We start from the raw sequence: 922746 nt of genomic DNA on the forward strand, positions 1-922746 counted from the left end.
GGTTATGTGTTGTATCATCGATTAAAATTTTTAAATAAATTGGAATCTTGGGCAAATACGATTCATCATAAGATTTCTTATGGCAAAGAAGTTTTAACAGTTCAGTACAAGACAGCTCTTGAGATGTCTCAGGGAGCTGAATCACCAAAACAACTTGAGGCGCTTTTATTAGCGGCTTTAAAAAATAATGAAGAACGAGATTTAAATCAATTAACGACAAGCGTTGGCCCACATCGTGATGACCTGCTTTTTTTTATTAACGATAAAAATGTACAAACTTATGGCTCACAGGGACAACAGCGTACAACCGCTTTAAGTGTCAAATTAGCGGAAATTGAGCTGATTAACGAAGAAATTGGGGAGTACCCTATTTTATTATTAGACGATGTGTTAAGTGAATTAGATGATGACCGTCAAATTCATTTGATGGAATTTATTGAGAATAAACTACAAACATTTTTAACGACGACGAGTTTAAATCATTTAGAAAATAAATTAACAATTGAACCTGAGATTTTTCATATCTCACAAGGGGCTATTGAGAAGGATGGGGAATAGGATTGACAGAAGAGAAAAATTATCAAGAATATGATGCAAGTCAGATTCAAGTATTAGAAGGTCTAGAAGCTGTACGTAAACGTCCAGGAATGTATATTGGCTCAACAGGTCCACAAGGTTTGCACCATTTAGTTTGGGAAATTGTCGATAATTCAATTGATGAAGCTCTAGCTGGTTTTTGTACCGAAATTAGTGTTGTGATTGAAGAAGATAATAGTATCACTGTAACGGATAATGGACGGGGGATTCCAGTGGGGATTCAAGAGAAAACGGGTCGTCCAGCCGTTGAAACGGTCTTTACTATTTTACATGCGGGTGGAAAATTTGGCGGTGGTGGTTATAAAGTATCTGGTGGGTTACATGGTGTAGGCTCATCGGTTGTTAATGCCTTATCAACAGTTTTACAAGTCAAAGTCCATAAAAAAGGGCAAGTCTATTTCCAAGAGTTTCATCGTGGAAAAGTCATTGATGACCTAAAAATTATTGGTGAAACCGACAAAACAGGAACGGTTGTTAATTTTAAACCTGATAATGAGATTTTTACTGAAACGACTGAGTTCGACTATGCAATATTAGCGACTCGTATTCGTGAGTTAGCCTTTTTAAATCGTGGCTTAAAAATTAGTATTGAAGATCGTCGTGTAGAACCAAGTTTATATGCTGAATTCCATTATGATGGTGGTATTAAGAGTTACGTAGAGTACTTGAATGAGGATAAAACAGTTTTATTTCCAGAGCCAATCTTTACTGAAGGAGAGCAACAAGGAATTACTGTTGAAGTGGCTATTCAGTACACGGATGATTATCATACCAATTTACTAAGTTTTGCGAACAATATTCACACGTATGAAGGTGGTACGCATGAGTTTGGTTTCCGGACGGCTTTGACACGAGTGATTAATGATTATGCGAAAAAGCAAAAAATATTGAAAGAATCAGATGATAATTTAAGTGGTGAAGATGTCCGTGAAGGTATGACAGCAGTGGTGTCAATTAAACATCCGGACCCACAATTTGAAGGACAAACAAAAACAAAATTAGGTAATTCTGAAGTTAGAACAGTAACTGATCGTGTTTTTTCAGATACCTTCAATAAGTTTTTACTGGAAAATCCAACAGTTGCGAAAAAAATTGTCGAAAAAGGAATCTTAGCGTCTAAAGCTCGTCTTGCAGCAAAAAGGGCACGCGAAGTAACACGTCGTAAAGGTGCCTTGGAAATTAGTAATTTACCTGGTAAATTAGCAGATTGTTCAAGTCGTGATCCAGAAAAATGTGAATTATTTATCGTCGAAGGGGATTCAGCCGGTGGATCAGCGAAACAAGGTCGTGACCGTGAATTCCAGGCAATTTTACCGATTCGTGGGAAAATCTTAAACGTTGAAAAAGCGACAATGGATAAAATTTTAGCTAATGAAGAAATCCGCTCATTATTTACTGCAATGGGGACAGGTTTTGGTGAAGAATTTGACGTATCAAAAGCTCGTTATCATAAATTAGTTATTATGACGGATGCCGATGTCGATGGCGCTCATATCCGCACATTATTGCTGACATTATTTTATCGTTATATGCGTCCAATCGTTGAAGCTGGTTATGTGTATATTGCGCAACCACCTCTTTATGGTGTGAAGCAAGGTAAGAATATTACTTATGTCCAACCAGGCAAAGATGCCGATGAACGTTTAGCTGAAACCGTGGCATCCCTACCAGCAACACCTAAGCCAAGTGTGCAACGTTACAAAGGGCTTGGTGAGATGGATGACCATCAACTATGGGACACAACAATGGATCCAGAACACCGGACAATGTTACGTGTCAGTGTAGATGACGCGAGTAAAGCCGATGCTGTTTTTGAGATGTTAATGGGAGATAAAGTGGAACCTCGTCGTGATTTTATTGAGGCAAATGCTCATTACGTTAAGAACTTAGATATTTAACCAATTAATTATTATAAGGAGAGTCGTTCATGTCTGAGGAACTAAGAAGTAATATACAAGATGTCAATTTGACTGAAGAAATGCAGACATCGTTTATTGACTATGCAATGAGTGTTATCGTGTCTCGTGCATTGCCCGATGTTAGAGATGGCTTGAAGCCTGTTCACCGCCGTATTTTATATGGGATGAACGAGATGGGTGTAACACCTGATAAAGCCCATAAAAAATCAGCCCGGATTGTTGGGGATGTCATGGGTAAGTATCATCCCCATGGTGATAGTGCAATCTATGAATCAATGGTCCGAATGGCGCAACCATTTAGTTACCGTCAAATGCTTGTCGATGGCCACGGAAACTTTGGCTCAGTCGATGGTGATGGTGCAGCTGCGATGCGTTATACCGAAGCTCGTATGAGTAAAATTGCCGTTGAAATGTTACGTGATATTAATAAAAATACGGTTGATTTTCAAAATAACTATGATGAAACAGAACGTGAACCCGCTGTTTTACCTGCTCGTTTTCCAAACTTACTAGTTAATGGAACAACAGGTATTGCAGTTGGGATGGCGACTAATATTCCACCTCATAATTTGGGTGAAGTGGTAGATGCAATTCAGTTATTAATGGCAAATCGTGAGGTGACGACTGCTGAATTAATGGAAGTTTTACCTGGACCAGATTTTCCAACTGGTGCATTAGTGATGGGAAAATCGGGGATTCGTAAAGCTTATGAAACCGGTAAAGGTAAAATTATTGTTCGGGCAAAAGTTGAAATTGAAGAAAAAGCTAATGGTAAAGAACGTATTATTGTCACAGAAATTCCTTACATGGTCAATAAAGCCAAATTGGTAGAGCGAATTGCTGAATTACACCGTGAAAAACGTGTGGAAGGCATTACGCAATTACGTGATGAATCGTCACGTAAAGGGATGCGGATTGTAATTGATATTCGTCGAGATGTTAGTGCAACTGTCGTTTTAAATAATCTGTATAAATTAACGTCACTACAAACAAGTTTTGGTTTTAATATGTTGGCGATTGTGAATGGTATTCCTCAAGTGTTGAGCTTAAAATCAATTTTAGAACACTATTTAGCTCACCAAGAAGAAGTGATTGTTCGGCGAACAGAATTTGATAAAGCAAAAGCAGAGGCCCGTGCTCATATTCTAGAAGGCTTGCGGATTGCATTAGATCATATTGATGAGATTATTCGAATTATTCGTTCTTCAAAAGCAGATGATATTGCGAAACAAGCATTGATTGAGACATTTAAATTATCTGACCGTCAAGCACAAGCTATTTTAGATATGCGTTTACGCCGTTTAACTGGTTTGGAGCGTGAGAAAATTGAAAATGAATACCAAGAACTATTGGCATTCATTGAAGACATGGCCGATATTTTAGCGAACCATCAGCGTGTATTAGAAATTATCAGCACGGAGTTAGACGAAATTAAGCGTAAATATAGTGATGCTCGTCGTACTGAATTATTAGTAGGTGAGTTATTAAGTCTTGAAGACGAAGATTTAATCGAAGAAGAAGATGTCGTCATTACTTTGACAAATAATGGTTATATCAAGCGAATGGCTAGTTCAGAATTTAGAACACAGCACCGTGGCGGTCGTGGTGTCCAAGGTATGGGCGTTCATGATGATGATTTTGTTGAAAATCTGGTATCATGTTCAACTCACGATAGTCTATTATTCTTTACTGATACTGGAAAAGTTTATCGAGCAAAAGGGTACGAAATTCCAGAATATGGTCGGACAGCGAAAGGCATTCCAATTATTAATTTATTGGGAATTGATTCGTCAGAAAATATTGAAGCGATTATTAACATTGCTGGTAAAGCTGAAGCAGATGAATACTTGTTCTTTACGACAAAACTTGGAACAGTTAAACGGACATCGGTGAAGGAATTTGCTAATATTCGTACTAATGGACTAAAAGCAATTGGCCTAAAAGAAGGCGACTCACTAATTAATGTCGCGTTAACTAATGGTGAACAGACAATGATTATTGGAACGCATAAAGGCTACTCTGTCACGTTCAATGAACAAGCAGTTCGTGCAATGGGCCGGACGGCAGCCGGTGTGCGAGGTATTCGTTTAAGAGAAGATGATTATGTGATTGGTATGGATTTACTATCACCTGATAGTGAAGTCCTAATTATCACTGAAAATGGTTATGGTAAACGAACGGCTGCGAAAGAATACCCAATCAAAGGTCGTGGTGGTAAAGGAATTAAAACAGCGAACGTTACTGCTAAAAATGGTCCTTTAGCTGGTTTAACCACTGTAACTGGTGAGGAAGATATTTTATTAGTGACGAACCGTGGCGTCATTATTCGTTTTGGTGTTGAATCAGTCTCACAAACTGGTCGCTCGACACAAGGTGTCCGTCTTATTCGTTTAGAAGAAGATGCGATTGTTTCCACAATGGCTAAAGTAGATCCAGAAGAAATTGAAGAAGTCATTGAAGAAATAGATACGCTGATTGTAACCGATGAACAAATAAGTGATACAGAAAATGAGCTAACGACAACTGACTCAACTGAGGAATAAGTCGTTTGATTCTTAAATAAAGGAACCGGATTGCTGCATCATTCGATGAGGCAACCCGGTTTCTTTTTAGTTGTTAAAAAAATTTTAATTTCATTGCGTCAAGTTCTGATTTTCTTTGGATTAAGTTATATCGTAAGAAGCTTTTTAAGATGGTTTAAGAAGCTTTTTATAGTAAGTTGATATCTTGGGTTAGATAATAATAATACAGTCTTGTATAGTGTAAAAATCACTGTTAAACTACTAATATCAATTAAACACCTAGCTATAAATAGTTGAGCGAGTGATACGACACTTTGACCTCACAGCAACGTGCTTTTTAAGTAACGTATTTCCGTCGTAATGCCATAGTAAGTCCAGTTAGCTCACGTCACAGTGGGTTATTTTTTATAAAAAAATAAAGGACGTGGTGTCACAATGTATGTAAAAATGAATGTTAAGATAAGTGTTATAGCGGAAGTTAGCGATCAAGAGTTTGATTCATTATTTTGAAGAGAGTCAAATTTACCGAGAGTCACCGTTAAACCAGTCAGCTATTAGTAAAAAGCCTATAAATTGGATGGAATCGATGTCAAAAAAAAGGTTATATCTGATGTAAATAGACTGATTAAACTGTTGTTCCTTTGACTTTTATAATCAATTCTTCTAACATTAAAAGGAGTGAAAAAATGTTAAAAAAGATATTTTATACCAAACCAAGTAGTGGCGCGCAGGACTATCCGTTTAGCTTACATTCACCAATTTTAACGGCTTGTCCTAATGGCTCTATTTATAACATTGATTTAAGTAGTATTAAACAAATGCCCTTTTACGAAATCGAAAATGTTGTATTTATGAAAAAATTTATGCTAGATCCTAAACGTTTTATGTATTATACCTTTAAAGATGAGTAAATTTCATTGATTGATACACACGAAAGTACCTCTCAGATTTTTAGAGAGATGCTTTCGTGATTATTTTTTCTTTCGTGTATTTCGTGTATACTGATGACTAAAAGGAATGATTGTATGGGACTAATCGTAATTATTGGTGCTCAAGCATCTGGAAAAATGACTGTCGGAAAAGAATTAGCAAATCAAATTCCTGGAAAATTATTATTTAATCATCAAACCCTCGATTTGTTTGCAAATTATTTAGGGTATACACCTGTTGCTTTTAAATTGTCTGATCAGACACGAAAAGAGTTATTTAAAGCCTTTGTGGCTAATCCTGAACAGAATGTAACGGAACAGATTATTTTTACGGTAGTGATTGATTTCAATGAACGAACGGATGTGGCTTTTTTGTCAGATATAACGCAAATTTTTAGACAAGCACAACAAGACGTGTATTTTGTTGAACTAATTACTGAATTAGAGGAGCGTATGAAACGCAATGTACATCCTGATAGATTACAAGCCAAACCATCCAAAAGAGACATTGACTTTTCAATGAATGAATTACTTATGACGGCTAAAAATAATCGCTTAGAAAGTAACCCTGGTGAAGTCGAACAATTATTTCCTGATATTCCTTATTGTCGGATACTTAATACTAATTTATCACCGAATGACGTTTGCCAAGTAATAATCAATCAGTTTCAGTTAGGCAACTGAAAGAATCATCTTGTTAGTATCACTGATTCCAGTTTAGATAGTTATTTTATTTAATGGTCAGATTTAAATTATCTGACCGTAGTCATTCTTAATTTATCTTTTAATCACAAAGAAGAAAAAAGACTAATAGTTATCATTTGTATTAATTTAACATCACTGATACAATTAATTTGCAGGTTATGTATAGTAACCAAATAAATTAGAGGTGGTTAGAATGATGACAGAACCAAAATTGATTGATCCTAGAACATTGTATTATACAGAGGACTATCCTCTTCAAGATCAAGGCAAGCCTGCTCTGCAAGACAAGATGACCCCTAAACCTGATTGTGGCGAAACTACTTATAAAGGTGCGAATGAACTTGAAAATCGTCGTGTATTAATTACTGGTGGTGATTCTGGTATCGGTCGTGCGGTGGCAATTGCCTATGCTCGTGAGGGTGCGGATGTTGCCATCCAATTTATTCCTGGCGAAGAGAAAGATGCGGAAGAAGTTGCTCATTATATCCGAGAGGCTGGTCGCAAAGCGCTATTACTTCCTTATGATTTGCGAGATGATGACTCACCAAAAGAAATGGTTGAAAAAACCGTAAATGAATTTGGTGGTTTGGACACACTTGTACTTAATGCCGCACAACAAATTTCGCAAACAGATGATGACGCATTTTCTGTCCAACAAGTGAAAGATACGTTTATGATTAATATTATCTCTATGTTTACTTTAGTTGATGCTGCGACAGCTTATTTACCTGCTGGTGGTGCGATTGTGACTACAACATCTATTCAAGCAACTAATCCTAGTCCACATGTGTTAGATTATGCGGCCACAAAAGCTGCCATTTCAAACTTTACTGTTGGTTTGGCGAAACGCCTTATACCTAAAGGCATCCGAGTGAACGGTGTTGCACCTGGTCCATTTTGGACTCCGTTACAACTTGATCATGGACAACCAGAATCCGCTATACCAGTTTTTGGTCAAGATAGCTTAATGGGTCGTTCTGGTCAACCAGTTGAGTTGGCTCCTGTTTATGTTTTCTTGGCTTCTAACAAAGCAAGCTATGTCACAGCTCAAATTTATGGTGTGACTGGCGGCGAAGCAATTAACCCTTAGAATGAATAAAAATAAAATAGCACTGACATAGCTTAAGTAAAGCGACGTCAGTGCTATTTTTTAGTTTATTAGTTTACGGTTGAATTATCTGGTTTAGTAGCAAAAAATGTGATAAGTGAATCCTGTGTATTTTTACCATAACCAGCTTCATAAGTAACCGAGGTAAAGCCAGCCTTTTCTAACAAGGAGATAAATTCCTGAATACCATACCAGTATAATGTAAAATGCGACAATTCTGTTTGTGTTACCTGTCCGTTAGAGACCAATTCATAACGATGAACATAAGAAACTTTTTGTTGATGCCAGTCCATATTTTGAGCAGTACTCGTAAATAAAAGACCTTCAGTATCTGTCAAAGGATAGTTACTAATACTTACTTCTTGTTCATTAAACCAGGTTGGTAGTTCTAAATCTACAATGAGAGTACCACTTGCTTCTAAGTGTTCGTAAAAAGACGTCAGAATATCAAGAATCAAATGATTAGGAATGAGACACAGACTTCCTGTTGGCATGATAATTGCTTCATACCGTTTTTTTAGGGCTAATTTCGTCAAATCCCCTTGGTAAAGCGTTCCTTTAACGTGATGAAGAGCCATATTTTTTTCGCACTGAGCGAGCATTGCAGAGGATAAATCAACCCCTTCAATATCTAATCCCTTTTCTAAATATGGAATCATCAGACGCCCTGTTCCCACACCTGCTTCTAAAATAGTACCTGTCAGTTGCTCTAAATATTGGTAATAATACTCTAAATCACCATTAATTGAAAAACCAACGGGCTTAGTTAAATCATATAGTCTAGTACTCAGTTCACCATATTCGATAAACATATATCAATCAACTCCTATGTGGTTAATAAAATAACTATTAAAAAAAACTCTTTGTGTAAATTATACTATATTGGCATTTTTTTTCGATTTTTTATCTATGGTTGATAACATAGAGATGTAATTATGCAAAGGAAAATAGTAGGACTCTATTCTTGTTCATTTAGGGTGTTTGTGGCTTTTATTTCTAAATTAGTTGGATTGGTGCCTGGTGAGATAGCCATCGCGCTAGAATTTAATCCGTTATTCACTAGAGTTTTCTCCCACTTTTTTTCTAAATTGACTCCCTGAGCTCGCAACTGATCATTTTTAATACGAATCTTCTCTGATTTCAATAATTTTTTGCCTCTCATAAAAATTCCTCCAGTGCTTTTCTTTCATTGTAACACGATTAGTCTAGAAGATAGATTGATGAAATAGTCTAAGATATAGCCGTATTTTTAAATGACTAATAAAAAAAACTCTCATTATCTGAGAGTTTTTGAGTCAATACTAGGTCGTATGTCTTAAATATAGTCGCTTTCAGTCACCGACTATTGACTTAACACCAAAATATTTTGCCATCCATACATTAAACCAGGCATTTTTAGAAGGATGTAGATTTGCTGTTCCATTGTATGGATTATATAGTGATTTAGAGGGTGTCAATCTTTTTAAGACAACCGAATCGTTCGGACTAGATTTTTTTAAAATGTTTAGTTGTTGATTGACTTCTCTAGTATTGATTGCAATATCTGAGAAAGCCTTAAAGTAAATAAAGCCTGATACTAAGAGTATTAAAAAAGTACCAAAAAGCTGTAATTTAATTATTTGATAGCACATATTTAGTAAGTAAGCTAAAATGATGATTAGTAACATTGACGATATAAATAAAGTCCTTAGAGGAACTTCAGGAGACAATATTAAGCTATAAATTGAAGAAAAATAACCAATTAGCAATATCGTTAGATAATAGATATTAGTTTTCTTCATTTTTTTAGTAAGGACCAAGTAGATAATTAAACTAATAATCATGATATATAGATAGATAAATTGCGACAATGTGAGTTGAGTGATCATCTTAAAATGTTGTATTAAAATTTCTGGTGTAATGTCCATGGCCCCACGTTTCAGTGAACCTGGGGACTTCATCATTAACATAAAACCCAAACTTGATGACAGTATGCCTGTTATTCTCCACACACTAATTTTTTTATTATTTAATAAACTCCAAAATAGTAATAAGATGGCTATTATTATAATTGTTGGTCCACTATTTTCGTTAGTTGCTCCCGATAAAAAACCTAAAATAATGGACACAGTTAAAGTTAGTAGATTCGTTTGATAGCTTTGTAGATTAAATAAAAGGAATCCAAGGTATATTAACGATGTCCACAAATAATTTGCTGAACCTGACATCCAAAGTACTGTTTTACCAAATTCAGGAATAAACAACCATAATAATAAAAGTATTTGTAAAGTTAATAAATTTTTATTCTTTAATCTATTTGTTGATTTGGTGATACCTAAAATAAGAATTGCTACTGCTAAAAATGCTAGACTATTAAAAATATTAAATATAGCTTTATTAAATTGCATAAAAAATTGGAGTATAGAATGAGCGACAAATCGACCATTCCACACGGTATAATGTCTTATTTTTGACCGAATAATTGACTGCCAGCCACTGATTTTTTCAAGATGTTCTGTGGGAAATGGTTCTTTATAAACATAATGATAGATGTAGTCATCAGACGTAAAAAATGTTAGATTGTTCAATAATAATAGTAAAAAAAAGAATAGTATGAGTATTCCCCAAAAAAATATTTTATCTTTTTTATTATTCATATTCACGAGACTCCTTTAATAAATAATTAAAGTAACAATAACATAATATTTTGTCTAATTAAATAAAATTTCTGTTCTTTTTATACATAAAAGTAGACATTTTTAAAAAAACGCTTCCATTTTTATAATAATCATGCTATAATACGAAGTGTAAGGGATAGAAGTCCCCCATGAGGTGATCCACTGAAGACTGAGTAATTTAGAAGGTTGCAAGAGGAGAAAACTTATGGATAGTATGTACGAAGAAGGCTACATACATCTTGCAAAGAAACAAGAAGATGAGTACGTACAAGAGAAGGAGCGTGGGGATGTGTCATATTCCTTACAGGTAAAGGATTTGCCTAGCAATTAGTTAACGCAGTCATGAACAGTTAAGCAGTAAGGTATCATTGTTCAAAGTTAACGTGATAATTGCTAGGTTATTTTTTTTGTCCCAAAAAATTTAAACCCAAAAGCGAATCTTAAATATGATAACCATAACGTAATCATAGTAAATGAAAAAAGATCAAATAATTTATTGCTAAAGCTATTGCGTTCATTGAATTAAAACTGTATAATGTTCTAATGTGAGTAGACAGGTAAGTTTACTTTCCTTGTTCCTATATTTTTTAGGAACCTTAAGTCCATAAGGAGGTGAAAATCAATGAATCAGGCAGTTAATTACGAAATTATGTACATTATTCGTCCTAACATTGAAGAAGAAGCAAAAGGTGCTCTTGTAGATCGTTTTAATACTATCTTGAAAGACAATGGAGCTGAAGTTTTAGAATCTAAACAATGGGAAAAACGTCGTTTAGCTTATGAAATTAAAGACTTCCATGAAGGCATTTACCATATTGTAAAAGTTTCTTCAACAAATGCTGACGCGATTAATGAATTTGATCGTCTTGCTAAAATCAATGCTGACATTTTACGTCACATGGTTGTTAGAGAAGAAAACTAAAAATGTTTCACGTGAAACATTAAAACGATAGGAGATGTGCAAATGATTAATAATGTGGTGTTAGTCGGAAGACTTACTAAAGATCCAGATTTACGTTTTACGTCAAATGGATCAGCTGTTGCCTCGTTTACTTTGGCAGTTAACCGTAATTTCACTAATCATAGTGGAGAACGCGAAGCTGACTTTATTAATTGTGTTATCTGGAGAAAACCTGCTGAAACACTTGCTAATTATGCTCGTAAGGGTACTTTATTAGGTGTGGTTGGTCGGATTCAAACCAGAAATTATGAAAATCAACAAGGTCAACGTGTTTATGTGACAGAAGTAGTATGCGAAAACTTCCAATTATTAGAGTCTAAAAATGCGTCTGAAAAAAGACAGCAACATAGTGGCGATTTTAATAGTAATTTTTCTCAAGACCAAAATAATCAATCATTTGAACAACCTTCATTTTCAAGTAAAAATGACATGCCGAATTTTGATCGAAATAGTGATCCTTTTGAAGGTTCTTCACAAAAGATTGATATCTCGGATGACGATTTACCATTCTAAGATAGAATAGGAGGAGCACAAATGGCAGCTCAACAAAGAAGAGGCGGAAAAAAACGTCGTAAAGTATGTTACTTCACATCAAATCATATCGAACATATCGATTACAAAGATGTTGATTTATTACAAAGATTTGTTTCTGAACGTGGCAAAATTTTACCACGTCGTGTAACAGGTACAAGCGCTAAATATCAACGACCATTAACTATCGCTATTAAACGCGCTAGAATTATGGGATTATTACCATTCGTTGGTGAAGAAGCATAAAAGTTCAACTAACAAGCATTCACTAGTTTATAGTGGATGCTTTTTTGCATCTTGCTATGTTTATGAAAACTTCAATAATTATGGTAAAATAGTGATTAGCTAATAGGCTTAATAATGATAATACAAGGAGTGGATGATAGATGAAAGTTATTTTCTTACAAGATGTTAAAGGCAAAGGTAAAAAAGGTGAAGTGAAGGATGTTGCAGTTGGGTATGCCCAAAACTTTTTATTAAAAAAAGGCTTAGCTAAAGAAGCAACACCGCAAGCATTAAGTGAATTAAAAGGGAAAAATAAAGCTAAAGAAAAAGAAGAAGCTGAATTACTTGCTGAATCAGAGCAACTTAAAGAAATTATTGAAAAAGAAGGTTTTGAAGTTGTTTTAAAATCAAAAGCTGGCGAAGATGGTCGTTTGTTTGGTTCAATTCCGTCAAAACAAATTGCTGATGCATTAGAAAAACAACACAAAATTAAAGTAGATAAACGTAAAATGGAATTAAATCAACCAATTAAAGCATTAGGTTATACGAATGTACCAATCAAATTACATAAACAAGTAACAGCGAAGTTACGTGTACATGTCGTAACAGAATAAGAGATAGATAGGAGTATGTTGAATGGAAATGATTCAACAAGATCGAATACCACCTCAAAGTGTCGAGGCTGAACAAGCCGTATTAGGCTCAGTTTTTCTAAATTCAGATGCCATTATTGAAGCGATGGAGTATATTGATGCGCAAGATTTTTATCGACGTGCACACCAACTGATTTTTCAAACGATGGTTGAATTAAATAATAAGAATGAGCCAATTGATGTTATAACAATTAAGGATGAACTTGAGCAAAAAGGCTTGATGGAAGATATTGGTGGACTCAGTTACTTATCAGAATTAACAGTAAATGTCCCGACAGCTGCTAATGTTGGCTATTACGCTAAAATTGTTGAACAAAAAGCACTACTACGCAAGTTGATCCAAACGGCTACAGAGATTGTCACAAGTGGTTTCGAGCAAGGGGACGATGTTGAGTCTATTTTAGATGATGCTGAACGTCGCATTTTAGAAGTCTCGGAAAAACGTAATCGAAGTGGATTTTTAGCTATTTCGGATGTATTAGGTGAATCGATTAGTCAAATCGAGAAGTTGGCCCAACAAGGTGATACAATTACCGGTTTACCAACTGGTTATCATGCCTTAGATAAGATGACTGCTGGTTTACAGCCAGAAGAGTTAATTATCTTAGCTGCACGTCCAGCTGTTGGTAAGACGGCATTTGCTTTAAATATTGCTCAAAATGTTGGAACTAAGACAGATAAATCTGTTGCGATTTTTAGTTTAGAAATGAGTGCTGAATCATTAGTTAATCGGATGCTTTGTTCGGAAGGTTTAGTGGATGCGAGCCATTTAAAAACGGGGCAACTAACTGATGAAGAGTGGGATAACTTAATTATAGCAATGGGAAGTTTATCTCGAGCGAGTATCTTTATCGATGATACACCTGGGATTAAAATTTCTGAAATTCGAGCTAAATGTCGTAAATTAGCCCAAGAACAAGGTAATTTAGGCCTAATTTTAATCGATTATTTACAATTAATTGAAGGAACTGGTCGTGAAAATCGTCAGCAGGAAGTTTCCGAAATTTCTCGACAGTTGAAGAAATTATCTAAAGAGTTACATGTACCAGTTATTGCCTTGTCACAGTTATCTCGTGGTGTTGAGCAACGTCAGGATAAACGTCCGGTTTTAAGTGATATTCGTGAGTCAGGTTCGATTGAGCAAGATGCGGATATTGTGGCCTTTCTTTATCGTGATGATTACTACCAACGCGAAGGTGATGATGAAGATGGCGATAACCAAGCACCAAATAATGTGATTGAAGTAATTATTGAAAAGAACCGTAGTGGAGCACGTGGAACAGTCGAATTATTGTTTGTTAAAGAGTATAATAAATTTTCATCACTTTCGACACGTGAAGAGTATTAATGTTCGTTTTTATTAAAAAATTACAGTTTTTTAATGTTAAATGTTCGAAAATAATTGATTGAACTAGGGTTTACTGGTAAAATAGTTAAGTAATAGATATCATAGAATGGAGTGTTCATATGTCATCAGTAGTAGTTGTTGGAACACAGTGGGGCGATGAAGGTAAAGGTAAAATTACCGATTTTTTAAGTGAGAATGCAGAAGTTATCGCTCGTTATCAAGGTGGAGATAATGCCGGTCATACGATTCAATTTGATGGAGTTACTTATAAATTACATTTAATTCCTTCTGGTATTTTTTATTCAGATAAAATTAGTGTGATTGGTAATGGTGTTGTTGTTAATCCTAAGTCATTGACCAAAGAATTAGCGTATTTAGCTGATCATGGTGTTGCGACGAATAATTTGCGAATTTCTGATCGTGCGCATGTTATTTTACCTTATCATATTAAACTAGACCAATTACAAGAAGAGTCTAAAGGCGAAAATAAAATTGGAACAACGATTAAAGGAATTGGACCAGCTTATATGGATAAAGCAGCACGTGTTGGTATTCGAATTGCTGACTTGTTAGATAAAGAAATTTTTGCTGAACGTCTAAAGAGTAACTTAGAAGATAAAAATCGTCAATTTGTTAAAATGTATGATAGCGAACCATTGGCTTTCGATGATATTTTTGAAGAGTACTATGAATATGGTCAACAAATTAAACAATACGTCACTGACACATCAGTCATTTTAAATGATGCATTAGATGATGGTAAACGTGTTTTATTTGAAGGAGCTCAAGGTGTGATGCTCGATATTGACCAAGGAACATATCCATTCGTGACGTCATCAAATCCAGTTGCTGGGGGTGTCACAATTGGTAGTGGTGTTGGCCCATCTAAAATTAATCGCGTGGTAGGTGTTTGTAAAGCTTACACATCTCGTGTTGGTGATGGCCCTTTCCCAACAGAATTATTTGATGAAACAGGAAATCAAATTCGTGAAGTTGGTCGGGAATATGGGACAACAACTGGTCGTCCTCGTCGTGTTGGTTGGTTCGATACGGTTGTCATGCGTCATTCTAAACGTGTTTCTGGTATTACAAACTTATCATTAAATTCAATTGATGTTTTAACTGGTTTGCCAACAGTTAAAATTTGTACAGCGTATGAATTAGATGGTGAGAAAATCTATCATTACCCAGCAAGCTTAAAAGAGTTATCACGTTGTAAACCAGTTTATGAAGAATTACCTGGTTGGACAGAAGATATTACTGCTTGTAAAACTTTAGCTGATTTACCTGAAAATGCACGAAATTACGTTCACCGTGTATCAGAATTAGTAGGTGTGCGCATTTCAACGTTTTCTGTTGGTCCAGACCGGACCCAGACAAATGTGTTGGAGAGTGTTTGGGCACAAATTTAATTAACGATTTAGGAGGGGAGAGTTGTCAAACTCTTCCTTTTTTGATATAAACAAGGAGAGGAGTGTGGAAAATGACAGACAAATTTGATTTATTAGTTGATTCATGTTGTGATTTACCTTATGAAGTAATTGAAAAAAATCGTGTACAACTCATTAGTATGGTTGTAAATCTTAACGGAAAAGAATATATTGATGATCTAGGTAAAACTTTTGATTATGGATGGTTTATGGATGCACTTAAAGAGGGCGCTATGCCTAGTACGTCGCAGATTAATTTAGGTACATATTTAGAATGTTTTAAACCATATATAGATAGTAAGCAACCGTTACTTTATCTTTCTTTTTCATCAGGTCTAAGCGGGTCTTATCAAAACGCGGTAAGCGCGTTACAAATGTTAAAAGAGGAAAATGAAGTCGTCAACGTTACCATTATCGATTCAAAAGCTGCTTGTTTGGGTGAGGGCTTACTAATAACTCATTTAATGCGTTTGAAAGAGGAAGGCAAGACATTAGAAGATGTCCTTGTTTGGTTAGATGAGCATATGGATTATTTACACTCATGGGTAACGGTCAATGATTTGAATCACTTAGAACGTGGTGGCCGCATTTCTAAAACATCTGCAGCTATTGGTAGTTTAATAAAGATTAAACCAATTATTGTGATGAATGCAGATGGAAAATTGATTAATATTGGTAAAGTGCGTGGTCGGAAGCATTCATTAAAAGAATTAGTGCAAAAAACAGGTGAAACAATTCGTGATAGTGAAGAACAAGAATTATTTGTGGCATATGCAGGTGATTTAGAGGCTGCAGAAATGGTAAAAGAATTGTTATTGGAATCATTAGACATAAAAGGTGTACGGTTATTTCCAATGGGACCAACGATAGCTAGTCATACAGGTTATGGCGCAATTGCTATCTTCTCTTTTGGAGAAAAAAGAGCTTAATCATATGCGTTTTAGTGCCTAATTTAGTCGTCCTATTATCGGTCTTATTTGCAATTATTTATTATTTAATAGAAAAAAATGTGTCTATTACGCGTATCAAACCACGTAATAGGCACATTTTTATTTTTAGTTAAATAATCCTTGTAATTGCTCTTTGACAGTTGCATTTTCTAAGAATTCATCATAAGTTGTTTCAGCACGATCGACAACGCCTTTATCAGATACAGCAATAATTCGGTTTGCTGTTGTTTGAATAAATTGGTGGTCATGTGATGAGAAGAGAATTGAGCCATTGAAGGCAATTAAGCCATCATTTAAAGCAGTAATTGATTCTAAGTCTAAGTGATTCGTTGGATCGTCTAAAACTAGAACGTTTGCTTTTGATAACATTAACTTAGATAACATACAACGGACTTTTTCGCCCCCTGACAAGACATTAACTGGTTTCAAGACTTCTTCACCAGAGAAAAGCATTCTTCCTAAGAAACTACGTAAGAAGGTATTATCATCTTCTTCTTTTGACGCATATTGTCGTAACCAGTCCAAGATTGGTTGCTCTTTTGAAAATTCCTCGCTTGTATCTTTTGGTAAGTAAGCTTGACTAGTTGTGACTCCCCAATGTACAGTACCAGAATCAGGTTCTAAGTCGCCCATAATAATTTTGAATAATGTTGTCGTTGTGATATCGTCTTTTGCTACAAAGGCAACTTTATCATCTTTATTTAAGATAAATGTCACATTATCAAGAATTTTCTTACCATCAATTGTTTTAGAAACATTTTCGACACGTAGTAGGTCATTTCCAATTTCACGCTCTGCTTTAAAGCCTACAAATGGGTAACGACGAGAAGATGGTTGAATATCATCTAATTCAATTTTTTCAAGCATTTTTTTACGTGATGTGGCTTGTTTTGATTTTGATGCATTGGCGCTAAAGCGTGCGATAAATTCTTTTAGTTCTTTGACTTTTTCTTCTTTTTTCGAGTTTTGGTCAGCTTGTAATTTTGCTGCTAACTGACTTGACTCTAACCAAAAATCATAATTTCCAACATATAATTGGATTTTACCAAAGTCTAAGTCAGCCATATGCGTACAGACTTTATTTAGGAAATGACGGTCATGGGAAACGATAATAACAGTATTATCAAAGTTAATTAGAAATTCTTCTAACCAAGCAATTGATTCAATATCTAAACCGTTTGTCGGCTCATCAAGTAAAAGAACATCAGGTTTACCAAACAAAGCTTGCGCAAGTAAGACTTTAACTTTTTGACCTGCAGGTAATTCACCCATTTTTAAGTCATGTAAAGCTTCTGGGATGTTTAGACCTTGAAGTAAGCTAGCTGCTTCTGACTCGGCTTCCCACCCATTTAATTCGGCGAATTCACCTTCTAATTCGGCTGCTTTAATGCCATCTTCATCGGTAAAATCCTCTTTCATGTAAATGGCATTTTTTTCTTGCATAATTTCATATAAGCGTTTATGTCCCATAATAACGGTTTCTAAAACAGTTGAATCTTCATAATCAAAATGATTTTGTTTTAATGTCGCTAGACGCTCATCTGGGCCTAAAGCAACATTTCCAGTTGTCGGGTCAATTTCACCAGATAAAATCTTTAGGAATGTCGATTTTCCAGCACCATTGGCACCAATTAAGCCGTAGCAATTTCCTGGGGTAAATTTAATATTCACATCATCAAATAATTTACGATCTGGAAATTGTAAACTAACGTTTGTTACTGTAATCATATGGATGTAATCCTCACTTTATTTTTTATTCATGATAGTCATGGCATCTTCCCGATTATATCGAGGTTATTGAGTGAATGCAAGTATGTTGGAAGGAATAACGTAAAAAGAAAAAGTTTAAGCATCTCTTAGCCTGACGTGGCAACTAACCTGGAACGATAAGTTACTCGAACCATTTTAATGTACGACGATCAGACTATTGGAAATGGGTAACTAACTTAAAAATTAACACAACGGACAGTCGCTTGATATGTCCGCTGTGTTAATTAATGTTGCCTTTTTAAAATCATTGCTGTTAATTGATAGATTGTTTCTTTTGTTTGTAGCTTATTATCTGGTAGTGATTGAATAAGAGTTAGCGCCTTTTTAGTATAGTCCTCAGCCAACTGATAAGCTTGTTCAACCCCCTCAAATTTTGTGACTAACTCATAAACTTTCTTGGTATCGTCGTCAGTCATTTGGTCTTTTTTGCTTAGTAAATTAGTAAATGCATCAGGATTTCTTTGTAACGCACAAATCAGTGGCAAACTGTATACTCCCTGTTTGACATCTTCTAGGACTGGTTTACCAATAGTCTCTTGATTTTGAGAATAGTCTAAAATATCATCGATAATTTGAAAGGTAATCCCAATAGCTTTACCAATTTCACGGCAAGTCGTAGCTAATTTGCGAGAGCCGCCATTTTCGTAACAACCTAGGAAGCAGCTTAAAGCGAATAACTCAGCAGTTTTTCCTGAAATATTTTTTAAATAGTCATCAATAGTCACATCTAATTGATAGCGTGAATTCATTTGACCTAATTCTCCTAATAAGACAGTTTCCATACTAGTTGAGTTTAGTTGAATGCTTTTTAAGGAATCAGAATAGTTAGCTAAAAGTTTAAAACAAACAATAAATAAGTAATCTCCAGCATAAACGGCCACATCTTTACTGAATTTTGTTTGTAGGGTGTTAACTCCACGTCGCATATCCGCTTCATCCACGATATCATCATGTATTAGTGTTGCTGTATGCAACGTTTCAATTGCGGCAGCTAAGGCCACGCTTTTTTTGACATTCTTTTTTCTACCTAATTCTGCGAATAGGAGTAAGTAAGCGGGACGTAATAGCTTACCACCAGCATGAATGATAGCTAGAATGGATTGCTCCACTTCTTTATTTGGTAGATTGATTGAGGAAGTCATTAGGTCAAGCGTCGCAGCTAATTCTTTTTTTAGGGTAGGATACTGGTTCCACATTGGATGAATTTGCATCTTATTGACTCCTTTAAGATATGTTAATCATAATTAATTTTAAATTCTTGCATTGTTTTAACGTGTGTCATCAAATAGTTAGCGGCAATACCAATTGCAATACCTGCTAGAATGCCAATCCAAGATAAGACAGGTAAGTAGAGCATGACTGTCCAAGAACGTGCAATCCAACTAGCTACGAGAAGCTGGCCAACATTATGTAAAAAACCACCTAAGGCACTAATTCCAATCGTACTAATACGTTTTGGCCCCAGTGATTTGACAAGTAGCATACCAAAGTAACTCAAGAGAGCCCCTGCAGCACTATACATTAGCGTTGAAATTGTTCCACCTAATAGTGTGGTTAGAAAAAGACGCATAATAACAAGTGTAAAACTATCTTTTGGTGGCATTGTGAAGAGTGCAATTACAGTAATTAAATTGGCTAAGCCGAGTTTTGCTCCTGGTGCAATGGCAAATGGAAAAGGAATCATGTTTTCTAATAGGCCAATGATTACACCTTGAGCAACGAGTAAAGCAATATAAATTAAGCGTTTATTTTTAGTCATGGTGATTCTCCTAACATAGTGAGAATACTATTATTTTGCAGTTAGAGCAATTAAATTATATAAAATAAAGTTCTAGAAGTTATTCTTCTAGAACTTTATTATGAGTCATTAACTTTGATTATGACTTAGTGCCCATAGCGTGATTTAATGTCGCCATACCACCAGTTACCTAGTGTGCGTTGTAACCATGGGATTACCCATTTGTCTAAACCAAAGGCACGTCCAGAACCGTTCATCAAGGCAAAGGCAACAAACAAGAACCAAATATTTACCCAGTAGAACATTCCTGATAGACAGAACATAATAACCAGAACAATAGTTGCAGCATTGGCTAACCAAGTGAATAGACCAACGATGATTGCTAAGGCAATACAAATTTCAACAATTGTCATGAATTTTTGCATAAACAAAGCAACCTCTTGATTAGGCATCATGAATTTCATGATTGAACCAAACCAATCTGGCATCGACTTGAACACTGTCATTGGTGTTTCGCCATATGCATAACTTAAACCAAAGATAGGATCTGGGGCAGCGGCAGCGGCAGCGGCAGCCGCATCGACTGCACCAGTTGCGGCTGTTGTAGCTTCGGCAGCTGAGGCACCAGAAGTAGCATCAGCTGTTTGTTGTAGCCATGGGAATGGGAAGACAACAGTGTCTGTAAACCAAGAACCTTCACCAAACCAAGTGCTAGGTTTCAAGACTTGACCGTTACCAACAACTTTTTTCATGGATTCAACTAACCAAACAGCACCATAAAATACGCGTAGAGGTACTGACCATAAAACATTACTATTACGTGAGGTGTGTCCACGGAAAATATTCCGTTCGTCTTTAATACGGAAGAATTCGTGCATGATGTATTGGAACATATAGTAGCCTGAACGAACGTCAAAGAAGTAACGCAAATTAATGATATGTTTCATTAACATAGCGAAAAAGCCACTCATATGAATCTTATCAAAGACACAGGCTACAGCATATTTTGAACCAATTGATACCATGAAGCCATCATATTTGCCTTTATAGGCTTCTTTTTCACCACCAGCAATGGCAGCAATAATATTTTTTGCTGCACAGTGTCCTGTTTGCTCAGCTGCTTGAACGATTTGAGGTGTTGGACGGTTTTCTTTATCCGTTTCTTCGAAGTAAACCAAATCACCAACAACATAAATATTTTTATCTTCATAGCCTTTTGCTTGCATAAATTCATTGGCAACTAAGCGATTAGCACGGGCTTTTTCCATACCAAATTCTTCGGCATCGCTATTAGCCTTCACACCAGCTGTCCAAATCAATGTATTCGTTGCAATTTTGTCACCAGATTTTAAGACAATATGATCTTCGGCAACTTCAACAATCGGTGTGTCTTTTAAAATTTGAACTTTTTTCTTAACTAAATATTTTTCAGCTTTTGCAGCATCGTTACGGTCAAGCATATTTAAAATAGTTGGAGCTGCTTCAACGACCAGTAAGCTAATATCATCAGGTGAAATTTTGTTGTCAAAAGCCAGACGATCTTTCCAGTCGATTAATTCACCGACCATTTCAATACCTGTAAAGCCTGAGCCACATACAACAAAGGTTAGCATCGCTTTGCGTTTTTCAGCATCCGGTTCTAGAGCTGCTAAAGCGACCGTACGCTCAATATGATGACGTAGCTTAATTGCATCTTCCATTGACCATAAAGTGAATCCGTTTTCTTTAACTCCAGGTGTACCAAAGTCATTTGGCTCGCCACCCATTCCTAGAACAAGGTAATCAAATGCAAAAGACCCGTCTTGTGTTGTGACAACTTTTTTCTCTTTATCAATAGTGACAACTTCGTCTGTGATAACACTCACATTCTTACGTTTGCAAAATAGACGGTGCAAATCATATTGAATAGCAGTTGGTTCAACACGCCCACCAGCAACTTCATGAAGTTCAGTCATCATGGTTTGATAAGAATGACGATCAATTAATGTAATATGAACATCATTTTTTTTCAATTTTTTCGACAGCATTTTAGTTGCTGCAACTCCGGAATATCCGGCACCAACAACAACGATTTCTGTTTTAGCCATATTAACTCTCCTTTTCAATTTAAAATTAGAATAATAATGAAATAATAATAGCGATTACGTGAAAAAAAATACACAATCGATACCATTATATATTCTGTGATAAAAAAAGTCTATCGAAATCTGAATAGTTCACTAATAATATAGCTCAATTATATAAGAAAGGGGATGTTTCATTAGAAAATTGTGAAAAAATTATCAATAGGTTTGCATTTTTAGGATGTTTGTTATACAATTTATTTTGTAAAAAGGTTTTCAAACAATTAAAAAATAAAAAAGGCAGGTATTTATTATGAAAATGAAAAAACTGATTTCTAGTGTGACGCTATTAGCATTATCAACATTAGTATTAGCTGCTTGTGGCGATAAAAAAGACGATAAAAAAGACGAAGGAACAAAAGCTTCATCATCAGAAGTTGTAAAAACTGAATCTTCTGAATCAAAAACATCTGATTCTAAATCAACTGCAAAAGCTGAATTAAAAGACGGTGAATACACATTAGAAGAAAAAAATGAAAATAATGGTTACCGTACAGTCTTTACAATTGTTGTGAAAGACGGCAAAATTGCTGAGTCTAAATATGACAATATCAACAAAGACGGCAAGTCAAAAACTGGTGACGCAGAATATAACAAAATGATGAAAGAAAAATCTGGTACTTCACCAGACATCTTTATCCCAGAATTAAATAAAGCTTTAGAAGAAGCTCAAGATCCAGATGTAGTTGATGTGGTTTCTGGTGCAACACATTCATCAAATTCTTTCAAAGATTACGCAAAACAATTAGTTGCAGCAGCTGAAAAAGGCGACACAGCTAAAATTGAAATTGACAACAAAGTAGAAAAATAAGTCACTGACTTCGTTCTTTTACAGGTTAAGAGTCACGATTAGCGACAAGTCCTATACCTAGGATTTGTCGCTATTTCTATTAAAAAACGACTATGGTATAGTGTGTGTAATCATAAAATAAATTGGGGATGAAGAACATGCAAAAAAGAATAAACTGGTTGCTTTTGTTGCTACTTCCAGTACTCGTTGTTATAGGCATAACAGGTTGTGGTAAAAAAACAGAGCCGACCACAAAACTAAGGCAGGAACCTTATTCTGATCAGCAGTTTTTAATGGGGACGTATGTGAAAGTACAAATTTTCGATGAGGATAAAAAAGATATCTTACCTAAAGTTTATGACCGTATCAAGGAATTGGATAAAAAAATTACGGTTAATGAGCCGGGTTCTGAAGTTGATGAGATTAATCAAAATGCGGGTGTTAAGCCAGTTAAAGTATCAGAAGATGTGTTTAGATTGATTCAAGAATCGGTTAAATATAGTGAAGAATCGTCTGGTGGGTTTGATTTAACGGTTGGACCAATTATACAACTTTGGCATATTGGGTTTGATGATGCACGTAAACCTAGTCAAGAAGAAATTGATACCGCTCTAAAATTAGTTGATTACCATAAAGTTAAATTGGATGAAAAACAGCAGACAGTTTATTTAGAGGAAAAGGGAATGTCACTTGATTTAGGTGCGATTGCTAAGGGATTTATTACAGATGAAGCAATTAAAGTTTTAAAAACGAATGACGTGACGAGTGCTATTGTTGACTTAGGTGGTAACGTGTATGTACTTGGTAATAGTCCCCGGGGAAAAGATGGCACATGGCGTGTTGGAATTCAAGATCCGAATGAAGCACGAAATACCGTTGTCGGTTCAGTTGCAGAGAAAAATAAATCGTTGGTGACATCAGGCATCTATGAACGTAATTTAACAGTTGACGGTAAGACGTATCATCATTTGTTTAACCCAAAAACTGGCTATCCATTTGAAAACGATATTGCAGGAGTGACGATTATCTCAGATACTTCTATAGCAGGAGATGGTCTATCAACGGCTATTTTTTCAATGGGAGTTAAAAATGGCTTGGCTTTTGTTGAAAAACGTCCAGATGTCGAGGCAATTTTTGTTACTAAAGAGGATCATATTTATTTAAGTAAAGGTATACGTGATAATTTTAAGTTGAATGAGGAATCACATTATGTGATTAAGCAGTGAAAGAAGGTTTTGAGTAAAAATAAGGAGTTAGGGTTATGACAGTTAAAGTATTTTTAGAATTAGTTGAAATTCGAACTAAACTTGCAAGCTTGTTTCCATTCGTGATTGGCTGGTTATTTTCACTTTACTATTTTGAGCAGGTTAATATTGAAAATATGATTTTATTTTTTGCTGCCATGCTGTCATTTGATATGGCAACGACAGCAATTAATAATTTGATGGATTATAAAAAAGCTCATGATAATGAATACCAAAAAACGATGAATATTGTTGGTGTCGCTAGTTTGGATGTTAAGCATGTTTCGTGGCTTATTTACGGTATGATTGCCTTTTCTAGTGTGATTGGCTTAATCTTAACTTATCGGACAAGTTTATTACTGCTTATGATGGGCGGTTTATGTTTTTTAATTGGAATTTTTTATACATTTGGACCTGTTCCATTATCTCGAATGCCTTTGGGCGAAATGTTTAGTGGCGTGACGATGGGGTTTGGTATTTTTTTCATCACTATCTATCTTAATATTGCGCACCTAGATATTATAACCTTTGTCTGGCAAGGGAATTTAATTGGTCTTTATGGTAATGTCTCCCAATTAGTCGCTATCGTTTGGGCTTCCTTGCCTTTGATTTTTACCATTGCTAACATCATGTTGGCTAATAACCTATGTGATTTAGACCAAGATGTTAAAAATCATCGTTATACTTTACCGTTTTATCTTGGACGCGAGAATGGTATTCGTCTGTTTAATGTATTGATGTATGGATGTTACGCCACTATTATCATTGGTATTATTTTTGGCGTATACCACTGGGTAATGTTTGTGGTTTTATTGACTTTACCGAAAATTAAAGCCAATACGCAATTATTTACTCAAAAACAAATTAAGTCTGAGACATTTAGTGTATCTATTAAAAATTTAGTTTTATTTAACGGTGCTCAAATTATTGGTTTACTACTTAGTATCGTATTACGCTAATAGCCTGATAACTTATAAAAAAACAATTAATTATCAGTGACGTACAATCAATGTGCCTGATAATTAGTTGTTTTTTTAATTAAAGATACCTAAGTAATTGTCAGATAGTCAAAATTTTTGGTATGATACGACTATTAGAGAGAGTTGTTGGAGGTGTATTGGATGAAAGTGACAATTAAAGATATCGCAAGTATGGCTGGGGTTTCAACGACAACAGTATCGCAGATTTTAAATAATAAGGGGCAACGTTTTAGTGAAGAAACTAGACGTCGAGTCTTAAAGGCAGTTGCAGACACAGATTATAGCCCAGATTATTTTGCTAAAAATATGGTACAAAAAGAATCCAAAACGGTGGGAATGATTGTACCAGATGTGACAGATTTATTTTTCTCGAAAGTAATTGAAGGTGTGGAATCATATTTGAATGAAAAAGATTACATGATTTTATTATGTAATTCAAAACACTCTGAAACAATGGAGCGGAAGTATATTAAACAATTACAAAATCGTTCAGTTGCGGGGATTATTTTGGCTAGTCCCAATGCCATTGAACTCGAAAAATATATGCGTAGTTGTCCAAACATGCTAATTGACCGTGGATTAAATACACGTGAGCAAGGAAATATTTTAGTGGATGAATATGGCGGTTACTATGATGCAGTGCAATATTTAATCGATAATGGACATAAAAAAATTGGGATGCTAACTAATGAGTCTGGTTATTATGAAATGACTGACCGCTACCAAGCCTACTATGAGTGCTTACTAAACAATGGGTTAGATTATGATTCGTCCTTTATTGAAGACGGCCCTGTCTCGATTCAAGGTGGTTATGAAGCAGCAACACGCTTACTTGCTCGTGAAAATTTGACAGCGCTTTGTTGTGGAAATGATCAGATGGCAATTGGAGCATACCGAGCAGCTTTTGATAAAGGATTATCTATTCCTGATGACATTTCAATCGTTGGATTTGATAATCTTGAGATTACAGCATTTTTAAATCCACCTTTAACGACAGTGGATCAGCCAGCTTTTGAAATTGGCTATACAGCGGCAAAATTACTTTTCCGTGCGATTAATTTTCCTGAAGATCAAATTCCTAATATTAATTATGAGGCTAATTTAATTGTCCGAGCTAGTACAAAAAATATTGACAGATAGACTAAGCTAATGTTATAGTCTAAATGTAAGCGCTATATATACAAAAAAGAACTTGTAAACCGCTTTACAAGTTTTATTAGTCAAAGTAAACCGCTTTACAAAGCGGACTAATGTATGGAGGTTTGTGCAACATGAGAGTAGTAGATATTATACAAAAGAAACGTGACCAAAGTGTTTTGTCACAAGAAGAAATTAACTTCTTAATTGATGGTTACACGGATGGTTCAATTCCAGATTATCAGATGAGTGCCTTTTTAATGTCAGTTTTTTTCAACGACATGACAGATGAAGAAATTACTTACTTAACTATGGCTATGAGTCAATCAGGTGATATGATTGATTTATCTGAAATTGAAGGCATTAAAGTAGATAAGCATTCAACTGGTGGTGTAGGTGATACTACAACATTAGTTTTAGCACCATTAGTTGCCTCGGTTGGAGCAGCCGTTGCTAAGATGAGTGGACGTGGCTTAGGTCATACAGGTGGAACGATTGATAAGCTAGAAGCAATTCCTGGTTTCCAAGTGGAAATTCCGAATGATGAATTTATTAAGTTAGTAAATGAAAGTCATGTGGCAGTGACTGGTCAATCAGGCGACTTAGCGCCAGCTGATAAGAAAATTTATGCATTGCGTGATGTGACTGCAACAGTTGATTCAATTCCGTTAATTGCAAGTTCTATTATGAGTAAAAAAATTGCTTCTGGAGCGGACGCTATTGTCTTAGATGTGACAACTGGTGATGGCGCTTTCATGAAGAATTTAGCCGATGCAGAACGATTAGCACATACAATGGTGCGTATTGGTAAATTAGCCAATCGTCAAACAATGGCAATTATTTCTGATATGTCACAGCCTTTAGGTAACGCGATTGGAAATGCTAATGAGATCAAAGAAGCGATTGATGCTTTGAAAGGTGATGGCCCAGCTGACTTGATGGAAATGGTTTATGTTTTAGGAAGTCAAATGGTTGTCTTAGCTAAAAAAGCTGATTCATTAGAAGAAGCACGTAAGATGCTTGAAGAAAGTATTGCTTCAGGTCAAGCACTCGATAAATTTAAAGAAATGATCCGTAACCAAGGTGGCGATGACTCTGTTGTTGACGATCCATCGAAATTACCACAACCTGCCTATTTGATTGAGGTACCTGCTAAACGTAGTGGGGTTATCTCTAAAATAGTCGCTGATCAAGTTGGTGTGGCAGCAATGTTATTAGGAGCTGGACGACGCACTAAAGAAGACCCTATTGATTATGCTGTTGGTTTGTATTTAAATAAAAAAGTCGGTGATGCGGTTACTGAGGGTGAATCATTAGTAACTATTCAATCTAATCGTGAAGACGTTGCAGATGTAATAGAAGTTTTATATAATAATATTACGATTTCTGAACAAGGTGAGGAACCAACACTAATTCATGAAATTATTACCGAATAATTACAGTTCTATTAAAAATATAGTTTGTATTTAATTTAGATAGTTGCGAAACATGACTAAACATAGTATCTTTATCATTGTAAGGGTTTCAAATGAATAAAAGTTAAATTTACTTTATTTTTACAAAAAAAGTTAAACTTAACAATAGGTTAATGTTAGCTTTTGAAAGGCTTTCATGAGTTTGATTCACTGGAAAAAATTATTTTTATTCCACACTAGAGGAAAAAAATAGTAGAATGAGTGGTAGGGTACTTGCTGGATGATTGTAATAAAAAAACAATTGTATCTCATAATATGTTAGACTAATCTTATAGTCTGAAGACAGATAGGAGTTTACTAATGGAACAAAAAAAACAACAGTTAATTGAAGTTGCTAAAGAAGCGCTCCAAACAGCATATGTTCCTTATTCTGAATTTCCAGTCGGAGCAGCGTTATTAACAAAAGAGGGCCAGATTTTTTCTGGTTGTAATATCGAAAATGCCTCATTTGGCTTAACGAACTGTGCCGAACGAACAGCAATCTTTAAAGCTGTTTCCGAAGGTCAAAAAGAGTTCCAACATTTAGTGGTAATTGGTCAAACAGAACAGCCAATCTCACCATGTGGAGCCTGTCGACAAGTTCTTGTTGAATTTTGTCAGCCAGACATGCCAGTGACTCTTTGCAATTTGAATGGTGATTTAAAGGAGACGACCATTCAAGAATTATTGCCATACTCCTTTACTGAAATTGAGCATTAAAAAATAAAAATAAATTGGAGGATTTTGATGATGAAAAAATCAACAAAATTTGGTATTACACTATTAACTACAGGTTTACTAGTTGGATTAGCTGCTTGTGGTAGTGGAAGCAAAGATGCTAAAAAAGATGACAGCAGTGCGAAGAAAGATGATAAAAATCATAGCGTTGCTATCATTACTGACGTTGGTGGGGTAGATGATAAATCATTTAACCAATCAGCATGGGAAGGGTTAGAAGCTTGGGGTAAAAAACATGACATGTCTAAAGGTGTCGATGGCTATGACTACATCCAATCTAACGATGCATCTGAATATACAACAAATATTGACCAAGCTGTATCAAGTGGCTTCAAAACAATTTTTGGTATTGGTTATTTATTAACAGATGCTGTAACAGCTGCAGCTGATCAAAATCCTGATACAAACTTTGGTATCATCGATGCTGTTATCGAAGGTAAAGACAACGTTGTTTCTGCAACATTTAAAGACAATGAAGCGGCTTATTTAGCTGGTATTGCTGCTGCATACACAACTAAAACAGATAAAGTTGGCTTTATCGGTGGAGAAGAAGGACCTGTAATTGACCGTTTCGAAGCTGGATTTGTTATGGGTGTTCAAGATGGCGCGAAAGAATTGAAAAAAGATATCAAAGTTGATGTGAAATATGCAGCATCATTTGGTGACCCTGCAAAAGGTAAGGCTTTAGCAGCTAAAATTTACCAAGATGGCGCAGATATTATTTATCACGCTTCTGGTGGTACTGGACCTGGAATCTTCCAAGAAGCGAAAAGTATCAATGAAAAACGCGATCCAGACGATAAAGTTTGGGTAATCGGTGTGGATAGAAACCAACAAGAAGATGGTAACTATAAAGCAAAAGATGGTAAAGAATCTAACTTTACATTAACTTCAACAATTAAAGGTGTTGGCGCTGCTGTAGAAGATATTTCGACTCGTGCATTAGAAGACAAATTCCCTGGTGGCGAACACTTAAGCTATGGATTAAAAGATGGCGGTGTTGAATTGGTTGATGGTAACTTAGACGCTAAAGCATTAGATGCTGTAAAAGCTGCTCGCGAACGTGTTATTAAAGGTGAAGTTGAAATTCCTGAAACTCCTAAAAAATAATAATTTACTTTTGTACTTTTAAAATTTCATGGGAGGCATGATTCCCGAATTGGGTTTAATGCCCTCCCTTGAAGTTTTTTTATTTTAGACTTTAAAGGAAGTACAAAACACTTTAATGTGTGTTTCTGTTTCCTTCAACGTCTAATTGAAATTGAGTTGTGTTACTGAAGCATTTAAAAAAAGGATGTGAAACCATGAGTCAAGAAAATTATGTCATTGAAATGCGTAATATAACAAAGCAGTTCGGTGAATTTAAGGCAAATGACAATATTAATCTCCAAATTAAAAAGGGTGAGATCCATGCTTTGTTAGGTGAGAATGGAGCGGGTAAATCAACACTGATGAATGTGTTGTCAGGACTCCTACAACCTACAAGCGGTCAAATTTATATGGATGGTAAACCGGTTAACTTTTCTGGACCAACAGATGCTAGTAAGCGTGGAATTGGGATGGTTCACCAACATTTTATGTTAGTTGACGCTTTTACTGTAACCGAAAACATTATTTTAGGTGATGAGCCCGTAGATAAAGGGATGCTTGATAAAGCAGTTGCAGCTAAAGAGATTGAACGTATTTCAAAACAATACGGAATGGAAGTTGTGCCGTCAGCATTAATTAGCGATATTTCAGTTGGGATGCAACAACGTGTTGAAATTTTAAAAACGTTATATCGTGGAGCAAATATTTTAATCTTCGATGAGCCAACAGCAGTATTAACACCTCAAGAAATTGATGAGTTAATTCTAACAATGAAAGAGTTAGTCAAAGAAGGTAAATCAATTATTATTATCACACATAAATTAGATGAAATTAAAAAAGTAGCTGATCGTTGTACAGTTATTCGTCGTGGTAAAAGTATTGATACAGTTACGGTAAAAGATGTGTCATCACAAGAATTAGCGGATTTAATGGTTGGTCGTTCTGTTTCATTTAAAACGGAGAAACGCCCACCAAAACCAAATGAAGCTATTTTATCAATTAATGATTTATATGTGAAAGAAAGCCGTGGACTTGATGCTGTAAAAGGCCTTAGCCTTGACGTTCGTGGTGGCGAAGTTGTCGGAATAGCGGGAATTGATGGCAATGGTCAAACGGAATTAATTCAAGCAATTACTGGTTTACGCAAAGTGGAAAAAGGAACTGTAACAATTAAAGGAAAAGATGTGACAAATCAACGTCCACGTCAAATTACTGAAGTTGGAATAGGGCATGTACCAGAAGACCGTCATAAGTATGGTTTAGTTTTAGAAATGTCACTAGCAGATAATATCGCATTACAAAGTTATTATCATGCGCCATTTAGTAAGAGTGGCGTGTTAAATCAAAAGTATATTAATGATTATGCGCGTAAGCTAATCGAAGAATACGACGTACGAACAACAGGTGAGTTGGTTCCAGCAGCTGCATTATCCGGTGGTAATCAGCAAAAGGCGATTATCGCGCGTGAAATGGATCGTGATCCAGAGTTACTGATTGTCTCACAACCAACACGTGGGTTAGATGTTGGAGCAATTGAATATATTCATAAACGCTTGATTGAGCATCGTGATAAAGGTAAAGCGGTTTTAGTCGTTAGTTTTGAATTAGATGAAATTTTAAATGTATCAGATAGAATAGCGGTTATTCATGCCGGAGAAATTGTCGGAATTGTTGATCCAAAAGAAACATCTGAAAAAGAATTAGGCTTATTGATGGCTGGTTACTCACTAGATGAAGCGAGAAAAGAATTAGGTGTGAAAGTAGGTGAAACACATGAGTAATTTAAATTCAAATCGATTAAATAGCGTCTTAGTTCCCGTGCTTTCGATTTTAATGGGCTTTATCTTAGGTGCAATTATTATGGTTATTTTTGGTTACGACCCAATTCAGGGGTATCAGGCAATGTTCCAAACAGCCTTCCGTTCACCAAAAAGTATCGGTGAGATTTTTGTAATGGCTGCTCCATTAATTTTCACAGCATTGGGCTTTGCGGTCGCGAACTCGGCTGGTTTCTTCAATATCGGTTTATCTGGTCAAGCTTTAGCTGGTTGGGTTGCAAGTATCTGGGTTGGTTTAGTTATGCATGATTCACCCCGCTTATTGACGTTAATTTGTGCAATTTCTGCTGGTGTGATTGCTGGTGCAATTGCAGCTGCTATTCCAGGTTTTTTACGAGCTTACTTTGGAACAAGTGAAGTTATTGTTACCATTATGATGAATTATATTATTTTACATGTTAGTACGCATATTATTAATAATGTGATTGCTAAGCAATATATTTCTACTAAAGGAACAACAAAAATGGTCGGTGCCAATGCCTCGCTAAGAACAGAATTTTTAAGTCAAATTAGTGAAGGTTCACGTTTGAACTTAGGGATTATTTTTGCTTTTGTAGCATTGATTTTAGTTTGGTTCTTGATGAAAAAGACGACGTTAGGTTTTGAAATTACGTCGGTAGGCTTGAACCCATTTGCTTCTGAATATGCAGGAATGAGTAGTAAACGAATTATTGTTTTATCCATGGTTATCTCAGGTGCTCTAGCTGGCTTCGGGGGCGTGGTTTATGGTTTAGGAACATTTGAAAACTTAGTTGTTCAAGGTGGCTCATTAAGTATTGGGTTTGATGGTATGGCGGTTTCTCTATTAGGTGGTGGATCCTCAATTGGTATCCTACTATCTGCTTTACTATTCAGTATTTTAAAACTAGGTGGACAAGGTATGCCATTAGTTGCTGGTGTACCAACTGAGTTAGTTGACGTTGTAATTGCATCAATTATCTTCTTCATTGGAATTAATTACTTAATTCGTTTTATCTTGAAAAAAATTGAAACAAAAAAAGCATCCAAAGCTGCTAAAGGAGGTCAAACATCATGAGTTTAGACACAATTGCATCTTTAATCACTCAAACATTAGTCTATTCGACGCCTTTAGTGTTTACAGCTTTAGGTGGAACGTTCTCAGAACGTAGTGGGGTTGTTAACGTTGGTTTAGAAGGTATTATGGTTATGGGCGCCTTTAGTTCGGTTGTCTTTAACTTGAGTTTCGCTTCAACATTTGGTGCTTGGACACCGTGGCTAGCCTGTCTAGTTGGTGGTTTAGTTGGGATGGTTTTCTCCTTGCTACATGCTGTGGCAACGATTAACTTACGTGCTAATCACATCATTAGTGGTACGGTAATTAACTTAATGGCACCGGCACTGAGTATCTTTTTAGTCAAAATTATTTATGGCAAAGGTCAAACAGATCAAGTGGTTGAAACATTTGGTTATTCTAGTTTTCCAATCTTAAATAAAATCCCTGTCATTGGACCGTTGTTATTTTCAAATACGACGGCACCGGCATTTGTATCCATTTTATTTGCAGTCATTGCGTGGTTTATTTTATACAAAACGCGTTTTGGTCTAAGATTACGTGCAGTTGGGGAAAATCCTCAAGCTGCAGACACATTGGGAATTAATGTTTATGGCATGAAATATGCTGGTGTATTAATTTCTGGTTTCCTTGGCGGTATTGGTGGTGCGGTATTCGCTCAATCAATTTCTGGTCGTTTTGCAGTAACAACGATTTCTGGTCAAGGGTTCATCTCAATGGCTGCGATGATCTTTGGTAAGTGGAATCCGATTGGAGCTATGGGAGCAGCAATGTTCTTTGGTTTCGCTCAAAACTTAAGTATCGCTGGTGATGGTCTGCCAATCATTTCAAGTATTCCAAAAGTCTACATGGAAATCGCACCATATGCGTTAACTATTTTAGTCCTTGTATTATTTATTGGTAAATCAACAGGACCAAAAGCAAATGGTAAAACATACATTAAATCTAAATAATTTTGGTCATAACACCCTCAATTTTTGAGGGTGTTTATCAAATAAAAATGAAGAGAGAAGGCAATAAATATGTTTAAAAGAGTTCATTTAATCGTCTTAGATTCAGTTGGAATTGGAGAAGCACCAGATGCCGAAAAATTTGGAGATTTAGGAAGTCATACTTTAGGACATATTGCAGAAACAGCTGGGTTAACATTACCTAATATGGAAAATCTAGGATTAGGTATGATTGAACCTTTAAAAGGTGTTAAAGCGATGCCAGATCATAAAGGTTATGTGACGAAATTAGAAGAAGTTTCAGTTGGTAAAGATACAATGACAGGTCACTGGGAAATCATGGGATTAGATATTCAAACACCATTCCGTGTCTTTCCAGAAGGTTTTCCTCAAGATTTGTTAGATAAAATTTCTGAGTTCTCTGGTCGTGGTATTATCATGGGGGCGAATAAACCGTATAGTGGAACACAAGTTATCGACGATTTTGGTGCAGAACAAATGGAAACTGGCGATTTAATTATTTATACGTCAGCTGACCCTGTTTTACAAATTGCGGCACACGAAGACGTAATTCCATTAGAAGAATTATATCGTATTTGTGAATACACTCGCGAAATTACTAAAGATGATCCATACATGATTGGTCGTATTATTGCTCGTCCTTATGTTGGTGAACCTGGTAACTTTACAAGAACTCCAAACCGTCATGATTACGCTCTAAGTCCATTTGGTGAGACAGTATTAGATTCATTGAAAGCGCATGGTAAAGACGTGATTGCGATTGGTAAGATTAATGATATCTTTAATAGTCAAGGAATTACCGAAATGGTACGAACAAAATCTAATATGGATGGCGTAGATCAGTTATTAAATGTGATGAAAAAAGACTTTACTGGTTTAAGTTTTACTAATTTAGTTGATTTTGATGCGTTATTTGGACACCGTCGTGACACAGAAGGCTATGCTCGTGCTTTAGAAGACTTTGATGCACGTTTACCTCAAATCAATGAAGCCATGGCAGAAGATGATTTACTATTAATTACAGCTGACCATGGAAACGATCCGACTTTCCCAGGAACTGACCATACACGTGAATATGTACCATTATTAGCTTATAGTAAAAAAATGACAGGTCATGGGTCATTACCACAAGGTTATTATGCAGATATTTCAGCAACAATTGCGGAGAACTTTGGTGTTCCTGCAACTGAAAATGGTCAAAGCTTTTTAAATGAATTAAAATAAAGAAGTTGATAAGGAGTTAAGAAGATGTCATTAAAAGAAAGATTAGTAGAAACAACACAATTTATTCAAGCACAAGGTGTACAGGAGGTTGATTTTGGTTTAATTTTAGGTTCAGGTCTAGGTGAATTAGCCGATGAAATTACGGATCGCGTTGTGATTCCTTACGAAACAATTCCGCATTTCCCAGCTTCAACTGTGGTTGGTCATGCAGGGCAACTTGTTTATGGAACTTTATCGGGTAAAAAAGTTTTAGCAATGCAAGGTCGTTTCCATTACTATGAAGGTCATTCTATGCAAACAGTCACATTCCCAGTTCGTGTGATGAAAGCATTAGGTGCTAATTCAATGGTAGTAACGAATGCTGCTGGTGGTGTGAATACATCATTCTCACCTGGCGACTTGATGTTGATTACCGACCAAATCAACTATACTGGTGATAATCCATTAATGGGCTTGAATGAGGATGAGTTAGGTCCACGTTTCCCTGATATGTCAGAACCGTATGACCGTGCGTACGGTGAAGTAGCTAAGTCTGTTGCGAAAGAATTAAAAATCACTCTACAAAAAGGTGTTTATATGGGATTCTCAGGACCCACGTATGAAACACCAGCTGAAATTAGAATGTCTCGCCTAATGGGTGCTGACGCAGTGGGTATGTCAACTGTTCCCGAAGTGATTGTAGCAAATCACATGTCAATGCGTGTTTTAGGTGTGACCTGTGTGACAAACTTAGCTGCAGGAATGCAAGCTAATCTTAATCACGAAGAAGTCGTTGAAACGACTGAGCGCGTAAAAGCTGATTTTAAAGAGTTAATCAAGTTAACACTAGAAAGAATTTAATTAATCATAGAGGAGCGGATTATTTAATGAGTACACATATTGGTGCAAAACAAGGCGATATTGCCGATAAAATCTTATTACCAGGTGATCCATTACGTGCGAAATATATTGCGGAAACATTTTTAGAGAATCCAGTTTGTTACAATGAAGTACGTGGCATGTTGGGATACACAGGGACTTATAAAGGTCATCGTGTATCAGTTCAAGGAACAGGTATGGGAATGCCATCAGCAGCGATTTATGTGAATGAATTAATTCGTGAATACGGTGTCAAAAAATTAATGCGAATTGGAACATGTGGTGCGCTAAATACGGATGTTCATGTTCGTGATTTGATTTTAGCACAGGCAGCAGCAACAAATTCTGCGATAATTCGGAATGATTTTCCTAAATTTGATTTTCCACAAATTGCTGATTTTAATATGCTTGTGACTGCACATGATATTGCAAAAGAGCATGGTTTTACGACACATGTTGGAAATGTCTTATCTAATGATACTTTCTACGCAGATGATCCTAAGGATGCAATGCGTTTAGGTGAGTATGGTGTCTTAGGTGTCGAAATGGAAGCAGCCATTATCTATTACTTAGCGGCTAAATTTGGTGTACAAGCATTGGCACTAATGACAGTTAGTGATCACATGATTACTGGTGAAGAGACGACTGCTGAAGAACGCCAAACAACGTTTGATGAGATGATGATTGTTGGATTAGAAACGATTATTAAAGAAGATAATTAAGTCGGACGCTAAAACGAATACAAAATTATTTTTTATTGATTATTAGCGTAAAAGCAACGAAAGTATCCCTACTTTCGTTGCTTTTTTTATGCGACTAACCAAACGCCATTTTTAGCTTAAAAGATGTCCATGTTATACTAAGAGTAGCAAGACCAACTAGGAGTGAGGAGTGATTATTGGATGTACAATTTAGTCTTACTATTTTTAGCTATCGTAGTTTTAACTGTAGGTATGTGGTGGTTAGGGTATTATCAACAAAGAGTATTAGGTATCATTTATAGTCTTGGAAATTTGGGAGTGATGGTGTATTTATTGCAAAACCGTTACCAAAGTTTTGATAGAGGAGAGCGTATCTTTATTTGGCTGTTTGTCATTGGTTGGTTAATTTTTCTAATGGATTTATGGCGTAAAGGTCGTCGTGAACGACGTAATCGACAGTCAGTGGACTAAATAAAAAAAGAAACCGTCTATGAACTCCTGGACGGTTTCTTTTTATGACGATAGTGCACCGAGTACTAATTAATCTCGATTAATGGCAGATAGAATTAAACAAGTGTAAGTAATAATTTTATAGCTAAAACAACCCGCTAGGCTGATACAGAGGAGGTTTAAAACACCCAATAACCAAGTACGATTAGACCATAAATATATTAACATTAAGATGGATAATGTCAAAAAAGTCATCTGCAAAAATGACTAGATTGCCTAATAAATTAATGAGATTATCCATGTCTAATTATCCTTTCTCAAGAAAACCAACTAATCAATCGCTATCTGGAATATACTCTAAAATATCTCCTGGTTGACAATTGAGAGCTTCACAAATCTTTTCTAAAGTTGAAAATTTAATTGCCTTAGCTTTACCATTTTTTAAAATAGAGATATTAGCCATGGTGATACCAACATGATTCGTTAAGTCAGTAACACTCATTTTACGTTTCGCAAGCATTACATCAATATTAATTTGAATCGCCACATTTTCCCCTCCTACTAAATAGTTAGATCACTATCTTGTTTTAATTGTTCAGCGACAGTAAATAGGTGAAAGAGTAAAGTAGCAATGATGGCAATAATAATGCCAATTAAGAAAAATAAACCGGATAATAAATAAAATGGCATATTTGCTTTAAGAAAAATCAGTCCACAAATGAGTAGCAGAGCATAAAAAACACTTTCACCAATACCAGCGTAAGCAATCGTTTTTAAGCGTTTTTGAGTGTGTGGAGTAAACAGCTTCTCGTGTTTTAAATCAGTACTGATGCGCCATAAACTAAAAAGAATATAGTATACAGGTAACGCTGTTATCCAGAAAAATAACTGTAAAAATAAATTATACTTTTGAATAGAAAAATAATGGGCCATTTTTGGTGCTAGTAACAGTAGAAATCCTAGTCCAAGTAGAGCTACTAAAGATAAGGCTACACGGAATAAGGTATTTATTTTTTTAAAGTTCATCATCTTTCTCCTTATTAGAGTCTATCTATTTATTATAGTTGATTTAACCATGAGAAAAAACCTATAATTGGTAAATTATAGGTTTTTCTTGCGCTATTTTTTAGTCGTAATGGTTTTTATGAAACTTATTGCGCCAATAATGACAGCTAAACAGATTAAGGCAAAACCTAAAGGAAGCGTGAAGAAGAATGGTTCATGCAGAACGCCATTACTGTCTAATGTACTAGTTGAAAGCCTTATCGGTGCTGCACCAATGAGACAAATCAATCCTAAGACGAAAATGATTATAGAGCTTAGAGTTAGTTTGTTTGAACGTTTATTTTTTGACATATGTAATTCCAACTTTCTTTGTTTTTATTTGATAAATAGAATATAGCATAAAAAATATTGTTAATCAATCTTTTTTTATTGTTTTACAATAAAAAAAGATTCTTTTATAATAAATCAAGTGATGGATTTTATCTAATATTTGTCTCTTCTCAGATAGGTTACGTCTTATGGGAATTATCAGCTTAAGTTTACTAGTAAATTAAAATGGAGAATCTATCAATATGTTATAAAGTCTGGCGTGATTGTTTAATAAATGACTATTTTTTGTTATAATTATATTATAAGTAGATTTTAGCTAGCTTAATTAGTGACGAAAAAGTTTGTCTAATACTCCAGTCAAAATAATATTGTAGGAGGAAATGAAAATGAAAAAATGGTTCATTCTTAGTAGTCTTTTATGTTTAGTTGCTGTTACAACATCTTGTAGTAATCAAAAAGGGACAACTGACTCATCATCCTCACAATCTGTTAACACTCTAGAAACGTCTGTAGTTAACACGAGTGAGCAAGAAGCATCAAAAGAGAATGTTGTTTTAGAAGGTACGCTAGCCCATGATGCAAAGATGGATGAAAAAAATATCACCTCAGTATTAGTAAAAAAAATTCAAGGGATTAAAGACCCAGATGATATCCAAAAAAGTATGGAAAAAGATGGTCTTATTTTGAATATTCCAGAAGACCGCTTGATTGCAGCTGATCTAACAGCAGATGATTTAAAGAATGGGACTCGAATTGAGTTTACCATTACGTCAAATGCTGCAATGACTTTTTCATTACCACCACAATTAATGGGCGACTCTTTAGTCAGCTTAAAAGTATTAAAATAAAGCGTAAAAAAACTTGTTACTAGTCTTGTTTTTACAAGATAGTAACAAGTTTTTTATTTTTTAAAACATGTCAGTAAATGATCATTAACTAAGCCAATTGCTTGCATATAAGCATAGACTGTCGTGCTACCTAAAAATTTAAAGCCACGTTTTTTAAGGTCTTTACTAATCTTATCAGATAGTTCTGTTTTTGCAGGAACCTCACTAATATCTGACCAGTTATTGTTGATTGGTTTATCGTCAACAAAGTCCCATAGATAGTGGCTAAAGGATCCAAATTCATTTTGAATGGCTATAAACGCTTGGGCATTACTAATCGTTGATTTAATTTTTAATTTATGACGAATCACTCCAGGATTAACTAAAAGTCGTTCGACATTTTCATCAGTATAGGCTGCTATTTCTTGATAGTTCCAATTGCTATAAGCTTCCGTAAGAGTCTCTCTTTTGGCTAAAATAGTTGACCAACTTAAACCAGCTTGCATACTTTCTAAAATAAGTAATTCAAACAATTTTTGATCGTCAAACAAAGGTATACCCCACTCGTTATCATGATACTCTTGTTCTAAGGGATTATGGACTGCCCAGTCGCAACGTGTTGTCATAGAAAAATCGCTCCTCTTTAAAAAAATCGTCCTGTTTAATTAAACAGGACGATTCCTACTTTGTATTGCTAGTCTACCATAATTTTAATATGAAAGTCATTTTTAATGGATAAAGCTAGGACATTAATAATTATCATATTGAGCTCGTCTTTTTTTGCGCGAAGTGGCATTGATTTTATTTTGACGAAGACGTGTCGCAATTACTGCAAAAATGATACTAACTAGAACTAAACCACCACCAACCATGATAAATGTCCAAAGTGATTGTTCAAATAGTAAAACTACTAGTTGATACAAAGATTTTTGGGCAATTGACAGTCGCTTAATTAGCCCACTAAATAAAATAATCGTAGGAAAGACTAGTAAAATGAGCCCAGTACTGCTAAATAGAATAGCTGAATATCGAATGATTCGATGTGGAATACGGTGTTGTAAGAAAAATAATATGGCCATTAAAATGATAACACCAGAGATTGAAACAAGACTAAACAACGTGACATTTTGTTTGAAGATTCGCATTTTTTGACCTAGTGCTGGTAAAAATGGAATAGTCAGTTCAGCCTGATATTGTTCATAGGCAGTATTAACAAACCGTTCAATATTCTTCTTTTCTTCTGTTGATAGGTCATTTTTCTTTGCTAAAGCATAATCAGTAATTGTTTGAGATAAAGGCGTTGTAAAGGCCGCTTTATCTGGATTGAATGGCCTATTGTCTAATGCATGATGAATGTAAGCAGTCATTTCTTTGGTTACTTGCTCTTGACTAATTGGTGTCTTGATTACTTCGGGAGGAATACCGCTACCACGACCTAAATCTTGAATAGATAGAACAATTTCTTGATGTACATGCTCAAAAAAATTTGATTTATCTGCCATTTTTAGTACAAAAGAGCTTGAAAACAAGGTAGAGTTAACAATCATTAAAACCGCAAAGCAAGATAGTAAAACGGTTGCCACAAATGTAATGAATCCTAAAGTAAATTGACGAAATAACTTTTGTTTGGTTTCCATATAATTGTCTCCTTTAATTATTATTGAATGAGTGGGCCAGATTCTAAATCAGCATAAATAAATAACCGATCATCGGTTAGCCCCACCATATCAATTGGGTAACATGTGTAAAGGATTAATTTATGGCCTTCTTTTTTGAACAATGAAGCGATGGCGCTTTTATCATCAAATTTAGCAATTTGATGCTTGGTAACTTTGTAAGTATAAGTCCCATAATTTGTTTGAATAGTTATTTTATCACCGACATCGACTAAATTCATCGTACTAAAGTCAGTTGTATTATGACCACCCATTAACGAGGTGCCAACTTCTCCAGGTAAGACACTGCCAGTATACTGTCCGACACCCTTGCGTAATTCTTCAGGACTATCACCAAAAAATAATTTAGCTTTAATTGAAGCTTTCTCAATCGTTACTTGCCCGTACTCGTCGCCAGGACTAGGGTAAGTGATATCATTAGCTGAAATCGTCTTAGGTTGTTCTTTTTTTTGTTGTATTATTGTCTTTTTGATTATTATTTTCTTCTGTAAAAAGTGTAGTGTGTTGTGCATCAAATGTCGGCTGTGTGTCTAAAAGAACCAGTTGAACAGTGGATTTTACCAAGTCAAAAACTGGACTTAAGACAATTGCTAGCACACTATACCCAAAACAAAGAAAAAGAATAGGCATATAAATATATGCCCATAACTTGTATTTTTTCATTGATTAAGCCATCCAGTATTTTTTGCCAATCACTGCCATACCTAGTGCGCCGACAAATAATGAACCAACGATTAAGAAACTTGGTGTGTAATTAGCGCCTGTTGCTTTAACAATCGGTGCTTTTGTACTAGCAATTCCTTTACCGTTAGAATCTAATAATGAAAATGTCTTAGGATCAACCTTTAATCCAAGAATATTAGCGGCTTTAGTAAAGTTATCACGTAATTGATCTTTTACATCTTTCGGTAATTGACGACCGAAATCCTCTAAGTCTGTTCCAACGATTCCTTTAGAATTTTGAGTAATTAATTCTTTAGATGATGTAATCAAATCTAGTACTTCTTTTGTTTGTGCATCTGTATAGGTATTAGTTTTAAATGTATTTTCAGCTTGTGTGACACGATCAGTTGGAGTAAAATACTCTTTTCCATCGGCTCCTTTGATTGATTTTAGTTCTTGAATGATTTGTTTCTCATTCTCTGTTAACGGGTTATTAGCGCTAACTGTTGTTGAAAATAAGACACAAAGTAATAACGCACTCACAATTGTAATGATTTTCTTCATAAAATGACCTCCAGTTTTTTTTATATATTGTTATTATAGCATAAGTTACTCGAAAATTTACATAAATTATAGGTTAATTAAACGAAGACATCAGATTTTTAAATTAATTATACTATTTACTGAAAAATATGCTGATTTTTAAGTGTTATTTTGAATGAAAAGTAATTTTTCATGACTAAAAATATAGTGAACAGTTATGTGCATAAAGTCTCATTTTTATTTTATTATTTTAATACTTATTTATTCTTATGGTTGTGTCAAGAATTATGTGTTTAACGATTCCAAATGACAACAACTTCTCTGATAGCAAATTAGAAACAGATATACAAGTCTTTTTAATAAAAATGTTTAAAATTTTATGTAATAAATGTGAGGGAAGTTGGTAGTTTAATCATGTACTAACTATTTAGAAAAAGTTAAGATGAGTACTATTACATTTTATAAAATTTAGTTATTGTTGATTTTGAATAGACATAAAAAAAATAAGGGAGACAACAAATTTTTAATTTTGTTGTCTCTCTTATTTTTCTAATTAGCAAAATTTCCCTGCTCCACTGAGCGCTCCGCCAATTGCGCCACATGTTCCACCAAGAACAACTCCTCCAGGTCCTAAAGATAACCCAGTTAATCCTAGTGTACCCATTCCTGTAAACATTCCTCCAAACGTTCCAGCTACACATTTACCTATTTTATTTAACCCACCACCATTAATTTGAGGTATTTCTTTTTCTGATAATACGTTGATATTATTCATATATATACCTCCAAAATTTATTTTTTAAATCTTTTTATACAATAAAAAAGTGGAAAATTTCCAAGTAAAAAAACAAGCATAAATATTGTAAAAGGGGACATCAAAATTTCTTTAAATGAATACCCTGAATAAACCATTATTAAAATAGCTCCTAATAGAACAAAACTGTCAAGCACTACATAATATAGTAAGAGGTGCTCGTTAATTTTTTTTAACAAGAGAGAGCAGCTCCTTTTAAACCTCCGCCTAAAATTATTCCACCTGCAACACCTGCAATACACTGACCTACTCCCCCAGCGTTAATATCTTTTACTTGAATATCTTTTAATTCTTGATACTTCTTCATTTGTTATTCCTCCTTATATCTTTAAGACACCTAAGAGTTCTTATTTAGTAAGCTTTTTTTGAATTAATTTCCTAGTTGCCTTTTATTTTGAAGCAATTAAAGTATAACATTTTATAAATTATTACTGATTATTCCTTCTGAAAGTACACGAAAATCCTTCCTGAGATATAAAAAAAACAAGCTTAGGAATAGATTGAGTATCGTTCAGGAATACTTAATAGTTTTAAAACAGTAATGTGTCATAATGCATGTATATAATCTATGAATACATAAAGGAGAATTTATATGTGTAAGAAGAATTTGTTAAATAATAAGTGTTCAAATGAGAAGTTGAAAAAAACAATTGGAGGAGATAGAGCAATTAAACAAGGAACTAGTGCAACCAGTGTAGCTCAGTGCTTACTTTCTTTGTTTAGAAAGTGTTAGAACTCTAGATTATTTGTTATTATTTAATCAGGAGGGGTTACCTTGATTACAATAGATACAAAAGCATATATGTTTCGTATGATAGTTAATATTTCTTTTCTATATTTTATGATTTTTTATATTAATAAAAGTCATGTTCAAAAAATTAAGGTAAAGCTACTTTTTTTATTGATTGTAACATTTTTGGCAGATGTCTTCATTCATTTTTCAGATATGATACCAATTTTTGGGGGATATTTTTTATTAAAAAAAAAGAATGAGAATGAAATAGTTTTATTTAACAACTTAATCATATGTGTATTGATTAATTACTGTATATCTATGTTGAGTTCAACTACAATGATTATTCTTTTTTCTAATAAAGGACCGAAGGGTTATAGTTATGTTCTAGTTCAAATTGGATTAGAAATAGTTTTGCTAGTGAGTTGTATTTTGATTTACAAAAAATATAACATCAAGGAGTCTATAGAAAAGTATAGTTCTAAAAAAACAGCGGTATGTTTATTATATTTAGTCACAATAACAATATTTTTGTCATATGTTGCACGATTTTATCAAATATTTGATCTTTTTATTATAGGAATTTTAACTTTTTTAATTATTCAAACAATATTTGTTCTTATTTTATTTTTTAGAATAAATATTAAGCAAAAAGAAAAGTATGAAGAAAAACTAAAAAATCAAGAACTTATTTATTTAAAAAAATATACGGATCAATTAGAAAAAAAACAAGATGAATTAATAAAATTTAGACATGATTATAAAAATTTATTATTAAGTTTTAAAGAAACTGCTTTTGAAAATGATAACGATGAATTATCAAAACAATTTCAACAATTGGAAAATTATTCAAATGCATATTTGTCAGACTTAGATTTTGATTATCGTAATTTTCATTATATTAAGAATAATTATTTAAAAAGTTTACTTATATCGAAATTTTATAGAGCTAATAAATATCAATTAGATTGTCATTTTGAGTGTTTAGAAATTATAGATGACGTTCCAATACCTGTTTTTGATTGTGTAAGAGTATTGGGTATTATTTTGGATAATGCTATAGAAGCGGGTAAGGAAAGTAATGATAAGAAGATGAGGCTTATGATTTATAAAGATGTAAATCAAATAGAGTTTTTAATAGAAAATAGTTGTTTAGAAAATGTATTACCTATCAAAAACATGTTAGATAATGGTTTTACAACTAAAAAAAATCATCAAGGAGTAGGAATGAGCACAGTTCAAGATATTAATAGGAAAAACCAAAACATGTTTGTTCAATATGAAAATAAAAAAAATTTTTTTATTACTCAAATTATTTTAATGTGGTAAGGAGGATAACTTATGGGATACCCCATTGTTATTTGTGAGGACCAAGTTGTCCAATTAAATCAATTAGAAACAATTATACAAAACTTTATTTTATTTCATAATAGTTTATTTCAAATTAATTTGAAAACACAAAGTCCAATTGAAGTTGAAAATTATTTAGAGACATTCAATCCTATGCAGGGGATATATTTTTTAGATATTGATTTGAATCATGAAATAAATGGAATAGATTTAGCAGAAAAAATACGCTCAAAAGATGTTCAAGCTAAAATAATTTTTGTTACAACCCACGATGAAATGGTACCTTTAACGATTCAACGTCGAGTTGAGACGCTAGGATTTGTTACAAAAGATCAACCATTTGAAGATTATCGAGCAGAGATTATTGAATTATTAGCTCTAGCTCAAAAAAGAATTGATGCGACAAGAACAAGTACTAATCAGGCCTTTATTTTCTCTGTGGGCTCTCAGACGTTTACTTTGGATTTGCAAGAAGTACTATTTATTGAATCATCAATACTTCCCCATCGAGTAATACTTTATGCTAAAAATGGGCAATATGAGTTTTATGGAAATTTAACAGAATTAGAGAGAAAATACCCTATGTTTTTTAGAATTAATCGTTCTTGTTTATCTAATTTATCAAATACACAACAAATAAATTATAAAACAAGAAATATTCATTTTGATTCGGATTTAGTTAGAACTTTTTCATTAGGAAAGGCCACAAAAATTAAAGAACATTTAGAAAAATAAATATTTTTATGTTTAGTAGAAAGGGTTAGTAATATGTGGTATCCATATATTAAACAACTGGACCAAAAAGATTGTGGTGTCACGTGTCTTGCGATGATTTTTAAAAGTAATGGTATGGAAATTCCCATTCGGTTGTGTCAAGAATTATGTGTAAATGGAAAAATCCACTCTGTTGGTTAAGTTAAAACATTGATTCTAATGTATCCTGTATTTCTTTAAATCCTTTATGAACTCGACATAAAAATTTTTGATTGTAGCTGTTAAATTGAGTGACTAGGAATCTCTCTAGAGATTCTTCATTAGGGAATTGCTCTTTTCTTTTTGTATATTTCTTTAATTGTTTGTTAAACCCTTCAATCAAATTAGTTGAGTAAATAGTTCTTCTGATTGATGGAGGAAAATTATAAAAGGTTAATATAGCAGGATTCATGAGTAATTTAACTACTCGTGGATACTGCTTTTTCCATTTATCTATCATAAAACTGATTTGATTCATGGCTTCTTCTTTTGAATCTGCTTGATAAACTAATTTGAAATCATTACAGATTTCTTGTAGATCACTAACGCGAACCTTATGAGCGATATTTCTAGAGACGTGAACACAGCATTGTTGAAATTGTGCATTTGGATAAATACTATGGATACTATCGTTAATACCACTTAAACCATCAGTTACGACTAATAAAACCTCTTCTAAACCACGGTCTTTTAGGTCTTGAAGTATCTCTTTCCAAACGTAAGCAGATTCAGTTGGAGCAATGGTAAATCCAAGAATTTCTTTGGTTCCATCTAATCGAATACCAATCACAATATAAATGGCTTCTTTTGAAACGGTTTGTCTTGTTAATGGAATATGAGTAGCATCCATAAAAACAACTGAACATTTAGGTTCTAAAGTTCTTTCTTTAAAAGCTAAAACATCTTCAGATACAATTTTACTTATGTTTGAAATAGTTTGTGGTGTGTAATAATGACCATATATTTTTTCAATTAAATCAGAGATTTCAGACATGGTTATTCCTTTTTTAAATAGCTGAATAATAGTAGTTTCTAAGGAATCATTCGTTCTTTTATAGGCAGGTAATGTTTGTTGAGAAAACTCACCATTTCTATCTCTAGGAATGGTCAAGTTTAATTCTCCATACTCTGTTTTGAATGACTGTGAATAATTCCCATTTCGGGAATTTCCTGAATTAAATCCAGCACGATCGTATTTTTCATAATCAAGAAAAGCTGTTAATTCAGCTTGTAGAAGTGTATTGATAGCTAGTTCTAAATGATGGCGAAATAAATCATCTAAATCGCCGTTATTGATTAGTGTTTCCATAATTTCTGTAGTAAAATTAGTCATGAGAAAGTCCTCCTATAAAATTTTTGTGTCGTAACTTTAATTTTACAGAATGGACTTTCTCTTTTTCTACCCTAAATTTCTATTTACACAAAATATTTTACGCTATCATTCTTATAGAGTAAGATAATATTTATTAGTATTATATATTGGGAAAATAATAACAAAAAAATGTTTTTTAACTATATAAATTATTTATCTAGCCTATTCAAGGTAAGATAAATATGGTAACATTTCAATATACCACCTTTTATGAACAAGAAAAAACATTAACTAATTAGATATGAAAGTAGGTGATGCATAATGAGAAAAAAGAGTTTATTGATTACATTAGGTCTAACTAGTATCTTATTTTTTTCAATGGTACATCATCCAGTGATTGGATATGCGATTGATACAGATGAAGATACTCTCGTACAAAAAGCTCAGGTAAGAGATAATTCTTTAGGAAAACAACAATTTATACAAATAGATGACTCTCTTCCTACAACCGATTTTTCTGATGAAAACCTGTTCATTAAAGGTTATAAAAATAAAAACAACTTATTTAATAATTTGGAAGAGTATCAATTAAATACTGATGGAACGGGTATTATTGCTAAAAATATCGGAAAAGAAATTTCAGAGATACAAGCATTAAATGGTGATAAAGACGCATTGAAGAAATTAATTTTAACAGATAATGAAGCAAAAGCTTATGGGTTATTGGGCGGAAAGAGAATCGATGTAACCGATCAGATAATAATTGATGATTTGAAAGGACTAGAACAAGCTACAGCCAATGGTCTTGAAGAGTACAAGATTCAGTTAAGAGTTCCAGCAGAAGTAACTGGTACAGGAATAGCGTTAATGAGTGAAGTAATTGTGTATGTAGGGAAAGTTACAAAAGTTCATACATGGGATGAACTTGATAAAGCTTTTATGAGTAATGATATACAGATTATTGACGTTCAAAATTCAATGACGAATATCCATACTAATCGCTCTGATCGTGTGTTAGCAGATAATCGTTCCGACTATGTTTTATTGGGTAATGGTCATTCATTGGACTTTTTGGGCTATTCTTATAAATGGGGAAACAATACGAATATTACGCATAAACCGATCATTGACAATGTTGACATGTATGGTGGACATTATTTTGGTCCTGTCACAATGTGGGACCGAAATGGGTATGGCTCAAGTATTACCTATCGTAATGTGAATTATACTGGTTCGCAAGTGACAGCTTCTTTTCAAGCAGTGATTCGTTTTGAAGGTAAAAATAATATTCGGTCATCGGGTTCACAATATACATCATATGACGGAATTGTTCGTAATATGGCTGGTGGGGGAGATAACGATCAATCGGGTTTAGAATCGCATACCTTAGTCTTTGGTGAAAACACGGATACTTTAATCGAGGTGACGAATGGTGATGGGGTAATCTTGGGTAGTTGGTATTCTGATTGGGATGAGGTATCACGTATCCAACCTTCTATGACAGTTGAAGAAAATGCGAATGCAACAATTCGAACGTTAGGTAATGCTGGCGAGAGTAATTCATGGCAGACAACGGGTGGGACAATTCCTTCTGTTATCAGTATGCAACGTAATGGAAAAATAACCGTTGGAAAAAAGGCGAATTTAACGATTGAAACAGCGGATGGTACGACACGTGTACCTATAAGAATGGGTTACAATACTTCTGTGCCAAAAGAGTGGCAAACAAGTATTGAAATTGGTGAAGACAGTCAATTAAATATTAACGCCAATGGTCCAATTGAAACAGCTAGTTCTCGAGCGGCTATCATGATGCAAGATAGTTCGTTGATTGACATCGGTCGTAACTCTAAGTTAACGCTCAATGCTAATAATATGACAACTGGTGCACCGGTTATTTCAATGGGACGTAATGCTAACATTAAAGTAGATGAAGCAGGTCAGTTCTTGGTCGATAAAACTAACGGACGTGGACGTATATTAGACTTGTCTGCGGGATCGAATTTCTTAGTTAGTGATGAAGGTATTGCAAGATTTCGTTCAACAGGAGAAGTAAGTTCAACAGATGCGATGATTCACGGTGGACGGGATTCTAGTTTTATAGTAGGCGATCGAGGTATATTTGAATCAACGATTGTTGACGGAGCAACTACTCGTAATATGCTAGATTTTGATAGTAATGCAACGTTCACTTTTGCTAATGCTCGTAAAGTTGATTTGGATGGTCGGGGTAATCCGAATGCTGAATTAATTAGTATGACTCAACCAGGAAAGTTTACTGCAGATATCCAAGAAGTTATGGCTTGGAAAAATGAGGACTCTAATCGAGAGGAACCAACATTTACTTGGACACCTATGTACGGTATCAAAGTAGATTATAATGGTTCGAAAGTGACAAAAGCGTCAGGTAATAGTGTGACAAAACCAATTCAAGATAGTTTCATTGATAATTATCGTACAGAAAATTTTTCACGGGTATTGTATAACTATATTCCTGATGTCGTGCTACGTTTTGATGAACCAAGCGATAATCGTGAATTAACTAATGGACGTGAGTTGACAGGTGTTGTTAATAATAACGCAGCACTACAATTTTATCTTGTGAAAGATGAAAATGATGCTAGTCAAGATGTCTTACTAACACGCCCTACTGTACCGTCACCTGTTGAAGGTGATTCCCGTTTATTTCATACAATTGCTGATGGGGATGGAAAGTTTACGTATGTCTTACCTGAAAATTTACCCCTCCGAGCAGGTGAAAAAATTAAAGCTTATGCTTGGCTAAATGGTAAGGATGCTACTGAAGTACAAACAGTTGTCGATAAAACTCCTCCGACGGGTGAAGGAAAAGACTATGTGAGTTTTGTAGGTGAAGAACTACCCGATCCAAGTATCTTTGTTCAAAATCCTCAAGATACTAATCCTAAAAAGCAAAATTTTACCTATGAATATGTTGATCGTAATGCAGTATTAGAGTTATTAAAAAAACCTAATATTTCAGGAGAAGATGTTTCAATTTATTTATATGATGATGCCAAAAATAGAGCAGTTGTGACGGGTTCACTAAAAGTTTACAAACAGGCAAGTGGTATAAATGCTAATACTCCAGTGACATTGTCGTACAGTGATATTAAAGAAATGGATGACCAAACTCTGAGTAATTATATTATAATGCAAAGTCAACCAAGTGGTTATAGTATTTCTGATGGTCAACTATCCGTTTGGAAAGATACAATTAAATTTAAAGTTACTGATTTAGGTGAGTTGAAAGGCTTACAAAATCTAGTATCAGATAAGGATTATCCAGTAACACTAGCCTTACCAAAAGAAGTAACAGGTTTATCTGCTGATATCACAGAAACAATAGTTGTTAACATCATTAATCTGGATGCTATTTTAACGATTGAATTTCAAGATGAAAGTGGCCAAGTTCTGACTGACTATACAATGACTATTGGTCATGGTCAATCAATAGATCAAGAATTATATGTGGGTGACACTCTCGATTTGACACAGCCTGAATATAGCGCAATTGATAAACAACTAAATACCTTAGAAACAACAGGTTATGCTATTAGTATGCGACCAGATAATGAGACAAAAGTTAAAATTGACGCGACTGAGCAGACACTTATCTATCAAGTTAATGGTCAGCTATTTTTTCAATCAACACCAAGTACAATTGATTTTGGTAAATTGACGTATAATGCAAGAAAAAATAGAGTAGACAATCCTAAAATTGCAGGTGATTTAGTCATTGCAGATACACGTGCAAATAAATCAAAAGGTTGGCGTTTGACAGCTACTTTAGAAAATGACATGCATAATCCTAAGACTGGTTCAGTTATGAGTGAGTCGTTACAATATGTCACACATAATGGGGAATTGATTGTATTAAATAAAGAGGAAAATATTATTTATCAAAATGATAATGGAGGGACTTATGATATTACGAATGATTGGGGAAATACGGGGACAACACCTGGCTTGAAATTAATTGCAGATCCTAGAAAAACGACGGGTTCTAATATCGGAAATTATCAGACTACTATTATATGGACAGTCACTGCAGATCAACCTTAATGCTTAACAAGATTGTGATTTTCTTGACTCAATGTTCATTATAGCGTGGTTTAGATATGAAAAGAATTTACTAATTGCCTATTTGCCTATTGTCTATAAATAATTGAATAAATAATCACATGATAGCACGATACGAGTGGTCCATTAGGTTATATGTTTGAAAAAGTAGATCATACTTAGCTAATTAATCTAAGCAAAAGATTAATACCACGGTTTAAAAATTAGGAGGAATTAATGATGAAGTTTAGACCTTTAGGGACATTAGTAGTACTGACAGTTTTAGCAAACATAATTTTTGATCCAATGATTGCAAAAGCTGATATTGCCACAGAGTTGCCAAGCAATGGTATCTTGACTGTTGAGAGTGGGACGATTAATCCTAGTAATCCAGATCCAGAGAACCCAATAACAAGCCAGTATATACCTGATCCAGAAAATCCAGAGAAATCACTTAGCCCAACTGATTGGGGATTTGTTACAAATGGAACAGATATGTCTAAGGGAATATTCGCATTGACTAATTTGAACTTTGGTACAATCAAAGTCGGTAGTCAACAAGCCTATGCTGCGCCACTAAAGCTGATGGGAAAAGATGAAGAAAATAAAGATGTGGTTAAAGAAACACGTGGAAATATGATTGTATTTGGTGATATATCAGGTGAAGCGACTGGCTATACCATTAGTGCACAATTAACTAAACAATTTGCATTAAAAAATGCACCTAACCAGACACTAAAAGGCAGTACAATCACGTATACTAATCCTCTACTAGTAACGTCCGTATTCGATGGAGCACCAGTTAGCCAGATTACTGGCCAACTTAATCCTAAAGTTGTTTTAGATGAGAGTGGTGCTGCTCAAGACGTTGTTAGAGCGAATAAAGGCGAAGGAGCAGGTTTCTGGTCATTAGAGTTCGGACAAAGTAAGGACTATAATGGATTAGGAAATCTAGCAACGGATGCACAATCTGTTGTTTTAACTATTCCACCAATAACTGCAAACGTAATTTCAAAAGGTGATTATGTTGCTGAAGTGACTTGGACGTTAGGTGCCGTGAAATAATGTTAGGTAGAAAGTAGCATGTCGAAGTGGTGAGCAGATAGAGATACTATTATCTTATCAGTTTGCCACTTTTTCTAATTTAAACAGGTGTTTTCACGGATGCAAAAAACAAATAGACTGGCAATAAATTAGACACAAGAAGGAGAATTATATGGCACATTATTTTAAAAGGAAACGATTGGTCATAAATTATTTTTTACTGTTAACCCTAATTTTTTTAAGTACCCTACTTCCTCAATCAGTTTTAGCAGTTGACGAAAAAGAAAGTCAGGTCAATGCAGTAGGTTTTACTTATCATCTTCAATTTCCTGACAATCAAACAGACAACCAATTAGGCTATTATGATTTGTTGATGAAAACGGGCCAAAAACAAAAATTAGCTGTTATTTTAACAAATCCTGGAGAATCTGAAGTAATAGTTCAATTAAGACTGAATGGTGCTAAAACAAATTCAAATGGTGTGATTGAGTATGCTAATAGTCATATTAAAAATGATGCTTCACTCAAATTTCCTTTTGAGGAGCTTGTAACGGCTCCAGAGACAGTGGTACTAGCCCCAAAAGAAACAAAGCAAGTTGATTTGGAGATTAATATGCCAGAGGAGAGTTTTGACGGGGTTATTGCAGGTGGCTTACAAATGATGCGAGCAAATAGCGATACTCAACAGACCAATAATACAGCATCACAAGTTATCAATAAATATGCGTATGCTGTATCGATTGTCCTACAGGAAAATGATAAAAAAATGACACCAGATTTAGTGTTCAATCGTGCTTATGCAAGCCAACAAAGCTATCATAATACTATTTTTATCAATTTTTCTAATAGTATTCCAACTTATATTAATGATATGACAGTGGAAGCTCAGATTATGAAAAAAGGTAGCCCAAAAGTTTTATATGACGCAAAAAAAACGTCTATGAGGATGGCACCGAATTCTTTTATTGATTTTCCAATTAGTATGAATAATGAGCGTATGATACCTGGAGAATATACGGCACATGTTTTAGTAACTGCAGGTGAGCAGAAATGGCAATGGACAGAAGAATTTATGATTGATGAACAAGATGCAAAAAAATTTAATGAGCGAGATGTTAGTTTAGGTAAAAGTAATAGTTTAAATTGGCGATTTATTATCCTGATTACTGGTGTTGTTATCAGCTTAATCGTACTAGCTATTTTAATAGTAGTACGTTTATATAATCATCAAAAAAAGACTCGCACGGAGTTTAAACAACATAAACGAGGGCGTCAAGGAACAACTAATGTGTCGCATAAATTAAGAACTAAAAAATCAAAAAAAAGAAAGTAAAGAGAAATCTTTTCATTAAAGCCACAGAAAGCTAGTTGATAACTATGATTGATGCTTAAGATGATTCTTTTTAAAATAAAAAAACTTAGTTTAATCACTTGATATTCAAGGGACTAACTAAGTTTTTATTTTTGCTTATCTTTTTTTAGAGCTTCCTCTGTTTCACGGATAATAAATATCGGTCGCTTTTTCGTTTCTAAGAAAATTTTTCCGATATACTTTCCGATGATACCAAGACATAGTAGCTGTAAGCCACCTAAAAAGAGAATGATGACAATCATTGAAGGCCACCCTGCTGTGGGATCACCGTAAGCTAACGCACGGATAATAATAAAAATCATACCGACGACCGCAGCTAAACAAGAAAAAACGCCTGTATAGGATGCTATGTTTAGTGGTGTATCGGAAAAATTAATGATGCCATCAATGGAGTAGCTAAATAATTTCCAAAACGACCAAGACGTTTCACCAGCGACGCGTTCTCGGTTCTCAAAGGAAATGTATTCAGTATTAAATCCAACCCAACTAAAAATTCCTTTTGAAAAGCGATTGTACTCAGATAATTCTAAGACAGAATCAACCATTTGACGTGTCATTAGACGGTAGTCACGTGCACCGTCGACCATTTCAGTATCACTAATTTTATTCATTAATTGATAAAATTTCTTGGCAAAGAAACTTCGAATTGGTGGTTCACCTTCTCTGGTAGAACGGCGTGTTCCAACGCAATCAATATCCGAAGTGGTAATCCGTTCAATCATTTGTGGTAATAAGTCAGGTGGATCCTGTAAGTCAACATCCATGACAGTGACTAAGTCTCCAGTCGCATATTTTAGACCAGCATATAGTGCCGACTCTTTTCCAAAATTACGTGAAAAAGATAAATATCGGACAGTTGGATATTGGCTTGCTAAGAGACGCATTTCTGCGAGCGTCTGGTCATGGGACCCATCATTAACAAAAATGTATTCATAAGTATACTGGTGTGCTTCACGAATTTTTTCCATTTCTTTAAAGAAAATAGGAATCATTTTCTCTTCGTTAAAGCAAGGAATAACAATGGATACTTTCATGTAGTAACTTCCTTTATTTTAATTGTAGTATTCGACTACTAATTGTAGCATTTTTAAGATAAAAAAGAAACTTTCGCCATTTTTTAGGCATTTCAAATTATTTTGTTTTATAAAATTAAAATGACTGTGTCTAACTATGTTAAGAGAATCGTAAAATTGCTATAATAAGACTTGTAATCTTTAAATTCTTTCAGATTTAACGTATACTTAAGAGATGTGAGACGAAACTAATCTTATTTAGAAAAACAAACTAGATTGACTATAAATGGAGGATTAATATATGTGTGGTTTTGTAGGATACATTAATCAAGAAATGATTGCTTCTGAGACAATCAAAAAAATGGCTGACCGAATTATTCACCGTGGTCCAGATGATGAAGGCTATTTCCAAGATGATTTTATTTCAATGGGATTTAGACGATTATCCATTATCGATATTAACCATGGTAATCAACCAATGGCTAATAATAATGAAACAAAAATGTTAACGTTCAATGGCGAAATTTATAATTATTTAGAATTACGTGAAGAATTAAAAGCTTTAGGTTATGTCTTTAAGACAGACGTGGATTCTGAGGTATTAATTCATGGTTATGATGCATGGGGTGAAAAATTACTCGACCGTATTCGTGGGATGTATGCCTTTGTCATTTATGACTCTGAGAAAAAAGAAGTCTTTGGGGCGCGTGACCATTTTGGAATTAAGCCACTTTACTATTATAAAGACCAAGAAACATTCTTATGGGGTTCTGAAATCAAAGCCTTTTTAGACCATCCAAAATTTATCAAAGAACTAAATGAAGAACTACTACCGGTTCATTTGAGTTTTGAATTTATTCCGAATGACGAAACAATGTTTAAAAATGTCTTCAAATTAAATCCTGGTCATTATTTCTTATATAAAAATGGCAAATTATCTGTAAATGAATACTATCGTTTTGAATTCAAACCAGATAATAGTTTAACAATGGACGACGTGAAAAAAGAAATTATCGATACGGTAGATGCATCGGTTAAAAAACATATGATTGCGGATGTTGAAGTGGGTAGTTTCTTATCAAGTGGGATTGACTCAAGCTATATTTTAAATGAAGCGTCTCAAGACGGAAATGTTCAATCATTCTCTTTAGGTTTTGCGGATAAAAATATTAGTGAATTAGAGTGGGCGCAACAATTTGCGGCTGAAATTGACCAAAAAAATACTGCGATTTTAATTGATGATCATGATTTCTTTGATATTATTCCAACAGCGATGTATCACATGGATGAACCATTATCTAATCCATCAGCGATTCAACTATATTTCTTGTCACAAGAAACAAGTAAACACGTGAAAGTTGCTTTATCTGGAGAAGGTGCAGATGAATTCTTTGGCGGTTATAATACGTATTTAGAGGCTGATGCTTTTGAGACATACAATAAATTTACGACACGAACAATGCGTAAATTATTCGCTCAAACAGCAAAACGGTTACCACATTTTCATGGTCGTCGTTTCTTAATGCGTGGAGCTGAAGATATTAGCGAACGTTATTACCGCGTGAACTATGTATTTAATGAAGCGGAACGTAATGAACTATTAAAAAATCCAAAATACAATAAACCATCATCGACATTTGTTAAGGGTCTATTTAATGAAGTGAAAGACCAAGATCCTGTAACACAAATGCAACACTTTGATATTCATGAATGGTTAGCTTATGATATTTTACATAAAGCGGACCGTATGAGTATGGCAAATTCACTTGAAGTGAGAACACCACTAGTTGATAAAGAAGTGGCTGCAGTGGCGATGAAAATGCCTGTTAATACACGCGTAAAAGATGGTGTGACAAAAGTTGCATGGCGTGAAGCCTCAGAAAGTAAATTACCAGATCGTATTGTAAATCGTGAAAAATTAGGCTTCCCATCACCATTAGCAACTTGGTTGAAGCAAGATAAATACCAAAAATTAATTAAAGACGCCTTTAATTCAGCAAGTGCAGAAAAATTCTTTAATACAACTTATTTAAATAAATTGTTAGAAGAACAAAAACAAGGTATTGCTAATATGCAAAAAATCTTTACTATTTATACTTTTATTAAATGGTATGAAGTGTACTTTATCGAGAATTAATAAGTTAATCAGAGAAGGGACTAGATGAGAGTGACAATGAAAAAAGACTTTATTCCGGTACTATTAGGTGGCGATTTAAACCTATACGGAATGGCTCGGTCATTTTATGAACTAACCAATAAACCAGTACGAGTCATTGCAAGTGATATTCTTGCGCCAACGCAACATGCTAAAATTTTGGATATGGAAGTTGTCCCAAATTTTGACACAGATCCTGTATTCATTAATAAGATGCGTGAGGTTGCTAAAGAATACAAAGATTCGAGCATACCTGTTATTTTAATGGGAATGGGTGATTGGTATACTGATTTAATTTCTCGTCATTTAGCAGAACTATCTGAGACATTTATTTGTCCTTATATTGATAAGTCACTAGAAAAAAAATTAGAAAACAAAGAAAGTTTTTACAACATTTGTGAAACCTACGATTTACCTTATCCTAAAACACATATTATTACGAAAGATATGATGGCAAATGGAGATAGTGCTAATCCTTTCACCTATCCCGTTGCTTTAAAACCAGCTAATAGTGTGACATGGAATGAGTTTACTCATCCGATTAAAGAGAAAGTCTATATTATCCATGATGTCGCGGACTATGACCGTATCATCACTACTATTTATCAAGCAGGTTATCAAGATAATATGGTGTTACAAGAGTTTGTTCAAGGTAATGAAAGCCCAATGCGTGTGTTAAACGTGTATGTTGATAAGCATCATCAGGTGAAAATGATGTGTTTGGGTCACCCTTTGTTAGCTGACCCAACACCATCAGGAATTGGTAATTATTTAGCCATCATGCCAGACTACAATGCAGAAATTTGCGAAAAAGTGGCACATTTCTTAGAAGACATTAAATACACTGGTTTTGCTAATTTCGATTTAAAATATGATATTAAAGACCAAACGTATAAATTCTTTGAAATTAACTTGCGTCAAGGTCGTAGTAGCTTTTTTGTTACGTTGAATGGTTTGAATTTAGCAGAGTGGGTTGTTCGTGATTATGTCTATGACGACTTAAAAGATAGTCCAAATGTCATTAGTCACATACCAGATGATGAGGGGAAACTTTGGCTAAATGTCCCGATTGATATCTTTAATCGGTATGTTCCAGCAACGCCTTATAAAAAAGTTGCCCAGCAGATGATTGCTGAAAAACGCTACGGCTATACGTTCTACTATAGTGGTGACAAGAGCATTCGCCGGTTTATTAACTTGCAACGTATGTTCCACTACTACCGAAAAGCATTTAAAAAATATGGAAAAAGAGTGGTGTAATTAACGATGCAACAATTTTTTACTGTTATTGGTGGCATGGGCACAATGGCGACGGAGCTTTATATCAAGATGCTCAATCGTAAAACGCCAGCAACCAAGGACCAAGATTATTTTGATTATATTCTCGTTAATTATTCAACTATTCCGGACCGTAGTAGCTACATTATGAATCCGGAAAAGCATGAAAATCCATTGCCATATTTAGTGGAAGTTTTAGAACAACAAAGTCGATTAAACCCTAGCTTTTTTGTACTAACATGTAATACAGCCCATTATTTTTTCAATGAGTTAGAAGCGGCAACAGATGTTCCAATTCTTCATATGCCACGTTTAGCAGTGTCGCGAATTGCTGAACATTGTGAACCTGGTGTTAGAGTGGGGATTATTGGAACGGAAGGAACCATTAAAAATAAAATTTATGATCCTTATATTGAAGAAAAAGGGTATGAAGTGGTCCATCCAACCAAAGCAATTCAAGAGCAAGTGAGTACGTTGATTTTTGATAAAATTAAAGCGAAAAATGAGCTAGATACGACGCTTTATTTTGCTATTTTAGATCAAATGTTCCAAGAGCTTGCTTGTGATGTTGTTTTATTAGGGTGTACGGAATTGTCTTTAGTGGAAGATTTGCAAGAGTATCCTCGTGGAGTGGTGATTGACCCACAAGATGTTTTAGCAGATTGTACAGTTGAATTAGCCACGCAAGTGAGACAAGAAGGTTAATTAAGGTGATGAAATGAAAAGAGTTAGTCCAACGTTGCGGTAGCGCAATCGCGGACTAACTCTTTTTTTATAAATAATAAATGAAGAGCCCAATGAGGGTCATTAAATTTAGGACGAATTCTTTTTTGCGTGTGTTTCTTGATTTAATGAAGAAATATAGAGCTGACAAGTTAATAATCACAAACCCAATTAGTTTGACTAAATTTAATTCACCGGTTTTAAACTGTGTAATGAGTAAATAATAAATGGCAATCAGACAGATAATGGCTAGAATGAAAAACCAAACTTGGCGTTTTAAAAAAGAGTACAATCCTTGACTTAGGATGGTTGTCAGTAAAATTAAGGCAAAGGAAAAAATAAAGGGCTTCATTAAATCAAAGTGATAAGTAAAGGGGTAACTAATTGTGAGTAGCTGATTAAACACAATTCCTTTGAAAAAAGCGTTGACTAATGAATAGGTAATTGAATCAATATAAAAGAAGCGTTTGGAAAAAATTAATAACTGGAAGCCTTCATATGCTAGCAAAATAATTGCAAATTGTAAGGCGGTCTCTTTGGTAATCATAAAGATTAAACCAATACTTAGAATGATTTTTAGACTGTAGGCTGGTAATGCTAATGAGCGTCCTTGTTTGTAGGTCATTCGGCCAAAAATTTGAAAAAAATCACAAATTAATAGATAAGCAATCATGTAAGGTAAAATATGCGGTCCTTGACTGCTATCGCGGAAAAATAAAATACCAGGTAAAATTGAGATAGCTGTTTGCATGGCAGTAATCATTAAGATATAAGGCAAAGATAGGGTCATTTTTTCTCTCACCAGTTTCCCTCCTTTTGGGTAAGACACAATACGCGTAAACGGTCCTTAAGCTGACCGACTGTTACCTTTTACTCTAACGATATCGCGGATATTTGTCAATTGGTTGATGAATTCATCGGCTATTTATTTTTTCTTAATTAGATTTTTTAAGCATCTAGAGGGATTGTTTTTTGATGAATTGACGTATTGTATTTCCTTGTCACCTTTTTTAGAATATCAGTTTAAACTTGATGTTTTATATATGTAAACGCCAAAATTTCTGTTATACTGAGAATGTTGCAAGATTCCCGATAGGATTTACATCTATTTTTTTTGTAAAGATGCCTTGTAACCGAATAAATATCAGGGGGAATAACCGAATGAAAGAAAGACGTTTATTTACATCAGAATCCGTATCAGAAGGCCATCCAGATAAAGTTGCTGACCAAATCAGTGATGCGATTTTAGATGCGATTCTAGAGAAAGACCCATATGCGCGTGTTGCCTGTGAAACTTCAGTAACTACTGGCTTAGTCCTAGTGTTTGGTGAAATCACAACGACAGCGTACGTGGATATTCAAAAAGTGGTTCGTGATACAATTAAAGGAATTGGGTATACACGAGCAAAATATGGCTTTGATGGTGACACGTGTGCGGTTATGGTGGCGATTGATGAGCAATCACCAGATATTGCACAAGGTGTGAACGAATCATTAGAGAAAAAAGAAGGCTTGCATGATGCCGATGAAGCTTTAGGAGCTGGTGATCAAGGCTTGATGTTTGGGTTCGCAATTAATGAAACGCCAGAATTAATGCCGTTACCAATTGCTTTAAGTCATCGTCTAACAAAGCGCCTAGCAGATTTACGTAAATCTGAGACATTGTCATATTTACGTCCCGATGCTAAATCACAAGTAACAGTCGAATATGATGAAAATGGTCATCCATTGCGTGTCGATACAGTTGTTATCAGTACCCAGCATGATGAGGATGTCTCATTAGAAACCATCAAAAAAGATTTGATTGAACACGTGGTGAAGTTTGAAATTCCTAATGAATTATTAGATGAGCAAACGAAATACTATATTAATCCAACTGGTCGCTTTGTAATTGGTGGACCACAAGGAGACTCTGGTCTAACAGGTCGTAAGATTATTGTGGATACATACGGTGGCTATGCCCGTCACGGCGGTGGTGCATTCTCTGGTAAGGACGCAACTAAAGTGGACCGTTCGGCTAGCTATGCGGCACGTTATATCGCTAAGAATATTGTGGCAGCTGGTTTAGCTGAAAAATGTGAAGTTCAATTAGCTTATGCGATTGGTGTTGCAGAGCCGGTATCAATTTCCGTTGAAACATTTGGTACGAGCGTTGTCCCTGAGTCTAAGTTAATCGAAGCAATCCGGGCCTTATTTGATTTATCACCGGTTGGCATCATTAACATGCTCGATTTACGTCGCCCGATTTATCAAAAAACAGCTGCTTACGGTCATTTTGGACGTGATGAAGTTGAATTTACATGGGAAAGAACAGATAAGGTTGACCAACTTAAAGCCTTTGTTGGTAAATAGCTTGTACTTAGTCCTATTGAGAGCTTGGCTCTCTTTAGGCTTTTTTTATGACACGTGTAACAGAATTAATATTGGAGGATGACATGACAAAAAAAAGAGAAACAAATGTTAAAATTATCACTGCCTGTATGTTTATAGCTACTTTTATGACAGCAGTTGAAGGAACGATTGTCTCAACGGCTATGCCGACAATCGTTGGAACACTAAAAGGTATCGAGATTATGAACTGGGTGTTTTCAATTTACTTATTAACGAATGCTATGATGACCCCAATTTATGGCAAGCTAGCGGATAAAATTGGACGTAAGCCCATTTATTTAATTGGTATTTTAATTTTTATTATTGGATCAGCTTTATCAGGTATAAGTCAAAATATGATTCAATTAATTATTTTTCGAGCAATTCAAGGGATTGGGGCCGGGTCGATTATTCCAGTGTCATTGACGATTATTGCGGATATGTACCCGATTGAAAAAAGAGCGGGCATTTTAGGTTTAAATAGTGCAGCTTGGGGAATTGCTAGTATTTTAGGGCCCTTAGCAGGTGGGTTTATTGTTGATGTGATTAGTTGGCATTGGATTTTCTTAATCAACGTGCCAATCGGAATTGTCTTAATGGTGTTAATCTGGATTTTCCTAATTGAAGATGAATTTGAAGTTGTTAAAGGACCAATTGATTATATTGGTAGTTTCTTAATGATGATTATGCTTCTAGCGTTACTATATGGTTTCCAAACATTGAGCCATGGTTTTAGCACGATGACGGCAGTATCATTTGTCTTGTTTATCGTAGGTTTTCTTTTATTTATTCGTGTTGAAAAGCGGGCAGTGGATCCGATTATTTCACTTGATTTATTTACTAATAAAACTTATGTGATTGTCAATTTGATTGCTGCTTTAATTAGTGGTTTCTTAATGGGCGTAGAAGTCTATATTCCAATGTGGATGCAAGGTGTTTTAGGTAAGTCTGCAGCACTTGGTGGAATTGTTTTAGCACCAATGTCAGTTATTTGGATGATTGGTTCGTTTATGGGTGGTCGTGCTATGCAGAAATGGGATAGCCGTAAAGTGATGTTTATCAGTATGTTACCAATTTTTATTGGCGGCTTGTTCTTAGTGTTAGTCAATGACTCAACACCGTATGCCATTTTCCTTATTTTTTCAGGGGTTTTTGGGGTTGGTTTTGGTATGACAATGACGATTTTAACGGTTTTGGCACAATCAACTGTAGATAAGCATCATATTGGTGTTGCAACCTCATTTTTTACTCTCTCACGAACAGTTGGTCAGACGTTAATGATTTCAATCTTTGGTTTAGTCCTTAATAGTACGATGAATCAATCATTGGCTCAGAAAAAAGAGTTAGGTGTGACCAAAGATATGATGAATGAATTAATTAATCCACACACAGCGGGGGCATTACCAAAAGAATTATTAGGTGATCTCCATGGTATTTTAGCTAATAGTATTCATTATGTGTTTCTTTTAGGTTTAGGCTTAGTTGTGATTTCTTTTGTATTAAATCAGTTTCAAAAGAAAGCCATTGACTAGTATCACAACAGTCAGTGGGCTACGTAAAACCCCTCGTCAATTATCAAATGACGAGGGGTTTTGATTTATTTTTTAGGTGATTTTTTCCGTTCAATACAGACTAAGCTAGGTGGTGAATGCTTTTGATTGATAAACTCATAATACAAGACGGAAAAGTCTTCTTGTGGTAATTCAGTTGCAAAGTTTAAAACAGCCTGTTTTTCTGCTTCGCCACCTTCGTGTCCAGAATAAATGACGAGAATTATTCGACCTCTAGTAACAAGACGGCTAATTAAAGCGGTTAATGCCGGAATCGTAGTGGCTTCAGTTGTGATGATTGATTTATCACTGTGTGGCAAATAACCAAGATTAAATAGTGCTGATTTAATGGGTTGTATTTCAGGGATTACCTGACTCAGTGTCTCATGACCTTGTAGTAATAGCTGTGTTCGCTCTAGTAATTTTTCTGCTTTTAAACGTTCTGTTGTTGTTGTGAGTGCTTGTTCTTGAACATCAAAGGCATAAACTAACCCCGTTTTTCCAACTAATTCCGCTAAAAACACTGTATCAAAGCCATTTCCCATAGTACCGTCAACCACGACATCGCCCGGTTGAACAATTTCTTTTAATAATTCATGACTATAATGCAAAGCGGTTTGTAACATACTATGACACTCCTTTTAACCTTATGTAGTGTAAATTCCTTGATAGGTTTGTCGCCGTACTAATTCTGCATCAATCGCATTTAAGACTTCCCATTTTTTTAAACTCCACATTGGGCCAATAATCGTTTCTCTGGGAGCATCCCCTGTTAGACGATGAATCACAATGCGCGGAGGGATAATTTCTAGTTGATCACAGATGATATTAACGTAGTCGTTCTGAGATAAAAGTGAGAGGCGACCTTCCAGATAATCTTTCATCATTTTTGTATGCGTCATTAAATGTAAGAGGTGCAGCTTAATCCCTTGAATATCAGAATCATTGACCGTTCGGCGGACATTTTCTACCATCATCTCAGCAGTTTCGCCAGGTAGTCCGTTGATTAAATGTGTACAAACATTAATATTATGTCGACGCAATTTTTCGACACCGTCAAGATACGTTTGATAGTCATGCGCTCGATTAATCAACTGACTTGTTTTTTCATAAGTCGTCTGTACGCCTAATTCAACCCAAACATAAAAACGCTGGTTGAGTTCAGCTAGATAGTCGACAACGTCATCAGGTAAGCAGTCTGGTCTTGTACCAATGGAAATACCAATCACGCCTTCTTCATTTAAAACTTGCTCAAAACGGTGTTTAATCACTGACAGTGGAGCATGAGTATTGGTAAAGTTTTGAAAGTATACAATGTAATGTTTGGCTGTTGGCCATTTTTGATGCATGTGCTGGACTTCTTTTTGAAATTGAATGGGTAAAGGTTCAGATGGCGCAATAATCATATCTCCTGAACCTGAGACACTACAAAAGGTACAGCCACCAACAGCGACTGTTCCGTCGCGATTAGGGCAGTCAAAGCCAGCATCAATTGGAACTTTGAAGATTTTTTCGGCAAAGGTTTCTCTTAAAGCGTGATTCCAAGTATAATAGCGTTTTTGTTGCCCGTCTTTGTATTGAAACATGATGATTAGTTGCCTCCTAATTGTGATTTAGTCTGCAGTGACAGCATTATTGGATATGAGAAGCATAACCAAGCAAAGCCAATAAAGAAACCACCCAAAACATCTGTTGGATAATGGACCCCTAAGTAAATCCGACTAGTACCAACGAGTAGAATGATACAAGCTAAGATACATTGGCTAATGATTCGCAGCGTTCTTTGGTGAATAATAGTCGGTAACAAGAAAATAAGCGTACCATAAAAGAGCATGCTCCCCATTGAATGCCCACTAGGAAAACTGGTATTGCTAGCATAAACGAGATGGTCAACACTAGGCCTCGGACGATTAAATAAAGCTTTTAATAGTAGGTTTCCAGCACCTTGCACGAGTGCAGCATTGATAAATAACCAAGCGGCAGTCATTCGCCCTTGCCATTTATACAGAGCAATAATACCAATTAACGTTAATGCGACAATAGTGGTCGTGTTCCCAAAAACAGTCATAGTTGAAAAAAAAGTTGTTTTACTTGGTGTAAGTGTACCACGAATAAATTGACTAATTGGTTGATCTATAGTTTTTAATGCGGCTTCATTAAAAGCCACAAAAAAAGCAATGACCAGAAAGCCAAATAGACTTAAGCCACTTGCTATGAACCAAGAGGTTTTATGTGCTTTCATAGAGTATCTTCCTCCTAAAAATAAAAACCACGCTGATTGTTCAGCGTGGTTTTTATTATACCATGAAAGAATAGGGAGGTTTAGTTAAAATCGTCACCGTAATGGTCATCATCTTCGCCAATGGCTTGGACTGAAATGTCTCCGCTTGTTGAATGTGCAGAAATAACAGGCTTTCCTTTTCCTTTTTCGTAGCGTGTTCGAGAGGTTAAATTTTTATTAAATAGTTCAGTGATTTCGCCAATATCACTGGTTATTAGGACGGAGTCTTCTAGGAATTGTTTTTCTGAAAATTCAAAATCAAGATCTCCATGGTCACTAATAGCAGTAATAGGATTGTGTTTTTTATCTAAATTAGTATGGAGGAAAATATCTCCTGTTTTAGTAGCTAGGTCAATCGTACCGCTATTGTGATTGACAGAGATTTGGCCATTATTTGTTTTAGCTACCAGATCGCCCGAAGTATTGGCAGTGAAAATATCATTATTCTCATTATTAAGTATAAATGATTTTGCTTTTGAGTCGGTTAAACTAATTTCTCCATTTTTAGCAGAGATGTTTAGATTGTTTTTAACAATCACTTTTCCAAGTGCTGCACCTTGGTTATTTTCAATAGTCAAATCATCCAAACGACTGTCATGCATGGAGACATTATACTGCTGACTTTTAATGACTAATTCTTTAAAATCGAGACTAGCTAGTTCAAGATACTGACTGCGACCGTTAATAATAATTTTTTCATAGTTTGGTGCAATCTCTAAATTGATACTTCCAGAATTGTTATGAGCACTGTCAAATGGGAAAAAATTAAATTTATTGATTTGTTTTGTTTCTTTTGTTGTGATATTCAGAGTGGTTTGTTCATTTTTTTTCTCAGTTTGCCAATTAAGAGTGTCAATCTGACTCGTATCTAATGAATTTCCATGATAGTTCAACTGGGTTGAGTCTGTGGACGACATACGTAACTGAACGAATGCATTTGTCTGTAATGTTATTATTAGTGTTTTACTATTGTCGTAAGGATAGTTTTCTTTCACCACGTGGTTTTCATAATCTTGATTTAGACGGAAACCTAAAAATAGCGAACTAATACCTCCGACAATAATTAAAAGGATGGCCACAATTAGTGTGAACAAAGTATTTTTTTTCATCGAACAAGTCGTCTCCCTCTAATAATTTGTAAGTTCCACTTAATATATGCTTTTAACAGCTTGTAGCCACCTGCAGTTAAGGGGCGTAGCAATAAAAATCCGATTAACCCAACTCCACATAGTGCAAGTGAAACGGAAAATTGGAACAAGTTAAATGTACTAATAAAGTGTGTTAAATTGTAAACCGTTAGTCCTGGTGAAGCAATCAATACGATAGCAGTCAACCATCCAGCAACTAATAGGCAGACAAAAACTAAAATGAGCCATATCATAAAAAATGTATTTAAGGCAATAATACCTAGTATTTGAAACAGTCGGACAAATGGTGACTCTGGTTCTGTGTAAAGATACTCTGGAACTTCCTCAGATGGTTTTGATTCAACAAAGAATTCTACCCAATCATTTTGAGCAGGCTCGGTTGTATTGACAGGAATATCGTAGTCCTCCAAGATACCATAAGCAATTTCTTTCGGATGTGGTAAAGTTCGGCTAATTTCATATTCAGATAAACCATTTGCTTGTTCTTTCGCAAAATAATCAAGGTAATAGTTAATAATCTTGTCACGGTCACTTTGTGATAAGGGTCTGAGATGTAATTTTAATTCAATGATAAAATGCTCTTTATTCATAATGATAAGCTCCTATATTGTATTCACTACTGTTAATATACCGATTACAAATGTCATAAACAATAGGCTGGCCTTAAAATCAGTCCAAAGTATGAGTAAAAAAACCTGTTTTTCTAATAATATAGTCAGTTGATTTATGTTGAAAAAAGACAATGGTTATGCTTGCTAATGGAGTCTTTAGATGATTTAATTAGTATAATGAGGAACTTTTTAAGGTAAAGATTAGTAATAAAGATAAGGTAGGGTGAGTAGTGAATGGGAAAAAAAGGAATAGAAAACCTATTTTTGGTGGAAATGTTACGCTGTTAGGGACAACTGTGATGTTATCATCACTAATGGCTATGCCACTAACAGAAAATATCGTCTATGCAACTGGTAATTCAGAAAAGAAATCAACTGATGAGAACCAAACAATTAATCGAGCGACACTTCGTCTAACATCACTCAATGGTCCAAAAGAATTATCTGCTACTACAGCCAATCAAGTGGATCTAGTGACTGAATTAATGGTAACAGGTGAAGATAAAACAGAATTTATGTTAACCATTTCACCAAATATTGCAATCAATGAATCATTTGAGGATGGCGAACTAAAAGATAAAACTGGGGCAGTGATTGGTGAAATTCATGTGAATCGTTCATTAAATCAGATTAAGATGACGTTAAATCAAAATGGAACATATGCTGTGTCATTAAATTTACCATTAAATTTAAAAAATCAGTCAATGGCGCAACAGACAATTACAGTATCAGCTGAAGAACAACGGTTGTCACATGTTGTTAGTGTGTTGAACCAACAAGTTGGACAGCCAGCTGTTTCGGAGGATCAAACAGAAACGAATCAGAAGTCATCAGAAAGCAGCGTACAAGCGTCTACGTTATCAACGTCGACGGAAATTTCATCTGAACATTCGTCATCGTCTACTAAGACTAGTGAAACGACTAGTAAAGCAACGACAACAAGTTCAACTAAAAATGAGGCAAGTCCGTCAGAAACACAATCGTCTCAAACAATGGCAACAACGAGTTCAACTAACCAAACAAAACAACCGACATCTTCAACAACGACTAGTAGTGCAACTAAAGAGACTAAAGAGACTAAAGAGACTAGAGAATCAAACAAAGAAACGACTCAGTCTAAACCGGCAACAAAGCCAAAAGTAACGGTGAAAAACAAACAAGCCGTCTCATCTAATCAAATTAAAAAATCAGTTAGCCAGCCACAGCCACAAACAGCTAGTTTAAATCGTCAAGCTATCCCACAAAATGATTTTGTTGGAACAGTTGCCCCTTATGCGCAACAAGTTGCGGCTCAAAATGATTTGTATGCTTCAGTTATGATAGCACAATCTATTTTGGAGAGTGGTTACGGTCAAAGTACCCTGTCACAAGCACCTAATTTTAATTTATTTGGGATTAAAGGTCAATATCAAGGACAATCGGTTCGGATGTTAACTTGGGAACATTATAATGGAAAAAATGTCCAAATTTACGATAATTTCCGAAAATATCCATCTTATGCGGAGTCATTCCAAGATAATGCTCGTGTTTTAAGAACAACATCTTTCTATCCTGGTGTTTACTTTTATGCTGGTGCGTGGAAATCAAATACAACATCATATCGTGATGCAACAGCAGCATTGACAGGCAAATATGCGACGGATCCAAATTATAATAATAAATTAAATAATTTAATTCAAATGTATAATCTAACTCAATATGACTCACCTAGTAGTGGAAGTGGTGAGGTGATTGATACCTCTACTAAGCCAACAACACCGAGCAATGATAATTCATCGACTGGTTCAGGTTCAACAAACACTAATGTGTCGCAACAAACTTATACAGTTCAACGTGGCGATACACTTTATGCGATTAGTCGTCGTTATAATGTGAGTGTTGGCAACTTAATGAGTTGGAACGGATTAACTAATCACATGATTTATCCGGGACAGAAGTTAGTGATTAAGGGATCTACTATTTCTATTCCAAATCAACCAGAGACCAAACCTGAAGTTAAGCCTCAGGAAAAACCAAGTAAGCCAAATCAACCGTCAGGTACTAACGAATCACAGAAAGTTTACACTGTTAAAAGTGGCGATACACTATCTGGAATTGGCCGTCAATTTGGTGTTAGTGTCGCTAATTTAAAATCATGGAATGGTTTAACGAGCGACATGATTTACGTGAATCAACAGTTAGTGATTAAAGGGCAAAATGGCACACAAAAACCACAAGCTAAACCACAACCAAAGCCGACAAAACCAAGTCAACCAGCTGTCTCATCAACGACGTATCAAGTAAAATCAGGTGATACACTTTATGGCATTAGTCGTCGGTATGGCGTAAGTGTGTCTGAATTGAAGTCGTGGAATGGTTTAACAAATGATTTAATTTATGTTGGTCAAGGTTTGACAATTAAGGGAGTCAAAGTACAATCTAAACCACAATCACAGGCAACGGTACGTCCTACAGTTAATCAAGGGACAACAACGTATCAAGTGAAATCAGGTGATACACTCTATCACATTGGTCTGGCTCACGGCTTAACTGTATCAGAAATTAAAGCTAAAAATGGTTTAACCAGTGACTTGATTTATGTTGGTCAAAAGCTAGTGTTAAAAACGACTGAAAAAGCACGCCCACAAACAACTGTCCAAGTTGGAAAAGGCCAAATGCACAAAGTTCAACGTGGGGAAACATTATGGGCTTTAGCTCAAAAATATCAGACATCTGTGTCTCAAATTAAAACAGCTAATCGCTTATCAAGTGATATCATTTATCCTGGTCAGTTACTAAAAGTTAAATAAACGTGATTGAATTACGACAAGTTATTTGGTATGATGGCTGTAATACTATAAATGTCGAAGAGAAGTAGTACGAAGGAAATTTTTTCAGCGAGTGCATGGGTGGTGTGAATGCATATAAGGAACTTCCGAACTTAGCTCTGAATTAGTTTGAATCGACCGGAATCATTCCGATATCATGACCTGAGGTGTTGATGATGTTAATCAACATAAACATAGGTGGTACCACGTAATTAATAATTATACGTCCTATGGAAATGATTTTTATTATTTCCATAGGGCTTTTTTTTATGATAACACACTAAATTGGGAGGCTATTAACATGGCATATAATCATCAAGCAGTTGAGCAAAAATGGCAAAAATATTGGAAACAACATGACACCTTTAAAACTGAGGAACAATCAACTAAACCAAAATTTTACGCACTTGATATGTTTCCTTACCCATCTGGTCAAGGATTACACGTAGGACATCCTAAAGGTTATACATCAACAGATGTCTTGTCACGAATGAAACGTGCTCAAGGTTTTAACGTCTTACATCCCATGGGATGGGATGCATTTGGCTTACCAGCAGAGCAGTATGCTCTTGATACTGGAAATGATCCAGCTGAATTTACAGCCAAAAATATCTTAACATTTAAACGTCAATTTGACGCTTTAGGTTTTAGTTTTGACTGGAGTCGTGAGATTAATACGACTGATCCAAGTTACTATAAATGGACACAATGGATCTTTACTAAATTATTTGAAAAAGGTTTAGCCTATGAGGCAGAAGTACCAGTTAACTGGTGTCCGGCTTTAGGAACTGTTTTAGCCAATGAGGAAGTAATTGATGGAAAATCTGAACGTGGCGATCATCCAGTGTACCGTGTACCAATGAAGCAATGGATGTTAAAAATTACTGCTTATGCTGATCGTTTAATTGATGATTTAGACTTGATTGATTGGCCTGAAAGTATCAAAGAAATGCAACGCCATTGGATTGGACGTTCTGAAGGTGCGAATGTGACGTTTAAAATCAAAGACACAGAGAAAGAATTTACCGTCTTTACGACACGCCCTGACACTCTATTTGGTGCAACCTATGCAGTATTAGCACCAGAATTAGCTTTAGTTAAAGAGATTGCGACGCCAGAACAAAAAGAAGCCATTGAAGCGTATATTAAAGAAGCTGAGAAAAAAACAGATTTAGATCGTACCGAATTATCTAAAGAAAAAACAGGTGTCTTTACTGGTGCCTATGCAATTAATCCAGTGAATGGTAAAGAGATGCCAATTTGGATTGCTGATTATGTCTTGTCAACCTATGGAACGGGAGCGATTATGGCTGTTCCAGCTCATGATGACCGTGATTATGACTTTGCCAAAGCTTTTAATTTAGACATTGTTCCAGTTTTAGAAGGTGGGGATGTCACTGAATCAGCCTTTACAGGTGATGGACCACATATTAATTCTGACTTTTTGAATGGTTTAGATAAAGAAACGGCTATCACTAAAATGTTGGAATGGTTAGAAGACCATCATGTTGGTAAAAAAGAAGTGAGTTACCGTTTACGTGATTGGTTATTCTCACGCCAACGCTATTGGGGTGAGCCAATTCCAATTATTCACTGGGAAGATGGTACAATGACAGCTGTTCCAGAAGATGAATTACCATTGATTCTACCAAAATCGACTGATATTAAACCGAGTGGTACCGGTGAATCACCATTAGCTAACATGACGGATTGGATTGAAGTTGTCGATGAAAAAACTGGTATGAAAGGTCGCCGGGAAACAAATACTATGCCACAATGGGCTGGTAGCTCTTGGTATCATATTCGTTATATCGATCCACATAATGATGACGTCTTAGTTGATCCAGAAAAAGCCAAAGAATGGTTGCCAGTAGATGTTTACTTGGGTGGAGCAGAACATGCGGTCTTACACTTGCTTTATGCACGTTTCTGGCATAAATTCTTATACGATTTAGGTGTAGTACACACCAAGGAACCATATCAACGTCTTTATAATCAAGGAATGATTCTTGGTGAGAACAACGAGAAAATGTCTAAATCAAAAGGTAATGTCGTGAACCCAGATGATATTGTTGAACAATACGGTGCTGACACATTACGTTTATATGAAATGTTCATGGGACCACTCGATGCATCAATTGCTTGGAGTGAAAATGATCTTGAAGGTAGTCGTAAATTCTTAGACCGTGTATGGCGTTTATTTATTGATGAGAACGCTGTGTTACGTGATCGGATTACGACACACAATGATGGTAAATTGACAAAAGTTTATCACCAAACAGTTAAAAAAGTGACGGAAGATTACGAGCAGTTACATTTTAATACTGCAATTTCACAGTTAATGGTCTTTGTGAATGAAGCTTACAAAGCAGATGTCTTGCCAGTCGATTATATGAAAGGCTTCTTACAATTATTAGCACCTGTTGCGCCATTTATTGCAGAAGAATTATGGGAGCGCATGGGCGGAACTGATAGTTTATCTTATGTGTCATGGCCAACTTATGATGAAAATGAGCTAGTAGAAGATGAACTAGAAGTAATTTTCCAAGTTAATGGAAAACTACGCGCAAAAGTCACCGTATCACGTGATTTAGCTAAAGATGAGTTAGAAGCATTAGCGATGGCAAATGAACATGTGCAAGCGCATATCGATGGAAAAGTGATTCGGAAAGTGATTGTTGTTCCAAATAAATTGGTTAATATTGTGGTTGGCTAAAACAATCTTTAAATATATTTAAAAGAGTTTGCATATTTGATTGTGAACAACTACAATAAGAGCAGTATAAAAAGAAAGTTGGATATGAATCATGTCGAGTCGAGTCACCTCTTTTGAGGACAAAGGACTAGAGGCGAAAGAAAAGATGGTTCGAGGCTCAATGTGGATGACCGCAGGGAGCGTTTTGTCTCGATTATTAGGTGCCGTTTACATTATCCCATGGTATGCATGGATGGGAAAAAATGGTGATATCGCCAACAGTTTGTTTAACAAAGGATACAACGTGTATGCACTCTTCTTAATGATTGCAACCGCTGGTATTCCAGGGGCAGTTGCTAAGCAATTGTCGCATTATAATTCTCTAAATGAATATGGAGTTAGTCAAAAATTATTTCGACGAACTCTAATGATTATGGCTGGCTTCGGAGTATTATTTTTCGGGGTGATGTATGTGGCATCCCCAATTTTGGCTGAAGGCAATAAGGAATTGATTCCTGTCATGCGTTCATTGAGTTGGGCTATCTTGATTTTTCCTTGTATGAGTGTTATTCGTGGGTATTTCCAAGGAAATCAAAATATGATGCCATCTGCTGTATCACAAGTAATTGAGCAGATTGCTCGCGTATTTTATATGCTCTTAGCTACTTTTATTATTATGAAAGTACGCGATGGTAATTATGTTGATGCTGTTATCCAGTCAACTTTTGCTGCATTTATAGGTATGCTTGGTGCATTTGGGACATTAATTTACTTTTATCTCAAGCAAAAGCCAGAAATTAATCGCTTAGTGGCGAATAGCGATAATGTAGTCATTTTGTCAGAAAATCGCTTAGTGTTTGATATGATTAAGCAAGCCATTCCTTTTACGATTGTTGGGTCTGGTATTACATTGTTTAAACTAGTCGACCAATTTACATTTGAGCGAATGATGTCCAGTTTCACAGGTTATACGGATAAACAATTAGCAGCATTGTTTAGTATTTTTAGTGCCAATCCAGATAAACTAGTCATGATTATTATTTCGTTAGCAACTGGACTAGCTGTTACAAGTTTGCCGCTAGTCACTGCCGCTTATTCACAAAAGGACCGTGCAGGTTTAGCCAAGTTGATTAGTGATAATATTCAATTATTATTTTTCATTATGATTCCGGCAACTCTAGGGATGATGGTTTTAGCTGAACCAATGTATGTGCTATTTTATAAACCAGATGCTCTAGGTGTCCATATTTTAGTTGAAGCGTGCTTAGTTGGATTAGTGACTGGTTACTTTATTTTAACGTCTACAACGCTCCAAGGCTTGTATCATAATAATGAAACAATAATGATTTTAGGAATTGGTCTATTAGTTAAGTTCCTATTACAGTATCCAATGATTCGCTTATTTGAAACGTATGGACCATTGATTTCAACTGCGATTGGGTTTACAGTATCAGGTATCTTATTAACACATGCGATTCACAAAATTACACAGTTTAATTATATTTTGACAATTCGTCGAACGTTACTCATCACTGTTTTTAGTGTAATCATGATGTTAGTTACATGGGCTACAAAAGGTATTCTGAGTCTCTTTTTAAATCAAGATCGTAAACTTCCAGCATTTATTATTGTGGCAGTTTCAGTTTTTATTGGAATTGTGGCTTATGCTTATATGGTCTTAAAAGTTCGGTTAGCCGATAAATTATTGGGCCCTAAAGTTGTGAAAGTTCGTCGTAAGTTACATATCAAGTAAGTAGAAATAGGATAAGAAGGACTTGAAACTAAACGTTCGCGTTTTTGTTTCAAGTCTTTCCTTTTAGAAGGGAGTTTGTATTATATGCGATTGGATAAATTTTTAAGCCATACCGGGTTTGGTAGTCGGAAAGAGGTTAAAGAATTATTAAAGAAAAAGCGAGTTCAAGTGAATCAGGTATTGGTTAAAGATGGTAAATGGGCGATTAATGAATTAGAAGATAAGGTAACCGTTGATGGCAATCAAGTAATTTATCAAAAATATGTGTACTATTTATTAAATAAACCAAAAGGAGTGGTTTCTGCAACGGAAGATGCGGAGCACCGAACAGTGATTGACTTAATCGCTAAAGATGATTATGTTCCAGGCTTATTTCCGATTGGTCGTTTAGATAAAGATACGACTGGTCTTTTATTGCTAACAAATGATGGCGACTTAGCTCATCAACTCTTGTCACCAAAGAAAAAAATTATGAAGTCATATCTTGCAGAGATTGTCGGTCAGATGACTTCAGAAGACGTTAAAGCATTTCAGGCAGGGATGATATTAAAAAATGGTGATGTATGTCTACCAGCGGAACTCCTCATCTTAGAGAGTCAATCGATGCCAGAACGGACACTAGCTAAAATCAGTATCGTCGAAGGAAAATATCATCAAGTTAAGCGAATGGTGGCGGCTGTTGGTAAAAAAGTAGTAGAACTTGATCGTGTAAGTATGGCAGGTCTAAAACTCGATGACTCTTTAGCAAGAGGACAGTACCGTCCATTAACTGAATTTGAATTAAGACAGATTGGTGCGATTTAACTGAATTCTACAAAAACTCTTTGGTTAAATAAAGAAAAGTGATATGATAGACCTTATAGAAGTAAACTAGGAGGATTCGTAGAATGACTATTAATTGGAAACAAGAAGTTGAGGCACGTCGCGCTGATTTAATGAAAGACCTGTTTGACTTATTAAGTATTCCTAGTGTTAGGGAAGACGATAAAGCGACAGCAGATGCCCCATTTGGACCTGGCCCTAAAGAAGCGTTACTACGCTTTTTAGAAATTGGTGCTCGTGATGGTTTTGTGACAAAAAATGTTGATAACTATGCAGGACATATCGAGTACGGTAGTGGTGCTGAAACGTTAGGTGTTATTGGACATGTTGACGTGGTACCTGTTGGACCTGGCTGGGATTCTGATCCATTTACGCCAGAGATTAGAGATGAACGAATTTATGCTCGTGGTTCGAGTGATGATAAAGGCCCAATGATAGCTGCTTATTATGCATTAAAAATGATTAAAGAATTAGAATTACCAATTTCAAAACGCGTTCGTTTTATTATTGGAACGGATGAAGAAAGTTCATGGCAATGTTTAGATCATTATTTAGCAACGGAAGATACGCCCGATTTTGGCTTTTCACCAGATGCAGAATTTCCAATTATTAATGGTGAAAAAGGGAATGCTACTGTTGAGTTAGTCTTTACTGGTCAAAATAATGGAATGTTGAAATTAATTAAATTTGATGCTGGTATGCGTGCAAATATGGTACCGGAAGAAGCAAAAGCAATTGTCGAAGTATCTGGTGATATTGCTGCATTTGCTAAAGAATTTAATGAATACTTAGAAACAGTTCCTGTTACAGGTACTATTAACGTCACAGATTCAATGGCTGCTTTAACGATTCATGGTAAAGCGGCACACGGGGCAATGCCAAGTAAAGGAATTAATGCCGGAACATATTTAGCTAACTTTTTAAGTTTCTATGATTTTTCGGGGTCTGCAAAAGACTTTTTAACTGTGATTGCTGATTATGTACATGATGATACTGAAGCAGCACACTTTGATTTAGCATACGTTGATGACATTATGGGTGATTTAACAATGAATGCAGGTGTCTTTAAGTTTGATGCAAGCAAAGATAATAATACAATCACTCTAAACTTCCGTTATCCAAAAGGTTTGACTGAAGATGTAATTATTGAAAAAATTACGAATAAAGTGGCAAATACAAGTGCAGTTGTTGTTGGTTTGGCTGGCGGCAAAGGTCCACACTATGTGTCACCTGAAGATCCGTTGGTAAAAACATTATTATCAGTATATGAAGAACATACTGGATTAAAAGGTCACGAACAAGTGATTGGTGGTGGAACGTTTGGCCGATTACTCGAACGTGGAGTTGCCTATGGTGCGATGTTCCCAGATAGTATTGATACAATGCATCAAAAAAATGAATTTATGGCAATTTCTGATTTAATGAATGCGACAGCAATTTATGCTGATGCGATTTATCGCTTAATTAAATAATGACAAAAAAAGAATTTAGCAGAAATGTTAAATTCTTTTTTTTGTAAATGTCTTAAAAGTAGAGTAAAATAAATAATAACTATTAATATTTTATTAAATTGAAGGGTTTGAATAAATAATGACAGAACAAAAAATAACAGTGTTAGGTTGGATAGCTACAGTAACATCTTGTTTGATGTATGTAGCCTATATTCCCCAGATTATGTCGAATTTAAATGGTGAACCAGGAAATTTTTTACAACCACTAGTTGCTTCAATTAACTGTACATTATGGGTATGTTATGGGTTAACGAAAAAGAAAAAAGATTGGCCACTTGCGATAGCAAATGCACCTGGTATTGTCTTAGGTCTAGTGACATTTTTAACATCAATGATGGCTAATTAATTTTTTATCCCCGTGGATAACTTTAATAAAACAAATAAAAAACTAAAAAGGAACTCCTTTTTAGTTTTTTTATGCGCAAAAGCGGTTATCCCCACCTTGAATTGTGGATAAGTCTGTGGATAGTGGGTATAACTCTGTTTAAAACTGTTAAACCAACTTTTCTAATGTGCATAACTCTGTTGGAAAAAAGATGTCTTGTCCACATGGAAACAAGCGTTCTTCTTAATGAACATTGCAATCAAAGCCATTAAGAATTTAGTCATGAATGGATAAAAATAAGATACTGTTTAATTGACTGATCATTGAGGCTTTATCTCAGAGAAACAGAAAAGATATAAAGACAGTATCAACATAAAAAATAATCAATATCAATAAAAATATCGCGATTTTCTAGATAATAAAATAACAAATAATTTATGAGATAATAAAAACCCAATCGAGAAATCGATTGGGTTTTTATTCCTGTAAGTGTTAATGATGTGTTTAGTTATCTAAAACACGTTGTAAAAATTCTTTTGTCCGAGCTTCTTTAGGCTGATTAAAGATTAGCTCAGGTTTGCCTTCTTCAGCAACAACCCCTTGATCCATAAAAATAACTCGATCTGAAACCTCTTGTGCAAATTTCATCTCATGTGTCACGATAATCATCGTTAAACCTGTTGTCGTTAATTCACGCATAATTTTTAAGACTTCCCCAACCATCTCTGGATCTAATGCCGATGTTGGTTCGTCAAAAAGCATCACGTCAGGATTCATTGAAATTGCTCGGGCAATGGCTACTCGTTGTTTTTGTCCACCAGATAGTTGAGACGGTTTAGCATGGATAAAATCGGCCATTCCAACTTTTTGTAAGTTTTCTAAAGCAATTTTTTCGGCCTCTTCTTTAGGACGATTGAGTACTTTAACTTGACCAACGACACAATTATTTAAAATATTATGATTTTCAAATAAATTAAATTGTTGGAAGACCATTCCAACACGAGCACGGTAGTGAGGTAAGTTATAACCTGGTTCTAAGATATTATCGCCTTGATATAAAATTTTACCAGCCGTTGGTTCTTCTAGTAAGTTAATACATCGCAATAGCGTTGATTTTCCTGAACCAGATGATCCGATAATAGTGACGACTTCACCTTTTTCAATGGATATATCAATCCCTTTTAGGACTTGATGCTGTCCATAGTCTTTTTGTAACCCTTGAATGTCAATAATACCCATGATTAAGCACCTCTCTTTTCGGTTTCTTGAACTTGCATTTGATTTGCATAAGACATATGTGAGCCACTGTCATTACCATCAATTCGACGTTCAATGTAACGTAAAATTCGTGTCACTGTAAATGTCATAACAAAGTAAATCACACAGACAACAAAGAATGTATCAAAGAATCGGAAGTTACTACCCGCCACTGTTTTAGCTTGGAAGTATAACTCTGACACAGCAATAACGTTTAAGACTGATGTATCTTTTATATTAATAACGAACTCATTCCCAATAGCTGGTAGTGTATTTCTAAAAACTTGCGGAATGACCACATTCCACATTGTTTGCGCGTGTGTCATCCCAATCGCTTCAGCAGCTTCAAATTGTCCTTTATCAACAGCATAGATGCCCCCTCGGATAATCTCCGTCATATATGCTCCTGTGTTGATTGACACGATGAATAGGGCTGCAACGAGTGGATTAATATCAATATTAAAAGCTTGAGCAGATCCGTAGTAGATAACCATCGCTTGCACAATCATTGGTGTACCACGGAAAATCTCAATATAAACTGAGAATAAAATATTTAATAATTTATTGAAAAAGCGAGCAACAGTATTTGTTGGTTTTTTCAAGGTTCTAAAAATACCAATGGCTAAACCAATAATTGTTCCAACAATTGTCCCAACTAATGAAATAAGTAAGGTTGTTCCGGCACCACGCAAGAAGGCTTTTCCATTTTCGCGAGCAATCCGAATAACCCAGGGTTCATTTGATTTTTTCTCAGTTTGTCCGACAATTGCTTGATCAGCTTCGTTAACTTCATCTTGTTCACTACCATTATCATCCATGTTAGGTTGTTGACTAATTGCTTGGTCCATTAATTTGGTGCGATCATCAGCGGAAATCGATGCTAATAGTTGATTGATTTTGGCTTTATCTGGGTCATTGTAGCGTAAACCAATCGCAATCGCAGTGTCATCGGGTGAAGTGTTAAAGCCTTTTCCTGCTTCAAATTCAATCATTTTAAACTTAGGATTTAGAGTTTGAGCGGTTACCCCTTCAGGCCGTTCTGTGACATAGCCATCAATTTTTCCAGATTCTAGTGCAACACGCATCGCAGGAAAGTTATCCATGGCTGTTTGTTTTTTGACACCAGGAATTTGATCAATGACTGAATAGTGAAACGTGTTTAACTGACCGGTAATTTTAGCATCTTTAAAATCGGCTAGGCTTTTCGCATCCGTAAAATTACCTTCACTATTGACTAGCATCACTAAGTTAGAATTATAGTACACATCGGTAAAATCAACTGTTTTTTTTCCGTTCAGCTGTTGGCGACATTCCTGCGATAATGGCATCGATTTTTCCGGAAGTTAGAGCAGGGGCTAATCCGTCCCATTCAGTTTTAAAGATAACCAACTCTTTATCTAAATCATCAGCAATTTTTTGAGCGATTTTAACATCATACCCACCTGCATAATCTTTTGAACCCTGAATTGGCACAGCACCATTACTGTCATCCTTCTGAGTCCAGTTAAAAGGCGGGTAGCCAGCTTCCATACCAACTGTAAATTTTTCTTTGTCTGCTGCATAACCTAAATTAGTTAGTAAAAAAAAGCTGCTCAAAAATAATACCAGTGACCAAAATATTGTAATTGTCCGTTTGTTCGTCATATGTTTTCTCCTCTTTCTTTTTTATAAACAAAAAAAGAAGCAATGGTGTCGTTGCACACCATTGCTTCTTAAGATTTAACCTTGTTTTTATTATTAATTACAATAAAAAGTCATCGATTAAAACTCTAGCGCAACTCAGTGTTCAACTGAGACAGTGTTATAGTTATTCACTATAACCCCAACAACATTAGATAAGGATGCTAATATTGTTTCGGCGATATCCCCTCATTTTTACGTCATCGTTTCCTCAAACTCAGTAAAAAGTCTTGACTATCGCAACCTCTAGATTTTTCTGTTCTTTTCTTCTGTCTAGTATTATAGCATGCGATTTTTGAAAAGTCATGCTATTTTCAAAAAAATTTCTAGAAAAGATTGAGTGAGAGTAGTCCCAATGGTTATTATGGAGTAAGATAATAAGTAGAGGACATCATGAGGAGGAAATAAAAATGGAAAAAACGGCAGTAGAATTGATTCAACAAAGTAAGAAATTAGTGTTTATGACTGGTGCAGGTGTGTCAGTTCCTTCTGGAATTCCAGATTATCGTTCAATGACTGGTGTTTATCATGGGGTAGAGAATCCAGAGTACCTACTAAGTCATAGTTGTTTAGTTAAAGAACCAGAAAAGTTTTATGACTTTGTTAAACAACTCTATCATCCAAAAGCGAAACCGAATATTATTCATCTGAAAATGGCTGAATTAGCTCAAGAAAAAGATGTCACAGTTATTTCACAAAATATTGACGGACTACATCAACAAGCTGGTAGTCCAAAGGTAATTAATTTTCATGGTAATTTGTATGATTGCTACTGTCAAAAATGTGGAGAGTCAGTCACTGCAGAAGAATTCATGGAATCGTCGCTACATAAAAATTGTGGTGGTCAAATTCGACCAAATGTTGTATTGTATGAAGAAAGTTTACCGCAAGATGTGATTGAAGCATCAATTTTAGCGATTGAACAGGCGGATACGATTGTCGTAGTTGGGACGTCATTGAAAGTTTATCCTTTTAGCGGACTGATTCAGTACCGACAACCGAATAGTCAATTAATTATCATTAATAAAGACACTATTACCTATGGTGGAGACTATTTGATGGTTCAAACACCGGCAGAAAACTTTTTTAGTCAGATTTAAGAGGGTAAAGGAGGAGTTAAGATGTTATCAGAACCACGAAAAAAAATTGATGCGATTGATCGAGAATTAGTTAGATTACTTGCTGCTCGCTATGAATGTGTGACTGAAATTAGTCGGATTAAGCAGGCAGAGGGGATACCAGTTACGGATATGCAACGTGAACAAGAGGTAGTGTCAGAGATTAAGTTATCACTTACAGAGAACACGTTTGAAACTGAAATTGTTCAATCGATGATTGCTATTATGGCTATTTCGCGGGATTATCAGAAAAAGCTTATGGAAGATGCAGACTAGAAATTAATTGCTAAAAGTGGTTAAGTTAGTCATCGTAAGAATTGATTGGACGCAATCATTTCACATTCTATTTGGACGAAATTTGCTTAAATAAGGTATCTTGCGACTATATAAAAATTAATAACCCCCCTCAGATTAATTACTCATCTGAGGGGGGTTATAGTGTTAACTCTATCTAAAAGACAACTACTGGAATACCAGTATCAATTAAACTAAATAATTTAGCACAAACAGCTGGTGGTGTATTGATACAACCGTGTGAGCCAACCGTTTTATACGACGTACCACCGTAAGCATTGGCATTTTGCCAAGGTGAGTCATGAATTCCCACACCAGTCCAATCAATCGGCATCCAGAAATCAACAGGACTTGCATAATCTTCACCACGTAAAATGGCATCGCGTTCTTTATTCCAAACATAGAACACGCCAGGTGGTGTTGGTGTGCTAGGTTTACCAGTAATGACTGGAGTATCTAAGGTCACCTTACCATCTTGGTACAACCACATGTGTTGTGCTTGTAAATCAACTTCAATGTAGGTATTTCCAATCAGTGATGATGCGGGTGAAGCACTACCTTGGAATAACGGAACCCGATTAGCGACTTCTTTTCCACTAAGAATTTGTTTGGTTAACTCAGCAGCTTCTGCATCGGTATTAATCGTCCAACTATAAGCACCAGCAGGCACAGATACTTCGCCACGTTTTGTACTTTTAAAATTAGTTGGGTTCGTACTAGTATTATATTTTTGACCTAATTCAGAGACATAAGCAGTGACGACATCTGTTTTCAAGTCAACTTTACCATCTTTGTAGGTCACCCATTCTGCAACCGTCTCTTTTGGTACAATGATTTTTTCACCATTAATTGAGTAAGAGATTTCTTTTTCAGTTAATTGTTCAATTGCTGAGAGGCTCTCAGTTAGTTGTTTATCGGAAGCAGTGATGGTCGGTTTTTTGACAAATTGGTTTAAGTCAATATCAGACTTACCAGCTTGAATATCTTTTTTGATAGCTTTGATAGCATCATCGATATTAATGTCAGTCCCTTGTACTTCATCTTCAATGCTAAAGTCACCATCTTTTGCCACGATTTGAGCATCTGTTGTATGTGTACGTGACTCATTTATCTTGGTGAGTTTTTCTTTGATAGTCGCCATCTTTTGATCAAGGACTTTTTCATCTGTACTTGTTGATTCAATCGCATGAACTGTCTTTGCAGATGGCAAATAGGTCATAAACCAGAGCCAAGGATTTTGTTGAGCCATTTGATGATCAACTGTTTTATCAATTTCATAAGTAATACCTAATTCATTCTTAGGAATACTTTCGATGATGTCTTGATTATCTTTAATATCAAATTTTTTGCTTTTTAATTGTGTTGCGAGTTTTTCTTTTGCTTCAGCTTTAGTTAATTGTCCGACATCTACACTGCCAATCGTGGTTTTATTAAAAAAATGATCTTGAAAAACCGATACTTGATAGGCATAAAAAGCAAAGACTCCGACGACAATAGCAACAGGTAGCCACAACCATAATTTGGATTTCATGCAAGCGCTCCTTTTACAAACGTTTTGTAACGATATTGTAACATATACATAGATAAAAACAAGTATTCTCGCTTGTTAATCAGTGATTGTCATCAAACAGTCCGACGCTAATAACAGATGAAAACACGTGATAGCCATTGATTAGCTAACACGTGTTTTTAAAATATTTGGTTTAGAGAATGACTATTTTTCTAATTGTTCAAAAGCAGCATCCATTACTTCTCTTAATTTAGCAGCAGAGTAAGCGAATTTTTCATTTTCAGCATCAGTTAGAGGGATTTCAACAACACTTTTCACACCATTTGCATTAATAATGGCAGGTGCACCGATATACATATCATCTAATCCATATTGACCAGTTAAATAAACAGATAATGGTAATACAGCATCCTCATCATTTAAAATAGCTTTTGTGATACGTGCTAAGGCAACGGCAATACCGTAGAAAGTAGCCCCTTTTTTGCTTATAATGGTATAAGCAGCATCACGTACTTTAAAGAACATATTAACAAGTTCTTCTTCATCGACTTCTGGATGGTCAGCTACCCAGTCAGCAATCTTCAAGCCAGCAATATTAGCATGTGACCAAGCAGGGAATTCTGTATCACCATGTTCACCTAAAATATAAGCATGGACATTACGTGCATCCACTTCAACTAACTCAGCGATTGTTTGACGGAAACGAGCAGAGTCTAAAGATGTTCCGCTACCAAGTACTTTATGTTGAGGGAAGCCAGAGAATTTCCAAGTAGCATAAGTTAAGATATCTACAGGGTTACTTGCAACTAAGAAGATACCGTTAAAGCCAGAATCAACAATGCTACCAACGATTCCTTTAAAGATACTTAAGTTTTTGTGTACTAGGTCTAAACGTGTTTCACCGGGTTTTTGAGCTGCACCAGCTGTAATTACAACGATATCAGCATCAGAACAGTCAGAGTATTCAGCAGCATAAATTTTCTTAGGAGAGGTAAAGGCTAGGGCATGAGATAAATCTAGTGCATCACCTTCAGCTTTTTCTACAGCAATATCAATAATACCAATTTCTTGGGCAATATCTTGAGTGACTAGCGCAAAAGCATAACTTGAACCAACCGCACCATTACCTATTATTACAACTTTTTGGTGTTTAGAATCTTTAAATGACATATGTATACTCGCTCCTTTAAATTGATTTGTTACAATAATTATAACATTCACAAATGTAACTGTCATCGGTAAAGTTACAGAAAATTAACTTTTGTTTTGAAAAGTCTATAAATAAAGGATTTAAACAGTTAAAAAGATTTATTTGGAGTTATTTCAGCTAAAAAAAACGGATTTTTGACAAATTAAACATGATAATTATGTGAAAAAAATCGTGCATTAGTTTTTTTGACTCAGGGAAACTGAGTTGATTTTGCTTAATTGCTAGAAATATTCACTAAAAGATGTCATAATTATAAAGAAATCTAGACGTTCACTACGACGTGTAGATATTTTGTCGTTTAGATATGAAAAAATGACTATAAGAATTGGAGATTAGTGACGTGAAATTAATAGTAGGTTTAGGCAATCCAGGGGCTAAATACCGTGGAACAAAGCACAATGTGGGATTTATTACCTTAGACGAATTAGCTTACCGAGAAAAAATCGAGTTTAATAAAACACAATTTGAAGCGGATACAGCTGAATTTTTTTATAAAGGTGAAAAAATAATATTAGCTAAACCATTAACTTATATGAATGAATCTGGACGTTCGATTCGTCCATTAATGACTTATTATAATATCCCAGTGGAAGACGTTGTCGTCGTTTATGATGATCTTGACTTATCCATTGGGCGCATTCGTTTGCGCCAAAAAGGTAGTGCTGGCGGTCACAATGGTATTAAAAGTTTAATTTCCCATTTTGGAACACAAGAATTTAATCGAATCAAGGTTGGGATTGATCGGCCAAGTCGCTCTGAGGAAGTGGTATCTTATGTATTAAGTACTTTTCCTAAAGAGACGCATGAAGAGATGCTAGCAGCTGTTAATTTAGCGGTTGATGCTATTCAGTTCTGGCTAGATGGTCAGACATTTGTTGATACGATGAATCAATTTAATCGGAAAAAGTCATAAGTTATAAAGAAAGGAGCCATTAAAGTGTATCAAAATCCAGGATTAATGAATCACTTAATTAAAAGTCCACTTGTTGCCGATTGGCTAGGACAAACGCGCCTTGCAACGACACAACTGGTCACAGGTCTATCCGGCTCAGCAAAGAGTCTATTGATGGCCGCACTAGTCCAACAACAGCGAAAAGTGCTGATTGTGGCGCCTAATTTATATTATGCCACACGGTTAGTTGATGATTTGCAACACGTGATTGATGAGGATTATTTGCATTTTTTTCCTATTGATGAAGTAGCAGCTGTTGAAATGTCATTTGCTTCACCAGAGGCACGTGCGGAACGTTTAAATACTTTAGCTTTTTTAACAACTGATCAGCCAGGTATTATCGTAACCTCATTAGCAGGTTTTCGTCGTTTTCTACCTAAGCCTGAGCTATTCATGGACAGTGTGTTGACCATTCAAGAAAGAGATACCCTTGATTTGGTTGCTTTACCGGAAAAATTAGTTTTGCTAGGTTATGAACGTCAGCAAATGATTGGCAAACCAGGTGAGTTTAGTATTCGCGGAAGTATTGTTGATATTTATCCATTAACGAGTGATTATCCAATCCGGATTGATTTATTTGATGATGAAGTTGAATCCTTACGGTACTTTGATGTGAATACACAACGCTCACTAGAAACAATTTCTCAGGTACAAATTACACCGGCACAACTAGATATTTTTACTTCTGAGCAACTAGCGAATGGTGCCGCTAAACTGCAAGCTCTTGTGGCTAAGCGATTACCGACTTTAGATAACGATCAGAAAGCCGTGGTCTCGGCTGCTAGTGACTATCAGATAAGTGAATGGACGCAAGGACACCCAACGAATGAAGTGACCATGTACAGTGACATATTATATGAAGAAACTTACTTTTTAGCTGACTATCTGGGCGCGAATGATACAGTCTTAATTGATGATTATAGTCGCTTATTAGAGGCTGAACGGGAATTAATTCGTGAAGAAGGCGAATGGATTACCGAAAAATTAGCTGCTAATGTCTTGTTTGAGACCGAGACCCTTGGTGGTGACTTCAGAAGTATTGTCCGGGACTTAAAACAAAGTAAAACCTACTTTTCACTCTTTCAAAAAGGTATGGGTAACTTGAAGTTTCAAGCAATTCATGCTTTCCAGTATCGACCGATGCAACAATTTTTTGGTCAAATGGCACTTTTGAAGACAGAACTAGACAGGTGGCATAAACAGAATCAGACTGTTATTGTGTTAGCAGAGTCAGTTGAGCGGGCAAAAGTTTTAGAGAAACTCCTAATTGATTTAGAAGTGTCCGTAGTTGTTGCGAATAATCATGAGTTATTAATTGGGCAAACTCAAATTCAAGTTGGTCAACTCGACTCCGGATTTGAACTACCTGAGGAAAAACTAGTTGTTGTGATTGAAAAAGAAATTTTGCATGTCAAATCCAAGAAACGTGCGCGTAAACAGACAATGTCGAATGCTGAACGCCTAAAAGATTATAATGAACTAAAACCTGGAGATTTTGTGGTCCACATGAATCATGGTATTGGGCAGTATGTTGGAATGGAAACTCTCTATAGTGGTGGTGTCCATCAAGACTACATGACTATTGTTTATCGTAACAATGATAAGTTATTCATTCCTGTCACTCAGCTAGATATGATTCAGAAGTATGTTTCGTCCGAATCCAAAACACCTAAAGTCAATAAACTAGGTGGCGCTGAATGGATTAAGACAAAAAATAAAGTATCCGCCAAAGTGGAAGACATTGCGGATGATTTAATTAAACTGTATGCAGAACGTGAAGCGGAAAACGGATATGCCTTTTCGCCAGATGATGATTATCAGCGAGAATTTGATGATGCTTTCCCTTATTCAGAAACAGATGATCAATTAAGAAGTATCCAAGAAATTAAGCGTGATATGGAACGTGAACGACCAATGGACCGCTTATTAGTTGGTGATGTTGGTTATGGTAAAACAGAAGTTGCGTTACGAGCAGCTTTTAAAGCGGTTCGTGATGGTAAACAAGTAGCGATTCTTGTTCCTACTACAATTTTGGCACAACAACATTACGATACAATGCAAGAACGTTTTGCTGATTTTCCCGTTAACATTGGTATGTTAAGCCGTTTTAGAACAAAGAAACAACAAAAAGAAACCTTAGATGGATTGAAACAAGGAAAAATCGATATTGTTGTCGGGACACATCGAGTCTTATCAAAAGATATTGAATTCCTTGATTTAGGCCTTTTGGTTATTGATGAGGAACAACGATTTGGTGTGAAGCATAAAGAGCGCTTAAAACAGCTGAAATCACAAGTTGATGTCTTAACACTAACAGCAACTCCGATTCCACGCACTCTACATATGTCGATGTTGGGTGTTCGTGACTTATCAGTCATTGAAACACCACCGGCTAATCGTTACCCGGTTCAAACATATGTGATGGAGAAAAATCTGGGAGCGGTACGTGAAGCTTGCGAGCGTGAATTAGCTCGAGGTGGTCAGGTATTCTATTTATACAATCGTGTGGAAACGATTGAACAAAAAGTCGAAGAAATCCAAGCCGTTGTACCAGATGCACGAATTGCCTACGCTCATGGTCAGTTAACTGAAGTTCAATTAGAAAATGTCTTGATGGAATTTATCAATCGTGAATACGACATTTTAGTCACAACAACGATTATTGAAACAGGGGTTGATATTCCCAATGTCAATACATTATTTGTTGAAAATGCTGATCACATGGGATTATCACAACTTTACCAGTTACGTGGTCGCGTGGGGCGAAGTAACCGTGTGGCTTATGCTTATTTCATGTATGAAGCACAAAAGATTCTAAATGAAGTGAGTGAGAAGCGACTCCAAGCAATTAAAGATTTTACAGAATTAGGCTCAGGATTTAAAATTGCTATGCGTGATTTATCCATCCGTGGTGCAGGAAATTTATTAGGATCACAACAACATGGCTTCATTGATTCGGTTGGATTTGATATGTACACACAAATGCTAACTGAAGCGGTTAATCGTAAGCAAGGTAAAACCCAACAAGACACAAAAACAGTGGCTGAAATTGATTTGGGTATTGATGCGTATATTCCAGGTGATTATATTGAAGATGAACGTCAAAAGATTGAGATTTATAAACGAATTCGTCAGTTAGATCATCAAGAGATGTTTGATGAATTAGAGAGTGACTTACTGGACCGGTTTGGTGAATACCCAGATGAAGTCGCTAATTTATTGACAATTGGTTTAATCAAGATGAATGCCGATTTTGCGTTAGTGGAAAAGGTTCAAAAACAGCAACACAAATTAACAGTGACGCTAAGCAAGGAAGGTAGTAAGACATATCATGTTGAGCAACTCTTTAAGGCATTGGCTAAAACCAACGTAAAAGCTGATTTAAATCCAAATGATGGACAAATGCAAATTCACTTATTAATTGACAAAAAAATGACGGAGGCTGTCTGGCTTCAAGAACTATCACAGTTCATTGCTGAATTGCGTGAACAAAAATACTTAACGCTAAGTGAACGGCATGACGAATAAGCAGTCAACTTTAGAAAAAAGTATGTTACGGGGAACGTTGGTCTTAACCGTCACGTCATTTATTGTTAAAATTTTAAGTGCAGTCTATCGAGTACCTTTTCAAAATTTAGTTGGTGACGAAGGTTTTTATGTGTATCAGCAAGTTTACCCGCTCTACGGCATTGCGATGACTTTAGCTTTAACGGGATTGCCTGTTTATCTATCGAAGTTGATTGCTAGTAGTCGAACAGAAGCTGACCGTCAAAAGGTCATGACCCAGTTTTTATTGTTTATGGGAATTGGCTCATTAGGGCTATTTCTAATAGTACAATTTGGGGCTTCTTTAATTGCTATCAAGATGGGTGATACCGAATTAACACCAGTTATTAAAACTGTTTCCTATGTTTTTCTACTTGTACCGATATTATCTGCTTATCGTGGATTTTATCAAGGACAAATGGAAATGAAACCGACTGCTGTTTCGCAATTAATTGAACAAGGCGTGCGTGTTGTGATTATCCTCAGTGCAGGTTTCCTATATCTACGTTTATCATTGACCGTTTACCAAGTGGGAAATTTAGCGACATTTGGATCAGTCATTGGTGGTCTAGTGGCGTTAGTCATTTTAGTTGCCTATGGGCGGCAAGAGAAATTTACGATGAATTGGTCCAAAGCACCATTTCATTTCGATTGGCCATTTGGTCGGAAATTGTTTGTTCAAGGTGGAGCGCTTTGTTTGTTTAGTGCCTATCTGATTTTATTTCAATTAATTGATTCTTTCACAGTGTTAAAAGCACTAGAGGAAAGCGGTTTTGATAGTATGGCAGCGAAAATTGCCAAGGGTGTCTATGATCGTGGGCAACCTTTAGTTCAAGTCGGTCTCGTTGTTGCGGTTTCAATGACTGCTACTTTTTTACCAGTTTTAACCAAGCATTATCTCGAAAAAGGGCAAGATGTTTATCGCGAAACAGTTGCGTCGTATCTAAAAATTTCACGTGTCATTTCGAGTGCAGCAGCTGTTGGTCTAGCAATGGTATTACCTTTTATTAATCAAGCTTTATTTAGCGATAATGCTGGTCAAGTCACATTGGAATGGTTTGTGTTGGCTATTTTCTTTGTCTCAATGATACAGTCATATCAAACCATTTATCAAAGTCAAAACAAAATTCGCTGTCAATTTATTTCTGCCATGATTGGCTTAGGCGTTAAAATTATCGCCACACCAATTTTGACTTTTCACTTTGGAACAATCGGATCTAGTATAAGTACGTTACTCGGTTTAGGCGTTTGTCTAGGCTTATTTCAATTAAATTTTAGAAGAGACTCAAAGAAGGATTCGTTCAGAGGGCATTCTTTAGGTAAATTGTTAGTGAGTCTACTAGTGATGTTTTGTGTTTTAATTGGGTATCGTTTGTTAATTAATCAAGTAATCGGTACTAGTCGTAGTTTAGCGCTACTTGCAACATTTGGTGGTGTTCTAATTGGCTTTATTAGCTACCTTATGTGTTTGCTAAGATTTAAAGTTTTCACACAAGAAGAGTGGCTACTCTTACCATTTGGTGATAAAGTAGTCAAAAGACTAAAAAAACGTTAGGAAGGTACAAAAGATGAGATTAGATAAATTTTTAAAAGTATCACGTATTATCAAACGTCGAACAGTTGCGAAAGAATTTGCTGACAAGGGACGTATTCAAGTGAATAATCAACTAGCGAAGTCGTCAACTGCGGTTAAAGTAGGTGATACTATTAAATTATTATTTGGTAATAAGACTTTAGAAGTTAAAGTTTTAGATTTAAAAGAAACGACGAAAAAAGATGAAGCGAAAGATTTGTACGAAATTATTAGTGAAACCTTCGAAGCTGGTTATGAAAAGTTAGAATAAAATAGACAATACTGAACGGAATTGGTATAATTAGTTATCTTTGAAAAGCGAATGGAGTTTTAAAATCAATGAAAAAAAAGCAAAGATTCTTAACCTACACTAAAGAACAAGCCCCTAGTTTAGAAGTTGCTAAAACCGAAACGGCTAAAGTAACTGACAATGTTTTGTTTAAACGACGTCGCTTGGGTATCATGTTTGTCGTAGCCTTTATCGTCTTTTTGTTAATTGGTTTTAATCTATTTAAAAATAGTCAACGCTTATTAGCTTTACAGGAGACAAAAGTGCAAGTGACACAAGAAAATAAACAAGTAATGAGTAAACGTGATGAGTTAGCGAATGAAGTCGACTTGCTTCATGATGACGATTATGTGGCGAAAATTGCTCGTGCGAAATACTTTTATTCTAAAGAAGGGGAGCAAGTCTATAGTATCCCTGAATTAAATAGTTCCACCCAAACTAGCGGTAACAAATAAAAATATATATTTTAAGAAGGCTCAAGGAGGAAAATATTTTTTATGTCAATTGAAGTAGGGGTAAAATTACCTGGGAAAGTTTCAGGAATTACCAATTTTGGTGCATTTGTTGAGTTAGGTGAAGGCAAAACAGGATTAGTTCACATCAGTGAAGTATCGAATAGCTTTGTTAAAGACATTCATGATGTATTAAGTGTCGGCGATGAAGTAGAGGTAAAAGTTATGTCTGTTGGTGATGACGGAAAGATTGGTTTGTCAATTAAGCGTGCCAATGAAGAAGCGCAGCCAGAAAGACCAGAACGCAAAAGAGAATTCAAAAAAGACTTCAAAAAAGATTTTAAGAAAAATAATTATCAAAAATCTGACCGTGGCTCAACGAATCGTAAACCAGTAGCTCCACCGAAAAAAGAAAGTTTCGATACATTGATGAGCTCATTCTTAAAAGATAGTGATGATCGTTTAAGTACATTAAAACGTAGTACTGAAGGCAAACGCGGTGGTCGAGGCGGACGTCGTAGTTAATAAACCAAAAAGGATAAGGAAACTTATCCTTTTTTCTTATTTTAAGAGATAAGGAGAGAAACGTGATGTTAGTGAAGCACCTCATGCAACAAAATAACAAATATCATTGGTGGCAGTCTGATACCCTTGTATTAGTTGCTGTATCTGGCGGCGTAGATTCAATGGTTTTGTTAGAGTTACTACTCCAGTTACCAGAAGGAGAACGGCCAATAATTGGTGTGGCACATATTAATCATAAGTTGCGTACCGAATCTGATGATGAAGCCCATGCGGTCCAACTATTTTGTGAACAGCATGGGCTTCCATTTTATTTAAAAGAATGGCATGCTGGAACTATTATTACAGAAAATGTTGAGCAAGCGGCACGACAAGTCCGTTATGAATTTATGCAACAAATAATGGAGATGGCAGGCTACTCAGTTGTTTTAACCGCTCATCATGAAGGTGACCAGGCTGAAACTATTCTAATGCGCTTAATTTCGGGTTACCGTTTACCTTATTTGATGGGAATTCAGCAAACACGCTCCTTTTATTCAGGAAAGTTAGTTCGTCCTTTATTGACCGTATCCAAAAGTGACTTATATGCGTATGCACAGCTACACGATATTCCTTATTTTGAAGATGAAAGTAATCGGACAACAACTTATTTTCGTAATCGCGTTCGGCATAATTATTTGCCAGCATTAGCTAACGAGAATCCTCAAGCTGTGCAACATTTTATTCATTTAGGAGAAGAAGTACAAGCTTATTATGATGTGGTTGAAGAGCTAATACAGCCTATCTATGCTAGTATTGTACAGACTGATTCTATGAGTTGGATAATCAACGTTTCAGAATTTCAAGCATTATCGGCTAGTTTTCAATATGTCATTAGCCAAAAACTAGTCATTGAATTGATTCAAGCGGGTATCGTTGTCAGTCAACAAGTTGAGGTGTCATTGCGTCAATTATTACTTTCGGATAAACCAAATCACACAATTCTCCTTAAAAATGAGTGGGTGTGCCAACGTGCTTATACTGAAGCTAAAATTTATCAAAAAAAGTCACAACTATTTATCAAATCTTCATCATTTAATGTTAAACTGAATAGTGGAAGACGATTAACTTCAAGTGAGTGGCTCGGTTTTTTTGCGGAGGATTCAGTCGTTATCCCAGCAGAGTATGCTAAATGGCAGAAATTAGAATTGACCATTCCTCAAGAAATAGCTGATGAAGTGATTGTTCGGAAACGACAAGCCGGTGATCGGCTGATTTTCAACGCGTTAGGCCAATCAAAAAAAGTTGCTCGTTATTTTATTGATGAAAAAATCCCTAGTGATTTACGGGAAAAAAGCTGGGTCATTACAACTTTATCCGGACGCCTAATTTGGCTTGTTCCGTTCAAGGAATCTTATTTGAGTATTCAGTCTGAAACTGCTAAAATACAATATAAGCTTGTCTACTGTTGTCAGTTAGATAAGTAAGTTTGGAAGGAGAACCTAATGTTAGAAAAAGACATAGAAAAAGTATTTTATTCAAAAGAACAACTAAATGAACGTGTTACTGCTCTTGGTGCTCAAATTAGTGCCGATTATGCTGGTAAAAACCCACTTGTTGTTGGTGTATTAAAAGGAGCTGTCCCTTTTTTAGCCGATTTAACACGTGCCATCAATATCCATCTTGAAATGGATTTTATGGATGTATCAAGTTATGGTAGTGCCACTGTGTCGTCAGGTGAGGTGCGTATTCTTAAAGATTTGGATACGAACGTTGAAGGACGTCATATCATTTTAGTGGAGGACATCATTGATAGTGGTCGTACATTAAAATATTTAGTTGATATGTTAAAACATCGTAAAGCAGCATCCGTTAAAATTGTGACAATGTTAGACAAACCAGAAGGTCGTGTGGTTGAAATGGAAGCTGATTATGTGGGCTTTGATGTACCAAATGAATTTGTGGTTGGCTATGGTCTAGACTATGCTGAAAGCTATCGTAATTTACCATATATTGGCGTCTTAAAACCTGAAATTTACGAGAATGCTTAATCCAATGAATCTGCTTATAAATTATGTATCTACTATAAAACAATAGACAAAGGAGGACATGTATGAATAAGAAGAATTCAGGCATGAAGAATTCCCTATATTATATCATCGTATTTTTATCAATGATTATGATTGTGTATTTCTTTTTTGGCCAAGGTGGCGATCAATCGCCTAACATTAATTATTCAACATTTTATCAACAGTTAAAAGACGATAAGGTCAAAGAGTTTTCTGTACAACCAGCAAATGGTGTTTATAAGATTACTGGTGAGTACTATGATGATCAAAAAGTCGCTGATTCAGGTGGCTTACCTGTATTTGGCAGCACTAAGGTGAAGTCAAAACGATTTACAACAATGGTCTTGCCAAACGATTCGACTATTGGCAATATTACAGAAACTGCTAAAGATGCTAACGCAAAATTTGTGGTGAAAGAACAATCGAATAGTGGTATGTGGATGTCATTACTCTTTAGCTTCTTACCAATGATTTTCCTAGTATTCCTCTTCTATATGATGATGGGTCAAGGCGGTCAAGGTGGTGGCAATGGGCGTGTTATGAACTTTGGTAAAACCAAAACAAAAGAAACTGACAAAAAAACCATTAAAGTTCGTTTTTCTGATGTCGCTGGTGCGGAAGAAGAGAAACAAGAATTGGTTGAAGTTGTTGAATTCTTGAAAGATCCACGTCGATTCGTCGCTTTAGGTGCAAGAATTCCAGCTGGAGTGTTACTAGAAGGCCCTCCAGGAACTGGTAAAACATTATTAGCGAAAGCTGTAGCTGGAGAAGCGGGTGTACCATTCTTCTCAATCTCTGGATCAGATTTTGTTGAGATGTTTGTCGGTGTTGGTGCAAGTCGTGTACGTGACTTGTTTGAAAATGCTAAAAAAGCAGCACCTGCGATTATCTTTATTGATGAAATTGATGCGGTTGGTCGTCAACGTGGCGCTGGTATGGGTGGAGGACATGATGAACGTGAACAAACCCTTAACCAGTTGCTTGTAGAAATGGATGGCTTTAGTGGGAATGAAGGTGTTATTGTCATTGCCGCAACTAACCGTTCAGATGTACTTGACCCTGCGTTATTACGTCCTGGACGTTTTGACCGTCAAATTTTAGTTGGGACACCAGATGTTAAAGGTCGTGAACAAATTCTTAAAGTGCATTCACGTAATAAACCATTAGCTGACGATGTTGATTTAAAAGTTGTTGCACAACAAACACCTGGTTTTGCGGGTGCTGATTTAGAAAACGTCTTAAATGAGGCAGCTTTAGTTGCTGCACGTCGAAATAAAAACAAAATTGACGCATCTGATATTGATGAAGCGCAAGACCGAGTCATTGCTGGTCCTGCTAAGAAAGATCGCGTGATTAGTAAACAAGAGCGTGACATGGTTGCTTACCATGAAGCGGGACATACTATCTGTGGACTAGTCTTGAGTGATGCACGTGTGGTACATAAAGTAACAATTATCCCACGTGGCCGTGCTGGAGGATACATGATTGCTTTACCTAAAGAAGACCGCTTCTTGATGACCAAAACAGAAATGTTTGAACAAATTGTGGGACTTTTAGGTGGACGTGTTGCTGAGGAAATTATTTTTGACTCACAATCAACGGGAGCAAGTAATGACTTCGAGCAAGCAACACGTTTAGCACGATCTATGGTAACAGAATATGGTATGAGTGATTTATTAGGACCAGTTCAATATGAAGGTAATCACCAAGTCTTTGTTGGTCGTGATTATGGCCAAACAAAAACTTACTCAGACCAAGTGGCTTTCCAAATTGATGAAGAAGTACGTAAGATTTTAATGAGTGCTCATCAAAAAGCACATGAAATCATCGAAGCACACCGTGCACAACATAAGTTAATTGCGGAAGCACTGTTAGAGTATGAAACATTAGATGCTCGTGCCATTAAGTCACTCTTTGAAGAAGGCGTTATGCCAGCTAATAATCGCAAGGAAGAATTTCCAAGTGAAAAAGCTGCTTCTTTCGAAGAATCAAAAGAAGCTTTAGAAAAAAGAGATGCTGAAAAGCAAGAAACAGAAAAACAAGATGAAGATGAAGCGAAAAAAGAATTAACTCAAGAAGATCAAGAGTTAGCACGTGATTTCGATAAAACATCTGATGAGGTTAAAAAAGACGAATCTGAGTAAAAAGATTTGTGGTAGTTAACCAAAATAAGTTATGATAAGTGGGATATACGAAAGTATAGCCCACTTTTTTTCGGGTTAATTCGATTATATAAGTAAAGGAATGAGTAAATAAATGACAGATTATTTAGTAAAAGCATTATGTTACAATGGTGAAATTCGAGCGATGGCTGTTCGTTCAACACAAGTAGTGGCTGAAGCGCAACAACGTCATGATACATGGCGTGCAGCAACTGCAGCTTTAGGGAGAACATTAAGTGCTTCTCTAATGTTAGGTGCGATGCACAAGAATAATGAAAAACTAACCATTAAAGTTCAAGGTAATGGCCCTTTAGGAGCGATTGTTGTTGACGCAGATGCTAAAGGAAATGTAAAAGGCTACGTCCAAAATGCTCAAGTAAATTTACCTGCTAATGCCGTTGGGAAAATTGATGTCCGTGGAGCAGTTGGAACTGAAGGTAGTTTAACAGTCATTAAAGATTTAGGATTAAAAGAGCCATTTACAGGTCAGGTTCCTTTAGTATCTGGTGAATTAGCAGAAGACTTTACTTATTATTTAGCAAACTCTGAACAAGTCCCTTCTGCTGTCGGGTTGAGTGTACTCGTTGACAATGAGAATGACGACAAAGTGAAAGCAGCAGGAGGTTTTATGATTCAAGTTATGCCTGGTGCATCAGAAGAGACTATTTCTGAAATTGAGCGTCGAATCGCTGATATTCCGATGGTATCTAAATTACTTGATTCAGGTGAAACACCGGAAAATATTCTTTATCGCTTATTAGGTGAAGAAAATGTTGAAATCCTTGAAACGATGCCTGTACAGTTCTTTTGTAATTGTTCGAAAGATAAATTTGCTTCAGCGATGATCACATTAGGTGAAAGTGAATTGCAATCAATGATTGATGAAGATGAAGGTGCGGAAGCAGTTTGTCATTTCTGTGGCGAGAAGTATTTTTATACTATTGATGAATTGACTGAGCTTATTGATCAAGCGAAGAATTAGTAGGGGGACGTCATTTTGTGGAAAATAGGTAATGTTGAGATACCCAATCGTGTCGTTGTTGCTCCAATGGCGGGTATCAGTAATTCAGCGTTCCGTGTCACAGTGAAAGAATTTGGTGCAGGCTTAGTTGTCTGCGAAATGATTAGTGATAAAGGGATTAAGCAACGAAACAAAAAGACTTTAGATATGCTATATATTGATGAGACAGAGCATCCGTTGAGTTTACAGATTTTTGGTGGAAACAAAGAAAATTTAGTCGAAGCCGCACAATTCGTTGAGGCGCATACGACTGCTGATATTATCGATATTAATATGGGGTGTCCAGTCAATAAAGTCATCAAAGCTGAAGCTGGTGCACGGTGGTTACTAGATCCGAATAAGGTGTATGAAATGGTAGAAGCTGTCGCTGGTGCGGTTAAGATCCCAGTGACCGTAAAAATGCGTATTGGCTGGGATGACGAACACGTCTTTGCGGTTGAAAATGCAAAGGCTGCTGAGAGCGCTGGAGCTGCAGCAGTTGCAATGCATGGTCGTACGCGTGTGCAAATGTACGAGGGTAAAGCTAATTGGGATGTATTAAAAGATGTTAAGCAGCAACTGACAATTCCTTTTATGGGAAACGGTGATGTGCGAACACCAGAAGACGCTAAACGTATGCTCGACTACGTTGGCTGCGACGGTGTGATGATTGGACGAGCTGCTTTAGGGAATCCTTGGATGATTTATCGGACAAAACACTATTTAGAAACGGGTGAATTACTTGAAGAACCTCACCCAGTGGAAAAAATCACAACAGCTAAACTACATTTAGCACGTTTAATAGCGTTGAAAGGTGAAAAAATTGGTACTTTGGAATTCCGTCAACATGCGGCTTACTATTTAAAGGGAGCTCCTCGTGCAGCAAAAGTCAAAGTAGCGATTAACCAAGCGCAAACCCATGCAGAAATGCTTGAAGCATTGGATACCTATGTTGCTAACTTGATTGCAAAAGGTGTTATCGATAAATAAACCAACAATTCAAAAGAAAAGGCAAATCTAACTTGCCTTTTTTTGTTTTAATGTGGCATTATAGAGTGGAACAGTAGTCATAATAATTATTAGGAGGAAGTCACGTGTCAAAAGAAATTCAAGGTCATGAAGAAATGAACGACCAATTAATCGTTAGAAGAGAAAAATTAGCGGAGTTACGTGAAAAGGGCTTAGATCCGTTTGGCGCTCGTTTTGAACGCACACATAATTCAAAAGAGTTACATGAAACATATGATGATAAAACTAAAGAAGAATTGCAAGAGCTTGGACTAACAGCGACTGTAGCTGGCCGTATTATGACGAAACGTGGTAAAGGTAAAGTAGGGTTTGCACATTTACAAGATAGAGAAGGACAAATTCAAATTTACGTTCGAAAAGATGCTGTTGGTGAAGAAGAATATGACTTATTCAAACATGCGGATTTAGGAGATTTCGTCGGTGTAACTGGTGAGATTATGAAAACCGACATGGGTGAAGTAACGATTAAACCAACGTCATTAACGTTCTTAACTAAAGCTTTACGTCCATTGCCGGATAAATACCACGGTTTAACGAATGTTGAACAAAAGTATCGTCAACGCTATCTGGATTTGATTAGTAACAAAGAAAGTTTTGACCGATTTGTCAAACGTAGTGAGATTATTCGTGAAGTTCGAAATTACTTAAATGAAAATGGCTACTTAGAAGTGGAGACACCAACCCTACATAATATTGCTGGTGGAGCAGCAGCCCGTCCATTCATTACACACCATAATGCGTTAGATATCGATTTATATCTAAGAATTGCGTTAGAGTTGCATTTAAAACGATTAATCGTTGGTGGTATGGAAAAAGTATATGAGATTGGTCGTGTTTTCCGAAATGAAGGAATTGATACAACTCATAATCCTGAATTCACAATGCTTGAAGTTTATACTGCTTATACTGATTATCAAGACATCATGGATTTAACTGAAGGTATTATTACAACTGTCGCTGATCGTGTTTTAGGCACACGTCAATTAGTTTATGGTGAGCATGAGTTAGATTTAAATAGTCCTTGGCGACGTGTCCATATGGTTGACGCCATCAAAGAAGAAACTGGTGTTGATTTCTGGAAAGAAATGACAGATGAAGAAGCTAGAGCCATTGCAAAAGAACATGATATTGAATTAGAAAATCACATGAGCTATGGCCATGTCGTTAATGAATTCTTTGAAAAATATGTTGAGCATACATTAATTCAACCGACATTTGTTTATGGGCACCCTGTTGCTATTTCACCTTTAGCTAAGAAAAATGCCGAAGATCCAAGATTTACAGATCGTTTTGAGGTCTTTATAGTAGGAAATGAGTATGGCAATGCATTTACTGAGTTAAATGATCCAATCGATCAGCGTGAACGCTTTGAAGCACAAATGAAAGAAAAAGATTTAGGAAATGATGAAGCTCAAGGGATTGATGAGGATTTTGTTGAAGCTTTAGAATATGGTATGCCTCCAACAGGTGGACTAGGAATTGGAATTGATCGTTTGGTTATGTTATTAACAAATGCGCAGTCAATTCGTGATGTATTATTATTCCCAACAATGAGATAAATAAAAAAGTGTAAATTTTTTTAAATTTACACTTTTCTTTTTAGATTTTATATGGTATATTTATCTACGTTGCTTTAAGACAAACGTTTTTGAAATTTCAAGTTGTTTAAGAAAACTTAATAAATTTTTAAAAAGTTGTTGACAAAGCAAAAGATAATTGATATGATATAAAAGTTGTTACGACAACAAATATTAAAAAAGTTTAGACCTTTGAAAACTGAACAAAGTAAGACAAACCAAATGTGTAGGGCGTTTTTACAATAGTAAAAACAAACCATATTTAAAGTGAATAGAAACATTCGCTAGCAAAATTTTTAAATGAGCTAAACATCGCAAGATGTTATCATACTTTTATTGAGAGTTTGATCCTGGCTCAGGACGAACGCTGGCGGCGTGCCTAATACATGCAAGTCGAACGCACTTTTCTCACCGGAGCTTGCTCCACCGAGAAAAGTGAGTGGCGGACGGGTGAGTAACACGTGGGCAACCTGCCCATCAGAGGGGGATAACACTTGGAAACAGGTGCTAATACCGCATAATTCCTATTGCCGCATGGCGACAGGATAAAAGACGCTTCGGTGTCACTGGTGGATGGGCCCGCGGTGCATTAGTTAGTTGGTGGGGTAACGGCCTACCAAGACCATGATGCATAGCCGACCTGAGAGGGTGATCGGCCACACTGGGACTGAGACACGGCCCAGACTCCTACGGGAGGCAGCAGTAGGGAATCTTCGGCAATGGACGAAAGTCTGACCGAGCAACGCCGCGTGAGTGAAGAAGGTTTTCGGATCGTAAAACTCTGTTGTTAGAGAAGAACAAGTGAGAGAGTAACTGTTCTCACCTTGACGGTATCTAACCAGAAAGCCACGGCTAACTACGTGCCAGCAGCCGCGGTAATACGTAGGTGGCAAGCGTTGTCCGGATTTATTGGGCGTAAAGCGAGCGCAGGTGGTCTTTTAAGTCTGATGTGAAAGCCCTCGGCTCAACCGAGGAAGGTCATTGGAAACTGGAGGACTTGAGTGCAGAAGAGGAGAGTGGAATTCCATGTGTAGCGGTGAAATGCGTAGATATATGGAGGAACACCAGTGGCGAAGGCGACTCTCTGGTCTGTAACTGACACTGAGGCTCGAAAGCGTGGGGAGCAAACAGGATTAGATACCCTGGTAGTCCACGCCGTAAACGATGAGTGCTAGGTGTTGGAGGGTTTCCGCCCTTCAGTGCCGCAGCTAACGCATTAAGCACTCCGCCTGGGGAGTACGGCCGCAAGGCTGAAACTCAAAGGAATTGACGGGGGCCCGCACAAGCGGTGGAGCATGTGGTTTAATTCGAAGCAACGCGAAGAACCTTACCAGGTCTTGACATCCTTTGACCACTCTAGAGATAGAGCTTTCCCTTCGGGGACAAAGTGACAGGTGGTGCATGGTTGTCGTCAGCTCGTGTCGTGAGATGTTGGGTTAAGTCCCGCAACGAGCGCAACCCTTATTGTTAGTTGCCATCATTTAGTTGGGCACTCTAGCAAGACTGCCGGTGACAAACCGGAGGAAGGTGGGGATGACGTCAAATCATCATGCCCCTTATGACCTGGGCTACACACGTGCTACAATGGACAGTACAATGAGTTGCGAGACCGCGAGGTTTAGCTAATCTCTTAAAGCTGTTCTCAGTTCGGATTGTAGGCTGCAACTCGCCTACATGAAGCCGGAATCGCTAGTAATCGTGGATCAGCATGCCACGGTGAATACGTTCCCGGGCCTTGTACACACCGCCCGTCACACCACGAGAGTTTGTAACACCCAAAGTCGGTGAGGTAACCTTCGGGAGCCAGCCGCCTAAGGTGGGATAGATGATTGGGGTGAAGTCGTAACAAGGTAGCCGTATCGGAAGGTGCGGCTGGATCACCTCCTTTCTAAGGATAATTACGGAAACACATTGGTTGAATTTACTTTGTTCAGTTTTGAGAGGTTTACTCTCAAACATTATTGATTTGTTCATTGAAAACTGGATAGTTGAAGTTAGACATCAACATAAATTAAGTACACTGCGTGACACAATGCAAGTTGTGAAGCGTTGTTTGTATCAGATATCGCTGTTTGATACAAACAAAAAAGATCTAACCATTAGGTTAGAAAAGGTTAAGTGAATAAGGGCGCACGGTGGATGCCTTGGCACTAGAAGCCGATGAAGGACGGGACTAACGCCGATATGCTTCGGGGAGCTGTAAGTAAGCTTTGATCCGGAGATTTCCGAATGGGGGAACCCAATACCTTTTATAGGGTATTATCTATTAGTGAATACATAGCTAATAGAAGGTAGACGCAGAGAACTGAAACATCTAAGTACCTGCAGGAAGAGAAAGAAAAATCGATTTCCTTAGTAGCGGCGAGCGAAACGGAAACAGCCCAAACCAATGAGCTTGCTCATTGGGGTTGTAGGACTCAGCTGTGGTAGCTGTTGTGAATAGTCAAATCGACCTGGAAAGGTCAGCCGGAGCGGGTAAAAGCCCCGTAGACGAAATTGACAACACACCTATGAGTATCCTGAGTACGGCGGAACACGAGAAATTCCGTCGGAATCCGGGAGGACCATCTCCCAAGGCTAAATACTCTCTAGTGACCGATAGTGAACCAGTACCGTGAGGGAAAGGTGAAAAGCACCCCGGAAGGGGAGTGAAATAGAACCTGAAACCGTGTGCCTACAAAAAGTCAAAGCCCGTTAATGGGTGATGGCGTGCCTTTTGCAGAATGAACCGGCGAGTTACGATTGCATGCGAGGTTAAGCTGAAGAAGCGGAGCCGTAGCGAAAGCGAGTCTGAATAGGGCGACGTAGTATGTAGTTGTAGACCCGAAACCATGTGACCTACCCATGTCCAGGTTGAAGGTGCGGTAAAACGCACTGGAGGACCGAACCCACGTACGTTGAAAAGTGCGGGGATGAGGTGTGGGTAGCGGAGAAATTCCAATCGAACTTGGAGATAGCTGGTTCTCTCCGAAATAGCTTTAGGGCTAGCCTCGGAATTAAGAATGATGGAGGTAGAGCACTGTTTGGACTAGGGGCCCGTCTTGGGTTACCGAATTCAGATAAACTCCGAATGCCATTCATTTATATCCGGGAGTCAGACAGTGAGTGATAAGATCCATTGTCGAAAGGGAAACAGCCCAGACCACCAGTTAAGGTCCCAAAATATATGTTAAGTGGAAAAGGATGTGAGGGTGCACAAACAACTAGGATGTTGGCTTAGAAGCAGCCACCATTTAAAGAGTGCGTAATAGCTCACTAGTCGAGTGCCCTTGCGCCGAAAATGTACCGGGGCTAAACATATTACCGAAACTGTGGATAGAACCTTTGGTTCTATGGTAGGAGAGCGTTCTAAGGGCGTTGAAGCTAGATCGTGAGGACTAGTGGAGCGCTTAGAAGTGAGAATGCCGGTATGAGTAGCGAAAGACAGGTGAGAATCCTGTCCACCGAATGACTAAGGTTTCCTGGGGAAGGCTCGTCCTCCCAGGGTTAGTCGGGACCTAAGCCGAGGCCGATAGGCGTAGGCGATGGACAACAGGTTGAGATTCCTGTACTCGTTTGTTTTGTTTGAACAATGGAGGGACACAGGAGGTTACGGAAGCGCACTGTTGGATATGTGCGTATAAGCAACAAGTCTTGGTGTGAGTCAAATGCTTACACCTCTAAGGACGAGTTGTGATGTGGAGGGAAATTTAGTACCGAAGTTCCAATATCACACTGTCAAGAAAATCTTCTAGTTAGAAGCAAACGACCCGTACCGCAAACCGACACAGGTAGTCGAGGAGAGAATCCTAAGGTGAGCGAGAGAACTCTTGTTAAGGAACTCGGCAAAATGACCCCGTAACTTCGGGAGAAGGGGTGCTAAACGCAAGTTTAGCCGCAGTGAATAGGCCCAAGCGACTGTTTATCAAAAACACAGGTCTCTGCAAAATCGAAAGATGACGTATAGGGGCTGACGCCTGCCCGGTGCTGGAAGGTTAAGAGGATGGGTTAGCAATAGCGAAGCTCAGAATTGAAGCCCCAGTAAACGGCGGCCGTAACTATAACGGTCCTAAGGTAGCGAAATTCCTTGTCGGGTAAGTTCCGACCCGCACGAAAGGCGTAACGATTTGGGCACTGTCTCAACAAGAGACTCGGTGAAATTTTAGTACCTGTGAAGATGCAGGTTACCCGCGACAGGACGGAAAGACCCCATGGAGCTTTACTGTAGTTTGATATTGACTGTTTGTGACACATGTACAGGATAGGTAGGAGCCGTTGAACTCGGAACGCTAGTTTCGAGGGAGGCATTGGTGGGATACTACCCTTGTGTTATGACCAGTCTAACCCGCGCCACTTATCGTGGCGGGAGACAGTGTCAGATGGACAGTTTGACTGGGGCGGTCGCCTCCTAAAATGTAACGGAGGCGCCCAAAGGTTCCCTCAGAATGGTTGGAAATCATTCGAAGAGTGTAAAGGCAAAAGGGAGCTTGACTGCGAGAGTTACAACTCGAGCAGGGACGAAAGTCGGGCTTAGTGATCCGGTGGTTCCGCATGGAAGGGCCATCGCTCAACGGATAAAAGCTACCCTGGGGATAACAGGCTTATCTCCCCCAAGAGTTCACATCGACGGGGAGGTTTGGCACCTCGATGTCGGCTCGTCGCATCCTGGGGCTGTAGTCGGTCCCAAGGGTTGGGCTGTTCGCCCATTAAAGCGGCACGCGAGCTGGGTTCAGAACGTCGTGAGACAGTTCGGTCCCTATCCGTCGCGGGCGTTGGAAATTTGAGAGGAGCTGTCCTTAGTACGAGAGGACCGGGATGGACATACCTCTGGTGTACCAGTTGTTCTGCCAAGGGCATTGCTGGGTAGCTATGTATGGACGGGATAAACGCTGAAAGCATCTAAGCGTGAAGCCCCCCTCAAGATGAGATTTCCCATTTCTTTAAGAAAGTAAGATCCCTGAGAGATGATCAGGTAGATAGGCTAGGAGTGGAAGTACAGTGATGTATGGAGCGGACTAGTACTAATCGATCGAGGACTTAACCAAATAAACGGTGTCACTTATGTTAATGATAACTTCAAATCCAGTTTTGAGTGAGCAATCACTTAATTAAATAAACGCACGTAGTGCGGTGACGATGGCAAGAAGGATACACCTGTAACCATGCCGAACACAGCAGTTAAGCTTCTTAGCGCCGAGGGTAGTGAAGGGTTTCCCTTTGTGAGAGTAGGACGTTGCCGCGCTTTTTGCGTTTTTTAATCTATTGGAGGTTTAGCTCAGCTGGGAGAGCACCTGCCTTACAAGCAGGGGGTCGGCGGTTCGATCCCGTCAACCTCCATTTTAAATTAGACTCGTTAGCTCAGTTGGTAGAGCATCTGACTTTTAATCAGAGGGTCACTGGTTCGAGCCCAGTACGGGTCATTTTTTTGTTTCAACAGATTTTTAATAAGATTTAGCCGGCTTAGCTCAGTTGGTAGAGCATCTGATTTGTAATCAGAGGGTCGAGGGTTCAAGTCCTTTAGCCGGCATTCTATTTCTAAGCGGAAGTAGTTCAGTGGTAGAACATCACCTTGCCAAGGTGGGGGTCGCGGGTTCGAACCCCGTCTTCCGCTTTTTATGTTCCAGCCGGGGTGGCGGAACTGGCAGACGCACAGGACTTAAAATCCTGCGGTGAGTGATCACCGTACCGGTTCGATTCCGGTCCTCGGCATTAATAAAAACGTAGTCTATATAAAAGCTAATCTGTAGATAGATTAGCTTTTTATTTTTTATAAAATTTGTGTTGTTTAATAATAATTACTAGACAAGTAATTTAAAGTGTGTTATTATCTAGTAGTAGTAGGAATTAAGCACCCATAGCTCAATTGGATAGAGTGTCTGACTACGGATCAGAAGGTTAGGGGTTCGACTCCTCTTGGGTGCGTAAATATGTGTTAAGCATTTATGTTAAGTTAACTTAACATAAATGCTTTTTTATTTTACTTATGAAGGGAATGATAGTCTGTGACTGATTTACTAGAACATTTTATTTTGCAAGAATATGACGTTGCTGAGTATATTAGCAACCATTTTCCAGATTATAGCTGTGTAGAAAATTTAGATGTTAGTGAAATTGGTGATGGTAACATTAATTATGTCTTTCGTGTCTTGGATAAAGAAACAGGGAAAAGTCTAATTGTTAAGCAAGCAGACAAATTATTGCGATCATCTGGTCGAGAATTGGATATTAATCGTAATATAATTGAATATGAAGCACTAAGAATTTATCAAGAACTAGTTCCATGTTTTGTACCTAAAGTTTATCTATATGATGAAGAACTTGCTCTAATAGTAATGGAAGATATTTCTAATTTTAAAAATTTGCGTTATGAACTAGCTGACAGAAAAATTTTCCCGAATTTAAGTGAAGAAATCAGTTTATATTTAACTAAAACTCTATTATTAACTTCTGATGTAATAGGTGAATCTAAAATTAAAAAAATGCGTTTAAAAAAATTTATAAATCCTGATATGTGTGATATTAGTGAAGATCTTGTCTTTACTGAACCTTATAATAATTATAAACAACGTAATATTATTACACCTGAAAATGAGGAATTTGTAAAGAAAATAATTTATCAAAACCAAATTTTAATATCTGAAGTTGCTAAATTACGCTACCGTTTTATGAACTGTTCCGAAGCACTGATTCATGGTGATCTGCATTCAGGCTCTATTTTTATTAATGATTTTGGCTTAAAAGTTATTGATCCAGAGTTTGCTTTTTATGGTCCTATGGGATACGATATTGGCAATGTTTTGGCACATTTGACAATATCTTTAGTTCAAAGTTATTACGTAAACTATCAAAAAGAATTTTCAAATTGGTTACTTAAAACCATTGCTGATATTTTTGATTTAATTATGATTAAGATGGATAAACTTTATGTAAAAAATGTCAGATTATCTTTGTATCAGTTAGGCTCATTTAAAAATAGTTTCTTTAATCAGATTAAGTCGGATAGCTTAGGCTACGCTGGTACTGAAATTATTCGTCGTATTATTGGGGATTCAAAAGTTCTTGAAGTGACCGATGTGCCAAACTGCCAAATGGAACAGAATTTATTGCTAATTGGATCGGATTTAATTATTCATAGAAATGAATTAAATACAGGTTCTGAATTAGCAAAAATAATCATTAATAGATTAGAAAAGAGAGAAAAATTATGTTAAAACGTGCTGATGAGGGGATGCCATTTTTATTGAAGTATGAACATGTTGCTTGGTATGAGAATGGCACTGTTAAAATCTTAGATCGACGTATCTATCCAACTGAAGTTTTGTTTGTAACATGCTCTAGTCACAAAGAAGTAGCTCAGGCTATAAAGGATATGGTAACACAAAGTGCAGGTCCATATACTGCTGCTGGAATGGGAATGGCACTAGCAGCTTATGAATGCCGTGAGAAAGCCACTGTAGAACAGTTAAATTATTTACAGCAAGCCGCAAAAACAATCGGAATGGCGAGACCAACCACTGCTAATCGCATGTTACAAATTACTAATACTTGTGTTGCATTAGCTAATAATGCTCTTCTTAATGGAAAAAGCCCTATTTCGGCGATAGTAAACGGTACAATTGATTCGTTAAATCGTCGTTATACAATTATGGATAAGGTCGGACACTATCTATTAAAACAAGTTCCAAGAGGAGGAACTATTTTAACACAATGTTTCGGTGAAACAATTATTGGAACTTTACTAAGAGCAGCAAAAAGTAAAAATCATGATATGAAAGTTTATTGTGCAGAAACGAGACCCTATTTACAAGGAGCACGCTTAACTGCAAGTTGTGCTCAGGATTTAGGATTTGACACAACCGTTATAACGGATAATATGGTAGCTTACGCTATGGAAAATAAAGAAATTAGTTTGTTTACTTCTGCAGCTGATACCATTGCTCGGGATGGTCATATTGCTAACAAAATTGGTACAAACCAAATAGCCATTTTGGCGCAGTTTTATCAGATTCCTTATTTTGTTACAGGCATTCCAGATCAAGATAAATTCGGTCGTCAGGATATAATTATTGAGGAAAGAGATCCACAACAAGTATTGGAATGTCGCGGTATAAAGAACACATTGCCTGGGGTGAAAGGAATTTACCCTTCATTTGATATTACACCACCTAATCGAATTAGTGGTATTGTGACAGATAAAGGTATTTATGCGCCTTATGATTTATCAAGCTATTTTGATACCAAAGCAGTGCAATTTTATTAGATTATGGATGGAGTTGTTTCTTAATGAAGTATTTAGAGTTACGTAAAAATTTAGTTGATTATGGTAAGAAAATGATAACAGATAGTCTAACTACAGGTACTGGGGGTAATTTAAGTTTATTTATTCGCGAGGATGAGGTGATGTTAATCACTCCAAGTGGAATTCCTTATCATGAAACGACACCGTCTGACATTGTTTTAATGACTTTAGATGGAACCATTATCGATAGCCATCGTACACCATCAAGTGAATATGATATGCACCGTATATTTTATCAAAAGTCACCTAAAATTAATGCTGTCGTTCATACACATTCTGAGTATGCAACGGTTTTTGCTTGTTTGCAAGAAGAAATAATGCCACTACATTATATAATTGGTTCAATTGGTAAAAAAGTTCGTTGTTGCCCTTATGAAACATTTGGAACTCCTGAACTAGCAGAAGTTGCTTACGAAACAATAGGAACAGATAAAGGGCTCCTTTTGGGTAATCATGGAACAATAGCCGTAGGGGAGAATTTAAAAGATGCCTTTTCAGTTGCTAAAGATATAGAGTTTATGGCTAAATTATATTATCGCGCGCGTTCAATTGGTGAACCTGTTTTATTAACAGATAGTCAATTAGAGGATGTCATCGATAAGTTTGATACTTATGGGCAATTACGAACTTACGGACAAAAATAATTTACACACTGTAGTATAGTAGGGGTTAATTATAACTAATTTTAAAAGGTTAGTTATGATTAACCTTTTAATTTGAATTGAAAAAGAATTTTTGAAATTAGTTCCCATAATTTTTAGGTGTTTGAGTTAATGGATTTCAGTCACATTAAAATAAAAATACGATTAACTGAGATATGATCATAGCTTAATTTTTAAAGTGTCTTTTAATTTTAAAGTGTCTATTATATACTAAGATAGTGAATAGTTTTACTTGATGCTGATTTGACATACAATTATTAGAGGAGAATACAAATATGAGTAAAAAAAAGAGGCAAGCAATTATTAAACGTTTAATTAGTGAAAATGATATTTCTAAACAAAGTGAACTGATGGAACTACTGGAAAAAGAAGATATACAAACAACGCAAGCAACAATTTCTAGAGACATACGTGAGTTAAATATTATTAAAAATCATAACGATAAAAATAAATCATATTATCGGTTGCTAAATAATTCTGTTTTAGGTAAAAATAAGTTGACTGATGAGGAACGTTTAATTAATGCAATTGTCGAAACAGGTGTATCATTACGGCAAATCGAATTTACCAATTTGTTAACAGTTTTACCTGGAAATGGTCAAGTTGTCGGTGTTTTAATTGATAGTATTAGAACAAATTTTACAGAAATTGTGGGTTGTGTAGCTGGTGATGATACCATTTTAATTTTATCTGAGAATAAAGATGATGCTAAAATAGTTAATAAATATTTTCAACAATATTTGTATATTCATTAAAAAAATAATGAATATAACAAAAAAAATTGGAATATATATTAGATAAATAATTCACAATATAATAATAGCGCTTACAACATGGTGCAATATATTCGCTTAAGTGTATAATGATGTATATATAGCATTTATAATGTCTGAATAACAGTTATTTTTTTTATTATTATTGTTATCCTAAGTGTGTCGAAGAGATAATTAAAATTACTTAGGAGGTTTTTAAAAATGAGTCGCCCTATTAATGTTTATTCAGAGATTGGTAAGTTAAAATCCGTTTTACTGCATCGTCCAGGTAAAGAATTGGAAAATTTAATGCCCGATTATTTGGAAAGGCTATTATTTGATGATATTCCATTTTTAGAACAAGCTCAAAAAGAACATGATAATTTTGCAAAATTATTACAGTCAAAAGGTATTGAAACGCTTTATTTAGAAGACTTAGCTGCGGAATCATTGGTTAATGACGAAATTCGTACACAATTTATTGATCAATATTTAGAGGAAGCTAATATTAAAAGTGATACTGCTCGCGAAAAAGCTCGTGAATTATTATTATCATTTGATAATAATCGTGATTTAATCGATAAAACAATGGCAGGAATGCAAAAAGTTGAGTTACCAAAATTTGAAGTGAAAAATTTAACTGATATGGTTGAATCAGATTATCCATTTGTCATCGATCCAATGCCAAACTTATATTTTACGCGCGATAATTTTGCGACAATTGGTCATGCTGTATCGCTTAACAGAATGTATGCAATTACACGAAATCGTGAATCAATTTTTGCTGAATACATATTTAAATATCACCCACGTTTTGCTGGTAAAGATGTTCCATTGGTATACGATCGTGAACAACCGACACGTATTGAAGGTGGAGATGAATTAGTTCTTTCTAAAGATGTATTAGCTGTTGGGATTTCTCAAAGAACAGATGCAGCATCTATTCAAAAATTAGCAGAAAATATTTTTAAAGAAAACATTGGGTTTAAGCACATTTTAGCTTTTGATATTGGTGAACGTCGTAAATTTATGCATTTAGATACAGTATTTACAATGGTAGATTATGATAAATTCTCAATTCATCCAGAAATTGAAGGAGACTTAGTTGTTTATTCAATCTCGGAAGGTCAAAATGGTGGATTAGATATTATTCGTGAAGAAGATACGTTAGAGAATATTTTATGTAAATATTTACATATAGATAAAGTTAAATTAATTCGTTGTGGTGGTAATAATATTACCGCAGCTGCGAGAGAGCAATGGAATGATGGTTCAAATACATTGACAATCGCACCTGGTGAAGTAATTGTGTATGATCGTAATACTATAACAAATAAATTATTGGAAGAAGCAGGCGTTAAATTAAATTATATACCAGGTAGTGAACTAGTTCGTGGTCGTGGTGGCCCAAGATGTATGAGTATGCCATTAGTGAGAGAAGATATTTAATAAAACTAAAATTAGGGGTGTAAGATATGAATTCAGTATTTCAAGGTCGTAGCTTATTAGCAGAAAAAGATTTTACTCGTGCAGAAATTGAATATTTAATTGATTTTGGGATTCATCTAAAAGATTTAAAAAAACGAGGTATTCCACATCGCTATTTAGAAGGAAAAAATATTGCGCTTTTATTTGAAAAGACATCAACACGAACACGTGCGGCTTTTACGGTTGCAGCAGTTGACTTAGGAGCTCAACCAGAATATTTAGGTAAAAATGATATTCAATTAGGAAAAAAAGAATCAGTTGAAGATACTGCGATTGTTTTAGGAAGTATGTTTGATGGTATTGAGTTCCGTGGTTTCAGCCAAGAAGTTGTTGAAGGATTAGCAAAATACTCTGGAGTACCAGTTTGGAATGGTTTAACTGACGAATGGCATCCAACTCAAATGATTGCTGATTTTATGACAATTAAAGAAAATTTTGGTCACTTAGAAGGAATCAATCTAGTATACGCTGGTGATGGACGTAATAATATGGCTAATAGTTTACTCGTAACAGGTGCAATTTTAGGTGTTAATGTTAGAATTTGTGCACCAAAAGAATTATTCCCAACACAAGAAGTAATTGATTATGCAAATAAATTTGCGGCAGAATCTGGTAGTAAATTAGTTATTACTGATGATGTTTCTGAAGCAGCTAAAGATGCTAACGTTCTTTATACAGATGTCTGGGTATCTATGGGTGAGGAAGATAAATTTGAAGAACGTGTTAATTTATTAAAACCATATCAAGTTAATATGGATATGTTAAAAGCAACAGGTAATATGGATGGGGATTTAATTGTTTTACACTGTTTACCTGCTTTCCATGATACTGAAACAGAGTATGGAAAAATGGTTGAAGAAAAATTTGGTGTATCTGAGATGGAAATTACAGATGAAGTCTTTAGAAGTAAATATGCTCGTCAATTTGAAGAAGCAGAAAATAGAATGCATTCAATTAAGGCGATTATGGCAGCTACACTAGGTAACTTATTTATACCAAAAGTATAACAATTAGCTAGTAGAAAACAGCATGATAGATAATTCTCATGCTGTTTTCTTTAAAATATAAGTGGAAAGAGGAGTAGTCATGGAAAAAAAAGTTGTCGTAGCTTTAGGTGGAAATGCGATTCTTTCAGACGATGCAAGTGCTCAAGCACAACAAGAAGCATTAATTAAGACATCCAAACATTTAGTGAATTTAGTCAAAAGCGATTATAAATTAATTATTTCTCACGGAAATGGTCCGCAAGTAGGTAATTTGTTATTGCAACAACAAGCAGCCAATTCAGAAAAAAATCCTGCTATGCCGTTAGATACTTGTGTGGCCATGACTCAAGGTAGTATTGGATATTGGTTATCGAATGCAATGGCTAATGAATTAAAGGCAGTTGGAATTGAAAAAGAAGTTGCCACTATTGTGACACAAGTTGTTGTCGATCCAAAAGATCCAGCATTTGAAAATCCAACAAAACCTATTGGTCCTTTTTTAACCGAAGAGCTTGCCAAAGAAGAAGCCGAAAAGACAGGTGCTATTTTTAAAGAAGATGCGGGACGTGGTTGGCGTAAAGTAGTAGCAAGTCCAAAACCAATTGGTATTCATGAAGCTCACGTTATTAATACACTTGTTGATAATGGCGTTATTACCATTTCTTGTGGTGGTGGTGGCATTCCAGTTGTTGGGGAAAATTTACAAGGTGTTGAAGCAGTTATTGATAAAGACTTTGCTTCAGAAAAGTTAGCACATTTAGTTCAGGCAGATAAGTTCATTATCTTAACTGGAGTAGATTATGTTTATATTAATTATGGTAAAGAAAATGAACAAAAATTGACCAATGTTAGCGTAGTAGAGTTGGAAAATTTTGCTGCAGAGGGTCACTTTGCTCCAGGTAGCATGTTACCTAAAATTGAAGCTGCTATTCAATTCGCTAAAAACAACCCTGGAAAAGAAGCGATTATAACATCATTAGATTGTTTAGAAGCTATCTCAGATGATGAATCAGTTGGAACAGTTATTACGCTATAAAACATACGTTTTAATAGTGTCGATAGCTGAGTTAACGAGGAGAAGATAAAACAATGACAATAGAAGAAATTGGTAGACATCAGAAAGATTTTTGTTATATTTCAGATCAAGATATTAAAAAAATGCAGTCTGTTAGCATCGTCCGAAGTTATAAAAAAGGTCAAGTACTATTTGATCCAGGCGATACAATTAATGCAGTCTATTTTTTGAAATCAGGTGTAATACGACTAGAAAAAACTGACCCTACATGCACTTTTTTTTATTTGCATTATATAAAATCAAAGCAACTATTTCCTAGAGTGGGATTATTTACGGATAAGCACCATTTTTACTCAGCTATTGCACATACTGATATTGAAGTAATATCAATACCTATAGACATTTTCTCGGATATTTTAAGTAATAACAGTTATCAACTGAAATACTGGATTACCAAGCAGTCTGAAATGTTAAAATTACAAATTATAAAAATTCAAAAAGGGACATTAAATAATGCTGATACCCGTGTAACAGCTACGCTAGCATTGCTATGTAAAGAGTTAGGTGAAAAACAGTACCCACGTGGTAATGTAACAATTCCTTGTCCTGTCACTATTAATCAAATTTCACAGGCTAGCGGTACAACTCGTGAAACGACAAGCACAATTATTAAAAAATTGATTAAAGAGAAAAGAATAACCTATAGTCACAAATATTTAAACTTTTTAGACGCTAAATATTTTACCGATTTTTTGGTTGATTAAGTTTCCTAAAAAATTTTAAATGAAAGGAGTAGTATAATAATTTTAAATTATTATACACTAACGTTATGGCTAAAGAAAAGAAAAAAAGGAGAGAACTGTCCTCCTTTAGTATATTATTCATTATTATTATTGTATTAGGTATTATTACCAAATTATTGAATGGTCAGAGTTTTACACCACAAGATATTGATGGAACCATGGTTGATCATGTGGTAGGAGCTCATTTATATGACATCGTTATGGCGCCATTTAATGGCTTTAAAGATGCTATTGATATTAGTATATTTATCTTAGTGTTAGGTGGTTTTTTAAATCTAGTGACACAAACGGGTGCATTAGAAGCAGGTATTCAGCACGTTGTAAAAAAATTAAAAGGCAATGAATTAATGATTATCGCTATTTTAATGTTTTTATTCTCAATTGGTGGCTCAACTTATGGAATGTCAGAAGAAACCATTCCGTTCTATAGTTTATTAGCAGTAACGATGGTTGCTGCTGGCTTTGATACGATTGTTACTATTGGAACAGTTCTATTAGGTTCTGGTGCTGGGGTAATTGGTTCAACGGTTAACCCATTTTCAACAGGGGTAGCTATGGATGCTTTAAATGGAATTGGTATTAAACCAAATGCAGTTATCATTATTGCAGTTGGTGGTGTTATTTGGTTTACGACAACAATGTATTGTATCTACGTCGTAATGAGTTATGCTAAGAAAGTTAAAGCGGATCGTGGCTCAACGATTTTATCCTTACAAGAACAAAAAGATATGGATGAAGAATTTTTAAAAGATGATTCAAAAGAAATACCGTTTACAAAAAAACATAAAATTATTTTATCATTGTTTGCTTTCTGTTTCTTAGTTATGATTGTTTCTTTGATTCCTTGGGGAGAATTTGGTGTAACAATTTTTAATAACTGGACAGCATTTTTAACAGGTAATAGTTTTGGTGATTGGTATTTTGGTGACTTAGCAATGTGGTTCTTTATCATGGGATTAGCTATCGCTATTGTGAACCGTTTCTCAGAAAAAGAAATTGTTAGTACATTTATTCAAGGTTCTTCTGATATGCTATCAGTTGTATTAATTATTGTTGTGGCACGTGGGGCATCCTCTTTAATGTCGACAACACATCTAGATTTGTATATTTTAGATAAAGCAGCATCACTGTTAGGTACACTATCACCAATTCTCTTTGTAATTGGCGCGTATATACTGTATTTATTATTATCATTCCTAATACCATCAACATCCGGATTAGCTTATGTGTCTATACCAGTAATGGGAGCGCTTGCACAAAAAGTAGGTATGAGTCCAGATGTAATGGTTATGATTTTTGCTTCTGGTTGTGGTTTAGTTAACTTAGTAACACCAACATCTGGAGTAGTCATGGGAGGGTTACAAATTACAAAAGTTAATTACTCAACATGGACAAAATTTATGATGAAACCGTTAATTGTAATTGGTGTGATGAACGTAATTATTTTAATTGTATCAATGTTGCTAGTTTAAACTAGCAACTAAGTGAGTCTTTTGGTATAATGCTAGTAATAGATTAAGTACTTATTTGATACTAATTATTGATAAAGCGATTTTGGGATAGTGAAAGCCAAGACAATACAAATAGGGAAGCGCAACTATCGATTATTCATATAAACATTTAAATGACAAGTGGCTGTTTTACAGCAAAAAGAGTGGCACCGCGGATATATAATTCGTCTCTTATTATTTTTATTAGGAAAATAATAAGAGGCGGATTTTTTAGTATCATTAAATTAATTAAAAACATAAAGGAGAATACAGTATGGATTATAAAAAACAAATAGCAGAAGATTTACATCACATTCTAGGGGAGTCACTAAGTTATGAAGAAATTTATAGTTTACTAGAAGTGCCTAAACTAAGCGCTAATGGTGATTTTTCTTTCCCAACTTTTTCATTAGCAAAACTATATCGTAAAGCCCCAAATATGATTGCTGAAGAGTTGTCTGAAAAAATAGCAACTAAACATTATGAAAAAGTTGCACCAGCTGGTGGTTACTTGAATTTCTTTTTAGAAAAAGGTCCTGTTGTTAATGAAGTTTTAAATGTTATCATGACTGAAAAAGAGCATTATGGTGATAGTAATGAAGGGAACAATAAAAATGTACCAATTGATTTATCTTCCCCAAATATCGCTAAACCAATCTCAATGGGACACTTACGTTCGACTGTTATTGGAAATTCTATTTCGGAAATTTATAGTAAAATTGGTTATTCACCCATTAAAATCAATTATATTGGTGACTGGGGAACTCAATTTGGTAAACTAATTGTTGGCTATAAAAAATGGGGTAGTGAAGAAGCCGTTAAAGCTAATCCAATTCAAGAGTTACTAAAATTATACGTACAATTCCATGAAGAAGCAGAAGAAGATCCCGAATTAGAAGTACAAGGTCGTGAATGGTTTAAAAAATTAGAAGACGGCGATGAAGAAGCAGTTGCATTATGGGAATGGTTTAGATCAGAATCATTAAGCGAATTCCAACGTATCTACGATATGCTGGGTATTACGTTTGATTCATATAATGGTGAATCATTCTACAACGATAAAATGGATCGCGTAATTGATTTATTAGAAGAGAAAAATTTATTGAAACCAGACAAAGGTGCAGACATTGTTGATTTAGAAAAATATGACTTAAACCCGGCTTTAATTCGTAAGTCAGATGGAGCAACACTTTACTTAACTCGTGATTTAGCATCAGCTTTGTATCGAATTGAAAACTATGATTTTGTTCAAGCTTTATACGTGGTTGGTAATGAACAATCGATTCATTTCAAACAATTAAAAGCTGTTTTAACAGAAATGGGCTATGATTGGGCAAAAAATATTCACCATATTCCTTTTGGCTTAATTACGCAAGGTGGGAAAAAATTATCAACGCGTAAGGGGAAAGTTGTTTTACTTGAAGAAGTTCTGAATGAAGCCGTGGATTCAATTAGACAACAAATTGAAGAGAAAAATCCTGATTTAGAAAATAAAGATGAAGTCGCACACCAAGTCGGAATTGGTTCTGTTATTTTCCATGATTTAAAAAATGATCGTATGAATTCATTTGATTTTAATTTGGAAGATGTAATTCAATTTGAAGGTGAAACTGGCCCTTACGTTCAGTATACTCGTTCACGTTGTGAGAGTATTTTAAGAAAATCTGATTGGCACAATGATGGTAAGAAAGAAGTGTTAACTTTAAATGATCCTGATTCATGGGAAGTTGTAAAAAGTTTAAATAATTTCCCAAGTAAGGTTGAAGAAGCTGCAGTAAAATATGAGCCATCAGTCATCGCAAAATATGTTATTGATTTATCGCAAAAATTCAATAAATATTATTCAAAACATAAAATCCTAGTTGATGATGATCAAAAAGAGGCACGTTTAGCATTAGTCTATTCAGTATCTGTAGTTATTAAAGAAAGTTTAAGACTATTAGGTATCCAATCACCAGATATGATGTAATAGAATTTTATTGTATTTTGAACTGATAGTTTTTACTAATTGAATAGTTTGATTTATGACGGGAGCTTTAGTTAGCTCTCGTCATATTTTTTCGTAAATTTTAGCTTAATTGCGTATATTATTAAAAGTGATTAAATTATTAAGACTAGGGAAAGTTCTAATCTTTTTATTTGAATAAAGCTTTTAAACGTTTTACACTAGTACCTAATCGCTAGTTATAAGACCTTGCGCATAATTCATTTAATTGATCGAAATACTATCAACTTGTTGACTAATTCTGATATAATTAAGGTCAGATATAGTCAATAAGGTGGTGCAATAATGAATAATCGAAATATGTCTGATATGATTGAGTCGTATTTAAAAAAGATATTAGAAGCATCGGATCAGATTGAGATTCGACGCTCTGAAATTGCCGAGCGCTTTGAGTGTGTACCTTCGCAAATTAATTATGTCATTAATACTCGTTTCACTATTCCTAAAGGATATAAAGTAGAAAGTAAGCGTGGTGGTGGTGGCTATATTCGGATTTTTAAAATCGAATTGTTAGCGAACAGTGATGATTTAACAGATTTTACAACTTTAGTTGGTTCAGAGCTAACTGAAAGTGATGCAAGGGCGCTATTAGATCAGTTGGCGATTCATGAATGGATTAGTCCACGAGAAAAACAAATTTTTTTCTGTATTATTAAATTCTAAAGGATTATTAGCATTAGATAATAGTAGCTTTTTAAGGGCTCAAATGATGCTTGAATTATTGGAACATTTAAGATATGAAGATAGGAGTGAACCGGATGAGAGATGAATTATTTACGCAACGTGTGAGAGACGTTTTATCATATGCACAGGAATGTGCCCGTTTGACTAAACAAGATATGGTTGGAACCGAACATATCTTATATGGTTTAGCGAAAGAAAAAAAAGGTATTGCTAGTAAAGTTTTAAGTTTATTTGATTTAGATGATGAACGAATTTTGGATATGATTTTTGAAGACATTCCATATAGCTCTGATGAGCAACCTGAAATTCCGGAAAATCAGTTAGTTCCTTATTCGCCACGTGCTAGACAAATTTTAAAATTTGCTGAAGATGAATCCAAAAAATTAGATGCTACAGGCATAGGAACGGAACATATTTTATTAGCTATGTTGAATAATGAAATTATTTCGGCAACACAATTATTAGTTACAGAAGGCTTATTTATTCCAAGTGTTAAAAGTGAGTTGCTAAGACGGATCGGCATGACTAATGATGGCTCGTCTATGGCTAAAAAACGCCCTAAAAAAGAGGCTAATAGTGATGAGCAAACACCAATGCTTAATTCTCTAGCACGTGATATGACAGAGATGGCTCGGAGACAAAAATTGGATCCCGTAGTCGGTCGTGAAATTGAAGTCGAACGGTTATTACAAGTCTTATCACGTCGAACTAAAAACAATCCTGTCTTAGTTGGTGAACCTGGTGTCGGTAAAACGGCAATTGTTGAAGGTCTCGCTCAAAAAATTGTCTCAGGTGAAGTACCACAAGACATGTTAAACAAACGTTTAATGATGTTAGATATGGGCACAGTTATCGCTGGTACTAAATACCGTGGTGAATTTGAAGGTCGTATGAAAAAAATGATTGATGAAATTCGTACTGAAGGTAATATTATTTTATTCATTGATGAATTACATACGATGATTGGTGCTGGTGGTGCTGAAGGAGCAATTGATGCATCTAATATTATGAAACCTGCCTTGGCGCGTGGTGAATTACAAACAATTGGAGCAACAACGCTCAATGAATACCAAAAATATATTGAAAAAGATGCTGCTTTAGAACGACGGTTTGCTAAAATATTAGTTGAAGAACCCACAACTGAAGAAACAGCAACCATGTTACAGGGGTTACGTCAGCGCTATGAACGATTCCATAATGTTGAAATTACAGATGAGGCAATTGGAGCAGCTGTTCAACTATCTCATCGTTATATCACTGAACGACAATTACCTGACAAGGCAATTGACTTGATCGATGAGGCGGCAGCCCGTGCAAAATTACGTATGGCTAATCAAGGGACACCATTTTCTGAGCAAGAAAAAGTTGTTCAACAATTACTGATAGAAAAAGAAGAAGCAATTAAACAACTAGATTTTGAAAAGGCACAAAAGATACGTCGTCAAGAAAAAACAGCAATCGATAAGCTAGATAAATTAGTCGCAAAACAAGAAGCCCAAAATAATGGTTATTTGACGCAAGTGACTGATGCTGATATTGCACATGTTGTGTCACAATGGACTGGTGTGCCGTTACGAGAAGTTGAGAAAACCGAAAGCACACGGTTGTTGGACTTAGAATCTGTTCTACATCAGCGTGTCGTTGGTCAAGATGAGGCAGTTACTGCGGTATCTAAAGCTATTCGTCGATCACGTAGTGGATTGAAAGATCCAAAACGTCCAATTGGTTCGTTTATGTTCTTAGGCCCAACCGGTGTTGGTAAAACAGAATTGGCCAAAACTTTGGCAGCTGAAATGTTTGGTTCTGAAGATGCTTTGATTCGAGTTGATATGTCTGAATTTATGGAAAAACATAGTACCAGTCGTTTAGTTGGTTCGCCTCCTGGTTACGTTGGACATGACGAGGGTGGTCAATTGACTGAAAAAATTCGTCAAAGACCATATTCTGTTATCTTATTTGATGAGATTGAAAAAGCTCATCCAGATGTGTTCAACGTGTTATTGCAAGTTCTGGATGATGGTCATTTGACTGATTCTAAGGGTCGTAAAGTTGATTTTAAAAATACTGTATTAGTTATGACATCTAACATTGGAGCGACAGCTTTACGTGACGAAAAAACAGTTGGTTTTGGTTCAACTGATGCGAAACACAATTATGACACAATGAAACGTCGTATCCTAGAGGAATTAAAGAAAGCTTTCCGCCCAGAGTTTTTAAATCGTGTGGATGAATCAGTAGTCTTCCATCCATTAACAAAAGAAAATATTCATGATATCGTAAAAATTATGAGTCGTTCAATTGTAGATCGCTTAGCGGAACAACAAATTACGTTGAAATTAACAGCCAGTGCAATTGACGTGATTAGCAAAGAAGGTTTTGATCCTGAATATGGTGCTCGTCCAATCCGTCGTGCGCTTCAAAAAGAAATTGAAGATCGTTTAAGTGAAGCGTTGTTGACAGGTGAAATTCAACAGGGCGATACGGTAACTTTAGGTGCTAAAAAAGGTGAAATTTATTATAAAACGAAAAAAGAAGTTGTTATGAATTAGTTTTATCAACTAGTATAATTGTAAAAAATAAAACCCTAGAAGTATATATATTTCTAGGGTTTTTTTGTATTTAAAAATAGAAAAAAATCTGTTAATTTTATTTAAATACATAATATGGGTATTTAATTGTTTTTAAATTAATTTAAAAAACAATTAATTTAAATTTGACCTTTATTTTATTTATGTTATATTATGTTTATTAGAGTACTTGATAGATTCAAATATTATTAGATTTGTGTCAATAATCTCAACTCAATTTTATTCAGTAGAGAGATATTGTGATGGAATTATCGCTTATTCACAACTATCATTACCTTGTTTTATGCATTTTTTAAAATATAAAAAGATGAAAGAAGAGATGATTATGAAAACATTAACAAAGAAAATGATTCAAGACATGCAATTAAAGTTTGAAGAGTCTAAAAAGAATCGTGTGGCACAACATGCCGTTACAACTAATGGAGTGTCTAAGTCTGCACAGGATATTCAGTCAATTGATGAGAATCATTTTAATTTTTCATTAGATATTGATTCACATAGTGTAACTAATCAAAATCATAGTGGTCGTTGTTGGATGTTTGCATGCTTAAATGTTATTCGTTATCAAATAGAAAAACAATATAATATTGATAATTTCGAGCTATCGCAAAATTATATGTTTTTTTGGGATAAACTCGAAAAAGCTAACTATTTCTATCAAAATATTGTAGAAACAGCTAATTCACCATTATCAGATCGGACTGTTCAATACTTGTTGACTAGCCCTGAACAAGATGGTGGTGATTGGAACCTGATCATCTCTTTAGTTGAAAAATATGGATTAGTTCCACATTATGCAATGAATGAAACAAGTAACAGTATTGATTCGACTGACCTTAATACTTTATTAAATCGTAAATTACGCAAAGATGCACATAAATTAAGAGAAATGGTAGCCAACAATGCAACAGCAAAAGAAATAGACGACTATATAAACTCACAATTAGAAGCAGTGTATCGATTCTTGTGCATTAATCTAGGTACACCTCCAACTGATTTTAATTTTACTTTTTATACTAAGGATAAAGAATTTAAAATTTTTGAAAATCTTGATCCATTAACTTTTTATAAAGAGTATGTCGATATGGATTTAAATGATTACGTTGGAGTTATAAATGTTCCGACAGAAGAGATGCCATTTAATAAACTGTATGAAGTATCGCTATCAGACAATATGACAGATGGTTTAGTTAACAAATATTTAAATATTGAAATGAGTCAATTAAAGGAGTTAACTATTAAGCAAATTAAATCTGGAGAACCGGTTTGGTTTGGTTGTGATGTACTGAAATATTTTGATCGTCAAAAAGGTATTATGTCATATGACCTATACGACTTCACTAATTTATTTGATATTGAGTTTGAAATGGCTAAAGGGGATAGATTTAATTATCGAGAAAGTTTACCAACTCATGCGATGGTAATTGGTGGTGTCCATATTGTTGATAATAAACCAATTCGTTGGAAAGTGGAAAATAGTTGGGGACGCAAGATTGGTGACAAAGGGTTCTTTGTTATGGACGATGCATGGATGGATGAATTTGTTTATGAAGTTGTCATTAAGAAAGAGTTCTTACCAGCTGATTTACAACAAGTACTTATTGAAGAACCAATCGTTTTACCATTTTGGAATCCAATGAATCCGATTGTATAAATTTAATAAAAAAAGATAGCTTCCTCATCATGAAGGAAGCTATCTTTTTTAATAATGTTTCTTGTGATGTGTCATCAAGTAAGTTGTAATTGGAATAGTTAAAACGATACTCACACCACTAATAATAATACTTACCCATTCAGTTACGATTAATTTGGAATTCAATAAGTCTGATAATGAATAGTTTAAATCGGTAATCCAAATAAAGAGCGCTAACTGACTTCCAATGATGGCAAAAATCAGAGTATTTAAAGTAGAACCCAGAACGTCAATACCTACATGTAAGCCCGATTGATACCAATCTTTTTGTGAGATATCCGGCGTGGCCTTTTTTAATTCGGCTAGAGCAGACGTAATAGAAATCGCGACATCATTAATTGCTCCCACAAGGCTCATAATTAGTACAGATACACTAACTGAAACAAACGAGACACCAATGTCTAAAGAGTACATATCCATCTCCATTAATTCTTCACTAGGTAAGCCTTGAAGCGTCATTTGAGTCACACAAAAATAAATACCACTCATCATGACTAAGAGGACAATTAGACTACTAAAAAACGCATATTTGGTTGTGGGATAATAGCCATTAATAGCAAATAAATTCATTGCACTAATTAATAAACTAGTCCCGAGAGTTAACCAAAAAATGGGAATACCCCATCGTATTAAAATGACGGCCACAAACATTAGAACTAAATTAATTAAGAGAACAATAAACGTACTTAGCCCTGTTTTCCCACCAATACGCCACATTAATAAACCTAAAATTAGTAGTAATACAGTATTAACGGACATCGATTTTTCCCTCCTTCAATCCGAGCCAATAGCTTGCTAAATAAATTGTTAAAGGCACAGCAAGGACAATACCAATACTACCAACTAACGCGCGTGCTAATTCTAATGAAAGAACGATCGAAAAAGTATAATTGAAAGACATTTTATTTTTTAAGAAAATAATGATTAGCGGAATCGCACCGCTGAGGTAAGAAAAAATCATAATATTGGTCATAGGTCCGGTTATTTCTTGACCGATTGACTTTCCTGCTTGGATTAATTGCGCTTTTGAGATTTTCGGCTGATGTTTTTTGACTTCAGTTAAGGCAGCTGTAATGGTGACAGCAATATCCATAACGCCACCTAAACAGCCAATTAATAAGCTCGATAAAAAAATAATCTGTGGTGGTCTTGTAATTAATTCCATTTGTTCATAATGTAATCCTTGATGTCCAAGTAATGTAATTACTAAATAGCCAATTATGAAGGTACAAAGAGTTCCAATTAAGGTAGCAGTTGCAGCAATCTGAGTTTTTTTGACCAGCCATTAAGCAAAAAGAGTGTGCTTAAGATGAGTAAAGGGCTGATGAGACCAATCAACGGTAACAGCCAATTATTAGGTTGTTGTCGGTAAAAGATTAATAGTAAGCCAATTATTATGCTATTTAGGCATAAGCTAATAAAAATAAACAGACCACGTTTTTTCGCTATCATAAATAAGAATATGAGGAAAATGGTCGTTAAAATTAGTAAAGCTGTGTCACGTTTTCTATCGATTATGGTAACGGCATTAGGCGTAGTGGCATTAATTTTAACAAAGACTTTGTTCCCTTTATGATATGGATGATTACTAATTTGGGACTGTGAGTAGTGATTAATCGTTGTCATGGTTTCGCCACGATGTGAACCATTCAATATTTTAAGCGTTAAAGTTTGCTCATAGTGAGTGTCAGTATTTTGCTTTTCATCCTGCCGATTCTCTTGATTTGTTATGGTTACTTTAGTAATATTAGCAATTGTTTCTTGGTATGATGAATAGTTAAAGGTTTGATAAATGGCTAAGCTCATTAATAGCAAGATACAGCCACTGAAGAACCATGTTAATAGTTTCTTTTTAGGCATGTCGTCCTCCTTTTAGTTCTTTTTGATAAATTATAACATGCAACTATAAAAAAAAACCTTGAGTACATTTGTACTCAAGGAAAGGAGTTGTTTTATTTACTTTGGAGGAGTAAATAAAATGAAAAAGTTTGTTAGGGTTATTTGTTGGTATATACAAATCATAGTCAATAAGTGTGAATTTTTTGTTACCAAATTGCTAGAATCATGCAAAGAAAACGTTAAGTTTTTCTTAAGCGCTAAGTTTAAGTGATTTTCATAGTTTGTATGACTTTACTAATTGAGATGATTAATAGGATAAAGCCAATAATTGTAATCATTAAATAAACAGGTAAAAAAGCAACCATTGTAATTGAGAACTGAATAAGACTCCAACTGATTGCTTGTAGGAAACCAATAATCAAGCCAAGAATCATTAATTTTTTTTGTTGATGGCGTATGGCGATAAAGGTTTGAATGGAAACAAAATTGGCAATTAGTACAATAAGTAGAGCAATTAAATAGTCAATAGAAAGAAGTGGAGTGCTTTCTGACGTTACGAATAATGAAAAGCTTGCTAAGGTAAATGCACCATAATTAATTCCAACTAGCATCATTATCCAAAGAAGCCAAATAAATTTTTTGGCCATTAGTTGCCTCCCCCTTTATGTATTCATTAGGTTTGTTCGATTTTATAGTAATCACTAAATAGATAGAGAACTGTTAGTGGTAGGCCAGCAAATGAGACAATCCAAAATAAGGTAATTGACACTGTTGATAAACAAATTAAACCAAAAATTAATGAAAAGCCAGCCAGCAGTGTTAGGACAATACGTTTCAGACTCATGATTTTCGCCTCCGTTGTGTTGATGTTAACTAAAGTATATAAAAAAAACTCAAGGAAATCGTCCAACTTAAGTCCGATTTCTTTGAGTTAATTTGATTAAGACACTTGCTACAGCACTCGTGGCTAGTCCAGCAATAATTGCTTCTGGAATACCATTGGTAATAATCACTGTTAAAACCAATTTATAAAGATTACCGCCAACTAAACCTTCATTTAGTTGTGAGTAGGCAGGGTTAAAGAGAAAATAAATGAAGTTCATAACAAGTAACGTATTTGTTAAAGAACCACAAATTCCGGCAATTAAAAGCGACAAGCTAGTTTTCATTTTTGGTAAACGTGTTTTTAGTAATTTGTAAACATAGTAAGGAATAATTCCAACTAAAATTCTTGGAACAAAAGCAATCACAATCGCCCATAAACTGCCGTGATCTGTCCCAATAATTGGAATAAAGGGAGAGAAGACAAAGGATAAAGGTCCAGGATTGATTGCCGAATTTAACATACTGATGAGGCCAAAAGCTAATCCTAGAAAGGCTCCGACCCTCGGACCTAATACAATGGCACCGATAATGACAGGAACATGAATTAGCGTGGCTTTAATGACACCAAAATTAATAAATCCTAGAGGTGTAAAGGCAAATAATAAAATAATTGATAAGAAGATGGCAGTTAACGTTAATTCTCTAGTTTTCACGATGAGACTCCTTTAAATCTAAATGTTTTTGAATCGCTTGAATCAGGACAGGAATATCGGCTAGGGCACCAGGACCGTAGTCACCACAAGCTAACAAGCTTTCTTTGGGTTCGATAATTGTGTATTCATAGCGACGTAATGTTGTTAAATTATCTTGCATTGCAGGATTAGTATACATATAGGTATTCATGGCTGGTGCAATTAGTTTGGGTACATCATGGACAGCTAAAGCAGTGGTTGATAACATATCGTCAGCAATACCGTTAGCTAATTTCCCAACAATATTGGCGGTTGCTGGTGCAATAATAAATAGATCCGCACGTTTGACCAAATCAATATGATTAATTTCATCCGGTTTTTGTTCGTACATGACGTCAGTATGAACCAAATTTTTAGATAGCACTTGCAAGGTCAAGGCTGGAATAATTTTGGTACTATTGTCAGTCATAATCACTTCAACAGTGTGACCTAATTTTCTTAATTGGCTAATTAGGTCAGCAGCTTTGTATGCAGAAATACTTGCAGAGACTCCTAATAAGATTCTAGACATGATAAATTAATTCTCCTTTTTATTAAGCATTACTTGTCGTAGTCCTTGTGCAATCTCGACTTTCGTTGTGAAACGTTCGGCAATTCCTTGACTATCAACTAATAAAGCTAAGTGTGAGATATCTGTAATGTGCTCTAAGTCGTTAGCTAAAATATAGTCAGCATGATTTTTGGTTAAACTATTTTGAGCGACTTCAACAAGGTGTTCTTCAGTAACACCAACTAAAAGTTTAAACCCAATTAATGTCGTGTTTGGTTGCCATTTTTTAATTGACTGAATAACCTTAGGTGCTTTTTCTAAAAATAAAATTAATTCATCCGCTGATGAGTCAATTTTTTTACTTGTTGGTTGTGGGAACCGATGAGCCTGGACTAAGCTTTGCTGGATTAAATCTATTAAATCTGCTTCAGATTGTGGTTGTTTTTGACTAATCTCCGCTGCTAAAGTTGTCGCAAGTGACTGTTCATTTGCAATATGGGATAATTTATAGTCGCTGACAGCCATACTATGGACAACAAAATCAAAGTTTTTTTCGGTCAATAGATGCTCCATTGTATCATATAAATCCATAACGGAACGGATTGGGTGAAAGATAATCGATGTTGGTTCTGCCATCGTTGGTAAAATGGCTTGTGGTCCATAGATATAGTCAATTGTCACTTGGTCATGTTTCAAGGCTTCGGCCAATTCTTTTCCCAAGCGCCCTGTAGCTTGATTAGTTAAATGACGGACGTTATCGATCTTTTCTGTTGTCCCACCAGCTGTAATTAAAATGTTCATGTGTCTCTCCTTAATACTTACTTGATGTCGGCAACAATTGTACTTGTTCCGCGTTGTAGATAATTAATACTATCAGCGGCTAACCGCTGTAATGGTACGGGATAGGCGTCATCTGCCAAATGATTGACTAATGGTAGATGGCTGGCACATTTAATACCAACACCTTGCAGCCATTTTAGTGGTTTTTGCTTGGTGACAACTAAGCCCGGTCGTATAATAATAATCGGATTAGTTAACTGAAACAAGTCATGTTCCGCTTGTTTTTTTGCGGCTAAGTAACCACAAGGTCCAGTTTTTGCCGATATAAATAAATACGGGATTTGTGCACGTTCACAAGCGTTAGCTATGACGTGATTAGCATCAACAATTAACCGTTGGTAAGTTAGACCTCTACGTTTATTCTCAAAAAGAATACCGATTAAATTAATGCAACCTAAACTATTGTCAAGGTAACCAGACCACGTGTCTTCGTTAAAAATGTCGGCTTGTACCCAAGTAATCAGTGGGTGCGACATCCAGGGTTGCTCTTTTCGAGGCTTACCATGCCTAGAAATACTGATAACTGGTAATCGACGTTTAATTGCCTCTTGACAGATGCCTTGACCAACAAAACCACTACCACCAAAGACCACAATTGCTTGCTTCATAATAGGTAACTTCCTTTCATGAATAATTGGTTATATTTTAACATATTATGACATAAAAGGTATTGTAAACTGTTTCAAACAGTTGATAGCTTTTATTTGTTAGTAAATATTGATAAACTGTAACAAGTAGTAACTAGAAAAGAGGAAAAAATTAGATGAGATTATTATTTGTTGGTGACGTTGTAGGGTCATTAGGAAGAGAGACAATTACCACATATTTACCTAAGTTGAAGAAAAAATATCGTCCACAAGTGACAATTGTGAATGGGGAAAATGCCGCTAGCGGTCGTGGAATTACAGAAAAAATTTATAAAGGTTTTTTACAAGATGGTGCCGATGTTGTGACATTGGGAAATCATGCGTGGGATAATCATCAGATTTTTGAATTTATTCATGATGCTAAGAAATTAGTTCGCCCGGCTAATTATCCACGAGAAACGACGCCAGGTGTGGGTATGGTTTTTGTAAAAGTAAATCAAGTTGAATTAGCGGTAATTAATCTCCAAGCTCGGACATTTATGACACCTATTGAAGATCCGTTTGTTGTGATGGATGAATTAATTACGGAAGCACGTCAACGTACACCTTTAATCTTTGTCGATTTCCACGGAGAAGTGACGAGTGAGAAACAAGCAATGGGATGGTATACAGACGGTCGTATCTCAGCTTTAGTAGGGACGCATACCCACGTGCAAACCAATGATGGCCGTATTTTACCTAATGGGACTGCTTATTTAACAGACGTTGGGATGACCGGTCCTTATGACGGGATTTTAGGTATGCAACGCCCAGCTGTCATTGATAAATTTAAAACGGCTTTACCACATAGATTTGAAGTTGTTACAGATGGTCGTGCGATGTTATCTTATTGTGTGATTGACATTGACGATCAGACAGGCAAGGCGAAAAAAATTGAGGCACAAATGATTAGTCCAGACCGACCGTTTCGTGACTAAATGTGAGGAGAGATGCTAATGACAACAATCAGTTATGATTACGAAGATAATGTAAAAAAAGCGTTAGCCCGTTTAATTGAGTCATTAAATAATCATGATACAATCAAGGCTTACCAAGCAGTTGAACAGCGAATTGATCAGCATGAGGGGCTTAAGAAGTTAGTAGACGAAATTAAACAGCACCAAAAAGAGGCTGTTGCATTTGCACACTATGACAAACCCGTTGCTGAACAAGAAGCTTTACGTCAAGCAAATGCCAAACAAAAAGAATTTGATAATCATCCGCTTGTGATTGATTATCGTGACAAATTAGTCGAAGCCAATGATTTATTACAACACTTAACACATCTATTAGAAACTGAAGTTAATAGCGGAATTGAAGAACGTTTAATTAAAAAGTAAGAAAGGGTATGAAAGATGCCACAAAAGACGAAAAACACACCAATGATGGAACAATATCTAGGAATTAAAGCCCAGTATCCTGATGCCTTTTTATTTTACCGGTTAGGCGATTTTTATGAATTGTTTTACGAAGATGCTGAAAAGGCAGCACAGATTTTAGAGTTAACTTTGACGAGTCGCAATCGTAATGCAGATGATCCGATTCCAATGTGTGGTGTTCCTCATCATGCGGCACAGGGTTATATTGATGTCTTAATTGAAAAAGGCTTTAAAGTCGCTATTTGTGAGCAAGTAGAGGACCCAAAAACGACAAAAGGCATGGTCAAACGCGAAGTCGTTCAATTAGTTACCCCAGGGACGGTTCTTCAAGGAAAAGAACTTGATGCCAAAGAGAATAATTATTTAACGGCCTTGTATCATGAAGGCGAACAAGCTGGATATGGATTTGCTTATGCTGATTTAAGTACAGGTGAATTAAAAGCGAGTCATCTATTTGATAGCGATAGTGTCATTAACGAATGCACGAGCCTTCAAACAAAAGAAATCGTCGTCAATTTTGATCTTCCTGCGGAGTTGATTCAGAAATTAGAGCAACTATCTATTCTAATTTCAAGACAAGATCTGATGACACCAAATGCAGAACTTAGTTATTTAACAGCTAATTTAAGCGATACATTGGCGAGTCAAGCTGCTGGGAACTTAATTGCTTATTTAAGTGAAACTCAAAAACGACACTTAGGCCATTTACAGCAGGCTATTGCTTATGAGCCAAGCCATTTCCTGAAAATGGATTATTATTCTAAGTATAATCTTGAATTAGCGAAGTCTATTCGGACGGGTGAAAAAAAGGGTACGCTACTTTGGTTACTAGATGAAACACAGACGGCGATGGGTGGTCGACTTCTAAAGCAATGGTTGGATCGTCCATTGATTCAAGGTAACTTAATTCATGAACGACAAAATATGGTTGAAAGTCTTTTAAATGCATATTTTGAACGGTTGGAGATTAAAGAAAATCTAAAAAAAGTGTACGATTTAGAACGCTTGGTGGGGCGTATTTCATTTGGGAATGTCAATGGTCGAGACTTATTACAATTAAAACAATCATTAAGTCAAATTCCACAGTTACGCCAAACACTAGAAGGCTTGAACACTGAAGGTATCTGGGAAGAGTTGCTAATGGATTTGGCACTATTACCTGAGGTGTCAGATTTGATTAGTTGTGCGATTAATGAAGAGGCACCATTGTCAATAACGGAGGGTAATTTGATTTGTGATGGATACCATGAACAATTAGACACATACCGTGATGCAATGCGTAATGGCAAGCAGTGGCTAGCCGAACTCGAAGCGAAAGAGCGTGAAGCAACAGGGATTAAAACTTTAAAAATTAAATTTAATCGTGTTTTCGGTTACTTTATTGAAATTACGAAAAGTAATCTAGGAGAGATTCCTGAAGGACGTTACGAAAGAAAACAAACCTTAGCTAATGCGGAGCGTTATGTTACACCAGAATTAAAAGAGATGGAAACATTAATCTTGGAAGCTGAAGAAAAGTCACAAGAGTTAGAGTACCATTTATTTTTAGCTGTTCGTGAAGAAATTAAACAACATATCAGCCACTTGCAGCAATTGGCCGGAGCAGTAGCAACTTTGGATGTACTACAAAGTTTTGCGATGGTCAGTGAAACTTATAATTACGTTCGACCAACTATGACACCCAATCAACATCATTTAGAAATCGTTGATGGGCGTCATCCAGTGGTGGAAAAAGTTGTAGGACATCAAGAATATGTTCCTAATACGGTCATGATGCCTGATGCAGTTGATATTTTACTAATTACTGGGCCAAATATGTCTGGTAAAAGTACCTATATGCGACAATTAGCATTAATCGTTGTGATGGCGCAAATGGGCTGTTTTGTCCCTGCGGAAAAAGCTATCTTACCAATTTTCGACCAAATTTTTACGCGTATTGGAGCCTCGGATGATTTGATTTCTGGTCAGAGTACGTTTATGGTTGAAATGATGGAAGCTAATCAGGCACTACGCCATGCAACAGTTAATAGTTTGATTTTATTTGATGAATTAGGCCGTGGGACGGCCACTTATGATGGCATGGCGTTAGCTCAAGCCATCATTGAATACATTCATCAACATGTCAGAGCAAAAACCCTCTTTTCAACACATTATCATGAAATTACCGTGTTAGAGCAAACCCTTGACGGATTAAAAAACTGTCACGTTGGTGCAGTGGAACAAGATGGAGAAGTTGTCTTTTTGCATAAAATGATGGATGGGCCGGCAGATAAAAGTTACGGTGTTCATGTTGCAAGATTAGCTGGGTTACCGGATGAATTATTAACACGAGCAAGTAAGTGTCATTTTGGCTCACTTAGAACAGCAACAAGTCGCGGCTGATTTAGCAAAAGAGGTCGTTGCTGAAGAAGTGAAATCTGTAGATGTCTTTAAACAATCTAATTCAGAAGATCATCAATCCAATGACGAGCAAATCGAAATCAGTCAATTAAACTTATTTGGTGACATCACAGAAGTTGAGCAATCAGTTATTGATAGCTTAAAACAGCTAAACTTGCTGACAATGAATCCAATGGAAGCTATGACCAAATTATACGATTTACAGCAAAAATTAACTGACTAGGAGGGAGCAATATGGGGAAGATTGAAGAATTATCGCAAATACTCGCCAATCAAATTGCAGCAGGCGAAGTGGTTGAACGCCCGGCCTCAGTAGTGAAGGAATTGGTCGAAAATGCGATAGACGCTGGTAGTACACAAATTGATATTTATTTGGAGGAAGCAGGTCTGCGCAAAATTCAAGTAGTTGATAATGGTGAGGGTATTGAGGCTAGTGATGTCTTAAATGCTTTTAAACGGCATGCAACGAGTAAAATTCATACACGCGATGATCTGTTCCGTATTCGATCACTGGGTTTTCGAGGTGAGGCACTTCCAAGTATCGCATCGGTATCAGAAATTACACTCGAAACCTCGACAGGTGAAGCAAACGGGACGTATATTCGACTAAGTGGTGGCGAAATTTTGGAGCATAAACCTCATTCGCTACGCAAAGGAACCGCGATAACGGTCGAAAATTTATTTTTCAATACCCCGGCTAGATTGAAGTATGTTAAAACGTTGCAGACAGAGTTGGCTAATGCAGGTGACATTGTCAATCGACTCGCTCTAAGTCATCCCCATATTGCTTTTCGGCTAGTTCATGATGGTAATAAAATGCTGACGACTACTGGAAACGGTGACCTAAAACAGACAATTGCAGGGATTTATGGAGTAGCAACTGCTAAAAAAATGTTACCAGTTGCTAGTCAGGATTTAGATTTTAAGTTAACTGGTTACATCTCACTGCCAGAATTAACACGGGCCAGTCGCAATTATGTGTCAATTATTATCAATGGCCGTTATATTAAAAACTATGTGTTAAACAAGGCCATTATCGAAGGATACGGGTCCAAGTTGATGGTAGGACGTTATCCGCTGACTGTTTTACAAATTGAGATGGACCCTTTGTTAGTTGATGTCAATGTTCATCCAACTAAACAAGAAGTTAGGTTGAGTAAAGAAAAAGAGCTAATGATTCTAATTACTCAAGCAATTAAGGCAACCTTAGCTAAAGAAAATTTAATTCCTGCTGCTAGCGATACGGGACCATTTAAAAAACGGACAATGGAGCAAAGACCAACACAATTAACATTGAGTCCAACTCCAAAGTCTCACCGTGACCAAACTGAGATAGTCGAAAAAACGGGTGATTTTTATGTCACTGAAACAGATACTGTTGAATCACCTCCTCAACAGTCAATTAGTGCTAATTTTAATAAAAATACTGTGCTAAAAAACGACTTACGTAATGACACGTTCGAACAAACTATGAATCCTGAACTAACAGTAGAACGGACTAATGATGATTCCCAAACTGAAGATGAATTAACTTGTAAGGCTTCATTAGATAGCACAGAACCAGAGGCAGTACCTGGTCATGGTACCATTGATTTTCCTGAATTAGACTACTTTGGTCAAATGCATGGGACATATTTATTCGCCCAAAATACTGAGGGGTTATATATTATCGATCAGCATGCAGCACAAGAACGGATTAAATATGAATATTATCGGGAAAAAATAGGCGATGTGGGGATGGATAAACAACCACTCTTAATTCCGATTGTGCTCGATTATAGTCGTGATGAGATACTTCGCATCAAAGAGAAACGAGCAATGTTTAATGATATTGGTTTAGAGTTGGAAGAATTTGGACCTAACAGTCTCATTATTCGTGAACACCCAACGTGGTATCCAGCGGGTGAAGAAGAATCTATTATTCGTGCGATGGTAGATGATATTCTATCTGGTAAGCAAGTCACAGTCGCTTCTTTTCGCGAGAAGACAGCGATTATGATGAGCTGCAAACGATCAATTAAGGCTAATCACTATTTAAATGAGCAACAAGCACGAGCCTTGTTACAGGACTTAGCATTATGTGAAAATCCTTATAACTGCCCACACGGTCGTCCAGTGTTGATTCATTTTACAAATCAGGATATGGAGCGGTTATTTAAACGCATCCAAGATCCGCATTAAACAAAACAAGCTATCAACTTAACTAGTTGATAGCTTGTTTTATTTACATATAGCGAATACTTAAGGTATCTGATATTGCTTGTGCTAATTTTGCCTGGCGGTCATCTAGTACGAGATGATTGTTTATTAGGCAGTTGGAAATGATTAATTGGTACCGACTTGCTAAATTCGGAAATGAGATAAGTTGTTGTTGAATTTCGACTTGATAATTAAGCAAACAGTCTTTGAGTGGTTGTTCTTCAGCCTTTTTTAGCAAACTAATTCATTCATCAAGAATTGCGACAGCGGTTTGTGTTCGTTCTTTGCCGCCCGTGAACCATTTTAACATAGACCTATCCCCCTTATTGACAAAGAATAACATCATCATTTATGGTAATAATTATACGCTCTTTGAAATAGTTAACAAGAGCTAGTGAGGGAGAAAGAAAATGACATATATTTTAGCTTCAGCGTCACCAAGGCGCCAAGAATTATTACAACGAGTTGTTCCTCAATTTGAGGTGCACCCAGCTGATATTGATGAGACACCGATTGATAATGAACAAGCACATGATTATGTGGAACGACTGGCACGAGCCAAAGCTCAAGCAATCGTAGGTATTAACCAGGAGGCTTGGGTGATTGGTTGTGATACGGTAGTAGTCGTTGATGGACAAATTTTAGGAAAACCAGTGTCGACTAGCGATGCAGTGGCGATGCTCACAGCGTTAAGTGGTCGTACTCATCAAGTTATGACTAGTGTAGTCTTGCAACAAGGTACCGATTGTAAGCAGTATACGGAAGTGGTTGAGGTGACTTTTTATCCATTAACCAATAGTCAAATAATGACATATATTGACTCTGGTGAACCATGTGATAAAGCAGGTGCGTACGGTATTCAAGGGATGGGCTCTCTTTTCGTTAAAGGTATCCAAGGTGACTTCTATTCAGTGGTGGGTTTACCAATTGGACAATTAAATCAGTGGATTAATGGGTAAGTTGTTTTACTTGTATCATTTATCAAATTGCGTTTAAATGGACTTGTGGGATAATTTATAAGGAGGAATGACAATGACCAAAGATGCTAATTTACGTGAAAAATTAACGCCGATTCAATACCAAGTGACACAAGAAAACGGAACAGAACATCCATTTTCAAGTGAATACGATAATTTTTATGAAGATGGAATTTATGTGGATATTGTCAGTGGTGAGCCACTATTTTCTTCTAAAGATAAGTACGATGCTGGATGCGGTTGGCCATCATTTACGCGTCTAATTGCAACATTACAAGAATTAGAGGACCGGTCGCTATTTCGCACACGAACTGAAGTCCGTAGTCAAGAAGCCGATTCACATCTCGGTCATGTTTTTCCTGATGGACCAGCTGAACAGGGAGGCCTACGCTATTGTATCAACGGTGCGGCTTTACGTTTTGTTCCAGTACCAGAGATGGAAAAGGAAGGCTATAGTCAGTATCTACCTTTATTTGAATAAAACATACATTACAATAATTTTTAAACGATTGTTGGCATAGTTGCTGACAGTCGTTTTTATTTTTATCTAAATGAGCACTTTTTCATTTGACCTGAAACGCGTTTTAGCCTGTACAGTAGGGTTATAGAACAGTAACGTTTTTTAGGAGGCAATGGAAATGATTAAAAAAATATTTACGGATATGGATGGGACACTGTTAACGTCAAATGGGAGCGTATCAGTCAGTACTCAGCAATTTATGCACAATCTAGAGATACCCGTGACACTGGTATCTGCAAGGGCACCCATGGAAATGTTACCAACAATTGAGTCGTTAGGACTGACTAGTCCACAAATTGCGTTTAATGGCTGTTTGATTTTTAGACCAACTAATACGGGAATTAGCTCATTGTTTGAAGCCACTTTAGATACGGAAGAAGTCAAACGCTTGTCTGTGTTATTGACCCACTATTTTCCGCAGGTTAGTGCTAGCTTATATGACCATCAGACATGGTATACTGTAAAAAACTGCGAAGAAGTTGAATTTCAAAAACGAATAACTGGTGTGTTACCAGTTATTACCGAGTTAGATAAGATATGTAACCGACCAGGTAATCCTTTTTTTAAGCTGATGTTGATTACGTTTGATGAGAAAACTATGGTAAACTTAACTTACTTTTTAACAGAGCTAGGCCTAAAACATTTAGCTATTCATCGTGCCGGTCGTTATCATTTAGAGGTGACTAGTGGTGTTGCGACAAAATCAACAGCGATTACTCATTTATTAGAAAAAGAAAACCTAAGCTCGGAAGAAGTTGCGGCGTTTGGTGATGGATACAATGACATACCAATGCTTGAGCTGGTCGGCCTACCAATCGTCATGGAAAATGCACCTACCGATGTGAAACGCTTGACGAAGCTGATTACGACATCAAATGACGACGACGGTGTTAAAGAAGGCATCGAACGATTTATTTTAAGCTGAAAGGGTATTAAAGGAGAGACACAAAGTGACAACAATTCGTGATATTGCCCGTGAGAGTGGGTATTCGGTATCGACTGTTTCGCGAGTTTTAAATAATAAACATCATGTATCAGCCGAAGCACGTCTGGCTATTCAACAAGTCATTGAGCAACTAGATTATGTACCAAATAATATTGCTCGTGATTTAAGCAAAGGACGGACAGAAAGTATTGGTGTGGTTTTGCCACATACCAATCACCCATATTTCACTCAAATTTTAGACGGAATTCTAGCTGCAGCATTTGTGACCGATTATCGGATTGTTTTGCTACCCTCGGATTATGACATATTACGAGAGCAGAGTTATTTGGAGCAATTACGGTGTAAAGTGTTTGACGGTCTTATCTTTACATCACGTAGAATTGAGTTAGAAATAATTAAAAACTATCAGAAATATGGCCCAATTGTTTGCTGTGAAAAGTTAGAAGATGCAAATGTTCTATCAGTCTATTCTGTTCGTGAACCAGCCTATTTAGAAGCCTTTCAGTGGCTAAAAAAACGTGGGAAAAATCAAGGAGCAATTTTACTTAGTCGTGGTGAGGAGATTAGTGCAACTGCAAAAGCGACGATGAAAGCATACCGGGCTTTTTATCAAAGCGAACCAGATGAAAAACTAGTGATTACGGGTGTCACTACTTATCAAGATGGCTATGAAGCTGGCGAAAAGTTGGTCAGGGATTATGAGTCATTTGATTATATCTTTGCTAATAGTGACGATGACGCAGCCGGTATTAGACAATATTATCTTGACCACGATTTATCACTCCCTTTGATTGTAGGTCAAGAAAATCAATTAAGTGGGAAGTTATTGAAGTTACCGACAATTGATCATCAATTGTCAAAAGTTGGTCAGCATGCCTTCTTCTTAGCCACAAAACAGTCAACAACAACTCATATAGCGGTAATGTCCCATTTTATTCCACGGTAACAGTGATTAATTACTGAGAATTTTTTGCCTTTTTCCTTAAAAATCGCTATGATAAAGCCATAATGACTTTAAAGGAGACGATTATGGAAAAAGAAAAAACAAATGATTGGCTATTACGATTTATCAAAGGGATGTTTATTGGTTCGGGGTTTATTTTACCAGGTGTTAGTGGGGGTGCATTAGCTGCAATCTTTGGTATTTACGAACGGATTATTTCATTTCTTGCTCATATTACAAAAAACTTTAAACAAAATGTTTTATATTTTTTACCTGTTGGTCTAGGGGGCTTAACGGGCGTCTTTCTATTATCTTTTGGCGTGAGCTATCTATTAGGTAACTTTGAAACGATTATTCTTTGGTTTTTTATTGGGTGCATTGTGGGGACTGTTCCGTCACTTTGGCGTGAAGCAGGGAAAAAAGGTCGGACGTCTACGGATACGAGTGTGATGATTGTAACCTTTATTTTGGGATTTGCTTTTTTACTATTTGGTAGTCAAATATTCCAGGGTAATGTTGCACAAAACTTTTTTACTTGGTTGATTGCAGGAGGACTAATTGGTCTAGGAATGATTGTCCCAGGCCTAAGTCCATCAAATTTTTTAGTTTATATGGGTATGTATAAAGCGATGTCAGATGGTATTAAAAACTTAGATTTGAGTGTCTTAATTCCATTAGCTATAGGTGCGATTATTTGTGTTTTGGCCTTATCAAAAGTCATGGACTATATTTTTAGTATCGCTTATGCAAAATTATTTCATTTTATTTTGGGAATTGTCTTTGCTTCAACTGTGATGATTATTCCACTTAATTATACTGGTTTTACCGTTGTTAGTTACTTAGCATGTATTGTCATGCTAGTCCTTGGAATTTTGCTTGGTAAATGGATGAGTTCATTAGAAGAAAAATATAAGTAATTTATTTTGACTTAAACATTGGCGAAGCATTGTTTTGGTTTTTGGACGTCAATAGATAAGATTTTTGGCAGAGTTGAAAATTAAAAAAAGGTTTCGACTTCTAATCTAAATATTAGGTAGGACCTCCTAATAATTTTGATTGATTTAACGACTCACTGAAAAGTCAAAGAGATTGTTGTCGCTTTGACTTATTTTGAATAGCGCATGTATGCTTTCATTCCAGAGTTATCGGAAATCGACAGAATGAATTGAATAAAAGAAATTCAAATGAGTTTTCTAATTTAATTAGAAATTATGATAAAGATAGAGAACATTATTTTCAAAAGACCTCATAACGATTATGGGGTCTTTAAATTGTATTCAGGAAATTAATTAATTAATCATCTAATTTTTTAAAAGTGGATAGGCTACACTTGACTAGACAGAAAAAATAAGGTGTGATGAGAATAAGAAAACACACTGGAGGAAATGTCATGTTAGAACGTAAACCAAGAAGAACTTTTACCAAAGAATTTAAACAACAAATGGTAGATCTTTACCAATCAGGAAAACCTAGAATAGATATTATTCGTGACTATGAGTTAACTCCTTCAACTTTTGATAGGTGGGTAAAACAAGGAACAACCACAGGTTCATTCAAAGAAAAAGATAATTTAACACCTGAACAAAAGGAATTAATCAAACTCAGAAAAGAACTTAAAATGCTTGAAATGGAAAATGATATTTTAAAGCAAGCGGCGCTGATATTCGGACGAAAAGGCAAGTAATTAAAGCCAACAAACATAAATATTCTATATCAGCGATGTGCCGAGTCCTTAAAATATCAAGACAAACTTACTATTATCAGGAAAAGAAGCCATTACTAGAAAGTGAACTAGAAGAAATTGTGGAAATGATTTTTCGCCAAAATAAAAAAGCTTATGGCGCTCGTAAAATAAAAAAGCACTTAGTTTAGAAGGCATCATTCTCAGTAGAAGAAAAATTAGAAGGATTATGCGACACAGAAACCTCGTTTCTGTGTATACGAAAGCTTATTTTAAGGTGGTATCTTCTAATGTGAATGAGTCTAAAATAACCAATCAATTAAAACGTCATTTTAACTCCGTTATGCCATTAGAAAAAGTTGTCACCGATTTAACTTATGTCAAGGTTGGCAATCGTTGGCACTATGTCTGTTTAATTCTTGATTTATTTAATCGAGAAATCATTGGATTTAGTTGTGGGGCATCAAAAGATGCCGAATTAGTTAAACAGGCATTTTATACGATTCCGTACGCCTTAACAAACATTCAGTTGTTTCATACTGATAGAGGAAAAGAATTTGATAACCAAGTGATTGATACCATACTAAATACATTTAATATCAAGCGATCGTTGAGTAGAAAAGGAAATCCCTGGGATAATGCCGTCGCCGAGTCAACTTATAAATCCTTTAAAGCAGAGTTCGTTTATCCCAATCAGTTTGAGACACTAAAAGAATTATCTGTGGCTCTTTATGACTATGTTCATTGGTGGAATCATTTCAGAATACACGGAGCATTGAATTATGTCACTCCGCTTAGTATCAGAGCTCAGAGATTAGCGATAGCTTCCCTTGAGGATGAGTCAAACTGTGATACGTGTGAGATAGCGGGTTGATTTTTATAAGTCAACACACCGCGAAAGAGTCACAGTTTGAGAGGCTCATGGTCAAGGGTAATCGGATAACAGTACCAATGTTTTGACACCTTATAATATTTGTCAAAAAAAGTGTTGCCATTCCAAAGTCACAGGAGTTAATATAAATCACGTATACTTAGTTACTTTTTAAGTATCTATTTTTAGAAAAAAGGAGATTTTGTAAAATGACAATTATCTACGTTGGAGGAAGTTTTCTAAGTTTTTTAGGAATAATAGTACTTCTTATAAGTTTTAAAACTGAATTTAAAAATTTAAATGTATCTCAAAAGTTAGGAATTATTTTAACTGCTATCGGAGTTGTTATTCCCTTTTTGATTGGAACAATAAACGGTTTTATAAATAACAAATGATTTTTAGGGGACAGAGAGTTTACATAGGTGGCAATACTGAGTTAGAAATTGTATGATATTATTTTTAAAATTAGACTTAACAAGGTATCATTAATTATCATGTAAGGAGAAAAAGATATGTATACAATTGGAACATTTTCAAAGTTAGCTGATATTTCAATCAAAACATTACGTTATTATCATGAAATAGACTTAATTTCCCCCAGTTACATAGACCCAAAAACAAATTACCGATATTATGGTTTTAATAAATTTTCTGAAATAGAAAAAATTAAATTATTTAAATCTTTTGGTGTATCTTTAGATGAAATCAAAGAATTAATAGTAACAGATTCTAATAGTATGACTAATATACTTGTAGAACAACAAAAAAAATTAACTGAATGGAATGGCAACACTTTTTTTGACAAATATTATAAGGTGTCAAAACATTGGTACTGTTATCCGATTACCCTTGACCATGAGCCTCTCAAACTGTGACTCTTTCGCGGTGTGTTGACTTATAAAAATCAACCCGCTATCTCACACGTATCACAGTTTGACTCATCCTCAAGGGAAGCTATCGCTAATCTCTGAGCTCTGATACTAAGCGGAGTGACATAATTCAATGCTCCGTGTATTCTGAAATGATTCCACCAATGAACATAGTCATAAAGAGCCACAGATAATTCTTTTAGTGTCTCAAACTGATTGGGATAAACGAACTCTGCTTTAAAGGATTTATAAGTTGACTCGGCGACGGCATTATCCCAGGGATTTCCTTTTCTACTCAACGATCGCTTGATATTAAATGTATTTAGTATGGTATCAATCACTTGGTTATCAAATTCTTTTCCTCTATCAGTATGAAACAACTGAATGTTTGTTAAGGCGTACGGAATCGTATAAAATGCCTGTTTAACTAATTCGGCATCTTTTGATGCCCCACAACTAAATCCAATGATTTCTCGATTAAATAAATCAAGAATTAAACAGACATAGTGCCAACGATTGCCAACCTTGACATAAGTTAAATCGGCGACAACTTTTTCTAATGGCATAACGGAGTTAAAATGACGTTTTAATTGATTGGTTATTTTAGACTCATTCACATTAGAAGATACCACCTTAAAATAAGCTTTCGTATACACAGAAACGAGGTTTCTGTGTCGCATAATCCTTCTAATTTTTCTTCTACTGAGAATGATGCCTTCTAAACTAAGTGCTTTTTTTATTTTACGAGCGCCATAAGCTTTTTTATTTTGGCGAAAAATCATTTCCACAATTTCTTCTAGTTCACTTTCTAGTAATGGCTTCTTTTCCTGATAATAGTAAGTTTGTCTTGATATTTTAAGGACTCGGCACATCGCTGATATAGAATATTTATGTTTGTTGGCTTTAATTACTTGCCTTTTCGTCCGAATATCAGCGCCGCTTGCTTTAAAATATCATTTTCCATTTCAAGCATTTTAAGTTCTTTTCTGAGTTTGATTAATTCCTTTTGTTCAGGTGTTAAATTATCTTTTTCTTTGAATGAACCTGTGGTTGTTCCTTGTTTTACCCACCTATCAAAAGTTGAAGGAGTTAACTCATAGTCACGAATAATATCTATTCTAGGTTTTCCTGATTGGTAAAGATCTACCATTTGTTGTTTAAATTCTTTGGTAAAAGTTCTTCTTGGTTTACGTTCTAACATGACATTTCCTCCAGTGTGTTTTCTTATTCTCATCACACCTTATTTTTTCTGTCTAGTCAAGTGTAGCCTATCCATTTACTTTTACTCATGTGATCTACCTCATTTCTTTAAAAGAAGTAATCTATCATACGTACGAGTAATTAACTTTCGCCTATAACTATTCGAAGTCAGATAGAGACGTTTTATTAACGTTTCGTCGTGTATTGTTAAATTATTCTTTCTAATAGACATATTATCGCACTTTTAAGTTTTTATTTCTAATGATAACTGATTTAGAGTGGCTAATAATAAAAATGTCATTTTAAAAATGTGATGAGTAGGTTTTTATGAGTATTAAAAATTGTTCTGAGAAGATTCCTTTTTTTTATCTGTTTTAGAATAAAGATATGCTCTAGAAACAACTGAGATAAAAAGTGCCATCAGACCAATTCCAACAAGTGCATAAATAATCGTAAATAATTTACCTAAATCTGTTTGTGGATAGATATCACCATAACCAATAGTTGTTAGGGTTGTGAATGACAAATAAAAGGCATTTAAAATAGTTAAGTTTTCAACAGTTGAATAAAAAATAGTCCCACTAATTAATGTGATTAATACTAAGACTAATAGTGATTTAGTGTCGTCACGCTGTAAAATATAGCGGATAGATGTCAGTAGTTTTTTGATAGAAATAAATAAAGATAGCATAGTATACCCTCCATAGCTTTTAAACAGATTATCCGTTTTTGAATGCTATTTGTCTAATGAAATGAGTCATTTGACGTATTCTTGATGGACTAGCGATTTTAGAGGCAAGAGGAAAGTTAGCTGGTAAACTCTGTACATTCCTTAGTTTAGTATTTTAGTAATTTATGGTACAATTTTAGGGAACGTATGTACGGAAGGGATGAAGTGAATGTTTGAATATATAAAAGGGCTAGTGACTTTTGTGAGCCCTTATTACATAGTGGTGGAAACTAATCTAGTGGGGTATCAAATTTTAGTTGCAAACCCTTTTCGTTTTTCTGCCTACTATAATCAAGAAGTAAAAATCTATGTCCATCAAGTGATTCGTGATGATGCGCATACTTTATATGGTTTTTCAACATTAGAAGAAAAGCAATTATTTTTAAAATTAATTAGTGTTTCTGGCATTGGACCAAAGAGTGCTCTAGCTATTATGGCGCTAGATGATCATGGTGGATTGGTTTATGCCATTGAAACAGAAGATGCGGCTTATTTAACGAAATTTCCAGGAGTTGGCAAGAAAACAGCACAACAAATGGTCCTTGATTTACAAGGTAAGTTAGATGATTTAGCAGTTGATACACCAGCTGTAACAGCGATGGCCAAACAAGATAGTCTATTCGCTGTTGTGAGCGATCATGAGTTAAAAGAAGCTTTGGAAGCTTTGCGAGCGTTAGGTTATACGGAACGTGAAGTGAAGCGGATTACAAAAGAGCTTGAAGCACTGCCACAAGCAACCACAGATGAGTATTTACGTCATGGGTTGAAATTATTGATGAAAAAGTAAGAGGTGATTAAGTCATGACCACTGAGGAAGAACGTGCGTTATCAAGCGATTTGGTACCACAAGAGGAGTTATTAGAATTATCATTACGTCCCCAATATCTCTCCCAATACATTGGGCAAAATAAAGTCAAACAAGAATTGACTATTTATATTGCGGCCGCCAAATCACGTGAAGAATCGCTTGACCATGTCCTTTTATATGGACCACCTGGTTTAGGAAAAACGACGATGGCAATGGTGATTGCTAATGAGATGGGTGTTAATATTCGTACGTCTAGTGGCCCAGCTATTGAAAAGCCTGGCGATTTGGTCGCATTACTAAATGAATTAGAACCTGGTGATGTCTTATTTATTGATGAGATTCATCGTCTTCCCCGTGTAGCAGAGGAATTATTATACTCTGCTATGGAGGACTTTTATGTTGATATTATTGTGGGTCAAGGCCCAACAGCTCATCCCGTACACTTTCCGTTACCACCTTTTACATTAATTGGCGCAACAACTCGTGCCGGTATGTTATCGGCACCATTACGCGATCGTTTTGGTATTATTTCACATATGGAGTATTACCATGAGGATGATTTAAAAGAAATTGTGTTACGCTCAGCATCTATTTTTCAAACAGATATTTTAGATGAAGGTGCCTATGAAATTGCTCGTCGCTCTCGTGGAACCCCACGAATTGCCAATCGTTTACTTAAAAGGGTGCGTGATGTCGCTCAAGTTGAAGGCACTGGACAAGTCGATATGGCTATTGCAGACCGAGCGCTGGGTTTATTACAGGTGGATCATCAAGGATTGGATTATGTCGATCAAAAGTTATTGCGTACGATGATTGAGATGTATCAAGGAGGACCGGTTGGTTTATCAACAATTGCTGTCAATATTAGTGAGGAAACAGAAACCGTTGAAGATATGTACGAACCATATTTGATTCAAAAAGGGTTTATTAAGCGGACTTCTCGTGGCCGTGTCGCAACTGAAATGGCTTATCATCATTTAGGGTATGATTATCACGAATAAAACAATTAATGAACCACAGATAGTAGTCAAAAAAGAATTTTTGCTAGTGTCTGTGGTTCATTTAATTTAAACTTTTTTAGTAAATGTGAGTTTATTGTCTGATATCAATTAGTTTAAGATCAGGTGAGTCTAATTCATTAGCACTATAATTAAAGACAGGTAAATATAGTTGGGATAATTGGTAGTCATCAATAAAAAAGCCGAAATGAATGAGACGTTTTTCTTTTGCTTTTAAGGTTGGTAGTTGATAAAAATGGCGTTCTGTTCCATGGTTATCAAGATAATCGACTTCTCCAGATAAAGCTGTTGTTTCTAAATTTAGTGAAGCATCAACGAGTGACTGACCATTTTGTTGTAATAAAATAGGCGCATCTTGCAAGTGTAATTCTTTAAGCGGATGATTTTCCATATTTTTGATAGACGCTGTAAGATAGATGAAAATTGGTTTAACAGTTTTTTCTTGAATGACCTGATCGAGTGAGTTTTTTCCATCACCAGCTTTAATTATTTTTTGCTTAAATGGCAGCAAGCGTTGTTGCTCATCTAAAAGTTTGTTTTCCTGTAATTGTTCTAAAGAAGATAAATTGAAATTGTTTAGATTCAATGTCTGAATTGAGTCAAATACTTGGACTTTTTCTACCGTGAATTGAACTTTACCATCTAAAGGTGTAATTATGACTGGTTCACCAATGTGTTGAATAGTTGCACGAGATAAGGGTAGTTTTTTAGATTTTGGTGTATGTCTGTCAGATTTTTTTATTTGTTTTTGATAATCGTCAAAATCATTATATATAGTCGCGTTGTCTTTGGTTGTTCTTTTCAGAGTGATATTGCTTAAAATAGCTGTTAAATCTTCGTTAGGCATATCTTGACCAACATAGGCTTCTAAAATGTAACCTTCTTTTTCAAATAGTAGAAATACTCTACGATTAAATGGAACTTCTCTATTTGTAACAGATGGTGTTTTTTTGACTAGTAAAGCTTTATGACCACCATAAATTGTCTCTTTGTAACTTTCAGAGAATAAGACATTGAAATCGGCCTTCTGATTGATTTTCCATAAAACAAAAGTCAAGCCACCCTTATTTAGGTTGTCCTGATGACTGTATTTAAGAGCATCGGGATCACTGACCATATTTTTAGGTAAATAATTTAGGTGTAGTTTGTAAAGAGTTTCGTGAGTATAAGTTTGGTTGCTATCAAATGCTAGAGATACTTGATACTGATTTTTTTCGACATACCAATTATATAGTTTAGAGATAGCGTAGGTTGTGCTTGGAATAATAAACAAGACAATTATTAAAGTAATGACGATACGCTTGGTTGTCCAGATAAACGCTATATTTTTTTTGTTGTCCATAGTATTGAGAAATGCTTTTTTTCGTTGGTAATAGTTATCTGAAAATTCATGTGTTTCAGATGCTTGATCAAAATCATTTAATGCCATTTTTTCTGCTGCTTGCTTCAATTTTTTATTTTTTTGTATTGTCATGTTGATTTTGCCCTCCAATAAGTGATTTAATTTTATTTTTGGCTCGTTCGTATTGTTTTCTGATTGTTGGTTCGGAAACGTTCATTATCATAGCTGTTTCTTTGGTATTTAAACCATAGAATACACGATACATAAAAACTTGGCGGTAGGGGACATCTAAAACCTGTGTGATTTCGTCAAAATTATCTTCAGAAAGTAAGTCATCTAGATAATCTGTGACATTATTGTTGGATTCGCTATCTGTATGGTAATCTTTTAAATAATTGGTTTGTGTTTGGTTTTTTCGGTACCGATCAATTGCTTTGTTTTTGACAATGACTAAAATATATTTTTTTAAATGAAGTTCATTTAATTTCCTAATTCTCTTTCTGTCTACGTAGAGCTGTTCAAACACATCTTGCGTGATGTCCTCAGCTTGTCCTTTATTATTTAGAATTGTATAGGCGCGATAAAAAATTTTTTGCTCATAGTCCTGATATAGATGCTCAAAAAAAGTTTTATCGGATTGTTTATCTCGCATCTTAGTAGCTCCTTTATTCGTTGTTATAATAATTAACGGTTAGGAAATGAAAAAAGTGACAAAATAATGATTTTATTTTTAACTCGTCATTTATATTATTTTAGACATAATCTTAAAAAGCAATGGTAAACTATAGCTAGAATATCATGACAATTGGATGAGGAAGTTAGTCTTTCTTATAATAAATAATGAATTTAATGATTTGGAGGTAGATATATGTGATTAGAAGAATGTGATTTGTACCTTGGCAAAACTGATGATTAACTAAAAGTATTAAGACCAAGGAATGGACAAACAAGACCTTCAAATAGTTCTTCATGAATCTGCTAGTAAAAAGTGTACAATCGGTTAGTAACGAATTACGTAATTGGTAATGATTCGATGAAATAGCTACTAGAAAAGCGTGTATTTGTTGGACAGATTGTTGAATATGCTGGTAATGAATGCCATGCGGTTTATTTGTCCAATTAATACAACAATATTAGTGAGACTGGTATTTCTGAGGTGGTGTAAAAGAAGGAGTTGTCAACTAGATGGTATTACGATTAAAGTCTATAAAAGAAAAAGATTTACGCGAATGGTGGGAGATTAGTTATGGTCCAAAAGGTGACCAAAAATGGATGGTCTATAATTGTCCATATTTTAATAATCCCCGATTAAGTTGGAATGAATTTTTAAAAACAAGTCAAAAATATCTCATTCAACCAACTTTAGCTAAGCTAATTGTTCAAAATGACCGGATTATTGGAATGGTGAGTGCTCATTGGGAAGATGGTATACTTAAGCAGTGGCTTGAAGTCGGGTTGGTATTATATGATTCAACTAACTGGAATCAAGGGGTTGGGACTTATATTATGAAACACTGGATTACGGAAATGTTTGGACAATTTCCTCACATACAACGAGTCGGTTTTACGACGTGGTCTGGGAATCCTAGTATGCAAGTACTTGGTGATAAATTAGGTATGTCAAAAGAAGGGGTCATTCGTAAAGTACGATATTGGCAAGGTAATTACTATGATTCCATTAAATATGGTATTTTGAGAGAAGAATGGATTAATTAAGCTTAAGAATTTCTTAGCAAATAAGTCATAAAAAAGCGCGAAGAAGGTCATAAATTTCTCATAATTACTGGGTAATATATAAGCATACCAACAAAACAAACCCTAACAAAACAACTTTTTCATTTTATTTACTCCTCCAAAGTAAATAGATAAACTCCTTTTTCCACTGACACTAGGTCAGTGGTTTTTTTATAGTTAACACTAGCAGTTAAGCTTAAGAATTTCTTAGCAAATAAGTCATAAAAAAGCGCGAAGAAGGTCATAAATTTCTCATAATTACTGGGTAATATATAAACATACCAACAAAACAAACCCTAACAAAACAAACTTTTTCATTTTATTTACTCCTCCAAAGTAAATAGATAAACTCCTTTTTCCACTGACACAAGGTCGGTGGTTTTTTTATAGTTAACACTAGCAGTTAAGCTTAAGAATTTCTTAGCAAATAAGTCATAAAAAAGCGCGAAGAAGGTCATAAATTCCTCATAATTACTGGGTAATATATAAGCATACCAACAAAACAAACCCTAACAAAACAACTTTTTCATTTTATTTACTCCTCCAAAGTAAATAGATAAACTCCTTTTTCCACTGACACTAGGTCAGTGGTTTTTTTATAGTTAACACTAGCAGTTAAGCTTAAGAATTTCTTAGCAAATAAGTCATAAAAAAGCGCGAAGAAGGTCATAAATTCCTCATAATTACTGGGTAATATATAAGCATACCAACAAAACAAACCCTAACAAAACAAACTTTTTCATTTTATTTACTCCTCCAAAGTAAATAGATAAACTCCTTTTTCCACTGACACTAGGTCGGTGGTTTTTTTATATAAAAAAATCAGCTAATCCCCAAAGCTAGTAGCTAGGAAAGGATTGGCTGATAGATAGTCTACTAACTAAACTTGTTAGTTTAGTTGTAGATGTTTAATTGTGTCATGAGCATCCGACATGATAGATTGGATAAGCTCATCCACCGAACGGATAGAATTAACTAAACCTGAAATTTCACCAGCCATCATCGTACCTGTTTTAGTATCACCTTCAACCACTGCTCTGTATAATGATCCAACAGTCAACTGTTCTAATTCATCCTCTGGTGCATTAGCCATTTCCAATGTCAGATAATTCGCTAACATCTCATTTTGTAATGAACGAACTGGATGACCGCCTTTACGTCCAGTAACAATCGTTGATGTATCCGTTGCTTCAACAATAGATTGCTTAAATGCATCTGGTATTGGGCACTCTTTGGTTGCTAAAAAGACCGTTCCCATTTGGACACCTTCCGCGCCTAAAGCTAGAGCAGCGACTAGTGCTTTTCCATCAGCAATTCCACCTGCTGCAATGACTGGTAAATCAACTGCTTCTGTGATTTGACGGATTAAAGGCAGTGTCGAGGTTTTTCCAATATGACCACCGGCTTCTTGACCTTCAGCAATAATCGCATCTACACCTAAATCTTGCATTTTATGGGCGTGTTTGACAGCAGCGACAACAGGGATTACTTTAATTCCGGCTTCTTTAAAGCGTGGAAAATATTTTTTAGGTGAGCCAGCACCTGTAGTGACAACAGCAATTTTTTCCTCAATTACAATATCAACTAGCTCATCAATATTAGGTTGTAATAGATTGAGGTTCACACCAAATGGTTTGGTTGTAGCGGCACGTACTGTCTGAATTTCTTTTCGTAAGCCTTCTGCGTCTAGTGCCCCAGTCGTTAAAAGTCCAAGCCCACCAGCATTTGATACAGCAATAACTAAGGGACTTCTTGAAATATGTTGCATTCCACCTTGAATAATTGGGTATTTAATGCCTAATAATTCTGTGATTTTTGTCATGTGATTCTCTCCTTTTCGTGTCCTAATTGTAGTATAGCGAAAAAATAAAGCGTTTCCAAATCGTTACCTATATCGTTTTTCACAGATTGTTTGAATTAAATTCCATGTTTTTAATGAATCGTAGCGGTTTTTATTAGTTTTTTGTGAAATAAATAAGATTGATTGCAATTAAAAGGTCGTATGAATCTTATCAATTGGGCATTAGCTGATGCAATCCCCAATTTGTGAAAAGTACTAAAAATTTATAGAAATATCTTCCGTACGTTACAAACTAATATCTGCTATCATGTTGTTGTAAGCGCTTAAAGGCTAAAAATTTATTGGAGGAACTAACATGAATAAATTAGAAAAGTTACAGGAATTATATCCTGAAGATTTATTAGGACTATCAAAAAAATTAACAGATGGTGAAGTTGAAGTCTTATACAATTTAAGAAAAGAACTTGAAAAAGACATTCAGCCAGTTATTGCAGAGTATTGGGATAAAGCAGAATTTCCAACACAGGTGTATGATTTATATAGTCGTGTTGGCGTGATGAATAATCCATTATTATTTGAAGGTCGTGAAGGAAAAGAAACTTACAGTGAAATGTATAACGCCTTTTTATTCACAGAGTTGGCACGTACAGACACATCGATTGCCACAGCGTATACAATTCATCGTATGGCTCATACGGTAATTTCACAAGGTGGTACTGAGGAGCAAAAAGCGCACTATTTACCTAAATTAGAAAAATTTGAATTAACAGGTTGTTTTGCTTTAACGGAACCATTGAATGGATCTGATATTGCTAAAGGATTGAAAACAAGTGCTCGTCAAGAGAATGGTAAGTGGATTTTAAATGGTGAAAAATATTGGGTAGGCGCAGCAAATACGGCAGATGTGATTCCTGTCTTTGCTCGTGATGAAGCTGATGGCGAAATTAAATGTTTCATCTTACACCATGACACACCAGGTGTTAGTTTTGAAGTGATTAATCACAAGATGGCATTACGTCCAGTTCAAAACTGTAAGATTATTATGGAAGATGCAACAATTGATGAGTCACAATTTTTACCTAAAATCAAAGGATTTGGTGATGTAACACGCGTATTTCAAGGCTCACGAGTTGATGTGGGACATATTGCAACAGGGACAGCAGCTGGTTCATTAGCAGCGACGCTAAAATATGCAACTGACCGTCAACAATTTGGTCGCCCGATTGCCAAATTCCAATTAGTTCAAGAAAAAATCGCTCGTATGGAAATTAAGGTTGCAGCAAACATCGCATTATCAGTTATTTTGGCTGAAAACCAAGAAAATGGCGATTTCGATACAGTTAATGCTTCATTACATAAAATGCATAATGCGTTAAATTTACGTGAATTAGTCGCTTTAGGCCGTGAAATCTGTGGTGGAAATGGCATTAACATTGACTACGGTGTTGGTCGTTACTTTGCAGATGCAGAAGCTGTTTACACTTATGAAGGTTCTCATGATATTAATGCTCTAATTTTATCACGTGCATTAACTGGTATGGGTGCATTTGTTTAAAAAAATTTGTGAGAAGCTTTATGCTTCTCACAAATTTTAAATTTTAAACTTTTGATTGTCTGCGATAATGAAGTTTTTGAAATCATTAATACTATTGGTTAAATATTCAGAACGTTGCCAAACCATATAGATATTGTAAATGATGGACAAGTCTGTTACATCAATAATTTTAATCTCTTCGTAATCGAGGGAATTCCGAGTGGAAACAAAGGCAATTCCATGATTCGACCGTACCATCCCAATAACGCCAGATTCTTCATTCATGGCATAGAGGGTCTTTAAATGAAATTCGGGACCAGCTACTCGATCAAGTGCTGTACGAATGGAGTAATTCATTCCAGCAGATTTATTGTAGCCAATAAATACCTCGTCTTTAATATCAGAGAATGACACATGTTTTTTACTCGCTAAGGGATGACTTTTAGGGACGATTAAAACGATTTCATCATCATAGAGAAATTCCCGATTGATGTCATCTTTATAATCTTCAAACTCAAATTCACCACAAAAACCAACATCAATTGTCCCCTCAATAATATTGGCCAAAATATTGTGGGTTGAAGTTTGGGTTAAATAGACATCCATGTTAGGGTATTCATTTTTAAAACGAGCAAGTCGTTGCGGTAAATAGAAGGAAGAAGCTGTAAAAACACTCGATAGATTGAGTTCCCCCTGCTCTTGATGTGTGAGTCGTTCGATTTCATCCATTCCATTTTTTAAATGGGTCATTGCCAAGGTGACATGTCCAGATAAAATTTTTCCGTGTTTCGTTAATTTAATGTTTCGACCGTTTTTTTCAAATAATTTCACATTTAATTGGGTTTCTAAACGTGTCATTGCCTTACTAAGTGTGGAGTAACTAATATATAACTCATCAGCAGCCTCCGAAAAATTTAAGTGGCGGGCAGCGATTAAAAAATAATTTAAGTGTTGAAAATTAATATGTTTCCAATACATGAAAACCATCCTTTCAAAGTTAAGTCAGCAAATCAAATTATTGACACTGCTATCATAACAATTTTGTAAGGAAATACCAATTTTAGACTATCAGGAAAGTAGGAATTTTAAAATGACTCGAAGTGTAATTTTAAGTGCGGTACGTACACCGTTTGGAAAATTAGGTGGTGTATTTAGAGATGTGCCAGCTGTAGATTTAGGCGCAACAGCTATGAAAGCAGCTGTTCAAAAAAGTGGTGTTGCTATTGATGCAATCGATTATGTTGTGATGGGGCAAGTATTACAAGCTGGCGTGGGCCAAATACCTTCGCGTCAAGCATCAATTAAAGCTGGATTAGACTGGTCAATTGGGTCAGAAACAATTAACAAAGTATGCGCATCAAGTTTGCGTGCGGTAACATTAGCGGATCAAATGATTCGTTCAGGTGATTTAGATGTGGTATTAGCTGGCGGAATGGAAAGTATGTCGGATGCACCTTTTGCTTCAAAAGACTTACGTTGGGGACAACGGATGTTTAACTCACAAATGGTGGACTTAATGGTTCATGATGGTTTGTGGGATGCTTATTACAATCAACATATGGCGGTTAATGGCGGTTACGGTGCAGAGAAATATGGCATCAGTCGTGAAGCGCAAGATGAGTGGGCATTACGTAGCCAACAATTAGCAAGTCAAGCAATGGAATCAGGTGTGTTAGAAGAGGAAATTATTCCTGTAGAAGTGCCACAACGTAGAGGTGAGCCAATCGCTATAACCAAGGATGAAGCACCACGCCCGACAACAACATTAGCTGATTTACAACGTCTACAAGGACTATTTAAAGAAGGAAATACAATTACAGCTGGTAACGCACCAGGAACAAATGATGGTGCATCAGCTTTAATGATTGCTTCAGAAGAAAAAGCTAAAGAATTGGGTATACAACCTTTAGCTACAATTTTGGGACACGCAGAAAGTGGTGTTGAAACGCGTTTAATTGCCAGTGCACCGGGACATGCGATTGAAAAATTGTTGAAAGAACATGATTTAACAATTGCTGACATCGATTTATTTGAAATCAATGAAGCTTTTGCAGCCGTGACTTTAGTGACACAAAAAATGTTAGATATTCCATCAGAAAAAATTAATGTTAACGGTGGAGCGATTGCCTTTGGACATCCAATTGGTGCTTCAGGCGGTCGTATTATTGGAACGCTCGTTCATGAAATGCGTCGACGTAAAGCTGTTTATGGTATTGCAGCAATTTGTAGCGGTGCGGCACAAGGTGATGCCGTATTAATCAAATGTGAATATAACTAAACATCATTAAATGAAACGACAACGATTAAATTAAATTTAAAGGGAGTAAGACAAATGAACTTAGAAAAAATTATGGTTATTGGATCAGGACAAATGGGTAACGGGATTGCGCAAGTATCAGCGCAAGCAGGATACCAAGTAATCTTAAATGATGTGAAACAAGAATTCGCTGAAAAAGGGTTAGCAAACATCACGAAAAACTTAACACGTGATGTTGAAAAAGGGCGTAAAACAGAAGAAGAAAAGCAAGCTGTTTTAGACCGAATTACATTATCAACGGATAAAAAAGATGCTGCTAGCTGTCAATTAGTTATTGAAGCTGCCGTTGAGAATTTTGAGATTAAAAAAGCCATCTTTAAAGAATTAGATGAAATTGTTTCTGAAGATGTGATTTTATCAACGAATACGTCATCATTACCAATCACGGACTTAGCTGCCGTAGTTAGTCATCCGGAGCGTTTTATTGGAATGCACTTTATGAATCCAGTACCAGTCATGAAATTAGTTGAGATTATCCGTGGTATTCAAACACGTGATGATGTTTACGATGTGATTCACGAATTAAGTCTAAAAATGAATAAAGTTCCAGTTGAAGTTAACGACTCATATGGTTTTGTTTCTAACCGTGTCTTAATGCCAATGATTAATGAAGCAGCATTTGCTTTGTATCAATCAGTTGCGACACCAGAAGCGATTGACCAAGTAATGGAATTAGGAATGAATCACCCAATGGGCCCATTGAAATTAGCTGATTTAATTGGTTTAGACACGTGTCTATCAATTATGCAAGTATTGTATGATGGCTTTAACGATCCAAAATATCGTCCATGTCCATTATTGAAAAAATATGTGGCTGCTGGTTATTTAGGTAAGAAAACTGGTCGTGGATTCTACACGTACGATAACTAAACGGAGGTAGCAAAGATGACACACTACAATACAGTTTTATTAGAAATAGATAAACAAATTGCCACATTAACAATTAACCGTCCGCAAAGTTTAAATGCTTTGAATCAACAGACGTTAGAAGAAATTGAACAAGCTGTTCAGTCATTAAACATGCGTGAAGTCCGTGTATTAATCATTACTGGTTCTGGCGAGAAGGCTTTTGTTGCAGGAGCCGATATTAAAGAAATGGCAGCTAAGACAGCACTTGAGGCACGTGAATTCTCCTTATTAGGTAATCGTGTTTTCCGTGCCATTGATGAGCTACCAATTCCAGTTATTGCGGCAATTAATGGCTATGCTCTAGGTGGTGGTTTAGAGTTGGCTATGGCTTGTGATGTGAGATTTGCTTCAACCAAAGCAGTTGCCGGTTTACCAGAAGTTAATTTAGGTGTGATTCCTGGTTTTGGTGGCACGCAAAGGTTGTCACGTATTATCGGACTACCGAAAGCTTTAGAACTAATGTTTGAAGCAGCTAATGTCCGCTCTGAAGAAGGGTTATCAATCGGATTATTTAATCGCGTATTTGAACCAGAAGCACTTCTGGCTGAAACAATAGCTTATGCAGAAAAAATCATTAAAAAAGGCCCGATTGCCGTTAAATTCGTTAAAGAAGCGGCCAAAACTGGTTATGAAATGCCAATTGACCAAGCACTTGGCTTAGAAGCAGAGTTATTTGGCTTAACATTTGCGACTGAAGACCAGACAGAAGGTATGACAGCTTTTATTGAAAAACGTGCTGCAACATTTAAAAATCAATAAGGAATAATCAATCATTGGAGGATGGATGCATAATGAAAGACTTACAAACGAAGTATAATGAAAAAAAGATGAGCCCAGAAGATGCAATAAAATTCTTATCCCCAGGAGATGCAGTTGTTTACCCAATTGCCCCCGGTGAACCAAAATTACTTCATGATGCATTGTGTCAATATGAAGGACTTGATGACAATAAACTTTACAGAACGCTAACGAATGTACCAACTTATGATTTACCAAAAGACAAATTAAAACAAATTTCAATCTTTTTAGGCGGTGACCGTCAGTTAATGAATGATGGTGTAGTCGAGTTGTTACCAAACCATTTTGGTGACACGGTTGATTTAATTAAAATGCGTGAAGAAGAAATTGTTTTGATGTTTAATGCATCACCTATGGATGAGAAAGGCTACTTCTCATTAGGTTTAGCAAACGCATACGTTGGAGGATTATTAGATTCAGCTTCAAAAATCATTATCGAAGTAAATGAAAATTGTCCGTATACATATGGCGAAAATCATCATGTTCATATTGATGATGTCACAGCATTAATCGAAAGTAGTGAACCATTACCAACTATCCCTGAACCAGTGATTGATGAAAAATCAGAAGCGATTGGTAAAATTATTGCTGATTTAGCTCCAGATGGCGCAACATTACAAATCGGCTACGGATCTGTACCGTCAGCGGTTATGAATAATTTGACTACGAAAAAACGTTTAGGTTTTCATACAGAGATGTTACCAGATAAAGTAATTGATTTATATAATTCTGGTTCATTAGACAATACTCAAAAAGAAACGTATGTTGGAAAAACAGTGACTACCTTTGCGATGGGGACACCTAAATTATATGAATGGTTACACAAAAATGAAGATATTTATTTTGTACCAGTAAACCAATCAAATTCAATTAGAGAAATTGCTAAAGAAGGTAACTTATATACCATCAACGCAACCATCCAAGTTGATTTACTAGGTCAATGTAACTCAGAAAAATTACCAAATAAATATTATTCGTCAACAGGTGGTCAGTCTGACTTTGGTAAAGGTGTTCGAATGGCAGAAAATGGGGTTGGTATCATTGCTTTGAATTCAACAGCGGCTAATGATACAGTCTCAACAATTGTGCCATCATTGTACGCTGGTGCGGCTGTAACGACGTCAAAAAATGATGTTGATTATATTGTCACTGAATATGGTGCAGCTCGTTTGAAAGGTAAGACAATCAATGAGCGCGTTGAAGCATTGATTAATATTGCCCATCCACGTTTTAGAGATGAGTTACGACAAGAAGCAATCAAATTAAAATATTTGGCTGCTGAAACAGATGAATTAGAAGAAACTGAAGAATTAGTTTTAGCTTAATAATTAAATAGTTAGGCCCTCTCACAATGATGAGAGGGCTTTTATTTATACTATAAATCAAGATATCAGACTTTGGTACAATGTTTTACGGTTCTTTATAGGTTACAATAGACTTAGTTGACGTAACGAGAGTCATACGTCATCATTCAAATAAAACAAATGAGCTTATTAAATGAAAGTGTAAGGTGTTTCATGAGCTTTTTTGTTAAAAGTGCGTTATAATAATCTACATATAATAAACAGGAAGGTGACGATATATGAAGAAAAAAGCGGGATTAGTTATTGGTGCAGCAGGTGCAGTTTTTGCTTATGCTGTTTGGAAAAAGATGCAAGAGCCACATTATAATAAGGATACAATCAAAGGTAAAGTGAAAGAATTTGCTGGAGATAAGTTAGACAATGATGATTTACGTGCTGAAGGTATCGTTGACCAATTAGTGGGTGGCTCAAAAGAAGTTGTCAATGACATTGCAAATAATACTACGCAATTTGTTGATAAAATGATGGGTGCTGGCTCGAGTGATCAATTAAAAGGTCACGCGGAAGAAATGGCGGGTAAAATGGCTCATGACCCTATGAAACAAGCTGAAGGTAAGGTAGATCAAGCAATGGGTAAAACGAAAGCATTCTCAGAAGATATAAAAGAAAAAGCTACTGAGAAGTTAAATCACCCACATGATACTCATCATCCGAAACATTAATTTTATTCAAACTAATAACCAGGAAAAGCCATTATTGCGTATTTTCGCATAATGGCTTTTTCTATTCGAGATAAGTTGGATGATTGATATGAATTCAGTGAATTACTTACTTGATATGTTTTTATTTTTGCGTAAAGATGATAGAATACAACAGGAGACTGTAAAAAAGAAAAGGTGACGATAATGACATTAAGTACTTCAGATTTTGATTTTTATTTACCAGAGGAATTAATTGCACAAACACCCTTGAAAAATCGAGTATCTTCTCGATTATTGGTATTAGACAGCAAAACTGGTCAGATGCAAGACAAGCATTTTTCAGATATTATTGATGAACTTCATCCTGGAGATGCTCTAGTGATGAATAATACTCGCGTCTTACCCGCGCGTTTACATGGTGAAAAGCCCGATACTGGTGGACACTTGGAAGTGTTGTTATTAACTAATACTGAAGGTGACACGTGGGAAACACTGATTAAGCCAGCAAAGCGTGCGAAAAAAGGGACTGTCATTTCGTTTGGTGACGGACGATTAATGGCAACGGTTACGGAAGAGTTAGAACATGGTGGTCGTATGATTGACTTCACCTATGATGGTGTTTTTTTAGAAACATTAGAATCACTTGGTGAGATGCCATTACCACCATATATTAAAGAAAAACTCGAAGATAACGACCGCTATCAAACTGTTTATGCAAAAGAAAATGGCTCAGCAGCAGCACCAACAGCTGGATTACATTTCACGAAAGATTTGTTAGAAAAGATTGCTGCTAAAGGGGTTAAATTGGTTTACCTAACACTGCATGTTGGTTTAGGAACCTTTAGACCTGTTAGTGTTGATGATGTTGAAAATCATACAATGCACAGTGAATTTTATCGTTTAACAGAAGAAGCAGCTACCGAATTACGTGCGATTAAAGCCGCTGGTGGTCGAATTGTTGCAGTCGGTACCACTTCGATTCGGACATTAGAAACAATTGGCATCAAGTTCAATGGTGAGATTCACGCAGATAGTGGTTGGACAGATATTTTTATCAAACCAGGTTATACATTTAAATTGGTTGACGCTTTTTCAACTAATTTTCATTTACCAAAGTCAACATTAATTATGTTGGTTAGTGCATTTGCAGGCAGAGAAACAACACTGGCGGCCTATGCACATGCTGTGACTGAAAGATATCGTTTCTTTAGTTTTGGCGATGCCATGTTTGTTAAATAATAAGAAAGTAGGGATATAGATGACAGAACCAGCGATTAAATATCGACTGATAAAAAAAGAAAAACACACAGGAGCGCGTTTAGGTGAAATTATTACACCACATGGCACGTTTCCGACACCAATGTTTATGCCAGTTGGCACGTTAGCAACGGTTAAAACAATGGCACCAGAGGAATTAAAAGATATGGGTGCGGGGATTATCCTTAGCAATACGTATCATTTATGGTTAAGACCTGGTGAAGATATTGTAGAAGAAGCAGGTGGATTACACCGTTTTATGAATTGGGATCAAGGTATTTTAACGGATTCAGGAGGTTTTCAAGTTTGGTCTTTAAGTGACATGCGTCGTATCGAAGAAGAAGGTGTGCACTTTAGAAACCACTTAAATGGTTCTAAAATGTTTTTATCACCGGAAAAAGCGATTCAAATTCAAAATAAATTAGGACCAGATATTATGATGAGTTTCGATGAGTGTCCACCATTTTATGAAAGCCATGATTACGTGAAAAAATCAATTGATCGGACAAGTCGTTGGGCTGAACGTGGCTTAAAAGCACATGCGAATGCTGACCGTCAAGGGCTATTCGGTATTATTCAAGGAGCTGGTTACAAAGATTTGCGTCAACAAAGCGCCCGTGATCTTGTGGCAATGGACTTTCCTGGTTACTCTATTGGTGGATTATCAGTGGGTGAAACGAAACATGAGATGAATACAATATTAGAATATACAACACCGCTTATCCCAGAACACAAGCCACGTTACTTAATGGGTGTTGGGACAGCTGACTCTTTAATTGATGGAGTTATTCGTGGAGTTGACATGTTCGATTGTGTGTTACCAACGCGAATTGCCCGTAACGGTACATGTATGACAAGTAAAGGACGTTTAGTCGTTAAAAACGCGCAATACGCCCGTGATTTTCGTCCATTAGATGAAAAATGTGATTGCTATACATGTCGTAACTATACCCGTGCCTATATCCGTCATTTGATTAAATGTGATGAAACATTTGGCATGCGCTTAACGTCATATCACAATCTATATTTCTTACTAAATGTGATGAAGCAAGTCCGTCAAGCGATTATGGATGATAATTTATTGGAATTCCGTGAAGCATTCTTTGAAGAATATGGATTCAATGAAGAAAATGCAAAGAAATTTTAACTTTAATGCTTTATATATAGAGTAATTGTCTAAAATTTGTTAGAATTAATCATGACTTTAAAAGAATAGGGAGTGTATTGAATGCCAGGAGCAGGTATCGGTGGTATGTTAATTCCATTAATTTTAATTGGTGGGATGATGTTTATGATGACACGTTCACAAAAAAAACAACAACAAAAACGTCAAGATTTATTAAATAATATGGCGGTTGGGAGTGAAGTTGTCACAATTGGTGGACTTTACGGTGTTGTTAGTGAAATTGATGAAACAAAAGGTACTGTGACATTAGATTGTGAAGGTATTTTATTAGAGTTTGAAAAAAATGCCATCAAAACAGTTAAACCAGCGTCAACAACAATGACTCATGAAGTAAAAGAAACTGAAGTTATTGGTGAAGATGGTTCAGTTGAAAAAACTGAAGAAGTTATCACTGATGAGAAGAAAGAAGATTAATCCAATCTTATGATTAAATAGAGACGATAATTGGGCTACGGCTTGATTATCGTTTTTTTATTATCCTTAATATAGAAACAAGAAAATAGCTTTCGATAAATGTAACACGTAAACTGAATACAATAAGTTAAAGGAGTGAAGAGGATGCTACTTAAAACAATCAAGCGGCATATTAGCCATGTGCCAATTTTAGAAGTTTTCCCAGAAGGAGCAGATTACAACGCTTTGCCATTAGTTATTTACTATCATGGGTGGCAGACATCAAAAGAGTTAGGTCTAACTAATGCGCGTAAAATCGCTAAATACAATATTCGAGTTGTCTTACCAGATGCTATGTTTCATGGCGACCGTCAACTGGCAACTATTTCCACTATTCCGTCATTTACATTTTGGTCGAGTATACAACATAATCTTAGTGAATTTGATTTAATCGTTCGATTTTATCAAGAGAGAAGGTTGATTAAGGACAATCAAATTGGTGTAGCAGGTTTTTCAATGGGTGGAATGACCACAGCGGGACTATTGACTAAACATCCTGAGATTAAAGCGGCAGCGATTTTGATGGGAACGCCGAATTATCAAGCATTTATCCAAAAGATGCAGCGTGTATTAGAAGAACGGAAAATTAGTGTTCCAAAAGATTTATCTGATTTATTGTCGTGGACAGATAACTATGATTTAAGCCGGCAACCTGAGAAGCTTCAAGGCCGACCGCTTTATTTTTGGCATGGTACTGAGGATGAAAAAATTGATTATCAACAAGCTTATGAATTTTTTAGTCGGTACCAAACCCAACTGTATGGAGAGAAAATGGTTTTTGATACAGGTATCGGAGACCGTCACTTATTGAAACCACCAACGATGCAAAAGACAGCTGACTTCTTTAACAACTGGCTAAATAGTTAAAGTTAAAATAAAATTAATCAATAAAAAAATTAACTTTTTAGATAGAAAACGTATTCATTGATAATTAAGTGAAAAATATCACAAAAAGAGTTTACAATGATTAAAAAATACGGTATATTCTAATTGTGAAAGAAAATACAAACATCTCAGGAGGCTTAAAATGGCTAATAATAAAGAAATTAACGTTGAGAGTAAAGTAAATACAGTTGAAAAAACAATTAATGAATTAGTGAGCAAAGCGCAAGGTGCTTTAAAAGAAATGAAAACGTTCGATCAAGAAAAAGTTGATTACATTGTACACGAAATGGCAATGGCAGCGTTAGATAAACACATGCCCTTAGCAAAAATGGCAGTTGAGGAAACTGGTCGTGGAATTTATGAAGATAAGGCGATTAAAAATATGTTTGCCTCTGAAAGTATTTGGAATAACATTAAAAATGATAAAACTGTCGGCGTGATTAGTTCAGACGAACAAAAAGAAATCATTGAAATCGCTGACCCAGTTGGTGTGGTGTGTGGTGTGACACCAACAACTAATCCAACATCAACTACAATCTTTAAAGCAATGATTTCGATTAAAACTCGTAATCCAATTATCTTTGCGTTCCATCCAAGCGCTCAAAAATGTTCAGCAGAAGCGGCACGTATCGTTCGTGACGCAGCGGTTGCAGCAGGAGCACCTAAAGATTGTGTGCAATGGATTGAACACCCATCTATCGAAGCGACAAACTTATTAATGAATAACGAAGGTGTAGCAATTGTGTTAGCGACTGGTGGAGCTGGAATGGTTAAAGCAGCTTACTCTACTGGTAAACCAGCGTTAGGTGTTGGACCTGGTAATACGCCTGCTTACATTGAAAAAACAGCTCGCATTAAGCGCGCTGTGAATGATTTGATTGCATCAAAATCTTTTGATAATGGTATGATTTGTGCATCAGAACAAGCAGTGATTGTTGATAAAGAAGTCTATGATGCAGTGAAAAAAGAATTTGAAGCACATCAAGTTTACATTGTAAAACCTCATGAATTAGAAAAAGTCGAAGCGGCTGTAATGAACGAAGCGAAAACTGCTGTTAATCCAAGAATTGTTGGTCACTCAGCAGTATCAATTGCTAAAGATGCTGGTATTGACGTTCCAGAAGGTACTAAAATTTTAATTGTTGAATTAGAGGGTGCAGGAGCTGAATATCCACTATCACGTGAAAAATTATCACCAGTTTTGGCAATGATGAAAGCTAATAATACTGAACATGGATTAGAACTATGTGAAAATATGCTGAAGTTAGGTGGCGAAGGTCATACCGCAGTACTACATTCAGAAGATGAAGAATTACATTTAGCTTTTGGTTTACGTATGAATGCTTGTCGTATTTTAATTAACTCACCAGCAGCCCAAGGTGGTATTGGCGATATTTACAATGAAATGATTCCTTCATTAACTTTAGGTTGTGGCTCTTATGGAAAGAACTCAGTATCTAAAAATGTCACAGCGATTAATTTGATTAATACGAAAACAGTGACGAAACGGAGAAATAATATGCAATGGTTTAAACTACCTGAAAAAATTTATTTTGAGAAAAACTCTGTACAGTATTTACAACAAATGGAAGGAATGGAACGTGTCTTTATCGTCTGTGACCCTGGTATGGTACAGTTTGGTTATGCAGATAAAATTATTGAACAATTACTCCAACGCGATAATAAAGTAACATTTGCGATGTTCTCAGATGTTGAACCTAACCCTTCAACAAATACTGTTTACGCTGGAACTAAAATGATGCGTGATTTTGAACCAGATACAATTATTGCTATTGGTGGTGGGTCAGCAATCGATGCTGCTAAAGGAATGTGGTTATTCTATGAACACCCAGAAACATCATTCTTTGGCGCAAAACAAAAATTCTTAGATATCCGTAAACGTGCATATAAATTACCAAAAGCGAAAAAAGCTCAAATGGTTTGTATTCCAACAACATCTGGTACAGGTGCTGAAGTAACGCCATTTGCTGTTATTACGGATAGTGAAACACACGTTAAATATCCATTAGCTGACTATGCATTAACACCAAATGTTGCGATTATTGATCCACAATTTGTTATGAGTGTCCCAGCATCAGTCACTGCTGATACTGGTATGGATGTTTTAACACACGCTTTAGAGTCATATGTTTCAGTTATGGCTTCAGATTATACGCGTGGTTTAAGTTTACAAGCCATTAAACTTGTTTTCGATAATTTAGAAGATTCGGTTAAAAATCCAACATTGGATAATCGTCAAAGCATGCACAATGCTTCAACAATGGCTGGAATGGCGTTTGCTAATGCGTTCTTAGGAATTTGTCATTCAATTGCGCATAAAATTGGTGGAGAGTATGGTATTCCACATGGTCGTACGAATGCAATCTTATTGCCACATATTATTAGCTATAATGCTAAAGATCCATCAAAACACGCATTATTCCCTAAATATGAGTACTTTAGAGCAGATCAAGATTACGCAGATGTGGCTCGTTTCTTAGGCTTACCAGGGACAACCAATGCGGAATTAGTCGCATCATTAGTGAAAGAAGTGACTGAATTAGGTAAACGTTGTGGCATTAATATGAGTTTGAAAGCTCAAGGTGTTACAAAAGAAACCCTAGATAGTACAGTTGATCGTATGGCTGAATTAGCATATGAAGACCAATGTACAACAGCTAATCCGAAAGAACCATTAATTAGTGAACTAAAACAAATTATTATTGATGCCTACGAAGGCTGCTAAAAAGAGCTTTAATATTTGATTAAATACCACTTTTTGAAGTGGTATTTTTTTAGCTACTAATAAAAATACAGCTAATCAATGGAAATAAATAAATAAAATCGACAATGTAGCATCTACTATCAAATAATGATAAAATAGAGCTTGTGTATTTAGCAATTAAATGAACCAGTAGAGGTGACAAGGTGAAAAAATTTGATTCAAGTAAAAATATTATTATTGCTGTCATTATTGCGATAATTGTAATCTTTCTAGTTAGTGTCAGTGTCATTCAGCGTGATAAGAAACAAACGAGTTTACCTGGACAGTCACAAGCTAATAGCGTTATTACAGTTGTAGATGATATCGTTATGGCACCAATCAGAGGGATTGAGAATAGCGTGAAGTCAATTTCGAATCTCTTTAATACGTATTCGGAAAATGATCATTTAAAGAAACGTATTGATCAAAATTTAATGTTGCAAGCTGAGTTAGATAATTATAAAAAAGAAAATGATGATTTGAAAAAGCAATTAGACCTAAGCTCGACTTTGTCTAATTTTGATGTCGTTCATGCGAGTGTAGTGAATCGCTCGCCAGATACTTGGCAAGACGTTTTAGTTATTAATAAAGGGACAGCTGATGGAATTGAAGTTAACATGGCAGTAATGGGTGATAAGGGCTTGGTTGGCCGTGTTATTATTGCAGAAAAAAATAGTGCTAAAGTCGAGCTTTTAACGACTGTTAATCAAAATACCAATCATTTCCCAGTTATGATGTCTGCTGGAGGAGATAAAGCGGCCTATGGTTTAATGGATGCATATAATAGTAAAACGCATACGTTGACAGTATCACAGCTAACCACTGTAGAAGGAATCAAAAAAGGTGATAAAGTCACAACGTCAGGATTGGGTAATACATCACCTAAGGGGCTACTCATTGGTGAAGTAAAAGAAATTAAAAAAAGTAAGACCGGTTTACATGATGAAGTGTTAGTAACACCTGTATCTGATATGTACGATATTACAACCGTCACCGTCATTAAACGGTTGGAAGGGGCAGAGTAATGACAAAAGAAAGAAAAAAAAGATTGTTTTATGCCTTGCCGTTTATTTTTTTCTTCCTCATGCTATTCGATGGACACTTAAGCAGTATTATTTTAACCATTTTTGCTGTCCCTATGTCGTTTACGAGTAATTTATTACTGATGATGATGATGTTTGCGACGTTTCAGATGTCGAAAAGCTATATGATTAGTTGGGCATTAGTGATGGGGTTGCTATATGATTCCTACTATTATAATGTGATTGGGATTAATTTTGTTTTATTTCCACTACTAGTTTGGTTTATGTATCTTTTGTTTGAACGTGTTGTTCCAAATACATTTACAATTATTTTAGCGTTTATTTTATTTGTCACGGCATTATCTGTTGGTCGAGTAATTTTGTTAAGCTTATTTAAATTAACAGATACAACGATTTTGGATTACTTAACGAGAACATTAGCGCCAACACTAGTGGTTAACTTAATTTTAATCATAATTCTAGTGGGTCCGCTAAAAAAATTAGTCAATATAAAACGCTAGTTTCTCTGAATGAAATCTCTTTGTAACATTCTCATCATATGCTTGACATCTGTTTGTGCTACAATTTGTTTGTCGTTGGGAAAACCAACTTGGTTAATGGAACATTATAAAAAAATTGAACTTATAAAATGTATTATTTGGAGGAAGAACATAGTGAAAAAGAAAATATTATCTGCCTTATTAGTAAGCGGGATTACATTGTCGGCAACAGCTCTTCCCGTAGCAGTGAATGCTGATGCAATTGATGATCAAATTGCATCACAAGATAAAAAAATTAAAGAGTTATCTAGTAAAGAAAGTTCAGCAACAGCTGAATTAGCAAGTATTCAAGCAAATATTTCAGAAATTCGTAATGAGGCAGAAAGTTTACAAAGTGAACAAGTTAGCCTAAGTAAAGAAATTGATTCTTTAAATAAAGAAATTGCTGAATTGGAAAAACGTATTGAAAAACGTGACGCTTCAATTCGCGAACAAGCACGTTCAATGCAAGTCGATTCAGCTAGTACTGGAATGCTGGACTTAGTTTTAAGTTCTGAATCAGTTTCTGATGCGGTAACTAAAGTGTTTGCTGCAAGTAAATTAGTTGGCGCTAATAATGATTTGCTACAACAACAACAAGATGATAAAGATGCTGTAGAAGCTAATCGCTCCGCAGTTGAAACAAAAATGGCTGAAGTACAAGAGAATGCAGTGGCTTTAGAAGCTAAAAAAGGTGAATTAGAAGATCAACAATTAGCACAAACTGCAATTGTTAGTCAAATTTCTGCTGATAAAGAAAAAGAATCTGGTAAAAAGAATCAATTCTTAGCTCAAAAAGCAGAAGCTGAAAAACAACGTGAAGCACAACAAAAAGCAGTTGAAGCAGCACAAAAAGTAGCTGCAGAACGTAAAGCCGAAACAGCTAAACAAGAAGTAGTTAAAAAAGCTGAAGAAAAACAATCATCAGATAAAGGTACAAATAATGTAGCTACAGTTGATAATTCTTCATCAAATAATTCAACATCAAGTAGCTCAACAGCTAGTCAAACTGAATCAAATGCGTCTCAAGAAACTAATACAAGTACAACTACTGAGTCTTCAAGCAATAATAGTTCAACTCAAGAAAGTACAAATAATAATAATAGTAATTCAAGTAACACATCGACTACGCCAGCACCAACACCTACGCCCGCACCATCTTCAAATGGTAGTGCAGTTGTAGCTGAAGCTTACAAACATATTGGTAAACCTTATGTTTGGGGAGCTAAAGGTCCAAGTAGTTTTGACTGTTCAGGTTTTACATCATATGTTTACCGCCAAGCAGCTGGCCGTGAAATCGGTGGTTGGACTGTACCACAAGAAAGTGCAGGTCAAACTATTTCTTTAAGTCAATTACAACCAGGAGACTTAGTATTCTGGGGTTCTCAAGGATCAACTCATCACGTGGGAATTTATGTTGGTGGGGGACAATATATTCATGCACCACAACCAGGACAATCTGTAACGGTTCAAAGTATTTCTGCATGGTCACCTGATTTTGGGGTACGCATGTAATCTAACTAGTCAACGTTCAAGACTTTGCTTACGTAGCAAAGTCTTTTTTTTTACTTCACTAGTATGTTTTACAAAGTAGTGAAGTAATGTTATACTTATTAAAAATAGGTACTATGTAATACAAACTAGTGTGGGAGGTTAAATTGTGAAAGAATCACAACTGCTAAAAGGGGTGCTTGAAGGATGTGTTTTACAAATTATTTCGCAAAAAGAAATTTATGGTTATGAATTAGTTCAACAACTAAAAATCCATGGTTTTACTCATATTGTTGGAGGAACGGTTTATCCGTTACTACAAAAGTTAGAGAAGCAAGGGTTAATTAAAGGGCAAATGAAAAAATCATTTGAAGGCCCAAATCGCAAGTATTTTTGTTTGACAGAACTTGGACGAGAGTATTTAAAAAAATTCAAAGAACAGTGGACTGACCTAGTTCAAACTGTAACGCTAATTATTGGGGAGGAAAATAAAGATGACACCAAATAAAAAATCTCAAACATATCGTGATTTGACAAATGACTTAGAGAAAAAGTTGATACCAATTAATCAAACCTATTTTAGCGATTTGCGTTTGTACTTAATGACAGGTGGTTTATTTAACGATGAGGAGCAGGTAGATGCTCAAATCTATAACATTGGCTGTGACATATTTGAAGCACAAGAACATGGGGAGTCAGCAGAAGATTTTTTTGGGAAAAATCCACAAAAAATGGCTAATGAGATATTAAAAGAGTTTCCAAAGATTAGTTGGCATAAAAAATTTACTTATTCATTGTATTTAGTGAGTATCTTTTGGTTCTTTCAGCTAATTAGTGACTTGAATAGCTCATCCGGTCTAACGATTAATGTGTTGGCTTATAGTTTAACTGCGGGTTTATCATTAGGTAGTAGTGTTTTATTTTTTTATGGGATACAACGCTCAGTTTATTTATCTACTGATAATTGGTTAAAAAAGAGTAAAGTTGTCCGTTTTCTTATTCTGTGGCTGGTTGCTTGTGTATTTATCGGATTATTTGTAGTTATTACCTTATTCACACCCAAGTTGTTAACAGTTAATATTCCAACTCCTTTTGATAGTGTGATTATTGTAGGACTTGTTTTAGGTGCTGTTGGGTTAATTTTAGCCAAAAAAGTAAAAGAGTTTTATCCAAGTATTGTTGTTATTTTGGCTTTAGGCTTGACCGGTTTACTTAAACGTCTACCAGTAATCAAAAATAGTCTGACGCAAAAGGAATTCATATATGTGACAATAGGCATTATTTTAGTGAGTTACATTATTTATCTTTTCTTGACAAGAAAGATGATAAAAAAACAAACGCAAGATTCAGAATAGGAGTCTAGTATGATGAAGACAATTTTATTAGCACCAGATTCATTTAAAGATAGTATGACTGCTTTTGATGCTTGTTTAGCGATGGAAACTGGATTAAAGCGTGTATTTGGTAAGCATGTTATTTATCAGCAAATGCCGATGTCAGATGGTGGTGAGGGGATAGTAGATACATTGGTTACAGCTACGAATGGACAGAAGGTGACAGTAACGGTTGAGGGGCCGTTACCTTCAATGCAAGTAACCAGCTATTATGGTCTATTAGGTGATGGTGAGACAGCAGTGATCGAAATGGCAAAGGCGAGTGGTTTGGAACTATTAACTATTTCGCAGCGTAATCCACTTCTTACATCCACTTTTGGTACTGGTCAATTAATTCAAGCAGCATTAGCTCATGGCATTAGACGATTTATTATTGGAATTGGGGGCAGTGCAACGAATGATGGTGGTACAGGAATGGCTGAGGCGTTAGGTGCAAAATTTTATGATAAGTACGGCTCACAGTTAAAAATGAGAGGGGATACGTTGACTAGAATCGCATCAATTGACTTGTCAGGATTGGATAAACGCTTAATGGAATCGACTATTGACGTAGCTTGTGATGTTGATAGTCCGTTATTAGGTCCTACTGGGGCAACAGCGATATTTAGTAAGCAAAAGGGAGCAGACCAATTAATGCAAGTTCAATTGGAACAGGGGCTATCAAATTTAGCGGAGTTAGCAACAGAAATCAGTCAGAAAGAATTTCATCTAGTTCCTGGAAGCGGTGCGGCTGGTGGGCTTGGTTTTGGCCTTCAACTATTTTGTGGTGGTCTATTAGTCTCAGGTGTCGAGCGAGTGATAGAGGAGCTTGATTTAGTTAAAGCTATTGCTAAGGCAGATCTTATATTTACGGGAGAAGGCTCTTTAGATAGTCAAACATCATATGGAAAAGTTATTGCGGGACTAGCTAAAGTGGCTAAAGCCCAAAAGAAGCCGTTAATTGCTTGTGTTGGTCGAATAGATGGTGATGTTAGACCATTGTATCTTCAAGGAGTGACGGCTGCTTTTAGTATTTTGCCTAAACTTGATTCATTGAATCACTGTTTGGAGCAAGGCCCAGACAATTTAGCAGCAACATGTGAAGCAATCGGACGTTTATTAAGTATAAAAAAAGACTTATCTACCTTAGGTAAATAAGTCTTTTTTAATTTAGCTAATTAAAAAGGACGTTCTAAATTAGAAAGAACTTTATCATAAGCTTTTTGTGCCTCGCTCATTGAGAGGTTTTTTTGTTGGCTAATCCATTGGACAATTGAAATTTCAGCATTTTCTCGCATCATTGCTTTAACATGTTCGACTTCTTCTGGAGATAACTCAGAATTTTCAAAGGTGTCGTGATCTTCGTCTTTAGACTTTTTGCCAGGCTTTAACACGGCTAAAAGAATTAAGCCAGCTGCAACTAAGAATAAAATACCAGCTAGGAAATTTAAAAAATTAATGTAGTCAAAGAAAGTCATTAATTGAAAAATACCTAGAATTAGAAAAATTAAGAATAGCCAAAAATAAACATTTTTAAAAAGTTTCATCGAAATACTCCTTTAAATTGTATCAAATATCAAATGAATTATAACATGTTTTATAATAAATTCATAATTTAGTATAAAATCAGTCTCTAGTTTGATGAATTGTAACTTAATTTTTGATAGGATAGAAGTATAAATAGATAACGGGGGATTTTTTTATGAAAAAATTATATCTGATGATTGGGTTAAGTTTTATTACAGTTGGCGCATTAACAGCCTGTTCAAAACCAGCTGAAAAGAATACGACACCAGCGACAAGTAGTCAAACAACGACTAGCAGTAGTACAAGTGCTGAAACAACTAAAAGTTCAATCAAGACAAAGGATGAGCAATCTGATTTAAGTAAAGTGAAAGTAACCGTCAAAGAAGTAGTTGAGTTATACCAACAAGCACATCCCGATAGTGATATTACGTCATTAGAATTAGAGTCACCTTTAGGGGCCTTAGTTTATAAAGTCGAGGGTATGGACGATGAGCAAGAGTACGAGATGGTGATAGATGCGATGAATAAAAAAGTCGAAAAAAATCATTCAGAAAAGTTAGATCGTAATGAAAAAGGTGGAACAGAAAGAAAAGAAGAAGCCTTAGATGTCAAAAATTTAATTAGTGTGGATAAAGCTATTTCAATTGCTGAATCAGCTGCTGGTTTTGGTAAAGCAACAGAATTAAGTTTAGATAAAGAGTTATCGATTACTTTTTGGGACGTGACGGTGAAGGAAGGCATGAAAGAGATGGAAATTAAATTGAATGCTCAAACTGGTGATGTTGTCGAAAGTAAAAAAGATTAGTATTTGAAACACCGAATTATCACATAGATAATTTGGTGTTTTTTTAGTTCCAGCAAATAGTGTATAATAAAGATTGTGATTTAATGATTAAAAAGGAGTGGAAAAGATGTTTAAAGGAAAATTGGTAGCGTTAACCGTGGCAACGGTATTAACTAGTCTGACATTGGTTGGGTGTGGTACCAAAGAAAAAGCAACAGAAGAAACTAGTCAAAAAGATCAGGCTAAGTCGTTAACGCTAAGTTTTGGCGCAATGCCAGCGGTTGATAGTTTACCGGTATACATTGCGGAAAAAGAAGGTTACTTTAAAGAAGAAGGTTTAGACTTAGACTTACAAAGTTTTAAATCACCTAAAGATCGTGATGCTGCTTTATCAAGTGGTCATTTAGACGGTGCTAATACCGATTTGATTGCTTTAAGTGCTTATCGTCAAGGTGATTTGGATATGAAGATTGTCAGCCAGTCGATAGGGACATTCTCAGTGATTACTGGTGAAGAATCTGTTGAAAAACTGGCAGATTTAGAGGGTAAAAAAGTTGGGTATATTCAAAAGCAAGCACCAGAATACTTTTTGGCGAAAGCATTAGAAAAGGAAAAATTATCGTTATCTAGTATTCAACCTGAAATGGTTCCTCAAATTCCGGTTCGTGTTGAGTTAACAAAAAACAAAAAAATTGCGGCAACGATTGTACCTGAACCATTTACAACTATTGGTGAAGTAGAAGGATTAAAAGAATTGGCAAATAGCCAAGAGTTAGATATTCAGACAACAATTTTTGGTTTTAAAGCAGATGTTTTAAGTGATAAGCCAGAGGCAGTTAAAGCCTTCTATAACGCGTACAATAAAGGTGTAGACTATATTAACAATCATCCATTAAATGATTACTACCCAGTGTTAGTCGAAAAAATTGGTTTTACTGACGCTATTAAAGATAAAGTTAAATTGCCTAACTACACTCAAGCAAAACAAATTGACCCAAATCAAGTGAAAGAAGCCTTTGATTGGTCTAAAGAACAAAGAATTTATACAAAAGACTGGACAGATAAAGACGTCATGAGCGATTTATTAGCTAAATAATTAGTCGGAAAGGACCAATCATGTTAGATATTAAGCATCTTAGTGCGAGTCATGACACTAAAATCATTTTACAAGAAATTAATTTAACGGTTGCACGTGATGATATTGTCGCCTTAATTGGTCCAAGTGGCACTGGAAAGACCACACTTATCGAGTGTATTAATGGGCTACAAAAGATTACTTCAGGTAATATTACACTCAATGGGACGCCAGTGACACCAAGACAACAGACAATTAGTTGGATTCCACAGCAATATGGTTTATTACCATGGGCGACGGTTTATGATAACGTATTAATGGGTGTAACGATAAAAAAAATTCCGGTGACGGACTTATTAAAGCAACAAGTAAGTGACTTGCTACAATCATTGGGCTTATCAGAACTAGTCAATCAATTTCCAAATCAATTAAGTGGTGGGCAACAGCAACGAGTTGCGATTGCTCGTGCAATGTTGGTTAATCCAGATATTTTCTTATTGGATGAACCTTTTTCAGCTTTGGACGCTTTAACGAGAGAACAGATGCAAGCCCAATTTTTTAGCCAGTGGCAAATCCACAAAGCACCAACTATTTTAATTACACATGATGTTGAAGAAGCGGTATTTTTAGGTAGTCGAATTGTCTTGCTATCCGGATCACCGGGACAAATTGTGGCTGATATCCCTAATGATAAATTATTTCACTTAGCGCTGAGTGAACGTCGTGTTTCCTCATTATTTTATGAGCAAGTACGACTAGTAAGGGAGGCGCTCGGACGATGAAAACAATGAAAAAAAAGTGGGTACCATTACTCGTAGGCGTACTAGTTATTAATTTTCTTTGGTGGATAGCAAGTCTAGCAGTCAATCAAAGTATGTTACCATCACCATTTGTTGTATATGCACACTTTGGTCAACTAAATCCCAGCATGATGTGGCTACACGTTTATAATAGTCTGATACGTTTATTTTGGGGATTACTTTTAGCCGTTAGTTTGGGATTTGGTATTGGATTATTGATGGGCAGATCCAATCATTGGAATCGCTGGTTAGATCCGTTAGTATATTTAACCTATCCGATACCTAAAGTCGCGCTATTGCCTATTATTATGTTACTATTTGGCTTAGGAAATGTGTCCAAAATTATGTTGATTACTTTAATTGTAGTCTTCCAAGTCATTTTATCTGTTAGAGATGGTATTCGTTCAATTCCGCCAAGTTATTATCAGCAATTAATTGTTTTAGGTGCTAGTCGTTGGCAAATCTTTGAGAAAATAACTTTGCCAGCTGCTATGGCGGCAATTTTAAATGCTGTCAGAATTGCTTTAGGAACAGCGATTGCAATTCTTTTCTTTACTGAAGTGTACGGAACGCAATATGGACTTGGTTATTTTGTAATGGATGCATGGGGTAGGTTAAATTATTTAGACATGTATTGTGGTATTTTAATTTTAAGTTTGGTTGCTTTCTTATTATTCTTATTAATTGATGTATTAGAGAGTTCCTTGTTAAAATGGCGCCAATATACATAAATGTAAAAAAATAATGGTATAATATATGAAAATATATTAGCCATTATTTTTTTGTTAAGGAGTTGAGGAAACGGTGTTAGCAATCTATGAGGTACCGATTATTTCAGCATTTTTGGTTTTCTTTGTTTTAGCTGGGATAATGACGGCGCCATGGACAATTTATCAGTACCGAAAACATGGTTATTTTAACTTTTGGCGAAGTTTAGTTATTTTTAGTTTTATTTTTTATTGTCTGTCAGCTTTTTTTTTTAGTCAGTCTACCAATGCCCAAAAGTCGCCATAACCAACCAATGTTACCAAATCCGTGGAAAATGCAACTACATCCATTGATTATGTTTAAAGAATTTGGTGAGGTACAAGGCTTTTATCCGAAGCAACTGAGTACCTATCCAATTTTATTTAAGTCATTTACGTTTTTACAAGTAGCCTTTAATGTCTTACTGTTATTTCCATTAGGGGTTTACTTACGTTACTTTTTTAAAACATCTAAAAAATGGTATTTGGCAATTATGATTGGCTTTTTTGTGTCATTATTTTTTGAAGTATCACAAATCACAGCCCTATTTGGTTATTTTGATTATCCTTATCGCCACTTTGATGTGGATGACATTATTACTAATACTTTGGGTACGTGGCTTGGTTTTGTGTTGGCACCACTTATTTTATTTTTTATTCCCAGTCGTGAAGCAATTAAGGAAAAAGATTTACATTATGAACAAAGTCGGTTGGCTTCTTACGGCGCACAGGTTATCGAATGCTTGTTGACCTATTTTATTGGTAAAGATCTTATTGGTAGTTTGCTACAAGCTTTATTAAAAACGACAGATGTGACATCAGAATTATTGGGTATATTTATTTGTCTAGTTGTTTTACCGTATATTTTTTACGGTCGAACACTTGGTGGCTTGATAGTCAACGTTAAATTGGTCTCAAATGGTCAACGACCAAGTTTATTGATGCTTATGAAACGCTTAGTTTTAGTCGCTATGCCGCTTTTTCTTATTCGGATTTTGCAGTGGGTGCAACAATTTAATAATGAAAGTCCAATTGTCATTATGTCCACGGTCTTTTTATTTGTATTGTTTGCGATAACTTGGTTAATGATTGTTATAACGGTATTACAACAATGGATCCGTCGATTTAATGAACCGTATTTTAATCGTTATGTCGGTATTCATGGGGAATTTAGTCGTAAACAAAAAGCCAAAAAATAGAATCTACTCTGTATCTATCAATCGTGGTGTAGGCATTACCTAGTTAATCTAAGTAATGCCTATTTTTTATTTTAAACGAGTGAGCAAGATACTTTACTTACAAAAAGTAAGATGTTAAAGTATGTTTATAGTCATTAAACAAACAAAAAACAATAAATGAAAAGGTGGAAATATATTATGTCAGAATTCGTTAATTTATTAAAAAATCGTCGATCAATCTATGCACTAGGAAAAAATAGCCCATTATCAAATGAGGAATTAGAAACATTAGTTACTGAAGTTGTTCGTGAATCACCAACAGCATTTAACTCACAAACACAACGCGTGGTCTTCTTATCTGGTGATGCGCACCAAAAATTATGGGATATGACGGCAGCAGCATTAAAACCAATGATGCCAGAAGCTGCTTTTTCTGGAACACAAGAGAAGTTACAAGGATTTGCTAATGGAACTGGAACAATTTTATTTTTTGAAGACATGGATATTGTTAAAAACTTACAAGAACAATTTGCTTTATATGCAGAAAACTTCCCAATCTGGTCAGAGCAAGCAAGTGGTTTAACACAGGCCAACGTTTGGACAGCTTTAGCTGAAAAAGGTATCGGGGCCAACTTACAACATTATAATCCAGTAATTGATGAAGCCGTACAAAATGAATGGAATATTCCAACTTCATGGAAGCTAAGAGCACAATTAGTGTATGGCTCAATTGAAGCAGCTGCTGGAGAAAAAGAATATATGGAAAACAGTGAACGTTTCAAATCGTTTAACTAATTTTTAGTGAAAAGACTAGTCATTTTTGACGTAGTCTTTTTTTATAAACTGAAAGCTATGAAATTTAGTGTCAATTAATGACAATTTAATTCATAAATAGGTAATTGGTACAGTTGTTATGTAAACGATTGCTTTGTTCGTTTTTAGTGTCATAATGAAGATATAAAATTGAAAGGGGCTAACTAATTATGATGGAAAAAGTGCAACGGTTTGGGGGTGCAATGTTTACACCAGTACTTCTTTTCTCTTTTTCGGGTATTATGGTCGCGTTATGTATTATCTTTAAAAATCCTATGCTGGTGGGAAGTATTGCGAATGAAGGGACTACTTGGTTTAGTGTTTGGTCCATTATTGAAGATGGAGCATGGACAGTTTTTAATCAAATGGAATTATTATTTGTTATTGGGTTAGCGATTGGATTAGCAAAAAAAGCAAATGCTCGAGCAGCAATGGAAGCATTTGTTATCTATACGACATTCAATTATTTTGTCAGTGGTATGGTTAAATATTTTGGTTCATTCTTTGGTGTTGATTTCACGTTAGAGGCTGGTGGCGAAAGTGGCTTAAAACTAATCGGTGGTATTAAGACCTTGGATACTGGCATTATTGGCGCCATTGTTATTTCTGCTATTGTTGTTTATATTCATGATCGTTTCTTTGACACTAAATTACCAGATTTCTTAGGAGTATTTCAAGGTTCCTCATTAGTCGTGATTATTGGCTTCTTTGCAATGTTACCTGTTGCTTTTTTAACAGCTCTTGTTTGGCCTAAACTACAAATTGGTATTAGCTCAATGCAAGGATTTTTAGCTACCTCGGGAATATTTGGTGTTTGGCTATATACCTTCTTGGAACGGATTTTAATTCCAACAGGGCTTCATCATTTTATTTACACACCATTTATTTTTGGTCCAGCCGTTGTTGAAGGTGGAATCACTAAATACTGGATGGCCCACTTAAATGAATACTCTCAAACAACGGAACCACTGAAAAAGTTATTCCCAGAAGGTGGGTTTGCTCTACATGGTAATTCTAAGATTTTTGCGTCACCAGGTATTGCGGCAGCATTTTACTTTACCGCTAAACCAGAAAATCGTAAAAAAGTGTTAGCAATTCTTATTCCAACTACTTTAACAGCTGTTTTAGCTGGTATTACTGAACCATTAGAATTTACATTCTTATTTGTTGCACCCGTTTTATTCGTTGTTCATGCTGTATTAGCGGCAACAATGGCAGCAACAATGTATGGTTTTGGTGTTGTTGGTGATATGGGTGGTGGTTTTATTGATTTACTAGCAAAAAACTGGATTCCTTTATTTGCAAATCATAAGGGAATGATTTTTACGCAGTTAGTCATTGGTTTAGCATTCACTGTGATTTATTTCCTCATTTTTAGATTCTTAATTTTAAAATTTAATTTTGCTACACCGGGACGGGAAGATAATGCAGAGGAAGTGAAGTTGTATAGTAAAAAAGATTTCAAAGAAAAACAAGCAAAAGTTGGTGTGACAGAAACAGGAGAACCGAATTCACAGTATTTAGATCGTGCGATTATTTTCTTGGATGCTTTTGGTGGATCAGAAAATATTGAAAAAGTGAACAATTGTGCGACACGGTTAAGAATTACTGTCAAAGATGAAACTAAGGTTCAGCCAGATGCAGCATTTAAAGCTGGTGGAGCACATGGTGTTGTTAGAAATGGTAAGGCATTCCAAGTGATTGTTGGTTTAGATGTTCCTCAAGTAAGAGAACAGTTTGAAAAAATATTATAAGTAATAATTATTATAGAAATGGAGATAGATTAAAATGAAGAAATTTTCAATTGTGATTGCAGGCGGCGGAAGTACATTTACACCGGGTATTGTTCTTATGTTATTGGATAATTTGGAACGGTTCCCTATTCGTCAAATTAAATTTTATGATAATTTAGATGAACGTCAAAAACATATTGCAGATGCTTGTCGTATTATTATTAAAGAAAGTGCACCGGACATCCACTTTTTATCAACCACTGATCCAAAAGAAGCTTTTACTGATGTTGATTTTGTGATGGCACATATTCGTGTTGGATTATATGCTATGCGTGAAAAAGATGAAAAAATCCCATTGAATTACGGGGTCTTAGGACAAGAAACTTGTGGTCCTGGTGGTATTTCGTATGGTATGCGTTCAATTGGTGGGGTACTTGAGTTAATTGACTACATGGAGCAATATTCTCCTAATGCTTGGATGCTAAATTATTCTAATCCAGCAGCAATCGTAGCCGAAGCAACACGTAAATTAAGACCGAATTCAAAAATTATTAATATTTGTGACATGCCTGTTGGAATTGAAGAACGAATGGCTAAAGCTATTGGCTTATCTTCACGTAAAGAGATGGTTGTCCGTTACTATGGATTGAATCATTTTGGTTGGTGGACAGATATTAGAGATTTAGAGGGTAATGACTTAATGCCTCAGATTAAAGCACATGTTGGTAAACATGGTTATTCATTGAAAGAAGAGATGGAAGAATCTCAACATACCGATGCTAGTTGGATGGATACATTCTCAAAGGCTAAAGATTTATATGCTGTAGATCCAGATACGCTACCAAATACCTATTTAAAATATTATTTGTATCCTCAAGAAGCTGTAGAGCATGCTAATCCTGAGTATACACGTGCCAATGAAGTCATGGATGGTCGTGAAAAACATGTTTTTGGTGAATGTGATAAAATTGTTGCCAATGGTACAGCAAAAGGTTCTAGCTTAGAGATTGATGAGCACGCTAGTTATATTGTAGACTTAGCTAGAGCGATTGCTTATAACACACATGAACGGATGCTGTTAATTGTTGAAAATAAAGGTGCTATTGTGAATTTTGATGAAACGGCAATGGTAGAAGTGCCATGTATTGTTGGTGTGAATGGTCCAGAACCACTTGTTCAAGGAACAATCCCACGTTTCCAAAAAGGAATGATGGAGCAACAAGTTGCTGTAGAAAAACTAGTAGTAGAAGCTTGGGCAGAAGGATCTTATCAAAAACTATGGCAAGCTTTAACGTTATCTAAAACGGTACCGAATGCTGGTGTTGCGAAAGAGTTGCTAGATGCTTTAATTGAAGCGAATAAAGGTTTCTGGCCAGAATTGAGTTAATTTAAAGATAATTATTGAACGAATAGTCTCGAAATATTTTATTGCACTCCTTATTATCATGTATAATGATAGTAGGTTAACAATAAGAAGGGGGCTATTCGTTTGATTTTAGACCAATTGTTGAATAATGATCAAAGTAAATTGAGTGATTTAGATAAGGAACTATTAAAATATATCATTGAAAATAAAAGCTCAGTTACTCAATTCAGTATTTCGGAATTAAGTGAAAAATCTTATGTTTCCAAATCGACTATTATTCGTTTAATGAAAAAATTAGGCTTTTCGGGGTATTCAGAATTTAAATTCTTACTCAATCAAGAAACAAAGCAAAAAAAAGCAATGAAAAAAGCAGGATTTGATTTGTTCAAAAGTCAGACAGCTGATATTCAGAATACATTAAAGAATATCGATAATGATGGAATTCAGCAAGCTACAGATTTACTTGCTATTAGCCAAATTATTTATTGTTATGGAACAGGTTACTCTCAAAGAAAAGCAGCCGAAGAATTTTCCAAGCAATTAATTGCTTGTGGAAAAAAAGTCATTCTAATTCCTGATCAGACTGAATTAGAGATGATGATGAGTATTATGACCAGTCAAGATTGTTTGGTAATTGTCTCTTTAAGCGGTGAGACACCAGGTATAAAAAATACGCTGTTGGAATTAAATATCAGAAGTATTAAAATTATTTCAGTCACCCGTTCGGGAGCTAATTTTATTTCCCAACATGCGACACATCATTTTTTTTATTATCTAACGGAATTTCCTGTTAGAGAAAATATTGAAACATTATCTTTTGTCACTTTGCACTTATTATTGGATTATATCGTTCGATTTTATGTCACACATTACAATGAATTGGAGTGAATACTATGTTTGGAATCAAGCGAACTAATTTATGGAGAAATATATTAGTAGGATATTGGATACTTATACCTGTTGTCTTCCTCTGTTACACAGGTATGACTAGTTTGAAATTATCAGTCACTTTTAAAGAATTATTAACTAATACTGGTACATTTGCAGTAGGCTTATTATTAAGCTGTCTAATGATTGTACTAGCTTTAATGCTTTTGATGATTGATAAAACTCAAGTAAGTCAACATAGTATTCTTGGTAGATATCTAGTATTCGCTATGATTCAACAAGTTTTAACACTTAATTTTGTTGGTGTAATTATAGCATTCTTTTACTACCGGACTTTACCTGTAAAAAGCCAACAAGATAAGATTTTAACGTTTATGCCAATTTTAATCATGGCTATTCTATTATTATTGTCTGTCCTAATGAGCCTAATTAGTTTTAATTTATTCAATACTTCTGTTTAGAAAAAAGCTGTTTAGAACGTTTCTTCTAACGTTTAAAACAGCTTTTTTTAGTTAAAATGATGAGTTAGGTGTACCTAAAAAGGCTAATTCTTCCACTGTTGATAAACGTCCTAAGATGACATTGCGATGTGGGTAGCGACCAAAACGGTCAATTATAGTTTTATGTTGAATTTCAAAATCAAGATAAGACTCAAGTCCTGGACTCGCAAAAAGTTTAACGGCTTCTTGGTGAATGATAGGTGATTCTGAATGCATGTATGGCATTAGTAGAAAGGCTAGTTCATCAGTAGTCAATTGCTCAGTTTGCTGGGTAGCAACCGCTTCTTGTGCCAAAATTAAGGCCAGTGAATCATAGGCAAAAGCTTGTGGAGTCTGACGAAACATATTACGTGAGAATTGATCAAGAACAATGATTTCAGCTAAGCGCCCATGAATTGTTTGGCGCCAGTTAGCTCCTTCACATTTAGCTAGAGCTTGATGTGTCTCAAAAAATTGTTGACGAATTTGTTGATCAAAAGCAATATCTTTTTTAAAGCGTTGTTCTGGTGTGGCATCCTTAAACCAAAATGTTAAAACATCTGCTGGTTGTTGCATCCTAAAACCTTCTTTCATTCAAAGTATTATTTTCATTATTGTACCATTATTTGTGAAGGGCGTAAAAATAAGCGCCCATGAAATTAGTCATTTATATACTAAGCAAGAGGTAAGAGGCAATAAGCTTAGCTAGTTTTTTTAGGGTGTCTTTTGGTATAATAGATTATGTCAGTAATGTAAACGGTCTTATTAGGAGGAGCAAACATGACGTTAGAAAAATTAAAAAACGGGTCAGATATTCGTGGAATTGCGATTACTACGGAGGAATTTCCAGCAACCTTGACAGCCACTGAAGCGAAGCAAATTGGTTTTGGGATTCTAAACTGGTTAACCCAACAGAAAAAGTTACCGTTATCGGGACTTAAATTAGCCATTGGACATGATAGTCGTTTATCTGCAGATGTGTTGAAAGAAGCCTTGGTTGAGACATGGTTGAAAGCAGGCGTTACTGTCATTGATACCGGATTAGCAACCACACCGGCTATGTTTATGGCAACCAAGTTTGCTGATTTTGATGTAGATGCAAGTGTGATGATTACAGCGAGTCATTTGCCTTACTACTATAACGGTATTAAAATTTTTACCCGTGATGGTGGCGCCGAGCATGAAGATATTGATTTTATTATGTCTCATACAGATACTATAAATTTGGAAAATCAATCAGGACAAGTGATTACTCAATCAATTATCCCAACTTATGCACAAGATTTAGTGACTAAGATTCAACAGGGAACATCTTTAGAAAAACCTTTAGCAGGATTTCATATTGTTTTAGATGCTGGAAATGGTGCGGGTGGTTTCTTTGCACCTTTAGTTTTGGAAGCCTTAGGTGCGGATATTACCGGTAGCCAATTTTTAGAACCAGATGGTCATTTTCCAAACCATATGCCTAATCCGGATAATAAAGAAGCAATGGCTAGCATCCGCCAAGCGGTTTTAGCAAATCAAGCTGATTTAGGTGTTATTTTTGACACAGATGTTGATCGAGCAGCGGTTGTTGATGCTACTGGAGCTGTCATCAATCGAAATAATCTAATCGCTGTTTTAGCACAAATTATTTTAGTCGATGGTGCCAATCAAACGATTGTGACTAACTCCCCAACGTCAAGTCATTTGAAAACGTTTATTGAATCTTTAGGAGGCAAACAAGTTCGTTACTTATGTGGCTACCGCAATGTGATTAACAAAGCGATAGAATTGAATAAACAAGGCATTTCTACACCATTAGCCATTGAAACAAGCGGACATGCAGCTTTCAAGGAAAATTACTTTTTAGACGATGGGGCATATGTGATTGCTAAGATTTTAATGCTACTTCCTAAATTGCGTCAAGAGGGTAAGACATTAAGTGACCTTATTTCAGGGTTAAAACAGCCAGTGGAAACAGATGAATACCGTTTTAAAATTAAAACAACGGATGATCGCGCGACAGGACGAGCAATTATTAGTCGATTGGAAGATTTTGTGAATGAAACGCCAGGTTTTACTGTTGATTTTGATAATGAAGAAGGTATCCGAGTTAATGTCAATGAAACATATGGTTCGGGTTGGTTTTTATTACGCTTAAGTTTACATGAACCGTTATTAGTCCTACAAGTTGAAAATGATATGTTTGGTAAAAATCATGAAGTGGTTAGTAAATTAGCAACATTCTTTGAAAAGTATGAAACGGAAATCGATAGTCACGCATTACAAGCTTTCCGTTAATTCCGTTAGCTACAAGTGTTGACTATTGAGTCGTAATTGACATTAAATTTGAAGAATGATAGAATCGAACGTGTGTCATAACGGCAAATTAGTCATTAAGTTGATTGATTAGAATAGTTAGTGAATACGGACAATAAATGATTAACCTGAGTAGATTAATAAATGAATAAATTAAATAGCACACTTTTGGAATAGTAAAGGGTCACTTACCATTGACAGAGAGAAATCATTTGCTGAAAGATTTTAATGTAAGTCCTTGAACCTACCAGATTACTAGGTTAGATACCTTTATCATCTAAACATAAGTTGTAAAGTAAACTCTACTTTGAAGCAAGGTGGTACCGCCGATTCAGGTCCTTGCATCAAGTAGAGTTTTTTATTTTTTTTATAGAAAAGTATTGAATTTCAAAAAATAGGAGGCACTAAAATGGCTAAGAAAAATGGTTTTGTGAAGCAAATTACAAGTCGAGATGATGATTTTGCAAAATGGTATACGGATGTGTGTTTAAAAGCAGAATTATGTGACTATTCAAGTGTGAAAGGGTGTATGGTTGTTCGCCCAACCGGGACAGCATTATGGGAAAAAATTAAGGAAATTATTGATACTGAGCTAAAATCAACAGGTCATGAAAATGTCTTAATGCCAATGTTTATCCCTGAGAGTTTATTATTAAAAGAAGCTGAGCACGTTGAAGGCTTTGCACCAGAAGTTGCTTGGGTAACCCAAGGTGGGAACAACGAATTACAAGAACGTTTAGCTGTTCGTCCAACATCTGAAGTGTTATTCTGTGAACATTTTAAAAAGATTATTCATTCTCACCGTGATTTGCCTGTTTTATATAATCAATGGGTAAGTGTGGTACGTTGGGAGAAAAATACACGTCCATTTTTACGTACGACTGAATTTTTCTGGCAAGAGGGTCATACGAGCCATGCTAGTTATGAAGAAGCGGATACTGAAGCGCGTAATATTTTAGATTTATATGTACGTGTGTGTCAAGATGTTTTAGCGATTCCAATTGTAACTGGAATTAAATCTGAAAGTGAAAAATTTGCCGGAGCGGATAAAACATATACAAATGAAACATTAATGTATGATGGTAAAGCCTTACAAATTGCTACATCGCACAACTTGGGAGACCATTTTGGAAAAGCCTTTGAGATTATGTATACTGACAAAGAAGGTAAGGAACAATTCGTTAACACAACTTCTTGGGGAATTACGACTCGCTCAATTGGTGGGATGATTATGGTTCATAGTGATGACCGTGGATTAGTCTTACCTCCAAGAGTAGCACCAACTCAAGTTATGATTGTCCCAATCGCTCAACACAAAGAAGGCGTTCTTGATAAAGCCTTTGACTTGAAAGCTCAATTAGCAAGCGATATGACGGTTAAAGTGGACGATAGTGACAAACAACCAGGCTGGAAATTTAGTGAAGCGGAGATGAAGGGTTACCCAATTCGTTTAGAAATTGGACCTAAAGATATTGAAGCAGGTCACGTTGTAGCTGTTCGTCGTGACACGTTAGAAAAAGTGACATTACCACTAGACGATAACTTAAATGCGACATTACTTGAGTTGCTTGACACTATTCATGTGGATATGTTTAACCGTGCCAAAGAAAGACAACAAGAAAAAACACGCGTAGCTCATACTAAAGAAGAATTCAATGAGTTAATTGCTGAAGGTGGTTTTGTTTTAGCACCTTGGGCTGGTGATGAAGCAGTTGAAGATATGGTGAAAGAAGAAACTGGTGCAACGACACGTTGTTGGAGTTTTGAGCACCAAAACGATGATTTAACTGGTGTGAAAGATTTGTGGACTGGTGAAGATGCTAAGTACATGATGCATTGGGCAAGAGCGTATTAAACTAAATAATCTAAAAGACGTTCGCTAAATCATTTTAGCGAACGTCTTTTAGTTATTAATAAAGATTTTTATTGGTATGATTTTTTGTTTGATATAAAATTTCCAGTTAGCTTTTTTTGTTAAACAGTTGTCTGATTTTATCCTTATTTTGTTTGTATCGTGAATAAGTATAAAATAGACCGGCCAAAATTAGAGCGATGCCATAACCAAAAAAGCCATGCCAAAATAAAAAGGTATTAAAAATAGCAACGCCAGTTAGAGCGACAAAATAGGCTATATACATACGTAATAACAAGCCATATGTATCCATTGAATCAAAATAATGTCCCCATTCCTGGTCAGATAACCCTTGAATTCGTTGTTTTAATTTGAAAAAGGTTGCTAATAAAATGGCACCAATTAACGATGCTATTTTAATCGATACGATAAAAATAAGTAAAGTTGATAGAATAAAAAACATACAGTCTCCTTTTAAGTACAGTGATTAGTCAGTTTATTTGTTGAAAGGGCTCAACCAAATCCACCAAGCAAAGAGCGCAATTAAACATAAATTGACCAAGGGATTTGGCTTAATGAAGAAAAATAAGAGCAATGCGACAATGATAAATGAGACATGAATCATTTTACGTTTCATAATCAGAAGCCCCTTTCGTATTGCTTATTATTTTACCATAAGATAGTTTTTAAAGTGGAGCATACTCCTAAAAGTCAAACAAATTAGTGATAGAGTGTCGTAATATTGAAAGTCTCTGATTTCTAATGTCTACTAGGCGATTAGTTAGGTGCTAATCGTGAATCGGTCGATACGTCAATTAATTTTTTCGTAAAGGGATGTTGTAATGATAATTGTTTAGCATGTAGTTGCAGACGTTTCCGTGCGTTTGGACGTGGATGATACAAAGGATCACCCATAATCGGATGCCCAATTGCTGCTAAATGAACTCTAATTTGATGGGTCCGACCAGTCTCTAATTGGCATGTCACCCATGAGGTACGAGACATAGTTTGGTTCACAGTGACGTGTGTGATAGCATGCTGCCCATTTCGTGAATCGACAATACGTTTGCGACGATCATGTCGGTCGCGGCCAATTTTTTTATTAATTGTGAGCGACGGTGTCGTCAGTTGGCCATCAATTTCAGCTTCATAAAGGCGTGTAATTTCTTTTTTTTCGAGCATTCGTCCAAGTATGGGTAAAACAATCGGATTTTTTGCAAATACAATGGCTCCGCTAGTTTCTTTATCCAATCGATGTACGACATAAGGAACTTGATTTTGAGTAACTAAGTAAGCAGCCACATGATTGAATAAGGTATCGGTTTCATTTGGTTGGTTAGGATGTGTTTTTACGCCCGCGGGTTTATCGACAATGATAATGTGTTCATCTTCAAATAAAATAGAGACTTTATCTGCTTGGCCTAATGAAATAATCGGTTTAGGATAGTCATCATCTTCGAAGTATAGGGTTATTACATCTTTAGCATGTGCGATTTCATGAAACATCACAGGTTGTTGATTTAAACGGACATTTTTTCGTGTGCGTAAAAAGTGACGGACTTTTCTTGGGATTAGCCACTCGTCTTCAAGTAAAGTTCGTATGGTAGTATCGGGTTGGTTTTCTGGCAATGAAATAGTTAATTCCATTAATTTGACCTCCTTTTAATTTATTCAACGATTCTTTATGCTTTTTTTAAAATTGTAACATAGAAAATTAATAACTTCATGATAAACTAAAGGACGGTTCGGACTTTGGACTCATTTTTATTTGTCAGACCTGTGTTAGAATGAAGTCATTATTTTAACAAGGATAATTATAAATACTATTAGAGGAGAGACTATGGACGTTAAAAAAATACTAACTGTTTGTAGAGAGAAGCTAGCGCAAGGTTGGACGTGGTTTAAGCCTCATTGGATACGATTTAGAAAGTGGCGTAAACGTATTTGGAAGAAGTTTTATATTAATAAAATTTTACTTTTGTTAGCTCTATCTATTACATTAATTAGCAGTATTTATCTGTTTTATTTAGCTAAAACAGCAAATATTGACACGTTAAAAACTGGTTTAGAACAAGTCACAACGATTTATGATCGTGATAATGAAAAAGCTGGGACGCTTGCTGTTTACGGAGCGAAGGGTAGTTTTGTTCAGATTGACCAAATATCGCCTTATATTAAAGATGCAGTTGTATCAACCGAAGATCGGCGATTTTATGAGCACCACGGGTACGATGTTAAAGGGATTGCTCGGGCGGCTGTCCGTGGCGTCATTAATCGTAATGCCAGTGGTGGTGGAGGTAGTACAATTACCCAACAGCTAGCGAAAAACGCGAAGCTGAGCGCTGACCAAACGTTAACAAGGAAGGCCCGTGAGTTATTTCTAGCGATTGAGATTGAAAAAAAATATTCCAAAGATGAAATTTTAGAAATGTATTTGAATAAAGCCTATTTTGGTAATGGTGTCTGGGGTGTCCAAGATGCGTCACGTAAATACTTTGGTAAAGACGCTAAAGATGTCACGATTGATGAAGCGGCAGTTTTAGCGGGTATGTTAAAAGGCCCAAGTATCTATAACCCAATTGATCACATGGATAATGCTATTGCTAGACGCGATACAGTGCTATCAGTAATGGTTGATAATGGAAAATTAGATGAGGCCACAGCGAAACAACTGATGTCTGAACCATTATATGTTAATGATAATTATCAACCAGACCACGGTTCTTATCGTTACCCGTCTTATTTTGATGCGGTAATTGATGAAGCCGTTAGAGTGACAAAACTAACGGATGATGAGATTTCTAATGGAGGATATAAAATATTCACTTCATTAGATCAACAATATCAACAAGGAATGGATCAAACATTTGCGAATGATAGTTTATTCCCTCAAAATGCAAAAGATGGTGCAATTGTTGAAGGGACATCGATAGCCGTCGACCCTAAAACGGGTGGGGTCATGGGTGTGATTGCTGGTCGTGAGTATCAGTATCGAGGGTTTAATCGGGCATTGAACTCCAATTTGTCACCGGGCTCAACAATGAAACCATTGTCTGTTTATACATCAGCATTAGAAGCCGGTTATCAGCCAGAAGATATTTTAAAAGATGAAGCCCTAGATTACTATGATGTACAAAACTATTCACGAACTTACAGTGGTGAAGTTCCAATGTATGATGCCTTAGCTCAGAGTTTAAATGCTCCAGCTGTCTGGTTACTACATGAAATGGGCATTGACCGTGGTTATAAAAAAGCCGAACAGTTTGGAATTAAATTGGATGAGAAAGACCGTTACTATGGCTTAGCTTTAGGTGGATTAACTAAAGGAACGACGCCACTTGCTATGGCTAGTGCCTATAGTGTTTTTGCCAATGAAGGAGTGCGGCAAGATCCCCATTTTATAACCCGAATTGAAGATCCTACTGGCGCGATTATTTATGAGAATGCGAAATCTAAGTCAACACGTGTAACGACACCAGAAGTTGCTGAGTCAATGACGAGTATGTTGCAGGGTGTCTTTAGTTCCGGTACGGGGATTGAAGCCAATCCAAGTGGCTTTACGATTGCTGGTAAAACAGGAACGACGGAAAATATTAATGCGGATGGTATGTCAAAAGACCAATGGATTATTGGTTATACACCAGATGTTGTTGTTGCGACTTGGATTGGATTTGATAAGAGTGGAAAAGATCATTATCTGACGGGGTCAAGCAGTAGTTTACTTTCTGGAATTTTCAAAGATGAGATGGAACGGATTTTAGCAGCTTCACCAAACACCCCATTTTCAGTTGCTGATGTGAGTCAACAAAATAGTGAATCATCTAGTGATGAAAGCACGGATTGGGATGGCTTAGGTAATAAGGTAAAAGATAGTGCCAATAATTTTGGTAATGGCGTCAAAGAAGGTGTCAATAAAGTGACTGATGGTATTAAACAAGGTGTTGACCGTGTTGGGGATGTCCTAGATAATTTCTGGGGTCGTTTTTCTCAGTAATTAATAGGAATTTAAAACGAAGCATGTTACAATGAAAACGTAGTATATTTTATGAACAGAAGGAGACTTATCATGACAGTAAATATCTATGATACAGCGAACCAATTAGAAAAAGAAATTCGTGAAACAAACGAATATAAGGCATTACAATTAGCCTTTACAGACATGAAAGCTAATAATGCAGTCTTTGATTTATTTAAAGAATTTCAAACACTTCAAATGACTTTACAACAAAAGCAAATGCAAGGATTAGAAATTACAGAAGAAGACATTACAGCATCACAAGCTATCGCTGAACGCGTCAAAGAATCTGAGTTAATCCAAGCTTTAATGGAAAAAGAGCAAGCGTTTAGTATGGTTATTAACGATTTAAATCGTATTATCATGACACCAGTTCAAGAATTATACCAAATGGATTAATTAACCAACTTATAAGGGTGATTAAGTGATAAGCTTACCACCCTTATTTTTTTCTAGAAAAATAACCTAAAACTAGGTATGATAAACAGAAAGGAGTGGTGACATGAAATTTATTCATACATCCGATTTACATATTGATCAGCCATTTTCAGGAATTAATACGGATAACGAAACAGTAAAACAACTGGTTAATCAGGCGAATGAGACTGTCTTAACACGTTTAGTCGATCAGTGTATCAACGAAGCTGTGGACTTTTTATTGATTGTTGGTGATACATTTCATCAAGCTGTGTCATCTATTCGAATTCAAGCAATACTGATTGAACAATTTAATCGTTTGAACGATCAAGGCATAACGGTTGTCTTATCATTTGGTAATCACGATTACTATTCACCGACTCGCTATTGGTTTGAGTGGCCTGAAAATGTCCTACTGTTTACAGAAGAAGCGGTCGAAACTAAAATCTTACCGTTAAAAAATGGGGAAACAGTTGCGATTAGTGGTTTTTCTTATCAACACCAGTGGATTACAGATTACAAAGCACTTGAGTTCCCAGAACGGAATACACAAGCGACTTATCATATTGGTTTTTATCATGGACAAGTTGGTAAAGATGGAAACTATGCGCCATTTACCATTTCTGATTTGACGCCAAGTTATGATTACTGGGCGCTTGGTCATATTCATAAGAGTGACGTGATACGGGAGCATCCTGCAACGATTTATCCCGGTACACCGCAAGGACATCAGCGTAAAGAAACACAAGGTAAAGGTGTCGTGAGTGTGACACTAAAAAATGGTCAAGTAGATTATGAGTGGCACCAACTAGCTCCAATTGTTTGGGACAACATTATGATTGATGTTGAGACAATCAAAGATCGCCAAGAATTATTAAAAGTCGTTTTAGACTATCTAACAACGGTTCCTGTTGATTCGGATTTACTGGTGATCAACTTAGCCTTACAGTGTGGAAAATCTGATTATTTATTAGATTTACAACAAGACCAACGGGAAATTACGGATTACCTTCAACAAGAGTTGTTAACCCTAACTGACCAGAAAAAATATCTGACTCAAGTTAGTTTGACTGAATCCTTTAGCGATGATTTAGTGATGGGATTTGAGGCTGACTTAATTGATGATTTGAGTCGTAAGTTTTATGATATGAGTGAGTTTAAGCGCATCGGGAGTGATATTTTACAGAATTCGGTAATTGCTAGCCGGTTAGAATGGGATGAACATGATGTGACGGAGTGTATTGCACGTAGCACACAGTTAATCAAAGATAAAATCCGATTTAAAAGTGAGGTTGTCCAATGAAACTAACGAGTTTACATATTCAAGGCTTTGGTCAATTTGACAATCAAACCTTCTATTTAACTGAGGGTTCACAATTAATTTTTGGTGGAAATGAATCAGGTAAATCCACGATTTATCAATTCATTCGAGCGATGTTATTTGGTTTTCCAAATAAGCGAGAGATGACACGTGATTTTGAACCATTATCAGGATCTTCTTATGGTGGACGCTTAGAATTAGATCATCCGACATATGGTCATGTAACAATTGAACGGTTTAAGAATAAGGCTAAGGGTCAAGCCAATGTTACATTAGAAGATGGTCAAACGGGTCAAGAGTCACTATTGAAGAAAATTATTAGTCCGTTAACTAGCCAACTATTTGATCAAGTTTTTAGTTTTCAACACGAACAATTAACTGATTTAACTCAAATGGATGAGGTACGATTGCAGCATTTACTGCTGTCAGTTGGTCTAACTGGTAGTGGACAATTAAATAATTTAACTGATGTATTTCTTAAAGAACGTCAACAAATTTTTAAACCAACAGGGCGCTTACCTGAACTCAATCGTCAATTAAAAGAGTTTAAATTACTTGAACAAAAAATTACAGCAATTGAAAATCAAGAACAAAGTTATCGCACGAAGTTAGCAGAACAAGACGCGTTAACAGAGAATTTGGTTAACTTACGGCAACGTTTGGTAGAAGAAGTTACTCAAGAACAACGTTTTATTGAGCAACAAAAGCGGTTTGCTTTATATGTTGAGTACACTAGTCTAGAACAAGAAGTTGGTGCGACAAGACCATCTGAACCACAAACGGTAATGGCAGTTCAGGATAACTTGCAAGAGTATCGTTTTTTAGAGGCGAAAGAAAAAGAATTGCTTGAACAACAAGCGACGCAACAAGAAAATGTGTCTCCAGCTTTTATGTTCTATTTAGATAATCAAACCTTATTCAATCAATTACTTGCCAATCAAATGACAGTCGAATCATTAAGTGAGCGTCAAGAGATGTTGACACAGCAAGTGGTAGATGAGAGTCACCAATTGGAACAATTATGTGCGACTCATGACATGGATCAAGGAGTGACGACTGAAAAGCTAGACCAAGGTGTGATAAAAGAGATTGAAGGCGTGGCTGAACGCGAGGAAATTTTAATTCGTGAGAAGATTATTCTAACGAATGAAAAAAGTCGGTTAATGATACGTAAGAAAGAGCTCGACCAACAACTAACGAGTATGGAAGAGGCAATGGAGCAATCACAACCGCAGAATCAAGTGGCTAGTCGACGTGGTTTTAGTACCAATCAAATGATTAGTGTTGTTTTAGGAGCGATCGGAGTTATATTCTTATTACTAATGATTTTGCTACCCAATCTTTTATTGATTGTTCCAGCAGTATTATTAGTTGGTGGTGGTGTTTTCCTTTGGATTAAGTCAGCTACAGAACCAGCACAACAAGCAGTATCAAGCTTTAATCCAATGGTAACTAAAGATTATTATCAAAAACAATTAGCTGAGGCAGACGAGCTAGCTTATGAGTTAAATAAAATGGATGATAAATTGGAAACAACGGCTAATCAACTATCAGTTATAGAGGATCAAAAATTGATTTGGCATAAGTTATATGGCTTTCGCTTAAAAGAGACATTAACATCTTGGTTAACTAAAATTCCTGTTGTTGTACAGCTTCAAGAATTGCAACGCAAAATTGCTCAAAGCAAAGAACAATTAGCTGAGTGCGAGTCTAAGTTGCAGACATTCCAAGAGGATTTAGCATTTACAAAACAATGGATTGGACTAGAAACAGATAAAGTTCGTGAACAATACCAAGCTGTACAACAGTTTGTTTCTGATCAACAAGCTCTAGCACAAACTGAACGTGTAGCTTATGCTAAAACCGAATCTTTCCAACAAACCATAGACACGCTTCGTCAGGACCAATCAACTTTACTAAATAAATTAATCGAGTTAACAGCTGATCAAAAAATGACAAAATTAGATGATGTAATCAGTTGGTTATCACAACAAACAAATCTTCAAAGTAATCAGCGCGAATTAGCTGATTTACGTTTACGCTTAGAAGATTATTTTGATTTGACACAAACCTATGATTTAGCCTCAATTAATGATGGTTTAATTCAAGTATCATTGGCGAAAGACGCAACTGAACAAGAGATTACTAAGACACAAGATGCGTTACAAGCTGTCCGATTTGATATCAAAGAAATGGAAAAAAATGGTACATTGGATGAATTGTATCAACAACAGGCTAATCAATTAAGTGTGATACGACAACTTTCAGATGATTGGTTAGTCTATCGTATGGCTGAGGAAATTATCCAAGAGTTGTTTCAATTTCTATCTGACCAGCAGTTACCGAGCTTACTGACGGCAGTATCGAATTACTTTAATTTACTAACTGAAGAACGATACACACAAGTGCTAATCAAAGATAGTCAACTAGTTGTGAAAGATGCTCAGCGGCAAACATTAGCAACAACACAATTATCAACTGGTACTAGAGATCAGCTATATATTTCGTTCCGTTTAGCCTTTATTCAAATGCATCAAAGTGATTATCATAGTCCAATTATTATTGATGATGGTTGGTTGCATTTTGATTGGAAACGCAAAGAAACATTGTTTAAATTAATTCAATTTTTAGGTAAAGAGTCCCAAGTGATTTGTCTATCTTCTGACAAAGACATGAAGGAATATTTTGATCAAACGAAACAAGCAGTTATTGCATTGTAAGGAGCGTTTTGAATGAAAAAATTAAGAGAACTAGTCGTTGATGAAACATTTGAACTATTTGTTTTGTTAAAAAACGCTGATGTCCGTGTGGCACGCAATGGTAAAAAGTTTATTGCGTTCACATTCCAAGATACATCAGGGACGATTGATGGGAAGTATTGGGGAGCATCTGATGATGAAATTGAAAAATTTCAAGCCGGAAGAGTGGTTTGTCTGGGTGGTAAGCGTGAGACATATCAAAACATGCCCCAAGTTAAAATTATTAGTTTGCGATTAACACATGAGGGTGAGCCAAATGATCCGACACTCTATATGGAAAAAGCGCCCGTTAATAGTGAGGACATGCGTGAGGAAATCAATACATTCCTATTTGCGATTGACCATGGAAAATGGCATCGGATTGTCCGCCATATTTTAACAAAATATCAAAAAGAATTTTTTGATTTTCCAGCAGCTAAACGTAATCATCATGCATTTGCAGGTGGGCTAGCCTTTCATACAGTGACCATGTTGCGATTAGCAAAAACTGTGTGTCAGCAATACGTTGAAGTAAATCCAGCATTGTTATATGCAGGTATTATTCTTCATGATCTAGGTAAAGTCAAAGAATTAAGTGGCGCGTTGTCGACGGAATACACGTTATCTGGCAACTTACTAGGACATATCGTGATGGCAGATGAAGAAATTACAAAAGCTTGCGTAGAACTAAATATGGATGACCAAGAAGAAGATATTTTAGTGTTAAAACACGTTGTCCTTGCCCATCATGGATTGCTAGAATATGGGTCACCTGTGCGCCCTAAAATCATGGAGGCGGAAATTTTACATCACATTGATAATTTAGATGCTTCGATTCAGATGATGTTAGGCTCATTAAAACAAGTAAGTCCGGGTGAATACACAGAGCGTATTTTTGGCTTAGATAATCGCAATTTCTATTTACCAAAATTATAAGGATGAGTAGCGTATAGTTAAAATAATTAAAAAACTGTTGAATCTATCTTTGGATTCAACAGTTTTTTTCTATTCTGAGTGATTGTTATTTTTACATTGATTTTAATGGTAAAATTGACGTATCTACAACTTGTAGAGTGTTTAGAATAGTAATTCTACAAGGATAAGGTAGAAATAGAGTATAAATTAAGCATAATGAAACTAGGAGGTTATTTCAATGGAGATAAGCAAAAGAATAAAAGAATTCCGACAGTCTAATCAATTAACACAAAAAGAATTAGGCGAACAATTGAATGTATCTGACAAAACGATTTCAAGTTGGGAAACAGGAAGAACCTATCCGGATGTTTCTATGATAATAAAATTATCAGATATATTTGATATATCTTTAGACGAGTTTTTGAGAGGAGATGTGAAGATAGTGGAAAAAATTGACAAAGATCTTCGACAGAAAAAAATATATAAATATGGCTTAGTTATAGGTAGCTTACTGGTCTTAACAGGAATTATATTTTTGAATACATATCAATACAAAAATCAATTAGTCGATAGATTTAATCCATTCATGAAAATGGAGATAGGTTATGCCACATTACCCAAAAAAGTAACGTATAACGGAGGGGAAAAATATAGCTTAAAGAAAAGGGAAGAAAACATCGCCCAATTTCCTGATCCATATAAGAATATTAGGGTAGTCAACGATCCTTTTGGTGATACTAGTCTACTAACTTTTGAAGGAGGACAGTCTCCTGAAGGAAAAAATTATGCTATGGTCCAACATAAAGGGTTATATGTACGCCGAATTTCTTTCGTTTCTTGGGAGTCAATTCCAGGAGTTATTAGAGATAACATGTCGAAAGATTATGTGGCTATTCCTATGGATGATGAATAAGGAAAGCTCAAAAAGTTTATGTGAACGCACTACATAAAAAAGTCGAAGAGACGGAAATCTCTTTGGCTTTTTGGTATACGATGAACTTAAAACAACTGACAGTAGTTCCTACTTAAAAAGTGGACATCATGCGAAACTGATTTTTTATTTTAAACTTTTCAACAGATCTGTATAACTTACTTTATTCTTAATTTTTCTGATTTTATCGTAAGCCGTAGACTGACTAAGACTTACAGACATCAACATTGTGAATCTGAATTGCTCTACCACAAACAACTCAAAGGGACCCTTCTAACTAAAGACTCCTTTTTTATGAGATTGTGAAATGTCAAAAGTGCGATTGTAAGAAGTACGTTATTTACTAGAATTAATTCAGCATACTCTCGCCAGTATTTTTAATAGTAGAAGAAAACGCGCTAGGAAAAAAATGACCTATCTCCTGTTTTGGAGTAGGTCATTTTTGATAAATTTAATTAATGAATCTTGTTTACTTAATTACTTTGGGGTAACTTAAATGCCTCTGTCATATCTTTTGTTGCGGCATTACCAGCAGTGACTTTTACTAACTCACCTTGAACAATAAGACGATTTTCACCACTGACGTCACACGTTACTAAAGTTACTAGTCGCTTACCAGGGACGTCATCAATAATTTCAATACGTGTTGGCTCGACATATTCCTTCATCGTGACTTTATACTCATAAATATAGTCTAAATCGGTCAGATAAATAGAGCTACCCATCTCTACACGTACTAATGGCGCAAATAACAGTTTAGGATCGTACATATAATGACTAGCTAAGCCGTAATTACCTTTCCCCATGACTTGGTCTTCTTTCATAGTTCCCGCACCAATTGCGATTGAATAATTTGAGACACCTTTAAAAATTGGTAAATTCAAATCGACACTGGGAATGGCAATGCCACCTAATACATGCATATTAGCGGTATTATTTCGAGCTTCAGCGACTAAATTAAAGTCCAATGACTGGACATCTTCAAAATCAAAGGTGGCTTTTTTGTCTTGATTTTTTTTAATATCTGTTGCTGTATAGTTATTAACAGTAAATTTTTGTGTTGTATCTTTAACTAAATAGTTTTTAATTTGATTGTTAAAAACTAAGGCTAAACCAACGACTAACAGACAGAGAATCAGTAGGTTGATTAAGGTATTTTTAATTCGTGTTCCCCATGTTTTAGGCTGTTTTTTTTGACGTCGATTTCGTTGCGACCGAGTCGGTGGTTGGTTAGGGTTTTGTTTTTTTGAAATGAGCGTTCCCTCCCTTTTTTTAGTAACTCTATCATACCACAGCCGTCGAAAAAAGTGGATAAATCCGTTTACTTTTTGACTGTTACATTAATGTTGCTAAATAACACTTTTTAAGGACTACTGTAATAAAAATTTAATCTATTAAAGTTAGCTATTCTAGTATGATAAGTGGTATAGTTACTATATACATTAGTAGTTTAAGGAGAAAGGGGTGAGTAATGTTGCGAGATTATTTGTATGTTCATTTAGACAGAGTGAGCAACTCAATTTTATCTAGAGGACTAACACATAATGATTTTTATCGTTATACATTGCATCGACCTCAAAATTTATTATTGTTAAATCCAATAGACCAAAATGGTGAATATGAGACCCACACAGGTTTTCGTGTGATTCGAGGTGCTCGTTTTGTTGATAGTTATCTCGCAATTATGAGTCAGAAAAAAGGTCAGGAAACCAAATGGATCGATTTTGAAGATTACGATGTCTTGCAGCGTCTGACAGCTAATGAAGTTGCTGAGTTGTTATATTTTGGTCATATGAAATCACAATTAAATTCTCCTTTTTTCTATAAGTTACAAAATAATTATGCTTTTTTTGAAATTAATGAAGATACAACAAAAGTTTATTATCGAAATATTGATGATTTTTATCGGATATTATCTAAAAAATTATCTTTGTTAGTAGATGATAAAATAAATACGTCAGTTTCTTTCTTTAGAAAAAAATAATTATTACGGAAATGCCAGTGGACATTGTGGAGCGTCTAAAATTAGTTATGCAAGAAGGCGTTATCTTCGATACGTCACAAGCTGGATTGAAAAATGGATTCTTCCGAGTGCCTATTTATATTGTTGAAGACAATTTGCGTAAAGTTGACCAACCATATTTTAAATCGGATGAACAGATTGGGTCCATTAGTTATGATGTTGCTCAGAAAAAGTGGTCTGTACAAAAAGAACATTTCGATAGTTTTTATGCGTCAAAATAATAGTATTAATTTTAGAAGAGGTTTAAAATTAATTTGAAAACGAGTAAAGTTATCAAGTAGGAATTTAGTAAAATTTTGTTTCCTTGATGACTATGACTCGTTTTTTATCTTTATTAAGGCATTGACTAGGTTTTTTGAGTGAAATAAAGTATAATTAGTCATGAAAAAAATTAGGGGGATTACTATGAAAATTGCTTTAATTTATGGTGGGAAGAGTGCGGAACATGATGTGTCGATTCTTTCAGCATTTTCTGTTATGAAAGCCATATATTATAATTATTATGAAGTACAGACAATTTATATTGATAAAATGGGTAGTTGGCTACGCGGGCCGATTTTTAAACAGGCACCAACGAGTCAAGACGAATTACATTTAACATTAGCTAATGCTCAACCGATTACGCCTGCTGACATTAAAGAAAAAAATACAATCATTTTTCCAGTTTTACATGGTCCAAATGGTGAAGATGGAACAGTTCAAGGCTTATTTGAAGTCTTAGATATGCCTTATGTTGGTGCTGGTGTTCTAGCTAGTGCGTGTGCGATGGATAAAATTACTGCTAAGCAACTATTCCAACAAGCTGGTATTCCTCAGTTACCTTATGTCGCTGTAGCTAAACAAGATTATGAAAATGATAAAGAAATTATTTATTCGCGTTGTGAAGGGTCATTAATTTATCCAATGTTTGTTAAACCAGCTAATTTAGGATCAAGTGTTGGGATTAATCAAGCTAATAATCGAGAAGAATTAGAAAGTGCTTTAGAGGAAGCATTCAGTTATGATCGTCGTGTCGTGGTTGAGCAAGGAATCGAAGCACGTGAATTAGAGGTAGCTGTATTAGGTAATGATGAAGTACGGACTACACTAGCAGGTGAGATTGTAAAAGATGTTGACTTCTATACTTATGAATCAAAATACATCGATAACCAAGTGGAATTGCAAATCCCTGCAGATGTTTCTGATGAATTACACGAGAAGATGCGTCACTTTGCTGAGAAAGCTTATAAAATTTTAGATTGTAGTGGATTAAGCCGTTGTGACTTTTTTGTGACAGCAAATAATGATGTGTTCTTAAATGAAATCAATACATTACCAGGATTTACACCATTTAGTATGTACCCATTATTATGGGAAAATATGGGGCTTGGCTATAGTGATTTGTTAGAAGAATTGATTCAGTTAGCGAAACTACGCTATGAAAAGAAACAAAGTATCAAAGTTTATTAATAATAAAAGCTGGACAAATTAGTTCGGCTTTTTTCATTTGATTGGAGAGAGTGGTATGGAATTAACGCTAAAACAACTCACTGAGGCAATTCAACCAATGTCAGTTTCAAAGGCTTGTCATAAGCACATTGTCAATTCGGTTGAGTTTGATACACGTCATATTGTTAAAAATAGTTTATTCGTTCCTTTAAAAGGGGAGCGCGATGGCCATGACTTTATCGACCAAGCATTAACTCAAGGAGCAAGTTTAGTCTTAACGGATCGTCCATTAGCTGAAGACATTCCTTTTTTACAAGTTAGGGATACATTAGAGGCTTTACAACAATTAGCAAAATGGTATTTAAAGCAAGTTCAGCCAAAAGTCGTGGCTATTACGGGAAGTAACGGTAAGACGACTACTAAAGACATGACAGCAGCAGTTATGGCGACAACCTATCAAACATATAAAACGCAAGGAAATTACAATAACCATATTGGGCTACCGTATACTATTTTACACATGCCAAGCGACACTGAAGTCCTAGTTTTAGAAATGGGGATGGACCATAAAGGTGAAATTGAGGTCTTATCTTTAATTGGTGAACCAGATTTAGCAGCGATTACATTAATTGGTGAATCTCATATCGAATATTTAGGCTCAAGAATGGGAATTGCTGAAGCTAAGATGGAAATTATTAGTGGCATGAGTTCAGAAGGAATTCTAGTGATTCCAAATGATGAACCATTGTTAAAAGAATTAATTATGGACATTGAACAGACAGTTGAAACGTTTGGTGTTGATAGCGAAGCAACTATTTCTGGATCTATTGAAACAATGAGTAAAACACAAACAACGTTTACGACAAGTTTATTTCCAGATGTGGCTTTTACTATCCCTGTACTTGGGTCATATAATGTTAGAAATGCTCTGATTGCTGTGTTGTTGGGCCATCACTTGCAAGTTGAGCCTAAAAAGATCCAATCTGGTTTGGCAACATTTGCTTTAACTAAAAATCGAACAGAATGGCTGGAAAGTAAAAATGGACTAGCAATTCTAAGTGATGTGTATAACGCTAATCCAACAGCAACAAGATTAGTCTTAGACGCATTTAGCCAACTGGATGTATCGGGTCGGAAAATTGTTATTTTAGGTGATATGTTAGAGTTAGGCAAAGAGTCATCTGTTATGCATGAAGGTTTGAGCGAACATATTTCTCCAGAACAGATTGATCAAGTGTTTTTATATGGTCCGGAAATGCTTGTGTTATATCAATCGCTGAAACCAATGTTTGGTAACAATATCTCATGGTATGATATAGAACAAAAGGAGACGTTAATAGATAATGTCTGTCAATATGTGACAATAGAAGATACAGTCTTTTTAAAAGGCAGTAATGGAATGAAACTCATTGATGTTGTCAGTAAATTATTGGAAGTTTAGCAAGTAATGATTGTAACAATTATGAAAATGTGATAAGATGATATGAATGCTCATTTTTGGCATAAGTTGACGTGAGTGAAAGATTTATAGGAGGATACCTTTTGAAATTTAGTGAATTAAAGTTAGATGAAGTACTGTTAAAATCGGTTGAAGCAATCGGGTTTGAGGAAGCGACACCAATTCAAAGTGAAACAATTCCATTGGCATTAGAAGGAAGAGACGTAATTGGGCAAGCTCAAACAGGAACTGGTAAAACAGCAGCGTTTGGTTTACCAATGTTACAAAAAATTGACACTGAGAACCATGCGTTACAAGGACTAGTTATTGCTCCAACAAGAGAATTAGCTATTCAGACACAAGAAGAAATCTACCGTTTAGGTAAAGATAAAAAAATTAAAGTTCAAGCCGTTTATGGTGGAGCCGATATTGGTCGACAAATTCGTGCATTAAAAAATAAACCACACATTATTGTTGGAACACCAGGTCGATTACTTGATCATATTAATCGCCGCACATTAAAATTAGAAACCATTGAAACACTAGTCTTAGATGAAGCAGACGAAATGTTAAATATGGGATTCTTAGAAGATATTGAATCAATTATTTCTAAAATACCAGCAAGCCGTCAAACATTATTATTCTCAGCAACTATGCCAGATAGTATTAAACGTATCGGTGTTAAATTTATGAACAATCCTGAGCACGTTAAGATTAAAGCAAAAGAAATGACTGCTAACTTAATTGATCAGTATTATGTTCGTTGTAAAGAGTTTGAAAAATTTGATACAATGACACGTTTATTCGATATTCAAAATCCAGAATTAACTATTGTTTTTGGTCGTACAAAACGTCGCGTTGACGAATTAGCTCGTGGATTAGAGATGCGTGGATATAAAGCAGAGGGCATTCATGGTGATTTACCACAGCATAAACGTATGAGCATTTTACGCGCGTTTAAAAATGGCGAATTAGATATTTTAGTTGCAACAGATGTAGCTGCTCGTGGATTAGATATTTCCGGAGTAAGCCATGTTTATAACTATGATATCCCACAAGATCCAGAAAGTTATGTTCACCGTATTGGTCGAACAGGACGTGCTGGTAAAGAAGGTATGTCAATTACATTTGTGACACCAAATGAAATGAGCTACTTACACGTAATTGAAGAATTGACGAAAAAACGTATGACAACATTACGTCCGCCGTCAAAAACAGAAGCATTCAAAGGCCAACTTGGAACAGCTCTAAAAGAAATCGAAGAATTATTAGCAGCGAATGGTTTAGAAAAATACCAAGAAGCAGCTAGTGATTTACTAGAAAATTATTCAGCAGAAAATATTGCGGCTTTATTAATCAAACAAATTTCTAAAGATGATGCAGCTGAAGTACCAGTTAAAATTACTCCAGAACGTCCATTACCGTCTCAAAAACGTGGTGGCAATCGTGGTGGTAGCCGTGGTGGCAACAGCAATAACCGTGGTGGCAATCGTGGTGGTAGTCGTGGTGGCAACCGTGATAATCGTGGTGCTAAAAGTGATAACTGGCGCAATAAAGAACAAGGAAATAAAAAACGTAATTATAAAGGGAAAGACACAAAACCAGCAGGTAAAGATAAAAGCCGTGGCTTTGTCATCCGTAATAATAACGAAAGTAACTAGTTGAGTCTCCCATTTTGGGAGGCTTTTTATGTTATTTATATTAAATTACTTGTATAATGAACATAATGGATGGAGGAAGTATATGATTGTTGGAATTGGACTAGATATTGTTGAGTTAAGCCGGATTCGTGATATTGTTACCAATAAGCGTTCATTTGTTGAACGGGTATTAACAGACAAAGAATTGGAAATATTTGATAATTTAAAATATAAACGTCAAGTAGAATATTTAGCTGGACGTTTTGCATGTAAAGAAGCGTTCTCTAAAGCTTATGGAACTGGGATTGGTAAATTGGGGTTACAAGATATTGAAATATTAACTGCAGATAGTGGTCAGCCAATTATTACAAAATCTCCATTTCATGGAACTTGTCACGTATCTATTTCGCATACTGATACAGTGGCAGTTGCACAAATTATTTTAGAGGACAAATAAAAAAAGAACGAGCTAGTAAACTCGTTCTATTTATTCATAAATGATGATCGATTATAATCAGGACTAATAATCGATATTTTTTTATATAGTCAGCCGAAATCATACGAACTTGATTATTTTTTTGTAGTTTAATCACCAAAGAATCGGGATTGTTAGGGTGCTGATAAATGCGTCCAACTAGGGTTTCATAACGTGTGAATGACTGTTCAACTGGACTCACTTGATATTGGATAACGACAATACTCTTCTGAGCAATTGCTTGATTAATCTTATTGAAAATTTTGGTTTTGTGGTCTTTCTTTTTGACATCGTCATCAATGAAATTTGAAAATAGTTTTTGCGATGATTCTGAAATAAAGCGTGCAAATTTACTCGTGTTAGAATGAGTCTGATTTGTTTTAAGATGCTCATTATCAACCATTGCCAACCCCTCCTTATCCATTCATTTAATATTATACGAATCATCAGGGGTCTAGTCAAATTAATTAAAATAAAAAACAAAGAAGAGAGTGGGCTAAACAATGTGGAAAGAATTATTTATTGCGGATGTTGTTCAATTATCTAGTTATTTACCAGAGTTGACCCAATGGTTACCATTTGATGTCTCAAAAAAAATTGCCTATGATTCTTTAAAAAAGCGGGTACAACAATTTGATGATCAACATTATATTACAGCTATTATGCGTAAAAATCGCCCGAAAATAGTGGTTGATTTTACTCTAACTCAACACATCATGACGATTAATCTTGTGTTAATTGCCGATGATTATCGGTCGTGGTCAATGATTGTTGATGAATTAGTTATTTTGGCAAAACAGCACCGTATGAAAATTTTACGACTGGGTTTTTCTCGTCAAGTAATGACAGATTATCTTGTGACGAAACTAACCGATCAAGGATTTGATGTAGAAACTGATGACCTCGTTGTCCAATTTGATTACCCTCTAATCTACTATACTGGCTTGGTGTTAGGTGGCGGTGGTGCAAAAGGCTCTTATCAAATAGGAGTATGGAAAGCGTTAAAAGAATTAAATGTCACTTATGAGTTAGTGAGTGGGACATCAGTAGGAGCGCTAAACGGTGGGTTAATTATCCAGGATGATTTGCCTAGTGCGATAAAAATGTGGGAAACAATCGCCACTCAAGATATTCTCAGTGTGCCAATCTCAGTTGTGGATACCACGGACGATTTTACGTTGCAACAATTGATGAGTCATGTTCAAAGTTTTACTTTATCAGCGATGAAAACAGTTGGAGCTGATACCACGCCTTTACTCAATCTGATTCATGAATTAATTCATGAAGAAAAAATATTTCAGACTGATAAAAAATTCTTCATTGTGACAACTCAAGCACCAATGCTGACAGAAACAGTTGTGTCTTTATCAGATATGACAATAGAAACTTTACCTAAATGGTTACTTGCGTCAGCCTCGTTTTTCCCGGCAATGTCAGCCTGTGTAATTGACGGTAAGTATTATGTTGATGGTGGTTATCGAAACAATTTACCAAGTGATGTTTTATTAAATGAAGGTGCAACCGAAATTATAACAGTCAATGTTAAAGGCCCTGGTTTTATTAAATCATCTAAGATGGAAGTACCTGTTGCGGTAGTCAATATTGAGAGTGATTGGGGATTAGGTAATGTTTTATTATTTGATAGTCATCGTGCTAGTTGGAATTTACAATTAGGTTATTTAGAGGGATTAAAAGCGTTTGGACAATTGCGCGGAACGAAGTATAGTTTTCCAAAAATTGATTTTAAGCGTACAGCATTTAATGCTAGTCGTCGTTTTATTCATTACTTGCAACAACGCCTAGCAACAGTTAGTTCTCAAGAACAAATAACATCCTCAGTTGTTGAACGTTTGTTGCAACAGGGATATAATCCTAGTGTTTTAGTGGTTGATTTATTAGAAGAATTAGCCTTCTTGATGGTTATTGATCCAACGAAGGTATATTCTTTAGCTGAACTTGGTCAGGCAATCGTCCAACGAGCGCACCACTTAGAGGCGACAAAAACGGCACCAATGATGTTATCATTTAAAGAATGGCTAATCCGTTACTTAGACCAAATTGATTACTTGTCACCGCAGCAAAAGCTAATTGATATGTATCAACTATTACAAAATGAGGAAGAAAAACAATTAACTCTAACAAAAAAAGAAGTTACTAAGCATTTCCATTTACTAGTAACGGCAATTTTTTTGGAGTATCTAGGTACAGCTGATACAGCAGGAGATAAATGGAAATAAATCGTTGCTGTTAGGTAAAGTATGATAGTATAGTAGATAGATGTAAGATAGAGGTGACAACCATGCAAAGTATGACAGGTTTCGGTAAAGCAGATTTACAGACTGAAGCGTATGAAGTGACTGTAGAAATCAAGGCAGTGAATCATCGGTTTTTAGATATTCAAATGCGATTGCCTCGTGAATTAAATAGCATTGAGCAAACATTGAAAAAACAAGTTAAAGAGCATCTGTTACGTGGGCGTATTGAATGTTTCGTGACACTACGGATGATAAATCAATCACAACAACAAGTTAAGATTAACCAAACGTTGTTACAACAATTGGTCACAGATTTGAGCGCGATGGAAACTAGTTTTACTTCCGAATCAGGCGTGACGGCTAATTCTTTGCTTCAAGGGGCTATCATGCATCCAGCTTTATTTGAAGTAGTGGATAGTGGTAATCTTCCTGAGGCCTTATTTGTTGACTTGCAAGAACTATTCACAATAGCTTTGACACAGTTACAACAAAATCGTACTCTTGAAGGCGCAGGAATCTTAGCTGTTTTAGAGGCTAAGTTAGATTTGCTGGATAATCGACTAGTCATGATTCACGAATTACAAGCTGATTATGAAGCGGATTATCGCGAAAAATTACAAAAAAAAGTGTTTGATTTACTTGGTGGTCAGGTAGATGAGACACGTTTGTTAACTGAGGTAGCGTTGCAATTAGAAAAAGCAGATATTGGCGAAGAACTTGACCGCTTAAGAATTCATAGTCAAAACTACCGTCAATTGCTAAAAAAAGCTGGAGCGATTGGTAAAGAAGCGGATTTTCTAACCCAAGAACTAAATCGTGAAATTAATACAATTGGTTCTAAGACGTCTGTTATGATAATTAAAGAACACGTTATCTTTTTGAAAACCACAATTGAACAAATCCGTGAACAAATTCAAAATGTCGAATAATCGGTAATTGAAGGTATTTTCTTTCCAATTTTTTAGCAAATTATAACTTGCATTCCGTGGGAAAACGGTGCATTATAGTAGATAAAATAATAAAATTAGCAAGGGAAGGAAGACACTATGTCACAAAGAGGGTTATTAATTGTACTATCCGGTCCATCTGGTGTTGGTAAAGGGACAGTTCGCAAAGCATTGTTTGAAAGTGAAGAGACGTCTTATGAATATTCAATTTCTATGACAACGCGTCAAATGCGTAAAGGAGAGATTGAAGGGATTGATTATTTCTTTCGTTCAAAAGAGGAATTCCAAGCACTAATCGAACAAGATAAAATGCTAGAATATGCTGAGTATGTTGGTAATTACTATGGCACGCCTTTAGACTATGTAAACCAAACGCTAGATGAAGGAAAAGATGTTTTCCTAGAAATTGAAGTACAAGGTGCCATGAAAGTCAAAGAAAAAATGCCAGACGGTGTTTTTATCTTCCTAACCCCTCCTGATTTTTCTGCATTAAAGTCTCGTATTATTGGTCGTGGGACAGATGATATGGATGTTATAAAAGAACGGTTGGCTATGGCGCGTACTGAAATTGATATGATGCGCCACTATGACTATGCTGTGGTCAATGATGAAGTACCGTTAGCTGTTGAACGAATTAAGAAAATTATTGAAAGCGAACATTATCGCGTACAAAACGTGATTGATTGTTACGAAGAAATGTTAAAGGAGATGTAAAGATGTTATATCCATCAATTGATTTATTATTGGAGCAAGTTGATTCAAAATATTCATTGGTTATTTTGTCAAGTAAACGTGCACACGAATTAGATTTGGGGGCACAACCAATGATTGAAAAAGATAAATTTGTCTCAGTTAAAAATGTTGGTCGTGCTTTAGAAGAAATTGCGGCTGGCGATGTGGTCATTGACCCAAATCCTGATTTGAAACGTGAGCTTTTAAAACGTCAAGAAGATGAGAAGAAAGCCTTAAAACGTCGGGAACAACAAGAATTAGAAGCCCGTATTCAATTAGATAATAAATTATAAAAACTAAAAAAGTAAAGTAGAACAGGCAACTGCTCTACTTTATTTTTTTCAACATCTGAGTGGTTTTTTTGATACAATGATAGAAATAGAAAGGAAGTGGAACATACGGTGATCGCTCAAGTAATTGTCGATGTTCCGACAATGCAAACGAATCAACCATTTAGTTACCAAATACCATCAGCTTTAGAGTTGTTTGTGGCTGTCGGTATGAGGGTTGAAGTGCCTTTCGGTAATGGTAACCGCCACATTCAGGGGTTTATCGTGGCTATTAGTGATGAGATGCCTGTAGCACACAAAACTGAGTTAAAAGAAATTGTTCGTTTACTGGATGTCTATCCGGTACTTAATCATGAATTATTACAATTAGCAGACGACATGGCGAAAACGACATTTGCGTTTAAAGTGACGTGTCTTCAGACTATGTTGCCCAGTGTGATGCGATCAACTTATCAAAAATGGGTTGTTTTATTGGCAGATAATTTAGAGTCTAAAGAAGTGACTGAGACTATTTTTAAAGGATTAGGTGAAGTTCCTTGGGAGGAAGTCGTTGATACCCCTCACTTATCGACTATTCTGCAACTTAGACGTGAAGGCAAGGTTGATATTCGTTATGAAGTAACAACTAAAAATCGTGTGAAAACAGTACGCGTGATTAAGCGTAAAGCTTCTTTAGTTGAATTAGAACAAGCACTACAAAAGCAACGTGCCAATGCGTACCAAAAACGGCGCTTGCTAGAATTATTGTTGACCCTAGTTGATGAGAGTGACATTAGTTTTCCTGAATTATTACATGACCATGATTTAACACGTGCAGTTATTAATAATGGTGCAAAAGAAAATTGGTTGACAATTGAAGAACGTGAAATTTACCGAGATCCTTATGCTTATCAATCTTTTCAGTCTGACCAGGCTCTTTTATTAAATCCTGAACAAAAAACGGCAGTCGAAGCGATTACGCAAAGTGTGTCTGACCAAGATGCCAAGGTATTTTTAATTGAGGGTGTAACTGGTAGTGGAAAGACTGAAGTTTATTTACAAAGTATTGCTGAGGTACTAGGTAAGGGGCAAACTGCTATCATGCTTGTTCCTGAAATTTCATTAACACCTCAAACTGTGACACGATTTAAACGCCGATTTGGTGATGACGTAGCAGTTTTACATAGTGGTTTATCACAGGGTGAAAAGTATGATGAATGGCGTAAAATTGAACGTGGTGAAGCACGTGTTGTGGTTGGTGCTCGCTCGGCTATTTTTGCACCACTTGAAAACATAGGATTGATTGTGATTGATGAAGAACATGAAGGAAGTTATAAACAAGAAGAATCACCACGCTACCATGCACGAGATTTAGCTATTTGGCGTAGTCAATATCATCATTGTCCAGTCGTCCTAGGTAGTGCGACACCGTCACTAGAATCACGTGCACGCGCACAAAAAAATGTTTATCACTTACTGCCTTTAACAGAGCGAGCCGTTAGCAATGCTCAATTACCGACAGTAGAGGTGATTGACATGCGGGAAGAAGCTAAAAAAGGTGCACAAACTTTTTCTAGCGTATTAGTAGATAAGTTAACAGATAGACTAAGCAAAAAAGAGCAATCAGTCTTAATGTTAAATCGGCGAGGTTTTTCGTCCTTTGTTATGTGCCGTGACTGTGGGTATGTGTTGCCTTGCCCAAATTGCGATATTTCCTTAACACTACATATGGATACTAAGACTATGAAGTGTCACTATTGTGGCCATGAAGAGCCAATTCCTTATCGTTGTCCCATTTGTGATGGGACTAAAATTCGTTATTACGGGACAGGTACACAGAAAGTCGAAGCGGAATTAAAAGAACTATTACCAGAAGCAAGAATTATTCGTATGGATGTGGATACAACACGTAAAAAAGGTAGCCACCAGAAGTTATTGGATCAGATGGAGTCTGGTTCAGCTGATATTTTATTAGGTACACAAATGATTGCTAAAGGGCTTGATTTTCCTAATGTAACGTTAGTTGGTGTACTGAATGCTGATACTGCGTTAAATTTGCCTGATTTCCGGTCGAGTGAACGAACGTTTCAATTGTTAACGCAAGTTAGTGGACGTGCGGGTCGAGGGGCTAAGGCAGGTGAAGTTGTGATTCAAACTTTTAACCCTGAGCACTATGCAATTCGTTTGGCACAAAGCCAAGATTATGAAGCTTTTTATCGTCATGAAATGCAAATGCGTCATCGCGGAGCTTATCCGCCTTACTATTTTACTAGTCAGATTGTTGTTAGTCATGAAGAAGAGCAAGTGGCAGCTAAGCGTATTTATCAAGTGGTTACTTTTTTAAAGAACTTTTTGACAGATCAGGCAATAGTTTTAGGTCCAACACCCAAATCAATTGCACGTGTCAATAAAAGATATTATTATCAAGTAGTGATTAAGTATCGTCAGGAACCAAGGTTAGATGAGGCTTTAGAACTTATCTTACAAGAATCACAGAAAGATATTCGTCAGGGGTTGCGACTATCGATTGATATGGAACCCCAACATTTTATTTAAAAGGGGGCGTTGCAGTTGAAAAAAGTTATTACTTATCCGAATGACGTGTTAATAACACCGTGTCGGACAGTAAAAAAAATCACACCTAAATTATTGCGTTTATTAGATGAAATGTACGATACGATGGTAGCACGTGATGCGATTGGACTTGCTGCTAACCAACTGGGTGTATCTGAACGTGTTGTTGTGATTGAATTAGACGATGAAACAGGTTTATTTGAAATGATTAATCCTGAAATTATTGCTAAAAGTAAAGAAATGTCAGTTGATGTTGAGGGTTGCTTAAGTTTTCCTGGAACATTTGGGACCGTCGAAAGACATGAAGAAGTCACGATACGTTATATCGATCGTGAAGGGTATGAAATGGAAGTCGATGCAACTGGTTATTTGGCACGAGCTTTCCAACATGAGTTAGAGCACCTAGACGGGCAGTTATTCACTGATAAAATTATTGAAATCATCGCACCTGATGAGCTAGATGACTATATGGAGGCACACGGCTATGACTAAAATTGTATTTATGGGAACACCGGCATTTTCAGTTCCGATTCTTGAAAGTTTGATTGAGCATGATGAGTATGATGTGATTGCAGTTGTCACACAACCAGACCGACCAGTGGGGCGCAAAAAAGTTTTGACGCCACCGCCAGTGAAAGAAGCAGCTGTACGTCACGGGCTAGAAGTTCTACAACCAGAAAAAATTTCTGGTTCGCCGGAATTAGATCGAGTGATTGACTTAGCGCCAGATTTAATTGTGACTGCTGCTTTTGGTCAATTTTTGCCTGAGCGGCTATTAAAAGCACCGAAACTTGGGGCAATTAATGTGCACGCATCATTGTTACCAAAGTATCGTGGCGGTGCACCAGTTCATTATTCTATTATGAAAGGTGAAAAGGAAACAGGCGTCACTATTATGGAAATGGTGAAAAAAATGGATGCTGGTGATATGTTAGCGCAACGTGCTATTCCGATTGATAAAACGGATGATGTCGGAAGTATGTTTGATAAATTAAGTATCGTTGGCCGGGAGCTGTTACTAGAGACGCTACCTAAACTAATTTCTGACGATTTGACACCAACACCACAAGATGAGACACACGTGACATATTCACCCAATATTTCACGTGACGAGGAGCAGATTGATTGGTCAATGACTGCTGAACAAATCGATTGCCAAGTCCGTGGTATGCGTCCTTGGCCTGTTGCATACGCGATGCATCAAGGGACGCGTTGGAAGATTTGGGACGTCACGCCTTTAGAAGAGGAAACAACACACGCACAACCAGGAGAAATTATTGGTTTGACGAAAAAAGCCATTAAAGTCGCTTGTGGTAGTGGAACTGTTTTACAAATTAATCGATTACAACCAGCTGGGAAAGGTCAATTGACCGCAAGTGAATTTTTAAACGGGGTTGGTCGTCAGTTAGAAATGGGAGAAAAAGTTGAGTAAAAGTAAAAAGAAAAAAATACCAAAGCATGTCTATAAAAATCCACGTTATGTGGCATTAGAGTTATTAATCAAAGTAGCCGCAAATCAAGGCTATTCAAATGTTCTGATTAATGAAAGTATTAAATATTATCAATTATCAAATCAAGATGCTCGTTTGATGACAGAAATTGTTTATGGCACCATCAGTCATCGCCTAACACTAGAGTATTATTTAGCTCCCTTCATTGAACGTGCGAAGAAAGTTGAACCTTGGGTAAAAGAGTTGTTACTATTATCAATTTATCAAATGGAATATCTAGATAAGGTACCGATGTATGGTATTATCAATGATGCTGTAGAAATTGCTAAGGGAAAAGGCAATGATGGTGTCGGTAAATTTGTTAACGGCGTTTTACGTACTTTTCAGCGCCAAGGTATTCCTGAATTGGATGCTATTACAGATCCGATTGAACGTTTATCTGTTGAAATCAGCTTACCAATATGGTTAACAGAACGATTTGTTGCTGATATTGGTTTAGATGCGACACGCGAACTTGGCGAATCTCTTTTAGAACCAAGTCAAGTGAGTGGACGTGTGGATACACGAGAACTGTCACGAGAAGATGCAATGGCTCAACTAATAGAAGAGGGTCTTGCGGTTAAAGAAAGTCAGGTATCACCTTATGGGGTAGTTGCTGAGAAAGGCTTTTTAGCTGGTAGTCAGTTATTTAAACAAGGTCAATTAACTGTTCAAGATGAAACGTCGATGTTGGTTGCTCCAAGTATCCAACTAGAACCAGATCACCAAGTTCTAGACACTTGTGCAGCACCAGGTGGTAAAACAACTCATATAGCCACATTTTTAGATGCGGCTTTAGGTGGGAAAGTGTTGGCATTGGACATTCATCCACGTAAGCTGACCTTAATTGAAGAGAATGCTAAGCGACTAAATGTCATGAATGTTGTAGAAACGAAAGCAATGGATGCTAGACAGGCACGTGAGGAATTTGCTGATGACTCATTTGACCGAATTTTAGTCGATGCACCTTGTTCTGGTTTAGGCTTGCTCAGACGAAAGCCAGATATTAAATATAGTAAATCAGCAGATGATTTTCTAAACTTACAACGCATTCAGTTAGAAATTCTTGCAAGTATTGCGAACAAAGTGAAGAAATACGGTATAATAACTTATAGCACATGTACAATAACAAAAGAAGAAAATGAAGATGTCGTAGCGATGTTTCTTGCTGCTCATCCTAATTTTGAGTTGATTGATGTTGCTGGTGCGGCTCATTTAACAAAAAGTTATCATGATAAACTTTTAAAAGTCTATCCACATCATTACCAAACAGACGGTTTCTTTATCAGTTGCTTCAAAAGAATAAGCTAAGAATGTTTCTAAGTAAGGGAGTGTTAAGCTAGTATGCAAATTGAATGTCAAACAAATGTCGGTCGTAAACGTAAGAATAATCAAGACACTGTTGGAACGTATGTGAATCAAGCTGGTATCGTTTTAGCAATAGTTGCTGATGGAATGGGAGGTCATTTAGCTGGAGACCAAGCTAGTTTTTTAGCTGTCACTGGACTAGGGGCTGTTTGGGAAGCGACAACAATTGCTGACCATGATGCCATTGGTAAATGGTTAGTTGACCGAATTCAAGAAGAAAATGATATTATTTATGCGGAAGGTACTAATAATCCTGAAAAATATGGTATGGGAACGACAATTGTGGCGGCGATTCCGCTAAATGGTCAACTACTTTTAGCGCATGTCGGTGATAGCCGCGCATATCTTGTGCGTAATCACGAAATTAAACAGTTGACTGAAGACCATTCTTTAGTGAATGAACTAGTTAAAACGGGAGAAATTACTAAAGAAATGGCGCTAAATCATCCTAAGAAAAATATTTTAGTTCGATCTGTAGGTGTCCCTGGTCGAGTGGATGTTGATTTGTCGTTGCTGACTATTCAAGAAAATGATCAAATTCTATTATGCTCTGATGGGTTAACCAATATGTTGTCCGACATTTTTATTAAAAGCATTGTGACACAGGAAATTTCTTTAAATCAGAAAGTGGAACAATTAATTACGGAGGCCAATGAAGCAGGTGGAACAGATAATATAACTGTTTTGCTAATGTCGTTTAAGTCTGATGGAAAGGAGGCATATGATTAATGATTAGTATCGGTCAAAAAATTGGGGAACGTTATGAAATTATTGGCAATATCGGCAGTGGTGGTATGGCTAATGTTTACTTAGCGAGAGATTTAATTCTTAATCGTGAAGTTGCGATTAAAGTTTTGCGATTTGATTTTCAAAATGATCAAGATGCCATTCGCCGTTTTCAACGTGAAGCACTTGCAGCAACGGAAATGGTGCACCAAAATATTGTCGGTGTGTATGATGTTGGTGAAGAAAATGGCATGCAATATATTGTCATGGAATACGTTGAAGGAACGGATTTAAAACAATACATTAAGCATAATTCTCCTATATCATTACCAGTAGTCGTTAATATTATGGAACAAATTTTGGCTGCTATCTCGGTTGCACACCAGCATCAAATTATTCATCGTGATTTAAAGCCACAAAATATTCTGATTGCAAAAGATGGTACCGTGAAGATTACTGATTTTGGGATAGCCATTGCTTTATCAGAAACGTCAATTACTCAAACAAATACATTGTTAGGATCCGTACACTACTTGTCACCAGAACAAGCTCGTGGTGGCATGGCAACACGTCAGTCGGATATTTATGCACTAGGAATTATTTTGTATGAACTCTTGACAGGAGTTGTACCTTTCGAAGGTGAGTCAGCAGTTTCAATTGCATTGAAACATTTTCAAAACGATATTCCGTCCGTTATACGTTTTAATCCTAACATTCCGCAACCACTAGAGAATGTTGTATTACATGCAACGGCTAAAGAAATTGCGGATCGTTACCAAACAGTCAATGAAATGTACGAGGATATTCGAACAAGCTTAGATCCATCACGTGCGGATGAACCAGTTTTTAAACCAAGTGTCATGACAGATGATACAATTATGTTAACACCAATAACTGAGCCAGTTCCGACAGAAGTCCCACCAGTTCCTAACAAAAATAGCGATGATTCGAATACATCTCTGAATGCCGATGATACAACAAGTGATCCTAAAAAGCAGTCAAAAAAAAGAAAAGTGAAACCAATGTTTCTTGTTTTAGCGGCCATTTTTATTCTTGTGTCAGGAGGTTTATATGTTTTTGGTCGAAGTGGTCAAGAAATTGCTGTTCCTGATGTGACTGGTAAAACGGAAGCTGAAGCGGTTGCTATACTGGAAAAAGAAAAGTTGCGTGTGAATCCTACTGTTCAGAAAATCTCTGATGATTCCGTGAAAAAAGGAACAGTTGTCCGGACGAATCCAGTTTCGGGGTCGAAGGTAAAGGCGAAAGCTGAGGTGACTCTCTATATTAGTTCCGGTGATAAAGAGATTACAATGAGTGATTTTTCAAGTATGGACGTCGATGACGTGAAGAATCAATTACTAAATGAAGGCTTTTTAGAAGGTAACATTCAAACGAAGGAAGAATTCTCTGATAGTATTTCGACTAATCGTGTTATTAAGCAAACGCCAAAATCTGGGAAAAAAGTAGTTCCTAGTGAAACTAAAGTAGTGTTAACGGTTAGCAAAGGACCTAAAACATTTAAATTAGAAAACATGTATAATTATTCTAGCAATCGAGCTCGAAGCTACATTGACAGTGTAGGCTTAGAATTGATTGAAGAACTAACGGAATACAGTGACACCGTTCCAGCTGGACAAGTCATTTATACGGTACCAAGTAGTGGGACTGAAATGCAAAAAGGTGATCAAATTACTATTGTGTATTCAGCTGGTAAAAAACCAACTACTGCGCCATCGACAACACCTTCTAGTACGCAATCATCGTCTGATACGTCTGGTGAATCTAAGCCTACAACAGAAACAACCAACGATCACGGTGGTGAGAAACCAGATAATTCAAAAGATGATGACAGAGATAATGATCAAAATAGTGGTAATCAAAACGATAAAAATCAATAATTGATTTTTATCGTTTTTTATTTATGAATTTTTGAGGTTACTAACGATAAGCTAGTAAAATATGCTACAATAATTTTATAGATAAGAAAGCGATTTGATTGATTATAAGGAGGAATAAAATGTCGAAAGGCCAGATTATTAAGGCTTTAAGTGGGTTTTATTATGTAGCAAGTGAAGGGGTTACTTATCAAACTAGAGGCCGTGGGAATTTCAGAAATCGACAGATCACACCACTTGTGGGTGATTACGTTGAATTTGAAAGCACTAATTTAACTGACGGTTATGTTCTTGATATTTTACCAAGGAAAAATGAATTGGTTCGACCGCAAGTAGCCAATATTGATCAAGCAGTTGTTGTAACTAGTTGTGTAGAGCCTAATTTTTCATTTAATTTACTTGATCGATTTTTAGTTACTTTAGAGGAAAAATATATCACACCTGTTATTTATGTTACGAAATTAGACTTAGCTAATGATGCTATAAAACAGGCAATGGTAGATATGCGCGAAGCCTATACAGATATGGGGTATCAAGTATTATTTTCGCAAACAACTGATTTAGCGGAGTTAAAATCGTTGTTTATGAATCGTCTGACAGTATTTATGGGACAATCTGGCGCTGGAAAATCGACTTTGTTAAATGAATTAGTTCCGGATTTGAATTTAGCTGTTGGCGATATTTCTGTTGCGTTAGGCCGAGGTAAACACACCACGCGTCATGTGGAATTAATTCCAATTTCAGGTGGCTTAGTTGCGGATACTCCAGGGTTTAGCTCGATTGATTTTTTAGAGATGGATACGACTGAATTACCAAAATGTTTTCCTGATTTTCTCGCCGTAGCTGATAATTGTAAGTTCCGTGAATGCCAGCATCGTAAAGAACCAAAATGTGCTGTTAAAGCTGGAGTAGCAGATGAAATGATTTTAGATAGTCGTTATAATAATTATTTACAGTTTTATGATGAAATTGCTAATCGCAAACCAATTTATAGAAAAAAGTGAGTGAATAAAAATGATAAAAATAGCTCCATCGATTTTAAGTGCAGATTTTGCTAATTTAGAAAAAGATATTAAGGAAGTTGAGCAACATGGTGTTGAGTATCTACATATTGATGTAATGGACGGTCAATTTGTACCAAATATTACATTTGGCCCAAGTATGGTATCGGCTATTAGACCAATTACTGATTTAGTACTTGACGTTCATTTGATGATTGTTAATCCTGAACGTTATATTGATGATTTTGTTAAAGCAGGTGCCGATATTGTGACTGTTCACGCTGAAAGTACCGTCCATTTACACCGTGCGTTACAGATGATTAAAGCTGCGGGAGCCAAGGCTGGGGTCGTAATTAATCCTGGCACGTCTATTGATAGTATTAAACATGTTTTAAGTCTAGCTGACCTAGTCTTGATTATGACGGTTAATCCTGGTTTTGGTGGTCAAGCATTTATTTCAGAGTGCCTAGATAAAGTCCGGGAATTAGCAACATTAAGGACAAAATGTGACTATCACTATGAAATTGAAATTGATGGTGGCGTTGATAACGTGACAGCAAAAGATTGTGTTGCTGCTGGAGCAGATGTTCTAGTTGCAGGGTCATATATTTATGGTGCTGACAATCGTGGAGAACGAATCGCTCAGCTAAGAGGAGCGACGTTTGGTGATTAAATACGTTATTATCATCGCAGGAGGTGATCCGGCTAATTGGCCGGATCTAACTCCTTATCGGTCTAACGAAACGGCCTTTATCGGTGTTGATCGGGGTACTCTATATGGCCTGAAGTATGGGTTACCGATCAAACGAGCAGTAGGAGATTTTGATTCATTAACAACAGAGGAATTTGGGTTCGTGCAACAACAGGTGCGACGTATTGATTGTTGTGCTGCTGAAAAAGATGATACTGATACACAATTGGGTATGTTAGCTGCGATTGAAGATTATCCTGACGCATCTTATGTCCTAATTGGAGCGACGGGTGGGCGGCTAGATCACTTTTTATCTAATTTATGGTTGCCACTACAAAATCGATTTCAACCATTTCTTGAAAGAATCATGATTAGGGATAATTTAAATAGTATTCGTTATTTTAAACCGGGTGAGTATATCATTAATAAAGAGCAAGATAAGCCTTATTTGGCTTATGTTTGTTTAACGAGCGTGGATGAACTGACAATTTATGATGCTAAATACCGTTTGGAAAATACGTCGTTTCCGTTACCATTTTCGTTATCAAGTAATGAATTTGTTGGGGAAACTAGTCGTTTTTCATTTAAAACTGGTTTTATGTGCGTGATTCAATCGAAAGATAAGTGCCGAATAATCGGTAAATAAGGAGGAGAAAAGGGTGTCCTATCGAACGTATTTATTAAAAGGTGTGACTATTTTAGCCATAAGTTTAGGGATTAGTACCTCTGTCTTTGCAGATGATTCATCATCTGTAAAGACAAGTAATGTCGAACAATCAAGTGAAGAAATAGCAACGAGTGAGAGGCAAGAAACTACAGCAACTAGTTCTACAGAAATGACAATAAATACCGAAGAGTCATCTACGCAAGTTGAAGAAACTAAAAAATTACAAACTAAACGTTATGAGTCTGAAGAGCGTTACGAGGTAGTGACTAAAAAAGTTGATTTTTATGTGACAAATACGACTAAGAATTTACGTGTATGGACGGACTTGTTGACAGCTGATTCAAGAGAAAATACTGAGTTGTATGAACAAACATTCCATGTGAAGACTGAGTTGCAACTGAAAGAAAAAGCTATTGAAACTAAGGTACAAGATGAATTAACTACAGAAGGCAGTACTCAACTATTAGAGACTGAAACAACTGAGAAACAGCTGGATAATCAAACAGTAGCAGATTCGATTAAACCAAGTATTGATACTGTTTATTATGGATTATATGATAATAAGGATCAGTTTTATGGTTATGTTGCTAAAGAAGATGTAAAAAAAGCTGCAGGCCCACAAGGAATTTGGCTTCAAGATGATAGCTATGTTGTTATTAATAAAAAAGATTTTTCTTTGTTTAATGATTTCAAGCAATCAATTAGGCAATCAACAAATAATTTATTAAATAATGTGTATCATGTATCAGGTAAATACCATCATGTTGATGGGATAGTTTACTATTCTTTATACAATCACGCTAATCAATGGCAAGGATATATTGATAGGAATCTAGTGGAAAAAGTTGCTGGTCCAGAAGGTAACCCTATCGAAACGAATCAATATGTTCGAATTACGAATAAAAATTATACGATATGGGAAGACTTTTCATGGAAAAAAGGACGTTCTGCAGCTGACTATTACGATAAAGTGTTACTGGTTAAAAATTATTATAATCACTATAATGGAGCAGTTTATTACGCTTTAACAACTAATGACAATCAATTGATTGGTTATATTAATCGTCAGGCGACAGAGAAAGTTGCTGGCGCTCAAGGACCTTGGAAACGAACCAGTAAATATGTAACTTTAATGACAGATAATCAGCCGATTTACAATAATTTTAATTGGGATATCCGAGGTAATACTAATCAAAAATTGAAAAAAACGTATAAAGTAACAGGTTATTATAATCATTTAAATGGTAAAACCTATTATTCTTTATATGATTATCAAAATCGTTGGCACGGTTACATTGATTCTGCAGTCACTACAGAAGCTTCAGGAGCACATGGGGTTTGGATTGCTGATTCAAATCATTTTGTCACAATGACGCAAAGTGGGTACTCAGTTTATCGTAATTTCGATTGGCATAAGATGGCGAATGCTAGCCAATTGATTAATTCAACACTGCAAGTAAAAGGTTATTACCAACATATGAACGGATCAACTTATTATTCCCTTTATGATAATAAAGGAATATGGCATGGTTACATTAATAAAAACGGTATCTCAGAGGCACCTGGTACTCAAGGAGTCTGGTTATCAACTAATTTGACTGTGAAAATTTCTAGTAAAAATTATGATGTCTATAATAATTTTAATTGGAGTCGACGAAATCAAACAAAAAATCTATATGGTCAAACATTTAGAGTTACAGGTTATTATCATCATTATAATGGTGCTAATTATTACTCGCTTTACGATAAAGAAGGTCGTTGGCATGGATATGTTAACGCAGGAGCAACGAGTTTAGGGCGCACTGCTGGCGCTTATCTAGAAACTTCGAGAGAACGGGTAGTTTCTTTACTAAATAGTCATCGTAATGATCGTTTCTACTTAACAACACCATATCGAGGCTTATCTAATTCTTTTGGTAAACCTGAGCCAGCGAAGTATTTAAGCCCTAAAGGTGCACCAACTTATTATGGACCAGGTATGAACTGTACAGGCTTTATCGCAGATGTTATTCAACGTTCTGGAGGTAATATTAACCGTATCACGCAAGTATCCAATGCGTGGGGTGGTGTTGCTAATGGCTATAATTGGCGTGATACGTTGAGAGCGAAGACAGAGTACCATATTTTTAATAATGCATCTGAAATGATCGCTAGTGGTAAGGCTCGTAAGGGTGATATTTTATATTTTGAGCCTAATTATAATATCGCATTGCCAGATTGTCACTTAGGTATTTTCTGGGGCAATAACCCGAAAGATAATCTAATCTGGCATTCGGTTGGTGAAGGAAACCGAATTGATCGATTGTACAATTCGAATAATTTTTCAAAAGTCTACGTTTTTACAATGGACTAAATAAAGAAGACGACACGTAAACATAATTGTTTACGTGTCGTCTTCTTTTCATAAAAAAACAACCGATGATCAAGTGCTCATCAGTTGAACATTAATGAGTATTAAAATTAAACGCGTTCTACTTTACCAGATTTCAAAGCACGAGTAGAAACCCAAACTTTTTTTGGTTTGCCGTCTACTAAAATACGAACCTTTTGTAAGTTAGCTTTCCAAGTACGTTTTGTTGCGTTCATTGCGTGTGAGCGGTTGTTACCAGATCTAGCTTTACGCCCAGTTATATAACATTCTTTTGCCATGATATTCCCTCCTTTGCTTTGAATATAATCTGATTTTTCTAATCATACTAGAATAATTTATCACAGTTTAGACATTAATGCAATAAAAAAATTAGGTATAACTAAGTAAAAAAGTTTGTTAGTCAGAATTATCGCTATTTTTTTCTTTTATAAAAGGCGTTGGTATGATAAACTGAAGGATGATAATGGGTAAATACTGACTTTAAGGAGGTAATAACATGGCTGTAACAATTAAAACACAAGCTGGTACCATTGAAATTTCCAATGAGGTCATTGCTACTGTTGTGGGTGGTGCCGCTACGGATATTTATGGAATCATCGGAATGGCAAGTAAAAATCAAATTAAAGATAATTTAAATGAAATATTAGGTAAAGAAAATTACTCACGTGGTGTTGTAGTACGTCAAGAAGAAAATGGCGTAGCAGTAGATGTTTACATTGTGGTAAGTTATGGAACGAAGATTTCTGAAGTAAGCCGCAATGTTCAAGAAAAAGTAAAATATAATCTTGAAACAATGCTTGGTGTTGTTGCGAATTCTGTTAATATTTTTATTCAAGGTGTACGCGTTCAACCGGACTAAAAATAATAAATGGATAACTAAGATAGTTTTTAATCGAACAAGGAGGAACGATTTGTGGAAGTAAAAGCAATTAACGGAGGGCAATTCCAAGCAATGGTTCAAGCTGGAGCAACACGTTTAAATCAAAATGCTGAATTTGTTAATTCCTTAAACGTGTTCCCAGTACCAGATGGTGATACTGGAACAAACATGGATTTGTCAATGACAAGTGGAGCAAAAGCTGTTAGAGAATCAGCAAGTCAGCATGTTGGTGAGTTAACAGGTATTTTATCAAAAGGATTATTAATGGGAGCTCGTGGTAATTCTGGCGTTATTTTGTCACAATTATTTCGTGGATTTTCAAAAAGTGTCTTAGAGTGTGAGACTTTAACGGCTCAGAACTTAGCTGACGCATTTAAAAATGGTGTGGAAACAGCATACAAAGCGGTAATGAAACCAGTAGAAGGAACTATCCTTACTGTATCACGCGGTGCGGCAATCGCTGGTGATAAAAAAGCGAAAGAAACGGATGATTGTGTGGCAGTTATGCAAGCAGTATTAACTGGTGCTAAAAAAGCGCTTGAAAAGACACCTGATTTATTGCCTGTATTAAAAGAAGTTGGGGTAGTTGATAGTGGTGGTCAAGGGCTAGTTTTTGTTTATGAAGGATTCCTAGAAGCATTATCTGGTAAAATCGTTGAGAGCGACGCACATCAACCAAGCATTACACAAATGGATGAGATGGTTAATGTAGAACATCATAAGAGTGTTCATGGTCATTTGGCAACTGAAGATATTAAATTTGGATACTGTACGGAAATTATGGTACGTATTGGTGAAGGTCCAACTGTTGACAGTGAATTTGACTATGATGAATTTAGAAACTATCTAGACAAAATTGGCGATTCATTATTGGTTGTTGCGGATGATGAAATTATTAAAGTTCATGTCCATACTGAACATCCAGGTGAAGTGATGAATTACGGTCAAAAATTTGGTTCATTAATTAAAATTAAAGTCGACAACATGCGCTTACAGCATGAAACGTTATTAGAACAAGAAACCGAAGTTCCTGCTAAAGCACGTGTTCCTTATGGTATTATTGCCATTGCAGCAGGTGAAGGGGTTCAAGAGTTATTTAAGAGTATGGGTGCAAACTATATTATTAGTGGTGGTCAAACAATGAATCCAAGTACTGAGGATATTGTGAAAGCTATCGAAGCAGTACATGCAGAACAGGTCATTATTTTACCTAATAATAAAAATATTTTTATGGCAGCTGATCAAGCGGCGGAAGTGAGTGAAGTTCCAACAATTGTGGTGCCATCAAAAACTATTTCCCAAGGGATGACAGCTTTATTAGGCTTTAATGAGCAAGCGGATCTTGAAAGTAACCAACAAGCAATGGGTGATATGTTAGCCGAAGTGGTCAGTGGTCAAGTAACAACAGCCGTTCGTGATACAGCCATTGATGGAATTGACATTACGAAAAATGATTATATTGGTATGATTGAAGGCAAGATTGTCGTATCTAATTCTGATTGTATGACTGCATCAATCGATACATTGAAAGATATGTTAAATGATGATGCAGAGATTGTTACAATCATTGTTGGTCAAGATGGTAATTTAGATGATGCTCACCAATTAGAGGTAGCTTTGCTAAGTATTAATGCCGATTTAGAAATTGAAATTCATGATGGTGGACAACCTGTTTATCCATACATCTTTGCTGTTGAATAAGCAATACATTAAAAAGCCAAACATTTTGTTTGGCTTTTTTAACATCATTAAATAAATAGAAAGGAGTGGTTAAGTAGTGTCTGAATTATTGCAACCGGTGGGATCGATGAAAGGGATTGGGCCAAAACGAGCGACTATTTTAAATAGTTTAGGTATTCAAACTATTTATGACTTGTTAACCTACTATCCGTTTCGCTACGATGATATTCAAGAAAAAAAAATAGAAGATATTCAAGATCAAGAGAAAGTGGTACTAAAAGGAACTGTTTTAAGTGAAGGAGTCGTTAACTATTATGGCTTTAAAAAAAGTCGCTTAACCTTTCGTATGATGATTGATCATGCGGTGATTAATGTGACATTTTTTAATCAACCCTTTTTAAAAGCCAAAATTGTGACAGCTGAAGAAATTGCAATTTATGGCAAGTGGGATGCGAAACGTAAAGCGTTATCGGGTATGAAAATTTTGGCGACACAAGATCAAGAACTTGATTACTCCCCTATTTATCACGTGACGAAACAGATTAGACAGACAACCTTAGTTAATTTGATTAAGGATGCATGGCAATTATATGGACATTATATAGAAGAAAACTTACCTGATTGGTTACTAGATAAGTATCGTTTAATGCCTAAAATCGAAGCTGCGTATGCAATGCACTTTCCTAAAGATACTAAACAAAATCAATTAGCGCGTAGACGTCTAGCTTTTGAGGAGTTTTTTTTATTTCAAGTTAAAATGATTCAACTAAAACGTCAAGAAAATGAAAAAAATTACGGAACGCAAATTGATTATGATATTAAACGTTTAAAAGGATTTATTCAAACATTACCATTTGAATTGACCGTAGCTCAGAAACGAGTTGTCAATGAAATCTGTGCTGATTTAAAAAGTCCGAATCATATGCACCGATTATTGCAAGGAGATGTTGGTAGTGGAAAAACAATTGTGGCCGCAATTGCTTTGTATGCTGCAGCTACGGCAGGATATCAAGGAGCTTTAATGGTACCGACCGAAATTTTAGCGGAACAACACATGGAAAGTTTGTCAGACTTATTTTCTCAAACGGGTGTGACTGTAGAACTATTAACGAGTTCAACGAAAGCGGCAGAAAAGCGACGGATTTTAGCAGGGCTTGCCAGTGGAGAAGTGACGGTAGTTGTGGGGACGCACTCATTAATTCAAGCCGATGTCCTGTTTGCTAATTTAGGTTTTGTTATTACAGATGAGCAACATCGTTTTGGTGTGAACCAGCGTAAGATATTACGTGAAAAAGGCAATAATCCTGATGTCTTATTTATGACCGCGACACCAATCCCTCGAACTTTGGCTATCACTGCATATGGAGAAATGGACGTATCAATCATCGATGAATTGCCAGCTGGACGGATACCAATTGAGACAAAATGGATTCTCCCTAAGCAAGTTGATACGGTTTTAACTTGGATGGTTAGTCAGTTGAAAAATGGACAGCAAGCTTATGTGATTTGTCCGTTAATTGAAGAGTCTGAGATGTTAGATGTCAAAAATGCACAAGAAATTTATGAACATCTGCAATCTTTCTTTGCGCCAAATTTTAATGTAGGTTTACTGCATGGCAAGATGAAAAGCCAAGAGAAAGAAACGATTATGACAGCATTCAAAAATAATGATTTACAAATTTTAGTGTCAACAACTGTCATTGAAGTTGGTGTTAATGTCCCTAACGCTACGATGATGATGATTATGGATGCCGATCGCTTTGGACTTGCGCAGCTCCATCAGTTACGTGGACGTGTTGGACGTGGGCAACTAGCCTCTTACTGTATTTTAGTTGCCAATCCTAAAAGCGAGCAAGGCAAAGAGCGTATGAAAATCATGACAGAAACGACAGATGGCTTTGTTTTAAGTGAAAGAGATTTGGAAATGCGTGGGCCTGGTGATTTCTTTGGTTCTAAGCAGTCGGGTTTACCAGAGTTTAGAGTTGGTGATATGGTAGCCGATGCACAAATTTTAGAGGTTGCTCGAGTGGAAGCAATTCTATTATGGCAACAAAAAGAATGGTATAAAAGACCTGAAAATCAATGCTTATATCAAGTTTTAGAGACATCCTAAGCGCAATCAGATTATTTTGATTAGTCTTTAAAAGTGATGTAAACTAAGGACAGCGATAAATACTTAGATGAAAGAGGGAGAAATATGGTAAAGATTGCAGTCGATGCAATGGGTGGAGATAATGCCCCTCAAGCAATTGTTGAAGGTGTTGCATTAGCTCGGAAAGATTTTCCGGAAATTGAATTTATTCTTTATGGAAAAGAACCTGAGATTAAAAAATATCTATCAGACTTAACAAATATAACAATTGTTCATACTGATGAAAAAATTGAGAGTGACGATGAACCGGTTAAATCAATTCGTCGAAAAAAACAAGCGTCGATGGTCTTAGCAGCACAAGCTGTGAAAAATGGTGAAGCGGATGCGGTGTTATCTGCTGGAAATACTGGTGCTTTATTGGCTTCTGGATTATTTATCGTTGGACGGATTAAGAATATCGAGCGTCCCGGCCTAATGTCGACGCTACCTGTTTTTAAAGGTGATTCAGATGGATTTGATTTTATTGATATGGGTGCAAATGCAGACAATAAGCCAGAACATTTGTTAACCTACGCTGTACTAGGAACATTTTATGCAAAAAATGTTCGTCAAGTGACTAATCCACGTGTGGGGCTACTAAATAATGGAACAGAAGCAACAAAAGGGAGTGAGTTAACTAAGGCGGCCTATGATTTGTTGGCTGCATCGTCAGACATTAACTTTGTTGGTAATATTGAAGCCCGTGACTTATTTAATGGTGTAGCGGACGTTGTTGTAACAGATGGATTTACTGGTAATGCTGTCTTAAAAACAATGGAAGGCACAGCGATGTCCATGATGTCTGTTTTAAAAGAGTCTGTAAAAGAAAGTGGCTTTAAGGGTAAGATGGGGGCATTAATGATGAAAGATAGCCTAATGAATTTAAAAAATCAAATGGACTACTCTAATCATGGGGGTGCTGTTTTGTTTGGTTTGAAAGGTGCAGTGATTAAGTGTCATGGATCATCAGATCCTGAATCAATTAAATCTGCTGTACGTCAGATTAATCAAATGCAGCAAACGAATGTCATTCACGACTTAAGAATTTATTTTGAAGATAAAACCACTAACTAATAACTAATAAAAATGCCTGAAAGAATAGACAAATGTTCTTTTTATGAGTAGAATTAAGTAGGAATTTATCTTGCTTTATCAATTTTTTAACAACTACTAGGAGGTACCATTAGCATGACGAGAGAAGAAGTTTTCAGTAAAATTAAAGATATTATTGTCGAACATTTTGATGTCGATGACGAACAGGTAACTGAAAATACTCGAATTAAAGAAGATTTACAAGCGGATTCGATAGCGATTATGGAGTTTGTTTTAGAGTTAGAAGATGCATTCAATGAAGAAGTTTCCGACGACGACGCTGAAAAGATTGAAACAGTCGGTGGTGCGGTTGATTATATCATGGCTCATCAGTGAGCGTGAATAGTGTACTCAAAGAGTCAATGTGATAGAAATCGTATTGATTCTTTTTTGATATTATGAGATAATATTTAACTAAATGAGAAATTTATCATTTTTATTTTTTTATAATAGGATTTCAACGTTTATTAGTCGTTTTTCTATTGATATAGCCTTTTTCTATCTTTAATAAAGTATTGTCTTTTATTAAATACGTTATTAAATCAAGGTTTAATAGAATAAAAAGAAAAAAATTACGCTTTTTATGGTGAAAATGGGTGACAATAGTTGCGGAAACCAGTAAATTCTAATATAATTATAAGATATCTTATGCTATTTTTAATTTTAAGGTGTTAATGGTAAAAAATGAATCGTTGACTATACAAAAACTAGTTAGGGAATAACACAAGAAAGGAGAAATTCTATTGTTTGAAGACAACAAATTATTAGACGTAAGAGATCTTCACACGGGGTTTCGGATCAAAGATAATTATTATGACGCTGTGGATGGAGTATCTCTTACCCTAGATAAAAATGAAATTTTAGCAATTGTTGGTGAGTCTGGGTGTGGGAAAAGTACTTTGGCAATGACAATCATGGGGTTACAAGATCCTAAACAAACTAAAATTACGGGTGATATCATTTATAATGATTTAAATTTAGTTGGTTTGTCAGAAACATTGTATAACAAAATCAGGGGGAACGACATTGGAATGATCTTCCAGGATCCTTTGTCAGCGTTGAATCCTTTAATGCGAATCGGTGATCAAATTGCTGAAGCGTTATACTACCATACAGATATGAATGAAACGGACCGTAAAAAGCGTGCCATCGATTTACTAAATCAAGTAGGAATTGTCAATCCTGAACGAGTGGCGAAACAATACCCACATGAGTTATCAGGAGGTATGAGACAGCGTGTGATTATCGCAATTGCTATTTCATGTAAGCCACCAATTATTATCGCTGATGAGCCGACAACTGCTCTTGATGTGACGATTCAAGCACAAATTTTAGATTTATTAAATGATTTACAAAAAGAAACAGAAGCTGGAATTATTTTAATTACTCATGACTTGGGTGTTGTAGCAGAGACAGCTGACCGTGTCGCTGTAATGTATGCTGGCCAAGTTGTTGAGGAAGCGAATGTTGATGTGTTGTTTAGTAATCCATTACATCCTTATACACAATCTTTATTAAATTCGATACCACAAGAAGACGCACACGATTCTGAGTTACACGTAATCGAAGGTGTTGTGCCGTCGTTGAAAAACATGAAACGGACTGGTTGTCGTTTTGCTGAACGGATTCCTTGGATTCCTGAAAGTGCACATGAAGAAACGCCAACATTACATGAAGTTGAACCAGGACATTTTGTGCGATGTACATGTTACAAGCACTTCCACTTTAAAGAAGAAGGAGAATCGTAAATGGGATTAATAGAAATTAAAGACTTAAAAGTTCACTATCCTATTCGTGGCGGTTTCTTCAATAAAGTTGTTGATTATGTCTACGCCGTGGATGGTGTGAATTTTGAAATTGAAGCAGGTAAAACATATGGTTTAGTTGGTGAGTCTGGTTCTGGTAAATCAACCATTGGTAAAACGATTGTTGGTCTAGAAAAAGCAACTGCTGGCGAAATTAGTTTTGAGGGTAACAGTGTTCTAACTAAAAAAGAACGTAAAAAAATTGATTACAATAAAGATGTTCAGATGATTTTCCAAGATTCAATGTCTAGTTTGAATCCAAAAAAACGTGTAATTGATATTATTGGTGAGCCAATTCGTAACTTTGAAAACTTGACTGATCAAGAAGAAAAGAAAAAGATTCAAGGTTTATTAGATATTGTTGGGATGCCAACTGATGCTCTTTACAAATACCCACATGAGTTTTCTGGTGGTCAGCGTCAACGGCTAGGTGTTGCTCGAGCAGTAGCGACTAACCCTAAATTAATTATTGCGGATGAGCCAGTATCTGCTTTGGACTTATCAGTACAAGCGCAAGTATTAAACTTTATGAAGCTAATCCAACAAGAGTACAACCTAAGTTACTTATTTATTTCACATGATTTAGGTGTGGTTAAACACATGTGTGACAATATTGCTATTATGAATAAGGGTCGTTTTGTTGAGATTGGGACACGTGAGGATATTTATAATAACCCTCAACATATTTATACACAACGTTTATTATCTGCCATTCCTAAAATAGATGTGGCTAATCGTGAAAAACATAAAGAAGAACGTCGTCGCGTCGATAGAGAATTCCAAGAGTTGTATAATCAATACTACGATGAAAATGGTCGAGTGTATGATTTACAACGTATTAGTCCAACTCATCAAGCAGCAGTTAAGCATATTGAAAGTGAGGGGAACTAATTATGTGGAAAACAATACTTCGTCGTGTGTTAATGATGATTCCTCAAATCATCGTCTTGAGCTTGTTTATTTTTATTTTAGCAAAAGCAATGCCTGGAGATCCGTTTACCGGATTAATTAATCCAAATACTGACCCAGCAACGATTGAGCGTATGCGTGCAGCTGCCGGGTTAAATGATCCATGGTATGAGCAATATGCTCGTTGGGTATTGAATGCACTTAAGGGTGATTTTGGTCAAAGTTTCTTGTATAAATTACCAGTAACTGAAATCATTGGCCAACGTGTAACGAATACTATTTGGTTATCGTTATTAACAGTTATCCTAACGTATGCGATTGCTTTACCCTTAGGTTTATTCTCTGGTCGATACCAAAACTCTTTGTTTGATAAATCAGTGGTTATCTACAACTTCGTTAGTTTTGCGGTACCAACCTTTATCTTTGCTTTAATCATGCTATTTTTCTTTGGTTACCGTTTAGATTGGTTCCCAACAACAGGTTCTGTTGATAGTGGTGCGATTAAAGGAACAATTGGTTATTTTGGTAGTCGATTCTATCACATGGTTTTACCAGCGATTACCCAAGCAATTTTAGCAACAGCTGTAACGATTCAGTATTTACGTAATGAGGTTATTGATGCGAAGCAACTAGATTTTGTTCGAACAGCTCGTGCAAAAGGTGTACCGACAAATAAAGTCTTCACACGTCATATCTTTAGAAATGCGTCATTACCAATTGCGGCACAGTTAAGTTACGAAATTACTGCATTAATCAGTGGATCTGTCGTTATTGAAGCGACATTTGCTTATCCAGGAATTGGTAAATTGTTTATTGATGCTATTAATGGGCGTGATTATTCCGTTATTACTGCTCTTGTATTAATTTTAGGGATTGTTACAATCGTCGGGAACTTGATCTCAGATATTGTCATGAGTATTGTAGATCCTCGTATTCGTATTCAGTAACACCTAAAAAATTAAGAAAGGAGATAGTATAATGAGTAAAACAGAAAATAATCAACCTGAAGTGGTAAGTATACCGCCAACAGGTCTTAAAATGATTGCTCGTGAATTTAAAAAAGATAAATTAGCGATGGCATCATTAATTTTATTAGTTGTCCTATTAGTTGGGATTTTTGTTTCAGCACTATTTATGGATCAAGCATCGATTATGAAAGTTAGTATCTTAGATAAATACAATGCTCCAGGAGATGGTTGGATTTTAGGGGCAGATGAAGGTGGCCGTGATGTCTTTGGTCAATTAATTATTGGGGCAAGAAACTCAATCACGATTGGTTTCTTAATCACTATTTTAACCTCAATTATTGGTGTTGGTTTAGGGATTATCGCCGGTTATTATGGTGGCTTTATTGATGGAGTTATCATGCGTATTGTCGATTTTATCATGATTTTACCAATTATGATGATTATTATTGTATTTGTTACGATTATTCCAAACTACAATGTTTTATCATTTGTTATGATTATGAGTTTATTCTACTGGGTAGCTAAAGCACGTCTATTTAGAGGGAAAACACTTTCTGAAGTTCGTCGTGACTACATCAGTGCATCAAAAACACTTGGCACAAGCGACTTTAAAATCATGTTTGGTGAATTAATGCCAAACTTGAGCTCATTAATTATTACGAACTTAACAATGAACTTTGCCGGAAATATTGGGATTGAGACAACTCTATCCTATCTAGGATTTGGATTGCCGCAATCGACACCAAGTTTAGGAACTTTGATTGGCTATGCTGCAAGTGGTGATGTCTTAGCTAATAAAACATGGATTTGGGTACCAGCATCAATTTTGATTTTAGTATTGATGTTAAGCATAAATTATGTCGGCCAAGCATTTAAACGTTCAGCAGATGCTCGTCAACGTTTAGGTTAAAAAAACTAGGAGGATTGAAATGAAGTACAAAAAATTAGTAAGTGCGATAGCACTTGGCGCAGCTGTTACAATTGGTTTAGCTGCATGTGGTAGTAAAGATAGTGGAAAAAACAGTGGTGGAAAAAAAGGCGAAGAAGCGCAGGATATCGCTAAATTCCCTAAAGAAACTAAAAATGACAAGAAAGCCATTGACAAAGGGACATTAGATGTTGCTGTTGCTATGGATACATCTTTCCAAGGATTATTTGATCCAGCATTTAACTCGGATCAATTTGATGTGTACTTTATGGAACCAGCTTTCGAAACTCTATTTGGATTTGATGATAAATTCCAAATTGATGATAGTGGTGTTGCATCTCTTGATTTAGATAAAGAGGCTAAGAAAGTTACAATTAAATTAATTAAAGATGCTAAATGGTCAGATGGCAAACCAGTTATTGCTGATGATATTATCCAACCATATTTAATTATTGGTAACAAAGAGTATAACGGTGTGCGTTATGGTGCTCAAATGCAAAAAATTCTAGGGATGAAAGAATATCACGAAGGCAAAGCAGACTCAATTTCTGGTATTAAGAAAATCGATGATAAAACGGTTGAGATTGCCTATGAAAGTGTCGATCCTGGTATTTTAACAGCTGATGGTGACGGTGGAGTTTGGCAGAATGCCATGCCATCTCATATCTTTAAAGATCTTCCTATTAAAGGTATGGAATCAAGTGATGCAGTACGTAAGAATCCTGTTTCTTTTGGACCATACAAAATGTCTAAAATCACACGTGGTGAAAGTGTTGAATACACACCAAATGAGCACTACTATGGTGAAAAACCAAAATTAGATAAACTAATTTTCCGTCAAACACCAACAAACTCTGTCGTTGAAGGCTTAAAAGCAAAAAAATATGATATGGTCATTGCAATGCCAACTGATACTTATCCAACGTATAAAGATGTCGAAGGCTATGAAATTTTAGGTCGCGAACAATTTAGTTATACTTATGTTGGTTTCAAAATGGGTAAATGGGATAAAGAAAAAGGCGAAGTTGCCTACAACTCTAAATCTAAGATGGCTAACAAATCTTTACGTCAGGCAATGGCATATGCTGTTGACAATCAAGCTGTTGGAGATAAATTCTACTACGGCTTACGTACGGGTGCTAACTCATTAATTCCACCTGCATTAGGTGAATTTAATGATAAAGAATTAAAAGGTTACACACAAGATATTGATAAAGCCAATAAATTATTAGATGATGCTGGTTACAAGAAAAAAGATGGTGAAGAATTCCGTCGCGATCCAGATGGCAACAAGTTAGAAATTAAGTTTGCTTCAATGGCTGGTGGCGAAACCGCTCAACCATTAGCTGAGTACTACATGGATCAATGGAAAGCTGTTGGTCTAGATGTGAAATTGGCGACAGGTCGTCTAATTGACTTTAACCAATTCTATGATAAATTAGAAAATGATGATCCAGAAATTGATGTGTATCAAGGTGCATGGTCAGTAAGTTATAACCCTTCTCAAACAGCGTTATATGGACCAAAAGCAGCCTTTAACTACACTCGTTTTGCTGATGAAGAAAACACTAAATTATTAAATGAAATGGATTCTGACAAAGCTTTTGATTCTGAATATCGTCTAAAAGTCTTTAAAGAATGGCAAGAATATGCTCATGACCAAGCATTTGTCTTCCCTACATTATTCCGTAATGAAGTTCGTCCTGTAAGTAATCGCGTGACTGATTATAGCTGGGATAATGTTAAAGGACAAAAATCTTGGTCAACAATCGGTGTAACTGCTGAATCAAGAGAATAATTATCTTAAAACAGACAAAAGCGGCTCTTTGTCAAATCGGACTGATGAGTCGGATATATGAGATGATAAATTTGAGATTATTCTCAGATTTATCATCTTTTTTAGTTATTTAATTTTAATAAGGCCGTTTATCAAGAAAATTCTTATGCGCATATTCGTAAAGGAGTTGAACCCGTAGGAAACTCTTTTAAGAGTTTTTATATGAGTGTTCTTAGCTTCGATTTTTCCATTGGAAAAATTATATTTTAGGGCATTTCGAATACCTTCCTCGTAGGAAATCAGATTGTCTATTTTATTTCTAAATTGTCTATCCAAGCTATCGGGTAAATCTTTCAATAGTTCGAAAAATGACTGGTCATCTTTGTTTCTAAAGTGATACATTAGTAAATGAAAGATATCATAAGCTTCTTTTAGATTAGAAGAGAATGAAAGTAGTCGATCAATCATCATAGATTCCGTTAAAAGAGGATGCTTTGGAGAAGGAAAGCTTCTCCAGGTTTTGAATTCTGAAATGGAAATAGTTGTTTGATTTTTCAGAAGACATTTCCAGTTTGATTTTAATTTATTGGCTTCTGAATTTTTCTTGTTGGCAACTAATGTCTTCATTTCTCGTACTCTCAAATCATTAAAAGCAGTGTTCAAATGCTTTACAATATGAAATCGATCAATGACTAGCTTAGCAGTAGGAAAGACTGTTTTAGTCAATTGAAAGTAAGCTGCATTCATATCTGTTACTAAAAATTTAACTTTTCTCCGTTCCTCCAATGAAGAGCGATTAAAGTAAGGAATGATTTTCTCTAATTTCCTACTAGGTAAAACGTCCACTAATTCACCTGTTTTCCCATCAGCACATATGAAGTTCATTTTATCTTCATAACTAGCGTGAGATCTAAACTCATCTACCATTAAAACTTCTGGAAAAGATCGAGGTTTAAGTTGTTGTGGGAGCTGTGATTCAACGGACTTAAGAACTCTTAAAACTGTAGTTAAAGAAACTTGGCATTGTTTAGATATAACTGTCATAGAGATTTTCTCAGTTAATAATTCTAAAATCTTCAAAGTAATAAATTTACTGATATGACAATTTTTTTCAACAATAGAACACTGTGCGGTCCAATTGTGAGAACAGTTTTTACAATGGAATCGTTGTTTCTTTAGTTTTAAAACAGTAGGCATATTTTGATAAGAATCTAATCGAATAGTTACTTCTTTTTTTCCATTCCTAACAACCACACTTTTTCCTTCATTATCAACAACAGTTGACCCACAGGATTTACAAGCCGAAGGCATGGGAGAATAGATGCCAAAGATAATTAAAGAGTTCTTTCCTTTAACTTTAGCTTCCTCCGTATTTGTTAAATATAAATGTTCATCTGTAATTCGTAGCATTTTTTTGATATGATTATTCACGACATGTCGTCCTTTCTATCTTAGATTTTTGGTGGTACTTAAATTTTACTAGATAGACGACATGTTTTATATTTAAATAAACTAAAAAAGGACTGATGAATCAAATTTTGATTCATCAGTCCTTTAAATTATAGAGCCACAAAAGCCTACAAGCTTTGTCTGTTTTTTTTTATTATTATGAGATAATTATGATTAAAATAAGTGTAAAATATTTTTTATCATTTTTTTATAATGTTGCAAACATTGTTTAATCAATATTTGAGACATTATTTTTTGCTTATTTTTAAATTATAAAAATAATTTATGGCAAAAAGCTTGAAAAATTCTAATAACTCTAATATAATCATAATATATCTTATTAGTTTCTAATTATTTTATCATGAAATAACAATCAACTGTCGTAAGACGAGATTCTAATATGTAAGTAGAGAAATAGAATGAAAAAACAAGGGGGATTTGACAATGAAGTATAAAAAACTTGCTAGTGTAGTAGCACTTGGTGCAGCAGTTACTGTTGGTCTAGCTGCGTGTGGTAGTAAAGATAGTGGAAAAGAAAGTAGCGGTGGAAAGAAAAAAAGTGAAGAGGTTCAAGATATCTCTAAGTTTCCAATTGAAACAAAAAATAAAGACAAAGCAACAGGTAAAGGTACATTAGATGTTGCCGTTGCCATGGATACTTCCTTCCAAGGATTATTCGATCCAGCATTTAATAAAGATGCATACGATTCAGAATTTATGGGACCAGCATTCGAATCATTATTCGGTTATGATGATAAGTTTCAAATTGATGATAGTGGAGTTGCAACTCTTGATTTAGATAAAGATGCGAAGAAAGTGACGATTAAGTTAGTTAAGGATGCTAAGTGGACAGATGGTAAGCCAGTTGTTGCTGACGACATTATCCAACCATATCTAGTTATTGGAAATAAAGATTATCCTGGTACACGTTACGGAGCACAAATGCAAAAAATTATCGGTATGAAAGAATACCATGAAGGCAAAGCGGATAACATTTCAGGTATTAAGAAAATTGACGATAAAACAGTTGAAATTACTTATGAAAGTGTCGATCCTGGGATTTTAACAGCTAGTGGTGATGGTGGTGCATGGCAAAATGCTATGCCAGCGCATATCTTTAAAGATATTCCTGTAAAAGACATGGAATCAAGTGATGCTGTCCGTAAAAATCCTGTCTCTTTTGGACCATACAAAATGGCTAAAATCACACGTGGTGAAAGTGTTGAATACACACCAAACGAGTATTACTATGGTGATAAGCCTCAACTAGACAAAATTATTTTCCGTCAAACACCAACAAACTCTGTCGTTGAAGGTTTGAAAGCGAAAAAATATGACATGGTAATCTCAATGCCAACGGACACTTATCCATCTTACAAAGATGTTGAAGGATACGAAATGTTAGGTCGTCCAGAATTTAGTTACACGTATATTGGATTCAAAATGGGTAAATGGGATAAAGAAAAAGGTGGCGTATCTTATAACCCAGAAGCTAAGATGTCAAACAAATCATTACGTCAAGCAATGGCTTATGCTGTTGATAATCAAGCGGTTGGAGATAAATTCTATTACGGCTTGCGTTCGGGAGCTAACTCATTAATTCCGCCAGCATTAGGTGATTTTAACGATAAGGAATTAAAAGGTTACACACAAGACATCGACAAAGCTAACAAATTACTAGATGATGCTGGCTATAAGAAAAAAGATGGTGACGAGTTCCGTAGTGACCCAGATGGCAACAAATTAGAAATTAAGTTTGCTTCAATGGCCGGTGGTGAAACAGCGCAACCATTAGCAGAGTACTACATGGATCAATGGAAAGCGATTGGCTTAGATGTAAAATTAGCAACTGGTCGTTTAATTGACTTTAACCAATTCTATGATAAAGTTCAAAATGATGATCCAGAGATTGATGTATACCAAGCAGCCTGGTCTGTTGGTCTTAATCCATCTCAAACGTCATTATATGGACCAACTGCAGCATTTAACTTCACGCGATTTGAATCTGAAGAAAACTCTAAACTATTGAGTGATATGGACTCAGATAAAGCATTTGATTCTGAGTATCGTTTGAAAGTCTTTAAAGATTGGCAAAACTATGCACATGATGAAGCATTTGCCTTTCCTACATTATTCCGTAGTGAAATACTTCCAGTTAGTAAACGTGTAACAGACTTTAACTGGGATGTTGTTAAGGGCCGTGATGCATGGGCTAAGATTGGTGTAACATCTGATACAAGAGAATAATAAATAAGCACATTTAAAACTATCAATTTAGGAAATCTTCCTAAATTGATAGTTTTTATTTTAAATCACAAAAAAACCAAGTATAATAAGAGATGTTCAGTATAAAAGAAGGGATGTCAGATTATGCACGAAGAATTATTAGCTTTACTGAAAAAGACTTATGATGTGAGCTTTAAAGATATTGATTTATTAGCTCAAGCTTTTACGCATTCATCCTATGTGAATGAGCATCGACATTTGGAATTAACCGATAATGAACGTCTAGAATTTTTAGGAGATGCTGTATTAGAATTAATTGTTTCAGATTATCTATACAAGCATTTTACCGACTTACCTGAAGGGAAATTGACAAAATTGCGTGCAACAATTGTCAAAGAAGATTCATTAGCACAATTTGCTAAAGATTGTGGTTTTGATAAGTATGTTCGTTTGGGTAAGGGGGAAGAAAATTCTCGTGGTCGTGAGCGGTCATCATTATTATGCGATTTGTTTGAATCTTTCTTAGGTGCTTTATATTTAGACCAAGGTATGACGAAAGCAAGAGCATTTATTTATCAAGTGGTTATTCCAAAAATCGAATCAGGTGCTTTTTCACATGAGATGGATCATAAGACTGTCTTACAAGAAGTATTACAAAAAAACGGTGACATTTTAATTGAGTACTGTTTAGTTAATGAAGAAGGTCCCGCACATAATCGAATTTTTTACGTTGAAGTTAGTGCAGATAAAAAAGTATTAGGGACTGGTTTTGGTAAATCTAAGAAAACTGCGGAACAAAAAGCGGCAGAAGTTGCGCTGGCAGCGCTAGCTGAAAAAACAGATAAGTAATTAAGATAAGTGGGAAGGGGTCTTAAATTAAGTGCATTTAAAACGATTAGAGATAGCAGGCTTCAAGTCTTTCGCTGATCGCACAGTTATTGAATTTAATCATGGGTTAACCGCTGTTGTGGGGCCAAATGGGAGTGGAAAAAGTAATATTACAGAAGCCATTCGTTGGGTACTAGGGGAACAGTCAGCAAAAAATTTACGTGGTGGTAAAATGCCTGACGTAATTTTTGCTGGCTCTTCTTCGCGTTCGCCCTTAAATGTGGCTGAAGTAACGGTTGTCTTAGACAATACAGAACAAACTTTACCGATTGATTACAATGAAGTGAGTGTGACGAGACGATTAACACGTTCTGGCGAGAGTGATTTTTTTATTAATAAACAAGCTTGCCGTTTAAAAGATATTGTTAATTTATTTATGGATTCTGGCTTAGGTCGAGAATCATTTTCGATTATTTCTCAAGGGAAAGTTGAGGCAATATTTAATAGCAAACCGGAAGAACGTCGAGGTGTGTTTGAAGAAGCTGCGGGTGTCCTAAAATATAAAACACGTAAAAAAGAAGCTGAACGTAAATTAGTTGAAACCGATGATAACTTAAGTCGTGTGACCGATATTATATTTGAGTTAGAAAGTCAAAAGGATACACTAGCTGAACAAAGTGAACGTGCGAAAAAATTTCTACTTTTAAAAGAAGAACTCAAAGAAATTGATAGTCAAGTAACTGTAGAGCAAATGGCTAGAATGAAAGAGGCATATGATGACAAAACGTCAGAATTGGAAATGATTCAGACTGTTGTTGTGACAGAACAACAGCAGATAAGTCAAATTGAAGAGCAGTTGTCACACGCACGTGACAAAAGGGATCAATTGGATGTATTGTTACAAACGCTCCAGTCTGAACTATTGACCGTTACGCAAACATATGAGCAAATTGAGGGTCAAAAAAATGTATTGGAAGAACGCCAAAAATATTCGGAACAATCAGCAGGTCAATACCAACAAGCTTTACTCACTTTACAACAGGTGATTCGTGAGACTCAAGAAGATATTTTGGCAATCCAAGCTGAGAAACAACAATTACAAGTCGAGAAAAAAAGTCTCACGACGACTATCGCTGAATTAACACAGATGGAAAAGGTATTAAGTCAATCATCCAAAGAACAACTAGCAGATTTGCGTGGTGATTACGTTGATGTGATGCAACAACAAACCAACATTAACAATGATTTAAAACATTTAGAAAAGCAATATGAGCAGGAAACACGTCGGAATAAAAAAGATTTAGATCGCTACGAAGAACTTTTGACGTTAGAGAATGATGCGAAAGCGCGTCAGGAAGTATTGAAGACTAGTCAAATAAACCATCAAACGTATCTTGAAAAGTTATTGGTAACTTTTCAACAGGAACAAGCAAATTATCAAGCATTAAAAGAAGCGGTTCAAACAAATGAGCGTCAAATGTATGATGCGTTAAAAATTCTACAACAGGCACAAGCTAAAGAGAAAAGTTTAAAAGATTTACAAGAAAATTATGCAGGTTATTATCAAGGTGTGCGTTCAGTCTTAAAGGAAAAACAGCAACTACCGGGGATTATTGGTGCTGTCGCTGAATTAATCACGGTACCTAACGAATTTAGTCTAGCTATTGAAACAGCCTTAGGTGCTGCAGCGCAACATATTGTCGTGTCAGATGAAGCTAGCGCTCGTCAGGGCATTACATTTTTAAAGCAGAAAAGAGCAGGACGTGCAACATTTTTACCATTGACGACAATTAAATCCCGTATTATGCCTGAAACGTCACGACAACAAGCACAAAAAATTAGTGGATTCATTGGAGTGGCTAGTGAGTTGGTAACTTATGAGTCAACAGTGCAGTCAATTATCCAAAATGTTTTAGGAGTCACGATTATTGCGAAAGACTTAGCCTCAGCGAATGCATTGGCACAAGCTTTGAGCTATAAATATCGAGTGGTCTCACTTGAGGGCGATGTGATGAATCCAGGTGGGTCAATGACTGGTGGTGCGACTAAAAAAGGCCAAAGTAGTAATTTGTTTAATCAAACGAACGATTTACAAACGTTAGCACAACAAATTAGCCAAATGCGAGATATGTACCAACGGAAAGAACAAGACGTTTTAACTAAAAAAGCAGCACTTCAAGCGCTAGAACAGACATTAGATAAATTACGTCAGGATGGCGAAGAGGCGAGATTACAAGAGCAGTCTTTCGTTAATGAGGTACAAAAAGTCGAACAAATGATTCTTCAATATAGTAAAGAACGCCGAGCTTTTGAGTATGAAAAACAAGAATTACAGCGATTTTTAGTGTTGTATCAAGAAGAAAAAGAGCAACTGGAAGAGGCACGAATAGAGTTGCAAAAAAAACGTGAACTATTGGATCAACTAATGAATCAGACGGATCAACAAGCGGAAGACAACAGTCGCAAACGTGATGATGTCAAGTCACAATTAGCAACGAAACAATCAGAGCTAGCTGTCATGACAGAACGTATGACGCATCTGTCAACACGTTACAAGGAAAAAACAGCACAATTAACTGAATTAGAGTCAGAATTAGCTCGATCTCAGGAACAACTTAAGTCAGAATCTGGTGAGCAACTGACACATTCAGAACGTAATCAACTATTAGAAGAGAAAATGATTCAATTAAGACAACAGCGTGAAGAAATTATGGTACGATTGGAAGAGACACGGGCATCACGTGAAGCGATTCATCAGACGATTACAATACACGATCAGGAGTTAGGACGAAAAAACAAAGTCTTACAACAAGAAACAGATCGTAAAATTGCGATTGAAGTAGCACGCAAACAAGCGGATATTACACTTGACCGTTTGACGACTTATTTAACTGAAGAATATCAAACCAATTATGATTCAGTGAAAGATACCTTAGGGCCTGTCGTTGACTTTGAACAAGGAAAAAAACGGATTAATGAATTGAAGCAGATGTTGAAAATGCTAGGGACAGTTAATCTTCAAGCGATTGATGATTATAATGAGTTACTTGAACGTTATCAATTTTTAGTGAGTCAACGTGATGACTTGCTTAATGCAAAAGAGGCTTTATATACAACGATGTCTGAGATGGATCAATTAGTTATTGAGAAGTTCCACGATGTCTTCAGTGATATTCGCCATGAATTTCAACAAGTATTTCCTAATATGTTTGGTGGGGGGCATGCGGATTTAACGTTAACGGACCCGACGGATTTATTAAATACGGGCATTGATATTGTCGCACAACCGCCGGGTAAAAAATTACAACAGCTAAGTCTTCTATCTGGTGGTGAACGAGCGTTAACAGCTATTGCATTGTTATTCGCCATTATTCAAGCGCGACCTGTGCCATTTTGTATTTTAGATGAGGTCGAGGCAGCCTTAGATGATGCCAATGTGACTCGCTATGGTAACTATTTACGTAACTTTGGTGATAACCGGCAATTTATTGTCATTACTCATCGTAAAGGAACAATGGAAGCAGCTGATATTTTATATGGCGTCGCAATGCAAGAGTCTGGGGTATCTAAAATTGTTTCAGTTCACATGGAAGATTTTACAATCGATAGTCACGAAAATTAGGTGCGAAGGAGATGGAACGAGTGATTAAATTAATTGCAATTGATTTAGATGGTACGTTATTAAAAGATGATAAAACAATTTCTGATCGTAACAAGCAAGCCTTAGTTCAAGCTAAGCGTGAGGGTGTTAAAGTAGTAATTTGCACAGGACGTCCGTTGATAGCTATTGAACCAATTCTTGACCGATTAGAATTACGTGATGCAGGTGATTATAGTATCACATTTAATGGTGGAGCCATTCAAAAAAATGACACCGGTGAAGAAATTTTTTCTGATTCATTAAGTTTAGCTGATGTTAAAGAAACTGCGGAATTAATGACGACATTAGATTTACCTTTAGATGTTTTGTCTAAAGACCAATGTATTCACATACCAACTGCAACTGCAACACACCAGTCAATTTATGAAACCTTAAATCCACTATTGACTTTTGTTCATCAGACGACAGCTAGTTTAACGGAAACACAGATTTTTAATAAAATGGTAGTTGGTGTGGCTCAGTCTTATCTAGATCAACAAATTAGTAACATTCCTAATGAATTTCATGCTAAGTTTAATATCATGAAATCACGGCCTAACTTATTAGAAATCTTACCCAAAACTGTTAGTAAGGCAAATGGTATTCAAAAATTAACAGATATTTTAGGTATTAAACAGAGTGAAGTTATGGCGCTAGGTGATGAAGAAAATGATGAATCGATGATTGAATATGCAGGGTTAGGCGTCGTCATGGAAAATGGCAATGTTGAATTAAAAAAAATCGCACAGTACATTGCGCCATCAAATGAAGAAGATGGTGTTGCGGTAGCTGTTGAGAAATTTGTGTTAAAAGGAGAGAAATAAATGGGCATTTTTGATAAAATCAAAAAAGCAGTCTTTGGTGAGAAACAAGAAGAAACGCTTGAAAAACATATTGAAGAAAATGAGAAAGAAGCCATTGATTTAACTGAGACGGACCATCAAAAATCAGAAAATGACAGTATGTCGGATTCTGGTATTACCAATGAGGATATTGAAGAAGCTGTTCGTGGAGAGGAAAATGAGCCAGTTCATCCCGAAACTCCTGAAAAGCAGGCGGAAATTGATGAAGATATCGATGAAGCAGTTGAAGCTGAAGTTGATGCGACAGAAATGCAGATTGTTGAAAAAACACCTGAGCCTGAAATAGAGGAACCAAGTATTCAAAAGGTTGAAGAAACTGTTGAAGTAGAACCACAAAATACAACGGATAAATACGATAAAGGTCTGGAAAAATCACGTAAAACTTTTGGTAGTTTTATGAATAAATTATTTGCTAACTTCCGAATGGTTGATGACGAATTTTTTGAAGATTTAGAAGAAGCTTTAATCGGTGCTGATGTTGGCTTTGATGTTGCTATGCGAATCTCTGATGAATTACAAGAAGAGGTTAAGTTAAAAAACGTCAAGAAACAAGCAGATATTGAAAAAGTTATTGTTGAAAAATTGGTTGAACTGTATGATGCAGACGGTGAAGAGGAAAATAATGCTGTTAACCTACAAACAGATGGTCCGACAATTATCTTATTTGTTGGTGTCAATGGAGTCGGTAAGACAACTAGTATTGGTAAATTAGCTTATCGATATAAACAAGAAGGTAAAAAAGTGTTGTTAGCAGCAGCAGACACCTTCCGTGCAGGTGCGATTGATCAGTTAGTTGTTTGGGGTGAACGTGCTGGAGTGGAAGTTGTGAGACATGCAGCGGGTAGTGATCCAGCTGCCGTCGTTTTTGATGCAGTTGATAAAACTAAAAAAGAAGGCTATGACGTGTTGCTAGTTGACACGGCTGGCCGTTTGCAAAATAAAGTGAATTTAATGAAAGAATTAGAAAAAATGAAGCGTATCATTGAACGTGAATACCCATCGGCACCACATGAAGTGTTGCTTGTTGTGGACGCGACAACTGGACAAAATGCTTTAATTCAAGCAAAACAATTTAAAGATACGACAGATGTCACGGGAATTGTTCTATCAAAATTAGATGGAACAGCCAAAGGTGGTATTGTGTTAGCTATTCGTAATGAACTACATCTACCTGTGAAATTAGTTGGTTTAGGCGAAGGGATTAATGATTTGGAAAACTTTGAGCCAAATCAATTTGTCTACGGTCTCTTTAAGGATGTTATTGAGCAGTATGCTTAAAAAAATCAAACAGTCATTTACATAATGTATAATGACTGTTTTTTTTCGTTTCAATCAAAAATATGATTGCTTTTGAATGAATGTGACGGTATAATAAGATTATGGAGTTGGTTAATATGTTGACAGAAGAAAGAAAAAATGAAATTCTGCGATTATTAGAGTTGAAAGATATTGTGAAAAATCGTGATTTAATGGATAGGTTGGATGTTTCTGAGTCCACTATTCGTCGTGATTTACAAGAAATGGAAGAAGAAAATCTCCTGTCACGAATTCATGGTGGTGCTAAACGAATTATTAAATTAGAACCAGAATTAACGATGATTGAAAAATCAGTCAAAAACACGCAAGAAAAGAAAAAAATTGCAGCTTATGCGGCATCATTAGTAAATGATGGAGACTATATCTATTTGGATGCTGGGACAACGACTTATGACATGCTCCCTTACTTGCAAACAAAAGATTGTCATGTCATTACCAATTCAGTGTATCACGCGACATTGAGTGTTGATATTGGGTTGCCAACAATTATTGTTGGAGGCGAAATTCGGCAAAAAACGAAATCAATTGTGAGTCACACGAGCATTGAACAATTACAAGCTTATTATTTTGACAAAGCATTCATGGGAGTCAACGGTATTCATATTGATTATGGTTATACTACAGCTGACCCATATGAAGCACAAGCTAAAAAAATTGCGATTGGTCAAGCCCAAAGATCTTATATTTTAGCTGATTCAACGAAGTTTAATAAAGTCAATTTTTCAAAAGTGACTGATATTGAAGCAGCAAGTATCATTACAACAACTGTTCCAGATGAAATTAAGCATAAATTAACGGAGTTAACGACAATCAAGGAGGTAGATTAAATGATTTACACTGTTACACTAAATCCAGCTATTGACTATGTCATTCGAGTACCTGAATTTAAGACTGACCAATTAAATAAAACAACTGAGGAATTTAAATTTCCTGGTGGTAAAGGAATTAATGTATCGCGCATTTTAAAAAATTTAGGAACGGAATCAATTAATCTAGGTTTTATTGGTGGATTTACAGGTTCTTTTGTGAAAGATGCTTTAGCTCAAGAAGACTTACGCACAGATTTTGTCGAAGTATCAGAAGATACGCGTATTAATATTAAACTAAAAAGTGATGTTGAAACAGAAATTAATGGGCAAGGACCAACTATATCGGCAGATTCCTTAGCTGAGTTGAAAGCACAGCTTGCTCGAACAACTGAAAAAGATTTAGTTGTCTTTTCGGGAAGTATTCCTAAAGGATTACCTCATGATGTTTACAATGAGTTAATTCAGGTAGTAAAAGAAAATAATGCACATTTTGTTGTCGATATTAGCAGTGATTCACTGTTTGACATTCTACCGTTTGGACCAGAATTTATTAAACCTAACCATCATGAATTGGCTGATTTATTTGATGTTACGTTTAATTCGATTGAGGACATGATTCCATACGGTAAAAAATTGATTGAGATGGGTTCTAAAAATGTCTTGATTTCCATGGGTGGAGACGGAGCACTTCTTTTCACTCAGTCAGGTGTCTATCGTGCACCAGGCTTAAAAGGGAAACTTAAAAATTCAGTAGGTGCAGGTGATTCAATGGTTGCGGGCTTTGTTAATGAGTTTGTTAAGTCAAATGATAGCATTGAAGCCTTTAAATATGGTGTAGCTGCTGGTAGTGCAACAGCATTTAGTGATGACTTAGCAACTGGCGAAGCTATTCTATCGCTCGTATCAGATGTAGCTATTGAGCAAGTAAAATAAAAAAAGAAGGACGGGTCAAAGATGAAAATTATTGATTTATTATCAACTAATTGTATGATTCTTGATTTACAAGCAACAGACAAAAAAGTTGCCATTGACGAGATGGTCACTAAGTTGTACGAATCAGGTCGGATTACAAGTAAAGAAGAATTTGAAGCAGGAATTTTAGCACGTGAAGCCCAAACTTCAACTGGACTAGGTGATGGTATTGCGATGCCGCACTCTAAAAATAAAGCAGTTAAACAAGCAACAGTTTTATTTGCTAAAAGTCCAAAAGGGGTGGACTATGAATCATTAGATGGTCAACCAACATTTCTCTTTTTCATGATCGCTGCTCCAGAAGGTGCGAACGATACACATTTACAAGCGTTGGCGAGTCTCTCTCGTTTATTACTAAATCCGATATTGATTCAAGCGTTAAAAGAGGTTGAAACAGCTGATCAAGTGATTGAATTATTTGATGCAGCGGAAAAGGAATATGAAGCAAAAGAAGCTGCTGAAGCGGTTAAAGAAGAACAAGAAGCAAAAGAAAAAGCTGGTGAACCATCAGATAAACCTTATGTTGTGGCAGTTACCGCTTGTCCAACGGGGATTGCACATACTTACATGGCTGAAGATGCGTTGAAAAATAAAGCGGCTGAAATGGGTATCGACATTAAAGTTGAAACTAATGGTTCTGATGGGGTAAAACATCGTCTGACAGCTGAAGATATTTCTCGTGCAGCAGGTGTTATTGTGGCAGCTGATAAAAATGTTGAAATGGCACGTTTTGATGGGAAACATTTAGTGAACCGTCCAGTGAGTGATGGAATTAAGAAAACAGAGGAATTACTTAATTTAGCTACTGGTGGTAAAGCGCCAATTTATCATAGTAACGGTGCTGATGACTCAGAGGAATCTGGTGAGTCAAGTAAGGGTAGTGTAGGATCACAAATTTATAAACATTTAATGAATGGTGTTAGTCATATGTTACCGTTTGTTATTGGTGGTGGGATTGCGATTGCTTTAGCATTCTTAATTGACCAAACAATGGGAGTACCGAAAGATCAGTTAGCTAATTTAGGGTCTTATCATCAAGCAGCTGCTTATTTCAAAGCTATTGGTGGTACTGCGTTTAATTTCATGTTACCGGTTTTAGCTGGTTATATTGCATCCAGTATTGCCGATAGACCAGGATTGATTGTTGGTTTTGCTGCGGGTGCCATGGCATCAACAGGGATTGCTTTGAATAACTTGGATCAACCAACTTCTTCTGGTTTCTTAGGGGCATTAGTTGGTGGTTTCTTAGCAGGATATGTTATTGTCTTCTTGAAAAAAGTTTTAGCAAAATTGCCTAAATCTTTAGATGGGATTAAAACAATTTTATTCTACCCAGTATTTGGTTTATTAATTACCGGATTTTTAATGTTATTAGTTAATATTCCAATGAGTGCGATTAATACAGGTTTAAATAATTTCTTAATGTCATTATCAGGTGCGAATGCTGCACTATTAGGAGCATTATTGGCTGGTATGATGGCAATCGACTTAGGTGGTCCAATTAATAAAGCGGCTTATGTATTTGGAACTGGTACCTTAGCAGCTTCAGTTGCGACTGGTGGTAGTGTAGTCATGGCTGCTGTTATGGCTGGTGGGATGGTTCCACCGTTAGCAATTGCAATTGCTAGTTTCTTATTTAAAAATAAGTTTACACAAAAAGAACAAGAAGCTGGTGTCACAAACTTAATTATGGGATTCTCATTTATTACTGAAGGGGCAATTCCATTTGCTGCATCTGACCCATTAAGAATGATTCCAAGTTTCGTAGCTGGATCTGTTGTAACAGGTGCCTTAGTCGGTGGCATGGGTATTAAATTAATGGCGCCACATGGTGGGATTTTTGTTATTATGTTAGTTAGTCACCCAATTATGTATTTACTATTTGTTATCATTGGTGCATTTGTTAGTGCATTTATGTTAGGATTATTGAGAAAGAAAGTCGCGTAAAATAATAAAGTAGGCAGCATAACCTAATAGAGGATATGTTGCCTACTTTATTTTAAGACAAAAGGGTGAGTCATTCGATTAAAAGTACTGTATACTAAATTTAAAGATAGTTGATTATTAGGAGGGAATATCATGGAACAAGAGCAATTAAAAGCAATAATGGGTTTAATCATTCATTCAGGTAAAGCAAAAAGTGAAGCCCATGAGGCTTTAGCAGAAGCAAAAAAAGGTCAGTTTGAGGAAGCAAATCGAAAGTTTAAATTAGCCAAAGATGCCATTAAAACAGCTCATAATCATCAAACAGAGATGCTAACAAAAGAAGCGAGTGGTGAGCAAACGGAAGTTACTTTGCTTCTTGTACATAGTCAAGACCACCTAATGACAGCCATGTCATATGTTGATTTAGTTGGTGAATTTATTGATGTCTATCACCGTTTAATGTCAGATAGTTAAGTAGTAATATAAAGTAAAAACAGATAAATAGAGAATGGTAAACGTCAATGTTATAATAGTCACGTGAAAAAGACTTTATAGTAAAGGAACTCAAATATATGAAAGACTTACAAAAAAAATTAACGCAGACTAAACTAAAAGCGCTCTTTAAAAAAATGCGAATTGGTTTGGAAAAAGAAAGTCAACGAGTAACGCCAAGTGGTGATTTGGCTCAAACGAATCATCCAAGTATATTAGGTAGCCGTGATTATCATCCTTACATTCAAACCGATTTTAGTGAAACGCAAATGGAACTTATCACACCTGTTTTTGATACAACAACAGAAATTATGAATTTTTTAGGTGCATTGCACGATGTATCAATTCGCTCAATGGAACAAGAGGAACGCTTGTGGCCTTTAAGTATGCCACCTGTTTTACCAGAGTGTGATTGTGGTATTAAGATTGCTAAATTAACTAATCAAGGAGACGTTAATTATCGTCGTTACTTAGCCAAAGTTTATGGTAAACGTAAGCAAATGGTTAGTGGGATTCACTATAACTTTGAATTCCCTAAAGAAATGTTAGAGGAATTGTTCGAGCAACAGACTGAATTTAAATCTATGGCAGAGTTGTCAACGGCTATCTATTTAAAAGTCTCTCGTCAATACTTACGTTATCGCTGGTTATTAACCTACTTGATTGGAGCATCACCGTTCGCAGAATCTGGTTACTTCACGGATGAAGAGCCAAAACAACCCGTTCGGAGTATTCGTAATAGTCAGTATGGCTACACTAATCGTCCTGAAATTCATGTGTCCTATAATTCTTTAGATACTTATGTGAATGACATCGAACGCTTAGTTGATACGGGTGCATTGATCGAAGCAAAAGAATTTTATTCGTCTGTTCGGTTACGTGGTGGCAATGATTTGGATGATTTATTAGAGTCAGGTATTCGCTACATTGAATTACGTAATATTGATCTTGATCCTTGGGCTAAATATGGTATTACAAATTGGAGTCTTGATTTTATCCATTTATTCGTTATGTTGATGTTATGGTTACCAGAAGAAAATATCTCAGATGAGATTATTAGCCAAGGAACACAATATAATGATCATGTATCATTAGAACATCCTTTAGAAAAGACAGAATTATTAGATGAAGGTGAATGGTTGCTATCTGAGATGGCTAAGATGGCGTCAGCATTAGAAATGTCTGATTATTATGTCGATATGGTTCAAACAGCTGCTGAACAACTTGCTCATCCTGAGTTGACTTTAGCAGGTCGAATTGTATCTTACTTAACCGAGCGTGGTATCACAAACGGTGAGTTTGGAACAATGCTAGCGAATGATTTCTATCAAGAAGCAACAACCCATCCTTATCAGCTAGCAGGCTACCGTCATATGGAGCTATCAACACAATTGTTTATGTTTGATGTCTTGCAAAAAGGTATTGGTCTAGAAGTTCTTGATGAGCAAGACCAATTTTTAAAATTATCGCATAAAGGACATGTTGAATACGTTAAAAATGGTAATATGACGAGTAAAGATAACTATGTTGTACCATTAATGATGGAAAATAAAATCGTGACTAAAAAAGTGTTAGCGAAAGCAGGTTTCCGCGTTCCTTTAGGGTCGGACTATAAAACGATTGAGTCAGCTATGGAGGATTATGCACAGTTTATCGATAAAGGAATTGTCATTAAGCCAAAATCAACAAATTTTGGACTGGGTATTTCAATTTTTAAAGAAGGCGCGACAAGAGAGGCTTATCGTCAAGGTTTAGAGATTGCTTTTGCTGAAGATACTGATGTATTGGTTGAAGAATTTTTATCAGGAACTGAATATCGCTTCTTTGTTGTGGATGGTAAAACTCTAGCGGTATTGTTACGCGTCCCTGCTAATGTAACAGGGGACGGGCAACATACGATACGTGAGTTAGTGGCACTAAAAAATCAAGACAGCTTAAGAGGAACCAATCATCGTTCGCCACTTGAACAAATTGAGCTTGGAACAATTGAAGCTCTCATGTTGGAAGAGCAACAATTGACGTTTGATAGTATCCCTGAGCCTAAACAAGTCGTTTATTTAAGAGAGAACTCTAATGTTAGTACGGGTGGCGACTCAATTGATGTGACAGATAGTATGCACGTTAGTTACAAAAAAATTGCTGAAGAAGCGACAAAAGCAATGGGGGCAGTTATTTGCGGAATGGATTTAATTATTCCAGATTATCAAAAAGCAGCCACCAATCACGCTGACTATGGCATTATTGAAGCTAATTTTAATCCAATGATGCATATGCACGTGTATCCTTATGAAGGAACTAGCCGACGTTTAACAATGTCTATTTTAGAGCTATTGTATCCAGAGTTACATTAGTCAGAAGAAAACAAAAAACCAAGTTGATTTATTGATAAGATAAATCGACTTGGTTTTTTAGTTTCGTTATTTAGAAGAATCAGTTGAAGCTTCTTTAGATGATTCAGTTGCTTGACTATCTTTAGATGCGTCAGATTGTTTTGTATCTTCTTTTTTCGGTAAGTAAGGAGTTAAGATATCTTTAAACTGATTATCTTTAATTTTAACATTGGCTTTGTTTAATTCATCGCCTAAAACTTTTTGTTGGAAAGCAGGATCAGCTAATTTATTTTGTTTCACAACTTCTTTTAATTGTTTTTCAAATGGTTTGTAGTCATTGCCTTTTTTCTGGTTTTTATCCATTTTGACAATGTAATAGCTTTCTGCACCAGTCATTTGGTTTTGAGCTTTGATGACATCAGATACTTGGCCATCTTCTAATTTATAAGCAGCTTCTTTAACGTTTTGAGGAATCATGACATTTTCAGGTTTAGTTGTTGCAGTTGAGTTAAACGTTACTTTACCACCATCTTCTTTAGTAGTAGTATCCTGAGATTTTTCTTTCGCAATTTTAGCAAAGTCGCCATTATCTTTAACATCTTTTAAAATTGAATCAGCAGTATCTTGCTTATCAACCATGATAATTTGAGCTTCAACATCTGGATGATATGTTTTCCAAGCTTCTTCTAAGTCTGCATCAGTAATTTTAACATGTGCTTCCATCATCGCTTTTTGAGCAAGATTAGACTTGATATTTTCTTTAAATTGTTTTGTGTCTAAGTTATATTGTTTTAACGTTTCTTCAAAGACTTTTTGCCCGCCATATTGTTTTTCAGCAGCTGAATATTCTTTGTCAATCGCTTCTTTACTAACATCTTTACCATAGTTTTCTAGGGCAATTTTGTTAAAAATCATTCCTGTTAAAACTTGTTTAGACTGCTCATCTTTTGTTAATTGAGTGTAAAATTCATCTTGAGTAATTTTACCACCCTTCATTGTTACGATGTCTTTGCCGCCACCAGAGCACCCAGCTAAAGTGATTAAGCCTAATGCAGTTGCTGCAACTAATTTAATTGATGTTTTTTTCATTTAATTCATACGCTCCTAATTCTATTGATTTTTAATTATATTCATTGTAATCAATCACGATAATAACTATAACATACTATTTATACAAAAAAAATGTTAAGATAACTAATTTCAATAAAACTTCATATAATCGTCTTTTATGTACGATTAAAAGCAAACTGTCTGATTATTTCAAGGTTTTTTGAAAGTCATCTAGTTCTGTAGTGATTTTAGTTATTTGTTGTTTGATGTCATCCAAACGTGGATTGGCTTTAAATTGAAAACGAGCCACATCTTTTTCTGTTTCTTCAATGGCTTTAGGGATCATAGTGTTCACTAAAGTTAAGACGCGTTGTACTTGATGTGACACGTTTTTTGCATCTTGTTTGATTTGGAATAAATCCTGAGTTAAATTCCGTGACGTTGTATCAACTTCTTGACGGAGTTTTTTTCCCGAACGAGGAGCTAAAAGCAAGCCTGTGCTACCACCTAATACTCCTCCAATTAATAAGCCTTTTAAAAATTTCTGAGTTGAAAATTTTTTTGATGTCATAGAGTCACGTTCCTTTTAATTAAATCAGCAATTTCTTGCATATCGTTAGGTGAGTAGTCATCAGCATGATTTGTAAAGGTTAATTTAAATCCATCAGACTCATCATATCTAGGGATTAAATGGAAATGTGAGTGGAAGACTGTCTGATAAGCTAGTTCTTTATTATTGTTAATTACGTTGAGTCCCTTCATATCAGGAAAGGCGAGTTCTAGTGCACGCGCAATTTTTGGGATTCTTGAGAAGACTTTTTGTGATAACTCTTCATCATAAGCAAAAATATCCGCAACATGTTTTTTAGGAATCACAAGCGTGTGACCTTTAGTTGTTTGGGTAATATCTAAAAATGCATAAACGTCCTCATCTTCGTACACAGTATAACTAGGTATTTCCCGGTTAACGATGTTGCAAAAAATACAGTCAGACATATAAAATACCTCCTAATAATTTAAGTAAACTTCTTTCCTTTACCTTACCATAAAAATTAATTAAAATGAAAAGAAATATCCATTTTGTTATCTAAAGGAATTGACCGAAATTATGTTATAATTAGACTACTATTATATAGATGGATTAGCGGAGGGAAAGATATGAGTTTGAAAATTGAGCATGTGACAGGTGGCTATGGACATGTCCCTGTGCTGAAAGATATTTCATTTGATGTGTCTTCGGGTGAGATGGTTGGTTTAATTGGTCTAAATGGGGCTGGGAAAAGTACTACGATTAAACACATTATTGGATTGTTGACAGCACAAAAGGGTCAAATTTCAATTGATGGTGATACGTTGTCAGCGAATCCTGAGGTCTATCGCAAGAAAATTGGCTACATTCCGGAAACACCAGTTTTATATGAAGAATTAACTTTGCGCGAGCATATTGAAGTGACGGCAATGGCCTATGATATTCCAGTTGATGAGGCATTTAAACGTGCCGAAAAATTACTGCGAATATTTCGATTGGAGAAAAAGCTTGAGTGGTTTCCTGTGCATTTCTCAAAGGGGATGAAACAAAAAGTAATGGTCTTGTGTGCCTTTTTAACACAACCGAGTCTTTATATTATTGATGAACCTTTCTTAGGTTTAGATCCATTAGCTATTAATGCGTTGTTAGAATTAATGGAAGAAATGAAAAAAAATGGTGCAGCAATTTTAATGTCAACGCATATTCTAGCGACTGCCGAAAAATACTGTGATCGTTTTGTCGTTCTTCATGATGGTGAAGTTCGAGCAGATGGTTCCATGACCGACTTGAGAACTGAGTTTCAATTACCTGACTCGTCTTTGGATGATATTTATCTTTCTCTAACTAAAGAAGAGGAGGGATAATGAATGTCAGATTTTTACCGTTTGCGTGTCAGTCGGCACCAAACTAAAATGTTAAAATACATGAAATACATCTTTAACGATCATTTTATTTTAATTTTAATGTTTGGTATAGGTGGCTTTGGTTTGTATTATTCTGAATTAGTCAAAAGTTTGACTATCAACCAATTAATGTGGGTTAAACCTCTTGTTGGCTTTATGTGGTTTGCTAGTCTATTTATCGGTAAATTAGCGACGTTATTACATGAAGCAGATCAAGTTTTCTTATTACCAAAAGAGCGTCAAATGAGTCATTACTTAAATAAAGCTCTTACGCATTCATTGGTGATTCCTTTTGTCTTACTTATACTAATGAGTGGTGTGACAATGCCAGTGCTTTTAGCAACGGGTATCCAGATGACACCCATTATCTATGGTATGTACTTACTTACGTTATGGTTATTGAAATTTAGTGATTTACAGCTAAGGCTACAATTTTTATATCAAGATACGGCTAATTCTTGGACAAAAGAACGACTGCTTTGGTGTGTAGTTGCAATAATGGCAATTGGTAGTGGCTTATACATTCAGCCTTTTATAGGGTTAGTCATTGCTGCAATCTTTAGTTTATTAAATTATGTTCTTACAAAAAATAGACTAACAACTGGAACGTTAGAATGGTCAAAAGGTTGTTCATTAGAAAAACAACGAATGAAGCAAGTTTATACGTTTATTAATTTGTTTACCGATGTTCCTGGATTAACAAGTGACGTGAAACGACGCCCTTATTTAGATAAGTTATTAGCTACTATTCCCAAAAATCAGGCGAATACCTATCGCTATTTATATGCACGAGTATTCATTAGAGGAACGGAATATAGTGGTTTAGTGTTACGTCTAATGATTATTGGTTGTGTGATTATTGGATTTAGCTCCACATCATGGATTAGTTTACTAATAGCAGCTTTATTTTTATATTTAATTGGTTTTCAGCTAGTCCCACTTTTAGGAGAGTTTGACTACATGTTGATGGCAAAACTTTACCCATTGCCATCTGAACAAAAAGTCAAAGCTGTTCGTGCTTTAATTACTAGAGTTTTAAGTGTCGTTCTTATCGTTTTTGCTTTGATTATATTCTTTGTGTTACCCGATAAGTTAACTGCACTGATGATTATTGGGGGCTTGCTGATAGAATGTCTTGTATTAAGTTGGTTATATATTCCTTATAGATTAAAAAAAATGCAGAAAGTTTCATTTTAAAAGAAACAATCAACAATATATGATATACTAATTGTCTGATTTTAAATTCTTTTAGGAATCACTTTGATGCGGAAGTTGGACTAAGTTAAATTGGGGAGAAAATATTGTGATATTTAAATTTGATAATAACTGGAATCTCCAACCGCTAAAAGGAGACACCGGTAAAGCTTATAAAGGAATAAGAGATGGTGAAGAGGTTTTTCTAAAACGGAATTCAACACCGTTTTTAGCAGCATTATCGCGAGAAGGTTTGACACCTAAATTATTATGGACGAAGCGAACGGGTAATGGCGACATCGTGACGGCACAAGAGTGGTTAAATGGTCAACAGTTATCAATGATTGATATGGTGGAAAATGATGAAGTGATTCGGATTTTAAATCATCTGCATCATTCTGAATCATTGCGTTCGATGTTGCAACGTATGGGTGGTCACGAGAAATCCGCTTTTGACTTCTTAAGAGATTATGTCGAAGATTTGCCTGAGGCGTTAAAGACGGATGAGTTTTTAGTACGAGTATTTCGTTATTTAGAAGATCATCTGCCGACCTATCATTCAAAGTATTATGTGGCTTGTCATGGAGATGTCATGCATAAAAATTGGGTCCAATCAGAAGATGGTACAGTGTTTTTAGTTGATTGGGATTATTCAATTCTTTCTGATCCAGCACTTGATTTTGGTGCTATTTTAGGTTGTTATTTACCGATTTCTGAGTGGGCTAGTTGGCTCGAACGTTATGGTGAAACACCGAATGAGAATTTAATAGAACGTGTAAAATGGTATGCAGCAATCAATTTATTATTGCAGATTAAGCGAAGTTATCTAACGAAAGATCAAGAATCTTTTAAAAATTATGTCGCATTATTAGAAAAAATAGAATTAATTTAAAGTCCTTTGACTAATCAATCAAAGGTCTTTTTTTAGGAGGATATATCGTGAGATTAAGAAATAAACCAGGGGCAAAAGAAACAATTGCTAACAATCCACAGTACATTTTGACAGATGCAAGTGACTGGAAAGGTCGCTGGGATGAACGTTTTGAGAAGAAACAACCTATTCATATTGAAGTTGGAAGTGGTAAAGGGCAGTTTATTGTTGGAATGGCCAAAGCAAATCCAACAATAAACTATATTGGAATTGAATTACAGACTAATGCAATCATTTCAATTTTAGAAAAGCAGTTAGTCGAAAAATTACCAAATCTGCAGTTACTATTAGTTGATGGGGCTGATTTAACTGAGTATTTTGCAGACGGTGAAGTCGATCAAGTATATTTAAACTTTTCAGATCCATGGCCTAAAACACGTCATATTAAACGTCGATTAACGTATAAGACGTTCTTAGCAACTTATGAAAAAATTGCTAAACCTGGTGCGGAATTACATTTTAAAACAGATAATCGTGGATTATTCGAGTATTCTTTAGCAAGCTTGTCGCAATATGGTATGGTTTTAAATCAAGTTTGGCTTGATTTACATGAGACTGGTTTAGAAGGTAATGTCATGACAGAATACGAAGAAAAATTTTCTGGAAAAGGACATCCTATTTATCGTTTAGAAGCTCGATTTACTGATAAAGTGTGATATTAGTTTTATATTTTAGATAGAAAAAAGCACAACAACTATGTTGTGCTCAGATTGAAGACAAACCAGTTGCTCATAAAGGGTAATTGGTTTGTTTTTTTGTATCTTATCATTATTTTTGATAAAATTCCCAAAATAGATAAAAAAATAGAGCCCTTCAGGTCTCTTAATTTAAGCATTTTTGCTAATTTTTTAATGTTAAGGCATGCGAAAGTGAGCCCAATTTTCATGTGCATTTTTTCTTTCCCAATTAAATTAGTGTAACGTAAGCCATGAAATTCTTTTGCCGTTCCAAATAATCGCTCAATTGTTTGTTTTCGATTATTATATATAGCTTTCATTCCAAGGGAATGACGTATGTCTTCACAACGTTCCATATCATTTTCCCATAAATGTCGTTGAATTAATTTCCTCTTTTCTTTTGACTCAGTACAATAGGCAATCAAAGGGCATTGACTACAATCAGACGTATTACTTTTGTATTCACGATATCCGTCTCTGTTAGTTGTTGTATAGCTTAAAATTTTCACATTAGGGCAGATATATTGATCGTAGTATTCATCGTAAACATAATCATGTTTTTTATAAAATCCTTTTTTGGTCATAGGTCTTTTATATGGAAAAATAGGTGTTAAATTATTTTGAAATAATAAATGGGCTATACCAGGTGTTTTGTATCCAGCGTCCATTACTAATTTATCTAAGGTAAAGTGACTTTGTAATTTATTATAGATATCGATGAATGTCCGACTATCATGTTGATTACCAGGATGAGTTGTATATCCTAAAACCCAACCATTCTTGTCACATGCTACTTGTGCAGCATAAGCAAAAACCTGTTTATGCTCTCCTTTATGGAACCAACCACTCTCATCATCTGTTTTACTAATTTTTTTATGTTTTACCTGATTTTCACTTTCCTCTCTTCTTTTTAAGGGCTTTTTTAATCTTTTTTCTCTATCTATTTCAACTTCTTTTTGTAGTGATTCCACATAAAAAAGAGTTTCTTCAGTAACTTCGTTACTTTCATATTTTTTATTATTTGCATGTGCTTTTATATGAGTACCATCAATAAATACTTCAGAAGTATCCACTAATTCAGCTTCAATACACTGTTCTAATATGCCGTAAAATATTTGTTCAAAGATATCTGTACCACGAAATCTTCTAGAATAATTTTTGCCAAAGGTTGAGAAGTGAGGAACAGCATCTTCGATATCCAAACCTAAAAACCAGCGATAAGCCATGTTAACCTCAACATCTTTAATAGTTTGTCTCATACTTTTTATACCATAAAGATACTGAATCAACGGAAGTTTAATTAATAGAACCGGATCTATACTAGGGCGGCCATTTGATTCATCGTATTTATCTTCAACTAACTTATAAATAAAATTAAAATCTACATATTTATCAATATCTCTTAATAGATGTTCCTTGGGAACTAAATCTTCTAGAGAATAAAAACCAATTTGATTACGTTTGCTCATATCTTGTTTTTTTAGCATGGAAGCAACTCCTTTTCTCTATTTTACCAAGAAAAAAAGACAAAGTATCAAATTTTTGATACTTTGTCTACAGTCTGAGCACAACAACTATGTTGTGCTTTTTTGTGACTTACGCAACTATTTTAATTTTAGACTAGCTGACGTTTTATTAATTTAAAGGGTGGCTTTCTTAGAGAAACAAAATAATAAAACACGTAAACTATCGTTAAAGAAATGTAAATAGTATAAATGAGGTATTGTGTTGGCTTTATTGATTCATTAGATAATGTTGACTTTTGTATCAAATTTTGGACTAATAGACATCGTATCATGGACAGGGCATGTAGCATTAATAAACTCAACAAATGCGATAATTTCATCTTCGGTATTATCTGCATCGATAAAGAAGTGTGAGGTGATTTTGGAGAAGCCGATTTTAGCTTCAGAATTCTTTCCCATGAATCCATCAGTATCCAATTCGCCTTCTAATTCAACCCGAATATCTTTTAAGTGGATTTTATGACTTTTTGAAAAGGCACGAGCAACAATGACTTTACAGGCACCAAGTGAACATAATAAGGCTTCAACAGGTGTCATACCTGCATCTGTTCCTCCAATATTTTTCGGTTCATCGAGTACCATTTCAAATTGTCTTGCTCGACAAACAACTTGTAACCCTTCTGTTGAATACGTTTCAGCTTTGTAGACTTCAATTGCCATGATAAAACCTCCTTTTATTATAAGTTCATTTTATCACAAAAGAAAACGTTTGCAATAAGAGATAAGCCGATTTGAGTTTAAACGGAGGTTATAAAAAAACACATAACTATATCATACTAGTCATGTGTTTAAAAAATTGTTGGCTATTATAGTCGGTAAATGTCAATAATTGAGCCGGTATAAGCATCAGCAACAAATTCATATTGTACTAATTCACCATCTTCAATTCGTGAAATACCACCAGTATAAACTTTTGTTTTAATAGCAAATTTTTGAGATGGTTCTTTTTTAAAGTGAATCCAAGAGCCTTCGATTGGTCCCTCTTGTAAAAAGGCTGTTTTGACAATTTCTAAGATGTCATCCGCTGACAACGTTTTATTTTTTTTGTAAAAATAAGTTGCGATTGCTCCACTAATCATACCAATTGTTAATCCAATTCCTACACCAGTTGAAAGACCTTTTGAATAAAAATCTTTAGCATTTTTTTGATTATGACCCATGTAGTTTACCTCCTTAGGTAATAGATTTACGTTTATTGTAGCATAAATGCTTGAAATAGACAGTAAAAAGTAATGGTAGTTTTTGGTATGTAAGGATAAATTACTTAAGGAGAAGTATTCTAACTCAATAAAAAACTATGTTATAATAAATGAGTAGAAAGTGAGGTGTACCTACTAATTGTTAGTGGGATAAAACATGGATGATAAATTATTTCAACGAATCAAGCAATTAACCGAGTGTCAAAGTGTGAGTGGTAATGAGGATAATATGCGTCAACTAATGGCGAAAGAAATGGCACCATTAGTTGATAAAATTGAATACGATGGACTTGGTGGTGTGTTTGGGATCAAAAAAAGTAAGGTAGAGGACGCCCCCCGGATTATGTTAGCATCACACATGGATGAAGTAGGTTTCATGGTCTCTCAAATTATGGATAATGGTCTTTTTCGTGTCGTTCCTTTAGGTGGTTGGAATCCATATGTTGTTTCTGCGCAACGTTTTACTGTTCAAACAAAAAAAGGTGATTTTCCAGCAGTCTCTTCATCTGTACCGCCGCATTTATTACGTGGAACAACTGGTCAAAAATCGTTAGATGTTTCTGATATTTTATTTGATGCTGGTTTTGAATCAAAAGAAGAAGCTAAAAGTTTTGGCTTATGTCCAGGGGATACTGTTGTTCCTGATGTTGAAACTATTCAAACCGCCAATGGTAAACGAATTATTAGTAAAGCTTGGGACAATCGCTATGGTTGTACATTAGTACTAGATGTATTAGAAACACTAAAAAACCAAGACTTACCTAATACTTTAATTGCAGGTGCAAATGTTCAAGAAGAAGTTGGTTTACGTGGAGCGAAAGTGTCCACTACTAAGTTTAAGCCAGATTTGTTTTTTGCAGTAGATTGTTCACCAGCTGATGATATCGATGGTAAGAAGGATGCTAATGGTCGATTAGACGGTGGTTTCTTGTTGCGTATTTTTGATCCAGGAATGATTATGTTGAAACGGATGCGCGAGTATATTTTAGAAACAGCTGAAGCTAATGAGATTCCTTACCAATATTTTGTATCTAAAGGTGGAACAGATGCTGGAGCTGCTCATTTAGCCAATAATGGTGTGCCGAGTGCAGTGATTGGGGTTCCTGGTCGTTATATTCATACACATCAAACAATGTTTAGTGTGAAAGACTATGAAGCAGCAAAAGCTATGGTAATTAAATTGATTACAACTTTAGATAAAGCGGCTGTTGACGAGATTATTTACGGAAAGTAGGCGTATTTGGTGATTATACCTAAAAGTTATGAAGAACTAGCAACGTATGTTGAGACTGGAAAAAATATTTTGTTTTTTACGGCAGATTGGTGTGGAGATTGTGTCTACATCAAACCGAGTATGCCAGAAATTGAGACAGCTTTTCCTGACTATCAATTTGTTCAAGTTGATCGTGATGAATTTATTGAAGTATGCCAAGAATGGAATATCTTTGGTATTCCAAGTTTTGTCGTATTAGACAATGGTAAGGAATTAGGTCGTTTTGTTAGTAAAGACCGTAAAACAAAAAATGAAATTATGACATTTATTGAATCACTATAAACCATTTTGAGAGGGGTAGTAACATGGAATCACAAGAATATCAATCAATATTAGTAGGTACGGATGGTAGCGAGCAAGCTAAATTGGCATTTGAAAAAGCAATTGCAGTCGCACAACGTAACAACGCGAAAGTGGTTGTTGCTCACGTCTTAGAAAACAGAATGTATAGCGGAAATATGTCATTTTCAACTTTTACACCTGAAATAGTACAGGATGAAACAAATCAAGCCAAAGAATTATTAAATGACTATCAAGAATTGGCAAAGAATTTAGGTTATGATAATGTTGAAACTGTGTTAGAATTTGGCTCACCTAAAACCTTAATGTCCAAAGAGTTACCGGAAAAATATCACACAGATTTGATTATGGTAGGTCAGTCAGGTCTAAATGCTGTCGAACGATTAGTGATGGGTAGTGTTAGTGATCATATTATTCGGACAGCGCCATGTGATGTACTAGTTGTACGTCCAGAAGAATAAATCAAGTTATTTATAGAAATAAATAATGATTAGAAGTCGGGACAAGAGTCCAACTCTTGCCCCAACTTCTTTATGCAAAAATGAAAGGAAATATAGAAATGATTATTAGTTATAATTTAGATGCTGTCGGTGATGTTTTGCTCATCGTTATGGCAAATGGTGAAGGAAAAGACATTAAAACAGAACGCAAAGAGCAAGTGGTTAAAATTACTGATGCAGCTACTGGTGAGATATTGGGATGGAATATTTTTGAAGCATCAAAAATGTTACCAGATTTAACTGGTAATGGGCAAATTCATTTAACAGACGGTCAAGTACTTAATTTGCAAACGCTTATTAAAAAAGTCGGATTTACTGATGAGTTAGTGATTGACCAGTCACCAAAATTTGTTGTTGGTTTTGTTAAAAGTTGTGTACCCCACCCAGATTCTGATCATTTAAGCATCACGGAAACAGAAGTAGATAATGGAGACGTGTTACAAATTGTTTGTGGTGCACCTAACATTGAACAAGGTCAAAAAGTAGTTGTAGCCAAAGTTGGAGCGATGATGCCTGATGGTTTAATCATTTGGCCAGGAGAATTACGTGGTGAAGCAAGCTTTGGGATGATTTGTTCTGCGAAAGAATTACATCTACCCGATGCTCCGACTAAGAAGGGAATTTTAGAGTTACCAGCTGATGAAATCACAGGACGTGAATTTGTGATTGGTCGGTAGTTTAATGACAAAAAACAATTAGGATATTGATTGTTGTTTGGACGACTTTCTTGTAAAATAGTGGTAAGCTTAAGAGAGAAATAGGAGGCGAGTGTCATGAGTTTTACAGATGAAACAGTACGTTTTGATTTTAGTGAAAACAAAAAAGAGGTTAGTGAAACCCTAGCGATTGTTTACCATGCGTTAAAGGAAAAAGGGTATAACCCAATTAATCAAATCGTTGGATATTTGTTATCAGGTGACCCTGCTTATATCCCACGCTATCAAGATGCAAGAAATTTAATTCGCCGTCATGAACGCGATGAAATTATGGAAGAATTGGTTAAAAATTATCTTAACCAAAATGGTATCGATTCACTATGAGAAAAATGGGATTAGATGTTGGTTCGCGAACTGTCGGAGTTGCAGTGAGTGATCCTATGGGTTGGACTGCTCAAGGGATTGAAATCATTAGAATTAATGAAGACAATGGTGAATTTGGTTTAGATCGTGTAGCAGAATTAGTTAAAGAATATCAGGTAGTTGAATTTGTTGTAGGACTACCTAAAAATATGAATAACTCAATTGGTCCACGTGCTGAGGCTTCAATGGCGTACGGTGAGATGTTAATTGAACGATTTAATTTACCTGTTGTGTATCAAGATGAACGTTTAACAACGGTTCAAGCCGAACGTATGTTGGTTGAGCAAGCTAACACCTCACGTGCTAAACGTAAAAAAGTTATTGATAAAGTCGCAGCAGTTATGATTTTACAAAACTACTTAGACCAAAAGCAGTAGTGTATTTTCCAAGCGAGTATTGTATAATGACATTAGATTAAGAATCTATAAAAAGAAAAGAGGATGCACTATGACACATGAACATAACCACGATCATGATCACGAACATGACCAAGATGATTTAATTACTTTAGTAGATGATGAAGGGAATGAAGTCTTATTCCGTATTCACTTAACAATTGACGGACAAGAACAATTTGGTAAAGATTACGTCTTGTTATATGATGCTAGCACACCTGAAGGCGAAGAAGTTGAATTATTAGCTTATGCTTATGAACAAGTTGAAGGTGATGACGAAGGTCATTTAATGGAAGTTGAAACTGAAGAAGAATGGAACATGATTGAAGAAGTCTTTAACGCATTTGAAGAAGAAGGCGAAGAGTAAAATAAACGGGTTAAGTCTTTATTAGACTTAACCCGTTTATTTTTTTATATAAGGTTTAAAAATTAAAAATAGATTAATTTAAATTTTTATTTTATAATTTTATTATCATTTAAAAAAGGAGAGACAATAATGAGAGCTATATATATTGAATACCAGAAGTCTAAAAGTCCTGGCGATGATTTCTTTTATTGGTTTCTGATTAGAAAACTTCGGTTAGTTCATCAATTGATATTAATCGGACTATTATTGACTTGGCTTATTGTCGCTCCAAGCTTAGTTTTTTGGATGGCTTTTTTTAAAGGAGCAGTTGTCTTAGCTATTTTTACATTTATCTGTGAACGATTTATTCTATAGGTAAATGTAAGAAAAGAAAGATAGGTCTTTACCTACTTCAACATAAGTCTGATGACAATGTTGAGGTTTTTTATCTTTCATGGAAGCCATAAAATGATGTTTTTATTAAATAATAACGATTTTTTGTTGGAATTCTGATATAATTAGCTTTATAATGGACAATATTATGTCAAAAGTTTATCTTGTGGCATAATGACTTAATTTATAATGAAGAGGTGAGATATATGACAGTAGGTATCGTATTGATGTTTACAGGCGTTTTCTTTTTAGCATTATCAGGATTAGTTTTCCGTTTTAGAGCCATTTCCAATAAACAAGCATGGGGTGGTATCACTGTACCATCTGCTATTATTGGAGGTATTATCTTTGTTATTTCTCTGGTAATTATTTATATTTATTATCCAAGATAGACCAACTATCGGTAGTTAATTTATCTTAGTAACGAATAAAGGAGAAATTAGAATGAATAGTAGTTATAAGCGTTTGACAACATTTGATTTGAAAATTATTGGTATTATTCTGATGTTTATCGATCATATCCATCAAATGTTTTCATGGGCTGGTGTACCTAACTGGGTTGATTGGTTTGGGCGCCCAGTTGCGACATTATTCTTCTTCATTAGTGTAGAAGGATTTAGCCATACACGAAATAAAAAGAAATATCTGTCACGATTATTATATGGTTTTTGGGCAATGATTATTGGGACAAGCATTGTAGAACACTTTTTTAGTTTTCCAGAAGTAGCACTCCAAAATAATATTTTTGCCGATTTGTTAATTGGAGCGTTAGCGATGTATGCGATTGATGAATTCCGTACGTTTAAACAAACGAAACAACAGAAACATTTATGGATTGGACTGGCTAGTTTAATTGGGCCGCTAATTTCATCATTATTATTTTTATGGAGTTTATCAACTGGTAATTTTTTATTGATTAACTTTTTACGTTTTGTCCCATCATTAGTAATGACTGAAAATACCATTTTGATTTATATCATTCCACTGATGTATTTAGCTAAAGATTACCGGGTGCGACAATATCTAATTATTGTTGCGGCCAGCCTTTTTTACTTACTACGGGCACCAGGATTAGCATTTACAATGAATATTCAATGGATGTTAATTTTTGCGTTAATTCCAATTATGTTATACAACGGACAAAAAGGTCGTGGTATGCGGTCATTCTTTTATATCTTTTATCCCGCACATATTTGGATTCTTTATATCATTGCCTCACTCATGTACACACGTTAGCTGGCAAACTAAGGTATGTTTAGTTTTTATAAAAAAATTTAATAAAAATAGGCTAGCACGTAATTGTGCTAGCCTATTTTTATGTGAAAGTGCAAAAGGTACCTAATTAATTATTAGCGATACGCAATTTTTTTGGCTTTTTCAGTATTGGCAAAATGAAGTTTAGCATGACGGGTGAGTAAGGATAGTCCGCCTTTTTTTAGAATTCGGGCTGCAGCTTGGTCGGATTTAGGACCCGCTCCAGAAGGTACGACTAGACCTAGTTCTTGGCTTGCACGGTCTAATTCATTTAAAAAAGTTGCGCGACAAATAATTGAGGCAGCAGCGACAGCTAAATGGTACTGTTCTCCTTTTGTTTGAAAATATAATGGTGACGTGACAGCATTTTTTTCTAAAGCTAAATACTTGCGATAATTTTTTTCAGTAGTAAACTGGTCAATTAGAATCCCTTGTGGTGTTGTGGGATGAATTTTTTTCAATAGTAGAGAGATCGCTTGATTGTGTAAAGCAACTTTCATTCGATTGACATTATAGTCAGGTTGAATGTGATTATATTTTTCTGGCGTTACAATCAATTCTTGATAAGGAACGACAAGCTTAATCTCTTCAGCAATTTGGCGAATCAATTTATCTGTCAGCATCTTTGAATCTTTTACACCTAGCTCTTTTAGTAAGGGCATTTGTTCTGGGGTCACGTAAGTTGCACACACGACAACTGGCCCTAAATAGCTACCGTTACCAACTTCATCACTACCAATAACTGGCCAGTTAGAAAAATTAGCGGGTAGTGTTGTTTGATTAGTTGTTTTCTCTTGTGCTTTTTGCGGTCCTTTTTTTTCGGTAACATCGCCCCATTGACTGGCTTCTTGTTCGGCATGATTACCTTGAAAGAGTACTTTTCCAGACTGGTAAGCTGTGATTGTTACACCCGGTAATTTAGCAGAAAAAATAGAGTAAGGTGGCGCTTTAACTAATGCTTTTTGGTAATGATTAGTCATTTTTTTAATGGTTGGTTCTGTTAGTTTGAGCGTAATAGCTTGTGTCATATAATGTCTTCCTTTATCTTAATTTAATTATAGTATAGCAAATATGACGGATAATCTCAGAGATAAATTGTCAATTATCCAAAAGTCCGATATAATTAGGGTGGATTTGTCCGCATTTTAGTAAGTAAGGAGGACATGGATGATTATGACGGAGGAAAACATTCGATATAAAGCAACTATTGCTGGTAAAAGTTATACAATTATTGGTAATCAATCACATGCTTATATGGACATGGTGAGTGAATTAGCTAACGAGCAGTTAACAACAATTAAACAACAAGCACCAGCAATTACTGATGAGCAAGCAGCAATACTCTTAGCCATGAATACATTATCAGTACAAGTTAAATTACAGGAACAAATTTTAGATTTAAAAAAGACGATTGGTCAGTTGGAAACAGAAGTAGCTAAAACGGCTGATTTGGAACAACGTTTAGATGAATTGAAAAAAAATGAAAAAAATATGCGAAAAAAGATTTTAGAAGAACAGCGCGAATTTAGTAAAGAAGAGATGCTCCATCAAATAGAGGTCCAAAAATTACTAAATCAACAAGTAAAAGAAAAAATACAAAAGAATAATCATAAAAAATTACATAATCAGTATAAAAAATAACCAAAAGTAAGGTTGAGGCTATGTTAACAGTATTAATTTTAATTTTTATTGGAACTGGATTTTATGCAGGTTACCAACGTGGATTGTATCTACAAGTTGTCTATTCTGTGGGCTATTTAATATCGTTTATTGTCGCTAAGCAGAACTATTTAGCATTAGGACAAAAAATAGATTTATTAATTCCTTATCCTGCACCAACAAATGACACCAAACTTGTTTTTTTTGATAAGAACTTAGTTTTTGACATGGATAAAGCATTTTATCCCGCGGTTGCTTTTGTGTTAATTCTAATTATTGGCTGGGGAATTACAAAGTTTATTGCGATGTTTTTCTATCGCTTAACATTTATTCCTATAATCAAACAAGGCAATGATCTAGCTGGTGGCATTGTTAATGCTGGAGTAGTTGTTATAGGTTTAGCGATTTTTTTGACGATGATATCAATGGTACCAGTACCTTTTATTCAATCAATGTTTCAAAAAAGTCAATTAGCACGAGTTATTGTTGAACATACACCAATTATTTCCAAACAGTTGACTAATTGGTGGATTAACAAAACTATTATGTAAAAGAACCAAGTATGGTTCTTTTTGTTTATACAAGATGAGAAGGATGTGACGATATGAATCGTAAAATCAGTCAAACACTTGAGTTTGATAAAATAAAGGCCGACTTACTACGACATGTGGTAACTAAAGCGGGTGAAGAGCAGGTTCAACAGCTAGCGCCATTCAGCCAGTTTGATAAAGTTGAAGCTAGCCTTTTAGAAACAGAAGATGCGTATAAAATTTTGCGGTTACGTGGTGGGATTCCAGTTGCTAAATTAGAAAATGTGAAACCACACATGAAAAGAATTGAAATTGGGGCAATGCTGAATGGATTAGAATTGGCTCAAATCGGCCGAATGTTACGTACTGTGCTAGATGTTCAACGATTTTTTGAACAATTAAGAGATGATGATATCACATTGCATCACTTATATGAATGGTATGAAAAGCTTGTGGCTCTACCAGATGTGACGAAACAAATTCAGCGTGCTATTGATGAAGATGGTTATGTGACAGACGATGCTTCTGTTGAGTTAAAAGGTATTCGCCAAGCTATTCGTCGAGCAGAACAAGGTGTTCGTGAGCAACTGGATAGTATTTTACGTAGCAACAAGTCGAAATATTTGAGTGATACAATCGTAACGATGAGAAATGATCGTTACGTGATTCCGGTTAAAAGTGAGTATCGTAGTCAATTTGGTGGTGTTGTGCATGATCAAAGTGCTTCTGGCCAAACGGTGTTTGTAGAGCCTAAGCAAGTTGTCGAACTAAATAATAAACTACGTCAACATCAAATTTCTGAACGTAAAGAAATTGAACGTATTTTAAGCGAACTGTCCAACGAATTGATGCCATATCGTCAAGATATTTTACAAAATTCATTTGTATTAGGAAAACTTGATTTTGCAAACGCAAAAGCTATTTACGGGAAACAACTAAAGGCAACTGTTCCACATGTGAATGAAGAAAATTTTGTTGAATTAAAACAAGCACGTCATCCACTGATTGCTGAGGACAAAGTTGTACCGAATGACATTATTATTGGTGAAGAGTATCAGGCGATTGTGATTACGGGACCTAATACAGGTGGGAAAACCATTACCTTAAAAACGTTAGGTTTGCTCCAATTAATGGGTCAAGCTGGTTTACCTTTACCTGTTGATGAAGAAAGTACAATTGGTGTATTTTCACAAATTTATGCTGATATTGGTGATGAGCAATCGATTGAACAAAATTTAAGTACCTTCTCCTCTCATATGACAAATATTGTGGATATTTTACGTCATTTAGATAGTAAAAGTTTGGTTTTATTTGATGAGTTAGGTGCTGGGACGGATCCACAGGAGGGTGCAGCTTTAGCAATTTCTATTTTAGATGAAGTTGGTGCAAGCGGGGCTTTTGTTATGGCCACAACACATTATCCGGAGTTAAAAGTCTACGGATATAATCGACCAGCAACAATTAATGCTAGTATGGAATTTGATGTCGATACCTTGAGTCCAACGTATCGTCTATTAATTGGCGTGCCTGGACGGAGTAACGCGTTTGATATTTCAAAACGCTTAGGACTAAATCATAGTGTCATTGAGCGCGCGAAGCAAATTATTGATGGTGAAAGTCAAGACTTGAATGATATGATTTCTGATTTAGAAAATCAACGTAAAATGACGGAAACAGAATATTTAGAAGTGCGCCATTTTGTTGATGAAGCCGAAGCATTACATCATGATTTAAAAGAGGCTTATGAATTATTCTTTACTGAGCGTGAAAAAGAGTTAAGTAAGGCAAAACAAAAAGCGAATCAATTAGTTGAAGATGCAGAAAAAGAAGCTGAGAAAATTATTCAAGACATTCGTCAACTACAATTACGTAGTCAAAGTGAAAGCAAAGTCAAAGAACATGAGTTAATTGATGCGAAAACACAACTAGCTAATCTTAAACATGAAGACAATCATTTAGTGAAAAATAAAGTCTTGAAAAAAGCCAAGGCTAAAAAACAATTTAAAGTTGGTGACGATGTACTCGTTGAAACTTATGGACAAAGAGGGAACCTAGTCAAAAAAGTGGGTAATCATGACTGGCAAGTACAACTGGGTATTTTAAAAATGACGGTTTCTGAAGACGATATGACAGTGATTGCGCCAGAAAAAGAAACGCGCGTCCGAATAACTGGTGTACGGAGTGATAGCGGTGGTAGTCGTAGTTCAGTCAAGACACAATTAGACTTACGTGGGAAACGGTATGAAGAAGCTGTTGCGGAATTAGATCAATATATCGATGCGGCTCTTTTAGCAGGTTATCCTCAAGTTACTATTGTGCATGGACGTGGAACAGGTGCCATTAAGCAAGGTGTACAGGAATACCTTCGCAGTCACTCACAAGTCAAATCGTTCGCCTTTGCACCACCTAACCAAGGGGGAGACGGTGCGACAATTGCAACGTTCCGCTAAGCAGATTGTTAGCGAGTAAAATGTTACTTTGGTATACTCTATCTATAAGATACAGGAAGGCAGATGACAAGATATGGTACAAGAAATTTTAGATAATAATTTTGTTGAAGAAACAAGTGAAGGATTAGTGTTAATTGATTTTTGGGCACCTTGGTGTGGACCTTGTCGTATGCAAACACCAATTTTAGAAGGACTGTCTAAAGACTTTGAAGATCGTGTGAAAATTGTAAAAATGAATGTGGATGACAATCCAGCTACTGCGCAACAATTCGGTATCATGAGTATTCCAACTCTATTATTGAAAAAAGATGGCGAAGTCGTTGAAACGTTAATCGGTGTTCATCAAAAAGCCCAATTAGAGCAAGTCTTTAAGAAATATTTATAATTAATAAAAAATCATTTGGTGGTTAGCTACTAGATGATTTTTTTTGTGCGAATCGTCTATAATAGAAACTACAAAGAGGTGAGAGTGAATGAATGAACGGATAAAAAATAAATTAGCACTGTTGCCAGATCAACCTGGCTGTTATTTGATGAAAGATAAACAAGGTACAATTATTTATATTGGCAAAGCAAAAGTATTAAAGAATCGAGTTCGTTCCTATTTTACAGGCAGTCACGACACTAAGACAGAACGCTTAGTAAGTGAAATTGTTGATTTCGAATACATTGTGACGGAGTCCAACACGGAAGCCTTGTTATTAGAGATTAATTTAATTCAAAAGAATCTGCCAAAATACAATATTTTACTGAAAGACGATAAATCTTATCCTTTTATTAAAATTACGAATGAAAAAGCCCCACGTTTATTGATTACTCGAAAAGTGAAGAAAGATCGTGCGTTATATTTTGGACCATACCCAAATGTCAATGCTGCGAATGAAACCAAGCGTTTATTGGATCGGATTTATCCGCTAAGAAAATGTAAAAATTTACCTAATGAAGTCTGCTTGTACTACCATATGGGTCAGTGCCTAGGTCCGTGTATCAATAAAGAGGTAGAGTCACAATACAAGCAAATTGTTGAGGAAGTTAAAAGCTTTTTGAATGGTGGCTATACTGGTGTTCAAGAGGAATTAGAGAAAAAGATGATAGCTGCTGCAGAAAAACTAAACTTTGAACAGGCAGCAGAGTATCGTGATCAGATTGATGCGATTCATACAGTAATGACTAAACAAAAAATGACCAATGCGGATTTTATTGACCGAGATGTTTTTGGTTATGCTGTTGATAAGGGCTGGATGTGTGTGCAAGTTTTTTTCGTCCGTCAAGGCAAATTAATTGAACGGAATGTCTTTGATTTTCCTTTCTATAATGAAGCTGAAGATGATTTTTTAACCTTTATTGGACAGTTTTATCAAGAAAATCAACATTTTATACCTAAAGAAGTCCTGATTCCGCAAACAATTGATGCGGAATTAGTTCAGGCAATTGTTCAAACAAAGGTACTACAGCCAAAACGTGGTGAAAAAAAGAAATTAGTTGAATTAGCCAATAAGAATGCGCACATTTATTTGACAGAACAATTTGATTTAATCGAACGTAAACAAGAGCGAACGATTGGAGCAGTTGATAAATTAGGTCAACAAATGGGAATTCCTGCACCGAATCGAATTGAGGCTTTTGACAACTCAAATATTATGGGGACAAATCCTGTATCAGCGATGGTCGTTTATATTGATGGTAAGCCAAGTAAAAAGGATTATCGGAAATTCAAAATCAAATCGGTTGATGGACCAGATGACTACGCCTCTATGCGTGAAGTTATTTATCGCAGGTATTCAAGGGTATTAAAAGATAATTTGCCTATGCCTGACCTTATTTTAATTGACGGCGGTAAAGGACAGGTTAATGTGGCGCAAGATGTTTTATTAAACCAATTAGGCATTGATGTACCAATTGCAGGACTAGCAAAAAATGATAAGCATAAAACAAGTGAACTGTTATTTGGCCCGGAATTAGAAGTTATTCCATTAAAACGGCAATCACCTGAATTTTTCTTGCTACAACGAATTCAGGATGAAGTTCATCGATTTGCTATTACCTTTCATAGGGAAACACGGAGTAAGACCAGTTTTGCTTCTAAATTAGATAACATTGAAGGCTTAGGACCGAAACGTAAGCAGCAACTACTTAAACACTTCCGGTCAATTAAGGCTATTGAAGAAGCGAGTTTAGATGATTTAATAGACATCGGGTTACCAAAAAAAGGTTTCTAATAATGTATACCAATATTTCCATAAACTTGATTAATTTCTCACATATTAAAATGAATAGTTTGTCTATGAGAACAAATATAACCAAAAATATTAATAAAATGGATTAATGAGGGTGTAATGTGACGTTTTTTTAGTTTTTTTAACCGTTATTTAATTTTCGGGTTTTTTGTTACTAAAAATAAGAATTTCAGCAACTTTTATTAGCAAAAAACTTGTTAATTAAATGGTCATTTGATAGTATGATGTGAGGGTTGTCTAGTCGGGCTAAAAGTGATGAATTAAAAGAAATACTCCATTAAAAAAACAGTTGCGATTTATTGACTTTTCAGTTGTGATTAGTTGACAATTATGTGAAAAAAAACTATAGTAAACATTGATATTAGACCTGGAGGAATTTGAAAATGAGCAAACAAAGAGTTGTTATTTTAGGTGCGGGTTATGCTGGACTTAGAACGGTTAAAGAATTACAGAAAAAAAATCTAGATATTGAGATAATCATTGTGAATAAAAATGATTATCATTATGAATCAACTCAACTACATGAAGTAGCAGCAGGAACTGAACCAGCGGATAAGATTTGTTTTAATGTATCAGATGTCATTAATAAAGAAAAAGTTAAATTTATTAAAGATACTGTAACAAAAATCGATAAAGATAGCCGAGTTGTCTTATTAGAAAATACTGGTGAATTGACATATGACTATTTAGTTGTTGCTTTAGGATTTGTCTCTGAAACATTTGGTATCCCTGGTGTGGATGCATATTCACTACCATTAGTTGATATTAATACAGCAGAAGCAGCTAAACGTCATTTAGATGCAACGTTAGCAAACTATCAAAAATCTAAAGATCCACAAGATCTATCAATTGTTGTCTGTGGTGCTGGTTTTACAAGTGTTGAGTACTTGGGTGAGATTACTAACCGTATTCCTAAATTAGCGGATAAAATGAATTTCCCTAAAGAGCAAGTAAGTATCACGTGTATTGAAGCAATGCCTAAGTTATTGCCAATGTTCTCAGAAAAATTAGGTGGTTATGGTATTGACGTGTTGAAAAAACGTGGCGTAGACTTTAAAGTTGGGACACCAATTAAAGAAATTAAAGATAAAACAGTCGTTTATGAAGAAAATGGCGAATTAAAAGAAATTAAAGCGAACACAATTATTTGGACGACAGGTGTTAAAGGTAGTCCAGTTATTGGTGAATCCGGATTTGATGAGCGTCGTGGCCGTGTGATGGTAGAGCCAGATTTAACAGTAACTGGTTATCCAGAAATTTTTATGATTGGTGACGTTAGTGCTGTGATGGATAAAGATTCTGGTCGTCCGTACCCAACGACAGCTCAAATTGCCTTGAAACAAGGGGATTCTGTGGCTGAAAACTTACGTTTGACATTAAATAACCAAACAACCATTCCTTTTGAATACAAATCATTAGGGACAGTTGCTTCAATTGGTAATAATGTAGGTATTGGTAATGTTATGGGTAGAGAAGTACGTGGTTACATGGGGTCAATTATGAAGAAAAACATTATTAATAAATCATTATTAGAAGTAGGAAATACAAAGACACTCTTGAAAAAAGGTCGTTTTGATTATTATCATTAAGCCGATAAGGCGAGAACTTATTAAAATAAAAAAATCGGATCAATTGTTGAATAGACAATTGATTCGATTTTTTTCATTTTTTATTAAGATAATTTTATATTCCAAAAAAACCTTTAATGGTATCGAAAATACCAGTTATACCTTCATTACTTGAGAAAAGTTCTTTGGCTTGGTCAAAGTACCCACCTAAGTCTTCTTTGTGCGAATCAATAAATTCTTGGGCAGCGTCAATCTGACCTTCACCAATTAATTCTTGCGCTTTTGCTAAAATTTCATCTTTTGTCATATTTTTTCCTCATTTCTTAGGGATAAGTTCATTGTAAAAGATTCATAGGCAACTGGCTATAAAAAAGACTTGTAGAACTTGTATTACTTGATTAGACGTAGTAAAAGTGCTACACTCATATTACTACGACAGATGTAGTATGAGTGACGTAGTAATTAAAGGTGGTGACAATGGTGATTAGCAGTGATGTAATTAGGGGTTATAATGATCCGATTATTTTATCAATATTAACTGAAGGTGATTCTTATGGGTACGAAATTTCTAAAAAAATTCGTGAAAGATCTAATGAGAAATATATTATTAAAGAGACAACATTATACTCAGCATTTACACGATTACAAAAAAATGGGTTGATTTCATCATATCCTGGAAATGAAACGTTTGGTAAAAAGCGAACGTACTATAAAATAACAGAGTTGGGTTACCAGTTTTTAGAAAAAAAGCAGATTGAATGGGAAATTACTAAAGAAGTTGTTAATTTATTTTTAGGAGGAAAGTAAGATGAATACAATTAAAAATTATGTTGATGCAATGTTTGTTAATTTACCACAAACCACAGAATTAAGACAGTTAAAAAATGATATTTTAGCGAACATGGAAGATAAATATTTAGATTTGCGCGAAAATAATGTCTCTGATAATGAGGCAGTTGGACAGGTTATCTCTGAATTTGGGAATATTGATGAAATTTTAGAGGAATTAGGTATTTTATCTGAAGAGCATACTACGGTAAAAGAAGAATCAATGAATGTACCGACGTTTGATGAAGCAGATGTACTAGCTATTACAGAAGCAAAGCGAGCCGTTGCATTTAAAGTTGGTCTTGGAGTTATTTTCTGTGCGATGGGTGTGGCTCTCTTATTAATTAGTTTTAGCTTGTCAATGGTAGTTATTGGTTTTTTTGGACTTGCGATAGGTGTATCAATTGGTGTTGTCTTATTTATCCTGGCAGGATTTCAAAATACTAAATATGAAACTTTACCAAAACCATTTGTTTTAACAGAGTCAGCACATTCAATGTTAGAGGGAAAGCAACAGGCATTTGAAAAATCCTTTATTGTTAGTATTACTTCTGGTGTTGTCATTTGCGTCTTGTCGATTTTACCGGTTATTATTATTGGATTTCAAGCACCCAATGAGGATACGTTATTATTATGGGCAGCGGCATTCCTTGTAGTTTTAGCCTCATTAGGGATTTTTCTTTTTACCTATTCGGGTGTGATTCATGGGACGTATCAAGAGTTATTAACAAAAGGTTTGGTTAGTCAGCCAACTGAGGCAGAGTTAAAACAGGTAAAACTTAGTCAAACGATTGATTCAATCTTTTGGCCACTAGTGACAATTTTATTCTTTGTTTGGGGATTCTTTTTACCAGGTGGGTTTGCTGTATCTTGGATTGTCTTTATGATTGGTGGTATTATGAGTCAGCTTTGGGAGCGTTATTAGAAATAGAGTGATGTTGAGTAGATAATAATGATAAAAAAATTACTTGTTATTTTTTTATTGACTCTTTTAATTAAAAAAGGTAATATATCATCAAGTGATATATCACTATACGATATAGTTTGGAAGGAGAGTGTGCAATGGAGGATGTTTTAACAGATTCGAGCTATTTGATTTTGTTGGCATTACTAAAACCAAAGCATGGTTACGCTATCATGAAAGATATTGATGAAATGACTCAGGGTAACGTAACAATCGGTCCTGCCAGTATGTATACGATTTTGAAGAAGCTTGTCAAATCTGGAGATATAGAACTTGAAGAAGACGACCATCGGAAAAAAATTTATTTGATTACTGAGCAAGGACGTCAAAAATTACAAGTTGAAGTTGAGCGACGAAAACGACTTGTTTATTTGGGTGAGAAAATGTTGCGCATAAGTCAGGAGGTTCATTAGGTGATAATTAGGAATAAAAAAATTTTGTATTCTAAAGGGATTGCTTATTATCCAGAACTAGAAGCGTTACGCTTAAAGTCAGAGTTGGCTAGTGGATGGCAAATCGAAAAACTAAATTGCTTAGGTTTTTATATTTTTAAAAAAGTATTACCTCAAGAGCAAGAGTTTGTGATTGATTTCTATTCTGGAGCTAAAAAAGAAGCGTCGGAATATGAGGAATTATATGCAATCTGTGGCTGGCAACCAGTGATTACTTATCGACATCGCTATTATATTTTTTCTGCTCCCGCTGGAACGTCGCCAGTATACACCGATGAAGACACGTTTACGACACGTTTGTCGGCTGAAAATAATTGGTTGTTAAAAAACTATACCATTTATGGTTTGCTTAGTTTATTACTGACAGTTCTGATTCAATTGTCGCCGGTAAAATCGATGTTAATGACGTTGCCTTGGTTTTACTATATTTTGTCGACAGTCTTAATGGTAGGAGTACTATTTCCAATTATTGGTATGAGTCTCATCGCATATTATCGCGTCATCTACCCAAATCGTAAAAGTAGTTACTGCCACCCAGATCGATTTGCGAAACGTCAACGATTTATTAGAGACATGTTATTAACGGCACTTATTGGTGGTGTTATTGGCGGGTTAGCAGGTTTTATTTCAAGTTGGTTCAATTTAATTTAAGAAATGAGGAGGAATTATATGTTAGAAGTGCAACACTTAACTAAACGTTTTGGTGATATGACGGCTGTTAATGATGTATCATTTACTATTCCCGAAGGAACGATACTAGGTTTAATCGGACAGAATGGAGCAGGTAAGTCGACGACCTTTCGCTTGATTTTGAACTTTTTAGATCAAAATTCAGGTCAAATATTATGGAATGGTCAACCAATCACTGAAAAAGATTATAATATCATTGGCTATTTGCCAGAAGAACGTGGTCTCTATCCGAAAGATACAATTGAAGATCAACTTATATTCTTTGCCAAGTTACGTGGTAAAAAGAAAAAGGATATTCTACCATTAATTGATTATTGGATGGATAAATTTGAAGTGAAAGGTAAGAAGACTGATAAAGTTAAATCACTGTCTAAAGGGAACCAACAAAAAGTTCAATTAATTGCAACCTTGATTCACGAGCCAAAACTTGTTATTTTAGATGAACCGTTTAGTGGGCTAGACCCGGTTAATGCGGAATTATTAAAAGAAGGTATTATCGAACTTAAAAGTAAAGGTTCATGTGTGATTTTCTCTAGTCATAATATGGAAAATGTCGAACAAATTTGTGACCAATTGATTATGCTGAGAAATGGTGATGTTGTCTTAGATGGAACGGTTCATACAATTCGTGAATCATTTGGACGGACCCATTTAGAAATTGAAACGTGGCAAACTAAAGAAGATTTATTGACGATTACTGGTGTGCTTAATGTAGAAGAAGTTCGTCCACATTATTATCGTATTCGTTTAGAAGATAGTCAGGTTGGCGAGGTTATCTTTAAAGAAGCGATGCAACGTGCGGATTATTTACCAGTCTTTAACCAACAGCCACCATCTCTTGAAGATATCTTCAAAATGAAAGTAGGTGAAGGGCATGAATAAGTTTTGGGTTATTGCGCTAGAGACGTATAAAAAGCATGTTAAGACAGTTAGTTTTGTGATTATGGTTTTAGCTCCTTTTTTAATGATTGGTCTATCATTAGGCGCTGGTTACGTTGGCAGTAAAGTTGGTCAAGTTGACAAGATGGCGATTGTCAGCGATAATTCCGTAGTTAGAGAACAATTACTGACTCAAGCTAATGAAAAATTTAAGTTTAATAAAAAAATTGAGACAGAGAAAGAGGCAAAGAAAGCCTTAGAAGCTGAAGAAATTGATGGTTATCTAGTGGTTAAAGATGAAAAAAATCAATTAGTCTCTGAATATATCAGTACAAATAGTTTAGGTGCAGAGGATGCTCAGCTATTACAAAGCTACTTGAATAATATTCAATTAGGCTTAACGAGTCAGCAGTTATCGTTAAGCCCAGAAGAAGTGACAGCATTAATGTCACAAGCCAAATTTACCAGTCGACAAGTCGATTTTAAAAATAATCAAATGAATGATAAGACAGATAGTCGTATGTTAATGACGTTCGTTGGGTTCTTTATTGTATTAGCCATGTATATGATTGTTATTCTTTATTCATCAATCACTGCTCAGGAAGTTGCTTCGGAAAAAGGTACTCGTATTATGGAAGTCATCCTATCAAGTACTAGTGCCGCTAATCATTTTTATGGTAAAATTGCAGGGATTTCGCTGGTTATTTTAACCCAAGTAGGTGTTTACCTAGTTGCCGGTCTAGGTTCTTATTATGTCATGCAAGATAAAGTTGAATCAATGTTAGGCACTATCTCGATTGGTGACTTAGTCAAAGGGTTACTGGGTTACAATTTACTTTTCTTATTATTCGGTGTGTTAATTTATACAATTTTATCAGCATTTATGGGATCGCTTGTGAGTCGTTCGGAAGATGCGCCTAAGGCTGTGACCCCAGTGACTTATTTGATTATGGTTGCCTCGTTGCCAGTTTTACTATTAGGACTTTCAGATCCGCAAAATATTATTATTAAGATTTTTTCATACATTCCGTTCTTTTCATCATTCTCAATGCCAATTCGAATTGCCAATGATAATGTGACGCAACCAGAATTATTGTTATCACTAGGTTTATTAATTTTAGCAGTTATAATACTACTTAAAATTTCAGCTAAAGTATATAAATCAACTGTTTTGATTTATAGCGATAAGAGTATGATGAATGTGTTTAAAGATGCGTTACGGTTTAGTAAATAATTAAGAAGAACAGGCTGATAACAAGAGGATTCGACGTGTACGAACTGCTCAGAAAGTTTTGTTAGTACGCTATAGAAAAGGGGAGATATTTATGTCGTTAGGTAAGATTATTAAAAATGTTTTCATCTTAATTGGTTTTTTTATTGTTTCACAAATTCCAATGACTATTAGTTCGTCATTGTCATTTTTTACTCATAAAGACATGTCGCTGTGGGTAACAAGTTTAATTTGGTTCGTTTGGCTTGTTATATTTGTTGGATGCGCGTATTGGATATTATCCTACTATCGTAAATTATCCGGTGATAAAAGTTATCGAATGACGCTCAAGACAATTGGTACCATTATTGGTTTTTATATTTTAGGTCGTATTTTACTAGTTGTGAGTACATTATTGATGAACAAAGTTTATGGGACAGCTACAACTGAGAATGATGCAATGTTGCAATCACTGTTCGGGCCAGATAGTTCGAGCATGATGGTCTTGATGTTGACGATTTCGATTGCCATAGGGGCCCCTATTTTTGAAGAACTAGTATTTAGAGGTCTACCGACAGCTATGTTTGGTAAGGTTTTACCACAATGGGCCCTATTAATCGTGACATCATTAGCTTTCTCAACTGCTCACATTAGTGGTAATATTATTTCATTTTTCATGTATTTTGCGCTAGGGGCAATTATGTATCACGTGTATCGTAGACGTGGCATGATTATTGATTCGATGTTATTTCACTTTTTAAATAATATTTTCCCAGCGATTATCTTACTTATGTCCTATTTTTTTGATTTAAGTATGCCATGATAAGTTTGTGTAAAATAAAAATCTTAATCAATCTTATGAGGATTCAGATTGAGGACAAGCCCACTACTCATTAGAAGTAGAGGGCTTGTTTTTTTATATTAGAGTCAACTTCTTTAGTCATTTTATCAAGAAAAAAGACAAAGTATTGATTAATATCGATACTTTGTCTGCAGCTTGTTTACTTTTCTGGACGTGGATGGTAGGAGTCGAACCTACACCTATATAACAGGATAAACCTAATAGTCTATATAGTGAAAACACCAAGTTCATCCGCCTATATTTAAAGTATAACGCTTAAATTTAAAAAATCTGTTACGAAATTATGACTATTTTTCACGTCTTAATAAGTTAAGTATTATTAAAATGAAATAAAATCAAAAAAACCACGACTTTTGAGAAAGTGGTGGTAAAAATATAAATATAAAATTATAGTTTTTGGTTGTAGTATTCTACGACGAATGATTCGTCAACTTCTTGTGGTAATTCATCACGTTCTGGTAAACGAGTTAAGCTACCTTCAAGTTTTTCAGCATCAAAGCTAACAAATGCAGGACGACCTACAGTTGATTCAGCTGCTTCTTTAAGGAAAGTTAAGTTTTGTGATTTTTCACGAACAGAGATAACTTGTCCAACTTCCACTTCATAAGAAGGGATATCAACACGTTTACCGTCAACTAAAATGTGACCGTGGTTAACGAATTGACGAGCTTGACGACGAGTTGATGCTAAACCTAAACGATAAACAACGTTGTCTAAACGACGTTCTAGTAATACCATGAAGTTAACACCGTGTTTACCTTCTTTAATTTTACCAGCTCTTACGAATAAGTTACGGAATTGACGTTCATTTAAACCGTACATATGACGTAATTTTTGTTTTTCAGTTAATTGAGTGCCGTACTCAGATTTGTTTCTTCTTTGGTTAGGTCCGTGTTGACCTGGTGCATAAGGGCGACGAGCTAATTCTTTACCAGTTCCTGATAATGAAATACCTAAACGTCTTGAGATTTTCCAACTTGGTCCAGTATAACGTGACATTAATAAAGTCCTCCAATATATAAATTATTTTTTGGAGTAAAATAAGGTCTTGAAAATATTAACATTCGGATAGAGCATCTTTCAATCTTCACTGTTGCAGCCGTAGTTACACAATTGAACCTCAATTAGAGGCAGATACACTAAGAACGAGCTGTTTATTTCCTAGCTGCATTATTTTACACATCTTCGATTATAACGTGTTTTGACCGATAACGCAACCCTTGTTTTGTTGAAATAAACCTATATAATTTAGAACGTTTCCATCAACTATCTTGCGCCCATCGAGTAATTTACGTTATAGTAAATCAGAAATTAAATTACTATCAAGCAATAAGGAGAGGTTTAAGTGAGTTACAAATCGGAATTAATGGATAAATTAGATTATTCTATTTTGAAAAAGCAACAATTGATTGAGACCAGTTTTAGTCGGTATGTCTGGCGCTCAGTTTTAGCAACATTATATTTAAGTTTAGGCTCAGCGATTGCTATTGGGTTTGGGTTGAAATTTGATGGTTCAGTCGGAAAAACATTGTATGCGTTTGCTTTTGCATTAGGACTAATGCTAATTGTTTTCTTGAATGCTGAGTTAGGTACATCAAATATGATGTATATGACCGTTGCAAGATATCGCCAAAAATTAACGACAGGTCAAGCAGCAAAAATTTTAGCAGTTTGTGTCCTATTTAATCTGATTGGTGCTGTGGTATGTGCTTATCTATTAGCGCAAACTGGTGCTTTTAAAGGCTTAGCAAGCGATAACTTTTTAACACATATTGTAGTAGGGAAAATGGAAAAAACAATTCCGCAAACCTTAATTGAAGCGATTTTCGCTAATGTGATTGTTAACTTAGCGGTTATGATGTCTTTAGTTGTTAAAGGGGATGCTGGTCGAATTATGGCAATTATTTTAGTCATTTCAATTTTTACTTTTTTAGGTTTTGAGCACGTTATTGCTAATTTTATTTATTTTCCTTTAGCAATTTTCACATCAAATGACCCTATTCAAGGTTTGACAGTCATCAATGTAGCAACCAATGTAATTGTAACATTCGTTGGAAATTTTATTGGTGGTGGTCTAATTATTGGTTTAGGTTATGCATGGCTCAACAAAGATTTATCTGTTAAATATTTAGATTAAAAAACTAGCCTGTGTGGTTACTATCAACCACACAGGCTAGTTTTTTTAATTAACCTAAGACAAGGACATCGTCAGAGGCATAAAATGGTTTTTCTTCATTAATGTGATCATAAAACATGACGCCATTTAAGTGATCAATTTCATGTTGAACTACAATGGCTGTATAGTTTTTCAAACGAATTTTTTGTGTTTCGCCATTTATATCTGTGTAAGAAACAGTAATACGTGCTTGACGAATGACGTAACCTGGTATGGGTCTGTCAACCGATAAGCAGCCTTCACCTTCTTCAAGACAAGCTTGTTGAACGGAATGACTTAAAACTTTTGGATTATACATAATCGTACTTAGAATTGGTTCTGCGTCGTCACTTTCTGTATTGGGAATTTCTAAGGCAATAATTCGTTTAGAAATATCTAATTGAGGTGCGGCTAGACCAACGCCACCTCGCAATTTATATTTTTCAGCCAATTCAGGATCTTGGCTATTTTTTAAAAATTGTAACATGTTTTTACCTAAAGTAATATCCTCATCGCTTAAAGGGACAGCGACTTCTTTGGCAACTTTACGTAAGGTTGGGTGACCATCGCGAATCACATCATCCATTGTAATCATCATGGTTGTGAGACTTCCTTTCTATCTTGTTATCTTTAGTTTAGCACAAATCATCTTAACCATTGTAATATTAAGAACATAAAAAGAAAAGTTTTATTGAAAATTAAAACATAATTATGTCGGTTTTTAGTGAATAATATCTTGCTTTTACCAATGAAATCAAGTAAAGTATTAGCGTGTGGTAAATTATCATACAGCCTATTACTAGGTTTGTCGAATCACCAACGACATTCTCAGTTATAGGGAAAAATAAATTATAGAGGTGAAACAAATGGCAATTACAAAAGAGCACAAAAACGAAATTATTAAAGAATACGCACGTCATGAAGGAGATACAGGTTCTCCAGAAGTACAAATCGCTGTGTTAACTGCTGATATTAACGCACTTAACGATCATGCACATGTACATAAAAAAGACCACCATTCATATCGTGGATTAATGAAAAAAGTTGGTCACCGTCGTAACTTATTAGCTTACTTACGTAAAACTGATGTTCAACGTTACCGTGAATTAATTCAACGTTTAGGCTTACGTCGTTAATCATTTAATTATTAGGAAGTGAGGTCGTTTTGATCTCGCTTTTCTTTTAGTTTAAGATATGAGAAAATGAGATTATTGAGAAAATACAGAGCGTGGAAGCGATACTACTATCCAAATGTGAGTTATTTGAATTGTGAAATGATTGACATTTGTTTAGTAGACCGTTCGCGTTTTTGTAAAGATAAAAGGAGAATGCAAATATGATATCAGAAAAAAAAGTCTTTGAAACAATTTGGGGTGGCCGCCCACTATCTGTTGAGATAGGTCAATTAGCCAAACAAGCAAATGGCGCGGTACTAGTGCGCTATGGAGATACTGTTGTTTTGACAGCGGCTGTAGCTTCCAAACAAGCCAAAGACGTTGATTTCTTCCCGCTAACAGTTAACTATGAAGAGAAAATGTATGCTGTTGGAAAAGTTCCTGGAGGCTTTATTAAACGTGAAGGTCGTCCAAGTGAAAGTGCGACGTTAACAGCGCGATTAATCGACCGCCCAATACGTCCAATGTTTGCAGAAGGCTTCCGTAATGAAGTTCAAATTACTAATACAGTAATGAGTGTGGAACAAGATTGTCAGCCTGAAATGGCAGCGATGTTAGGATCTTCTCTAGCTTTGTGCGTTTCTGATATTCCATTTAATGGTCCAATTGCTGGTGTTGAAGTTGGTCGTGTTAATGGTGAATACGTGATTAATCCAACGATTGAGCAAAAAGAAGTTTCTGATATTGATTTGAGTGTCGCTGGAACCAAAGATGCTATTAATATGGTAGAGAGTGGCGCTAAAGAAGTATCTGAAGAAGATATGTTAGGAGCTTTACTATTTGGTCATGCAGAAATCAAACGATTAGTTGCTTTCCAAGAAAAAATTGCACAAGAAATTGGCAAAGAGAAAATGACGATTGAATTGCTACAAATTGATGCTGATTTAAATGCGGAAATTAATGACATCTATAAAAATCGTATGACACAAGCAATTCAAACTGAAGAAAAATTAGCTCGTGAAGATAATATTGACGCTTTAAAAGCTGAGATTAGCGAAGCTTACGCTGAAAAATTTGCAGAAGAACCAGAAGCTGCTAAATTAATGAAAGAAGTTTATCAAATTTTAGAAGACATGGAAAAAAGTGAAGTTCGTCGCTTAATTACTGTGGAAAAAGTTCGTCCTGATGGTCGTAAAGTTGATGAAATTCGTCCTCTAGCTTCTGAAGTTGGCTTATTACCACGAGTGCACGGTTCAGGATTGTTTACACGTGGACAAACACAAGCACTATCTGCTTGTACACTAGCGCCTTTAGGTGAGCATCAAATTATTGATGGTTTAGGTGTCGAAGACAGCAAACGATTTATTCACCACTATAATTTTCCACAATATAGTGTAGGCTCAACAGGATTTATGCGTGCTCCTGGCCGTCGTGAAATTGGACATGGAGCTCTAGGTGAACGTGCTTTGGCGCAAGTTATTCCTAGTGAATCAGACTTTCCATATACTATCCGATTAGTGGCTGAAGTTTTAGAATCAAATGGTTCATCATCACAAGCAAGTATCTGTGCTGGAACCTTGGCTCTAATGGATGCTGGTGTGCCAATAAAAGCACCTGTAGCTGGTATTGCTATGGGATTAGTGATGGACGGAGATAATTACACAATCCTAACTGATATTCAAGGTATGGAAGACCATTTAGGCGATATGGACTTTAAAGTAGCTGGAACAAAAGATGGTATTACAGCCTTACAGATGGATATCAAAATTGAAGGAATCACTGAAGCTATCTTAACGGAAGCTTTATCACAAGCGAAAAAAGCACGGATGGAATTATTAGCTGAGTTAACAGCTACTATTGCGGCGCCTCGTGAAGAGCTAAGCCCTTATGCACCTAAGATTGAAATGATTAAGATTAAACCTGAAAAAATCAAAAACGTTATTGGTAAAGGTGGCGAAACCATCAACAAAATTATCGAAGAAACTGACGTTAAGATTGATATCGATCAAGAAGGTAATGTTAGTATCGCTCATTCAGATAGTGCAAAAATTAAGCGTGCCATTGAAATTATTGAAGAGCTTGTCCGCGATGTTGAAGTCGGACAAACATATAATGCCAAAGTTGTTCGCATCGAAAAATTTGGAGCATTTGTTAATCTTTTCAAAGGCAAAGATGCATTAGTACATATTTCTCAATTAGCGCATGAACGTGTGAATAAAGTTGAAGATGTACTTAAGATGGATGATGAAATTTTGGTTAAGGTAACTGAGATTGATAAACAAGGTCGTGTGAATGCATCGCGTAAAGTATTATTAGAAAAACCAGAAGAGAAAAAAGAAGAGCCAGAAACAACTGATAAATAATTATTGAAAACTAGGTCAGACTTACTTGATTTAGTTTTTTTACTAGCCTAAAAGAGTAATTTATTCAAGTATTAGATAGATTAGGCATCTAAGACAGTAGCAGTTTTCAGATTATAGTTACTTTACGTAATTATCATTTTTGTTTGTAAGTGCCTTGATAAATACGTTATTTATTTTTTGGGTAAAATAATATTCGTTTTTCGAATACTAATTTTTTTAATAGATAAATTAGTTCGGATTTTGGTGTGATAAATTCAAATAAAGGTATTAAAAACTAAAATATTGATTAAATGAGAAAAAAACGAATGTTAATTCGCTTAAAAAAGTATGAATAAGCTTACAAAATTAACTATCTTAGTTAGAAATTATTTGTTTAGTTTACTTTCTAAAATTAAAAATCTCATTAAAATTTAATCTTATATCGTTATTTTTTACAGTCGTTTAACTTGATTTTTACAAGACGTTGTTATACTGTTAATGTAGTGCAAAAACAAAAAAATAAGTACAAAATTAATCATAACGAATAGGAGTTTATGTATGTCTATTAAGATGAAAAAAACATTAATGAGTTTAGGTTTAACTGTTGGTGCGGTAGCATTGCTTGCAGGATGTTCTTCAGGAGATACTAAGAGTGATACAGCTTCTTCTAAAGCAGGAAAAGAATCTGGCGATAAAAAAGTTGAAGAATTAAACGTGATGTTTGTTCCTTCAAAAAATCCTGCTGATATTGTGACTGCAACTGAGCCTTTAAGTGATTTAGTTAAAGAAGAAATGAAAAAAGAAGGCTATGATGTTGAAAAGGTAAACATTACAGTTGGTACTAACTATGAAGCTGTTGGAGAAGCTTTATCATCCGGTACTGCTGATGTTGGATTTGGAGTACCTGGTGGAACATATGCCTTATACCAAGACGGAACTGACGTTATCTTGACAGCAACACGTGCTGGATTAAATAAAGATAGTGACAAAGCGAAAGATTGGAACGACGGAAAACCGACTGAGCCAACTGACAAACAAGCAACATCTTATCGTTCATTAATTTTAGCTGGTCCTTCTGAAAAAGGGCAAGAATTAATCAAAAAAGTTAATGCTGGTGAAGAATTAACTTGGGATGACTTAAACAGTGCGAAGTGGGGATTAGCGTCAACAACTTCTTCTGCAGGTTACATCTATCCTTCACTTTGGTTAAATGATAACGTAGATAAAAATATTTCTGATATTAAGGCAAGCGTTCAAAATGATTCTTATGGTTCTGGATTTGCTCGTTTAGCGTCTGGCCAAATTGATGTTTTACCTGTTTATGCTGATGCACGTCGTGACTTTGCTGATGCATGGACTAAAGAGTATGGTAAAGATGATATCTGGCAAGAAGTTAGTGTAATTGGTGTAACACCACCAATCTACAATGATGCTGTTTTAGTTACTAAAAATGGCGATAAAATGAATGATGCAATGAAAGAAGCGTTACAAAATGCTTTAATCAACATGTCTAAAACAGATGAAGGTAAAAAAGTTATCGAAGTTTATACACACGAAGGCTACCAAAAAGCAACAAATGCTGATTACGATTCTGAAATTAAAGCACAAGAATTAATTAAAAAATCGTCAAAATAAGCGATAATCTATTAAATAAATAATGATGGTAGATGGGCTGAGGAGGGATTCTCAGTCCATTTATTCATTTTTTAGTATTTACAAATAAATGATTAAACGGAAAGGTTTTTTGCAATGATAAAATTTGAAAATGTCTCAAAAATTTATCCAAATGGTACAAAAGGGCTGGATAATATTAATTTAACAATCGAACAAGGTGAATTTGTTGCTATTATTGGAACGAGTGGAGCAGGGAAATCAACGTTGATTCGTGCGATTAATCGTCTAATTGATATTACAGAAGGGTCACTAACTGTGAATGATGTTGATGTCTCAAAGTTACGTGGTAAAGAATTAAGAAAATTTAGACGATCTGTTGGAATGATTTTTCAATCTTATAATTTAGTACCGCGAATTTCAGTTATTCGCAATGTGATGAGTGCATTAGTACCAGAAATGTCTTTTTTACGTGTATTAGGTGGTGTCTTCACAAAAGAAGAAAAAATGCGTGCTCTAGAAGCTCTTGATCGAGTAGATATTGCTGAAAAGGCATTTATTCGGACCGATCAATTATCAGGCGGGCAACAACAACGTGTTTCTTTAGCTCGGACGTTAGCTCAAGATCCAGATGTCTTACTAGCTGATGAACCTGTAGCTGCATTAGACCCTGTTACAGCTGAGCGCGTAATGGAAGATTTTAAACGAATTAATCAGGATTTAAATAAAACAGTTTTAATTAATATTCACCATGTCGAATTAGCTCTTGAATATGCTGATCGTATTGTAGCTGTTAAAAAAAGGCCGGATTGTGTTTGATGGACCGGTTAGTGAGGTGACACCTGACGTTCTAAATGAGATTTACGGAAAAGAAGAGGTGAAAATGGATGAAGCTGTATGATCAAATTTTAAAACCAACTAGTTGGAAGTTACCAAATGGTAAGACAATTGAAGAGAGTCGTAGCCGCTCGCCAATTTATATTATTGTGACAGTTCTAATTATTGCGACATCTTTATATTTGACACAATTTGATTTTGTAAAAGTTGTCAAAAATGGGCAACAATTTTGGACGATGTTGTTCGCCATGTTTCCACCTAATTATTCTTATACTGATAGCATTATGACACCGTTATTAGACACAATTAAAATGAGTTTTATTGGCTCATTACTTGGTAGTTTGTTGGCTGTACCATTTGCAATATTAGCAGCAGAAAACATGACAAGTAATAAAGTCGTTGTATATATCGTAAGATTACTTTTTACTGTTATGCGGACATTGCCAACTTTAGTGACAGCTTTAATTGCAACTTATATATGGGGACTAGGTACGTTTGCTGGGACAGTTGCGATTTTTATTTTTTCTTTTAGTTACATTGGTAAGCAATTATTTGAACAAATTGAAACAGCAGATATGGGAGCTTTTGAAGCTTTAGAAGCATTAGGAAGTAGTCGTAGTAAAGCGTTTATCGTAACGATTATCCCACAGTTATTGCCCATTTACATTTCAACTTGTCTATTTAATTTTGAAGGAAATGTACGATATGCAGCTATTTTAGGGTATGTTGGTGCAGGTGGTATTGGGATGATTTTAAACGAAAATATTGGTTGGCGTGAATACCCTAATGTCGGGATGATTTTAGTTATCCTGTTAATCACGGTCATGTTGATTGAAAGTGTTAGTAAATTAGTACGTAAACATTTAACTTAGGCGTAAAATAAGAGGAAGTGAATAGAATGAATCAACGATCATTACAAGAAGAATTAGCGAACGAACCAAGTCGTAAACTATACTATACAATGATTTTTATTCTGTTAGTTGGTTTAACCTGGTGGTCATCAACAGCTATTAATATGCAACCTGTCTCCAAAGAAGGAATGACAATTGCTAAAAATATTTTTGGTGGTATCTTCCACCCAGATACAGAGTTTTTATTAGGTTTAACTAAAAAAGGTGTGCCCTTTTTATTATTAGAAACAATAGCCATTGCCGTTTTAGGAACAATTATTGGTGCAATTTTAGCTATTCCATTATCGTTCCTATCAGCAACAAATATTGTGCCACGAGGCGTTACAGTTGTTTTTCGTTTTATCATTATGGCTATTCGAACAGTCCCACCGTTTGTTTATGGCTTAATGTTTATTCGGGTAACAGGTCCCGGTGCCTCAGCGGGTGTGTTAACATTAGCTCTGATTTCCATTGGTATGGTATCTAAAATGTTTACTGAAACAATCGAAGACTTAGACCAAGGAATTTTAGAGTCAATGGAAGCTGCTGGAAGTACGTTATTCCAAAAAATCCGTTTTGGGATTATCCCCCAATTAAATGCTGATTTCTTCTCAATTTTATTGTATCGCTTTGATATGAATTTACGTGATGCAACAATTTTAGGGCTTGTTGGTGCGGGTGGTATTGGTGCACCATTGATTTTTGCAATGAATGCGTATCGATGGAGTCAAGCAGGTGCTATTTTAATTGGTTTGTTTGTTCTAATCGTTATTGTAGAGCAAATTTCATCACGGATTCGACGGAAATTACTGAAAGGAAGTTAAAATCATGACAACAGCTAAAATATATTATACGTCTGATGTACATGGGTATTTATTTCCGACAGATTATAGTGACCATGAGACGAAACCAATGGGATTATTATCCATTGCTAATGCCGTTCAAAAAGATGAAAATACATTGATAATTGACGGTGGAGACATGTTTCAAGGTTCCCCATTCGTTAATTATTATCAGAAAAAAACCGATTAGCTTCAGGAATTATTGATGTCATGAATCAAATGGGCTATGATTTTGTAACCTTAGGTAATCATGATTTTAATTATGGTATTGAGCAATTGAAGCGTCAATTAACTGAGTTACAGGCAACTGTCTCGTGCGTCAATGTGCTTGATGAACAACAAAACTGCCTATTTCCTGAGCAAATTAAAGAATTACCTAATGGTATGAAAATTGGCATTGTGGGTATTACAACGGAATATATTCAAATTTGGGAAAAAGCTGAAAACTTAGAAGGGGTCAACATTGTTGATCCGTTTGTAGCGGCTAAAGCGGCTTATGAGCGGATAGCGCCTAAAGTAGATGTGACAATTTGTTTGTATCATGGCGGTTTTGAAGTTGATTTGGCAACAAAAAAAACCATCTCAGAAACTACCGAAAATATTGGCTATCGATTAGCTACGGAACTATCATTTGATTTATTATTAACTGGTCATCAACATCAGCAAATACCTGGTCAATATATTGAAGGAACTTACGTTGTTCAACCAAGGAATATGGGGCAAGATTATTTTGAAATTGCTATTACAGTCAATGAAGCGGGTTGTCAAATTGAGTCAACGTTAAATCATCCAACTGGTAGTATTGAGCAATCGGTGACTTTACAGTTAACTAATTTAAATCAAGAGGTTCAAGACTATTTAGATACACCTGTTGGTCAACTAAACCAAGCTATTCCTAAAATGAACCATTTGGATGTAGCACGATATGGAAATGAATGGTTTAGTCTGATCGCCACAGTCGAGCAAGTCGCGACACAGGCAGATATCGCGATTGTTAGTTCGTTTAATACTATCTATCCAATGGCACGCGAGTTGACTATGCGTGATATTCTAGTTAATTATCCATATGAGAATCAGCTCTACTTGGTTAAGCTAACTGGTAAACAATTACGTCAAGCAATGGAAAAAACGGCAACATATTTTGCTTTAAAACAAGATGAGTTAGTGATTAATCCTCGCTGGTTAAGCCCAAAAGTTGAGCACTATAATTATGACTTTTATTTTGGGTTAGATTATGCATTCGATTGTACTAAACCAGAGGGTGAACGTGTAATAAAATTACGACTCAATAATCTTGAAATTCTAGATGAATCTGTTTATTCAGTTGCAGTAAATGATTACCGTGCTAATGGCGGCGGTGAGTACCGGATGTATTTGGACGCAGTAGCTTCTGAAAATCAAGGAGTAGACATTCAACAATTATTGGTTGACCATATTTTAGAGGGCAAAGAAACTCCGTTACTCCCATTAAATTTAACAATTTCGATTTAATTTATGAAAACATACTAGTCATTTATATAAATGATTGGTATGTTTTTTTATAATCTGTAAAAATATGAAATATAACGATTGCTTTTTAATGAAATAAGTAGAAAAAATTTTTTACTGATAGTTACACTTTTTTCTTGATTTATAGACATTCAAAGTCTATAATAGCTTTTTGAAGTAGATAATAAGGAGTGAACAGCTGTGAAATTGACCAATGCCACGGAACAAGCATTAGCAATTATGGCGATGTTAGCCACACAAACAAAAGAAACCCCGGCTTCGTCACGTGCCATTTATGAAAAGCTAACGGTATCACCGTCTTATGTCAAGAAATTATTACGTAAGTTAGTAGTTGCTAAAATTATTTCTGGTGTCTCTGGTACAAATGGTGGATTCTACATTGAACGTGATTTAAGTGAAGTAACGCTATTAGACATTGTTACCTCTATTGAAGGACCACTGTGTTCTTTTCCACATGTAGGTGTACTTGAACAAGCTTTTACCGATTTTACTGATATTGCAGAAAATGGTGAGCAAGTCATTGCTAATCAGTTTGCCAAAGCTGATGCTGCTTGGAGTGACGTATTAAGTAGGATATCTGTGCAAGATATTATGAAACAAGTCTTCACTGACTATACTGATTTACCGATGCGCGATTGGAATAATGAGTTAGCTGACGCTATAGAAAGTGGGGATAAACATGAAAAAACGTATTAGTCAGGTGTTTGAATTATACGCATTAGATTGGCGACGGATTTATCAAAATAAATTAACGCTCATTTTAATGTTAGCTTTAATGGTTATTCCGTCATTATATGCCTGGTTTAATATCGGGGCACTTTGGGATCCGTATTCGAATACGGGGGATATTAAAATTGCTGTTTATTCAGATGATCAACCAGTTGAAGTCATGGATAAGCAGGTTGATATTGGTACAGAAATGATTAAAAATTTAGAGAAAAATGATTTATTAGGTTGGCAATTTGTTGATAGCAAAGAAGCATTAGATGATGGTGTGAAAAGTGGAAAATATTATGCGGGGATTTACATCCCTAAGAATTTTTCAGAAAATCTGACGAGCTTTGTCAATGGTGATATTAAAAAACCTGAAATTGTTTATAGTGTGAATGAAAAAATTAATGCGATTGCACCTAAGATTTCTGATAAAGGTGCGAATACATTACAAGAAACGATTTCATCTGAGTTTATCGGTACACTGAGTCAAACGCTATTTTCAATCTTTAATCGGATTGGCTTTGATTTAGATGCTAATTTACCGTCGATTAAAAAGTTAACGAGTCAAATTTTGACTATTGATGACAATTTGGATGTGATTGATGGTTATACAAAAGAGTTAGTTAATTTTAATAATAAAATGCCAGAGCTAAACAAGAAATTAGCGTTGGCGAATGATTTTGTTGATTATTTACCTGAAGTTAATCAGATGACACAAAAAATCGTTGGATTGAATAATCGTATTCCGCAAATTGAACAAGCAAGCGGGCTTGTTTACCAAGTGCAAGATAACATTCCAAAATTAGAAAATGCTGGACGGCAGATTCAGATGATTGATAATGATTTTGATAATATTGCTAATGTTATGAATCAGGCAATCGATGAGGCTAACAAAGGACTAGGTATTCTCCAAGATGCGCAAAAAGTGTTACCAGACGTCAGTCAATTAGCAACAACGGCTAATGAGATGATTCCGCAAATATCAGATGATTTGGGACGTGTCCAAGAGAGTTTACCAGATATAGCATCAGGAATTGGTTCAGGACTAAATATTATTGTCATAATTTCTGGTGAAACAGCACAAATTACATCTGATATTGCCACTATGATTGATAATAATCAATTATCAGCAGAAGAATTAGCAGCTGTACAGGCACATCTAGTCCGTTTATCAGATAGACTAACTGCTCAAAGTCAAATGATTAGTCATGAGATTGATGTATTAAATGATTTACAAGCGTTAGTTGGCTCACATGCACTAGATGGGGTTATTAGTCGCTTAGAACATTTGCAATCAGTTGTTGATTCAACTAATCAACGGGTTACTAACGTCCTAAATAATTGGGATACACTTGTTGAATCACCTGACCGCTTAAAATCTGAGTTACAAGCAATTAGTAATGAAGCAGCAACTATCAATCAAGCTGCATCAGCAATTGATATTAGTGGCGTTCAAAGTTCAGTTGATCAATTAATTAGCCAAGCACAAGAAGTGTTAGCATCAGCAGGTAATATTACGGAATCTATTGTTGATGATCAACTCATTGAACGTTTGGATAATTTAATGTCAAGTACACAAGGAACATTAAAAGAAGCAATTAACTTTTTAGAAAAATATCAAGCTGAACTGCCTGCGGTGAAAGAGGAAATTCATTCAGCTAATACATTATTAAATGGGAATATGGATTTAATTGTTGGAGGTATTAACACAGGAGCTAATTTCTTTAGTAGTGACTTCCCATTACTCAAACAAAAATTAGCGACAGCAACATATTTTATTAATGAAGAATTGCCTGGGATAGAACAGAATATCCAAACTGGTATGTCTAAAGTAAATGATAAAGCACCTAAGTTAGAAGAGGCTTTAGGTTTAGCGACAACCATGGTCAATAACGAGTGGCCTGCACTGCGTAAAGCGGTTGAAAAAGCCAGTGATAAAATTCGTAAAGGTGAAAAAGATATTGACTTAACAGAAGTCATTAGTTATTTAAAAGCAGATGCTACAAAAGAAGGTAAGTTTTTATCTGAACCAGTTAATTTAAAAACGAATCGTGTTTATCCCGTACCTAATTACGGCTCTGCAAGTACTCCGTTTTATACAGCATTGTGTATTTGGGTTGGTGCTATTCTATTTTCTAGTATTGCTACAACTAAGTTTTATCTCAACGATAAGCAAAAAGTTAAGTATAGCAAGCGACAACAATTTTTAGCACGTTGGATGACGTTTTTAACGGTTGGTTTCTTCCAAACGTTAATTGTTATCTTGGGAAATCAATTTTTACTAGGCACGTACACTAAAAATCCTGTGTGGAATTTAGTTTTTGCTTTCGTTATTGGTTTGTGCTTTATGACAATGGTTTATGTGTTGGTGGCACTTTTTGATAATTTAGGTAAAGGAATAGCTATCATCATCTTAGTACTATCCATTTCGGCGGGAGCGGGTAATTTCCCAATTGAGATGTCTGGTCCATTCTTTAGAGCAATCAATCCGTATATTCCATTTACACATGCGGTGAAATTACTCAGAGAATCTGTTGGGGGAATTTATTGGCCAACGGCAAGTGGTGCCATTGTAATCTTAATTTGTGTAACAATTGCTTTCTTTATTTTTGGGTATCTCATTTATCCAAAAGCTGAGCGGATTTTTAATAAATTTAACGAAAGTCTCAAAAAAGGTCATATTTTACATTAATTAGCGAAATAACCATATCTGATTACTAGATATGGTTATTTTTTTCGCTTGGTAGGATTAAATTGATTAAGGAAGCCTTTTCGATGTATAATAAAGATGTTATTAACAAATAATTGGAGGTTTCCAAATGAAAAAAATCATTAATCAACCAGAAAATGTTCTAGATGAGATGTTAAACGGTTTAACGTATGCCTATAGTGATTTAGTGGAACGAGTGCCAGGTACTAATGTGATTGCCAAACGCGCAATTAGTGAGTATAAAGTTGGATTAGTCAGTGGTGGCGGTAGTGGTCATGAGCCTGCACATGCCGGTTTTGTTGGTAAAGGAATGCTTAGTGCTGCTGTGTGTGGTGAAGTATTTACATCACCAACACCCGATCAAGTTTTAGAAGGTATTAAAGCAGCTGATTCAGGATCCGGTGTCTTCTTAATTATTAAAAATTATTCAGGAGATGTGATGAATTTTGAAATGGCGAAAGATTTAGCTGAGATGGAAGATATTGCAGTAGATTATGTCATTGTTGATGATGATATTGCAGTTGAAGATAGTACCTATACAGCAGGTCGTAGAGGAGTGGCAGGAACAGTATTGGTTCATAAAATTTTGGGTGCAGCAAGCGACATGGGGCAGTCACTTAGTGAGATTAAAGCATTAGCTGATAAATTAGTTTCTAATATTAAAACGCTAGGTGTGGCATTATCAGGTGCTACGGTACCAGCTGTTGGTCGTCCAGGATTTGTCTTAGCTGATGATGAAATTGAATTTGGTGTTGGTATTCATGGGGAACCAGGTTATCGTAAGGAAAAACTTCAACCATCCAAAGAATTAACTATGGAAATTGTGATGAAACTAAAAGATGAGTTTAAATGGCAAACTGGTGATAAGTTTGGTGTTTTAGTGAACGGTTTAGGTAGTACACCGTTAATGGAGCAATTTATTTTTATGAATGATGTCAAAGAGTTGTTAGCAGAAGAAGGCTTAACAATCGAATTCAAAAAAGTAGGGGACTACATGACATCAATTGATATGGTTGGCTTATCCTTAACAATGATTAAACTAGAAGACAAATGGTTAGAAGCATTAAATTATCCAGTTGAAACAATCGCGTGGTAAGGAGGAAATAGTAAAATGTTAAATGTTGAAAAAACGATGCAATGGTTAGCACTCTTCACAGAAAAAGTTGCGGATAATCAAACGTATTTAAGTGATTTAGATAGTGCAATTGGTGACGGGGATCATGGTGCTAATATGGCTCGTGGTACCAAAGAAATGCTAGCAGCATTAAATGAAAAGCAACCAGAGACTGTCAGTGATGTGTTTAAGTTGGCAGCAATGACGATGATTAGTAAAGTCGGTGGCGCGTCTGGTCCATTATATGGATCAGCTTTTATGGGAATGGCTAAAGCTTCCGCAACAACTGATGAATTAACAACTATCTTATCAGCAGGTGTGACAGAGATTGAAAAACGTGGTAAAGCGACACGTGGCGAAAAAACAATGCTGGATGTATGGATTCCAGTGGTTGAAAAGTTAGAAACAGGTGAATTAGTTACTAGCGATATTGCTGAATTAACTGAAGCAACGAAACCAATGAAAGCAACAAAAGGTCGGGCATCATATTTAGGTGAGCGTTCAGTAGGCCATTTAGATCCAGGAGCAGTATCTAGTGGCTACTTTTTTGAAGCAATGCTAGAAGCTGGGGTGAGAAAATAATGACATTAGGTGTTGTATTAGTATCACATGTACCAGAAGTAGTCGCAGGTATCGAGCGTTTAATTCGCGAAGTAGCCAAGGATGTATCAATTACAACTGCTGGTGGGACTGAAGACGGTGCTGTGGGAACTAGTTTTGATAAAATTATGACTGCGTTTAATGACAATGAAGCCACTCAGCTACTCGCATTTTATGATTTAGGTAGTGCTAAAATGAATTTAGAGATGGCAATGGAAATGACGGATAAAGAAATAACGTTATTTGATACAGCTTTTATTGAAAGTAGTTATACGGCTGCTGCTTTAATTCAAGCCGGTGCAGATTTTGCAGCTATTGATGAGCAATTGGCTAGCTTGAAAATAAAATAGTGAGTAGGAAGTAAGGTGATTATATTAAATCATCTTGCTTTTTTATTTTAGATAACCGATGTTTACGACTTTATTAAGTGGTTATTTAATTATGGTATAATAAACATATAAAGGAGTGATCGATTTGGAAGAAAAACAAGCATTTCATTTTAATGGCTATATGGCGTTATTGATTTTGATTTTAACTTTTTTAGGTGGTGTCGGTTTGATTGCTTATGCTACGAGTCAAATGAAGATTTTATTAAGCCTATTAGGTTTTATTATTGTCCTTGCTTCACTACTATTTTTGAGTTCAATTACAATCGTAGCACCCAATCAAGCAAAAGTAATTCTATTTTTTGGTAAATATATCGGAACGATTAAAGATAATGGTTTATTCATAACGGTTCCCTTAGTTCGTAAAATAGACATCTCACTAAAAGTACGTAATTTTAATAGTGCAGTTTTGAAAGTGAACGATTTTGATGGAAATCCTGTAGAAATTTCGGCAGTCATTGTTTTTCGTGTTGTTGATACAGCTAAGGCAATGTTTGGTGTTGATAATTACCGCGACTTTGTGGAAATTCAAAGTGAAACCGCAATTCGTCACATTGCGTCACAATATCCGTATGATACCTTTGAAGACGATGATATTTCGCTGCGCGGTAATACAACCGAAGTTTCTGAAGAGTTAGCTAAAGAATTAGAAGAGCGGTTAGCAGTGGCTGGTGTTGAAGTGATTGATACTCGGCTGAATCATTTAGCATATGCAACAGAAATTGCTAGTGCGATGTTACAACGTCAACAAGCACGCGCTATTTTATCAGCTCGACAAACCATTGTTCAAGGTGCTGTTTCGATGACACAAATGGCTCTCGAACAAATTGAAGAAGGACAAGATATTCGCTTTACCGATGACCGTAAATTACAGATTATTAATAATTTATTGGTATCAATTATTACTGAAAAAGGGACTCAACCGGTCATTAATACTGGTGACGTTCGTGATTAAAAAAACGCTAAACCGATTTGTTCGGTCTAGCGTTTTTTTATAATTCTTTTTTTAATACCCATTCTGGTCCATAGGCAGATTCAATTAATTTGACATCAGTAAATTGTTGCTTTTTCCAAAAATTTAACGCATGTGTATTGTCTTCTAGACAGCCTAAAACTAAAAGTTTACTGCCTGTTTCTTTGGCCATTTGTTCTAAAGCTTCGTATAATGGTTGCGCTAAACCAATTCCTCGATAATCAGCGCGTAAGGCAAATAGACCGATAATCGATTGTGTTTCTTCTGGATAATCAATCACCCAGTCAATCAACCCAATCATTGTCTCTTGATCAAAAATTCCATAGACATTTTTTTGGTATAAAGCTGTCTTAGGGGGTAATTGGTTAAAGAAAGTTGAAATTTGTTCATCAGTTGGCTCACTGTCTTGATAATCAGTAAAGTAGTCTTTGGTTTCAAGTAAGAATTTTTTTAGCGTGGTAAAATCATTTTTTTCAGTTAATAAACGAATTTTAATCGTTGGAAACGTTGGATGAGAGAATTCTTTCATCAATTAATCACTCCTATAAAAAGATAAGTTAGTTTCATTGTACAATAGAATGACTTAAAAGTAACTAACAGGAGTGAAAACTCGTGGGTTACTCTAAAAAAAGTTGGTTTAAAGTTAGGTGAAATTAGTTTTTAAACTGAAAAGACCACTAACCATCTCGTTTACTAGTGGTTAGTGGTCTTTTTAGTCTTACGCTGTAGTCTAGTCGTGACTATCAACAGTATTCGCTACACTGTCTGCTACGACACGCGCAACGCCTTCTTCAAAGGCATCAGGAATAATATTCGTTGGTGATAAGTCAGCATCAGAAATCAGACTAGCAATGCCACGAGCAGCAGCAATTTGCATCTCAATTGTAATTTTTTTAGCGCCTGAATCTAAAGCACCACGGAAAATACCAGGGAAGGCTAAGACATTATTGATTTGGTTAGGGAAGTCACTTCGTCCAGTTCCGACGATATAAGCGCCACCTTCAATTGCTTCATCCGGGAAAATTTCTGGTGTTGGATTTGCCATTGCAAAGATAATTGGTTTTTCAGCCATCGTTTTAATCCATTCTTTTTGTAAAACGTTTGGTGCAGATACACCAACAAAAACATCTGCTCCAACTAGAGCATCTTCTAATGTTCCTGATTGATGCTCACGGTTTGTTACTTTAGCAATATCGGCATGATGTGGTGCTAAGTCAGGTGTTTCTTCATTGATAATACCTTTTAAGTCCACAACTTTGATATGTTGCACACCAGCAGCTAAGAATTTACGCGCAACCGATAAACCAGCTGAGCCTCCACCATTGATGACAACGTGGATGTCTTCAATTTTTTTACCAGTTAATTTTAAGCTATTGAATAATGCTGCTAAAACAACGATAGCGGTACCGTGTTGATCATCATGAAACACTGGGATATCTAGTTCGTCAATTAAACGACGTTCGATTTCAAAACAACGTGGGGCACTAATATCTTCTAAGTTAATTCCGCCATAAGTTGGTGCAATGGCTTTACAGACAGCGATAATTTCTTCTGTATCTTGTGTAGCTAAAACTACTGGTACAGAATCAATATTCGCAAATTTTTTGAATAAAGCCGCTTTTCCTTCCATAACTGGCATAGCAGCCTCTGGTCCAATATTACCTAAACCTAAAACAGCAGAACCATCACTGATAACGGCTACGGTATTTTTCTTTGTTGTTAAGACTTTTGCTAGTTCTTTATTTTCGTGGATGGCACTCGAAACAGCAGCCACTCCAGGTGTATAAGCAATACTCAAATCCACTTTATTGTTAATTTCTACTGTAGGTGTAACAGCTAATTTTCCACCGTGTTCACGTGCTTGTTTTAAGGCTAATTCTTTTACGTCCATGATTTTTTCCTTCTTCCTATATAGTGATTAATTAAATAAAGATAAATTTTAAAAGTGCAGTCATTGATAAAACTGTAATTGCTCCACCTAAACGTGTTGCAACTTGGGCAAAAGGCATTAGGTTCATTCGATTTGTTGTACTTAAAATCGCTACGTCACCAGTACCACCCATACCACTTTGACAAGATGAAATAATTGCCGCTTCAATTGGGTACATATTCATAAAACGAGAAACAACGAAACCAGTCATTGTAACTGTGAAAACCACACTAATAACAACGATAAAGTAAGGGGCATTTAACATGCCAACGACATCTTTTAATGGAATATAAAGCATACCAAGACCCGCCATTAATGGGAAGGTAAAGTTTCCAGAAATAAATTTATAAAGTTGTTTTGATCCACGTTGTGTTTCTTCAGGAACAATATTAATATATTTAAGTAACGCGGCAACTAAAATCATTAGAACTGGTCCAGGAAATCCAGTAAAGTATTGTAACAAGCCACCTGTAATGAATAATGTACAGGCTGTTAAAACGCCAGCACCCATCAATTTAACATCAATTGGTGAGTTATCTTCTTTTAACGCATCTTTCATATCATCAGTTTCAGATAATTTTACTAATTGTCCTTTACCAGATAAATGTGGTTTCTTTTCACCGATTCGAGATAAGACAGCCGAAAAGCCGATTGCGAAAAAGTTACCAATAATTGTTGCAGGAATTAATTGACCAACTAATTCTTCACTTGGTACACCCATAATCGCACCATAACCTAATGAAAGTGGTAAAATTCCTTCACCAATCCCACCAGCCAAAACTGGCGTAACAATAAAGAACAAAGTATGTTGCCAATCTAATCCAAGTAATACACCAATTCCTGTTCCAACACCCATTGCTAAAATCATACCTAAAAGCATTGGAATAATCATCCGCATTAGTCCTTGAACCAATATTTTACGGTTCATACCAAGAATACTACCACAAACTAGACAGGCAATATAGAAATATAAAAAGTTTGCTTGTTTCATTAACATGTCTGTAGAAGCAAGGACGTTATCGTTAATAACATTAAAAAAGACCAAAATAGATGGAACTAATAAAGATAAAATTGCAGGGCCTCCAAAATGTTTTAAACCTGGGATATTGGCACCTATTGTACCAAGTAACCAACCTAATGTTAAAATGACAGCAAAACCACCTAACATGTTAATAGGCAATTGTTGTGTGATTGCCGTAATTAAAATAATTGCTGATAATGACAGATAGACAGGTAATGTGACCGAACCTATCCGAATATTTTTGAATTTACTCATTGCATTCAACTCCTTCTAAGTTATATTATTAATATAATGGTAGCGCTTTAAATTGTGAATATTTTTTAATTAATTTAACTTAATGCAAGTATGATACATAGGTTATAATAAATTGTGATAAAAAATAGAATGAGTAAGGGAACAAACAATGAAAAAGAAAGTTAGATTATGGGTCATTTTATCAAGTGTATTAATGTTAACGATGTTATTTGTTATTACGATTAGTTACATCCTTTTAACGAAGCATACCGTAAGTGAAGTGAAGAAACGTCAGGAACAGCAACTTGTTGCATTAGGGCACAATCTATCCTTAGAGCCGTTAGTTATCGATAGTTTGGAGCAAAATACTTATTCAGAGGAACTACAAAAATATACCCTTAAGGTATCGACTATTCACAAGCTAGATTTTATTGTAGTCTTTGATATGGATGGCATTCGGTTAACGCATCCAAATAGTGATAAAATTGGTAAGCATTTTGAAGGTAACGATGAAGGAAATGCTCTAAAGGGAGAGGAAACGATTTCGATTAGTTCTGGGACATTAGGCGAAACCCTTAGAGTTTTTGTTCCCGTATTTTATAAAGAAAAACAAATTGGTGTTGTATCACTGGGACGTAAGACAACAAGTTTAACCGAGCAAATTGATGAAACAAAAAGAGCGTATACGTTCTTTGTTAGTCTATCATTAGTGATTTGTATTTTTGTGGGTAGTTTAACGGCTTATTTTTTAAAAAAGCAACTACTCGATTTAGAACCTAGTGAGCTAGCACGTTTATTTGAAGAACGAGAAGCAATGTTAACAGAGACTAATGATGCGATTATCGTGATTAACTTAAATAATCAGGTTTTATTAATGAATAAGCAAGCCGGCTATTTTGTTAATGGAGATATTTTAAATAAATCAACAGTGGTTGGACAAGATATCAGTCAGTTTATCACAGAGTGGCAACGAGTCAATTTAATCGATAAAAAAGAGCAACTCTATCAACAAGATGGCATCGATTATTTACTCTCAGTTGCACCGATCAAAGTGAAGAAACAACATATCGGCTATATCTTATTTTTTAAAAATATTTCGGAGTTAACGTTGATTTCTGAAAAGCTCGATCGGACACGTGAATACGCTTTAGCACTACAAAATCAATCACATGAATTTATGAATATTCTACATGTTATCTATGGACTAGTTGACTTAGAAGCTTACGAAGAACTAACGAAATACCTTGCTGATATTTTGACACCGGATGAAGAATTTGAAAAACGTGTCTCAATCTTAGTGGGAAATCCAAACATTGCAGCATTATTAATTACCGAACGCAATAAATTTGTCGCTAAAAAAATTGACTTAGTCGTCGATATTTTACCAGAATCTGTGACGGGATTTAATCAAAAACAAGAAGATGATTTTATTAGTATTTACAGTTATATCAATAATAGCTTATTGACATTATCACTCCCAAAAACGATTGAACAACGAATTAGTTATCGTGAACGGCAAATTAGTTTATACTATGAGTGTTCGTTAGATATGGAAGCCTACCAGCTATTACAACAAAAAACCGCGACAACTTATTTTAAGCATTTAGTAAGAAAGACAACAAGTCAGTACCAGATGACACAATCTAATGATGGTTGGGTGCAAATAGAGTGTGTGATAGGGGACGATGGAGGGACACATGACTAAACTATTAATTATTGAAGACGATCCAATGGTACGTTTTATTCATAAAAATTATCTAGCTAAAATTGATGACACATTAGATGTATACATGGCGTCTAGCTATACCGAAGGCTTAGAATTAATTGACACACTAGCTCCAAATTTGATTTTGCTGGACTTAACATTAACAGACGGATACGGACTAGATTTATTGACAGCTATCCGACAAAAAGAACTAGATACAGAAATTATTTTAATTACAGCTGAGAAAAGTGCGGCTACGGTCAAAAAAAGTCGTCATTTAGGTGTGCTGGATTATCTAGTAAAGCCATTTTCATTTGAACGGTTTAATGAGAGCATCCAACTATATTTGACTCGGTTATCAAACGATCAGCTTGTACCAACTGAATTGACACAAGATCATATTGACCATTTGGTACGTGATAAGCAAGAAATAAATCAGCAAATAGAAGTTGTAGATTGGGTGCAAACTATTCCTTTAGACAAAGGGATGAGTCGCCAAACATTGATTAGTATTGTCGAGTTATTGGCTAAACAAGTTGACTGGGTCACGATTCAACAATTATCTGAAGCCAGTCAGTTATCGCATGTTTCAGTACGAAAGTATATTCAATTTCTAGAAACCAACAATCATCTTGAACGTGAAATTGTCTATTTAAAAGTTGGACGCCCGTACTATTTATATCGCTTAATATAAAAAAATCCTAAGTCTAATCTTAGACTTAGGATTTTTTTAGTGATTATCGTTAGTGTCATTTTTATTATTTGCAATTGTTGTATCACTAGTGGTTGGCTCTGATTCTGTGGCATTGATTTTATCTGCCTCTTTTACACGTAATTGAATAGCATAAGGTTCTTTGTAAATTATACCATCTTTTTTATAAGGACCACCTAGAACAAAAACTCCAAGTGGTACAAGATCATCAGCATTTTCTTTTAAGTGAATTGTTGCAATTTTTTGCATATCTTTGTAACTTGACCCGATAAATAGCTCACCATAGCGAATTTTATAGTATGGTATAAGTGTGTATTTGTCTAGAAAGTAAGTATCAACTGATAATTCATTATGGGCAATTTGTTTTGAATCAATTAGTTTTTGAATAATGTCTTCAAGTATCATATCCGCCTCATCAACTAAATCAAGAGCTAATTTTTCACCATGAATGACAGGTGTACTCGCAGGATTAGTTGGAGCATCACCATTAAATGTGACATCTTCAGGTACGATATCTTCAATAAAATTAGTCACATCCCATTTAACTTTTTTATCACGGAAATAATAAATAAAGTTAATAATGATAAAATACATCAAGATAATAAAAATAATAAGATAAACAGCACTTTGCCAGTAATTTTTATTAGCATAATATCCCTTAACAATTCGTAAAATATAAAGTGTTGGAAAAACACCAGCTACTGTGAAAATTTTATTTTGTAAGCGCGGATTGATATTTAAATAATTTAAAAATTTGCTAATATTCGTAAAAACCAAGGCTAATAAAGCTTCCATTAGTTACCACCTGCTTCTTTTTGTTGTTTGTCAGGAGTCTCTTTTTGTGTCGTTTTATTGGCATTGTTTTGATTGGTTTCTTCTTCCAAGAAGGCATCCCCATTATTTTCAGCATTTCCATTATTATTATTTTGTGTTCCATTAGTATTGCTAGTGGTCGTATCATCTTTTTTAGGTATTTCTTGTGTTCCAGTTGTTTCTGGTGTGTTACTTCCAGACGTATTAGTTGTTGTTTCTGTATTATTTCGGTTATTATTTGATTGCTGAGTTGTATCATTTGATTGATTTCCAGTGTCTCCAGTGACTTGATCTTCTTCTTTTTTTAAGTTATCTGAAGGTTGCGTTGTTGATACCGTTTGTTCGGTTTTATTTGATTTAGGTGCTTTATAGCTTTGGCTATCAAAGACAGCTGTTGTAGTGGAAATCCCAACAGATATGGTCAAAATGGCGATTGGCTTTAGAAAAGGAGCCACGACCCGATTTTTTGCCATGCGATCATCTCCTTCATTTATCGACAATAAATCCATCTTCATTTTAGCATGATTATCATGAAAATAAGTGAATTTTTCATGAGTTAATTGTAAAGAAGTCTTTAATTTCGTTGAATTCACTAAAGCAATAGGATTCCTCATGTGAATCAATTATAATTAAGCTAGTCATTGAATAGTTAACTACTAGATATAGAGGATAAGGAGGTTTTTAGATGATTAAAGGAGATGATGATTTAATTAGTGAGTTAGCTCAGACCCTGAGGCGATTACGAAAAGAGAGACAGCTAACAATTGAGCAACTAGCAAAGTTAGCAGATGTAAGTGGTATTACTATTAGTAACATTGAAAATAATCGTTCTAATCCAACAATCAATGTTCTTTGGAAATTATCTGTGGCGCTACAAGTTAATTTGTCACAGTTATTAAACTATGCCAATCATCAAGTAACTGTGTCAAAATTGGATGAACATTATTTTTTAAGTGACTTAGTTCAGGGATGGTTAGTTCAACCAGTGTATCAAGAATCAGATTTTGACGTATTTCGAGTGTGCCTAAAAGCTAATTCAAGTTATGAAATGCCGAAACAATTTGAACAATCTATTGAAATTATCACCGTCATGCAAGGACAGCTAAAATTGACAGTCGGCAAGACAAGCTATGATTTACAAACATTTGATAGTATCAATTTTGATGCGAGCGTTGCGCATAAGTATCAAAATATCACACAGCAGGATGTTTGGTTGACAATTATTGTAAAATATCGGAATACATAATATAATATATGTTATCATATATTATATTATGTATTTTTGTTTAGGGTGGGTAAAAAATGGAAAGAAAAATAACTATTAGTTTATTAGTTGGTATTATATTTGTTTCAAGTATGTTGCGGGCTCCAATCACTTCTGTTGGACCGTTAATTGGAATTATTAGCCAGGATTTAGAATTGTCAGGTGGGCAATCGGGCTTAATCACAACAATTCCTTTAGTAGCTTTTGCAGTTGTATCACCAATTGCACCAAAGTTAGCTAAAAAAATCACTAGTGAACGAACAATTTTAAGTGCATTAATCATTTTAATATTAGGATTGGGAATTCGCTCAATCCCAAGTATTGTGACATTATTCATTGGTACAACAATCATTGGTTGTGGGATTGCGATTTGTAATGTCCTAATTCCAAGTATTATTAAAAAGGAGTTCAGTCAAAAGAGCGGTTTAGTGACAGGTATTTTTTCCGTTAGTATGAATTTAAGTGGGGCCATTGCATCAGGAATTAGCGTACCATTAGTTGAAAGTTTTGGTTTTCGTTGGAATGTCGCATTATCGTTGTGGGCTATTTTAGCATTGGTAGCCCTTATTAGTTGGTTACCACAATTATCACGTACTGATCGTCCAACGGTAACAGAGTTACGTCAAGTGAAGCCGACGATTTGGCATTCGAAGTTAGCGTGGAGCGTGACTTTATTTATGGGAATACAATCATTTATTTTTTATATCTTAGTTGCTTGGTTACCAGAAATGCTAGTTAGTCAAGGAATTTCTGCGGCGAAAGCAGGAGGTATGCTGTCACTTTTACAATTCACTTTGCTACCAATCACTTTTATTGTCCCCATTTTAGCTGAAAAAAAAGCGAATCAACGTGGCTATGTATTAGTGACTTTTAGTTTATTTATGCTTGGAATTATTGGATTGATGAATTCTCAGTCCTTAATTATTACGTTATCAATTATGAGTATTGGATTGGCTGGAGGTATGGCTTTCAGTTTAGCAATGTTATTTTTCAACTTGAGAACACGAGATGCAAATCAAGCGGCGGAACTTTCTGGTATGGCACAATCAGTTGGTTATTTATTAGCAGCCGTTGGTCCATTCTTATTTGGTTTATTACATGACCAAACGAATAGTTGGCAATTGTCCTTGTATTTATTAATTTTTATGACAGTGATTTTATTGCTTGTTGGTTTAAAAGCCAGTTCGCAAGAAATGATTGATTGATAGATTTGTTGAAGCTAGTTAGCGTGAGTCACGTTAACTAGCTTTTTTATATAAAGAATAATTAAAATGTGTAAAAGATAAGAAAATTATGACATAATAATTAAATAATATTTTCACATACTAATCAAGAAGATTATGCATTTATTTTAGCTAATAATTAAAATGATTTAATGTCAGCTAGTCATATCAGCAGATTTATGATGATAATAAACGTTGTATAACAAGTATTTATATGTTCAAAAAAGGAGTTATTCAAAGTGCACAATAAAGTACAATTAATTGTCATATGTCACGATGAAAGCGTTTCAAAATTTGTGTAATATTAGTCCATAAGCAGCAGCTGCCTAAGAAGATTGTTTAGAGGAGGATAACATGGACGTACGGCAAGAAGATTTTTCGCTTAACAATAATAATCGTATTGATGTAACCCAACAAGAAGTTGATCAAATGAAGTTAAGGGGTTACAACGAGGATTTATTGCCAAAAACACAAGATAAACGGAACATGAGTTGGAAAAATTATTTTACCCTATGGATGGGTTCAGTACATAATATTCCAAATTACACAGCAGTAGGCGGATTCCTATTTTTAGGTCTGTCACCTATCAATATTATTTTTGCTATCATTTTAAGTAGTTTAGCCGTTGCTGCATTAATGGTCTTTAATGGTAAAGCAGGAGCTAAGTATGGTATTCCGTTTTCGATGCACCTTAGAGCAACATATGGTAATAAAGGAGCTAAATTACCTGGGTTCTTACGTGGCGTTATTGCCGCAATTGCGTGGTTTGGTTTACAAAACTTTACTGCATCGTTAGCATTATTGATTTTAATTGGAAAAATTTGGCCGGGCTTTTTAACATTAGGTGGCGATTTTAATTTCTTTGGAATTGGCTTACCTGGTTTGATAGCATTTACTATTTTCTGGGCCATTAATGTAGCCATTGGATTAGGTGGAGGAGCAATCTTAAATAAATTTACAGCCATTCTTAATCCATTAATCTATGTCGTCTTTATCGGTATGGCTATTTGGGCAGTCATTGTTGGTGGTGGTATCGGTAATATCCTAGCATATCGACCACCAGTTGAGAGTGTTCAAAATAATTCGGCAATTCTTGTCTATTTTATGATTATTAACTCTGTTTTAGCCGTTTGGGCAGGACCTGGTGCAAGCGTAGCCGACTTTACACAAAATGCTAAGTCTGAAAGAGATCAAAAATTTGGTCAAACAGCTAGTTTACTTGTTGCCTATGTTATCTTTGCATTCTCAAGTGTATTTATTTTAATCGGTGGTTCGATTCATTACGGAATTGAAGAGTGGAATGTCTTAAATATTGTGAATAAGTGGGATAGTTTACCAGTTGTGATGTTATGTATTGTAGTGTTATTAATGACAACGATTTCAACGAATGCCACTGGAAATATTGTGCCAGCAGCGTATCAATTAGCTGCACTATTCCCTAAAAAAATCAACTATCGTAAAGGTGTTGTGATTGCAGGGATTATCAGTTACATTATTATGCCATGGAAATTAATGGAGAATTCAGAAAGTATCTTTACTTTCTTAAATATGATTGGTGCTGTTTTAGGTCCAGTTATTGGGGTTATGTTAGCACAGTACTATTTCGTAGCGAAACAAAAAATTGATTTAAATCAACTTTATATGGATGATACAAAAGATAATAAGAATAACCAGTATTATGGTGTGAACAAGCCAGCGTACATCGCAACAATTATCGCTCTTGTTGTGTCAATGTTAGGTCAATTTATTCCAAGTTTACACATTATTTCAAGTTTATCATTCCTTGTAGGATGTGGCTTATCATTTGTCATCTATTTAGTATTAAAGCGCCAAAGTATTCAAAATTAATTAAAATAAACAATAAATAGTTGGAGGGAATAATATGTTATATGATTTACTCATTAAAAATGGTTTAGTGATTTTAGCAACAGGAGAAGTGACAACGGATATCGCTGTTAAAGACGGTAAAATTGCCGCTATCGGTAATAACTTAGGTGAAGCAAAAGAAACACTCGATGCCAATGGCTTAATTGTTAGTCCTGGTATGGTGGATGCACATGTTCATATTACTGATCCTGGTGGTGGATATCGCGATTTATGGGAAGGTTATATTACGGGTACTAAAGCCTGTGCTAAAGGTGGCGTTACATCTTTTATGGAAATGCCATTGAACCAAGTTCCAGCAACAGTTGATAAAGAATCATTAGACATCAAGTATGCAGCAGGAGAAGGAAAATTATACGCAGATGTAGCATCATTTGGTGGATTAGTACCATTTAACCTTAAAGGTGGAATTGAGGAGCTAGCTGAAGGCGGTGTTGCAGCTTATAAATGTTTCATGGGAACATGTGGTGATCGCACAATTGATGGCGACTTTATGAATGTTGATGACTATGCATTGTACGAAGGAATGAAACAAATTGCTAAAACGGGTAAGGTGTTAGCAATCCATGCTGAAAACCCAGATATCACTGATAAATTAGGCGAAATTGCTTATCAAAATGGTGAAACAACATTGAAAGCATATGTAGCAACACGTCCAGTCTTTACGGAAGTAGAACCAATTCGTCGTGCTATTTTCTTAGCCAAAGAAACTGGTTGTCGTATCCATATCTGTCACATTGCCTGTGCAGAAGGAGTGGCTGAAGTAGTAAAAGCACAACAAGAAGGAATTGACGTAACATGTGAAACATGTACACACTATCTATACTTCGTAACCGATGAGTTAGATAAGATTGGACCAGTGGTTAAATGTTCACCACCAATTCGTGATCAAAAAGAACAAGATGGTTTATGGGAATATGTTATTAATGGTGGTTTAGATTTTGTGACATCTGACCATTCTCCGTGTACACCAGACTTAAAAGACAAAGAAAACGCATTTGAAGCATGGGGAGGTATCTCAGGCGTTCAAAATAACGTAGATGTCCTGTTTGATGAAGGTGTCCAAAAACGTGGCATGAGCTTGACTCGTTTTGCGGAAATTATCGCTAAGAGTCCAGCAGAACGCTATGACTTAAATGATAAAGGTGAAATTACGATTGGAAAAGATGCGGACTTTGTCTTTATTAAACCTAATGCACCTTACATCTTAAAAGCAGAAGATTTAGAGTACAAGAATAAAATTAGTCCATATATTGGACGTGAAATTGGTGCCCAAGTCGTTCAAACGATTTTACGCGGTGAGACAATTTACTCACAAGAAACGGGTGTCACTGAAGAAGCTGTGGGAATGTTCATCAAAAAATAGCTTTTTTGAAAACAGAACTTGACTGTCAGTTCTGTTTTCTTCGATTTATAGTAGGTTCTAAAAGAAAGGAGATATCAGTACAGTGACAAATGATACAAAAAATAAACGATTGCTTATCTCTCCTTATTGGAAACAAATTGTTCTTGTTTCAACACTAGGTTGGATTGTTGTCTGGTTTAACCGGACAGCACTCACACCGATTTATCCACAATTAAGTGCATATTTTGGTGGTGCAAGTGATTCAGCAATTGGTGCTATTTCTAGTTTTTACTTTCTAGGTTACGTACTAATGCAGATTCCTTCAGGTATATTAGTTGACCGTTACGGAAAGAAAACAATTCTAATTCCTGGATTTGCACTTTTTGCTTTAGGAACACTTATTTTAGCAACATCTAATTCATTGCAGTTTATGTATTTAGGTAACGTTCTAGCCGGAATTGGTAGTGGGGCATTTTATGGTGTTGCGTTTTCATTTACTAATGATTATGTGCCTAAGAAGCATCGTAGTTTAGCGACAGCGATTGTGAATTGTGGTACAGCAATCGGTAGTGGAATTGGGATGATTGCCTCTAGTTATTTTATCTCTCAGCGTGAGATGCCATGGCAAGTGATTGAATACGCATCACTAATAACAATTATAATCATGATTATTGTTTTTTTCTTATTTATTCATAAGGATGAGAAAAAGACAAAAATCGATGTTGCTAATTTTCCTACTGAGGAAAAAATGACATTACAGAAATTATTTATGCCTAAAATGCTTGGAGCGTATGCCGTTTATTTTGCTACTTGTTACGCTTATTATCTAGTGAACACTTGGTTACCTAACTTTTTAGAAACAGAACGTGGTTTTACAGGAGCAACAATTGGTTTGGCTACCTCATTGATTTTTATTTCTTCTGTACCAGGCGCTTTGATTTTTAGTCGATTTGCGGATAAATATAGTGACCGTAAAATTGGTTTAGTCGTTTTCTTAGAGATTATGGCTGCGATTACTCTAACATTTACTGTAATGAGTGAAAATAAAACAGGTTTATTGATTGGGTTAGTTTTATATGGCTTTTTTGGTAAGGTAGCTGTTGAACCAATCATTATTTCTTGGTTAGGCGAGAATGTTTCGAAAAAAGGTTTAGCGACAACGCTAGGAGTTTTTAACTTTTTAGGAATGAGTTCATCAGTTATTGCGCCATCATTAACAGGAGCGATTTCTGACCAAACAGGGTCTAAAATTACGGCTTTTTATTTATCAGTAGGTATTTTAATTATTGGAACACTAATCTTCTTTTTAGTGAATCGCAAAAAAATCAAATATTAGTAAGGGAAGGTTGAAACACATGACAGACTTACAACAAAAAGTTGAACAAGAAGTAACTTGGTTATCAAGTATCGGGTTAGACTCAAAAGGTGGGACAACTCGCCTACTTTATGATGATAATTGGGTGAAAGCTCAACATGACTTAAAACAAAAATTTACCACGTTAGGCTTAAGCAGTCATTTTGATCAGGTCGGAAATCTTTATGGTCGTTTGGAAGGTAGCAAGTATCCAAATGAGACGATTTTAACAGGCTCACACGTTGATACAGTAGTCAACGGTGGTGCATTAGATGGTCAATTTGGAATTGTTGCAGGGTATTTAGCCATTAACTATCTAAAAGAAACTTATGGGACACCGTTAAGAACTTTAGAGGTTGTTTCGATGGCAGAAGAAGAGGGTAGTCGTTTCCCTTTTGCTTTTTGGGGAAGTAAAAATATCTTTGGTTTAGTGAATCCTAATGATTTGAAGTATGCGAAAGATGCAGATGGCATCCAATTCTCAGAAGCAATGGAGCAAGCTGGCTTTTCGTTTCCAACTGAGTCACAACAAGCAAGAGAAGATATTAAAGCTTTTGTTGAAATTCATATTGAACAAGGAAATGTTTTAGAAAAGAAAGAAAAACAAGTCGCAGTTGTGAATAATATCGTAGGACAGAAACGTTACGATATCACTTTGATTGGGCAATCAAATCACGCAGGAACGACACCTATGGGTTATCGTCAAGATACCGTTTATGCGATGAGTAAAATGATCAGCGATAGTATGGACCGCGCCAAAGAATTAGGCGATCCACTTGTTTTAACAGTTGGTCATATTGCTGTGACACCTAATACGGTAAACGTTGTACCGGGTAAAACATTTTTCACAGTTGACTGTCGTCATACAGACGGTCAGGTGTTAGAGGATTTTACCAATGATATGATGTCACGTTTTAAAGCAATTGCCACAGAGTGTGACGTACAAATTGAAATAGATAATTGGATGAATGAAGCACCAGTACCGATGTCTGAAGAAATTGTGTCAGTACTAGAACAAGCTTGCCAAGAGTCTAATTTAAATTACTTAACGATGCATAGTGGTGCTGGGCATGATTCTCAAATTTTTGCTCAACATGTTCCTACAGCGATGCTTTTTGTTCCAAGTATTAATGGGGTTAGCCATAACCCAGCTGAAGCAACAAAAATAGAAGATTTAACCGAGGGTGTTAAAGCATTAATTGCTTCGTTATATAAATTAGCATATGAAGACTAAAAAAATTAAATTATTGAAAGAAGGCTATAAATATGGGTTATCGAACAAATGAATTAGGGTATCCGACAGATGTATTACAATCAAGAGCAATCGTGGAGCGTGGTAATTTTGCAATTATTCCACCACAAGGACTAGTTAAAAATACGTTACCAAATTTTGAAAACTGTGAATTGACGATTATGAGTACACCAAAATTAGGGGCAAGTTTTGTTGATTATTTATGTCGTGTCTTACCAGGCGGAGGTAATACAGCAGGTTTTGGTGGGAATGGCATTGAAACTTTTCTATATGTATTAGACGGTGAACTAGAAGTCAGTGATGGTGTTGAAACATTTAGTTTAACAACAGGTGGTTATATTTATGTCCCAGCGACTAAAAAATTAACCTTTGAAAATAAAAGCACACAAGCAACAGAAACGTTCTTATATAAAAAACGTTATCAAGAAGTTGAGGGTCTAAGTACGGATACCTATGTCAATAATTCTGCGAACATTGTAGGAGAAAATTATGAAGATATGACAGACGTTGATTTTCAAACGTTATTACCAACTGACTTAGCCTTTGACATGAACTTTCATATTTTAAGTTTTGCAACAGGTGGCTCACATGGATACATTGAAACACATTATCAAGAACATGGGGCTCTGTTATTAAGTGGAGAAGGTATGTATAACTTAGATAATCATTGGATTCCAGTGAAGAAAGGTGATTACATTTTTATGGGTGCTTATAATTTACAAGCGTGCTATTCAGTTGGACGTAATGCACCACTAAGCTATTTGTATTCAAAAGATTGTAATCGCGACGTTGATTTATAAAAAGTAGGAGGTGTGCAACAAATGACTGAAGAAATGATTCATCTATCAAGAAGTGATTTACAGGCATTGATGCAAGCTAAGCTCGAAAAAGCTGGATTGCCAGTTGCCCACGCAGCAGAAGTAGCAAAGCACTTATCATTTGCTGACTTACGTGGTGTACATTCACATGGAGCTGTGCGTGTGGAATACTATGCTGAACGAATTGCAAAAGGTGGAACAACACTTGAACCTGAATTTTCATTTGAGAAAACAGGTGCAAGTACTGGTGTTTTCCATGCGGATAATGCGATTGGACATGTGGCAGCAAAAGAAGCACTAACTCATGCAGTTAATATGGCAAAAGAAACTGGTGTCGCAGTTGTTGGTGTGTCACAGATGGGACATAGTGGTATGTTATCTTACTATGTTGACTTAGCAGCAAGAGAGGATTTAGTTGCATTAACGGTTTGTCAGTCAGATCCAATGGCCGTTCCGTATGGGGGAACTGAACCTTATTTTGGGACTAATCCCATTGCATTTAGCGCCCCTACAATGAGTGAGAGACCAATTATTTTTGATATGGCAACAACAGTTCAAGCATGGGGGAAAATTTTAGATGCTCGTAGTAAAAATTTAGATATTCCGAATACATGGGCGGTTAATGCGAAAGGTGAGCCGACAACGGATCCGCATAAAGTTCATGGATTATTACCTATATCTGGACCTAAAGGATATGGTTTGATGATGATGGTTGATATCTTATCAGGTTCATTATTAGGCTTGCCTTTTGGTAAACACGTGTCATCTATGTATGCTGATTTATCATCTGGGCGAAACTTAGGTCAATTATTTATTTTAATTAATCCAAGTTACTTTACTGATTTAACAACGTTTAAACAAAATTTATCGCAAATGATTGACGAGTTACACGATAATCCTCCAGCAACTGGTTTTGATCAAGTTTATTATCCAGGAGAATTATCTGAAATTAAGCAACAATCTTACGAACAAAACGGCATTCCGATTCCACAAGATATCTATGACTATTTAGTTAGTGACGTCGTTCATTCGAATCGTTACGATCAGTCAGACGCATTTGCCGAAAAATAAATTACTGGAGGGAATACAATGCTTCAAACGATTATTAAAAAAATAGTTACCAAGATTCAGTGGTTTTGATGCTTTTAACAAGCAAATTAAATCAATTAGATGATGTAGAACGTGTATCCATTATGATGGGAACGCCATCAAATATCGACATATTCAAAGCGAGTGGATTTGACACGCCAGAACTATCAGAAGCATCATCGAATGATATGGTAATTATGCTCGAGGTAAGTTCAAACGATGCCAAAGAAGCTGTCCTAGCACTTATTGAAGATGAGCTGACTAGTACGCAAGATGGTGGAGGTACCGTTGAAGAAACAATTGATTCTTGGGAAAAAGCTTTAAAGAAAGACCCAGATGCTAATGTTGCATTAATTTCTGTACCAGGTGAATATGCAGCATTGGAAATTGAAAAAGCTCTGAACAATAACTTACACGCCTTTGTCTTTAGTGATAATGTAGCGATTGAAGATGAAAAACGATTAAAAGAAAAAGCACATGAAAAAGGATTAATTGTCATGGGTCCAGATTGTGGAACTGGTGTGGTTCACGGTATTCCATTAGCTTTCACTAACAATATCCGTAAAGGTTCAATTGGCGTGATTGGTGCATCTGGAACTGGTATTCAAGAAGTAACAACACTAATTCACCGTCAAGGTTTAGGGGTAACAAATGCTATCGGAACAGGTGGGCGTGATTTATCAACTGAAGTGGGTGCCATCTCGATGATTGATAGTATTGTGGCGCTAAATGCTAACCCAGAAACAGAGGTCATTATTGTTATTTCAAAACCACCAGCTAAAGAAGTAGAAGAAAAAGTCTTAAATGTGTTACGGAAAATTGATAAACCAGTTGTGACGCTTTTCTTAGGTACAAAACCAACAACTCATGAAGAAGGGCTATATCATGCTTATACATTAGAGGAAGCGGCTCAGTTAGGTGTAAAATTAATCAATGGAGAAGCGATTACTTATACTCCAGCTCCAGTGAAAGAATTAACTAATCGACCAACAGGAAGTGGTATTCGTGGGTATTATTCAGGAGGAACACTTGCTTATGAAGCAGCCTTCTTGTTGAAAGATGCTCTTGAATTAGAAGCATTAAAAGCACCTGAAGGTTTTACACTAAAAACAGATGAACATGAAGTAATTGATTTGGGTGATGACATGTACACTAAAGGCAAACCACATCCAATGATTGACCCAGAAATACGCATTAACAAATTGAAATCAGTGATTAACCAACCAGAAACTGGTGTTGTTATCTTTGATGTTGTTTTAGGATATGGTGCCCATCCAGATATGGCGAGTGCGCTAAAACCAGCAATTCTTGACGTTAAAGAAGGGCTTACCAAAGAAAAACGTCATGTTGACTTTGTCGCTGTCTTAGTTGGAACAGATGCTGACCTGCAAGGAATGGCTGACCAACGTCAAATCTTAGAAGATATTGGTGTTATCGTTTGTGACAATAATGTTCAAGCAATTCAAACAGCTTTACATCAAGTAGGACATAAATTGACGTTCTTAGATAAAGCTATTCAATCTAAATTAGAAAGTAGCTTAACCGTATTACCGGATGTCTCAGAGGCGATGATGACACTTGTTACGAAAAATCCGCGTATTATAAATGTTGGGTTACAAAGTTTTACCCAATCAATTAAAGATAATCATGCCGATGTGGTTCAATTTGATTGGCGACCATCAGCTGGTGGAAATGTTGCTTTACAGAAGGTTTTGTATTTCTTAGATAACTATCAGTTTGATAACTAACGAGGAGGAGAGAACATGGTATTTAAAACAATTGACGATGCAAATCAAGCCGTCATTGATAAAATTATTCAATCTGCACCATTTTTATTAGATGTAGTACCAGCAAAATCAGTTATTCCAGCATTAGAAGGTCAGATGTTATTACATGCAGGTCCTCCAATTACTTGGGAGAATATGACCGACCCAATGCAAGGATCATGCGTAGGTGCTGTGTTATTTGAAGGTTGGGCAGAAACTGAAGCAGAAGCTCGCGAATTATTGTCTTCTGGTAAAATTGCTTTTGATCCCTGTCATCATCATGATGCAGTAGGGCCTATGGGTGGGATTACATCAGGTAATATGCCCGTTGTTGTCGTTGAAAATAAAGCAGATGGTAACCGTGCGTACTGTACGATGAATGAAGGTATCGGTGCAGTGTTACGTTTTGGTGCTTATTCTGAAGAAGTTATCACTCGCTTAACTTGGATGAAAGATGTTTTAGGTCCAGTGCTAAGTCAAGCGCTACAGACATTAGAAGAAGGTTTAAATATTAATGTATTAGTTGCTAAAGCGATTGCTATGGGTGATGAGTTTCACCAACGAAATATTGCAGCGTCATTAGCTTTCTATAAAGAGGTTGGTCCAATTATTACAACTTTACCAATCAGTGAAAGAGAAAAAGCTGAAGTGTCACGCTTCTTAGCCGATACTGACCAATTTTTCTTAAATATTATGATGGCGGCATCTAAAGCTGTAATGGATGGCGCACGTCAAATTCAAGAAGGTACTGTTGTTACTGCTATGTGTCGTAATGGAAAAGACTTTGGTATCCGTATTAGTGGTATGGGAGACCAATGGTTCACAGGTCCAGTTAACACACCACAAGGGCTTTATTTTGCAGGCTATACAAGTGATGATGCCAATACAGATATTGGGGATTCAGCAATTACAGAAACCTTTGGTGTCGGTGGTATGGCGATGATAGCAGCACCTGCGGTTACTCGGTTTGTTGGGACAGGCGGTTTTTATGATGCCTTAAATACGTCAAATGAAATGTCTGATATTTGTATTAGCCAAAATCCTAACTTCCCAGTACCAACATGGGATTTCAGAGGGATTTGTTTAGGGATCGATGCACGTTTAGTTGTTGATAAAGGTATTACACCAGTGATTAATACAGGAATTGCCCATAAAAAAGCTGGTATTGGACAAATTGGTGCAGGGACAGTTCGTCCGCCAATTACTTGTTTTGAAAAAGCTATTACTGCTTATGCTGAAAAGTTAGGTATGGCAGAGTAAGATGATAAAACAGGTGATTTATGCTCGTGCTGTTGGTGAACTCGTGACTACTCGCTTAGAAGGTTGTCATGAGTTAACGTATCATAGTCTTTTTGATAAAAGTTTTAACCTCGCTATTGATGGACAATTAATCCATATTGGTTATGTAGCTGAGCAACTCAGCCCATTTAGCATTCAATTACGCGAGTTAGACTTTAAGTTAGCAAAATTAGCATTTAATCAAGGCAAGATTACGTATAATCAGGGGAAATTAATTTTGGATTCAGTCACAATTGATGTAACGTATGCGAAAACAAAGCAGACGTCACTGAAACAGTTAATTAATCAGTCACTTAGTCAACACGAGATCTCACCTGTTTTTCATTCGTTTTTAGAAGGGACTGGCATTGATTTTTCATCTATTATACAAAAGCAATTGCCAGATACAGAATTTATTCATTATTTAATTGGTCGAGGCACTGGATTAACGCCATCAGGTGATGATTTTATAATTGGTTTGTTAGCGGTGGATACGATAGAAACATATTTATTACAGGATAGTCATGTGGTTTTAAAAAAAATGTTAGTAGATAAGCAAACAACAGATATTTCGTTAGCCTATTTAGAAGCAGCGACACAAGGTTATTTTACGTCTACTATTTGCCAAGTTTTATGTCATCTTTCTGATAAGGAACGTTTAACTTATTATTTGAATGAATTATCAGAATTAGGTCACACATCAGGTCGAGATACAATCGCTGGTATTTTTTATGGATTATGTCAGTTAAAACAATTTAAGGAGGCTATTTATGGGGAAGAAAGTCGTACTAGCACTAGGAGGTAATGCTATTTTACAGCCAGGTCAAGCAGGTGAGTTTGATATCCAACAGGCTAATGTGGTAGCAAGTTCTAAAAGTATTGCCCATGTCGTCAATGCTGGACATGATGTGGTTATTGTTCATGGAAATGGACCACAAGTAGGTCAAATTTTACGTCAGAATGAATTAGCACAGTCTGAGGTTCCAGTTCAACCGTTGCCAGCATGTAGTGCGGAGTCACAAGGCTACATTGGGTATATGATGCAAGAAGCCTTAAAAAATGTTTTACCGAATAAGCAAGTGGCTACCGTATTAACAATGACGGAAGTGGATCCAAATGACGAGGCGTTTAGCCACCCAACAAAACCAATTGGGTCATTTTTTACCGAAGAAGAAAGTAACTTATTAGTGAAAGAAAAAGGTTGGGTAATGGGAGAAGATGCTGGACGTGGTTACCGTCGTTTAGTTGCTTCCCCTGAGCCAAAAGCAATTGTTGAAGTAGATGTAATTAAAATGATGATGTCTCATGGATTCTTAGTTATATCTACTGGTGGAGGAGGAATTCCAGTGGTTCGGGATGCATTTGGCCAATTATCAGGTGTAGCCGCTGTAATTGATAAAGATTCCTCAGCTTTACGGTTATCGAAAGATGTGGATGCAGACGTGTTAATGATTTTAACGGATGTATCGAATGTATATATTAATTATGGTCAACCAAATCAAGAGAGTTTAACCGAGTTATCTGTTGAAAAAGCTCAAAGTTATTACGATGCTGGACATTTTTCAGATGGCAGTATGGGGCCTAAAATGGCTGCTTGTATTGATTTTGCTAAGCAAGGGAAAACAGCGATTATTTGCTCATTAAATGATGCGCTTGAAGCACTAGAAGGTCGAGCAGGTACACGTGTAGTTGGTTAAAAATAGTTTGTTAGATTAATTTAATTATAGGTGACAGGTTTCAACTCAAAAAAGACGTTCATCATGCTGATGATTACTAGCATGATGAACGTCTTTTTTTATGATACATGTGTATTTATCCAATTAATCATTGCTTGATAGGCATCTTTTCCAACAGGGTTAGTCGTATCTCGATCAAAATCATGTGGTAATTGATTCACTTGATAAAATTGACTGTTTGGCAATTTATCGTGAAGTTCTTTTGAATAATGGAATGGGACGTCTTGATCACCAGTACTGGCAGCAATAAATACTGGTGGAAGTGTTACCAATTGGTCATCAGTTAAACTAAAATCAGTAGCATTTAAATTGGGACCTAAAATATTAGTCACCCATTTTCCAGTTTGTCGATAAGCTAAATAAAGTGGAAATCGTTGCTCTATTGGAGCTGAAGTGATGGGCTCTTTTTTAATTAATGGTAAAATCATTTGATCAGGTAAGGTAGGATATTGCTGGTAATAGTAACTTGGTGACAGTAAGCCACGATCTAATAATGAATAGTAACCGTAAAAAGAAATAACACCACATGGTTTTCTATCAAGTCGTTCTTGATAGAGTGAACTACTTAGTAGGAGGGCTAAATAAGCACCGGCTGAACGACCGAATAATAGATAGTTGTTTTTTTTCTTATATGTCAGAGTTTGCAGTTCATCTAATCCCCAATTAATTCCAGAAATAAGACAGTTTAAAATGGTATCTAAGTGACATTCTGGGATCAGAGGATAATCAAGTGCAATTAAGTCAAATCCAGCAGCTTGTAATTGATTTAAGTAAGTTTGTGGTAAATCAAGACGACTACCATAAATTAGACCACCACCATGGAAATAAAACAGTGTTGGCTGTGTATCAGCAAGCGCTCGATTAGGTGCTAAAAAGATTGTTGCACCAACATCGACACCGTGAATTTTTGTATAATATTTATCTAATTTCATAGTATTAAACTCCTTGTATATAACTTAATCTAATTCTGATAATTCAATAGCTAGACGTAATTTAAAACTATTTTCTGGCGTATCAATCTTTTCACCAATAATTTCTTCAATATTATCAATTCGATATTTGACGGTATTTCGATGAATAAATAATTTATTTGCCGTTTTTGTGAATTCACATTGGTTTTCTAAAAAGCATTTTAATGTTCTACGTAATTCCATGGTCATTTCAGATTGTGGATGTGTTAGTGTTTTTAAGGTATCTAGACAAAAATAATTGGCTTCGTCTTTATCGATACTATCTAATAATAAATGAAGACCTTTTGGTTGATAAATAGTAATGTTATTATTGGTCCCTTTAGTAATAGCATCTTTCATCACGATTTCAGCTTCCGTTAATGATTTTGATAGGTCATCAAGATGTGAATAGGCTCGACCACAGCTGAAAAGCAATGAAATTCCCGTTTTTAATTTTAGCTCTTGATTAAGTGTTGTCAGAATACTGATTAATTTACTTTCTTCGACAGGTTGTTGTATCAAAATAAGCGTCCCATTTTTAGCTCTATCCAAAAATACAATTGATTTTGGAAGATAAGGCTCGACTTTAGCGTCCAACCATTCATACGCTAATTTTCTTTTTTCCTCTAATTTTTTAGAGGTCGGTAATTCAAGATTTTTCTGTTCTACTTTTACATAGATAACCTGATAAAATTTAGAAAACTCCAAATTGAAATTAGTTTCATAGGTTAACCATAGCTTTTCGTCAAAGTCATTCTTTTTTTGACGTTCAATTAGAGTCGCAAAATAATCACTTTTTCTTAATTTTTCGGCATGATATAATTTATCGTTTTTTAAGAGTGTGAAGCTAAGAACCATTAATCCTTGTTCAATTGCAAATTCAGATGCTGGATAAGGAATTTTTTCAGGTGACAAAACAATTAAATAGTATGGATAATAGGTATGACTCTTTATAACATAAACATCTGTTTCAATTCGATCTGAATTATTTCCAGATAAAATAGCTTCAGTATTTTTTTCATAGTTAAATGAGTGGTGGCGAATTAACTGAGTAATAATTTCATTTGGTTTTAAATCAGGTTGTTTCCAATTATCAGATAACGCGACTGGTTCCATAAATGGATTGACAAGTAAAATAGGTGTCTGCAATGCTTTGCCAAGCTCTTTAATGACATTCCGTAAAGGTGCATCATTTAATAAAAGTGTTGAGAACTGTTTTTGGACATCCAGAGCGTAACTAATTTCGGCTTCTTTAGAATTGTTTAAGTAACTACTTAAGTCTTTTAAAATACCACCCAACGGTTTAGTTGAGGGGATTTCAATTATTGGCAATCCTTTTTCAGCAGCATAATCAATAATATCTTGGGGTATTTTATTAATAAAACGACCAGTTTTAATACAGATACCAGAACAATTTACATTGATTAATGAGTCGATTAAAAAAGTGAGTTCATTAATTTTCGATTTGTAATACATTGCGGTTGTTAGTATAAGTGTATGGCTAGAAACAAATTTAGCAATATCAGGGGTTTCAGTGATTTCTACATTTGTCACAATAGTATCGTTAAGAGTATTAGTTGTTAATAAGCGCAAATCTGAAAATCTTGGAATTGATAAGATGGTTTTTAATGTTTTCATGTAAGATCCTCCCTTACTCAATACCATTATATCGGTTTTAATAACCAAAAAGTAGTAAACTAACACGCTTTGTGCAAAATGCACAACGAAAAAATTTTTTTATCAGATTTATCAGGTTAACTTTTTACTATATTTGATGGATAATAGATGTATATTAAAGGAGAGATAATCATGAGACAACCATTTAATCATCCAATAAGAACGATAATGACACCTGGACCAGTTGAAGCTTATCCTTCGGTCCTAAGAGCAATGGGAACACCGATTTTAGGTCAATTTGATCCAGCCTTTTTAACAATTATGGACGAGATTCAAGAAATGCTACGGACGACTTTTCAGACGAAAAATGAGCAAACTTTTGTGATTGATGGTACAAGCCGTGCTGGTTTAGAAGCTGCATTAATTGCTATGATTGAACCAGGAGACAAGGTGCTGATTCCAGCGTATGGTCGATTTGCGTATTTATTAGTAGAAATTTGTGAACGAGCACAAGCAGATATTATTTTATTAGAAAAAGAATGGAATAGTGTTTTTGATGAAACAACCATTATTGAAGCGATTCAAATTCATCAGCCGAAAGTTGTGGCTATGATTCATGGCGAAACAGCAAATGGTCAAATGCAACCTTTAGCAAATGTTGGCGCTTATTGTCAACAACATGGACATTATTTAGTTGTTGATATGGTGGCAACTTATTCTGGTGTGGAAGTGAAAGTTGATGAATGGGGAGTAGATATGGCAATTGCAGGTACGCAAAAGTGCTTGAGTGTGCCATCAGGGATGTCATTGATAACTTATAGTCCTCGGGTTGCAGACTTGATTAATCAGCGTTATCAAAAAGAACTGGGACTTGGTGCTAATCAGAGAAATGCCAATCATATTTCGAGTAATTATCTTGATTTAACCCAATTGCAACGCTATTGGAGTCCAGAACGGATTAATCATCATACCGAGGCAACAAGTATGGTATATGCATTACATGAAGGATTGCGTCTCTATTGTAACGAAGGATTAGCTGAACGAGCAGCGCGTCATGCCTTAAATGATGCAGCAATTTTAGCTGGACTTAAGGCAATGGGATTAGCAATCTATGGTGAATTAGCGACGAAAACACCAACCGTAACACCAATTATCATTCCTAAAAATGTAGATGGTGAAGATGTTAGAAATATGTTGCTAAATGATTTTGGTGTTGAGATTGCGTCATCATTTGGACCGTTAGCAGGAAAAGTTTGGCGAATTGGTAACATGGGCTTTAGTAGCCGTCAAGAAAATGTATTACATGTTTTATCAGCACTGGAAGCGACACTTATTTATTTCAATGTTCCGATTAATATTGGACAGGGTGTACAAGCGGCGTTAGCTGTATATCACAACAATAATAATCACTAAAGATAAAAAGGTTAGTGGATTGGTTATATTCGGTCTACCGGCTTTCTTTTTTATCGTTGAGTAAATTTCTAACAAATCATAGAAAAACCCCGTTTAAGAAGAATTCTTAAACGGGGTTAAAATTATCATAAGTGAGTCTTGTTACTTGACTACATCATACCGCCCATCATTGATGGGTCCATACCGCCAGGCATTCCTGGGGCATCTTTTTCAGGTCGATCTGCAATAACACCTTCAGTTGTTAATAATAAAGCAGCGACACTTGCAGCATTTTGTAGAGCTGAGCGAGTTACTTTTGTAGGATCAACTATTCCAGCAGTAATCATATCTACCCATTCATTTGTACGTGCATTATAACCAATACCAGCTTTTTCACGTTTTAATTTATCAACAATGACTGATCCTTCTAAGCCGGCATTTTCAGCAATTTGGCGAACAGGTTCTTCTAATGCACGTAAGACGATGCTTACACCAGTTGCTTCATCACCCTCAGCTTCAATATCATCTAGATGTGATAAGACATTAACAAACGCAGTACCACCACCAGGGACAATACCTTCTTCAACAGCAGCACGAGTTGCATTTAAAGCATCTTCAATGCGTAGTTTCAATTCTTTTAATTCTGTTTCAGTTGCGGCACCAACTTTAACAACTGCCACCCCTCCAGATAACTTAGCTAGACGTTCTTGTAATTTTTCACGATCAAAGTCTGAAGTTGTTTCAGCAATGTGTGAACGAATGAGTGATACACGTTCAGCGATAGCTTGAGAGTTACCGCCACCTTCAACAATAGTTGTGCTATCTTTATCAATAACAACTTTGCTAGCAGTACCTAAAGATTCAATGGTTGTATCTTTTAAATCTAAACCTAATTCTTCAGTGATTACTGTACCACCAGTTAGAACAGCAATATCTTGTAACATTTCTTTACGACGGTCACCGAAACCAGGTGCTTTAACAGCAGCTACGTTAAATGTACCACGAATTTTATTTAATACTAAAGTTGGTAAAGCTTCCCCATCAACGTCATCAGCGATAATTAATAATGGTTTACCTTGTTGTAGAATTTGTTCTAGTAAAGGTAAAATATCTTGAATGTTTGAGATTTTTTTATCAGTAATTAGGATATAAGGATTTTCTAATACAGCTTCCATTTTATCGTTGTCAGTAACCATATATTGTGATAAATAACCACGATCAAATTGCATACCTTCTACAACGTCTAATTCTGTTTCAATTCCTTTTGATTCTTCAATTGTAATTACGCCATCATTACCAACTTTTTCCATTGCTTCAGAAATTAATTGGCCAATTGTTTCACTACCAGAAGATACAGCAGCTACTTGAGCGATAGCTTCTTTTGAATCAACTTTTTTAGATAAGTTGTGTAGTTCCTCAACAGCTTTTTTAGTTGCTAATTCGATACCACGACGAATACCAATTGGATTTGCGCCAGCAGTCACGTTTTTTAAGCCTTCACGTACAATAGCTTGAGTTAAAACAGTTGCTGTTGTTGTTCCGTCACCAGCAATATCATTTGTTTTTGATGCTACTTCAGCAACTAACTGAGCACCCATATTTTCAAAACGATCTTCTAATTCAACTTCTTTAGCGATTGTTACGCCGTCATTTGTAATTAAAGGAGAACCAAATGATTTATCTAAAACAACGTTACGTCCTTTAGGTCCTAAAGTTACTTTTACAATATTTGCTAGTGTATCCACACCACGCATCATTGCGCTACGTGCATCTTCTGAAAATTTAATATCTTTAGCCATTTTTTGTCACCTCATAAATTATTTTTTTATTTGATTTAATTAGTTGATCTTTGTTTATTCAACGATTGCGATAATATCTTTTTCGTGAACAATTAAAAATTCTTGTCCGTCATATTTTACTTCTTGACCTGCATATTTTTCAAACATGACTGTTTGTCCTACAGACACAGAAACTGGTAATTTAGTCCCATTGTCAAGGGTACGACCTTCACCAACAGCGATAATTTCGCCAGATTGAGATTTTTCTTTAGAAGCAGGAGTCAAAACAAAGCCACTAGCTGTTTTTTCTTCTTCTTCTTTAACTGAAATGATAACACGATCTCCTAATGGTTTTAACACGATATATCCCTCCACAAATTTTATAAATTTATTTTTTAGCAGTCTAAAAGTTTAACTGCTAAATCCTCTTTTATAATACCTAGTTTAGCTTTACTTTGCAAGTAATTTGATGATAAAAATTTCTAAGTTACCGAAATTATGGTATTCTTAACGCAATTAAACAATGAGGGTGATGACGTGACACTTAATCGGAATACTATTTGGACAATTTTTATTTTTTTGGCTGTTTTAAATAGCCCATTATTGTTTCAAGTACTTGGACAAACAAGAAATATCGTGTTAAATGGGACAGCACTAACTTATCTAGTAGGAGCGACTGTTTTGATTTGGTTATACAAAAAGTCCTCAAAACAGGGAACACTTTCAGAATCAAAAAAACAAGTTAGCCGTATGAAAATTATTGTAGTCGGTGTTAGTGGTATTTTTTTGAGCTTAATTTTGCAAGGCGTTTTGACACAGCTTGATAGTCAGTTATTTAATCAACCAATTGAGTCACAAAATACTCAAACAATAATGGCGTTAGTCAAGCAAGCACCACTTTATATTATTGCTGTCAGTATTGCAGGGCCAATTATGGAAGAATTAGTCTTTCGATTCAGCTTGACTAATTGGCTTGGGCAAAGAATGCCAATTTGGTTAGCGGCAGGCATTAGTTCATTTTTATTTGCAATTATGCATAATGATGGTCATTGGTTAGTATATGGCGGGTTAGGTTTATTATTTTTTATTATCTATCAGCGGACAAACTCAATTTGGAGTGCTATTATTACGCATGCCGGTATGAATACATTGGTCGTCTGCTTACAATTATTTTCTTAAAAAAAAACGCTACTGTCACGAGGACAGTAGCGTTTTTTTATTCTTGTGCATCACTATTATCATTGTAGTGTGATAAGAAATAAATCAATGTTTGCATTTCATTAGTCAAGTCGACATTCTGTACCATTACATCATCAGGTGTATTAATACGAACAGGTGTAAAGTTCATTATCCCTTTAACGCCGGCTTCGACTAGCTTATCAACATTTTGTTGTGCCACTTCTAATGGTACCGTCAAAATAGCGACATCAATATGTTGAGCTTTAATTTGTTCAACCATCTCGTCAGCTGAATACACAGGAACACCATCTAAGATACGACCAACAATATCAGGATTGACATCGAAAGCAGCGCTAATTCGGATGCTATCACTTTGGTGGAAACGGTAATTTAATAAAGCATGGCCTAAGTTACCAACACCGATTAATGCAACATTCGTTAAGATATCTTCATTTAATGTTTTTCCAAAGAAATTCATTAAACTTTCCACATCGTAACCATACCCGCGTTTTCCTAATTCTCCAAAATATGAGAAGTCACGACGGATTGTCGCACTATCTACTTTTACAGCGTCACTTAATTCGGTAGATGACACTTTTTGCTTGCCTGAATCAAATAAAAATTTTAAATAGCGATAGTACAAAGGAAGTCGTCTAGCGGTAGCCTTTGGGATCGACATTTCTTTCATTCGATTTTCCTCCTTTTAAATTTAATTTATGAGTACAGATTAATTAATCTAACATATTCATACATTCACTTTATAAGAATACCCTTAGTATAAGAGAAAAGCAACCTAGATGCTCACGCTTGCATACTAACTAACAAGAAAGGTTTTCCTAAAATTAGGTAAAATATGATAAACTAAGCTGAGAATATTAAAGGTGGAGAAAATAATGATTTTATTACAAGCAAGCCAAGTAGCGAGGCTCTTTGGAGATGACGTGTTATTTGAGAATGTTCAATTAGAAGTTCAAGATCGTAGTCGGATTGCCTTAGTTGGACGTAATGGTACAGGTAAGTCAACTTTATTAAAAATTTTAGCAGGGATTGAAGAACCTGATTTAGGAACAGTCTCTAAAACAAAACAATTAACAATAGGCTATTTGGATCAACATACAGGATTAGAATCTGGCAAAACGGTTTGGGAAGAAATGTTGACTGTCTTTGATGATGTCCGTCAAATGGAAAAACAATTGCGGCAAAAAGAGCAAGAGATTGCTGATTATTCCAGCCAAGAGGCAATCGATGAAGTGAAATATGAGCAGTTGTTAAATCAATATTCAACTTTGCAACATGCTTTTGATCAGGTTAATGGCTATGGTTATGAATCAGAAATAAAGTCAGTATTACACGGATTTAACTTTAAAACAGACTTTTATGACCGGGTTGTTAGTACACTATCAGGTGGGCAAAAAACACGTTTAGCACTTGCTCGATTGTTATTAGAGCGTCCAGAGTTATTGATTTTGGATGAGCCAACGAACCATTTAGATATTGAAACATTAAGTTGGCTAGAAAATTATCTGCAAAATTATCGTGGTGCATTATTAATTGTGTCACATGATCGCTATTTCTTGGATAAAATAGTTACGGAAGTATATGAAATTAGTCGTCGAAAAATGTGGCATTACAAAGGTAATTATAGTCGCTATTTAGATCAAAAAGCCGAACGTCTAGAGCAAGAATGGCGAGAATTTGATAAGCAACAAGCTGAAATTGCTAAATTAGAAGATTTTGTGGCGCGTAATCTAGTTCGGGCATCAACGACAAAACGTGCACAAAGCCGACGTAAACAATTAGAAAAAATGGAGCGAATCGATAAGCCAATTGGTGATGATAAGTCAGCAACGTTTCATTTTAGTTCAAATCGTCCTTCTGGAAAAGAAGTACTCTTTGTTGAACACGCGGCAATAGGATATGAGGCTGATCAGATTTTATCTGAGCCAGTTGATTTTCAGATTCGTAAGCAAGAGGCAGTGGCATTAGTTGGACCTAATGGTGTTGGTAAGTCAACCTTATTAAAATCAATTATGGCACAAATACCTTTCTTGCAAGGTGGGATGAAGTTAGGTCATCATGTAGATATTGGCTATTATGACCAAGAACAAGCCAATCTGCATTCTAATCAAACCGTTCTTGAAGAATTATGGAGCGAACATCGTACAACGCCAGAAAAGGATATTCGGACGATTCTAGGTAGTTTTTTATTTTCAGGTGAAGATGTTAAAAAGACAATTCCACTTTTAAGTGGGGGAGAAAAAGCACGTGTTGCATTGGCGAAGTTGTCCATGCATCGCGATAACTTCTTGATATTAGATGAGCCGACGAACCATTTAGATATTGATAGCAAGGAAGTTTTAGAAGACGCTCTGATTGACTATGATGGTACATTGCTTTTTGTGTCGCATGACCGCTACTTTATTAATCGTATTGCAACGAGTGTTTTAGAGTTGTCACCAGAGGGTAGTACTTTATATCATGGTGATTATGACTATTATGTGGAAAAAAAATTGGAAGAAGAACATGTGGCAGCTTTATTGGCTAATGATGTACAAGAGTCTATGGAGCAAGCTACTGATACAAAGAAAAATTTTGAACTAGATAAGAAGAAACAAAGGGAACGTCGTCAATTAGAACGTCAAGTTGCGACGATTGAAGAAGCGATGCAAGCTCTTGAAACTCAGATTGAGATACTGCAAGTAGAGATGGAGAAACCTGAGTATATTGAAGACCATGTTGGTTTACAAAAATTAAATCAAGAGTTGGAGACACACTATAGTGAACAAGATAAGTTGCTTGAACAATGGGAAGAAGCATCATTAGCATTAGAAGCATTTGATGATTAAAAAAGCTAGTGAGGGAGATGAGATAGTCTGCCTCGCTAGCTTTTGTTTTGTTTGGTGAGTATTATTTGTTCGTTCATATGCGCAATAGCATCCAAAAATTCAATTTGTGCGTCATCATCGGTTTCTTTAGCTAAATAGTCTTCTAAAAAATTTTTCACTTCTTGATTCGTTGGTGCAATTTGGCTTAATGCCCAGGCAGCTGTCCCACGAATAACTGGACGTGGGTCTTGCTCAATACATTGAAGCAAATTTGGTAAACAAGTTTTATCTCTCGCATTGGCTAAAGCGATAATAGCATTACGCTGAATCGGTTTTTTACCCCGCCATGAACCAGCGAGTGTCCCAAAGCGTTGTTTAAACTCCTTATTTGAAATAGTTAAGAGTGGTTTCAGTAAAGGCTGAGTGATATCAGGATCAGGTTCCATTTCGGGGTGGAAATGAAAGTCTTTACCCTTATTAAACGGACAAACTTCCTGGCAAATATCGCATCCATAGATAATCGTTCTAATTTTAGGTCGGTATTCTTTAGGCATAAAGCCTTTTGTCTGAGTTTGATAAGATAAACATTTAGTTGCATTCATTCGTCCATCACCTAGTAGAGCAGAGGTTGGACAAAAATCAATACATTTCGTACAGTCTCCACATTGGTTAGCAATTGGAGTATCCGGTTCAAACGGAATATTGGTAATAATCTCACCTAGATAGACATACGAACCAAATTCTTCTGTGATTAGTAGCCCATTCTTGCCGATAAATCCGAGTCCTGCTCTTTGGGCAACGGCCACATCGATTAATTCCCCCGTATCGACCATTGGTTTAAAGGTAATTGACTCATCGTTATCACAGGCTTCTCTAATAAAGGCCATTAACTTGTCTAGACGGTCACGTAAAATATGATGATAGTCTGTGCCCCATGATGCTCGGGCAAAACGTCCTCTTTTTTCACCACGAATGGCTTGCGGCCGATTTTTGGCACGTGTCGGATATGCGAGAGCAATTGAAATAATTGACTGTGGTTGATCAAAAATCAATTCAGGGTAAAGTCGTTCGTCAATAATAGGGTGTTCGAATCCCGTCGTATGACCATTGGCTTTTTGTTCTTCCAAGCTATCTTTCAAATGGTCAAAAGGATCAGCTGTTGTAAAGCCGATTTTATCGATGCCAATGTCTTGACTAGCAGCAATGATTTTTTCTTTTAATACATGGTACATAGCGACTCCTCACTTTACGTCTTTCTTTTATGATATTAAGTATCCGGTAGAAGGTTTGGGATTTCAAGTATTTTTAGCCAAATTTAGCGAAACTTTTAATTGAAAGGGTGAGATTGATGTTACTAGGTAAAGGTCAAGATGGTGAATTAGTTGATTTGACGCAAATGAAAAAAAAGGATATTGAATTATTACGAGATAAGAAATGGTACTGTTGTTGCTGCGGGTCTTTGCTATGTTTAAAAAATGGTTCGCAGTTAATGTCGCATTTTGCCCATAAGTCTAAACAACACTGTGATAGTTTTGCCGAAAGTGAAAGTCAGGAGCATCTAACTGGTAAAGCCATCATTGCTCAAAATTGTCGTCATTATCAACATGAGTATCAATTAGAAGCATATTTACCAACGTTAAATCAACGGCCTGATGTACTGATTGTTCCCAAAATTGCCATTGAATTTCAATGCAGTCAATTAGCGTTGTCACGTTTTATTGAACGTTCGCAAACCTATCAGCGACATGGTTATTATGTTTGTTGGTTGTTAGGGCGAGAGTTATTTGTCAGACGCCCATTAAAAAAACTATCGACATTACAAATTCACTGTCTAAGATTATCTAACACGTTAGGTTTTTATTTATGGGGTGTCGACGTTTTAACGCTAGAATTAAAACTGGTTTATTATATTCGATACTGTCATGGTCATTTGACTTATCAAGAAGCTAGTTGGTCTTTAAAAGAAGAGAGTTTGGTATCTTTATTAAAAGCACCGCACTTAAATTATCTGCTCTTAAAAACCACACATGGCCCATTAGGGGATGCCTGTTATCGCAGGACTAACTGGAACCAACGTTTAACTAAAAAGGAGTCCTCGATAATGGTGCTTCAAGCATATTTTTATGAACGGGGATTAAATCTTCGAACACTACCTAATTATTTAATGGTCCCCGATTTAACGCATGTTATTTTTGGTGAAACGGAGTTAATTATCCGTTATGAAAGTTTAGTTTATATGAGGAGAGTGGGTAAAGGGACAGTCGCTCAATTAGTGACTAGTCTGATGTCTTTACCATTAATCCGACAAGTAGCTAATCAAGCAACGTTGATTCAGCCTTATCGATTGCTGGAACAAGTTGTTATGAGTTATTGCTTAATTTTAGGGCAACAAGACATGATTCAATACCAAGAATCACAAGCAACTTGGGAATATCTTGGAGAATAGCTATCCAGTAGCCACCTATAACTTTTTTGACAATTAACAACGTCTTTTAGTTGCGATATATTTATCATAGTTTTATTACTTTTCTAATAATTAAAATAATAAAATGTGATTAATAGCGAAAAATAGTGTTTTAATTATTTCATAATAATGAGAATATGATATGATATAGTCAGATTAAATTAGAATGATGAGAGGGGTACTACTTTATGACAGAAGCAAAATCATTACCAAATCGTCAAGACCTACCTGAAGAAAAAACATGGGATTTAACGTATATTTTTAAACAAGAATCAGATGTTGAGGCAGCATTCAAAGAAACAACTGACTTGATTAATCAAGCAAAAAATTATCAACATACATTAAAAGACGGAGCAGATGCCTTTTTAAAAGCCATTGAGTACGTTTTAGACGTCTATCGTCAGGTTGAAAAAATCTATGTGTATTCACATCTTAAAAATGACCAAGATACAGCAAATACAGAGTATCAAACACTTTACGCTAAAGCGAGTACGTTAGCTGCTCAAGCTGGTGAAGCAGTTGCTTGGTTTCAACCAGAAGTCTTAACTTTATCAGATGATATGATTGATGGTTATTTTGCTGATAATGATGCATTAAGTGTCTATCGTTACTTTGTTAAGCAAATGACAGATAATCGCGCACATGTCTTATCATCGTCAGAAGAAGAATTATTGGCTGGTGCGAGTGAAATTTTTGACGCATCAAGTAATACTTTCTCTATTTTAAATAATGCGGATTTAGTCTTTCCAGTTGTAACAGATGACAACGGCGATAAAGTCGAATTATCAAGTGGTGTCTACGGTCAATTAATGGAAAGTACGAATCGTCAAGTCCGTAAAGATGCGTTTGAAGGCTTATATAGTGTGTATCATCAATTCCGCAATACATTTGCTAGCACATTAGGTTCACATGTTAAAAAACATAATTTTAGTGCCAAAGTGAGAAAGTATTCTTCGGCACGTGAAGCAGCTCTTAGCAATAATCATATTCCGGAAGCAGTATATGACACGTTATTAGATGTTGTTCACAAAAATCTACCATTACTACATCGCTATGTGGCGTTACGTAAAAAATTACTAGCCGTTGATGAATTACATATGTATGATTTATACACTCCAGTTTTAGGTGATGCACCAATCAAATACACATACGACGAAGCGAAAGAAAAAACTTTAGAAGCATTAGCACCTTTAGGAGAAGAATACGGGTCAATCTTAAAAGAGTCATTTAAAGACCGTTGGATTGATGTGATTGAAAACAAAGGAAAACGCAGTGGGGCGTATTCATCAGGAAGCTATGATACCAAACCATACATTTTATTAAACTGGCATGACAGTATTAATCACCTTTATACGTTGGTACATGAGTTAGGTCATAGTGTTCATAGTTACTATACACGCTCATCGCAACCGTATGTTTACGGCGATTATTCAATTTTCTTAGCTGAAATCGCGTCAACAACAAATGAAAATATTTTAACAGAGCATTTATTGGAAACAGAAAAGGATCCGAAAGTTCGTGCCTTCATTTTAAATCATTATTTAGATGGCGTGAAAGGAACGATTTTCCGTCAAACTCAATTTGCTGAATTTGAGCATTTTATTCATACTGAAGATGCAAAAGGTATTCCATTAACAAGTGAATACTTATCTGATTACTATGGTCAATTGAATGCAACGTATTATGGAGATAGTGTCGCACGTGACCCTGAGATTGCGGATGAGTGGGCAAGAATTCCTCATTTCTACTATAACTATTATGTGTATCAATATGCGACTGGTTTCTCAGCTGCTTCTGCTTTAGCTGATAAAATTGTGAAAAAAGAACCAGAAGCTTTAGAGAAATACATTAATTTCTTAAAAGCTGGTAGCAGTGATTACCCAATTGAAGTGATGAAAAAAGCAGGTGTTGATATGACACAGGCTGCTTATATTGAAGAAGCAATGCAAGTCTTTGAGGCACGTCTAAATGAATTAGAAGCATTAGTTGCTACGTTTTAAATTAAAAAATCAGCCATTTAACAGTTCAAGTTAAATGGCTGATTTTTATTTTTGTAATAAACTGTAGTAAGGCCCAAGGTTTGGTTTAATTTGTTGTACATCAGGCTCTAATAAAGATTGGATAATATCATCAGGTGTATCATCGGTCAATAAAATGCCAAAGTTATCATCAGTTGCATAATTAAAAATGACGGCACTTGAAAAACGCTCAACTTTCATTTCATGTGCGATTTGTTGATCCATTTGGAAAAAGTCAATAATTAATTGTGACTGACGATCCACGATAAAGGCATCTAAATCAACACCTAAATCATTTAGAATCTGTTCAATCAAATTATCAGTATAATCATTTTTTTCTAATAAAATCTTTTTTTGTAGTTGCATTAAAAATTGTTTGGCTAGGGCTTGGCCTTGTAGTTGTACTGCTTTGAAGTCTAGGCATGTTGTATAAAGTAGTTCAAAAAGTTGATTACGAAAGATTAAATTTTTTTTGTTTAAATGGTTGTCTAATAAATAACGCTGAAGCACTTGTGGATTTAGGATTGGAATCCAACGTAGTTGAATCCAATCACTGTCTGCTTTTATAAAGTTTAAAAATTTTTTTTCTAAGTTAAAACTACGTTCGTCGAGTGGGTTAATAAATAAGTAGATTTCAATCATGTCTTTCTCCCCTAACTTTCGTGACGCTAAATAATACCAAATATTATTAACTAAAATATAACAAAAGATAAAGGAATCTCAAAATAATACACTTGTGAATAAATATCAGACTATTTGTCTAATACTTCTGACTGGTTTGCAACATTCTGGCAATTTTTTTTGGTGCTTCACGTCTAGGTAATTGATGACGATCTAAAAAATTCAAGAAAAATTGTTCGCCAGTGATTTCATCAGTCACTTCCATCTCTAACTCATAATCTTCGATATCAGAATAAAAACTATGATCAAGTACTAGTAAATGATGATTATCAAGTTTTATCTCTAAGCGATCTGTCATTAAATTGCCAATGGATAGTAGATCAGTTGGAGCAATACCCATATTGGCTAAATAAGTTAAAACTGTCGATACATCTTTAGTCAGTTTGTGTGATAAAAATTGTTCGACTTCCTCATCTGATAAGTTATCTGTTAGTTCAGTTAATGTATGTTCTGTCTGTGTAGGGATTTTGAGCGTTAATTCATTCTTTGTTGGCGTTTGACGAATTCTAAGTCCCATTTTTGAGTGCTGTAATCGAGCATCTTTTGTATCAAAATAATAATTTGTTTGTTTAATCGATAAAGCTTGTGGGACGTTATATTGCTCTATTAATCGCTCATAATCAGATTTACTTAACAGATTTTTAAATTCAATTTCATTTTCTTTTCCCATATTATCACCTCATGTTTAGAGTAACTTTTTTTTAAGAAAAAAACAATGAATAGTCTGTTGAGGGTGACTAACTTTTTGCAAAAACTTATGTTAAAATAAAGGCTGAAAGTTGACGGAAAAAGGTGGAGATAATTAATGAATCGAGATTGGGACTTGTTTTTAGAACCCTATGAACAGGCAGTAGCTGAATTAAAAGTAAAATTAAAAAGTATTCGCACACAGTTTCGAGATAAGAACTTACACACACCAATTGAATTTGTGACAGGTCGCGTCAAACCTGTTGATAGTATTGTCACTAAATCCAAATTACGTGGCATTCCCATAGAACGTTTGCAAGATGACATGCAGGATATCGCTGGTTTACGTGTGATGTGTCAGTTTGTTGAAGATATTTACGAAGTGGTTGGTTTATTACGTCAACGTAATGATTTTCAGATTGTGCAAGAACGTGACTATATTACAAATAAAAAAGCAAGTGGGTATCGGTCTTACCATTTAATACTAAAATATCCAGTACAAATGATTACTGGTGAAAAAAATATTTATGTGGAAATTCAAATTCGAACGTTAGCAATGAATTTTTGGGCAACGATTGAACATTCTTTAAACTATAAATACCAGGGTGAATTTCCTGAAGAAATCAATCAACGATTAAAAAGAACTGCTGAAGCAGCTTATTTGCTTGATGAAGAAATGTCACAAATTCGTAATGAAATTCAGGATGCTCAACAATTATTCTCTTATCGTAAAGTGTTAAGGAAATTTGGATTGGATTATGAGCAAGAGAAGGGAGATTTAGACCAGTGAAAGTAGCAATAGTGTCAAACCATGCGAAAAAATCAAAAGAAGTTGCAGCGGAGTTAATGCGCTTATTAGCTAATGCTCAAATTCCAATCAATCAAGAACAACCGACAGTTGTGATTACGGTTGGTGGCGACGGAACACTGCTTAGCGCCTTTCATAAATATCATCATTTGATTGATGATGTCAGATTTATTGGTGTCCATACTGGTCATTTAGGTTTTTATACTGACTGGCGTGACTACGAATTAGGACTTTTAGTTTCTAGTTTACAAGAAGATCAAGGTCAGAGTGTGTCGTATCCTCTACTTGATGTACAACTGACATTTAACGATGGTACAGCAAGTGAAGTCCAAACTGTTTTAAATGAAGCCACAATTAGAAATACTGTACGAACAATGGTGGCAAAAGTCGCTATTAAAGATGATTGCTTTGAAATGTATCGAGGTGACGGATTATCTGTCTCAACCCCAACGGGATCAACTGCTTATAGCAAGAGTCTTGGAGGTGCAGTTGTCCATCCACGAGTGAATGCTCTACAATTAAATGAGATTGCGTCAATCAATAATCGAGTGTACCGTTCACTAGGCTCACCGATGATAATTGCGCCTGATGAGTGGATTACGATTGAATTAAAACAAGACGACCACTATCAGTTACATCTTGACCATTATGTTCGTCAATATCGAAATCTTTGTTCTTTAAAGCTTGCTTTATCACAAAAGCGTATTCATTTTGTGTCATATCGACACACACATTTTTGGAGTCGAGTGAATGATGCCTTTATTGGGACAGTGAAGGATGACGATTGATGAAGTTTGAGTGGATAGTAACAGAACAAGAAATTTTATTAAAAACGTTTTTGCGACAACAGGGTGTCTCAAAAAAACTATTAGCTAAAATTAAATTTCAAGGTGGCACACTATTAGTCAATGGTGTTGAGCGGACAGTCCGACATTTTGTTCAAGTTCATGATGTCGTCACCGTGATTATTCCCGATGAAGGAGAGCATGAGACAATGTTGCCTTATGCGTCGATTCTTGATATTGTGTATGAGGACGACCACATCCTTGTGGTTAATAAGCCTTCAGGTGTTGCATCGATTCCGGCGCAATATCATCCTAATGGTACTATGGCCAATCGTGTGAAATATTATTATAATCAGCAGAATTATGTGAATCGAATTATTCATGTTGTAACTCGGCTCGACCGTGATACAACTGGATTAATGTTGTTTGCTAAACATGGTTTCGCGCATGCTATGTTAGATAAACAGTTACAAGATGGTCGTTTGAAAAAACATTACATGGCATTAGTTAGCGGTCGGATAGAAACGCTAGAAAAGATGGCGATGATTGATTTACCAATAGGTCGTGATATGACATCCTTAATTAAACGTCAGGTGATTGCGACGGGGCAACGTGCGCTAACAGAATATCAACTTGTCCAACGCACAGAACAAGTCGCTTTAGTCGATGTTCAACTACATACAGGCCGAACACACCAAATCCGTGTCCATTTTTCGGCCCTTGGTTGTCCTTTACTAGGTGACAACATGTATGACGGGAATTGTGATCTTGGTATTACTCGCCAAGCCTTGCATTGTCGACGTTTAGTATTTGACCATCCATTTACTAAAGAAAAAATTGAGATTCAACAACCTTTGCCAACTGATATGGCCAGACTGATTAATTAAAAAAAGGGAGGCTCTAATATGACTGAAGCAATCGAAATAGAGGAGCAATTTAATGCCCTTCGATCACTGATTCATCAAGGAGATATCTCACAGTTTAGGGACATTTTTTTGGATTGGCATGTTTATGAACAAGGCCAGTTTTATTTGTCACTGTCTGATGAAGAACGTCAGACAGTTTATAGTTTTTTATCACCAACCGAACTAGCGGATATGTTTGATATGATTGAAGAAGAGGAAGAAGATGTCCAAGAATATCTGGCTGAAATGAGACCAAGCTATGCAGCAGCGATGCTTGCGAGCATGTATCCAGATAATGCGGCGGATATTTTAAAACAATTAGATAAGCCAACACTAGCGCAATATTTGAGTATCATGGCTTCAGAAAAAGCGTTAGACTTAAAAGAATTACTACATTATGAAGATGAAACTGCTGGTTCCATCATGACTACAGAATATGTGGCGATTGTTGCGAATCAAACAATTAAATCAGCCTTGAATCTATTGAAAAAGAAAGCCAAAAATGCCGAAATTATCTATTATATTTATGTTGTCGATGAATTAGAACGTTTAGTTGGCGTTATTTCACTACGGGATTTGTTAGTGGGTGAAGATGATGAGATGATTGAAACCTTAATGAATGAGCGGGTGATATCGGTAAAAGTTGCGGATGATCAAGAAGATGTTGCTCAAGTTATTCGTGATTATGATTTGTTAGCAGTTCCAGTTATTGACTACGAAGACAACCTTTTAGGGATTATTACGGTTGATGATATTATTGATGTTATTGATGACGAAGCAACGAGTGATTATTCAGGGTTAGCCGGGGTTAATGTTGATGAAACAACAGAAAACCCATTAAAAGCCTCCTCAAAACGTTTACCATGGCTAATTACCTTACTTTTTTTAGGGATGTCAACTGCTACGTTAATAAACCATTACGAAGTGTTAATTAGTGAAGCCTCGATTTTAGCGGTTTTCATTTCTTTGATTACGGGGACAGCTGGAAATGCTGGTACGCAGTCGCTAGCGGTTGCTGTTAGGCGTTTGGCTGTATCAGATGATAAAGATGAAAGTTTTTTCAAATTAGTCATCTCAGAATTACTGACAGGATTACTGACAGGTTTAATTACTGGATTAGTTATTTTTATTGTTGTTGGTTTTTGGAAGCATAACTTTATTTTGGGGTTTGTCATTGGCATTGCGATGCTCTGTGCGATTATTGTTGCAAACTTAGCTGGTAGTCTCATTCCGATGTTGATGGAGCGTTTGGGGTTTGATCCGGCGGTGGCGAGTGGCCCGTTTATTACGACGTTAAGCGATTTAACAAGTGTGTTAATTTATTTTAATATTGCAGGCTTATTTATGAATTTTTTTGTTGGTTAAAACTAACAAAAAGTCAATAAAAATGAGACCCCTCAAGCAATCGGAACGATAGTTACCGTTGTTTGAGGGGTTTCGTTTAAAGAAAATCTAAATTTACAATACGCGTGCCATGAATTTCTTTGGTATTTAAGAATGAGACTATACTATCAGCGTTTTCGAAAGAGATACCACCACCAGGTAAAATTGTGATACGGTTATTAGCATAAGACATCAAATCTTTAATGTATTCGAGGTGTTGCTCAATCGGAAAGGAACTTGGACCACCATGTGTTAAAATTCGATCGACTTGATGATTAGCTAACCAATCGATTGCTTTGAATTGCTCATCTTTTGATAGGACATCAAAAGCCATATGGAAAGTGACTTGCATCCCTTCAGCAGCTTCTAAAAGCATGAACATAGCTTCTTCGTCAATGGTTTGTCGCTCATTTAAGCAACCAAAAACGACGCCGTCAACACCTAATTGCTTTGCGTCATAAATATCGGTTTCCATTATTTTTAATTCGGAATCTGTATAAACAAAATTTCCACCTCTTGGGCGAATTAATGCCATGAGTGGTATTTTTTTTCGGCACAATAATCAGCAGCAGCGGTCATAACACCTTTACTGACAGTTGTACCACCAACAATCAAGTTATCACATAACTCAATACGATTGGCACCAGCAGCGATAGCACGCGGAATATGTGTAAAATTTTCAGCACAAAATTCTTTAATAATCACAGTTGTAAGCCTCCAAATGATTTAATCACTTTATTTATTTCAGTATATCATAAAGAGACGAAAACTGAGTTAAAATTATGTTATGATAAAATGGATTAAAAGAGAATGAGGTATCCTATGCTAAAGAAAAAAATGACATATGCCCAAGAATTTTTGGCAGCTCAACCTGACTTATTCGAGTGTCCTAAATGCCATGAGGAATTACAGCTAGTTGATGTACAGTCGCTAGGTTGTGTGAATAATCATCGGTATAATTTATCAAAAAAAGGGACAATTCACTTTCCAGATCATCATGTTAGTAGTGATTACGATAAGGAAATGCTTGAACATCGACGTTTCATGATTCAATCAGGTCTTTATCAACCAATCATTAAGACACTTCAAGCAATATTAAAAGAATATCAACACCAAGTCATCGTCGATATGGGGTGTGGTGAAGGAAGCTTCTTAATTGAATTAATTAAAGGTTTAGACAACGTTGATGCTGCTATTGGCTTTGATTTATCGAAAGATGGTGTTTTATTGGCTAGTGATTATGCGTCTGATGGCTTTTGGTTTGTTGGTGATATTACAGCAATGCCATTTCAAAATCAATCGGTCGATTGTTTGCTAAATATCTTCTCACCTAGCCATTATGATGAAATGTCACGCGTCCTAACCAATGATGGGTTAGTAATCAAAGTTATTCCCGAACAAAATTATTTAAAAGAAATGAGAATGTTATTTTATCGTGATAAAGAAGACAAGCAAAATTATAGTAATGAAAAAATTTACAATAAATTTCAAGATAGTATGAAAATAATTGATGAAAAAAGATGTACCTATACAGTCCCAGTGACATCTGAAAATTATGAGCATATGCTCGGAATGTCGCCGTTAATGTGGGGTGCAAGTCAAGCGGCTAAAGAATATGCATTAAATCACCCTTTTAAAGAATTAACCGTTGATGTGAAAATTCTAATTGCTAAAAAAGCTTAGTTTTCAAAAATATGGTTGCTCTTTTCACATATCAGTGTTACAATGAGTAAAAGTCATTTTCAACGATTTTTATCAGATTCCTGTTCTGATAAAAGTTGGTGAGGTGGCGACCCATCAACGTAGCGACTCGCAGTGAATTGACACCGAGGCGATACGTTTTTTTTTATGTTAAAATAGACGAACTACTAATAAAATTATTGATAGAAAGAAGTTAATATAGATGAATCATATTGTTTTATTTGAACCTCAAATCCCTGCAAATACGGGAAATATTGCTCGTACTTGTGCCGCAACAAACACGGCACTACATTTAATTGAACCACTAGGGTTTTCCACAGACGATAAGCATTTAAAGCGTGCAGGACTCGATTATTGGCATGATGTTAATATTCACTATTACCCTAATTTAGATGCCTTTTTAGAGTCAATTAAGGGTGAACCATTACATCTAATTACTAAATTTGCTCGTCAAACATATAGCGAGGTCGATTATAATGATAATCGGAATCACTATTTTATTTTTGGTAAAGAAACAACGGGGTTGCCAGAAGAATTTATGAGGGCTCATGAGTCGGATTGCTTACGTTTACCAATGAACGATGAGCATGTTCGGTCGTTAAATCTATCGAATACGGCAGCTATCGTGATTTATGAAGCGTTGAGACAACAAAATTTTATTGGTCTCGAAAAAACACATATCTACGAAAACGATAAATTAAGCTAAAAAGAAAGGTTGATTCGGTGAAATTATATTTTACACGCCATGGTAAAACGGAGTGGAACCAGACAAAACAATTACAAGGGCGTATGGGGGATTCGCCATTATTGCCTCAGAGTTTTGAGGATAGTCGAAAATTAGGCCGCTATCTAGCTGATGTCCCGTTTACAGCTATTTACTCAAGTCCAGCATTACGTACGGAAGCAACAACTTTGGAAATCTGTCGTGAATTGACAGAACAACCTAAAGTTGTCTACGTTGAGCCATTACGTGAAATGGGATTTGGTGAGTTGGAAGGTGAAGCCATTGCCATTGCTAACGCTACTTATCCAATTGAAATGAAGGCGATGATGCACGCACCGGCTGATTATGATCCGACAGCTTTTAACGGTGAATCGTTTCCTGAGTTAATTGCTCGTAGTACTGAGTTTGTAAAATCAATTGTTCGTCAGTCTGATGAGACCGATCATATTTTATTTGTTGGTCATGGCATGGCTCTTACCGCTTGTATCCAGACATTAATCGGCACACCATTAGTAGATAGTCGAAAGCAAGGGACGCTAGACAATAATAGTTTGACCATTTTAGAGTATCAACAACAAAAATTTACGCTTGAACGTTGGAATGATGTATCATTTTTAAATTAGTTAAAGGAGTGTGTCGCGTGTGCTAGAAGAATTGGAAGAAAAAAAGTACCTTATTGGTCAAATCCAAGCGATTTTTTATGAAAATGCTACTAATTTTTATAAAGTCATGCTAGTCAATGTTAAAGACACGAATACCAATTACACTGCACAAGAGATAGTCGTTACGGGAACATTTGGTCAAATTCAAGAAGAAGAACTGTACCGTTTTTATGGAGATATTGTGACACATCCAAAATACGGTGAGCAGCTAAAAGTTGATAGCTATGAACAAGAAAAACCCAGTTCTTCGGCAGGGATTATTGCTTATTTGTCGAGTGCTAAATTTACAGGGATTGGCAAAAAAACAGCGGAAACGATTGTTGATACGTTAGGTTTGGAAGCCCTGAATCGGATTATTGAAGAGCCGGATGTTTTACTAGAAGTTCCTGGCTTAAATCAAAAAAAACGGACAGTTATTCTAGAAACACTACGTCAAAATTATGGTATGGAGCAAGCTGTTATTAGTTTAAATCAATATGGTTTTGGTAACCAATTAGCGTTTGCTATCTACCAGTACTATAAATCAGAAACACTTAAAACTATTCAAGAAAATCCTTACCAATTAGTTGAAGATATCGAGGGTGTAGGATTTAAAAAAGCGGATAATTTAGCGGAACAAATGGGGATTTCGGCAAAGGCACCCCAGAGAATTCAAGCAGCAGTGATTCATGAATTATTTCAAAGCTGCTTATCAACTGGTAATACTTATTTCGAAGCCCGTCAATTACTTCAAGTGGCACAAACAACGTTAGAAGCAAGTCGCTCGGTAGAAATACCCGCCGATCTAATCGCAGAAGAAATTATCCAGATGGCACGTGAGGGTCGAATTGTTCAAGAAGGGACGAAGATTTATGAAAAATCATTATACTTTTCAGAAGTCGGAATCGCTACATCACTCCGTCGTTTACTGACTAAGAATAAAAAATTACCGTATAAAGAAAAAGATGTCGATAAAAATATTAATCGAATTGAGCAGTTGTATAATATCACATACGGTGAATCACAACGAGAAGCTCTGAAACAAGCAATTATGTCACATTTTTTTATTTTAACTGGTGGACCTGGTACTGGTAAAACAACGGTTATCAACGGTCTGGTCACTCTCTACGCTGAATTAAATGGCTTATCACTAGACCCATCGGACTATACGCAAGATATTTTTCCAATCCTACTTGCAGCACCAACTGGACGAGCGGCGAAGCGAATGAATGAGATGACTGGCTTGCCGGCAAGTACAATTCATCGTTTGTTAGGTTTGACTGGTCGTGAGAATGAACCGTTAGAGGAAGCTCGTGAATTAGAAGGTGGCTTATTGATTGTGGATGAGTTGTCGATGGTCGATACTTGGTTGGCCAATACGTTGTTAAAATCGTTACCAGCATCGATGCAAGTTATTTTTGTAGGAGATAAAGATCAATTACCTTCAGTGGGACCGGGTCAAGTTTTAACGGATTTATTGTCAATTCAGGATATTCCTAAGCATGAGTTGACAGATATTTATCGTCAAGAAGATGGGTCAACAATTATTTCTCTAGCCCATGGCATTAAAAACGGTCAGACACCCCCCGATTTGTTAGAAAATAAAAAAGATCGGTCATTCATCACTTGTCATGCCAATCAAATTGAATCAGTGATTGAACAAGTCGTTGTTCGCGCCAAAACAAAGGGGTTTTCTAAGCAAGATGTCCAAGTATTGGCCCCGATGTATCGAGGTCAAGCAGGAATTGATAATTTAAACCAAATGATGCAAGCCATTTTAAATGGAAATGATACTCAAGGACGTAAAGAAGTCCAATGGCTAGATAAAGTCTATCGTATTGGCGATAAAATCTTGCATCTTGTGAATAGCCCGGAATTTAATGTATTTAATGGTGATATTGGTGAGATTGTTGGGATTAATCTAGCAAAAGAAACTGAAGATAAAGTGGATGAGTTAGTTTTATTATTTGATGAAACAGAAGTTGTTTATAAACGGAATGAATGGAATAAAATTACCTTAGCCTATGCTTGTTCCATTCACAAAGCCCAAGGTAGCGAATTTAAAATGGTTATCTTACCCATGGTAAAACAATACGGGCGGATGTTACAACGGAAATTATTGTATACAGCGGTCACAAGAAGTCGAGATATACTAATTTTACTTGGTGAGTACGACGCGTTTAAACAAGCAATTGAGAAAGAAATGGTTCCTCGTCAAACAACGTTAGCTCAACGTTTAGTAGAAACTGATGAACTGACACTAATCAAGGAAGAAGAGACTTTGGCCGCTTATGATAAAGAAAAAAGTCATCAAGTTCAAGCAGAGCTAGTGAAAGATATCTCTACTAAAGCGTCACCAATCCCTGTTGCTCAACAGGTTGTTCAGGAAAGTTTAGCTTTGGATGAGACCGATACCGTGGTGGTTGATGAAGAAGTAGCATCGACCATTTTAACCCTTGAGCTCGTTAGAAAGGAAATGATTGACCCAATGATTGGAATGAATGGTCAAACACCTTATCACTATATGTAAAAAGAACCAGTAATCAGCCTATAAATAGGAAATTACTGGTTCTTTTATTGCCAAAATAAACGTTGTGCGATTGAGAAGGTTAAATGAAAGTCTTCTTTGTCGAGCTCCTCTCCATCAATTTGGCCATAGACGGACTCGTTTGTAGAAATCTCAAAAGTTGAAGCCTTAAAATGATTGACATGTCGTGAGGATAGATGAGTCTTCAATAATAGACGGCAAATTAAACCAAGTATTTTAATAAATGAAATGCGCTCAACAACTACTAAACTAAGTTTTGGTTCAAGGACGTTCGCAGTTGGATCAATTGCCACACCACCACCAAAATAGGGATGATTAGTGACTGTGCATAAATAGGCACGTTTGAATGATTGCTTTTTTTGGTCAAATGTTACATCGACTGGAAATGGTTGTTGCTCACGTAAGACTTTTATGGAAGCAAAAAGATAGGCTAAAGCACCAAGATGCATGCGATTTAAGTTGCCTTTTGCCTGTGATGAATTAGCCTGTTTAACGATAGCAGCATCTAATCCAATACCAAGATTATTGACTCCGTAGTAATTTTGTTTTGTTTGCTGATTGTAGGCCTTCACGAGATGTAGTGATTTAGGTTGTGTTGTTGCCTCAATATGTTTTAACGCTTTAAGTGTTCTTCGAGAGATGTTTGCTCCTCTAGCAAAATCATTTCCCGAGCCACCTGGTAAATAAGCAATCGGTATATTGGGATAATCTGCCAAGGTATTAATAACCTCGTGTAGCGTTCCATCGCCACCAATAATGACTAAAAGCGGAAACAGCTCTAAATTTGCAGACCATTCAATTAAGGTTGTTGAAATTAGTTGTTGAGTAATCTCTTTTTCATGACCGGCATGCGTAGTTGAATAAACTTTAAAAGGAATATGTTGATTAATTAAATAATGGCGTGTTTTATTCAAAACGCGTTTGCCTTTGCCAGAGCCAGCAGATTCATTGACAATAATATGCCACTCAGTGCGTTGCATAGGTCCACTCCTTTTTTATTAACTAAGGTTTATCATATCCTAAATTGACTAGAAAAACGAGTAATCTCTCTAAAAAACTAAAAAAATTTTGACAAATTAGACATAACATAGTAGGATAGTTACGTTATTCATCTAATAACCGCAGTTCATTCGTACCATCCTGCGTTAAAAAAACTAGGAGGAGGAGAAAAAATGGAAAAGAGTTACACGCAATCTAAAACAAGATTGCTCGTTATTAATGGACTGATTGCTGCACTTTATATCATATTGACAGTAGCAGTAGCACCTGTTTCGCAAGGACCTGTGCAGTTTCGAGTGTCCGAAAGTTTAAACCACCTTGTTGTCTTTAATAAAAAACTTCTGTGGGGTGTTGTTGCTGGGGTAGTTCTCTTTAATTTATTATTTTCTGAAGGAGGTATCTTAGATGTTATCTTTGGTGGTGGACAAACGCTGATTGCGTTATTAATCACTGCCTATTCAGCAAAATGGATTAAAGATGAAAAAAAACGCATGGTCGTAAATATTATTGTGTTTACCCTTAGTATGGTGTTAATTGCGATTATGATATGCTTGATTTCTAACGAAGCGATTGGCTCACCGGTTTTTTGGACGATTTACGGGTCATTAATGCTTAGTGAAGCAATCGTGATGACAATCTCAGCGCCAATTATGTTTCTAATCAATAAAATTATTCATTTTGAACGCTATTAATTAAAAAATTTACGAAATAGGAGTGCTAAACCTCATTTCGTAAATTTTTTTTTGTGAATTTTTTGTCGTTTCCTTCATATTAAATATCATTTTTAGTCATTTGACCAGCGAGTGATTATCTTTACAAGGATACAAAATTCTTGTAGATTAGTAGATGGAATCATAAATATTTGGGAGGCGAATCATGGAGATTTTATTAACCATCATTATTATTTTGGTGAGTACAAAGGTATTTGGTCATTTGGCTGTGATGATTGGACAACCAGCCGTTTTAGGGAAATTAGTCATTGGGATTGTATTAGGCCCTGCCTTATTATCCTGGGTCAATCATTCAGAAGTATTTCAAGTTTTTGCTGATATTGGGGTATTGTTATTAATGTTTTTAGCGGGTCTTGAAACCGATACAAAACAATTAAAAGAAAATTGGAAACCTTCAGTAGCTGTGGCAGTTATTGGTATCATTATTCCGTTCTTAAGTGCATTTGGTGTAGGTTCAATGTTTGGTTTTGATTTAAACCATTCCGTCTTTTTAGGCGTTTTATTCTCAGCTACATCAGTTAGTATCACCGTTCAAGTATTGAAGGAAATGAATGTCATGCAGACACGTGAATCAACAACGATTTTAGGTGCGGCCGTTGTCGATGATATTTTAGTCGTCATCTTGTTAGCGTTTGTCATGTCATTTATGGGTGGTGATGGCGCTGCGGATGTCTCAATTCCAATGGTTATCTTGAAGAAAGTTATTTTCTTTGCGGTCGCAATTGGAGCGGGTATTTATTTAGTGCCAATGCTCTTGAAATTAGCTAGTCGCTTCAAAGTAACAGTGCCTGTGACAAGTGCGGCTTTAGTTATCTGTTTTGCTTTTGCTTATTTTGGTGAGATGCTTGGAATGGCAGGTATTATCGGAACATTTATCGCGGGACTATTCATCTCGCAAACAAACTTTAAAGATGAAATCGAACATAGCGTTGAACCAATTGCGAATGCGCTATTCGTACCGTTTTTCTATGTTAGCGTTGGACTAAGCATTTCATTTGCTGGCGTTTTTGGACAATTATGGTTCTTAGTTGTCTGTACCGTAGTAGCTGTACTATCGAAACTAATCGGTGGTTTTGCCGGTGCTCGTTTAACTGGTTTCGACAAGTTATCATCGTTAAGTATTGGTTCAGGAATGGTTTCACGTGGAGAAGTTGCTTTAATTATCGGAACAACTGGATTAAGTTCTGGATTATTGCACCAAGATTACTATACAACCGTGATTATTTCGGTTATCTTGACAACGTTGATTGCCCCACCAATGTTGAAAAAATTCTTTTTACAAATTAAAGAAAATCATTAGATAAAATACCCAATTTCATTATGAAATTGGGTCAGATTGAAGACAAACCAGTTGCTCATAAAGGGTAATTGGTTTGTTTTTTTGTATCTTATCATTATTTTTGATAAAATTCCCAAAATAGATAAAAAAATAGAGCCCTTCAGGTCTCTTAATTTAAGCATTTTTGCTAATTTTTTAATGTTAAGGCATGCGAAAGTGAGCCCAATTTTCATGTGCATTTTTTCTTTCCCAATTAAATTAGTGTAACGTAAGCCATGAAATTCTTTTGCCGTTCCAAATAATCGCTCAATTGTTTGTTTTCGATTATTATATATAGCTTTCATTCCAAGGGAATGACGTATGTCTTCACAACGTTCCATATCATTTTCCCATAAATGTCGTTGAATTAATTTCCTCTTTTCTTTTGACTCAGTACAATAGGCAATCAAAGGGCATTGACTACAATCAGACGTATTACTTTTGTATTCACGATATCCGTCTCTGTTAGTTGTTGTATAGCTTAAAATTTTCACATTAGGGCAGATATATTGATCGTAGTATTCATCGTAAACATAATCATGTTTTTTATAAAATCCTTTTTTGGTCATAGGTCTTTTATATGGAAAAATAGGTGTTAAATTATTTTGAAATAATAAATGGGCTATACCAGGTGTTTTGTATCCAGCGTCCATTACTAATTTATCTAAGGTAAAGTGACTTTGTAATTTATTATAGATATCGATGAATGTCCGACTATCATGTTGATTACCAGGATGAGTTGTATATCCTAAAACCCAACCATTCTTGTCACATGCTACTTGTGCAGCATAAGCAAAAACCTGTTTATGCTCTCCTTTATGGAACCAACCACTCTCATCATCTGTTTTACTAATTTTTTTATGTTTTACCTGATTTTCACTTTCCTCTCTTCTTTTTAAGGGCTTTTTTAATCTTTTTTCTCTATCTATTTCAACTTCTTTTTGTAGTGATTCCACATAAAAAAGAGTTTCTTCAGTAACTTCGTTACTTTCATATTTTTTATTATTTGCATGTGCTTTTATATGAGTACCATCAATAAATACTTCAGAAGTATCCACTAATTCAGCTTCAATACACTGTTCTAATATGCCGTAAAATATTTGTTCAAAGATATCTGTACCACGAAATCTTCTAGAATAATTTTTGCCAAAGGTTGAGAAGTGAGGAACAGCATCTTCGATATCCAAACCTAAAAACCAGCGATAAGCCATGTTAACCTCAACATCTTTAATAGTTTGTCTCATACTTTTTATACCATAAAGATACTGAATCAACGGAAGTTTAATTAATAGAACCGGATCTATACTAGGGCGGCCATTTGATTCATCGTATTTATCTTCAACTAACTTATAAATAAAATTAAAATCTACATATTTATCAATATCTCTTAATAGATGTTCCTTGGGAACTAAATCTTCTAGAGAATAAAAACCAATTTGATTACGTTTGCTCATATCTTGTTTTTTTAGCATGGAAGCAACTCCTTTTCTCTATTTTACCAAGAAAAAAAGACAAAGTATCAAATTTTTGATACTTTGTCTACAGTCTGACCCAATTTCATTATGAAATTGGGTATTTTTGATTATTTCTTACTATATTATACAAGATAAAATAGATATTTAAAAATATAAACCATATAAACCATTATTGGATACGCCATTAATTTTTTGTCGCTGAGTATAACGATATTTTTTTGTTATATTTGTCACTATTTTGTTAGAAAAATATATATTTGTAATAATTAACTAAAAACATTGATATTAGTATTTTTATATAGGCGATAAACTTATTTTTTTAGTAATTATTTAATTAGTAATTAACTTAAAATGAAAATAAATAGTATTTTTTGATAAATTTGTCTTTTAAAAAAATCGTTGATATATCAATGGTTACAAACGTTATCGTTATTAAAATTTTTTCTGTTTTAAAAACTATCTATTAGAAAAAAGACGGTAAAACTTAAATAACTGATTAAATAGACAGATATAAGATAAATAGTTGACAAAAAATTTAGTTTTTTGTATTATTGGTATATAGGTTCTTTAAGCATATGGATGAAAATGATTGTTACTATGTTTTTTTGTTAGACCTTTTTTTGATATGCTAAGCGGAGAAATTAATTATATGTAAAAAATGTCTAACATTCATGACAGATATTTGTATAAAGGGCTTATGAAAACATTTTTTTAATTAAAGGGAGAGATAATTCTAATGAAGAAAGTTAAATTAACAACTGCAACTTTAGCTATTTTAGCTGGTTCTGTTGTAGCGCCGTTAGTATCTAATGCTACTGAAACAAATGGAAACGCAGCTGTTCAAACATCTGAAGTTGCAAAAGATGAAAAAGTAAAAGAAGAAGCAACAGAAGCACCTGTAACAGAAGCACCTGTAGCAGAAGCTTCAACTACAGAAACAAAAACAGATTCAAGTACTGCTAATACTGGAACTCAAACACCAGCTCCAGCTAAGCCAGTTGCAAAAGTTGATGCAAGTGTTTATACAACACAAATCAACAACTTAACAAACTTATCAAGCGAAGAAAAAGTTGCTTACAACCAACGAATTCAAGCAGAAGCTGTTAAAGGAAACGAAGCTGGATGTCAAGCAATCGTTGCTGAAGCAAAAGCTGTTTCTCAAGGACGTATTGATTTAGCTGCTAAAAAAGCAGAAGCTAAAAAAGAAGTTCAAGCTCTATATACTTCTGGTAACGTAAAAATTACTGGGGAACAATACGAAGCATTCAACAAACAAATCGATTCAGCAACAACTATTGCTGAAGTAGAAGCTGTTGTTGCAGCAGCTAAAACTGCTGGTTCTGTAACTGATGCTAAAACAAGTGCTATCCGTGAAATTGATGCTAATCGTGAAGCTGGTAAAATTTCTCGTGATGAACGTAATGCTCTTGTAACTAAAGCACAAGCTGCTACAACTAATGAAGAAGTTGCTGCTGTTCTTGTTGAATTAAATGGTATGGTTGCTGTAACTGATGCTAAAGAAGCTGCTAAAAAAGAGTTAAGAGAGTTATTCTTAGCAAGTGATAATAATTTAAATTGGGAAGATTACGGAAATGCTTTATTAGCAATTGATGCTGCTAAAACAGTAGACGAAGTTAACTCAATTGTCACTGGAGTTAAAAATGATATCGTGTTAGCAGATGCTAAATCAAAAGCTAAAGACCAAATCAACGCTATTACTCACAAATACGGTATGGATTCAAAAACTTACTGGGTATATGCTAATCAAGTAGACGCTGCAACAACTGTTGACGAAGTAAACGCTGCTGTAGCTGCTGCTCAAACTGCTGGTGAATTAAAAGAAGGTAAAGCTAAAGCTCAAGTAGAATTACACGCCATTGGTTACTTATTAGGCCAAGACTACTATACTTACAAAGACAAGATTGATGCTGCTCAAAATCTTGACGAAGTAGCATCTGTTTTAAATGAAGCAAAAGACGCTGCTAAATTAGCAGAAGCTAAAAAAGAAGCTAAAACTGATATTTCTACTCACTACTACAATGGTGCTATCTCATTAGATGAGTACTATAACTATGATAAACTAATTTCAGCTGCAACATCAATTGAAGAAGTTGAAGCATTAGTTGTAGATGCAAGTAAATTATACCAAACTCGTTACGATGCGTTACAAGAAATTGCGGGTTACGCTAAAGATGGTAAATTATCAAAAACTGAAAAGAAATATTATGATAATGCAGTAAATGCTGCTAAAACAACTAAAGAAGTTAATGATGTTATTAAAGAATTACGTGCTGAATTAGGTATTGAAATTCCATGGACTCCATTAGAACCATCTAAACCTACAGAATCAACAGAAGGATCAACAGAAGGATCAACAGAAGATTCTAAAACAGAAGGATCAACAGAAGATTCTAAAACAGAAGGATCAACAGAAGATTCTAAAACAGAAGGATCAACAGAAGATTCTAAAACAGAAGGATCAACAGAAGATTCTAAAACAGAAGGATCAACAGAAGATTCTAAAACAGAAGGATCAACAGAAGATTCTAAAACAGAAGGATCAACAGAAGATTCTAAAACAGAAGGATCAACAGAAGATTCTAAAACAGAAGGATCAACAGAAGATTCTAAAAAACCTGTAACAAAACCAACAACTGATAAGGGTAACAAAACTGACGCTAAAAAAGTAGATGCTAAAAAAGTTGTTGCTAAAAAAGCAGACGCTAAAAAATTACCACAAACAAATGATACAGTAAACGCTGGATTAGTTGCTGGTGGATTAATGTCAGTATTAACTGCTGCATTCTTATTCTTCCGTAAAGGTAAATAAGACTAATTTAAATTTAGGTGTGATTAACGTTGGAACAAAATCAACAAAATCAACAAAAACCAAAATCTTCTAAAGTAGGTATGATTGTGATAATCCTTGTGATTATTGCAGTCATTGGTGGTGGGTATTTGGCATTTAGTAAAATGTCATCTTCACCGTCTGCTAAACAAGAAGAAAAAAATAAAACCACAGATGGGAAAACAGATAGTTCTGAAAGCCCTGAAATGAAAGCTAGACGGGAAGCGCTAGATGGTGTCATGACTTTATTTGACAACGGCGATCCCACACGTGCCCGGACGGATATAAAACCTGAAGAATTTAAAAAAGTTCAAGCTAAAATTGATAAAGTAAAAGATGATAGAATTAAAAAAGAATTAACAGCCAAAATGGATGATATTTCTAAAGCATCAAAAGGTGATGGCGATATGTCAAAAACTGCAGATGCTTCAAATGATTCTACAGTATCTTCTGGTGAGAATGATAATTAACAACAGTAATTTATTATTTTAGTTGGATAATTAAATAATTAAGGTCATTATATAAAAAAAGAAGCGAGCCTTTAGGTTCGCTTCTTTTTATTATGTCTATTTTTATCAACAAAAAAGAGCATTCGTTAAACAGTAACGAATACTCCAATATATTGATTAATAAAATTTAAACCTCGCGAGGATTTTGTAAGTCTTCGATTTCAGCAATAAAGAAATCTTTCTTTTCTAATGATTTAACAATAATATCTAAGGTTTCTTCTGTTGTATGCGCAGGTAGAGTGATAATTGTCCGTCTGATGTATTTATCACGACCGATATCTAGTGTAATACAACTTGCAATTTCTGAATGTTTGGCAATAATTTTAGACATATTTGCTAAATCACCTTTTTTACCAGTTGATGCAATGGTTAAAGCATAACGTCCTTCTTCAACATTCCAAGATTGAGATAAAATTGAAAGTAGGCTGCTATGTGTTAAAATACCATAGAATTGATCATTACTATCTAAAACTGCAATATAAGGTAGTTCTTTAATTGTAAAGAAGATATTAAAAAATGATGAATTTAAATGAATGAATTTAGTAGCATTTTTTAATAGATGTGTTACAGGTAGTGTCATATCGCCACCATTCGCCTTATGACGATAGATATGCATTTTATAGATATTTCCTCTAAAGATTTTTTCTGTCTCATCTAAGACCGGTACACAGCGAAATCCCGATTCTTCTAAGATACCTAAAGCATCCTCTAGTGTACATGACTCATTAACAATTGTTAAACGTCGTTTAGGAATACAAATTGACTCGATTAACATGGATGGGTCCCCCTTCATTTTTTATGTCATATACTCTATAATAACACACTCTATTGCTAGAATAAATTCTAAACTAACAGGATAAGTTTATTTGACTCCTTTATTTTTAAATGATAGAATAAATTAGATAATGTTATAATTTAGGAGGAGTCTAACATGGCTCAAAATAAAGCAGCCTTAGCTTGTTCACAATGTGGATCAAGAAACTATTCAAAAGCTGTTAATCCAGCAAAACGCACAGAGCGTCTAGAATTAAAAAAGTTTTGTAAATACTGTAAAACACAAACGCTACATAGAGAAACGAAGTAATGAAAAGGAGTTGTCAACTGTGAAATTTTTAAAAAGTGTTATTGCTGAAATGAAAATTGTTACTTGGCCATCAAAGAAAAAATTAACAAAAGATGTCATCACTGTTATTCAATCAACCATCTTATTTGCAGTCTTTTTTGCTTTTGTAGACTTTGGTCTAGGAAAACTATTGAATTTATTTCTTAACTAAGAATCTTGGCTAATGCTAGCCAGACTACTAGATGAATGCTATAATAAAAGAGCAATGGAAAACTTCGGCAAGACGAGGTTTTTTTATTTTATCAAGAAAAGGTAGGTTCTAAGAACATGGAATCATTGGAAAAAAATTGGTATGTATTACATACTTACTCTGGTTACGAGAACAAGGTGAAAGCCAATATTGAGTCACGGGCGCAAAGTATGGGGATGGAAGACAATATTTTTCGTGTCGTTGTTCCAGAAGAAGAAGAACGTGAAATAAAAAATGGTAAGGAAAAGATTACCGCTAAAAAAACTTTTCCTGGTTACGTGTTAGTTGAAATGATTATGAGTGATGATTCTTGGTATATTGTCCGTAATACACCAGGAGTGACTGGCTTTGTTGGGTCACATGGTGCCGGTAGTAAACCCGCTCCTTTATTAGAAGAAGAAGTCGCACAAATTTTACAAAAGCTTGGCATCAGCCGTCGTACGTCTGACTTAGACGTTGAGCTAGGTGAAGTTGTTACAATCAAAGCCGGAGCCTTTACAGGATTAACTGGTGAAATTACTGAACTAGATAATGAAAAGCAAAAATTAAAAGTTAATATCGATATGTTTGGTCGTGAAACTAGTACTGAGCTTGATTTTGACCAAGTTGATAAGTTATAAAAATCATATAAAAAGTTAACTTGGCGATTTGTTGAGTTAACTTTTTTTATTTATTGCTTGACTTTTAAGTAATAATTGCCTATTATGAATCACAAGATATCCTTCTTAGCAAAGTAGGAAATAAAGGTTGGTATCAGAAAGTCAATGGTTGCTGTGAATTGGCCCACTTTATTTGTGAATTACACTAAGATTGTAGACATGTGAATAATGAATGAGATAGAGATAGCAAGAGCTGTTTCTAAATAAGGTGGTACCGCGGATATATTCGCCCTTAACAAGTTAGTTTGTTAAGGGCGTTTTTATTTTAAGTTTTTTAGCACTTCTCGAACGACAACCTTTCTAACGAAGTAGGAAATAAAGCTCGGTATCAGAAAGTCAATGGTTGCTGTGAATTGACCCACTTTATTTGTGAATTACATTAGAATTGTAGACATATGAATAATGAATGAGGAAACGCTAGTCTGTCGAAGCGTTTTGAAATAAGGTGGTACCGTGGATAAAATTCGCCCTTAACAAGTTAGTTTGTTAAGGGCGAATTTTTTATTTGAAGGAGGATTTTTATCTATGGGGTGTGGAGGAATTAGTCGATATTGTCTGATCGTGAAATCTAGAAGCAATTAATAAAAAATAAGAGGAGTGACAATTAATGTCCGAGAAAAAAATTAGTTTATTAGAAGCGAGTATTGTCTTAATTGTGATTATTTTGAGTATTTCAGTTAGTGTGATTGGCTTGAAGCTATCCCCTAATATCTCTATACTATTAGCAATTTCACTAATTATGATTTATGTGATTGCTCGACGATTGCCGTTAAATGTAATTAATAAAGGAATTGAAAAAGGATTACAGCCAGGAATTATTCCGATTTTTATTTTTTTACTTGTGGGAGCTTTGATTTCTGTGTGGATTCAAGCAGGTATTATTCCAACACTGATGGTAGTTGGTTTTAAGTTACTTAGTGTTAAATGGTTTGTGCCTTCTGTCTTTTTAGTTTGTGCTATTGTCGGAAGTGCAGTTGGTAGTGCGTTTACCGTCATGTCGACAATTGGGATTGCTTTTTTTGGGATTGGTGCAACGTTAGGTTTGAATGAAGCGCTAGTTGTAGGTGCGATTGTATCAGGCTCAGTTTTTGGTGATAAGATGTCGCCGTTATCTGAATCAACCAACCTTGCTTCAGCAATTGTAGGGGCTGATTTATTTAAGCATATCAAACACATGATGTGGTCAACTTTACCAGCGTTTGTCGTGTCACTAATTGCTTTTGCGATTTTAGGGTTTAATGACAGTCAAGCGGACCTAGGAAATATTAAAGAAGTATCTGCAGTTTTAGAGAGTCATTTTAATATTAGTTTAATGTCACTACTCCCCATTTTATTCATGTTATTTTGTGCTTGGAAAAAAATTCCAGCTGTGATTACAATCCTTTTGAATGTTTTATTAGGTATTGTGATGACACTGATTCATAATCCAGCAGTTGGTTTTAAAACAATTGCTAAAGTGGTTGAAACTGGTTTTGTATCACAAACTGGTGACCAACAAATTGATGCCTTATTAACTCGTGGTGGCATTAATAGCATGATGCCGACTGTTTTATTAATTATTTTAACCTTATCATTAGGTGGGATTTTGATGGAGTTAGGATTGGTTTCAACAGTGATTGGAGCGATTGCTAATAAATTAAACTCAGCGAAGTCATTAATTATTGTGACATTATTATCTGGAATTGGCGTGAATCTATTTATTGGAGAACAATTTTTATCTGTTATCTTACCAGGAAATGCATTTAAAGGAGAATTTCAAAAGTTGCGCTTAGATCCGGTTGTTTTAAGTCGAACTTTAGAAGATGGTGGAACAGTAATTAATTACCTTATTCCTTGGGGGATTGCCGGTAGTTTTGTTGCCAATACGTTTGGTGTCCCAACGCTTGTTTACCTACCTTTTGCCTTATTTAGTTTATTGTCACCTGTATTTTCTGTTATCAGTGCATTAACAGGTTTAGGTGTTGACTACCTACCAGAAGAAAAGGCAAGCGAACCATCGACTATTTAAAAACTCTAGTTAGACACTATTGATTCGGTGTCTGACTAGAGTTTTTGGTTAGTTTTAAACTATCGTAATACCCAAAAATTTCATAGCAAAATATAGTGTTTGTTCTTGATTGAGGGTGCAACCTTGTAAGCCATCTAGTTGGATATCTAACTGATTAAACTGGCAGGTACTAAGATCTATTTTTTTCAAAGAGGTATCGAAAAAATTAGTGTTTTCTAGCTGACAAGTCTTAAACAGTGTTTTTTTAAGTTCACACTCAATAAAATCAGCATTCTCCATGAAGTTATCGTTAAAAATCGACTGTTTTATTTTTGATTCACTAAAATTAGTAAAAGTCATTTTCGATTGGTAAAATTCGGTATCATGAAAATAACTTTTATAAAATGATGTTCCGACTAGTTTACAATTTAAAAATTGCGTACGATAGATAATACTTTCAGATAAATCACAGTTTGAAAGGTCACAATTTTCAAAAATACAATCTGTCATTTCAATATTTTGAAACAATGACTTTGAGAAATTGACTTGTTTAAAATAGCATTTGTCTAATAATGGACGCTGAATTTGTTGCTCTAGAATTTCTTCTTGTTCAATACAATGATTGTATAGTGAAAAATCTGAGTCATCAAAAATAGTAAAAAAAGAAGTTGGTGTTAGAGAGTCGATAGCAAGTTGTGGTTTTTTCATAACGTTCCTCCATGGATTTCGGCTTAATTGAAAAATGCGAGTCACCATCAAAAAGATGGGTGAGACTCGCAGATAAGGTATTGAAATTAGTCATTTGAATATAGACGATGTATGATAGCTTTACCTGTTTTAGTCGCTGCTAACCCACCTTCAGCTGTTTCTTTGAAGATACTAGGCATTTGCATTCCCACTTGGTGCATGGCTTCAATCACTTCATCAACAGGAATTACACTTTCGATGCCAGCTAACGCCATATCAGCAGAAATGAATGCTTGTGAAGCACCTAATGCATTTCGCTTAACGCAAGGGACTTCAACCAAACCGGCTACAGGGTCACAAATTAGTCCTAGCATGTTTTTTAGTGTAATTGCAACAGCTTGGGCAGATTGTTGTGGTGTGCCACCTCGTAAAGCGACTAAAGCTCCACTAGCCATTGCACTAGCAGAACCGATTTCTGCTTGACAGCCACCAGCTGCGCCACTAATGGACGCTTTGTTGGCAATAACGAGACCAATCGCACCTGCTGTGAAGAGAAATTCTAGTTGTTCTTCATGAGAAATACCATAATCTTCCACCATGGCAGCTAAGACACCTGCAGCGACACCTGCACTTCCGGCAGTTGGAGTGGCACAAATTAAGCCCATCTCGGCATTTACTTCATTAACGGCAATTGCATTACGAACGGCTTTTAAGATGGTTTGGCCACTTAGATAATTCTCAGCTGCGAGGTAATCATTCATACGTGTTGCATCCCCACCAGTCAGACCAGTCACAGAAGTTACCCCACCAATACCTTTTTCAATTGATGCCATCATCACAGTTAGGTTTTTAGACATATGTTCAATTATAACCTCGCGTGAATATTGTGAGGTTTCGATTTCTGTTTGAATCATAGTTTCGGCGATAGTGCCGTAAGTTTCAGTTAAACTAAGTAGTTCTTCAATTGATTGAAATAACATGTGTCTCTCCTATCCGAAAAAGCTCACTGAGTGAACGTGTTCAATATTTTTTAAAACATCTGTTAGACCTTCAACGCGCTCGTCCACTTCAATAATCATAATGGCTTTTTCACCTTTTGATTCTCTTGTAACGGTCATTGTGCTAATATTAATGTGTTTTTCAGACAAAATATGTGTTACGTGTGCTACTACACCTGGACGATCTTGATGTACAGTCAGGTATGTTGGTGTCGTCATATCTAAATTGACTTTAAAGCCGTCAAGTTCAGAAATTTGAATGGATCCGCCACCAATTGAAATGCCCGTACAAGATAATATTCGATTACCCGAACGTACAACAATTTTCACTTGATTGGGATGATCAGATTTTTCAGGACGGGGCACAAATGTCACTTGCATCCCTAATTCGTGTGCAAGTTTCATCGAGTCAGCTAGGCGCTGATCGTCAGGTTCCATGCCAAGTAAGCCACCAACTAATGCAATGTCTGTACCATGACCCCGGTAAGTTTTTGCAAAAGATTCGTATAAATATAAATCAACTTGTTCAGGTTGTTCACCAAAAATACTTCGCACAACTTTACCTATGCGAGCAGCTCCAGCTGTGTGGGAACTGCTTGGACCAATCATTACTGGACCGATAATATCAAAGACACTCTTGTATTGCGCCATTTTTTTCACCTCTTCTAGTAGTCTGTTTCATTTTATCACAAAAATGTTTCTGACTCGTCATTTTTAGCGAAACGATTTGGTAAATTTTTTAAGACATAACGCATTATGAAAGTATTTATGTGTGTTAAAATAAATTGGAAGCGAAATTCGTATGTTAAAGATAGGAGCGTCGAAAGATGAAAGCAGAAATCATTGCTGTAGGGACTGAAATATTATTAGGACAAATTACTAATACTAATGCAACTTATATTTCACAATTTTTAGCTAGCTTAGGGATTGAAGTATATTATCACTCGGTTGTAGGCGATAATACCAAAAGATTAACAGAAACCCTAGACATTGCGCAACATCGGAGTGATTTAGTCGTTATTTGTGGTGGGTTAGGTCCAACTGACGACGACTTGACCAAAGAAACGGTAGCTGATTTTCTAAAAGTACGTCTAGTTTATGATGATGAGGCGATGAATCGTTTGAATAACTTTTTTAAAGATGCCCAACGTCCCATGACTGAAAATAACAAAAAACAAGCGCAAACTTTAGAGATGAGCACCACTATTCAAAATCCAGCTGGACTAGCTTGTGGCTCTTACTATGAAGATGTGACTACCAGTACGGCTTATTTATTATTACCGGGACCACCTAGTGAAATGAAAGCGATGGTTCGCGAAGAGGTCTATCCTCTGTTAAAAGAAAAAGCACCTCAGACACATCAACTTGTTTCGAGATATTTACGTTTTATGGGTATTGGAGAATCAAGGATTGTCACAGAGTTAAAAGAATTAATGGACCAACAAACTAACCCGACAATTGCACCATATGCGAAATCAAATGAAGTGATGTTGCGGATTACTGCAAAATGTTCAACAGTTGATGATGGTGAGGCGATGCTTGATACATTGGAAGCATTAATTATGACTCAAGTTGGTGACTTCTTCTATGGCTATGGTGAAAATACGACAATTGAAGAAGTTGTGGTTAATGAATTGAAAAATCGAGCACAGACAGTCACTTTTGTTGAAGGGATGACAGGAGGGGAGTGTCAACATCGCATTACTAACATTGAAGGTAGCTCAGCTATTTTTTCTGGAGGTATTACCGCTTATACGCGTCAAAGTAAGGAGCAGTTGGTTGGTATTTCTCCAGATTTATTATTGAAATATGGTGAGATTAGCGCAGAATGCGCCCTAGCGATGGCTAAAGCGGGGCGTCAGACTTTTGGAGCAACTTATGGTGTCTCAATTGTCGGAGTTGCTGGACCTAAAGAAATTGATGGACAACCAGTAGGAACGATTATCATTGGGTTAGTCACGCCACATGGTGAGTTCGTTGAACGTCTAACGATTAAGCGTAATCGAAGCTACATCCGTGATGGTGCAGTGAAACATGGATTAAATTTCTTAAGAAAACATTTAGTCTAATAAAAATGCGAATATTTGTTCGTATTCTTCTTGATTTTTTTGATTAAAAAGATTATGATTAGGACACTACATTGATTAAATAATAAGGAGGCTCTTTAATGTCGGATAATAGAAAATTGGCGTTAGATGCAGCATTAAAAAAGATAGAAAAAGATTTTGGTAAAGGGTCAATTATGAAATTAGGTGAAAAGGTTGACCAACGTATTTCAACTATTTCATCAGGATCCTTGGCTCTTGATTCTGCTTTAGGCGTTGGTGGTTACCCACGTGGACGGATTATTGAAATTTATGGGCCTGAGAGTTCTGGTAAAACAACAGTAGCTTTACATGCTATTGCATCTGTCCAAAAAGAAGGTGGAACGGCTGCATTTATTGATGCTGAGCATGCGTTAGATCCTAAGTATGCTCAAGCATTAGGTGTCAATATTGATGAGTTATTATTATCACAACCTGATACTGGTGAACAAGGCTTAAATATTGCTGAAGCTCTAGTATCAAGTGGGGCGATTGATATCGTCGTGATTGACTCTGTTGCCGCATTAGTTCCTCGTGCTGAAATTGACGGTGAGATGGGTGACGCACATGTTGGGTTACAAGCCCGCTTGATGTCACAAGCACTACGTAAGTTGTCTGGAACAATTAACAAAACGAAAACAATTGCTGTTTTCATTAATCAAATTCGTGAAAAAGTGGGAGTTATGTTTGGTAACCCTGAAATAACACCTGGTGGACGTGCGCTAAAATTTTATGCAACGATTCGTTTAGAAGTCCGTCGTGCTGAACAACTAAAATCTGGTACGGATATTGTTGGTAACCGGACTAAAATTAAAGTGGTAAAAAATAAAGTGGCACCGCCATTTAAAATTGCTGAAGTTGATATTATGTACGGAGAGGGTATTTCACAAGAAGGTGAACTACTTGATATGGCTTCAGATAAAGACATCGTAAATAAAAGCGGTGCGTGGTACTCTTATCAAGAAGAACGCATTGGTCAAGGTCGCGAAAACGTGAAGAAATTCCTTGCTGAGCATCCTGAGATGATGGAAGATATCTACCAAAAAGTTCGTGTTGCCTATGAAATTGATGGCGTGATACCTACGCCAGAAGCAAAAGAAGAAGCAGATAGTGAATTACCACTTGATCTTCCTGAAAAACCTGAAAAATAAAAGCCTGAACGTAAGTGAACTTAGTTTAACTTGCGTTCTTTTTTTATGCAAGTTGTCTGACAAATCTCATTAATAAGTTGACACTACCAGCGACAACTATTAGAATAATAGTAGTATAGATTTATTTATACTCATGCTTGTAGGGCATGATTTTTATTTGTTTTTTATATGATCTAACTACAACTAAATATAAAGATAGTACGGAGGTATGTTTATGAGTTTTACATTTTTAATGATACTCCTTCCCATAACTATCATCGGATTGATTGTAGGTCTAGCAATTGGCTATTTTGTCGCAAAATCTCGTCATGAGAAATCAATAGCAGGTGCACACCATACTGCAGCAACTATTATTGAGCAAGCTAAAAAAGAAGCTGAAACTCTCAAAAAAGAGTATTTGTTGGAAGCAAAAGAAGAGAATCAAACGTATCGTCTAGCAATTGAAAGTGAGCTGAAAGAAGAGAGAGTCGAATTAAAAAATCAAGAAAATCGATTATTGCAACGTGAATCTAACCTTGATCGAAAAGATGATTCTCTAGTTCAACGCGAACGCTCACTAGAGGAGAAAGAAGATAAACTTGATTCAAGAAAGCAATTAATTGATGAACGAGAAACAGAAGTATCTAGGTTGATTGAAGAACAACAACTAGAGTTAGAACGAATCGCTTCGTTAACGAAAGATGACGCAGCGGGTATTATCATGGATGAAATGGCGGAGGAATTGACGCATGAACGCGCAATGCTAGTCAAAGATAGCAATCGTCGGGCGAAAGATGAAATCGATCGCAAAGCGAAAAATATGTTATCATTAGCCATTCAACGCTGTGCTGCTGACCAAGTGTCAGAATTGACAGTTACGGTTGTGACGTTGCCAAATGATGATATGAAAGGACGTATTATCGGACGTGAAGGACGGAATATCCGGACGTTAGAAACCTTAACAGGTATCGATTTAATTATTGATGATACGCCCGAAGCTGTAGTGCTTTCAGGCTTTGACCCGATTCGTCGTGAAGTAGCACGAATGACGCTTGAAAAATTAATTCAAGATGGACGGATTCATCCTGCAAGAATTGAAGAAATGGTTGAAAAATCTAAAAAAGAAATGGATGAACGTATTCGTGAGTACGGTGAAAATGCAGCATTTGATGTTGGTGTTCACTCGTTGCATCCTGATTTAATTAAGATTTTAGGTCGTCTACGTTTTAGAACAAGTTACGGTCAAAATGTGTTAAATCATTCAATTGAAGTCGCAAAACTAGCAGGTGTCTTAGCTGAAGAGTTAGGAGAAGATCCTGTTTTAGCTAGACGGGCAGGCTTACTACATGATATTGGTAAAGCTTTAGATCACGAAGTGGATGGTTCACATGTCGAGATTGGAACAGAGCTAGTTAGCAAGTACAAAGAAAATGACGTAGTCATTAATGCTGTGGCTTCACATCATGGTGACGTAGAAGCAACATCAATCATTTCTGTCTTAGTCGCTGCTGCTGATGCGTTATCTGCTGCTCGACCAGGAGCTCGTAGTGAATCACTTGAAAATTATATTAAACGTTTGGAACGTTTAGAGCATATTGCTAATGATTTCCCAGGTGTTGATAGTAGTTTTGCTATCCAAGCCGGACGTGAAATTCGTGTGATGGTTAAACCGCAAGAAGTATCCGATGATGAAGCGGTTCTCCTTGTACGTGAAGTTCGTAAGCGAATTGAAGAAGAACTAGAATACCCTGGCCATATCAAAGTGACGGTCGTACGTGAAGTACGTGCCGTTGATTATGCCAAATAAATCATTAAAGCTCTTGAAAGATTTTCTTTCAGGAGTTTTTTTGTTAATCTAGAACAAAAGAAGGGACGGTTACACCATGAGTTTGTACCTAGAATTATTAGAATGGCCATTTTCTTTTCCGTTTCGAACGTTAGAAAATGAAGGGGAAGTCATTGTACCACCTCATTGGCATAAAGAAATTGAAGTCATTTTAGTCACTGAAGGATCAGTAAATATTGGTTACAATCAACAGTTATTTCAAGTTCATCGCGGGGAAGTCTTTGTTTTTGGGAGTGGCGAGTCGCATTATTTTTTAGCATCACCTGGTAGTCACCGTTATGTGTTTCAATTTGATTTAGAACTATTTCGTGAAACTTATTTAAAAGGTAATCAAGAAAATGAGTTGATTCATTTGTTTGAAACTAGGGAAAATCATAGTCGTCAATGGCCATCACATGTGGCTGAACGAGTTGTTACGTATTTAAGACAATTATATGACGAGATGGCTACGCAACAGGTAGGGTATGAATTTGCCGTTGTTGGCTATTTAAATCAGTTGATTGCGACTTATTACCGAGATATTCCAGAAAAAGCACATGTTTTAACCACAGGAAATTTCGTTGAGGCAGTTAATCACCATGAGACGTTAGAACGTTTGAATAAGATTTTTAATTATATCGAAAGTCATTATATGGAAGGCATTAGTCTTGACGATGTGGCCCAAGCAGTTGGTTTTAGCCCTTATTATTTTGCACGTTTTTTTAAAAAAAATACAGGACAAACCTTTATGCAGTTTTTAAATGATTATCGGATTAGTCAGGCTAAATATATTTTGTCACATAAAAAAATTCCGATGATTGAAGTAGCTGAGTTATCAGGATTTAACAGTGTTAAAACATTTCATCATGTGTTTAAAGAGCACGTTGGTTTATCACCATTAAAATATCAAAAGACAATATTCGGGAATAATTAGCCCTTTTTTAAGGAAGAAAACCTTATCAATGTTTTGTAGAATGAGTATAACAAAACAAGTGATGGAGGTTTTTTTTATGGTCTTAAAGGTAGGAATTATTGGGTGTGGTGGTATTGCGACAAACAAACATATGCCAGCATTAAGTAAAATTGCTGATGTAGAGATGGTCGCTTTTTGTGATATTGATTTAGAGCGTGCTAAAATCGCTAAAGAAAAATTCGGAACATCAGAAGCGAAAACTTACGAAGATTATCAAGAGTTGCTAAGTGACAATACAATTGACTTAATTCATGTTTGTACACCAAATAGCTCACATGCAGCCATCTCAATTGCCGGACTTGAATCTGGTAAACACGTGATGTGTGAAAAACCAATGGCTAAAACTAGTATTGAAGCTAAAGCAATGGTTGATGCGGCCAAACGTACGGGAAAAAAGTTGACCATTGGCTATCAAAATCGCTTTAGAACAGATTCTGAGTATTTACATGCAGTATGTGCTGATGGTGAGCTAGGTGATATCTATGTTGGAAAAGCTCATGCTATTCGTCGTCGTGCTGTGCCGACTTGGGGTGTATTCTTAGATGAGGAAGCCCAAGGTGGTGGCCCACTAATTGATATTGGGACGCATGCATTAGATTTAACACTATGGATGATGAATAATTATCGACCTAAGTACGTTGTTGGGAATACGTATCATAAATTAGCGGCAACTAAAAATGCTGCGAATGCTTGGGGACCTTGGGATCCAGAAAAATTTACGGTAGAAGATTCAGCATTTGGTTTTATCACGATGGAAAATGGTGCCACAATTTTCCTAGAAGCTAGTTGGGCATTAAATGGTTTAGATGTCCGTGAAGCACAAACAGAACTTCATGGGACAAAAGGTGGCGCTGATATGAAGAATGGTTTAACACTAAATGGTGAAGACCGTGGTTTATTGTATGAACGTCATGTTGAATTAGAAACTGGCGGCGTGGATTTCTATGATGGTGAAGGCGACGATCCCGCATTAAAAGAAGCAGAATCTTGGATTCAGGCTATTTTAACGGATACTGATCCGGTTGTTAAACCTGAAGAAGCATTAGTTGTCACAGAAATTTTAGAAGCAATGTACGAATCAGCTAAAACGGGTGAGCCTGTATTTTTAAATCAGTCAGGAGTGGACGCTAAATGATTCAAGTAACCGTTTGGAATGAATACCGTCATGAAAAGACAGATGAAAAAGTTAATGAAGTCTATCCAGAGGGTATCCATGGTCAATTAAAAGCATTTCTAAAAAACGATTTCCAAGTGAAAACAGCTACACTCGACGAACCCGAGCATGGCTTAACTGAAGAAGTCTTAAATGATACCGACGTGTTAATTTGGTGGGGACATATTGCTCATCAGGAAGTCTCAGATGAAGTTGTTGACCGTGTTCATCAAAGAGTGCTTCAAGGAATGGGGCTAGTCGTTTTACATTCAGGTCACATGTCAAAAATTTTTATGAAGTTAATGGGGACATCGTGCGATTTGAAATGGCGTGAAGCCAATGAACGTTGCCGTATTTGGAATGTCAATCCAAGCCATCCAATTGTTGAAGGTATTGGCGAGTACATTGATTTAGAGCAAGAAGAAATGTATGGTGAGCATTTTGATATTCCTACTCCAGATGAACTAGTTTTTATTAATTGGTATCAAGGTGGCGAAGTTTTCCGGGGTGGTTGTACTTATCGACGAGGTAATGGTAAGATTTTTTACTTCCAACCGGGGCATGAAACATATCCATCATACTATCATCCACAAGTCCAACGGGTGATTAAAAATGCCGTCAACTGGTGTGCACCAACTGAAAATCACTACCCAACATATGGCAATCACGAACCACTAGAAAAATTATAAAAGGAGTGCAAAACAATGAAATTAGGTGTATTTACCCCATTATTTAATGATTTAAGTTTTGACGATATGATTAACCGTGTCGCTGAAAAAGGATTACAAATGGTTGAAATTGGAACTGGTGGCTCACCAGGCAAGGCTCATTGTGATGTGGATGCCTTACTTGCTAGTAGTGATGCACGTCAGGATTATTTAGCGAAGTTAGCAGATAAAGGGTTAGAAATTAGTGCCTTTAGTGCCCATCATAATCCGATTTCACCAAAGCCCGCAGAAGCGAAAGAAGCGGATGAATTGCTGAGAAAAACAATTAAGTTAGCATCATTGATGAATGTTCCTGTAGTTAATGGTTTTTCTGGTGTTGCTGGTGGGAATGAGACGGATACTAGCGTTAACTGGCCGGTACTGCCATGGCCAACAGATTATACGGATATTTATCACTATCAGTGGGAAAAGAAATTAATTCCTTATTGGAAAGACATTAATCAAGTGTGCGATACAGCTGGTGTTAAAATCGGGATTGAATTACATGGTGGTTTCCTAGCTCATACACCTTATACGATGTTGAAATTACGAGATGCTGCTGGGAAAAATATTGGGTGTAATTTAGATCCGTCACATATGTGGTGGCAAGGGATTGATCCAGTAGGCGCGATTAAGATTTTAGGTCGCGAAAAAGCTATTCATCATTTTCATGCGAAAGATACTTATTTGGATCAAGAAAATATTAATATGTACGGTTTAACAGATATGCAGCCATATAGTGACGTGCAAACACGGTCATGGACGTTCCGTTCGGTTGGATGTGGTCATAGTATGGATGAGTGGTCTGCGATTATTAGTGCATTGAGATTATACAATTACGATTATGTTTTAAGCATTGAGCACGAAGACCCATTGATGTCGATTGACGAGGGCTTCTCACGTGCTGTGACTAATTTACAATCAATTATGATTAAAGACCAACCAGGCGATTTATGGTGGGCATAATTTGTTGCAAGGAGGAATTTGAACATGTCTGTTATTAAATTTGTCATTATTGGCTTAGGTGGTATGGGAAGTTATCATGCACGCGAGTTGATTAAGGAAACAGATGGTGTTATAGCATATGGAGCTTATGACATCAACCCAGAACAGTTAGTAAAAGCAACAGATTTAGGCTTAAAAGTCTATGACACGTTAGATGCTGTCTTGAACGATTCTGATGTTGAGGCAGTTTTAATTGCGACACCAAATGATTCTCACAAAGAATTAGCAATTAAAGCTCTAGAAGCTGGAAAGCACGTTGTCTGTGAAAAGCCTGTGATGATGACGAGTGAAGAGCTAGCAGAAGTATTAGCAGTCGCCAAAGAAACGAATAAAGTCTTTATGGTGCATCAAAATCGTCGCTGGGACAAAGATTTTTTAATTATTCGTGACTTGTATCAATCGCGTGAGATCGGTGAGTTGTTTCAAATTGAATCACGTGTCCACGGAGCGAATGGTATCCCTGGTGATTGGCGTCATTTAAAAGCTCAGGGTGGAGGTATGCTACTAGACTGGGGTGTCCACTTACTAGACCAATTATTATTCTTAGTTGATAGTCCCATTAAATCGGTCGCAGCTGACTTGAGTTTTGTCTTAGGGGACGAAGTCGATGATGGGTTTATTGCGTACATAACTTTTGAGAATGGCGTGAAGAGTATTATTGAAGTAGGAACGACTAACTTTATTAAGTTGCCACGTTGGTATGCTAAAGGTTTAGAGGGAACCGCAGTTGTTGAGGATTGGGACCTATCTGGACAGGTAGTGAAACAAACCGGTTTTATTGATCATCATCGCTTAGTTCCAATTCAAGCGGGTCAAGGACTGACTAAAACGATGGCACCACCATCTGAAGAAGCGACAACTATTTTTCCATTGCCTGATGGACAAGCAGAATTTACTGACTTTTATCGTAATTTTTATGAAGTGGTACGCGAAAATGCTGAACCCGTGGTTAAAAATACTGAAGTCGCAAGAGTATTGGCTTTAATTGAAACTATTTTTGAAGCAGCTGAAACGAAGCAAGTGATTCATTATTAAGAGATAAAAAACAAAAACTACTTTTTGACAATGGTCAGAAAGTAGTTTTTTTCAGTCTTTAATGTGCTACAATAATGGCATTATAGAAAGTGAGGGAATTTTGAATGAAAGCCATTTTAACTGTGATTGGTCGCGATAGAGTTGGGATTGTTGCTCGTGTGAGCGCTAAATTGATGTCGCTAGAGATTAATATTTTAGATATTTCGCAAACGATTATGGAAAGTAACTTTACGATGATGATGATGGTTGATTTAACACAGGCCACATCAGATGTTGCTCATATTCAAACGATTTTTGACGAACTAGCAGAAGAGTTAGAGGTCACTATTCGGATTCAACGTGAAGACTTGTTTCACGCTATGCACCAATTATAGGAGGGAAGTCAGTTGGAAATAAATCAAGTGGTTGAAACGATTCGCATGATTGATGAAGAAAAGTTAGATATTCGGACTATTACAATGGGAATTTCTTTATTGGATTGTATTGATAGTAACATTGAACAAGCGTGTCTAAAAATCGAACAAAAAATTAAAATGAAAGCGGGCCGTTTAGTTGCGGTCGCACAGCAAATTGAAGCAGAGTACGGTATTCCAATTATTAACAAACGGATTTCTGTCACACCAATTGCGATGATTGGTGGGGCAACTAACGCGACAAGTTATGTTCCAATTGCGAAAACGCTTGATAAAGTGGCAAAAGAGATTGGCGTTGATTTTGTGGGTGGTTTTTCAGCGTTAGTGCAAAAAGGTTATACTAAAGGCGATCATATTTTGATTCAATCAATTCCTGAAGCTTTAGCTGTGACTGATCGAGTATGTAGTTCTGTTAATATTGGTTGCACTAAGTCTGGTATTAACATGGATGCTGTTAAACAAATGGGTCAGATTATTAAAGAAACGTCAGAACTTTCTGAGATGGGATGTGCCAAATTAGTTGTTTTTGCTAATGCGGTAGATGATAATCCATTTATGGCAGGTGCTTTTCATGGTGTTGGAGAGGCTGATTGTGTCATTAATGTTGGTGTTAGTGGTCCCGGAGTTGTTAAACGTGCTTTAGAAAAAGTAGCTGGTGAGCCATTTGATATTGTTGCGGAAACAGTTAAAAAAACTGCCTTTAAAATCACTCGTATGGGCCAACTAGTTGGTCAACTAGCATCCAAAGAACTAGATGTTCCCTTTGGAATTGTCGATTTGTCATTAGCTCCAACACCTGCTGTAGGTGATTCAGTGGCACATATTCTAGAAGAAATGGGCTTAGAGCAAGTTGGGACACATGGGACAACTGCGGCATTAGCACTATTAAATGACGCTGTGAAAAAAGGTGGCGTAATGGCATGTGGTCATGTAGGTGGCTTATCTGGAGCCTTTATTCCTGTTTCAGAAGATATCGGAATGATTGAAGCCGTTCAAGCGGGCAATTTGTCATTAGATAAGTTAGAAGCTATGACCGCGATCTGTTCTGTTGGTCTTGATATGATTGCGATTCCTGGCGACACGAGTGCCACGACATTGTCAGCAATGATTGCTGATGAAGCAGCTATTGGCGTCATTAATAATAAAACAACTGCTGTTCGTCTGATTCCAGCTCATGGCAAACAAATTGGCGAGATGGTTGAATTTGGTGGCTTACTAGGCCGAGCACCAGTTATGCCAATCAACCAAGCAAATTCTGATTTGTTTATTCAACGTGGTGGTAGAATTCCTGCACCAATCCATTCATTTAAAAATTAAAAAGAACGATTTTCCTTTAATAGTGGCTGTACACTAAATCGTGTTGATAGACTAAATTCTATCAACACGATTTTTTATTTTACATAGAAAAAGAGACATTCTTATTTATAAAATTAAGTTACCACAACATAATTTATGGATAATAATACAAGAAAACTACTCAATTTAACCGATGAAGCTTTAATTTTTGATAATAATTGGTTGTCTCGCGAAGCGAGACATGCACGTGCTGTAAATATGATAAGTGGCAGGTTAACTACTGATAGTAGAACATGTCCACAATGGGGCTTTTCTAAATATATCAAGAATGGAACCTATCAAACAATTAGTCAATTACCAGAAATTAAGAGGCGCCCAACCTTTCTAAAGTTAAATAAAGAACGCTATATTTGTAAAAACTGTCAGTCAACTTTCAGTGCATCTACTGTATTAGTAGACGATTACTGTCAGATTTCTAAACAATACAGGAGGTTGAAACGATAGTGAAAATTACTTTTAAAAGATAGTTCTGAACTAAATTACTAGCGTTTCTATTATAGGTCATTATTAAAAAAGAATATGTCCTCCACCGAAGTTATAGATGAATTACTTTCTTACAGTTTTTTGTTAAAAACTGCTTATAATTACGTACAAGAACTAAAATACGCTTATAAAATAAAAGATTATTCCTTCTTTTTGGAGTTGTGTTCGCATGTTCCATCAGAGTTACCTAAAGAGTTCAAAGTAAAATTTAAGCTATTTAATAAATTTTCTCAAGGAGTTATAAATGCTTTTAAATATTCGTTCGTATTCAAATGGCTTTTTAGAAGGTATAAACAATAAAATCAAGGTTATTAAACGAGTAGCCTATGGTTATCGTAATTTTCTGATTTTTAATCGACGTATCTTTTTAATTCCAAATCAAGTTTTTGAAACCAAATAAAAAGTGAGAGAATCCCTTCCCTCACTTCATTTAAATATATTCAATTTTGTGACTTCTTATTATCAATAATCTTGTCCATCAACACGATTTGACATAGAGCCTTTATAGGAAAATCGTTCTTTTTTTATGCTTTTTTCATTGCTTCTTGCGCTAATAAGTTGAGGTAATTCCAAGGGCGATCAAAATGTGGTTGGAAGAAGAAATCTGAAATAGCTAGGTCTTCCACGGTCATTTTATTTTGAATCGCAAGTGATAGAGTATTAGCTGACTGAGTGATATCGTATTTAGAGATTAATTGCCCACCTAAAATTCGACGAGAGTCTTTATCAAAAACTAAAGACATGGTCACTTTTTCAGTTGTTGGCATAAATTCTGGACGATAATTGTCTTCAAAGACAACTGAATCAGCATTTATATCCATTGCTTTAGCGCTATCAATTGTCAAACCAGTTGAACCTATTTTCCAACCAAATAAATACAAACCAGATGTTCCTTGTGTACCACGATAAGCTAAAGTATTTTCTTTAATATTCATTCCAACCAGCATGCCTTGGCGGACAGCATTAGTTGCTAATGGGATGTAGTTGTAAGAATTCGTTGGATTGTAGTGAACTACTGCACTATCACCAGCAGCAAAAATATTAGGATCGCTTGTACGCATATATTCATCAACTTTGATAGCACCATTTGGTAGCATATCAACTTGTTCTTTAAGTAAATCAGTAGTCGGTCTGAAACCAACACACATAATAACTAAATCGGCTTCAAAAGAGTGTGATGGTGTATGAACAGTTGTCACGTTACTAGCGCTTGTTTCAAATGATTGAACATTTTCTCCAAGAGCCAAAGTTGCGCCACGTGCGATTAATTCTTTTTCTAAAATATCGGTAAATGGCTTGTCTAGATATTTATTTAAAATTCGATCAACACCGTCAATTAAAGTGACTTCTTTGCCTGAATCGATGAAAGCTTCCACTAACTCAATCCCAATATAACCACCACCAACTACGACAACACGTTTGGCTGTTTCTGCTTTGCGAATAATTTCATTCGCTTGATTATAGTTTTTACACAATAAAATATTGTCAGAATCAATTCCAGGAATAGGTGGAGTGATTGGCCAAGAACCAGTCGTCATAACTAATTTATCATAAGATTCTGTTTCAACAGCACCTGTGAGTAAATTTTTAGCAGTCACTGTTTTATTGTCACTGTCAATATTCGTCACATCATGTTCCATTTTAATGGTTGCCCCTAGAGCAGCCAATTCTTCAGGAGTTGAATAGAATAAGTCTTGCGCATTTTTAACAACGCCACCGACATACAGTGCGATTCCGCATGATAAAAAGGATACGTTATCATTTCTTTCATAAACTAAAACCTCTGCTTCTGGTTGGTTTGCTAATATATGTTTAACTGCTGATGTGCCAGCATGTGTGCATCCTACAACAATAATTTTCATAAAATCTTCCTCTCAAATGAATTATCTCACAACAGCTAAAGCTTTGCGGTAAAGCCAATATAGCAAATGAGAATCATTCTAACGATGTATATGCTTGTGAACTTCACAAATGAATTGATAAGTAAATAACAAAGATTATCAAGTTTTTTTAGCTATATTAGTAAAATAAGTTCTAATAATAATAATGAACAACTAAAATGTGTTCTTGTGAAAACAATATTTTTTAATTAGATTGTGAAAAAATAATCTAATTAAAGAGTATTAAATAAACTAATTAGCGAAGTTCTTACTGGAATTATTATAAAAAAGTTAGTAATAAGTGATGTGACATATTAAGCAAAAGATAGTTTATAAGGAGATTTTACAAAAATAATTGAAAATTACAAGAAAAATACAGCATTAAAATTAAAAATTTACAAAGCTTTGTTATTGTTGTGCTATCAAATAAAAAGGAGCGACGGAATCATGAAGAAATTACTCTCAATGATTATTTTGTCACTATTAGCTTTAGCTGTTACAGCCTGTTCAGGCGGAGCAACTGCAACGAAACCGAACAGTCTGCAAAAAAATGGGAAGAACGATGCTTTTAAATTAGTTTTTTATCCGAATGAATCAGCGCAAGAATTTGAAAAATCGCGTGAGGCATTAAAAGAGATTGTTGCTAAAGCAACGGGTAAAAAAGTTGAAGTTGTGACAACGACAGATTATAACGTTGTAATTGAGACAATAGCGAATGGGCAAGCTAACATGGCAGTTATGGGTGCAGAAGGTTATATTCAAGCTCATAAAAAAAATCCTAAAGTTCAGCCAATCGTTACGAATTCTGGTCCAAGTGGGACACTTGAGGATGCCCTTTATTATAGTTTTATCGCAGTACCAGAAGATAAGAAAATTGAGTATCAGCAAGCAGATAAATATACATTAGAGCCAATTAAGGGAAAAAACTTTTCATTTGTTTCCAATAGTTCAACTTCCGGTTTTAAAGTACCAAGCTCGGTCATTATTGATGAATTCGGATTAGATAATTCAGATGAATTAATCATGGAAAATAAATTTTTTAATAAAGTTTTATTTGGTGGGTCACATCAAGGGTCAGCGGTCAACTTATTGAAAGGTGACGTTGATGCAGCAGCATTTATGAATATGCCAGAATATTTTGAAGTTGCTTCAGGTGAAGAAAATCAAACAGGTATGGTCTATAAAGTACGTGAGACGGCGGGTGCTCCATTTGAATCTGTTAGAGGTAAAAAAGTTCGTGTCATTAAATCAATTCCTGTATTAAATGCCCCAATTGTAGTCAATGAAGATGTCGTCAGCCAAGATGAAAAAGCTAAAATCTTAGCAGCATTCACCTCAGATGAGACCAGTCAGAATAAGGCGATTTTTAATAAAAAAGATGGGGATAATCCGGCATTGTTTGGAAAAGAAAAGGATGAACAATTTGTTGAAGTGGAGGATGCTTTTTATGAGCCAATCAGACAAATGTCAGAGTAAGTTATCTACCAAAACGGTTCATTTAACAATCACAGGGATTGAAAAAATTTATCCAAATGGTAAAAAAGCTTTAAAAGGATTGTCTTTTCAAGTATTTCAGGGTGAATTTATCTCAATTATTGGGCCATCAGGTTCGGGTAAATCATCCATGTTGCGTTGTTTAAATCGTTTAGTCGAGCCAAGTAAGGGAGCAATTTATTTAGATGATACCAATATCTTATTAACATCAAAAAAAGAGTTGCGATTAGTTCGTCGTAAAATAGGTATGGTATTTCAACATTACAATCTCATTCCGCGTTTAACGGTTATTGAGAACGTCTTACATGGTCGGCTAGGATATAAAAATACGCGGAATGGCTCAGTTGGTCGCTATACTGAAGTCGAAAAAAAGAGGCCTTTAAATTATTAAAAAAACTTGGATTAGAAGAAATGGCCTATCAGCGTTGTGATTCACTTAGTGGTGGTCAAAAACAACGTGTAGGGATTGCTAGAGCGTTAATGCAGAAACCTGATATTTTACTGTGTGACGAACCGATTGCCTCATTAGATCCGAAATCATCTAAAATTATTATGGATTATCTCAAACAAATTTCACTCGAAATGGGAATTACTTGTTTGGTCAATCTTCATCAAGTCGATGTTGCCTTAGCCTATTCCGACCGGATTATTGGTATTCGTGCAGGAGAAAAATACTTTGATGGGGTGCCAGATGAATTAACCGAGGATAAAATCCGTCAATTATACGATTTAAAGGATATGGTGATATGAAGCAAATTGAGTATTTTAAGAAAAAAAGACAACAAACGTGGCTTTTATTTAGTGGGCTAATCATTGTTTTTATTGTTGCAACGCTCATTAGTGGTTTTAACTTAACAGGCTCACTTCTGATTTTACCCCAAGGATTAGTGTGGTTAGGTCAAAATTTTCTGCCGAATGCGAATACACTAACTTACTTACCACTCATTTTATCCAAGTTAGTTGAAACAGTATTAATGTCCATTGCTGCAACGTCAACGGCAGCCATTTTAGCATTAATCTTTTCGATTATTGGCTCAAGAGAATTAGGATTAACATTTTTTTTAAAAGTGTTCGTCCGTTTAGTAGCGTCGTTTTTTAGAAATATGCCATTGGTTGTATGGGCGATGATTCTATTACTAAGCTTTAAGCAAAGTGAATTTACTGGGTACTTAGCGTTGAGCTTTACGACATTTGGTTACTTGACGCGAGCCTTTGTAGAAACAATTGATGAACAGTCGGGTGCGATAGTTGAATCTTTAAAGGCCAGTGGAGCGAATTATTTACAGATTGTCTGTCAAGGTGTGATTCCAATGGCGTCAAGCCAGTTGATTAGTTGGGTACTTTTTTTAATCGAGAATAATATTCGAGATGCTACCTTGATTGGTATTTTAACTGGAACGGGTATTGGTTTTTTATTTGATTTATATTATAAGCGTTTTGCCTATGATGTTGTGGGTTTGATTATTTTGATTTTGATAAGTGTCGTCATGGCGCTGGAATTATTAACAACGACAATAAGGAGGAACATTATTTAATGGAGCAACAAGAAATAACGTTAAAACTAAGACAAGATGTGACGTTCCCGTTTGACCATGTTCAGTTAGGACGCAATCAAACGATTAAGATAAAAAAGTGGACGAAGCAACGTGTCTTAATGGTGAGCTTGCTAAGTCTGTTAGCTAGTGTCACGCTTTATACGTTGGTGACAATGGATTATGGGAATCTCATTGTCATCACAGCATTTAAACAGTTTTTAACGGATAGTCGAACTATTTTTTTAGAGCCTACTTTATCGGGGCGTTTTCCGATTCAAGGCTTGCTACTTTCTTTGATGATGACGTTATCTTTAGCTGTCATTACAACAATCTTAGCTATGTTCCTAGCTTTTGGTCTAGCTTTATTAGCGGCTCGTAATTTATCGTCAAAGCGATTATCTTATACGATTCGTTTGGTGATGTCAGTCATTCGCGCAGTACCTACAATTTTATGGGTTTTAATTTTTTCGATTATTATGGGTTTAGGCACAAATGCTGCAGTCATTGGTATGTTGTTTCATAGTGTAGCATACTTAACCAAAACGTATTCTGAAAGTATTGAAGAAATTGACGAAGGTGTTATCGAGGCTTTAAAAGCTAGTGGCGCTAACTGGTTTCAAATTGTCGGGCAAGCTATTTTACCGAGTACTGTGACAATGTTATTATCTTGGACGTTTTTACGTTTTGAAATTAATTTTACGAATGCAATCGCAGTTGGTGCTGCCGCAGGTGCTGGAGGATTAGGATTTGAGTTAGCAATGACAAGTGGGTTTTATTTTGATTTACATGAAATTGGGGTATTAGTTTATCTTATTTTCATGGTGGCAGCAATATTAGAAATTTTATCAAATCGCTTAAAACATAAATATATTTCAAGAGGGTAGAGATAAACGATGAATAAAAAAGAGCGTACATGGGTTTTAGTAGAAGATCAGACATTGGCTAGTGAGCTTGTAGAGCAGTATGGAAATCAATATGAACGTCATTTAGTCGAAATACCACGCACAGCTTTGGTGATGATGACAACACGTGAAACAGCTAAAAATTCATTATTTTATAGTGGCGAGGTACTGGTTTCTTATGCCAAAGTTCGGATTGGATCATCTTATGGAACAGGAATGATTTTGGGTGAACAATTAAAAAAAGCGGAGTATTTAGCTATCATTGATGCCTTATATCCACTGTTGAGTGATATAGAAAAAGTGCAATGGATCAAAGTATTCGAGCAACGTCGTGCCGCCTTACTACATACAATCAATCAAGAACAAGAAGCAATTAATCAAACAAAAGTATCGTTTGATGTGATGGAAGTGGAGGAAGATTAGATGAATCAGCAAGTATTACTAGCACAGGAAGCTTTTCGGTTATTTATTTCAGCTTTATCATATGTGGGTGAGGTCAAACAACTACCAGATAGTCCGCAAGCAGTTTTACCGATTGGGAAATATCTATATGCGTTAACTTTCTTAGATCAAGAAGTTAGCTATGCTAGTTTAGGTCTATCAGAGGAGCAAGAAGCAGTGCTAACACATGAATTTCGAACGAAAAAGGTTGCTATCTCTGTAGCTCAAACGGTCTTTGTTGATTTGATTAATCAACCATCACTTGATGTTAGCCCTATTAAACAAGTCTCAATTGGTAATTTAATAGATCCTCAATTATCGGCAACTATTGTCGTCAGCGTTTCACAACTTTATGGTGATAATACTTATATTTTGACTGGACCTGGAATTAAATCTCAGCTGACTTTAGGTTTAACTAAAGCATTATCTGAGCTACTAGTGATTAGACAAGAGTTGAATCAAGAGTACCCATTAGGTATTGATATGTTAGTAATCGACCAATCAGGTAAAATGCTTGGCTTACCAAGAACGACAGTTATTCAGGAGGTAAATTAAGGATGGCATATGTTGCAGTAAAAGGTGGCCAGAAAGCCATTGAAGCAAGTTTGAAACTCTTGGCCTATCAAAAAATCTCAGAAGGCGATCTAGTGACTATTGAGAGTATTAAAGCCAATATGAAGTTATTGGTTGATCAAGTCATGAGTGAAGCATCATTATACTCGCCTGATTTAGCAGCTAGAAGTTTATGGCAAGCGGAGGGGTCAGTAGAAGAAGCAGTTTTTTTACTTCGAGCGTATCGTTCGACTTTAGAACGTATCGGGTACACGGAACGTGTTGAAACTAATCAAGATATGCTAGTTAAGCGACGTATTTCTGCTGCATTTAAAGATATTCCTGGCGGGCAAATTCTGGGGGCATCATATGATTATATGCATCGATTGATTGATTTTTCAACTCCGGAGAATTATGCAGAACAAGTGGCAACATTACTTAAAGAATTTCAAGCATTTGTCCCAGAAACGACGCTGACTGACTTACCTAAATACCCTAAAGTAGCGGATTATCTACGTGAGGTTGGCTTACTGCAGCCAGTTTTACAAAATAATACACCTCCAGTTGATGTGACGAAAAAATTAATTGAGTTTCCAACACAGCGGAGTGAAAGGTTGCAAACTTTAACCAGAGGTATGTCGCAAGCACTCATGATGTTAGCTTATGCTGTGATTCGTGGTTTTGGACCAACACACCCAACAGTTGGTGAGTTACGTGTAGGTGATGTATCCCTCTATGTTGACGATCAATACATTGGTACGATTGAAGCAACAGAGGTTGAGATGTTTATGCCAGTAACAGTAAAGAATGATGGTGTCGAGGAAATGGAAATCGAAATAGGGTATGGTTTTGTCTTTGGTCGTAATGAAACAAAAGCTATTTCAATGGGCATTCTGGATCACAGTTTAGAAACTAAAGATGCTACCCATCCAGCTGGTGATGAGGAATTTGTTTTATATCATGTGGATAGTATCGAATCTACTGGGTTTTTATCACATTTGAAATTACCACATTATGTAACGTTCCAATCTAAATTAGATAGTATTCGAAAAACTGGAGGACACGTAAGTCATGAACTATAATTTTGCTTTTTTTGATGAAGGGTCAAAACGAGAAATTCGTCGAACAATTACGAAAGCTATTTGTATTCCAGGGTATCAAGTTCCTTTTGGTTCGCGTGAGATGCCAATTGGTCGGGGATGGGGAACTGGTGGACTTCAAGTAAGCTTAGCATTAGTTGGACCAACGGATAAGTTGAAAGTTATTGATCAAGGGAGCGATGAAAGTGTCAATGCGATTAATATTAAGAAATTAATTCAGAAAACCACAGGTGTCGATGTTACATCAGATACCGCTGTTGCGACATTGATTCAGTCGCGACATAGAATTCCCGAGAAACCATTAAAAAAGGATCAAATATTAGTCTTACAAGTGCCGGTTTGTGAGCCACTACGTGCGTATGAACCGCGTGAATTTGTCACAAAACGTCTTCATGGAGATAAAGAATATACAGGTGCTTGGTTAATGTTATTTGACCAAATTGTACGTTTTGGTACAACGACAACTGGAGCAGAACACCCTGTAATGGTACACGGTCGTTATTTGATGACACCCTCACCAATTCCTAGATTTGATAATCCAAAAATGAATCAAAATGACGGTTTGATTTTACTTGGTGCTGGTCGTGAGAAAAAGATTTTCGCCGTCCCACCGTATACACATGTCAAATCAATTGATTTTGAAGACCGTCCATTTGAACCCGAATCGTTTGCTGGAGTGAGCTGTGCTTTATGTGGTGCGAGTGGCGTCTTTATGGATGAATTATTTGATGCACAACATAACGTTGTATATCAATGCAATGATAGTAGCTATTGTTTGGAAAGGAGAGCAGCCGCTCATGACTAAAGAAACCCCGATTTTATCGATTAATCAGTTAAATAAGCAGTATGGCGAAGGGTGCTCGGCTTGTTGTCAGTCAAAAACGCGTCAACTAGAAAAAAATTACTGCCCTAAATGTGGAACTGTCTATGCCTGTCAAAATATTTCGATGGATTTATACCCAGGTGAAATTGTGGGAATTGTTGGTGAATCAGGTTCCGGTAAATCGACTCTAATGCGTTGTTTATTCTTTGATGAAGAGCCGACTAGTGGGAGTGTGTCGATTGCCCTCGATGAAAATATTGAGGATATCTATCAGTTATCGTCACAAAAACGCCGATTACTCCGCAATGAAAAACTTGGGATGGTTTACCAAAATCCATATTTAGGTTTAACGATGTCGATTTCAGCGATTGCGAATGTCGCTGAGAAAATGATTGCGAGTGGCAATCGACATGTCTTAGATATGCAGACGATTGGTGGCGATTTATTGGAGCAAGTCAATATCCCAAGTTTTCGAATGAAGGAAGCGCCAGCGAATTTTTCAGGTGGCATGCAACAGCGCGTTCAAATTGCCAAAGCGCTATCGACTAATCCCCCGATTTTATTTTTAGATGAAGTAACAACAGGACTTGATTTATCCGTTCAAGCAACAGTGCTGGATATTATCAAGCGAATTCAGCAAGAATACGGTGTCAGTATGTTAGTCGTTTCCCATGATTTAGGGGTTATTCGAATGTTATCAGAACGGACCTATGTTTTATTGAATGGTCAAGTCATTGAACATGGACTAACGGATCAAATTTTGGAAGACCCACAACATGAGTACACGCAACAACTAGTTTATTCATTATTATAAGGAGCGTTCAAATTATGCAAGCTATTACTAATGCCCATATTGTTTTACCGAATCATGTGATTGTTAATCATTCATTAATTATTGATGGTGAATTAATCATTGCAATGGTTCCAGATTCAGAATTAATGACATTTCCTTTAGAGCAAATTATTGATGCAAAAAGAGGCTATGTATTACCTGGATTTATTGATGTTCATTCTGATTATATTGAAACGATTGCTGCTCCACGACCGACTTCTTTAATTGATTTTGAAATAGCTTTATATGAAGCGGAGCGTGAATTATTAACGCATGGTATTACAACGATGTACCACTCATTAAGTTTAATGGGGCGTTCTGTTTTTGATGAAAAGCCTATCCGCAATAGTGAAAATGTCTCAAAGCTACTTGAATTGATTGATGCGTCAAACAATAAAAGTCATTTAATTCATCATCGGATGCACTTACGTTATGAGATTGATAATTTTAAACAACTTGATTTAGTCAAACAAATGATTGAAGAAGGAAAGGTTCAGTTGTTATCATTTATGGATCATACTCCTGGACAAGGTCAGTATCGAGATTTAGAAATTTATCGTCATATTTTGCACGGTTATCATGATGGCGATGATGAAAAGGTACAAAAGATTTTAGATAGTCAACAAGATGTTACTAAGTTAACGTTAGCTCAATTAAAAGAGCTAGCTGATTTAGCGAAAGCACATCAGGTACCATTAGCATCACATGATGATGACACGATGACTAAATTAGACTTAATGGAAGGATTAAATACCACAATTTCAGAGTTTCCGATTACGATTGATGTTGCAGTTGAAGCACGTAAAAGAGGCTTGATGACAGTTGGAGGTGCTCCTAATGTGCTGCTTGGTAAGTCTCATGCTGGTAACTTGTCAGTTAAAGAGGCCATTCAAGTAGGTGGTATTGATGTTTTGTGTAGTGATTATTATCCAGCCAGTTTATTACATGCGGTGTTTAAATTGGCTCGTGAAGAGGTTTTAACTTTGCCTGAGGCAGTTCAATTAGTGACACTTGCACCAGCTAAAGCTGTAGGTATCGCAGATGAGGTTGGTAGTTTAGAGCCAAATAAATTAGCCGATATTTTAATTATCCAAAATGTCGTACCTAACGTACCCGTTGTGACACATACATTTGTGAGAGGAGTGCTAGTCAATGAAACAACGTATCGAATCTAATTTAGCGGATAATCACCTGATTCAAGTGACGGATTTAGCAAAACAATTTACATTACATCATGTTGATAAACAGGTTATCGGATGTCAGGAGATTAATTTAGCTTTACCCAAAGGAGGTTTTATTGGAATCACTGGAAAAAGTGGGAGTGGTAAATCAACTATTTTACGCTGTATTTATCGCACGAATTTACCTCAGAAAGGGAGCATTTTGTATGATTCGACATTGTATGGCGTAGTGGATTTAGCAGATTTATCTGAACGTCAAGTGGCGCAGATTAGGCGTAGTGAGATTGGATATGTGTCACAATTTTTGCAGAGTTTACCCCGAACAACGGCTTACGATATTGTGTATCGCTCAGCTCTTGAAAGTTATGATAAAGAGGAAGCACAAGTGAAAACAGAAGAGATGTTACGACATTTTGAGATTAAAGAAGATTTATGGACCTTATTTCCCAATACCTTTTCTGGTGGTGAGAAATTACGATTAAATATTGCCAAAGCAATGGTGAAAAAACCTAAGTTATTATTGCTTGATGAACCAACTGCCTCACTTGATCAACACTCAAAAGAAAAAGTTCGTGATGTGATTATTCAATTAAAAGCCGCTGGAACGTCGATGATTGGAATTTTTCATGATTTAGAGTTTATGGACGGCTTGTGCGATCAAGAGTTTAATATTCAAAAAGGGCGTTTTATCTCATGAAAAAACATAAAGTTGATTGGCACGTTCATACTTATTATTCAGACGGTACAGAATCTCCAGAAACGATTTTAGCGTTAGCGCTACAACGTGATATAGCAGAAATTGGAATTGTTGATCACGATACATTTTTAGGACATGAGCACTGTGCTAAAATTTTTAAGGAATCACCTGTGAGATTACATTTAGGCGTTGAAATAAGTGCTTATGATTTTAAACGGCAACGTAAAGTTCATTTGCTAGCTTATGATATTGATGATCGAACACCAATTAAAGCATTATGCGATGGCTTACTCGCTGCACGGACAGATAATACACTACGTCAATTAAAGGTAATTCAATCACTCGGTTATGCGATTACTTTGGATGATGTTAAGCAAAAAGCACGCCATTCGAGTGGATTATATAAACAGCATGTGATGATGGCTTTAATTGATCAGGGGTATACATCAGAGTTATATGGCGATTTATACCAACAATTATTTAAGCAAGGTGAAGGCGCTAAAGATATACTTTATAGCGATGTTTTTACTTCATTAAAGGCTATCAAACAGTCAGGTGGGACGGCAGTCTTAGCTCATCCAGGTCAACTTAATAGTTATGAGTTAGTCCCAGAGCTAGTAGCATTAGGATTAGATGGTATCGAGTTATATCATCCCGATCATACGGTTGCCGATCACCAACGGGTTAGAGAATTAGCGGATTGTTATGGACTATCTCTTTATGGTGGATCCGATTTTCATGGTGCACATGGCCCGGATTGGTTTGGAAAAGTTTATTTAACTAACCCAATTGAGTGAATGTCTTAATAAGGTTAAGTGCATATCGCTAATTAGACAAAACTGTCTTCAATAAAAAGGAATAATAAAAGGTTTTACAGGTGATAAGTCTTTTTTAAAGGCTTATTTTTTTAGTTCATTAGAGATTTATAAAACTGACCTATGACTATCGACTTGTTTTATTGGATTAAATTATAATGAAACGAAAATTAATCAGAATAATTATGAAGAAGATAGACATAGTGGGAGTTTGTTTATCTTTGTCATGATTAAAAGATAGTGACAAAGAATACTAATGACTAAGTTGTGATTGCTTTATAAAAGGGTGCTGAATCAATGAAAAATTTGAATTCCAAATTGGAGAGGTAGTACTAATCCAGTTATCTAAAGTTTTGTAATAGAATATGATGAAAATATACAGATTTAAAAAGGATTTGCGTCTGATTGTTAGAGATATACTGATGGTAAATCAGGGACGCTTTCTCTTTCGAGGATACTGATTTTACCAATTTTAAACGAATAAAAGCATCGAATAGTATTTTTACCATTAATCGAGCAATTAAAAAGTTAGTCGGTAGTTGATTTAACGCTAATTATTATTACGGGAGATTACGTTTATAGCAGTTTGATTTCTTTGAAGCTGTTAATCTAACGAAATATTTTATAATTGCAACCAAAAAGAGCCTGACGATGTTGGTCAGGCTCTTTTTTTACTATTTAAAGAACAGTATAAGTTGTTACAAAAACTTTCTCATGTTGTCGTGTTAGCTCGATTTCACCCCATTCAGGGTGGTGAACAATATCTGGTAATTCTTGTGTTTCTAGAGCCAGACCTAATTGTGATGACATAGGTTGGTTATTAACCGTAAAGTTAGCATTAAACCCTGTTGTTGAAAAAACAACAACACTTTGTCTGGAAGTTGTTATTTGTAATTTCCGACCGCTTAAGGGTTCTTCTAAAATGATTTGTGGACGACGAGTATTAGTTGATAATAAGTAGGCATCATCTAGTCCGTTTGTTAATTTCGGTAGGGCATCACCTAGACGTGTCATCGTTTGAAAATCATATGCTGTCTGAGTGACTGGTAGTAGGTGACCGGTTGGAATAGCTTCATTGTCAGTTTCCGCTCGTTGTTCTGCTTGAATCATTAAATTATGACGAGTAATATCGCGTTTAGTATTGCCAGAAAGATTAAAATAGACATGATTGGTTGGATTGACAATCGTTGGTTCTTCTGTTTGACATCGTGTCGTCATGGTAATTCCAGTTTTCGTTAGTTCATAGGTATTTTCGACAGTGATTGGACCAGGATAGCCAGACAGTGTATCAGTCAATGAAAAGATGACACTGATACTATCTTTTGTTTCAGCAAAATCAAAGTGCCAAAAGCGGTGCCACCAACCCTGTGAACCACCGTGAATATGATGTTGACCATGGTTTCGTTCTAATTGATAATTTTTCCACTGTGCGTCTTTAATACGACCAGCAACTGGTCCGACAAGAGCACCGAATTGAGCCGTATCTTCTAAGATTGCTTCAGATGTATCTAAGCTCAATAAAATATTTTCTTGTTGGCCGCTTTTATCAGGAACCAACCATTTATGTAAACGTGCACCAAAGTCAACAAATACGGCAGTCAAAGGGCCATTCGTTAATGTGATGTAATGAATACCAGTTTGGCTATCTTTTGTGATGTTATAATGTGTTCCCATTATTGTTTACTTGCCCAAACAGTTGTAAGATAATCGAACGTTAACTTATCTGTTGCATCAACTAGAGCAATATCAGAGCCTAAATCAGCGGCTTGACCAACACCAATTGGTAGAACACCACTGGCTTTAATTGCGGCAATACCAGCTTTAGAATCTTCAATTCCAATACAGTCAGTCACTGGTACATTGATGGATTCAGCAGCAGCAATAAAAATATCTGGAGCTGGTTTCCCATTAGGTACAGATGCCGGGTTGACAATGGCATCAAAGTAATCGCTAATGTGCATTTTTTCTAATAAAATGGGCCCATTTTTACTCGCTGAAGCAAGAGCGATTTTAATCTTGTGTTGTTTGAGTGCTTTTAACAAAGGCAAAATACCAGGGAACACGTCAGCTTCACTGAATTCTTCAATCATGACTACATAGTTATCATTTTTTTCTGTTGCTAATGCCTGGAATTGAGCATCAGTAATTTGGTCTGTCATTTCACCATACTCTAAAATCAAGCGTAGTGAATCTTCTCGGCTAACGCCTTTTAATGATTCGTTGAATTTACGGTCAATTGTAATACCTAAATCATCGGCTAGTTTTTTCCAAGCTTTATAGTGGTACTCAGCTGTATCAGTAATAACACCGTCTAAATCAAATAAAACACCTTTAAACATTAAAATCATCCCTTCTTTGATAAAATCCAGAGTTAATAATAGATTAACTCTGGATAGTGTAATTATTTTTCTAGTGGAGCAGTTAGTGAATCGATAATGGTATATGTTTTATCGTACAACGTCACATCTAATGTTTCACCGCTTAGTAAGCTGATAGTCACTGTATCAGAAACAATGACATGTAATAGACGTCCACGATAGTTAATATGGAAAGCATATTTTGTCCATTGTGATGGTAGGAATGGCGCAAAACTTAGTGACTCATCAAAAGTTTTCATTTGGGCAAAACCTTGGACGATTGCTAACCAGCTACCAGTCATTGAAGTAATATGTAAACCATCTTCAGTATCATTATTATAATTATCTAAATCGAGACGAGCTGTTCGTTGATACATTTCAATCGCTTTTTCTTCCATCCCTAGTTCAGCTGCTAAAATTGAGTGAATACATGGTGATAAAGAAGATTCGTGAACGGTCATTGGTTCATAAAAATCAAAGTTACGGCGTTTTTCTTCCATTGTAAATTGATTATTAAAGAAATAAATTCCTTGGAGCACATCAGCTTGCTTAATAAAACAAGAGCGTAAAATATGATCCCAAGACCAATTTTGATTTAATGGTACATCAGTTGCTGCTAAATCAGAGACTGGCATTAAATCTTTGTCTAAGAAAGTATCATGTTGAACGAAGATTCCTAATTCTTCATCTGTTGGATAATACATGTGTTGACGAATATCTTCCCATTTTTTTACTTCTTCATCAGAAATGGTAATTGTCGCATTTTCTTTGAATTTTTTGTAAGACTCTAGAGTATAATTTAAAACCCAAGTTGCAATCACATTTGTATACCAGTTATTGTTGACGTTATTTTCATACTCATTTGGTCCAGTTACGCCATGAATCATGTATTTTTGGTGACGTTTTGAGTAATGCACTCGGTCAGCCCAAAAACGTGCGATTTCAACTAAAACTTCGAGACCTTCATTGGCTAAGTAAGATGTGTCTCCTGTGTAATTTGTGTAGTTATAAATGGCATAAGCAATCGCACCATTACGATGAATTTCTTCAAAAGTAATCTCCCATTCATTATGACATTCCACACCTGTAAAAGTTACCATTGGGTAAAGTGCCCCTTTTAACCCTTGTTGGCGAGCATTGTGTTGTGCTTGTGGCAATTGATTGTGACGGTATTTTAATAAATTTTCAGTTACTTTTGGTTCAGCTAAAGCCAAGTATAGTGGGACAGCATAGGCTTCAGTATCCCAATAAGTTGCTCCGCCATATTTTTCACCTGTGAATCCTTTAGGTCCAATGTTCAATCGCTCATCTTCACCATAGTAAGTTGAGAATAGTTGGAATAAATTAAAGCGAATACCTTGTTGTGCTTCCGCATCACCTTCAATAACTACGTCAGCTAGTTCCCAACGTTTTTCCCAAGCAGCTTGGTGATCGGTTTTTAATGTCGCCACACCCATTTGATTGATATCGGTCATTAATTTGCCAGCAATGTCAAGTTGTTCAGTTTCAAGAATATCACGACTAGTGACAATGATCACTTTTTTAGTTAAGTTAAAGGTCTCGTTGAGTTGTAAGTCAGAGATAAATGTTTCAGTAGCAGTTAAAAAGCTTGTTTCTTTTTCAGCTAAGACTGGTTTGTTTGATTCGTGAGCCATCATAGCAGTAATTGTAAATTGCTCAATAGCAAAATTATTTGGAATGGTACGAGCTGTCACGAAAGAGTATCCCTTATCGTGTGTCCCAACATTGAGTTCTTCCCAGAACATGTCATCATAGTTGCTGTCTTCGTTATGGACGTTATTATCAAGTTTTGAGACAACTTTAATTGTTGCGTTGCCTGCCAGTAGAGTTGCTGAAAAGTTAATAATTCCTAATTCTTTTGTAGTTAAGCTTAAAAAGCGCTCAAAATGACATTTGACTTTTGCGTCACCGACAGTTACAACAAATTCACGTGTTAATATCCCGTGTTGCATGTTTAACTCTTGGTAAAAATGTTCAACCGGCATTGTAGCTAAATCGATTTTTGTGTCATTAATATAAATATCCATAGCAATAAAGTTGATAGCATTAATTACTTTACCAAAATAGTCTGGATACCCGTTTTTCCACCAACCGACACGAGTTTTGTCTGGATACCAAACACCAGCAATATACGTGCCTTGGTGATGGTCGCCACTGAAGCCTTCTTCAAAGTTACCACGCATTCCCATATAGCCGTTGCCTGTACTAGTTAGTGATTCTTGTAAACGTAAATCATTAGTATGTAAGTGAGAGGTTGTTAGTTTCCATGGATCGATATCAAATAATCTTTTTAAGTGTTGCATGAAGGTTCCTCCTTAAAGTAAATATCTTTAATGCTATAATAAACGCAAACGGTTGCGAAATCAATAGTAAAATTGAAAAACATAAAAAAATTAAAAAATCCTTGTTTTAAAATGAATATATAGTAGGTAAATAATAGTTATCCATGGATTAAAAGAAATTAATAAAAATAAACTTTACAGAATTACTAGGAAAAGCTATAATCAGTTTTAACGAAAACGATTGCGTTAAAAAGGTGAAGAAGGGTGAAGAAGATGAAAAAAGTATTTAATTTTGAGTTTTGGCAAAAGTTTGGGAAAGCTTTAATGGTTGTCGTGGCAGTTATGCCGGCTGCTGGTTTAATGATTAGTATTGGTAAAACGTTACCATTAATTAACCAAAATCTAGCACCATTAGTTACAACTGGTAGTGTTATTGAGAATATAGGTTGGGGTATTATTGGTAACTTACACATTTTATTCGCATTAGCGATTGGTGGTAGTTGGGCAAAAGAACGCGCAGGAGGTGCTTTTGCAGCCGGAATATCGTTCATTTTAATCAACCGTATTACTGGGGCAATTTTTGGTGTAACAAATGATATGTTAGGCAATGAAGAGGCCTTCACTCATACAATATTCGGTACAAAAATCATGGTCAAGGGTTTCTTTACTAGCGTTTTAGAGACACCTGCTTTAAATATGGGTGTGTTTGTTGGGATTATTGCTGGTTTTGTTGGAGCAATGGCTTATAATAAATACTATAACTATCGTCGTTTACCAGATGCGCTATCATTTTTTAATGGAAAACGCTTTGTGCCATTTGTCGTTATTTTATGGTCAGTTATTGTGTCGTTAGTTTTAGCCGTTGTTTGGCCAAGTATCCAAGCAAGTATCAATAATTTTGGCTTATGGATTGCGTCATCGCAAGACACAGCACCTATTCTAGCGCCATTCCTATACGGTACATTGGAACGGTTATTGTTACCATTTGGCTTACATCATATGTTAACGATTCCGATTAACTATACGCAACTAGGTGGTACATACGAAATTTTATCTGGTGTTCATGCTGGAACGGTTGTGTACGGTCAAGACCCATTGTGGTTAGCTTGGGCCACAGATTTAGTCAATTTACAAAATGCCGGAGACATGACACAGTATAATCAGGTATTAAATAATTGGACACCTGCCCGTTTTAAAGTTGGCCAAATGATTGGAGCAACAGGTATTTTAATGGGCTTGACTTTAGCAATGTATCGTAATGTTGATGCTGACAAACGAGTACAATACAAATCAATGTATGTATCAGCAGCTTTAGCTGTATTCTTGACAGGCGTAACAGAACCTCTAGAGTTTATGTTTATGTTTGCAGCAGTTCCGTTGTATATTGTTTATGCTATTTTACAAGGGACAGCTTTTGCTTTAGCCGATATCATCAGTTTACGTGTGCATTCATTTGGTAATATTGAGTTACTCACACGGGTCCCAATTGCTGTTAAAGCGGGTCTGGGCGGTGACTTAATCAATTTTGTTTTAGCAAGTATTTTTTATGCAGTCTTTACTTACTTTTTAGCTAATTTTTTAATTAAAAAATTTAACTATGCTACACCTGGTCGTAATGGTAATTATGAAAGTGACCGACCAGTTGACACAGCATCTACAAGTTCTTCGTTGACAGGTGTTAGTCAACAAGTCATTGATATTGTTAATTTATTAGGTGGTCGAGAAAATATTGTGGATGTTGATGCTTGTATGACTCGCCTACGAGTGACTGTGAAAGAGATGGGACAAGTAGGTAGCGAAGAAGCTTGGAAGCGTGCTGGAGCGATGGGCTTAATTTTGAAGGATAATGGCGTACAAGCTGTTTACGGACCGAAAGCGGATGTTATTAAATCAGATGTTCAAGATTTATTAGAATCTGGCGTCGATATTCCTAAAAAAGATGTAGTTGAAAGCGAGTCAGTCGTTGAACCTAAAACGACACAATATCAAGGTAAGACACTGTCATTACTTACTGTGGCAGAAGGTGAAGTGATTGATTTAGAAGATGTTTCAGATCAAGTATTCTCACAAAAAATGATGGGTGAAGGCTTCGCTGTGACACCAGTAGGGACAGCGGTCTATACACCAGTCACAGGTAAGATAGTATCAATTTTCCCAACAAAACATGCGATTGGGATTCAGGCAGAGGATGGTTTAGAAATACTTGTACATATGGGGTTAGACACTGTCGATATGAAACAATCAGCGTTTAATGTTAGTGTGACGGAAGGTGATACAGTTCAAGCAGGTCAACTCATTGCCGAAGCTGACTGGTCATTAGTCGAGGCAGAAGGAAAGGCGACCACAATTGTCGTCGTTGTGACTAATAGTCAACTGTTAGAATCTGCAAAACTGACCGTTAGAGGGCCCGTTCAGCCACAAGCAAGTGTTGCCCAAGTAAGGTATTAACAAAGGAGTGTTAGCGATGAAGTGTTTAACGTTAAATACGCATAGTTGGTTAGAGAGTGATCCTCTGACTAAGCTGGCTAATTTAGCCACGTTTATTCATACTGAAAGAGTTGATGTTATTGCCTTACAAGAAGTCAATCAATTGATTGCTACAGCTAATGTGGTTAACTTAGACGACTTTTTTATTCCGATTGCGAGTGAGACAGTACCGATTAAGCAAGATAATTATGCAATACAATTAATCGCTAAATTAAAAGAATTAGGTGATAATTATTATTGGAGTTGGTGTTATAGTCATGTTGGGTATGATAAATATCATGAAGGAGTGGCAATTTTAGCCAAACGACCATTTGTGGCGAACGCTATCCTAGTGTCACCAATGGATGATCCGTTGAATTATCGAACACGTAGGCAACTCATCGCATCTTTTTCTGATTATCATGTATTAAGTGGGCATTATTCTTGGTGGACTGGTAACCAATTAGAAGGGTTCCAAGCTGAATGGCAAGCAACACTTAATGAATTAAAAAATTATTCAGGCAAGAAATTATTAGCAGGTGATTTTAATGCTCCAAGCAATCGACTAAATGAAAGTTATGCGTTGATTTGTCAAAGTTTTACCGATACGTATCATGAAGCGCAAGAACAAATTGGATCTGCCACAGTTGGTCAAACAATTGATGGTTGGCAAGATGTGACGGAGGCAATGCGAATTGATTATGTATTTATGTCATCTAGTTGCCAAGTTCAATCATATCGAGTAGTATTTGATGGCAAGCAACAACCAATAATTAGTGATCATTTTGGTGTGTTAGTTGATATCATGATTTAGTTTGATAAGGGAGCGTAGAAGGTATGAGTGTAACGATTAAAGATGTTGCAAAAGCAGTAGGAGTGGCACCGTCAACTGTGTCACGAACTTTGCAAGATCATCCTAGTATTTCACTGGAAACAAAAGAACGTGTAAGAAAAGCTATGGATAGGTTAGGGTATGTGCCGAATGCTTCAGCCCAAAACTTAGCAAATAAATATTCGAATACTATTGGGGTAATTTTGCCGGAAATTACGACTAAAGATCGACGGAGTAATCCATTTTATTTAGAAGTCATTACGGCAATGAATGAAGAAGCACGTAAACAAAAAGTTACGATAGCGATTGCCTCAGGTGAAACCCAAACAGAGTTACTTGAAAATGTTCAGTTGATGTATCGTCAAAAACGAGTAGATGGTTTTGTCATGCTTTACGTTCAAGAGAATGATTTGGTGCTAGATTATTTAGTGGCTAATAATGTACCATGTACCATTATAGGTAATCCTTATCGATACAATAATGAATCAAATTGTGTCGATAATGACAATCAATTACTAGGTCGAACAGCCACACAACACCTCATTGATAAAGGTCATGAACGAATTGTATTTGTGACAAATAATGATCAAGAAAACTTTTTTAAAGAACGTTATGGTGGCTATGTTAAAGCGATGAGTCAAAATCAGCTAGCGCCAATTGATTATTTTTGTTTAAAACAACCAACTGATTATTTAGTTTTTGAAGAATATTTAAAAGCTGAACGACCAACTGGTTGCATTGCGATTGATGATATGTTTGCGATGCGTCTTATTCAAATGGTTAATTTGTTTGGTTTTTCTGTACCAGATGATATCTCCGTGATTAGTTTTAATAATTCTATTTTTACGACATTAATTCATCCATATATTACGTCATTAGATATTCATGCAGAATTACTAGGTAAGACGGCTTTGGAAGAATTTTTAATTCAATTAAAAGATGAGCAAGCAATGAAAAAACGAGTGATTATTCCTCACACTTTGATTGAAAATGAAACGGTGAGAGATTTAACTTAATGAAAAAGACTACGACTGAGATGTTCAACATTTTAGTCGTAGTTTTTTTTATTTAGTAAATAAACTTGATAAAATTTAGTAAATAAATTATAATTAATTTACTAAATAAAATAGCGAGGTGCCAAAAATGATTGAGACATTAAACGAGACATTTATCAAAATTTTTAACGAAAAACCTGAAAGCGCTTATTTTGCGCCGGGTAGAATTAATTTAATTGGTGAACACACAGATTATAATGGTGGTAATGTTTTTCCGTGTGCAATTTCGTATGGAACGTATGGGGTTGTTAAAGCTCGTGAGGATCGACTAGTAAGACTTTACTCAATGAATTTTCCGGATTTAGGGATTAAAGAATTTAGTTTAGATGATTTAACCTATAAAGAAGCCGATAACTGGGCTAATTATCCAAAGGGTATGATAGGTTACTTATACGATTTAGTTGACAATAAAGAAGCTGTAACTGGTTTTGATGTGGTCATTTTTGGTGATATTCCAAATGGAGCAGGCTTATCGTCATCAGCATCAATAGAACTCTTAACTGGTGTTATTGTAGAAGATTTATGGCAACTCACGTTAGATCGTGTTGAGTTAGTCAAGTTGGGACAAAAAGTGGAAAATCATTTTATTGGTGTAAATTCAGGGATTATGGATCAATTCGCCATTGGAATGGGACAAAAAGATCAAGCCATTTTATTAGATTGTCATACTTTGAATTATGAAATGGTACCAGTACATCTTGAAAATGAAAAAATTCTAATTATGAATACTAATAAGCGTCGTGAATTGGCTGATTCAAAATATAATGAACGCCGTGCAGAATGTGATGAAGCACTACGTCGTTTACAGACAGTTACAGATATTCAAGCTTTAGGCGAGTTAAGTTTAGCTCAATTTGATGAATTAAAAGCGGTCATTAAGGATGATACGTTAGAAAAACGTGCACGCCACGCAGTTGCTGAAAATCAACGAACTCTTGAAGCTAAACAAGCTCTTGAAGCCAATGATTTACAGACTTTTGGTGAGCTATTAAATGCGTCACATCAATCATTAAGAGATGACTATGAAGTAACGGGTCAAGAATTAGATACAATCGTGGCTCTAACACAAGCGCAAAATGGTGTGATTGGTGCTAGAATGACAGGTGCTGGTTTTGGAGGCTGTGCGATTGCTTTAGTAAAAGAGGATAAATTACCAGAGATTATTCAAGCTGTTGGTAAAGCTTATCAAGAAAAAATTGGTTACGAGGCTGATTTTTATGTAGCAAGTATAGCAGATGGTGCAAAAAAAATAGATTAGGAGACGATTTTGATGACAATAGCAGTTTTAGGTGGAGCAGGTTACATTGGATCTCATTTTGTAAAAACGTTAGTTGAATCAGGTCAAGATACAATCGTGATTGATAATTTATTGACGGGACATCGTGAAGCGATACATCCAGATGCACGTTTTTATGAAGGGGATATCCGCGATAAGGTTTTTTTAAGTGAGGTATTTGATAAAGAGTCAATTGACGGTGTCGTACATTTTGCTGCAAGTAGTTTAGTAGGGGAATCAGTTGATAATCCGTTGAAATACTTTAATAATAATGTTTACGGGACGCAAATTGTCTTAGAAGTAATGAAAGAGCATGATGTGAAAGCTATCGTCTTTTCATCAACAGCTGCAACGTATGGAGAGCCAGCTGAATTACCGATTACTGAAACAACACCGACTAATCCTAAAAATCCATACGGTGAAAGTAAATTAATGATGGAAAAAATGATGCATTGGTGCGATGAAGCCTATGGAATCAAATATGTTGCGCTACGTTACTTTAATGTAGCAGGAGCTAGCTTAGATACAACAATTGGTGAAGATCATCATCCTGAAACACATTTAGTCCCGATTATTCTACAGGCGGCTTTAGGTCAACGTGAACAAGTTACCATTTTTGGTGATGATTATGCTACTGCAGATGGTACTTGTGTGAGAGATTATGTACATGTTGTTGACTTAGCCCAAGCCCATTTATTAGCTCTTGACTACCTAAAAGCTGGTCATGACAGTACCGAGTTTAATTTAGGAAGTAGTGAAGGTTTTTCTGTAAAAGAAATGGTAGAAGAAGCAAAACGTGTAACACAACGTCCGATTAAGGCGGTTTTAGGCCCACGTCGAGCAGGTGATCCGGCTCAGTTAGTAGCATCTTCTGAAAAAGCTCAAACAGTTCTTGGATGGAAACCACAGTATACAAATGTTGAGACTATCATTAAAACAGCTTGGAAATGGCACGAAACTCATCCTAATGGGTATCAAAAATAAAGGTGGTATAGGACAAATGTCAAAAGATGAATTAATTTATCATGTCACTTCGGCATTGATTGCATCAGGACCATGGACGGAGCTAGACCGAATTTATTTACAAAATCGGTTGCTAGGCTTAGTTGGTGAAACAAGTTTTCAAACACCCAGTAATTTAGTACAGACAGCCTTTAATCAAGCGGAGTTACTTAGTCAGCTCGATGAATTGATTAATATAGCTATTGCCAACGAGGTTATTGAAAATAATCAAAGTGCGCGTGATATTTTAGAAAGTCAGATAATGGATTTGATGACACCAGCACCATCAGTTGTTAATGAAACTTTTACAGGTTATTATAATGAAGACCCTAAGAAGGCGACAGATTATTTTTATGACCTTAGTCAAAGAAATAATTACATTAAAACGCGTCAAATTGAAAAAAATATTCGTTATACATATCCATCGGTTTATGGTAATTTAGAAATTACTATTAACTTGTCCAAGCCTGAGAAAGATCCAAAACAGATTGCCCTAGAAAAAAATACACCAAAGAGTCATTATCCTAAGTGTTTACTTTGTATGGAAAATGAAGGCTATGAAGGTCATATTACACACCCTGCTCGGACGAATCATCGAATCATTCGTCTCGATTTAGCGGGAGATCTATGGGGCATGCAGTATTCACCTTATGCTTATTATGATGAACATGCGATTTTTTTATCTAGCCAACATCGCCCAATGGCAATCAATCGACGTTGTTTTGAGCATTTGTTGCAAATCGTTGATATCTTGCCACATTATTTTGTGGGCTCGAATGCTGATTTGCCAATTGTTGGTGGGTCAATTCTAAGTCATGATCACTTTCAAGGTGGTGGTCATACATTTGCAATGGCAGAAGCACCTATTGAAACCGAGTTTACGCTAAAGGAGTATCCTGAAATTCAAGCGGGAATTGTTAAGTGGCCAATGTCAGTTATTCGATTAACAAGTGAATCAAAAGAACAACTAGTCGATGCATCTGTTTATGTGTTGAAGCAATGGCAAGAATATAGTCAACCAGAGTTAGATATTGTAGCAGAAACAGCAGATGGTGTTAAACATCATACGATTACACCGATTGCTAGAAAACGTGGTACTAGCTATGAACTAGACTTAGTGTTGCGAGATAATAATGTTTCAGAAACTTATCCTGATGGTATTTTCCATCCACATCCAGAGGTTCAACACATCAAAAAAGAGAATATTGGATTAATCGAAGTGATGGGCTTAGCGATTTTACCACCTCGTTTGAAGGATGAGTTGCAGGAAGTTAGTGCTTATTTACTTGGAAAAGATAATGAGATAGCAGATTATCATATCGCTTGGGCACAACAAATTAAAGATAAACATTCAGAAATAAATGAAGAGTCAGTTGATAAGTTAGTTCTTCAAGAAGTCGGTGTGGTGTTCGAACAAGTACTACATGACGCGGGTGTATTTAAACGGGATACGGAAGGCCAACAAGCATTTCAAGCGTTTGTCGCAACATTATAAATTTATAGTATTAAGTATGAGGAAGGGGAGATCACCATGGCAACTATTAAAGATATTGCAGAACGTGCAAGTGTCTCGCCTGCCACAGTCTCACGAGTTTTAAATTATGATCAAGAATTATCAGTTTCGGATGCCACCAAAAAACGTATTTTTGAAGCGGCTGAAGAACTTAGTTATACCAAGCATCTTAAAAAAATACCGCAACCCATTGGCCGAATTGGTTTATTACAATGGTATGATGAAACAGAGGAATTGGATGATTTGTATTATCTGTCGATTCGTTTAGGTATTGAAAAAAAGGCTGAAGAATTAAATTATGCTATTGAAAAACTTACCTGGTCGGATACAAAAATTAACGAAACAGATTTAGATGGCATGTTAGTTTTGGGAAAAGTCAGTTTAGCAGAGATTGAGCGCTTGCGTCAAGAACACCAAAATATCGTCTTTATTGATTATGATGCTCTACAGTTTGGTTTTACTAGTATTGTTGTTGATTATGAGCAAAGTGTACGATTGGCAGTGAATCACTTGTTAGGAAGTGGCATTGATGAGATAGGTATTATCTCAGGGCTGGAGTCCACAAAATGGGAAAAAGAATCTTTGGAAGATCAACGTCGATTATTTTTTGAAAGAATATTAACTAATCTGGATTTGCTGCAGTCAGAGCATCTGTATGCAACGGACTTTTCGGTTGCCGGAGGATATGAGTTAATGAATCAATTATTAACTACGAAGCGACCGTTACCTAAGAGCTTTTTCTGTTCAAGTGATGCGATTGCTATTGGAGTACTACGTGCTTTGACAGAGCATGGGGTGAAAGTCCCTGAAGATATCAGTCTCATTGGTTTTAACGATATTAGTGTGGCTAAATATGTGACACCAGCATTAACAACAGTGAAAGTTTATACAGAATGGATGGGAGAGTTAGCAGTGAAAACATTGATTGAAGCAGCCGCTTGCCCACCACCAACACCTAATAAGGTAACAGTGGCTTCTCAGTTAATTGTGCGAGATAGTACACGAAGTTCATTCTTAAATAATTAGGTAGAAGGAGCGAGTGACTTATGTTAACAGAAAGTTTTGGTCAAACATCACAAGGTGAGTCAGTATCATTATACTGGTTAGAAAACGACATACTTAGAGTTGCGCTCACAGATTTAGGAGCATCTCTCGTTAAAGTATTAGTTAAAACACCACAAAATCAAGAAATTGATGTTGTCTTAGGGTATGATACGGCGACTGAATACGAACTGGAAAATGATATATTTATAGGAAGTGTGGTCGGTCGTCATGCGAATCGTATCGCGCAAGCACGTTTTGAGTTAGATGGACAAATCTATCAGTTAAAGGCTAATCAAGAAACGAACAATTTGCATAGTGGTCCAGATTTTTATCGAACTAGACGTTGGCATGTTGTTGACGGAAATGAGACAGAAGTGACTTTTGAATTGGTTAGTCCGGATCAAGATCAAGGGTTTCCAGGAGAGTTGACAATGCGAGTGACCTATCGCTTGATTGAAGGAGTACTGAGCGTATCGTTTACTGGGTTGTCGACAGCAAACACTATTTTTAATCCAACGCACCATAGCTATTTTAACTTAAATGGACATGATTCTGGTACGGTTTTAGGGCATTATGTTAAGTTAAATGCCCAAGCTTATACACCAGTACACGATAACTTAGCGATACCAACAGGCGAAATAAAATCAGTGATAGGAACTCCATTTGATTTTACGCATGGCAAAACACTTGGAAAAGATATTGATTCTGATGATGTCCAATTAGAGTATGCTAAAGGTTATGATCATAATTTTGTTTTAGGCAATCGAGTTGGCGAGCTAACTACTGTGGGCACAGTGACGGGTGAGCAGACGAGGATTCAGTTAACGGTCAAAACAACTTTACCTGGTTGTCATTTATATACAGGGAATTTTATTAGTGAGCGTACTGGCAAAGGGGGGGCAATTTACCGAGAACGGACAGGTGTTTGTTTAGAAACGCAATTTTTCCCAAATGCGATTAACACACCAGGTTTTACGGCACCGATTTTATTAGCTAAGCAACCTGTAATTTATGAAACTGAATTTTGTTTCACAACTCATTAAATAAGTTGATAAAAAACGCGTGTGAGTCAATTCTATCTGACTCGCACGCGTTTTTAGTTAGTTAATAATATTAAAAAGTTAGTAAGTTAATTCGCTTAAAAGCTTCAGCTAAAACATCTAAACTTTGGGTTGCAGCTAAACGAACATAGTTATCACCACTATCACCGAAAGCTTTGCCTGGAATAACTAAGACTTTTTGTTGTTTAAGTAAAGTCATGGCAAATTCCACGGAAGAAAGCCCTGTTTTTGAGATGTTAATAAACGCATACATACTACCTTTGACCGGATGAATACTTAGAAATGGGCAAGCTACGACTTGTTGCTCTACAAAATCTAAACGCTCCTTAAAGACATCGGTAATTTCTGGTGTTAATGTATCGTAATGTGTTAGTGCATAAATTCCTGCTCGTTGTGAAGGCGTAGGTGCTGAAAATGTCACGTCTTCATTTAATAAACGGCAAGCTGCATTAATATAGTCTGGGGCAATCATGTACCCAATTCGCCAGCCTGTCATCGCAAAGGCTTTTGAAAAACTACTAAACGTAATCGTATGCTCAGGAGCAAAAGTGGCTATCGGAACAAAGTCTTCATAAAAACTAAACGCTTCGTAAACTTCGTCAGATAAAATATAAAAATCGTGCTCAATTGCTAATTGAGCAATTGCTTGGAGAGTTTCTTTTGAAAAGACAGCACCTGTAGGATTATTAGGTGAATTAATAATTAAGGCTTTTGTTTTTGGTGTGATGGCTTGTTTTAAAATATCAATATTAATTTGGAAACCGTCTTCTTCAAATGTTGGAATAATGACAGGCGTTCCACCAGCTTCAATCACTTGATTTTTGTAAGGTGAAAAGAATGGTTCGTGAATAATTACCTCATCGCCAGCATCTAATAGCACCTGCATGGTTAAATACATTCCTTGCAATGCTCCAACAGTTGCTCGAACTTGATTTGGTTGAAAAGTGAGTTGGTAGTGGCGTTGATAAAAGTCTAAAACGCCTTGAATAAAATCAGCACTACCATCTGATGCAGTGTAGTGAGTATGACCAGCTTTAACATCTTTAAATGCGGCATCAATAATAGCATCCGGTGTTTTTAAGTCAGGATCGCCAATTGATAGATTTAATAATTGGTCCATCTGGCTGGCTATTCCAACAAATTCCATTAATAAATTATCATCCGGTTGTTGATAAAAGGTTGCTAAGTAAGATTTATCCATAAACGTGTACCCTCCATTTTTTAATAAAAAGAACAAAGAAATTCATCTTTGTTCTAAAGTTTATAATACTTTTTTCAAAAAGTCTTGTGTTCGAGCATTTTTAGGGTGATTAAATATTATTTCGGGTGTTCCTTCTTCTTGAATAATACCATCGGCCATAAATATGACACGATCTGCTACTTCACGGGCGAAGCCCATTTCATGTGTTACCACGACCATTGTCATGCCTTCCGTGGCCAAATCATTCATAACGGTTAAAACTTCACCAACCATCTCAGGATCAAGAGCCGACGTTGGTTCATCAAACAGCATAACATCTGGTTGCATAGCTAAGGCACGAGCAATTGCTACACGCTGTTGTTGACCACCAGATAATTTTGCTGGATAGCTATCCGCTTTATCTTCTAAGTCAACTTTTTTTAATAAAGCCATAGCTAGTTCATTAGCATCGGATTCTGTCATTTTTTTGACTTTGATGGGACTAATAGTTAAATTTTCTAGGACAGTTTTGTGGGGAAAAAGATTGAAACTCTGAAAAACCATGCCCATTTTTTCGCGCAATTGATTAATATCAACACTAGGATCTAAAATATTTGTTCCTTCAAAGTCGATTTGACCAGAAGTAGGCGTTTCTAACAAATTAAGGCAACGTAAGAAAGTACTTTTTCCACTTCCTGAAGGTCCGATAACGACGACAACTTCGCCTTTTTTTACATTGGCATCAATACCTTTTAAAACCTCGTTTTTTCCAAATTTTTTCTTCAAATTAGTAATTTTAATCATGAGCACCCATTCTCCTTTCAGCAACACCTAATAGACGCGATAGCGTGAAGGTTAAAATAAAGTAAATAATTGAAGCTAAGACAATTGGTAGGAACGGCTTAAAACTAGCTCCTTGAACAACACCGGCTTGGAACATCAATTCGGATACCCCGATAACAGAAACAACCGATGATTCTTTTATAACGGTAACAAACTCATTACCAAGAGCAGGTAAAATATTTTTCACGGCTTGTGGCATAATAATATAGCGCATTGTTTCAATATGATTCATTCCTAATGAACGAGCAGCTTCTGTTTGCCCTTTGTCTACAGCGTTTAGACCCGCACGAATAATTTCAGCAACATAAGCACCACTATTTAAAGCCAGTGATAAACAACCAGCGGCCAAGGCACTCATATTAAAACCGATTGCTCCAAAACCGAAGAATACTAAGAAAATTTGGACAAGTAAAGGCGTGCCTTTAACATACTCAATATAGACAACAGCGATACCTTTAAATAATTTATTTTTTGATAGCTTCATTAAAGCCAATAGAGTGCCTAAGATTGCACCGAATAAAACGCCGATGAATGCTAGAAATAAGGTATATCCAGCTCCTTTTAAATAGAAAGTGCCATATTTTTGAAAGAACGATTGGTCGCCTACCATCAATTTGGCAGCCTCTTTTTTGTAGACATCGACCAATTGCTTGTCGTTTATGGTGGCAATAGATTGGTTAACAGCAGCTAATAAACCAGGAGCGTTTTTAGGTAAAGCAATGGCATTTTGTTTAGGACGTTCATCAAGTGAGACACCATCAGCAAAAGCTAAGCGTTCATTTTGTAATATATAGGCTTCAGCAACAGGACCTTCAACGACTGCGCCATCAATTTTTTTATTTTGCAATTGTAACATGATATCTGGTAATTTTTGCAGCGAGACAGTTTTGGCATGCAAGACATCATTTGATAATTCTTCTTGAATGGACTGTTTCTGTGCACCAACTTTGACACCATTAAAGTCATCTGCAGATTGAAATTTTTTTAAGTCATCTTTTCGAATTACAACTTTTTGTTCAGATGTCATATAGGAGTCAGAAAAGTCCACTTCTTGTAGTCTTTCTGGGGTTGGAGTCATACCAGAAATAACTAAGTCAACTTTACCGGTTTTTAAGGCACCTAGCAGGGCATCAAAACCATATTCTTCAATTTTGAGTTTAACGCCCATATCATCAGCAATTTTTTGAGCGATATCGACATCGATTCCGACAATTTTATCTTTGCCATCAATTGTTGTGTGAAATTCGTAAGGAGCATAATCGGCGGATAAACCAACTGTTAATGTTCCTTTTTCTTTAATTTTATCAAGCACTGGATCTTTTTCATCAGCTAGTGCAGGACCACTGAAAAAAACATTGAAAATGAGTACAAAGAAAAGCAAAATAATAGAAAATTTTTTGGTTTGTTTTTTCATAATAAGTGACTCCTATTTATTTATTTCTTAGTAGTATAACTTAGTACGTATTAATATGCAAATATATTTTAAAAATATACAAAAATATTGAATAAAATGAATTTTATTCATACTTTATGTATAAAATAAAATACTACTTAAGTATGATAACAATTAGTTCAAGACTATGTAATAATAATCTTATCAAGTTATTATGAAAGGTAGGGTAATATTATGTCGGTAGTTGAAGTAAATAATTTGAAAAAAACATACGGTTCTGGTGAAACAAAATTTGATGCCTTAAAAGGCATTGATTTAGTTGTTAATAAAGGTGAATCGGTTGCAATTATTGGGAAAAGTGGCTCCGGGAAATCTACATTAATGCATATTTTAGCATTATTGGATAAACCAACCAGTGGCACTATACGTATTTTGGATAAGGACGTTGAAAATGTTTCAAAAAAAGAATTGAATCATATTCGTAATGATACATTTGGTTTTGTGTTTCAACAATTTTTCATGAATCCGCAAGATACAGTCTTAGAAAATGTGGTACTGCCGCTTAAAATTGCTGGTATGTCACGTAAAGAACGGACAGAAAAAGGTTTAGCTGCTTTGGCGGCTGTTGAATTAGAGAGTAAAGCCAAAAATAAAGCGAATGACTTGTCAGGTGGACAAAAACAGCGGGTCTGTATTGCCCGAGCATTAGTTAATAATCCAAGTATCATTTTTGCAGATGAGCCAACTGGTAACTTAGATACTACGACAGGTGAGAAAATCGAGCAATTATTATTTTCATTAAAAGAAGAACAAGGTATTACATTGATTATTGTGACGCATGATCCGGATTTAGCCGCACGTTGTGATCGACAAGTTCAAATTAGTGATGGTTTAGTTGTAGGGGAGGGATTATAATGAAAATTTGGGATATTTTTCGGTCAGCAAGTGCAAATTTATTACGAAATAAGAGTCGGACAATCTTAACGATTATTGCTATTTTTATTGGAGCATTTACTATTTCCCTCACTGTTGGAATTAACATTGGTGTCAATGATTATGTTGACAAACAGTTAAATAGCTTAGGTGATGCGAATCAAATGTTTATTACACCCAAACGAGAAATGACAGGTTTTCCTGGTGCTGAAAGTGAAGGTCCACAAGTCTATCAAGAGGGTGCCAAATCAAATGATGAACAAAATTATTTGAGTAAGGATGATTTGAAAAAACTGAAAGACACTAAAGGATTAACGAAAGTAAAAGCTTTTGAAACTTATACGACAGAATTTATTCAAAGTCAGGATTCTAAAAAATATGTCATTCAAGCTCAACCAGATACTGGTGTGAAACTGGAACTTTCTGCAGGGAAACAAGTTGACAATGATACAGACAGCTACGAGATGGATTTAGCACCTGAGTTTGTTAAAGCATTAGGTTTTAAAAATGCAAAAGCCGCTGTTGGAAAAGAAATCACGTTAGGTGTTGCTCAAATGGCATCTGGTAAACAAGAGCTAGTGAAAGTAAAAGTTGTCGGTGTTAGAGAAGATAGCATCATTCAAGGTGGAACTAGTTTAACGAACCAATCCTTATCAAAAAAATTAACTGCGATTAATCAAGAAGGTCTACCAGATAGTATGAAGAATAAAGTCCCAATGGCGACAGCTTTAGTCGATTCTTCTTATACAGCAAAAGAAGTTACAGATTTAAAAAATCGTTTATCTGATGCTGGTTTTGAGGCGCAAACGATTGAAGATAGTATCGGAACAGTCAAGAGTGTTATTAACGGTATTACAGGTGTTCTAACAATGTTTGGTGGGATTGCGTTATTAGCCGCTAGCTTTGGTATCATTAACACGTTGTATATGTCCGTTCAAGAGCGAACTCGTGAAATTGGTTTAATGAAAGCGATGGGGATGAGTGGTGGTAAAATTTTCACTCTCTTTAGTGTTGAAGCTTTATTAATCGGTTTTTGGGGTTCAGTGATTGGTGTTCTAGGAGCAATGGGTGCGGGACAATTAATTAATAATTTTGCAGCTGATAGTTTCTTGAAGAATTTAGATGGATTAACTTTAATTGAATTTAGTGTGCAACCTGTGATTATGATTATTCTACTAATTATGTTAATTGCATTCTTAGCAGGAACTTTCCCAGCAAAACGTGCAGCTAAATTAGATCCAATTACCGCTTTACGTTATGAATAGTTAAGTGAATTATATGGAAAGTGGTCATCAAACGTTAAGTGTTTGGTGACCGCTTTTTATTTTTACTATATAATAAGATAAAAATGAAAGAAGGTTGTCCTATGCCAAAAACTAAATTACTCGACCGTTTTCTAACCTATATCAAAGTGAATACACGTTCAGATGCTAGTCGTTCCAGCATTCCCACAACACCTGGTCAAACTGAGCTATTGTTAATGTTAAAGGATGAGCTAGAAAGTATTGGGTTAGATCAAGTTTGTTATAATCCCAAAAATGCATTTTTAACCGGTATTTTACCCAAAAATTGTGAGCAAGATGTGTCAGCAATAGGATTTATAGCGCACGTAGACACTGCTGATTTTCCAGCTGAGACGATTGACCCACAAGTTATTGAGAACTATCAGGGGACTGATGTGCTCCTCAATGAAGAACAAGGAATTGTGATGAGTACAGCAGAATTTCCTAATTTGCTCGATTATATTGGTCAAACCTTAATTACAACGGATGGAACGACACTATTAGGTGCAGATGATAAAGCAGGTATTGTTGAAATTTTAGGTATGCTCGATTATTTTATTGCTCACCCAGAGTGCCCTCATGGCGATATTTTAGTTGCATTTGGTCCAGATGAAGAAATAGGTCAAGGTGCTGATCATTTTGATGTGGCGAATTTTCCGGCTGACTTTGCTTATACAGTTGACAGTGGGCGAATTGGTCACTTGGAATACGAAACCTTTAATGCCGCTCAGGCTGTGATTAAAATTGATGGAACAAGTGTTCATCCTGGAACGGCTTACGGTATGATGGTGAATGCGCTCAAAGTAAGTTATGAGATTGATCGACATTTACCACAACTTGATGTACCTGAAAAAACCCGTGGCTATGAAGGGTTTTATTTATTACATAATTTAACTGGAACGATTGATTATGCAGAAATGACGTATATTATTCGCGATCATAACACCATACTATTTAACCACCGTAAGAACGAGTTGTCACGAATTGTGTCACAATTAAACGCCCAATTTGATCGTCCGCGAATCACTCTTGAGATGAAGGACCAATACTACAACATGCGTGAAGTTATTGAGCAAAATATGCGGTGTGTCGATCTGGCGTTAGATACGATGAAAAAAAATGGCATTGAGCCAATTGTCACTCCATTTAGGGGTGGTACGGATGGGTCGAAAATTTCATTGATGGGTTTACCAACACCTAATATTTTTACAGGCGGTGAAAATTTCCATGGTCAATACGAATTTATTACGTTGGAAGCTATGGAAACAGCAATGAATATATTGATCGAAATTGTCAAAGAGAATGTTGTTTGTTAATTTTTATTGAACGAATACTATTCAAAAGGTATACTTATCTCATAGAGTTTATGAAGGAGAGTGTGTCAAATGATGGATATTCGAAATAAACGTGTTGTCATTACTGGAGCAGGTTCTGGTATTGGTCGAGCAACAGCTTTGAAGTTTGCTGAATTGGGTGCTGTCGTCGGCTTGATTGATATTAATGAACAGGGCCTTGACGATATTGTGAAAGAAATCTACCGCCATAATGGTGAAGCATATTATGAAGTTGTTGATGTGATGGACGAGGAACGCCTCATGGAAGGTATTGCTCAACTAGCTAATCAACTTGGTGGCTTAGATGGCTTAGTCTGTAATGCTGGTATTAATGGGACTTGGGCACCAATAGAAACTTTAAAAATCGAAGACTGGCACCGAACAATCGATACAAATTTAACGAGTACATTTGTATCATTAAAAGCCGCCATCCCCTTAATGAAAGATGATGGGGGAAGTATTGTCATTACTAGTTCAATTAATGGTAATCGAATTTATAATAATTTTGGTGCTAGTGCTTATAGTACGTCTAAAGCCGGACAAGTATCGTTGATGAAAATGGCCGCTTTAGAATTGGCACGATGTAATATTAGAGTTAATGCTGTGTGTCCAGGTGCGATTGAGACACCGATTAATAGTAAAACAATTATTGAGAAAGAAACTGAAGAAGTTCAAATTAAAGTGGAGTTTCCAGAAGGTGACCGCCCGTTAAAAGCGGACACAGGACAACCAGAACAGGTAGCAAATGTCATTGCTTTTTTAATTTCTTCACAATCAGGTAATGTTTCAGGTACTGAAGTCTATGTTGATGGTGCAGAATCGTTATTATAACAATTTTTTAATTAATTTAACTACTAGATGCTATTATTCTAGTAGTTTTTTTTGTTTTAAAAAACGCATGAGAATTTGTGAAAAAATTATAAAAATGATTGAGTTTTTTTATAATATAAGCTACAATTTAACTATATTGTTACGTAATTAACAAAGGTAAAGGAGCAGACTTATGAAAAAGAAAGTGTTACAGTCATTGACAGTTGGGTCAGCAATTATTTTTATGTTAGCAGGTTGTGGAGGAAACAAAACGGAAACAAAAGAGTCTACGAAAAAAGAAACTAAAACAGAAGCTTCTAGTACAGATGTAGCAACAGGAGCGTCGGCACAAGCCTATACAGATCCAAAAGATTTACAAGATAAGTACGATATTGTGATTATTGGTGCTGGTGGTGCTGGAATGTCTGCAGCGATTCAAGCCAAAGATGCTGGAAAAAATCCAGTTATTTTAGAAAAAATGCCGGTTGCTGGTGGAAATACTCTGAAATCTTCTAGTGGAATGAACGCATCTGAAACAAAATTCCAAAAAGAATCTGGTATCAGTGATAGCAATGATAAATTTTACGAAGAAACACTAAAAGGTGGACATGATAAAAATGATAAGGAATTATTACGTTACTACGTTGATAACTCAGCTTCAGCAATTGATTGGCTAGACTCAATGGGAATTCGTTTAAATAATTTAACGATCACTGGTGGAATGAGTGAAAAAAGAACACATCGTCCAGAAGACGGATCAGCTGTTGGTGAATACTTAGTTCACGGCTTATTGAAAAATGTAACGGAACTTAATATTCCCATTTTTGTGAATGCAGATGTAACTGAAATTAAAGAAAAAGATGGTAAAATTTCAGGTGTTAAAGTTGATATGAAAGAAACTAAAGAGAAAAAGGAAATTAGCAGTCAAGCAGTTGTTGTAGCAACTGGTGGTTACGGGGCTAACCCTGAGATGATTAAAGCTGAGAAACCTGAACTTGATGGTTATGTAACAACAAATCAAGAGGGTAGTACAGGTGACGGTATTAAGATGATTGAAAAACTTGGTGGACAAGTTGTTGACATGAATCAAATTCAAATTCATCCAACTGTTCAACAAGATACTGGTATTTTAATTGGTGAAGCAGTCCGTGGAGAAGGTGGTATTTTGGTCTCTGAAGATGGTACACGATTTATTAATGAATTAGACACTCGTGATAAAGTATCTGCTGCTATTAATCAATTAAAAGGCAAAGCTGCTTACTTAGTTTTTGATAGTGGTGTGCGTGAACGCGTAAAAGCAATTGATTTTTACGATAAACAAGGGTTTGTGAAAAAAGGTGAAACTGTGGCTGATTTAGCTAAAGAAATCGGTGTGAAGGAAGACGCTCTTGATAAAACGGTTACTGATTGGAATCAAGCTGTCGCAGATAAAAAAGATGCTCAGTTTGAACGTAAAACAGGCATGGATAAACCGTTAGACAAAGGTCCATACTATGCAATTAAAATTGCACCTGGTATTCACTATACAATGGGTGGGGTTAAGATTAATGCAAAAACTGAGGTCTTAACTAAAGACAACAAAGCTATTCCAGGTTTATACGCTGCTGGTGAAGTAACTGGTGGACTTCATGGTACTAACCGTATTGGTGGTAACTCAGTTGGTGATATCATTGTCTTCGGTCGTCAAGCAGGTGACCAATCAGCACAATACATTAAATAATTGATTAGTTAAACTTGTTTATTAGTCTAAGCTAATAAACAAGTTTTTTAATTTGTAATTGCAAAAATTCGTTGCTTGTAGTATAAGTTAGGTAAGAATTAAAAGGAGGTGGGAAAATGGCAGATATGAATGATGTAGCAAGACTTGCTGGTGTCTCAAGAGGTACTGTATCCAATTATATTAATGGGGTAAAAGTCAAGGAAAGTACCCGTGTGAAAGTGGAAGCGGCAATTAAAGAGTTAGATTATGTTCCAAATATGGCTGGACGCTTTTTGAAAACACAAAAAAGTGATATTGTGGTATTTATTTTACCAACAATTTGGAATCCATTTTTTTCAGAATTAGCCTTCTATTTGGAAAAAAATTACGTAATCATCAGTTAAAAATGATTTTATGCAATTCTGAAGATGACTATAAGCAAGAATTGGACTATATTACAATGGCAAAAGAGCAAAAAGTTAAGGGGATTATAACTATTTCATATAGTGATATTTCACCTTACGTGACTTCAGATATTCCAATTGTATCAATTGAACGTTATTTTAATGATAAAGTACCTTTTGTGACTAGTGATAATTTTGCAGGTGGTGAACTTGCTGCCGAGGAATTAACTCGCTTAGGTGCTAAACGATTATTAATGGTGGGACGCGATATTGAAAATAATTTAGGTGTTATGGAACGCCTAAATGGTTTCAAAAGTTACTGCTTGCGACATCATCTAAACTTTGAGATGTTTGTAAAACGCAGTACCTCTGCCGAGTTTAAAGAACAATTAATGTCTGAAATTCAGCAGCTATATAAAAATGGGGTTACATTTGATGGTATTTTTGCCGCAACAGACCGCTATGCTCAGTATTGCTTAAATGTGTTAAATGATCTTCAGCTTACTATTCCTCGTGATGTCCAGTTAGTTGGATTTGATGGTGCTAAAAATTTTAAAAACGAAGAAACTATCATTTCATCGATTCGTCAACCAGTTGAAGAAATTGCCAATCTAGCTGTTGAAGAATTATTACAATTAGAAAAAACACGTCATCAGGTGCAACGTAAGCATATTTTACCTGTAACGTTCATTGTGGGTAAAACAACAAAAAAATAGTATAAAGTACTTGAAAAAATAAAACGTTCCATTTATAATAAAAGATGTAAAGTGAACGTTTTATTTTTTTAAACTATTATTGGAACGTTCCAAAAACGAAAAAATCATAAAGAAAAGGTGAGCATAATGGATTATAATCGTATTGCAAAAGAAGTCATTGCTGCCATTGGTGGCAATGATAATATAGAGAATGCTGCGCACTGTGTGACCCGTTTACGTTTAGTTTTAAAAGATGAGAAAGCATATGATAAAGAAACGTTAGAAGGTATTGAAGGAGCTAAAGGCGTCTTTTTCAATAGTGGACAGCTCCAAATTATTTTTGGACCAGGAACTGTTGAAAAAGTTTTTGCGGCCTTCCAAGAAGAAGCTGGGATCAAAGAGGCTTCTTTACAAGATGTCAAAAAAGCTGGTACAGGCAAACAAAATAAAATGCAACAAGCATTTAAAATCTTCTCTGATATTTTTGTCCCTATTATTCCGGCTTTTGTTGGCGCAGCAATGATTTTAGGTTTACGGTCTTTACTAACAATACAATTTGGATTTTTAGGTGGCTCGATGGCTGAAAATTGGCTTTGGGCACAGGATTTGTCACGTTTCTTTGAAGTTATTGCAACGACATTTGCCTACTTACCAGTACTCGTTATGTATTCAGCTGTTAAACGTTTTGGTGGAAATCCTGTTTTAGGTTTAGTAGTTGGTTTTGTCATGGTTACACCACAACTGATGGATCGAACGGTTTATTTAACCGGTAACTATCAGCAACTGGATATGTGGCACTTTTTCGGTTTTAATATCCCGCAAGTGGCTTATCAAGGGGGTGTTTTTCCAGCTATTCTGACAGTATGGTTTTTAGCTAAAGTAGAACAATTTACAAAGAAAAAATCACCACAAACGCTGAGTTTTATCTTAGTGCCAACTATTACTATTTTGTTATCGGCAATAGCACTCTTTCTAGTGTTTGGACCAATTGGTAATGCGATTGGCGACGATCTTGGTTGGGTAATTGATGTCCTTTATAATCGTGCGGGTGTATTTGGAGCTTTTGTTTTTGCAGCTCTATTGCAACCTTTAACTGTTACAGGAACGCAGCATGCGATTCAAGGAATCGAGGCACAATTAGTCGCAACTACAGGATTTAATTATATTCAACCCTTTTGGTTACTACACTAGAAGAATTAGATGCTGGTTTTGATTAGTATGTGCCACAAGCTTTTTACGGAAAAGATGATGAACCGATTGTTATGGGGTGGTTTGGCTGTGGGGAACCAGTCTATCCTAATGATAATGAATGTTGGAAACATGGTTTAACTGTACCAAATATAATGACTATCCAAAATAATAAATTACGTCGTTATCCTACAAATGACATGTTATCAGCCTTTGAGTTCATTGAAAGAACGATAAGTAATGATTATTTATTGTCATCAAAACACAGTCATCTACGGTTTGAGTTAACACAAACGGAAGAATTTAGTCTTAAAGTTGGTACAGAAGATAACTATTGGGAATTAACGACTGATTGTAGCAACCAGACAATCAGTATAGATCGTAGTCATTTAATTCAGTTAATTGATGAAGAGTATGGTATGACGCGTTCGGTAGCTTATGATCAATTTGGAACAGATCCCATTACAGTAGATATTTTTCTAGACAACAGTTTTGTTGAAGTTTACTTGAATCAAGGTGAAGTTGTCTTTAGTTTTAGAGTGTTTATCGCTAGCGACGAACAACGTGCAATTTTCTCTCAAGCAAAACAGATTGAATATAGCCTCTATCAAGAAAAAATACAGTAGTATTTTTTCTTCAGATTGAAGACAAACCAGTTGCTCATAAAGGGTAATTGGTTTGTTTTTTTGTATCTTATCATTATTTTTGATAAAATTCCCAAAATAGATAAAAAAATAGAGCCCTTCAGGTCTCTTAATTTAAGCATTTTTGCTAATTTTTTAATGTTAAGGCATGCGAAAGTGAGCCCAATTTTCATGTGCATTTTTTCTTTCCCAATTAAATTAGTGTAACGTAAGCCATGAAATTCTTTTGCCGTTCCAAATAATCGCTCAATTGTTTGTTTTCGATTATTATATATAGCTTTCATTCCAAGGGAATGACGTATGTCTTCACAACGTTCCATATCATTTTCCCATAAATGTCGTTGAATTAATTTCCTCTTTTCTTTTGACTCAGTACAATAGGCAATCAAAGGGCATTGACTACAATCAGACGTATTACTTTTGTATTCACGATATCCGTCTCTGTTAGTTGTTGTATAGCTTAAAATTTTCACATTAGGGCAGATATATTGATCGTAGTATTCATCGTAAACATAATCATGTTTTTTATAAAATCCTTTTTTGGTCATAGGTCTTTTATATGGAAAAATAGGTGTTAAATTATTTTGAAATAATAAATGGGCTATACCAGGTGTTTTGTATCCAGCGTCCATTACTAATTTATCTAAGGTAAAGTGACTTTGTAATTTATTATAGATATCGATGAATGTCCGACTATCATGTTGATTACCAGGATGAGTTGTATATCCTAAAACCCAACCATTCTTGTCACATGCTACTTGTGCAGCATAAGCAAAAACCTGTTTATGCTCTCCTTTATGGAACCAACCACTCTCATCATCTGTTTTACTAATTTTTTTATGTTTTACCTGATTTTCACTTTCCTCTCTTCTTTTTAAGGGCTTTTTTAATCTTTTTTCTCTATCTATTTCAACTTCTTTTTGTAGTGATTCCACATAAAAAAGAGTTTCTTCAGTAACTTCGTTACTTTCATATTTTTTATTATTTGCATGTGCTTTTATATGAGTACCATCAATAAATACTTCAGAAGTATCCACTAATTCAGCTTCAATACACTGTTCTAATATGCCGTAAAATATTTGTTCAAAGATATCTGTACCACGAAATCTTCTAGAATAATTTTTGCCAAAGGTTGAGAAGTGAGGAACAGCATCTTCGATATCCAAACCTAAAAACCAGCGATAAGCCATGTTAACCTCAACATCTTTAATAGTTTGTCTCATACTTTTTATACCATAAAGATACTGAATCAACGGAAGTTTAATTAATAGAACCGGATCTATACTAGGGCGGCCATTTGATTCATCGTATTTATCTTCAACTAACTTATAAATAAAATTAAAATCTACATATTTATCAATATCTCTTAATAGATGTTCCTTGGGAACTAAATCTTCTAGAGAATAAAAACCAATTTGATTACGTTTGCTCATATCTTGTTTTTTTAGCATGGAAGCAACTCCTTTTCTCTATTTTACCAAGAAAAAAAGACAAAGTATCAAATTTTTGATACTTTGTCTACAGTCTGAAGAAAAAATACAGTAGTATTTTTTCTTTTTTTGTGTACTAGTGTATTACTTTTTGATACACTGAAGGTACTCTGTTAGATAAAGGGACCTATTAAGGAGGAGTCACGTGAAAAAGCGAATTGATCGAGTCTATGAATTAGTGAAATCACACACGGATTTTTTAGATGCAGATACGTTAACGGCGGCGTCTGGTCTAACAACACAAGATGTAGCAACTGCACTAAATATTCAGCGTAGTAATGCTAGTAAAGATTTAAATGCTTTAGTTAAAGAAGGCGTACTTGATAAATTTGATGGAAGGCCAGTCCGTTATGTTTGTAAGTCAGTTTTTCGACACAAACCGTTGACCAAACATGTCGAGAGTTATTTAGAAAAGCCTAGAGAAGCAAAAAAACGTGCGATAGCACAAGTAGATTATCCAACGGAAGCAAGTGATATTTTTCAGCGAATTGTTGGTGCCAATGGTAGTATGCGGAATCCAGTTGAGCAAGCAAAAGCATCGATTTTATATCCACCAAAAGGATTAAATTGTTTAATCGTTGGGCCGACTGGCTCTGGAAAAACATATTTTGCGCACACGATGTTTCAATTTGCCAAACAATGTCAGGTCGTGGCAGAAAATAAAGAGATGGTTGTATTTAATTGTGCAGATTATGCGAGTAACCCAGAGTTGTTAATGAGTCATTTATTTGGACATGCTAAAGGTGCATTTACAGGAGCATCAGAAGAAAAAGACGGTTTGTTAACTTTGGCGAATAATAGTTTTCTTTTTTTGGACGAAGTTCATCGTTTACCCCCTGAGGGTCAGGAAATGATTTTTTATTTTATGGATACTGGGCAATATGCTCGTTTAGGAGAAACAACCAAACAACATCAAGCCAATGTTCGAATTATTTGTGCGACCACTGAAGACCCATCGTCGGCCTTATTAAATACGTTTGTCCGTCGTATCCCAATTACCATTCAATTACCTAACTTTGTCAATCGACCGGAAAAAGAAAAAGTTGATCTAGTTCGAGTGATGATGTCGATGGAAGCCAAAAGAATTCAACGCAAAATTGTTTTGACTGATGATGTTATCAAGGCACTCGTTGGTAGTGTTGGTTATGGCAATGTTGGGCAATTAAAATCAAATGTCCAATTAGTAACGGCTCGAGCCTTTTTGAATCATATGGACCAGGATGAATTATTGGTTACTGTCAATGAATTAAATGAATCCATTAAGGAAGGTCTGGCAAAACTTGCTCATAATCGACAAAATATGGCTGAACTTGCCTATTATGTGCCTCAAAAAATGATTATTTCACCTAATGAGTCATACGAAACATTCGAAACTGATGCGTATGAATTACCTTATAATTTATATGATATTATTGGTGACAAAGCAGCTGTTTTAAAAGATGAAGGCTTCAATCAAGAAGCAATTAACCATTTTATTTCGACGGATATTAATGTCCATTTAAAATCATTTTATCGCAATCATGGTTTTAGTTTTGATGCTGATAGTCAGTTGTTAGAAATTATGGATGAAACCGTCATTCGCACGACAAAGCAAATTTTTGAATTTTCTAAGCAGTCACTAAACTATGAGTTTCAAACGAATTTTTTGTATGCGATGGGTTTGCATATTAGTTCATTTATTAATCGGATGCAGTCTGGTAAATATCAAATTACGCAAGACAATGAAAGTATTGAAAAAATGGTCTTACACTATCCTGATGAGCGTGAGGTAGCAGAAGAAATCAAACTAATTATTGAACGCGAACATAGTGTGTCAGTTCCACGAAATGAAGTCAATTATTTGACCGTTCTGTTAGTGTCATTAAAGGAAAATAAATCTGATGGACGGATTGGAATTGTTGTCGCGGCGCATGGTGTTAGTACAGCGTCAAGTATGGTGCAAGTAGTAAAACAGTTATTAAATGTCACGAATTTACGTAGTGTAGATATGCCGCTAGATATGCAACCAAAAGAAGCAAAAGAAAAAATTATTAAGGAAGTTATTGCAGTCAATGAAGGAAGTGGCGTATTATTGCTAGTTGATATGGGATCTTTAGGGACTTTCTCTGAAGATATTGAGAATCAAACGCATATTATGGTTAAAACAGTTGATATGGTAACAACAGCAACGGTTTTAGAAGCTGCTCGTAAAGCCAGCTTAATTGAGACAGATATCAATCAATTACATCAGAGTTTAATTAATTTTCATGGTTATGCAAAACCGAAAGTATCCGTTATCGCTGAAACTAAATTAAGAGATAAAAAAGCAATTATTGCAATTTGTGCTTCGGGTCAAGGAACTGCGCAGCGAATGAAAGATTTATTAGATGACTACCTACAAGCCAGTGTCGCAACAGATATCACGGTATTTCCTATTTCGGTTTTAGATATTAATCAGCAACTAAGTGCTATTCGTCAAGAGTATGAAGTGATTGCAATTACTGGTATTACACAACCAAATATTGATATTCCATTTATTCCAATGGACGTGTTATTTTCACCTGAAGGTAAAAATGCGATTAAACATGTAGTCTCTCAACAATGTACTGAAACATACCCTGAGTTAAATTTATCTGAGGCAAAAGCTGTGTGTTTGGAATTTATGCTAAAAAGTTTTACTTTTATTAATCCTGAGAAATTAATTGACCCCTTATGGCATGTAGCTGATTTAGTCACTTCTGGCTTAAAATTAGTTGAGAAACCAGCTTTTTATACTAATCTGTGTTTGCATCTTGCTGGATCGATTGAGCGAGAATTAAGGAAAGATACACTAACAGCAACTAAGGAAGATATAAGTGTCATGAAACGAGATAATATCTATGACACGGTTGTTTTAGCGCTTAGTTATTTGAGGGATACACTAAAAGTTGAATTTTGTGATAGCGAGGTTTTTTATACTTACCAAATTGTTAAAAATTTCTAAAAAACGATACACACAAAACAATACACTGTACAGTGTATTGTTTTGTGTATTTTTTTTGTTTAAAATAACCGATACAATAGCTTTCTTAAAAGTTGGCACGTAATTTGCATATGTAATGGTGAGGAGTTAAAAAGTCTCAACTTATTTTATGAAAAGGAGGAATTTCAATGGATATTCGCTTAGTTCGGATTGATGACAGATTAATTCATGGTCAAGTTGCTACTGTCTGGACCAAGCATACTAATGTGAATCGGATTTTAGTTGTTAGTGATGAGGTTGCAAAGGATGAACTGCGGAAGTTACTTTTAGTTCAAGCAGCGCCATTAGGTGTAAAAGTTAATGTTATCCCTGTTTATAAATTAATTGAACTGGCTCGAGATGTTCGGATGTTAGCTGATAATTCTAAATTAATGCTATTATTTACTAATCCTGGTGACGTTCGACGTGTGGTTGATGCTGGTATTTTTATTGAAACAATTAATGTAGGTGGTATGAGCTTTCAAACTGGTAAACGTATGATTACTAATGCAATTGCTGTGGATGACAATGACATTAACGATTTTGAGTACTTAGGCCAAAAAAATATCAAGATTGAAATTCGGAAAGTTGTTGCAGATAATTCGATTGATTTATTGAATTTATTGCGCAAAGACAAATTAATAAAATAAGTGACTAATAACACTTAATGCTAATTAGGAGGTAAAAATTATGGTAGGAATCATTTTAGCAAGTCATGGCGAATTCGCTAATGGTATTTTGCAATCAGGCTCAATGATTTTTGGCGAACAAGAAAATGTTCAAGCTGTGACATTGATGCCTAGTGAGGGTCCAGATGATTTAAGAGCGAAGTTAGAAGCGGCAGTACAATCATTTGACGACCAAAATGAGGTATTATTTTTAGTCGATTTATGGGGTGGAACACCATTTAACCAAGCAAATACATTGTTTGAAGAAAATAAAGAAACTTGGGCAATTGTCAGCGGTTTAAATTTACCAATGTTGATTGAAGCTTATGCTTCACGTTTTTCAATGGAATCGGCTCATGAAATTGCTGCACACATTATTGAAACAGCTAAAGACGGTGTTAAAGTTCGTCCGGAAGCATTAGATGTAGTAGCTGAAAAAACAACCAAGCCAGAGATTGATAGTTCATCATTACCAACGGAAGGACAAATGAAAGTTGTTCTAGCCCGCATTGATTCTCGTTTATTACATGGTCAAGTCGCAACAGCCTGGACTAAAACAACTAGTCCAACACGGATTATCGTCGTATCTGATAATGTGGCAAAAGATGATTTACGTAAAACATTAATCACTCAAGCCGCTCCGCCAGGTGTGAAAGCGAATGTTATTCCGATTGCTAAATTAGCAGAAATTTGGAAAGATCCACGTTTTGGTAAAACCAAAGCATTATTACTATTTGAAAATCCAGAAGATGTTGTACGCGCAGTTGATATGGGTGTCGATTTGACAGACATTAATGTTGGTTCAATGGCGCATTCTGAAGGGAAAATCATGGTCAATAACGTTTTATCAGTGAACAAAGAGGACGTTGAAGCCTTTGAATATCTAAAAGAAAAAGGAATCAAGTTTGATGTTAGAAAAGTACCAAGTGATTCATCGAAAAACTTATGGGACTTACTAGCAAAAACTGGGATGACTAAATAAGGAGGAACTATTATGTCAATTATTGCTGTTACATTTGTCGTTTTAATAGCATTTTTAGCCGGTGTTGGAGGAATTTTAGACCAATTTCAATTTCATCAACCAATCGTTGCGTGTACGTTAATTGGTATGGCAACAGGTAATTTAGCAGAAGGTATTATGTTAGGTGGTCAATTACAATTAATCGCTTTAGGGTGGATGAATATTGGGGCTGCTGTAGCACCGGATGCAGCGCTAGCTTCGGTTGCAGCTGCTATTCTTGTTACAATGAAAGGTGCTAGCGTTGACGAAGGGATTGCTTTAGCGATTCCATTAGCTGTTGCTGGTCAAGTATTAACGATTTTCGTTCGTTCAATCACAGTTGGTTTAGCACATGGTGCCGATAAAAAAGCTGAAGAAGGCTCAATTCGTGGCGTAGAAACATTCCATATGATTGCTTTGTTCTTACAAGGAATTCGGATTGCGATTCCAGCAGCTATTATAGTTGCAGTACCAGCTGAAGCTGTAACAAGTGCATTACATGCTATTCCAGATTGGATTACTGGTGGTTTAGCAGTAGCTGGTGGCTTTATCGTAGCAGTAGGTTATGCAATGGTTATTAACATGATGGCAACACCAAAATTATGGCCATTCTTCTTCTTAGGTTTTGCATTAGCAGCCGTATCAGAGTTGAACTTAATCGCTATGGGTATTATTGGTCTTGTCTTAGCTCTTGTGTATATCCAATTAGCACCAGAATTTAACGGCGGTGGTGGTAATGGTTCAGGCCCAAGTAAGGGTGACCCATTAGACGACATCTTGAATGACTATTAAAAAGGAGGACACAGACAATGACAGAATTAAACGTGGTAAAATTAACGAAAAAAGAACGTATCTCTGTATGGTGGAGAAGTCAGTTCTTACAAGCATCTTGGAACTATGAACGTATGCAAAACGTAGGTTGGGCATTTGCAATGATGCCTGCCATCAAAAAACTATATCACACAAAAGAAGATCGTGCGTTAGCGTTAAAACGTCACTTAGAGTTCTTTAATACCCATCCATATGTCGCTGCACCAATCATTGGAGTGACTTTAACACTTGAAGAAGAAAAAGCTGCGGGAGCACCGATTGATAATGCAGCCATTCAAGGGGTTAAAATTGGGATGATGGGTCCTTTAGCTGGTGTTGGTGACCCGATTTTCTGGGGAACTTTACGACCAGTAATCGGTGCCTTTGCTGCTTCTCTAGCATTACAAGGTAGTATTATTGGACCATTAGTTTTCTTCTTTGCATGGAACATTATTCGTATGTCATTCTTATGGTACACACAAGAGTTAGGTTACCGTCAAGGATCAAATATCACCCAAGATTTAAGTGGTGGTGTGATGCAAAAAATTACTCAAGGGGCATCAATTCTAGGGATGTTTATCATGGGGGTCTTGGTACCTCGTTGGACGACTATGAATTTCCCAATGGTGTTATCAAAAGTTGATGTGGATAAAAAATCATTGGTGGACTTCTCTGGCATGATTACTTCAGCGAATGAAGGCAAATTAAATGTCAATTCAATCCGTGAAGTTATCAACCAAATTAATAGTGGAGCAAATGTTAACCCACAAAAAGTTACGACACTAGGTGATATGTTTAACCAATTAATTCCTGGTTTAATGCCATTATTATTAACACTTGGTTGTATGTGGTTATTAAGAAAAAAAGTCAGCCCAATTACTATTATCTTCGGTTTATTTGTTATTGGTATTTTGGGATATGTTGTTGGTATCTTTGGTTAATAATGTCTCGAAAGAGATGGGCAGAACCTTCTGTTCATCTCTTTTTTTGTTATAATAGAAAAGAAATAGAAATGGAGGCAAGATGAATGGTTGAAAGTTTAAATCGGCAAGTCGAGATTGCTGTGAAGGCCAATGCATTTTTAAACCCTGTAAATCCAAAAGCAGGAATTATAGCCATTGGAGACAATGGGGTTGAATTTCGAGAAACTGATGGCGCTGGTTACGTCCAAATTCCTTGGAGCAACATCGTTCAAGTCCGTGCGCAAGTTTATTTTAAAGGAAAGTATATTCGAAGCTTTGATATTATAACGGATACTAATCAAAGTTTAAATTTTGTGACAACTGATGCGATAGATGCTCTAAAAGCCATGCGTCAACACCTATCAAAAGAACAAATGATTCAAGCGCCAGGTAATTTCAGACGGCTATTCAGTCGGCGAAAGAAATCGTAATGACTAAGTATACATGTTATCGTTTAGAAAGCTTTTCTCCTATTTTAAGAGAAGGGCTTTTTTTAGTAAATTATGCTATATTAATTGGGCAATAATCATTCGAATGATGGAGGGGAATTATTATGTTATTTACTAATTTGCAAAAAAATCAACATCGGCTAAATGCTCAGGAACATGATATTCTTAAGTATATTCGTGAAAATATTGATGGTATTAAAGATGATACGCTGAAAACTGTTGCGGCAGCTTTATATGTTTCGCCAAATACAATTGTTCGCTTATCAAAAAAATTAGAATTTAAGGGTTATTCAGAATTAAAAATGGCAGTAGTACTTGATAGAATGCAAAAACCTCTGTCTAGAAAACAGGATGGTTTAACGCTAAAAGAACAAATTGAACAAACAGACGCTTTGTTAAGTGATGAGATTGTAGAAAAAATTGTGACAATATTACATCATAGCCAACACGTATACTTTTTTGCATGTGGCCCATCTAAATATCCTTGTGAAGAAATGAAAGAAAAATTAAGGATTTGTGGTATTGAAGCATCGCTATACTATGAACCACATGTTATGAAACAACGGGCAAAACAATTGAAAAATGGAGATACTTTGGTTGTGGTAAGTTTAAGTGGAGAAACTAAGACACCTTTAGAAGCAATGAAAATTGCCAAGATTACAGAAGCAACAATTGTTTCATTGACTGGATTTTCACAAAATAGTATTTCAAAGTTAGCTGATTATTCTTTGTATACTTTTTATGAAGAGTTACGTCTGAATGAGATGGATGTTTCGTCACGGTTAGGTATTTATTATGTCTTAAATTACTTGTTTGATTCGCTAATTTAATTGTGTTCTCAAACACACGCGTGTGTTGAATAGCAGGTTGTGTGTTAAGAGTCTACTTAATCCCTAAGTGATTGTTTTAACCTTCTAAGTTGATAGAATAAAAGCATCAACTACTTAGGAGGAAATAGTATGAAGAAGAATAATATTGTCATTGTCGGTGGGGGATCAACTTGGTCACCAGGCATTTTAAAAGCGTTAACCAAACATCAAGATATTTTTCCATTTAACAAAATCACATTATATGATACAGATGAAAAACGTCAAGAAGTAATTGGTCAATTCGGTGAAATTTTATTTAAAGAAGAAACCCCTGATATTGAATTTGCTTATACAACAGATAAGACAGAAGCCTTTACAGATGTTGATTTTGTTTTTTGCCAAATGCGTACTGGCGGTTATCCAATGCGTGAAAAAGATGAAAAAATTCCTTTGTCAATGGGAATGATTGGCCAAGAAACGTGTGGACCTGGTGGATTTGCCTATGGGATGCGCTCAATCCGTGACATGATTGAATTAGTGGAAGATGTTCGTCGATTGAGTCCAGATGCTTGGATTTTAAATTATACTAATCCAGCAGCTATTGTGGCACATGCTTTAAATATGGTATTCCCAGAAGATAAACGTATTTTGAATATCTGTGACCAACCTGTTAATCTATTGCGTTCATTTGGTCGTTTGATTAATCGCGATTTTAATGAGTTTGAACCAACTTACTTCGGTTTAAATCATTTTGGGTGGTTTACTCATGTTTATGATAAAGATGGGAATGATTTGTTACCGGAGATTAAAGATTATACACTGAAAAATGGTTTTTTACCTGTCGATGCTGAACAAAGAGATCAATCGTGGTTGGATACCTATGCTATGGTTGAAAATATGATTCGAGATTTTCCAGATTATTTACCAAATACTTATTTACAATATTACCTTTATCCAAATTACAAATTATCTAGTTTAGATCCTAATTATACGCGTGCCAATGAAGTGATGGACGGCCGTGAAAAACGAGTATTTGAAGAATGTCGAAGAATTGTTGCTGTTGGTACGGCAAAAGATTCTCATATTGTTCATAACGATGCCCATGGTGATATGATTGTTGAAGTTGCAGCGTCAATCTATGGAAACTTACGTCGAACATTTATCGTTATTGTGCCAAACAAGGGAATTGTTTCGAATTTATCGGATGACTTAATGATTGAAGTCGCAGCATCTTTAGGTGCAAATGGCCCTGCACCATATGCAGTCGGTAAAATTGGTACTTTTTATAAAGGGTTAATTGAAGGGCAATATGCGTATGAGAAACTAACTTGTGAAGCATATTTAGAAAAATCATATACTAAAGCTTTACAGGCATTAACGTTAAATAGAACAATAGGTGATGCAACAAAGGCTCGTCAAATATTAGATGCTTTAATTGAAGCCAATTGTGATTACTGGCCAGAATTAAATTAATAAAGGCACTGTCCTAAAAGTGTGTGGTGAGAGAGCAAGTGATAGTTCTCTCACTTTTTATAGATAAAATGAAAACGATTTTTTGGAGGGTAATATGAATAAAGCAAAATTGTTAGAAGGCTTTCAAAAATTAGGGAAAGTACTAATGGCTCCGGTTTTAATTTTACCAATTTCTGGTATTTTAGTTGGTATTGGTAGTGCTTTTAGTAATCCTAACTTAATTAAGCTAGTTCCATTTTTAGGTAGCACATTTTTTGTGTATCTCTTTCAAATTATAAAAGCAGCGGGTAATGTTGTAAATGATCATATTCCTGTTATTTTTGCAATGGCCATTGCCTACGGATTTGCAAAATCAGAAAAAGGAACAGCTGCTTTATCCGGTTTTTTAGGGTACATGACTATGAATACAGTTATGGGCACATTTTTGACACTTGGGGGAACGATAACGCCAGAAGAATTATTGACCGGACAAAAAAGTATTTTAGGGATTTTAACGTTAGATACAGGTGTTTTTGGGGGGATTTTAATTGGTCTATTGGTCAGTTATCTTCATAATAAATATTACAAAATTGAGTTGCCACCAGTATTATCTTTGTTTAATGGAACAAGATCAATACCAGCGATTACAATAATTGCATCTTGCTTTGCAGGTTTAGCTATGTCCTTTATTTTTCCACCGATTCAATCAGGACTAAATTTATCATCTGAATTTATTGTGGCAACTGGTTCGTTTGGTGCATTTTTATATGGATTATTGGAGCGTTTATTATTACCTTTTGGACTACATCATTTTATTTATCTACCATTCTTTTTTACAAGCTTAGGTGGTGTTGCTGATATTGGTGGTGAAGTAGTAGAAGGTGCAGTTAATATCTATAACGCTATTCTCAATACACCGGGTGCTAAATTTGATATAAGTGTCAGTCGTTTTTTAATGAATGGTAAAGTCATTTTTGCTATGTGTGGCTTACCGGGTGCAGCATTTGCAATATATAAAACAGCGTTACCACAAAACAGGAAAAAAATTGCATCACTAATGATTGCTGTTGTCATTCCCTGTGCACTTATGGGGATTAGTGAACCACTTGAGTACAGCTTTTTATTTGTGGCACCAGCATTGTTTGGCATTCATGCTATTTTTTCTGGGTTAGCCTATTTTATTACTTATATTGTACAATTCAATGTTGTTGGATCAGCCGCTTTTGGAGGTCCTTTTATGTCTTTGATTTTTAATGGTATCTTAGGTGCTGACAAAGGATCAAATTGGTTATGGGTATTTCCATTAGGAGTTACTTACTTCCTTGTTTATTATTTTGTTTTTAAGTTTGCTATTGAGAAATGGAATTTAAAAACACCTGGTCGTGAAATAGAATTAATGGTTGAAGATGAGACTGTATCTTCTTCTGAAAATGATTTTTTAAGTCAATTAGTTGAGGCTGTTGGAGGAAAAGATAATATTATTAAGGTTGATGCTTGCTTTACTCGGCTACGTTTAACTCTTGAAAATCCAGACAAAGTCTCAGAAAAATCAGTTTTTACAACGACATTAAGTGCAAATGGTGTTGTGAACGTTACATCAGGTATTCAAATTATTTATGGAAATAAGGCGGCAGTCTATAAAACAGAATTAAGAGAATACTTGGGTATGGAATAGATAGTAATGCTCAACCTATAAGATGTATTAGTGGATTGATAGATCCATTAATACGTCTTATTCATTTTTAAGTTAAAAAAAATCTTATTAATACCTATTGATTTTATATAATACGTCATATATAATTCAATCATACGTAATATATAGGAGGAGAACAGAACATGAAGCAGGTTTATCAATTTCACGAAGGTCAAGGGAGTATGCGTCAATTATTAGGTGGTAAAGGAGCAAACTTGGCAGAAATGACACGTTTAGGCTTACCAGTACCGCCAGGTTTTACGATTACAACTGAAGCATGCATCCACTACTTAGCAAACGGTAAGCGCTTAACGACTGAATTGAAAAACGAAATTGAAGGACATTTATCAGAGTTAGAGAAACAAACAGGAAAATCTATCAATGATACGTCTGATTTATTATTATTGTCTGTTCGAAGTGGTTCTAAGTTTTCAATGCCTGGGATGATGGATACGATTTTGAATCTTGGGTTGAATGATAAAAATGTTGAAGTTTTCGCCGAATTAACAGGTAATCCACAATTTGCTTATGATTGCTACCGTCGTTTGTTACAAATGTATGGTAATGTTGTTTGTGGTATTGAAGGATACTTTTTTGAAGGCGTTTTAGAAACAGTTAAAAATAAATATGGTGTAAAACAAGATTATGATTTGACGGTAGAGCAATTAAAAGAAATTATTGCCGCATTTAAACAAGTCTATCTTGATCATGATAAACAAGAATTTCCACAAGATGTAAGAGAACAAATGTATCAATCAATTGAAGCCGTTTTTTCATCATGGAATAATAATCGTGCTCGTGTCTATCGTGAGCTACATGGGATTGATCACAATTTAGGGACCGCTGTGAATATTCAAGCGATGGTCTTTGGAAATAGTGGCGACCAAAGTGGAACTGGCGTCTTATTCACACGCAATCCAGCTACTGGTGAACACAAGTTGTTTGGAGAATATTTAATTAATGCTCAAGGTGAAGATGTTGTTGCGGGTGTACGAACACCACTAGACATCAGTCATTTAGAAAAAGAGATGCCAGAAGTTTATGCAGATTTATTCAAAATGGCAACCAACTTAGAAAAACACTATAAAGATATGCAAGATATTGAGTTTACGATTGATAATAAAAAACTCTACTTGTTACAAACACGTAATGGTAAACGGACAGCACAAGCTGCAGTGAAAATAGCTGTCGATATGGTAGAAGAAGGTCTAGTGACTAAGGATGAAGCATTAATGATGATTGAACCTGAGTCAATTAATAGTTTATTGCATCCTGTTTTTGATAGTACACAGATTAAAGAGGACCAAATTCTATCAACTAATGGTTTGCCTGCCAGTCCAGGCTCAGCAACTGGTAAAATTTGTTTTGATACAGAAGCGGCTAAAGTAATGACTAGTCAAGGTCATGCAGTAGTCTTGGTTCGTCAAGAAACGTCACCGGAAGATATTGAAGGTATGGTAATCAGTAAAGCTATTGTGACCAGTCGTGGGGGTATGACATCTCATGCAGCAGTCGTTGCTCGGGGCATGGGAACTTGTTGTGTTGCTGGCTGTTCTGATTTAGAAGTAAATGAAGAACTAAAACAAGTGAGATGTGGCGATACAGTGCTAACTGAGGGAGATATTCTTTCAGTTGATGGCTCTAAAGGTCATTTATACGTTGGTGAAATTCCGTTAATCATAAGTGAAAATAATGACTATCTAGATACTATTTTAGATTGGGCACAAGAGCGTGCGCGTTTAGCTATTCGTATGAATGCTGAAACGGTGACTGACATTCAAGCAGGTTTAGACTTTAATGCTGCTGGTATCGGTTTGGTTCGTACGGAACATATGTTTTTCGCTCCAGCTCGTTTGAAAGAAATGCGTCGTTTTATCTTGTCACGTAATACAGAAGAACGTCAAAAAGCATTAGATATTATTTTAAATTACCAATTAGATGATTTTAAAGAAATCTTTGATACAATTGCTGAAAAACCAGCAGTTATTCGTTTATTAGACCCACCATTGCATGAGTTTGTTCCAACAAAACTAAGCGAGATTGAGAAATTAGCGGTAGAATTAGAACTAGATAGTAATGTATTAACTAGTCGCATTAATGAATTACATGAAGTCAATCCAATGTTGGGACACCGTGGCTGTCGTTTAGCCGTAACTTATCCTGAGTTATATTTAATGCAGGCTGAGGCTATCATTCGTAGTGCAATCGAGCGTCAAAAAACAACTGGTTTACGCGTATCGCCAGAGATTATGATTCCTTTAGTTGGGATGACACCAGAAGTAACAATTCTAAAAGAAAAAATTGTGGCACATATTAATCAAATTATTGATGCCGAAGCAGTTGAAATTGATTATACTGTAGGTACTATGATTGAAATTCCAAGAGCTTGTTTAATTGCAGATGAAATTGCGGAAGAAGCTGATTTCTTTAGTTTTGGAACGAACGACTTAACACAAATGACATTTGGATTTTCACGTGATGATGCTGGGAAATTTATTCAACAGTATGAAGAACAAGGCATCTTACCGAAAGATCCGTTCCAAACGCTAGATGTTGAAGGCGTTGGTGAGTTAATTAAAGTTGCGGTAGAACGAGCACGCTCTGTACGTCCGGATTTAAAAATTGGTGTTTGTGGCGAATTGGGTGGCGACCCTGCATCAATTAAATATTTTGACAAGTGGGGCTTAGACTATGTGTCATGTTCACCATTTAGAATTCCAATTGCTTACCTAGCAGCAGCGCAAAGTCAAATCGAACAATCATAGGATTATGTTAAAATGAGGGGTTAAGATGGAATTATCAGATCGTCAAAAAAAAATTATTGATATTGTGAAGCATCATGAACCAATCAGCGGAGATAAAATTGCAGAAGAACTTGGTTTAACTAAACCGACATTGCGTAGCGATTTAGCTGTTTTGACGATGACGGGCATTCTAGATGCTCGACCAAAAGTTGGTTATGTGTATTCGGGTATCGCTTTTGAACCGCTCCTTCATGACCGTTTGTTTAATACAACTGTCAGTGAATTGATGTCAACACCAGTGATTGTGTATCCAGAAACAACAATTAGAGATGCGACAACATCATTGTTTATGTATGATTGCGGGTCGTTATATGTGATTGATCAAGAAACCAAACAATTGGTTGGTATTGTTTCTCGAAAAGACTTACTACGCAGTTTGTTAAATAATCAAGATAACGATTTAGCCATTGCGATTATTATGACACGCATGCCTAATTTAGTTTTAGCGACACCAGATATGACTGTTTTACAAGCTGGTGAATTATTAGTCAATCATGAAATAGATTCCTTGCCGGTCATTGGAGATAGGGCGGCCAAGGAAGTAGTTGGTAAGTTGTCAAAAACGCGAATTATGCAGCATTTTATTCAGATGGGAAGTGACCAGTAACAATGAATACGTTACAGGAAAGACGAGAGAAAAAATTAACGCTATTTGTTATATCTGATTCAATTGGTGAAACTGCGCAACGGGTGATTCACGCTGTGTTGGCTCAGTTTCCAAGTTTAGAGGATTACGATATTCAAACGTTTCCGTTTATTGATTCTGCTGAAAGTTTAGGCGGTATTTTACGAGATGCGTTAAAAGAAAAGGCGGTTGTGATTACAACGTTAGTCAGTCAAGAGCTAACGGAAGTTTGTCAGGAGTTTTGTGAACGGACTGGATTAGAATGGCTAGATTATATGACGCCGTTGTTATCGGTTGTAGCGAAAAGAACTCATTTAACACCAAGCTATGAAAGTGGCTCGCAATACCGTTTGAACCAAGATTATTTTAAACGAGTTGAAGCAATGGAGTTTGCTGTGCGCTATGATGATGGCAAAGAAGCTAAAGGTTTTTTAAAAGCAGATATCGTAATTCTAGGTGTATCACGTACATCAAAAACACCATTAAGTATGTACTTAGCTAATAAGTCCTATAAAGTAGCTAACTTGCCCCTTATTCCTGAAGTTTCTTTACCAAAAGAAATTGATGAACTTGAAGGGAAAGTCGTGATTGGTCTAACAGCTAATGCTAATTACTTAATGAGTGTCCGCCAATCGCGTTTAGCATCATTGGGTTTACAAGGAACATCGTCTTATGTTGAACTAGAACGAATTAAAGCAGAGTTGGCTTATGCACGTGATGTTTTCGAAAAAACAGGCGCTTATGTTATTGATGTAACTAACCAGTCAATAGAAGAAACAGCACAACAAATTATGACGTATGCTACTAGTCAACAATTAAAATTAAAAGCTTAATTGTAGAATCAAGTTAGCCATCCTATAATAATAGAAAAACACCATGGTAAAAAATTCGTGTATCATTGAAGTGTCTACCCAACAACGAAAGGAATTTTTATCATGGTGCAAACTAAGAATAACACAAAAAAATCAAGCTACAAATATCTTTCCTTTGAGGAAAGACAACTTATCGAATTTTGGCACAAAGATGGGATTTCAAATAGAGAAATAGGCTTACGATTAGGACGCCATCATCAAACCATTGCTAATGAGCTAAGTCGTGGTACGGTGACTCAAATTAAAGAAAATAAAAAGACCAAATCAATCTACTTTGCTGATACAGGACAGGCTAAATACATAGAAAACAGAAAACGTTGTGGTTCCAAATCTATGCTTGTTCATGCTGTTGATTTTATTAATTATGCCTGTAAACAAATTATAGACTTTAATTGGTCACCAGATGTAATTGTTGGTTTCATCAAGTCCTTAGGAACTTGGGATAAACCTCTTGTTTCTACTAAGACTCATTATAACCATATTGATAAAGGTTTTTTACTAGTCAGAAATCATTACCTCAAGATGAAAGTTAGACTATCACCTAAAAAGAAAAGAAGTGGTAAGCATAAAAAGTCTCTCGGGAAATCAATTGATGAAAGACCTAATCATGTTGATTATAGAGAAGAATTTGGTCATTGGGAAATAGATAGTGTCATTGGTTCAAAATCTAAAGATGATAATGCTCTATTGACACTTGTTGAAAGAAAAACTCGCTACATGATTACTATATGTTTTAGATGATCATACAGAAGAATCAGTTAGTTACGCTATTAAAAAGTTAAAATCTGAGTTCGGACGTACTAGATTTAGTGACATATTTCAATCAATTACTGCTGATAATGGCAGTGAATTTAGCTCACTTCATGATACTCTACAGCAAATAACCGATATCTACTTTGCACACCCTTATTCATCTTGGGAACGAGGAATAAACGAAAGACATAATGGTTTATTAAGGCAATTTGTTCCGAAAGGAACGCCTATCTATAACTACTCAAAGGAATTCATTCAACTAGCTACTGAAAAGGTTAATCTTTTACCACGTAAACTTTTAAACTATAGACAACCAGCAACATTATTTTTAGAAGAAATTCAAAATCTTAAGGTTAACACATGTTGGTAAGGATGGATTTTAATAGAATAATACTAAAATTTAGATATTTTTACCAAGGTAGCTAACTTAATGTTGCAATTTAGATTTATAATTTTTTTAATTAATATAAATAAAATATTGCTTTCAATATAACTTAAAAATATTTTCAATGATGCTTTTTAGTTTAATAATTTTTTAGGTATATTATTCCTTTTTGACGCAATATCTTGAATGAACATTTCATCAATTTCATTGAAATCTATTCTTTTATAGGTCTGTTGTAAAGGTTCCATTAAAGTCATTTTAGGGTAAATTTATCTTAATACAAACTAGGTGGAACAAAGATGATTCATTTTAAAGACAAAAAGTTTCAGGAAGATATCATTATTGTCACTGTAGGTTACTATTTTCGGTCATACAATCATTTATAGTTGGATGCAAGAGTATGGAAAGATAATAACGTTTGGAATAAGAAGAAAAATAAACAGATTCTTTACTCATGAGAAATGGACAAAACTTACATTAAAATTAAATGTAAAAAAATAGTTAAATAATTATTTAACTGTCAGGTTACCATAATCCCTATTTAACCAAACAGCACGATTCAGAACACAACATTGTGAATCTCAACTGGTATAGCTAAAATCAATCTAAAGAAGCCCTAGAAATAAGGTTTCTTTTTTTGGAAGATAGTGAAATGGATAGGCTACACTTGACTAGACAGAAAAAATAAGGTGTGATGAGAATAAGAAAACACACTGGAGGAAATGTCATGTTAGAACGTAAACCAAGAAGAACTTTTACCAAAGAATTTAAACAACAAATGGTAGATCTTTACCAATCAGGAAAACCTAGAATAGATATTATTCGTGACTATGAGTTAACTCCTTCAACTTTTGATAGGTGGGTAAAACAAGGAACAACCACAGGTTCATTCAAAGAAAAAGATAATTTAACACCTGAACAAAAGGAATTAATCAAACTTAGAAAAGAACTTAAAATGCTTGAAATGGAAAATGATATTTTAAAGCAAGCGGCGCTGATATTCGGACGAAAAGGCAAGTAATTAAAGCCAACAAACATAAATATTCTATATCAGCGATGTGCCGAGTCCTTAAAATATCAAGACAAACTTACTATTATCAGGAAAAGAAGCCATTACTAGAAAGTGAACTAGAAGAAATTGTGGAAATGATTTTTCGCCAAAATAAAAAAGCTTATGGCGCTCGTAAAATAAAAAAAGCACTTAGTTTAGAAGGCATCATTCTCAGTAGAAGAAAAATTAGAAGGATTATGCGACACAGAAACCTCGTTTCTGTGTATACGAAAGCTTATTTTAAGGTGGTATCTTCTAATGTGAATGAGTCTAAAATAACCAATCAATTAAAACGTCATTTTAACTCCGTTATGCCATTAGAAAAAGTTGTCACCGATTTAACTTATGTCAAGGTTGGCAATCGTTGGCACTATGTCTGTTTAATTCTTGATTTATTTAATCGAGAAATCATTGGATTTAGTTGTGGGGCATCAAAAGATGCCGAATTAGTTAAACAGGCATTTTATACGATTCCGTACGCCTTAACAAACATTCAGTTGTTTCATACTGATAGAGGAAAAGAATTTGATAATCAAGTGATTGATACCATACTAAATACATTTAATATCAAGCGATCGTTGAGTAGAAAAGGAAATCCCTGGGATAATGCCGTCGCCGAGTCAACTTATAAATCCTTTAAAGCAGAGTTCGTTTATCCCAATCAGTTTGAGACACTAAAAGAATTATCTATGGCTCTTTATGACTATGTTCATTGGTGGAATCATTTCAGAATACACGGAGCATTGAATTATGTCACTCCGCTTAGTATCAGAGCTCAGAGATTAGCGATAGCTTCCCTTGAGGATGAGTCAAACTGTGATACGTGTGAGATAGCGGGTTGATTTTTATAAGTCAACACACCGCGAAAGAGTCACAGTTTGAGAGGCTCATGGTCAAGGGTAATCGGATAACAGTACCAATGTTTTGACACCTTATAATATTTGTCAAAAAAAGTGTTGCCATTCCAAAATGTTGAAAAGTGTTTGGGTGGGAAATGTTATTAATTTGGATAAGGCAAGCATCGGTTGTGGACGTCCACGACCCAAAAGGGAGCTTGTTAGGTGTTGCCTAAGACCAAGTAAAAAGACCAGGAGAAATGATCTTCCTTCAGAAGGTTTTCTCTTGGCCTCTTTTGTCATTTTGTCTCGATCGGAAGCCCCTAATTGATTTTGATTCCGTTAACTTTTTCATGTGAGGTAGAAAAAAGTTAACGAAGTACAGTGTGTCACTAAGAACTAAAAAGAAAGGGTCTGACGCTTAATTGGTTTATCCATTTTTGAAAAAATGAGTCATTCATAAACATATCTTTTATAAGACCGTGACCTTTTGCAAGCAAAGTCACATGGTCCCATGTGACGATAATTGTCAATCTCTTCTACCATGTTTTAGGTAGAGACCTTGGCAATAGTTGGGGTGGTCCCCAATCCCCTTTTTTATTTTTTAGTGCGTGCTGCTGACTTCAATTTCAAAATTATTTTGGTCAAAGAGGGATTGGGAAACTTCCCAAAATTTGAAAGAGAAATAGCAATGACCTATTTATTCTTCTGATTGAGAGATTCAATTCTTTTTCTAAGCTTATTTTCTTCTTCCGCAGACAAAGGTGTTTCGGTCACATTTTCATTTACCCAATCCGGTAAAGTTTCTTTTCTTTGATATTTTTTTTATATTTCTCATCAATCCACTCGCCAGTTTTTTCTTTTCGCCGATAGTAAAATTAAGCTAGACAACTAAAAAAATCATTTGTGATACACTCAAATTGTATTTCCGTCAAAAGAAAACAAGGAGAGCGACCACAAATGACTTATACACATCTTACTACAGACGAACTCGTTTTATTACCATCAATCTAAGAAAGTTGAATTTGTCGCTACCTCTTTAAGACGTTCAAGACAGACTATCTATAATGTTTATAACGCTTTAAAAGATGGCTTATCTATTTTTGATTACTACCAAAGGTACAAAACAAACAAGAAAAAATGTGGTAGACGTCCAATTACTTTATCTGATAATCAGAGAAAATATATTCAAAAGAAGGTAGTTCAAGGATGGACTCCTGACGTGATTATTGGTCGTGCTGAGGTTCCTATTTCTTGCTCTGTTCGTACTCTATACAGGTTATTTAAGCGTGGGCAATTTGATTCCACCATTTTACCAATGAAAGGTAAAAGAAAATCTAACGGTCATAAAGAGAAGCGAGGGAAACAAGCATTTAAAAAACTATCCATCAACGTAACAAAGAGTATGATAATTTTAAAGATGAATAGTGTCACCTTGAAGGTGACACTATTGTTGGAAAACATCATAAAAGTGCTGTTATTACACTTGTTGAACGATTATCAAAAGTGATTATTACATTAAAACCTAAAGGTAGACACGCGATTGATATTGAAACGCGCTTAAATAGCTGGTTGAAATCGATTCCTAACCATCTGTTGAAATCGATTACATTTGATTGTGGTAAAGAGTTCTCTAATTGGAAATCCATCAGCAACTCAAATGATATTGATATCTATTTTGCTGATCCTGGAACACCTTCACAACGAGCATTAAATGAAAATTCAAACGGTTTATTGCGTAAAGATGGTTTACATAAAAGAATGGATTTCAACGAAGTTGATGAAACTTTTATTCAAGCTATTACGTCAAAAAGAAACAATATACCTAGAAAATCATTAAACTATAAAACGCCACTGGAAGTATTTTTGAGTTATGTTGAAAATGATATTTTGTCTAGCTTAATTTGACAAATGAAAAACTTATAAAATAATCGATTTTTGCACAAAATTATAGAAGCTGCTTATATGGAAATTAATACTAAAAAATATGAAATTTTTTTCTTTTTTAAAATTATTTAAAAAAAATATTGAAATAAATTTCTTTTTTGATATAATGAAAGCGAATACTAAAGGAGGGATACAATGTTTGGGTTTTCAGTATTTCTAGGTACACCTATGACTGACGAAAAAGTAGCATATATAGAAAAAATGACTGAGCAAGGTTTCAATGGTATCTTTACTTCATTACACATTCCAGAGGATGATCCTCAACATTTACTTGAAAGGCTTCAAACATTAGGAGCTTTGGCACAAAAATCAAAGCTAAATTTAATGGTGGATATTTCCAATGATATTTCTGAACAGTTACAGTTGACTGAGTGGAACGATTATTTGATATTAAAGAATATGGGCGTGACAGGGTTAAGAATGGATTATGGTCTATCAGAGGATTTGATGGCAACATTAAGTCAGCATTTTTTAATTGGATTAAATGCGAGTACATTAAATCATGACGTATTGACTAAATTGACACAAGCAAAGATGAATTTTGATAATGTGGAGTATTGGCATAATTATTATCCGAGACCTGAAACGGGTTTGTCAAAACAAGCATTTATAGCAAAAAATCGTTGGTTAAAAGAATTTGGGGGGAAGGTCATAGCATTTACTCCAGGTGATGGAGTGCTAAGAGGTCCATTATATAGGGGATTACCAACACTAGAAAAACATCGCGGCACACACCCTTTAGCTAATAGCCTTGAGTTAATCAAAGAATGTTATGTTGATCAAGTCTATGTAGGGGATGAAGAGTTATCAACTGACACAGCTAAACAATTTTTCTTATACACTCATGACAATAAGATTGGTTTAAGGGTCAACTTGGTTAGTCAAGAATATAAAGAATTAGTCATTGGGACTCATAGTAATCGTTTAGATGAAGCAAGGGATGTTATTAGAAGTCAAGAGGCCCGATTCAAGACATTACCTAGAATTAAACAAATTAATACTATTGCTCGAAATAAAGGTGCAGTCACATTAGATAATTATTTGTATGGACGTTACAGTGGAGAATTACAGGTAGTCAAAACACCATTAACGGCATCTTCAAAAGTTAATGTCATGGGACATGTATTTAATAATGATGTCGCACTAATTGATTGGATTACTTCGGGTGTGACTTATGAACTTATAGAAGGAGAGATTTAGATGGAATTATCACATTTAGCAACAGAAACAAGAAATCAAAAAACCATTGATTTAGATAGCTTATCAACAAGCCAGATATTAGAAATAATGAATGAGGAAGATTCGACTGTTCCTTTAGCAATTAAACAAGAACTAAGTGACGTAGAGGCAGCTGTGACAACTGTAATAAATAGTTTTAACAATGGTGGACGATTAATTTACATTGGAGCTGGAACTAGTGGTAGATTAGGAATTCTTGATGCTGTAGAGTGTGTGCCAACTTTTGGTACATCACCAGAATTAGTCCAAGGCTTAATTGCTGGTGGTGAAAAAGCACTAATTGAAGCGGTTGAGGGAGCGGAGGACTCTGAAGAACTAGCAGTAACTGATTTAAAAGTTTGCGAGTTGACAAAAGAGGATGTTGTTATTGGTATTGCTGCAAGTGGTAGAACACCATATGTTATTGGAGGGTTAAAATATGCCAACCAAGTTGGAGCGGCAACCGTAGCTATTTCTTGTAATAAAGAATCTGAAATTGGGAAGAATGCGCAGATTAAGATAGAAGTGGAAGTTGGACCAGAAATTTTAACAGGCTCAACACGTCTGAAGTCTGGAACAGCACAAAAACTAGTTTTGAACATGATTTCAACTGCGTCAATGATTGGTATCGGTAAAGTATACAAAAATTTGATGGTCGATGTTCAGTCAACTAATTTAAAATTAATTGAACGGTCTAAAAAAATTGTTATGGATGCAACGGATTGTGACTATGAAACGGCTGAAGAGTTCCTTGGGAAATCTGGAGGTGATGTCAAATTAGCAATCGTCATGTTATTAACAGGATTAGAAAATGAACAGGCACAACAAAAATTGGTAAAAAACAAAGGATTTGTTAGAAAAACAATTCAATAGGAGGAAAAAAAATGTCAGATAAAATTACAGCAATCGCAAATGGAATATATGATAATGTTGGTGGTATACAGAATGTCAAAAAGATTGTCCATTGTATGACTCGAGTACGAATGGAGATTAAAGACTATTCTAAAGTAAATATTACAGAACTGAAAGCAGTCCAAGGCGTGATGGGTGTTGTTGAAGACGATACACTTCAAGTGGTTGTTGGTCCAGGAACTGTGAATAAAGTGGCACAAAAAATGGTCGACATGGCTGGTGTTAAGTTAGGTGAACCGATGAACGTGACATCTGGTAAAGAAAAAGTCGAAGAGTTAGCAGCCAAAACTAAAGCAGATGTTAAAAAGAAAAATCAAAAACCATGGTCTAAAATATTGAAGTCGATTTCTAATATATTTGTTCCTTTAATCCCAGCTTTTGTTGGAGCCGGAATTATTGGTGGGATTGCTTCTGTTCTTGGTAATATGATGACAGCAGGTCAAATCAGTGGAGACCACTGGGCGACTATAATTATGGTGATGAAAATTGTTCAAAGTGGTGTATTTGCTTACTTGAATATCTATGTTGGTATCAATAGTGCAAATGAATTTGGTGCATCACCAAGTTTAGGTGGAGTGATTGGTGGGATTATTATGCTAACCGGTGTAACCCCTGAATCCCCTCTACCAAATATTATTACAGGTGGTAATTTAAGTCCGAATCAAGGTGGAATTATTGGTGTTATCTTTGCGGTTTTCTTAATGTCTATTATTGAAAAAAAATTAAGACAAGTTATGCCAGAGTCAATTGATATTATTGTGACTCCTACAATTGTTTTACTAATCATGAGTTTGGTCACTATTTTCCTTATTATGCCAGTTGCAGGTGCAATTTCTAATAGTTTAGTTGGATTTATTAATTGGATTTTAGATGTGGGTGGTATCTTTGCAGGATTCCTGTTAGGTGCACTATTTTTACCGATGGTTATGTTTGGATTACATCAAATATTGACACCAATCCATTTAGATATGATAACAAATACTGGTGTCACTGAACTTCTTCCAATCCTAGCAATGGCAGGAGCAGGTCAAGTTGGAGCAGCGATTGCTTTATGGACAAGATGTCGTAAAAATACAACATTAGTTGAATTAATTAAAGGTGCTTTGCCAGTTGGTGTGTTAGGAATTGGTGAACCATTAATTTATGGTGTAACGCTTCCTTTAGGTAGACCGTTTATCACAGCTTGTATAGGTGGTGGTATCGGTGGTGCCGTGATTGGGATGTTTGGAAATGTTGGAGCGACATCGATTGGGCCTAGTGGTGTGGCATTAATCCCGCTTATTAATAATGGACATATTTTACAATACGTCATTGGATTACTTGCAGGTTATGCGGGTGGATTTGTAGCTACTTATTTCTTTGGTACAACTGAAGCAATGAGAAAAGGCCAAATCTAATGACTGTAAAAGCTTTTATAGTTGATTTGGACGATGTTATTGTTGCTTCCAAAATCTAATATAAAAACAGACGAAGCAAATTTTTTAAACATCATAGTTTAATAGTTTCTGAGAATTTCCAAAAGAACACGGTTGGATTAAATCCTACGAAGATGTTCCAGTTACTTTTCCCATATGACCAACAAAAGGTGGCAGACTTATTGTCAGAATATAAAAAATTTATTCAAGAGTATGAGATTGATTATCAAAAAATAATAAATCTAGAAATTGTCCAATTATTATAGACATTAGCATAATAGCATTGACGAGTAGCGTTGGCGTCTTCAGGTGGCTTGAGTCAAATAAACTAGGTATTAGATGGCTTAGATTTAACTCAATATTTTGATGTGATTGGTAGTGGTGAGAAAATAACGTATTCAAATCTAGTCTCAATATTTATTTAGAAGTACTGAAAAGACTGAATTTAGATGCGTATCACTGCTTGGCGATTGAAGATTCACTGGGTATTCAAGCAGCGATTTCAGCCAAGTTGAAATGTATAGCGCCAAAGAAAACAACGTTTTGGCGTTAATCAATCATTGACTACTCAGCAAATTATGTCACTTAATGATAATTTAAAGTGGTTGTATAAATAATTAGCTAGAAAATGGAAGTCATCTCACCTATAATAAAAGAATCATTATGGGAAGGGGTAATTAAAATGTCCCAACAAAGTGTTATCTATCTATTAAAAGAGAAGCTTAGCCAATTATCAAAAACTGAAAAAAAATTAGCAACATGGATTCTTGAAAATCCTAAGAAAGTGACTACTATGACGGTCACACAACTGTCTGAAGTTAGCGATGCCAGTCCAGCTACAATTGTTAGATTGTGCTATTCTCTTGGTCTTGCTGGTTTTACAGATTTAAAATTCAGATTATCAAGAGAAGAAAAAATAATTGATCAAGCTTTACACACTGATATTGTAAAAAATGAAAATGTATCGACAATCAAAAAAAAATTGAAATTCACACTAAATAATGCATTTGAAGAAACGATTTCTTTGCTTAGTGATCAGGATATTTTAAAAGCTGTTAGTATGATTGAAGATGCGGAAATTATTTATACGTTTGGAATTGGCGCATCAGGATTAGCTGCATCGGATTTATTTCAAAAATTTACACGTGTCGGTAAGAGTATTATGTATTCTCTAGACAATCACTTACTAAGTACAGCAATAGCGAGTACTGAAAAAAAAAATTAGTAATTGTGATATCTAATTCTGGAGAAAAAAAAGAAGTTAATGATTTAATACACGTAGCTAAGGCGTATGATGTACCAATTATTGCTATTACAAGTAATGCAAATTCAAACACGGGACAATTAGCTGATGTAACATTATTAACAGCAAGTGGTATCGAGGCACCAATACGAAGTTCAGCAACTAATTCTTTGATGGTTCAGTTTTATGTAGTAGATACGATTTTTTCAACGTACGCATCAAAACATTATGATTCAGTCATTGAAAAGTTAAATACGTCGAAAAATGCAATTGATATCTTAAATTAGATACGGAAAAAATTGGGGCTGTGACATAAGTCCTCAAAATAACTAAAGAAAAGGCGATGAAATGTTGATTTCAAAACATTTCATCGCCTTTTTAGGGTAAAATAAAAGAGTACAGGCAGTAACCTATACTCTAAACTATTTCGATCCATGAAATGACCAAAACAAATGCATACAAATTATAACATAAACCAAACAACATTATGTATCAATACAGAGTATATTCCTCAAAAAAATAATACGGCTCATTATATCAATGGTTTAGTTGAATCACTCCAATTAGCTGAACCCTATCTTTTCGGTAGACAAAGAAAATATGATTTGAGTATCTTATTAAAGTTGGTCCTATTTGCGTACACACGTGAAGTCGTAAAATCGAACAGTTTGCTGAAGAGAACTTACCATCACGTTGGCTCACCCAAGAACAAGTTCCAGATGGAACTAATCTTACGTTGGATATGTTGGATGAAGTATTAACTAGATTGGAAATTAAATTAGACGAGTCAAATGAAGAAGTTGAAAAAACAAAGAAAATCTCTCCTAATCCTGCGAAAAAAGTTCGGAGAACATTAAAAAGTAAAAGAAGAAACCTTCTTTTGAAACGTGATAAAATGACAAATAATCAACAAAGAATCAACAAAGAATAACTATATGTGGTCAAAGAAATAGCTAGTCAAAAACTGATAATGATGCAATTTTCATGCGTGTTAAAAAGAAGATCCCATGATGAATGGTGAGTTAAAACCAGCGTATAACTGACAACTAGCTACTAGCAACCAATTCATCGTTAAATATGATATTTTCCAAAATCTTACAGATACAAAAACACTTATACCATTCTTAAATAGATTACAAAAAGGATCATTTTTACCTAAGCACATTGTGGCAGATGCTGGCTATGGTTTAGAATCTAACTACCGATATTTAGAGGATAATTTCTCTAAACACATGACGTTAATTCCTTATGGCACGATGCTTCGAGAACGAAGTAAGAAATGGAAAACGGATGAACGTAAAGTAATGAACTGGGAGTACCATGAGAAAGAAGATTATTGTATTGATCCTAAAGGTGTACGATTCTCTTTCAATGCTTATCGAAAAAGAGTTGATAAAGAAGAATTTGTAAGAGATTTTAAAGAATATGTAGCAGAAAAATATGATACTAATAATCAAATTGTAAAATCTGCCCTAACACCAAAAGGATATGTTAGAAAAATAAACGTCAATCCTTCTTGAGAATATTTTAAAGAAAAACAAAAAGAGCAACTTGCATTCCCTGAAACCGGTAAGGTTTATAATCAAAGAAAAATTGATATTGAATCAGCTTTTGGTTGGATGAAGGTTTCTTTAGTTTTCACTCGTTATCATGTCCCTGTAATGGAGAAGGTTTGTAAAGAAACAGGATTACTAATAATAGCTTTAAACTTAAGAAAATTAGAAATTACTATGAGGAAAAAAGAAGATGAATTATATCAAAAAGGTATCGAAAGTAAAATCTCAAAGAGATGAATACTTTTGATACCTTTTATTTAATATTTTAGAGACTTATGTCACAGTCCCAACTTTTTTAAATAAATAAATTTAAATTAGCTTTTTCGGCTTCACCAAGATACATGGCGACACCGCCTATTTGAACAAAATCATATAGTTCGCTAGCTTCAATACCCATAATATCCATACTCATTGAGCAAGCGATAAATTCTACGCCTAAATCATGTGCTTGGTGAATCATATCGGATAACGACGTCACATTCTTTTTTTTCATAACGGTTTGGATCATTTTAGAGCCAAGACCACCCATATTCATTTTCGAAATTGGTAGTCTATTGGTGTGGTTTGGTAGCATAATATCAAACATTTTAGCTAGGCCATTTTTTTTGATTTTTTGTTTTTTTAAGACACTGAGACCCCAAAAGGTAAAAAGTACTGTAACTTTTTTACCCATTGTGGCTGCACCACTAGCAATAATCATTGATGCTAGCGCTCGGTCAAAGTCTCCGCTAAAGACAACCATCGTAGCGCCGTCTGGAGTGACTTTCAGTTGAGTATTTGCGGGCAAATCGTTTAACGGGCATGATTCCGTGGTCGTTCTTTTGCATAGTGTTATCTCAACATGTTTTTCAAGAATGCTGCTATTAATCATGACATTTCCTGTATGTTGACACCAAGCAGTTACGTCATTAATAAAACCAGGATCGCTAGCTATGAAAGTAACTTGTTCTTTATCTTTCATACTATCAAGGGTATTTTTAACTTGTAAAATAGGTGCTGGACATTGTAATCCTTGCACATCAACTGTTGGTATATTAAGTGGTTGTTGACTATAAGCACTATAGCCACCAATAAGATTTTTGGCTATTATTTGATGTTTTGTTAGTAATTCAAGTGCCCGTTCACCTCTAGGCCCTGATTGACAATATAGATAGATGGTTTGATTTTTTGGTAATTCAGATAAACGTTCTTCTAGCTCATCTAACGGAATGTTAAAACTTGGATTGATATAGCCTATATCACGTTCGCATTGATTTCGGATATCTAAAAGATAAGCGTTCTTTTGGATTAATTCTGGAATTTCTTCATATGTAAATGTTGTGTTTTCGTTCGTCATAAATAATCTCCTCCTTTTGATTAATATACCCTATAAGGGTATATTAATCAATGATCTCTTTTTTAATTTGGATATAAATATTAGAGACTCATGATTTTGATACTTAAAAAGTATGTTATCATAGAACCAAAGTAGTAAGTCAAGGAGGCATTTGTGTGGGACAAACAATTTTTATTGTCGAAGACGATCCTGTCATTAGTCGAGGGTTAAAGACCCATTTAAGCCAATGGGGGTTTCGATGTTTGGAAGTAACAAACTTTGAAACAGTAGGTACTGATATTTTAGTCAGCCAGGCGGACTTAGTATTAATGGATATCTCCCTGCCATTTTATAATGGTTTTTATTGGTGTGAATTGATTCGTAAACAATCTGAGGTTCCGATTATTTTTCTGTCATCAGCTAATGAAAATATGAATATCGTGATGGCTATGAATATGGGAGCCGATGATTTTATTGCTAAACCATTTGATTTTTCTGTCCTTGTGGCAAAGATTCAAGCACTTTTACGCCGTAGTTACCAGTTTGGTTCCACCAATCAGCAACGTTATGGAGATTATGTTTTACTCGCTCAAGATAACCGAATTGAGTATCATCAACAGATTGTGGATATCTCACCAACTGAATGCAAAATTTTAGTGTTATTATTTCAACAGAGCGGTCAAGTTGTGACACGAGAAGCCATTATGCAAAAGTTATGGGAAGGTGATAATTTCATTGATAGCAATACTTTGGCTGTCAATATGACGCGACTTCGTAAAAAATTAGCAGTGATTCAATTAGATGAGCATATTCAGACGATTAAGGGCAAGGGATATTTATTAGAAGGGATTTCTCGATGAATCGATTTATTAAAAAGTATTTAAGGGATCATTGTGTGACGTATTTTGTTTATTTAGGCTTGGTTGCTTTATTTTTATTTACGTTCTTTTTATATGAATTGCCATTACTACCTTTTTTAGATAGTTTATTATTTACCAGTTTTGGGTTATTAATTTGGACAATATATGATATTCAAAAAAATTATCGTGTCCATAGACAATTGCTTCATTTAATTCAACAAGAGTCAGTTAATCATCAAGATTATAGTGGACTAACGATTGGTTCGACCCAATTGGTTCAAGATTATCAGCAACTACTTGAAAAACTTAGCCAAGAAAATGAACGTTTAACACATGATTTAGTAACAGAACAGCAACGTTTATTAGATTACTATGGTATGTGGAGCCATCAAATAAAAACACCTTTAGCAGCTTTACAAGTTTTAATTGAGACGCGTCCGGACGCGACCAATCAAATGAAAAATGAGTTAATCACAATTGACGGGTATCTTTCAATGATGTTGCATTATTTGAAAATGACGAATTTGGAGCAAGATTTGATTTTAAAAAAAGTGGCTATTTATCCATTAGTTAAGCAAGTCATTCGTAAATATGCGCTTTTCTTTATTCAAAAAGATTTACGAATTAATTTAGAAGCGTTTGACAAGGAAGTCGTGACAGATGAGAAGTGGCTAGTTTTTATTTTAGAACAGCTTATCTTTAACAGTTTGAAATATACGAATGAAGGAATAATTAGTATCTCTTTTAAAGATAACTCTTTAGTTATTGAAGATACTGGTATTGGCATTTTAGCGCAAGATTTACCACGTGTTTTTGAGCCAGGCTATACTGGTTTTAATGGACGAAGTTATCAAAAAGCGACAGGACTAGGGTTGCATATGAGCCGTGAAATTGCAGATAAGCTTGGTATTTCCTTATCAATAACCTCAACAGTTGGTGTGGGTACTAAGGTAACCCTAGTCTTTAATCAACAACATATTTACATCGAATAAAGCCAAACTTACTGAGTTGTAAGTTTGGTTTTTTGTTTGTAAGTATTAAAAGTTGGTTGATTTTTGTATGATAAATGTAATCAAAGAGGGTTACAAGGAGGAAAATATGAAAGTATTAGAAGTCAATCATGTCAAGAAAACGTATCATACACGATTAGGTGGTGCCAAAATTGAAGCACTAAAAAATATTAATTTTTCTGTCGAACCAGGTGAGTATGTGGCAATTATGGGTGAATCGGGTTCAGGAAAAAGTACCTTACTTAATTTATTAGCGACATTAGATTCCCCAACATCTGGTACCATTTTATTAAATGGAAAAGACATTAATCAAATTAAAGAAAAAGATTCTGCGATGTTTCGTCGCGAACACTTGGGTTTTGTTTTTCAACAATTTAACTTACTCGATACTTTTTCTGTTAAAGATAATATTTTGTTACCGTTAGTTTTAGCAAAAACACCATTGGTCGAAATGGAAGCGCGATTAGCTATTTTAGCCCCACAGTTAGGTTTAACTGACTTATTAAAGAAGTACCCTTATGAGTTATCTGGTGGACAACAACAACGTGTGGCCGCAGCACGCGCACTAATTACCAACCCCGATATTATTTTAGCAGATGAACCAACAGGTGCTTTAGACTCGAAAACTTCAGCACAGTTATTGTCATTGTTTCAAAAAGTAAATCAAGAAGGTCAAACTATTTTAATGGTAACGCATAGTGCTGTGGCAGCTAGTCATGCGAATCGCGTATTATTTATTAAAGATGGCCAAGTCTTTAATCAAATCTATCGTGGTGGTCAAAGCAATGATACTTTTTTAAATCAGATTTCAGAAACGATGACGGTTTTATTAACAGGGGAGGTGTAAGCGTGTGTTTTATGTAAAACTAGCTATTACCAATTTGAAAAAAATAAACGTGCCTACATTCCATTTCTATTATCAATGATTTTTTTAGTCGTGGTTAATGTGGTGATGCAAGTCATGTTGACTAATAAAGGTATGTCAACTTTACCTAGTGCAGGTGCTGCTAAGTCGTTATTTGGATTTGGTAGTGTGGTTATTATGATTTTTACGGTGATTTTTTCGTTGTATACCAATAGTTTCTTATTAAAACAACGAAAAAAAGAATTAGGGCTTTATAATATATTAGGAATGGGTAAAAAAGAATTAGCAAAAATTTTATTTATTGAAAGTATCTTTTCAAGTACGCTAACAATTATTATTGGCCTGATAACGGGGGTTGTTTTTTCAAAGTTATCTTTTTTAGTTTTGAAGAAAATGACTGGTTTTGGTGCACAATTTACGTATTCTCTTGATACTGTAAGCATTGCGAAAATTGTGGCGTTTTTCATGATTATATTTCTGATTTTATACCTTATCACAGTCATCCAACTGAAAATGGTCAACCCATTGTCTTTGTTGCAAGGAGAGCAACATGGTGAAAAAGAACCGAAAGCCAAGTGGCTCACGGCGTTGGTTGGCGTGTCTTGTATTGGAATTGGCTATGGGATTTCCTTATCGATTAAGACACCTCTGTCTGCTATTAGCCTATTTTTTGTTGCTGTAGTGCTAGTCATTATTGGAACTTATGCCCTTTTTACAGCAAGTAGTATTGTGATTTTAAAATTATTAAAGCGAAACAAACGTTATTATTACCAACCTAATCATTTTATTTCTGTCTCAAGCATGATGTATCGCATGAAACAAAATGCAGTTGGCCTAGCGAGTATTTGTATTTTGAGTACGATGGTGTTAGTCACCGTTGCCACAACAGCCAGCTTATATTTTGGTATGGATAATATGGTAAAAAATCGGAATCCCTATGATGTAAGCGTGACGGTAACGGCGGGGAAAAATGAGCAAAAGATTGCAGATAAAATGCAATCATTAGCTAAAGAACATGAGGTGATGATTGATGAAGAAAATACCATTCAAACTACAACAAGGATGATGTTAATCAATCAAGGAACAGCGTTTAAAGCATTATCAATGGATGAATTTCGTATGAATGATGCAGAGGTCGCAAGTATGGCGAGCTTTATGACTCAAGCTGAATTTGGACGATTGACAGGTGACAAAACAAGATTAGATGAAAATGAATTAATGCTTTATAGCATGAACAAGCCTTATAAAGAAAAGAAAGCAATCTTTGGTGACCAGACCTATGATGTCGTTAAAACGATTGATGAGATGACGTTTATCCCTAGAGTTGAAGGTTTATCCAATGCTTATATTTTTGTTTTTGAAAATCAACAACAGATAAATAAAGCTGTTCAGTCGTTGTATCCAATAGATTTTGCAGAGTATCAACAAATGGATTCTACAATTTATGTTAATACATCGGGAACCCAAGCCAATCAACTTGCTTATGCAAAAGCTGTTAAGAACATGATGAGTCAACAAAAATTAGATGAATACACATTTAGCTCACAAGCGATTGATCGTGAAGAATCACAAGGGTTTATGGGTGGTTTCTTATTCCTAGGATTAGTATTTGGTTTAACCTTTACATTAGCTACAGGGATTATTATTTACTACAAACAAATTTCAGAAGGAACACAAGACAAATACCGTTATGATATTATGCAACGTGTTGGCATGAGTCGTGATGAAGTAAAACGGACGATTCGTAGTCAAGTATTGATGGTCTTTTTCTTTCCAATTGCCTTAGCGACATTGCATTTAGTTTTTGCTTTTCCGTTAATTAGTAAGATGTTATTACTATTTGGTTTAAGTGATCAATCAATCTTTTTAATAGCAAGCGTAATTGTTGTCACCAGTTTTTTAGTCATTTACTTAATGATTTTTGGGCAAACGTCAAAAGCCTATTATCGAATTGTTGAACGAAAAAATTAATTGAGTAAAAAACAATGACGTTGTGAATTAGCGTTGTTGTTTTTTTATTTATTATTAAAATGTATTTTTTTGTTTTATTTATTGAATATATAGAACATTTGAAAGATTTTTCGTAATCTAAATAATTGCACTTTAAAGCGGTAGTCGTTACAATTAAGGTGTAGCTAGTAGTTAGCTAAATTGCGCATGATAATGATAGGAGGAATGTTTGATGAAAAAATTATATGAAACAAGTATTATCAATACAGGTGGTCGTTCTGGAGAGGTGCACTCACCAGATAAAAGTTTTCATTACCAAGTGACTTCACCCGGAATTAAAAGAGAAAATACAACAAATCCTGAACAATTATTTGCGGCAGCCTATAGTGCCTGTTTTAATAGTGCATTAGAACTAGTTATGCAACAAGCTAAAATTGAGGCTAAAAGTACTGTAACAGCACGTATCTCACTTTATGAAGACCCAGAAGGTGGGTATAAAGTTGGTGCTCAATTAGAAGTGTCTATCCCTGGTGTCGACAAAGCACAAGCTGAAGAACTCGTTACCAAAGCACATGGAGTATGTCCTTACTCTAAAGCAACACGTAATAACATTGAAGTTGAATTAACAGTTGTTGATTAATTGACTTAATATATAGAATGACTAGTTGAAATCAGTCGTAACTTAGGTAATCCTTTTGAGGTTAGTCTAAGCTACGACTTTTTTTAGATGTGACATAAAAAAAGCCTGATTACTCTGAGTGAGTAACCAGGCTATAAAAAAAAACACTAGTGGAGAAGCTAGTGTTAAAAGGAGTGATAGGTTAGAGATAACCTTAATGAAAAAAGTTAATTTCTTAATAATTTAATTATAGTTTACTTGTATGAAAATTATGTGAAAAAAGATAAAAAATTAAGTGATGATAATAAAAGGAATAAATATGTTTATCATCAGATGAATATAATAATTGCTAAATCTAACTAACTACATATTAGCAAATGAATGTGAAGAATGTATGAAAAAAAGACATAATTTTTTTGTTATGTATTTTTTTAATTAATTGATTAGTGAAAAAAATCATTTTATTTATCTGAATGAAGCTTATTATATAAATGAAAAATCGAAAAAAACAAAACTAAACCTTAAACTATATATAGTTGTCAAGTGCTTTTTTCTGTTTTTTAAACACAATATGTAGTTGAAAAAGAAACGTTTATGAGCTATGATAGATAGCGAATGAATGAAAAGGGGTCGATAACTATGCTAGAAATTAACGTGGCGACAGATAAGGATGGCTTATTAAGTTCGGAATTACACAAAATTAAAGTTATTAAACGTGATGGACGAGTAGTTGAATTTGATGACGACAAAATTAAGAATGCTTTGATTAAAGCTGAGACCAAAATAAGAGGCTCGCTAGATCCAATGACATACACTAAAATTGATCATTTAATTAGTCTAATTAATCATGAAATTGCTGAACGGTTTACTAAAAATATTAAAATTTATGAAATTCAAAATATTGTTGAACATACTTTATTAGACAAATGTGAGTATAAGTTAGCAGAAGAATATATCAATTATCGGACGCAACGTGATTTTGAGCGCCGTCGGGCAACGGATATTAATTTTACGATTAGTAAACTATTAAACAAGGATAGTCAATTAGTCAATGAAAATGCTAATAAGGATAGTAATGTGTTTAATACACAACGGGATTTGACAGCAGGCATCGTGGGGAAATCAATAGGATTGAAGTTATTACCTCCTCATGTAGCTAATGCTCATCAAAAAGGCGATATTCACTACCACGACTTAGATTATCATCCCTATTCACCAATGACTAATTGTTGTTTGATTGATTTTAAAGGGATGCTAAATAATGGTTTTAAAATCGGCAATGCTGAAGTTGAAGCACCAAAATCAATTCAAACAGCGACTGCACAAATCTCACAAATAATAGCAAACGTCGCATCTAGCCAATATGGTGGCTGTTCAGCAGATCGTATTGATGAATTTTTGGCCCCTTTTGCTGAAAAAAACTATTATAAACATCTCGAAGACGCAAAAAAATGGATTGCTGATGCGAGTCAACATGATTTGTATGCAAAAGAAAAAACGCGTAAAGATATCTATGATGCCATGCAAAGCCTAGAATATGAAATTAATACACTGTTCACATCAAACGGTCAAACGCCATTTACTTCATTAGGTTTTGGTTTAGGAACTAATTGGTTTGAACGTGAAATCCAACGGGCCATCTTTGAAAATCGAATCAAGGGTCTAGGTGAGGAACATCGGACAGCAATTTTCCCTAAATTAATTTTTACAATTAAAGAAGGTGTGAACCGTCTACCAAGTGACCCTAATTATGATATCAAAGAATTAGCTTTAAAATGTGCAACTAAGAGAATGTATCCAGATATTTTAAATTACGATAAGATTGTTGAATTAACTGGTAGTTTTAAAACACCAATGGGTTGTCGATCATTTTTACAAGGTTGGAAAAATGATGCTGGTGAAGAAGTAAATTCTGGACGGATGAATCTAGGTGTTGTGACACTAAACCTACCGAGAATCGCGTTAGAAGCAGACGGCGATCAAGAAAAATTTTGGAACTTACTTGAAGAAAGATTAGCTATCGTTAAAGATGCCTTGGTATTTAGAATTAATCGATGCAAAGAAGCAACACCAGAAAATGCACCAATCCTTTATATGTACGGTGCATTTGGTGAAAAATTGAAAAAAACGGATTCTGTGGATAAGCTATTTAGAAATAAACGTGCGACGATTTCTTTAGGTTATATTGGTTTATATGAAGTTGCTGCGGCTTTCTTTGGCGGTTCTTGGGAACAAAATGCCACAGCGAAAGAATTTACTCTTGATATTATTCGGTCATTGAAAGAGCATGCTGATCTTTGGGGAAATGAGTACGGTTATCACTTTAGTGTGTATTCTACACCAAGTGAAAGTTTAACTGATCGTTTCTGTCGTCTAGACCAAGAAAAATTTGGTGAGGTTGCTGATATTACTGATAAAGACTATTATACAAATAGCTTTCATTATGATGTTCGTAAGAATCCAACGCCATTTGAAAAATTAGATTTTGAAAAAGACTATCCTCAATATTGTTCAGGTGGTTTTATTCATTATTGCGAGTATCCAGTCTTACAAACAAATCCAAAAGCACTTGAAGCTGTGTGGGATTATTCGTACGATAAAATAGGTTACTTAGGGACAAATACTCCAATCGATCATTGTTATGAATGTGATTTTGAGGGAGATTTTAATCCAACGGAACGTGGATTTGAATGTCCACAATGTGGAAATCGTGACCCTAAAACGTGTGATGTAGTAAAACGAACATGTGGCTATTTAGGTAATCCACAAGCACGTCCAATGGTACATGGTCGTCATAAAGAGATTGCATCACGTGTTAAACATATGAAATAAATATATTGTATAAGGTGGTTAAGTGTTGTTAGTGAGACACTTAACCCTTTTTAATTCGAACAAAGGATGTGTGAAAATGAGAAATCCAAAACCAAAAGAGTGGACAGCAGACGAGTGGAGTAAAAATCGTATTGCCGATTATAAACCTTTTATGTTTGTTGATGGTGAAGGCGTTCGTTGTAGTTTATATGTTAGCGGTTGTTTATTTGCATGCAAGGGCTGTTTTAATAAAGCAATTCAAAATTTTAATTACGGCGAGCCGTATTCTATAGAATTGGAAAATCAGATTCTTAATGATTTAAGTCATGATCACGTTCAAGGTCTAACATTACTTGGTGGTGAACCATTTTTGAATACGCAAGTGTGTTTACGATTAGTTAATCGTGTACGTGAAGTTTACGGTCAGCAAAAGGATATTTGGTCGTGGAGTGGATACACGTTTGAGGAATTATTGGAAGAAACGGATGATAAATTAGATTTATTAGCTAAAATTGATGTCTTAGTTGACGGACGTTTTGAATTAGCACGTCGTGACTTAACATTACAATTTCGAGGAAGTAGTAACCAACGCTTAATTGATGTGCAAAAATCGTTAGTAGCTCATCAAGCCGTTATTTGGGATAAGTGTATTGATGCGAGTCGTTACACTAACTAAATAAAATTATCTGACATAAAAAACTATTTGTTGTACAATTAGTGCAAGGAGTGGATTTTATGTCTCGTCTTATAGAAGTTATAGAAACTATTACTGATTATACGGCTATTTTAATTTTAGTTATTGGTGGTGTTAAAAGTTTTATTAATCTTATTCGAATTGAAATCAATAGTGTCGAAGGACGTAAAAAAGCTCTTCATAAAGATATTGAAAAAGTAAATTTAAGTTCTTATATCTTATTGAGTATTCAATTTATGATTATTAGTGATTTGATTCGCACAGTAACGTCAGATTCTTTCAAAACAATTATGTATGTTTCTATTTTAATTATTATTCGTGGCATTACAGCCAAATTAGTTGTCCAAGAAACAACAGTGACAAAACAACATATTGCAGATGATGAGGATAACTAAAAGACGATTAATTGATTTAGTCAATTAATCGTCTTTTTTGTTAGTTAAATGAGCGCAAGTGTATCAATAATTAGTTGGATATTGAGTCCAGTTAAAACAATCACACAAATCCAAGCGGTCCAAACAACCCAGCGTGAATTTTTAAATCGTTTCCCCATGATTTTTTCTGAACTCGTAAAGTAAACGAGTGGAATCATTGAGATAGGTAAAGCGATACTTAAAAAGACTTGAGAATAGATTAATAAATTATCAAGTGCCGTTTCATTGCCACCAAAATAAATTGTACAAATCAATACTGGAATAACGGATAGTAACCGCGTGATGACACGTCTAGCCCATTGTGGTAATTTCATATGAATGAAACCTTCCATAACAACTTGTCCCGTTAATGTACCTGTAATCGTTGAGTTTTGACCAGAAGCCAATAAAGCAACGGCAAATAGCGTACTAAGTAATGGACTGGCAACACCACCAGCAATATTAGGATTTTGTAAAGCATCATATAATGATGAGAACGTACCTAGACTTTCACTGTGACCAAAAAATAGGGCGCTCCCTAAGATTAAAAGTAGACAGTTAATAATAAAAGCAAAGCCTAATTGGATATTTGAATCCCATGTCGCAAATTTGACAGCTCGAGCAATGTGTTCTTCGTCGTTCCGCTTAAATTTACGCGTTTGGGAGATGGCAGAGTGGAGATATAAATTATGAGGCATAACAGTTGCCCCAACAATCCCTAAAGCCATCGTTAATTGACCATGATTTAAGATTTGTTTTTGGGGAATAAATCCTTTTAGCAAGTCGGGAATATTTGGTTGTGAAATAATTACTTCATAGAGAAAGACAAATAAGATTATCGCGACTAAGGTCATGACAATGGCCTCGATTTTTCTAAAGCCTAATTTCATTAAGAGTAGGAGTAATAGCACATCAAAAATTGTCAAAATAACACCGACAATTAAAGGAATGCCAAAGAGTAGATTTAAGGCGATGGCTCCACCAATTACTTCAGCAATATCAGTAGCCATAATGGCTAATTCCGTTACAATCCAAAGGGTGATACCTAACTTTTTACCAGTTTGTTTACGGGTCATTTGGGCTAAATCGAGATGTGTGACAATGCCCAGTTTTGCTGCCATGTACTGTAAAAGCATTGCAATCAAACTAGAAATTAAAATGACAGATATTAGTAAATAACCGTATTTTGCTCCTCCCCCAATAGAGGTAATCCAATTTCCAGGGTCCATATACCCAACAGCAATCAAAGCGCCTGGACCAGAAAAGGCTAATAAATTTTTCCAAAAGTCTTTTGATTCAGGGATTTCAACTGTATCATTAATTTCTTCTAAACTCGGTCCATTCGCATAATGGATGAGTTTTTTACTTTCGTCTTGTCCATTAGTAGACATAAAGATACCAACTCCCATTAGTAATATTGTGTGTTCGTTATTAAGTATAGCGTATTTAGGCAAATAATTAAAATATCTAACGTTATGTTTAAAAAAATTCTTAGGTTAGCTTAAAATTTGACACATCTATGTGAAATAGGTTACGCTTATCATTCAATCAATGAGAATATTGGAGGTTTATCAAACATGCAAAAATTAGTCCGTGTCAGTTTTACTTATATGATTATTGGATTATTATCGGGTATTTATTACCGTGAGTTTACCAAAATTCACGATTTTACCGATAAAACACAATTAAGCGTCTTGCACACGCATATTTTAATTTTAGGAATGTTTTTCTTTTTAATTGTTTTACTATTGGAGAAAAACTTTAAACTAACGGAACAAAAACAGTACAAGCTTTTTTACGCTATTTACAATAGCGGTCTAGGATTAACGATTTTGATGATGTTGATTAATGGGACAACAACTGTTTTAGGTAAAGCCACACATCCAGCGATGGCGGGTATATCTGGCCTAGGTCATATTATTATGACGATTGGGCTAATTTATTTCTTTATTGTCTTGAAAAATGCAGTTAAAATTGTAAAATAAAAAAAGGTAAGCCGCAATTAAGAAGTTGCGGCTTACTTTTTTTTGTTAAATTAATCGTTTAAATGGACTAAAGTATATTTTTTCTTACCCTTACGTACGATGATAAATCGTTCGTCAAATGAGTTAGTAACTGTTACTTCAAAATCTGTGTCTTGAATACGGTCACCATTAATATAGATAGCACCATTGGTAATATCTTCACGTGCTTGACGTTTTGATGGCTCAATTTTAGTTTCAATCAACCAATCAACTAGATTCATTGGTTCTTTACCTATTGTTGATGACGGCATATTTTTGAAACCTTCTTCAATTTGTTTAGCAGATAGTTGTTTTACATCACCAGAGAATAAAGCCGCAGTAATCGTTAAGGCATCATTCAAGGCTTCTTCTCCGTGAACAAAACGTGTCATTTCGCTAGCTAATGTCTTTTGAGCTTCGCGTTTATGAGGTTCTGTTTCAACTTTTTGTGCTAAAACGTTAATATCTTCTTGTGATAAAAAGGTAAAGAATTTTAAGTATTTAACAACATCACGATCATCTTGATTTAACCAGAATTGGTAAAATTCATAAGGTGAGGTTTTTTCAGGATCTAACCAAACAGCACCGCCAGCTGTCTTACCGAATTTTGTGCCGTCAGCTTTCAGCATTAAAGGAATAGTTAATCCAAAGGCCTTTGCTTCAGCACCTTCTTTTTTACGAATTAAATCTAAACCAGCTGTAATGTTACCCCATTGATCAGCGCCACCAATTTGTAAACGTACATCATGGTGTCTGAATAAATGTAAAAAGTCCATCGATTGTAGAATTTGATAAGTAAATTCTGTAAATGAAATTCCCGTTTCTAATCGACTTGAGACAATATCTTTGGCTAACATAGTATTAATATTAAAGTTTTTGCCGTAATCTCTTAAAAAATCTAATAAAGATAATTCTTTTGTCCAATCATAGTTATTTACTAATGATAATTCTTGTTCATTGGCTTCATCAAAAAAGAGTTTCTTCATTTGTTTCGTTAATTTATCTACATTATGTTGAACTTGTTCCATGGATTGTAATTGACGTTCTGATGTTCGGCCACTTGGGTCACCAATCGTTCCAGTTGCGCCACCAATTAAAATAAACGGATGATGCCCGAATTGTTGGAATCGTTTTAGCATCATAAAAGGAATTAAGTGACCAATATGCATACTATCACCAGTTGGGTCAACTCCGCAATAAAGTGAAATTTTGTTGTTTGCTACATAGTCGCGTAAACCTGCTTCATCTGTTTGTTGATTAATTGCATCACGCCATAATAGTTCGTCAATAATATTTGTTGTCATATGTAATACGCTCCTTTATAAAAATATAATAAAAAAGTCCCAGTAGATAAAAATCTACTGGGACGAATGTCAGTTATCCGTGGTACCACCCAAATTGTGTTATTGTGACATAACACCACTTATCAACCTGTTAACGAGCGGTCCCGTTTCTTAATTTAATAAAGTGTAATTCGTTCGCCGTGTTTGTGTTAGCTTTCAGCAAATACTAACTCTCTAAATAACAGTGACAGGAAACTACTAGGCTTCTTAAGAAATACTTATCTTAACTATTAACATAGACGATAACTAATAGAAAGTCAACTATCTTTATCGGATTACGGAGAGGATTAATTACTTCTTCAAGTGGATGACTATGGCATAAAAAGCGTTCCTAGTTGACAACTAGTCGTAAAAGCGTGAAAATCAAGGAGAAGACATTTTAATAGTGTAATAGGAGGAATGCAGCAATGGAAAATTTTGATTTTCAAGCGTCAACCAATATTCTGTTTGGTAAAGGTCAAGTATCTCGTCTACCTGAAGTTTTAGCAACTTATGGTAAAAAGGTATTAATTACTTACGGTGGCGGTAGTATTAAGAAAAATGGTGTATATGATGATGTGATGAACGTTTTGGGCAAAGATTTTGAACTGTATGAGTTAAGTGGCGTTGAACCTAATCCTCGTTTGACAACAGTTGAAAAAGGTGTTGCACTTTGTCGTGAACATAACATTGATGTGATTCTATCACTTGGTGGCGGTTCGACAATTGACTGCTCTAAAACAATCGCGGCAGGCACTTTTTATGAAGGCAATCCTTGGGATTTAATGGGGAATGGTCAATTAGTGGAAAAGGCTTTACCGATTGTGACTATCTTAACTTTAGCTGCTACTGGATCTGAGATGAATGGCGGAGCTGTAATTACCAATATGGCAACAAAAGAAAAATTGAGTTTTGGTAGCCGTTTAGTTGTGCCGAAAGTATCAATTTTAGATCCGACCTATACATTCTCTGTTCCATCTTATCAAACACTTGCTGGGTCATCCGATATTCTTAGCCATTTATTTGAAAATTATTTTAATCAAACACCAAATACAATGGTTCAAGATGGAATCGCAGAAGGATTGATGCGTGCGGTATATCACTATACGCCAATTGCTTTAGAAAATCCACACGATTATGACGCACGTGCAAACTTAATGTGGGCAAGTTCTTTAGCTCTAAATGGCCTAACTGGTAGTGGTAAAAAAGGCGCATGGTCTTGTCACGCGATTGAACATGAATTGAGTGCTTACTATGATATTACTCATGGTATTGGTTTAGCAATTGTGACGCCAAGATGGATGATGCACGTATTAAATGAGGAAACAGCGCCACGTTTTGCTGCATTTGGTCACCGCCTATTTGATTTACCACTTAACAGTGAATCACCGATGGAAACCGCAAAACAAGCTATTCAAAAAGTCTATGAGACATCTAAAGCTTGGGGTGTTCCAATGACTCTAGGGGAAGTTGGTATTGATGACTCATTATTAGAAGAAATGGCAACTCAAGCAGTTAAGCATAGTGCCATTAGTACTGATGGTTATGTGCCATTATCAGTGGAAGATGTTGTATCAATCTATAAACAATCATTAACTGAAATGACTTTTTAATAAGACATTACCTAAATTAATTCCATCAGAAACAGCCTTGACCTATTGATATGGTGAAGGCTGTTTGTTTATTTATATTCAAAATTTCACAAACAACTTATGGTCCAATAGTAATGTTTTCAAGTTTATTAAAAGATAATCTATATTTGAGTAACTTACTCAATATTATCATTAATATTTGCATAAATAGATTTAATTTGATGTGCTTGAAAATAATTCTGATAATCTATATTGAATAGTTTATCTGAAATGATAACATCTAAAATATCTAAATCAGCGTAAGTAAGTAACGTTGAACGATCAAATTTACTTTTATCTGCTAGTAAGTAAATGCTATTAGCCTTATTTAAAATCGTTTTTTTTATATCGTATTCAATGACATCTGAATTCATAATACCATTTTGAATTGATACAGCAGTAGCTGCCATAAACGCTTTATCTACATTATAACGAGTCGATAAGTCATTAACATCTGCCCCAACAAAAGACCGAGTATCTTTACGATAAATATGACCTATAAGGAAGACAGATACGTTTTTTTTCGTTTCGGAAGTAAGAATAACATCTAAACTATTTGTGATAACAGAGACTTGAACATCGTCTGGTAGATAATCAAGAATGTATTTTGTGGTTGTACCAGAATCAATATAAATTAAATCATGTGGTTTAATTAAACTAGCTGCTTCTTTAGCAATAGCTTGTTTCGCTCGTTTGTTTTCAATGTTTCGATTTTGAAAGGATACAAGTGGATTTTTTTTCACGCTAATTCCACCGTATACTTTTTGAAAACGTGCATCCTCGATTATTTGATTAATGTCACGGCGTACGGTATTCATCGAGACATTAAAATGACGTTCAAGTTCTTTTAGTGAGACGAAATGTCTGTCAAGGATGTAGTGCTTCATTAGTTGTGATCTTTTTTCTTTCATAATAATAGCCTCTTTTTACAATTTTTAGTAGTTTTCTTTTTAATGTCATCATGAGTTTATCAAAAAATGATTAACTTGTCATTAGTATTAAAAATTTTTTTGTTTTTTTTGCTTATTTTGATAAAGTTTTGTTGACAGTTGCTCGTAGCTGATGTATATTTATTGTGAAGTTAACCAAAAAAAGAAAACTTAAGCAAGGATATAATCATATCTTGGTTAAGTAGAGGAGGCAATTATGTCAAGTAATGTAAGACAGTTAAGAAATTATATCAACGGCGAGTGGGTTGAAAGTACAACAACCAATTATGAAGTGGTTGTTAATCCAGCAACAAAGGAACCAATTTGTGAAGTTCCATTGTCAACACGAGCAGATTTAGATTTAGCTGCCGAGACAGCGCATGAAGCCTTTTTATCTTGGAAAGAAGTGGCAGTTCCACGACGTTCAAGAATTTTATATAAATTCCATCAATTATTATTAGAAAACAAAGATGAGTTAGCAAAATTAGTTACTATTGAAAATGGAAAGGCTTTATCTGAGTCATATGGTGAAGTACAACGTGGGATTGAGAACGTTGAATTTGCAGCAGGAGCACCAACACTAATGATGGGTGATAATTTATCTTCGATTGCGACAGATGTAGAAGCAGCCGTTTATAAATATCCAGTTGGTGTTGTTGGCGGAATCACACCATTTAACTTCCCAATGATGGTTCCTTTCTGGATGTTCCCAATGGCTATTGCAACAGGGAATACAGTTGTGATGAAGCCATCAGAAAAAACACCAATGTTAATGGAAAAAATTGTTGAGTTATTAACAGAAGCTGGCTTACCTAAAGGTGTTTTCAACATCGTTTATGGAGCACATGATGTTGTGAACGGAATTTTAGAGCATCCACATATTAAAGCTATTTCATTCGTTGGTTCAAAACCAGTTGGTGAATATGTTTATAAAGAAGGTTCAAAAAATTTAAAACGTGTTCAAGCATTAACAGGTGCTAAAAACCATACGATTGTTTTAAATGATGCAAACTTAGATGATAGTTTACCTGCCATTATTGGTGCAGCATTTGGTTCAGCTGGTGAGCGTTGTATGGCTGCCGCAGTTGTGACTGTTGAAGAAGGTATTTATGATGAATTCATGACACGTTTAATCGCTGAAACAAAAAATATCAAGATAGGTAATGGCTTAGAAGATGGCGTCTTCTTAGGACCAGTTATTCGTGAAGAAAACTTAACTAGAACATTATCATATATCGAAAAAGGGATTGAAGCCGGAGCAGATTTAATTTGTGATGGACGCGATGTTGTAACAGAAGATGGTTATTTTGTTGGACCAACTATTTTTGGTAATGTGACAACTGACATGGATATTTGGAAAGATGAGTTATTTGCTCCAGTATTGTCTGTTATGAAAATCAGTGGCTTAAAAGAAGGAATTGAGATTGCTAATAAATCAGAATTTGCTAATGGCGCATGTCTATTCACTAACAATGCTTCAGCTATTCGTTATTTCAGAGAAAACATTGATGCTGGTATGTTAGGAATTAACTTAGGTGTTCCAGCTCCAATGGCAATGTTCCCATTCTCTGGTTGGAAATCATCATTCTTTGGAACATTACCTGCTAATGGTAAAGCTGGTGTAGAATTCTACACACACAATAAAGTTGTTACAGCAAGATATTCAAGAGATGATATCTAATTCAGTAGTCCTTAGATAGTAAAGGAAGGAGGTTTTCTTTTTGGCTGAGTTAAAAAGAAAACAATACAACAAAGAGTTATCAAAAAATGTCTTCGAGAATCAATTAGTCACACGTGAAAATAGTGGATTATCTTATATCGAATTACGCTTGTTGACCATTGAGTCTGGTGGAGTTTATGAAGAGAGTCTAACCGATTTAGAAGTTTGTGCGGTTGTTTTAACAGGTAAAGCTACTATTACTGAAGGTCAACATTGCTTTAATAATATTGGGACACGCGATGACGTATTTGAAAAAATTCCAACGGATAGTGTGTATGTCTCAGCGGGTAAAACTTATCAAGTAACGACTGAAACAGAAGCTCGTATATTATTATGTTATGCCCCAAGTACACTTGATTTACCGACACAATTAATCGCAGCAGCTGATAATACTGTTGAAAAACGTGGCATCTATCAAAACAAACGAATGGTTCATAACATTATGGATGATCAATCGACTGTTTCAGACAAATTAATTGTTGTTGAAGTCTTTACTGATAGTGGTAACTGGTCAAGTTATCCACCGCATAAGCATGATCAAGATAATTTGCCAGTAGAGTCATTTTTAGAAGAAACTTACTATCATGAAATGAACCCACGTCAAGGCTTTGTTTTCCAACGTGTGTATACGGATGACCGTTCACTAGATGAGACAATGGCAGTAGAAAATGGCGATGTCGTTATTGTGCCAAAAGGTTATCATCCGGTATCTGTACCAGATGGTTATGATGGTTATTACTTAAATATTATGGCAGGGCCGACTAAAAAATGGAAATTCCATAATGACCCTGACCATGAATGGATTTTATCACGAACATAATCGATAAATTTAGGAGAGAAGAGACATGACAGAGAAGAGATTCGATTTAATCGCTGTTGGTCGTGCTTGCATTGATTTAAATGCAGTCGAATATAATCGTCCAATGGAAGAAACATTAACTTTTAGTAAATATGTTGGAGGTTCACCAGCCAATATTGCCATTGGAGCAGCAAAATTAGGTTTAAATTGTGGATTTATTGGCAAGGTTCCAGACGACCAACACGGACGTTTTATTACAACATACATGGCTGATGCTGGTATTGATACAAGCGAAATGATTATCGACCAAGATGGTCATAAAGCAGGTTTAGCTTTTACAGAAATTTTAAGTCCAGATGAGTGTTCGATTTTAATGTACCGCGATGACGTAGCAGATTTGTATTTAGAGCCAACTGAAATCAATGAAGATTATATCAAATCATCTAACATGTTAGTGGTTTCTGGTACAGGACTAGCAAAAAGTCCATCACGTGAAGCAGTGTTAAAAGCTGTATCAATCGCACGTAAACATAATGTACAAATTGTTTTTGAATTAGATTATCGTCCATACACTTGGCAAAATCCAGAAGAGACAGCTATTTATTATTCATTAGTAGCTGAGCAATCAGATATTGTTATTGGTACACGAGATGAATATAACATGATGGAAAATACGACAGAGGGCAAAAATGATGCTACAGTTGCTTATTTATTTGACCATCAACCATCACTAGTTGTGATTAAACATGGTGTTCAAGGATCGTATGCTTATACAAAAGATGGTCAAGAGTACCGTGCACACGCATATAAAACAAATGTCCTAAAAACATTTGGTGCTGGTGATTCTTACGCGGCTGCGTTCTTATACGCATTAAGCCAAAATAAAGGAATCGAAACGGCTCTAAAATATGGTAGTGCGTCAGCTGCAATCGTTGTTAGTAAGCACAGCTCATCAGAAGCAATGCCTACAGTAGAAGCCATTGAAGAGTTAATGACTGCTCAAGCAAAATAATCGTCAGATTTAAGCTAGTTAGACTAATTTCTATTAATCTTCACCAAAGGAATTAGTCTAACTAATAAAAAAATCAAAATGTAACCGCTATTAATAGGAGGAATAACAATGACAATCAATTTAGCAATTGCACCAATCGTATGGACCAACGATGATATGCCTGAACTTGGAGGAGAAAATACCTTTGAGCAATGTATTAGTGAAATGGCTTTAGCTGGCTTTACTGGAACCGAAATTGGCAATAAATATCCTCGTGATCCTGAAGTTTTAGCTTCTTATTTAGACCCAAGAGGATTATCAGTTGCGAGCGCTTGGTTTAGTGCATTCTTAACAACAAAACCATTTGCAGAAACAGAAGTTGAGTTTATCAAACATCGTGATTTTCTACATGCAATGGGAGCGAAAGTAATCGTCGTGTCAGAACAGGGTCATAGCGTTCAAGGACAAATGAATACACCGGTCTTTGATGAAAAACCAGTCTTTACAGATGCTGAATGGGATTTATTAACAAGTGGCTTAGAAAAACTTGGTGAGTTAGCTGCTGAAAAAGATATGAAGATTGTTTACCACCACCATATGGGAACAGGCGTACAAACAACGGATGAAATTAATCGTTTAATGGATAATACTGACCCAGAAAAAGTATCATTATTATTTGATACAGGACATTTAGTTTTCTCTGGAGAAAATCCATTAGATATCTATGAAACTCATAAAGATCGTATTTTCCATATTCATTTTAAAGATATTCGTCCTGAAAAAATGGCACAAGTTAAAGAAGAAAAAATGAGTTTCTTAACTGGGGTTAAAGAAGGTGTCTTTACTGTACCTGGCGATGGTATGATTGATTTCACACCAATTTGGGAAGCTATCAAAGCAAGCGGTTATAGTGGCTGGATTGTCGTTGAAGCAGAGCAAGATCCAGCTAAAGCAAATCCATTTCTTTATGCGAAAAAGGCACGTGAATACATTAAGAGCGTCACGGCTATTTAAAGGGGAGATAGACAAACGATGAATGCATTTACTCTAATTAGTTTTTTAGCAATAGTAATAGTAATTTGGCTCTTCGCTTTTAAAAAATCGCGTAGCGTATCGGTAAACGATGCTGAAGGTTTCTTTATGGGTGGTCGTAGTTTAACTGCGTTACCGATTGCTGGTTCGATTATCATGACTAACTTATCAACTGAGCAATTAGTTGGTCAAAATGGTCAGAGTTATATGGCTGGTATGCAAGTAATGGCTTGGGAAGTAACATCAGCTATCGCGATTGTTATGCTAGCGCTAGTTTTCTTACCAAAGTACTTTAAATACGGTATCAACACCGTATCGGATTTTATTGAAATTCGCTATGATGCGACGTTAAAAAGACTTATTTCAGCATTATTTATTATTACTTATATGACATCATTTTTACCAGTTGTTCTTTATTCTGGCGCTTTAGTATTTAATAAGATTTTCAAATTAGATCAATTATTAGGTGTTCGTGATATCACAGCTATTGTTATTATTTCTCTTTGTATAGGTGTTATTGGTATTTTATATCTATTAATTGGTGGTATGCGTTTAGGTGCTTATAGTGATACTGTCTATGGTTTTGGCTTACTTATTTGTGGACTATTAATTCCAACATTGGGTGTTTTAAAATTAGGTGACGGTAGCTTTGTTGGTGGAATTGACCATATTATTGACAACACACCATGGTTATTAAATTCAGTTGGTGCGGTTGATTCAGCAGTTGTTCCTTGGCCAACACTATTTACGGGTATGATGTTTAATAACTTATACTTCTGGTGTACAAACCAGATGATCGTTCAAAAAGCTTTATCAGGTAAAAACTTAAAAGAAGCTCAAAAAGGTGTTTTCATTGTTGGATTCTTTAAAATTTTCGGTGCGCTATTCTTAGTCTTCCCAGGTATTGTGTCACGTAATTTATTTGGTGATCAATTATTAGGTAACTCAGATAATGCGTATCCAATGTTAGTAACTGAAGTCTTTCCACAAGTCTTATATGGTGTCTTTGCCGCAGTAATTTTTGGAGCAATTTTATCATCATTTGCGGGAGCTTTAAACTCGACATCAACTCTGTTTTCATTAGATTTCTATAAAGCAAAAATTAATAAAAATGCAACAGATGCACAAATCACTCGTTTTGGTAAATTAACAACAATTTCAGTTGGAATTTTCGCAGTTATTGTTGCACCATTTATTTCTTTAGCACCAGCTGGTTTATATCAGTTTGTACAAGAGTTTAATGGGTTGTATAATATGCCATTATTAGTAATTATTTTACTAGCATTCTACTCTAAAAAAGCGACAGCATTTGCAGCGAAAACAACTATTGCAATGCACGTTGTGTTGTATGCTTTATCAAAAGTATTCTTAAAAGATGTTCACTTCTTGTATGTTCTAAGTGTCTTGTTCTTCTTAGATTTAATCGTGATGTTCCTTGTGTCTAAAATGAAGCCTGACGGTGTCTTTGAATTAACTGTTTTCAATACAAAAGTGGATATTACTCAATGGAAATATGGTAAATTAGTTGGTATTGTAACAGTAGTTGTTGTTATTGTGACATATACTTTATTCTCACCAATTGGTTTAGCAAGATAATAAAAGCAAAATAGGAGATGACTTAACATGACAAAAGAATTAGTAGTAGGCGTAATCGGTGGCGGTCGAATTGGAAAATTACATACAAAAAATTTAGTACAAATGAAAGACGTACGTGTTAAAAAAGTAGCAGATTTATTTGCCGACAAGATGACAGATTTTGAAGCAGAAGTAGGCGTACCAATCGTTGCAGATTTTAACGAAATCTTTGAAGATCCAGAAATTGATGCAGTATTTATTTGTACACCAACAGATACACACGTTGAGATGATTAAACGTGCAGCTGCTGTAAAAAAACATATTTTCTGTGAGAAACCAATTAGTTTTTCAGATGAAGAAACAATTGAAACATATGAAATTGTTAAAGAAGCTGGCGTGAAATTCCAAATTGGTGTAAACCGTCGTTTTGACCGTAATTTCTCACAAGTAAGAGAGCACGTTGCGAGTGGAGCAATTGGTGATATCCAATTATTAAGAATTGACTCACGTGACCCAGAAGCACCACCGTTGTCATACGTTCAATCATCAGGCGGATTATTCTTTGACATGATGATCCATGACTTTGATATGGCACGTTTCATTGCTGGTAGCGAAGTAGAAGAAGTATACGCAATGGGAGATGCATTAGTTAACCCTGACCTTGAAGGCGTCGACGTTGATACAGCTGTTGTAACATTGAAATTTGAAAATGGCTGTCTAGGTGTGATTAGTAATAGTCGTCAAGCAGTTTATGGTTATGACCAACGCTTAGAAGCATTTGGTTCAAAAGGTGCTTCAGCAGCAGAAAATGAGTTACAAAGTAATGTAACGTTATCTGACGCTTCTGGTGTTCATAGCCAAAAACCATTATACTTCTTCTTAGAGCGTTATAATGATGCTTATGTATCTGAAGTTGATCAATTTTTAAATGCGATTCGCTTTGATACAGAAACACCTGTTAACTTTGTTGACGGTATTATGGCACAAAGATTAGCTTTTGCAGCAAATGAATCATTAAAATTAGGTCAACCTGTCAAAGTTAAAAAACTTTAGAAAGTAGGTTCAGTTGCATGAAAAAAAGTATTTTATTTATCTGTGAGACTGGAATTAGTGCGGCTTTGTTTGTCTCAAAAATGTTAGAGACTTTACATCAACATGAATTAGATTTTGATGTTGATTATGCACCCGTTTCTCGAGTGGAAGAAAAATTGGCGGCTAAGGATTATACAGTGATTTTATTATCGCCACAAGTTCATCGCTACGATGATACATTAAAAGAAATCATCTTAAAAGATGGTAAAGAGGTTAATTTGGTTGATATTACGGAAGAAGAATTTGCTTCGATGAATGTTAATCGTATTTTAGCCCGAATTTAGTTAGTAATCATTTTTAATTGAATAAAAAAGTGCTACGGGTATCTGGATAAAAAAGCCATCAAACGAATGATTTTTAAACATTTGTTTGATGGCTTTTTAAATTTAATAATTACAATCTGTTATTGTTAAAAAAGATTTACCAAGAGATTGAGTTATAGGAATGACGACATTTTTAATAATTTCTTATTAGATTATAAAAAATCATTTTTTTCAGTAGAATAATAATCAAGAGTTGGAAATAAAAGACTAACCTTTGTTCCTTTGTTTAAAGTAGATGTTATAGTTATTTTATGTCCAAGTTTTTTACTTAGCTGATTAGCTAAATAAAGGCCTAATCCAGTCGAACTAATTTGTTGATTTCGACCGTTATTACCTGTGAATCCCTTCTCAAAAACACGGTCTAAATCGCACTTAGGAATACCGATACCGTTATCGGAAATTGAAAGTATAACATGTGTTTTGTTTTTGCAAATTTTCACAGTGATTGTTCCACCAACATCTGTGTACTTAATCGCATTACTAATGATTTGATTAATAATGTAAAGCAACCATTTCTCATCAGTTAGTACAATTTCATCATGGGTAGTCAAATCTAGAGTAATATGTTTTTGAATAAAGTAATTGGCAGATCTTTTAATCGCTGTTTGAATAATTTTTAGTAACGATTGATCGGCAACAAGATAGTCTTTTGAAAAATCATCGAGTCGAGAATAGTACATCACTTGTTCGACATAGTTGTCCATTCGTTGTAAATTGTCTTGTAATTGAATAAATTTATCATCGGGGATATCAAATTCAATAGCATCTATTAACAAGTTAAAGGATGCCAGAGGGATTTTTATTTCATGGACCCAACTGTCTATAAAGTCTTTGTACTCTTTATTTTTTTTGTTTAAGCGATTAGCTTCAAGAATAAAATCATCTTGGAGATTATTAATGCAATGCTGGTAAAATTTTTCTTCAAAAGTAGAACCAATTGTTATTTTTTTCATGTCAAGATGTTTATTTACTTTAGATTCCAGTTGATTCCAATATTTTTTCTTTCGATGATAATTGAATAAAAAGAAGATGATCAATAAAATGATTCCTAAAAAAGTAATATAAAACATAATCGATAAAGTAAGAGCTTTTTTAGGAACCAACCAAAGGATAAAAGTTGTAACGATCATTAATAACAACCATACAACTATCAACGTAAGTTGGTCATATAAATATTTTAAAAGAGTCATACGGTAACCTCGTTATTGTATAATATAGCCTTGACCCACACGTGTTTCAATATAATCAGGATGGCCAATACTATCTATTTTTTTTCTTAATCGATTAATATTTACTGTGAGAGTATTATCGTCAACAAAACGTTCATCATCCCATAGTGATCGTAATAATTTTTCACGACTTGCTACCTTACCTTTATTTTTTAATAGAATTGCAAGTAATTGTGATTCATTCTTGCTCAGTTCGCAAATATTATTTTTCAAAGTAATAGTGTTATTTTCTAAGTTTAGTGTAAGTCCTCTGTGTTCAATAGTAATAGATTTATCTTGGTCGTAATCATAGGTGCGTCGTAAAAGAGCATTAATTTTAGCTATTAGTACATCCATTGAAAATGGTTTATTTACATAGTCATCGCCACCCAATTGCATGGACATGATAGTATCCATATTGGTATTTCTACTGGATATAAAAATAATTGGTGTGTTATTTATTTCACGTATTTTTTGACACCAATAGTATCCATCAAATACGGGTAAAGTGATATCTAATAAAATTAAATTAGGTTTCTCTATCATAAATAATTCCAATACCCGACTAAAATCAGTTACTTTTACAACCTCAAAGTTCCATTTTACTAAAGATTCAGCGAGTAGATCACGAATAATACTGTCATCTTCAACGATCATAATTTTCATTGTATATACCCCTCCTCTAAGCTAATAATGGTAAGATAGCTATATTATAACTGAAATTCAAGATTAATGCAGAAAAAGTGTAAGAGCAATCAATTATTGAATTATTGGTGACAAATTTGTAAGAGACGCAAAACAAGAAAAAATCAGAAAATTTGTTATGATAGAATCAATAATTGTACGTTAGAAAGGAGATTGACGTATATGGTAGTGAAAGTTGATCAATTAATTAAAGTATATGGAAAAAAAAATAATAGTCATTATGTCTTAAAAAATATTTCATTTAAAATAAATAAAGGGGAATTTGTGGGGATAATGGGGCCAAGCGGTGCTGGAAAAACAACGCTATTAAATATTTTGGCTACTATCGATCATGCGACATTAGGTTCTGTTATTATTAACGATAAAGATGTTACAAAGATGACGGAAAAAGAAACGAGTGAATTTCGTAGAAATGAGTTAGGGTTCATTTTCCAAAATTTTAATTTACTTAACACAATATCAATTAAAGATAATATTTTGCTACCTTTAGCAATTGAACGTATTCCAATTCGAGAGATGGAGACACGACTGACAAGCGTGTCTAAAATACTAAATTTAGAGGAGTTTTTAGAAAAATATCCATCCGATATTTCTGTTGGTCAAAAACAGCGCGCGACTGCTGCCAGAGCAGTTATTACACAACCGTCCTTAGTTTTAGCAGACGAACCAACAGGTGCATTGGATTCAAAATCAGCTGCCGAGTTATTAAAATATTTATCTTATCTAAATGAAGAAAAATTAACAACAATTATGATGGTGACACATGATGCTTTTGCTGCTAGTTATTGCTCACGTATTTTATTCATTAAAGATGGTATTTTATTTTCTGAAATTAATCGTAGTGGATCTAGAAGAGAATTCTTCAAGAAAATTATGGATATGCAAACAGTGATAGGTGGTGGTGTAGGTAATGACGTTGTTTAAATTAGCATACCAAAATGTGAAGTCTCAAAAATATTCTTACTTTATGTATTGCTTTAGTATGGCATTTTCAGTCCTTGTTTATTATATTTTTGTAGGTATTAGTAATGATTATAGCTTGGTAAAATCAATTGCTGCGGATTTTCGGATTGATATAGGTTTACAAACTGCAACTACTTTAATTACTATTTTTGTTTTGATTTTTATTTTTAATGCTAATTCATTTTTTATAGAGAAAAGGAAGAATGAAATTGGATTGTATAGTCTGTTAGGTATGAGAAAGCGCCAAATTGCTCATGTTTTTTTATTGAAAATATGATCATTGGTGGTATTTCATTAGGTGTGGGGTTAGTTAGTGGTATTTTCTTTTCTAAATTATTTTCGATGATTTTACTGAAATTTATGGTTGTTGATGGAGCTGGACATATTATTTATTCAAGTTACTCAATAATAAAGACATCCTTAGTTTTTATAGGTATATTCCTTATTGTGTCACTAAGATATGCATCGACAATCTACCGTTATCCATTAATGCAACTATTCTATTCAGATAAAGGTAATAGTTCTAGTTGTAAAGTTGGAATAAAAGAATATTTATTTGGTTTATTAAGCATCGTGATGTTTTTATTGCTGATGGTTGGAGTCATGTATTTTAATGTGTTAATGATGATTGGTCGCGTTTATCTGAATGCTCGTGTGGGATTTTATTTTGGTATCAGTATGATTGTGCTATTAGGTATAGGAGGAATGTGCTTATTTTATTATAATGTGATTCCTATCTTAATATATTTGTTTAAAAAAAATAAAAGATGGTATTATAAAGATTTAAATTTAGTGACAGTTGGTCAGTTTACTCATCAATTTTCTAGTCATGCTAAAAATTTGATTGTTATTACCTTTTTTTACTTGTATCGTTAGCAACAGTGACATTAGCAAGTTTATATTTCACCTATTCAGTCGATTTGACAGATCATGCACATGACGTTGATTTTGCTGTGTCATCAGATGAGTATGGAAAATTTTCAGAAATTCTCGTCAAAAATGGTGTTACTCCTAAACAAACAGCACGCATGATGCTGAAGCCAGTAACAGCAAATTTTGATGTTATTTTAGAAGATATAAAAATGCCAAAGCACATGAATTTTGATATAATTAGTCAATCAGAATATAATGAAGCAAGGAAAATGAAGCCATCATTAAGAAAGTTAAAGACACACAAAAAGAATGATGTTTATATGTTTATTCAAATGAACCAAACGAATATCGATTTAACAATCAGCTATTCAAAAAAGGCAACAATTGATGAATTTGGTTCCGTTAATTTACTTGGAGTATATCAAGATAGATTAGGAAATGAGGATGATATCCGTCAAAGTAAAAAATTACTATTAGTTAGTGACCAGTTATATAATAGCATTAGTAAAGAACAAGAATATTCTTATTATTGGATAAATATTTCAGAAAGTAAAACGGCTAAAAAAATAGTAGAAGCAGTTAATGAGGTTTTTGATATTGAATCGCCAGAGATAAAGCTGCTGTCCAATGGGTTTCACCATATTGGTAAAAGTATCTCTGAATATGATAAAATTTTAGATTTTGATCAACCAGTAAAATCAAGTGAAAAAACTCGTATGAAGGTGGGAATGAAGCAACCTTATACTACTGTATTGGAACAAAAGAGACAGTTTATCATATATGCTACTATATTTTTGGCTCTTTTATTTTGGCTATCAACAATTAGTATGATGATGTTTAAACAGTTTTCAATGATTGAAAAGCAACAGGAACGTTATAGTACACTTATAAAATTAGGTGTATCACTTTCTTTGATACGAAAAAATATTTATAAAGAAAATGCTGTCATCTTTTTTATTCCCATGGGGATTGCTTTTTTCCTAATGTTGTTTATGTTAAATTGGGTTTATATAATCATACCAGTAGTAGACATGACATTGACACGTAGTTTATGGGGAATATTAATTGTATTGTATTTTTTATTTTATGTTATGACATCTCACAGTGCATATCGTATGGTACAAGACAAGGTGAAAATAGATCATTATCAATGAAGGTGGTAGACATATGTTAGCAGTTAAAATTAGAAATAAGTTGAAAGGGTATGGTTTAAGTTTGCTGTTACCATTTATTGTTCTAATGGTGGTATTTTTTATTTTAGATATTACTCCGTTTGGTAACCGTAATTTACTTGTTAGTGATTTGGGAACTCAGTATTACCCCTTTTTAGCAGAATTCAAACGTTTTTTTTTAACAGGTGATTTTGGTAAAAGTTTATATTCTTTCTCGAATGGTATTGGTGGAACAATGGAGGCGTTAAGTGCCTATTATTTAATGTCTCCTCTAAACTTTATTATTCTATTATTTTCAAACGATCAAATCCCTGTGGCTATTTCATGCCTAATTATTTTAAAAATATCACTTATGAGTTTGACAATGTATACTTATTTAGATAAGCATTATAATCAAAGTGATTTATTGACTCAGATATTTGCATTATCTTATAGTTTATGTGGATTTGTTGTAATATACTTATATAATTTTATGTGGTTAGATGTCTTGATTATTTTTCCGATTTTAGTGTTGGGAATTGAACGATTGTGGCATAGCCAACAGTACGGTGTATATGCTATAACTTTATTTTTGTCTATTGTAACTAATTATTATTTAGGATATATGATTTGTATTTTTTCAGTGGGCTATAGTGTCTATTTATATTACTATAATCATAATACGTTTAAAAAAACGCATCGTATTCGGCAACTATTATCTGATTGGAAGCAATTCTTTTTAGTATCGTTATTAACTGGATTAGCGACAAGTTTTATGCTTATACCCGCATTATATGGAATGCTACAAACTGGGAAATCCAACTTTCATGTAGATGATTTTCTTCTTGTACCTCGATTCGGTTTAGAGGCTCTATCACAGATGGCCGTAGGTACACTTAATTTTAATATTCGTTTGGATCATTTACCAATGATTTATTCAGGAATATTAGTATGGTTATTGGCATTTGTATACTTCTTCTTACCTAATATCCCTAGGAAGAAGAAAGCAGCTATGATTATTTTATTACTATTTATTTATTGTAGTTTCTTTTTTGAAATGTTTAATACAATATGGCACATGTTTCAGAGCCCGGCAGGGTTTCCTTATAGAAATTCATTTATCTTTAGCTTTGTCTTGATTAAATTGGCGTATGAAACAAGTCTTTATGCAAGATATGAGCAAAATAAAAATTTGATTAAACAAAAAATAATACTATCTGGATTAGTTTATTCATTTCTATTAAGTTTAGGGCAATTATTTTTAAATCTAGATTCTAATAAAGAATATCTAGTATCAAATCGTTATTATATTATATCATTAATTATTGTTTGGTTATTTGTCTTTTTAATTATTGTTGGTTCAATGCGAATGAAGCGACAATTTCAATTTATTTTGTTGTTATGTGTTGCCCTTGAATTAGGGGGGAATTTATGGGTGTCATTAAAAGGTACCCCTTTTGGTAATCAACAAGAATACGCGGACATGTATAAGCAACAAAATGAGGTGATTCAATATATACTAGGGCAAACGAAAACAATTACCCGATTGAATCATCGTCTACCTGAACAGAATAATGGTTACCAAGAAGTGATGAATGGTTATAATAATCCTATGCTATTTGGGTATCCTGGAGTATCCAGCTACACATCCACTTTAAACGCAACAACGCAAGATGCACTCGTTGATTTGGGACTTTATGCTAAAAATGATCGACGTTTTTCATATGTTGATGAATCTCAGTTAGCCAATTTATTACTCAATGTAGCGTACACAATAGTGCCCAATGATATGGAACAAAAGAAATTGTTAGAGAAAAAGTATGATATGCGTGTGTATGAAAATATAGAAGCAGTCGGAATGGGCTTTGTTACTGACGATTCTTTGGAGGACTTAGCATTTGAAAAAAATAAGGTACTAACTAATCAAGAGAATATTATGCAGTTAATTTATCCTAAAAATACACCTTTCTTTCATGAATTAACAGAAATCAAAGAATCTATCAAACAAGATTCTGTCGTAATTAAAGGTCGAACAACGCATGAAGGGATTGTCTATCTTTATTTTCCACATGCTGCTTGGAAAAATATTAATGACTTTTCAATCAATGGTGAGCGGTTTAAATCATTTCAATATATTTCAACCAATCAATTGTTTAATTTAGGGCATTATAGAGCCAATGAAGATATCGAGTTAACCTTTAAAACAACTGAGCCAAGTCAGATTGCTAATATGCAGTTAAGTACTTTAGATGAGAGTGATTTTAACCAGCTAGTATCGAAGGTGAAGCAACAGAAATTAGAATTAACGCAAGCAGAAAATGGCAGACTGTCTGGTGAAATTGATGTAGCAAAAGGTCAACAACTTTTATATCTAGCGATTCCTTATGATGATAACTGGCAAATTACAGTTGATCAAGAACAGGTCGCTCCAATCAGAGTACTAGGCGATTTTATGGGAGTTCCCTTAGGTAAAGGTAGTCATCAAATTGAGATGATGTATGTATCAAAACCACTAATTGTGGGGAGTATAATTTCTGGGATAATTATTATCGGTAGCTTGGGAAGTATCCTTTATCAAAAGCGAAAAAAACGCGCAAAATAATAAGAAATAATGGTATGATAGATTCAATCAATAATAAAATTAACGAGGTGGAAAAACCATGTTACAAGAAAAAGATGAGTTATTTTTAAAAGAATTAACCGACGCAAACGGTGTACCTGGAAATGAAGACCAAGTACGAGCGATTTTTAAAAAATATGCTGAACCATATGCAGATAAAATTGTATATGATGGTTTAGGCGGAATTAATGCTCGGCACATTGGAGATAAAGAAGGACCCAAAGTTTTAATCGCAGGTCATATGGATGAAGTTGGTTTTATGGTCACTAAAATTACAGAAAAAGGATTTATTGAATTTCAAACCTTAGGTGGTTGGTGGGGTCAAGTCATGCTTGCCCAACAAGTGACAATCACAACGGGTTCGGGAAAAGAAATCCATGGAGTTATTGGTTCAAAACCACCTCATGTTTTATCGCAAGAGGCACGAAAACAACCCTATGATATTAAGGATATGTTCATTGATATTGGTGCAACAAGTGCTGAGGAAGCATCAGCTTGGGGAATTAAACCTGGAGATATGGTAACACCATTTATCAATTACCAACGCTTAAATGGTTCAAAATATCTTTTAGCGAAAGCGTGGGATAATCGAATTGGGACAGCTGTTTCACTAAAAGTACTTGAAAACTTAGCTAAAGATGGACATCCCAATATTTTATTTGCTGGTAGTAATGTCCAAGAAGAAGTTGGCTTAAGAGGCGCTCGTACAAGTACACATTTAGTGAATCCAGATATTGCTTTAGCTCTTGATACAGGTACAGCTGGTGATACACCGGGAATGACACCGAAAGAAGCAGATTCTGTTTTAGGAAAAGGCCCACAAATCATTGTTTTCGATGCGTCAATGATTCCGCATAAAAAATTACGTGATTTTGTGATTAGCGTTGCTGAAGAGTTAGAGATTCCTTTCCAATATACTGTTATTACTGGTGGGGGAACAGACGCAGGTATGCAACACATTACACGTGATGGAGTACCAGCATTAGCAATTACAGTTGCGACACGTTATTTACATTCACATACATCGATTATCCATGAAGATGATTATCTGAATACAGTCAAATTAGTAACTGAAGTTGTAAAACGCTTAGATGCTGATAAAGTGGCTGAATTAAAAAATTATTAATAGTTAATTAATCATGGCTCGATTGTCTAATTTTTTGTAGAAACATCGAGCCTATTGCTTAGTTGACAGTACATCTTAAAAAGACAAAAATGTGTGTCAGCTAGCTTTAAAAAATAAAAATGCTTGTTTTTTGCTCGTTTTAAGTGGATTTAATTGTGAATTTTACGCAATCAAAGTAAAGTAGAGGTAGAGATAGTTTCAGAAAGGAGTAGACATCAAATGAATGTGACAGTATTAGGTTATTGGGGAGGCTTTCCCTATAAAAATGATGGTACCACATCTTACTTAATTGAATCAGACGGTTTTTCTTTGTTACTTGATGCTGGTAGTAGTACATTAATTCAATTAGAAAAAGTTTTAGATCCGTCCACACTAGATGCTGTGATAATTAGTCATTATCATCACGACCATATTGCTGACTTGGGGGTATTACAATATTACCGACAGTTAATGCCAAAAACAGCACTCCCAGAATTACCGATTTACGGACATACGCTAGATGATTGGCACTTCTCACAACTAACGATGCCTGGTATTTCAAAAGGTATTGGTTATCATGAAGATGACACGTTAGAAGTTGGTCCTTTCAGTATTACATTTATTAAGACGGTTCATCCAGTTGTCTGCTACGCGATGCGTATTGTTGAAAAAGCAACAGGTAAAATCTTTGTCTTTACTGGTGATACTGGCTACTTTGACGAACTATCAGCTTTTTGCCAAGATGCCGATTTATTGATTACTGATACCTACTTTTTAGAAGGTCATGAGCATCATCCAGCGCATTTAACTTCGAAAGAAACTGGACTGATTGCAAAAGAAGCGAACGTGAAACACTTGGTTTTAAGCCATTTACGACAAGACATAGATTTAGAATTATTAAAGCAACAAACATGCGATTATTTGGCTAATGAGCAAGTGGACGTCCAATTAGCTAAGACGCATTTAAAAATTTCATTATAGGAGTGACCCAAATGATTTTTGTATCCAACGAAGGAATAACTGATCCACGAATTAATTTAGCTATTGAAACTTATTTAGTTCAAGAGATGCCAGTTGATGAACCGATTTTATTATTTTATATTAACGAACCATCGATTATTATCGGGCGTAATCAAAATACGATTGAAGAAATTAATACGGAATATGTCGAAAAACAAGGTATTCATGTAGTCCGCCGTTTAAGTGGTGGAGGAGCTGTGTATCATGATGAAGGTAATTTGAATTTTAGTTTTATTATGCCAGATGATGGTGAATCTTTCCGTAATTTTGGTAAAGTCACTCAACCAATTATTGATGCATTGCATGATATGGGTGTTGATGGTGCAGAATTAAAAGGTCGTAATGATTTAGTAATTGACGACAAAAAATTCTCTGGAAATGCGATGTATGCAACAAACGGTCGCATGTTTGCACATGGTACGTTGATGTTTGATAGTGACATTAATGAAGTTGTGAATGCTTTAAAGGTTCGTAAAGATAAGATTGAATCAAAAGGGATTAAGTCAATTCGCTCACGTGTAACAAATATTCGTCCTTATTTGGCTGATGCGCATCAAAATATGTCAACAGAAGACTTTAGGGAAGAAATTCTTTTAAAAATTTTTAATACAACGGATATGAATGACGTTAATGTTTATAAATTAACAGAGCATGATTGGGAACGAATCAATGCCATTAGTGATAAATTATATCGTAATTGGGACTGGAATTATGGGAAATCACCTGAGTTTGATTTAGTCCGTCGCAAACGATTCCCAATTGGTTCGATTGAAGCCAAAATGAACGTATCACAAGGTCTGATTCAAGAAATTCGTATTTTTGGGGATTTCTTTGGAATGGGCGAAATTGCCGATATCGAGATGATCTTAACTGGTATTAGGTATGATAAGCAAGCTATTACTGAAGCTGTCGATACGATTGATGTTAAAACATATTTTGGAAATATTGAAAAAGAAGATTTAGTTGATTTACTTTATTAAGCCAATTTAAAAAAATACGCCATAAACGTTTCTTTTTTAGAAACATCTATGGCGTATTTTTTTATTGTGTATCAGTAGTAGTTAGCTATCTGTACTATTTTACTAACGACGTGGTTTACGTCCAAGACCAACCGCGTTTTTCATGCGTTGTAGTGTTTTATTAGCAACTTTACTTGCTTCTACAGCGCCTTCATCTAAGATTTGTTGTAATTCATCAGAGACTAGGAGTTCTTTGTAGCGCGTTTGGATGGGTTCTAATTCATTAACCACCACTTCCGCTAAATCAGCTTTAAATGTTGCATAGTTACTATCAGTATATTTTGCAACAATTTCGTCAATTGTTAAGTCAGACATCGCTGAATAGATAACAAGTAAATTTGAGATGCCAGGTTTATTTTCTGGATCGTATTCAATCACGCCACTTGAATCAGTGACAGCTGATTTGATTTTCTTACGGATATTTGAGGGCTCATCAAGCATCGAAATGAAACCTTTGCTGTTTGTATCAGATTTACTCATTTTTTTCGTAGGTTCTTGTAGGCTCATAATGCGACCGCCAGCATCTTTTTTAGGAATTTTTACTTCTGGCATGACTAAAATAGGTTGTTTTGGCGTAGCATAACGTGTATTAAAACGTTCAACGAAGTCACGTGTTAATTCAAGATGTTGTTTTTGGTCTTCGCCGACTGGGACTAAGTTAGTGTTATAAAGAATAATATCCGCAACCATTAGTGGTGGGTAAGTTAACAGGCCAGCACTAACGCTTGTGCGACCAGTTTTTTGTGATTTATCTTTAAATTGAGTCATACGTTCTAATTCACCTAAAGGTGTATTACATTGAACAATCCAAGAAGCCTCAGCGTGAGCAGGTATCTCTGATTGAATGAAAATTGTAGCTTTCGTAGGATCTAGTCCAACAGCTAAATATAATGACGCTAACTGTAAAATTTGTTCGCGCAATTTTAATCGATCTTGTGGAACTGTGATTGCGTGTTCATCTACAATACAAAAATAACACTGATAGTCCTCCTGTAGATGAACGAATTGTTTCATTGCCCCAATGTAATTTCCAATTGTTGGAATACCACTGGGTTGAATACCTGAGAAAATAGTTTCCATCATTTATTACCATCCTTTTTAGTTACTAGTATCTATTATACTAGAAATAATACGGGAAAACACTAATCTGATGCAGATTTTAAATTTATATAGTAATACACAAATTTAAACTGTTATAGTGCGATAGACCTTTTTTAATTAATGTAAAATTTTAGTTAAGAATAGTCGTAACTGTTTTCAAACCTTGTAAAATCAACGTTCATTTATGTTCGTTTATTTAAAAATACTCTTAAAAAAGTGTAGTAATTATGAAGTTGTTATAGTATAATTAGTAACAGATAAGGGACAGCAAAAAATTCCTGTTTATCTAGTATATCTGAAAGGGAGTGATTGTATGTTGAAATTATATACGTCACCAAGCTGTACGTCGTGTCGGAAAGCAAGAGCCTGGTTGCAAGAGCATCAGATTCCTTTTGTTGAACGGAATATCTTTTCTGAGCCTCTAACTCAGGACGAGCTTAAAGAAATATTAAGAATGACTGAAAATGGTACGGAAGAAATTATTTCGACACGCTCAAAAGTCTTCCAAAAATTGGACGTCGATCTAGATGAATTATCACTTCCAGACCTACTAGACTTAGTCCAAAAGAACCCAGGATTATTACGTCGACCAATTATGGTTGATGATAAACGACTACAAGTCGGTTTTAATGAAGATGAAATTCGTCGATTCTTGCCACGTGAAGTTCGTGCAATTGAATTAAAACATGCTCAAATGCTAGCAGGCCTCTAATAAGTTATTAGGATTGCAAAAAGAATACAATTGATTCAGCATGCTCTTTGTAAACACATGCTGTTTTTTTGTTTGTCGAACGTATTCACTTTACTTTTTAGCAATTTACTATACAATAAAGCTAAGGATAAATTTAGAAGAGAGGTGTAGCGATATGGAGATGGAACGTATAAATGAAAATACGATTCGAGTATCAATTGGTAGTGAAGACTTAGAAGCTCGAGGTATTACATTCTTAGACTTGTTAGGCAATCAAAAACAAATCGAAGGATTTTTCTATAGTATTTTAGAGGAAGTTGATGTTGATGAACAATTCCATGAGACTGATGCCGTCACTTTCCAAGTACTACCAAATCGTGATGGACTCGAGTTGTTTATTAGTAAAGCAACCAATAACCTATCGGATTCTCAAAACGATGTTGATTTTAATAATGAAAGCATCAAGCGCGCACTACAAGACAAATTACCAAGAAATGTTATGAATGGTAACTTTGATTTAGAGGAACGCGACCCACAAGATCAATCAGCCGCTTTCCAACCATTTTTAACGGAGTACGATGATGAAGATAGTGAAGATATTTTCAGCATTAAGTTTGTGTTACCAGATTTTGAGGCGTTAATTGAGTTAGCCAAACATTCACGTGTCACAAATGCGATAACTAACGTTTATGCATACAATGATTGCTACTATCTACAAGTCATTTATGACACATATAATTTCCGTGAAGATTTGCTACTTAACCAAGCGGCTCATATGTACGAGTTTGCTACTAGTACAGTTGTAACGGATGATATTTTAGAAGAGTACGGCACGTTGGTTTTTTCTGAGAATGCCTTAGAACAAATCAATCACTATTTTAACTAAATAGATTCTAAAGGAGGGCTTAAGCGTAAGATTAAGCCCCCTTTTTATTGAGGTGAATTAGATGATTAGACGAAATGAGTTTTTATTATATGTAGTATTTGGTGTATTAGGTACACTAATTTATTTCTTTACGCGTTTTACGACACGTGAAGTGACAACTAATGTATTATTACCAGTCATTGTCGGCCAAGTAGTTGCCTTGTTATTTGCTTTTTTTGCCAATAAGTATATCGTATTTAAGAATAGCCATGTTGGGTGGCGTCACAGTATCACACAATTTTTTGAGTTCTTACTGACTCGAGTCGGGGTCTTCTTACTAGATTTAGGAATTGCTTATATTTTTGTAGAAAAATATCAACGATTCTGGATTAAAGCGTTACATTTAAAACAATTAAATTACCATCATGTTTTTTTTGCCAATCCTTTAGTCAGTCGATACATTGGTAATGCACAGTTACTTAATGAATTTTTGTTTACTATTTTATCGCAAAGTTTAGCAGCGATTATCAATTATGTGATTTCTAAACGGGTCGTTTTTAATATTAAACAAACACACGAACCCATTCATCAACGGTATGAAATAACTAGGTAATAAATAACCTTTGAACAAGCTAAGATAGTTTACTTAGCTTGTTTTTTTTATTTTTTATAAAAAGTAGTGTCGATAAGTTATAAATTTGCTACAATTAAATAAAAAGACAGTTGGAGGTTCATAAGTATGATAAAAGATATAAGTGTTAATTTAGGCTTCGATATAGGCATCGCTTCTGTTGGATGGGCAGTATTAAATAATGCTAATGGCAAAATTTTAGAATCAGGTGTTAGTATTTTTCCCAGTGCATCTGCAGAAAGAAATGCTGAACGTCGTAGTTTTCGACAATCACGACGTTTAGTTCGCCGTAGAAATGTGCGTTTGCATGATATGAAAGACTTATTAGAAAAAGCAGGTTTCCCTTATCCGACTAAACAGCACATTTATCCAAATCCTTATGAGCTACGTGTTAAAGGTTTAACGGAACAACTAACAAAAGAAGAATTAGCATTGGCGCTCTATCATCTAGTAAAACGTCGTGGAATCAGCTATGACTTGAAAGATGTCGAAGATGAAACAGGAAAAAATAGTAGTGCTTATCAGGAAAGTTTACAAAAAAATCAAACACTCTTAAAACGCTTGACACCAGGAGAAATTCAATTAAACCGTTTGAAAAATGAAGGGAAAGTCCGAGGTCAGATTGTGACTGAAGATGAAGGAACATTACTGAATGTATTTCCAACTGCTGATTATCGAGATGAAGCGATGACCATCTTATCGCAACAACAAGCATTTTATCCAAACATAACAGATGAATTTATCAAGCAAGTCAGTGAGATAATCACACGTAAACGTGAATATTTTAAAGGTCCGGGTTCACTTAAGTCACCAACTGATTATGGTATTTATAAAAAAGATGGTACTGTTCTTGATAATTTATTTGAAATTCTAATCGGTAAGGATAAGATTTTTCCAGACGAATATCGTGCGGCAAGTAATTCCTATACAGCACAGCTATTCAATTTGTTAAATGATTTAAATAATTTACGAATTGATACGACAGAGGATGGCAAGCTGACAACGGAGCATAAAGAGGAAATTATTCATTATTTGAAAACAACAGACAAGAAAAAGATTAATATGTTAGCTTTAATTAGTCAGGTAACAGGTGCAGAACAAACACACATCAAAGGGTTTCGGATTGACCGTGACGATAAACCAGAGTGGCATTCGCTTGCGATTTATCGGAAAATTTGTCGCAATTTTGCTGAATTAGGAATCGATGTTGCTACTTGGCCAACGACATTACTCGATGATTTAGGACGTATTTTGACTTTAAACACAGAAAATGGGGAAATTCGTCGGGCTTTGACAACAGAAAAATTTAAAGAAAAGTATCCATTTTTAACAGAATCATTGGTTGATACCATGATTCAAAATAAACAATGGTTTCATACAAGTAGTAATCAAAAATGGCACAGTTTTTCATTGAAAACTATGTCACTGTTAATTCCTGAGATGTTAGTCACTTCAAAGGAACAAATGACGCTACTCTATGATTTAGGCCTAATTAAGGAAAAAGATAATATTTATGAAACAGAAACACAAATTAATTTGCCACATATCCTAGCTGATTTGTATAACCCAGTGGTAAGAAAATCAGTCAAACAAACTATGAAGATTTTTAATGCGTTATATCAGAAATACCCTAATATTCAATATATTGCGATTGAAATGCCTCGTGATACTAATGAAGAAGATGAGAAAAAACAAATTAAAGAATTTCAAAAGAAAAATGAACAAGAAAAAGATAAGGCCTATCTAGAATTTTTATCATTATCAGGTGTGAGTGAGACTGAGTTAAATAACAAAATATATAAAAATAAAAAACTTCGAACAATCATGCGTTTATGGTACCAACAACAAGGAATTTGCCCATACTCTGGTAAGCCAATGCCAGCTGAAGACATCTTGAGTACACCTAATAATTATGAAATAGATCATATTATTCCTATTTCTGTCTCTTTTGATGATAGCATGAATAATAAAGTATTATGTTTTGCTAACATGAATCAAGAAAAAGGAAAAAGTACACCTTATGAAATGATGCAAAATGGTCATGGGCAATCATTCGCTAGTCTAAAAGCAATGGTGGCTAAAAATAAGCGGATGGATAATACTAAAAAGAAAAACTTACTCTTTACTGAGAAGTTAAGTGATATTGATGTTCGCAAGCGGTTTATTGCTCGTAATTTAGTTGACACACGATATGCGTCACGTGTGGTACTAAATGAACTACAACAATTTGTTAAAGGGAATCAGTTGGATACTAAGGTGACGGTTGTTCGTGGAAAGTTTACTAGTGTTTTGCGTAAACGCTGGAGTATTAATAAGACACGTGATACGCATCATCATCATGCAATTGATGCGGCAGTTATAGCAGTCACACCAACGCTACGCATTTGGAAGAAAGAAAATGCAGTAATTATTCCTAAACAAGTTGGCGAGCACCTCATTGATGAACCAACGGGTGAGATTTTGGATAAAGAAACGTTTGAAAGAGAAGCCTACACGCCACCATTCACTCATTTTTTAGAAGATGTTCGTCAACTAGCACCAACTATCAAGTTTACGCATCAAGTTGATAAAAAAATGAACCGTAAAATTAGTGACGCGACTATTTATTCCACACGTCAGGTACAACTGGGTAAGGACAAACAACCAGCTGACTATGTATTGGATAAAATTAAAGATATCTATAGCGTTGATGGCTATAAAAAATTTGTTGAGACTTATAAAAAAGACAAAGCAAAATTTATGATGTATCGAATTGATCCTAAGACGTTTGAATTATTAGAACAAATTGTTGCGACATATCCGGATTATGAGGAAGTCAGTTTACCTAATGGCAAAGTTAAGCGTCAGGAGGTCAGTCCGTTTGAACTGTATCGCCGACAAAATGGATGGGTGAAAAAATATTCTAAGAAGCAAAATGGTCCCGCAGTCAAACAACTAAAATACTACAATAAGAAGTTGGGTTCTAAGATTGATATTACGCCGAAAAATGTGACGAAAGGTAAGAAAGTCGTGTTGCAATCACTCTCACCATGGCGGACAGATATTTACTATAATGACGTAACATCAGAATATGAAATCATGGGAATTAAATATTCAGATTTAACATTTGGAAAATGCGGTCAGTATGGCATTAAGCGTGAACGATACGAAGAGATTAAGACAGATGAAAAAGTATCTGCTGAATCATGTTTCATGTTTTCACTTTATCGCAATGACCGTATCAAAGTAATTGATACAGTAAATGATGAAACAGTCGAATTACTATTTGGGTCACGAACGCTACCAAATCAAAAAGGTTATGTGGAGTTAAAACCAATAGATAAAGCCAAGTTTGATTCAAAAGAAGTTGTGTCTTTTTATGGTTCGGTTACTCCTAACGGACAATTTATCAAGCGATTTCTTAAAAAAAATTACTTGCTTTACAAAATCAACACTGATGTACTAGGCAATCCTTTTTATGTTAAAAAAGAAGGAGAAAATCCACGAGATATTATTGACAATAATTAAGTATATGTAGTAATATATAGGTACGAAGGACGCTTCGTACCGTTACTAGATCTTTAAGAATCTACAAAAATAAGGCTTTATGCCGAATTTCCCATTCCTTTTGGAGTGGGTTTTTATTTTATCTAGGGAGGTGTAAGCGTTGACATGGCGTGTGGTACATGTAAAAGATAGCCAAAGTATGAAGTTGAAGCTTGATAATTTAGAAATTATGAAAGGAGGACATTGTTATTTATTACCTTTAGCAGATATTAGTATGCTAGTTTTAGAAGGCAATATGACGGTGACGACTAATATTTTATCAGCACTATCCAAATATAATATTGTAACTGTTATCTGTGATCAAAAATACCTGCCAACAGGGTTACTACTGAATTATGGAGGCTATCATCGTTCAGCAAAAAGAGCCTTAAGCCAAACTTTGTGGACTAGGGAATTGAAAGCAGTTATTTGGAAAGAAATTGTTGGTCAAAAAATGTTAAATCAAATCGTGTTTGCACAAACTAAAGACGTCACACAAGAGCGTTTGGATTTAATGACTGATTTGTATAGTGAGCTCCAGATTGGTGATATAACGAATCGTGAAGGTCATGTGGCAAAGGTTTATTTTAAATCATTGTATGGGTCAGAATTTACACGGGAAACGGACTGTTTTGAAAATGCGGCAATGAATTATGGCTATGCCATTTTACGTGCAGCAATGGCACGTTTAGTAGTGGGACAAGGATTACTAACGATGTTGGGGGTTTTTCATTGTAATGAGTACAATGCTTATAATTTAGTTGATGATTTAATGGAGCCGTTTCGGCCAGTGATGGACTATTGGATTGATTATAAATTACTGAGTCAATGTGAGTTTCTCACGTATGATGCTCGGCTGACGTTAATTGATTTCTTGAATCAGCCCATGTTTTACAAAACAACCAAAAGTACTGTAGACCAAGTGATGCAAAAATATGTATCTAGCTTTGTTAAGGCGATGACTGAGGAGAATCCGGCATTATTACATCAAATTAATCTGCAGGATTTTGTGGAGGCGAGGAAATGAGGTATCAACAAATGCGAATTTTATGTATGTTTGATTTACCAAGTGACACAAAAGTAGATCAACGAAATTATCGATTATTTCGCAAGGAATTATTAGCGAATGGCTTTATTATGTTACAATATTCGATTTATTACCGTATTGTTCCCAATCGTTCAGCAGGTAAAAAATATGAAAGTATCCTAAAACGGATGGTTCCGCCAGCTGGAGAAGTTCGTTTACTGTACGTTAGTGAGAAACAATTTAATGACATGCTTTTTCTAGTTGGTCAAAAAAGTCATCAAGAAGAAATTATTGGTGCACAAAAGTTGGTGATTATCTAATGACGATTACTTTTGAATATGAGAATAGTCACTACCTTGAGTTGACCGAACACCCGATTAACTATCTTTATGGCTCCAATCATGATGTTAAGTGGAAGTTGTATCGAGGTCTAAAACGCTTTTACCAAGGGAAAAATCTTTCTTTACTTGAAGAAACGGTCTATGGTGATGATGGGATTGATATTCGGTTAGATGGTCAGACGTTAAAAAGTAAAGATATCTTGTTTCATTTTTTAGATTGTCGTGAAAGTTTTATTACTGAGTTTAAACTACTTAAAACAAGTTTGATTTATAATTATTTACAGAATTGTGCTTTGGATTTTGATGTGACGCGTCTTTTGGATCAAGTGAACAATCAATTACTCGCATTAGAAATTAAGCTACAACGACTTACTCGTGATATCCTGACTAATGTTTCCCCAACTATTAAGCCATTAACTTATCCGGAATTGATGAAGTCTTATATGGGTTTGGAAACAATGGAAGATGGGGTGAATTATCCTGTTGAAATGATTGATTTGAGTGCTTTGATTGACGACTACTGTCACTTACTTGAGCAAAATATTGAGCGTACAACTAAACAAACATGGCTTTTTATCAGTCAACCAACAGCTTTTTTACGCCAGGATTTACTGGCAAAATTATTACTAAACCTGACTAAAGTCAACCAAAAAACAGAATTACTGACAGTCTTTATTTTGAGTGATTCGTATTGTCCCTTAAATTATAGGCGTAATGATATTGAAGCGACAACATTGATTTATAAAGAGTATCAGCAATTACCAGATTTTACAACATTAAGGGCGTCTATAGAACGTCACTATCCAGATACCTTGACGTTAACAGATGATGAACTAATTACTAGTTTGTATCGCTTAATGCCGTATATTGGTGTGATGAACTCAGAACAAGTTTATTTGAAAGACCAAGAATTACTTCTATTAAATGTCTTACATAAACTATTAGGTATTGACATAATAGTTAAGAGCCCAAAAAAAGTATTGACTAAACTAGAAGAAGCGTATTTAATGTAGGTAGGTATAAAAATTTTATTTGGAGACGTTCATTTGAGGTTTTTGTACTCTTAAAGATTTAGTAACGGTAAAACTATATCACAAGATTTTAAAAAAATAGTTGTGTTTTTGTACTCTTAAAGATTTAGTAACGGTAAAACTAGATAGTCGCATAGTTTTAGATGATGATTAGTTTTTGTACTCTTAAAGATTTAGTAACGGTAAAACCAAAATAGTTATCCATTATTTTTTATCAAGAGTTTTTGTACTCTTAAAGATTTAGTAACGGTAAAACGTTTGCATTATCGACGAAGCACCACTCAATGTTTTTGTACTCTTAAAGATTTAGTAACGGTAAAACATCACTTCTACCCAACTTTTGCCGTCCCATGTTTTTGTACTCTTAAAGATTTAGTAACGGTAAAACACTGATTTACCACTACCACAACCTGACACGGTTTTTGTACTCTTAAAGATTTAGTAACGGTAAAACCAAAAATCAGTTAGACGACAGAAAAGGTTGTGTTTTTGTACTCTTAAAGATTTAGTAACGGTAAAACCAAAATAGTTATCCATTATTTTTTATCAAGAGTTTTTGTACTCTTAAAGATTTAGTAACGGTAAAACGTTTGCATTATCGACGAAGCACCACTCAATGTTTTTGTACTCTTAAAGATTTAGTAACGGTAAAACATCACTTCTACCCAACTTTTGCCGTCCCATGTTTTTGTACTCTTAAAGATTTAGTAACGGTAAAACCTACGGCGGTGCAATCGGCACGTACGGGCGGTTTTTGTACTCTTAAAGATTTAGTAACGGTAAAACAAAATTATCTCAATTAAAAAATGTTTTGGCGTTTTTGTACTCTTAAAGATTTAGTAACGGTAAAACAACATGTTTATCGTTTATGATGACACCATTGTTTTTGTACTCTTAAAGATTTAGTAACGGTAAAACTAAAGTTGTTATCCTTCTGCTCTTCGCTACGTTTTTGTACTCTTAAAGATTTAGTAACGGTAAAACGTTTTTTAAGACAATCCTATCCAGAGCTGTGTTTTTGTACTCTTAAAGATTTAGTAACGGTAAAACAAAATTATCTCAATTAAAAAATGTTTTGGCGTTTTTGTACTCTTAAAGATTTAGTAACGGTAAAACAGTGAAGCTGATACTTGTTTTCGTTCATCAGTTTTTGTACTCTTAAAGATTTAGTAACGGTAAAACATCTCAACGAGGAACGTATTGGGCTGTTCGGTTTTTGTACTCTTAAAGATTTAGTAACGGTAAAACATTCCGATTGAAATTGTTGACGGAATTACAGTTTTTGTACTCTTAAAGATTTAGTAACGGTAAAACCAGAAGGTGAGCGTGTTCTTTTCATCACTGGTTTTTGTACTCTTAAAGATTTAGTAACGGTAAAACCAATACCTTTTATTCCGCTTGTAAATCCATGTTTTTGTACTCTTAAAGATTTAGTAACGGTAAAACTAAAATTTTTTCTTTGATTAAGACTTTTTCGTTTTTGTACTCTTAAAGATTTAGTAACGGTAAAACTTGGTTTTTTTGACAAACGTCACATCGTCTGTTTTTGTACTCTTAAAGATTTAGTAACGGTAAAACTTCTACACTTTTAAAAAAAGAGCAAACATGGTTTTTGTACTCTTAAAGATTTAGTAACGGTAAAACTTTTCTTTTGGCTCTGGAATAAGGAGTTTGGTTTTTGTACTCTTAAAGATTTAGTAACGGTAAAACTTCTACACTTTTAAAAAAAGAGCAAACATGGTTTTTGTACTCTTAAAGATTTAGTAACGGTAAAACTATGCCTCCTGTTTTTTAGAAATTCGGTAAGTTTTTGTACTCTTAAAGATTTAGTAACGGTAAAACAAACGTCAAAGCGCGGGTAATAAATTAGGTACAGGTTTTTGTACTCTTAAAGATTTAGTAACGGTAAAACTAAAAGTATTGAAACCATTTATTGATAAAGGTTTTTGTACTCTTAAAGATTTAGTAACGGTAAAACTGATTAATTTTTCTCAAAATGACAATAGCAGTTTTTGTACTCTTAAAGATTTAGTAACGGTAAAACCAACTCATTTACTGCCCAGCCACGTCCACGGTTTTTGTACTCTTAAAGATTTAGTAACGGTAAAACATTAAAGAATTGTTAGTTGTGCAACTTAACATTAACGCATTTTTGCATTGAAATCACACTTAAAAAGCTCTAGTCACTACCAAATACAACATAAGGTAGTAGCTAGAGCTTTTTTATAGAGTCATTAAATCTAAACCAGTTTAATCATCTAAACCAATCAAGTAATCATCGTTTTTCATGGCTTCAACTGTACCAAGTAGGTAGCCGTTACCAACTTGCGAGAAGAAGTCATGGTTACTTGTACCTGTCGATAAACCGTTCATAACAATCGGATTAACATCCTCGGATGTATCTGGGAATAATGGATCCATACCTAAATTCATTAGGGCTTTATTGGCATTATAACGTAAGAAGGTTTTTACTTCTTCAGTCCAACCTAATTTATCATAAAGTAATTCAGTATATAATTCTTCATTTTCATAGAGTTGGAAAAGTAAGTCATACATCCAATCTTTTAATTCTTGTTGCTCATTTTCAGGTAATTCATTAAAGCCTAATTGAAATTTATAGCCAATATACGTTCCGTGAACGGATTCGTCACGAATGATTAGTTTAATAATTTCAGCAACGTTAGCTAATTTATTATTTCCTAAATAATATAGAGGTGCAAAGAAACCAGAATAGAACAAGAAGGTTTCAGAATACACGTTAGCCACTTTACGTTGTAAAGGTGTACCTGTTTTATAAATCTCATTAATAATTTTAGCTTTTTTTTGTAAATGTGGATTAGTATTGGTCCACTCAAAAATTTCATCGATTTCCGATTTAGTATGCAAGGTACTAAAGATAGAAGAGTAGCTTTTCGCATGGACTGATTCCATAAATTGAATATTATTCAAGACGGCTTCTTCATGTTGTGTCCGCACGTCACTTCGTAAAGCTTCAATTGCACTTTCTGACTGAATCGTATCAAGTAAGGTTAGTCCACCAAAGACTAAACCAATATTTTCTTTTTGGTCCGCTGATAGTGTCCGCCAGTCGTCTAAGTCATTCGACAAGGGGATACGTGTATCCAACCAAAATTGTTCTGTTAATTTTTCCCACGTTGATTTATCAATAATATCTTCAACTGCATTCCAGTTGATAGCTTCATAATAGCGATTTGTCACAGTTTATTCCTCCTTAAATAACACAGCTTTCACATTGGTTACTGCCAATTTCACCAGAATCGTCGGTAAATGTCCGAATGTAGTAAATTGACTTGATTCCTTTATGGAAAGCATAGTGACGCAAGATGTTTAGGTCACGTGTTGTTTGTTTGGTTGTATCAGTTTTCCATTCGTACAAGCCTTCAGGAATATCTGAGCGCATAAAGAGTGTTAAACTCATGCCTTGGTCAACGTGTTTTTGTGCCGTAGCATAGACATCGATGACTTTACGCATATCCATATCATAAGCAGACGTGTAGTAAGGCATACTCTCATTTGATAAGTGTGCCGCAGGGTAGTAAATTTTCCCGATTTTCTTTTCTTGACGTTCTTCAATCAAGCGAGTAATTGGGTGGATACTTGCGCTTGTATCATTAATATAAGAAATCGAGCCATTAGGTGCCACAGCTAAACGGTTTTGATGGTAAAGGCCATATTCTTGGATAGACTCTTTAAGAGCTTTCCAGTCGTCTGCGGTTGGAATCTCAATACCTTTAAATAAGTCAGCTACTTTATCAAATGTCGGTGCAATAGGTTCGTTAATATAGCTGTCAAAGTAAGAGCCATTTGCATAATCTGATTTATCAAAGTTATGGAAGGTCACACCACGTTCTTTGGCGATTTGATTACTTTCAAATAATGTCCAATAGTTTAGCAGCATAAAGTAGACATTCGTAAAATCAAGTGATTCTTCTGAACCATAAGCCATTTGATTTTTCGCAAAATAAGTATGTAAGCCCATTGCGCCTAATCCAATGGTATGACCCAGTTGGTTGCCGTTTTTAATCGATGGTACCACATCAATGCTTGACGCATCAGTGACAGAAGTTAAAGCACGAGTCATCACGCGGACAGATTGACCAAAATGCGGGCTGTCCATTAAATTAACAATATTTGTTGACCCTAGGTTACACGAAATATCTGTTCCTAATTCTTCGTATTCTTGACGGTCATTGATTGCAGATGGTTGTTGGACTTGTAAAATTTCTGAACACAGGTTACTCATGATAATTTTACCGTAAACAGGGTTGGCACGGTTTGCTGTATCAATGTTGATGATATATGGGTAGCCAGACTCTTGTTGAAGTTTACTGATTTCATTTTCTAAGTAACGCGCACTAATTTTTTGTTTACGAATATTTGGATTAGCCACTAATTCATCGTATTTTTCTGTGATATCCAAATAAGAGAAAGGCACACCGTATTCACGTTCTACACTGTAAGGACTGAATAAATACATGTCTTCATTTTTACGTGCTAATTCGTAAAATTTATCTGGTACGACTAGACCAAGCGACAATGTTTTGACGCGGACTTTTTCGTCGGCATTTTCTTTTTTTGTTGATAAGAAGTGTTCAATATCAGGATGGAAGACATTTAAGTAAACGACACCCGCACCTTGACGTTGGCCTAATTGATTACTGTAACTAAAGCTATCTTCAAATAATTTCATGACAGGGACAACGCCACTTGCAGCTCCTTCAAAACCTTTAATTGGTGCACCAGCTTCACGCAGATTTGATAGGGTAATCCCCACACCACCACCTATACGTGATAATTGCAAGGCACTATTAATTGAGCGACCGATACTATTCATGTCATCAGTGACTTGGACTAAGAAACAGGATACTAGTTCTCCACGACGTTTACGTCCAGCGTTTAAGAATGATGGTGTCGCCGGTTGATAACGTTGGTAAATCATTTCTTCAGCTAATTGGCGAGCTAATGTTTCATCGCCATTGGCAAAGTATAGAGCATTAAATGCTACACGGTCTTCATAACGTTCAAGATATTCTGTTCCATCATTACTTTTTAGAGCATATTGTGAATAAAATTTGTATGCTGCCATAAATGATTTGAAAGTAAAATTTTGGGCATCTAGGTACTCATAAAGAGACGTAATAAATTCTATTGAATAGCGTTTGATAAATTCTTCTTCAATATAATCTTGTTCAATCAAATAATTGATTTTGTCTTCAATCGACGCAAACTGGCGTGTATTTGGCTCCACATTTTCCTTAAAAAAGGCCGCTAATGCTTCTTTATCCTTGTACAAAGGAATTTGATCATTAATTGGCCGATTAATCTCATTATTCAATTCAAAATAAGTTACATCTGTCAGTTTTTTAAGACTCAAGGTCACTCACTACTTTCTTAAATTTATTTACGTCTTGCTCGGTTCCGCTAAATTCAAACTCAAAGAGTAATGGAATGTGATAATCGCGAGCGATATCTTTCGCGGTAAAAATAAAAAGCTCCGCAAAGTTTCGGTTGCCTCCACCAGCAACACCTTTTAGGTAGCTTTGATTGTTTTTAAACTCAATAAAATCGTTCACTACTTCAGTGACTTCAGCATCATAAGTAGGAACGACTAAAATAAAAGGTTCATTGATTTGATGAAAAGGATTCGTCGTATCAATTTCGTAGGCCGGTAAGTCTAGTTTCTGAATAAAGCGTCTCGTTTGTCCAGTTAAAGAAAAAAAGACTAGTTTCATGATTAGACCGCCAACGTTCTTAATTGGTCAGGACGGAAACCTACGATAGTTACACGTGCATCTTCTGTTGTGATAACAGGTACGCTACGGAAACCTTTTGCTTTCAAATCATCGATATATTCTGGTTTGCTATCGATATTAATTTCATTAAATGCAACCTCTTTATCGGCTAAGAATTTTTTTGTCATGGTACATTGTGGGCAATTGTTTTTTGTATATAAAGTAATTGTTGACATGTTAATCACTCCTAAATTTCTTTTTTCATGTAGGTTATCTATAAATAATAGTATAACTTGAATATAAAAAAAGTCAATGCCTAAACACTATATATAGTGTTTTTAAGTTATCCACATACAATAGTTAGTATGAAAAAGCGCTTTAGGCTTGATATATCAATCGTTCTAAAAAGTTATCCCAAGAGTTACACACAGTATCTTAAAACTTAACGTGCTGAAATTCACAATTAATGATTGACGAGTAAACTTTGACGTCGTACAATTAACTTAATAATTGAGAATGATTATCATTTCAATACGCTAGTTATGTGAATTAGATAATTTTGATAGGGGTAAGCAGATGGAAAAATTAAGTGATGGGGTTGCTAGAAAAACCTATGAGTTTCTTGGTTACCAAGGAAATACACGCTATGACACGCATTTAAAAAATTTGGGTCTGGTTAAAGGCACAACACTATATATAGTAACAAAAGAAAAAAATCAACCACTAATCATTATGTTTAAGGGAGTACGGCTTGGTTTAGATGTCGATGTAGCACGAGATATGGTTGTTCGCGAGAAAGAGCTCGATAATCAAGTCTCAATGGTATCGCTTAGTCAGTTAGCGGTTGGACAAGTCTCACGTGTGGTTAAGCTACTAGGGACTAGAGAAGTGAAACGTCGCTTATTAGACATGGGATTGACAAAGGGAACTCCGATTGTGATTAAACAAGTTGCACCACTGGGAGACCCAATTGAAATTCGGGTACGTAATTATGATTTAACACTGCGGAAACAGGAAGCGGAGCATATTATGGTTGAAGGAGTCGACTAGCAATGACGCACGAGGTATCGCTAGCTTTAGTTGGTAATCCCAATTGTGGCAAGACCAGTTTATTCAATGAATTGACTGGCTCAAATCACTCTGTTGGTAACTGGCCAGGTGTGACAGTTGAACGTAAAACGGGAATAATTAAGGGGACGGATAATATTGTCTTACAAGATTTACCAGGTATCTATTCAATGTCACCATATTCACCAGAGGAAGTCGTGGCTAGGGATTATCTCATCCAGGATATACCTGATGCTGTTTTAAATATTGTTGACGCGAGCAATTTAGAGCGTAACTTGTATTTAACGTTACAGTTACTTGAAACGGGGCATCCTGTTATTGTTGTCTTAAATATGATGGATGTTGTGAAAAAACAAGGGACTCTACTAAATGACAATCAACTAGGCTATTTATTGGGCGTCCAAACAATTCCAATTAGTGTCACGAAAAATCAAGGATTACAGGAATTGACGCATATAATTAGTAAACGTCGTAGTGGATTTAGTCCCATCGTTAATTATCCGACTTATGACGACCGTCTGGAAGTCGCTTTAGATGAGATTAGTCAGTTAATCGAACCTTATGTGTCAGCTTATCAACTACGTTGGTACAGTATTAAATTATTTGAAAAAGACACACAAGTGATGGAGGTGCTTGAATTACCCCCAGACATTCAGCAAGAAATTGCAGAAATTATTACAATTTCAGAAAAGGTATTTGATGATGATAGTGAGAGTATTATTGTCAATGCACGTTACGAATTCATTGATGATGTGACAGCAATGTGTTTACAACATTCGCCAACTGCGACACAGACGATGAGCGATAAGATTGATCGCGTGGTAACCAATAAATGGCTAGCATTACCCATTTTTGCTATCGTTATGTGGTTTGTCTATTATCTTGCAATTCAGACAGTAGGAGCTTTGGGGACTGATTGGGTTAATGAACGACTATTCGGAGAATATATACCTCACATAACCAGTTATTGGTTAGCCACATGGCAAGTAGCCCCATGGTTACAATCCTTGATTTTAGATGGTATTTTGGCTGGTGTCGGTGCTGTGTTAGGTTTTGTCCCACAGTTAATGGTATTGTTTTTATGTTTATCTTTTTTAGAAGACTGTGGTTACATGAGTCGTATCGCATTTGTGATGGACCGTTTGTTTCGCCGATTTGGTTTATCGGGTAAATCATTTATTCCAATGCTTGTAGCAACTGGATGTGGGGTACCAGGTATTATGGCTAGTCGAACGATTGAAAATGAAAAAGACCGGCGAATGACGATTATGACAACGACATTCATGCCATGCTCTGCTAAGTTACCGATTATTGGTTTGATTTCAGGGGCTTTTTTCCACGCAGCTCGTGGGTTGCTCCGTCTGCCTATTTTTTTGGTATTGGTGCAATTGTATTATCAGGAATTCTTTTGAAAAAAACGGCTTTATTTAGTGGTGAACCAGCGCCATTTATTATGGAGCTTCCAAATTACCATTGGCCGAGATTAAAAAATAGTTTTCGTCAAACTATCGAACGTTCAAAATCATTTGTCAAAAAGGCTGGTACGATTATTTTTGCCTGTTCAGTTTTTATTTGGTTCTTATCATCATTTAATTGGCAATTTAAAATGGTAACAACAGATCAAAGTTTACTGGCCCTTTTAGGGAAAGGATTAGCACCATTATTTGTTCCACTGGGTTGGGGAAATTGGCAAGCGACAGTAGCAACATTAACTGGATTGATTGCTAAAGAAAATGTTGTGGGTACGTTTGGTATTTTGTATGCACATTTACCTGAAATATCTGAGACAGGTAAAGAGTTCTGGCCACTATTTAGCACCAGTTTAACACCAGTCGCTGGCTACTCATTTTTACTGTTTAATTTACTCTGTGCACCGTGTTTTGCTGCTGTTGGTGCGATTAGACGTGAGATGTCAGATTGGCGTTGGACAACTTTGGCGATTAGTTATCAATGTGGATTAGCTTATTTAGTTAGTTTTTTAGTGTATCAATTAGCGAGTGTTTTACTGGGCTATCATAGTTTTAGTTTAGGGACTGGTATCGCTATAACTTTATTAATTGGATTGATAGGCTGGTTAATTTTGCCACAAAAAAAGCCATCAAAGATTTACCAGGGATTAAACTTTACTAGAAAAGAGGAAGAAAGTATGAGTACTATTATTATATCGGTTGTTATTTTTTCGTTAGTAATTTTAGTTGTTTATCGATACGGTATTAAAAAGAAATCAAGTTGCGACTGCTCAGTTACAGATTGTCCAATTAATAAAAAACACTTATAAATATTGAACTTTTATCGTTCCAAAAATTGAATAGACAACAAAAATCACATTATAATTTAATGGATTATCTGACTAGACCATTGCTAATAGCTATCGGATGATATTGACAAATTTTTGTTGTTTTTGTTGTTTTTGTTGTTTTTTGTCGTTTTCACGGACATAATTGATTAATTCAACGGCGAAAAAATGAGTATGCTTAAAGTAGGGGAAGGGGATGACACCTCGACAATAGTAGTATTTGCTAAGTTGTTGCTTTAACCACTTCATTCAGGTTAGAGCAACAACTTAGACATTTTAGCGATACAGGGAGAGATTATTATGACAACTAATTATTTCAATGATAGTCAAAATCAATACCAATCAATGGAAAAGACAACACTAAAATTAATTGGTAACTTTCAAAAAAGTGTAGCATTTAAACAATTAGGTTATTGCGAACAACAATTTTCTGAGGATATTATTGCTAAATTTGCTGAGTATATGTTTGATTATCATTTTCAAAATGTAGTTGAATGGGAAACAATTGCTTTACAAGATGTTTTAGTGACACGTTTTCCGGAAAATATATCTGCACCAAATTATTTTTTAATTGCGTTGAGTCGGTCTTAACGTCATTTTTCTTATATGTTTACGAGTCAGGCCAGTTACCACAAGGCGTTGTTTTAGCCGATTCACTACCAACTTTATGTAAATTAATGCTTGATGTTGTAGCAACTAAGCTAGAATTAACTAAAGAAAATCAATTATTTGCCTTAGCAGATGAATTGGCTATTGATACTGATAATCTATCTGATATTGAGAAACTTTATATGTTTGTAGAACACTTTCGACAACAAGAAATAGCAACCGATAGCCTTTTAAAAACTAGTTAAAAAATTATTGAAAAATAAAATAGCGAGTGTTATAATAGTGCTATCGGGGTTGTTAGCTCAGTTGGTAGAGCAACGGACTCTTAATCCGTGGGTCGCGGGTTCGAACCCCACACAACCCATGAAAAAAGAAATGTTGATATATAGACGTTTATACGGTGTCTATCTATCAGCATTTTTTTGTTATTTTAAGATTAAATGAAAAAAAGTGCTGATGTAAATTTTAGAAGTGAATTGCCAACACTTTTCTATATAAAAATTATAAAGTCTTTATTTTTTTTGGATGGTTATACTATATCCTACTAAATAGCCTGCTTCAATTCCCAGTCCAAACGATAATTAATCGGAGATTGGTAGCCTAATTTCCATGTTTTCTAAATTTATTCCACCAGTTGGTATAATTGATTAACTCATACTGTAATTCAAACAAGGAATCAAAAGGGTGAAATTGAAAAGGACATTAAATATTAAGAAGAATAATTAGAAGCTCACTTTGATTAGTGGCTTTTTTAGCGAGATCAATTTTACTTTTTCCTATTATATGGTTGTTTAGAACGACACCAAAAATATCGATTTTCTTATAGACTAAGAAATACTCGCTACAGGTATTTACTCCCTCATATTATTTTAAATAGCTTAGAAGTCGTTTGTCTGCAGTTATTACCACTCAAAGTGATAGGTGAAAGGTAGAGGTGCTTATTATTCATGTTAGCTCAAAGGCAGTGAACAATCTTCCTATCCTTTTAGTGAATAGCTGATGCAACTGCTATTCGTATTAGGTATGTTGCCGTTTGTGGTAATGGTGAGTAATAAAGCGTATACTTGCAATAGATGCTACGTCACTAATTGGAATATCGCACAGAGAGGAAAATATTATGAAACTAGGTTTTATTAAATCCAGTTTTCCAAATGAGCAAAGAGTATCATTGCTTCCAAAACACATTAAAGATTTTAAGAATGATATTTTTATTGAAACAGGTTTTGGTGACAGCTTAAATATATCGGATGAGGAATATAGAAAAAAAGGAGTTACGATATTAGAAAGAAGCGAGATATTTTTTACGTGTAAAGCTATATTTTCTTTAAAGTTAATACAACCAAGTGATTATGAATACATTCGAAACAATCAAATTATTATAGGTTGGACACATCCTAAGGGGTCAGGAAAGTCTTTTATGATAAATCAGGCTATTCCGAAAAAATTAGTTGTTGTTGATTTAGATAATAAAAGACCTAAAGTATTTTATGATGGAAAAGAATATCTACCAAAATGGATCCCAACAGATTTTATTTATCAAAACAGTTTTTATGCTGGTTATGCTGGTACAATTCATGCTTTAATAAGTTACGGATTGTTTCCGACTCATGAAGAAAAAATAGCGGTGCTAGGTTCTGGAAATGTTTCTCAGGGATCATTTCATGCGATATCCAAATTTTCTGATAACGTAAGAATGTTTTATAGAAAAACAATACCTGAATTTAAAGAGCAAATAGAAAAATTCGATATTATAATTAATGGAATAGATGTTGGCAGTGAAGGGGTGGCTATTGTTACTAAAAAGGAACGAAAAAAAATTAAAGAAGGTTGCTTGATTATTGATGTAGCTGCAGACGTTGGTAATACTATAGAAGATACAGATTTCACTACAATTGATAATCCAATAAGATATGATTCTATAAATAAACATTATTTTTACGCTGTTTCTAATACTCCTACATTAGTTTATAGAAACGTTAGCGAGGTTATTAGTGAAAAATTCAGTAAGTATATATATGCCCCAAAAATTGAAATGTTTTTAGATTTAATTGAGACATAATTTTCAAAATTACAAGTAGTAAATTGAATATATTTTTGCTTGTGGCAAAAAAAATTTTTGAATACGTGATTAACTACATCCTATTTTTAGGGTGTAGTTTTTTATACTTACAGAGTATTGTGATATAAGTTATTAACTGTATAAATATCTAAACTAGGATTCCAAGACGAATGAATTGTAATGGATAGGTTACACTTAGTTGAACAATAAATATATGCCTTCAATAATAATATGATATCCGGTACTTAAAACAGAATTAAAAATAATACCGTTGAGATTAATTCATTTGGATTTTCTAAGAATAATCCTAAAAAAAATGTTATTAATCCAACAAAAAACATTGTTATAGCAAATTTATAGTCGTGATTATGATTGTTTAACATGTATACATCTCCTTTTATTTTATATATGAATAACTGGTCAGGTATATTACGTTGATAATATATAAAAGTTTACTCATGTGTTAGCTTTTATTTTTGTTATTATAATTCAGCTAAAATAGGCAACTAGTAGTTTAAAATACTTTGTTAATGATTAAAGGCACAAAAAAATTCATTTGGTATAAGTAGGCTATCGCACTGAAATTTTCTGAGAAGATTTGTAATGACATATTTGACTAACGAATTGTTTTGGAATTTAAAGAATATACGACATATTTAAATATAGAGACATTAATATCTGAGTATTTTTACTAATATTTAAACAACATAAAATTTAAATTATTTAATTTTAAATGTGCTGAAAAAAAACAGTGGAAATTAACGATTATGAGTCCTTATCGAACCGTTTCTATTATATTTATTTGTTTTTTTACAAATATGCTTATTGTAAACGTTTTTTTAGTGTGATATCATTTGTTTGTCGAAACGTTTCACCGGTAAAATGAAAGGAGGGCTTTACTTTGATTAAGTCAAAGATAGATCGTTTTTTATCACAATGGCAACTGCAATGGATGATTATTCCTGGAATTGCATTCATGATTGTTTTTAATTATATTCCGATATACGGTATTATCATTGCTTTTAAAAATTATACAGTTGTCGATAGTATTTCTTCAGCTGATTGGGTTGGTCTAGAAAACTTTAGAATTATTTTTGAAGACACATTTTTTTGGGAAGCTGTAAGAAATACTTTAGCAATTAGTTTATTAAAATTAGCGCTTGGGTTCTTTTTACCGATTATTTTAGCAGTTATGATTTTTGAGATGAAAGATGGTCGTTTAAAAAAGACAATTCAAACCATTTCTTACATTCCTCACTTTTTCTCTTGGATTGTTTTAGGAGGAATGTTAATTAGTTGGCTATCAACATCAGGCTTTATTAATCAAATTTTAATGTCTGTTGGTCTGATGGATAATGGAGTCAATTATCTATTGGAAGCGGATAAATATTGGTGGATAGCAGTCTTCTCAGATTTGTGGAAAGAGGTCGGTTGGGGAACCATTTTGTATCTAGCCGGAATGTCTAAGATTGATGCTAGTTATTATGAAGCAGCACGTATGGATGGTGCAACTAAATTAACACAAATTAGAAAAATTACCATACCATTACTAACACCAATTATTTCATTAAATTTAATTTTAGCTGTTAGTGGTATTTTAGGGTCGAATTTAGATCAAACGTTAGTCTTAATGAATGCGCAAAACCAAAATCGTTCCGAAGTAATCAACTCATTTGTGTATAAGATGGGGATTACACAAGGAGATTTCTCTTACGCAACAGCCGTTGGTCTAGGTGTATCAGTTATTTCAATCATTTTAGTTTTAGTGACAAATAAAATTACGAAGAAAATGAATAATGGACAATCTGTAATCTTTTAAATAATGGAGGTGAATGTCTATGCATAAAAGAAAAAATGAAAATCGCGTATTCAGTATTATCAACACAGTTTTACTCGTCACATTTGCGTTAATTATTGTTGTCCCAATTTGGAATATTCTTGTTTCCTCTGTCAGTGGCGATTCTGGATTAGGTAGTTCTGGATTAGTATTAATACCGAAAAACTTTACGTTAGAGAATTATCGGAAGGTTTTAGCAGATGATAGTATCCCAAGAGCATTAATGATTTCCGTTTTGAAAACAGTTATCGGAGCATTTACTCATGTCGCATTTTGTGCGATGGTAGCCTATGCTTTGAGTAAGCGTCACCTTGCTGGTCGGAGTATCTATGCAACTATGGGTGTCATTACAATGTATTTTAGTGGTGGGATGATTCCAACTTACTTACTGATTCGATCACTGGGCTTATTAGATTCTTTCTGGGTATATATTATTCCGGCCCTGTTTAGTTATTATGATGTTATTATCTTAATGAATTTCTTCCGTGATGTGCCAGTATCACTTGAAGAATCTGCAAAAATTGATGGTGCTTCAGAATTTATGATTTTTAGAAAGATATATTTACCTTTATCCAAACCAGCATTGGCAACAATTTTATTATTTAATGGCGTGAGTCAGTGGAATGACTTTATGACTACGAAATTATATATTACGAATGAAAAATTGTATCCGCTTCAAATGAAAATATATGAAATTGTCGTTCAATCAAATATGAGCGCCATGAATAGCGGAAGTACCGATGTTGTGTTTGAAGCCACAACGCGTGGTGTACAGTTGGCAACAATTGTGATTACTACATTGCCAATTTTGATTATTTATCCATTGTTACAGAAACATTTTATTGGTGGCATGATGGCGGGAGCCGTAAAAGAATAATATAAAAAGAAAGGTGATTAATAATATGAAAAAGATCGTTTTAGGTTTGTTAACTGCATCACTCGCAGTTACTTTAGCTGCATGTGGAGGAAAAGAAAAAAAGAGGAAGCAAAAGATTTTAGTATTAAAGATCGTTATGAATTAGACGCTAAAACACCTGCTTGGAAATTAGATAAGAAAAAAGAAATGACCGAAATTACATGGTATATCAATGCAGATTGGACAACAATTCCATTTGGAACAGATGCAACCACAAAGAAAATCAAAGAGGATTTGAATATTGATGTTAAGTTTGTATCAGGAGACGATGCTAAATTGAATGCTTTGATTTCTAGTGGTGATTTACCGGACATCGTAACTTTAATGGATAAAGCAAGTCCAGCAGCTTTAAAAGCTGATACTTGGGCACTTCCATTGAATGATTTAGGAAAAAATTATGATCCATATTTACTTGAAACAGTGAATCAAGATACATTTAATTGGTTCTCATTAGATAATGGTAAAACGTATGGTTACCCTAACTACTCAAATACTGCTGAAGATTATGAAAATAACGTTGTCCCAATCAATGATGCATTTGTTATTCGTGAAGATGTGTATGAAAAATTAGGTAAACCTTCAGTTGCGACACCAAAAGAGTTTGTTAAAGTAATGAGTGATATCAAAAAAGAATTTCCAGATATGGTACCTTTTGGATTTACACCAATAGGTGAAGATGGTGGACCTTTCGCTTCTGTTTTACAAGATTTCTTAGGAGTTCCTTTAGAAACAGAATCTGGATCATACAATGATCGTAACTTAGATCCAGAATACAAAGAATGGTTACAAGCAATTAATACTGTTTATCAAGATGGCAATATTACAGATGATAGTTTTACCGATGATGGCCCAACATTTGATGAAAAAATTAAAAAAGGTAATTATGCAGTTGTCTTTTCACGTGGTATCAGTGGTTTAGTTGGTCAATTCCAAGAATTTGAAAATAAAGGTCAATCGAAATATATCGCAATTGACGGCCCAGCTAGTACGTCTGGACGTAGTATTGGTTTGAATCAAACTGGTTTATCTGGTTGGTTAATTAACTATGTAACAAAAAATGCTAAAGATCCTGCTAAAGTGACACAATTATTTACTTATTTAATTAGTGAAGAAGGTCAAATTTTAACTAAATTTGGTATTGAAGGGGAAACATTTAAGTATAATGACGATAAACTAATCGAAATTTTACCAGAAGTAAAAGAATTAGAAAAAAATGATCCTGAAAAATATCGTACAACATATGGTTTAAGTGCATTTAATTACTTTAACCATGATCGTATGAACAAATTAAAAGTCCCTGAAACTATCTCAATTAGTCAAATGCAAGAGTGGGGTAAAGGTAAATTGAAGCCACACTTTATCGTTGAAAAAGTTTCTCCAGATGCAGGAACTAAAGAAGCACGTTCTGAAAAAGCGATGGAAACAAAATTCAATACAACAGTTATTTCACTCGTTCGTGCAAAATCATCTGATGATTTTGAAAAAGTATACCAAGAATTCGTTGATTTCAATAAGAAAAATGATAGTGAGAATGTGTATAAAGCAAAAACTGAAAAAATGAATGAGAATAAAAAGAAATTAAAACTTGACTAGATTAAATACTGATAGAAAGGAGAATGGAAAATAATTTTCCAAACACAAACCTATGAGAAAAGTTTTTGCCATTGATGGCTGGTACTTTAGAATTTTTTCTAAATTAGCTAATTTGATGATATTGAATCTACTTTTTATCCTTTCGGTTATCCCAATAGTGACAGCAGGTATTGGACTAATGAGTTTAATTAAGACGGTTCAAGAGTTACGTCAAGATGAAATGTTGTCGGTTGTAACGGTATATGCACGTAACTTTAAGCAAAATATTATGCGGGGATTGATTTTACTGGGTGTTGAAGTGATTGGATTAGCGATACCTATGAGCATTATTTATCTAAGTTTAATGTACTTACCGTTTTTAGCAACTTTACTTATGATTGTGTTCTCCTTTGTTTTACTGATTTTGAGTAGTTTTCCATTGATTTATTCATTGGAAAACCAAGCCTTAATACCAGCGTTATACCAAACAATTGGTTTTGTGACAACAAAGATAGCTCTCGCAATTGCTATCTTTATTGTTCCATTAGTAGTTGGTTATCTGAGTTTTAAAGTGTCATTGATTTTTCTATTTTTTATGGGAATCTCACTAATCGTTTATGCGCAGTTAAGCTTAATGAGGAGGTAGCGACTGAATGACACAGTTGTATGACTATTGGCAACAACAGTTACAGATTTCAAAACGTTTGCCTTTAGAAATCACATTAGTTGAGCAAACAAGTTTATCTGATGAGAGACTAACTACGTATCAAGTGACCTATACTAGTCTTGGACAAGTAAAAATTACTGGTTGGCTGATAATACCAGCCAATCAAGAAACGTATCCACTAGTAATTGACTATTTGGGTTATATGACACAGTTACAAAATCCAATGGAGTATCAGTCGTGGATAGACCTAGGCATTGGCGTATTAGCAATTGATATGCGAGGGCAAGGTGGTATGACACCTGATATCATGGCTTATGTTACAACACAAGAAAGACAATTACTCGCTAGAGGATGCACGACACCAGATGATTTTTATCTTCGGCGTCTGTATTGGGATGCTTTACGTTTAGTTGATGTGGCGTTTAGTTTGCCACAAGTCGATCAACAAGCTGTTTTTATTCATGGAACGAGTCAGGGTGGTGGGTTAGCTGTTTTCGTAGCGAGTCTAACCCCACATCCAATTCGTTATACTTTTGCGAATGTACCAAGTCATTCTAATATAGAAAATCGAGTGGTAACAGGAACGGGTTCGTATCGAGAAATTAAGCAATTTATTGAAAAGAATCCAATGCTTTTGAACAACGTCTTGGAAACACTCAACTACTTTGATACACAGTTTGTGGCTCAATATTTAACAACACCAATTCTAGTTTCTGTTGGAGTGGCTGACCCAATTTGTCCAAAAGAAGATTTTTATCCGACCTATGGTGCAATCACAGCTCCGAAAGAACTAATTTGTTATCCAGAAACTGGTCATGGTGGTGGAGGTCAAATTCATTTAACAAAAATTTTAATGATGTGTGAAAGGATACTAGGAGGTGACTTACATGACGGAACTGAGAATAGCAACGTATAATGTTCGGGTTGATACTGAAGAAGATGGTAGATGGTCATGGAATTATCGCCAACCATATGTTAGTGATGTCCTTAACTATTACCAATGGGATATCCTAGGATTACAAGAACTATTACCAAATCAATACCAAGATAGCCAACTTGCTAATTATCATGCGATTTATGCTGAACGAGATGGTGATGGTTTAGGTGAAGGTTTGGCTATTTATTATCAGCAAGCTATTTTTGAACAGATTGAAACTGGTCATTTTTGGTTATCTGATACACCGGACAGACCATCGATTCACCCAGAGGCGGGCTGTCGACGCCTAGCAGTTTGGGGGCTATTATATCACCGTGAGAGTCAGAAAACTTTTCTGGTCATTAACACACACTTAGACCATGTGTCATCAACTGCTCGAAAAGCTGGAGTTTCTGTCTTGTTAACACAATTAGCAAAAAAAATTGACAAGTATCCGACCATTTTATTAGGTGACTTTAATGGAGAACTTGATGAGGCATTACATGATGAGTTAAAAAAACGTTTCACTTATCCTCCAGAAGTAGGAGACCAAAGACGTTACGGACCAAAAGGAACATTCCAGGGATTTAATTATGAGATAGCCTGGCAGGAGTTAGAACAAATTGATTTTATTTTATTAAAAAACATTGATTGTCTAACATATGCAACATTGACTGATTCGTGTGATCGACGTTTTCCGTCGGATCATTTTCCAGTAGTAGCAAAAATTAAATTATAAAGTTTAGGGGAGACGACTATAATGAAACAAGAAAATTTACAGGCAATTTTAGCTAAAATGACACCAAAAGAAAAAGTAGATCAATTATTACAATTGTCTGCTGATTTCTATACAGATGATGCCGAGGATCGTACTGGTCCAATGGAGAACTTAGACATTACAGAACAAACAATTAAAAATGCTGGGACTATTTTAGGGGTGTCCGGTGCCCAAAAAACGATTGATATTCAAAAGGAATATATTGAAAATAATCCACACCATATTCCAACTTTGTTTATGGCTGATATTATTCATGGTTTCCGGACAATTTTTCCAATTCCTTTAGCACTTGGTTGTACATGGGATATAGCGGCAGTGAATGAAATGGCTTCTATATCAGCAGTTGAATCAGCTGTCTCTGGATTACATTTAACCTTTTCACCAATGCTTGATTTAGTACGTGATCCACGCTGGGGACGTGTCTTAGAATCAACTGGTGAAGACCCTTATTTAAATAGTGAGTATGCAAAAGCAATGGTTCAAGGTTATCAAGGTGATGATTTAATTGCTGATACACAAAAAGTAGCTGCTTGTGTGAAGCACTTTGCGGCTTATGGTGGTGCTATTGGTGGACGTGATTATAATACAGTTGACGTTTCAGAAACAACTTTACGAGAAAAATACTTGCCAAGTTATCAAGCAGCGATTGATGCTGGAGCAAAAATAGTTATGACGGCATTTAATACTGTTGAGGGTGTTCCTGCAACTGGTAATAAAAAATTATTCCGTCAAATTTTACGTGATGAGTTTAAATTTACAGGGCCAGTAATTTCTGACTGGGGTGCTATCTATGAGCTGGTTAATCACGGAGTAGCTCCAGATGAAAAAGAGGCGGCTCGTTTGGCAATCGAAGCTGGAGTAGATATCGAAATGATGACTACTTGTTATGACAAACATTTGTTGACATTAATTGAAGAAGATTCACACTATATGGAGTTATTAGATGAAGCCGTTCTTAGAATTTTAGAGTTAAAAAATGATTTAGGTCTTTTTGAAAATCCACACCGTGGGGCAAATGTTGAAGACGAAAAACGATTAATTTTATCAGATGAGCACCGTGAATCAGCCCAGAAAATTGCTGAAAAATCAATTGTATTGTTAGAGAATAAAAACGCTTTACCTGTTGATAAATCAACAAAAGTAGCTTTGATTGGTCCTAAGGCGAAAACAGGTGATTTGATGGGTGCATGGTCTTGGCAAGGTAAACAAGATGAGGTCGTAACAATTGCGCAGGGTTTGTTAGCTAAAAGTAATCAAGTTACTGTTTCAACAGGTGATTATGATTTGTTTGATAATAGTCCTGAAAGTATAGAAGATGCATTAATGCTTGCTAAAGCAAATGATGTAGTCGTTTTAGCACTTGGTGAAGCTGATTGGATGAGCGGAGAGGCAGCTAGTCGTAGTGATATTAAATTACCAGCAAGTCAAATTGCTTTATATAAAGCTGTTAAAGATGTGGCGAAGCAAGTTGTCGTAGTGATTATCAGTGGTCGACCATTAGACTTAACGGATATTGCTGATGCTGATGCTATTTTACAAGCTTGGTTCCCTGGAACAGAAGGTGGATCAGCAATTGCAAATGTCTTATATGGTGACGTTAACCCAAGTGGGCGCCTAAGTATGTCCTTCCCGCATTCTGTCGGTCAAGTTCCTGTTTATTACAATACGGAAAATACGGGACGTCCTTATGAATTAAATCCAACTGAAAAATATGTATCGAAATATTTAGATGTGTCAAACTATGCAAAATATCCATTTGGTTTTGGCTTGAGTTATAGCAACGTTACTTATGACGCACTAGAGTTATCTCACCAAACACTTAAAGCAGACGATACATTAGAAGTAACTGTGACTGTGACTAACCATTCTGAACGCCCAGTTATTGAGACTGTTCAATTATATGTTCGCGACTTAGTTGGTATCACATCACGACCATTAAAAGAATTAAAAGGTTTCGCACAAGTTGAGTTAGTTGGTGGTGAAACAAAATCAGTGACAATAGCATTACCAATCAGTCAATTATCTTATGTACATCCTGATTTAACATGGGGCATTGAAGCTGGTGAATGCCATGTGATGGTTGGGCCGAATAGTCGTGATTTAATCTTAACGGAAGCATTCTTTATTGAGTAACGGAGGGTGAGCATGAAGACAATTAATTATACAGGTAAAAATGTAACCATCTCTTTTTTACCATATGGAGATATTAAAGAAATTTTAGCCGAACCGATTTTAATCAATCAATATATTGGAACGGAAATAGATGGTAGTATAAATAATCTTTATTTACGTGTCTATCAAGATGATTCATTTAAAACATATCCATTACTTGGTAAAAATTCAACTAGTACGTGTGAGTTTTATGAATCAAAAGTCTGTTGGTCAGGACAAATTGACGATATTTTTTATCAAGTGACTTTTCGTTTATCAGAACACGATAATTGGTTCTTTACGATTGATTTAATGGGAACTGATAAACAAGTGGATGTAATCTATGGACAAGATTTAGGCTTAGCAGCTAAATCAATTGTTTTAACCAATGAAGCCTATAATTCACAATACATTGACCACTCTGTTTATCAGACAGAAACTGGCTACACTGTTTGTTCAAGACAAAATATGGAACAAGAAGCTGGCTGTTTTCCAATGGTACAGCAAGGTAGTCTAACGAAAACAATTGGTTTTGTAACGGATGGTTATCAATTTTTTGGACGTGAATATCGTGAGGACGGACGTCTTCAAATAGAAAAAGAAAGTAATCTACCTAATGTAGTTTATCAATACGAGATGGCTTATATTGGCCTACAATCAACCAAACTAAGCTTGTCCGAAGATAGCCAGTCAGTTATATTCTATGGAAGTTATATCACTAATCATCCAGAAGCAGTAACGGATCCTATCAAGACTGAAAGAGAACTGATGCAAGATTTTGAACATGTCATGTTATCATCAGCCGGTACAACTCAAACTTTAAGTCGACCCGGTTCAACACATATTGAATTATTATCAGGTCGAGAATTAACGGATAGTGAGATAGAAACCTTATTTCCAAAGCGTAAATTAGAAGAAATTAAAGCAGGTAAGCTATTATCTTTCTTTGATGCTCAAGATTATCACATCGTTTTAAAGGCGAAAGAAATCTTGATGGAACGTTCTCATGGTCACATTATTTTGAGTGGAGAAGAAGAAACGATTGACCGTCCTGTTCTTGCATCGACAGTTTACATGAATGGTCTATTTAATGCACAAATTGTCTATGGCAATACGACAATGAATAAATTTATTAGTAATAGTCGCAATCCATTAAATTGTTTGAAAAAATCGGGTCAACGGTTGTATATTAAGCGTCATAATGAGTGGCAACTATTAGGTATGCCTTCTGCTTTTAAAATGGGATTCAATTTTGCGACTTGGTATTACCAATTATCAGATGATTTAATCAGTGTAACTAGTTATACGACACCTAATTCGCGAATGCTCAAATTTACTGTGACAAGTCATAATAAAGTGCACTATGATTGGGTAACAACCTTTGATGTTGTAATGAATGATATCGAGCACACTGATAGTGTCAAAATGATGAAAAATGGTCCATTGATTAGTTTTGAGCCGACTGAACAGGCTGCTAGTTACAATAAATATCCTGGATTAAGATATGACATTAAATTAAAAACACCGTTTTATTTAGTTTCAATGGAAGATTTTTTTGGTGTGACAGATACGGATAATTTGATTGGCCTCGGTTTTACTGAGACAGATACAGTCGAGTTAACGATTAATGGGACGCTTTCTGCTGAACCGTTTGAAGAAGATCATGTGTCATTAAGTGAGGCAAGTCAGTCATATGATACTTATATTGCCAATTTATCGAATCATTTTCATTTAGAGCATATCAATCAAGCTAAAGTGGATAAAGTGAATAGTTTGGTTAAGTGGTACACCCATAATATGTTAGTTCATTATTTATCACCTCATGGCTTAGAGCAATATGGTGGTGCTGCTTGGGGGACTAGAGATGTGTGTCAAGGGCCGGTTGAGTATTTCTTTGCAATGGAAAAACCGGAAGTCGTACGCTCAATTTTATTAACGCTATATGCGCATCAATTTGAAGATGATGGTAATTGGCCACAGTGGTTTATGTTTGATCGTTATGAAGAAATCAAAGCAGCTGAGAGTCATGGAGATATTATTGTCTGGCCATTAAAAGTTATTAGTGACTATTTACATATGACGAAAGACTACAGTGTTTTAGAGGAATTACTACCCTATGCAAATCGACAAACGGGGAAACAAAGCGCTGAAAAAGAAAGTTTACTAGAACATATTGAAAAACAAATTAGTTATCTAACAAGCCATTTCTTACCGGGAACTTATTTATCTAGTTATGGTGATGGCGATTGGGACGACACGTTACAACCTGCTGACCAAACGTTGAAGAAAAATATGGCAAGTAGCTGGACAGTTGCTTTAACCTATCAAACATTACGGAATTTTTCACAGATTATGGTTGACTATGCTCAAGATATTTCTCAGCGTATGAATGAAATAGCTCAAGGAATCAAACATGATTTTCATCAATACATGATTCAGGATGGCGTTATTTCAGGATTTATTTTAGATAATGGTAATCAAACATACGAAGCAATTGTTCATCCTAACGATCAGCGAACAGGTATCAACTATCGTTTATTACCGATGACACGAAGTATGATTGCAGAATTGATTAGCCCAGAAGAAGTTGTTAAACATTATGATTTAATTCAGACACATTTAACGTTTCCAGATGCAACACGTTTAATGGATCAACCAGCACATTATGCAGGTGGTGTTAGTCGTAATTTTAAACGAGCTGAACAAGCAGCGAATCTTGGTCGTGAAGTAGGTCTAGCTTATATTCATGCGCATATTCGTTACGTTGAGGCTATGGCTAAAATTGGTAAGACAGAAGAAACTTGGTCAAACTTAGAGAAGATTAATCCAATCGGCTTGACTGAATTAATTGAACATGCAAGTTTAAGACAAGCGAATGCGTATTTTAGTAGTTCAGATGGTGCGTTTAATACACGTTATGATGCTCAAAATCAATTTAATCAATTAAAAACAGGTGAAATCGAAGTCAAAGGTGGTTGGCGTATTTACTCTAGTGGCCCAGGTATTTATTTACACCAACTAATAAGTCAAGTTTTAGGAATCCGTGAGGACTATGAGTCAATGATTTTTGATCCAGTGCTACCTTCAGAACTGGATGGATTATTATTAACGTATCAATTGGGTAAGCGGAAATTAAATATTCGTTATCATTTAACTAATACTGTCCATAAACTATTAATTAATGGTAAACTGGTAGAAACAAAACATAACAGTAATCAGTATCGTCAGGCCGGTTTAGTTGTATCAAAAGAACAGTTTAATCAATGGACAAAAGAAGGAGAAAACGAAATCGAAATATTTATTGGAGAGATGTAAATGGTTGGTATCAGAGATATTGCAAAAGAGGCAGGGGTATCAATTTCAACGGTGTCTTATGCATTAAATGGAAGTGATAAGGTAACGGAAGAAACACGACAGCGAATTGAAAAAATTGCAAAAGAGATGAACTATGTACCAAATATGGCTGCCAAAGCTTTAAAACGCCGTGAAACGAAAATTATTGGTGTTTATCTAGCTGATTACTCTGGTAGTTTTTATGGTGAATTATTAGATGGTATTAAGTACGGTTTAGAATCGTATGACTATGAGATGATTGTTTGTAGTGGTAAACGGTCACATTTATTTATTCCTGAACGAATGGTAGATGGTGTGATTATTCTAGATTGGACATTTGATACAGCTGAGATTGAGAAATACGGTAAAGCAGGTTACAAGTTAGTGACGCTTGACCGTGAAGTATCAGGTGATAATTTAGGTCATGTGCTACTGGATAATATGGGGGGAGCGACTTTAGCTATTGAAAAACTTGTCGAAAAACCAGCTAAAGCAACCTACTTAGTAACGGGACCTGAGAATTCTTATGATAGTCGTAAGCGCTTAGAAGCTGCTGAAAAAGAACTAGTTCGCTATGGTATTGACTATCAGATTTATATTGGTGATTTTAATGCTCAATCGGGCAATCGGATTGCTGAAAAAATTTATCGAACGACGGAAGTATATCCTATTTCAATTTTTTCCTTCAATGATGAGATGGTTATTGGAATGTATGACTTTTTTAAAGGGACAGATTTAGTTATTGGTCGTGACGTCAATATCATTGGATTTGATAATGCTGATTACAGTACTATTGTATCACCAACAATTGCGACCATTGGATTTTCAAAAAAACGTTGGGGTATGTTAAGCGTTGAAAAACTAATGCAACTAATTAATGGTGAAAGTATCACAAATAGTCTCATCTATACGAGTTATATCAGCGGAGAATCTTTTCCAGAATAAAAAACATTCTAAAGTTTAGCAAAATTGCTCAAACTTTAGAATGTTTTTTAGGCAATATATTACCATAAAACGTTAGTTTATTGTAATATTGTTGGATAAAAAAGTAGAGACGAGTCCCTACTTATTTGTAGATACAAGATAAAGTTATGTAAGGGAAGGGGAAACTAAACAGGTATCTACAGAATAGCCGAATAAATTAAATTAATAACTTATACTATTATAATAAATTAAATTACTTAAAATAACAATAAAAAGATATAGAAAAATAAAATATTTTTTTGTTTATTAATAAAAATGTGGATAAAATAAGCTTGTGTAGCGTTTTCATTTTTTGCTTATCGATACGCAAAAAAAAGAGTAAATGACAGTAAACTAAGTAATAGTAAGTAGGGATTTGGTAAATAGTGTTTTAAGATAGAAAAATAATGTATAATAGAAGGGATACTTATCAAATGATAAGAGTGAACAATAGGAGGACAGCCAACATGAAAAAAATATTAGTTGTTGACGACGAAAAACCAATCTCAGATATTGTTAAGTTTAATTTAACAAAAGAAGGATATGAGGTTTATACAGCATTTGACGGTGAAGAAGCTGTTGAAATGGTAACAGAAGTGGAACCAGACTTGATTTTACTTGATTTAATGTTACCTAAAAAAGATGGCCTAGAAGTTTGTCGTGAAGTTCGAAAAAATTATGATATGCCAATCATTATGGTGACAGCAAAAGATTCTGAAATAGATAAAGTATTAGGATTAGAATTAGGTGCCGATGATTATGTGACAAAGCCGTTTTCAAACCGTGAACTCGTTGCACGGGTTAAGGCTAACTTACGCCGACAAGGACAACCAAAGCAAAAACCAGAAGAAGAAGAAACCAATGAATTAAGTGTTGGTGCGTTAACAATTCACCCAGATGCTTATATTGTCTCAAAACGGGGTGAAACCATTGAATTAACACATCGTGAGTTCGAGTTATTGCATTATTTGGCTAAACACATTGGACAAGTAATGACGCGTGAGCACTTATTACAAACTGTTTGGGGGTATGATTATTTTGGTGACGTTCGGACGGTTGATGTAACGGTACGTCGATTACGTGAAAAAATTGAAGATAATCCTAGTCATCCAACATGGTTAGTGACACGTCGTGGTGTCGGTTATTATTTAAGAAATCCTGAACAAGATTAGGAGTAAGTCATCTATGAACAAAAGAATTCGCTTTTTTGCTTCTGTTCATTTTAAAATTGCACTAGTTTTTGTTTTGCTGTTGATGATTTCAGTTGAAATTATTGGTGCAATTTTTATTCGTGAGTTAGAGGCGACAACGACAAAGACTTTTGAAGAAAATATTACCTCTCAAGTTGAGACATTAGCGACGAACATTAGCGGTGAATTAATGAAATATCAAGAAGATAATAAGGACTCAACATTGAAACGAACGTTAGCTGAATTTTCTAAAAGCGATATTTTAGAAGCGCGTCTGGTTGATGATAAAGGCGTCGTGATTGTGACGAGTGACCCTAATTTACAAGATGATGTTGGAAAGAAAAATGATTTTGAATTGTTTAATACTTTTTCGCAACGTAAAGAGGAACAAACAGATCCAGACACTGGTCGCCGAGTATTGGTTAATATCCAACAGATTTATTCGCCAACTGGTGATGCAGTGATTGGTTTTATTTATGTCAAAAGTGATATTGAAAGTAAGTATCAGCAAGTCAATGATATCGCATTAATCTTTTTCTATGCGTCGATGATTGCACTCGTCTTTTCCTTAATCATTGCTTTGTTAGTTGCTAGGACTATCACCAAACCAATTGGAGAGATGAAGCAACAAGCGGAACGAATTGCAAATGGAGACTATTCACATAAAGTTGAAGTTTATGGAAAAGATGAACTTGGTCAGTTGGGTGAAACCTTTAATGAATTGTCCGCTAGAATTGAAGAAGCACAAGAAATTACTGAAGCCGAACGGCGACGTTTGGATAGCGTGTTGTCACATATGACAGATGGCGTTATCGGAACTGATCGCAGGGGGCATCTAATCTTAATTAATGAAACAGCACTTGAGTTATTGGATTTAACTAACGAAGAAGCGCTTGGAATGTCAATTTTAGACATTTTAAAATTAGATGAAAGTTATACTTTTCGAACATTACTTGAGCAACAAGAAAGTATTTTGATTGATTTGACTACATCTACTGATCAAACGCTTTTAGTCCAAGCAGAATTTTCAATGATTCGTCGTGAATCTGGTTTTATCAGTGGATTAGTGTGTGTGCTGCATGATGTAACTGAAAAACAACGTGATGAGGAAGAACGACGTCAATTTGTATCGAATGTTTCACACGAATTGCGGACACCTCTAACAAGTATGCGTAGCTATTTAGAAGCTCTTTCAGATGGTGCTTGGCAAGATCCCGAAATCGCACCACAGTTTTTAAAAGTGACACAGGAAGAAACCAGTCGAATGATTCGTATGATTAATGATTTGCTGCAACTTTCGCGGATGGATAATAACAAAGTCGAATTGAAAAAAGAATTAGTCAATTTGAATGAATTATTTAATTATGTACTAGACCGTTTTGATATGGTAGTTAAAGATAATGATAATAATTATAGTATTAAACGTGAATTTACTAAACGAACAATATGGGTAGAAATTGATACAGATCGGATGATTCAAGTCTTGGATAATATCTTGAATAATGCAATCAAGTATTCTCCAGATGGTGGCATGATTACATGTCGTCTCTTGGAAACTCATAAAAATGTCATCGTGAGTATTTCGGATGAAGGACTAGGAATCCCCAAACAGAATTTAGGTCGAGTTTTTGACCGTTTTTATCGTGTAGATAAAGCACGATCACGTGCGATGGGTGGTTCTGGTTTAGGCTTGGCAATTTCACGTGAATCAGTACAGGCGCATGGTGGTAGTATCTGGGCTGAAAGTGAAGAGGGCAAAGGCTCAACCTTTTTCATCTCATTACCCTATGAACCTTATGAGGAGGACCTTTGGGAATGAAATCAGTTGGAGATAAATTGATTAAAGTTAGTCTAATTTTCATGATTTTACTAAGTTTGGTGTTATCATGGAAAATTTGGACAAAACCTTCCAATCATAGATTAGAGGACGCCAATCATAAGGCAAATGATATTATTCAAAAGAAAAAAGTGACAGATGTTTACGTGCCAACTAAGCTTTTTTATCGAAAAGATAAGACAGTCACTATGTATACTAATCGTGAGTCGCTAATTAGCAATATTCAGCAAGAGTTAACTCAGTTAGGGTTTAAAGATGGTCATTCACTAAATCGGACAGAGATTAATCAATTAATAGCGACACCTTTTCGAAATATTGACTTAAGTTTCCCGACAGAGCTACCAATTGGATTTTATTTAGAAAATTATCAGCTAGATGTACGAGAATCAACAAATGTTGATCACTTAAAATTTAGTCGTATTGTTATTGATTTAGATAATCATAAGTTATATTTTGCTAATCGTAATAAAGAAATGCTTGCTGCATTTACTATTGATGGTGATTTAAGTAAATTTGATAAATTACTGGATGATAAACAAACCAATTATTATGACGTGGAAATGACAAAAAATAATTTAGCTGATGTTTATTATTTAACCAAAGAGTCAAAACTAAAAACTTATAGTTACATAGTAGCTACCCAATCATTTACGACTTTTTCGAAAGCTTTTTTCTATCAATCAGAAGATTTGTTTTCAAGTGAAGGCGGAGACGATGTCAATTTATCAAATGGTGAAGGTGAATCGTTGACTATTCAATCAAGAAATGGTGAAGTTAATTATTTTGGCAAGCTACAAAATACGTCAAATGATTTATATTCTAATACATTTCGCTATGTTGAAAATTTGGGTAGTACACTAGGCACAATCCGTTATTTTGATAATACAGGAAGCGATATAACTTATCGTAATTATGTTGAAGGATTTCCGGTTTTTGGAGAAGATTTTAAAGGAACTCTAGATATTACGGTTCAAAATCAAAAAAATGTACATATTGCAACCAATCAAGAGACCATTCAAATACCTATTCCTTCAGAGGAGACGGTTAGTTTGCCACCAACTCAACAAATGATTGATGAGTTGGAATCTTTAGGTATAGACAAGGGGAAAATTAAGGACATTCAAATTGGCTACGAATGGCAATCAAATTCAGATACTAGACAAGTGGTCGATTTAGTGCCTAAGTGGTATTTGAAATATGATGGAGAGTGGCAATCAAGTGAGCAAGTGAAAAGATTGTTACAAGCTAAAGAACCGTTTAGAGAAGGGAGAGATGACTAATGGATTTTAAGCGTGTTGAAGGAATCTTTTTAGTTGTTTTTTTCTTGATGAATATTTTTTTGTTTTATACTTATCAAGAAACCCGAATACCTAATCAACCACTAACGGCTGGGACAATCTCTGAGCATATCGAAGAACGATTGAAACAAGATGAAATTACGGCGCCAACTAATCTATCTGAAGAAATTAAGGAAGGTTATTATCTAGCTGCTAGCGACGTTAATTTAGCAGAACAAGCAAGAAAACAACTAAAGAATCAAGAGTGGGCAATTACTAATTCTGTTTTACACAGCACATTTATGAGTAATAGTGAAGTCAATATATTAGAAAAAGTGGATGTAAATAGTTTAGAACACTTTATTCTCAATCCTGAAAATGTCATTAATGGTAAGGCATATGTATTTGATCAGTCACGGAGTAAAGACAAAAATAAATTTGTCTTTACGCAAGAATGGGAAGGAATTCCCTTCTTAGATGATACATCGATTCTTAGCGTGACAGTCGATCAAAGTCAAGCAGGAATAACTTTTGTTGAAAGTTATGACCAAAATATGTTATCATCCGATATTGAACCACTACGGGAAAAACAATCGTTAATTTCTGAGCGAGATGCGGTTATTAGTTTGTATACAAATAATCGTTTGCCAGTTAATTCTAAAATTAGCCGCATTCAATTGGGTTATTCTAAAATTTTTACGGTTCGAGAAAAGGGTATCTATATCCCAACATGGTTTATAGAAGTTAATAATAATAAAAATAATTCGCAAATTGAACGTGTAAATGCTTTTACAAGTGCCATTATTACGTCAAATGTGTCTGAAGTTAAAAATTAAGTGGTTAGTTATGAGAAGGAAGGAAGATTCTTTTGGAAGAAAGTAGTCAATTTAATGTTAGCATTTTAGCTAGTGGTAGTTCTGGAAACACTCTCTATATCGAAACCAACAAACAAAAGTTGTTGGTAGATGCTGGTTTGAGTGGAAAAAAAATTACTGGTCTTCTAGCCCAAATTGACCGTTGTCCAGAAGATTTAGACGGTATTCTAGTGACACATGAACATCGTGATCATATCCATGGTGTCGGTGTAATGGCTAGAAAGTATCGTTTAGATATCTATGCAAATGAAAAAACATGGGAAGCGATGACGCCTTTAATTGGTGAAGTTGCAGTTGATCAAAAACATATTTTTAATATGGGTAAAACGATGACTTTAGGTGATGTTGATATTGAAAGTTTTGGTGTCTCTCATGATGCGGCAGAACCACAGTTTTATCAATTTCATAAGGACAATAAGTCTTTTGTCGTTTTGACGGATACGGGATATTGTAGTGATCGAATTAAAGGGATTATTAAGAATGCTGATGCTTATTTAATGGAAAGTAATCATGATTTGAACATGTTAAGAATGGGTAAGTATCCATGGGGTACGAAGCAGCGTATTTTGAGTGATCGAGGCCACTTATCCAATGAAGATGGTGCATTAGCAGCTATTGATGTTATTGGTGACAAAACTAAGCGCATCTATTTAGGTCATTTAAGTCGTGAAAATAATTTAAAAGAATTGGCACATATGACAATGACAGATACTTTACGTCAACATGAATTTAATGTTGGTAAAGAGATATTGATTTGTGATACTGATCCAGAAGTAGCTTGTGAGCTATATTCTATTTAAAAAAAAACAGCCGACAACGATAGGTTTCTCGTTGTCGGCTGTTTTATTTAATTAATTAAACCCTATTGCAACAGCAATAATGATAAAGATGGTACCTAAAATGAATAAGAATCCTTGCATCTTTATCTGGAATTTCGCCCATTTTGCCCAATCAATTCCAGCTACACCAAGGACACCAATCAAGCTAGCAGATACTGGTGTGAATGCATCGACAAAACCAGCACCTAGTTGATAGGCTAAGACTGCAATTTGCCTTGATACACCGATTAAATCAGCTAAGGGTGCCATGATTGGCATAGTTAAAGCTGCTTGACCTGAGTTTGATGTAATCACTAAATTAAAGAGACTTTGGAAAACATACATTGCCCATGCACCCAGCATGGTTGGAACGTCAGCTAAAACAGTTCCCATTCCGTGTAGAACAGTGTTTAAAGCAGACGGCACATTGGCATCTGACCCACCAAGTACTAATAAAATACCTTTTGCCATACCAACGACAATTGCCGTTCCAGCCAATTCTGAAGCACCAGATTGAAATGAGGAAGCAATATCATTTACGGTCATATTATTAAGTTTAAAAATGACAGCGATGATTCCCGCAAAGAGTCCCATCACAAAGAATTGTGAGGCGATTTCAGGAATATAATAGCCTTTTTGAGTGACACCCCAAATAATCCAAACTAAAACAATAGCCATTTCAATTAAGATTAACTTATGGCCAAGTTTAAATTCTGGATGCTCATCAAAGGTTTGTGATAACCGATCACGAAATTTTGCATCTGTTTTATAACTAAGTGAGCTAGTCGGATTTTTACGGATTCTTTCCGCATAAATTAACGTATAGCCGGCAGCAGCGAGGGTAATGACAATCCACATGATTAAGCGGAAGGTTGCTCCGGATAGGACTGGAACCCCCGCAATTCCCTGAGCGACAGCTACACTAAAAGGATTCATCCAGGAAGCGGCATTCCCAATCTGTGAAGCAACATAGGTTACCGTCACTGCTACAATGGAATCATAGCCTAATGCAATGACAAATGGCACCATCACCATTGAAAAAGGAATAACTTCTTCAGCCATTCCAAATGTTGCCCCGCCAAATGAGAAGGTAATAAAGACAAGCGGGATAGCTAAGCGCTCTAGCCCTTTGACTTTACTAATGAAGGCAAAAATTCCAGCTTCAATGGCACCAGTACTCATGATGATTCCAAAGGCACCTCCGACGACTAAAATTAATGCGGCAATTCCTACAGCTGAACCGTACTTGTCTCCAGAAACTAAGCCTTCAAAAACAAAGTTCATGAAACCAAAGCCATTGAAATCTTCAGTTCCCCAAAATTTAGCAGTTTTATGCAGTTTTTTAGATGTATCATAAATTTTATCACCGTATTCTTGATACAATACATCATCAGTTAACGAAATTTTGTCTAGAGCTTCTTGTGTCAGATCTTTTTCTCCTGATTGAATTAGTTCGGTTAGTTGCTCTTTTGGTACATTTAATTTTTTTAATTCCTCAGGTTTTTTTTCCAATTCTTCTAGTTGATCAAAAACAAAAGATTTATTCATTTTATATGAATATCTAAAGGAATCTTGTTTTAAAACAGTTCGTGTGCTAACTTCTCCAGCTTCGTTTTTGTAAGTAACATCTTCTGTACTAAATTTCCCAGCTGGTACTAAAAAAGTTAAAAGCCAAGCTAAAATAACCACACAAAAAAATAATAACATAAGTATGTGGTGTTCTCATTTTAGTGAAATCTTTTTTCTTTTTTATTTGGGCCGGATCTTCCATATTAAACCTTCCTTTCATATTTTTAATATATTATAGAAACGTTTTCTCGTTATTAATTGTAACATAAAAACAGTTGAACAAAAATAGATAGTGAAATAACTCTCAAATGAAATGAATTAAACAATCATGTCTTATAATATCTGATATTTTTCCAAACTATAAAATGTAAGATTCTCTAAATACCAACTAAAGGAGTAGTTTGCTATAATAAACATAGGAAAAATGATTGAAGTGGGGAGGATGTAATTAATATGAGTTATGTTGAAGTAAAAGACGTTTATAAACGGTATCATATGGGAGACAGTACGATTGTTGCGAATAATGGTGTTTCTTTTAGTATTAATCAAGGTGAATTTGTGGTGATTTTAGGCCCAAGTGGTGCTGGAAAATCAACAGTTCTAAATATGTTAGGTGGAATGGATAGTTGTGATGAAGGAATGATTATGGTTGATGGTGTGGATATCGCAAAATTTTCTGCCAAAGAACTTACTGCGTATCGTCGCGTTGATGTCGGATTTGTGTTTCAATTTTATAATTTAGTCCCTAATTTGACTGCACGGGAAAATGTCGAATTAGCTTCTCAAGTCGCTCCTGATGCACTCGATGTCGATGATGTGTTGGCCCGAGTTAATTTAGAAAAGCGTAAAGCGAATTTTCCGGCACAGTTATCTGGTGGGGAACAACAACGAGTAGCAATTGCGCGGGCACTAGCTAAAAACCCTAAACTATTACTATGTGATGAACCCACAGGTGCGCTTGATTATGAAACAGGTAAACAAATTCTGAGTATTTTAAGTGAGACATGCCGACAGTATCAGACAACTGTCATCGTCATTACGCATAACTCTGAAATTGCAAAAATGGCGGATAGAGTCATTCGAATTAATGATGCTGTTGTGCGAAGTATCGAGATTAATGAACAACCGTTACCTGCGGAAGCGATAGAATGGTAGGTGCCGAGTAATGAAAAAACGAGCATTAAGACAGTCAATTATTCGTGAGATATTTCAATCAAAAGCGCGTTTTCTTTCTATTTTATTAATTATTTTACTAGGTGTTGCTTTTTATGCGGGGATTAAAGCGACAGGTCCGGACATGATCCGTACAGCAGACACTTATTATCAAAAACAAAAATTGATGAATACGACTGTTACAGCACCTTTTGGTTTGGAAGAAGCAGACTTAGAACTAATTAAAGCAAGTGACAAAGTACAACAAGCTGAGGGAGCTTATCGCCTTGATACGGTCAACGAAAAAGAAAACCAAGTGATTCGTTTGCTATCGTATGATTTAAATCAAGTCAATCAATTGAATAAACCACGAGTTGTTAGTGGACGACTTCCTAAAAAAGCCAATGAAGTTGTACTTGATAATCGAGCAGCTGAATTTCGACAAGTAAAAATAGGAGATACATTTAAGATTGATGATGATGAGACTAAAAAGGAATTAACCATTACTGACTATCAAGTAGTCGGTTTTGTAAATTCACCACTCTATATTGATCAAGTCTCACGTGGAAATACGACGGTTGGTAAAGGATCAATTGATTATTTCGCTCTAGTTCCTAAAGAAAATTTTAAAGCAACAACTTATAGTGATATTTATGTTACTTATAAAAATTTAGTAACAGTCGAAAGTTATAGTGAGTTATATAATAAACGTTATCAAAAAAATGAGAAAGCTTTAAAAGAGTTATTATCTACACGTTCAGATGAACGTAAAGCAGCTAAAATTAAAGCAGTTGAATCAGATTTAGCGACAGGGACACAACAAATTACAGATGGCAAACAACAAATTAAAATAGGTCGTCAGCAATTAGCACAACAATCTGATTCTCTAGAAAATCAGCGTAAACAAATCGAGCAAGCTAAAGTTTTAGGGCAAGATAATCGCTTAGCCGAACAACAATTAGAACAAGCTAAAAAGATACTTAGTGATAAAGAGAAGGAACTGGACGAAGCGGCTACTAATTTAACAAAACAAGAAATAGAACTTCAATCACAAAAACAAGCGGCTGCCCAATTAAAACAGGCGGATTATCGTTATACTGGACGCGATGATAACGCAGCGTATTCAGAATACGAGGATAATGCTGATCGTATTTCATCGATTGCTACGGTTTTTCCAGTCTTCTTTTTACTAATCGCTGCACTAATTTGTTTAACAACTATGACGCGAATGGTCGATGAAAAACGTGGAGAAATAGGAACATTAAAAGCACTAGGGTATACAAATTGGGAAATCGCTCAAAAGTATATTGTTTATGCAACCCTAGCTAGTTTGATTGGCAGTTTAGCTGGTCTAGCTATTGGATATTACGTTTTTCCAATGGTTATTTTTAACGCATATGGTAGTTTATATAATTTGCCTGCTGTCATTATTACGTTTTATACTAGTTATGCGATTCAATCACTGATTGTTGCATTATTATGCACGTTGATTTCAGCACTTATTGTATTAAGAGTCGACTTAATCAGTACGCCAGCTGTTTTAATGCGACCTAAAGCACCAAAACCTGGACAACGTATTTTACTGGAAAGAATTCCATGGGTATGGCAACGTTTAAACTTTAATCAAAAAGTGACTGCTCGAAATTTATTCCGTTACAAACAGAGGATGTTAATGACGATTTTGGGGATTGCTGGCTGTATGACGATGATTATTACAGGGTTTGGGATTAAAGACTCTGTTGGTGATATTGTCGGCATTCAATTTTCTAAAATTTGGCACTATGATGCGACTGTAATCTATAATAATGATACATCTGAGAATGACAACAAAGATTATGAACAGGTTCGAGATGATTTACCTGAATATAGTCAGCATTTGTTGTTGGCACAGAAAACAGTTGAGGTAAAGAAAAAAGGCTATAAAACGCATGAAGTTACCTTAGATGTTCCAAAAAATACAGATAAATTAGCTCAATTTATTACCTTTCAACAACGGCAAACACAAGAAAAGTATCAGCTAACAGATGATGGCGTGATTATTAATGAAAAATTGGCTAATCTTTTTGACATTAAAACAGGTGATGATATTACAATTGATCTTGGTGACAATGCAACCTATGAGGTGAAAGTCGCTCACATTGTTGAAAATTACACGCTTCATTTTATTTATATGACACCAAATTATTATGATACTCTATTTGGGCACCAACCGACATATAATGTCGAATTGCTTAAATTCAAACACGCATTAAGTGAGAAGCGTGAGGAACAATTGGCAAAAGAATTGATGGATAGTCCAAAAGTGATTAACGTTAGCTTCACGAGTCAAATTGGAAAAGCCATGGAAGACACCATGAGCAGTTTGACGATTGTGGTTTGGGTGTTGATTGTATCGGCTGCGTTGTTGGCGTTTATCGTATTATATAATCTAACCAATATTAACATTTCAGAACGAATTCGTGAGTTATCGACGATTAAAGTGTTGGGTTTCTATGACCGAGAAGTGACACTGTACGTATATCGTGAGAACAACATTTTAACGGCTATCGGTATTTTAGCAGGCTGTCTACTCGGTAAGTTACTGCATGGTTTTGTTTTAAAAACGGCTGAAGTAGATATTATGATGTTTCCACCAACCATTCATTGGGTTAGTTATGTTTATTCAGCATTATTAACTATCTTCTTTTCATTGGTTGTCATGCTAATCATGCATCGTAAATTAAAAAAAGTCGATATGATTGAGGCCTTAAAGTCAACGGATTAAAAAGAATAAAAGCGCTAAGGATATATTTTTCAATCCTAGCGCTTTTATTTTTTTAATTCTTTAATTTCTTGTTTGAGTTGTTCGATTTCCTTTTCTTTGTTACTAATTTTAACAAGTTTTTCATGAATGGTTTCTGTTTTATCCTCTAAAGGTGATTTGATCACATAATTCATAGAAATTGCAAAGAATGTTCCAATAAACGTATCAATGACACGGTGAAACGCATATAAAAAAGACTCGTCCTTTGGAATAGAAAAGGTAATAAACAGTAAAGTTGCCACTCCACCAATGATTCCTGCTTGGTTATTTAAGCTAATAGAAATAATAATAGTTAACGCGACAAACAAAGGAATCAGTAATGTCTCGGCTAAAGCTTTATTAGCTATTTCTTGATGCAATAAATAATAAAAAAAGGCGTTAAGACCGCCTACAGTATTACCAAGAATTCGTGACTTGCCAAAATCAATAGTTGTTGGTAAGTCTTCACGTAAAGCAAAAACAGCACTTAGGGTCGCTACCATGGGCGAGCCACGATCGGTTAGATGGAAAAAAATGATACAGGCCATAACAGCTAAAGCTGTTTTAAGCGTTCGAAGCCCTAGATGAAATCGTCCATAATGCATAGTGTTCCCTCCGATTGGTTATTCTTTTGTAACGGATGCTTCTTTTTGGAAGGTATTAATTAGATTTAAACTGTAATCAATATTGCCAAGTGTCTCTTCACCAGTTAAAATTATAGAACCATTCATACGCTCAATGGTTGATCGCTCGGTATCTAAATTATCTACGGGCAATTGTTGGTATAAAGTGTCTTCCAAAGTAGTCACTGATTCTAAATTAAGAATGCTTGCTTCGTAATTATTTGTTATAATATCTAAGCTGTTGGCAATGGATAGTAGTTGTTGGTTATTCACATCAACAGCTTCTTTGTGGGCAATTGATGTAAGTGCCTTTTTAGTTTGTTTAATTTTTTTTTGTTGCCCGGTTAACGTCTCAATAAATTGCTGCCGTTTTTGGACATTTCGATACAATTTTCCTTCTTTTGTCGCATATAAACCCGCTTCAGGCTTTTCTGCTAAATCAGCATCAAAGGCTTTTTTTGAATGACGGGTCAATTCGATTAACGTATCAATTTGTTGCTTTTGGGTAGTTAATTCTTTTTTTAGCTCAGAAGTTGTTCTCATAGCAGAATCGAGTTCTTGCGTCATGCCGCAACTGGTCAGGAGCAAAGTAATAAAAAGTGTCGTCAAAAGTACCATTGGTTTTTTCAAAAAAAGTTCCCCCTTATTTACATACTATCATAAACGATAGTAGCTGATTCGGCTAGTAGATAAGATAAGACTTTTAGACTTTTTAATTAATTATTAGGATGGAGGAAAAAAATTGCGAATTGGATTACGGACGATTAAAACTGTGATAGCTGCTGTTTTGGCGATTTTGTTAGCAAATTTTTTTGGTTTGACAGCTCCTACAACAGCTGGAATCATCGCTATTTTGAGTGTAACAAATACGAAAAAGTCATCATTTAAAGTTGGCTTTGGACGAATTGTAGCTTTATTAGGTGCACTTTTAATTGCTTATGGATGCTATTCTTTGTTAGGATATAATGCTTTTGCTTTTGGTTTGTTTTTATTGATTTACATTCCTTTGGCTGCTAGATTTAAGGTCGCTGAGGCTATTCCAGTCAATTCAGTTTTAATCACACATTTTCTGATGGCTCAAAGTATGTCACTTGACCTAGTACTAAATGCCATTTATTTACTTTTAATTGGTGTTGGGCTGGCTTTAGTTGCTAATTTGTATATGCCAAATGTTGAAAAAGAGATTAAAACTAATCAACAAGTCGTTGATGAGACTATTCAATTTATTTTAATGAAATTGTCACGTTCACTTAGTCAGTCAGCCACATTTGAAGAATGTGATGTATTACTTGAGGGGTTATCTAAAAGTATCAAGCAAGGAACAGTTTATGCTAGGAATCATCAGGAAAATCGCTTACTAACAAGTAGCGGCTATCATTTTGAGTACTTTCAAATGCGCCGGATGCAATTGTCAGTTTTAGAATCAATGACACGGTTAATTCGCGAAATTGATGTTGACAGTGATGTCGCAAAAGAGGTATCTACTTTATTAGCGACAATTTCAAAGGAATATGGAGAGAAGAATGACGCGCAAGCATTAAAAGAACAAGTTGAACAAGTCTACAACGTGTATGTAGGTAAACCACTACCAGCCACACGTTCAGAATTTGAAAATCGCGCACGATTGTATCAGCTGTTGAATGATATTCAATTGTTTATTGATATTAAGGTTAATTTTAGTAATAATGACTCTCGTTAAATCTTAAAAATTTCTAGTATCTTATCATGAAAGATGATTTTTTTGTTTAAAAAGAGTAAAATGATATATAGTCTTAAAATATATGAAGGGATGGATAGGCATGCATCAAGCAATTGTTAATATTATGTTGGATCGAGTGAAGGATCAATTTTTTAATGAGCAATTATTTTGTGAACAATTTTTAAATGTTCCAGTCTCTGAGTGGGATGATTGGAAACTAGGAAAAGCTGCATTACCAACGGAATACATGCAAAAATTAAAAAGTCTTTTTTCTGATTATGAATGGATGTTAATTCAAAAAATTGCCCGTCAGACTATTCTGTTCCCAGAAAAAAGAAATTATGTTGTAACAGAGTATAAACGCCTCAAAGCAGTAATTGCTAAAAATTGGCTTAAAGCCGGGCTTGCAAAGGTCGAATTAATTACCAATCAAGGATCGATTGATATCATCGGACCAAATCAACGTGATCATATTACCTTACGGGTTATTTCGAGTTATCAAGAGTGGGGATACGATGATATTTTAGAGTTTTTCTTACCTGGTATTGTTCAAGAGCAAATTGCTGAAGCGAAGATTGATTTACTTGAGTGGGTTGACGAAAACTTAAGCGATACCTATATCATAGAAGTAGATGAAGACTAGGAGTTTGATAATTACATGGCAAAAAAAATATTTGCGACACTTGTTGTTTTAATTTTCTGTGTGACGCTGATTTTTTATCATCCTGGAAATCAAAAAGCCCAAGCCTTGAAAGAATCCAAAGAACAATCTGAGGAAACAGTCGAGTCGCATGAAAAAATTGCCACTAATGAATCTAAAAAGGTAGAATTACCGGGAAAACGTGACGATTGGAATTTAGTGTTGGTAAATAATACACACGAAATAAAAAAAGAACCTACGGATTTAGTGACAGTTGATGGCGGGAAACAAATTGATCGCCGCATTGAAGAGCCATTCAAGGCTTTAATGACAGGTGCAAAAGATGCCAATATCCAATTAACCGTGATATCTGGTTATCGGTCAGTTGCTGAACAAACAGCTGTTGTCAACGAAAGTATTAATAGTTACATAAATCAGGGGATTAGCGAAGAGGAAGCAAAGAAAAAAACGTATGAATATATGACGATACCAGGACATAGTGAGCATCATACAGGATTAGCTGTAGATGTATTAGAATCAGGATGGAATGCTTCAGGAAAAGGACTTGAAGAAAACTTTTCTGATACTGACGCAGGAAAATGGTTAGATGAACATGTGGCTGATTATGGTTTTGTGATTCGTTATACAAAAGGTAAGGAAAAAATTACAGAAATAAACTATGAACCATGGCATCTTAGATATGTTGGAAAAGAAAACGCTAAGTATATGACAGAGAATCACTTAGTATTAGAAGAGTACGTTAATCAGCTGAAAGAGTAGGTATGTGAATGGTTAAAAAGAAGTACAAATCAAGGCAAAAAAATAAAATGCCCATGATATTAATAGCTATCATTTCGTTTGTTGGTTTCTTTGTTTTTTTTGTTGCGATTAGAGGACTTTCTGATAATACCCCTATCACTGATAATCCAGAACAACAGAATCAACGACAAAATAAAGAGTTTGTTCAGGAGTTATTACCTGTCGCTAAACAAATTCAAGAACAATATGGCTTATTACCAAGCATTAGTATTGGGCAAGCAATTTTGGAATCTGATTGGGGCACAAGTGAGTTAAGTGCTAAATATAATAATTTATTTGGAATTAAGTCATTTAGTCCAGAAGATGATTTTGTGAAGCTAAAAACTAAAGAGTTTAAAGATGGTAAGTGGATTGAAGTGTCAGCAAATTTTAAAGTTTATAAAAATTGGGAAGAATGTATGTTAGATCATGCGGCACTGTTTGCACATGGTGTTGATTGGGACCCATATCTTTACAATGGAGTCTTATTAGCTGATAATTATCAAACAGCTGCTTCTGCTTTACAAGTAGCCGGATATGCTACCGACCCAACTTATGCTAAAAAAATTGTCGATGTGATTGAAAGTCACAAGCTTTATCAGTATGATTAGTTTTGTTGAAAAAGGATAGACGTTTAGGGTGCGTCTCTCTTTAAATTTAGGAGGTTAAAAATGAAAAATGGAAAAGTCGTACCAGAGATTGTCACTGATTTGAAAAAAGATTTTTTGAAAGTACCATCAATTATTAGAGAATGTTCTGGTATTCGAATTTTTGGTAAACGGATTAAATCAATCTGTTATTCTACTGATATTGCAATTATTAAAAATATCGATGCAGATGCGATTATTGCGGTTTACCCGTTCACACCACATCCGGCAATTACAAAAAGTATTGTTGAAGTTGCTGATGTTCCTGTTTTTTCTGGAGTAGGTGGAGGACTGACTCAGGGTCATCGTTGTGTTAGTATGAGTATGTTTGCTGAGGCGAACGGGTCACTAGGTGTGGTTGTTAATGCCCCGACAACGAAAGAGACAATTTTTGATATTTCACAAGTTGTTGATATTCCTATTATTGGAACGGTAACTTCTGAATTTACCGATATTGAAGAAAAGATTCAAGCTGGAGTTAAGATTTTAAATGTGAGTGGTGGCCGTGACACTGCTCGAATTGTACGTTTGATTCGAGAACAGTATCCGACATTTCCAATAATGGCCACTGGTGGGCCAACAGATGAATCAATTATTGAGACGATTCACGCTGGAGCTAATGCAATTACTTACACACCACCAACAAATGGAGAGCTATTCAGTAAAAAAATGGTGGCTTACCGAGTCAAAGAGGAAAAAGAATCAGAAGAAGAATAAAATCAATATGATTAAGAAGTGAAGGGACTCTGCTCATGTGGCTTAGTCCTTTTTTACTAATTTAAAGATGAGGGATAGTTTAAAATGAAAAAAGGCTTGATTATTGCTGGTTCTGATACGTTGAGCGGGGGTGGACTACAAACTGATATTCGGACCTTTAGTGCACATAATTTATCTGTCAGTAATGTTTTGACGTGTATTGTCACACTAGACTCAGAGACTAACGCTATTGATATTTGTGATTTACCTGTAGGGCTTGTGGAACAACAATTGCAAATGATTGCTTTCTCATCTATAAGTGTGATTAAAATTGGCATGTTGGCAAATTTAGCAGTTGCGAAACAAATTGAATTATTTTTGAAACGCATGACAACAACACCGATTATTTTGGATCCAGTTCTGGCCCTTAAAGAATCTGGATTTGGATTGTCTGAAAAAATCGTCTCATTTTTTAGTGAACGATTGTTGCCACTAGCTGATATCACCACTCCAAATCTAAGGGAAGCTGAATTATTAGCCAATATGACTATTACGACATTAGCTGATATGGAGCAAGCAGCCAAAGTAATCCATCAGTTTGGAGTGAAAAATGTTGTCATTAAAGGTGGCACACGTTTAGTTGGTATTGAGGCAATTGATTTATTGTATGATGGTCACAACTATACCTATTTTAAAGCTCCTAAATTGCAAACAACAAATAATAATGGAGCGGGCTGTACATTTGCTTCTGCTATTGCAGCAAACGTCGCTAATGGACTATCAGTCACTGAATCAGTTACTGATGCAAAAAAATTTGTGTATCAAGCAATTAAGCACGGCTTTCCTTTTTTAGATGACTTAGGCAATGTTTGGGCACCGAATAAAATGTGATAAATATAAATCATTCATTTATTTTATTGAGATTATCATGTAAACTAGAAAGTAAGAAGAAAAAGAGTAACTTTTGACTAGAAAGAGGAGAAAAAATGGAATTAATAAGACAACAAGAATTTGTTCAAGCATTTGGCTATGAGGCGTTACCGAAAGAACACAGTGAGGAAACAGCAATTAATGTTAGTTTAAACCCGTTTGAAATTACTGAGGAGATGGATATTGATCCAGAAAGTAATTCAATTTTAGGTCTACGTGTAGAATTTAAAATTGTACTAGAGAAAGCAATTGTTTCTGGAGATGTTGCGCAATTTGTCCAATTAGTTGGTCGTAAAGTAGATAAGATTGAAGATTTTTCAGCAGAAGAAGTAGATGAACTAGTTCATCCATTATTTAATTTAATTGAACGCATGACTTATGAAATTACTGAAATAGCATTGGACCAACCAGGTATCCAGTTAAACTTTTCTCAAGGCTAATAGAATATAGGTGTAGTAAGTGTTGTGTTCAAACACAGCACTTTTTATTTGGTAGACAGTAGATTGGAAAAGGTAGATAGGAGGTATGAGATGATAAAAAGTGATAGTCAGGTTTCTAGTTATTTATACGTTAAAAATCGAAAAAAAAGTGATTCGCAAAGTGACATCATTTTATCGATTACTCCATCAAATGATTTAAAGTACCAAATTGAGGTCAGTTGGCTAAACACTACTGAGTTGACCCGACCTTTTGTTTTAATTATTTGTCGAGTCTTGTCAAAAGAATGGCGTCGAGTCTTTAAACGCTATCCAATATATTATTGCTTTGTTAATTATCACGAGACGGGAAGTAATACATTGTATTTTAACTTTACAAGCAAAGAACGTTTAACTGAGAAGGATAGTTTGTTTTTATGTGATAACGTTTGTCGTTTATTTGAAGAGTGTTTGAATCGTGTGATTGCAAGGCAAACAGCTGAGGTTGCTGACCATGAGCAGCAAGAGGTAGTTCCACCACAATTAGAATTATTAAGTGCTGAATTGACTAAAGTTGATCAAACATACCAACAACTGGTTACTGAGATTAGAGAGCAGGAAGTTGTGTTAAAACAATTAGCCAGTCAACCAATTGCAGAACTGAATCCTGAAGAAATGCGGCAGCAAAGATACTTGTTGCAACAAATGTATCAACAAGTGGAGCAACAACGACAACAACTTGATTCTTTGGCAGACTTAAGGAGTGAACTAAGCAAGGAGGAGTCAAAAAATAATAGTGAATCTTCCACCTTCTTTAGTGCTGATAAAGATTACCCAAAACAATTTAACACATCGGAATCAGTTAATCAGGATATTGAACAAAGTGAAAAAGTTAAATCATTTGATGCTTTTCAATTGTTTGATGAAGTTGATCGTGTCTTGCAACCTTTTGGACAACTGACAGGTCAAAAAACGAAGCAAGCTGATTCGTTAAGTCAAGTGGCAGAAATTAGTGAATTGCGTCGTGAACTCCAGGCTATGCAAGAAGAAGTAACTTATTATCAAAAACAAGCTGTCAAATTTGAACAGAAAACGAATCAACTTGTCACAATGGTAGAATCATTGGAAAATAATCGGGATGAACTGAGAAAGCAAGCACAATTTGATATTGAACAAGCGGAATTAGATTTAGCTAATACTGAGAGTCAATTAATCACCGAATTAAATGAGAAAAAACGCCTGTTGGTTGAAATGAAAGGTTTACAAAAAACTATCCAGTCTTTAGAAGAAAATTTGAAATTAATAGATAGTGAATTATTACAAGAACAAGACTATGCTGATACGATGGAACATGAAAATAATCAGCTAGAAAGTCTTTTGGATCAGTTTAAGGAGCAAAATACGTTGTTGACTCAAAAAATGCAGCAACAAAATGAGCTTATTGCTACACAGAGAGAGTCAATTGAAATGCTTAAACAACGTTTGTTGACATTACCAATTGATAACAGTCATAATGAGTTAGCAACTGATAACCAGTTGTTTAGTCGTTTGCAACAGCTCTGTGAACAAATTGAAGAACAACCTAATGTTACCCAATCAACGCTTGACTGGATACTGGGTAATATTCATCAATTAGAGCATGAATTAGAAAATGTTCTCAGTGATGAGCAAGAGTTAGGACAACAAGATGCTATTGACTCAGATAATTCTGAAGCAACTAAGGAATTACTTGAAAAAAGCGATGAAAAAAGCGAGTTGCCGACAAGTAATGGTTCTAAAGATTGGACGGCTAATGTTGTCAGTCACATAGATGAGGTAGAGCAAGAACAGTTTGAGGATTTATATGACCTTGATCCTTATATTGATTATGTTGCGAGTGAGGAATTGGTTAAGTCATTAAGTCAGGATCAAAAACGTATTGAGCAAGACATTAAATTATTGTTTACTTCACTTGATACCCAACCAGAAAAAATGGAAAAGATTAGTAAAACTCAGTATCATTTCCATCGTAAAAATTGTAATCAATTAATTAGTCGTTGGAATAGGGTCAAAAAAATTCGGAATATTGATAAAAATACGAAGTTTTTAGAATTTTGTCTTTATTATTTGGATTATTTCAATGAATTCAATTTACTTTTAGAATCATCTATCAAAGAACCATTTTTTGATAAGCGGCATATCTTAATAGATGCAGCAACATTCGCTGAATTAAAAGCGTATAGTTTATTATCAACTTATTTGGATAAGTATTACTTACAAGTTTCTGAATATGTTGAACAGTATTTTTTAGAAGATGAGGAGATCGATTAATTATTATGCAACAGCCAGAAGTATTAAACTTATTAAATCAAGAATTACCAAATGTTAATATGAAACAATTAAAGACCGTATTAAATTTACTAGAAGAAGGTAATACTGTTCCTTTTATCGCACGTTATCGAAAAGAAATGACGGGCAGCCTAGATGAAGTAGCTATTCGTGAAATTGAAGAACGTCATCAGTATATTCAGACATTATTTAAACGTAAACATGAGGTTTTACGCTTAATTGAAGAACAGGGAAAATTAACAGATTCTTTAGCTAAAAAAATCACTTCTGCAACTAAGATGCAGCAAGTAGAAGATTTGTATCGCCCGTACAAGCAGAAACGTCGGACTAAAGCAACGATTGCTAAAGAAAGTGGCTTAGAGCCTTTTGCTCAATGGTTATTGACTTTCCCAACGGCTATTAGTATTGAGAATGAAGCTGAAAAGTTCATCAATCTTGAATATAAAGTTAATACTGTATCAGATGTCTTGCAAGGAGCGCATGAAATTTTAGCTGAGATTATTGGTGATGAGCCAGAATACCGAAAATGGATTCGTCAACAAACGTGGGAAAAAGGTTTGTTTGCCACGACAGAAAAAGATAAGTCTTTAGATGAAACTAGTGTTTATGAAATGTATTATGACTTTTCAGAGCCAATTAAAAAATTAGTTCCTCATCGAGTATTAGCTGCTAATCGTGGTGAAAAAGAGGGTATTTTAAAGGTTGAAATTTTGGTACCAAGTGAAGCTATCCATGGTTACTTGGAAAAACAATTAATTAAAGTGGCCAACAGTCCGGCAGCAACGTTCATTCGTGCAGCTTACGAAGATAGTTACAAACGGTTTATTGGCCCATCAATTGAACGTGAAATTCGCAAAGAATTGACAGAAACTGCGGATGAACAAGCTATTTCTATTTTTGGTGAAAATCTAAAAAATCTTTTGTTACAATCACCATTAAAAGGGAAAGTTGTATTAGGTTTTGACCCGGCGTATCGAACAGGTTGTAAGCTATCAATTGTGGATGAAACTGGAAAAGTATTAGCAATTAAAGTAATTTATCCACATAAACCAGCTTCCCAAGCGAAACGTTTAGAAGCGAAGCAAGAATTTATTGATTTTGTAGAAAAATATCAAGTGGATGTTGTTGCTATTGGTAATGGAACTGCTAGTCGTGAGTCAGAGCAATTTGTTTCAGAGCAATTAAAAGAAACTAAACGTGATGTTTTTTATGTGATTGTTAATGAGGCAGGAGCATCAGTTTATTCTGCAAGTGATGTCGCACGTCAGGAGTTTCCAGATTTACAAGTGGAGGAACGTAGTGCAGTTAGTATCGCTAGACGTTTACAAGATCCATTAGCTGAATTAGTGAAAATTGATCCAAAGGCAGTAGGTGTTGGACAGTATCAACACGATGTTTCACAAAAGCGTTTAGCCGATCAGTTAAATTTTGTCGTTGAAACAGTTGTGAACCAAGTTGGAGTTGATGTGAATACAGCTAGTCGTGAGCTACTACAACATATTGCTGGGCTGAATAAAACGACGGCCACTAATATTGTGTTATATCGTGAAGCAAATGGCTCATTTAAGAATCGTAAAGAGTTGAAGAAAGTACCACGCTTAGGGCCGAAAGCTTATGAACAAGCAGTTGGTTTCTTACGTATCCCTAATGGCGATTTAATTCTTGATAATACTGGAATTCATCCGGAAAGTTATCAGTTAGTCAATCAGTTGTTAGAAAGTTTATCGATTGCTCTTGAGACGATTAATTCAACTGAAGCACATCAAGCATTGGCTGAAAGTTCAATTGAGACACTAAGCCAACAGTTAGAAATTGGTAAAGAAACTTTAACTGATATTATAGCTAGTTTACTGCAACCTGGTCGTGACATGCGTGAAGATACTGCCAAGCCGTTATTACGTCAAGATATTTTAAGTATGGAAGATTTAAAAGTTGGGATGGAACTAAGAGGAACAGTTCGGAATGTCGTTGATTTTGGTGCTTTCGTTGATATTGGTGTGAAACAGGATGGACTAGTCCATATCTCTAAGTTGAGTACTAAATTTATTAAACACCCAACGGATGCAGTGGCAGTTGGCGACATTGTCACAGTTTGGGTTGAAGATGTGAATTTAACTAAACAACGTATTTCATTAACAATGATTGAACCTGCTCAAAAGAAATAAAAAGAGGTGATTAGATGGCACTGTTGACAACAGAAGAATTACAAAAGCTAGTTGAAGAAACGTCACTAGAATATTTTCACCAGCCATTTAAGCACCAAGCAGTATTTAATTCACGATTAAAAACAACTGGTGGTCGGTATCATTTAACCGATCACCACTTGGATTTTAATCCAAAAGTCTATGAAAAATATGGCTTATCTGAATTGATTGGTGTGATTAAGCATGAATTATGTCATTATCACTTGCATTTAGCAGGTAAGGGGTATCAACATCGTGATACTGACTTTAGAAAACTATTAAAACAAACGGGTAGTCCGCGATTTGTCAAATCACTAGTTAATGAATCGGAACAAAAAATTTATGTGTATTCTTGCCAAAAATGTGCTAAAATAATTAAACGTAGACGTCGCGTTAATGTAAAAAAATACGGCTGTTTATGTGGTGGTAGATTGAAACTAATATAATATAGCGGTCATGGCGGAATGGTAGACGCGCTAGCTTGAGGGGCTAGTGGGAGCAATCCCGTGGAAGTTCGAGTCTTCTTGGCCGTATTCTCGATTATCAAATAGGTTGAAATCAATACGTTTGGGGGGAACGATTTGAAGAGACTAATAAAATGTTCATTTAACCAAGTTAATTTAACTAGAAAAAAGGTAGTTATTGGGCTACTAGTTCTTTTTAGTGTGATATTGGGCTCTCATTTAATTACCAAAAATCAGTCGCGTGTTGATGCTGTAGATGATGGTTTTAATTCAGAACAGATTAATCAGTTAATCGATGCTGCCCATTTGAAAGGGAGTTTGTTATTAATTAAAGATAAAAAAGTCATTTATACAAATAGCTATGGTTATGCTGATGAAGATAAAAAGCAAAAAAATACACCAGATACACTTTATCCAATGGCATCGATTCAAAAAAGAATGACTGCATTAATGATTGGTCAACTGATTGGTGAAGGGAAACTGAATTATGATGATGTTTTAGCTGATTTTTACCCAATGATTCCTCATGCTGATCAAGTGACGGTCCGTGAGTTGTTAGATCATCGGTCAGGTTATATGATGCCAGAAGTCCCAGCTACGGAAGTGTTAATGACTGAAGAAGCCCAATTAAATAATGTAATTGCTAATACAACATATAGCGATCGGCACAATTATGCTTATTCTAACGGTAATTATGCATATTTAGCAGCAATTGTTAGTAAACTAGATAATCAAACCTACGAGGAAAGTCTGAAGAAGAGAGTGTTAGAACCTTTAAAAATGGAAAATACTTATTTTTGGAATGACTTACCAAAAAATCAATTAGTCGCGAAAGAATATAAATATCAAGAAGCCGATTACGGGACGGAAAACTTAGTTTACTCAAAAGAATTGATGAGCACACTACTTGGAGCTGGTAATCTTTACACGACAGTGAATGATTTGGCCCGTTATGAATTGGCTTTAGAAGAAGGCGTTATTCTTAGTCAAAAAGCGCAAGATGAACTGTTTCAACGAAATGGTTTGTGGGCATCGCGAATGAAAGGTATTTCTGGAAATATTTCGTCTGATATTTTAGGATTAGGTGGATACAATAGTCTGATTTATGGCGATGAAGGGAATGAAGCAGTCATTATTTGGTTGTCTAATCAAATGCCAATGACTAGTCGTGATGGTTTAATCCAAGATATTTACGGTGAGTTAAAAAAATAAACAGGGAAGCGTTCGTGACGTTTTCCTGTTTATTTTTTTTACTAATTCCGTTAGATTAAAGTCGATGCCATTTCTCTAAATGATAGAAACGAACGACTAAGACTGTTTCGATTAGGGCTAGTAGTAGGCACGCAGCTGCAGCTAATAATATGGCCTTGGACTCTAACTCAAGACTTTTATAAAGCCAAGCAGATGAAAATGCACCTAAAATAAAGGCGATTACCACTGATAAAAAATGAAAACAGCGTTCTAAATCCTTGCTTTCTCTTGTTTTCATATAATCATACAGTGCGGTGGTTAATCCTTTTAAATTACCAGTAGTAAATAAATTAGTGTAGGCGCGGCCTTGGATTTTGTCAAAAGTAATCCACTGGATAGCTGCCGTAAATGAGATGATAACTGTGACAAGTCCTGGCTGCTTATTTAAAAAGGGAAGACTAACGAGATAAAAAATTAGAGCTTCAAAATAGAGAATATAGAGCCTCCAGACAACGACTCCTTTTTTTCTAAAGAAATCAATCATAAATTTGGCAAGTATGATACCTAGACAAAAAAACAAAGTCGAAAGGATTTTTTTCCTACATTATGCCAATCACCATCGATAGCTTGACTTAAGGCAAGTACAATATTACCAGTTTGTGCTGAGGCAAAGGCATTGTAATGGATATAAGTATAACCATCTAAGGCACCACCAATAAATGTCAAAAATAAGCCAACTAGGCGGTCTTCGTGAAAACTTTTTTGCATATCTTATTTGCACCTCGATTAAAATGATTGTTACTATTTTAACATAAGCGATGAAAAAAGTATTGGCTTTCCAACGAATTAGCTAAAAGATATAGTAAATTATTGCTTAGAGTGAGATAAGACTAAAAACTAGGGAATAAATCCAACTCAGGTCCTATGACAGAAGCAATAATATTAGGCATAATATGTATATAGCAACGAGTTAATTAGTAGATGTTACTCATAGATAGAAAACTACAGGAGGAATTAAGTATGCAAGAACGTGAACGAATTTTAGAACTAGTCAAAAAAGGAATTATTACAACTGAAGAAGCTTTAGTTTTATTGGAAAATAGTGCTGTTGAAAAAGATGAAAAAATTGTTGTCGACGAAGCAGCATCAGTCAAAAAAGCACAGTTACATAATGAACCAACTGCTGAAGAGTCAGAAAAACTAGAACAAAAATATGAAGCGTTAGTTGAAGAAGTTAATTTATTGTCAGTTAAATTAGATCATAATGCGGAAGGTATCCAACGTATCCAACGTCAACTTCGTGAAAAAGAAGATGGTATTATGGTTATTAATACTATGGAAGAATTGGATGAATTAACAGCGGAACATGCCGCTAATCGCTTAACTCTAGAAGCAGATATTAATGAATTAAAACGTGAACTAGCCGATTTAGAGGAAGAAAAATCGATTTTATTGACTGAACTTAATCGAGTGAAGCAAGAACAAAAAACATTGAAAAAAGATGATTTCTTATCTCAATTTGATATTCCTGAAGATTGGAAGCAACAAACTAGCGAGGCATTTAATCAAGTGACTGATAAAGTGGGTACAGCTGGTAGTCAAATTGGGCAACTATTGAAGAAAACTCTCAAATCTGTTAATGATAATATTGATTGGAAAGATGTTAATGTTAAAGTTCCCGGACTGGTATCACAAAGCTTTAGCCACGAATTTGTTTACCCTAACAACACAGCAACAATTATTTCAGTTAAAGTAGCAAATGGGGATGTTATCTTTAAGACATGGGATCAACCTGATGTGAAAATTGAGTCTGATATTAAATTATATGGTAAAATGACTGGTGAATCAGCGTTAGAGTCTTTCTTAGAACGTAGCCATATTGATGTGACAGATGAAAAAATTGATTTTCAAGTGCCTAATAAACGCGTTAAAATTGATATGGTCGTTTATTTACCAGAAAGAACTTATGATTATATGTCAGTTAAAATGCTAAATGGCGACATTCATTTAGAAAAATTAGAACTAACAGACGTTTATTTGAAAACGACTAATGGTGATATGACTGTACAAAATGTATCTGCTACAATGGTAGAAGTTGAAGGTGTGAATGGGGATGTTAATGCTAAAAATAGTTTGATTGATTCATTAGTGGGTAATTTGATGAATGGTGATATTTCGATTAAGGGTGCTGTTTCAAATGTTGATGTGTCATTAATTAATGGTGATATCAAATTAACGGCTATGACAGATTCGATTCATCATGTTGATATTAGTCTTGTTAATGGGACAATCAAAGTTGCCGTACCAGCTAGCGTAGGTTTAGACGCTTTGGTTAAAACAAACCTGGGTAGCATCAAAAACCGTTTAGAAAATATTGACATTATTAGAGAAAGTCGTGAAAAAACCAATCAAAAAGTTGAGTTTAGACGTGAAGAATCTGAGAAAATAGCAACACTACGTCTAGCAACAACGACTGGTACAATTTATTTGAAAGATACTGAAAATTAATTAAGTTAAAACAAAACAGGAGGAAACTACAATGAAAAAACGTTTAACAAAATCAAAAGATAATGTCGTCATATCAGGTGTTTTAGGAGGAATTGCTGAGTATTTTGGGATTGATGCAACGATTGTCCGTATTATCTTTGTTGTATTGACATTCGGTTCAGCTTTTGCTGGATTACCAGTATATATCATTATGGCTTTGATTATGCCATCAGCTTCGACAAACACCTATAAAGGACCTTACAACCGTCACTATAGTGAGTCACAGCGCCCACGAAAAGAAGCAAAAAAGTCTGATGATGACGATTGGAGTGATTTTTAATGACTTACTTGCAACGCCTGGTGGTAAATACACTGGCGTTCATCTCTTTATCGGTTCTTTTTCCAACTAAGATTTATGTGAGCAGTTTTTTTATTGCCGTTGTTGCTAGTTTTGTTTTAACATTATTAAATACCATTATCAGGCCGATTTTGCATATTTTATCACTGCCAATCACATTTATTACATTTGGATTATTTAGTTTTGTAATTAATGCGGCAATGTTACAAATGACGTCAGCAATTGTTGGTGAAACCAATTTTGCTTTTTCAAGTTTTGGTTCAGCCATTTTAATCTCAATTATTATGTCGATTATCAATGCGATTGTTGCTAATCATTTCGCTAGCAAGTATGTCAAATAGGTTTTAGTTATAAGCTATAAATTTGTGAACGAATATTAGTTCACTGATTTATAGCTTTTTTCATTAGCGTAAGTAACAGAAAACTAGTATCACAGTATATAAAATGATAAAATGAACTAGGTTGTAACGAAAATGATAATTATAGGATAAGGGCGTGATAAGCCATGACAGTGGTAAGTATTAAAGATATTGTTAATCAACTGCAATTAAACGTCTATTCAGGAGAAAACTTTTTAGATAATACAGTTGACTCAAGCGAAATTTCAAGACCTGGATTAGAGTTAACTGGTTACTTTAACTATTATCCACATGACCGTATTCAATTACTTGGTCGTAAAGAAGTAACGTTTATTGAAAAAATGACAGATGAAGAAAAACAAATTATATTTAAGAGTTTATGCAAGGGAAATGTTCCGTGTTTTGTTATAGCAAGAGGCTATAAACCACCCAAAGAGTTAGTCGATATAGCAACAAGCCAAAAAATTCCAATTTTAGATTCGACTATTTCAACGTCACGTTTATCTGGAATGATGTCTAACTTCTTAGAAGACCAACTTGCAGAGCGGACATCAATCCACGGTGTGTTGGTTGAGGTATACGGATTGGGTGTTTTAATTCAAGGGTCTAGTGGTATTGGTAAAAGCGAAACCGGTTTGGAACTAATTAAAAAAGGGCATCGTTTGATTGCGGATGACCGTGTTGATATTTACCAACAAGATGATCAAACAGTTGTTGGTGAAGCACCTAAGATTTTAGAACATTTGATGGAAATCCGTGGTGTTGGGATTATTGACGTCATGAATTTATTTGGTGTAAGTTCGGTTCGTCATCATACGCAAATTTCTCTGGTAGTCAACTTGATGGAATGGACGCAGGATAATAATTTTGATCGTCTTGGTAGTGCACCAGAATCAATTTTACTTGCTAATGTCCCAGTCCCTAAAATTAATATTCCGGTCTCAACTGGGCGTAATGTTGCTATTATTATTGAAGTGGCAGCAATGAATTTTAGAGCACGGACGCTAGGCTATGACGCAACGAAGAAATTTGAAGATAATTTGGCACAATTAATTGAATTTAATTCGGATAAATCTGCCCAAGACAAGGGAGGTCATTCGTAAATATGATCGCAGAAATTAACCCAACGGCTTTTGAAGTGTTTGGGATTGGTATTCAATGGTACGCGATTATCATTGTTACAGGAATTATTATTGCTGGATGGCTAGCAAGTCGAGAAGCAGTCCGTGTCGGTATGAAATCAGATGATGTGATTGATTTATTGTTATGGGCATTACCAATTTCAATTATTGGCGCGAGAGCTTATTATGTTATCTTCGAATGGGAATATTATGCACAACACCCAAGTCAAATTTTAGCGATTCGTAATGGTGGTCTTGCCATCTATGGTGGTTTAATTGCCGGTGGTCTGGTCGTTTATTTCTTTACTCAGCATCGTTTTATTTCAACTTGGAAGTTTTTAGATGTTGCGACACCAAGTGTTATCTTAGCGCAAGCGATTGGGCGTTGGGGAAATTTTATGAATCATGAGGCTTATGGTGGAGTAACAACAGAGGGTTTTTTACATAGTTTGCATTTACCGAAGTTTATTATTGATAACATGTATATTGATGGAGCTTATCGCCAACCGACTTTTTTATATGAGAGTTCATGGAATTTGCTCGGTTTTATCGTCATCATTTTATTAAGACGCAAACCAAACTTCTTTAGAGAAGGTGAGATTGCTTTAACTTATGTCATTTGGTATTCATTTGGTCGTTTCTTTATTGAACAAATGCGAACAGATAGCTTATTTGCTTTTGGACTATTTCGTGTATCTGCAGTGCTATCGGGTATTTTATTTATTGGTGCGATTGCTTTATTGGTTTATCGTCGTCTTAAAGTTCACCCACCAGTTTATCAACGAACTCAAAAGGTTAAAAAAGACTAACTGTTATGTTATACTAAATAGGATAAGTTTGAAGAATAATAAGGAGATAATAACTATATGAGACAAAAAGTCGCTGTATTAGGTGCTGGTTCTTGGGGAACAGCTCTAGCAATGGTTTTAGTTCAAAATGGACATGATGTAAGTATTTGGGGGCATCATTTAGACCAAATTACAGAAATAAATACGGAGCATACTAATAAACGCTATTTACCAGAAATTAAATTGCCCGTTGAGTTAAAAGCTGTACCAACGATTGCTGAGTGTGTAGCAGAAGCTGATGCTGTTTTGTTTGTTGTACCGACAAAAGCAATGCGTGAAGTAGCTAAACAATTTGTTGAGGTATGCGACAATCAGCCAGTTATTATTCATGCAAGTAAAGGACTGGAACAAAAAACACACAAACGAATTTCTGATGTTTTAGCTGAAGAAATTCCAGAGGCTATGCGAAAAGATATTGTGGTTTTATCTGGGCCAAGTCATGCTGAAGAAGTCGCAGTTGGTGATGTGACAACTATTACAGCAGCGTGTGAGAATTTAGAAAGTGCAAAATACGTTCAAATGCTGTTTTCTAACAGTTATTTTAGAGTTTACACTAACCAAGATGTTATCGGTGTTGAAATGGGCGCTGCGCTAAAAAATATTATCGCTTTAGGTTCAGGAGCGCTTCATGGACTTGGTTATGGAGATAATGCACGTGCAGCCATTATGACACGAGGATTAGCTGAAATTAGTCGATTAGGGGTTGCTATGGGTGCAGACCCGTTAACTTTTATTGGTTTAAGTGGTGTCGGTGATTTAGCCGTTACTTGCTCAAGTATTCATTCACGTAACTTTAGAGCGGGTTCATTATTGGGGCAAGGTCATAATTTAGAACAAGTTTTAGCGGAAATGGGCATGATTGTTGAAGGAGTTTACACAACAAAAGCTGCGTACGAATTAGCTAAGGAACGTCAGGTCGACATGCCAATTACAGAAACTATTTATAAAGTCTTATATGAGAATGAAACTGTTGACAATGTCATTAAAGATATTATGTTACGGGACTATAAATCTGAGCAAGAATTTGAGAAGGGACTTGAGTGAATGTCGAAGAAAGTACGTAAAGCAGTAATACCTGCTGCAGGGTTAGGTACAAGATTTTTACCAGCAACAAAAGCGATGGCCAAAGAAATGTTACCAATTGTTGACAAGCCAACGATTCAATTTATTGTTGAAGAGGCTAGAGCATCAGGAATTGAAGATATTCTAATTGTCACTGGAAAAGCGAAACGTCCAATTGAAGATCATTTTGATTCTAATTTAGAATTAGAGATGAATTTAAAGGAAAAGGGCAAAACTGATTTACTTCAATTAGTTGAGGAAACAACTGGTTTAAACTTACATTTTATTCGTCAATCTCACCCTTTAGGTTTGGGACATGCTGTTTTACAAGCTAAATCATTCGTTGGCAATGAACCATTTGTTGTCATGCTTGGAGATGATTTAATGACAGATGATGTTCCGTTGACTAAACAGTTAATTGATGATTACGATAAAACACACGCTTCAACCATTGCAGTGATGGAGGTACCAAAGGAAGATGTGAATAAATATGGTATCATCAATCCTGGAAAAGAGGTTGAACCAGAATTATACAATGTGATTAATTTTGTGGAAAAACCACCTGTTGATAAAGCACCAAGTAATATGGCAATTATTGGTCGTTATCTACTAACACCAGAGATTTTCGAGATTTTAGAAAATCAAACACCAGGAGCTGGTGGTGAAATCCAATTAACTGATGCTATTGATACATTAAATAAAACCCAACGCGTCTTTGCGAAGAACTATAAGGGCACTCGTTATGATGTTGGGGATAAATTTGGCTTTATGAAGACAAGTATCGAGTATGGTCTAAAGCATCCACAAATTAAAGATGAGATGCGCGAATTAATTTTGGAATTAAGTGATAAAATCCGTGCGGAAGCACCACAAAAAGACGTATCCAAAAAAGAAAGTAACAAAAAAACTGAAAAATAAAAAAGAAGGAAATTTTTTTCCTTCTTTTTTTCATGAGAAAGGTTAGATTATGGAAATTACAAAAGCAATTTTACATATTTTAGATCGCGATGCGGGAACGTTAATTTGTTCGCAATCATTATTAGATTTAAAAGAATATGCCGTTAAACAATATTTAGAGAGTGTTGAAAAACGATTAAGTAAAGCCGATTTTAAAAAGGGGAATTTGGCTTCTGGGTCAGATTTAGTTAGTGCATTGTCAAATTTAGACGATGATTTTATTGAAACAACCACTACGATTGCACAATCTTTATTTGATAGTTTGGCCATTAGTGAAGATGCTCCTAGTGGAGATTTACTATTTTTTGAAGCGAAGAACTTGCAAGATGATCGTTTTTTTGGTTTAGTAAAATTTAATTACAAACCAAGTTTTACGCATCATGTAACTTATTTAGATGACGTGATGCAAAATAATATTATTTTAAATAAGACTATTTTTCCTTCAATGACTCAGACGCTAGAAGAATGCGTGATCGTAGATTTAGCGCAGTTAACTACACAAGTAGTCGAGAAAAAATATAGTTTTGAAGGACAAAAACGCTTTGTTTTTACAGAACGCTGGTTACAAATTGATCCAACACCAACTGTATCAGAAAATTTAAAGATTGTTAAAAAAGCCATCAAACAAGTTTCAGATAAATATAATACTGAAGAATACGTAGCTTTTAGTCAGACTCAACAAGCTATTTTTGAAAGTATTGAAGAAGATGGTAAAATTGACAATCAAAAAATTGCTGACGCAGTATTTGATACTAATCATGAAGCCAAAAAAGATTACTTAGAAACAATTAGTCAAACAAAATTTTCTGAAAATATTCCTAATAATCTTCCAAAATATGAAAAAAAATATAGTAAACAAAAATTTAAATTGACGAATGGAATTGAGCTAGTTGTCCCTGTAGATGTCTTTAAAGACAAGGATTTGATTGAATTCATTAATAATCCTGACGGTACTATTTCAGTTATGATTAAAAATGTTGAAGAAATTATTAATAAATTCTAGTTTAAAATTATGCTTGTTACGAGTAAATTTATTGATAAGTTTCATAAAATTCGATATACTGTTTTATATCGAAGGTTCCTTTTAATTAGGGGAGTAACCGGCAGCGACAAGTTGTTATGATATCAACAGTAAGTTAATTGGTGACAATTTTCTGGTATCATATGAAATGGTGAGACCTAGGACAAGCACATCTCTTGTCTTCGGTCTTCTTTTTTTGACCGATTGTTGGAATTGATAAAAATATAGGAGGTACATGGATTGGAAAAGAAAGTCTATCAATATTCTTTAGATGATGTAATGGAACAAACTGGCACATCTCCTTCAGGACTGACTGAGCAACAGGCAACACAAAAATTAGAGAAAGACGGGTACAATCAGCTAAAAGAAGCACCGAAAAAATCGAGTTTTCGCTTATTTTTAGAAACATTTAAAGATGCAATGGTTATCGTCTTATTAGTTGTTGCAATTGTTCAAATGATTATGGGTGCATTTGTTGAGTCAATTGTCATTTTTGCCGTATTAATGTTGAACTCAGTAGTTAGTGTGATTCAAACTAAAAAAGCTGAGGGTTCGTTAGATGCTTTAAAAAGCCTATCAGCACCAGATGCTAATATTATCCGTGATGGGAAGGAACAAAGTATTCCAGCTAAAGAATTGGTAGTTGGTGATATTGTTATTTTAGAAGCTGGTGATTATGTACCAGCTGATGGACGCTTAATGGATGCCGGATCACTTAAAGTAGATGAAGGTATGTTAACTGGTGAGTCCGTTCCCGTTGAAAAAACGGTTTGTGATATAACTGATACTGTCCCAATTGGTGACCGTAAAAATATGGTGTTTAGTGGTACAATTGTGACTTATGGTCGTGGACAATATGTCGTGACTTCAACTGGTAATCATACCGAAATTGGTCAAGTAGCTGGCTTATTAGCAGGTACAGATGAACAAAAAACACCACTTCAAAAGAGTTTGGATTCATTTAGTAAAAAATTAAGTATTGCGATATTAGTCTTATCGTTAATTATATTAGGCGTTCAGTTAGCTCGTTTGTTTATGGGTGATAACTCAGGTAATTTAACGCAAGATATTGTTAATGCATTTATGTTTGCTGTAGCCGTAGCGGTAGCAGCAATCCCAGAAGCTCTACAATCAATTGTGACAATTGTTTTATCTATTGGAACTAAAAAAATGGCATCACAAAATGCTATTATCCGTAAGTTACCTGCTGTTGAAACATTAGGATCAACAAGTATTATTTGTACAGATAAAACGGGAACATTGACACAAAATAAAATGACTGTTAAAGATTATTACTTACCTAATAAACAAACAGGAGAGTTTAATAATAATCCGGAAAATTGGTCATTTGATGAGCGTCGTTTAGTTGAAGTAGCGGTTTTAGCCAATGATGCGAAAACAACTGAAGAAGGCGCCAAGTTAGGTGATCCAACTGAAATTGCCTTAATTGATTTTAGTGATATTAATAATCAGCCTTTCCGTGAAATTCAAAGTCGTTCACCACGAATTAACGAATTACCTTTTGATTCTGATCGTAAGTTAATGTCAACGTTAAATAAATTTGGTGAAGAATTAGTTATGATGACTAAAGGTGGACCAGATATCGTCTTTAATCGTTGTACATCAGTATTGATGAACGGCGAGGTCATCCCGATGACTGATGACATTCTCCAAGATTTACAACGTCAAAATGAAGCTTTTTCTAATCGTGCATTACGTGTGCTAGCATTTGCTTATAAACCAATGGGCAGCACGGATTTAGATTTAGAAGATGAAAATGATTTAATTTTCGTAGGATTATTAGCGATGATTGATCCACCACGCGAACAAGTCTTTAAGGCAGTTGCGGATGCTAAATCAGCTGGTATAAAAACAGTCATGATTACTGGTGACCATAAAACGACTGCTGTTGCCATTGCGCGTGAAATTGGTATTTTTTCTGATGGCGACATGGCCTTGACTGGGACTGAATTAGATAATTTAACAGAAGAGGAATTAATGACTTCTTTACAAAAGATTTCGGTCTATGCGCGTGTTTCTCCTGAAAATAAAATCCGAATTGTTCGTGCTTGGCAAAATAAAGGTCATATCTCAGCTATGACTGGTGATGGTGTTAATGATGCACCAGCCTTGAAACAAGCAGATATCGGGATTGCAATGGGAACAGGGACTGACGTTGCAAAAGATGCAGCTGCAATGGTACTAACAGATGACAACTTTGCTTCAATTGTTAATGCAATCAGTGTTGGGCGAAGCGTATATGCTAATATTAAAAAGGCAATTGCCTACTTATTTGCTGGTAATCTAGGGGCAATTATAGCCATTATTTTTGCCTTAGTGATGGGTTGGAGTAATCCGTTTACGGCGTTACAATTACTCTTCATCAATTTAGTAAATGACTCTATTCCTGCAATTGCACTAGGAATGGAAAAACCTGAACCATCAATCATGAAGTATCCACCACGTGATCCAAATGAAGGGATTTTCACTGGTAGTACATTAAATTCTGTTATTTATCGTGGTATTTTAATTGCTGTGATGGTAATTATTGCACAATGGATAGGTATGCAAGAATCAACACAAATGGGTGTTGCAATGGCTTTCTCTACTTTAATTTGGAGTCGGACGTTACAAACATTGCCTGCACGTTCAAACACACAAACAGCGATTAAAGCCGGTCTGTTTTCAAATAAAGCTGCTGTTTTAGCGATTATTGTTTGCTCTGCATTATACTGTATTACAATTGTTCCACAATTGAAATCAGTCTTCTCAATTCCACAAGATTTTGGCGTGAGTCATATCTTCACAACAATTGGTTTAGCTTTAATTGCCGTTGTATTGATGGAAATTACAAAAGTAATTCTTAATAAAACGGGTCATAAAAAATTTAAAGCTTTTGAAAATAAACCATTATAATTTAAGACGTTAAACTAAATAAAAAGCTCATTGACAATATTGTCAATGAGCTTTTTTGATTAAAAGAATTAAAAACTACCACTACCACCGCCATGGCTAGTCCCACTACTACCCATGTGGGTTCCACCGCCACCAGAATTATTATTTTTGGGGATGTGACGCGTAGTGACAATATCAGATGTTTTGATATCTTGACTTTCAGTGAGGGTGACTGTACCAAAATCGTAATATGGATAGGCATAGACACTACCTTTTAATTGATAACGTCGCCAAATGATAATGAAAACACTGCTTGCGGTTGCTAGGGCTATAATGATTGCCACGATAATTTTAATAGGAGATAGCGATTTGATATGTTCCAATTTACCCGTTTCAGCATTATAGACTGTCCCATCTGGAGCTCCTTTGGCAACAAATTGTTCCACATCACTTAAGACCAGAGAGATAGCGCCGTAATAATTACCACTTTTCATGTCACTTGCTGCATCATCAATAATCTGATCAATACGGCTACCAGATAGGATTGCTATCATTTCACCTGTTGTTGAAATATGGTATTTACGATGTTCCATATCAATTAAGAAGAGGAAACCATCATTTGTATCATTTTTTCCATAACCACCATAATCATAAAAATCATCCGCGTAAGCTTCCCAAGATTTACCATCTGTAGTGTTTGTTGTGACAACGACAGCATCCATACCGGTCTGTTGCTGGAATTTTTTGATGTCGTCTTCAATTGTTTGTTTTTCAGATGTCGAAAGCAAATTAGCTTGGTCATAAAGTCGCTGATTAGTTGTTTCCTGAGCATAGCCAGTTATTGACACAGTAGTCAAACTAATAAAAAATAAAATTAAGAGTGAGATACGGGTACCTAAAATTCGTTTTAAAATAGCAAATACCCCCCTAATAAAGTGAGTAAGCCTGTGACAATACCGCATAGGACTGAAACACTTGTTAATTTGATTTTATTAATAGGCAAAATACCGCCGACTTTTCCTGTGACACCATTCATAGCATAGTAATAAGGCTCATCACGTTGAGTATCTTGATAAGTAATTATCCATAAAGGTAAGAGTAAGTATTTATTTGATTGATTTTTAATGATAGCTTGACGTGTTTTAGGGGCCAAAGTCGTGTAACCGATAACGTCATTTAGTAAAAGTGATTCCGTATGGTTGGTTAACTCTAAGGCAACATCTTGTTGAATATCTTGAAACTCAATATCACGCTTTTCAGCTTGAAAACCAGAGAGGTACTGTGTATGAAATTCTCGAACGTCATCAACTGGAAAGGGTTGAACTGATTCAAGCATCTTTTGTTTCATATTTTTAGCCAGGGCATTTTTTAAAAGTGATTTAAATGTTAGATGTCCTTGACGTAAAATATCATAACGCCTTGTTCGGGTGTATTCAGTATCACCAACACGCCAAATGTCAATTTTTGTCCCTTTCGCTGTGACTGAACCGTCGATATCAGCATCAACATTCCAATAAGGGAAATAGACGCCTGTGATTTTGTCAATTTGTTCAGCTGTAAAAAAGTCTTTAGGAATAAATTTTTTCTGTTTTGTCCAGTTGATAAAACTTTCTCTAGCAGTGTCTTCAGAAACTGTAAATGGTAAGATGGCATTCGGTAAAAAATCACCGGATACACGGTCAGTTAAAACAACAGGGTTATGGCAGTAATAGCAAAAAGTAGCAACAGTGGTGTCATCTGTTACGACGTCACCACCACAACTTGGACAATGATATAGATTGAATAACTGTTCTTTCGTTTCTTCAAGTTGCTGTTGCTGCTGTTGTAAGCTATCACTTAAGATATCTGTTTCAGTGAAAATACTTAAGCAATACTCACAATGAAAATTTTGTTGCTCCGGATCAAAAAGAAGAGGCCCGTCACAATTCGGACATTTATGCGATAGAACTTCACTCATAATTAACCTTCTTTCTGATATTATAATGGAATTGCTTGGAACGGCTGTCCACATTCAGGACAGAATTTAGGTAGTTGATCAGTCACTGTCACAATTGCATGGCAGGCACTACAACGTACTTTTAAGCCTTGTTGTGATGCAGCCACCGGTCTAGGTAAACCACATTCCGAACAGAATTTTCCATGGTTAATCGTACCATCATTGGGACAAGTCCAAGTGTCATCAGTGGGAGATGCTTGATTTTTTTGAGCTTGTTGTTGCATTTGCTCATGGTTGGACTGTGAGGCTTGATTAAAGAAATTACCAGTTGCTCCCATGCCCGCATTCATACCCATAAAGCCAGCCATACTGCCATTTGGGTTAGAGCCAGCGTCACGCATACCTTCAGCGACAGAACCTTGTACGAACCCTTCGCGAATGGATGGGTCCCCTAACATGGCACCTTTATTACGCATATTAATTAAAGCTTGAGAATCATCTGTATATGAAATACTCGAAATAGCTACAGACACAATTTCCATGCCTCGTAGGCGACGCCATTCATCGTCTAGCATAGTCGCCATTTGTTGACTTAAAGCCATACTTTTTGCTGGAATATAAGAAATACGTTCTCCCATCATTGATAATTGGTTAATAGATGCTTGAAGAGCTGTTAAAAATTCAGATAAAAATTGTTCATTGATATCTTTGATTTCGACTTGTTCTTTACTTTTAGCAATCACATTTGTGTAAAATAAGATTGGATCAACAATTTGAATAGAATAATTACCGTGTGCTCGTAAAAAAAGTTCAGCGTTATAAAAATTATCAAAATAATTTAAAGGTGTGCTTGTCCCAAATTTAATGCCACGAATTTCTTGTAAATTGACATAATAAACTTTTTGTTTTTGTGGTGACACGCCTCCAAATTTAAAACGGTCAAAGGACTCTTGGATAGCACCCTTTAAATTCCCGGTAAACATTGAAGGAGCTGAGTGATTTTCCACCGTATAATAACCTTCTTCGGCTGTAAAATCAATAATCTTTCCACCATCGACCAAGAGCATCATGGTATTAGGGTAAACATGAATGACTGAACCATCTGTGATTAAATCTGGTGTTCCTTTTTTATTTGATCCGCGACGCTCATTTTTTCTGACTTTTACACCAGTTGTTAAGACGGTTTGTTCGTCTAATTTAGCTGGTTCAATAATTTCTAGCCATTGATCCGCTAGTCCGCCACCGATAGCACTTGTTGCTGCTTTAATTAAGCCCATGAAATCACTCCTTAGTATAATATAAGTCCATTTTAGCATAGGTATGAATTGAAGGACAATCAAACGAAAGTCTGAGATAATAAGTTATTGGTTCCTTTATAGGTGTGGATACTGTATAATATAATGGAGTAAATTTAAGGAGAGATGACTGTGACCTACCAAGCATTGTACCGAGAGTGGCGCTCTCAAACCTTTAACGATATGGTCGGTCAGCAAATGATTACCCAAACGTTAAAAAATGCCATTGTTCAAGATAAAGTGTCGCATGCGTACCTTTTTACTGGACCTCGTGGAACTGGGAAAACGAGTGCAGCTAAGATTTTTGCTAAAGCAATCAACTGTCCTAACAATACTGATGGCGAGCCATGTAATCACTGTCCAAATTGTATTGGCATTACTGAAGGAACGATTAATGATGTTCTTGAAATTGATGCGGCGAGCAACAATGGGGTAGAAGAAATTCGTGATATTCGTGATAAAGTAAAATATGCCCCTACACAAGTCCCTTACAAAATCTATATTATTGATGAAGTACACATGCTGTCAACGGGTGCATTTAATGCCTTATTAAAAACTCTTGAAGAGCCACCAGAACACGTGATTTTTATATTAGCAACGACTGAGCCACATAAGATTCCTGCAACTATTATTTCACGGACTCAATGTTTTGACTTCAAACGAATTAGTGCGGATAATATTGAGGAGCATATGGCTGAAATTTTGACAACTAAAAAAATTGATTTTGAAGATACTGCGCTAAAAGTAATTGCACGTTCAGCTGAAGGTGGGATGCGTGATGCGCTTAGTATTTTAGACCAAGCAATTTCTTTTAGCGATGGTCAGCTAACACTTCAGGATGCTCTTGAGGTAACTGGAAGCTTAACAAACGATATGATGGATGATTATTTGTTGGCATGTTATCATCATGAAACTGAAACAGCTTTAGAGTTGTTAAATAAATTGTTAGATGAAGGCAAGGAAAGTCAACGTATTGTTGAAAACTTATTAATGTATTGTCGGGATTTATTAATGTATCAAAAGGCCCCTAATTTAGTTGAAGCACAAGTTGGCTACTGTACGGATAAATTTAAATTACTCAGTCAAGAGATTGTGACTGAAATGTTTTATCATTGGATTAATCAGTTAAATGACAGTTTAAAAGAGATGAAGTATAGTCACCAACCAACAATTTATTTAGAAGTCTTGACGGTTAAATTAACAACAACTAAACAAGGTACAGATATATCCGCCAGTCAAACGAAAGCAATCGATTCTGGAGAAATACATCAGTTAGAAGAAAAAATCAAACGGTTAGAAACTCAGTTAAATGAATTAAAAGAACATGGTCTAACGACAAATCGAGCATCTGAGCGTGAGTCAGCTGCAACACCTAAAAAAGCTAAGCAAAGTACTTATCGTGTACCAAAAGAGCAGGTTTATCAAATTCTAGAAGTTGCAACTAAGGACCATTTGGTAAAGGTACGTAGTGTTTGGGAAGATTTATTACAAATGTTAACGGTGACTCAACGCGCATTGATTAAAGCGAGTGAGCCTGTCGCGGCGAGTGAACAAGGCCTGGTATTAGCTTTTGATTATGATATTCTTTGTCAAAAAACGAGCCAAGATACTGACTTACAGGAAGTTATTAGACAAGGGTTGGCTCGTTTGGTACAATATAATCCGCAAATTGTTAGTATTCCTAAACAACATTGGGGTGAATTAAGACAAGGATTTATTGCACAAATGAACCGTAATAACACAGATAAAAATGGCCAATCTGAACCTGAAAAAGTTGAACCAATTGTTGCTGAAGCGAAAGATTTATTCGGTGATTTAGTTGATGTTGTGGATGATTAACGAAGAAACAAAGACAAAAAAATAATAGAATGGAGATAGATTAATTATGATGCGTGGAATGGGAAATATGCAAGGTATGATGAAACAAATGCAAAAAATGCAAAAAGAAATGGAAGCAACGAAAGCGAATTTAGATCAACAAGAATTTAAAGGACAAGCTGGAAATGGTTTGGTGGAAATTACAATGACTGGTGATAAACGTGTTAAAGATGTCATGATTAAACCTGAAGTTGCTGATCCAGATGATATCGAGATGATTCAAGATCTAGTTTTAGCGGCAACAAACAATGTGCTAGAAATGATTGATGCTGAAACTGAGCGCGTTATGGGGAAATATGCTAAAAGTATTCCAGGAATGTAAATAGTAAGATAGCAAAAACAGGAAGACATCTTCCTGTTTTTTTAAGAGAAAGAAGGGGAAATAATGCATTATCCAACACCAATTGCTAAATTAATTGAGAGCTATATGAAGTTACCAGGGATTGGAGCTAAAACAGCTACTCGTCTGGCTTTTTATACTATTAACATGCGTGAAGAGGACGTAACTGACTTTGCTAAGGCATTGATAAGTGTGAAACGTGATTTACATTTTTGTGATATTTGTGGCAATATTACGGATGAAGCAACGTGTGACATTTGTCGAGATTTAAATCGCGATCGTTCAACCATTTTAGTTGTCGAAGAGTCGAAAGACGTAATGTCGATGGAGAAAATGCGTGAGTATCGGGGGTTATATCATGTTTTACATGGTGTTTTATCACCCATGGATGGTACAGGACCAGATGATCTTAATATTTCTTCATTAATTAAGCGACTCCACGATGATGAAGTCAAAGAAGTCATTATTGCGACTAATGCTACGACAGATGGTGAAGCAACAGCAATGTACCTATCACGGCTAATTAAACCAGCGGGAATTAAAGTTACCAGGTTAGCCCATGGATTATCAGTTGGAAGTGACATTGAATATGCGGATGAAGTGACTTTATTAAAAGCAGTTGAAGGAAGGACAGAATTATAATGCAAGGAATTTTTATTACCATTGAAGGGCCAGATGGTTCAGGGAAGTCGACACTGATTAAAGAGTTAATTCCATTAATAGAAAAGACTTGTCGTGTACCATTGTGTGTGACACGAGAGCCGGGTGGCATTGATATTTCTGAACAAATTCGTCAAATTATTTTAAGTCCAGAAAATAGTGCCATGGACGACAGGACAGAAGCCTTGCTATATGCCGCTGCTAGACGTCAACACCTTGTTCAAAAGGTTCTTCCTGCACTGGAAGCAGGCAAACTTGTACTATGTGATCGCTTTGTCGATAGCTCATTAGCTTATCAAGGTGCTGGTCGCCAGTTAGGTATGGAAGAAGTATGGCAAATCAACCAATTCGCGATTCAAGGGACAATGCCTAATTTAACGCTTTATTTAGATGTTGATGCCGCAGTGGGGCTCGAAAGAATTAACAAAGGACGAAAAACCAGTGAGTTAGATCGTTTGGACCAAGAGGCATTAGCTTTTCATGAAACAGTTCGCGAGGCATATTTAGTTTTATTAGACAATCATCCTGAACGCATTAAAAAAATTGATGCCTCACAAGATATAGCAACTGTTACTAGCGCGTGTTACAATTTAGTTAGGGAACATTTTCCTGATTATTTTAATTAAAAAGGATGTGGAACAGATGAAATTAGTATTAGCTATTGTTCAAAATAAAGATAGTAACCGTTTATCAAGTGAATTTAATGCCGCCAATGTACGTGCGACAAAATTGTCAACAACTGGTGGCTTTTTAAGAGCGGGAAATACTACCTTCCTTGTAGGGATTGAAGATGATCGCTTAGATGAGTTATTAGAAATCATTAAAGCTAATTGTCAATCACGTGCTCAATATATTACATCACCACTAAGTTTAGATATTCCAATGGATACTCATGCGACACAACCTGTCGAAATTCAAGTCGGTGGAGCCACAGTTTTTGTCCTACCAGTTGAAGGGTTTTATCATTACTAATGGTCATGACGCTAACCAAACAGCTTGTAGCTGCACAACCGCAACTGGTGAATTTCTTTTTAAAAGTGGCATCAAAAAAGCAAATTAGCCATTCGTATATTATCGAGGGACAGGACAGTATACTACTATATGATGTTGGCTTATGGCTTGCGCAGTTATTATTGTGTGAGCAGCCCAATCCAGATGGTAGTCCATGTGGTGAGTGTTTAACGTGTCGACGTGTTGTTCAATTTGATTATCCAGATGTCTTAACAATTACACCAGAAGGACAAACAATTAAAGTTGATCAAGTACGTGAAATGAAACAACTATTAACAAAAAGCGGAATGGAAGGTAAACAAAAAATCCTAATCATTCAAAGTGCTGAAAAGATGACTGTCAGTTCGGCTAATACACTACTTAAATTTATTGAAGAACCTGAGGGCGACATGTTTATTTTATTTTTAACTAATAACAGTCAGCGACTATTACCAACGATTCAGTCACGTTGTCAATTAGTCAGTTTAGCTCCAGTAGTTAAACAGGTGATGATTAGCCAATTGGTCGCTCAACAGATTCCCGAAGGAAGTGCTAAACTACTTGCAGAATTATGTCCATCTCTTGAAACAGCAGTTGAATTATTCAATGATGAATGGTTTAATAATGCTAAGGATGTCGTTCAAAAGTGGTTTGATCAATTACAGTCAAATAACCCACTCGCGTTTATTACTGTTCAACAGTATTTGGTTAAATTAGCTAAAGAAAAACCACAACAATTACTGGTTTTTGATTTGCTAGTCGCTTATTATCGACTAGACATGGAAAAAGCTAAGATGTACCAAATAACTAAAACCCAAACGATTGAGTTAATATTAACGTCACGGCGCAAGCTAGATGCTAATGTTAGTTTTCAAAATGTAGCCGAACAACTTGTATGGCGAATAATGGCATAATCGAGGAGGATCTATTATGGTTGAAGTAGTCGGTGTTCGTTTTAAGCCAGCTGGAAGAATTTATTATTATGCTCCTGCAAAGAATCAGGAGTATTCATATAAAGAGAAAGTAATTGTTGAATCGCAAAAAGTTAAAGAGCTTGCAGAAGTCGCAATTCCTTCTAAAGAAATGGCTCTCAACGATTTACCTGAAGAGTTAAAAGTTGTTTTGCAGATTGCTTCTGCTAAACAATTGGCTAAAGTTAAACAGAACCAAGAAGATGCAGAACAGGCTTTTGTTTTGACTAAACAAAAAATTGAGGCTCATCACTTGAAAATGAAATTAGTTCATGTTGAATATTCTTATGACCGAAGTAAAATGATTTTTAGTTTTACAGCAGATGGACGAATTGATTTTCGAGAATTAGTCAAAGATTTGGCAGCCACTTATAAAACACGAATTGAATTAAAACAAATTGGTGTCCGAGATGAGGCTAAATTATTAGGTGGTATTGGCCCATGTGGACGCCCGCTTTGTTGTAGTACATTTTTGGGTGATTTTGTACCGGTTTCTATTAAAATGGCGAAGGAACAGAATTTATCATTGAATCCAACTAAAATTTCAGGAGTTTGTGGTCGCTTGATGTGTTGTTTGAATTACGAGAACGATGAATATGAGCGATTGCGTCAAGAGTTACCCGATTTTGGAGAGATAGTTGATACACCAGAAGGTAAAGGGAAAGTTATTGGATTAAATATTCTCAGTGAAATTGTTAAAGTGAAACTATTCAACCGAGAAACGCCATTTGATTTTGATAGTCAAGAAATTAATAAAGTTAGTACACAAGATACATCATTTGACAAGAAGGATGAATGACATGGAAAAGACAAAATTATATGAAGAATTAGTTGAATTTGAAAACAAATTACAAACCATGTTAATCCAGACAAGCGAAATGAAAAAAGTTGTTGATGCGTTATTGGAGCAAAATTTAAATTTAGAGTTAGAAAATCAACATTTACGTGATAAATTAGAAAAGACGGAAGCGCCAGAAGATGGTCGACAAGAGTTGTCTAAGTCACGTTTGAATTTAGAAAAATTATATGAGGAAGGTTTTCATGTTTGTAAAGATTTTTATGGTTCGCGTCGTGAAAATCATGAAGAATGTGTCTTTTGTTCAAGTATGATTTATGGAAAATAAAACTGGTTGGCATTGTCCTAACCAGTTTTTTTAAAGGAGTTAATTATGCACGTACAACAAAGTTTTAAAAATAATACGCAAGGAATGGGTCAGTTATTTCTTGTACCGACGCCAATCGGTAATTTAGAAGATATGACCTTTCGTGCTGTCAGAATTTTAAGTGAAGTTGATGTCATTGCGAGTGAAGATACTCGTAACACTCAAAAGTTATTAAATCATTTTGAGTTAACAACAAAACAAGTAAGTTTGCATGAACATAATGTCCGTGAACGAATACCTGAATTAATAGCTCGTTTACAAGAAGGGGAGTCAATTGCTCAAGTGAGTGATGCAGGAATGCCTTCGATTAGTGATCCGGGTCATGAGTTAGTATTAGCAGCAATTGAAGCAAAAATTAAAGTGATTGCATTACCTGGTGCAAGTGCAGGTATTACTGCATTGATTGCGTCTGGTATTGCACCACAACCATTTGTTTTCTATGGTTTTCTGAACCGAAAAGCTAATGAACAGAAAAAAGAGTTAACAGAATTAAATCAACAGACAGCTACGTTGATTTTTTATGAGTCACCACATCGTGTTTTGAAAACACTCAAAGTGATGGAGCCTATTTTGGGTTCTGACCGAGCAGTTACTCTATGTCGAGAATTGACGAAGGTTTATGAAGAATATATTCGTGGGACAATATCAGAATTGATTACCTATTTAAGTGAGCATTCAGTAAAAGGCGAGTGTTGTTTGATTGTTGCGGGGAATACGCATCCTAATACGTCCGAAACTAGTGAGTTCGATTTATCGTCATTAGATATTGTGACTCATGTGAATTTATTAATTGATAGTCAGCAATTAACGACTAAAGAAGCGATTAAGCAGGTAGCAAAACAACGTGATTTAAAGAAGCAAGATGTGTATAAACAGTATCATAGTTGAGTGTTAAGCGATTTAAAAAAAGTTGCATATTATGTTCATTATGCTATAATTTCATTGTGTATCTATCTGTCTAAAAAGTATTTTGAATAGATTTAGTTTAAAAGGAATTGAGAGGTGACGTGATTGTTTAGTAATTGGTTAAAACGTGGAAAACCAGATAATAAGGATGACGAATCATTAGAAAATAAAAATAACGTCAAATCATCTTCGACCGCTGATGATTTAGATGATGATTACTATTACTATTATTATGAGGAAATAATCGAACCAGATGATTCGACTATCCCTACTTTACAGAATGGCGTTGATTTTGAGTCGGTCACTAACGACCCTCTCAATTCAAAAAAGAGTTCACAAAAAAATCAATTCAGCCAACAAAATAGTGCGGATGAACTGAGTTATGATGAACTAGATGATACCCAACTATTTGTTAGTCAAACAGATTTATTGCGAACTGAAAATGAGCGGTTAAAGATTCAAATTAATGAAATGGAACTTGAACAAGGACGGTTATCAGAGCAAGTTCAGGTTATTGAGCAATTAAAGACTGAGAATCAAGAATTAGTAGCTAATAAATCTGAGTTAGAGAAATTAGTACAAGAATCTGCTCTGGATAAAAAGCAACATGAGAAATTATTAAGTCAGTTATCTGAAAAAAATAGCGAACTAATGAAATTAACAGATAATTTAAACACTCATGAGGAATTAATTGATTCTAAGCAACAAGAAATTGTCAAGTTGACTGAAGCAATTACTCAAATAACCAATGAGAGTGCTTCTAAAGATAATCAGTTACAGGAATTATTGGCAACGAATAAGCACGAAAATTACGAAATGATTAAACAAGAAAATCAAGAATTGAGAATGGCAAGCGAGTCTCAAAATGCATTACTGGTTGAAAAATCAGAAAAATTGATTGAATTAGAAAAAAGCCATTTGGAAAAAGACCAGACAATTAGCCAACTACAATCACGTTTAGTTGAGTTATCGGCTGATAAGGAGTCTTTATCTCAAGAAGTGACTAATTTAACTAATCAACAATCAACTGCTGAAGCTAAAAATCAAGAGTTGACAACAAAAGTGGAGGAGTTATCCCTTGTGAATCAAGATTATTTACAAGAGATTGACCGTTTGACTAACCAGCTTCAAGAATATCAAGTAACAAATGAAAAACAACAAGTTGTTCAAGAGGAAATGTTACGAGAATTGACTGAACTAAAACAAAAAATTGAAGAGATGAAAGTTCTTGAAAACAAATTGACCAACGAGTATGAGTTGGAGTTAGAAAAAATCAGCAAAAAAAATGAAGCATTAGCCAATATGGAACAGGAGTTATTAACGATGGATGAAAAATATGAAGAGCAATTAAGCCAAACTGAAAGATTAGAAAAAGAGTTAGCCGAATTAAGAAAAAATCAATCAATGATTAATGAATTAGAAAAAGAAATTTCATTGATGAAAACACAACAACAACAAGTGACATCAAGTCTAACTGAATTAAGTAAAGAAAAAGAGCGTGCTCAACAACTTGAATCTGAAGTACAATTACTAAGAAGTGAAGTTGATCCTGACACACAAACGTTACAAGCTGAATTAGAACGTACTAAAACTGAATTACGTATGGCTCAACAACAATTACGTGACAGCGATTCTAATTCAATGAATCAGTCTGATATTGCACAAGTTATGTTAGAAGCGCAAGCTAGAGCACGTCAAATTGTTGAAGTGGCAAACTATGAGGCAAAACGTAAAGTTGCTGAAGCGGAAACTGAATTAAGTGCTGTTAGTCAAGAAGCACGTAATTATTACCGCAAACTATCACGTGTGAAGGCTGAGTCAGAAGTTATCTTTTCAGAATTACTTAGAAAACTTGAAAGCATTGGTGACGTTGATCGATTAAAATAAAGTCGAGGTGAAGAAAAATTGTCAAAATTAAATCAAACAATGAGATGGGTGACTACACTCTTTTTAAGTAGTGTAGTTACTACCAATCTCTTTTCAGTAACGAATCCGTTAGTATTAGCAGTAACGAATCCGTTAGTATTAGCAGCAGATAAGTCGGAGTTAGATAGTGATATAAGTCTTTCTCAATCACCTTCTGTAAGTAGTGAGGCAGTATCTTCCTCAGATAGCCAGGAATCTAGTAGTCAAAGCAGTACGATTAAAGAAACTAGTCAAAGTACAATCTCAACACAAGATTCAACAACAAGTCAGTCTAAACCGGAGCAATCAGGCTCAAGCAGTCAATCATCAACCAATCAAACGACTTCTTCGACAAAACCTTCAGGTGGAGATTATATTGAACAAATTTTAGAAGGAAATACCATTAGTCCAACAATAAAAAAACAAACGCAGTCTAAGCAACCAAAACCTAATAATTCAATCATTCAGGCACCAATTAGTTTTTATAAAAGCCAATCGACAATTGAATTTATTGAAGAAATTGGTGAGCAAGCGCGCGATATTGGGCAAAAAAATGACTTGTATGCCTCCGTCATGATTGCACAAGCTATTTTGGAAAGTGCTTCGGGGAATAGTTCGTTAGCTAGACAGCCAAATTATAATTTGTTTGGTATCAAGGGAAATTACCAAAATGAGGCAGTAGAAATGGCTACACTTGAAGATGATGGTTCTGGCGGAATGTTCACAATCACTTCGAAATTTAGAAAATATCCTAGCTATAAAGAATCATTAGAGGATTATGCCAAGCTTATGACAGGTGGGACATCTGCGGTATCTTCCTATTATCAGCCGGCTTGGAAATCTACGACGAAAAACTATCGTGAAGCAACACGTTACTTAACAGGGCGTTATGCTACAGATACGCGTTACGATGAGAAATTAAACGGATTGATTGAAACTTATGAATTAACACAATTTGATACTAAAAAAGCGACCCAAGAGACCGTTAAAAAATCGAAAGTAACGGAAGACTTTATTGAAGACATTGCGAAAGATGTTGAAAAAGTTGCTGAGAAAGAAGACATGTATGCCTCTGTTTTGATTGCTGAAGCAGTTATTCAAAGTCAGTCTGGTCAAAGTAAGTTAAGTGACCACCATAATCTTTATCAAGTGGAAGGTAAACATAATGGCAAGAGTGTCAAAATTGATACTCTTAAAGTCAATCGCAAGAATAAACAACGAAAACCAGAATTAAAACAAGTTAGCTATAAAGAATATCCATCTTATGTTACTAGTATTGAAGACTATATCAAATTAATTAAGCAAGACAAACAGGATTATAAAGAACGTACTAAAACAACCAAGGATTCATATCGAAAAGTAACAGCATATATGACTGCTAAAAATGAAGAAGATCGGAAATATCATAAAAAACTCAATGGAATCATTAATACGTATGATTTAACCAAGTATGATAAATCTGAGTCTAAAGATGAGCCGAATTAAAAATAATCAATTATTAGCTAGTTATAAATGAAAAGGAGGAAACTCCTTTTCATTCTGCCTTTTTTCAATTAAATATTAATAATATTTAATTTTTTATTTAAAAATGTTCGTAATAGTGTATAATGGGATTAAATTAATAAAGCTTATATATGGCTATAATATGGTTAGCCGTCTCTACCTGATACCAAAAATTATCAGACTATAAGTAAAAACAAGGGTATTTTAAGCCGTTTTTTTACTTATATGTAAAAAAACGGTTTTTTATATTTTGAGGGGGATAATAATGAAAGAGTTACGTGAAAAAATTCAAAAAGAAGGTACAGTTTTAGGTGAAAATGTATTGAAAGTTGATGGCTTTTTAACCCATCAGATTGATGCTAAATTAATGAGTCAAATTGGACAACGCTTTGCTGAACTGTACAAAGATAGAGGTATTACAAAGATTGTTACAATTGAAGCATCTGGTATTGCGCCAGCTGTTTTTGCCGGTTTAGCGATGGATGTACCTGTAATTTTTGCTAGAAAACAAAAAAGTTTAACGATGAATCAAGAGTTATTAACAGCTTCGGTGTACTCATTTACTAAACAAGTAACAAATGATATTTCGATTTCAACGAAATTTTTAACGAAAAATGATCATGTATTAGTTATTGATGATTTTTTAGCGAATGGTCAAGCAGCTTTAGGTTTGATTGAGCTATGTCAACAAGCAGGGGCGACAGTTGAAGGCATTGGTATTGTAATCGAAAAGTCATTTCAAAATGGCCGTCAATTGATTGTTGATAAAGGGTACCGTGTGGATTCGCTAGCACGTATTGCTTCTTTAGAAAATAATGAGGTACATTTTATTATTGAGGAGGAAGACTAATGCCAGAAAGTCATGGGAAATCGGCTATTTTAGGATTGCAACACTTATTAGCTATGTATGCTGGAGCAGTTGCTGTACCGCTTTTAATTGGTCAAGGTTTAGGTTTCTCTCCTAAAGAAATGACCTATCTTATTTCAATTGATATTTTTATGTGTGGTGTTGCGACACTTCTTCAATTAACCGTGACAAAACATACTGGTATTGGGCTGCCTGTTGTTCTTGGCTGTGCCATTCAAGCAGTAGCGCCTTTAATCTTAATAGGATCTAAAAATGGTATTGGTGCGATGTATGGCTCAATTATTGCTGCAGGAGTCATTATTGTACTGATTTCAGGTTTCTTTTCGAAAATTAAACGCTTTTTACCTACTGTGGTAACAGGTTCTGTTATTACAGTTATTGGGCTGACACTGATTCCAATTTCTGTGGTTAAATTAGGTGGCGGTGATACACAAGCAGCAACATTTGGTAATCCACAAAGTATTTTATTAGGATTGTTAACTGTTGGGTTGATTGTCATGATTCAAATTTTAGGCAAAGGGTTTTTAAAATCAATTTCTGTTTTATTAGGATTAGTTATTGCAACAATTGTTGCCTACTTTTTAGGAGATGTGTCATTTCAAGCTGTATCAGAGGCTTCTTGGTTTCACTTTCCACAGTTTTTCTATTTTGGTAAACCAACTTTTGATTTATCATCAATTATTTTAATGACGATTATTTCATTAATTAGTTTAGTGGAATCAACTGGCGTTTATTTTGCTTTAGGTGACATAACTGGGAAAAAAATTACCGAAACGGATTTAAAAAAAGGGTATAGAGCAGAAGGCTTAGCTGTTATTTTAGGTGGTTTGTTTAATACATTTCCTTACACTGGTTTTTCACAAAATGTGGGACTAGTTCAGCTATCAGGTATTCGCTCAAAACGTCCAGTATATTATTCAGCTTTCTTTTTAATGACGCTAGGTCTACTACCTAAAATTGGCGCATTTGCTCAAATTATTCCTGAATCAGTCCTTGGTGGAGGGATGCTCGTGATGTTTGGTATGGTAGCTGTTCAAGGATTAAAAATGTTAGCAACTGTTGATTTAACAAATGAGAAAAATCTATTATTAATAGTGTTAGCAATTGGTGTTGGTTTAGGCTTTAACAGTGTTCCAAACTTATTTGCTCAATTTCCGGAAACTGTTCAAATGTTTACCAATAATGGCATTGTGATGACAAGCTTAGTTGCAATTATACTGAATATTTTATTTAATGAGTTGTCTCCTAAAGTTAAAACAGAGAAAACTGTTACATCACGCTAGGAAATCAGCAGCTGGTCATTGGGCTAGTTGCTGATTTTTTATTATAAAAAAATTGGCCATCCTTATTTATCCTTGATTAACGCTTTACACGACACTTAGAGGTTGTTAAGATAAACATATATAAAATATGTTGTTTAAGAAAGTGGTTGAGGTTATTTTGTCGAAGATTATATTACCAGGTTCGACAATTGGTATAATTGGTGGAAAGCACCTTAGTCGAATGATGGCAATTGCTGCCAAACAAATGGGTTTAAAAGTTGTGATTATTGACCCAGATGACAATTGTCCGGCATCGTCGATTGTGGATAAACAGATTCTATCAGATATTAATGATGAATTAGGATTAATTCAATTAGCTGATAGTTGTGATGTCATTACCTATGAATATGAATCTGTTAATTCTGTTGCATTAGATTATTTAGAAAAAGTTGCATATGTACCTCAGGGAACGATGGGCTTATCAGTGACTCAAGACAGAATTTTAGAACGAGAGTTTTTAAATAATCATTTAATTAATATCGCCCCCTATGAAACAGTGATTGTGGTATCGGATGTGCGTGAGGCGATTCAAAAATTAGGTTATCCATGTATGGTAAAGCGGGCAAGACGTAATCCGTATGAAGAAGAGGTTGTCCTTATTCAGTCTAGTCAAGATGTTGACAAAGTAGTACCACTAATTCAAAAGGGAGCCTGTATTGTAGAACCAGTTTTATCGATTAAAAAAGAATTGTTTATTTCGATTGGGATAAATCGCAATGGGGAATATACACTGTTTCCTATTGTTGAGACTGTTCCTGATGTTAATCATGATTTAAGCGATGTTGTGGCATTTTTTGAAGCAGAAGAATTAACGGAGGACTTAAAAAATCAAATCTATTTAATTGCAAAAGTGGTAGCATCAGAATTGAATGTCAGTGGCGTGGTAGGAATTGAATTGTTTTTAACGGAGGAAAACAATTTATATGTGAATGAAATTTCTGCTCGTCCTCATGATTATAGCTTATATACAATCAATGGCTGTAACTTTTCAGAGTATGACGTCCATATTCGTGGTCTTTGCAATTGGAAATTACCAACAATTTGGCATTATTTGCCGTCAGTAACTTTTATGATTACTAATCAAAATGTTGATTTGGTAAGCGGATTAATCAATCAAAAGCCAAACTGGCATTTTCACTTCTATGAACGACTAAGACGAGAAGGCGAAAAACGGTATGGTCACGTCACCGTGGTCACAGATGATTTAGAAGCAACACAAGAAGAATTAAGGAATTTAAAGATATTAAATTAGGTGAAAAAGAGGGTTGTTAAATTGGGGAAAAGCAAACGAATTCAGAAAATTGCATATGACTACATTAAGTTAAATATTGAGTCAGGAGTTTGGCGTGATGATGTTAAACTGGTTGAACAAGATATTTCGGATCAATTAGAAATTAGTCGAACACCAATTCGGGAAGCGATTAATGAGTTGGTAGCTGAGGGATACTTATATAAAGAACCTAATAAAGGTGTGATTGTTCGTAAAACAAAAATTTCTGAAAAAGAGTTTTTAGAACGAACGCAATTATTGGAATTGTTATTTTCAAGTTATACGTTTCAATTGCAAGCAAAAAAATTAAGTTATCGTGACTCTTTTAGTTTAGAACAGCTGGAGCGTGTGTTAGAAGCAACTGATTTAATGGAAAAAAAATTAGCAACACAGTTATTTTTAGAAGATTTTTTGTGTGAGTTAAATAATCGAGTGATGCGTCAGGTCATCATGAATAATTTTAGGCAATTATTTTTGACAAAATTTCCAGCTGTACCAGAAACTTTTCTCTATGATGAACTGTATCGGTCGTTTTCTCGAGTGATTGAGCATTTGAAAGAAGCTCGTTATGATTTGTGTCGTAAAGATATTCGGATTTTTTTCAATCGCTTGAATTTAGAATTAATCGATCAACAAATATAAAACAAGGAGGTTATTGATAATGCAACAATTAACATTAGGTAGCAGTGCATTAGATGTCTCACAAATTGGTTTAGGTTGTATGCGTATGAGTGATTTAACGGTTAGGCAAGCTGTAAAGGTGATTGAAACCAGTTTAGAACAGGGGATTAATTTCTTTGATCATGCGGATATTTATGGACAAGGTCAAGCTGAAAAAACATTTTCCAGTGCACTAAAAGAATTAGGCATTAACCGAGAAAAAGTCGTTATTCAGTCAAAATGTGGGATTCGTGACGGATACTATGATTTTTCAAAGGAGCATATTCTAACGTCTGTTGATGAAATTCTTAACCGATTAGATACTGAGTATATCGATACGTTAGGCTTACACCGACCAGATGCCTTGGTAGAGCCGGAAGAAGTAGCTGAAGCTTTTGACTCTTTATATCGTTCAGGTAAAGTCCGCCATTTTGGTGTGAGTAATCATAATCCTTATCAAATTGAACTATTAAAGCGTTATTGTGAGCAACCAATTGAATTTAATCAATTACAATTTGGCTTGATGCATGCAGATATGGTACGAGTTGGTTTGAACGTTAATAATCACCTTGATGCTGCCATTGACCGAGATGGTTATACTTTAGATTATGCACGTTTAAATCAAATGACGATTCAAGCATGGTCGCCATTGCAACATGGTTTTTTTGCGGGAACATTTATTGGTGACCCAGAATTTTTTGAGTTAAATCAAGTCTTAGAGGAATTAGCTGAAACTTACGGAGTCACACCAGCAGGTATTGCTACTGCATGGATTAGTCAACATCCAGCCAAAATCCAAACATTAATTGGTACAATGACACCAAGTCGAATCACTGAAATGGCGCAGGCAAATCGAGTAGCCATGACAAAACAAGAATGGTATCGCTTGTACCGAGCTGCTGGTAATAAGTTACTATAAGGAGTGATTAAGTGGATATTGAAATAACGCAACTAAAAATGTCATATGGGCGTCGACCAGTCTTAGATATTCCTGAATTAAATATTAAAAGTGGTTACGCGTATGGATTAGTTGGTAAAAATGGTGCGGGCAAAACTACTTTTTTTAAATGCTTAACCAATATTATTATTAAATATCAAGGGATTATTACTATCGATAATAAAAATGTTCGAGAAAATCCAGATGTTTTACAGTCAGTTGGGATTGTTTTAGATGGTATGTCAGTCTATCAAGATCGAACGGGTTGGTTTAATATTGATTATTTTTCTAAATTACGTGGGACTGAAAATCGTCAACTTGCTGAGCAACTCGCTTTAGAATTAGAAATGTCAGAATATCTACATCATAAAGTTAAAACCTATTCATATGGTATGACCAAAAAATTAATTTTGCTAATAGCTTTATTACATGAACCTAAGCTGCTTATCTTGGATGAGCCTTTCAGAGGCTTAGACAGTGAAACAGTTGCTTGGTTTAAATATTATTTGAGTAAGTTGACTAGTAAGGGTATGACTTTACTGATATCAAGTCATGTAAAAGCAGATATTGTGACTTTATGCGATCAAGTTATGGTGTTACAAGATGGTCGAGTGGCAAAAATACTTGATTTGACCTCAGTAGATGAAGCACAATTGCGCGATATCCAGACAACAAATCAAGCAGGGTTCATTGCTATTTTGGAAACAATCGGTTATCCATATGAAAAAAATGGGCAACAGCTTCGTTTAACTATCAAGGATGATCGTTGGATTTTAGTGAAGCAAGAGTTATTGGAACAACAGATTGAAATAACTGAGTTAATACCAGTCCATGTACTGGATCAATCACTTAATTAAAAGGGGGCGCTTATACAAAAATGACAGGGCGAATGATTTTTAAAGCAGAATTTTTTAAGTATTTACAAGATAAAAAGTATATTGGTGTCACAATATCTTTAGCGGTTTTGAATGTATTAGCCACTATTTATTTTACTTATTTGATTGATCACATGACTCAATCAGGCAATCAGATGGAAACCATTTTTAATGGAGTATTGGTTACCTTTTTTATTATGTGTTTGTTTGCAAACATTATTTTTATGTTTTTTTATCCATTTCATTTACTCGCAATGGATTATAAAAATGATGTTATGCCCTTACTTTTAGCATCCGGTGTCAATCGACGTAAATTATTCTTTTCTAAATTAGGTGCGACATTTATTTGGGTAATAGGGATTACTACCATTTTAATTTTGATTCCTGGACTCATTATTTTATTTCGTTTATCCCAAGAAGCTAGTTTGTCGGTTCTTTATGCCAATATTATTGACACCATTCGTGCTGAAAATTTATCCTTAATAGGTCTTGTGTTTTCTTTTTTACTAAATTATCTTAATACCCTGGTTTTGATTTCTTTAACAACGATTATGTTAAAAGGCCGTAATTTAGCTATTTTAGTTTATTTTGGACTTTATATGTGTCAGTCACTCATTTTAGGTTTTCTTCAATTAATTCCAATTCAGTTACAGTTCACTCAGACCGGTCAATTTTTATTATCTAGTTTAGCTTTATTTTTTATGACGATTATTGGTGTCATAGTGGCTTTAATGAGTATGAAACGTCAAAATTTATAGAAAACACGAACATTTATAAAACAAAAAGCAAGATTGATATAATATCTCTTGCTTTTTTTTTGTTATAGTGTAGATTAACATAGGAATCAAGACGAATAGGAATAATAGCAATTATTTTGTTCGGATTTTTTGTTTCCTTATTATGCACTATGTCTAGGAGGAAAAGACAAATGAAAATTTTTGATTATGAAGACGTACAACTTGTTCCAAATAAGTGTATTGTTGAGAGCCGTTCTGAATGTGATACAAGTGTGAAACTTGGTGGCAGAACATTTAAAATGCCTGTTGTTCCAGCTAATATGCAAACGATTATTGATGAAACAATCGCTGAGAAATTAGCAAGTGATGGCTACTTTTATATTATGCACCGCTTTGATGAAGAAGGCCGTATTCCTTTTATTAAGCATATGCATAATAAAGGTTTATTTGCTTCGATAAGTGTAGGCGTTAAACCAAATGAATATGAATTTGTTAAACAATTGGCTGATACTAACGTGATTCCTGAGTATGTCACAATTGATATTGCTCACGGTCATTCAGACAGTGTTATTAATATGATTAAGCATTTAAAAGAATATATCCCAGAAACGTTTGTTATAGCTGGAAATGTTGGAACTCCTGAAGCTGTTCGTGAACTAGAAAATGCTGGAGCAGATGCAACGAAAGTCGGCATTGGACCAGGTAAAGTATGCATTACTAAGCTTAAAACAGGTTTTGGAACTGGTGGCTGGCAATTATCGGCATTAAGAAGATGTAGTAAAGCAGCCCGTAAACCACTAATCGCAGATGGTGGGATTCGTACACATGGTGATATTGCTAAATCGGTTCGTTTTGGTGCAACAATGGTTATGGTCGGTTCATTATTTGCTGGTCATGAAGAATCACCAGGGCAAACAAAAGAAGAAAATGGTGTGTTATACAAAGAGTATTTTGGTAGTGCCTCTCAATTCCAAAAAGGTGAACACAAAAACGTTGAAGGTAAAAAAATCTGGATTGAACATAAAGGTGCATTAGCTGATACGTTAAATGAAATGCAACAAGACTTGCAATCATCAATTTCGTATGCTGGTGGAAAAGATTTAAAAGCTATTACGAAAGTTGATTATGTCGTTGTAAAGAATTCAATTTTTAATGGCGATATTTTTTAATTAAATAGTCTAACAAGATAAAAAGAGGCTGTGACATAAGTCTCTGAATAAAACAAAAAAGCGATCAAATTTATGAGTAAAATTCATTTATTTGATCGCTTTTTTTAGTTAAAATAAAAACGTACAGGTGACACCCTGTACGTTAAGTCATTCTCCCGAAAGGAAAACTAAAAATGTATACAAATTATAACATGAATCAACTTACTTTAGATATAACAACTTCTTATGTTCCTAAAAAAGATAACACCGCATGGTTTATTAATGAACTAGTTGAGTCACTGGAGCTTAGCGAACCATATCTATTTGGAAGACCTAGAAAATATGATTTAAAAGTAGTTCTTAAATTAACTTTATTTGCCTATACTAGAAGTGTTTTTACTAGTCGTAAAATTGAACAACTAGCAGAAGAAAGCCTACCGGCTCGTTGGTTAACTCAAGAACAAGTTCCGAGTTATCGGACAATTGCCCGTTTCAGAACATCTAACGATATTGATAAATTATTACAAAGAAGTTTAGACTCCTTAGTTACTTATTTACGTGAACAACAACTTATTAATGATGCTATTTTTATTGATGGAACTAAACTATTAGCTGATGCCAATAAATATAGCTTTGTTTGGAAGAAAAGTACTATTAAGTTTGATCAAATGAATCGACAACAAATCATCAACCTATCAGCTGAATTAAAAGAAGCATATGAGACAAGTTCTATACCAGAGGGATCACATTTAACTTTGGATATGGTAGATGAAATATTAACCCAATTAGAACTTAGATTAGATGATTTAGAAGAAAAAGTTATCAAAACAGCTAAACTTTCACCTAACCCGTTTAAGGTAAAACGACGTACCTTAAAAAGTAAAAAAAGAAAGTTGAAAATTCGACGTGATAAAATGAATGAGCATCAGGATAAATTAGCTATTTGTGGTAATAGAAATAGTTATTCAAAAACCGATCATGACGCCACTTTTATGAAAGTTAAAGAAGATCCGATGCAAAACGGTCAGTTAAAACCAGCATATAACTTACAAATAGCCACTAGTAATCAATACATTATTGGATATGATATCTTTCAAAATCCTACAGATACTAAGACACTTCAACCATTCTTAGAAAAGTTAAAAATAGAAAATAGAGTCCCTAAATACATTGTTGCAGATGCTGGATACGGATCAGAATCAAACTATCGCTACCTAGAAGACAACTTTTCAGAACACATTGCAGTTATCCCTTATGGGACAATGCTTAAAGAAAAAAGTAAGAAATGGAAAACGGATGAAAGAAAAGTCATGAATTGGAGCTATAAAGATAAGGAAGATTATTACGTAGACCCGAAGGGAGTCCATTTTAACTTTATTGGGTATCGAAAAAGAACAGATAAAGATGGGTTTACTCGTGATTTTAAAGAATATCAAGCAGAAAGATATGATGAAAATAAAGATGTCATTCCTGAATCACTTACTCCAAAAGGCCACACTCGAAAAATAATGGTCAATCCTTCTTGGGAGTATCATAAAACTAAACAAAATGACCAACTTTCAAATGAAATAATCGCTAAGGTCTACAGCCAAAGAAAAATTGACGTTGAGCCAGTTTTTGGATGGATGAAGGCTTGTTTAGGCTTCAATCGATTTCATATTCGTGGGATCAACAACGTCAAAAAAGAATCAGGAATACTCGTATTAGCCTTAAATATAATGAAATTGGCTGTAAATCAGAAAAATAAGCCAATAGATAACATAAAAAAATCGGAATCCAAAAATCTTTTTAAGATTTTCGAATTTCGATTCTTTTATTTAAGAACTGTAACTACTTATGTCACAGCCTCTTTTTTATGCGGTAGAATTATGAGACAATAAAAATGCCTTATAAAACCCATTCTTTTAATGCATGGGCAACACCATGTTCATCATTTGTTTTGGTGATTTTATCTGCAGCTTTTTTGACAGATGCTACCGCGTTACCCATTGCAACGCCAACACCAGCTGCTTCAATCATTGATAAGTCATTTTCATTATCACCAATTGCCATCACTTCATCACGCTGAATACCAAGACGATCAGCTAATTCAAAGACCGCACCACCTTTAGAGGCTTGTTTATTTAAAATTTCAAAATAAATGGTATCGCTTTTGACCATTGTGAAACGGTCACGATAGCTTTGAGGGATTTTAGTGATTGCTTCATCTAAAACTTTAGGATCATCAATCATCATCATCTTGATAAATTCAATTTGTTCTGTCATCTCATCGACTGCACGATACACAAGAGGGATACCAGTTAGCATAGCTTCATTAATTGTGTAAGGACTGATATTTCGATTAGCTGTGTACATTGTCGTAGCATCTTGAACATGAAAGTGGACATTTAATTTACGTGACAGATACTCTAAATCTAAATAGTCATCAAAAGTCATCGGGTGTTTCAAAACGATTTCTTTAGTGCCAGTATTTTGGACTAAAGCACCATTGTAAGTGATGGAATAACTATGGTCACTTGTCAAATCAAGTTCGTTAATGATGTGTTCAATCCCAATAGTTGGTCGTCCAGTTGCAATCACAATATTGACGCCAGCTTCGATGGCTGTTTTAATGGTTGCTTTGACCTCAGGCGTAATTTTTCTTTCTGAATTTAATAGTGTGCCATCAATATCGATAGCAACAAGTTTAATCGACAAATTAATCTCTCCTTAGGGTTGTAGTTTAATTGCACCATTCTGAATGTATCGATTGAACAAGGCAATTTCTTGCTCAAATAAAGTATAGGCGGGGTGACTAGTAGATGCAAGCATTTCTTTTGGAAAGAAGAAACGTTGGTCGCCTTTTGTTTCACCAGCTATAGCAGCTACTAATTCGCTCACTTTTGATAATTCACGCAAACTGCCATCAGCTTCCATTAGTTCGATTTGGGTACGATGATAGTTTTGTTCAGGCCGGTAAAAATCGTATGGCAAATCATAGCTTGAATTAATGGCAGTATAATTGGTAGAATCAAAGCCGACTGTTTCGATGATCGCTGTTAAATTAGGTAAGTACTGTTTTGTTTCTTCAGTAAATGACACTGATTTAAAAGGATAACGATTGAGAAACCGTTTGGCCAAGTCACTTAAAATACTATCAGAGTAGTCTGCCCACAAAATAAAGCTGGTTGTTAGCACACCATCATCCAATTTAACATAGTCCTCAAGAGTAAAATTACCATGTAGAAAAGGCACTAACAATGGTGAATATGTATCAAAATAGTCAGGGTCATTTGTATAAAGTTTTTTAGCACGTTTTAGTAAGTGATCTAAAACAACTTCCATTCCCCGTGCAACTGGATGGAAATAAATTTGCATATACATCTGGTAGCGACTGACAATATAATCTTCAACAGCATGCATGCCACTCATTCGAAACGTAATACCATCTTTATAGGGTCGAATGACACGTAAAATACGAGTAATATCAAAGGTACCGTATTCAGTTCCTGTAAAATAAGCATCGCGTAATAAATAATCCATCCGGTCAGCGTCAATCTGACTAGAAATTAGTTGGACGACTTGTGGATTAGGATACGTCTTTTGAATCACACTAGCGACTTTTTCTGGAAAATCTAAGCTAATTTGTTTCAGTATTTGATTAATCTCAGTCGTTTCTGAGGTAATTAAATCAATTGTTATCTGCTCATGATTAGTCTGAAAAATCCCTTCAAACGTGTGTGAGAAAGGACCGTGTCCTAAATCATGTAGAAGTGCCGCGCATAGTGTGACTAAGCGCTCTCGATTGTCCCAACCATTAATTGGATCTTTTTCAATAGAGTAATTTTGTTGGAAAGATTGGCAAATTCGGCGAGCAATTTCATATACACCTAATGAATGACCGAAACGTGTGTGCTCAGCTGTGTGAAAGATTAAAGAACTTGTGCCTAATTGTTTGATACGACGTAATCGCTGAAACTCTCGTGCATTGATTAAGTCCAAAATGAGTTGATCTTCCACTTGAATATAGTTATGAATTGGATCACGGAAAATTTTTTCCATTGTTTGTTGGTTTGTAGTATTCATGTCATTCCTCCTGACTTTGAATGATGTGATTACGCTGAGCCATGCGCTTATATTGTTGTTCATAGTTAATTTTCCAGTTTGGGTTAGTTAAATAATCTTGTAGGTCATCTGAGACCAATTCAAGTGTTTTAAAAACTAACGGTAGTGCGCCTTTAATACGATTTTTTATATCAGCTATTGTTAAATCAATTCCAAGTAAATCAGATAAATTAGCCATTGATTCAGGTGAAACAGGAGGATAACCATCTGTTCCAAAGTTGTTTTCAAGGCTTACTAAATAAAAATCACGTACCAATTGTCCTCGTTGTTGCTGGTTACCGTAAACACTTAAATAAATCATGATAGCGATACCTTTTTTCACACGACGTTGGGCAATACCTGCAAATTTTTTACCATCGATACTTAAATCAAAGTCTCCTGGACAATAAGAATCAGATACTTCATGCGCGTCGACTGAGATGTCAAAATCATTTAATGCGGTAGTTATTAGCTGTTTCATTAGTAGATAGCCATCATCAATCGATTGTTTAGATTGTTGAAAATTTTCCGGGATAATAATTGAAAAATTTAAAACACCCTCATCTGCTACTACGGCTAATCCTCCAGAGTTACGGACAACTGGGAAATAACCGTGTGTTGCGATTTTTTGAATGCCACGTGTTAAATTAGGCACTCGAGTATCTTTCATTCCAAGAATAACTTGGTTTGTCATTTGCCAAAAATGAAAAATCAGCTGGTTTGTCTCTCCTACATAGGTGGTCAGTAAGTCTGTATAAATAAACGGGTCAAAACGTTCCAGGTTCGTTAATTGTCCTTGATCAAATAATGTTCCAATTTGTGTCATAAAATCGCGACTCCTTTAGTCATAATAGCTTTATTATACATGATGTTCCCTATTATTTAAGGAAGAATGTTTGTGACTTGTTGAAATGTTTGACAAATATTTCAAAGTTAAGCAAAATAAGGTGAGGTGAGAGAATGAAAGAAAGAAAATCAATGCCAATTATGCTTCATATTCAAACAAAAGTTTATCAAAATAATGAGTTTACAGAACATGATATCGAATTATCCGGTCAGATGATCCAAATTAAAGACGTTATCTATTTACGGTACAATGAGTCGATGGAGGGGGTAGATACGGAAATTCCAGTGACAATCAAGTTGATGCCTGATGGTCAAGTCCAACTTATCCGTTCTGGCGATGTCCGTATGAAATTACGTTTTGTCTACCAACAAAGGCAAGAAACACTTTATCATACACCATTTGGTATGCTAGATATTGCCACATTTACCACGAATATGCGTGTAAGCTTAAAGGATAATCCTTATTCTGGTGCGATTCAAATTGACTATGAATTGTTTGGTGGCGAGGAAAAAATAGGTGTTTATCATTTGAACCTATCATTTACTGCCTAAATTTAGATAAATTTGCGTGATACAATTGATTTTATGAGTCGCTTTATTGTATTATAGAGAGTAGACTGTGAAAGGACGTGTGCCAGTTGGAAATGAAAGCTTTTGAAGGTATCGATAAAAACGAATTATCAATGATTGAAGTTGCTCACGCTATTTTAGAACAACGTGATCGCGGCGATATTATTGAATTTTCTGATTTAGTTAATGCAATTCAAAATTATTTAGGCAAAGCTGATAGTGAAATTCGTGACGTGTTACCACAATTTTATACAGATTTAAATATAGATGGTAGCTTTATTTCTTTAGGAGATAACCGTTGGGGATTACGTGGATGGTATCCAATTGATTCGATTGATGAAGAAGTATCTGGTGTTGACGAAGATGAGGAAAGTAAACCACGACGTAAAAAACGTAAAAAAGTAAATGCCTTCTTAGGTTCTGATGATGATGCGATTGATTATAATGATGATGATCCAGAAGATTCAGAATTAATCGAACATGATGACGATTTGTATGATGATGAAGAAGAAGACGAAGAAGATGAAGCAAAAGAAATTAAAGAGTATACAAGCGATTTATCTGAAATTGGTGCAGATCATGATGTTGACGACGAGGATGAAGTTCCAGAAGGCGTTGAAGATGATTTAACAATTATTGAAGATGATGATTTGTTTGCTGATGATGAAGACGAAGACGAAGAATAATTAATCACTTAAAGAGTATCTTTCGAGATACTCTTTTCTGCTAAGGAGTTGTTTAAAAATGGAGTACTTTCATGAAATTATCAAGTACATTGTATTATTATTGAATAGCTTTTCGATTATTATCTTACTTTTTGGTGTGGTTAAAGCTTTTTTTGATTTTTTTGGTAATGAATTTAAAAACGGTGATCGCTTTGTGATTGCTAAAAAAAATAATCGTATCAAACTATATTTAGGGTCATATATTTTGTTAAGTTTAGAAGTATTAATTGCATCGGATATTATTGAAACAATTATGAATCCTTCAGTCGATGACATCTTTACACTGGCAGGAATTGTGGTTATTCGAACGGCTATTTCTTATTTTTTAGGCAAGGAAATGGAACATACGGAAACTGATTAAATTAGGTTAAGTGAGTGCTGCAACTGCGTTTGGTTGCGGTACTCACTTTTTTATTTACTAGTGTGTATGAAAGTCAATTTAATTTCCTAAGCACTTCGGTTGACTTTGTGTTATTAAAACGAATACAATACAACTATACCAAAATTAAAATTATCATCAGGAGGTTTAATATGATTGGATTATTAGAGTTAGACAAACATTATAAATTATTTATTGATGGCAAGTGGACAGAAGGCAGCGAAGGTAATAAATTAGATAGTCATTCGCCAATTGACAATCGTCATTTAGCAACGTTTATTGATGCGACTGATGCCGATGTTGATGCTGCTGTAGCTGCTGCTAAAAAAGCTTTTCCAGCTTGGAAAGATTGGTCATTAGTTGATCGTAGTAATCTATTAATTAAAATTGCGGATGTCATTGATAAACACGCTGAGCATTTAGCAAAAGTGGAATCACTAGATAATGGAAAACCTATCCGTGAGACTCGTGCAATTGATGTCCCATTAAGTGCAGATCATTTCCGCTATTTTGCTGGAGTGATTCGTAGTGAAGAGGGTTCTGCTCAAGCATTTGATAAAAATACTTTAAGTATTGTCTTACGTGAACCAATTGGTGTCGTTGGTCAAATAGTCCCATGGAATTTCCCTATTTTAATGGCTGCTTGGAAATTAGCACCAGCTTTAGCGGCTGGTAATACGATTGTGATTCATCCGTCGTCATCAACGTCATTAAGTTTATTAGAATTAGCCAAATTGATTGGTCCAATGCTGCCGGATGGCGTATTGAACGTTGTGACTGGTAAAGGTTCTAAATCCGGCGAATACATGTTGCACCATGAAGGTATTAATAAATTAGCCTTTACTGGTTCGACAGAGGTTGGTTATAATGTTGCTAAAGCAGCAGCTAGTCGTCTGATTCCATCAACTCTTGAGTTGGGTGGTAAATCAGCAAATATTTTCTTTGATGATATGCCATTTGACAAAGCGGTTGAAGGGGCTGAATTAGGTATCCTTTTTAATCAAGGTCAAGTATGTTGTGCAGGTTCAAGAATTTTTGTTCAAGAAGGTATTTACGATCGATTTGTGACGGTGTTAAAAGAAAAATTTGAAGCAGTTGTTGTTGGAGACTCGTTAGATGAAAAAACACAGATGGGTGCTCAAATTAATCAACGTCAAGTCGATAATATTTTGAAGGCAGTTGAAGCTGGACGCCAAGAGGGTGCTACTATTTTTACTGGGGGCTACCAATTAGACGGCAAATTGGCCAATGGTTGTTACGTAGCGCCAACACTGTTAACTGATGTGACAAATGAGATGACTGTGGCTCAAGAAGAGATTTTTGGTCCAGTTGCAGTTGTCATTAAATTTAAAACAGTTGATGATGTTATCAAGTTGGCGAATGAGTCTGATTATGGTTTAGGTGGAGGTGTCTGGACATCTAATATTAATACGGCCTTAAAAGTTGGTCGTGAGATTGAAACGGGACGGATTTGGGTCAATACATATAATCAAATTCCAGCGGGTTCACCATTTGGTGGATACAAGAAATCTGGTATCGGCCGGGAAACACACAAAACAATTTTAGAAGCTTATACACAGATGAAGAATATCTATATTGATACTAGCGAACATGGCTTTGGTCTATATTAAAAGGTAGCTAAGATTAAAATTTTCAGAAATCTATATGAAAATTGTGATTTTACTAGCAAATGTGGCAATAGTTTGGTAAAATAATAACTGTTAGCTAAGCAATAACTTAGCAAATCGATATCCAATTTAGGAGGAAGTTAATTATGGCATTAGTATCAGCAACAGAAATGTTAAAAAAAGCTAGAGAAGGTAAATATGCAGTAGGAGCTTTCAATACAAACAACTTAGAATGGACTAAAGCAATCTTACAAGGTGCTCAAGAATCAAATGCTCCAGTTATGATTCAAACATCAATGGGAGCTGCTAAATACATGGGCGGTTACCAAGTATGTTATGACTTAGTAAAAGATTTAATTGATTCAATGGGTATCACTGTTCCCGTAGCTTTACACTTAGACCACGGTGAATACAAAGATGCAATTGAATGTATTAAAGTTGGCTATACTTCAGTTATGTTTGATGGCTCTCATTTACCATTTGACGAAAACTTAGCTAAAGCGAAAGAAGTTGTTTCTTTTGCGCACATCAATGGCGTGTCTGTTGAATGTGAAGTTGGTAGCATTGGTGGAGAAGAAGATGGCATTATTGGTGCTGGTGAATTAGCTGATCCTAACGAATGTAAATTAATGTCAGATACTGGTATTGATTTCTTAGCAGCTGGTATTGGTAACATTCATGGTGCTTACCCAACTAACTGGGCTGGATTAAGTTTTGAAACATTAGAAGCTATTGCAAACGTTACTGATGGTAAACCATTAGTATTACATGGTGGTTCTGGTATTCCTTTAGACCAAATCCAAACTGCAATTGCACACGGTGTATCTAAAATTAACGTAAACACTGAATGTCAAGAAGTCTTTGCAGCAGCAACTCGTAAATATATTGAAGAAAATAAAGATTTACAAGGTAAAGGTTTTGACCCTCGTAAATTATTAGCTCCTGGTACACAAGCAGTAGTTGATTTAGTTAAAGAACGTATCGAATGGTTCGGTTCTAAAGACAAAGCATAAAAAGTTAGTTTAAACTTTTAAAAAAGCAATTAGACCTTTTGGCCTAGTTGCTTTTTTAATTCCATGATTTCAATTACTATAACTTTTTTTATATGTTAGAATATGCTAGAATGATTAAGAATATAGAATAATTGATGATTGGTAGCTGCTTTAAGTATAAAAGCAGCTTTTTTCAAGTGTAAAGTGAGGATATAAATTAAAATGAAACGAATGATTATAAATGGTGGTAAGAAATTAAGTGGTGAAGTAACTATTAGTGGGGCTAAAAATAGTGCTGTGGCATTAATACCTGCTGCTATTCTAGCGGATTCTCCAGTAATCTTAGAAGGTGTTCCGGATATCCAAGATGTTCACTCATTAATGGAAATATTAGAAATGATGGGTGTTAAAGTAAGTTTTAATAATCATCGAATGGTGATTGATCCTACTAAAATGGTGTCTATTCCGATGCCAAGTGGTAAAATTAATAGTTTACGTGCTTCTTATTATTTTATGGGAGCCCTGTTGGCTAAATTTGGCGAGGGTGTTGTTGGTTTGCCTGGTGGCTGCTATTTAGGTCCTCGTCCAATCGATTTACATATCAAGGGTTTTGAGTCTTTGGGAGCTCAGGTAACGACGGAACATGGAGCGACTTATCTAAGAACAAATGAAAATGGCCTTGTGGGCACACGAATTTTTATGGATATGGTGTCAATTGGTGCAACGATTAACGTTATGCTAGCAGCGGTTAAAGCTAAAGGTCGTACGGTGATTGAAAATGCTGCACGGGAGCCCGAAATTATTGATGTGGCGACACTTTTAAATAATATGGGTGCCAAAATTCGTGGTGCTGGCACGAATGAAATTAGAATTGATGGTGTGGAAGAATTGCATGGTTGTCGTCATTCGATTATTCCTGATCGAATTGAAGCGGGTACATATCTTTCATTAGCAGCAGCTTACGGTGAAGGTATCCGGGTACAAAATGTTATCTATGAGCACTTAGAAAGTTTTATTTCTAAACTAGAAGAAATGGGCGTTCATATGGTAATTGAGGAAGATGCGATTACTGTTAATCCAGTACGTCCATTGAAAGCGACAAATATTACCACAGTTCCTTATCCTGGATTTGCAACAGATTTACAGCAACCTATTACACCATTACTGATGACAGCTAATGGGACAAGTATTATTATGGATACCATTTATGAAAAACGTGTCAATCATATTCCAGAACTGGTACGCATGGGCGCTAATGCGAGTATTGAGGGCAATATGATTGTCATCAATGGCCAAGAAGGTTTGAGGTTACAAGGTGCAGAAGTCTATGCGAGTGATTTACGTGCTGGGGCTTGTTTAGTAATTGCTGGTCTGATGGCTGAAGGAACCACTAAAATTTCTAATGTTGGCAATATTTTACGTGGATATGATAATATTATTGAGAAATTAACTGCTTTAGGAGCAGATGTTTACATGGAAGAAACTGATAGTGAAGAGGATGAATAATGCGCGATTATTTAACAATGGGAGAATTAGAGCATAAAACTTTAAAAGAAATTTATGCTTATGCAAAAGACTTTAAAATTCCATATTATAGTCAAATGAATAAAAAGGAACTATCTCTAGCCGTCATCCGAGCACAAGCAGAAAAACAAGGCTTTTTCTTAATGGAAGGTGTGCTAGATATTGTATCTCAAGACGGTTATGGTTTTTTACGACCAATTAACTACACGTCAAGTAAGGAAGATATTTATATTTCGACCTCACAAATTAGACGTTTTGGTTTACGGAATGGGGATCTAGTTGCCGGTAAGGCACGTCCACCAAAGGAATCAGAGCGTTATTATGGTTTAATGCATGTTGAGAGTGTTAATGGTAAAAATCCAGAAGAAGCAAAAGAGCGTCCGTATTTCCCAGCCTTAACGGCGCTTTATCCAGACAAAAAATTACGCTTGGAAACGACAGATGGTCGTCTAGCAACACGAATGATTGACATCTTTGCTCCTGTCGGTTTTGGTCAACGCGGGTTAATTGTGGCACCACCAAAAGCTGGTAAAACAAGTGTCATTAAAGAAATTGCTAATGGTATTACGGCCAATCATCCCGATGTTGAGTTAATTGTTCTACTGATTGACGAACGTCCAGAAGAGGTAACAGATATTGAACGCAGTGTGAAAGGTGAAGTTGTATCGTCAACGTTCGATCAACTGCCAGAAAATCATACTCGGGTTGCTGAACTCGTATTGGATCGTGCATTACGTCTAGTTGAAGATAAGCGTGATGTGGTTATTCTGATGGATAGTATCACGCGTTTGGCACGAGCGTATAACTTAGTGATTCCGCCAAGTGGTCGTACGTTAAGTGGTGGAATTGATCCCGCAGCATTTTATAAGCCAAAACGTTTCTTTGGAGCAGCACGTAACATTGAAGAAGGTGGAAGTCTAACAATTCTGGCAACAGCTTTAGTAGATACTGGCAGTCGAATGGACGATATTATTTATGAGGAATTTAAAGGTACTGGTAATATGGAACTTCATTTATCTCGTGAATTAGCCGAACGACGTGTATTTCCTGCAATTGATATTAAACGCTCAGGAACACGACGTGAAGAGATGTTAATGGCGCCTAAGCACTTAGAGGAAATTTGGAAATTACGTAATAATATGCAAGGTGGCTCAATTGAATTAACTCATCAACTATTGACATTCTTAAAGAAAACAAAGACCAATGATGATTTTTTTGAGGCGTTCAAAGACGTATCATTTTCTAAAAAATGAATTGCTTATCTAGATAATTCATGTTAAGATGTTAATTGATTAAAAATCAACTCTGTCTCAGCAAATGATTCAGGGCAAAGGAGAGAAAAGAAGAATGAAGCAAGGAATTCATCCAGAGTACCATCCAGTAGTTTTTATGGACTCAACAACAGGTTTTAAATTTTTATCAGGTTCAACTAAAACAACTGAAGAAACAATCGAGTGGGAAGATGGTAACACATACCCAGTAATCCGTGTCGAAGTAACTTCTGATTCACATCCATTCTACACTGGACGTCAGAAATTTACTCAAGCAGACGGACGTGTGGATCGTTTCAACAAAAAATATGGTCTTAAAGACGAAAACGCTGAAGCATAATTTTTATTATGTGAGCAGTTTGAAAGGATCTTACCCTTGTGGTAAGGTCTTTTTTGTTTGGATCGATTAAATATTTTTTTACGGTAAAATAATCGATATGGTCATGGTTATGTTATAATGGTGGCATCATTTTAAGGAGTGGATAAGTATGCGTGAGAAACAAAGAGACATTCAAAAAGCACTACATGTATCTGATAAAATTGATTCTAAAATGGAAATAGCTAAGCGGGTTACTTTTTTAAAAGATTACCTTAAAGCCCATCCTTTTTTAAAAAGTTTCGTGTTGGGAATTAGTGGGGGACAAGATTCAACCTTGGCTGGAAAATTAGCACAATTAGCTATTCAAGAGATGCGTGATGAAACAAACGATATGAATTATCAATTTATTGCGGTACGTTTACCATATGGGGCACAAAATGATGAGGAAGATGCCGAACAAGCTATAACTTTTATTCACCCCGACCAACAATATGTGGTTGATATTAAGCCAGCTGTTGATGCATTAGTCAGTGAATTAGCTACTCAGTCAGCTATTCAAGTTAGCGACTTCAATAAAGGGAATATTAAAGCTAGACAGAGAATGATGGTGCAATACGCAGTTGCAGGAGAAAATTATGGTGCGGTGTTAGGAACGGATCATGCAGCTGAAAACGTTACGGGATTTTTCACAAAATTTGGCGATGGAGCTGCTGATTTGTTGCCCTTATTCGGTTTGACTAAACGTCAAGGTAGAGCTTTATTAATGGAGCTAGGTGCTAATGAAGCCTTATATATGAAAATTCCGACAGCTGATTTAGAAGAAAATCGGCCAATGCTAGCAGATGAAGATGCTTTGGGTGTTACATACCAGGCAATTGATGATTACTTAGAAGGAAAAGATGTATCTGAGAAAGATGCGAAAACAATTGAAAATTGGTATGCTAAGACCGAACATAAACGTCATTTACCTATCACGATGTTTGATACGTTCTGGCAAAAAAATAATTAGAAAGAGGCTCTTTAAACTGTGAGACACTATTTCAAGTTACCTAGTGTGAAATGGATACTGGCTAGTATAGCAACGCTAATTGTCGTGTTTTTAAGTCATGCACTATTACAAGCAGGTCAAAATGCGTGGTCATGGCAACTGGTTGGGAAATTTATTTTTTTGTGGCATACTGAAAAATTTTTCTTGGGCAGCATTGTTTTATTAGCACTAGATTTATTAATTATTGCGATTGTAGGTTCCGTTATTTACGGTAATCTAATTTATTTTATTAGTATCACGGGATTAAGTATAGTCACTTATCTAAAAATGTTTTATCGAGAAGAACCAATTTATCCAGATGATTTAAAAATGATTTTACAGGTTGGTATGTTTCACGATATTTTGGGAAATACAATGTTTATAGTAGTTTTAGTGGTCAGTTTGGTCTTCAGTGGTTTTTTAGTTTGGTGGATAATAAAATCACGTTTGCTACCCAAAAACATCCAGTGGCTACGCTTAATAGTCGGTTGTGTTAGTTTTGCTTTGCTTTTCTATGCGACTAATTTTAATCAGCCTAATAATATCTTAAAGAAAGGCTATGATCGGTCGGCATTATGGATTCCGTATAGTCAAAAAATGAATTATTATAATGTTGGCTTTGTCGGTGGCTTTTTATATAATACGACAGTTGAAGGAATGGCCGAGCCTGAAGGATACAGTAAAGAAGCAATTAACAAAATTGTGACTAAGTATAATCAAGTCGCTCAACAGGCAAATGATGTAAAGGAAACGTCAGAAAAGCCTAATGTTGTTTATATTATGGCAGAAAGCTTTTCAAATCCCAATTTACTAAAAGATGTTACAGTCACACCAAATCCACTTGTTGATTATCAAAAAGTTGCGACTAAATCAACTATCTCGGGTCAAATGTTGTCCCAAGGTTATGGAGGTGGCACGGCGAATATCGAATTTGAGGCACTGACGGGTTTTTCAATGGCTCTGATGTCTCCCCAAATGACAACGCCGTACACTATGCTTTTACCAAAACAAAAAAGCTTTCCATCGGTTGTTTCTAATTTAAGTCAGCAAGGATACCAAACAACAGCAATTCATCCCTATAACACATCGATGTATAAACGGAAAGATAACTATCAATTACTTGGTTTTGAAACGTTTAAATCTGAAAAGACGATGAAGCATACTGATAAATTAACACCTGAAAGTTATATTTCTGATGAATCAGCTTTTAATGAAGTGTTAGATCAATTAAAGCAACAAGAAGAGAAACCGCAGTTTGTTCATTTGGTGACGATGCAAACACATATGCCGTATAATACAAAGTATCAACAGTCCGACTACCAGACTAATGTAGAAAAAAATCAGACAAGTATTGTCAATTTTGCTCAAGATATCGCGTATACATCACAGGCATTAGCGTCATTTATGAAAGAATTGGATGAGTTATCTCGTCCCACTTTGGTCGTTTTTTGGGGCGATCATTTGCCGTCAATTTATCCAGAAGAAGTCGTACAGGTTAATACGCAAGAAGCACTACATTTAACCGAATTTTTTGTCTCGAATCCTTTTGATCAAAAAAAAGAAACGAATCAAGTGATTAGCCCAATTTATTTCCAACAGTTCTTATCGGAAAAAACGGGGATTGAAGAAACCGGATTTGTGGCTTTACTAAAAAAATTACACCATCACTTACCAGCTTTTGAAAATCAATCTTATATGTATCAAAATCGCTGGGAAAAAAATGTGTCGTTATCACCTCGAGCTCAAGAAATCTTTGATGAGTATCAATTAATCCAATATGATAGTGTTTCCGGTCAGCGATATGGTAAGGCATTATTTACTAGTCAATCTAATTAAGGAGTTTTAAGGATGAGCTTTAAGAGTAAAGAGAATCAAATATATTATAATCCTGTACGTAGGGCGATTTTAAATTACGAGATGATACAGCCAAATGAAAAAGTTGCAGTCGGTCTTAGTGGTGGAAAAGATAGTACGACATTATTGACTTTACTTGATACAATTTCTAAACAAAAGCGTCTTGGCTATTCATTTGAGATTATTCCGATTGCGTTAGATTTAGGATTTGATATGGAATTAGCCCCCTTAAGTCGATATGTGGAATCGTTAGGCTATCACCTAGAGATAGTGCCAACAAAAATTGCTACCGTCGTTTTTGATATTCGCGAAGAAAGTAATCCCTGCTCGCTGTGCGCAAAGATGCGTCGAGGTATTTTATATACTAAAGCAAGTGAGTTGGGGTGCACAAAAGTCGCGCTTGGCCATCACTTAGACGATGCTGTTGAAACTTTTTTTATGAATTTTTTCTTTCATGGTCTATTGGAGAGTTTTCAGCCAATAACTTATTTAACACAAACTCAGATTAGTATTATTCGACCATTACTTTACATTGAAGAACAGGATATTCGACGGTTTGTCCAGGAAAAAGAGTTACCGGTTATCTTTAATCCTTGTCCAGTTGATAAAAAGACAAAGCGTGAAGAGATGAAGCAACTAGTGTCAAGATTATCACAAGAATATCCATTGTTGAAAAAAAGATTTATTCAGAGTATGGAAACCAATACAATAGATACAAAATGGCATCGCTAAAAAACCGTTCTAGATAGAGTTAACTCTGCCTAGAACGGTTTTTTAATGTGATAAATCAATAATTTTTGTTGCAATCCGGTCGATAAAAGCTTGATTATGGTCGACAAAAAGGAGAGTGGGCTTGTCACGTAAGATGACGTCTTCAAGTTGTTGATGATTAAATAAATCAAGATAATTTAGAGGCTCATCCCATAAATAAAATTGAGCAGGGGTAATTAGAGATTTAGCGACTTCAACTTTTTTTTGTTGTCCCATACTCATTCGTTCAATCGGATTAACAAATAAATTCCGCTCGATGCCTAATTTTCGTAAATTGGCTAATAACTGTTCGTATGATAGATGGTGCTTCTCACAAAATTCTTGTAAGTCACCCAAGTTGTCTGAATATAATTGGCGAATCGTACTCCAATCTTGATTGGTAGCATGATGGATTATTCCAGTCATTTGTCCAGAGAATTGCCCCAAGATTGCTTCAATTAACGATGATTTACCAGAACCATTTGGTCCAATAATTGCGACCCGATCCCCTTGATTAATATCTATTGTAATAGGATCAAATAAAGGCTGTTGATCAAAACTCAGTTGAAGATTTTCTAATCTAAGTATGTTGGCATGATGATCGGGCTGATAGTTCATTGTCAGTGAATCAGCAGTCTCGATATTTTTTAATAAGGCAGATTTTTCAGTGATTTGTTGGTCCATACGATTCAATAAATTTTTTGATTTTTTCATCATTTTTGCGGCACGTGCACCGATATATCCAGTGTCACCAACAGATCCACTATTTTTAATATGTGAGCTACCATATTTATCTTTTTCACGTGATTGTGACCATTCGGCTTTTTTAGTTGCCGTTTCCTTCAATCGTGCAATGTCTTTTTTTAAAATGTCATTTTGATGACGTTCAGTTTGGTCCTCGAGCTTTTTTTGTTCTAGATAAGTTGTATAATTTCCTTGATATAAAACAATTTTACTTTTATCCAGTGATAAAATATGGTCGACTACCGAATCAATGAATTGTTGATCATGGCTAGTGACAATGAATCCTTGTTGCTTATTTTTTAAGTAACGGGCAACTTGCTGACGGCCTAATAAATCCAAGTGATTGGTTGGTTCATCGATTAATGGGAAAGCAGATTTATCAGCAAATAATAATGCTAAGAGGACTTTTGTCTGTTCACCGCCAGATAGGGTATCAAATGGTCGCCATAAACAATCACCAGTTGTCCCTAGTAAAGTCAGTTCTCGTTCGATTTCCCATAATTCAACAGTTGAAAGGTCAGTCAATAAGTCATAGGTCATTTTTGTCGGATCATCAATAGTCATAGGAAAATAGGTAAATGGTAATTGGTGTTGGACTTGTCCGTTGTATTCCAGCTTATTCATTAATAAATTGAGAAAGGTTGACTTACCACGTCCATTACGACCAATTAAGCCAAGTTTCCATGAAGCATCAATAGTCAGTGTAACGTCGTCGAATAATAAGTCAGGTGCACCATCATATTGAAAACTGAGTTTGTTAATATCGATTTTACTCATGTTATCCACGTCCTTTTGTTAGTTTGACACAAAAGAAAAGACCAATTCTTTTTAGAATTGGTCATAAATAGACAAATAGATAAATTTCCCCACTAGCTACGCAGTTGGTTTGGTTCATCCATCATTTATTATCGTCCACCAATTCTAAAAATCCACAGACTAATCCTATGTGCTAAAAATAGGAATGCTACTATGTGATTTTTACTAAGAAATTGGTTTAGATTTTCAATGGATGATCCCTCGCTTTCGTTAAAAATATCCTAACATGGTTGATTCATAAAATCAACTGTTATTAAAAAAGTTGATTTAGTTTAATTATGCAGTGAAAATAACGATAAGATGCGACTATTTTTGCTATCATCACAAAATTATGGTATAATTTTAACGTGATAGATATTAGAAAGAGTGAGCGATTTCGCTCACTCTTTTTGATGAATTCCTTGATGAGCCTGAAGGAGGCAAAGATAAATGGCAAACGTTGTAGAAACCGTCACTGATTTGGTGACACCAATTTTGGCTGAAAATACTTTTGAGTTAGTAGATATCGAATATGTAAAAGAAGGAAAAAACTGGTTTTTGAGAGTATTTATTGATAAAGAGGGCGGTATTGATATTAATGAATGTGTCTTAGTCAGTGAACAGCTGGGCGAAGCACTTGATACAATTGACCCAGATCCGATTCCACAAGCCTATTTTTTAGAAGTATCCTCACCAGGTGCGGAGCGACCATTAAAAAAAGAGGCCGATTACTTAAATGCAATAGGTGACTATATTAATGTGTCATTATATCAACAAATTGATGGTGAAAAACAGTATCAAGGGTTTCTGAAGGAACTAACAGATGATACGTTGACATTAGACATTAAAATAAAAACACAAGAAAAAAGAATGACATTTGATCGTAAAAATATCGCTAAAGCAAGATTAGCAATTCAATTTTAAATGGGGGTTTTGAAAAGATTATGAACAAAGAAATGTTAGGAGCTTTAGATGCTTTAGAACGCGAAAAAGGCATTTCAAAAGCAATCGTCATTGAAGCTTTAGAAGCTGCAATGGTTTCAGCTTATAAACGCCATTATGGACAGGCACAGAACGTCGAAGTTGAGTTTGACGAAAAAAAAGGTGATGTACATATCTATTCTGTTAAAGAAGTGACAGAAGAAGTTATGGATTCTCAATTAGAAGTTAGTTTGAAAGAAGCCTTGAAATTGAATCAAGCTTACGAGATCGGTGACATGATTCGTTTTGAAGTAACGCCTAAAGATTTTGGTCGTATTGCTGCACAAACAGCTAAACAAGTTATTTTACAACGCGTACGTGAAGCAGAGCGTTCAATTATTTATAATGAATTCAGTGCATATGAAAATGAAATCATGCAAGGAATTGTCGAGCGTCAAGACCGTCGCTATATTTACGTTAATTTAGGAAAAATTGAAGCTGTCTTATCGAAGCAAGATCAAATTCCTAATGAATTATACCAGCCACATGACCGAATTAAAGTATATATTTCAAAAGTTGAAAATACATCAAAAGGACCACAAGTTTACGTTAGTCGTAGCCACCCAGACTTACTAAAACGTTTGTTCGAACAAGAAATTCCTGAAGTATATGATGGTGAAGTCGAAATCGTAAGTATCGCTCGTGAAGCTGGCGATCGTGCGAAAGTTGCGGTTAAAAGTGATAACCCAGATATCGATCCAGTGGGTACTTGTGTTGGGCCTAAGGGTCAGAGAGTTCAAGCAATTGTGAATGAACTTAAAGGTGAAAATATGGATATTGTTGAATGGAATGCTGACCCAGCAGTTTTTATTGCAAATGCATTAAATCCAGCACAAGTTGTAGACGTAATTTTTGATGCGTCACAACGTGCATGTACAGTAATTGTGCCTGATTTCCAATTATCATTAGCGATTGGTAAACGTGGGCAAAATGCTCGTTTGGCTGCTAAGTTGACAAACTTTAAAATTGATATTAAGCCTGAATCTGAATTAGAATCAATTAAAGAAGAATTGGAAGCAAAAAAAGTTGAATTAGAAACAACTTCAATTGTTGAAGAAGCTGTTGAAGAAGTTGCTGCACAAGTGGAAGAAGAAATAATTTTCCCTGAAACAACAATCGATATTCCAGTGACAACAATCGAGATTCCAATTTCTGATAATGACGACACTGAAAAATAAACAGCTAAATAAAAGACTAAGGGAGGCGAAGTAGATGAAGCAAAGAAAAATTCCGATGAGAAAATGTGTTGTTTCTAATGAAATGAAACCTAAAAAAGAAATGATACGCATTGTTCGTTCTAAAGAAGGCGTAGTATCCATTGACCCAAGTGGTAAAATGCCAGGTAGGGGTGCTTATCTTTCTATGGAGCCTAATGTTGTACAGTTGAGTTGGGATAAGCATGTGTTGGACCGTGTGATTGAAGCGGATTTAACAGATGAATTTTACCAAGAACTTCTGGATTACGTGAGTCATCAAAAAGCTAGAAGAGAGTTATTTGGTAATGGAAAATAATCAAAAAGTTTTAAATATGTTAGGCTTAGCGATGCGTGCTGGAAAATTAGTTTCTGGCGAAGAAACAACATTGAAGGCTGTTAAAAGTGGTGACGTATCATTAGTTATTATTGCTGCAGATGTTAGTGATAATACTAAGAAGAAAATGCATGATAAATGCTTAACTTATGATACGCCGATTGTGATGTTTATGACAAAAGCACATATCAGTCATGCAATTGGCCGTAGTCGGTCGATTATTGGTATTAAAGATCGGGGTTTTGCTCGAAAAATGCGTGAGCTGATGGCAAACTAATAGAATTAGGATGGTGATAGCATGAGCAAAAAGCGTGTACACGAATTGGCAAAAGAATTAGACGTGACAAGTAAAGTGATTGTGGAAAAAGCTCAGACGTTAGGCTTAGAAGTGAAAAATCACATGAGCACTTTGTCTACTAATGACGAGGCAAGTATTCGTCAGCAATTTCATAAAAAAACCGCATCACCGGTAGATAAAAATCAAACGAATAAAGAACAGGTTAAGGCAACTAAGCCGACTCATTCCCCTAAAATGAATGAGAAAAAAACAAATAGTAAGGATGATCACGTGAGTAATCAAAATCAAACAAATAAAAGTACTAATCAACAAGGTAATCGAGGCGGAAATGCCAAAGGGAATAACCGTCCAAATAATTTTAACAAACGTAATAACCGTCGTAAAAAAGGTAAATATCAAACATCTAATAAACCAGCTGTACCACCACGTAAATTTAAAGAATTACCTGAAGTGTTAGTTTATACTGAGGGCATGAATGTTGCAGATATTGCGAAAAAAATCTATCGTGAACCAGCTGAAATTATTAAAAAATTATTTATGTTGGGTGTTATGGTTAATCAAAACCAAGCATTGGACAAGGATACAATTGAATTATTAGCAACTGATTATGGTATTGAAGCAGAAGAAAAAATTCAAGAAGATGTTGCTGATATTGATAAATTCTTTGAAGCAGATGTCATTAATCCAGATCATTTAGTGACACGACCACCCGTTGTAACAATCATGGGACACGTTGACCATGGTAAAACAACATTATTAGACACGTTACGTCATGCGAAAGTAACTCTTGGCGAAGCGGGTGGGATTACGCAACATATTGGTGCGTATCAAATCGAAATACAAGATAAAAAAATTACTTTCTTAGATACACCTGGACATGCGGCATTTACAAGTATGCGTGCACGTGGAGCAAGTATTACAGATATCACAATTTTAGTTGTCGCTGCTGATGATGGTGTAATGCCACAAACAGTTGAAGCGATTAATCACGCCAAAGCGGCTAATGTGCCAATTATTGTTGCTGTTAACAAAATTGACAAACCAACTGCTAACCCTGACCGTGTCATGCAAGAACTAAGTGAGTATGGTTTAATTCCTGAATCTTGGGGTGGAGATACAATCTTTGTGCCGATTTCAGCAAAATTTGGTGATAACATCGAAGAATTACTTGAAATGATTTTATTAGTTTCTGAAGTGGAAGACTTAAAAGCTGACCCAACACAACGTGCAATCGGAACGGTTATTGAAGCGCGTCTTGATAAAAGTAAAGGACCTGTTGTAACGTTATTAGTACAACAAGGAACCCTGCATGTTGGTGATCCAATTGTTGTGGGTAATACACATGGTCGTGTGCGTGTTATGACTAATGATGTTGGTCGTCGTGATAAAGAGGCTGGACCAGCAACACCAGTTGAAATTACGGGTCTAAATGATGTCCCACAAGCGGGAGACCGTTTTGTTACCTTTGAAGATGAAAAGACTGCTCGTTCAGCTGGTGAAGAACGTGCGAAACGTGCGTTATTAGAGCAACGTTCAGTCAATAGTCGTGTGACATTAGACACACTATTTGAAAGTCTGAAAGATGGTGAAATGAAAGAAGTTAATGTCATTATTAAAGCTGACGTTCAAGGATCTGCGGAAGCCTTAGCTGCTAGTTTAAATAAAATTGACGTTGAAGGCGTACGAGTGAAGATTGTTCATAGTGCGGTTGGTGCGATTAATGAAAGTGATATTACATTAGCTTCAGCAAGTAATGCCATCATCATTGGTTTTAACGTTCGACCAACACCACAAGCCAAGAGCCAAGCGGATCAAGAACAAGTGGACATTCGTTTACACCGTATTATTTACAAAGTGATTGAAGAGATTGAAACAGCAATGAACGGAATGTTAGATCCTGAATTTGTTGAAAAAATTACAGGACAAATGCAAGTTCGTGAAACTTATAAAGTATCTAAAGTTGGAACAATTGCTGGTTGTTATGTGACAGACGGATTCATTCGTCGTGACAGCGGTATCCGTTTGATTCGTGATGGCATTGTTATTTTTGAAGGTGAGTTAGCTAGTCTGAAACGCTTTAAAGATGATGCCAAAGAAGTTAAAATGGGATTTGAGTGTGGTGTAACTGTTGAAGGATACAATGACGTTAAAGTTGATGACGTTATTGAAGGATTCATCATGGAAGAAGTAAAAAGAAAGTAAAATAGCCTAACTTAAAGTAGGAGGTCTGGAAAATGGCAAATTATCGTCATAGACGTGTGTCTCAAGAAATTTTGCGTGAAGTAAATGATATTTTACAAAAAAAAGTAAGAGATCCTCGAGTTCAAGGTGTAACAATCACTGAGGTTGACTTGACAGGTGATTTACAAGAAGCCACGATTTATTATACGTCGTTGGCAGAATTAGCATCTGAAAGAGAAAAAATTCAAAGTGGTTTAGATAAAGCAACTGGTTTAATTCGTCGTGAATTAGGCCAAAGACTACAAATATATAAAACACCAGAAATAAAATTTGAAGTCGATCAATCGGTTGCTTACGGGAATCATATTGATGAGTTAATAAATAAATTAAATCAATCAAATGAAAAGTAACTAAATAGATGAGGGGATTCTTAGGGCGAGATATATTTTGTTATGCCCTAAGAATTCTTATCTATTTTTTTATCTTTTTTTTGCTAGCAAAATTAAAAATTATTAAGGACTTTGTGCTTTTAATGATTATTAATAGTGTAATGTAATAAATAGTGGTACAATGTGTGATGAATAAATCTAGGCAATCACTTAAAAAATAGGGGGAATAAGCTATAATGGAAAGCTTCTCATTAGATCCAGCATTACAATTAGCGTCCGTTGCGATTAAAGTCAAAGATCTTGATAAAATGGAAAATTTTTATCGTCATGTTGTAGGACTTGACTTAATTAACGAAGAGAATGATATGGCTATTATGGGCTTAGGTCAAGACAAGAAAAAGTTGTTAGGTTTGGTATATACACCACATGCCAATTTAGATGCTAATCAAGGAACTGGTTTGAATCACATGGCATTTGTATTCCCGAAAAGGGAACAGTTAGGCGCTTTTATTCATCATTTATTTAAACTAAATTATCCAATCGATGGTGAAAGTGACCACGGTTATTGTGAAGCTATTTATATCACAGATCCTGAGGGTAACCGTTTGGCATTTGTTTGGGATAAGCCAAAAGATGAATGGCCTCTCCAAAATGGTCGTATCAATGGTGTCACAAAGTCATTAGATTTACGCAAAGTAACAAAAAAAGCAAAAGATGAGTATGTGAAAGTTCCAGAAGGTACAAAGGTAGGGTATGTGCACTTATCTGTTTCAGATTTAGATCAAAGTCATGATTTTTATACTCGGTTACTAGGCTTTGCGTTAAAAGATGATGATTTTATTAATATGCATTATTTGACAGTTAACGACTACCATCATCATATTGCTTTAGATAGCTGGACACCAGCTAGTAATGTGCGCAACGTCCAAGAAGATGATTTAGGTGTTGATCATGTCACATTCTCTGTACCAAGTTTTGATAGTTTAGTCGCTCTAAAAAATCATTTGGAACACGAACATGCAGATTTATATTTTAATAAAGGTAAACAAATTATTGGGATTACTGATCCTAATGGTATTCAATTATGGTTCAGAGTTTTTCCTAATCAATAAAAATACGATGTTAATAAGTTATTATTAACATCGTATTTTTTTGTATATTAAGAGATAAAGCTAAGTATTAACAGTTGATTTAGGTGGGATTTCAAGTACTAATCCTAATGCTAATAGCGTCGCAATTAAAGACGTACCACCTTGACTTAGGAATGGTAAGGGAATACCTGTTAAAGGTAAAAGACCAATAGACGCGCCAATATTTTCGAGTGTTTGAAATAGTAGCATAAAAATGATTCCAATACCAATATAACTATTAAATAGTGAATTACTATTAACGCTTGTAGAAAAAATTTGGTAAAACAAATAAAAATATAAAGAAATGACTGCTGTGCAACCTACAAAACCATATGCTTCTCCGATAAATGTAAAAATCATATCTGATTCTCGTACAGGTACGTACACATTAATACCCAATGTCCCTTTACCAAATATCCCACCAGACCCAATGGCTTTAAGGCCCTGAACTTGTTGATAACCAATCGAGTTAGAAAATTCAAAAGGGTTCGCCCAAGCTCGAACACGGTTTAATTGATACGTTTTAAAATGTAAGGCTTCTAAAACATGTTGACCAAAATCTGTAAAAACTAACGTAATGAGTAATCCTCCAAGTAAGCTTGCAATGGCAACAAGTGACAAAACAATACGCCAATTCATCCCTGAGGCTACAATTAACGCCCCTAGGATAAATAGGAAGACTAGTGACGTTCCGAAATCTTTTGGCATAAACATTAACCCAAATAGTGGCAGACTATATAGTAGTAACTTACCTAATTTTTTTAAGTCTTCTTGCCAAGAGGTAATTTTAGTTGGTTGGTTATTGGTTACTAAAAAACGTGAAACAAATAAAATGTAGGCAATTTTAGCAAATTCAGACGGCTGAAATTGAAAACCACCAATATCTAGCCATCTTTTAGTTCCAGTTAATTGAAACATCACCGGATCATAAAAAACATATAAAGACAACATGAGACATAATGAAAAAGCATAACAATAAGGAGTAAGTTGCCAAATAAATTTTTTATTTATTAGTCTTAAGCAAAACATACCGACTAAGCCAATCAAGCTAAAGAGTAGTTGTTTGAGTGCTTGTTGTAAGGCTAAGTCACGATTATCATAAAATGCGACCCAATACTGTGACCAAATACTTAGAAGAACCAATAAAAAGATTGGTAACAGTAGGGCATAATTGATTGTGTTCATTCTTTTTTTTAATTCATTAGACATAATATCATCCTTTAATAACTAGTTACAAATCAATACGTTAAAGACTGTAACATAATTTGTTTAAAAAACATATATTTTAAATAAGGTTTAAAAAAAACCTAATGAATTCAAAAAAATAAAAACAATTAAGTTTTTATTTTTTGTGATTTTTTTATCAATTATTAATTTGTTTAGAGCTCTAAACAAATATTTGGACAGATAATTGTTGTTTTATCAGTGATTAACTGATTTTTTAAATCAAAAAAGAATTGCTCAATAAATAGTTGAAAAAAAGATAAACTATTAATAAATCGTTTTCTTAATGAAATGGTTTTCATTTAGCTGTCAATTTAGTACACTTTTTTTGTTGGCAATTTAGTCTAACATAATGATAAACAACAGAATTTAGGTGAATGAGATGTTGACTTTTAGTCAGGTCACAAAACAGTTTAGACATGACCAGACAATCATACAGGCAGTTAAAGATGTGAGCTTTCAGGTTAATACTGGCGAAGTTTTTGGAATAGTTGGTGAAAGTGGTTCAGGAAAGTCAACCATTCTTAAACTGATTAATTTGATGTCGAAGCCAGATGAGGGTCTGATTTTAATCAAAAAAAAAGATGTCACGAAATTTTCTGGAACTGAAATCAGACAGACAAAACAACAAATGGGTATGATTTTTCAGCAATTTAATCTACTACATAACGTTACAGTATTAGATAATGTATTATTACCAATGAAGTTAACCAAACAAGTGAATGTTGAGTTAGCACGTGATTGGCTTGATTTTGTCGGGTTATCAGATAAATTAACAGCGTATCCATCACAATTAAGTGGTGGGCAGCAACAACGCGTGGCAATTGCTCGTGCATTAATTAAAGATCCAGAATTAGTGTTACTTGATGAAGCTACTAGTGCTTTAGATGAACAAGCGACACAAGATGTGATTGATATTTTGAAAAAATGTCAACGGACTAAACAAACGACAATGGTTGTTGTCAGCCATGAATTAGATGTTATCAAGTCACTTTGTACTCGCGCAATTGTTTTAGAAAAAGGGCGGATTGTAACGGAAACAGCTGTTAAGTCACTACCAGAAACTGCTCATCAGTCACAGGTGACCTATCCTGAAAAAATTAGGGAGGTCTTAACTCGATGACTTATGTTGAAACACTTCTCTATTATGCACCTGAATTTTTGAGGGCGTTCAAAGAAACCGGATTAATGTTACTAATTGCTACATTGAGTGGGGCAGTGATTGGATTAACGATTGGTTTAATTTTATTTCTAACACGAAATGAAGGGTCGTATCCACATAAAGTTTTGTATCAACTATGTAATGTATATGTGAATATTATGCGCTCTTTCCCATTTCTACTATTAGTTGTGACGGTAATTCCAGTGACTCGTTTAATTTATGGGACAGCTTTCGGAGCATTAGCAGCATCCTTTCCATTAAGTTTAATTGCTGTTGCAATCTATGCTCGTTTGACTGAGCAGGTTCTGTTAGATCTCCCAAGTAATGTCTTAGATTTAGCGAATTCATTAGGTATGACATGGGTCCAGTTAATTAGGCAAATATTGTTAGTTGAAGCAAGAAGTGGCTTGATTTTAGGGCTAACGTCAATGGTGATAAGCCTTGTCTCCTACTCAACCGTTATGGGAGTTGTTGGAGGTGGTGGAATTGGTGATTTTGCCATTCGGTACGGTTATCAACGTTATGAATATAGTGTTATGTATACCGCTGTATTTATCATGATTTTATTAGTTGGTGCTATTCAGTGCTTTGGCACGTGGCTAGCAAAAAAAATAGATAAAAGAAAGTAGGAAAATAAAAATGAAAAAGAAGTTATGGCTAGTTGGTTTAGTTAGTTTGTTGGTTGGGGTGACTGCTTGTGGACAAAAAAATACGTCTAGTACGAGTAAAAGTACTGATGAAAAAACTGAAGTCACGAGTGACAAGGTAATTAAAGTTGCTTCACATATGACACCAATGACTGATATCGTGACAGTCGCATCGAAAGAAGCAAAAAAAGATGGTTGGCAAGTAGAATTAGTTCAAGTCAATGATAATATTCAATACAATGAATTGTTAAATAATCAAGAAGTAGATGCTAATTTTGCCCAACATGAACCTTATATGCAAAAATATAATCAAGAAAAATCTGGTAATTTAACAGCTATTCAAAAAATTTATAATGCGAAGGTAGGTTTTTACTCAAAGAACTACCAAGACATTAAAGAGATACCAAAGGGTGCTAAAATTGCGATTCCTAGTGATGTATCAAATGAAGGTCGAGCGTTAGCAATGCTAAATGATCAAGGATTAATTACTTTAAAAGATGGTGTTGGTTTTGAGGGTACAACGAAAGATATTGAAAAAAATGATCAAGAGTTTGAATTTGTTCCTATCGATTTATTAAATTTAGCAGAAGCATACAATGAGGATGATATGGCATTAGTCTATAATTACCCAACATATATTGCAAAAGTTGGTTTAACACCAGATGATGCACTATTTGTGAAAAAAAATGTCGATGAGCGTTTTGCAATTTCTTTAGTTGCTCGTGAAGATAATCAGGATTCTGAAAAAATTAAAGCATTACAAAAAGCGATGACGAGCCAAGCAGTGAAAGATTATTTGGAAAAAAATCATCAAGTGACGGTTATTCCTGCATTTTAAGCTGTAATTGTCACAGATGGTTATCTTAATTCCTGATCCATGTTATCTTTGGAAAAATAAAAGGTTAAATTGATTGAAGGCTTTCAGCAAATGAAATTGTTGAAAGTCTTTTTATTGTTTATTTGACAAGTGTTTGTAATTGAATTGTCATCGTTTTTTTGGCAGTATGGTAACGAGGAGTGATAATTATGAGTATCCATGTGATGTGGTTCAGAAAAGATTTTCGATTATTAGATAATCAAGCGCTAAATCTAGCTATTAAACAAATGACTAATGCAGATCGCCTAGTTTGTGTATTTCAAATTAATCCACAGCAATACCGAGAAGGGACAGCTAATCACGATTATTTTTTCACAACAGTAAAAGCCTTTTTTGATAGTCATCCGGAACTAGCCGTCCATTATCTGTTTGGTGACCCTTTAGATTCATTTAAACAGTTAAAGAATAACTATCCAGATTGGGACTATTTATATTTTAATGAGGATGAGTCGTTATTTGGATATCAAAGAGACCAACAGGTGATTGAATTTTGTCGTGATGCTGGGATTCAAGTATCAACTAAACCGGATAATTATATTCATTCAGCGAAAGTTGTGGTCAAAGATGATGGTACACCTTATCGTGTCTTTACACCTTATTATAAAAAATGGCTTACGCTACCAGTCGATTTAAGCAATAGTCATCAAGCGGATATTGGATCAGTCACTATCCAAAAACCACAGAATGACCAACAAAAATCTGGAGAAAGTGCAATGTCACAATTAATAACTAAAAGTCAACATGATTTTTTACAAGAAATTGGTGAAGACGTGGCAATGAGACGTTTAAAAAAATTTCTTCGAACTGGGTTAGCTTTATATGAAAAAAATCGCGATATACCGAGCCTTGATGGAACCAGTTATTTATCGCCTTATTTAAAAACGGGCGTCTTATCAATTCGTGTGATTTGGCAGTTGTTAATCGATTGCGATGAATCAATTGGGCAAATAACATTTATGAAAGAATTGGTGTGGCGTGAATTTTATAAAATGATTGATGTGTATCATCCTGAGCAACGAACCAAAGAACTACAATTACATTATCAACAATTACCTTGGCGTCAAAATCAGCATGATTTAAAAAAATGGGCTGCTGGGTTAACTGGTTTTCCATTGATTGATGCAGCTATGCGTCAATTAAATACAACAGGTTGGATGCACAATCGTTTAAGAATGTTAACTGCTAGTTTTTTAACGAAAGATTTATTAGTAGATTGGCGTTTAGGTGAAGCATATTTTGCAGCTCATCTAATTGATTATGATCCAGCGAGTAACGTGGGGGGATGGCAGTGGGCTGCATCAACTGGAACGGATGCTGTTCCTTATTTTCGAGTCTTCAATCCCACAACGCAAAGTCAAAAAATTGATTCAGAAGGAATTTTTATTCGTCGATTCCTCCCAGAACTGCGAGATGTACCAATTAAGTATATTCATGAACCGCATTTGATGTCAAAAGCCGAACAAGAAAAGGCTCATTGTTTAATTGGGAAGGATTATCCCTTACCAATGGTTAATCATAAAGAAGCACGTGAGTTAACAATGCAATGGTTTAAACAACACAAACAATAAAAAGATTAAAAAATAATGAGTAAAGTGGTATAATGGTTAAAATAAATGTGGAAGAGAGGTAATAGAATGGATTATCGCAGTACTAGAGGGTCTGAAAAGTACGTAACAGCTTCGCAAGCAATTTTAGAAGGTATTGCACCTGATGGAGGTCTATATGTCCCAGTAAATTTTCCAACAATTCAGGTTGAGCCAGACTGGTGGATAACCGCCTCTTACCAAGAAATGGCACAATATATTTTAACTTTATTTTTAACAGATTTTACTGAGGATGAAATAAAGGACAGTATTACAATGGCGTATGATACATTGTTTGATACACCGACGATTGCTCCGGTTAGACATCATGGTCAGGTTAATTATTTAGAATTATTTCATGGGCCTACATTAGCGTTTAAAGATATGGCATTAACACTTTTACCTCATCTTTTAACGTTAGCAGCTAAAAAACAAGGCATGGATCGTGAGTTAATCATTTTGACTGCGACATCAGGTGATACAGGTAAAGCTGCAATGGCTGGATTTGCTGATGTTCCCGGAACTAAAATTGTTGTTTTTTATCCTAAAGAGGGTGTGAGCCCTGTTCAAGAGCAACAAATGGTGACACAATCTGGTCATAATACATTTGTTGTTGGTATCACAGGGAATTTTGATGATGCACAGACGCGTGTCAAGGAACTGTTCATTGATCAAGCTATGAATCAGGAATTAGCGCACCAAGAACAGCAATTATCTTCAGCAAATTCCATTAATATTGGTCGATTATTACCACAAGTTGCTTATTATGCCTATGCGTATGGTCAATTAGTTAAAAGTGGACAACTTCATTTGGGTGAGCCGATGAATGTAGCTGTACCAACAGGTAATTTTGGTAATATTCTAGCTGCCTATTATGCCAAAAAAATTGGTGTGCCAATTCAGCAATTGGTTTGTGCCTCTAATCAAAATCATGTTCTGACTGATTTTTTTAATCAAGGGACATATAATCGTCAACGTGACTTTTTTATTACCACATCACCGTCTATGGATATTTTGGTTTCAAGTAACTTAGAGCGCTTTTTATATCATTTAACAGATGAAGATACAGAGCTTGTAACACAGTTAATGACATCTTTAGAGTCAAACGGTCAATATACCTTACCAGTGGCACTTCAAGCTCGCTTTAGTGATTTTTATGCGGGTTATGCAGACGATACGTTAGTCAAAAAAACGATTTATGAGACATATATACAGGATCATTATTTAATTGAACCGCATACAGCAGTCGCTAAAGCAGTTGTTAAGCAGTATCAGGACGTAACAGGTGATAAAACACCAACCGTGATAGTTTCAACAGCTAGTCCGTTTAAGTTCCCTCAAGCCATTCTAGAAGCGATTGGGGACTATCCTACAGATTTAAGTATTAGTGAGTTAGTGACAGAAATTGGCTCATTAACAAATCAAGATTTACCACAAGGTATTCAAGCTATGTTGACTAATCCGATTCGTCATCATTTAGTGATTCATCCTGATGACATGAAAGATACAATTTTAGCATTGATTCATCAAAACTAATAAAAAGACTGAAGTTGGCTCGTAAAGAAACTTCAGTCTTTGTTTTTAGAGATTATTTTTTGGTACAATAGTATATGAGGTGATAAGTATGATTAATATTGGCTTAACTTCATTTCATGAACATGGTCAATTACTAAATAAAAATAAATTGAGTTTAGCGGAATATGCCTCTTTTTTTCCAATAATTGAATTAAATACGTCGTTTTATGGTATTAAGACGTCAGAAACTAGTCAGAAATGGTGTGAACAAACGCCTGATCGTTTTCAATTTATTATCAAGGCTTACCAAAGCATGACTAAACATAGCGATTGGCAAGATAACTATGGATCAGAAAAAGAGATGTATCAAGCCTTCCATGAGTTTATAGCCCCTCTTAAGCAAGCTAATAAACTTGCAGCAATCTTGTGTCAGTTTCCTGGATATTTTGATTGCTCAAAAGAAAATGTGAATTGGCTAAGGCGATTGCGACAGTGGTTTCCCGATGATATGCTCGCGATTGAATTGCGCCATGCTTCGTGGTACAGCGAGCGTAACCAAAGTGGAATGTTAGAGTTTATGAAGAGTCATCATTTTTCTTTAGTCATTGTTGATGAGCCACAAGTACCAATCCGTTCAGTACCATTTTTACCAGTGGTGACTAATCAAAAATTTGTTTATTTCAGATTACATGGTCGAAACAAAGGAAATTGGCTAGATACTACTGAAGATTGGCGTAAAAAGCGTAATTTGTATTGTTATTCCGAGACTGAAATTTACCAATTATCAGAACAATTAGAGAAACTGCATGATGCACAGTGTGTTGCAGTTATTTTTAATAATAATTCTGCAGGGGATGCTGGACCAAATGCGTTAACGTTAAAAAAACAATTAGATATTGACTATTCGGGATTAAATCCCAATCAATTAAGTTTATTCTAGGAGGCAGTAATAATGATTAAAGCGGTATTTTTTGATATTGATGGGACGTTATTAACGAGCAAATCAAAAGTGTTACCTAGTACCTTACGAGCGATTGAAAAACTGCATCAACAAGGTATTATTTGTGGCATTGCCTCTGGACGTGGGCCGGCAACACTAGATGACTTAATTCATCATCTTCCAATTGATTGTTATGTGCTTTATAATGGCCAACTTGTTTTTTCACATGATAAAGGAATCTATGAGCGGATTTTTACACGTGAGGTTTTAGAAAAATTAATTGCACTAGGTGATGAGGAAGAGCGTCAAATTGTTTTCGGTAGTCGTAAAAAATATTATGGTAGTTTGTCTATGCGGTTGGGTCAGCGTAAATTAATTAAAAAAATTTATCAGAAATTACCCAAATCAATAACCACAAAAGAATTACATCGATTACTAAAAGAAAAGCTAGTGATTCCACAGAAAGCGGATTATTTTAAAAATATGTCTTTGTTATCTAAGCCAATTTATCAATGTGTTTTATTGAGTCCGGAAAGTGAGGCGGACCAACTAGCAGCGAGATTACCAGAATGTACGATTACCCGTTCTAACCCATATTCTGTTGATATTATTCCTAAGGGTGGATCAAAGCTGATTGGTATTCAAAAAGCAATTGATTACTACGGAATTGATATGTCTGAAGTTGCCGTTTTTGGTGATAATTGGAATGATTGCGAAATGTTACAAGGTGCTGGTATTGGAATTGTCATGGGAAATGCACCTAAAGAAGTTCAAGCATTTGGTGATTTTGTGACATTAGCCAATGATTATAATGGCATCGATTATGCATTAAAAGAATTACAAATTATTCGGTAAGGAGACACAAATATGACTTATTATGACCAAGTAAAACAATTTCACCAAGTTTTTGATAATGAGCAAGTGACACAAGTCAGAGAATTAACTGGCGATGCAGCTAAATACCGTGCCACATTTAAATTTGAAGAAATTTTGGAGTTTTTGTATGCGGCAAGTAATGGAGATGATACTATTTTTCGTGAATATGTTTCTGCGATACACCAGCAAATCGATCAACAAGCAGATAAAATTATGACGAAAAAAGTATCTTCAACTAATCGTCTAGTTGGTGAGGTGGATGCACTAATTGATTTACTATATTTTACTTTTGGAACCTTTGTAAAAATGGGTATTGATCCTAAACCACTTTTTGACATTGTTCATACAGCTAATATGGGGAAACTATTTCCAGATGGAAAACCACACTATCATCCTGTGACTGGAAAAGTGCTTAAACCTGATAATTGGGAACATGAATATGCTCCAGAGGCTAAGATTCTAAAAGAAATTAATCAGCAAAAAAACAAACATACCTAACTAAACGTTATACAACCCCAAAGTTATAGAATATTAATTTATAACTTTGGGGTTGTATTTTGATAATTAAAGTGAATTTACGTAAAAAATTCTTGATACAGTGCTTGAACAGCTTGATTTTCATCGGCTTCATTGACACCAAAGAAAATACTCACTTCTGATGAGCCTTGATTCAGTAATTCAATATTGACATGATGATCAGATAAAGCTTTAGTTGCTCGAGCGGCAACTCCAATATTCTGCTTCATTCCTTCACCAACCAAAGCAATCATCGATAGGTGATGCTTCACCTTAATCTCATCAATAGCTAGGGCTGATTTAAAGCGATTAATCAGTTTTGATTCAATTTCTGGCGTTAATTGATTTTGACGTAAAATAATGGAAATATCATCAATTCCAGAAGGCATATGATCATATTGTAAATCAAACTCAGTAAGAATGTTTAATACACTATGACCAAAACCAAATTCACGGTTCATAAGATATTTACTAAGATAGATATTAGTAAATCCAGAGTCAGCCGCAATTCCGACAACCCGTTTTTCTACATTGAGTGACTCAGGTAAAATCATTGTTCCTGGAGAATTGGGATTATTTGTATTTTTTATGACTACGGGAATATTTGCATAAAAAGTAGGGATGAGTGCTTCATCATGTAGGACGCTAAAACCAGAATAACTTAGTTCACGCATTTCTTTAAAAGTTAATTCTGTTAGTGTTGGACAATCAGGAATCAATTTAGGATTGGCACAATAGATAGCATCCACATCGGTAAAATTTTCATATAAATCAGCATTGGCTAGTGCAGCAACCATGGAACCAGAAATATCAGAACCACCACGTGAAAAAGCGCAGAGTTTACCAGACTCAGTATAACCAAAAAAACCAGGAATTACAGCAATCTTGTCAGAGGTTAAAGGAGGTTGACTTTGATAATACGCATTGGGTTTTAATTTAGCGCCATGTGGTGTCTCATCCACAATAATACCCGCTTCACGAGGATTCATATAGACTGCAGGCACATGATGTTTGGTTAAAAAAGCCGCAACCAAACGCGCGTTATTGTCTTCACCGTTTGCTTTAAAGGTATCGATGACTAATTTTTTATCAGACTTGTCCATCAACGTTAAATCTTTAATTTGTTTTTTTATAACCGCCAAAACTTCTTGTAAATCGGCTGACTCGCAGATAGCTTTAAATCGTGTGATAATAGCGTCTTGGATGTCATTTACTGGTTGATTTGTTAAAAAATCATTTGCATATTGTATGAATAAATCAGTTAATTTTGTATCATCGGCATGTCTTTTTCCAGGGGCAGAGACAACGATGAAACGACGGTCAGAATCAGATTGGATAATGGCTAAAACTTTTTTGAGCTGTTCAAATGTAGCTACTGAACTGCCACCAAATTTTGATACTTTCATGATGAATACCTCCAAGTTAACTAGTTAGAATTTACAATACAAAAAAATACTGGCAAATGCAATAAAATATTCATCAAAATTTAATTTATTTTTCATTTGAGCACAAATAGATTATTTTTATTGATTTTAAAAATTTATTAGTGATACAGTGAGTCTATTATGATATAATCTTAAATAGATGTAAATTTTCTAATAATTAACGATTGATTGCATGAAACAGTAAATTTGCTTGTGATAACTCATGTCATAAGCACAATAAAAATGTGTTTTTCTGGATAAGAAAGGGTAGTGGTGACTAAAGAATAGACGGAGGAACTACAATGAATAATAATAAACTTTGGTTATGGATGTTACTAATCGTAATTGTCCTAGCTGTTTTAGTGTACCTAGCTGCCTTTTTTATGAGACGAAAAAATCATGATCAGTTAGAAGAATTAGAAAGACGCAAATTGGCACTATTTGATTTGCCAGTACTAGAAGAGATTGATGACGTTAAAAAAATGCACTTGGTAGGCCAAAGTCAAAATACCTTTAGAGAATGGAACCAAAAATGGGTTGACATTTCAACTATTTCTTTTGCGGAATTAGAAAGTTTGATTTTTGATATTGAAAATTTAAATGAGACTTTCCGTTTTATGAAAGTAAAAGATGCTATCTCAGAAGCAAATGTAACAATAGATAATATGGAGCGTGAAGTTGAAGAAATTCGTCAAGGTTTACGTGAATTAGCTGAAAGTGAAGAGCGTAATTCAGAAGCGGTACAAAAAGCTTTGGACGCTTATGAAGAAATGAGTCAGTCTGTAACTTCTGATCCAGAACGTTATGGCGTGGCTTATAAAGAGCTTGAAAAGCAAATTCAAGGAATTGACCGTGAATTTACCCAGTTTAGAGCATTGAATACTGCTGGAGACCCAATGGAAGCACGTGTTGTCTTAGAAGATGCAGAAGATAGTACGTATCATCTTAAAAAGATTATTGATCAAATTCCACCTCTATTTGATACACTAGATAAAGTTTTTCCTAAACAATTAAAAGAGATTAAAGATGGATATGAGACACTAAAAAAAGATCATTATATTTTTGAAAGTGATATTATTCCAACTAGTGTTGAAAAAATTGAAGGTCGTGTTCATTCGACTTTAATGAATTTAGAAAAATTAGAAGTTGAGAACGTTGAAAAATTAAATGTTGATATTGCGAAAGAAATTGACCAATTATACGATATTATGGAAAAAGAAATTGAATCACGTCATTTTGTTAATGATAACAAAAATGTGTTGGCGAATTTCTTGACACATACTGAAGAGAATAATCAACGTTTAGTTATCGAATTAGATCATATTGCTCAAAGTTACATATTGACACATAATGAGATTGGTAAAGTCAGAAGTTTCCAATCACAGATGGAAGAAATACGTAATGAATTAACTACTGCTAACAAAAAACTTGAAGAAAAAACTGCTATTTTTTCACAGGTAGCTAACTTCTATAAAGATAGTTTGGCTCAATTAAAAGATATTGAAGCTGAACAAATGAAAATAGATCATGCAATTAAAGACTTTGCTCCAAGAGAACGCAAAGCAATTAAGAAAATTGATGACTATGAACTGGAATTAAGAAATTTAAAACGTTACATAGAAAAACAACGATTACCAGGTATTCCTAATAACTATCTGGAATTTTTCTTTGTAACTAGTGAACGAATTGAGGAATTAAGTAAAGAACTTAATAAGATTAGAATAGATATGAATCATATCGATCGCTTATTACAGTCTTGTGACGACGACATTGTCTCGTTAAAAGAACGAACAGATAATTTGATTGATAATGCCTCTTTAACTGAGCAAATGATTCAATATGCTAACCGCTTCCGCTTTTCAAATCCAGAAATTAAAAATGCAATCGATAAGAGTATGAGTTTATTTGCAAGAGAATATAATTATCAAGAATCTTTAGATGTTATTTCAGAAGCAATTGACCGAATTGAACCTGGTGTAACAGATCGTATTAGAAAATACTATTTAAATAATAAAGAAGATATGATGTAAAACAGTAGCTTGCTACTGTTTTACTTTTTTTTATACTTGACGAGAGTTAGTTGCTAGTAACTAGCTGAAAGGGTATAATGAACAAGGAAAATTTAAGAAAAGAGTGACTCTACGTGATATATTTCGACAATAGTGCAACAACGAAAATTAATCCTGGTGTGTTAGATACATATTTAAAAACATCTCAGCGATTTATTGGCAATCCATCAAGTTTACATCGTTTAGGTGAACAAGCCCATATTTTATTAGAAAAGGCTCGAAGCCAAACTGCCAGTTTATTAGATGTTTTACCAGAAGAAATATTTTTTACTAGTGGTGGGACAGAAGGAAATAATTGGGTGATTAAGGGGACGGCTATTGAAAAGCGACCATTTGGTAAACATATTATTGTGTCTTCAATCGAACATGGTTCAGTTAGTGCTTCTGTTCAACAATTAGCAGAATTAGGTTGTGAGATTAGTTATCTTCCTACAACACGCGACGGATTTATTGATGTAGCGAGTCTAGAATCAATGATTCGTCCAGATACTATTTTAGTATCAACGATGGCTGTAAATAATGAAATAGGTACCATCCAACCGATTGCGGAAATTAGCGAGATTTTAGAAAAGTATCCCTCAATTCATTTTCATGTGGATGCTGTACAAGCGATTGGTAAAGTACCGACTACTGGTTGGTTAACAGAACGCGTAGACTTTGCGACATTTTCAGCACATAAATTCCATGGCCCAAAAGGTGTTGGTTTTATTTATTGGAAAAAAGGTTGTAAATTAGCTGCGCTGTTGACAGGTGGTGGCCAAGAAAAAAATAAACGTAGTGGGACAGAAAATTTACCAGGGATTGTCGCAATGGCGAAAGCTCTGCGAATGACAATGACCGATTTAGAACAAAAGGAACGCTATTTACGTCGAATGAAGAATTATCTTTATGAGTCATTAGCAACTTATCCACAAGTCAACTTGTATTCCCAATTAACCGATAATTTAACAGCGCCACATATTTTGTGTTTTGGAATTAGTGGAATAAAGGGTGAAGTGTTAGTTCATGCCTTTGAAAATAAAGAGATTTTTATCTCAACAACCAGTGCTTGTTCAAGTCGTAAAAAAATGGATAGTAGTACACTCCACGCTATGAGCGTTCCAGGAAAACTATCCGAAACTGCTGTTCGTGTTAGTTTTGATGAGAATAACACATTAAGTGAAGTTGAGCAGTTCTTGATTATTTTTAAACAGCTACATACAAAATTTTTAAAAGTCGCTAAATAAAAGGGGTAAATATGAATTATACAGAAATTATGGTACGTTATGGGGAATTATCTACTAAAGGTAAAAATCGACGTATCTTCATTAATCAATTGTCTTACAATATAAAAAATAGTTTACACGAATTTCCAAACGTTAAAATCCGAGCGGACCGGGATCGAACACATCTAATTCTCAATGGATCAGATAGCGAACAAGTTATGCAACGGTTAGCGCCTATTTTTGGAATTCAAAGTTTTTCACCAGTGATTCGGATTGAAAAATCACCAGAGCTAATCAAAAAAACGGCTGTTGAGATGGTCAAAGCTATTTGGTTACCAGGAATGACTTTTAAAGTACAAAGTCGTCGCTCAGATAAAAATTTTGAGTGGGATAGTAACGATGCTAACCGAGAAGTTGGTTCAGCTATCTACCATAGTGTCCCAGGTATTGAGGTTAAAATGATTCAACCTGATATTCGTGTAGAAGTAGAAATTCGCCAGGAAGCTGCTTATCTATCTTGTGAGACAATTCAGGGTGCTGGTGGTTTACCGGTTGGTTCGAGTGGTCGAGGAATGCTAATGCTATCTGGTGGAATTGATTCGCCAGTTGCTGGTTATTTAGCTATGAAACGTGGAATCGAGATTGAAGCAGTCCATTTTTATAGTCCACCTTATACAAGTGAACAATCATGGCAAAAAGCTAAAGAATTAGCAGTAAAATTAACACCTTATGTGGGCAGTATCCAATTTATCACTGTACCATTTACTGTGATTCAAGAAGAAATTAAACGATGTATTCCTGCAGGATACTGGATGACGATTACTCGTCGTTTTATGCTACGCTTAACTGATAGAATTCGTGAAGAACGTGAAGGATTAGCTATTATCAATGGTGAATCTTTAGGACAGGTTGCTTCGCAAACTATGCATAGTATGTTGGCGATTAATGATGTGACAACGACACCAGTCATTCGACCCGTGATTACAATGGACAAAAGTGAGATTGTTGAAGTAGCACAAAAAATTGACACATTTAATTTGGCAATTCAACCTTTTGAAGATTGCTGTACTGTTTTTGCACCACCTGAGCCGAAGACAAAGCCAAAAGTTGATAAAGTCCAACATTATGAAGCACGCTTAGATGTTGAAGGATTAATCAGTGATGCAATGTCACAATTAATAATTGAAGAAGTTAAAATTAATGACAACTATTTAAATCAATCAACAGAAGAGATGGAAGATTTATTTTAAATGACATAACTAAAATTCCTAGGTATTACTTACTTAGGAATTTTTTTATTTAAATAACGATTTAAATTAAATTTAAATGTACGTTATTTAATTAATTATTAAAAAAATAATTTATCAATTAAATAGATTAATGATTATATAAAAACTAGTTTTTATAGTGCATTTAGATTATAAAAACTAGTTTTTTTTGTAATTGTTAAATATATTAAAATAAATTAATTGTTATGTTAATATAATCTTAATTATTTAATTAAGATTGTTATATTGCGATTTATAAAAAAATATTGTATCATAAATCGAACCTTTGTTTATTATTTCTGAAAAAAACAGGTAATAAAACTTTTTTTTATCTTGTGTTTTTATAAAATAAAATATGTTTTTAATTATAATTAAATCGTTAGTTATGATTGTCATTTTTTTTTGTTTATCATCTAATTATATTGCAAATTAAATAACGAAAATTATTTAATTTAATAAATATTTAGGGTCGAACTTAAGAAAGGAGATGCAACTGTTTTTTTGTTCATAAAACGATTATTTGGGAAATAGTGTATCAAAAGTTGCAATGAAAATGATAAGTCAAGTGAAAATTAGCAAGGAGGGAAATCAGTGAAATTAAAAAAACAGTGGCCTGGTTGGGTTAGTTTATTAGTTATGGCAATATTTGTCAGTGTATTAACGTTAAAAATGACGGTCGCTGCCAAGAGTGAGAATGTTCTTGTTAGTGGGGACGGTATTCCGTCTATTTTAAAAGAGGGATCACCTAATAATCAACAAGGGTCTCATGCCACGAGTACTAATAAAGTCGTTTCAGCTAATCCGGCGCCACCAACGAAAAAAAGAACATCGAAAGGCGCAGGGAAAGGAGAAAAAATAACGGAAAAAAGTGCAAATAATTTTCAAATAAAACAACCATTTAATTTAAGCCCTTTTTCTGGTGAGCGATATAATGGTGATCCTTATGTGACGAGTGAAGTATTAACTTCAAACAATGAAAGGATTATTGATGGTGATACTATGTATTTTAACGAATCGTATAAGCTAAGATACGAATGGGAATTACCAAATGATTATTTCACTGAAGGGGATGTGGTGGTTTTTACCATTCCTAAAGAATTTGTAATTGATGACACGTTTGATTTTGCGGTCAATGATCAAGATGGTCAAAAAATTGGTTTAGCCAGTGTTCGAGGTAACAATGAGGATGGCTATCGGATTGAAATGACTATGACAGATTATGTTGAAAGATATTCAAACGTATCAGGTTATTTTGAACTTGAATTTCATTTGAATGAAACGTATATCAAAGAGGGGCCAGGGACAATTCATTTGCCCGATCAGGAGTTAACAGTGACTTTTCCTAAGCCGCCAGATCATGGAAATGGAGGCGGTGGTGACGGAACCGGTGCTGGAAATCCTGAAGCAATGAAGAAACTTGCATCAATTGAAAAATCTAAAGATGGGCTACGCTATGTCGAATGGTCAATTCAATTAGGTCGCGAAGCCCTATTAGGTCAAGTGGAGAGCAATGGTACTATTAGTCAAAAGTTTGATAGTTTTGATGATATTGAGCATATATATATTACAGATGAACCAGTTGATCAGCGTTTAATTGCTTATAGCTCACTAGATCCTTATTGGTCAAATGCTTACGGTTGGTATAAAACCTTTTGGAATAGTCATCCTTTTGATTATGGGGGTATCCCAGAAGATGACATGGGATTGATTGGTAGTGGACCAGATTATCATGCATTTAAAATTGATTTAATTGATCAAATCAAACAACAAGAAAAAAATATGAACCGGATGGTTTTCGAATGTATGAATTTCAGTATTTTACCGAACCTTTGGATCGTTTTGAGCAACAAGACTTGCTAAACGAAGCTGTGGTTACGATAGTTGGTAAAGATGGTGAAAATACAGAATATCGTTTGGAAAATTCGATTCAATGGAATACAGGAGAAGGTGGCGGTGTTGGTAGTCGAGGTAGCGTCATTTTAAAAAAAGTTGATGAGGATACTAATGAAGCTTTAGAAGACGCTGTTTTTGATTTGTATAAAGTCACACCCAATGGTCCAGATGATTTAATTAATTTGAATCTGATTACTAATTCAAAGGGTGAAATCACTGTGTCAAATTTGAAAGTTGGCGATTACTATTTTGAGGAAAAAAGAGCGCCAATTGGATATGAATTACCTGAAGATAATCGCTTTGAGTTTAGTATTACCTCAGATAATATTCATAATGAAGTTGCGGTATCCGTTTTAGTTGATAATAAACGACTAGCTGATCGTGAATTATCCTTAACCAAAGTCGATGAATCAGGTAATGCCATTGGAAACTCAAATGAGCAGTATGTCGCAAGGTTTCATTTAGAATATTATAAAGATAATCGTTGGCAACGTGTGAATGATAAAGTGTATGAAACAAATAAAGACGGTCAGATTAATTTAGAGGAAGCAGATTTAGCTGATTTGCCGGTACCCTATGATTATCGTTTTAAAGAAGTCAAAGCACCTTATGGCTTTGAGCTTCCAGATGATCCTTATACTGATGTTTTTCATATTGATAAATATTCAGTTGAGCCGAATGTTTTGACTAAAATTAATAAAAAATTGGACCATCAAATAACTTTAGAGAAAACAATTGAGTCAGTTAATGGGTCAACAAATGCAACATCAGTTGAAGGAATGGTTTTTGTTCTCCAACGGTTAACGAATAATCAATGGTATCAATTTACACAAAATAAATTTACGACAGATAAAAATGGTCAGATTAAAATTACGAATGATACTCATCCCAATTTGATTCAAGCAATGATTGATAGTGACTATGAACAATTCCGTTTTAGGGAATATAGTGTTCCTGAAAGAAGTGGTCTTCAAGATCCGCAGTTCCCAACTGATGGAACGGAAAAAAAGGGTAATCCTGGAGATCAATTTTCTGTGAGTATTCCGATTGATGAATTACGTGAAGGCACCGAAGCAGGCCGTAGCGTTCATTTAAAGACACTTAAATTAGAGAATAAATGGATTCGTTACGCTCTTAACTTTACCAAAAAAGACTCTGTTAATGGAGATCGATTAAAAGGTGCTGAATTTACGTTAATGGAGAAGGATAATCCAAACGCCATTGTTACAAGTAAAGGGGAAAATTCAATTTTTACGTTCGATGACTTGATTATTAATCAAGTATATTTTATTAAAGAAACGAAAGCGCCTGAAGGTTATGGTGCAAGATCAGAGTATTATGAATTATTTTTAGATTTGGATGAAAAAATGCACGTATCCTTAGTACACGAGACGAGTAAAAAAACAGAATTAAAAGAGGGAACTGATTTTACTTGGGATGGACAAAATCTCAAATTAGATTTCGATATTAAAAATACTGCAATGCCCAAAATACCTAATACTGGCGGGTGGGGAATAACCATCTACGCTTTGGTTGGTATCAGTTTAGTCAGTTTAGGTTCAGTACTTTATCATCGTTTAACAACCAATAGCAAGCAGAGGAGAAGATAGTATGAAAAAGAAAAAACAACAAATCAGCAGTATCCTTTCTATTTTTATTTTATTAAGTGTCATCCTAACGGGAATTATTGGACTGAGTCAAGAGGTTGATGCAAGAATTATGAATGTTGAAAAAAAAGGGCAACTAACGATTCATAAATATTTAAATCCAGATATTATACCAATTGAAAATGGTGGCAATGGGTTTCAAGGTAATGGGACGACAGCCAATGGACCTGGGAGCCAAGGGCCAATTCCAGGGGATGCAGATGCTAACAGTGGTAATGGTTCGATGCAACCATTACCAGGGGCGGAGTTTTCAGTTTATGGTCGTTTGACGACTGAAGAAGTCAATCAATTAATGATTGCTGGTTCGCAAACAACACCAACTTATAATCCAGAGGATCCTAAACCACTTGATACATTAAAAGTAAAGGATTTTATTGATGGCCGAAAAGCAGATTTTGTTGGAATAACGAATGAGCAAGGTCAAGTTACTTGGTCAAATATTGCGATTAATACAGTCGATTTAGCCGATAATTTATATTTAGTCGTAGAAACGAAAACACCAACGTCTGGTCCAGATGGTCAGCCAGTAGTGCAACAACCTTCTATGCCCGTGATTGTGAATGTACCATCAACAAATCCAGATGTTGATACAGCTGGAAAAGAAGTCAATAACTATAATTATGATGTGAATTTATATATGAAAAATTATAATCAAACGGAACCAGGTATTGAAAAAGAAATTGACAAGCCAACACATTCAGTTGGTGAAGAAGTAAAATATAAGCTAACTGTGTCACCTTTAGCATTTGATATGAATGAGTATAAACAATTAATTGTGACAGATGAATTAGCGCCTGAGTTAAATTTCTTAACGTTAGGCCATACTGGTGGTGCAGCCTATTTACCAATGGATCAAGGAGATACAATTTCAAGTAACAAGCCGAGTATCAAAGCTGAAGAGAGTGTAGTCTTTTTTAGAGGTAGTGATGAAAGTCAAAAAATTGTGCTAACTCAAGGAACAGATTACTCAGTGAGTCATCCAGATAAAAATACAAATGGGACGCTACGTTGGACGTTTACAGAAGCAGGATTAAAAAAATTAACGGGAATTCAGGCAGGTGATGGTAGTCGGATTGAATTATATTTTACTGCTATTACTAATGAAAAAGCTAGTGTAAATCAGGCAGTCCCTAATGATGCAAAACTCGATTTTCAAAATAAGTGGGGCTATGGTACGATTAAAGATCCAACGCCCACACCTGGAAATCCAGATCCTAAATACCCAACTGCTCCTAAACCAACAGAAGTAGTGAATACTCTATGGGGTGAACGTTGGTTTGAAAAGCGTGACAAACAAAACAATGCTTTGAAATTGGAAGGGGCCGAGTTTTTAGTGAGAAATCGCTCAGTTCGTCCAGTGACAGCATTAAACGGTAAAGGTGAAATGGTAACTTATCCAGCTAATACACAGCTATATGCGATTATTTCAAACAAAAAAGAAGCTGGCTACCCATTAATTTTTAACCCTGATACAAGTAAAGATACGACACACCCTTGGTTGAAAAATAATGAATATGTTGTTGGTTGGACACCTGATTGGAAAGAAGCTTATAACAATCATTGGACAATTTCTTCTGGTAAAGATGGTCGTTTCCATATTGAAGGTTTAGAATATACAAATCAAATTCATTATCGGAAAATGTATATTTTTGCCGAAATGGGAATTGAAAAAGTAAATGGTACTTCTGTGGAAGTAGTGAAGGATTATCATTATATCTTAGCTGAACCTAGAACGCCAAAAACATCTAAGGCTGATATTGAGGCCGAGATTAGTGCTCAATTAAAAGAACATCCTGGTGATAAGTCTGGAAATGGCGCATGGAAATTCTATAAAGAATCAGAAGCTGATTCACGTTTGTTTAGCGAATTAAAGGATCCGAAACAAATGATCGATTACTTAGGAGATCAATGGAATGATTATGAATTAATCGAAGTACGTGCACCTGAAGGGTATTCACCAATGGAAAAAAATATTGAAAAAGAAGCGGCTGCTCCAAGTGGAACAACGGAAGCTGGTGACTATGAACCGGGTGGTAAAGATGTCTTTGAACATCCTCTTGGCTTTACTGTTCCAGGTTTAAGTACGGAAGGTCTACCAAATTATGGTACACCAAATTATGAGGGAGATCTTAAAAATCCTGACAATAATGTAGTACCAGTACCTAATGCAAAACTCCCTAAAATCCCATTAACTGGTGGTATTGGAACGTTTATTTTCTTAGGAGTTGGCGCATTACTAATGATTGGCGCATTCTTATTACGTAAACAACGTCAAAAAACGCCAATAAAATAATAGGAAACTGATTTATAGTATATAAGGAATAGAGATAAAATCGGTAGTGAAATAGCTATCGATTTTATTTGTTAAGTTACCTCTGTCAAAAAGTTGTCTTAAATTATCGAGAATTTTGATTAAATTGGAAAGGAGGAGAGACAAATGCTTAAAAAATTATCGTATATTTTGGCTATTTTAGGTCTACTTGTTTTATTGAGCTTACCGATTTTAGGTATTAGACAACATCTTAAACAGGCTAAAGTCGTATCAACATTTAAAGAGAATCAAGTGACCTATCAAGAGCATCCCGAAATGACTGAGTACCTTAAAGAACAGCATCGATTGCGTAATAAGCAGCATTTAGTTGATCCTTTTAGTCAAGAACTACTTGATGACAATCAAGCAGATAATCAAAATGATGTTCCAGTAGTGACAGAGGATGAGTTTAAAAAAGTGACGAGTGAGAATTCAGAAGTGGTTGGCTACATAACCCTCCCAACTATTAATGAAAAAGATTTACCTATATACATTGGTGCAACTAGTGATAATCTAGCTAAGGGAATTGCACAAGTGGCAGGAACAGATTTGCCACTTGATGGTAAAGGTACCCATAGTGTGTTATCCGGACATCGTGGTTACTATGGTACTAACTTCTTTATGTATCTTGATTATCTTCAGATAGGTGATATTTTTTATGTCACCTATCTAGATCAAACTGCTGCGTATATGGTGACAGGTAATGAAGTCATTACACCAATGGAGGCAGAAAAATTAATTGTTAAGCCGCCTTCAAACGAAGAATGGCTAACTCTTTTGACGTGCCATCCATTGCCATATTTAGATAAACGGTTATTGGTTCATAGTCAACGTATTCCACTAGAACTGACAAAGGGACAAACTCTACAAAAGGTTGACTCTTCGGACCACACAAATCAATCAGACTGGCAAGAAAAATTAGTTGGTGGTGAGGTCGCTGTTAATTTGCCAAAGAGTCAAGTGTTACGCCAAGTAAGTGGCTTACTGCAACATTCAGTTAAACTCTATGTGGTTATTCTTATTGTGGGAGGTATGACGCTTATTTTATTGTTGTATCGACTCATCAAATCTTTTGTGAACGATTAGATAGAATCATTTATGACAAATAGTTTTTTTATTTGCTTAATTAATTAAAATGGAAGGAGGCATGTTATCTTGACAACGAAAAAAAAGCAACGTTATCTTATGATATTAGTCTGGATTTTATACATTGTAGGGATAGCAGTGTTTTCCTATCCTTTTATTGCGAAAAAATATCATGAAAGAGTTCAAGTCAATGTTGCTAAAGGCTATCAACAAGAGGTTGAGAAACAAGATAAACAAAAATTAGCGAAGATTAAACAGGCTCAAAAGGAACATAATAAACAACTTAGTGATGACCAAGCCAATATTGATGATCAAAATTTTGGTGTCGAGGCAGAAAGGCAAATGCAAGAGGGAGGTATCTCTAATGTAACTCGTGAAGAATTGGGTGAAGTTGTAGCTGTTTTGGAAATTCCAAAAATACGCTTAACTTTGCCAGTTTATTATGGTACAAATAGTCAGCAAATTTCAAACGGTGCAGGTGTAATGAAAGAAACATCGTTACCTTTCGGGGGTGCTGATACGCATTCTGTTATCACTAGTCATCGAGGGTTGCCAACAGCCAAGCTATTTACTGATTTACCACAACTTCAGCAAGGAGATCAGTTTTTCATAAATGTGGCGAATGAAGTTCATGCTTATCAAGTCGATCAAATAAAAACGATTGACCCTGAAGATTACTCTGATTTGCAAATTATTCCAGGTGAAGATTATGTGACACTTTTGACGTGCACACCGTATATGATTAATAGTCATCGCTTATTGGTTCGAGGGAAAAGGGTTACACCGTATCGACCAGAATCTCGACAGGCAGAGATAAAAAAAGGACAGCATAGGCAGTTTAAAAAAATAATTATCGGAAGTTTATTAGCATTACTTTTGGTCGTCATTATTTTATTGGTTCGGCGATACTATAATCAAAAAAAATTAAACCGTAGTCGCTCGTTGCGAAAAAAAAACCGTGCTAAGAAATTACGTAAAAGAAGACGACATTAATTAGATAATTAAAAAAACACACAAGTGCTTTGTAAAATAGCGCTTGTGTGTTTTTATTTATTATTCAGGAATTGAATGTGCTAAACGACTAGCAGCGGCAGCAGCTATTGCGCCGACAATATCATCTAAAAAAGTATGAACCATATGAGTGCTATGATCATTTAATTTAGCTAGCACACCAGGTTTCACTTTATCAATGTAGCCATAGTTTGTAAAACCAATTGAACCGTACACGTTAACAATTGCTAGAGCTAAAATTTCATCAATGCCGTATAAACTAGCATCAGCTTCTAACATATCTTGTAAGGGTTCATCTAATTTTTTCTGTTCAGCGAGCTTATCTAATTGAACACCAGTAAAAATAGCATTCTGTACTTCGCGTTTAGCTAGAACAGCTTCAATGTTTTCTTCGCAGCGAGCAAGAGTTAAATCAGGTACATAGCTTTCTTGTAGAAAGTAGACCAGTTCGGCCATATCTTTCATAGTGACTCCACGGCTTAGTAAAACATCTTTAGCACTTTGTTTCATATTTTCTTTATTTAATATCATAAAAATTCTCCTTTACTAACTTAGTCTTTATCGATTTGTTGATCATATAGACTAGTACTATGCATTGGTTGAACACGTTCTTTAGGATTAATTAAGTGAACCGCATGATTGACAGCAACTGGAGCTTCACCAAAGCCGGTTGCAATTAAATCCACCTTACCATCATAAGTAGCAATATCGCCAATCGCAAATACACCTTCAAGACTCGTTGCCATTTGTGACGATACAGCAATTGAATTTCCTTTAAAGTCTAAATCCCATTTTTTGATTGGTCCTAGAGATGATGAAAAGCCATAACTGACAATTACATGGTCTACAGGGATAGTTTCAGTCAGATTCTCTTTAGGATTTTCAATTGTAATTGACTCTAATCTTTCCTGTGAATGATTTAGAGAGTGAATGACAAATGGTGTTTTTAGCTGGACAGTAGATGTCAGTAATTGTTTCATACTATATTCATGTGCTCTGAACTGGGGACGTCTATGGACAATAGTGACTGATTTTGCAACGTCCTTTAACATTAGAGCCCAGTCGACAGCAGAATCACCACCACCAAAGATGACGACATTTTGCTGACTAAATGCTTGATCATCTTTTAAATAATAATGTAATTGTTTACCTTCGAAGAGCTCATGGTCTTTAACATTTAAGCGTCGGGGTTGAAAAGAACCATTCCCGGCAGCAATAATAACCGTTTTTGAGTAATGAGTAGTCTGGTTTGTTTCTAGTTGAATTAAGCCATTATCCAATTTTGTCAAAGACTTAACAGCTTCCTCTAGACAGATGGTATGGTTAAAAGGCTCAATTTGTTTAATTAATGAATTAATCAAATCCTGGGCTTTAACCATTGGGAATCCTGCTACATCATAAATATATTTTTCAGGATATAACCATGCAAGTTGTCCACCTAATTCGGGCAAAATATCAATAATTTTTGTTTTGGCTTGTCGCATTCCAGCGTAAAAACTTGCAAACAATCCTGCAGGACCGCCTCCGATAATAGTTATATCATAAATTTCAGGGGACATAAAAAGCTACTCCTTTTCATTCGTTATAATCGCTAGTATACGTTATTTTAGTTGAAAAATGAAATATTTTTGATTAAGGACTTAAGTCAAACTAAATAGTTGATATATGACACCTTGTCATATATAATGACAAGGTGTCATATTAAAAGGAGGTTTAAATAGGTTATGCCGACAAAAACATTTTTTAGGTTAGATCAAGAAAAACAGGATAAAATTGTCGCTGCTGCCAAAAAAGAATTTTCCGATGCCTCTTTTCATGAGGCTGCCATTTCAAATATTGTTAAAGAATCGGGAATTTCAAGAGGGAGTTTTTACCAATATTTTACTGATAAAGAGGACTTATTTTATTACTGTCTTGATTTAATTAAAGAAGAGTCAGAAATGTATTATCTAAAATTACTTGAGATGAATCAGCGTGATTTTTTTGCAACTAATATCGCTTTTTTTAATTATCTTTCTGAAGTTGTGTTAACTGGTAATCAGGCTGATTTATATAAAAATATTTTTTTATATATGAACTATAAATCATCACATAAAATATTTGATAATCATCAACAATCATATCATAAAAAAAAATTATCGTATGAGACTTTGTTTGCAAGCATTAATTCCGATCAATTAACAATTGATACTGTTACTGATTTTGAACTTTTATTTAAAGTAATTGTATCAATGATTTTTATGTCAATTAATGACGCTTATAGACAAAAATCATGTGACACTACATTTGATATAAAAAAAATACAAGCACAATTCGCTAAAAAAATGACTTGGATTCAGTTAGGAATTGTCGAAAGGAACTAGGTAGATGATAAAATTATTAAGACGAATGTCACTGTCTGCTGTTGCACTAGCTGTTGTCTTTATCTGTGTCCAAGTTGCTTCGGATTTGTTTTTACCGACGCTGACTTCGGATATTATTGACAATGGTGTCAGTAAAGGAAATATTTCGTATATTTGGAAAATCGGGATGATTATGCTAGGTGTTTCTTTAGTGGGAATTGTAGGAGCGCTATTGAACACTTATATAGCAACAAAAGAATCACAAAAATTAGGTAAAAACTTACGTTCGGACATCTATCGTAAAGTTGAGTATGCCTCTAATTCTGAATTCGACAAATTAGGAACGGCCTCTTTAATTACTCGAACAACCAATGATGTAAACCAAATTCAAATGGTTGTACAATTATTTCTTCGTGTCATGATTACGGCGCCGATTACTTTAGTTGGAGCCAGTATTTTGGCTTATCAACGTGATCATAATTTAACTAAAATTTTTATCGTGATTATTCCAGTCATTATTGTTGTTGTTGGTGGGGCAATGTATTTTGCAGTACCACTATTTAAAAGTTTACAAAAGAAAACTGATAATTTAAATTTAGTTTTTCGTGAAGGATTAACAGGGATTCGGGTCATTCGTGCATTCAATCAATCTTCTTTTGAGGAAGAGCGCTTTGATTCTGCTAATAAGGATTATACAAATACAGCGATTAAAGTGAACTTGATTTTATCATTCTTGATGCCAGTCATTACATTAATTGTTAGTGTGACTAATATTGCAATTATTTGGTTTGGTGGTCATGGAGTTGCTGAGGGTACTTTAGAAGTTGGTAATATGATTGCTTTTATGACATATGCGATGCAAATTTTAATGAGTTTTATGATGTTGACGATGATTTTTATTTTTGTACCACGTGCCCAAGTATCAGCTACACGAATCAACGAGGTATTAAATATGGAAAATGATATTCCTGATAGTTCAACACCACAAGAGATGGTTAGTACCAAGGAATTGGCTTTTCAACATGTTGATTTCCGCTATAAAGGAGCTGAAAATTTAGCATTGCAAGACATCGATTTTAAGGCTAAAAAAGGTGATATTGTAGCAGTAATCGGTGGTACAGGTGCGGGTAAAACGACGCTTGTTAATATGATTCCACGTTTTTATGATGCTGAAACTGGACAAGTACTCGTGAATAATGTTGACGTTAAAACTGTCAAACAAAAAGAACTTCGCGAACATATAGGCTTTGTTCCTCAAAAAGCAATGTTGTTTACCGGGACTATTCGAAGTAATATGCAATACGGTAAGAAAGATGCCACTGATGAAGAAATTTGGCAAGCTTTAGCTATTGCTCAAGCGAAAAATTTTGTAGAGGAACTGCCTGATGGGTTGGATAGTACTGTCGAACAGGGAGGCTCTAACTTTTCTGGTGGTCAACGTCAACGATTATGTATTGCCCGAGCTTTGATTAAACCGGCTGATATTTATGTTTTTGATGATTCATTCTCAGCGCTTGATTTTAAAACAGATGCAGCATTGCGAGCTGCTTTACGTGAAGATGTAACGGACGCGGTCATTGTGATTGTTGCTCAACGTATTAGTACGGTTATTGATGCTGATATCATTATTGTCTTAGATGATGGTCGAATGGTCGAAAAGGGTGTCCATCATGAGCTTAAAAACAACAATGGTACGTATCAAGAAATTCTTGAATCTCAAATGAAAAAGGAGGAGATTGAATGAGACCAGGACCGGGCCCAGTAGGTAAAGGTGGTAAAAAAAGCAAGCCCAAAAATTTTTGGGGTACCACGAAACGATTATTTGGCTATATGTCAAGTAAAATTTATCTTGTAATATTGGTATTTGTCTTAGCAATAGCCTCCACAATTTTCCAAATTCGTACACCTAAAATATTAGGTGAGGCGACGACTGAAATTTTTAATGGCTTAATGAAAGCAAAAGGTATGATGTCACAAGGACTAAAAGTTGATAAAGTACCAATTGATTTTGATAAAATTGCTCAGATACTAATGCTTGTTTTCGCACTGTATTTAGCGTCTGCGGTGTTTAGTTTTATCCAACAATTTATTATGACCAAAGTGACTCAACGAACAGTGTATCAGTTAAGAAAAGACATGAAAGAAAAAATGACACGTTTACCTGTTTCTTATTATGATACACATTCTAATGGTGATATTATGTCACGTGCAATTAACGATATGGATAATATTGCGACAACTTTGCAACAAAATGTTACGCAATTTATTACCAGTATTGTTATGCTTGTCGGTATTTTATGGATGATGTTTTCAATTAGTTGGAAATTAGCTCTAGTAGCTTTAGCAACAGTGCCGCTTAGTTTAATTGTGACGATGATTGTAGCACCTAAATCACAAAAATATTTTGCTAAACAACAAAAAAGTTTAGGTCTACTAAATAATCAAGTAGAAGAAACGTACGGTGCTCATGGCGTAATCAAAAGTTTTAGCCATGAAGATGAAGATATCATTAAATTTGAAGAACAAAATGAACAATTGTATCATGCTGGTTGGAAAGCACAATTTATTTCGAGTATTATTATGCCTTTGATGAACTTTGTCAAAAATATAGGCTATGTTTTTGTCGCAGTGATTGGTGGAATTCAAGTTGCCAATGGCCGACTACCCCTTGGTGACGTTCAAGCCTTTATGCAGTATACTAACCAGTTTTCACAACCAATTGGGCAACTGGCAAGTATTGTAAATACTATTCAAGCGACGATTGCTTCTGCTGAGCGTGTATTTGAAGTTCTTGATGAGTTAGATATGGTTAATGAGTCAGTTGAAGTTGTTCGTTATCCTGAAGGACAAAGTAAAATTGTCTTCCAAAATGTAGCCTTTGGGTATGAAAAAAATCAATTATTGATGACTGATGTTAATTTATCAGTTGATACTGGTCAAAAAGTTGCGATTGTTGGTCCGACAGGTGCGGGTAAAACAACGATGATTAACCTATTAGAACGGTTTTATGATGTAACTGATGGAAATATTTTCTACAATAATCAAGATATTCGTAATATTAGTCGTGAGAAATTACGACAACATTTCTCAATGGTGTTACAAGATACATGGTTATTTACGGGCACCATTTTTGACAATATTCATTATGGCAATCGTTTAGCGTCACGAGATGACGTACTTGAGGCGGCAAAAGCGGCTTATGTTGATGAATTTGTAAGACGTTTACCAGATGGTTATGACACTATCTTAAATGAAGAAGCATCCAATATTTCTCAAGGCCAACGACAATTAATTACGATTGCTCGTGCGTTTCTAGCAAATCCTGATGTGTTGATTTTAGATGAAGCAACATCAAGTGTCGATACTCGGACGGAACTCTTAATTCAAAAGGCAATGGATCAATTACTAGAAAATCGTACAAGCTTTGTTGTTGCGCATAGATTATCAACGATTCGTGATGCAGATAAAATTTTAGTGATGGATCAAGGAAATATTATTGAAACAGGTAATCATGATGAATTGATGGCACAAGCTGGTTTTTATGCTGATTTGTATAATAGTCAATTTTCTGGTAACCCTGCGATTTAGTTAAATTAAAAACCATTTAGTGAAAAAAACTAAATGGTTTTTTTTGTTTTATTTTTAATAAAATGTTACCGGTAACTCCTTACTAAAACTTAAGTTATAAAATATTTTCACAAAGATATTGAATTCCATCATTATTCATGATAAACTAATGTGAAAAGAGTCACAAAAGGAGGATGTTAATTATGGAAATTAATAAGAAAGCCAAATCAGTCCCAAAAGCAACTGCTAAAAGAATTCCTTTATATTTTCGTTATTTGAAAACATTAGACCAAAGTGGTGTCAAACGGATTAAATCAAGAGAATTCAGTCAAATGATTCAAATTCCTTCCGCAACAATTCGTCGTGATTTTTCACATTTCGGTGAATTAGGTCGTAGTGGTTATGGTTACGATGTCCCTTATCTAATTGAAGTATTCAGTCAAATATTGAATACTGATATTGAAAAACGCATAGCTCTAGTTGGTGTCGGTAACTTAGGTCGTGCTTTAATGAAAAATAATTTTCGTAAAAATCGTAATTTAAATATTGTTGCTGCTTTTGATGCGAGTTCTGAGACTATCGGTGAAACAATTAACGGGGTTAAAGTATTTAGTATGGAAGACTTAGCGGAAGTAGTTAGAAAAGAAGGAATTACAACTGCTATTATGACTGTGCCCAGTGATAAAGCTCAAGTAGTTATTGATCAACTAGTTATTGCAGGAATCACTGCCGTCTTAAACTTTGCACCCAAACGTGTTAAAGTACCTCATGATGTTCAAGTGCAGTATATTGATCTAACAACAGAATTACAAACTCTTATTTACTATGATGAGCATTATAATGGCGTTGATTTACAAGTGTTAAAATAGGCTAGGCAAGTTTTTTGTCAGTACTCCTTTAAGTGTTATATACTCAAATTATAAAACTTAGAGGAGTGTTTATTTATGCAAATTACGTTAAAAGGTCAACCTGTTGACTTAGAAGGTGTTCAACCAAAAGTTGGGGATAAAGCACCTAACTTTACTTTATTAGATTTAACTGATCAAGTGGTTGATTTGAGCAAACTATCTGATAAACCCGTTTTAGTTAGTGTCGTACCCGATATTAATACAGGTGTTTGTCAAATTCAAACGAAACGCTTTAATGAAGAAGCAAGTCAATTAACAGGTGTTCACTTCTTAACGATATCTAATAACACAAAAGATGAACAAGCCTCTTGGTGTGGTGCTGAAGGTATCACAATGACAATGTTACGTGATACAGATTTAGAATTCGCTAAAAATTATGGTCTATTAATTCCTGCAATCAACCGTTTGGCTCGTGCGGTCTTTGTTATTGCCCCAAATGGTGACATTGTTTATGAAGAAATCGTTCCTGAAGTGTCAACGGAACCAGATTTTGAACAAGCTTTAGCTGCTATTAACACGTTAAATTAAGTTTAATTAAATCAGATGCCGATGTGTATCTGGTTTTTTTCTTTTTCTTCTTACATTGTTGCTGAAAAGTTAGTTACTAAGTGATTTAAGGTTTGACCTACTAACAATTTAATTGTAAAATGAATCTTAATAAGTCATGCGTTGAGTAAGAGGAGTAACATTGGGACGTGTTTAGAGAGAAAACCATTTGCTGCAAGGTTTTTCACGAAGCGATGTGAAGGTAGCTTAGGAGCAGATACGTCCGGTTGGTAATCGTTATCTTACTAAATGAGTGACAATATCTAGTATCCCTAGTTATTGTAAGCTAGGTGGTACCGCGAACTAATCAATTCGTCCTAAAATAGAAATATTTTAGGGCTTTTTTTATTTTTAATATGAGAAAGGAAGTTATGTGATGACTGAAGAAACGAATAATTTAGCATCGAAATTTGATCCACATGCGGTTGAAGCGGGTCGCTATAATCAGTGGTTAGAAAAAGAATTATTTAAACCAAGTGGAGATGAGACAGCTGAAGCTTACTCAATTGTTATTCCACCACCAAATGTGACTGGAAAACTTCATTTAGGTCATGCTTGGGATACAACATTACAAGACATGATTATTCGTCAAAAAAGAATGCAAGGCTTTGATACGTTATGGTTACCAGGTATGGATCATGCCGGAATTGCGACTCAAGCAAAAGTTGAAGAAAAACTGCGTGCAGAGGGGATCACACGCTATGATCTGGGGCGCGACAAGTTTATTGAAAAAACGCAAGAATGGAAAGAAGAGTATGCTGATCATATTCGTGAACAATGGGCGAAACTTGGCTTATCATTGGACTATTCACGTGAGCGCTTCACTTTGGATGATGGTTTATCGGATGCAGTTCGTAAGGTGTTTGTAACACTTTACAATAAAGGTTTAATTTATCGTGGGGAATATATCATTAACTGGGATCCTCAGGCTAAAACAGCTTTGTCGGATATTGAAGTCATTCACCAAGATGTGGAAGGTGCCTTTTACCACATGTACTATCCGTTAGCAGATGGTAGTGGACAGTTAGAGATTGCAACAACACGTCCAGAAACAATGTTGGGTGATACAGCGATTGCCGTACATCCTTCAGATGAGCGCTACAAAGATTTAATTGGTAAAACCGTTATTTTACCATTAGTTAATAAAGAAATCCCAATTATTGGTGATGACTATGTTGATGTAGATTTCGGAACAGGTGTCGTGAAAATTACACCAGCTCATGACCCTAATGACTTTGAGGTAGGTAATCGCCATGATTTACCACGTGTTAATGTGATGAATCCTGATGCGACAATGAACGACTTAGCCGGTAAATATGCAGGCATGGATCGATTTGCAGCTCGAAAAGCGGTTATCAGTGATTTAGATGATTTAGGCTTATTGAAAAAAATTGAAAAGATGACACATAGTGTTGGACATTCTGAACGAACAGGTGTTGTAGTCGAACCACGTTTATCGACACAATGGTTTGTTAAAATGCAACCTCTAGCAGAAATGGCCATTAACAATCAAGCGACTGATGATGCAGTTGATTTTTATCCTCCGCGTTTTAATCAAACGTTCTTAACTTGGATGGAAAATGTTCATGATTGGGTAATTTCACGTCAATTATGGTGGGGACATCAAATTCCTGCATGGTACCATAAAGAAACTGGTGAAATGTATGTAGGCGAAACAGCACCAGTTGATAGTGACAATTGGATTCAAGATGAAGACGTGTTGGATACTTGGTTCAGTTCAGCGCTTTGGCCGTTTTCAACAATGGGTTGGCCAGATACGGATAGCCATGATTTTAAACGATATTTCCCAACAAATACTTTAGTGACTGGTTACGATATTATCTTTTTCTGGGTGAGTCGTATGATTTTCCAAAGCTTAGAATTTACTAATGAACGTCCATTTAATAATGTTTTGATTCATGGTTTAATTCGGGCTGAAGATGGCCGTAAAATGAGTAAATCATTGGGTAACGGAATTGACCCAATGGATGTGATTGATAAGTATGGTGCCGATGCTTTACGTTGGTTCTTATCAAATGGTTCCACACCAGGACAAGACATGCGTTTTAGTTACGAAAAAATGGATGCAGCCTGGAACTTTATCAATAAAATTTGGAATGCGTCTCGTTTTGTATTAATGAATATCGAAGGCTTTACTTATCACGATATTCAATTAGAAGGTAAAAAGACGTTGGCTGATGAATGGATTTTAACGCGATTAAATGACACGATTGAGCGTGTAACATACTTCTTCGATAAATTTGAATTTGGTGAAGCGGGTCGCTATCTATATAACTTTATTTGGGATGATTTCTGTGATTGGTACATTGAAATGAGTAAAGAAGTACTTTATGGTGAGGATGAAACGCAAAAACAAATGACACGTAGCATTTTAACACATGTGTTAGATAATATTTTACGTTTATTACACCCAATCATGCCATTTGTGACGGAAGAAATTTGGGAAAAAATTCCACATCAAGGTGAGTCGATTGTTGTCGCAGCATATCCAGTTGTGAATGAAAAATATACGAATGACGTAGCTGCTGAAGGTATGGAAACACTGAAAGAATTAATTCGTTCAGTGAGAAATATTCGTGCTGAAGTGAACACACCTTTATCTAAGCCAATTACTTTATTAATTAAACCAACTACTGATAGTGTGGCAAGCTTCCTAGCTGCTAATACAAATTATATTGAACGTTTCTGTAATCCAGAAGAATTAGTCTTATCTGAAACAGTTCAAGTACCTGATACAGCGATGAGTGCCGTGATTACTGGTGCGGAAATTTACTTACCTTTAGAAGGGCTAATCAATATTGAGGAAGAAATTATCCGTTTAGAAAAAGAGTTGGCGAAGTGGACGGACGAAGTATCACGAGTGCAAAAGAAATTAGCTAATGAACGTTTTGTTTCTAATGCCCCTGAAGAAGTTGTTGCGGGTGAAAAAGCGAAAGAAAAAGAATATTTAAATAAACAAGCCGCTGTAACTGAGCGTATTGCTAATTTAAAAAAATAATAAGGACTGGTGTTGTAAGATGACCTACGAGCAAACAGTAGCTTGGATACATGATCGTTTAAAGTTTGGTATTAGACCGGGATTGGAACGAATTAACTATCTTTTAGAACGTTTGGATAATCCGCAGCATAAGTTGCGGACTGTTCATATTGCTGGAACAAATGGTAAGGGCTCAACAACAACTTTTTTACGGAACTTATTAGAACAATCTGGCTTAACGGTCGGGACGTTCACATCACCTTATATTGAATGTTTTAATGAACGTATTTCTATTAATGGCGCATTCATTCCTAATGATGAGTTAGTCGCAGTATTTCAGAAAGTTCAACCCATTGTCTTAGAGATGGATCAAGATGACCATCTCAAAGACATGGTCGAATTTGAAATTTTAACGGCAATGATGTTTCAATATTTTTACGAAAAGCAAGTCGATATTGTATTGGTTGAAGTAGGTTTAGGCGGCTTGCTTGATTCAACTAATGTTATTACTCCACTTGCTTCAGCAATTACAACAATCGGTTTGGATCATGTTGATATTTTAGGACATACTTTGGCTGAAATTGCGACTCAAAAAGCAGGAATAATCAAACCAAATGTCCCAGTTGTTGTTGGTAAAGTTGATGCTGAAGCACTTGACGTGATTCGTCAAACAGCTAAGAATTTTACGAGTCCACTTTATCAATATGGCATTGATTTTACTAGCAATTATCACCAACCAGATGGTCAATGGGGAGAAGTTTTTGACTATCAATCATCGCAAATGACTGTTCCACAAATTCGTACAGGATTAATGGGGAAACATCAAGTGGATAATGCATCAGTTGCTATTCAATTATATGAAATTATATGTCAACAGGTCGGTCTTCGCCCGCAAATCAAATATGTTCGACAAGGACTTGCTCAAACAACGTGGCCAGGTCGAATGGAAAAACTTTCGGATGAACCCTTTATTGTAATTGATGGAGCGCATAACGAGCATTCAATGGCTATTTTATGTGATAATTTACGAAAAGAATTCAAAGGGATGAGAACACATGTCATTTTTGGTGCCCTAACAACAAAAGATGTCTCTGGCATGCTTGCTGACTTACGGAAGGTTCCTAATTTGAGTCTTTGCGTGACGGAGTTCGATTATCCTAAAGCAATGACTCAAGCCGATTATGCCGCAATGGATGTAATAACTTATAATCATTGGCAAAAAGCTTTAGTTGATGTCTTAGAATTAGCAGATATTGATGACTTAATTTTAATTACTGGTTCGTTATATTTTATTTCGCAAGTTAGACAAGAATTATTAGGAGGAGATATAGGTAATGAAAAAAATTAGCGGTGTGATTTTCGATATGGACGGCTTATTATTAGATACTGAAGCGATTTATTCGCGAGTGAATATTGAGATAGCGCCTAAGTGGGGAATCGAAGGCTATGATGAAACGACTTACATGGAAGAAATCGGACTAGGAGAAAAAGCGGTTCATGCAAAATATTTTAAAGATTACGCTCAATTACCTAAAGAATCTATCGATGGCTTCTTTAAGGATACTCGTCAAATAATTGAACGTGAGTTTTTAGAAAAAGGGGCCCCGTTAAAATCAGGTGTACTGGAACTGATGGCTTATTTAAAAGAACAAAATATTCCGATGGTTGTTGCGTCGAGCAATCACCGTGAAGCAATTAATAACTTGTTAGCTAAAGCCGGTATTTTATCTGATTTTAAAGGTAGTGTATCTGGTGATGAAGTGACGCATGCTAAACCACATCCAGAGATTGTTGAAAAAGCAGTCGCATTATTAGGGACAAAGCCCGAAGAAACTCTGATGCTGGAAGATTCTTTAAATGGTATTCGAGCAAGTCATGTAGCGGGAGTACCGGTTATTATGGTGCCAGATATCTTACCTGCGAATGATGAAGCTAGAGAAAAAGCATATGCTATTGAACCGGATTTGCTTGCAGTGCTAGAGTTAATTAAAAATAAATAATAAAAAAACCTTTAATTACTTATCTTATTTATAAGATAGTGATTGGAGGTTTTTTAAATGAGTCAATTTATATGTGAACACATGGCGGAATGTCGACCACGTGAAAGATTATTAAATTATGGTGTGTCAGCATTATCTCACCAAGAATTACTAGCTATTATTTTACGAACAGGGGCAAAAAATAAAGATGTTTTGGAATTATCAAAAGATGTATTAACTCATTTTGGTACACTTTATGACCTGAAAACAGCTAGCATTGAAGAACTCATGAGTATTAGAGGTATTGGCCAAGTGAAGGCTTTAGAGCTTTTAGCTACAATAGAATTTGGTCTAAGATTGTCCTTATCATCAGAAGTGAAGTTAGGTCAAATCGTGTCTAGTTATGATTTGGCCCAACAGCTAATTATTGAAATGAAAGATTTACGTCAAGAAAAATTAATGGCACTATATTTAAATACTAAAAATGAGTTAATTCGCAAGGAGACGATTTTTATAGGATCGATAAACCAGTCGGTAGCACATCCCAGAGAAATTTTTCGAATTGCAGTTAAAGTCGCCGCGGCAAGAATGATAATTGTTCACAATCATCCATCAGGTAATCCGGAACCATCCAAACAAGACGAAGCATTTACTAGTCGTTTGGTTAAATGTGGACTGATGTTGGGGATTGAAGTACTAGACCATTTAGTTATAGGAAGTGACGGATATGTTAGCTTTAAAGAGACAAATCGGATATAAAATTGTAGGATAACCCTTGCAATTATATAACGTATGCGTTATGATAAATGTGTAATTTGATTTTGGATTTCAATAGAAGTTGTTTCAAACGAGATAGACACCTCTATCGACCGAAAGCAAGAATTACAAATATCATTATGTGCTTTAGGGCACGAGGAGGAAAATATCATGGCTCAAGGAACAGTAAAATGGTTTAACGCTGAAAAAGGTTTTGGTTTTATCCAACAAGAAGAAGGAAACGACGTATTCGTACACTTCTCAGCAATCGAAGGTGACGGATTTAAAACTTTAGAAGAAGGTCAAGCAGTATCATTCGATATCGAAGAAACTGACCGTGGACCACAAGCAGCTAACGTAACTAAAAACTAATAATGTTACTACAAGAATCTATGACTAGTCATAGATTCTTTTTTTGTAAAATGCAACCTTAACGGCACATAAAGAGTTCTGCAGTATGTGATGTTAAGGTTAGTCAGTATGAATTAATTAGTTTTAGGGGTTAAATAATACATTCTAAAAGTGTCGATATCTGATTCTTTCCAGTCACAAACTTGTTTGATGTAATTTTCAATCCCACCAAATTTAGTATCGAGTGTGTGATAAGCAGTCTCTAAATATTTTTTTTGGACTTCTAAAGCTGTTAAAACAGCTTTTTTTTGATCATCAGACAAGGTGTATTGTGTCGAAATGACTTGAAGCATAGCATCATTTGCTTTTTTTCGTGAGGCATTCGTTTTTAAATAGTCGTCAAAAATAACGTTACGTGGAACGTCAAGTAATTCTAAAACTAGCATTGCAGCGACTCCAGTACGATCTTTTCCTGCAAAGCAATGAAAGATAGAACTACCGTCTGCAAACATTAGTTGATTAAAAAATTCTTTGTATCCTTGCTGGGCATTCTCATCTAAAATTAGTTGTTGATAAAGACCTTCCATATATGTGTCAACATCATCGGGATTTTTTAATTTCATAAAGTCACTTAAACTAGCGTTACTCTCTTGGGTTCCTTTAAATAGATTAATATGAACGTAATCTGTGTCTGTTATCATAACATCTGGGTGCTTAGCAATCTCTGTGTCATTGCGAAAATCAATAACTTTAACAAGATGGTGGTCATTTAATAGTGATACGTCATCTGCTGTCAATTGATACAGTTCACCTGAGCGTAATAAACGATTGTTCTTGATAAATTGCCCCTGACGATTTTTTAAGTTACCTAAATCTCTAAAGTTTGTAATCATTTTAGTAGCTCCTTAAATACACATATTTGTTTGTTGCTTATCTTTCATTATAGGGGATATAATTAAAAAGGTAAAATAATTAGATAGAAGTATGAATGGTTACTTAAAAGTCTACTTGTTTTGTGAAAAAAACTTTTAGCTAGTAAGAAAAAATAACTAGATCTACTTATTAACTTAAAGATTGAATACTTGAGCTTAGCCGTGTACAATAGTCATATTAAACTTTGTTAAGGAGACATAGGAACATGCTTAAAAAAAAGGAATCCTTTATTCCTAAAATTAGTACCGTACAATTTATCACGATCATGTTTATAGTAATTATTTTTCTCGGTGCTTTTTTATTATGGTTGCCGTTCACACAACGTGAAGGACAGTCAATTAGTTTTATTAATGCATTATTTGTTGCAACATCTTCTGTTTGTGTAACTGGATTAACACCAGTTAATATTTCAGAAGTCTTTAACCCTATTGGACACACGATTATGCTGCTTTTAATCGAATTGGGTGGATTAGGGTTTATGTCAGTTGTTTTAACCATTGCTATTTTATTAAAAAAACGTCTATCGTTCCAATCACGATTAATTATGAAAGACATGTTAAATGCCGATAGTCATGGTGGGATTGTGAGACTGTTACAATTTGTTTTACGTTTTTCACTTATTGTTCAGACAGCAGGAGCTATCTTATTGAGTATTCAATTTGTACCAGAATATGGCTTAGCGAAAGGAATATATTTTAGTATTTTTCATGCCGTTTCTGCATTTTGTAATGCGGGATTTGATTTGTTTGGTAATAGTTTGATTGGTTACCAATCAAACCCATATGTTTTAATGGTTATTTCCTTACTCATTATTGCAGGTGGTTTTGGTTTTATTGTTTGGTATGATTTGATTTTTTATAAAAAATCACATAAATTATCATTACATACACGTCTTGCTTTTATTGTCACTGGCATTCTGCTTGTAACGGGTACGCTAATTTTCTACTTTACTGATTCGCTTAAAACTGGTTCATGGGTTGTTCGATTAGTTAATAGTTTCTTTTTAAGCGTGACACCTAGAACTGCTGGATTTGTATCCATTGACTACGCTGATTTTAGCTATGCAGGTATTTTATTGACGATTGTACTAATGTTTATCGGAGGAACATCTGGTTCTACTGCTGGTGGAGTTAAAACAACTACTATTGGTGTTTTAGGCTTACAGGTGATTAGTTTATTTAAAGGTCGCGAAGCTGCTGAAGGATTTGAGCGGACAGTACCAATGGCAATTGTATTAAAATCATTTGTGCTAGTCTTTTTTGCTAGCATGCTATGCTTTGTGAGTGCATTGATTTTGTCCCTAACTGAGAATGTACCGCAAAACTCAGGAATTGAATATGTTCTCTTCGAAGTTGTCTCAGCATTTGCTACTGTTGGACTAACGATGGGATTAACGCCTGACTTAACAACGTTTGGCAAAGGACTAATTATTATGCTTATGTTCATTGGTCGTGTTGGTTTATATACGGTTAGTTTTTCATTAATTAGACAATCGTCTAAAGCAAATAAAAACAATATTACTTATCCAAAAGAAACAGTGCTAGTAGGATAGTGAAAGACAAAAAGTGTTGGTTGATAAAAACCAACACTTTTTTTATTTTTTAAGTAAAAACACTTAACAAATTAAATAATTAGCGTTATAATTTAAAAAACAGATTTGAAAACTGTATTATTAAAAAAATATTTTTTTCTGAAAAGTATCTATAAATAAACGTTAAATAGGAGTGATACAAGTGTCTAAAGAGTATAATAAAGGATCGGATAATCTTGTTGAAAGTTTAAAAAATTTAGGTGTTAAGTATGTGTTTGGTATTCCAGGTGCTAAAATTGACGGTGTATTTAATGCGTTAGAAGATGATGGACCTGAATTGATTGTCACTCGACATGAACAAAATGCTGCATTTATGGCACAAGCGATTGGTCGAATTACTGGGGAACCAGGTGTTGTGATTGCGACTAGTGGACCAGGTGCTAGTAATCTAGCTACTGGTTTGGTGACTGCAACAGCAGAAGGTGATCCAGTGTTAGCGATTGGTGGACAAGTAAAAAGAAGCGATCTATTAAAATTGACACATCAAAGTATGGACAATGCCGCGTTGTTCAAACCAATTACTAAATATAGTGCTGAAATTCAAGATCCTGAAACAATTTCAGAAGTAATTGCGAATGCTTATCGTTTGTCTAAAAGTTGTAAAATGGGTGCAAGTTTTATTAGTATTCCTCAAGACGTGGTCGATGCTCCTGTAAAAGAAAAAGTTATTAAACCTTTACAAAGCCCAAAATTAGGTTCGGCTTCTGCTGAAAATATTGCTTATTTAGCGGATAAAATTCAAGAAGCAGAATTACCTCTATTATTAGTTGGAATGCGCGGATCTAGTCATGAAGAAACTGAAGCAATTCGTCATTTAGTGGCTAAAACTGAATTGCCAGTAGTTGAAACTTTCCAAGCAGCTGGAGTGATTTCACGAGATTTGGAAGATAACTTTTTTGGTCGTGTCGGTTTATTTAGAAATCAACCAGGTGATATGCTGTTGAAACGTAGCGATTTGGTTATTGCTATTGGTTATGATCCGATTGAATATGAGGCAAGAAATTGGAATGCAGAGGGTGATGCTCGAATTATTGTTATTGATGAAGCACCTGCTGAGATTGATGCTTATATGCAACCTGAACGAGAATTAATTGGTAGTATCGCAGCAACGTTAAGCTCATTAGCAGATGTATTACCTGAGGGCCAAGTTTCGTTAGAATCTAAAAAATATTTATTGACTTTACAAGATAAATTGAAAAAAAGAGATTATTTTGAGCGACACGATGCATATAATCGCCTACATCCGCTAGAAGTGATTAACACATTACAGACAAATGTGACAGATGATATGACGGTGACAGTTGATGTGGGTAGCCACTATATTTGGATGGCGCGTCATTTTAGAAGTTATGAACCACGTCGTTTGTTATTTAGCAATGGAATGCAAACATTGGGTGTGGCTCTTCCGTGGGCGATAGGTGCAGCATTAGTTCGACCAAATACACAAATTATTTCGATATCAGGTGATGGTGGATTTTTATTTTCAGCACAAGATTTAGAAACTGCTGTTCGCCGTAAATTAAATATTATCCATTTGATTTGGAATGACGGTCGTTACAATATGGTTGAATTTCAAGAAATTATGAAATATCAACGATCATCTGGTGTTGACTTCGGGCCGGTAGATTTTGTTAAATATGCAGAAGCTTTTGGTGCGAAGGGGTTGCGTGCGACTAGTTTAGAAGAGTTACAAGATGCTTTAACTGAAGGGTTTGCAACTGAAGGGCCAGTAATTATTGATATTCCAATTGATTACCGTGATAATGCTGAATTAGGTAAGACAATCTTACCAGATCAATTTTATTAGAAAGAAGGGTCTTTAAAATATGGAAAATATATTGTATCAACATGGAACATTAGGAGCGTTAATGGCGGGATTGATGGATGGCAACCTAACAATGAATGACTTGTTAGAGAATGGAGACTTTGGGATTGGGACTCTACATGGGTTAGATGGTGAAGTTGTTGTGTTAAATGGACGAGCTTATCAAGCGCGTTCGACTGGTGAATTTGTTGAACTGAATGGTAGTGAATTGACACCATATGCGGCTGTCACAAATTTTAGAGCAAATCGTTATTTTTTTGTTGATACACCAGAATCAAGTGATAAACTAAAAAAAAATATCTTCAATCATTTGCTTAGTCCTAATTTATTTGCTGCTATTAAAATTTCTGGTGTTTTTGATAAAATGCATGTGCGAGTGATGCCAAAGCAGTTTCCGCCGTATCAAAAATTAGTTGATGTAGCCAAAGTTCAACCTGAATTTACACGTAATCATGTTAAAGGGACGATTGTGGGCTTCTTTACGCCAACTTTGTTTCAAGGAACCGCAGCAGCTGGATTTCATTTACATTTTATTGATGAGACTGAAACATTTGGTGGACATATTTTAGATTTTGACTTGTCACATGGTTTAGTGGAAATTAGTGATATTGAAACATTGACTCAACACTTTCCGATTACTGATGCTACTTTTCGTGATCAGACAATTGATTATTCTAATGTTGCTTCAGAAATTGAAGAAGCAGAATAAAAAAGTTACACAGTAACTTTTTTATTTACCACTTAGCGCAACCGAATGCGCTAAGTGGTATTTTTTTTGTTAATCGGTGATTATTTATTACAAATGAAAAAAATAGTGAAAATTTCAAAATTGATAGCGATACCACGTTTGGAGCTGAGTTGAAAATATGATAAAGTAATTTCGTTATTGATATATCAATGTAATTTTAGATATAGATATATTAATTTAACAATAAAAATTAAGCTGGGGGTTTGTTTTTTGAAAGGGAAAACTTTTGAAGTGCTACAAAAAATCGGTAAAACATTTATGTTACCGATTGCGTTATTACCAGTAGCCGGATTACTTTTAGGGGTTGGGGCCTCGTTTACAGGGAATGCATTTATTAAAACTTATCATTTAGAAGGGTTACTAAATGAGCATACACTTTTATTTAAATTTTTATCTGTCCTAAAAGATTGTGGCGATATTATTTTTGTTAACTTACCTTTATTATTCGCTGTATCTGTTGCGCTTGGAATGGCCAAAGCAGTCAAAGAAGTTGCTGCTTTATCTGCCGTGGTAGCTTATATTATGATGTACGCTTCTTTAACTAGTGTGATTGATAATTTTTTAGATTTAAATAAATTAGAAAAAACTAGTGGCTTGATTGGTCAAGTTCTAGGTTTTGAGCATACGATGAATACAGGTGTTTTTGGTGGGATTATTGTTGGTTTGCTTGTTGCATGGTTACACAATAAATATTACAAAATTGACTTGCCAGATGCTTTGTCATTCTTTAGTGGCACGCGTTTTATACCTATTGTGTCTGCTTTAGCAGGAGTTGGCCTTGGGTTTGTTTTTGCTTTCATTTGGCCATTTTTTGCGGCCGGAATTGCGGCTTTAGGTGTGTTAGTAGCTAACTTAGGTGTCGTTGGCACTTTTATTTACGGCTTTACTTATCGAGCATTAATTCCATTAGGATTACATCATGTCTTCTACTTACCATTTTGGCAAACATCACTTGGTGGTGTAGCAACCATTGATGGTCAAACGATAGAAGGGGCACAAAATATTTTATTTGCACAATTAGGTGCGGGTATTCCAATTGGACCAGAATATGCAAAATTTTTCTCAGGAATGTTTCCTTTTATGATTTTTGGTTATCCAGCAGCAGCGTATGCGATGTATCGTCAGGCTAAACCTGCTAAAAAAGAAAAAACTAAAGGCTTACTTTTTTCAGCATCATTAACATCGATATTTACAGGTATTACTGAACCTTTGGAATTTTCATTTTTATTTGCATCGCCGTTTCTATATTTCGGTGTGCATTGTGTTTTAGCTGCGTTATCATTTGCGATTATGAACTTATTACATGTTGGTGTTGGTGTCACTTTCTCTGGTGGCTTACTTGATTTTGTTTTATATGGAATTTTACCTGGACAAGGAATGACTAACTGGATACCGGTTGTTTTTGTAGGTATTATTTATGCTTTTGTTTATTATTTTGTGTTTACTTTCTTTATTAAAAAGTTTGATATTAAAACACCAGGACGTGAAGATGACGATGTGGAGACAAAATTACATTCGAAGCAAGACTATTTAGCAAGTAAAGATGGAAAAGTTTTTACAGATGAAGAAAAATTATCTTACCAAATTGTTTTAGGATTAGGTGGAAATGGTAATTTAGTAGACGTTGATAATTGTGCGACTCGATTACGTGTCAATGTAAAAAATGGTAAATTAGTTAATCAATCAGTATTGAAAGCTACGGGTGCAGCTGGGGTAGTTGTTAATGGAAATGGTGTGCAGGTCATTTATGGACCGAAAGTAGCTAATATTAAGACTAATATTGATGAGTTTATTGCAGCTGGACATCAAGTAGCATTGGAAGAATCATTAGTTGAAGACTCTAGCAATAATTCGGTAGATATAATAGAAGAAAAATTACCAAGTGAACACAAACAAGTGAGTCGTGTACCGTTGTTCTCAGTATCAAATGGACGAGTTATTCCAATTGGTGCAGTAGCGGATCAAGTATTTTCGCAAAAAATGATGGGTGATGGCTTTGCTGTTTTACCATCATCAAATGATATTTACTCACCTGTTCGTGGAGAAATTATGAGCATTTTTCCGACTAAACATGCATTAGGGATTAAAACACCTGAAGGGTTAGAATTGTTGCTTCATATGGGGCTTGATACAGTTCAATTAGATGGGAAACCATTTGAATTATGTGTTGCAGAAGGACAAGTTGTAACTGAAACAACGCAATTAGCGAAAGTCGATCTGAAATCCATTCAAGAAGCTGGTAAGGGACTTGATATGATTGTTGTTGTCACAAATATGACAAGTGATATGACTATTGAATTAACTAATTTAGGTACTCAGGAAACAATTCAAGAAATTGGTAGTGTTCTAATTACAAAATAGTAAAAAATAAGCACGTGTGTTCATGTAGATGATGAACACACGTGCTTATTTTAAAGTGAATTAAAAAAACCATTCAGAAAATTTCTGAATGGTTTTTTACTATTAACGTCGCAGGAGGGATTCGAACCCCCGACCGTTCGCTTAGAAGGCGAATGCTCTATCCGGCTGAGCTACTGCGACAACTTAAAAATTAAGTTTCTCTCAAGCACAAACATAATAATAAACAATTAGTCTGTTATAGTCAAGCTTTTTTTTATAAAATATAAAAAAATTAGTTTTCTATGATAAAACTTTAAAAACTATTTCTGATAATGTAGTAGACAAAAAATTAATTTAGGTATATAATCTTAATGTTAGATTCAACAGATTGGGTTGGGAAACCTTTCTGTAAAATTAGAATTGAGGGGAAGATTATATTATGGGGAAAATAGATCCAAGAGTAATTAAGACGCGCAAAAAATTAAGAGGTTCATTTTTAGAGCTACTAAAAACGCGTACATTAAGTGAGATGAATATCAAAGATTTAACGAATCAAGCTGGTGTTACACGAGGAACGTTTTATTTACACTACAAAGATAAAGATACATTTATTGAGACTATTATGGAAGAAATTATTGAAGATTTCTATCAACACGTAATTGTTTATTCAACAATTGATGGTGAAGAAAATGTTCCGCAATTAGTATTAGATAATTTCTTTAAATATGTTGGAGAAGCGCCTGAGTTCTTTATTACATTATTGAAAGAGCATGATGCGGATATGTACCGCGTGTTGTTTAGTGATAAATTATATGACTACATTTTAGAACATGTGTCGCACTCTAATCCGATTCCTGTGCGTAAATTACCAAAAGAACTAATTGCTAACTATTTAGTTTACGGTTTATTAGGGATTTCAGAGGCTTGGGTTGTTGAAGGTAAAATTTATGCAAACCATTACATGGCTGCAAATGTTGCTAAATTGATGAAATCAGAACTTTTTGAAGAAGTAAAATTAACTAATTTTTTCGTTGATGTTGTAAAAGACTAAATAGAATAGTAATAAATTAAAAGGTTAACTAAAAAGTAGTTGACCTTTTTTTCTATATTTGGTAAGATGTTAATGTTGTAATTGTGTGCACCACAGCTACAACCGCTCGAATTAAGTTATTAAGTACGTTATGTCGCTTATGCCGGCGAGTCTAAGTAAAGAATAGGAGGTGCGGAACAAACATGTACGCTATTGTTAAAACTGGTGGTAAACAAGTTAAAGTTGAAGTAGGTCAAGCAATCTACGTTGAGAAATTAGACGTAGAAGCTGGTGAAAAAGTTGTGTTTGATGAAGTTATTTTAGTAGGTGGCGAAACAACTAAAGTTGGAACGCCAATCGTTGCAGGTGCAACTGTTGAAGGAACTGTTGAAAAACAAGGAAAACAAAAGAAAGTTGTTACTTACAAATACAAACCTAAAAAAGATTCTCATCGTAAACAAGGTCACCGTCAACCATATACTAAAATTATGATTGATGCGATCAACGCATAATAAACTGATTAAAAGGGTGAGTTGCTCATGATTGATGTAGCATTTACACACAATAAGCAACACCAAATTGTTGCTTTTGAAATGAGTGGTCATGCTGGTTCTGGTCCTTGTGGCTATGATATTGTATGTGCTGCTTGTTCAGCGCTATCAATCAATACTGTTAATAGTATTAGTCAATTGGCTAATTTCGATTTAATTGTAGAGGTTGATGACGGTTATCTTTTTGCAACTTTGCCAGAAGATATAACAAAAGAACAATTGAAAATAAGTCAAATCTTATTATCTAGTTTGCTTATTGGGTTAGATGAAATAGAAAAAGAGTACTCACAATTTATCCAAGTAACTAAAAACTGAGGAGGTGTATCTCATGTTAACAATGAATTTACAATTATTCGCCCACAAAAAAGGTGGAGGTTCAACAACTAACGGTCGTGACTCACAATCAAAACGTTTAGGTGCAAAACGTGCTGACGGTCAAACTGTTTCTGGTGGTTCAATCTTATACCGTCAACGTGGAACAAAAATTTATCCAGGTACTAACGTAGGTCGCGGTGGCGACGATACATTATATGCTAAAGTGGAAGGCGTTGTACGTTTTGAACGTAAAGGACGCGACAAAACTCAAGTTTCTGTTTATCCAGTAGCTAAATAATGATTTTAAAAAAAGCTTAAATTCTTTTTAAATCAAGAATTTAAGCTTTTTTATTTTGTTTTGATTTAAATGCTCTTCATTAGGTTGTACTGTTGAAAAACATTTAGTGATAATGATTAGCACTGATTACATCTTAGAATTTGTTTCCTATAATTAATGGTTCTGTTGCAAAGTTTTCCAATTCTCTTGATGTAGGGTAGAATTAAGAAAAAAAGTTAACTAGGAGCTTTCAAATGACTCATTTTAAGGGGAAACAATTCAAAAAAGACATTATAACGGTAGCCGTTGTCTATTATTTGAGATATAAATTGAGTTATCGGGAAGTTTCAAAAATTATGAGCGACCGTGGAATTAACGTTTGCCACACAACTATCTATCGCTGGGTACAAGAATCCAGTCAAATTATCTACGGTTTATGGAAAAAAAGAAATCAGTCTGTTAACGATTCTTGGCGAATGGATGAAACTTATATTAAAATAAAAGGAAAATGGCATTACTTGTATCGTGCCATCGACTCTTCGGGTTTAACCTTGGATACTTGGTTGAGAAAGAATCGCGATAAACAAGCAGTCTATGCTTTCTTTAAAAGATTAGTCAAACAATTTGGGGAACCTAGAGTTCTTGTGACTGATAAAGCTCCTTCACTAAGGAGCGCGTTTAATCGACTTAAGCTAGAAGGTTTATTTGATAGAACGACTCATCGAACAAGTAAATATTTAAATAATATCATTGAACAAGACCATCGACCGGTTAAGAAGAGACATACATTATATCAGTCCATAAGGACTGCCTCCTCCACGATTAAAGGAATTGAAGCAATACATGCACTGTACAAAACTAGCCAAAGAGACGGAAATCTCTTCGGCTTTTCAGTGATTCACGAAATCAATCAACTACTAGGTATTCCTGCATAAAACTCACGTAAGAAGTAAAAATTAGTTCTAATTTTAAACTTTGCAACAGAACCATTTAAAGAAATAGGTGATATTAATTATGCTTTTAAGAAGGATGAAATTATATATTAAAGTAATGTACGTTTTGGTTGTTGTCTTTATTGTAGCTACTTTATTTTCAATTTATAGACGCGATTGGGTTTGGAGTTTTATTGGAGTTTTAGGTGTTTTTAGCACACTATATAGCGTGAAACAGTTAAAAGAAGCAAGTAATATGTTGAAAGAGGCACTTGATACTGTGAGTGATGAGAAACCAATTTAGAAAAAATTCAGCTATTTATTTAATTGATTATTTTGATGATTTAGTTCACTAATTGAGGACTAATAGTGAAGTCGATTTATTGAGGAATTAATCTATTATTAAAGTTTTTATCTAAGTTCATCATAGTGAGTAATATAATTCATAATGATGAACTTAAACATGTATTTTTTTAAAGTTGCTTTTAATTGGCATTATGTTAGCCTAAGAGTTAAATAACTATGATAAAATGAACGGAATTTTACAAAGGTGGGGTTTGTATTAGGAAAACTTTATTATTCTTATATCTAATATGTTTTAACATTTTTGCTTTTGGATGTGAAAAACAAACAACCAAAATAATGAATAATACGGTTCTGTTATCTAGTAACTTAATGAGTGTACTTATTGGTGATAACTAAAAAAATAACCCTCTAGTTAGTGTAATTACTAGAGGGCAAAATGTTAGGAGTATGTTTGTTAATTCTGACATACTAATTAGAATATACGTCTAAACCTGAATAATTTTTTTTATTTAAATAATTTTTATTGTTTGCCTAATTGTTAAATTTTGAGTAATTAAAATGAATGTTCAGTGATATACATAAGGATTATTTTTTAGTGGATTAGCACATAATTAAGTGAATTTAGGAACTGTTTTGATTTGTAAAGAAAGAAAACGTGGGTATGTTCTGGCTTTGAGACACCTATAAATTTTGATAAAGACTATGTTATAAATAACTTTCTTCTATTATATATTCTGCGATTTGCTTTGTGCTGGTTAAATCAGTTGGCTAGTTATGATGGATTGCTTTTTTTAGTGTTTAATTTAGATTCTCACTTTGTTATAATAGATGCAAGTGTAAAATGTCATTGGAAAGAAGGATGTTAAGTATGTTAAAACGTGTTGAAAATTTGCGAACAAAAATGAAAAAAACTCTCTTGAAGCATTTATTATTACTAACCCATATAATTTACGGTATTTAACAGGATTTACTGGAACGACAGGGATGGCTTTGATTACACTCGAAGAAGCGTATTTTATTACGGATTTTCGTTATACTGAGCAAGCAGCAACACAATGTGAAGGTTACACAATTGAAAAAAATGTTGGACCTATTCTAGATAAAGTATCAGAATTAGTTGATATTTCTGGTGTCGCTAATGTTGCTTTTGAAGAAACTAATGTGACATTCAAACAATTTGTTGAGCTAGAAACGTTAATGGAGCAAGATTTAATACCAATTTCTGGAATGATTGAAGAGTTACGTGAAGTTAAAGATGCTGATGAAATTGCGATCATTAAAGATGCTTGCCATATTGCTGATCAAGCATTTGAACATATTTTAACTTATATCAAACCTGGTCTAACTGAAATACAGGTTGCTAATGAATTAGACTTCTTTATGCGTTCAAAAGGTGCTAGTGGTGTGTCGTTTGAGACAATTGTTGCTAGTGGTTTACGCTCAGCAATGCCTCACGGAGTGGCTAGTGATAAAATCATCGAGCAAGGTGACTTTATTACAATTGATTTTGGATGTTACTACAACGGCTATGTATCTGATATGACACGGACAATTTCACTAGGCGAACCACGTAATAGCCAATTGAAAGATATTTATCAAATCGTTCTTGGTGCTCAAGAAAAAGTTTTAGAAGTAGCTCAAGCTGGCATGACAGGTATTGAGTTGGATGCTGTTGCTCGTGATTACATTTCGGAACATGGTTATGGTGAAGCATTTGGACATTCGACAGGTCATGGTATTGGTTTAGAGATTCACGAAGGACCAAATGTGTCGAAGGTTGCTGAAAAAGCATTTGTTCCTGGAAATGTTATAACCAACGAACCAGGGATTTATTTACCCGGAATTGGTGGCGTTCGAATTGAAGATGATATGTTAGTTACAAAAAATGGCGTAGAACGATTGACACATTCACCAAAAGAGCTTATTATTTTATAGAATATAAGAATGGACTAATTTTTCATATCAAGGTAAGATAGAAGACAAAGAGATACAATCTGTTAGGCGTTCATATGTCTCTCAAAAAAAGTTAAGGAGGATGACACATGGCTGAAAATAAAAATTTAGTATTGAATAATGAAAATCAAGAGGTACAAGGAGATATTGTAGTAGCTCCTGAAGTACTGGAAGTCATCGTCGGTATTGCTGCGTCAAAAGTAAAAGGTGTTTACACAATGCGTGGTAATTTAGCGTCTAATGTGACTGAGTTATTTGGTGGTTCCGTTCATGATAAAGGTGTTACTTTACGCAATGAAAATGGTAATATTATGATTGATTTATACTGCTATTTGAATTATGGCGTATCGGTACCTAAAGTGGCTATTGATATGCAAGAAAAAGTGAAGCAACAAGTTCTTTACATGACAGATTTAGAGTTGTCTGAAGTGAATGTACACGTAGTCGGTATCATTCCTGAAAAAACAATATTGCCTGATTTAGATGAGTTATTTGGTTCGGAAGACGAGGAAGAATAAAATTGGATTTTACAAGACATCAATTAAGACAGTTAGCGTTTCAAAGTATTTTTATTCAGTTGTTCGATGAGGAGTTAACTGCAGAGTTAGCTATTGAGCGTGCTTTAGAGCTTTATCCTAGACAAATGACTGATGAACAAGATGTGCCAGCCTATTTGACTCAGGTCGTTTTAGGTGTGTCAGAGCAAGAAGAAATCATCGATGCAACGATTACGAAACACTTGAAAAAGTGGAAAATTAATCGAATTGCGCGAACTGATTTATCAATTTTACGTTTAGCCGTTTATGAAATGCTTTATTTGGATGAATTACCAGCTAAAGTTTCATTAAATGAAGCTCTCGAGTTAACAAAAGAGTTTAGTGATGATGAGTCACGTCGTTTTGTGAATGGAGTCCTATCTGCTGTTATGTTAGAGGCAGAAGAAAAATAATGTCGAATCGTGTATGCCGCAGTGGTGTGCACGATTTTTATTTATCTAGAAGGTAAGTTAGATTAGAATATGATAGAATAATAGCATGATATTTTAAATGGAGGGGTTTTAGAATGGCAATCATTATGAATGGTCGGCAATTAGCTGACCAATTACAAGATAAATTAGCTACAGAAGTGAATAACTGGCGGGCTAAAGGGTTGCGGTTACCAACGTTAGCCGTTATTTTAGTTGGAGATGACCCAGCAAGTCATGTTTATGTAAAAAATAAAGAAAAAGCTGTAGCGAAAATAGGATTTCATTCTATCGTTAAAAGACTACCCAAGGAAACAACTGAGGCTGAGTTGTTAGAACAAGTGCAAACATATAATCTTGATCAAGCAATTGATGGGATTCTAGTTCAATTACCATTGCCTGAACATATTGATGAAGAAAAAGTTTTGTTAGCAATTGATGCTAAAAAAGATGTGGATGGTTTTCATCCTTTAAATATGGGAAAATTATTTATTGGTAAACCAGATAAAATCGCTTGTACACCATACGGTATCATAACATTATTAAAAGCATATGATATTAAAATAGAAGGAAAACAAGTTGTTGTGGTTGGTCGGAGTAATATTGTAGGTAAACCAATGGCTCAATTGATGTTAATGGAACATGGTACCGTCACCTTAACACATTCTCGAACGAAGAATTTACAAGAATTAACGCAGACAGCTGATATTTTAGTTGTGGCGATTGGTAGAGGTGAGCTAATTACAGCTGATTACGTTAAACCAGGAGCTATTGTAATTGATGTAGGAATGAATCGTAATGAGTCTGGTAAGTTAGTCGGTGATGTTGATTTTGCTTCTGTGGAACCCGTTGCTAGTTTTATTACGCCTGTTCCTGGTGGCGTAGGTCCGATGACAATTACTATGTTAATGGAACAGACAATGGCTAATGGCAGGCTAGCACATTTAGAAGGTGAGTAACATGGAACAAAAAGATTATTTAACAGTTACTGCGTTAACGAAGTACCTGAAACGAAAATTTGACGCTGACCCTTATCTTGAACGTGTTTTTCTAACAGGAGAAATATCTAATTTTCGGTTTAGAGCAAATTCACATCAATATTTTAGCCTAAAGGATGATCGAGCTAAAATATCTGCAGTGATGTTTAAATCAGCAATGTCTCAATTAAAATTCAAACCTGAAGAAGGTATGAAGGTTTTAGTGGTTGGTCGTATTTCTTTATATGAAGCGAGCGGTAATTATCAAATTTATGTGGAACATATGGAACCTGATGGCAAAGGAGCACTTTATCAAGCTCTTGAACAACGGAAAGAAGCGCTGACTGCTGAAGGTTTATTTAAAGCTGATTTCAAGCAATTATTACCAAATTATCCTAAGCGTATTGCTGTAATCACAAGTGCAAGTGGTGCTGTTATTAGAGATATCATTACCACTATTCAAAGACGCTATCCAATTGTGCAGCTTGTATTATTTCCGACTGTTGTTCAAGGAGATAAGGCAGCAGCAGATATCGTGAGACAAATTAAGCAAGCGGATAGTCGAGATTTTGATACAATGATTGTCGGTCGTGGTGGGGGTTCGATTGAAGACTTATGGCCCTTTAACGAAGAAGCTGTTGTCCGCGCAATTTTTGAAGCAAAAACGCCAATTATTTCTTCTGTTGGTCATGAAACAGATGTCACATTAGCCGATTTGGTGGCTGATGTGCGAGCTGCTACTCCAACTGCAGCGGCCGAATTAGCTGTACCAGTATTATCAGACGAATTAGTCAAAATTCATGATAAGAAAATGCGCTTGTATCAAGCATTTAAACGCTTGATGCAAGTACAACAACATCGTCTTGATCGAGTGCATTCTTCTTTTGTCTTTAAACAGCCACAACGCTTATATGAGCCATATGCTTTAAAAGTAGATGAATTAGTGACACGTATGGACAAACAACTTGCACAACAAGTTAAGCAAGAGACACAAGTATTTAACCAGTTAACCCAGAGATTATGGCGGTATACGCCACAGAATCGTATTCAACAATTAATACAAACTAATACGTATTTAGATGAACGATTACGATCAGCGATGACAACTTATATTGTGTCACAACGTGAGCGATTTACTGATTTAATTAATCAATTAGATATATTAAGTCCGTTAAGAACCATGAAGCGTGGATATTCATATGTTGTATTTGATGAGCAAGTAATCTCTAGTGTAACTCAGATAGCGAAAGATAGTGATATTCGTGTAGTAATGAGTGATGGTGAGGTTATTGCCAAAGTAAATAAAATTGAAGAGAAAGAGATGAATGACTAAATGGCAAATAAAAAAAAGACCTTTGAAGAATCTTTAGGGGAATTGGAAAAAATTGTTCAACGCCTTGAAACGGGTGATGTACCATTAGAAGAAGCATTAGCTCAGTTTAAAGAAGGTATTGAGTTGAGTCAACTATGTCAAAAGACCCTAAGTGAGGCTGAAACAACTTTAACTAAAATGATGACAACTGATGGTGAAGAAGTAAATTTTGACACTGAAGGAGCCTAGGTGATGACTTTTAGAGAATTTTCAAAACAACAAGTTCCACGAATTGATGATACTATGATTCACTTTTTAACAGAAACAACAACAGAAAAAAACTTGTTAGAGTCTATGGTTTACTCAATTCAAGCAGGCGGTAAACGATTTCGCCCATTATTGTTATTAGCAACAATTGATTTTTTGGGCGAACCTCTAAAAAATGGTGCGTATCAAGTTGCTTCTGCTTTAGAAATGGTTCACTGCTATTCTTTAATTCATGATGATCTACCAGCTATGGATGATGATTCATTACGTCGAGGTAAACCGACTAATCATAAAGTATTTGGTGAGGCAACGGCAATTCTTGCAGGGGATGGTCTATTAACTGAAGCTTTCCATCTAGTTGCGAAGAGTGATTTAACTGCTGATATAAAAAATCAGTTATTGGGTGATTTAGCAAAAGCGAGTGGAACTCATGGAATGATAGCAGGACAAATGCTAGATATCTCAAATGAAAATAAAAAGATTAGTTTATCTGAATTAAAGCAAATGCACGGTCGTAAAACAGGTGCGTTAATCGAATTTGCAGTTTCTGCTGGTAGCCAACTAGGAAGTGCACCAGTTGCTGTCAAGGAACACTTGAAAGTTTTTGCCGAAGCAGTTGGAATTGCTTTTCAAATTCGTGATGATTTGCTTGATGTGATTGGTGACGAGACAGTAATTGGCAAAAAAATTGGTGCAGATGCGAAGTTAAATAAGAGTACTTACGTATCTTTATTAGGATTAGAAGGTGCAGAACACTCTTTTCAACAAACTTGTACTCTTGCACAGGGTTCTTTGCAAGAGGCAAAAAAACTAATGGGTATAACTCAGCAAACGATTTTAGAAATGATATTAGAAGAATTGATGGTAATAGATAAATGAGTGAAAAAATAAAAAAAGAACGTATTGATGTGCTAGTTACGCAACAAGGATTAACAGAAACACGAGAACAGGCCAAGCGTGCGATTATGGCAGGATTGGTTTATGATATGAATAATCTACGTTATGACAAGCCTGGTGAAAAGATACCTCAAAATACTGAGTTAAAAATCAAAGGACACACATTACCTTATGTCTCAAGAGGTGGCTTAAAGTTGGAAAAAGCCATTAAAGCTTTTGGTATTGATTTTACTAATAAAATTTTACTTGATATAGGGTCATCAACTGGAGGGTTTACAGACTGTGCTTTACAAAATGGTGCAAAAATGAGTTATGCACTAGACGTAGGGTCTAATCAATTAGCTTGGAAGCTCCGACAAGATCCTCGTGTTGAAGTGATGGAAAAAACGAATTTTCGTTATGCTAAGCGCGATGATTTTAAATTAGGGCAACCGATGATTGCTTCTATTGATGTATCTTTTATTTCATTAAAATTAATTTTACCAGCTTTAAAAGACATCTTGGCATCTGATGGCGAGGTTGTTGCGTTAATTAAACCACAATTTGAAGCTGGACGTGAGCAAGTAGGTAAGAAAGGAATCATTCGCGATAAAAAAATTCATTTGGCTGTTTTACAGCAGGTTCTAGGTTTTATGACGTCATTTGGGTATGACATTGTTGCATTAGATTATTCACCAATCACAGGTGGAGATGGTAACATTGAATTTTTAGCTTACTTAAAACCTGTCTCAGCTATCGGAATGTACCGCTTTGAGCAAACACCGGAAGAGGTAGTTAATTCAGCTCATCTGCAGCTCACTCATCAAAATAAGACGACTAATCACATTAATTAAAGTAGGTGAAAGGTATGATTCAGGAATTATCTGTACAGGACTTTGCAATTATTTCAAGTTTAACGATTCAATTTAAGGGTGGTATGACCGTCCTAACAGGTGAAACTGGTGCTGGTAAATCAATTATTATCGATGCCATGGGATTATTGGTAGGTGGTCGTGGCTCCAGTGATTTTATTCGCGATGGGACGGAACGGTGCCGAATTGAAGGAGCATTTTATGTTGAAAACCAATTGCCTATTAAAGCATATCTCACAGAAATTGGTGTCGACATGCCGGACGAATTACTAATTTTACAACGTGAAATTTTTAGAACTGGTCGTAATATTTGCCGAATCAATGGTCAACTCGTCAATACGAAGATTCTACGTGAAGTAGGGCACCGTTTAGTTGATATTCATGGTCAAAACGAGCATCAAGAATTGATGGATGCCACGCAGCATTTAGGACTACTGGATGATTTTGATAAGTCAATGTTACAACCATTATTGGCAAATTATCAGGATCTCTATCAACAATATATGCATGTTAGTCAACAGATTGATTCCTATCAGACTCATGAAAAAGAGTTTGCGCAACGTATGGACATGCTACAGTTTCAATTTGATGAGATAGGGACGGCCAATCTTGAGGTTGATGAAGATACACGCTTACTGGAAGAACGTAGTAAACTGATGAATTACCAAAAAATTGTGCAGACCCTTAGTAGTAGCTATGATGCTCTAGAAGGTGAAGGTGCGCAAACGCTTGATTTAGTTGGTCGTGTCATGACAAATCTCGAACAAATCGAATCACTAGATACAGACTATGCTGAAACAACTGAATTAGTCCGTAATGCGTATTATTTACTGCAGGAAGCAGCTGGTAGACTATCTAGTCATTTAGATGTGTTAGAGATGGATGATGGCAGATTAGATGAAGTTGAAACAAGATTAGATACTATTCGTCAGTTGAAACGTAAATATGGGGAACAAATTACCGATATTTTAGCTTATTTTGATAGTATTAAACAAGAACTTGAGTTGACGACTACTGACACAATACAGCTAGACGAATTATTTCAGTTAAAAGAACATTTATTTGGCGAATTAACTGTAGCCGCTGATAAATTAACCAATGAACGAAAAAAAGTCGCTCAGCGCTTAGAAAAAGCAATTTTGGAGCAATTAAAAGGTTTATATATGGAAAACACACAATTTAAAGTACACTTTCAACTGACAACTCCAAAGTTTACTCGCTTAGGGCAAGATAAAATTGAATTTTATATTTCAACCAATATTGGAGAAGCATTAAAACCCTTAGCTAAAGTTGCATCTGGAGGTGAACTGTCCCGATTGATGTTAGCACTTAAGACAATTTTTTCTCAAACTCAAGCAATTACGAGTATTATCTTTGATGAAGTTGATACTGGAGTTAGTGGTCGTGTCGCACAGTCAATTGCAGAAAAAATTCATCAAATTGGTGAAAATTCACAAGTTCTATGTATTACTCACTTACCACAAGTCGCTGCCGAAGCTGACACACAGTATTTTATTGAAAAGCGTGTGGTTGATGACCGAACAGAAACGCATGTTAGAGAATTGAATAATGATGGTAGAGTAAAAGAAATTGCACGTATGTTAGCGGGAAGTGAAGTGACTTCTTTAACCTTACAGCATGCAAAAGAGTTATTAAAATTAGCGCATGATTAAAAAAGCAATCAGTAACTTTGTATCTAAAGTTAGGCACAAAGTTACTGATTGCTTTTTAAGTTATAATTTTAACCGAATGGTCCTAAAACAGTGAAAACAGCTCCGCCAATTATTGCTAACAACATAATCCAAACAACAACTTTTGTGATTTTGCTAAAAGTACTTGGTTGTTTATCCATAATAATAACACGTCCTTCTTACTTTTGTTAAAGCCAGTTTACAATAAATTGTTACATAAATTCAAGTCTCTAGACTATTTTTAAAGAATTACTAAGCATTTTCAGAAAAAAATTGAAGAGAAAGATAAACTATCATATAATAATAACAGAAAAGCTTTATTAATCATATGCTTTATGGTAGTGATTGAAAGGAATTATTAAAATTATGAAGACAATTAGTGAATTCACATTACTTTGGTATATTATACCCATAGCTTTGTTTATATTGTTTAAACATTTTGGTAAAAAATATCAAATAGAGAGAAAATATGGTATTCGGACACCGGATTTAGTGACACCATTTTTGTTACTCAGTGTCCATTATATTTCGTTAAATTCTTTAGATGAAAGCTTTTTTCCTTATGTGACTTTAATGTTATTATTAATTGCCATGTTAGTTGGAGTTTTTCAAGTATACCAATTCAAAGAGCTCAATCTTAAAAAATTTTTAAAGATGTTTTGGCGTATTACCTTTTTAATTAGTTTTTTCTTATACTTAGTACTGATGATTGTTAGTATTATTTTGGCATTGAAATAATTATTTTTGTTGATTTATGAATTGATAATTCTATTTATTAAACAATCTTTTAACGAAAAAAACTACTAGATAATGTGGTAGAATGTGGGGGAATGTGGTAGACTATTCTTATTGAGTGGTGGATTGAGGTGACGTTTAATGTTTATGGGAGAATTTCAGCATAACATAGACTCGAAAGGACGTCTTATTATTCCAGTTAAATTACGTGAAGATTTAGGTCAACGTTTTATTTTAACTAGAGGAATGGATGGCTGTCTATTTGGTTACCCTTTAGAAGAATGGACCACTTTAGAAAAAAAAATACAAGAAATGCCATTATCAAAAAAAGAAGCTAGAACATTTGTCCGTTTTTTTTATTCTGCAGCTGCAGAGTGTGAACTAGATAAGAATGGACGGATTATTATTCCAAGTAATTTAAGAGAATATGCCAAATTAACCAAAGAGTGTCGTGTTATCGGTGTGGCTAATCGCATTGAATTATGGTCTGAAGAACGTTGGATGGCTTTTTCGGTAGAGGCAGAAGAAAATTTTGATGCTATTGCCGAAAGTATGATTGATTTTGGATTTTAAAAATAGCTAGAGAGTGAGAATGTTATGGCAGAAGTATTTAAGCATACAACCGTTTTATTAAAAGAAACCGTCGATGGCTTGGCCATTAAACCTAATGGAACATATGTGGATTGTACATTAGGTGGAGCGGGACATAGTGATTATTTACTTTCTCAGTTAAATGAGGAAGGGCATTTGTATGCATTTGACCAAGACTCAGAGGCTATCAAACATGCCAAAGTTAAATTGGCATCATATATTGAAAAAGATATGGTGACATTTATTCCAGCAAATTTTAGATACTTACAAGTAGAATTATTAAAATACGACGTCCATCATGTTGATGGTATCTTATATGATTTAGGTGTATCATCGCCACAATTAGATGAAGCGGAACGAGGATTTAGTTATCATCAAGATGCGCCTTTAGATATGCGTATGGATCAAACCGCACCACTAACTGCGAGAGATGTCGTTAATGATTATGACTATCATAAATTAGTTAAAATATTTTATCGATATGGTGAAGAAAAATTTTCTAAACAAATTGCACGATTGATTGAAAAAAAGAGAGAAACTGAGCCGATTGAAACCACTGGACAGTTGGTAGAGATTATTAAAGAAGCGATTCCGGCACCTGCTAGAAGAAAAGGTGGACATCCCGCAAAAAGAATTTTTCAAGCCATTCGGATTGAAGTTAATAGTGAACTCGATGTGATTAATGAATCACTTGAACAGGCTATTGACCTACTAAATGCTGATGGACGTTTAAGTGTGATAACGTTCCACTCTTTAGAAGATAAAATAGTCAAAAATATTTTTAAAGAATACAGCCAAGCTCATCCTGATTTACCACCTGGATTACCTATTATTCCCGATGAATATCAGCCAATCTTAAAATTGGTTAACCGTAAACCGATTTTAGCTTCTGAAGCTGAGTTAGCTGAAAATAATCGGTCACGCAGTGCTAAGTTACGGATTGCTGAAAAAATAACTTCAGAAAGGATGGTCTAGAATGTCTGTTCCTAATAGAGAAAAATTTTATTTAGAAGAATATGAACCTCCTAAACCATCCGCTAAAGATAAATTAATGTTAGCACCACTGCCGGAAATGGTACCAACGAGTAAATTAAAAAAAGTGAGTTTGCTAGAAAAAGTTGTGTTTATTAGTTTCATAGTGACACTTTTATGTTTATCAGTCGCAACGATTAAACTAACCACAGCAATTAATCGTGAAGAAGAAGCGATTACGACAATGCAACAAGACACTGTTCAAGCCAAAAAAGATATTAATCGACTAGAACAGGAACGTAACGAATTGCTAAGACAAGATAGAGTAAAAGGGATCGCAAATGACGCGGGTATTAAATTACACGAAGATAATATAAGGACGATTCGATAATGATTAATAAAATTAAAAAATTCTTTATTCAACTAAATAAAAAAATACAATCTAAAAACTTAACTCCTGCTCGAAATCGAAAAAAAGTTGGAGTTATTTTGTGTTACACGGCAATATTTGTTTTTAGTCTATTTACATTAAGGTTTATGTATATCATTACGGTAGGTAGAGTAGGGTCAACTAGTTTAGATAAAGAACGTCAGAGTTTGTATCAAGGGAGTAGCGTTATTAAAGCAAAAAGGGGTACCATTTTTGATCGAAATGGTATAGCTATTGCTGAAGATGCTACTTCTTATTCGTTATATGCTGAACTAGGTAAAGACTATATTGGACTTGGTGGAAAAGAATTATTTGTTCATGATAAAGACAAACAAAAAATTGCTGATATTTTGAATAAGTATGCAGGAGTCGAAAAAGAAACAGTCCTAAAACAATTAGAGCCTAAAAAAAATGATAAAGGTAAAGAAATTACACATGTAGAGTTTGGGTCTAAAGGAAAAAATCTGTCGTTAGAAACCAAAAATAATATTGAAAAAGCTTTAGAATCTGATGGTATTACAGGTATTTACTTTACTGAACACCCAGATCGGATGTATCCTAATGGACGTTTTGCCTCTTACTTAGTCGGCTACGCTGCACCTATTAAAGAAGACGGTGCTGATACAGAAATAAGTGGAAAAAAGGGTATGGGAATTGAAAATGCATATGACGATGTTTTAAAGGGGACAGATGGTCATAAATATTTTCAAAAAGATAGTAAAGGTAATGAACTACCTGGAACAGCAGTTGTGGATAAAAAATCGATTGATGGAAAAAATATTTATACAACATTAGATACTAATTTACAGGTGAGAATGGAAGATGCAATGGATGAGGTCTTCAAAAAAGCCGAACCTGTCAGTATGACAGCTGTCTTAATGAGTGCTAAAAATGGTGAAATTTTAGCAGCTTCACAAAGACCAACTTTTGATCCTCAGACATTGGAAGGTTTATATGAAGAAGAAGGAAAACCAACCCCAGTTTGGGAAAATTTACTTGTTCAATCTGCATTTGAACCTGGATCAACGATGAAAATTTTCACAGTCGCTTCAGCAATTGATTCTAATAATTTAAATGAAAATGAAACGTTTAATTCCGGACAAATTCAAGTAGCAGACCGGACGATTAGTGATTGGAATGGTGGCGTTGGTAAGGGACCATTAACTTACCGTCAAGCTTTAGCTTGGTCTAGTAATGTGGGGATGGTCCACTTAGAACAAAAAATGAAAACGACATGGCAAGATTATTTACAACGTTTTGGCTTTGGTAAGTCGACAAAATCAGGTTTACCCTATGAAGTTTCTGGAAATATTAGTGATTCTTCTGTAGTTGATACTGCAATGACATCATTTGGACAAGCAATTGGGGTGACAAGTTTTCAAATGATGCAAGGGTATACTGCAATTGCAAATAAAGGAAAAATGCTTCAACCACAGTATATTAAAGAAATTAGTTCAAATGATGGTGAAGATAAAAAAACATATGGTCCTAAAGTTGTTGGTCAGCCAATCAAAGCAGAGACAGCCGATAAAGTTTTAGATTATATGAAAGATGTTGTTGAAGATCCAATTTATGGAACTGGTTATGATATCTATAATATCGAGGGAATTAACGTCTCAGCAAAAACTGGTACAGCGCAAATCTTTGACGAGGGTAAATTACTAACAGGTCCAACAGACTATTTGTATTCTGTTGTGCAAATTGCGCCAACTGAAAACCCTGAATATATTATGTATGTTACAATGAAACAACCGAAAGTAGGAGATGCTCCTAAAATGATTTCGGAGGTATCCAATAGTGTTTTAAAGCATGCATTTAAAGTTGATGCTGGAGGCACACAAGAAATAAATGATAAGTAATGTTAGGAGAGTTTATATATGTCAGCAGCACAATCGTTAATCCCAATATCATTAGGTTTTGCCTTTGTTTTAATGGTCATGCCTCTATTTATTGGTTTTTTTAAAGCAAAGAAAATGGGGCAAGCCATTCGAGAAGAAGGACCTGAAGCACATTTAGCTAAAACAGGAACACCAACTATGGGTGGATTGGTTTTTCTTGGAAGCATTATTTTAGCCTCACTAATTGTTGGAATTTGGCAAAAAGCGTTAACTCCATCTTTTTGGGTTGTTTTATTTATTCTATTTTTATATGGATTATTAGGATTTCTTGATGATTTTATTAAAGTGTTTAAAAAGCGCAATATGGGTTTAAACTCCTTACAAAAACTAATTGGTCAAATTGTTGGGGGGATTATAGTATATGGTGTAATTAAAGTGCAAGGAATTAGTGATGTTTTATATATTCCATTGATTGGTGACGTTCATATTGGCATTCTTTATGGTTTGTTTGTAGTCTTTTGGTTAGTTGGTTTTTCAAATGCTGTTAATCTAACAGATGGAATTGATGGTCTTGTATCTGGCTTAGGAACTATTTCATTCTTAACATATGCGATTATCGCCCATAATCAGCAACAAACGGATATCATGTTAATTTGTTTGGCAACTGCAGGCTCATTATTAGGCTTTCTAGTTTATAATAAAAAGCCAGCTAAAATTTTTATGGGTGACGTAGGTTCATTAGCTCTCGGTGGCATGTTAGCTGCAATTTCAATTTTACTTGGACAAGCTTGGACATTATTATTAATTGGTTTAGTTTATGTTATTGAAACAGCCAGTGTGATGCTTCAGGTAGGTTCATTTAAATTAAGAAAAAAAAGAATTTTTAAAATGTCGCCAATTCATCATCATTTTGAATTAAGTGGTTGGTCTGAATGGAAAATTGATGTGGTATTTTGGTTAGTGTCTTTGGTGATGTCAGGTTTGACTTTAGCCATTTTATATTTGTAAAAGGGGTCCTATCGTATGAAAAAAGTTAGTAAGTATCAAAATACAAAAATATTAGTGTTGGGTTTAGCCAAAAGTGGTGTTGCTGCGGCAAAATTATTATTTGAACTGGGTGCTTTTGTCACGGTTAATGATGCCAAAAAATTAGAAGAAAATCCTGCGGCTCAGGAATTGTTAGAATTGGGTATGACTGTAATCACAGGTAGTCATCCAACTGATTTATTAGACGAAGGATTTTCATTAATTGTAAAAAATCCTGGTATTCCTTATACCAATCCTATCTTACAACAAGCCAAAACTAAATCAATTCCTGTTATTACTGAAATTGAACTGGCATATGACGTGAGCGAGGCACCAATTATTGGTATTACAGGAACAAATGGTAAAACCACAACAACAACGATGATTGCGAATATTTTAAATTACCATCGAACAAAGGGAAAAGCACTTTTAGCTGGTAATATTGGTTTTCCTGCTAGTGATGTTGCAACTAAAGCAACTACTGCAGATGTTATGGTGACTGAACTATCGAGCTTTCAACTTTTAGGAACGATTGATTTTAAACCAACAATTGCTGTGATTACGAACTTATTTGAAGCTCATATCGACTATCATGGGACTCGTGAAGATTATGTGGCAGCAAAGTGGCGCTTACAAAAAAATATGACAGCTGATAACTTTTTGATTTTAAATTATAATCAAGATGAAATCCGACAATTAGCTAAGAAGACAGAAGCAACAGTTGTTCCGTTTTGTACGAACGGACTAACTGTTGAGGGAGCTTACTTATTGGATAAAAAACTCTATTTTAAAGAGGACTATATCATGGATGTGGCTGATTTAGGTGTTCCAGGTATGCATAATGTCGAAAATGCTTTAGCAGCAATTGCTGTAGCAAAATTATTAGGGACACCGACTGACGCTATTCGTGTGGCTTTATGCCAATTTTCTGGCGTAAAACATCGTACTGAATTCATAGGCGTATTTGATGGTAAAAAAGTGTACAATGATTCTAAGGCGACCAATATGTTGGCAACAGAGAAGGCTTTAAGTGGATTTAATAATCAAGAATTAGTATTAATTGCTGGAGGTTTAGACCGTGGTAATGACTTCGATGATTTATTGCCATATTTAAGAGGCTTAAAAGCAGTAGTACTAACAGGAGAAACGAAACATAAATTACAAAAAACATGTCAAGAGGCAGGGATTACTGAGATTATCTTAGTTGATACAATGCAAGAAGCCGTATCACAAGCAATGCGTTTAGCAAGTGAGAATGATAACATCTTACTTTCTCCTGCTTGTGCAAGTTGGGATCAGTATAAAACATTTGAAGAACGTGGCGATTGTTTTGTTTCAGAAGTTCAAGAATACGTAGGTAGGTTAACCAAATGAAAATATTAGTTTCTGGTGGCGGAACAGGTGGTCATATTTACCCCGCCGTTTCTTTAATTAAACATATTAGGCAAATTAATCCTAATGCAGAATTTTTGTATGTGGGAACAAAAAAAGGTTTAGAAAGTAGTATTGTTCCTGAACAAAATATTTCTTTTAAGACCATCGAGATTCAAGGATTTAAACGTTCACTATCTTTAGATAATATGAAGACTGTCTATCTGTTTCTTAGAAGTATTAGTGAGTCAAAAAAAATTATTAAAGATTTTCAACCGGATATTGTTATTGGGACAGGTGGCTATGTTTGTGGAGCAGTTGTGTATGCTGCTCATAAATTAGGAATTCCAACTATTATCCATGAACAAAATAGTGTCGCTGGTATGACTAATAAATTTTTAGCTCGTTATGTTGATAAAATTGGTATCTGTTTTCCAGATGTAACGAAGGATTTTCCTGAAGATAAAGTTGTTTTAGTTGGTAACCCACGAGGTCAAGAAGTTGTTGGAATTAAAAAATCAGATATTTTAAAAGAATTCGGCTTAAATCCGAAAATACCAACTGTGTTAATTTTTGGTGGTAGTCGTGGTGCGCAAACGATCAATAGAGTGGTTTTAGAAAGTCTCAAATCGTTTCAAACCAAACCTTATCAAGTACTTTATGCATCTGGAAAAATTTATTATCCAGATGTAGAAAAAGTGTGGAATAATGAGTCTAGTAACAGTGTTAAAGTAGTTCCATATATTAATCATATGGAACAAGTTTTAAGCAATGTTGATTTAGTCATTGGACGGGCTGGTGCAACATCATTAGCAGAAATCACATCACTAGGTTTACCATCAATTATGATTCCGAGCCCTAATGTAACCAATGACCATCAAACTAAAAATGCACAAAGCCTTGTTAAACGTGGTGCTTCAGTTTTACTGGCAGATGGCACATTGACTTCCAAACAACTTATCGATGAAATCGATCAAATCATGTTAAATGAAGAACTTCGCTTGGATATGGCGAAAGCATCAAAAGCTGAAGGGATTCCAGATGCTAATGATCGGTTATACAATTTAATAAAGTCACTCGTGTGATGGATTAAAGGGGGTAGGATTTTTGGATAAAAAGCTGAAAAATAATGGTGATAGTGAATTACAAAATATCAGTGAAACAAAAGAGTACGCCGATAAAAGTAATCTTATGAAACAAAAAAAAATAAAAGATACTGATTCTGTACATAAAAAAGTAAATCAAAAATTAACTTGGTTTTTAGGGATTTTAACTTTAGCTGTTTTTATTAATTTATATTTTATATCACCTCTGAGCAAGGTTCAAAAGGTTACTTTTGTTGGCGTCAACAATGGATCTGAATCTGCTATATTAAAAGAATCTGATATTAAAATTGGATCTTCTATTTGGCCACAATACTTTAAGCGAAATGTCTTAGAAAATAATATTTTGTCAAAAGATCAGCGAATTAAAGCAGTCGCTATTAATTTATCAGGACTAACCTCTTTTCAAGTGTCTGTTGAAGAGTATCCAACTATTGGCTACTTAAAAGAGAAAGATGATTATTATGAAATATTAGCAAATGGGATAGTATTAAAGCAAAAAGCTTCTTCTGCAAAAAAAGAATTACCCATTTTCACTAATTTTGAAAAAAATCAAGCATTGAAAGAATTTGTTAAAGCCTATAATCAATTTGATCAAACTACTCAAAAAAATATCTCTCAGGTCGAATCGTTAAGTAATAAAAAAAATCCTTATAAAATCAAAATGACTTTGCGTGATGGTAACCAAATTATTGCGTTATCAAATACAGTTGCTAGTAAAATGCCATTTTATTCTAAAATTGCGAAAGAAATGTCGAATAAAGGAATCATTGATATGGAAGCTGGAGCAAATGGTATTTTTTCTTATCCATTTGAAGAGACAAAAGAGTCTGAGGTCAATATTGACGGTTTTAGTAATAGTAATGAAACAACTGGGCAAAGTGGTGTCAATAACTAGAAGTCAGTTTAATAAATAAACTATTTAAGTTGAAAAATTGAAAAAAAAGAATTAATAAAGGAATAATCTTTATTTCATACCCCATTTTATGATAGAATGGTGTGTGATATTATGCAATAATAGAGGAAGACTCTGTTATAAAAGTAGGAGGGAACACCTTTCATGGCAAAAACAGGAATACATGTGAGTCTTGATGTCGGTACAACATCTGTGAAGGTAGTTGTGGCTGAATATATAGAAAATCAAATTAATATTATTGGTGTGGGAAATGCAAAATCAAAAGGGTTAGATAGAGGGATTGTCATTGATATTGATAAGGCTGTTCAATCTATCCAACGAGCAATTAAACAAGCAGAAGAAAAATCAGGTGTACAAATTAGAAGTGTTAGCGTGGGAATTCCAGCTAATTTATTAGAAGTTGAAAAATGTGAAGGCATGATTGCAGTCAATGCTGAATCAAAAGAAATCACGTCAAATGATGTTAGAAATGTTGCAGCAGCGGCTGTAGTACGTTCAACACCACCTGAACGACAAGTGATTACTTTAATTCCTCAAGAATTTAAAGTTGATGGTTTTGAAGGAATTAAAGATCCAAGAGGAATGATTGGTGTCCGCTTGGATATGAAAGGCTTGCTATTTACTGGACCGAAGACGATTGTTCATAACATTAGAAAATGTGTTGAAAAAGCTGGGTTAGCAGTTGAAGAAATGGTTATTACGCCATTAGCTTTAGCAAATTCAATTTTGTCAGATGGTGAAAAAGACTTTGGAACGGTTATTATTGATATGGGTGGAGGTCAAACGACGACTTCTGTCATGTACGAACGTGAGTTAAAATTCTCTCATGTTGAGCAAGAGGGTGGCGAATTTGTTACTAAAGATATTTCAGTTGTATTAAATACGTCATTAAGCAATGCTGAAGCTTTAAAAATTAATTATGGCTATGCTTATCCAGATAAAGCGTCATCTAATGAAGAGTTTCCAGTTGATGTCATTGGGCAAAATGAACCCGTTAAAATTGACGAACGCTATTTATCTGAAATTATTGAAGCCCGTGTTGAGCAAATTTTTAATAAATCTAAATTTGTATTGGATAATATTGATGGCTTGAATTTGCCTGGTGGAGTTATTCTGACAGGTGGGGCAGCTAGCCTACCTGGCGTTGTAGAATTAGCTTCAGATATTTTCGGAGCAAATGTGAAACTATATGTACCAAATCATATGGGATTACGTAATCCAGTCTTTGCGAATGCAATTGCTATTGTGGAATACGTTACACATTTAGATGAAGTTTACCATGTCACTAAATTAGCAATTTATGGAAATAAATCAACGTTAACACAGACAAATCGTGAAGTCGTTGAACAACCACGTGTTGAAGAACAACCAGTTCAACCAAAACAAGAACCAATTAATGAAATTGAACCAGAAGAAACAGAAAAAGAAGGTATTGGTGGAAAAATTAAAGGCTTCTTATCAAATATATTCGACTAATATCAACGTAGGAGGAACTAAGTAATGGAATTTTCTTTAGATAATACAGTAAATACTGGTGCCGTTATTAAAGTAATTGGTGTTGGTGGTGCTGGCGGTAACGCTGTTAATCGTATGATTGACGAAGGCGTTAAAGGTGTGGAATTTATCGTAGCCAACACAGACGTTCAAGCATTACAACATTCAAAAGCGGAAACAGTTATCCAATTAGGCCCTAAATTTACTAAAGGTTTAGGTGCTGGCTCTTTACCAGAGGTTGGCCAAAAAGCAGCTAACGAAAGTGAAGAGCAAATTGCAGAAGCATTAAAAGGTGCTGATTTAGTCTTTATTACAGCTGGTATGGGTGGCGGAACAGGTACTGGTGCCGCACCAATTGTGGCTGGAATTGCAAAAGAACAAGGTGCACTGACTGTCGGTGTTATCACACGACCATTTAGTTTTGAAGGACCTAAGAGAAGCCGTTTTGCATCTGAAGGTATTTCTGAACTAAAAGATAATGTGGATACATTGGTGATTATTTCTAATAATCGTTTGTTAGAAATTGTTGATAAAAAGACACCAATGATGGAAGCATTCCGTGAAGCAGACAACGTATTACGACAAGGTGTTCAAGGCATTTCTGACTTAATTACATCTCCTGGTTATGTTAACTTAGACTTTGCAGATGTGAAAACTGTTATGGAAAATCAAGGTACTGCTTTAATGGGTATCGGTGTTGCAAGTGGCGAAGACCGCGTTATTGAAGCAACACGTAAAGCTATTGCCTCTCCATTATTAGAAACATCAATTGAGGGTGCTGAGCAAGTCCTATTAAACATCACTGGTGGTTTAGATATGACATTATTTGAAGCACAAGATGCTTCTGAAATTGTCGGTAGCGCTACAGGTGGCGATGTAAATATTATCTTAGGTACATCTGTTAATGAACAATTAGGTGATGAAATTATTGTTACTGTAATTGCAACTGGAATTGATCCTGGTAAAAAGGAAAGATTTAATCCTGCACGTAATATGTCTAACCAAACACAACAATCAATGAATCAACAAAATACTAGCCGTGCAAATACTATCGAACCATTGGATTATACCAATGCCCCTCAAAGTCATTCAACAGCTGATTCAAGTGCTTTTGGGGACTGGGATATTCGTCGTGAAACACCAACACGTAATGTGATTGATGATGCACAATTAGACTCAATTGAAAAGAAAGATTTTGAAGCTTTCACGCCTGAAAATGATTCAACTGATGATGGTGATGAAGTTAGTACACCACCATTTTTTAGAAGAAAAAGATAAGTAGGTTTTTTAATTGAAAAATCTAGAAACAAATCTCAGTAGAATTTCAAAATCCATTGCGCAGTCATGTGAAAGAAGTCAAAGAAAACCGGATGAACTAACACTAATTTGCGTTAGTAAGTCGGTTGATATAAATACTACAGAAAAAGTCGTTCAACTTGGTTTAAAGCATTTTGCGGAAAATCGAGTTGAGCAATTTCTAGAAAAAAAGTCGTATTTTGATTCTAATGATGACCTGGTTTGGCATTTTATCGGCAATTTACAACGTCGGAAAGTTAAACATGTAATTAATGAACTTGACTATTTCCATGCGCTTGATTCTCTAAAATTGGCTGAGGAAATTCAAAAACGAGCGAATCATAAAATAAAGTGTTTTATTCAAGTAAATGTATCTGGTGAAACTAGTAAACAAGGCATTAAACCGACGGAAGTTATCTCGTTTATTCGTGATCTTTCAGCATTTGATTCCATTGAAGTAGTTGGCTTGATGACAATGGCGCCTTATCAAGCAACTGAACTACAACTACATCACTATTTTTCTGAATTACGATTTTTACAGGCTAGTGTGAGACAGTTGTCTTTAACTTATGCTCCTTGTACAGAATTGAGTATGGGAATGACTAATGATTTCCCCATTGCTATTGAAGAAGGTAGTACATTTATTAGAATTGGCACGGCTTTTTTTAGCTGATAGGAAAGAGGTGGAATATATATGAATTTATTCAATCGAGAAAGTATATCAAGTTTTTTTGGGTTAGATTCCCAAACACAAGATGATGACTATGGGGATAAAAGTTATGGGGAAGAAACTAAATTGCCAAAGAATAGCCAAGTACTAAATGAACAAGCTATTTATGAAACAGAAATTGATTCGACTCCAACACACTTTAGTCAGCCAAATCAAACATTGGAAAAAGCGACTGATGTTTCACCTGTTTCTGAGCCAATTAACAAGAAAAAAGTTGTTCCGATAAATGATTTTCAAAATACTGCTGAAAGAAATCGTAAGATAGAAAATAAACGAGAACCAAAAAAAGTTAAGGTTTTTGAACCTAGTAATTATATAGAATGTCGAACGATTGCAAAGGCACTTTTTGATAATGAGGTTGCTATTATTACGTTTTCTTCAATGGAAGAGCTACAAGCACGTCGCGTTGTTGACTTTTTAACAGGAACAGTTTTTGCTATTGATGGTGATATCCAACGCATTGGGTCGGAAATATTCTTATGTACTCCAGCTAATGTTGAAGTAACATCAGCTATTGCACAAAGTTTAGTTGCAACACACTTAGGTGAATATTAAGGATGTGCAGAAATATTGATAAATTTATTAAGTTTAGTTGGTTTAATCATTAAAATAATCATACAAGTTGCAGAAATTTATTCATTTGTCTTGGTTGCGTATGCTCTAATGTCTTGGTTTCCAGGGGCATATGATACGACGATTGGTCAATGGATTATCAAGTTAGCACGCCCATATTTAAATTTATTTAGACGTTTAAATCTTAGTTTTGGGATGATTGACTTTACAATTCTTGTAGCGATTATTGCTTTGAACTTATCAACGCAAGCATTGCAACTCATTTATATAAAATTAGTTGAATTATTGTTATATTAAAAATAATTGAAGGGATGTGAGTTTTTGCTAGCTAATGTGTATCAGCACTTTCGCAAGGACGAGCATCCTTTTGTTAATCTCGTCCTCGATTGGTTAAAACAAGTAGAAGAACAATATGCGCCATATGTTACTGATTTCCTTGATCCAAGGCAGATGTTTATTGTCGAATCGTTAGTTGGAAAATCTTCTGACGTGAAGTTAGCATTTTTTGGTGGTTTTGATTCTGCTGAACGTCATTGTGCGGTTCTTTATCCTGATTATTATGAGGTGCAAAATGACGATTATGATATTGTTTTAGTAGGTATTAAATATCCAGTAAAATTTGCGAATATTAGTCATGGAAAAATATTGGGTACGATTTTAAGTACTGGAATAGAGCGGGAATGTATTGGTGATATTATTACTGATGGCGAGCAGTGGCAAGTATTCTTGAAAAAATCAATCACGCCATTTGTTTGTCAACAGGTTGATAAAATTTCGAATGTGGGCGTACGTTTGTTACCCAAAGAATTAGCAGATGTGATTCATCCAACTGATGATTGGCAGGAGGAGACTTTGACAATTAGCTCACTAAGAATTGATAATCTAGTGTCATCAGTATATAATATATCTAGACAACGTTCTAAAAAATTAATTGAATCTGGAAATGTTAAGTTGAACTGGAGAGTGATTGATAGGCCAGATGTTGTCCTTGATTATAATGATATGCTGTCAGTCCGAGGATTCGGTCGAGTTCAACTGAAAGAACTTGAAGGTAAAACTAAAAAAGACAAGTTTCGTTTAGCAATTAGGTGTTTAAGAAAGTAATTAAGAGGTGGAAAAATGGGATTAAAACCAATAGATATTACAAATAAAAGTTTTTCAACAAAATTTAAGGGATATGAACGTGACGAAGTTGATGACTTCTTAGATCAAATCGCACTTGAGTTTGAACATTTAATCCAAGAAAATCGTGATTTAGATAAAGAATTAAAACAAGCAACAGAAAAATTAAGTTATTTTAATGAATTGAAAGATTCTCTAAATCAATCAATTATTGTTGCTCAAGATACTGCTGATAAATTAAAAGAAAATGCAACGAAGGAATCAGATTTAGCTGTACAACAAGCACAAGCACAATCTGAAGATATTTTAGCACATGCTAATAAAATGTCAGATGAATTAATTACAACGGCGACAAGTAAAGCAAATAGTATTTTAAACGATGCTAGTGAGCGTGCTCGTCAACTTGCAGTAGAAACAGATGATTTGAAGAAGAAAACGCGTGTGTTCCATCGTAATTTATCTGTTTTACTTGAATCACAATTGCAAATTGTTCAAAGCAATGAATGGGATGAATTGTTAAAACCTTTTGGTGCATATGTTGATAATACACATCAAGCCTTTAAAGAAGTATTAGATGCTGTTGAACAATCAACTGGTAGTAAAACTAATACAACACCTGTAGCAATTGAAGTGAAACCAACTTTTACTAACCAAGCTACTGATACAACGGATCATTCTGAGACAAAAGCTATACCGAAACAAGCACCAAAACCAAAGCAACAGGGAGCAACTACTTCAGCGACTAATCAGGGAACACGTAGTAATAATACTCCTGAAAATCGTCAAGCTAAAAAGCATGGCCGTCCTGAACGTTCTTCTCGTAGTCGAGTTTAAAATTTATAATCAATTAATGGTGAAACAGAAAAGACAATATGATTCTTCGCAGTGAGTTAGGGATAGTGGAAACCTAACAAGACACTCATGTTGTAAAGATCCTTCACTGATAATGAAAAACTGAAATAATTAGTAAGTTTTTCCGGTTAAAAACCGTTAACATGAAAGAGATAAATGCCATCTAGTTAGATGACGTTTAAATTTGGGTGGTATCACGAAGACTTCGTCCCTTTACTAGGGAGGAGTCTTTTTTTGTTAGACAAGAAAGGAAGAATGAAAATGAAAACAAAAGAAACATTACATTTAGGTAAAACTGGTTTTCCGATGCGTGGAAATTTACCGGTAAGAGAAGTTGAATGGCAAAAAGATTGGGAAGACAATAGAGTATACGAGCGTCGTCAAGAATTAAATGAAGGCAAACCAACATTTGTTCTACACGATGGGCCACCATATGCAAATGGTAATATTCATTTGGGTCATGCTTTAAATAAAATTAGTAAAGACATTATTATCCGTTCAAAATCTATGTCTGGATTTCGCTCACCTTATGTTCCTGGCTGGGATACACATGGTTTGCCAATTGAACAAGTATTGACAAACAAAGGAATTAAACGTAAGGAAATGAGCCGTGCTGATTATTTAGAAAAATGTAAAGAGTACGCGCTGAGTCAAGTTGATAAGCAACGTGAAGATTTTAAACGTTTAGGAGTTGCAGGTGAGTGGGATAATCCTTATATCACATTAACACCAGATTATGAAGCAGCACAAATTCGTGTGTTTGGAAAAATGGCTGATAAAGGTTATATCTATAAAGGATTGAAGCCAATCTATTGGTCTCCTTCAAGTGAGTCATCTTTGGCAGAAGCTGAAATTGAGTACAAAGATGTTCAGTCGCCATCAATTTACGTTGCATTTCCTGTGAATGATGGTAAAGGATTGTTAGATTCAGACACAAGCTTTGTGATCTGGACGACAACACCATGGACACTTCCTGCTAATACGGGTATTTCTGCTAATGCGACTTTTGATTATTTATTGGTTGAAGTTGATGGCAATAAATATGTAGTAGCAAAAGAATTATTAGAGTCAGTTTCTAAAGCAATCGGTTGGGAAAATGTCTCAGTTTTAAAAGAGTTTAAAGGATCAGAACTTGAAGGAATGACAGCACATCACCCATTTTATGAGCGTGATTCTCGTATTGTATTAGGTGACCATGTAACATTAGATGCCGGAACTGGTTTAGTTCACACTGCACCTGGTCATGGTGAAGACGATTATATTGTTGGAAAAGCCAATGGTCTAGAGGTTCTCTCACCTATCGATAGCCGAGGTTGCTTTACTGACGAAGCACCAGGTTTTGAAGGGATTTTCTATGACAAAGCGAATCCAATGGTGACGGATTTATTAACTGAAAATGGTCATTTACTTAAATTAGATTTCTTTACTCATAGTTACCCACATGATTGGCGAACAAAAAAACCTGTTATTTATCGTGCAACGCCACAATGGTTTGCATCAATTGATAAATTTAGAGAAGATATTTTAAAAGAAGTTGAGCGTGTGGAATGGGTTATTCCATGGGGTAAAACAAGATTGTATAATATGATTCGCGACCGTGGTGACTGGGTAATTTCTCGTCAACGTCAATGGGGAGTTCCGTTACCAATTTTCTATGCTGAAAATGGTGAAGCGATCCTAACAAAAGAAATTACCGACCATATTGCAGATTTATTTGCAGAACACGGATCTAAAATTTGGTTTGAGTGGACTGAAAAAGAACTATTACCAGAAGGTTTTACTCATCCAGGTAGTCCTAATGGTGAATTTACGAAAGAAACGGATATTATGGATGTTTGGTTTGATTCAGGTTCATCTCATGAAGCAGTTTTAAGAGGACGTGACAATTTAACATTCCCAGCTGACTTATACTTAGAAGGATCTGACCAATATCGTGGTTGGTTCAACTCAAGTATTACGACAAGTGTCGCAATTAATGGGGTAGCACCTTACAAAGCAGTCTTATCGCAAGGATTCACATTAGACCCACAAGGTAGAAAACAAAGTAAATCATTAGGAAATACAATTGAACCTAATAAAGTAATCAATCAAATGGGTGCTGATATTTTACGTCTATGGGTAACGAGTGTCGACTATGAATCAGATGTGCGTGTTGACATGAATACACTACAACAAATTTCAGAAGTCTATCGTAAAATCCGTAATACTATGCGTTTCTTACTAGCGAATACATCTGATTTTGATGCAACTGCTAATCGCGTAGCATATGAAGACTTGCGCTCTGTTGACAAGTATCTAATGATTCGTTTAAACGAGGAAATTAAAGCAATCCGTGAGGGTTACGATAAATATTCATTCTCAACAGTTTACAAACAATTAGTTAATTTCTGTACGACTGATTTGTCAGCCTTCTATTTAGACTTTGCTAAAGATGTTGTCTATATTGAAGCAGAAGATAATTATAATCGTCGTTGTATGCAAACTGTATTCTATGATATTTTAGTTACTTTAACGAAATTAATGACACCAATCTTACCACATACTGCTGAAGAAATTTGGTCATATTTACAAGAAGAGGAAGAGTACGTTCAATTAGCTGAGTTACCAGGCTATGTAACTTACGATGATGAAGCAGATATTCTAGCAATGTGGACTGAATTTATGGCTATTCGCGATAAAGTTTTGAAAGCTTTAGAAATGGCACGTTCAGAGAAATTAATTGGTAAATCTTTTGAAGCAAAAGTAACTCTTTATCCAACGGAACCTATTAAAATGCTTTTAACAGCTTTAAATACTAATTTGGAACAAATCTTAATTGTATCTGATTTACATGTTGCAGACTCAAAAGACAGCGCTCCAGCTGAGGCAATTGATTTTGATGATGTCGCAATTTTAGTTGAAAAAGCCCAAGGTGATACGTGTCAACGTTGTCGTGCGGTTAAGGAAGACGTTGGTAGTCACTCAGATTTTCCAACTTTATGTAATCGTTGTGCAACAATCGTTGAAGAAAATTATCCTGAAGCCATTACTGAAGGATTAGAATAAATTCTAAATAAACAGGCAACATCCATTTAATTTGGATGTTGCCTGTTTTTGTATATTAAACTATTTTAATTGTCCCATTTGACGATACCATTCATCTGGTTGCCAAATCCAATTTTTGCCATCTTTTTCAAGTAAATCAAAGGCGCATTTTGGTCCCATCGTTCCCGCTTCATAATTTGGAAAATCAGGTGTTTCCTGATCCCAAGCATTGCGAATAACATCAACAATTTTCCAAGAACTCGCAACTTCATCCCAATGTGTAAAGTTTGTAGCATCACCTTTTAACGCATCTAAAATTAATTTCTCATATGCTTCAGGTGAATTTTCACTGGCTTCAGCAGAATGACGATAATCTAATCTTAGAGGATCGATATTAAAGCCTTGACCAATTTCTTTGCCATTTAAGGTCAACGAGAATCCTTCAGTTGGTTGAATAAAAATCGTTAAAATATTTTCTGGGATTTTTTGGGCTTCTTGAATTGGTGTATGTGGGTCTCTAAAAATATTAATTGGTGATTCTTTAAAAACAATATTGATACGCGTACCTTTTTCCGTCATACGTTTACCCGTTCTTACATAGAAGGGAACACCCGTCCAACGGAAGTTATCAATTAAAAATTTTCCAGCAACAAATGTTTCAGTTTCAGACTTTTCATCAACACCAGGTTCTTCACGATAACCGACAAACTGATGTTGTGAGATTTCACCAGCACCATATTGTCCACGGACAAAGGCATCTTTGACTTCATTTGGTTTATAGACACGTACAGCCTTTAAAGCCGAAATTTTTTCTTTTCGAATCGCTTCATCAGTAAAGATGGTTGGCGGTTCCATAGCTAAAAGTGCCACAACTTGAAGAATGTGATTTTGAACCATATCCTTTAGCGCGCCACTTTGGTCGTAATAGCCACCACGTTCTTCGACACCAATACTTTCAGCTAGAGTGATTTGTACATTATCGATATATTTATGATTCCAAAGTGATTCAAAAATAGTGTTACTAAAACGGATTGCTGAAATATTTTGAATCATTTCTTTACCTAAATAATGATCAATACGATAGATTTGATTTTCATCAAAAACAGCAGAAATTTCATTATTTAATTTTTCAGCAGTTTGGTAATCTGTACCGAAGGGTTTTTCAATAACCAAACGGCTAAATCCATGATCGGTCATAATTTTTTCAGACTTAATATGATGTGAAATCACGCCAAAAAATTGTGGTGCCATTGCCAAGTAAAACAAACGATTGCCATCTAATTCGTAGTCGTTGTCTAGTTTAGAAGCGAGTTTTTCTAGAACAACATATTCAGCCGTATTGTTAACATTATGAGACTGATAGTAGAAGTGACTCGTAAATTCTGCTAGTTCGTCTGGAGTGGGTGAAAGGCTAGCAATTGATTTTGCAACTACATCACGAAAGAATGTATCTGACCATTCTCTACGGGCAGTACCGATGACTGCAAAGTGTTGATTAATTTCTTTTTTTCTAAATAAACGGAATAATGACGGATATAACTTACGCTGTGCTAAGTCTCCAGTCCCGCCAAAAATGATGAATAAAGCTCTGGTTTCTTTTGTCATGTAACTTGCCAACTTTCTTCCTAATAATCGTTGCGAGGTAAACGCATCCTACATCATTTTACTTGTTACTATCAAGTAAATCAATCATTTAAAACCTAATGCGAAAAAATTAACTGTAAATAAATATTTATGTCTGTAAATTTTATCCGTTTTTTAAAATAGGGTGTGTTATAATGAAACAAACAAATAAGAAGTGAGGGTGAAAGAGTGGCAAAAAAATATTCTGAAAAGCATACTATTCCTTATTACGAATGCGATTTAACTCGTAAATTAGCAATTCCAACATTAATGAAATTAGCAATTAGCACCTCTGAACATCAAAGTGCTGACTTAGGCGTTGATAATGATTATTTATCCACGCTAGGTCTAGGATGGATTATTACTCAGCATGACATAAATATTACACGGTTACCTTATGAAGGTGATACAATTACCGTATCAACCTTGGCTGAAAGCTATAATAAGTTCTTTTGTTACCGCCGATTTTGGTTACATGATGCAGAGGGTAATGAATTAGTTTCTATTACAACAACTTTTTGTTTGATGGATTTGGCTTCGCGTAAAATTGCGAGTGTCCGCGAAGAGATTATGGCGCCGTTTGAACCGGAACACATTAAAAAAATATTCCGTAATGACACGATATTGCCATTTAATAAACCAACCGTTGAGACACCATATAAAGTTCGCTATTTAGATATTGATACTAATCTTCATGTGAATAATTCTGTTTATATTGAATGGTTTTTAGATACATTAGGATATGAATACTTAAAGACGCATCAAGTTGAACGGATTTTACTTAATTTTAACAAAGAAATTCGTTATGGCGATGTTATCACAAGTAGCTATGAATTGGCTCCAGAGACACCATTAATTACACGTCATCGGATTATGAATGACGATGTACTTTGTGCTGAGGCAAACATCTATTGGAAAAATTAAATAGTTAAGTTGACTAAAGTTAAATTGCTAAATAAGTTTTAAGCCAAACCAAACAAAAATGAGTGACTTGTAATAAGCCACTCATTTTTAGTTTGGTTTAAGCGTAATATGTCGTTTTTTATAGTAATTAAAACCGATAAAACAAAAAGCAGAGCAAATAACAAAAAAGATAATCATTGATTTTGGATTGGATGAGACACCACCAACCAAAATAATCAATCCGCCAATTATTGCTAGAATAGGAGCAACGAGACCTGTAAATACATTGGTTAATTGTTTTTTTTAGATACATGTGTAAGACTTTAACGTAAAGCATCATATAATAGAAATAACCAAACACAATAGCAATTTCACTGACATCACCAGTTTTTAATAGACCGAATTTTTGAGTGATGTAGTGAATCAAGTACCAAGTCAATGCTGTACCTAAACTAATCATAGCAGAGTAAAATTCTTGGCTCTTCTGGGTTGTTTTATTTTTAGGTTGAGGAAACATTTGTTTTGCAACTAAGGCATATGGCATTCTAAGGTGACCAAGAATAACCCCATTTACAACGCCTAAAATAGAGATCAGTACGAATAATAATAAAATCGTTTTGCCACTTGGACCAATTAATAAATCACCAATTGTTGTCACAGCACCATTTCCAACCGACATAATATATTCCGACCCGAGAATATGAGTCATACCAAGGAAATAAGTTAGATATACGCCTAAAACAATTAGTGGGCCAATTGTCAAAGCAAGTGGCATAATTTTCTTCGAGTTTTTCACTTCATGTGAAATACTTAAAGCAATAGGCCAACCATCATAAGAAAATGCCATTGGCGCTAATGCAGCTAACCAACCCCAACCAACATCTTGGACAGGTTGTAATGGAATATCAGTAGGAATAGCAGGTGTTGATTGTTTCCAAAAGAGAGCAATTAAACCAATACCAATTAGTGGAATTAATTTAGCGACAGATGAGATAACTTGAAAACGCCCACCGAGATGCTTCGATAAAATATTGAGTGCATAAAAAAATAATAAATACCCTAAACCAATGCCCATTTGCAAATCAAGACTATCGGGTAAGTTGAGCAGTAAGATGGTATAAATTCCAGATGCCCATGCGACAACAACCGTAACTGTTGGATAGTATAAAAAAGTTTGGTACCAACCAAATGCACTAGCTAATTTTTTTGAATAAAACTCTTCAAAGTAAGCAACCATCCCCCAGTACCATCTGTTAAAGTCGCTAAGTTTGTTAGTGAAATGCTACCAAAAATAATACTTAAAGCACCAATGATAAAGACTAAAATACCTAAGTAAATTTTGCCACCAGTGAATAACAGAATGTCATCAACTTTAAAGAAAATTCCTGAGCCAACACAAATGCCGATAATCATGGATGTTGCGGTCCATAAACCATATTCTTTTTTCTCTTTAATAAAATTTACCCCCTTATGATTTCTATAAAACACTATACCACAAAGTATGTTGTTTTGAGCAGCTAATCTTAAGAAACAAAGGTTTTTTTATTTATAAGGTCTAGCTGTTCCCAAGTAGCTAATCAAGTAGATAAGCTATTCAAGTTTTTAGTTTTATGGTACTATAATTAATATATAGAGAGGTGATTAAATGAACGGTAAAGCATTTTGGTCTAATATATTTTGGTATGGTAGCATTATTATAGTGATGCTTTTGTTACGAGCCTTTGTTTTTTCATCGGTTATTGTATCGGGTGATTCAATGAACCCGACTTTAGTAGATAGAGAACGAATTATTAGTTTAAAACATGCTAAGATTAAACGTTTTGATGTGATTACCTTTCCAGCTCCAGATGATGAGAGTAAAAATTATATCAAACGTGTCATTGGCTTACCTGGTGATACAATTGAATACCGAGATGACGTCTTATATATAAATGGTAAGGAATACAAAGAGCCTTATCTAGACGAATACAAAGGTATTATTGATGAGATGCCAGAAGGTGCACCACTGACAAAAGATTTTACATTGGAAGAAGTTACTGGTGAACAGAAAGTACCTGAAGGTAAGTATTTTGTTTTAGGTGATAATCGTCAAAATTCAAAAGATAGTCGTATGATTGGTTTTATTGATCAAGATAGTGTCTTAGGAGATGTGTGGTTTTCATTTTGGCCAATTGCTAAATGGGGGACAATTAACTAAGTAAGTCGAGTATCAACTAATGACGTGTTAAAGAACATTAGAAAAAAGTGGGAACGTTTGTTTCCACTTTTTTCTGTGTTTTCAAAAAATTATGTTAAACTAGTACTAGTAAAAAAGAAAGGATTGGTGACTGTATGAGCGTTCAGTTTGTGATTGGAACTGCTGATAAACAACACGTGGCACCTGTTTTACAACAGGCAGTTGAATGGTTAAAACAAGACAGTAATCATGAGGTTTATTATTTGGTGCCAAACCATGTTAAGTTTGAAACAGAAGTGTCTATTTTAAGACGCCTGCATCAATTACCAAACTATCAACACTTAGATAACATGGCAAGTACACGTTTGCAAGTATTCTCATTGTCACGACTTGCTTGGTACAAAATGCAATATACTAAGAGATATCAAAAACGTCGTCTGTCTGAATCCGGAAAAGCGATGATTATCCGTCAGGCTTTGATTGAATTAGAAGAGGAATTAATCCTCTTCCGTTATGAAATTAATAAAGTAGGTTTTGTTGAACAATTAGTCGCTTTGTTTGATGAATATCAATTAGGCAATATAACTAGTCTTGATTTAGAAATTGCAGTAACGCAGTTTGAAGGGGCTAATTACGTCGAAGATTCTAAGGAAAAACTATTAGAAATTCAGAAAATTTATGACTGTTATTTAGAAAAAATGTTAGCAATTGATGGTGAGACACAGGATATTTTAAGTGATTTAGCTGATTACTTGAGCCAAGTTTCTTTAGAGAATGTGATGATTATTGTGTCGGGTTATTCTAGTTTGACAGCGGTTGAACAGCAATTACTGCAGACGTTAATGACCATTTCTGGTGAGTGGCGAATGACATTGACGTTAGATAAGAGTTATGCAGTTGAGCCACCGACGAATCAGTCGCTTTTTTATAATCCTGCGACTGTCTATTTTGATTTATATCACTATGCTAGGGGACAACAGTTGCCTATTTTACATGACCTTGTTGTCCGTGAGACTCCTTGTTCATCTGATATGGCTCTTGTTGAGCAAGCTTGGCGTGATAGTCACCAACCATCTAATGGGACGAGACAACAGGGATTGCACCAATCATCTAGCTTACAAGTCTGGGCATGTGACGATAGTTATGGAGAGGTACTGTCCGTAGCTAAAGAGATTCGCTCGTTAGTGACGCAAGGTTATCGATACCGAGACATAAAAATTCTAACTCGAGATCTAACAGCTTACCGGCAAATACTAGAACCTGTCTTTACTAAAGCGGATATTCCTTATTATATTAATGAAGACGTCGAAATGAAACATCATCCGTTGATTGAGTTTATTGACTCTTTATTTCAAGTGAAATTACGTTACTTTAAGTATCCTGATTTAATGCGCTTATTACGGACAGAATTATTTATGCCACAATTGCGAGATATTAATGAGCTCTCTTCTTGGATCCAAGGGATGTCGATTGTTAGACAGCAAGTTGATTATACGGAAAATGTTGTTTTAGCTTATGGTTACAGTGGTTTTTATTGGACACAAGTAAAGGACTGGCAATATATTACCTATTCGTATTCAGAGGATGATGATGCTGTACGACAAGATGAATTAATTCAAAAAGAGTCAAATTATATAAGACAGGCAATTCGTGATGGTTTAGTCCCGTTTTTTGACAAGTTAGACACTGCGGTAACTTATCGTGAGGCTTGCGTGGCGCTATATCAGTTGCTTATTGATTCAGGTGTGATGCACCAAATGACTATGATGCGTGAGCAAAGTATTGCGACGGGTGATTTGGTCTCTGCAAAAAATCATGAACAAGCTTGGCAAGCATTAATGGACTTATTAGATGAATTAGTTGATTTAATGGGCGACATGCCATTTAATTTATCCGATTTCATCCAAATCATACTTAGTGGTTTAGAAGGATTGACCTTTAGCAAGGTTCCAGCAACGCTCGACCAGTTAATCGTTAGTTCGGTGGATATGGTACAAGCAGAAAAAAGCCGAGTGACATTTATTCTTGGTGTAACCGATCAGCAATTTCCTAAAAAAATTGAAAATAAAACTCTCATGACGGATGAGGAACGCACCTTACTAATGGAGCGACTAGATGGTAACAAATATTTAAAAAAAGAAATGCAAAGTGATTTTGCAAGAGAACCATATGTCTTTTATTTAGCATTGTTATCAGCTAGAGAACAAATTATTTTAAGTTATCCCATGGCAAGCGACCAAACAAAAGAACTCAAGCCGTCAAGTTATCTAATACCCTTAATGAAGCCATTAGGTGTAAAACCAATTAAAAAAGTCACACAACTAACTGAAACAAATGCGAATGAGGTGTCTCAGTTTGCAACTTATGAAATATTGTTAAGTGATATGGTACCATTTAAACGCTATTTAACGGATACTAACCAGTCATTTAGCTGGTTATGGTTGCAACTTGAAAAACGCGTTCAAAAAGAATTACCATTTAAGGCTACGAGAGTCTTAGAGAGTTTAACTTATCAGAATATTCCTGAGACATTAATGCCAGAAATCGTTGATGATTTATATGGCTCAACAATTTATGCCTCTGTTTCTAAAATAGAGAGCTTTAATCAATGCCATTACAAATACTTTTTACAATATGGTTTGCAGCTTAAAGAACGAGAAAGATTTGAATTGTCACCAGCCGCAACTGGCGATTTTTTCCATGATGCACTGGATCAGTTTTTTAAAGAATTAATTAAACAAAAAAAACAGCTATCACTATTATCTGATGAAGAGATTTTGAGTTTAGCAGATCATGTTTTACAGGCTATTTTTGCGGATGAACGCTTTTCCATTTTGTCCTCCAGTCAAAGACTTAAATACATTCGCTATCAATTAACACAAACAATAAAACGGGTTATTTGGTCTTTACGTCAACAAAGTGCACGTACAAACATGACGACTTTGCAAACAGAAGTTTTGTTTGGTGAAGCACTGGGTGAAAAAGGATTAGCAAGTTTGAGTTTTGATTTACCTAATCAGAAAAAACTTAGCGTTCGAGGTAAGATTGACCGACTGGATTATGTAGATGTTTCTGGCAATCCTTATCTAGCCGTTGTTGATTATAAATCGAGTAAACATAATTTTAGTATGAGTGATGCTTATTATGGTTTAGCCTTACAAATGATTACTTATCTCGATGTTGCCTTACAAAATGCTGTGACCTTGGTTGGACAAAAAGCGGAAGCTGCTGGAGCCTTTTATTTACATGTACAGAATCCAACTTTAAAAGAACTGAAGCAGATGGATGAAGAATCGCTCCAAAATGAATTACTGAAAGAATTTAAATATCAAGGTGTGTTAGTTAAAGATGAGGCATTATTAGAGCAGTTAGATGTAACCGTCGAACCGACTAAATCATCTTTAGTATACCCATTCAATCAATTAAAGTCTGGTGAAGTGAAGTCAAAACAATTTATTGCACCAGATGATTTACAAAAATTAATTCGCCATAATCATCAACAGTTTAAAGCTGCGGGCGAAAAGATTTATGCTGGTAAAACCACACTTAATCCAATGTATAAAGGAAAAGAGCGGATTGCTTGTCGTTTTTGTCCGTTTCGTAGTGTGTGTCAATTCGATGTGATGTTGTTGGATAATAACTACCATCGTATTGATGAATTATCAGATGAAGAGGTATTAGAGCGATTGTCAGATGAAGAAAAAAAGGAGGTAGACGAAAATGAGTAATATCCCAATAAAGCCAGCCAATAGTCAATTTACCGATGAACAATGGCGGTCAGTTTATGATGGTGGGAATAACTTGCTTATTTCGGCTTCAGCCGGTTCTGGTAAAACGACCGTCTTGGTTGAGCGGGTCATTCAAAAAATTAAACAGGGTGTAGGAATCGATGAACTACTAATTGTTACTTATACCGAAGCAGCTGCTAAAGAGATGAAAGCTCGGATTCAAGTAGCTATTCAGGAATCTGTTAATCAGGAAAGTGATGTGGAACAAAAACAGCATTTAGTTCGTCAACTTAGTCTTTTACCAACAGCGAATATTAGTACATTGCATGCGTTCTGTTTACAAGTTATTCGAAAATATTATTATTTAATTGATATTGATCCAGTTTTTCGATTACTGACTGATGAAACGGAGAATATGTTATTAATGGAGGATGTCTGGTTTGATTTACGTGAAGAGTTATATGGTAAAGAAGAGGAAATTTTCTATCATTTAACGGAAAATTTCTCTAATGACAGAAGTGATGACGGATTGACCCGTTTAATATTCTCATTACAGACTTTTGCTAGAGCTAATCCAGACCCTGTATCTTGGCTAGATTCTTTAGCTAATCAGTATCGAATTGATTCACCTAATTTAGCCGATGTTCCACTTTATCAGACGAAAATAAAACCGAGTTTAAAAGAAGAACTGCTACGGACAGCAACTCAATTAAGGCAAAACTTCCAACTTATTGAAGGTGAGCCAGATTTTGATAAGACTATTAAGATTTTACAAGAAGATATTGTAAGGGTTCAATACTTACAAGGGTTAGTTGAAACAGATGCGTGTGACGAGTTATACCAAGTGTTTCAAACAATGAAATTTTCACGCATTGCAGGTCCATCTAAAAAAACAAGTTCGCCTGAAATTATGGAAACTTATGAGCAGGTTAAGTTAGCAAGAAAACAATGTAAAGAAGCGATTGAGGGACTTGGTCAACAGTATTTTGCTCACTCACCAGCTAAGATTCTTGACTTAATGCTAAAAGCCTATCCTCTAGTAAAAGAGATGAGCCGTGTCGCAAAAGAATTTATGCAGGCTTTTCGCCAAAGTAAATCACAAAAAAATTTAGTTGATTTTAATGATTTAGAGCATTTTACTTTAGCAATTTTAGCGAACAATACAACAGGAGAATGGGTAGGTACGGAAGCTTCGACCTATTATCGTCAAAAATTCAAAGAAATTTTAGTCGATGAATACCAAGATATTAATCAACTGCAAGAAAGTATTTTATATTGGTTACGCCAACCCGATGCTGAACAAGGTAACTTTTTTATGGTTGGTGACGTCAAACAATCGATTTATGCTTTTCGTTTAGCCGACCCAACATTATTTATCGATAAATATACCACTTACGCAAATGAAATTGGTGGTAGACGGATTATTCTAGCAGAAAATTTTCGGTCACGTTCGCAAGTCTTAGATTTTACGAATTATGTCTTTATGCAATTAATGACTCATGATTTAGGACAAATTGATTATGATGAGAACGCGAAATTAATTACTGGATTTACAGCTTATCCTGAAGAAGCGAATTATGAAACTGAAATAATGATTTATGAGAGTGAAACGGAAGACGAAGAGACGGATAGTATTGAAACGCTTGATTTTGTAATTGATGACAAGACAGAGGGTGAGCTACTATTAATTGGTCTAAAAATTAAAGAGCTTATTGCACAAGAATATCCAATTTATCGTAAAAAATTAAAGCAATCAACACCGTTAACTTATAAAGATATTGTTTTATTAACGCCAACCAAAAAAAATAATTTGGTCATTTTAGATGTCTTTAAACGGTTAGGGATTCCATTATTTGTTAACGACACGCAAAACTATTTCCAAGCAACTGAAATTAAAGTGATGGTTGCATTACTACAAATGATTGATAATCCTTACCAAGATATTTCAGTTGCGGCAGTTCTTAGATCACCAATTGTCGGATTACAAGAAAATGATTTGGCGTTACTAAGAACCTTTCAACCAAAAGGCTATTTTTACGATTCTGTCTTAGCTTATTTAGCACAAGAAGAACAAATCACTGAAACGTTTGAACGAATTCATTATTTTATTGAACAATTTAATCACTGGCGTGAAGTAGCAAGACGTGAGTCTTTAGCGACACTCATTTGGAAAATTTATCAAGAAACTGGTTTTTTAGATTATGTTGGAGGAATGCCTTCAGGACGCCAACGTCAAGCCAATCTTCACGCATTGTATGAGCGAGCTTCTGCATATGAAAATATGAATTTTAAAGGATTATTTCAGTTTGTGCGTTTAATTGAAAAAATGCAAGAAAAAGATCGAGACTTGGCTGAACCAAATCAACTAAATGAAGACGAAGATGCAGTACGTGTCATGACAATTCATGCGAGTAAAGGCTTAGAATTTCCAGTGGTATTTGTTTTAGACTTAGCTAAACAATTTAATTTACAAGATATTAACCAGACTCGTTTTATTTTTGATGAACATTTAGGAGCAGGCATTAAGTACTTGGACAGTGACCAACGTGTTAATTATCAAACACTGCCTTATTCAGTCTTAAGAGAAGAAAAAAAGAAAAAATTATTGGCGGAAGAAATGCGTAAACTCTACGTTGCGTTAACTAGGGCGGAACAAAAATTATTTTTAGTGGGGTCATATAAAAATAAAGAAGTAGCATTAACTCGTTGGCAAAAGCAACTAGTTAGTGAAACGGTTGCGATTGATGCACCAACTAAATTAGTTCATCGTAGTCTAATGGATTGGATTGGTATGAGTCTGGTTCGTCATCCAAACATTCAAAAAGAATACCCTGAAATTGACGTTCTAGTGAATCAAACTTTGGGTAAACATCCCATGACGTGCCAATTAACATTTTATCAAAAAGATGTGTTATTAGAGCAAGCTAGTCACGTGACACATGAAGTTGTAAGTGACTTAATAACAACGAATTCTGTACCAAATCCACAAAAACTAAAAGAGATTACAGATCGTTTGAATTTTGTTTATCCAGATGAAGCAGCAACTTTAACAACAAGTTATCAAGCTGTATCAGAAATTAAACGTGTGTTTGAAGATCCAGATGATCATGATTTACCATTACTTGATCTGACCCTCACACGACACGAGCGTCCAACAGAAGGTTATCGTTATGTGACCGATGAATTAGCCACACCAACATTTATGACTGTTGAAACAGAGCCAAGTGCTGCTCAAATTGGTACGGCGACTCATCTGTTAATGCAGTTGATACCATTAGATAAAAAACCAACACGCAAAGATTTTATCCAATTATTAGATCGCTTAGTTGAAGATGGCTTAATTGAAAAATCAGTGGCCGATGCAATCGATTGTGAGCATTTAGTCCCTTTTTTCACGACGGAATTTGGCGAGTCGTTGCTTAAACATCATCAACAAGTAAAAAGGGAACAACCATTTTCATTATTATTAAAAGCAAGTCAATTATTTGATAATGGATCAGATGACTCAGAAGATACGGTTTTAGTCCATGGAATTATTGATGGGTATTATCAAAATGGTTCGGAGGTTGTTTTATATGATTTCAAAACGGATTATGTGTCCAAACAAGTCACAGAAAAAGAATTGACGGCTATCAAGAAGAGGTACCAAGGCCAACTTAATTTATATAAACTTGCCTTAACTGAAGTCCTCAATCAACCAGTGACTCAAGTTAAATTAATTTTACTTGGGCCGATGTTAATTTTAGATAGTTGATAGTGGTTTTATTATCTAGAATCGTAGTCAATAACTAATAAATATGCTACAATTTATGAAAAGAGAGGTGTGAAAATATGTATAAAACAACGGCAGAATTAAAGAATGAAGTAAAAGATGCTTTAAGAGGGCGCTGGAGTTCAGCGATTAAATTAAGTTTAGTGCCAATTGTTTTTCAAATTATTGCGATATGGTTTCTTTATCTTGTACTCGGGACAATAGTCTATTTTGTTCAAAAATATTTAGGTGGTAGTTCAATGGATACCTATATATCGGCTAATAACAATTCGTCAGGTAATGGTCCAGGTAGCTATATTCTAAATTTCCTCTTAACCTTCTTAACATTGGGTGTGTCCTTTACATTTCTAGATGTTCTTAGACAGGGGAAAAAGGCTGATATGAGTTTTAAACAAGCTTTTCGATTGTTTAATGGTGTTGACTTTGTCCCAATTTTTTTAATTAATATATTGATGTATATTTTCCAAACCCTTTGGAGTATGCTATTTATTATCCCAGGTATTGTTAAAACCTATGCTTATTCACAATCTAATTTTATTTATAAGGACTTGTCTGAGCATAAAGACGTCAGAACGTTAGGCGCAACAAGTTTTATTACTGAAAGTCGCCAGTTAATGAATGGTCACAAAGGCCGCTTATTCTGGTTAGATATTACCTTTATTGGTTGGTATTTATTAGTTCCTCTAACTGGTGGATTGGCAGCATTTTATGTGACACCTTATGTTAGTGCAACCAAAGCAGCTTTTTATAATGATTTATCAAAAGGTAAATATTTAGCACCTGAAGAAGAATCAAGTGACGAATGGACGAATTTTTAAAGGATGAGATATTTCTCATTCTTTTTTCATTGGATTTGAACAGGGAAATCAATTCAATTTAAGAATTTAGGAGTATGATATAAACATACCAATTTTCCCGAATTGGTTTTTCATACTTAACTCCTACCGAGATAGAGAGTAAATAACAACCTTCATTTCCACTAGAGCGACGGCTTTAGTGGTTTTTTTATGTGATTCTTTATATAATAAATGTACCAGATGAAAGGAGATTATCAGATGAGTAGCGACCTAGTTTTTCCATTACATAAGGATATATCACGCAAAATTATTCATGTGGACATGGATGCTTTCTTTGCTTCTGTTGAGGAGCGTGACCATCCAGAATTAAAAGGAAAACCTTTAGTGATTGCACGTCATCCAAATGAAACAGGCGGACGTGGTGTTGTGACAACGGCTAATTATGAGGCACGGAAATTTGGTATTCATTCAGCAATGAGCGCACACGAAGCATATGAACGTTGTCCAACTGCTAATTTTGTGCCTGGTAATCTCGCTCATTATGCTGAGGTATCAAAGCAAATTCACGAAATATTTCATCGATACACAGATATTGTTGAACCACTTTCTCTAGATGAGGCCTATCTTGATGTGACGATAAATAAAATCAATGCCAAAAGTGCTATCCGTATGGCACGTATGATACAGTTAGATATCTGGCATGAACTACAGTTAACGTGTTCTGCTGGTGTCAGTTATAATAAATTTTTGGCTAAACTTGCTTCTGATTATGAAAAACCGCATGGCCTAACCGTCATTTTACCTGAAGATGCCGAAAAATTCTTGAAAAAACTACCAATTGAAGATTTCCACGGCGTCGGAAAAAAAACGGTTCCTAAGATGCAAGAGATGGGAATTTATACGGGTGAAGATTTATACAATCAAAGCGAAATGACGTTAATTCGTGCCTTTGGTAAAATGGGGTATTCTTTGTACCGGAAAGTTCGTGGTATCCATGATTCGCCTGTCCAACCTGAACGTGATCGGAAATCAGTTGGTCGGGAAAACACGTATAGGCAAGTGCTCATCTCTGAAGACGAGGTGATTAGTCAATTACGTCTTCTGGCACAAGCTGTTGACTATGCTTTGGCTAAGAATAATCTACATGGGACGACGGTAGTATTAAAAGTTCGGAATAAAAATTTTGAGACCTTTACGCGTCGAATCACTTTACCAGATTATGTGTCAAAAAAAGAAGACCTTTATTTTTATGCAAAGCAGCTATGGGAAGAATTTGATGATAGTGTCATTCAAGGAATTCGACTCTTAGGGATCACGGTAACAAATTTAGCATCGATTGAATTTGAGTTAATTAAATTGCCATTATGGCAAAAAGAAAAACCAGAAGATACGACGTCATAAGTGACGAAGTTCATCTTCTGGTTTTTTTATTCTTATGGATTATTGTTTAGTCATTTCCAATAAGCGTACTTTTAAATCTTCTTCCATTGTTGCTAACTCTAGTTCAGCATTACGACGCTTTTCTTTTCCTTCTTTTTGGATCCGTAATGTTTCTTGAATTGTTTCAATCAAATCATTTTGAGTTTTTTGTAAAGTATCGATATCGACAATGCCACGTTCATTTTCTTCAGCAACTTCAATTGCCGAAAGTTTCAACATTTCTGAATTACGTGTGAGTAACTCATTTGTAGTATCTGATACTTGTCGTTGAGCCGTAACTGCATCTTTTTGACGTAAAATAGTTAAGGCAATAGCCACTTGGTTTTTCCAAAGTGGAATAGCAGTGTTAATTGATGCTTGAATTTTTTCAGCTAGAGCTTGGTTCGTATTTTGAATTAAACGAATTTGTGGTGCTTGTTGAATCGTGATTTGGCGCGCTAATTTCAAATCATGCGTGCGTTTTTCTAGTCGATCAACAAATTGATTTAAGTCACTAACAATTTGGGCATCCATTTGGTCACCTGTTTGTTGTGCTTTTTGAATAGCTTCAGGGATAGTCACAGTTTGTAGTTCTTCAATTTTTAATTCCCCAGCAGCAATGTAAATATTTAAAGCATCAAAATAATCTTTATTTTTGTCATATAGCTGTTCTAACATAGCATTGTCTTGTAATAAGCCATCTTTTTCGCGGTCTAATTTTATCGCGATTTTATCAATTTGGGCACCAATTTTTTGATATTTAGCCGTTGTTTCATAGATAGATTGTTTGACTTTACCAAAAATACGTTTAAAGACATTAGAGTCACGAGCCTCTAATTCAGTTGGACTAGCTTCATTTAAGCGGTACATTAAATCAGTTAAAGTATCACCCATGGGGCCGATATCCTGTGCCTGAACATGATTTAACATAGTGTGCGAAAATTCACTCAATTTTTGTTGGGCAGCAGCACCATAACTCAATACAGATTGGCTATTAGACGTATCAATTTGTTGTGCAAGATTTTTGGCCTGTGCTTGACGTTCTTCTGATAATTTATCAATCATGCGAGTAGCACTATTATCAGCCATAGGTGTTGATTGGTTTTGGATTTCCGGGCTAGTTGGCAAATCAAATGGATTGCTTAGTAGGTCATCAAGTGTATTCGATGATTGTTCTGTCATTGGTTTTAATTCGTCGGTCATTGTACATCTTCTCCTTTATTTAAATCGTTTAAATTTTTTTCTTTAGCTGTTCTTTCCGCATTTTGTTGAGCAAGTTTAATTTCAAGATCTAAATCCTCTAAATCATCTTTTACGAGATTATTATAATCATCTACAATTAAAGTTGACATACTTTCAATCGTTCCAACACATTTAGTCAAGGCATCATAAGTTTGTTTATTTTTGATATCATGATTATTAATTTCAACATAACGATTGGTTAATTCAACAATGTTTGGTAAATGCGTGTAAAGGAAATCATTCGCTTGATGTAGTTTTTGCGGTTTCTTGACTAACTCCTTAAACACTGCTTTTGAGGCTTTAACCGTCTGATATTTTAAGTCAATAGTACGTAATTTTGTAACATCCGTCATATTTTTTTCTAAAGTAACAATTTGTTCTTTTGTTTCTGCCATAGTTTGACGGAAAAACTTTATTTCGCTATCACTCATACCAATTTCAGAATAATGTTCTTCCTTATTACGTGATAGACTAGGTAATTTTTGTTGCTCCAATCGGCGACGTCGACGTTTTTTCGACCAGTTGACAACTAACCAAATAGCAGAGATAAAAAAGGCTAGCGAAAACAATCCTCCTACAATACTATCGTCAAACATCTGTCCTAAGATTAATCCAAGGACCATAACAATTGTTAATAAACCAATTAATGATTTTTTCTTCATTTGCTTCACTCCTAAATTTAAATTATTAAGCTCATGTGCTGTATAAAATTATAGTACCACACTCTCTATTTTTACATATCAGTCGAAAGGACGATTTTTAACTAGGTCAACAATAGGATTGAAAAGCCTTGTAATTAACGGTATCATAATCTTAACACATTTTATTTGATAGGAGAAAAAGTATGATGGATAAATTCAAAGAGATTACGACAAAGCGTGAAGAAATTTACAATGGAAAAATTATTCAAGTTGTGGTCGATGATGTGACATTACCTAATGGTCAGACATCTAAGCGAGAACTCGTGTTTCATCAAGGAGCAGTAGGTATTTTAGCTGTAACACCTGAAGATAAAATAGTTTTAGTGAAACAGTACCGTAAGGCCATTGAACGAGCGATTTTAGAAATTCCAGCAGGTAAAATTGAGGCAGATGAGCCTAATCCATTCGTGACAGCCATGCGCGAGTTAGAAGAAGAAACGGGCTATCAATGTGAGTCAATGAATCGTATGACAAAATTTGTCACATCACCAGGTTTTTCAAATGAATGGATGTACTTATATGAAGCAAAAGGATTATATAAAGTTGATAATCCGTTACCACAAGATGAAGATGAATTCTTAGAAATTAGCGAAGTAACATTAGATGAAGCAAAAGGCTTAATTGAAATTGGTGATATTTGTGATGCTAAAACAATTTATGCCATTTTATATTGGAAAATGCAACGCAATCAATAGAGGTGTGACATGTATAGGAAAGTAAAAAATCAAACGAAGCAAGAGAGCAATTTAAATGAACCGCCAAAAGTGACAAGCAAGGAAGAAACGCAACAAATTTTAACACGGAGTAGTGTTCGAAAATTTAAACAAAATAAGAAACGTAATTCATGGCTAAATATGGCTATTTTAATTGTTGTTCTTTTACTAGGAATTACAATTTACGCTGTCTTAAAACTATAAAGGGAGTCAGACTAAGATGAAAATTGGAATTATTGGTGCAATGGAAGAAGAAATTGTTCTTTTGAGAGAGCAACTAGTTAATATGAAAGAATGGCAGGAAGCTGGAGCGAGTTTTTATTCTGGACAGATTGGTGAGCATGAAGTTGTTCTAACACGCTCTGGTATTGGGAAAACACTGGCTGCATTAACAACGACTTTATTATTAAGTCATTATAAGGTTGATACTATTATTAATACTGGTTCGGCTGGTGGTATCGGTCATGGCTTAGTCATTGGTGATTTAGTAATTTCTAGTAAATTAGCTTATTTCGATGCTGATGTGACAGCTTTTGGGTATGACTATGGACAAATGCCCCAAATGCCTTTGTATTATGAGGCTGATACAAAATTAGTTGAAGCGACTAAACGTGCAACATCTGACTTAGATTTAGTCTACTACACGGGATTAATTGTTTCAGGAGACACCTTTGTAAACAATCAATCAAAAATCCAAGAAATTAAAACCCATTTTCCTGATGTCTTAGCTAACGAGATGGAAGGTGCAGCCATTGCACAGGTTGCGCATCAATATCGATGTCCTTTCATCATTATTCGAGCAATTAGTGATGTTGGCGATGAGGAAGCAAGTGTTAATTTTGATGCATTTATTGTTGAAGCTGGTCGTAAATCAGCACAATTAGTATTATCGGTATTAAAGACATTATAATGTGAGTAATGAAAGGAATGACGTCAAAATGGAAGCCTTACTATCAATTGATTACACATATGATTTTGTTGCGACTGATGGAAAATTAACAACGGGTGAAGAAGGTCAGTCAATTGAGATGGATTTAGTTGCTCTGACAAAAGAATTTTTGAATCGTGGTGATTATGTCGTTTTTGCGATTGATGGGCATGATCTAAAAGATCAGTATCATCCTGAAAATAAATTATTTCCGCCACATAATATTATTGGCTCATCTGGTCGTAAATTATATGGTAGCTTGCAAGATTTATATCAAATTTATGAAGGACAAGAGACTGTCTATTGGCTTGATAAAAGACGCTACTCGGCTTTTAGTGGGACTGACTTAGATAGTCGCTTGCGAGAAAGAAAAATTAATCGTATTCATCTAACTGGTGTATGTACTGATATTTGTGTCTTGCATACAGCAATTGATGCTTATAATTTGGGCTATGACATCGTTATTCATGAGAAGTGTGTCCAAAGTTTCGATGCTAAAGGACATGAATTTGCAATGAATCATTTCAAAAATATTTTGGGTGCTGAGATTATCTAGTGTTTATTTTTTAAGATTTAGAACGATGTCAAATATATCACCGTTCTAAATCTTTTTTAATTATAAATTAGAAGTTAGGTCCTAAGTCCGATAGTCAAAAAACAAACAACTAGGTAAACTAAATGTAATGAAAAGTAGAGGAGTTAACAAGATGAAAAAGCGAAGTAAAATATTAATTGGGGTCGGTGTTGGGTTGGCTACCGTTGCAGTGGGATTAGCCTTATTTAGCAATAATTTAAAACCAGAAGTAACTAAAGCTGAAAATAAAATTGAATTTTATACAGTTGAAGATGTCGAGCAAGTCTATATCAATGGGGTAGTCACACCAGTTCAATCTAAAGAGTTTATTAAAGATGCTACTCTAGGTAAACTCGGTGATTTAAAAGTGAAAAATGGTGACTATGTCAAAAAAGGAACTCTGCTTTATCAATATATTGATGATGCAACCAGCACGCAAATTACGGAATTAAAGTATCAGATTGAAGCGACTCAAGCTGACAAAGAAAAAGCTGCACGTCAAATGGAACTAGAATTAAAAGAGCTTTCGAATAACAATGATCCTGGAGAAAAAGGAATTGAGGCAACACCTAATACACGCGAAAGTATTGAATTAAAATATGACTTAAATAGTTATGACATGAAAATGAATCAAATGCAAACACAAATTAACGAATTATCTGAAAAACAAGTCAATCAAGTAACAGCACCGTTTGATGGTGAAATCACGATTCCTCAAGAGCAAAATCGTGATAGCGCTATATTAACATTAACATCAACTGACTTTTTTGTTGAAGGACAAGTCAATGAACGTGATTTAGCCAAAATTAAAGAAAAACAAGCAGCAGATGTTAAAACCATTGCGACTGACAAATTATACAAAGGTGAAATTGTCTATATCTCAAATACTCCGGTGACTAGTGCTGCTGGTGGAGGCGAAGGTGGAGCTGGCGGTGGAGGCGGTGGTGCGACTGGCGGCTCATTGTCTAACTATATTGTACGTTTAACATTAAAAGATGGTAAAGACATTAAAGAAGGTTTCCATGTCCAAGCGTCGATTAAATTAACCGATGAAAAAATTGAAATTCCAAAAGATGTTGTGAAATCAGAAAACGGGAAGAATTATGTTTTGGTCGATGATTTTGGAACGGTGTTAAGAAAAGAAATTACGATTACCGATAAAGGAGCATCAAAAGATAAAGTCATTGTGACGAGTGGACTAGAATCACTAGATAAGGTCATTGTCTCATCTGATAAACCAGTGAAAGAAGGAGACCTATTAGACGGCGCTGATAGTGCGACATCAGAGGAGGCGAAATAGGTGATGGAAATTGAATACACAGAAACAGAAATTATCGAGTCACAGCCATTAATTGAACTATCGAACATCAACAAATATTATCCCATGGGTAAGTCTAAATTACACGTTTTAAAGAATCTAGACTTAACGATTGAACGTGGTGAATTTTTGATGATTATGGGGAAATCTGGTAGTGGAAAAACTACGCTCATGAATATTATCGGTTTTTTAGACCAATTATCTGATGGTGAGTATGTTTTTGACTATCGTGAGGTATCAAAATTAAATGAAAACCAAAAATCACAATTACGAAATGAATCAATTGGTTTTATTTTCCAACAGTTTTTCTTGATTCAATCATTAAATGTATCACAAAATGTTGAGTTACCAATGGTTTATGAGGGTAAACGTAAAGAAAATGAACGTAAAAAAATAGCAAAATACTATTTGGATTTAGTCGGCCTTGATGGGAAAGAGCATTCTAAGACAACCGAATTATCTGGTGGTCAGCAACAACGTGTTGCGATTGCACGAGCGCTTGTCAATGATCCATTACTAATTATGGCAGATGAGCCAACGGGTGCGTTAGATAGTGAAACCAGTCGTGATATTATGGAAATACTGTCTAATTTAAATAAAGAAGGCAAAACAATTGTCATGGTAACCCATGATGCGGACATGCGTCGTTACGCATCACGTGTGGTTTACATGAAAGATGGACTCTTCTTATCGGAGGAGGAATACGAAAATGCTTAAAAATCTTTTACTCAGTACGTTTCTAAGTTTACGTGCGCATAAGCTCCGTGTCTTTCTGACAATGGTTGGTATTATTATCGGAATCACAGCAGTTGTTACTGTTTCTTCTATTGGTGAAGGTATGAAGCGCAGTAGTATGGAATTAATGGAAACGTCTGATGCTAATTCAGTTCGATTAATTTATAAAGTTGATATTACCGATGATGAGGTTGCAGCAAATAAACAATTTGATGAGTTTGCTTTTAGTCCAATTGATTTGAAGACTTTACGTAAGTTAAATGATGTAGATAATATTACGGCAGATTATAGTTATGGTTTTGGAAGTAGCGTTCAAAGTATTGATAGCAACGCATCTTTCTTTGAAAATCAAGGCATGATTGTCCTAACTGCTAATAAAAATAAAGATAATAAAGTGAAGTATGGCCGTGATTTGACTAAAGATGATGTCAATAAAAATAATGTGATCATCACGTATGAAACCATGCAAAACTCTTTGCAAGTGCAAGACCCTAAGACAATCATTGGTAAAGCGATTGATATTGACGGACTGAAATTTCAAGTTGTCGGTGTTAAGGGTGAGACATCAATGGATGGTATGATGATATCTGATGGGTCAGAATATCTGAGTGTCGTTCCTAAAGGTGCTTTTAACGAATTGTCTAAAAATAAACCAATCAATGCAGTGAAACTTCGCGTATCTGATGGTGCTGATAGACAAGCAGTCGTTGCTCAAGCCAATGAATTATTAAAAGAAAGTCATCCTGAACTGGTTGGACAGTTTGAGGAGGACATGAGTAACGAGCAAATGCGCCAAGAGATGGAAAATATGTTACAAACAGTCGTTATGGGATTAATCTTTATTACGGCAATTTCTCTACTAGTTGGTGGGATTGGCGTGATGAATATTATGTACGTGTCAGTCTCTGAACGTAAGCGGGAAATAGGTATTCGTCGAGCAATTGGTGCAAAACCATCCAATATTCTTGCTCAATTCTTGCTAGAAGCAGCCTTCATCACTCTTTTAGGTGGGATTATTGGTATTGGCTTAGGCTGGGGATTTGCGTCACTCATTAGTGCTGTCACACCAATTAAAGCCGTCGTTAGTCCATCAATGGCGCTAACTTCGGCAGCGATTTCGGCAGGGATTGGATTATTCTTTGGTGTCATTCCAGCGATTAATGCTGCGAAAATGGATCCAATTAAAGCAATTTATCAATAAAAAATAATTAATATAAAAAATAGCTGTAGACAAATAATGTCTGCAGCTATTTTTTATATATGAAACAGTTTAATCAGAATTAGGGCTGATAAGACTTGTAGTACACCAACTGATAAACCAAAAAGTAAAAAACGCTTGCCTTCTTTAAAAAATTTACTAAAATCTAAGCGTAATCCAATGGCAGCTAGAGCAGTAATTTCAAACCAGCTACTAATGTTATGAGAGATATCTCCGATGATTGTTGGTATGCTAATAAAACTGTTAAGAAAGCAACAAATTAAGAAACCTAAGACATACCAAGGTAAAGGAAGTCTCTTTTTAGGTTTTTTCGCTACTTTTTGTTCGGCAACAGCTAAGTCATGTTCGGTTAATTTGCCAAAAATAAAGACGACAGCAACTAACATAATAATTCGCATAATTTTAAAAAGAGTTGCATACGTGACAACATCTTGACTAACCATATTAGCACTAGCGATTACTTGTCCAACTGATTGAAGTATCCCACCAATTAAAGCACTCTGTGCGATAGTTTCACCAGGATAAACTTGAACAACAAGTAGTGGAAGAGTTAGCATGAGGATGGTTCCTAATAAATTAACTAACGTGATAATTTGGCCTTTTTCTTCTTCATTGGCGTGAATCTCAGGAGCAATCGCACCTATCGCAGATGAGCCACAAACTGCGTTACCTCCTGCCATAAGTAAGGTCATTTTTTTCGAAAAATTTAACTTTCTACCAATAAAATAAACTCCCGTAATTGTTGCTGTCATTTGTAAAATAATATAGCCAATTCCATTTAATCCCAGTGATGAAATAGTTTGAAAAGTGACAGTCATACCTAGCAGAACAACGGACCATTCTAAAAGCTTACTTTCTGCTAATTTAGTTCCTTTACTTAAAAAACTTTGTTTAAAAATTGTATTACCTAGTAGAATTCCTAACAAAATGGAAATTGTCGCTGCACCAAGAGTCGGTAAAAAAATCGCGATTCCTTTACTAATCCAAGCGACGATAAAGGATAATAGCAGTCCAGGGAAAATAGATTGTTTCAGTTGAGTCATAAACATCACACTTTCTAAAATAGTTATTACATTAAGTATAGCGAGTTTCGTTCTATTTGAAAAATTAATTATTTGCATATATACTATAAATAATTAAAATGTTTTAAGGAGGATATCATGTTTAAGTTATTACACACCTTTAGAGTGGCTTATGACATGCGAAATTTTTCGCAAACAGCAGAAGCGTTATTTATGTCCCAACCAGCAGTATCTAATCAGATGAAACAATTAGAAAATCAGTTACAGTGTGTTTTATTTAAGCGTGTAGGAAAACAAGAAATGCGCCCGACAAAAGCTGCCGATATCTTATATGAACGATTACTCGACTTGTCCGATGATTGGCATGCCACATTACGTTTGATTCAAGGCCAGGAAATGGAGACAATCGTTTGTCGTATGAGTGCCTCACATACTTTTGCGAGCTATTATCTCCCCGAATTACTCCCAAAATTAGTCGATGCTTTTCCAACGGTTAAGTTTGAGTTAGAGATGGGAAATTCAGAAGATGTTTTAACAAGCGTTAAGCGTCATGAAGTCCATTTTGGTTTTATTGAAAAGCCTTTACAAACAACTGGCATTGAACGAATTCCACTAACAGAAGATGAATTGGTATTAGCTGGTGACCTAGAGAGTGAATTATGGTTAATTCGAGAAAAAACTTCAGGTGTGTATCATTACACAGCACGCTATTTTGTTGAGCATAATTTAAATCCTAATTATTTATTAGTTGAAAACAACGATATGATTGTCCGACTTTTAGAACAAGGTTTAGGAAAAAGTTTGATTTCTAAAAAAGCGGTGAACGATGAAATAGATTTTGAGCGACTTAATCAAAACTATCAGCGCTGGTTTTATTTAATTAAAGGCAATCATTTGTCAGAAGAGATATACGATGAAATTGCTAATCAAATTGCTGCTTTCTATAAATAGACAAAAACAAGTTGGAAACTATGTAGTCTCCACCTTGCTATAAATTTTATTCTTAATAAGATGCTCGTATGCCACCAATTAACTTAGGGCGTGATCCGAGCGCAGTTACATGGGCTTCACCGAGTTTGTTTAGTTGTGGACGAATTGGGATTTGGACATGTTTGATATGCATCCCAATATTAGTATCGCCAATGTCAAGCCCGCCCTTAGCGATAATATGTTCAAGTTGGACAGGTTGCTGCATGATTTGATGAGCAGCCGTTGCACAAGCACCACCAGCATTTAAGATTGGGACAACGGATACAATATCAAATGGTTGTTCTTTCGCGGTCTCTAATTCAACTGTTAATGAGCGATTAATATGTTCGCAACCTTGGACAGCAAGTTTGATTTGGCGTTCATTCAATAAGTCGTATAGGGTTGTCACAATTAAGTGCCCAATATCGGCGCTTGTTGCTTTGCCAATATGTTGACCTAAAATTTCACTCGAACTACAGCCGAGAACAAAAGTATCTCCTGGTCGCATATGAGCTTGTTCCAAAACGTCTAATGTTATAGTTGTTAAATCAGTGATTAATTGTTTATTAGATAACATCGTGTCACATTCTTTCTTTGAATTTGTCATGTTGTTAGTATAGCATAAACCACCTTAAATTTTCGCATTACAGGGATTTTTCATGTACACTATAAGTAATAAATGAAGGGAAGTGTTTGGTTCAATGACAAAATCAATTATTGCAGTATCAGATGGTATTCCTAGTGAACAAGTGCAAAAAATTAAAGAATTAGTTGGAGATCGTTTTATTGTCCAATATGTCGGGGATTTATCGTTAGGCGATTATTCAAGCATTGAAATCATGTATGGTTGGTCTAGCGAATTAGGACAAGCTGTATTTGATTTACCTAATTGTAGATTAAAGTGGATTCAAGCGGAATCAGCGGGTGTTAATCATATCAATCAACAAAAATTAGTTGAACGTAATTGTTTACTATCAAGTGCAAGTGGCATTCATGGTCATCAAATGAGTGAATCCATTTTAGGAATGATTTTTGCTTATACGCGTCAATTAAAAACCAGTATTTTAAATCAAGAAAAACATCGGTGGGTGAATCCATTATCAACGACCGATTTAGTTGATAAACGCGTGATGATTATCGGAACGGGTAAGATAGGGCAAACATTAGCGAATATATTACAGCCATTCAAAGCCAAAGTGATTGGTGTTAACCGTCAAGGACATGATTATCCTGGTTTTGATGAAATTATTCAACAAAAAAACTTGTTAGATAACCTTTCTGATTGTGATATTATCGTATCGTTATTACCTGAAACACCAGCAACAGTTAATTTATACAATCAAACATTCTTTAACCGTGTTAAACCTGGTGTGATTTTTATTAATGCGGGTCGTGGAAGTGCAGTGAATGAATTGGATTTAATTCATGCCTGTCAAAAGGGACAAGTTGCATTTGCTGGGTTAGATGTGACTCAAAGTGAGCCACTACCAGAAGATAGTCCATTATGGGATGAGGCGAATATTTTAGTTGTGCCACATTTATCTGGTTCAACTGACCAATATTATCATCGTTTATGGCCTATTTTTGAGGAAAACCTACAAATGTATTTGACTGAAAAAGAGATTAATGTTAATAAAATTAATCTGGATAATGGGTATTAATAAGCAAATAAGCAAAAACAGCATCGAGTCATGGACCCGTGCTGTTTTTTATTTATTATAAGAATTTTACACAAACAACTTCTGGTGCATAGATGTCTTTTTCAATTAATGCTAGTCGACCTGTATCTGCTTGACGTGCAAAAAGTGTTAAGTTATCAGTATTTTGATTTGCTACAACAACATGTTTTTCATCGGGAGTTAAATCAAAATCACGCGGAAAGTCACCTTCAACTGAAATATGTTGGATTAAAGTGAGTGTTTGTCCATCGTTGCTTGTTTCAAAAACGGCTAAAGAATTATGTCCTCGATTTGATGCATAAACAAAGCGTCCATCTTTAGAGACACGAATTGCTGCACCACCATTAAAGTCTTTGTAATCATCAGGTAATGTCGAGATTGTTTGTAGTTGAGTAAAATTACCAGTTTCTTGATCGTAATGTAAAACAAAAACATCACTAGATAATTCACCAAATAAATAAGCAATATGACCATTTGGATGGAAAACCAAGTGACGTGGACCAGAAGCAGCTGGTGCTGTAAATGCTGCAATTTCAGTCAATTGTCCATTATCAGAAACGTCATAAGTATAAACAGTATCATTTCCTAGATCACAGACCGCTAAGCGATTGTCGGGAGTTAAATCAGCATAGTGTGCATGTGCTCGGTCTTGATTTTCATGTGGTCCGTTACCTTCATGATTAACCGAGTCAGCTAATTCCACACCACCGTCTTCTAGAATACGATAGCTTGTTAAAATCCCTTGATGATAGTTTGCACCGTAGATTAATTGGCGAGTTGAATCAATAGCTACATAGCATGGCGGTGCACCAACAGTTGTCACTTTATTGATGAATGAATAGCTACCATCCTTCAGTTTACGATAGGCAGAAACGCCACCCTGATCACCATCTTTTGTCACACTGTATAAAAATTCTTTGTTTGTGTCTAAGTAAGTCGGATTATCTTCGCTAATTAATAGTGATAGGTCTTGTAGATGATTATCGGCTAAGTTAATCGTATAAATTCCTTCACTATCTCTTCTAGTATAGGTTCCAAGTAAAATAGTTAATGACATATAAACACCCCTTCAATTTTTATTAAATCACCTAATTATAACATATTCAATTTTGTTAAGAAAGAAAGTCACAATCTAGTGTCTCGTAAGATTGTATGACGAGTATTAAGAAAATTTATGGTATAATGAAGTTAATTCAAGATAATAATAGAGGAGTTTTAGTATGATTAAATCTGTTGTAAAAAATATTGGGCCACAGGCGCTAAGTCCCGAAGATAATTTAATTGTGTTATTTAATACAGACGCTACCCCAGGACTTTCTGAGTGTTGTGTTCTCCAAGAGGTTGATGGTCAACCAACGTTTAATCTTCACGTTGGAGACACAATTAGTTTTGATGATCAAGTTTATACGATTCAAACAATGGGGCCTTTAGCTAACAAGCATCTGAACGAAATGGCACATGTATCTGTAATGTTTAAAGAGGCACCAAAGGAAAATCAAATTGCTAATGCATTATATGTGACACCTCACCATTTCCCAACGATTCATGAAGGGACTACTATTACATATTCATAGATTGGGAGGATTGCTATGTCAACAGAAGAAAAACATGAAGAATTAAAAACTTGGTTTGCTAGATGGTTTTTAAATAATAAATTTGTCACTAGCTTACTTATTATTTTATTATGTTTACTGATTATTTTTACTTTTCAAAAAGTTGAATTTTTTTTCAGACCGATTGCGCAATTTTTAGGTATTGTTGGTTTGCCCCTAATTATTTCGGGACTGTTATATTACTTATTGAACCCGATAGTCGATTTTATGGAGCGCAAAGGTATTAACCGTGTCTTAACAATTGCTGTTTTATTCGTCTTAATTATTGGACTGATCGTGTGGGGAGTAATTATCGTTGTTCCTAAAATTCAAGCACAAACACATAGCTTTATTACAAATTGGCCAGATTATTGGCAGACCATTGAATCAAAATCAGCTGACTTATTAAACATGCCAATCCTCGAAAAATACGGTGCACCACTTGAAAAAGCATTAACTGAATTGACTGATTCTGTTAGTAAATTTACAAGTAGTATCGCAAAATTTTTATCGGGTAACGCCTTTAAAGGTATTGGCAATATCGTAGGGGCAGTTGCTGATATTGTTGTAGTTGTTATTACCGTCCCGTTTGTTTTATTTTATTTGTTGAAAGATGGCAAAAATTTAATGCCTTATACGACTAAGTTCTTACCAATTAAAATGCGTCAACCAACAGTTAGCGTACTAAAAGATATTAATGAAAAATTATCATCATATGTTCGTGGTCAAGTAACGGTGGCTTTTGCGGTATCGATTATTTTTATGTTAGGGCTATCGATTATTGGTTTAGAATATAGTGTTACTCTAGGTGTATTAGCTGGGGTTCTTAACTTAATCCCATTTTTAGGCTCTGCTTTGGCCATGATTCCGATTGTTATCTTGGCGATGGTTAATGGACCTAAGATGTTGATTGCTGTCATTATTGTTTTTATCATTGAACAAACATTGGAAGGCAAAGTCGTCTCACCGTTAGTTTTAGGAAATCAGTTAAATATTCACCCTCTGACAATTATCTTTGTCTTATTAACGGCGGGTAAGCTGTTTGGCTTACTGGGTGTTGTATTAGGGATTCCTGGTTACGCTGCGATTAAAGTGGTTGTTAGTCATGCGTTTATTTGGTATCAAGAAGTCTCTGGTCTATATGAACCTGATGATGTGATTAGCTTAAAGAAAGAAGATAAATAACAAAAGCACTTGTTTTGCCAGTATCGAATGGTCTTCGGTTACTAGCATACAAGTGCTTTTTGGATTCTATTAAAAATTTTTAGCAGCTTCACGTGCATCAGCTAATGCTTGGCTTAGAATAGCTTCACGTTGCTCTGGATGATGATCAATTCCTTCAATAAATAGTGTGCCTGTATCAGTAACACCTACAAAGTTTAAAATATTTTTTAGGTATTGAGCAGATAGGTCTTGTCCAGCATAAATCCCACCACTTGATTGAATGTGGAAAAATGTCTTGTTTTCTGTTAATGGTACGGGACCAGTTTCAGTATATTTAAAGGTTTTTCCAGCAACGTTGATCGTATCAATCCATGCTTTTAAACGTGTTGGAATGTTTAAATTCCATAAAGGATTCGCGATGACAATTTTATCATGCGCTAAAAATTGCTCAGTTAATTCAGAAAAACGTGCGATTTTATTGGCTTGTTCCTCTGTTAAGTCGTTGCCTTGTGCCGCGCTGGACCAACCTAATAACATGTCACGATCAATTTCTGGAATAAATTCATCATATAAATCAAGTACAGTAATTGTATCGGTTGGATTTTCTGTACGGTAGCTATCAATAAAGGCCTCCAATGCCATTAATGATTTTGATTCCGCAGATGATAATGGATGTGCTTTAACAACTAATAAATTTGACATAAAATAACCCTCACTAATTTTTTATATGTATTCACTTATATTTAATAAGTAAAATAACTATACCTTAAACTTTATTAGAAAGTAAAGCTTAAAGCGCTTTAATTTCAAAAAACTTTCGTGAACTGTTTCTACCAGATGATTTTTTTGTGATTTTCAAGTATACTATCATAGAAGATACGGAGGTAAAGTCATGGCACAGTTATTTTTTAAATTTGGCGCAATGAATAGTGGAAAAACTATTGAAATTTTAAAAGTTGCTCATAATTATGAGGAGCAAAATAAACCAGTTGTTTTAATGACTAGTGGTATTGATACTAGGGATGAAGTGGGAACGATATCTAGTCGAATTGGATTAAGGCGAGAAGCTATCCCGATTTTCAGTGAAACAAACGTCTTTCAAGCAATCAAAGCCTTACCCTTTACACCGTATTGTGTATTAGTGGATGAATCACAATTTTTAGAAAAACATCATGTTATTGAATTTGCAAAAATTGTCGATGAATTGAATATTCCAGTAATGGCTTTTGGGTTGAAAAATGATTTTAAAAATGAATTGTTTGAAGGTTCAAAGTATCTGCTGCTTTATGCAGATAAATTAGAAGAATTGAAAACGATTTGTTGGTTCTGCCACAAAAAAGCAACAATGAATTTGCGTATGAGTAACAATCGACCGGTCTATGATGGTGAACAAATTCAAATTGGCGGGAATGAGTCGTACTATCCTGTTTGCCGAAAACACTATGTTAATCCACCTTGTTGTGATGATGAGGTCAAGTCATAAGCTAGTTAATATAAACTAGTTAAGAGACAAAATTAAAGGAGAATGAATAAAAATATGTTTGATCAATTACAAGCAGTTGAAGATCGTTATGAAGAATTAGGTGAGTTATTAAGTGATCCAGAAGTGGTCACTGATACAAAACGTTTTATGGAGTTATCAAAAGAAGAAGCAGGAACTCGTGAAACCGTTGATGTATATCGTCGTTATAAGCAAGTTGTGAATGATATTAAAGAAACGGAAGAGCTTCTAGGTGAAAAACTAGATGATGATATGCAAGAAATGGCCAAAGAAGAGCTTAGCGAGCTAAAAAGTGAAAAAATCGATTTAGAAGAGCGGATGAAGATTTTATTATTACCAAAAGATCCTAATGATGATAAAAATATTATCATGGAAATCCGTGGTGCAGCTGGTGGTGATGAAGCCGCGTTATTTGCGGGAGATTTATTTGATATGTATCAAAGTTATGCGACAGCTCAAGGTTGGAAATTTGAAGTAATGGATGCTAACGTTACGGATATAGGTGGTTACAAAGAAGTAACGGTTATGATTACTGGTGATAAAGTGTTCTCAAAATTAAAATATGAAAGTGGTGCACACCGCGTACAACGCGTCCCATCGACGGAATCTCAAGGACGCGTACATACATCCACTGCAACGGTTGTTGTTTTACCTGAAGCTGAGGAAGTTGAAGTTGATTTAGCGGATAAAGATATTCGTGTAGATATTTATCATGCTAGTGGTGCTGGTGGTCAGCATGTTAATAAAACGGCTTCTGCGGTTCGTTTGACACATATTCCAACTGGTGTTGTTGTGGCTATGCAAGATGAGCGTTCACAACTTAAAAATCGGGAAAAAGCAATGAAAATTTTGCGAGCACGAGTTTATGATCAGTTACAGCATGAAAACCAAAGTGAATACGATGCAAACCGTAAATCAGCAGTCGGTACTGGAGATCGTTCTGAGCGTATTCGAACATATAATTTCCCTCAAAATCGAGTGACCGACCATCGAATTGGTTTAACGATTCAAAAGCTAGATCAAATTTTAGCTGGAAAGTTAGATGAAATTGTTGACTCACTGATTATTTATGATCAAGCAGCTCAATTGGATAAGCTAAATGGATAAAGTTGAAGGCCAAACTTATATAGAAGTCCTGAAATGGGCTTCTTCTTTTTTAAAAGCACAAAATGAAGAAGCGTACCTAGCTGAGTATTTATTATTAGAACGTCTAGGTTGGAATAAGACACAACTTTTGATGTCTTTTAAAAAGGATATGCCAGCCGACGTGAAAAAGCAATTTGAGCTAGATTTACACGATGTTTTAATGGGGAAACCAGCTCAGTATGTGATTGGATCAACGGAATTCTATGGTCAACGCTTTACTGTGACACAAGACACTTTGATACCACGCCCAGAAACAGAAGAATTGGTCGAACTTTGTTTAACTGACAATGAAGACTCACTTCAGACGGTTGTCGACATTGGTACTGGGTCGGGTATTATTGGTATTACACTAAAAAAACACCGTCCGAAATGGGTGGTGACTGCGAGTGATATCTCACCAGCAGCCTTAGAAGTTGCTCAAAGTAATGCTCAGCAACAGAACGTTAAGCTCAACTTTTTATTAAGCGATGTGTTAGACGACTATGTTGGTGCGCCAATTGATATCTTAGTATCTAATCCACCTTATATTGCAGAAACAGAGAAAGACGTTATGGATGAAAGTGTCAAACGCTACGAACCAAAATTAGCTTTATATGCTGCAGATAATGGCTTAGCTTTATATAAAAAAATTGCGCTTCAAGCAAAAGCCCATTTGGCTTCTAGTGGACACATTTATCTTGAGATTGGCTATCGTCAAGGTGAGACTGTCAAAACTATTTTTCAAGAAGCTTTTCCAAACAAAGAGGTAACTATACTAAAAGACTTAAATCAACAAGAACGCATGATTCGAGTTAGATAATAAGGAAGTTAGATAAAATGCAAACAAAAATATTACAAGAAAAAGAGATTCAACAAGCAGTACAGGCAATTCGAGAAGGAGGCTTAATTGCTTTTCCAACAGAAACTGTTTACGGATTAGGAGCAGATGCTACTAATCCAGAAGCAGTTAAAGCGGTATATGCTGCTAAAGGACGCCCGAGTGATAACCCTTTAATTGTTCATATTTCTGATGAAAAAGAGTTATTGCCATTCGTTAAACCTATTTCACCAAAAGCCCAACAATTAATGGATTATTTTTGGCCGGGACCTTTGACACTAATTTTTGAATTGAAAGAATCTGACAGTTTACCTTCAGTTGTGACTGGCGGCTTAAACACGGTTGCCTTTCGGATGCCGGATAAAGCCATTACCCGTGAATTGATAAAACAATCTGGTTGTGTATTAGTGGGTCCAAGTGCTAATTCTTCAGGTAAACCCAGTCCGACGTTAGCTAGTCATGTGTATGATGACTTATCTGGCAAAATAACCGGCATTGTTGATGGAGGAGCATGTACAGTTGGGATTGAGTCGACGGTTTTAGATATTTCTAATGAAACTGGCTTACCAGAAATTTTACGTCCAGGTGCTATCACACAGGAAGAGTTAGAGTTGGTCATTGGTCCAGTTATCGTAGACGGGCATCTAGTGGATTCAAATGAGGTACCCAAAGCACCAGGCATGAAGTACAAACACTATTCACCTGACACTCCCGTTATTATGATGCCATCAGATACTTTATCAAGTTGGCAAACCGCTAGTCGTGAATACCTTAGTGTGGGTAAACGCGTGGGAATTCTCGCTAATGAGATGATTCTCTCACAGCTTATGAAAGATAAAGATGACCACTTAGTTACCTACTCATTAGCTACTAAGCGAGATGTGACACAAGCAATGACGCATTTATTTGCCGGCTTGCGTCATTTAGACCACGTTACTCCAAAACTAGATGTTATTTTAGCTGAATGTTATCCAGAAATTGGTCAAGGGGTGGGCTATATGAATCGCTTGAAAAAAGCGTCTGGTGGTCACATTTATTTAGAGAAAAAATAAAGACATGGCTACTCCGTGAAAAAATATGGTACAATATAAAAAATGACGTTAGGGGTGCTGTAATGAGTTATCGTGATGAGGATTTAGTGTTGTGGGAAGCGATTGATCATGAAAAAAATCGCCAAGAGAATAATATTGAGTTGATTGCTTCAGAAAACTTTGTATCTGAAGGTGTAATGAAAGCTCAAGGGAGCGTTCTGACAAATAAATATGCTGAAGGTTATCCAGGTCGTCGCTATTATGGTGGTTGCGAATTTGTTGATGTTGTTGAACAATTAGCCATTGATCGTGCCTGTGAGATTTTCGGAGCTAAGCATGCAAACGTGCAACCGCATTCTGGATCACAAGCAAATACGGCTGCTTATATGGCGCTGTTAGAGCCAGGTGACATGATTTTAGGTATGGATTTGACGTCTGGTGGTCATTTAACACACGGGTCTCCAGTTAACTTTAGTGGTAAAACTTATGAGTTTATTTCTTACGGTGTAGATCCAGTGACTGAGGTAATCGATTATGATGTGGTTGAAATTTTAGCTAGAAAACATCGCCCAAAATTGATTGTGGCCGGTGCCAGTGCTTATTCTCGTGAAATTGATTTTAAACGTTTTAAAGAGATTGCTGACAGTGTTGATGCTAAATTGCTGGTTGATATGGCACATATTGCTGGTTTAATAGCAAGTGGTTTACATCAAAATCCAGTTCCATATGCGGATGTTGTGACATCAACAACGCACAAAACACTACGTGGTCCACGAGGTGGCTTAATTTTAACGAATGATGACGCTCTAGCGAAAAAAATTAATAGTGCGATTTTCCCTGGTATTCAAGGTGGGCCATTAGAGCACGTTATTGCTGGAAAAGCAATCGCCTTTAAGGAAGCATTACAACCAGCATTTAAAGAGTATTCGAAGCAAGTAATTGCTAATGCTAAGATAATGGCACGCGTATTTAATCAAGCTGAGGAAACGCGTTTAATTAGTGGTGACACAGATAATCACTTGTTATTAGTTGATGTAAGTGGTTTTGGGATGACTGGTAAAGAAGCCGAAGCATTACTTGATGCTGTTGCAATTACAGTTAATAAAAATACAATTCCTTTTGAGAGCTTAAGTCCTTTCCAAACTAGCGGAATCCGTATTGGAACACCGGCTATTACGACACGTGGTTTTAAAGAAGAAGATGCTGAAAAAGTAGCTTTACTTATTATAGAGACATTGAAAAACAAAGAAAATCCAGATGCATTAGTTAAAATTAAAGAAGAAGTTAGTGAGTTAGTTAAAAAACATCCACTTTATGTATAATTTTTTAGGTAATTGACTAGTCAATTACCTTCTTTTCCGTTACAATAGATTGGAATAAAATTTAAGGGAGCGAATTAACATGGGAAAATTTCAAGTTATTGATCATCCATTGATCCAACACAAATTAACAATTATTAGAGATAAGAATTGTGGAACAAAAGTATTTCGAGAAGTTGTCGACGAAATTGCTATGTTAATGGCTTATGAAGTATCAAGAGACATGCCATTAGAGGATGTTGAAATTGAAACGCCAATTTGTAAGAGCGTTCAAAAAACTTTAACTGGTAAAAAAGTAGCGATTATCCCAATTTTACGTGCCGGAATTGGCATGGTGGATGGTATGTTAGAATTAATTCCAGCAGCTAAGGTAGGCCATGTAGGTCTTTACCGTGATCACGACACATTAGAGCCAGTTGAATATTTCGTTAAATTACCAGCTGATATTGCAGAACGTCAGTTATTGGTTGTGGACCCAATGTTGGCAACAGGTGGTTCAGCAATTATGGCAATTGATTTATTAAAAAAACGTGGTGCAACGAATATTAAATTTGTTTGTTTAGTAGCAGCCCCTGAAGGAATTAAACTTTTACAAGAAGCACATCCAGATGTTGATATTTATGTCGCTGGTCTAGATGAAAAATTAGATGAGAATGGTTACATTGTCCCTGGTTTAGGTGATGCTGGTGACCGTTTATTTGGAACAAAATAAGTTGAATAACTTTTAAATATGTCTTGAAAACATGTGGTAGTTTGTATTAGTCAAATTCCATGTGTTTTTTGTTTGCTTCACGTATAATAAAAGCAATGAGGTTAATATTAAGGAGGGGACGCAATGGAACACTCAATGCGTCAATTATTGAGTTACAAAGATACTGTTATATCAAATTTAGTTTTAGATTCTTATAAAAAGATTGGAATGACAGATGAAGAATTAGTTTTATTCTTACAATTACTTAAATACCATCAAAAGGGCATTGATTTTCCGGATTTAGGCGAAGTATCGCAATGCATGGGCCATAGTGTTGAGCAATTATTTCGTCTAATTCAAAGTATGATTGATAAAAAATATTTGGCGATTCAAACAACCACTAATGGGAATGGTCAGTCTGAAGACCATTATGATTTATTATTGATTTATGATAAATTACTACTTTCTCTTGATCAAGAACAAGAGGAAACCAAAGAACAAGAGCAAGAACAGCAAGTAGCTAAGCTTTTTCAGATGTTTGAAAAAGAATTTGGTCGTCCATTATCACCAATGGAATTAGAGACAATTAATTTATGGCTAGCTGAGGATAAATATCGGGTTGAGATGATTGAATTGGCTTTGCGTGAAGCTGTCTTAAATCAAGCGTATAGCCTTAAATATATTGATCGTATCTTACTCTCTTGGGAACGTAAAAACATTACTTCAAAACAACAAATTCAACAAGAACAAAAAAAACGTCTAGCAGTAGTTGATAATCAAACGATTCATTCGGATAAAGAAGAAAAATTACCACATATTCCAATGTATAATTGGTTAAATCCTAAAGAGAGTCGGTGATAAGACTTGTTATCGAAAAAAAGAACGATGGAAGCTTTAGGCCGAATGCGGGATATGTATCCTGATGCTAAGGGAGAATTGAATGCTGAGACAGATTTTCAGTATCTTGTTGCAGTAATTTTGAGTGCACAAGCAACAGACGTTTCGGTTAATAAAGCGACACCAGAGTTATTTTCTCATTATCCAACTGCTCATGAACTTGCTAAAGCACCATTAGATGATGTCATGGCCTTAATTAAAACGATTGGGTTATACAAAACAAAAGCCAAAAACATTATTAAGACTGCCCAAGCGATTGAAACTGAGTTTGATGGAGTAGTGCCAAAAACGATTAAAGAATTGATGTCTCTGCCAGGTGTTGGTCAAAAAACGGCTAATGTTGTTGCAGGTGATTTATTTAATGTACCAGCAATAGCAGTAGATACTCATGTTGAACGTGTGAGTAAACGTTTACGTATTTGTAGACAAAAAGATTCGGTTAAAGAAGTAGAAGAAACTTTACAAAAAAAAATCCCATCAGAATTATGGGTGACGGCCCATCATACATTGATTTTGTTTGGCCGTTATCATTGCACGGCTCGTAGCCCAAAATGTGAGACTTGTCCCTTATTTGATTTATGTGCAGAAGGCCCTAAAATTTTAAAGCAAAGACTGGTTAAGAATAAAATTAAAAAGAAAGAGGAACCTTCATCAATATGAGATGTAGTGAACCCTGACAGTTAGACTTTTTGGAGTAGAGAAATCTACTCCTTTTTTATCGTCTCAAGCAGTCATTTTAAGACGATAATTAATTGGACTTAATTCGTCTAATTTCTTTTTTTATTCGCTTATTATTGTAATAATAAATCCAATTTTCTATTGATTTTTTCAATGAGCTAAAATTATGATAAGTTTTTCCGTAATAGATTACTTATTTTAACAATTCAAAAAAATTTTCAATTAATGAGTTATCCAAGCAATTTTCTTTTCAGAAGATACTATGAAAAATATTATTATCTTTAAGATATTTCTAGTATTGACCCATTTGATGTGCCCAACCTGATCCAAGTGAAGAGTACATCTAACTAGACAATCAGAGGTTGACTTTATTGCTTTGAATTGTGCTTTTTCAATAGATGGTGCAGTCAGTCTGTCAGAAATATAATAGGAAATAATTTCACTATTAAACATGTCCAAATAAGGATTGAAATATAATTTTTTCATAGTTGGATTTCCTTAATTATCTGTAATATAATATTTAAACTCTGTCGTATCTGTTGTAAGTTTTTGGTGAGGAATAGACGTATAAAGCCTTTTTTGAATTAAATTTTTTGCAATTCTACTAACTGAATTTTTATAGGAATTATATTTTCTAAATTTATGAGTAAAATTAATTACTTTTAGATTTAACTTAAGCGTAATTTTTCGAATCTTTTTATGATTAACGATCCTACCTTTACTTTTCAATACTGAGATTATCTTCTATATCCATAGGATTCATTGTTTTCAAAAAAGGTAAGTTTGATTTCTTCTTATAGTTTTAAATTTGGATTTTCGCTATTAAATCTTTTTTGTCAGTACATACAGGTATTTTTAGGGGATTTAATAGTTGCAAGAAAGTCAGTTAATTCAAATTTTTCTCGGAGGTTAAAGATGACGGTCGAGATAGTTTCATTCGTTGTTTTTCTTTCTACTTTTTTATCTTTAGTTAATAGACATTTTTATCGGCGTCCTTTCATTCTATAAAGCCCATTAATTCCTTTTCTTACAATTGTTTTAGTTAACGTACAATAAGAGAATAGCTGTTCATGCATAAGGCATTAGATGTGTCTTGATAGGATTCCTTACTTGTTAAATACAAATCTATCGTATTCAATTTAAATTGAACAGTATAATTTTTATCTTTTTCACAAGGTTTCAATCCATCTTTACCAAATTTTCGATAGGAATTCAACCAATTGCTAATTTGATAATTACTTTTAAGACTATATCTATCTTTCAAATGTGAGTAACTTACATCATTATTAATATATTTCCGAGCAATCTTGAGTTTAAATTTATAATTATATTTTGTCGCAAAAAAACACCCCTAAAGCTAGATTTTAGTCTAACTTTAGAAGTGTGCTACAAGAAGCGTCCTCTTTCTTTTAATATTAATTATTTTTCATCATTTTTGTCAGGTTTTTCAGGTTTTTCTGGTTCTGAAGGGGTACTTTCAGCAGGTTTTTCAGTAGCTGGTTGACTTTCTGTTACTTCTTCATCAGGTTTATCTGGTACTTCAGATGTTTTCGTAGGTTCAGAATTTTGACTATTATGACTAGGTTTTGAAATCTCTGGTAGATTTTCGACCGTTTTTTCTTCATAAGTATAGTATGTGTAGCTACTTTGCGCGGGTGCATTGTTTAAATGCCCTTTAATATATACTTCATTTCCAATTCGAACAATATCGTCAGGTTGTTTCCAATCTGTTGGGGTGATGTTCTGGTAAAGATAGGTCATAAAATTACGATAAATATCTGTGGCTAATTGTTGGTCTTGAATTGGTATCGGATTTAGGTAGTCATCATATCCTGTCCATACTGCAAAAGAATATTTAGGTGTATAACCAACAAATGTAATGTCAGGACTACCTGTCCCATTAACTTTATCTAAGTCTTTATCTGCATAATTTGATGTCCCGGTTTTCCCAGCTTGAATGATACCATCAATTGCGGCATTAGTACCCGTTCCACGATTAATAACATCTTTTAAGATGTCAGTAACAATAAACGCTGTTGATTCTTTCATTGCTCGTTCGCCTTGGGGATCAAAAGTTTCTTCAGTTCCATCTTGGTATACAATTTTATTGATATAAGACGGTTCATAGTAGACACCACCATTGGCAAATGGAACATAGGCTGCAGCTAGTTCTTCAGATGAGGCTTGAAGTGAAATAGCAGAGCTTTGGTGGAGTTCATTAGTTAAGCCAGCTTTTTTAATAAAGTCCGATGCTTTGTCTATTCCAACTTCATCTAGAGCTTTTAAAGCTGGAATATTTCGTGAATCAACAAGTGACTCACGCATTGTTAATGCACCCCGATAAGATTTATCATAGTTATAGACTGGAGTGTTTGTTCCCTTATAGTAATAAGGTTCATCGACAAATACTGTACCCGATCCACGACTTTCATTTTCAATTAATGGACCGTACGCGACGATTGGTTTTGCTGTTGATCCTATATCACGTTTCGTTTTTGTTGCACGATTCCAGCCACCACGTTCTTTAATTTTTCGACCGCCAATTTCAGCACGAACAAAGCCATTTTTAGCATCGATTAAGGTAGCTGATGTTTGAAATTGTTCATCTGGAAAATTAATCGATGATTCATCATTATTAACTAGATTATAAAGGTAAGATTGAGCATTCATATCAATATTTGTATAAATATCTAATCCATCTGTATAAACATTTTTCTTCGTTTTCTTTTCGACATCTTTAATCACTTCTTGAATATAGTTTTCAGTCATCATTAGATTGGATTCATCATTTTTTAACGGTTGTAAACCTTGGTCAATTGGAACAGCGATTGCTTCTTGATATTGTTTGTCATTAATTTTTTTATTATCTAGCATCTGTTTTAATACCAAGTCACGGCGTTCTTTTGCAGCTTCCTTATGTACATACGGGTCATAATTATTGGGGGCTTGTGGCAAACCAGCTAAGAGAGCATATTCAGGTAACGTGAGCTCATTAAAAGGCTTGTTGTAATAAACATCTGCAGCTGTTTTCATACCGTATAAGCCATTTGCCATATAGACTCTATTAATATAATAGGTGAGAATTTCATCTTTTGATTTTGTTTTCTCAAGCTTTAAAGCTAGCCAAGCTTCTTGGGCTTTACGTTTGTAGGTTTGGTCCTCTTTCTTTGTTGAAAAATAAGACAGTTTAATAAGTTGCTGAGTTAATGTACTCCCACCTTGGGTATGATTTCCCTTTAAATTTGAGACTGCAGCACCTAGTATTCTGACGGGATCAATTCCAATATGTTTTTCGAATCGTCGATCTTCGACAGATAAGACTGCGTCTTTAAGTTGTGGTGGAATCTCAGAAGGATTGATGGTTTCACGTTTCTTCTCGCCAAGTTCCATGAAGAATTTACCATTCATATCATAAAATTTAGAAGAAACAGTATCCTCTAATTTTTTATAATCAAGTTTCGGTGTATCTTTGATATAATAACCAAAAACTCCTACACCAATCACAGTTGGGATAAGGATAAATAATAAAATCACTGTCAATATAGCGGTTAGTACAGTTCCTTTAGATTTTTTCTTTCTAGTTGGGTTATTCGCCATTATGAGAATCTCCTTTTAGTATGTGTTGTTCTAAAATTTCTAAGTAAGGAACAGCTGGAGATAGTCCCAAAGAAATCTCAAAACCAAGTGTTTCGATTGTTGTCAATGGAATGGACTTTCTACCATTATTCGCTTGTTCCTTCCAGTAACGAATGACATAGTCCGCTGGTAAATAAAAGCAACGTTTCAGTGTGGAAAACCATATTAAAACAAAAACCAATCCATTTTGCTTCAAACATTGTTCCATATGATTTATTTGGTGTGCATGAAAATTACTCAGTGGAAATGATGTTTTATTTTTAGTTTCTTTTGCTTCGAAATCTAAATAAAAGCCTTTATAAACACCATTATAGTCAGTTGTTGATGATTCCTTAAAGTAGGCTTCAGTAATTTTAGCAGCACTACGTTTAGGATAATTAACCTGCACAATTTGAATGGGAGTCGGTTTTTTGTGAATGACGGCTTGACCTTTCGTTAAATAATATAAATTGCTTTGATTAATCAATTCTTCAAAGCTCATTCCGCGGTTAGCATAAGTTAACGTTTTACGAGACGGCTTGATTTTTGGAGACAGTCCATTTGCTCTAGTCTGTCCATTTGGATAATTAATCGTCAAAAAAATCACACTCCTAGTGCTCATTATAGCAAAACTTAAATTATAATGAAAAGGAATTAAAGAAATTTTAGAAAATCATCACAAAATTGATAAATTAATTTCATTAAAAAGATTGTAATCCTTTGAAAAAATGATTATAGTATAATAGTAGGTTATTGTGTTATCAGTTTAAACACAAGGTATATTAGTAGATAAGACCACACAGTTTTAGCTAGTGACTGTTACAGTGTATGATAGTAACCAATTATTTTTAAAGGATGAGGTGTTAGTTATGTCAAAACTAATTTATTCCGCACGTGATATTTTACAAAAAGAATTTAAAACTAAAGTTAGAGGCTACGACCCAGTTGAAGTGGATGAGTTCTTAGATAATGTCATTAAAGATTATGAAGCTTATAATCAAGAAATTATTGCTTTGAAAGATGAAAATGCTAAATTAGTGAATAAAGTCGATCAATTGTCACAAAATCAAGCGACTTTATCGCGTATGAAGCAAGAAGTTCCAAAATCTAATTCGGCCACTAATTTTGATATTTTAAAACGCTTATCAAATTTAGAAAAAGAAGTTTTTGGTAATAAGTTAAATGCCATTGACACAAATGTGACGGAACAGGCAACAAATAGTTTAAATATTGCTGCTCAAAAAGTTTTAAATGACGACTTAGACGCAACAAAACGATTTTAATGGTATACTTAACAATACCAGTTGTAGTTTTCGGATAATCGCAGGATAGAGTAATCTATTTTGAGGAAAGTCCATGCTCGCACAGGCTGAGATGCCTGTAGTGATCGTGCTTAACGAAACAATAAGTTAAGGTATCTGGTTTGACTAGATAACGGCAGATAAAACAGCTAAAGCGTTACGCCATGCTGGAGTAGTCTTGAAAGTGCCACAGTGACGAAGTAATTTTAGAAATAGAATTAGTGGAACGGGTAAACCCCTCGAGCGAGCAACCCAAACTTATGGTAGGGGCATCTTTCTCAAGAAAATGAACTTAGAGAAGGAACAGTGTATTCTGTAGACAGATGATTATCGTTAATACTTGTTCCTGAGAAGTATTAATACAAAACATGGCTTACAGAAAACTACAATTAATCAGGGTAACCTTCCTTATACAACTGTATGGGAAGGTTTTTTTATAAATAATAGAATGAAATAACTAATAAAGGATATTGCAAAAATATGAAAACATTTAAATTAATGGCAACAGCTGCTAGTGGTATTGAAGCCCTAGTCGGAAAAGAACTAAGAAATTTAGGTATTGAGTGTGAAGTCGAAAATGGTCGAGCGATTTTTCATGGTGACTTAACAACAATTATGACTGCTAATCTATGGTTGAGAACAGCTGATCGTATTAAAATTATTGTGGGTGAGTTCACAGCGACAACTTTTGAAGAATTATTTGAGCAAACTAAAGCATTACCATGGGAAGATTTCTTACCAATGGATGCTGAATTTCCAGTTGCAGGTAAATCAATTAAATCAACATTGTTTAGTGTATCAGATTGTCAAGCGATTACTAAAAAAGCCATTGTTAGTCGTTTAAGTGAGTATTACTCACGTTATGGTCGGTTACCTGAAACAGGAGCGAAATTTCCTTTAGAAGTAGCGCTATTGAAAGATAAAGTCACAATTACTTTAGATACTACAGGACCAAGTTTGTTTAAGCGTGGGTACCGAACAGAAAAAGGTGGGGCACCACTGAAAGAAAACATGGCTGCAGCTATTATTGAAGTAACGAATTGGCGAAAAGATCGTCCATTTTATGATCCCGTATGTGGATCAGGAACATTCTGTATTGAAGCAGCTTTAATTGGTCACAACATTGCTCCTGGATCTAATCGTGAGTTTTTAATGGAGACATGGCCGTGGTTTGATAAACAAGTAGCAGCAGAGGTTCGTGCAGATGCCGAGTCAAAAGCGGATTATGATATTAAATTAGATATTATGGGGACAGATATTGATGGTCGAATGATTGAGATTGCAAAAGCTAATGCTGCTGAAATCGGCTTAGGTGATTCGATTGTCTTTAAACAAATGAAATTATCTGATTTCACAACAACGAAAGAGTGTGGTGTGATTGTTGCGAATCCGCCTTATGGTGAACGTTTAGGAGATGAAGAAAGTGTCCAACGTCTGTATAAAGAAACGGGACAAATCTATCGTCCTCTTAAAACATGGAGTAAATATATTTTAACGAGTGATTTATCATTTGAAACGCATTATGGCGCTAGAGCGACTAAAAAGCGTAAATTATATAATGGCGCCTTGCGCACAGATTTATTTCAATATTGGGGTACACGCCCACCGAGAAAGGAACGTGCTGTAAATGACACAAACAATGGAAACTAAATTTTTAGCACATTTAAGAGAGATTGCTTTATTACAAGAAGCAGTTGGTTTAGCTGAGTGGGATTCACAAACTGGCATGCCAGAAGATGCTGCAGATTATCGTGCAGATATGAGCAGTTATTTATCTGGGTTAGCATTTGATAAGTTAACCAATCAAGAAATGGCTAATTATATGGCGTATTTTACAGAACATCCGGATGAATTATCTGAGTTTGGGCAGGCAGTTTTTGCCAAAGCCAAAGAAAATTATGAACTTGATGCCAATATTCCTGCTGATAGAAATCAAGCTTTTTCTCGTTTAACGTCGATTGCGCATAGCAAATGGGTAGAAGCGCGTAAGCAAAAAAATTATGGTATTTTTAAAGATACACTGGAAGAAATCATTGCGTTCCAAAAAGAATTTATTCCTTTATGGCGCAAAGATGAAGCAACACCGTATGATGTTTTACTTAATCAATACGAGCCAGGTATGACCACGGCAATTTTAGATAAAGTATTTGAGCAAGTAAAACTTGGCATCATGGCTATTCGCCAAGAAATAGCGGATAAAGGGACAGCTCCACGTACAGATTTTATCCATCGGTATGTCCCAGTTGAACAACAACGTGAATTTGTTATTCAAGTTGCAAAAGATTTAAACTATGATTTTAATCGTGGTCGTTTAGATGATACAGTACATCCATTTATGTTAAACCTAAATCGTAATGATGCTCGTATCACAACACGTTGGGATGAACATGATTTTCCAATGGCAACGCTTGGTGTGATTCATGAAGCTGGCCATGGTATTTATGAACAAAATGTTGATGCAAAATATGATTACACACCATTAGCTGGTGGCGCATCAATGGGAATTCATGAATCACAATCACTTTTCCATGAAATTATTATCGGTGGTAGTGAGAGTTTCTGGCAAAGAGAATACCCATTACTACAAAAGATTACTGGTGAGACATTTGCTGATATTGATTTTGAAACATTCTATAAGGGGTTAAAAGAAACTAAAGCTAGCTTGGTTCGGATTGAGTCAGATTCGCTAACATATCCTTTGCATATTATCATTCGTTATGAAATTGAAAAAATGATTTTTAATGATAATCTTGATTTAGGCGATTTACCAACGATTTGGAATGACAAGTATGAGGAATATCTTGGGATTCGACCTGAAAATGACTTAGAAGGTATCTTACAAGATGTTCATTGGTCTGGTGGTAGTTTTGGTTATTTTCCATCTTATGCCTTAGGTTACATGTATGCAGCACAGTTATATCATGCAATGAATCAAGACATTGATGTAGAAGCAGTGTTAGCAACCACCGATTACACACCAATTACAAATTGGTTAACAACTCGTATCCATCAATATGGTAGTTCACGTAAGCCGAATCAATTAATTAAAGAGGCGACTGGAGAAGGGTTAAATCCACAATATTTAATTGATTATATGCGTAAACTTTACTTTAAAGTTTACGGTATTAAATAATAAGTCAATTAAGAGATAGACTGACGTCGTAATCAGTTTATCTCTTTTTTTAGGCGTTTTTTTATGTCTCTTTTGTTAGCTAAGCGTGTGAGACAAAAAAAATCAGATAGTATGGTATAGTTTATGTGATAGTGTGCTTATTATTGTATAACAATTACTTGTTTATATTTAAGTCATTATTTATTTAGTTTAGCTTAGACAGATCAACTAGACAACGCTCGTCTAGTAACCGCCAACTCCCTTTTTAAAAATAAGCAGTTAGAAAAGGATGAAAGAAGTATGAAGAATATTATTGTTGTAGGGGCTGGTGTTGCAGGTCTTAATGCAGCCGTTCGCTTACAAAAACTAGGTTATCAAGTCACGTTATATGAAAAAGAACGTAATATTGGTGGGAAAATGAATCAAATTAAAAAGGATGGGTTTACCTTTGATGTTGGACCAACAATTGTGATGATGCCTGAAATTTATCGTGAAGTTTTTGAGTTTTGTGGGAAAGATCCTGATGATTATATCCCAATGGAAAAAGTTGATCCGATGTTACAACTTTATTTTAATAAAGAAGAGCCTTTAGAGTTCTCAAGTGACTTGGTTGAATTGACTAAAACCTTAGAAGGTATTTCCGAAAAAGACGCGCAAGGATACTTGGCCTTTTTAGCCGATGTTTACAAACGCTATGTTATTGCGAAAGAACACTTCATCACAAAATCTTTTCGAGGATTTTGTGATTTTTATAACCCTAAATCATTATGGGCTGGGCTAAAATTACGAACATTTAGTGACGCGTATAGCTCTATTTCGAAATTTGTTGAAGATGATCGATTACGTAAATCATTAGCTTTTCAAACGCTTTATATTGGCGTGTCACCTTATCAAGGACCGTCACTTTATACAATTATTCCGATGATTGAGCTACTTTATGGTATTTATTTCATTAAAGGTGGTATGTATACACTAGCCACATCATTAGAAAAATTATTTCTTGAATTAGGTGGGACTATCCACTACGGTACACCTGTTGATGAAATCATGCTCGAAAATAAAAAAGCCACCGGCGTTAGAATTAGTCAGAACGTTATAGAGGCAGATGCTGTTATTTGTGGAGCTGATTTTCCATATGCGATGGAATCTTTAATTCCAGATGAAACAAAACGTGGGAAATACACTAATAAAAAAATTGAAAGTATGGAATATTCTTGTTCATGCTTACTACTTTATTTAGGTTTAGACAAAACATACCCAGGTGAAAGCCTACACAATATTTATTTTGCTGAGGATTTTAAAAAGAATATTAGTGATTTATTTGAAGATGGAGTACTACCAGAGGATCCATCATTTTACTTGTACCGCCCGTCACTCTTAGATAAATCCTTAGCACCAGAGAATCAAGAAGGTCTTTACGTATTAGTACCGGTACCTGAACTATCAAAATATTCGGATTGGTCAGATGAAACTTGTCAAACATATCGTGATAAAGTCATTGCAATTATTAAAGAAAATACGCAGTATACGGATATTGATGAACACATTATTTCTGAAACAATCTATACACCAAATGATTTTCTAGAGCGATTTAATGCCTATAATGGGGCAACGTTTGGCTTAAAACCAACATTAAAACAAAGTAACTATTATCGTCCACATAATAAGTTTAAGTACGCTGATAACTTATATTTTTGTGGTAGTAGTACCCATCCTGGTGCCGGTGTACCTATTGTTATGCAAAGTGCTAAGCTTGCAGTAGAGGAGTTATTAAGAGATGACCAACAACACAGCTAAATTATTTCGTAAGTATACGACAGATTTTGATTATTGTGAAAGGGTTATAAAAAAGTATTCAAAAACTTTTTATGCCGCTTTTTCACAGCTACCAACTGAAAAGTCTAAAAGCGTCTACGCAGTTTATGCTTTTTGTCGTAAAGCCGATGATTTGGTTGATGAAAGTGATGACCCAACTCTTTTAGAAAATTTCAAAAATGAATTGACTAATTTTAATAATGGCGTTGTCCTTGATGATCCTATTTGGCGAGCTTTATCTGTGGTATTTGAAGTATTTCCAATGGATATTACTCCGTTTTACGATATGTTGACTGGACAAGAAAAAGATTTGGATTTTAAGCAACCGAATACTTTAGCAGATTTAGGCGAGTATAGTTATTATGTGGCAGGAAGTGTCGGGTTGATGTTACTTCCGATATTATCGGCAGTTCCTAATAACATTAAAGGATACGCAAAAAAATTGGGTGAAGCCATGCAGTTGACGAATATTTTGCGTGATGTGGGTGAAGATTTTAAAATGGGTCGTATCTATTTGCCCAAGGATGAGATGAAACATTATCAGGTAACGGAGAGTATTTTAGCTAATGGGGTACCTACTGAGTCTTTTATTCAGTTATGGGAGCATTTGGCATGTTATTCAGAAAAATTATATCAAGAGTCATTAAAAATGATTCCTGACATTAACTCTGATTGCCAGTTATCGCTTCTTACAGCTCTTTTTTTCTATCAAGAGCAATTAAATGCTATCCGCCAAAATCATTATGCCGTTTTTGAGCAAAAAATAGGGTAAGTACGACGAAAAAAATTCAATTAGTTACTAGAGCAAAAAAATATATAAAGATGCACAATTTATAAAATAAACGTTATTAATCTATCTTGAATATTTTTGTGAAGAAACAGAAAAAAGGGTTCTGTTGCAAAGTTTAAAATGAAAAAAGTATTTTACTTAATTGTTTCAACACTATGCTGGAATTCCTAATAATTGATTGATTTCATGAATCACTGAAAAGCCAAAGAGATTTCCGTCTTTTCGGCTTTTTTGTATAGAGAATGTATCGATTCAATACCTTTAATCGTAGTTGAGGCGGTCCTTATGGACTGATATAGCTTGTGTCTTTTCTTTACTGGACGATGATCAGTTTCAATAATATTATTCAAATATTTACTCGTTCGATGTTCTGTCTTGGTAAATAAATTTTCTGATTTAAGTCGATTAAACGCACAGCTTAATGAGGGAGATTTGTCCGTTATAAGAGCTCTCGGTTCTCCAACCTATTTAATTAATCGCTTAAAGAAAGAGTAAGTAGATTGACTATCATGATTTTTTCACAGCCACATATCTAAAGTTAGTCCTGAAGAATATATCGTACGGTATAAATAATGCCACGTTCCTTTGACTTTAATATAGGTTTCATCCATTCTCCAAGAATCACCAACAAATTTATTTCTTTTCTTCCATAAGTAAAACAATATATGATACTATTTAGGTATAAATTGAAGTATAAAAAATGATTGAAATGAGGAATAGCAAATGATTTTTGGCGCAATTGAAGCGGGTGGAACTAAGTTTGTTTGTGCAGTAAGTGATGAGAATTTACAAATTTTGGAACGCTCCAGTATACCGACAACGACACCAGAAAAAACTATGACGAAAGTAATTGAGTTCTTTTCTAAATATGATGTTGATGCCATTGGGATTGGGTCATTTGGCCCAATCGATGTTAATCCAACGTCAGCTACTTATGGCTATATTACTAAAACACCGAAAGTCGCTTGGCAAAATTATCCATTTTTAGCTGAGATGAAGAAACATTTTGATGTTCCTTATGGTTGGACAACTGATGTAAATGCTGCGGCCTATGGTGAAATTAAAAAAGGCGTTGCCTTTGGTAGTAATAGTTGTATCTATATTACTGTTGGGACAGGAATTGGTGCTGGAATTGTTGTAGATAATCAAGTGATTCATGGTTTTGGACATCCAGAGGCAGGTCATATTTTAGTTAGACGTCATTCAGATGACCAGTTTGAAGGCAATTGCCCTTTTCATCATGACTGTTTAGAAGGGATGGCTGCAGGTCCTGCAATTGAAAAACGTTTTGAAAAAAAAGCTCAAGAGTTAGGCGAAGACCATAAAGCATGGGAATTGGAGGCTTATTATTTAGCGCAAGCGTTGGTTAACTATACACTAACCGTTTCACCAGATAAAATTATTTTTGGTGGTGGCGTAATGAAACAAACACAACTCTTCCCTTTGATTTATCAAGAATTTGATCGATTAATGAATGACTATGTGGAGACACCATTATTAGAGGAATACATTGTTCCTTGTCAATTAGGTGATAATGCCGGTATTACAGGGTGTTTATTATTAGCGATTGACGCTTTAGAGAAAAAACTACAAAATTAAGCATAAAAGTAGCTTAAATAATGACTTACTAGGTATAATTAACTTAGTAAGTTTTTTTGTTATGAAAAATGTGAAAAGATGAAAAAATTCTATGAAGGCATTACAAGTACTTTCACCTTTTTGTGTTTTGTATTATAATGTAGCTAGTTGTGATTATGATAACAAAGGAGAGGTAAGAATGATTGACGCACAAAAAATCGAACGAATGAAACATGGTAAAGGGTTTATTGCAGCACTCGACCAAAGTGGTGGAAGCACACCAAAAGCCTTGAAGGCATATGGTATTCCGGAAAATACTTATCAAACTGAAGAAGAAATGTTTGACATTGTGCATGATATGCGCAAACGTGTAATCACAAGTCCCCAGTTTACCTCAGAGCATATTATAGGTGCCATTATTTTTGAAGGGACAATGAAACGAAAAGTCGGTGAATTATACACAGCAGACTATTTATGGGATAAAAAACATATTTTACCATTTTTAAAAATTGATAAAGGTTTAGCATTAGAAAATGACGGCGTTCAGTTGATGAAAGATATTCCGAATTTGGATGATATTTTAGCTGAAGCGAATAATTATCATATTTTTGGAACGAAACAACGCTCATTTATTTCTAAAGCAAATGAACATGGCATTAAAGATGTAGTCGACCAACAGATTACTTTAGCTAAAAAAGTATTTGCTGCTAATTTAATTCCAACACTTGAACCAGAAATTGATATTCATAGCCCGCAAAAAGGTGAAGCAGAAGTCATTCTTAAAAAGTATCTTTTAGAAGAACTAGATAAATTAGACGATAATACTCTAGTTATGGTGAAATTAAGTTTACCAAATGTTCCTGATTTTTATAAAGAATTAATTGATCATCCAAAAGTTTTACGTGTATTAGCTTTGTCTGGTGGCTATAAACGATCTGAAGCAGATAAAAAATTAGCTCAAAATCATGGCATGATTGCTAGTTTTTCACGTGCTTTATTAGAGGATTTGACGTACCAAGAGACTGATTTTGAATTTGAGACTAATTTACGTTTTGAAATACAAGAAATTTATGGAGCGTCAGTTGCTGAAGATTAATTAATAGTGAGAGATTACAAAGTCGCCATTAGGTAGGAGACTTTGTAATCTTTTCTTTGTCATTATGATGAAAAATTTGATACATTATATCTATTAAAGCGTAGTGTTCTATTGATGTTACTAGATGTAATAGAATAGAATATTATGGGGTAAAGGATGCGAACAGTAGATGGTAAAAACTTTAGTTATTGTCGGACATCCCAATGCGGATAATTCCGGCATGCAACAATTTTTTAAAGAGAGTGTACAAAATTTTTTTGATGTCACTTATTACTATGTGGAACCTGAATTGACTAGTGAGTCGATTATAGAAGCACGACAATTACTTGCTACACATCAGCGAATTGTTTTTCAATTTCCAGTTTATTGGTATAGTATGCCTGGACAGTTAAAAATTTGGTTGGATGAGGTGCTAGAAACTCAGGCTAGCCAAACTAGTTTATCAGGAAAAGAGTTAGGTTTAGTTGTTAATTTTGGTGTGGCGGAAAAGGGGTTTCAAGCGGGTGCAAAAGAGCGCTTTACAGTGTCGGAGTTATTTCGTCCTTTTGAAGCAATGACACATAAACTTGGTATGACGTATTTACCGATTTTAAGCATCTTCCAATTTTATTATTTAACCGAGTTGGAACAACAAAAGTTAGCTGTTCGGTATCAAGAATACCTGACAAAAGAAAATAATACGTCATTCTTAACAAAGGAACGTTGGATGCTTGAGCGACTAAATTACTTTCTGACAAAAGAAACGCATAGTGAACGATACCAGAAAATACAAATTGTTTTAGACCAAATGAATGAGAATCGTGACTTACTAACTTCACTAGAAGAGTCTTTAGATTGGTTAAAAGAAGGTGAGTAGATGGAAGAAAAAGATTGGCTATTAGGTGAAGTCGATGATTTGATTACTAGTAGTCGTTCCTATATTGAAAAAGCGACTTTTTTAGAGTTAAAAGAAATTATTATTGAGCAATATCAGCGTATTGAGCAAGCTAATGCAGAATTGGATGGAACTTTGTGGAGTCCAAAAAATTGGTAATCTTCCCTGTTTTTTTAGATTAAATATAGTATACTGAAGTGTAATGAGAAAAAAGTGATAGGTGGAAATATGAACATGAAAAGAAACATGTTACTCATCATTATGAGTTTGCTTTTTTTGACAGCTTGTACAAATCAAAAGCAAGCTAATCAATCCACGACGGATACTTCGATGAAAACAGCAGAAAGTGCTGCTAGAGAGACCACATCAATTAAAAAAAGACAGTACGTTGTCAATAATATGCTAATTGGACAATCTAAAATCAGTTTTAATAATCAAGACTTTGCTCAATTATCAGATGGGAAATTTACCAAATCAGTTCTTTGGGGGACTTTTCGTAGTGATAAATATCCTAATATTAGCTTGCAATTAAATGCTGCTGATAAAGAGCAAAAAATTTACGGGGATATTAACGGCTATGAGTTAGAAGATATTGATTGGGATGTTGCTTCTCCAGTACAGTATGTTAATGTTATGGAAGAAGCCCTGCAGTTTTCTAAAGACAAAAAAGCCTTACTTTATAAGGCGAGAACGGGTGATATCATCTTTTCAGTTGCTTTTTTTAGTGATAGTGAATTGACTAGTCAAGAAATCCTAGCCCTAAAAAAAATCTCAAAAAGTATTAGTATTGAATATGTGGGTGATACCTTAACAGAATAAACACAGCAAGCAAATTGTCTAATAACATTTTGCTTGCTGTGTTTATTTTATTTGTGACAGAGAAAGATAAATTATGTTATCTTTTGTCACATGACTGTTACTTTGTAGTAATAAAACTACTTTATGATGGTAAAGGAGTTTGTTTACAAATTAGAAAGGAATTAACGCTATGGGAATTCAGTTGAAAGATATGTCAAAATCAGTTGATGGTTTACTGGTTTTAAATGACATTAACCTCACGCTAAAAGACCAAACTATTTACGGATTAATTGGTCAAAATAATTCTGGCAAAACAACATTGCTTAGAGTACTAGCAAATCTAAGGTATCCTTCTGAGGGATATGTTGAAATTGATAGTGAAGATATTTTTGAACAACCGAAAGTTATGTCAAAAGTTTATTTTCAATCACAGGATGCTATTTATCCGAAACATGCAACTTTAAAAAAAATTATGAAATGGATGAATGATTTTTATGCTTCCTTTCAAATCGATAGCTGTCGTGCCTTGCTATTTAAATATGCTCTAAAAGATACACAACGTTTTGCTCAGCTCTCTATCCAAGAGCAGATGATTTTTAGATGTTGTTTAGCTTGTAGTATTGACACAGACTATCTATTACTTGACGACCCTACATTTGCTTTGGACCCAAGTACCCAAAATGCTTTGTTTCAGGACATACTTGCTAGTTATCAAAGATACCCTAAAACAATTGTGCTATCGACGCATTCAATTATTGAGATTGAACGTTTAGTAGACCGTATTATTATCATTGAAGATGGCCAGGTTATCGTTGAAGATGCGGTTAAGGAATTAACTGATCATGTCTACGTAGTGGAAGGAACCGAACGCGAGATGCGTGATTTTTTAAAACAACGCAATGTTTTAGGACAAGACTATCTAAATGGCAATATTCGTGCGTATACTCGTTTAACCACTGAAGAATTGACTAAAGCAACCCATTTATCAGTGAAATCAATGAACTTACAAGAACTATTTATTCAATTGACACGTAACCCGTTCCAAGAAAGTGGGGTTAGCCTTTAATGAGAAAAAAATTTAGTGTTTTATCTCAAACGCTTGTTTATTACCTTAAAATATTTGTTTTATTTTTAGGATTATTTGTTTTGGGGTATGGTTTATCATATATATCAAAAACAAGGCTATCTATTGAGTGGGAAATGCCCAATATCACTTATTGCCTCTATATTTATTTAATTATCTTAACGTGGCTATTCGTGATGCGACAAGTAACGTTTTATAGTTATCATTCTATTTCAAGAGGTACGATTATCAAGCAAATTATAAGTGCCCAAATTATCAGTTCATTGATTTTTAGTCTAAGTTTTTTTGCTTTGACTGAAGCAGTCCAGTGGTTAAAACTATCTGCTTACATCAATTTAGGTAGTGATAGTCACAGTATTTATGTCACACCTTTAAGTTTAGGGCCAATTGTTAGTCCGATCTTAGTCGGTTTATTGTTAATGGAGTGCTTATTTTTAGCGATGCTGTTTGCTAATACTTTAGCCATTATTGGATATTCTTGGAAATTTAAAAAATTAATCATTGTTCTAAGTATTTTATTAGGACTTATCATTCTTATATTAGTAAGTGTTCCATATTGGCCAGCAATGATGAAATCATATGTCTTGTTTATTATTAGTCTAATTGTAGGGACAGGACAAAATATGGTGCCAGCAGTAGTCATTCCGTTTGGGTTAATGTTTTTAATTATCCTTGGTTTGATTATCTATAATTTACATGCTATCAAAAAAATTCAAATTAATAAAATGGCTATTTTTTAGTTTATCACCCAGCAGTATTGAGTTGATTCTCAATACTGCTTTTTTATGTAAAAAGACTAACAGACTATCATAGTTGATAAATGATTGTGTTAAACTAAGTAATGGGGTTTCGAAAAAAAATATGCTAATATAGAAACTAAATTAAGATAAAGGTTGACGTTTATGACAAAAAAAATTCACTTTATTCATACAAATGACATTCATTCACATTTTGAGAGATGGCCTAAAATTAGACGAATGATTCAAGAACAAAAAATTGCCGCAAAAAGTAGTGGAATCGATTGCATTACAGTCGATGTTGGCGATTTTATGGATCGCAACCATCCATTGACTGAATCGACACATGGTCGAGCCAATGTTCGCCTAATGAATCAAGCACATTACGATGCCGTAACTATTGGTAACAATGAAGGAATTACTAATAGTTATCAGCAACTTAATGCATTATATGATAGAAAGAACTTTCCGGTTATTTTAAGTAATTTGCTAGACTCAAAATCATTAGTGACACCCAAATGGGCTGAAAGTTACCGTATTATCACAACTGAGAGTGGCTTACGCATAGGTTTAATTGGTTTGACTGCACCAATGGAGCTAACTTATCAGACATATGGTTGGACCTTAGTAGATATTAAAGACGTTTTAGATTCGCTACTACCATTATTGCGGCCGCAAGTGGATTGTTTAATTTTGTTATCGCATCTTGGTTTGCCCGATGACAAGTTAATTGCTGAAAACTATCCGATGATTGATATTATTTTTGGATCACATACGCATCATTTACTAGAAAATGGTTTGATTTGGAATGATGTCATGTTAGTTGCAGCAGGTCGCTTTGGTGAATATGTTGGTTTAGTTGAAGTAACGTATCCCGATTCTAATAAACAAGAGATAAGTGCTGTAACCTACTGTGTAGATGATTTGCCTAATGTCGCATCCGATTTAGAAGAAGTTGAGATGTTACAGCAGTTGGGTATAGATAATCTAACCAATCAAGTCATAACACAGTTACCTAAGACGCTATATCGGGAAAATACATTAATCGATTGTACATTAAAAGCAATGAAAGAGGCTGGAAATTCATCAATTGCCTTGATTAATTCTGGTTTGTTTTTAAAAGATTTAAAAAAAGGGCCAGTAACAGCATTAGATTTACATCAATGCTTACCACATCCGATGAATTTAATTAGTGTTCGCTTGATGGGATCAGATTTAATACGATTAATGAAAGAAATTGAGAAAAATAGAGCCTTTCTTCGTAATTTTCCAATTATTGGACTGAAATTTCGTGGTAAGGTTTTTGGAGAAATGTGTTATGATGGAATTAACTATGACCATGTATCTAAACAAGTTACCCATGAAGGCAAACAGATTCAATTAGATAAAGTGTATCAGCTAGTAACAGTTGATCACATCATGTTTGTCCCATTTTTTCCGACAATTGAAATCGCGGGAAATGTCAAATTAATTGGTTCTGACTTTTTAAGAAATGTTTTAGGGGACTATTTAAGTCGAGTGAATAGTTTAAAGAAAAAAGATGATTTGGGGTGATGACAAAATGAATGATAAAAAAAATAGTGATAAAGAGTTAGAAAAAGACGCTATTATTGAAGAGTTGACAGCTAGTGAGCAAAAGCGCCAAGCGCTATTAGCGTCTTTTTCACCAGATTCATTTTCTTTAGGAAAAGGGACTTATCGGTTAGTTTATGATTATCGAGAAGGATTTGATTATGAAAAATTATTAGATCGTTACCAAGAAATTTTAGAAAAATATGATTACATTGTAGGAGATTGGGGTTATGATCAGTTACGTTTAAAAGGATTCTTTAAAGATGATTTTAAAAATGCCGCTATTGATGCTAAAATTAGTCATTTATCTGATTATCTTTATGAGTACTGTAATTTTGGGTGTGCTTATTTTGTGATTGAACAGATTGGAGAGTTTCAGCGAAAAGGGCGTGATACATCTAGTACGCATAATCAGAAAAAAAATAAAAAAAATCCACGTGCTCCTAAAAATAGTAAGGATGTCAAACGCAAAGATAATTTTAAGAGACGTGATCGACAAGATGTGAAACACACAGCTGAAAAGAAACAAGCACCTACTAAAAAAAATTCGCAACAACCAAATAATAAAAAGCGAACATTTAAAATGCGTCAAAAAGAAAGGGATTAACCATGTCATACAAAGGCTATTTAATTGATTTAGATGGAACAATATATTTAGGTGAAAAACCAATATCTGCTGGAAAACGTTTTGTTGAAAAGCTTCAGCAAAAAGAGTTGCCTTTTTTATTTGTAACAAACAATACCACGCGGACACCGGTTCAAATTAAAGAAAAATTAGCAAAGGTTTGCGATATTCATGTATCAGCAGATACTATCTATACAGCAAGTTTGGCAACTGTTGATTATATGCATGAACAAGGATTGGGGAATAAAGTTTACATTATTGGTGAAACAGGGCTACATGAAGCTATAAATCATGCTGGATTTATTATTGAAGAAAAAGTGCCAGATTATGTTGTTGTTGGATTAGATACGGAAATTAATTATGAAAAATTTGTTACGGCAACATTAGCTATCCAAAATGGCGCTCATTTTATTGGTACAAATCCTGATAAAAACATTCCAACACATCGTGGTTTATTACCTGGTGCAGGTTCATTTATTTCTCTTTTAGAAACGGCCACTCAACAGCAAGCGATTTTGATTGGTAAACCACAATCAATTATTATGGAGTCTGCCTTACGGGTTATGGGTTTGAATAAAGAAGATGTTATTATGGTTGGTGATAATTATGAAACGGATATTAAAGCAGGTATAAATAATGGTATTGATAGCCTGTTAGTTTTAACTGGATTTACAAAGAAAAAACATGTACCAGATTTAGCAAGCCCTCCGACACATATTTTGAATTCATTAGATGATTGGAGATTTTAATTGTCTCGCTGGTTCCAACGGTTAAGTGTTGGATGTTTATTGCTTAGCCTAATTACTCTCTCGGTAGCATTGACGATTAATTCTAAATGGTTATTTTCTTTAGATATTCGTTATTTAGACATCGTAGATAGTGTCGGACTATCTAAAGATACATTGATGCATAATTATAATGTCTTATTAGATTATTTGAATTATTTTTGGGTAAAACAATTAAATCTACCGGATTTTTCAAGTTCTACTTCTGGCTTACTACATTTTTGGGATGTAAAAAAATTATTTCAGTTCAATTACGCTATTTTGTTGATAACGATATTTCCTAGTATCTTTTTTCTGAAAAAATACTATAAAAGTAAAACAATGTGGTTACTAATAAAACCATTAAGTTGGTTTTTAGCAATTTTACTTAGCTTAATTGTTTTAATGATTATTGCTTTTGATCAATTTTTTGTCTTTTTCCATGAAATATTTTTTACTAATGATGACTGGCTCTTTGATCCAATAACAGATCCTATTATTACAATGTTGCCACAGGAGTTCTTCTTGCATTGCTTTATATTGTTTTTCATTTTATTGATTTTTATGATTTTAGGATTGATTTTATTAGGTAAATACCAGTTAAAAGAATTATTAAAAAAGAGCTAAATCCTTGTATTACAAGTTTTTCAGCTCTTTTTTTTAATTAATTTTCAATTAATATAATAATTTTAAAACAAATTAAAAAAGTACTTGCATTTAATTTGAATTGTTGATATATTATTACATGTCGCTACGACATATCATTTTAAAAAAACAACAACGTAAAAATAAATTTTGAAAAGTTGTTGACAAAGCTTTACAAAATTGATATGATATAAAAGTTGTTACGACAACAAACATTAAAAAGTTTAGACCTTTGAAAACTGAACAAAGTAAGACAAACCAAATGTGTAGGGCGTTTTTACAATAGTAAAAACAAACCATATTTAAAGTGAATAGAAACATTCGCTAGCAAAATTTTTAAATGAGCTAAACATCGTAAGATGTTATCATACTTTTATTGAGAGTTTGATCCTGGCTCAGGACGAACGCTGGCGGCGTGCCTAATACATGCAAGTCGAACGCACTTGTCTCACCGGAGCTTGCTCCACCGAGACAAGTGAGTGGCGGACGGGTGAGTAACACGTGGGCAACCTGCCCATCAGAGGGGGATAACACTTGGAAACAGGTGCTAATACCGCATAATTCCTATTGCCGCATGGCGACAGGATAAAAGACGCTTCGGTGTCACTGGTGGATGGGCCCGCGGTGCATTAGTTAGTTGGTGGGGTAACGGCCTACCAAGACCATGATGCATAGCCGACCTGAGAGGGTGATCGGCCACACTGGGACTGAGACACGGCCCAGACTCCTACGGGAGGCAGCAGTAGGGAATCTTCGGCAATGGACGAAAGTCTGACCGAGCAACGCCGCGTGAGTGAAGAAGGTTTTCGGATCGTAAAACTCTGTTGTTAGAGAAGAACAAGTGAGAGAGTAACTGTTCTCACCTTGACGGTATCTAACCAGAAAGCCACGGCTAACTACGTGCCAGCAGCCGCGGTAATACGTAGGTGGCAAGCGTTGTCCGGATTTATTGGGCGTAAAGCGAGCGCAGGTGGTCTTTTAAGTCTGATGTGAAAGCCCTCGGCTCAACCGAGGAAGGTCATTGGAAACTGGGAGACTTGAGTGCAGAAGAGGAGAGTGGAATTCCATGTGTAGCGGTGAAATGCGTAGATATATGGAGGAACACCAGTGGCGAAGGCGACTCTCTGGTCTGTAACTGACACTGAGGCTCGAAAGCGTGGGGAGCAAACAGGATTAGATACCCTGGTAGTCCACGCCGTAAACGATGAGTGCTAGGTGTTGGAGGGTTTCCGCCCTTCAGTGCCGCAGCTAACGCATTAAGCACTCCGCCTGGGGAGTACGGCCGCAAGGCTGAAACTCAAAGGAATTGACGGGGGCCCGCACAAGCGGCGGAGCATGTGGTTTAATTCGAAGCAACGCGAAGAACCTTACCAGGTCTTGACATCCTTTGACCACTCTAGAGATAGAGCTTTCCCTTCGGGGACAAAGTGACAGGTGGTGCATGGTTGTCGTCAGCTCGTGTCGTGAGATGTTGGGTTAAGTCCCGCAACGAGCGCAACCCTTATTGTTAGTTGCCATCATTTAGTTGGGCACTCTAGCAAGACTGCCGGTGACAAACCGGAGGAAGGTGGGGATGACGTCAAATCATCATGCCCCTTATGACCTGGGCTACACACGTGCTACAATGGACAGTACAATGAGTTGCGAGACCGCGAGGTTTAGCTAATCTCTTAAAGCTGTTCTCAGTTCGGATTGTAGGCTGCAACTCGCCTACATGAAGCCGGAATCGCTAGTAATCGTGGATCAGCATGCCACGGTGAATACGTTCCCGGGCCTTGTACACACCGCCCGTCACACCACGAGAGTTTGTAACACCCAAAGTCGGTGAGGTAACCTTCGGGAGCCAGCCGCCTAAGGTGGGATAGATGATTGGGGTGAAGTCGTAACAAGGTAGCCGTATCGGAAGGTGCGGCTGGATCACCTCCTTTCTAAGGATAATTACGGAAACACATTGGTTGAATTTACTTTGTTCAGTTTTGAGAGGTCTACTCTCAAACTAAATGGGGCCTTAGCTCAGCTGGGAGAGCGCCTGCCTTGCACGCAGGAGGTCAGCGGTTCGATCCCGCTAGGCTCCATTGGTAGAACCTTTACCATTATTGTTCATTGAAAACTGGATAGTTGAAGTTAGACATCAACATAAATTAAGTACACCGCGTGACACAGCGTAAGTTGTGAAGCGTTGTTTGTATCAGATATCGCTGTTTGATACAAACAAAAAAGATCTAACCATTAGGTTAGAAAAGGTTAAGTGAATAAGGGCGCACGGTGGATGCCTTGGCACTAGAAGCCGATGAAGGACGGGACTAACGCCGATATGCTTCGGGGAGCTGTAAGTAAGCTTTGATCCGGAGATTTCCGAATGGGGGAACCCAATACCTTTTATAGGGTATTATCTATTAGTGAATACATAGCTAATAGAAGGTAGACGCAGAGAACTGAAACATCTAAGTACCTGCAGGAAGAGAAAGAAAAATCGATTTCCTTAGTAGCGGCGAGCGAAACGGAAACAGCCCAAACCAATGAGCTTGCTCATTGGGGTTGTAGGACTCAGCTGTGGTAGCTGTTGTAAATAGTCAAATCGACCTGGAAAGGTCAGCCGGAGCGGGTAAAAGCCCCGTAGACGAAATTGACAACACACCTATGAGTATCCTGAGTACGGCGGAACACGAGAAATTCCGTCGGAATCCGGGAGGACCATCTCCCAAGGCTAAATACTCTCTAGTGACCGATAGTGAACCAGTACCGTGAGGGAAAGGTGAAAAGCACCCCGGAAGGGGAGTGAAATAGAACCTGAAACCGTGTGCCTACAAAAAGTCAAAGCCCGTTAATGGGTGATGGCGTGCCTTTTGCAGAATGAACCGGCGAGTTACGATTGCATGCGAGGTTAAGCTGAAGAAGCGGAGCCGTAGCGAAAGCGAGTCTGAATAGGGCGACGTAGTATGTAGTTGTAGACCCGAAACCATGTGACCTACCCATGTCCAGGTTGAAGGTGCGGTAAAACGCACTGGAGGACCGAACCCACGTACGTTGAAAAGTGCGGGGATGAGGTGTGGGTAGCGGAGAAATTCCAATCGAACTTGGAGATAGCTGGTTCTCTCCGAAATAGCTTTAGGGCTAGCCTCGGAATTAAGAATGATGGAGGTAGAGCACTGTTTGGACTAGGGGCCCGTCTTGGGTTACCGAATTCAGATAAACTCCGAATGCCATTCATTTATATCCGGGAGTCAGACAGTGAGTGATAAGATCCATTGTCGAAAGGGAAACAGCCCAGACCACCAGTTAAGGTCCCAAAATATATGTTAAGTGGAAAAGGATGTGAGGGTGCACAAACAACTAGGATGTTGGCTTAGAAGCAGCCACCATTTAAAGAGTGCGTAATAGCTCACTAGTCGAGTGCCCTTGCGCCGAAAATGTACCGGGGCTAAACATATTACCGAAACTGTGGATAGAACCTTTGGTTCTATGGTAGGAGAGCGTTCTAAGGGCGTTGAAGCTAGATCGTGAGGACTAGTGGAGCGCTTAGAAGTGAGAATGCCGGTATGAGTAGCGAAAGACAGGTGAGAATCCTGTCCACCGAATGACTAAGGTTTCCTGGGGAAGGCTCGTCCTCCCAGGGTTAGTCGGGACCTAAGCCGAGGCCGATAGGCGTAGGCGATGGACAACAGGTTGAGATTCCTGTACTCGTTTGTTTTGTTTGAACAATGGAGGGACACAGGAGGTTACGGAAGCGCACTGTTGGATATGTGCGTATAAGCAACAAGTCTTGGTGTGAGTCAAATGCTTACACCTCTAAGGACGAGTTGTGATGTGGAGGGAAATTTAGTACCGAAGTTCCAATATCACACTGTCAAGAAAATCTTCTAGTTAGAAGCAAACGACCCGTACCGCAAACCGACACAGGTAGTCGAGGAGAGAATCCTAAGGTGAGCGAGAGAACTCTTGTTAAGGAACTCGGCAAAATGACCCCGTAACTTCGGGAGAAGGGGTGCTAAACGCAAGTTTAGCCGCAGTGAATAGGCCCAAGCGACTGTTTATCAAAAACACAGGTCTCTGCAAAATCGAAAGATGACGTATAGGGGCTGACGCCTGCCCGGTGCTGGAAGGTTAAGAGGATGGGTTAGCAATAGCGAAGCTCAGAATTGAAGCCCCAGTAAACGGCGGCCGTAACTATAACGGTCCTAAGGTAGCGAAATTCCTTGTCGGGTAAGTTCCGACCCGCACGAAAGGCGTAACGATTTGGGCACTGTCTCAACAAGAGACTCGGTGAAATTTTAGTACCTGTGAAGATGCAGGTTACCCGCGACAGGACGGAAAGACCCCATGGAGCTTTACTGTAGTTTGATATTGACTGTTTGTGACACATGTACAGGATAGGTAGGAGCCGTTGAACTCGGAACGCTAGTTTCGAGGGAGGCATTGGTGGGATACTACCCTTGTGTTATGACCAGTCTAACCCGCGCCACTTATCGTGGCGGGAGACAGTGTCAGATGGACAGTTTGACTGGGGCGGTCGCCTCCTAAAATGTAACGGAGGCGCCCAAAGGTTCCCTCAGAATGGTTGGAAATCATTCGAAGAGTGTAAAGGCAAAAGGGAGCTTGACTGCGAGAGTTACAACTCGAGCAGGGACGAAAGTCGGGCTTAGTGATCCGGTGGTTCCGCATGGAAGGGCCATCGCTCAACGGATAAAAGCTACCCTGGGGATAACAGGCTTATCTCCCCCAAGAGTTCACATCGACGGGGAGGTTTGGCACCTCGATGTCGGCTCGTCGCATCCTGGGGCTGTAGTCGGTCCCAAGGGTTGGGCTGTTCGCCCATTAAAGCGGCACGCGAGCTGGGTTCAGAACGTCGTGAGACAGTTCGGTCCCTATCCGTCGCGGGCGTTGGAAATTTGAGAGGAGCTGTCCTTAGTACGAGAGGACCGGGATGGACATACCTCTGGTGTACCAGTTGTTCTGCCAAGGGCATTGCTGGGTAGCTATGTATGGACGGGATAAACGCTGAAAGCATCTAAGCGTGAAGCCCCCCTCAAGATGAGATTTCCCATTTCTTTAAGAAAGTAAGATCCCTGAGAGATGATCAGGTAGATAGGCTAGGAGTGGAAGTACAGTGATGTATGGAGCGGACTAGTACTAATCGATCGAGGACTTAACCAAATAAACGGTGTCACTTATGTTAATGATAACTTCAAATCCAGTTTTGAGTGAGCAATCACTTAATTAAATAGAACACTTATAGAAGTGTGGTGGCGATGGCAAGAAGGATACACCTGTAACCATGCCGAACACAGCAGTTAAGCTTCTTAGCGCCGAGGGTAGTGAAGGGTTTCTCTTTGTGAGAGTAGGACGCTGCCACGCATTTATAAGTATTCCGGCATAGCTCAGTTGGTAGTAGCGCATGACTGTTAATCATGATGTCGTAGGTTCGAGTCCTACTGCCGGAGTCCTTTTAAAGAGTCATTAAAAGCTAAAGCTTGGAGAGTTGTCCGAGTTGGCCGAAGGAGCATGATTGGAAATCATGTAGGCGGTAATAACTGTCTCAAGGGTTCGAATCCCTTACTCTCCGTAAAATAATAAATAAGGCCCGTTGGTCAAGCGGTTAAGACACCGCCCTTTCACGGCGGTAACACGGGTTCGATTCCCGTACGGGTCATAACAATAAATATATAAAGTTTTCAGATGGGAAAAGTCTTATTTAGCCAATAAGAATAGATGGTTCGAATCCATAAACTTTTTAAATGGTTCCGTGGTGTAGGGGTTAACATGCCTGCCTGTCACGCAGGAGATCGCGGGTTCAAATCCCGTCGGGACCGTTTAGGCGCAGTAGCTCAGTTGGTAGAGCAACGGATTGAAGCTCCGTGTGTCGGCAGTTCGATTCTGTCTTGCGCCATTTTGGAGGGATAGCGAAGTGGCTAAACGCGGCGGACTGTAAATCCGCTCCTTCGGGTTCGGCAGTTCGAATCTGCCTCCCTCCATTTTTATAGGGGTATAGTTTAGTGGTAGAACTACGGTCTCCAAAACCGTCAGCGTGGGTTCGAGTCCTACTACCCCTGTTGCTTCAATAGTATTATGGCGATTGTGGCGAAGTGGTTAACGCATCGGATTGTGGTTCCGACACGCGTGGGTTCGATTCCCATCAGTCGCCTTTTTTTATTGGGCTATAGCCAAGCGGTAAGGCAACGGACTTTGACTCCGTCACTCGTTGGTTCGAATCCAGCTAGCCCAGTTTTAATATGGTATGGCGGTATAGCCAAGTGGTAAGGCAGAGGTCTGCAACACCTTTATCATCGGTTCAAATCCGGTTACCGCCTTTTTCTAATTAATATATGCCGGCGTGGCGGAATTGGCAGACGCGCTGGACTCAAAATCCTGTGCCCGCAAGGGCGTGCCGGTTCGACCCCGGCCGCCGGTATTAGTTAGATTTTTTATTTTAATAGTATTATGGCGATTGTGGCGAAGTGGTTAACGCATCGGATTGTGGTTCCGACACGCGTGGGTTCGATTCCCATCAGTCGCCCTTTTAATGGGCTATAGCCAAGCGGTAAGGCAACGGACTTTGACTCCGTCACTCGTTGGTTCGAATCCAGCTAGCCCAGTTTATTTTATAGTATGGTAATAATGGCAAGAAGGATACACCTGTAACCATGTCGAACACAGTAGTTAAGTTTCTTAGCGCCGAGGGTAGTGAAGGGTTTCTCTTTGTGAGAGTAGGACATTGCCATGCTAGATAGATAATAGGCCCGTTGGTCAAGCGGTTAAGACACCGCCCTTTCACGGCGGTAACACGGGTTCGATTCCCGTACGGGTCATAACAATAAATATATAAAGTTTTCAGATGGGAAAAGTCTTATTTAGCCAATAAGAATAGATGGTTCGAATCCATAAACTTTTTAAATGGTTCCGTGGTGTAGGGGTTAACATGCCTGCCTGTCACGCAGGAGATCGCGGGTTCAAATCCCGTCGGGACCGTTTAGGCGCAGTAGCTCAGTTGGTAGAGCAACGGATTGAAGCTCCGTGTGTCGGCAGTTCGATTCTGTCTTGCGCCATTTTGGAGGGATAGCGAAGTGGCTAAACGCGGCGGACTGTAAATCCGCTCCTTCGGGTTCGGCAGTTCGAATCTGCCTCCCTCCATTTTTTTAATATGGCGATTGTGGCGAAGTGGTTAACGCATCGGATTGTGGTTCCGACACGCGTGGGTTCGATTCCCATCAGTCGCCTTTTTTAATGGGCTATAGCCAAGCGGTAAGGCAACGGACTTTGACTCCGTCACTCGTTGGTTCGAATCCAGCTAGCCCAGTATATAATTATTGATTAGTATATAAAATAAAAAGAAGATAGATTGAGTTTTCTCATATTCTATCTTCTTTTTTCTCATCTTTTATTGTACGAATTTAGTAAAAAACTGTTGGAGATTTAACTTCCAACAGTTTAAGTATAACTAGAAAAAATCAAGTGTGCTTGTTTTAGGCTAATATGAAATGTTTTATCTGATTGATTAATTGTAAAGACAATCAATTCGTTAAAATGATCAATATCTACTATATGGATAGTATCACCTACCGTTAAGTTAATTGACGACATATAATTTAAAACGGAAGTATCATCCATAACGCGGCCAATTATTAAGGAATCACCTGGTTTAAAATCAGAAATAGGTATTAAAGAAGGCTCTCGATAGTTATCATGTGTTGGAATGATTCCACCATGCGGGCAAGTTTTTGGTTTACTTAAGTATGTAAATAAGCGATCAAAAAAGATAGGATCTTTAACGTGTTCTAATTCTTCAGATAAATGGTGCAAATCATGAAGTGAATAGCCTAGTTTGTCATATAGAAAGGTTTCGATAATTCGATGATTTCTGATGATTGTAATGGTTTGATTAAGACCATTTAATGTTAATTTGACACCAGTATAAGGCTTATATTCTAAAAGGCCGTCACTTTGAAGTTTTTCTACCATTTCTGTGACTGAAGCAGGTGAGACATTTAAATGTTGCGATAAGGTTTTATTAGAAACGAATTCATCAATACCATTATTCTCATAAATCGCTTTTAGGTAATCTTCTTTATTACTCGATGATTTCTTCATAGGGGCCTCCTAAAGTAATATTGTAATCGGCTAACTAACTAATCAATTATAACATAGTTTACTAATTTTTTTAAACATTATTAGTCTAGGATATTTTTTTATAAATGACTATGATATACTACAATAGAGAAAGAGAGGTTGATATAATGGTAACGTTTTATTGGTACCCAAAGTGTTCAACTTGCAAAAAAGCTAAAGTCTGGTTAGATGAGCACGCGATTGATTACAAGATAATTAATATGATAGAAGAACCACCAGCAAAAGATTTATTAATTACATGGATGAATGATAATGATTATCCTATTCGACGTTTCTTTAATACTAGTGGTATCAAATATCGGGAGCAGCATCTGAAAGATATTGTTAATGAATTTACTGTGGAAGAAGCGGCAAGTCGTTTGACAGTTGATGGTATGCTTATTAAGCGTCCGATTATGCTATTAGCCAATAATCAGGTATTACTTGGTTTTAAGGAAAAAGAATATGAGGAAGCATTTTTAAATTAGGAGGTAAAATTGATGACTGATAAAAATTTATGGATTAAAGAAGAAGGAGACTTGATTAGAGTTGGTTTGTCTGAACAAGCACAAGATGATTTAGGAAAAATTAGTTTTGCTTCTTTTCCAAAAGTCGGTACAATTGTTGAATTAGGTGACGAAGTTGTTGAGCTAGAAGCTGAAAAAGCTGTAGTTGAATATGAATCACCTGTTTCGGGAACAGTCGTTGAGGTGAATGAGGCTGCACAAAATCAACCTAGTTTACTTGATGAAGCAAAGGCTTGGTTATTTGTAGTTAAACCTTAATTAAAAAGGGCTCTTTGTCAAATCGGACTGATGAGTCGGATATATGAGATGATAAATTTGAGATTATTCTCAGATTTATCATCTTTTTTAGTTATTTAATTTTAATAAGGCCGTTTATCAAGAAAATTCTTATGCGCATATTCGTAAAGGAGTTGAACCCGTAGGAAACTCTTTTAAGAGTTTTTATATGAGTGTTCTTAGCTTCGATTTTTCCATTGGAAAAATTATATTTTAGGGCATTTCGAATACCTTCCTCGTAGGAAATCAGATTGTCTATTTTATTTCTAAATTGTCTATCCAAGCTATCGGGTAAATCTTTCAATAGTTCGAAAAATGACTGGTCATCTTTGTTTCTAAAGTGATACATTAGTAAATGAAAGATATCATAAGCTTCTTTTAGATTAGAAGAGAATGAAAGTAGTCGATCAATCATCATAGATTCCGTTAAAAGAGGATGCTTTGGAGAAGGAAAGCTTCTCCAGGTTTTGAATTCTGAAATGGAAATAGTTGTTTGATTTTTCAGAAGACATTTCCAGTTTGATTTTAATTTATTGGCTTCTGAATTTTTCTTGTTGGCAACTAATGTCTTCATTTCTCGTACTCTCAAATCATTAAAAGCAGTGTTCAAATGCTTTACAATATGAAATCGATCAATGACTAGCTTAGCAGTAGGAAAGACTGTTTTAGTCAATTGAAAGTAAGCTGCATTCATATCTGTTACTAAAAATTTAACTTTTCTCCGTTCCTCCAATGAAGAGCGATTAAAGTAAGGAATGATTTTCTCTAATTTCCTACTAGGTAAAACGTCCACTAATTCACCTGTTTTCCCATCAGCACATATGAAGTTCATTTTATCTTCATAACTAGCGTGAGATCTAAACTCATCTACCATTAAAACTTCTGGAAAAGATCGAGGTTTAAGTTGTTGTGGGAGCTGTGATTCAACGGACTTAAGAACTCTTAAAACTGTAGTTAAAGAAACTTGGCATTGTTTAGATATAACTGTCATAGAGATTTTCTCAGTTAATAATTCTAAAATCTTCAAAGTAATAAATTTACTGATATGACAATTTTTTTCAACAATAGAACACTGTGCGGTCCAATTGTGAGAACAGTTTTTACAATGGAATCGTTGTTTCTTTAGTTTTAAAACAGTAGGCATATTTTGATAAGAATCTAATCGAATAGTTACTTCTTTTTTTCCATTCCTAACAACCACACTTTTTCCTTCATTATCAACAACAGTTGACCCACAGGATTTACAAGCCGAAGGCATGGGAGAATAGATGCCAAAGATAATTAAAGAGTTCTTTCCTTTAACTTTAGCTTCCTCCGTATTTGTTAAATATAAATGTTCATCTGTAATTCGTAGCATTTTTTTGATATGATTATTCACGACATGTCGTCCTTTCTATCTTAGATTTTTGGTGGTACTTAAATTTTACTAGATAGACGACATGTTTTATATTTAAATAAACTAAAAAAGGACTGATGAATCAAATTTTGATTCATCAGTCCTTTAAATTATAGAGCCTTAAAAAGCCGTAAAATTGGATTGACTCCCAATTTTACGGCTTTTTTTTATCTAAATAAAAATTGGTTAATTTTGATTCAGAGCATTCATCTTAGCAAATTTTTATGTTAGAATTGATTTGTATAACTTGTGAAATTTTTATATAAATATAAGAATGTGAGGTTTTTTTATGACGTTGGCAAAAATAGTTTACGCAAGTATGACTGGTAATACAGAAGAGATTTCTGAAATTATAGAAGATAAATTAATTGATGCAGGTTTAGAAGTAGAGCGTGAAGAATGTTCAGATGTTGAATCAGATTTTTTTGATGATGCAGATATTTGTATTGTCGCAACTTATACATATGGCGATGGTGATTTACCGTATGAAATTGAAGACTTTTTTGAAGATTTAGCAGATGAAGAATTAACAGACCAAATTTTTGGCGTTGTGGGATCAGGTGATACAGAGTATGGTGAGTACTATTGCCAATCAGCACGTGATTTTGTGACTCAATTTGAAAAGGCCGGTGCTACAAGAGGTGCTGAATTAGTATGTATTGAACATAATGCTGAAGGTGAAGACCTCGATTTATTGCAAGGCTTTGTGGATGAATTAGTTGAAAAAGTCAATGGATAGCAATTAGAAAGTTAAAAGAAGGTGTGACAAATGACACATAAAATAACTATGGATGGTAATACAGCTGCAGCTTATATTTCTTATGCATTTACAGAGGTTACAGCGGTTTATCCGATTACGCCGAGTTCAACAATGGCTGAAGTTGTTGAGGAATGGTCAATGAAAGAACGCCCCAATTTATTTGGTGAAGTTCCGAAAGTTATCAGTATGCAATCAGAAGCCGGTGCTGCTGGAGCCGTACATGGATCGTTAAAAACGGGTGCTTTAACCTCGACATATACCGCATCTCAGGGATTACTATTAATGATCCCTAATATGTACAAGATTGCTGGAGAACTATTACCGACAGTATTTCATGTTGCAAGTCGTGCAGTAACTACGAATGCACTAAGTATTTTTGGTGATCATGGAGATGTCATGGCAGCACGTCAAACGGGGTTCTGCATGTTGGCTGAGAGTTCCGTTCAAGAAGTCATGGATTTATCTGCAGTGGCGCATTTAGCAAGTTTAAAAGCAAGTCTACCATTTATCAATTTTTTTGATGGCTTCCGAACGAGTCATGAACTTCAAAAAATTGATGTCATTCAATATGCTGATTTAGAAAAATTAGTCGATTATGATGCTTTGAAACGCTTTAGGTTACGTGGTATGACACCAAATCGGCCGAACGTATCAGGTACGGCACAAAATCCTGATATTCATTTCCAACAGCGTGAAACGATTAATCAATACTATGATATTGTTCCAGATATTGTCCAAGAATATATGGGGAAGATTAATCAGTTACGTGGAACTAATTATGATTTGACAACGTATTATGGTTCAAGTGAGGCGACAGAAGTTATTATATCGATGGGATCAGTCTCACCAACAATTCGTCAAACTGTCGATTATTTGAATCAACAAGGACGTAAAGTGGGGCATCTTAATATTCATTTATATCGACCATTTCCAACTGAAAATATGTTAGCTAAATTACCAGAGACGGTTGAAAGAATTGCCGTATTGGACAGGACAAAAGAACCAGGCTCTGATGGTGAACCATTATTATTGGATGTTCAGAGTGCATTATATCGTCATCCTAAACGTCCAATTGTGATTGGTGGGCGATATGGCTTAGGCTCTAAAGACGTTCCTCCGGTTCAAATTAAAGCTGTTTTTGATCACTTATCCTTACCCGTTGAGCAATTAAAATTCCGATTCACAGTAGGAATTACAGATGATGTAACACATCTATCCTTACCAGTTTCGGGCATGCTTGACTTAACACCTGATACAACATTTCAAGCAAAATTTTGGGGATTTGGTTCGGATGGAACGGTTGGTGCTAATAAACAAGCTATTAAAATCATAGGGAACCACACTGATTTATATGCCCAAGGTTACTTCTCTTATGATTCTAAAAAATCTGGTGGATTAACAATTTCGCACTTGCGATTTGGCCCAGAGCCTATTGAATCAACCTATTATATTGAGCAAGCAGATTTTATTGGCTGTCATAATGCATCTTATATTCATAAATATGATTTGATTGATAGCTTAAAACTAGGTGGGACCTTCATATTAAACACTACTTGGGATAAAGCACGTGTGCTAAGACTTTTACCAAAACAGTTGAAAAAAAAGTTGGCGGATAAACAGGCTAAGTTTTATATTATTAATGCGCTTGATATCGCACAGCAAGTCGGCTTAGGACGTCGAATTAATACAGTTATGTCAACAGCCTTTTTTGAGTTGACAGATTTAATGGAAAGAGAGCAATTTATCCCTTATTTAAAAGAAGAAGTTGCAAAAGCCTATGGTAAAAAATCAGAAGAAGTTGTCCAAAAAAATCAAGCTGCTATCGATTTGACAGGCCAACATTTGATTCCTGTTGATATCCCAGAGGAATGGCGGACACTAACAATTCTAGAAGAGGAAGTCGACTGGACTAAACCAAAATATGTACGTGAAATCTTAGAGCCTGTTAATCGTCAAGAAGGCGATTCTTTAACTGTTAAGAATCTTTTAGATAATCACATGGCAGATGGCACTATCCCAAGTGGAACAGCAGCTTACGAAAAACGTGGGATTGCACTAGAAGTACCTGAATGGATACCAGATGCTTGTACAATGTGTAATGAATGTGCCTTTGTTTGTCCTCATGCAGCGATTCGACCATTTTTAGCGGATGATGAGGAGATGATAGAAGCACCAGAAGGATTTATTGTCCGTGAAATGCGTGGAGCAAATGGCTTAATGTATCGTATTCAAGTGTCGTTGGAGGATTGTACTGGTTGCGGTCTTTGTGTGGAAGTTTGTCCTGCTAAAGAAAAAGCATTAGTGATGAAACCGTATGAAGAACAAAAAGAAGAAGCAGTGAACTGGGCATTTGCCATGACTTTGAAACAAAAAGCAAATCCTGTAAAGAAAAAAGAAAGCATCAAAGGGTCACAATTTGAAAAACCGTTAATTGAATTTTCAGGTGCGTGCTCTGGTTGTGGTGAAACATCCTATGTTAAGTTATTAACGCAACTTTACGGTGATAGACTTGTCATGTCGAATGCTACCGGTTGTTCGTCAATTTGGGGTGGTTCAGCACCAGCAACACCTTATACGACAAACGAAGATGGCCAGGGACCAGCATGGAGTAATTCATTACTTGAAGATAATGCAGAATATGGCTTTGGTATGTATATTGCGAATAAAACACAAAGGTTAGCACTTAAGCAACAGATTGAAAGAATTTTAGGGCAACAGACTGTTTCTGATAGTTTACAAGCATTACTTCAGGATTGGATTGATCATATGTTTGAAGGAAATGGTTCACGCCAACGTGCAACGAAACTTGAATCAGCTTTGTTAGCCGAGATGGAAGATAATGTTAGTTTATATCATCTCTATGAGCAACGAGATTTATTTGTTAAACCTAGTCAATGGATGATTGGTGGTGATGGTTGGGCCTATGATATTGGTTTTAGTGGACTTGACCATGTTTTAGCAAGTGGTGAGGATGTTAATTTATTTGTTTTAGATAATGAAATGTACTCTAATACAGGTGGTCAGGTATCAAAAGCAACACCAACAGCAGCAATTACTAAATTTACGTCTTCTGGTAAACGGACAGCGAAAAAGGATTTAGGTATGATGGCAATGACTTATGGTCACGTATACGTTGCGCAAGTTGCACTAAATGCTAATCCAACACAAACAATTAAAGCCATTTCTGAGGCTGAAGCTTATCCTGGTCCATCATTAATTATTGGATTTGTTCCATGTATTAACCATGGGATTAAAGGTGGTATGGGTCAGGCAATTGAATTTTCAAAAGAAGCTGTAGAATCAGGGTACTGGCCATTGTATCGTTACAATCCGTTATTATTAGAAAAAGGTAAAGAGCCAATGAAGATTGATTCAAAACGAGCAAATTTTGATCGTCTACCAGATTTCTTTAAACATCAAACTCGTTTTTCAGCATTAACTAAGGTTTTAGCAACAGAACAAGAAGTATCAAGATTATTAGAACAATCTGCTGATGATACGATTGAAAAAAATCAGCGCTATAAAGAGTTATCAGGTAAATAAATGAAAAATGCTCGAGATAACTAGTAATTAGTTAACTCGAGCATTTAAATTTTGACAATAGTATGTTCTACGGTATTTTTACCTTTATTTTTCGCTAGATACAGTTGTTTATCGGCTAATTTAAAAATATCATCTGCTTGATAAGTTGTTATTTCTTCAGTTTCAGTATGATAAGTTGTAACAATACCAATGGATAAAGTAATCGGTATTATTACGTTGTCGATAATTAAAGGAGTGCCTTCTAACTCTTTCACAATTTTTCGACAATAATCTGAAGGCGATAAAAAAGCGGAAGGTGTATCATAGTTAAAAATGAGTGCCAGCTCATCTCCACCAATCCTAAAGCACTGAATATCTTGGTGGTTGACTAATGATTTAATGACAGTTGCAATTTTTTTTAGCAGTTGGTCGCCAGTAAGATGGCCATAAGTGTCATTCACCACTTTAAAATTATCAATATCTATAATAGCTAAAGAAAATGTCCGGTTTTGTTCAATTAAGCTATTAAAGGAATGTTCAAATAGAATCATGAAAGCTTCTTTATTATAGAAATTTGTAAGCTTGTCATATGTCGCAGAAGTCTTGTAAAGAGTAAGTTTTTTAAAAAATTCGATGACAGCATGAACAATCCAAGAAGTGATTAAAAAAATACTTGAAAAGACTACTAGATACATTGCCATATTAACGCTTAGAGACATTGTCCAAACTGGATAGAAAATAAAGGAAAAGATTAAAAAACGAGCTAATAGCACATAGCCAAGGAATAGTTGAGAAGTTATTTTAATCGGTAAATCTTTTTTATACAAGATATAGCTAATCCATAAAATAAATAAAGTGAATAAAAAGTTGTTTAAATATAAAGAAATGGATGCTCCAAGTAATATATATTCGATTGTTTTAAATGTTACAACAACAAATGCTGCGACTGTACCAATTAATGGTGCCCCATATATGACTGAAAAGAAAATTGGTAAATATCTCACGTCAATACGATTGAGCCCTTCAAAAGGGATGCTATTAAAAGAAATTAAAATACATAATAAGCCAATACCTAACCCTAACCATATTTTACTTTTTTTGAAAGCAAGAGACGATAAGATTTGGGATTAAAATTAATTTTATTCTCCCAAGTATTATCTAATGATAATCTCATGGCTGCAAAGTAAAGTCCTGAAATAGTACTGATTATCAAGGCTTGATTAATTAAAAATGAATTGATTAAGTCTAAAGCCATAATTATTGATCCTCTTCGAATATTTGGATGTCAGCAGTCATTCTAGGGCTTAATGTAAAAAATTTATTAACAGCATGACGAATATTAGCCCAATCTTGATTGGACGGGACATCATCAATGACTAACAGTTTGTTGACTGGCAGTAAAATAGTATTGAAATTAGTAATAATTAAATCGTAATCATTAAATTGATCAATTGATGTTTGATTTAAAAAGATAACTAAGTCATCATAGCCATATAAAGTAACTTTATTATAAAAGTTTTTTTGGATTGTTTTAATCAGAAAGTCGCGATGATCCTTACCTAAATCACTCATGACTAATACTTTGGCCTTTAATTTTTTTTCTTCAAGTAATTCAGATAAATTCTCCCATTTTATCATCAATCCATATAAAACAACATAACGATAGTGACTATACCAAGGAAAATGAGTTTCACGCTCCATCCGAAGTAATAGTTTCGCTACAACATCATCAAAGAAAGGTAAATTTTCTTTGATTGTTGTTCCACCATGGTAGTAGTGGTCAAAAATAATAAAGTTGCGATATGGATACACTTTATGATAGAGATATAAATATTTTAAATAATCTTCGATTTGATCGGCTACTAGGTTGCTTAAGGTAAGATCAAAGATATCACGTAAGGTTTTGATTAAGTGACGAATTGCTTTTATCACAGTTACTTTTTCAGAATCGCTTGTCCAATTATGACGATAATAAAAAATAGAGTGAATTAAATCGTTCAGTAAGTTTTCATCACATGTTAATTCTAAATCATTTACGATTTCTTCTAAAGGTATCTTGTTTTTTAATAAAACATTGGCATACTGTTCAGTTAATTCAGAATTATAAGTGTGAGAGTCATTATAAAAGCCTTGTTTGATTCGTATGAGACTAATATTAATTAAATTAGCGAGTTTCATGACTTGATTTTCGTCACAGCTAAGATTTAAGGTGTCTAAAATTGATAAGGCAAACGTGATGATTTTTTCGCGGTTAGTAGGAAATGGCCAATCCGTTATTGAATACGCTTCTCTAAAAAAACTTGTAAAAAAGAAACGAACAGTCAATTCGCTTTGTCCAACGATGCGACAGGGTTTTTTTTCTAAAGTTAAATCAAAATGATTTAATGAAGTGGATAAATCATTAATTATCCGATAAAGTGATGATTCACTGATAAATAAGGTTTCTCCCCATTTTTCAATACTTTTAGTCGTATCAAAGAAAATAGCATCTAAAAGTCTAAAAGCATCAGAGTTTTTTAATACATGGCTGTATACCAAACGAATATGACTACTGGGTAAAGTTTTTAAACGAACCCCATTTTTTTTAGATGTTTCGATGAGTAAATGTGGATACCAATTATCTTTTAAATAACTAACATCATTATTAATGGTTCGTAAAGATGCATTATTTTTTTGAGCTAATTCATTTGAGCTAATCCAATCAGACATTTCATTTAGTTGTTCAATGATTTTTAAACGCCTTTGTGTTGGAAGATCAAGTAATTCTCGCATGTTAATCAAGCCTCCCATATGTTTAAACAATCGATTATTTGCGATAGTGATTAATTATTTCTGTTATTTCGAACAAATAGATACATAGTAAAGATACACTATTTTGGTCTATAAATCTACTCAATAAAGCGAGGTTTATTGAAAAAAAGATTACTTTTAGTAGTTATATTAAAAAAATATCGTTATTATTACTAACTTAATTCATATTTATCTGTTAAACTATTCTATGATGAAGTACGTAATAAAAAAGGGGGAATATTAAATGTTTATGCCATATTATATGTTTGACCGTACGTATATTTTAATTATCATTGGTGTGGTTATTTCAATGATTGCGCCTAGTTATGTTAATAGTACATATCGTCGCTTTTCCAAGTCAATGAACCGAAAGGGTTATACTGCAAGTGACGTCGCTTCGATGATTTTAAGCGATGCTGGTATTCGAGATGTCGGTGTACAAAAAATTAGTGGAGATTTGACAGATAATTACAACTCAAAAACGAAGCGTCTCAGTCTATCGGAGACAGTCGCAGACTCCCAATCAGTCGCAGCAATTGGTGTAGCTGCTCATGAGTGTGGTCATGCGATTCAAGACCAACAAAACTACTTTCCTTTGAAACTAAGAATTGCCATGGTTCCAGTTGTTAACTTTGGGGCACAGATTTCGATACCGTTAATTTTAATTGGTGCCATTTTTTTCAGTAGTTTACCAATTCTAGTTAATATTGGTATTATCTGTTTTGCGTTAACTTTCCTATTTCAAATTGTTACGTTACCTGTAGAATTTAATGCTTCAAGGCGTGCGTTAGCTATTTTAGCCGATAATCAAATTCTAGATCAAGATGAGCTTAAAATGGCTCGTAAAGTGCTAGTAGCTGCATCATTCACCTATGTTGCTGCTGCGATTGCTTCACTTTTACAGTTACTACGTTTAGTATTAATTTTTGGTAATCGTCGTGATAATTAGGTAAGTAAAACATAACAGATTGCTAAATCATCCATATTTTTTAAGGATAGGCCTGTACGTTCATAGAATTTATCTAAGCGATATTGCAAGGTATTTCGATGAATGTACAGTTTTTTTGCTGTTGAGGTCAAATTTCCTTTTTCTTGCCACAATGTTTTAACGATGGTAGTTAAATCATCATCTAATTGTAACGTTTGCTTTAATGCTTGCATTGTAAAGCTTTGGGTAATACTGTTACTCGTAAGATAGTTTAAAGCAATGGTTTGAAATGAAAAAATGGTAGATTCTTTTTGTTGGTATTGAGTAAAAATTGTTTGTTCCTCAATAAAAAAATTACGAAATGTATCATTTTTTTGGTGGAAATTTCCAATGAAGACATTTGGTTTAACAGAAAAATCACTTTGCAATGTTAAGATCATACCTTCAATATCAGATAGTTCATAATGAATAGTCGAATTTTTTTCAATCAAAAGTGCTTCAGTTTCATTGATGAAAAAATAGTCCTCAATCGCGTTAAAAAGATTAGCAAAATGTGTTAACCAATCATTTGCATCATCACTTTTTTGATGTAACTTAACTTGAATGATTCGGTAAGCTGTATCTTCAGGCATAATATGTTCGTGTTGAAATAAAAAACGGTACCATGAATGTATCTCTAAAACATTAGTTTGGTGTGCGTCAGGACTTAGCGAATGAAGTAACTTAATCTCTGACTTGGACAAGTCTTTTAAAGGAATATGAAACCATTGATGTTCGATTGGAATGGACAGATAATCGGTCATGTCGGTTGCTTCAAGAGTAATCAAATGTTGTGGATAAATCGTTTTTAATTGTTCTAAATTCATAAAAAGATCCTTTCAATCTGTTTAGGTATAGTGTAACATAAGACCGATAGATTCGACTATGATGTTGACAAGATAATCAAGGGGGATTTAGCGAATGACGCAATCAACTATGACAACTGAGCAAAAAGAGTATTTTATGCGTGAAGCCTTAAAGGAGGCTCATAAAGCACAATTACTTGATGAAGTGCCGATTGGAGCCGTGATTGTTCTAGATAATCAAATTATTGGACGTGGGCACAATGTCCGAGAATTATCACAAGATGCTACCACACATGCAGAATTATTAGCGATTAAAGATGCCAATCGTCAACAAAAAAGTTGGCGATTAGAAGATGCACAGCTATTTGTAACATTAGAACCATGCCCAATGTGTTCTGGCGCTATTATTTTATCACGGATTAAAGAAGTTTATTATGGTGCCAAAGATCCTAAAGCTGGTACTGTAGATAGTTTGATGCAATTACTTAGCGATTCACGATTTAATCATCAATCTGTTGTTGAATCGGGTATTTTAGAAAACGAATGTAGCGAATTATTAACTTCATTTTTTAAAGAACTCCGAAAAAGAAAAAAGAAACAAAAAAAAGACTAGCTTTCTATGTGAAAGTTTAGTATAATAAATCTTGCCGAAAGGCTAGGACAATGGTAGGCTCGCTAAGCGTGTCAGATCTGGAAGGAAGCAGCACTACGTGGGTGCTACCATGTGTCTGATTTAAGTAATAGTATAGCTAAGTCAGAAATGGCTTATTTTTTTTATAACTAAACATTAGAGAGTACAGCTAATTTTTTGTCATAAATTAATTTTTTGGCAGAATGAGTGGGTAGTCTCTATTTTTTTGTTTTTAAAAGTAGGTGAGATTATTCTGTAAACTTATGCTTACCTTTACAAATGAGAACTAAATGGTATAAAATATAAATAATTAAAAAATAATTAGAAAAATGAGAAAGAGGTAAGGGCATGATATCATTCAAACAAGTTGAGAAATATTACGGGGATTTCCATGCACTAAAAAATATCAATTTAGATATTCAAGAAGGAGAAGTAGTGGTTGCGATTGGGCCATCTGGTTCTGGGAAGAGTACAATGTTACGTTGTATCAATGCACTTGAAGAGATTACAACAGGCGAGTTAGTTGTTAATGGGGTCAATATTCATGATCCGAAAACTAATCTGAATGATGTCAGAAAAAATTTGGGAATGGTTTTTCAACATTTTAATTTATACCCAAATATGACGGTATTAGAAAATGTTACATTAGCACCACTGAAAGTATTAAAAGAAAGTCCAGAAGTAGCCGTTGCAAAAGCTGAGAGTTTGCTTGAACGGGTTGGTATGTTAGATAAAAAAGATAGTTATCCTAATCAATTATCTGGGGGACAACAACAGCGTATTGCAATTGCGAGAAGTTTAGCCATGTCACCTGATGTGATGCTATTCGACGAACCAACGTCAGCATTAGACCCGGAAATGGTTGGAGAAGTACTTGATGTTATGAAGGCTCTAGCAAGTGATGATGGTATGACAATGATAGTTGTAACGCACGAAATGGGTTTTGCACGAGAAGTTGCTGACCGAGTTATCTTTATGGCTGATGGAGAAATTCTTGAAGATTCAGAATCAGAAGCTTTCTTTGATAATCCACAAGAGGAACGCGCAAAACAATTTTTAAGTAAGATTATTAATCATTAAGAAAAAGGAGGCTATCCTATGCGAAAAAAAAGAACGATTATATTGTTACTGAGTTTATTAATTATGTCGGTCTTAATGATTGGTTGTGGTCGCAAAAAGTTATCTGACAAAAGCACATACGACCGAGTAAAACGCTCCGATACAATTGTCTGGGGTGTGAAAAATGATACAAAATTATTTGGTTTAATGAATATTGATACCCGACAAGTTGAAGGATTTGATATTGATATTGCTAAAGCACTAACGAAAGAAATTTTAGGGTCACCAGATAAAGCAAAATTTGTTGAAGTCACATCTAAAACACGGATTCCATTACTAAAAAATGGTAATATTGATGCGATTATTGCCACTATGACAATTAGTGATGAACGTAAGAAGCAAGTTGATTTCTCAGATATCTATTTTAAAGCAGGACAATCTTTGTTAGTAAAAAAAGGTAGCGATATTAAAAGCGTGGAAGACTTAACAGGTGAAAAAACCGTATTAGCCGTAAAAGGTTCAACATCAGCTGATAATATTCGTAAAGCGGCTCCTAATACAAAAGTCTTAGAGTTAGAAAATTATGCAGAAGCTTTTACAGCACTTCAATCAGGACAAGGTGATGCGATGACGACCGATAATAGTATCCTAATGGGAATGGCTGCTGACAATCCTAATTATGTATTAACAGGTGGTAATTTTACGAATGAGCCTTATGGAATGGCTATTAATAAAGATCAGAAATCTTTTCAGGAATCTCTAAATAAAGCACTTGAAAAAATTAAATCAGACGGAACGTATAATGCGATTTACCGTGAATGGTTTGATAAAAATCCAGAGTAAAGGAGGAATTTAAATGATAGAAATTTGGTCGAATTATCATAATGCTATTTTTGAAGGTTTAAAAGTGACCATCGTAGCTAGTCTAATTGCCTTACTATTTAGCTTAATTATTGGTACAATTATGGCGATTTTTCAAGTGGCCCCTAAAAAAATTTTTAATCGCATTGGAGAAATCTATGTAAATTTTTTTAGAAATATTCCCTTAATTATCATTGTCATGTTTTTCTTTGTTGTCTTACCAATCTATGGTTTCAGATTTAGTGGTATTACATCAGGAACGATTGGTTTAACACTATATACGTCGGCATTTATTGCTGATACCGTTCGTGCTGGGATAGAAGGAATTCCAAAAGGACAATTAGAAGCGGGCTTATCATCAGGATTGAGTTATGTCCAAGTCATGCGCTACATTATTTTACCACAAGCCTTTAAATTAGTTATTCCACCTTTAGGTAATCAATTTATTAACTTAGTAAAAAATTCTTCGATTTTATCCATTGTGACGGGAGCTGACTTAATGTATCAAGGTGACTTAATTGCTAGTACAACGTTTAATACATTAGGTACGTATACTTTAATAGGTTTATTCTATTTAATTCTGACTATGCCGCTTTCCTATCTAATGCGCTATCTAGAACATCGCCTAGTTCAAAATTAAAGAAAGGAGACCTTTATTATGGCAGAAGCATTTACGTTTTCAAATTTACGTTTTATCTTTGATGGTTTATTGGTCACCTTAGAAGTGGCAGTTGTTTCGATTATATTGAGTTTTATTATTGGAGGCATACTAGGAATTCTTCGTTATTTAAAAATTCCAGTGGTTTCCATTATTGTGGGTTTTTTAATTGATGTTGTTCGTAATCTACCGCTACTTTTGATTATTTTCTTTACTTATTTTGCTTTACCACAAATCGGTATTCAATTTAGTATTTTTTGGTCAGCAGTAGTCGCAATGACAATTTTTGAATCCGCCATGCTATCAGAAATCATTCGTGCTGGTTTATTAGCTGTTCCTAAAGGTCAGATAGAAGCGGGGCGATCGACTGGTCTAACAGGTTTGCAAACGATGCGCTACATTATTTTTCCACAAGGAGTTAAGTTGATGGTACCACCAATTGTTAGCCAATTTGTTTCTCTAGTCAGAGATACTTCTCTAGCTGTGGTGATTTCCTTACCAGAGTTAACACATAATGTAAAAATAATTTATGCTCAAAAACCAACAACAGTTTTACCCATGTTTTTAATTATGACAATTTGTTATTTTGCAATTTGTTATTCATTGTCTCGCTTCTCAAAACGTTTTGAATTAAATTATGTGAAATAAAAAAAATCCGTGAACAAATTTTATTTGTTCACGACTCTCTCTTGGGTTAAATTTGTTATAATAAAAAAGTCATGTAAATGAAAAGACAAAGGAGTTTTTTATGAAGACAAAAGATTACGTATTGGATTATCTAGAGCAAAATAAAGGGACGTATGTTTCTGGAAGTAAAATTGCGGAAGAATTAGGTCTGTCACGAAATGCTGTTTGGAAAAGTATCAATGTTCTTAAAAATGAAGGCTTTCAAATTAAATCAAAAACCAATAATGGTTATTGTTTACTTGAAGAATCAGATAAATTAACGACTAGTGGAGTAGCACATGGACTAAATCCAACATTTAAAAATTTGCCTCTGTACCTTTTTGAAACAATTGATTCAACTAATAAATATGCCAAAGAATTGGCTATTGATGGTATCCCAAATCGCACAGTTGTTTTAGCCAATGAGCAGACTAATGGACGTGGTCGATATGGGAAAACTTTTGAGTCACCAGCTGATACAGGAGTTTACATTAGTTTGATTTTAAAACCAAGTGAGTTTCAAGCATTTAACTACAGTTTACTGACATTGTATACAGCGGTCAGTATTAGACGAACCATTTTTCGTTTAACTGGTAAAGAATTAGGAATAAAGTGGGTAAATGACTTATTCTTAGGTGATAGGAAAATATGTGGTATTTTAACAGAGGCCATTACAAATATTGAAAATCAAGAATTTCAGTGGTTAATTATTGGAATTGGACTAAATGTATCTACTGAATCAACTGATTTTTCAGACGATGTGAAAAACATTGCGGGATCTTTATTTATGGATGAAGAACCGACTGTTTCACGTAATGAGTTAGTTGCGGGAATCATTAATGATTTATTATCTGGATTAAATGAATTAAATGAAGAACAACTTATTGCTGAGTATGACCGTCATTTATTATGGAAAAATCAACAAGTCACGGTTTATCAAGGTAATAGTCAGAGCCAAGGGTTTGTACGAGGCATTAATCAACAAGGTCACTTACTTGTTGAAACGGAAACTGGAGATTTAAAGGCATTATTATCAGGTGATGTTAGCATAAAAAGATAATTGTCACCCTATGTAAAAAAAAAGTTGACAAGCGGTACTTTTTTATTTTATACTGTAAAAAAGTAAAGGAGTGGTCAACTTGTCTCGATTTTCAACGTACCGTATTAGTTCAATTGGTTTATTTGTTGCCATTATAATTGTACTATCCCAAATTAGTATTCCAATGCCTTATGGAGTTCCTATGACATTACAAACATTAATTATTCCAATTGTAGGTATTATTTTGGGTAAGAAAGATGGTACGATTGCGACAGGTTTATATTTAATTTTAGGTTTAATTGGGCTACCTGTGTTTGCTGGTTTTTCTGGAAGTGTGATGTCATTTATCGGACCAACTGGTGGATTTTTAATTAGCTTTCCATTGATGGCATATTTGGCTGGAATGTGGTCAGAATCTGGTAATAAAGTTTTTATCGGCTTGATTTTAGGTTCAATTATTAATAGTGTATCAGGAATGTTATTTTTTAGCTTAGTAACTAAAAGTAGTTTGCAGGTTGCATTTTTCGCTTGTGTTGCGCCATTTATTTTGACATCTGTCATTAAAGTAGTATTAAGTGGTCTACTAGGTATTCGCTTAAAAAAATTAGTGACATATCGAGTGAAATCAGTTTAGTTAGCTTAATAAACTTAAAAAAAGAATTTGAGTCTAAGACTCAAATTCTTTTTTTAATATGTGGCGACCATATAAGGGTTGTCTTTTACGATGGTTATGGTCATACCATTTAGTAATTTCAGATAATTGTCTATGAGAAATGGAAACGACTTCGGGCATAACATACCATTCGACATTTTCAGTTAGCGGAGGGGTCGTTAGTGACCCTAAATAATGATAAAAGCGACGATTTTTAGGTAATAATCGTTCTAAATAGATTGGCTGATTGGCTTGTTTTTTTGTTATCATTAACGTTATAATTTGTTCAAAGACTGGATTTTCTTCACCAATATCGAATAAAATACCAATCACAGCATTTTTACCATTTTGAGCCTGATGAACAAAATGAAGTTCAAGAGGATAATATTGATCGTTAATTGTATGCTCACTATGGGCATGAAAGTGAAATTGTTGTAGATGAAATAGTCGGCCGTTGATACGTGCTGTTCCTTTAACGTTACCCTGGATAGCAAATCCTGTATCGACCATTTCATCAATAGTTGTTTCATAATTTAATATAATGTCTCCTGCATCTTCCATTACTTCAGCAAGACTGTCATCAATGTTAATAGGTGATTGAGACATCTCAGTATGGAAACACCAATCATGTTGCTCATGGTAGTTCCATTCTAAGTCTTGATTTAACCGTTTCATGTAAATATCACCTCAAAAAGTTTTTTTTATCATACCTCAAAAAGATAAAAAAAAATAGTAGAACGCTTGTGAACGACATCGTTTATCCGTTAACATACGGATATTTCTAAATAAATTGTGGGAAAAGGAGTGAGCTGTTTAAAAGATAATCTATTTGATAGATAATACTTAATTGAGCTAAAAAAGGTTTCACTTCATCATTTGTTAGCGACAGAGTATTTAATAAAATTAAAAAGGTCTCTTTTTCTTCTTTAGTAGCGACTTTTTTAAAATAACCCCAAATGTGTTGATAAGCATTTTTTAGTGAGCCGATAGTTGCTGGTGTGTTCAGAGCATCCTCAATTAAGTAATGAAAGGTCGAATTTTTTTCTTCTGACCACTGATTGTATTTAAATAATTGCCTGATTTGTTGATAATGTTTTTGAGAATGAGCCATGACGTCATACTTGTAGTAAGCCCATAAATTTTGAGCGTTAGTAAGATTTTTCATTTTGAGTCCTCCAAAATATTCATTAGTCGATTATAGTGTACCCAATTTAATAAAAAAAGTATAATTGAGTTAAAAGAAATTGCAATGATTAAAATGATAGTAAGGGTGTGTTTTATTTATGAAAGAGTTACTAAATAATTTTCGGCGAACGCGCCATTTTTTAGCAGGGACTAAAGCCTATTTTAGAGACGTTGTATTGGTGCATTTACTAATTATTTTTGTTTTAACTCCATTTTTAGCGAGTACGACTCAATTTATTCTAAACCAAGGAGGAATCGCCTATATTTCTTATGATAATTTTGGGGATATTCTAATCCATCATCCGTTGGTATTTATTGGCTTGATTAGTATTTTGTTATTAATGATATTGCTTGTCTTTTTTGAATTTACTTTTTTAATTCAGAGTATTTATTTTATTCAGATTAGGCAACCAGTCTCTCTTAAACAATTGATATATGGGACATTTCAACAAGTTAAGAAATTAAACTTGGGTAAAATTGTCTTCTTTTTCTTTTATTTCTTTTTGATTTTACCAATTAGTGGTATTAAATTTAATACCGAATTACTATCTAAGCTAGAAATTCCAACGTTTATCTTAGACGTGATTTTTGAAAATCGGGTACCGATTATTGCTCTTGTGATTGCTAGTTATATTTTACTAGTATATTTAGCTATTCGTTTAATTTTTGCTTTACCAGAGATGATTTTTAATGATTGTGGATTTAAAGAAGCTATTCAAAAAAGTTGGCGTGAAACGAAAAATAATTTTTTACGGATCCTTATGCAGTTTGCAGTAATTATGGGAAGTATCAGTTTATTAACTGTTTTATCTTATACGTTAATTATCTTTTTACAAGCATTTATTGAAACTAGCTTTACAAGTTACAGTTTAACAAGTGCGACTGTTTTAATGACGATTATGCAATTTGTTTGGTTACTAAATACAGTTTTATCAACAGTTGGGATCTTCTTTGTAATCATTGATTATATGGAAAACCATCATTTCCTACCAAAGCCACCAAGGTGGTATCGCCTAGAATCAAAAGCGACGACACGGTTTAAATGGTTTAAAATTGGTGCTACTTTAATATTATTTATCGGTCTGTTTGCTACTATTGGCTTGGCTAATCAAGACTATTTGAAGCAACCAGGACAAGACCACCCGTTAACGATTTCACATCGTGGAGTTGACAATCAAAATGCTGTTCAGAATTCAATTGAAGCTCTTAAATTGACCCATGAGACTAGCCAACCAGATTATGTTGAAATGGATATTCAAGAAACAAAGGATCATCAGTTTGTAGTCTATCATGATTTTAAATTGAAAGCATTAACTGGTATTCCAAAAAAACCGTATGAGATGAATCTAGCTGATTTAACGAAATTGACAGTCACAGAAAAGGGACAATCTGCTCGGTTGGTCTCTTTTGATGATTATTTAAAGGTGGCTAATGAGATTGGTCAGAAGTTATTAATCGAGTTTAAAACAACTAAACACGATAGCCCTGATATGGTTAAAAGATTTACTGAAATGTATCGTGAAAAAATATTGGAAAATGGTCACATTTTTCAAGCACTTGATTTTGATATTGTAGAAAAGCTTAAATTAGAAGGTTCTAATTTTTATGTTGGTTATGTAATGCCTTTTAGTATCGTAGGACCACCCAAAGGATTGATGGATTTTTATTCAATCGAATACACTACATTGAACACAAATTTTATCACATCTGCCCATAATGAAAATAAAAAAGTTTATGTTTGGACGCCAAATGATGAGGATACTATGTCTCGAATGATGTTTTATGGCGTTGATGGAATAATTACTGATAGAGTAAAATTATTATCAAAAGTGATGCGTCAAGATCAAGTGTCTTACTCTGATAAAATGTTATATTTATTGATAGGTATTGGATAGTTCTCATCTTTTCCTTAGATTTTTGATTCATTAAATTATGAAAGTTCTCTTTACATTTTGAAAATTTGTCGATAGAATGTCAATGTAAGGGTATAAAAAGTCTAAGGAGAAGATTTAATGAAAACCAAATCACCAATGTTTGAGAAAATTGATAGCACGCTGTTCAAAAAAGTTGAGTTATTAGATAATAACTATGCGCGCTATGCTGTTAGAGCAATTTTAGCCTGTTTATTTTTATCTTTGGGAACAGCTATTGCATTCTCAGTTGCTATTTATGGCGAAAAAGTATCACCTGGAATAGGTAAATTTTTGTATGCTTTCATGTTTAGTTGGTCGTTAGTCATGATTCTTTATATGAATGCAGAATTAGGGACATCTAACATGCTATATGCAACTGCAGGCGTTTATCGTAAGCAAATCACTGTGTCAAAAGGGATGAAGTTATTATTTACCTGTGTATTGTTTAATTTAATTGGTGGCGTTTTGTTCGGTTATCTACTTTCATTAACAGGACCATACCAAAACATGCCAGCTGATAACTATATGTTTAATGGAATTGCTGCGAAGTTAGCAAAACCATCTTTACAAGTATTTGTTGAAGGGATTTTTGCTAATGTAGTTGTTAATACGGCTGTGTTAGTGAGTCTAAGAATGCGTGACGATGCTGGTAAAGTTATGGCAATTATTTTTATTATTTCAATTTTTGCTTTCTTGGGTTATGAACACGTTATTGCTAATTTCCCTGCTTTCTCACTTGCTTATTTTGCTTCTAACGGTGCAATTGAAGGGATGAATGCTTTAAATATTACGCGTAATCTTATTTTTGCTTTTTTAGGTAATTATGTCGGTGGTGGGTTATTGATTGGTCTAGTATATTCTTGGTTGGATAAACAAGGAACAAGCTACGTTGACTAATAAAAATTATTTGTTCACTTTTTCGTTAAAGTGAACTTTTTTATGTTAATTTGTGTAAATAAGTTTAAGAATAGCATAAGTGAGGGGCCAGTTATGAAAACAATTGTTTTTGATGTCGATGATACGTTGTATGATTTAATGACACCTTTTAAGAAGGCTGTCCAGAGAGTTTTTTCAGTAGATTATCAGCTAGAGGATATAGAGCAATTATTTCAATATTTTCGGTATCATAGTGATTTACTTTTTCCAGATACAGAGACGGGGAAGTTACCTGTTGAAAAAATGCGCATTAAACGAATCATGTTAGCGTTTGATTCTATCAATCAACCAATTAATCAACCACTTGCGGTGTTGTTTCAAGAAGCTTATGAAATCGAGCAAGCCCAAATCGAGTTAGATCCAAAAATGTTGGAAGTTTTGTCATGGCTAAAGCATCACAATATAAACATGGCAGTTTTGACTAATGGTCCAGCGCAGCATCAAGCACTGAAAATTAGTCAGCTAGGTTTAAATCAATTCATTCCATGCCAACAAATTTTTATTTCAGAGGAAGTTGGCTTATCTAAACCGGATCCGCGTGTTTTTCGGTATATTGAAATGGTACTAGGATTGAGTCAAGCTCAAGACATTATTTATATTGGTGATTCTTTTGAAAATGATGTTATCGGTAGCCAGTCAGCTGGGTGGCAAACAATTTGGCTAAACAAGTATCGGAAAAACAGGTCTAAACACAATTATCAACCTAATTATGAATTAACAAATGGTAATTCTTTATTAGAACTCTTAAAAAAATTAATTAGTCAGTAAAAATAGATAAAAAAATAAAGCCACTTCACAATTTTTGAAGTGGTTTTATTTTTTATTTTGTCCATTCAGATACTTTATCTTGGTTTGCTTTAATCCAATCTTTTGCTGCGTCAGATGGATCTTTGCCATTATTAATATCTAACATGACACTTTCCATATCATCAACAGTCCAATTAAAGTTTTTCAAGATTTTATAGGCATCTTCGTTATCTGTTTTAAAATTTTTCCGTGTGACAGTATTAATTGTTTCTTCGCCACCCATTGCTTGTTTTGGATCGTCAAGATATTTTAAATCATATTTTGAAAACATCCAGTGTGGCGACCAACCAGTAATAACAATTGGTTCTTTATTTTTAATCGCTTGACCAAGTGCAACGGTCATGGCACCTGAAGAAGAAGTTTCGACAGACCAATCACTTAAGTTAGGATAGGCTTCAACGGTTTTATTAGCAGCGTCGACAACACCAGCACCGGGCTCAATTCCAACAATTTTCTTATCAGCTTGATTGGATAAATCGTCAATGCTAGAAACATCCATATAACTTGGAACAACTAAACCAACTTTTGCTCCAGATAAATTACTACCTAATAAATCAATTTGATCTTTGTATTGATCATATTGAGCTTTATGTGTTTTAGGTAACCAAGCAGCTACCATCGCATCAGCCTCACCATTTGCGATTGATTGCCACATGATAGCATTATCAAGTGGTGTGACGTTAACATTAATCCCTTGTTCTTTCATAACTTCAGCAACAACGTTAGTTGAAGCGACTTCAGTATCCCATTCAACATAGGCTAAGTTAACTGTATCTTTTTTATTATTGTTTGCCATTAGAGAACTGCCAACGCCTAGAGCAATAATTGCTAAGGCAACAACTCCACCAATAATACGTTTCTTTTTCTTTTGTTCAGGTGAAGTAGCAGTTTTAGTCGTTGCTGTCTTAGGACGGTTTAATTTTTGCGTAAACCGGTCAATAATAATGGCTAAGATAACTAAAGCAACACCATTAACAAACCCATTACCAACTTGTGCACGTTGTAGGGCAGACAATACACCACGTCCTAAACCAGGTGCACCAATCATAGAGGCGATAACAACCATAGATAAAGCAAGCATGGTTGTTTGGTTGATACCAGCTAAGATAGTACTTTTAGCCAAAGGTAATTCTAATTTAAACAGTTTTTGTGAACCAGTACTACCAAAGGAATCAGAAGCTTCTACGAGTTCTTTAGGTACTTGACGAATACCTAAATTAGTAAAACGAACTGTTGGTGGAAGAGCAAAAATCACGGATGCAAATACACCAGGAACCATACCAATACCAAAGAAGGCAACGGCTGGAATTAAGTAAACAAACCCTGGCATGGTCTGCATAAAGTCAAGTATAGGTGTGATAATTTTTTGTGCTTTATCACTTTTAGCCATCAGAATACCAAGAGGTACCCCGATAATAATTGAGACTAAACTTGAAATTAAGACTAAGGTTAAGGTACTCATTAACTCATTCCAAAGACCTTGATTGTAAATAAATAGTAAGCCAATTAGTGAGAAGCTTGCTAATCCAAAGCGTCTATTAGAAAGCATGAAGGCCCCAATAGTAATAATCGCTATAAAAATTAGTGGTGGAACAATCAACAGTAGATTTGTTACGCCATCCATTAAGCCTTGTCCAAATGACTGTAGAAAAGAGAATAAGCCAGAAAAAGTGTTGGTTAACCATTCTGTAAAGGACTCGACCCAGTTTGCAATTGGTAGTTTACTCATCAATAATAAATTATTCATTAATTATCACCTCTTCAATTATAGTATCTGTTGATGTGACATCACTTGAGTTATCAGCTGTTGCGAGAGCTTCAATTACAGCCCCGCGGATAATGACCCCAAGGAGTCGATTGTTTTCAACAACGGCTAAAGGTGTAGGTGAATCATAAATAATATTAAAGATATCACTAACTAACATATCTTTAGAAACAGTTGCAATATTTGGTTCAAGTACGTCTAATAAACTTAGTTTTTCTTTACGAGCGCGTACAGCATCATCAGCTGTAATCAAGCCGCGGAATTGTCGTTTTTTATCAACAGCCATTAGCATACTGACTTCTTCACTACGCATTTTAGTTAAGGCAACAGTTGGACCATCAACATCAATATTTGTGGTCAAAGCAGGTACCATAATATTTTGTGCTGTCAAGACTTTCGAACGATCAACATCTTCAACGAATTCACGGACATAATCATTGGCTGGATTGGTTAAAATTTCTTCACCAGTTCCAATTTGCATAATTTGACCATCTTTCATTAACGCGATACGATCGCCAATTCTTAAAGCTTCATTTAAATCATGGGTAATAAATAAAATTGTTTTTTGTACAGTTGATTGTAAATCTAATAGCTCATCTTGCATTTCACGACGGATTAATGGATCGAGTGCTGAGAAGGCTTCGTCCATCAATAAAATCTCGGGATCATTTGCTAACGCGCGTGCTAAACCAACACGTTGTTGCATCCCGCCAGATAATTGATTAGGATATTGGTCTTTAAAAGAAATCAATCCAGAATTTTCAAGTGCTTTTTCTGCACGTTGAGTTCTTTCTTCTTTAGAGATACCTCGAACTTCTAAACCAAACTCAGTATTTTCTAAAATTGTTCGATGAGGAAAGAGCCCAAAGTTTTGAAAAACCATGCTCATTTTATGGCGACGTACTTCTAATAATTCCTCTTTGTTCATTTGAGATACATCTTGTCCATCAATAAAAATTTGACCAGATGTTGGTTCAATTAGACGATTAATTAAACGAATCAATGTTGATTTCCCACTACCGGAAAGTCCCATGATAACGAAAATTTCTCCTTCATTGACATCAAAGTTGACATCGTAGACACCAACTGTTGCACCTGTTTTATCTAATATATCATTTTTTGACTGTTTTTCTTTTACCATTTCTAACGCAGCGTGTGTGCGTTTGCCGAAAACTTTGGTTAAGTTTTTTACTGATATTTTTTCCATACACAACTTCCTTTCTGAAAATTACTTGAATATTTTTGTGTTTTTCCAAGTGACCACACTAATATATCATGGTATGGTCACTTTGTCAAAAAAAAACACACAACTTTTTTTGAAGTTGTGTGTTGTTAATTAATGCCATTAGGATAAAAGAAATTGGTTAGACGCTGCTTTGTGTACTCATCACCAACAAAATATAAGGTATCATTTTCAGTAATCATTGCGTAAGGACCAGGCGATAGAAGCATATCTTCTTCATGTTTGATAGCAATTATCGTAGCAGATGTTTCTTGCCATAAATGCAAATCACTAAGACTTTTATCTAAATGGGCAGCAGTTGCTGTTAAGGTTAGTTCATATGGAAGGAATTGATTCTCAGTATGAACTTGTTGTGTTTGACTAACAAGTTCATCCAATAAATGAGTTAGTTCAGTTAATTCGGCTTTTTGTTGATTGATCCGACTGACAATATCAAGTTTTAAATCCTGTAATGACTGGACATTCGCGTATTGGCTTAAAAAATCTTCCGCTCGTTCTTTGGAAGCCACTTCAACACCGCTTCCGTGCTTGACGCTAACAATATTTAAATCGACTAAGACATTAATTGCTTTTCGAGCAGTCTCAGCTGAAACGCGAAATGAATTGGCTAGAGTGGACCGCGCTCGTAGTTTTTGGCCAACGGGATATTGTTCGCTCGCAATCCGTTCAGCAATGGCAATTGCGACTTGTTGATATTTTGGTAATTTATCTTTTGCAACGTGTGACACTATCAGCACCTCCTAAGTAACTACTTGTTATCAAATATAGTACAAGAAGCTGCCGAAATATGCAAAGTAAATTTTTTATTAGAAGGGCTTGCTAAATTAATAAAAACCTTTATAATAAGGTGATTATCAAAATAGGGGGAATAAATTAATGTCAGAATACCAACGCATGATTCAAGAAAAATTATATTTTGCTAGAAAAATTGAGCAGAGTAAACGTTCAGCCACTAGTCAAGATTTAACTCAAGAAATCAATCGTACTAAATATACTGATCCAGAAAAAATCAGTACACTATTAAAACAATTATTTGGAAAAACTGGTGAGTCTGTCTATGTTAGTCCACCTTTATATGTTGATTACGGCTTTAATACCTATGTTGGTGAAAATTTTTACGCTAATTCGGATTGTGTCTTTTTAGATGTTGCTGAAATTCATATTGGGGATAATGTTATGTTGGGACCTAAGGTTAGTCTACTTACGCCTGGCCATCCAATTGATGCAGGTGTTCGTACACGCGGTTTAGAGTTTGGTAAGAAAATTGTTATTGGTAACAATGTGTGGATTGGCGGTTGTACAGTTGTTAATCCTGGTGTGACAATTGGTGAAAATAGTATTATTGGTTCTGGTTCTGTTGTGACGAAAGATATCCCTGCAAATGTTATTGCTGCGGGTAATCCTGCTCGTGTGATTCGCGAGATTACTGAGGCAGATAAGGCCTATTGGGAAGCGGAAGAGCAGCGTTATTATGAAGAAACTGAAGGAAGTAATTAATTAAGTTGACAAATGTAAACCTAAGTGATAATGTAGTAGATGAACTTAGGTTTATATTTTTTATTTAAAAAGTTTACAAATGTAGTCTAAAAGGAGGGCTTAATTTGGAAAGTATTTCAAATGCTGAGTGGGAAATCATGCGTGTTATTTGGACAAAAGAAGAAACAACGAGTACTGAGATTAGTCAAGTCTTAGGAGAAAAATTAAACTGGAAACCTTCAACAATTAAAACACTTTTGACGCGTTTAGTTGATAAAGGCTATGCCGTAACTAAACGTGATGGGAAACGTTTTATTTATAGTAGTTTAGTGAGTGAAAAAGAGGCATTTAGCTTAGAAATGAAAAGTTTATTAACTAAGATATGTAACCGCCAAGTTGTGGACGTTTTGAGTGATGTCATTGCTGAGCAAGTCTTAAGTCAAACGGATATTGAGCGCTTAATGACGCAATTAATTGATAAACAACAAAATGCACCATCTAGTGTTCCTTGCCAATGTATCCCCGGCCAGTGTCGCTGTCATTAAGAAGGAGGAAAAAGAATGGAAGAACATAAAAGCTATCAAGTAAATGGCATGAGCTGTGCCTCTTGTGCGCAAAGAATCGAAAAAATAGTTCAGAAACAGCCTAGCGTCAAAGAAGCATCGGTTAATTTAGCAACTGAAACACTAACATTGACTCGGGATGTATCTGAGATAAGTGATGATGAGTTACAGAAAATAGTACATGAAGCGGGTTATGAATTAGTTATACCCAAGAATCAAGGTAGTTATCAAATTGAGGGAATGACGTGTGCTTCTTGTGCGCAAACCATTGAGAAAGTTGTTGCTAAATTACCAGGTGTTTCAAGTGTATCAGTTAATTTGGCTACTGAAAAAATGGTAGTTGATTATAATCAAGCGATTACATCCACTCAAGATATTATTAAAGCTGTTCGAGACAGTGGATACGATGCGAAAGATGATATAACAGCTGTATCTGAGGAGCAAGTAAATCGTAAAGAACAAGAAATAAAAAATATGTGGCGTCGGTTTTGGTTGTCAGCATTATTTACGATTCCACTATTATATATATCTATGGGACATATGATTGGCTTGCCTTTACCGAATTTTTTACATCCTTCTCATCATGCTTTAACGTTTGCATTAGTACAATTGGTGTTAACGTTACCTGTAATGATTATTGGACGTAAATTTTTTACTGTTGGATTTAGCGCGCTTGTTAAGGGACATCCGAATATGGATTCACTTGTTTCACTAGGTACTAGTGCGGCGTTCTTATATAGTTTATATGCAACATTTCTTATTGCCCAAGGGCAAACAGATTTTGCAATGCAATTGTACTATGAATCGGCTGCAGTTATCTTAACATTAATTACTTTGGGAAAATATTTTGAAGCAGTTTCAAAAGGGAAGACATCGGAAGCAATTAAAAAATTGATGGGTCTAGCGCCTAAAACAGCACGTTTAATTCGAGATGGCAAAGAAACTGAGACACCAATTCAAGATGTTGTAGTGGGAGATGTCTTGCTAGTTAAACCTGGTGAAAAAATACCTGTTGATGGAACGATTATTCAAGGAACAAGTGCAGTTGATGAATCGATGATTACAGGAGAAAGTTTGCCAGTTGATAAAAAAATTGGTGACAATGTGGTTGGTGCAAGTGTTAATCAGACTGGAGCATTTCAATTTAAAGCAACTAAGGTTGGTAAAGATACGACGTTAGCACAAATTATTACTCTTGTTGAGGATGCTCAGGGATTGAAAGCACCAATTGCCCAACTTGCTGATAAGGTTTCTGGTGTTTTTGTTCCTGTGGTGATTATTTTAGCGATATTATCTGGTTTTGCATGGTTAGTGTTAGGTCAAGAATCTTGGATCTTTGCTTTAACAATTACGATTTCGGTTTTAGTTATTGCTTGTCCGTGCGCGTTAGGTTTAGCGACACCAACAGCGATTATGGTTGGGACTGGTAAAGGTGCTGAAAATGGTGTTCTGATTAAAAGTGGTGATGCTTTAGAGATGACCCATAAAGTTAGTGCGATTATTTTTGATAAAACGGGGACAATTACAGAAGGACAACCCAAGTTAACCGATGTGATAGCGACTGCAGCAGTTTCCATGGATGATATTTTAATTATTGCAGCCTCAGCAGAACAAGGGTCTGAACATCCTTTAGGTAAAGCCATTATAGAAGGTGCCAAAGATAAAGGCTTGAATTTAATGACGTTAGAGCATTTTGATGCACTTCCAGGACATGGTATTCAAGCGACACTAGATGGTGTTACCTATTATTTAGGAAATAAAAAATTGATGAGTGACCAACAAATTGCTAGTGTCGAAGCTGAAGACATGGCTAATCAGTTAGCAAATGAGGGTAAAACACCAATGTATATAGCAACGACAAATGAATTAATCGGCATTGTTGCAGTTGCTGATACAATTAAACCAAGTAGTCAAGCGGCAATTCGCGAGCTTCAAAAAATGAATTTAGAGGTTGTAATGATTACTGGTGATAATGAGATAACAGCACAAGCAATAGCCAAACAAGTTGGAATCCAACATGTATTGAGTGATGTGTTGCCAGAAGATAAAGCGAATGAAGTGAAAAAATTACAAACTTCAGGAAAAAAAGTAGCTATGGTTGGAGATGGTATTAATGATGCCCCAGCATTGGCACAGGCTGATATTGGGATTGCTATTGGATCTGGAACTGACATTGCAATGGAATCAGCTGATATTGTTTTAATGAGAAGTGATTTGATGGATGTTCCAACAGCGATTGAGTTAAGCCATGCGACGATTCGTAATATTAAAGAAAATCTATTTTGGGCATTTGCTTATAATATTTTAGGTATACCTGTTGCAATGGGAGTTTTATATCTGTTCGGTGGCCCATTGTTGAATCCAATGATTGCTGGTGCAGCGATGAGCTTTAGCTCAGTATCTGTCTTACTAAATGCTTTACGATTGAAACGATTCAAGCCTTTTAGTCATAAATAGCAGTATTAACTCATTGTTAATTATAATTATTATAATTAACAATGAGTTTTTTTATTTTAAAAAAATAACTGATTTGATGAATTAGTTTGTCAAAACATACATTTTTGTACTTTATTGTTGTTTTTTATCACATAAAATTATTCTGATGATAAAAATGAGTTATTAATAACGATTTATTTGTGAGAAAATATTTATTTGAGATTAAAAAAATGGTAAAATAACTTATGTAATGAATAATTATTCTAATTAATTTTTGTTTAGTTTAAATTAATTACCATTAGGAGGTAAACAATGAAAGTAAGTATATTTACTAGTTGTGTCGTAGACTTAATGTTCCCTGACGTAGGTATTGCCATGGTTGAGGTTCTTGAACGTTTAGGTTGCGAGACTGATTTACCTGATAAACAAGTATGTTGTGGACAACCAACATTTAATAGTGGTTATGAAAAAAGAAGTTATGCGACATTAAAAAATCAGATTGACGCGTTTGAAGGCGCAGAATATGTCGTTGGTGGTGCGGGTTCTTGTGTTGGTATGTTGCGAGAATACCCGGAATTATTAAAAGACGATCCTGAATACTATGAAAAAGCAGTTGCGCTAGCTAATAAAACGTACGAGTTTAGTCAATTTATTTATCGTGTCTTGGGGGTAAAAGACGTAGGCGCGTGCCTAGAAGGAAAAGCAACCTACCATCGTTCTTGTCATATGACTCGAATATTAGGCGAACGTGAGGCACCATTTGTTTTATTAGATTATGTAGAAGGTTTAGAAATGATTCCGTTACCACATATTAATAATTGTTGTGGTTTTGGTGGGACATTCTCAGTTAAAATGCCCGAAATTTCTGAAGAGATGGTTACCGAAAAAATGCATGATGTACTAGATACAGGAGCAGAAATTTTAATTAGTGCCGACATGGGTTGTTTGATGAATATTGGTGGTAAGTTTAATCGCGATGGTCACCCAATTAAAATTATGCACATTGCTGAAGTATTAAATAGCCATGTTGACCTCAACCGAATGGAACAACCGATGTTAATTAGTGGGGAGGGTCAATAATGGGATTATCAACAAGTACGAAGCCGTTCAATGAGCGACTTGTAGAAAGTAAAAATGATAAATTTATGCAAAAAGCCGTCGCTAAAGCTCAAGATATGCAATGGGAAAAACGTGAAGGTGCTCGCGATGCACTTGGTAATTGGCAAGAGTGGCGTGAGTTAGGAGAGAAAATTCGACAACATACCATTAATTATCTGCCTGATTATCTTGAACAATTCAGTAATAACGTGGCAAAACAAGGTGGACACGTATTCTTTGCACAAACTGGTGAAGAAGCACAAGAATATGTGAAAAAATTAGTTATAGAGAAACAAGCAAAAAAAATTGTTAAATCAAAATCAATGGTCACAACGGAAGTTGATATTGATCCAATGTTGTTAGGTCTTGATGACGTTAATGTAATGGAAACAGATTTAGCTGAGTTTATTTTACAAATGGATGATTGGGATGAACCGTCACACATTGTCTTTCCGAGTATCCATAAAAATCGTGAACAAATTCGTCAAGTTTTCGAAAAAAAATTAGGGTACAAAGGCGACAATGAACCTAAGAATCTTGCCAAATGTGCCAGAGAGGTCATGCGTAAATTCTTCTTAGAGGCCGATTTAGGGATTACGGGCTGCAACTTTGCTATTGCTGATAGTGGTATGATTAACTTAGATACTAATGAAGGGAATGCCGATTTAACTATTAGTATTCCCAAAACGCAAGTTGTTTTAATGGGGATGGAGCGTATTGTTCCATCAATGAAAGAAGCCGAAGTCCTTGATAACTTACTAGCGCGAAGTGCAGTAGGACAAGTTTTAACAACTTATTGTACGTTTGCTGGTCGTAAAAATGCCGATGAGTCAGATGGACCAGAAGAATTCCATGTCATTATTTTAGATAATGGTCGTTCTAATGCATTGGGTACAGTCTTCCAACCGGTATTACAATGTATCCGATGTGGTTCGTGTTTAAATGTCTGTCCAGTTTACCGTCATATTGGTGGTCAAGGTTATGGTTCAATTTACCCAGGTCCAATTGGTGCAGTTCTATCACCGATTTTAGGTGGTTATAAGCAATACAAAGAATTACCATACGCATCTAGTCTCTGTGGTGCTTGTACTGAAACTTGCCCGGTAAAAATTCCACTTCATCAATTATTGATTGAGCATCGTAAGGTCATGACCGATGATTTAAACATGCAACATGGATTTGATGATGTTCAAATGAAAGTAATCGGGAAAGGTACGTCATCGCCAGGTTTATTTAAGATGGCATTACATCTAGCACATGGTGGAATGGGGGCATTAAGTAAGAAAAAGGGAATCAAAGTTCAAAATATGTATCGTTATGGTGGCTATATTAATAAAGGCCCTGGCATGATCAAAGGATGGACTGATGTACGTGATCTGCCACGCCCACCGAAGTATAAGGATAGTTTTAGAGCGTGGTATAAAGAACATAAAGAAGGTGACAACTGATGACTGAGGAAAGAATTTATCAGCGTGATTCATTTTTAAAAAACCTACATGCTAAACTTGGAACAACTCCACAATCAGTTACCGCTCATCCGTTTAAGCCATTGAATGAGTTACCTGAAACAACTTTGGCAGATAAAACGCCAGATGAGTTGATGATAGTTTGCCAAGATCGTGCATCACAAATTGGTGTCGAGTTATTTGAAACAACAACAAAGAATGTTTCTCATCTATTGAAAGATATCATAGAGGAGTGTCATGGTGGTCCGCTAATGTTGCCGTCTTCACCAAATTTTGAAAATCCAATGTTTGATTTATTTAAAGAAACATATTCCGATTCGATTCATTATTGGAAACAAGGTGAAGTTTATCGTGAAGAGAATATCGCCACTGCCCAAGCAGCGAATGTATCAATTGCCTTTGCGGAATTTCTATTAGCTGAGTCCTGTTCAGTAGTTGTTGAAACGTCTGCTGAACAAGGTCGGACGCTACATTTCCTACCGAATTATTATATTTCACTAATTCCCAAAAGTAGGTTGGTTCCAAGAAGCACACAAGCTGCTAAATATTATGATGAAAAAATAAAAGCCAATGAGAAAATTGGCTCAGCCATCCATTTTATTTCAGGTCCATCTAATTCTGGAGATATTGAGATGCAATTAGTCACAGGATTACATGGTCCAGTTAAAGTTTTTTATATTGTATTAGAAGATATATAGACAAAAAAACTCACTGATTTTTTCAGTGAGTTTTTTGTCTATAAAAGTTTATTTGTTAATACCAGCCATTATTCATCCAGAATGATTGAGCATTTTCCCATGAACCATAACGATCAGCAACATATTGATCTGCTACACGTTCTTGGTTTTCAATAGAATGATCACCATTTAAGTAATTCGGGTCTAACTGGTAACGTCCAACATGGTAGCCATTTGATGCATTGTAGTCGCCACCAGATTCACGTTGTGCAATCCATTCTTTGGCGCTAGAACTTTGCCCTGCATAACTACTAGTTTCTTGTGTTGTTGTTTCTTGTACGGGTTCAGAGTAAGTTTCAGTTGTTTGAGTGTTTTCAACTGGTTGTGCTGGTTGAGTTGGTGCTTCAGAACCATCCGTTTTAATCGTTAATTTTTGTCCAACGTGGATTAAATGTGCATTTTGGATATTATTATCAATGGCAATTTTATCAATGGCACTATTGTTACCAAAGTACTTAGTTGAGATAGCAGATAATGTATCTCCAGACTTAACAGTATATATAGTATCAGCAAATGCTTGTGAGCTAAAAAGTAATCCGACAGCGACAGTTGTTCCTAAAAATAATGTTTTTAGTGATTTCATAATAATTAAAATCTCCCCTATTAAATTAATTAATTGTCGTTCATCTCGACTGACATAACTTTAACACTTAAAAATATTTCGTAGGTAAAAAAAGGACTGACATTTAGTGACAAAATAGTCAGTTTATGTAACAAAAACTCAGATTTAGACATATTTTTAATTTGTCACTAGATTCATTTAATAATATAAAAAATATTTTTTTGACTAATATATATAATCTATTTGTATTTATTTATATCAAAATAAGTAATTAATACTATATTTAACATAGGTAAATTGAGTGTTAAAGATTACAGTTATTACTAAGATTTCGTTAATGACATCTATTTGTATTGCAAAAAGATAAGCAAATTAGTAAAATCAACTGTAAATCTGATATTATTCAAGTGAATTAAAAGGTATAATTAAATTAGAAGGGCGGGTGATGGCATGATTGTTGATTCTAATTTACCGATTGAACGAGATCGCTTAAAAAATCGTTTTATTCGTTTAGTGAAAGAAGATCGCGACATTTTAGCTTGTTTTTTTGCGGGGTCAATAGGTAGTCATAATGAAGACAATTATTCAGATATTGATGCGAGAATTGTTGTTAAAGAAGGTGTTAATCGAAAGAAAAAGCAGTTAGATATTATTCATACAATTGGTGAATATCTATTTATTGAAACAATTAAAGAAAACTATTCAATAATTCATTATTCAACTTTTATTAAGTTAGATTTATTTGTTTATACTGAGTCAAGCTTACAGCCGAGTTTATGGTTAAAAGATATTATTATTATTAAAGATGATAATGGTTTAGTAGAGCGTGTGTGGGAATATTCAAAACCCCTTCAGTATAAAGTGTCGCAAGAAGATTTTGATCTCGTACTAAATAAATATTATGCGAATTATTTTGAATTATATCGTTGTTTAAAACGTGATGAAATAAATCATTTAGAGTTTATATCTTTGGCACTTAAACAAAGTCTAGTCTCTATGTGGTATATGGCTAAAGGTTATTGCCCGAATCAATTACTTGATTGGAGTAAATATGAGGGGAAACGCTCGGAATTATCACACTTAGAAAAAGCTTTTTTAGCGAATTACACACCTTTAAATATTAACGAATTAGCTGATTTCACGAAAGAAATTAGTATTTTAATGTTGGAAGCGTGTGAAAAGGTAGCTGTATATAATAATTTATCATTTTCGAATGATGTCTTTAGACGCGTTCACAAGCGTATTGTTTTTTAAATAAAATAGACCACACAAATCAAACGATTTGTGTGGTCTATTTTATTATTAGTCTTTTTTCAATGGGTTTAACAAGCGCAAGCCATTAAATAAGACGACGAGTGTGCTACCTTCATGTACGATGATACCAATCGGTAACGTAATATTTCCAAGTAAATTAATAATAATTAATGTGAGAACGACACACATTGCAAAAATAATATTTTGCCGAACAATTTTATCGAGTTTTTGAGATATTTGATAAGCGTATTTTAATTTTAGTAAATCATTTTTCATTAATACAACATCGGCAACGTCAATCGCTACATCTGTCCCGTTTCCCATAGCAATACCGATATCAGATGTCACTAGAGCAGGAGCATCATTAATGCCATCACCAACCATTGCGGTATCGCCATAAGTTGCTTGTAGTTGATGTATGATGGCCGCTTTATCTTCTGGAAGCACGTTACCAAATACTTCATCAACACCGACTTCTTTTGCAATTGATACACCAGTTTTCTCGGAATCGCCAGTAATCATTGCAGTATGAATACCAGAATCTTTAAGATAATTAATCACATCTTTTGCTTGTTCATTTGGGACATCCATCATAGCAATTAAGCCAATAGCTTGTTGGTTTTTTGCAACGAAAACGACAGTCTTACCTTCATTAGCGTATATTTCATGTTTCTCTAATAAACTTCTAGGCACTTCGTTGAATTGCGTTGGTTTGCCAATTTCGTATGTCTCATTATGATAAGTGGTGATTAATCCATGACCAATTTGATTATCAACTTCTATTTCAAGCATCTGTGTGGGAGTAAAGTAATCTAGGATGGCATTAGCCAGTGGATGATTTGACTGCTTTTCCATTGCAACCACGACATTTAAAATAGTATCCATTTCGTTTTTCATCTCAGAGATAATGTATGTATCAGTTACTTTTGGTATTCCCATTGTCAATGTTCCTGTTTTATCAAAGGCTATCGCTTTTATTTGAGACAAGTTTGATAGAAATGCGCCTCCTTTAAATAGAACACCTCGTTTAGCTAAATTTGAAATAGCTGATAGTGTAGCCGGAATATCACTGGCAGCTAAGGCACATGGCGATGCGACTGTCAGAAAGACCATTCCTTTATAAAAACTTTCGTACCAGGAGTAATCAAGTAATATAGTAGCAAGAACAATATATAAAGGAATAATTATCAAAACAGCTGTCACATACTTAGGTTCAAACCGTTTGATTCTAGTGGCAGTTTTAGATAAATTGTCTTGGGATTGATTAACTAACGCGATTATTTTAGCAAATACTGTATCGGAACTAGCTTTAGTTACTGTCATAGTAAAGGTGCCATTACCATTAATCGTACTACCAAATACGGGGTCACCAACTGTTTTATCAGCTGGCATACTTTCACCATTAATAGAAGATTCATTGATTGTTGTGGTCCCATAAGTAATTGTCCCGTCTGTTGGAACTTGATCGCCATGAAGCACCTTCAATGTATCACCAATCTTTAATGATTCAACAGGAACGAGTTTGGTTGACCCGTCAAGTTGGATTAACCGAGCATCTGTCGGGTTTAATTTTAATAAACTAGTTATTTCCCGTTTGCTTTTATCTTCAACGAAATGCTCCAAGAAGTGAGCACCAGCAAAAATTAGAATGAGCAAAGCGGCTTCTCTAAAATCACCAATAATTGATGCACCTATAGCAGCCAGTGCCATAAGTACATGGACGTTAGGGGTAAACTTTTTATGTTGTTTAGTTTGATTATACGTATCAACAAAACCTTCAATGATAATATGATAGCCAGAAAGAATGAGTGTCATCATAAATAAGCTATTGCGAATAAAAGTAGACGGTATCATAAAAGCAATAACGAATGTTAATAGACCAATAAAATAAAGGATGGTAGGTAATTGTCCATGATTGTGTTCATCATGGTGGTTGTCGTTATGAGTATGTGCTTGTTTGCAAGACATTTTAGATTCCTCCTTATACATATGATCGTTTATTCATATGTATTGTAACGCATATATTAGAAGATAGCAAGTGATATATTACTTAAAAATTGAAATAAAATCACATGCTCTAGCTGTTTCTGTTTGATAAAAGAATCACGATAATAATTATTTTAACACGAAAATTAAAGGTAATCATTTATAAGTAATAATTGAGTAAGTTATCACGAACTAATGATTTATTTGATAAAAATCTTAGAAACCTAAATAAACATTGAATTTTTACTATTGTTATTTTATATTTTTTTAATAAATATAAGTATTGTACAATCAATTATTTAAGAAGATATTTTTATAATAACATTGTTCAATTTGTGTTTTTATCAATTAAAAAAGGGAAGTTAATTATAAAATAATCATAAAAATAGTTGTGAAATTAATCACTTTAGTATATAGTAGTTACTGTAGTAGCTACTAGAAATTGAGGTAAGAAATATGGAAACGATTATACAAATAATGAAGAAATATAATTTTTCAGAAATGGAGACACTAGTTTACATCACTTTGCTTGAAAGAGGTGCTTTAACTGGATATGAAGTGAGTAAACAATCGGGTGTTGCTCGATCAAAAGTGTATAACATTTTAGAAAAATTATTAAAAAAAGATTTGGTTATCGTCAATAAATCAGAACCAAAGTTATACTGCGCATTACCAGCAGAAGAATTTATCAGTCGTCTGGAGGAAGAAACCACACGAGATTTACAACTACTAGATCGACAACTGGGTAATATTAAAGAGTATGAAGAAGATGAGATGCTATGGAAATTAGAGGGCTATGATAACTTATTAAAAAAAGTTGGCTTTCTTATTGGACAGACACAATCGAGTCTCCTAATGCAGATTTGGGTTGAGGATTTGTCGCCTGAACTTGTAAAGGCTTTATTAACAGTTGAGCAACGAGTTTCTCAGTTCGTGCTAATTGTTTTTAGCCGTGATAAAGTTTATGATTTACCATTTAAAAAATATTATCGACATGGGTTTGAAGATGAAAAGCTTCAAGATTTTGGTACACGTTGGATTAATCTTGTTGTTGATGAAGTAGAAGTGATATTTGGGACAATTGATGACACGAATAGTAGTATTGATGTGACATTAACCAGAAATCAAGCGATGGTAAGCTTATCAAAAGAGTATATAAAACACGATGCGTATACTTTGAAAATTATAGCTGATTTACCGAAAGAATTACAACAGAAATATGGAGAACATTTTGAAAAAGTAAGATCAATATATTGGGAGGAATAGACAATGTTTAAAGCAGTTTTGTTAGGATTAATTGTTTTAGTCAATTTGAGTTTTTTAATTATTTTTATTAAAGATTTAATGAGTCATAAGCAAGAATTAAAAGAAGAACCAGCGAGTAGCAAAGGTTTGCCATTTTCATCATTTATTATCTTTTTCTTATCAACCTTTGGTATTTCCGATTTTGCAATAGGTACAGTACTCTATCCTAAAATGAAATGGGTGAGTATGAAGAAACTACCTGGAACACTAAATACACAATGTGTTATTCCAGTAGCGACAATGGCATTATCTTATATTTCTTCGATTGATGTAGGTGTTAAAACATTAGTTGTCTGTATCGTGGCTCAGGTTATCGGTGCTTATATTGGACCACGTTTTGTTGTTAAATTACCAGAACGCACCATTAAATTGTTTGTTGGGTTTGGTTTAATTGTTGCTGCCTTCTTAATTTTTGCAGGTCAAGTAAATTGGATTCCATCAAATGGAACAGCAACTGAATTATATGGTATCAAATTAGTTATTACAGCATTATTATTATTTGCTTATGGTGCTTTGAATAATATTGGAATTGGGTCATATGCTTTAACAATGGTTACAGTTTATTTAATGGGAATGAATCCAATTGCAGCATTTCCAATTATGATGGGTGCTTGTACATTCTCAATCCCTGTTGGTAGTATTCAATTTGTTAAATTTGGTGAATACAGCCGTAAGATTACGCTATTTACATCAACTTTTGGTGTGTTAGGTGTATTGGTCGCAGTATTTTTAGTTAAGAGTTTGAACACATATATGTTAAAATGGTTAGTTATTATTGTATTACTTTATAGTTCATACACAATGTTAATTTCATTTGTGAATAAAAAAGTAAAAGCTTAAAAAAATTAGGAGGCTATTAATTATGTTAGTTTTAACTGCACAAGAAATCAAAGAATGTTGTTCTATGCGTCAAGCAATTGATGCAGATAAAGAGGCTTTAGGTCTGTATACAGCTCAAAAATCAATTGTCCCTTTACGGACAAATATTCCAGTAGAGACACAAAAAGGTCAAAGTTTATATATGCCAGCTTATGTTGGTGGTGCTGAAGAAGCATTAGGAATCAAAATAGTTTCAGTTTATCCAAATAATATTGAAAAAGGTCTACCAAGTGTGCCAGCGAGTATGGTTGTGATTAACCCAGAAACAGGTATTGTATCTGCAATTATGGATGGAACATACTTAACTCAATTAAGAACAGGTGCTGTTCAAGGCGCAGCAACTGAATTATTAGCTAGAAAAGATGCTAAAATTGGTGCTTTAATTGGAACTGGTGGTCAAGCAGCGAGTCAATTAGAAGCGATGATTACAGTACGTGAATTAAGTGAAGTTCGAATTTTTGATATTGATTTTGAACGTGCGTCTTCTTTTGCCAAAACAATGTCTGAGCGTTTTGGAATTAATGCTATTCCAACTAAAACTGCTGAAGAATGTGTGACTGGAGCTGATATTATTACAACAGTGACTACATCAAGACGTGCAACCTTTAGTGCGGAATGGGTAAAACCTGGTGCACATATTAATGGCGTGGGCTCATATACACCAGAGATGTGTGAAATTCCGGTTGAACTATTACAAAAAGCCGATTGTATTGTGTTTGATACAATGGATGGCGTGTTACAAGAAGCTGGTGACTTTATTCATCCACTAGCAAATGGTGAATTAGAAGAATCTGCTATTACTGGAGAACTTGGTCAATTAGTGAACGGTGAGATAACTGGTCGAACAAGTGATGAACAAATTACAGTCTTTAAAACAGTTGGGTCAGCAGTATTAGACGTTTATGTTGCGAATCAAATCGTTAAAAATGCTGAAGCAAAACAATTAGGAACGGTTATTGAGATGTAAAAAAATCCTCTCTTTCATAATGAAAGAGAGGATTTTTTTTAGAAATTTACTTAATCATCGCGACTGTTATTTCGTGTTTCCCGTTTAGGTGGTGCGTTTCTTGGTGCGTTTTGTCGACGATTATCAGACGTTCGATTGTCGCTAGAAAAGAAAGAGCGCCAAGCGTCTTTATAGTTATCATCAGTTCCACCAATTCCAAAACGAAATTGTGTATCTTTTGCTTCATTACCGGCAGAGTATAAGCTAGTAACAGTTTTGCTACCTTTCATATCAATAGTTCCCATACCGTCAACTCGCAATGTATCAAGTTTTTCACCAGTAAAAGCCGAAACTGTTTCTTTTTTTACGGAGTTATCAAGTTTGAATTTTTCATTAACAGCAAAAATGTCAGGATTTCTTTCATAGACATAGGCTGTCATTAGTGCCCAATACTCCATGTTTTTCTTGTTCCACGTATCATACATTAGCGTATTATCATCATAACCAATCCAACTACTCATCGTAATACCAGGTGTTGAAGCAGTGAACCAGTAATCTTTTTGATCTTGAGATGTTCCCGTTTTTCCGACCCAATCTGCTCGTGCTAAGTCACGATTTGCGCGGTTTAATGTACTTCTAGCTTCTTGTCCTGTTCCATCATTAATCACATCACGCATTAAATCATTCATAATGGAAGCAGTTGAAGGTTTAAAGATTTCAATCGGATTTGCTTTATATTCATATACAACTTTTCCAGAAGAGTCCGTAATTTTATCAATTGAATAGCCTTTATTATAGACGCCTTTATTTGCCAAAGTAGCATAGGCATTAGTCTCTTCATAAACAGTTAAACCATGATCAGTTCCACCAAGAGCAATCGATTCACGAGAATATTCTTCAGGATTTAATCCAATGTCCATTTTATCAAAGTAATCTTTTGGGTTAGCTTGTTCAATTAAGTCGTCATAAAGATTGACTACAGGGATATTTAATGACCACTTTAAAGACTCACGAACTGATTTAAATGATTTAGAACCATAGTCTGAATAGTTTTTTACGGAATCATTATTATCACGATACTTCATCGGAAAATCGGATAACATGGTTTCTGATCCAATCAAGCCTTTATCAATGGCGGGTGCATAGGCCAAGATTGGTTTCATGGTTGAACCAGGTGAACGACGTGTTTGGAAAGCATGATTATTTTGGTTTTGATTATAATCACGACCACCAATAAAGCCGTAGATTCGCCCAGTTTGATTATCCATTAAAATACTACCTGTTTCTAATAGTTTCCCCCGACCGTCATCTAGTACATAACCGTAATTTTGAACGGCTTCTTGCATTGCATTGTAAATAGTTTGATCGATTGTTGAATGAACAGTATAGCCATTTTGACGAATTTCACGTTTAGCTAATTCAAAATATTGATTAAACAACTCAGGCGATTCATCAATCTGTTCAGCGGTTATTTTATCTTTTTCATAAAAAGTAGGCATCATCACGCGAGCGGCCTCATCGTACAAGTAATTATAAAGAAAACCAGAATCTGTATGATCAGGAGCAGCCGGTTTAATAAAATCTTTGGCTAAATCATATGCTAAAGCATCTTCATATTCTTGCTGATTAATTTTTTTCTCACGATACATATTAAATAAAACAATATCTTTCCGTTTTAATCCAGCTGTTACATCTTCTTTTAAAGAAGCTTCACCGGTGTATGGTGAATAATAAATAGGACTTTGTGGCAATCCAGCTAAATACGCAGCTTGTGGAAGATTGACATCTTTTGCATGAACGCCAAATATGCCTAGGGCCGCTTCTTCAATACCTGCAATATTTTCACCTTTGTTGTTTCGACCAAACGGTGAGACATTCAAGTAAGCTGTTAAAATTTCGGTTTTGGATAAGTGTTTTTCTAATTCTGTTGCTAAAATCATTTCAGAAGCTTTTCGTTTGTAAGATGTTTCATTCGTCAGTAATTGTTGCTTAATGACCTGTTGCGTGATGGTAGAACCACCTGAACCGCTACCGATTCCCAGTACATCAGAGACGGTTGCGCGAGCGACTGCTTTAGGAACAACCCCATGATGCTCATAGAAATTTTCATCCTCAGTTGAAATAAGTGCTTGTTTGATGAGAGGAGAAATATTTTTTTCATCTACTGGCGTTCTGACTAAATCAGATTTTATCACCGAAATTAGTTCGTCATTAGCATAGGTAATCTTTGATTGTTGTTCGATGTCATGAACTTTAGCTTTTAGAGTTTCGTCATCTGGAATGTCTAAGCGGTCAGTTAGAGCAGAAAAGTAGCCTAATCCAACGCCAACACCAAGAGAGCCCCCAGCTAAAATTAAAAAGATTAAAAATATAATGATTGAACGAATAACTCGGTAGACAACGTTAAATGTAAAGCTCGCAGATTCTTTATCTGCTTTGAAATTTATCAATTTTTTTTCATTAGATTTGCCCGTCGTTTTATCCTTGTTGTTAAACAAGTTATCACCTCTTTATTAAACTAAATATAAAACATTATAGCATTTTACCTTTATAATGCCTAGGTACGAGAATTTTCTTTTTCCCTACGTTAATGAAAAATTAAGCATCTAACTTGTCAGTTAAGGCGTCAAACGTTATTCTTGATAAAGAAACTTATGTCAGGAGAGATAGTATGTATTTAGGTTCTCACGTTAGTATGAATGGGAAAGAAATGTTATTAGGATCAGCAAAATTAGCCGATAGTTATGGAGCAAATACTTTTATGATTTACACCGGTGCGCCTCAAAATACACGCCGGAAACCAGTAGAAGAGCTAAATATTCCGCTTGGTCGGGATTATATGGAACAAACAAATATTGACTTAGGTAAAATTGTTGTTCATGCACCATATATTATTAATTTAGGCAATACAACTAAACCACAAAATTTTGGTTTTGCTGTGGATTTTTTACGTCAAGAAATTGAACGAGTAGAGGCAATTGGAGCAACACAAATCACTCTACATCCTGGCGCTCACGTCGGCGCAGGGGCCGATGTTGGGATTAACCAAATTATTAAAGGACTAAATGAAGTATTGCGTGCTGACCAAACGCCACAAATTGCTTTGGAAACAATGGCTGGAAAAGGAACTGAAATTGGACGATCATTTGAAGAATTGGCAAAAATTATTGATGGGGTGACTCACAATGATAAGTTATCGATTACATTAGATACCTGCCATATTAATGATGCTGGTTATAATGTTCGTGAAGATTTTGATGGGGTCTTGGAAGAATTTGATAAAATTATTGGTTTGGATCGGTTAAAAGTCATTCATGTTAATGATTCTAAGAATCCTCAAGGGTCACATAAGGACCGTCATGCCAATATTGGATATGGTACAATTGGCTTTGATGCGCTAAATTATATTGTGCATCATCCTCAACTTATTGAATTGCCTAAGATATTAGAAACACCTTTTGTTGGTGAGGATAAGAAAACGGCTAAAGCACCGTATAAACATGAAATTGCGATGTTAAAAAAACAAGAATTTAATCCTAATCTATTAGAAGATGTGTTTAACGAAAAATAAAAGAAAATGTATCTTTTCATTCGGCTGAAATTTTAGTACAATATGTAGTGTTGAGCTTATTTTAACTGGAGGAAGGAGTGTCAAACATGAATACAGGATTAGCAATCGTTTTAATTATTGTAGCTTTAGTAGCTGGTTTAGTAGGTGGTTTCTTTTTAGCAAAGAAAACTTTCGAAAATCAATTAGAGCAAAATCCTCCCGTTAATGAGGATATGTTACGTATGATGATGGCTCAAATGGGGCAGACACCATCTGAGAAAAAAGTACGTCAAATGATGCAAAATATGAAAAGCCAAAATTCTAAAGCGTCAAAAAGTAAGAAAAAGAAATAATTTGGTAACTAACATATTTGTAATCAATAGTTATGGGAATTAACTATGGAACGGGTGCGAATTGTCGCATCCGTTTTTGTTTTTTTGAAGGGAGAAAAAGTATGGACGTATTTAAAAAATTATCTTGGTTCTTTAAAACTGAAAAGAAGACCTACATTATTGGTGTTGGCTCGCTCGTTTTAGTCGCATTTATTCAACTTCTACCGCCACGTGTAATCGGGATAATCGTGGATCGTGTAGCTAACAACACGTTGACTTTACCCACGCTGATGATGTGGGTGGGTTTTTTAGTTGTTTCAGCAATGCTTGTTTATGGATTACGCTATTTATGGCGAACACATATCTGGGGTGGTGCTGCACGTTTAGAACAAACTATGCGTAAACGGTTGTTCCATCAATTTACGCAAATGGATCAGAATTTTTATCAAAAATATCGCACGGGAGATTTAATGGCTCATGCAACTAATGATTTGAATGCCATTCAAAATGTGGCAGGAGCTGGTATTTTAACTTTTGCTGATGCATTTATAACAGGGGCTATTACGGTAGTTGCCATGATTTTATTTGTTGATTGGCGTTTAACGTTAATGGCGTTAATTCCTTTTCCATTTTTAGCATTAATTTCAAGTAAATTAGGCAATAAATTACACGATGCTTTTAAAGAATCGCAAGGGGCTTTTTCAAAGTTGAATGATAAGACTCAAGAGACGGTTACTGGTATTAAAGTGATTAAAACCTTTGGGCAAGAAGAAGCAGAAATCAAAGATTTTCAAAAGAAAATTGATTATTCAATTGCAAAAAATAATCGTGTCAACTTTTTAGACGCAATGTTTGATCCCTTAATTGCTATTGTTATCGGTGTGTCTTATGTTGTGTCAATTATTATTGGTGGGAATTATGTTGTGAATGGTACCATTAGCATTGGGCAATTGGTGTCTTTCTTTAATTATATTGGCATGCTTGTTTGGCCAATGTTTGCGATTGGACGTTTCTTTAACGTCTTGCAAAGAGGTAATGCCAGTTATGATCGTGTACAGCAATTAATGGCAGAAAAGTCGAGTATTGTTGAAGACCAATCCGGTATTGATATACCAGCTAGTGGGGATTTGGAGTATAGAGTTGATTCGTTTACTTATCAGGGAGATGACTCAGAAAGTTTAAAAAACATTCATTTTACGTTAAAAGAAGGTCAAACATTAGGGATTGTTGGTAAAACCGGTGCTGGTAAAACTAGTATTTTACGTCTGTTATTAAGAGAATTTGACCATTATAAAGGCGAGATTCGTTATGGTGGTGATTCAATAAAGCATTATCGTTTAGATGCTTTATTACATGCAATTGGCTATGTTCCACAAGATCATTTTCTTTTTTCAATGACGGTACGCGACAATATTCGTTTTGGTGTACCCAAAGCAACGCAAACGAAAGTAGAAAATTTTGCTAATGAAGCAGCTATCCATCAAGATATTTTAGGTTTTCCAGAAGGTTACGATACATTAGTAGGTGAACGTGGGGTGTCACTATCTGGTGGACAAAAGCAACGTATTTCAATTGCACGTGCACTGATTATGGAGCCAGAATTGCTCATTTTAGACGATGCGTTGTCAGCTGTCGATGCGAAGACGGAAGAACAAATTCTATCTAATCTTAAAAATACGCGTCAAAATAAAACAACTATCATCAGTACCCATCGTTTAAGTAGTGTTATTCATGCAGATGAAATTATTGTGATTGATAAAGGACAAATCATTGAGCGTGGGACACATGAAGAACTAGTTGCACAACATGGTTGGTACAATAAAATGTATGAGTATCAGCAATTAGAGGAAAAAGTTGAAGGGGGCGTGACAGCATGAAAGAACAACCACAATCAGAATGGACCAAACAATTAACGTTAAAAGAACAAGTAAGTATTATTAAACGCTTGTTTACGTTTGCTAAGCCTTTTCGCTGGTATTTTCTTGGAGCGTTGACGTTTGCGGTAGTATTGGCTGTCATTAATATTCTCTTGCCTAAAATTTTACAAGTATTAATGGACAATCATTTGGAAACAAAAAACGCAACGACACAAACTATTCTTTATTTTGCTGCTCTATATGGTGTCGGTGTTTTGTTTAAAGCAATTGTTTGGTTTGGCCAGTGGATTCTTTATTTTAAAGGCTCGTTGCAGACGTATCAATCGATTCGTGTTAGACTATTCAATAAATTACAAACGATGGGCATGCGTTATTTCGATCAAACACCAGCTGGGTCCATTGTGTCGCGAGTGACAAATGATACGGAGACATTGTTTGAATTCTGGCTATTCTTCTTATTTATTATGACGGCCATTTTTGGGGTATTTGCTTCATTTGTTGCGATGTGGAGTATTAATCCGCAGCTTACTCTAATTAGCATGATTTTTTTCCCGATTTTATTAGTCATTATTTGGTATTACCAAAAATATAGTTCAAGGATTTACCGTGGGATGCGTGAACGCTTAAGTCATTTAAATACCAAGTTAAATGAATCAATTTCTGGTATGTCAATTATTCAAATATTTCGACAAGAAGAACGGTTAGAAAAAGAGTTTGCCGAAAGTAACGATGCCTATCTGGGATCACGTTATAGCATGATACGGACGAATTCATTACTATTAGCACCAATCATCAATTTACTTTTTGCGCTTGCGACAGCCGTAGTTTTAGGCTATTTTGGCATACTTTCATTTCAGTCGCCCGTTGAAGTTGGGATGATTTATGCATTTATTTCATATGTTCAACAATTTTTTAATCCAATGACTAACATGATGGATTCGTTAAGTGTTTTCCAAGATGGCTTAGTTGCTGGTGGACGAATCATTAAAATTTTAGATCACGAAGAATTAACGCCACAGCAAAATCCAGGTGCGGATGCAACTATAACAAATGCTAAAATTGAATTTAAAAATGTATCCTTTTCTTATGATGGTACACATAACGTTTTAGATGATATTAGTTTTGTCGCTAATCCAGGAGAAACAGTTGCGCTCGTTGGCCACACTGGAAGTGGAAAAAGCTCAATTATTAATGTCCTGATGCGTTTCTATGAGTTTTATGATGGACAAATTTTAATTGATGATGTGGATATTAAAGATTACTCGATGACGGAATTAAGAGAAAAATTAGGACTGGTTTTGCAAGATGCTTTTATGTTTTATGGTGATATCTCTAGCAATATTCGATTATTAAATCAAGAAATCACAGACGAACAAATTATTGAAGCGGCAAAATTTGTTCAAGCGGATAAATTTATTGAGACACTACCCGGTAACTATCATGCAAAAGTTCTTGAAGGTGGGTCAAGCTTTTCAAGTGGTGAACGACAGTTAATTTCTTTTGCAAGAACAATTGTAACGGATCCTAAAATTTTAGTTTTAGATGAAGCTACTGCAAACATTGATACTGAAACCGAGACTTTAATCCAGGAAGGATTACAACGAATGCGTTCTGGACGGACAACGATAGCAATTGCTCACCGATTATCAACGATTAAAGATGCGAACTTAATTTTAGTTTTAGAAAAGGGTCGAATTGTTGAACGGGGAACTCATGATGAATTGGTAGGGTATGGTGGTTTATATCATAATATGTATCAATTGCAAAACAATAAACAACAATTAGATAATGATTAATGGAGGTGTTTCTTCTTTATTATGCTATTAAGTTATAAAAAAAATGAATGGATTGGCAATATTAAACATGATATTTTCGGAGGACTTGTGACATCAGTCGCATTGATTCCAGAAGTGATTGGTTTCGCTATTGTATCAGGAGTAAACCCGATTACAGCTTTATTTGCTTCTGTTATTATGTTGGTTGTCACTTCTTTAACCGGTGGTCGTCCCGCGATGGTTTCAGCAGCAGCGGGTTCAATGGCGCTTGTAATGGTGACGTTAATTAAAACGCATGGTATTGATTACATGATTGCCGCTACTGTTTTAACAGGTATCATTCAAGTAGTTTTAGGCTATCTTAAAATTAACCAATTAATGCGTTTTGTGTCACCGCCAGTTATGGCTGGTTTTATTAATGCATTAGCATTACTCATTTTCATGGCACAGATTCAGCAACTTCATCAGGTGACCATAGTGACTTATCTAATGGTGATTGCTGCAATTGCTGGTATGTATATTCTTCCTCATATTACTCAAGCAATTCCTGCAGCCTTGATTATTATTGTCACGCTGACTGTTGGTACGACTGTATTTGGTTGGAATGTTCAAACAGTTGGTGCACTAGGCGACATGGCTGGGTCTGTTTCAGGTATTCATTTACCCAATGTACCGTTTACTATAGATACGCTAAGGATTATTTTACCAACATCACTCACACTGGCCTTGGTTGGTTTAGTCGAATCGTTATTAACGTTACCCATTGTTGATGAGATGACAGATAGTGTTGGCGATAGTCAACGAGAAGTTAAGGCTCAAGGTTTAGCCAATATTATGACTGGCTTTTTTGGTGGACCAGCTGGATGTGCAATGATTGGTCAAGCTGTTATTAATGTCAAATCAGGTGGTCGTGAACGCTTATCAACAGTGACAGCAGGTGGTGTGTTATTTTTATTGATTGTTTTCTTCAAAGACATCATGTTACAAATTCCAACACCAGCATTGATTGGTATTATGATTACCGTTGCTATTACAACATTTGATTTTAATAGTTTAAAACGTGTTAAAGAAGCACCGATGATTGAATCATTCACGATGTTTTTAACGATTGCAATTGTGCTTTATACTCATAATTTAGCTTTGGGCATTATTGTGGGTGTATTGGTTAGTATGATTGCTTTAGTCACGAAAATTTCTCAAGTTCAATTGAAAGTTTCTGGCCCGAAAATTGTGATTAAAGGTCAATTATTTTTTGCGTCAGTTGCGTCATTTAATGAAGAAATGGACACTATTTCACTTGATAATATTGATATCATAGATTGTCGCCAGTTACATATTATTGATAATTCTGGTGCAGATGCTTTACTAACTTGGCTAAATGAAAATAATCAAGCACTTGATAAAATTCAACATGTACAAACTAAATATTCACCGTTATTGAATAAATTAGCAGAGAAAAATGAATAATAAATAAAAAGCATTGGCTAGAGGTTTTATTGATCTAGTTGATGCTTTTATTTTGTGCTAGCTATTTGTTATAATGAAATGATAACGTTTTTATAGAAGGGAAGATAGATGTATGAAACGCATAATTTTTGACGAAATATTGCCACATTTTTCAGCTGAAAAAACATATCATGGAGATGGTTATTATCGAATTCGCCAAGTTGATGATCGCACCTATGAGCTGGCTTTTTTGGTGGCAGATGCTTGTGGGTCAACAAGTGTTCATCCGCAAATCACGCTTCGGCTAGAAAACAATGATTTAGTACCAACTAAGTTGATTGATATGGGGACGGCTCCGACTAAGTTTATTCAACGTGACATCACTAATGCGGCATGGTTAGATAATCAATTAGAGCAACTCATTAATCGATTTAAATCTGTTATCTAAAAAAACACTCGACAAGTGTATGACCGGTTTGGTATCTTACTTGTCGAGTGTTTTATTGTCTAATTTTTGCTGAATCTTGATAAAAATGGGTAGCATTACAGGTTCTAAAATGAGGTAAAAAAGCAAGTTACCTATAGCATGTAAAGTATCAAAAGGTAAACCTTGTAAATAATAAGGCCAGAAAACCTGAATACCAAAAAAAGGTGCCTGTACAAGTGAAATAATCAAACCGTACAGATAACCTAAAAAACCTGCAAACAAGGCTCTAATCAGCTTAGATGACCTTAAAAGTGGCTTGTGACATAAATGAATCAAGCCACATAGAGTTAGATAGGATAGAAGTTGAGCGATGGTCCAAATGCCCATACCTAAATAAATATTTGAAATAAATAGGCTGATAATAGCAACTAAACTACCAAAAGGAAAGCTCACAAAAAGTACACTCATCATGATAACATCCGTAAGGGGCTGGACATTAGGAATCCCTTGGAAGGCTAATCTACCAACAAATGAGGCTGCACTTATTAATGCGACAAAAGTGATAAAAGATAATGATTTATTTAAGTTCATTTAGACGCCATTCAATAATATCATTATTTTTAACATTGATATCTTTAGCGCCTTTATCGGCTTCTTTCCCATTGATGTAATACATCCAATATTTATTTTTAGCTTTATCTTGAGCTTTTCCATCAATTTCAGTTACAAAACCATTAGTTTCTTTAACCTCAAAATTTTCTTTTAATACGTCAAGAACAGATTGGTCAGAGTTCGCTTTAAGGTCTTCACTAATAATTTGTTTCCCATCTTCAATAAGACTCATTTTGATAGAAATATTATTGGTTTCGTCTGTTTTCACTGAGGAGTCTGTTGATTTTTTAGTTGATACTGTTGTTGAATGACTGGTTGATTCTATTGTTTTATTCTGTTCAGATCCACAAGCAGTTGTCACAAATAATAATGATAGGGTAGTTACTAATAACCAAAAATTTTTTTTCATAAAATAACCTCCAAATAATAGTCCTTCTTAGTGTACCGATATTTTATGTGAAAATCAATCACCGTTTTTTTTGAAATGACGTGATAAAGCTAACTAATTGAACATACAAATGACGCATGACTGTTTGTAAAAACAAACTGTCATGCGTCATTTATTACATATGTAAGACTTTATTTAAAAAGTCCTGTGTACGCTCATGTTTTGGATGATCAAAGACTTGCTCAGGGGTTCCATCTTCGATAAAATTCCCGCTTTCAATAAACATCACACGATTAGCGACTTCTTTAGCAAATCCCATCTCATGAGTAACAATAACCATAGTCATACCTTGTTCAGCTAAATCTTTCATAACATTCAGAACGTCCCCAACCATTTCTGGGTCTAAAGCAGATGTTGGTTCGTCGAAGAGCATGATATCAGGATTCATAGCTAAAGCCCGAGCAATCGCAATTCGTTGTTTTTGGCCTCCTGAGAGCGATTCGGGAAAGACATCGCGTTTATCGGCTAGTCCGACTTTATTTAATAATTCCATCGCTTTTACTTCTGCATCAGATTTTGAGAGTTTACCTAAATCAATGGGTGCTAACATAATGTTATCAATAACTGATAAATGAGGAAATAAATTAAAATGTTGGAATACCATGCCAATATGTTGGCGAATTTGGTTAATGTCAGTAGTTTTATCAGTTAAGTCTGCGCCATCAATAATGATTGAACCACCAGATATTTCTTCTAGTTGGTTTAAACAACGCAAAAACGTACTTTTACCAGAACCAGATGGGCCAATAATACAAACGACATCTCCTTTATTAATGGAAACATTGATATCGTTTAGAATCGTTTGATCACCGTATTTTTTAACGAGGTGTTCAACTAAAATTTTTTCGGTCATAGCTGTAATTTCCTTTCTAGCATTTTTCCGATTTGTGTTAAGAGTGTAATCAAGATTAAGTACATTAAGGCAATAACGAAGTAAACAAGTGTACTTTGCAAGTTACGAGCCACAATCATTTTACCTGCTTGTAATAACTCAATTAAACCAATGGCAGATAAAATAGTTGTATCTTTCAATGAAATCACGAATTGATTGACAAATGATGGAATCATGATTCTAAAAGCTTGTGGTAAGATAATTTTACGCATTGTTTTACCATAAGACAAGCCTAAGCTTCTTGAAGCCTCCATTTGTCCAGTTGGGACGGCCTTGATGCCTCCACGCACGATTTCAGAGATATAGGCACTGGCATTTAGAGTTAACGTAACAATTCCGGCAACAAAAACAGGGATATTAAATCCAAGGATACCTGGTAAACCAAAATAAATAAAGAAAGCAAGGACCATCAAAGGGATTCCTCGAATTAAGTCAACATAAATCATTGACAGACTACGTAGAATTTTATTTGCTGAAACGGACATTAAACCAAATAAAATACCAAGAATAGTTGCTAAGGCAAATGATAGAAAGGCTAACCAGATAGTCATCCAAAATCCTTTTAACAATCGTTGCCAGTTATTTTGCCACATACCAGCTAGCGTTGATTCGTCAATTTCAGCAGCTTTATCTGCTTTAGAAGGTTCATTAGTTTGGATATATGTTGCTAATAATTTGTCATAATCTCCTGATTTTTTCATATCAGTTAACGTCTGATTAAACATCGCTAGTAGTTCTGGATTGGTTCCTTTTTTTACAGCAAATCCATATTGTCCACCGGATTCCTTAGCGATAGGTGTTTGAATGTTTTGTCCTTTAGTAACACCATAGCCAATGACGGGATAGTCATCCATAATGGCTGCAACTTCGTTAATCTCTAATGCACTGAATAGCGCATCGGTTGTGTCAAGATAGACAATTGAATAGCCATATTTATCTTTGTTCTGCTCTAGAAAATCAGCACTAGAAGTTCCGATTTTAGCAGCAACTTTTTGACCTTTTAAGTCCTTGTAAGATGTAATGTCATCATTGCCCTTTTTAACAGCAATTTGTACACCACTATCAAAATAAGGCTCAGAAAAATCAAACGCTTTTTTACGTTCATCAGTTATAGTCATACCAGCAATGACACCGTCTGCTTGTCCTGATTCAACTGCTTGAACCGCCGAGCTAAAACCGATAAATTTAAACTCTAATTCAAATCCATGTTGTTTTGCGACAGCTTTCATTAAATCAACGTCAATACCTTCGTAATCACCTTGATCATTTTGATATTCAAAGGGAGCGTAGGTTGAGTCACTCGCAATAATATAAGTTTGCTTTTTAGGTGTGACTTGCTGTGAAGAGTGTTCCTCTGAGGCTTTATTTTCATCGGTTGCTAAAGCGACACTCGTATTAAATAAAACGGCCATGAAACTAATTGCTAGTAACATGAATATTTTCCCCGATTGTTTCATTTTTTTACACATAAACAAACTCCTTTCATAAATATTTGATAATTATATAATAAAAACACTTGTTATGACAAGTGTTCTAATTCATTGGTATAGTTTTAATTATATAAAACGAAGATAAAACAAACTTAATTTTTATTAAAAATATAGTGAGAGATTTATGAAAAAGAGTATCGAAACAGACTATTTTCATGAAAAAATATGACGTGCGAGAGTTTAATTTGAAAATCACTTTTTAAGCTAAAAAAAAATTAACTGATTTGTTATTGGTATAGTAGCTAAGTTGAATAGGCATGCATAATCTTAAGATAGTAGCCGCTTTTCTAATTTTGTGCAAAGAATGCCATCTTCCATGAAATCGTCACTACATACACTATAACCTAACTTTTTATAAAATGGGATGGCGTGTTTTTCACTATGAACGCAAGATTTTAGACAATTATTTAGTTGTCCTTGTTGCTCTAGCTCTCGAACGAGTTGTTGTCCAATTCCCTGTTGCCGATAGTCTATATGCACACATAATCGATCAAGGCGGAGTGTTTGAGCATCATCTTGTAGGTAGCGAGCAGTACCCACGGGCTTGTCATCATCAAAAATAACTAAATAAGTCATAGCGTCGCTATCTAATTCATCGAATTCTGCCTGTAATGGGATACCTTGTTCTTGAACAAAGACTTGCATTCTTAAATAGAAAGCAGCCGCTTTTATCCAAGCATGACGATTAAAATGACTGATTAACATAATAAATCCTCCTTTTAAATTCATTTAAATCAGTGTATCATAATGAAAAGAGTAGGAGTGGTGATGTGAAAAAAATTTTGGTAATTATCCTCGTTGTTATTGTTATAATAGTTGTTGGTGGCTTGGGATATGCCACAAATTATTTGTTCAATTATGCAATTGTTCCAGGTGAAAAAGATTTTCTTGCTAAACAAGATAACATACAACAGGAAAAAGAATGGAAATTTGCTCAAAAGAAGTTGACAGATGTCACTCTTAAAAGTCATGATGGGTTAACATTGAGTGGCACGTGGGTTAATCAAGAAAAAACAACAAAAAAAATTGCGATTGTGGCTCATGGTTATATGCAAAATGCTAGTACTATGGGGCAATATGCAGAACTTTTTTATCGTTTAGGTTATGATGTCCTTGTTCCAGATAATCGTGCACATGGAAAAAGTGAAGGGGAATATGTTGGTTTTGGTTGGTTAGATCGTTTAGATTACTTACAATGGATTGATGAGGTGATTCAAACTAAGGGCAAAGATTGTGAGATTGTTTTATTTGGTGTCAGTATGGGGGCAGCTACCGTTATGATGACAAGTGGTGAAAAATTGCCTAGTCAAGTGAAAGCTATTGTAGAGGATTGTGGGTATGACTCAGTCACTAATGAATTGGCTCACCAGCTAAAAGAAATGTTTCATATTCCAGCGTTTCCTTTAATTCCTTTAACATCGCTTTATACACAAATTCGAGCAGGCTATAGCTTTAATCAGGCTAGCGCTGTTAAACAGTTAGCAAACAATCACTTACCAACATTATTTATCCATGGTGATAAAGATAAGTTTGTTCCAACGTCAATGGTTTATAAACTATACGATGCTACAAAAGGGCCTAAAGAACTTATTATTTTTGAAGGTTCTGGTCATGCTAAGTCGTTAGCTGATCATCCAAAAGAATATGAAAAAGTGATTTCAAATTTTTTAAAGGACTATTTGAATTAATTACGCTTGCATCAGTTGACATCAGGCATAACATTACATATAATTTATGAGGTATGAAAGGATTAAAATTTGTCAGTAGTTGGTCTATTAGAGAGCTTTCTGGTCGGTGAAAAGAAAGCCCAATTTGATAAATTGCTCCCTTTTGGTAATGATAGATAATTATCACGCGTCGTCTGCGTTATCGACACTCAAGAGGTAATGACTGTTTAAGCATCATTGCAATCAAGGTGGTACCACGACTTATCGTCCTTGACTGCAGGGTGCTTTTTATATTTTTTTAGGAGGATACGACATGAAACAATTAACGAGCCAAGAAGTACGCAAAATGTATTTAGATTTTTTTAAAACTAAAGGCCATTCGGTTGAGCCTAGCGCATCATTAGTACCAATCGATGACCCAACATTATTATGGATTAATTCAGGTGTTGCTACATTAAAAAAATATTTTGATGGGACTGTTGTACCAGAAAATCCACGAATTACAAATGCACAAAAAAGTATTCGTACCAATGATATTGAGAACGTTGGAAAGACTGCTAGACACCACACAATGTTTGAAATGTTAGGTAATTTTTCTGTTGGTGACTATTTTAAAAAAGAAGCTATTCACTGGGCTTGGGAACTTTTAACGAGTGATGAGTGGTTTGCTTTAGATAAAGATCGCCTGTATGTGACTATTCATCCGGATGATACTGAAGCATTTCGTATCTGGCATGAAGAAATTGGTTTGCCAGAAGCGTCAATTGTTCCATTAGAAGATAACTTTTGGGATATTGGAGCGGGACCTTGTGGACCAAACTCTGAAATCTTTTTTGATCGTGGACAAGCTTATAATGATGTGGCAGAAGATGATCCGGAAAATTATCCAGGTGGTGAGAATGAACGCTACTTAGAAATTTGGAATTTAGTATTTTCTGAATTTAATCATACGGACAACAATGAGTACTTACCATTACCTCATAAAAATATTGATACGGGTATGGGATTAGAACGGATGGTCTCGATTTTCCAAGATGCTCCGACTAACTTTGAAACTGATTTATTCTTACCGATTATCCATGCAACTGAAGCAATGAGCCCAACACACAAATATGGTGAGTCTGCAACTGTCAATACATCATTTAAAGTCATTGCTGATCATATCCGTGCGGTGTCTTTTGCCATTGGTGACGGAGCATTACCATCTAACGAGGGACGTGGTTATGTTTTACGTCGATTAATCCGTCGAGCAGTTATGCATGGTAAAAAATTGGGAATCGATGAGGCTTTCTTGTACAAATTAGTACCAGTTGTTGGTGATATTATGGAAAGTTACTATCCTGAAGTGAATGAGAAACGTGATTTCATTGAAAAAGTGATTAAAACGGAAGAAGAACGTTTCCATGAAACAATTAATGATGGTTTACAAATTATTACTGATTTAATTACTGACTTGAAGGCTGGCAACAAGACCACACTAGCGGGTAAAGATATCTTTAAACTATATGATACTTATGGATTCCCAGTCGAATTAACTGAAGAGATGGCTGAAGACGAAGGCTTAACTGTTGATCATGAAGGTTTTGAAAAAGAAATGACTGCACAACGTGATCGTGCACGTTCAGCTCGAGTAAAAGAAAATTCAATGAATGTTCAATCAGCTTTACTAACTGATATTAAAGTCGTGAGTGAATTTGTGGGCTATAACGAACATGACACTGAATCGACCTTATTAGTTGCTATTCAGAATGATGCTGTAGTCAAAAAAGTAACTGAAGGTGACGCGCAATTAATTTTTGATAAAACACCTTTCTATGCAGAAATGGGTGGACAAGTAGCTGATAAAGGGACTATTTTAAATGCATCAGGTGATGTTGTTGCAACTGTAATTGATGTGAAAAAAGCTCCAAATGGTCAATCATTACATTTAGTAAATATTGTAGCACCTTTAATAGAAGGTGAAATTTATCACTTAGCGATTGATGAACAATTACGTCGCAAGATTACAAAAAATCATACAGCGACGCATTTATTGCATCGTGCGTTAAAAGATGTTCTTGGTGAGCATGCAAATCAAGCTGGATCATTGGTAGCACCAACGTATCTGCGTTTTGACTTCACTCATTTTGAACAAGTGACACCAACTGAATTAGCTGAAATGGAACGTCAAGTAAACGAAAAAATTTGGGCTAGTCTTCCTGTCGTGACAGTTGAAACAGATATTGATTCAGCAAAAGAAATGGGTGCGATGGCACTCTTTGGTGAAAAATATGGTCATGACGTACGTGTCGTGAATGTTGGTGATTATTCGATTGAACTATGTGGTGGTGTTCATGTAACTAATACTAGTGATATTGGTATTTTTAAAATTACATCAGAATCAGGTATCGGAGCTGGCGTTCGACGAATTGAAGCGGTAACTAGCCAAGAAGCATTTGAAGCTTTACACGCAGAAGAAAGTCGCTTAAAAGCTGTTGCTAAATTAGTTAAGGCACCACAATTAAAAGAAACTGTTGCGAAAGTCGAACAGTTACAAGAACAACATAAAGAGTTACAAAAAGAAGTCGAGCAATTAGCGGCTAAATTAGCTAACCTTGAAGCTGCTGATATTTTTGAAAAAATTGAAACGATTGGTGACATTAAAGTAATTGCTCAACAAGCCTCTGTCAAAGATATGAACCAGTTACGTCAGTTGGCTGATCAATGGAAACAAAAAGCTTTATCAGATGTTTTAGTTTTAGGAATTGTGGCTGATGATAAAGTTAATTTATTAGTAGCTATGACAAAAGAAATGAATGCTCGTGGCTTAAAAGCTGGCGATTTAATTAAAGTTATCGCACCAAAAGTTGGTGGTGGTGGCGGTGGTCGTCCTGACATGGCTCAAGCTGGTGGTAAAAACCCAGCTGGTATGGCAGATGCACTAGCTGAAGTTAAAACTTGGTTGGCTGAAAAAAATTAATGCTGATTCTTGAATGACTGATTAAAGACCTGACTTATTTTACTTTTGAAATAAGTCAGGTCTTTTAATTGTCATTAATAATAGATGTTTTTAAACGGATATTACAGTGAATTTGTGAAAAAAGTATTGTAAAAAAACAAGGTGATTTGACAAAATATAAAATTAGTCATATGATTAATTTTATTGAATTGGTATACCTATGATGAAAGCCGTTCCTTTTTCTGAACTCTCGACATCTAAAATCCAATCATTTTTTTTCGTCATTGATGAAATAATGAAAAGTCCTAAACCAGTCCCATTCTCATCACTTTTGGTTGTAAAAAAGGGTGTGAACATTTTTTGTTCAATTTCTTTTGGAATACCTGGCCCTTTATCAATTACTCGAATTAAAGCGAAATCCTTTTCTTGATACGCATGTGAATGGTTTTGGAAAATAGCTAGTTGCTCCTCGCTAGCTATTTCAATAGTGACACAAATGTATGGATTAATTATTTGAGCTTGGAAAGCATTGGTAATTAGATTGTATAACACAACTTCTAAGTCACTTTTTTCAAAATAGGCAGACAGCTGTTGAGGAGTTGAACCAGACTTAAATTCAATATTTGCCGATAGTAGCATTCGCATGGTAGTAACTGCTTCACAGACAACAGCTTGAATGTCATTAATGGTCTTTTTACTAGAATTAACCGTCGTAAAGCGTAGTACGTTAGCGGCAAGCTGTTGGCCTTTTTCAGCTGCTTGATAAACTTCGTCTAATTCAGTGACTAAATCGGGATTTTCTTGATAATCATCGATTAGTAATTGTAAATTACCAATCATTGGTGTTAGAAAGTTGTTCATATCATGAACAATAGTTGTTGTTAATAACCCAACCGTTTCTAATTTTGATTTTTGTAAGAGATTTTTTTCAGTTTCGTGTTTTTCATGTAAAGCTTGTTGTCGCTCAATTAATTTTAAGTTTTCTAAGTAAATTTTATTGCGCTTATTGTAAGAATGGAAACTCAAGCCTAATAAAATAATGATGGCAAGTAAAATAGCTAATAAGCCTAAGATAATTAAGTTTTTTTGTAAAGCATAACCATTCTTTTCATAGAAATCAGATGAACTAGCTACAATCCATTCGGTATCACCAAGAGTCATCCATTCATAAGCTGAAATCTTGAGAACTTTTTCTGGTTCTTCTTCAGTCCACCAATAGGAATAGTAACTAAGTGTCCCTTTTTTATTGGAACTTTGGACTTTCTCTAGATTTTCTAAATCTTTAAAATCTCGTTCTGGAAATTTTTCTTTACGGTCTTCAACAATATCTAATCCCACTTGATCAAGCGAAGGATGCATGACAACTTTCATGTTGCGATTTTTAATCATGGTATAACCTTTTTGATAGCCTTGACTACCAAATTCTAGTTGATAAAGATTTTCTAAATTAATTGGCAGGACTAGGATAGATATGACTTGGTTTTGTTCATTAACGATTGGTCGGTAGAGATTAAGAAAAGACTGATTATTGTTGAAATATGCCTCCCCGTTTTGGTTGATATCCCCTTGTAATGCGAGCTTAAATTTAGGGTCTTTAGTTAATAAGTGTAAGTCATTTTGTTTAGTAGGCATGAGTTGATAATCTTTAAATTTCCAACCTGATAATAGTGTTCCTTCAGGTGATAAGAGATACAAACCTGTAGCAACTGATGATGGATAATGAAACTTTTGTTTAATTTTTTCAGTTTGTGTTAAATCGGTTAGTTGTCCATCATTGACTAAGTCCGATGCGTAGTCTTCCAAAGCTAAACTGTAGGATTTGATTTCTAATGTAAGAATTTTAATTGCTGAGTCATTAATCTTTGATAGTTGATTTTCCCCCATTTTAATGGCATGTTTTTGGGTACTAAAATAGCTGTTTGCAGTAATGACGATACCTAAGATAGTTAGAATGACAACGCTAACAATACCAGTTTTTAATAATTTATTTGAAGGTTTTATCATTCAGAAGACTCCTTTTGATGATAATAGAATATATAATGATGGAGGAAACCTAATGCGTAATGAAAAAATTTTAATTGTTGACGATGATCCGGCAATCCGCCGTCTAATATGGAAATCACTGCAAGCAACAGGTATTTTAATTTACCAAAGTGAGTCGGTTGAAAAAACGATTGATATTATGACACGGATTGAGTTTGATTTATTTTTATTAGATATTACTTTAGAGCATGAAAATGATGGTTATTATTTGGCACAAACAATTCGTGAAGAGTATCCACTTGTTCCAATTATGTTTCTAAGTGGTAAAAAAAGTGAGGAAGATATAGTGACAGGTTTAGAAATGGGTGTTGATTATTATATTACTAAGCCATTCTCACCAAATTTACTGAAAGCACAAGTTGTTGCTACCCTAAAAAGAGGAAAGGTTGTTAAGGCCTACCAAAGTCAGCCTAAAGTTACTAAAATTACAATTGGTGATTTTGAATTTGATAAATCACGGTATCAATTATACAAAAAAGAAAAATTGATTAAACTTTCTTCTAAAGAAACAAAGTTAATGCAATTTTTCATGGAAAATCCTGATCAAGTTTTTTCAAAAGAACAGATTTATCAAAATGTATGGGACGATAGTGAATTAGATGCAAATACGATTATGGTTTTTATCAGTCATTTACGTAATAAAATAGAAGATGACCCGAAAAAGGCTCGTTACATTAAAACTGTTTGGGGCATCGGATATACTTTTTTGCCTAACGGTGATTAAAATAAGTCCTCTAATTGCGCAAAGAAAATGCCCAATACTAATAAATCTGCCGTTCCTCCAGGACTTAAATGTCGTTCAATCAGTACCTGGTCATATCTTGTCAGTTCATCAAGTAATGCTTCTTTTGTGAGGTTGGCTTGATGAATTTTTTTTGTTTCTATTTTAATTTGTTCCCAAGCATCAATCCCTCCACGATGAAGCAAATTACCATCTTCAACTTCGCTCATTAAAAATACAAGAGCACGTAAGAGCAATTCTTCTTTGCTGTATAGTGTCGAGTAGTGTCTTAAAAATGGTAAAAGCAGTTGAGACAAACTCGGGTAACCAGCTGCGGCTTCTCCACGAATACCGGTAATGCCATGTGTTAAATAAAGTTTTTCACCATGTGTTAGAGTTGATTTATGACTTAAATCCTGAAAATCATATTCAATCAAATGGTTAGTTAAGTGACCTGCTTTTGATAAAATTTGCTCAGTGTCAGTTTTTGTTAAAGGTAAGCTAGTTAGTTGATTTTTTTTAACATGAAGGCCGGTAGCTCCGAGTAAGACTGCTAAAGAAAAATTTGCTCCTTTATGCGTATTAACGTTATGTGTGGCAGTTAACATAGCTTTTTCAGCTAAAGCCCCAACTTGTCTTAAATGTTGAAATAAATCAGTATCTGATCCCGTATGTTGAAATCCAATGTTAAAATAGCTTTTAAAGTACGGAGTTAAGCTCACAATACTATCAATGAACGTAAAAAAATCCATATCTTTGTGTGCACCATTTGAGTAACGATCAACCAAACCAGGTTTTGGGCTGAGTGATACTTCATAGAGTAAAGCTTTTTCAGCCATTTGTGCGATAGGCTGAGAAAGAGTAGTGTCATTAGTCAATTTGTCGACGCTCCATTTCTAATACGATAAACTTCAATGACCGATCAAGATGTTCATGGGTAATGGATGTAATTTGTTCAAGATTGTTAGTCTTCATACCATGATAGATTAGCCAGTGCTCCTGAAGTGCTCGTTCTCTACGTTCAGTTGAACGAATAGCGATGTCTCTGAAATAAACAAGATAGGCTTGTAAATCTAGTACAATTTCTCGTAGTCGTGGCATTTGACTTTTTTCATAGATAAACGCATTAAAATCAGCAAAATTTTTCAGAACATCATCAATTTTATCTTCTTGACTAAGTTGTTCGCCCCGTTTAATTAATACTTTTAAGTCATTGAAATCACTTTCCGTCATATGTGTCATCGCTTTCACAGCAGCCAAAGTATCCAAGGATTTACGGATATCATAGATTTCATAAGCGTCCTTAATACGAATACCTTTGACAACTATGCCGACTTTTGGTACATGAACCACTAAATTTTCATTGACCAATTGTTTCATTGCAAGACGAATGGGGGTTCGACTGATATTTAGTTCTTCGGCAAAGACTTTTTCATTAATTCGAGTACCCGCAGGAATGTCCCCTAAGATGATTGTTTTACGAAAGGCTTCATACATCAGAACATTTAAAGTTTTATTCTGTGATAAATCTAAATGCTTTCTTACAGCCTCAACAGTTTTACTCATTACGTCACCTCTATTCTTTTTTATGCATTGAAAGTATATCCTAGACTATAAATTTTTTCAATCTTTAAAAAAAATTGTTTAAAAAACTTAAATAAAAAGGAGCCATCGTCGTAAAAACGACCCGACTCCTTTGATAATAGATTTTGTTTTATTGTGGAATGTATAAAGGCATATGCCCTAAAAGAACAATTGTCACAACGAAAATTAAGAAAATTCCTAGAGCGTATTTAGCAGATTCTCTTTGCCATTGCCCCATATCTAATTTAGTTAGACGTAATAATAAGTAAATGAAAGCAACTAATGGGCTTAATAAATGGAATGCTTGTCCCATTAATGATGCTAGAGCCATCTGCATATTAGTGAAACCATATGAACGACCAGCTTCGGCTAAAACAGGTAGTACACCAAAGTAGAAACCATCATTTGAAATAAAGAAGGTACCAGGTGCAGAAATTAAAGCGATAACTAAGCCCCAGAATCCTGCTAATTGTTTAGGAATGATATGTGTAAAGCTGTTAGCTAATGCTTCTGCCATTCCAGAACCTTGGAATAATCCCATGAAGACACCAGCAGCGAACACTAAGATAACTACTTGAACAGCGTCTCCACCGTTAGCACCAATACGTGATGATTGGTCTTTAAGAACAGGGTAGTTAACCATTAATGCGATACAAGTTCCCACTAAGAATAATAATAATGGCGGTAAAGCGATTGCATCAACAAATGAACTTGCTACTAACCAAGCAATTAAACCGATAGTTAAAATTGCGTTGAAAACAAAGTTTTGTGGACGACGAATTTTTAATGTTTCAGGGTCTGTTACCGTTGTCATTTCTTGAATCTCAAGATCTGATAATTCTGTAACACCTAAACGTTGACGTTCTTGTTTACCCATACGACGTGCAACAAAGAAAATAACATATAGAACTGATAAAATCATACCCGGAGCTAAATAAGTTAAGATATCCGCATCAACTTCTAAAACAGCCATAGCACGAGCAGTTGGTCCACCCCAAGGCAATAAGTTCATAATCGTGTTTTGTAAAATAACTAAAACAGCAAGGTTCATCAATTTCATATCTAATTTTTTATAAATTGGAATAAATGCCGAACAGCAAATCAATGTTGTTGTGGTACCGTCTCCATTTAGTGAGACTGTAGCAGCAACAACTGCTGTTGCCATTAAAACTTTCATTGGATCGCCTTTTGCGAAATAAATCATTTTTTTTGTAACTGGATCAAATAATCCTGCATCTAACATAATAGAAAAGTATAAAATAGCAAATAGTAACATGATTCCTGTGTTAGATGTTGTTTTAATTCCTTCAATAACAAAATCCCCAATATTTCCCTTTGCAGATACTCCGGCAAGCATTGCAATTAGTGTAAACACTATAGGCACGATTACCAATGAAGTAAACGGTGACATTTTTTTCTTCATGATGACGAACATGAAGAAGATAATCATTCCGTAAGATAAAATGGTTAATAACATTTTTCTCTTCCTCTCTTTTTTTGTTTTTTATTTGTAAGCGGTACCAGCATGTAGCTATAAAAAAATGTTAATTGCGGCTAACACTTGTTAATTTTTTTACAATATTGGTTTTGCTTGACTATAGAATAATCAATTATTTCCATTTAGGATAGCTCAAGTTCACTAAAAAAACACAAAAAAAACAATTTTAACTATTTTGTCTTAGTAAAGTATTAAATAAATATTAACAAAACCTTAATTCGCTAGAAACGTTGATTTATAAGGCTTTGTGTTGATTTTTATAAAAAAAAAGATGAATAGGAACAGCAAAAGAACAATAATTTCACAATAAAAACTACAGAAAACTTTTAAATTTAATATAATATGTGTAAGAAGCAAAAAAGAAAGGAGTAAGAGTATGGGGCTATTTACGAGATTGTTTAAAAAAGAATCGAAAGCGTTACCTATTGAACCATCTAATCGTTCTATAGACACAAATTCAGAAGATAGAACACTCCGCGATGAATGGAAAGCGGTTCCGGCTTATATTGAAGCAAACGCGGAAGATTATCAATTAGTTAGTTTGATAGCAACCGCGATAGCTACGGGGGACCAACCGAATAGTCAGTTTGTCGTGAAAAAGATTTTGCAACGTAATCCAGAAGCTAAGTTAGTGTCTCTGATTTCTGCAAGTATTGCAGAGGCTTCTAATACAAGTAGTCATTCATTAGTAGTTAAAAAAATTTATAAAAAAAATTAGGGGGAAACAAAGATGTTAAGAAAATTTAAGATTTCAATTGATGGTAAAGAGTATTTAGTAGAAATGGAAGAAATTGGTGGCGTTCCGCAAGCCGCTGCACCAGTAGCGCCAGTTGCACCTGTTGCTGCACCAGTTCAAGAAGCACCAAAAGCTGAGTCAGCACCATCTGCACCAGCACCAGTAGCACCAGCAGGAGCAGATGCTATGCCATCTCCTATGCCTGGAACAATTTTAAAAGTATTAGTTAATGTTGGAGACGTTGTTACAGAGAATCAGACATTATTGATTTTAGAAGCTATGAAAATGGAAAATGAAATTGTCGCAAGCAAAGGTGGAACTGTGACAGGTATTCATGTCACACAAGGTCAAATGGTTAACCCTGGTGAGCCATTGATTACTGTTGAATAAGTTAATGAGTTGTAAGTATTACTTATAAGTGTCGCATAATTAAAAAAAGAGGAAGTGATGTTTTTGGAAACACTTATTGAAGGGTTTGTAGGCATGGGGCAAGAACCCGGCCGTATCGTTATGATGATTATTGGTGGTATTCTAATGTATTTAGGAATTAAAAAGGAATACGAGCCAACGTTACTTGTTCCTATGGGTCTTGGAACAATTTTAGTAAACTTTCCTAATTCAGGAGTGTTAAGTGCAGCTGGAGAGCCTGGACCATTCCAAGTATTGTTTGACATGGGGATTTCAACAGAGTTATTCCCATTACTATTATTTATTGGTATTGGTGCAATGATTGATTTTGGACCATTATTACAAAATCCATTTTTATTATTATTTGGTGCAGCCGCACAATTCGGTATTTTCTTTACAATCATTATTGCTGTTTTATTAGGTTTTGATTTAAATGATGCGGCGTCTATTGGAATTATCGGTGCCGCTGATGGACCAACGTCTATCTTCGTGGCAAATACGCTTCATTCGAAATATTTAGGAGCGATTATGGTTGCTGCCTATTCTTATATGGCATTAGTACCAATTATTCAACCGGTTGCGATTAAAGCTGTCACAACTAAAAAAGAACGTAGTATCCGAATGAATTACCGTGCCGGAGAAGTGTCACAAACTGCTAAGATTTTATTCCCAGTTGTTATTTCAATCGTTGCTGGATTAATTGCTCCAGTATCGTTACCTTTAGTTGGGTTTTTAATGTTTGGTAACTTGTTAAGAGAATGTGGTGTATTAGATCGTCTATCTATTACTGCTCAAAATGAGTTAGTTAATTTGATTAGTATTTTATTAGGTTTATCTATTTCTGTTAAAATGCAGTATGAAGAATTTTTACAAGTTGATACGTTAATTGTTATTGGATTAGGTTTAGTTGCCTTTATCATGGATTCTATTGGTGGCGTACTATTTGCGAAGTTGTTAAATATCTTTAGAAAAGAAAAAATTAATCCAATGATTGGTGCAGCAGGTATTTCGGCTTTCCCAATGTCAAGTCGTGTTATTCAAAAAATGGCAACTGATGAAGATCCTCAAAACTTTATTTTAATGCATGCTGCTGGGGCTAACGTGTCTGGTCAAATTGCATCTGTTATTGCGGGTGGATTATTACTTGCATTACTTGCTTAATAAATGAATAGGAAAGGAGCACTATTATGTCAGCAGATTTAGCAAAATCAATCGAATTATTAGTATTAGGTTGGGGTGGAGTATTTGCAGTTATCTTAATTATCTACCTTGTATCAATGGTATTATGTAAGTTATTTCCAGTTAAAAAGAAATAAGTAAAAGAGGCAAATCATGTATTCAATAAAGAGGCTTTGGTTAACTCGTGATTCATATGCCCATAAAAAATGGGCAGAATTAATGGAAGAAGCAGGTTTGACTGTCAATGAAGAAATTGATTATACTGTCGGTATCTATAGTGGGGATAAATTAGTTGCGACAGGATCATTTTTCAAAAATATTATCAAGTGTTTAGTCGTAAGGGAAGAGTTTCAGTCAGAAAATTTACTATTAAAAGTAATACAGCATCTGACAGAGCGACTACATGAAGAAAATCAATTGCATTATTTTGTATATACAAAGCCGAGTAATTTTAATATATTCAAGTCACTGGGATTTCGTGAGATTATTTTTACTGATGATACTCTATTTATGGAACAAGGTTCACCTGATTTTCAAGACTATTTGGAAATGCTACGAATCCATAAAAAGCCTGGTTTAGCTAGTAGTATTGTGATGAACGCTAACCCTTTTACTAAAGGACATCAGTATTTAGTAGAGAAAGCCGCAAGTGAATCGCAACAAGTCTATGTGTTTGTCTTAACTGAAGATCGGTCAGAGTTTTCGAACACTGACCGATTTGAAATGGTGAAGCAAGGTGTGGAACATTTATCCAATGTCACTGTTTTACCAACGAATGATTACTTAATTTCGTCAGCAACGTTTCCTTCTTATTTTTTAAAAGATGCTGCCTATGAAACGGTTGCTCAAGTTCAGGCAACTTTGGATGCGACATTATTTAAAGAAAAAATTGCTCCAGTTTTAGAGATTACCCAACGATTTGTAGGTGAAGAACCTTTTTCAAAAGTGACAGAGATTTATAATCAGTCCTTAAAAAAAGTATTCGCAGAAGAAATCCAGTTAGTTGTAGTCCCGAGAATTGCTAGCGATGGTCAATTAATTAGTGCCACAAAAGTTAGGAACGCATTGAAAAATCAGGATATCGCAACGTTAGAGTCATTTTTACCACCAACGACTTATAAATATTTACAAGAACACAATAAATTATCGAGGTGAAGCAACATGGAAATTATAAAAAATGCTGTTGCTGGTACTGTGGAATCTAGTGACATCATGATCACAGTTGAACCAAATACAGTGAACGAAGTTAATATCTCTTTAGATAGTAGTGTTGAAAAACAATTTGGTAAACAAATCCGTCAAGTTATTACGGATACATTAGAAAAATTGGGTGTGACATCTATAAAAGTAATTGCTGTTGATAAAGGAGCATTAGATTGTACAATTCAAGCACGAACAATTACTGCTGTCTATCGTGCTACAAATGCAGATAAATTTGACTGGAAGGAGATCAACTCATGGAACGCTTAAGAAGAACAATGATGTTTGTACCTGGTTCAAATGCAGCGATGTTAAGAGATGCACCTTTATATGGCGCTGATTCAATTATGTTTGACCTAGAAGATGCTGTGTCGTTAAAAGAAAAAGATTCAGCCCGTACACTAGTACATTTTGCACTTAAAACTTTTGATTATAGTAGTGTTGAAACTGTTGTGCGTATTAATGGATTAGATACAGTTGGAGCTGAAGATATTGAAGCAGTTGTCCTAGCTGGAGTTGATGTCATCCGCTTACCTAAAACAGAAACAGCTCAAGATATTATTGATGTAGATGCTGTGATTACAGCAGTTGAAAAAGCTAATAATATTCCAGTTGGTACGACACACATGATGGCAGCGATTGAATCAGCTGAGGGTGTTCTAAATGCTCCAGCAATTGCCAAAGCATCTGACCGTTTAATTGGTATCGCTTTAGGAGCAGAAGACTATGTGACAAATATGAAAACTAAACGTTATCCTGATGGTCAAGAATTATTCTTTGCGCGCAGTATGATTTTACACGCAGCTCGTATTGCTGGTATTGCTGCTATTGATACTGTTTATTCAGATGTCGATAATGTTGAAGGTTTCAAAGCAGAAGTTAGCCGAATTAAGCAATTAGGCTTTGATGGTAAATCAGTGATTAATCCTCGTCAAATTCCTTTAGTAAATGAGATTTATGCACCAACGGAAAAAGAAATCCAACAGGCTAAAGAAGTCATTTGGGGTATTCGTGAAGCTGAAGCTAAAGGATCTGGTGTTATTTCGGTTAATGGAAAAATGGTTGATAAACCAATCGTTGAACGTGCAGAGCGAGTGATTGCCTTAGCTAAAGCTGCTAAATTAATTACTGAGGAGGAAATTTAGTCATGGTCTTGAATAAAGTAGGAAAAGAAATCCCTCAAGAATATGCTGATCAATATGGTGTTTTTGAAGGTGAATTAGCAAACATTAAACCTTACCAAGAAGCTAGTCGCAGTATTAAACCAGTTCGTCCTAATGACTCTAAACTTTTAGGTAGCATACGTGAAGCCATTGAAAAAACGGGATTAAAAGATGGCATGACAATTTCATTCCATCACCATTTCCGTGAAGGCGACTATGTAATGAACATGGTTCTAGAGGAAATTGCTAAAATGGGTATTAAAAATTTATCAATCGCACCAAGTTCAATTGCTAATGTACATGAGCCGTTGATTGAGCATATTAAAAATGGTGTTGTCACAAATATTACGTCAAGTGGATTACGTGACAAAGTGGGTGCAGCAATTTCTCAAGGAATTATGGAAAATCCTGTTGTGATTCGTTCACACGGTGGCCGTGCGAGAGCTGTAGCCGCTGGTGACATTCATATTGATGTTGCTTTCTTAGGTGCACCAAGTTCTGATAGTTATGGTAATTCAAATGGAACGGTTGGAAAAACCACCTGTGGGTCATTAGGTTATGCAATGATTGACGCGAAATATGCAGATCAAGTAGTCATTATTACGGACACTTTAGTACCGTTCCCAAATACGCCAATCAGTATCCCACAAACGGATGTGGATTATGTTGTTGAAGTCGAAGCTATTGGAGATCCAAAAGGAATTGCTAAAGGTGCTACTCGTTTTACAAAGAATCCAAAAGAATTGTTAATTGCGGAATATGCTTCAAAAGTGATTGTTAATTCACCATATTATAAAGAAGGCTTTTCTTTCCAAACAGGAACAGGTGGAGCATCATTAGCAGTTTCTCGTTTCTTACGTGAAGCAATGATTAAAGATGGTATTACTGCTAGTTTTGCTTTAGGTGGTATTACAAATGCAATGGTTGAGTTGTTAGAAGAAGGCTTAGTTGAAAAAATTATTGATGTGCAAGATTTTGATCATCCGTCAGCAATTTCTTTAGGAAAAAATGCTAATCATTATGAAATTGATGCTAATATGTATGCTTCACCGTTAAGTAAAGGCGCTGTTATTAATCAGTTAGATACAGCGATTTTATCTGCATTAGAAATTGACACAAATTATAATGTTAATGTTATGACCGGTTCTGACGGTATTATCCGTGGGGCGTCTGGTGGGCATTCAGATACAAGTATGGCATGTAAAATGAGTTTAGTTATTTCACCGCTAATCCGTGGACGTATTCCAACAATTGTGGATACAGTGAATACTGTTGTCACACCTGGGACAAGTATTGATGTGATTGTAACAGAAGTTGGGATTGCTATTAATCCAAATCGACCTGATTTAGTTGAACACTTTAAACAGTTAGATGTGCCACAATATACCATTGAGGAATTAAAAGAGAAAGCTTACAGCATTGTCGGAACGCCTGAAGCAATTCAATATGGCGATAAAGTTGTTGCTTTAATTGAATACCGCGATGGAACATTAATTGATGTGGTAAAAAATGTCTAATACTCTATTTGACGGACCAGAAATCACTTTGAGTGATGTACTGGATGCTCGTGAAGCACGTGTCGCTAAGCAATATGAGATATTGGAAGCTAATCCAACAAGTGCTTTGTTATCAGCAACGATGACTATTCCAGGAGCGATTAAAACATCTGTAGGGCTGGAAAAAGTATTTAAAACTGTGATGACTGAGATAGCACAGACAGTAACTAATGTACCGACGCTTTCTCACCTATATGTCAATCAACCAGCAGGGTATGAGTTTTATCTCTTGGTACCAATCACTCCCAAAGAATTAAAAGAAAAAATGATTCAGATTGAGGAGACACATGCTTTTGGCCGTTTAGTCGATTTGGATGTTGTCTGGCTTGAGTTGAGTGAGTTAAAAAGTCTTAGTCGGGAGCAGCTAGGCTATCCAAGACGTCGTTGTTTTATCTGTTCAGATGAGGCAAAAGCATGCGGTCGTTCACGAAAACATTCCGTTGAAGAGATGCAGAGAAAAATCAGTGAAATAGTCGAAGAGGAAGGGTGCAAGTAAATGACTAAAAAAATTCAGTTTATGGAAACAGTTTTGCGTGATGGGCAACAAAGTTTAATTGCCACAAGAATGCCAACAGCAGATATGTTACCAATTATTAAAACAATGGACGAAGCTGGCTATCATTCGTTAGAAATGTGGGGCGGAGCAACGTTTGATTCTTGTATTCGTTTCTTAAATGAAGATCCGTGGGAAAGATTACGGAAAATTCGTGCAGAAGTTAAAAATACTAAGCTACAAATGTTATTACGTGGCCAAAATTTATTAGGTTATAAAAATTATTCCGATGATGTAGTACGTGAATTTGTCGAAAAATCAATCAAAAATGGGATTGATATCATTCGCGTATTTGACGCGTTAAATGATACGCGTAATCTTCAAACATCAATCATTACAGCAAAAGAAGCTGGTGGTCATTGCCAAGCAGCCATCTCTTATACAACAAGTAAGATTCATACAGTTGACTATTTTGTGGCATTAGCCAAAGAAATGGCTAATACTGGAGCAGATTCAATCTGTATTAAAGATATGGCTGGAATTTTAACACCACAAACTGGTTTCGAATTAGTGAGTCGAATTAAAGATGCAATTGATTTACCGTTAGAAGTCCATACGCACGCAACAAGTGGGATTTCAGAGATGACATATTTACGGGTTGCTGAAGCAGGTGCTGATATTATTGATACTGCCATCTCATCATTTGCTGGTGGTACAAGTCAACCAGCAACAGAATCGGTTGCTATGGCATTAGAAGAAATGGGTTATGATACTGGATTAAATATGGAAAAATTAACAGAAATTGCTGAATACTTTAATCCAATTCGTGACACCTTTAGAAATGATGGTATATTAAATCCAAAAGTAAAAGATATTGAACCGAAAACATTAATTTATCAAGTACCTGGTGGGATGTTATCTAACTTATTAAGCCAGTTGACAGAACAGGGATTACAAGACAAATATGATGAAGTTTTAGCGGAAGTTCCTAAGGTACGTGCTGATTTAGGATTTCCACCACTTGTTACGCCATTATCACAAATGGTGGGTACACAAGCATTAATGAACGTTATTTCAGGTGAACGATATAAATTAGTCCCAACAGAAATTAAAGATTATGTTAAAGGCTTATATGGTCGTCCACCAGTTGAAATTTCAAAAGAGATTCAAGAAAAAATTATTGGAGATGCTGAGGTAATCACGCAACGTCCAGCAGATTTAATCGCACCACAAATGCCTGCTTTTAGAGAGGAAATCAAGCAGTATGCGAAATCAGAGGAAGATGTCTTGATGTACGCGTTATTCCCGCAACAAGCAACAGATTTCTTAGGTCGTCGTGAAGACCCATTCTACGATGTACCTGTGCAACATGTTGATGTCAAGATTGACTTATCATAAGATAAATACTAAACAAAAAGCGGCCTCAGATAGATGAGGTCGCTTTTTGAAATTTACATCGGTCATAGAGTATGTTATACTGCATATAATTTTTGTAGAACAATTAGGCTAACAGTCAGAGGTTAGGTTGATTTAAAAGAACACTTTGGCTGGCGTATTAATTTGGTGTATCATGATAAAATTTTTCATCACAAAGTAGTCGAGTAAGAGACATAACTTATGATGTAGCATGAGTTATTTAAGGGACTTTTACGGACGACTATCTAATGATGATAAGTGGCTCCTAGACTGTTAATGCGGATAGGAGCTTTTTTGTTGTTGCAGTAAAATTAAAATAAAGTTACTAAAAAAATGGAAGGATGAATCGAGTGAGTGTATTAACAATTAAACGATTAAGTTATGAATTACCTGATAAATTATTATATGAAGATAGTGAATTTTCATTAAATAAAGGTGAGCATCTTGGGTTAACGGGGAAAAATGGAGTTGGGAAATCAACGCTCTTTAAAATCATTATGGGTGATGTTGTACCAGACAGTGGTGACATCAAATGGCAAAAAAACATTGAATTTGCATATTTAGAGCAACAATTAACTTATGATGAGAATGATACAATGTTTGATTATTTAAAAAGTGCCTTTAAGCGTTTGTATAAAATGGATGAAGATATTCAAAAACTATATGAAGAATACGCAGAAACATATGATGATGAGTTAATTGAAAAAGCGGGTAAATATCAAGAAGAATTAGAAAAACATCATTTTTATACTTTGGAAAGCGATATTGAAAAAGTCGCGACTGGTTTAGGATTAGATGCGATAGGCTTGGACAAAAAAGTTAGTGAGTTAAGTGGGGGACAACGATCGAAAGTCTCTCTAGCAAAGCTATTACTTCAGCCAAGTGATGTCTTTTTGTTAGATGAGCCGACCAACTATTTAGACACTCATCATATTGATTGGTTAGCCAATTATTTAACACAAATGGATGCTAGCTATATGGTGATTTCTCATGATCACGAGTTTTTAAATCGGGTTACAAACTGTATCTGTGATATTGATTTTCAACGTTTAACAAAATACAGTGGCAGTTTAGAAGCAGCAATGAAACAAAAACATGCGAATGCTGAATACTACCAACGTGAGTATGACAAACAACAAAAAGAAATTAATAAATTAGAAAACTATGTTAGAAAATATAAAGCTGGTAGCCGGTCAAATATGGCTAAAAGTCGTGAGAAACAATTAAATCGAATTGAGCGCTTAACACCACCGACAGAAGTAAAACCAGGTAAATTCCAATTTCCGTTTGTTATGACGCATTCGGCAATGATGATTGAAGTTCATAATCTAGCGATTGGGTACAAAAAACCGTTATTACCTAATATTAGCATGACCGTCTTAAATGGTGAGAAAATTGCTATTTCTGGATTTAACGGTATTGGTAAATCAACCTTGTTAAAAACATTGATTGGCCAAGTTCGTCCTTTAGCTGGTGATATTGAATTGAATCGTGAAGCTAAGATTAATTATTTTTCTCAAGATTTAGACTGGGAAAACCCTATGCAAAGTGCATTTGATTATATTAAAGAATTATATCCGAAACTAAACAATAAAGAAGTACGCCGTTATTTATCACGTAGTGGAATTGTCGATGAGAATGTAACTAAAGCCATCCACCAATTAAGTGGGGGTGAACAAACTAAAGTAAAACTCTGTGGCTTAACGTTAAAATCAAGTAATTTATTGATTTTAGACGAGCCAACTAACCACTTAGATGCTGCCACAAAAGAGGCGTTAAAGCGTGCCTTACAAGATTACAAAGGAACCATTTTAGTTGTATCCCATGAAAAAGAATTTGCAGATGGTTTAGTTGATAAAACTTTTGATATTGAGACTCAGACATTTAAAGCTTAATTTGTACATGAAATAAAAAATAGACGATTCATCAAAGTCCTAGAAACGTGACTGATGAATCGTTTATTCTATATACTGAACTATTAATTGAGATAAAACAAGTTTTGATTAGTATTTTTTAAGATACAAGAAGTTGTTAACTGTCACAAATACTCAACAGATTCATTCAATATTATTTATTGAAATAGGATTTGAATACGATATGTATCTAAAAACATCAATCCTCCACAAACAAAAAAGTAGCCAAACGCTGATTTAACAGCATTTAGCTACTTTATGGAATCCTCTGAAAACTATTGATGGAGGCGGCGGGAGTCGAACCCGCGTCCAAATATATTGCCACTTAAACATCTACGCTCATAGTTGTATCATTTAAATTTCGCGCAGCCTTATGCCATACAACCGGCCTCGAGCATTGCTAGTCTGATGATCTCTTTTAAACTTTACAGACGGAAAAGTTTAACGTATCCCACTGAATTTGAGACCCTTACTTGAGCACATGGGCGATGCCAAGAGGATCTTCACTCGCTGTTTTTAGGCAGCTAAAGCGAAAGTATTATTTTCGTTTTTAGCAGTTATATTTAACTGTAACGTTTTAACGTAGACGTAACCTACGAAGCGCAGTCGAAGCTCAAACTATACCTGTCGAATCCGTAACGCCCCCTATATAATTAGAACACTAGTCATTATAACATAGTATGGGTATTTAACTCAAGTTTATTTAAGTTCCACCATTTTAGATAAGCTTTACTTTATTAATTTGATTTTTTTAAATGACTAGTTAAAAGTGTTCCATCATAGGTAAAATATAAATCAGCATTAGCTAAATCAATAGTTTTAGGTATTTCAAAAACTAGAAAGCCTGATACCGTTAAATCTGGATTCATTGATTCAAATGTGATGTATTTAGTTGTTAGCCCAGCTAGGATTGAAGGCATGTATTCTTTTTTTTCATCAGTCACTAATTTAAAGTCATTAACATTAATTGTAGCAGTTGAGTGACCTGTATTTTTAAGCGACACATTGATTAGAGCAAATATGCCATTTTCAGATTGATACGTTTTAAAATTACCTTCTTTAATTTCTGACTCAGATTTTACACTGTTAACCGTTAATTCTAAATCACCAGCTCGTCCAGATTCAGTTAGCTGCAAAGTTTTATTGGCGGTCACTTTTTGCTGCTTAGTGGCTGTTAAATTAGTAGTTTGCTCTTTATTTTTTAAACTATGATTCGTAATTAATGAAGTTCTTAGAAGGCTAAGAGTAATTAAAAAAGCAATAAATGTAAGTAAAAAGAGTCCAAACCAAATATTTAAATAAAATGCTCTTTTTTGTAGATAAATAACTCCTTTGCGGTCTTTTAGATAGGGAATTTTAAGATAGCGTGTTTTCTTTACTTGATAACTTTTGGTTGATTTTTTTGCACGCAATGAAGTCACTCCTTGTCTGTTAGTATAGTTAGTTTAGCACAAGATAACCTCATAAATAAAGTTTAGTTTTTTTTATTTTGATTTATCAACTTGAAAAATATTGTAAAAAAAAGCGTACTCATCAATAACTAGTGAGTACGCATCAAATTCATGACTATATTTATTCTATTTAATACTAATTTTTTGGTGGACGATAGCCCGCATTTTCTGCTTCTTCAATTGTTTTGAACCAAGCTTTAGGATTAGTCGTTTTGTCATAATATTTGGAACCTGGAATATGATAGATATGACTATTTGAACCTTTGATTAAGCCATTACCCTGTGTATCAACATATTCTTCGTGATTTTCAGACTTATTTTGTGTTGTTTCAAAGTTTTTTACTTCTTCTTTTTTTGGAGCAGATGATTTAGGAGTCTCTTTAGTCAGCGTACTCGTCCCATCCGTATAGTTGATTGATACACCATCCTGGACATTAAAAATATAAATGTTAAATGCGATAGCGTCACTATTAATTGATTGAGCACGCATATGAACACCTCGTGCAACAAGTTCGTTATCACGGAAGATTGGTATAACTGAATAGCGAACATAATTATCAGGAGACTGTTCCAGATAATATTTAATATCCATTTCGTGACGTAACATCTCTGGATTATTAAGTTGTTGTGTACCGGTCATTAAATTTTTCCAGTTTGCATTCTCACCAGCAAGTGCAAAACCAATAAGATGTGACCGATTATATAGGTATCCTTTTTCTAACTTTTTATTGCGCCAGCCAGTAGGTTTGACGGAAGATATATCTCCTCGTTTTTCTTTAGGCATTAAGTCCTGGTTTAACATGGCTTCAGCATAAGTCACACGGTTTAAGTGATCTAAGTCGCCATATTTTTCCCAAGAGCCATTTTTTATTGATAAGTCATTAGCTGAAAAATCAGGAACATTATCATTGATAGTAATGGTTTGCTGATTTGAATAGTTTAAATTTGCTAAATCATCGCTATCAGTCTGTTTGCTAGCAGGTTGATTTGTACTCGATGATTGGCTTATTTGCGATGAGCTACTGGTTTTCGGGTGATTGGTCGAAGAATCTCCTTGATGAGTACTACTAGTCGATTGACAACCGGTTAAAGTCATCAATGTGATGAATAGTGTAAGTAAGAAAAATTTTGTCTGTTTCATAGTTTACTCCTTAATTTAGTCAATAAAATCTATCTTATCATGATTTTATTTAAAAGACGACTAGTTAACTGAGAAGGCATCATTAGCATAAAAACACTATATACGTTATAATGGTAATATAAAACCGTTAGGAGATGATTTAATGACCACAAAACGCCATGATTTAGAAGAAAACCGTGAAGCTTTTAAAGACGAAAAAAACAAAGAGACATTTGAAGCAGAAATTGACAAAAATCGTGAGAAAGTTGCTCATGAAAAAGAAAAGAAAGCTGAAAAACGCTTCGACAGAGAACATAAATAAAAATAGCCCTATTGACAAAGAATTTTACTTTTTCTAATCGTCAATAGGGTTATTTTTTTCGTCTTTTTTTCTGATTTATTTTTAAGAGGGAAATTATATCTAGGAGTATAAGGATAGCAGCTAATAAGATACTTAGTCCACCCCAAACGATTAAATCAGTAAAGTAGGTAGTAAACAGTATAGCAAGAATACCAGCTAAACAGAGAATACTACTAGCAAGAGTGTTTGTTTGTGTACTGTTACTAACTGTAATAATACCAGCAATTAAAATTGCAAAAGAGAAAACAACACCAATCAACCCATTGTAATCAACAACATTTTGATAAAAGACACTCAAGCCAATCGTAAAAGAACGATAGAAAACAAATAATGCTAATAAAATGGTTATTAAACCGGTTCCTTTTTTTATTAAAGTCATATGAACCACCTTTATGTTTAGCTATAAATGATAGTAGAACAATCACTGATAACAATCACTTTAGACATTAGGACCAATCTAAAATAATGTTACCTTAGTTTTGAACACTTCGCAACGAAAATCGACTAATAAAACAGTCAGAGTTATATCATAAATGTAAGAAATCTGTCACTTGAACCACTGACTAATTAAAGAAACATTTGTTATAGTTAAAGTAGTCATAATGCATATATGGCAATGGGGGGATAATTAAATAATCAAGGAGCTTATTTAAATCAATCTGTTATTTAAATAAGAATAACACTGTTTCTTTGGGAAATTGGCGAGATTTGAGGATAAGTAACGATAAAAAATGATATGGCCTGTTAAAAACATTAAAAGTGCCGATTGATTTAATTTGAAAGTTCTTGATTAATTTAATTACCAAGATTAAAAGACTTGATTGGGTAGCATCTTTAGCCAAATCAGGTCTTTTAATGTATAACCATCCTGTTTTTAGATTGGAATTTGCATTCGGATAAACATATGACGCTCTAAGTCCTTTGTTTTCGTTTTTTCATAAACGACTTCGCAAATGTAGTCTCCTTTTGGATGATAACCTAGTTGTTCAATCTGATGGTTAAAGTGTTTTAATGTTGGTAATTCTTCTTTGAAAGAATGACAATAGTTTGTCGCATAACTTCCTTTACGTAGCCGAATCGAGTGTGGAAACTGATAGGGAACGAAGATAAATAATTTTGTTGAAATAAACTCTCCAGTAGTGAAATTTTGTCGAGACATAATGGATCCTACTCGATTAAATTGCCACTCTTTCAACCCTGATTTTAAGGCGAATAGTTTAAACTCACGCAAGTAATATTCATACTCAGCTTCTGTCATAGCGTAAATATTGCGATCAATCGCATAGGTTAAAATCGACCTAGAAGCAAAATTTTCTATGGCGACATTAGTTGAGAATTTGTTTTGTTCAAAAATAGTAACGCCTTCTTGATAAGTTTTGAGGAGTGCGAGTTGGTCATTAATTTTTTGTTTTTCCGCTAAAAGTTCTGCTTGTTTTTGTTGAATAACGTCATCTAGGTCAGCTTGAGAATTTGTTTCATCAAGAATTTTCTTGATATCAGCTAAAGAAAAACTCAATTGCTTTAGTAGTTGGATGTTATCAAGAATGGCCGATTGATTGAGATGGTAATAGCGATAGTTTGTTTCTGTATCAACGTCAATTGGGTATAATAAACCAATTTTTTCATAGTGACGTAAAGCTTGGACAGATAAGTTATTAAGACGAGCAAAGTCGCCAATTTTTAATTTAGAAAACATTTTCAATACTCTCCTTGACTCTATACTTACTATAGAGATTATACTATGATTGTGAAAGATAAAACAACTACTAGGAGGAATTAATATGTTTAAAGAAAAAGTTAAAGTCGTTCAGTATGGTTGCGGTAAAATGTCGAAAGTTATCTTTAAATACTTATATGATCATGGAGCTGAAGTAGTCGGTGCGATTGACAGTAATCCTGCGGTTGTAGGTCAAGATATCGGTGAATTTGCAGAGTTAGGCTTTAAGACAGGTGTGATTATTTCTGATAATGCTGAGGCCGTTTTAAGTAGTTGTGATGCGGATGTTGCACTGGTAACTATTTTCAGTTACATGCCTGAAATGACACCTTTCTATGAGTTGTGTTTGAAACATGGGGTAAATGTTTTAACCACTTGTGAAGAAGCTATCTATCCATGGAATACTTCACCTGCACAAACAAATGCCTTAGATAAATTAGCTAAAGAAAATCATGCAACAATTATGGGAACTGGAATGCAAGATATTTATTGGATTAACATGCCTTGCTTAATGATGGCAGGCATGAACTCAATACGAAAAGTTAAAGGTGCAGTAAGTTACAATGTTGAAGATTACGGTTTGGCATTGGCTGAAGCGCATGGTTCTGGTTATGATTTAAAACGTTTTGAGAAAGAAATCGCGTCAGCAGAAAGTTTGCCTTCTTATATGTGGAATGCTGGAGAAGCTATTTGTTCTAAGATGGGTTGGACGATTCAATCAATTTCACAAAAAAGTGTACCATTTGTACTAGATGAGGATGTGTATTCTGACACGTTAGGCCGTACGATTCCAGCGGGGGATGCTATTGGAATGTCAGCTGTTACAACGATTCAGACACATCAAGGTGTTGAAGTTGAAGTGGAATGTATTGGAAAAGTATATCGTGAGACAGATGGCGATATGTGCGATTGGGAGATTACTGGTGAACCAGATATGGTCTTCTCATTAGAAAAACCTGATACTGTTTCTCATACTTGTGCCACTTTAGTTAATCGAATTCCAACTATTTTAAAGGCACCATCTGGCTTTATTACAGCTGAAAAAGTTAGCAATATCAACTATTTATCTCATCCGATGCAGTTTTATAAATAAAAAAAACTCATTTTTCTTTAATTTAATGCTTGACTTAAATGAGAGAATCTTGTAAATTATATTCAACACATAAATAGTTATATCCGTTGAAAAGAAAAGTAAACTTGGAACGCTTATTAGAGAGGCTCTGTCTTGGTGCAAAGAGCTAAGTGAGAAAAAGTTGAAAATGGTCTTAGAGGATAGTATATCGATAGGTAGGTATACTCAGAAGATTCCACTGTTAAAAGGAATACTGATACTAGTCAATTAAACTAGTTGTCAGAGTTGAGGGAATTTATTTCCGAACAAAAGGTGGTAACGCGATACGTCGTCCTTTTACTAGTTTAGGCTAGTAAAGGGACTTTTTTGTCTTTAAAGTAGTTTAAATAGTCTAACGATGACCTGGTAAGTACTTTTTAATTATCTTCAACAGAGAACCTTGGTAGCTGAAAAAAGGTAAGATAAGAAAATTGGAAAATGGCCAGCGAGTTACTTATCCCGAGCAACTTAGTTAGTTGTGAGGCGGTAACGGTCGCAACCGTTAATGTGCTAGAGTATGATGGTACTCGAAGAGGAGTGATAGGTAACTATTACTCAAAATTGAGGTGGTAACACGCAAAAGCGTCCTCAAGTAAACCCTGTTAGTAAAAATAGGGTTTACTTGAGGACGTTTTTTTATTTTACTAAAGGAGGAATTTACATGATTGAATTAAAGAATATATCGGTTACGTTTCAACAAGATAACCTAAATGTTCAAGCGGTAAAAGAAGTTAATTTGACTATTCGTCAGCGTGAAATTTTTGGGATCGTTGGTTACTCAGGTGCTGGAAAAAGTACCTTAGTGCGCGTGATAAATTTATTACAACGACCCACTCAGGGGAACGTATTAATCAACGGTATCGATTTAACAACTTTATCAGCGAAGGAATTACGTCAAGAACGAAAAAAGATTGGCATGATTTTTCAGCAATTTAATTTAATGACTCGTCGAACTGTTTATGACAATGTTGACTTTTCATTAAAGTATACAGGCAAATCAAAAAGTGCACGACAACAGAGAGTCTTGGAACTATTAGACTTAGTTGGGTTGGTCGACAAACAAGCGGCCTATCCGCATCAATTATCTGGTGGTCAAAAACAACGTGTTGCCATCGCACGAGCCTTGGCCAATGACCCCGATATTTTACTATGTGATGAAGCGACGAGTGCACTAGACCCTAAGACTACACGACAAATTCTTGAGTTATTAAAAAAATTAAATAGACAATTGCAACTGACGGTTGTGTTGATTACACATGAAATGCAAATTGTGAAAGATATTTGTGACCGTGTAGCAGTCATGGAAAATGGCCAAGTTGTGGAACAAGGAAATTGCCTAGATATTTTTAGTCATCCAGAAGCAAGTTTGACTCAAGAGTTTATTCGGGCGACAACGCATGTTGATTACGCTTTGGAACAGATTTTGACTCAAGAACGATTTAAAGAATTAGGTGAGCAAGAGTGGTTAGTGGAACTAGCTTATGTTGGTGAACAGACCAATGATCCATTAATTGCGCAACTTTACAGTAAATTTCAAGTGACGACGAGTATTTTATATGGAAATGTTGACATTATTCAGCAGACACCTATTGGTAGTTTGATTGTTTTATTATCAGGTGTCAAAAAACAGCGTGAAAAAGCATTGAACTATCTAGCGGAACAAGCCGTATCGGTCAACCGTTTGAATAGCCACCAATCAGAGACAATAAAACCGTTAAAAATAGTTGAAGGGGGTATATAGATGATGATATTAATTGAAAAATATTTACCCAACGTGAGTCAAATTCCAGAAGAGTTTATCATTGCAACCAAGCAAACCTTATTTATGACATTTTGGACTGCCATCATTGCGGGTATTTTAGGAATTATTTTAGGTGTAGTTTTAATTGTCACACGTCCAAAGGGCTTGCTTGAGCAACCAATTCTTTACCATGTTTTAGATAAAGGCATTAACATTTGTCGTGCGATTCCATTTATCATTATGTTGACGTTACTTGCAGTCGTGACACGTTTTATTGTCGGAACAACGATTGGCGAGGTAGCAGCTTTAGTCCCTTTAGTTGCAGGAGTTGTTCCTTTTTTTGCTCGGCAAATTGAAAATGCCCTCTTAGAAATTGATCCAGGTGTTGTCGAATCGGCTCAAGCCATGGGAACTAGTCCATTGGGAATTATTTTTAGAGTGTATCTTAATGAAGGCTTACCAGCAATTGTTCGTGTATCGGCTTTGACAGTTATTAATTTGATTGGGTTAACTGCAATGGCAGGAGCTGTCGGAGCAGGTGGCTTGGGCAATCTAGCTATTTCTAGGGGCTTCAATCGTTTTCAAACTGATGTTACGGTGGTAGCAACACTGTTAGTGTTAATTTTAGTATTTATTAGTCAATCAATTAGTCAAGTCATCATCAAAAAAATTAGTCATTAATGAAGGGGAGTTAACAATATGAAAAAAATTATCTTAGCAGCATTAGTTGGTGTTTCTTTATTAGCAACTGTCACAGGTTGTGGTCAATCGGAGGCATCAGATAAGAAAAATAAGGAGCAAACAAAATCAACAACGGTTAAACTAGGTGTTGTTGGATCAGATACAGATGTCTGGGATGATGTGAAAAGTCGTTTGGAAGATAAGGGGATTAAGTTAGAATATGTGACATTTTCTGATTATAACCAGCCAAATCAAGCTTTAGCAGACGGCTCAATTGATATGAATGCATTCCAACATCAATTCTTTCTCGATAAATTTAATGAAGAGCATCAAACCTCGCTAGTATCGATTGGTAACACAGTCAATGCGCCATTGGGCTTGTATTCTAATAAGCTTAGAGACATTAAAGACCTAAAAAATGGTGCTAAGGTAGCAATTCCAAATGATGTAACCAATGGTGGTCGAGCTCTATTATTATTACAAGAAGCCGGATTAATCAAAGTCAACTCAGATAAAGGGCAAACACCAACTGTTGGGGATATTACCGAAAATAAGTTAAAGTTAGCTATTTCTGAACTAGATGCCTCTCAAACAGCTAGATCGCTAGCCGATGTTGACTTAGCAGCTATTAATAGTGGTGTTGCTGTTGATGCAGGTTTTGTACCTACTAAGGATGCTATTTTCTTAGAACCGATTAATGACAAAGTTAAACCATACGTCAATATTATCGTGGTCCGTGATGAAGACAAAGATAATAAAGTTTATCAAAAAATTGTTTCGGAGTATCAAACAGATCAAACAAAAAAAATTATTGAAGAAACGTCTAAAGGCTCAAGCATTCCTGCTTGGGACACATTTGGGAAAAAATAAAGGAGTGACCAAATTATGTCAAATCAAACTAGTAATCAAGTAACGTTCACAAAAGAAAATGCCTACAATACAATAACAACATTTATTGAGCAACAATTACCAATCTATCAAGAATTAGCATTAGATATTCACAATCATCCAGAAGTTAGCAACTATGAATTTTACTCATCCGACGTCTTAGTTAATCAGTTGAAGAAAGAAGGGTTTAAAGTCGTTAAAGATGTTGCTGGACATCGAACAGGATTTGATGCGAGGTATGTATCAGACAAAACAGGACCTGTAATTTGTTTTTTAGCAGAGTATGATGCCTTACCTGGAATCGGTCACGCATGTGGACACAATTTATTTGGTACGTATTCAGTCTTAGCAGCTAGTGCCTTAAAGGAGCTAGTTAAAAATGTAGGTGGAGAAGTTAGAGTTTATGGTACACCTGGTGAAGAAGGGGGAGAAAATGGTTCAGCTAAAGGCAGTTTTGTCCGTGAAGGCTTTTTTAAAGATGTTGATATTGCTTTGTGTGCCCATCCAGCTTATAAATATGGTCGCACAACAAGTACCTTGGCGAATGCTCCAGTAGATATAAAATTTTATGGCAAAGCCTCACATGCGGCGGCGGCTCCTGAAAAAGGTATTAGTGCATTAGAAGCATTAATTCAGACGTTTAACGGAATTAACGGGCTACGTTTATACTTACCGAAAGATGTTAATATTCATGGAATCATTACAGATGGTGGTGTAGCAGCAAATGTGATTCCAGAGTTTGCCTCAGGTCGATTTTATTTACGAGCGAACAATCGAACGACTTTATCTGAGGTTTATAAAAAAGTCGAACAGGTTGTTGAAGGTGCAGCTTTAGCGACTGGTGCAACTTATGAGTTTGGTTTGTTTCAAAATGCGGTAGATGAAACAGTGATAACACCAGAGTTTGATGAAGTATTTTTAACGCATACAAAAGATTTGGCTATTCCTTTAGAAGAAATTAATGTCTCTTTCCAAACAAGTTTAGGCTCGTCTGATGTTGGTAATGTGAGTCAAGTTATTCCAACGATTCAGCCAACGGTATCAATTGCTGATACTTATATTGCAGGTCATTCAGAAGAGTTTAAAGCAGCAGCAAAAAGTGAAAAAGGGCTAGCTTCCATTGCAATTGCGGCAGAGCTACTTGCACGGACGGCTTACGATATTTTAGTAGATGCTAATCTTTTAGCGACAATCAAAGAGTCCCATCAAAATAAACTGCTTGCAGGACAGTAAAAAAATAAGCCGACACAATTATGTCGGCTTATTTCTATTGTAAGGCAAATAGCATATCAGGTGGAGTCATTCGACCTTGGAACGTTTTGCGATAAAGTTTTGGGGTAAGGCCGGTCTCTTTTTTGAAAATGCGACTAAAGTAAGCAGGGTCAATGTAACCAACTTCTTCAGAAACATTCGCAATTGGTGTATCAGTTGTTGATAACAATTTTTTCGCTTGTTCGATGCGATACAATGTTAAATATTCTGTGACAGTCATGCGGGTTGCTTCTTTGAACAAACGACTAACATAGCTTCGATGTAGATGCGAAAATTCAGCTAAGGTATCGAGTGAAATTTGGTCACGATAATTTTGATGAATATAAAGCATCATTTGATTGGATTGCTCTTTCTTTGTATCTGTAATTGGCGTGTCTGTTTCACTAAGCAGAGACACTTGATTGAGTGATAAAATAGCGCGATGAATACTTTGTTGAACTTCAATTTTTTTTAAAGGACTGATTAAATAGTCAATCGCACCACAACGTAACGATTTATGCAAATGTGCAAAATTTTCTTCATCATCGATCAAAATAGTACGGACATTGGGTTGCTCTCTCAGGACTTGCGTCTTAACCTTAAAGGCATTTGGCATTGCACTAGAAACATCTAAAATAAGTAAGTTGATGTCATGTTTTTTAGAAATGTCTAAAACATCTTGAGAAGTAAAAGCATCAGGTAATAGTTGGATATTAAAAAAATCTTGATTAATAATTTTTTTCAAAAAGAGTCGTTCCTTTGAATTTGGGGTAGCAATCAAAACAAAGCACATAATAATTCCTCCTTGGACAACTTTTATTGGTTTAGTATACCATAATTAACACAAATTTGTCTTTGTGAAAGTGTCATCTCTAATCATTGATTTAATAATCTTTCTATTTGTGAAGTAGTTACTAAATCACGTTAAAAAATTCCTTTTTTAGTCGCCAATAGTCCTAAAATAAAACGCTTACTTCACTGTATGATATGAGTATAAATTAAATCAAACACATCCAAGGGGGAACCAATTATGTTAATGAATTTTGAAGTAAAAACAGATGAGCGCCAAGAAGTTGAACAATTAATTGAAAACGCAGTGATTGCACAGAAAGAGTATGCGAACTTTACGCAAGAGCAAGTTGATGCAATTGTGACAGCAGTTGCTGAAGCATTAACGCATAAATCAGTTGAATTAGCAAAATTAGCACATGACGAAACTGGATTTGGTAACGTAACAGATAAAACAACTAAAAACTTATTTGCTAGTGAAACACTCTACCATAGTATTAAAGATGTTAAAACTGTTGGGATTATTGAAGAAGATGATGTCAATAAATTATTGAAGGTTGCAATCCCAATGGGAGTAGTTGCTGCATTGATTCCATCAACAAACCCAACGTCAACAACTATCTTTAAATCATTATTAGCGCTAAAAACACGTAATGCCGTTATTTTATCACCACATCCGAAAGCGTTAAATGCAATTATGACAACTGTAGATTACATTAATCAAGCAGCTGAAGCCGCAGGAGCACCAAAAGGATTAGTTCAAGTGATTTCTGAGCCAAGTTTAGAAGGAACTCAAGCATTGATGGCTAGCCGTCAAACAGCCTTAATTTTAGCAACAGGTGGCGAAGGTATGGTTCGTGCAGCTTATTCTTCAGGTAACCCAGCAATCGGTGTAGGACCTGGTAATACACCAGTTATGATTGAAAAATCAGCAAATATCGAATTAGCAGTTGAGCGTATTATTGAAAGTAAAACATTTGATTTTGGTACAATTTGTGCTTCAGAACAAGCCTTAGTTGTTGAAGAAGCAGTTAAAGAAGAAGTCGTTAATGCATTAAAAGAGCGTCATGTTTACTTTATGAATGAAGTAGAATCAGAAAAAGTTGGCGCATTTATTATGCGTGAAAATGGAACAATGAATCCTGAAATCGTTGGTAAAAAAGCAACTGAAATTGCTCGTATGAGTGGCATTGACGTACCAAAAGAAACGGTTATTTTAATCAGTGAGCAAACAGAAATTAGCAAAGAAAATCCTTATTCACGTGAAAAATTATCACCAATCTTAGCAATGTTCACAGTGGCAGACTGGGCAGAAGGTGTTGCAACATGCCGTGAGTTATTATTAAACGAAGGTGCTGGCCATACTGCAATGGTACACACTGAAAATGATGAGTTAGTTAAAGAATTTGGTTTAGCGATTCCAGCGTCACGTATCTTAGTTAACACATTAGCGGCTTTAGGAGCAATTGGTGGAACAACTAACTTAAATCCATCATTAACTCTTGGCTGTGGTGCAGTTGGCGGTAGTAGTTTATCTGAAAACGTCCATGTGGCTCAATTGTTAAATACAAACTACGTTGCATACGGAACAAAATAATTATTACTTTGCCTTTCAATAATTAGTCGTGTCTGTCATAAAAGAAACAATCCTTTACAACTAAAAATGAAAAAAATAAGCCTAAAACTCAATTAGCCATGAGTTTTAGGCTTTTAATGTGTATAATATATGTTTATAAGTTGTTGATTTAAAAATATGTCTAAGTATGATAAGATGTATAGTGTTTTTGTAAGGAGAATTATTAAAGTGAAACGTAAAGAGAAGAAACACAAAGAAAAAGAATATGGTGTCATTGACTTTAGACCAATGACTGTAAAAGAACGTTGGGAAGTCTATGCTAAATTAACTAAGCCACAACGAGAAGTCTTAGATTGTCATCGCAAATTTCTTATTCGTTCAGAATTTATTCAAAATAGTTATTTACAAGCATCAGACTGGGAGTTTATTGATCTTACAATTGATGAAAATTATCCAGAAAAGCATGCAAAAGAGCTGTATTGTCAATGTGGACGCCGGCTAAAGTATCAATATAGTATTCGTTCTAAAAAATCTAGACAAGTTATTTTACTAGGTAGTCAGCATTTCCGTGACCATTTGAATTTACCACACCATGTGGCAAATGAAATCGTGAAAAAAATTAATAATGTCGACGTAGCACTAGATGAGATTTTATGGTTGAAAAGGCAAGGGCAAGAATTCCCTACTGATAAGTGGGAGACCTATCAACAATTACTGTTCTTAAATCAGTATAGCAAGGTTATCTGTTCGGTTAATACACCATTTACTCAACGCTTATTAGCTTTTAAAGAGGCTGATTTACCAATTTATGAGGTTGATTATCAGCACTTAATGGCTGAGATTAATCGTTTACAACAAGAACCTAATCCTGAAAGAAGACGCTACATCACAGATGAAAATTTTGAGCGGTTTAAACAAACCTTACCGTTAGAATTAGAGCGGGATATTTTGTTTTCACAAACTAGTATTTGGGCTAAACAAATCCAACAAAGAATGAAGAATTATAATGATACACCTAAGATGCCTGAAAGTTATTTTAAAGAACTGCACCACTTATTTAATGAAATAGATAGTAATTTGGAGAAAAAAATTATGCTTTTTGCCAATCGTGGAGTGGGTAAATGGATTCAGTTAAGTGTTTACGAACATATGCTAAAAATTTATCAACAGTATGGTTATGGAGTAGATTTTTTAGCGTTTATTCATCCCTTTATGCGAGAAGGATTGGCTCCATATATAAAAAATCATCAAGCAACCGACGGCAAAGCCAATCAAGTAATTATAAAAAAAATAATTCTTCAAGTAACCAATTACCACAGATAAAGGTCACTACCCAAGAATCGACTCAAAAAATCGCTGACGTACTAAAAAATCATAGTCGAGATGAACAATACACGATTTTAAGCCAATTAATTAGAGAATTAGATAGTAGACCAGTCAATACAAAGAGAAGGGGTTAAAAATGATTGCGTTTAAGTTAGTCATCATTGCACTAATGATTTGGGTAACAGCGATTTTTGTAGCTGCAGAGTTTGCCTTAGTAAAAGTAAGAAGTTCAAAATTAGAGTATCTAGAAAATCAAGGTGTGAAGCAAGCCGCTTTAGCTAAGCACATGACCCACCATTTAGATGATTATTTGAGTGCCTGTCAATTAGGGATAACTTTAACGACATTAATAATCGGTGGAATTGGTGAAACGACAATGAGTACAATTTTACGACCGTTGATTAATTATTTACCGATTAGTTCGGCACTATCGTTGACGTTATCGATTATTTTTGCTTATGTGATTATCACTTTTGTTGAAGTGGTGGTTGGTGAGTTGCTTCCTAAGTCATACAGTATCGTTGAGCCTGAGAAGGTTGTATTGGCGATTGCTAAGCCATTACAACTTTTCTACCGTGCGACTGCACCATTTATTAAGCTATTGAATCTATCAGCTAATGCTATTGGACGTCTGTTTGGCATTCATATGGTGGGGGAAGCTGAAGAAACATTATCAGAAGAAGAATTGCTACAAGTAGCAAAAGATAGCTTTCAAAAAGGTGAAATTAATAAAGAGGAATATCAGTATTTGTCACGAATTTTTGATTTTGATGAACGTCAAGTCAAAGAAATTATGGCGAATCGTTTAGAAATGCATGTAGTCGAAAAAGGTATGACTGTCTCAGAAGCGATTCAGCAGATGGTTGAAACAGGCTATAGCCGTTTTCCTGTTATTGATGGCTCGAAAGACCATATTATTGGTTACGTGACACTATCACAGTTAGTACGTGAAGCGTATGTGGAACCAAAAGCCTTGGTCGAAAACTTTATTGAGAAACCGATCTTTATTATGGAAACATCCCCCATCAAAGTGGTCCTAAAGATGATACAAGTCCAACATAAGCATATTGCGATTGTGGTAGACGAGTATGGTGGAACAGTTGGTTTAGTGACAATTGAAGATATTGTTGAAGAAATTGTGGGTGATATTCAGGATGAGGTCGATGCCGAAACACCATTGATTAAATCGCTTGGTAGTCAACATTATTTAGTTAATGGTTGGATTGAACTCGGTGATTATACTCATTTATTAAAATTACCTGAATTAGAAGACCCAAATGGGAATGTGACATTAAGTGGTTATTTCACTAGTAATTATGGCCATGACATTAAGGAAGGTTTTTCTACAGCAATCGACGGTGTGATTTATACTGTCTTAGAGATGAATAATGAATCGATAATTGAAACATTTAAAGTTGTGGATACTCGTCAAAATCCAACGGTTCGTTAATAAATAAAAGAGAAAATGGCTAGACCAAATCAAATCGATTGTGGTCTAGCCTGATTTTTTTGTCTTGTTTTATTTATAATTATGCTACAATAAAGACATCATGAAATAAAGGAACGATGCCGTGTGGTAGTTTTAGGAATTGATACATCAAATAAAGCAATGGGAATTGCTATTCAAAAAGATGGTGTTCTGTTAGGTGAACATTTAGCAACAAATCAAAAAAATCATAGTGTAACGCTAATGCCTGCGATTGATTTCTTAATGTCAGAAAATAACCTAACACCCAAGGATTTAAGTAAAATTGTTGTGGCAAAGGGTCCAGGCTCATATACTGGTTTACGGATTGGCGTCACAACAGGTAAAACTCTTGCTTGGACACTAGGTATCCCATTATATGCAATGTCTAGTTTAAAAGTTTTGGCAGGGAGTATCCCACAAGAACTTGTTAATAATGCGATTATTATACCGATTATGGATGCTAGACGTGATAATGTTTATGCAGGCGCCTATTGTTATAAAGAAAGAGCATTAGTCTCAGTAATTGCTGATAAGCATTGTCATATTACTCAATTATTATCAGAACTAGTGGGTATTAACAAACCATTGCTATTTGTGGGGAATGACTTACCAGCATTTAAAACAACGATTCAGACAGCATTTCCTGATGCCAAACTACAAGCAACGACATTGACACCGCGTACTCTAGTGGATGCCGTCATAGAATCAGAACGTGTGACTGATTTGGATGAATTTGTTCCGGCATACTTAAAGCGTGTGGAAGCTGAAGAGAAATGGTTAGAGACGCATCAGCTCGAGGATACCGATTATGTTAAGCGGGTTTAATTTTTTTAAAAAGCCGTTTGTTACTGAAGGACTAGATTTAATTCAAATGGTGCATCCATCACATCGAATTTTACGTAGTAATTTAACGGATATTGCTATTTTCCAACAAATTATGCGTCAAATATATGATGGTAAATCACCTTGGAGTTATTCGATTTTTTTTATGGAGCTAAGTCCAAGTAGTCGTTCGATTTATTTTAAATATTTAATTAATCAGCAAGTGATTGGATTTATTGGTATTCGGATTCAAGGGATTAATGCGCATATTACTAATCTAGCGATTTCACCACATTATCAAGGTCAAGGCTATGCTAAAGCGCTACTGACATTTATTGTACAATATGTGTTGAAAAAAGATTGCCATGAAATCACTCTTGAAGTGAATCGAATGAATCAACGGGCGATTGGCTTGTACGAACAATTTGGTTTTAATCAGCGTGGGATTAAGCACAATTATTATAAACGTTCAGGTCAAGACGCGATTGACATGATTTATCAGTTGGGATGTGATCATCATGTATCAGTACGTTGATGGTAAGACACCAATCAATCATATGCGATTAGCGGTCGACCTCTTTGATTTGAGTCAATCTGCCTTTTTAGCGAGTGGCTCACCATGGACGGAATCACAGTTTACGGAGTCTTTTGCTAATCACCAATTATTTTATATTTTATTTTACGATGAACAATCTGTCGTTCAAGGGTATATTTGTTGTCAGTGGGTGTTAGATGAGGCTGAGTTGCTATTAATTGCGGTACATCCTGAACTAAGAGGTCAATCAATTGCTAGTAGGCTTATTCAACAGGCCAGGGAGTATTTAATGAAACAAAAAGTAATACAATTTTATCTCGAAGTTCGAGCATCTAACCAAAGTGCTCAAATGGTTTATCTTAAAAATCAATTTCAGATTGTGGGAGAAAGAAAAAATTATTATCATCAGCCAAAAGAAACGGCAATTATTATGGCTACAAAGCTACAGGAAGAGTGATATTTAGTGGAAAATGACATATTTAAAGGAAAAAAACGTCGCTTGATTTTAGCGATTGAAAGTAGTTGTGACGAGACGAGTGTGGCTGTTGTAGAAGATGGCACAAAAATCTTATCAAATATTATTGCGTCGCAAATCAATAGTCATAAACGCTTTGGTGGCGTTGTACCAGAAGTTGCAAGTCGGCACCATGTTGAGCAGATTATTGGTTGTATGGAAGAAGCACTAGTTGAAGCTAAAGTGTCAGTTACTGATTTAGGTGGTGTTGCAGTAACTTATGGACCAGGTTTGGTTGGAGCCTTGCTGATTGGGGTAACAGCTGCCAAAAGTTTTGCATGGGCCAATCAATTACCGCTAATTCCAGTTAATCATATGGCAGGTCATATCTACGCTGCGCGTTTTGTAGATGAGTTTCAATTTCCAGTGATGGCACTATTAGTTAGTGGCGGACATACTGAACTTGTTTATATGAAGGAACATGGTAGTTATGAAATTATTGGTGAAACTCGTGATGATGCAGCCGGAGAAGCGTATGATAAAGTTGGTCGTGTGTTAGGGTTAAGTTATCCGAGTGGTAAAGAAATTGATGAAATGGCTCATCTTGGGGCAGATACTTATCATTTTCCTCGTGCGATGATGAAAGAAGATAACTTTGATTTTAGCTTTAGTGGTTTAAAAAGTTCATTTATTAATTTAGTCCATAATGCGGAGCAGCGTGGAGAAACATTAATTCCTGTTGATTTAGCTGCAAGTTTTCAACATAGTGTGGTAGATGTTTTAACAGCAAAAACAATCCGTGCTTGCCGTGACTATCAAGTTAACCAGTTAATTATTGCTGGTGGAGTTGCTGCTAACAAAGGGCTACGAGAAAAGATGACTGAGGATTTAGCTGTACAGTTACCGACCGTCAAATTGACGATACCACCATTAAATCTATGTGGTGATAATGCGGCAATGATAGGAGCAGCAGGTTTTATTGAAGCGAATAAGCAGCATTTTGCTAGATGGGATTTAAATGCAAAACCAAGTTTAACTTTAGCTTGAGGCTAGTGGATTGTTATGAAATAATGGTGAATAGTTTAAAAGAATAAGAGGTTTATAGTATGACAAAAGAGAACCCAATTGGTTTTTTAGATTCAGGTGTAGGTGGGTTAACAGTTGTCAAAGAAGCGCTACGCCAGTTACCAAATGAAACCATTTATTACATCGGAGATACTGCTCGTTGTCCGTATGGACCAAGACCAGTTGACCAGATTAAAGATTTTACGTGGGATATGGTAAATTTTTTATTAGAAAAAAAGGTTAAGATGATTGTAATCGCCTGTAATACTGCTACAGCTGTTGGATTGGATGAAATTAGAGCGAAACTAGATATCCCTGTTGTTGGTGTCATTAAGCCTGGCTCTCGAGCTAGCTTAAAAGTTAGCCAGACTCAAAAAATAGGTGTGATTGGGACTGTTGGAACGGTTAATTCTAAAACTTATACAACAGCAATCCACGCGAAGGCACCAAAAGCGCAGGTGATTGAATTAGCTTGCCCTAAGTTTGTACCAATTGTTGAAAGTATGGAGTACACTTCAGCGATTGCCAAACGCGTTGTAAAAGAAACATTGCAACCGTTGAAGGATTTATCGTTAGATACTCTCATTTTAGGTTGTACACACTACCCATTGTTAAAACAATTTATTCAACAAACAGTAGGTGACCAGGTAACATTAGTTGATTCAGGTGTGGAAACAGTCAGTGAAGTTAGCATGTTACTAGACTATTATGATATATCGGCTAAACCAAAGGAAAATAATACGGAGCACCGTTTTTATATGACGGGCTCAAAAACAATGTTTGATCAAATTTCACAAGATTGGTTAGAACAGCCATTAATGATATCAGAACGTATAACATTTAATTAGGAGAGTGGTCCCATGAGACATGACAAACGTCAAAATAATCAGTTACGTCCAATTCAGTTTGACTTAAATTACTTGATTCATCCAGAAGGTTCGGTCCTTGTTAGTTTTGGACAAACCAAAGTCATCGTGACTGCGACAGTTGAGGACCGAGTACCACCATTTTTGCGTGATACTGGTTCAGGTTGGGTAACAGCGGAGTATAGTATGTTACCGCGAGCAACGACGACGCGAAATCGACGTGAAAGTAGTAAAGGTAAATTAACTGGTCGAACGATGGAAATTCAACGTTTAATTGGCCGTAGTTTACGAGCAGTAGTTGACCTTGAAGCGTTAGGTGAACGGTCGATTGTGATTGATTGCGACGTGATACAAGCAGATGGTGGTACGCGTACGGCTAGCATTACTGGTGCTTTTATTGCCTTGCAACAGGCAATAACGACTCTGCTTGGGACGGGAGAATTAGCTAAAAGTCCGTTAAAAGAAGCCGTCGCTGCTGTCAGCGTAGGTATATTAGCAGACGGTACAAAAGTCTTAGACTTAGACTATAGTGAAGATTCAGCCGCACAGGTTGATATGAATGTTGTCATGACAGAATCTGGTGAATTTGTTGAAATTCAAGGTACAGGTGAGGAAGCAACATTTAGTCGTACTGATATGAATGAGTTGCTTGACTTAGCTGAGTCAGGAATTCGTGAGTTGATTTATCAGCAAAAAATGGTACTAGGTACGACTATAGTTACGGAAAAAACTAGTTCTCCACAAGCAGATCAGGAAATTTTAATCGCCACTCGTAATCCAGGGAAAGCCAAAGAATTTGAGGCAATTTTTGAACAAAATGGCTATGTCGTTAAAACGTTACTAGATTTTCCAGAAATTCCAGATGTGGAAGAAACGGGGAAAACTTTTGAAGAAAATGCTCGTCTAAAAGCAGAAACTATTGCACGACAATTAAATCGAATGGTTCTTGCAGATGATTCTGGCTTAAAAGTCGATGCACTTCATGGTCAGCCAGGTGTATATTCTGCACGCTATGCTGGGGAAGATAAGCGTGATGCAGCTAACAATGCTAAATTATTACATGAATTAACTGGTATTCCACAAGAAGAGCGTGGAGCACAATTTCATTGTACATTAGTTTTAGCAGCACCGGATAAAGAAAGTTTGGTTGTCAGTGGTGAGTTACCAGGTTATATAGCGACGATTCCTCGTGGCGATAATGGCTTTGGCTATGATCCACTATTTTATGTTCCCGAATACGATAAACAAATGGCAGAATTACCGGCAGAAATTAAAAATAAAATTAGTCACCGAGCAAAAGCGATTGAGGCATTGTCTGAAACCTTAGATGCTTGGCTAAATAAATAGGACGTTTTAGGAGGCTATAATGAAAATTTTAGTGATAAGCGATAATCATGGAGATCGACAGATTTTAGTGGAAGTCGTACAACATTGGTATGGCATGGTCGATGCAATATTCCATTGTGGCGACTCAGAATTGGAACCAACAGATGAATTATGGCAAAAAGTTGTTGTGGTTAAAGGTAATTGTGATTATGATCCTAAATTTGCTAAGAGTCAGGATGTTTTAATAGGTGATTCATGTATCTTTATGACACATGGGCATTTATATGGTGTGAATACTAGTTTAGAATCGTTGATTCAAGAAGCAACAGATATGAATGCTAACATCGTATTATATGGTCATACGCATAAATTAGCTGCTGAAAAACTAGGGGATATGTTAGTGGTTAATCCAGGTAGTATTTCTCAGCCTCGAGGACGATTTAGTCATTTAAAGACTTATGCTATGATAGAGTGGGATGAGGAACAATATCAAGTGACCTATTATGGTCGGGATCACCAACCGATTCCTGAATTAGAGGCAACTTTTGCACGTTAAGCTAGTGTCAAATATGTGAGTAAAGGGTGGAGTGTTTTTTTATGATAGGTTTTGCTGTTAGTTCACTTTTAATGGAAAATGAGGAACATTTTTTGATTAGTTCTGAAAATGTTGCCACGTTACAAGATAGTAATAGTTTGGAACATGCTTTACTAGTTTTAACTAATATCGGTTATAGCCGGATTCCTGTTTTAAATCGACACGATCAATTGGTCGGTTCCATTTCACTATCTACGGTAGTTGAGTCGATGTTTGACACAGAAAAAATCGATCCTGATAGATTGAGTCAAATTAAAATTGGCGACGTGATGGATACGGATGTTAAATATGTTAAAGAGCCAAATAATATTGAAAAGATTTTAAATTATTTAGTTGATGCCAATTTCGTACCGGTTGTTGATGATGATATGGTTTTTAAGGGAATTGTGACACGTAAAGAGTTACTGAAATCTGTTAATCATTTAGCACATGAATTAGAAGTTCGCTATGATGTAATCAAAAAAACCAAAAAATTAGTTGCACCTAAAAAGAAGACAAGTGACGAATAAAAAATATCCCCCAATCTTAGATTATAGATTGGGGGATATTTTTTTATTTAACTGTCAGTTTAATAGGAGCAGATGGTATTTCAATGCCGTTCGTGGTTAGTTTTTCAATATAGGCAGTTGTTAATTCAGTTTTGACATTGAATTGCGAGCCCGCAGTTGCGTAAGTTGTTACCCTCACTGCAAAGTCTCCGTTTTCTAAATTAACTAAACCATTAATGACAATATCGCTTTTTAAATCAGGAATAGCACCGGTTTTCTCTTTATTGACTTCATCAATTAGTCGTTTCACTTTTTCAATATCTTCATCTGGTTTGACTCGAATATTAATTAATACTTGTTGGTCACCACGAGATAAGTTAGAAATAACAAGAATTTCACGGTTTGGAATATAATTTAAAGTACCATTAAAACTTTTAACTTGTGTTGTACGCAAGCCAACTTGATACACAGTTCCTTCAATTGAATTCACAATTACGTGGTCCCCGACTTCTAGTTGTCGTTCATAAATAATGAAGAAACCAGTAATCACATCATTGATAAATCCTTGTGCTCCAAGTCCAATCGCAACACCCGCAATTCCAGCACCAGCAATTAGTGAGCCTACTGGAACACCTAAAATCGTTAGGATACAGTAGATAGCGAGAAAGAATAATAAATATTGGAAAAAGTTTTTAGCAACAGTTTGGAGTGTATCTAGACGACCTTCATCATACTTTTGTCGTTTTTTGTATTTCTCGATAGAGTTGGTCATAATTTTTAAAATGATTTTCCTTGATAATGCAAGAATAACTAAGACTAAAATAATTAATAACCCTTTGTAAATTGTAGTAGAAATAATTTTATCCCAATCTAAATTATTCCAAAATTTTTGGAACACATTAATACTTTTTTCAGTTTGTTTTAGTAGTTCAATTGGTGCATCGGTACTTGATGTTGATGCCACTGTTCATCACCTCTTCAGTCTAATCAAATAAGTTCATTTATCTCTATTGTACCACTTATTTATATGTTGAGAAATGAATTAGATAATGTTATTCTGAAATTGGTACTAAATTGAAAATGGAGGTAGATTATATGTCAGGAGTGGAGATTGCTGCAATTATTGCTGCATTAGCATTTGTTGTTTTAGTTGTTGTCATTGTTTTTTTCCTATTACAAATGAATAAGACTGTCAATCAAACAACAGGTAAAGTAAATAAAATTTTAGATGAGTCTAATAAAACGATTCAACTATTAACTAGTGATGCGACAATTTTATTGCGTCAAACCGAAGATTTATTAGCAACTAGTAATGAATTGCTAGCAGATGTGACGAAAAAAGTTGAAACGATTGATCCATTATTTGAAGCAGTCGCAGATTTAGGGGAAAGCGTTAGCGAATTGAACGCATCAAGTAAAGTAATGATTAGTAAAGTTGGTCAAGCAGGTAAAACTGCTGCGACAGCAACACTTGTTGGGAAAGCCGCTCAAACTGCATCTAATTTATTTAAGAAAAAATAAGTGTAAAGCACTGAGGAGGACAAATTTAATGGCAAAAAAATCAACAGGCTTTTTATTAGGTGCAATAATTGGTGGAACTGTGGCAGCTGGCGCAGCATTATTATTAGCGCCAACATCTGGTAAAAAAATGCGTAAACAATTAATTACTCAATTAGATGATGTATCTGATGGATTAGCTAGTCAGTGTGTCCAACAAGCTAAAGAAACGGCTAGTGACTATCATTGGGTAAAAGAAACCGCTAGTCAACGAATGAATCAGGCGAAGTTAACATCACAAGAGGCGCTTAACCAGTTTATGGCCAAATCGGATAATATCTCGCAAGAATTTTCTCAAACAGCTGCGAATATACCAACTATGGCAGTCACTGAAGAAGTTATTCCTTTAACAGTAACAGATGTATCTGATGATTTGACTGATGTGGTTGTTGTGTCAGACAAATAAGTTTATTGAAAACAGGAGATAATACTCCTGTTTTTTATTTTCATTGGATTTTCAAATCTGGTCATAAGTTAAGTCAAAATAGTTCTTTTTTATCGGTACGTTATTTAAAATAAATGAAAATATAAAATTATTTTCATGAAAAGACTTTAAAACGCTTGCAATAAGAGATAACATTTGATATTATCAAGTCAGTATCGATGGACGAACTAGTTAATATAACTATTTTATTACCCGATTAATTAAGTAAATAGAAGGAGAAACACCATGGAAAAACAAACAATTACAATTTATGATGTTGCCCGTGAAGCAGCCGTATCAATGGCGACTGTTTCTCGAGTTGTGAATGGCAACCCAAACGTAAAACCTGCTACACGTAAAAAAGTTTTAGAAGTGATTGACCGTCTAGATTATCGCCCGAATGCGGTTGCTAGAGGTTTAGCAAGTAAGCGAACAACGACTGTTGGGGTTATTATTCCTGATGTCTCAAATGCCTATTTTGCTTCACTAGCTCGCGGAATTGATGATGTGGCAACGATGTATAAGTATAATATTATCTTAGCCAATTCAGATGGTGATGATAAAAAAGAGATTAGCGTATTAAATACGCTATTAGCAAAACAAGTAGATGGTGTGATTTTTATGGGACACCACCTAACGGAAGAAGTTCGTGGTGAGTTTTCACGCTCGAAAACGCCGGTTGTTTTAGCTGGATCAATCGATCCAGATAATCAAGTTGGCTCAGTCAATATTGATTACCGTGAAGCAATGAAAGATGCGACACAAGCGTTAATTCAATCTGGTAATCAAAAAGTCGCCTTTATTTCTGGCTCATTACTTGATCCAATCAATGGGATTAGTCGTTTAAACGGCTATAAAGAAGCTTTAGCTGATAATCAATTGCAATTTACAGAAGGTTTAGTATTTGAATCTGAATACAGCTATAAATCAGGATTAGCTTTGCATGAACGTGTTTTAAATAGCGGAGCGACTGCAGCTGTTGTTGCAGATGACGAATTAGCTGTCGGGCTGTTGAATGGTCTAACTGATACAGGTATTAGAGTACCAGAAGATTTTGAGATTATTACAAGTAATAATTCGTTATATAGTGAAATGGCTCGTCCAAGTGTGACAAGTATTACGCAACCTCTTTATGACATTGGTGCGGTAGCTATGCGTTTATTAACTAAATTAATGAATAAAGAAGATATTGAAGAAAAAGCGATTATTTTACCATACGGTGTAACAAAACGCGGTTCAACAAAATAGTTAAAAAAAGAGTGCTATTTGTAGTGCACACCTAAAGTTAGACTTTTTGGAGTAGTTAATTCTACTCCTTTTTTGTACCCAAAAATGAGTATTCAATTTTTTACGAAATTTAAATAACCAAGCAAATAAAAGCTGATAGTTTTTCCTATATGTGACAGGGCTGCACTTAAGCTTCGTTTTTATTCAGTACATATTATAATAGTCAATGTATTTTTCAATTTCTTTCTTTAATGAATCGTAACTAGAAAATACCTCTCCATTATACATTTCTTGTTTCAATATACCGAAAAAGTTCTCCATATGCTCGTTCAATGCCTTCTCTTTGTGTTTCTTAAATATCTTGTGCATTAGGTCTTTCAGAAATACGGCAAGAAATAATTTCACTAGAGTTTCTTGATTTGAATGGCTCCATTAGCTTATTTTTCATAATATTTGAATTCTGCCATATCTGTTGTAAATTTCTGATGAGGTATTGACGTATGAAATCGGCGATGGATTCTATTTTTTGCGAGGAAAGATGTTCCGCTTTTTCCGGGAAGATAGGCTTGAACTACTTGATAGTTAAATTTTGCATCATATTTAGCCATAATAAAAACCCCTTAAGTTAGATTTTGGTCTAACTTAAGGGATTCACTACATAATAGCACCCTTTTTTTATTTATAGCAACAGATTAATTGGATAAGACCGCTAAAGCTAACGCTTGTTGAATGACTGTGATACTGCCATTCTTTTTAAAGGTTAGTGTTTCTGAAGGTGTCATAGCGCTAGAAATATAAATATGTAGTTCAGCATCTAAGTCAAAATGCCCTGATGTTTCGACACTAAAACGTGAAATACTTTTGAATGGAATACTTTTATAATCTACTTTTTTCCCCGAAACACCTTGCTTATCAACGATAATTAGTCGTTTATCAGTAAAGACAATTAAATCACGGACTAATTTATAAGCTAAATCAATTGGTTCATTGGGTAAAAGCACTTCTTCTAATTGTTTTCGAGCTTCTTCGTGATTGATTTCTGATGCATTACCTAAAAGGCCATCAAATAAACCCATACTATATTCCTCCTAAAAAGATATTTTTATCTAATAAGTATACCTAATAAAAATGAATTTGTCATATATAGATAATATGGAAAAAAGAAGAATGGAATGAATCGATTAACTTGCTATTGCGTAGATTATTTAGCAAAGTATTTTTTATAATAAAAAAACTATATTGTTTAATAAAAATTGTGAAAATAAAAACAAAACTGCTGATTCAAGCTATTAAATAATGCTAACTGATTTTATTTGATTAATTTTTGTCTTATTAATGATTTCTGATGACACTCCAGTATTATAGAGGATAGAAAGTAATCATATTGGAGGAGTATATGTTATGAAAACAGTATCATTTATTAAAAAAAAGATTTATTTAGTAGTTATTTTGAGTATTGGATTATTTGGTCTAAATCTACCGACATCAGCTGAACAAGAGACAACAACTACTAGCACGTTTGCCAGTCAATCAACGGGGACGACAGAGGGGGAATCAGCAGAAAAAGACACAGAAACAAGTATGTCAGAAAAGACAACTGATGAGTCAATGAGTATTAGTCAATCAGATATAATAATTAGTTCCAAAACAATCGAAAAACCCACTTTGACTTTAGCACAATACAAGCAAAAAGGGGCTACTGAATTAGCTAAGATGATTCGTAAAAAGCAAGTGACCAGTGAAGAGCTAGTTAACTTAGCGTTTGAACAAATCGCCAAAGAAAATCCGGCTTTGAATGCTGTTATTTCATTAAGAAAGAATGAAGCCTTGGAAGAAGCGAAAACGATTAATGTAGATAGTGACAAGCAACCATTTTTGGGTGTCCCAATTCTGATGAAAGGGCTTGGGCACACTGTCAAAGGATTGCCAAATACCAACGGTTTTAGATTTGCTAGTCATCAATTAGCAAGAAGTGATGGCAGTATTACGCGGTCATTAAAAGAATTAGGATTTATCGTTATTGGTCAAACTAATTTTCCAGAATTAGGGTTAAAAAATATTACTGATTCTGCACTATATGGAAATGCTGGAAGTGCATGGAATGCTAAATATCAAGCAGGCGGTTCTTCAGGAGGATCTGGAGCTGCAGTAGCATCTGGCATGACCCCAGTAGCATCTGGTAGCGATGCTGGTGGATCCATTCGAATTCCTGCTTCTTGGAACGGTATTATTGGCTTAAAGCCATCGAGAGGAATAGTAAAAGGCAATGGCACATCTAATACGAATCAAGTTGTACACTTTCCATTAACCAAAAATATGACCGACACGATTCAATTATTTCAGTTATTGACTAAAAATCCGGAGGCAACAGTTAGTGCGATAACAAATTCTACTATTAAAAATCAAAAAATTGCTTATACGCTTAAATCACCAGTTGGGACACCAGTTAGTTCAGATGCTAAACAAGCAGTCTTAGAGGCTGTTACTTTTTTAAAGGCAGAAGGATTTGACGTACAAGAGGTTGATTGGCCGATTGATGGTATCGAATTAATGAAAAATTATTATGTTATAGGTGCTGGAGCAGCAGGAATTGCTAACTTCCAACTGCAACAGATTGAAAAACGTTCTCTTGAAATAACGGATGTTGATTTATTGACTTGGGCATTGTACCAAACCAATCAGTTGATCACTAAAAAAGATGTTAATGAGGTTTGGGAATCTAATTATCAAATAGCTCAAAAAATGGCTGAATTTCATAAACAATTTCCTTTATTGTTAACACCAACGACCGCAAGCACCGCACCACTAGTAGATGAGGATTTATTAACGGAAGAGTTGAAATCCCAAATGCGGTCAATAGATACGCTAAAGACAAAAGAAGAAAGATTGCAGTTGATTTATGATCAATGGCTTCCGGCACTAACATATTCACCATTTACGCAACTGGCTAATTTAATTGGGCAGCCAGCGATTAGCTTACCAACATATGTATCAAATAAAGGGTTACCGTTGGGCATCCAATTTAGTGGCCCAATTGGTTCAGATGATTTATTACTATCTATGGGACAATTGTTTGAGACGAAGCATCGTTTTAAACAGGTAAATTCTTATTCTTCATTAACGGAAGATACAAAGCATACTGAAGAAAGTAGTACAACTGATTCAACAAGTACCATGACAGAAACAACGTCAACAACCGATACAACAGCAACAACTGATTCAATAAACGATACAACAGAAACTGGTGACTCAAACTTGGTAGATAATCAATCGACGATTAATGAAGTTAGCTCTGAAAATAAAAAAACGATGCTTGCTGAAAGAGATAATCACAAGCAACAGACACAAGTGTCTAAAAATAATTCTGTCTTGCCGAAAACTAATGAAAATACACGACTAGTGATAGTATATATGATTATAGGAATGACGATTGTAAGTAGTTGCAGTCTATTTGTTTTCAAAAAAATAAGAAATGACTGATTACTAATAAAAGAGATTTTTTGCAGTCTTTTGAACAAATAGTCACTATTTTATACTTAAATTGTTGAGTTTGTCTCAATTCATGATATGATAGATAAAAATTAAGTAGGTGAGATTATGGGATTAAATGAATTTATTTTAGGATTAAGTAATTTGGAAAAAATTACACGGGCGCCAGGATTTTTTAAATTTACTGAGCATACAGTTGCTGCTCATTCTTACCGTGTTGCGTCAATTGCGCAGGTTTTAGGCGATATTGAAGAACATAATGGCGCTACATTAGATTGGAAGGTCCTGTATGAGAAGGCGCTAAATCATGATTATACCGAGCGTTTTATTGGTGATATCAAAACACCAGTTAAGTACGCTAATCGTGAGTTAAGGGGCATGTTACAGACCGTAGAAGAAAAGATGACGGATCAATTTATTCGAGAAGAAATACCAGAAGAATTTCAAGATATTTATCGTCGTCGGTTAGATGAAGGGAAAGATTCTTCAATTGAAGGGAAGATTTTAGCCGTTGCTGATAAGGTTGATTTATTGTATGAATCATTTGAGGAAATTGTTAAAAATAATCCTGAGGCAGTCTATAAAGATATGTTTATCGAGTCGATTCAAACAATTAAAGGTTACTCTGAATTAGCTTGTGTGGGTTATTTCTTTGAACATATTTATCCGGCATTAATCAATCGTGATTTTTATGGTCGTGGTGTTTTTATTTCGCAAGTTGAAAATGTGATAAAATCTTAGTAAGCGTTGAAGTCTATCAACGCTTTTTTAAACGTAATAAATGCGTCAATGGAGCAAAAAGGAGGATGGATAGTGTGCTAGAAAAATTTAAAAATGTTAGCTATTTTGGTTTATTTGTTCTAGGAGGATGGTTATTTGGGTATCTTTTTGGCTATTTAAATAAGCAAGAGTTGTTAGAAATAGATAGTCGTTCAGTTATCTTTTTTTTTGTTCTTTTATTGCCGATGGTTTTCTTGCATGTTATCGTTCACGAAGCCGGCCATACATTGTTTGGACAACTAACGGGTTATCAATTTATTAGCTTTCGAGTGGGTCCTTTTTTAGTCGTAAAAGAAGCCGATGGTTTAACTTTTAAACGCTTTAGTGTTTCAGGTACATTAGGACAATGTTTAATGCGGCCACCAGAATATCACGAGCATCAAGCCTTTCCGTATAAGCTGTATTTATTAGGTGGTGTCTTGATGAATCTAATCTTAAGCCTGTTAGTTTTATGGTTATTTCCACTTAATTTTGCTAGCTTAAGCTTGATATTTATAGGTTTTTTGACAGCGTTACTCAATGTTATTCCGATGGGATTCAATGATGGAGTAACTTTACGCTTAGCAAGCAAAAACGTCCAACAACGCTATTTATTGTATCTACAACTGGAAGCTCATGCCCTACTTACTCAGGGATTAACTTATACGGAATTACCTGCAAAAATGACGCAAACGATTCATGTTAGCCAAGTCACTTATTTAAGTCAATTCCAAGATTTTTTACGTTTAGGTTGTTTATTGGAGAATCGTGATTTTGATAGCCTTGGCCTGATGTTAAATGACTTTTCGTCTCGTTTAGGAGACTTTATTTATCCATACCAACTAGAATTAAAAAAAGAACTAGTTTTTTATTTAGCCTATTGTGAAGAAACAGATGAGAGGATAGTCAAAATTTGGCATGAAAAGGCGTTTCAAAAATCATTAAATCAACCACAAGCGAATAACTTAAGAATTAAAGCTATGTATGCTTGGAAAGTTTCTCAGGAAGTTGACCGAGCATTACTATATTTAAATCAAGCTGTACCCCTCCTTGCTAATGCCCCAACAAAAGGTGAAGCAAAAGTTGAACATCTGTTAATCGATTGGTTAAGAGCAAGTATTACAGCTGAATCAAAACAAGAATTTTTGTGAATAGTAGATTACTGATAGCAGAATGAACTAGAAAAATGATGAATTTATTGTATAATAACAAGTAGTAAGAGGGGTTAAATACGTAAAAATGGGGGACGAGTATGCCTACATTATCAGATGTTGCGAAGAAAGCAAATGTGTCAAAAATGACAGTTTCAAGAGTGATAAATCATCCAGAAAAAGTAACGGATGAATTGAAAGAGCTTGTTTTTAAAGCAATGAAAGATTTAAATTATAAACCAAACGTCGCTGCTAAAGCCTTAGCAAACAATAAAACGCAGATTATTAAATTTTTTATCTTGGAAGAAATTGATACAACTGAACCTTATTATATGAGTTTGTTGATGGGGATTTCTAAAGAGCTTGATAAGCATCAATATTCCTTGCAATTAGTGACTGAAAACAGTTTTGATTTGGGTCAGAGTGACGGTTATGTGATTACAGGCATGCGTGAAAGCGACTATGAGTGGATAGAGCGGTTAGAGAAACCATTTGTCTTATTTGGCGAAAATCGCTATGGCTATGACTTTATTGATACTGATAATGCTAAGGGGACTGAATTAGCGACGGAGCATGCTATTGCTAGTGGATATTCACATATTGTTTTTATTGGTATTGATGTGAAAGAACCATTTGAATATTCACGTGAAGCTGGATACATCAACACAGTCCAAAAATATAAGCGTGTACCTGAAATTTACCGTTTTAAAAATCGGTCTCGTTATACTGATCAGTTCATTAAAGAAGAACTACATCGTTTTCCAAAAAACACTGCTTTTGTTTGTAGTTCCGATCGTTTGGCAATTGGTATTGAACGTGGCTTACAACATGCTAAAGTTCAGATTCCTAGCGATTATGGTGTCATTGGTTTTGATGGTGTTTTTTTAGATCAAATTGCTTATCCTCAATTGACAACCATCAAACAACCGGTTATTGAGATGGGAGCCGCTTGCGCAAATATGTTACTTAATAAAATCAAGCAAGACGGTGCACCGCAAGGGAATCAATTATTTGAACCACAGCTCATTACACGTGGTAGTACACAACAGAATACTTAAAATAATAAAAGAGCAATGAGTGGTTATTTTGGCACTCATTGCTCTTTTACTTGTCTTTCTTAACAATAAAAATTTCAACTCGTCGATTCTTGGCTCGGTTTTCTGCAGAATTATTTGGGACTTTTGGTCGGAATTCTCCATATGCTTGAATAGAGACCCGATTTTCTGTTACGCCTTTATTAGCTACTAGAGAGTCCATTACTGAAATAGCTCGAGCAGCACTTAATTCCCAATTTGATTTAAACTCTTTTGTTTGGTTAGGCACGTTGTCTGTATAACCAGCAACAATAATGTCATTATCAATTTTTTTAATGAGTCAGCCACTTTTTTTAAAGGTTCATCAACAGCCGAGTTAAGTGTCGCACTACCAGGACTAAACAATAAACCACTGTCAATCGTGACACGCACGCCATCTTTTTCCACTTTGACATCAACTTCATCTTTATGTCCATCAGTAGTTAAATCTTCTTTGATTTTTGCTCCAGTTTCGGCAATTGCTTCTGCATCTGTTTTTTGAGTAGCAGGGTTGTCAGGAAGTAAGCCACCCTTACCCGAAGCACTATTGCCGGATAAAATAATATGGAATTGCTCACCTAATTGATCAAGCCGCTTATCATCTGATTTTGCCATAGCAAACATGACAATGAAGAGTGCAAGTAATAGAGTTAGCATGTCTGAATAAGGAAGTAACCAAGCTTCATCCACGTGCTCTTCATGTTTCTTGCGTCGTTTCATAGATTAAAGCCTCCTTATTTCTTTTTATCATTATCAGTCCGTTCATTAGGACTTAACATACCATTTAATTTTTTTTCAATTGTATTAGGATTTTGTCCGGACTGAATAGCTAGAATTCCTTCAATAGCAATCATCATGTACTTCACTTCTTCTTCTGATTTTCTAGCTAAGCGATTACCGAAGGGGATAAATAGCACATAACCTAAAAAGATTCCATAAAGCGTGGCTACGAATGCGGCAGAAATCATATGTCCTAGGGCATCAACATCATTTAAATTGCCTAGGGCGCCGATTAAACCAATAACTGCACCTAATACTCCAAGAGTTGGCGCTGATGATCCAACCGTTTTCATCATACTTGCAGCGACTTTATGACGATCTTCAAGAGAAAAGACTTCATTTTCTAATATTTCTTTAATTTGTTCTGGATTCATCCCATCAACAACCATTTCCATACCGTTTTTTAAAAAAGGGTTGTCTAATTGGTCAACAGCCGTCTCCAATGATAAGACACCATCTTTTCTAGCTTGTTGAGCTAAAGATAAAATTGATGCGATTAATTCTTGTGCATCATATTTTTTGTTTTTCAGCAAGACACCAAAAATTTTAGGTAAGCGTTTAATATCGGACGGTGGATAGGAATTGATGAGGGCAGCAAATGTTCCAACGAAAATGATAATTGCTGCCGCCGGATTTAGTAAGGCGGCAATGTTAGCACCTTTCACAATCATCCCGACTATCACAGAAAAAAGGCCTAGAATAATACCAATTAATAACAAAATATCCATAAAATTAACTCCTAATTTAATTATTTTTATTTTCCAAAAAGTTAACGTTCGTAAATAGTGTATTTTTTATCTGATATATTTAATATCGGTAGAATATCAACTTGTTTAATCATACTATGAAAAAAATTAAATTTCAAATAGAATTATAGAATAAAAAAAAGCTTAAATATCAATGTTTTGAAACGTTTTTATGAAAATTTGAAAACATTAATTATTTTGACAAATACCATAAAAACCACTATCATAAAATTATGAAATAGGAATTATTTATATAAATTAACTAAAATAATTCGTCTTTTTAACTTAGATGAATATTATGTTTTTTATAAGTGATAAATAACAATAATAAAAATTATTATTGTGAAAAAAGTATTTAATTATAGTTTTTCGGATACAAAATACAAAATATACAGAATGGAGTTTGATAGTGATGTTTCAAAAGGGTAGTCTTGTCCATTCAGCGCTTAATGCGTCTGATTTAAGGCAAAAAGCAATCTCTAACAACTTAGCTAATGTAAATACAGCTGGATACAAGGTTGATAAAGTTGAATTTGAGGATAAACTACGGCAAGCAATCACAGCTGATGGTGGTCTTTCTTTAAGTCGAACGAATGATAAACATCTCTTCGGTAATGGAGTGACAAATATGCAACCTGAGGTAAAAAAAAGATTGTACACTTCAGTTAAAGAAAACGGCAATAATGTTGACGTTGATATCGAAATGACTGAAAAAGCAGCAAATGAGCTCTACTATAATACGCTCATTAAGCAATTGAATGGTAAATATTCTATGTATAACTATGTGATTAATAATTAAGGTAGGTGAAACAGATGTCAATGTATGATTCATTTAATATTAATGCAAGCGGACTAGCTTTAGAACGTTTAAAATTAGATACTATTTCAACTAATATTGCTAATGCAAATACCACACGAACTGAAAATGGCGAGCCTTATCGTCAAAAACGTGTGCTATTTGAAGAGAGTCTGAAAAATCAAGAAAATAATTTGACTACGCCTGCTTCTGAGCAAGCAATAGAAAGTTTTGGGGTTCGGGTGACTGGTATTGAGGAAAACCAAGCTGAATTTGCTAGTGTCTATAATCCAAATCACCCCGATGCTGATGCAGCTGGTTATGTTCGAATGCCGAATGTGACTATTAGTGATGAAATGATTAACTTAATGAATACTGTACGAACGTATGAAGCAAATGTATCTGCATTAGAAAGTAGCAAAAATATGATGAAGAAAGCCTTGGAGATTTCTAAGGACTAATTTTTAAAGGAGACGATAAGCATGATCACCTCTGGAATAAATCCCTATACTGAAATGAAAGATTACCAAAATTTATTGCAACAAATGAGTGGCGCTAATCAAGAACCAACGGGAGCGCAACAAAATCAAGGATTTGGAGACATGTTTGATAGCGCATTGAATCAAATAGATACTGCTGTAAACAAAACAGACAGTAACGTAATGAGTGTTGTAACTGGTACACAGGAAAATTTACATGATGCGATGATTGATTTAACAGAAGCTCAGTTAACGATGCAAACAGCCATTCAAGTAAGAAATAAAATGATTGACTCATTAAATGAAGTGAAAAATATGCAGTTTTAAGTGAGTTGCTAAAGGAGATTCGTAAATAACTATGGAGATGTTACAAGGAATAAAAGATAAGTTTTTGTCGGGGTGGCTAAAATTATCAACAGTTAAAAAAGTTGCAACTATTGCTACATTAATCAGTATTATTTTAGTTATAGGGTTGACTCTCTATTTTTCAAATAAAACAACTTATAAAGTTCTTTTTTCTGATTTAGGTGAGGCAGAGTCTGGCGTAGTTATTGAAAATTTAGAATCAAAAAATATTAAATACAAATTAGAAAATAATGGAACTAAAATACTCATTGACGAAACACAAGTTGATAAAGCACGAATTGATTTAGCTGTTGAAAATAAGTTGCCAAGTCAATCAACAGGATTTGAAATTTTTGATGATAAAGGCATGATGACAACAGACGAAGATCGTAAAATTATGTATCAACGAGCAGTTACTGGCGAACTAGAGCGATCAATTGAATCACTTGATTCAGTTAAAAAAGCAAAAGTTATGTTGGTATTGCCTGATCGAAGTATTTTTGAAGAAAAAGATAAAGAAGCAAGCGCCTCAATTGTTTTGACGTTAGAACCGACAGCCAAGTTAAGTGATACAGTCATTAGCGGTATAGCGAATTTAACGTCAGGTGCAGTTGAGAACTTACCATTGAAAAATATTAAAATTGTTGATGACAAAGGAAATACACTATCTTCCTTTTTAGATACTAGTAATAAAGCTACAGCAACTGATTTAGTAAGTAAGTACCAAGCAATTAAATCGGATTATGAGAAATCTTTAGAGGAAAAAACGCTGACTTTATTAAGTGCAGTATTTGATCCGGATAAAGTAAAAGTATCGGTTAATACCGAACTTGATTTTGACTCAATTGAACGAACAACGGTCACATATGGTGATACTAAAATTCGTAGTGAAAATGTTCAAGCAACTGGAAACCAAATTAATCGTCAAGAAGTTCAAGGTGGCAATGTCAATGATAATGTTGAAAATGTCGTTGGAAATAATAATAATGATGGCAAAACATTTAATCGTAGCGTCAATAATGAAGTAGACACAGAAACAGTCAAAGTATTAGGGGCACCTGGTGCAGTTAAGAAAATTACAGCATCAGTTCTTATTAATGGTGACGTGTCAAATGTCGAAAGACAACGTTTAGAACAAATTGTCCAATCAGCTATTGGTTTTGATCGTGAGCGTGGTGATAATGTGACTATCCAAGGAATGAATTTTGCACAAGAACCTGAAGAAGTAGAGGGTGATGTTGTTGAAATGAACGGTGTTATGGAAATGCTTCAAACAAATTGGATTTGGCTAGCTCTAGGTGGAATACTTGCAGTTATTACACCACTCATTATTTGGTTAATTCGTCGTCGAGTGAAACAAAAACGTGAAGCTGACTTAGTTGAACCAATTGATTTAGGACAGAAGGTTGATTTAGTTGTAGACGATACTGGTTTGGTAGAAGATCCACTTGACACATTGATACAAACACGTCAAGAAAAGATAGACGATGCACAAAATGAATCACTAACAGCTGAAAATAAAGCAAAAGAATATGCTAAATCTAATCCAGAATTAGCTGCAGAGTTGATTAAAGTTTGGATGAAAGAAAAGTAGGTGGCAGAATATGGAAACATTAGATGGAACTAGAAAAGCAGCCTTACTTTTAATTTCATTAGGGTCAGAAGCTGCTGCACAAATTATGAAATTATTACCAGAAACTTATATTCAAAAAGTGAGTTATGAAATTGCTAATATTGATTATGTCAGTATTGAGGAACGTGAACAAGTTGTTAGTGAATTCATTACGATGTCGACAGCACGTAACCATGTTATAGATGGTGGGATTGATTATGCCATTGATTTATTGAATAAAGCCTTAGGTTCACAAAAAGCGAAGGAAGTTATCGATGTATTGAATCAAATTCAATTGCGTGAGCGACCATTTAATATCGCAAGAAAAGCTGATACCCAACAGTTAGTCAATTTACTCTTAGGCGAACACTCGCAGACTGTTGCATTAATTTTATGTTATATGCAACCTGATAAAGCCGCACAAGTCTTATCGCAATTTCCAAGTGAAAGACAAACAGAGATTGCTGAAAAAATCGGGACAATTGGTAGCACCTCACCGGTTGTTATTGAGAGAATTGAAAAGGTTATTGAAAATAAATTCTCGAATACGTTAGAAAGTAAGACAGAAAATGTTGGTGGCGTAAATACGTTGGTAGAAATTTTAAACTCAGTTGGCAGAAGTACAGAGAAAAATATTATCAGCGATTTAGAAAAACGTCAGCCAGAGTTGTCAGAAGAAATCAAATCAAATCTATTTACATTCGAAGATATTGTTGGTCTGGATAGAGGAGATGTCCAAAAAGTCTTACGTGAAGTGAATCATGATGTATTGGTACTCGCTTTGAAAGGTGCATCAGATCAAATTAAAGAATTTATTTATAGTAATCAAAGTTCGCGTTCAGTTGAGACATTGAAAGAAGATTTACAGTTTATGGGGCCTGCACGTTTATCAGCAGTCGAAGAAGCACAACAAAGTATTGTTGCTGTTATTCGCCGTTTAGATGAACAAGGTGAAATTTATATCGGAAGAGGGGATCAAGATGCAGTCATCTCGTAAATTAATCAAACCAGATGATGTAACTTCTTCAGATATCAAAATTCGTAAAATAGAAACGATTATGCCACAAAAAAAAGCTAGTGTGATGAGTGATGATTGCTTAAATGGTCATCAGTCATCAGCACGACTCAAACAATATGAGCATGATTTTTTTAAAGATCGAGAAAAAATGTTAGAAGAATTACAAATAGAACGCCAAAACTTACAGCAATTATTTCAGAAAGAGTTGGAAAAAGAGAAGACACAGTTTCGTCAAAAATTAGCTGAAGAACGCTCCAGAATACTTACTAATGTACAACAGGAGATTGAAGACTTAAAACAGAGTGCTGAGCAAAAAGGATTTGAGAAAGGAGAAGCTGCTGGATTTAAACATGGACAAGCTTTAGGATTTCAGCAAGGTAAAGACGAATCTCAAGTTTTGGTTGATGAAGCTCATAAACTTCATTTACAAGTTGAAAAAGAGATTTTTAGTTATCAACAAGATAAAAAGGGCGAGCTAGTCGATTTAGCTTGTCAAATGGCTGAAACTGTTATCAATAAAGAATTGGCACTCTCTGAAAAGCAAATTTATACTTTATTAGAGCCTTTCCTTAAACAGTTAGAAAAAAAAGATAACTTTGTAACAGTTTTTGTTTCTAAAGAAATGTATCAGGTGACATTACAAGCTCTAGAAGAGCTCAAAACGGAGTCAAATGATTTTTCTTATAGCGTCATAGCGGATTCAACTTTAGAACGATATGATTGTCTAATTGAAACTGACTTTGATGTACTAAATTTAACTATTTCAGACCAATTAAATCGGATGAAAGCTGATTTATTAGCTGAAGGGGTGGATTAGTTTGTTAGACCTTGATTTTCAAAGCTATAAAAAAAAGTTGAAAGAAACAGCTTACTATTTACAATTAGGAAAAGTGTCTCAAGTTGTTGGCTTAATTATTAAAGTAGAAGGTTTGAACGTTTTTGTTGGGGAAATTTGCGAAATTGAAATAAAAAAGACCAACAAAAAAGTTTTATCTGAAGTCGTTGGTTTTATTAACAAAACGGTTTTATTAATGCCTTTAGATGAATTGGATGGAATTGGACCAGGTTGTTTAGTTAGACCAACCAAGCAGGCTTTAAAACTAGAGCTGAGTGATAATCTATTAGGTAAAACGCTAGATGGATTAGGCCGTATCTTGACAGATGGAGAATTACAGAATGGTCAACACTATGATGTTAATAGGGATGCGCCAAATCCATTTACTAGAAAACCAATTGAAAAAGTTATGAGCACCGGAGTTCGTGCGATTGATGGAGTACTGACAGTTGGAGAAGGTCAGCGTATGGGGATTTTTGCCGGAAGTGGTGTTGGGAAAAGTACGCTACTCGGCATGATTGCTAGAAACTGTCAAGCGGACGTTATCGTGATTGGCCTCATTGGAGAACGTGGTCGTGAGGTCACAGAATTTATTCAAAATGACTTAGGACCGGAAGGCTATCAAAAATCAGTCGTCGTTTGCGCAACCTCGGATCAACCGCCATTAGTTCGTTTGAAAGGTGCATATGTTGCCACGGCAATTGCTGAGTATTATCGTGATCAAGGAAAAAAAGTAGTGCTCATGATGGATTCAGTGACACGTTTTGCTATGGCGCAACGTGAGATTGGCTTGGCAACAGGGGAGCCACCAACCTCAAAAGGCTATACACCATCAGTATTTACGCAACTCCCTAAACTATTAGAGCGTAGTGGTATGTCAGAACATGGTTCTATTACAGCCTTCTATACAGTATTAGTTGAAGGCGATGATATGAATGAGCCAATCGCTGATGCTGTTCGAGGAATTCTAGATGGTCATATCGTGTTATCAAGAAAAATAGCTTCGGAAAATCATTATCCAGCTATAGATGTGCAACAAAGTTTAAGTCGGCTCATGAAAAGTATTGTTAGTCGCGAACACCAAGAATTGGCAGGTTTGCTCAAAGAAAATATGGCAATTTATACCGAATCAAAAGATTTGATTGATATTGGGGCTTACAAAATTGGAAGTAATCTTAAAATTGATCAAGCCTTGGAACTAAATCCCTCAATTGTCAATTTTTTAAGGCAAAAAAACAGATGAGCCAATGAGCTATGATGAGACAGTATTACAGCTCAAGACGATTTTTCAAGCGACAAGAAAATGGTGATTGTAGGGAGGGGACCTTGTGAAAGCTTATAAATTTACAATGGAAAAAGTTTTAACTGTTAGACAATCAGAAGAAGATGTTGCAAAAAAAGGTTTCTTAGAAAAAAAAGCATTGCAAATGGCTGAGGAATCAAAACTTGAACACTTTAAAAAAGCTAGTCATGAGATGAAACATAATACGCAAAATTTTTCTAATATCAATAGTTTAAGAATGCAGTACTTATATCAAAACTTCTTAGATGAACAGATTGTACTCCAAGCTAAAGAAGTTGAGAAAATTAATCAACAAGTTATTGAAGAACTGGATGTACTACTAGATAAACAAAAAAATCGCAAAATGATTGAAAAGTTAAAAGAAAAACAATTAGCTAGCTACCAAGAGCAATATAAAAAAGAAGAGCAAAAAGAGTTGGATGAAATGGGAACGTTACGATTTGGAGCAAATTATTATTAGCATGAGGGGGTGAACGATAATGAATGTTGAAAAAGTGGTAGATGTAAAGAAAACGACTATACCAAATGATTCGTCTAAAACCGATACAGTTTTATTTAATAAAGTCTTAGATAAAAAAACATTCGATAATACCTTAGTTGATTCGGATAACGAATCGAGTCATCATCAAGATGGACTAGCTAATGAAACTCAACAAAGCGAACCAGTGGAAACCAAAAATAAACTGGCTATCTATCGAATGGCAAGTGATTCAGTAGTAAATGGAGAGTTTATTAAGATAACGGGTCAAACTAATTTAACTCAATCGCCTAAAGAAATAAACACGCATTCCTTACTAACGAATCAAAAGTTGGTTGATCCTGATGTGTCTCAAGTCTTACGAGCATTTAATGGCATACTAGATGATGGAACCCAGGTTAACGTATTGTTACCTGTGGATGGACAACAAGTAGTAGATGATTTGGTTACTATCCCAACAGTATCTTTAGAAGAATTAATTAAGTTACTTGAAGTTGCAGGAGATACAACAAATGGTGAAGTAGTTGATATTGTTATAAAAGAAGGTCAAATAACAACAGCTATTACTTCTATCGGTCAGTCCGATAAACTACTTGTTGACAAACAAAGTACGGTAAATATTTTACAAGGAACGACAAAAGATGGCCAAGTATTGGAGTTTTTAATAGCATCTAGTCCTGTACCAAAAGAATTACCGGAAACCACTAATTCGCAACCAGTATCAGAATCAGTAGATGAGCTTCCTAGTTTATCTCTGGAAAGTGTTGGTCGTTTTCCAACACAAATATTAAAAAGTCCAATGCTAAGTGATGCAAAAATGTCACCGACATCAGTTAATGAAAAAGAGTTCTCTAACAATATTTTTATAGAAGATCAATTAAATGTTACGAAACAACCGCAACAATTTGCTAAGTTGAGTGATAGTTACATTTTAAAATCAGTCAGTGACCGAACAGCAGTGTTTCAATTTCAACAGCAGAATTTAAGTAACTTAGAAAAACAATTGGTTGCTCAGCATCAGACATTAGCTGATGGACAAAAAAGTGTCATGAAACTAGTCTTACATCCTGAAAAATTGGGTCAAGTTGACATTCATTTACAAATGACGGATGGCAAAATTTCGGCAAAATTGATGGTAGGCTCTGAGCAAGTTAAACATTTATTTGAAAAAAGTTTACCTGTTTTAGAGCAAAATTTAAGTAAACAAAATATTCAACTAGAAAAAGTCGAGATTGTTCAATCAGTTAGTCAAAATCAACAACTAACGTTTGATTTTAGTGGTGAATTTTCTCGTCAACAACAAGAACATCGACATCAAAAATTTCAATCTCATGCAACACTTAGCAATGGTAAATATACTGAATCAAGTGAAAAAGCTGAGACTAATACCGTAGTCGAAAGTGAACGAATCGATATCTTAGTTTAAAGGAGTTGACAGTATGGCAGACATTAATTCATTTTCACCAATGGGAAGAACCCAAATGCAGCAAGCAGAAATGACTGCACAAAAAGAACGCAGTAGTGGGTCAGATATTAAAATGGATGACTTTTTAAAAATTCTAGCAGCTACGATGAGTAATCCATCTTTAGGTGGAGAAAGTGGTAGCGGAGGAAGCAATACAGATTATATTTCGCAACTTGTCCAATTTACGACATTGGAACAACTAAAAGAGTTAGGAACTAATATGGAGCATACCATGCTCATGGCACAACAGCAGCAAGCAATAACTATGATTGGTCAAACTGTAACCTTAATGACTGATGACAATCAAACCGTCACTGGAACAATTGATGGTGTGAAGTTTTTAGGTGGTATTCCCACCATTAAAGTCGCTGGTAAAAATTATTTAATGAGCCAAATAACAGAATTAGCTAAATAAATTAATCGTAAGGGGAGAGAAACAATGCTTAAATCATTATATTCAGGTGTTAGTGGAATGAAGAGTTTACAAACGAAAATGGATGTGGTCTCAAATAATATTGCAAATGTTAATACGGTTGGTTTTAAAGCAGGCCGGGTAAGATTTCAAGATATTATGAGTCAAACAGAAGCCAATGCTCAAGGACCTAACGATTTTGGTTTAGGTGGGATGAATGCCCGCCAAGTTGGCTTAGGTGTTAAAGTTGGGGCGATTGATACTATGACGGGAATCGGTGCACCACAAACGACTGGTCGTAATTTAGATTTTGCGTTAGATAATAAAGGTTACTTTATTTTAAGAAGTAGTAACACAGATGAAACAAGTTACTATACACGTGACGGATCATTTAGTTTAGATGCAGATGGTACGTTAGTAACTGCTAATGGGTTTAAGGTAATGTCTCGAGGAACAGCAACTGGTCAACCTGTTTTATATGATGCTAATTTTGATTTAGCGACATCCATGGCAACTAATGGACAACTTGTACCAACACAAATCCAACAAACGATTCCAGATCCTAATAATGCTGGCCAGACAATTAACTTGGTGAATTATAGCATTGACTCAACTGGTCTAGTTACAGGTAAGTATAGTAATGATGAAACCTATGTTCTAGGACAAGTTCAAATTGCCACTTTTGCGAATGCGGAAGGTTTAGAAAAAACAGGAAATAACAATTATGTGGCAACGAATAACTCTGGCGAAGCTAACGTGATTGTTCCTGGAACGGATGGATCTGGAAAAATGATTCAAGGTGCTTTAGAAGGATCTAATGTTGACTTAGCCAATGAATTTACAGAAATGATTATCGCTAGTCGCGCGTATCAAGCAAATTCTAGAAGTATTACAACGTCTGATGAGATGTTACAAGAATTAATTAACTTAAAACGTTAGACTGATGGTAATTATTAAAGGAGAAAAAAATGATTGAGTTAACTATGTTAAATAATACTAAATTTTATTTGAATTGCTCATTACTAGCACGTATTGAAGCATCTCCTGATACAATCATTACACTTGTCGATGGGACGACATTAATGGTGAAAGAATCTCCAGAAAAAGTTGCTAATTTATTTTTAGTTTATCACCAACAGGTTCATAGGGAACGTTTTGATATTGGTTAACCTTAATCAGTCTATTGAGTGAATTACAATGAAAGGAGTCATTGAGTAAATAAAAATGAAAAAGAAAAATGTTGATGAAACCGTTAAAGAAGACAAAAAACCAAAAAGTAAAACACCATTATTAATTATTATCGTGTTAGTAGTTGGTTTAGTTGCAGCAACTGGTGGGACAGTAATAGGAAATTTATTAACACATAAGACGGCTGTTAAAGAAGTTAGCCAAAATAAAAATAGTAAGATTGCTAATGACGCAGTAACCGTTCCTTTAGACGAATTTTTAACCAACCTAGCTAAAGGAGAGAAGGGCCAGTCACCATACATTAAAATTCAATTATCACTTTTAGCAGAAAATGAAGACGAAGCCAAAGCAATTGAAAAAAATAAAGATGTTATTCGTGATAGTGTCGTGAATGTTTTACGTAAAAAACAATCTGAAAGCATTTTGAATGATGCTAAAGGGATTGAGTCGTTAAAAGAAGAATTAAAGGGAACAATTAATGAAGCAGTCGGTTCTGAATTAGTTAAAGAAGTGTTTATCACTAATTTAGTCATTCAGTAGGGGATATATCAAGTGCCTAGTGCGGAATAACATTAGGTACTTGATTGATAATTAGAAAGGACGTATCTAAGTGTCGAGTATTTTTTACATTTTGAAAAGTTTGTTTTTTTTGATTGTTGTTTTAGTGATTGCTAAAGTTACAATCAAATACATGAGTCAGTGGACAAAAAATCAGGGCAAGCACATTCAAATTATTGAGAAAAATCAAATTGGGAAAGAAACTAGTCTTTGTATTACCAAGGTTTGTCAGACCTATTATTTGATGAGTGTTGGTCAAGACAAAATTAGTATGATGAAAGAGCTGACAGATGATGAAGTTCAAGAAATTTTGGCGGCTCAAAAACAAGCGGAAAAGACACGGGAGTTACAAATGAATCAATATAAGCAAACTAGTCAATCTGTCTTGCAAAAGGTCATTAGTTTTGTTGGAAAGAGGAAACAACCATGAAAAGAAAGATAGCCGCTACTAGTTTCGTGATGTTAGTCATTAGTTTGTTTATATGGGTTGACCAAGTATCTGCAGTGAGTGTCAATGAAATGACGAATACGTTAAATAAATTATCAGGTAATGATGGCTCATCAGATGTGATTAAATTATTTGTTTTAATGACTGTACTAACATTAGTACCGACGTTATTAATTTTAACAACTTCATTTACCCGCATTATCATGGTATTGTCTTTTGTTCGTAGTTCTCTAGGAACACAACAAACACCACCTAATCAAGTTTTACTAGGGATTGCTTTGTTTTTAACTTTCTTTATTATGCGACCAGTTTATAATGACGTAAATGCAAATGCCATTCAACCGTTAATGAAAGATGAAATCACCCAAGTACAAGCAATTAAAGAAGCTGAAAAACCGATTAAACAATTTATGCTCAAACAAACGCGTGAAAAAGATTTAGAATTATTTGTTAAAAATTCGGGTACAAAAGCACCAAAAAATCCAGAATCATTACCACTAGTAGTTGTTATTCCAGCATTTTTGATTAGTGAATTACGAACTGCTTTTAGTATTGGATTTTTAATCTTTTTACCATTTTTAGTTATTGATATGGCGGTCTCGAGTATCCTCATGTCGATGGGGATGTTTATGCTATCTCCGGTTATGATTTCATTACCATTTAAGTTACTTTTATTTGTACTCGTAGATGGATGGTATTTAGTTGTCGAAAGTTTAGTCAGAGGATTTCAATAGGAGAGATAAAAATGACCGTACAAATGGTATTAGATGTAATCCATGAAGCCTATATGAAAATTATTTTAATTGCAGGTCCAATTTTAATTATTGCGATGGTAGTGGGTTTGGTGATTAGTATTTTACAAGCGACAACACAGCTACAAGAGCAAACATTAAGTTTTGTACCAAAATTGTTAGCAGTTTTTGTAGGATTAATTGTTTTAGGGAACTTTATGTTAAATACATTATTAGAGTTTACAAAATCACTGTTTAGCATTATTTCAACATTATAAAGTGGGTGATAATGTGACAGACGTCTTTGTAACATTTATTTTAATTTTTACGCGATTAACGGCATTCATGGTGACTTCACCAGGTTTTTCATTTCGTAATATGCCAAAATTAGTTAAAATCATGCTATCTCTAGGTCTCGCGTTGTTGGTAATTGAAACGATGGAGCCAGTGACTATAGAGAATAATTTATTTCTATTATATTTATTAGTTATCAAAGAAATATTAATTGGTTTATCAATGGGCTTTATAACTCAAATTTTGTTTTCGGCAATTGAGATGGCTGGTCAATTAATCGATTTTCAAGTTGGTTTTTCGATGGGGATGATTTACGACCCATCCTCGGGTGTTCAAGCTTCTAATTATGGAAGATTTTACTATTGGTTAGGCTTGGCAGTTTTTTTTATGACTGATTTTCACTTAATCATTTTGCAAACAGTAATCAATTCTTTTCGAGCCATACCTTTAGGCACGTATAATATTAATTCTGGGGCAATTAATGGAACTATTATGTTATTTGGTGAATCATTTAAGCTGGCACTAATGTTGGCTGCACCAATGTTAATTGTCGCATTGATTGTGGATGTTGTCTTAGGAATTATTTCACGTAGTGTGTCACAAATTAACGTTTTGATGATTGGACTGCCATTTAAAATTTTTGTCACACTATTATTCATGTTGGCATTATTACCAAGTCTTTTTGACCAAGTGCAGCATCTATTGCCAACAATTCAGCGATATTTACAAGAATTTATTCAATCTATTTCCGGGTGAGGTGAGGGCGAATGTCAGAAAAAGATGGAAAAACAGAAAAGCCCACCCCTAAGCGCTTGCGAGATTCGCGGAAAAAAGGTGACATTGCAAAGAGTCAAGAGCTAGTCTCAGCAGCTAGTTTTGCTGTTTTTACACTAGTCTTTATTCCTTTATGGGAATTTGTTGCTAATTATTCATTTAAATTATTAACGAGCAGTTTTGCAAAGAATTTTGCCTTAGATGGTTTTGAAAATAATGTGGCTGTTATTGGGTTTCAAAGTATGATAGCTTGCTTAATTTTAATTGGTCCATTTTTAGCATTAGGTTTTTTAGCAAATTTTTTAGCAAGTTTTGTTCAAGTGGGATTTTTATTCACTGGTGAAGCAATTAAATTTGACTTAAAAAAGTTAAATCCAATTTCTGGTTTTAAAAATATTTTTAGTTCACAAGCCATTTTCGGCCTAATTAAAAATATTTTAAAATTAATAGCGATTTTTTATATTACCTATTTAGAAATTACAGGATCATTAACTGATTTTATTAATTTAAGTCAAGTTGGAGTGGAACATATTTTTACTTTTGTTTTAGCTTTTATCAAGCGCTTGAGCATTAAATTAACACTTCTTCTTCTTGTCTTAGGTGTGGCTGATTATGTTTATAATCGGTATAAATTCACTAAAAAATTACGAATGTCTAAACAAGAAATTAAAGATGAATATAAGGAACAAGAGGGAGATCCTCATGTTAAATCGCAACGTAAGGCGTTATATCATAAAATGGTTGGTGGCGTAAAAAATGTTAAGGATGCGACGGTTGTTATTACGAACCCGACACATTTAGCGATTGCAATTAAATATGACCGAGCGACTGATGCTGCCCCAATGGTAATTGCCGAAGGAGCAGATTTGATGGCGCAAAAGATTCGCGAAGAAGCTAAATTATATCAGATTCCAATTATTGAAAATAAACCTGTGGCACGTCAACTATACAAAGAAACAGGTGTCTTAGAACCAGTACCAATTGCCATGTATGAAACTATCGCAGAAGTCTTAGCGTTGGTATACCGCATGAATGCAGAAAGTAAACATAAAATTTAAGTAGTTGCAGTAGGTAGTATTGTAAAAAAAGGGGACCATGCTCGTGAAGGATTATTCATTAAAAGCCAAATTAAAAAATGTTGATTATTCTGATTTAATTGTGTCATTCATAGTGGTAGCTGTTATTGGTTTGATTATCATTCCGCTTCCAAGCCTACTGTTAGATTTTTTAATTATTGTGAATATAACAATTGGGATCAATATCTTATTGATTACGCTTTTTACAAAAAGAGTGTTAGAATTTTCAACATTTCCAACATTACTCTTAATCACCACCATGTTCCGCTTAGGCTTAAATATCTCGTCAACACGTTTAGTCTTGACACAAGGAAATGCTGGCCATGTGATTGATGCCTTTGCGAATGTCGTGACAGGAAATAATTACATTGTGGGAGCAGTACTGTTTATTATTATTACAATTGTCCAAATTATTGTTGTGACAAATGGTGCTGGGCGAGTATCAGAAGTGTCGGCGCGTTTTACATTAGATGCGATGCCAGGAAAACAAATGGCAATTGATGCTGATTTAAATGCAGGCCTTATCTCAGAAGATGAAGCTAAAAAACGTCGTGAAGAATTACAACGCGAAGCGAGTTTTTTTGGGGCGATGGATGGTGCAAGTAAATTCGTCAAAGGAGACGCGATTGCAGGGATTATTATTACCCTAATAAACTTAATTGGTGGGATTTTAATTTTTTCAATTGGGCAAGGTATGCCTATGGGAGAGTCACTAAGTCAATTCGGTAAATTATCGATTGGGGATGGTCTGGTTAGTCAAATTCCTTCATTACTAATTTCTGTATCATCCGGTATTATTGTGACACGTTCTAGTGATAATAAAACGTTCGGTGGTTCTATTCAAGGGGACTTATTCAAAAATCCTATGATTATGTGGATTTTAGCGACCGTTTTAGTGTTGATGGCATTAGTACCAGGATTTCCTAAAATTCCTTTTCTAATCATAGCTATGGCTTGCGCTTTTATTGGCTACAAGTTAAAAGAGAAGGATACTAATTTGAAAAAACGGGCTGTTGAAGAACGTCAAGCACTAGCACTTCAACAAAAAGAACGTGAATTAGAAGAAGATGATAGTGTCGCTTCCTTTCAGGTGGAACCAATCTCAATTGAAATTGGGTATGCACTTATCTCAATGACTGATGATTCACTCGATAATAGCTTGATGAAACAAATTGTAACCATTCGTAAGCAATGTGCGCATGAATTGGGTGTGCTACTATCACCGATTCGGATTCGTGATAATCTGCAATTAGGACCGAATGATTATTGCATTAAAATCAAAGGTAATGAAGTTGCACGCGGTGATATTTATCCTAATAAATTTTTAGTCATTAATCCAGATTCTGAGGATATTACGCTCACTGGTATTCCAACTAAAGAACCAGCTTTTGGTTTAGATGCACTATGGGTTGATGAAGAAGATAAAGAGTTTGCAGATTTACATGGAATGACCATTGTAGAACCAGTGACAGTGATCGCAACACATTTAAAAGAAGTTATCTTTAATCATACGGCTGAGTTACTTGGTCGCCAAGAAGTGAAAGCTTTACTTGAAGGAATTAAAGATCGTTATAATGTTGTTATTGATGAGTTAATTCCTGATATTATGCGCTTAGGTGAGGTCCAAAAAGTTCTACAAAACTTATTAAAAGAACAAATTCCTATTAATGATTTAGTGACGATATTAGAAACACTAGCTGACTATGGCACGATGACAAAAGATTCGGAAATTTTAACAGAACATGTTCGCCAAGCTTTAAAACGAACGATTGTTAAGCAATATCTAACAGAAGATCAGGTTCTAAATGTTGTCACTGTGCATCCGGAAATTGAAGATATTATTAGCAAAAACATTCAAAAGACGGCTAGTGGCTCAATTCCAATTTTAAAACCTGATATCATCACAGCACTTTTTGACAGCTTAAATGACGTGCATAGTCGTCTACTATCAGAAGGTATCACACACGTCTTATTAGCATCACCTAATAATCGATTAATTATCAAGAAATTAATTTCTTATAATTTTCCTGATATTGGCGTTTTATCACTAAATGAAATACCAAATGAAATCCCGATTGAAACTTGTGGTATTTTGACTATTCCAATGAATCAAGAGTAATTTGCTTTAAAATAAGAGCACTAGCGGAGATGAGGGTTGATTAGATGTATGAAATGAGTTATGAAGAAGAAATCATTAGGTACTTACCATTAGTTCGACGTGTGGTCAATCGCATCACCATTAAAAACAAAGAGTATGAACAAGATGATTTGTTTAATATTGGTGTTATCGGATTAATGGACGCGTTAAAAAAGTTTGATGCTTCTAAGCAAGTACCGTTTGAGTCTTATGCTCGCATTCGAATTAAAGGAGCTATCATTGATGAAGTGAGAAAAACGTCAAAAGTGTCGAGAAGTCGTATGGATCAGTTGAATTTGTATTATCAAGCAAAGGAGAAGCTTGAAAGTGAGTATCAAAAAGAAGCGACGGATCAACAAATTTGTCGAGAGATGGGAATTAGCGCCAAACAATTAAGCGTCATCTATGATACTTTGCATCATTTGGCTAATATCTCATTGGAAGATACCCTCTTTAACAATCAAGGAGATGCAACGGAATTAAAAGATATGATTCAAGATGAATCGTTAGTTTCAGCAGATGATAAATTATTTTTAGCTGAAGCGAAGGAAAGTCTCAGTCATGCTATTTCTACTTTAAAAGAACGCGACCAATTAATTTTGAATCTATATTACGTTGAGGAGTTAACGTTGAAGGAAATTGCAGAGGTTTTAGAAATTTCAGTACCACGAGTATCGCAGTTGCATGGGAAAATAATCAGTCAATTAAAGCAATTAATGGAGGATGAATAGTATGATTCGAAGTATGGATACCTTGCGTAATAGTTTAGATATTTTACAAAAACGCCAAGAAAATATCAGTGGTAATGTGGCAAACACCAATACTCCAGGTTATCGCGCACAAGGCATGACACAACGGACGAAAGACGCAGTACCGATGTTTAATTTTCAAGGTGGTCCCAATTTAGATGAACAAAATAATATTGGTAATTTTGTTTTTGGGAATGAACTTGACTTGGTTTACCAAAAGACTGAGCAAGGTGGCATTAAACAGACACAACGTAAAACTGATTTCTCAATTGTTGGTGATGGTTTTTTTAATATTCAATTAGATAATGGTCAGACAGTCTACACACGGAATGGAAATTTTACGGTTAATGAGCAAAATCAGTTGGTGACACAACAAGGATTTCTTGTGCTAGGTCAAAATGGACAACCGATTGATGCCACAACAATTAATCAAGCGCCACCTGCCTTTCAGCTAACACGTTTCAATAATCCGGAAGCCATGCAAAGTGTAGGTCAAACTCTTTACGTGTCAGGTGAAGATGGGATGGTTGATACTCAAAGTGTGACTAGTCAAAATTCATTAGAAGGATCTAACGTTAATATGGTGGACCAAATGACACAATTAATTGAAATGGCTAGACAGTTTGAAACAAATCAAAAAGCTTTACACGCATCGGATGAGACGCTAGGTTATGCGACAACTCAAATTGGCCGTGTATAGGAGGGGAAAAGATGACAGTCAATACTTCATTATATATTAGTCAATCTGGATTAAATGGTTTACAAAAGAATTTAGATATTACGGCTAACAATATTGCAAATGTTAATACAATTGGATTTAAACAAAAAGATGGAGCTTTTCAAGAGTTATTAGTTAACAATTTGGAACCCACAGAAGTCCCGATGACGGCTGGTTTAGTTGGTAATACTAATCGTGGTTTGCAAGTTGATCAAAACAATATCAATTTTGCTCAAGGTGGGTTAACCGAAACCAAGCAACCATTTGACTTAGCTTTAGCTGGTGACGGATTTTTTAGTGTAACTGGACGTAATGGTGAACGATTATTAACGCGAGATGGGGCTTTTTCACTTGATAATAGTGGTGAACTACAACTAGCTAGCGGTGAAAAATTAGATGTTAACTACTTAGTTCCAGCGCGCGAATGGCCACAGGGAGGCAAACCGTTTATTGGCACGAATGGGATGATTGTTATTAGTGGTCAAACTGTTGGTCAAATCCCGGTCTTCACAGTAGATAATCCTAGTCAATTAGTAGCAACTGGTGATAATAAATATCGGATACCAGATGGTTTGAATGTCGTACAAGCACAAAACCCACAAATTAATCAAGGATTTTTAGAAAATTCGACAGTTGATTTAGCGAGTTCAATGACGGATATGATTGTGACACAACGTGCCTATTCAATGAATGCTAAAGTGTTACAAGCGACAGATGAGATGATGCAACGAATTAACGAATTTAAGAAGTAATTTTTCGAAAGTGAGCCATCATATATGATAATAATGAAAAATGTCTATAAAAAATATGAAACAACTCATGAGGAATGGGCGCTAAAGCAGATTAATTGCCAGATTAATCAAGGGGAATTTGTTTATTTAGTTGGTTCAAGTGGTGCAGGAAAATCGACATTTTTAAAATTATTAACTGTTGAAGAACAGATAACTAAGGGCTTAATTCAAATTGGTAATACGGATTTGTCAAAATTAGCACCTAGAAGAATTCACTTATACCGAAGACAAATAGGGATTGTTAAGCAAGACTTTTTGCTAATGGAACAAAAGACGGTGTTTGAAAATATTGCTTATGTTCTTCGTGCGTTAGATGTCCGTTCTAAAGACATTAAATACTTGGTGGAGCAAGTATTGGAACAAGTTGGTATGAGTCACGCAAAAAAATTGTACCCACATGAATTATCACAAGGACAACAGCAAAAGGTTGCTATTGCTCGCTCGATTGTCAATCAGCCTAAATTATTATTAGTCGATGAGCCAACAGCTAACCTTGATGATAAATCGGCTGTTGACGTCTCACGAATTTTTTTCAGCTTAATCAACAAGGAACGACAATTGTAATGGCAACCCACCATAGTACATTGGTCAACACGCTCAAAAATCGTGTGATTGAAATGCATGCTGGGCAAATTATTCGTGATGAAGAACAGGGGACGTATGGTCGAGAAAATGATTACCAAGATATTTTTTTTATTTAATCTTAATTATCTGGTTAATTTTACCGATAATATACCTTGTAGTATCAGCTTTCTTAGATAAAAAAGGAGAGTAATTGAAAGGGGATTAATGAAATGAAAAAGAACAAGAATAGACAGAAGTCCTTAGGGCCAAAGATTATTATTACGGTTTTAGTAATGACGATTTTACCTGTTTTAGTGACGTTGGGAATAAATTTGAATTTAATGACTAAGTTAGTTAGTGAGCGGGTTCAGGTAGAAGAAAAAAATAAAGTAGATGAAATGTATAATACAATTAAAAACGTAGAAGATAGCGTCGCTAATACTGTTAAGATGATATCGGTACAACCATCCTTGAAGCAACCAATTACAAAGGTAGCAGATCGTGAAAAAATTCGTGATATTCTAGAAGTAACACAAAAAGCAAATCCAAATATTGTTGAACTTTATTTTGCACCAAGTAAACAAGATTTGATATCTAGCTTATCACGTGATAATCCTGAATCACAATATTCACAGCGTCCCTGGTATAAAGCAGCTATTGCTAATCCCGACAAGTTGAATTGGTCTAAACCCATAAAAGATATGAATTCAGGTGAAATGGTATTAATGGTATCGCAGGCAATAAAAGTAAATGGGAAAATTCTTGGTGTACTATCAGCTGACATGAATTTTCCTCGTATTTCACAAATGATTCAAACAACTAAAATTGGTCGGACGGGTCGTGTTATTCTATCGACAATGGATGGTACAATTTTAGCTTCACCATTAAAGAAGGAAATTGGTGAAGATATCAGTAGTTACAGTGAGTATAAACAAATTATGAAGAAAGGTAACTCTGGTTATGTTGAATCTAAAGGTGTTGGCGAAATTTACTTTAGAAAAAATTCTCATGGTATGCTAATTCAATCTGTTGTTGAACCGAATGAATTAAGAGCTGATCAAAAGCAAATCTTAACTAATTCAATATATGTTTTAGTATTAATTGTGGTAATTTCTATTATTTTCGCCATTTTATTAGGACGTATTGTAGTCCAAATTGCGCAAACCTTAGTAAATGCTTTCCAAAGAGCCAGTGAAGGTGACTTAACAGCTGAAATCAAGAGTTTCAAAGGTGATTCTGACGATAAATTAAAATGGTTAATCAAAATTCCTGGTATGAAAAAACTGATTGGGGATGGTTCAATCAAAGAAGATGGTCATGAAATTCATCGTATTGTGACAGCTTATAACCGTATGATTTTTGGTTTTGGTCGATTAATTGAAGGAATTCAAATGGAGAGCGATCGCATTTCAGAAATGACCGTTTCCCTAGCTGAAATTTCTAAACAAACTAATTCAGCAACTGAAGAAGTATCAGAGACGATTACAGGAATTGCACAAGCGACAAGCTCGCAAGCAATCGATGCGGAAAATACAGTTAGCGAAATGAATCAATTAGGTGAAACAATTGACGTGATTCATCAGTCAGCAGTCGAAATGACTAATGGTGCCACGAGAGCTACTGAATTAAATACTAATAATTCACAATTAATGGAAGATGTCCATGAAAATTGGGAAATTGAACGCGCTAAATTGGGTGAACTAGCGGAAAACATGACCAACATGAACCGCGAGATTCAAAATATCAATCAAATCATCAAAGTGATTACTGATATTTCGTCACAAACTAATTTATTAGCTCTTAACGCTTCAATTGAAGCAGCCCGTGCTGGTGAAGCTGGTCGTGGTTTTGCGGTTGTCGCTGATGAAGTTCGTAAGCTAGCAGAACAAAGTGCAACTTCAACGAAAGATATTGAACAAATTATTAATAAAATTCAAGAAAAATCAATTAGTATGGTTGAACAAGTTAGTGATTCTTATGAAGGTGGCGTGAAACAAACAGAAATTATTAATGGCGCAATTGAATCAACTAACGATGTTTCTGCTAAATTTGAAGAAATTATTTTAGAAATTAATAGTATCGATCAATTGATTGCGAGTGTGCAATCACAAAAAGATACAGTCTTATTCGCTGTTGAAAATATTTCAGCTTCCACTGAAGAAAACTCAGCCGGTACAGAAGAAGTTTCGGCAAATGCAGAAGAAATTCTAGCAACAATGGAAGAATTTACAAATAATATTGCAGAATTAGAAAAAATTACTGAAATTCTAAATCTCCAAGCGAATAGTTTTAAAATTAAATAAGTGATATAACACCTAACGATAGTCTGATTGTATGATTGATACATTGGACTATCGTTTAATAAAATGTTGGAGGTCAACATGAGAAAACAAATCGTTTTTATTAGCCACAACCAAAAATTTTGTTTGCCCATTGAACAAATTGAAAAAATTATTCAGTGGGAAGAACCAACAAAAGTATTACAACATGATGCGTTTATTTTAGGTGTGATTAAGTATAATAATCAAGTACTTCCAGTCATTGATTTGGCTGAGTGTTTTTTTCTAACATTAAGTCCTATAACTTCTGACAGTAAGTATATTATTACTAATTTAGCGGGTGATTTACTTTGCTTACTAGTCGATGACATTCAAGGGATTGTTGATTTTGATGATAATCAATTTGAACACGTTTCGGAAGAATCATTGATTGAAAAAGAATTTATTGCATCATTTGTCAAAACACCGGACGCAATTATCACAGAATTAGACTTGACAGCAATTAAAACGTTAAAAGATAGTCAGAATTTAGTTGCAGATGATGGGCTAGATGATGTAGAAATGGCGGAAAGTTAATGCCAGAAGTAAAAAAAGTTGGGATTTCAGATTATCAAATTGCACAAGCACCTGATAGTCTCCAGACGTTGGGCTTAGGCTCTTGTGTCGCAGTTTTTATCTACGATAAGCATAAAAAAATCGGTGGCTTGAGTCATATTATGCTACCAAATAGTCACTTGTTTAAAGGTCGAGCAGAAATTAAAGTGGAAAAATTTGCAGATTTGGCTTTACCCAAGATGGTTACTGAATTAAAGGAAAACTATGGTTGTACTCGTCTTGTTGCTAAAATTGCTGGCGGTGCGAATATGTTTAGTTTCAATCAAGGTGCTCAAACACAAAATATTGGTGAACGAAATGTCATTGCTGTGCAAACTGCACTAAAAGATTTGAAAATACCCTTATTAGCTAGTCACGTAGGAGGTACAATGGGTCGATCATTTTTTGCTAACTTAGAGGACCTAACAGTGACTGTCAAAATGGTTAACCGAGAAATTATTGAATTATAAGCGAGGTGGGACTAATGTCAATTCGAGTAGTTGTCGTCGATGATTCGGCATTTATGCGGAAAATAATATCAGATAAAATTAGTCAGATAAAAGGGATAGACGTTTGCGGAATTGCTCGTGATGGTCAAAGCGCATTAAAGATGATTGAAAAGCAACAACCTGATGTCATCACGCTAGACATTGAAATGCCAGGTTTAAATGGTTTAGAAACTTTAAAAATTATTAAAGAACGCTTCAATATTCCTGTCATTATGCTTAGTTCGCATTCTGGAGAAGACATGACGATTACTTCATTAGAACTAGGGGCGATGGATTTTATTGAAAAACCACAGAATTTATTAAAAATTGAAGCAGATTTTGTTGCAGAGTTAGAATTGAAGATAAAATCAATCAGTAAAGCAAATGTCCTATTGACCGAGACCAAATCAGTTCAGAGTCCATTAACTGATAATAATGAGGCGGTATTTCCAAAAAAAATTCGTGCGATTGTGATTGGAGCATCTACTGGAGGGCCACGCGCATTGATGCAACTGATTAAATATATTCCTGCAGATTTACGCATTCCCATACTGATTGTCCAACACATGCCGGCGGGTTTTACAACATCTTTCTCAAAGCGTCTTAATCAAGAAGCGCAAGTTCCAGTTGTTGAGGCTGTTGATAGCGAACTCATTCAAGGTGGTAAGGTCTATATTGCGCCGGGCAATCATCACTTGAGACTTGAGGATGGTCGAATTAAGTTAGGTAGTCCAGAAGAAGCTAAAGTTCATGGTGTGAGGCCTGCAGTAGATTATTTATTTGAAACTGCTGCACAGTGCTATCAAAAAGAATTAGTTGGCATTATTTTGACAGGTATGGGTAATGATGGAACGGCAGGTTTACGAGTCATCAAAGAGTTAGGTGGTTACACAATCGCACAAGATCAAAAAAGTTCTGTCGTATTTGGTATGCCACGTCGTGCGATTGAAAGTCATGTGATTGATGAGATTGGTAACTTAGAAGAAATAGGTGAGCGATTGAATTGGATGATAAGGGTGAAACAATGGAGATAGAATTTACGCATTTTTATGAATGGGTCAAATTTAATTTAGGTATCGACCTATTCGCATATAAAGAAAAACAACTGCAACGACGTATTTTAACGATTATGAAAACAACAGGTGCGACAAATCTAAAAGAGTACAGTCAGTTAATTAAAAACAATAAACAAATTCGACAAGAATTCTTGGATTATATTACGATTAATGTAACAGAATTTTTTAGAAATCCAGAGTTATTTTTAGACCTTGAACAACTGATTAAATTAGATTTATTACCTGAATTTAAGGAACTAAAAATTTGGAGTGCTGCTTGTTCAATCGGTTGTGAACCCTATTCGCTAGGAATTATGACTCAAAGAGAAAAAATTCCCTTGAAAACGACTATTTTGGCAACAGATATTGATTTGACAATTTTAAAAAAAGCTAAAGCTGGTATCTATAAAGCCAATGAGTTAAAAAATGTTAAACCTCACGATTTAGTAACTTACTTCTCAGAGAGGGATGAGCAATATCACATTAACTCAGCTATCAAACAGCTAGTTCATTTCAAACAACATGATTTACTCCAAGACAAATATGGTAAGGATTTTCATCTAATCGTTTGCCGTAATGTCACAATTTATTTTAAACCTGAAGCACGTGATGCCATCTATCGTAAGTTTAATGACGCACTGGTGATGGGAGGAATCTTCTTTACTGGTGCCACTGAAACAATAAGTAACCCAGAAACTTTTGGGTTCAAAAAGTTATCAACGTTTATGTATCAAAAAATAAGTTAAAAGAGAGGTGTTTTTGTGGACGACAACAGTCAATATCGAGAACTCTTTTTTGAGGAAACAGATGACCATTTAGAAAACTTAAATGATGCAATTTTAGAATTAGAAAATTATCCAGAGCGTACAGATTTAGTTGATAGTATTTTTCGTTCGGCTCATACATTAAAAGGAATGGCTGCCACAATGGGATACGAAACCATGACCAAATTAACTCATCGTATGGAAAATATTTTTCAATTATTTAAGGACGGTACTTTGCTCGTTACAGCCGATTCGATTTCTTTAATTTTAGACTGTTTGGATAAATTAAGTGCCATTGTCGATGATTTAAGAGATGAAATTGAAACAGATATGTCATCAATTACGGACTTATTGGCTCGGCTGAAGGAGTTAGAGATTACTAACACAACTAGCCAACAGATAGACACTCCTGTTGATAACGCTACTAAAAAAGTGGCTCCAATGGAAGTCAGATTTAAAGAATTGTCCGAAACTGATAAAATGTTAATCACACAAGCTGCTGAAAAAGAATTTATTAGTCTGGGAATTATGATTCGTTTAGAAGCGGACTGTATGATGAAAGGTGCTAGAGCCTACCTCTTACAAAATCAATTAGAACAACTAGGTGAAATTATTCATAGTGAGCCTGGTACGGATTTAATTGAAGCGGGTGACTTTGAAACAGATTTTACGCTACTCTTTTTAACGCAAGATACACCAAGTAAAGTTAATGAAGTATTACAAGATAATCCAGATGTTGAAGCAATTAAGATAGAAGTTATGACCGACGATACGTTAAACGACTTTATTCCATCAGATGATGTAGCGCTTGAGGAATTACCTCAACTCATGTCTCCAGAAATATCGCAGCCGGTTACTACAAAAGATAATAACAAACCTGATGAACTACCAAAAGCAACAGCTAAACCCGCAAAGGGGAAGGCGGAGCATCATCAAAGTCATCAGAGTATTAAGGTTGATTTAGGGCGTCTGGACTCATTTATGAATTTAGTATCTGAGTTAGTCGTGTACCGAACCCGTTTAGAAAATTTAAGTAAACAATATGACGCGACAGAAATTCAAGACCCATTGGCACACGTTGGACGAATTACAACCGAATTACAAGAACTCGTCTTAAAAATTCGGATGCAGCAAGTCAGTGTTGTCACCAATCGATTCCCAAGAATGGTGCGCGATTTGTCGAAAGATCTCGGTAAGGAAATGGAATTGATTATAGAAGGTGATGAAACTGAGTTAGATAGAACAGTAGTTTCTGAGTTGAGCGAGCCATTGATTCATCTAATCCGTAACTCTGCTGACCATGGAATTGAAAGCTTAGAACGCCGTCGCGAATTGGGTAAACCAGATGTTGGGACCATTAAATTAACAGCTTATCAGCAGGGTAATCGGGTAATTATTACTCTTTCTGATGATGGAAAAGGGTTAAATCCTGTATTAATAGCTGAGAGTGCTCGTCGTAAGGGACTGGACGTGGATGGTTTAACCGATAAAGAATTATTGCATATTATTTTTCACCCAGGTTTTTCAACTGCCCAAAAAGTAACAAATGTATCTGGTCGTGGTGTTGGAATGGACGTTGTTCACTCTAAAATTGAAAGTCTTGGAGGCACGATTGAATTAAGTAGTGAAATTGATAAAGGAACAATAACGACTATTAACTTACCTCTAACTTTATCGATTATTCAATCATTGATGGTTAAAGTCTCAGGACAAACCTTTGCTCTACCACTAGGAGTAATTGAAAAGGTTATTGCGATTAATGAAGAAGAGATTGTTGAAACATTTGACCAAGAAATTTATATGTATCGTGGAAAAGCCACGCCTGTCATCCGATTAAACGATGTCTTAGGTATTTCAGATCGACATAAAGATATTCATCCACATTTAATTATGGTGCTATTAGGCAAAAAATATTTTGCACTGCTAGTTGATGAATTAATCGGGCAACAAGAAATTGTCATCAAAAAGTTGGGTAATGAGTTGAAACACTTAACAAAATATTTAGGCGCAACTATTCTTGGAAATGGTGATATTATTTTAATTTTAGATAGTCACATGATTTGTAATGAAGGTAGCGTGAGTGTCAATGGATAATGGCTACACAGACTTACAGTTAGATGTTTTAAAAGAGTTAATTAACATTGGTGGTGGTAATGCTGCTACAAGTATTTCACAATTAATCGAGCAACCAGTTAATATGCTCGTACCCTTGATTGAAATTTTGCCATATGACGTATTATATGACCAAATTATGTCTGAAGATGAGCCGGTTTATGCTATAATTAATCAAGTATTTGGTGATGCAAGAGGCGTATTTTTATTTTCAATGACAAATAAATCAGCAAGCCAAATAACACAAATGATGATTCCAGATGACATTAGTTTAACGGATGACTTAAAAGAGTCAGCAGTTAAAGAGTTAGTTAATATTATTGTGAATTCATTTTTAACAGCATTAAACAAAGAGTTAAACTGCCATCTCGTTTCTTCTGTCCCAATGTTGACAGTGGATATGTTTGGTTCAGTAATTAGTAGCTTGTATATGGAGTTAGGCCAATATGACGATCAAGTCATGATTTTAAAAAATGAATTTATTTATTTAGGCGATAAAATCGATGCGTCATTGTATTTTATCCCAAATGAAGGTGTATTAGAAAAATTATTTAAACTACTAGGATTATAGGGGAGAAAAACAAATGTCAAAAAAAGTCTTAATTGTAGATGATGCGGTATTCATGAGAATGAAGTTAAAGGATATCTTAGAAAAAAATGGCTATGTCGTTGTTGGTGAAGCTCAAAACGGATTAGAAGCAATCGATAAATACAAAGCGACAAATCCTGATATTGTGACGATGGATATTACCATGCCTGAGATGGATGGAATTGAGTCATTAAAAGAAATTAAAGCGATTGATCCTAATGCAAAAGTCTTAATGTGTAGTGCTATGGGACAGCAAGGAATGGTCATGGATGCGATTCGTGCTGGCGCGCTTGATTTTATTGTAAAACCATTTGATACTGACCGAGTAATCAAAGCATTAGACAAGGTTTCAGTCTAGTCGCTCGCTACCGGAATTAAGAAAGGAGCAACTGAGACCATGCAATTAATTGTTTTTACTAAAAAGAACAAATATTTTGGTATCAAGACTGAAAATGTCAGTGAAATTATCTCCGCAACTAAGTGTTATTTAGTACCTGAAGCTCCAGAATGGGTTGAAGGCCTGATTAATTTGCGTGGCTCAATTGTCACACTAGTTAATTTTTCAAAGTTTTTGAATGAGGAAGATACTGAACAACATGATAATATTATCATTATCCAAAAAGACAGTGAAAAGATTGGGTTGTTAGTAGAAGGAATTGTGGGTGTTGCCGATATTGATCCTGAAACAATTCAGCAGTTACACACTACCAGTGACGAACCAAGCATTTTCTTAGGCTTAGTGCCAGTTGAAGATAAAATGACTAATATTATTGATATTATGACCATATTTGCAGAAAATGAGGGATCCAATTGAAACAAGTATTGAGCCAACAAGAAATTGATTCATTACTAAATGCAATAGATAGTGGTGAACTCGATAATGATGAGTTGTTAGTGGACGAAAAAGACGCAAGTGAAGCCAAATTATATGATTTTAAGCGGCCGACTAAATTATCTAAAGAGTATGTTAATACGCTATATATGATTTTTGAAGACTTTTCAAAATATGCTGGCAACTCCTTAACGACTCAATTAAGAACTAACGTCGGTTTAAAATTAGCGGCAATTGAACAAATTAGTTACGATGAATTTATTCATTCTATTCCTAAGTTTACTCTATTAGGTATCTTCCAATCTAAACCAATGAATGGTATCCAAATGATGGAGATTAATCCACAATTTAGTATGCTAATGATTGAAATTCTCTGTGGTGGAACTGAAGCGCAGATTGGTAAAAATGAAGAGATTGCGAAGAAAAGTTTCACAGATATTGAGATGTCAATTTTAGAAGAAGTGATGGGCGTGTTCGTTTCAGCTTTTGAAACGGCTTGGCAGGATATTACTGAATTAAATAGTAAACTAGAAAGTTTAGACACTAATCCACAACTTTTACAAAATATGTCGCCTAATGAGCCAGTTATTTTGATTACTCTCAGGATGTCAATTTTTAAACGTAGTACCTATGTTAATCTATGTGTACCTTATGTGTTTTTTGAAGGGATTATTGACAAATTAAGCTTTCGTAATTGGTTTGATACGGATGAAGGATTTAATCAAGAAGACAACCATCATTTAAAGAAAAATTTAGAAACAGCAGATTTAGAATTAGAGGCTATTTTAGGACAAACCACAATGACTTTATATGATTTTTCAAAATTAGAAGTAGGGGACGTTGTCACATTAGATCAAAAAATTTCTGATCCGTTGAAGTTATATATCGAAAATCAATTTTTTGGTAAAGTAAAACCAGGAAAAAGTAAAGATAAGTTAGCCATTGAAATTTTAGAGTTTACGGAAGGGGAGTTTGAACTATGAGTGAACAACTAACACAAGAACAAATTGATCAATTATTAAATGGTGGTGGTGAAACACAACCCGCTACTGAACCAACGTTACAAGTTGATCAACAAATTGCAGACTTAATTGGTGAAGTAGGAAATATTTCGATGTCACAAGCAGCAACGACACTGTCATCGATTCTGAATCGACGAGTAAATATTACAACTCCTAAAGTGTCTTACGTCCATTTTAAAGAAATATTAGCTGAAATGGTCATTCCAAAAGTGTCGACGGTTGTCGAATTTAAAGAAGGACTAGAAGGTAGTAACTTCCTATTGTTGAATACAACAGATGCAATTATCATTGCTGATTTAATGATGGGTGGCGACGGTCAGACTGACAAAACTGAATTTACTGAGTTAGAATTAAGTGCGGTTGGTGAAGCGATGAATCAAATGATTGGTTCAGCGTCTACATCAATGGCTACTATGATTGGTCGCAAAGTTGATATCTTACCGCCTAGCGTATTATTATGGGAAGATGAAGACGCTGTCCAATATACAGGCATCGCACCAGAAATGGTTGTGTGTAAAGTATCATTTTCATTATCTGTTGAGGGTGTCATTGATAGTGAAATCATGCAAATTTATTCGCAATCAATGGTGGAGCGTATTTCATCAATTATGTTATCTGATAAAGCTGAAGTCCTTGAAAATCGAGAGCCAGCGAAAACTGTAGCGGAATCAACTGTGAAGGCTACACCAGTTGTGGAAAAAGCAGCAACAGTGGAACAACCGGAACGTAAAAAAATTACCGTTCAAAAACCTGAGTTTCAAGATTTAAGTAGTCATCGTGTTGAATCAAGTATCGATAATTTAGACTTGATTATGGATGTCCCACTTGATTTTAGTGTGGCTCTAGGAAACACTAGAATGTCGATTAAGGAAATCTTAACTCTAGGTGTCGGGTCTGTGATTGAATTAAATAAATTAACTGATGAGCCATTAGAAGTATATGTTAATGGTAAACTCATTGCACATGGAGAAGTTGTCGTGATTAATGAGAATTTTGGTATCCGTATCACTAAAATTTTATCACAAAAACAACGACTAACTAATTTATACTAAATGTGAACTGGGTTTAGATTAATGTCTAAATCCAGTTTTTTTCAATTTAGACTTAACATCCGAATTTATTTCCCGATAATTAACGTATAAGAGCTAATCGAATGAACATGAGATTAATCCATCATACTAATAAAGGAGATAAGCAGATGAAAATAACCAATCAAAACCAATCGTATATTGATACTAAGAAACATCTTGACCAATATAAAAAAGTTCAACACCAAGTGAGTCAATCGGCCAAAGAGCATTCTGTGACTGTTGATATTTCGTCAACATCAAAAAAAATTCGTCAGATTGAAACGAATGACGCTTTTTCAAAAGCAGAACGTATTGCTCAAATTAAATCAGCGATTAAAAGTGGCACGTATTCCGTGTCTCCTGATAAAATTGCGCACTCGATTGTGGAATCTATGAAAGAGCAAAGGTAGTAACCTATGAGTGAAAAAGAAAAGATTTATTATTTAAAAAAATTAGTGACGATTCTTAAAAAAGAAAAAAAGTATTTACTGAATAATACCAGTGAGAAAGTGATTGACTGTGTGGCCCAAAAAGAAGAATTGGCTGAAATCATTCAGACATTTACTCATGTCGAATCAGAGCAAGCAAGAGAATTAATTCGCCAAATTAAAGAGCTACAAGACATCAATTTGATGCTAACAAAGCAAGCGATTAGTTACAATAATGTCTTTTTATCAGCTGTGGTTAAAGGTGCTAAGAAAGCAAGTAGTACCTATGCACCAAATGGTGAGATGGCCGTTCAGACTGATGTTCGATTAATTGAGGAATTATTTTAATAGATAAGTGAAATGAGGTGACAAAATATGTCAGGATTATTTGGAACACTAGGTACAGCAAATAAAGGGTTAAACGCTCAACAAAAAGCTTTAGAAACTGCCAGTCATAATATTTCAAATTCCAACAATGCTAATTATTCTCGGCAACGGGTAAATATGCAGGCTGATTTGCCTTATACTCTAACTGGTGTGGGACAAATTGGTACCGGTGTAAAAATAGCAGGCATCACACGGATTGTCGATGATTTTGTCATTGGTAATATTCGAAATGAAACGGCGAATTTTAACTATTATAGTCAAAAATCTGAGGTGCTAGGTCAGTTAGAATCTATTTTTAATACGACACCTGGTTCAAAAGGATTAACTGATAATTTAGCGACTTATTTTGATTCTTGGACAAAATTAGGGAATAATCCAGAATTTGATAATTCAAAATCTATTGTATTGGAAAATGCCAATAATTTAACAGATACCATTCATCATACAGCACAACAAATAACAGATTTAAGCCGCAATACGTTAGCCACTTTAGAAAAAAGTGTTCTAGATGTAAATAGTAAGTTACAAGAGTTAGATGAATTAAACAATCAAATTTATAAAATATCGAGTGATGGCAGTATGCCAAACGATTTGTTAGACAAGCGAGATGCGCTTTTAAAAGATATTTCAAGCTTTGGTAAAGTTGACGCGTCGTTTGATAAATATGGACGTGTCTATTTAAAAATGGCAGGTCAAGATATTTTAACGAAAGAGTCGGTTAAAGTCATTAGTGTGGTGACAGGCAAGTCTGCTAACGGTCAATCGTTAGTATCTGTTGGTGGGAATTCACTTGCAACTAAAGCAGAAGTTACAGATGATTATCCAGTTGGACAATTAGTTATTTCTGAGAGTTCAACGCAATCAACGGACTTTAAACCGTTAACCATTGGTATGGGAGCAGCTAAAGGAATGCAAGATGCGTTAGCGGATATTGACGTACGGATGTCAGAATTGAATAACTTTGCCTTTAGCTTTGCGACAGCTGTTAATTTAATTCATTCGGATGGTGGTAAAGGAAGTGATTTCTTTACGTTGGGTCAAGATGGTAATTACGCCCAAAATATTAATGTCACAAGTGATATAAAAGCTGATCCAAGCAAAATCAGTACTGGTAAAGACTTAAATGGTACGGATATTGGGGATGGATCACGAGCCTTAGCAATTTCTAAGCTAAAAGACGCGACATTTGATTTTCCAGTTAGCCAAGCAGAATTAGAAGCGAATTACGATGCGAGTACCATGAGTTTTAAAAAGACAGATGGTGGATTAACTTTTTTAGGGGCATACGTTGATATTGTGACGAAGAACGGAATTGCCAAACAACAAGCAGACAATCGTATGGAGTCTCAAGCATATATCTTACATCAATTGGAACAAAAAAATGCGTCCATTTCTGGTGTGAATATCAATGAAGAAGTCTCAGACGTTATTCGGTTCCAACGGGCATTTCAAGCAAATTCTAAAGTCATTTCAGTAATTTCTGAAATGTTGGATACATTAATTAACAGGACAGGAGTGTAATCTGATGCGCGTATCGAGTTCAATGGCTTATACGGAATTTAACCGTAACTTATCGACGAATCAAGCCAATCTACAAAAATACCAAAACCAACTAAGTACACTCAATCAATATAGTAAATCTTCTGATAATCCCTTAGTGTTTGCTAAAATTATTAATATTGGAGATTCAATCACTCAAAATAAATTTTATAATGAAACCATCGGTGATGCTATTTCATGGACGAATACACAAGATAAAGCATTAAGCAATGCGACAGATTCATTGCACCGAATTCGCACATTAATTCAATCAAGTGCGACAGGGACACAAGGGGCAGCCGAATTAGCTGCAAATAAGAGTGAAATTATCGCAGAAGTTGAGGGCCTTGTTGACGCATTAAACACTAATTTTGATGGTCGTTATATTTTTGGCGGTCAAAATACCAAAACGCCACCTTTTGAGGTGATTAAAAATGCACAAGGTGATATCACTGAGGTTAAGTATCATGGGACAACAAGTAAGCCCAATGCTAATTTAAGTCGAGAAATTGCTAAGGGTGTTGATATCGAGTTAATTTCTGATGGTCGTCTACTAGTCAATGAAAAAGGGACAACAACTAGTCCTGATAACTTTGGGTCATTTGTGAATGACGTGTTAACAGCATTAAATACCGATGACAAAGATAGCTTATCTGGTAACTTATTGACAAAAGTTGATCAACATACTGAAAATTTTGTGACGGTTAGAACGCGTATTGGGACATTATCTAATCGCTTAACCGCTGCTAAAGACCGGAATGAAAATGAGAATTTATCGTTACAGTCAGTCTTGTCTGATAAACAAGAAGTAGACATTGCGCAAAAATATATGGAGTTTTCAAATGAGATGGTTGCTTACCAAGCTTCACTATCAATGGGAACTAAAATTATGCAAGCGAGTATCTTAGATTACGTTTAGCTAAAAAAGTCCAAAACAAGTTAGTATCTTGTTTTGGACTTTTTTAGTTTATTTAAAGGATGTTGGTAATTCATAAAGTTCTTCGACTAGCGCTGGTTTGTAGCCTTGATTTTTTTGCCAATCAATCGTCACTCGGTAAACATCCTTTGTTTGTTTGTTTTCTAAGTAACCTATGATTTGAGTAGGGCTCGTCATATCAAGCCACCATTCTTCTAATTGATTAGAAGGAAGCTCCAGTGCGTGAGTCATTGCTTGCCGCATTTCCTCACGGTCAATTGATCCACTGTTAAAATTAATTTGATGTGGTTCAGTTTGTTTCGTTGGTAGAGGTTGCCATTGAGTCTTTTTATAGGCTTGTTTTACCAAAGAGTCAGCTGATTTTACAAGAGTCATTGTGTCAGTTGACTCAGTTGTTTTTTGTGTGGTTGTGGCGTTTTTGGTTACTGGTTGCGAGGTGTCAGTTGTTTGGGTGGTCAAAGTGATTTTTTGACCTCCAATTGGTTCAGCGATTGGCTTGGGTGTCAACCACTGTTTCAGTTGGATAATCAGCAATATAGCGAGTAAGCCAAGTAATAAAAATCGGATTTTTTTAGTTCGCCACACATAGTTGGCAGCTTTTTTAAGTTGTTTCACGTAATCTTCCCCAATCGACGTCATTTGTTTCATTGTAACATGAGCTAATTTTAGAGAACAACTAGAAAAAATTTAATTTAGGGCTTAACTACTCTTTCGATCACCCGATAATAATAGTAGAGGATAACCTCAAAGAAAATAAATGGAGGAATACAACCATGAGAATTAATACAAATAGTGCCGCATTAAATACTTATTCACGTTTAGGTGCAGCTAACGCATCAAAAACAAGTTCATTAGCAAAATTATCATCAGGTCTACGTATCAACAAAGCAGGAGATGACGCAGCTGGTTTAGCAATCTCGGAAAAAATGAAAGGCCAAATTGGTGGATTAAAACAAGCAACACGTAACGCACAAGATGGTATTTCTTTAATCCAAACAGCAGAAGGCGCATTAAATGAAACACACGATATCTTAAATCGTATGCGTGACTTAGCTTCTCAATCAGCTAACGGCACATTAGGCGACGATGACCGTAAAGAGTTAAACAAAGAGTTCTCAGCATTAAAAGAAGAAGTAACACGTATCTCAAAAGACACACAATTTAACCAAAAAACATTATTAAATGGTGATTTTGATTCAGCAGCTAAATACAAAACTGAAGCAGCTGGTAATTTTGATAAAATCGCAACTGTTAATATTACTGATAAAGCAGCTGCAAAAGGATTAACATTAACAGCAGGTGGTGCTAAAGATGCAGAAGCAACACTTACAGCATCAACTGATTTTGAAGCAAAAGATGGTGAAATAAAAGATAAAGCTGGTAAAGTGATTGGAACATATTCATTAACAGATGAAGGGAAAAAATTAACAACTGCTGCAACTGCTGCTGATACATTCGCTGTGACAGAAGAAGCGGCAGCTAAACCAGAAAAAGCCCTTAAATTCCATATTGGCGCTAATGAAGGTCAACAAATTGCTGTAAGTATTGGTAAAATGGATGCTGAATCTTTAGGTATTGATAAATTAGATTTATCAAAACAAGATGACGCTGATAAAGCAATTACAACGATTGATGCAGCTAAAGCAACTGTATCAAGCACACGTTCTGATTTAGGTGCGGTACAAAACCGTTTACAACACACAATCAACAATTTAGCAACAACACAAGAAAACTTAACAGAAGCTAATTCACGTATCCGTGACGTTGATATGGCAGAAGAAATGATGAGTTTCACTAAGAGCAATATCTTGTCACAAGCTGCTACATCAATGTTAGCTCAAGCTAACGCAATGCCACAAAGTGTTCTTTCATTATTACAATAGGACAATAGACTTTTTAAAAAAACTAATCAAATGATTAGTTTTTTTTTTTTGATACTATTAACGTCTACTAGTTTCACCCGATAATAATAGTAGAGGATAACCTCAAAGAAAATAATTGGAGGAAAATAGTCATGAGAATTAATACAAATAGTGCCGCATTAAATACTTATTCACGTTTAGGTGCAGCTAACGCATCAAAAACAAGTTCATTAGCAAAATTATCATCAGGTCTACGTATCAACAAAGCAGGAGATGATGCCGCTGGTTTAGCAATCTCGGAAAAAATGAAAGGCCAAATTGGTGGATTAAAACAAGCAACACGTAACGCACAAGATGGTATTTCTTTAATCCAAACAGCAGAAGGCGCATTAAATGAAACACACGATATCTTAAATCGTATGCGTGACTTAGCAACGCAATCAGCTAACGGTACATTAGGTAATGACGACCGTGCCGAGTTAAATAAAGAATTTACGGCATTAAAAGAAGAAGTAACACGTATTTCAAAAGATACGCAATTTAACCAAAAAACATTGTTAAATGGTGATTTTGATTCAGCAGCTAAGACAGAAGTTAAATTTGCTGCCGATTTTAGTAAATATGCAGATGTAGTAATTAAAGATAAAGCGGCTGCTAAAGACTTAGAAGTAACTTATGCTCGAAAAGAATATGATGGGGCTGATGTAGCGACTAAAGATGGTAAAGCATCAATTACTGTTGATACTAATAAATTTGCGATAGTTGAGGAATCTGCTGAGAAATTTTCTATCTATAACAAGGCTGATGTGACTGGTGGTAAAGCTAATGCTGATGCTAAAGAAATTGCAGAAGTCAGTTTAACAGCAGCTGGCAAAGATTTAACTGCAACCGGAGCTGCAATAACAAATCAAAAAGCAACAGTTGAAGAAACACCAGGCGATAAAACTAAAGAATTATCTTTCCACATTGGTGCAAATGAAGGTCAAAAGATTGGCGTGAGCATGGGTAAAATGGATGCCGCATCTTTAGGTATTGATAAATTAGACTTAACTAGCCAAGATGCAGCAGATAAAGCAATCACAACGATTGATGCAGCTAAAGCAACTGTATCAAGCACACGTTCTGATTTAGGTGCAGTACAAAATCGTTTACAACACACAATCAATAACCTGGCAACTAGTCAAGAAAACTTAACAGAAGCTAATTCACGTATCCGTGACGTTGATATGGCAGAAGAAATGATGAGTTTCACTAAGAGTAATATCTTGTCACAAGCAGCAACATCAATGTTAGCTCAAGCTAATGCAATGCCACAAAGTGTTCTTTCATTATTACAATAAGCAAAGTCACTTGAAAATAGGGGATAAAAGTCGGCGAAGTCATTTGTCGGCTTTTACTTTTAAGGGGAATATCAATTAGGAAGGTACTTAAAATAGGTGCTAATTATGGATATACAACCGATTGTTCATCAAATAAATCGTCTGAAACCAGTCACTGATGGAAAAATTATGAATGACTTACCAGACAATAGGCCAACACTACCAAGCAAATTACAAGAACGGGTTGACGAATTAGTTGATCCGCATGGTAATATTTATCAAGCAGGAACAATTTCAAGCTATAGTAAAGAAAAAATCCAAGAGGAAATTGCGTACGCTAACCGATTTTTAGTTGGACATCAGACGAAATTTCATTACCAAATCCACGAAGAAACGGGACGAACGATTGTTGAGTTACGTGATATTCAAACGGACGAAATTGTCAAAGAAATTCCTCCAAGTGAATTTTTAGATGTTGTAGCTGAAATTTGGAAATTATCTGGTATTATAGTTGATAAGGAAGGGTGACTTAAATGGCAAATGTATCAAGTGCAACAGGTATCAGTTCAACGCTAGGCAGTTATTCAGGCATTACGTCAAAAGAAATTGATCAAATGATTGAAGCGTCATCATTACCGTTACTCAAGCTAAACAATCAAAAGTCAAAGATTAATGAGCAACAAAATGCCTGGAAAGATGTAAAATTACGGTTAAATACATTTTTAAGCAAAATTGAAGCATTACAAAAAAATGACACATTTAATTCAAAAAAGATTACGAGTTCTGATGATAAAAAAGTGAGTGTCACAGCGACAGACAAAGCTGCTAATGATAACTACCGAGTAACGGTTCAAGAATTAGCAACGGCTTCTAAATTAACGTCTGGAAAAATTCCAGCTTTGGAGAATAAAACAATTTATGATGCGTTAAATGTTTCTGGTGACCTAGTTATTAAAGGGAAAGATGGCAAAGAAACAGCGATTTCCTTAGAAACAACGGATGGACTGAAAGAGTTAACGATTAAAATTAATAACCAAAGTAAGGAAACCGGTGTCAAAGCAACAATTGTTGATTCGCGTTTAGTTCTATCAAATGTCGAAACTGGAAAAGCTGATTTTAGTGTTGCAGATAATGATTTGGCTAAAACATTAAATTTATCGGGAACTGAGAGTCATTTTGAATTAGGTAAAAATGCTGAGTTTACGATTGATGGGATGAAAGTTGAGCGTTCGTCAAATAAGATATCCGATGTGGTCGAGCATGTCACGTTTGAGCTCAAAGCTAAAACGAGTGACGAAGTGTCATTAGGCCTAGTTCAAGACCATGATAAATCAGTATCGGCAGCGAAAGACTTAGTCGAGCAGTATAATAATGTGATGACATTTATTGATGAAAAACTTTCTGTAGGAGACCCAAGTAAAAAAGGAAATAAAACGGGCGCACTATCTGGAGATAGTTCATTAATTCGTTTACAGTCAGCTTTACGAACAATGATGACGGCTGCTGTGCCAAACTCAGGTAATACCACCATTAATAAACCAAAAGATATTGGTATTTCGAGTGTCGACCGCACCTCAACATTGAAATTTGATGAAGAGGCATTTAAGAAAGCGTTAGAGAAAGACCCACAAGCGGTTCAAAATTTCTTCTCGACAACAATAACCTCAAAAGATCCAGTTGATGGGACGACCATTACTACTGAATCTGGGTATATGAAAGGATTAAAAGAATTAACAAATTCTTTTATAACAGATGATAAAGATAAAAAAAGTGTGTATACTACTAAGACAAGCACATTTGATTTAACATTAAAAGATATTGATAGCCGAATTGATAAATTTACTGAGCAAATTGATAAAAAACGTGATTACTATGTACGGACTTTTACTCGTTTGGATCAAATTATGATGCAAGCAGAAGAACAAATGAGTTATCTGCAAAGTCAGTTGCAGTCATTTATGCCACAATAAAGAATTAGAGAAAAGGTGAACACAATGACGAATTCGTTAATTGAGGAAATGTTAGAGAATTTAAGCGTTTGGGATGGGACAGTCACAGACGGGGAAGACATTATTACAAAAAATGGTGTGTTAGTGGCGACTATTCGTGATAGTGATAAACAGTTGACAGCGAATGATGCTGAAAATATGCAGCAAGTGATTCTTAAAACTGAAGCTATTCAACAAGTGATTCAGGCTGAGCGTAAAACGGTGATGAGTCAGCTAAACCAGGTTACACCGGTAAACCGTAACAAAATCGTTGATAGTTACATTTCCCAATATACGGATTCGTATTTTGTCGATCGAGATTATTAAAAGTAGAGAGGATAAGCAATATGAGTTATCAAAAAGGTAGCGATACTTATCGCCAAAATCAAATTTTGACTGCGTCACCAAAAAAATGATTGACTTGTTGTATGAAGGAGCGATTAAGCAATTAAAATTGGCAGAACTAGCTCTGGATAAAAAAGAATTTGAACAGGTCAATACCCATCTGATTAAAGCTGAAGATATTATTTTAGAGTTGAAATTATCAGTTAATCCAGCTGTTGAGGGTGAGGTGCCAAATCAATTAATCGAGTTATATGATTTTATGTTTTCTCGTTTAGTGACGGCCAATATAGAAAAAAATTTGGAATTGATTCAACTGGTTAGAGGCATGATTGAGGAATTACGTGAAACATGGGCGCAGTTATAGAGAGTAGAATGGATTGATTAGATGAAGCAACAGATTAAATTTAGTGGAATGATTGTGTGTCTAGGCGTACTATTAGTTGGTATGACAGGTTGTACGTTGCCACCAGTGGCTCAGTCAATCGTCACCAAAGCAAAGGTTGCACCTAAAAAGCAAGCGGCTAGTGACAATGAGCGAGTACTAGGCACACATGATTTATTGATTGGCTATCAGTCACATATTGAGCATTCGCACGAAGAACTCGCTTCTTATCACCTTGATGTCCCACTTTATAATCAACTCACAGAACCTGCTTTGAAATATGGCTGTGAAGTGACAGCTCTTGGGATGTTGCTAGCTTACTATGGTTTTGATGGCAATAAAAATAAGTTACAGCAACAAATTGCCAAAGAGCCTTATCAAGATAGCCGTGGATTAATGGGGAATCCTAATAAAGGCTTTGTTGGAGATGCGACGGGAGAAAAACCAGGGACTGGTGTCAATCATGGTCCAATCGCCAATTTGGCCCAACAAGTTGTTGGTGATAATTATCAAGTCGTTGATGCTACTGGTCAGTCACTGCAAGTCTTACTAGATAAAGTAGCGACAGGCCATCCAGTTTGGGTAGTAACAAGTATCGATTATCGTTTGCCTGAAAAAGAGGATGTCGTAAAGTGGAAAACCGCTGAAGGTGTACTGGATGTTCATTTGAAGCACCATGCAGCTGTCTTAACTGGGTACGATCAGACATCTGTTTATTTAAATGACGCGTATGGTGAAAAAAAGTCATTGATCGGGATTTTTTTTCTGATATTTATCAAACGATGGGAGCACAAGCAGTTTATTTAGATAAGTAAGATCCCAGTTGCTAGTTAACCCAAGTTGACCGTAAGACTTTTCATTACGTTATTTTGGTTAGCTAAAATCAAACAGTAAAAGACACGTTAGAGATGTATCTGAAAGGATACTCTTTAACGTGTCTTTTACTATGTACTCGTCTAATTATGCATAGTAAGTAATAATATCATGTAGTAACTGAGCACTCGGTTTTTCTGTCCGCGTATTATAATATGTAGCAAAGCGGTCGTCAGCCAGATACATCTCTGCTAGTGCTAGATGATACTCTCGGTGGTAAAACGGTGCAGTGAGCTGTAGCCAATTTTTATGTGCTTGAAAAGCTTTTTGTGCTTCATGGGAAGTTAAGTCGGGTGACTTTGTCTTTAAAAGTAGATTTAAGGTAGCGAACAAACTAGCTTCATAGTCAAGCATCGCGTGATAATCTGCTGGCGACAGATGCATCCATTTTTCTTGACTTTGTTTAAGTGTCTCTTCGCTATATGTTTGAGTTAATTCGTGCCCATACTGGTCTTGATTTTCAGTGATTTTTTGTGTCATAAAATGACGAAATTTTTCGGTATTGGTCATAGTCATATCTCCTTGATACGTTTTAATGGATTGGTCAAGTGAGGTTATCAGTTGGTTTAGCGTGTTTTTTTCATTGATTAGTCGCGTTTTTTGTTTAATTAATTCAGCTAAACGCTGTTCGGGTGTTTGTTGTAAGAGCAATTGAATGGTCTGTAAAGAAAAACCAAACGTCTTGAAAAATAAGATTTGTTCGAGACAATCGACTTCTTTTTGCGTATAAAGCCGGTATCCGCTAGGACTTTTGAGCGTTGGTTTGAGTAACCCAATTTGATCATAGTAGCGCAAAGTTCGAGTCGTTACACCAGATAAGTTGGCTAATTCGCTAATTGTATAGGTCATATGGTAATCTCCTTTCTTGATTAAAGTCTATGGTATGACGTCACGTTAAGGTCAAGCTTACTGGCTTATTTTTTAAAAATAACTGGTAGATTAAATTATGTTATCGCTAACAATCAATTAGTAGTTGTGAAAACGTATAATCTTTTCTACACTTAGAGTGAGTAAAAAAGGAGGGCTGATAGCTTATGACAACATATTGGTGGAAAAATGCAATTATTTATCAAATATATCCTAAAAGCTTTAAAGATACAAATGCCGATGGAATTGGTGACATTCAAGGAATTATTGACTCATTACCATATATTAAATCTTTAGGTGTGAATACACTATGGTTAAATCCCATTTTTATTTCACCACAAATTGATAACGGTTACGATGTGTCAAATTATTATGCGATTGATGAGTTATTTGGGTCGTTAGCTGATGTTGAGCAGTTAATTGCTGAAGCGCATGCACTTGATTTAAAAATTATTTTTGATTTGGTTTTAAATCACACTTCGAATCAACATCCATGGTTTCAAGAAGCTTTAAAAGGACCAGATAACATGTACCGTGATTATTATCTATGGACCGATGCACCAAGTGATGGCACGTTGCCGAACAATTGGGCGTCATTTTTTGGTGGGTCTGTTTGGGAGAAAGATGCAACAAGCAATCAATTTTATTTTCATTTATTTGCTAAAGAAATGCCGGATTTAAATTGGAAAAATCCTGAAGTTCAAAAAGCAATGGTCGATATGGCAAAATTTTGGTTATCGAAAGGAATCGACGGCTTTCGTTTGGATGCGTTCATTCATATGATTAAGGCAGATTTTGCCTTAAATGTTACGGGAGTACCTATTGGCGAGATAGCGATTGCTGAAGAGTATTATGCGAATTTACCCGAGGTAAAAGTTTATTTGGAAGCGTTTATTCAAGAGTTACGTGAGGTAAAGCCCGATATCTTTATTGTTGGTGAAGCCGCATCTGCAACCCCGGATTTAGCTTTGGACTATATAGGAGAAAATCTTTGTAGTACGGTGATTTCTTTTGACCATATCAAAGATCGTGAAATAAGTGGTAATTCATTAATTCCAAGTGGATTAGGTGACAAAACGCTTCATGTTCCTGATTTTAAAGAGCGTATGTCTGACTGGCAAAGTCAATTAATTCAAGGTGTGCAACCAACATTATATTGGAATAATCATGATATGCCACGTCTAGTTTCACGATTTGGCGATGAAAAAAATTATCGGACAGCCAGTTGTCAATCTCTAGCGGTTGCGATGTATTTGTTACGAGGCATTCCAGTAATTTTATATGGGGAAGAAATTGGAATGAAAAATGTAAAAATCGATACGATAGAAGCTTTCCAAGATCCTATGGCTAAACAGTATTATCAACAATTAGTTACAAATGGTTTCACTAATGAAGATTCCCTTCGCATGATTGCCAGTATTAATAAAGAAGCTAGTCGAGGTGGGATGCAATGGGATGACACAACCTATGCTGGATTTTCGACAGTCCCATGTTGGTCTGGCGTAAATGTTGAAAAAGACTATAACGTTGCAGCAGAATCTGAAAATGAAAATAGCGTCTTAGCTTTTTATCAAGAGTTATTACGCTTAAAAAAAGACGACATATTCCAATTAGGCGAGACAGAGTTTATTGATACCGAGGATACGTTAATTGCTTACAAACGTATCTTGTTAGATGAGGAGGCGATTGTGGTGTGTCATGTAGCAACTGAGCCGACTGATGTGCCGTTATGGTTAAGAGAATTAGACAATACTTATCAAGTAGTTTTTGGTACATTTAATCATCACAAAGATGACATCATGCAACCATATGATTATCTAGTATTATCAAAATAATTAATGAAATACCTAATATAGAGGAGAATGAGAGATGGAAAGAGCCGCTTTATATCACCGCCCAGAAAGTGAATTTGCGTATTTATATGAAAAAGATGTGTTACATATCCGGTTACGAACAAAACGAAATGATGTTGCTGAGGTACATTTAATTAGTGGCGACCCCTATCTTGTATCAGAGGATAAATGGTACCAAACGTCACAACCAATGCATGTCATTGCACAAACGGAAGATTATGACTATTGGTTTATCGAAACAAGTGCGGAATTTCGTCGGATTCAATATGCCTTTGAAGTCATCGGTCATGATCAAGAAGTTGTCTTCTATGGTGACCGCGGTATTTTTAGTATGACTGATTTAGTTCGCGCCAAAGCTGAGAATTATTTTAGATTACCTTATTTCCATGAGGCAGATCGTGTGAAAACACCTGAATGGGTGAAAGAAACAGTTTGGTATCAAATTTTTCCAGAGCGTTTTGCGAATGGGGATTCGAGTAATGACCCAGAAGGAACGCTACCGTGGGGTAGTAAAGCACCAAGTACAACGGATTTCTTTGGTGGAGATTTAAAAGGAGTGGTGGATCATTTAGATCACCTTGTTGATTTAGGTGTGACAGGGATTTATTTCTGTCCAATTTTTAAAGCATCATCTAATCATAAATATGATACGATTGATTACTATGATATTGATCCTGATTTTGGTGACAAAGAATTATTTAAAACTTTAGTCCAACAAGCGCATGAGCGTGGTATACGTGTCATGCTAGATGCTGTTTTTAATCATATGGGTTACTACGCAAAAGAGTGGTTAGATGTTGTCGAACATGGTGAGAAGTCTATCTACAAAGATTGGTTCCATATCCACGATTTTCCAGTCGAATTTGGGATGAATGGTAACTTTGAAGGGGCCAAAACGATTGCTTATGACACGTTTGCTTTTACACCAAGAATGCCTAAATTAAATACTGACAACCCTGATGTTCAAGCGTATTTACTTGATATTGCTACATACTGGATTCGTGAATTTGATATTGATGCTTGGCGATTAGATGTTGCTAATGAAGTTGATCACCGCTTCTGGAAAAAGTTCTATGATGCAACAACTGCCTTGAAGGACGATTTTTATATTCTTGGTGAGATTTGGCATTCTTCACAAAGCTGGCTAAATGGTGATGAATTTCATGCTGTGATGAATTATGCGTATACAGAAACTATTATGAATTTCTTTATCAAACGTGATATTTCAGCGACAAAATTAGCTAGTGGGTTATATGAACAATTAATGCTTTACAGAGACCAGACCAATCAAGTGATGTTTAATTGTTTAGACTCGCATGATACGCCACGTTTGTTAACAACATGTGGTGAAGACCATGACTTAGCCAAAGCGACGTTAGCCTTCACCTTTATGCAACAAGGGTCACCATGTATTTATTATGGGACTGAATATGGGATGACTGGTGGTGGCGATCCAGATTGTCGTAAGTGTATGGTTTGGAATAAAGAAGATCAAGATGAGAATTTTTATGACTTTACAAAACACTTAATTCGTATTCGCCAATCTGAGCAAAAGATTCTTTCCTATGGTTCACTGGTTTTTGATAAATTAAATAACGATAATCGTTTTATTTTGTTTAGACGTGTGTTAGATAATGTATCATTAGTTGGTGCGTTTAATAATGGTGAAAAAGACCAAAACATTGATGTAGAGGGCGAAGTGTTAATGAGTCAAAATGTTTCTATGACAGGTAAGAAAGCGGTTGTCAGTAAAAATGGCTTTATTTTATTCAGAAAATAAAACATGTTAACGGTAACAAAGTAAAAACGCTTGCAATGACTCGCGTAACAGACTACTCTTAGAGTGTATTCAATAACAAACAGGAGGTTTAATTAACATGAAAAAAGGAATGAAGCGTTTGGGGCTAGGTCTTTTAACAGCTGGAGTAGCCTTAACATTAGTTGCATGTGGTAGTAATAAAGAGGACAAAAAAGCTGATTCTAAGAAAAGTGACACGCTCTTAGTATCTGTTGATAAAGGCTATACCAAGTATATCGAAAAAGTCAAAGGTGACTTTGAAAAAGAGAATGGTATCAAAATTGAACTAGTCGAGAAAGATATGTTTGAACAATTGGAAGCTCTCTCTTTAGATGGACCTGCTGGAAAAGCACCTGACGTGATGATGTCTGCTTATGACCGTTTAGGACCTTTAGGGCAACAAGGACATATTGCTGAGTTAAAACTATCTGAGGATAGTCGTTATGATGACCGCGACAAACAACAGGTAACAGTTGATGGCAAGTATTATGGTGCCCCTGCGGTTATTGAAACATTGATTATGTATTATAATAAAGATTTAATTGATAAAGCACCAACAACTTTCAAAGAAATAGAAGAATTAGCTAAAGACGATAAATTTGCTTTTGAAGGTGAAAAAGGGAAAAACGTTGGTTTCTTAGCTAAATGGACTGATTTTTATAGTACATATGGTCTTTTAGCTGGATACGGTGGTTATGTATTTGGTAAAGATGGTACTGATCCAAAAGATGTTGGATTAGCAACTCCTGGAGCAATTGAAGGAATCGAGTACGCAACAAAATGGTACAAAGATGTTTGGCCTCAAGGGATGTTAGATATTAAGAGTACTGGTGATTTTATCGATACACAATTTATCGATGGTAAAACAGCAGTTATTATCAATGGACCATGGGCAGCTGCTGGATACAAAGATGCGAAGGTAAACTTCGGTGCTGCTAAAATTGCTACTTTACCAAATGGTAAAAATTATGAACCATTCGGTGGAGGAAAAGCTTGGGTTGTGAGCAACTACGCTAAAAACAAAGAGATGGGTCAAAAATTTGTTGATTACTTAACAAACGATGCTAACCAAAAAGAATTCTACGCGATGACAAATGAAGTACCAGCTAATAATGTAGCACGTGAAGAAGCGAAAAAAGGTGACGATGAAATTGCTCGTGCCGTTGTAGAACAGTATGAAAGCGCAAGTCCAATGCCTAATATTCCTGAAATGGCTGAAGTATGGGCTGGTGGTGAAAACTTAATGTTTGATGCTGCTTCTGGTAAACAAACTGCCAAAGAAGCTGCAGACGCTGCTGTTAAAGTGATTAATGAAAATATTGCTCAAAAATACGGCGAATAATAGTAAGTTAGACAGCAGAGGGAGTTACAACTCTGCTGTCTTCTTTCTAAAGATAGGAGAACATCATGAAAACATTAGACGATAAAAGAGATGTCAAAAAAGCAACCCTATTATCCCTAATTCCAGGATTAGGGCAGTTTTACAATAAGCAAATGTTTAAAGGTATTATTTTCTTTGTAATGTTTGTGTTATTCTTGTTTGAATTATTTACTTTTGGAATTGGTGCGATTGAAGGCTTTATTACACTGGGACAAGTTCCAATGGTCGATCATTCATTATTTATGTTAATTGAAGGGACACTTCAAATTATCATTACCATTATTTTCTTCATTTTCTATGTCTTTAACATCAAAGATGCTAAAGCTGTAGCAAAACGTTGGAATACTGGTGAACATGTTAATACGACGACAAAAGAAATTATTGGTAATTTACTTGATGGTGGGTTTCCGTACTTATTGACTTTACCAGCTTATCTAGTCATGACGGTATCAATTATTTTCCCAGTTTTAGTTACTTTGTTTATGGCATTTACTAACTATGATTTTAAGCACATTCCACCTGCTGGTTTAGTAGACTGGGTTGGACTAAAAAACTTCTTTAGTATTTTCTTCTTAAGTTCTTATCGTGCCACGTTTGGGGCTGTATTTAGTTGGACATTAATCTGGACTTTGTGTGCTTCAACGTTACAAATCGTTTTAGGTGTCATGACAGCAGTTATTGTTAATCAAAAATTCATTAAAGGTAAACGTTTGTTTGGGGTTGTTTTCTTATTACCTTGGGCAGTACCAGCGTTTATTACGATTATGAGTTTTTCAAATATTTTTAATGATAGTATTGGGGCAATTAACACACAAGTTTTGCCATTATTTAATCATTTACCATTTATTGATATTGCGCCCGTTGCTTGGAAAACAGATCCATTTTGGACAAAAACAGCGATTATTATGATCCAAGGTTGGTTAGGTTTCCCATATATTTATGTAATGACAACTGGAATTCTTCAATCAATTCCAGAAGAATTATACGAAGCAGCGAAAATTGATGGTGCTAATGCGATGCAACGTTTCAACACGATTACGCTACCAATGATTTTATATGTTGCTGCACCAATTTTCGTGACACAGTATACAGGTAACTTTAATAACTTTTCAATGATTTATCTATTTAATAATGGTGGGCCTGGTAGTGTAGGAGGCGGTGCCGGATCAACGGATATTTTGATTTCGTGGATTTATAAGTTGACCACTGGTAATGCCCCACAGTATTCGGTTGCAGCGGCGGTGACACTAATTATCTCATTTGTCGTGATTAGTATTTCCTTACTAGTCTTTAAGAAAACTAAAGCATTTGATATGGAGGGTATGTAAAATGAAGAAAGCACATTCTGTTAAACGTGATCGATTTTTAAGTCACTTTTTTACCTACTTATTCTTAATCATCTTATCGATTATTATTATTTACCCGCTTCTAATTACTATTAGTACAGCTTTTAAAGCAGGAAATGTTGGTGCCTTTAGCTTGGATTTTAGCGGTAATTGGACGCTAGATAATTTTAAACGATTATTTTCAGAAACTCTTTATGGTACATGGTATAAAAACACCTTAATTATTGCGATTAGTACAATGTTCTTCCAAGTATTAATTATTACATTAGCTGGTTATACTTATAGTCGGTATCGGTTTGTTGGACGGAAAAAAAGTTTGAAATTCTTCTTAATTATTCAAATGGTTCCAACTATGGCCGCTTTAACAGCCTTTTATGTTATGGCGTTACTGTTAAATGCTTTAGATCAACCATGGTTTCTAACCATGATTTATATTGGTGGCGGTATTCCGATGAACACTTGGCTGATGAAAGGGTATTTTGATACAGTACCAATCGATTTAGACGAATCAGCTAAACTTGACGGTGCCGGTCATTTTAGAATTTTTTGGCAAATTGTGTTACCATTAGTCAAACCAATGATTGCTGTTCAGGCGTTGTGGGCATTTATGGGACCATTCGGTGATTTTATGTTAGCTAAATTCTTATTACGGACCCCAGAAAGTATCACTGTTGCGGTTGGATTACAGACCTTCATCAGTAATGCTCGTGACCAAAAAATCGCCTTATTCTCTGCTGGTGCGATTTTAATTGCTTTACCAATTTCAATACTGTTTTTCTTCCTTCAAAAGAACTTTGTGTCTGGTCTTTTATCTGGAGGAACAAAAGGTTAGGAGACGTGTATCATGAAGTCAAATCATTTTCCTGTATCATACATCGCCAATTGTTTTACAATTAAGCGGATGTTTATTGGCCGTCGAAGTTTATCTTGGTGGCAACTGATTTTTGTGATGATTTTTTTAATGCTTGTCATGATGAATCCAGTCGCTTTAAATGCTAAAAGCTTGCCGTTTATGAATTTGGCTGATGTCACACCGACATTAATTAAGGATTTAGAAGATAATCCAGGTAATTTAAAAGCCATTCAGCAATTAGAAATTAAAGATAATCAGTTAGTCACTAATCAAGTAGGGGTCACAGCACCTCAAGTTGGTGTGGAATTATCTGATCAGGAACAGGAGAAACTAGGGACTGGCTTATTATTTAATCAAAAGCAATTGATTTTGAAAGATGATAATGGGTTAAGTTTTACGTTAGTTTATCCGGATGACATAATACTTAGTGAGTTAACGGATACGAAGCAATTAATAGAACAATTAAATACTATTTGGAATCAACAAACGACTAGTTACCGAATCCTAGCAACTGTTAGTTTAATCGGTTTACTCTTGGTTGTTAGTACATTGATTTTAATTTTAGGTTCAAGCTTCTTTATCTGGTTAACACGTAAAAATCAATTTTCAACCATTCGAACCTTTAAAGAGTCACTAAATATTGTAGTCAATGCGTTGTTTATTCCAACTGTGGTAGCCGTTTTGAGTGGTTTTATTTTGTATGATTTAACGTTGATGTTGACTATTCAGGCACTAGGTTTAGCAGTAGTTGTTATGTTAATTTTTATTAAAACAAAATTTAATGATGGTATGGCTAAAACAGGCAAGATGATTAGTGGTCAACCTTAGCTAATAGCAACAATGACTGGCGTGATTTACTTTAATCACGTCAGTTTTTTAGTATAAATAAGCGAAGATTAAAACATGAACAAAATTTCATGTTTTTTTTATTGACTTCCGACTATAATATGGTATTCTAAATTTTGTAAATCGTAAATGTTACGATTTGTAAAGTCTGAGGAGGATGTTATATGGCACGAAAAGCGAAACTAGCAAAAGCGCAAAAACAGCAAGCGTGTATTGCTCATTATAGTGAACGACGGGAGTCTTTGAAAAAAGCTGGAGACTATCAAGGATTAGCTAAATTACCCGTTGATTCACGTCCAACACGATTAAAAAATCGAGATTGTACAGACGGAAGACCAAGAGGATATTTAAGAAAATTTGGTATCTCACGAATTACGTTTCGTGAGTTAGCCTTAGCTGGTGAATTACCAGGCGTTAAAAAAGCAAGTTGGTAATACTTAACTATCGAAAAGGAGGTAGGGACATGGAAAAAACGGATCTATCAAGTGCTTATCGGCGACTAAAAAGTCCCAATATTAAAACACGCAAGCGAGCATTAAAAATCATCAAAGCATTTAAACGAGCAAAATAAATTAATTAATGAAAGAGTGATAATGTGAAAAAAATAGTGAGTTTAGGAGTATTAGTGTTGGGATTGATGACTTTAGTAGCTTGTGGTACTCAAGTAAAAAATACTAAAGCAGCTAAGTCATCAACTGATAATCAGCCATTACAAGTTATGACAACTTTTTATCCAATTTATGATTTTGTCTCACATATTATTGGTGAAGAAGGCAAAGTTGAGTTGTTGATTCCTACAGGGACTGAAGCACACGATTATGAGCCGACGGCAAAAGATATGGCGAAAATTGAACAAGCAGATATTTTTGTGTATCATCATCCTGAAATGGAATCTTGGGTAAAGAAAGCTAAATCATCTTGGAAAAAGGGTGAGCCCAATGTGATTCAAGGAACTAAAGATATGTTATTGTTACCTGGTACAGACCATGAGCATGAACATGATAGTGCCCATGAGACGCACGAATCAAGTCATCATGATGAAGATAGTCACAATGAACACGATGATGAGCAAGCAGATGATAGTCACGGACACAGTCATGCACTCGACCCCCACACTTGGTTAGCGCCAAGTCTAGCAATTAAAGAAGTTCAAAGTATTACTAAACAATTATCAGAGCTATACCCATCGAAAAAGTCAAACTTTGAAAAAAATGCAGCGGCATATATCGAAGAACTGACAACATTAGATAAATCTTATCAAGCGGAACTTGGTCAAGCTAAGAATAAAACGTTTGTCACTCAACATGCGGCATTTGGTTATTTAGCATTAGAATATGGGTTAACACAAGTACCAATTGCTGGTTTAACCCCACATGATGAGCCGACACCAGCTAAATTAGCGACATTAAAGAAATATATTGATGAGCAACACATTAAGTTTATTTATTTTGAAGAAAATGCAACAGATAAGATTGCTAAAACATTAGCTAATGAAACAAATGTTACATTAGAAAGTTTAAATACGCTAGAAGGATTATCTGAAGAACAAATGAAAAATGGTGCAAATTACGTATCAGTGATGACGGATAACTTACATGCGTTGAAGAAAACAACAGCAACAGCATCGAAACAGGAAAAATCCGGTCAAAAAGCAACCATTGAAAAAACGGTCTATAATGGTTATTTTGACGATGAAGCAGTCAAAGATCGACCACTATCAGATTATGCAGGCGACTGGCAATCTGTTTATCCTATGTTACAATCAGGTGCTTTAGATGATGTTTTTGAAGTAAAAGCCAAAAAATCTGGTGATATGACTGCTAAAGAGTATAAAGCTTATTACGACAATGGCTATAAGACAGATGTTGATAAAATTACGATTCAAAAGAATAAAATGACGTTTGAAGTTGATGGTAAAAAGCATACTTATACCTATCATTATGTCGGAAAAGAAATTTTAACTTACAAAAAAGGGAATCGTGGTGTTCGATTCTTATTTGAAACAGATAATTCATCTGCTGGTCCTTATAAATATGTTCAGTTTAGTGATCATAACATTGCACCAGTAAAAACAGATCATTTCCATATTTATTTTGGTGGTGAGAGTCAGAAGAAACTTTTAGAAGAAATGGATAATTGGCCAACATATTTCCCAGCAGATTTGACAGAAGCTGAAGTGGCACAAGAGATGATTGCACATTAAGTAATCAGGTATCTAGACTTAAAAACACTCCTAACTGCCTGAAAGAATAGGCAGTTAGGAGTGTTTTATTTTTAACGGAAATCTTTTTTTACTCGCTTGGTCCAAAAGCCACCTGAGATGTATTTTGGTTCATAAGAGATGATAAAAGCTTTTTCATCCAATTCTTTAATCATTTTATAAAGGGCACGTTCAGTTTTTCTAGAGGACAAAATTTCTAAGATGAGACGTTCACCATCACGACCATCACCAATTGATTGAGTAACACCATAACCCGCATCGCGAATAGTACTTACTAAGTTTTGATTAGTGTCACTTCTTGGTAAAATAACTGTTATCATGATATATCCGAGAGCCAAATAGTCTTCAATCTTAATTCCAACGCTAATACCGACAGCGTAACCTAAAGCATAAACAAAGATATTAATGGGATTATCCATTTTATCTAATACAAGTGACAGACCCACGATGTAAACGATAATTTCAATCATACTGACTAGTGGGGCAATGATTCGATACCCTTTCATTGTAAGCATAAATCGGACAGTGTTCAGTGTGATGTAACAAAAATTAATCGTAAAAATCATAATAAGAGTTTTAATTTCCATGATGCGTTCCTTTCAGCCGTTAACGGGTGCTATTATTTAGATTTCATAATAGCACATTGAATAAAAAAATTAAATTAGAAAATGTCCATAAGAATAAAACATATATATAAGGTACAGTTTATGTTAAAATAAAAGTGTAGTATAAATGGTTATTGGAGGAATGATAATGATGTTTTCAAATGATACAAGACTGGCCAACTTGCAAGAAATGGCTGAGAAAAAATTAGATGTATTCGTTATCGGTGGTGGAATCACTGGGGCCGGCATAACATTGGATGCGGTTACACGTGGTTTGTCAGTCGGCATGCTTGAGATGCGTGATTTTGCTTCAGGAACTTCTAGTCGTTCAACTAAATTAGTTCATGGTGGTTTACGTTATCTCGCTCAATTTGATGTGAAAACAGTGGCTGAAGTTGGCCAAGAGCGCGCAATTGTATATGAAAATGCGCCACATGTCACAACACCTTTAAAAATGATGTTACCATTTTATGATGGTGGGACATTTGGTTCGTTCACTACTAGTATTGGTTTAGATGTCTATGACCGTTTAGCACGTGTAAAAAAAGATGAGCGTAAATTTATGTTGGATCCATCTGATTCATTGAAACGTGAACCGTATTTAAAACAGGATGGTCTTAAGGGGACAGGAGTATATGTTGAGTATCGCACAGATGATGCGCGCTTGACTTTAGAAGCAACTAAAAAGGCAAGCGAGCTAGGAGCTTTAATTGCCAATTACACTAAAGTGACAAAACTCCTTTATAGTCAAGAAACTGGCGATATTATTGGCGTACGTGCATTAGACTTAATTAACCAAGTTGAGTATCCTATCTATGCAAAACGTGTAATTAACGCGTCTGGTCCATGGGTGGATCGCTTTAGAGAATTAGATGGTTCTAAAAATAAAAAGCATTTGCACTTAACTAAAGGTGTGCATGTCGTTGTTGACGGTGACAAGTTCCCAATTTCCAATGCGATTTATTTTGATACACCTTATCATGATGGACGCATGATGTTTGCCATTCCACGTGAAGGAAAAGTATACATTGGTACAACTGATACGTTCTATGAAAAAAATCCATCTGAACCAACTATTTTAATTGAAGATATTCTTTATATTATTAATGGTGCTAGCCAAATGTTTGATATTGAGCCATTAACTGTTAATGATGTTGAATCTGCTTGGGCTGGTGTTCGTCCATTAATTAATGAAGATGGAAAAGACCCTTCAGAAATTTCTCGTCGTGATGAAATTTTCCATTCTGAAAGTGGTTTGTACTCAATTGCAGGTGGTAAATTAACTGGTTACCGTAAGATGGCAGAAGAAATTGTTGATAAAGTAATGAAAGACCTAGAAAAAGTAGAAGGTATTCCATTTGTTGCTTGTCAAACGGTTGAATTACCTTTATCTGGTGGTGATTTAGGTGGCAGTTTAGGCTTTGAAGGATTTACTGAGCAAATGGTTAAGCGAGGGATGACTAATTTTAACTTACCAGAAGAGCAAGCAACTTGGTTGGTTCATCATTATGGCACGAACGTTGAAAAGGTCTTTAACTATTTGATGGAAGATAATACAACTGAACTAGATGATGTTGATTATGCTATGTTACGTTATGCAATGAGTGATGAGATGGCATTACATCCAATTGATTTTCTGTTAAGACGAACTGGCTATATGCTCTTTAATATCGACAAATGTCTTGATATTCAAGAAGCTGTTTTAAACGTGATGTCTGATTATTATAATTGGACTGATGGTACTTATGAAGAAATGGCAAGCGAATTAGCTGATGAAATTAAACGTCACACAGTTTATAGCTACTAATCAATAAGCCAAAAAACTTACTAGACTAATCCATAATTAGGATTTAGTTTAGTAAGTTTTTTAATTCATTAAAAAGTTTAATGACAATCGGTTAAAGATAGTTGGTTTTAACAAAGGTATGGAATGCAAGCATCGAGGGATAACCTCTAACTGCATATTGGGTATGGGTTGAATATAGTCCAACATACTTTTAGGAGTGGTAATATCGTGATCTCCAATAACCACTAATGTTGGTGGCTCCCAAGTAAGACGCTGTCTATCGGTAATAGGTATGTTGAGCATAGCTAAGCGTAAGACTCTAGGAATTTTTTTTAAAGGCAAAAGATTATTCGTGACATAGTAAGCAGTATCCATCATCCAGCGTTGGCTAGGTTTTAGTTGCTCATAGGTCATATTCGGAGAGGCTAAAATAAGTTTATCGCAATGGCTAGGATACTTTGCTCCAAATGCAAGTGCAATATTCGCACCATCACTAAAGCCAATAAATGAAGTTTTCTTAAGGTCTTCATTTTTTAGAATAGCTAAAATATCTAACATAATATCTTGATAGTTTAAGTCTTGGGCATTGTTTGACGACCGTCCATGATCCCTTGTATCCATTAAAATGAGTTGGTAGTGCTCTTTAAAAAAGGCCATTTGCTGATAAAAATAGTCATGGCTATTACTATTTCCATGAATAAAGAAAAGTGGTGCTCCTTTACCAAGAATTTTGTAATAAATATGTGTTCCATCAAATGATGAAACAATTTTTTCAGACATAGCAAAGACTCCTTATTGACGTGTTTTTAATTGGTAAATTTTTGATGGACGTCCAACACCAATAGCTTTTTGACCAACTTCATCGAGATAAGGTAGTAAGGCTTTTTTAAAATTTGAATGATCTATTTCTTGATAGTCAATCCCAAGAAATTTTGCATATAACTTTCGTGCTTGAGTAATCGTAAATGATTCACCAAGAACCCGCAAAACTTGTGGTTCATGATACATTTTATTGCAGACACGATTAAACGCCTTAGTTACAATATCCGCATGGTCAAAAGCCAAGGAATCTCGGCCTAATGATTCACCATTTAACAAGTTTAGTTTAATTTGTGCTTTTTTTGAATTACTTAGTGTTAACAAATTAACGGAACGCTTTACAGAGAACCAAGAAGCGTCCGATGTTTTTTGACCAGCGGTGAGTGGTTCTTCACCAATAAAGGCCAAATAGCTAACAGTAATCACCCAACCACGGGGATCTCGTCCGGGAGTACTGAAGGTATGTAGTTGTTCAATATTATTTTTAGTAATTGATACACCCGTTTCAGCAAATGTTTGACGAATACAGCTATCGGCAGTTGATACGTGTTGTTGAACAAAACCGCCAGGCAGAGCCCATGAATATTGGAATGGGTGAGTATTTCGTTTAATTAGTAAAACTTTTAAATCATCTTCTTCACGGTTGTAACAAAATAAGACTATATCGACTGTTACAGATGGTACATCGTGAGTGGGAAAATGTTGTTGTTTATACCAAGTTAAAAATTCATCCTCAGAGACTTGAGTTTCATAATAATGCTTTTCCTCTAAGGAGTTATTAAATGACGACATAACAAACGACCTTTCTTTAAACAATTAATCATACTGTAAGATTATCATTTTAAAGCAAAAAAATCATCTGTTTCTTATTTGATTTCCAAAAAAAGCCAAAAAGAGGAACAGTTGGTAGACTGTTCACTCTGACTTTTAGCGGACGATTTTAGATCCTGCACTAGTTCCTAGACGAGCTGCGCCCATTTCAAGCATCTTCATCGCATCTTCTTTAGAACGCACACCACCAGAAGCTTTGACTTGTGCTAGGTCTTTAACAGTATCTTTCATTAGTTTAACATCTTCAGGAGTGGCACCACCCGTTGAAAAACCAGTTGAGGTCTTAACAAATTCAGCTCCAGCATCGACAGCTAATTGGCAAGCACGAACTTTTTCATCATCAGTTAAGAGACAAGTTTCAATAATAACTTTGACCAAAGCTTTTTTCTTGCATGCTTTGACTACAGCAGCAATATCAGCTTTCACTGCGTCATCATTACCAGCTTTTAATTCACCAATATTAATGACCATATCAATTTCAACTGCTCCGTGTTTCATGGCATCTTTAGCTTCATAGACTTTTGTTTCAGTTGTATTAGCGCCTAAAGGAAATCCGACAACAGTACATACGTTAACATCAGTGTCTTGTAGTAATTCGTGGCATAACTCCACCCAGTAAGGATTGACGCAAACTGAAGCGAAACCTAATTTTTTGGCTTCTTTACATAGTAATTCAATTTCACTGCGTGTCGTACCTGGTAATAAAGTGGTGTGGTCGATAAATTTGGCTAAATCGGTAAATTTTGTCATGGTAGTAGCTCCTTTAATGTGTTTTTATATAAATGATGTTCTGATATTATTTTAACATTTAACTACTTAAAAGTCATAGTTTAATAGTCGTTTCATCCGTCAATATCTAAAAATAAAATTAATCAAAAAAATGGTTGACAGTGATGTTAGGATTTGCGATAATAAACACAATATTGAATAGAACATAGCATTGAGAAGGAGAGTACCTACTAGATACTTTTTAAAGAGACCTCGGTTGGTGAAAAAGAGGATGAGTGTGAGTAGCGAAAATGGCCTTTGAGCATAAACAAATGAGCAGTTGGTTAATTTGTTTCGGGAGTTCCCGTTATCGGACAGCAGTATTGAAAGACTCGATTCTTGCGTACTGAGTAAGGTTACTATTGTGAAATAGTAACGAATTAAGGTGGTAACACGAAACAACGCTTTCGTCCTTTGTTTACTTTTAGATTAAAAAGTAGATAAAGGACGGAGGCTTTTTTTAGTGGCAAGTGAATAAAAATAGGGGGTATATTATGAATATCATTCAATTAAAACAAGCGACAAAAACATTTAAGACAAAAGATACCATCGTCAATGCGGTTGACAAAATTGATTTAGCCATTGATAAAGGCGAAATTTTTGGCATTATTGGTTATTCAGGAGCTGGTAAAAGTACCTTGATTCGTTTATTAAATAATCTTGAAACGCCAACATCTGGTGAGGTAATTATTAATGGAGAGCAAGTCAGTCAATTAAAGGGTAAGGCATTACGAGAGTTTAGAAAAAAAGTTGGTATGATTTTCCAACATTTTAACTTGTTATGGTCGCGTACGGTTAAAGAAAATATTATGCTGCCACTAGAATTAAGTAATGTTCCAAAAGCCGAGCGTGAAAAACGCGCACTCGAATTAATTGCTTTGGTTGGTTTAGAAGGTCGTGAAAATGCTTATCCCAGTGAATTGTCTGGTGGTCAAAAACAACGCGTCGGAATTGCCCGAGCACTGGCAAATGAACCAGAAATTCTACTTTGTGATGAAGCTACAAGTGCTTTAGATCCACAAACAACAGATGAAGTGCTAGAGTTACTATTAGCGATTAATAAAAAACTAAATTTAACAATTGTTTTGATTACACACGAGATGCAAGTTATCCGTAAAATTTGCCATCAGGTAGCTGTGATGGAAGCGGGTAAAATTATTGAGATGGGTAAAGTTTTAGACGTCTTTAAAAATCCTAAATCAGCTGTCACTGCTAACTTCGTGAAACAAGATGCAGTTACCGATGAAGAAGAAAGTGCTGATACCTTGCGTTATCTGACACAAGCTTATCCAGATGGCATGCTTGTACGGTTGATTTTTGAGGGAGAAAAAGCTGCAGAGGCAGTTATCAGTAAAGTGGTGCGTGAGTACCCAATCGATATTAATATTCTACAAGCATCGATTCGTCAAACTAATCAAAGTTCATTTGGAACAATGCTTGTGCAAGTAACTGGTGAGTCCAAGTTATTAAGTGAAACACTCGTCTTTTTTGAAAATAACGGTGTAGGAGTTGAGGTGATTCAATATGGATAAGAGTTTTACAGAAATGTATTTTAATTGGTCAGAAATTCAACCGGATGCTTTCATTCAAGCGACGAAAGAAACACTGTATATGACAATTGTATCAACTGTTTTTGTGGCAATCTTAGGCTTGATTATTGGCTTAATGCTCTTTTATTTTAGCCGTAACAAAAAACCATTGAATCGCTTTTTATATTTAGTGGTCTCACTTATCAGTAATACTTTTCGGTCAATTCCTTTTATTATTCTAATTATTTTACTGTTTCCTTTAACGAAAGCTTTAATTGGAACAATGTTAGGACCAACGGCAGCATTACCAGCATTAATTATTTCTGCCGCACCTTTTTATGCACGTTTAGTAGATATTGCTTTTCGAGAAGTTGATTCTGGTGTGCTTGAGGCAAGTGAGGCGATGGGCGCAACAAAATGGCAGATTATTTACAAAGTATTAATTCCGGAAAGTTTACCAGCACTCGTATCGGGTATTACGGTGACGACGATTACAATGATTGGTTTTACAGCAATGGCTGGTGCAATTGGCTCAGGTGGTCTGGGAGCCTTGGCTTATCAAGGTGGTTTTATGGGAAATAAATACACAATTATTATGCTTGCAACAGTATTAATTTTAGTATTAGTGTTTATTATTCAATGGATTGGTGATACAGTAGTCAAACGATTAGATAAACGAGCGTAAATTATAGGAGGAATAGAAGATGAAGAAAAAAATTCTAGCATTAAGTTTATTAAGTTTAGTAACAATTGGTTTAGTGGCATGTGGCGGAAAAGACACTGGCAAAGACTCATCAAGTAACAGTAAATCAGACGACAAAACGATTGTTGTGGGAGCTTCACAAACACCGCATGCTGAAATTTTAGAGCAAGTCAAGCCTGTCTTAAAAGAGCAAGGGTATGATTTAGAAATTAAAGTCTTTAATGATTATATTTTACCGAATAAAGTTTTAGCAGAAAAAGAAATTGATGCAAATTACTTCCAACATATTCCTTATTTCGATAAAGAAGTTAAAGAGAAAAATTATGACTTTGCTAATGCGGGACCGATTCACTTAGAAAAAATGGCATTTTATTCACAAAAAATTAAAGACATCAAAGACTTACCAGATGGTGCAACAATTATTGCTAGTAACTCACAAACCGACTGGGGTCGTATTATCACTATGTTGCAAGATGCTGGTTTAGTTACGGTTAAAGAAGGTACTGATTTAACTAATGCGACGTTTGATGATATTGAAAAAAACCCTAAAAATTTAAAATTTAAATATGATATTGATCCAGCTATTTTAGCAACGGCTTACCAAAATAATGAAGGGGATATGATTGCAATTAATGCTAACTTTGCGGAAGGTATTGGCTTGAATCCAGAAAAAGACGGTTTATTAGTTGAAAAAAACAATTCACCTTACGCGAATATTATTGCTGTTCGTTCGGAAGATAAAGATAGTGATAAAACACGTGCCTTAGTCGAAGCGCTACATGATGAAAAAGTGAAAAAATTTGTTGATGAAAAATGGAAAGGTACCATTACAATTATTGACTAATTGAGTGGAACTTTTACAGGTAATAAAGTGTTAAAAAGAGGAGGTTGACCCGAAAAAGGGCAACCTCTTTCTAAGCTTTTGCTTGTTTCTTTATTGATAGTCCGTTAAAATGAAACACAATAACTAGACGCTTAAAGAACGGAGGAAATGACGTATGGACCGTTTAAAACAATTACCAGATAAATTACATCGACGATATATGATTGTATTAATAACCTATTTACTGATTTTAATTGTCAGTGCTATTGTATTTAATATTAATATAATGTTTTGTTTATTAATTGCATTAGGCATTTTAATGGATATTTATTTTATTCCTAAAGCAACAACAGGTAAAAAGAAATGGATTATTTGGGATATTTTCTTTTATAGTTTGACGCTTCTAGCTATAATTTACCTCAATACAAAATAAAGCCACTAAGTCACAACGTCAATGTTGTGTGCTTAGCGGCTTTATTTTTTCAAAAATCTTATTGGGGGTAAGTTAAGCAATTCCTAATAGTGTCGCTGAAATAGGCACTACAATCACAGTAATAATACCAATAATGACGACTGAGATACTAGCCATAGCTGTTTCAGTTTCACCCATTTCCATAGCGACAGCCACACCAAGAGCGTGTCCCGCAGCGCCAAGGGCTAGTCCTTTTGCGATTGGGTCTGTTACACGGAAAAATTTAAGTGCAGCTTGTCCGAGTGCAAAGACAATAACAGCGTTAAAAATAACGGAGAAAGCAGTGATTGACGCAATTCCACCAACTGATTCGGCAACAGGAATCGCAATCGCAGTTGTTGCTGCTTGTGGTAAAAGAGATGCCATCATTTGAGAGTTCATCGCAATTAATTTTCCAACACCAACAATACTAATAACTGAAATTAATGAGCCAATAGTGATAGCTGCCGTAATTTCGAGCCAATATGTTTTTAGCACATCCCGTTTTTTATAAAGTGGAATCGCAAAAGCAATTGTTGCGGGTTCTAAAAAGAAGCTAATCATTTTTCCCCCTTCATTGTATTGCTCATAGCTAATGCCAGTAACTTTTAAGACAAGCACACCTAGAATCATTGCAACAAACAAAGGTGTGAACAAAAAGAATTTATTGGTTTTTTTGAATAAATATGTGCCAATCCCGAAAACGACAAATGAGATGATAATTCCAACGTATGGGGTCATGATTAACGTACCTCCTTCATTTGAACAGACTTAGTAGCAAAGACTGCTGATTTTTTTGTGGGTGCTTTTTTAGCGATTGTTGCGCGACGTGCTTTTAATAAATAACTGGCACTCCAACCAGTTAGAGCCAATAGGACAAATGTGGCAACAAAGATGATTAAGAGAATTTGGCTCCCAGAAGTTTTCATTAAATCGAGTGAATTAATTAAAGAAATACCAGATGGTACAAATAAGAATGAGATGATAGTTGAGAGATTATTGCTCAAACCTTCGACTTGTTCTAGTTTAACAATATTGGTGCATAGGGCAATAAAGAGTAAGATTAATCCAATGACAGAGGCTGGCATCGGAATTGGTAAAATGAATGATAGGCCATTTGAGATTAAAATAATGAGTGAAAAAATAAAGGCTTGTTGTAAAAAAGGTGTTGCTTTTACTTTTACTTGAGTATGTTGTGTAGGTGTTTCCATGATTATTCGCTCCCTTTCTCTTTGACATGTTTAGTATATAAGAAAGCCCTTTATTTGTGCTGAAATTAACGTCAATTGCTAAAATTGATACGCTAATTACATAAAAAAGAACCTGAAATACATGATTATTTCAGGTTCTTTTAGTTTATTTAATTTAGACCAAAACGCTCTTTTAACTGTTTTACATATGAGCGACTGACAGGTACTTTTAACTCATTATCAAGGGTAACTTGTAGAGTATTATTAAACCATGGCTGAATTTCTTGGACCTTTGAGGTGTTTAAAATATAGCTACGATGTGTTTTTAAAAAGAAATCCGGTGGTAATTTTTTCTCAATCCCACTTAAAGTACCAGTTGTTTGATAGACGTCGTTTTTAGTATGGACACTTAGTTCGCGGTCATCAACCGATACCAGATAAATATCAGTCGGATGAATCAAATAAATGCGATCATCGCCTTGAATCGGGAGTGCTTCAAGAGTTGGCGAAGTGGATAGCTGATTAATAGTATGGCTCGTTTGTTGATTTGTCGCTACAGCTTTATCTAAAACCGCATGGATTCTTTTTTCATCAAAAGGTTTGAGTACGTAATCATTGGCATTAACTTGAAAGGCTTTTAAAGCATAGTCATCATAGGCAGTAGCAAAAATTAAATATGGCGGTTGCTTTAATTTAACTAATTTCTCTGCTAAATCAAAGCCACTTTCATCTGTAAGATGGATATCTAAAAACAGAATATCTGGTTTTTGGTCCATCATCGCATTCATCGCTTCTGCTACAGAGTCAGCCTCAGCGATGGTTTGGATTTTTGGATGCTGTGAGACTAAATAATGTAATTCTTCACGAGCTAATGGTTCATCATCAACAATTAAGACATGCATAATGACGACTCCTTTCTAAAATTATAAAATAGTGACTTAAGATTCATCGGTATGGCAAGGGAAAATGAGGGTTACTTTTGTACCACCTGACGATTGATTGGTCACAATAAATTGACCATCAGTTCCAAATAGGTTCGTTAAGCGTTTGGCTAAATTTTCTAAAGCCGTTCCTGTTCCTTTGGCTGAGGTGACGGGTTGTTTACCAAGTAATTTTAATCTATCGACAGGAATTCCGACACCGTTATCACTCACAGAGATGTGGCAGTTTTTTTCTTGTGTAAAGATTGTCACCAAAACGTCGTTACCGCTTTTACGACTACCAAAAGCGTGCTTAATCGTATTTTCAATTAAAATTTGCACAGAATAAGGTGGGACTAAGACATCTTCAAGTCCTGGCTCAATTTCAAATTGAATGTTAAAGCGGTCTGGAAAACGAGCTTGTTCGAGAGATAAATAAGCATCAACTTGAATGAGTTCTTGTTTTAAAGAAATTAAAGTATGGCGCGCACCTTGTAAATTCCCTCTAAAATAGGCGCTTAGCTGAAGTAATAACTCGCGTGCTTGGTCACTATTTCGGCGCATTAAAGCCGAAATAGTATTGATAGCATTAAAGAAAAAGTGTGGGTTGACTTGTGCTTGTAAAAATTTTATTTCCGCTTCTTTCAATAGTTTGGACTGTACTTCAGCCTCACCTAGTTCAATTTGCGATGAAAAAATCGTTCCTAAACCCTCGGCTAATTGTTCTTCCACATGGGTGAGCTGGCTCGCATCGGTAAAATACATTTTTAATGTGCCGACAATCCGCTGTTGTACGATTAAGGGAATAACAATTGCTGCTTCCAGTGGACAATCAGGATGTGAACAGCCAATTGCGGCTTTATGATGTACAATCGACATTTTTCCTGTTCTCAGGACATTTTTTGATAGCTCGGTAATGACCTCTAACTCAGGAATATGATGGTCGCTTCCGGCACCAACGTGCGCTAAAATTTGGTGATTATCGGTAATACTGATTGCACTGACTTTTGTGTAGTGTTTAATGATTTTAGCTGCTTCTTGACTAGAGTGTTCATGCAAACCTTCTCTAAAGTAGGGTAATGTCTGGGCGGCTAAATTTAATACATCATGAGTCTGGACGGCTTTGGCTTGTTCTTCTTGTTTCAGGGTAATCGTTAGAATAGATAAAAAAATAAAATTCCCAAGACTATTTAAGACAATCATAGGTAGAGCAATTAATTTCACTAATTCAATCCCATGATCAATCGAACTACCTGTAAATAACATCACAAACAGCATTTGAATGGCTTCCATACAAGCGCCAACAATCGCCCCTTGTGTAGGAGTCGGAAATTCGCCTCGTCGTGATAGCTTAATCCCGAGCCAACCGGAAATAATACCAACTAGAATAGAGGAAGGAATATAAAAAAAGCTGTCACTAGTGCTTTGTAGCATGCGGTGGATACCAGCAAAAGCACCAACACCAGCACCCACTAAGGGGCCACCAACAATACCTGATACCCCAATTGCTAGCGTTCGAGTATTAGCAATTGATGCCTCGGAAGCAATGTTAGTGAGAATGTTACTTGGGATAATTTGATTGTTGGTAATTTCAATCCCAGTTAAATTAGAGACAAAAGTAAAAATAGCAAAAACTAAAATTAATTGTCCCTTGGAAGACATCTGGTTACGACTGAGGAGAATCTTTTTAAAATAGGGAACATTAACTAATAAAAAGGCGAGTAAAATAATCAAGCCCACACGTTCCATCATCAAAATAAATAACTCTAACATGATGTTCCTCCTAATTATTTAATTGTGCTAGTTATTTTAAAACTGTCTTTAGTGTAATGCGAAAGTCGTAATTTGTATAGGAATTTTTTTAAATTAAATTAATTATTATTAAGAAAAAGCGTGAATTATCAATAACTGCACAGGGTGACTAAATTTGTTAAACTTTGTGTTTGAAATACGTTCTCAATTAGGCTAGAATTGTAATGTAGTTTATAAATAATTGGAGGGATATCAATGTCCGTTTTAGAGATAAAAGATTTACATGTTTCGATTGAAGATAAAGAAATTTTAAAAGGCGTTAATTTAACCATGAAGACGGGGGAAATTCATGCCATTATGGGACCAAATGGAACTGGTAAATCAACATTATCAGCTGCTATTATGGGAAATCCAAACTATGAAGTAACTAAAGGTGAAATCTTATTAGACGGGGAAAACGTCTTAGACATGGAAGTTGACGAGCGTGCTCGTGCCGGTCTATTTTTAGCGGTTCAATACCCTAGTGAAATTCCAGGAATTACAAATGCCGAATTTATGCGTGCGGCAATTAATTCGAAACGTGCCGAAGATGACAAAATCTCTGTAATGGATTTTTTAGATAAATTAGATGAAAAAATGGCGTTATTAGATATGCCAGAAGAAATGGCTGAACGTTATTTAAACGAAGGTTTTTCTGGTGGTGAGAAAAAACGAAATGAAATTTTACAATTATTAATGTTAGAACCAACATTTGCCATTTTAGATGAAATTGATTCAGGACTAGATATTGATGCCTTACAAGTTGTATCAAAAGGAATCAATGCTATGCGTGGGGATAACTTCGGTTCATTAATCATCACTCACTACCAACGTCTCTTGAACTATATTGTTCCAGATGTAGTCCATATCATGATGGAAGGTCGCGTCGTGAAAACTGGCGGTGCTGATTTAGCCCAACGATTAGAAGCAGAAGGTTACAAAGGTATTAGTGAAGAATTAGGTATTGATTTTAAAGAAGAAGCAGAATAAGAAAAAGGGGGACCAGATAAATGGAACGCTTAGAACTAAAAAACTATCTTGACGAAATCACTCTTTTTTCAGCAAGTCAGGAAGAGCCAAGTTGGATGTTAGACATCCGTAAAAAAGCATTAGCACTCGCAGAAGAATTGCCACTACCAGTCATCGAACGCGTAAAATTTCACCGTTGGCCATTACTAGAAGTGCGCGATTTAAATGATGAGGTATTAGGAACACCTGTCTTACCGGCTTTTGATGAGATGGAAGATAATCCATTAATTATTCAAGGACGTACGACGACACACTTTGAACAGCTATCAACGGAACTCGCTGAACAAGGAGTTATCTTTACTGATATCTTTACAGCAATTAGAGAACATGGTGAGTTGGTCAAAGACTATTTCATGACGAAAGCTGTTGAAATTGGTGAAGACCGTCTAACTGCTTTCCATGCAGCTTTCATGAATGGTGGCGTATTTTTATATGTGCCTAAAAATGTTGTCGTTAAAGATGTTTTTGAATCAATTTTCTATCATAACAATTTAGACAGTAGTTTATTTGCAAAACATGTATTAATTGTTGCTGATGAAAATAGTGAATTTAGTTATCTAGAACGAATTCAATCTGTTGGTACGACAAATGAAAAATTATCAGCTAACATCATTGTTGAAGTTATCGCGAAACCAGGTGCAAAAGTTAAATTCTCAGCAATTGACCAATTAGGTGAAACAGTTAGTACTTATATTAATCGCCGAGCACATATTATGCGTGATGCTAGCGTTGATTGGGCATTAGGTATTTTAAATGATGGCGATGTGGTGGCTGATTTTGATTCAGATTTAGTTGGTGAAGGCTCACATTCCGAAGTAAAGGTAGTTGCGATTAGTTCAGGTCGCCAACGTCAAGGAATTGACACACGTGTCACAAATAAAGCCTCACATTCTGTGGGACACATTTTGCAACATGGTGTAATCCGTGAACGAGGCGCCTTAACATTTAATGGAATTGGTCATATTCTAAAAGGGGCAAAAGGTGCAGATGCGCAACAAGAAAGTCGCGTATTAATGCTATCTGATAAAGCACGAGGCGATGCTAACCCAATCTTATTAATTGATGAATTTGAAGTAACAGCAGGTCACGCTGCAAGTGCAGGACGTTTAGATCCTGAAGAGTTGTATTACTTAATGAGTCGTGGTTTGCCACAAAGTGAAGCCGAACGTTTAGTGACACGTGGCTTCTTAGGATCAGTAATTGCTGCGATTCCGGTGAAACGTGTGCGCGACGAATTAGTGAAAGTTATTGATAGAAAGCTGGTTGACTAAATGATTTGTAAGGACATCCGGAATGATTTTCCAATATTATTTCAGGAAGTGAATGATGAACGCCTGGTGTATTTAGATAATGCCGCAACAACGCAGAAACCTCGTCAGGTGCTTGACGCTTTGTTACACTATTACGAATTAGATAATGCCAACGTTCATAGAGGTGTCCATACACTCGCTGAACGAGCAACCAGTCAATACGAGGCCGCGCGTAATAAAGTTCGCCAATTTTTAGGCGCAAAAGAATCTGCCGAGATTCTTTTTACGCGAGGAACGACTACTAGCCTGAATTGGGTTGCGCAAAGTCTAGGTGATGTTGTCGTTGAAGCGGGTGATACAATTGTAATTTCGCAAATGGAACATCACTCGAATATCGTGCCGTGGCAACAATTAGCCAAACGCAAAAAAGCCCACTTAGTCTATATCGATTTAACAACTGAAGGTGAGTTGGACATGACAGATGCTCGCCAAAAAATCGTACCAGGCGTCAAAATTGTGGCTCTCGCCCATGCCTCAAATGTCTTAGGTGTGATTAACCCCATCCAAGAACTCACCACTTTAGCTCACCAAGCAGGTGCTGTGATGATTGTAGATGGCGCGCAAAGTGCTCCGCATTTACCAGTTGATGTCCAAGCATTAGACTGTGATTTTTATGCCTTTAGTGGTCATAAGCTTTGTGGTCCAACAGGTATCGGTGTACTTTATGGCAAACGTCAGTGGCTTGAGAAAATGGAACCAGTCGAATTTGGTGGTGAGATGATTGATTTTGTCTATCATGAAGACAGTACTTGGGCTGAGTTACCTTATAAATTTGAAGCCGGCACACCAAATATTGCGGGTGCAATTGGGTTAGGTGCAGCCATTGATTATTTAGAACACTTAGGTTTACAGGCTATTCACGACTACGAACAATCACTGGTCGCGTATGTTTTGCCTAAATTACAAGCGATTGAGGGGCTCACCATTTATGGTCCTAGCGATCCAGCCAAGCATAGTGGTGTGATTGCCTTTAATTTAGATGGAATTCATCCCCATGATGTCGCTACTGCATTAGATATGGAAGGCGTAGCTGTTAGAGCTGGTCACCACTGTGCCCAACCCTTATTAACATATTTAAACGTGCAATCAACCGCACGAGCAAGTTTTTATTTTTACAATACCAAAGAAGACGCAGACCGCTTAGTTGAAGCGATTCTGGCGACAAAGGAGTTTTTTTCAAATGGCTTTATCTAGATTAGATAATTTATACCGACAAGTCATCTTAGATCATACAGCGAATCCCCATAATAAAGGGCAGTTGGACCAAGCAACGACACATATTGAGTTAAACAACCCAACGTGTGGTGATGTGATTCAATTATCCTTGCGTGTCAATGATGGCATTATTCAAGACGTCAAATTTGATGGTCATGGCTGTTCTATTAGTATGGCAAGTGCCAGTATGATGACCGATCTTGTCAAGGGTAAGACAGAGAAAGAAGCAATTGAGTTGATTGGTAACTTTTTAGAACTTGTTCAAGGCGAAGAACTTGCCGAACGTAAAAAAACATTAGGGGATGCACAAATGCTAGCAGGGGTTGCTAAATTTCCTGCTCGTATCAAATGTGCGACGCTGTCTTGGAAAGCACTCGAACGAGGTATTATTCAGCATGAAAACGGCGAAACTACCAAGACTGATGATAAGAAATAAACTGAAGAATAGAGGAGTGTAACAAATGAGTGACGTACCACAGTTAGAAGAATATAAATTTGGGTTTCACGACGATGTCCAACCTGTCTTCAGTACCGGAGCAGGATTAACGGAAGAAATCGTTCGTGCCATCTCAGCTCGTAAACAAGAACCAGAATGGATGTTAGAATTCCGTTTAAAATCATTTGAACAATTTAAAAAAATGCCAATGCAAGAATGGGGTCCTGATTTATCAGATATAGATTTTGATAAAATCAAGTACTTCCAACAAGCTAGTGATAAGCCTGCTCGTGATTGGGACGATGTACCAGATAAAATCAAAGAAACCTTTGAAAGAATTGGTATTCCTGAAGCAGAGCGTAAATACTTAGCTGGTGCTAGTGCTCAGTACGAATCTGAAGTTGTGTATCACAACATGAAAGAAGAGTTCCAAAAATTAGGTATTGTCTTTACGGATACTGATACAGCTTTAAAAGAATATCCAGACATTTTTAAACAATATTTTTCAAAATTAGTTCCCCCAACAGACAATAAATTAGCTGCTTTAAATTCAGCTGTTTGGTCTGGTGGAACGTTTATCTATGTGCCAAAAGGCGTCCGTGTGGATGTTCCATTACAAACTTATTTCCGAATTAACGCGGAAAATACTGGACAATTTGAGCGAACATTAATTGTTGTTGATGAAGGTGCGAGTGTTCATTATGTTGAGGGCTGTACAGCGCCAACATATTCAACTAACAGTTTACATGCCGCAATCGTGGAAATCTTTACGCTAAAAGATGCGTATTGTCGTTATACAACCATTCAAAACTGGTCAGATAACGTATACAACTTAGTGACTAAACGTGCCAAAGCAGCACAAGGTGCAACAGTTGAATGGATTGATGGTAACTTAGGTGCTAAAACAACAATGAAGTACCCAAGTGTTTACCTTGATGGTGAAGGAGCACGAGGTACTATGCTATCTGTTGCCTTTGCAGGTGCTGGTCAAATCCAAGATACTGGTGCGAAAATGATTCATAATGCCCCAAACACATCAAGTTCGATTGTCTCAAAATCAATCGCTAAAGGTGGCGGAGAAGTGAATTACCGTGGCCAAGTGACTTTCGCGAAAAATAGCCCAGGATCTATTTCACATATCGAGTGTGACACGATCATCATGGATGATTTATCGAAAAGTGATACTATTCCGTTTAATGAAATTCATAATAGTCACGTGGCTTTGGAACATGAAGCGAAAGTGTCAAAAATTTCAGAAGAACAATTGTATTATTTAATGAGTCGTGGTTTATCAGAAGAACAAGCAACCGAGATGATTGTTATGGGATTCGTTGAGCCATTTACGAAAGAATTACCGATGGAATATGCTGTGGAATTAAACCGATTGATTAGTTATGAGATGGAAGGATCCGTGGGATGATGTGAAATTCTAACCAAGAAAGTTGTTAAATCAACTATCTTGGTTATTTTTTATCACAAATTTTTGAAATTACCCGAAATGTTACCCGGTTAGAAGTAAAAAAAATTAAGGATATTAGATAAGATTTTTAGTGGATGTGAAAAGCTGGCAGAGAAGACAGGCTTTTTCTTATTCTACTAATATATAATAGAATAGAAGTGTAAGTCAGAAATTTATATAATTCGCAAACTTCTCTCCGGTGTTCTCAATCATTTGGGGAGTTGTACAAGCATATACGTTGAGTGTCGTCTGGACATCCTTATGTCCTAAACGAGACTGAACTTCTTTGATACTTGCACCACTTTCAAAAAGAAGACTACAGTGAGTATATCTGAAACCATGTGGGGTAATCTTATGAAATCTCTTTTCTGAGTCTTTAAGATAGACCCAATTTAACCAGTCGTTAATGATTTGAGGATAGTATAACCTATTATTCTTCCCAGTAAAAATATGTTGTTGAGTAGATGATTTGATTTTTAAAAATTTTAGCTGTATTTCTTGTTCTCTTCTCCAAGATTCTAGTTGTGATAAAGTGCCATCATCTAACTTAATAACTCTAATGGAGTTGATTGTCTTTGGTTCTTGTAAAATTACCTGTTTAAACTCATCGATAGCCACAGTTTTACCAATATTAAGTGTTTTTCTAGTAAAATCAATATCTTGCCACTGTAAAGCGAGTGCTTCCGACTTACGCATGCCGGTAAAAGCAAGAAGTCGAATGAAGGTGTAAATTTTGGAATTACAAATACTTTTAGAAAAGTTTAGAAACTCAATTAATTCATCTTTAGTATAGAATTTAACAGGGGTGTCAATTTCTTTTTTACGTGGCACTATTACTTTAGACATTGGATTTGAATCCATGAGTTCACTTGAAACACCAAACTTCATAATTTTTTGAGTTTCTTTTCTTAGATAGTTGTACTGCTTATACTTTGAGTGCCAGATGTTTACTTGTTTTTGACAATAAGCCACAGTAATTTTATTTAGTTTTAAGTGACCAAAGGCAGGTAAAACATGTAACTCACAGTACCTTTTAGCTGTTGCGACAGAAGATGGCTTAACAGATAATCGATATTGTTCTAACCATATATCATATAATTCTTTAAATGTTAATTGCACTTGTTCTTCAGGTGCTTTTTTTGTTTCATAATCAGAAATAGCTTGATTTAAAGCTTTTTGAGCTTCTTTTTTTGTTTTAAATCCTTTCCTAGTTAAACGAAGTTCCCTTCCATCTTCTTTATAACCTATAAAAGCTCTTACTTGCCAGAAAGAACCTTTAGAATTGGTGTATTTAGTAATTGAAGCCATAAATATACCTCCTAAATTTTTTATATAATTATAACGATTCGTTACTAGAATTAAATTAGAGTTAAGCTAGTTAAAGGCTAGGCTTTGGCTTTAGATGCAAAAGTTATATGTTTTAAAGTATTCCAATGTACAATTTTACTAATTTTCATAGACAGAGAGTGTGTGTTGAAACATTGAAAAACATATTAGAAGTCTAGCTTTTTGAGTCAACTGTCTTTTTTCAATTATTCAAAAACACCATAGAAGTTAAGCTTTTTGATTGTCTCAGTTGTAAATATCGTTAAAAGTATGTAAAAGCTAATGGATGTGGTTGTAGCGTGATAGATTAATCAGTCATTTATTACTGGCAATTTTTCATTCGAAATAGATGATACAACCAAGAGAAAAAAAGTAGCTATAATGAATAATTTATCAGATAGTAATTATTTGAGTGTATAACAGAATACATAGAACAAACATAAAAAAAAGGCTAGTAGCGCCCCAATATAGAGTACATACGTTTATTTTACTACAATTAAAAAAAAGTTTTACAGATTTTTACAAAAGCGAACACGCGTAAAGTATATATTGGGACGGTATTAAATAATAATTTAAGGAGAATACTATTTAATTAAGAAGTCAATTAAATCATTAGAAATCAGAGAAAAAGAGACAACAACGCATGTCTCTTTTTTGTTTTATCCAAAATCTTTTGATAAAGGAGAAAATATAGTTAGATGTATAACATTACACGTTACTAGTGCTTATTCTAGTTAGACGGTATGTGAGCTAAAACCAAGTTATCGGTGCGTACAAGCTATACATAAAATGAGCCTTGAATAAAAGCAAGTATATCAATAATTTCAGTGGTTCAAATACATGGTTCATTATAAAAATAGAAAGAGGTGAAAAAATGAAAGTGGGGTACATAAGAGTTTCAACTAATCAACAGAATTTAGATAGACAAAGAAAACAAATGAAAGAAAATAAAGTAGAGATAGTATATGAAGAACAACAATCAGGTAAGGATATAAGCAATCGTCCAGAATTTCAAGAAATGTTAGCTTTTGTTAGAAAAGATGACACTGTGGTAGTTACAAGTTTAGATAGGTTAGGTAGAAATTATGATGATACAAAGCAAGTTTATAGGGACTTAAGAGAAAAAGGAGTGCAAATAGAAGTTTTAGATGCTCCATTCTTAAACTTTAATACAAACAATAAATTGTTAGATCAAGCTATGTCAGATATGTTTCTTTCACTATTAAGTTACATAGCACAAAATGAAAGAGAAGCTATACATGAGAGGCAAAGACAAGGTATAGAACTTGCTAAGAAACAAGGTAAATATAAAGGTAGGCAAGCAATTTATACAAAAGATAGTCGTGATAAGCAAAAACAATTAATTTATCAACAAATTATTAAGTGGTATCAAGAAGGCGTACCAGTTAGACAAATAGCTAGAGAATCAGGGGTATCAAGAAATACAGTCTATAGAATTTTAAAAGATTTAGAGAAAGAAGGATTATAAGATGTCAGATGTGAGTAAAAAAACTAAAGCGGAAAATGATAAGATGTTAAAAGAGTTGTTTGAAAAACTAGATGAATATAAAATGGAAGAAGAAGAAGTATTAGAAATGCTAAAAAAAGTTTTTAATAAACAAGGTTCAATAAAATCAAGTATACGAAATATTAAGAAAGACAATGAAAAAGTGGATAGAGAATAGAGTTTTTACAAAGCACTTAGCTAAATTAAGCTAAGTGCTTTTAATTTTTATCGTGTACTAATTAATTTTATTATGATAATATAAAATTCATACAAGATGTCTATATAGACATTGAATAGGTTACACTTAGTTGAACAAAAAAGATAAGGTGTCTATACTTAATAAAAAACAGATTAGGAGCTTATCTCATGACAACTAACAGAAAACCGAGACGGACCTTTAAAGAATCATTTAAGAAACAAATGGTGGAACTCCATAAATCAGGAAAACCTAGAAAAGATATTTTAAGAGAATATGATCTAACGCCATCAACTTTTGACAAATGGGTCAAACAGTACAATCAGTCAGGATCATTCAAAGAGAAAGATAATTTGACGCCAGAAGAAAAAGAGTTGCGTGAATTACGTAAACTAAATAAAGAATTGATGATGGAGAATGATATTTTAAAGCAAGCAGCGCTGATATTCGGACGAAAGTAGAAGTTGTTAGAAAAAATAAAAAGAAGTACAGTGTATCAGCGATGTGTCGAAAATTAGAAATTTCTCGTGGGGCTTATTACTATGAAGTTAAAAGAAAAAAATCAGAAGCTATTGTTGAAAAAGCAGTCATTGAGTCCTTCACAAATAGCCGTAACTCCTACGGAGCAAGAAGAATTAAAGATGATTTAAACGATCAAGAATTAATTGTTTCAAGAAGAAGGATACGACGAATCATGAATAAGTTCAATTTCATTTCAAGCTACACAACACTGAAATTTAAGCCACAGGCAACGAGTAAAAATGAACAGAAAATCACTAATGTTTTATCACGTCAATTTGATAGAATGCAACCTATGGAAGCTTTAGTGACAGATTTAACCTATGTTAAAGTAGGTCAAAAGTGGCATTATGTCTGCTTTATTCTTGATTTATTCAATCGAGAAATAGTTGGCTATTCTAGTGGTCCTAACAAATCTGTGGACCTTGTGTTACAGGCAATCGGAACGATTGAACAGCCATTAGATGATGTTGAAATTTTTCATACAGACCGAGGAAAAGAATTTGATAATCAAAGTATTGATGAATTATTAGCTGCGTTTCAGATACAGCGTTCTTTATCACGCCCTGGTTGTCCCTATGATAACGCCGTGGCAGAAGCAACTTATCGAGCATTTAAGATTGAGTTTATTTATCAACAATCTTTTGAATCATTGTTCGAACTGCAATATGAGTTAATGGATTATGTCAATTGGTGGAACAAGTTTAGAAAACATGGCAAGCTTGGGTATCAATCTCCGATTAATTACCGTTTAGATTGGGAGTTGAAACAGGCTATTTAGCGGGACATAATATAACTATCAAAAGAAAATAAAGACCTTATAATTTTTGTACAGAAAAGTGTTGCCAATTCAGTTGCCATTCCAGACATATATGATTATAACGATGAGGAGAAAGAAATAACTTTGGCATTAGAGAATGCTACTGCAGTTGAGTAGCTAAAGATAAGGTATATAATAATACCTACCTTTAGTCTTTTATACTGGTGAAAGAAAAAAATTGTTTATTTTTAGTATATTAATAGTGTGAGGAGGCTAAATCTTCATCCTTTGGTATAGAATATACATGTTGTGCTAGTTGACTTGGCATTCTTAAGACATAAAAGTTTTACATTCTCTAAATTAAAAAAATGAATAAATCAATATTTTCAATAAACATAAAACATTTAAATTTAAAGTTTATCACTAGCATATTACTTAAAACCTAAATTATTTTTAATTAGGTATAATAGATGATATAATATTTCATTAGTAATTAGTTATGGAGGGAAACATGATAAAATTTATTGATCTTTTTGCAGGTATGGGTGGTATACGGATAGGTTTTGAGAAAGCAGCTGCAAATTTAAATATAGAAACTAAATCTGTGTTCGTATCGGAGATTAAGAAACATGCTATTAGTGCTTATAGTGATAACTTTAATGAAACTATTCATGGCGATATTACTGCTATTAACGCCAAAGCTATCCCTGATTTTGATATACTATTAGCTGGTTTTCCTTGTCAAGCATTCTCAAATGCAGGAAACAGACTAGGATTTGATGATACTAGAGGTACTTTGTTTTTTGATGTTGCTAGAATTCTTAAAGAAAAGCAACCGTATGGTTTTATATTAGAAAATGTAGAAGGGCTAGTATCACATGACAAGGGGAATACCTTTAGAGTAATTACAAATGTATTGGATGCATTAGAGTACAATGTATCTTACAAAGTGTTAGATAGTCAAAATTTTGGACTAGCACAATCAAGAAAAAGAATTTATATTGTAGGCACTAAAGGAAAAAAGGTAGATTTAAATTCATTTAAGAAAAAGGAATCTATTTTGAATGATGTTTTAGAGTTTGATGTTAAACCAATAGATTGCGAATTTTCTGAAAAACTATTATCACACTTTTCTCTATCAGATGTGATTGGGAAACAAATTAAAGATAAAAGAGGTGGAGAAAATAATATTCACAGTTGGGACTTTGAGTTAAAAGGTGAGGTAACTGAGGATCAAAAAGAATTGTTGGAACTATTATTGAGACAAAGGCGCAATAGAAAATGGGCAGAAGTCATAGGTATTGATTGGATGGATGGTATGCCGTTAACCAAAGAAATGATAGAGACTTTTTATGATAACCCTAATTTAGAAGAGATGTTAGAAGATTTAACTAAAAAAGAATATTTGGTTTATGAGCATCCAAAACAAAAAATAAATGGAAGAAGAGTATATGATACAAGCTTAGAGAAGGGATACAATATTGTTACAGGCAAACTCTCGTTTAAGTATAATAGAATTTTAGATGGTCATGCTGTGACTCCTACACTAGTGGCAACAGATGTTTCGAAATTGGGAGTTGCTGTCCAAGATGGTATACGTCCTCTTACAATTAGAGAAGGATTGAGATTGTTTGGTTTTCCTGAGGAATACAAATTAGATTTACCTAAAAGTAAGGCATATGATTTACTTGGTAATACGGTTGCTGTCCCAGTTATAGAAGCAATAAGCACGGAATTACTAAAAAACTACAAAGCTTGACCCAGTAATATAAGTTTGCTAGACTTTTCTTAAAGTGCATTTAGGGGGTCTAGTATGAAAAACTTAGATGAATTATATGAGTTAGCTTTAAAAGACATAAAAGGACAGATTGGAACTATCACAATTACAATCGGAGGAACACCAAAAATCAGTAGTACAAACGATATTATTGGTAATTGTGTACAAGAATGGATACCACAGTGGTTAGAAGACAATGGCTTAGATCTAACTGTCAATAAACAAACACAAGTATTTCCAGATTTTATTGCTAAAATTGATGGCAAAGAATACAATATGGAAGTTAAGTGTTTTAATTTAAATAATGGACCAGGTTTCGATTTAGCTAATTTCGGTGGTTTTTATGATTCAATCTATAAAGATCCAACAAAATTAAATGCAAAATATTTGGTCTTTGCATACAGACCAACTACTCATGGATTTAGAATCGAAGAAGTATATATGAAAAATTTGTGGGAATTAACTAAAAGAACACCAAAATACCCGGTTTCACTTCAAGTTAAGAGAGAACAACCTTATGCTATACGACCATCAAATTTTCACACACGACCAAACGAAATGTTCTCTACAAGAAGAGAGTTTTTAGAAGCAATAAAAGAGGTTCGTGAAATGTTTCCATTCGATGGAAGTGTTGATCCAGATATGTGGTTTTCAGAAATTGAAAGAAACTTCCAAAAATTAACAGGGGAAGAATTATAATACCCGAATTGTACCCGATTAAGATTAATTAAATTGAGTGAATTTGAGTCTTAATATTTTGAAAGAGCTTGCTATGACAAGTTTTTGAGTATAAATGAGTGAATTTGAGGGTACCGAGATTGATTGGAAGGTAGCGTGGGCTAGTTTCTATATAAAAGCTCTAAACGTTGTTAAATCAGCGTTTAGAGCTTTTTCTTTTTGTCAAAAATTATTTTGGATACGCTTTTGGGTACGTTTGAGTTACATTCCCATGAATTTAGCAAATCGATCCCCAGTTTCTTTGATAGATTGTGGTGTGACGTGAGCATAGATATTCATAGTTGTTTTTATATCTTTATGCCCTAAACGTTCTTGAACTTCTTTGATAGAAGCACCACTTTCAAATAGCAAACTACAATGAGTATGCCTAAATCCATGAGGGGTAATTTGTAAATCCATTGGCGATTTTTTGTAAATCCAATTTAACCAGTCATTTACAGCCTGAGGGTAATACAAATTATTATCTTTGGTTGTGAAAACAAATTGTTCAGGTGAATTAGTATTAAATCCATACATTAACATTGTTTCCATTTGCTCTTGTTTCCATAATCTTAACTGTTTAAGCGTTGAATCATCCAGTTTGATTGTTCTAGTAGAACTTTTTGTTTTAGGAACTTGAAGGACAACCTTTTGAAATTCGTCCTGAGCGACTGTTTTACCGATTCTAAGGGTTTTATTTAAGAAATCTATATCTTCCCACTGAAGGGCTAATCCTTCGCTTTTACGCATACCTGTAAAGACTAATAGACGGAAGAAAGTATATAGTTTTGTACTATTATTCTTTTGAACATTTTCTAAGAATAAAACTAACTGATCTTTTGTATAAAATTTAATCGGTTGCTCTTCTTCAATTTTTCTAGGTAATAACGTTTTAGACATTGGATTACTTTTACAGACTTCCATAGCTACACCAAATTTGAATATTTGGGCGGTAGTTTTTCTGAGAAAAGCATATTGTTTGAGTTTTCCATGCCATATATTGACTTGTTTTTGACAATAGCTAACGGTAATTTTATCTAGTTTCATTTTACCGAAAGCAGGTAGGATATGATTCTTACAGAAACGTTGTGCAACTGCGACAGAAGAGGGTTTAACTCTCATTCGGTAGTTATCTATCCATAATTCATATAACTCTTCAAACGTTGTGACATTGATACGAAATTCTTCTTGTTCTTTGTACTCAACTAAAAGCTTGTTTAAAGCACTTTGAGCTTCAGCTTTCGTCTTAAAACGTCTTCTTTTGGTCCTAATATCTTTCCCAGTTCGAGGATCTTTCCCTAAATAAGTTTCAAATCCCCAATACTTGTCTCCATTTTTAAGTTTGTAATTAAAAAATGTTGCCATATTGATTCTCTCCTTTACTTCATTTTGCAGGTAGAGAAGTTATTTGAAGAATCAATTGTTTTAATGTTTATTGCAGTATAATTTTTTTAAATAATTATAGTCTAAAACACCATAATCTAAAGTAATGACCTTGTTAAATGTATTTTCAATGAATGTATTAAGGAAAATTGTATCGTTATTACCAAAAATAATGTTAGAAGAATCAATATTACCACTAAAATCTTTAAGTATTTGTTCTTCATTAATCGTATTATCAAATATTATTGTTTCAATCTCTTGTGAGTTATTAATAGATGTGTAGATTATTACACTGGTAATTTTATCGTAAATAACTCGTGCTTTTTCGTATATCTCTAATATTAAATCCATTACATTTTTTTGATCTAAATTAAGAAATTGGTGTCCTATTCCAGTTAGTGAATATTCCCCAATTTCTTGATATATATGTAAATATTCGTTTTTTGTTCCTGAAAACTTTAAACGATAAGTATTATATTTATCATCTATGCCTGTTGGAAAAGCAAGAATAGAGTCATCATAAACACTGTTTAATTTAATAATGTTTACACCATAATTATCATAAGTAAAGTAATCTTGTTCTAAAAAATAGCTGACAGGAATATCATAAAAATTTGCGATTTTTTTTAATGTCTTATCACTAGGAATTCTTTTCCCAGTCTCAAACCTTGATAAACTCATATATGACATACCAATTTCGCTAGCTAATTCTTCTAATGTGAGTTGATTCTTATTCCTAAGAACTTTTAATTTTCTTTTTAATAGTTCATTTTGGTTTTGATTCACAAATATCACCTCATTAGTATTTTAACATCAAATGGTATCAATGTCATATTAAAGTCGCATTTACTATTGAATGATATATTAAATGATGTTAAACTATATTTATAAAAGTCGCATATATGTCGTAATTTTATATTTATATGACTTTTTATAGCAGGTAGAGGGATTAGAGAATAATCAATTGAAAGGAGAGAGGTACATGGAGTCAATTAAACTAATGATTTCAGAAGAACAACAAGAAATATTTTTAAAAGAGTTTTACAAAATTGCTATGACGGCCATAGAAAGAGCAGGACAGAATACAGGTAGCACAAGAGAATATTTGAATCAGAAAGAAATGGGTGATTATTTAAACGTAAGTGAGAATTTCTTAAAAGAAGCGGTTAGAAATGAAGGATTACCAGTTGCGACTCTCGGAAGAAGAAAATTTTATTCTAAGAAAGCAGTGAATGAATTTATGCTAAAGAGGTTAAAAAGCTATTGATGATATTAGTAGTTAAATTAAAAAATGCTCTTGTTCGTTTTGGTAGACAGTCAAGAGCATTCTTAAATAAAGATTTTAGAAATTTTATCTGTTTCTATTGTAACATTTCATAGAAAGAAGATGAATAAATGGCAGAAAAAAGAATGTTATCGAAAGCGTTTATTAGTAGTGCAAGCTTTATGAAAATGTCAGATTCAGCGAAATTATTGTATGTATATTTAAACGTCAATGCAGATGATGATGGGATAGTTGAAGTTTTTCCATATTCACAAATGCTTGGTACTCCAGAAGATGATGTTAAAGTACTATTAACAAAAGGATTTATATTTTTTTTGAACGGGGACTGGTTAGCTTTTTTACCTCACTGGCTACAAAATCAGTATATTAGGAATGATAGATATAAGGCGTCAATTTATCATAATCAGTTATTAAATATGAATCCAGATTTTTTTAATAAGATTCCAGAAGCACCAATAAAACAAATATTAGATAAAAAGCAGACTGAGATATTAAAAAAAGATCTTTTTGATAAGTGGTATTCAGCAGGTATGTCAAGTGACTACCAAAGCGATACTCAGTTAAAGTCAAATAAAACTAATTTAGTTAAATCTAACTTAAATAAAATTAGTGTAGATGAGATTAGTCAAATTGAAACAGACACCCCATATATCAACAGCAATAATGTTATTGATAATGAAGGTCTTAGTATAATAAATAAGATGGGTGATAGATTTTCTGATGCACAACGAAGAAAATTTATAGGTATTATTTTATCTATGAAAAATTCAGTAGAAAGAGAATATAAAATTGAGATAAATGCAACATATTTCAATGACAAAACTAATAAAATGTTAAAGAAACTATTTACAACTATGAACGATAAATTGAACAAGGGAGTATTACTAGATGAAATAGCATACGTAAATACAAGTGCTAGAAATCACTGGAAGGAAATAGCAGAAGTTGAAAAGAAGTCATTCAATAATGTTATGAATATGACTTATTGATTAAAAAAGGAGGGGAATTTTTATGGATTCTAAGCAAAAAATCTATGACAGAAACAGAAAGAACAGTGAAGCATTAAATTTTCGAGTAGATAAGCGAACGTATAAAGAGATTTCTTTAATTGCAGAGCAAAAGGGTATCTCACGTGCAGAAGTATGCAGAGAACGATTAAAGGGGCTACAATACGAGCCCCCTCTACTGTCTGATTTAGATACTAAAGGACTAATTAAAGCCTTGAATCAGCTAGGAAACAACTTAAATCAAGCGACTAAAAGTTTGAATGCTATTGCGATTCATTTTCATAAGAAAGATGCATCAACTAATTCTTCTACTGATCTTTTTAGAAATAAAAAGTACCAATTATTTGAGAATGAACAGGCTAATAAGATTGCTCAAGTATTTATGATTGTTGATCCCGACAAAGTATTTACAGAAGCTAATCTCAATAATATCCGTAGTAGTCAATTAAGTGACGAGGAAAAAAAGTATATGCAATACTGGATTGATAAAAACGAACGACCTCAGACTAAAGTTGAATACGCTACTTACATTCATAATAGACTCAATAAAGCACTAGCAAGCATTCAAATGATGGAAGAGCAGAGTGAAAAGCTATGGGAGCTAGTGTAACGTCATTAGGGAGGAAGAAAAATCTTTCCTCCCTTTTACAATATGCAGCCAATCCATCTAAAAAAGAAAAATGTGTCGCTGTAACAGGGATAAATTGCAGTGATGAAATAGAAAAAGCGTATTTAATGATGAACAGAACGAGAACTAAAATGAATCACTCAAAGGACGTAACACAGGCGTATCACGTCATACATTCTTTTGATAAAGAAATATCTAAAGAACTTTCAGAAGAACAAATGCATAAAATAGCGGTAGAGTTTGCGGAAAAATCATTTCCAAATTGCCAAATTATTGTCGCAAGTCACAATGACAAGGACCACTTTCATAGTCATTTAGTGATTAATAATATTGATACGGAAACGGGTAAACGAATTAGAATTGATCCAAAAGATTTAGAAAATATGAGAGAAATAAATGATACTATTTTAAAAAGTCATGGATTAGAACCGATAGACAATGAATATTATGACGCTCTTTTTAGACGTAATAACATTTATTCTAATGATCCATCCAAATTGAAAAAGGGACAAGTGAACTATCAACAAGTTATTCAAAATGCTATTGATGAGGTGTTAAGAGATACAACTGTTACCTCTTTTGAAAAATTTTCAGATACTTTAGCAAAAAATCATGACATAGAAGTTTACAAGTTTTCTAAAAATAGCAACAAGTTGGGTTATGTTTTGTATAAAAAAGAATCAAACTTTTATGAGAATAGAGAAAAATTTATTTATTTAGGTAAAGACAAAGCGTCACGAAAAATACGTGAACCGTATGTTGAAAAAACATTTAGTGCTAAAAAATTAGGTAAGAGTTATGAGTTAGAGTCGATAGAAAAAGAGCTTGATTATAATCTAATGGATTATCAAATTAGTAATCTTGATAGCTTTAGTAAAGAAGAACAGTTTATTATTTTGAATCAAAAAATTAATAAAACAGGGGAACTAGAAGAACCCTTTGTAGAATTAGATGAACCAGCACAACGTCAATTTAATCGAAAAGGTGCGCATCATTTTATGAAGTATGATGATTTTTTAAAGTCAGTTGATAAGCATTTTGCTACATCACTCGGTCCACTTGATGATGAAGAGTACGAAATAAAAGTGCATTTAAAAGTGAACAAGCAGACTTTAAAAAGTACCGAACATAAAAAAGTTGCAGTCAAAAAGACAGAAGAAAAACGGTATACATCACCACGTTTTGGTGTGGGGAGTTACGCTCATACGCCAAATGCACGAACCGTGCATCATCAAATTAGCAAAGTCATTAACGATGATGTGAAGATGTATCGTGCTAAAAAAGACTATGAATTTATGCAACATAAGATCGAAATGGAGTAACAAAGAAGACAAGAATTTGAAATGGATTTTTAAAGCATCTTGCCAGAGCCTAAATTTAAAAGTTTGATATGGTGAGATTATTTTTTAAGACATACGGCGAGCTACCCACTGTCTTTCCAGATTGAGAGCCATGCTGTCGCAGGCTACTCTATCTGGAAAGAGCAGTGGTGGCTCTCAATTCCTGAGGGAGAAAGCTCCCTACAGACTCCCTGAATAAAATGAAGAGGTGGATAATATGAAAAAATCAAAAAATACCGAAATAAAAAAGATAAAACGAGAATTAAAAATAAAAAAAGAAGCAAAAATTTATGATGATATTGAGCAACGAGTTGCATGGTTATATGAAAATAAATTTACAAAAATTGAATCAGAAGTTGTATTTGAAATTAATTTTTACAAGGATGTTTATCAAGAAGATATTGACGAATTAATGTTGTTTCATGCAAAAAAAGTTTTTATGGTGGAAAAAGATGATGACTATTATTGTGGAATAAGAGCTAACCATTTTGTGGTAGAAGTGGGGTATTCTGAAATGAGAGCAAAACTAATTTATTTAGTAACTGCCAATCATAAAGGGAATAGATGTGTGACAATGATAGCAGAAGATAATGAAAACTATTTAGAAATATGTTCAATGAAATAGATAATAAAAAATGAAGCTAGTACTTATGCTAGCTTCATTTTTGTTTGTTGATAACAAGATAAAGTAGGTAATACTTGTTTCTAAAATTCTTTAGTTACAAATGATGCATCATTATCTTCTGGTTTTGGTAATCCGTCTAGACTTCCGTTAAAAGTGTTCATTTTATCAAGTAACCATTTATTTTTTGTTGAATCAAAAATAAAGGTGAAATTCAAAGGTTGATTCTTATGTTCTAATGGAGCGTCTAAATAGTCTGGGTGATAATCATAATCAAAATATCCAGCTAAAACAAAAGATAGTTGCCCTTCGATTAATTGTAAATTAAATAGTTGATCGTATCCGTAAATTTTCTTTAACGACATCTTATCTATATCTTCTGATATAAATGTAGAGTCATTTATATTATCTTTGGTTTCATTATAGAAATTATCGGTATAATTATTAATTTGATTGAAATCTTTATTTTGTCCTGCTTTAAAAAACTGTTCGATTTTTTCGATATATAGATTTGATAGCTCATTACTGTTTGCTTTGAAAGAAATATTATTATGATTCCAATCAACTACTGTCTTATTAAGAAGAGGTAATTCAGCTTCAAAATATATTTCTGATTGATGTTCTTGAATGTTTTTTGGGAGAATGGTTTCAATCGCATTATTTTCTGATAACTTTACATCTAGAGATTTTTTGTCATAATATGCAGTGAAATTATCAGGAATTGGGGCGAAAGAAACTGGATATTCTATTTCAGTAGAATTTGTGGTATGAGACGTTTCTGTTTTTAATGTTCATTATTAGAACATCCACCAATGATTAAAGTTGATAAGAATAAAAAAATAAAATGCTAGTTTTTTCAAAAAAATTCCTCCTATTTATTAGCATGTGGACCTAAACTAGTCCCATTGTAACACACCTAATCTCTAAAATTAATAAGAAAACGGACTTATTTTGGTCCAAAAGGTGTGTTAACATGAAAGAAGAAAAAATTATTGATAAAGAAAATATAATTGGTAGTAATATAAGACGGATTAGAATAGAAAATCAAATAGGCCAAACAGAATTGATTAGAGAATTGTAGTTAAATAAAATTGACATGACTCGGGAAACACTAGTGAAAATTGAAGGTGGTCGTCAACATATTAAACTGATTCAATTAAAAGCCATTAGAGATATATTAAATGTTACTTATGATGATTTACTGAACTAGAAATTTTATGATAGTATTTGAAAAAATTATGTAAACTTGTGGAGGTATGAAATGAAAAGTTTTTTTGATTTTAAGCAATGGCGTAAATTTATTTTATTATTAATATCTATTTCTTTCATAGGTCTAGTTGGAAGAATAAGCCCTTATGGATCAGAAATTTGGAACTTTTTGTTCGAAAATATGATTTGGTTTCCAGTTGAAATGGGAATAACAATATTTGTTTTCGATAAAATTATTCAAAAAAACAATTTAAAAATAGAACATAATAGAAAATATAATGAATACTATTCAGTAGCAGAAACTGATTTAAATAAATTGCTACAAACAATAAAATTACACAGTGTATCAGCATTAACAAATAGTCAATTGGAAGGTGATAAATTAGACAAGGAATTTGCTAATGTTTGTAATAATATACCCGAACTTATTACAATAAATAAATTACGTGAAGGCTTGAATACTCAGTTATTGAACCCTAATAATGTGATTGATTCTATGATTAATCCAAAATTTGTTAGAAAATCATACTATGATTCTCTGGGTGAATCTGGGGATAATATTATTAATAATATATATAGTCACTACATGTTATATTCAAAGTTTATTCCAGTTGATCTATATAGAGAATTAAATAATTTAAGAGATTTTTTTGAAAGTAATATATATTTTTCAACAAATAATAATTTGAAATTTGGACGTAGTATGCTAGTGCAAAGAGAAAATGATGGATTAATGCTTGATAACGAGTATCAACAAACGATTGATATTTTAACGGAATCATATTCTATTTTGTATAAAAAGATAATGACGATTGAAAACATGATAAGTGAAAGTAATCTCTAATCTTGCTATTTAACGGTTTTATAAACATATTAGAGAGGTGTTAAATTGAAAATATTTGTTAAACAGTTGGTTAGTCTGTTTTGTGTTGTATTTTGTATGTTCTTTTGTTTTTTCACAGGGTGGAATGAATGGACAGCCATAGCTTTATCGTTGGTTATGTTTTGTGGTCTATGGTTCGAGGATATCAAGTTATTGAAAATTAATAAAAATGGATTTGAAATGGAAAAATTGATATCTGAAAATAAAAAAATAAATGAAGAAATCAACGTTACTTTAGAAAAATTTAACAATACTATTGTACCTTTTTTAGACTTTTCGTTAGGATTAATAGAAAAAGATGGGAAATTTGATTCTGTAATGGAATATTCTTATATTGAAGGATTTGTTAAGTCAGCTTATGAATTAACAGAGGAAACGAGTAATAATTCAAAACAAACAGAAAAGTTACTCCAAATCGCAAATATCAAAGTATTAGAATCATTTAAGTATAAAGTTAGGTGTGAGTATCCAGAAATATACAATGATGTTGATAAACTCATCATTACAGGTAGTCCAATATATATATATGATACATATAATATTTCAGCTATCGAAGTGAATATAGCGGATTTAAGGGATTTAGCAAATAGCTTGGAACGAAGTAAAAAATTATTGTGGCAACAAGATGTTGATAGTTTAGAAGATTTTTATGTGAATTATATTCAATAATAAAGGGAGGCTAGAATTTATTTTCTAGTCTTTTTTTTTACTCAATAGTTTATAGATAAAAAATGGTCATAGTATTAAGGATAAGTATATTTATTTGTTAATAAATTTGTTATCAAGAACTCTCAATAACTATCAAAATAATGATATAATCAAAGCAATTAAGTGTTTTTCAGGAGGAATTATGGATACGAAAATTAATCAAGCCATTAAATCGGTGTTGCTGATGTTTGGTGATAAATATTTTATTGGTGAGATCATCAATAAGCAAAAAGTGATTCATGACTTAGATAATTATGACAAAGAATTAATGACAAAAATGTTGTCAAATGACGTTGTGAAAAGTAATTTTACAACGGCTATCAATGATGCCATTATTTTTAATGTAAACAAATTAGTAGAATTATTTGAAACGAATGACTACTGGCAAGATTCTTATACAAAATATTCAAAAAAAATTGGGTTAACAGCTAATGGGAAATTTATTGATGAAACAACTGAAGTCGTGTTAGATTTTCCTTATAAGGATACAGTGTTAAAAGCAGGGATGACCCAAGAAGATCTAGCGAAAGATGATTTAAGACCCGATGAACCATTTCTTAATGAAGTGATTGCGAAAGAAGAAATTGATGTACTGTTGGATAAAAAGTTATTAGTAAACGCTAAGAAGTATGATATAGAAGGCGAGCATAAAGTTTCTGAAATAACCGAAGATGATAATCTAATCTTAAAAGGTAATAATTTGTTAGCTCTTCATAGTTTAAAAGAACGTTATGCAGGGAAAGTTAAATTAATCTATATAGACCCGCCTTATAATACTGGAAATGATAGTTTCCAATATAATGATAGATTTAATCATTCAGCATGGCTAACGTTTATGAAAAATCGTTTAGAAATAGCACGTGACCTTTTAACAGAGGATGGAAGTATTTGGATAAATATTGATGATGATGAAAGCCATTATTTAAAAGTTTTGTGTGATGGTATTTTTGAAAGAGAAAATTTTCTTGCAAATATTATTTGGCAAAAGAAATATACCATTGCTAATGACGCAAAATATTTTTCTGATAGTCATGATCATATTCTAGTGTATTCGATGAGGAAAGAGACATTTAAACTAAATGGCTTACCTAGAAGTGAAGAAATGAATGCAAGATATAAAAATCCTGATAATGATTTCAGGGGGCCTTGGATGACACAACCTCTTCACGCTAAGAGTGGAAAAAATAGCGATTTTTCGTATACTTTTAAAAATGGAGTTACTTGGGAACCACCAAGAGGAACATTTCCAAGATACTCTTTTGACTCTTTGAAAGAATATGATAACAATAATATGATTTGGTTTGGTAAAGATGGTAAATCAGTCCCTAGATTAAAAAAATATCTTTCTGATATGGGAAATGTTACGCCTAATACTTTATGGTTACATACTGAAGCAGGGAATAATGATCAGGCTAATAAAGAAATAAAGAGATTGATTGAAGATTTTAATTTTTCAACACCCAAACCAGAAAAACTGTTACAACGAATTCTTCATATTGGTTCAGATGAAGGTGACTTAGTAGTGGATTTCTTCATGGGTTCTGCAACCACTCAAGCCGTGGCTATGAAAATGAATCGTCGTTTTATTGGGATTGAACAAATGGACTATATTGATACCGTATCAGTTCCGAGACTTCAAAAAGTCATTGAAGGAGAACAAGGTGGGATTTCTAAAGAAGTTGATTGGCAAGGTGGTGGTTCATTCATCTATGCTGAATTAATGGAAAAGAACACAGGTTTCTTAAAAGAAATTATCGAAGCAGATACTATGCAAGAACTACAAGCTATTTTTGAACGAATGAGTCAATCACCTGATATTGATTTTAGAGTGGATTTAGAAGAGGTTAAGGCGACCTTATGGGAACATTCACTTGAAGAACAAAAGAAAACCTTGATTAAAATACTAGATAAAAATCAGTTGTATTTCAACTATTCAGAAATAGATGATGCGCACGTTCGAGAATTAGTGTCTGACTCAGATTATGCCTTTAATCAGAGCTTTTATAAGGAAGTGAATCAAGATGGCTAAGAAGACGAAAGAAACGTTTAAACCATTATCACTGCCTTTATATGATGAGCTTGTTCAACTGGATCATAGTTTACTAAATGAAGCGTTAGGATGGAGCACCCCAACGTATTTAGCTGAAAATATGGTACATACGTTCCGTGATTATCAGGAGTCTGCTTTACGTTATTTCCACTACACCATGACGAATAAAGTCTTCGAGTACCGCAGAATTAACCATGCGCTGTTTAACATGGCAACGGGCTCAGGGAAAACAGATTTGATGGCTGGGTTAATCTTGTATTTGTATCAAGAACACAATTATCAGAACTTTTTATTTATTGTGAATACTAATAGTGTATTAAATAAAACGATTGATAACTTAACGAATAAGCAATCTAATAAGTATTTATACAAGTCAGTGATTGAAATAGATGGGGAACGTTTGTCGATTGTAAAAGTTGATGAGTTTCCTAAAAATCAAAGTAAGAACACGATTTACATTAAATTAGCCAGTGTACAATCCGTTGCGAGTGATATTTTCACGCAAGGTGAGAATTCAATGGGAGCGCAAGATTACGCTAGAAATAAAGTGGCTATTTTAGGAGACGAAGCCCATCACTATTCAGCGTCTACTAAGTCTGAAAAAGAAATGGAACAATCATGGGAAAAAGCGATTAATACCATATTAAACGCCAATGAAGACAATAAGCTGTTAGAATTTACGGCGACTATTGATTTAGAAAATAAGAAAGTCTATGAGAAATACAAAGATAAGGTGTTATATCGCTATGGTTTAGATCGTTTTATTCAAGACCGTTATTCTAAGAATGTTAAACGAATTCAGTCAAGCAATACAGATGAAGAAAACATGCTGAATGTCGTGTTATTAAGTGAGTTTAGACGTCGCTATGCCTTTGAATTATATGGTACTTATATCAAACCAGTGATTATGTTTAAATCACAAAAAATTGATGCGTCAAATGAAGCAAACGACCTGTTTAATCAACTGATTGACAAGTTAACACCAGACTATATTTTAACGTTTCTTGAAAGACAAGCAAAAGTCATGTCTGAAGATCAAAGTGAGACGTTAGGTTTTGCCTATAATTACTTCTTAAAAAATAAAGAAGACTTACCTCAAATTGTCAAAGAAATGAAGCGTGAGTTCTCACCAAGTCGCATTATTAACGCTAACGATAGTGATCGTGGGGCGGGAATGCTTGAAAAAGGACAATATGAAGCGTTAAATAGCTTAGAAAGTCCTAATAACTTATATCGTGTCGTTTTTGCGGTAGCGAAATTAACAGAAGGTTGGGATGTTTTAAATCTGTATGATATTGTCAGAATCAGTAATTATAAAGATACAAAAGGGGATAAGAAAACAACCATGGCTGAAGCCCAGTTAATTGGACGTGGGGCAAGGTATAATCCGTTTGAATTAGATGGTGAAAAATCTTATCAAAGACGATTTGAAGATGATAGCAATCCAAGTTTGATTTTAGAAACATTACATTATCATACAATCAATGAACCACAGTATCTGAAAAACTTAGTAGCTGCTTTAGATGAAATGAACTTACCAACGGGCGAAGATAAGAAAAACCCGCTATTAGATGTTAAAGTTAAACCCAAATTCAAGAAAACGGATGTCTGGAAATACGGTAAACTGTATTATAACCAATCTATTGAGTTATCGGATGATTACTATGACGGTTTAACTAAATATTCACTAGATAACCAAGAAGATATTGTCATTAATTGGTTATCTTCAGCAAAAGAAGTAAGCTACAAAGCGGATATGGTGTATGAAGATTATACAGATATGCACCAAATACCTGTTGAAATTGATAGACGATTCATAGAAAAAGCTATGAATCGCTTAACATTTTTCCATTTTGATAACCTTAAAAAATATATGCCATTATTAAATTCAAGAGAAGATTTTTTAGGGGAAAAATGGTTAAATATTACCAATCGTACAATATACGCAAACGTTCCAATGAAAATGACACGTCATGATTTAACAGCACAAGAAAAGCTGAGAATTGTTGAATTATATTTAGCAGAAGTGGCTCAAAAAATTAAGAAGAACTTTAACAGTCATAGGGGGACGAATAAATTCATTGGCTATCCAGTAAAAGACTATGTGACGGATTATAAGAAACGTATTCCTAACTATGATACGTCTAAATTATTCATGGATAAAAACCCTCAAACAGTACAACGTTTTGTGATTGATGATGATTATTTTGTGTACGAATCAGCGATTATTAACTTAACAGAAAAACAATTGATTGATCGTATTGGGGAACGGGTACAAGAATTAAAAGAGCATTATTCAGAAGTTTACTTGATACGTATGGATGAAAACATGCATAGAGAATCAGCTAAAAGTGAAAACATGAAGCTACATGAGTTTAACCCTAACGCTAAAGATGTTCACTTTGAAGGCTTCCAACCAGACTTCATTCTATATCTTCAAAATGCCGACTTTTTCTTACAAGTCTTTATTGAACCAAAAGGTGGTAAAATCGAAGAACAACAATGGAAAGAAGACTTGTTGATGTATATTAACGAACATGAAGTAGAATTAGCTTTTGAAGATGAATTAGAAGGCGTTAAAATCAAAGGACTAAAATTCTACATAATCAATGACGGTAGAAATACTATGAAACAACTTGCCAGAATTGCGATTGATGGTGAGTTTAGAGGGTTGAGTATGTAGTCAAACAAGTATAGTTCTATAGGGCTATACTTGTTTGCTTTTTTTAATAATCTCTAGAATGAAATTTAGTTCGATAAATATTAATTTTATTGTTTAAGAAAGGGTGAATTTAAAATGGAAATAAAAGAAGTTCTAGATATATTAAATCAAGCGGATAACGATACCGAGTATTCTAAAGAAATTTTCAAAGCTTATGAAGAAGGTAAGCAAGATATAGAAATTATAAATAGTAAAACTGGTAATAGAAGAGATTGGCTTGTTATAGCAGATATTTATAACAAGGGTGACTACAGTCAAAAGTTTCATCTAAAAAATTATTTAGAGTTTAAATTAAAGAATGGATTGGATGAAACAGCTGATTTTAGAAAATCTTGTTATAGATATTTTAAGAATGCAGCATTAGTATTGTATACAAGGGAAGCCGTATTTGGAGAATCAAAAGCCGAAATTAAATTAATTTTTGAAAATGTTAAGAAGTTTTACAAAGACGGTGGAAAAATTAATAATTACAGTGGACTAAGAAAATAGAGGTGAATATTATTTTATTTGAGGATGAAATACTAAATCTAATATCTGAAAAAAGAGAAGTGACATATTGGGGGAAACAGGAATATCACAAAAAATAAATCGACAATGTAAACGAATTTATTGAACTATCAATTAATTTATTGAGAACATGAAGATAAGCTATTATTTTATTAGTTATGTTAGTTAGTATTGAAGAAATGACTAACATTGCGAACAGAACACCATTTCTCTTAATGAATCATAAATTTCAAAAAAAGTATATTGGAATGGCAACACTTTTTTTGACAAATATTATAAGGTGTCAAAACATTGGTACTGTTATCCGATTACCCTTGACCATGAGCCTCTCAAACTGTGACTCTTTCGCGGTGTGTTGACTTATAAAAATCAACCCGCTATCTCACACGTATCACAGTTTGACTCATCCTCAAGGGAAGCTATCGCTAATCTCTGAGCTCTGATACTAAGCGGAGTGACATAATTCAATGCTCCGTGTATTCTGAAATGATTCCACCAATGAACATAGTCATAAAGAGCCACAGATAATTCTTTTAGTGTCTCAAACTGATTGGGATAAACGAACTCTGCTTTAAAGGATTTATAAGTTGACTCGGCGACGGCATTATCCCAGGGATTTCCTTTTCTACTCAACGATCGCTTGATATTAAATGTATTTAGTATGGTATCAATCACTTGGTTATCAAATTCTTTTCCTCTATCAGTATGAAACAACTGAATGTTTGTTAAGGCGTACGGAATCGTATAAAATGCCTGTTTAACTAATTCGGCATCTTTTGATGCCCCACAACTAAATCCAATGATTTCTCGATTAAATAAATCAAGAATTAAACAGACATAGTGCCAACGATTGCCAACCTTGACATAAGTTAAATCGGTGACAACTTTTTCTAATGGCATAACGGAGTTAAAATGACGTTTTAATTGATTGGTTATTTTAGACTCATTCACATTAGAAGATACCACCTTAAAATAAGCTTTCGTATACACAGAAACGAGGTTTCTGTGTCGCATAATCCTTCTAATTTTTCTTCTACTGAGAATGATGCCTTCTAAACTAAGTGCTTTTTTTATTTTACGAGCGCCATAAGCTTTTTTATTTTGGCGAAAAATCATTTCCACAATTTCTTCTAGTTCACTTTCTAGTAATGGCTTCTTTTCCTGATAATAGTAAGTTTGTCTTGATATTTTAAGGACTCGGCACATCGCTGATATAGAATATTTATGTTTGTTGGCTTTAATTACTTGCCTTTTCGTCCGAATATCAGCGCCGCTTGCTTTAAAATATCATTTTCCATTTCAAGCATTTTAAGTTCTTTTCTGAGTTTGATTAATTCCTTTTGTTCAGGTGTTAAATTATCTTTTTCTTTGAATGAACCTGTGGTTGTTCCTTGTTTTACCCACCTATCAAAAGTTGAAGGAGTTAACTCATAGTCACGAATAATATCTATTCTAGGTTTTCCTGATTGGTAAAGATCTACCATTTGTTGTTTAAATTCTTTGGTAAAAGTTCTTCTTGGTTTACGTTCTAACATGACATTTCCTCCAGTGTGTTTTCTTATTCTCATCACACCTTATTTTTTCTGTCTAGTCAAGTGTAGCCTATCCAGTTATACTGGTCTAAATTAATTGAAATCTGCGCTAAAGACTTAATTGATAATCAGTTTAGTGATGCAATTTACGCTCAAGTCATTGGACTATTCTCAGAAAAGGTCTCTCGTTATTATCTATATAAAAATCATCAGATTCCGAATAGTATTTTACATATCTATAAGAGTATTCAACCAGATGTTGAAAAATTTGCAATTCGTGATGACAAAATATTACGAGATATAGAAACTGCTAGAGGTTTGATAGCAATACCGATTTGGGGAAATGGTGGTTGCAATTAATAGAGTTAAATAGTACATAAATCATTTAACTATTCAAATAAAGTAGCGAAGACAATTTGTTTTTGCTACTTTATTTTTTTATGTAACTAGTGCATTGTTACTTTGCTTGATTGTTTTTATCCTATTTTATTGTACAATTATAAGTGTCTAGGTAATCTATGTTTAAGTGACTAACAATAACATATTTAGGAGAAATTATCATGAAAAAAATCGTAATTATTGGTGTTCTGATGAGTGGCCTGTTAGTTGGAGGATGTGGGCAGAAAAAGATAACTGATTCAGATGTAACGACAAAAAAATCGACAAAGATGAGTTCAGAAACTAGTCAGTCACAAGTGACAACTGAGACAAGTCATTCTTCTGAGTCTAGTACAACTGTTGAAAAAGAGGTTAAATCAACTAATCTTTGGAATGCTGATAAAGGCAAAAAACTTGCTGATTTTATGTTGAGCTGGGGGCAAACGATGAAACAAGATTATCAAGAATACAGCCCAACAAATAACGTTGATTTATATGGACTACAATTACCAAAAACCGTGTTAGAACGTCTTGATAATTGGCAAGCAGTAGTGAATGACGTACCAATATCATTAGCTTGGTCGGACAATGGGAAATCAGATGCTGAGTACACTTTAGTCGCCGTTTTTTCAGACGCTGATTCGCAACCATATATGCAAAAACATGTTTATTTCTTTACACTTGTATCTGGTGAGCCTAAAGTATTGGTAACGTCACAAAATCAAGGTAATAATGATAACTATTTATATTTTAAAGAAACGGATAATATTGAATTAAAAAATGGTTTTGCAGCGATTGTAGCGGATGAATAGGCATTAAGTCGCTATTTTTTGTCATCAATTATCAATCAGATTCATAATATGTCTGGCTAATTAGAAGGTACCAACTAGTTTCAAAATAATATTTAATCTGATTAGCTGTTAGAAGATACCAATATTTTTAGTCTAATTGATTTTGACGTATTCAAAAGGATTGAAGTTGTCTCAGCATTTTACAAAGAAAGTCGAAGAGAAATTAACATCTTCGACTTTTCCCCGTGGGAAGAAAATGAAAATCTATTTAAGGTGGTGTAGACCCTTAATCAAAAATTGGATGCGTCTATCTATTTTTAAAACTTTGCAACACAACCTTCAAAAAGATATAAAATTAACTTTAATACCATTTAGGTGTAGGTATTGTCATTGGTTGTAAGTTCTATCACAGAACTAAGAATGTCAATTAATAGAATAGTGCAAGTGGTCTATTTTAAATAGGGCGATTTTACAGAATTTTTAACTAATCGTTTGAGTAAAGATAGCATAGAAATAAATTCATGAAGATTCGTCAAGAAAATATTATTAATATCGCATTGCTACCATAGATAAACGTATTTTTTGATATATCGTTACAGCATGATGACTATCTACTGCTTAAAAATTTTAAGACACTAATAATTTTTAGAAAAACGCTTGATGCAATCAGCGTTTTTTTTATTTTGTTTTTTAAAAGGAACGTTTATTGTTAAAGTTTGTTATTAAAAGATAAATATAAAAGTTTATAATGCTTTAATCTTGTTTTTTAAGTCGCTATTTTAAGACATAATAAAGATAAAAGTCGTTTTATATAACAGTTATTTAAAAACAAGGATTTGACAAACATGAAAAATTTGTGAATAATGATAAAATAATTAGTTTTTTATAATAAATAACTAATAAAACAAATAATGTTTGGAGGAATTATATGTCGGGTCAATTTTTGAAACGTCCATCAGTCAGAAAGTCAGTTGTTGTAGCAAGTAGTCTGATGTTATTATCTACCCCTGTGTTACAAAGTTCAGTTGTTTTGGCGGAAAAAGCTAAAGAAAAAACTAGCCAAGAGAAAAAGCTGGGAACACGTAAAAAAGAGTTGCAAGAATTTTTGGCAAATGAGCAACAAAATAATAGTAAAGAACTGACAGCAGCCTTTTATCAGCGTGTTGATGAGCAATTGAAAGCAAAAGGTGTTATTACAGATGGTGGATCACATACTGAAGTTGATCAAAGTCAACGTATTCGTGTGATTATCCAAACAGATAAAGAAGCTGCTGTAAAAAAAACGGTGACGCCAGATGGGAGTCAATCAGCAGTTAAATCGATTGAGCAAGCGACAAAAAAGGTAACAGCGGCTCAGTCGGATTTAAAGAAAGTTATTGAAAAAATCGCTGGTGCGAAAGCTAAACGATCATTTGGTTATTTAGTTAATGCATTCTCAATTGATGTCCGGTTAACCGATTTGGATACTATTAAAAACCTAAGTGGGGTCTTATCTGTTACACCTGCGCAAGTTTTTTATCCAAGTGACACAGATGCTAATCAATTAGCGCAAGTCCAAAAAGTATGGGAAGAGAATAAATTTAAAGGTGAAGGTATGGTCGTTTCCATTATTGATAGCGGGATTGATCCGAATCATCCAGATTTATATTTAAGTGAAGAAACAACTGGAAAGTTAACGAAAGCTAAGGCAGACGAGATGCCTAAAGGAAAATATTTTAATAGTAAAGTCCCTTATGGTTACAATTATGCGGATGGCAATGATGATATTGTTGACACAGGTGATGCGGGGATGCATGGGCAACACGTTGCAGGTATTGCAGGTGCTAATGGACAAGTGAAGGGTGTGGCTCCCGAGGCACAACTATTAGCAATGAAGGTTTTCTCAAATAACAAGGAGTTGAAAGGTTGTTATAGTGATGATGTTATTGCAGCGATTGAAGATTCAGTTAAATTAGGTGCGGATGTTATCAATATGAGTTTAGGATCTGTTAGCGATAACACGGACCCAAATGATCCGCAATCAATTGCGGTCAGAGAAGCTACTGAGGCAGGTGTTATCTCGATTATTTCAGCTGGAAATAATAATGTTAGTGGGACAAATGACACAAACGCAGATCCTCAAAACTTAACTGGCACAACTGAACTTAGTACGGTCGGTGGCCCAGGTGTGACAACTGAAGCCTTAACTGTTGCATCATCTGAGAATACTAAGGTCACGATGGAGACCATTAAAGATACTTTAGGTAATGTTGTGTTTGATTCAGTGACCGGTTTGCCGAAAGGTGCTACGACGGTGTTTAGTCAAGTAACAACTGACTATAGTATTTTAGAGAAAGAGTTAGACTTAGTCAATGTAGGTTTAGGCCAAGAAAGTGATTATACTAGTGAGATAAAAGCACAACTAAAAGGTAAAATTGCGTTAATTCAACGTGGTGGTATTAGTTTTACGGAAAAAGCCAAGCGCGCTAAAGATAATGGAGCAATTGCTGCTTTTATCTATAATAATCAAGCTGGAGTTGTCCAAATGGCATTAGACGATCCAGACTATCCAGTTTTAGGTTTATCAGATAGTGATGGTCAAAAATTAGTTGATATAGCAGCTAAAAAGCAAGCTATTCATTTAGATTTTGATTCTGCTAGTGTGGATAATGATCAGTTTGGTAAAATGTCTAGTTTTAGCTCATGGGGGCCAACGCCTGAATTGAATTTTAAACCAGAAATTAGTGCGCCTGGTGGTAATATTTATTCCTTAGCTAATGGTAAAAAATACCAATCCATGAGTGGGACATCAATGGCAGCACCATTTGTAGCTGGCTCACAAGCATTGCTTTTACAATCAATTAAAGAGAAAAAGTTAGACTTATCAGGAGCTGAGTTAGTTAAATTTGCTAAAGATTCAGTCATTAATACCTCTGTACCGATGTTTGATAGCGAGCATACCAAAGAAATTATTTCACCAAGACGTCAAGGTGCTGGTCAAATTAACATTGCAGCAGCTATAAACAATCAGGTGAGTGTAACATCAGCTAATGATCAAGCTTCAACAGTTGCGTTAAAGGAAATAGGACGTTCAACGACGTTTACAGTAAACGTTAAAAATAATGGTCAACAAGAAAAAACCTATCATTTTAATGATTACGGTGGCGTCTACACACAGCAAACTGCTGATAACAAAGAAATTTATGATACTAAAATTCCAAATGCCACAATCAAAGCAGATAAAAACCAAGTAACTGTTGCTCCGGGTCAAACTGAACCAGTTACTTTAACGATTACTTTGCCATTTGCTTTTGACGCTCAACAATTTGTTGAAGGATATGTTGGATTTGATGGGGACAGTAAAGAGACACCAAATTTAGTGATTCCTTACATGGGATTTTTTGGTAAATATAGCCAAGGTAAAATTATTGATCCACTGCATTTCCAAGAAGGTCATCAAGCCCCTACTAACTCTGGTTATTTAATCAGTAATGAAAAAATTATTTTGGGGTTAGATGGTAATAAAGTAAATCCAGATAAAATTGCGATTTCACCAAAAAATCGTGATAAAGTTAAAGACTATAGTTTACCTATTTTATTCTTTAACAAAAATTATGCTGAAGCAACATATAGTATTATTGATGAAAAAGAACAAACAGTTCGCGAGTTATTCATCAGTAAAAACGGTCGTAAAGATTACTTTAGTAGTAGTACAGGTGATTGGACACAGCATACAGTTTCGCAAGCAAGATGGGATGGAAAAGTGCATGATAAAAAGACAGGTAAGGAAAAAGATGTCCCAGATGGTCGCTACCAATATAAAATTAGTGTCGTAGCACAAACGGACAATATGGCACAAACGACATATATTCCAGTGACAGTTGATAATACAGCGCCAAAAGTTAATCAAGTTGAATTAGCTAAAGATGGCAAGTTAGTTTTAGATGTATCAGATAATTTAACCGGTATTGATGCTAAAACCGTGGCAGTAGCAATTAATGGTAAAATTATAAAACAACGTATTCAAAAAGTCGCAGATGGACAAGAACATGCTGGTAAATATGTGACTGATAGTCTGACACCTTACCTTGCATCGGGTCGTAACCAAGTTGAATTATTAGTCGCTGACGAAGCAGGAAATAATACATACCAGGCACTTAAAGTAGACGCTGGGCAAGTGGAAAACCTATTAGTTTATAATGTGGCGAAAGGTCAAACCATTACTCAAACAACGGCTGGTTATAATGCGGAAGAAGGAACATTTACGTTAAGTGGTAGCTATAAGGAATCTACAGAATTCTTCATTAATGGCCAAGCAGTGTCAACTAATGAAGACGGATTTTTTGAAACATCAGTTCCCGTAACCAATGACACAGTGGCCTTTAAGTTTTCTAATGATACAACAGCAACTAGCGTATTATTAGATTTACCAGTGACAGTTCGTTTATCTGGACCTGGATTAAGCGTTGATAATCTAGGTGAGTCAGGTGTGATAACGACAGAAGATGAAACATATGAGTTAAAAGGTCAAGCAAAAGGAGCATCAGTCGCAATCTTATATAATCCAACCACTGATGAGAAAATACCATTGACGCTAGATGCAGATGGACGTTTTACAACATCGGTTAAATTAGGCTATGGTGATAACTTGTTTTATGTTGTAGCTCAAGATGATTTAACTAATCAAACAATTCAAAAAGTCTTGATTCATTCATCTGGAAGTACCGTTTTAAATAATGATATTATTGCGTTTGATAATATTGAAACGAGTTTGACTCTGTTAAATGCTGATAGTGAAGGGTATGATAAAGATAACAAAATTTTAACGGTTACAGGTAAATTAGCATACCCTGTCACAACATTTAAATTAAATGGTGAGGATGTTGCGTATGATCCTGCTACCTTAGAATTTAGTTATCAATTGAAAGAAGTCAAAACAGGATCCTATCGTTTAACAGCATACGTGCAAGATGACAAGCTAAACAACGCGCGACCGCTAGTAAATTATGGGTACATGATTTGGGTAGACGACACTTTACCAACTCTAAATTTAGAAAATATGGAGGTTACTAAAGATGGTGGATTAATGGCTTATACAAATCAAAATCCATATACTGTTAAAGCGAAAATTTTAGATAATTTATCAGGATTTAATTTATCAATCAATAGTAACCACGTTCATACAGATCCAACTTATTATACATTTGATGAAAAATTCTTTGCCAAACGTGATGCAGTTGATGTCGCGTATAAGCTAGATGTTTTACCAGAAGATATTTCAAAAATGACAGCAACATTAACCGATTTAGCGGATAATCGTAAAACATTAGATTTTGATGTGGCACACCATTT

The 922746-nt window shown here is 35.2% G+C and carries 830 protein-coding genes, 29 tRNA genes, 7 rRNA genes, 3 other RNA genes, 25 pseudogenes, 1 CRISPR repeat array, 3 riboswitches and 6 other annotated features (2 of these 904 running past the window's edge); of the genes and pseudogenes, 708 read left to right on the plus strand and 186 right to left on the minus strand.

The genetic code is table 11. The annotated features are described in order from the left end of the window. The 6 genes from recF to BW732_RS06395 form a co-directional block, all read left to right on the plus strand. Positions 1–558 carry the 3' end of a DNA replication/repair protein RecF gene (recF, locus tag BW732_RS06370; RefSeq protein ID WP_077275966.1) on the plus strand. It extends 567 nt beyond the left edge of the window, so 558 of the gene's 1125 nt are visible here — the last part of the coding sequence; the start codon falls outside the window, past its left edge; the stop codon is at positions 556–558. Then, on the plus strand, positions 555–2495 hold the full coding sequence (gyrB, locus tag BW732_RS06375) for a DNA topoisomerase (ATP-hydrolyzing) subunit B (RefSeq protein WP_418369034.1): 1941 nt from the start codon (positions 555–557) through the stop codon (positions 2493–2495). Before recF ends, gyrB begins: the two co-directional genes overlap by 4 nt. 29 nt (positions 2496–2524) lie before the next feature. Continuing rightward, a complete protein-coding gene (gene gyrA, locus BW732_RS06380; RefSeq protein ID WP_077275968.1) occupies positions 2525–5059 on the plus strand; it encodes a DNA gyrase subunit A in 2535 nt (844 codons plus the stop codon). 665 nt (positions 5060–5724) lie between these two features. Then, positions 5725–5949 carry a hypothetical protein gene (locus BW732_RS06385; RefSeq protein WP_077275969.1) on the plus strand — a complete coding sequence of 75 codons (225 nt, stop codon included), beginning with the start codon at positions 5725–5727 and terminating at the stop codon, positions 5947–5949. A 114-nt stretch (positions 5950–6063) separates the two neighbouring features. Continuing rightward, complete coding sequence (locus tag BW732_RS06390; RefSeq protein ID WP_077275970.1) at positions 6064–6651, plus strand: DEAD/DEAH box helicase family protein; 588 nt, start codon at positions 6064–6066, stop codon at positions 6649–6651. Between the two features lie 217 nt (positions 6652–6868). Then, entirely contained in the window at positions 6869–7762 is an 894-nt protein-coding gene (locus BW732_RS06395) for an SDR family oxidoreductase (RefSeq protein WP_077275971.1), read from the plus strand. A 68-nt stretch (positions 7763–7830) separates the two neighbouring features. On the opposite strand, the gene BW732_RS06400 is transcribed toward BW732_RS06395, so the two are convergent. The 3 genes from BW732_RS06400 to BW732_RS06410 all read right to left on the minus strand — a co-directional run bounded on the left by BW732_RS06400 (position 7831) and on the right by BW732_RS06410 (position 10416). After that, complete coding sequence (locus BW732_RS06400; protein WP_077275972.1) at positions 7831–8592, minus strand: class I SAM-dependent DNA methyltransferase; 762 nt, start codon at positions 8590–8592, stop codon at positions 7831–7833. A 146-nt stretch (positions 8593–8738) separates the two neighbouring features. Beyond that, the gene (locus tag BW732_RS06405) at positions 8739–8942 is read right to left on the minus strand and encodes a hypothetical protein (RefSeq protein ID WP_077275973.1); all 204 of its coding nucleotides are present in this window, start codon (positions 8940–8942) and stop codon (positions 8739–8741) included. A 169-nt stretch (positions 8943–9111) separates the two neighbouring features. Beyond that, on the minus strand, positions 9112–10416 hold the full coding sequence (locus tag BW732_RS06410; RefSeq protein WP_077275974.1) for a DUF3329 domain-containing protein: 1305 nt from the start codon (positions 10414–10416) through the stop codon (positions 9112–9114). A 643-nt stretch (positions 10417–11059) separates the two neighbouring features. Here BW732_RS06410 and rpsF point away from each other — a divergent pair. The 7 genes from rpsF to BW732_RS06445 all read left to right on the plus strand — a co-directional run bounded on the left by rpsF (position 11060) and on the right by BW732_RS06445 (position 16514). After that, positions 11060–11359, plus strand: coding sequence for a 30S ribosomal protein S6 (gene rpsF, locus BW732_RS06415; protein WP_077275975.1), 300 nt, complete (start codon positions 11060–11062; stop codon positions 11357–11359). 42 nt (positions 11360–11401) lie between these two features. Then, on the plus strand, positions 11402–11911 hold the full coding sequence (ssb, locus tag BW732_RS06420) for a single-stranded DNA-binding protein (protein WP_077275976.1): 510 nt from the start codon (positions 11402–11404) through the stop codon (positions 11909–11911). Positions 11912–11932: 21 nt separating this feature from the next. Continuing rightward, positions 11933–12175: a 30S ribosomal protein S18 gene (gene rpsR, locus BW732_RS06425; protein WP_077275977.1), complete on the plus strand. Its 243-nt coding sequence runs from the start codon at positions 11933–11935 to the stop codon at positions 12173–12175. A 140-nt stretch (positions 12176–12315) separates the two neighbouring features. Further along, a complete protein-coding gene (rplI, locus tag BW732_RS06430; RefSeq protein ID WP_077275978.1) occupies positions 12316–12768 on the plus strand; it encodes a 50S ribosomal protein L9 in 453 nt (150 codons plus the stop codon). Positions 12769–12790: 22 nt separating this feature from the next. Beyond that, positions 12791–14155 carry a replicative DNA helicase gene (gene dnaB / locus BW732_RS06435; protein WP_077275979.1) on the plus strand — a complete coding sequence of 455 codons (1365 nt, stop codon included), beginning with the start codon at positions 12791–12793 and terminating at the stop codon, positions 14153–14155. Positions 14156–14274: 119 nt separating this feature from the next. Further along, positions 14275–15567, plus strand: coding sequence for an adenylosuccinate synthase (locus BW732_RS06440; RefSeq protein WP_077275980.1), 1293 nt, complete (start codon positions 14275–14277; stop codon positions 15565–15567). Positions 15568–15638: 71 nt separating this feature from the next. Next, positions 15639–16514: a DegV family protein gene (locus BW732_RS06445; RefSeq protein ID WP_077275981.1), complete on the plus strand. Its 876-nt coding sequence runs from the start codon at positions 15639–15641 to the stop codon at positions 16512–16514. 126 nt (positions 16515–16640) lie between these two features. Here BW732_RS06445 and BW732_RS06450 read toward each other — a convergent pair whose 3' ends face one another. From BW732_RS06450 to BW732_RS06465, 4 genes are all read right to left on the minus strand, one after another. Beyond that, positions 16641–18263, minus strand: a complete 1623-nt coding sequence (locus BW732_RS06450; protein WP_077275982.1) for an ABC-F family ATP-binding cassette domain-containing protein — start codon at positions 18261–18263, stop codon at positions 16641–16643. Between the two features lie 266 nt (positions 18264–18529). Then, complete coding sequence (locus BW732_RS06455) at positions 18530–19516, minus strand: polyprenyl synthetase family protein (protein WP_077275983.1); 987 nt, start codon at positions 19514–19516, stop codon at positions 18530–18532. A 23-nt stretch (positions 19517–19539) separates the two neighbouring features. Next, a complete protein-coding gene (locus tag BW732_RS06460; protein ID WP_077275984.1) occupies positions 19540–20064 on the minus strand; it encodes a Gx transporter family protein in 525 nt (174 codons plus the stop codon). A gap of 125 nt (positions 20065–20189) precedes the next feature. Beyond that, on the minus strand, positions 20190–22130 hold the full coding sequence (locus BW732_RS06465) for an NAD(P)/FAD-dependent oxidoreductase (RefSeq protein WP_077275985.1): 1941 nt from the start codon (positions 22128–22130) through the stop codon (positions 20190–20192). Positions 22131–22419: 289 nt separating this feature from the next. Between BW732_RS06465 and BW732_RS06470 the strand changes: the two genes are divergently transcribed. From BW732_RS06470 to BW732_RS06535, 14 genes are all read left to right on the plus strand, one after another. Then, entirely contained in the window at positions 22420–22977 is a 558-nt protein-coding gene (locus tag BW732_RS06470) for an FMN-binding protein (protein ID WP_077275986.1), read from the plus strand. Positions 22978–23114: 137 nt separating this feature from the next. Beyond that, positions 23115–24182 (plus strand): FAD:protein FMN transferase, encoded by a 1068-nt coding sequence (locus BW732_RS06475; protein ID WP_077275987.1) that lies wholly within the window; start codon positions 23115–23117, stop codon positions 24180–24182. A gap of 35 nt (positions 24183–24217) precedes the next feature. Continuing rightward, the gene (menA, locus tag BW732_RS06480) at positions 24218–25159 is read left to right on the plus strand and encodes a 1,4-dihydroxy-2-naphthoate polyprenyltransferase (protein WP_077275988.1); all 942 of its coding nucleotides are present in this window, start codon (positions 24218–24220) and stop codon (positions 25157–25159) included. A 162-nt stretch (positions 25160–25321) separates the two neighbouring features. Next, the gene (locus BW732_RS06485) at positions 25322–26320 is read left to right on the plus strand and encodes a LacI family DNA-binding transcriptional regulator (protein ID WP_077275989.1); all 999 of its coding nucleotides are present in this window, start codon (positions 25322–25324) and stop codon (positions 26318–26320) included. Between the two features lie 131 nt (positions 26321–26451). After that, the gene (locus BW732_RS06490) at positions 26452–27753 is read left to right on the plus strand and encodes a pyrimidine-nucleoside phosphorylase (RefSeq protein ID WP_077275990.1); all 1302 of its coding nucleotides are present in this window, start codon (positions 26452–26454) and stop codon (positions 27751–27753) included. A gap of 339 nt (positions 27754–28092) precedes the next feature. Next, positions 28093–28491 carry a cytidine deaminase gene (locus BW732_RS06495; RefSeq protein ID WP_077275991.1) on the plus strand — a complete coding sequence of 133 codons (399 nt, stop codon included), beginning with the start codon at positions 28093–28095 and terminating at the stop codon, positions 28489–28491. Positions 28492–28521: 30 nt separating this feature from the next. Beyond that, the gene (locus tag BW732_RS06500) at positions 28522–29619 is read left to right on the plus strand and encodes a BMP family lipoprotein (protein ID WP_077276877.1); all 1098 of its coding nucleotides are present in this window, start codon (positions 28522–28524) and stop codon (positions 29617–29619) included. Between the two features lie 194 nt (positions 29620–29813). After that, positions 29814–31379 (plus strand): ABC transporter ATP-binding protein, encoded by a 1566-nt coding sequence (locus BW732_RS06505; RefSeq protein ID WP_077275992.1) that lies wholly within the window; start codon positions 29814–29816, stop codon positions 31377–31379. Beyond that, on the plus strand, positions 31372–32472 hold the full coding sequence (locus tag BW732_RS06510) for an ABC transporter permease (RefSeq protein ID WP_077275993.1): 1101 nt from the start codon (positions 31372–31374) through the stop codon (positions 32470–32472). Before BW732_RS06505 ends, BW732_RS06510 begins: the two co-directional genes overlap by 8 nt. Further along, a complete protein-coding gene (locus BW732_RS06515) occupies positions 32469–33422 on the plus strand; it encodes an ABC transporter permease (protein WP_077275994.1) in 954 nt (317 codons plus the stop codon). Before BW732_RS06510 ends, BW732_RS06515 begins: the two co-directional genes overlap by 4 nt. A 69-nt stretch (positions 33423–33491) precedes the next feature. After that, a complete protein-coding gene (gene deoB, locus BW732_RS06520) occupies positions 33492–34664 on the plus strand; it encodes a phosphopentomutase (RefSeq protein ID WP_077275995.1) in 1173 nt (390 codons plus the stop codon). A 24-nt stretch (positions 34665–34688) separates the two neighbouring features. Continuing rightward, entirely contained in the window at positions 34689–35504 is an 816-nt protein-coding gene (locus BW732_RS06525) for a purine-nucleoside phosphorylase (protein ID WP_077275996.1), read from the plus strand. Between the two features lie 26 nt (positions 35505–35530). Beyond that, positions 35531–36244, plus strand: coding sequence for a purine-nucleoside phosphorylase (gene deoD / locus BW732_RS06530; RefSeq protein ID WP_077275997.1), 714 nt, complete (start codon positions 35531–35533; stop codon positions 36242–36244). A gap of 180 nt (positions 36245–36424) precedes the next feature. Further along, entirely contained in the window at positions 36425–36694 is a 270-nt protein-coding gene (locus BW732_RS06535; RefSeq protein WP_077275998.1) for a hypothetical protein, read from the plus strand. 313 nt (positions 36695–37007) lie between these two features. Here the strand turns inward: BW732_RS06535 and BW732_RS06540 are convergent, their stop codons facing one another. From BW732_RS06540 to BW732_RS11785, 3 genes are all read right to left on the minus strand, one after another. Further along, positions 37008–37220: a helix-turn-helix domain-containing protein gene (locus BW732_RS06540; RefSeq protein WP_077275999.1), complete on the minus strand. Its 213-nt coding sequence runs from the start codon at positions 37218–37220 to the stop codon at positions 37008–37010. A gap of 14 nt (positions 37221–37234) precedes the next feature. Further along, positions 37235–37702, minus strand: coding sequence for a DUF2975 domain-containing protein (locus tag BW732_RS06545; RefSeq protein WP_077276000.1), 468 nt, complete (start codon positions 37700–37702; stop codon positions 37235–37237). Between the two features lie 90 nt (positions 37703–37792). Continuing rightward, positions 37793–38029, minus strand: coding sequence for a DUF3955 domain-containing protein (locus tag BW732_RS11785; RefSeq protein WP_077276001.1), 237 nt, complete (start codon positions 38027–38029; stop codon positions 37793–37795). A gap of 365 nt (positions 38030–38394) precedes the next feature. Here BW732_RS11785 and BW732_RS06555 point away from each other — a divergent pair, with 365 nt between their 5' ends. Beyond that, positions 38395–38856 carry a hypothetical protein gene (locus BW732_RS06555; RefSeq protein ID WP_077276002.1) on the plus strand — a complete coding sequence of 154 codons (462 nt, stop codon included), beginning with the start codon at positions 38395–38397 and terminating at the stop codon, positions 38854–38856. A 53-nt stretch (positions 38857–38909) separates the two neighbouring features. On the opposite strand, the gene BW732_RS06560 is transcribed toward BW732_RS06555, so the two are convergent. The 7 genes from BW732_RS06560 to BW732_RS11715 form a co-directional block, all read right to left on the minus strand. After that, positions 38910–39461 carry a DNA-3-methyladenine glycosylase I gene (locus tag BW732_RS06560; RefSeq protein WP_077276003.1) on the minus strand — a complete coding sequence of 184 codons (552 nt, stop codon included), beginning with the start codon at positions 39459–39461 and terminating at the stop codon, positions 38910–38912. A gap of 123 nt (positions 39462–39584) precedes the next feature. Continuing rightward, positions 39585–40472, minus strand: coding sequence for a hypothetical protein (locus BW732_RS06565; protein ID WP_077276004.1), 888 nt, complete (start codon positions 40470–40472; stop codon positions 39585–39587). A 20-nt stretch (positions 40473–40492) separates the two neighbouring features. Continuing rightward, on the minus strand, positions 40493–41023 hold the full coding sequence (locus BW732_RS06570) for a class D sortase (protein ID WP_077276005.1): 531 nt from the start codon (positions 41021–41023) through the stop codon (positions 40493–40495). Then, positions 40944–41174, minus strand: coding sequence for a hypothetical protein (locus BW732_RS11415; RefSeq protein ID WP_161485530.1), 231 nt, complete (start codon positions 41172–41174; stop codon positions 40944–40946). The genes BW732_RS06570 and BW732_RS11415 overlap by 80 nt, the downstream gene beginning before the upstream one ends. Positions 41175–41177: 3 nt before the next feature. Next, positions 41178–41738, minus strand: a complete 561-nt coding sequence (locus BW732_RS06575) for a hypothetical protein (RefSeq protein ID WP_077276006.1) — start codon at positions 41736–41738, stop codon at positions 41178–41180. 532 nt (positions 41739–42270) lie between these two features. Then, positions 42271–42492: a hypothetical protein gene (locus tag BW732_RS06580; protein WP_077276007.1), complete on the minus strand. Its 222-nt coding sequence runs from the start codon at positions 42490–42492 to the stop codon at positions 42271–42273. Between the two features lie 211 nt (positions 42493–42703). Beyond that, positions 42704–42838 (minus strand): hypothetical protein, encoded by a 135-nt coding sequence (locus BW732_RS11715; protein ID WP_257787332.1) that lies wholly within the window; start codon positions 42836–42838, stop codon positions 42704–42706. A gap of 285 nt (positions 42839–43123) precedes the next feature. On the opposite strand from BW732_RS11715, the gene BW732_RS11790 reads away from it, so the two are divergent. Genes BW732_RS11790 through BW732_RS06600 form a run of 4 tightly spaced genes read left to right on the plus strand, consistent with a single transcriptional unit; the run spans position 43124 to position 45529 of the window. Next, positions 43124–43264: an EntF family bacteriocin induction factor gene (locus BW732_RS11790; RefSeq protein WP_126844216.1), complete on the plus strand. Its 141-nt coding sequence runs from the start codon at positions 43124–43126 to the stop codon at positions 43262–43264. 42 nt (positions 43265–43306) lie between these two features. Next, complete coding sequence (locus BW732_RS06590; protein WP_228414917.1) at positions 43307–44593, plus strand: GHKL domain-containing protein; 1287 nt, start codon at positions 43307–43309, stop codon at positions 44591–44593. A 12-nt stretch (positions 44594–44605) separates the two neighbouring features. Next, a complete protein-coding gene (locus BW732_RS06595; protein ID WP_077276009.1) occupies positions 44606–45349 on the plus strand; it encodes a response regulator transcription factor in 744 nt (247 codons plus the stop codon). Between the two features lie 33 nt (positions 45350–45382). Next, a complete protein-coding gene (locus tag BW732_RS06600; RefSeq protein ID WP_077276010.1) occupies positions 45383–45529 on the plus strand; it encodes a cysteine peptidase family C39 domain-containing protein in 147 nt (48 codons plus the stop codon). Position 45530: 1 nt separating this feature from the next. On the opposite strand, the gene BW732_RS06605 is transcribed toward BW732_RS06600, so the two are convergent. Then, a complete protein-coding gene (locus BW732_RS06605) occupies positions 45531–46700 on the minus strand; it encodes an IS256 family transposase (RefSeq protein WP_077276011.1) in 1170 nt (389 codons plus the stop codon). 300 nt (positions 46701–47000) lie between these two features. Here BW732_RS06605 and BW732_RS06610 point away from each other — a divergent pair, with 300 nt between their 5' ends. The 3 genes from BW732_RS06610 to BW732_RS06620 all read left to right on the plus strand — a co-directional run bounded on the left by BW732_RS06610 (position 47001) and on the right by BW732_RS06620 (position 53136). Further along, complete coding sequence (locus BW732_RS06610) at positions 47001–50762, plus strand: pectate lyase-like adhesive domain-containing protein (protein WP_077276012.1); 3762 nt, start codon at positions 47001–47003, stop codon at positions 50760–50762. A gap of 234 nt (positions 50763–50996) precedes the next feature. Next, positions 50997–51824, plus strand: coding sequence for a WxL domain-containing protein (locus BW732_RS06615; protein ID WP_077276013.1), 828 nt, complete (start codon positions 50997–50999; stop codon positions 51822–51824). 151 nt (positions 51825–51975) lie between these two features. Next, positions 51976–53136 (plus strand): WxLIP family cell surface protein, encoded by a 1161-nt coding sequence (locus BW732_RS06620; RefSeq protein WP_077276014.1) that lies wholly within the window; start codon positions 51976–51978, stop codon positions 53134–53136. Positions 53137–53261: 125 nt separating this feature from the next. Here BW732_RS06620 and BW732_RS06625 read toward each other — a convergent pair whose 3' ends face one another. Beyond that, entirely contained in the window at positions 53262–54209 is a 948-nt protein-coding gene (locus BW732_RS06625) for a glycosyltransferase family 2 protein (RefSeq protein ID WP_077276015.1), read from the minus strand. 280 nt (positions 54210–54489) lie between these two features. On the opposite strand from BW732_RS06625, the gene asnB reads away from it, so the two are divergent. From asnB to BW732_RS06640, 3 genes are read left to right on the plus strand one after another with little or no spacing between them, the layout of a single operon-like run. Continuing rightward, entirely contained in the window at positions 54490–56325 is a 1836-nt protein-coding gene (gene asnB / locus BW732_RS06630; RefSeq protein ID WP_077276016.1) for an asparagine synthase (glutamine-hydrolyzing), read from the plus strand. A gap of 24 nt (positions 56326–56349) precedes the next feature. Beyond that, positions 56350–57603: a carboxylate--amine ligase gene (locus BW732_RS06635; protein WP_187694947.1), complete on the plus strand. Its 1254-nt coding sequence runs from the start codon at positions 56350–56352 to the stop codon at positions 57601–57603. A 6-nt stretch (positions 57604–57609) separates the two neighbouring features. Further along, positions 57610–58326 (plus strand): aspartate/glutamate racemase family protein, encoded by a 717-nt coding sequence (locus BW732_RS06640; protein ID WP_077276017.1) that lies wholly within the window; start codon positions 57610–57612, stop codon positions 58324–58326. A 67-nt stretch (positions 58327–58393) separates the two neighbouring features. Here BW732_RS06640 and BW732_RS06645 read toward each other — a convergent pair whose 3' ends face one another. Then, a complete protein-coding gene (locus BW732_RS06645) occupies positions 58394–59146 on the minus strand; it encodes a hypothetical protein (RefSeq protein ID WP_077276018.1) in 753 nt (250 codons plus the stop codon). Positions 59147–59417: 271 nt separating this feature from the next. Then, positions 59418–59508: riboswitch (SMK box riboswitch) on the plus strand. Between BW732_RS06645 and metK the strand changes: the two genes are divergently transcribed. Together metK and BW732_RS06655 are read left to right on the plus strand one after the other, a co-directional pair. Then, positions 59506–60696, plus strand: a complete 1191-nt coding sequence (gene metK / locus BW732_RS06650; protein WP_077276019.1) for a methionine adenosyltransferase — start codon at positions 59506–59508, stop codon at positions 60694–60696. It overlaps the preceding riboswitch by 3 nt. 83 nt (positions 60697–60779) lie before the next feature. After that, positions 60780–62246, plus strand: a complete 1467-nt coding sequence (locus BW732_RS06655) for an MDR family MFS transporter (RefSeq protein ID WP_077276020.1) — start codon at positions 60780–60782, stop codon at positions 62244–62246. A 65-nt stretch (positions 62247–62311) separates the two neighbouring features. On the opposite strand, the gene mnmM is transcribed toward BW732_RS06655, so the two are convergent. From mnmM to BW732_RS06680, 5 genes are all read right to left on the minus strand, one after another. After that, on the minus strand, positions 62312–62890 hold the full coding sequence (gene mnmM / locus BW732_RS06660) for a tRNA 5-(aminomethyl)-2-thiouridylate-methyltransferase MnmM (RefSeq protein WP_077276021.1): 579 nt from the start codon (positions 62888–62890) through the stop codon (positions 62312–62314). A 21-nt stretch (positions 62891–62911) separates the two neighbouring features. Continuing rightward, positions 62912–63850, minus strand: a complete 939-nt coding sequence (mnmL, locus tag BW732_RS06665) for a tRNA modification radical SAM protein MnmL/YtqA (RefSeq protein WP_126844214.1) — start codon at positions 63848–63850, stop codon at positions 62912–62914. A 5-nt stretch (positions 63851–63855) separates the two neighbouring features. Next, positions 63856–64506, minus strand: coding sequence for a phosphatase PAP2 family protein (locus BW732_RS06670; RefSeq protein WP_077276023.1), 651 nt, complete (start codon positions 64504–64506; stop codon positions 63856–63858). Positions 64507–64586: 80 nt separating this feature from the next. Continuing rightward, entirely contained in the window at positions 64587–65654 is a 1068-nt protein-coding gene (locus tag BW732_RS06675; RefSeq protein WP_077276024.1) for a DUF4097 family beta strand repeat-containing protein, read from the minus strand. Then, positions 65651–66283 carry a DUF1700 domain-containing protein gene (locus tag BW732_RS06680; protein WP_077276025.1) on the minus strand — a complete coding sequence of 211 codons (633 nt, stop codon included), beginning with the start codon at positions 66281–66283 and terminating at the stop codon, positions 65651–65653. The genes BW732_RS06675 and BW732_RS06680 overlap by 4 nt, the downstream gene beginning before the upstream one ends. A 251-nt stretch (positions 66284–66534) precedes the next feature. On the opposite strand from BW732_RS06680, the gene BW732_RS06685 reads away from it, so the two are divergent. From BW732_RS06685 to BW732_RS06710, 6 genes are all read left to right on the plus strand, one after another. Further along, positions 66535–69093 (plus strand): muramidase family protein, encoded by a 2559-nt coding sequence (locus BW732_RS06685; protein WP_077276026.1) that lies wholly within the window; start codon positions 66535–66537, stop codon positions 69091–69093. Between the two features lie 319 nt (positions 69094–69412). Continuing rightward, positions 69413–71827 (plus strand): leucine--tRNA ligase, encoded by a 2415-nt coding sequence (gene leuS / locus BW732_RS06690; protein WP_077276027.1) that lies wholly within the window; start codon positions 69413–69415, stop codon positions 71825–71827. Between the two features lie 91 nt (positions 71828–71918). After that, entirely contained in the window at positions 71919–73559 is a 1641-nt protein-coding gene (locus BW732_RS06695) for a putative polysaccharide biosynthesis protein (protein WP_077276028.1), read from the plus strand. Positions 73560–73643: 84 nt separating this feature from the next. Next, positions 73644–74363 (plus strand): pseudouridine synthase, encoded by a 720-nt coding sequence (locus tag BW732_RS06700; protein ID WP_077276029.1) that lies wholly within the window; start codon positions 73644–73646, stop codon positions 74361–74363. Positions 74364–74446: 83 nt separating this feature from the next. Next, entirely contained in the window at positions 74447–75853 is a 1407-nt protein-coding gene (gene pepV, locus BW732_RS06705; protein ID WP_077276030.1) for a dipeptidase PepV, read from the plus strand. 118 nt (positions 75854–75971) lie between these two features. After that, complete coding sequence (locus BW732_RS06710; protein WP_077276031.1) at positions 75972–76238, plus strand: SemiSWEET family transporter; 267 nt, start codon at positions 75972–75974, stop codon at positions 76236–76238. A 483-nt stretch (positions 76239–76721) separates the two neighbouring features. Here the strand turns inward: BW732_RS06710 and BW732_RS06715 are convergent, their stop codons facing one another. Beyond that, the gene (locus BW732_RS06715; protein WP_269466363.1) at positions 76722–77459 is read right to left on the minus strand and encodes an amino acid ABC transporter ATP-binding protein; all 738 of its coding nucleotides are present in this window, start codon (positions 77457–77459) and stop codon (positions 76722–76724) included. Beyond that, a pseudogene (locus BW732_RS06720) lies at positions 77459–79118 on the minus strand (ABC transporter permease subunit). Before BW732_RS06720 ends, BW732_RS06715 begins: the two are co-directional and overlap by 1 nt. Positions 79119–79236: 118 nt before the next feature. Continuing rightward, positions 79237–79411, minus strand: a riboswitch (Lysine riboswitch). Between the two features lie 153 nt (positions 79412–79564). Between BW732_RS06720 and BW732_RS06725 the strand changes: the two are divergent. Then, a complete protein-coding gene (locus tag BW732_RS06725; protein WP_077276033.1) occupies positions 79565–80254 on the plus strand; it encodes an NAD-dependent protein deacylase in 690 nt (229 codons plus the stop codon). 21 nt (positions 80255–80275) lie between these two features. After that, complete coding sequence (locus tag BW732_RS06730) at positions 80276–80548, plus strand: chorismate mutase (protein WP_077276034.1); 273 nt, start codon at positions 80276–80278, stop codon at positions 80546–80548. Positions 80549–80723: 175 nt separating this feature from the next. Here the strand turns inward: BW732_RS06730 and BW732_RS06735 are convergent, their stop codons facing one another. After that, the gene (locus BW732_RS06735) at positions 80724–82097 is read right to left on the minus strand and encodes a L,D-transpeptidase family protein (protein ID WP_077276035.1); all 1374 of its coding nucleotides are present in this window, start codon (positions 82095–82097) and stop codon (positions 80724–80726) included. Positions 82098–82280: 183 nt separating this feature from the next. After that, entirely contained in the window at positions 82281–83246 is a 966-nt protein-coding gene (locus BW732_RS06740; RefSeq protein WP_077276036.1) for an L-lactate dehydrogenase, read from the minus strand. Between the two features lie 380 nt (positions 83247–83626). Between BW732_RS06740 and pth the strand changes: the two genes are divergently transcribed. The 34 genes from pth to BW732_RS06910 all read left to right on the plus strand — a co-directional run bounded on the left by pth (position 83627) and on the right by BW732_RS06910 (position 120841). Further along, positions 83627–84199: an aminoacyl-tRNA hydrolase gene (pth, locus tag BW732_RS06745; RefSeq protein ID WP_077276037.1), complete on the plus strand. Its 573-nt coding sequence runs from the start codon at positions 83627–83629 to the stop codon at positions 84197–84199. A gap of 45 nt (positions 84200–84244) precedes the next feature. Next, positions 84245–87766 carry a transcription-repair coupling factor gene (gene mfd, locus BW732_RS06750; protein ID WP_077276880.1) on the plus strand — a complete coding sequence of 1174 codons (3522 nt, stop codon included), beginning with the start codon at positions 84245–84247 and terminating at the stop codon, positions 87764–87766. Continuing rightward, a complete protein-coding gene (locus BW732_RS06755; protein ID WP_077276038.1) occupies positions 87756–89339 on the plus strand; it encodes a putative polysaccharide biosynthesis protein in 1584 nt (527 codons plus the stop codon). The genes mfd and BW732_RS06755 overlap by 11 nt, the downstream gene beginning before the upstream one ends. Positions 89340–89352: 13 nt before the next feature. Beyond that, positions 89353–89628 carry an RNA-binding S4 domain-containing protein gene (locus BW732_RS06760; RefSeq protein ID WP_077276039.1) on the plus strand — a complete coding sequence of 92 codons (276 nt, stop codon included), beginning with the start codon at positions 89353–89355 and terminating at the stop codon, positions 89626–89628. 68 nt (positions 89629–89696) lie between these two features. Continuing rightward, the gene (locus tag BW732_RS06765) at positions 89697–90101 is read left to right on the plus strand and encodes an FtsB family cell division protein (protein ID WP_077276040.1); all 405 of its coding nucleotides are present in this window, start codon (positions 89697–89699) and stop codon (positions 90099–90101) included. 42 nt (positions 90102–90143) lie between these two features. Continuing rightward, complete coding sequence (locus BW732_RS06770) at positions 90144–90623, plus strand: S1 domain-containing RNA-binding protein (protein ID WP_077276041.1); 480 nt, start codon at positions 90144–90146, stop codon at positions 90621–90623. Between the two features lie 65 nt (positions 90624–90688). Continuing rightward, complete coding sequence (tilS, locus tag BW732_RS06775) at positions 90689–92086, plus strand: tRNA lysidine(34) synthetase TilS (RefSeq protein ID WP_077276042.1); 1398 nt, start codon at positions 90689–90691, stop codon at positions 92084–92086. Between the two features lie 18 nt (positions 92087–92104). Continuing rightward, entirely contained in the window at positions 92105–92650 is a 546-nt protein-coding gene (gene hpt, locus BW732_RS06780; protein WP_077276043.1) for a hypoxanthine phosphoribosyltransferase, read from the plus strand. Positions 92651–92712: 62 nt separating this feature from the next. After that, a complete protein-coding gene (ftsH, locus tag BW732_RS06785; RefSeq protein ID WP_077276044.1) occupies positions 92713–94812 on the plus strand; it encodes an ATP-dependent zinc metalloprotease FtsH in 2100 nt (699 codons plus the stop codon). Positions 94813–94924: 112 nt separating this feature from the next. Continuing rightward, entirely contained in the window at positions 94925–95812 is an 888-nt protein-coding gene (hslO, locus tag BW732_RS06790) for an Hsp33 family molecular chaperone HslO (RefSeq protein ID WP_077276045.1), read from the plus strand. 66 nt (positions 95813–95878) lie between these two features. After that, positions 95879–96820 (plus strand): tRNA dihydrouridine synthase DusB, encoded by a 942-nt coding sequence (dusB, locus tag BW732_RS06795; protein WP_237301611.1) that lies wholly within the window; start codon positions 95879–95881, stop codon positions 96818–96820. 134 nt (positions 96821–96954) lie between these two features. Then, a complete protein-coding gene (gene lysS, locus BW732_RS06800) occupies positions 96955–98418 on the plus strand; it encodes a lysine--tRNA ligase (protein WP_418369035.1) in 1464 nt (487 codons plus the stop codon). A gap of 350 nt (positions 98419–98768) precedes the next feature. Further along, positions 98769–100324 (plus strand): 16S ribosomal RNA (locus tag BW732_RS06805). Between the two features lie 224 nt (positions 100325–100548). Further along, positions 100549–103460, plus strand: a 23S ribosomal RNA gene (locus BW732_RS06810). Positions 103461–103541: 81 nt separating this feature from the next. Then, a 5S ribosomal RNA gene (gene rrf / locus BW732_RS06815) occupies positions 103542–103657 on the plus strand. Together the 16S, 23S and 5S rRNA genes with 6 tRNA genes alongside form the textbook arrangement of a ribosomal RNA operon. A gap of 22 nt (positions 103658–103679) precedes the next feature. After that, positions 103680–103752: transfer RNA gene (locus BW732_RS06820), tRNA-Val, on the plus strand. A 10-nt stretch (positions 103753–103762) separates the two neighbouring features. Then, a tRNA-Lys gene (locus tag BW732_RS06825) sits at positions 103763–103835 on the plus strand. Between the two features lie 34 nt (positions 103836–103869). Next, positions 103870–103942: transfer RNA gene (locus tag BW732_RS06830), tRNA-Thr, on the plus strand. A 12-nt stretch (positions 103943–103954) separates the two neighbouring features. Then, a tRNA-Gly gene (locus BW732_RS06835) sits at positions 103955–104026 on the plus strand. A gap of 12 nt (positions 104027–104038) precedes the next feature. Then, positions 104039–104124 (plus strand) — tRNA-Leu (locus BW732_RS06840). A 139-nt stretch (positions 104125–104263) separates the two neighbouring features. Continuing rightward, positions 104264–104337 (plus strand) — tRNA-Arg (locus BW732_RS06845). Between the two features lie 80 nt (positions 104338–104417). Continuing rightward, the gene (gene mtnK, locus BW732_RS06850) at positions 104418–105626 is read left to right on the plus strand and encodes an S-methyl-5-thioribose kinase (RefSeq protein ID WP_077276048.1); all 1209 of its coding nucleotides are present in this window, start codon (positions 104418–104420) and stop codon (positions 105624–105626) included. After that, positions 105620–106675, plus strand: coding sequence for a s-methyl-5-thioribose-1-phosphate isomerase (locus tag BW732_RS06855; RefSeq protein ID WP_077276049.1), 1056 nt, complete (start codon positions 105620–105622; stop codon positions 106673–106675). Before mtnK ends, BW732_RS06855 begins: the two co-directional genes overlap by 7 nt. A gap of 23 nt (positions 106676–106698) precedes the next feature. Next, positions 106699–107358: an L-fuculose-phosphate aldolase gene (locus BW732_RS06860; protein ID WP_077276050.1), complete on the plus strand. Its 660-nt coding sequence runs from the start codon at positions 106699–106701 to the stop codon at positions 107356–107358. Positions 107359–107675: 317 nt separating this feature from the next. Continuing rightward, complete coding sequence (locus BW732_RS06865; RefSeq protein WP_335673635.1) at positions 107676–108131, plus strand: arginine repressor; 456 nt, start codon at positions 107676–107678, stop codon at positions 108129–108131. A 219-nt stretch (positions 108132–108350) separates the two neighbouring features. Continuing rightward, positions 108351–109577, plus strand: coding sequence for an arginine deiminase (arcA, locus tag BW732_RS06870; RefSeq protein ID WP_077276052.1), 1227 nt, complete (start codon positions 108351–108353; stop codon positions 109575–109577). A 26-nt stretch (positions 109578–109603) separates the two neighbouring features. After that, positions 109604–110623: an ornithine carbamoyltransferase gene (gene argF / locus BW732_RS06875; protein ID WP_077276053.1), complete on the plus strand. Its 1020-nt coding sequence runs from the start codon at positions 109604–109606 to the stop codon at positions 110621–110623. Between the two features lie 79 nt (positions 110624–110702). Continuing rightward, the gene (arcC, locus tag BW732_RS06880) at positions 110703–111638 is read left to right on the plus strand and encodes a carbamate kinase (RefSeq protein WP_077276054.1); all 936 of its coding nucleotides are present in this window, start codon (positions 110703–110705) and stop codon (positions 111636–111638) included. A gap of 53 nt (positions 111639–111691) precedes the next feature. Next, positions 111692–112381, plus strand: a complete 690-nt coding sequence (locus BW732_RS06885; RefSeq protein ID WP_077276055.1) for a Crp/Fnr family transcriptional regulator — start codon at positions 111692–111694, stop codon at positions 112379–112381. 65 nt (positions 112382–112446) lie between these two features. After that, entirely contained in the window at positions 112447–113892 is a 1446-nt protein-coding gene (locus tag BW732_RS06890) for a YfcC family protein (RefSeq protein WP_077276056.1), read from the plus strand. A 292-nt stretch (positions 113893–114184) separates the two neighbouring features. Further along, complete coding sequence (argS, locus tag BW732_RS06895; protein WP_077276057.1) at positions 114185–115879, plus strand: arginine--tRNA ligase; 1695 nt, start codon at positions 114185–114187, stop codon at positions 115877–115879. A 321-nt stretch (positions 115880–116200) separates the two neighbouring features. Beyond that, positions 116201–116578 carry a CtsR family transcriptional regulator gene (locus BW732_RS06900; protein ID WP_228414918.1) on the plus strand — a complete coding sequence of 126 codons (378 nt, stop codon included), beginning with the start codon at positions 116201–116203 and terminating at the stop codon, positions 116576–116578. A 95-nt stretch (positions 116579–116673) separates the two neighbouring features. Further along, complete coding sequence (locus BW732_RS06905; RefSeq protein ID WP_077276058.1) at positions 116674–119148, plus strand: ATP-dependent Clp protease ATP-binding subunit; 2475 nt, start codon at positions 116674–116676, stop codon at positions 119146–119148. Between the two features lie 364 nt (positions 119149–119512). Next, positions 119513–120841: a C1 family peptidase gene (locus tag BW732_RS06910; protein WP_077276059.1), complete on the plus strand. Its 1329-nt coding sequence runs from the start codon at positions 119513–119515 to the stop codon at positions 120839–120841. A gap of 48 nt (positions 120842–120889) precedes the next feature. On the opposite strand, the gene BW732_RS06915 is transcribed toward BW732_RS06910, so the two are convergent. From BW732_RS06915 to BW732_RS06950, 9 genes are all read right to left on the minus strand, one after another. Next, complete coding sequence (locus BW732_RS06915; RefSeq protein ID WP_077276060.1) at positions 120890–121639, minus strand: YibE/F family protein; 750 nt, start codon at positions 121637–121639, stop codon at positions 120890–120892. Beyond that, the gene (locus tag BW732_RS11680; protein WP_077276061.1) at positions 121629–122162 is read right to left on the minus strand and encodes a YibE/F family protein; all 534 of its coding nucleotides are present in this window, start codon (positions 122160–122162) and stop codon (positions 121629–121631) included. Before BW732_RS11680 ends, BW732_RS06915 begins: the two co-directional genes overlap by 11 nt. Further along, positions 122123–122740, minus strand: a complete 618-nt coding sequence (locus BW732_RS11685; RefSeq protein WP_077276062.1) for a YibE/F family protein — start codon at positions 122738–122740, stop codon at positions 122123–122125. Before BW732_RS11685 ends, BW732_RS11680 begins: the two co-directional genes overlap by 40 nt. Positions 122741–122982: 242 nt before the next feature. After that, a complete protein-coding gene (locus BW732_RS06930; protein ID WP_077276063.1) occupies positions 122983–123366 on the minus strand; it encodes a hypothetical protein in 384 nt (127 codons plus the stop codon). Between the two features lie 26 nt (positions 123367–123392). Next, complete coding sequence (locus BW732_RS11420) at positions 123393–123563, minus strand: hypothetical protein (protein ID WP_161485531.1); 171 nt, start codon at positions 123561–123563, stop codon at positions 123393–123395. Between the two features lie 67 nt (positions 123564–123630). Continuing rightward, complete coding sequence (locus tag BW732_RS06935) at positions 123631–124260, minus strand: ECF transporter S component (protein WP_077276064.1); 630 nt, start codon at positions 124258–124260, stop codon at positions 123631–123633. Continuing rightward, positions 124247–124807: a phosphopantothenoylcysteine decarboxylase gene (gene coaC, locus BW732_RS06940; protein ID WP_077276065.1), complete on the minus strand. Its 561-nt coding sequence runs from the start codon at positions 124805–124807 to the stop codon at positions 124247–124249. The genes BW732_RS06935 and coaC overlap by 14 nt, the downstream gene beginning before the upstream one ends. Positions 124808–124813: 6 nt before the next feature. Then, complete coding sequence (locus tag BW732_RS06945) at positions 124814–125587, minus strand: phosphopantothenoylcysteine decarboxylase domain-containing protein (RefSeq protein ID WP_077276066.1); 774 nt, start codon at positions 125585–125587, stop codon at positions 124814–124816. 17 nt (positions 125588–125604) lie between these two features. After that, complete coding sequence (locus BW732_RS06950) at positions 125605–126234, minus strand: NAD-dependent epimerase/dehydratase family protein (protein ID WP_077276067.1); 630 nt, start codon at positions 126232–126234, stop codon at positions 125605–125607. 155 nt (positions 126235–126389) lie between these two features. On the opposite strand from BW732_RS06950, the gene BW732_RS06955 reads away from it, so the two are divergent. The 4 genes and pseudogenes from BW732_RS06955 (at position 126390) to mutL (ending at position 132212) form a co-directional block, all read left to right on the plus strand. Further along, positions 126390–127190 (plus strand): TIGR00282 family metallophosphoesterase, encoded by an 801-nt coding sequence (locus tag BW732_RS06955; protein ID WP_077276068.1) that lies wholly within the window; start codon positions 126390–126392, stop codon positions 127188–127190. Positions 127191–127208: 18 nt separating this feature from the next. After that, complete coding sequence (locus BW732_RS06960) at positions 127209–127592, plus strand: YlbF/YmcA family competence regulator (RefSeq protein WP_077276069.1); 384 nt, start codon at positions 127209–127211, stop codon at positions 127590–127592. A gap of 15 nt (positions 127593–127607) precedes the next feature. Then, positions 127608–130254: pseudogene (gene mutS, locus BW732_RS06965) on the plus strand (DNA mismatch repair protein MutS). An 11-nt stretch (positions 130255–130265) separates the two neighbouring features. Further along, positions 130266–132212 carry a DNA mismatch repair endonuclease MutL gene (mutL, locus tag BW732_RS06970; protein ID WP_077276070.1) on the plus strand — a complete coding sequence of 649 codons (1947 nt, stop codon included), beginning with the start codon at positions 130266–130268 and terminating at the stop codon, positions 132210–132212. A 43-nt stretch (positions 132213–132255) separates the two neighbouring features. On the opposite strand, the gene BW732_RS11355 is transcribed toward mutL, so the two are convergent. Continuing rightward, positions 132256–132468, minus strand: a complete 213-nt coding sequence (locus BW732_RS11355; protein WP_126844496.1) for a hypothetical protein — start codon at positions 132466–132468, stop codon at positions 132256–132258. Between the two features lie 172 nt (positions 132469–132640). Here BW732_RS11355 and BW732_RS06975 point away from each other — a divergent pair, with 172 nt between their 5' ends. The 8 genes and pseudogenes from BW732_RS06975 to BW732_RS07010 all read left to right on the plus strand — a co-directional run bounded on the left by BW732_RS06975 (position 132641) and on the right by BW732_RS07010 (position 139043). Beyond that, on the plus strand, positions 132641–133189 hold the full coding sequence (locus tag BW732_RS06975) for a Maf family protein (RefSeq protein ID WP_077276071.1): 549 nt from the start codon (positions 132641–132643) through the stop codon (positions 133187–133189). Between the two features lie 67 nt (positions 133190–133256). Continuing rightward, positions 133257–133688 carry a peptide-methionine (R)-S-oxide reductase MsrB gene (gene msrB, locus BW732_RS06980; protein ID WP_162494394.1) on the plus strand — a complete coding sequence of 144 codons (432 nt, stop codon included), beginning with the start codon at positions 133257–133259 and terminating at the stop codon, positions 133686–133688. 157 nt (positions 133689–133845) lie between these two features. Continuing rightward, positions 133846–134652: an HAD family hydrolase gene (locus BW732_RS06985; protein ID WP_161485532.1), complete on the plus strand. Its 807-nt coding sequence runs from the start codon at positions 133846–133848 to the stop codon at positions 134650–134652. 25 nt (positions 134653–134677) lie between these two features. Continuing rightward, the gene (locus tag BW732_RS06990; RefSeq protein WP_077276074.1) at positions 134678–135619 is read left to right on the plus strand and encodes a LacI family DNA-binding transcriptional regulator; all 942 of its coding nucleotides are present in this window, start codon (positions 134678–134680) and stop codon (positions 135617–135619) included. 62 nt (positions 135620–135681) lie between these two features. Further along, complete coding sequence (locus BW732_RS06995) at positions 135682–136533, plus strand: DUF368 domain-containing protein (RefSeq protein WP_077276075.1); 852 nt, start codon at positions 135682–135684, stop codon at positions 136531–136533. Between the two features lie 473 nt (positions 136534–137006). After that, positions 137007–138171: pseudogene (locus BW732_RS07000) on the plus strand (IS3 family transposase). Between the two features lie 206 nt (positions 138172–138377). Next, a complete protein-coding gene (locus BW732_RS07005) occupies positions 138378–138563 on the plus strand; it encodes a hypothetical protein (protein WP_077276076.1) in 186 nt (61 codons plus the stop codon). A 117-nt stretch (positions 138564–138680) separates the two neighbouring features. After that, complete coding sequence (locus BW732_RS07010; protein WP_077276077.1) at positions 138681–139043, plus strand: MerR family transcriptional regulator; 363 nt, start codon at positions 138681–138683, stop codon at positions 139041–139043. Positions 139044–139072: 29 nt separating this feature from the next. On the opposite strand, the gene BW732_RS07015 is transcribed toward BW732_RS07010, so the two are convergent. Continuing rightward, positions 139073–140238 (minus strand): IS3 family transposase gene (locus tag BW732_RS07015; protein ID WP_126844577.1). Its coding sequence is split into 2 segments (ribosomal slippage): positions 139073–139959 and positions 139959–140238, totalling 1167 coding nucleotides; the frame shifts between segments, so codons are not numbered across the junction. A 333-nt stretch (positions 140239–140571) separates the two neighbouring features. Next, entirely contained in the window at positions 140572–140928 is a 357-nt protein-coding gene (locus tag BW732_RS07020; RefSeq protein WP_077276078.1) for a potassium channel family protein, read from the minus strand. A 208-nt stretch (positions 140929–141136) separates the two neighbouring features. Here BW732_RS07020 and ruvA point away from each other — a divergent pair, with 208 nt between their 5' ends. Further along, positions 141137–141754: a Holliday junction branch migration protein RuvA gene (gene ruvA / locus BW732_RS07025; RefSeq protein WP_077276079.1), complete on the plus strand. Its 618-nt coding sequence runs from the start codon at positions 141137–141139 to the stop codon at positions 141752–141754. A 14-nt stretch (positions 141755–141768) separates the two neighbouring features. After that, positions 141769–142776: a Holliday junction branch migration DNA helicase RuvB gene (gene ruvB, locus BW732_RS07030; RefSeq protein WP_077276080.1), complete on the plus strand. Its 1008-nt coding sequence runs from the start codon at positions 141769–141771 to the stop codon at positions 142774–142776. A gap of 91 nt (positions 142777–142867) precedes the next feature. On the opposite strand, the gene BW732_RS07035 is transcribed toward ruvB, so the two are convergent. Together BW732_RS07035 and BW732_RS07040 are read right to left on the minus strand one after the other, a co-directional pair. After that, positions 142868–144268, minus strand: a complete 1401-nt coding sequence (locus BW732_RS07035; RefSeq protein ID WP_077276081.1) for a hypothetical protein — start codon at positions 144266–144268, stop codon at positions 142868–142870. Continuing rightward, positions 144249–144788, minus strand: a complete 540-nt coding sequence (locus BW732_RS07040; protein ID WP_077276082.1) for a sigma-70 family RNA polymerase sigma factor — start codon at positions 144786–144788, stop codon at positions 144249–144251. Before BW732_RS07040 ends, BW732_RS07035 begins: the two co-directional genes overlap by 20 nt. Before the next feature lie 533 nt (positions 144789–145321). Between BW732_RS07040 and BW732_RS07045 the strand changes: the two genes are divergently transcribed. Further along, a complete protein-coding gene (locus BW732_RS07045; RefSeq protein ID WP_077276083.1) occupies positions 145322–145852 on the plus strand; it encodes a GNAT family N-acetyltransferase in 531 nt (176 codons plus the stop codon). Positions 145853–146759: 907 nt separating this feature from the next. On the opposite strand, the gene BW732_RS07050 is transcribed toward BW732_RS07045, so the two are convergent. Continuing rightward, positions 146760–147692, minus strand: coding sequence for a DUF561 domain-containing protein (locus BW732_RS07050; protein ID WP_077276084.1), 933 nt, complete (start codon positions 147690–147692; stop codon positions 146760–146762). Between the two features lie 334 nt (positions 147693–148026). Here BW732_RS07050 and BW732_RS07055 point away from each other — a divergent pair, with 334 nt between their 5' ends. Continuing rightward, the gene (locus tag BW732_RS07055) at positions 148027–149226 is read left to right on the plus strand and encodes an acyl-CoA dehydrogenase family protein (protein ID WP_077276085.1); all 1200 of its coding nucleotides are present in this window, start codon (positions 148027–148029) and stop codon (positions 149224–149226) included. Positions 149227–149262: 36 nt separating this feature from the next. Here BW732_RS07055 and BW732_RS07060 read toward each other — a convergent pair whose 3' ends face one another. After that, the gene (locus BW732_RS07060) at positions 149263–150183 is read right to left on the minus strand and encodes a LysR family transcriptional regulator (RefSeq protein WP_161485533.1); all 921 of its coding nucleotides are present in this window, start codon (positions 150181–150183) and stop codon (positions 149263–149265) included. Between the two features lie 112 nt (positions 150184–150295). Here BW732_RS07060 and BW732_RS07065 point away from each other — a divergent pair, with 112 nt between their 5' ends. From BW732_RS07065 to BW732_RS07140, 16 genes are all read left to right on the plus strand, one after another. After that, a complete protein-coding gene (locus BW732_RS07065) occupies positions 150296–151483 on the plus strand; it encodes an acetyl-CoA C-acetyltransferase (RefSeq protein WP_077276087.1) in 1188 nt (395 codons plus the stop codon). Positions 151484–151537: 54 nt separating this feature from the next. Next, positions 151538–152392: a 3-hydroxybutyryl-CoA dehydrogenase gene (locus BW732_RS07070; protein WP_077276088.1), complete on the plus strand. Its 855-nt coding sequence runs from the start codon at positions 151538–151540 to the stop codon at positions 152390–152392. Between the two features lie 15 nt (positions 152393–152407). Continuing rightward, the gene (locus tag BW732_RS07075; RefSeq protein ID WP_077276089.1) at positions 152408–153190 is read left to right on the plus strand and encodes an enoyl-CoA hydratase-related protein; all 783 of its coding nucleotides are present in this window, start codon (positions 152408–152410) and stop codon (positions 153188–153190) included. A 32-nt stretch (positions 153191–153222) separates the two neighbouring features. Beyond that, the gene (locus BW732_RS07080) at positions 153223–154554 is read left to right on the plus strand and encodes an acetyl-CoA hydrolase/transferase family protein (RefSeq protein WP_228414920.1); all 1332 of its coding nucleotides are present in this window, start codon (positions 153223–153225) and stop codon (positions 154552–154554) included. Between the two features lie 257 nt (positions 154555–154811). After that, positions 154812–155255 carry a CsbD family protein gene (locus BW732_RS11615; RefSeq protein ID WP_077276090.1) on the plus strand — a complete coding sequence of 148 codons (444 nt, stop codon included), beginning with the start codon at positions 154812–154814 and terminating at the stop codon, positions 155253–155255. 183 nt (positions 155256–155438) lie between these two features. Beyond that, entirely contained in the window at positions 155439–156473 is a 1035-nt protein-coding gene (gene queA / locus BW732_RS07090; protein ID WP_077276091.1) for a tRNA preQ1(34) S-adenosylmethionine ribosyltransferase-isomerase QueA, read from the plus strand. A gap of 19 nt (positions 156474–156492) precedes the next feature. Further along, positions 156493–157638 carry a tRNA guanosine(34) transglycosylase Tgt gene (tgt, locus tag BW732_RS07095; protein WP_077276092.1) on the plus strand — a complete coding sequence of 382 codons (1146 nt, stop codon included), beginning with the start codon at positions 156493–156495 and terminating at the stop codon, positions 157636–157638. An 81-nt stretch (positions 157639–157719) separates the two neighbouring features. After that, positions 157720–158091 (plus strand): preprotein translocase subunit YajC, encoded by a 372-nt coding sequence (gene yajC / locus BW732_RS07100; RefSeq protein ID WP_228414921.1) that lies wholly within the window; start codon positions 157720–157722, stop codon positions 158089–158091. A 144-nt stretch (positions 158092–158235) separates the two neighbouring features. Further along, the gene (locus BW732_RS07105; protein ID WP_077276093.1) at positions 158236–158997 is read left to right on the plus strand and encodes a prolyl oligopeptidase family serine peptidase; all 762 of its coding nucleotides are present in this window, start codon (positions 158236–158238) and stop codon (positions 158995–158997) included. 160 nt (positions 158998–159157) lie between these two features. After that, on the plus strand, positions 159158–161761 hold the full coding sequence (gene adhE, locus BW732_RS07110) for a bifunctional acetaldehyde-CoA/alcohol dehydrogenase (RefSeq protein WP_077276094.1): 2604 nt from the start codon (positions 159158–159160) through the stop codon (positions 161759–161761). 182 nt (positions 161762–161943) lie between these two features. Then, entirely contained in the window at positions 161944–162804 is an 861-nt protein-coding gene (mreC, locus tag BW732_RS07115) for a rod shape-determining protein MreC (protein ID WP_126844290.1), read from the plus strand. Continuing rightward, a complete protein-coding gene (gene mreD / locus BW732_RS07120) occupies positions 162804–163322 on the plus strand; it encodes a rod shape-determining protein MreD (protein ID WP_077276095.1) in 519 nt (172 codons plus the stop codon). The genes mreC and mreD overlap by 1 nt, the downstream gene beginning before the upstream one ends. Positions 163323–163475: 153 nt before the next feature. Then, entirely contained in the window at positions 163476–164855 is a 1380-nt protein-coding gene (locus BW732_RS07125; RefSeq protein WP_161485534.1) for a C40 family peptidase, read from the plus strand. A 145-nt stretch (positions 164856–165000) separates the two neighbouring features. Next, positions 165001–165339 (plus strand): PadR family transcriptional regulator, encoded by a 339-nt coding sequence (locus BW732_RS07130; RefSeq protein ID WP_077276097.1) that lies wholly within the window; start codon positions 165001–165003, stop codon positions 165337–165339. Then, a complete protein-coding gene (locus BW732_RS07135) occupies positions 165326–166186 on the plus strand; it encodes a DUF1129 family protein (RefSeq protein WP_077276098.1) in 861 nt (286 codons plus the stop codon). The genes BW732_RS07130 and BW732_RS07135 overlap by 14 nt, the downstream gene beginning before the upstream one ends. A 9-nt stretch (positions 166187–166195) precedes the next feature. Beyond that, a complete protein-coding gene (locus BW732_RS07140) occupies positions 166196–167362 on the plus strand; it encodes a glycerate kinase (RefSeq protein ID WP_077276099.1) in 1167 nt (388 codons plus the stop codon). Positions 167363–167382: 20 nt separating this feature from the next. Here the strand turns inward: BW732_RS07140 and BW732_RS07145 are convergent, their stop codons facing one another. Then, positions 167383–167751 (minus strand): hypothetical protein, encoded by a 369-nt coding sequence (locus tag BW732_RS07145; RefSeq protein WP_077276100.1) that lies wholly within the window; start codon positions 167749–167751, stop codon positions 167383–167385. A 155-nt stretch (positions 167752–167906) separates the two neighbouring features. Here BW732_RS07145 and BW732_RS07150 point away from each other — a divergent pair, with 155 nt between their 5' ends. From BW732_RS07150 to BW732_RS07200, 11 genes are all read left to right on the plus strand, one after another. Beyond that, positions 167907–168536, plus strand: coding sequence for a PepSY domain-containing protein (locus BW732_RS07150; RefSeq protein ID WP_077276101.1), 630 nt, complete (start codon positions 167907–167909; stop codon positions 168534–168536). Positions 168537–168642: 106 nt separating this feature from the next. Further along, positions 168643–169611, plus strand: a complete 969-nt coding sequence (locus BW732_RS07155) for an ABC transporter substrate-binding protein (protein WP_077276102.1) — start codon at positions 168643–168645, stop codon at positions 169609–169611. Positions 169612–169631: 20 nt separating this feature from the next. Beyond that, a complete protein-coding gene (locus BW732_RS07160) occupies positions 169632–170372 on the plus strand; it encodes an ABC transporter ATP-binding protein (protein WP_077276103.1) in 741 nt (246 codons plus the stop codon). Then, positions 170369–171121, plus strand: coding sequence for an ABC transporter permease (locus BW732_RS07165; protein ID WP_228414922.1), 753 nt, complete (start codon positions 170369–170371; stop codon positions 171119–171121). Before BW732_RS07160 ends, BW732_RS07165 begins: the two co-directional genes overlap by 4 nt. Positions 171122–171194: 73 nt before the next feature. Beyond that, positions 171195–171404: a hypothetical protein gene (locus BW732_RS07170; RefSeq protein ID WP_077276104.1), complete on the plus strand. Its 210-nt coding sequence runs from the start codon at positions 171195–171197 to the stop codon at positions 171402–171404. Continuing rightward, entirely contained in the window at positions 171385–172335 is a 951-nt protein-coding gene (locus tag BW732_RS07175; RefSeq protein WP_077276105.1) for a VanZ family protein, read from the plus strand. Before BW732_RS07170 ends, BW732_RS07175 begins: the two co-directional genes overlap by 20 nt. Before the next feature lie 177 nt (positions 172336–172512). Beyond that, the gene (locus BW732_RS07180) at positions 172513–173109 is read left to right on the plus strand and encodes a nitroreductase family protein (RefSeq protein WP_077276106.1); all 597 of its coding nucleotides are present in this window, start codon (positions 172513–172515) and stop codon (positions 173107–173109) included. A 188-nt stretch (positions 173110–173297) separates the two neighbouring features. Next, positions 173298–174881, plus strand: coding sequence for an alpha-glucoside-specific PTS transporter subunit IIBC (locus tag BW732_RS07185; RefSeq protein WP_077276107.1), 1584 nt, complete (start codon positions 173298–173300; stop codon positions 174879–174881). A gap of 28 nt (positions 174882–174909) precedes the next feature. Continuing rightward, positions 174910–176247 carry a 6-phospho-alpha-glucosidase gene (locus BW732_RS07190; RefSeq protein WP_211329910.1) on the plus strand — a complete coding sequence of 446 codons (1338 nt, stop codon included), beginning with the start codon at positions 174910–174912 and terminating at the stop codon, positions 176245–176247. A 102-nt stretch (positions 176248–176349) separates the two neighbouring features. Next, on the plus strand, positions 176350–177114 hold the full coding sequence (locus BW732_RS07195; protein ID WP_077276109.1) for a MurR/RpiR family transcriptional regulator: 765 nt from the start codon (positions 176350–176352) through the stop codon (positions 177112–177114). 5 nt (positions 177115–177119) lie between these two features. Continuing rightward, positions 177120–177575: a hypothetical protein gene (locus BW732_RS07200; protein WP_126844283.1), complete on the plus strand. Its 456-nt coding sequence runs from the start codon at positions 177120–177122 to the stop codon at positions 177573–177575. A 51-nt stretch (positions 177576–177626) separates the two neighbouring features. On the opposite strand, the gene BW732_RS07205 is transcribed toward BW732_RS07200, so the two are convergent. After that, the gene (locus BW732_RS07205; RefSeq protein ID WP_077276111.1) at positions 177627–178169 is read right to left on the minus strand and encodes a DUF924 family protein; all 543 of its coding nucleotides are present in this window, start codon (positions 178167–178169) and stop codon (positions 177627–177629) included. Positions 178170–178373: 204 nt separating this feature from the next. Between BW732_RS07205 and BW732_RS07210 the strand changes: the two genes are divergently transcribed. Both BW732_RS07210 and proS read left to right on the plus strand, forming a co-directional pair. Beyond that, positions 178374–179876 carry a phosphohexomutase domain-containing protein gene (locus tag BW732_RS07210; protein WP_077276112.1) on the plus strand — a complete coding sequence of 501 codons (1503 nt, stop codon included), beginning with the start codon at positions 178374–178376 and terminating at the stop codon, positions 179874–179876. Between the two features lie 427 nt (positions 179877–180303). Beyond that, positions 180304–181749 carry a proline--tRNA ligase gene (gene proS / locus BW732_RS07215; RefSeq protein WP_077276113.1) on the plus strand — a complete coding sequence of 482 codons (1446 nt, stop codon included), beginning with the start codon at positions 180304–180306 and terminating at the stop codon, positions 181747–181749. Between the two features lie 106 nt (positions 181750–181855). On the opposite strand, the gene BW732_RS07220 is transcribed toward proS, so the two are convergent. The 3 genes from BW732_RS07220 to BW732_RS07225 all read right to left on the minus strand — a co-directional run bounded on the left by BW732_RS07220 (position 181856) and on the right by BW732_RS07225 (position 183393). Beyond that, positions 181856–182209, minus strand: a complete 354-nt coding sequence (locus BW732_RS07220; RefSeq protein WP_077276114.1) for a hypothetical protein — start codon at positions 182207–182209, stop codon at positions 181856–181858. 33 nt (positions 182210–182242) lie between these two features. Continuing rightward, positions 182243–182383, minus strand: a complete 141-nt coding sequence (locus tag BW732_RS11425) for a hypothetical protein (RefSeq protein ID WP_161485535.1) — start codon at positions 182381–182383, stop codon at positions 182243–182245. A gap of 140 nt (positions 182384–182523) precedes the next feature. Further along, positions 182524–183393, minus strand: a complete 870-nt coding sequence (locus tag BW732_RS07225) for an RluA family pseudouridine synthase (RefSeq protein WP_077276115.1) — start codon at positions 183391–183393, stop codon at positions 182524–182526. A 193-nt stretch (positions 183394–183586) separates the two neighbouring features. Between BW732_RS07225 and BW732_RS07230 the strand changes: the two genes are divergently transcribed. The 6 genes from BW732_RS07230 (at position 183587) to BW732_RS07255 (ending at position 192065) form a co-directional block, all read left to right on the plus strand. Beyond that, on the plus strand, positions 183587–185740 hold the full coding sequence (locus BW732_RS07230) for a PBP1A family penicillin-binding protein (RefSeq protein WP_077276116.1): 2154 nt from the start codon (positions 183587–183589) through the stop codon (positions 185738–185740). A gap of 72 nt (positions 185741–185812) precedes the next feature. After that, complete coding sequence (locus BW732_RS07235) at positions 185813–186160, plus strand: YlbF/YmcA family competence regulator (RefSeq protein WP_077276117.1); 348 nt, start codon at positions 185813–185815, stop codon at positions 186158–186160. Positions 186161–186263: 103 nt separating this feature from the next. Beyond that, entirely contained in the window at positions 186264–187481 is a 1218-nt protein-coding gene (locus tag BW732_RS07240) for a metallophosphoesterase family protein (RefSeq protein WP_077276118.1), read from the plus strand. Next, positions 187478–190219 carry an ATP-binding protein gene (locus BW732_RS07245; protein WP_077276119.1) on the plus strand — a complete coding sequence of 914 codons (2742 nt, stop codon included), beginning with the start codon at positions 187478–187480 and terminating at the stop codon, positions 190217–190219. The genes BW732_RS07240 and BW732_RS07245 overlap by 4 nt, the downstream gene beginning before the upstream one ends. 12 nt (positions 190220–190231) lie before the next feature. After that, on the plus strand, positions 190232–191173 hold the full coding sequence (locus BW732_RS07250) for a 3'-5' exoribonuclease YhaM family protein (protein ID WP_077276120.1): 942 nt from the start codon (positions 190232–190234) through the stop codon (positions 191171–191173). 217 nt (positions 191174–191390) lie between these two features. Further along, positions 191391–192065: a helix-turn-helix domain-containing protein gene (locus tag BW732_RS07255; RefSeq protein ID WP_077276121.1), complete on the plus strand. Its 675-nt coding sequence runs from the start codon at positions 191391–191393 to the stop codon at positions 192063–192065. A 491-nt stretch (positions 192066–192556) separates the two neighbouring features. On the opposite strand, the gene BW732_RS11620 is transcribed toward BW732_RS07255, so the two are convergent. Continuing rightward, positions 192557–193051, minus strand: coding sequence for a class A sortase (locus BW732_RS11620; protein WP_228414923.1), 495 nt, complete (start codon positions 193049–193051; stop codon positions 192557–192559). 503 nt (positions 193052–193554) lie between these two features. On the opposite strand from BW732_RS11620, the gene BW732_RS07265 reads away from it, so the two are divergent. The 6 genes from BW732_RS07265 (at position 193555) to acpS (ending at position 199069) form a co-directional block, all read left to right on the plus strand. Then, positions 193555–194067, plus strand: a complete 513-nt coding sequence (locus BW732_RS07265) for a hypothetical protein (RefSeq protein ID WP_077276123.1) — start codon at positions 193555–193557, stop codon at positions 194065–194067. A 17-nt stretch (positions 194068–194084) separates the two neighbouring features. Beyond that, complete coding sequence (locus BW732_RS07270; RefSeq protein WP_077276124.1) at positions 194085–194327, plus strand: hypothetical protein; 243 nt, start codon at positions 194085–194087, stop codon at positions 194325–194327. A gap of 184 nt (positions 194328–194511) precedes the next feature. Next, positions 194512–195555: a D-alanine--D-alanine ligase gene (locus tag BW732_RS07275; RefSeq protein ID WP_077276125.1), complete on the plus strand. Its 1044-nt coding sequence runs from the start codon at positions 194512–194514 to the stop codon at positions 195553–195555. 55 nt (positions 195556–195610) lie between these two features. Beyond that, entirely contained in the window at positions 195611–196975 is a 1365-nt protein-coding gene (locus BW732_RS07280) for a UDP-N-acetylmuramoyl-tripeptide--D-alanyl-D-alanine ligase (protein WP_077276126.1), read from the plus strand. A 101-nt stretch (positions 196976–197076) separates the two neighbouring features. Beyond that, positions 197077–198633, plus strand: coding sequence for a degradosome RNA helicase CshA (gene cshA / locus BW732_RS07285; RefSeq protein WP_077276127.1), 1557 nt, complete (start codon positions 197077–197079; stop codon positions 198631–198633). Between the two features lie 82 nt (positions 198634–198715). Further along, positions 198716–199069 carry a holo-ACP synthase gene (gene acpS, locus BW732_RS07290; protein ID WP_077276128.1) on the plus strand — a complete coding sequence of 118 codons (354 nt, stop codon included), beginning with the start codon at positions 198716–198718 and terminating at the stop codon, positions 199067–199069. 34 nt (positions 199070–199103) lie between these two features. On the opposite strand, the gene BW732_RS07295 is transcribed toward acpS, so the two are convergent. Next, positions 199104–199490, minus strand: a complete 387-nt coding sequence (locus tag BW732_RS07295) for a hypothetical protein (protein WP_077276129.1) — start codon at positions 199488–199490, stop codon at positions 199104–199106. Positions 199491–199590: 100 nt separating this feature from the next. On the opposite strand from BW732_RS07295, the gene BW732_RS07300 reads away from it, so the two are divergent. The 14 genes from BW732_RS07300 to BW732_RS07365 all read left to right on the plus strand — a co-directional run bounded on the left by BW732_RS07300 (position 199591) and on the right by BW732_RS07365 (position 216055). After that, a complete protein-coding gene (locus BW732_RS07300) occupies positions 199591–201324 on the plus strand; it encodes a patatin-like phospholipase family protein (protein WP_077276130.1) in 1734 nt (577 codons plus the stop codon). Between the two features lie 62 nt (positions 201325–201386). Then, positions 201387–202271: a YicC/YloC family endoribonuclease gene (locus BW732_RS07305; protein ID WP_077276131.1), complete on the plus strand. Its 885-nt coding sequence runs from the start codon at positions 201387–201389 to the stop codon at positions 202269–202271. 117 nt (positions 202272–202388) lie between these two features. Next, on the plus strand, positions 202389–203003 hold the full coding sequence (gene gmk / locus BW732_RS07310; protein WP_077276132.1) for a guanylate kinase: 615 nt from the start codon (positions 202389–202391) through the stop codon (positions 203001–203003). Positions 203004–203005: 2 nt separating this feature from the next. After that, positions 203006–203314 (plus strand): DNA-directed RNA polymerase subunit omega, encoded by a 309-nt coding sequence (gene rpoZ / locus BW732_RS07315; protein ID WP_077276133.1) that lies wholly within the window; start codon positions 203006–203008, stop codon positions 203312–203314. Between the two features lie 141 nt (positions 203315–203455). Then, positions 203456–205846 carry a primosomal protein N' gene (gene priA / locus BW732_RS07320; protein ID WP_077276884.1) on the plus strand — a complete coding sequence of 797 codons (2391 nt, stop codon included), beginning with the start codon at positions 203456–203458 and terminating at the stop codon, positions 205844–205846. A gap of 9 nt (positions 205847–205855) precedes the next feature. After that, positions 205856–206356, plus strand: a complete 501-nt coding sequence (gene def / locus BW732_RS07325; RefSeq protein ID WP_077276134.1) for a peptide deformylase — start codon at positions 205856–205858, stop codon at positions 206354–206356. Beyond that, entirely contained in the window at positions 206349–207296 is a 948-nt protein-coding gene (gene fmt / locus BW732_RS07330) for a methionyl-tRNA formyltransferase (protein WP_077276135.1), read from the plus strand. Before def (BW732_RS07325) ends, fmt begins: the two co-directional genes overlap by 8 nt. Continuing rightward, on the plus strand, positions 207289–208665 hold the full coding sequence (gene rsmB / locus BW732_RS07335) for a 16S rRNA (cytosine(967)-C(5))-methyltransferase RsmB (RefSeq protein WP_077276136.1): 1377 nt from the start codon (positions 207289–207291) through the stop codon (positions 208663–208665). The genes fmt and rsmB overlap by 8 nt, the downstream gene beginning before the upstream one ends. Positions 208666–208698: 33 nt before the next feature. After that, entirely contained in the window at positions 208699–209451 is a 753-nt protein-coding gene (locus tag BW732_RS07340) for a Stp1/IreP family PP2C-type Ser/Thr phosphatase (protein ID WP_077276137.1), read from the plus strand. Continuing rightward, the gene (gene pknB, locus BW732_RS07345) at positions 209451–211346 is read left to right on the plus strand and encodes a Stk1 family PASTA domain-containing Ser/Thr kinase (protein ID WP_077276138.1); all 1896 of its coding nucleotides are present in this window, start codon (positions 209451–209453) and stop codon (positions 211344–211346) included. Before BW732_RS07340 ends, pknB begins: the two co-directional genes overlap by 1 nt. A 119-nt stretch (positions 211347–211465) precedes the next feature. Then, a complete protein-coding gene (gene rsgA / locus BW732_RS07350; RefSeq protein ID WP_077276139.1) occupies positions 211466–212347 on the plus strand; it encodes a ribosome small subunit-dependent GTPase A in 882 nt (293 codons plus the stop codon). A 13-nt stretch (positions 212348–212360) separates the two neighbouring features. Further along, positions 212361–213017 (plus strand): ribulose-phosphate 3-epimerase, encoded by a 657-nt coding sequence (gene rpe / locus BW732_RS07355; RefSeq protein ID WP_077276885.1) that lies wholly within the window; start codon positions 212361–212363, stop codon positions 213015–213017. After that, positions 213010–213681 carry a thiamine diphosphokinase gene (locus BW732_RS07360; protein WP_228414925.1) on the plus strand — a complete coding sequence of 224 codons (672 nt, stop codon included), beginning with the start codon at positions 213010–213012 and terminating at the stop codon, positions 213679–213681. Before rpe ends, BW732_RS07360 begins: the two co-directional genes overlap by 8 nt. A 13-nt stretch (positions 213682–213694) precedes the next feature. Further along, positions 213695–216055 carry a hypothetical protein gene (locus BW732_RS07365; RefSeq protein WP_077276140.1) on the plus strand — a complete coding sequence of 787 codons (2361 nt, stop codon included), beginning with the start codon at positions 213695–213697 and terminating at the stop codon, positions 216053–216055. Between the two features lie 107 nt (positions 216056–216162). On the opposite strand, the gene rpmB is transcribed toward BW732_RS07365, so the two are convergent. After that, on the minus strand, positions 216163–216351 hold the full coding sequence (rpmB, locus tag BW732_RS07370; RefSeq protein ID WP_077276141.1) for a 50S ribosomal protein L28: 189 nt from the start codon (positions 216349–216351) through the stop codon (positions 216163–216165). A gap of 218 nt (positions 216352–216569) precedes the next feature. Here rpmB and BW732_RS07375 point away from each other — a divergent pair, with 218 nt between their 5' ends. The 10 genes from BW732_RS07375 to BW732_RS07420 all read left to right on the plus strand — a co-directional run bounded on the left by BW732_RS07375 (position 216570) and on the right by BW732_RS07420 (position 228264). Beyond that, the gene (locus tag BW732_RS07375) at positions 216570–216932 is read left to right on the plus strand and encodes an Asp23/Gls24 family envelope stress response protein (protein WP_077276142.1); all 363 of its coding nucleotides are present in this window, start codon (positions 216570–216572) and stop codon (positions 216930–216932) included. A 54-nt stretch (positions 216933–216986) separates the two neighbouring features. Beyond that, on the plus strand, positions 216987–218654 hold the full coding sequence (locus BW732_RS07380) for a DAK2 domain-containing protein (protein ID WP_077276143.1): 1668 nt from the start codon (positions 216987–216989) through the stop codon (positions 218652–218654). A 76-nt stretch (positions 218655–218730) separates the two neighbouring features. Further along, entirely contained in the window at positions 218731–220746 is a 2016-nt protein-coding gene (gene recG, locus BW732_RS07385) for an ATP-dependent DNA helicase RecG (RefSeq protein WP_077276144.1), read from the plus strand. An 84-nt stretch (positions 220747–220830) separates the two neighbouring features. Beyond that, entirely contained in the window at positions 220831–221838 is a 1008-nt protein-coding gene (gene plsX, locus BW732_RS07390; RefSeq protein WP_077276145.1) for a phosphate acyltransferase PlsX, read from the plus strand. Positions 221839–221952: 114 nt separating this feature from the next. Further along, positions 221953–222192, plus strand: a complete 240-nt coding sequence (acpP, locus tag BW732_RS07395; RefSeq protein WP_077276146.1) for an acyl carrier protein — start codon at positions 221953–221955, stop codon at positions 222190–222192. A gap of 407 nt (positions 222193–222599) precedes the next feature. Then, positions 222600–223604, plus strand: coding sequence for an ABC transporter ATP-binding protein (locus BW732_RS07400; protein ID WP_077276147.1), 1005 nt, complete (start codon positions 222600–222602; stop codon positions 223602–223604). Then, positions 223605–224552 carry an ATP-binding cassette domain-containing protein gene (locus tag BW732_RS07405; protein WP_077276148.1) on the plus strand — a complete coding sequence of 316 codons (948 nt, stop codon included), beginning with the start codon at positions 223605–223607 and terminating at the stop codon, positions 224550–224552. 2 nt (positions 224553–224554) lie between these two features. Further along, complete coding sequence (gene opp4B, locus BW732_RS07410; protein ID WP_077276149.1) at positions 224555–225517, plus strand: oligopeptide ABC transporter permease; 963 nt, start codon at positions 224555–224557, stop codon at positions 225515–225517. Between the two features lie 31 nt (positions 225518–225548). Further along, the gene (locus BW732_RS07415; protein ID WP_077276150.1) at positions 225549–226448 is read left to right on the plus strand and encodes an ABC transporter permease; all 900 of its coding nucleotides are present in this window, start codon (positions 225549–225551) and stop codon (positions 226446–226448) included. 19 nt (positions 226449–226467) lie between these two features. Then, positions 226468–228264 (plus strand): oligopeptide ABC transporter substrate-binding protein, encoded by a 1797-nt coding sequence (locus BW732_RS07420; RefSeq protein WP_077276151.1) that lies wholly within the window; start codon positions 226468–226470, stop codon positions 228262–228264. A 105-nt stretch (positions 228265–228369) separates the two neighbouring features. Here the strand turns inward: BW732_RS07420 and BW732_RS07425 are convergent, their stop codons facing one another. Further along, complete coding sequence (locus BW732_RS07425; RefSeq protein WP_077274886.1) at positions 228370–229674, minus strand: ISL3 family transposase; 1305 nt, start codon at positions 229672–229674, stop codon at positions 228370–228372. Positions 229675–230136: 462 nt separating this feature from the next. On the opposite strand from BW732_RS07425, the gene BW732_RS07430 reads away from it, so the two are divergent. The 10 genes from BW732_RS07430 (at position 230137) to gshAB (ending at position 245116) form a co-directional block, all read left to right on the plus strand. After that, positions 230137–231939 (plus strand): oligopeptide ABC transporter substrate-binding protein, encoded by a 1803-nt coding sequence (locus BW732_RS07430; RefSeq protein WP_077276152.1) that lies wholly within the window; start codon positions 230137–230139, stop codon positions 231937–231939. A gap of 123 nt (positions 231940–232062) precedes the next feature. Beyond that, positions 232063–232767, plus strand: a complete 705-nt coding sequence (gene rnc, locus BW732_RS07435; RefSeq protein WP_077276153.1) for a ribonuclease III — start codon at positions 232063–232065, stop codon at positions 232765–232767. 31 nt (positions 232768–232798) lie between these two features. Continuing rightward, positions 232799–236368 (plus strand): chromosome segregation protein SMC, encoded by a 3570-nt coding sequence (smc, locus tag BW732_RS07440; protein WP_077276154.1) that lies wholly within the window; start codon positions 232799–232801, stop codon positions 236366–236368. Between the two features lie 20 nt (positions 236369–236388). Continuing rightward, a complete protein-coding gene (locus tag BW732_RS07445) occupies positions 236389–237210 on the plus strand; it encodes a Cof-type HAD-IIB family hydrolase (protein ID WP_077276155.1) in 822 nt (273 codons plus the stop codon). Further along, complete coding sequence (gene ftsY / locus BW732_RS07450; protein WP_077276156.1) at positions 237211–238527, plus strand: signal recognition particle-docking protein FtsY; 1317 nt, start codon at positions 237211–237213, stop codon at positions 238525–238527. A 116-nt stretch (positions 238528–238643) separates the two neighbouring features. Next, positions 238644–239393 carry a DeoR/GlpR family DNA-binding transcription regulator gene (locus tag BW732_RS07455; protein ID WP_077276157.1) on the plus strand — a complete coding sequence of 250 codons (750 nt, stop codon included), beginning with the start codon at positions 238644–238646 and terminating at the stop codon, positions 239391–239393. After that, positions 239394–240308, plus strand: coding sequence for a 1-phosphofructokinase (pfkB, locus tag BW732_RS07460; protein WP_077276158.1), 915 nt, complete (start codon positions 239394–239396; stop codon positions 240306–240308). A gap of 21 nt (positions 240309–240329) precedes the next feature. Further along, positions 240330–242294 (plus strand): PTS fructose transporter subunit IIABC, encoded by a 1965-nt coding sequence (locus BW732_RS07465; protein ID WP_077276159.1) that lies wholly within the window; start codon positions 240330–240332, stop codon positions 242292–242294. 132 nt (positions 242295–242426) lie between these two features. Further along, a complete protein-coding gene (locus BW732_RS07470; protein WP_077276160.1) occupies positions 242427–242747 on the plus strand; it encodes a PTS lactose/cellobiose transporter subunit IIA in 321 nt (106 codons plus the stop codon). A gap of 98 nt (positions 242748–242845) precedes the next feature. Then, positions 242846–245116 carry a bifunctional glutamate--cysteine ligase GshA/glutathione synthetase GshB gene (gene gshAB, locus BW732_RS07475; RefSeq protein WP_077276161.1) on the plus strand — a complete coding sequence of 757 codons (2271 nt, stop codon included), beginning with the start codon at positions 242846–242848 and terminating at the stop codon, positions 245114–245116. Between the two features lie 66 nt (positions 245117–245182). On the opposite strand, the gene BW732_RS07480 is transcribed toward gshAB, so the two are convergent. The 3 genes from BW732_RS07480 to BW732_RS07490 form a co-directional block, all read right to left on the minus strand. Further along, entirely contained in the window at positions 245183–246184 is a 1002-nt protein-coding gene (locus tag BW732_RS07480; protein ID WP_077276162.1) for a peptidylprolyl isomerase, read from the minus strand. Positions 246185–246350: 166 nt separating this feature from the next. Beyond that, positions 246351–246716 carry a YtxH domain-containing protein gene (locus tag BW732_RS07485; protein WP_077276163.1) on the minus strand — a complete coding sequence of 122 codons (366 nt, stop codon included), beginning with the start codon at positions 246714–246716 and terminating at the stop codon, positions 246351–246353. Further along, positions 246713–247141, minus strand: a complete 429-nt coding sequence (locus BW732_RS07490) for an HIT family protein (RefSeq protein ID WP_077276164.1) — start codon at positions 247139–247141, stop codon at positions 246713–246715. The genes BW732_RS07485 and BW732_RS07490 overlap by 4 nt, the downstream gene beginning before the upstream one ends. Positions 247142–247303: 162 nt before the next feature. Here BW732_RS07490 and BW732_RS07495 point away from each other — a divergent pair, with 162 nt between their 5' ends. The 4 genes from BW732_RS07495 to trmB all read left to right on the plus strand — a co-directional run bounded on the left by BW732_RS07495 (position 247304) and on the right by trmB (position 250858). Then, a complete protein-coding gene (locus tag BW732_RS07495) occupies positions 247304–248038 on the plus strand; it encodes an ABC transporter ATP-binding protein (protein WP_077276165.1) in 735 nt (244 codons plus the stop codon). A gap of 3 nt (positions 248039–248041) precedes the next feature. After that, positions 248042–249274, plus strand: a complete 1233-nt coding sequence (locus BW732_RS07500) for an ABC transporter permease (RefSeq protein ID WP_077276166.1) — start codon at positions 248042–248044, stop codon at positions 249272–249274. A 106-nt stretch (positions 249275–249380) separates the two neighbouring features. Continuing rightward, complete coding sequence (locus tag BW732_RS07505) at positions 249381–250163, plus strand: phosphotransferase family protein (protein WP_161485536.1); 783 nt, start codon at positions 249381–249383, stop codon at positions 250161–250163. Positions 250164–250210: 47 nt separating this feature from the next. After that, a complete protein-coding gene (trmB, locus tag BW732_RS07510) occupies positions 250211–250858 on the plus strand; it encodes a tRNA (guanosine(46)-N7)-methyltransferase TrmB (RefSeq protein ID WP_077276168.1) in 648 nt (215 codons plus the stop codon). A gap of 38 nt (positions 250859–250896) precedes the next feature. Here the strand turns inward: trmB and BW732_RS07515 are convergent, their stop codons facing one another. From BW732_RS07515 to BW732_RS07525, 3 genes are all read right to left on the minus strand, one after another. After that, positions 250897–252366 (minus strand): IS1182 family transposase, encoded by a 1470-nt coding sequence (locus BW732_RS07515; protein WP_077276169.1) that lies wholly within the window; start codon positions 252364–252366, stop codon positions 250897–250899. A gap of 258 nt (positions 252367–252624) precedes the next feature. Continuing rightward, positions 252625–253065, minus strand: coding sequence for an OsmC family protein (locus BW732_RS07520; protein ID WP_077276170.1), 441 nt, complete (start codon positions 253063–253065; stop codon positions 252625–252627). Positions 253066–253211: 146 nt separating this feature from the next. Next, positions 253212–253565 (minus strand): PepSY domain-containing protein, encoded by a 354-nt coding sequence (locus BW732_RS07525; RefSeq protein ID WP_077276171.1) that lies wholly within the window; start codon positions 253563–253565, stop codon positions 253212–253214. A 196-nt stretch (positions 253566–253761) separates the two neighbouring features. Here BW732_RS07525 and pepA point away from each other — a divergent pair, with 196 nt between their 5' ends. From pepA to BW732_RS07575, 10 genes are all read left to right on the plus strand, one after another. Then, the gene (pepA, locus tag BW732_RS07530; RefSeq protein ID WP_077276172.1) at positions 253762–254838 is read left to right on the plus strand and encodes a glutamyl aminopeptidase; all 1077 of its coding nucleotides are present in this window, start codon (positions 253762–253764) and stop codon (positions 254836–254838) included. 9 nt (positions 254839–254847) lie between these two features. Next, a complete protein-coding gene (locus BW732_RS07535) occupies positions 254848–255159 on the plus strand; it encodes a thioredoxin family protein (protein WP_077276173.1) in 312 nt (103 codons plus the stop codon). Between the two features lie 23 nt (positions 255160–255182). After that, entirely contained in the window at positions 255183–255638 is a 456-nt protein-coding gene (locus BW732_RS07540; RefSeq protein ID WP_077276174.1) for a universal stress protein, read from the plus strand. Between the two features lie 98 nt (positions 255639–255736). Next, complete coding sequence (gene ytpR / locus BW732_RS07545; RefSeq protein ID WP_077276175.1) at positions 255737–256354, plus strand: YtpR family tRNA-binding protein; 618 nt, start codon at positions 255737–255739, stop codon at positions 256352–256354. Between the two features lie 96 nt (positions 256355–256450). Then, on the plus strand, positions 256451–256717 hold the full coding sequence (locus BW732_RS07550; RefSeq protein WP_077276176.1) for an IreB family regulatory phosphoprotein: 267 nt from the start codon (positions 256451–256453) through the stop codon (positions 256715–256717). Beyond that, the gene (gene ruvX / locus BW732_RS07555) at positions 256714–257133 is read left to right on the plus strand and encodes a Holliday junction resolvase RuvX (RefSeq protein WP_077276177.1); all 420 of its coding nucleotides are present in this window, start codon (positions 256714–256716) and stop codon (positions 257131–257133) included. The genes BW732_RS07550 and ruvX overlap by 4 nt, the downstream gene beginning before the upstream one ends. A 70-nt stretch (positions 257134–257203) precedes the next feature. Then, a complete protein-coding gene (locus BW732_RS07560; RefSeq protein WP_077276178.1) occupies positions 257204–257518 on the plus strand; it encodes a DUF1292 domain-containing protein in 315 nt (104 codons plus the stop codon). 129 nt (positions 257519–257647) lie between these two features. Then, entirely contained in the window at positions 257648–257872 is a 225-nt protein-coding gene (locus tag BW732_RS07565) for a hypothetical protein (protein ID WP_077276179.1), read from the plus strand. Positions 257873–258096: 224 nt separating this feature from the next. Next, the gene (locus BW732_RS07570; protein ID WP_077276180.1) at positions 258097–258282 is read left to right on the plus strand and encodes a hypothetical protein; all 186 of its coding nucleotides are present in this window, start codon (positions 258097–258099) and stop codon (positions 258280–258282) included. 52 nt (positions 258283–258334) lie between these two features. After that, positions 258335–259126 carry a TraX family protein gene (locus BW732_RS07575; protein ID WP_077276181.1) on the plus strand — a complete coding sequence of 264 codons (792 nt, stop codon included), beginning with the start codon at positions 258335–258337 and terminating at the stop codon, positions 259124–259126. Between the two features lie 113 nt (positions 259127–259239). On the opposite strand, the gene rnhC is transcribed toward BW732_RS07575, so the two are convergent. After that, entirely contained in the window at positions 259240–260172 is a 933-nt protein-coding gene (gene rnhC, locus BW732_RS07580; RefSeq protein ID WP_077276182.1) for a ribonuclease HIII, read from the minus strand. Between the two features lie 139 nt (positions 260173–260311). Between rnhC and zapA the strand changes: the two genes are divergently transcribed. The 6 genes and pseudogenes from zapA (at position 260312) to BW732_RS07610 (ending at position 267609) form a co-directional block, all read left to right on the plus strand. Then, positions 260312–260785: a cell division protein ZapA gene (zapA, locus tag BW732_RS07585; protein WP_077276183.1), complete on the plus strand. Its 474-nt coding sequence runs from the start codon at positions 260312–260314 to the stop codon at positions 260783–260785. A gap of 20 nt (positions 260786–260805) precedes the next feature. Beyond that, positions 260806–261354 carry a CvpA family protein gene (locus tag BW732_RS07590; RefSeq protein ID WP_077276184.1) on the plus strand — a complete coding sequence of 183 codons (549 nt, stop codon included), beginning with the start codon at positions 260806–260808 and terminating at the stop codon, positions 261352–261354. A 53-nt stretch (positions 261355–261407) separates the two neighbouring features. Further along, the gene (locus tag BW732_RS07595) at positions 261408–263783 is read left to right on the plus strand and encodes an endonuclease MutS2 (protein WP_077276185.1); all 2376 of its coding nucleotides are present in this window, start codon (positions 261408–261410) and stop codon (positions 263781–263783) included. A 73-nt stretch (positions 263784–263856) separates the two neighbouring features. After that, positions 263857–264168, plus strand: a complete 312-nt coding sequence (gene trxA, locus BW732_RS07600) for a thioredoxin (protein ID WP_077276186.1) — start codon at positions 263857–263859, stop codon at positions 264166–264168. A gap of 88 nt (positions 264169–264256) precedes the next feature. Beyond that, positions 264257–266036: pseudogene (gene uvrC, locus BW732_RS07605) on the plus strand (excinuclease ABC subunit UvrC). A gap of 367 nt (positions 266037–266403) precedes the next feature. Next, complete coding sequence (locus tag BW732_RS07610; protein ID WP_077276187.1) at positions 266404–267609, plus strand: NAD(P)/FAD-dependent oxidoreductase; 1206 nt, start codon at positions 266404–266406, stop codon at positions 267607–267609. A gap of 94 nt (positions 267610–267703) precedes the next feature. Here the strand turns inward: BW732_RS07610 and BW732_RS07615 are convergent, their stop codons facing one another. Further along, a complete protein-coding gene (locus tag BW732_RS07615) occupies positions 267704–267895 on the minus strand; it encodes a hypothetical protein (RefSeq protein WP_077276188.1) in 192 nt (63 codons plus the stop codon). A gap of 173 nt (positions 267896–268068) precedes the next feature. On the opposite strand from BW732_RS07615, the gene BW732_RS07620 reads away from it, so the two are divergent. The 7 genes from BW732_RS07620 (at position 268069) to BW732_RS07650 (ending at position 273434) form a co-directional block, all read left to right on the plus strand. Then, a complete protein-coding gene (locus tag BW732_RS07620) occupies positions 268069–268395 on the plus strand; it encodes a PadR family transcriptional regulator (protein ID WP_077276887.1) in 327 nt (108 codons plus the stop codon). Between the two features lies 1 nt (position 268396). Further along, a complete protein-coding gene (locus BW732_RS07625) occupies positions 268397–269341 on the plus strand; it encodes a permease prefix domain 1-containing protein (protein WP_077276189.1) in 945 nt (314 codons plus the stop codon). Between the two features lie 137 nt (positions 269342–269478). Then, positions 269479–269793, plus strand: a complete 315-nt coding sequence (locus BW732_RS07630; RefSeq protein WP_077276190.1) for a PadR family transcriptional regulator — start codon at positions 269479–269481, stop codon at positions 269791–269793. Beyond that, positions 269794–270483 (plus strand): DUF2812 domain-containing protein, encoded by a 690-nt coding sequence (locus BW732_RS07635; RefSeq protein WP_077276191.1) that lies wholly within the window; start codon positions 269794–269796, stop codon positions 270481–270483. Between the two features lie 18 nt (positions 270484–270501). Beyond that, positions 270502–271404: an ABC transporter ATP-binding protein gene (locus BW732_RS07640; RefSeq protein ID WP_077276192.1), complete on the plus strand. Its 903-nt coding sequence runs from the start codon at positions 270502–270504 to the stop codon at positions 271402–271404. Continuing rightward, positions 271397–272635: an ABC transporter permease gene (locus tag BW732_RS07645; protein WP_077276193.1), complete on the plus strand. Its 1239-nt coding sequence runs from the start codon at positions 271397–271399 to the stop codon at positions 272633–272635. Before BW732_RS07640 ends, BW732_RS07645 begins: the two co-directional genes overlap by 8 nt. A 91-nt stretch (positions 272636–272726) precedes the next feature. Then, entirely contained in the window at positions 272727–273434 is a 708-nt protein-coding gene (locus tag BW732_RS07650; RefSeq protein WP_077276194.1) for a CPBP family intramembrane glutamic endopeptidase, read from the plus strand. A 426-nt stretch (positions 273435–273860) separates the two neighbouring features. Here the strand turns inward: BW732_RS07650 and rpsD are convergent, their stop codons facing one another. Then, positions 273861–274472 carry a 30S ribosomal protein S4 gene (gene rpsD, locus BW732_RS07655; protein ID WP_077276195.1) on the minus strand — a complete coding sequence of 204 codons (612 nt, stop codon included), beginning with the start codon at positions 274470–274472 and terminating at the stop codon, positions 273861–273863. Positions 274473–274818: 346 nt separating this feature from the next. On the opposite strand from rpsD, the gene BW732_RS07660 reads away from it, so the two are divergent. Then, a complete protein-coding gene (locus BW732_RS07660) occupies positions 274819–275610 on the plus strand; it encodes a formate/nitrite transporter family protein (RefSeq protein WP_126844256.1) in 792 nt (263 codons plus the stop codon). 49 nt (positions 275611–275659) lie between these two features. Here the strand turns inward: BW732_RS07660 and def (BW732_RS07665) are convergent, their stop codons facing one another. Further along, positions 275660–276223 carry a peptide deformylase gene (gene def / locus BW732_RS07665; RefSeq protein WP_077276889.1) on the minus strand — a complete coding sequence of 188 codons (564 nt, stop codon included), beginning with the start codon at positions 276221–276223 and terminating at the stop codon, positions 275660–275662. 271 nt (positions 276224–276494) lie between these two features. Between def (BW732_RS07665) and rpsO the strand changes: the two genes are divergently transcribed. The 14 genes and pseudogenes from rpsO to BW732_RS07735 all read left to right on the plus strand — a co-directional run bounded on the left by rpsO (position 276495) and on the right by BW732_RS07735 (position 291253). Beyond that, the gene (gene rpsO, locus BW732_RS07670; RefSeq protein WP_077276196.1) at positions 276495–276764 is read left to right on the plus strand and encodes a 30S ribosomal protein S15; all 270 of its coding nucleotides are present in this window, start codon (positions 276495–276497) and stop codon (positions 276762–276764) included. A 203-nt stretch (positions 276765–276967) separates the two neighbouring features. Continuing rightward, positions 276968–279106, plus strand: a complete 2139-nt coding sequence (gene pnp, locus BW732_RS07675) for a polyribonucleotide nucleotidyltransferase (RefSeq protein WP_077276890.1) — start codon at positions 276968–276970, stop codon at positions 279104–279106. Positions 279107–279643: 537 nt separating this feature from the next. Next, positions 279644–280720: a phosphate/phosphite/phosphonate ABC transporter substrate-binding protein gene (locus BW732_RS07680; RefSeq protein WP_211329909.1), complete on the plus strand. Its 1077-nt coding sequence runs from the start codon at positions 279644–279646 to the stop codon at positions 280718–280720. Between the two features lie 114 nt (positions 280721–280834). After that, positions 280835–281597: pseudogene (gene phnC / locus BW732_RS07685) on the plus strand (phosphonate ABC transporter ATP-binding protein). Further along, positions 281584–282405 (plus strand): phosphonate ABC transporter, permease protein PhnE, encoded by an 822-nt coding sequence (gene phnE / locus BW732_RS07690; RefSeq protein WP_077276197.1) that lies wholly within the window; start codon positions 281584–281586, stop codon positions 282403–282405. Before phnC (BW732_RS07685) ends, phnE (BW732_RS07690) begins: the two are co-directional and overlap by 14 nt. A 26-nt stretch (positions 282406–282431) precedes the next feature. Then, positions 282432–283247 (plus strand): phosphonate ABC transporter, permease protein PhnE, encoded by an 816-nt coding sequence (gene phnE / locus BW732_RS07695; RefSeq protein ID WP_077276198.1) that lies wholly within the window; start codon positions 282432–282434, stop codon positions 283245–283247. Positions 283248–283251: 4 nt separating this feature from the next. Further along, positions 283252–283455 carry a hypothetical protein gene (locus BW732_RS07700; RefSeq protein ID WP_077276199.1) on the plus strand — a complete coding sequence of 68 codons (204 nt, stop codon included), beginning with the start codon at positions 283252–283254 and terminating at the stop codon, positions 283453–283455. A gap of 20 nt (positions 283456–283475) precedes the next feature. Further along, positions 283476–284756, plus strand: coding sequence for a bifunctional metallophosphatase/5'-nucleotidase (locus tag BW732_RS07705; protein ID WP_077276200.1), 1281 nt, complete (start codon positions 283476–283478; stop codon positions 284754–284756). 198 nt (positions 284757–284954) lie between these two features. Continuing rightward, positions 284955–285470, plus strand: a complete 516-nt coding sequence (locus tag BW732_RS07710; RefSeq protein WP_077276201.1) for an RrF2 family transcriptional regulator — start codon at positions 284955–284957, stop codon at positions 285468–285470. Then, positions 285454–288180 carry a YhgE/Pip domain-containing protein gene (locus tag BW732_RS07715; protein WP_077276202.1) on the plus strand — a complete coding sequence of 909 codons (2727 nt, stop codon included), beginning with the start codon at positions 285454–285456 and terminating at the stop codon, positions 288178–288180. The genes BW732_RS07710 and BW732_RS07715 overlap by 17 nt, the downstream gene beginning before the upstream one ends. 127 nt (positions 288181–288307) lie before the next feature. Next, on the plus strand, positions 288308–289294 hold the full coding sequence (dhaK, locus tag BW732_RS07720; protein WP_077276203.1) for a dihydroxyacetone kinase subunit DhaK: 987 nt from the start codon (positions 288308–288310) through the stop codon (positions 289292–289294). 15 nt (positions 289295–289309) lie between these two features. Further along, positions 289310–289894 (plus strand): dihydroxyacetone kinase subunit DhaL, encoded by a 585-nt coding sequence (gene dhaL / locus BW732_RS07725; RefSeq protein WP_077276204.1) that lies wholly within the window; start codon positions 289310–289312, stop codon positions 289892–289894. Then, the gene (dhaM, locus tag BW732_RS07730) at positions 289894–290262 is read left to right on the plus strand and encodes a dihydroxyacetone kinase phosphoryl donor subunit DhaM (RefSeq protein WP_077276205.1); all 369 of its coding nucleotides are present in this window, start codon (positions 289894–289896) and stop codon (positions 290260–290262) included. Before dhaL ends, dhaM begins: the two co-directional genes overlap by 1 nt. Before the next feature lie 124 nt (positions 290263–290386). Next, positions 290387–291253, plus strand: a complete 867-nt coding sequence (locus tag BW732_RS07735) for an SPFH domain-containing protein (protein ID WP_077276206.1) — start codon at positions 290387–290389, stop codon at positions 291251–291253. 37 nt (positions 291254–291290) lie between these two features. On the opposite strand, the gene BW732_RS07740 is transcribed toward BW732_RS07735, so the two are convergent. The 3 genes from BW732_RS07740 to BW732_RS07750 form a co-directional block, all read right to left on the minus strand. Further along, a complete protein-coding gene (locus tag BW732_RS07740) occupies positions 291291–291800 on the minus strand; it encodes a GNAT family N-acetyltransferase (protein WP_077276207.1) in 510 nt (169 codons plus the stop codon). A 201-nt stretch (positions 291801–292001) separates the two neighbouring features. After that, the gene (locus tag BW732_RS07745; protein WP_077276208.1) at positions 292002–293162 is read right to left on the minus strand and encodes an NAD(P)-dependent malic enzyme; all 1161 of its coding nucleotides are present in this window, start codon (positions 293160–293162) and stop codon (positions 292002–292004) included. A 31-nt stretch (positions 293163–293193) separates the two neighbouring features. Continuing rightward, complete coding sequence (locus BW732_RS07750; protein WP_077276209.1) at positions 293194–294477, minus strand: 2-hydroxycarboxylate transporter family protein; 1284 nt, start codon at positions 294475–294477, stop codon at positions 293194–293196. A gap of 148 nt (positions 294478–294625) precedes the next feature. Here BW732_RS07750 and BW732_RS07755 point away from each other — a divergent pair, with 148 nt between their 5' ends. Both BW732_RS07755 and BW732_RS07760 read left to right on the plus strand, forming a co-directional pair. Beyond that, a complete protein-coding gene (locus tag BW732_RS07755; protein ID WP_077276210.1) occupies positions 294626–296161 on the plus strand; it encodes a Spo0B domain-containing protein in 1536 nt (511 codons plus the stop codon). After that, a complete protein-coding gene (locus tag BW732_RS07760; protein WP_077276211.1) occupies positions 296154–296855 on the plus strand; it encodes a response regulator in 702 nt (233 codons plus the stop codon). Before BW732_RS07755 ends, BW732_RS07760 begins: the two co-directional genes overlap by 8 nt. Positions 296856–296891: 36 nt before the next feature. Here the strand turns inward: BW732_RS07760 and BW732_RS07765 are convergent, their stop codons facing one another. Next, positions 296892–297668 (minus strand): DUF6681 family protein, encoded by a 777-nt coding sequence (locus tag BW732_RS07765; protein ID WP_077276212.1) that lies wholly within the window; start codon positions 297666–297668, stop codon positions 296892–296894. Further along, on the minus strand, positions 297668–298159 hold the full coding sequence (locus BW732_RS07770; protein WP_126844262.1) for a hypothetical protein: 492 nt from the start codon (positions 298157–298159) through the stop codon (positions 297668–297670). Before BW732_RS07770 ends, BW732_RS07765 begins: the two co-directional genes overlap by 1 nt. A 212-nt stretch (positions 298160–298371) precedes the next feature. Between BW732_RS07770 and BW732_RS07775 the strand changes: the two genes are divergently transcribed. The 12 genes and pseudogenes from BW732_RS07775 to arcC (BW732_RS07830) all read left to right on the plus strand — a co-directional run bounded on the left by BW732_RS07775 (position 298372) and on the right by arcC (BW732_RS07830) (position 312656). Further along, on the plus strand, positions 298372–298932 hold the full coding sequence (locus BW732_RS07775; protein ID WP_077276214.1) for a helix-turn-helix domain-containing protein: 561 nt from the start codon (positions 298372–298374) through the stop codon (positions 298930–298932). Between the two features lie 56 nt (positions 298933–298988). After that, a complete protein-coding gene (locus tag BW732_RS07780; protein ID WP_077276215.1) occupies positions 298989–300155 on the plus strand; it encodes a CynX/NimT family MFS transporter in 1167 nt (388 codons plus the stop codon). Between the two features lie 372 nt (positions 300156–300527). Next, positions 300528–302021, plus strand: coding sequence for an allantoin permease (allW, locus tag BW732_RS07785; protein ID WP_077276216.1), 1494 nt, complete (start codon positions 300528–300530; stop codon positions 302019–302021). 34 nt (positions 302022–302055) lie between these two features. Next, a complete protein-coding gene (allB, locus tag BW732_RS07790; protein WP_077276217.1) occupies positions 302056–303423 on the plus strand; it encodes an allantoinase AllB in 1368 nt (455 codons plus the stop codon). 82 nt (positions 303424–303505) lie between these two features. Further along, the gene (locus BW732_RS07795) at positions 303506–304738 is read left to right on the plus strand and encodes an MFS transporter (RefSeq protein ID WP_077276218.1); all 1233 of its coding nucleotides are present in this window, start codon (positions 303506–303508) and stop codon (positions 304736–304738) included. A gap of 19 nt (positions 304739–304757) precedes the next feature. Beyond that, positions 304758–305990 carry an allantoate deiminase gene (allC, locus tag BW732_RS07800; protein WP_126844266.1) on the plus strand — a complete coding sequence of 411 codons (1233 nt, stop codon included), beginning with the start codon at positions 304758–304760 and terminating at the stop codon, positions 305988–305990. Positions 305991–306022: 32 nt separating this feature from the next. Further along, positions 306023–306808, plus strand: coding sequence for a (S)-ureidoglycine aminohydrolase (gene allE, locus BW732_RS07805; protein ID WP_077276220.1), 786 nt, complete (start codon positions 306023–306025; stop codon positions 306806–306808). A gap of 21 nt (positions 306809–306829) precedes the next feature. Beyond that, positions 306830–307897 (plus strand): ureidoglycolate dehydrogenase, encoded by a 1068-nt coding sequence (gene allD, locus BW732_RS07810; RefSeq protein WP_126844268.1) that lies wholly within the window; start codon positions 306830–306832, stop codon positions 307895–307897. An 18-nt stretch (positions 307898–307915) separates the two neighbouring features. Continuing rightward, positions 307916–309663, plus strand: a pseudogene (gene fdrA, locus BW732_RS07815) (acyl-CoA synthetase FdrA). 15 nt (positions 309664–309678) lie between these two features. Beyond that, entirely contained in the window at positions 309679–310941 is a 1263-nt protein-coding gene (locus BW732_RS07820) for a YlbE family protein (RefSeq protein ID WP_077276221.1), read from the plus strand. Position 310942: 1 nt separating this feature from the next. Beyond that, positions 310943–311764 (plus strand): oxamate carbamoyltransferase subunit AllH family protein, encoded by an 822-nt coding sequence (locus BW732_RS07825; RefSeq protein WP_077276222.1) that lies wholly within the window; start codon positions 310943–310945, stop codon positions 311762–311764. After that, positions 311730–312656, plus strand: a complete 927-nt coding sequence (arcC, locus tag BW732_RS07830) for a carbamate kinase (RefSeq protein WP_077276223.1) — start codon at positions 311730–311732, stop codon at positions 312654–312656. The genes BW732_RS07825 and arcC (BW732_RS07830) overlap by 35 nt, the downstream gene beginning before the upstream one ends. Positions 312657–312754: 98 nt before the next feature. On the opposite strand, the gene BW732_RS07835 is transcribed toward arcC (BW732_RS07830), so the two are convergent. Beyond that, a complete protein-coding gene (locus BW732_RS07835) occupies positions 312755–313627 on the minus strand; it encodes an alpha/beta hydrolase (protein WP_077276224.1) in 873 nt (290 codons plus the stop codon). Between the two features lie 24 nt (positions 313628–313651). Then, positions 313652–315283 carry a PucR family transcriptional regulator gene (locus tag BW732_RS07840; protein ID WP_161485537.1) on the minus strand — a complete coding sequence of 544 codons (1632 nt, stop codon included), beginning with the start codon at positions 315281–315283 and terminating at the stop codon, positions 313652–313654. Between the two features lie 171 nt (positions 315284–315454). Here BW732_RS07840 and BW732_RS07845 point away from each other — a divergent pair, with 171 nt between their 5' ends. After that, a complete protein-coding gene (locus BW732_RS07845) occupies positions 315455–316675 on the plus strand; it encodes a pyridoxal-phosphate-dependent aminotransferase family protein (protein WP_077276226.1) in 1221 nt (406 codons plus the stop codon). 149 nt (positions 316676–316824) lie between these two features. On the opposite strand, the gene groL is transcribed toward BW732_RS07845, so the two are convergent. Then, positions 316825–318453, minus strand: coding sequence for a chaperonin GroEL (gene groL / locus BW732_RS07850; RefSeq protein WP_077276227.1), 1629 nt, complete (start codon positions 318451–318453; stop codon positions 316825–316827). Positions 318454–318507: 54 nt separating this feature from the next. After that, a complete protein-coding gene (groES, locus tag BW732_RS07855) occupies positions 318508–318792 on the minus strand; it encodes a co-chaperone GroES (RefSeq protein ID WP_077276228.1) in 285 nt (94 codons plus the stop codon). Positions 318793–318969: 177 nt separating this feature from the next. Between groES and BW732_RS07860 the strand changes: the two genes are divergently transcribed. Then, a complete protein-coding gene (locus tag BW732_RS07860; protein ID WP_161485538.1) occupies positions 318970–319611 on the plus strand; it encodes a CPBP family intramembrane glutamic endopeptidase in 642 nt (213 codons plus the stop codon). Positions 319612–319648: 37 nt separating this feature from the next. Here BW732_RS07860 and BW732_RS07865 read toward each other — a convergent pair whose 3' ends face one another. Then, positions 319649–320299, minus strand: a complete 651-nt coding sequence (locus tag BW732_RS07865; protein WP_077276230.1) for a redox-sensing transcriptional repressor Rex — start codon at positions 320297–320299, stop codon at positions 319649–319651. Between the two features lie 205 nt (positions 320300–320504). Here BW732_RS07865 and BW732_RS07870 point away from each other — a divergent pair, with 205 nt between their 5' ends. Beyond that, positions 320505–322457, plus strand: coding sequence for an ABC-F family ATP-binding cassette domain-containing protein (locus tag BW732_RS07870; RefSeq protein WP_077276231.1), 1953 nt, complete (start codon positions 320505–320507; stop codon positions 322455–322457). Positions 322458–322492: 35 nt separating this feature from the next. On the opposite strand, the gene queG is transcribed toward BW732_RS07870, so the two are convergent. After that, positions 322493–323668 (minus strand): tRNA epoxyqueuosine(34) reductase QueG, encoded by a 1176-nt coding sequence (queG, locus tag BW732_RS07875; RefSeq protein WP_077276232.1) that lies wholly within the window; start codon positions 323666–323668, stop codon positions 322493–322495. Between the two features lie 116 nt (positions 323669–323784). On the opposite strand from queG, the gene BW732_RS07880 reads away from it, so the two are divergent. Next, positions 323785–324882, plus strand: a complete 1098-nt coding sequence (locus tag BW732_RS07880) for a competence protein CoiA (protein ID WP_077276233.1) — start codon at positions 323785–323787, stop codon at positions 324880–324882. A 206-nt stretch (positions 324883–325088) separates the two neighbouring features. Continuing rightward, on the plus strand, positions 325089–326900 hold the full coding sequence (gene pepF / locus BW732_RS07885; RefSeq protein ID WP_077276234.1) for an oligoendopeptidase F: 1812 nt from the start codon (positions 325089–325091) through the stop codon (positions 326898–326900). Between the two features lie 45 nt (positions 326901–326945). Here pepF and BW732_RS07890 read toward each other — a convergent pair whose 3' ends face one another. Then, positions 326946–327560, minus strand: a complete 615-nt coding sequence (locus tag BW732_RS07890; protein WP_077276235.1) for a DsbA family protein — start codon at positions 327558–327560, stop codon at positions 326946–326948. 118 nt (positions 327561–327678) lie between these two features. Next, positions 327679–328269, minus strand: a complete 591-nt coding sequence (locus BW732_RS07895) for a CYTH domain-containing protein (RefSeq protein ID WP_077276236.1) — start codon at positions 328267–328269, stop codon at positions 327679–327681. A 135-nt stretch (positions 328270–328404) separates the two neighbouring features. On the opposite strand from BW732_RS07895, the gene yjbM reads away from it, so the two are divergent. Genes yjbM through mgtE form a run of 4 tightly spaced genes read left to right on the plus strand, consistent with a single transcriptional unit; the run spans position 328405 to position 332149 of the window. Continuing rightward, on the plus strand, positions 328405–329076 hold the full coding sequence (yjbM, locus tag BW732_RS07900) for a GTP diphosphokinase (protein ID WP_077276237.1): 672 nt from the start codon (positions 328405–328407) through the stop codon (positions 329074–329076). After that, the gene (locus BW732_RS07905; protein ID WP_077276238.1) at positions 329073–329882 is read left to right on the plus strand and encodes an NAD kinase; all 810 of its coding nucleotides are present in this window, start codon (positions 329073–329075) and stop codon (positions 329880–329882) included. Before yjbM ends, BW732_RS07905 begins: the two co-directional genes overlap by 4 nt. Further along, positions 329882–330766, plus strand: coding sequence for an RluA family pseudouridine synthase (locus BW732_RS07910; RefSeq protein ID WP_077276239.1), 885 nt, complete (start codon positions 329882–329884; stop codon positions 330764–330766). Before BW732_RS07905 ends, BW732_RS07910 begins: the two co-directional genes overlap by 1 nt. An 18-nt stretch (positions 330767–330784) precedes the next feature. After that, positions 330785–332149 carry a magnesium transporter gene (mgtE, locus tag BW732_RS07915; RefSeq protein WP_077276240.1) on the plus strand — a complete coding sequence of 455 codons (1365 nt, stop codon included), beginning with the start codon at positions 330785–330787 and terminating at the stop codon, positions 332147–332149. 76 nt (positions 332150–332225) lie between these two features. Here mgtE and BW732_RS07920 read toward each other — a convergent pair. After that, positions 332226–332869: pseudogene (locus BW732_RS07920) on the minus strand (copper homeostasis protein CutC). A gap of 120 nt (positions 332870–332989) precedes the next feature. Here BW732_RS07920 and BW732_RS07925 point away from each other — a divergent pair. The 4 genes from BW732_RS07925 to recD2 all read left to right on the plus strand — a co-directional run bounded on the left by BW732_RS07925 (position 332990) and on the right by recD2 (position 337763). Continuing rightward, complete coding sequence (locus tag BW732_RS07925; protein ID WP_161485539.1) at positions 332990–333850, plus strand: methyltransferase domain-containing protein; 861 nt, start codon at positions 332990–332992, stop codon at positions 333848–333850. Between the two features lie 220 nt (positions 333851–334070). After that, positions 334071–334574, plus strand: coding sequence for a tRNA (uridine(34)/cytosine(34)/5-carboxymethylaminomethyluridine(34)-2'-O)-methyltransferase TrmL (trmL, locus tag BW732_RS07930; RefSeq protein ID WP_077276242.1), 504 nt, complete (start codon positions 334071–334073; stop codon positions 334572–334574). A 17-nt stretch (positions 334575–334591) separates the two neighbouring features. Next, on the plus strand, positions 334592–335215 hold the full coding sequence (locus BW732_RS07935; RefSeq protein ID WP_077276243.1) for a histidine phosphatase family protein: 624 nt from the start codon (positions 334592–334594) through the stop codon (positions 335213–335215). 10 nt (positions 335216–335225) lie between these two features. Beyond that, the gene (recD2, locus tag BW732_RS07940) at positions 335226–337763 is read left to right on the plus strand and encodes an SF1B family DNA helicase RecD2 (RefSeq protein ID WP_179946090.1); all 2538 of its coding nucleotides are present in this window, start codon (positions 335226–335228) and stop codon (positions 337761–337763) included. Positions 337764–337807: 44 nt separating this feature from the next. Here recD2 and BW732_RS07945 read toward each other — a convergent pair whose 3' ends face one another. Beyond that, the gene (locus BW732_RS07945; RefSeq protein ID WP_077276245.1) at positions 337808–338761 is read right to left on the minus strand and encodes a diacylglycerol/lipid kinase family protein; all 954 of its coding nucleotides are present in this window, start codon (positions 338759–338761) and stop codon (positions 337808–337810) included. A 192-nt stretch (positions 338762–338953) separates the two neighbouring features. Here BW732_RS07945 and BW732_RS07950 point away from each other — a divergent pair, with 192 nt between their 5' ends. Continuing rightward, positions 338954–339472 carry a QueT transporter family protein gene (locus tag BW732_RS07950; RefSeq protein ID WP_077276246.1) on the plus strand — a complete coding sequence of 173 codons (519 nt, stop codon included), beginning with the start codon at positions 338954–338956 and terminating at the stop codon, positions 339470–339472. 184 nt (positions 339473–339656) lie between these two features. After that, on the plus strand, positions 339657–340811 hold the full coding sequence (locus BW732_RS07955; RefSeq protein WP_077276247.1) for a cation:proton antiporter: 1155 nt from the start codon (positions 339657–339659) through the stop codon (positions 340809–340811). On the opposite strand, the gene BW732_RS07960 is transcribed toward BW732_RS07955, so the two are convergent. Next, positions 340808–342301 (minus strand): IS1182 family transposase, encoded by a 1494-nt coding sequence (locus BW732_RS07960; RefSeq protein WP_077276248.1) that lies wholly within the window; start codon positions 342299–342301, stop codon positions 340808–340810. The two genes, BW732_RS07955 and BW732_RS07960, sit on opposite strands and share 4 nt — an antisense overlap. 739 nt (positions 342302–343040) lie before the next feature. Between BW732_RS07960 and BW732_RS07965 the strand changes: the two genes are divergently transcribed. Further along, positions 343041–345134, plus strand: coding sequence for an LPXTG cell wall anchor domain-containing protein (locus BW732_RS07965; RefSeq protein WP_077276249.1), 2094 nt, complete (start codon positions 343041–343043; stop codon positions 345132–345134). 29 nt (positions 345135–345163) lie between these two features. Beyond that, positions 345164–345622 (plus strand): hypothetical protein, encoded by a 459-nt coding sequence (locus tag BW732_RS07970; protein WP_077276250.1) that lies wholly within the window; start codon positions 345164–345166, stop codon positions 345620–345622. A gap of 166 nt (positions 345623–345788) precedes the next feature. Here BW732_RS07970 and cbpA read toward each other — a convergent pair whose 3' ends face one another. Further along, positions 345789–346436 carry a cyclic di-AMP binding protein CbpA gene (cbpA, locus tag BW732_RS07975; protein ID WP_077276251.1) on the minus strand — a complete coding sequence of 216 codons (648 nt, stop codon included), beginning with the start codon at positions 346434–346436 and terminating at the stop codon, positions 345789–345791. A 156-nt stretch (positions 346437–346592) separates the two neighbouring features. Between cbpA and rpmG the strand changes: the two genes are divergently transcribed. From rpmG to nhaC, 4 genes are all read left to right on the plus strand, one after another. Beyond that, positions 346593–346745 carry a 50S ribosomal protein L33 gene (rpmG, locus tag BW732_RS07980; protein ID WP_077276252.1) on the plus strand — a complete coding sequence of 51 codons (153 nt, stop codon included), beginning with the start codon at positions 346593–346595 and terminating at the stop codon, positions 346743–346745. Positions 346746–346764: 19 nt separating this feature from the next. Beyond that, a complete protein-coding gene (secE, locus tag BW732_RS07985) occupies positions 346765–346935 on the plus strand; it encodes a preprotein translocase subunit SecE (protein WP_077276253.1) in 171 nt (56 codons plus the stop codon). 116 nt (positions 346936–347051) lie between these two features. Next, complete coding sequence (gene nusG, locus BW732_RS07990; protein ID WP_077276254.1) at positions 347052–347594, plus strand: transcription termination/antitermination protein NusG; 543 nt, start codon at positions 347052–347054, stop codon at positions 347592–347594. A 646-nt stretch (positions 347595–348240) separates the two neighbouring features. Then, the gene (gene nhaC / locus BW732_RS07995) at positions 348241–349641 is read left to right on the plus strand and encodes a Na+/H+ antiporter NhaC (protein ID WP_077276255.1); all 1401 of its coding nucleotides are present in this window, start codon (positions 348241–348243) and stop codon (positions 349639–349641) included. Positions 349642–349695: 54 nt separating this feature from the next. Here the strand turns inward: nhaC and BW732_RS08000 are convergent, their stop codons facing one another. The 3 genes from BW732_RS08000 to sdaAB all read right to left on the minus strand — a co-directional run bounded on the left by BW732_RS08000 (position 349696) and on the right by sdaAB (position 351956). Next, complete coding sequence (locus BW732_RS08000; RefSeq protein WP_161485540.1) at positions 349696–350328, minus strand: pentapeptide repeat-containing protein; 633 nt, start codon at positions 350326–350328, stop codon at positions 349696–349698. A gap of 86 nt (positions 350329–350414) precedes the next feature. Next, positions 350415–351287 carry an L-serine ammonia-lyase, iron-sulfur-dependent, subunit alpha gene (sdaAA, locus tag BW732_RS08005; RefSeq protein ID WP_077276257.1) on the minus strand — a complete coding sequence of 291 codons (873 nt, stop codon included), beginning with the start codon at positions 351285–351287 and terminating at the stop codon, positions 350415–350417. 9 nt (positions 351288–351296) lie between these two features. After that, the gene (gene sdaAB, locus BW732_RS08010) at positions 351297–351956 is read right to left on the minus strand and encodes an L-serine ammonia-lyase, iron-sulfur-dependent subunit beta (RefSeq protein ID WP_077276258.1); all 660 of its coding nucleotides are present in this window, start codon (positions 351954–351956) and stop codon (positions 351297–351299) included. Positions 351957–352132: 176 nt separating this feature from the next. Here sdaAB and BW732_RS08015 point away from each other — a divergent pair, with 176 nt between their 5' ends. From BW732_RS08015 to BW732_RS11795, 11 genes are all read left to right on the plus strand, one after another. Continuing rightward, on the plus strand, positions 352133–353374 hold the full coding sequence (locus tag BW732_RS08015) for a competence/damage-inducible protein A (RefSeq protein ID WP_077276259.1): 1242 nt from the start codon (positions 352133–352135) through the stop codon (positions 353372–353374). A 98-nt stretch (positions 353375–353472) separates the two neighbouring features. Next, positions 353473–354540, plus strand: a complete 1068-nt coding sequence (recA, locus tag BW732_RS08020; protein ID WP_077276260.1) for a recombinase RecA — start codon at positions 353473–353475, stop codon at positions 354538–354540. A gap of 232 nt (positions 354541–354772) precedes the next feature. After that, entirely contained in the window at positions 354773–356326 is a 1554-nt protein-coding gene (gene rny, locus BW732_RS08025) for a ribonuclease Y (protein WP_418369036.1), read from the plus strand. 76 nt (positions 356327–356402) lie between these two features. Beyond that, a complete protein-coding gene (locus BW732_RS08030; RefSeq protein WP_077276262.1) occupies positions 356403–357278 on the plus strand; it encodes an AraC family transcriptional regulator in 876 nt (291 codons plus the stop codon). Between the two features lie 76 nt (positions 357279–357354). Then, positions 357355–358452 (plus strand): Gfo/Idh/MocA family protein, encoded by a 1098-nt coding sequence (locus tag BW732_RS08035; RefSeq protein ID WP_077276263.1) that lies wholly within the window; start codon positions 357355–357357, stop codon positions 358450–358452. Then, positions 358449–359159 (plus strand): ThuA domain-containing protein, encoded by a 711-nt coding sequence (locus tag BW732_RS08040; protein WP_077276264.1) that lies wholly within the window; start codon positions 358449–358451, stop codon positions 359157–359159. The genes BW732_RS08035 and BW732_RS08040 overlap by 4 nt, the downstream gene beginning before the upstream one ends. A 15-nt stretch (positions 359160–359174) precedes the next feature. Further along, positions 359175–360143, plus strand: coding sequence for a sugar phosphate isomerase/epimerase family protein (locus BW732_RS08045; protein WP_077276265.1), 969 nt, complete (start codon positions 359175–359177; stop codon positions 360141–360143). A gap of 24 nt (positions 360144–360167) precedes the next feature. Next, a complete protein-coding gene (locus tag BW732_RS08050; protein ID WP_077276266.1) occupies positions 360168–361217 on the plus strand; it encodes a Gfo/Idh/MocA family protein in 1050 nt (349 codons plus the stop codon). Between the two features lie 104 nt (positions 361218–361321). After that, a complete protein-coding gene (locus BW732_RS08055) occupies positions 361322–361591 on the plus strand; it encodes an ACT domain-containing protein (RefSeq protein WP_077276267.1) in 270 nt (89 codons plus the stop codon). A gap of 12 nt (positions 361592–361603) precedes the next feature. Beyond that, positions 361604–362947: a PFL family protein gene (locus BW732_RS08060; protein ID WP_077276268.1), complete on the plus strand. Its 1344-nt coding sequence runs from the start codon at positions 361604–361606 to the stop codon at positions 362945–362947. Positions 362948–363713: 766 nt separating this feature from the next. Next, positions 363714–363869 (plus strand): transposase, encoded by a 156-nt coding sequence (locus BW732_RS11795; protein WP_077276270.1) that lies wholly within the window; start codon positions 363714–363716, stop codon positions 363867–363869. A 124-nt stretch (positions 363870–363993) separates the two neighbouring features. Here BW732_RS11795 and BW732_RS08075 read toward each other — a convergent pair whose 3' ends face one another. After that, positions 363994–365331, minus strand: a complete 1338-nt coding sequence (locus BW732_RS08075; protein ID WP_077276271.1) for an FAD-dependent oxidoreductase — start codon at positions 365329–365331, stop codon at positions 363994–363996. Between the two features lie 465 nt (positions 365332–365796). On the opposite strand from BW732_RS08075, the gene BW732_RS08080 reads away from it, so the two are divergent. From BW732_RS08080 to BW732_RS08135, 12 genes and pseudogenes are all read left to right on the plus strand, one after another. Next, positions 365797–366825, plus strand: a complete 1029-nt coding sequence (locus BW732_RS08080; protein ID WP_077276272.1) for a phosphate/phosphite/phosphonate ABC transporter substrate-binding protein — start codon at positions 365797–365799, stop codon at positions 366823–366825. Then, a pseudogene (gene phnC / locus BW732_RS08085) lies at positions 366797–367593 on the plus strand (phosphonate ABC transporter ATP-binding protein). Before BW732_RS08080 ends, phnC (BW732_RS08085) begins: the two are co-directional and overlap by 29 nt. Further along, complete coding sequence (locus tag BW732_RS08090; RefSeq protein WP_077276273.1) at positions 367590–368378, plus strand: PhnE/PtxC family ABC transporter permease; 789 nt, start codon at positions 367590–367592, stop codon at positions 368376–368378. The pseudogene phnC (BW732_RS08085) and the gene BW732_RS08090 overlap by 4 nt, the downstream one beginning before the upstream one ends. After that, positions 368378–369262 carry a PhnE/PtxC family ABC transporter permease gene (locus BW732_RS08095; RefSeq protein WP_077276274.1) on the plus strand — a complete coding sequence of 295 codons (885 nt, stop codon included), beginning with the start codon at positions 368378–368380 and terminating at the stop codon, positions 369260–369262. Before BW732_RS08090 ends, BW732_RS08095 begins: the two co-directional genes overlap by 1 nt. 9 nt (positions 369263–369271) lie before the next feature. Beyond that, positions 369272–369703, plus strand: a complete 432-nt coding sequence (locus tag BW732_RS08100; protein ID WP_077276275.1) for a phosphonate C-P lyase system protein PhnG — start codon at positions 369272–369274, stop codon at positions 369701–369703. Then, positions 369704–370276 carry a phosphonate C-P lyase system protein PhnH gene (gene phnH, locus BW732_RS08105; protein ID WP_077276276.1) on the plus strand — a complete coding sequence of 191 codons (573 nt, stop codon included), beginning with the start codon at positions 369704–369706 and terminating at the stop codon, positions 370274–370276. A 2-nt stretch (positions 370277–370278) separates the two neighbouring features. Then, the gene (locus tag BW732_RS08110; protein WP_077276277.1) at positions 370279–371355 is read left to right on the plus strand and encodes a carbon-phosphorus lyase complex subunit PhnI; all 1077 of its coding nucleotides are present in this window, start codon (positions 370279–370281) and stop codon (positions 371353–371355) included. Continuing rightward, positions 371345–372178 (plus strand): alpha-D-ribose 1-methylphosphonate 5-phosphate C-P-lyase PhnJ, encoded by an 834-nt coding sequence (locus BW732_RS08115; protein WP_077276278.1) that lies wholly within the window; start codon positions 371345–371347, stop codon positions 372176–372178. Before BW732_RS08110 ends, BW732_RS08115 begins: the two co-directional genes overlap by 11 nt. Continuing rightward, entirely contained in the window at positions 372171–373010 is an 840-nt protein-coding gene (locus BW732_RS08120) for an ATP-binding cassette domain-containing protein (protein WP_077276279.1), read from the plus strand. Before BW732_RS08115 ends, BW732_RS08120 begins: the two co-directional genes overlap by 8 nt. A 14-nt stretch (positions 373011–373024) precedes the next feature. Next, positions 373025–374203, plus strand: a complete 1179-nt coding sequence (locus tag BW732_RS08125; protein ID WP_077276280.1) for an alpha-D-ribose 1-methylphosphonate 5-triphosphate diphosphatase — start codon at positions 373025–373027, stop codon at positions 374201–374203. Continuing rightward, entirely contained in the window at positions 374181–374906 is a 726-nt protein-coding gene (locus BW732_RS08130; protein WP_077276281.1) for a phosphonate C-P lyase system protein PhnL, read from the plus strand. The genes BW732_RS08125 and BW732_RS08130 overlap by 23 nt, the downstream gene beginning before the upstream one ends. Beyond that, positions 374903–375703 carry a PHP domain-containing protein gene (locus BW732_RS08135; protein ID WP_077276282.1) on the plus strand — a complete coding sequence of 267 codons (801 nt, stop codon included), beginning with the start codon at positions 374903–374905 and terminating at the stop codon, positions 375701–375703. The genes BW732_RS08130 and BW732_RS08135 overlap by 4 nt, the downstream gene beginning before the upstream one ends. A gap of 696 nt (positions 375704–376399) precedes the next feature. Here BW732_RS08135 and BW732_RS08140 read toward each other — a convergent pair. The 3 genes from BW732_RS08140 to BW732_RS08150 all read right to left on the minus strand — a co-directional run bounded on the left by BW732_RS08140 (position 376400) and on the right by BW732_RS08150 (position 380402). After that, positions 376400–377395, minus strand: coding sequence for an aldose epimerase family protein (locus BW732_RS08140; protein WP_077276283.1), 996 nt, complete (start codon positions 377393–377395; stop codon positions 376400–376402). After that, positions 377395–378060: a beta-phosphoglucomutase gene (pgmB, locus tag BW732_RS08145; RefSeq protein ID WP_077276284.1), complete on the minus strand. Its 666-nt coding sequence runs from the start codon at positions 378058–378060 to the stop codon at positions 377395–377397. The genes BW732_RS08140 and pgmB overlap by 1 nt, the downstream gene beginning before the upstream one ends. 62 nt (positions 378061–378122) lie before the next feature. Continuing rightward, complete coding sequence (locus tag BW732_RS08150) at positions 378123–380402, minus strand: glycoside hydrolase family 65 protein (RefSeq protein ID WP_077276285.1); 2280 nt, start codon at positions 380400–380402, stop codon at positions 378123–378125. Positions 380403–380654: 252 nt separating this feature from the next. Between BW732_RS08150 and BW732_RS08155 the strand changes: the two genes are divergently transcribed. The 8 genes from BW732_RS08155 (at position 380655) to BW732_RS08190 (ending at position 390612) form a co-directional block, all read left to right on the plus strand. Further along, positions 380655–382829 carry a PTS transporter subunit IIBC gene (locus tag BW732_RS08155; protein WP_077276286.1) on the plus strand — a complete coding sequence of 725 codons (2175 nt, stop codon included), beginning with the start codon at positions 380655–380657 and terminating at the stop codon, positions 382827–382829. A gap of 16 nt (positions 382830–382845) precedes the next feature. Next, positions 382846–383661, plus strand: coding sequence for an endonuclease/exonuclease/phosphatase family protein (locus BW732_RS08160; RefSeq protein WP_077276287.1), 816 nt, complete (start codon positions 382846–382848; stop codon positions 383659–383661). Positions 383662–383684: 23 nt separating this feature from the next. Then, positions 383685–384695: a LacI family DNA-binding transcriptional regulator gene (locus BW732_RS08165; protein WP_077276288.1), complete on the plus strand. Its 1011-nt coding sequence runs from the start codon at positions 383685–383687 to the stop codon at positions 384693–384695. A gap of 127 nt (positions 384696–384822) precedes the next feature. Next, entirely contained in the window at positions 384823–385992 is a 1170-nt protein-coding gene (locus BW732_RS08170; protein WP_126844466.1) for a galactokinase, read from the plus strand. Positions 385993–386004: 12 nt separating this feature from the next. Beyond that, positions 386005–386994 carry a UDP-glucose 4-epimerase GalE gene (gene galE / locus BW732_RS08175; RefSeq protein ID WP_077276289.1) on the plus strand — a complete coding sequence of 330 codons (990 nt, stop codon included), beginning with the start codon at positions 386005–386007 and terminating at the stop codon, positions 386992–386994. A gap of 16 nt (positions 386995–387010) precedes the next feature. Continuing rightward, complete coding sequence (gene galT, locus BW732_RS08180; protein ID WP_077276290.1) at positions 387011–388507, plus strand: UDP-glucose--hexose-1-phosphate uridylyltransferase; 1497 nt, start codon at positions 387011–387013, stop codon at positions 388505–388507. A gap of 36 nt (positions 388508–388543) precedes the next feature. Beyond that, the gene (locus BW732_RS08185; RefSeq protein ID WP_077276291.1) at positions 388544–389551 is read left to right on the plus strand and encodes a LacI family DNA-binding transcriptional regulator; all 1008 of its coding nucleotides are present in this window, start codon (positions 388544–388546) and stop codon (positions 389549–389551) included. A gap of 20 nt (positions 389552–389571) precedes the next feature. Next, entirely contained in the window at positions 389572–390612 is a 1041-nt protein-coding gene (locus BW732_RS08190; RefSeq protein ID WP_077276292.1) for an aldose epimerase family protein, read from the plus strand. Positions 390613–390682: 70 nt separating this feature from the next. Here the strand turns inward: BW732_RS08190 and BW732_RS08195 are convergent, their stop codons facing one another. Genes BW732_RS08195 through BW732_RS08205 form a run of 3 tightly spaced genes read right to left on the minus strand, consistent with a single transcriptional unit; the run spans position 390683 to position 394067 of the window. Beyond that, positions 390683–391831, minus strand: a complete 1149-nt coding sequence (locus tag BW732_RS08195; protein WP_077276293.1) for a pyridoxal phosphate-dependent aminotransferase — start codon at positions 391829–391831, stop codon at positions 390683–390685. A gap of 60 nt (positions 391832–391891) precedes the next feature. Next, positions 391892–392614 (minus strand): amino acid ABC transporter ATP-binding protein, encoded by a 723-nt coding sequence (locus BW732_RS08200; protein WP_077276294.1) that lies wholly within the window; start codon positions 392612–392614, stop codon positions 391892–391894. Further along, positions 392607–394067: an ABC transporter substrate-binding protein/permease gene (locus BW732_RS08205; RefSeq protein WP_077276295.1), complete on the minus strand. Its 1461-nt coding sequence runs from the start codon at positions 394065–394067 to the stop codon at positions 392607–392609. Before BW732_RS08205 ends, BW732_RS08200 begins: the two co-directional genes overlap by 8 nt. Positions 394068–394280: 213 nt before the next feature. Between BW732_RS08205 and BW732_RS08210 the strand changes: the two genes are divergently transcribed. The 9 genes from BW732_RS08210 to BW732_RS08245 all read left to right on the plus strand — a co-directional run bounded on the left by BW732_RS08210 (position 394281) and on the right by BW732_RS08245 (position 403018). Then, positions 394281–394961, plus strand: coding sequence for an ABC transporter ATP-binding protein (locus tag BW732_RS08210; RefSeq protein ID WP_077276296.1), 681 nt, complete (start codon positions 394281–394283; stop codon positions 394959–394961). Then, complete coding sequence (locus BW732_RS08215; protein ID WP_077276297.1) at positions 394961–396244, plus strand: ABC transporter permease; 1284 nt, start codon at positions 394961–394963, stop codon at positions 396242–396244. Before BW732_RS08210 ends, BW732_RS08215 begins: the two co-directional genes overlap by 1 nt. 101 nt (positions 396245–396345) lie before the next feature. After that, on the plus strand, positions 396346–397578 hold the full coding sequence (pepT, locus tag BW732_RS08220; protein WP_077276298.1) for a peptidase T: 1233 nt from the start codon (positions 396346–396348) through the stop codon (positions 397576–397578). 69 nt (positions 397579–397647) lie between these two features. Then, positions 397648–398427 carry an SDR family oxidoreductase gene (locus BW732_RS08225; protein WP_077276299.1) on the plus strand — a complete coding sequence of 260 codons (780 nt, stop codon included), beginning with the start codon at positions 397648–397650 and terminating at the stop codon, positions 398425–398427. A 172-nt stretch (positions 398428–398599) separates the two neighbouring features. Further along, on the plus strand, positions 398600–400126 hold the full coding sequence (locus tag BW732_RS08230; protein WP_077276300.1) for a flavocytochrome c: 1527 nt from the start codon (positions 398600–398602) through the stop codon (positions 400124–400126). 116 nt (positions 400127–400242) lie between these two features. Beyond that, entirely contained in the window at positions 400243–400509 is a 267-nt protein-coding gene (locus tag BW732_RS11625; protein WP_228414926.1) for a LacI family DNA-binding transcriptional regulator, read from the plus strand. Further along, positions 400446–401225: a substrate-binding domain-containing protein gene (locus tag BW732_RS08235; protein WP_228414927.1), complete on the plus strand. Its 780-nt coding sequence runs from the start codon at positions 400446–400448 to the stop codon at positions 401223–401225. The genes BW732_RS11625 and BW732_RS08235 overlap by 64 nt, the downstream gene beginning before the upstream one ends. Before the next feature lie 126 nt (positions 401226–401351). Further along, complete coding sequence (locus BW732_RS08240; protein ID WP_077276301.1) at positions 401352–402395, plus strand: PTS transporter subunit EIIC; 1044 nt, start codon at positions 401352–401354, stop codon at positions 402393–402395. Between the two features lie 29 nt (positions 402396–402424). After that, the gene (locus BW732_RS08245) at positions 402425–403018 is read left to right on the plus strand and encodes a GH32 C-terminal domain-containing protein (RefSeq protein WP_077276302.1); all 594 of its coding nucleotides are present in this window, start codon (positions 402425–402427) and stop codon (positions 403016–403018) included. On the opposite strand, the gene BW732_RS08250 is transcribed toward BW732_RS08245, so the two are convergent. Next, on the minus strand, positions 403000–404487 hold the full coding sequence (locus BW732_RS08250) for an IS1182 family transposase (protein WP_077276303.1): 1488 nt from the start codon (positions 404485–404487) through the stop codon (positions 403000–403002). The genes BW732_RS08245 and BW732_RS08250 overlap by 19 nt on opposite strands. 184 nt (positions 404488–404671) lie before the next feature. On the opposite strand from BW732_RS08250, the gene BW732_RS08255 reads away from it, so the two are divergent. The 23 genes and pseudogenes from BW732_RS08255 to BW732_RS11850 all read left to right on the plus strand — a co-directional run bounded on the left by BW732_RS08255 (position 404672) and on the right by BW732_RS11850 (position 431203). Next, complete coding sequence (locus BW732_RS08255; protein ID WP_077276304.1) at positions 404672–407488, plus strand: sigma-54-dependent transcriptional regulator; 2817 nt, start codon at positions 404672–404674, stop codon at positions 407486–407488. Positions 407489–407649: 161 nt separating this feature from the next. Further along, on the plus strand, positions 407650–408156 hold the full coding sequence (locus BW732_RS08260) for a PTS sugar transporter subunit IIB (RefSeq protein ID WP_077276305.1): 507 nt from the start codon (positions 407650–407652) through the stop codon (positions 408154–408156). A 40-nt stretch (positions 408157–408196) separates the two neighbouring features. Then, positions 408197–408595 (plus strand): annotated as a pseudogene (locus BW732_RS11800) (PTS sugar transporter subunit IIA); the annotation flags it as partial. Positions 408596–408661: 66 nt separating this feature from the next. Beyond that, positions 408662–409156, plus strand: a pseudogene (locus BW732_RS11805) (PTS sugar transporter subunit IIB); the annotation flags it as partial. A 12-nt stretch (positions 409157–409168) separates the two neighbouring features. Beyond that, entirely contained in the window at positions 409169–409966 is a 798-nt protein-coding gene (locus tag BW732_RS08270) for a PTS mannose/fructose/sorbose transporter subunit IIC (RefSeq protein ID WP_077276307.1), read from the plus strand. 17 nt (positions 409967–409983) lie between these two features. Further along, positions 409984–410925 (plus strand): PTS system mannose/fructose/sorbose family transporter subunit IID, encoded by a 942-nt coding sequence (locus BW732_RS08275; protein ID WP_077276308.1) that lies wholly within the window; start codon positions 409984–409986, stop codon positions 410923–410925. 86 nt (positions 410926–411011) lie between these two features. After that, on the plus strand, positions 411012–411377 hold the full coding sequence (locus BW732_RS08280) for a DUF956 family protein (protein WP_077276309.1): 366 nt from the start codon (positions 411012–411014) through the stop codon (positions 411375–411377). A 122-nt stretch (positions 411378–411499) separates the two neighbouring features. Then, positions 411500–412225 (plus strand): MurR/RpiR family transcriptional regulator, encoded by a 726-nt coding sequence (locus BW732_RS08285; RefSeq protein ID WP_077276310.1) that lies wholly within the window; start codon positions 411500–411502, stop codon positions 412223–412225. A gap of 129 nt (positions 412226–412354) precedes the next feature. Further along, entirely contained in the window at positions 412355–413677 is a 1323-nt protein-coding gene (locus tag BW732_RS08290) for a 6-phospho-alpha-glucosidase (protein ID WP_077276311.1), read from the plus strand. A gap of 94 nt (positions 413678–413771) precedes the next feature. Continuing rightward, positions 413772–415331: a PTS transporter subunit EIIC gene (locus BW732_RS08295; protein WP_077276312.1), complete on the plus strand. Its 1560-nt coding sequence runs from the start codon at positions 413772–413774 to the stop codon at positions 415329–415331. Positions 415332–415492: 161 nt separating this feature from the next. After that, on the plus strand, positions 415493–418114 hold the full coding sequence (gene ppdK, locus BW732_RS08300; RefSeq protein WP_077276313.1) for a pyruvate, phosphate dikinase: 2622 nt from the start codon (positions 415493–415495) through the stop codon (positions 418112–418114). Positions 418115–418139: 25 nt separating this feature from the next. Continuing rightward, positions 418140–418760: a helix-turn-helix transcriptional regulator gene (locus BW732_RS08305; RefSeq protein WP_077276314.1), complete on the plus strand. Its 621-nt coding sequence runs from the start codon at positions 418140–418142 to the stop codon at positions 418758–418760. 2 nt (positions 418761–418762) lie between these two features. Continuing rightward, positions 418763–419611: a pyruvate, water dikinase regulatory protein gene (locus tag BW732_RS08310; protein ID WP_077276315.1), complete on the plus strand. Its 849-nt coding sequence runs from the start codon at positions 418763–418765 to the stop codon at positions 419609–419611. Positions 419612–419713: 102 nt separating this feature from the next. Next, positions 419714–420773: pseudogene (locus tag BW732_RS11845) on the plus strand (IS30 family transposase). A gap of 314 nt (positions 420774–421087) precedes the next feature. Next, positions 421088–421243, plus strand: a pseudogene (locus tag BW732_RS11635) (IS6 family transposase); the annotation flags it as partial. A 272-nt stretch (positions 421244–421515) separates the two neighbouring features. Then, positions 421516–422681 (plus strand): IS3 family transposase gene (locus BW732_RS08320; protein ID WP_152023763.1). Its coding sequence is split into 2 segments (ribosomal slippage): positions 421516–421795 and positions 421795–422681, totalling 1167 coding nucleotides; the frame shifts between segments, so codons are not numbered across the junction. A gap of 954 nt (positions 422682–423635) precedes the next feature. Continuing rightward, a pseudogene (locus BW732_RS08325) lies at positions 423636–424583 on the plus strand (IS30 family transposase). Between the two features lie 174 nt (positions 424584–424757). After that, the gene (locus BW732_RS08330) at positions 424758–425822 is read left to right on the plus strand and encodes a DUF871 domain-containing protein (RefSeq protein ID WP_077276317.1); all 1065 of its coding nucleotides are present in this window, start codon (positions 424758–424760) and stop codon (positions 425820–425822) included. Continuing rightward, positions 425823–426713 (plus strand): N-acetylmuramic acid 6-phosphate etherase, encoded by an 891-nt coding sequence (gene murQ, locus BW732_RS08335; protein ID WP_077276318.1) that lies wholly within the window; start codon positions 425823–425825, stop codon positions 426711–426713. Positions 426714–426724: 11 nt separating this feature from the next. After that, a complete protein-coding gene (locus BW732_RS08340) occupies positions 426725–428149 on the plus strand; it encodes a PTS transporter subunit EIIC (protein WP_077276319.1) in 1425 nt (474 codons plus the stop codon). A gap of 700 nt (positions 428150–428849) precedes the next feature. After that, a complete protein-coding gene (locus BW732_RS08345; RefSeq protein ID WP_161485541.1) occupies positions 428850–429392 on the plus strand; it encodes a MurR/RpiR family transcriptional regulator in 543 nt (180 codons plus the stop codon). Positions 429393–429397: 5 nt separating this feature from the next. Beyond that, complete coding sequence (locus tag BW732_RS08350; RefSeq protein WP_161485542.1) at positions 429398–429697, plus strand: MurR/RpiR family transcriptional regulator; 300 nt, start codon at positions 429398–429400, stop codon at positions 429695–429697. 165 nt (positions 429698–429862) lie between these two features. Further along, positions 429863–431203, plus strand: a pseudogene (locus BW732_RS11850) (transposase). A 58-nt stretch (positions 431204–431261) separates the two neighbouring features. Here the strand turns inward: BW732_RS11850 and BW732_RS08360 are convergent. Next, a complete protein-coding gene (locus tag BW732_RS08360; protein WP_077276322.1) occupies positions 431262–432302 on the minus strand; it encodes a DsrE/DsrF/DrsH-like family protein in 1041 nt (346 codons plus the stop codon). A gap of 155 nt (positions 432303–432457) precedes the next feature. On the opposite strand from BW732_RS08360, the gene BW732_RS08365 reads away from it, so the two are divergent. The 8 genes from BW732_RS08365 to BW732_RS08400 all read left to right on the plus strand — a co-directional run bounded on the left by BW732_RS08365 (position 432458) and on the right by BW732_RS08400 (position 441485). After that, a complete protein-coding gene (locus BW732_RS08365) occupies positions 432458–433141 on the plus strand; it encodes a response regulator transcription factor (RefSeq protein ID WP_077276323.1) in 684 nt (227 codons plus the stop codon). Further along, positions 433138–434133, plus strand: a complete 996-nt coding sequence (locus BW732_RS08370; RefSeq protein ID WP_077276324.1) for a sensor histidine kinase — start codon at positions 433138–433140, stop codon at positions 434131–434133. Before BW732_RS08365 ends, BW732_RS08370 begins: the two co-directional genes overlap by 4 nt. A gap of 106 nt (positions 434134–434239) precedes the next feature. Continuing rightward, a complete protein-coding gene (locus tag BW732_RS08375; RefSeq protein WP_077276325.1) occupies positions 434240–434998 on the plus strand; it encodes an ABC transporter ATP-binding protein in 759 nt (252 codons plus the stop codon). Positions 434999–435112: 114 nt separating this feature from the next. Then, positions 435113–436987, plus strand: a complete 1875-nt coding sequence (locus BW732_RS08380; RefSeq protein WP_161485543.1) for an FtsX-like permease family protein — start codon at positions 435113–435115, stop codon at positions 436985–436987. Between the two features lie 211 nt (positions 436988–437198). Next, positions 437199–437606, plus strand: a complete 408-nt coding sequence (locus BW732_RS08385) for an organic hydroperoxide resistance protein (RefSeq protein ID WP_077276327.1) — start codon at positions 437199–437201, stop codon at positions 437604–437606. A gap of 618 nt (positions 437607–438224) precedes the next feature. Beyond that, positions 438225–440417, plus strand: a complete 2193-nt coding sequence (gene nrdD / locus BW732_RS08390) for an anaerobic ribonucleoside-triphosphate reductase (protein ID WP_077276328.1) — start codon at positions 438225–438227, stop codon at positions 440415–440417. Positions 440418–440493: 76 nt separating this feature from the next. Then, positions 440494–441072, plus strand: coding sequence for an anaerobic ribonucleoside-triphosphate reductase activating protein (gene nrdG, locus BW732_RS08395; protein ID WP_077276329.1), 579 nt, complete (start codon positions 440494–440496; stop codon positions 441070–441072). Between the two features lie 59 nt (positions 441073–441131). Then, the gene (locus BW732_RS08400; protein WP_077276330.1) at positions 441132–441485 is read left to right on the plus strand and encodes a DUF1622 domain-containing protein; all 354 of its coding nucleotides are present in this window, start codon (positions 441132–441134) and stop codon (positions 441483–441485) included. A 44-nt stretch (positions 441486–441529) separates the two neighbouring features. Here BW732_RS08400 and BW732_RS08405 read toward each other — a convergent pair whose 3' ends face one another. Continuing rightward, positions 441530–442894: an Nramp family divalent metal transporter gene (locus BW732_RS08405; protein ID WP_077276331.1), complete on the minus strand. Its 1365-nt coding sequence runs from the start codon at positions 442892–442894 to the stop codon at positions 441530–441532. 186 nt (positions 442895–443080) lie between these two features. Here BW732_RS08405 and BW732_RS08410 point away from each other — a divergent pair, with 186 nt between their 5' ends. Continuing rightward, on the plus strand, positions 443081–443488 hold the full coding sequence (locus BW732_RS08410; RefSeq protein WP_077276332.1) for a DUF2871 domain-containing protein: 408 nt from the start codon (positions 443081–443083) through the stop codon (positions 443486–443488). 50 nt (positions 443489–443538) lie between these two features. On the opposite strand, the gene tyrS is transcribed toward BW732_RS08410, so the two are convergent. Further along, complete coding sequence (gene tyrS / locus BW732_RS08415; protein ID WP_077276333.1) at positions 443539–444810, minus strand: tyrosine--tRNA ligase; 1272 nt, start codon at positions 444808–444810, stop codon at positions 443539–443541. Positions 444811–444865: 55 nt separating this feature from the next. Further along, positions 444866–445070: a binding site (T-box leader), on the minus strand. 186 nt (positions 445071–445256) lie between these two features. On the opposite strand from tyrS, the gene BW732_RS08420 reads away from it, so the two are divergent. Continuing rightward, a complete protein-coding gene (locus BW732_RS08420; protein ID WP_077276334.1) occupies positions 445257–446441 on the plus strand; it encodes an iron-containing alcohol dehydrogenase in 1185 nt (394 codons plus the stop codon). A gap of 155 nt (positions 446442–446596) precedes the next feature. On the opposite strand, the gene BW732_RS08425 is transcribed toward BW732_RS08420, so the two are convergent. Continuing rightward, entirely contained in the window at positions 446597–447370 is a 774-nt protein-coding gene (locus BW732_RS08425; protein WP_077276335.1) for a DeoR/GlpR family DNA-binding transcription regulator, read from the minus strand. Between the two features lie 235 nt (positions 447371–447605). Between BW732_RS08425 and BW732_RS08430 the strand changes: the two genes are divergently transcribed. From BW732_RS08430 to BW732_RS08460, 7 genes are all read left to right on the plus strand, one after another. Next, positions 447606–449069 carry a CoA-acylating methylmalonate-semialdehyde dehydrogenase gene (locus BW732_RS08430; protein WP_077276336.1) on the plus strand — a complete coding sequence of 488 codons (1464 nt, stop codon included), beginning with the start codon at positions 447606–447608 and terminating at the stop codon, positions 449067–449069. 40 nt (positions 449070–449109) lie between these two features. Continuing rightward, positions 449110–449928, plus strand: a complete 819-nt coding sequence (gene iolB, locus BW732_RS08435; protein ID WP_077276337.1) for a 5-deoxy-glucuronate isomerase — start codon at positions 449110–449112, stop codon at positions 449926–449928. Between the two features lie 25 nt (positions 449929–449953). Then, positions 449954–450919: a 5-dehydro-2-deoxygluconokinase gene (gene iolC / locus BW732_RS08440; RefSeq protein ID WP_077276338.1), complete on the plus strand. Its 966-nt coding sequence runs from the start codon at positions 449954–449956 to the stop codon at positions 450917–450919. A 108-nt stretch (positions 450920–451027) separates the two neighbouring features. Further along, on the plus strand, positions 451028–451912 hold the full coding sequence (gene iolE, locus BW732_RS08445; RefSeq protein ID WP_077276339.1) for a myo-inosose-2 dehydratase: 885 nt from the start codon (positions 451028–451030) through the stop codon (positions 451910–451912). Positions 451913–451930: 18 nt separating this feature from the next. Next, complete coding sequence (locus tag BW732_RS08450) at positions 451931–453526, plus strand: solute:sodium symporter family transporter (RefSeq protein WP_077276340.1); 1596 nt, start codon at positions 451931–451933, stop codon at positions 453524–453526. 27 nt (positions 453527–453553) lie between these two features. Then, a complete protein-coding gene (gene iolG, locus BW732_RS08455; RefSeq protein WP_077276341.1) occupies positions 453554–454558 on the plus strand; it encodes an inositol 2-dehydrogenase in 1005 nt (334 codons plus the stop codon). Positions 454559–454575: 17 nt separating this feature from the next. After that, positions 454576–454881, plus strand: a complete 306-nt coding sequence (locus BW732_RS08460) for a PTS sugar transporter subunit IIB (protein WP_077276342.1) — start codon at positions 454576–454578, stop codon at positions 454879–454881. A gap of 191 nt (positions 454882–455072) precedes the next feature. Here BW732_RS08460 and BW732_RS08465 read toward each other — a convergent pair whose 3' ends face one another. Then, on the minus strand, positions 455073–456110 hold the full coding sequence (locus BW732_RS08465) for a sensor histidine kinase (protein ID WP_077276343.1): 1038 nt from the start codon (positions 456108–456110) through the stop codon (positions 455073–455075). A 12-nt stretch (positions 456111–456122) separates the two neighbouring features. After that, positions 456123–456794, minus strand: coding sequence for a response regulator transcription factor (locus BW732_RS08470; protein ID WP_077276344.1), 672 nt, complete (start codon positions 456792–456794; stop codon positions 456123–456125). 201 nt (positions 456795–456995) lie between these two features. On the opposite strand from BW732_RS08470, the gene BW732_RS08475 reads away from it, so the two are divergent. From BW732_RS08475 to BW732_RS08510, 8 genes are all read left to right on the plus strand, one after another. Continuing rightward, on the plus strand, positions 456996–457757 hold the full coding sequence (locus tag BW732_RS08475; RefSeq protein WP_077276345.1) for an ABC transporter ATP-binding protein: 762 nt from the start codon (positions 456996–456998) through the stop codon (positions 457755–457757). After that, positions 457744–458073 carry an FtsX-like permease family protein gene (locus BW732_RS08480; protein WP_077276346.1) on the plus strand — a complete coding sequence of 110 codons (330 nt, stop codon included), beginning with the start codon at positions 457744–457746 and terminating at the stop codon, positions 458071–458073. Before BW732_RS08475 ends, BW732_RS08480 begins: the two co-directional genes overlap by 14 nt. Before the next feature lie 23 nt (positions 458074–458096). Continuing rightward, complete coding sequence (locus tag BW732_RS08485) at positions 458097–458672, plus strand: hypothetical protein (RefSeq protein ID WP_152023781.1); 576 nt, start codon at positions 458097–458099, stop codon at positions 458670–458672. 5 nt (positions 458673–458677) lie between these two features. After that, positions 458678–459823, plus strand: coding sequence for an ABC transporter permease (locus BW732_RS08490; RefSeq protein WP_152023782.1), 1146 nt, complete (start codon positions 458678–458680; stop codon positions 459821–459823). Positions 459824–459836: 13 nt separating this feature from the next. Beyond that, positions 459837–462422, plus strand: a complete 2586-nt coding sequence (locus BW732_RS08495) for a YfhO family protein (protein ID WP_077276349.1) — start codon at positions 459837–459839, stop codon at positions 462420–462422. Positions 462423–462480: 58 nt separating this feature from the next. Further along, positions 462481–463566: a M42 family metallopeptidase gene (locus BW732_RS08500; RefSeq protein WP_077276350.1), complete on the plus strand. Its 1086-nt coding sequence runs from the start codon at positions 462481–462483 to the stop codon at positions 463564–463566. Between the two features lie 219 nt (positions 463567–463785). Continuing rightward, complete coding sequence (locus tag BW732_RS08505) at positions 463786–464526, plus strand: MBL fold metallo-hydrolase (protein WP_077276351.1); 741 nt, start codon at positions 463786–463788, stop codon at positions 464524–464526. An 11-nt stretch (positions 464527–464537) separates the two neighbouring features. After that, positions 464538–465545 (plus strand): lipoate--protein ligase, encoded by a 1008-nt coding sequence (locus tag BW732_RS08510; protein WP_077276352.1) that lies wholly within the window; start codon positions 464538–464540, stop codon positions 465543–465545. Between the two features lie 102 nt (positions 465546–465647). Here BW732_RS08510 and trpS read toward each other — a convergent pair whose 3' ends face one another. Continuing rightward, a complete protein-coding gene (gene trpS, locus BW732_RS08515) occupies positions 465648–466664 on the minus strand; it encodes a tryptophan--tRNA ligase (protein WP_077276894.1) in 1017 nt (338 codons plus the stop codon). Positions 466665–466998: 334 nt separating this feature from the next. On the opposite strand from trpS, the gene spxA reads away from it, so the two are divergent. The 7 genes from spxA (at position 466999) to BW732_RS08550 (ending at position 474778) form a co-directional block, all read left to right on the plus strand. Further along, positions 466999–467397 carry a transcriptional regulator SpxA gene (gene spxA, locus BW732_RS08520; RefSeq protein WP_077276353.1) on the plus strand — a complete coding sequence of 133 codons (399 nt, stop codon included), beginning with the start codon at positions 466999–467001 and terminating at the stop codon, positions 467395–467397. Positions 467398–467551: 154 nt separating this feature from the next. Continuing rightward, positions 467552–468262 carry an adaptor protein MecA gene (locus BW732_RS08525; RefSeq protein WP_077276354.1) on the plus strand — a complete coding sequence of 237 codons (711 nt, stop codon included), beginning with the start codon at positions 467552–467554 and terminating at the stop codon, positions 468260–468262. Positions 468263–468323: 61 nt separating this feature from the next. Then, on the plus strand, positions 468324–468854 hold the full coding sequence (locus BW732_RS08530; RefSeq protein WP_077276355.1) for a GtrA family protein: 531 nt from the start codon (positions 468324–468326) through the stop codon (positions 468852–468854). A gap of 126 nt (positions 468855–468980) precedes the next feature. Beyond that, a complete protein-coding gene (gene cas9 / locus BW732_RS08535; RefSeq protein ID WP_077276356.1) occupies positions 468981–472379 on the plus strand; it encodes a type II CRISPR RNA-guided endonuclease Cas9 in 3399 nt (1132 codons plus the stop codon). 139 nt (positions 472380–472518) lie between these two features. Further along, on the plus strand, positions 472519–473424 hold the full coding sequence (cas1, locus tag BW732_RS08540; protein ID WP_077276357.1) for a type II CRISPR-associated endonuclease Cas1: 906 nt from the start codon (positions 472519–472521) through the stop codon (positions 473422–473424). Continuing rightward, a complete protein-coding gene (gene cas2 / locus BW732_RS08545; protein ID WP_228414928.1) occupies positions 473421–473744 on the plus strand; it encodes a CRISPR-associated endonuclease Cas2 in 324 nt (107 codons plus the stop codon). Before cas1 ends, cas2 begins: the two co-directional genes overlap by 4 nt. Then, positions 473744–474778, plus strand: coding sequence for a P-loop NTPase family protein (locus BW732_RS08550; protein ID WP_077276358.1), 1035 nt, complete (start codon positions 473744–473746; stop codon positions 474776–474778). Before cas2 ends, BW732_RS08550 begins: the two co-directional genes overlap by 1 nt. A 38-nt stretch (positions 474779–474816) precedes the next feature. Beyond that, a CRISPR array of direct repeats spans positions 474817–476906; the repeat unit is 36 nt; unit sequence GTTTTTGTACTCTTAAAGATTTAGTAACGGTAAAAC. A gap of 140 nt (positions 476907–477046) precedes the next feature. Here BW732_RS08550 and nrdF read toward each other — a convergent pair. From nrdF to nrdH, 4 genes are read right to left on the minus strand one after another with little or no spacing between them, the layout of a single operon-like run. Beyond that, the gene (nrdF, locus tag BW732_RS08555; RefSeq protein WP_077276359.1) at positions 477047–478015 is read right to left on the minus strand and encodes a class 1b ribonucleoside-diphosphate reductase subunit beta; all 969 of its coding nucleotides are present in this window, start codon (positions 478013–478015) and stop codon (positions 477047–477049) included. 13 nt (positions 478016–478028) lie between these two features. Continuing rightward, the gene (gene nrdE / locus BW732_RS08560; protein WP_077276896.1) at positions 478029–480191 is read right to left on the minus strand and encodes a class 1b ribonucleoside-diphosphate reductase subunit alpha; all 2163 of its coding nucleotides are present in this window, start codon (positions 480189–480191) and stop codon (positions 478029–478031) included. Beyond that, positions 480181–480549, minus strand: a complete 369-nt coding sequence (gene nrdI / locus BW732_RS08565; RefSeq protein ID WP_077276360.1) for a class Ib ribonucleoside-diphosphate reductase assembly flavoprotein NrdI — start codon at positions 480547–480549, stop codon at positions 480181–480183. Before nrdI ends, nrdE begins: the two co-directional genes overlap by 11 nt. Before the next feature lie 2 nt (positions 480550–480551). After that, on the minus strand, positions 480552–480785 hold the full coding sequence (gene nrdH, locus BW732_RS08570) for a glutaredoxin-like protein NrdH (protein ID WP_077276361.1): 234 nt from the start codon (positions 480783–480785) through the stop codon (positions 480552–480554). Positions 480786–481125: 340 nt separating this feature from the next. On the opposite strand from nrdH, the gene BW732_RS08575 reads away from it, so the two are divergent. The 5 genes and pseudogenes from BW732_RS08575 (at position 481126) to BW732_RS08590 (ending at position 484886) form a co-directional block, all read left to right on the plus strand. Continuing rightward, complete coding sequence (locus BW732_RS08575) at positions 481126–481599, plus strand: FeoA family protein (RefSeq protein WP_077276362.1); 474 nt, start codon at positions 481126–481128, stop codon at positions 481597–481599. A gap of 2 nt (positions 481600–481601) precedes the next feature. Further along, positions 481602–483721: pseudogene (feoB, locus tag BW732_RS08580) on the plus strand (ferrous iron transport protein B); the annotation flags it as partial. A 492-nt stretch (positions 483722–484213) separates the two neighbouring features. Continuing rightward, complete coding sequence (locus BW732_RS08585) at positions 484214–484504, plus strand: hypothetical protein (protein ID WP_077276363.1); 291 nt, start codon at positions 484214–484216, stop codon at positions 484502–484504. An 86-nt stretch (positions 484505–484590) separates the two neighbouring features. After that, the gene (locus BW732_RS11430) at positions 484591–484767 is read left to right on the plus strand and encodes a hypothetical protein (protein WP_161485544.1); all 177 of its coding nucleotides are present in this window, start codon (positions 484591–484593) and stop codon (positions 484765–484767) included. Positions 484768–484813: 46 nt separating this feature from the next. Further along, positions 484814–484886: transfer RNA gene (locus tag BW732_RS08590), tRNA-Lys, on the plus strand. Between the two features lie 236 nt (positions 484887–485122). On the opposite strand, the gene BW732_RS11855 is transcribed toward BW732_RS08590, so the two are convergent. Next, complete coding sequence (locus BW732_RS11855; RefSeq protein ID WP_472579307.1) at positions 485123–485194, minus strand: hypothetical protein; 72 nt, start codon at positions 485192–485194, stop codon at positions 485123–485125. A 445-nt stretch (positions 485195–485639) separates the two neighbouring features. Here BW732_RS11855 and BW732_RS08595 point away from each other — a divergent pair, with 445 nt between their 5' ends. The 15 genes and pseudogenes from BW732_RS08595 to BW732_RS08665 all read left to right on the plus strand — a co-directional run bounded on the left by BW732_RS08595 (position 485640) and on the right by BW732_RS08665 (position 505693). Further along, on the plus strand, positions 485640–486581 hold the full coding sequence (locus tag BW732_RS08595) for a Rossmann-fold NAD(P)-binding domain-containing protein (RefSeq protein ID WP_077276364.1): 942 nt from the start codon (positions 485640–485642) through the stop codon (positions 486579–486581). A gap of 952 nt (positions 486582–487533) precedes the next feature. Further along, the gene (locus tag BW732_RS08600; protein WP_077276897.1) at positions 487534–488400 is read left to right on the plus strand and encodes an ABC transporter permease; all 867 of its coding nucleotides are present in this window, start codon (positions 487534–487536) and stop codon (positions 488398–488400) included. Between the two features lie 19 nt (positions 488401–488419). Beyond that, a complete protein-coding gene (locus BW732_RS08605; protein ID WP_077276365.1) occupies positions 488420–489295 on the plus strand; it encodes a carbohydrate ABC transporter permease in 876 nt (291 codons plus the stop codon). Positions 489296–489320: 25 nt separating this feature from the next. Next, positions 489321–490927 (plus strand): annotated as a pseudogene (locus BW732_RS08610) (type 2 periplasmic-binding domain-containing protein). 178 nt (positions 490928–491105) lie between these two features. Then, a complete protein-coding gene (locus BW732_RS08615; RefSeq protein ID WP_126844127.1) occupies positions 491106–491552 on the plus strand; it encodes a hypothetical protein in 447 nt (148 codons plus the stop codon). 7 nt (positions 491553–491559) lie between these two features. Next, positions 491560–492489: an acetylxylan esterase gene (locus BW732_RS08620; protein WP_077276367.1), complete on the plus strand. Its 930-nt coding sequence runs from the start codon at positions 491560–491562 to the stop codon at positions 492487–492489. Then, positions 492461–493228, plus strand: a complete 768-nt coding sequence (locus BW732_RS08625; protein ID WP_228414929.1) for an endonuclease/exonuclease/phosphatase family protein — start codon at positions 492461–492463, stop codon at positions 493226–493228. The genes BW732_RS08620 and BW732_RS08625 overlap by 29 nt, the downstream gene beginning before the upstream one ends. A 21-nt stretch (positions 493229–493249) precedes the next feature. Continuing rightward, positions 493250–495400, plus strand: a complete 2151-nt coding sequence (locus BW732_RS08630; RefSeq protein WP_077276368.1) for a glycoside hydrolase family 3 N-terminal domain-containing protein — start codon at positions 493250–493252, stop codon at positions 495398–495400. A 12-nt stretch (positions 495401–495412) separates the two neighbouring features. Further along, positions 495413–498733, plus strand: a complete 3321-nt coding sequence (locus BW732_RS08635; RefSeq protein ID WP_077276369.1) for a GH36-type glycosyl hydrolase domain-containing protein — start codon at positions 495413–495415, stop codon at positions 498731–498733. Next, on the plus strand, positions 498734–499696 hold the full coding sequence (locus BW732_RS08640) for a LacI family DNA-binding transcriptional regulator (protein ID WP_077276370.1): 963 nt from the start codon (positions 498734–498736) through the stop codon (positions 499694–499696). A 485-nt stretch (positions 499697–500181) separates the two neighbouring features. Further along, a complete protein-coding gene (gene yycF / locus BW732_RS08645; protein ID WP_077276371.1) occupies positions 500182–500886 on the plus strand; it encodes a response regulator YycF in 705 nt (234 codons plus the stop codon). Between the two features lie 13 nt (positions 500887–500899). Next, positions 500900–502723, plus strand: a complete 1824-nt coding sequence (gene walK / locus BW732_RS08650) for a cell wall metabolism sensor histidine kinase WalK (protein ID WP_077276372.1) — start codon at positions 500900–500902, stop codon at positions 502721–502723. Further along, on the plus strand, positions 502720–504021 hold the full coding sequence (locus BW732_RS08655) for a YycH family regulatory protein (protein ID WP_077276373.1): 1302 nt from the start codon (positions 502720–502722) through the stop codon (positions 504019–504021). The genes walK and BW732_RS08655 overlap by 4 nt, the downstream gene beginning before the upstream one ends. Further along, entirely contained in the window at positions 504021–504854 is an 834-nt protein-coding gene (locus BW732_RS08660; protein ID WP_077276374.1) for a two-component system regulatory protein YycI, read from the plus strand. Before BW732_RS08655 ends, BW732_RS08660 begins: the two co-directional genes overlap by 1 nt. 32 nt (positions 504855–504886) lie before the next feature. Continuing rightward, positions 504887–505693: an MBL fold metallo-hydrolase gene (locus BW732_RS08665; RefSeq protein WP_077276375.1), complete on the plus strand. Its 807-nt coding sequence runs from the start codon at positions 504887–504889 to the stop codon at positions 505691–505693. 51 nt (positions 505694–505744) lie between these two features. Here the strand turns inward: BW732_RS08665 and yfcC are convergent. After that, positions 505745–507482 (minus strand): annotated as a pseudogene (gene yfcC / locus BW732_RS08670) (putative basic amino acid antiporter YfcC). Between the two features lie 251 nt (positions 507483–507733). Between yfcC and BW732_RS08675 the strand changes: the two are divergent. Both BW732_RS08675 and BW732_RS08680 read left to right on the plus strand, forming a co-directional pair. Further along, a complete protein-coding gene (locus BW732_RS08675; RefSeq protein WP_077276376.1) occupies positions 507734–508435 on the plus strand; it encodes an ABC transporter ATP-binding protein in 702 nt (233 codons plus the stop codon). A gap of 10 nt (positions 508436–508445) precedes the next feature. Further along, the gene (locus BW732_RS08680) at positions 508446–511196 is read left to right on the plus strand and encodes an ABC transporter permease (protein ID WP_077276377.1); all 2751 of its coding nucleotides are present in this window, start codon (positions 508446–508448) and stop codon (positions 511194–511196) included. Positions 511197–511240: 44 nt separating this feature from the next. Here BW732_RS08680 and BW732_RS08685 read toward each other — a convergent pair whose 3' ends face one another. Together BW732_RS08685 and BW732_RS08690 are read right to left on the minus strand one after the other, a co-directional pair. Beyond that, positions 511241–511819, minus strand: coding sequence for an FUSC family protein (locus tag BW732_RS08685; RefSeq protein WP_077276378.1), 579 nt, complete (start codon positions 511817–511819; stop codon positions 511241–511243). Positions 511820–511837: 18 nt separating this feature from the next. After that, the gene (locus BW732_RS08690) at positions 511838–512467 is read right to left on the minus strand and encodes a hypothetical protein (RefSeq protein WP_077276379.1); all 630 of its coding nucleotides are present in this window, start codon (positions 512465–512467) and stop codon (positions 511838–511840) included. Positions 512468–512579: 112 nt separating this feature from the next. Here BW732_RS08690 and BW732_RS08695 point away from each other — a divergent pair, with 112 nt between their 5' ends. The 12 genes from BW732_RS08695 to BW732_RS08750 all read left to right on the plus strand — a co-directional run bounded on the left by BW732_RS08695 (position 512580) and on the right by BW732_RS08750 (position 523850). Further along, positions 512580–513536 carry an aromatic acid exporter family protein gene (locus BW732_RS08695; protein WP_077276380.1) on the plus strand — a complete coding sequence of 319 codons (957 nt, stop codon included), beginning with the start codon at positions 512580–512582 and terminating at the stop codon, positions 513534–513536. Positions 513537–513636: 100 nt separating this feature from the next. Beyond that, complete coding sequence (locus tag BW732_RS08700; RefSeq protein WP_077276381.1) at positions 513637–514179, plus strand: hypothetical protein; 543 nt, start codon at positions 513637–513639, stop codon at positions 514177–514179. Positions 514180–514194: 15 nt separating this feature from the next. Continuing rightward, positions 514195–514956, plus strand: a complete 762-nt coding sequence (locus tag BW732_RS08705; protein ID WP_077276382.1) for a M15 family metallopeptidase — start codon at positions 514195–514197, stop codon at positions 514954–514956. Between the two features lie 8 nt (positions 514957–514964). Beyond that, a complete protein-coding gene (locus tag BW732_RS08710) occupies positions 514965–515585 on the plus strand; it encodes a glycoside hydrolase family 73 protein (protein WP_077276383.1) in 621 nt (206 codons plus the stop codon). 60 nt (positions 515586–515645) lie between these two features. Then, complete coding sequence (locus tag BW732_RS08715; protein ID WP_077276384.1) at positions 515646–516338, plus strand: beta/alpha barrel domain-containing protein; 693 nt, start codon at positions 515646–515648, stop codon at positions 516336–516338. 84 nt (positions 516339–516422) lie between these two features. Beyond that, the gene (locus tag BW732_RS08720; protein ID WP_077276385.1) at positions 516423–517208 is read left to right on the plus strand and encodes a bifunctional hydroxymethylpyrimidine kinase/phosphomethylpyrimidine kinase; all 786 of its coding nucleotides are present in this window, start codon (positions 516423–516425) and stop codon (positions 517206–517208) included. A gap of 95 nt (positions 517209–517303) precedes the next feature. Further along, complete coding sequence (locus BW732_RS08725) at positions 517304–517687, plus strand: DUF1149 family protein (protein WP_077276386.1); 384 nt, start codon at positions 517304–517306, stop codon at positions 517685–517687. Positions 517688–517777: 90 nt separating this feature from the next. Further along, positions 517778–519973, plus strand: coding sequence for a coiled-coil domain-containing protein (locus BW732_RS08730; protein ID WP_077276387.1), 2196 nt, complete (start codon positions 517778–517780; stop codon positions 519971–519973). Between the two features lie 5 nt (positions 519974–519978). Continuing rightward, positions 519979–522156: a Tex family protein gene (locus BW732_RS08735; RefSeq protein ID WP_077276388.1), complete on the plus strand. Its 2178-nt coding sequence runs from the start codon at positions 519979–519981 to the stop codon at positions 522154–522156. Between the two features lie 23 nt (positions 522157–522179). Continuing rightward, positions 522180–522620 (plus strand): SprT family protein, encoded by a 441-nt coding sequence (locus BW732_RS08740; RefSeq protein ID WP_126844146.1) that lies wholly within the window; start codon positions 522180–522182, stop codon positions 522618–522620. A 4-nt stretch (positions 522621–522624) separates the two neighbouring features. Continuing rightward, positions 522625–522707 (plus strand) — tRNA-Leu (locus tag BW732_RS08745). Between the two features lie 48 nt (positions 522708–522755). Continuing rightward, positions 522756–523850, plus strand: coding sequence for a serine hydrolase domain-containing protein (locus BW732_RS08750; protein WP_161485545.1), 1095 nt, complete (start codon positions 522756–522758; stop codon positions 523848–523850). Positions 523851–523905: 55 nt separating this feature from the next. Here the strand turns inward: BW732_RS08750 and BW732_RS08755 are convergent. After that, a pseudogene (locus BW732_RS08755) lies at positions 523906–524597 on the minus strand (YoaK family protein). A 252-nt stretch (positions 524598–524849) separates the two neighbouring features. Between BW732_RS08755 and liaX the strand changes: the two are divergent. The 9 genes from liaX (at position 524850) to BW732_RS08800 (ending at position 534958) form a co-directional block, all read left to right on the plus strand. After that, positions 524850–526337 (plus strand): daptomycin-sensing surface protein LiaX, encoded by a 1488-nt coding sequence (liaX, locus tag BW732_RS08760; RefSeq protein WP_077276391.1) that lies wholly within the window; start codon positions 524850–524852, stop codon positions 526335–526337. 31 nt (positions 526338–526368) lie between these two features. Beyond that, positions 526369–526656, plus strand: coding sequence for a PspC domain-containing protein (locus BW732_RS08765; protein WP_077276392.1), 288 nt, complete (start codon positions 526369–526371; stop codon positions 526654–526656). Then, on the plus strand, positions 526656–527015 hold the full coding sequence (locus tag BW732_RS08770) for a phage holin family protein (protein ID WP_077276393.1): 360 nt from the start codon (positions 526656–526658) through the stop codon (positions 527013–527015). Before BW732_RS08765 ends, BW732_RS08770 begins: the two co-directional genes overlap by 1 nt. Before the next feature lie 164 nt (positions 527016–527179). Continuing rightward, complete coding sequence (hprK, locus tag BW732_RS08775; RefSeq protein WP_077276394.1) at positions 527180–528136, plus strand: HPr(Ser) kinase/phosphatase; 957 nt, start codon at positions 527180–527182, stop codon at positions 528134–528136. Between the two features lie 2 nt (positions 528137–528138). Next, a complete protein-coding gene (lgt, locus tag BW732_RS08780; RefSeq protein WP_077276395.1) occupies positions 528139–528963 on the plus strand; it encodes a prolipoprotein diacylglyceryl transferase in 825 nt (274 codons plus the stop codon). A 57-nt stretch (positions 528964–529020) separates the two neighbouring features. Then, positions 529021–530046 (plus strand): NAD(P)H-dependent glycerol-3-phosphate dehydrogenase, encoded by a 1026-nt coding sequence (locus BW732_RS08785; RefSeq protein WP_077276396.1) that lies wholly within the window; start codon positions 529021–529023, stop codon positions 530044–530046. After that, the gene (gene galU, locus BW732_RS08790) at positions 530047–530982 is read left to right on the plus strand and encodes a UTP--glucose-1-phosphate uridylyltransferase GalU (protein ID WP_077276397.1); all 936 of its coding nucleotides are present in this window, start codon (positions 530047–530049) and stop codon (positions 530980–530982) included. Positions 530983–531031: 49 nt separating this feature from the next. Beyond that, positions 531032–532024: a nucleoid-associated protein gene (locus BW732_RS08795; RefSeq protein ID WP_077276398.1), complete on the plus strand. Its 993-nt coding sequence runs from the start codon at positions 531032–531034 to the stop codon at positions 532022–532024. A gap of 297 nt (positions 532025–532321) precedes the next feature. Then, entirely contained in the window at positions 532322–534958 is a 2637-nt protein-coding gene (locus BW732_RS08800; protein WP_237301616.1) for a cation-translocating P-type ATPase, read from the plus strand. Between the two features lie 68 nt (positions 534959–535026). Here the strand turns inward: BW732_RS08800 and BW732_RS08805 are convergent, their stop codons facing one another. The 3 genes from BW732_RS08805 to BW732_RS08815 are packed head-to-tail and all read right to left on the minus strand — an operon-like array spanning position 535027 to position 538150. Continuing rightward, on the minus strand, positions 535027–535785 hold the full coding sequence (locus BW732_RS08805; RefSeq protein ID WP_161485546.1) for a TPM domain-containing protein: 759 nt from the start codon (positions 535783–535785) through the stop codon (positions 535027–535029). A gap of 59 nt (positions 535786–535844) precedes the next feature. Beyond that, on the minus strand, positions 535845–536894 hold the full coding sequence (locus BW732_RS08810) for a TFIIB-type zinc ribbon-containing protein (protein WP_077276401.1): 1050 nt from the start codon (positions 536892–536894) through the stop codon (positions 535845–535847). 20 nt (positions 536895–536914) lie between these two features. Next, on the minus strand, positions 536915–538150 hold the full coding sequence (locus BW732_RS08815; protein ID WP_077276402.1) for an SPFH domain-containing protein: 1236 nt from the start codon (positions 538148–538150) through the stop codon (positions 536915–536917). 150 nt (positions 538151–538300) lie between these two features. Between BW732_RS08815 and dnaX the strand changes: the two genes are divergently transcribed. The 20 genes from dnaX (at position 538301) to BW732_RS08915 (ending at position 558181) form a co-directional block, all read left to right on the plus strand. Further along, entirely contained in the window at positions 538301–540007 is a 1707-nt protein-coding gene (gene dnaX / locus BW732_RS08820) for a DNA polymerase III subunit gamma/tau (RefSeq protein WP_077276403.1), read from the plus strand. Between the two features lie 46 nt (positions 540008–540053). Then, positions 540054–540368, plus strand: coding sequence for a YbaB/EbfC family nucleoid-associated protein (locus BW732_RS08825; RefSeq protein WP_179946091.1), 315 nt, complete (start codon positions 540054–540056; stop codon positions 540366–540368). Positions 540369–540431: 63 nt separating this feature from the next. Beyond that, entirely contained in the window at positions 540432–541028 is a 597-nt protein-coding gene (gene recR / locus BW732_RS08830) for a recombination mediator RecR (RefSeq protein ID WP_077276404.1), read from the plus strand. Beyond that, positions 541028–541672 (plus strand): dTMP kinase, encoded by a 645-nt coding sequence (gene tmk, locus BW732_RS08835; RefSeq protein WP_077276405.1) that lies wholly within the window; start codon positions 541028–541030, stop codon positions 541670–541672. Before recR ends, tmk begins: the two co-directional genes overlap by 1 nt. 16 nt (positions 541673–541688) lie before the next feature. Next, complete coding sequence (locus BW732_RS08840) at positions 541689–542018, plus strand: cyclic-di-AMP receptor (protein WP_077276406.1); 330 nt, start codon at positions 541689–541691, stop codon at positions 542016–542018. Then, positions 542018–542950 (plus strand): hypothetical protein, encoded by a 933-nt coding sequence (locus BW732_RS08845; protein WP_077276407.1) that lies wholly within the window; start codon positions 542018–542020, stop codon positions 542948–542950. The genes BW732_RS08840 and BW732_RS08845 overlap by 1 nt, the downstream gene beginning before the upstream one ends. A gap of 16 nt (positions 542951–542966) precedes the next feature. Further along, positions 542967–543806: a PSP1 domain-containing protein gene (locus BW732_RS08850; RefSeq protein WP_077276408.1), complete on the plus strand. Its 840-nt coding sequence runs from the start codon at positions 542967–542969 to the stop codon at positions 543804–543806. 1 nt (position 543807) lies between these two features. Next, positions 543808–544131 (plus strand): initiation-control protein YabA, encoded by a 324-nt coding sequence (locus tag BW732_RS08855; RefSeq protein WP_077276409.1) that lies wholly within the window; start codon positions 543808–543810, stop codon positions 544129–544131. 45 nt (positions 544132–544176) lie between these two features. Next, the gene (rsmI, locus tag BW732_RS08860; RefSeq protein ID WP_077276410.1) at positions 544177–545058 is read left to right on the plus strand and encodes a 16S rRNA (cytidine(1402)-2'-O)-methyltransferase; all 882 of its coding nucleotides are present in this window, start codon (positions 544177–544179) and stop codon (positions 545056–545058) included. A gap of 123 nt (positions 545059–545181) precedes the next feature. Continuing rightward, the gene (locus tag BW732_RS08865; protein WP_077276411.1) at positions 545182–546963 is read left to right on the plus strand and encodes a coiled-coil domain-containing protein; all 1782 of its coding nucleotides are present in this window, start codon (positions 545182–545184) and stop codon (positions 546961–546963) included. 18 nt (positions 546964–546981) lie between these two features. Further along, positions 546982–548466, plus strand: a complete 1485-nt coding sequence (locus BW732_RS08870; RefSeq protein ID WP_077276412.1) for a glucosaminidase domain-containing protein — start codon at positions 546982–546984, stop codon at positions 548464–548466. 123 nt (positions 548467–548589) lie between these two features. Continuing rightward, a riboswitch (purine riboswitch) is annotated at positions 548590–548688 on the plus strand. A 61-nt stretch (positions 548689–548749) separates the two neighbouring features. After that, positions 548750–549334 carry a xanthine phosphoribosyltransferase gene (locus BW732_RS08875; protein ID WP_077276413.1) on the plus strand — a complete coding sequence of 195 codons (585 nt, stop codon included), beginning with the start codon at positions 548750–548752 and terminating at the stop codon, positions 549332–549334. Continuing rightward, positions 549334–550635 (plus strand): nucleobase:cation symporter-2 family protein, encoded by a 1302-nt coding sequence (locus BW732_RS08880; RefSeq protein WP_077276414.1) that lies wholly within the window; start codon positions 549334–549336, stop codon positions 550633–550635. The genes BW732_RS08875 and BW732_RS08880 overlap by 1 nt, the downstream gene beginning before the upstream one ends. Positions 550636–550792: 157 nt before the next feature. Beyond that, positions 550793–551926: a 5-(carboxyamino)imidazole ribonucleotide synthase gene (locus BW732_RS08885; RefSeq protein WP_161485547.1), complete on the plus strand. Its 1134-nt coding sequence runs from the start codon at positions 550793–550795 to the stop codon at positions 551924–551926. A gap of 21 nt (positions 551927–551947) precedes the next feature. Beyond that, positions 551948–552586 (plus strand): GntR family transcriptional regulator, encoded by a 639-nt coding sequence (locus BW732_RS08890; RefSeq protein ID WP_161485548.1) that lies wholly within the window; start codon positions 551948–551950, stop codon positions 552584–552586. 19 nt (positions 552587–552605) lie between these two features. Then, complete coding sequence (locus tag BW732_RS08895) at positions 552606–553523, plus strand: aldo/keto reductase (protein WP_077276417.1); 918 nt, start codon at positions 552606–552608, stop codon at positions 553521–553523. An 11-nt stretch (positions 553524–553534) separates the two neighbouring features. Beyond that, positions 553535–554398 carry an ATP-binding cassette domain-containing protein gene (locus BW732_RS08900; RefSeq protein WP_077276418.1) on the plus strand — a complete coding sequence of 288 codons (864 nt, stop codon included), beginning with the start codon at positions 553535–553537 and terminating at the stop codon, positions 554396–554398. 20 nt (positions 554399–554418) lie between these two features. Beyond that, complete coding sequence (locus BW732_RS08905; RefSeq protein WP_077276419.1) at positions 554419–555174, plus strand: hypothetical protein; 756 nt, start codon at positions 554419–554421, stop codon at positions 555172–555174. Positions 555175–555344: 170 nt separating this feature from the next. Next, positions 555345–556322 (plus strand): GMP reductase, encoded by a 978-nt coding sequence (guaC, locus tag BW732_RS08910; protein WP_077276420.1) that lies wholly within the window; start codon positions 555345–555347, stop codon positions 556320–556322. A gap of 173 nt (positions 556323–556495) precedes the next feature. Then, positions 556496–558181 carry an IS1182 family transposase gene (locus tag BW732_RS08915; RefSeq protein ID WP_077276421.1) on the plus strand — a complete coding sequence of 562 codons (1686 nt, stop codon included), beginning with the start codon at positions 556496–556498 and terminating at the stop codon, positions 558179–558181. 7 nt (positions 558182–558188) lie between these two features. Here the strand turns inward: BW732_RS08915 and yidA are convergent, their stop codons facing one another. From yidA to BW732_RS08930, 3 genes are read right to left on the minus strand one after another with little or no spacing between them, the layout of a single operon-like run. Beyond that, positions 558189–558998, minus strand: coding sequence for a sugar-phosphatase (gene yidA, locus BW732_RS08920; protein WP_077276422.1), 810 nt, complete (start codon positions 558996–558998; stop codon positions 558189–558191). Between the two features lie 12 nt (positions 558999–559010). Continuing rightward, positions 559011–560366: an HD domain-containing protein gene (locus tag BW732_RS08925; protein WP_077276423.1), complete on the minus strand. Its 1356-nt coding sequence runs from the start codon at positions 560364–560366 to the stop codon at positions 559011–559013. Position 560367: 1 nt separating this feature from the next. Further along, complete coding sequence (locus tag BW732_RS08930) at positions 560368–561210, minus strand: lipoate--protein ligase family protein (protein ID WP_077276424.1); 843 nt, start codon at positions 561208–561210, stop codon at positions 560368–560370. Positions 561211–561344: 134 nt separating this feature from the next. On the opposite strand from BW732_RS08930, the gene BW732_RS08935 reads away from it, so the two are divergent. From BW732_RS08935 to BW732_RS08985, 11 genes are all read left to right on the plus strand, one after another. After that, positions 561345–561782 (plus strand): YwiB family protein, encoded by a 438-nt coding sequence (locus BW732_RS08935; protein ID WP_077276425.1) that lies wholly within the window; start codon positions 561345–561347, stop codon positions 561780–561782. Between the two features lie 86 nt (positions 561783–561868). Next, a complete protein-coding gene (gene rpoE / locus BW732_RS08940) occupies positions 561869–562486 on the plus strand; it encodes a DNA-directed RNA polymerase subunit delta (protein ID WP_077276426.1) in 618 nt (205 codons plus the stop codon). Between the two features lie 58 nt (positions 562487–562544). Next, the gene (locus tag BW732_RS08945) at positions 562545–562886 is read left to right on the plus strand and encodes a DUF1622 domain-containing protein (protein WP_077276427.1); all 342 of its coding nucleotides are present in this window, start codon (positions 562545–562547) and stop codon (positions 562884–562886) included. A 170-nt stretch (positions 562887–563056) separates the two neighbouring features. Next, a complete protein-coding gene (locus BW732_RS08950; protein WP_077276428.1) occupies positions 563057–564535 on the plus strand; it encodes an aldehyde dehydrogenase family protein in 1479 nt (492 codons plus the stop codon). Between the two features lie 143 nt (positions 564536–564678). Continuing rightward, positions 564679–565545 carry a class II fructose-bisphosphate aldolase gene (locus tag BW732_RS08955; protein WP_077276429.1) on the plus strand — a complete coding sequence of 289 codons (867 nt, stop codon included), beginning with the start codon at positions 564679–564681 and terminating at the stop codon, positions 565543–565545. A 201-nt stretch (positions 565546–565746) separates the two neighbouring features. Beyond that, positions 565747–567030: a UDP-N-acetylglucosamine 1-carboxyvinyltransferase gene (locus BW732_RS08960; RefSeq protein ID WP_077276430.1), complete on the plus strand. Its 1284-nt coding sequence runs from the start codon at positions 565747–565749 to the stop codon at positions 567028–567030. Further along, complete coding sequence (gene rho / locus BW732_RS08965; protein WP_077276431.1) at positions 567030–568301, plus strand: transcription termination factor Rho; 1272 nt, start codon at positions 567030–567032, stop codon at positions 568299–568301. Before BW732_RS08960 ends, rho begins: the two co-directional genes overlap by 1 nt. 94 nt (positions 568302–568395) lie before the next feature. Beyond that, positions 568396–568659 carry a type B 50S ribosomal protein L31 gene (locus BW732_RS08970; protein WP_077276432.1) on the plus strand — a complete coding sequence of 88 codons (264 nt, stop codon included), beginning with the start codon at positions 568396–568398 and terminating at the stop codon, positions 568657–568659. 148 nt (positions 568660–568807) lie between these two features. Further along, complete coding sequence (gene nadE, locus BW732_RS08975; protein ID WP_077276433.1) at positions 568808–569647, plus strand: ammonia-dependent NAD(+) synthetase; 840 nt, start codon at positions 568808–568810, stop codon at positions 569645–569647. A gap of 18 nt (positions 569648–569665) precedes the next feature. Then, a complete protein-coding gene (locus tag BW732_RS08980) occupies positions 569666–571501 on the plus strand; it encodes an LTA synthase family protein (protein ID WP_077276434.1) in 1836 nt (611 codons plus the stop codon). Positions 571502–571513: 12 nt separating this feature from the next. After that, positions 571514–572251, plus strand: a complete 738-nt coding sequence (locus BW732_RS08985) for a tRNA 2-thiocytidine biosynthesis TtcA family protein (RefSeq protein WP_077276435.1) — start codon at positions 571514–571516, stop codon at positions 572249–572251. Between the two features lie 42 nt (positions 572252–572293). Here BW732_RS08985 and abc-f read toward each other — a convergent pair whose 3' ends face one another. Beyond that, entirely contained in the window at positions 572294–573790 is a 1497-nt protein-coding gene (gene abc-f, locus BW732_RS08990; RefSeq protein ID WP_077276436.1) for a ribosomal protection-like ABC-F family protein, read from the minus strand. 468 nt (positions 573791–574258) lie between these two features. Between abc-f and rimP the strand changes: the two genes are divergently transcribed. The 7 genes from rimP to BW732_RS09025 all read left to right on the plus strand — a co-directional run bounded on the left by rimP (position 574259) and on the right by BW732_RS09025 (position 580299). Next, complete coding sequence (gene rimP / locus BW732_RS08995) at positions 574259–574732, plus strand: ribosome maturation factor RimP (RefSeq protein ID WP_077276437.1); 474 nt, start codon at positions 574259–574261, stop codon at positions 574730–574732. A 20-nt stretch (positions 574733–574752) separates the two neighbouring features. Beyond that, positions 574753–575967 (plus strand): transcription termination factor NusA, encoded by a 1215-nt coding sequence (nusA, locus tag BW732_RS09000; RefSeq protein WP_077276438.1) that lies wholly within the window; start codon positions 574753–574755, stop codon positions 575965–575967. Positions 575968–576001: 34 nt separating this feature from the next. After that, positions 576002–576301, plus strand: coding sequence for an RNase P modulator RnpM (gene rnpM / locus BW732_RS09005; RefSeq protein WP_077276439.1), 300 nt, complete (start codon positions 576002–576004; stop codon positions 576299–576301). Next, positions 576291–576596 carry a L7Ae/L30e/S12e/Gadd45 family ribosomal protein gene (locus tag BW732_RS09010; protein WP_077276440.1) on the plus strand — a complete coding sequence of 102 codons (306 nt, stop codon included), beginning with the start codon at positions 576291–576293 and terminating at the stop codon, positions 576594–576596. Before rnpM ends, BW732_RS09010 begins: the two co-directional genes overlap by 11 nt. Before the next feature lie 21 nt (positions 576597–576617). Continuing rightward, entirely contained in the window at positions 576618–578819 is a 2202-nt protein-coding gene (gene infB / locus BW732_RS09015) for a translation initiation factor IF-2 (RefSeq protein ID WP_077276441.1), read from the plus strand. 32 nt (positions 578820–578851) lie between these two features. Beyond that, entirely contained in the window at positions 578852–579208 is a 357-nt protein-coding gene (gene rbfA / locus BW732_RS09020; RefSeq protein ID WP_077276442.1) for a 30S ribosome-binding factor RbfA, read from the plus strand. Positions 579209–579423: 215 nt separating this feature from the next. Next, the gene (locus tag BW732_RS09025; protein ID WP_077276443.1) at positions 579424–580299 is read left to right on the plus strand and encodes a VOC family protein; all 876 of its coding nucleotides are present in this window, start codon (positions 579424–579426) and stop codon (positions 580297–580299) included. Positions 580300–580359: 60 nt separating this feature from the next. Here the strand turns inward: BW732_RS09025 and BW732_RS09030 are convergent, their stop codons facing one another. Continuing rightward, complete coding sequence (locus BW732_RS09030) at positions 580360–581526, minus strand: FtsW/RodA/SpoVE family cell cycle protein (RefSeq protein WP_077276444.1); 1167 nt, start codon at positions 581524–581526, stop codon at positions 580360–580362. A 397-nt stretch (positions 581527–581923) separates the two neighbouring features. Here BW732_RS09030 and BW732_RS09035 point away from each other — a divergent pair, with 397 nt between their 5' ends. The 8 genes from BW732_RS09035 (at position 581924) to BW732_RS09070 (ending at position 589639) form a co-directional block, all read left to right on the plus strand. Continuing rightward, on the plus strand, positions 581924–582664 hold the full coding sequence (locus tag BW732_RS09035; protein WP_077276445.1) for an ATP-binding cassette domain-containing protein: 741 nt from the start codon (positions 581924–581926) through the stop codon (positions 582662–582664). Then, complete coding sequence (locus BW732_RS09040) at positions 582661–583332, plus strand: methionine ABC transporter permease (protein WP_077276446.1); 672 nt, start codon at positions 582661–582663, stop codon at positions 583330–583332. Before BW732_RS09035 ends, BW732_RS09040 begins: the two co-directional genes overlap by 4 nt. A gap of 10 nt (positions 583333–583342) precedes the next feature. Beyond that, a complete protein-coding gene (locus BW732_RS09045) occupies positions 583343–584188 on the plus strand; it encodes a MetQ/NlpA family ABC transporter substrate-binding protein (protein ID WP_077276447.1) in 846 nt (281 codons plus the stop codon). Positions 584189–584376: 188 nt separating this feature from the next. Further along, positions 584377–585795 carry a cryptochrome/photolyase family protein gene (locus BW732_RS09050; protein ID WP_228414930.1) on the plus strand — a complete coding sequence of 473 codons (1419 nt, stop codon included), beginning with the start codon at positions 584377–584379 and terminating at the stop codon, positions 585793–585795. Between the two features lie 66 nt (positions 585796–585861). Next, the gene (gene thrC / locus BW732_RS09055; RefSeq protein ID WP_077276448.1) at positions 585862–587346 is read left to right on the plus strand and encodes a threonine synthase; all 1485 of its coding nucleotides are present in this window, start codon (positions 585862–585864) and stop codon (positions 587344–587346) included. Positions 587347–587434: 88 nt separating this feature from the next. Then, positions 587435–588265: a DUF72 domain-containing protein gene (locus BW732_RS09060; protein ID WP_077276449.1), complete on the plus strand. Its 831-nt coding sequence runs from the start codon at positions 587435–587437 to the stop codon at positions 588263–588265. Between the two features lie 12 nt (positions 588266–588277). Continuing rightward, the gene (locus BW732_RS09065) at positions 588278–589120 is read left to right on the plus strand and encodes a Cof-type HAD-IIB family hydrolase (RefSeq protein ID WP_077276450.1); all 843 of its coding nucleotides are present in this window, start codon (positions 588278–588280) and stop codon (positions 589118–589120) included. A 12-nt stretch (positions 589121–589132) separates the two neighbouring features. Beyond that, positions 589133–589639: a pyrophosphohydrolase domain-containing protein gene (locus BW732_RS09070; protein WP_077276451.1), complete on the plus strand. Its 507-nt coding sequence runs from the start codon at positions 589133–589135 to the stop codon at positions 589637–589639. A gap of 77 nt (positions 589640–589716) precedes the next feature. Here the strand turns inward: BW732_RS09070 and BW732_RS09075 are convergent, their stop codons facing one another. Next, on the minus strand, positions 589717–591063 hold the full coding sequence (locus BW732_RS09075; RefSeq protein ID WP_077276452.1) for an aspartate kinase: 1347 nt from the start codon (positions 591061–591063) through the stop codon (positions 589717–589719). Positions 591064–591383: 320 nt separating this feature from the next. On the opposite strand from BW732_RS09075, the gene BW732_RS09080 reads away from it, so the two are divergent. The 8 genes from BW732_RS09080 to BW732_RS09115 all read left to right on the plus strand — a co-directional run bounded on the left by BW732_RS09080 (position 591384) and on the right by BW732_RS09115 (position 603573). Next, the gene (locus BW732_RS09080) at positions 591384–593111 is read left to right on the plus strand and encodes a septation ring formation regulator EzrA (protein ID WP_077276453.1); all 1728 of its coding nucleotides are present in this window, start codon (positions 591384–591386) and stop codon (positions 593109–593111) included. Between the two features lie 113 nt (positions 593112–593224). Further along, the gene (locus tag BW732_RS09085; protein WP_077276454.1) at positions 593225–594376 is read left to right on the plus strand and encodes a cysteine desulfurase family protein; all 1152 of its coding nucleotides are present in this window, start codon (positions 593225–593227) and stop codon (positions 594374–594376) included. A gap of 11 nt (positions 594377–594387) precedes the next feature. Continuing rightward, on the plus strand, positions 594388–595605 hold the full coding sequence (thiI, locus tag BW732_RS09090; RefSeq protein ID WP_077276455.1) for a tRNA uracil 4-sulfurtransferase ThiI: 1218 nt from the start codon (positions 594388–594390) through the stop codon (positions 595603–595605). A gap of 609 nt (positions 595606–596214) precedes the next feature. Next, entirely contained in the window at positions 596215–597483 is a 1269-nt protein-coding gene (locus BW732_RS09095) for an Ig-like domain-containing protein (RefSeq protein WP_077276456.1), read from the plus strand. Next, positions 597423–599126, plus strand: a complete 1704-nt coding sequence (locus BW732_RS09100) for a SpaA isopeptide-forming pilin-related protein (protein WP_077276457.1) — start codon at positions 597423–597425, stop codon at positions 599124–599126. Before BW732_RS09095 ends, BW732_RS09100 begins: the two co-directional genes overlap by 61 nt. A 1-nt stretch (position 599127) precedes the next feature. Further along, entirely contained in the window at positions 599128–601476 is a 2349-nt protein-coding gene (locus tag BW732_RS09105) for a SpaH/EbpB family LPXTG-anchored major pilin (protein ID WP_077276458.1), read from the plus strand. Between the two features lie 144 nt (positions 601477–601620). After that, complete coding sequence (locus BW732_RS09110) at positions 601621–602580, plus strand: class C sortase (protein ID WP_077276459.1); 960 nt, start codon at positions 601621–601623, stop codon at positions 602578–602580. Between the two features lie 69 nt (positions 602581–602649). Then, positions 602650–603573: a class C sortase gene (locus tag BW732_RS09115; RefSeq protein ID WP_077276460.1), complete on the plus strand. Its 924-nt coding sequence runs from the start codon at positions 602650–602652 to the stop codon at positions 603571–603573. Between the two features lie 60 nt (positions 603574–603633). On the opposite strand, the gene BW732_RS09120 is transcribed toward BW732_RS09115, so the two are convergent. After that, positions 603634–604122, minus strand: a complete 489-nt coding sequence (locus BW732_RS09120; protein ID WP_077276461.1) for a phosphatidylglycerophosphatase A family protein — start codon at positions 604120–604122, stop codon at positions 603634–603636. 20 nt (positions 604123–604142) lie between these two features. After that, positions 604143–605150, minus strand: coding sequence for an NAD(P)/FAD-dependent oxidoreductase (locus BW732_RS09125; RefSeq protein ID WP_077276462.1), 1008 nt, complete (start codon positions 605148–605150; stop codon positions 604143–604145). Positions 605151–605315: 165 nt separating this feature from the next. Here BW732_RS09125 and BW732_RS09130 point away from each other — a divergent pair, with 165 nt between their 5' ends. The 10 genes from BW732_RS09130 (at position 605316) to BW732_RS09175 (ending at position 617059) form a co-directional block, all read left to right on the plus strand. After that, positions 605316–605954 carry a TetR/AcrR family transcriptional regulator gene (locus BW732_RS09130; RefSeq protein ID WP_077276463.1) on the plus strand — a complete coding sequence of 213 codons (639 nt, stop codon included), beginning with the start codon at positions 605316–605318 and terminating at the stop codon, positions 605952–605954. 4 nt (positions 605955–605958) lie between these two features. Further along, positions 605959–607677: an ABC transporter ATP-binding protein gene (locus BW732_RS09135; RefSeq protein ID WP_077276464.1), complete on the plus strand. Its 1719-nt coding sequence runs from the start codon at positions 605959–605961 to the stop codon at positions 607675–607677. Then, positions 607674–609521, plus strand: a complete 1848-nt coding sequence (locus tag BW732_RS09140) for an ABC transporter ATP-binding protein (RefSeq protein ID WP_077276465.1) — start codon at positions 607674–607676, stop codon at positions 609519–609521. Before BW732_RS09135 ends, BW732_RS09140 begins: the two co-directional genes overlap by 4 nt. Positions 609522–609703: 182 nt before the next feature. Beyond that, the gene (locus tag BW732_RS09145) at positions 609704–610369 is read left to right on the plus strand and encodes a redox-sensing transcriptional repressor Rex (protein ID WP_077276466.1); all 666 of its coding nucleotides are present in this window, start codon (positions 609704–609706) and stop codon (positions 610367–610369) included. 75 nt (positions 610370–610444) lie between these two features. Beyond that, positions 610445–610936 (plus strand): thiol peroxidase, encoded by a 492-nt coding sequence (gene tpx / locus BW732_RS09150; RefSeq protein ID WP_077276467.1) that lies wholly within the window; start codon positions 610445–610447, stop codon positions 610934–610936. 132 nt (positions 610937–611068) lie between these two features. Beyond that, positions 611069–611277 (plus strand) — a binding site (T-box leader). 53 nt (positions 611278–611330) lie between these two features. Further along, positions 611331–613973: a valine--tRNA ligase gene (locus BW732_RS09155; RefSeq protein WP_077276468.1), complete on the plus strand. Its 2643-nt coding sequence runs from the start codon at positions 611331–611333 to the stop codon at positions 613971–613973. Positions 613974–613992: 19 nt separating this feature from the next. Then, positions 613993–615300 carry a bifunctional folylpolyglutamate synthase/dihydrofolate synthase gene (locus BW732_RS09160; protein ID WP_077276469.1) on the plus strand — a complete coding sequence of 436 codons (1308 nt, stop codon included), beginning with the start codon at positions 613993–613995 and terminating at the stop codon, positions 615298–615300. Beyond that, entirely contained in the window at positions 615287–615952 is a 666-nt protein-coding gene (locus BW732_RS09165; protein WP_077276470.1) for an HAD family hydrolase, read from the plus strand. Before BW732_RS09160 ends, BW732_RS09165 begins: the two co-directional genes overlap by 14 nt. Positions 615953–616009: 57 nt before the next feature. Beyond that, complete coding sequence (gene radC, locus BW732_RS09170; RefSeq protein ID WP_077276471.1) at positions 616010–616690, plus strand: RadC family protein; 681 nt, start codon at positions 616010–616012, stop codon at positions 616688–616690. 168 nt (positions 616691–616858) lie between these two features. Further along, a complete protein-coding gene (locus tag BW732_RS09175; RefSeq protein ID WP_077276472.1) occupies positions 616859–617059 on the plus strand; it encodes a cold-shock protein in 201 nt (66 codons plus the stop codon). 113 nt (positions 617060–617172) lie between these two features. Here BW732_RS09175 and BW732_RS09180 read toward each other — a convergent pair whose 3' ends face one another. Further along, positions 617173–617931, minus strand: coding sequence for a tyrosine-protein phosphatase (locus tag BW732_RS09180; RefSeq protein ID WP_077276473.1), 759 nt, complete (start codon positions 617929–617931; stop codon positions 617173–617175). Positions 617932–618176: 245 nt separating this feature from the next. Here BW732_RS09180 and BW732_RS09185 point away from each other — a divergent pair, with 245 nt between their 5' ends. The 4 genes from BW732_RS09185 (at position 618177) to BW732_RS09200 (ending at position 624496) form a co-directional block, all read left to right on the plus strand. Next, on the plus strand, positions 618177–619523 hold the full coding sequence (locus BW732_RS09185) for a TrkH family potassium uptake protein (RefSeq protein WP_077276474.1): 1347 nt from the start codon (positions 618177–618179) through the stop codon (positions 619521–619523). A gap of 181 nt (positions 619524–619704) precedes the next feature. Continuing rightward, the gene (alsS, locus tag BW732_RS09190) at positions 619705–621369 is read left to right on the plus strand and encodes an acetolactate synthase AlsS (protein ID WP_077276475.1); all 1665 of its coding nucleotides are present in this window, start codon (positions 619705–619707) and stop codon (positions 621367–621369) included. 19 nt (positions 621370–621388) lie between these two features. Further along, positions 621389–622096 carry an acetolactate decarboxylase gene (gene budA / locus BW732_RS09195; protein ID WP_077276476.1) on the plus strand — a complete coding sequence of 236 codons (708 nt, stop codon included), beginning with the start codon at positions 621389–621391 and terminating at the stop codon, positions 622094–622096. A 249-nt stretch (positions 622097–622345) separates the two neighbouring features. Next, positions 622346–624496, plus strand: a complete 2151-nt coding sequence (locus tag BW732_RS09200; protein ID WP_077276477.1) for a PTS sugar transporter subunit IIABC — start codon at positions 622346–622348, stop codon at positions 624494–624496. 106 nt (positions 624497–624602) lie between these two features. Here the strand turns inward: BW732_RS09200 and BW732_RS09205 are convergent. Further along, positions 624603–624676, minus strand: a tRNA-Arg gene (locus BW732_RS09205). Between the two features lie 238 nt (positions 624677–624914). On the opposite strand from BW732_RS09205, the gene BW732_RS09210 reads away from it, so the two are divergent. From BW732_RS09210 to recN, 15 genes and pseudogenes are all read left to right on the plus strand, one after another. Continuing rightward, on the plus strand, positions 624915–625526 hold the full coding sequence (locus BW732_RS09210; protein ID WP_077276478.1) for a TetR/AcrR family transcriptional regulator: 612 nt from the start codon (positions 624915–624917) through the stop codon (positions 625524–625526). 90 nt (positions 625527–625616) lie between these two features. Then, positions 625617–625689, plus strand: a sequence feature (ribosomal protein L21 leader region). Positions 625690–625708: 19 nt separating this feature from the next. Next, a complete protein-coding gene (gene rplU, locus BW732_RS09215) occupies positions 625709–626017 on the plus strand; it encodes a 50S ribosomal protein L21 (protein ID WP_077276479.1) in 309 nt (102 codons plus the stop codon). Between the two features lie 27 nt (positions 626018–626044). After that, on the plus strand, positions 626045–626371 hold the full coding sequence (locus BW732_RS09220; protein ID WP_077276480.1) for a ribosomal-processing cysteine protease Prp: 327 nt from the start codon (positions 626045–626047) through the stop codon (positions 626369–626371). Positions 626372–626384: 13 nt separating this feature from the next. Next, positions 626385–626669 carry a 50S ribosomal protein L27 gene (rpmA, locus tag BW732_RS09225; protein ID WP_077276481.1) on the plus strand — a complete coding sequence of 95 codons (285 nt, stop codon included), beginning with the start codon at positions 626385–626387 and terminating at the stop codon, positions 626667–626669. Between the two features lie 233 nt (positions 626670–626902). After that, entirely contained in the window at positions 626903–627583 is a 681-nt protein-coding gene (locus BW732_RS09230) for an IS6 family transposase (protein WP_077276482.1), read from the plus strand. Positions 627584–627662: 79 nt separating this feature from the next. Beyond that, positions 627663–627884, plus strand: coding sequence for a hypothetical protein (locus BW732_RS09235; RefSeq protein WP_077276483.1), 222 nt, complete (start codon positions 627663–627665; stop codon positions 627882–627884). Positions 627885–628754: 870 nt separating this feature from the next. Continuing rightward, a pseudogene (locus BW732_RS09240) lies at positions 628755–629821 on the plus strand (M24 family metallopeptidase). 107 nt (positions 629822–629928) lie between these two features. Further along, positions 629929–630357: an Asp23/Gls24 family envelope stress response protein gene (locus BW732_RS09245; RefSeq protein WP_077276484.1), complete on the plus strand. Its 429-nt coding sequence runs from the start codon at positions 629929–629931 to the stop codon at positions 630355–630357. Further along, entirely contained in the window at positions 630354–630788 is a 435-nt protein-coding gene (nusB, locus tag BW732_RS09250; protein WP_077276485.1) for a transcription antitermination factor NusB, read from the plus strand. Before BW732_RS09245 ends, nusB begins: the two co-directional genes overlap by 4 nt. A gap of 113 nt (positions 630789–630901) precedes the next feature. Beyond that, positions 630902–631762, plus strand: a complete 861-nt coding sequence (gene folD, locus BW732_RS09255; RefSeq protein ID WP_077276486.1) for a bifunctional methylenetetrahydrofolate dehydrogenase/methenyltetrahydrofolate cyclohydrolase FolD — start codon at positions 630902–630904, stop codon at positions 631760–631762. Position 631763: 1 nt separating this feature from the next. Continuing rightward, complete coding sequence (xseA, locus tag BW732_RS09260) at positions 631764–633113, plus strand: exodeoxyribonuclease VII large subunit (RefSeq protein ID WP_077276487.1); 1350 nt, start codon at positions 631764–631766, stop codon at positions 633111–633113. Beyond that, on the plus strand, positions 633114–633341 hold the full coding sequence (locus BW732_RS09265; RefSeq protein WP_077276488.1) for an exodeoxyribonuclease VII small subunit: 228 nt from the start codon (positions 633114–633116) through the stop codon (positions 633339–633341). Then, a complete protein-coding gene (locus BW732_RS09270) occupies positions 633342–634238 on the plus strand; it encodes a polyprenyl synthetase family protein (protein ID WP_418369023.1) in 897 nt (298 codons plus the stop codon). Positions 634239–634246: 8 nt separating this feature from the next. Then, positions 634247–635089 (plus strand): TlyA family RNA methyltransferase, encoded by an 843-nt coding sequence (locus tag BW732_RS09275; RefSeq protein WP_077276901.1) that lies wholly within the window; start codon positions 634247–634249, stop codon positions 635087–635089. Between the two features lie 14 nt (positions 635090–635103). After that, positions 635104–636780 (plus strand): DNA repair protein RecN, encoded by a 1677-nt coding sequence (gene recN, locus BW732_RS09280; RefSeq protein ID WP_077276490.1) that lies wholly within the window; start codon positions 635104–635106, stop codon positions 636778–636780. A 68-nt stretch (positions 636781–636848) separates the two neighbouring features. Here recN and BW732_RS09285 read toward each other — a convergent pair whose 3' ends face one another. Continuing rightward, positions 636849–636959, minus strand: coding sequence for a DUF4044 domain-containing protein (locus BW732_RS09285; protein ID WP_077276491.1), 111 nt, complete (start codon positions 636957–636959; stop codon positions 636849–636851). 205 nt (positions 636960–637164) lie between these two features. On the opposite strand from BW732_RS09285, the gene BW732_RS09290 reads away from it, so the two are divergent. The 17 genes and pseudogenes from BW732_RS09290 (at position 637165) to ileS (ending at position 654892) form a co-directional block, all read left to right on the plus strand. Continuing rightward, the gene (locus BW732_RS09290) at positions 637165–637536 is read left to right on the plus strand and encodes a DUF3397 domain-containing protein (RefSeq protein ID WP_077276492.1); all 372 of its coding nucleotides are present in this window, start codon (positions 637165–637167) and stop codon (positions 637534–637536) included. Positions 637537–637674: 138 nt separating this feature from the next. Further along, a complete protein-coding gene (gene mraZ, locus BW732_RS09295; protein WP_077276493.1) occupies positions 637675–638106 on the plus strand; it encodes a division/cell wall cluster transcriptional repressor MraZ in 432 nt (143 codons plus the stop codon). Positions 638107–638130: 24 nt separating this feature from the next. Beyond that, positions 638131–639099: a 16S rRNA (cytosine(1402)-N(4))-methyltransferase RsmH gene (gene rsmH / locus BW732_RS09300; RefSeq protein WP_077276494.1), complete on the plus strand. Its 969-nt coding sequence runs from the start codon at positions 638131–638133 to the stop codon at positions 639097–639099. A gap of 1 nt (position 639100) precedes the next feature. Then, the gene (gene ftsL, locus BW732_RS09305; protein ID WP_077276495.1) at positions 639101–639487 is read left to right on the plus strand and encodes a cell division protein FtsL; all 387 of its coding nucleotides are present in this window, start codon (positions 639101–639103) and stop codon (positions 639485–639487) included. Next, on the plus strand, positions 639487–641385 hold the full coding sequence (locus tag BW732_RS09310; protein ID WP_077276496.1) for a peptidoglycan D,D-transpeptidase FtsI family protein: 1899 nt from the start codon (positions 639487–639489) through the stop codon (positions 641383–641385). Before ftsL ends, BW732_RS09310 begins: the two co-directional genes overlap by 1 nt. An 18-nt stretch (positions 641386–641403) precedes the next feature. Beyond that, positions 641404–642372: a phospho-N-acetylmuramoyl-pentapeptide-transferase gene (gene mraY / locus BW732_RS09315; RefSeq protein ID WP_077276497.1), complete on the plus strand. Its 969-nt coding sequence runs from the start codon at positions 641404–641406 to the stop codon at positions 642370–642372. A gap of 15 nt (positions 642373–642387) precedes the next feature. Then, a complete protein-coding gene (gene murD / locus BW732_RS09320; RefSeq protein ID WP_077276498.1) occupies positions 642388–643764 on the plus strand; it encodes a UDP-N-acetylmuramoyl-L-alanine--D-glutamate ligase in 1377 nt (458 codons plus the stop codon). Continuing rightward, positions 643761–644846 (plus strand): undecaprenyldiphospho-muramoylpentapeptide beta-N-acetylglucosaminyltransferase, encoded by a 1086-nt coding sequence (gene murG / locus BW732_RS09325; RefSeq protein WP_077276499.1) that lies wholly within the window; start codon positions 643761–643763, stop codon positions 644844–644846. The genes murD and murG overlap by 4 nt, the downstream gene beginning before the upstream one ends. Positions 644847–644868: 22 nt before the next feature. Next, complete coding sequence (locus BW732_RS09330) at positions 644869–645762, plus strand: cell division protein FtsQ/DivIB (protein ID WP_077276500.1); 894 nt, start codon at positions 644869–644871, stop codon at positions 645760–645762. Positions 645763–645924: 162 nt separating this feature from the next. Then, positions 645925–647256 carry a cell division protein FtsA gene (gene ftsA, locus BW732_RS09335; protein ID WP_077276501.1) on the plus strand — a complete coding sequence of 444 codons (1332 nt, stop codon included), beginning with the start codon at positions 645925–645927 and terminating at the stop codon, positions 647254–647256. 24 nt (positions 647257–647280) lie between these two features. Beyond that, positions 647281–648552 (plus strand): cell division protein FtsZ, encoded by a 1272-nt coding sequence (gene ftsZ / locus BW732_RS09340; protein WP_077276502.1) that lies wholly within the window; start codon positions 647281–647283, stop codon positions 648550–648552. Between the two features lie 13 nt (positions 648553–648565). After that, positions 648566–649243: a YggS family pyridoxal phosphate-dependent enzyme gene (locus BW732_RS09345; protein WP_077276503.1), complete on the plus strand. Its 678-nt coding sequence runs from the start codon at positions 648566–648568 to the stop codon at positions 649241–649243. Between the two features lie 21 nt (positions 649244–649264). Continuing rightward, positions 649265–649855: a cell division protein SepF gene (locus tag BW732_RS09350; RefSeq protein ID WP_077276504.1), complete on the plus strand. Its 591-nt coding sequence runs from the start codon at positions 649265–649267 to the stop codon at positions 649853–649855. A 15-nt stretch (positions 649856–649870) separates the two neighbouring features. Beyond that, positions 649871–650170, plus strand: a complete 300-nt coding sequence (locus BW732_RS09355; protein ID WP_228414932.1) for a YggT family protein — start codon at positions 649871–649873, stop codon at positions 650168–650170. 24 nt (positions 650171–650194) lie between these two features. Beyond that, on the plus strand, positions 650195–650977 hold the full coding sequence (locus BW732_RS09360) for a YlmH family RNA-binding protein (protein ID WP_077276505.1): 783 nt from the start codon (positions 650195–650197) through the stop codon (positions 650975–650977). Between the two features lie 15 nt (positions 650978–650992). Beyond that, positions 650993–651664, plus strand: a pseudogene (locus tag BW732_RS09365) (DivIVA domain-containing protein); the annotation flags it as partial. Between the two features lie 444 nt (positions 651665–652108). Further along, positions 652109–654892, plus strand: a complete 2784-nt coding sequence (gene ileS, locus BW732_RS09370) for an isoleucine--tRNA ligase (RefSeq protein ID WP_077276507.1) — start codon at positions 652109–652111, stop codon at positions 654890–654892. Positions 654893–654952: 60 nt separating this feature from the next. Here ileS and zwf read toward each other — a convergent pair whose 3' ends face one another. Beyond that, on the minus strand, positions 654953–656476 hold the full coding sequence (gene zwf / locus BW732_RS09375) for a glucose-6-phosphate dehydrogenase (RefSeq protein ID WP_077276508.1): 1524 nt from the start codon (positions 656474–656476) through the stop codon (positions 654953–654955). 207 nt (positions 656477–656683) lie between these two features. On the opposite strand from zwf, the gene BW732_RS09380 reads away from it, so the two are divergent. Then, entirely contained in the window at positions 656684–657418 is a 735-nt protein-coding gene (locus BW732_RS09380; RefSeq protein ID WP_077276509.1) for an acyl-[acyl-carrier-protein] thioesterase, read from the plus strand. Positions 657419–657545: 127 nt separating this feature from the next. Here the strand turns inward: BW732_RS09380 and BW732_RS09385 are convergent, their stop codons facing one another. Then, complete coding sequence (locus BW732_RS09385) at positions 657546–658634, minus strand: APC family permease (protein ID WP_077276510.1); 1089 nt, start codon at positions 658632–658634, stop codon at positions 657546–657548. Beyond that, complete coding sequence (locus BW732_RS09390) at positions 658595–658810, minus strand: hypothetical protein (RefSeq protein WP_161485549.1); 216 nt, start codon at positions 658808–658810, stop codon at positions 658595–658597. Before BW732_RS09390 ends, BW732_RS09385 begins: the two co-directional genes overlap by 40 nt. Before the next feature lie 232 nt (positions 658811–659042). Here BW732_RS09390 and lepB point away from each other — a divergent pair, with 232 nt between their 5' ends. The 5 genes from lepB to dinB all read left to right on the plus strand — a co-directional run bounded on the left by lepB (position 659043) and on the right by dinB (position 669271). Further along, on the plus strand, positions 659043–659594 hold the full coding sequence (lepB, locus tag BW732_RS09395; RefSeq protein WP_077276512.1) for a signal peptidase I: 552 nt from the start codon (positions 659043–659045) through the stop codon (positions 659592–659594). Between the two features lie 134 nt (positions 659595–659728). After that, positions 659729–663301: a PD-(D/E)XK nuclease family protein gene (locus BW732_RS09400; RefSeq protein WP_077276513.1), complete on the plus strand. Its 3573-nt coding sequence runs from the start codon at positions 659729–659731 to the stop codon at positions 663299–663301. After that, a complete protein-coding gene (gene addA / locus BW732_RS09405; protein WP_077276514.1) occupies positions 663294–667055 on the plus strand; it encodes a helicase-exonuclease AddAB subunit AddA in 3762 nt (1253 codons plus the stop codon). The genes BW732_RS09400 and addA overlap by 8 nt, the downstream gene beginning before the upstream one ends. 77 nt (positions 667056–667132) lie before the next feature. Next, positions 667133–667891 (plus strand): DUF975 family protein, encoded by a 759-nt coding sequence (locus BW732_RS09410; RefSeq protein WP_077276515.1) that lies wholly within the window; start codon positions 667133–667135, stop codon positions 667889–667891. Positions 667892–668128: 237 nt separating this feature from the next. Beyond that, positions 668129–669271, plus strand: a complete 1143-nt coding sequence (gene dinB / locus BW732_RS09415; RefSeq protein WP_077276516.1) for a DNA polymerase IV — start codon at positions 668129–668131, stop codon at positions 669269–669271. 39 nt (positions 669272–669310) lie between these two features. Here the strand turns inward: dinB and BW732_RS09420 are convergent, their stop codons facing one another. Both BW732_RS09420 and BW732_RS09425 read right to left on the minus strand, forming a co-directional pair. Beyond that, entirely contained in the window at positions 669311–670492 is a 1182-nt protein-coding gene (locus tag BW732_RS09420) for a toxic anion resistance protein (RefSeq protein WP_077276517.1), read from the minus strand. Further along, positions 670489–671193 (minus strand): 5-bromo-4-chloroindolyl phosphate hydrolysis family protein, encoded by a 705-nt coding sequence (locus BW732_RS09425; RefSeq protein ID WP_077276518.1) that lies wholly within the window; start codon positions 671191–671193, stop codon positions 670489–670491. Before BW732_RS09425 ends, BW732_RS09420 begins: the two co-directional genes overlap by 4 nt. Before the next feature lie 182 nt (positions 671194–671375). Here BW732_RS09425 and BW732_RS09430 point away from each other — a divergent pair, with 182 nt between their 5' ends. From BW732_RS09430 to BW732_RS09460, 7 genes are all read left to right on the plus strand, one after another. After that, on the plus strand, positions 671376–671927 hold the full coding sequence (locus tag BW732_RS09430) for an NUDIX hydrolase (RefSeq protein ID WP_077276519.1): 552 nt from the start codon (positions 671376–671378) through the stop codon (positions 671925–671927). A gap of 9 nt (positions 671928–671936) precedes the next feature. Next, the gene (locus BW732_RS09435; protein WP_077276520.1) at positions 671937–672149 is read left to right on the plus strand and encodes a hypothetical protein; all 213 of its coding nucleotides are present in this window, start codon (positions 671937–671939) and stop codon (positions 672147–672149) included. 16 nt (positions 672150–672165) lie between these two features. Continuing rightward, a complete protein-coding gene (locus BW732_RS09440) occupies positions 672166–672855 on the plus strand; it encodes a 5'-methylthioadenosine/adenosylhomocysteine nucleosidase (RefSeq protein ID WP_077276521.1) in 690 nt (229 codons plus the stop codon). A gap of 28 nt (positions 672856–672883) precedes the next feature. Continuing rightward, complete coding sequence (locus tag BW732_RS09445; protein WP_077276522.1) at positions 672884–673429, plus strand: cysteine hydrolase family protein; 546 nt, start codon at positions 672884–672886, stop codon at positions 673427–673429. Between the two features lie 151 nt (positions 673430–673580). Beyond that, the gene (locus BW732_RS09450) at positions 673581–674747 is read left to right on the plus strand and encodes an efflux RND transporter periplasmic adaptor subunit (protein WP_161485550.1); all 1167 of its coding nucleotides are present in this window, start codon (positions 673581–673583) and stop codon (positions 674745–674747) included. A 3-nt stretch (positions 674748–674750) separates the two neighbouring features. Further along, positions 674751–675482, plus strand: coding sequence for an ABC transporter ATP-binding protein (locus tag BW732_RS09455; protein WP_077276903.1), 732 nt, complete (start codon positions 674751–674753; stop codon positions 675480–675482). After that, positions 675475–676701: an ABC transporter permease gene (locus BW732_RS09460; RefSeq protein WP_161485551.1), complete on the plus strand. Its 1227-nt coding sequence runs from the start codon at positions 675475–675477 to the stop codon at positions 676699–676701. Before BW732_RS09455 ends, BW732_RS09460 begins: the two co-directional genes overlap by 8 nt. A gap of 53 nt (positions 676702–676754) precedes the next feature. Here the strand turns inward: BW732_RS09460 and BW732_RS09465 are convergent, their stop codons facing one another. Further along, positions 676755–677762: a YeiH family protein gene (locus BW732_RS09465; protein ID WP_418369024.1), complete on the minus strand. Its 1008-nt coding sequence runs from the start codon at positions 677760–677762 to the stop codon at positions 676755–676757. 117 nt (positions 677763–677879) lie between these two features. Between BW732_RS09465 and BW732_RS09470 the strand changes: the two genes are divergently transcribed. Beyond that, positions 677880–678692 (plus strand): LysR family transcriptional regulator, encoded by an 813-nt coding sequence (locus tag BW732_RS09470; protein WP_077276526.1) that lies wholly within the window; start codon positions 677880–677882, stop codon positions 678690–678692. Between the two features lie 52 nt (positions 678693–678744). Here BW732_RS09470 and BW732_RS09475 read toward each other — a convergent pair whose 3' ends face one another. Then, positions 678745–679287 carry a TIGR01440 family protein gene (locus BW732_RS09475; protein ID WP_077276904.1) on the minus strand — a complete coding sequence of 181 codons (543 nt, stop codon included), beginning with the start codon at positions 679285–679287 and terminating at the stop codon, positions 678745–678747. 124 nt (positions 679288–679411) lie between these two features. Here BW732_RS09475 and BW732_RS09480 point away from each other — a divergent pair, with 124 nt between their 5' ends. Next, positions 679412–680371 (plus strand): NAD(P)-dependent oxidoreductase, encoded by a 960-nt coding sequence (locus tag BW732_RS09480; RefSeq protein WP_077276527.1) that lies wholly within the window; start codon positions 679412–679414, stop codon positions 680369–680371. Between the two features lie 55 nt (positions 680372–680426). Here BW732_RS09480 and BW732_RS09485 read toward each other — a convergent pair whose 3' ends face one another. Beyond that, on the minus strand, positions 680427–681446 hold the full coding sequence (locus BW732_RS09485; RefSeq protein ID WP_077276528.1) for a lactonase family protein: 1020 nt from the start codon (positions 681444–681446) through the stop codon (positions 680427–680429). Positions 681447–681609: 163 nt separating this feature from the next. Here BW732_RS09485 and BW732_RS09490 point away from each other — a divergent pair, with 163 nt between their 5' ends. Both BW732_RS09490 and BW732_RS09495 read left to right on the plus strand, forming a co-directional pair. Next, entirely contained in the window at positions 681610–681963 is a 354-nt protein-coding gene (locus tag BW732_RS09490) for a PTS glucitol/sorbitol transporter subunit IIA (protein WP_077276529.1), read from the plus strand. A 15-nt stretch (positions 681964–681978) separates the two neighbouring features. Further along, a complete protein-coding gene (locus tag BW732_RS09495) occupies positions 681979–683166 on the plus strand; it encodes an AI-2E family transporter (protein WP_077276530.1) in 1188 nt (395 codons plus the stop codon). Positions 683167–683235: 69 nt separating this feature from the next. On the opposite strand, the gene BW732_RS09500 is transcribed toward BW732_RS09495, so the two are convergent. After that, positions 683236–683847, minus strand: coding sequence for an FMN-dependent NADH-azoreductase (locus BW732_RS09500; protein WP_077276531.1), 612 nt, complete (start codon positions 683845–683847; stop codon positions 683236–683238). A gap of 190 nt (positions 683848–684037) precedes the next feature. On the opposite strand from BW732_RS09500, the gene BW732_RS09505 reads away from it, so the two are divergent. The 8 genes from BW732_RS09505 to nth all read left to right on the plus strand — a co-directional run bounded on the left by BW732_RS09505 (position 684038) and on the right by nth (position 691207). Further along, positions 684038–684628 carry a thymidine kinase gene (locus BW732_RS09505; RefSeq protein WP_077276532.1) on the plus strand — a complete coding sequence of 197 codons (591 nt, stop codon included), beginning with the start codon at positions 684038–684040 and terminating at the stop codon, positions 684626–684628. A gap of 54 nt (positions 684629–684682) precedes the next feature. Continuing rightward, complete coding sequence (prfA, locus tag BW732_RS09510; RefSeq protein WP_077276533.1) at positions 684683–685753, plus strand: peptide chain release factor 1; 1071 nt, start codon at positions 684683–684685, stop codon at positions 685751–685753. Then, entirely contained in the window at positions 685746–686591 is an 846-nt protein-coding gene (prmC, locus tag BW732_RS09515; RefSeq protein ID WP_077276534.1) for a peptide chain release factor N(5)-glutamine methyltransferase, read from the plus strand. The genes prfA and prmC overlap by 8 nt, the downstream gene beginning before the upstream one ends. A 17-nt stretch (positions 686592–686608) precedes the next feature. Continuing rightward, positions 686609–687661 (plus strand): L-threonylcarbamoyladenylate synthase, encoded by a 1053-nt coding sequence (locus tag BW732_RS09520; RefSeq protein WP_077276535.1) that lies wholly within the window; start codon positions 686609–686611, stop codon positions 687659–687661. A gap of 62 nt (positions 687662–687723) precedes the next feature. Then, positions 687724–688962 (plus strand): serine hydroxymethyltransferase, encoded by a 1239-nt coding sequence (glyA, locus tag BW732_RS09525; protein WP_077276536.1) that lies wholly within the window; start codon positions 687724–687726, stop codon positions 688960–688962. Between the two features lie 79 nt (positions 688963–689041). Continuing rightward, positions 689042–689671 carry a uracil phosphoribosyltransferase gene (upp, locus tag BW732_RS09530; RefSeq protein WP_077276537.1) on the plus strand — a complete coding sequence of 210 codons (630 nt, stop codon included), beginning with the start codon at positions 689042–689044 and terminating at the stop codon, positions 689669–689671. Positions 689672–689794: 123 nt separating this feature from the next. Then, entirely contained in the window at positions 689795–690508 is a 714-nt protein-coding gene (locus BW732_RS09535) for a DnaD domain-containing protein (protein WP_077276538.1), read from the plus strand. Positions 690509–690514: 6 nt separating this feature from the next. Further along, positions 690515–691207: an endonuclease III gene (nth, locus tag BW732_RS09540; protein ID WP_077276539.1), complete on the plus strand. Its 693-nt coding sequence runs from the start codon at positions 690515–690517 to the stop codon at positions 691205–691207. 88 nt (positions 691208–691295) lie between these two features. Here nth and BW732_RS11815 read toward each other — a convergent pair whose 3' ends face one another. The 3 genes from BW732_RS11815 to recU all read right to left on the minus strand — a co-directional run bounded on the left by BW732_RS11815 (position 691296) and on the right by recU (position 695438). After that, complete coding sequence (locus BW732_RS11815) at positions 691296–691379, minus strand: hypothetical protein (protein ID WP_418369037.1); 84 nt, start codon at positions 691377–691379, stop codon at positions 691296–691298. A gap of 1265 nt (positions 691380–692644) precedes the next feature. Beyond that, positions 692645–694822 carry a PBP1A family penicillin-binding protein gene (locus tag BW732_RS09560; protein WP_077276542.1) on the minus strand — a complete coding sequence of 726 codons (2178 nt, stop codon included), beginning with the start codon at positions 694820–694822 and terminating at the stop codon, positions 692645–692647. After that, the gene (recU, locus tag BW732_RS09565; RefSeq protein WP_077276543.1) at positions 694812–695438 is read right to left on the minus strand and encodes a Holliday junction resolvase RecU; all 627 of its coding nucleotides are present in this window, start codon (positions 695436–695438) and stop codon (positions 694812–694814) included. Before recU ends, BW732_RS09560 begins: the two co-directional genes overlap by 11 nt. A gap of 271 nt (positions 695439–695709) precedes the next feature. Between recU and gpsB the strand changes: the two genes are divergently transcribed. From gpsB to BW732_RS09595, 6 genes and pseudogenes are all read left to right on the plus strand, one after another. Continuing rightward, positions 695710–696123 carry a cell division regulator GpsB gene (gene gpsB, locus BW732_RS09570; RefSeq protein WP_077276544.1) on the plus strand — a complete coding sequence of 138 codons (414 nt, stop codon included), beginning with the start codon at positions 695710–695712 and terminating at the stop codon, positions 696121–696123. 26 nt (positions 696124–696149) lie between these two features. Further along, an RNA gene (rnpB, locus tag BW732_RS09575) (RNase P RNA component class B) lies at positions 696150–696522 on the plus strand. A 99-nt stretch (positions 696523–696621) separates the two neighbouring features. Beyond that, a complete protein-coding gene (locus tag BW732_RS09580; RefSeq protein WP_077276545.1) occupies positions 696622–697791 on the plus strand; it encodes a THUMP domain-containing class I SAM-dependent RNA methyltransferase in 1170 nt (389 codons plus the stop codon). Further along, entirely contained in the window at positions 697769–699274 is a 1506-nt protein-coding gene (locus tag BW732_RS09585; protein WP_228414933.1) for a carboxypeptidase M32, read from the plus strand. Before BW732_RS09580 ends, BW732_RS09585 begins: the two co-directional genes overlap by 23 nt. Positions 699275–699553: 279 nt before the next feature. Continuing rightward, positions 699554–701050, plus strand: a complete 1497-nt coding sequence (locus BW732_RS09590; protein WP_077276546.1) for a phytoene desaturase family protein — start codon at positions 699554–699556, stop codon at positions 701048–701050. Then, positions 701031–701905, plus strand: a pseudogene (locus BW732_RS09595) (phytoene/squalene synthase family protein). The gene BW732_RS09590 and the pseudogene BW732_RS09595 overlap by 20 nt, the downstream one beginning before the upstream one ends. A 106-nt stretch (positions 701906–702011) precedes the next feature. Here the strand turns inward: BW732_RS09595 and BW732_RS09600 are convergent. After that, positions 702012–702523 (minus strand): annotated as a pseudogene (locus BW732_RS09600) (IS6 family transposase); the annotation flags it as partial. A gap of 58 nt (positions 702524–702581) precedes the next feature. On the opposite strand from BW732_RS09600, the gene BW732_RS09605 reads away from it, so the two are divergent. From BW732_RS09605 to BW732_RS09770, 35 genes are all read left to right on the plus strand, one after another. Continuing rightward, positions 702582–703457, plus strand: a complete 876-nt coding sequence (locus tag BW732_RS09605; protein WP_077276547.1) for an ROK family protein — start codon at positions 702582–702584, stop codon at positions 703455–703457. 178 nt (positions 703458–703635) lie between these two features. Next, entirely contained in the window at positions 703636–704532 is an 897-nt protein-coding gene (locus BW732_RS09610; RefSeq protein WP_237301594.1) for a fructose bisphosphate aldolase, read from the plus strand. 169 nt (positions 704533–704701) lie between these two features. Continuing rightward, positions 704702–705388 (plus strand): NAD(P)H-dependent oxidoreductase, encoded by a 687-nt coding sequence (locus BW732_RS09615; RefSeq protein ID WP_077276548.1) that lies wholly within the window; start codon positions 704702–704704, stop codon positions 705386–705388. Continuing rightward, positions 705389–705565, plus strand: a complete 177-nt coding sequence (locus BW732_RS11475) for a hypothetical protein (protein ID WP_169834152.1) — start codon at positions 705389–705391, stop codon at positions 705563–705565. A gap of 75 nt (positions 705566–705640) precedes the next feature. Beyond that, positions 705641–706225 carry a hypothetical protein gene (locus BW732_RS09620; protein WP_077276549.1) on the plus strand — a complete coding sequence of 195 codons (585 nt, stop codon included), beginning with the start codon at positions 705641–705643 and terminating at the stop codon, positions 706223–706225. A gap of 169 nt (positions 706226–706394) precedes the next feature. Continuing rightward, positions 706395–707270 carry an ATP-binding cassette domain-containing protein gene (locus BW732_RS09625; RefSeq protein WP_077276550.1) on the plus strand — a complete coding sequence of 292 codons (876 nt, stop codon included), beginning with the start codon at positions 706395–706397 and terminating at the stop codon, positions 707268–707270. Further along, a complete protein-coding gene (locus BW732_RS09630; protein ID WP_077276551.1) occupies positions 707270–708028 on the plus strand; it encodes a hypothetical protein in 759 nt (252 codons plus the stop codon). Before BW732_RS09625 ends, BW732_RS09630 begins: the two co-directional genes overlap by 1 nt. 162 nt (positions 708029–708190) lie before the next feature. Further along, positions 708191–709579 (plus strand): bifunctional metallophosphatase/5'-nucleotidase, encoded by a 1389-nt coding sequence (locus tag BW732_RS09635; protein WP_077276552.1) that lies wholly within the window; start codon positions 708191–708193, stop codon positions 709577–709579. 7 nt (positions 709580–709586) lie between these two features. Further along, on the plus strand, positions 709587–710204 hold the full coding sequence (locus BW732_RS09640; RefSeq protein WP_077276553.1) for a YutD family protein: 618 nt from the start codon (positions 709587–709589) through the stop codon (positions 710202–710204). 2 nt (positions 710205–710206) lie between these two features. Further along, positions 710207–710971, plus strand: a complete 765-nt coding sequence (locus tag BW732_RS09645) for a TIGR01457 family HAD-type hydrolase (protein WP_077276554.1) — start codon at positions 710207–710209, stop codon at positions 710969–710971. Continuing rightward, complete coding sequence (locus tag BW732_RS09650; RefSeq protein ID WP_077276555.1) at positions 710972–711613, plus strand: TIGR01906 family membrane protein; 642 nt, start codon at positions 710972–710974, stop codon at positions 711611–711613. A 390-nt stretch (positions 711614–712003) separates the two neighbouring features. After that, a 16S ribosomal RNA gene (locus BW732_RS09655) occupies positions 712004–713559 on the plus strand. A 74-nt stretch (positions 713560–713633) separates the two neighbouring features. Next, a tRNA-Ala gene (locus tag BW732_RS09660) sits at positions 713634–713706 on the plus strand. Positions 713707–713873: 167 nt separating this feature from the next. After that, a 23S ribosomal RNA gene (locus BW732_RS09665) occupies positions 713874–716785 on the plus strand. 85 nt (positions 716786–716870) lie between these two features. Next, positions 716871–716986: ribosomal RNA gene (gene rrf / locus BW732_RS09670) — 5S ribosomal RNA — on the plus strand. Positions 716987–716998: 12 nt separating this feature from the next. Further along, positions 716999–717072 (plus strand) — tRNA-Asn (locus BW732_RS09675). Between the two features lie 32 nt (positions 717073–717104). After that, positions 717105–717194 (plus strand) — tRNA-Ser (locus BW732_RS09680). Positions 717195–717209: 15 nt separating this feature from the next. Continuing rightward, positions 717210–717281: transfer RNA gene (locus BW732_RS09685), tRNA-Glu, on the plus strand. A gap of 87 nt (positions 717282–717368) precedes the next feature. Then, a tRNA-Asp gene (locus tag BW732_RS09690) sits at positions 717369–717441 on the plus strand. 4 nt (positions 717442–717445) lie between these two features. Next, positions 717446–717518: transfer RNA gene (locus tag BW732_RS09695), tRNA-Phe, on the plus strand. Positions 717519–717522: 4 nt separating this feature from the next. Next, positions 717523–717603, plus strand: a tRNA-Tyr gene (locus tag BW732_RS09700). 7 nt (positions 717604–717610) lie between these two features. Continuing rightward, positions 717611–717681 (plus strand) — tRNA-Trp (locus BW732_RS09705). A 19-nt stretch (positions 717682–717700) separates the two neighbouring features. Next, positions 717701–717773, plus strand: a tRNA-His gene (locus BW732_RS09710). 9 nt (positions 717774–717782) lie between these two features. Next, a tRNA-Gln gene (locus tag BW732_RS09715) sits at positions 717783–717854 on the plus strand. Between the two features lie 14 nt (positions 717855–717868). After that, positions 717869–717939: transfer RNA gene (locus BW732_RS09720), tRNA-Cys, on the plus strand. A gap of 17 nt (positions 717940–717956) precedes the next feature. Then, a tRNA-Leu gene (locus BW732_RS09725) sits at positions 717957–718040 on the plus strand. Between the two features lie 32 nt (positions 718041–718072). Further along, positions 718073–718145, plus strand: a tRNA-His gene (locus tag BW732_RS09730). A gap of 7 nt (positions 718146–718152) precedes the next feature. After that, positions 718153–718224, plus strand: a tRNA-Gln gene (locus BW732_RS09735). Between the two features lie 12 nt (positions 718225–718236). Continuing rightward, a 5S ribosomal RNA gene (gene rrf / locus BW732_RS09740) occupies positions 718237–718352 on the plus strand. A gap of 13 nt (positions 718353–718365) precedes the next feature. Beyond that, positions 718366–718437 (plus strand) — tRNA-Glu (locus tag BW732_RS09745). An 87-nt stretch (positions 718438–718524) separates the two neighbouring features. Beyond that, positions 718525–718597 (plus strand) — tRNA-Asp (locus BW732_RS09750). 4 nt (positions 718598–718601) lie between these two features. Continuing rightward, positions 718602–718674: transfer RNA gene (locus BW732_RS09755), tRNA-Phe, on the plus strand. A 4-nt stretch (positions 718675–718678) separates the two neighbouring features. Further along, positions 718679–718759 (plus strand) — tRNA-Tyr (locus tag BW732_RS09760). A gap of 13 nt (positions 718760–718772) precedes the next feature. Then, positions 718773–718845, plus strand: a tRNA-His gene (locus BW732_RS09765). A gap of 8 nt (positions 718846–718853) precedes the next feature. Beyond that, a tRNA-Gln gene (locus BW732_RS09770) sits at positions 718854–718925 on the plus strand. A 131-nt stretch (positions 718926–719056) separates the two neighbouring features. Here BW732_RS09770 and BW732_RS09775 read toward each other — a convergent pair. Then, positions 719057–719716, minus strand: a complete 660-nt coding sequence (locus tag BW732_RS09775) for a metal-dependent transcriptional regulator (protein ID WP_077276556.1) — start codon at positions 719714–719716, stop codon at positions 719057–719059. Between the two features lie 146 nt (positions 719717–719862). Between BW732_RS09775 and BW732_RS09780 the strand changes: the two genes are divergently transcribed. Together BW732_RS09780 and BW732_RS09785 are read left to right on the plus strand one after the other, a co-directional pair. Then, entirely contained in the window at positions 719863–720222 is a 360-nt protein-coding gene (locus BW732_RS09780; protein ID WP_077276557.1) for an arsenate reductase family protein, read from the plus strand. 12 nt (positions 720223–720234) lie between these two features. Then, entirely contained in the window at positions 720235–720519 is a 285-nt protein-coding gene (locus BW732_RS09785; protein WP_077276558.1) for a glycine cleavage system H family protein, read from the plus strand. A 91-nt stretch (positions 720520–720610) separates the two neighbouring features. Here the strand turns inward: BW732_RS09785 and BW732_RS09790 are convergent, their stop codons facing one another. Further along, on the minus strand, positions 720611–721915 hold the full coding sequence (locus BW732_RS09790; RefSeq protein WP_077274886.1) for an ISL3 family transposase: 1305 nt from the start codon (positions 721913–721915) through the stop codon (positions 720611–720613). A 307-nt stretch (positions 721916–722222) separates the two neighbouring features. Between BW732_RS09790 and BW732_RS09795 the strand changes: the two genes are divergently transcribed. Continuing rightward, a complete protein-coding gene (locus tag BW732_RS09795; protein WP_077276559.1) occupies positions 722223–722672 on the plus strand; it encodes a flavodoxin in 450 nt (149 codons plus the stop codon). Positions 722673–722702: 30 nt separating this feature from the next. Then, positions 722703–726236 (plus strand): pyruvate:ferredoxin (flavodoxin) oxidoreductase, encoded by a 3534-nt coding sequence (gene nifJ, locus BW732_RS09800; protein WP_077276560.1) that lies wholly within the window; start codon positions 722703–722705, stop codon positions 726234–726236. A gap of 44 nt (positions 726237–726280) precedes the next feature. On the opposite strand, the gene BW732_RS09805 is transcribed toward nifJ, so the two are convergent. From BW732_RS09805 to BW732_RS09810, 3 genes are all read right to left on the minus strand, one after another. Next, positions 726281–727219, minus strand: a complete 939-nt coding sequence (locus BW732_RS09805) for a GGDEF domain-containing protein (protein ID WP_077276561.1) — start codon at positions 727217–727219, stop codon at positions 726281–726283. Positions 727220–727293: 74 nt separating this feature from the next. After that, a complete protein-coding gene (locus BW732_RS11435) occupies positions 727294–727470 on the minus strand; it encodes a hypothetical protein (RefSeq protein WP_161485552.1) in 177 nt (58 codons plus the stop codon). A gap of 2 nt (positions 727471–727472) precedes the next feature. Continuing rightward, positions 727473–728987: a helix-turn-helix domain-containing protein gene (locus BW732_RS09810; RefSeq protein ID WP_161485553.1), complete on the minus strand. Its 1515-nt coding sequence runs from the start codon at positions 728985–728987 to the stop codon at positions 727473–727475. Between the two features lie 268 nt (positions 728988–729255). On the opposite strand from BW732_RS09810, the gene BW732_RS09815 reads away from it, so the two are divergent. Further along, positions 729256–729954 (plus strand): zinc metallopeptidase, encoded by a 699-nt coding sequence (locus tag BW732_RS09815; RefSeq protein ID WP_077276908.1) that lies wholly within the window; start codon positions 729256–729258, stop codon positions 729952–729954. Here BW732_RS09815 and BW732_RS09820 read toward each other — a convergent pair. After that, positions 729951–730799 (minus strand): helix-turn-helix domain-containing protein, encoded by an 849-nt coding sequence (locus BW732_RS09820; RefSeq protein ID WP_077276563.1) that lies wholly within the window; start codon positions 730797–730799, stop codon positions 729951–729953. The genes BW732_RS09815 and BW732_RS09820 overlap by 4 nt on opposite strands. A gap of 94 nt (positions 730800–730893) precedes the next feature. Between BW732_RS09820 and tadA the strand changes: the two genes are divergently transcribed. The 8 genes from tadA (at position 730894) to BW732_RS09860 (ending at position 736326) form a co-directional block, all read left to right on the plus strand. Next, positions 730894–731391: a tRNA adenosine(34) deaminase TadA gene (tadA, locus tag BW732_RS09825; RefSeq protein WP_077276564.1), complete on the plus strand. Its 498-nt coding sequence runs from the start codon at positions 730894–730896 to the stop codon at positions 731389–731391. Positions 731392–731430: 39 nt separating this feature from the next. Beyond that, positions 731431–731517, plus strand: an RNA gene (ffs, locus tag BW732_RS09830) — signal recognition particle sRNA small type. A gap of 240 nt (positions 731518–731757) precedes the next feature. Beyond that, a complete protein-coding gene (locus BW732_RS09835) occupies positions 731758–732489 on the plus strand; it encodes an amino acid ABC transporter ATP-binding protein (RefSeq protein WP_077276565.1) in 732 nt (243 codons plus the stop codon). Positions 732490–732507: 18 nt separating this feature from the next. Continuing rightward, positions 732508–733311, plus strand: a complete 804-nt coding sequence (locus BW732_RS09840) for a transporter substrate-binding domain-containing protein (RefSeq protein ID WP_077276566.1) — start codon at positions 732508–732510, stop codon at positions 733309–733311. 13 nt (positions 733312–733324) lie between these two features. Further along, a complete protein-coding gene (locus BW732_RS09845; protein WP_077276567.1) occupies positions 733325–733969 on the plus strand; it encodes an amino acid ABC transporter permease in 645 nt (214 codons plus the stop codon). 18 nt (positions 733970–733987) lie between these two features. After that, positions 733988–734635 (plus strand): amino acid ABC transporter permease, encoded by a 648-nt coding sequence (locus tag BW732_RS09850; RefSeq protein ID WP_077276568.1) that lies wholly within the window; start codon positions 733988–733990, stop codon positions 734633–734635. 100 nt (positions 734636–734735) lie between these two features. Continuing rightward, entirely contained in the window at positions 734736–735713 is a 978-nt protein-coding gene (locus BW732_RS09855; RefSeq protein ID WP_077276569.1) for a biotin--[acetyl-CoA-carboxylase] ligase, read from the plus strand. 79 nt (positions 735714–735792) lie between these two features. Next, entirely contained in the window at positions 735793–736326 is a 534-nt protein-coding gene (locus BW732_RS09860) for a biotin transporter BioY (RefSeq protein ID WP_077276570.1), read from the plus strand. Between the two features lie 33 nt (positions 736327–736359). On the opposite strand, the gene BW732_RS09865 is transcribed toward BW732_RS09860, so the two are convergent. Together BW732_RS09865 and BW732_RS09870 are read right to left on the minus strand one after the other, a co-directional pair. Further along, positions 736360–737019, minus strand: coding sequence for a carbonic anhydrase family protein (locus BW732_RS09865; protein WP_077276571.1), 660 nt, complete (start codon positions 737017–737019; stop codon positions 736360–736362). A gap of 106 nt (positions 737020–737125) precedes the next feature. Then, positions 737126–737509 carry a YbgA family protein gene (locus tag BW732_RS09870; protein ID WP_077276572.1) on the minus strand — a complete coding sequence of 128 codons (384 nt, stop codon included), beginning with the start codon at positions 737507–737509 and terminating at the stop codon, positions 737126–737128. Positions 737510–737627: 118 nt separating this feature from the next. Here BW732_RS09870 and BW732_RS09875 point away from each other — a divergent pair, with 118 nt between their 5' ends. The 3 genes from BW732_RS09875 to BW732_RS09885 all read left to right on the plus strand — a co-directional run bounded on the left by BW732_RS09875 (position 737628) and on the right by BW732_RS09885 (position 741146). After that, positions 737628–739424 (plus strand): glycerophosphoryl diester phosphodiesterase membrane domain-containing protein, encoded by a 1797-nt coding sequence (locus tag BW732_RS09875; RefSeq protein ID WP_077276573.1) that lies wholly within the window; start codon positions 737628–737630, stop codon positions 739422–739424. A 117-nt stretch (positions 739425–739541) separates the two neighbouring features. Then, positions 739542–740339, plus strand: coding sequence for a formate/nitrite transporter family protein (locus tag BW732_RS09880; protein ID WP_077276574.1), 798 nt, complete (start codon positions 739542–739544; stop codon positions 740337–740339). A gap of 93 nt (positions 740340–740432) precedes the next feature. Next, complete coding sequence (locus BW732_RS09885; protein WP_161485554.1) at positions 740433–741146, plus strand: HAD family hydrolase; 714 nt, start codon at positions 740433–740435, stop codon at positions 741144–741146. A 52-nt stretch (positions 741147–741198) separates the two neighbouring features. On the opposite strand, the gene BW732_RS09890 is transcribed toward BW732_RS09885, so the two are convergent. From BW732_RS09890 to BW732_RS09900, 3 genes are all read right to left on the minus strand, one after another. Further along, the gene (locus tag BW732_RS09890; RefSeq protein ID WP_077276576.1) at positions 741199–742932 is read right to left on the minus strand and encodes an ABC transporter permease/substrate binding protein; all 1734 of its coding nucleotides are present in this window, start codon (positions 742930–742932) and stop codon (positions 741199–741201) included. Then, entirely contained in the window at positions 742925–744157 is a 1233-nt protein-coding gene (locus tag BW732_RS09895; protein ID WP_077276577.1) for a quaternary amine ABC transporter ATP-binding protein, read from the minus strand. Before BW732_RS09895 ends, BW732_RS09890 begins: the two co-directional genes overlap by 8 nt. A gap of 125 nt (positions 744158–744282) precedes the next feature. Then, positions 744283–744921, minus strand: coding sequence for a GntR family transcriptional regulator (locus BW732_RS09900; RefSeq protein ID WP_077276578.1), 639 nt, complete (start codon positions 744919–744921; stop codon positions 744283–744285). A 148-nt stretch (positions 744922–745069) separates the two neighbouring features. On the opposite strand from BW732_RS09900, the gene BW732_RS09905 reads away from it, so the two are divergent. The 6 genes from BW732_RS09905 (at position 745070) to BW732_RS09930 (ending at position 751930) form a co-directional block, all read left to right on the plus strand. Next, positions 745070–745690, plus strand: a complete 621-nt coding sequence (locus tag BW732_RS09905; RefSeq protein WP_077276579.1) for a sugar O-acetyltransferase — start codon at positions 745070–745072, stop codon at positions 745688–745690. Positions 745691–745794: 104 nt separating this feature from the next. Continuing rightward, positions 745795–746214, plus strand: coding sequence for a CopY/TcrY family copper transport repressor (locus tag BW732_RS09910; protein ID WP_228414934.1), 420 nt, complete (start codon positions 745795–745797; stop codon positions 746212–746214). A gap of 15 nt (positions 746215–746229) precedes the next feature. Beyond that, positions 746230–748689: a heavy metal translocating P-type ATPase gene (locus BW732_RS09915; RefSeq protein WP_077276580.1), complete on the plus strand. Its 2460-nt coding sequence runs from the start codon at positions 746230–746232 to the stop codon at positions 748687–748689. Positions 748690–748980: 291 nt separating this feature from the next. Further along, complete coding sequence (locus BW732_RS09920) at positions 748981–749748, plus strand: (Fe-S)-binding protein (protein WP_077276581.1); 768 nt, start codon at positions 748981–748983, stop codon at positions 749746–749748. Beyond that, the gene (locus BW732_RS09925) at positions 749748–751214 is read left to right on the plus strand and encodes a LutB/LldF family L-lactate oxidation iron-sulfur protein (protein WP_077276582.1); all 1467 of its coding nucleotides are present in this window, start codon (positions 749748–749750) and stop codon (positions 751212–751214) included. Before BW732_RS09920 ends, BW732_RS09925 begins: the two co-directional genes overlap by 1 nt. Further along, the gene (locus BW732_RS09930; RefSeq protein WP_077276583.1) at positions 751214–751930 is read left to right on the plus strand and encodes a LutC/YkgG family protein; all 717 of its coding nucleotides are present in this window, start codon (positions 751214–751216) and stop codon (positions 751928–751930) included. The genes BW732_RS09925 and BW732_RS09930 overlap by 1 nt, the downstream gene beginning before the upstream one ends. A 55-nt stretch (positions 751931–751985) precedes the next feature. On the opposite strand, the gene apf is transcribed toward BW732_RS09930, so the two are convergent. Beyond that, positions 751986–752552, minus strand: a complete 567-nt coding sequence (gene apf, locus BW732_RS09935) for an aggregation-promoting factor (RefSeq protein WP_077276584.1) — start codon at positions 752550–752552, stop codon at positions 751986–751988. Positions 752553–752981: 429 nt separating this feature from the next. On the opposite strand from apf, the gene BW732_RS09940 reads away from it, so the two are divergent. Then, entirely contained in the window at positions 752982–753785 is an 804-nt protein-coding gene (locus BW732_RS09940) for a hypothetical protein (RefSeq protein ID WP_077276585.1), read from the plus strand. Between the two features lie 48 nt (positions 753786–753833). Here BW732_RS09940 and BW732_RS09945 read toward each other — a convergent pair whose 3' ends face one another. Then, positions 753834–755753: a heavy metal translocating P-type ATPase gene (locus BW732_RS09945; RefSeq protein ID WP_077276586.1), complete on the minus strand. Its 1920-nt coding sequence runs from the start codon at positions 755751–755753 to the stop codon at positions 753834–753836. A 474-nt stretch (positions 755754–756227) separates the two neighbouring features. Between BW732_RS09945 and BW732_RS09950 the strand changes: the two genes are divergently transcribed. Genes BW732_RS09950 through BW732_RS09960 form a run of 3 tightly spaced genes read left to right on the plus strand, consistent with a single transcriptional unit; the run spans position 756228 to position 758922 of the window. Then, positions 756228–757037, plus strand: a complete 810-nt coding sequence (locus tag BW732_RS09950) for a TrmB family transcriptional regulator (protein WP_077276587.1) — start codon at positions 756228–756230, stop codon at positions 757035–757037. A 3-nt stretch (positions 757038–757040) separates the two neighbouring features. Further along, a complete protein-coding gene (locus BW732_RS09955) occupies positions 757041–757916 on the plus strand; it encodes a sulfite exporter TauE/SafE family protein (RefSeq protein ID WP_077276588.1) in 876 nt (291 codons plus the stop codon). A 22-nt stretch (positions 757917–757938) separates the two neighbouring features. Further along, positions 757939–758922: an ornithine cyclodeaminase family protein gene (locus tag BW732_RS09960; RefSeq protein WP_077276589.1), complete on the plus strand. Its 984-nt coding sequence runs from the start codon at positions 757939–757941 to the stop codon at positions 758920–758922. Between the two features lie 50 nt (positions 758923–758972). Here BW732_RS09960 and BW732_RS09965 read toward each other — a convergent pair whose 3' ends face one another. Further along, positions 758973–761399, minus strand: a complete 2427-nt coding sequence (locus tag BW732_RS09965; protein ID WP_228414935.1) for a transglycosylase domain-containing protein — start codon at positions 761397–761399, stop codon at positions 758973–758975. Between the two features lie 173 nt (positions 761400–761572). Between BW732_RS09965 and BW732_RS09970 the strand changes: the two genes are divergently transcribed. The 6 genes from BW732_RS09970 (at position 761573) to BW732_RS09995 (ending at position 768329) form a co-directional block, all read left to right on the plus strand. Then, the gene (locus BW732_RS09970) at positions 761573–762472 is read left to right on the plus strand and encodes a deoxyribonuclease IV (RefSeq protein WP_077276590.1); all 900 of its coding nucleotides are present in this window, start codon (positions 761573–761575) and stop codon (positions 762470–762472) included. Between the two features lie 86 nt (positions 762473–762558). Then, the gene (locus BW732_RS09975; protein ID WP_077276591.1) at positions 762559–762804 is read left to right on the plus strand and encodes a YneF family protein; all 246 of its coding nucleotides are present in this window, start codon (positions 762559–762561) and stop codon (positions 762802–762804) included. Between the two features lie 101 nt (positions 762805–762905). After that, complete coding sequence (locus BW732_RS09980) at positions 762906–764660, plus strand: ABC transporter ATP-binding protein (protein WP_077276592.1); 1755 nt, start codon at positions 762906–762908, stop codon at positions 764658–764660. Further along, positions 764657–766456, plus strand: coding sequence for an ABC transporter ATP-binding protein (locus tag BW732_RS09985; RefSeq protein WP_077276593.1), 1800 nt, complete (start codon positions 764657–764659; stop codon positions 766454–766456). The genes BW732_RS09980 and BW732_RS09985 overlap by 4 nt, the downstream gene beginning before the upstream one ends. A gap of 21 nt (positions 766457–766477) precedes the next feature. After that, positions 766478–767902: a SulP family inorganic anion transporter gene (locus BW732_RS09990; RefSeq protein WP_077276594.1), complete on the plus strand. Its 1425-nt coding sequence runs from the start codon at positions 766478–766480 to the stop codon at positions 767900–767902. 112 nt (positions 767903–768014) lie between these two features. Further along, positions 768015–768329, plus strand: a complete 315-nt coding sequence (locus BW732_RS09995) for a hypothetical protein (RefSeq protein ID WP_077276595.1) — start codon at positions 768015–768017, stop codon at positions 768327–768329. 36 nt (positions 768330–768365) lie between these two features. Here the strand turns inward: BW732_RS09995 and BW732_RS10000 are convergent, their stop codons facing one another. The 5 genes from BW732_RS10000 to BW732_RS10020 form a co-directional block, all read right to left on the minus strand. Further along, positions 768366–768899, minus strand: a complete 534-nt coding sequence (locus BW732_RS10000) for a hypothetical protein (RefSeq protein ID WP_077276596.1) — start codon at positions 768897–768899, stop codon at positions 768366–768368. Beyond that, on the minus strand, positions 768886–769329 hold the full coding sequence (locus BW732_RS10005) for a DUF4430 domain-containing protein (RefSeq protein WP_077276597.1): 444 nt from the start codon (positions 769327–769329) through the stop codon (positions 768886–768888). Before BW732_RS10005 ends, BW732_RS10000 begins: the two co-directional genes overlap by 14 nt. Before the next feature lie 154 nt (positions 769330–769483). Beyond that, positions 769484–770221, minus strand: coding sequence for an amino acid ABC transporter ATP-binding protein (locus BW732_RS10010; protein WP_077276598.1), 738 nt, complete (start codon positions 770219–770221; stop codon positions 769484–769486). Further along, positions 770218–771729, minus strand: a complete 1512-nt coding sequence (locus tag BW732_RS10015; protein WP_126844053.1) for an amino acid ABC transporter substrate-binding protein/permease — start codon at positions 771727–771729, stop codon at positions 770218–770220. Before BW732_RS10015 ends, BW732_RS10010 begins: the two co-directional genes overlap by 4 nt. Before the next feature lie 288 nt (positions 771730–772017). Then, the gene (locus tag BW732_RS10020) at positions 772018–772455 is read right to left on the minus strand and encodes a GNAT family N-acetyltransferase (RefSeq protein ID WP_077276599.1); all 438 of its coding nucleotides are present in this window, start codon (positions 772453–772455) and stop codon (positions 772018–772020) included. 65 nt (positions 772456–772520) lie between these two features. On the opposite strand from BW732_RS10020, the gene BW732_RS10025 reads away from it, so the two are divergent. After that, the gene (locus BW732_RS10025; RefSeq protein WP_077276600.1) at positions 772521–773438 is read left to right on the plus strand and encodes an alpha/beta hydrolase; all 918 of its coding nucleotides are present in this window, start codon (positions 772521–772523) and stop codon (positions 773436–773438) included. A gap of 292 nt (positions 773439–773730) precedes the next feature. Next, entirely contained in the window at positions 773731–776376 is a 2646-nt protein-coding gene (alaS, locus tag BW732_RS10030) for an alanine--tRNA ligase (protein ID WP_077276601.1), read from the plus strand. Positions 776377–776556: 180 nt separating this feature from the next. On the opposite strand, the gene BW732_RS10035 is transcribed toward alaS, so the two are convergent. Beyond that, entirely contained in the window at positions 776557–778359 is a 1803-nt protein-coding gene (locus BW732_RS10035) for a sensor histidine kinase (RefSeq protein ID WP_077276602.1), read from the minus strand. Between the two features lie 52 nt (positions 778360–778411). Here BW732_RS10035 and BW732_RS10040 point away from each other — a divergent pair, with 52 nt between their 5' ends. After that, a complete protein-coding gene (locus BW732_RS10040) occupies positions 778412–779122 on the plus strand; it encodes a response regulator transcription factor (protein ID WP_077276603.1) in 711 nt (236 codons plus the stop codon). Here BW732_RS10040 and citG read toward each other — a convergent pair. The 3 genes from citG to BW732_RS10055 form a co-directional block, all read right to left on the minus strand. Then, positions 779119–779958, minus strand: coding sequence for a triphosphoribosyl-dephospho-CoA synthase CitG (citG, locus tag BW732_RS10045; RefSeq protein ID WP_077276912.1), 840 nt, complete (start codon positions 779956–779958; stop codon positions 779119–779121). The two genes, BW732_RS10040 and citG, sit on opposite strands and share 4 nt — an antisense overlap. 31 nt (positions 779959–779989) lie before the next feature. Continuing rightward, positions 779990–780685 (minus strand): GntR family transcriptional regulator, encoded by a 696-nt coding sequence (locus BW732_RS10050; protein ID WP_077276604.1) that lies wholly within the window; start codon positions 780683–780685, stop codon positions 779990–779992. Positions 780686–780833: 148 nt separating this feature from the next. After that, positions 780834–782180 (minus strand): CitMHS family transporter, encoded by a 1347-nt coding sequence (locus tag BW732_RS10055; RefSeq protein ID WP_077276605.1) that lies wholly within the window; start codon positions 782178–782180, stop codon positions 780834–780836. A 397-nt stretch (positions 782181–782577) separates the two neighbouring features. Here BW732_RS10055 and BW732_RS10060 point away from each other — a divergent pair, with 397 nt between their 5' ends. From BW732_RS10060 to BW732_RS10105, 11 genes are all read left to right on the plus strand, one after another. Continuing rightward, the gene (locus BW732_RS10060) at positions 782578–782919 is read left to right on the plus strand and encodes a hypothetical protein (RefSeq protein WP_077276606.1); all 342 of its coding nucleotides are present in this window, start codon (positions 782578–782580) and stop codon (positions 782917–782919) included. A 12-nt stretch (positions 782920–782931) separates the two neighbouring features. Next, the gene (locus tag BW732_RS10065) at positions 782932–783327 is read left to right on the plus strand and encodes an acetyl-CoA carboxylase biotin carboxyl carrier protein subunit (RefSeq protein WP_077276607.1); all 396 of its coding nucleotides are present in this window, start codon (positions 782932–782934) and stop codon (positions 783325–783327) included. 63 nt (positions 783328–783390) lie between these two features. Next, positions 783391–784506, plus strand: a complete 1116-nt coding sequence (locus BW732_RS10070; protein ID WP_077276913.1) for a sodium ion-translocating decarboxylase subunit beta — start codon at positions 783391–783393, stop codon at positions 784504–784506. Between the two features lie 26 nt (positions 784507–784532). Further along, entirely contained in the window at positions 784533–784661 is a 129-nt protein-coding gene (locus BW732_RS11700; protein ID WP_252100561.1) for an OadG-related small transporter subunit, read from the plus strand. A gap of 25 nt (positions 784662–784686) precedes the next feature. Next, positions 784687–785679: a [citrate (pro-3S)-lyase] ligase gene (citC, locus tag BW732_RS10075; protein WP_179946117.1), complete on the plus strand. Its 993-nt coding sequence runs from the start codon at positions 784687–784689 to the stop codon at positions 785677–785679. 6 nt (positions 785680–785685) lie between these two features. Next, complete coding sequence (gene citD, locus BW732_RS10080; RefSeq protein ID WP_077276609.1) at positions 785686–785994, plus strand: citrate lyase acyl carrier protein; 309 nt, start codon at positions 785686–785688, stop codon at positions 785992–785994. Further along, entirely contained in the window at positions 785982–786869 is an 888-nt protein-coding gene (citE, locus tag BW732_RS10085) for a citrate (pro-3S)-lyase subunit beta (RefSeq protein ID WP_077276610.1), read from the plus strand. Before citD ends, citE begins: the two co-directional genes overlap by 13 nt. 2 nt (positions 786870–786871) lie before the next feature. Next, on the plus strand, positions 786872–788404 hold the full coding sequence (gene citF / locus BW732_RS10090) for a citrate lyase subunit alpha (RefSeq protein WP_077276611.1): 1533 nt from the start codon (positions 786872–786874) through the stop codon (positions 788402–788404). After that, positions 788397–788939, plus strand: a complete 543-nt coding sequence (gene citX, locus BW732_RS10095; RefSeq protein ID WP_077276612.1) for a citrate lyase holo-[acyl-carrier protein] synthase — start codon at positions 788397–788399, stop codon at positions 788937–788939. Before citF ends, citX begins: the two co-directional genes overlap by 8 nt. Beyond that, positions 788940–790334, plus strand: coding sequence for an oxaloacetate decarboxylase subunit alpha (locus BW732_RS10100; protein WP_077276613.1), 1395 nt, complete (start codon positions 788940–788942; stop codon positions 790332–790334). A gap of 359 nt (positions 790335–790693) precedes the next feature. Continuing rightward, positions 790694–792247, plus strand: coding sequence for an ABC-F family ATP-binding cassette domain-containing protein (locus tag BW732_RS10105; protein ID WP_228414936.1), 1554 nt, complete (start codon positions 790694–790696; stop codon positions 792245–792247). 297 nt (positions 792248–792544) lie between these two features. On the opposite strand, the gene ssrA is transcribed toward BW732_RS10105, so the two are convergent. From ssrA to BW732_RS10120, 3 genes are all read right to left on the minus strand, one after another. Beyond that, positions 792545–792911, minus strand: a transfer-messenger RNA (tmRNA) gene (gene ssrA, locus BW732_RS10110). 91 nt (positions 792912–793002) lie between these two features. After that, positions 793003–793677 (minus strand): DUF4352 domain-containing protein, encoded by a 675-nt coding sequence (locus BW732_RS10115; RefSeq protein WP_161485555.1) that lies wholly within the window; start codon positions 793675–793677, stop codon positions 793003–793005. Positions 793678–793852: 175 nt separating this feature from the next. After that, the gene (locus BW732_RS10120; RefSeq protein WP_228414937.1) at positions 793853–794857 is read right to left on the minus strand and encodes a DNA/RNA non-specific endonuclease; all 1005 of its coding nucleotides are present in this window, start codon (positions 794855–794857) and stop codon (positions 793853–793855) included. 142 nt (positions 794858–794999) lie between these two features. On the opposite strand from BW732_RS10120, the gene BW732_RS11440 reads away from it, so the two are divergent. Next, entirely contained in the window at positions 795000–795158 is a 159-nt protein-coding gene (locus tag BW732_RS11440; RefSeq protein WP_161485556.1) for a hypothetical protein, read from the plus strand. A gap of 49 nt (positions 795159–795207) precedes the next feature. On the opposite strand, the gene BW732_RS10125 is transcribed toward BW732_RS11440, so the two are convergent. Together BW732_RS10125 and BW732_RS10130 are read right to left on the minus strand one after the other, a co-directional pair. Next, a complete protein-coding gene (locus tag BW732_RS10125; protein WP_077276616.1) occupies positions 795208–795576 on the minus strand; it encodes a hypothetical protein in 369 nt (122 codons plus the stop codon). A gap of 495 nt (positions 795577–796071) precedes the next feature. Continuing rightward, the gene (locus BW732_RS10130; RefSeq protein ID WP_077276617.1) at positions 796072–796893 is read right to left on the minus strand and encodes a MerR family transcriptional regulator; all 822 of its coding nucleotides are present in this window, start codon (positions 796891–796893) and stop codon (positions 796072–796074) included. A gap of 85 nt (positions 796894–796978) precedes the next feature. On the opposite strand from BW732_RS10130, the gene BW732_RS10135 reads away from it, so the two are divergent. From BW732_RS10135 to BW732_RS10155, 5 genes are all read left to right on the plus strand, one after another. Next, a complete protein-coding gene (locus tag BW732_RS10135; RefSeq protein WP_077276618.1) occupies positions 796979–798007 on the plus strand; it encodes an NAD(P)H-dependent amine dehydrogenase family protein in 1029 nt (342 codons plus the stop codon). A 77-nt stretch (positions 798008–798084) separates the two neighbouring features. Beyond that, positions 798085–798325 (plus strand) — a binding site (T-box leader). Between the two features lie 49 nt (positions 798326–798374). Continuing rightward, positions 798375–798618: a binding site (T-box leader), on the plus strand. A 68-nt stretch (positions 798619–798686) separates the two neighbouring features. After that, positions 798687–799766 carry a methionine ABC transporter ATP-binding protein gene (locus BW732_RS10140; RefSeq protein ID WP_077276619.1) on the plus strand — a complete coding sequence of 360 codons (1080 nt, stop codon included), beginning with the start codon at positions 798687–798689 and terminating at the stop codon, positions 799764–799766. After that, the gene (locus BW732_RS10145) at positions 799767–800447 is read left to right on the plus strand and encodes a methionine ABC transporter permease (RefSeq protein ID WP_077276620.1); all 681 of its coding nucleotides are present in this window, start codon (positions 799767–799769) and stop codon (positions 800445–800447) included. It abuts the gene before it with no gap. An 18-nt stretch (positions 800448–800465) separates the two neighbouring features. Next, positions 800466–801317: a MetQ/NlpA family ABC transporter substrate-binding protein gene (locus BW732_RS10150; protein ID WP_077276621.1), complete on the plus strand. Its 852-nt coding sequence runs from the start codon at positions 800466–800468 to the stop codon at positions 801315–801317. Positions 801318–801332: 15 nt separating this feature from the next. After that, positions 801333–802568, plus strand: a complete 1236-nt coding sequence (locus BW732_RS10155) for a M20 family metallopeptidase (RefSeq protein ID WP_077276622.1) — start codon at positions 801333–801335, stop codon at positions 802566–802568. A gap of 34 nt (positions 802569–802602) precedes the next feature. Here BW732_RS10155 and BW732_RS10160 read toward each other — a convergent pair whose 3' ends face one another. Further along, positions 802603–803379, minus strand: coding sequence for a helix-turn-helix domain-containing protein (locus BW732_RS10160; protein ID WP_077276623.1), 777 nt, complete (start codon positions 803377–803379; stop codon positions 802603–802605). 237 nt (positions 803380–803616) lie between these two features. Here BW732_RS10160 and BW732_RS10165 point away from each other — a divergent pair, with 237 nt between their 5' ends. The 11 genes from BW732_RS10165 (at position 803617) to cbpB (ending at position 813917) form a co-directional block, all read left to right on the plus strand. After that, the gene (locus BW732_RS10165; RefSeq protein ID WP_228414938.1) at positions 803617–804972 is read left to right on the plus strand and encodes an acetaldehyde dehydrogenase (acetylating); all 1356 of its coding nucleotides are present in this window, start codon (positions 803617–803619) and stop codon (positions 804970–804972) included. A 207-nt stretch (positions 804973–805179) separates the two neighbouring features. Next, on the plus strand, positions 805180–806274 hold the full coding sequence (locus tag BW732_RS10170) for a hypothetical protein (RefSeq protein WP_077276624.1): 1095 nt from the start codon (positions 805180–805182) through the stop codon (positions 806272–806274). 139 nt (positions 806275–806413) lie between these two features. Beyond that, on the plus strand, positions 806414–807727 hold the full coding sequence (locus BW732_RS10175; RefSeq protein ID WP_077276625.1) for a hemolysin family protein: 1314 nt from the start codon (positions 806414–806416) through the stop codon (positions 807725–807727). Between the two features lie 123 nt (positions 807728–807850). After that, positions 807851–808570: a tRNA (adenosine(37)-N6)-threonylcarbamoyltransferase complex dimerization subunit type 1 TsaB gene (gene tsaB / locus BW732_RS10180; protein ID WP_077276626.1), complete on the plus strand. Its 720-nt coding sequence runs from the start codon at positions 807851–807853 to the stop codon at positions 808568–808570. Next, positions 808554–809102: a ribosomal protein S18-alanine N-acetyltransferase gene (gene rimI / locus BW732_RS10185; RefSeq protein WP_077276627.1), complete on the plus strand. Its 549-nt coding sequence runs from the start codon at positions 808554–808556 to the stop codon at positions 809100–809102. Before tsaB ends, rimI (BW732_RS10185) begins: the two co-directional genes overlap by 17 nt. Continuing rightward, positions 809086–809559, plus strand: coding sequence for a ribosomal protein S18-alanine N-acetyltransferase (gene rimI / locus BW732_RS10190; RefSeq protein WP_077276628.1), 474 nt, complete (start codon positions 809086–809088; stop codon positions 809557–809559). The genes rimI (BW732_RS10185) and rimI (BW732_RS10190) overlap by 17 nt, the downstream gene beginning before the upstream one ends. Positions 809560–809565: 6 nt before the next feature. Then, positions 809566–810603, plus strand: a complete 1038-nt coding sequence (gene tsaD / locus BW732_RS10195; RefSeq protein ID WP_228414939.1) for a tRNA (adenosine(37)-N6)-threonylcarbamoyltransferase complex transferase subunit TsaD — start codon at positions 809566–809568, stop codon at positions 810601–810603. A gap of 59 nt (positions 810604–810662) precedes the next feature. Beyond that, positions 810663–811469 carry a glutamate racemase gene (gene racE / locus BW732_RS10200; protein ID WP_077276629.1) on the plus strand — a complete coding sequence of 269 codons (807 nt, stop codon included), beginning with the start codon at positions 810663–810665 and terminating at the stop codon, positions 811467–811469. Positions 811470–811481: 12 nt separating this feature from the next. Continuing rightward, a complete protein-coding gene (gene rph, locus BW732_RS10205; protein ID WP_077276630.1) occupies positions 811482–812834 on the plus strand; it encodes a ribonuclease PH in 1353 nt (450 codons plus the stop codon). Between the two features lie 19 nt (positions 812835–812853). Further along, a complete protein-coding gene (locus tag BW732_RS10210; RefSeq protein ID WP_077276631.1) occupies positions 812854–813369 on the plus strand; it encodes a metallophosphoesterase in 516 nt (171 codons plus the stop codon). 41 nt (positions 813370–813410) lie between these two features. After that, positions 813411–813917: a cyclic-di-AMP-binding protein CbpB gene (gene cbpB, locus BW732_RS10215; protein WP_077276632.1), complete on the plus strand. Its 507-nt coding sequence runs from the start codon at positions 813411–813413 to the stop codon at positions 813915–813917. A gap of 43 nt (positions 813918–813960) precedes the next feature. On the opposite strand, the gene BW732_RS10220 is transcribed toward cbpB, so the two are convergent. After that, positions 813961–814860, minus strand: a complete 900-nt coding sequence (locus BW732_RS10220; protein WP_077276633.1) for a mechanosensitive ion channel family protein — start codon at positions 814858–814860, stop codon at positions 813961–813963. Positions 814861–814991: 131 nt separating this feature from the next. Here BW732_RS10220 and BW732_RS10225 point away from each other — a divergent pair, with 131 nt between their 5' ends. The 3 genes from BW732_RS10225 to ccpA all read left to right on the plus strand — a co-directional run bounded on the left by BW732_RS10225 (position 814992) and on the right by ccpA (position 817125). Further along, positions 814992–815417 carry a DUF948 domain-containing protein gene (locus tag BW732_RS10225; RefSeq protein WP_077276634.1) on the plus strand — a complete coding sequence of 142 codons (426 nt, stop codon included), beginning with the start codon at positions 814992–814994 and terminating at the stop codon, positions 815415–815417. Between the two features lie 28 nt (positions 815418–815445). Further along, on the plus strand, positions 815446–815859 hold the full coding sequence (locus BW732_RS10230; protein WP_077276635.1) for a YtxH domain-containing protein: 414 nt from the start codon (positions 815446–815448) through the stop codon (positions 815857–815859). Between the two features lie 264 nt (positions 815860–816123). Continuing rightward, complete coding sequence (gene ccpA / locus BW732_RS10235; protein ID WP_077276636.1) at positions 816124–817125, plus strand: catabolite control protein A; 1002 nt, start codon at positions 816124–816126, stop codon at positions 817123–817125. A gap of 183 nt (positions 817126–817308) precedes the next feature. On the opposite strand, the gene BW732_RS11820 is transcribed toward ccpA, so the two are convergent. The 3 genes from BW732_RS11820 to BW732_RS10245 all read right to left on the minus strand — a co-directional run bounded on the left by BW732_RS11820 (position 817309) and on the right by BW732_RS10245 (position 818180). Further along, positions 817309–817473 (minus strand): IS3 family transposase, encoded by a 165-nt coding sequence (locus BW732_RS11820; RefSeq protein WP_126844048.1) that lies wholly within the window; start codon positions 817471–817473, stop codon positions 817309–817311. Positions 817474–817541: 68 nt separating this feature from the next. After that, positions 817542–817712 (minus strand): hypothetical protein, encoded by a 171-nt coding sequence (locus tag BW732_RS11445; protein ID WP_161485558.1) that lies wholly within the window; start codon positions 817710–817712, stop codon positions 817542–817544. Between the two features lie 84 nt (positions 817713–817796). Continuing rightward, positions 817797–818180: a PH domain-containing protein gene (locus BW732_RS10245; RefSeq protein ID WP_077276638.1), complete on the minus strand. Its 384-nt coding sequence runs from the start codon at positions 818178–818180 to the stop codon at positions 817797–817799. Positions 818181–818505: 325 nt separating this feature from the next. Between BW732_RS10245 and BW732_RS10250 the strand changes: the two genes are divergently transcribed. From BW732_RS10250 to BW732_RS10265, 4 genes are all read left to right on the plus strand, one after another. Beyond that, the gene (locus tag BW732_RS10250; protein WP_077276639.1) at positions 818506–820584 is read left to right on the plus strand and encodes an amidase family protein; all 2079 of its coding nucleotides are present in this window, start codon (positions 818506–818508) and stop codon (positions 820582–820584) included. Positions 820585–820701: 117 nt separating this feature from the next. Beyond that, positions 820702–821334: a YfbR-like 5'-deoxynucleotidase gene (locus BW732_RS10255; protein WP_077276640.1), complete on the plus strand. Its 633-nt coding sequence runs from the start codon at positions 820702–820704 to the stop codon at positions 821332–821334. A 74-nt stretch (positions 821335–821408) separates the two neighbouring features. Further along, positions 821409–822503 carry a site-2 protease family protein gene (locus BW732_RS10260; RefSeq protein WP_077276641.1) on the plus strand — a complete coding sequence of 365 codons (1095 nt, stop codon included), beginning with the start codon at positions 821409–821411 and terminating at the stop codon, positions 822501–822503. Positions 822504–822604: 101 nt separating this feature from the next. After that, the gene (locus BW732_RS10265; protein ID WP_077276642.1) at positions 822605–823561 is read left to right on the plus strand and encodes a LacI family DNA-binding transcriptional regulator; all 957 of its coding nucleotides are present in this window, start codon (positions 822605–822607) and stop codon (positions 823559–823561) included. A 46-nt stretch (positions 823562–823607) separates the two neighbouring features. On the opposite strand, the gene BW732_RS10270 is transcribed toward BW732_RS10265, so the two are convergent. The 3 genes from BW732_RS10270 to motA are packed head-to-tail and all read right to left on the minus strand — an operon-like array spanning position 823608 to position 825084. Next, the gene (locus BW732_RS10270) at positions 823608–823826 is read right to left on the minus strand and encodes an OmpA/MotB family protein (protein ID WP_161485559.1); all 219 of its coding nucleotides are present in this window, start codon (positions 823824–823826) and stop codon (positions 823608–823610) included. Further along, the gene (locus BW732_RS10275; protein ID WP_077276644.1) at positions 823784–824296 is read right to left on the minus strand and encodes a flagellar motor protein MotB; all 513 of its coding nucleotides are present in this window, start codon (positions 824294–824296) and stop codon (positions 823784–823786) included. Before BW732_RS10275 ends, BW732_RS10270 begins: the two co-directional genes overlap by 43 nt. 14 nt (positions 824297–824310) lie before the next feature. After that, entirely contained in the window at positions 824311–825084 is a 774-nt protein-coding gene (gene motA, locus BW732_RS10280; protein ID WP_077276645.1) for a flagellar motor stator protein MotA, read from the minus strand. 430 nt (positions 825085–825514) lie between these two features. On the opposite strand from motA, the gene flgB reads away from it, so the two are divergent. The 39 genes and pseudogenes from flgB (at position 825515) to flgL (ending at position 857951) form a co-directional block, all read left to right on the plus strand. Continuing rightward, positions 825515–825901, plus strand: coding sequence for a flagellar basal body rod protein FlgB (gene flgB, locus BW732_RS10285; protein ID WP_077276646.1), 387 nt, complete (start codon positions 825515–825517; stop codon positions 825899–825901). A gap of 14 nt (positions 825902–825915) precedes the next feature. Continuing rightward, a complete protein-coding gene (gene flgC, locus BW732_RS10290) occupies positions 825916–826359 on the plus strand; it encodes a flagellar basal body rod protein FlgC (RefSeq protein ID WP_077276647.1) in 444 nt (147 codons plus the stop codon). A 21-nt stretch (positions 826360–826380) separates the two neighbouring features. Then, positions 826381–826704: a flagellar hook-basal body complex protein FliE gene (fliE, locus tag BW732_RS10295; RefSeq protein ID WP_077276648.1), complete on the plus strand. Its 324-nt coding sequence runs from the start codon at positions 826381–826383 to the stop codon at positions 826702–826704. A gap of 31 nt (positions 826705–826735) precedes the next feature. After that, positions 826736–828316 (plus strand): flagellar basal-body MS-ring/collar protein FliF, encoded by a 1581-nt coding sequence (gene fliF, locus BW732_RS10300; protein ID WP_077276649.1) that lies wholly within the window; start codon positions 826736–826738, stop codon positions 828314–828316. A gap of 10 nt (positions 828317–828326) precedes the next feature. Further along, positions 828327–829331, plus strand: coding sequence for a flagellar motor switch protein FliG (fliG, locus tag BW732_RS10305; RefSeq protein ID WP_077276650.1), 1005 nt, complete (start codon positions 828327–828329; stop codon positions 829329–829331). Continuing rightward, the gene (locus BW732_RS10310; protein WP_161485560.1) at positions 829315–830169 is read left to right on the plus strand and encodes a FliH/SctL family protein; all 855 of its coding nucleotides are present in this window, start codon (positions 829315–829317) and stop codon (positions 830167–830169) included. Before fliG ends, BW732_RS10310 begins: the two co-directional genes overlap by 17 nt. Then, positions 830165–831497 (plus strand): annotated as a pseudogene (gene fliI, locus BW732_RS10315) (flagellar protein export ATPase FliI). Before BW732_RS10310 ends, fliI begins: the two are co-directional and overlap by 5 nt. An 18-nt stretch (positions 831498–831515) precedes the next feature. After that, a complete protein-coding gene (gene fliJ / locus BW732_RS10320; RefSeq protein WP_077276653.1) occupies positions 831516–831950 on the plus strand; it encodes a flagellar export protein FliJ in 435 nt (144 codons plus the stop codon). Positions 831951–831969: 19 nt separating this feature from the next. Continuing rightward, positions 831970–833394, plus strand: a complete 1425-nt coding sequence (locus BW732_RS10325; RefSeq protein ID WP_077276654.1) for a flagellar hook-length control protein FliK — start codon at positions 831970–831972, stop codon at positions 833392–833394. A 13-nt stretch (positions 833395–833407) separates the two neighbouring features. Continuing rightward, positions 833408–833848 carry a flagellar hook capping FlgD N-terminal domain-containing protein gene (locus BW732_RS10330; RefSeq protein ID WP_077276655.1) on the plus strand — a complete coding sequence of 147 codons (441 nt, stop codon included), beginning with the start codon at positions 833408–833410 and terminating at the stop codon, positions 833846–833848. A gap of 24 nt (positions 833849–833872) precedes the next feature. Beyond that, on the plus strand, positions 833873–834784 hold the full coding sequence (locus BW732_RS10335; protein ID WP_077276656.1) for a flagellar hook-basal body complex protein: 912 nt from the start codon (positions 833873–833875) through the stop codon (positions 834782–834784). 29 nt (positions 834785–834813) lie between these two features. Then, on the plus strand, positions 834814–835014 hold the full coding sequence (locus BW732_RS10340; protein ID WP_077276657.1) for a flagellar FlbD family protein: 201 nt from the start codon (positions 834814–834816) through the stop codon (positions 835012–835014). Between the two features lie 55 nt (positions 835015–835069). Then, positions 835070–835573: a flagellar basal body-associated FliL family protein gene (locus BW732_RS10345; protein WP_077276658.1), complete on the plus strand. Its 504-nt coding sequence runs from the start codon at positions 835070–835072 to the stop codon at positions 835571–835573. 70 nt (positions 835574–835643) lie between these two features. Continuing rightward, positions 835644–836021: a flagellar biosynthetic protein FliO gene (locus BW732_RS10350; RefSeq protein WP_077276659.1), complete on the plus strand. Its 378-nt coding sequence runs from the start codon at positions 835644–835646 to the stop codon at positions 836019–836021. Between the two features lie 29 nt (positions 836022–836050). After that, a complete protein-coding gene (gene fliP, locus BW732_RS10355) occupies positions 836051–836773 on the plus strand; it encodes a flagellar type III secretion system pore protein FliP (RefSeq protein WP_228414998.1) in 723 nt (240 codons plus the stop codon). Between the two features lie 11 nt (positions 836774–836784). Continuing rightward, the gene (gene fliQ, locus BW732_RS10360; RefSeq protein ID WP_077276661.1) at positions 836785–837048 is read left to right on the plus strand and encodes a flagellar biosynthesis protein FliQ; all 264 of its coding nucleotides are present in this window, start codon (positions 836785–836787) and stop codon (positions 837046–837048) included. Positions 837049–837061: 13 nt separating this feature from the next. Beyond that, positions 837062–837820: a flagellar biosynthetic protein FliR gene (fliR, locus tag BW732_RS10365; protein WP_077276662.1), complete on the plus strand. Its 759-nt coding sequence runs from the start codon at positions 837062–837064 to the stop codon at positions 837818–837820. Between the two features lie 11 nt (positions 837821–837831). Then, entirely contained in the window at positions 837832–838896 is a 1065-nt protein-coding gene (gene flhB, locus BW732_RS10370; RefSeq protein ID WP_077276663.1) for a flagellar biosynthesis protein FlhB, read from the plus strand. A gap of 43 nt (positions 838897–838939) precedes the next feature. Continuing rightward, the gene (flhA, locus tag BW732_RS10375) at positions 838940–841033 is read left to right on the plus strand and encodes a flagellar biosynthesis protein FlhA (RefSeq protein ID WP_228414940.1); all 2094 of its coding nucleotides are present in this window, start codon (positions 838940–838942) and stop codon (positions 841031–841033) included. A 44-nt stretch (positions 841034–841077) separates the two neighbouring features. Next, positions 841078–841782, plus strand: coding sequence for a sigma-70 family RNA polymerase sigma factor (locus tag BW732_RS10380; RefSeq protein WP_077276665.1), 705 nt, complete (start codon positions 841078–841080; stop codon positions 841780–841782). Position 841783: 1 nt separating this feature from the next. Continuing rightward, complete coding sequence (locus tag BW732_RS10385) at positions 841784–842500, plus strand: flagellar hook-basal body protein (RefSeq protein WP_077276666.1); 717 nt, start codon at positions 841784–841786, stop codon at positions 842498–842500. An 11-nt stretch (positions 842501–842511) separates the two neighbouring features. Next, positions 842512–843270, plus strand: coding sequence for a flagellar hook-basal body protein (locus BW732_RS10390; RefSeq protein WP_077276667.1), 759 nt, complete (start codon positions 842512–842514; stop codon positions 843268–843270). 24 nt (positions 843271–843294) lie between these two features. Beyond that, positions 843295–843873 carry a cell division ATP-binding protein FtsE gene (locus BW732_RS10395; protein WP_228414941.1) on the plus strand — a complete coding sequence of 193 codons (579 nt, stop codon included), beginning with the start codon at positions 843295–843297 and terminating at the stop codon, positions 843871–843873. Then, a complete protein-coding gene (locus BW732_RS11825; RefSeq protein WP_228414942.1) occupies positions 843873–844010 on the plus strand; it encodes a hypothetical protein in 138 nt (45 codons plus the stop codon). The genes BW732_RS10395 and BW732_RS11825 overlap by 1 nt, the downstream gene beginning before the upstream one ends. Before the next feature lie 93 nt (positions 844011–844103). Continuing rightward, the gene (locus tag BW732_RS10400; protein WP_077276668.1) at positions 844104–846176 is read left to right on the plus strand and encodes a methyl-accepting chemotaxis protein; all 2073 of its coding nucleotides are present in this window, start codon (positions 844104–844106) and stop codon (positions 846174–846176) included. Between the two features lie 78 nt (positions 846177–846254). Continuing rightward, entirely contained in the window at positions 846255–846728 is a 474-nt protein-coding gene (locus BW732_RS10405; RefSeq protein WP_161485561.1) for a chemotaxis protein CheW, read from the plus strand. Next, positions 846728–847216: a chemotaxis protein CheD gene (locus tag BW732_RS10410; RefSeq protein ID WP_077276670.1), complete on the plus strand. Its 489-nt coding sequence runs from the start codon at positions 846728–846730 to the stop codon at positions 847214–847216. The genes BW732_RS10405 and BW732_RS10410 overlap by 1 nt, the downstream gene beginning before the upstream one ends. A gap of 14 nt (positions 847217–847230) precedes the next feature. Further along, positions 847231–848268: a protein-glutamate methylesterase/protein-glutamine glutaminase gene (locus tag BW732_RS10415; protein ID WP_179946094.1), complete on the plus strand. Its 1038-nt coding sequence runs from the start codon at positions 847231–847233 to the stop codon at positions 848266–848268. Beyond that, positions 848259–849035, plus strand: a complete 777-nt coding sequence (locus BW732_RS10420; RefSeq protein ID WP_077276918.1) for a CheR family methyltransferase — start codon at positions 848259–848261, stop codon at positions 849033–849035. Before BW732_RS10415 ends, BW732_RS10420 begins: the two co-directional genes overlap by 10 nt. Before the next feature lie 15 nt (positions 849036–849050). Next, positions 849051–851147, plus strand: a complete 2097-nt coding sequence (locus tag BW732_RS10425) for a chemotaxis protein CheA (protein WP_077276671.1) — start codon at positions 849051–849053, stop codon at positions 851145–851147. After that, entirely contained in the window at positions 851140–851736 is a 597-nt protein-coding gene (locus tag BW732_RS10430; protein WP_077276672.1) for a chemotaxis protein CheC, read from the plus strand. Before BW732_RS10425 ends, BW732_RS10430 begins: the two co-directional genes overlap by 8 nt. Before the next feature lie 13 nt (positions 851737–851749). Then, positions 851750–852112, plus strand: a complete 363-nt coding sequence (locus tag BW732_RS10435; protein ID WP_077276673.1) for a response regulator — start codon at positions 851750–851752, stop codon at positions 852110–852112. A 39-nt stretch (positions 852113–852151) separates the two neighbouring features. Further along, entirely contained in the window at positions 852152–852568 is a 417-nt protein-coding gene (locus BW732_RS10440; protein WP_077276674.1) for a chemotaxis protein CheW, read from the plus strand. Continuing rightward, positions 852565–853569, plus strand: coding sequence for a flagellar motor switch protein FliM (gene fliM / locus BW732_RS10445; RefSeq protein ID WP_077276675.1), 1005 nt, complete (start codon positions 852565–852567; stop codon positions 853567–853569). Before BW732_RS10440 ends, fliM begins: the two co-directional genes overlap by 4 nt. Then, positions 853566–854660, plus strand: a complete 1095-nt coding sequence (gene fliY, locus BW732_RS10450; RefSeq protein WP_077276676.1) for a flagellar motor switch phosphatase FliY — start codon at positions 853566–853568, stop codon at positions 854658–854660. Before fliM ends, fliY begins: the two co-directional genes overlap by 4 nt. 146 nt (positions 854661–854806) lie before the next feature. After that, on the plus strand, positions 854807–855088 hold the full coding sequence (gene flgM, locus BW732_RS10455; RefSeq protein ID WP_161485562.1) for a flagellar biosynthesis anti-sigma factor FlgM: 282 nt from the start codon (positions 854807–854809) through the stop codon (positions 855086–855088). Between the two features lie 6 nt (positions 855089–855094). Beyond that, the gene (locus BW732_RS10460; protein WP_077276678.1) at positions 855095–855454 is read left to right on the plus strand and encodes a flagellar export chaperone FlgN; all 360 of its coding nucleotides are present in this window, start codon (positions 855095–855097) and stop codon (positions 855452–855454) included. Between the two features lie 27 nt (positions 855455–855481). Then, a complete protein-coding gene (flgK, locus tag BW732_RS10465) occupies positions 855482–857014 on the plus strand; it encodes a flagellar hook-associated protein FlgK (RefSeq protein ID WP_077276679.1) in 1533 nt (510 codons plus the stop codon). Positions 857015–857018: 4 nt separating this feature from the next. After that, positions 857019–857951 (plus strand): flagellar hook-associated protein FlgL, encoded by a 933-nt coding sequence (flgL, locus tag BW732_RS10470; protein WP_077276680.1) that lies wholly within the window; start codon positions 857019–857021, stop codon positions 857949–857951. 48 nt (positions 857952–857999) lie between these two features. Here the strand turns inward: flgL and BW732_RS10475 are convergent, their stop codons facing one another. Next, positions 858000–858584 (minus strand): YrrS family protein, encoded by a 585-nt coding sequence (locus BW732_RS10475; protein ID WP_161485563.1) that lies wholly within the window; start codon positions 858582–858584, stop codon positions 858000–858002. A gap of 158 nt (positions 858585–858742) precedes the next feature. Here BW732_RS10475 and BW732_RS10480 point away from each other — a divergent pair, with 158 nt between their 5' ends. The 7 genes from BW732_RS10480 (at position 858743) to BW732_RS10510 (ending at position 864672) form a co-directional block, all read left to right on the plus strand. Continuing rightward, on the plus strand, positions 858743–859852 hold the full coding sequence (locus BW732_RS10480) for a flagellin N-terminal helical domain-containing protein (protein WP_077276682.1): 1110 nt from the start codon (positions 858743–858745) through the stop codon (positions 859850–859852). Between the two features lie 131 nt (positions 859853–859983). After that, positions 859984–861171: a flagellin N-terminal helical domain-containing protein gene (locus BW732_RS10485; protein WP_077276683.1), complete on the plus strand. Its 1188-nt coding sequence runs from the start codon at positions 859984–859986 to the stop codon at positions 861169–861171. A 105-nt stretch (positions 861172–861276) separates the two neighbouring features. Beyond that, entirely contained in the window at positions 861277–861678 is a 402-nt protein-coding gene (locus tag BW732_RS10490; RefSeq protein WP_077276684.1) for a flagellar protein FlaG, read from the plus strand. 5 nt (positions 861679–861683) lie between these two features. Beyond that, a complete protein-coding gene (gene fliD / locus BW732_RS10495; RefSeq protein ID WP_077276685.1) occupies positions 861684–863120 on the plus strand; it encodes a flagellar filament capping protein FliD in 1437 nt (478 codons plus the stop codon). A 24-nt stretch (positions 863121–863144) separates the two neighbouring features. Beyond that, positions 863145–863465, plus strand: coding sequence for a hypothetical protein (locus tag BW732_RS10500; protein ID WP_077276686.1), 321 nt, complete (start codon positions 863145–863147; stop codon positions 863463–863465). Positions 863466–863550: 85 nt separating this feature from the next. Then, positions 863551–863847 (plus strand): flagellar export chaperone FliS, encoded by a 297-nt coding sequence (gene fliS, locus BW732_RS10505; protein WP_077276687.1) that lies wholly within the window; start codon positions 863551–863553, stop codon positions 863845–863847. Positions 863848–863868: 21 nt separating this feature from the next. Continuing rightward, positions 863869–864672, plus strand: coding sequence for a C39 family peptidase (locus tag BW732_RS10510; RefSeq protein WP_077276688.1), 804 nt, complete (start codon positions 863869–863871; stop codon positions 864670–864672). 153 nt (positions 864673–864825) lie between these two features. Here the strand turns inward: BW732_RS10510 and BW732_RS10515 are convergent, their stop codons facing one another. Next, complete coding sequence (locus BW732_RS10515; RefSeq protein ID WP_077276689.1) at positions 864826–865587, minus strand: MerR family transcriptional regulator; 762 nt, start codon at positions 865585–865587, stop codon at positions 864826–864828. 185 nt (positions 865588–865772) lie between these two features. Between BW732_RS10515 and BW732_RS10520 the strand changes: the two genes are divergently transcribed. The 9 genes from BW732_RS10520 (at position 865773) to BW732_RS10555 (ending at position 875885) form a co-directional block, all read left to right on the plus strand. Then, positions 865773–867440, plus strand: coding sequence for an alpha-glucosidase (locus tag BW732_RS10520; protein WP_077276690.1), 1668 nt, complete (start codon positions 865773–865775; stop codon positions 867438–867440). A 34-nt stretch (positions 867441–867474) separates the two neighbouring features. Further along, positions 867475–869238, plus strand: a complete 1764-nt coding sequence (locus BW732_RS10525; protein WP_077276691.1) for a glycoside hydrolase family 13 protein — start codon at positions 867475–867477, stop codon at positions 869236–869238. A 97-nt stretch (positions 869239–869335) separates the two neighbouring features. Beyond that, entirely contained in the window at positions 869336–870598 is a 1263-nt protein-coding gene (locus tag BW732_RS10530; protein WP_077276692.1) for an extracellular solute-binding protein, read from the plus strand. Between the two features lie 65 nt (positions 870599–870663). Continuing rightward, entirely contained in the window at positions 870664–871965 is a 1302-nt protein-coding gene (locus BW732_RS10535) for a carbohydrate ABC transporter permease (protein WP_077276693.1), read from the plus strand. 1 nt (position 871966) lies between these two features. Then, positions 871967–872815, plus strand: a complete 849-nt coding sequence (locus BW732_RS10540) for a sugar ABC transporter permease (RefSeq protein ID WP_077276694.1) — start codon at positions 871967–871969, stop codon at positions 872813–872815. A gap of 12 nt (positions 872816–872827) precedes the next feature. Further along, on the plus strand, positions 872828–873664 hold the full coding sequence (locus BW732_RS10545) for a DUF1189 domain-containing protein (protein ID WP_077276695.1): 837 nt from the start codon (positions 872828–872830) through the stop codon (positions 873662–873664). A gap of 182 nt (positions 873665–873846) precedes the next feature. Then, positions 873847–874116 (plus strand): 30S ribosomal protein S14, encoded by a 270-nt coding sequence (rpsN, locus tag BW732_RS10550; protein ID WP_077276696.1) that lies wholly within the window; start codon positions 873847–873849, stop codon positions 874114–874116. Between the two features lie 29 nt (positions 874117–874145). Further along, positions 874146–874253 carry a putative metal homeostasis protein gene (locus tag BW732_RS11380; RefSeq protein ID WP_126844034.1) on the plus strand — a complete coding sequence of 36 codons (108 nt, stop codon included), beginning with the start codon at positions 874146–874148 and terminating at the stop codon, positions 874251–874253. Between the two features lie 66 nt (positions 874254–874319). Continuing rightward, on the plus strand, positions 874320–875885 hold the full coding sequence (locus BW732_RS10555; RefSeq protein WP_126844061.1) for a metal ABC transporter solute-binding protein, Zn/Mn family: 1566 nt from the start codon (positions 874320–874322) through the stop codon (positions 875883–875885). Between the two features lie 71 nt (positions 875886–875956). On the opposite strand, the gene BW732_RS10560 is transcribed toward BW732_RS10555, so the two are convergent. Continuing rightward, positions 875957–876490, minus strand: a complete 534-nt coding sequence (locus BW732_RS10560; protein ID WP_077276698.1) for a DUF2179 domain-containing protein — start codon at positions 876488–876490, stop codon at positions 875957–875959. A gap of 166 nt (positions 876491–876656) precedes the next feature. On the opposite strand from BW732_RS10560, the gene BW732_RS10565 reads away from it, so the two are divergent. Next, on the plus strand, positions 876657–878315 hold the full coding sequence (locus tag BW732_RS10565) for a glycerol-3-phosphate dehydrogenase/oxidase (protein WP_077276699.1): 1659 nt from the start codon (positions 876657–876659) through the stop codon (positions 878313–878315). Between the two features lie 60 nt (positions 878316–878375). On the opposite strand, the gene BW732_RS10570 is transcribed toward BW732_RS10565, so the two are convergent. From BW732_RS10570 to deoC, 3 genes are all read right to left on the minus strand, one after another. Continuing rightward, positions 878376–879074, minus strand: coding sequence for an alpha/beta fold hydrolase (locus tag BW732_RS10570; RefSeq protein WP_077276700.1), 699 nt, complete (start codon positions 879072–879074; stop codon positions 878376–878378). Between the two features lie 12 nt (positions 879075–879086). Then, positions 879087–879905, minus strand: coding sequence for an NUDIX hydrolase (locus BW732_RS10575; RefSeq protein ID WP_077276701.1), 819 nt, complete (start codon positions 879903–879905; stop codon positions 879087–879089). Positions 879906–880040: 135 nt separating this feature from the next. Next, positions 880041–880694, minus strand: coding sequence for a deoxyribose-phosphate aldolase (deoC, locus tag BW732_RS10580; protein ID WP_077276702.1), 654 nt, complete (start codon positions 880692–880694; stop codon positions 880041–880043). 181 nt (positions 880695–880875) lie between these two features. After that, positions 880876–881130 (plus strand) — a binding site (T-box leader). A 76-nt stretch (positions 881131–881206) separates the two neighbouring features. Between deoC and BW732_RS10585 the strand changes: the two genes are divergently transcribed. The 4 genes from BW732_RS10585 (at position 881207) to BW732_RS10600 (ending at position 884200) form a co-directional block, all read left to right on the plus strand. Beyond that, positions 881207–882244, plus strand: coding sequence for a methionine ABC transporter ATP-binding protein (locus BW732_RS10585; protein ID WP_077276703.1), 1038 nt, complete (start codon positions 881207–881209; stop codon positions 882242–882244). Then, positions 882237–882926, plus strand: a complete 690-nt coding sequence (locus BW732_RS10590) for a methionine ABC transporter permease (protein ID WP_077276704.1) — start codon at positions 882237–882239, stop codon at positions 882924–882926. Before BW732_RS10585 ends, BW732_RS10590 begins: the two co-directional genes overlap by 8 nt. 19 nt (positions 882927–882945) lie before the next feature. Then, positions 882946–883788 (plus strand): MetQ/NlpA family ABC transporter substrate-binding protein, encoded by an 843-nt coding sequence (locus BW732_RS10595; protein WP_077276705.1) that lies wholly within the window; start codon positions 882946–882948, stop codon positions 883786–883788. Positions 883789–883942: 154 nt separating this feature from the next. After that, positions 883943–884200 (plus strand): hypothetical protein, encoded by a 258-nt coding sequence (locus BW732_RS10600; protein WP_077276706.1) that lies wholly within the window; start codon positions 883943–883945, stop codon positions 884198–884200. A 72-nt stretch (positions 884201–884272) separates the two neighbouring features. Here BW732_RS10600 and lrgB read toward each other — a convergent pair whose 3' ends face one another. The 4 genes from lrgB to BW732_RS10620 all read right to left on the minus strand — a co-directional run bounded on the left by lrgB (position 884273) and on the right by BW732_RS10620 (position 888101). Further along, positions 884273–884959, minus strand: a complete 687-nt coding sequence (gene lrgB / locus BW732_RS10605; protein WP_077276707.1) for an antiholin-like protein LrgB — start codon at positions 884957–884959, stop codon at positions 884273–884275. A 2-nt stretch (positions 884960–884961) separates the two neighbouring features. Beyond that, positions 884962–885429, minus strand: a complete 468-nt coding sequence (gene lrgA, locus BW732_RS10610) for an antiholin-like murein hydrolase modulator LrgA (protein WP_077276708.1) — start codon at positions 885427–885429, stop codon at positions 884962–884964. A gap of 149 nt (positions 885430–885578) precedes the next feature. Further along, the gene (locus BW732_RS10615) at positions 885579–886310 is read right to left on the minus strand and encodes a LytR/AlgR family response regulator transcription factor (protein ID WP_077276709.1); all 732 of its coding nucleotides are present in this window, start codon (positions 886308–886310) and stop codon (positions 885579–885581) included. A gap of 36 nt (positions 886311–886346) precedes the next feature. Further along, positions 886347–888101, minus strand: a complete 1755-nt coding sequence (locus BW732_RS10620; RefSeq protein WP_077276710.1) for a sensor histidine kinase — start codon at positions 888099–888101, stop codon at positions 886347–886349. Positions 888102–888335: 234 nt separating this feature from the next. Here BW732_RS10620 and sufC point away from each other — a divergent pair, with 234 nt between their 5' ends. The 5 genes from sufC to sufB are packed head-to-tail and all read left to right on the plus strand — an operon-like array spanning position 888336 to position 893529. Then, positions 888336–889109 (plus strand): Fe-S cluster assembly ATPase SufC, encoded by a 774-nt coding sequence (sufC, locus tag BW732_RS10625; RefSeq protein WP_077276711.1) that lies wholly within the window; start codon positions 888336–888338, stop codon positions 889107–889109. 20 nt (positions 889110–889129) lie between these two features. After that, positions 889130–890419, plus strand: a complete 1290-nt coding sequence (gene sufD, locus BW732_RS10630; RefSeq protein ID WP_077276712.1) for a Fe-S cluster assembly protein SufD — start codon at positions 889130–889132, stop codon at positions 890417–890419. Then, entirely contained in the window at positions 890420–891652 is a 1233-nt protein-coding gene (locus BW732_RS10635) for a cysteine desulfurase (protein WP_077276713.1), read from the plus strand. Beyond that, a complete protein-coding gene (gene sufU, locus BW732_RS10640) occupies positions 891639–892109 on the plus strand; it encodes a Fe-S cluster assembly sulfur transfer protein SufU (RefSeq protein ID WP_077276714.1) in 471 nt (156 codons plus the stop codon). Before BW732_RS10635 ends, sufU begins: the two co-directional genes overlap by 14 nt. 25 nt (positions 892110–892134) lie before the next feature. Further along, the gene (gene sufB / locus BW732_RS10645) at positions 892135–893529 is read left to right on the plus strand and encodes a Fe-S cluster assembly protein SufB (RefSeq protein WP_077276715.1); all 1395 of its coding nucleotides are present in this window, start codon (positions 892135–892137) and stop codon (positions 893527–893529) included. A 204-nt stretch (positions 893530–893733) separates the two neighbouring features. Here the strand turns inward: sufB and BW732_RS10650 are convergent, their stop codons facing one another. Next, positions 893734–894876 carry a site-specific integrase gene (locus BW732_RS10650; RefSeq protein ID WP_077276716.1) on the minus strand — a complete coding sequence of 381 codons (1143 nt, stop codon included), beginning with the start codon at positions 894874–894876 and terminating at the stop codon, positions 893734–893736. An 892-nt stretch (positions 894877–895768) separates the two neighbouring features. Here BW732_RS10650 and BW732_RS10655 point away from each other — a divergent pair. The 5 genes from BW732_RS10655 to BW732_RS10675 all read left to right on the plus strand — a co-directional run bounded on the left by BW732_RS10655 (position 895769) and on the right by BW732_RS10675 (position 900352). Beyond that, a complete protein-coding gene (locus BW732_RS10655; protein WP_077276717.1) occupies positions 895769–896383 on the plus strand; it encodes a recombinase family protein in 615 nt (204 codons plus the stop codon). 1 nt (position 896384) lies between these two features. Further along, positions 896385–896579: a hypothetical protein gene (locus BW732_RS10660; RefSeq protein ID WP_077276718.1), complete on the plus strand. Its 195-nt coding sequence runs from the start codon at positions 896385–896387 to the stop codon at positions 896577–896579. A 188-nt stretch (positions 896580–896767) separates the two neighbouring features. After that, positions 896768–897897, plus strand: a protein-coding gene (locus BW732_RS10665; protein WP_152023783.1) for an IS3 family transposase whose coding sequence is annotated in 2 segments (ribosomal slippage) — positions 896768–897056 and positions 897056–897897 — 1131 coding nt in all. Because the reading frame shifts where the segments join, the coding sequence is not laid out codon by codon here. A 490-nt stretch (positions 897898–898387) separates the two neighbouring features. Continuing rightward, positions 898388–899635 carry a DNA (cytosine-5-)-methyltransferase gene (gene dcm, locus BW732_RS10670; RefSeq protein ID WP_162494395.1) on the plus strand — a complete coding sequence of 416 codons (1248 nt, stop codon included), beginning with the start codon at positions 898388–898390 and terminating at the stop codon, positions 899633–899635. A 54-nt stretch (positions 899636–899689) separates the two neighbouring features. After that, entirely contained in the window at positions 899690–900352 is a 663-nt protein-coding gene (locus tag BW732_RS10675) for an NgoBV family restriction endonuclease (RefSeq protein WP_077276720.1), read from the plus strand. Between the two features lie 240 nt (positions 900353–900592). Here BW732_RS10675 and BW732_RS10680 read toward each other — a convergent pair whose 3' ends face one another. Together BW732_RS10680 and BW732_RS10685 are read right to left on the minus strand one after the other, a co-directional pair. After that, the gene (locus BW732_RS10680; protein WP_077276721.1) at positions 900593–901735 is read right to left on the minus strand and encodes a tyrosine-type recombinase/integrase; all 1143 of its coding nucleotides are present in this window, start codon (positions 901733–901735) and stop codon (positions 900593–900595) included. Between the two features lie 60 nt (positions 901736–901795). Further along, on the minus strand, positions 901796–902539 hold the full coding sequence (locus tag BW732_RS10685; protein WP_161485564.1) for a helix-turn-helix domain-containing protein: 744 nt from the start codon (positions 902537–902539) through the stop codon (positions 901796–901798). A gap of 196 nt (positions 902540–902735) precedes the next feature. Here BW732_RS10685 and BW732_RS10690 point away from each other — a divergent pair, with 196 nt between their 5' ends. The 5 genes from BW732_RS10690 to BW732_RS10710 all read left to right on the plus strand — a co-directional run bounded on the left by BW732_RS10690 (position 902736) and on the right by BW732_RS10710 (position 906638). Beyond that, positions 902736–903020, plus strand: coding sequence for a helix-turn-helix domain-containing protein (locus BW732_RS10690; protein ID WP_077276723.1), 285 nt, complete (start codon positions 902736–902738; stop codon positions 903018–903020). Positions 903021–903148: 128 nt separating this feature from the next. Then, positions 903149–904027, plus strand: coding sequence for a DNA replication protein DnaD (locus BW732_RS10695; RefSeq protein ID WP_077276724.1), 879 nt, complete (start codon positions 903149–903151; stop codon positions 904025–904027). Positions 904028–904049: 22 nt separating this feature from the next. Continuing rightward, on the plus strand, positions 904050–904655 hold the full coding sequence (locus BW732_RS10700) for a plasmid mobilization protein (RefSeq protein WP_077276725.1): 606 nt from the start codon (positions 904050–904052) through the stop codon (positions 904653–904655). Further along, a complete protein-coding gene (locus BW732_RS10705; protein WP_077276726.1) occupies positions 904640–905995 on the plus strand; it encodes a relaxase/mobilization nuclease domain-containing protein in 1356 nt (451 codons plus the stop codon). Before BW732_RS10700 ends, BW732_RS10705 begins: the two co-directional genes overlap by 16 nt. Before the next feature lie 235 nt (positions 905996–906230). Continuing rightward, positions 906231–906638, plus strand: coding sequence for a hypothetical protein (locus BW732_RS10710; protein WP_077276727.1), 408 nt, complete (start codon positions 906231–906233; stop codon positions 906636–906638). Positions 906639–906718: 80 nt separating this feature from the next. Here the strand turns inward: BW732_RS10710 and BW732_RS11860 are convergent, their stop codons facing one another. Beyond that, the gene (locus BW732_RS11860) at positions 906719–907384 is read right to left on the minus strand and encodes a hypothetical protein (protein WP_472579312.1); all 666 of its coding nucleotides are present in this window, start codon (positions 907382–907384) and stop codon (positions 906719–906721) included. 224 nt (positions 907385–907608) lie between these two features. Here BW732_RS11860 and BW732_RS10720 point away from each other — a divergent pair. The 6 genes and pseudogenes from BW732_RS10720 (at position 907609) to BW732_RS10745 (ending at position 914696) form a co-directional block, all read left to right on the plus strand. Then, a pseudogene (locus tag BW732_RS10720) lies at positions 907609–907845 on the plus strand (helix-turn-helix domain-containing protein). A 51-nt stretch (positions 907846–907896) separates the two neighbouring features. Further along, a complete protein-coding gene (locus BW732_RS10725) occupies positions 907897–908688 on the plus strand; it encodes a hypothetical protein (RefSeq protein WP_077276728.1) in 792 nt (263 codons plus the stop codon). A gap of 192 nt (positions 908689–908880) precedes the next feature. Next, positions 908881–909396, plus strand: a complete 516-nt coding sequence (locus BW732_RS10730; protein WP_126844546.1) for a hypothetical protein — start codon at positions 908881–908883, stop codon at positions 909394–909396. 181 nt (positions 909397–909577) lie between these two features. Further along, entirely contained in the window at positions 909578–911464 is a 1887-nt protein-coding gene (locus tag BW732_RS10735; protein WP_077276730.1) for a site-specific DNA-methyltransferase, read from the plus strand. Continuing rightward, the gene (locus BW732_RS10740; protein ID WP_077276731.1) at positions 911457–914168 is read left to right on the plus strand and encodes a DEAD/DEAH box helicase family protein; all 2712 of its coding nucleotides are present in this window, start codon (positions 911457–911459) and stop codon (positions 914166–914168) included. The genes BW732_RS10735 and BW732_RS10740 overlap by 8 nt, the downstream gene beginning before the upstream one ends. Before the next feature lie 114 nt (positions 914169–914282). Then, a complete protein-coding gene (locus tag BW732_RS10745; protein WP_077276732.1) occupies positions 914283–914696 on the plus strand; it encodes a hypothetical protein in 414 nt (137 codons plus the stop codon). Positions 914697–915083: 387 nt separating this feature from the next. Here the strand turns inward: BW732_RS10745 and BW732_RS10750 are convergent. After that, positions 915084–916249 (minus strand): IS3 family transposase gene (locus BW732_RS10750; protein ID WP_152023764.1). Its coding sequence is split into 2 segments (ribosomal slippage): positions 915084–915970 and positions 915970–916249, totalling 1167 coding nucleotides; the frame shifts between segments, so codons are not numbered across the junction. Positions 916250–916806: 557 nt separating this feature from the next. On the opposite strand from BW732_RS10750, the gene BW732_RS10755 reads away from it, so the two are divergent. From BW732_RS10755 to BW732_RS10760, 3 genes and pseudogenes are all read left to right on the plus strand, one after another. Next, on the plus strand, positions 916807–917436 hold the full coding sequence (locus BW732_RS10755) for a DUF4767 domain-containing protein (RefSeq protein ID WP_077276733.1): 630 nt from the start codon (positions 916807–916809) through the stop codon (positions 917434–917436). A 153-nt stretch (positions 917437–917589) separates the two neighbouring features. Then, a pseudogene (locus BW732_RS11490) lies at positions 917590–917697 on the plus strand (IS6 family transposase); the annotation flags it as partial. 646 nt (positions 917698–918343) lie between these two features. Continuing rightward, positions 918344–922746, plus strand: partial view of a S8 family serine peptidase gene (locus BW732_RS10760; RefSeq protein ID WP_077276734.1) — the 5' portion only. The gene runs 973 nt beyond the window's last position; the window shows 4403 of its 5376 coding nt (coding positions 1–4403); it begins with the start codon at positions 918344–918346; the stop codon falls past the right edge of the window.

Origin of the sequence: Vagococcus penaei (assembly GCF_001998885.1) — a bacterium.
Taxonomy (GTDB): Bacteria; Bacillota; Bacilli; order Lactobacillales; family Vagococcaceae; genus Vagococcus; species Vagococcus penaei.

Bases quoted from the DNA above. Each gene is read 5' to 3' on its own strand.
- BW732_RS07630 (WP_077276190.1), top strand. From the start codon at position 269,479: ATGGAGGATGTTTTAACAGATTCGAGCTATTTGATTTTGTTGGCATTA.
- murG (WP_077276499.1), top strand. From the start codon at position 643,761: ATGAAAATATTAGTTTCTGGTGGCGGAACAGGTGGTCATATTTACCCC.
- BW732_RS07625 (WP_077276189.1), top strand. From the start codon at position 268,397: ATGAATACAATTAAAAATTATGTTGATGCAATGTTTGTTAATTTACCA.
- pknB (WP_077276138.1), top strand. From the start codon at position 209,451: ATGATTAGTATCGGTCAAAAAATTGGGGAACGTTATGAAATTATTGGC.
- BW732_RS06620 (WP_077276014.1), top strand. From the start codon at position 51,976: ATGGCACATTATTTTAAAAGGAAACGATTGGTCATAAATTATTTTTTA.
- BW732_RS07495 (WP_077276165.1), top strand. From the start codon at position 247,304: ATGAGTTTGAAAATTGAGCATGTGACAGGTGGCTATGGACATGTCCCT.
- BW732_RS07760 (WP_077276211.1), top strand. From the start codon at position 296,154: ATGACTAAACTATTAATTATTGAAGACGATCCAATGGTACGTTTTATT.
- BW732_RS09475 (WP_077276904.1), bottom strand. From the start codon at position 679,287: ATGTTATCTAATAAACAATTAATCACTGATTTAACAACTATAACATTA.
- adhE (WP_077276094.1), top strand. From the start codon at position 159,158: ATGGCTAATAATAAAGAAATTAACGTTGAGAGTAAAGTAAATACAGTT.
- BW732_RS10700 (WP_077276725.1), top strand. From the start codon at position 904,050: ATGGATTCTAAGCAAAAAATCTATGACAGAAACAGAAAGAACAGTGAA.
- BW732_RS09110 (WP_077276459.1), top strand. From the start codon at position 601,621: ATGCTTAAAAAATTATCGTATATTTTGGCTATTTTAGGTCTACTTGTT.
- BW732_RS07035 (WP_077276081.1), bottom strand. From the start codon at position 144,268: ATGACAATACAAAAAAATAAAAAATTGAAGCAAGCAGCAGAAAAAATG.
- nrdD (WP_077276328.1), top strand. From the start codon at position 438,225: ATGCTAGAAATTAACGTGGCGACAGATAAGGATGGCTTATTAAGTTCG.
- BW732_RS07020 (WP_077276078.1), bottom strand. From the start codon at position 140,928: ATGCTATCTTTATTTATTTCTATCAAAAAACTACTGACATCTATCCGC.
- BW732_RS07950 (WP_077276246.1), top strand. From the start codon at position 338,954: ATGGAAAAGAGTTACACGCAATCTAAAACAAGATTGCTCGTTATTAAT.
- citG (WP_077276912.1), bottom strand. From the start codon at position 779,958: ATGGCTGAAAAAGCTTTACTCTATGAAGTATCACTCAGCCCAAAACCT.
- BW732_RS09420 (WP_077276517.1), bottom strand. From the start codon at position 670,492: ATGACCGACGAATTAAAACCAATGACAGAACAATCATCGAATACACTT.
- BW732_RS07485 (WP_077276163.1), bottom strand. From the start codon at position 246,716: ATGACATCAAAAAAATTTTCAACTCAGAAATTTTTAAAAGGCTTATTA.
- BW732_RS08340 (WP_077276319.1), top strand. From the start codon at position 426,725: ATGTCAGATAAAATTACAGCAATCGCAAATGGAATATATGATAATGTT.
- BW732_RS08765 (WP_077276392.1), top strand. From the start codon at position 526,369: ATGAAAAAACGTTTAACAAAATCAAAAGATAATGTCGTCATATCAGGT.
- citX (WP_077276612.1), top strand. From the start codon at position 788,397: ATGTCTAATACTCTATTTGACGGACCAGAAATCACTTTGAGTGATGTA.
- BW732_RS07455 (WP_077276157.1), top strand. From the start codon at position 238,644: ATGTTGACAGAAGAAAGAAAAAATGAAATTCTGCGATTATTAGAGTTG.
- asnB (WP_077276016.1), top strand. From the start codon at position 54,490: ATGTGTGGTTTTGTAGGATACATTAATCAAGAAATGATTGCTTCTGAG.
- BW732_RS09535 (WP_077276538.1), top strand. From the start codon at position 689,795: ATGGAACACTCAATGCGTCAATTATTGAGTTACAAAGATACTGTTATA.
- BW732_RS08800 (WP_237301616.1), top strand. From the start codon at position 532,322: ATGGAACAAACTGGCACATCTCCTTCAGGACTGACTGAGCAACAGGCA.
- BW732_RS11475 (WP_169834152.1), top strand. From the start codon at position 705,389: ATGGAAGAAAAAGATTGGCTATTAGGTGAAGTCGATGATTTGATTACT.
- metK (WP_077276019.1), top strand. From the start codon at position 59,506: ATGAAAGAAAGACGTTTATTTACATCAGAATCCGTATCAGAAGGCCAT.
- BW732_RS09905 (WP_077276579.1), top strand. From the start codon at position 745,070: ATGTCAGAATACCAACGCATGATTCAAGAAAAATTATATTTTGCTAGA.
- BW732_RS08330 (WP_077276317.1), top strand. From the start codon at position 424,758: ATGTTTGGGTTTTCAGTATTTCTAGGTACACCTATGACTGACGAAAAA.
- BW732_RS06890 (WP_077276056.1), top strand. From the start codon at position 112,447: ATGGCTAAAGAAAAGAAAAAAAGGAGAGAACTGTCCTCCTTTAGTATA.
- BW732_RS10460 (WP_077276678.1), top strand. From the start codon at position 855,095: ATGAGTGAAAAAGAAAAGATTTATTATTTAAAAAAATTAGTGACGATT.
- BW732_RS09635 (WP_077276552.1), top strand. From the start codon at position 708,191: ATGACAAAAAAAATTCACTTTATTCATACAAATGACATTCATTCACAT.
- recN (WP_077276490.1), top strand. From the start codon at position 635,104: ATGATTCAGGAATTATCTGTACAGGACTTTGCAATTATTTCAAGTTTA.
- BW732_RS06565 (WP_077276004.1), bottom strand. From the start codon at position 40,472: ATGGAAACCAAACAAAAGTTATTTCGTCAATTTACTTTAGGATTCATT.
- BW732_RS10530 (WP_077276692.1), top strand. From the start codon at position 869,336: ATGAAAAAAGGAATGAAGCGTTTGGGGCTAGGTCTTTTAACAGCTGGA.
- BW732_RS10545 (WP_077276695.1), top strand. From the start codon at position 872,828: ATGAAGTCAAATCATTTTCCTGTATCATACATCGCCAATTGTTTTACA.
- tilS (WP_077276042.1), top strand. From the start codon at position 90,689: ATGTTAGTGAAGCACCTCATGCAACAAAATAACAAATATCATTGGTGG.
- BW732_RS07185 (WP_077276107.1), top strand. From the start codon at position 173,298: ATGATGGAAAAAGTGCAACGGTTTGGGGGTGCAATGTTTACACCAGTA.
- BW732_RS09775 (WP_077276556.1), bottom strand. From the start codon at position 719,716: ATGAAGAAATCATCGAGTAATAAAGAAGATTACCTAAAAGCGATTTAT.
- BW732_RS07845 (WP_077276226.1), top strand. From the start codon at position 315,455: ATGAGACAACCATTTAATCATCCAATAAGAACGATAATGACACCTGGA.
- dcm (WP_162494395.1), top strand. From the start codon at position 898,388: ATGATAAAATTTATTGATCTTTTTGCAGGTATGGGTGGTATACGGATA.
- rsmH (WP_077276494.1), top strand. From the start codon at position 638,131: ATGGCAGAAGTATTTAAGCATACAACCGTTTTATTAAAAGAAACCGTC.
- BW732_RS08935 (WP_077276425.1), top strand. From the start codon at position 561,345: ATGAAAGAAAGAAAATCAATGCCAATTATGCTTCATATTCAAACAAAA.
- trxA (WP_077276186.1), top strand. From the start codon at position 263,857: ATGGTACAAGAAATTTTAGATAATAATTTTGTTGAAGAAACAAGTGAA.
- BW732_RS11435 (WP_161485552.1), bottom strand. From the start codon at position 727,470: ATGGCTTTAGACTTAATCAATTCATTTTTAATTAATCAAGCCTTGATA.
- nhaC (WP_077276255.1), top strand. From the start codon at position 348,241: ATGTCCGAGAAAAAAATTAGTTTATTAGAAGCGAGTATTGTCTTAATT.
- argF (WP_077276053.1), top strand. From the start codon at position 109,604: ATGAATTCAGTATTTCAAGGTCGTAGCTTATTAGCAGAAAAAGATTTT.
- BW732_RS08310 (WP_077276315.1), top strand. From the start codon at position 418,763: ATGAATACGTTACAGGAAAGACGAGAGAAAAAATTAACGCTATTTGTT.
- BW732_RS09180 (WP_077276473.1), bottom strand. From the start codon at position 617,931: ATGATTACAAACTTTAGAGATTTAGGTAACTTAAAAAATCGTCAGGGG.
- BW732_RS07175 (WP_077276105.1), top strand. From the start codon at position 171,385: ATGCCCAAAAGTCGCCATAACCAACCAATGTTACCAAATCCGTGGAAA.
- BW732_RS10585 (WP_077276703.1), top strand. From the start codon at position 881,207: ATGAATATCATTCAATTAAAACAAGCGACAAAAACATTTAAGACAAAA.
- BW732_RS08530 (WP_077276355.1), top strand. From the start codon at position 468,324: ATGATTAGACGAAATGAGTTTTTATTATATGTAGTATTTGGTGTATTA.
- BW732_RS07305 (WP_077276131.1), top strand. From the start codon at position 201,387: ATGCAAAGTATGACAGGTTTCGGTAAAGCAGATTTACAGACTGAAGCG.
- BW732_RS10210 (WP_077276631.1), top strand. From the start codon at position 812,854: ATGAAAATTTTAGTGATAAGCGATAATCATGGAGATCGACAGATTTTA.
- BW732_RS08915 (WP_077276421.1), top strand. From the start codon at position 556,496: ATGTATACAAATTATAACATGAATCAACTTACTTTAGATATAACAACT.
- BW732_RS09230 (WP_077276482.1), top strand. From the start codon at position 626,903: ATGACTCATTTTAAGGGGAAACAATTCAAAAAAGACATTATAACGGTA.
- BW732_RS10125 (WP_077276616.1), bottom strand. From the start codon at position 795,576: ATGACTTTAATAAAAAAAGGAACCGGTTTAATAACCATTTTATTAGCA.
- BW732_RS09940 (WP_077276585.1), top strand. From the start codon at position 752,982: ATGATTGTTGATTCTAATTTACCGATTGAACGAGATCGCTTAAAAAAT.
- sufD (WP_077276712.1), top strand. From the start codon at position 889,130: ATGGAACGCTTAGAACTAAAAAACTATCTTGACGAAATCACTCTTTTT.
- ftsZ (WP_077276502.1), top strand. From the start codon at position 647,281: ATGGAATTTTCTTTAGATAATACAGTAAATACTGGTGCCGTTATTAAA.
- BW732_RS09980 (WP_077276592.1), top strand. From the start codon at position 762,906: ATGGACGTATTTAAAAAATTATCTTGGTTCTTTAAAACTGAAAAGAAG.
- hslO (WP_077276045.1), top strand. From the start codon at position 94,925: ATGACAGATTATTTAGTAAAAGCATTATGTTACAATGGTGAAATTCGA.
- BW732_RS10655 (WP_077276717.1), top strand. From the start codon at position 895,769: ATGAAAGTGGGGTACATAAGAGTTTCAACTAATCAACAGAATTTAGAT.
- BW732_RS06475 (WP_077275987.1), top strand. From the start codon at position 23,115: ATGCAAAAAAGAATAAACTGGTTGCTTTTGTTGCTACTTCCAGTACTC.
- BW732_RS10035 (WP_077276602.1), bottom strand. From the start codon at position 778,359: ATGATAAAACCTTCAAATAAATTATTAAAAACTGGTATTGTTAGCGTT.
- BW732_RS07565 (WP_077276179.1), top strand. From the start codon at position 257,648: ATGAGAGCTATATATATTGAATACCAGAAGTCTAAAAGTCCTGGCGAT.
- BW732_RS06490 (WP_077275990.1), top strand. From the start codon at position 26,452: ATGAGAGTAGTAGATATTATACAAAAGAAACGTGACCAAAGTGTTTTG.
- groL (WP_077276227.1), bottom strand. From the start codon at position 318,453: ATGGCTAAAGATATTAAATTTTCAGAAGATGCACGTAGCGCAATGATG.
- BW732_RS09460 (WP_161485551.1), top strand. From the start codon at position 675,475: ATGCTTAAAAATCTTTTACTCAGTACGTTTCTAAGTTTACGTGCGCAT.
- BW732_RS06485 (WP_077275989.1), top strand. From the start codon at position 25,322: ATGAAAGTGACAATTAAAGATATCGCAAGTATGGCTGGGGTTTCAACG.
- BW732_RS09625 (WP_077276550.1), top strand. From the start codon at position 706,395: ATGGGAATTCAGTTGAAAGATATGTCAAAATCAGTTGATGGTTTACTG.
- BW732_RS07300 (WP_077276130.1), top strand. From the start codon at position 199,591: ATGTGGAAAGAATTATTTATTGCGGATGTTGTTCAATTATCTAGTTAT.
- BW732_RS10330 (WP_077276655.1), top strand. From the start codon at position 833,408: ATGGCAGACATTAATTCATTTTCACCAATGGGAAGAACCCAAATGCAG.
- BW732_RS09350 (WP_077276504.1), top strand. From the start codon at position 649,265: ATGAATTTATTCAATCGAGAAAGTATATCAAGTTTTTTTGGGTTAGAT.
- ccpA (WP_077276636.1), top strand. From the start codon at position 816,124: ATGGAAAAACAAACAATTACAATTTATGATGTTGCCCGTGAAGCAGCC.
- BW732_RS09885 (WP_161485554.1), top strand. From the start codon at position 740,433: ATGAAAACAATTGTTTTTGATGTCGATGATACGTTGTATGATTTAATG.
- BW732_RS10150 (WP_077276621.1), top strand. From the start codon at position 800,466: ATGAAAAAAATTATCTTAGCAGCATTAGTTGGTGTTTCTTTATTAGCA.
- BW732_RS08465 (WP_077276343.1), bottom strand. From the start codon at position 456,110: ATGACTCTTTTAAAATATTTATATGACCAACTTACGTTGATAGTTGTA.
- BW732_RS10735 (WP_077276730.1), top strand. From the start codon at position 909,578: ATGGATACGAAAATTAATCAAGCCATTAAATCGGTGTTGCTGATGTTT.
- BW732_RS06905 (WP_077276058.1), top strand. From the start codon at position 116,674: ATGAGAGATGAATTATTTACGCAACGTGTGAGAGACGTTTTATCATAT.
- BW732_RS07160 (WP_077276103.1), top strand. From the start codon at position 169,632: ATGTTAGATATTAAGCATCTTAGTGCGAGTCATGACACTAAAATCATT.
- gpsB (WP_077276544.1), top strand. From the start codon at position 695,710: ATGTCAAAACTAATTTATTCCGCACGTGATATTTTACAAAAAGAATTT.
- BW732_RS09605 (WP_077276547.1), top strand. From the start codon at position 702,582: ATGATTTTTGGCGCAATTGAAGCGGGTGGAACTAAGTTTGTTTGTGCA.
- BW732_RS09930 (WP_077276583.1), top strand. From the start codon at position 751,214: ATGACTGAGGAAAGAATTTATCAGCGTGATTCATTTTTAAAAAACCTA.
- BW732_RS08785 (WP_077276396.1), top strand. From the start codon at position 529,021: ATGAGACAAAAAGTCGCTGTATTAGGTGCTGGTTCTTGGGGAACAGCT.
- BW732_RS07705 (WP_077276200.1), top strand. From the start codon at position 283,476: ATGAATCAAATGGGCTATGATTTTGTAACCTTAGGTAATCATGATTTT.
- BW732_RS10485 (WP_077276683.1), top strand. From the start codon at position 859,984: ATGAGAATTAATACAAATAGTGCCGCATTAAATACTTATTCACGTTTA.
- BW732_RS07945 (WP_077276245.1), bottom strand. From the start codon at position 338,761: ATGCAACGCACTGAGTGGCATATTATTGTCAATGAATCTGCTGGCTCT.
- BW732_RS06505 (WP_077275992.1), top strand. From the start codon at position 29,814: ATGAGTCAAGAAAATTATGTCATTGAAATGCGTAATATAACAAAGCAG.
- BW732_RS08720 (WP_077276385.1), top strand. From the start codon at position 516,423: ATGAAAAAAGGCTTGATTATTGCTGGTTCTGATACGTTGAGCGGGGGT.
- BW732_RS10385 (WP_077276666.1), top strand. From the start codon at position 841,784: ATGATTCGAAGTATGGATACCTTGCGTAATAGTTTAGATATTTTACAA.
- BW732_RS07570 (WP_077276180.1), top strand. From the start codon at position 258,097: ATGACAGTAGGTATCGTATTGATGTTTACAGGCGTTTTCTTTTTAGCA.
- BW732_RS09410 (WP_077276515.1), top strand. From the start codon at position 667,133: ATGTATAAAACAACGGCAGAATTAAAGAATGAAGTAAAAGATGCTTTA.
- tyrS (WP_077276333.1), bottom strand. From the start codon at position 444,810: ATGACAACAAATATTATTGACGAACTATTATGGCGTGATGCAATTAAT.
- argS (WP_077276057.1), top strand. From the start codon at position 114,185: ATGGATTATAAAAAACAAATAGCAGAAGATTTACATCACATTCTAGGG.
- BW732_RS09470 (WP_077276526.1), top strand. From the start codon at position 677,880: ATGTTTAAGTTATTACACACCTTTAGAGTGGCTTATGACATGCGAAAT.
- trpS (WP_077276894.1), bottom strand. From the start codon at position 466,664: ATGGAAACTATTTTCTCAGGTATTCAACCCAGTGGTATTCCAACAATT.
- nrdI (WP_077276360.1), bottom strand. From the start codon at position 480,549: ATGAAACTAGTCTTTTTTTCTTTAACTGGACAAACGAGACGCTTTATT.
- BW732_RS06525 (WP_077275996.1), top strand. From the start codon at position 34,689: ATGTCATTAAAAGAAAGATTAGTAGAAACAACACAATTTATTCAAGCA.
- BW732_RS08055 (WP_077276267.1), top strand. From the start codon at position 361,322: ATGAAAGCCATTTTAACTGTGATTGGTCGCGATAGAGTTGGGATTGTT.
- BW732_RS11380 (WP_126844034.1), top strand. From the start codon at position 874,146: ATGGAAAAAACGGATCTATCAAGTGCTTATCGGCGACTAAAAAGTCCC.
- BW732_RS09160 (WP_077276469.1), top strand. From the start codon at position 613,993: ATGACCTACGAGCAAACAGTAGCTTGGATACATGATCGTTTAAAGTTT.
- BW732_RS10675 (WP_077276720.1), top strand. From the start codon at position 899,690: ATGAAAAACTTAGATGAATTATATGAGTTAGCTTTAAAAGACATAAAA.
- BW732_RS07135 (WP_077276098.1), top strand. From the start codon at position 165,326: ATGACACCAAATAAAAAATCTCAAACATATCGTGATTTGACAAATGAC.
- BW732_RS08095 (WP_077276274.1), top strand. From the start codon at position 368,378: ATGGAGCAACAAGAAATAACGTTAAAACTAAGACAAGATGTGACGTTC.
- BW732_RS07925 (WP_161485539.1), top strand. From the start codon at position 332,990: ATGCTAAAGAAAAAAATGACATATGCCCAAGAATTTTTGGCAGCTCAA.
- BW732_RS10120 (WP_228414937.1), bottom strand. From the start codon at position 794,857: ATGAAACAGACAAAATTTTTCTTACTTACACTATTCATCACATTGATG.
- citF (WP_077276611.1), top strand. From the start codon at position 786,872: ATGGTCTTGAATAAAGTAGGAAAAGAAATCCCTCAAGAATATGCTGAT.
- dinB (WP_077276516.1), top strand. From the start codon at position 668,129: ATGAGTAGCGACCTAGTTTTTCCATTACATAAGGATATATCACGCAAA.
- BW732_RS07965 (WP_077276249.1), top strand. From the start codon at position 343,041: ATGAAGAAAGTTAAATTAACAACTGCAACTTTAGCTATTTTAGCTGGT.
- lysS (WP_418369035.1), top strand. From the start codon at position 96,955: ATGAACGACCAATTAATCGTTAGAAGAGAAAAATTAGCGGAGTTACGT.
- BW732_RS10620 (WP_077276710.1), bottom strand. From the start codon at position 888,101: ATGTTAGAGTTATTTATTTTGATGATGGAACGTGTGGGCTTGATTATT.
- BW732_RS06555 (WP_077276002.1), top strand. From the start codon at position 38,395: ATGAAAAAATGGTTCATTCTTAGTAGTCTTTTATGTTTAGTTGCTGTT.
- BW732_RS08100 (WP_077276275.1), top strand. From the start codon at position 369,272: ATGAATAAAAAAGAGCGTACATGGGTTTTAGTAGAAGATCAGACATTG.
- rpmG (WP_077276252.1), top strand. From the start codon at position 346,593: ATGGCTCAAAATAAAGCAGCCTTAGCTTGTTCACAATGTGGATCAAGA.
- BW732_RS07895 (WP_077276236.1), bottom strand. From the start codon at position 328,269: ATGGGAAAAGAAAATGAAATTGAATTTAAAAATCTGTTAAGTAAATCT.
- BW732_RS10690 (WP_077276723.1), top strand. From the start codon at position 902,736: ATGGAGTCAATTAAACTAATGATTTCAGAAGAACAACAAGAAATATTT.
- rpmB (WP_077276141.1), bottom strand. From the start codon at position 216,351: ATGGCAAAAGAATGTTATATAACTGGGCGTAAAGCTAGATCTGGTAAC.
- menA (WP_077275988.1), top strand. From the start codon at position 24,218: ATGACAGTTAAAGTATTTTTAGAATTAGTTGAAATTCGAACTAAACTT.
- BW732_RS08275 (WP_077276308.1), top strand. From the start codon at position 409,984: ATGACAGAATTAAACGTGGTAAAATTAACGAAAAAAGAACGTATCTCT.
- BW732_RS09970 (WP_077276590.1), top strand. From the start codon at position 761,573: ATGTATTTAGGTTCTCACGTTAGTATGAATGGGAAAGAAATGTTATTA.
- BW732_RS07865 (WP_077276230.1), bottom strand. From the start codon at position 320,299: ATGAAAGAAATGTCGATCCCAAAGGCTACCGCTAGACGACTTCCTTTG.
- BW732_RS10230 (WP_077276635.1), top strand. From the start codon at position 815,446: ATGGCAAAAAAATCAACAGGCTTTTTATTAGGTGCAATAATTGGTGGA.
- BW732_RS08625 (WP_228414929.1), top strand. From the start codon at position 492,461: ATGACGGAACTGAGAATAGCAACGTATAATGTTCGGGTTGATACTGAA.
- guaC (WP_077276420.1), top strand. From the start codon at position 555,345: ATGAAAATTTTTGATTATGAAGACGTACAACTTGTTCCAAATAAGTGT.
- BW732_RS06385 (WP_077275969.1), top strand. From the start codon at position 5,725: ATGTTAAAAAAGATATTTTATACCAAACCAAGTAGTGGCGCGCAGGAC.
- tgt (WP_077276092.1), top strand. From the start codon at position 156,493: ATGACAGAACCAGCGATTAAATATCGACTGATAAAAAAAGAAAAACAC.
- tpx (WP_077276467.1), top strand. From the start codon at position 610,445: ATGCAAATTACGTTAAAAGGTCAACCTGTTGACTTAGAAGGTGTTCAA.
- galE (WP_077276289.1), top strand. From the start codon at position 386,005: ATGACAATAGCAGTTTTAGGTGGAGCAGGTTACATTGGATCTCATTTT.
- BW732_RS06580 (WP_077276007.1), bottom strand. From the start codon at position 42,492: ATGAATAATATCAACGTATTATCAGAAAAAGAAATACCTCAAATTAAT.
- prmC (WP_077276534.1), top strand. From the start codon at position 685,746: ATGGATAAAGTTGAAGGCCAAACTTATATAGAAGTCCTGAAATGGGCT.
- BW732_RS07680 (WP_211329909.1), top strand. From the start codon at position 279,644: ATGTCTATTAAGATGAAAAAAACATTAATGAGTTTAGGTTTAACTGTT.
- BW732_RS09050 (WP_228414930.1), top strand. From the start codon at position 584,377: ATGAGTATCCATGTGATGTGGTTCAGAAAAGATTTTCGATTATTAGAT.
- BW732_RS10615 (WP_077276709.1), bottom strand. From the start codon at position 886,310: ATGCATGTCTTAATTGTTGATGATGAACCATTAGCTCGTGAAGAATTA.
- BW732_RS10310 (WP_161485560.1), top strand. From the start codon at position 829,315: ATGCAGTCATCTCGTAAATTAATCAAACCAGATGATGTAACTTCTTCA.
- BW732_RS09955 (WP_077276588.1), top strand. From the start codon at position 757,041: ATGTTTAAAGCAGTTTTGTTAGGATTAATTGTTTTAGTCAATTTGAGT.
- BW732_RS07640 (WP_077276192.1), top strand. From the start codon at position 270,502: ATGTTAGAAGTGCAACACTTAACTAAACGTTTTGGTGATATGACGGCT.
- BW732_RS11430 (WP_161485544.1), top strand. From the start codon at position 484,591: ATGCTTGATGTTGTAGCAACTAAGCTAGAATTAACTAAAGAAAATCAA.
- BW732_RS09520 (WP_077276535.1), top strand. From the start codon at position 686,609: ATGCAAACAAAAATATTACAAGAAAAAGAGATTCAACAAGCAGTACAG.
- BW732_RS08225 (WP_077276299.1), top strand. From the start codon at position 397,648: ATGATGGATATTCGAAATAAACGTGTTGTCATTACTGGAGCAGGTTCT.
- BW732_RS08505 (WP_077276351.1), top strand. From the start codon at position 463,786: ATGAATGTGACAGTATTAGGTTATTGGGGAGGCTTTCCCTATAAAAAT.
- BW732_RS08045 (WP_077276265.1), top strand. From the start codon at position 359,175: ATGAAATTAGGTGTATTTACCCCATTATTTAATGATTTAAGTTTTGAC.
- zwf (WP_077276508.1), bottom strand. From the start codon at position 656,476: ATGACAAAAGAAACCAGAGCTTTATTCATCATTTTTGGCGGGACTGGA.
- BW732_RS08285 (WP_077276310.1), top strand. From the start codon at position 411,500: ATGTTATTTACTAATTTGCAAAAAAATCAACATCGGCTAAATGCTCAG.
- cbpA (WP_077276251.1), bottom strand. From the start codon at position 346,436: ATGTTAATCGAGTCAATTTGTATTCCTAAACGACGTTTAACAATTGTT.
- BW732_RS09080 (WP_077276453.1), top strand. From the start codon at position 591,384: ATGAATAATAATAAACTTTGGTTATGGATGTTACTAATCGTAATTGTC.
- deoB (WP_077275995.1), top strand. From the start codon at position 33,492: ATGTTTAAAAGAGTTCATTTAATCGTCTTAGATTCAGTTGGAATTGGA.
- BW732_RS08705 (WP_077276382.1), top strand. From the start codon at position 514,195: ATGGCAAAAAAAATATTTGCGACACTTGTTGTTTTAATTTTCTGTGTG.
- BW732_RS09045 (WP_077276447.1), top strand. From the start codon at position 583,343: ATGAAAAAGAAGTTATGGCTAGTTGGTTTAGTTAGTTTGTTGGTTGGG.
- BW732_RS09920 (WP_077276581.1), top strand. From the start codon at position 748,981: ATGAAAGTAAGTATATTTACTAGTTGTGTCGTAGACTTAATGTTCCCT.
- ytpR (WP_077276175.1), top strand. From the start codon at position 255,737: ATGATTATTAGTTATAATTTAGATGCTGTCGGTGATGTTTTGCTCATC.
- BW732_RS06470 (WP_077275986.1), top strand. From the start codon at position 22,420: ATGAAAATGAAAAAACTGATTTCTAGTGTGACGCTATTAGCATTATCA.
- BW732_RS09040 (WP_077276446.1), top strand. From the start codon at position 582,661: ATGACTTATGTTGAAACACTTCTCTATTATGCACCTGAATTTTTGAGG.
- BW732_RS08385 (WP_077276327.1), top strand. From the start codon at position 437,199: ATGAAAAAATTATATGAAACAAGTATTATCAATACAGGTGGTCGTTCT.
- BW732_RS06600 (WP_077276010.1), top strand. From the start codon at position 45,383: ATGTGGTATCCATATATTAAACAACTGGACCAAAAAGATTGTGGTGTC.
- BW732_RS10275 (WP_077276644.1), bottom strand. From the start codon at position 824,296: ATGAAACGACGCAAGAAACATGAAGAGCACGTGGATGAAGCTTGGTTA.
- BW732_RS10135 (WP_077276618.1), top strand. From the start codon at position 796,979: ATGTTTAAAGAAAAAGTTAAAGTCGTTCAGTATGGTTGCGGTAAAATG.
- def (WP_077276889.1), bottom strand. From the start codon at position 276,223: ATGATTACAATGGATGATGTGATTCGCGATGGTCACCCAACCTTACGT.
- BW732_RS07750 (WP_077276209.1), bottom strand. From the start codon at position 294,477: ATGAGTAAATTCAAAAATATTCGGATAGGTTCGGTCACATTACCTGTC.
- BW732_RS10250 (WP_077276639.1), top strand. From the start codon at position 818,506: ATGAAAACAGTATCATTTATTAAAAAAAAGATTTATTTAGTAGTTATT.
- BW732_RS10650 (WP_077276716.1), bottom strand. From the start codon at position 894,876: ATGGCTTCAATTACTAAATACACCAATTCTAAAGGTTCTTTCTGGCAA.
- BW732_RS07235 (WP_077276117.1), top strand. From the start codon at position 185,813: ATGACAGTAAATATCTATGATACAGCGAACCAATTAGAAAAAGAAATT.
- fliS (WP_077276687.1), top strand. From the start codon at position 863,551: ATGATTGACTTGTTGTATGAAGGAGCGATTAAGCAATTAAAATTGGCA.
- BW732_RS11615 (WP_077276090.1), top strand. From the start codon at position 154,812: ATGAAGAAAAAAGCGGGATTAGTTATTGGTGCAGCAGGTGCAGTTTTT.
- BW732_RS07595 (WP_077276185.1), top strand. From the start codon at position 261,408: ATGAATCGTAAAATCAGTCAAACACTTGAGTTTGATAAAATAAAGGCC.
- BW732_RS07745 (WP_077276208.1), bottom strand. From the start codon at position 293,162: ATGGACGTAAAAGAATTAGCCTTAAAACAAGCACGTGAACACGGTGGA.
- flgM (WP_161485562.1), top strand. From the start codon at position 854,807: ATGAAAATAACCAATCAAAACCAATCGTATATTGATACTAAGAAACAT.
- deoC (WP_077276702.1), bottom strand. From the start codon at position 880,694: ATGACAAAATTTACCGATTTAGCCAAATTTATCGACCACACCACTTTA.
- BW732_RS10600 (WP_077276706.1), top strand. From the start codon at position 883,943: ATGGACCGTTTAAAACAATTACCAGATAAATTACATCGACGATATATG.
- BW732_RS08960 (WP_077276430.1), top strand. From the start codon at position 565,747: ATGAAACGAATGATTATAAATGGTGGTAAGAAATTAAGTGGTGAAGTA.
- budA (WP_077276476.1), top strand. From the start codon at position 621,389: ATGGAAAATATATTGTATCAACATGGAACATTAGGAGCGTTAATGGCG.
- BW732_RS06440 (WP_077275980.1), top strand. From the start codon at position 14,275: ATGTCATCAGTAGTAGTTGTTGGAACACAGTGGGGCGATGAAGGTAAA.
- cas2 (WP_228414928.1), top strand. From the start codon at position 473,421: ATGAGGTATCAACAAATGCGAATTTTATGTATGTTTGATTTACCAAGT.
- mraZ (WP_077276493.1), top strand. From the start codon at position 637,675: ATGTTTATGGGAGAATTTCAGCATAACATAGACTCGAAAGGACGTCTT.
- BW732_RS07050 (WP_077276084.1), bottom strand. From the start codon at position 147,692: ATGACAAAAATCACAGAATTATTAGGCATTAAATACCCAATTATTCAA.
- BW732_RS10410 (WP_077276670.1), top strand. From the start codon at position 846,728: ATGCCAGAAGTAAAAAAAGTTGGGATTTCAGATTATCAAATTGCACAA.
- BW732_RS07210 (WP_077276112.1), top strand. From the start codon at position 178,374: ATGACGTTAGAAAAATTAAAAAACGGGTCAGATATTCGTGGAATTGCG.
- BW732_RS07250 (WP_077276120.1), top strand. From the start codon at position 190,232: ATGAAAAAATTAAGAGAACTAGTCGTTGATGAAACATTTGAACTATTT.
- deoD (WP_077275997.1), top strand. From the start codon at position 35,531: ATGAGTACACATATTGGTGCAAAACAAGGCGATATTGCCGATAAAATC.
- BW732_RS07045 (WP_077276083.1), top strand. From the start codon at position 145,322: ATGGTATTACGATTAAAGTCTATAAAAGAAAAAGATTTACGCGAATGG.
- rnhC (WP_077276182.1), bottom strand. From the start codon at position 260,172: ATGACACAAGCTATTACGCTCAAACTAACAGAACCAACCATTAAAAAA.
- flgK (WP_077276679.1), top strand. From the start codon at position 855,482: ATGTCAGGATTATTTGGAACACTAGGTACAGCAAATAAAGGGTTAAAC.
- BW732_RS09245 (WP_077276484.1), top strand. From the start codon at position 629,929: ATGGCTGAAAATAAAAATTTAGTATTGAATAATGAAAATCAAGAGGTA.
- BW732_RS07275 (WP_077276125.1), top strand. From the start codon at position 194,512: ATGAAAATTGCTTTAATTTATGGTGGGAAGAGTGCGGAACATGATGTG.
- BW732_RS06755 (WP_077276038.1), top strand. From the start codon at position 87,756: ATGACGAATAAGCAGTCAACTTTAGAAAAAAGTATGTTACGGGGAACG.
- BW732_RS06700 (WP_077276029.1), top strand. From the start codon at position 73,644: ATGCGATTGGATAAATTTTTAAGCCATACCGGGTTTGGTAGTCGGAAA.
- BW732_RS06655 (WP_077276020.1), top strand. From the start codon at position 60,780: ATGACAAAAAAAAGAGAAACAAATGTTAAAATTATCACTGCCTGTATG.
- BW732_RS07610 (WP_077276187.1), top strand. From the start codon at position 266,404: ATGAGCAAACAAAGAGTTGTTATTTTAGGTGCGGGTTATGCTGGACTT.
- BW732_RS07835 (WP_077276224.1), bottom strand. From the start codon at position 313,627: ATGAAATTAGATAAATATTATACAAAAATTCACGGTGTCGATGTTGGT.
- BW732_RS08675 (WP_077276376.1), top strand. From the start codon at position 507,734: ATGAGTTATGTTGAAGTAAAAGACGTTTATAAACGGTATCATATGGGA.
- citD (WP_077276609.1), top strand. From the start codon at position 785,686: ATGGAAATTATAAAAAATGCTGTTGCTGGTACTGTGGAATCTAGTGAC.
- ruvX (WP_077276177.1), top strand. From the start codon at position 256,714: ATGAGAAAAATGGGATTAGATGTTGGTTCGCGAACTGTCGGAGTTGCA.
- BW732_RS10005 (WP_077276597.1), bottom strand. From the start codon at position 769,329: ATGAAAAAAAATTTTTGGTTATTAGTAACTACCCTATCATTATTATTT.
- ftsL (WP_077276495.1), top strand. From the start codon at position 639,101: ATGTCTGTTCCTAATAGAGAAAAATTTTATTTAGAAGAATATGAACCT.
- BW732_RS07520 (WP_077276170.1), bottom strand. From the start codon at position 253,065: ATGGCAATTGAAGTCTACAAAGCTGAAACGTATTCAACAGAAGGGTTA.
- BW732_RS06985 (WP_161485532.1), top strand. From the start codon at position 133,846: ATGATTAAAAAAATATTTACGGATATGGATGGGACACTGTTAACGTCA.
- BW732_RS10105 (WP_228414936.1), top strand. From the start codon at position 790,694: ATGAATCGAGTGAGTGTATTAACAATTAAACGATTAAGTTATGAATTA.
- BW732_RS06545 (WP_077276000.1), bottom strand. From the start codon at position 37,702: ATGATGAACTTTAAAAAAATAAATACCTTATTCCGTGTAGCCTTATCT.
- BW732_RS09140 (WP_077276465.1), top strand. From the start codon at position 607,674: ATGAGACCAGGACCGGGCCCAGTAGGTAAAGGTGGTAAAAAAAGCAAG.
- BW732_RS06760 (WP_077276039.1), top strand. From the start codon at position 89,353: ATGAGATTAGATAAATTTTTAAAAGTATCACGTATTATCAAACGTCGA.
- BW732_RS10660 (WP_077276718.1), top strand. From the start codon at position 896,385: ATGTCAGATGTGAGTAAAAAAACTAAAGCGGAAAATGATAAGATGTTA.
- motA (WP_077276645.1), bottom strand. From the start codon at position 825,084: ATGGATATTTTGTTATTAATTGGTATTATTCTAGGCCTTTTTTCTGTG.
- BW732_RS08090 (WP_077276273.1), top strand. From the start codon at position 367,590: ATGAAGCAAATTGAGTATTTTAAGAAAAAAAGACAACAAACGTGGCTT.
- hpt (WP_077276043.1), top strand. From the start codon at position 92,105: ATGTTAGAAAAAGACATAGAAAAAGTATTTTATTCAAAAGAACAACTA.
- BW732_RS07415 (WP_077276150.1), top strand. From the start codon at position 225,549: ATGAGTAAAACAGAAAATAATCAACCTGAAGTGGTAAGTATACCGCCA.
- phnE (WP_077276198.1), top strand. From the start codon at position 282,432: ATGAATCAACGATCATTACAAGAAGAATTAGCGAACGAACCAAGTCGT.
- BW732_RS06710 (WP_077276031.1), top strand. From the start codon at position 75,972: ATGACAGAACAAAAAATAACAGTGTTAGGTTGGATAGCTACAGTAACA.
- lepB (WP_077276512.1), top strand. From the start codon at position 659,043: ATGAACGGTAAAGCATTTTGGTCTAATATATTTTGGTATGGTAGCATT.
- BW732_RS07240 (WP_077276118.1), top strand. From the start codon at position 186,264: ATGAAATTTATTCATACATCCGATTTACATATTGATCAGCCATTTTCA.
- BW732_RS06625 (WP_077276015.1), bottom strand. From the start codon at position 54,209: ATGAAAGTATCCATTGTTATTCCTTGCTTTAACGAAGAGAAAATGATT.
- rimI (WP_077276628.1), top strand. From the start codon at position 809,086: ATGTATCAGTACGTTGATGGTAAGACACCAATCAATCATATGCGATTA.
- BW732_RS08240 (WP_077276301.1), top strand. From the start codon at position 401,352: ATGGATTATAATCGTATTGCAAAAGAAGTCATTGCTGCCATTGGTGGC.
- racE (WP_077276629.1), top strand. From the start codon at position 810,663: ATGACAAAAGAGAACCCAATTGGTTTTTTAGATTCAGGTGTAGGTGGG.
- pfkB (WP_077276158.1), top strand. From the start codon at position 239,394: ATGATTTACACTGTTACACTAAATCCAGCTATTGACTATGTCATTCGA.
- BW732_RS10055 (WP_077276605.1), bottom strand. From the start codon at position 782,180: ATGTTATTAACCATTTTATCTTACGGAATGATTATCTTCTTCATGTTC.
- BW732_RS07840 (WP_161485537.1), bottom strand. From the start codon at position 315,283: ATGAAAACATTAAAAACCATCTTATCAATTCCAAGATTTTCAGATTTG.
- BW732_RS09615 (WP_077276548.1), top strand. From the start codon at position 704,702: ATGGTAAAAACTTTAGTTATTGTCGGACATCCCAATGCGGATAATTCC.
- BW732_RS07590 (WP_077276184.1), top strand. From the start codon at position 260,806: ATGTTAACAGTATTAATTTTAATTTTTATTGGAACTGGATTTTATGCA.
- BW732_RS10335 (WP_077276656.1), top strand. From the start codon at position 833,873: ATGCTTAAATCATTATATTCAGGTGTTAGTGGAATGAAGAGTTTACAA.
- BW732_RS07465 (WP_077276159.1), top strand. From the start codon at position 240,330: ATGAAAATTATTGATTTATTATCAACTAATTGTATGATTCTTGATTTA.
- BW732_RS11420 (WP_161485531.1), bottom strand. From the start codon at position 123,563: ATGAGTCTGAAACGTATTGTCCTAACACTGCTGGCTGGCTTTTCATTA.
- BW732_RS08770 (WP_077276393.1), top strand. From the start codon at position 526,656: ATGACTTACTTGCAACGCCTGGTGGTAAATACACTGGCGTTCATCTCT.
- BW732_RS06515 (WP_077275994.1), top strand. From the start codon at position 32,469: ATGAGTTTAGACACAATTGCATCTTTAATCACTCAAACATTAGTCTAT.
- BW732_RS09075 (WP_077276452.1), bottom strand. From the start codon at position 591,063: ATGAAAGTATCAAAATTTGGTGGCAGTTCAGTAGCTACATTTGAACAG.
- BW732_RS08730 (WP_077276387.1), top strand. From the start codon at position 517,778: ATGATAAAAAGTGATAGTCAGGTTTCTAGTTATTTATACGTTAAAAAT.
- BW732_RS09855 (WP_077276569.1), top strand. From the start codon at position 734,736: ATGAAGACAAAAGATTACGTATTGGATTATCTAGAGCAAAATAAAGGG.
- BW732_RS07880 (WP_077276233.1), top strand. From the start codon at position 323,785: ATGTTACTAGGTAAAGGTCAAGATGGTGAATTAGTTGATTTGACGCAA.
- rimI (WP_077276627.1), top strand. From the start codon at position 808,554: ATGTTAAGCGGGTTTAATTTTTTTAAAAAGCCGTTTGTTACTGAAGGA.
- BW732_RS09445 (WP_077276522.1), top strand. From the start codon at position 672,884: ATGGAAGCCTTACTATCAATTGATTACACATATGATTTTGTTGCGACT.
- BW732_RS08660 (WP_077276374.1), top strand. From the start codon at position 504,021: ATGGATTTTAAGCGTGTTGAAGGAATCTTTTTAGTTGTTTTTTTCTTG.
- arcC (WP_077276054.1), top strand. From the start codon at position 110,703: ATGGAAAAAAAAGTTGTCGTAGCTTTAGGTGGAAATGCGATTCTTTCA.
- BW732_RS08270 (WP_077276307.1), top strand. From the start codon at position 409,169: ATGTCAATTATTGCTGTTACATTTGTCGTTTTAATAGCATTTTTAGCC.
- BW732_RS09630 (WP_077276551.1), top strand. From the start codon at position 707,270: ATGAGAAAAAAATTTAGTGTTTTATCTCAAACGCTTGTTTATTACCTT.
- phnE (WP_077276197.1), top strand. From the start codon at position 281,584: ATGAAGCTGTATGATCAAATTTTAAAACCAACTAGTTGGAAGTTACCA.
- BW732_RS07105 (WP_077276093.1), top strand. From the start codon at position 158,236: ATGCTACTTAAAACAATCAAGCGGCATATTAGCCATGTGCCAATTTTA.
- BW732_RS08470 (WP_077276344.1), bottom strand. From the start codon at position 456,794: ATGAAAATTATGATCGTTGAAGATGACAGTATTATTCGTGATCTACTC.
- walK (WP_077276372.1), top strand. From the start codon at position 500,900: ATGAACAAAAGAATTCGCTTTTTTGCTTCTGTTCATTTTAAAATTGCA.
- BW732_RS09155 (WP_077276468.1), top strand. From the start codon at position 611,331: ATGACTGAAGAAACGAATAATTTAGCATCGAAATTTGATCCACATGCG.
- BW732_RS08880 (WP_077276414.1), top strand. From the start codon at position 549,334: ATGCCAGAAAGTCATGGGAAATCGGCTATTTTAGGATTGCAACACTTA.
- BW732_RS08125 (WP_077276280.1), top strand. From the start codon at position 373,025: ATGCAAGCTATTACTAATGCCCATATTGTTTTACCGAATCATGTGATT.
- queA (WP_077276091.1), top strand. From the start codon at position 155,439: ATGACATTAAGTACTTCAGATTTTGATTTTTATTTACCAGAGGAATTA.
- BW732_RS08250 (WP_077276303.1), bottom strand. From the start codon at position 404,487: ATGCTAAAAAAACAAGATATGAGCAAACGTAATCAAATTGGTTTTTAT.
- BW732_RS08685 (WP_077276378.1), bottom strand. From the start codon at position 511,819: ATGCATTATGGACGATTTCATCTAGGGCTTCGAACGCTTAAAACAGCT.
- BW732_RS10265 (WP_077276642.1), top strand. From the start codon at position 822,605: ATGCCTACATTATCAGATGTTGCGAAGAAAGCAAATGTGTCAAAAATG.
- BW732_RS08680 (WP_077276377.1), top strand. From the start codon at position 508,446: ATGAAAAAACGAGCATTAAGACAGTCAATTATTCGTGAGATATTTCAA.
- BW732_RS08550 (WP_077276358.1), top strand. From the start codon at position 473,744: ATGACGATTACTTTTGAATATGAGAATAGTCACTACCTTGAGTTGACC.
- BW732_RS09290 (WP_077276492.1), top strand. From the start codon at position 637,165: ATGAAGACAATTAGTGAATTCACATTACTTTGGTATATTATACCCATA.
- BW732_RS09795 (WP_077276559.1), top strand. From the start codon at position 722,223: ATGACGTTGGCAAAAATAGTTTACGCAAGTATGACTGGTAATACAGAA.
- BW732_RS07715 (WP_077276202.1), top strand. From the start codon at position 285,454: ATGAAAAAACGTATTAGTCAGGTGTTTGAATTATACGCATTAGATTGG.
- pepT (WP_077276298.1), top strand. From the start codon at position 396,346: ATGCCAAAAACTAAATTACTCGACCGTTTTCTAACCTATATCAAAGTG.
- recA (WP_077276260.1), top strand. From the start codon at position 353,473: ATGTCGGATAATAGAAAATTGGCGTTAGATGCAGCATTAAAAAAGATA.
- msrB (WP_162494394.1), top strand. From the start codon at position 133,257: ATGACAATGACCAAAGATGCTAATTTACGTGAAAAATTAACGCCGATT.
- trmL (WP_077276242.1), top strand. From the start codon at position 334,071: ATGAATCATATTGTTTTATTTGAACCTCAAATCCCTGCAAATACGGGA.
- BW732_RS08120 (WP_077276279.1), top strand. From the start codon at position 372,171: ATGACTAAAGAAACCCCGATTTTATCGATTAATCAGTTAAATAAGCAG.
- hprK (WP_077276394.1), top strand. From the start codon at position 527,180: ATGACAGTGGTAAGTATTAAAGATATTGTTAATCAACTGCAATTAAAC.
- BW732_RS09030 (WP_077276444.1), bottom strand. From the start codon at position 581,526: ATGTCTAATGAATTAAAAAAAAGAATGAACACAATCAATTATGCCCTA.
- BW732_RS08215 (WP_077276297.1), top strand. From the start codon at position 394,961: ATGAAAATTTGGGATATTTTTCGGTCAGCAAGTGCAAATTTATTACGA.
- BW732_RS10515 (WP_077276689.1), bottom strand. From the start codon at position 865,587: ATGACCTATACAATTAGCGAATTAGCCAACTTATCTGGTGTAACGACT.
- BW732_RS07295 (WP_077276129.1), bottom strand. From the start codon at position 199,490: ATGGTTGATAATGAGCATCTTAAAACAAATCAGACTCATTCTAACACG.
- BW732_RS07470 (WP_077276160.1), top strand. From the start codon at position 242,427: ATGGAACAAGAGCAATTAAAAGCAATAATGGGTTTAATCATTCATTCA.
- BW732_RS10740 (WP_077276731.1), top strand. From the start codon at position 911,457: ATGGCTAAGAAGACGAAAGAAACGTTTAAACCATTATCACTGCCTTTA.
- BW732_RS09975 (WP_077276591.1), top strand. From the start codon at position 762,559: ATGAATACAGGATTAGCAATCGTTTTAATTATTGTAGCTTTAGTAGCT.
- BW732_RS07890 (WP_077276235.1), bottom strand. From the start codon at position 327,560: ATGATTGAAATCTACTTATTTATTAACCCACTCGACGAACGTAGTTTT.
- BW732_RS08030 (WP_077276262.1), top strand. From the start codon at position 356,403: ATGAGTTTGTACCTAGAATTATTAGAATGGCCATTTTCTTTTCCGTTT.
- fliY (WP_077276676.1), top strand. From the start codon at position 853,566: ATGAGTGAACAACTAACACAAGAACAAATTGATCAATTATTAAATGGT.
- BW732_RS09210 (WP_077276478.1), top strand. From the start codon at position 624,915: ATGGGGAAAATAGATCCAAGAGTAATTAAGACGCGCAAAAAATTAAGA.
- BW732_RS07780 (WP_077276215.1), top strand. From the start codon at position 298,989: ATGGAAAGAAAAATAACTATTAGTTTATTAGTTGGTATTATATTTGTT.
- BW732_RS08700 (WP_077276381.1), top strand. From the start codon at position 513,637: ATGCATCAAGCAATTGTTAATATTATGTTGGATCGAGTGAAGGATCAA.
- BW732_RS06510 (WP_077275993.1), top strand. From the start codon at position 31,372: ATGAGTAATTTAAATTCAAATCGATTAAATAGCGTCTTAGTTCCCGTG.
- BW732_RS08875 (WP_077276413.1), top strand. From the start codon at position 548,750: ATGAAAGAGTTACGTGAAAAAATTCAAAAAGAAGGTACAGTTTTAGGT.
- BW732_RS06735 (WP_077276035.1), bottom strand. From the start codon at position 82,097: ATGAAATCCAAATTATGGTTGTGGCTACCTGTTGCTATTGTCGTCGGA.
- BW732_RS10325 (WP_077276654.1), top strand. From the start codon at position 831,970: ATGAATGTTGAAAAAGTGGTAGATGTAAAGAAAACGACTATACCAAAT.
- BW732_RS08710 (WP_077276383.1), top strand. From the start codon at position 514,965: ATGGTTAAAAAGAAGTACAAATCAAGGCAAAAAAATAAAATGCCCATG.
- BW732_RS06740 (WP_077276036.1), bottom strand. From the start codon at position 83,246: ATGTCATTTAAAGATTCTAAACACCAAAAAGTTGTAATAATAGGTAAT.
- opp4B (WP_077276149.1), top strand. From the start codon at position 224,555: ATGTGGAAAACAATACTTCGTCGTGTGTTAATGATGATTCCTCAAATC.
- BW732_RS08290 (WP_077276311.1), top strand. From the start codon at position 412,355: ATGAAGAAGAATAATATTGTCATTGTCGGTGGGGGATCAACTTGGTCA.
- alaS (WP_077276601.1), top strand. From the start codon at position 773,731: ATGAAACAATTAACGAGCCAAGAAGTACGCAAAATGTATTTAGATTTT.
- BW732_RS08140 (WP_077276283.1), bottom strand. From the start codon at position 377,395: ATGGGAACACATTATAACATCACAAAAGATAGCCAAACTGGTATTCAT.
- fmt (WP_077276135.1), top strand. From the start codon at position 206,349: ATGACTAAAATTGTATTTATGGGAACACCGGCATTTTCAGTTCCGATT.
- BW732_RS06915 (WP_077276060.1), bottom strand. From the start codon at position 121,639: ATGTCCGTTAATACTGTATTACTACTAATTTTAGGTTTATTAATGTGG.
- BW732_RS07430 (WP_077276152.1), top strand. From the start codon at position 230,137: ATGAAGTATAAAAAACTTGCTAGTGTAGTAGCACTTGGTGCAGCAGTT.
- BW732_RS08500 (WP_077276350.1), top strand. From the start codon at position 462,481: ATGTTACAAGAAAAAGATGAGTTATTTTTAAAAGAATTAACCGACGCA.
- BW732_RS06445 (WP_077275981.1), top strand. From the start codon at position 15,639: ATGACAGACAAATTTGATTTATTAGTTGATTCATGTTGTGATTTACCT.
- recR (WP_077276404.1), top strand. From the start codon at position 540,432: ATGCATTATCCAACACCAATTGCTAAATTAATTGAGAGCTATATGAAG.
- BW732_RS11700 (WP_252100561.1), top strand. From the start codon at position 784,533: ATGTCAGCAGATTTAGCAAAATCAATCGAATTATTAGTATTAGGTTGG.
- BW732_RS09645 (WP_077276554.1), top strand. From the start codon at position 710,207: ATGTCATACAAAGGCTATTTAATTGATTTAGATGGAACAATATATTTA.
- BW732_RS09495 (WP_077276530.1), top strand. From the start codon at position 681,979: ATGTCAACAGAAGAAAAACATGAAGAATTAAAAACTTGGTTTGCTAGA.
- BW732_RS10160 (WP_077276623.1), bottom strand. From the start codon at position 803,379: ATGTGCTTTGTTTTGATTGCTACCCCAAATTCAAAGGAACGACTCTTT.
- BW732_RS07490 (WP_077276164.1), bottom strand. From the start codon at position 247,141: ATGTCTGACTGTATTTTTTGCAACATCGTTAACCGGGAAATACCTAGT.
- BW732_RS09500 (WP_077276531.1), bottom strand. From the start codon at position 683,847: ATGTCAAATTTATTAGTTGTTAAAGCACATCCATTATCATCTGCGGAA.
- BW732_RS08955 (WP_077276429.1), top strand. From the start codon at position 564,679: ATGGCATTAGTATCAGCAACAGAAATGTTAAAAAAAGCTAGAGAAGGT.
- BW732_RS07080 (WP_228414920.1), top strand. From the start codon at position 153,223: ATGAAAGACTTACAAACGAAGTATAATGAAAAAAAGATGAGCCCAGAA.
- BW732_RS08375 (WP_077276325.1), top strand. From the start codon at position 434,240: ATGAAAGTATTAGAAGTCAATCATGTCAAGAAAACGTATCATACACGA.
- BW732_RS08735 (WP_077276388.1), top strand. From the start codon at position 519,979: ATGCAACAGCCAGAAGTATTAAACTTATTAAATCAAGAATTACCAAAT.
- sdaAB (WP_077276258.1), bottom strand. From the start codon at position 351,956: ATGGCGCAATACAAGAGTGTCTTTGATATTATCGGTCCAGTAATGATT.
- BW732_RS08210 (WP_077276296.1), top strand. From the start codon at position 394,281: ATGTCGGTAGTTGAAGTAAATAATTTGAAAAAAACATACGGTTCTGGT.
- BW732_RS08205 (WP_077276295.1), bottom strand. From the start codon at position 394,067: ATGAAAAAACAAACCAAAAAATTTTCTATTATTTTGCTTTTCTTTGTA.
- BW732_RS10380 (WP_077276665.1), top strand. From the start codon at position 841,078: ATGTATGAAATGAGTTATGAAGAAGAAATCATTAGGTACTTACCATTA.
- BW732_RS07375 (WP_077276142.1), top strand. From the start codon at position 216,570: ATGGCTGTAACAATTAAAACACAAGCTGGTACCATTGAAATTTCCAAT.
- BW732_RS08345 (WP_161485541.1), top strand. From the start codon at position 428,850: ATGTCCCAACAAAGTGTTATCTATCTATTAAAAGAGAAGCTTAGCCAA.
- BW732_RS07615 (WP_077276188.1), bottom strand. From the start codon at position 267,895: ATGACAAAAGATGAAATTTTAGCAAAAGCGCAAGAATTAATTGGTGAA.
- BW732_RS06900 (WP_228414918.1), top strand. From the start codon at position 116,201: ATGAATAATCGAAATATGTCTGATATGATTGAGTCGTATTTAAAAAAG.
- BW732_RS10020 (WP_077276599.1), bottom strand. From the start codon at position 772,455: ATGTTAATCAGTCATTTTAATCGTCATGCTTGGATAAAAGCGGCTGCT.
- BW732_RS08655 (WP_077276373.1), top strand. From the start codon at position 502,720: ATGAAATCAGTTGGAGATAAATTGATTAAAGTTAGTCTAATTTTCATG.
- BW732_RS07870 (WP_077276231.1), top strand. From the start codon at position 320,505: ATGATTTTATTACAAGCAAGCCAAGTAGCGAGGCTCTTTGGAGATGAC.
- BW732_RS10500 (WP_077276686.1), top strand. From the start codon at position 863,145: ATGACGAATTCGTTAATTGAGGAAATGTTAGAGAATTTAAGCGTTTGG.
- BW732_RS06675 (WP_077276024.1), bottom strand. From the start codon at position 65,654: ATGAAAAAAAATACTTTGTTCACACTAATTGTGGCCATCCTTTTAATT.
- BW732_RS09165 (WP_077276470.1), top strand. From the start codon at position 615,287: ATGAAAAAAATTAGCGGTGTGATTTTCGATATGGACGGCTTATTATTA.
- BW732_RS06910 (WP_077276059.1), top strand. From the start codon at position 119,513: ATGAAAACATTAACAAAGAAAATGATTCAAGACATGCAATTAAAGTTT.
- BW732_RS08405 (WP_077276331.1), bottom strand. From the start codon at position 442,894: ATGTCTACTAATGGACAAGACGAAAGTAAAAAACTCATCCATTATGCG.
- apf (WP_077276584.1), bottom strand. From the start codon at position 752,552: ATGAAATCACTAAAAACATTATTTTTAGGAACAACTGTCGCTGTCGGA.
- pgmB (WP_077276284.1), bottom strand. From the start codon at position 378,060: ATGTTTAAAGGTGTTTTATTTGATTTAGACGGTGTTATTACTGATACA.
- BW732_RS10725 (WP_077276728.1), top strand. From the start codon at position 907,897: ATGAAAAGTTTTTTTGATTTTAAGCAATGGCGTAAATTTATTTTATTA.
- rplI (WP_077275978.1), top strand. From the start codon at position 12,316: ATGAAAGTTATTTTCTTACAAGATGTTAAAGGCAAAGGTAAAAAAGGT.
- BW732_RS08135 (WP_077276282.1), top strand. From the start codon at position 374,903: ATGAAAAAACATAAAGTTGATTGGCACGTTCATACTTATTATTCAGAC.
- BW732_RS10000 (WP_077276596.1), bottom strand. From the start codon at position 768,899: ATGAACTTAAATAAATCATTATCTTTTATCACTTTTGTCGCATTAATA.
- BW732_RS06860 (WP_077276050.1), top strand. From the start codon at position 106,699: ATGAAGTATTTAGAGTTACGTAAAAATTTAGTTGATTATGGTAAGAAA.
- flgB (WP_077276646.1), top strand. From the start codon at position 825,515: ATGTTTCAAAAGGGTAGTCTTGTCCATTCAGCGCTTAATGCGTCTGAT.
- BW732_RS09835 (WP_077276565.1), top strand. From the start codon at position 731,758: ATGATATCATTCAAACAAGTTGAGAAATATTACGGGGATTTCCATGCA.
- BW732_RS10015 (WP_126844053.1), bottom strand. From the start codon at position 771,729: ATGTGTAAAAAAATGAAACAATCGGGGAAAATATTCATGTTACTAGCA.
- BW732_RS07650 (WP_077276194.1), top strand. From the start codon at position 272,727: ATGTCGTTAGGTAAGATTATTAAAAATGTTTTCATCTTAATTGGTTTT.
- BW732_RS09105 (WP_077276458.1), top strand. From the start codon at position 599,128: ATGAAAAAGAAAAAACAACAAATCAGCAGTATCCTTTCTATTTTTATT.
- BW732_RS07515 (WP_077276169.1), bottom strand. From the start codon at position 252,366: ATGCTAAAAAAACAAGATATGAGCAAACGTAATCAAATTGGTTTTTAT.
- ppdK (WP_077276313.1), top strand. From the start codon at position 415,493: ATGAAGCAGGTTTATCAATTTCACGAAGGTCAAGGGAGTATGCGTCAA.
- fliG (WP_077276650.1), top strand. From the start codon at position 828,327: ATGGAAACATTAGATGGAACTAGAAAAGCAGCCTTACTTTTAATTTCA.
- BW732_RS10050 (WP_077276604.1), bottom strand. From the start codon at position 780,685: ATGAGTAAAACTGTTGAGGCTGTAAGAAAGCATTTAGATTTATCACAG.
- rpoZ (WP_077276133.1), top strand. From the start codon at position 203,006: ATGTTATATCCATCAATTGATTTATTATTGGAGCAAGTTGATTCAAAA.
- thiI (WP_077276455.1), top strand. From the start codon at position 594,388: ATGAATTATACAGAAATTATGGTACGTTATGGGGAATTATCTACTAAA.
- BW732_RS09880 (WP_077276574.1), top strand. From the start codon at position 739,542: ATGAAAACCAAATCACCAATGTTTGAGAAAATTGATAGCACGCTGTTC.
- rnpM (WP_077276439.1), top strand. From the start codon at position 576,002: ATGAAGCAAAGAAAAATTCCGATGAGAAAATGTGTTGTTTCTAATGAA.
- mgtE (WP_077276240.1), top strand. From the start codon at position 330,785: ATGACTGAAGCAATCGAAATAGAGGAGCAATTTAATGCCCTTCGATCA.
- BW732_RS08425 (WP_077276335.1), bottom strand. From the start codon at position 447,370: ATGAAAGAAAAAAGATCACAACTAATGAAGCACTACATCCTTGACAGA.
- BW732_RS10520 (WP_077276690.1), top strand. From the start codon at position 865,773: ATGACAACATATTGGTGGAAAAATGCAATTATTTATCAAATATATCCT.
- BW732_RS10415 (WP_179946094.1), top strand. From the start codon at position 847,231: ATGTCAATTCGAGTAGTTGTCGTCGATGATTCGGCATTTATGCGGAAA.
- BW732_RS09235 (WP_077276483.1), top strand. From the start codon at position 627,663: ATGCTTTTAAGAAGGATGAAATTATATATTAAAGTAATGTACGTTTTG.
- BW732_RS06635 (WP_187694947.1), top strand. From the start codon at position 56,350: ATGAGAGTGACAATGAAAAAAGACTTTATTCCGGTACTATTAGGTGGC.
- BW732_RS08185 (WP_077276291.1), top strand. From the start codon at position 388,544: ATGGCAACTATTAAAGATATTGCAGAACGTGCAAGTGTCTCGCCTGCC.
- BW732_RS08525 (WP_077276354.1), top strand. From the start codon at position 467,552: ATGGAGATGGAACGTATAAATGAAAATACGATTCGAGTATCAATTGGT.
- BW732_RS09865 (WP_077276571.1), bottom strand. From the start codon at position 737,019: ATGAAACGGTTAAATCAAGACTTAGAATGGAACTACCATGAGCAACAT.
- BW732_RS08600 (WP_077276897.1), top strand. From the start codon at position 487,534: ATGATTATTCCTGGAATTGCATTCATGATTGTTTTTAATTATATTCCG.
- BW732_RS10245 (WP_077276638.1), bottom strand. From the start codon at position 818,180: ATGGGTTTATTTGATGGCCTTTTAGGTAATGCATCAGAAATCAATCAC.
- BW732_RS06395 (WP_077275971.1), top strand. From the start codon at position 6,869: ATGACAGAACCAAAATTGATTGATCCTAGAACATTGTATTATACAGAG.
- allC (WP_126844266.1), top strand. From the start codon at position 304,758: ATGACAGACTTACAACAAAAAGTTGAACAAGAAGTAACTTGGTTATCA.
- BW732_RS06455 (WP_077275983.1), bottom strand. From the start codon at position 19,516: ATGCAAATTCATCCAATGTGGAACCAGTATCCTACCCTAAAAAAAGAA.
- BW732_RS10155 (WP_077276622.1), top strand. From the start codon at position 801,333: ATGTCAAATCAAACTAGTAATCAAGTAACGTTCACAAAAGAAAATGCC.
- BW732_RS09440 (WP_077276521.1), top strand. From the start codon at position 672,166: ATGAAAATTGGAATTATTGGTGCAATGGAAGAAGAAATTGTTCTTTTG.
- BW732_RS08370 (WP_077276324.1), top strand. From the start codon at position 433,138: ATGAATCGATTTATTAAAAAGTATTTAAGGGATCATTGTGTGACGTAT.
- citE (WP_077276610.1), top strand. From the start codon at position 785,982: ATGGAACGCTTAAGAAGAACAATGATGTTTGTACCTGGTTCAAATGCA.
- BW732_RS09890 (WP_077276576.1), bottom strand. From the start codon at position 742,932: ATGAATAATTTATTATTGATGAGTAAACTACCAATTGCAAACTGGGTC.
- BW732_RS09120 (WP_077276461.1), bottom strand. From the start codon at position 604,122: ATGATATTAAATAAAGAAAATATGAAACAAAGTGCTAAAGATGTTTTA.
- murQ (WP_077276318.1), top strand. From the start codon at position 425,823: ATGGAATTATCACATTTAGCAACAGAAACAAGAAATCAAAAAACCATT.
- BW732_RS09130 (WP_077276463.1), top strand. From the start codon at position 605,316: ATGCCGACAAAAACATTTTTTAGGTTAGATCAAGAAAAACAGGATAAA.
- flhB (WP_077276663.1), top strand. From the start codon at position 837,832: ATGTCAGAAAAAGATGGAAAAACAGAAAAGCCCACCCCTAAGCGCTTG.
- allE (WP_077276220.1), top strand. From the start codon at position 306,023: ATGGGTTATCGAACAAATGAATTAGGGTATCCGACAGATGTATTACAA.
- allD (WP_126844268.1), top strand. From the start codon at position 306,830: ATGACTGAAGAAATGATTCATCTATCAAGAAGTGATTTACAGGCATTG.
- BW732_RS10540 (WP_077276694.1), top strand. From the start codon at position 871,967: ATGAAGAAAGCACATTCTGTTAAACGTGATCGATTTTTAAGTCACTTT.
- BW732_RS10490 (WP_077276684.1), top strand. From the start codon at position 861,277: ATGGATATACAACCGATTGTTCATCAAATAAATCGTCTGAAACCAGTC.
- lrgA (WP_077276708.1), bottom strand. From the start codon at position 885,429: ATGGAAACACCTACACAACATACTCAAGTAAAAGTAAAAGCAACACCT.
- BW732_RS08110 (WP_077276277.1), top strand. From the start codon at position 370,279: ATGGCATATGTTGCAGTAAAAGGTGGCCAGAAAGCCATTGAAGCAAGT.
- BW732_RS09025 (WP_077276443.1), top strand. From the start codon at position 579,424: ATGGAAAGCTTCTCATTAGATCCAGCATTACAATTAGCGTCCGTTGCG.
- BW732_RS07055 (WP_077276085.1), top strand. From the start codon at position 148,027: ATGAATAAATTAGAAAAGTTACAGGAATTATATCCTGAAGATTTATTA.
- ftsY (WP_077276156.1), top strand. From the start codon at position 237,211: ATGGGCATTTTTGATAAAATCAAAAAAGCAGTCTTTGGTGAGAAACAA.
- rpmA (WP_077276481.1), top strand. From the start codon at position 626,385: ATGTTAACAATGAATTTACAATTATTCGCCCACAAAAAAGGTGGAGGT.
- ftsH (WP_077276044.1), top strand. From the start codon at position 92,713: ATGAATAAGAAGAATTCAGGCATGAAGAATTCCCTATATTATATCATC.
- galT (WP_077276290.1), top strand. From the start codon at position 387,011: ATGTCAAAAGATGAATTAATTTATCATGTCACTTCGGCATTGATTGCA.
- BW732_RS06995 (WP_077276075.1), top strand. From the start codon at position 135,682: ATGACTTTAAAGGAGACGATTATGGAAAAAGAAAAAACAAATGATTGG.
- gyrA (WP_077275968.1), top strand. From the start codon at position 2,525: ATGTCTGAGGAACTAAGAAGTAATATACAAGATGTCAATTTGACTGAA.
- BW732_RS08825 (WP_179946091.1), top strand. From the start codon at position 540,054: ATGATGCGTGGAATGGGAAATATGCAAGGTATGATGAAACAAATGCAA.
- BW732_RS08970 (WP_077276432.1), top strand. From the start codon at position 568,396: ATGAAGCAAGGAATTCATCCAGAGTACCATCCAGTAGTTTTTATGGAC.
- BW732_RS09990 (WP_077276594.1), top strand. From the start codon at position 766,478: ATGCTATTAAGTTATAAAAAAAATGAATGGATTGGCAATATTAAACAT.
- BW732_RS10390 (WP_077276667.1), top strand. From the start codon at position 842,512: ATGACAGTCAATACTTCATTATATATTAGTCAATCTGGATTAAATGGT.
- BW732_RS08230 (WP_077276300.1), top strand. From the start codon at position 398,600: ATGAAAAAGAAAGTGTTACAGTCATTGACAGTTGGGTCAGCAATTATT.
- BW732_RS09950 (WP_077276587.1), top strand. From the start codon at position 756,228: ATGGAAACGATTATACAAATAATGAAGAAATATAATTTTTCAGAAATG.
- BW732_RS09485 (WP_077276528.1), bottom strand. From the start codon at position 681,446: ATGTCATTAACTATTTTACTTGGAACCTATACTAGAAGAGATAGTGAA.
- BW732_RS08280 (WP_077276309.1), top strand. From the start codon at position 411,012: ATGGTTGAAAGTTTAAATCGGCAAGTCGAGATTGCTGTGAAGGCCAAT.
- BW732_RS09060 (WP_077276449.1), top strand. From the start codon at position 587,435: ATGATTAATATTGGCTTAACTTCATTTCATGAACATGGTCAATTACTA.
- ssb (WP_077275976.1), top strand. From the start codon at position 11,402: ATGATTAATAATGTGGTGTTAGTCGGAAGACTTACTAAAGATCCAGAT.
- dhaK (WP_077276203.1), top strand. From the start codon at position 288,308: ATGAAAAAAATCATTAATCAACCAGAAAATGTTCTAGATGAGATGTTA.
- BW732_RS09310 (WP_077276496.1), top strand. From the start codon at position 639,487: ATGATTAATAAAATTAAAAAATTCTTTATTCAACTAAATAAAAAAATA.
- BW732_RS07645 (WP_077276193.1), top strand. From the start codon at position 271,397: ATGAATAAGTTTTGGGTTATTGCGCTAGAGACGTATAAAAAGCATGTT.
- BW732_RS10710 (WP_077276727.1), top strand. From the start codon at position 906,231: ATGAAAAAATCAAAAAATACCGAAATAAAAAAGATAAAACGAGAATTA.
- BW732_RS08050 (WP_077276266.1), top strand. From the start codon at position 360,168: ATGTCTGTTATTAAATTTGTCATTATTGGCTTAGGTGGTATGGGAAGT.
- BW732_RS09430 (WP_077276519.1), top strand. From the start codon at position 671,376: ATGATGGATAAATTCAAAGAGATTACGACAAAGCGTGAAGAAATTTAC.
- BW732_RS11795 (WP_077276270.1), top strand. From the start codon at position 363,714: ATGCTTTTAAATATTCGTTCGTATTCAAATGGCTTTTTAGAAGGTATA.
- BW732_RS08195 (WP_077276293.1), bottom strand. From the start codon at position 391,831: ATGGATAAATCTTACTTAGCAACCTTTTATCAACAACCGGATGATAAT.
- phnH (WP_077276276.1), top strand. From the start codon at position 369,704: ATGAATCAGCAAGTATTACTAGCACAGGAAGCTTTTCGGTTATTTATT.
- nusA (WP_077276438.1), top strand. From the start codon at position 574,753: ATGAACAAAGAAATGTTAGGAGCTTTAGATGCTTTAGAACGCGAAAAA.
- queG (WP_077276232.1), bottom strand. From the start codon at position 323,668: ATGTACCATGTATTAAAAGAAAAAATCATTGCTGCTAGTCAAGACATT.
- BW732_RS07075 (WP_077276089.1), top strand. From the start codon at position 152,408: ATGACACACTACAATACAGTTTTATTAGAAATAGATAAACAAATTGCC.
- BW732_RS08295 (WP_077276312.1), top strand. From the start codon at position 413,772: ATGAATAAAGCAAAATTGTTAGAAGGCTTTCAAAAATTAGGGAAAGTA.
- BW732_RS08850 (WP_077276408.1), top strand. From the start codon at position 542,967: ATGGTTGAAGTAGTCGGTGTTCGTTTTAAGCCAGCTGGAAGAATTTAT.
- BW732_RS07010 (WP_077276077.1), top strand. From the start codon at position 138,681: ATGTATACAATTGGAACATTTTCAAAGTTAGCTGATATTTCAATCAAA.
- BW732_RS08015 (WP_077276259.1), top strand. From the start codon at position 352,133: ATGAAAGCAGAAATCATTGCTGTAGGGACTGAAATATTATTAGGACAA.
- BW732_RS11440 (WP_161485556.1), top strand. From the start codon at position 795,000: ATGACCACAAAACGCCATGATTTAGAAGAAAACCGTGAAGCTTTTAAA.
- nadE (WP_077276433.1), top strand. From the start codon at position 568,808: ATGCGTGAGAAACAAAGAGACATTCAAAAAGCACTACATGTATCTGAT.
- ruvA (WP_077276079.1), top strand. From the start codon at position 141,137: ATGTTTGAATATATAAAAGGGCTAGTGACTTTTGTGAGCCCTTATTAC.
- BW732_RS09610 (WP_237301594.1), top strand. From the start codon at position 703,636: ATGATTGACGCACAAAAAATCGAACGAATGAAACATGGTAAAGGGTTT.
- BW732_RS08495 (WP_077276349.1), top strand. From the start codon at position 459,837: ATGTTAGCAGTTAAAATTAGAAATAAGTTGAAAGGGTATGGTTTAAGT.
- BW732_RS10100 (WP_077276613.1), top strand. From the start codon at position 788,940: ATGACTAAAAAAATTCAGTTTATGGAAACAGTTTTGCGTGATGGGCAA.
- addA (WP_077276514.1), top strand. From the start codon at position 663,294: ATGAGTAATATCCCAATAAAGCCAGCCAATAGTCAATTTACCGATGAA.
- sufB (WP_077276715.1), top strand. From the start codon at position 892,135: ATGAGTGACGTACCACAGTTAGAAGAATATAAATTTGGGTTTCACGAC.
- gshAB (WP_077276161.1), top strand. From the start codon at position 242,846: ATGAAAGACTTACAAAAAAAATTAACGCAGACTAAACTAAAAGCGCTC.
- BW732_RS09145 (WP_077276466.1), top strand. From the start codon at position 609,704: ATGGAAATTAATAAGAAAGCCAAATCAGTCCCAAAAGCAACTGCTAAA.
- rplU (WP_077276479.1), top strand. From the start codon at position 625,709: ATGTACGCTATTGTTAAAACTGGTGGTAAACAAGTTAAAGTTGAAGTA.
- BW732_RS06885 (WP_077276055.1), top strand. From the start codon at position 111,692: ATGACAATAGAAGAAATTGGTAGACATCAGAAAGATTTTTGTTATATT.
- BW732_RS07420 (WP_077276151.1), top strand. From the start codon at position 226,468: ATGAAGTACAAAAAATTAGTAAGTGCGATAGCACTTGGCGCAGCTGTT.
- BW732_RS09450 (WP_161485550.1), top strand. From the start codon at position 673,581: ATGAAAAAGCGAAGTAAAATATTAATTGGGGTCGGTGTTGGGTTGGCT.
- BW732_RS09620 (WP_077276549.1), top strand. From the start codon at position 705,641: ATGAAAAGAAACATGTTACTCATCATTATGAGTTTGCTTTTTTTGACA.
- BW732_RS08130 (WP_077276281.1), top strand. From the start codon at position 374,181: ATGAAACAACGTATCGAATCTAATTTAGCGGATAATCACCTGATTCAA.
- BW732_RS10705 (WP_077276726.1), top strand. From the start codon at position 904,640: ATGGGAGCTAGTGTAACGTCATTAGGGAGGAAGAAAAATCTTTCCTCC.
- BW732_RS07280 (WP_077276126.1), top strand. From the start codon at position 195,611: ATGGAATTAACGCTAAAACAACTCACTGAGGCAATTCAACCAATGTCA.
- BW732_RS08410 (WP_077276332.1), top strand. From the start codon at position 443,081: ATGCAAAAATTAGTCCGTGTCAGTTTTACTTATATGATTATTGGATTA.
- BW732_RS09945 (WP_077276586.1), bottom strand. From the start codon at position 755,753: ATGTCTTGCAAACAAGCACATACTCATAACGACAACCACCATGATGAA.
- BW732_RS07480 (WP_077276162.1), bottom strand. From the start codon at position 246,184: ATGAAAAAAACATCAATTAAATTAGTTGCAGCAACTGCATTAGGCTTA.
- rpsD (WP_077276195.1), bottom strand. From the start codon at position 274,472: ATGTCACGTTATACTGGACCAAGTTGGAAAATCTCAAGACGTTTAGGT.
- BW732_RS06725 (WP_077276033.1), top strand. From the start codon at position 79,565: ATGGAAAAAACGGCAGTAGAATTGATTCAACAAAGTAAGAAATTAGTG.
- rsgA (WP_077276139.1), top strand. From the start codon at position 211,466: ATGTCGAAAGGCCAGATTATTAAGGCTTTAAGTGGGTTTTATTATGTA.
- BW732_RS09455 (WP_077276903.1), top strand. From the start codon at position 674,751: ATGGAAATTGAATACACAGAAACAGAAATTATCGAGTCACAGCCATTA.
- BW732_RS09265 (WP_077276488.1), top strand. From the start codon at position 633,114: ATGGCAAATAAAAAAAAGACCTTTGAAGAATCTTTAGGGGAATTGGAA.
- BW732_RS09585 (WP_228414933.1), top strand. From the start codon at position 697,769: ATGACACAAACAATGGAAACTAAATTTTTAGCACATTTAAGAGAGATT.
- BW732_RS09035 (WP_077276445.1), top strand. From the start codon at position 581,924: ATGTTGACTTTTAGTCAGGTCACAAAACAGTTTAGACATGACCAGACA.
- BW732_RS09400 (WP_077276513.1), top strand. From the start codon at position 659,729: ATGAGCGTTCAGTTTGTGATTGGAACTGCTGATAAACAACACGTGGCA.
- BW732_RS06855 (WP_077276049.1), top strand. From the start codon at position 105,620: ATGTTAAAACGTGCTGATGAGGGGATGCCATTTTTATTGAAGTATGAA.
- sufU (WP_077276714.1), top strand. From the start codon at position 891,639: ATGGCTTTATCTAGATTAGATAATTTATACCGACAAGTCATCTTAGAT.
- BW732_RS08000 (WP_161485540.1), bottom strand. From the start codon at position 350,328: ATGAAAAAACCACAACTTGCTATCGACTCTCTAACACCAACTTCTTTT.
- BW732_RS06975 (WP_077276071.1), top strand. From the start codon at position 132,641: ATGACATATATTTTAGCTTCAGCGTCACCAAGGCGCCAAGAATTATTA.
- rsmI (WP_077276410.1), top strand. From the start codon at position 544,177: ATGCACGTACAACAAAGTTTTAAAAATAATACGCAAGGAATGGGTCAG.
- BW732_RS06610 (WP_077276012.1), top strand. From the start codon at position 47,001: ATGAGAAAAAAGAGTTTATTGATTACATTAGGTCTAACTAGTATCTTA.
- BW732_RS08845 (WP_077276407.1), top strand. From the start codon at position 542,018: ATGGTCATGACGCTAACCAAACAGCTTGTAGCTGCACAACCGCAACTG.
- BW732_RS09385 (WP_077276510.1), bottom strand. From the start codon at position 658,634: ATGGTTGCTTACTTTGAAGAGTTTTATTCAAAAAAATTAGCTAGTGCA.
- BW732_RS11825 (WP_228414942.1), top strand. From the start codon at position 843,873: ATGGCAACCCACCATAGTACATTGGTCAACACGCTCAAAAATCGTGTG.
- BW732_RS10140 (WP_077276619.1), top strand. From the start codon at position 798,687: ATGATTGAATTAAAGAATATATCGGTTACGTTTCAACAAGATAACCTA.
- BW732_RS09780 (WP_077276557.1), top strand. From the start codon at position 719,863: ATGGTAACGTTTTATTGGTACCCAAAGTGTTCAACTTGCAAAAAAGCT.
- arcA (WP_077276052.1), top strand. From the start codon at position 108,351: ATGAGTCGCCCTATTAATGTTTATTCAGAGATTGGTAAGTTAAAATCC.
- rbfA (WP_077276442.1), top strand. From the start codon at position 578,852: ATGGCAAATTATCGTCATAGACGTGTGTCTCAAGAAATTTTGCGTGAA.
- BW732_RS10165 (WP_228414938.1), top strand. From the start codon at position 803,617: ATGTTAATGAATTTTGAAGTAAAAACAGATGAGCGCCAAGAAGTTGAA.
- BW732_RS08985 (WP_077276435.1), top strand. From the start codon at position 571,514: ATGAGCTTTAAGAGTAAAGAGAATCAAATATATTATAATCCTGTACGT.
- BW732_RS08040 (WP_077276264.1), top strand. From the start codon at position 358,449: ATGATTCAAGTAACCGTTTGGAATGAATACCGTCATGAAAAGACAGAT.
- BW732_RS07405 (WP_077276148.1), top strand. From the start codon at position 223,605: ATGGGATTAATAGAAATTAAAGACTTAAAAGTTCACTATCCTATTCGT.
- BW732_RS06765 (WP_077276040.1), top strand. From the start codon at position 89,697: ATGAAAAAAAAGCAAAGATTCTTAACCTACACTAAAGAACAAGCCCCT.
- BW732_RS08840 (WP_077276406.1), top strand. From the start codon at position 541,689: ATGAAATTAGTATTAGCTATTGTTCAAAATAAAGATAGTAACCGTTTA.
- BW732_RS08950 (WP_077276428.1), top strand. From the start codon at position 563,057: ATGATTGGATTATTAGAGTTAGACAAACATTATAAATTATTTATTGAT.
- BW732_RS08620 (WP_077276367.1), top strand. From the start codon at position 491,560: ATGACACAGTTGTATGACTATTGGCAACAACAGTTACAGATTTCAAAA.
- pepF (WP_077276234.1), top strand. From the start codon at position 325,089: ATGACAGAAGCAAAATCATTACCAAATCGTCAAGACCTACCTGAAGAA.
- BW732_RS09820 (WP_077276563.1), bottom strand. From the start codon at position 730,799: ATGAATTTAGAACAATTAAAAACGATTTATCCACAACATTTGATTACT.
- BW732_RS08035 (WP_077276263.1), top strand. From the start codon at position 357,355: ATGGTCTTAAAGGTAGGAATTATTGGGTGTGGTGGTATTGCGACAAAC.
- BW732_RS08115 (WP_077276278.1), top strand. From the start codon at position 371,345: ATGAACTATAATTTTGCTTTTTTTGATGAAGGGTCAAAACGAGAAATT.
- galU (WP_077276397.1), top strand. From the start codon at position 530,047: ATGTCGAAGAAAGTACGTAAAGCAGTAATACCTGCTGCAGGGTTAGGT.
- fliD (WP_077276685.1), top strand. From the start codon at position 861,684: ATGGCAAATGTATCAAGTGCAACAGGTATCAGTTCAACGCTAGGCAGT.
- BW732_RS10510 (WP_077276688.1), top strand. From the start codon at position 863,869: ATGAAGCAACAGATTAAATTTAGTGGAATGATTGTGTGTCTAGGCGTA.
- mnmM (WP_077276021.1), bottom strand. From the start codon at position 62,890: ATGTTACAAACCGCTTTGCATTATAGTCATGAATTATTAAAAGAAATT.
- BW732_RS08075 (WP_077276271.1), bottom strand. From the start codon at position 365,331: ATGAAAATTATTGTTGTAGGATGCACACATGCTGGCACATCAGCAGTT.
- mraY (WP_077276497.1), top strand. From the start codon at position 641,404: ATGTCAGCAGCACAATCGTTAATCCCAATATCATTAGGTTTTGCCTTT.
- BW732_RS08630 (WP_077276368.1), top strand. From the start codon at position 493,250: ATGAAACAAGAAAATTTACAGGCAATTTTAGCTAAAATGACACCAAAA.
- BW732_RS07765 (WP_077276212.1), bottom strand. From the start codon at position 297,668: ATGGAAGCTTTATTAGCCTTGGTTTTTACGAATATTAGCAAATTTTTA.
- BW732_RS07005 (WP_077276076.1), top strand. From the start codon at position 138,378: ATGACAATTATCTACGTTGGAGGAAGTTTTCTAAGTTTTTTAGGAATA.
- BW732_RS07525 (WP_077276171.1), bottom strand. From the start codon at position 253,565: ATGGGTCATAATCAAAAAAATGCTAAAGATTTTTATTCAAAAGGTCTT.
- BW732_RS10065 (WP_077276607.1), top strand. From the start codon at position 782,932: ATGTTAAGAAAATTTAAGATTTCAATTGATGGTAAAGAGTATTTAGTA.
- BW732_RS07255 (WP_077276121.1), top strand. From the start codon at position 191,391: ATGGAGATAAGCAAAAGAATAAAAGAATTCCGACAGTCTAATCAATTA.
- nrdH (WP_077276361.1), bottom strand. From the start codon at position 480,785: ATGTCAACAATTACTTTATATACAAAAAACAATTGCCCACAATGTACC.
- BW732_RS08200 (WP_077276294.1), bottom strand. From the start codon at position 392,614: ATGATTAAAATTACTAATTTGAAGAAAAAATTTGGAAAAAACGAGGTT.
- BW732_RS06400 (WP_077275972.1), bottom strand. From the start codon at position 8,592: ATGTTTATCGAATATGGTGAACTGAGTACTAGACTATATGATTTAACT.
- proS (WP_077276113.1), top strand. From the start codon at position 180,304: ATGGCTAAGAAAAATGGTTTTGTGAAGCAAATTACAAGTCGAGATGAT.
- BW732_RS10535 (WP_077276693.1), top strand. From the start codon at position 870,664: ATGAAAACATTAGACGATAAAAGAGATGTCAAAAAAGCAACCCTATTA.
- dusB (WP_237301611.1), top strand. From the start codon at position 95,879: ATGGCGGGTATCAGTAATTCAGCGTTCCGTGTCACAGTGAAAGAATTT.
- BW732_RS06955 (WP_077276068.1), top strand. From the start codon at position 126,390: ATGAGATTATTATTTGTTGGTGACGTTGTAGGGTCATTAGGAAGAGAG.
- BW732_RS09915 (WP_077276580.1), top strand. From the start codon at position 746,230: ATGGAAGAACATAAAAGCTATCAAGTAAATGGCATGAGCTGTGCCTCT.
- BW732_RS09125 (WP_077276462.1), bottom strand. From the start codon at position 605,150: ATGTCCCCTGAAATTTATGATATAACTATTATCGGAGGCGGTCCTGCA.
- BW732_RS08430 (WP_077276336.1), top strand. From the start codon at position 447,606: ATGTCAAGTAATGTAAGACAGTTAAGAAATTATATCAACGGCGAGTGG.
- BW732_RS06695 (WP_077276028.1), top strand. From the start codon at position 71,919: ATGTCGAGTCGAGTCACCTCTTTTGAGGACAAAGGACTAGAGGCGAAA.
- BW732_RS09560 (WP_077276542.1), bottom strand. From the start codon at position 694,822: ATGGCGAATAACCCAACTAGAAAGAAAAAATCTAAAGGAACTGTACTA.
- lgt (WP_077276395.1), top strand. From the start codon at position 528,139: ATGATCGCAGAAATTAACCCAACGGCTTTTGAAGTGTTTGGGATTGGT.
- BW732_RS08575 (WP_077276362.1), top strand. From the start codon at position 481,126: ATGGAAAAATTAAGTGATGGGGTTGCTAGAAAAACCTATGAGTTTCTT.
- BW732_RS10400 (WP_077276668.1), top strand. From the start codon at position 844,104: ATGAAAAAGAACAAGAATAGACAGAAGTCCTTAGGGCCAAAGATTATT.
- BW732_RS08615 (WP_126844127.1), top strand. From the start codon at position 491,106: ATGAGTTTAATTAAGACGGTTCAAGAGTTACGTCAAGATGAAATGTTG.
- BW732_RS10060 (WP_077276606.1), top strand. From the start codon at position 782,578: ATGGGGCTATTTACGAGATTGTTTAAAAAAGAATCGAAAGCGTTACCT.
- BW732_RS08420 (WP_077276334.1), top strand. From the start codon at position 445,257: ATGGAAAATTTTGATTTTCAAGCGTCAACCAATATTCTGTTTGGTAAA.
- BW732_RS09895 (WP_077276577.1), bottom strand. From the start codon at position 744,157: ATGGAAAAAATATCAGTAAAAAACTTAACCAAAGTTTTCGGCAAACGC.
- BW732_RS08640 (WP_077276370.1), top strand. From the start codon at position 498,734: ATGGTTGGTATCAGAGATATTGCAAAAGAGGCAGGGGTATCAATTTCA.
- glyA (WP_077276536.1), top strand. From the start codon at position 687,724: ATGAGTTATCGTGATGAGGATTTAGTGTTGTGGGAAGCGATTGATCAT.
- fliQ (WP_077276661.1), top strand. From the start codon at position 836,785: ATGACCGTACAAATGGTATTAGATGTAATCCATGAAGCCTATATGAAA.
- BW732_RS10480 (WP_077276682.1), top strand. From the start codon at position 858,743: ATGAGAATTAATACAAATAGTGCCGCATTAAATACTTATTCACGTTTA.
- BW732_RS07540 (WP_077276174.1), top strand. From the start codon at position 255,183: ATGGAATCACAAGAATATCAATCAATATTAGTAGGTACGGATGGTAGC.
- BW732_RS09505 (WP_077276532.1), top strand. From the start codon at position 684,038: ATGGCACAGTTATTTTTTAAATTTGGCGCAATGAATAGTGGAAAAACT.
- BW732_RS09065 (WP_077276450.1), top strand. From the start codon at position 588,278: ATGATTAAAGCGGTATTTTTTGATATTGATGGGACGTTATTAACGAGC.
- BW732_RS07245 (WP_077276119.1), top strand. From the start codon at position 187,478: ATGAAACTAACGAGTTTACATATTCAAGGCTTTGGTCAATTTGACAAT.
- BW732_RS06500 (WP_077276877.1), top strand. From the start codon at position 28,522: ATGAAAAAATCAACAAAATTTGGTATTACACTATTAACTACAGGTTTA.
- yycF (WP_077276371.1), top strand. From the start codon at position 500,182: ATGAAAAAAATATTAGTTGTTGACGACGAAAAACCAATCTCAGATATT.
- BW732_RS07230 (WP_077276116.1), top strand. From the start codon at position 183,587: ATGGACGTTAAAAAAATACTAACTGTTTGTAGAGAGAAGCTAGCGCAA.
- nusG (WP_077276254.1), top strand. From the start codon at position 347,052: ATGGAATCATTGGAAAAAAATTGGTATGTATTACATACTTACTCTGGT.
- BW732_RS09135 (WP_077276464.1), top strand. From the start codon at position 605,959: ATGATAAAATTATTAAGACGAATGTCACTGTCTGCTGTTGCACTAGCT.
- BW732_RS06390 (WP_077275970.1), top strand. From the start codon at position 6,064: ATGGGACTAATCGTAATTATTGGTGCTCAAGCATCTGGAAAAATGACT.
- BW732_RS08795 (WP_077276398.1), top strand. From the start codon at position 531,032: ATGGAAATTACAAAAGCAATTTTACATATTTTAGATCGCGATGCGGGA.
- BW732_RS10635 (WP_077276713.1), top strand. From the start codon at position 890,420: ATGATTTGTAAGGACATCCGGAATGATTTTCCAATATTATTTCAGGAA.
- plsX (WP_077276145.1), top strand. From the start codon at position 220,831: ATGGTAAAGATTGCAGTCGATGCAATGGGTGGAGATAATGCCCCTCAA.
- BW732_RS10555 (WP_126844061.1), top strand. From the start codon at position 874,320: ATGACTTTAGTAGCTTGTGGTACTCAAGTAAAAAATACTAAAGCAGCT.
- BW732_RS08725 (WP_077276386.1), top strand. From the start codon at position 517,304: ATGGAATTAATAAGACAACAAGAATTTGTTCAAGCATTTGGCTATGAG.
- dhaL (WP_077276204.1), top strand. From the start codon at position 289,310: ATGTTAAATGTTGAAAAAACGATGCAATGGTTAGCACTCTTCACAGAA.
- BW732_RS07825 (WP_077276222.1), top strand. From the start codon at position 310,943: ATGATAAAACAGGTGATTTATGCTCGTGCTGTTGGTGAACTCGTGACT.
- BW732_RS07340 (WP_077276137.1), top strand. From the start codon at position 208,699: ATGCAAATTGAATGTCAAACAAATGTCGGTCGTAAACGTAAGAATAAT.
- BW732_RS10560 (WP_077276698.1), bottom strand. From the start codon at position 876,490: ATGGAAATTAAAACTCTTATTATGATTTTTACGATTAATTTTTGTTAC.
- fliE (WP_077276648.1), top strand. From the start codon at position 826,381: ATGATCACCTCTGGAATAAATCCCTATACTGAAATGAAAGATTACCAA.
- BW732_RS10595 (WP_077276705.1), top strand. From the start codon at position 882,946: ATGAAGAAAAAAATTCTAGCATTAAGTTTATTAAGTTTAGTAACAATT.
- BW732_RS08930 (WP_077276424.1), bottom strand. From the start codon at position 561,210: ATGACACAAATTGGAACATTATTTGATCAAGGACAATTAACGAACCTG.
- abc-f (WP_077276436.1), bottom strand. From the start codon at position 573,790: ATGAGTAAAATCGATATTAACAAACTCAGTTTTCAATATGATGGTGCA.
- BW732_RS06770 (WP_077276041.1), top strand. From the start codon at position 90,144: ATGTCAATTGAAGTAGGGGTAAAATTACCTGGGAAAGTTTCAGGAATT.
- BW732_RS09285 (WP_077276491.1), bottom strand. From the start codon at position 636,959: ATGGATAAACAACCAAGTACTTTTAGCAAAATCACAAAAGTTGTTGTT.
- sdaAA (WP_077276257.1), bottom strand. From the start codon at position 351,287: ATGTTATTTCAATCAATTGAAGAACTACTTAGTTTAACTGAAACTTAC.
- ileS (WP_077276507.1), top strand. From the start codon at position 652,109: ATGAAAACAAAAGAAACATTACATTTAGGTAAAACTGGTTTTCCGATG.
- BW732_RS07960 (WP_077276248.1), bottom strand. From the start codon at position 342,301: ATGCTAAAAAAACAAGATATGAGCAAACGTAATCAAATTGGTTTTTAT.
- BW732_RS08855 (WP_077276409.1), top strand. From the start codon at position 543,808: ATGGAAAAGACAAAATTATATGAAGAATTAGTTGAATTTGAAAACAAA.
- BW732_RS08080 (WP_077276272.1), top strand. From the start codon at position 365,797: ATGAAGAAATTACTCTCAATGATTATTTTGTCACTATTAGCTTTAGCT.
- BW732_RS07155 (WP_077276102.1), top strand. From the start codon at position 168,643: ATGTTTAAAGGAAAATTGGTAGCGTTAACCGTGGCAACGGTATTAACT.
- gmk (WP_077276132.1), top strand. From the start codon at position 202,389: ATGTCACAAAGAGGGTTATTAATTGTACTATCCGGTCCATCTGGTGTT.
- BW732_RS08585 (WP_077276363.1), top strand. From the start codon at position 484,214: ATGACAACTAATTATTTCAATGATAGTCAAAATCAATACCAATCAATG.
- rpsR (WP_077275977.1), top strand. From the start codon at position 11,933: ATGGCAGCTCAACAAAGAAGAGGCGGAAAAAAACGTCGTAAAGTATGT.
- rpsO (WP_077276196.1), top strand. From the start codon at position 276,495: ATGGCAATTACAAAAGAGCACAAAAACGAAATTATTAAAGAATACGCA.
- BW732_RS09070 (WP_077276451.1), top strand. From the start codon at position 589,133: ATGACTTATTATGACCAAGTAAAACAATTTCACCAAGTTTTTGATAAT.
- BW732_RS08380 (WP_161485543.1), top strand. From the start codon at position 435,113: ATGTTGACTAATAAAGGTATGTCAACTTTACCTAGTGCAGGTGCTGCT.
- iolC (WP_077276338.1), top strand. From the start codon at position 449,954: ATGACAGAGAAGAGATTCGATTTAATCGCTGTTGGTCGTGCTTGCATT.
- BW732_RS08150 (WP_077276285.1), bottom strand. From the start codon at position 380,402: ATGCAACACTTAAAAAGATTATTTGATATCGATCCATGGAAACTAACA.
- BW732_RS09100 (WP_077276457.1), top strand. From the start codon at position 597,423: ATGTATGAATTTCAGTATTTTACCGAACCTTTGGATCGTTTTGAGCAA.
- rpsN (WP_077276696.1), top strand. From the start codon at position 873,847: ATGGCACGAAAAGCGAAACTAGCAAAAGCGCAAAAACAGCAAGCGTGT.
- iolE (WP_077276339.1), top strand. From the start codon at position 451,028: ATGACAATCAATTTAGCAATTGCACCAATCGTATGGACCAACGATGAT.
- BW732_RS11445 (WP_161485558.1), bottom strand. From the start codon at position 817,712: ATGGCTAAATATGATGCAAAATTTAACTATCAAGTAGTTCAAGCCTAT.
- BW732_RS07205 (WP_077276111.1), bottom strand. From the start codon at position 178,169: ATGCAACAACCAGCAGATGTTTTAACATTTTGGTTTAAGGATGCCACA.
- sufC (WP_077276711.1), top strand. From the start codon at position 888,336: ATGTCCGTTTTAGAGATAAAAGATTTACATGTTTCGATTGAAGATAAA.
- BW732_RS11790 (WP_126844216.1), top strand. From the start codon at position 43,124: ATGTGTAAGAAGAATTTGTTAAATAATAAGTGTTCAAATGAGAAGTTG.
- BW732_RS10145 (WP_077276620.1), top strand. From the start codon at position 799,767: ATGATGATATTAATTGAAAAATATTTACCCAACGTGAGTCAAATTCCA.
- pepV (WP_077276030.1), top strand. From the start codon at position 74,447: ATGACTATTAATTGGAAACAAGAAGTTGAGGCACGTCGCGCTGATTTA.
- BW732_RS06450 (WP_077275982.1), bottom strand. From the start codon at position 18,263: ATGATTACAGTAACAAACGTTAGTTTACAATTTCCAGATCGTAAATTA.
- BW732_RS08895 (WP_077276417.1), top strand. From the start codon at position 552,606: ATGCAACAATTAACATTAGGTAGCAGTGCATTAGATGTCTCACAAATT.
- BW732_RS07910 (WP_077276239.1), top strand. From the start codon at position 329,882: ATGAAGTTTGAGTGGATAGTAACAGAACAAGAAATTTTATTAAAAACG.
- murD (WP_077276498.1), top strand. From the start codon at position 642,388: ATGAAAAAAGTTAGTAAGTATCAAAATACAAAAATATTAGTGTTGGGT.
- mreD (WP_077276095.1), top strand. From the start codon at position 162,804: ATGACAAAAGAAAGAAAAAAAAGATTGTTTTATGCCTTGCCGTTTATT.
- BW732_RS07775 (WP_077276214.1), top strand. From the start codon at position 298,372: ATGATTAAAGGAGATGATGATTTAATTAGTGAGTTAGCTCAGACCCTG.
- rimP (WP_077276437.1), top strand. From the start codon at position 574,259: ATGGCAAACGTTGTAGAAACCGTCACTGATTTGGTGACACCAATTTTG.
- BW732_RS08155 (WP_077276286.1), top strand. From the start codon at position 380,655: ATGAAAAAAGTATTTAATTTTGAGTTTTGGCAAAAGTTTGGGAAAGCT.
- BW732_RS07550 (WP_077276176.1), top strand. From the start codon at position 256,451: ATGAGTTTTACAGATGAAACAGTACGTTTTGATTTTAGTGAAAACAAA.
- dhaM (WP_077276205.1), top strand. From the start codon at position 289,894: ATGACATTAGGTGTTGTATTAGTATCACATGTACCAGAAGTAGTCGCA.
- BW732_RS07740 (WP_077276207.1), bottom strand. From the start codon at position 291,800: ATGAAAGAATTCTCTCATCCAACGTTTCCAACGATTAAAATTCGTTTA.
- rny (WP_418369036.1), top strand. From the start codon at position 354,773: ATGATACTCCTTCCCATAACTATCATCGGATTGATTGTAGGTCTAGCA.
- BW732_RS11820 (WP_126844048.1), bottom strand. From the start codon at position 817,473: ATGCACAAGATATTTAAGAAACACAAAGAGAAGGCATTGAACGAGCAT.
- ruvB (WP_077276080.1), top strand. From the start codon at position 141,769: ATGACCACTGAGGAAGAACGTGCGTTATCAAGCGATTTGGTACCACAA.
- BW732_RS10755 (WP_077276733.1), top strand. From the start codon at position 916,807: ATGAAAAAAATCGTAATTATTGGTGTTCTGATGAGTGGCCTGTTAGTT.
- BW732_RS10175 (WP_077276625.1), top strand. From the start codon at position 806,414: ATGATTGCGTTTAAGTTAGTCATCATTGCACTAATGATTTGGGTAACA.
- mnmL (WP_126844214.1), bottom strand. From the start codon at position 63,850: ATGTTTCAATACAAAGACGGGCAACAAAAACGCTATTATACTTGGAAT.
- BW732_RS06460 (WP_077275984.1), bottom strand. From the start codon at position 20,064: ATGACTAAAAATAAACGCTTAATTTATATTGCTTTACTCGTTGCTCAA.
- BW732_RS06560 (WP_077276003.1), bottom strand. From the start codon at position 39,461: ATGACAACACGTTGCGACTGGGCAGTCCATAATCCCTTAGAACAAGAG.
- BW732_RS07060 (WP_161485533.1), bottom strand. From the start codon at position 150,183: ATGTATTGGAAACATATTAATTTTCAACACTTAAATTATTTTTTAATC.
- priA (WP_077276884.1), top strand. From the start codon at position 203,456: ATGCAAACGAATCAACCATTTAGTTACCAAATACCATCAGCTTTAGAG.
- BW732_RS11715 (WP_257787332.1), bottom strand. From the start codon at position 42,838: ATGAAGAAGTATCAAGAATTAAAAGATATTCAAGTAAAAGATATTAAC.
- BW732_RS09840 (WP_077276566.1), top strand. From the start codon at position 732,508: ATGCGAAAAAAAAGAACGATTATATTGTTACTGAGTTTATTAATTATG.
- BW732_RS08170 (WP_126844466.1), top strand. From the start codon at position 384,823: ATGATTGAGACATTAAACGAGACATTTATCAAAATTTTTAACGAAAAA.
- BW732_RS09465 (WP_418369024.1), bottom strand. From the start codon at position 677,762: ATGACTCAACTGAAACAATCTATTTTCCCTGGACTGCTATTATCCTTT.
- BW732_RS09995 (WP_077276595.1), top strand. From the start codon at position 768,015: ATGAAACGCATAATTTTTGACGAAATATTGCCACATTTTTCAGCTGAA.
- BW732_RS08400 (WP_077276330.1), top strand. From the start codon at position 441,132: ATGTCTCGTCTTATAGAAGTTATAGAAACTATTACTGATTATACGGCT.
- dnaB (WP_077275979.1), top strand. From the start codon at position 12,791: ATGGAAATGATTCAACAAGATCGAATACCACCTCAAAGTGTCGAGGCT.
- BW732_RS09590 (WP_077276546.1), top strand. From the start codon at position 699,554: ATGAAGAATATTATTGTTGTAGGGGCTGGTGTTGCAGGTCTTAATGCA.
- BW732_RS07225 (WP_077276115.1), bottom strand. From the start codon at position 183,393: ATGGAATTAACTATTTCATTGCCAGAAAACCAACCCGATACTACCATA.
- BW732_RS07070 (WP_077276088.1), top strand. From the start codon at position 151,538: ATGAACTTAGAAAAAATTATGGTTATTGGATCAGGACAAATGGGTAAC.
- BW732_RS08905 (WP_077276419.1), top strand. From the start codon at position 554,419: ATGACAGGGCGAATGATTTTTAAAGCAGAATTTTTTAAGTATTTACAA.
- BW732_RS10745 (WP_077276732.1), top strand. From the start codon at position 914,283: ATGGAAATAAAAGAAGTTCTAGATATATTAAATCAAGCGGATAACGAT.
- BW732_RS10040 (WP_077276603.1), top strand. From the start codon at position 778,412: ATGCGTAATGAAAAAATTTTAATTGTTGACGATGATCCGGCAATCCGC.
- cbpB (WP_077276632.1), top strand. From the start codon at position 813,411: ATGATAGGTTTTGCTGTTAGTTCACTTTTAATGGAAAATGAGGAACAT.
- BW732_RS07200 (WP_126844283.1), top strand. From the start codon at position 177,120: ATGTTTGGAATCAAGCGAACTAATTTATGGAGAAATATATTAGTAGGA.
- BW732_RS09810 (WP_161485553.1), bottom strand. From the start codon at position 728,987: ATGCGAGAATTACTTGATCTTCCAACACAAAGGCGTTTAAAAATCATT.
- cas9 (WP_077276356.1), top strand. From the start codon at position 468,981: ATGATAAAAGATATAAGTGTTAATTTAGGCTTCGATATAGGCATCGCT.
- infB (WP_077276441.1), top strand. From the start codon at position 576,618: ATGAGCAAAAAGCGTGTACACGAATTGGCAAAAGAATTAGACGTGACA.
- tmk (WP_077276405.1), top strand. From the start codon at position 541,028: ATGCAAGGAATTTTTATTACCATTGAAGGGCCAGATGGTTCAGGGAAG.
- BW732_RS09490 (WP_077276529.1), top strand. From the start codon at position 681,610: ATGATTAAATCTGTTGTAAAAAATATTGGGCCACAGGCGCTAAGTCCC.
- nifJ (WP_077276560.1), top strand. From the start codon at position 722,703: ATGACACATAAAATAACTATGGATGGTAATACAGCTGCAGCTTATATT.
- BW732_RS08945 (WP_077276427.1), top strand. From the start codon at position 562,545: ATGGAGTACTTTCATGAAATTATCAAGTACATTGTATTATTATTGAAT.
- allW (WP_077276216.1), top strand. From the start codon at position 300,528: ATGGACGTACGGCAAGAAGATTTTTCGCTTAACAATAATAATCGTATT.
- BW732_RS06960 (WP_077276069.1), top strand. From the start codon at position 127,209: ATGACAACAATCAGTTATGATTACGAAGATAATGTAAAAAAAGCGTTA.
- BW732_RS08925 (WP_077276423.1), bottom strand. From the start codon at position 560,366: ATGAATACTACAAACCAACAAACAATGGAAAAAATTTTCCGTGATCCA.
- BW732_RS10405 (WP_161485561.1), top strand. From the start codon at position 846,255: ATGAGAAAACAAATCGTTTTTATTAGCCACAACCAAAAATTTTGTTTG.
- xseA (WP_077276487.1), top strand. From the start codon at position 631,764: ATGGAACAAAAAGATTATTTAACAGTTACTGCGTTAACGAAGTACCTG.
- BW732_RS09390 (WP_161485549.1), bottom strand. From the start codon at position 658,810: ATGATTATCGGCATTTGTGTTGGCTCAGGAATTTTCTTTAAAGTTGAT.
- BW732_RS08475 (WP_077276345.1), top strand. From the start codon at position 456,996: ATGGTAGTGAAAGTTGATCAATTAATTAAAGTATATGGAAAAAAAAAT.
- BW732_RS10345 (WP_077276658.1), top strand. From the start codon at position 835,070: ATGAAAAAGAAAAATGTTGATGAAACCGTTAAAGAAGACAAAAAACCA.
- BW732_RS11785 (WP_077276001.1), bottom strand. From the start codon at position 38,029: ATGTCAAAAAATAAACGTTCAAACAAACTAACTCTAAGCTCTATAATC.
- BW732_RS10430 (WP_077276672.1), top strand. From the start codon at position 851,140: ATGGATAATGGCTACACAGACTTACAGTTAGATGTTTTAAAAGAGTTA.
- BW732_RS10565 (WP_077276699.1), top strand. From the start codon at position 876,657: ATGATGTTTTCAAATGATACAAGACTGGCCAACTTGCAAGAAATGGCT.
- spxA (WP_077276353.1), top strand. From the start codon at position 466,999: ATGTTGAAATTATATACGTCACCAAGCTGTACGTCGTGTCGGAAAGCA.
- arcC (WP_077276223.1), top strand. From the start codon at position 311,730: ATGGGGAAGAAAGTCGTACTAGCACTAGGAGGTAATGCTATTTTACAG.
- BW732_RS10680 (WP_077276721.1), bottom strand. From the start codon at position 901,735: ATGGCAACATTTTTTAATTACAAACTTAAAAATGGAGACAAGTATTGG.
- BW732_RS09580 (WP_077276545.1), top strand. From the start codon at position 696,622: ATGAAAACATTTAAATTAATGGCAACAGCTGCTAGTGGTATTGAAGCC.
- BW732_RS09815 (WP_077276908.1), top strand. From the start codon at position 729,256: ATGCCATATTATATGTTTGACCGTACGTATATTTTAATTATCATTGGT.
- BW732_RS09435 (WP_077276520.1), top strand. From the start codon at position 671,937: ATGTATAGGAAAGTAAAAAATCAAACGAAGCAAGAGAGCAATTTAAAT.
- BW732_RS07755 (WP_077276210.1), top strand. From the start codon at position 294,626: ATGAAAAAGAAAGTTAGATTATGGGTCATTTTATCAAGTGTATTAATG.
- BW732_RS10575 (WP_077276701.1), bottom strand. From the start codon at position 879,905: ATGTCGTCATTTAATAACTCCTTAGAGGAAAAGCATTATTATGAAACT.
- rho (WP_077276431.1), top strand. From the start codon at position 567,030: ATGCGCGATTATTTAACAATGGGAGAATTAGAGCATAAAACTTTAAAA.
- rph (WP_077276630.1), top strand. From the start codon at position 811,482: ATGAGACATGACAAACGTCAAAATAATCAGTTACGTCCAATTCAGTTT.
- BW732_RS10130 (WP_077276617.1), bottom strand. From the start codon at position 796,893: ATGTTTTCTAAATTAAAAATTGGCGACTTTGCTCGTCTTAATAACTTA.
- BW732_RS06465 (WP_077275985.1), bottom strand. From the start codon at position 22,130: ATGGCTAAAACAGAAATCGTTGTTGTTGGTGCCGGATATTCCGGAGTT.
- BW732_RS09785 (WP_077276558.1), top strand. From the start codon at position 720,235: ATGACTGATAAAAATTTATGGATTAAAGAAGAAGGAGACTTGATTAGA.
- BW732_RS08190 (WP_077276292.1), top strand. From the start codon at position 389,572: ATGTTAACAGAAAGTTTTGGTCAAACATCACAAGGTGAGTCAGTATCA.
- BW732_RS07560 (WP_077276178.1), top strand. From the start codon at position 257,204: ATGACACATGAACATAACCACGATCATGATCACGAACATGACCAAGAT.
- BW732_RS07265 (WP_077276123.1), top strand. From the start codon at position 193,555: ATGTTGCGAGATTATTTGTATGTTCATTTAGACAGAGTGAGCAACTCA.
- BW732_RS07065 (WP_077276087.1), top strand. From the start codon at position 150,296: ATGACTCGAAGTGTAATTTTAAGTGCGGTACGTACACCGTTTGGAAAA.
- BW732_RS11425 (WP_161485535.1), bottom strand. From the start codon at position 182,383: ATGAAACGTAAAATGATTCATGTCTCATTTATCATTGTCGCATTGCTC.
- BW732_RS07150 (WP_077276101.1), top strand. From the start codon at position 167,907: ATGAAAAAATTATATCTGATGATTGGGTTAAGTTTTATTACAGTTGGC.
- BW732_RS06930 (WP_077276063.1), bottom strand. From the start codon at position 123,366: ATGGCCAAAAAATTTATTTGGCTTCTTTGGATAATGATGCTAGTTGGA.
- BW732_RS09985 (WP_077276593.1), top strand. From the start codon at position 764,657: ATGAAAGAACAACCACAATCAGAATGGACCAAACAATTAACGTTAAAA.
- BW732_RS09425 (WP_077276518.1), bottom strand. From the start codon at position 671,193: ATGAAGAAAAAATCATTAATTGGTTTATTAACAATTGTTATGGTCCTT.
- BW732_RS10340 (WP_077276657.1), top strand. From the start codon at position 834,814: ATGATTGAGTTAACTATGTTAAATAATACTAAATTTTATTTGAATTGC.
- BW732_RS09845 (WP_077276567.1), top strand. From the start codon at position 733,325: ATGATAGAAATTTGGTCGAATTATCATAATGCTATTTTTGAAGGTTTA.
- BW732_RS10525 (WP_077276691.1), top strand. From the start codon at position 867,475: ATGGAAAGAGCCGCTTTATATCACCGCCCAGAAAGTGAATTTGCGTAT.
- BW732_RS10010 (WP_077276598.1), bottom strand. From the start codon at position 770,221: ATGACCGAAAAAATTTTAGTTGAACACCTCGTTAAAAAATACGGTGAT.
- BW732_RS09220 (WP_077276480.1), top strand. From the start codon at position 626,045: ATGATTGATGTAGCATTTACACACAATAAGCAACACCAAATTGTTGCT.
- BW732_RS08160 (WP_077276287.1), top strand. From the start codon at position 382,846: ATGAAGTGTTTAACGTTAAATACGCATAGTTGGTTAGAGAGTGATCCT.
- BW732_RS08510 (WP_077276352.1), top strand. From the start codon at position 464,538: ATGATTTTTGTATCCAACGAAGGAATAACTGATCCACGAATTAATTTA.
- BW732_RS06670 (WP_077276023.1), bottom strand. From the start codon at position 64,506: ATGAAAGCACATAAAACCTCTTGGTTCATAGCAAGTGGCTTAAGTCTA.
- BW732_RS10440 (WP_077276674.1), top strand. From the start codon at position 852,152: ATGCAATTAATTGTTTTTACTAAAAAGAACAAATATTTTGGTATCAAG.
- BW732_RS08305 (WP_077276314.1), top strand. From the start codon at position 418,140: ATGGAATTATCAGATCGTCAAAAAAAAATTATTGATATTGTGAAGCAT.
- BW732_RS10435 (WP_077276673.1), top strand. From the start codon at position 851,750: ATGTCAAAAAAAGTCTTAATTGTAGATGATGCGGTATTCATGAGAATG.
- BW732_RS10695 (WP_077276724.1), top strand. From the start codon at position 903,149: ATGGCAGAAAAAAGAATGTTATCGAAAGCGTTTATTAGTAGTGCAAGC.
- tadA (WP_077276564.1), top strand. From the start codon at position 730,894: ATGACGCAATCAACTATGACAACTGAGCAAAAAGAGTATTTTATGCGT.
- ftsA (WP_077276501.1), top strand. From the start codon at position 645,925: ATGGCAAAAACAGGAATACATGTGAGTCTTGATGTCGGTACAACATCT.
- BW732_RS09185 (WP_077276474.1), top strand. From the start codon at position 618,177: ATGCTTAAAAAAAAGGAATCCTTTATTCCTAAAATTAGTACCGTACAA.
- BW732_RS08480 (WP_077276346.1), top strand. From the start codon at position 457,744: ATGACGTTGTTTAAATTAGCATACCAAAATGTGAAGTCTCAAAAATAT.
- BW732_RS07165 (WP_228414922.1), top strand. From the start codon at position 170,369: ATGAAAACAATGAAAAAAAAGTGGGTACCATTACTCGTAGGCGTACTA.
- coaC (WP_077276065.1), bottom strand. From the start codon at position 124,807: ATGTCTAGAATCTTATTAGGAGTCTCTGCAAGTATTTCTGCATACAAA.
- BW732_RS08605 (WP_077276365.1), top strand. From the start codon at position 488,420: ATGCATAAAAGAAAAAATGAAAATCGCGTATTCAGTATTATCAACACA.
- BW732_RS07180 (WP_077276106.1), top strand. From the start codon at position 172,513: ATGTCAGAATTCGTTAATTTATTAAAAAATCGTCGATCAATCTATGCA.
- BW732_RS08715 (WP_077276384.1), top strand. From the start codon at position 515,646: ATGAAAAATGGAAAAGTCGTACCAGAGATTGTCACTGATTTGAAAAAA.
- BW732_RS11625 (WP_228414926.1), top strand. From the start codon at position 400,243: ATGGCAGATATGAATGATGTAGCAAGACTTGCTGGTGTCTCAAGAGGT.
- BW732_RS06680 (WP_077276025.1), bottom strand. From the start codon at position 66,283: ATGAATAAAGAGCATTTTATCATTGAATTAAAATTACATCTCAGACCC.
- BW732_RS08450 (WP_077276340.1), top strand. From the start codon at position 451,931: ATGAATGCATTTACTCTAATTAGTTTTTTAGCAATAGTAATAGTAATT.
- rnc (WP_077276153.1), top strand. From the start codon at position 232,063: ATGCACGAAGAATTATTAGCTTTACTGAAAAAGACTTATGATGTGAGC.
- BW732_RS10395 (WP_228414941.1), top strand. From the start codon at position 843,295: ATGATAATAATGAAAAATGTCTATAAAAAATATGAAACAACTCATGAG.
- iolG (WP_077276341.1), top strand. From the start codon at position 453,554: ATGACAAAAGAATTAGTAGTAGGCGTAATCGGTGGCGGTCGAATTGGA.
- BW732_RS08595 (WP_077276364.1), top strand. From the start codon at position 485,640: ATGAAACTAGGTTTTATTAAATCCAGTTTTCCAAATGAGCAAAGAGTA.
- BW732_RS07770 (WP_126844262.1), bottom strand. From the start codon at position 298,159: ATGGCAAAAAATCGGGTCGTGGCTCCTTTTCTAAAGCCAATCGCCATT.
- flgL (WP_077276680.1), top strand. From the start codon at position 857,019: ATGCGCGTATCGAGTTCAATGGCTTATACGGAATTTAACCGTAACTTA.
- BW732_RS08165 (WP_077276288.1), top strand. From the start codon at position 383,685: ATGAGTGTAACGATTAAAGATGTTGCAAAAGCAGTAGGAGTGGCACCG.
- BW732_RS06615 (WP_077276013.1), top strand. From the start codon at position 50,997: ATGATGAAGTTTAGACCTTTAGGGACATTAGTAGTACTGACAGTTTTA.
- zapA (WP_077276183.1), top strand. From the start codon at position 260,312: ATGATTATGACGGAGGAAAACATTCGATATAAAGCAACTATTGCTGGT.
- BW732_RS10570 (WP_077276700.1), bottom strand. From the start codon at position 879,074: ATGTCTGAAAAAATTGTTTCATCATTTGATGGAACACATATTTATTAC.
- BW732_RS08635 (WP_077276369.1), top strand. From the start codon at position 495,413: ATGAAGACAATTAATTATACAGGTAAAAATGTAACCATCTCTTTTTTA.
- BW732_RS06730 (WP_077276034.1), top strand. From the start codon at position 80,276: ATGTTATCAGAACCACGAAAAAAAATTGATGCGATTGATCGAGAATTA.
- BW732_RS06495 (WP_077275991.1), top strand. From the start codon at position 28,093: ATGGAACAAAAAAAACAACAGTTAATTGAAGTTGCTAAAGAAGCGCTC.
- BW732_RS06405 (WP_077275973.1), bottom strand. From the start codon at position 8,942: ATGAGAGGCAAAAAATTATTGAAATCAGAGAAGATTCGTATTAAAAAT.
- acpS (WP_077276128.1), top strand. From the start codon at position 198,716: ATGATTGTTGGAATTGGACTAGATATTGTTGAGTTAAGCCGGATTCGT.
- BW732_RS09875 (WP_077276573.1), top strand. From the start codon at position 737,628: ATGAAAGAGTTACTAAATAATTTTCGGCGAACGCGCCATTTTTTAGCA.
- BW732_RS07955 (WP_077276247.1), top strand. From the start codon at position 339,657: ATGGAGATTTTATTAACCATCATTATTATTTTGGTGAGTACAAAGGTA.
- pepA (WP_077276172.1), top strand. From the start codon at position 253,762: ATGGATGATAAATTATTTCAACGAATCAAGCAATTAACCGAGTGTCAA.
- mfd (WP_077276880.1), top strand. From the start codon at position 84,245: ATGAATCACTTAATTAAAAGTCCACTTGTTGCCGATTGGCTAGGACAA.
- lrgB (WP_077276707.1), bottom strand. From the start codon at position 884,959: ATGACCCCATACGTTGGAATTATCATCTCATTTGTCGTTTTCGGGATT.
- BW732_RS07575 (WP_077276181.1), top strand. From the start codon at position 258,335: ATGAATAGTAGTTATAAGCGTTTGACAACATTTGATTTGAAAATTATT.
- leuS (WP_077276027.1), top strand. From the start codon at position 69,413: ATGGCATATAATCATCAAGCAGTTGAGCAAAAATGGCAAAAATATTGG.
- BW732_RS08460 (WP_077276342.1), top strand. From the start codon at position 454,576: ATGAAAAAAAGTATTTTATTTATCTGTGAGACTGGAATTAGTGCGGCT.
- prfA (WP_077276533.1), top strand. From the start codon at position 684,683: ATGTTTGATCAATTACAAGCAGTTGAAGATCGTTATGAAGAATTAGGT.
- radC (WP_077276471.1), top strand. From the start codon at position 616,010: ATGAGTCAATTTATATGTGAACACATGGCGGAATGTCGACCACGTGAA.
- BW732_RS07500 (WP_077276166.1), top strand. From the start codon at position 248,042: ATGTCAGATTTTTACCGTTTGCGTGTCAGTCGGCACCAAACTAAAATG.
- BW732_RS08360 (WP_077276322.1), bottom strand. From the start codon at position 432,302: ATGACGAACGAAAACACAACATTTACATATGAAGAAATTCCAGAATTA.
- BW732_RS06570 (WP_077276005.1), bottom strand. From the start codon at position 41,023: ATGCACAACACACTACACTTTTTACAGAAGAAAATAATAATCAAAAAG.
- BW732_RS09925 (WP_077276582.1), top strand. From the start codon at position 749,748: ATGGGATTATCAACAAGTACGAAGCCGTTCAATGAGCGACTTGTAGAA.
- nrdG (WP_077276329.1), top strand. From the start codon at position 440,494: ATGAGAAATCCAAAACCAAAAGAGTGGACAGCAGACGAGTGGAGTAAA.
- BW732_RS06945 (WP_077276066.1), bottom strand. From the start codon at position 125,587: ATGAACATTTTAATTACAGCTGGTGGGACAACAGAAAAGATCGATAAC.
- BW732_RS08810 (WP_077276401.1), bottom strand. From the start codon at position 536,894: ATGAGTGAAGTTCTATCGCATAAATGTCCGAATTGTGACGGGCCTCTT.
- rpsF (WP_077275975.1), top strand. From the start codon at position 11,060: ATGAATCAGGCAGTTAATTACGAAATTATGTACATTATTCGTCCTAAC.
- folD (WP_077276486.1), top strand. From the start codon at position 630,902: ATGGCAATCATTATGAATGGTCGGCAATTAGCTGACCAATTACAAGAT.
- BW732_RS07145 (WP_077276100.1), bottom strand. From the start codon at position 167,751: ATGAAACTTTTTAAAAATGTTTATTTTTGGCTATTCTTAATTTTTCTA.
- BW732_RS09870 (WP_077276572.1), bottom strand. From the start codon at position 737,509: ATGAAAAATCTTACTAACGCTCAAAATTTATGGGCTTACTACAAGTAT.
- BW732_RS09010 (WP_077276440.1), top strand. From the start codon at position 576,291: ATGGAAAATAATCAAAAAGTTTTAAATATGTTAGGCTTAGCGATGCGT.
- fliP (WP_228414998.1), top strand. From the start codon at position 836,051: ATGTTAGTCATTAGTTTGTTTATATGGGTTGACCAAGTATCTGCAGTG.
- BW732_RS11685 (WP_077276062.1), bottom strand. From the start codon at position 122,740: ATGCCTAAAAAGAAACTATTAACATGGTTCTTCAGTGGCTGTATCTTG.
- BW732_RS06410 (WP_077275974.1), bottom strand. From the start codon at position 10,416: ATGAATAATAAAAAAGATAAAATATTTTTTTGGGGAATACTCATACTA.
- BW732_RS09640 (WP_077276553.1), top strand. From the start codon at position 709,587: ATGAATGATAAAAAAAATAGTGATAAAGAGTTAGAAAAAGACGCTATT.
- BW732_RS09960 (WP_077276589.1), top strand. From the start codon at position 757,939: ATGTTAGTTTTAACTGCACAAGAAATCAAAGAATGTTGTTCTATGCGT.
- yjbM (WP_077276237.1), top strand. From the start codon at position 328,405: ATGAATCGAGATTGGGACTTGTTTTTAGAACCCTATGAACAGGCAGTA.
- thrC (WP_077276448.1), top strand. From the start codon at position 585,862: ATGGATTATCGCAGTACTAGAGGGTCTGAAAAGTACGTAACAGCTTCG.
- BW732_RS10590 (WP_077276704.1), top strand. From the start codon at position 882,237: ATGGATAAGAGTTTTACAGAAATGTATTTTAATTGGTCAGAAATTCAA.
- BW732_RS07140 (WP_077276099.1), top strand. From the start codon at position 166,196: ATGATGAAGACAATTTTATTAGCACCAGATTCATTTAAAGATAGTATG.
- BW732_RS08815 (WP_077276402.1), bottom strand. From the start codon at position 538,150: ATGGGCTTAATTAAAGCAGCAACAAGTGCTATCGGTGGCGGACTAGCG.
- BW732_RS06535 (WP_077275998.1), top strand. From the start codon at position 36,425: ATGTACAATTTAGTCTTACTATTTTTAGCTATCGTAGTTTTAACTGTA.
- BW732_RS07700 (WP_077276199.1), top strand. From the start codon at position 283,252: ATGACAACAGCTAAAATATATTATACGTCTGATGTACATGGGTATTTA.
- flgC (WP_077276647.1), top strand. From the start codon at position 825,916: ATGTCAATGTATGATTCATTTAATATTAATGCAAGCGGACTAGCTTTA.
- BW732_RS10225 (WP_077276634.1), top strand. From the start codon at position 814,992: ATGTCAGGAGTGGAGATTGCTGCAATTATTGCTGCATTAGCATTTGTT.
- fliF (WP_077276649.1), top strand. From the start codon at position 826,736: ATGGAGATGTTACAAGGAATAAAAGATAAGTTTTTGTCGGGGTGGCTA.
- BW732_RS07820 (WP_077276221.1), top strand. From the start codon at position 309,679: ATGGTATTTAAAACAATTGACGATGCAAATCAAGCCGTCATTGATAAA.
- BW732_RS06605 (WP_077276011.1), bottom strand. From the start codon at position 46,700: ATGACTAATTTTACTACAGAAATTATGGAAACACTAATCAATAACGGC.
- BW732_RS09175 (WP_077276472.1), top strand. From the start codon at position 616,859: ATGGCTCAAGGAACAGTAAAATGGTTTAACGCTGAAAAAGGTTTTGGT.
- BW732_RS06595 (WP_077276009.1), top strand. From the start codon at position 44,606: ATGGGATACCCCATTGTTATTTGTGAGGACCAAGTTGTCCAATTAAAT.
- liaX (WP_077276391.1), top strand. From the start codon at position 524,850: ATGCAAGAACGTGAACGAATTTTAGAACTAGTCAAAAAAGGAATTATT.
- BW732_RS11415 (WP_161485530.1), bottom strand. From the start codon at position 41,174: ATGAAAAAATACAAGTTATGGGCATATATTTATATGCCTATTCTTTTT.
- allB (WP_077276217.1), top strand. From the start codon at position 302,056: ATGTTATATGATTTACTCATTAAAAATGGTTTAGTGATTTTAGCAACA.
- BW732_RS07220 (WP_077276114.1), bottom strand. From the start codon at position 182,209: ATGTTTTTTATTCTATCAACTTTACTTATTTTTATCGTATCGATTAAA.
- BW732_RS06950 (WP_077276067.1), bottom strand. From the start codon at position 126,234: ATGAAGCAAGCAATTGTGGTCTTTGGTGGTAGTGGTTTTGTTGGTCAA.
- BW732_RS06640 (WP_077276017.1), top strand. From the start codon at position 57,610: ATGCAACAATTTTTTACTGTTATTGGTGGCATGGGCACAATGGCGACG.
- mutL (WP_077276070.1), top strand. From the start codon at position 130,266: ATGGGGAAGATTGAAGAATTATCGCAAATACTCGCCAATCAAATTGCA.
- acpP (WP_077276146.1), top strand. From the start codon at position 221,953: ATGACGAGAGAAGAAGTTTTCAGTAAAATTAAAGATATTATTGTCGAA.
- yajC (WP_228414921.1), top strand. From the start codon at position 157,720: ATGCCAGGAGCAGGTATCGGTGGTATGTTAATTCCATTAATTTTAATT.
- BW732_RS09480 (WP_077276527.1), top strand. From the start codon at position 679,412: ATGACAAAATCAATTATTGCAGTATCAGATGGTATTCCTAGTGAACAA.
- BW732_RS06575 (WP_077276006.1), bottom strand. From the start codon at position 41,738: ATGAAGAAAATCATTACAATTGTGAGTGCGTTATTACTTTGTGTCTTA.
- BW732_RS10255 (WP_077276640.1), top strand. From the start codon at position 820,702: ATGGGATTAAATGAATTTATTTTAGGATTAAGTAATTTGGAAAAAATT.
- upp (WP_077276537.1), top strand. From the start codon at position 689,042: ATGGGAAAATTTCAAGTTATTGATCATCCATTGATCCAACACAAATTA.
- BW732_RS07040 (WP_077276082.1), bottom strand. From the start codon at position 144,788: ATGCGAGATAAACAATCCGATAAAACTTTTTTTGAGCATCTATATCAG.
- BW732_RS09850 (WP_077276568.1), top strand. From the start codon at position 733,988: ATGGCAGAAGCATTTACGTTTTCAAATTTACGTTTTATCTTTGATGGT.
- BW732_RS10420 (WP_077276918.1), top strand. From the start codon at position 848,259: ATGGAGATAGAATTTACGCATTTTTATGAATGGGTCAAATTTAATTTA.